At 53.7% G+C, this 922,746-nt stretch carries 812 protein-coding genes, 10 pseudogenes, 3 riboswitches and 1 other annotated feature (2 of these 826 cut by a window edge); of the genes and pseudogenes, 394 read left to right on the top strand and 428 right to left on the bottom strand.

The genetic code is table 11. The features are described 5' to 3' along the window. The 4 genes from KTH_RS08090 to KTH_RS08075 form a co-directional block, all read left to right on the top strand. Window positions 1-1,957, top strand: the 3' portion of a protein-coding gene (locus KTH_RS08090; protein WP_497617717.1) for a catalase. Its footprint begins 191 nt before the window's first position; 1,957 of the gene's 2,148 nt are visible here — the last part of the coding sequence; the start codon falls outside the window, past its left edge; it ends in the stop codon at window positions 1,955-1,957. A 541-nt stretch (window positions 1,958-2,498) separates the two neighbouring features. After that, window positions 2,499-4,571 (top strand): GxGYxYP domain-containing protein, encoded by a 2,073-nt coding sequence (locus KTH_RS08085; RefSeq protein WP_497617715.1) that lies wholly within the window; start codon window positions 2,499-2,501, stop codon window positions 4,569-4,571. A 414-nt stretch (window positions 4,572-4,985) separates the two neighbouring features. After that, the gene (locus KTH_RS08080; RefSeq protein WP_497617712.1) at window positions 4,986-7,040 is read left to right on the top strand and encodes a GxGYxYP domain-containing protein; all 2,055 of its coding nucleotides are present in this window, start codon (window positions 4,986-4,988) and stop codon (window positions 7,038-7,040) included. A 450-nt stretch (window positions 7,041-7,490) separates the two neighbouring features. After that, window positions 7,491-9,569: a GxGYxYP domain-containing protein gene (locus KTH_RS08075; RefSeq protein ID WP_111323820.1), complete on the top strand. Its 2,079-nt coding sequence runs from the start codon at window positions 7,491-7,493 to the stop codon at window positions 9,567-9,569. Window positions 9,570-9,624: 55 nt separating this feature from the next. Here the strand turns inward: KTH_RS08075 and KTH_RS08070 are convergent, their stop codons facing one another. The 3 genes from KTH_RS08070 to KTH_RS08060 are packed head-to-tail and all read right to left on the bottom strand — an operon-like array spanning window position 9,625 to window position 12,812. Further along, window positions 9,625-10,542 (bottom strand): carbohydrate ABC transporter permease, encoded by a 918-nt coding sequence (locus KTH_RS08070; RefSeq protein WP_170142682.1) that lies wholly within the window; start codon window positions 10,540-10,542, stop codon window positions 9,625-9,627. Between the two features lie 14 nt (window positions 10,543-10,556). Further along, window positions 10,557-11,486, bottom strand: a complete 930-nt coding sequence (locus KTH_RS08065; protein WP_111323698.1) for a carbohydrate ABC transporter permease — start codon at window positions 11,484-11,486, stop codon at window positions 10,557-10,559. 18 nt (window positions 11,487-11,504) lie between these two features. Next, on the bottom strand, window positions 11,505-12,812 hold the full coding sequence (locus KTH_RS08060; protein ID WP_111323697.1) for an ABC transporter substrate-binding protein: 1,308 nt from the start codon (window positions 12,810-12,812) through the stop codon (window positions 11,505-11,507). Window positions 12,813-13,376: 564 nt separating this feature from the next. Between KTH_RS08060 and KTH_RS08055 the strand changes: the two genes are divergently transcribed. After that, complete coding sequence (locus KTH_RS08055) at window positions 13,377-14,579, top strand: carbohydrate-binding protein (protein ID WP_111323696.1); 1,203 nt, start codon at window positions 13,377-13,379, stop codon at window positions 14,577-14,579. Between the two features lie 33 nt (window positions 14,580-14,612). Here KTH_RS08055 and KTH_RS08050 read toward each other — a convergent pair whose 3' ends face one another. From KTH_RS08050 to KTH_RS08030, 5 genes are all read right to left on the bottom strand, one after another. Then, the gene (locus KTH_RS08050; protein WP_497617706.1) at window positions 14,613-15,491 is read right to left on the bottom strand and encodes an ABC transporter permease; all 879 of its coding nucleotides are present in this window, start codon (window positions 15,489-15,491) and stop codon (window positions 14,613-14,615) included. Between the two features lie 132 nt (window positions 15,492-15,623). Then, the gene (locus tag KTH_RS08045) at window positions 15,624-16,778 is read right to left on the bottom strand and encodes a DUF3182 family protein (protein WP_111323694.1); all 1,155 of its coding nucleotides are present in this window, start codon (window positions 16,776-16,778) and stop codon (window positions 15,624-15,626) included. A gap of 213 nt (window positions 16,779-16,991) precedes the next feature. After that, the gene (locus KTH_RS08040) at window positions 16,992-17,270 is read right to left on the bottom strand and encodes an HAD-IA family hydrolase (protein ID WP_111323693.1); all 279 of its coding nucleotides are present in this window, start codon (window positions 17,268-17,270) and stop codon (window positions 16,992-16,994) included. 1 nt (window position 17,271) lies between these two features. Further along, window positions 17,272-17,520: a hypothetical protein gene (locus KTH_RS08035; RefSeq protein ID WP_137686419.1), complete on the bottom strand. Its 249-nt coding sequence runs from the start codon at window positions 17,518-17,520 to the stop codon at window positions 17,272-17,274. 84 nt (window positions 17,521-17,604) lie between these two features. Next, the gene (locus tag KTH_RS08030) at window positions 17,605-18,033 is read right to left on the bottom strand and encodes an ester cyclase (RefSeq protein WP_111323691.1); all 429 of its coding nucleotides are present in this window, start codon (window positions 18,031-18,033) and stop codon (window positions 17,605-17,607) included. A 393-nt stretch (window positions 18,034-18,426) separates the two neighbouring features. Here KTH_RS08030 and KTH_RS08025 point away from each other — a divergent pair, with 393 nt between their 5' ends. Continuing rightward, entirely contained in the window at window positions 18,427-19,137 is a 711-nt protein-coding gene (locus KTH_RS08025; protein WP_111323690.1) for an N-acyl homoserine lactonase family protein, read from the top strand. A gap of 132 nt (window positions 19,138-19,269) precedes the next feature. Next, the gene (locus tag KTH_RS08020) at window positions 19,270-19,467 is read left to right on the top strand and encodes a hypothetical protein (RefSeq protein WP_111323689.1); all 198 of its coding nucleotides are present in this window, start codon (window positions 19,270-19,272) and stop codon (window positions 19,465-19,467) included. Between the two features lie 73 nt (window positions 19,468-19,540). On the opposite strand, the gene KTH_RS08015 is transcribed toward KTH_RS08020, so the two are convergent. Next, complete coding sequence (locus tag KTH_RS08015) at window positions 19,541-19,807, bottom strand: hypothetical protein (protein ID WP_137686418.1); 267 nt, start codon at window positions 19,805-19,807, stop codon at window positions 19,541-19,543. A 201-nt stretch (window positions 19,808-20,008) separates the two neighbouring features. Here KTH_RS08015 and KTH_RS08010 point away from each other — a divergent pair, with 201 nt between their 5' ends. Next, on the top strand, window positions 20,009-20,233 hold the full coding sequence (locus tag KTH_RS08010) for a hypothetical protein (protein ID WP_111323688.1): 225 nt from the start codon (window positions 20,009-20,011) through the stop codon (window positions 20,231-20,233). 145 nt (window positions 20,234-20,378) lie between these two features. Here KTH_RS08010 and egtD read toward each other — a convergent pair whose 3' ends face one another. Together egtD and egtB are read right to left on the bottom strand one after the other, a co-directional pair. Then, a complete protein-coding gene (gene egtD / locus KTH_RS08005) occupies window positions 20,379-21,323 on the bottom strand; it encodes an L-histidine N(alpha)-methyltransferase (protein WP_170142676.1) in 945 nt (314 codons plus the stop codon). A 28-nt stretch (window positions 21,324-21,351) separates the two neighbouring features. Continuing rightward, a complete protein-coding gene (gene egtB, locus KTH_RS08000; RefSeq protein ID WP_111323686.1) occupies window positions 21,352-22,632 on the bottom strand; it encodes an ergothioneine biosynthesis protein EgtB in 1,281 nt (426 codons plus the stop codon). A gap of 540 nt (window positions 22,633-23,172) precedes the next feature. On the opposite strand from egtB, the gene KTH_RS07995 reads away from it, so the two are divergent. Next, window positions 23,173-24,750, top strand: coding sequence for a PEP/pyruvate-binding domain-containing protein (locus tag KTH_RS07995; RefSeq protein ID WP_211326209.1), 1,578 nt, complete (start codon window positions 23,173-23,175; stop codon window positions 24,748-24,750). Continuing rightward, window positions 24,698-25,834, top strand: a complete 1,137-nt coding sequence (locus KTH_RS07990; protein WP_211326208.1) for a PEP-utilizing enzyme — start codon at window positions 24,698-24,700, stop codon at window positions 25,832-25,834. Before KTH_RS07995 ends, KTH_RS07990 begins: the two co-directional genes overlap by 53 nt. Window positions 25,835-26,146: 312 nt before the next feature. Here the strand turns inward: KTH_RS07990 and KTH_RS07985 are convergent, their stop codons facing one another. Together KTH_RS07985 and KTH_RS07980 are read right to left on the bottom strand one after the other, a co-directional pair. Next, window positions 26,147-26,659, bottom strand: a complete 513-nt coding sequence (locus KTH_RS07985) for a hypothetical protein (protein WP_111323683.1) — start codon at window positions 26,657-26,659, stop codon at window positions 26,147-26,149. A gap of 15 nt (window positions 26,660-26,674) precedes the next feature. Beyond that, entirely contained in the window at window positions 26,675-26,845 is a 171-nt protein-coding gene (locus tag KTH_RS07980; RefSeq protein ID WP_170142681.1) for a hypothetical protein, read from the bottom strand. Between the two features lie 410 nt (window positions 26,846-27,255). Between KTH_RS07980 and KTH_RS07975 the strand changes: the two are divergent. Next, window positions 27,256-27,858: pseudogene (locus KTH_RS07975) on the top strand (GH25 family lysozyme); the annotation flags it as partial. Between the two features lie 150 nt (window positions 27,859-28,008). Here KTH_RS07975 and KTH_RS07970 read toward each other — a convergent pair. The 5 genes from KTH_RS07970 to KTH_RS07950 all read right to left on the bottom strand — a co-directional run bounded on the left by KTH_RS07970 (window position 28,009) and on the right by KTH_RS07950 (window position 32,317). Then, a complete protein-coding gene (locus KTH_RS07970) occupies window positions 28,009-28,545 on the bottom strand; it encodes an MOSC domain-containing protein (protein WP_111323680.1) in 537 nt (178 codons plus the stop codon). A gap of 168 nt (window positions 28,546-28,713) precedes the next feature. Then, window positions 28,714-29,565 carry an isocitrate lyase/PEP mutase family protein gene (locus KTH_RS07965; protein WP_170142680.1) on the bottom strand — a complete coding sequence of 284 codons (852 nt, stop codon included), beginning with the start codon at window positions 29,563-29,565 and terminating at the stop codon, window positions 28,714-28,716. 101 nt (window positions 29,566-29,666) lie between these two features. Then, a complete protein-coding gene (locus KTH_RS07960) occupies window positions 29,667-30,317 on the bottom strand; it encodes a response regulator (protein ID WP_111323678.1) in 651 nt (216 codons plus the stop codon). A gap of 5 nt (window positions 30,318-30,322) precedes the next feature. Then, entirely contained in the window at window positions 30,323-31,870 is a 1,548-nt protein-coding gene (locus tag KTH_RS07955) for a HAMP domain-containing sensor histidine kinase (protein WP_111323677.1), read from the bottom strand. Window positions 31,871-31,939: 69 nt separating this feature from the next. After that, complete coding sequence (locus KTH_RS07950; RefSeq protein WP_111323676.1) at window positions 31,940-32,317, bottom strand: hypothetical protein; 378 nt, start codon at window positions 32,315-32,317, stop codon at window positions 31,940-31,942. Between the two features lie 309 nt (window positions 32,318-32,626). Here KTH_RS07950 and KTH_RS07945 point away from each other — a divergent pair, with 309 nt between their 5' ends. Then, the gene (locus KTH_RS07945; protein ID WP_111323675.1) at window positions 32,627-32,881 is read left to right on the top strand and encodes an SHOCT domain-containing protein; all 255 of its coding nucleotides are present in this window, start codon (window positions 32,627-32,629) and stop codon (window positions 32,879-32,881) included. Between the two features lie 61 nt (window positions 32,882-32,942). Then, window positions 32,943-33,629 (top strand): DUF2306 domain-containing protein, encoded by a 687-nt coding sequence (locus tag KTH_RS07940; protein WP_170142679.1) that lies wholly within the window; start codon window positions 32,943-32,945, stop codon window positions 33,627-33,629. Between the two features lie 76 nt (window positions 33,630-33,705). On the opposite strand, the gene KTH_RS07935 is transcribed toward KTH_RS07940, so the two are convergent. Next, entirely contained in the window at window positions 33,706-35,040 is a 1,335-nt protein-coding gene (locus KTH_RS07935; protein ID WP_111323673.1) for an MFS transporter, read from the bottom strand. A gap of 436 nt (window positions 35,041-35,476) precedes the next feature. Between KTH_RS07935 and KTH_RS07930 the strand changes: the two genes are divergently transcribed. Continuing rightward, the gene (locus KTH_RS07930; RefSeq protein ID WP_111323672.1) at window positions 35,477-36,703 is read left to right on the top strand and encodes an acyltransferase family protein; all 1,227 of its coding nucleotides are present in this window, start codon (window positions 35,477-35,479) and stop codon (window positions 36,701-36,703) included. Between the two features lie 87 nt (window positions 36,704-36,790). Then, window positions 36,791-37,561, top strand: coding sequence for an acyl-[acyl-carrier-protein] thioesterase (locus KTH_RS07925; RefSeq protein ID WP_111323671.1), 771 nt, complete (start codon window positions 36,791-36,793; stop codon window positions 37,559-37,561). 87 nt (window positions 37,562-37,648) lie between these two features. Here the strand turns inward: KTH_RS07925 and KTH_RS07920 are convergent, their stop codons facing one another. Both KTH_RS07920 and KTH_RS07915 read right to left on the bottom strand, forming a co-directional pair. Continuing rightward, window positions 37,649-38,212 carry a PadR family transcriptional regulator gene (locus KTH_RS07920; protein ID WP_137686416.1) on the bottom strand — a complete coding sequence of 188 codons (564 nt, stop codon included), beginning with the start codon at window positions 38,210-38,212 and terminating at the stop codon, window positions 37,649-37,651. A gap of 207 nt (window positions 38,213-38,419) precedes the next feature. Then, window positions 38,420-40,177, bottom strand: a complete 1,758-nt coding sequence (locus tag KTH_RS07915; RefSeq protein ID WP_497617684.1) for a proline--tRNA ligase — start codon at window positions 40,175-40,177, stop codon at window positions 38,420-38,422. A gap of 52 nt (window positions 40,178-40,229) precedes the next feature. Next, window positions 40,230-40,463, bottom strand: a binding site (T-box leader). A 107-nt stretch (window positions 40,464-40,570) separates the two neighbouring features. Between KTH_RS07915 and KTH_RS07910 the strand changes: the two genes are divergently transcribed. Together KTH_RS07910 and KTH_RS07905 are read left to right on the top strand one after the other, a co-directional pair. Beyond that, window positions 40,571-41,026 carry a hypothetical protein gene (locus KTH_RS07910; RefSeq protein ID WP_497617682.1) on the top strand — a complete coding sequence of 152 codons (456 nt, stop codon included), beginning with the start codon at window positions 40,571-40,573 and terminating at the stop codon, window positions 41,024-41,026. A gap of 82 nt (window positions 41,027-41,108) precedes the next feature. Next, window positions 41,109-42,710: a Na+/H+ antiporter gene (locus KTH_RS07905; RefSeq protein ID WP_497617680.1), complete on the top strand. Its 1,602-nt coding sequence runs from the start codon at window positions 41,109-41,111 to the stop codon at window positions 42,708-42,710. A gap of 70 nt (window positions 42,711-42,780) precedes the next feature. On the opposite strand, the gene KTH_RS07900 is transcribed toward KTH_RS07905, so the two are convergent. The 3 genes from KTH_RS07900 to KTH_RS07890 all read right to left on the bottom strand — a co-directional run bounded on the left by KTH_RS07900 (window position 42,781) and on the right by KTH_RS07890 (window position 44,752). Next, complete coding sequence (locus KTH_RS07900) at window positions 42,781-43,635, bottom strand: alpha/beta fold hydrolase (protein WP_497617678.1); 855 nt, start codon at window positions 43,633-43,635, stop codon at window positions 42,781-42,783. Between the two features lie 140 nt (window positions 43,636-43,775). Beyond that, window positions 43,776-44,333 carry a peroxiredoxin gene (locus KTH_RS07895; protein WP_497617676.1) on the bottom strand — a complete coding sequence of 186 codons (558 nt, stop codon included), beginning with the start codon at window positions 44,331-44,333 and terminating at the stop codon, window positions 43,776-43,778. Between the two features lie 143 nt (window positions 44,334-44,476). Then, window positions 44,477-44,752, bottom strand: a complete 276-nt coding sequence (locus KTH_RS07890; RefSeq protein WP_497617675.1) for a hypothetical protein — start codon at window positions 44,750-44,752, stop codon at window positions 44,477-44,479. A 319-nt stretch (window positions 44,753-45,071) separates the two neighbouring features. Between KTH_RS07890 and KTH_RS07885 the strand changes: the two genes are divergently transcribed. Then, a complete protein-coding gene (locus KTH_RS07885; RefSeq protein WP_497617673.1) occupies window positions 45,072-46,388 on the top strand; it encodes a hypothetical protein in 1,317 nt (438 codons plus the stop codon). 214 nt (window positions 46,389-46,602) lie between these two features. Here the strand turns inward: KTH_RS07885 and KTH_RS07880 are convergent, their stop codons facing one another. From KTH_RS07880 to KTH_RS07870, 3 genes are all read right to left on the bottom strand, one after another. Further along, complete coding sequence (locus KTH_RS07880) at window positions 46,603-47,946, bottom strand: ABC transporter substrate-binding protein (RefSeq protein ID WP_497617671.1); 1,344 nt, start codon at window positions 47,944-47,946, stop codon at window positions 46,603-46,605. A 26-nt stretch (window positions 47,947-47,972) separates the two neighbouring features. Further along, window positions 47,973-48,875: a carbohydrate ABC transporter permease gene (locus KTH_RS07875; protein WP_497617669.1), complete on the bottom strand. Its 903-nt coding sequence runs from the start codon at window positions 48,873-48,875 to the stop codon at window positions 47,973-47,975. Window positions 48,876-48,942: 67 nt separating this feature from the next. Next, a complete protein-coding gene (locus KTH_RS07870; protein ID WP_497617667.1) occupies window positions 48,943-49,851 on the bottom strand; it encodes a carbohydrate ABC transporter permease in 909 nt (302 codons plus the stop codon). Window positions 49,852-50,843: 992 nt separating this feature from the next. Here KTH_RS07870 and KTH_RS07865 point away from each other — a divergent pair. Beyond that, complete coding sequence (locus KTH_RS07865; protein ID WP_497617665.1) at window positions 50,844-52,193, top strand: hypothetical protein; 1,350 nt, start codon at window positions 50,844-50,846, stop codon at window positions 52,191-52,193. 786 nt (window positions 52,194-52,979) lie between these two features. On the opposite strand, the gene KTH_RS07860 is transcribed toward KTH_RS07865, so the two are convergent. Next, a complete protein-coding gene (locus KTH_RS07860; protein WP_111323659.1) occupies window positions 52,980-53,381 on the bottom strand; it encodes a MerR family transcriptional regulator in 402 nt (133 codons plus the stop codon). Between the two features lie 103 nt (window positions 53,382-53,484). Here KTH_RS07860 and KTH_RS07855 point away from each other — a divergent pair, with 103 nt between their 5' ends. Next, complete coding sequence (locus tag KTH_RS07855; protein WP_497617663.1) at window positions 53,485-53,829, top strand: thioredoxin family protein; 345 nt, start codon at window positions 53,485-53,487, stop codon at window positions 53,827-53,829. A 41-nt stretch (window positions 53,830-53,870) separates the two neighbouring features. Here the strand turns inward: KTH_RS07855 and ybiA are convergent, their stop codons facing one another. Then, the gene (gene ybiA, locus KTH_RS07850) at window positions 53,871-54,323 is read right to left on the bottom strand and encodes a riboflavin biosynthesis intermediates N-glycosidase (RefSeq protein WP_497617661.1); all 453 of its coding nucleotides are present in this window, start codon (window positions 54,321-54,323) and stop codon (window positions 53,871-53,873) included. A gap of 114 nt (window positions 54,324-54,437) precedes the next feature. Beyond that, complete coding sequence (locus tag KTH_RS07845; RefSeq protein ID WP_497617660.1) at window positions 54,438-55,142, bottom strand: class I SAM-dependent methyltransferase; 705 nt, start codon at window positions 55,140-55,142, stop codon at window positions 54,438-54,440. 204 nt (window positions 55,143-55,346) lie between these two features. Here KTH_RS07845 and KTH_RS07840 point away from each other — a divergent pair, with 204 nt between their 5' ends. From KTH_RS07840 to def, 3 genes are all read left to right on the top strand, one after another. Continuing rightward, the gene (locus tag KTH_RS07840) at window positions 55,347-55,535 is read left to right on the top strand and encodes a hypothetical protein (RefSeq protein ID WP_497617659.1); all 189 of its coding nucleotides are present in this window, start codon (window positions 55,347-55,349) and stop codon (window positions 55,533-55,535) included. A gap of 130 nt (window positions 55,536-55,665) precedes the next feature. Beyond that, complete coding sequence (locus KTH_RS07835) at window positions 55,666-55,932, top strand: helix-turn-helix domain-containing protein (RefSeq protein WP_111323656.1); 267 nt, start codon at window positions 55,666-55,668, stop codon at window positions 55,930-55,932. 23 nt (window positions 55,933-55,955) lie between these two features. Further along, the gene (gene def / locus KTH_RS07830; protein ID WP_497617657.1) at window positions 55,956-56,486 is read left to right on the top strand and encodes a peptide deformylase; all 531 of its coding nucleotides are present in this window, start codon (window positions 55,956-55,958) and stop codon (window positions 56,484-56,486) included. Here the strand turns inward: def and KTH_RS07825 are convergent. The 5 genes from KTH_RS07825 to KTH_RS07805 form a co-directional block, all read right to left on the bottom strand. Beyond that, complete coding sequence (locus KTH_RS07825) at window positions 56,455-57,312, bottom strand: hypothetical protein (protein WP_497617655.1); 858 nt, start codon at window positions 57,310-57,312, stop codon at window positions 56,455-56,457. The genes def and KTH_RS07825 overlap by 32 nt on opposite strands. Next, window positions 57,309-57,674 (bottom strand): hypothetical protein, encoded by a 366-nt coding sequence (locus tag KTH_RS07820; RefSeq protein WP_497617653.1) that lies wholly within the window; start codon window positions 57,672-57,674, stop codon window positions 57,309-57,311. Before KTH_RS07820 ends, KTH_RS07825 begins: the two co-directional genes overlap by 4 nt. Window positions 57,675-57,773: 99 nt before the next feature. Next, the gene (locus tag KTH_RS07815) at window positions 57,774-58,037 is read right to left on the bottom strand and encodes a hypothetical protein (RefSeq protein ID WP_497617651.1); all 264 of its coding nucleotides are present in this window, start codon (window positions 58,035-58,037) and stop codon (window positions 57,774-57,776) included. Window positions 58,038-58,085: 48 nt separating this feature from the next. Then, window positions 58,086-58,931, bottom strand: coding sequence for a hypothetical protein (locus KTH_RS07810; protein ID WP_497617649.1), 846 nt, complete (start codon window positions 58,929-58,931; stop codon window positions 58,086-58,088). Further along, window positions 58,931-59,746: a hypothetical protein gene (locus tag KTH_RS07805; protein WP_497617648.1), complete on the bottom strand. Its 816-nt coding sequence runs from the start codon at window positions 59,744-59,746 to the stop codon at window positions 58,931-58,933. Before KTH_RS07805 ends, KTH_RS07810 begins: the two co-directional genes overlap by 1 nt. Window positions 59,747-60,100: 354 nt before the next feature. Here KTH_RS07805 and KTH_RS07800 point away from each other — a divergent pair, with 354 nt between their 5' ends. The 3 genes from KTH_RS07800 (at window position 60,101) to trhA (ending at window position 62,233) form a co-directional block, all read left to right on the top strand. Continuing rightward, window positions 60,101-60,814 (top strand): CHAP domain-containing protein, encoded by a 714-nt coding sequence (locus tag KTH_RS07800; protein WP_497617646.1) that lies wholly within the window; start codon window positions 60,101-60,103, stop codon window positions 60,812-60,814. 165 nt (window positions 60,815-60,979) lie between these two features. Next, window positions 60,980-61,468: a nucleoside deaminase gene (locus KTH_RS07795; protein ID WP_497623202.1), complete on the top strand. Its 489-nt coding sequence runs from the start codon at window positions 60,980-60,982 to the stop codon at window positions 61,466-61,468. A 99-nt stretch (window positions 61,469-61,567) separates the two neighbouring features. Beyond that, entirely contained in the window at window positions 61,568-62,233 is a 666-nt protein-coding gene (gene trhA, locus KTH_RS07790) for a PAQR family membrane homeostasis protein TrhA (RefSeq protein ID WP_497617645.1), read from the top strand. Window positions 62,234-62,298: 65 nt separating this feature from the next. Here trhA and KTH_RS07785 read toward each other — a convergent pair whose 3' ends face one another. Both KTH_RS07785 and KTH_RS07780 read right to left on the bottom strand, forming a co-directional pair. Continuing rightward, window positions 62,299-63,294 (bottom strand): hypothetical protein, encoded by a 996-nt coding sequence (locus tag KTH_RS07785; protein ID WP_497617643.1) that lies wholly within the window; start codon window positions 63,292-63,294, stop codon window positions 62,299-62,301. Window positions 63,295-63,591: 297 nt separating this feature from the next. After that, a complete protein-coding gene (locus KTH_RS07780) occupies window positions 63,592-64,455 on the bottom strand; it encodes a DUF3824 domain-containing protein (RefSeq protein WP_497617641.1) in 864 nt (287 codons plus the stop codon). Window positions 64,456-64,755: 300 nt separating this feature from the next. Here KTH_RS07780 and KTH_RS07775 point away from each other — a divergent pair, with 300 nt between their 5' ends. Next, the gene (locus KTH_RS07775) at window positions 64,756-64,878 is read left to right on the top strand and encodes a hypothetical protein (RefSeq protein ID WP_497617640.1); all 123 of its coding nucleotides are present in this window, start codon (window positions 64,756-64,758) and stop codon (window positions 64,876-64,878) included. Between the two features lie 242 nt (window positions 64,879-65,120). On the opposite strand, the gene KTH_RS07770 is transcribed toward KTH_RS07775, so the two are convergent. After that, window positions 65,121-65,492: a nuclear transport factor 2 family protein gene (locus KTH_RS07770; RefSeq protein WP_111325198.1), complete on the bottom strand. Its 372-nt coding sequence runs from the start codon at window positions 65,490-65,492 to the stop codon at window positions 65,121-65,123. 278 nt (window positions 65,493-65,770) lie between these two features. Between KTH_RS07770 and KTH_RS07765 the strand changes: the two genes are divergently transcribed. Both KTH_RS07765 and KTH_RS07760 read left to right on the top strand, forming a co-directional pair. After that, window positions 65,771-66,406, top strand: a complete 636-nt coding sequence (locus KTH_RS07765; RefSeq protein WP_497617637.1) for an NAD(P)-dependent oxidoreductase — start codon at window positions 65,771-65,773, stop codon at window positions 66,404-66,406. Between the two features lie 114 nt (window positions 66,407-66,520). Next, a complete protein-coding gene (locus tag KTH_RS07760) occupies window positions 66,521-67,027 on the top strand; it encodes a hypothetical protein (RefSeq protein ID WP_497617635.1) in 507 nt (168 codons plus the stop codon). 83 nt (window positions 67,028-67,110) lie between these two features. Here the strand turns inward: KTH_RS07760 and KTH_RS07755 are convergent, their stop codons facing one another. Next, complete coding sequence (locus KTH_RS07755) at window positions 67,111-68,064, bottom strand: aldo/keto reductase (protein WP_497617633.1); 954 nt, start codon at window positions 68,062-68,064, stop codon at window positions 67,111-67,113. A 386-nt stretch (window positions 68,065-68,450) separates the two neighbouring features. On the opposite strand from KTH_RS07755, the gene KTH_RS07750 reads away from it, so the two are divergent. The 5 genes from KTH_RS07750 to KTH_RS07730 all read left to right on the top strand — a co-directional run bounded on the left by KTH_RS07750 (window position 68,451) and on the right by KTH_RS07730 (window position 73,556). Then, window positions 68,451-68,990 (top strand): isochorismatase family protein, encoded by a 540-nt coding sequence (locus KTH_RS07750; protein ID WP_497617631.1) that lies wholly within the window; start codon window positions 68,451-68,453, stop codon window positions 68,988-68,990. 127 nt (window positions 68,991-69,117) lie between these two features. After that, window positions 69,118-69,291, top strand: coding sequence for a hypothetical protein (locus KTH_RS07745; RefSeq protein ID WP_497617629.1), 174 nt, complete (start codon window positions 69,118-69,120; stop codon window positions 69,289-69,291). Window positions 69,292-69,858: 567 nt separating this feature from the next. Beyond that, a complete protein-coding gene (locus tag KTH_RS07740; RefSeq protein WP_497617628.1) occupies window positions 69,859-71,958 on the top strand; it encodes a PAS domain-containing sensor histidine kinase in 2,100 nt (699 codons plus the stop codon). After that, window positions 71,945-72,433, top strand: a complete 489-nt coding sequence (locus KTH_RS07735; RefSeq protein ID WP_497617626.1) for a response regulator — start codon at window positions 71,945-71,947, stop codon at window positions 72,431-72,433. The genes KTH_RS07740 and KTH_RS07735 overlap by 14 nt, the downstream gene beginning before the upstream one ends. After that, window positions 72,399-73,556: a sensor histidine kinase gene (locus tag KTH_RS07730; protein WP_497617624.1), complete on the top strand. Its 1,158-nt coding sequence runs from the start codon at window positions 72,399-72,401 to the stop codon at window positions 73,554-73,556. The genes KTH_RS07735 and KTH_RS07730 overlap by 35 nt, the downstream gene beginning before the upstream one ends. Before the next feature lie 2 nt (window positions 73,557-73,558). Here KTH_RS07730 and KTH_RS07725 read toward each other — a convergent pair whose 3' ends face one another. Both KTH_RS07725 and KTH_RS07720 read right to left on the bottom strand, forming a co-directional pair. Next, on the bottom strand, window positions 73,559-73,939 hold the full coding sequence (locus KTH_RS07725; protein ID WP_497617622.1) for a hypothetical protein: 381 nt from the start codon (window positions 73,937-73,939) through the stop codon (window positions 73,559-73,561). Continuing rightward, a complete protein-coding gene (locus tag KTH_RS07720; RefSeq protein ID WP_497617620.1) occupies window positions 73,881-75,137 on the bottom strand; it encodes a hypothetical protein in 1,257 nt (418 codons plus the stop codon). The genes KTH_RS07725 and KTH_RS07720 overlap by 59 nt, the downstream gene beginning before the upstream one ends. A gap of 366 nt (window positions 75,138-75,503) precedes the next feature. Between KTH_RS07720 and KTH_RS07715 the strand changes: the two genes are divergently transcribed. Beyond that, entirely contained in the window at window positions 75,504-75,761 is a 258-nt protein-coding gene (locus tag KTH_RS07715; protein ID WP_497617619.1) for a hypothetical protein, read from the top strand. 117 nt (window positions 75,762-75,878) lie between these two features. Here the strand turns inward: KTH_RS07715 and KTH_RS07710 are convergent, their stop codons facing one another. Next, complete coding sequence (locus KTH_RS07710; protein WP_497617617.1) at window positions 75,879-76,508, bottom strand: TetR/AcrR family transcriptional regulator; 630 nt, start codon at window positions 76,506-76,508, stop codon at window positions 75,879-75,881. Between the two features lie 176 nt (window positions 76,509-76,684). Here KTH_RS07710 and KTH_RS07705 point away from each other — a divergent pair, with 176 nt between their 5' ends. Beyond that, a complete protein-coding gene (locus tag KTH_RS07705) occupies window positions 76,685-77,821 on the top strand; it encodes a zinc-binding alcohol dehydrogenase family protein (protein ID WP_497617615.1) in 1,137 nt (378 codons plus the stop codon). 189 nt (window positions 77,822-78,010) lie between these two features. On the opposite strand, the gene KTH_RS07700 is transcribed toward KTH_RS07705, so the two are convergent. From KTH_RS07700 to KTH_RS07680, 5 genes are all read right to left on the bottom strand, one after another. Continuing rightward, window positions 78,011-79,444 carry a phage terminase large subunit family protein gene (locus KTH_RS07700; protein WP_497617613.1) on the bottom strand — a complete coding sequence of 478 codons (1,434 nt, stop codon included), beginning with the start codon at window positions 79,442-79,444 and terminating at the stop codon, window positions 78,011-78,013. Window positions 79,445-79,455: 11 nt separating this feature from the next. After that, window positions 79,456-79,890: a hypothetical protein gene (locus KTH_RS07695; protein WP_111325209.1), complete on the bottom strand. Its 435-nt coding sequence runs from the start codon at window positions 79,888-79,890 to the stop codon at window positions 79,456-79,458. Window positions 79,891-79,899: 9 nt separating this feature from the next. Beyond that, a complete protein-coding gene (locus KTH_RS07690; RefSeq protein WP_111325210.1) occupies window positions 79,900-80,235 on the bottom strand; it encodes a hypothetical protein in 336 nt (111 codons plus the stop codon). Between the two features lie 15 nt (window positions 80,236-80,250). Then, the gene (locus KTH_RS07685; protein ID WP_497617611.1) at window positions 80,251-81,300 is read right to left on the bottom strand and encodes a hypothetical protein; all 1,050 of its coding nucleotides are present in this window, start codon (window positions 81,298-81,300) and stop codon (window positions 80,251-80,253) included. A gap of 77 nt (window positions 81,301-81,377) precedes the next feature. Further along, window positions 81,378-82,355: an N-acetylmuramoyl-L-alanine amidase gene (locus KTH_RS07680; protein WP_497617609.1), complete on the bottom strand. Its 978-nt coding sequence runs from the start codon at window positions 82,353-82,355 to the stop codon at window positions 81,378-81,380. 397 nt (window positions 82,356-82,752) lie between these two features. On the opposite strand from KTH_RS07680, the gene KTH_RS07675 reads away from it, so the two are divergent. Both KTH_RS07675 and KTH_RS07670 read left to right on the top strand, forming a co-directional pair. Then, a complete protein-coding gene (locus tag KTH_RS07675; protein WP_497617607.1) occupies window positions 82,753-83,247 on the top strand; it encodes a coiled-coil domain-containing protein in 495 nt (164 codons plus the stop codon). Window positions 83,248-83,441: 194 nt separating this feature from the next. Continuing rightward, window positions 83,442-83,729 carry a type II toxin-antitoxin system death-on-curing family toxin gene (locus KTH_RS07670; protein WP_497617605.1) on the top strand — a complete coding sequence of 96 codons (288 nt, stop codon included), beginning with the start codon at window positions 83,442-83,444 and terminating at the stop codon, window positions 83,727-83,729. Between the two features lie 89 nt (window positions 83,730-83,818). Here the strand turns inward: KTH_RS07670 and KTH_RS07665 are convergent, their stop codons facing one another. Further along, a complete protein-coding gene (locus KTH_RS07665) occupies window positions 83,819-85,045 on the bottom strand; it encodes a helix-turn-helix domain-containing protein (RefSeq protein WP_497617604.1) in 1,227 nt (408 codons plus the stop codon). Window positions 85,046-85,251: 206 nt separating this feature from the next. Here KTH_RS07665 and KTH_RS07660 point away from each other — a divergent pair, with 206 nt between their 5' ends. After that, a complete protein-coding gene (locus KTH_RS07660; RefSeq protein ID WP_497617602.1) occupies window positions 85,252-85,497 on the top strand; it encodes a hypothetical protein in 246 nt (81 codons plus the stop codon). 352 nt (window positions 85,498-85,849) lie between these two features. Here the strand turns inward: KTH_RS07660 and KTH_RS07655 are convergent, their stop codons facing one another. The 3 genes from KTH_RS07655 to thiO form a co-directional block, all read right to left on the bottom strand. Further along, window positions 85,850-86,407 (bottom strand): GNAT family N-acetyltransferase, encoded by a 558-nt coding sequence (locus tag KTH_RS07655; protein WP_497617601.1) that lies wholly within the window; start codon window positions 86,405-86,407, stop codon window positions 85,850-85,852. 612 nt (window positions 86,408-87,019) lie between these two features. Next, window positions 87,020-88,000: a hypothetical protein gene (locus KTH_RS07650; RefSeq protein ID WP_497617599.1), complete on the bottom strand. Its 981-nt coding sequence runs from the start codon at window positions 87,998-88,000 to the stop codon at window positions 87,020-87,022. Between the two features lie 215 nt (window positions 88,001-88,215). After that, complete coding sequence (thiO, locus tag KTH_RS07645) at window positions 88,216-89,331, bottom strand: glycine oxidase ThiO (RefSeq protein WP_497617597.1); 1,116 nt, start codon at window positions 89,329-89,331, stop codon at window positions 88,216-88,218. A 738-nt stretch (window positions 89,332-90,069) separates the two neighbouring features. On the opposite strand from thiO, the gene curA reads away from it, so the two are divergent. Beyond that, window positions 90,070-91,080, top strand: coding sequence for an NADPH-dependent curcumin/dihydrocurcumin reductase (curA, locus tag KTH_RS07640; protein ID WP_497617595.1), 1,011 nt, complete (start codon window positions 90,070-90,072; stop codon window positions 91,078-91,080). A gap of 101 nt (window positions 91,081-91,181) precedes the next feature. Here curA and KTH_RS07635 read toward each other — a convergent pair whose 3' ends face one another. Further along, window positions 91,182-92,186, bottom strand: coding sequence for an alpha/beta hydrolase family protein (locus tag KTH_RS07635; protein WP_497617593.1), 1,005 nt, complete (start codon window positions 92,184-92,186; stop codon window positions 91,182-91,184). Window positions 92,187-92,745: 559 nt separating this feature from the next. Between KTH_RS07635 and KTH_RS07630 the strand changes: the two genes are divergently transcribed. Next, window positions 92,746-93,261, top strand: a complete 516-nt coding sequence (locus tag KTH_RS07630; RefSeq protein ID WP_497617592.1) for a hypothetical protein — start codon at window positions 92,746-92,748, stop codon at window positions 93,259-93,261. Between the two features lie 120 nt (window positions 93,262-93,381). Here KTH_RS07630 and KTH_RS07625 read toward each other — a convergent pair whose 3' ends face one another. After that, a complete protein-coding gene (locus KTH_RS07625) occupies window positions 93,382-94,176 on the bottom strand; it encodes a hypothetical protein (RefSeq protein WP_497617590.1) in 795 nt (264 codons plus the stop codon). Between the two features lie 263 nt (window positions 94,177-94,439). Here KTH_RS07625 and KTH_RS07620 point away from each other — a divergent pair, with 263 nt between their 5' ends. Next, window positions 94,440-95,288, top strand: a complete 849-nt coding sequence (locus KTH_RS07620) for an alpha/beta fold hydrolase (RefSeq protein ID WP_497617588.1) — start codon at window positions 94,440-94,442, stop codon at window positions 95,286-95,288. Window positions 95,289-95,385: 97 nt separating this feature from the next. Here KTH_RS07620 and KTH_RS07615 read toward each other — a convergent pair whose 3' ends face one another. From KTH_RS07615 to KTH_RS07605, 3 genes are all read right to left on the bottom strand, one after another. Beyond that, window positions 95,386-96,588: an MFS transporter gene (locus KTH_RS07615; protein WP_497623200.1), complete on the bottom strand. Its 1,203-nt coding sequence runs from the start codon at window positions 96,586-96,588 to the stop codon at window positions 95,386-95,388. Between the two features lie 769 nt (window positions 96,589-97,357). Next, window positions 97,358-98,197 carry a hypothetical protein gene (locus tag KTH_RS07610; RefSeq protein WP_111325228.1) on the bottom strand — a complete coding sequence of 280 codons (840 nt, stop codon included), beginning with the start codon at window positions 98,195-98,197 and terminating at the stop codon, window positions 97,358-97,360. 36 nt (window positions 98,198-98,233) lie between these two features. Further along, window positions 98,234-101,692: a leucine-rich repeat domain-containing protein gene (locus KTH_RS07605; protein WP_497617587.1), complete on the bottom strand. Its 3,459-nt coding sequence runs from the start codon at window positions 101,690-101,692 to the stop codon at window positions 98,234-98,236. 515 nt (window positions 101,693-102,207) lie between these two features. Between KTH_RS07605 and KTH_RS07600 the strand changes: the two genes are divergently transcribed. Continuing rightward, window positions 102,208-102,798: a PadR family transcriptional regulator gene (locus tag KTH_RS07600; protein ID WP_111325230.1), complete on the top strand. Its 591-nt coding sequence runs from the start codon at window positions 102,208-102,210 to the stop codon at window positions 102,796-102,798. Between the two features lie 102 nt (window positions 102,799-102,900). On the opposite strand, the gene KTH_RS07595 is transcribed toward KTH_RS07600, so the two are convergent. From KTH_RS07595 to KTH_RS07585, 3 genes are all read right to left on the bottom strand, one after another. After that, window positions 102,901-103,116, bottom strand: a complete 216-nt coding sequence (locus KTH_RS07595; RefSeq protein ID WP_111325231.1) for a hypothetical protein — start codon at window positions 103,114-103,116, stop codon at window positions 102,901-102,903. 165 nt (window positions 103,117-103,281) lie between these two features. Beyond that, window positions 103,282-104,415 carry an AAA family ATPase gene (locus KTH_RS07590; RefSeq protein WP_111325232.1) on the bottom strand — a complete coding sequence of 378 codons (1,134 nt, stop codon included), beginning with the start codon at window positions 104,413-104,415 and terminating at the stop codon, window positions 103,282-103,284. Beyond that, window positions 104,408-105,208: an RNA ligase family protein gene (locus KTH_RS07585; protein ID WP_111325233.1), complete on the bottom strand. Its 801-nt coding sequence runs from the start codon at window positions 105,206-105,208 to the stop codon at window positions 104,408-104,410. The genes KTH_RS07590 and KTH_RS07585 overlap by 8 nt, the downstream gene beginning before the upstream one ends. 483 nt (window positions 105,209-105,691) lie before the next feature. Between KTH_RS07585 and KTH_RS07580 the strand changes: the two genes are divergently transcribed. The 6 genes from KTH_RS07580 to KTH_RS07555 all read left to right on the top strand — a co-directional run bounded on the left by KTH_RS07580 (window position 105,692) and on the right by KTH_RS07555 (window position 111,623). Then, window positions 105,692-107,650, top strand: coding sequence for a phage major capsid protein (locus KTH_RS07580; RefSeq protein WP_111325234.1), 1,959 nt, complete (start codon window positions 105,692-105,694; stop codon window positions 107,648-107,650). A gap of 61 nt (window positions 107,651-107,711) precedes the next feature. Further along, the gene (locus tag KTH_RS07575) at window positions 107,712-108,005 is read left to right on the top strand and encodes a hypothetical protein (protein WP_111325235.1); all 294 of its coding nucleotides are present in this window, start codon (window positions 107,712-107,714) and stop codon (window positions 108,003-108,005) included. A gap of 4 nt (window positions 108,006-108,009) precedes the next feature. Continuing rightward, complete coding sequence (locus KTH_RS07570) at window positions 108,010-108,609, top strand: hypothetical protein (protein ID WP_111325236.1); 600 nt, start codon at window positions 108,010-108,012, stop codon at window positions 108,607-108,609. A gap of 12 nt (window positions 108,610-108,621) precedes the next feature. Then, window positions 108,622-108,885 (top strand): hypothetical protein, encoded by a 264-nt coding sequence (locus KTH_RS07565; RefSeq protein WP_111325237.1) that lies wholly within the window; start codon window positions 108,622-108,624, stop codon window positions 108,883-108,885. A 307-nt stretch (window positions 108,886-109,192) separates the two neighbouring features. Beyond that, window positions 109,193-109,597 carry a hypothetical protein gene (locus KTH_RS07560; RefSeq protein ID WP_111325239.1) on the top strand — a complete coding sequence of 135 codons (405 nt, stop codon included), beginning with the start codon at window positions 109,193-109,195 and terminating at the stop codon, window positions 109,595-109,597. Further along, the gene (locus KTH_RS07555; RefSeq protein ID WP_111325240.1) at window positions 109,581-111,623 is read left to right on the top strand and encodes a hypothetical protein; all 2,043 of its coding nucleotides are present in this window, start codon (window positions 109,581-109,583) and stop codon (window positions 111,621-111,623) included. The genes KTH_RS07560 and KTH_RS07555 overlap by 17 nt, the downstream gene beginning before the upstream one ends. A gap of 98 nt (window positions 111,624-111,721) precedes the next feature. Here KTH_RS07555 and KTH_RS07550 read toward each other — a convergent pair whose 3' ends face one another. From KTH_RS07550 to KTH_RS07540, 3 genes are all read right to left on the bottom strand, one after another. Further along, complete coding sequence (locus tag KTH_RS07550; RefSeq protein ID WP_111325241.1) at window positions 111,722-112,102, bottom strand: hypothetical protein; 381 nt, start codon at window positions 112,100-112,102, stop codon at window positions 111,722-111,724. After that, window positions 112,083-112,211, bottom strand: a complete 129-nt coding sequence (locus KTH_RS07545) for a hypothetical protein (protein WP_497617581.1) — start codon at window positions 112,209-112,211, stop codon at window positions 112,083-112,085. Before KTH_RS07545 ends, KTH_RS07550 begins: the two co-directional genes overlap by 20 nt. Window positions 112,212-112,353: 142 nt before the next feature. Then, window positions 112,354-112,572 carry a hypothetical protein gene (locus KTH_RS07540; protein WP_111325242.1) on the bottom strand — a complete coding sequence of 73 codons (219 nt, stop codon included), beginning with the start codon at window positions 112,570-112,572 and terminating at the stop codon, window positions 112,354-112,356. A 376-nt stretch (window positions 112,573-112,948) separates the two neighbouring features. Between KTH_RS07540 and KTH_RS07535 the strand changes: the two genes are divergently transcribed. From KTH_RS07535 to KTH_RS07515, 5 genes are all read left to right on the top strand, one after another. Beyond that, a complete protein-coding gene (locus KTH_RS07535; protein ID WP_111325243.1) occupies window positions 112,949-113,458 on the top strand; it encodes a PH domain-containing protein in 510 nt (169 codons plus the stop codon). Window positions 113,459-113,642: 184 nt separating this feature from the next. Then, window positions 113,643-114,803 carry a VanZ family protein gene (locus tag KTH_RS07530; RefSeq protein WP_111325244.1) on the top strand — a complete coding sequence of 387 codons (1,161 nt, stop codon included), beginning with the start codon at window positions 113,643-113,645 and terminating at the stop codon, window positions 114,801-114,803. A gap of 209 nt (window positions 114,804-115,012) precedes the next feature. Further along, a complete protein-coding gene (locus tag KTH_RS07525; protein WP_111325245.1) occupies window positions 115,013-115,414 on the top strand; it encodes a hypothetical protein in 402 nt (133 codons plus the stop codon). A 215-nt stretch (window positions 115,415-115,629) separates the two neighbouring features. Then, window positions 115,630-116,403, top strand: a complete 774-nt coding sequence (locus tag KTH_RS07520) for a class I SAM-dependent methyltransferase (protein WP_111325246.1) — start codon at window positions 115,630-115,632, stop codon at window positions 116,401-116,403. A gap of 135 nt (window positions 116,404-116,538) precedes the next feature. Continuing rightward, entirely contained in the window at window positions 116,539-117,006 is a 468-nt protein-coding gene (locus KTH_RS07515; RefSeq protein ID WP_497617577.1) for a hypothetical protein, read from the top strand. A gap of 79 nt (window positions 117,007-117,085) precedes the next feature. Here KTH_RS07515 and KTH_RS07510 read toward each other — a convergent pair whose 3' ends face one another. From KTH_RS07510 to KTH_RS07500, 3 genes are all read right to left on the bottom strand, one after another. Further along, a complete protein-coding gene (locus KTH_RS07510) occupies window positions 117,086-119,311 on the bottom strand; it encodes a glycoside hydrolase family 3 C-terminal domain-containing protein (RefSeq protein ID WP_497617576.1) in 2,226 nt (741 codons plus the stop codon). A 23-nt stretch (window positions 119,312-119,334) separates the two neighbouring features. Next, entirely contained in the window at window positions 119,335-119,973 is a 639-nt protein-coding gene (locus KTH_RS07505) for a TetR/AcrR family transcriptional regulator (protein WP_497617574.1), read from the bottom strand. A gap of 699 nt (window positions 119,974-120,672) precedes the next feature. Then, on the bottom strand, window positions 120,673-120,933 hold the full coding sequence (locus KTH_RS07500; RefSeq protein WP_497617572.1) for a hypothetical protein: 261 nt from the start codon (window positions 120,931-120,933) through the stop codon (window positions 120,673-120,675). Between the two features lie 1,747 nt (window positions 120,934-122,680). On the opposite strand from KTH_RS07500, the gene KTH_RS07495 reads away from it, so the two are divergent. From KTH_RS07495 to KTH_RS07485, 3 genes are all read left to right on the top strand, one after another. Next, window positions 122,681-125,401, top strand: coding sequence for a hypothetical protein (locus KTH_RS07495; RefSeq protein ID WP_111325249.1), 2,721 nt, complete (start codon window positions 122,681-122,683; stop codon window positions 125,399-125,401). Window positions 125,402-125,491: 90 nt separating this feature from the next. Next, the gene (locus KTH_RS07490) at window positions 125,492-126,106 is read left to right on the top strand and encodes a hypothetical protein (RefSeq protein ID WP_497617569.1); all 615 of its coding nucleotides are present in this window, start codon (window positions 125,492-125,494) and stop codon (window positions 126,104-126,106) included. A 96-nt stretch (window positions 126,107-126,202) separates the two neighbouring features. Next, window positions 126,203-126,832, top strand: a complete 630-nt coding sequence (locus tag KTH_RS07485; protein WP_497617567.1) for a P-loop nucleotide/nucleoside kinase family protein — start codon at window positions 126,203-126,205, stop codon at window positions 126,830-126,832. Between the two features lie 66 nt (window positions 126,833-126,898). On the opposite strand, the gene KTH_RS07480 is transcribed toward KTH_RS07485, so the two are convergent. The 4 genes from KTH_RS07480 to KTH_RS07465 form a co-directional block, all read right to left on the bottom strand. Beyond that, window positions 126,899-127,522, bottom strand: a complete 624-nt coding sequence (locus KTH_RS07480; protein WP_111325252.1) for a superoxide dismutase — start codon at window positions 127,520-127,522, stop codon at window positions 126,899-126,901. Between the two features lie 141 nt (window positions 127,523-127,663). After that, a complete protein-coding gene (locus tag KTH_RS07475; protein WP_497617565.1) occupies window positions 127,664-128,416 on the bottom strand; it encodes a siderophore-interacting protein in 753 nt (250 codons plus the stop codon). Window positions 128,417-128,866: 450 nt separating this feature from the next. Next, window positions 128,867-129,202, bottom strand: coding sequence for a DMT family transporter (locus tag KTH_RS07470; protein ID WP_137686405.1), 336 nt, complete (start codon window positions 129,200-129,202; stop codon window positions 128,867-128,869). 18 nt (window positions 129,203-129,220) lie between these two features. Next, window positions 129,221-129,772: a TetR/AcrR family transcriptional regulator gene (locus tag KTH_RS07465; RefSeq protein WP_111325254.1), complete on the bottom strand. Its 552-nt coding sequence runs from the start codon at window positions 129,770-129,772 to the stop codon at window positions 129,221-129,223. Window positions 129,773-130,329: 557 nt separating this feature from the next. Here KTH_RS07465 and KTH_RS07460 point away from each other — a divergent pair. Continuing rightward, on the top strand, window positions 130,330-130,557 hold the full coding sequence (locus tag KTH_RS07460; RefSeq protein ID WP_111325255.1) for a hypothetical protein: 228 nt from the start codon (window positions 130,330-130,332) through the stop codon (window positions 130,555-130,557). A gap of 290 nt (window positions 130,558-130,847) precedes the next feature. Here the strand turns inward: KTH_RS07460 and KTH_RS07455 are convergent, their stop codons facing one another. The 4 genes from KTH_RS07455 to KTH_RS07440 all read right to left on the bottom strand — a co-directional run bounded on the left by KTH_RS07455 (window position 130,848) and on the right by KTH_RS07440 (window position 133,807). Further along, complete coding sequence (locus KTH_RS07455; RefSeq protein ID WP_497617563.1) at window positions 130,848-131,642, bottom strand: SDR family oxidoreductase; 795 nt, start codon at window positions 131,640-131,642, stop codon at window positions 130,848-130,850. A 19-nt stretch (window positions 131,643-131,661) separates the two neighbouring features. Beyond that, window positions 131,662-132,591: an LLM class F420-dependent oxidoreductase gene (locus tag KTH_RS07450; RefSeq protein ID WP_497617561.1), complete on the bottom strand. Its 930-nt coding sequence runs from the start codon at window positions 132,589-132,591 to the stop codon at window positions 131,662-131,664. Between the two features lie 150 nt (window positions 132,592-132,741). Further along, window positions 132,742-133,179 carry a hypothetical protein gene (locus tag KTH_RS07445; RefSeq protein WP_497617559.1) on the bottom strand — a complete coding sequence of 146 codons (438 nt, stop codon included), beginning with the start codon at window positions 133,177-133,179 and terminating at the stop codon, window positions 132,742-132,744. A 106-nt stretch (window positions 133,180-133,285) separates the two neighbouring features. Beyond that, entirely contained in the window at window positions 133,286-133,807 is a 522-nt protein-coding gene (locus KTH_RS07440; protein WP_170142882.1) for a ClbS/DfsB family four-helix bundle protein, read from the bottom strand. Between the two features lie 419 nt (window positions 133,808-134,226). Between KTH_RS07440 and KTH_RS07435 the strand changes: the two genes are divergently transcribed. Then, window positions 134,227-135,063, top strand: a complete 837-nt coding sequence (locus tag KTH_RS07435) for a manganese catalase (RefSeq protein WP_111325260.1) — start codon at window positions 134,227-134,229, stop codon at window positions 135,061-135,063. A 70-nt stretch (window positions 135,064-135,133) separates the two neighbouring features. On the opposite strand, the gene KTH_RS07430 is transcribed toward KTH_RS07435, so the two are convergent. Continuing rightward, the gene (locus KTH_RS07430; protein WP_211326334.1) at window positions 135,134-136,825 is read right to left on the bottom strand and encodes a phage antirepressor N-terminal domain-containing protein; all 1,692 of its coding nucleotides are present in this window, start codon (window positions 136,823-136,825) and stop codon (window positions 135,134-135,136) included. 250 nt (window positions 136,826-137,075) lie between these two features. On the opposite strand from KTH_RS07430, the gene KTH_RS07425 reads away from it, so the two are divergent. Together KTH_RS07425 and KTH_RS07420 are read left to right on the top strand one after the other, a co-directional pair. Continuing rightward, a complete protein-coding gene (locus KTH_RS07425; RefSeq protein ID WP_111325262.1) occupies window positions 137,076-137,492 on the top strand; it encodes a PPOX class F420-dependent oxidoreductase in 417 nt (138 codons plus the stop codon). A gap of 263 nt (window positions 137,493-137,755) precedes the next feature. Then, the gene (locus tag KTH_RS07420; RefSeq protein ID WP_497617555.1) at window positions 137,756-138,778 is read left to right on the top strand and encodes a cytochrome P450; all 1,023 of its coding nucleotides are present in this window, start codon (window positions 137,756-137,758) and stop codon (window positions 138,776-138,778) included. Here KTH_RS07420 and KTH_RS07415 read toward each other — a convergent pair. Next, entirely contained in the window at window positions 138,741-138,929 is a 189-nt protein-coding gene (locus KTH_RS07415) for a hypothetical protein (RefSeq protein ID WP_111325264.1), read from the bottom strand. The two genes, KTH_RS07420 and KTH_RS07415, sit on opposite strands and share 38 nt — an antisense overlap. Before the next feature lie 107 nt (window positions 138,930-139,036). Continuing rightward, window positions 139,037-140,008: a hypothetical protein gene (locus tag KTH_RS07410; RefSeq protein WP_137686403.1), complete on the bottom strand. Its 972-nt coding sequence runs from the start codon at window positions 140,006-140,008 to the stop codon at window positions 139,037-139,039. 258 nt (window positions 140,009-140,266) lie between these two features. Between KTH_RS07410 and KTH_RS07405 the strand changes: the two genes are divergently transcribed. Next, window positions 140,267-140,782, top strand: coding sequence for an AAA family ATPase (locus KTH_RS07405; protein WP_111325266.1), 516 nt, complete (start codon window positions 140,267-140,269; stop codon window positions 140,780-140,782). A gap of 68 nt (window positions 140,783-140,850) precedes the next feature. On the opposite strand, the gene KTH_RS07400 is transcribed toward KTH_RS07405, so the two are convergent. Then, window positions 140,851-142,113, bottom strand: coding sequence for a C39 family peptidase (locus tag KTH_RS07400; protein WP_246046539.1), 1,263 nt, complete (start codon window positions 142,111-142,113; stop codon window positions 140,851-140,853). A gap of 543 nt (window positions 142,114-142,656) precedes the next feature. Between KTH_RS07400 and KTH_RS07395 the strand changes: the two genes are divergently transcribed. From KTH_RS07395 to KTH_RS07380, 4 genes are all read left to right on the top strand, one after another. Continuing rightward, on the top strand, window positions 142,657-142,800 hold the full coding sequence (locus KTH_RS07395; RefSeq protein WP_170142884.1) for a hypothetical protein: 144 nt from the start codon (window positions 142,657-142,659) through the stop codon (window positions 142,798-142,800). Then, window positions 142,779-143,504 (top strand): hypothetical protein, encoded by a 726-nt coding sequence (locus tag KTH_RS07390; RefSeq protein WP_497617551.1) that lies wholly within the window; start codon window positions 142,779-142,781, stop codon window positions 143,502-143,504. The genes KTH_RS07395 and KTH_RS07390 overlap by 22 nt, the downstream gene beginning before the upstream one ends. Before the next feature lie 146 nt (window positions 143,505-143,650). Beyond that, on the top strand, window positions 143,651-144,337 hold the full coding sequence (locus tag KTH_RS07385; RefSeq protein WP_497617550.1) for a hypothetical protein: 687 nt from the start codon (window positions 143,651-143,653) through the stop codon (window positions 144,335-144,337). A gap of 253 nt (window positions 144,338-144,590) precedes the next feature. Next, window positions 144,591-145,130 (top strand): hypothetical protein, encoded by a 540-nt coding sequence (locus tag KTH_RS07380; RefSeq protein WP_497617548.1) that lies wholly within the window; start codon window positions 144,591-144,593, stop codon window positions 145,128-145,130. Window positions 145,131-145,228: 98 nt separating this feature from the next. Here the strand turns inward: KTH_RS07380 and KTH_RS07375 are convergent, their stop codons facing one another. The 4 genes from KTH_RS07375 to KTH_RS07360 all read right to left on the bottom strand — a co-directional run bounded on the left by KTH_RS07375 (window position 145,229) and on the right by KTH_RS07360 (window position 148,147). After that, window positions 145,229-145,687, bottom strand: coding sequence for a DoxX family protein (locus tag KTH_RS07375; RefSeq protein ID WP_497617546.1), 459 nt, complete (start codon window positions 145,685-145,687; stop codon window positions 145,229-145,231). Between the two features lie 323 nt (window positions 145,688-146,010). Then, window positions 146,011-146,469: an Rrf2 family transcriptional regulator gene (locus tag KTH_RS07370; protein WP_111325271.1), complete on the bottom strand. Its 459-nt coding sequence runs from the start codon at window positions 146,467-146,469 to the stop codon at window positions 146,011-146,013. A 231-nt stretch (window positions 146,470-146,700) separates the two neighbouring features. Then, on the bottom strand, window positions 146,701-147,507 hold the full coding sequence (gene murI / locus KTH_RS07365; RefSeq protein WP_497617544.1) for a glutamate racemase: 807 nt from the start codon (window positions 147,505-147,507) through the stop codon (window positions 146,701-146,703). Window positions 147,508-147,535: 28 nt separating this feature from the next. Beyond that, a complete protein-coding gene (locus KTH_RS07360; protein WP_497617542.1) occupies window positions 147,536-148,147 on the bottom strand; it encodes a TetR/AcrR family transcriptional regulator in 612 nt (203 codons plus the stop codon). 152 nt (window positions 148,148-148,299) lie between these two features. On the opposite strand from KTH_RS07360, the gene KTH_RS07355 reads away from it, so the two are divergent. Further along, on the top strand, window positions 148,300-149,523 hold the full coding sequence (locus KTH_RS07355) for a cytochrome P450 family protein (protein WP_497617540.1): 1,224 nt from the start codon (window positions 148,300-148,302) through the stop codon (window positions 149,521-149,523). Between the two features lie 232 nt (window positions 149,524-149,755). Next, the gene (locus tag KTH_RS07350) at window positions 149,756-150,421 is read left to right on the top strand and encodes an HAD family hydrolase (protein WP_497617538.1); all 666 of its coding nucleotides are present in this window, start codon (window positions 149,756-149,758) and stop codon (window positions 150,419-150,421) included. 48 nt (window positions 150,422-150,469) lie between these two features. On the opposite strand, the gene KTH_RS07345 is transcribed toward KTH_RS07350, so the two are convergent. The 4 genes from KTH_RS07345 to KTH_RS07330 form a co-directional block, all read right to left on the bottom strand. Next, on the bottom strand, window positions 150,470-151,249 hold the full coding sequence (locus tag KTH_RS07345) for a DUF1838 family protein (protein WP_211326336.1): 780 nt from the start codon (window positions 151,247-151,249) through the stop codon (window positions 150,470-150,472). A 75-nt stretch (window positions 151,250-151,324) separates the two neighbouring features. Beyond that, the gene (locus KTH_RS07340) at window positions 151,325-152,617 is read right to left on the bottom strand and encodes an MFS transporter (RefSeq protein WP_111325276.1); all 1,293 of its coding nucleotides are present in this window, start codon (window positions 152,615-152,617) and stop codon (window positions 151,325-151,327) included. Between the two features lie 194 nt (window positions 152,618-152,811). Beyond that, window positions 152,812-153,885, bottom strand: coding sequence for a methyl-accepting chemotaxis protein (locus KTH_RS07335; protein WP_111325277.1), 1,074 nt, complete (start codon window positions 153,883-153,885; stop codon window positions 152,812-152,814). A 302-nt stretch (window positions 153,886-154,187) separates the two neighbouring features. Then, window positions 154,188-154,763, bottom strand: coding sequence for a group-specific protein (locus KTH_RS07330; protein ID WP_111325278.1), 576 nt, complete (start codon window positions 154,761-154,763; stop codon window positions 154,188-154,190). Window positions 154,764-155,353: 590 nt separating this feature from the next. On the opposite strand from KTH_RS07330, the gene KTH_RS07325 reads away from it, so the two are divergent. After that, window positions 155,354-155,632: a hypothetical protein gene (locus KTH_RS07325; RefSeq protein WP_497617535.1), complete on the top strand. Its 279-nt coding sequence runs from the start codon at window positions 155,354-155,356 to the stop codon at window positions 155,630-155,632. Between the two features lie 710 nt (window positions 155,633-156,342). On the opposite strand, the gene KTH_RS07320 is transcribed toward KTH_RS07325, so the two are convergent. From KTH_RS07320 to KTH_RS07310, 3 genes are all read right to left on the bottom strand, one after another. Then, window positions 156,343-157,194, bottom strand: coding sequence for a cytochrome c oxidase assembly protein (locus tag KTH_RS07320; RefSeq protein WP_111321700.1), 852 nt, complete (start codon window positions 157,192-157,194; stop codon window positions 156,343-156,345). Window positions 157,195-157,363: 169 nt separating this feature from the next. Continuing rightward, window positions 157,364-158,050, bottom strand: coding sequence for a class I SAM-dependent methyltransferase (locus tag KTH_RS07315; protein WP_170142534.1), 687 nt, complete (start codon window positions 158,048-158,050; stop codon window positions 157,364-157,366). Between the two features lie 150 nt (window positions 158,051-158,200). After that, window positions 158,201-159,013 carry a leucine-rich repeat domain-containing protein gene (locus tag KTH_RS07310; protein WP_111321704.1) on the bottom strand — a complete coding sequence of 271 codons (813 nt, stop codon included), beginning with the start codon at window positions 159,011-159,013 and terminating at the stop codon, window positions 158,201-158,203. 515 nt (window positions 159,014-159,528) lie between these two features. On the opposite strand from KTH_RS07310, the gene KTH_RS07305 reads away from it, so the two are divergent. Further along, window positions 159,529-159,921 carry an HAD family hydrolase gene (locus tag KTH_RS07305; protein ID WP_111321708.1) on the top strand — a complete coding sequence of 131 codons (393 nt, stop codon included), beginning with the start codon at window positions 159,529-159,531 and terminating at the stop codon, window positions 159,919-159,921. An 81-nt stretch (window positions 159,922-160,002) separates the two neighbouring features. Continuing rightward, complete coding sequence (locus KTH_RS07300; protein ID WP_111321710.1) at window positions 160,003-160,200, top strand: hypothetical protein; 198 nt, start codon at window positions 160,003-160,005, stop codon at window positions 160,198-160,200. Between the two features lie 159 nt (window positions 160,201-160,359). Here KTH_RS07300 and KTH_RS07295 read toward each other — a convergent pair whose 3' ends face one another. From KTH_RS07295 to KTH_RS07285, 3 genes are all read right to left on the bottom strand, one after another. After that, window positions 160,360-161,208 (bottom strand): GNAT family N-acetyltransferase, encoded by an 849-nt coding sequence (locus tag KTH_RS07295; protein ID WP_111321712.1) that lies wholly within the window; start codon window positions 161,206-161,208, stop codon window positions 160,360-160,362. A 176-nt stretch (window positions 161,209-161,384) separates the two neighbouring features. Beyond that, window positions 161,385-162,410, bottom strand: a complete 1,026-nt coding sequence (locus KTH_RS07290; RefSeq protein ID WP_111321714.1) for a PP2C family protein-serine/threonine phosphatase — start codon at window positions 162,408-162,410, stop codon at window positions 161,385-161,387. A gap of 99 nt (window positions 162,411-162,509) precedes the next feature. Then, window positions 162,510-162,929 carry a PadR family transcriptional regulator gene (locus KTH_RS07285; protein ID WP_281279030.1) on the bottom strand — a complete coding sequence of 140 codons (420 nt, stop codon included), beginning with the start codon at window positions 162,927-162,929 and terminating at the stop codon, window positions 162,510-162,512. Between the two features lie 1,694 nt (window positions 162,930-164,623). Between KTH_RS07285 and KTH_RS07280 the strand changes: the two genes are divergently transcribed. From KTH_RS07280 to KTH_RS07270, 3 genes are all read left to right on the top strand, one after another. After that, complete coding sequence (locus KTH_RS07280) at window positions 164,624-165,583, top strand: zinc-binding dehydrogenase (protein WP_111321718.1); 960 nt, start codon at window positions 164,624-164,626, stop codon at window positions 165,581-165,583. 228 nt (window positions 165,584-165,811) lie between these two features. Continuing rightward, window positions 165,812-166,402 carry a GNAT family N-acetyltransferase gene (locus tag KTH_RS07275; protein WP_497617532.1) on the top strand — a complete coding sequence of 197 codons (591 nt, stop codon included), beginning with the start codon at window positions 165,812-165,814 and terminating at the stop codon, window positions 166,400-166,402. 146 nt (window positions 166,403-166,548) lie between these two features. Further along, on the top strand, window positions 166,549-166,944 hold the full coding sequence (locus KTH_RS07270; RefSeq protein ID WP_497617530.1) for a VOC family protein: 396 nt from the start codon (window positions 166,549-166,551) through the stop codon (window positions 166,942-166,944). 159 nt (window positions 166,945-167,103) lie between these two features. Here KTH_RS07270 and KTH_RS07265 read toward each other — a convergent pair whose 3' ends face one another. The 3 genes and pseudogenes from KTH_RS07265 to KTH_RS07255 form a co-directional block, all read right to left on the bottom strand. After that, entirely contained in the window at window positions 167,104-168,129 is a 1,026-nt protein-coding gene (locus KTH_RS07265; protein ID WP_497617529.1) for a ParB/RepB/Spo0J family partition protein, read from the bottom strand. Between the two features lie 3 nt (window positions 168,130-168,132). Continuing rightward, a complete protein-coding gene (locus tag KTH_RS07260) occupies window positions 168,133-169,074 on the bottom strand; it encodes a ParA family protein (RefSeq protein ID WP_497623198.1) in 942 nt (313 codons plus the stop codon). Window positions 169,075-169,170: 96 nt separating this feature from the next. After that, window positions 169,171-169,332 (bottom strand): annotated as a pseudogene (locus KTH_RS07255) (MerR family transcriptional regulator); the annotation flags it as partial. A gap of 465 nt (window positions 169,333-169,797) precedes the next feature. Between KTH_RS07255 and tnpA the strand changes: the two are divergent. Together tnpA and KTH_RS07245 are read left to right on the top strand one after the other, a co-directional pair. Further along, a pseudogene (gene tnpA / locus KTH_RS07250) lies at window positions 169,798-170,193 on the top strand (IS200/IS605 family transposase). After that, window positions 170,194-171,411 (top strand): annotated as a pseudogene (locus tag KTH_RS07245) (RNA-guided endonuclease InsQ/TnpB family protein). A 548-nt stretch (window positions 171,412-171,959) separates the two neighbouring features. Here KTH_RS07245 and KTH_RS07240 read toward each other — a convergent pair. Further along, the gene (locus tag KTH_RS07240; protein WP_497623196.1) at window positions 171,960-172,847 is read right to left on the bottom strand and encodes a Vgb family protein; all 888 of its coding nucleotides are present in this window, start codon (window positions 172,845-172,847) and stop codon (window positions 171,960-171,962) included. Between the two features lie 329 nt (window positions 172,848-173,176). On the opposite strand from KTH_RS07240, the gene KTH_RS07235 reads away from it, so the two are divergent. Then, window positions 173,177-173,938 (top strand): glucose 1-dehydrogenase, encoded by a 762-nt coding sequence (locus tag KTH_RS07235; RefSeq protein ID WP_111321730.1) that lies wholly within the window; start codon window positions 173,177-173,179, stop codon window positions 173,936-173,938. A gap of 53 nt (window positions 173,939-173,991) precedes the next feature. Here the strand turns inward: KTH_RS07235 and KTH_RS07230 are convergent, their stop codons facing one another. Beyond that, entirely contained in the window at window positions 173,992-174,711 is a 720-nt protein-coding gene (locus KTH_RS07230) for a CPCC family cysteine-rich protein (protein ID WP_111321732.1), read from the bottom strand. Window positions 174,712-174,890: 179 nt separating this feature from the next. Then, a complete protein-coding gene (locus KTH_RS07225; RefSeq protein WP_111321734.1) occupies window positions 174,891-175,784 on the bottom strand; it encodes a LysR family transcriptional regulator in 894 nt (297 codons plus the stop codon). A gap of 165 nt (window positions 175,785-175,949) precedes the next feature. Between KTH_RS07225 and KTH_RS07220 the strand changes: the two genes are divergently transcribed. Further along, window positions 175,950-177,188, top strand: coding sequence for an MFS transporter (locus KTH_RS07220; protein WP_111321736.1), 1,239 nt, complete (start codon window positions 175,950-175,952; stop codon window positions 177,186-177,188). A gap of 290 nt (window positions 177,189-177,478) precedes the next feature. Here the strand turns inward: KTH_RS07220 and KTH_RS07215 are convergent, their stop codons facing one another. The 4 genes from KTH_RS07215 to KTH_RS07200 form a co-directional block, all read right to left on the bottom strand. Then, window positions 177,479-178,330, bottom strand: a complete 852-nt coding sequence (locus KTH_RS07215; protein WP_137686400.1) for a hypothetical protein — start codon at window positions 178,328-178,330, stop codon at window positions 177,479-177,481. Between the two features lie 238 nt (window positions 178,331-178,568). Further along, entirely contained in the window at window positions 178,569-179,690 is a 1,122-nt protein-coding gene (locus tag KTH_RS07210; RefSeq protein ID WP_497617526.1) for a winged helix DNA-binding domain-containing protein, read from the bottom strand. A gap of 99 nt (window positions 179,691-179,789) precedes the next feature. Further along, a complete protein-coding gene (locus tag KTH_RS07205) occupies window positions 179,790-180,212 on the bottom strand; it encodes a hypothetical protein (RefSeq protein WP_497617524.1) in 423 nt (140 codons plus the stop codon). 184 nt (window positions 180,213-180,396) lie between these two features. Then, entirely contained in the window at window positions 180,397-180,846 is a 450-nt protein-coding gene (locus tag KTH_RS07200) for an HIT family protein (RefSeq protein WP_497617523.1), read from the bottom strand. 155 nt (window positions 180,847-181,001) lie between these two features. Between KTH_RS07200 and KTH_RS07195 the strand changes: the two genes are divergently transcribed. Both KTH_RS07195 and KTH_RS07190 read left to right on the top strand, forming a co-directional pair. Beyond that, window positions 181,002-181,721, top strand: a complete 720-nt coding sequence (locus KTH_RS07195) for a class I SAM-dependent methyltransferase (RefSeq protein ID WP_111321746.1) — start codon at window positions 181,002-181,004, stop codon at window positions 181,719-181,721. 604 nt (window positions 181,722-182,325) lie between these two features. Beyond that, window positions 182,326-182,844 (top strand): DinB family protein, encoded by a 519-nt coding sequence (locus KTH_RS07190; protein ID WP_497617521.1) that lies wholly within the window; start codon window positions 182,326-182,328, stop codon window positions 182,842-182,844. A 45-nt stretch (window positions 182,845-182,889) separates the two neighbouring features. Here KTH_RS07190 and KTH_RS07185 read toward each other — a convergent pair whose 3' ends face one another. The 6 genes from KTH_RS07185 to KTH_RS07160 form a co-directional block, all read right to left on the bottom strand. Further along, a complete protein-coding gene (locus KTH_RS07185) occupies window positions 182,890-184,221 on the bottom strand; it encodes a glutathionylspermidine synthase family protein (RefSeq protein ID WP_497617519.1) in 1,332 nt (443 codons plus the stop codon). Continuing rightward, window positions 184,203-184,679: a hypothetical protein gene (locus KTH_RS07180; RefSeq protein WP_497617517.1), complete on the bottom strand. Its 477-nt coding sequence runs from the start codon at window positions 184,677-184,679 to the stop codon at window positions 184,203-184,205. Before KTH_RS07180 ends, KTH_RS07185 begins: the two co-directional genes overlap by 19 nt. 452 nt (window positions 184,680-185,131) lie before the next feature. Beyond that, window positions 185,132-185,956, bottom strand: a complete 825-nt coding sequence (locus KTH_RS07175) for an ABC transporter permease (RefSeq protein WP_497617516.1) — start codon at window positions 185,954-185,956, stop codon at window positions 185,132-185,134. A 16-nt stretch (window positions 185,957-185,972) separates the two neighbouring features. Continuing rightward, window positions 185,973-186,968 (bottom strand): ABC transporter ATP-binding protein, encoded by a 996-nt coding sequence (locus KTH_RS07170; protein WP_497617514.1) that lies wholly within the window; start codon window positions 186,966-186,968, stop codon window positions 185,973-185,975. A gap of 135 nt (window positions 186,969-187,103) precedes the next feature. Further along, window positions 187,104-190,253 carry a winged helix-turn-helix domain-containing protein gene (locus tag KTH_RS07165; RefSeq protein WP_497617512.1) on the bottom strand — a complete coding sequence of 1,050 codons (3,150 nt, stop codon included), beginning with the start codon at window positions 190,251-190,253 and terminating at the stop codon, window positions 187,104-187,106. 177 nt (window positions 190,254-190,430) lie between these two features. Continuing rightward, window positions 190,431-191,294 (bottom strand): class I SAM-dependent methyltransferase, encoded by an 864-nt coding sequence (locus KTH_RS07160; RefSeq protein ID WP_497617510.1) that lies wholly within the window; start codon window positions 191,292-191,294, stop codon window positions 190,431-190,433. Window positions 191,295-191,754: 460 nt separating this feature from the next. On the opposite strand from KTH_RS07160, the gene KTH_RS07155 reads away from it, so the two are divergent. The 3 genes from KTH_RS07155 to KTH_RS07145 all read left to right on the top strand — a co-directional run bounded on the left by KTH_RS07155 (window position 191,755) and on the right by KTH_RS07145 (window position 193,081). Further along, complete coding sequence (locus KTH_RS07155) at window positions 191,755-192,276, top strand: helix-turn-helix domain-containing protein (RefSeq protein WP_111321758.1); 522 nt, start codon at window positions 191,755-191,757, stop codon at window positions 192,274-192,276. A gap of 13 nt (window positions 192,277-192,289) precedes the next feature. Beyond that, entirely contained in the window at window positions 192,290-192,706 is a 417-nt protein-coding gene (locus KTH_RS07150) for a VOC family protein (RefSeq protein ID WP_497617508.1), read from the top strand. A gap of 165 nt (window positions 192,707-192,871) precedes the next feature. Beyond that, window positions 192,872-193,081, top strand: a complete 210-nt coding sequence (locus KTH_RS07145; protein ID WP_497617506.1) for a hypothetical protein — start codon at window positions 192,872-192,874, stop codon at window positions 193,079-193,081. An 84-nt stretch (window positions 193,082-193,165) separates the two neighbouring features. Here the strand turns inward: KTH_RS07145 and KTH_RS07140 are convergent, their stop codons facing one another. Together KTH_RS07140 and KTH_RS07135 are read right to left on the bottom strand one after the other, a co-directional pair. Further along, the gene (locus KTH_RS07140; RefSeq protein ID WP_497617504.1) at window positions 193,166-194,920 is read right to left on the bottom strand and encodes an ABC transporter ATP-binding protein; all 1,755 of its coding nucleotides are present in this window, start codon (window positions 194,918-194,920) and stop codon (window positions 193,166-193,168) included. Then, on the bottom strand, window positions 194,917-196,644 hold the full coding sequence (locus KTH_RS07135) for an ABC transporter ATP-binding protein (protein WP_497617502.1): 1,728 nt from the start codon (window positions 196,642-196,644) through the stop codon (window positions 194,917-194,919). The genes KTH_RS07140 and KTH_RS07135 overlap by 4 nt, the downstream gene beginning before the upstream one ends. A 446-nt stretch (window positions 196,645-197,090) precedes the next feature. Here KTH_RS07135 and cofH point away from each other — a divergent pair, with 446 nt between their 5' ends. The 7 genes from cofH (at window position 197,091) to KTH_RS07100 (ending at window position 205,542) form a co-directional block, all read left to right on the top strand. Further along, window positions 197,091-199,550 carry a 5-amino-6-(D-ribitylamino)uracil--L-tyrosine 4-hydroxyphenyl transferase CofH gene (gene cofH, locus KTH_RS07130; RefSeq protein WP_497617500.1) on the top strand — a complete coding sequence of 820 codons (2,460 nt, stop codon included), beginning with the start codon at window positions 197,091-197,093 and terminating at the stop codon, window positions 199,548-199,550. Between the two features lie 58 nt (window positions 199,551-199,608). Beyond that, window positions 199,609-200,754, top strand: coding sequence for a bifunctional diaminohydroxyphosphoribosylaminopyrimidine deaminase/5-amino-6-(5-phosphoribosylamino)uracil reductase RibD (ribD, locus tag KTH_RS07125; protein ID WP_497617498.1), 1,146 nt, complete (start codon window positions 199,609-199,611; stop codon window positions 200,752-200,754). Beyond that, window positions 200,732-201,844, top strand: coding sequence for a GTP cyclohydrolase II (ribA, locus tag KTH_RS07120; RefSeq protein ID WP_497617496.1), 1,113 nt, complete (start codon window positions 200,732-200,734; stop codon window positions 201,842-201,844). Before ribD ends, ribA begins: the two co-directional genes overlap by 23 nt. A 632-nt stretch (window positions 201,845-202,476) precedes the next feature. Next, window positions 202,477-203,223 (top strand): metallophosphoesterase family protein, encoded by a 747-nt coding sequence (locus tag KTH_RS07115; RefSeq protein WP_497617495.1) that lies wholly within the window; start codon window positions 202,477-202,479, stop codon window positions 203,221-203,223. Window positions 203,224-203,321: 98 nt separating this feature from the next. Beyond that, a complete protein-coding gene (locus KTH_RS07110) occupies window positions 203,322-203,735 on the top strand; it encodes a nitroreductase family deazaflavin-dependent oxidoreductase (RefSeq protein ID WP_497617493.1) in 414 nt (137 codons plus the stop codon). 522 nt (window positions 203,736-204,257) lie between these two features. Continuing rightward, on the top strand, window positions 204,258-205,232 hold the full coding sequence (locus KTH_RS07105) for a universal stress protein (RefSeq protein WP_497617491.1): 975 nt from the start codon (window positions 204,258-204,260) through the stop codon (window positions 205,230-205,232). 142 nt (window positions 205,233-205,374) lie between these two features. Beyond that, entirely contained in the window at window positions 205,375-205,542 is a 168-nt protein-coding gene (locus tag KTH_RS07100; RefSeq protein WP_497617489.1) for a hypothetical protein, read from the top strand. Between the two features lie 32 nt (window positions 205,543-205,574). Here the strand turns inward: KTH_RS07100 and KTH_RS07095 are convergent, their stop codons facing one another. The 3 genes from KTH_RS07095 to KTH_RS07085 all read right to left on the bottom strand — a co-directional run bounded on the left by KTH_RS07095 (window position 205,575) and on the right by KTH_RS07085 (window position 211,831). Then, window positions 205,575-207,368, bottom strand: a complete 1,794-nt coding sequence (locus tag KTH_RS07095) for a protein kinase domain-containing protein (protein ID WP_497617487.1) — start codon at window positions 207,366-207,368, stop codon at window positions 205,575-205,577. 418 nt (window positions 207,369-207,786) lie between these two features. Beyond that, the gene (locus tag KTH_RS07090) at window positions 207,787-211,152 is read right to left on the bottom strand and encodes a glycosyltransferase (protein ID WP_497617485.1); all 3,366 of its coding nucleotides are present in this window, start codon (window positions 211,150-211,152) and stop codon (window positions 207,787-207,789) included. Window positions 211,153-211,348: 196 nt separating this feature from the next. Next, window positions 211,349-211,831 (bottom strand): aminoacyl-tRNA deacylase, encoded by a 483-nt coding sequence (locus KTH_RS07085; RefSeq protein WP_497617483.1) that lies wholly within the window; start codon window positions 211,829-211,831, stop codon window positions 211,349-211,351. A 297-nt stretch (window positions 211,832-212,128) separates the two neighbouring features. On the opposite strand from KTH_RS07085, the gene KTH_RS07080 reads away from it, so the two are divergent. From KTH_RS07080 to KTH_RS07060, 5 genes are all read left to right on the top strand, one after another. After that, window positions 212,129-212,524: a YHS domain-containing protein gene (locus tag KTH_RS07080; protein ID WP_497617481.1), complete on the top strand. Its 396-nt coding sequence runs from the start codon at window positions 212,129-212,131 to the stop codon at window positions 212,522-212,524. Between the two features lie 133 nt (window positions 212,525-212,657). Then, window positions 212,658-213,614, top strand: coding sequence for a GNAT family N-acetyltransferase (locus KTH_RS07075; RefSeq protein WP_497617479.1), 957 nt, complete (start codon window positions 212,658-212,660; stop codon window positions 213,612-213,614). Between the two features lie 195 nt (window positions 213,615-213,809). Beyond that, window positions 213,810-214,010, top strand: a complete 201-nt coding sequence (locus KTH_RS07070; RefSeq protein WP_497617477.1) for a YHS domain-containing protein — start codon at window positions 213,810-213,812, stop codon at window positions 214,008-214,010. Window positions 214,011-214,155: 145 nt separating this feature from the next. Continuing rightward, entirely contained in the window at window positions 214,156-215,247 is a 1,092-nt protein-coding gene (locus tag KTH_RS07065) for a hypothetical protein (protein WP_497617475.1), read from the top strand. 69 nt (window positions 215,248-215,316) lie between these two features. Then, window positions 215,317-215,640, top strand: coding sequence for an ArsR/SmtB family transcription factor (locus KTH_RS07060; RefSeq protein WP_497617473.1), 324 nt, complete (start codon window positions 215,317-215,319; stop codon window positions 215,638-215,640). A gap of 68 nt (window positions 215,641-215,708) precedes the next feature. On the opposite strand, the gene KTH_RS07055 is transcribed toward KTH_RS07060, so the two are convergent. Next, window positions 215,709-217,106, bottom strand: a complete 1,398-nt coding sequence (locus KTH_RS07055) for an MFS transporter (RefSeq protein WP_497617472.1) — start codon at window positions 217,104-217,106, stop codon at window positions 215,709-215,711. 153 nt (window positions 217,107-217,259) lie between these two features. Between KTH_RS07055 and KTH_RS07050 the strand changes: the two genes are divergently transcribed. Beyond that, window positions 217,260-218,213, top strand: a complete 954-nt coding sequence (locus KTH_RS07050; RefSeq protein ID WP_497617470.1) for a LysR family transcriptional regulator — start codon at window positions 217,260-217,262, stop codon at window positions 218,211-218,213. Here the strand turns inward: KTH_RS07050 and KTH_RS07045 are convergent. From KTH_RS07045 to KTH_RS07035, 3 genes are all read right to left on the bottom strand, one after another. Further along, window positions 218,179-218,754 (bottom strand): GNAT family N-acetyltransferase, encoded by a 576-nt coding sequence (locus KTH_RS07045; protein WP_497617468.1) that lies wholly within the window; start codon window positions 218,752-218,754, stop codon window positions 218,179-218,181. The genes KTH_RS07050 and KTH_RS07045 overlap by 35 nt on opposite strands. Window positions 218,755-218,776: 22 nt before the next feature. After that, complete coding sequence (locus KTH_RS07040) at window positions 218,777-219,538, bottom strand: RNA polymerase sigma factor (RefSeq protein ID WP_497623195.1); 762 nt, start codon at window positions 219,536-219,538, stop codon at window positions 218,777-218,779. Between the two features lie 299 nt (window positions 219,539-219,837). Further along, on the bottom strand, window positions 219,838-220,005 hold the full coding sequence (locus tag KTH_RS07035) for a hypothetical protein (RefSeq protein WP_497617466.1): 168 nt from the start codon (window positions 220,003-220,005) through the stop codon (window positions 219,838-219,840). A 394-nt stretch (window positions 220,006-220,399) separates the two neighbouring features. Here KTH_RS07035 and KTH_RS07030 point away from each other — a divergent pair, with 394 nt between their 5' ends. From KTH_RS07030 to sugE, 3 genes are all read left to right on the top strand, one after another. Then, entirely contained in the window at window positions 220,400-220,531 is a 132-nt protein-coding gene (locus KTH_RS07030; protein ID WP_497617464.1) for a hypothetical protein, read from the top strand. A 16-nt stretch (window positions 220,532-220,547) separates the two neighbouring features. Then, window positions 220,548-220,742: a hypothetical protein gene (locus KTH_RS07025; RefSeq protein ID WP_497617462.1), complete on the top strand. Its 195-nt coding sequence runs from the start codon at window positions 220,548-220,550 to the stop codon at window positions 220,740-220,742. A gap of 90 nt (window positions 220,743-220,832) precedes the next feature. Then, window positions 220,833-221,156 (top strand): quaternary ammonium compound efflux SMR transporter SugE, encoded by a 324-nt coding sequence (sugE, locus tag KTH_RS07020; protein WP_497617460.1) that lies wholly within the window; start codon window positions 220,833-220,835, stop codon window positions 221,154-221,156. A gap of 59 nt (window positions 221,157-221,215) precedes the next feature. On the opposite strand, the gene KTH_RS07015 is transcribed toward sugE, so the two are convergent. Further along, window positions 221,216-223,327, bottom strand: a complete 2,112-nt coding sequence (locus KTH_RS07015) for a hypothetical protein (protein WP_497617458.1) — start codon at window positions 223,325-223,327, stop codon at window positions 221,216-221,218. 149 nt (window positions 223,328-223,476) lie between these two features. Beyond that, on the bottom strand, window positions 223,477-224,451 hold the full coding sequence (locus KTH_RS07010) for a helix-turn-helix transcriptional regulator (RefSeq protein WP_497617456.1): 975 nt from the start codon (window positions 224,449-224,451) through the stop codon (window positions 223,477-223,479). A gap of 168 nt (window positions 224,452-224,619) precedes the next feature. On the opposite strand from KTH_RS07010, the gene KTH_RS07005 reads away from it, so the two are divergent. From KTH_RS07005 to KTH_RS06995, 3 genes are all read left to right on the top strand, one after another. Continuing rightward, window positions 224,620-225,036 (top strand): RidA family protein, encoded by a 417-nt coding sequence (locus tag KTH_RS07005; protein WP_497617453.1) that lies wholly within the window; start codon window positions 224,620-224,622, stop codon window positions 225,034-225,036. A gap of 29 nt (window positions 225,037-225,065) precedes the next feature. Beyond that, the gene (locus KTH_RS07000; RefSeq protein ID WP_497617451.1) at window positions 225,066-225,572 is read left to right on the top strand and encodes an SRPBCC family protein; all 507 of its coding nucleotides are present in this window, start codon (window positions 225,066-225,068) and stop codon (window positions 225,570-225,572) included. Window positions 225,573-225,844: 272 nt separating this feature from the next. Beyond that, window positions 225,845-226,000: a hypothetical protein gene (locus tag KTH_RS06995; RefSeq protein WP_497617449.1), complete on the top strand. Its 156-nt coding sequence runs from the start codon at window positions 225,845-225,847 to the stop codon at window positions 225,998-226,000. Between the two features lie 2 nt (window positions 226,001-226,002). Here the strand turns inward: KTH_RS06995 and KTH_RS06990 are convergent, their stop codons facing one another. Both KTH_RS06990 and KTH_RS06985 read right to left on the bottom strand, forming a co-directional pair. Then, window positions 226,003-227,229: a cytochrome P450 family protein gene (locus KTH_RS06990; RefSeq protein ID WP_497617447.1), complete on the bottom strand. Its 1,227-nt coding sequence runs from the start codon at window positions 227,227-227,229 to the stop codon at window positions 226,003-226,005. 284 nt (window positions 227,230-227,513) lie between these two features. Continuing rightward, window positions 227,514-228,254: a GNAT family N-acetyltransferase gene (locus KTH_RS06985; protein ID WP_497617445.1), complete on the bottom strand. Its 741-nt coding sequence runs from the start codon at window positions 228,252-228,254 to the stop codon at window positions 227,514-227,516. Between the two features lie 236 nt (window positions 228,255-228,490). On the opposite strand from KTH_RS06985, the gene KTH_RS06980 reads away from it, so the two are divergent. Beyond that, the gene (locus KTH_RS06980; protein WP_111321811.1) at window positions 228,491-228,727 is read left to right on the top strand and encodes a hypothetical protein; all 237 of its coding nucleotides are present in this window, start codon (window positions 228,491-228,493) and stop codon (window positions 228,725-228,727) included. Between the two features lie 99 nt (window positions 228,728-228,826). Here the strand turns inward: KTH_RS06980 and KTH_RS06975 are convergent, their stop codons facing one another. Further along, entirely contained in the window at window positions 228,827-229,714 is an 888-nt protein-coding gene (locus KTH_RS06975) for an LLM class flavin-dependent oxidoreductase (protein WP_497617443.1), read from the bottom strand. A 170-nt stretch (window positions 229,715-229,884) separates the two neighbouring features. Then, window positions 229,885-230,319, bottom strand: coding sequence for a hypothetical protein (locus KTH_RS06970; RefSeq protein WP_497617441.1), 435 nt, complete (start codon window positions 230,317-230,319; stop codon window positions 229,885-229,887). Window positions 230,320-230,555: 236 nt separating this feature from the next. On the opposite strand from KTH_RS06970, the gene KTH_RS06965 reads away from it, so the two are divergent. Both KTH_RS06965 and KTH_RS06960 read left to right on the top strand, forming a co-directional pair. Then, on the top strand, window positions 230,556-231,917 hold the full coding sequence (locus KTH_RS06965; protein WP_497617440.1) for a hypothetical protein: 1,362 nt from the start codon (window positions 230,556-230,558) through the stop codon (window positions 231,915-231,917). A 158-nt stretch (window positions 231,918-232,075) separates the two neighbouring features. Further along, on the top strand, window positions 232,076-233,185 hold the full coding sequence (locus KTH_RS06960; RefSeq protein WP_497617438.1) for an AI-2E family transporter: 1,110 nt from the start codon (window positions 232,076-232,078) through the stop codon (window positions 233,183-233,185). Between the two features lie 3 nt (window positions 233,186-233,188). Here the strand turns inward: KTH_RS06960 and KTH_RS06955 are convergent, their stop codons facing one another. The 3 genes from KTH_RS06955 to KTH_RS06945 form a co-directional block, all read right to left on the bottom strand. Next, complete coding sequence (locus KTH_RS06955) at window positions 233,189-234,127, bottom strand: ADP-ribosylglycohydrolase family protein (protein WP_497617436.1); 939 nt, start codon at window positions 234,125-234,127, stop codon at window positions 233,189-233,191. Between the two features lie 119 nt (window positions 234,128-234,246). Further along, window positions 234,247-234,951, bottom strand: coding sequence for a DsbA family oxidoreductase (locus KTH_RS06950; protein ID WP_497617434.1), 705 nt, complete (start codon window positions 234,949-234,951; stop codon window positions 234,247-234,249). Between the two features lie 238 nt (window positions 234,952-235,189). Then, entirely contained in the window at window positions 235,190-236,350 is a 1,161-nt protein-coding gene (locus KTH_RS06945) for a serine/threonine-protein kinase (RefSeq protein WP_497617432.1), read from the bottom strand. A 693-nt stretch (window positions 236,351-237,043) separates the two neighbouring features. Here KTH_RS06945 and KTH_RS06940 point away from each other — a divergent pair. The 3 genes from KTH_RS06940 (at window position 237,044) to KTH_RS06930 (ending at window position 241,051) form a co-directional block, all read left to right on the top strand. Beyond that, window positions 237,044-238,513, top strand: a complete 1,470-nt coding sequence (locus tag KTH_RS06940) for an APC family permease (protein ID WP_497617430.1) — start codon at window positions 237,044-237,046, stop codon at window positions 238,511-238,513. 148 nt (window positions 238,514-238,661) lie between these two features. Continuing rightward, entirely contained in the window at window positions 238,662-240,104 is a 1,443-nt protein-coding gene (locus KTH_RS06935; RefSeq protein ID WP_111321826.1) for an APC family permease, read from the top strand. 14 nt (window positions 240,105-240,118) lie between these two features. Further along, entirely contained in the window at window positions 240,119-241,051 is a 933-nt protein-coding gene (locus KTH_RS06930; protein WP_111321828.1) for an acetamidase/formamidase family protein, read from the top strand. Between the two features lie 52 nt (window positions 241,052-241,103). Here KTH_RS06930 and KTH_RS06925 read toward each other — a convergent pair whose 3' ends face one another. Further along, a complete protein-coding gene (locus tag KTH_RS06925) occupies window positions 241,104-241,940 on the bottom strand; it encodes an aminoglycoside 6-adenylyltransferase (RefSeq protein WP_111321830.1) in 837 nt (278 codons plus the stop codon). 273 nt (window positions 241,941-242,213) lie between these two features. Here KTH_RS06925 and KTH_RS06920 point away from each other — a divergent pair, with 273 nt between their 5' ends. Next, window positions 242,214-242,630, top strand: coding sequence for a hypothetical protein (locus tag KTH_RS06920; RefSeq protein WP_111321832.1), 417 nt, complete (start codon window positions 242,214-242,216; stop codon window positions 242,628-242,630). Window positions 242,631-242,956: 326 nt separating this feature from the next. Here the strand turns inward: KTH_RS06920 and KTH_RS06915 are convergent, their stop codons facing one another. After that, entirely contained in the window at window positions 242,957-244,288 is a 1,332-nt protein-coding gene (locus tag KTH_RS06915) for an alkaline phosphatase (RefSeq protein ID WP_111321834.1), read from the bottom strand. Between the two features lie 191 nt (window positions 244,289-244,479). Between KTH_RS06915 and KTH_RS06910 the strand changes: the two genes are divergently transcribed. Continuing rightward, the gene (locus tag KTH_RS06910; RefSeq protein WP_111321836.1) at window positions 244,480-244,935 is read left to right on the top strand and encodes a GNAT family N-acetyltransferase; all 456 of its coding nucleotides are present in this window, start codon (window positions 244,480-244,482) and stop codon (window positions 244,933-244,935) included. 53 nt (window positions 244,936-244,988) lie between these two features. On the opposite strand, the gene KTH_RS06905 is transcribed toward KTH_RS06910, so the two are convergent. Together KTH_RS06905 and KTH_RS06900 are read right to left on the bottom strand one after the other, a co-directional pair. Then, the gene (locus tag KTH_RS06905; RefSeq protein ID WP_137686397.1) at window positions 244,989-245,618 is read right to left on the bottom strand and encodes a hypothetical protein; all 630 of its coding nucleotides are present in this window, start codon (window positions 245,616-245,618) and stop codon (window positions 244,989-244,991) included. Further along, complete coding sequence (locus KTH_RS06900) at window positions 245,581-246,003, bottom strand: response regulator (protein WP_111321840.1); 423 nt, start codon at window positions 246,001-246,003, stop codon at window positions 245,581-245,583. Before KTH_RS06900 ends, KTH_RS06905 begins: the two co-directional genes overlap by 38 nt. 184 nt (window positions 246,004-246,187) lie before the next feature. Between KTH_RS06900 and KTH_RS06895 the strand changes: the two genes are divergently transcribed. From KTH_RS06895 to KTH_RS06880, 4 genes are all read left to right on the top strand, one after another. Further along, window positions 246,188-247,363, top strand: a complete 1,176-nt coding sequence (locus KTH_RS06895; RefSeq protein WP_111321842.1) for a helix-turn-helix domain-containing protein — start codon at window positions 246,188-246,190, stop codon at window positions 247,361-247,363. Between the two features lie 106 nt (window positions 247,364-247,469). Continuing rightward, a complete protein-coding gene (locus tag KTH_RS06890) occupies window positions 247,470-247,940 on the top strand; it encodes a GNAT family N-acetyltransferase (RefSeq protein ID WP_497617424.1) in 471 nt (156 codons plus the stop codon). A gap of 129 nt (window positions 247,941-248,069) precedes the next feature. Further along, window positions 248,070-248,600 carry a flavoprotein gene (locus KTH_RS06885; protein WP_111321848.1) on the top strand — a complete coding sequence of 177 codons (531 nt, stop codon included), beginning with the start codon at window positions 248,070-248,072 and terminating at the stop codon, window positions 248,598-248,600. Between the two features lie 114 nt (window positions 248,601-248,714). Further along, window positions 248,715-249,350 carry a histidine phosphatase family protein gene (locus KTH_RS06880; protein WP_497617421.1) on the top strand — a complete coding sequence of 212 codons (636 nt, stop codon included), beginning with the start codon at window positions 248,715-248,717 and terminating at the stop codon, window positions 249,348-249,350. Here the strand turns inward: KTH_RS06880 and KTH_RS06875 are convergent. Beyond that, complete coding sequence (locus tag KTH_RS06875) at window positions 249,292-250,059, bottom strand: type 1 glutamine amidotransferase (RefSeq protein ID WP_497617419.1); 768 nt, start codon at window positions 250,057-250,059, stop codon at window positions 249,292-249,294. The genes KTH_RS06880 and KTH_RS06875 overlap by 59 nt on opposite strands. Before the next feature lie 179 nt (window positions 250,060-250,238). On the opposite strand from KTH_RS06875, the gene KTH_RS06870 reads away from it, so the two are divergent. Continuing rightward, entirely contained in the window at window positions 250,239-251,024 is a 786-nt protein-coding gene (locus KTH_RS06870) for an SDR family oxidoreductase (protein WP_497617417.1), read from the top strand. Window positions 251,025-251,084: 60 nt separating this feature from the next. Then, entirely contained in the window at window positions 251,085-251,216 is a 132-nt protein-coding gene (locus tag KTH_RS06865; RefSeq protein ID WP_282957318.1) for a hypothetical protein, read from the top strand. On the opposite strand, the gene KTH_RS06860 is transcribed toward KTH_RS06865, so the two are convergent. The 3 genes from KTH_RS06860 to KTH_RS06850 all read right to left on the bottom strand — a co-directional run bounded on the left by KTH_RS06860 (window position 251,195) and on the right by KTH_RS06850 (window position 255,407). Continuing rightward, the gene (locus KTH_RS06860) at window positions 251,195-252,289 is read right to left on the bottom strand and encodes a threonine aldolase family protein (RefSeq protein WP_111321856.1); all 1,095 of its coding nucleotides are present in this window, start codon (window positions 252,287-252,289) and stop codon (window positions 251,195-251,197) included. The genes KTH_RS06865 and KTH_RS06860 overlap by 22 nt on opposite strands. A gap of 88 nt (window positions 252,290-252,377) precedes the next feature. Next, complete coding sequence (locus KTH_RS06855) at window positions 252,378-253,751, bottom strand: leucine-rich repeat domain-containing protein (protein ID WP_497617414.1); 1,374 nt, start codon at window positions 253,749-253,751, stop codon at window positions 252,378-252,380. A 522-nt stretch (window positions 253,752-254,273) separates the two neighbouring features. Beyond that, complete coding sequence (locus tag KTH_RS06850) at window positions 254,274-255,407, bottom strand: carboxylate-amine ligase (protein ID WP_497617412.1); 1,134 nt, start codon at window positions 255,405-255,407, stop codon at window positions 254,274-254,276. Window positions 255,408-255,946: 539 nt separating this feature from the next. Here KTH_RS06850 and KTH_RS06845 point away from each other — a divergent pair. The 5 genes from KTH_RS06845 to KTH_RS06825 all read left to right on the top strand — a co-directional run bounded on the left by KTH_RS06845 (window position 255,947) and on the right by KTH_RS06825 (window position 260,587). Then, window positions 255,947-256,501 (top strand): 3'-5' exonuclease, encoded by a 555-nt coding sequence (locus KTH_RS06845; protein WP_111321860.1) that lies wholly within the window; start codon window positions 255,947-255,949, stop codon window positions 256,499-256,501. A gap of 141 nt (window positions 256,502-256,642) precedes the next feature. Then, entirely contained in the window at window positions 256,643-257,503 is an 861-nt protein-coding gene (locus KTH_RS06840; protein ID WP_111321862.1) for a class I SAM-dependent methyltransferase, read from the top strand. A 62-nt stretch (window positions 257,504-257,565) separates the two neighbouring features. After that, window positions 257,566-258,510, top strand: coding sequence for an LLM class flavin-dependent oxidoreductase (locus KTH_RS06835; RefSeq protein ID WP_111322159.1), 945 nt, complete (start codon window positions 257,566-257,568; stop codon window positions 258,508-258,510). A gap of 335 nt (window positions 258,511-258,845) precedes the next feature. After that, window positions 258,846-259,601 carry a glucosamine-6-phosphate deaminase gene (gene nagB / locus KTH_RS06830; RefSeq protein ID WP_111321864.1) on the top strand — a complete coding sequence of 252 codons (756 nt, stop codon included), beginning with the start codon at window positions 258,846-258,848 and terminating at the stop codon, window positions 259,599-259,601. 314 nt (window positions 259,602-259,915) lie between these two features. Next, window positions 259,916-260,587 carry an O-methyltransferase gene (locus KTH_RS06825; RefSeq protein ID WP_111321867.1) on the top strand — a complete coding sequence of 224 codons (672 nt, stop codon included), beginning with the start codon at window positions 259,916-259,918 and terminating at the stop codon, window positions 260,585-260,587. Window positions 260,588-260,891: 304 nt separating this feature from the next. On the opposite strand, the gene KTH_RS06820 is transcribed toward KTH_RS06825, so the two are convergent. Together KTH_RS06820 and KTH_RS06815 are read right to left on the bottom strand one after the other, a co-directional pair. Beyond that, the gene (locus KTH_RS06820; protein ID WP_497617408.1) at window positions 260,892-262,421 is read right to left on the bottom strand and encodes a glycine hydroxymethyltransferase; all 1,530 of its coding nucleotides are present in this window, start codon (window positions 262,419-262,421) and stop codon (window positions 260,892-260,894) included. A 44-nt stretch (window positions 262,422-262,465) separates the two neighbouring features. Then, window positions 262,466-262,557, bottom strand: a riboswitch (ZMP/ZTP riboswitch). Window positions 262,558-262,675: 118 nt separating this feature from the next. After that, entirely contained in the window at window positions 262,676-263,893 is a 1,218-nt protein-coding gene (locus KTH_RS06815; protein WP_497617406.1) for an aminotransferase-like domain-containing protein, read from the bottom strand. A gap of 467 nt (window positions 263,894-264,360) precedes the next feature. Here KTH_RS06815 and KTH_RS06810 point away from each other — a divergent pair, with 467 nt between their 5' ends. Beyond that, window positions 264,361-266,655: a PAS domain-containing sensor histidine kinase gene (locus KTH_RS06810; protein WP_497617404.1), complete on the top strand. Its 2,295-nt coding sequence runs from the start codon at window positions 264,361-264,363 to the stop codon at window positions 266,653-266,655. 54 nt (window positions 266,656-266,709) lie between these two features. Here the strand turns inward: KTH_RS06810 and KTH_RS06805 are convergent, their stop codons facing one another. From KTH_RS06805 to KTH_RS06780, 6 genes are all read right to left on the bottom strand, one after another. Then, window positions 266,710-266,967, bottom strand: a complete 258-nt coding sequence (locus KTH_RS06805; protein ID WP_111321875.1) for a DUF6755 family protein — start codon at window positions 266,965-266,967, stop codon at window positions 266,710-266,712. Beyond that, the gene (locus KTH_RS06800) at window positions 266,964-267,497 is read right to left on the bottom strand and encodes a QcrA and Rieske domain-containing protein (protein ID WP_170142546.1); all 534 of its coding nucleotides are present in this window, start codon (window positions 267,495-267,497) and stop codon (window positions 266,964-266,966) included. The genes KTH_RS06805 and KTH_RS06800 overlap by 4 nt, the downstream gene beginning before the upstream one ends. Next, window positions 267,494-268,117, bottom strand: coding sequence for a 4Fe-4S dicluster domain-containing protein (locus tag KTH_RS06795; RefSeq protein ID WP_111321879.1), 624 nt, complete (start codon window positions 268,115-268,117; stop codon window positions 267,494-267,496). Before KTH_RS06795 ends, KTH_RS06800 begins: the two co-directional genes overlap by 4 nt. A gap of 17 nt (window positions 268,118-268,134) precedes the next feature. Continuing rightward, entirely contained in the window at window positions 268,135-270,429 is a 2,295-nt protein-coding gene (locus tag KTH_RS06790; RefSeq protein ID WP_497617401.1) for a molybdopterin oxidoreductase family protein, read from the bottom strand. Window positions 270,430-270,451: 22 nt separating this feature from the next. Continuing rightward, complete coding sequence (locus KTH_RS06785; protein ID WP_497617399.1) at window positions 270,452-271,549, bottom strand: MFS transporter; 1,098 nt, start codon at window positions 271,547-271,549, stop codon at window positions 270,452-270,454. Between the two features lie 322 nt (window positions 271,550-271,871). Then, window positions 271,872-273,167 carry an MFS transporter gene (locus tag KTH_RS06780; RefSeq protein ID WP_497617397.1) on the bottom strand — a complete coding sequence of 432 codons (1,296 nt, stop codon included), beginning with the start codon at window positions 273,165-273,167 and terminating at the stop codon, window positions 271,872-271,874. Between the two features lie 442 nt (window positions 273,168-273,609). Here KTH_RS06780 and KTH_RS06775 point away from each other — a divergent pair, with 442 nt between their 5' ends. From KTH_RS06775 to KTH_RS06765, 3 genes are all read left to right on the top strand, one after another. After that, entirely contained in the window at window positions 273,610-273,804 is a 195-nt protein-coding gene (locus KTH_RS06775) for a hypothetical protein (RefSeq protein ID WP_497617395.1), read from the top strand. Window positions 273,805-273,819: 15 nt separating this feature from the next. Continuing rightward, entirely contained in the window at window positions 273,820-274,356 is a 537-nt protein-coding gene (locus KTH_RS06770) for a hypothetical protein (protein ID WP_246046527.1), read from the top strand. A gap of 77 nt (window positions 274,357-274,433) precedes the next feature. Beyond that, window positions 274,434-274,877 carry a hypothetical protein gene (locus tag KTH_RS06765; protein ID WP_211326122.1) on the top strand — a complete coding sequence of 148 codons (444 nt, stop codon included), beginning with the start codon at window positions 274,434-274,436 and terminating at the stop codon, window positions 274,875-274,877. Between the two features lie 430 nt (window positions 274,878-275,307). On the opposite strand, the gene KTH_RS06760 is transcribed toward KTH_RS06765, so the two are convergent. From KTH_RS06760 to KTH_RS06750, 3 genes are all read right to left on the bottom strand, one after another. Then, complete coding sequence (locus KTH_RS06760) at window positions 275,308-275,481, bottom strand: hypothetical protein (protein ID WP_170142547.1); 174 nt, start codon at window positions 275,479-275,481, stop codon at window positions 275,308-275,310. A 280-nt stretch (window positions 275,482-275,761) separates the two neighbouring features. Continuing rightward, window positions 275,762-276,727 (bottom strand): quinone oxidoreductase family protein, encoded by a 966-nt coding sequence (locus tag KTH_RS06755; protein WP_497617392.1) that lies wholly within the window; start codon window positions 276,725-276,727, stop codon window positions 275,762-275,764. Window positions 276,728-276,936: 209 nt separating this feature from the next. Further along, window positions 276,937-279,894, bottom strand: a complete 2,958-nt coding sequence (locus tag KTH_RS06750; RefSeq protein WP_497617390.1) for a winged helix-turn-helix domain-containing protein — start codon at window positions 279,892-279,894, stop codon at window positions 276,937-276,939. 275 nt (window positions 279,895-280,169) lie between these two features. Between KTH_RS06750 and KTH_RS06745 the strand changes: the two genes are divergently transcribed. Continuing rightward, on the top strand, window positions 280,170-280,334 hold the full coding sequence (locus KTH_RS06745; protein ID WP_170142548.1) for a hypothetical protein: 165 nt from the start codon (window positions 280,170-280,172) through the stop codon (window positions 280,332-280,334). A 59-nt stretch (window positions 280,335-280,393) separates the two neighbouring features. Beyond that, complete coding sequence (locus KTH_RS06740; RefSeq protein WP_497617387.1) at window positions 280,394-281,437, top strand: Gfo/Idh/MocA family protein; 1,044 nt, start codon at window positions 280,394-280,396, stop codon at window positions 281,435-281,437. 552 nt (window positions 281,438-281,989) lie between these two features. On the opposite strand, the gene KTH_RS06735 is transcribed toward KTH_RS06740, so the two are convergent. Then, a complete protein-coding gene (locus KTH_RS06735) occupies window positions 281,990-283,216 on the bottom strand; it encodes a S41 family peptidase (RefSeq protein WP_497617385.1) in 1,227 nt (408 codons plus the stop codon). Between the two features lie 307 nt (window positions 283,217-283,523). Here KTH_RS06735 and KTH_RS06730 point away from each other — a divergent pair, with 307 nt between their 5' ends. The 6 genes from KTH_RS06730 to KTH_RS06705 all read left to right on the top strand — a co-directional run bounded on the left by KTH_RS06730 (window position 283,524) and on the right by KTH_RS06705 (window position 290,029). Further along, window positions 283,524-284,759 carry an agmatine deiminase family protein gene (locus tag KTH_RS06730; protein ID WP_497617383.1) on the top strand — a complete coding sequence of 412 codons (1,236 nt, stop codon included), beginning with the start codon at window positions 283,524-283,526 and terminating at the stop codon, window positions 284,757-284,759. 215 nt (window positions 284,760-284,974) lie between these two features. Further along, window positions 284,975-285,262 carry a hypothetical protein gene (locus KTH_RS06725; protein WP_497617382.1) on the top strand — a complete coding sequence of 96 codons (288 nt, stop codon included), beginning with the start codon at window positions 284,975-284,977 and terminating at the stop codon, window positions 285,260-285,262. Window positions 285,263-285,564: 302 nt separating this feature from the next. Continuing rightward, window positions 285,565-286,080, top strand: a complete 516-nt coding sequence (locus KTH_RS06720; RefSeq protein ID WP_111321906.1) for an RrF2 family transcriptional regulator — start codon at window positions 285,565-285,567, stop codon at window positions 286,078-286,080. Window positions 286,081-286,104: 24 nt separating this feature from the next. Further along, a complete protein-coding gene (locus KTH_RS06715) occupies window positions 286,105-287,664 on the top strand; it encodes a hypothetical protein (protein ID WP_497617379.1) in 1,560 nt (519 codons plus the stop codon). Window positions 287,665-287,817: 153 nt separating this feature from the next. Further along, window positions 287,818-289,605 carry a protelomerase family protein gene (locus KTH_RS06710; RefSeq protein WP_111321910.1) on the top strand — a complete coding sequence of 596 codons (1,788 nt, stop codon included), beginning with the start codon at window positions 287,818-287,820 and terminating at the stop codon, window positions 289,603-289,605. Between the two features lie 142 nt (window positions 289,606-289,747). Then, window positions 289,748-290,029, top strand: coding sequence for a hypothetical protein (locus tag KTH_RS06705; protein WP_174843965.1), 282 nt, complete (start codon window positions 289,748-289,750; stop codon window positions 290,027-290,029). Here the strand turns inward: KTH_RS06705 and KTH_RS06700 are convergent. Continuing rightward, window positions 290,020-291,267 carry a citrate/2-methylcitrate synthase gene (locus KTH_RS06700; RefSeq protein ID WP_497617376.1) on the bottom strand — a complete coding sequence of 416 codons (1,248 nt, stop codon included), beginning with the start codon at window positions 291,265-291,267 and terminating at the stop codon, window positions 290,020-290,022. The two genes, KTH_RS06705 and KTH_RS06700, sit on opposite strands and share 10 nt — an antisense overlap. 130 nt (window positions 291,268-291,397) lie before the next feature. On the opposite strand from KTH_RS06700, the gene KTH_RS06695 reads away from it, so the two are divergent. Both KTH_RS06695 and KTH_RS06690 read left to right on the top strand, forming a co-directional pair. Then, the gene (locus tag KTH_RS06695) at window positions 291,398-292,807 is read left to right on the top strand and encodes an MFS transporter (protein ID WP_497617374.1); all 1,410 of its coding nucleotides are present in this window, start codon (window positions 291,398-291,400) and stop codon (window positions 292,805-292,807) included. Then, window positions 292,788-293,306 (top strand): isochorismatase family protein, encoded by a 519-nt coding sequence (locus tag KTH_RS06690; protein ID WP_497617372.1) that lies wholly within the window; start codon window positions 292,788-292,790, stop codon window positions 293,304-293,306. Before KTH_RS06695 ends, KTH_RS06690 begins: the two co-directional genes overlap by 20 nt. Window positions 293,307-293,659: 353 nt before the next feature. Here the strand turns inward: KTH_RS06690 and KTH_RS06685 are convergent. Both KTH_RS06685 and KTH_RS06680 read right to left on the bottom strand, forming a co-directional pair. Then, window positions 293,660-294,091 (bottom strand): annotated as a pseudogene (locus KTH_RS06685) (carbon-nitrogen hydrolase family protein); the annotation flags it as partial. Between the two features lie 30 nt (window positions 294,092-294,121). After that, window positions 294,122-294,412 (bottom strand): hypothetical protein, encoded by a 291-nt coding sequence (locus tag KTH_RS06680; protein WP_497617370.1) that lies wholly within the window; start codon window positions 294,410-294,412, stop codon window positions 294,122-294,124. Window positions 294,413-294,678: 266 nt separating this feature from the next. Between KTH_RS06680 and KTH_RS06675 the strand changes: the two genes are divergently transcribed. Together KTH_RS06675 and KTH_RS06670 are read left to right on the top strand one after the other, a co-directional pair. Then, window positions 294,679-295,488 carry a uroporphyrinogen-III synthase gene (locus KTH_RS06675; protein ID WP_497617369.1) on the top strand — a complete coding sequence of 270 codons (810 nt, stop codon included), beginning with the start codon at window positions 294,679-294,681 and terminating at the stop codon, window positions 295,486-295,488. Window positions 295,489-295,664: 176 nt separating this feature from the next. Further along, the gene (locus KTH_RS06670; protein WP_497617367.1) at window positions 295,665-296,531 is read left to right on the top strand and encodes an effector binding domain-containing protein; all 867 of its coding nucleotides are present in this window, start codon (window positions 295,665-295,667) and stop codon (window positions 296,529-296,531) included. 48 nt (window positions 296,532-296,579) lie between these two features. Here KTH_RS06670 and KTH_RS06665 read toward each other — a convergent pair whose 3' ends face one another. Continuing rightward, a complete protein-coding gene (locus KTH_RS06665; RefSeq protein ID WP_111321926.1) occupies window positions 296,580-297,617 on the bottom strand; it encodes an FTR1 family iron permease in 1,038 nt (345 codons plus the stop codon). A 1,021-nt stretch (window positions 297,618-298,638) separates the two neighbouring features. On the opposite strand from KTH_RS06665, the gene KTH_RS06660 reads away from it, so the two are divergent. The 7 genes from KTH_RS06660 to KTH_RS06630 all read left to right on the top strand — a co-directional run bounded on the left by KTH_RS06660 (window position 298,639) and on the right by KTH_RS06630 (window position 308,245). Further along, a complete protein-coding gene (locus KTH_RS06660; RefSeq protein ID WP_111321928.1) occupies window positions 298,639-299,481 on the top strand; it encodes a PadR family transcriptional regulator in 843 nt (280 codons plus the stop codon). Window positions 299,482-299,542: 61 nt separating this feature from the next. Then, window positions 299,543-300,541, top strand: coding sequence for an LLM class flavin-dependent oxidoreductase (locus KTH_RS06655; protein WP_111321930.1), 999 nt, complete (start codon window positions 299,543-299,545; stop codon window positions 300,539-300,541). Window positions 300,542-300,698: 157 nt separating this feature from the next. Further along, a complete protein-coding gene (locus KTH_RS06650) occupies window positions 300,699-301,781 on the top strand; it encodes a hypothetical protein (protein WP_111321932.1) in 1,083 nt (360 codons plus the stop codon). A gap of 445 nt (window positions 301,782-302,226) precedes the next feature. Beyond that, complete coding sequence (abc-f, locus tag KTH_RS06645) at window positions 302,227-303,891, top strand: ribosomal protection-like ABC-F family protein (RefSeq protein ID WP_111321934.1); 1,665 nt, start codon at window positions 302,227-302,229, stop codon at window positions 303,889-303,891. A 193-nt stretch (window positions 303,892-304,084) separates the two neighbouring features. Further along, a complete protein-coding gene (locus KTH_RS06640) occupies window positions 304,085-304,540 on the top strand; it encodes a MarR family winged helix-turn-helix transcriptional regulator (protein ID WP_111321936.1) in 456 nt (151 codons plus the stop codon). Window positions 304,541-304,799: 259 nt separating this feature from the next. Continuing rightward, entirely contained in the window at window positions 304,800-306,632 is a 1,833-nt protein-coding gene (gene asnB, locus KTH_RS06635; RefSeq protein WP_497617366.1) for an asparagine synthase (glutamine-hydrolyzing), read from the top strand. Window positions 306,633-306,868: 236 nt separating this feature from the next. Next, the gene (locus KTH_RS06630) at window positions 306,869-308,245 is read left to right on the top strand and encodes a sugar porter family MFS transporter (RefSeq protein ID WP_497617365.1); all 1,377 of its coding nucleotides are present in this window, start codon (window positions 306,869-306,871) and stop codon (window positions 308,243-308,245) included. Window positions 308,246-308,278: 33 nt separating this feature from the next. Here the strand turns inward: KTH_RS06630 and KTH_RS06625 are convergent, their stop codons facing one another. The 3 genes from KTH_RS06625 to KTH_RS06615 form a co-directional block, all read right to left on the bottom strand. Further along, window positions 308,279-309,424 (bottom strand): site-2 protease family protein, encoded by a 1,146-nt coding sequence (locus KTH_RS06625; protein ID WP_497617363.1) that lies wholly within the window; start codon window positions 309,422-309,424, stop codon window positions 308,279-308,281. A 483-nt stretch (window positions 309,425-309,907) separates the two neighbouring features. Continuing rightward, window positions 309,908-311,239: a pentapeptide repeat-containing protein gene (locus tag KTH_RS06620; protein ID WP_497617361.1), complete on the bottom strand. Its 1,332-nt coding sequence runs from the start codon at window positions 311,237-311,239 to the stop codon at window positions 309,908-309,910. Window positions 311,240-311,365: 126 nt separating this feature from the next. Continuing rightward, complete coding sequence (locus KTH_RS06615) at window positions 311,366-312,361, bottom strand: hypothetical protein (protein WP_497617360.1); 996 nt, start codon at window positions 312,359-312,361, stop codon at window positions 311,366-311,368. A 208-nt stretch (window positions 312,362-312,569) separates the two neighbouring features. Here KTH_RS06615 and KTH_RS06610 point away from each other — a divergent pair, with 208 nt between their 5' ends. Further along, a complete protein-coding gene (locus tag KTH_RS06610) occupies window positions 312,570-313,664 on the top strand; it encodes a DmpA family aminopeptidase (RefSeq protein WP_497617358.1) in 1,095 nt (364 codons plus the stop codon). A 53-nt stretch (window positions 313,665-313,717) separates the two neighbouring features. Here the strand turns inward: KTH_RS06610 and argJ are convergent, their stop codons facing one another. Further along, complete coding sequence (gene argJ / locus KTH_RS06605) at window positions 313,718-314,881, bottom strand: bifunctional glutamate N-acetyltransferase/amino-acid acetyltransferase ArgJ (protein ID WP_497617356.1); 1,164 nt, start codon at window positions 314,879-314,881, stop codon at window positions 313,718-313,720. 227 nt (window positions 314,882-315,108) lie between these two features. Here argJ and KTH_RS06600 point away from each other — a divergent pair, with 227 nt between their 5' ends. After that, window positions 315,109-316,047, top strand: coding sequence for an ester cyclase (locus KTH_RS06600; protein ID WP_497617353.1), 939 nt, complete (start codon window positions 315,109-315,111; stop codon window positions 316,045-316,047). Window positions 316,048-316,050: 3 nt separating this feature from the next. On the opposite strand, the gene KTH_RS06595 is transcribed toward KTH_RS06600, so the two are convergent. The 3 genes from KTH_RS06595 to KTH_RS06585 form a co-directional block, all read right to left on the bottom strand. Beyond that, window positions 316,051-317,199: a glycosyltransferase family 4 protein gene (locus KTH_RS06595; RefSeq protein WP_497617352.1), complete on the bottom strand. Its 1,149-nt coding sequence runs from the start codon at window positions 317,197-317,199 to the stop codon at window positions 316,051-316,053. Window positions 317,200-317,212: 13 nt separating this feature from the next. Continuing rightward, window positions 317,213-318,133, bottom strand: a complete 921-nt coding sequence (locus KTH_RS06590) for a zinc dependent phospholipase C family protein (RefSeq protein WP_497617350.1) — start codon at window positions 318,131-318,133, stop codon at window positions 317,213-317,215. 189 nt (window positions 318,134-318,322) lie between these two features. Continuing rightward, window positions 318,323-319,216: a class I SAM-dependent methyltransferase gene (locus KTH_RS06585; RefSeq protein ID WP_497617348.1), complete on the bottom strand. Its 894-nt coding sequence runs from the start codon at window positions 319,214-319,216 to the stop codon at window positions 318,323-318,325. A gap of 394 nt (window positions 319,217-319,610) precedes the next feature. On the opposite strand from KTH_RS06585, the gene KTH_RS06580 reads away from it, so the two are divergent. Together KTH_RS06580 and KTH_RS06575 are read left to right on the top strand one after the other, a co-directional pair. Continuing rightward, window positions 319,611-320,114: a tetratricopeptide repeat protein gene (locus tag KTH_RS06580; protein ID WP_111321951.1), complete on the top strand. Its 504-nt coding sequence runs from the start codon at window positions 319,611-319,613 to the stop codon at window positions 320,112-320,114. A gap of 227 nt (window positions 320,115-320,341) precedes the next feature. Continuing rightward, window positions 320,342-320,719, top strand: a complete 378-nt coding sequence (locus tag KTH_RS06575) for a winged helix-turn-helix transcriptional regulator (RefSeq protein WP_111321950.1) — start codon at window positions 320,342-320,344, stop codon at window positions 320,717-320,719. Window positions 320,720-320,776: 57 nt separating this feature from the next. On the opposite strand, the gene KTH_RS06570 is transcribed toward KTH_RS06575, so the two are convergent. Both KTH_RS06570 and KTH_RS06565 read right to left on the bottom strand, forming a co-directional pair. Further along, window positions 320,777-321,793: an LLM class flavin-dependent oxidoreductase gene (locus KTH_RS06570; RefSeq protein ID WP_497617346.1), complete on the bottom strand. Its 1,017-nt coding sequence runs from the start codon at window positions 321,791-321,793 to the stop codon at window positions 320,777-320,779. Window positions 321,794-322,028: 235 nt separating this feature from the next. After that, the gene (locus KTH_RS06565; RefSeq protein ID WP_497617345.1) at window positions 322,029-322,517 is read right to left on the bottom strand and encodes a DinB family protein; all 489 of its coding nucleotides are present in this window, start codon (window positions 322,515-322,517) and stop codon (window positions 322,029-322,031) included. A 265-nt stretch (window positions 322,518-322,782) separates the two neighbouring features. Between KTH_RS06565 and KTH_RS06560 the strand changes: the two genes are divergently transcribed. Beyond that, window positions 322,783-323,004 (top strand): hypothetical protein, encoded by a 222-nt coding sequence (locus tag KTH_RS06560; RefSeq protein ID WP_111321958.1) that lies wholly within the window; start codon window positions 322,783-322,785, stop codon window positions 323,002-323,004. A 202-nt stretch (window positions 323,005-323,206) separates the two neighbouring features. After that, window positions 323,207-326,260, top strand: coding sequence for an FAD-binding and (Fe-S)-binding domain-containing protein (locus KTH_RS06555; RefSeq protein WP_497617343.1), 3,054 nt, complete (start codon window positions 323,207-323,209; stop codon window positions 326,258-326,260). 64 nt (window positions 326,261-326,324) lie between these two features. Here the strand turns inward: KTH_RS06555 and KTH_RS06550 are convergent, their stop codons facing one another. Both KTH_RS06550 and KTH_RS06545 read right to left on the bottom strand, forming a co-directional pair. After that, window positions 326,325-327,473 carry an NADH-quinone oxidoreductase subunit D gene (locus tag KTH_RS06550; protein ID WP_497617342.1) on the bottom strand — a complete coding sequence of 383 codons (1,149 nt, stop codon included), beginning with the start codon at window positions 327,471-327,473 and terminating at the stop codon, window positions 326,325-326,327. Beyond that, window positions 327,473-327,997: an NADH-quinone oxidoreductase subunit B gene (locus KTH_RS06545; RefSeq protein WP_497623193.1), complete on the bottom strand. Its 525-nt coding sequence runs from the start codon at window positions 327,995-327,997 to the stop codon at window positions 327,473-327,475. Before KTH_RS06545 ends, KTH_RS06550 begins: the two co-directional genes overlap by 1 nt. Before the next feature lie 289 nt (window positions 327,998-328,286). Between KTH_RS06545 and KTH_RS06540 the strand changes: the two genes are divergently transcribed. Then, window positions 328,287-328,652 carry a ChaB family protein gene (locus KTH_RS06540; RefSeq protein WP_497617340.1) on the top strand — a complete coding sequence of 122 codons (366 nt, stop codon included), beginning with the start codon at window positions 328,287-328,289 and terminating at the stop codon, window positions 328,650-328,652. A gap of 66 nt (window positions 328,653-328,718) precedes the next feature. Here the strand turns inward: KTH_RS06540 and KTH_RS06535 are convergent, their stop codons facing one another. From KTH_RS06535 to KTH_RS06510, 6 genes are all read right to left on the bottom strand, one after another. Next, window positions 328,719-330,023 carry an MFS transporter gene (locus KTH_RS06535; RefSeq protein ID WP_497617338.1) on the bottom strand — a complete coding sequence of 435 codons (1,305 nt, stop codon included), beginning with the start codon at window positions 330,021-330,023 and terminating at the stop codon, window positions 328,719-328,721. 246 nt (window positions 330,024-330,269) lie between these two features. After that, the gene (locus KTH_RS06530; protein ID WP_497617337.1) at window positions 330,270-331,649 is read right to left on the bottom strand and encodes a MurL-like N-terminal domain-containing; all 1,380 of its coding nucleotides are present in this window, start codon (window positions 331,647-331,649) and stop codon (window positions 330,270-330,272) included. A 61-nt stretch (window positions 331,650-331,710) separates the two neighbouring features. Beyond that, window positions 331,711-332,571: a hypothetical protein gene (locus KTH_RS06525; RefSeq protein WP_497617335.1), complete on the bottom strand. Its 861-nt coding sequence runs from the start codon at window positions 332,569-332,571 to the stop codon at window positions 331,711-331,713. Between the two features lie 165 nt (window positions 332,572-332,736). Continuing rightward, complete coding sequence (locus tag KTH_RS06520) at window positions 332,737-334,221, bottom strand: APC family permease (protein ID WP_497617334.1); 1,485 nt, start codon at window positions 334,219-334,221, stop codon at window positions 332,737-332,739. A 16-nt stretch (window positions 334,222-334,237) separates the two neighbouring features. Next, window positions 334,238-335,485, bottom strand: coding sequence for a hypothetical protein (locus KTH_RS06515; protein WP_497617332.1), 1,248 nt, complete (start codon window positions 335,483-335,485; stop codon window positions 334,238-334,240). 370 nt (window positions 335,486-335,855) lie between these two features. Beyond that, window positions 335,856-337,352 carry an APC family permease gene (locus KTH_RS06510; RefSeq protein ID WP_111321971.1) on the bottom strand — a complete coding sequence of 499 codons (1,497 nt, stop codon included), beginning with the start codon at window positions 337,350-337,352 and terminating at the stop codon, window positions 335,856-335,858. A gap of 873 nt (window positions 337,353-338,225) precedes the next feature. Here KTH_RS06510 and KTH_RS06505 point away from each other — a divergent pair. The 4 genes from KTH_RS06505 (at window position 338,226) to KTH_RS06490 (ending at window position 343,419) form a co-directional block, all read left to right on the top strand. After that, on the top strand, window positions 338,226-338,897 hold the full coding sequence (locus KTH_RS06505; protein ID WP_497617330.1) for a TetR/AcrR family transcriptional regulator: 672 nt from the start codon (window positions 338,226-338,228) through the stop codon (window positions 338,895-338,897). A gap of 19 nt (window positions 338,898-338,916) precedes the next feature. Continuing rightward, entirely contained in the window at window positions 338,917-341,544 is a 2,628-nt protein-coding gene (locus KTH_RS06500) for a PEP/pyruvate-binding domain-containing protein (protein ID WP_497617329.1), read from the top strand. Between the two features lie 128 nt (window positions 341,545-341,672). Next, complete coding sequence (locus KTH_RS06495; protein WP_497617327.1) at window positions 341,673-342,887, top strand: cytochrome P450; 1,215 nt, start codon at window positions 341,673-341,675, stop codon at window positions 342,885-342,887. Window positions 342,888-343,026: 139 nt separating this feature from the next. Next, on the top strand, window positions 343,027-343,419 hold the full coding sequence (locus KTH_RS06490; protein ID WP_497617325.1) for an ACT domain-containing protein: 393 nt from the start codon (window positions 343,027-343,029) through the stop codon (window positions 343,417-343,419). Window positions 343,420-343,478: 59 nt separating this feature from the next. Here KTH_RS06490 and KTH_RS06485 read toward each other — a convergent pair whose 3' ends face one another. From KTH_RS06485 to KTH_RS06465, 5 genes are all read right to left on the bottom strand, one after another. Further along, window positions 343,479-346,457, bottom strand: a complete 2,979-nt coding sequence (locus KTH_RS06485) for a hypothetical protein (protein ID WP_497617324.1) — start codon at window positions 346,455-346,457, stop codon at window positions 343,479-343,481. Continuing rightward, window positions 346,454-347,911: a hypothetical protein gene (locus tag KTH_RS06480; RefSeq protein ID WP_497617322.1), complete on the bottom strand. Its 1,458-nt coding sequence runs from the start codon at window positions 347,909-347,911 to the stop codon at window positions 346,454-346,456. The genes KTH_RS06485 and KTH_RS06480 overlap by 4 nt, the downstream gene beginning before the upstream one ends. Continuing rightward, on the bottom strand, window positions 347,889-348,284 hold the full coding sequence (locus KTH_RS06475) for a hypothetical protein (RefSeq protein ID WP_497617321.1): 396 nt from the start codon (window positions 348,282-348,284) through the stop codon (window positions 347,889-347,891). The genes KTH_RS06480 and KTH_RS06475 overlap by 23 nt, the downstream gene beginning before the upstream one ends. A 401-nt stretch (window positions 348,285-348,685) precedes the next feature. Next, entirely contained in the window at window positions 348,686-349,693 is a 1,008-nt protein-coding gene (locus KTH_RS06470; RefSeq protein ID WP_497617320.1) for a phosphotransferase enzyme family protein, read from the bottom strand. Further along, the gene (locus tag KTH_RS06465) at window positions 349,693-350,334 is read right to left on the bottom strand and encodes a class I SAM-dependent methyltransferase (RefSeq protein ID WP_497617318.1); all 642 of its coding nucleotides are present in this window, start codon (window positions 350,332-350,334) and stop codon (window positions 349,693-349,695) included. Before KTH_RS06465 ends, KTH_RS06470 begins: the two co-directional genes overlap by 1 nt. A 232-nt stretch (window positions 350,335-350,566) precedes the next feature. Between KTH_RS06465 and KTH_RS06460 the strand changes: the two genes are divergently transcribed. From KTH_RS06460 to KTH_RS06445, 4 genes and pseudogenes are all read left to right on the top strand, one after another. Next, window positions 350,567-350,950, top strand: coding sequence for a MerR family transcriptional regulator (locus tag KTH_RS06460; RefSeq protein ID WP_497617317.1), 384 nt, complete (start codon window positions 350,567-350,569; stop codon window positions 350,948-350,950). Between the two features lie 124 nt (window positions 350,951-351,074). Next, window positions 351,075-351,841 (top strand): annotated as a pseudogene (locus KTH_RS06455) (SDR family oxidoreductase). 48 nt (window positions 351,842-351,889) lie between these two features. Next, entirely contained in the window at window positions 351,890-352,711 is an 822-nt protein-coding gene (locus KTH_RS06450; protein WP_497617315.1) for an LLM class flavin-dependent oxidoreductase, read from the top strand. Between the two features lie 86 nt (window positions 352,712-352,797). Further along, complete coding sequence (locus tag KTH_RS06445; protein WP_497617313.1) at window positions 352,798-353,640, top strand: ADP-ribosylglycohydrolase family protein; 843 nt, start codon at window positions 352,798-352,800, stop codon at window positions 353,638-353,640. Between the two features lie 42 nt (window positions 353,641-353,682). On the opposite strand, the gene KTH_RS06440 is transcribed toward KTH_RS06445, so the two are convergent. Then, window positions 353,683-354,561 (bottom strand): TIGR03621 family F420-dependent LLM class oxidoreductase, encoded by an 879-nt coding sequence (locus KTH_RS06440; RefSeq protein ID WP_497617312.1) that lies wholly within the window; start codon window positions 354,559-354,561, stop codon window positions 353,683-353,685. A gap of 304 nt (window positions 354,562-354,865) precedes the next feature. On the opposite strand from KTH_RS06440, the gene KTH_RS06435 reads away from it, so the two are divergent. Then, entirely contained in the window at window positions 354,866-358,075 is a 3,210-nt protein-coding gene (locus KTH_RS06435; RefSeq protein WP_497617310.1) for a hypothetical protein, read from the top strand. Between the two features lie 308 nt (window positions 358,076-358,383). Here the strand turns inward: KTH_RS06435 and KTH_RS06430 are convergent, their stop codons facing one another. Further along, on the bottom strand, window positions 358,384-359,238 hold the full coding sequence (locus KTH_RS06430; protein ID WP_497617308.1) for a PHP domain-containing protein: 855 nt from the start codon (window positions 359,236-359,238) through the stop codon (window positions 358,384-358,386). A gap of 273 nt (window positions 359,239-359,511) precedes the next feature. Here KTH_RS06430 and KTH_RS06425 point away from each other — a divergent pair, with 273 nt between their 5' ends. Beyond that, window positions 359,512-360,696 carry a cytochrome P450 gene (locus KTH_RS06425; protein WP_497617306.1) on the top strand — a complete coding sequence of 395 codons (1,185 nt, stop codon included), beginning with the start codon at window positions 359,512-359,514 and terminating at the stop codon, window positions 360,694-360,696. A gap of 49 nt (window positions 360,697-360,745) precedes the next feature. On the opposite strand, the gene KTH_RS06420 is transcribed toward KTH_RS06425, so the two are convergent. Beyond that, window positions 360,746-361,039, bottom strand: coding sequence for a hypothetical protein (locus KTH_RS06420; RefSeq protein WP_137686393.1), 294 nt, complete (start codon window positions 361,037-361,039; stop codon window positions 360,746-360,748). 245 nt (window positions 361,040-361,284) lie between these two features. Here KTH_RS06420 and KTH_RS06415 point away from each other — a divergent pair, with 245 nt between their 5' ends. From KTH_RS06415 to KTH_RS06405, 3 genes are all read left to right on the top strand, one after another. Further along, window positions 361,285-361,665: an ester cyclase gene (locus tag KTH_RS06415; RefSeq protein WP_497617304.1), complete on the top strand. Its 381-nt coding sequence runs from the start codon at window positions 361,285-361,287 to the stop codon at window positions 361,663-361,665. A 67-nt stretch (window positions 361,666-361,732) separates the two neighbouring features. Continuing rightward, on the top strand, window positions 361,733-362,434 hold the full coding sequence (locus KTH_RS06410; protein ID WP_111322012.1) for an SDR family NAD(P)-dependent oxidoreductase: 702 nt from the start codon (window positions 361,733-361,735) through the stop codon (window positions 362,432-362,434). 11 nt (window positions 362,435-362,445) lie between these two features. Beyond that, window positions 362,446-363,519 carry an S-adenosylmethionine:tRNA ribosyltransferase-isomerase gene (locus tag KTH_RS06405; RefSeq protein ID WP_111322015.1) on the top strand — a complete coding sequence of 358 codons (1,074 nt, stop codon included), beginning with the start codon at window positions 362,446-362,448 and terminating at the stop codon, window positions 363,517-363,519. 51 nt (window positions 363,520-363,570) lie between these two features. Here KTH_RS06405 and KTH_RS06400 read toward each other — a convergent pair whose 3' ends face one another. The 3 genes from KTH_RS06400 to KTH_RS06390 all read right to left on the bottom strand — a co-directional run bounded on the left by KTH_RS06400 (window position 363,571) and on the right by KTH_RS06390 (window position 368,762). Then, a complete protein-coding gene (locus KTH_RS06400; RefSeq protein WP_111322017.1) occupies window positions 363,571-363,957 on the bottom strand; it encodes a nuclear transport factor 2 family protein in 387 nt (128 codons plus the stop codon). A 20-nt stretch (window positions 363,958-363,977) separates the two neighbouring features. After that, entirely contained in the window at window positions 363,978-365,516 is a 1,539-nt protein-coding gene (locus KTH_RS06395; protein ID WP_111322019.1) for an FAD-dependent oxidoreductase, read from the bottom strand. 141 nt (window positions 365,517-365,657) lie between these two features. Then, complete coding sequence (locus KTH_RS06390; protein ID WP_111322021.1) at window positions 365,658-368,762, bottom strand: winged helix-turn-helix domain-containing protein; 3,105 nt, start codon at window positions 368,760-368,762, stop codon at window positions 365,658-365,660. Window positions 368,763-369,312: 550 nt separating this feature from the next. On the opposite strand from KTH_RS06390, the gene KTH_RS06385 reads away from it, so the two are divergent. Beyond that, on the top strand, window positions 369,313-370,179 hold the full coding sequence (locus tag KTH_RS06385; RefSeq protein ID WP_111322023.1) for a hypothetical protein: 867 nt from the start codon (window positions 369,313-369,315) through the stop codon (window positions 370,177-370,179). A 45-nt stretch (window positions 370,180-370,224) separates the two neighbouring features. Here KTH_RS06385 and KTH_RS06380 read toward each other — a convergent pair whose 3' ends face one another. Then, window positions 370,225-370,965, bottom strand: a complete 741-nt coding sequence (locus KTH_RS06380; protein WP_497617300.1) for an alpha/beta fold hydrolase — start codon at window positions 370,963-370,965, stop codon at window positions 370,225-370,227. Window positions 370,966-371,182: 217 nt separating this feature from the next. Here KTH_RS06380 and KTH_RS06375 point away from each other — a divergent pair, with 217 nt between their 5' ends. Next, complete coding sequence (locus KTH_RS06375) at window positions 371,183-371,569, top strand: low affinity iron permease family protein (RefSeq protein WP_497617298.1); 387 nt, start codon at window positions 371,183-371,185, stop codon at window positions 371,567-371,569. Between the two features lie 415 nt (window positions 371,570-371,984). Here KTH_RS06375 and KTH_RS06370 read toward each other — a convergent pair whose 3' ends face one another. Beyond that, window positions 371,985-372,668, bottom strand: coding sequence for a magnetosome magnetite crystal formation protein family (locus KTH_RS06370; RefSeq protein WP_497617296.1), 684 nt, complete (start codon window positions 372,666-372,668; stop codon window positions 371,985-371,987). A 153-nt stretch (window positions 372,669-372,821) separates the two neighbouring features. On the opposite strand from KTH_RS06370, the gene KTH_RS06365 reads away from it, so the two are divergent. Together KTH_RS06365 and KTH_RS06360 are read left to right on the top strand one after the other, a co-directional pair. After that, window positions 372,822-373,694 carry an ATP-binding cassette domain-containing protein gene (locus KTH_RS06365; RefSeq protein ID WP_497617294.1) on the top strand — a complete coding sequence of 291 codons (873 nt, stop codon included), beginning with the start codon at window positions 372,822-372,824 and terminating at the stop codon, window positions 373,692-373,694. 3 nt (window positions 373,695-373,697) lie between these two features. After that, entirely contained in the window at window positions 373,698-375,278 is a 1,581-nt protein-coding gene (locus KTH_RS06360; protein ID WP_497617292.1) for an ABC transporter permease, read from the top strand. Here the strand turns inward: KTH_RS06360 and KTH_RS06355 are convergent. Continuing rightward, a complete protein-coding gene (locus tag KTH_RS06355; RefSeq protein ID WP_497617290.1) occupies window positions 375,273-376,151 on the bottom strand; it encodes a LysR substrate-binding domain-containing protein in 879 nt (292 codons plus the stop codon). The two genes, KTH_RS06360 and KTH_RS06355, sit on opposite strands and share 6 nt — an antisense overlap. Before the next feature lie 104 nt (window positions 376,152-376,255). Here KTH_RS06355 and KTH_RS06350 point away from each other — a divergent pair, with 104 nt between their 5' ends. After that, window positions 376,256-377,014: an SDR family NAD(P)-dependent oxidoreductase gene (locus tag KTH_RS06350; protein ID WP_497617288.1), complete on the top strand. Its 759-nt coding sequence runs from the start codon at window positions 376,256-376,258 to the stop codon at window positions 377,012-377,014. A 70-nt stretch (window positions 377,015-377,084) separates the two neighbouring features. Here KTH_RS06350 and KTH_RS06345 read toward each other — a convergent pair whose 3' ends face one another. Together KTH_RS06345 and KTH_RS06340 are read right to left on the bottom strand one after the other, a co-directional pair. Further along, complete coding sequence (locus KTH_RS06345) at window positions 377,085-377,465, bottom strand: VOC family protein (RefSeq protein WP_497617286.1); 381 nt, start codon at window positions 377,463-377,465, stop codon at window positions 377,085-377,087. Between the two features lie 64 nt (window positions 377,466-377,529). Beyond that, complete coding sequence (locus KTH_RS06340; RefSeq protein ID WP_497617284.1) at window positions 377,530-378,375, bottom strand: helix-turn-helix transcriptional regulator; 846 nt, start codon at window positions 378,373-378,375, stop codon at window positions 377,530-377,532. 127 nt (window positions 378,376-378,502) lie between these two features. On the opposite strand from KTH_RS06340, the gene KTH_RS06335 reads away from it, so the two are divergent. Together KTH_RS06335 and KTH_RS06330 are read left to right on the top strand one after the other, a co-directional pair. Further along, a complete protein-coding gene (locus KTH_RS06335; RefSeq protein WP_497617282.1) occupies window positions 378,503-379,057 on the top strand; it encodes a GNAT family N-acetyltransferase in 555 nt (184 codons plus the stop codon). A 604-nt stretch (window positions 379,058-379,661) separates the two neighbouring features. After that, window positions 379,662-381,164, top strand: coding sequence for an amidohydrolase family protein (locus KTH_RS06330; protein ID WP_497617280.1), 1,503 nt, complete (start codon window positions 379,662-379,664; stop codon window positions 381,162-381,164). A gap of 115 nt (window positions 381,165-381,279) precedes the next feature. Here the strand turns inward: KTH_RS06330 and KTH_RS06325 are convergent, their stop codons facing one another. The 3 genes from KTH_RS06325 to KTH_RS06315 are packed head-to-tail and all read right to left on the bottom strand — an operon-like array spanning window position 381,280 to window position 383,930. After that, window positions 381,280-382,320 carry an ABC transporter substrate-binding protein gene (locus tag KTH_RS06325; protein WP_497617278.1) on the bottom strand — a complete coding sequence of 347 codons (1,041 nt, stop codon included), beginning with the start codon at window positions 382,318-382,320 and terminating at the stop codon, window positions 381,280-381,282. A 33-nt stretch (window positions 382,321-382,353) separates the two neighbouring features. After that, complete coding sequence (locus tag KTH_RS06320; protein ID WP_111322043.1) at window positions 382,354-383,157, bottom strand: ABC transporter permease; 804 nt, start codon at window positions 383,155-383,157, stop codon at window positions 382,354-382,356. Continuing rightward, window positions 383,154-383,930, bottom strand: a complete 777-nt coding sequence (locus KTH_RS06315) for an ABC transporter ATP-binding protein (protein WP_497617275.1) — start codon at window positions 383,928-383,930, stop codon at window positions 383,154-383,156. The genes KTH_RS06320 and KTH_RS06315 overlap by 4 nt, the downstream gene beginning before the upstream one ends. A 167-nt stretch (window positions 383,931-384,097) precedes the next feature. Here KTH_RS06315 and KTH_RS06310 point away from each other — a divergent pair, with 167 nt between their 5' ends. From KTH_RS06310 to KTH_RS06300, 3 genes are all read left to right on the top strand, one after another. Next, window positions 384,098-385,924 carry a hypothetical protein gene (locus KTH_RS06310; RefSeq protein WP_497617273.1) on the top strand — a complete coding sequence of 609 codons (1,827 nt, stop codon included), beginning with the start codon at window positions 384,098-384,100 and terminating at the stop codon, window positions 385,922-385,924. Window positions 385,925-385,990: 66 nt separating this feature from the next. Beyond that, complete coding sequence (locus tag KTH_RS06305; protein WP_497617271.1) at window positions 385,991-387,274, top strand: tetratricopeptide repeat protein; 1,284 nt, start codon at window positions 385,991-385,993, stop codon at window positions 387,272-387,274. Window positions 387,275-387,442: 168 nt separating this feature from the next. Next, window positions 387,443-387,595, top strand: a complete 153-nt coding sequence (locus tag KTH_RS06300; RefSeq protein WP_497617270.1) for a hypothetical protein — start codon at window positions 387,443-387,445, stop codon at window positions 387,593-387,595. 156 nt (window positions 387,596-387,751) lie between these two features. On the opposite strand, the gene KTH_RS06295 is transcribed toward KTH_RS06300, so the two are convergent. Continuing rightward, window positions 387,752-389,128, bottom strand: a complete 1,377-nt coding sequence (locus KTH_RS06295) for an endonuclease/exonuclease/phosphatase family protein (RefSeq protein ID WP_497617268.1) — start codon at window positions 389,126-389,128, stop codon at window positions 387,752-387,754. Window positions 389,129-389,229: 101 nt separating this feature from the next. Continuing rightward, window positions 389,230-390,405, bottom strand: coding sequence for a nitrate/nitrite transporter (locus tag KTH_RS06290; protein ID WP_497617266.1), 1,176 nt, complete (start codon window positions 390,403-390,405; stop codon window positions 389,230-389,232). A gap of 313 nt (window positions 390,406-390,718) precedes the next feature. On the opposite strand from KTH_RS06290, the gene KTH_RS06285 reads away from it, so the two are divergent. The 5 genes from KTH_RS06285 to KTH_RS06265 are packed head-to-tail and all read left to right on the top strand — an operon-like array spanning window position 390,719 to window position 395,515. Next, the gene (locus tag KTH_RS06285) at window positions 390,719-391,798 is read left to right on the top strand and encodes an MFS transporter (RefSeq protein ID WP_497617264.1); all 1,080 of its coding nucleotides are present in this window, start codon (window positions 390,719-390,721) and stop codon (window positions 391,796-391,798) included. 19 nt (window positions 391,799-391,817) lie between these two features. Then, a complete protein-coding gene (fdhF, locus tag KTH_RS06280; RefSeq protein ID WP_497617262.1) occupies window positions 391,818-394,097 on the top strand; it encodes a formate dehydrogenase subunit alpha in 2,280 nt (759 codons plus the stop codon). 13 nt (window positions 394,098-394,110) lie between these two features. Next, window positions 394,111-394,725, top strand: coding sequence for a 4Fe-4S dicluster domain-containing protein (locus KTH_RS06275; RefSeq protein WP_111322057.1), 615 nt, complete (start codon window positions 394,111-394,113; stop codon window positions 394,723-394,725). Further along, the gene (locus KTH_RS06270) at window positions 394,713-395,243 is read left to right on the top strand and encodes a Rieske (2Fe-2S) protein (protein WP_111322059.1); all 531 of its coding nucleotides are present in this window, start codon (window positions 394,713-394,715) and stop codon (window positions 395,241-395,243) included. The genes KTH_RS06275 and KTH_RS06270 overlap by 13 nt, the downstream gene beginning before the upstream one ends. Beyond that, window positions 395,240-395,515: a hypothetical protein gene (locus KTH_RS06265; RefSeq protein WP_111322061.1), complete on the top strand. Its 276-nt coding sequence runs from the start codon at window positions 395,240-395,242 to the stop codon at window positions 395,513-395,515. The genes KTH_RS06270 and KTH_RS06265 overlap by 4 nt, the downstream gene beginning before the upstream one ends. 188 nt (window positions 395,516-395,703) lie before the next feature. Here the strand turns inward: KTH_RS06265 and KTH_RS06260 are convergent, their stop codons facing one another. From KTH_RS06260 to KTH_RS06250, 3 genes are all read right to left on the bottom strand, one after another. Then, window positions 395,704-396,432 (bottom strand): ClbS/DfsB family four-helix bundle protein, encoded by a 729-nt coding sequence (locus tag KTH_RS06260; protein ID WP_497617259.1) that lies wholly within the window; start codon window positions 396,430-396,432, stop codon window positions 395,704-395,706. A gap of 201 nt (window positions 396,433-396,633) precedes the next feature. Further along, entirely contained in the window at window positions 396,634-397,653 is a 1,020-nt protein-coding gene (locus KTH_RS06255; RefSeq protein WP_497617257.1) for an aminoglycoside phosphotransferase family protein, read from the bottom strand. Between the two features lie 47 nt (window positions 397,654-397,700). Next, complete coding sequence (locus tag KTH_RS06250) at window positions 397,701-398,576, bottom strand: PP2C family protein-serine/threonine phosphatase (protein WP_111322069.1); 876 nt, start codon at window positions 398,574-398,576, stop codon at window positions 397,701-397,703. A 481-nt stretch (window positions 398,577-399,057) separates the two neighbouring features. Between KTH_RS06250 and KTH_RS06245 the strand changes: the two genes are divergently transcribed. Next, window positions 399,058-402,780 (top strand): ATP-binding protein, encoded by a 3,723-nt coding sequence (locus KTH_RS06245; protein WP_497617255.1) that lies wholly within the window; start codon window positions 399,058-399,060, stop codon window positions 402,778-402,780. Next, window positions 402,780-403,139 (top strand): response regulator, encoded by a 360-nt coding sequence (locus KTH_RS06240; RefSeq protein WP_497617254.1) that lies wholly within the window; start codon window positions 402,780-402,782, stop codon window positions 403,137-403,139. The genes KTH_RS06245 and KTH_RS06240 overlap by 1 nt, the downstream gene beginning before the upstream one ends. A 10-nt stretch (window positions 403,140-403,149) precedes the next feature. Here the strand turns inward: KTH_RS06240 and KTH_RS06235 are convergent, their stop codons facing one another. Continuing rightward, complete coding sequence (locus tag KTH_RS06235) at window positions 403,150-403,356, bottom strand: hypothetical protein (RefSeq protein WP_497617252.1); 207 nt, start codon at window positions 403,354-403,356, stop codon at window positions 403,150-403,152. 301 nt (window positions 403,357-403,657) lie between these two features. Between KTH_RS06235 and KTH_RS06230 the strand changes: the two genes are divergently transcribed. The 3 genes from KTH_RS06230 (at window position 403,658) to KTH_RS06220 (ending at window position 406,596) form a co-directional block, all read left to right on the top strand. After that, a complete protein-coding gene (locus tag KTH_RS06230) occupies window positions 403,658-404,011 on the top strand; it encodes a DUF3159 domain-containing protein (RefSeq protein WP_497617251.1) in 354 nt (117 codons plus the stop codon). Window positions 404,012-404,297: 286 nt separating this feature from the next. Beyond that, on the top strand, window positions 404,298-405,473 hold the full coding sequence (locus KTH_RS06225) for a cytochrome P450 family protein (protein WP_497617248.1): 1,176 nt from the start codon (window positions 404,298-404,300) through the stop codon (window positions 405,471-405,473). Window positions 405,474-405,714: 241 nt separating this feature from the next. Next, the gene (locus KTH_RS06220) at window positions 405,715-406,596 is read left to right on the top strand and encodes an aminoglycoside phosphotransferase family protein (RefSeq protein ID WP_111322081.1); all 882 of its coding nucleotides are present in this window, start codon (window positions 405,715-405,717) and stop codon (window positions 406,594-406,596) included. A 145-nt stretch (window positions 406,597-406,741) separates the two neighbouring features. Here KTH_RS06220 and KTH_RS06215 read toward each other — a convergent pair whose 3' ends face one another. Next, window positions 406,742-407,944, bottom strand: a complete 1,203-nt coding sequence (locus tag KTH_RS06215) for an amidohydrolase (protein ID WP_497617245.1) — start codon at window positions 407,942-407,944, stop codon at window positions 406,742-406,744. 320 nt (window positions 407,945-408,264) lie between these two features. Here KTH_RS06215 and KTH_RS06210 point away from each other — a divergent pair, with 320 nt between their 5' ends. Then, window positions 408,265-409,629, top strand: a complete 1,365-nt coding sequence (locus KTH_RS06210; protein WP_497617242.1) for a LuxR C-terminal-related transcriptional regulator — start codon at window positions 408,265-408,267, stop codon at window positions 409,627-409,629. 354 nt (window positions 409,630-409,983) lie between these two features. Beyond that, window positions 409,984-411,918, top strand: a complete 1,935-nt coding sequence (locus KTH_RS06205; RefSeq protein ID WP_497617239.1) for a S9 family peptidase — start codon at window positions 409,984-409,986, stop codon at window positions 411,916-411,918. A gap of 125 nt (window positions 411,919-412,043) precedes the next feature. Here KTH_RS06205 and KTH_RS06200 read toward each other — a convergent pair whose 3' ends face one another. After that, window positions 412,044-414,950: a serine/threonine-protein kinase gene (locus KTH_RS06200; protein ID WP_111322089.1), complete on the bottom strand. Its 2,907-nt coding sequence runs from the start codon at window positions 414,948-414,950 to the stop codon at window positions 412,044-412,046. 627 nt (window positions 414,951-415,577) lie between these two features. On the opposite strand from KTH_RS06200, the gene KTH_RS06195 reads away from it, so the two are divergent. The 4 genes from KTH_RS06195 (at window position 415,578) to KTH_RS06180 (ending at window position 421,167) form a co-directional block, all read left to right on the top strand. Further along, window positions 415,578-416,096: a hypothetical protein gene (locus tag KTH_RS06195; protein WP_497617235.1), complete on the top strand. Its 519-nt coding sequence runs from the start codon at window positions 415,578-415,580 to the stop codon at window positions 416,094-416,096. Between the two features lie 89 nt (window positions 416,097-416,185). Continuing rightward, entirely contained in the window at window positions 416,186-417,892 is a 1,707-nt protein-coding gene (locus KTH_RS06190; RefSeq protein ID WP_497617233.1) for a sensor histidine kinase, read from the top strand. Window positions 417,893-417,918: 26 nt separating this feature from the next. Continuing rightward, window positions 417,919-418,578 carry a response regulator gene (locus tag KTH_RS06185; RefSeq protein ID WP_497617231.1) on the top strand — a complete coding sequence of 220 codons (660 nt, stop codon included), beginning with the start codon at window positions 417,919-417,921 and terminating at the stop codon, window positions 418,576-418,578. Between the two features lie 102 nt (window positions 418,579-418,680). Continuing rightward, window positions 418,681-421,167: a glycoside hydrolase family 95 protein gene (locus KTH_RS06180; RefSeq protein WP_497617229.1), complete on the top strand. Its 2,487-nt coding sequence runs from the start codon at window positions 418,681-418,683 to the stop codon at window positions 421,165-421,167. Between the two features lie 104 nt (window positions 421,168-421,271). Here KTH_RS06180 and KTH_RS06175 read toward each other — a convergent pair whose 3' ends face one another. Next, window positions 421,272-422,237: an LLM class flavin-dependent oxidoreductase gene (locus tag KTH_RS06175; RefSeq protein ID WP_497617228.1), complete on the bottom strand. Its 966-nt coding sequence runs from the start codon at window positions 422,235-422,237 to the stop codon at window positions 421,272-421,274. Between the two features lie 161 nt (window positions 422,238-422,398). Between KTH_RS06175 and KTH_RS06170 the strand changes: the two genes are divergently transcribed. From KTH_RS06170 to KTH_RS06140, 7 genes are all read left to right on the top strand, one after another. Beyond that, on the top strand, window positions 422,399-423,190 hold the full coding sequence (locus KTH_RS06170; protein ID WP_497617225.1) for a helix-turn-helix transcriptional regulator: 792 nt from the start codon (window positions 422,399-422,401) through the stop codon (window positions 423,188-423,190). A 278-nt stretch (window positions 423,191-423,468) separates the two neighbouring features. Continuing rightward, window positions 423,469-423,939, top strand: coding sequence for a GNAT family N-acetyltransferase (locus KTH_RS06165; RefSeq protein ID WP_497617222.1), 471 nt, complete (start codon window positions 423,469-423,471; stop codon window positions 423,937-423,939). A 689-nt stretch (window positions 423,940-424,628) separates the two neighbouring features. Continuing rightward, a complete protein-coding gene (locus KTH_RS06160) occupies window positions 424,629-425,072 on the top strand; it encodes a MarR family winged helix-turn-helix transcriptional regulator (protein ID WP_497617220.1) in 444 nt (147 codons plus the stop codon). A gap of 100 nt (window positions 425,073-425,172) precedes the next feature. Next, a complete protein-coding gene (locus KTH_RS06155; RefSeq protein ID WP_497617218.1) occupies window positions 425,173-425,934 on the top strand; it encodes an SDR family NAD(P)-dependent oxidoreductase in 762 nt (253 codons plus the stop codon). A 19-nt stretch (window positions 425,935-425,953) separates the two neighbouring features. After that, the gene (wrbA, locus tag KTH_RS06150) at window positions 425,954-426,571 is read left to right on the top strand and encodes an NAD(P)H:quinone oxidoreductase (protein WP_497617216.1); all 618 of its coding nucleotides are present in this window, start codon (window positions 425,954-425,956) and stop codon (window positions 426,569-426,571) included. Between the two features lie 411 nt (window positions 426,572-426,982). Then, a complete protein-coding gene (locus KTH_RS06145; protein ID WP_497617215.1) occupies window positions 426,983-427,630 on the top strand; it encodes a phosphatase PAP2 family protein in 648 nt (215 codons plus the stop codon). Between the two features lie 225 nt (window positions 427,631-427,855). Then, a complete protein-coding gene (locus KTH_RS06140; protein ID WP_497617213.1) occupies window positions 427,856-428,086 on the top strand; it encodes an MbtH family protein in 231 nt (76 codons plus the stop codon). Window positions 428,087-428,263: 177 nt separating this feature from the next. On the opposite strand, the gene KTH_RS06135 is transcribed toward KTH_RS06140, so the two are convergent. Continuing rightward, the gene (locus tag KTH_RS06135) at window positions 428,264-428,548 is read right to left on the bottom strand and encodes a hypothetical protein (protein WP_497617211.1); all 285 of its coding nucleotides are present in this window, start codon (window positions 428,546-428,548) and stop codon (window positions 428,264-428,266) included. 243 nt (window positions 428,549-428,791) lie between these two features. On the opposite strand from KTH_RS06135, the gene KTH_RS06130 reads away from it, so the two are divergent. The 4 genes from KTH_RS06130 to KTH_RS06115 all read left to right on the top strand — a co-directional run bounded on the left by KTH_RS06130 (window position 428,792) and on the right by KTH_RS06115 (window position 432,853). After that, window positions 428,792-429,892, top strand: a complete 1,101-nt coding sequence (locus tag KTH_RS06130; protein ID WP_497617209.1) for an aminopeptidase — start codon at window positions 428,792-428,794, stop codon at window positions 429,890-429,892. Between the two features lie 328 nt (window positions 429,893-430,220). Continuing rightward, a complete protein-coding gene (locus KTH_RS06125; RefSeq protein ID WP_497617208.1) occupies window positions 430,221-430,346 on the top strand; it encodes a hypothetical protein in 126 nt (41 codons plus the stop codon). A gap of 68 nt (window positions 430,347-430,414) precedes the next feature. After that, entirely contained in the window at window positions 430,415-431,572 is a 1,158-nt protein-coding gene (locus tag KTH_RS06120) for a GDSL-type esterase/lipase family protein (protein ID WP_497617206.1), read from the top strand. Window positions 431,573-431,890: 318 nt separating this feature from the next. Further along, entirely contained in the window at window positions 431,891-432,853 is a 963-nt protein-coding gene (locus KTH_RS06115) for an aldo/keto reductase family protein (RefSeq protein WP_111322099.1), read from the top strand. Between the two features lie 126 nt (window positions 432,854-432,979). Here KTH_RS06115 and KTH_RS06110 read toward each other — a convergent pair whose 3' ends face one another. From KTH_RS06110 to KTH_RS06085, 6 genes are all read right to left on the bottom strand, one after another. After that, a complete protein-coding gene (locus tag KTH_RS06110; protein ID WP_111322101.1) occupies window positions 432,980-433,516 on the bottom strand; it encodes a GNAT family N-acetyltransferase in 537 nt (178 codons plus the stop codon). A gap of 222 nt (window positions 433,517-433,738) precedes the next feature. Then, window positions 433,739-434,146: a hypothetical protein gene (locus KTH_RS06105; protein ID WP_497617203.1), complete on the bottom strand. Its 408-nt coding sequence runs from the start codon at window positions 434,144-434,146 to the stop codon at window positions 433,739-433,741. 18 nt (window positions 434,147-434,164) lie between these two features. Beyond that, a complete protein-coding gene (locus KTH_RS06100) occupies window positions 434,165-434,707 on the bottom strand; it encodes a PPOX class F420-dependent oxidoreductase (protein WP_497617201.1) in 543 nt (180 codons plus the stop codon). A 178-nt stretch (window positions 434,708-434,885) separates the two neighbouring features. Then, window positions 434,886-435,098 carry a DUF8691 family protein gene (locus KTH_RS06095; RefSeq protein ID WP_111322105.1) on the bottom strand — a complete coding sequence of 71 codons (213 nt, stop codon included), beginning with the start codon at window positions 435,096-435,098 and terminating at the stop codon, window positions 434,886-434,888. Window positions 435,099-435,180: 82 nt separating this feature from the next. Continuing rightward, entirely contained in the window at window positions 435,181-436,515 is a 1,335-nt protein-coding gene (locus KTH_RS06090) for a LuxR C-terminal-related transcriptional regulator (RefSeq protein WP_497617200.1), read from the bottom strand. A 282-nt stretch (window positions 436,516-436,797) separates the two neighbouring features. Then, window positions 436,798-438,522, bottom strand: a complete 1,725-nt coding sequence (locus KTH_RS06085) for a winged helix-turn-helix domain-containing protein (protein WP_497617198.1) — start codon at window positions 438,520-438,522, stop codon at window positions 436,798-436,800. Between the two features lie 199 nt (window positions 438,523-438,721). On the opposite strand from KTH_RS06085, the gene KTH_RS06080 reads away from it, so the two are divergent. Continuing rightward, window positions 438,722-439,432: a TetR/AcrR family transcriptional regulator gene (locus KTH_RS06080; RefSeq protein WP_497623191.1), complete on the top strand. Its 711-nt coding sequence runs from the start codon at window positions 438,722-438,724 to the stop codon at window positions 439,430-439,432. A gap of 204 nt (window positions 439,433-439,636) precedes the next feature. Here the strand turns inward: KTH_RS06080 and KTH_RS06075 are convergent, their stop codons facing one another. From KTH_RS06075 to KTH_RS06065, 3 genes are all read right to left on the bottom strand, one after another. Beyond that, window positions 439,637-440,065: a VOC family protein gene (locus KTH_RS06075; protein WP_497617196.1), complete on the bottom strand. Its 429-nt coding sequence runs from the start codon at window positions 440,063-440,065 to the stop codon at window positions 439,637-439,639. Window positions 440,066-440,448: 383 nt separating this feature from the next. Beyond that, window positions 440,449-440,622, bottom strand: a complete 174-nt coding sequence (locus tag KTH_RS06070) for an FDLD family class I lanthipeptide (RefSeq protein WP_170142558.1) — start codon at window positions 440,620-440,622, stop codon at window positions 440,449-440,451. Window positions 440,623-441,261: 639 nt separating this feature from the next. Next, window positions 441,262-441,717: a hypothetical protein gene (locus KTH_RS06065; RefSeq protein ID WP_497617194.1), complete on the bottom strand. Its 456-nt coding sequence runs from the start codon at window positions 441,715-441,717 to the stop codon at window positions 441,262-441,264. A gap of 550 nt (window positions 441,718-442,267) precedes the next feature. Between KTH_RS06065 and KTH_RS06060 the strand changes: the two genes are divergently transcribed. The 3 genes from KTH_RS06060 (at window position 442,268) to KTH_RS06050 (ending at window position 444,521) form a co-directional block, all read left to right on the top strand. Then, window positions 442,268-442,468 carry a hypothetical protein gene (locus tag KTH_RS06060; RefSeq protein ID WP_497617193.1) on the top strand — a complete coding sequence of 67 codons (201 nt, stop codon included), beginning with the start codon at window positions 442,268-442,270 and terminating at the stop codon, window positions 442,466-442,468. 154 nt (window positions 442,469-442,622) lie between these two features. Beyond that, entirely contained in the window at window positions 442,623-443,831 is a 1,209-nt protein-coding gene (locus tag KTH_RS06055; protein WP_497617191.1) for an FAD-dependent monooxygenase, read from the top strand. 240 nt (window positions 443,832-444,071) lie between these two features. Next, a complete protein-coding gene (locus KTH_RS06050; RefSeq protein WP_137686392.1) occupies window positions 444,072-444,521 on the top strand; it encodes a DUF5946 family protein in 450 nt (149 codons plus the stop codon). A gap of 492 nt (window positions 444,522-445,013) precedes the next feature. On the opposite strand, the gene KTH_RS06045 is transcribed toward KTH_RS06050, so the two are convergent. The 5 genes from KTH_RS06045 to KTH_RS06025 form a co-directional block, all read right to left on the bottom strand. Beyond that, window positions 445,014-445,781, bottom strand: a complete 768-nt coding sequence (locus KTH_RS06045) for a dienelactone hydrolase family protein (RefSeq protein ID WP_497617187.1) — start codon at window positions 445,779-445,781, stop codon at window positions 445,014-445,016. A gap of 26 nt (window positions 445,782-445,807) precedes the next feature. Continuing rightward, window positions 445,808-446,218: a MerR family transcriptional regulator gene (locus KTH_RS06040; protein ID WP_497617184.1), complete on the bottom strand. Its 411-nt coding sequence runs from the start codon at window positions 446,216-446,218 to the stop codon at window positions 445,808-445,810. A gap of 489 nt (window positions 446,219-446,707) precedes the next feature. Further along, window positions 446,708-447,154 (bottom strand): DUF6069 family protein, encoded by a 447-nt coding sequence (locus KTH_RS06035; RefSeq protein ID WP_497617182.1) that lies wholly within the window; start codon window positions 447,152-447,154, stop codon window positions 446,708-446,710. A 115-nt stretch (window positions 447,155-447,269) separates the two neighbouring features. Next, entirely contained in the window at window positions 447,270-450,275 is a 3,006-nt protein-coding gene (locus KTH_RS06030; protein WP_497617180.1) for a winged helix-turn-helix domain-containing protein, read from the bottom strand. An 887-nt stretch (window positions 450,276-451,162) separates the two neighbouring features. Next, window positions 451,163-452,551, bottom strand: a complete 1,389-nt coding sequence (locus KTH_RS06025; RefSeq protein WP_497617178.1) for an MFS transporter — start codon at window positions 452,549-452,551, stop codon at window positions 451,163-451,165. 988 nt (window positions 452,552-453,539) lie between these two features. Here KTH_RS06025 and KTH_RS06020 point away from each other — a divergent pair. Further along, on the top strand, window positions 453,540-454,538 hold the full coding sequence (locus KTH_RS06020) for a LacI family DNA-binding transcriptional regulator (protein WP_497617176.1): 999 nt from the start codon (window positions 453,540-453,542) through the stop codon (window positions 454,536-454,538). Window positions 454,539-455,272: 734 nt separating this feature from the next. On the opposite strand, the gene KTH_RS06015 is transcribed toward KTH_RS06020, so the two are convergent. After that, window positions 455,273-456,127, bottom strand: coding sequence for an SDR family NAD(P)-dependent oxidoreductase (locus KTH_RS06015; protein WP_497617174.1), 855 nt, complete (start codon window positions 456,125-456,127; stop codon window positions 455,273-455,275). 173 nt (window positions 456,128-456,300) lie between these two features. On the opposite strand from KTH_RS06015, the gene KTH_RS06010 reads away from it, so the two are divergent. Both KTH_RS06010 and KTH_RS06005 read left to right on the top strand, forming a co-directional pair. Beyond that, window positions 456,301-456,489 carry a hypothetical protein gene (locus tag KTH_RS06010; protein WP_497617173.1) on the top strand — a complete coding sequence of 63 codons (189 nt, stop codon included), beginning with the start codon at window positions 456,301-456,303 and terminating at the stop codon, window positions 456,487-456,489. A 1,481-nt stretch (window positions 456,490-457,970) separates the two neighbouring features. Next, a complete protein-coding gene (locus tag KTH_RS06005; RefSeq protein WP_497617172.1) occupies window positions 457,971-458,990 on the top strand; it encodes an alpha/beta hydrolase in 1,020 nt (339 codons plus the stop codon). Here the strand turns inward: KTH_RS06005 and KTH_RS06000 are convergent. Next, window positions 458,987-459,127, bottom strand: a complete 141-nt coding sequence (locus KTH_RS06000; RefSeq protein WP_497617170.1) for a hypothetical protein — start codon at window positions 459,125-459,127, stop codon at window positions 458,987-458,989. The two genes, KTH_RS06005 and KTH_RS06000, sit on opposite strands and share 4 nt — an antisense overlap. Before the next feature lie 1,042 nt (window positions 459,128-460,169). On the opposite strand from KTH_RS06000, the gene KTH_RS05995 reads away from it, so the two are divergent. After that, entirely contained in the window at window positions 460,170-460,313 is a 144-nt protein-coding gene (locus tag KTH_RS05995; RefSeq protein ID WP_497617169.1) for a hypothetical protein, read from the top strand. Window positions 460,314-460,528: 215 nt separating this feature from the next. Here the strand turns inward: KTH_RS05995 and KTH_RS05990 are convergent, their stop codons facing one another. Both KTH_RS05990 and KTH_RS05985 read right to left on the bottom strand, forming a co-directional pair. Further along, window positions 460,529-460,753, bottom strand: a complete 225-nt coding sequence (locus KTH_RS05990) for a hypothetical protein (RefSeq protein ID WP_497617168.1) — start codon at window positions 460,751-460,753, stop codon at window positions 460,529-460,531. 137 nt (window positions 460,754-460,890) lie between these two features. Continuing rightward, on the bottom strand, window positions 460,891-461,529 hold the full coding sequence (locus tag KTH_RS05985; protein WP_497617166.1) for a TetR/AcrR family transcriptional regulator: 639 nt from the start codon (window positions 461,527-461,529) through the stop codon (window positions 460,891-460,893). A gap of 163 nt (window positions 461,530-461,692) precedes the next feature. On the opposite strand from KTH_RS05985, the gene KTH_RS05980 reads away from it, so the two are divergent. From KTH_RS05980 to KTH_RS05920, 13 genes and pseudogenes are all read left to right on the top strand, one after another. After that, window positions 461,693-462,235: a hypothetical protein gene (locus KTH_RS05980; protein WP_497617164.1), complete on the top strand. Its 543-nt coding sequence runs from the start codon at window positions 461,693-461,695 to the stop codon at window positions 462,233-462,235. A gap of 60 nt (window positions 462,236-462,295) precedes the next feature. Then, window positions 462,296-463,493: pseudogene (locus tag KTH_RS05975) on the top strand (RNA-guided endonuclease InsQ/TnpB family protein). Further along, window positions 463,490-463,948: an alpha/beta hydrolase family protein gene (locus KTH_RS05970; protein WP_497617162.1), complete on the top strand. Its 459-nt coding sequence runs from the start codon at window positions 463,490-463,492 to the stop codon at window positions 463,946-463,948. Before KTH_RS05975 ends, KTH_RS05970 begins: the two are co-directional and overlap by 4 nt. Window positions 463,949-463,982: 34 nt before the next feature. Beyond that, window positions 463,983-464,294: a hypothetical protein gene (locus KTH_RS05965; RefSeq protein ID WP_497617160.1), complete on the top strand. Its 312-nt coding sequence runs from the start codon at window positions 463,983-463,985 to the stop codon at window positions 464,292-464,294. A 161-nt stretch (window positions 464,295-464,455) separates the two neighbouring features. Further along, window positions 464,456-464,938, top strand: a complete 483-nt coding sequence (locus KTH_RS05960; RefSeq protein WP_497617158.1) for a hypothetical protein — start codon at window positions 464,456-464,458, stop codon at window positions 464,936-464,938. A gap of 6 nt (window positions 464,939-464,944) precedes the next feature. Then, window positions 464,945-465,748, top strand: coding sequence for a hypothetical protein (locus KTH_RS05955; protein ID WP_497617155.1), 804 nt, complete (start codon window positions 464,945-464,947; stop codon window positions 465,746-465,748). Between the two features lie 392 nt (window positions 465,749-466,140). Further along, window positions 466,141-466,548, top strand: coding sequence for a hypothetical protein (locus KTH_RS05950; protein WP_497617152.1), 408 nt, complete (start codon window positions 466,141-466,143; stop codon window positions 466,546-466,548). 47 nt (window positions 466,549-466,595) lie between these two features. Beyond that, the gene (locus tag KTH_RS05945; RefSeq protein ID WP_497617150.1) at window positions 466,596-466,973 is read left to right on the top strand and encodes a hypothetical protein; all 378 of its coding nucleotides are present in this window, start codon (window positions 466,596-466,598) and stop codon (window positions 466,971-466,973) included. Between the two features lie 657 nt (window positions 466,974-467,630). Then, window positions 467,631-467,927: a hypothetical protein gene (locus KTH_RS05940; RefSeq protein WP_497617148.1), complete on the top strand. Its 297-nt coding sequence runs from the start codon at window positions 467,631-467,633 to the stop codon at window positions 467,925-467,927. 425 nt (window positions 467,928-468,352) lie between these two features. Further along, window positions 468,353-468,508, top strand: a complete 156-nt coding sequence (locus tag KTH_RS05935; RefSeq protein ID WP_497617146.1) for a hypothetical protein — start codon at window positions 468,353-468,355, stop codon at window positions 468,506-468,508. 99 nt (window positions 468,509-468,607) lie between these two features. Then, window positions 468,608-468,865, top strand: a complete 258-nt coding sequence (locus tag KTH_RS05930; protein ID WP_497617144.1) for a hypothetical protein — start codon at window positions 468,608-468,610, stop codon at window positions 468,863-468,865. Between the two features lie 651 nt (window positions 468,866-469,516). Next, window positions 469,517-469,795: a hypothetical protein gene (locus tag KTH_RS05925; protein WP_497617142.1), complete on the top strand. Its 279-nt coding sequence runs from the start codon at window positions 469,517-469,519 to the stop codon at window positions 469,793-469,795. Window positions 469,796-470,758: 963 nt separating this feature from the next. Then, the gene (locus KTH_RS05920) at window positions 470,759-471,685 is read left to right on the top strand and encodes an SDR family oxidoreductase (protein ID WP_497617140.1); all 927 of its coding nucleotides are present in this window, start codon (window positions 470,759-470,761) and stop codon (window positions 471,683-471,685) included. An 801-nt stretch (window positions 471,686-472,486) separates the two neighbouring features. Here KTH_RS05920 and KTH_RS05915 read toward each other — a convergent pair. The 5 genes from KTH_RS05915 to KTH_RS05895 all read right to left on the bottom strand — a co-directional run bounded on the left by KTH_RS05915 (window position 472,487) and on the right by KTH_RS05895 (window position 476,221). Beyond that, window positions 472,487-472,867: a HepT-like ribonuclease domain-containing protein gene (locus KTH_RS05915; protein WP_497617138.1), complete on the bottom strand. Its 381-nt coding sequence runs from the start codon at window positions 472,865-472,867 to the stop codon at window positions 472,487-472,489. A gap of 676 nt (window positions 472,868-473,543) precedes the next feature. Further along, window positions 473,544-473,975, bottom strand: a complete 432-nt coding sequence (locus KTH_RS05910) for a hypothetical protein (RefSeq protein ID WP_497617135.1) — start codon at window positions 473,973-473,975, stop codon at window positions 473,544-473,546. A gap of 185 nt (window positions 473,976-474,160) precedes the next feature. Next, window positions 474,161-474,616: a transposase gene (locus tag KTH_RS05905; protein WP_497617133.1), complete on the bottom strand. Its 456-nt coding sequence runs from the start codon at window positions 474,614-474,616 to the stop codon at window positions 474,161-474,163. Between the two features lie 321 nt (window positions 474,617-474,937). After that, the gene (locus KTH_RS05900) at window positions 474,938-475,522 is read right to left on the bottom strand and encodes a tetratricopeptide repeat protein (protein WP_497617132.1); all 585 of its coding nucleotides are present in this window, start codon (window positions 475,520-475,522) and stop codon (window positions 474,938-474,940) included. A 528-nt stretch (window positions 475,523-476,050) separates the two neighbouring features. Beyond that, window positions 476,051-476,221 (bottom strand): hypothetical protein, encoded by a 171-nt coding sequence (locus tag KTH_RS05895; protein WP_497617130.1) that lies wholly within the window; start codon window positions 476,219-476,221, stop codon window positions 476,051-476,053. A 183-nt stretch (window positions 476,222-476,404) separates the two neighbouring features. Between KTH_RS05895 and KTH_RS05890 the strand changes: the two genes are divergently transcribed. The 7 genes from KTH_RS05890 to KTH_RS05860 all read left to right on the top strand — a co-directional run bounded on the left by KTH_RS05890 (window position 476,405) and on the right by KTH_RS05860 (window position 483,968). Next, the gene (locus KTH_RS05890; protein WP_497617128.1) at window positions 476,405-476,827 is read left to right on the top strand and encodes a hypothetical protein; all 423 of its coding nucleotides are present in this window, start codon (window positions 476,405-476,407) and stop codon (window positions 476,825-476,827) included. Window positions 476,828-476,996: 169 nt separating this feature from the next. Beyond that, window positions 476,997-477,149: a hypothetical protein gene (locus KTH_RS05885; RefSeq protein ID WP_497617126.1), complete on the top strand. Its 153-nt coding sequence runs from the start codon at window positions 476,997-476,999 to the stop codon at window positions 477,147-477,149. A gap of 39 nt (window positions 477,150-477,188) precedes the next feature. Next, complete coding sequence (locus tag KTH_RS05880; protein ID WP_497617124.1) at window positions 477,189-477,377, top strand: hypothetical protein; 189 nt, start codon at window positions 477,189-477,191, stop codon at window positions 477,375-477,377. A 1,045-nt stretch (window positions 477,378-478,422) separates the two neighbouring features. Next, a complete protein-coding gene (locus KTH_RS05875) occupies window positions 478,423-478,566 on the top strand; it encodes a hypothetical protein (RefSeq protein ID WP_497617123.1) in 144 nt (47 codons plus the stop codon). A gap of 1,349 nt (window positions 478,567-479,915) precedes the next feature. Next, a complete protein-coding gene (locus KTH_RS05870; RefSeq protein WP_497617120.1) occupies window positions 479,916-480,914 on the top strand; it encodes an ATP-binding cassette domain-containing protein in 999 nt (332 codons plus the stop codon). After that, window positions 480,907-483,150: a hypothetical protein gene (locus tag KTH_RS05865; protein ID WP_497617118.1), complete on the top strand. Its 2,244-nt coding sequence runs from the start codon at window positions 480,907-480,909 to the stop codon at window positions 483,148-483,150. Before KTH_RS05870 ends, KTH_RS05865 begins: the two co-directional genes overlap by 8 nt. After that, complete coding sequence (locus KTH_RS05860; protein WP_497617116.1) at window positions 483,147-483,968, top strand: hypothetical protein; 822 nt, start codon at window positions 483,147-483,149, stop codon at window positions 483,966-483,968. Before KTH_RS05865 ends, KTH_RS05860 begins: the two co-directional genes overlap by 4 nt. Before the next feature lie 927 nt (window positions 483,969-484,895). Here the strand turns inward: KTH_RS05860 and KTH_RS05855 are convergent. Then, window positions 484,896-485,135, bottom strand: coding sequence for a hypothetical protein (locus KTH_RS05855; protein ID WP_497617113.1), 240 nt, complete (start codon window positions 485,133-485,135; stop codon window positions 484,896-484,898). Window positions 485,136-486,668: 1,533 nt separating this feature from the next. On the opposite strand from KTH_RS05855, the gene KTH_RS05850 reads away from it, so the two are divergent. Together KTH_RS05850 and KTH_RS05845 are read left to right on the top strand one after the other, a co-directional pair. After that, window positions 486,669-486,908 carry a hypothetical protein gene (locus KTH_RS05850; RefSeq protein ID WP_497617113.1) on the top strand — a complete coding sequence of 80 codons (240 nt, stop codon included), beginning with the start codon at window positions 486,669-486,671 and terminating at the stop codon, window positions 486,906-486,908. 1,062 nt (window positions 486,909-487,970) lie between these two features. After that, a complete protein-coding gene (locus KTH_RS05845; RefSeq protein ID WP_497617111.1) occupies window positions 487,971-488,099 on the top strand; it encodes a hypothetical protein in 129 nt (42 codons plus the stop codon). A gap of 12 nt (window positions 488,100-488,111) precedes the next feature. On the opposite strand, the gene KTH_RS05840 is transcribed toward KTH_RS05845, so the two are convergent. From KTH_RS05840 to KTH_RS05800, 9 genes are all read right to left on the bottom strand, one after another. Next, window positions 488,112-488,675, bottom strand: coding sequence for a hypothetical protein (locus KTH_RS05840; RefSeq protein ID WP_497617110.1), 564 nt, complete (start codon window positions 488,673-488,675; stop codon window positions 488,112-488,114). A gap of 428 nt (window positions 488,676-489,103) precedes the next feature. Next, the gene (locus tag KTH_RS05835) at window positions 489,104-490,402 is read right to left on the bottom strand and encodes a pentapeptide repeat-containing protein (protein ID WP_497617108.1); all 1,299 of its coding nucleotides are present in this window, start codon (window positions 490,400-490,402) and stop codon (window positions 489,104-489,106) included. Window positions 490,403-491,339: 937 nt separating this feature from the next. Beyond that, on the bottom strand, window positions 491,340-494,417 hold the full coding sequence (locus tag KTH_RS05830) for an NACHT domain-containing protein (protein ID WP_497617107.1): 3,078 nt from the start codon (window positions 494,415-494,417) through the stop codon (window positions 491,340-491,342). A 374-nt stretch (window positions 494,418-494,791) separates the two neighbouring features. Then, the gene (locus KTH_RS05825) at window positions 494,792-495,067 is read right to left on the bottom strand and encodes a hypothetical protein (protein WP_497617106.1); all 276 of its coding nucleotides are present in this window, start codon (window positions 495,065-495,067) and stop codon (window positions 494,792-494,794) included. A gap of 590 nt (window positions 495,068-495,657) precedes the next feature. After that, window positions 495,658-496,287 (bottom strand): DUF929 family protein, encoded by a 630-nt coding sequence (locus KTH_RS05820; protein ID WP_497617105.1) that lies wholly within the window; start codon window positions 496,285-496,287, stop codon window positions 495,658-495,660. 746 nt (window positions 496,288-497,033) lie between these two features. Then, window positions 497,034-497,345 carry an amidohydrolase family protein gene (locus KTH_RS05815; RefSeq protein WP_497617103.1) on the bottom strand — a complete coding sequence of 104 codons (312 nt, stop codon included), beginning with the start codon at window positions 497,343-497,345 and terminating at the stop codon, window positions 497,034-497,036. 20 nt (window positions 497,346-497,365) lie between these two features. Continuing rightward, window positions 497,366-497,704 carry a hypothetical protein gene (locus KTH_RS05810; protein WP_497617101.1) on the bottom strand — a complete coding sequence of 113 codons (339 nt, stop codon included), beginning with the start codon at window positions 497,702-497,704 and terminating at the stop codon, window positions 497,366-497,368. 101 nt (window positions 497,705-497,805) lie between these two features. Then, entirely contained in the window at window positions 497,806-498,075 is a 270-nt protein-coding gene (locus tag KTH_RS05805) for a GyrI-like domain-containing protein (protein ID WP_497617099.1), read from the bottom strand. Window positions 498,076-498,328: 253 nt separating this feature from the next. Then, window positions 498,329-498,727, bottom strand: a complete 399-nt coding sequence (locus KTH_RS05800) for a hypothetical protein (protein WP_497617097.1) — start codon at window positions 498,725-498,727, stop codon at window positions 498,329-498,331. A 165-nt stretch (window positions 498,728-498,892) separates the two neighbouring features. Between KTH_RS05800 and KTH_RS05795 the strand changes: the two genes are divergently transcribed. Then, window positions 498,893-499,258: a hypothetical protein gene (locus KTH_RS05795; protein ID WP_497617095.1), complete on the top strand. Its 366-nt coding sequence runs from the start codon at window positions 498,893-498,895 to the stop codon at window positions 499,256-499,258. Between the two features lie 147 nt (window positions 499,259-499,405). Here the strand turns inward: KTH_RS05795 and KTH_RS05790 are convergent, their stop codons facing one another. The 3 genes from KTH_RS05790 to KTH_RS05780 form a co-directional block, all read right to left on the bottom strand. Continuing rightward, a complete protein-coding gene (locus KTH_RS05790; RefSeq protein WP_497617094.1) occupies window positions 499,406-500,497 on the bottom strand; it encodes a hypothetical protein in 1,092 nt (363 codons plus the stop codon). Window positions 500,498-500,633: 136 nt separating this feature from the next. After that, the gene (locus tag KTH_RS05785) at window positions 500,634-500,762 is read right to left on the bottom strand and encodes a hypothetical protein (RefSeq protein WP_497617092.1); all 129 of its coding nucleotides are present in this window, start codon (window positions 500,760-500,762) and stop codon (window positions 500,634-500,636) included. An 814-nt stretch (window positions 500,763-501,576) separates the two neighbouring features. Then, window positions 501,577-501,930, bottom strand: a complete 354-nt coding sequence (locus KTH_RS05780; RefSeq protein ID WP_497617090.1) for a hypothetical protein — start codon at window positions 501,928-501,930, stop codon at window positions 501,577-501,579. A gap of 294 nt (window positions 501,931-502,224) precedes the next feature. Here KTH_RS05780 and KTH_RS05775 point away from each other — a divergent pair, with 294 nt between their 5' ends. Beyond that, on the top strand, window positions 502,225-502,506 hold the full coding sequence (locus tag KTH_RS05775) for a hypothetical protein (RefSeq protein WP_497617088.1): 282 nt from the start codon (window positions 502,225-502,227) through the stop codon (window positions 502,504-502,506). Between the two features lie 40 nt (window positions 502,507-502,546). Beyond that, the gene (locus KTH_RS05770) at window positions 502,547-503,293 is read left to right on the top strand and encodes a hypothetical protein (RefSeq protein ID WP_497617086.1); all 747 of its coding nucleotides are present in this window, start codon (window positions 502,547-502,549) and stop codon (window positions 503,291-503,293) included. Window positions 503,294-503,379: 86 nt separating this feature from the next. Here the strand turns inward: KTH_RS05770 and KTH_RS05765 are convergent, their stop codons facing one another. Together KTH_RS05765 and KTH_RS05760 are read right to left on the bottom strand one after the other, a co-directional pair. Next, window positions 503,380-504,090: a pyridoxal-phosphate dependent enzyme gene (locus KTH_RS05765; protein ID WP_497617085.1), complete on the bottom strand. Its 711-nt coding sequence runs from the start codon at window positions 504,088-504,090 to the stop codon at window positions 503,380-503,382. A gap of 51 nt (window positions 504,091-504,141) precedes the next feature. Continuing rightward, complete coding sequence (locus KTH_RS05760) at window positions 504,142-504,447, bottom strand: hypothetical protein (protein WP_497617084.1); 306 nt, start codon at window positions 504,445-504,447, stop codon at window positions 504,142-504,144. 111 nt (window positions 504,448-504,558) lie between these two features. Here KTH_RS05760 and KTH_RS05755 point away from each other — a divergent pair, with 111 nt between their 5' ends. From KTH_RS05755 to KTH_RS05715, 9 genes are all read left to right on the top strand, one after another. Then, complete coding sequence (locus KTH_RS05755; protein ID WP_497617082.1) at window positions 504,559-505,311, top strand: NB-ARC domain-containing protein; 753 nt, start codon at window positions 504,559-504,561, stop codon at window positions 505,309-505,311. 24 nt (window positions 505,312-505,335) lie between these two features. After that, complete coding sequence (locus tag KTH_RS05750) at window positions 505,336-507,003, top strand: tetratricopeptide repeat protein (protein ID WP_497623189.1); 1,668 nt, start codon at window positions 505,336-505,338, stop codon at window positions 507,001-507,003. Between the two features lie 324 nt (window positions 507,004-507,327). Beyond that, window positions 507,328-507,993 (top strand): TetR/AcrR family transcriptional regulator, encoded by a 666-nt coding sequence (locus KTH_RS05745; RefSeq protein WP_497617081.1) that lies wholly within the window; start codon window positions 507,328-507,330, stop codon window positions 507,991-507,993. Window positions 507,994-508,053: 60 nt separating this feature from the next. Further along, entirely contained in the window at window positions 508,054-510,246 is a 2,193-nt protein-coding gene (locus KTH_RS05740) for an MMPL family transporter (RefSeq protein ID WP_497617079.1), read from the top strand. A 691-nt stretch (window positions 510,247-510,937) separates the two neighbouring features. Further along, on the top strand, window positions 510,938-511,990 hold the full coding sequence (locus KTH_RS05735; RefSeq protein WP_497617077.1) for an RNA ligase family protein: 1,053 nt from the start codon (window positions 510,938-510,940) through the stop codon (window positions 511,988-511,990). A 367-nt stretch (window positions 511,991-512,357) separates the two neighbouring features. Then, complete coding sequence (locus KTH_RS05730) at window positions 512,358-513,422, top strand: DJ-1/PfpI family protein (RefSeq protein ID WP_497623187.1); 1,065 nt, start codon at window positions 512,358-512,360, stop codon at window positions 513,420-513,422. A 334-nt stretch (window positions 513,423-513,756) separates the two neighbouring features. Beyond that, window positions 513,757-514,731, top strand: coding sequence for an amidohydrolase family protein (locus KTH_RS05725; RefSeq protein WP_497617074.1), 975 nt, complete (start codon window positions 513,757-513,759; stop codon window positions 514,729-514,731). Window positions 514,732-514,749: 18 nt separating this feature from the next. Continuing rightward, window positions 514,750-516,096 (top strand): GNAT family N-acetyltransferase, encoded by a 1,347-nt coding sequence (locus KTH_RS05720; RefSeq protein WP_497617071.1) that lies wholly within the window; start codon window positions 514,750-514,752, stop codon window positions 516,094-516,096. Between the two features lie 37 nt (window positions 516,097-516,133). After that, window positions 516,134-517,282: a glycosyltransferase gene (locus tag KTH_RS05715; RefSeq protein ID WP_497617068.1), complete on the top strand. Its 1,149-nt coding sequence runs from the start codon at window positions 516,134-516,136 to the stop codon at window positions 517,280-517,282. Window positions 517,283-518,520: 1,238 nt separating this feature from the next. Here KTH_RS05715 and KTH_RS05710 read toward each other — a convergent pair. Further along, complete coding sequence (locus KTH_RS05710; RefSeq protein WP_497617067.1) at window positions 518,521-518,853, bottom strand: hypothetical protein; 333 nt, start codon at window positions 518,851-518,853, stop codon at window positions 518,521-518,523. Then, window positions 518,850-519,431, bottom strand: coding sequence for an alpha/beta hydrolase (locus tag KTH_RS05705; protein ID WP_497617066.1), 582 nt, complete (start codon window positions 519,429-519,431; stop codon window positions 518,850-518,852). Before KTH_RS05705 ends, KTH_RS05710 begins: the two co-directional genes overlap by 4 nt. Window positions 519,432-519,603: 172 nt before the next feature. Between KTH_RS05705 and KTH_RS05700 the strand changes: the two are divergent. After that, window positions 519,604-519,760, top strand: a pseudogene (locus KTH_RS05700) (recombinase family protein); the annotation flags it as partial. A gap of 1,072 nt (window positions 519,761-520,832) precedes the next feature. Here KTH_RS05700 and KTH_RS05695 read toward each other — a convergent pair. Beyond that, window positions 520,833-524,321 (bottom strand): WD40 domain-containing protein, encoded by a 3,489-nt coding sequence (locus KTH_RS05695; RefSeq protein WP_497617065.1) that lies wholly within the window; start codon window positions 524,319-524,321, stop codon window positions 520,833-520,835. Window positions 524,322-524,538: 217 nt separating this feature from the next. Here KTH_RS05695 and KTH_RS05690 point away from each other — a divergent pair, with 217 nt between their 5' ends. From KTH_RS05690 to KTH_RS05665, 6 genes are all read left to right on the top strand, one after another. Further along, the gene (locus KTH_RS05690; protein WP_497617063.1) at window positions 524,539-525,474 is read left to right on the top strand and encodes a 5'-methylthioadenosine/S-adenosylhomocysteine nucleosidase family protein; all 936 of its coding nucleotides are present in this window, start codon (window positions 524,539-524,541) and stop codon (window positions 525,472-525,474) included. A 29-nt stretch (window positions 525,475-525,503) separates the two neighbouring features. Continuing rightward, on the top strand, window positions 525,504-527,384 hold the full coding sequence (locus KTH_RS05685; RefSeq protein WP_497617062.1) for a hypothetical protein: 1,881 nt from the start codon (window positions 525,504-525,506) through the stop codon (window positions 527,382-527,384). Continuing rightward, window positions 527,371-528,336: a hypothetical protein gene (locus KTH_RS05680; protein ID WP_497617060.1), complete on the top strand. Its 966-nt coding sequence runs from the start codon at window positions 527,371-527,373 to the stop codon at window positions 528,334-528,336. The genes KTH_RS05685 and KTH_RS05680 overlap by 14 nt, the downstream gene beginning before the upstream one ends. Window positions 528,337-528,347: 11 nt before the next feature. Further along, complete coding sequence (locus KTH_RS05675; RefSeq protein ID WP_497617058.1) at window positions 528,348-530,783, top strand: phosphorylase family protein; 2,436 nt, start codon at window positions 528,348-528,350, stop codon at window positions 530,781-530,783. A 19-nt stretch (window positions 530,784-530,802) separates the two neighbouring features. Then, a complete protein-coding gene (locus KTH_RS05670; protein WP_497617055.1) occupies window positions 530,803-532,392 on the top strand; it encodes a vWA domain-containing protein in 1,590 nt (529 codons plus the stop codon). A 255-nt stretch (window positions 532,393-532,647) separates the two neighbouring features. Further along, complete coding sequence (locus tag KTH_RS05665) at window positions 532,648-533,064, top strand: hypothetical protein (protein WP_497617052.1); 417 nt, start codon at window positions 532,648-532,650, stop codon at window positions 533,062-533,064. 445 nt (window positions 533,065-533,509) lie between these two features. On the opposite strand, the gene KTH_RS05660 is transcribed toward KTH_RS05665, so the two are convergent. Then, window positions 533,510-536,404: a PAS domain S-box protein gene (locus tag KTH_RS05660; protein WP_497617049.1), complete on the bottom strand. Its 2,895-nt coding sequence runs from the start codon at window positions 536,402-536,404 to the stop codon at window positions 533,510-533,512. A 665-nt stretch (window positions 536,405-537,069) separates the two neighbouring features. On the opposite strand from KTH_RS05660, the gene KTH_RS05655 reads away from it, so the two are divergent. From KTH_RS05655 to KTH_RS05625, 7 genes are all read left to right on the top strand, one after another. After that, on the top strand, window positions 537,070-537,609 hold the full coding sequence (locus tag KTH_RS05655) for an RNA polymerase sigma factor (protein ID WP_170142663.1): 540 nt from the start codon (window positions 537,070-537,072) through the stop codon (window positions 537,607-537,609). Further along, the gene (locus KTH_RS05650) at window positions 537,609-539,105 is read left to right on the top strand and encodes an outer membrane protein assembly factor BamB family protein (protein ID WP_111323570.1); all 1,497 of its coding nucleotides are present in this window, start codon (window positions 537,609-537,611) and stop codon (window positions 539,103-539,105) included. Before KTH_RS05655 ends, KTH_RS05650 begins: the two co-directional genes overlap by 1 nt. 358 nt (window positions 539,106-539,463) lie before the next feature. Further along, window positions 539,464-540,555: an endonuclease/exonuclease/phosphatase family protein gene (locus KTH_RS05645; protein ID WP_170142664.1), complete on the top strand. Its 1,092-nt coding sequence runs from the start codon at window positions 539,464-539,466 to the stop codon at window positions 540,553-540,555. Window positions 540,556-541,131: 576 nt separating this feature from the next. After that, window positions 541,132-542,088, top strand: coding sequence for an AraC family transcriptional regulator (locus KTH_RS05640; protein WP_111323573.1), 957 nt, complete (start codon window positions 541,132-541,134; stop codon window positions 542,086-542,088). Between the two features lie 80 nt (window positions 542,089-542,168). Beyond that, window positions 542,169-542,573, top strand: a complete 405-nt coding sequence (locus KTH_RS05635; protein WP_497617046.1) for a hypothetical protein — start codon at window positions 542,169-542,171, stop codon at window positions 542,571-542,573. A 371-nt stretch (window positions 542,574-542,944) separates the two neighbouring features. Continuing rightward, a complete protein-coding gene (locus KTH_RS05630; RefSeq protein WP_170142665.1) occupies window positions 542,945-543,634 on the top strand; it encodes a helix-turn-helix domain-containing protein in 690 nt (229 codons plus the stop codon). Between the two features lie 201 nt (window positions 543,635-543,835). Beyond that, window positions 543,836-544,216 carry a VOC family protein gene (locus KTH_RS05625; RefSeq protein WP_111323576.1) on the top strand — a complete coding sequence of 127 codons (381 nt, stop codon included), beginning with the start codon at window positions 543,836-543,838 and terminating at the stop codon, window positions 544,214-544,216. Between the two features lie 191 nt (window positions 544,217-544,407). Here KTH_RS05625 and KTH_RS05620 read toward each other — a convergent pair whose 3' ends face one another. From KTH_RS05620 to KTH_RS05605, 4 genes are all read right to left on the bottom strand, one after another. After that, window positions 544,408-545,166 (bottom strand): protein-L-isoaspartate O-methyltransferase family protein, encoded by a 759-nt coding sequence (locus KTH_RS05620; RefSeq protein ID WP_170142666.1) that lies wholly within the window; start codon window positions 545,164-545,166, stop codon window positions 544,408-544,410. 66 nt (window positions 545,167-545,232) lie between these two features. Then, window positions 545,233-545,607 carry a hypothetical protein gene (locus KTH_RS05615; protein WP_137685996.1) on the bottom strand — a complete coding sequence of 125 codons (375 nt, stop codon included), beginning with the start codon at window positions 545,605-545,607 and terminating at the stop codon, window positions 545,233-545,235. A gap of 318 nt (window positions 545,608-545,925) precedes the next feature. Next, window positions 545,926-546,363, bottom strand: coding sequence for a hypothetical protein (locus tag KTH_RS05610; protein ID WP_111323578.1), 438 nt, complete (start codon window positions 546,361-546,363; stop codon window positions 545,926-545,928). Continuing rightward, a complete protein-coding gene (locus KTH_RS05605; protein WP_497617043.1) occupies window positions 546,360-546,584 on the bottom strand; it encodes a hypothetical protein in 225 nt (74 codons plus the stop codon). Before KTH_RS05605 ends, KTH_RS05610 begins: the two co-directional genes overlap by 4 nt. A gap of 172 nt (window positions 546,585-546,756) precedes the next feature. Between KTH_RS05605 and KTH_RS05600 the strand changes: the two genes are divergently transcribed. From KTH_RS05600 to KTH_RS05580, 5 genes are all read left to right on the top strand, one after another. Then, window positions 546,757-547,692, top strand: coding sequence for a hypothetical protein (locus KTH_RS05600; protein ID WP_497617042.1), 936 nt, complete (start codon window positions 546,757-546,759; stop codon window positions 547,690-547,692). A 38-nt stretch (window positions 547,693-547,730) separates the two neighbouring features. Further along, entirely contained in the window at window positions 547,731-548,927 is a 1,197-nt protein-coding gene (locus KTH_RS05595) for an RNA-guided endonuclease InsQ/TnpB family protein (RefSeq protein ID WP_497617040.1), read from the top strand. A 66-nt stretch (window positions 548,928-548,993) separates the two neighbouring features. Beyond that, entirely contained in the window at window positions 548,994-549,497 is a 504-nt protein-coding gene (locus tag KTH_RS05590) for a hypothetical protein (RefSeq protein ID WP_497617038.1), read from the top strand. Between the two features lie 499 nt (window positions 549,498-549,996). Continuing rightward, window positions 549,997-551,247, top strand: coding sequence for a hypothetical protein (locus KTH_RS05585; protein WP_497617036.1), 1,251 nt, complete (start codon window positions 549,997-549,999; stop codon window positions 551,245-551,247). 104 nt (window positions 551,248-551,351) lie between these two features. Continuing rightward, window positions 551,352-551,510, top strand: coding sequence for a hypothetical protein (locus tag KTH_RS05580; RefSeq protein WP_497617035.1), 159 nt, complete (start codon window positions 551,352-551,354; stop codon window positions 551,508-551,510). Window positions 551,511-551,637: 127 nt separating this feature from the next. Here the strand turns inward: KTH_RS05580 and KTH_RS05575 are convergent, their stop codons facing one another. Beyond that, complete coding sequence (locus KTH_RS05575; RefSeq protein ID WP_497617033.1) at window positions 551,638-552,399, bottom strand: NAD-dependent epimerase/dehydratase family protein; 762 nt, start codon at window positions 552,397-552,399, stop codon at window positions 551,638-551,640. A gap of 227 nt (window positions 552,400-552,626) precedes the next feature. Then, a complete protein-coding gene (locus KTH_RS05570) occupies window positions 552,627-553,574 on the bottom strand; it encodes an NADP-dependent oxidoreductase (protein WP_497617031.1) in 948 nt (315 codons plus the stop codon). Window positions 553,575-553,804: 230 nt separating this feature from the next. On the opposite strand from KTH_RS05570, the gene KTH_RS05565 reads away from it, so the two are divergent. From KTH_RS05565 to KTH_RS05555, 3 genes are all read left to right on the top strand, one after another. Further along, window positions 553,805-554,401 carry a TetR/AcrR family transcriptional regulator gene (locus KTH_RS05565; protein WP_497617028.1) on the top strand — a complete coding sequence of 199 codons (597 nt, stop codon included), beginning with the start codon at window positions 553,805-553,807 and terminating at the stop codon, window positions 554,399-554,401. A 224-nt stretch (window positions 554,402-554,625) separates the two neighbouring features. After that, complete coding sequence (locus tag KTH_RS05560; RefSeq protein WP_497617024.1) at window positions 554,626-555,447, top strand: alpha/beta fold hydrolase; 822 nt, start codon at window positions 554,626-554,628, stop codon at window positions 555,445-555,447. Window positions 555,448-555,917: 470 nt separating this feature from the next. Then, the gene (locus KTH_RS05555; protein ID WP_497617022.1) at window positions 555,918-556,457 is read left to right on the top strand and encodes an HD domain-containing protein; all 540 of its coding nucleotides are present in this window, start codon (window positions 555,918-555,920) and stop codon (window positions 556,455-556,457) included. 195 nt (window positions 556,458-556,652) lie between these two features. Here KTH_RS05555 and KTH_RS05550 read toward each other — a convergent pair whose 3' ends face one another. Both KTH_RS05550 and KTH_RS05545 read right to left on the bottom strand, forming a co-directional pair. After that, entirely contained in the window at window positions 556,653-557,228 is a 576-nt protein-coding gene (locus KTH_RS05550) for a hypothetical protein (protein WP_497617019.1), read from the bottom strand. 28 nt (window positions 557,229-557,256) lie between these two features. Continuing rightward, on the bottom strand, window positions 557,257-557,856 hold the full coding sequence (locus KTH_RS05545) for a TetR/AcrR family transcriptional regulator (protein WP_497617017.1): 600 nt from the start codon (window positions 557,854-557,856) through the stop codon (window positions 557,257-557,259). A 561-nt stretch (window positions 557,857-558,417) separates the two neighbouring features. Here KTH_RS05545 and KTH_RS05540 point away from each other — a divergent pair. Further along, window positions 558,418-560,538: a PAS domain-containing protein gene (locus KTH_RS05540; protein ID WP_497617016.1), complete on the top strand. Its 2,121-nt coding sequence runs from the start codon at window positions 558,418-558,420 to the stop codon at window positions 560,536-560,538. 54 nt (window positions 560,539-560,592) lie between these two features. Here KTH_RS05540 and KTH_RS05535 read toward each other — a convergent pair whose 3' ends face one another. Continuing rightward, on the bottom strand, window positions 560,593-561,513 hold the full coding sequence (locus KTH_RS05535; protein ID WP_111323590.1) for an alpha/beta hydrolase: 921 nt from the start codon (window positions 561,511-561,513) through the stop codon (window positions 560,593-560,595). Window positions 561,514-561,732: 219 nt separating this feature from the next. Further along, the gene (locus tag KTH_RS05530; protein ID WP_111323591.1) at window positions 561,733-562,140 is read right to left on the bottom strand and encodes an MSMEG_6728 family protein; all 408 of its coding nucleotides are present in this window, start codon (window positions 562,138-562,140) and stop codon (window positions 561,733-561,735) included. Between the two features lie 269 nt (window positions 562,141-562,409). Here KTH_RS05530 and KTH_RS05525 point away from each other — a divergent pair, with 269 nt between their 5' ends. Next, window positions 562,410-563,090 carry a PIG-L deacetylase family protein gene (locus KTH_RS05525; protein WP_111323592.1) on the top strand — a complete coding sequence of 227 codons (681 nt, stop codon included), beginning with the start codon at window positions 562,410-562,412 and terminating at the stop codon, window positions 563,088-563,090. Window positions 563,091-563,251: 161 nt separating this feature from the next. Here the strand turns inward: KTH_RS05525 and cutA (KTH_RS05520) are convergent, their stop codons facing one another. Together cutA (KTH_RS05520) and KTH_RS05515 are read right to left on the bottom strand one after the other, a co-directional pair. After that, on the bottom strand, window positions 563,252-563,587 hold the full coding sequence (gene cutA, locus KTH_RS05520; RefSeq protein WP_111323593.1) for a divalent-cation tolerance protein CutA: 336 nt from the start codon (window positions 563,585-563,587) through the stop codon (window positions 563,252-563,254). Further along, a complete protein-coding gene (locus KTH_RS05515; RefSeq protein WP_170142669.1) occupies window positions 563,584-564,681 on the bottom strand; it encodes a helix-turn-helix domain-containing protein in 1,098 nt (365 codons plus the stop codon). The genes cutA (KTH_RS05520) and KTH_RS05515 overlap by 4 nt, the downstream gene beginning before the upstream one ends. A 247-nt stretch (window positions 564,682-564,928) precedes the next feature. On the opposite strand from KTH_RS05515, the gene KTH_RS05510 reads away from it, so the two are divergent. From KTH_RS05510 to KTH_RS05490, 5 genes are all read left to right on the top strand, one after another. After that, window positions 564,929-565,192, top strand: a complete 264-nt coding sequence (locus tag KTH_RS05510; RefSeq protein WP_111323595.1) for a hypothetical protein — start codon at window positions 564,929-564,931, stop codon at window positions 565,190-565,192. Further along, entirely contained in the window at window positions 565,158-565,571 is a 414-nt protein-coding gene (locus tag KTH_RS05505) for a hypothetical protein (RefSeq protein WP_137685997.1), read from the top strand. The genes KTH_RS05510 and KTH_RS05505 overlap by 35 nt, the downstream gene beginning before the upstream one ends. Window positions 565,572-565,634: 63 nt before the next feature. Further along, window positions 565,635-565,970 (top strand): hypothetical protein, encoded by a 336-nt coding sequence (locus KTH_RS05500; RefSeq protein WP_111323597.1) that lies wholly within the window; start codon window positions 565,635-565,637, stop codon window positions 565,968-565,970. Window positions 565,971-566,408: 438 nt separating this feature from the next. Next, on the top strand, window positions 566,409-567,299 hold the full coding sequence (locus KTH_RS05495; protein WP_111323598.1) for a phosphate ABC transporter substrate-binding protein: 891 nt from the start codon (window positions 566,409-566,411) through the stop codon (window positions 567,297-567,299). Then, window positions 567,296-569,164, top strand: a complete 1,869-nt coding sequence (locus tag KTH_RS05490) for a HAMP domain-containing protein (RefSeq protein ID WP_111323599.1) — start codon at window positions 567,296-567,298, stop codon at window positions 569,162-569,164. Before KTH_RS05495 ends, KTH_RS05490 begins: the two co-directional genes overlap by 4 nt. A 396-nt stretch (window positions 569,165-569,560) precedes the next feature. On the opposite strand, the gene KTH_RS05485 is transcribed toward KTH_RS05490, so the two are convergent. After that, window positions 569,561-569,950: a VOC family protein gene (locus KTH_RS05485; protein WP_111323601.1), complete on the bottom strand. Its 390-nt coding sequence runs from the start codon at window positions 569,948-569,950 to the stop codon at window positions 569,561-569,563. A 429-nt stretch (window positions 569,951-570,379) separates the two neighbouring features. On the opposite strand from KTH_RS05485, the gene KTH_RS05480 reads away from it, so the two are divergent. The 4 genes from KTH_RS05480 to KTH_RS05465 all read left to right on the top strand — a co-directional run bounded on the left by KTH_RS05480 (window position 570,380) and on the right by KTH_RS05465 (window position 574,241). After that, a complete protein-coding gene (locus KTH_RS05480; RefSeq protein WP_111323602.1) occupies window positions 570,380-571,735 on the top strand; it encodes an ABC transporter permease in 1,356 nt (451 codons plus the stop codon). Between the two features lie 14 nt (window positions 571,736-571,749). Then, on the top strand, window positions 571,750-572,529 hold the full coding sequence (locus KTH_RS05475) for an ABC transporter ATP-binding protein (RefSeq protein ID WP_111323603.1): 780 nt from the start codon (window positions 571,750-571,752) through the stop codon (window positions 572,527-572,529). Between the two features lie 124 nt (window positions 572,530-572,653). Then, on the top strand, window positions 572,654-572,782 hold the full coding sequence (locus KTH_RS05470; protein ID WP_497617002.1) for a hypothetical protein: 129 nt from the start codon (window positions 572,654-572,656) through the stop codon (window positions 572,780-572,782). A gap of 454 nt (window positions 572,783-573,236) precedes the next feature. Then, entirely contained in the window at window positions 573,237-574,241 is a 1,005-nt protein-coding gene (locus KTH_RS05465) for a LacI family DNA-binding transcriptional regulator (RefSeq protein WP_497616999.1), read from the top strand. A gap of 152 nt (window positions 574,242-574,393) precedes the next feature. On the opposite strand, the gene KTH_RS05460 is transcribed toward KTH_RS05465, so the two are convergent. After that, window positions 574,394-574,606, bottom strand: coding sequence for a hypothetical protein (locus KTH_RS05460; protein ID WP_497616997.1), 213 nt, complete (start codon window positions 574,604-574,606; stop codon window positions 574,394-574,396). Between the two features lie 200 nt (window positions 574,607-574,806). Between KTH_RS05460 and KTH_RS05455 the strand changes: the two genes are divergently transcribed. The 4 genes from KTH_RS05455 to KTH_RS05440 all read left to right on the top strand — a co-directional run bounded on the left by KTH_RS05455 (window position 574,807) and on the right by KTH_RS05440 (window position 580,433). After that, window positions 574,807-576,138: an ABC transporter substrate-binding protein gene (locus KTH_RS05455; RefSeq protein ID WP_497616995.1), complete on the top strand. Its 1,332-nt coding sequence runs from the start codon at window positions 574,807-574,809 to the stop codon at window positions 576,136-576,138. A gap of 89 nt (window positions 576,139-576,227) precedes the next feature. Continuing rightward, window positions 576,228-577,142, top strand: coding sequence for a carbohydrate ABC transporter permease (locus KTH_RS05450; protein ID WP_111323606.1), 915 nt, complete (start codon window positions 576,228-576,230; stop codon window positions 577,140-577,142). 30 nt (window positions 577,143-577,172) lie between these two features. Then, complete coding sequence (locus tag KTH_RS05445) at window positions 577,173-578,054, top strand: carbohydrate ABC transporter permease (protein ID WP_111323607.1); 882 nt, start codon at window positions 577,173-577,175, stop codon at window positions 578,052-578,054. Window positions 578,055-578,081: 27 nt separating this feature from the next. Continuing rightward, complete coding sequence (locus KTH_RS05440; protein WP_111323608.1) at window positions 578,082-580,433, top strand: glycoside hydrolase family 3 N-terminal domain-containing protein; 2,352 nt, start codon at window positions 578,082-578,084, stop codon at window positions 580,431-580,433. Window positions 580,434-580,600: 167 nt separating this feature from the next. On the opposite strand, the gene KTH_RS05435 is transcribed toward KTH_RS05440, so the two are convergent. Then, window positions 580,601-580,996 carry a (R)-mandelonitrile lyase gene (locus tag KTH_RS05435; RefSeq protein ID WP_111323609.1) on the bottom strand — a complete coding sequence of 132 codons (396 nt, stop codon included), beginning with the start codon at window positions 580,994-580,996 and terminating at the stop codon, window positions 580,601-580,603. A 354-nt stretch (window positions 580,997-581,350) separates the two neighbouring features. On the opposite strand from KTH_RS05435, the gene fes reads away from it, so the two are divergent. Next, window positions 581,351-582,622, top strand: coding sequence for an enterochelin esterase (gene fes / locus KTH_RS05430; RefSeq protein WP_111323610.1), 1,272 nt, complete (start codon window positions 581,351-581,353; stop codon window positions 582,620-582,622). 71 nt (window positions 582,623-582,693) lie between these two features. Here the strand turns inward: fes and KTH_RS05425 are convergent, their stop codons facing one another. Next, the gene (locus KTH_RS05425) at window positions 582,694-584,094 is read right to left on the bottom strand and encodes an amino acid permease (protein ID WP_211326201.1); all 1,401 of its coding nucleotides are present in this window, start codon (window positions 584,092-584,094) and stop codon (window positions 582,694-582,696) included. Window positions 584,095-585,211: 1,117 nt separating this feature from the next. On the opposite strand from KTH_RS05425, the gene KTH_RS05420 reads away from it, so the two are divergent. Continuing rightward, window positions 585,212-586,063 carry a DUF1206 domain-containing protein gene (locus tag KTH_RS05420; RefSeq protein ID WP_111323611.1) on the top strand — a complete coding sequence of 284 codons (852 nt, stop codon included), beginning with the start codon at window positions 585,212-585,214 and terminating at the stop codon, window positions 586,061-586,063. Between the two features lie 295 nt (window positions 586,064-586,358). After that, window positions 586,359-587,108, top strand: coding sequence for an endonuclease/exonuclease/phosphatase family protein (locus KTH_RS05415; RefSeq protein WP_111323612.1), 750 nt, complete (start codon window positions 586,359-586,361; stop codon window positions 587,106-587,108). Between the two features lie 203 nt (window positions 587,109-587,311). Here KTH_RS05415 and KTH_RS05410 read toward each other — a convergent pair whose 3' ends face one another. After that, window positions 587,312-588,256 (bottom strand): LLM class flavin-dependent oxidoreductase, encoded by a 945-nt coding sequence (locus KTH_RS05410; protein WP_497616980.1) that lies wholly within the window; start codon window positions 588,254-588,256, stop codon window positions 587,312-587,314. 148 nt (window positions 588,257-588,404) lie between these two features. Between KTH_RS05410 and KTH_RS05405 the strand changes: the two genes are divergently transcribed. From KTH_RS05405 to KTH_RS05395, 3 genes are all read left to right on the top strand, one after another. Then, window positions 588,405-588,983, top strand: coding sequence for a TetR/AcrR family transcriptional regulator (locus KTH_RS05405; protein ID WP_111323614.1), 579 nt, complete (start codon window positions 588,405-588,407; stop codon window positions 588,981-588,983). Window positions 588,984-589,312: 329 nt separating this feature from the next. After that, window positions 589,313-590,101, top strand: a complete 789-nt coding sequence (locus KTH_RS05400) for an alpha/beta fold hydrolase (RefSeq protein ID WP_497616977.1) — start codon at window positions 589,313-589,315, stop codon at window positions 590,099-590,101. Between the two features lie 75 nt (window positions 590,102-590,176). After that, window positions 590,177-590,563, top strand: coding sequence for a winged helix-turn-helix transcriptional regulator (locus KTH_RS05395; protein WP_497616975.1), 387 nt, complete (start codon window positions 590,177-590,179; stop codon window positions 590,561-590,563). 48 nt (window positions 590,564-590,611) lie between these two features. Here KTH_RS05395 and KTH_RS05390 read toward each other — a convergent pair whose 3' ends face one another. Beyond that, complete coding sequence (locus KTH_RS05390; protein WP_497616973.1) at window positions 590,612-591,121, bottom strand: hypothetical protein; 510 nt, start codon at window positions 591,119-591,121, stop codon at window positions 590,612-590,614. Between the two features lie 37 nt (window positions 591,122-591,158). Next, on the bottom strand, window positions 591,159-591,779 hold the full coding sequence (locus KTH_RS05385) for a TetR/AcrR family transcriptional regulator (RefSeq protein WP_497616971.1): 621 nt from the start codon (window positions 591,777-591,779) through the stop codon (window positions 591,159-591,161). Window positions 591,780-592,100: 321 nt separating this feature from the next. On the opposite strand from KTH_RS05385, the gene KTH_RS05380 reads away from it, so the two are divergent. Together KTH_RS05380 and KTH_RS05375 are read left to right on the top strand one after the other, a co-directional pair. Beyond that, window positions 592,101-592,691, top strand: coding sequence for a Clp protease N-terminal domain-containing protein (locus KTH_RS05380; RefSeq protein ID WP_170142670.1), 591 nt, complete (start codon window positions 592,101-592,103; stop codon window positions 592,689-592,691). Window positions 592,692-592,712: 21 nt separating this feature from the next. Continuing rightward, complete coding sequence (locus tag KTH_RS05375) at window positions 592,713-593,513, top strand: class I SAM-dependent methyltransferase (RefSeq protein WP_497616968.1); 801 nt, start codon at window positions 592,713-592,715, stop codon at window positions 593,511-593,513. 87 nt (window positions 593,514-593,600) lie between these two features. On the opposite strand, the gene KTH_RS05370 is transcribed toward KTH_RS05375, so the two are convergent. Then, window positions 593,601-594,740, bottom strand: coding sequence for an FAD-dependent monooxygenase (locus KTH_RS05370; RefSeq protein ID WP_497616963.1), 1,140 nt, complete (start codon window positions 594,738-594,740; stop codon window positions 593,601-593,603). Further along, a complete protein-coding gene (locus KTH_RS05365) occupies window positions 594,737-595,360 on the bottom strand; it encodes a TetR/AcrR family transcriptional regulator (RefSeq protein ID WP_497616958.1) in 624 nt (207 codons plus the stop codon). Before KTH_RS05365 ends, KTH_RS05370 begins: the two co-directional genes overlap by 4 nt. Before the next feature lie 179 nt (window positions 595,361-595,539). On the opposite strand from KTH_RS05365, the gene KTH_RS05360 reads away from it, so the two are divergent. The 5 genes from KTH_RS05360 (at window position 595,540) to KTH_RS05340 (ending at window position 600,144) form a co-directional block, all read left to right on the top strand. Next, a complete protein-coding gene (locus KTH_RS05360) occupies window positions 595,540-597,294 on the top strand; it encodes a winged helix-turn-helix domain-containing protein (RefSeq protein ID WP_497616955.1) in 1,755 nt (584 codons plus the stop codon). 23 nt (window positions 597,295-597,317) lie between these two features. Next, window positions 597,318-598,514, top strand: coding sequence for an RNA-guided endonuclease InsQ/TnpB family protein (locus tag KTH_RS05355; RefSeq protein ID WP_497616953.1), 1,197 nt, complete (start codon window positions 597,318-597,320; stop codon window positions 598,512-598,514). 78 nt (window positions 598,515-598,592) lie between these two features. Then, entirely contained in the window at window positions 598,593-598,706 is a 114-nt protein-coding gene (locus tag KTH_RS05350) for a hypothetical protein (RefSeq protein ID WP_497616951.1), read from the top strand. A gap of 176 nt (window positions 598,707-598,882) precedes the next feature. Beyond that, a complete protein-coding gene (locus tag KTH_RS05345) occupies window positions 598,883-599,506 on the top strand; it encodes a TetR family transcriptional regulator (RefSeq protein ID WP_497616949.1) in 624 nt (207 codons plus the stop codon). Between the two features lie 26 nt (window positions 599,507-599,532). Next, a complete protein-coding gene (locus tag KTH_RS05340) occupies window positions 599,533-600,144 on the top strand; it encodes a hypothetical protein (RefSeq protein ID WP_497616947.1) in 612 nt (203 codons plus the stop codon). Window positions 600,145-600,196: 52 nt separating this feature from the next. Here the strand turns inward: KTH_RS05340 and KTH_RS05335 are convergent, their stop codons facing one another. From KTH_RS05335 to KTH_RS05295, 9 genes are all read right to left on the bottom strand, one after another. Continuing rightward, a complete protein-coding gene (locus KTH_RS05335) occupies window positions 600,197-601,081 on the bottom strand; it encodes a carbohydrate ABC transporter permease (RefSeq protein WP_497616945.1) in 885 nt (294 codons plus the stop codon). A gap of 16 nt (window positions 601,082-601,097) precedes the next feature. Further along, window positions 601,098-602,030: a carbohydrate ABC transporter permease gene (locus KTH_RS05330; protein ID WP_497616943.1), complete on the bottom strand. Its 933-nt coding sequence runs from the start codon at window positions 602,028-602,030 to the stop codon at window positions 601,098-601,100. 50 nt (window positions 602,031-602,080) lie between these two features. Further along, window positions 602,081-603,433 carry an ABC transporter substrate-binding protein gene (locus KTH_RS05325; RefSeq protein WP_497616941.1) on the bottom strand — a complete coding sequence of 451 codons (1,353 nt, stop codon included), beginning with the start codon at window positions 603,431-603,433 and terminating at the stop codon, window positions 602,081-602,083. Window positions 603,434-603,684: 251 nt separating this feature from the next. Further along, window positions 603,685-603,825, bottom strand: a complete 141-nt coding sequence (locus KTH_RS05320) for a hypothetical protein (protein ID WP_497616939.1) — start codon at window positions 603,823-603,825, stop codon at window positions 603,685-603,687. Window positions 603,826-604,171: 346 nt separating this feature from the next. After that, window positions 604,172-604,372 (bottom strand): hypothetical protein, encoded by a 201-nt coding sequence (locus tag KTH_RS05315; RefSeq protein ID WP_497616936.1) that lies wholly within the window; start codon window positions 604,370-604,372, stop codon window positions 604,172-604,174. After that, complete coding sequence (locus KTH_RS05310) at window positions 604,369-604,686, bottom strand: hypothetical protein (protein WP_497616933.1); 318 nt, start codon at window positions 604,684-604,686, stop codon at window positions 604,369-604,371. Before KTH_RS05310 ends, KTH_RS05315 begins: the two co-directional genes overlap by 4 nt. Then, window positions 604,687-604,887, bottom strand: coding sequence for a hypothetical protein (locus tag KTH_RS05305; RefSeq protein ID WP_497616930.1), 201 nt, complete (start codon window positions 604,885-604,887; stop codon window positions 604,687-604,689). Next, on the bottom strand, window positions 604,887-606,695 hold the full coding sequence (locus KTH_RS05300; protein ID WP_497616927.1) for an ABC transporter ATP-binding protein: 1,809 nt from the start codon (window positions 606,693-606,695) through the stop codon (window positions 604,887-604,889). Before KTH_RS05300 ends, KTH_RS05305 begins: the two co-directional genes overlap by 1 nt. Before the next feature lie 27 nt (window positions 606,696-606,722). Beyond that, window positions 606,723-608,537, bottom strand: a complete 1,815-nt coding sequence (locus tag KTH_RS05295) for an ABC transporter ATP-binding protein (RefSeq protein WP_497616925.1) — start codon at window positions 608,535-608,537, stop codon at window positions 606,723-606,725. Window positions 608,538-609,892: 1,355 nt separating this feature from the next. Here KTH_RS05295 and KTH_RS05290 point away from each other — a divergent pair. After that, the gene (locus KTH_RS05290; RefSeq protein ID WP_497616922.1) at window positions 609,893-611,134 is read left to right on the top strand and encodes an ROK family protein; all 1,242 of its coding nucleotides are present in this window, start codon (window positions 609,893-609,895) and stop codon (window positions 611,132-611,134) included. Window positions 611,135-611,167: 33 nt separating this feature from the next. Here KTH_RS05290 and KTH_RS05285 read toward each other — a convergent pair whose 3' ends face one another. The 4 genes from KTH_RS05285 to KTH_RS05270 form a co-directional block, all read right to left on the bottom strand. Continuing rightward, complete coding sequence (locus KTH_RS05285; RefSeq protein WP_497616921.1) at window positions 611,168-612,898, bottom strand: CocE/NonD family hydrolase; 1,731 nt, start codon at window positions 612,896-612,898, stop codon at window positions 611,168-611,170. Between the two features lie 60 nt (window positions 612,899-612,958). Beyond that, window positions 612,959-614,140, bottom strand: a complete 1,182-nt coding sequence (locus KTH_RS05280) for an MFS transporter (RefSeq protein ID WP_497616919.1) — start codon at window positions 614,138-614,140, stop codon at window positions 612,959-612,961. Continuing rightward, window positions 614,137-614,961 (bottom strand): MerR family transcriptional regulator, encoded by an 825-nt coding sequence (locus KTH_RS05275; RefSeq protein WP_111323629.1) that lies wholly within the window; start codon window positions 614,959-614,961, stop codon window positions 614,137-614,139. Before KTH_RS05275 ends, KTH_RS05280 begins: the two co-directional genes overlap by 4 nt. A gap of 132 nt (window positions 614,962-615,093) precedes the next feature. Beyond that, the gene (locus tag KTH_RS05270; RefSeq protein ID WP_111323630.1) at window positions 615,094-615,705 is read right to left on the bottom strand and encodes a P-loop NTPase family protein; all 612 of its coding nucleotides are present in this window, start codon (window positions 615,703-615,705) and stop codon (window positions 615,094-615,096) included. 380 nt (window positions 615,706-616,085) lie between these two features. Here KTH_RS05270 and KTH_RS05265 point away from each other — a divergent pair, with 380 nt between their 5' ends. Next, window positions 616,086-616,772 carry a methyltransferase family protein gene (locus KTH_RS05265; RefSeq protein WP_497616916.1) on the top strand — a complete coding sequence of 229 codons (687 nt, stop codon included), beginning with the start codon at window positions 616,086-616,088 and terminating at the stop codon, window positions 616,770-616,772. 49 nt (window positions 616,773-616,821) lie between these two features. Here the strand turns inward: KTH_RS05265 and KTH_RS05260 are convergent, their stop codons facing one another. The 7 genes from KTH_RS05260 to drmD form a co-directional block, all read right to left on the bottom strand. Continuing rightward, a complete protein-coding gene (locus tag KTH_RS05260) occupies window positions 616,822-619,077 on the bottom strand; it encodes a hypothetical protein (protein WP_497616914.1) in 2,256 nt (751 codons plus the stop codon). A 15-nt stretch (window positions 619,078-619,092) separates the two neighbouring features. Then, on the bottom strand, window positions 619,093-621,357 hold the full coding sequence (locus KTH_RS05255; RefSeq protein WP_497616913.1) for an AAA family ATPase: 2,265 nt from the start codon (window positions 621,355-621,357) through the stop codon (window positions 619,093-619,095). Window positions 621,358-621,387: 30 nt separating this feature from the next. Further along, on the bottom strand, window positions 621,388-623,253 hold the full coding sequence (gene drmB, locus KTH_RS05250) for a DrmB family protein (protein WP_497616911.1): 1,866 nt from the start codon (window positions 623,251-623,253) through the stop codon (window positions 621,388-621,390). Beyond that, on the bottom strand, window positions 623,250-627,050 hold the full coding sequence (drmA, locus tag KTH_RS05245) for a DISARM system helicase DrmA (RefSeq protein WP_497616909.1): 3,801 nt from the start codon (window positions 627,048-627,050) through the stop codon (window positions 623,250-623,252). Before drmA ends, drmB begins: the two co-directional genes overlap by 4 nt. A 21-nt stretch (window positions 627,051-627,071) precedes the next feature. Next, complete coding sequence (locus KTH_RS05240; protein ID WP_497616907.1) at window positions 627,072-629,201, bottom strand: UvrD-helicase domain-containing protein; 2,130 nt, start codon at window positions 629,199-629,201, stop codon at window positions 627,072-627,074. A gap of 37 nt (window positions 629,202-629,238) precedes the next feature. Then, the gene (locus tag KTH_RS05235; protein WP_497616906.1) at window positions 629,239-633,480 is read right to left on the bottom strand and encodes an Eco57I restriction-modification methylase domain-containing protein; all 4,242 of its coding nucleotides are present in this window, start codon (window positions 633,478-633,480) and stop codon (window positions 629,239-629,241) included. 84 nt (window positions 633,481-633,564) lie between these two features. Next, window positions 633,565-636,753: a DISARM system SNF2-like helicase DrmD gene (gene drmD, locus KTH_RS05230; protein ID WP_497616905.1), complete on the bottom strand. Its 3,189-nt coding sequence runs from the start codon at window positions 636,751-636,753 to the stop codon at window positions 633,565-633,567. 763 nt (window positions 636,754-637,516) lie between these two features. On the opposite strand from drmD, the gene KTH_RS05225 reads away from it, so the two are divergent. Next, entirely contained in the window at window positions 637,517-639,364 is a 1,848-nt protein-coding gene (locus KTH_RS05225; RefSeq protein ID WP_497616903.1) for a PAS domain-containing sensor histidine kinase, read from the top strand. 236 nt (window positions 639,365-639,600) lie between these two features. After that, window positions 639,601-640,032: a GNAT family N-acetyltransferase gene (locus KTH_RS05220; protein WP_497616900.1), complete on the top strand. Its 432-nt coding sequence runs from the start codon at window positions 639,601-639,603 to the stop codon at window positions 640,030-640,032. A gap of 714 nt (window positions 640,033-640,746) precedes the next feature. Here the strand turns inward: KTH_RS05220 and KTH_RS05215 are convergent. The 3 genes from KTH_RS05215 to KTH_RS05205 all read right to left on the bottom strand — a co-directional run bounded on the left by KTH_RS05215 (window position 640,747) and on the right by KTH_RS05205 (window position 642,231). After that, window positions 640,747-641,325: a hypothetical protein gene (locus tag KTH_RS05215; protein WP_497616898.1), complete on the bottom strand. Its 579-nt coding sequence runs from the start codon at window positions 641,323-641,325 to the stop codon at window positions 640,747-640,749. A 317-nt stretch (window positions 641,326-641,642) separates the two neighbouring features. Beyond that, window positions 641,643-641,945, bottom strand: coding sequence for a hypothetical protein (locus tag KTH_RS05210; protein WP_497616896.1), 303 nt, complete (start codon window positions 641,943-641,945; stop codon window positions 641,643-641,645). Between the two features lie 82 nt (window positions 641,946-642,027). Next, window positions 642,028-642,231, bottom strand: coding sequence for a hypothetical protein (locus KTH_RS05205; RefSeq protein WP_497616894.1), 204 nt, complete (start codon window positions 642,229-642,231; stop codon window positions 642,028-642,030). Window positions 642,232-642,418: 187 nt separating this feature from the next. Between KTH_RS05205 and KTH_RS05200 the strand changes: the two are divergent. The 3 genes and pseudogenes from KTH_RS05200 to cutA (KTH_RS05190) all read left to right on the top strand — a co-directional run. Further along, window positions 642,419-642,622, top strand: a pseudogene (locus KTH_RS05200) (helix-turn-helix domain-containing protein); the annotation flags it as partial. A 54-nt stretch (window positions 642,623-642,676) separates the two neighbouring features. After that, window positions 642,677-643,630, top strand: a complete 954-nt coding sequence (locus KTH_RS05195) for a hypothetical protein (protein WP_497623315.1) — start codon at window positions 642,677-642,679, stop codon at window positions 643,628-643,630. Window positions 643,631-643,706: 76 nt separating this feature from the next. Continuing rightward, the gene (gene cutA, locus KTH_RS05190) at window positions 643,707-644,021 is read left to right on the top strand and encodes a divalent-cation tolerance protein CutA (RefSeq protein WP_497616892.1); all 315 of its coding nucleotides are present in this window, start codon (window positions 643,707-643,709) and stop codon (window positions 644,019-644,021) included. Window positions 644,022-644,213: 192 nt separating this feature from the next. On the opposite strand, the gene KTH_RS05185 is transcribed toward cutA (KTH_RS05190), so the two are convergent. The 4 genes from KTH_RS05185 to KTH_RS05170 all read right to left on the bottom strand — a co-directional run bounded on the left by KTH_RS05185 (window position 644,214) and on the right by KTH_RS05170 (window position 649,559). Then, the gene (locus KTH_RS05185) at window positions 644,214-647,408 is read right to left on the bottom strand and encodes a lantibiotic dehydratase (protein ID WP_497616890.1); all 3,195 of its coding nucleotides are present in this window, start codon (window positions 647,406-647,408) and stop codon (window positions 644,214-644,216) included. 21 nt (window positions 647,409-647,429) lie between these two features. After that, on the bottom strand, window positions 647,430-648,806 hold the full coding sequence (locus KTH_RS05180; RefSeq protein ID WP_497616887.1) for a lanthionine synthetase C family protein: 1,377 nt from the start codon (window positions 648,804-648,806) through the stop codon (window positions 647,430-647,432). 241 nt (window positions 648,807-649,047) lie between these two features. Then, window positions 649,048-649,317 (bottom strand): Uma2 family endonuclease, encoded by a 270-nt coding sequence (locus KTH_RS05175; RefSeq protein ID WP_111323456.1) that lies wholly within the window; start codon window positions 649,315-649,317, stop codon window positions 649,048-649,050. Beyond that, on the bottom strand, window positions 649,221-649,559 hold the full coding sequence (locus tag KTH_RS05170) for a PDDEXK family nuclease (RefSeq protein WP_137686000.1): 339 nt from the start codon (window positions 649,557-649,559) through the stop codon (window positions 649,221-649,223). The genes KTH_RS05175 and KTH_RS05170 overlap by 97 nt, the downstream gene beginning before the upstream one ends. A gap of 295 nt (window positions 649,560-649,854) precedes the next feature. Here KTH_RS05170 and KTH_RS05165 point away from each other — a divergent pair, with 295 nt between their 5' ends. Both KTH_RS05165 and KTH_RS05160 read left to right on the top strand, forming a co-directional pair. Then, window positions 649,855-650,022, top strand: a complete 168-nt coding sequence (locus KTH_RS05165; RefSeq protein ID WP_170142646.1) for a hypothetical protein — start codon at window positions 649,855-649,857, stop codon at window positions 650,020-650,022. Between the two features lie 35 nt (window positions 650,023-650,057). Beyond that, window positions 650,058-650,231, top strand: a complete 174-nt coding sequence (locus KTH_RS05160; protein ID WP_170142645.1) for an FDLD family class I lanthipeptide — start codon at window positions 650,058-650,060, stop codon at window positions 650,229-650,231. Between the two features lie 546 nt (window positions 650,232-650,777). Here KTH_RS05160 and KTH_RS05155 read toward each other — a convergent pair. Then, complete coding sequence (locus tag KTH_RS05155; RefSeq protein WP_137686001.1) at window positions 650,778-651,518, bottom strand: hypothetical protein; 741 nt, start codon at window positions 651,516-651,518, stop codon at window positions 650,778-650,780. Here KTH_RS05155 and KTH_RS05150 point away from each other — a divergent pair. Then, on the top strand, window positions 651,498-651,791 hold the full coding sequence (locus KTH_RS05150; protein WP_137686002.1) for a hypothetical protein: 294 nt from the start codon (window positions 651,498-651,500) through the stop codon (window positions 651,789-651,791). The genes KTH_RS05155 and KTH_RS05150 overlap by 21 nt on opposite strands. Here the strand turns inward: KTH_RS05150 and KTH_RS05145 are convergent. Continuing rightward, window positions 651,757-651,981: a hypothetical protein gene (locus tag KTH_RS05145; protein WP_211326183.1), complete on the bottom strand. Its 225-nt coding sequence runs from the start codon at window positions 651,979-651,981 to the stop codon at window positions 651,757-651,759. The two genes, KTH_RS05150 and KTH_RS05145, sit on opposite strands and share 35 nt — an antisense overlap. Before the next feature lie 112 nt (window positions 651,982-652,093). On the opposite strand from KTH_RS05145, the gene KTH_RS05140 reads away from it, so the two are divergent. Both KTH_RS05140 and KTH_RS05135 read left to right on the top strand, forming a co-directional pair. Beyond that, a complete protein-coding gene (locus KTH_RS05140) occupies window positions 652,094-653,686 on the top strand; it encodes an alpha-amylase family glycosyl hydrolase (protein ID WP_497616882.1) in 1,593 nt (530 codons plus the stop codon). Window positions 653,687-653,788: 102 nt separating this feature from the next. Continuing rightward, a complete protein-coding gene (locus tag KTH_RS05135) occupies window positions 653,789-654,616 on the top strand; it encodes a GNAT family N-acetyltransferase (RefSeq protein WP_497616879.1) in 828 nt (275 codons plus the stop codon). Here the strand turns inward: KTH_RS05135 and KTH_RS05130 are convergent. The 4 genes from KTH_RS05130 to KTH_RS05115 all read right to left on the bottom strand — a co-directional run bounded on the left by KTH_RS05130 (window position 654,552) and on the right by KTH_RS05115 (window position 659,485). Next, window positions 654,552-655,043: a nitroreductase family deazaflavin-dependent oxidoreductase gene (locus KTH_RS05130; protein WP_170142644.1), complete on the bottom strand. Its 492-nt coding sequence runs from the start codon at window positions 655,041-655,043 to the stop codon at window positions 654,552-654,554. The genes KTH_RS05135 and KTH_RS05130 overlap by 65 nt on opposite strands. Window positions 655,044-655,201: 158 nt before the next feature. Then, a complete protein-coding gene (locus tag KTH_RS05125; RefSeq protein ID WP_111323451.1) occupies window positions 655,202-656,956 on the bottom strand; it encodes a peptide ABC transporter substrate-binding protein in 1,755 nt (584 codons plus the stop codon). 296 nt (window positions 656,957-657,252) lie between these two features. Continuing rightward, window positions 657,253-657,945, bottom strand: coding sequence for a basic secretory protein-like protein (locus KTH_RS05120; protein WP_111323450.1), 693 nt, complete (start codon window positions 657,943-657,945; stop codon window positions 657,253-657,255). Window positions 657,946-658,393: 448 nt separating this feature from the next. Next, the gene (locus KTH_RS05115) at window positions 658,394-659,485 is read right to left on the bottom strand and encodes a glycoside hydrolase family 172 protein (RefSeq protein ID WP_111323446.1); all 1,092 of its coding nucleotides are present in this window, start codon (window positions 659,483-659,485) and stop codon (window positions 658,394-658,396) included. A gap of 311 nt (window positions 659,486-659,796) precedes the next feature. On the opposite strand from KTH_RS05115, the gene KTH_RS05110 reads away from it, so the two are divergent. Then, window positions 659,797-660,795, top strand: a complete 999-nt coding sequence (locus KTH_RS05110) for a CapA family protein (protein WP_111323444.1) — start codon at window positions 659,797-659,799, stop codon at window positions 660,793-660,795. Between the two features lie 26 nt (window positions 660,796-660,821). Then, window positions 660,822-661,289, top strand: coding sequence for an SET domain-containing protein (locus KTH_RS05105; RefSeq protein WP_111323442.1), 468 nt, complete (start codon window positions 660,822-660,824; stop codon window positions 661,287-661,289). Window positions 661,290-661,297: 8 nt separating this feature from the next. On the opposite strand, the gene KTH_RS05100 is transcribed toward KTH_RS05105, so the two are convergent. The 8 genes from KTH_RS05100 to KTH_RS05065 form a co-directional block, all read right to left on the bottom strand. After that, window positions 661,298-664,498: a type 2 lanthipeptide synthetase LanM family protein gene (locus tag KTH_RS05100; RefSeq protein ID WP_497616869.1), complete on the bottom strand. Its 3,201-nt coding sequence runs from the start codon at window positions 664,496-664,498 to the stop codon at window positions 661,298-661,300. Between the two features lie 132 nt (window positions 664,499-664,630). Continuing rightward, window positions 664,631-664,801: a hypothetical protein gene (locus KTH_RS05095; RefSeq protein WP_497616867.1), complete on the bottom strand. Its 171-nt coding sequence runs from the start codon at window positions 664,799-664,801 to the stop codon at window positions 664,631-664,633. 235 nt (window positions 664,802-665,036) lie between these two features. After that, entirely contained in the window at window positions 665,037-665,285 is a 249-nt protein-coding gene (locus tag KTH_RS05090) for a mersacidin/lichenicidin family type 2 lantibiotic (RefSeq protein ID WP_497616865.1), read from the bottom strand. Window positions 665,286-665,355: 70 nt separating this feature from the next. Further along, window positions 665,356-665,634 (bottom strand): mersacidin/lichenicidin family type 2 lantibiotic, encoded by a 279-nt coding sequence (locus tag KTH_RS05085; protein ID WP_497616861.1) that lies wholly within the window; start codon window positions 665,632-665,634, stop codon window positions 665,356-665,358. 56 nt (window positions 665,635-665,690) lie between these two features. Beyond that, window positions 665,691-665,951, bottom strand: a complete 261-nt coding sequence (locus tag KTH_RS05080; protein WP_111323434.1) for a mersacidin/lichenicidin family type 2 lantibiotic — start codon at window positions 665,949-665,951, stop codon at window positions 665,691-665,693. 28 nt (window positions 665,952-665,979) lie between these two features. Then, window positions 665,980-666,222 (bottom strand): mersacidin/lichenicidin family type 2 lantibiotic, encoded by a 243-nt coding sequence (locus KTH_RS05075; protein WP_111323432.1) that lies wholly within the window; start codon window positions 666,220-666,222, stop codon window positions 665,980-665,982. A gap of 18 nt (window positions 666,223-666,240) precedes the next feature. Then, a complete protein-coding gene (locus tag KTH_RS05070; RefSeq protein WP_497623185.1) occupies window positions 666,241-668,454 on the bottom strand; it encodes a peptidase domain-containing ABC transporter in 2,214 nt (737 codons plus the stop codon). Window positions 668,455-668,457: 3 nt separating this feature from the next. Then, window positions 668,458-668,646 (bottom strand): hypothetical protein, encoded by a 189-nt coding sequence (locus KTH_RS05065; protein ID WP_497616855.1) that lies wholly within the window; start codon window positions 668,644-668,646, stop codon window positions 668,458-668,460. 700 nt (window positions 668,647-669,346) lie between these two features. On the opposite strand from KTH_RS05065, the gene KTH_RS05060 reads away from it, so the two are divergent. Both KTH_RS05060 and KTH_RS05055 read left to right on the top strand, forming a co-directional pair. Beyond that, window positions 669,347-670,378: a GAF domain-containing protein gene (locus KTH_RS05060; protein WP_497616852.1), complete on the top strand. Its 1,032-nt coding sequence runs from the start codon at window positions 669,347-669,349 to the stop codon at window positions 670,376-670,378. Window positions 670,379-670,476: 98 nt separating this feature from the next. Beyond that, a complete protein-coding gene (locus tag KTH_RS05055) occupies window positions 670,477-671,334 on the top strand; it encodes a class I SAM-dependent methyltransferase (protein WP_497616850.1) in 858 nt (285 codons plus the stop codon). Between the two features lie 49 nt (window positions 671,335-671,383). Here KTH_RS05055 and KTH_RS05050 read toward each other — a convergent pair whose 3' ends face one another. From KTH_RS05050 to uraD, 12 genes are all read right to left on the bottom strand, one after another. Next, on the bottom strand, window positions 671,384-671,866 hold the full coding sequence (locus tag KTH_RS05050) for an aminoacyl-tRNA deacylase (protein WP_497616845.1): 483 nt from the start codon (window positions 671,864-671,866) through the stop codon (window positions 671,384-671,386). Window positions 671,867-672,049: 183 nt separating this feature from the next. Then, on the bottom strand, window positions 672,050-672,493 hold the full coding sequence (locus KTH_RS05045) for an NUDIX domain-containing protein (RefSeq protein ID WP_497616841.1): 444 nt from the start codon (window positions 672,491-672,493) through the stop codon (window positions 672,050-672,052). Between the two features lie 89 nt (window positions 672,494-672,582). Beyond that, complete coding sequence (locus KTH_RS05040; protein ID WP_111323418.1) at window positions 672,583-673,395, bottom strand: hydroxypyruvate isomerase family protein; 813 nt, start codon at window positions 673,393-673,395, stop codon at window positions 672,583-672,585. 18 nt (window positions 673,396-673,413) lie between these two features. After that, window positions 673,414-674,892 (bottom strand): nucleobase:cation symporter-2 family protein, encoded by a 1,479-nt coding sequence (locus KTH_RS05035; protein WP_497616836.1) that lies wholly within the window; start codon window positions 674,890-674,892, stop codon window positions 673,414-673,416. Window positions 674,893-674,990: 98 nt separating this feature from the next. Beyond that, a complete protein-coding gene (locus tag KTH_RS05030; RefSeq protein ID WP_111323414.1) occupies window positions 674,991-675,404 on the bottom strand; it encodes a DUF3830 family protein in 414 nt (137 codons plus the stop codon). Between the two features lie 32 nt (window positions 675,405-675,436). Then, window positions 675,437-677,632 (bottom strand): xanthine dehydrogenase family protein molybdopterin-binding subunit, encoded by a 2,196-nt coding sequence (locus KTH_RS05025; RefSeq protein ID WP_497616829.1) that lies wholly within the window; start codon window positions 677,630-677,632, stop codon window positions 675,437-675,439. Beyond that, window positions 677,629-679,041, bottom strand: a complete 1,413-nt coding sequence (locus KTH_RS05020) for an FAD binding domain-containing protein (protein WP_497616825.1) — start codon at window positions 679,039-679,041, stop codon at window positions 677,629-677,631. The genes KTH_RS05025 and KTH_RS05020 overlap by 4 nt, the downstream gene beginning before the upstream one ends. Window positions 679,042-679,065: 24 nt before the next feature. Further along, window positions 679,066-680,418: an allantoinase gene (locus KTH_RS05015; protein ID WP_111323408.1), complete on the bottom strand. Its 1,353-nt coding sequence runs from the start codon at window positions 680,416-680,418 to the stop codon at window positions 679,066-679,068. Further along, window positions 680,415-681,644, bottom strand: coding sequence for an allantoate amidohydrolase (locus tag KTH_RS05010; protein ID WP_111323406.1), 1,230 nt, complete (start codon window positions 681,642-681,644; stop codon window positions 680,415-680,417). Before KTH_RS05010 ends, KTH_RS05015 begins: the two co-directional genes overlap by 4 nt. A gap of 3 nt (window positions 681,645-681,647) precedes the next feature. After that, entirely contained in the window at window positions 681,648-682,001 is a 354-nt protein-coding gene (gene uraH, locus KTH_RS05005) for a hydroxyisourate hydrolase (RefSeq protein ID WP_111323404.1), read from the bottom strand. A 14-nt stretch (window positions 682,002-682,015) separates the two neighbouring features. Further along, the gene (pucL, locus tag KTH_RS05000) at window positions 682,016-682,948 is read right to left on the bottom strand and encodes a factor-independent urate hydroxylase (protein WP_111323402.1); all 933 of its coding nucleotides are present in this window, start codon (window positions 682,946-682,948) and stop codon (window positions 682,016-682,018) included. A 93-nt stretch (window positions 682,949-683,041) separates the two neighbouring features. Continuing rightward, window positions 683,042-683,554: a 2-oxo-4-hydroxy-4-carboxy-5-ureidoimidazoline decarboxylase gene (gene uraD, locus KTH_RS04995; RefSeq protein WP_111323400.1), complete on the bottom strand. Its 513-nt coding sequence runs from the start codon at window positions 683,552-683,554 to the stop codon at window positions 683,042-683,044. A 398-nt stretch (window positions 683,555-683,952) separates the two neighbouring features. Here uraD and KTH_RS04990 point away from each other — a divergent pair, with 398 nt between their 5' ends. From KTH_RS04990 to KTH_RS04975, 4 genes are all read left to right on the top strand, one after another. Further along, entirely contained in the window at window positions 683,953-684,852 is a 900-nt protein-coding gene (locus KTH_RS04990; protein WP_111323398.1) for a 2-hydroxy-3-oxopropionate reductase, read from the top strand. 36 nt (window positions 684,853-684,888) lie between these two features. Further along, window positions 684,889-686,631 carry a glyoxylate carboligase gene (gcl, locus tag KTH_RS04985; protein ID WP_111323396.1) on the top strand — a complete coding sequence of 581 codons (1,743 nt, stop codon included), beginning with the start codon at window positions 684,889-684,891 and terminating at the stop codon, window positions 686,629-686,631. A gap of 77 nt (window positions 686,632-686,708) precedes the next feature. Beyond that, on the top strand, window positions 686,709-688,076 hold the full coding sequence (locus tag KTH_RS04980; protein WP_111323394.1) for an 8-oxoguanine deaminase: 1,368 nt from the start codon (window positions 686,709-686,711) through the stop codon (window positions 688,074-688,076). Window positions 688,077-688,226: 150 nt separating this feature from the next. After that, entirely contained in the window at window positions 688,227-689,003 is a 777-nt protein-coding gene (locus tag KTH_RS04975) for an IclR family transcriptional regulator (RefSeq protein ID WP_246046258.1), read from the top strand. A 71-nt stretch (window positions 689,004-689,074) separates the two neighbouring features. Here the strand turns inward: KTH_RS04975 and KTH_RS04970 are convergent, their stop codons facing one another. Beyond that, on the bottom strand, window positions 689,075-689,488 hold the full coding sequence (locus tag KTH_RS04970) for a MerR family transcriptional regulator (protein WP_211326180.1): 414 nt from the start codon (window positions 689,486-689,488) through the stop codon (window positions 689,075-689,077). A 295-nt stretch (window positions 689,489-689,783) separates the two neighbouring features. Between KTH_RS04970 and KTH_RS04965 the strand changes: the two genes are divergently transcribed. Further along, on the top strand, window positions 689,784-691,415 hold the full coding sequence (locus tag KTH_RS04965; RefSeq protein WP_497616810.1) for an L-lactate permease: 1,632 nt from the start codon (window positions 689,784-689,786) through the stop codon (window positions 691,413-691,415). Window positions 691,416-691,575: 160 nt separating this feature from the next. On the opposite strand, the gene KTH_RS04960 is transcribed toward KTH_RS04965, so the two are convergent. Beyond that, complete coding sequence (locus tag KTH_RS04960; protein WP_111323386.1) at window positions 691,576-692,415, bottom strand: phosphotransferase enzyme family protein; 840 nt, start codon at window positions 692,413-692,415, stop codon at window positions 691,576-691,578. A 476-nt stretch (window positions 692,416-692,891) separates the two neighbouring features. On the opposite strand from KTH_RS04960, the gene KTH_RS04955 reads away from it, so the two are divergent. Continuing rightward, complete coding sequence (locus tag KTH_RS04955; protein WP_497616807.1) at window positions 692,892-693,731, top strand: polysaccharide deacetylase family protein; 840 nt, start codon at window positions 692,892-692,894, stop codon at window positions 693,729-693,731. Between the two features lie 36 nt (window positions 693,732-693,767). Here KTH_RS04955 and KTH_RS04950 read toward each other — a convergent pair whose 3' ends face one another. The 3 genes from KTH_RS04950 to KTH_RS04940 form a co-directional block, all read right to left on the bottom strand. Further along, window positions 693,768-694,631, bottom strand: coding sequence for a DnaA ATPase domain-containing protein (locus KTH_RS04950; RefSeq protein ID WP_497616803.1), 864 nt, complete (start codon window positions 694,629-694,631; stop codon window positions 693,768-693,770). A 14-nt stretch (window positions 694,632-694,645) separates the two neighbouring features. After that, entirely contained in the window at window positions 694,646-695,842 is a 1,197-nt protein-coding gene (locus KTH_RS04945; RefSeq protein ID WP_497616800.1) for a hypothetical protein, read from the bottom strand. 151 nt (window positions 695,843-695,993) lie between these two features. Next, window positions 695,994-696,158: a hypothetical protein gene (locus tag KTH_RS04940; protein ID WP_170142641.1), complete on the bottom strand. Its 165-nt coding sequence runs from the start codon at window positions 696,156-696,158 to the stop codon at window positions 695,994-695,996. Between the two features lie 373 nt (window positions 696,159-696,531). On the opposite strand from KTH_RS04940, the gene KTH_RS04935 reads away from it, so the two are divergent. Continuing rightward, a complete protein-coding gene (locus KTH_RS04935) occupies window positions 696,532-696,729 on the top strand; it encodes a hypothetical protein (protein ID WP_497616796.1) in 198 nt (65 codons plus the stop codon). A gap of 45 nt (window positions 696,730-696,774) precedes the next feature. Here the strand turns inward: KTH_RS04935 and KTH_RS04930 are convergent, their stop codons facing one another. Next, entirely contained in the window at window positions 696,775-697,176 is a 402-nt protein-coding gene (locus KTH_RS04930; RefSeq protein ID WP_111323376.1) for an NUDIX hydrolase, read from the bottom strand. A 240-nt stretch (window positions 697,177-697,416) separates the two neighbouring features. Here KTH_RS04930 and KTH_RS04925 point away from each other — a divergent pair, with 240 nt between their 5' ends. The 4 genes from KTH_RS04925 to KTH_RS04910 all read left to right on the top strand — a co-directional run bounded on the left by KTH_RS04925 (window position 697,417) and on the right by KTH_RS04910 (window position 700,434). Continuing rightward, window positions 697,417-697,788 (top strand): VOC family protein, encoded by a 372-nt coding sequence (locus KTH_RS04925; RefSeq protein ID WP_170142640.1) that lies wholly within the window; start codon window positions 697,417-697,419, stop codon window positions 697,786-697,788. Between the two features lie 30 nt (window positions 697,789-697,818). Beyond that, window positions 697,819-697,941, top strand: coding sequence for a hypothetical protein (locus KTH_RS04920; RefSeq protein ID WP_282957323.1), 123 nt, complete (start codon window positions 697,819-697,821; stop codon window positions 697,939-697,941). A gap of 261 nt (window positions 697,942-698,202) precedes the next feature. Beyond that, window positions 698,203-699,912, top strand: coding sequence for a M3 family oligoendopeptidase (locus KTH_RS04915; RefSeq protein ID WP_111323372.1), 1,710 nt, complete (start codon window positions 698,203-698,205; stop codon window positions 699,910-699,912). A gap of 150 nt (window positions 699,913-700,062) precedes the next feature. Then, window positions 700,063-700,434, top strand: coding sequence for a hypothetical protein (locus KTH_RS04910; protein WP_111323370.1), 372 nt, complete (start codon window positions 700,063-700,065; stop codon window positions 700,432-700,434). Here the strand turns inward: KTH_RS04910 and KTH_RS04905 are convergent. Then, on the bottom strand, window positions 700,399-701,595 hold the full coding sequence (locus tag KTH_RS04905; RefSeq protein ID WP_111323368.1) for an MFS transporter: 1,197 nt from the start codon (window positions 701,593-701,595) through the stop codon (window positions 700,399-700,401). The genes KTH_RS04910 and KTH_RS04905 overlap by 36 nt on opposite strands. A 392-nt stretch (window positions 701,596-701,987) precedes the next feature. On the opposite strand from KTH_RS04905, the gene KTH_RS04900 reads away from it, so the two are divergent. Next, window positions 701,988-703,811 carry a glycoside hydrolase family 3 protein gene (locus KTH_RS04900; RefSeq protein ID WP_497616787.1) on the top strand — a complete coding sequence of 608 codons (1,824 nt, stop codon included), beginning with the start codon at window positions 701,988-701,990 and terminating at the stop codon, window positions 703,809-703,811. Between the two features lie 343 nt (window positions 703,812-704,154). Further along, a complete protein-coding gene (locus tag KTH_RS04895; protein WP_497616783.1) occupies window positions 704,155-705,660 on the top strand; it encodes a chitinase in 1,506 nt (501 codons plus the stop codon). 78 nt (window positions 705,661-705,738) lie between these two features. On the opposite strand, the gene KTH_RS04890 is transcribed toward KTH_RS04895, so the two are convergent. The 4 genes from KTH_RS04890 to KTH_RS04875 form a co-directional block, all read right to left on the bottom strand. Then, window positions 705,739-706,326, bottom strand: coding sequence for a GNAT family N-acetyltransferase (locus KTH_RS04890; protein ID WP_497616781.1), 588 nt, complete (start codon window positions 706,324-706,326; stop codon window positions 705,739-705,741). Between the two features lie 189 nt (window positions 706,327-706,515). Further along, window positions 706,516-707,133, bottom strand: coding sequence for a hypothetical protein (locus KTH_RS04885; protein WP_497616779.1), 618 nt, complete (start codon window positions 707,131-707,133; stop codon window positions 706,516-706,518). A 547-nt stretch (window positions 707,134-707,680) separates the two neighbouring features. Continuing rightward, a complete protein-coding gene (locus KTH_RS04880) occupies window positions 707,681-708,937 on the bottom strand; it encodes a Gfo/Idh/MocA family protein (protein ID WP_497616778.1) in 1,257 nt (418 codons plus the stop codon). A gap of 661 nt (window positions 708,938-709,598) precedes the next feature. After that, the gene (locus KTH_RS04875; protein ID WP_497616776.1) at window positions 709,599-710,186 is read right to left on the bottom strand and encodes a class IV adenylate cyclase; all 588 of its coding nucleotides are present in this window, start codon (window positions 710,184-710,186) and stop codon (window positions 709,599-709,601) included. A 390-nt stretch (window positions 710,187-710,576) separates the two neighbouring features. Between KTH_RS04875 and KTH_RS04870 the strand changes: the two genes are divergently transcribed. The 5 genes from KTH_RS04870 to KTH_RS04850 all read left to right on the top strand — a co-directional run bounded on the left by KTH_RS04870 (window position 710,577) and on the right by KTH_RS04850 (window position 716,811). After that, a complete protein-coding gene (locus KTH_RS04870; protein WP_497616773.1) occupies window positions 710,577-711,422 on the top strand; it encodes a CPBP family intramembrane glutamic endopeptidase in 846 nt (281 codons plus the stop codon). Window positions 711,423-711,593: 171 nt separating this feature from the next. Next, window positions 711,594-712,079, top strand: coding sequence for an aminoacyl-tRNA deacylase (locus tag KTH_RS04865; RefSeq protein WP_111323352.1), 486 nt, complete (start codon window positions 711,594-711,596; stop codon window positions 712,077-712,079). 398 nt (window positions 712,080-712,477) lie between these two features. Continuing rightward, on the top strand, window positions 712,478-715,564 hold the full coding sequence (gene lacZ / locus KTH_RS04860) for a beta-galactosidase, LacZ type (protein ID WP_111323348.1): 3,087 nt from the start codon (window positions 712,478-712,480) through the stop codon (window positions 715,562-715,564). A 144-nt stretch (window positions 715,565-715,708) separates the two neighbouring features. Beyond that, window positions 715,709-716,290, top strand: a complete 582-nt coding sequence (locus KTH_RS04855) for a lysophospholipid acyltransferase family protein (RefSeq protein ID WP_170142639.1) — start codon at window positions 715,709-715,711, stop codon at window positions 716,288-716,290. Window positions 716,291-716,367: 77 nt separating this feature from the next. Beyond that, complete coding sequence (locus KTH_RS04850; protein WP_111323344.1) at window positions 716,368-716,811, top strand: NUDIX hydrolase; 444 nt, start codon at window positions 716,368-716,370, stop codon at window positions 716,809-716,811. A gap of 1 nt (window position 716,812) precedes the next feature. On the opposite strand, the gene KTH_RS04845 is transcribed toward KTH_RS04850, so the two are convergent. After that, window positions 716,813-718,210 carry an MBL fold metallo-hydrolase gene (locus KTH_RS04845; RefSeq protein WP_497616769.1) on the bottom strand — a complete coding sequence of 466 codons (1,398 nt, stop codon included), beginning with the start codon at window positions 718,208-718,210 and terminating at the stop codon, window positions 716,813-716,815. A gap of 137 nt (window positions 718,211-718,347) precedes the next feature. On the opposite strand from KTH_RS04845, the gene KTH_RS04840 reads away from it, so the two are divergent. Together KTH_RS04840 and KTH_RS04835 are read left to right on the top strand one after the other, a co-directional pair. Next, window positions 718,348-719,265: a LysR family transcriptional regulator gene (locus KTH_RS04840; protein WP_497616767.1), complete on the top strand. Its 918-nt coding sequence runs from the start codon at window positions 718,348-718,350 to the stop codon at window positions 719,263-719,265. A gap of 13 nt (window positions 719,266-719,278) precedes the next feature. Then, window positions 719,279-720,007, top strand: a complete 729-nt coding sequence (locus KTH_RS04835; protein WP_497616765.1) for a CPBP family intramembrane glutamic endopeptidase — start codon at window positions 719,279-719,281, stop codon at window positions 720,005-720,007. Here KTH_RS04835 and KTH_RS04830 read toward each other — a convergent pair. From KTH_RS04830 to KTH_RS04745, 18 genes are all read right to left on the bottom strand, one after another. Then, window positions 720,004-720,333 (bottom strand): hypothetical protein, encoded by a 330-nt coding sequence (locus tag KTH_RS04830; RefSeq protein WP_497616763.1) that lies wholly within the window; start codon window positions 720,331-720,333, stop codon window positions 720,004-720,006. The genes KTH_RS04835 and KTH_RS04830 overlap by 4 nt on opposite strands. Window positions 720,334-720,520: 187 nt before the next feature. Then, window positions 720,521-721,540, bottom strand: a complete 1,020-nt coding sequence (iolG, locus tag KTH_RS04825; RefSeq protein ID WP_497616761.1) for an inositol 2-dehydrogenase — start codon at window positions 721,538-721,540, stop codon at window positions 720,521-720,523. 41 nt (window positions 721,541-721,581) lie between these two features. Next, window positions 721,582-722,514 (bottom strand): TIM barrel protein, encoded by a 933-nt coding sequence (locus tag KTH_RS04820; protein ID WP_497616758.1) that lies wholly within the window; start codon window positions 722,512-722,514, stop codon window positions 721,582-721,584. Between the two features lie 70 nt (window positions 722,515-722,584). Further along, the gene (locus KTH_RS04815; RefSeq protein ID WP_497616756.1) at window positions 722,585-724,063 is read right to left on the bottom strand and encodes a CoA-acylating methylmalonate-semialdehyde dehydrogenase; all 1,479 of its coding nucleotides are present in this window, start codon (window positions 724,061-724,063) and stop codon (window positions 722,585-722,587) included. 3 nt (window positions 724,064-724,066) lie between these two features. After that, complete coding sequence (locus tag KTH_RS04810) at window positions 724,067-724,936, bottom strand: ATP-binding cassette domain-containing protein (RefSeq protein ID WP_111323330.1); 870 nt, start codon at window positions 724,934-724,936, stop codon at window positions 724,067-724,069. Beyond that, window positions 724,933-726,000, bottom strand: a complete 1,068-nt coding sequence (locus KTH_RS04805; RefSeq protein WP_174843892.1) for an ABC transporter permease — start codon at window positions 725,998-726,000, stop codon at window positions 724,933-724,935. Before KTH_RS04805 ends, KTH_RS04810 begins: the two co-directional genes overlap by 4 nt. A 61-nt stretch (window positions 726,001-726,061) precedes the next feature. Continuing rightward, complete coding sequence (locus tag KTH_RS04800; RefSeq protein ID WP_111323328.1) at window positions 726,062-727,048, bottom strand: sugar ABC transporter substrate-binding protein; 987 nt, start codon at window positions 727,046-727,048, stop codon at window positions 726,062-726,064. Window positions 727,049-727,282: 234 nt separating this feature from the next. Continuing rightward, window positions 727,283-729,175: a 3D-(3,5/4)-trihydroxycyclohexane-1,2-dione acylhydrolase (decyclizing) gene (gene iolD / locus KTH_RS04795; RefSeq protein WP_497616750.1), complete on the bottom strand. Its 1,893-nt coding sequence runs from the start codon at window positions 729,173-729,175 to the stop codon at window positions 727,283-727,285. Window positions 729,176-729,194: 19 nt separating this feature from the next. Beyond that, window positions 729,195-730,217, bottom strand: coding sequence for a 5-dehydro-2-deoxygluconokinase (gene iolC / locus KTH_RS04790; protein ID WP_497616747.1), 1,023 nt, complete (start codon window positions 730,215-730,217; stop codon window positions 729,195-729,197). An 11-nt stretch (window positions 730,218-730,228) separates the two neighbouring features. Beyond that, complete coding sequence (gene iolB / locus KTH_RS04785) at window positions 730,229-731,137, bottom strand: 5-deoxy-glucuronate isomerase (RefSeq protein ID WP_497616744.1); 909 nt, start codon at window positions 731,135-731,137, stop codon at window positions 730,229-730,231. 25 nt (window positions 731,138-731,162) lie between these two features. Beyond that, window positions 731,163-732,215 carry an inositol 2-dehydrogenase gene (gene iolG, locus KTH_RS04780; protein WP_497616742.1) on the bottom strand — a complete coding sequence of 351 codons (1,053 nt, stop codon included), beginning with the start codon at window positions 732,213-732,215 and terminating at the stop codon, window positions 731,163-731,165. A gap of 61 nt (window positions 732,216-732,276) precedes the next feature. Next, entirely contained in the window at window positions 732,277-733,302 is a 1,026-nt protein-coding gene (locus tag KTH_RS04775) for a LacI family DNA-binding transcriptional regulator (RefSeq protein ID WP_497616739.1), read from the bottom strand. 252 nt (window positions 733,303-733,554) lie between these two features. Next, entirely contained in the window at window positions 733,555-734,337 is a 783-nt protein-coding gene (locus KTH_RS04770; RefSeq protein WP_497616736.1) for an HAD family hydrolase, read from the bottom strand. A gap of 230 nt (window positions 734,338-734,567) precedes the next feature. Continuing rightward, window positions 734,568-736,178, bottom strand: coding sequence for a GxGYxYP domain-containing protein (locus tag KTH_RS04765; RefSeq protein WP_170142638.1), 1,611 nt, complete (start codon window positions 736,176-736,178; stop codon window positions 734,568-734,570). A 111-nt stretch (window positions 736,179-736,289) separates the two neighbouring features. Then, complete coding sequence (locus tag KTH_RS04760; protein ID WP_111323314.1) at window positions 736,290-737,075, bottom strand: class I SAM-dependent methyltransferase; 786 nt, start codon at window positions 737,073-737,075, stop codon at window positions 736,290-736,292. Window positions 737,076-737,170: 95 nt separating this feature from the next. Continuing rightward, the gene (locus KTH_RS04755) at window positions 737,171-738,982 is read right to left on the bottom strand and encodes an ABC transporter ATP-binding protein (protein ID WP_111323312.1); all 1,812 of its coding nucleotides are present in this window, start codon (window positions 738,980-738,982) and stop codon (window positions 737,171-737,173) included. Between the two features lie 54 nt (window positions 738,983-739,036). After that, window positions 739,037-740,845, bottom strand: a complete 1,809-nt coding sequence (locus KTH_RS04750; RefSeq protein ID WP_170142637.1) for an ABC transporter ATP-binding protein — start codon at window positions 740,843-740,845, stop codon at window positions 739,037-739,039. Between the two features lie 68 nt (window positions 740,846-740,913). Beyond that, on the bottom strand, window positions 740,914-741,204 hold the full coding sequence (locus tag KTH_RS04745; protein WP_111323308.1) for a DUF1330 domain-containing protein: 291 nt from the start codon (window positions 741,202-741,204) through the stop codon (window positions 740,914-740,916). Between the two features lie 348 nt (window positions 741,205-741,552). Between KTH_RS04745 and KTH_RS04740 the strand changes: the two genes are divergently transcribed. Together KTH_RS04740 and KTH_RS04735 are read left to right on the top strand one after the other, a co-directional pair. After that, window positions 741,553-742,791 (top strand): alpha-L-fucosidase, encoded by a 1,239-nt coding sequence (locus KTH_RS04740; protein WP_111323306.1) that lies wholly within the window; start codon window positions 741,553-741,555, stop codon window positions 742,789-742,791. A gap of 495 nt (window positions 742,792-743,286) precedes the next feature. Further along, on the top strand, window positions 743,287-744,318 hold the full coding sequence (locus KTH_RS04735; protein ID WP_111323304.1) for a methyltransferase: 1,032 nt from the start codon (window positions 743,287-743,289) through the stop codon (window positions 744,316-744,318). A 74-nt stretch (window positions 744,319-744,392) separates the two neighbouring features. Here KTH_RS04735 and KTH_RS04730 read toward each other — a convergent pair whose 3' ends face one another. From KTH_RS04730 to KTH_RS04720, 3 genes are read right to left on the bottom strand one after another with little or no spacing between them, the layout of a single operon-like run. After that, a complete protein-coding gene (locus tag KTH_RS04730) occupies window positions 744,393-744,605 on the bottom strand; it encodes a hypothetical protein (RefSeq protein WP_137686005.1) in 213 nt (70 codons plus the stop codon). Beyond that, window positions 744,583-745,728 (bottom strand): S-methyl thiohydantoin desulfurase family protein, encoded by a 1,146-nt coding sequence (locus tag KTH_RS04725; protein ID WP_111323302.1) that lies wholly within the window; start codon window positions 745,726-745,728, stop codon window positions 744,583-744,585. Before KTH_RS04725 ends, KTH_RS04730 begins: the two co-directional genes overlap by 23 nt. Further along, entirely contained in the window at window positions 745,729-747,300 is a 1,572-nt protein-coding gene (locus KTH_RS04720; protein WP_111323300.1) for a hydantoinase/oxoprolinase N-terminal domain-containing protein, read from the bottom strand. Window positions 747,301-747,721: 421 nt separating this feature from the next. Between KTH_RS04720 and KTH_RS04715 the strand changes: the two genes are divergently transcribed. From KTH_RS04715 to KTH_RS04705, 3 genes are all read left to right on the top strand, one after another. Then, entirely contained in the window at window positions 747,722-749,899 is a 2,178-nt protein-coding gene (locus tag KTH_RS04715; RefSeq protein ID WP_174843893.1) for a heavy metal translocating P-type ATPase, read from the top strand. A gap of 118 nt (window positions 749,900-750,017) precedes the next feature. Next, the gene (locus KTH_RS04710) at window positions 750,018-750,302 is read left to right on the top strand and encodes a metal-sensitive transcriptional regulator (protein ID WP_111323298.1); all 285 of its coding nucleotides are present in this window, start codon (window positions 750,018-750,020) and stop codon (window positions 750,300-750,302) included. A 186-nt stretch (window positions 750,303-750,488) separates the two neighbouring features. After that, window positions 750,489-752,231: a cation:proton antiporter gene (locus tag KTH_RS04705; RefSeq protein ID WP_111323296.1), complete on the top strand. Its 1,743-nt coding sequence runs from the start codon at window positions 750,489-750,491 to the stop codon at window positions 752,229-752,231. A gap of 1 nt (window position 752,232) precedes the next feature. Here KTH_RS04705 and KTH_RS04700 read toward each other — a convergent pair whose 3' ends face one another. Further along, window positions 752,233-755,028 (bottom strand): PAS domain S-box protein, encoded by a 2,796-nt coding sequence (locus tag KTH_RS04700; protein WP_497616721.1) that lies wholly within the window; start codon window positions 755,026-755,028, stop codon window positions 752,233-752,235. 229 nt (window positions 755,029-755,257) lie between these two features. Then, complete coding sequence (locus KTH_RS04695) at window positions 755,258-758,287, bottom strand: winged helix-turn-helix domain-containing protein (protein ID WP_497616720.1); 3,030 nt, start codon at window positions 758,285-758,287, stop codon at window positions 755,258-755,260. A 184-nt stretch (window positions 758,288-758,471) separates the two neighbouring features. On the opposite strand from KTH_RS04695, the gene KTH_RS04690 reads away from it, so the two are divergent. Continuing rightward, window positions 758,472-759,173, top strand: a complete 702-nt coding sequence (locus KTH_RS04690; RefSeq protein WP_497616718.1) for a response regulator transcription factor — start codon at window positions 758,472-758,474, stop codon at window positions 759,171-759,173. Then, window positions 759,166-760,719, top strand: a complete 1,554-nt coding sequence (locus KTH_RS04685; RefSeq protein ID WP_497616717.1) for a sensor histidine kinase — start codon at window positions 759,166-759,168, stop codon at window positions 760,717-760,719. The genes KTH_RS04690 and KTH_RS04685 overlap by 8 nt, the downstream gene beginning before the upstream one ends. Before the next feature lie 50 nt (window positions 760,720-760,769). On the opposite strand, the gene KTH_RS04680 is transcribed toward KTH_RS04685, so the two are convergent. From KTH_RS04680 to KTH_RS04670, 3 genes are all read right to left on the bottom strand, one after another. After that, entirely contained in the window at window positions 760,770-761,588 is an 819-nt protein-coding gene (locus KTH_RS04680) for an AAC(3) family N-acetyltransferase (protein WP_497616716.1), read from the bottom strand. A 200-nt stretch (window positions 761,589-761,788) separates the two neighbouring features. Next, window positions 761,789-762,610, bottom strand: a complete 822-nt coding sequence (locus KTH_RS04675; protein WP_170142634.1) for an AfsR/SARP family transcriptional regulator — start codon at window positions 762,608-762,610, stop codon at window positions 761,789-761,791. A 303-nt stretch (window positions 762,611-762,913) separates the two neighbouring features. Further along, window positions 762,914-763,390 carry an SRPBCC family protein gene (locus tag KTH_RS04670; RefSeq protein ID WP_497616715.1) on the bottom strand — a complete coding sequence of 159 codons (477 nt, stop codon included), beginning with the start codon at window positions 763,388-763,390 and terminating at the stop codon, window positions 762,914-762,916. A gap of 365 nt (window positions 763,391-763,755) precedes the next feature. Between KTH_RS04670 and KTH_RS04665 the strand changes: the two genes are divergently transcribed. Together KTH_RS04665 and KTH_RS04660 are read left to right on the top strand one after the other, a co-directional pair. After that, window positions 763,756-764,910 carry an acyl-CoA dehydrogenase family protein gene (locus tag KTH_RS04665; protein WP_170142633.1) on the top strand — a complete coding sequence of 385 codons (1,155 nt, stop codon included), beginning with the start codon at window positions 763,756-763,758 and terminating at the stop codon, window positions 764,908-764,910. A 260-nt stretch (window positions 764,911-765,170) separates the two neighbouring features. Then, on the top strand, window positions 765,171-765,686 hold the full coding sequence (locus KTH_RS04660; RefSeq protein ID WP_111323278.1) for a hypothetical protein: 516 nt from the start codon (window positions 765,171-765,173) through the stop codon (window positions 765,684-765,686). Window positions 765,687-765,730: 44 nt separating this feature from the next. Here KTH_RS04660 and KTH_RS04655 read toward each other — a convergent pair whose 3' ends face one another. After that, complete coding sequence (locus KTH_RS04655) at window positions 765,731-766,936, bottom strand: MFS transporter (protein ID WP_497616712.1); 1,206 nt, start codon at window positions 766,934-766,936, stop codon at window positions 765,731-765,733. A 95-nt stretch (window positions 766,937-767,031) separates the two neighbouring features. Between KTH_RS04655 and KTH_RS04650 the strand changes: the two genes are divergently transcribed. The 3 genes from KTH_RS04650 (at window position 767,032) to cax (ending at window position 772,515) form a co-directional block, all read left to right on the top strand. After that, window positions 767,032-767,235, top strand: a complete 204-nt coding sequence (locus KTH_RS04650) for a hypothetical protein (RefSeq protein ID WP_497616710.1) — start codon at window positions 767,032-767,034, stop codon at window positions 767,233-767,235. Window positions 767,236-767,876: 641 nt separating this feature from the next. Then, window positions 767,877-771,023, top strand: a complete 3,147-nt coding sequence (locus tag KTH_RS04645; protein WP_497616708.1) for a transglycosylase domain-containing protein — start codon at window positions 767,877-767,879, stop codon at window positions 771,021-771,023. A gap of 340 nt (window positions 771,024-771,363) precedes the next feature. Beyond that, window positions 771,364-772,515, top strand: a complete 1,152-nt coding sequence (gene cax, locus KTH_RS04640) for a calcium/proton exchanger (RefSeq protein WP_497616706.1) — start codon at window positions 771,364-771,366, stop codon at window positions 772,513-772,515. Window positions 772,516-772,673: 158 nt separating this feature from the next. On the opposite strand, the gene KTH_RS04635 is transcribed toward cax, so the two are convergent. From KTH_RS04635 to KTH_RS04620, 4 genes are all read right to left on the bottom strand, one after another. After that, window positions 772,674-773,033, bottom strand: a complete 360-nt coding sequence (locus tag KTH_RS04635; protein ID WP_497616704.1) for a zinc-ribbon domain containing protein — start codon at window positions 773,031-773,033, stop codon at window positions 772,674-772,676. A 391-nt stretch (window positions 773,034-773,424) separates the two neighbouring features. Beyond that, entirely contained in the window at window positions 773,425-774,624 is a 1,200-nt protein-coding gene (gene rocD, locus KTH_RS04630) for an ornithine--oxo-acid transaminase (RefSeq protein WP_497616702.1), read from the bottom strand. A 57-nt stretch (window positions 774,625-774,681) separates the two neighbouring features. Further along, window positions 774,682-775,563 (bottom strand): pyrroline-5-carboxylate reductase, encoded by an 882-nt coding sequence (gene proC, locus KTH_RS04625; RefSeq protein WP_170142630.1) that lies wholly within the window; start codon window positions 775,561-775,563, stop codon window positions 774,682-774,684. Window positions 775,564-776,078: 515 nt separating this feature from the next. Then, a complete protein-coding gene (locus KTH_RS04620) occupies window positions 776,079-776,516 on the bottom strand; it encodes an Hsp20/alpha crystallin family protein (RefSeq protein ID WP_111323264.1) in 438 nt (145 codons plus the stop codon). Window positions 776,517-776,794: 278 nt separating this feature from the next. Between KTH_RS04620 and KTH_RS04615 the strand changes: the two genes are divergently transcribed. Next, on the top strand, window positions 776,795-777,094 hold the full coding sequence (locus KTH_RS04615; RefSeq protein ID WP_497616698.1) for a GlsB/YeaQ/YmgE family stress response membrane protein: 300 nt from the start codon (window positions 776,795-776,797) through the stop codon (window positions 777,092-777,094). Between the two features lie 63 nt (window positions 777,095-777,157). On the opposite strand, the gene KTH_RS04610 is transcribed toward KTH_RS04615, so the two are convergent. From KTH_RS04610 to KTH_RS04580, 7 genes are all read right to left on the bottom strand, one after another. After that, on the bottom strand, window positions 777,158-777,724 hold the full coding sequence (locus KTH_RS04610; protein WP_497616696.1) for a hypothetical protein: 567 nt from the start codon (window positions 777,722-777,724) through the stop codon (window positions 777,158-777,160). A 331-nt stretch (window positions 777,725-778,055) separates the two neighbouring features. After that, window positions 778,056-779,639, bottom strand: coding sequence for an aldehyde dehydrogenase (NADP(+)) (locus KTH_RS04605; RefSeq protein ID WP_497616694.1), 1,584 nt, complete (start codon window positions 779,637-779,639; stop codon window positions 778,056-778,058). 18 nt (window positions 779,640-779,657) lie between these two features. Next, on the bottom strand, window positions 779,658-780,578 hold the full coding sequence (locus KTH_RS04600; RefSeq protein ID WP_497616692.1) for a dihydrodipicolinate synthase family protein: 921 nt from the start codon (window positions 780,576-780,578) through the stop codon (window positions 779,658-779,660). Continuing rightward, window positions 780,575-781,855, bottom strand: coding sequence for an FAD-dependent oxidoreductase (locus KTH_RS04595; RefSeq protein ID WP_497616690.1), 1,281 nt, complete (start codon window positions 781,853-781,855; stop codon window positions 780,575-780,577). The genes KTH_RS04600 and KTH_RS04595 overlap by 4 nt, the downstream gene beginning before the upstream one ends. After that, a complete protein-coding gene (locus KTH_RS04590; RefSeq protein WP_111323462.1) occupies window positions 781,852-782,088 on the bottom strand; it encodes a (2Fe-2S)-binding protein in 237 nt (78 codons plus the stop codon). Before KTH_RS04590 ends, KTH_RS04595 begins: the two co-directional genes overlap by 4 nt. Then, the gene (locus KTH_RS04585; RefSeq protein ID WP_497616687.1) at window positions 782,045-783,205 is read right to left on the bottom strand and encodes an NAD(P)/FAD-dependent oxidoreductase; all 1,161 of its coding nucleotides are present in this window, start codon (window positions 783,203-783,205) and stop codon (window positions 782,045-782,047) included. The genes KTH_RS04590 and KTH_RS04585 overlap by 44 nt, the downstream gene beginning before the upstream one ends. After that, the gene (locus KTH_RS04580; RefSeq protein ID WP_497623183.1) at window positions 783,189-784,139 is read right to left on the bottom strand and encodes a proline racemase family protein; all 951 of its coding nucleotides are present in this window, start codon (window positions 784,137-784,139) and stop codon (window positions 783,189-783,191) included. Before KTH_RS04580 ends, KTH_RS04585 begins: the two co-directional genes overlap by 17 nt. A 299-nt stretch (window positions 784,140-784,438) precedes the next feature. Between KTH_RS04580 and KTH_RS04575 the strand changes: the two genes are divergently transcribed. Then, the gene (locus KTH_RS04575; RefSeq protein ID WP_497616685.1) at window positions 784,439-785,224 is read left to right on the top strand and encodes a PAS domain-containing protein; all 786 of its coding nucleotides are present in this window, start codon (window positions 784,439-784,441) and stop codon (window positions 785,222-785,224) included. Between the two features lie 101 nt (window positions 785,225-785,325). Here the strand turns inward: KTH_RS04575 and KTH_RS04570 are convergent, their stop codons facing one another. Continuing rightward, window positions 785,326-785,832 carry a GNAT family N-acetyltransferase gene (locus KTH_RS04570; protein ID WP_497616683.1) on the bottom strand — a complete coding sequence of 169 codons (507 nt, stop codon included), beginning with the start codon at window positions 785,830-785,832 and terminating at the stop codon, window positions 785,326-785,328. Between the two features lie 500 nt (window positions 785,833-786,332). After that, window positions 786,333-787,016: an SDR family NAD(P)-dependent oxidoreductase gene (locus KTH_RS04565; RefSeq protein ID WP_497616681.1), complete on the bottom strand. Its 684-nt coding sequence runs from the start codon at window positions 787,014-787,016 to the stop codon at window positions 786,333-786,335. Window positions 787,017-787,225: 209 nt separating this feature from the next. On the opposite strand from KTH_RS04565, the gene KTH_RS04560 reads away from it, so the two are divergent. Further along, window positions 787,226-788,167 (top strand): LLM class flavin-dependent oxidoreductase, encoded by a 942-nt coding sequence (locus KTH_RS04560; protein WP_497616679.1) that lies wholly within the window; start codon window positions 787,226-787,228, stop codon window positions 788,165-788,167. A gap of 115 nt (window positions 788,168-788,282) precedes the next feature. Here KTH_RS04560 and KTH_RS04555 read toward each other — a convergent pair whose 3' ends face one another. Beyond that, entirely contained in the window at window positions 788,283-789,242 is a 960-nt protein-coding gene (locus KTH_RS04555; protein ID WP_111323242.1) for a trypsin-like serine peptidase, read from the bottom strand. 861 nt (window positions 789,243-790,103) lie between these two features. On the opposite strand from KTH_RS04555, the gene KTH_RS04550 reads away from it, so the two are divergent. Further along, on the top strand, window positions 790,104-790,529 hold the full coding sequence (locus KTH_RS04550; protein WP_497616676.1) for a hypothetical protein: 426 nt from the start codon (window positions 790,104-790,106) through the stop codon (window positions 790,527-790,529). A 224-nt stretch (window positions 790,530-790,753) separates the two neighbouring features. Here KTH_RS04550 and KTH_RS04545 read toward each other — a convergent pair whose 3' ends face one another. The 8 genes from KTH_RS04545 to KTH_RS04510 form a co-directional block, all read right to left on the bottom strand. After that, complete coding sequence (locus tag KTH_RS04545) at window positions 790,754-791,851, bottom strand: Gfo/Idh/MocA family oxidoreductase (protein ID WP_497616674.1); 1,098 nt, start codon at window positions 791,849-791,851, stop codon at window positions 790,754-790,756. A 19-nt stretch (window positions 791,852-791,870) separates the two neighbouring features. Further along, a complete protein-coding gene (locus KTH_RS04540) occupies window positions 791,871-792,929 on the bottom strand; it encodes a glycoside hydrolase family 130 protein (protein ID WP_211326176.1) in 1,059 nt (352 codons plus the stop codon). 42 nt (window positions 792,930-792,971) lie between these two features. Then, complete coding sequence (locus KTH_RS04535; protein WP_111323236.1) at window positions 792,972-793,883, bottom strand: carbohydrate ABC transporter permease; 912 nt, start codon at window positions 793,881-793,883, stop codon at window positions 792,972-792,974. Window positions 793,884-793,894: 11 nt separating this feature from the next. Continuing rightward, window positions 793,895-794,656, bottom strand: coding sequence for a carbohydrate ABC transporter permease (locus KTH_RS04530; RefSeq protein ID WP_497623181.1), 762 nt, complete (start codon window positions 794,654-794,656; stop codon window positions 793,895-793,897). Between the two features lie 216 nt (window positions 794,657-794,872). Continuing rightward, window positions 794,873-796,177, bottom strand: a complete 1,305-nt coding sequence (locus KTH_RS04525) for an ABC transporter substrate-binding protein (protein WP_497616672.1) — start codon at window positions 796,175-796,177, stop codon at window positions 794,873-794,875. A gap of 110 nt (window positions 796,178-796,287) precedes the next feature. Next, entirely contained in the window at window positions 796,288-797,304 is a 1,017-nt protein-coding gene (locus KTH_RS04520) for a LacI family DNA-binding transcriptional regulator (RefSeq protein ID WP_497616670.1), read from the bottom strand. A gap of 336 nt (window positions 797,305-797,640) precedes the next feature. Next, complete coding sequence (locus KTH_RS04515) at window positions 797,641-798,156, bottom strand: hypothetical protein (protein ID WP_497616669.1); 516 nt, start codon at window positions 798,154-798,156, stop codon at window positions 797,641-797,643. Window positions 798,157-798,252: 96 nt separating this feature from the next. Further along, on the bottom strand, window positions 798,253-799,083 hold the full coding sequence (locus KTH_RS04510) for a GNAT family N-acetyltransferase (RefSeq protein ID WP_497616666.1): 831 nt from the start codon (window positions 799,081-799,083) through the stop codon (window positions 798,253-798,255). Window positions 799,084-799,555: 472 nt separating this feature from the next. Here KTH_RS04510 and KTH_RS04505 point away from each other — a divergent pair, with 472 nt between their 5' ends. Further along, a complete protein-coding gene (locus KTH_RS04505; RefSeq protein WP_497616664.1) occupies window positions 799,556-800,914 on the top strand; it encodes an erythromycin esterase family protein in 1,359 nt (452 codons plus the stop codon). A gap of 47 nt (window positions 800,915-800,961) precedes the next feature. Here the strand turns inward: KTH_RS04505 and uvrA are convergent, their stop codons facing one another. Beyond that, window positions 800,962-803,652: an excinuclease ABC subunit UvrA gene (gene uvrA, locus KTH_RS04500; protein WP_497623179.1), complete on the bottom strand. Its 2,691-nt coding sequence runs from the start codon at window positions 803,650-803,652 to the stop codon at window positions 800,962-800,964. A 463-nt stretch (window positions 803,653-804,115) separates the two neighbouring features. Here uvrA and KTH_RS04495 point away from each other — a divergent pair, with 463 nt between their 5' ends. Then, window positions 804,116-804,976 carry a phosphotransferase family protein gene (locus KTH_RS04495; protein ID WP_497616663.1) on the top strand — a complete coding sequence of 287 codons (861 nt, stop codon included), beginning with the start codon at window positions 804,116-804,118 and terminating at the stop codon, window positions 804,974-804,976. A 144-nt stretch (window positions 804,977-805,120) separates the two neighbouring features. On the opposite strand, the gene KTH_RS04490 is transcribed toward KTH_RS04495, so the two are convergent. The 3 genes from KTH_RS04490 to KTH_RS04480 all read right to left on the bottom strand — a co-directional run bounded on the left by KTH_RS04490 (window position 805,121) and on the right by KTH_RS04480 (window position 807,719). Then, a complete protein-coding gene (locus KTH_RS04490; protein WP_497616661.1) occupies window positions 805,121-806,011 on the bottom strand; it encodes a metallophosphoesterase family protein in 891 nt (296 codons plus the stop codon). Window positions 806,012-806,217: 206 nt separating this feature from the next. After that, on the bottom strand, window positions 806,218-807,126 hold the full coding sequence (locus KTH_RS04485; RefSeq protein ID WP_111323216.1) for a DUF362 domain-containing protein: 909 nt from the start codon (window positions 807,124-807,126) through the stop codon (window positions 806,218-806,220). A gap of 104 nt (window positions 807,127-807,230) precedes the next feature. After that, window positions 807,231-807,719: an Lrp/AsnC family transcriptional regulator gene (locus tag KTH_RS04480; protein ID WP_111323214.1), complete on the bottom strand. Its 489-nt coding sequence runs from the start codon at window positions 807,717-807,719 to the stop codon at window positions 807,231-807,233. Between the two features lie 151 nt (window positions 807,720-807,870). Here KTH_RS04480 and KTH_RS04475 point away from each other — a divergent pair, with 151 nt between their 5' ends. Continuing rightward, entirely contained in the window at window positions 807,871-808,704 is an 834-nt protein-coding gene (locus tag KTH_RS04475; RefSeq protein ID WP_111323212.1) for a tryptophan 2,3-dioxygenase, read from the top strand. Between the two features lie 16 nt (window positions 808,705-808,720). After that, window positions 808,721-809,995 (top strand): kynureninase, encoded by a 1,275-nt coding sequence (gene kynU / locus KTH_RS04470; protein ID WP_111323210.1) that lies wholly within the window; start codon window positions 808,721-808,723, stop codon window positions 809,993-809,995. Window positions 809,996-810,020: 25 nt separating this feature from the next. Here the strand turns inward: kynU and crcB (KTH_RS04465) are convergent, their stop codons facing one another. The 4 genes from crcB (KTH_RS04465) to KTH_RS04450 all read right to left on the bottom strand — a co-directional run bounded on the left by crcB (KTH_RS04465) (window position 810,021) and on the right by KTH_RS04450 (window position 815,322). After that, complete coding sequence (crcB, locus tag KTH_RS04465; RefSeq protein ID WP_111323208.1) at window positions 810,021-810,470, bottom strand: fluoride efflux transporter CrcB; 450 nt, start codon at window positions 810,468-810,470, stop codon at window positions 810,021-810,023. Beyond that, window positions 810,467-810,850 (bottom strand): fluoride efflux transporter CrcB, encoded by a 384-nt coding sequence (gene crcB / locus KTH_RS04460; RefSeq protein WP_111323206.1) that lies wholly within the window; start codon window positions 810,848-810,850, stop codon window positions 810,467-810,469. Before crcB (KTH_RS04460) ends, crcB (KTH_RS04465) begins: the two co-directional genes overlap by 4 nt. 71 nt (window positions 810,851-810,921) lie before the next feature. Next, window positions 810,922-811,031, bottom strand: a riboswitch (Fluoride riboswitch). A 44-nt stretch (window positions 811,032-811,075) separates the two neighbouring features. Beyond that, window positions 811,076-813,394, bottom strand: coding sequence for an ArnT family glycosyltransferase (locus KTH_RS04455; RefSeq protein WP_497616658.1), 2,319 nt, complete (start codon window positions 813,392-813,394; stop codon window positions 811,076-811,078). Between the two features lie 122 nt (window positions 813,395-813,516). Continuing rightward, window positions 813,517-815,322: a M3 family oligoendopeptidase gene (locus KTH_RS04450; protein WP_111323202.1), complete on the bottom strand. Its 1,806-nt coding sequence runs from the start codon at window positions 815,320-815,322 to the stop codon at window positions 813,517-813,519. A 140-nt stretch (window positions 815,323-815,462) separates the two neighbouring features. Between KTH_RS04450 and KTH_RS04445 the strand changes: the two genes are divergently transcribed. Then, complete coding sequence (locus KTH_RS04445; protein WP_111323200.1) at window positions 815,463-816,965, top strand: SagB family peptide dehydrogenase; 1,503 nt, start codon at window positions 815,463-815,465, stop codon at window positions 816,963-816,965. A 58-nt stretch (window positions 816,966-817,023) separates the two neighbouring features. Here the strand turns inward: KTH_RS04445 and KTH_RS04440 are convergent, their stop codons facing one another. The 4 genes from KTH_RS04440 to KTH_RS04425 form a co-directional block, all read right to left on the bottom strand. Next, window positions 817,024-818,829, bottom strand: a complete 1,806-nt coding sequence (locus KTH_RS04440) for a M3 family oligoendopeptidase (protein ID WP_111323198.1) — start codon at window positions 818,827-818,829, stop codon at window positions 817,024-817,026. Between the two features lie 284 nt (window positions 818,830-819,113). Continuing rightward, complete coding sequence (locus KTH_RS04435) at window positions 819,114-819,908, bottom strand: metallophosphoesterase family protein (RefSeq protein WP_111323196.1); 795 nt, start codon at window positions 819,906-819,908, stop codon at window positions 819,114-819,116. Window positions 819,909-820,004: 96 nt separating this feature from the next. Continuing rightward, on the bottom strand, window positions 820,005-820,526 hold the full coding sequence (locus KTH_RS04430) for a MaoC family dehydratase (protein WP_371859989.1): 522 nt from the start codon (window positions 820,524-820,526) through the stop codon (window positions 820,005-820,007). Then, on the bottom strand, window positions 820,523-821,284 hold the full coding sequence (locus tag KTH_RS04425; protein ID WP_497616655.1) for a hypothetical protein: 762 nt from the start codon (window positions 821,282-821,284) through the stop codon (window positions 820,523-820,525). The genes KTH_RS04430 and KTH_RS04425 overlap by 4 nt, the downstream gene beginning before the upstream one ends. A gap of 281 nt (window positions 821,285-821,565) precedes the next feature. Between KTH_RS04425 and KTH_RS04420 the strand changes: the two genes are divergently transcribed. Next, entirely contained in the window at window positions 821,566-821,733 is a 168-nt protein-coding gene (locus tag KTH_RS04420; protein WP_170142625.1) for a hypothetical protein, read from the top strand. A 66-nt stretch (window positions 821,734-821,799) separates the two neighbouring features. Here the strand turns inward: KTH_RS04420 and KTH_RS04415 are convergent, their stop codons facing one another. Continuing rightward, window positions 821,800-821,937 (bottom strand): hypothetical protein, encoded by a 138-nt coding sequence (locus tag KTH_RS04415; RefSeq protein WP_497616652.1) that lies wholly within the window; start codon window positions 821,935-821,937, stop codon window positions 821,800-821,802. A gap of 263 nt (window positions 821,938-822,200) precedes the next feature. Between KTH_RS04415 and KTH_RS04410 the strand changes: the two genes are divergently transcribed. Next, a complete protein-coding gene (locus KTH_RS04410; protein WP_497616651.1) occupies window positions 822,201-822,596 on the top strand; it encodes an HAD family hydrolase in 396 nt (131 codons plus the stop codon). Between the two features lie 4 nt (window positions 822,597-822,600). On the opposite strand, the gene KTH_RS04405 is transcribed toward KTH_RS04410, so the two are convergent. Together KTH_RS04405 and KTH_RS04400 are read right to left on the bottom strand one after the other, a co-directional pair. Continuing rightward, entirely contained in the window at window positions 822,601-823,842 is a 1,242-nt protein-coding gene (locus tag KTH_RS04405) for an RNA-guided endonuclease InsQ/TnpB family protein (protein WP_497616648.1), read from the bottom strand. Between the two features lie 4 nt (window positions 823,843-823,846). Continuing rightward, complete coding sequence (locus KTH_RS04400) at window positions 823,847-824,425, bottom strand: IS607 family transposase (protein ID WP_497616645.1); 579 nt, start codon at window positions 824,423-824,425, stop codon at window positions 823,847-823,849. Between the two features lie 28 nt (window positions 824,426-824,453). Here KTH_RS04400 and KTH_RS04395 point away from each other — a divergent pair, with 28 nt between their 5' ends. After that, a complete protein-coding gene (locus KTH_RS04395) occupies window positions 824,454-824,831 on the top strand; it encodes an HAD family hydrolase (protein ID WP_497616643.1) in 378 nt (125 codons plus the stop codon). Window positions 824,832-824,886: 55 nt separating this feature from the next. Here KTH_RS04395 and KTH_RS04390 read toward each other — a convergent pair whose 3' ends face one another. Then, window positions 824,887-826,644, bottom strand: coding sequence for a glycoside hydrolase family 35 protein (locus tag KTH_RS04390; protein ID WP_111323186.1), 1,758 nt, complete (start codon window positions 826,642-826,644; stop codon window positions 824,887-824,889). 568 nt (window positions 826,645-827,212) lie between these two features. Between KTH_RS04390 and KTH_RS04385 the strand changes: the two genes are divergently transcribed. Beyond that, complete coding sequence (locus KTH_RS04385) at window positions 827,213-827,743, top strand: hypothetical protein (RefSeq protein WP_111323184.1); 531 nt, start codon at window positions 827,213-827,215, stop codon at window positions 827,741-827,743. 17 nt (window positions 827,744-827,760) lie between these two features. Further along, window positions 827,761-828,894 carry an ABC transporter permease family protein gene (locus tag KTH_RS04380; protein ID WP_111323182.1) on the top strand — a complete coding sequence of 378 codons (1,134 nt, stop codon included), beginning with the start codon at window positions 827,761-827,763 and terminating at the stop codon, window positions 828,892-828,894. Between the two features lie 370 nt (window positions 828,895-829,264). Here KTH_RS04380 and KTH_RS04375 read toward each other — a convergent pair whose 3' ends face one another. Then, window positions 829,265-829,678, bottom strand: a complete 414-nt coding sequence (locus KTH_RS04375; RefSeq protein ID WP_170142623.1) for a VOC family protein — start codon at window positions 829,676-829,678, stop codon at window positions 829,265-829,267. Between the two features lie 169 nt (window positions 829,679-829,847). On the opposite strand from KTH_RS04375, the gene KTH_RS04370 reads away from it, so the two are divergent. The 4 genes from KTH_RS04370 to thiE all read left to right on the top strand — a co-directional run bounded on the left by KTH_RS04370 (window position 829,848) and on the right by thiE (window position 832,921). Next, window positions 829,848-830,312: a carboxymuconolactone decarboxylase family protein gene (locus KTH_RS04370; protein ID WP_111323178.1), complete on the top strand. Its 465-nt coding sequence runs from the start codon at window positions 829,848-829,850 to the stop codon at window positions 830,310-830,312. Window positions 830,313-830,412: 100 nt separating this feature from the next. Continuing rightward, window positions 830,413-830,528, top strand: a riboswitch (TPP riboswitch). A 75-nt stretch (window positions 830,529-830,603) separates the two neighbouring features. Further along, on the top strand, window positions 830,604-831,437 hold the full coding sequence (gene thiD, locus KTH_RS04365; RefSeq protein WP_497616640.1) for a bifunctional hydroxymethylpyrimidine kinase/phosphomethylpyrimidine kinase: 834 nt from the start codon (window positions 830,604-830,606) through the stop codon (window positions 831,435-831,437). 6 nt (window positions 831,438-831,443) lie between these two features. Further along, window positions 831,444-832,259, top strand: a complete 816-nt coding sequence (gene thiM, locus KTH_RS04360) for a hydroxyethylthiazole kinase (protein WP_497616639.1) — start codon at window positions 831,444-831,446, stop codon at window positions 832,257-832,259. After that, on the top strand, window positions 832,256-832,921 hold the full coding sequence (gene thiE, locus KTH_RS04355) for a thiamine phosphate synthase (RefSeq protein WP_497616637.1): 666 nt from the start codon (window positions 832,256-832,258) through the stop codon (window positions 832,919-832,921). Before thiM ends, thiE begins: the two co-directional genes overlap by 4 nt. 357 nt (window positions 832,922-833,278) lie before the next feature. Here the strand turns inward: thiE and KTH_RS04350 are convergent, their stop codons facing one another. Further along, window positions 833,279-834,877 (bottom strand): outer membrane protein assembly factor BamB family protein, encoded by a 1,599-nt coding sequence (locus KTH_RS04350; protein ID WP_170142622.1) that lies wholly within the window; start codon window positions 834,875-834,877, stop codon window positions 833,279-833,281. Between the two features lie 143 nt (window positions 834,878-835,020). Here KTH_RS04350 and KTH_RS04345 point away from each other — a divergent pair, with 143 nt between their 5' ends. The 3 genes from KTH_RS04345 to KTH_RS04335 all read left to right on the top strand — a co-directional run bounded on the left by KTH_RS04345 (window position 835,021) and on the right by KTH_RS04335 (window position 838,430). Then, window positions 835,021-835,503: a globin domain-containing protein gene (locus tag KTH_RS04345; RefSeq protein WP_170142621.1), complete on the top strand. Its 483-nt coding sequence runs from the start codon at window positions 835,021-835,023 to the stop codon at window positions 835,501-835,503. A 66-nt stretch (window positions 835,504-835,569) separates the two neighbouring features. Beyond that, complete coding sequence (locus KTH_RS04340) at window positions 835,570-837,141, top strand: beta-N-acetylhexosaminidase (RefSeq protein WP_111323166.1); 1,572 nt, start codon at window positions 835,570-835,572, stop codon at window positions 837,139-837,141. A gap of 455 nt (window positions 837,142-837,596) precedes the next feature. Continuing rightward, the gene (locus KTH_RS04335) at window positions 837,597-838,430 is read left to right on the top strand and encodes a hypothetical protein (protein WP_111323164.1); all 834 of its coding nucleotides are present in this window, start codon (window positions 837,597-837,599) and stop codon (window positions 838,428-838,430) included. Between the two features lie 38 nt (window positions 838,431-838,468). On the opposite strand, the gene KTH_RS04330 is transcribed toward KTH_RS04335, so the two are convergent. Next, on the bottom strand, window positions 838,469-838,882 hold the full coding sequence (locus tag KTH_RS04330; RefSeq protein WP_111323162.1) for a VOC family protein: 414 nt from the start codon (window positions 838,880-838,882) through the stop codon (window positions 838,469-838,471). Window positions 838,883-838,967: 85 nt separating this feature from the next. Then, window positions 838,968-839,960 (bottom strand): WD40/YVTN/BNR-like repeat-containing protein, encoded by a 993-nt coding sequence (locus tag KTH_RS04325; protein WP_111323160.1) that lies wholly within the window; start codon window positions 839,958-839,960, stop codon window positions 838,968-838,970. A 162-nt stretch (window positions 839,961-840,122) separates the two neighbouring features. On the opposite strand from KTH_RS04325, the gene KTH_RS04320 reads away from it, so the two are divergent. Then, the gene (locus KTH_RS04320; RefSeq protein WP_111323158.1) at window positions 840,123-840,536 is read left to right on the top strand and encodes a hypothetical protein; all 414 of its coding nucleotides are present in this window, start codon (window positions 840,123-840,125) and stop codon (window positions 840,534-840,536) included. A gap of 48 nt (window positions 840,537-840,584) precedes the next feature. Here KTH_RS04320 and KTH_RS04315 read toward each other — a convergent pair whose 3' ends face one another. The 4 genes from KTH_RS04315 to KTH_RS04300 all read right to left on the bottom strand — a co-directional run bounded on the left by KTH_RS04315 (window position 840,585) and on the right by KTH_RS04300 (window position 846,377). After that, window positions 840,585-842,189 (bottom strand): FAD-dependent monooxygenase, encoded by a 1,605-nt coding sequence (locus tag KTH_RS04315; RefSeq protein ID WP_111323156.1) that lies wholly within the window; start codon window positions 842,187-842,189, stop codon window positions 840,585-840,587. A gap of 110 nt (window positions 842,190-842,299) precedes the next feature. After that, the gene (gene fxsT, locus KTH_RS04310) at window positions 842,300-844,795 is read right to left on the bottom strand and encodes an FxSxx-COOH system tetratricopeptide repeat protein (RefSeq protein ID WP_497616632.1); all 2,496 of its coding nucleotides are present in this window, start codon (window positions 844,793-844,795) and stop codon (window positions 842,300-842,302) included. 260 nt (window positions 844,796-845,055) lie between these two features. Beyond that, the gene (locus tag KTH_RS04305; RefSeq protein WP_137686010.1) at window positions 845,056-845,271 is read right to left on the bottom strand and encodes a hypothetical protein; all 216 of its coding nucleotides are present in this window, start codon (window positions 845,269-845,271) and stop codon (window positions 845,056-845,058) included. A gap of 155 nt (window positions 845,272-845,426) precedes the next feature. Then, on the bottom strand, window positions 845,427-846,377 hold the full coding sequence (locus KTH_RS04300) for a metallophosphoesterase family protein (protein WP_111323150.1): 951 nt from the start codon (window positions 846,375-846,377) through the stop codon (window positions 845,427-845,429). Between the two features lie 326 nt (window positions 846,378-846,703). Between KTH_RS04300 and KTH_RS04295 the strand changes: the two genes are divergently transcribed. The 5 genes from KTH_RS04295 to KTH_RS04275 all read left to right on the top strand — a co-directional run bounded on the left by KTH_RS04295 (window position 846,704) and on the right by KTH_RS04275 (window position 854,508). Then, the gene (locus tag KTH_RS04295; protein ID WP_111323148.1) at window positions 846,704-847,390 is read left to right on the top strand and encodes a hypothetical protein; all 687 of its coding nucleotides are present in this window, start codon (window positions 846,704-846,706) and stop codon (window positions 847,388-847,390) included. A gap of 399 nt (window positions 847,391-847,789) precedes the next feature. Next, window positions 847,790-848,803, top strand: coding sequence for an ornithine carbamoyltransferase (gene argF, locus KTH_RS04290; RefSeq protein WP_246046259.1), 1,014 nt, complete (start codon window positions 847,790-847,792; stop codon window positions 848,801-848,803). A gap of 475 nt (window positions 848,804-849,278) precedes the next feature. Then, entirely contained in the window at window positions 849,279-853,463 is a 4,185-nt protein-coding gene (locus tag KTH_RS04285; RefSeq protein ID WP_497616629.1) for an MBL fold metallo-hydrolase, read from the top strand. A gap of 82 nt (window positions 853,464-853,545) precedes the next feature. Next, window positions 853,546-853,737 (top strand): hypothetical protein, encoded by a 192-nt coding sequence (locus KTH_RS04280; protein WP_111323144.1) that lies wholly within the window; start codon window positions 853,546-853,548, stop codon window positions 853,735-853,737. A gap of 240 nt (window positions 853,738-853,977) precedes the next feature. Continuing rightward, entirely contained in the window at window positions 853,978-854,508 is a 531-nt protein-coding gene (locus KTH_RS04275; RefSeq protein WP_497616628.1) for a hypothetical protein, read from the top strand. A 39-nt stretch (window positions 854,509-854,547) separates the two neighbouring features. Here KTH_RS04275 and KTH_RS04270 read toward each other — a convergent pair whose 3' ends face one another. Next, entirely contained in the window at window positions 854,548-854,778 is a 231-nt protein-coding gene (locus KTH_RS04270; RefSeq protein WP_497616626.1) for a heavy-metal-associated domain-containing protein, read from the bottom strand. Window positions 854,779-854,940: 162 nt separating this feature from the next. On the opposite strand from KTH_RS04270, the pseudogene KTH_RS04265 reads away from it, so the two are divergent. From KTH_RS04265 to KTH_RS04255, 3 genes and pseudogenes are all read left to right on the top strand, one after another. Continuing rightward, window positions 854,941-855,225 (top strand): annotated as a pseudogene (locus KTH_RS04265) (DUF427 domain-containing protein); the annotation flags it as partial. Between the two features lie 148 nt (window positions 855,226-855,373). Further along, the gene (locus tag KTH_RS04260; RefSeq protein WP_497616623.1) at window positions 855,374-857,575 is read left to right on the top strand and encodes an FUSC family protein; all 2,202 of its coding nucleotides are present in this window, start codon (window positions 855,374-855,376) and stop codon (window positions 857,573-857,575) included. Window positions 857,576-857,727: 152 nt separating this feature from the next. Beyond that, on the top strand, window positions 857,728-860,427 hold the full coding sequence (locus tag KTH_RS04255) for a winged helix-turn-helix domain-containing protein (protein ID WP_497616622.1): 2,700 nt from the start codon (window positions 857,728-857,730) through the stop codon (window positions 860,425-860,427). 361 nt (window positions 860,428-860,788) lie between these two features. Here KTH_RS04255 and KTH_RS04250 read toward each other — a convergent pair whose 3' ends face one another. Together KTH_RS04250 and KTH_RS04245 are read right to left on the bottom strand one after the other, a co-directional pair. Then, window positions 860,789-862,474 (bottom strand): sensor histidine kinase, encoded by a 1,686-nt coding sequence (locus KTH_RS04250; RefSeq protein ID WP_497616620.1) that lies wholly within the window; start codon window positions 862,472-862,474, stop codon window positions 860,789-860,791. A gap of 18 nt (window positions 862,475-862,492) precedes the next feature. Continuing rightward, window positions 862,493-863,209: a response regulator transcription factor gene (locus KTH_RS04245; protein ID WP_111323130.1), complete on the bottom strand. Its 717-nt coding sequence runs from the start codon at window positions 863,207-863,209 to the stop codon at window positions 862,493-862,495. A gap of 408 nt (window positions 863,210-863,617) precedes the next feature. Between KTH_RS04245 and KTH_RS04240 the strand changes: the two genes are divergently transcribed. From KTH_RS04240 to KTH_RS04220, 5 genes are all read left to right on the top strand, one after another. Continuing rightward, window positions 863,618-864,772 (top strand): alpha/beta hydrolase family protein, encoded by a 1,155-nt coding sequence (locus KTH_RS04240; RefSeq protein ID WP_497616617.1) that lies wholly within the window; start codon window positions 863,618-863,620, stop codon window positions 864,770-864,772. 1 nt (window position 864,773) lies between these two features. Continuing rightward, a complete protein-coding gene (locus KTH_RS04235) occupies window positions 864,774-865,028 on the top strand; it encodes a hypothetical protein (protein ID WP_111323124.1) in 255 nt (84 codons plus the stop codon). A gap of 481 nt (window positions 865,029-865,509) precedes the next feature. Beyond that, the gene (locus KTH_RS04230) at window positions 865,510-866,607 is read left to right on the top strand and encodes a hypothetical protein (RefSeq protein WP_111323122.1); all 1,098 of its coding nucleotides are present in this window, start codon (window positions 865,510-865,512) and stop codon (window positions 866,605-866,607) included. 240 nt (window positions 866,608-866,847) lie between these two features. Next, entirely contained in the window at window positions 866,848-867,774 is a 927-nt protein-coding gene (locus KTH_RS04225; protein ID WP_111323120.1) for a metal ABC transporter permease, read from the top strand. Window positions 867,775-867,783: 9 nt separating this feature from the next. Next, a complete protein-coding gene (locus tag KTH_RS04220; RefSeq protein ID WP_111323118.1) occupies window positions 867,784-868,662 on the top strand; it encodes a metal ABC transporter permease in 879 nt (292 codons plus the stop codon). A gap of 51 nt (window positions 868,663-868,713) precedes the next feature. On the opposite strand, the gene KTH_RS04215 is transcribed toward KTH_RS04220, so the two are convergent. The 5 genes from KTH_RS04215 to KTH_RS04195 form a co-directional block, all read right to left on the bottom strand. Continuing rightward, entirely contained in the window at window positions 868,714-869,187 is a 474-nt protein-coding gene (locus tag KTH_RS04215; protein ID WP_497616614.1) for a hypothetical protein, read from the bottom strand. A 111-nt stretch (window positions 869,188-869,298) separates the two neighbouring features. After that, window positions 869,299-870,483: a glycosyltransferase family 9 protein gene (locus KTH_RS04210; protein ID WP_497616612.1), complete on the bottom strand. Its 1,185-nt coding sequence runs from the start codon at window positions 870,481-870,483 to the stop codon at window positions 869,299-869,301. Between the two features lie 168 nt (window positions 870,484-870,651). Next, window positions 870,652-872,520, bottom strand: coding sequence for a chloride channel protein (locus KTH_RS04205; RefSeq protein WP_497616610.1), 1,869 nt, complete (start codon window positions 872,518-872,520; stop codon window positions 870,652-870,654). Window positions 872,521-872,583: 63 nt separating this feature from the next. Continuing rightward, the gene (locus KTH_RS04200; RefSeq protein WP_170142619.1) at window positions 872,584-873,192 is read right to left on the bottom strand and encodes a TetR/AcrR family transcriptional regulator; all 609 of its coding nucleotides are present in this window, start codon (window positions 873,190-873,192) and stop codon (window positions 872,584-872,586) included. 121 nt (window positions 873,193-873,313) lie between these two features. Beyond that, window positions 873,314-874,420 carry a glutamate-cysteine ligase family protein gene (locus KTH_RS04195; protein ID WP_111323108.1) on the bottom strand — a complete coding sequence of 369 codons (1,107 nt, stop codon included), beginning with the start codon at window positions 874,418-874,420 and terminating at the stop codon, window positions 873,314-873,316. A gap of 521 nt (window positions 874,421-874,941) precedes the next feature. Here KTH_RS04195 and KTH_RS04190 point away from each other — a divergent pair. Beyond that, entirely contained in the window at window positions 874,942-876,138 is a 1,197-nt protein-coding gene (locus tag KTH_RS04190) for an RNA-guided endonuclease InsQ/TnpB family protein (protein ID WP_137686012.1), read from the top strand. Between the two features lie 685 nt (window positions 876,139-876,823). Here the strand turns inward: KTH_RS04190 and speD are convergent. Beyond that, window positions 876,824-877,180 carry an adenosylmethionine decarboxylase gene (gene speD, locus KTH_RS04185; protein WP_111325703.1) on the bottom strand — a complete coding sequence of 119 codons (357 nt, stop codon included), beginning with the start codon at window positions 877,178-877,180 and terminating at the stop codon, window positions 876,824-876,826. Next, window positions 877,181-878,125: a polyamine aminopropyltransferase gene (speE, locus tag KTH_RS04180; protein ID WP_111325704.1), complete on the bottom strand. Its 945-nt coding sequence runs from the start codon at window positions 878,123-878,125 to the stop codon at window positions 877,181-877,183. A 1,614-nt stretch (window positions 878,126-879,739) separates the two neighbouring features. Here speE and KTH_RS04175 point away from each other — a divergent pair. Further along, window positions 879,740-879,934: a helix-turn-helix domain-containing protein gene (locus KTH_RS04175; RefSeq protein ID WP_111325705.1), complete on the top strand. Its 195-nt coding sequence runs from the start codon at window positions 879,740-879,742 to the stop codon at window positions 879,932-879,934. A 64-nt stretch (window positions 879,935-879,998) separates the two neighbouring features. Here the strand turns inward: KTH_RS04175 and KTH_RS04170 are convergent, their stop codons facing one another. From KTH_RS04170 to KTH_RS04160, 3 genes are all read right to left on the bottom strand, one after another. After that, window positions 879,999-880,784, bottom strand: a complete 786-nt coding sequence (locus KTH_RS04170; RefSeq protein WP_497616608.1) for a GNAT family N-acetyltransferase — start codon at window positions 880,782-880,784, stop codon at window positions 879,999-880,001. Window positions 880,785-880,909: 125 nt separating this feature from the next. Further along, window positions 880,910-881,266 carry a hypothetical protein gene (locus KTH_RS04165; protein ID WP_111325707.1) on the bottom strand — a complete coding sequence of 119 codons (357 nt, stop codon included), beginning with the start codon at window positions 881,264-881,266 and terminating at the stop codon, window positions 880,910-880,912. Window positions 881,267-881,386: 120 nt separating this feature from the next. Continuing rightward, window positions 881,387-881,908 carry a hypothetical protein gene (locus KTH_RS04160; protein ID WP_497616607.1) on the bottom strand — a complete coding sequence of 174 codons (522 nt, stop codon included), beginning with the start codon at window positions 881,906-881,908 and terminating at the stop codon, window positions 881,387-881,389. 382 nt (window positions 881,909-882,290) lie between these two features. Here KTH_RS04160 and KTH_RS04155 point away from each other — a divergent pair, with 382 nt between their 5' ends. Continuing rightward, the gene (locus KTH_RS04155) at window positions 882,291-882,848 is read left to right on the top strand and encodes a hypothetical protein (RefSeq protein WP_497616606.1); all 558 of its coding nucleotides are present in this window, start codon (window positions 882,291-882,293) and stop codon (window positions 882,846-882,848) included. Between the two features lie 32 nt (window positions 882,849-882,880). Here KTH_RS04155 and KTH_RS04150 read toward each other — a convergent pair whose 3' ends face one another. Together KTH_RS04150 and KTH_RS04145 are read right to left on the bottom strand one after the other, a co-directional pair. Next, window positions 882,881-885,703 (bottom strand): CHAT domain-containing protein, encoded by a 2,823-nt coding sequence (locus KTH_RS04150; RefSeq protein WP_497616604.1) that lies wholly within the window; start codon window positions 885,701-885,703, stop codon window positions 882,881-882,883. Between the two features lie 57 nt (window positions 885,704-885,760). Continuing rightward, on the bottom strand, window positions 885,761-886,546 hold the full coding sequence (locus tag KTH_RS04145) for a gasdermin (protein WP_497616602.1): 786 nt from the start codon (window positions 886,544-886,546) through the stop codon (window positions 885,761-885,763). Between the two features lie 424 nt (window positions 886,547-886,970). On the opposite strand from KTH_RS04145, the gene KTH_RS04140 reads away from it, so the two are divergent. After that, window positions 886,971-889,877, top strand: coding sequence for a tetratricopeptide repeat protein (locus KTH_RS04140; protein WP_497616601.1), 2,907 nt, complete (start codon window positions 886,971-886,973; stop codon window positions 889,875-889,877). 68 nt (window positions 889,878-889,945) lie between these two features. Here the strand turns inward: KTH_RS04140 and KTH_RS04135 are convergent, their stop codons facing one another. Next, window positions 889,946-890,728, bottom strand: a complete 783-nt coding sequence (locus KTH_RS04135; RefSeq protein WP_497616599.1) for an SDR family oxidoreductase — start codon at window positions 890,726-890,728, stop codon at window positions 889,946-889,948. Between the two features lie 172 nt (window positions 890,729-890,900). Here KTH_RS04135 and KTH_RS04130 point away from each other — a divergent pair, with 172 nt between their 5' ends. Further along, window positions 890,901-891,230 (top strand): YbjQ family protein, encoded by a 330-nt coding sequence (locus KTH_RS04130; protein ID WP_497616598.1) that lies wholly within the window; start codon window positions 890,901-890,903, stop codon window positions 891,228-891,230. A 56-nt stretch (window positions 891,231-891,286) separates the two neighbouring features. Here KTH_RS04130 and KTH_RS04125 read toward each other — a convergent pair whose 3' ends face one another. The 3 genes from KTH_RS04125 to KTH_RS04115 all read right to left on the bottom strand — a co-directional run bounded on the left by KTH_RS04125 (window position 891,287) and on the right by KTH_RS04115 (window position 893,760). Further along, the gene (locus KTH_RS04125) at window positions 891,287-892,252 is read right to left on the bottom strand and encodes an ornithine cyclodeaminase family protein (RefSeq protein WP_497616597.1); all 966 of its coding nucleotides are present in this window, start codon (window positions 892,250-892,252) and stop codon (window positions 891,287-891,289) included. A 90-nt stretch (window positions 892,253-892,342) separates the two neighbouring features. After that, window positions 892,343-893,062, bottom strand: coding sequence for a hypothetical protein (locus KTH_RS04120; protein ID WP_497616596.1), 720 nt, complete (start codon window positions 893,060-893,062; stop codon window positions 892,343-892,345). A 2-nt stretch (window positions 893,063-893,064) separates the two neighbouring features. After that, entirely contained in the window at window positions 893,065-893,760 is a 696-nt protein-coding gene (locus KTH_RS04115) for a GNAT family N-acetyltransferase (protein WP_497616595.1), read from the bottom strand. Window positions 893,761-894,093: 333 nt separating this feature from the next. On the opposite strand from KTH_RS04115, the gene KTH_RS04110 reads away from it, so the two are divergent. Further along, the gene (locus KTH_RS04110) at window positions 894,094-895,836 is read left to right on the top strand and encodes an ABC transporter ATP-binding protein (RefSeq protein WP_497616594.1); all 1,743 of its coding nucleotides are present in this window, start codon (window positions 894,094-894,096) and stop codon (window positions 895,834-895,836) included. Then, entirely contained in the window at window positions 895,833-897,611 is a 1,779-nt protein-coding gene (locus KTH_RS04105; RefSeq protein WP_497616592.1) for an ABC transporter ATP-binding protein, read from the top strand. The genes KTH_RS04110 and KTH_RS04105 overlap by 4 nt, the downstream gene beginning before the upstream one ends. Before the next feature lie 119 nt (window positions 897,612-897,730). Here KTH_RS04105 and KTH_RS04100 read toward each other — a convergent pair whose 3' ends face one another. Next, the gene (locus KTH_RS04100; RefSeq protein ID WP_497616591.1) at window positions 897,731-898,075 is read right to left on the bottom strand and encodes a four-helix bundle copper-binding protein; all 345 of its coding nucleotides are present in this window, start codon (window positions 898,073-898,075) and stop codon (window positions 897,731-897,733) included. A gap of 279 nt (window positions 898,076-898,354) precedes the next feature. Between KTH_RS04100 and KTH_RS04095 the strand changes: the two genes are divergently transcribed. From KTH_RS04095 to KTH_RS04085, 3 genes are all read left to right on the top strand, one after another. Continuing rightward, window positions 898,355-898,765 carry a response regulator gene (locus tag KTH_RS04095; protein ID WP_111325720.1) on the top strand — a complete coding sequence of 137 codons (411 nt, stop codon included), beginning with the start codon at window positions 898,355-898,357 and terminating at the stop codon, window positions 898,763-898,765. 135 nt (window positions 898,766-898,900) lie between these two features. Continuing rightward, entirely contained in the window at window positions 898,901-899,179 is a 279-nt protein-coding gene (locus KTH_RS04090; RefSeq protein WP_111325721.1) for a YkgJ family cysteine cluster protein, read from the top strand. A 70-nt stretch (window positions 899,180-899,249) separates the two neighbouring features. Then, window positions 899,250-900,263, top strand: coding sequence for a helix-turn-helix transcriptional regulator (locus KTH_RS04085; protein WP_497616589.1), 1,014 nt, complete (start codon window positions 899,250-899,252; stop codon window positions 900,261-900,263). On the opposite strand, the gene KTH_RS04080 is transcribed toward KTH_RS04085, so the two are convergent. After that, window positions 900,248-900,592: a VOC family protein gene (locus KTH_RS04080; protein ID WP_497616587.1), complete on the bottom strand. Its 345-nt coding sequence runs from the start codon at window positions 900,590-900,592 to the stop codon at window positions 900,248-900,250. The two genes, KTH_RS04085 and KTH_RS04080, sit on opposite strands and share 16 nt — an antisense overlap. 19 nt (window positions 900,593-900,611) lie before the next feature. Then, window positions 900,612-901,754, bottom strand: a complete 1,143-nt coding sequence (locus KTH_RS04075; RefSeq protein WP_497616585.1) for an ArsR/SmtB family transcription factor — start codon at window positions 901,752-901,754, stop codon at window positions 900,612-900,614. Between the two features lie 246 nt (window positions 901,755-902,000). Here KTH_RS04075 and KTH_RS04070 point away from each other — a divergent pair, with 246 nt between their 5' ends. The 3 genes from KTH_RS04070 (at window position 902,001) to KTH_RS04060 (ending at window position 905,601) form a co-directional block, all read left to right on the top strand. After that, the gene (locus KTH_RS04070) at window positions 902,001-903,134 is read left to right on the top strand and encodes an ArgE/DapE family deacylase (protein ID WP_497616583.1); all 1,134 of its coding nucleotides are present in this window, start codon (window positions 902,001-902,003) and stop codon (window positions 903,132-903,134) included. Window positions 903,135-903,492: 358 nt separating this feature from the next. Next, complete coding sequence (locus tag KTH_RS04065; protein ID WP_111325725.1) at window positions 903,493-904,422, top strand: DMT family transporter; 930 nt, start codon at window positions 903,493-903,495, stop codon at window positions 904,420-904,422. A gap of 30 nt (window positions 904,423-904,452) precedes the next feature. Then, window positions 904,453-905,601, top strand: coding sequence for a PQQ-dependent sugar dehydrogenase (locus KTH_RS04060; RefSeq protein WP_497616581.1), 1,149 nt, complete (start codon window positions 904,453-904,455; stop codon window positions 905,599-905,601). Between the two features lie 55 nt (window positions 905,602-905,656). Here the strand turns inward: KTH_RS04060 and KTH_RS04055 are convergent, their stop codons facing one another. The 3 genes from KTH_RS04055 to KTH_RS04045 form a co-directional block, all read right to left on the bottom strand. Continuing rightward, complete coding sequence (locus KTH_RS04055) at window positions 905,657-906,289, bottom strand: biliverdin-producing heme oxygenase (protein ID WP_111325726.1); 633 nt, start codon at window positions 906,287-906,289, stop codon at window positions 905,657-905,659. A gap of 375 nt (window positions 906,290-906,664) precedes the next feature. Then, window positions 906,665-906,895: a hypothetical protein gene (locus KTH_RS04050; RefSeq protein ID WP_211326365.1), complete on the bottom strand. Its 231-nt coding sequence runs from the start codon at window positions 906,893-906,895 to the stop codon at window positions 906,665-906,667. A gap of 268 nt (window positions 906,896-907,163) precedes the next feature. Then, on the bottom strand, window positions 907,164-907,805 hold the full coding sequence (locus KTH_RS04045; protein ID WP_111325728.1) for a DedA family protein: 642 nt from the start codon (window positions 907,803-907,805) through the stop codon (window positions 907,164-907,166). Window positions 907,806-908,266: 461 nt separating this feature from the next. Between KTH_RS04045 and rho the strand changes: the two genes are divergently transcribed. Beyond that, window positions 908,267-909,487 (top strand): transcription termination factor Rho, encoded by a 1,221-nt coding sequence (rho, locus tag KTH_RS04040; protein ID WP_371859942.1) that lies wholly within the window; start codon window positions 908,267-908,269, stop codon window positions 909,485-909,487. Between the two features lie 31 nt (window positions 909,488-909,518). On the opposite strand, the gene KTH_RS04035 is transcribed toward rho, so the two are convergent. The 6 genes from KTH_RS04035 to KTH_RS04010 all read right to left on the bottom strand — a co-directional run bounded on the left by KTH_RS04035 (window position 909,519) and on the right by KTH_RS04010 (window position 916,932). Continuing rightward, on the bottom strand, window positions 909,519-910,793 hold the full coding sequence (locus tag KTH_RS04035; protein ID WP_497616579.1) for a phenylacetate--CoA ligase family protein: 1,275 nt from the start codon (window positions 910,791-910,793) through the stop codon (window positions 909,519-909,521). A gap of 4 nt (window positions 910,794-910,797) precedes the next feature. Further along, window positions 910,798-911,784, bottom strand: coding sequence for an FAD binding domain-containing protein (locus KTH_RS04030; RefSeq protein WP_497616577.1), 987 nt, complete (start codon window positions 911,782-911,784; stop codon window positions 910,798-910,800). Further along, window positions 911,784-914,216, bottom strand: a complete 2,433-nt coding sequence (locus KTH_RS04025) for a xanthine dehydrogenase family protein molybdopterin-binding subunit (protein WP_497616576.1) — start codon at window positions 914,214-914,216, stop codon at window positions 911,784-911,786. Before KTH_RS04025 ends, KTH_RS04030 begins: the two co-directional genes overlap by 1 nt. Beyond that, window positions 914,206-914,715: a (2Fe-2S)-binding protein gene (locus KTH_RS04020; RefSeq protein WP_497616575.1), complete on the bottom strand. Its 510-nt coding sequence runs from the start codon at window positions 914,713-914,715 to the stop codon at window positions 914,206-914,208. Before KTH_RS04020 ends, KTH_RS04025 begins: the two co-directional genes overlap by 11 nt. Before the next feature lie 20 nt (window positions 914,716-914,735). After that, complete coding sequence (locus KTH_RS04015) at window positions 914,736-915,503, bottom strand: IclR family transcriptional regulator (RefSeq protein WP_497616573.1); 768 nt, start codon at window positions 915,501-915,503, stop codon at window positions 914,736-914,738. 355 nt (window positions 915,504-915,858) lie between these two features. Beyond that, window positions 915,859-916,932, bottom strand: a complete 1,074-nt coding sequence (locus KTH_RS04010) for a LacI family DNA-binding transcriptional regulator (protein WP_111325735.1) — start codon at window positions 916,930-916,932, stop codon at window positions 915,859-915,861. A 369-nt stretch (window positions 916,933-917,301) separates the two neighbouring features. Here KTH_RS04010 and KTH_RS04005 point away from each other — a divergent pair, with 369 nt between their 5' ends. From KTH_RS04005 to KTH_RS03995, 3 genes are read left to right on the top strand one after another with little or no spacing between them, the layout of a single operon-like run. After that, complete coding sequence (locus KTH_RS04005) at window positions 917,302-918,462, top strand: Gfo/Idh/MocA family protein (RefSeq protein WP_497616571.1); 1,161 nt, start codon at window positions 917,302-917,304, stop codon at window positions 918,460-918,462. 3 nt (window positions 918,463-918,465) lie between these two features. Next, entirely contained in the window at window positions 918,466-919,641 is a 1,176-nt protein-coding gene (locus tag KTH_RS04000) for a dihydrodipicolinate synthase family protein (protein WP_497616570.1), read from the top strand. Window positions 919,642-919,648: 7 nt separating this feature from the next. Continuing rightward, window positions 919,649-920,461: a sugar phosphate isomerase/epimerase family protein gene (locus tag KTH_RS03995; protein ID WP_497616568.1), complete on the top strand. Its 813-nt coding sequence runs from the start codon at window positions 919,649-919,651 to the stop codon at window positions 920,459-920,461. Between the two features lie 61 nt (window positions 920,462-920,522). On the opposite strand, the gene KTH_RS03990 is transcribed toward KTH_RS03995, so the two are convergent. Next, window positions 920,523-921,500 carry a threonine ammonia-lyase gene (locus KTH_RS03990; RefSeq protein ID WP_497616567.1) on the bottom strand — a complete coding sequence of 326 codons (978 nt, stop codon included), beginning with the start codon at window positions 921,498-921,500 and terminating at the stop codon, window positions 920,523-920,525. Between the two features lie 183 nt (window positions 921,501-921,683). Here KTH_RS03990 and KTH_RS03985 point away from each other — a divergent pair, with 183 nt between their 5' ends. After that, window positions 921,684-922,746, top strand: partial view of a G1 family glutamic endopeptidase gene (locus KTH_RS03985; RefSeq protein ID WP_170142940.1) — the 5' portion only. The gene runs 395 nt beyond the window's last position; only the first 1,063 of its 1,458 coding nucleotides appear in the window; the start codon lies at window positions 921,684-921,686; the stop codon falls past the right edge of the window.

The raw sequence follows: 922,746 nt of genomic DNA, 5'->3' as shown, positions 1-922,746 counted from the left end.
CTTCGATCATGAGCGCATTCCAGAGCGCGTAGTGCATGCTCGCGGTGCCGGCGCCTATGGCTACTTCCAGGTATATGAGCCAATGACCAAATACACGAAGGCCAGCTTCCTGCAAGATCCAGGCGAGCAAACACCGGTCTTCGTGCGCTTCTCAACCGTGGTCGGCTCGCGTGGTTCCGCCGATACTGTACGCGATGTGCGCGGCTTTGCCACCAAATTCTACACGAAGGACGGCGTGTTCGATCTCGTTGGAAATAACTTTCCGGTCTTCTTCATCCAGGACGCCATCAAATTTCCAGATATGGTACATGCGGTGAAGCCAGAACCGGATAGCGAGATGCCACAGGCCGCTACAGCCCATGCCACAGCCTGGGACTTCTTCTCGCTCATGCCCGAGGCCACTCACATGACCATGTGGCTGCTCTCAGATCGCGCCATCCCGCGCAGCTTCCGCATGATGGAGGGCTTCGGCGTTCACACGTTCCGCTTCGTCAACGAGCAAGGGAAAGCGCATTTCGTCAAATTCCATTGGAAACCAGTACTCGGCGCCCATTCGCTGGTCTGGGATGAAGCGCAAAAAATGGCCGGTCAGGACCCCGATTGGCTCCGTCGCGACCTCTGGGAAGCGATCGAGATGGGCGACTATCCCGAATATGAGCTCGGCGTGCAGATCTTTGAGGAAAGCGAAGAGTTTTCGTTCGCCTTCGATGTGCTGGACCCGACAAAGATTATCCCGGAAGAGGTCATTCCAGTGCAGCGCATCGGGAAAATGACGCTGAACCGCAACCCGGAAAACTTCTTTGCCGAAACAGAGCAGGTAGCGTTCCATCCCGGTCACGTCGTTCCGGGCATCGATTTCACCAATGACCCTCTGCTTCAGGGCCGGTTGTTCTCCTATCTCGATACCCAGTTGATCCGTCTGGGTGGGCCGAACTTTGCCGAGATCCCGGTTAATCGCCCACTGGCACCGGTTCATAATAACCAGCGCGATGGCTACATGCGCCAGACGATCAATACAGGCAAAACCAGCTACTTCCCGAACTCCCTGGGTGGCGGCTGTCCGATGCTGGCCCCAGAATCAACGCATGGCTATGTCCACTATGCCGAAAAAGTTGAGGGCCAGAAGATTCGGAGTCGCAGTGAGAGCTTCATGGACTACTTCAGTCAGGCTACCCTTTTCTGGAAGAGCCTCACGCCTCCTGAGCAGGAACATCTGGTAGAGGCCGCTCACTTTGAGCTGGGGAAGGTTCCTTCAAAAGAGGTTCGCGAACGCATGGTCGGGCTCTATGAGCACGTGGATCACGATCTCGCAGTCCGTATCGCAGAGGGTATCGGCGTGAACATCCCGACGAATAACCCGCGCCCCGGCGTTCAGCCTCCTTCCGGTAAGCGCACGGTAGAGCAGTCACCTGCCTTGAGCCTTGAAAATCAGAAGAATGATTCGATCAAAAGTAGACGCGTGGCCATCCTTGCCGCCGATGGGGTGAACGACTCCACAATTCAGCAGCTCAAAAAGACGCTGGAAAGCAAGGGAGCACATGTCTTTGTGATCGCTAACGCGCTTGGCACAATCAAAGGTTCATCAGGGCAGGAAATTCCGGTCGATGTCAATGCACCAACAACCAGTTCTATCATGTTCGATGCCGTCTTTGTGCCCGATGGCCGCGAGAATCTCTCACGACTACAAAAGCAGGGCAAGGCACGTCACTTCGTCGCCGAAGCATACAAGCATGGGAAGGCAATCGCCGCTATTGGAGATGGTATTGACCTCCTCAAACATGCCAACATTCCCAACCTGACGCTCAGCGATCCGACGTCAAACGGGGGGGTCGTTGATGCGGCTGGCGTTGTCACTGCTCAGAATGTGGCAGACCTGAATGTGCTGTCTGACCACTTCGCGCAGGCAATCGCCCAACATCGCCATTGGGACCGCCAGACCGAACTGGTTCCGGCATAGTCCTGAGAGACAGGGGTACCGACTTTTCGCGTACCCCTGTCCTTGCACGTCTTCTGATCTATTGTATCATCTATAACACCTTTTATTACCTCTTGATCCATTTTTCTCCTTCCTTTTTCTTACCAGCATTTCCCTCTGCTTCCGCACATCCATACAAATAAAAATATGATAAATATGCATAGCATTATGTTAAGAAAACTTCATGCAAAAAATCAATTTTTATGGTATTCTCTACGATAGAACTTACTCTTCATTTTAAGAATAGAAATTGTACTCTTGCAGCTTTCAGAAAAATGCGCCTGAGCAGGCGCCCGCACATTTCCAGCAACAACAGCGCGTTTCTCACTGCTTCAACGTCTGTCAGAAAGGGGGGCTGACATTGTTTCCACCATGAGGCGTATAGCCTCTTCGCCGTGAAATGGCACGTAAGCATTCATCAGAACGGGCACAGGCTGCCCACAAAGCCCAGATATCAAGTGGAGTGGTGGTTATGAAGGGTTATATCGGATATCTTGTAGCGCCGCGTGTAGGAGGGAACCATATGACACATGCTGTATGGAAACAGCGCAGGTTACGCCTCTTTATCGTCTCTCTATTCACCATTTGCCTATTGGCGGGATTTATGCAACCAGAGTCTACATTTGCAGCAACAACATCACAACATGCAAACACAAAAGGCATAAGCTGGCCCGAAAACCAGGAACTTCCCACATTTGCGCAACCAAACCATCTGGACGTTATCGACCTGGAACATGAGACAGGTGAGATGAGCATGCTCCTTGCCACGCTGCAAGGCATTGTCAATCGCGAACGACCCAGAATCTACCTGATTGAACATATGGTGGATGACGGAAAATATACCTGGCTTCAGGAAACTGGCGTCCCCTACAAGATGTATCAAGATCCCTGGCAACTCATCAACAAATACAAGAATGAACTCAAGGGGATCATTATTTACGATCCGAATGTTCCCGATACCATCAATGCCGCGACCACGCTCGCAGGGCTACGCACAGGCATCGTTGCTCATCCTGATCTGGTCGCCAAACTGACCACGCCTCCGCTGAAGCTCCCCATCCTCGAGGACCTGCGAGGCCGCTTCACAGGCAAGCTAGACGTGATCAACTGGCAGATGACAAACCTGTGGCCTCAAACCACACATCGCATGCTTATCGGGCTCGATCCAATGACCGGCATCATGGTCCCCGAGGACAACTGGAAGGACTTTCAGGTGATCGCCGAGGAAACCCGCGAGATTATGGACAGCTCGAACCGCAAAGTCTACGACCTCGACGTGTCCAAATTCCTGGGCAACGAGGCCGTTTATCTGCGCTTTGAGGACGCCTTCCAGATCGGCGGGTGGGGCGCTGCCGTCCATCAGGTGACGGTCAAGGCCGATGGCAAGGTGATCGCGCAATTCATCCCCTGCACCGACGCCGAAGAGCAGTATGTGTTTGATCATGGCCGCTCAGCCTGCAAATATGATCCGAAAAATCAGCATCGCTTCGCTGATGGGAAACGCTACTTTGTCTATCGCTTCGCGCCGCCTGCCGGAACCAAGCAACTGATCGTTTCGGTTGACATGTGGAATCAGTACAAAGTGTCGGCGTCCAGTGTACGGCCTCGCGTCACCTCTGATACCCGCGTGCCCTATGGCTACCTGCGCGACTATGCGGTTGCAAACAAGGCTATGGTCTTCTGGCTCTCGTCCAAGCTCAGCGATGAAGCACAACTGCTCGACGAAATTGCCTCCAAAGTCGAGCCTGAAACGCCGTATCTCGGTTGGTTCGATAGCGAGGCCGATGGCGTCCGCATTATGTCGAACCATAGCGTCTACGTGATTGCTGCCGACTGGTTCTCTAACCTCACCGTGCACTCAGGCATTCAGCGCCCCATTCAGGCTCCCAAAGTGCCTGCCGCTCCGCCGCTGGAAAACAAAATCTATGTCACCTTTGTAATGAGCGAGGGCGACAACTTCCAGTATAACGAGCACCACATGCGCATGCTCTGGAATGATCCCAATCGCGGCAAGGTGCCTATCACATGGTCCACATCGCCGCTTCTCATGGAGGGCTCGCCGCTCATCCTGAACTACTACCAGCGCACTGCCACACCAAACGACGTGCTGGTTACCGGGCCTTCAGGCATGGGCTACTTCTATCCCTCCCAATGGCCGCGCGAAGAGCTTGCGACCTACTTCGAGCACTCGAAGCAGTACCTGAAAAAGACTGGCCTTGATACGGTCTATACGCTGGATGTGCAGCAGGATATTTCGCCCTTTGTTGCGCAAACCTATAACCAGAGTATGGGCATTCAGGGACTCTTCTTTAATGCCTCCTCGCAGGGCAAGACAAGCGTCATCGAAGGGCTTCCAGTCTCGGTACAGATTCGCGATACAACCAGAGAAAAGATTCTGGAACGGATCAAGCAGAATGCGGCGAACTGGGATGGCAAATCGCCCCTGTTCCTCTCGGTCCAGCTTGTGGCCTGGGATAGCACCCCGTCCGACGTGGTCTATTTCACACAACAGCTCGGCTCGAATTTCGTGACGGTTCGCGGAGATCATTTCTTCCAGCTTTTCCGTCAAGCAAACGGCCTACCTCCGACCCGATAACACGGTAGAAGGCGTCTACAGGCTCTCTCCGGGAGTCTGCGGGCGCCTTTTTTCTTGCCTCCTGATCTGCATGTTCGTTCAATGTCCATATATGTATAGACAAAGAGCGGCCACATATGTCTAGCATTCACCTGTACAAAGTACCGAATTATATGGTAATATGTCACGGAGAGCATGTTCTTTCACGCCAAAAGAAATATGTGCTCTTACAACCTTTGCAGAAGTTCACACCCGATGGAAGCGCAATGGACGCGCTTTCAGCACATGGTTGTTCTGCAAAGCCTTTTGTCAGAAAAAGGGCTGACCCGCTCCGATAACAAGGTGCATGTTTCGCCTCTTTTTCCATGTTATGCTGGATCAGGACAGACGTTCTTATCCAGGCCTTTTGCAGTGACGCACATCAGGAGGGACCCAATGACACAAACCACCTGGAAGCGGCCCGGCGTAATAAGCCTTCTTATCGCCTCCCTGCTTACTCTCTGCACGCTCGTCAGCTTCCTGGAACCTCAATCCGCGTCCGCAGCGACAGCAAAGCCTCAAGGTATAAGCTGGCCCGAAGGACAGGCACTTCCTACGTTCGCTCAAGCAACCCACCTGGACGCGATTGACATGGGCAAGCAATCCTACGAAATGGATCTGACACTCTCCACGCTCGAAGGCAATGTCAACCGGACCAAACCCCGACTCTACCTGCTTGAGGACAATTCAGATGAGGGAAAATACACCTGGCTCAAGCACTCTGGTATCCCCTATACGCTGTACAATGACGCCTGGTATCTCATCAAAAAGTATAAGAGCGAGATCAAGGGCATCATTATTTATGATCCAACAGTTCCCGATACCATCAATGCTGCAACCACGCTGGCAGGTATCAAAACAGGGATCGTCGTTCACCCTGATATGGTCGCAAAACTAACCACCTCACCGTATACACTCCCTATTCTTGAGGATCTACGCGGGAAGTTTAAGACCAAATTGGATGTCATCAACTGGCAGATCGCGAACCTGTGGCCCCAGGCTTCACACCGCATGCTGGTTGGCCTCAGCCCCACACTCGGCGTTGGCGTTCCCGAAGACAACTGGAAAGACTTCCAGGTTGTCGCGCAAGAGACTCGCGAGATTATGGATAGCTCGAACCGCAAAGTCTACGACATCGATCTGTCCAACTTCCTGGGCAACGAGGCCGTCTACGTGCGCCTTCAGGACTCTTTCCCTCAGGGTGGATGGGGGCCCGCGGTCCATCAGGTGACAGTGAAGGCAGATGGCCAGGTGATCGCGCAATTCACGCCTTGTAGCGATGAGGAAGCACAATACGTCTTCGATCACGATAGCTCTTCATGCCTGTATGACCCGAATAACCAGCATCGCTTTGCTGATGCAACAAGCTATTTCGTCTATCGCTTTGCGCCGCCTGCTGGTACGAAACAGCTCGTTGTCTCATTCGACATGTGGAACGAGTTCAAGGTTTCGGCGACCGGCATCAAGCCACAGCAGACCTCTGACGTCGGGCGGCCTTATGGTGCTTTGCGCGATTATGCCGTCGCAAACCGCGCTATGGTCTTCTGGCTCTCGACCGTGAATCCCACCGAGTCGCGCCTGTTCGAGCAGCTTGCCTCGCAGGTTCAGCCCGAAACACCTTACCTCGGCTGGTTCGATATCGAGCCTGCCGGTGTGCATATGCTATCAAAACATGGCGTCTATGTGGTCGCAGCAGATGTGTTCACCAATCTCACCGTACATTCAGGCACGCGACGCTCGATGCAGCCTCCCGCCGTGCCAGCCACGCCGAAGCTGGAGAACAAGATCTATGTCTCGTATGTGATGAGCGACGGCGACAATCTCCAGTATAACGAGCGCTACATGTATAAGCTCTGGAACAACCCAGATCGAGGCAAGGTGCCCATTAGCTGGACGATCTCACCCCTGCTCCGTGACGCCTCGCCGCTCATTCTGGACTACTACCAGCGCACGGCCACCGCGAACGACGTCTTGATTTCCGGACCCTCGGGCATGGGCTATTTCTATCCAACCGAGTGGCCGCAGGACGAGCTTCCCACCTACTTTGAGCACACAAAGCAATACCTTCGGCAAACCGGCCTGACCACGATTGCGGTGCTCGATAGCGGCAATGTCAACACGCGCGTCGCCCAGGCGTATAAGAAGAATATGGGCGTGAACGGTGCCTTCTACATGTATGACACCAAAAGCACGACAAGCGTTGTCGAAGGGCTCCCCGTTTCGGTGCAGATCCACGATCTCACCCGAGATCGAATCCTGGCCGATATCCAGCAAGCAGCCGCGAACTGGGATGGCACGTCTCCACTGTTCATCTCGGTGCAGTTGATCGCCTGGGAAACGACCCCCTCTGATGTGGTCTACCTCACACAGCAGCTTGGCTCGAAATTCGTGCCGGTTCGCGGTGACCACTTCTTCCAGCTCGTGCGCCAGGCAAACGGCTTACCCAAATAGCCTGCTGAAATCGAAGTAGACTCGCTCGTGCACAGGCGTCTACCGGCTCTCGATTGAGGGCAGGTAGATGCCTCGCACACACGCTCAGCAAGCATGGACCAATGTCGGCTCAATATCTCTATATGTCTATACAATAATCCCCTTTCACAGTGAACATTCCATAAAACAACTGTACAAAACGTTCCTTTCTATGGTATTATTTCCCTTAGAGCTTGCCCTTTCATTCCTGTACTCTTGCACCTTCCAGGAGAGCTTATGCATGGTAAAATCCCTTTGCAGGGCCCATTCGACGGTATCTACTTTTCTCTATCATTTGATGAATACCTACCAGCAAGGAGGTCTTCAGCTATATCAACCATGCAGGCGCACGAGCTGCCTCTTTATGGCGGAGCGCAAGAACGCGCTATCGATCTGATCTCTTTTGCAGTGATGCACATCAGGAGGGACCCAATGGTACACACTGTCTGGAAGCGGCCAAAGGTAAGCCTCTGTATCGTCTCCCTGCTTACCCTCTGCACGCTGATGAGCATAATACATACACCAACTGCATTTGCTTCCCCTGCAGCACCAGATGCCAACCAGAAAGGAATCAGTTGGCCCGCTGGTCAACAACTCCCGACGTTCGCCCGGCCAGGGCACCTGGATGTGATCGATATGGGCGAGCAATCAGCCGAGATGCAATTGACACTTGCCACACTCGAAGGCAACATCAACCGGGAGCGACCGCGCATCTATCTGATCGAACACAACGCGCGTGAGGGAGCAACCACATGGCTGGAAAAGTCGAAACTCCCCCTTACTACGTACACCGATCCCTGGAAACTGATCAGCAAATATACGCATGAGATCAGAGGTATCATTATTTATGACCCCGATACTCCCGATACCATCAACGCCGCCACTACGCTCGCAGGTATCAAAACGGGTATTGTCGTTCACCCTGATATGGTCGCAAAATTGACCGCCGCACCGTACAAACTCCCCATCCTTGAGGATCTACGCGGGCGCTTCAAAACCCGGCTTGAGGTCGTCAACTGGGAGATCGCAAACCTCTGGCCACAAGCGAACCATCGCCTGCTCTTTGGTCTGGCCCCGACGGCAGCCAGCTCGATTCCAGAGGACAACTGGAAGCATTTCCAGGTCGTTGCCGAGGAAACCAACGAGATCACAAACGGCTCAAATCATAAGGTGTATGACATCGATCTGTCCAACTTCCTGGGCAACGAATCGATTTACGTTCGCCTGCAAGACTCCTTCCCACAGGGCGGTTGGGGCCCTTCGGTGCACGAAGTCACGGTCAAAGCAGATGGTCAGGTGATCGCCCATTTCATCCCCTGTAGCGACGACGAGGAACAGTACGTCTTCGATCACGATAGCTCCTCTTGCTCGTATGGCCCGACCGATCAGCATCGCTTCGCGGACGGGACAAGCTACTTCGTCTATCGCTTCACGCCGCCTGCCGATACCAGACAGCTTACCATCTCGCTTGACATGTGGAACGAGTATAAGATCTCGGCGACCGGCATCAAGCCCGAACACACCTCCGATATCGGGAAACCGTTTGGCAATCTACGCGATTATGTCGTCGCGAACCGTGCTATGGTCTTCTGGCTCTCAGCCAACCGGCCGAGCGAAGCCAGGCTTTTCGAGCAGATCGCCTCGCAGGTCCAGCCCGGAACGCCATATCTCGGTTGGTTCGATAGCGAGCCCGACGGCGTGCGCATGCTCTCGCGGCACGGCATCTACACCCTGGCAGCCGATTGGTTCACCAATCTCACCGTGCATTCTGGCATCCCTCGCGCGAACCAGCCACCCGCCACGCCTGCCACACCAAACCTGGAAAACAAGATCTACCTCACCTATGTTGCGAGCGATGGCGATAATCTCCAGTATAACGAGCATCACATGTACGAGCTCTGGAATGATCCCAATCGCGGTAAGGTGCCTCTCAACTGGACCATTTCGCCCCTGCTCCGTGACGCCTCGCCACTCATCCTGAACTACTACCAGACGACGGCAACCCCGAATGATCAGTTGATCGCTGGCCCGTCGGGCATGGGCTACTTTAACCCGTCCGAGTGGCCGAAGAGCAATCTTGCTGTCTATTTCGAGCACTCGCGGCGCTACCTGAAGGAACTGGGCATCACCACCGTTGATGTGCTGGACACGCAATATAGCCCCTCCGATGCGATCGCCCGGGCCTACAAAGACTACATGAACCCGCCTGGTGTCTTCTACAACTACGACAGTCACGGCAAAACCAGCACCGTCGCCGGCCTTCCTGTCTCCCTGCGCGTGCACGAGGTCAACGTAGATCGCACCATTGAAGCGATCAAGCAGGATTCGGCGAACTGGGACGGCACGTCGCCGCTATTCATCTCGGTGCAGCTCTCCGCCTGGGATACCATCCCCGCCAGAGACGCACTGAAAATTACGCAGGCACTTGGCGCAAACTATGTTGCGGTTCGTGGCGACCACTTCTTTCAGCTCTATCGACAGGCGAACGGCCTGCCGCAATACCACCCGTAACAGCATGCAAGGCGTCTACCGGCTCTCCATCGAGGGCCAGTAGATGCCTCCCTCATCAGCCTTTCAATCCCATTCCCTGTACACCTTCTTTAAAGTAGCGCTGCAAGAACAGGAACAACAGAACAATCGGAATCGTCGTCAGTGTCGCCAGGGTGAACGCCAGCGGATAGTTCAACATATGGCTATGCTCATCGGAAACCATCGTCATCGCGCGCTGCACGCCAACGGAGATGGTCCAGAGATCAGCGTTTCCGCCAACCGTCGCAAGCGGCCAGATATAGTCATTCCAGATATGCATACTCTGAAAAATGACCAGCACGGTCAACGCGGGCTTGAGCATTGGCAGATAAACATGCCAGAGCACTTGAAGCGTGTTCGCGCCATCGACCCGCGCTGCATCCTCATAGTCAGAGGGAATCGAATAGAACGTCTGACGCAACAGGAAGATATAGTAAGCGTTCACCAGATTGGGCAACAGCAACGCAGGCCAATCGTTAATAAAGCCATGCCCACCCTGCCCAACAATATCATTCCCGCCCGCCAGAGGCCAGCGCGCAAGCAACAGATACTGTGGCAACATATAAACGATCGAGGGAACGATCATCGAGGCCAGCAGTACCACAAACATCGCCTCGCGCCCCCGCCACTGAAGCCGCGAGAAGATATAGCCTCCCAGAACCGCCACAACACCTGGCACCAGAATATACCAGACGATTCGCACCAGCGTATTGAAAATCCAGACAAGCAGATTGCCCGTTTGCAGCGCCACAAACGCCTGCACATAATTTCCCAGGTAGAGCGAATCGGGAATCGGAAACCAACCGCTGTGCAAAAACGCCTGCTGTGTACAGAACGAGGCGACAAGCTGATAGACCAGTGGAAACGCCATAAAGATACTGCCTGCAATCAGCACAAGCTGAGCAAGCGTCTGGCCCCAGATTTTCCGCGGCGATAGCTGCTGAACAGCCTTCATCCTTTCCTCCTTCATTAGCCTCGCTGCAATAAGCGGATGTTCAGGATACTGAAGCCAAGCAGAATCAGCATGAGAATCGTTGCCCCCGCGCTCGCCATGCCGAAATTACCGTTCGCAAAGGCATCGTTGTAGATCTGCACCAGCATCACGTTCGTCTGATTGAGCGGGCCCCCCTTCGAGATGATATAGACCGCCTCAAAGATCTGAAAGCCACCAATCGTGCTGGTTACAAGCACAAAAGCGATCATGGGGCGCATCAAGGGAAGAGTGATATAGCGCAAAACGTTCCAGCCCGACGCGCCATCCACGCGAGCAGCCTCATAAAGCTCGACCGCGATCCCCTGCAAACCCGCCAGAAACAGGACGACCGGGTTGCCAAGCCCGCGCCAGATTGAAAAGACGATAATAAACACGCGCATAAAGGTCGCGTCCGTCGTCCAGACGAGCGGCGAGAGCCCGAGCGCTTTTGTCAGCTCAGTGAGCATTCCCCCGTATGGATCGATGAAGAGCGAGGCCACCTGCGACATGACCGCAGCCGAGGTGAGCGTGGGCACATACCAGAGCGAGCGATGCAGCCCCCGCGCCAGCACCTGCTGATTGAGCAACAGGGCCACCAGAAATGCAAGCGGCGTTTGAATTGCCAGAATCACCAGCGCAAACACGGCGGTATTCACCAGCATCAGCAGATAGGCAGGATCGGTAAAATATGCGATATAGTTCCGCAGGCCGACCCATTGTATCTCGCCAAACCCGCTCCACTCGGCAAAGCTGACAACCAGATTCAGAATGACCGGAATCACATTAAAGATGCAGTAGTAGACCAGCAGAGGGGTAAGGACAGCCCAGGCGAAGAGGCTCTGTCGGTGCCGCACGCGCCAGCTTGACCGGCGCGACGGCATCGTCGACGCATCCTCTTTCACCGAAGCCTTCGTTGGAACATCCATAAAACATCCTCCACAGCCCTATTGCACCGCCTGCTCCGCTGCTTTCTGCGCATCAGAGAGCAACTGAGGAACGGGGGCATCCGTTGTCAGCAGCTTCGTTAACATATCGTTGTAGGCGCTCCACACCTTCTGTGGATTCTTCGTCCATTGGGGCAGGGAATGCAGTTCACTGTTGAGCAGCGTATCAATAAATTGTTGCGTTGCGGGATCAACCTGCGAGCGCAATTTCTGGAGTGCCTTCTTGTTAGTCGGGAGCGTTTGTCGCTCTTCGTACGCCTTGAGCTGCGTATCATCCCGCGCGATAAAGCGCACAAACGCCTTTGCCAGATCCGGGTTTTTACTCTGTTTCAGAGCCGCATACTGCACATCAGCCACCAGCACGCTTGCATTCTTGCCTCCCTGAGGAATCGGTACCGGACTATAGCGACAATCGCCACAGCCGTTTGTTTTCGAGGCAGCAACATGCCAGCTCCCTCCGATCTGATAGGCGGTCTTGCCCTTATGAAGCTGCATGTAGAGCTGACCTTCATCGGAGTTAAAGGTCAGACCCGGCGGGGTTGTCTTGTTCAGTTTGCGAATGAACTCGTATACCGGAACCGCTTTCGGGTTGTCAAACCAGGGTTTGCTACAATCATCCTTGCATAGCGAGGCTCCAGCCTGTGCCAGATAGACTGAGAGGCGCAACACCGCCCCGATAGAGAAGCCAGCGGGCCCCTGTAACGTGTAGCCGTAATGGTTGGGCTGCTCTTTCTGCGTGATTGTTTGAGCCTGCTTCAGCAACTCATCCCACGTTTGAGGAGGCTTGTCACAATCGAAGCCAGCCTTTTTCACTACCTCACAGTTGCGTTCAAGTCCGAAAACGCCCGTATACGCCGAAAGCGTATAGATGTGCCCCTGATACATGCTTCCCTCATAGGTTGCAGGGACCACATCGTTCTTCAGGTCACCAAGCTCATTCTCAAGCGGAAGCAGCGCATTCAAGGCCGCAAACTGCCGAAAAAACGACTCACCAATCACCACATCAGGAGCAGTTCCACCGAGCAAGGCCGTGGTCAAATTCTGCCGAAGCTCTTCGTCCCATCCATGATCCTCCAGCTTTACCTTTACATTTGGATGCTCTTTCTGGAACTGGTCCACCAGATAGTGCGCATAGACTCCCTCCTGACCGGACTTGGCCAGCCGGTTCGCCTCAACCGTCCAGACAACCAGCGTGGTCGTACCATTTCCCGAAGACCCACAGGCGGCCAGTAAGGGAACAAGGACCAGAAAACAAATGAACAGCCCTGCAATTCTGAGATCGGGAGGAGCAAACGGCGCTTTCTTCATTGAAAAATCCTCCAGGAATGAAATAAGCCACAGGCTACAAATATCTATCTACAAAACGTTTCAGAGAAAAAGTCTGAACATTTGGGCCGTTCTTTTCTTCTATCAGTTCGCTTTTTTCCCCCAGAAAGTTGGATAAAATAAGTATATATGACATCTTAAAATAAAGTGAAAGCATATGTCAATTCGCAAATAACGAATCAAAAAATCAGCTCCCTGGATAGAAGAAGAGCTACTCTCAACTTATCCCCTCGAAAATCTATTCTACATCACTATTGTAACTCAAGTAGTCTGGAAGGAAAAGGCTTCTATACCATTCTTCCTATCATATATCACCAGAAAATAGATGTTTTGCTGCTTGCTTGGAAAATAGCTTCTCTCCTTCGCTTCCTCAGCTCAAACAGCAGGCTTCTTTAGAAGAGTGGTATAGATGTCTTGACAAATAGAGTTTTTCATTTTATAGTAACTTGTAATGAGCTCGTTTGCCCCTTTACCTCACTCATTCAACAGAAGCCAGTGTTGATTCTCGTTGCGCGAGGGATTGCGCAACAAAAGGAGCACAAGCAGATGAAACAACGGACGTTTCTTCTTCCAGGCATCTGCGCGGTCATGCTGATGATCGTGACTGTAAGCCTGGTTCTCTGGCAAAGCAAGGACGCGCATGCACAGGGCATTCCGGCCAGATACACGGCCCCCTATGCGGATGTCACGCTCTCGCCCCCGATTGCCGAAGCGATCCAGAATGGCGGCTCTCGCTTCTATACGCTTGCTTTCGTCATCGATGGAGGCAACTGTAAAGCCTCGTGGGCTGGCTTGCCACTCACCTACGAGCCGGTACAGTCGATTGTCTCTACGGTCCGAAATGCAGGAGGAGATGTTATCGCCTCTTTTGGAGGCGCAAGCGGCGTTGAACTGGCGCTCGTCTGTCCATCCGTGAGCGCGCTTCAGGCGCAGTATCAGGCCGTCATTGACCAGTATCACTTCACCCATCTCGACTTTGATATTGAGGGCGGCGCGCTCGGTTACGCTGATAAGAACGACCTGCGGAACAAAGCAATTGCCGCACTACAACGCGCCAATCCCGGCTTGAAGATCTCCTTCACCCTACCCGTCATGCCCTCCGGTCTGACGCAATACGGCCTTGATATGCTGAAGAATGCCGTGCAGAACGGTGTTGATATCAACATCGTAAACGTCATGGCGATGGACTACTACAACGGTACGACCGATATGGGGCAAGCTGCCATTGATGCCGCAAATAGCACCTATTCGCAGCTACAGAGCATTATTCCCGGGATGTCCTGGGCAAAAATTGGCGTCACTCCTATGATTGGCGTGAACGATGATCGCTCGGAGATTTTCACCACTCAGGACGCCCAGGAACTGGTCTCGTTCGCCCAACAGAAGCAGCTCGGCATGCTCTCCTTCTGGTCAATTGCCCGGGATCGAGCCTGCTCCAGCACGGGCCAGCTTTCGCCCACGTGTAGCGGCGTCCAGCAAAGCCCGTTCGCCTTCTCGCAGATCTTTGGAAGCTACGGCGGGGGCGGCGGCACACCGACCACACCCACACCGACCAAAACCACAACCCCAACACCCACCCAGACAGTGACGCCTACCAGCACGCCTCAAACAACCTGGCAGGCGGGAACCGCGTATAAAGTGGGTGATCGCGTCCTCTATAATGGCGTGACATACATCTGTCTTCAGGCTCACACCGCGTTGCCCGGTTGGGAGCCACCCAACGTCCCGGCGCTCTGGAAGCCCGCGTAAGCAAGCAGGAGAGTCAGGAATGTACTGGCTCTCCTATTCATGGACATCGCGTCTCGCCATCAGCACTGTCGCCACCACCAGGAAAACAACCGTGTAGACAGCGATAACGCCCAGCAAACCCGCAAACGGCAGATTCGCCTCCTGTGGACCAAAAGCAACCCGTATTTTGTCACCGATCAGCTTTTTGGGCAGAATATTGATTGCGGGCCCAAGAAGATATTGCTGCACATCCACAAAAAAGGCATTATGCGTGAAACTGGCCGCAAGCGAGAGAAACGAGGGGAGCATATTATCAACGGCAAACCAGCTAAAAGCAGCAGTCATGCCGAATGCCAGCGAACGACCAAGCACTGTCACCCCCATCGTCATGATAACCGTCACCACCTCGCTCATCACGAGCGTCAAAGCGTACAGACCCACATCGCTAAGAAGCCCGCTATCTACCGCCTTTAGTACATTTAGATTGCCCGTCACCAGCAGCGCCACCAGCAACGAACCAAGCGCGTGAGCCAGCAGGCCCCCTACCAGCACCACCAGCGCCACCAGCAGCAGCGCAATTCCCTTCGCATACAGTAGAGCAAGCTTGTTCACGCCCCGCCCGATCAGCACGCGAATCGTGCTGTGCTGGTACTCCATACCAATCAGGTAAGCAGTGGCGAACATCAGAAAGGCACCACCAAACATGCGCAACCCGATCAGAAAGCTCATTTGAAACTTCCAGAACAATGCTGCCTGATGTGCCGGATTTTCCGCTAGATCCGGAGAAGAGGAATAATTCATCAATGCAAGAAAGTTCATCCCGGCAATCGCAGCGAGCACGACAAGCGCCGCCACCCAGATCAGCGGTTGCTTATAGAGCTTCATCAGTTCCGCCTGCACCAGTCCCCAGAAACGTGGTGTCCTTCCTTCCATCGATACGTCTGCCTGCATATTGGACCTCCGACTTCGTTATCTTCTGGTCCAATATTACCCTCACGCTGTCGCATATCTATCGCGAAATGGTCGCAAAAGTATCGCAACAAGCAGCCGTATCGGGCTTTTCCACTAAAGAAGCAGGCGCTCAACCTTTGAATAAATCAACATATACTTCTCCGGGAGAAACGCTTCATCTTTGCCATGGAAATGGATGGTTGCTCCAGTGGGGATAACAGGCGGTTCCTCGTTCTCCTGGTAATAGGTATTATAGCCCGAAACCACAACTTTCCTCACATGTTGATGTTTTCTCAGCTCTGCAAGCGCCACCAGATCAGGCGCACCACCAGCTCTAAAAGATGGATCTGTCAGAATAGAGAACCACTGCCCGCTTTTCTCATCATACCCCTGCACGACATCAACGTTCATGCGTGAAACTACTATTTCTTCGTACAGGCTCAAGGCGCGATGAAACGCCGCGACCTGCTTGATGGCTTGCTGCAAGTACTCGTCAAAGGGCAGGAGTCGCGCCAGCTCCTCGTATTCACCACGAACCGCCACCAGATCGGTTCCACCATACTCGACTTCTTGTGTCTCTTTATCCTCTATCTGCCTCTGTTTCCCGTAATAACTAATTATATCACCATTTATACGACTCATTCCAACACACAACGTTCTGGCCTGCAACAAATTCCGCTCAAAAATGTAGCCATTACATGCCAGCTTCTCATCATCAAGCCGCGCAAGCAGCGCTTCCAGCTCAGCAAGTGAGCGTATCACTGTCTGTCCCCTGCCACTTGCACGCGTGGGATCTTTCGCTCGCACCGCGCCAGCCTCGGCCAGAAGCAACCGACCGGCCTCACGCGCATCTTCCTTACTGAAAGCCGCAAAACCTACCGGGACGGCCTCACGCCTGCTTTCAGCAAACTGATCAGACCAGCCCCGAGGCCGCTGTGCATGAGCAGAAACCAGCGGATGCATGATCACTTTTGTTGCAAGAAATGGCTCAGGAACCAGCCCACCATAAAAATCGTCGCTACTCCTGATACCCATGTCAGCAGCCGTCTTCAGCGACATCAGCAGGATATCATGCGGGAAAAAAAAGGGTGGTTCCGCTGCCGTGTGTTCCCCCTGATATTCACCCCCATACGTCCACTGATAGGCCTCTACCAGCCGCTGTATATAGCTCTCGTTCCTTTTAATCACATGATGATGAGACCGAGCACGCCGCGGTGTCGGCACGGTTACAGTATAGATACAGCGCGATCCATTTTTGCAAGAATTCATCCGGGCATCTCCACTCTTCTCTTGCTAAAGAACATGTTCTGCTTCTCTCTGCTGATTATAGTATACATGAAACGGCAATGTATTCTCTACTCTCCTTTTCCCCGGTTTTGCCCGGCTGGCTGCTAGCAACGCAGATCAGGACAAGGGCTTGAGGAAACGCTGTATTTCAGAAATACCTGAGCGGTTCTCGTCAAAATGAAGCACCAGAATTCCTCATCGTTGCGCGGCCAGTATGTTTTCAAGCCGATCATCAAGAAAAAGCGTCTCTTCAGGAGCCACTCCAAGCCGCGTTAAGGCCAGACGGTAGATGCGCTCATCCGGTTTGGCAAGCCCTTCCTCAGCAGAAAAGATCTGAAGATCAACAAAGCGATCCAGGTGGAACAGACGGTTGAAGTCGCTTCTCGCCTCCGACCAGGCATTGCTGAGCAAAGCCACTTTGTAGCGCGGACGCAGACTATGCAAAAACGTCGCCAGTTCGTGATGGAGGTGCAAATCATATCTCCTCTACAAATACTGTGAGATCAATCCCGACCCGGGCGCTCGCCTGCTGAACAAGCGCTTCCTGCGACACGCGACCAAAGATAGCCGCCTCATCCAGTTCTGTTGTGAAGAGCGCCCGCATGATCTCGCCCTCTTTCAGCCTGGCATGTTGCTCCCATTGGCGTCGCACGGCCTCCCACGCGGGTCGCTTGAGCAACAGGACCCCGGCAATATCACTGATGATCGTCGTGACAGGCATCACACTCACCTTCCTCTGCTTTGATACTACCTGAAAAACCTGCCGAAGTCCAGCGCTCTCGGGCCACAACAGGGCTTCCTACCGCAGCTAATCGACTTCAGGCCATTTCCAGCCCAGTTGGAAGAAGAGGCCGAGCCGATCACTTACCCCCCGTATTTCCGAGATTTTCCCATCCTTCAGCGTGAACAGCAACATGATTTCAACTGTAAAGCTGCGATATGTGGGCTCCGGCATGCGAGGATGAAACCCTGAATGTACCCCACGCTGGATAATCCGCGCAACTACCCGATCATTTTTCGCAATCAGCTCTTCCACGTCTATATGATAAGGATTGAAGGCGGCCAACTGCTGTCGTATCCCATCAAAGGCGGCTCCAGGCTCATCGGCTTCACCGAAAATGATCTTGTTATAGTCGATCACATCAGACGCAATATAATCTGTCAGACGATCAAGCTGACGATCATTGATAGCCTGAAACATGCCCATGACAACCTGTTCGTTTTGCCCGTAATTCATTATTCTACCCCTTTTTATTTTACGATGTAAGTTTATAAACAGAGTATAATCTTACGTTGTAAGTTTGTCAAGGGGTATATGAACGAATCGATGTACACAAAGCAGCAAACGACCTGGAGAAAATCTATCCGAACAATGAACTTACTATAGAATGAGGGGGCAGGCAACCTGACCCACTATCGACCATTCTTTATATCGGAGGCGCTAGAAATTTCTCTTATGAGAGAGGCTCATAGCAGGCGTACAGGCAGAACGCGCTTTCTTCTTTTTCTATACCCAACCATAGCAGAATTTCGTCTCGCTGTCTATAAAGCATCTCACAGCATTTCTGTCCTGCTTCAGGTATACTTTCTACAGTCTCACAGAGGAGAAAGATCAGAAAGGAAGACGAACATGAACACAACCGCAATTCAGCGTCTCTATCTCTTGCAGGTTGTCACCGGCTCCCACTTCTCGGGTATTGCAAACGCCGTCTGCTATCTGCTCGAAACCATAGATGGCAAGCGCATTCTGATTGACAGCGGGCTTCCTCCCGAGTATTTGCAACATATGCCGGTCGAGGAAGAGAGAAATGTACTGCTCCAATTAGCCGATTTAGGTATACAGCCCGAAGACATCGACATACTTATCTGTACGCATTTTGATGTAGATCATGCAGGCTACCATGATGCTTTTACCCGGGCAGAATGTATCGTCCAGCGCAAGCACTACGAGCAGGCGAAAAGCGGCCACGAGCGCTACGCCCCGGCCCGCGCGCACTGGGATCATCCAGCGCTGCGCTATCGGCTCATTGATGGCGATACAGAACTGCTCCCCGGTTTGACGCTGCTTGAAACCAGCGGACACGCCTACGGGCATCAATCAGTACTTGTACGTCTGCCACAAACGGGCCCCGTCCTGCTTACTATTGATGCCGTCTCATTACAGCGCCTGTTTGTTCCCGACCGGCCTAAGTGGCCTCTTGACGACAACGAAGACCAGTTGCGAGCCAGTACGCAAAAACTCCTTGATTTGGTGGAGCGTGAACAGGTACGACTGGTTATTTTTGGGCATGACGGGCAACAGTGGAAGTCTCTCAAGAAGGCACCGGACTCCTATAACTGAGAGCCTCCCTGAGACCCAGAAACGAGAAAGCAGAATCCCTATTTTCATGAGAAAAACGGTATTGCCCCCGTGACAAAAGGTACCTCATGCGCTACAATGGATATCATAAGGAACAGACTAGAGGAAACAATCATGAAGCAGAAAAGATATCCAAGTTGGATCGTGGAGCGTACTCGCTACTGGCAGCCGACCGGTAGGCAGCGGGTTCACGCGCTCCTGCGCAGCAATCCAAAACTGACCCTGGAGGACGTACGTACCCTTCTGGGGCCTCGCGCACGAGGTTCTGTCCGAACATGGTATCATACCTTCTTCGGCACGCCCGCACAATAAAGCGGGCAAAGCAGGGATGAGAAGCGGCATTTTGTCGTTCACAATCGGCATGTCGGGTATTTTTCCACCTCTTTCACGACAGGCCGCTTCTCTCGTGCGCTTCAACAGGAACAGGCGAACGCGCTATTCGCCTGAGCGGATCCGTATTGTTCTGATTCGGGCTTCTGTTGCATATGATTTCCAGCATCTCAAGCTGTGGATGTGCTGGTTGAGTCAGAACAGCCTGCGTTGCCCGTCCAGCAAGCACAGCGGCACCTGCTTGTTCCCGGATACTGCACTCGCTCTCGACCGGCCTGTATATTGCTCTAGCACCATCATCGGCGCTTCTTTCATTTTTCATTCCTCCTATGATTCAAATCCAATATCTACCACCACTATAGAGCGCTCCCCTGGATGCTTGTATCAGCCAATTAGCATTTTCTGGTCTTTTGGACAGGTGAAGGTATTCGCACCTCTCAAGCTTATGGTTTATACTATAAGGTGCAGAGAAAAAGGGAGAATCGGGAATTTCTATCAGCATTGTGGAGGATAGAGTAACGGAATGCGTCTGGTTTCAGAAGGGCAGCGAATCATTGCCCGCTTTACTGTGCCCTGGGAAATCGCCTTTCTGGCGGAACAGGGGAATGTCTGGATCGGGCTCCACAGGCCTGGTGAGAAGGATCCACTGGGAGCAATTCATGCGCAAACGCACGAAGTGCGCCTCTGGCAAAACACCATAGAGCGACAAGTTGTCGTGCTTGGTGCGCCGCTTTCCCTTCCTGACTGAAAAGGGGAGCAAGCGGCCAATCAGCATCATTGACCTCTTTCACTGCACACCCCCTGTTTCGGGTCGGGCGCATTTTACGAGGAATACACACGCCTTTCGCCCACCGAAAAGAAGCCGGGCAAGCAGAAGCTCCCCGGCCTGCTTGCTAGACGGCTTCAAGAAATTGAATACTGAACCACTCCTGCGGGTCTGTCCAGACCTGCCTGACCCTGAAACCCGCTGACTCGGCCAGCAGAGCGAACTCTTCAAGGGTATACTTGTATGAGTTCTCGGTCCAGATGCTTTCACCACGCTTGAACTCAATGTCCACATCGCCGATACGCACTATCTGATTTTGCAGGCTTACAAGGTGCATTTCGATTCGCCCTTCTCCAGGATTATAGAATGAATAATGGGCAAAACGATCAAGCTGGAAATTTGCATTCAATTCCCGATTCATACGCACCAGCAAATGGCGATTAAAACGCGCCGTGATCTGCTGTCGATCGTTATATGCGGCATGCAACAGGTTGAAATCCTTCTTTAGATCAACCCCGATCAGCAGGCCACCACCCCGGCAGGCCCGAGCGACGTGGCTCAGGAAGTGCCGCGCGGGCTCCGGGTCAAAGTTGCCGATGGTGGAACCGGGAAAATAGGCAACACGACGAGCAACCGGCTTTTGTGGTGTCGGGATCTCAAACTCGCTGGTATAATCGGCGCATACCGGCAGTACCTCCAATTGGGGGTAAGCCGCCACCAGAGCCATTCCAGCCCGCAACAGGAAGACACGCGAGATGTCAATCGGCACATAGCCTGCCGGATCGTGCAGTGCTTCAAGCAACATACGCGTCTTCATACTATTACCGCTTCCATATTCGATCAGCAGGGCTTGCGGACCGATAAGCTCAACCATCTCAGGAAGTTTTTCCTGCATAATCGACATCTCAGTACGTGTGAGGTAATATTCCTCCTGCTCGCAGATTTGCTCGAACAGGCGCGATCCCTCCTCGTCATACAGGTACTTGCTTGGTAGCTCTTTTGGTGACTTCTGAAGCCCCTGCAAGACCTCTTCACGAAAGGTCTGAAGGCGCGGCTCGAAGTCATAGAGCACCAATGAGCCTCTTCTATGTACAGAAATGTTACACCTCCCGTGCGAGTCGAATACCCATAAATTGCCATTGTGCGTTTGCCGGGAAGAAGTTGCGATAGGTCGGGCGGATATGTGAGAGCGAGGTTGCGCAAGAACCGCCGCGCAGCACATATTGATTGCACATAAACTTTCCGTTATACTCTCCGACCGCTCCTGCCGAGGGCCGATAGCCCGGATACGGCGAATAGGAGCTCTGGGTCCACTCCCATACATCCCCATACATCTGCGTCAGCGTGCCTGCTTGCGGTGCGCTCGCCAGCGGAGTCGGATGGAAATGCCCCTGCTCCACAAAATTGCCAGTAACAGGAACGGTACGCGCCGCGACTTCCCATTCAGCCTCGGTCGGGAGCCGTGCGCCCGCCCAACGAGCGTAGGCGTCGGCCTCGAAGTAACTCACATGGCACACGGGTTCAGCCGGATCAACCGCGCGCAGCCCCGAGAGCGTCAGCGCCCACCATTGGCCGTCGCGTTTCTCCCAGTAGAACGGAGCCTGCCATTCCTCTTGCTGCACGGTTGCCCACCCTTCAGAGAGCCAGAGGAGCGGGTTTTCATAGCCACCATCTTCCATAAAAGCCAGATACTCCCCGTTCGTTACCAGACGTGAGGCCAGTTGAAACGCCTGCACATACTGCTTGTGGCGTGGTCCCTCGTTGTCATACGCAAAGCCGTTGCCCTCGTGGCCAATCTCATACACCCCTTCCGGAAACGAGACCCATGCCAGCGATGGAACCTCTGTCACGCCTGGCCTCTTGTATTCGGTGTAGGCGGGGTACAGCGGATTCGAGGCAAACACATGCTTGATATCAGTGAGCATCAATTCCTGATGCTGCTGCTCATGGTTCAGGCCAAGCTGGATCAGCGGTGCAAGCTCGGCCATTTGTGCCTCATCAAGCTGCTGAAGATAAGCCAGCACATGTTCATCTACATAACGCCGATACTCGTAGGTCTCCTTGACCGTCGGGCGCGAGATCAGGCCTCGTTTTGGCCGACAATGGCGCTGCCCGAGCGAGTTGTAATAGGAGTTAAAAAGGTAGGCATATTGGGGATGAAGCGAGCGGTAATTCGCCTGTCGGCTTGCGAGCAAAAACGTTTCCCAGAACCAGGTGACATGAGCAAGATGCCACTTCGTCGGGCTCACATCTGGCATTGACTGAATCACATAATCTTCGGTCTCAAGCGGCTCACAAAGGGACTCAGTGAAGCGACGCACTCGCTGATACTGGTCGATCAGGCTGCGCGGCTCAATGAGCTCCTGCTTGAAAGAAGTCATGTTGTTCCTCCTGGCACGCTTTCTTGCTTGCGTGAAATCACATGAAAGCGATGCCTCTTCTACTGGATAGAAACTGATGCTACGACAAACGCTCAAAATGATGTCTTTATCTCTCCCATCCGCCCAGGAGCATTTCTGAGCACAAAGGCACCATGTTTCATTGCTCAATCACACACCTATCAACATTTATACCATAAAGAGGCGCGTTTTGTCTATTTCCACAGAATAAATGTTCTTTTTCATCTTTTTATCCATCATAACTATATAGCAGCCCCAGAAAAAAGAGGATAGCTCGCGCTGCCGCTCCCCTTCTTGCTCACCCAATGGAGCATTTACATGCTGATCGAGCGGCTCAAGCGGAAACAATAAAATACATTTCGCGATACATAGTAGATATAGAACATATTTTTCGAGCGTAGGGCATCATTGCACCTATCCGAAAGGGTAGACGTACAGCGCATTCTCGTTGTATACTATAATTATTAATTAATCAGTCAATTATATTAAGAGAGAAAAAACCGAACCTTCAAAGGAGCCACGATGACCAATTCGCTACTTCTTCCTTTTACAGCCAGTTCCTCTATTGAGCGTACTGGCGGGAAAGCCTATAATCTAAGCGAGCTCACGCGGGCGGGGTTTCCGGTTCCTCCCGGCTTCACCATCACAACCGATGCCTACCTGCTGATAACGCAACAGCTCGACCTTGCGCCGCTGCTGGACGAGCTTGAGCAGACAAAAGAGCCCGAGCGCCTGGCCGAACTTGCCGCTCGCATGCGGGCACGGATTCATGAGGCTCCGATCCCGAAAGAGCTGGAGCAGACCATCATACAGGCATATCGACAGCTTGGCCCCTCGCAGCCGGTGGCGGTGCGCTCCTCTGCAACCTCCGAAGACCTGCCGTTTGCCAGCTTTGCCGGTCAGCAGGATACCTACCTGAACATCGTCGGCGAAGCTGCTGTGCTGGATGCCGTACGGCGTTGTTGGGCTTCCCTCTGGACTGAGCGAGCGGTCAGCTACCGAGCAAAAAATGGCATTGATCCGCATACGGTGCGGCTTGCCGTCGTGGTGCAACGGTTAATTGATTCTCGGGTCGCAGGCGTGCTCTTCACCGCCAACCCGCTGACCGGGAAACGTCGACAGGCCGTCATTGACGCCAGCCCTGGCCTGGGCGAAGCTGTGGTATCAGGCGCGGTCAACCCCGATCATTTCGTCGTCGATACCCTTGCAGGGCGGATTCTTGAGCGCCATATTGGCGAGAAGCAGCTACAGATCCGCGCCACAGCAGGTGGCGGCACGGAACGCGTCGCGCTATCTTCAGCGAATGAGGCCTGCGTGAGCGATGAACAGATCAGAGAGCTGGCGCGGCTCGGGCAGCGCGTCGAACAGCATTACGGAGCACCGCAGGACATCGAATGGTCTATCGACGTGCAGGGAAAGCTCTGGCTGCTTCAGGCACGACCGATTACCACGCTCTATCCTCTGCCCGCCGATGCACCGGACAGCGACGACAAGCTACGCGTGTACTTTTCGCTCAACGTTGTACAGGGCGTATTTCGGCCCTTTACGCCCCTGGGAAGCTCGCTTCTGAAGCGGGTAGGCACAGCGATTGCGACCTTTCTCGGCATGCCGCCAGCCACACCCGAGCCCACGTTTCTCAAAGATGCTGGAATGCGCCTCTTTCTGGATATGACAACGCCGCTCAGGAACGTGGTTGCCCGTCAACTCCTGATCGCGTTGATGGGCAGCGCAGAAAGCCGAACGCAACCCATCTTCAAGCAGCTCGTGCAGGACAAGCGGCTCTCACTCACGCGCACCTCACGCGGCGCCTCGCTGCTCTTCACGCTTCGTATCCTGTTACGACTTCGTCTCCCGTCTCGCATCCTGCGGGGAATGTTGCGACCAGAGCAGGCCGTACAGATGCGTGCCACCCTGCTCGCAGAGCTTGAACGCACGCTTCAGGTACCCGCTTCATGCGACCGCAGCCCAACGGCTCGCCAGCATAGAGGCCTGCTTCGCCAGAACGCCCCAATACATCGAGCGCATCATTCCATTTCTCGGCGCGGGTATGCTCTCAATGCTGCTGACAAACAAACTGCTGAAAGGGCTTGCCACCGCTGACGAGCTGCAACAGGTCATGCGCAGCTTGCCTCTCAACGTCACGACCGAGATGGACCTGACCCTCTGGACGCTGGCACAGAAGTTCGCCCGGGACAATGAGATACGTCAACTGCTCCTGCATGAGAGCTCCGCCCGGCTGGCCCAACGCTATCATGAAGGGACACTTCCGCACCTCGTACAAAGCGAGCTTCAGACCTTCCTTCACCAGTACGGACAACGTGGCATCGCTGAGATCGATGCCGGCCTGCCGCGCTGGTCCGAAAAGCCTGAACCCATTTTTGATATTCTGGCAAACTTTCTCGGACACACACAACCGGAACAGGCCCCCGATATCCAGTTCAAGCGAGGCACCAGAGAAGCCGAAGAGAAGATCAGAACGCTGATCCGTCGCGCCCGCCATAAGAGCTGGCTGAGAGGAAAGGCCGTCGCTTTTGCCCTCCACCGCATGCGTCTGCTACTTGGCTTGCGCGAGTTGCCAAAATTCACTATCGTCTCGCTGCTGGCCTTTGCACGCGCTCAACTCTGGCCTATTGGTAGGGAGCTTGCAGCCATACATCACCTGGAAACCCCCGAAGACATCTTCTTCCTGACGCTTCCAGAGGTGCATGAGGCCCTTGCAGGAAAGGACTTTCGCGAGCAAGTCCGCGAACGGCGGGCAACCTATGCGTTCGAGCTGCGCCGGAAACATGTTCCACGCGTTCTACTCTCGGATGGCACCGAGCCAGAGGCACGATCCATCCCGCCTGATGCTCAAGGAACGATCACGCTTCACGGCATCGCGGCTTCGCCCGGCCACCTTACCGGCACAGCACGTGTGATCCTGGACCCGACCAACGCCCGCCTTGAGCAGGGTGAGATCCTTGTAGCTCCCTCAACCGATCCCGGCTGGACACCGCTGTTTCTCACGGCGGGTGCGCTGGTCATGGAAATGGGCGGTCCAATGTCACACGGAGCTGTCGTAGCCCGCGAGTACGGCATTCCGGCAGTTGTCGGCGTTCCCGGTGCAACCGAGACCATCGCCACCGGCCAGACGATCACCGTCGATGGCTTTACAGGCACTGTAAGCATCACCCCTGAAAGCTAGACGACAGGCGATCCCGATACATCCTATTCAGTTTTCGAGGTCTCCCGAGCGGCTGGTATGCAGGGTCAATCGGCCTGCATCCAGCGCTCGATAGATTTATAACAATGTAGCTATCTTTCTTCCCTTCCTATCTCAACTCCCTGTCAACTGTGTTCAAAAGCGTCGAAATCGCTTGTTCTGAGAGCGGCTGCCCCTGTTGATAATCCAGCAGAGAAATGGGCGTAATTCTCGCCGTACTGAAGATTATTTCATGCGTTTCATTAGGTTCGATAGAAATCGCATAAAAAGGTTTTGTATAAGTACCAAGAAATTTCATAGCCGTGCATAACTGTTTAATCCCATCCAGCTTTTACCATTTTTGTCTGATTTTGCCTCAATAATACCGAACTGATTCTGAAAGCAGATCGCAATATCAATATCAAGTTGCCCGTTCAATCCTTTGACTCCCAGCATGACTTCATACCCGTGAGCCCGCAGCGCTTCAGCAAGTACACCCTCAAAATGAGCGCCATCTTTCTTCGGGTCAGGACCACATTCCTCCCATTTGCCGGGACCCAGGTAGAGGTTAAACACATCCTCCAGATGAAGATAGCTTCCCTCCAGTGGCTGCTTGTGCGAGATCAGCCTGTGATCCTCCCACGTATGATAATAAAAGTTATATTGTTTCCCCTCGCTTTCAAGATAGACCATCGGCGATCGATACTTTTCCGCAAGCAGTGTCGCGGCCAGCGCCATAATCTTTGTACCACCAGTCGCGTTAAACAGAAATTCATGCTCATCAAATGGGCTCAATGCATGAGCGATATCTTGAATAATCGTTTCCACGTTATAAGCATCAGTCTACAAGCCAAGAACTTTTGTCTCCATTTCAAGTGTCGACTTCAGATTGTGATACTGCTTCTCTGTCCTATCCGAATAGACAAGGAGAAGCTGATCAGGGCGATATACCTTCACCGGAAAAAAGTTCGGGAGCGTCTGTCCACCAACCAGAGCAATCATCGTCACAGCCATAAGAGTGGGTCCATCCTTTCCAGGTACTTGAAGTCACAGCATCAGGAGACCAGCAAACAGGGTACACACGTTGGGATGATATTTTTATGCATGCCTATACATCGGCAAAGACAGTATAACATAGCTCAGTCTGAAAGAACATCAAATTTATAAAACAGGGAAAAAAGTTCTATTTGATGATATTGGCTAAGCTTGGCTTAACAATTGTGGAAATAGAAAGCAAGCAACAAGCCAGAAAAGCATCATTCCTCGATTGTTTGTTGAACATCATTCCCTCGATAGTCCTCTTTATGATATTGTTGAGTAATACAAAAGTTTCTTTTTATGAAAGAGGGTATATAGAAAGCGCATATTCAACGACATGGAAATAGCTTACAGCATATGGTGGAACCGAAAGAGAGGATCTATTTTTGAGCAAAAAATCAAGGCTTCAAAAGCTCGCGAAGAAGTGGAAACTGATTACACTTTTTCTCGTTCTGGCGCTACTGGCGGCGCTGCTCACTACCGTATTTACCGAAAAATTCTGGCCGAACACCCTGTTCGCTTCAGCATATCCGGTTCAGGGGCTCGACGTTTCAAGCTATCAAAAAGAGGTCGATTGGAAGACAGTCGCTCAAAGCAATGCCTACTCGTTTGTCTTTATTAAAGCCACCGAAGGAAAAAATTATAAGGATGCCTACTTCGCAACAAACTGGCGTGAAACGAAGGCTCACGGCCTGCTCCGAGGTGCGTATCACTTCTATCGGGAGAATCGAACCGCAGCCGAGCAAGCCGCAAACTTTATCAGTATGGTTCCTCGGGAAAAGGGGATGTTGCCCCCGGTCATCGACCTCGAAGTATCGGGGCAGGATCATGATGCGCCCCTGCTCGAGCTTCGACTATTACTGCATTTGCTAGAAGAGCACTACCAGATCAAGCCAATCATCTACACTGATGCCGAGCGGTACAGGGAGTATGTCAGGGGTAATTTTGATGAGTACACCATCTGGTATCGTGATATATTTCTACCTGTTCAGATTACGGGTGCTCGCTGGTCATTCTGGCAATATTGTAGCCGTTGTCATATCGCTGATATCGTGGGGTCGTGTCGATCTGAACACCTTTGCCGGAACAAAAGAGCAGCTTCACAGGTTGACCCTCTGAGCTGCTCCCAACTCCCTTACCTAGTTGTTTGCTGCTTCTTGAGCCGTCAGAACGCGCACCGCATCACCAGGACGAACCCACCCGCTTCGCAGAATGCGCGCCAGGACGCCTGCATTGAAGCGGGTGCGCCCCTCATCCTTCCGCACAACAGCCTGCAATAGACGCGGATCGATCCCATTCAACTGATGGCAGGGATTGCGCACTTCAGTAATCTCAATCAGCGCCTCACCGATCTCAAGCTGCGTTCCGACGGGGAGCTGCATCACGGCAATCTGATCTAGCGTGAGATTCTCACCCATCATGCCCGGCGCAAGCCGGATATCCTGGCTCGCAAGATCATCAAGAATCGAGGTATCGGTCAGCAAGACTTGACGTTGATTCGGCCGCGTGGGGAACTTTCGGGCAAGGAAGCGGTGACGCACAAAGCGACCGGCATGATAATCGCCCTCGACACCCCACCCTTCTAGCAGATGAATAGACTCTACAACTGGCTTCGGAAGCCCGGGCTGAGGATTACGGCAAACGGCAACAACAGTCCCACGGTTATTTGCAGGCATGGTAGTTCTTGTCCTTTCTGAGTATATGTCAAAAACACGTCATGCCTACTTCCTGGTAGACCCCCGTTGCCACACCTTTGGAGCTGGTTAGTATAGTGTAGCATATTCCGAGCATTCCATCAACACTGCTTACAGGCGCATTCAGCAATATCCAGCATTTTTGGCTTCTCATACATCTTTTGGATACGGGAGTTTCTTGAACTGTTCATTGGGCAACATATGCAGGCTCATTTGCTCGTATGTTCCCTGCTGAATCAATTCCTCGGATACCCGGGCAAGCGACCCAAGTGCAACCTTCATCAACTCACCACCAAAGCTCACCCGTGCGACTCCCATCGCTTCCAGAGCGGATAGCGAAGGCATTCCCGGGCTGGCAAGAATATTCACTGGAAATGGACAATCCTTCACAATATGGGCTATTTCGCCAGGATCCCTCATTAAAATGGGGTAGACGCTATCCGCACCGGCTTCATAATAGAGCCGCGCCCGCCGCACTGTCTCCTCAAAGCGCTCTTCACCTGTCATTGTGCCAGACACGTATGTATCAACTCGTGCGTTGATGACAAGATGTAGCCCGAGAGAACGACCAAGCTCACGAATCGCCCGAATACGCTCCTGCTGTACCTGCGGATCCACCAGCCCCACTGCTAAGCGCTTGCTGGAATCCTCAAAATTGATACCTACAGCGCCTGCCTGTACGATAGCCTGTACTGTTTGCAGGATCTCATCCAGAGAATCACCATACCCGGCTTCAATATCGACTGTCAGCGGACAGGAGAGCACTCGCGTTATGCGCTCAACCGTCTCGCAGAGCAGCTCGCGCGGTATATGCTCTCCATCCGCATAGCCGTAGGCCGCCGCTACCCCTGAACTGGTCGTCGCAACCGCTCGGAAGCCCTTCTGCTCAAACAGCCGGGCACTTGCCACATCCCAGGCATTCGGCAGGACCAGCAATGGCGGCTCCACATGCCACCGCCGAAACTGCTCTGCTCGTTCTTTCTGCTCATGAGAAACTAGCATATACATCTCCCCTTCTTCATAATGATGAGAAGAGCGTACCAGAAAAGAATGAGCGTTCACAAGAGCCAATAACACGTATTCCATAGAGGCCATTTCGCCTTTTATAGCTCCATCAAGCCCTGTCGCCATGCCAGAACCGCCGCCTGCGTACGATCTTCGATATGCAGCTTATTCAGAATATTGCTGACATGTCCTTTCACCGTTTTTTCGCTTATCACCAGTTTTTCCGCAATTGCTGTGTTAGAAAACCCCTCCGCGATCAGGCGTAACACATCAAGCTCACGCTCGGTCAGATCAACAAAGACAGGCGGCACGGCACGCCGAGCCTCGCGAACCTCTTGAATCACGCGGTTCGCCACCTGAGAATGCAGCACTGATTCCCCATGTGCAGCCTTGCGAATGATCTCCGCAAGCTCGGTCGAGCGAATATCTTTCAGCGTGTAGGATGTCGCACCGGCCCGCAATGCAGGAAAAATATCCTCATCATCGTGGTACGAGGTCAGGACAACGACGTTCGTACTGGGACTGATCCGCTTTATCTGCCTGGTTGCTTCAATGCCGTTCATCCCTGGCAGCATCAGATCCATCAGCACAACGTCCGGCACGATATCCTGAACCAGCCGGATAGCCTCTTCGCCGGTCGACGCCTCACCCACAATATGGAGATCCTTCTGTACCTCAAGAAAAGCCCGAACGCCCTGCCGCACAACGCTATGATCATCGACCAGCAGCACCGTAATACGATTCGTCATTATTTTTAACCATCCTTTCTCACACGCTCTCCGACCATACGCCGGGCCGTGATCGTCGTCCCCTGCTGCTCGGAGCTCTCAATTGTTAACATTCCGCCAAGCGCGTTCATTCGCTCACGCATCGAGGCCAGTCCAACGCCTTGAGAAGTGCGTTGAGCATCAAAACCTCGCCCGTTATCTGTCAACGTCAACGACCAGCCCTCGCTCTCACAGGCAAGCTGCATGCTGACCTCGGTCGCTTGACTGTGCCGCGCCACATTTGCCAGCGCCTCCTGTGCAATTCTGAACAGCGCCTCTTCCTCTTCTGGTGAAAAAGTACAATTCATCGGCAGTTGAATCTTTACAGGAATAGAATGTTGTCGACTCCATGAGGACACATATTGACGCAACGCCTCAAGAAATGGTCGATGTTGTAGTGCAGATGGGCGCATCGCTTTAATCAGGGCCGTGAGCTCCTGGCGCGCCTGATACGCCAGATTATCGGCTTCCAACAGGTAGCGACGCAGCGGGTTTTCGCTCTCTTCAAGCAGCGCCAGGCCTGCCCCCAGTTGCATCGAGACAGCGAAGAGATGCTGCTTGACGCTATCATGCAATTCACGCGCTATATGGGTCCGCTCCTCAAGACGGGCGTTTCGCTCTGTCAGACGGCGCTGAATTTCCAGGCTCTGCACCAACTGGTCAGCCATGTGGTTGAAACCGGCCTCCAGATCACCCAGTTCGTCGTGATGCTGCACCTGGAGCCGTTCCTGATAGTATCCCTGCGCGAAGCGCTCGGCTGCTTGAGCCAGTCGTTGAATGCGCCGAATCAGCCCGCGCGTTGATATCACACCAAACAGCAAGCCAAAAGGCGTAATAATCAGAAGCGTCACAGCCGCAAACTCAAACCAGCTAAAGAAGAGAAAATGCAGAAATGGCCCATGCACGGCAGGTAACGCGGAGATAAAAACAGCCCCGATCACCTTCCCGAGCCGCTTCACAGGCAGAGCAACCCGAGGTTCCCTGCCCTCTTCTGTCACCACAATTCGGCTGACCGTACGTCCTTGAAGTGCCTCGCGAATCATCGCTTCATAGGGATTTCCAGAAATAGTCTTTCCTTCTGTACACTGCTGCATATCAGAACAGGCCAAAATTTTCCCATTGGTGGATACAAGCGTCACAGCAATCTGGCCGCTCAGGCTGTAAGATGAGCGATGACGAGGCGTCTCCTCGTTCTCCTCTTTCAACATCTCCCAATCCGACTCATCTACAAATGCTGTAATATCCAGTGAGCCGGGCTGTCCTTGCTGGAATGTGCTCTGCTCAGAAAGGGTATCTCCATCGGCCTGAGAAGCCGCAACAAGGGCATAGAGGCGAGCCATTTTTTCCGTTCGCGAGAGGGCTTTAGAATCCAGCGCGCTGGTGTTATGGAGCACCTCAAAAATGATACCACCCACTATGGTGAGGAGCACCGACATAATCGAAACTGTCACTACTATATAGGAGAGCGCCATGCGCGCCCGTAAGCCCGAGAGGCGCAGGCAGCCGCGCCGTTTTTGTCTGGAAGTTCCTGTCATATATGTAACCCGCCCCTATTCCTCCACAAGAGGACTACGTGAAATTGAGTATCTAGTGTTTAGCTTGTACTACGAACAAGACGTACAATCTGTTTGAAGAAGGGCCATTTTTAGCATGTGTATTGAGTGTTCAAGCCATACTTGTTCTGCATTCAGCAATATTTGAATATGGTTCAGCAACAATTCCTGCACTATTTCAGGTGCTTCGGCATGTCTTGCCCGCCACTCCTCAAGCCACTCACCCAAACGAAGCATCAGCGCATGCCGCTCCTGTAGTACGCTCAGCGCCTCTCCTGGCTTGAGCGTCGTAAGAAAAGACAGCCCCGGGTCAACCATTGATGGATGCAAAGGATCTCCGCACTGCGCTCCAAACAGAGACAGGAAGCGCCTCCGCTCGTCAGGGAGCATTGCAGGCGGACAAAGACATATGACCTGCCAGAGATGCATACTGTACTCCTTTCCATCCTGAGTATAGCGCATTGAAGAGCGGAAGAAGACCGTCTACAGGTGGGATGTGCTCCTTCTTCAGTCGCATGTTCGATGAAAATGGAAGAATGCCGACTCGGGACGGGGGTATCCCCATCTGAAGACCGATCCGAATTCCTCTTTTTACGCATATACTATCCACATCAGCGGTGAAGTAGAAACAAGGTTCACCAAAATCATGCAGGCAATTACTTCACTGCTGAGCAATATATGGCTTATGAGTATACGTAAAAGTATGGGTCAATCTCCATAGAAGAGAGGAGCAATTGTATGCATTGCGGTTTTGGTCCCTGGGCATTTATGCCATTCATCTGGTTCCTTTTCCTGGCCGGACTTGTCGGGTTTCTGATCTTCCGCGCAGCCATCCGCAATCGAGCGGCATTCTTCAACATGCAACAGAACCATCCAGCACGCGTTTCAGCGCTGGAAATTCTCCGGCAACGCTATGCACGGGGCGAAATCGATGGTACTACCTTTGATATCATGCGTGAACGCCTTGAAGGATCAATTCACCCCAAAGAATAGAAGATTGGACGGAGAGGGCGCTTTGTCCTCTCCGTTTGATTCCAGACATCGAGAGGTATCTATGTCCGTAAAAAAAGCTGGAGCCTGGTGGTGGATTATTGCCATTTTTGCTTTTATTGCCGCTTCGTTCCTTGCAGAACCATACGCACTTTTCAATCCTGCGCTCAGTCGCCTGGAACTCAATCCAGCATTTCCGCTGCATTATCCCTTGCTTGTCGCTCATGTACTGCTCGCTGCAGTTGCACAAATAATCGGACCATTTCAGTTCCTTAACGGCCTGCGAGCTCGACGTCCGCAACTGCATCGCTTGCTCGGTCGCATATACCTGCTCTGCATCCTGCTTGGCAGCATTAGCGCTGTTGCTATCATCATCGTTTCTCTGTCCAGTTTTGAGCGTCGAGCAGGCTTTGCGGTTCTGGCAATTCTGTGGCTCCTCAGTGCTGGACAGGCTTATAGAGCCATCCGACAGCGTCGTATTCAGGATCACCGTACCTGGATGATTCGCAACTATGCGATTACGCTGGTTGCGGCAATGGCACGCGTGATGAGCGTGTTCAGCGTGTTGCTCCTGTTACCGCAACGTAACACGACCTTTGCGGGACATTTTGATCTTCTGCTTGCACAGGCAATGGAAACCGGCTTCTGGATTGCACTTGTACTCAATATTCTATTTGCCGAGTGGTTGATTCTCTCACGTCGCAAGCGGCTAGACAGGCAACAGGCCACAGAAGCCCGAGAGGTGGCATAAAAGAAAGCAGCCCTGAGTGTCAGGACTGCTTTCTTGCTTCCAGAGCGGAATCATGCTCGATAAAGAGAGCAGGCAATCAATCTCCCGGGGCAGTTTCGGGCGAGAGCTGTGTTCCATCTCGCTCCCCCGTTTCGATGAAATCTACGCCATGCGCCTCACGCCCGATTGCCGCCAGAATAATGACCGCCAGGAACGCGCCAAGCGAGAAGATAGACAGCGCCATCGTGAAGTTCGGATTCTTGGCCGTTCCGAAGTAATCGTAGGCCATCAACGTTTCAATGAAGACAATCCAGGACGCAAACAGGTTGCCTAGCTGATAGGCAAAACCCGGGAACGTGCCCCGCACATCGGTCGGCGAAAGCTCGTTCAAATGGACTGGAACCACTCCCCAGGCTCCTTGAACCATAAACTGCAAGAGGAATGCACCTATAGGCAACGAGATCAGCGGGTTGAGCCCGGGAATCATCAGCAGGCCGGACCAGAGCGGGATCATGATCACGCCAATGATACAGGAAACCAGAATCGCCCGCCGTCTTCCCCAGAATTGCGAGTAATGGCCGAAGAGCGTTCCACCAATAATCGCACCACAGTTCGCAATGGCTGTCAGAATAGTCGTTTGGGTCACGTTATACTTCCATTGCCCCTGCAAGAAAGTCGGGTACATGTCCTGCGTGCCATGCGACAAACAGTTGAAGGCAGTCATAAGAATAATCAGATACAGGAAGAGCCAGGGCCGGCGCGCGACAGCCGTGATCATGCCCTGCCAGACACTCACGCCGCGCTCGCGATGTACCATCTGTTGATGCTCCCAGACAGGCGACTCCTTCACGCCAAGCCGGATAAACACAACAACCAGCGCCGGAAGTGCCCCGATGGCAAACATGACGCGCCAGGTATTGAATGGAGCCGGGAAAACATTGTAGACCAACGCAAATACCAGCGCCCCAAGCAGATAGCCGACCGCGTATCCCTGTTGCAGAATACCCGAAAACAGGCCTCGCGCCTCTTTGGGCAGCGATTCCATTGCGAGCGAAGCCCCAATGCCCCATTCACCACCCATCGCAATCCCAAAGAGAATACGCAAAATGAAGAAGAATGTATAACTGGGTGAAAATGCGGTCAGCAATTCCAGGAAGGAATAGAACACAATGTCGATCATCAATGGGAGCCTGCGCCCGAACCGTTCGGCCAGCAGCCCGAAGATGAGCGCACCTACAGGACGCAACATCAATGTTAACGTCAGGGTGAACGAGATCGCTGGAGGCGAAACGCCCAGATCATGGGAGACCTGAATGACAACAAAGGTGAGCAAGAAGTAATCAAATGCATCAAGCGTCCAACCCAGGAAGCTCGCCAGAAAGGCGTTTCGCTGTGAGCGATTCAGCGAGGTAAAAATGCGCCATGCATTCATAGGTAACTCCTTTCAGCACCCGCTTCTCCCGCATCCCCACAGAAGCGGAAGAAGGGTCCTACCCATTACAGTGAGTTACAGAGGATACCTTTATCATACCACTTTATCGCTATTTATCGCATTGCTTTTTACTCCGAAAGAGATAGATCTACTCCATAAGCAGACAGATAGAAGAACGTTGTCTACTCCTTTTTCATACCACTATAGGATACAGGCAATAGAAATCATAGGATGCGCACTATACATGCACCACAATCCTGAGTATCTCACCTCCGCAGATATGGGAACGGACTTTGTTTCTATGTGCGACACATTGTGACAATTTGGACACATTTTCCCTGCTTTTTGGACGCACTTTCTCAGCATCTGCCTGATATCATTGCATCCATAGACAACAAAAAGAGCTATTAAAAACTACTTAATAAAGGGAATATAAATGAAAAACGGAAATGCAAAATCATCAGGGAGAATCTACTTTTTTGACTGGCTTCGTGCAATCGCTTTTCTCGCAGTTGTGTCCATTCATTGCATTCAAATGTTCGGCGACCTCTACAAGCCATTTGGCAGCACTCCACTGGGAAACGGCGTACGCTGGTTGAGCCTGAATGGCTTCACCTATTGGAGTATGGCGCTGTTCTTCCTGCTGGCCGGCGCAAGTAGCTGGTTCGCCCTCAAACGCAGAACAGCCGGAGCGTTCATCAAAGAACGGTTTCAGCGCCTGCTCGTTCCGTTTGGTATTGGCTTTGTCCTGCTCGTCCCGCTTCAGGCCTATTTCGACATGATCAGCAACCAGTTGTACAACGGTTCCCTGCTTGCCTTCTACCCGTATTTCCTGGGTGACATTCTGCGGGGAAATCTGGGCCTCATCACCGGCTACATTCATCATCTCTGGTTCATTGTTTATCTGTTTGGCTTCTCGCTGCTCACGCTTCCACTCTGCCTGTATCTGCGCGGCGCCGGACAACGCTGGCTAAACCGAATAAGTAACCTGAGCACTACGCCTGCTGGTTTGTTTGCTCTGGCTCTTCCGCTGCTCTTGATCGAATGTGGCCTGCGCACCGCCTTCCCGCAATATTGTAGCCTGACTGATGCTCTTTCGTGGACACTCTACTATATGTATGGATTTATCCTGTTCGCCAGCCCACGCCCCCGACAGATGATCCAGAAGACAGAATTGCTCACAACAGGCCTCACCGTAGCTGGCAGCATAGCGCTGATCTGTCTGTGGAAACTGGGTGGGGCCCAGGTACAGACCGCGTATACACCTGGCTATATGCTCTTCCGCAGCCTGTGCGGCCTGACGCTCTGGTGTAGCCTTCTGATGACCCTGGCACTCGGAGACCGCTTCCTTAACCGGTCGAACAGCTTTTTGCAGTATAGCTGTAAAGCCTCGTTCCCGTGGTATCTGGTTCACTTTCCGCTTGTTGTGATCCTGGCATATTGCTTGCTACCGCTTCACATGGGCTTTCTCGTCACCTTCGCGCTCCTTATCACTGGTTCATTGCTGCTCACCCTGCTCGTGTCTGACCTCCTGCTCCTTCAAGCAAGTGGCACCCGGGCCATTCTCGCGGCACAAGCGGCTGTTCGGCAGACACAGCTTGCCCGGCAGGCAACGATCAAGCTTCAGCCCCTTACACTGAGAACACAACCGCTCTCCTTGTAGTCACAGGCCGCCCGCAACCACGTGGGCGGCTTCCTCAAAAACTGCTACAATACAGATTGAGAGGAATGTTTGACACAAGGAGACGATATGAAACGGTATTTTACCCGTGCGCACACGGTTCGTTACGACGAATGCGATTGTAACACGCTCCTGACACCAACCGCATTCGTCCGGTATATGCAGGATATCGCATCACAAGACGTAGAAGATGCACAACTACCAGGTGAAGGCCACTGGCTCGTCAAGCGCACACTGATCGACTTCGCCGCACCCATCCCCATTCACACCCGGCTTGAACTCAAAACTTTCGGCATCTCATTCAAGCGCATCACCTCTCAACGCGGCTATGAAGCCCGCCTGGCAGACAGCCCCCACAGTGAGCCCCTGATCTCAGCGCGCACCCTCTGGGTCTACATCGATGCCCGGGGTAAACCGGCCCGCATCCCCGAGGAAATCGTGCGCGTCTGGCTTCCAGATGGGCCTGAAGCGCCCTTGTCTGATCCTCCTTTTCCCGCGCCACCCGAGCGAACACCCGAAACGTCAACCACCACCGTGCGCTTCTCGGATATCGATCTGATGCACCATATGAACAATGCTGCCGTGGTCGAGGCGCTGGACAATGCCGCCTGGGAAATGTATGCTCGACATGGCATCAGACCCGATACGACGCGCTTTGAGCCTCTGCATTACGATATCGAATATATGGAAAGTCCGGCCTTCGGCGATTCGCTCAACATCCAGAGCTGGCTTGAACCGGCAGACGAGCAGATAGTCACACTGCACCAGCAGATCGTGCGCGAGGGCAAGGTGATGGCTCGCGCCTGCTCGCAATGGAAGCGCTTCGACAAGAGATCCTAGTTTTCGCGAAACCAGAAAAGAAGAGGCAGCCCGCTCACTGCCTCTTCCGTCCATACAAGCAACGCAAACAACGAAAAACGAGAATATCTACTTTTCCTGCTGTTGCAGCTCTTGTTCAAATTGTTCGATCATCCAGCGACACCACGTCACATATTCGCGCTCATAGGCCACGCCGACACGCACCGTCGCATAGTCGCCGAAACGCGGGTCCGAGGGTTTCGGTATACCTTTCTCCTCGATTCTCTGTTGAATCCCCGCAAAGATAGCGAGCCGCTCACTGTGCCATCGCAACTGGCGGCGATAAAATGCAAGCGCCTGCTGCGGCTCTGTCAGCCAGATGGAATAGGTCTTTAAGAGCAGCTCGTTCCGCTCAGCAGCAGGCATCGGAGGCATGACAAGCCACGCTTTGAGTGCCTCCCGTCCTGCTTCAGTGATCGTGTAGAGCTTCTTGGCGGGACGCTGCTTCTGCTCTATCAGCCGGTGCGTCACATATCCTAGCTCCTCCAGATGAGCAAGCTCAGGATAGATTCGACTGTGCTGTGTTTTCCAGAAAAAATCGATAGCATTCTTCATCCATTGCGCAATATCGTAGCCCGAAAGAGATTCACGGGCCAGAAGGGCAAGAATGGCATACCCCGATGTTGACAACACAGAACGTTCCTCCCTTCTATGTCTCGTAGTACATACGTCAGGGAAGACATATTCTTCACAAGTGCCACACTCTCGAGCACGCCGATCACCCTTGATTGCACCCTCAATTTGAGTTATAGTACCGACAGAGATGGGCGTCACTTTTGAGGAGATCCTGAAGTCCTCACAGCCAACGCGCTCCACGGTTGTGTGGCCTATCTGTGACGCTCAACTCTCCGTCTCATGCAACCTCTTCTGCACGAGATCACGTATTGTTCTCGCCGCTTCATCTAACGCTATAATCTTTCCTTCCTTTTCATGCCGCCACTTGAGCTCAACGCCGCCATTTTTCAATGAGCGCTTGCTTACCACCACACGCAGAGGCACACCTATCAGGTCGGCGTCGTTCAGCTTCACGCCCGGGCTCTCAATGCGATCGTCGAAGAGCGTCTCCACTCCCTCCGCCTGCAAGTCTGCATACAGCCGCTCGGCTGCCGTCCGCGTCGTCTCTTTGTCCATATCAAAGCCGACCAGCGCCACATGATACGGTGCCACACGCAACGGCCATACAAGCCCTTTCTCATCACTCCTCTGCTCAACGAGCGCTGCCAGAATCCGGCTGACTCCGATGCCATAGCAGCCCATGAGCAGCGGCCTGGACGTGCCATCTGCCGCAAGAAAGGTCGCATGAAACACGTCGGAATAGCGCGTGCCAAGCTTGAAGATATGGCCTACCTCGCAGCCACGCACCATATGGAGCGAACCGCCGCAACGCGCACAGGAAGCGCCGTCATATGCTGAGGCAATGTCATCAAGGATCGCAACACGAAAATCACGAGGATAGTTTACATGTGTAATATGATAATCAACACGATTCGCGCCTGCGACGAAGTTCCGGCCCTGTGTGATCGAGTGGTCGGCCACAATCAGAATCGAGTCATCTTTGTCCAGAGGCGAGGTGAAGCCCGCCACAATGCCGCTTCGTGCCAGCTCTTCAGGCGTAGCAAGATGCAGATCAGAGACATCAAGCTTCGCGCGCGTCAACACATTGGTTAATTTGACCTCGTTCAGCTCCAGATCACCCCGCAGCACAGCTATCACGCTTCGGTCCCCGGCAGTGTAACAAACACATTTCAGCGTCCGCTCCTCCGGCACATGCAGGAACTCAGCCAGCTCGGCGATTGTCTTTACCCCGGGTGTATAGACCTCTTCAAGCGCTTCCAGAGCCTCATCAGTGCCTACCGGATCGCGCACAAACTCGGCCTTCTCTCGATTCGCCGCATACCCACACTGCTCGCAGATCAGCGCGTCATCCTCGCCTGCCTCAATTGGCACAAAGAATTCCTGCGAGTCCTTGCCACCAATGGCGCCGCTGTCGGCATCGACCAGGAGAAAGCGCAATCCGCATCGCTCTAAAGCCGCCTGACACGCCTCACGCACCACGCGATAGCTTTCGTCCATGCGCTCAGGATCAGCATCAAAGGTATAGAGATCGAGCATCACAAACTCACGGGTACGCAGCAGCCCCCCACGCGGCCTTAGTTGGTCACGAAAGCGAATGTGAACCTGAAACGGGCGTTGTGGTAGATCACGGTAACTGGTAATGAATTCGGACGCAAGCAGCGTAATCACCTCTTCGTGGGTCGCTCCGAGCACCAGATCACGGCCCTTGCGATCCTGCAAACTGAACAACTCCGCTCCATACGCCTCGGCACGCGAAAGACCACCATTCAGCGGCGGCTGCTCCCAGAGCTCGCGAGGCTGTAGTATCGGCAACATTACTTCCTGACCTCCGGCTCTTTCCAGCTCGGAGCGCAGCAGATCGGCGATCTTGCGCAACACGCGATTACCCAGAGGGAGAAAGCTATAAACGCCCGCTGCAAGCTGCCTGATAAAACCCGCTCGCACCAGCAGCTCATAATTGCGCCCTTCCGAGTCACGCGGCGCTTCTCGTAGCGTCCGGGTAAACAGATGAGATAGTCGCATGGTGTTCTCCTTCTTCTGAAGCGCGCCAAAATAAAAAAAGCCCCGTCCCTCCATGAAGGACGAGTTTTTCCCGTGGTACCACCTTCGTTCAGATTGTGCATTACAACACAATCCACTCATTACGGTCAATAGTATAACCGTTCCTCTGCGCTAACGGGGAGGCTCCGGTCAGCTCTTCGCTGACGCTCTCAGGTGGGTTCAACGTGATTTCGTCTACCGGCTTTCACTCTCTCCGGCTCGCTGACAGACCGTCCTCACGCCTACTATTCCTGATCGGCGCGTTTACACTGTATCGTTTCTTCTTCCCAGAATACATGATTTCTGTGCAGATTGTCAAGCCCCCATTTCTGGCGGTATGATAGATCCAGTAACAGCAAAAGGAGGTCAGTATCTATGTTTGGCTGGCGATTCTGGAGCCTTTCGGCGCTCTATGCCCTCGGGGCAGCGCTTCTCATCGGCATTCCCACGGTATTGATTCCGAACGCGTTTTTCGTGCGCATGACGCCGAGCGGGACGCTGGACTATAGTATCTGGCTGCTTTCCGCGCTGCTGATCGGGCCACTGCTGGCACTGGCAACACTCTACCCGACGCCGCCTCAGCAGCCCAAAGAGCGCACCGGCACCCTGCGGACACTATTCGGCTTTCTGCTTTCGTTCTTCTCGGTTGGTTGCCCGATATGTAATAAAATCGTCGTCCTGCTGCTTGGCATGAGCGGCGCCATGACCCTGTTCGATCCACTGCGCCCCTTGCTCGGGCTCGCGTCGCTGCTCCTGCTGGCAACAACGTTGTATCTCAGAATCCGCGTTCTACGTCTCGGTTGTCGCCTTCCTGCACCTCGAATCCAGTAGGTATACTGAATAGAGAACCCCCGGAAGCTCCTTCACACCAGGCGAGCAGTCAGCGCTTCGGGGAGACGAGAGGTGGCAGCTTTTGGTACATGAAACCGTCGTTCTGAGTTTTATTTTGCTGTCCGTGATTGTGGCGCTGGCGATTCTGGCGACGCGGCTGCGCATTCCATACCCGATCCTGCTGGTGATCGGGGGGATACTGCTCGGCTTTTTACCCAATTTGCCGGACATACATCTCGATCCGAATCTGATCTTTGTTGCCTTCCTCCCTCCTCTTATCTTTACTTCAGCCTGGTTTACGTCCTGGCGCGATTTTCGTGAATCGCTACGCCCGATTCTCTTGCAGGCGGTCGGGCTCGTTCTGCTGACCATGTTGCTTGTTGCCTGGGTGCTCCATACCATTCACCCGGATCTTCCCTGGTCGGTTGCTTTTATCCTCGGCGCGGTCGTCTCACCGACTGACACCGTCGCAGCAGGGACCGTCATAAAGAACTTCCGCCTGCCGCACCGCCTGACGACCGTGATTGAAGGCGAGAGTCTGGTCAACGACGCCACGGCGCTTGTTGCCTACCGCTTCGCCCTGGCAGCCGCTCTCAGTGGGACCTTCTCGCCTGGTGCGGCGGCACTCCAATTTGTCCTTGTCAGCGTGGGGGGCGTGCTGATCGGGCTGATTATCGCGTGGCCCGTCACCTGGCTCTACCAGCGCATCGACGACGCAACCAGTGAGATCGTTATTTCGCTGCTCACTCCCTATGCGGCTTACCTCTTCGCGGAAGCGCTCCAGCTCTCCGGCGTGCTCTCGTGCGTGGCTGCCGGGCTCTTCCTGGGACAGCGCTCCGCGACGCTGCTTTCGGCCAATACGCGCCTGCAAGCCGGGGCCTTCTGGAACGTGGCGGTGTTCCTGCTCAACGGCTTTATTTTCATGCTGATCGGGTTGCAGCTCCCCGATATCATTGCGGCACTCTCAGGGATGCCCTTCCTGACGCTGCTGGGGCATGCGGTGCTGATCTGTCTGGCTGTGATCGTGATTCGCCTGATCTGGTGCGTTGCCAGTACCGCCATTGCGAAAATGCTCAGCCGGTTGATCCCCTCATTTCAGCCTATCACGCGCTGGCGCTCGGCTCTGCTGATCGGTTGGTCGGGCATGAGAGGCGGCATCTCGCTCGCAACGGCGCTCTCGATCCCCCTGACGCTCCCCAATGGCGCCGCTTTTCCCGGGCGCGATGTCGTGATCTTCCTGACCTTCAGCGTGATTCTGGCAACACTCGAGCTACAGGCACTCACGCTTTCACCGCTGATACGCCTGTTACACCTCGGCGAAAAGCATACGTCCGGCAATGAATACCGGGTTGCCGTGCGCACGATTCTTGAGGCTGCTCTTCAACGCATTGAAGAGCTTCAGAACGAGGAATGGGTCCCGAAAGATGTTGCGATGGCGCTCCACAGGCGCTACGAGAAGCGCATACAGGATCTGCGTATGTTTCGCTATAAATGGAAAGGTTCTCAACCATCACTTGAACGGCCCAAAGCGATAGGCCGCTTCTATTATGAAATTCTGCATGCCAAGCGTCTCGCAGCAATCGATCTACGCGATAGTGGATCGATCAGCGATGAGATTTTTCATGCAATTGAACATGATATCGATCTGGAAGAAGCACAATTCCACCGGGGAAAGATGCCATAACAAGCGAGAATTCGAGAAAAGAGAGAAGAGCCTGTACGCGAAATATCCATACAGACTCTTTGCATCATTCCTACATCCCTACAAGTGGAGCCAGAAAACGCGCGGCAGCGGCATTAAAAGCAACCGGGTGCTCATGATGAACCCAGTGACCACATCCATCAATCACCAGAAGTTCCCCCTGTGGAGCCAGATGAGCGGCCTTTTCAGCGTATTCTCGTGGCACCAGCTTATCCTTTTCGCCATGAATAAACAGCGCCGGACACTGCAACTTCGGCAGATGAGGCATGTGATAGGTTTTCGGCCCTTTCCAGCGCGTTTCATCAATCACCCAATCAGGAAACAGCGTCTTTCGATTCTTGACTTCCTGATGCACCTCATCCACAATCGTGTCAAAATCGGGTACCTCCGACTCAAACAGGTAATGCCGCACAATGAAGCGAATCGTCTCCCGGCTGGCTACAGCAGTTCCCAGACGCGAGGCCAGCGGCGTGCGCAGCAGGAGCGAATTCAAATGCTCACGCTTCTCATGCTCCAGCAGCCCGACGCAGCTCCCGAGCACCAGCCGCGTGACTCGCTCAGGATGTTTCAGCGCGAAACCAAGCGCCACGCTACTCCCTATCGACATGCCCACGAGTGCCACCTGCTTCAATCCCCAGACATCAAGCAGGCGCTCAAGACAGTCTTCAAGCGCGGCCTGCGTTGCACGCCCACGATATGGAATGCTCTTTCCCTGTCCCGGCCAGTCAGGGGCCTGTTCCTGATAAGCGACCGCAAGCACGGGGAACAGCCGTTTCCAGCACAATAACGCGTTGTCCATACCCCCATGAAGCAATACAACAGGCGGGCCGTGCTGACTCGCTTCATAATAATGCACTGGCCCGTCGGACAGCTCTACAAGCCCTTCAACGAGGAGAGTCGTAGTCATCGTTGTGCTCCCTTCTCAGCACTATTCCACACGGCACAGGTTGTTCGCTCTACCATTTCTACAGGGAGTATTTTCACAATAACATATCATACGCTGAAAGGAAAGCTCGACTATTCCTCGTTTCCAGTAAAGCTGTCGTATTACCGTTGCGCCAACCAGGCAAGCACCTCATTGACATGCTTATCAGGCGGAAAGATCGGATAAAACACCTTGATAATCTTGCCGCTTTCCACGATCAACGTCAGGCGTTTGACCAGCGTCATGCCCTCAACGGTGAATGTGGGCAGGCGGAGCGCCTGTACGAATGTCAGATGCTCATCACTGAGCAGCGGAAATGGCAGGTGCAGACGCTCGACAAGCTCCTGCTGCTCCTCAGGCGTTTGCGTGCTGAAACCAAACACCCGGGCATCGAACTGCTGGAGTTCCTGAAAGTGGTCACGAAACGAGCAGGCTTGTGGCGTACAACCACGCGCTCCCGGGATCAGATCCCATCCCTCTGGATTGGGCACGCCGGGCCTCCCTGTGCGCGGAAAGCAGTATAGAACGGTTAATCCGGGCAATGAGGCAACATCGATCATCTCGCCTGTTGTGGCAAGCAACGGGACCGATGGCAGTTCAATTCCCGGCAGATGGCGACAGGCCCCGTCATCCTCGGGTACCGGTAAGTTATCAGGCAATACATACACATTTTCTACCATAGTGGGTACCTCCTTCTACCGCTTTAGTGTACAGGATACAGAACCAGCCCAAAAGAGCCAATGGCACTCACGAGAAGCAGGCCAAAGGGAAAAAAGGCGCGGGCTCATCCAGAGGTACCGCGCCTTCCATGAGGGGACGATTGTCATTCGTGTATTTCTGCAATTACAGAGGGGGTGAGCGAACGGACATTGACGTTCACCAACCCGAGTCGAATATAGATCTGAGCTAAGATGTCATCGGTTCGGTCGCGTCCAATGCATCGATCCAGTTGCAGCACACACTGCGCGATCCGCTGATTGCACCGTCTGATCGTGCGTGCATGCTCAGGGGTGACTCCATCTCGAATCAACTGTCGAATCCGCTTGCACTCTTTTCTTATCTGTCTGCGCAAATACTCATATCTTTCCTGTTCCTTCATTCTTTCACTCCTCTTCACACACCATTGTATGGCTTGCGCATCTACACAACCATGCTGCATCACTGCAACAGAGACGACGCCAGTGAAATGCAAGCGCCTCCGGGAACAACGCGATATCGATTTTTCAAGCAAGAAAGCAGGTTTAGTAAGCCTGCATCCTTTCTACACAAACAGCGTACCATTTCATTTCGTAGGAAAAAGACAGAAATTCAACAGTAGGATATACAAGTACCAATCGGGGATGAAACAGTAGACAGAGGAAAAATGCAAGCATATAATAAGTTATAGATAGTTCTCTAGTAGCTGGGAGAAGGAAGGTATGGGAAATGGCGTGAGAGTCTATTGGGGCATGCGTGGCGAGTACGGGCCCTACTCAAAACAGGAAGATGGGTGGCCGAATGCGGGCGAAGTCCTCCTCGATTATCACCGTCGCTCTGGCAAAAGCGCACAGGAAATTGCCAGGCTCTACAACGAACGAACAGGCTCTTCAATTAAACCGGATTGGATTTATAAAATGGAGTATCGGAACAAAGTACCCCTCGATATTCATCGACGACGTGCATTGGCGGAAATTGTAGGGATTCCTCTTGGATTGTTTGGTCTTGCGTCGCTTTCCAGCATTGCAGACACCAAAACCGCATATGCAGCTCCTGCTGTGTTGCAGTATGCACAAATCGATATTGACCGTTATCACAAGGATATTCAACTTTTCTGGAAACTGCATTATTCCAGCACAGCAGGCGACTCGCTGACTGATATCCTTGCGCAGCTCAAGCATCTTGAAGGCATAGAGAAGCAAGCGCGAGGTGACTTGCAGAAACACTCGCGTGAACTTCTCAACAGTTACTATCGACTTGCCGCGACGCTCTTTCGGGATCGTGGCGATTTCCTTCGGGCCTATACCTATGCGAATCATGGCGTTCGCGTTGCCCGGCAGCTTGGTGATGACCCGACCTCGCTCCAGCTCCTCGCCGCCTCGCAGTACACGCGTGGCTTCGTGCTGCTCGTCTGGGGCGCGATTGGTGACAGCGTGCAGCAGGGGCAGATCACATTGAAACGAGATAAAATCGCAACCGCCCTGACCGACTTTGAACGGGCATTGCCGAACGCTCGCCCGCAACTTAAAGGCATTATCTATTCAGAGATGGCGCGTGCCCGGGCGCTTCAGCGCTCATCTCCCATCGACGAAACGCTTGCGCTCACCCTGCTGAAAAAAGCGGAAGATCTGGTCGGACTGGAGAGCGACGTTGATGCCTACAACCAGATCCTGCTTGATGGGGATATGAAGGGGCTCGACGAGCGGCGTTGGCGCATCGGCAGAGCGAAAACAATGCTCGCGTTACGGCGCCCAACGGAGGCAATCGAGGAGCTGGACGAGCTCGAACTGCTGAGCGGCCAGACTCATACCCGCCGCCGCGCCTGGACCGACATTCTCTATGCGCAGAGCTCGCTTGCTATGCAAGATTGGTTTATGGCGACGCAGAAGGCTATCAGCGCCTGTAATGAGTGCAAGGAGGTGCAGTCGCTCGCGCATATCACCCGGGTTCGCGACATCTATAAGCAGTTGTTGCACAGTCCCTATAAACAGAATCGCGAGGTGAAACGGCTCGGCGAGCTGCTGAACGCGAAAAAATAGGAGGAAGGGGTTTCCCTTCCTCACCTGAACCATGTTTTCTCTCGTCCCACTCATAAGACAAAAGAGGGGAAGAACGTCTCCCACTATGTAGCATACCAGAGCCACCAAATGGAGGGAAATAAATGTAGGCCATTGACCAACTCATCTCAACTGAATAGCGCAAAAAAGAGCAGCCGACCGATCTGATCGACTGCTCACACAGACTGTTCTGCCTTTACGGGAGCTGGAAAGGACAGAACTGTTGAAGCTGCGGCTGTACGCGGTCATACACGTTTTGCAGCGCTTGCTGTGGCGTACTATCGCCAAGCAACACCGCTTGCTTCGCTGTATCCATCGCGTCCCAGATCTGGGCACCCACCGGCATCGGCGGGCGGCTCAGCGTAAAGGGCATCATCGAGGCAAAGAACTTCTGATTGCCAGCGGTAATCTCGGGATCGTCGATCAGCGATTTCAGCGTTGGCAGGTGTTGTGTCTGAAGAGAGTAGATACGCTGTCCCTCAGGGCCGGCGATATACTGCATCAGTTTCCAGGCACCATCCACGTTCTTCACGCCCTTCGGCATAACCAGCGCATAGCCGCCAGCCCAGGTAAACGGCTTGTCCCCTTTTTGCCCGACAGGCAGATAGGTAATGCCGTAGTCCAGCTTGGGAGCGTAGTCGCGAATGCTCGACAGCAACCAGTTTCCAGTGATTGACATTCCCAGATGGCCGGTGAAGAACGGGGTCTCGCTCGGAGGCGCATTGGGTGGCTGATAGGTTGCCATAAACGTGTCAACCTTGTGATAGTCCAGCTCCTTCGACCACTTCGCGTAGTTCTCGAACGCTTTCTTAAAGGCGGGCTCGAACGCGGTAAACTCACACGTGGTTGGGTCGTAGTATTTCGCGCCCATGCTCAGGCCCCAGGTTGCAGGCGACGCTTCGCCATCCCAGGGGATCAGACCGAGTTGTGTATAGTTCCCCTTGCTATCCTTCTTTACCAGCTTGCGCGAGATCTCCATAATCTCATCAATAGTTGGAGGACCATTTTTCGGATCAAGAATAGAAGGATCAATGCCGGCCTCGCGGAGCAGTTTCTTGTTATAATAGAGCCCACGAGCATCGCTATCAAACGGCAGGGCATACGATTCACCCTGGTACATGGTCTCTTTCCAGGCAAACGGGAAATATTGATCGCTGAAGGTCTTGCCACCTTCCTTCTCGATCAGCGGCTGAAGGCTGCTCAAAAGACCAATCGATGCATACTGACTGACAGTAAAGCGGTCAACTTCAAACACATCAGGCGGGGTTCCACCACGCACGGCAGTAATCAGAGCTGTCGCATCACCCTGGGAGGGTGATGGCTTGCCAACCAGTTTGACATGATAGCCAGGATTCGCCTTTTCAAATCCTGCAATGATCTTCTTCCATCCCCCCATATCCACCGTTCCGGTACGCGTCGTCCAGAACGTAATGGTATGAGGATCGCTTGGCCCCATAGAGCAAGCAGAGATCAGGACCGCCAGCATCAGGGAAACCATAAGCAGCGACCCTGCCTGCAACAACTTCCTCGTATGTATCATCTTACAGATTCCTCTCATCATCGTACTTATCTGAAGCTACCAACGGTAATACCCTTAATGAAGAATCGCTGGAAGGCGAAGAAGAGAACCATGATTGGCAGGATAATCAGGACAGAAGCCGCCATTAACAGGTTGAACTGGATATCATGCGTGGAGCGGAACATCTGCAAGCCAATCGAGAGCGTCTGCAACGATTCATCCTGTAGATAGATCAAGGGTCCCATAAAGTCGTTCCATGCACCGATAGCGGCGAAGATCGCGACCGTCGCCAGTGCCGGACGCGCCGTCGGTGCAACAATCGTCCAGAGAATACGCCACTCGCTTGCACCATCGACACGAGCAGCATCGAGCATATCCTGCGGAATCTGCAAAAGGAACTGCCGCAAGAGGAACGTAGAAAACGCGCTTGCCAGAAAATGAGGGACAATCAATGGCAGGTAGGTATTTACCCAACCAAGCCACGCAAACAGGTCAAATTGTGGAATAAGCGCGATAGGGAACGGGACGAACAGGGTTATCAGAACGAGATAGAACAACTGATCTCGCCCCTTCCACTGGATGCACGAGAAGCCATAGGCAACGATAAGGTTAGAAACGACGGTACCAATGACTGTTAAAGCGGTGATAAGCAGCGAATTCAAGAAGAACGTGCCGAAAGGAATAATCGTGACCGCCTTCACAAAGTTTTCCCAGAGCCAGCTTTGTGGAATAAATGTGGGCGGTGTCACTGACATCTCTTCGTTCGACTTTAACGCAGTGGCAACCATCCAGTAGAGCGGGATCAAGAAGAGCACGCTCATAACAACCAGGAAAATACGGGCAACAATGCTATCCCAGATCTTCTGCCAGATGCTGACTTTGTAGCCTTCGCGCTTGACAGGGGGAAGATCCTGCTGCTCAATTGGTTCCATACTAAGAGCCGACTTCATAATTGCTATATCCTCCTCTCGCACCATCACCAAAGATGGGCGGGTCTCGTATTGATCTGAAGATCCCTTACGCGCCAACCTCGTAGTTGACAAAGCGCTGTGCCACAGTATAGAGCACTACTGAGAGCACCATACCAACGAGGAACAGTGCTACTGCCAGGGCAGATGCATAGCCCAACTGAGCATAGCTGAAGGCGTTCCTGTAGAGGTAGAACATGTAGAACAGGGTGCCATTGTTGGGGCCACCATTTGTCATGATGTATGCAGGGGTGAAAACTTGCAGACCACCGCTGATCGCAGTAATGAGATTAAAGAGGATGGTGGGCGAAAGCAGTGGAAGCGTGATCCGAAAGAAGCACTGAAGCTTGCTCGCGCCATCAATGCGCGCTGCATCATACAGGGTCGTCGGGATGCCGTTCATACCCGCCAGGAAGATCAGGGCTGCATTCCCTGCGCCAAGCTGAGCCAACATGATAATGACCCACTTTGCGCTCGTCGGGTCACCGAGGTAGTTGGTTGCAGGCACACCGAAGAGGCCCAGGAACTGGCTCACAATACCAAACTGGGGGTTCACCAGCACGATAAAGATAAAGGCGATGGTGAATGCCGGTACCAATGAGGGCAAATACAGCAGTGTGCGGTAAAGGGGAGCCTCCCGAACCGGACGGTTCATCGCGATTGCCAGCAAGAGAGCAACAACCAGGCCGATAGGAACTGCAAGAATGGTGTAGAAGAACGTGTTAAACGTTGAGGTGCCAACCAGGGGATCAGTGAACATACGCTGATAATTCTGCAAACCAAGCCAGACGGGCGCTTGCATACCACTATAGCGGAACAGACTGATGACCAGGGAGTACACAAGCGGGAAAAGCACAAAGGCAATAAAGCCAATGGCCCAGGGACTGATAAATAACAGCCCTTTGACGATGTTCATCCGCTCACGTCGTGTGAGACCGGCTTTCTTGACAGCTTGCATTACTGCAATGCCTCCTTCAAAAACGTTTTCCGCGTGTTAACAGAACACGCAAAAGCCACATCAATGTATCGGAAACGCAAACGTCACAAAGACGTGCTCGTCGTTGAGCGCGTAGGATTTATGCAAGCTCACAGTGTCCTCGTTCAGCACAGAACTCGACACAGAACACAAGGTTCAATCTATCCATGATCGAACCAGATGTATTCGGCATATGAACCGATATACCCTTTACCACCACCACGCTTGCTACAGTATTTCCGCTTTCCGTCTTCTATAAATAAAAAGAGAAATGGACAACGTTTTTCTATTAAAAGTTCGAGATGCCCTTTTATGATGAGAGGCAAAGAAAGCACTTGCGTAATGCTGTCAGGAGTGATGTCACCGGTTCGGGTTGCCAGGCTGCTTCCTGGGTCAAGCGGTCATACCCCGGGAGAGCTCCCGGAAGGCTCAGTACAGCAGAGCTTTTGAACGAACCGCAAATAAGTTGTATACAGATAGTCTGAGCAAAGTCGTAAATGATTGAACTTGTACATCACACCTTTCATGGTCTAATCATACCATGCAAAAAACCCATTTACAAGTCTTGAAACAATGCCAGCTACAAATTCATCTTGTCTTACGAGGAAAGATCCACTTTCTCGACGATGAAAAGCCTCTTTACAGGCTGAGCTTATCCTGTGTTCTCCCCTTATTTGTATGAACAAATATCGTCCTTATTCCTCTCTTTTTGTCTATACAAATACCGGCCTGAGACAGGGTCTGTGCATGCAAAAGTGCAAAGCTGTCGAATCTGAAGAGGAACGGGCAGTCACACCGTATCCTCCTAACTGGCGCCTTTTTCCTGGATTTACTCTAAAAATGCGTATAGCACGGAAAGGGGAGGAACTGGATTCAACCATGAAGAACGCGTGAGAATACGTCCTCATGCAGCGTTTTCGCATCGCCATCGATAGAGAGATAGAAAGATCTCATGAGTAAGAGGATTTTGAACAATGAAGGACTTTTTCAAATCGATCAAAACGTATAAGCTTATCTATCTCGGTCTGATTATTCATATGCTGTATTATATTTCTGCATTTCATACGGGGTGGTTCAACGGACTCTTCACAGGAAGTGCAATTCATTATTGCTGCAAAGGACTCGATTTTTATCAGGTTCCCGACGGAGCATACGCTTACTGGCATAATGGAAAATTGACCGGGGAAGAGCTGCCAGATGGTACCCGTTTTTCACAGGATCATCCGGCGAACAAGAATGTCTACCATCCGCTGTTTACGTTAATAGTCGGCACAATACTGCTGCCCTTCTCACCAGAGCACGCCTTTACGGCATGGCTGATGCTCAAACTGGCGCTCACTATCGGTGTTGTATGCTACTTTATCTGGATATTTCAGAACAGTAAATATATATCGTTTGCAGTTTTTGTATTGCTGGCCTTTGCGACCAATTATCTCGAAATTGCAATTGCTCAGTTTCATAGCGTGCTGAACGCGTTTCTGCTGCTCTTTCTTATCGATCTGGTGAAAAGAAAGAGTGTTGTCAGCAGCTCCATTCTGTCTTGTCTCACGATGCTTGTCAAGCCGATTGTCTTCTTATGGACGCCGCTGCTCATCATCAAGAAGCGCTCCGGGATCGCACTCGGGGGCCTGCTGCTGTTTGCACTCTACACCGGGATTTTCACCCTTGATGGAGCGGCAAACTACTATATTGATAATTTACGCGGGCAGCTTCTAGCAGCTTCTGTCTTTGGACCGGATCAGATCATCACGCTCGGGGCGCTCATCCGCTTTGATACCAACCTTCCGGATGTGGTCTACCAGTTTATTCGTTATGGGACGCTGGCTGGAATTCTGGTGCTCAGCCTGCGCAAGCGCTTCCACATTGTCAAAGGCTGCTTCCTGCTCACAGTGTACTATCTCTTCTTCTACAGTCTGGTTTTCGAGTATCACTATACCAGTCTCGCACCTGTAATCGCTATCTGTCTGGTCTGCTGCCCGGAATTTCAAACGCTTCGTTCGCGTATATGTGTTTTGCTTACCTGTTTACCGAGTGCATTTGTATTTCTCAATATACTGAATATTGGAACCAAGCACGATTCTTTCTACGGCACAAGCGTCGACCTGCTCGGCTGGCGTATCATGGTCATCAGTAAGGTGCTTCCAGTCCTGTTTCTCTGCATCTTCGTGCTGTCCGATGATGTCATAGCACTCTGGAAGCGGATTCGCAAGTACATTCAGCAATGGAGACGGCACGTACAGCCTGTTCCCTCTCATGCCGATCCAGCGCCAGCATTCTCAACACATCAGGAGCACACTGGCATAGAAAGTCGTACAGCATTATAAGAGCGGCGCCGCTTTAGCTGAAAGCATACACGATTTGACGATTGCGGGAAGTTAAATTATGCTGAAGCAAAACAGGTAAAAGACGCGTGCAGGCGGCCCTCGCAAGCAGCATTCTATCGCCCTGGCGACCTTTTTCCTTCCACCACTTCTGTCATTTCCTCGTCTCTTCTAAGAGGACCAGCAGCAAGCTGTGCCCGGTTTCGTTGTGATGCAGATCTATTTGTAGGGCGCTCTTGTATCTATTTGTACACAACGTTGCATACAAGAACAGATGTGTCCCTGTGCTTGCAAGCGGACAGCGACGCATTCGGGTTTGCTCCCTTACCACCCTCAGCATGTTTCCATCTGGCTCGCTCTCTATATGCTCTGCCAGGCACTTCTACGCATTCCCAATTCCAACAGAGTTTCACACGAGCATTACATTTTGTTACAAATGTTTCGTATTTTCTCTCCATTCTCTTGCTTGTGCAACGTATTTCTTCAAACATGTGATATTACCATTGACATGACGCGATGAATATGTTACATTACCTGTGATGTTTGTGGAAGGACATTGAAATCACATTGTAGGTGGTTTTGATTGTCTGAAGGTAGCATAAAGCCCGGTGAGCATTCCATGCTCCCCCTGGTCACTGGTGTGGTGAGAACCGAATTTACTCTCCTATCATTTCTGTTCTCAGTCCACCTTTGCTCTTTTGCCTTTTTTCGTCCCTGAGCGGTCGATGAAAGGCGATACCGGATTTTGTGGCGGAGCCGGTCCCTGAACTGGCCCCGCCACTTTTTTGGCTACCCTTCCTGACAGTTGAGCAACAGGCAGTCAATGCAGCCTTCCAGATCCGAGCAGCGGCACTTCAGGCCCTGCTCAAGCAGCCGCTTCATCTTCATGGTGCGATCGAGCAGCGAGGAAATTTCTATCAGTTTACCTCGGGCCAGCGTTTGCCAGCGGTCAGAGACGGGCGACGCCTCGCGTTCATCGAGCAGCGTTTTAATTTCCGTAAGCGAGAAGCCAAGCTGCCGAGCGGTTTGAATAAACTCGATTCGCGTCACTGTCTCCTCATTGTACCGTCTGCGCATACTCACCCGACGCGGCTCAGGAAGCAGCTCAATGCTTTCATAGTAGCGAATAGCCGAAGGACGTAACCCCGTGCGCCGCGCCACCTCGGTAATCGTAAGATCGTCATTTTTCATGCATCTTTCCCTCTTGACTTCAAGTTAACTTGAAGAAGTACAGTGAATGGCGAGCCGCAGTTCTCTGGCTCGATCCAAAAGAAGACAGAAAGAAGGTCACATTATGGCTAGCAGTCAAACATCTCAGGTCTTTCATGTGGGAAGCGCTGATTTTTCAGATAAGGTGTTACAGGCAGACACTCCCGTTATTGTTGAATTCTGGGCGGAATGGTGTACCTATTGTCGGGCGCTGACACCCCATTTCGAGCGCCTGAGCAATGCGTATCAGGGGAGACTTCAGTTCGCCATGCTCAATGCCGACGATCACCACGAAATTCCGATCCAGTATGGCATTCAGGGCCTCCCCACGCTGCTGATTTTCCATAAAGGGAAAGAGGTTGCCCGGCTTATCGGGCCGCATCCCACGCGGCTTCAAAGCCAGATAGACAACGTTCTTGCCCGCATCTGAGACCAGATAAGCCGTGTGGTGAAGCACCGTTCACTGCACGGCTAGTGCACTTCTGACGTGCTACGCAGTTTTTCCCGCACTTCCATCAATATAATGCCGAGCATGTTTTTCCCGCTTCCATCGCGACCAATACCCCAGTAGTAGTCTCCCGGGGCATTCTCCACGATTTCTTCATCACCCGTCTCAAGCAGCAGCTTCTTGAGTTTCGGGTGCGTCTCGAACTTGCAGAGCACCGCGCGCCGCATCACGTCATCCTTGACCTCTTCCCAATCGGGGCGCAGCGGCACCTCCCGGGAACGGCCCAGTTCCGCTGCCTGTTTGGCCGAGGGAGCCTCGCGAATCCGGTCGGCATAGGGCGTGTTGACGAACTTCTGTGCCTGAAAGAAATGCTCCACGGTCGGCCACCACTTCCCGTCAAGCTGCACGCCATGACGCGAGAAGTTAGAGAAGCAACCATACGGATTTTCTCGTGTGCTATAAAAGTAGATTGTCATAGTATTATCCTCTCATTCCTGTTTTTCTCCTCTTTCCTGAAGAAAACAATCCCCCACCACTGAGACACCTTACCACTTACAACAATTCGCAGTCGGGATTTTATCCCCTCGCGCTCACAAAGATCGGGGACGACGGAGCACAGCAAGGCGTATCAAGCCCGATCCACCCCATTCTGCATCACTCCGAAACGCCTCAAGCTGCAAACATGCACAGGATAACTCATCGCGCAATTGATCTGCTGTGAACCAGTGCACAAAGCCCGCGCCATTACAAAACATGTCGCCTGGCTCCAACGAACGAAACTGCGAGGCTGCCTGTTGCTCATCGGTGTAGAGCGAAAAAGCGTTCGGGGGAACGACGTAATAGGGGAAGAGAAGCGGCGCGCTCGGCTTCAGAACTCGTGAGATCTCGGCAAGGTATGCAAGCCGCTGCTCGCGAGAAGGGATGTAGCCATAGAGCTTGAAGGCCACCGCCGCATCAAAGGAGGCATCAGGGAAGGGCAGGGTGAGCGCCTCAACACAGAGCAATTGAGGCTTCGGCTCAATATCAACCGTCAGTGAACACGCCTGCTCGATCAGGTTCGGGCTGACATCAACACCGACCGCTTGCAAGCCTCGCCGTGCCAGTACTCGCGTGATACGACCTGCTCCACAGCCCAGATCAAGCACGCGCCCCTGTTCGGGCAATATCTGAAGTAGCCATGCTTCGGCTTCTGCAGGCCCTTCACTCGCTTCCCGGTGATAATGCTGCACCTGCTCAGGAGCATCAAACCAGGCACGTACACGCTCGATCAGGATGTCACGCTCGTTTTCCAGCATTTTGTTCTCCTTTTTCTCGTTTTCACGTTCCTTATCCCTGCTTGCTACTATACCATACGACCGATAGAAAAGGGTCAATTTTTCTCGAATGCCAAAAACTCGTGAAAAATGATGTCCCCATTGGGAAGTTTCATCGTACATAATAATAGACACTGAAACGACAGTGCTCTGTATCAGCTTTGGAAACGTGAGGTTTTGTGCAGTATGGACGTGTGGCTTTCCTTCGTTGCCTGGTTCACGGTGCTTCTGGTGGTGCTCTGGTGCGGCTTCGACCTGTGTCGCGAAGGAGGCCATGCGGCTCATCTTGCCCTTCCTCTGCCACTTCAGCTCCTGAACCGTTCAAGACGCTCAACCATTCGCGCCGGGCCACTCGCAATCCCTCCACAGATATGAGAAGTCACAACGCTCTGCCCACCTATGCAATACAAGCAGGTGCGAAGTCAGTGCAATGTATTGACATTCCACAACAGTACTGGTATGCTTGTACTGGAAACATGCTGTATTTCAGAGGGAGGAACGTTCAATGCCAGTCTCCTGCCGTCTGCGCATTCTTCTTGCCAGACTCAACCTTGAGCTAGCCCAAAAAGGACAGGCACCAATTAGCCTGCGCCGGCTTGCGGACGAAAGCGGGGTCTCTCTCAGCGTGATTGTGGCGCTGCATCGAGGGCGCAGCCAGCGCGTTGATTTTGCAACGCTCGATAGGCTGCTGACGTTCTTCAATCACTTTTTTCCTGTGAGCATGAACGACTTGCTTGAATGGGAAGAAGATCCCATCGTTGCAGCCGTGTAGCGTGTCAAAAAGGAGCAGACAGAATGGCAATACGCAAGATCGTGCTCCTCGGAGACCCTATTCTCCGAGAGAAGGCAAAAAAGATTCGCACGTTTGATGCATCATTGAAAAAACTTGTTGATGATATGTTTGAGACCATGCATCAGGCACATGGCGCCGGGCTCGCTGCGCCGCAGATCGGACTCCCAATCCGCCTCTTTGTGGTCGAGCTGGATGATCCCGATACCGGCAAACATCATAAGGTTGCGATCGCCAATCCAGAGATCGTCAAAGCAGAGGGCGAACAGGTCGGCGTCGATGCCTGCCTGAGCATTCCCGGCTATTATGGGGTCAATGTGCGCCGCGCTGAACACGTGATCGTCAAAGGGCAGGATATCAAAGGGAAACCGCTTCGCGTGAAGGCAAATGGCTATTTCGCATGGGCACTTCAACACGAAACGGATCATCTGAATGGCATTCTCTTTCTGGATCGCCTCGACCGCCCCGAGGATCTACGCGAGGTGAAACCCGGCGAAGATATCATCATCGAGGATGAGGCGGGAAGTCAGGTGTAGTCTTCGCTGGCTCCCGCTTTTTGGGCAGTGGCTGCGTCAAGGATGCTGGCAACAACGGAATATCCAGATCAAGCAGCGGCAGGCCTGTGCGAGCCACAATAAGCTGATTCAGGCGTCGATACACGTCTTCTGGGGAGTCGCCTGCGCTGCTTTGCGTGGCAAGCAATATTCCACTGCTTGCGCGCCAGCGGATTACCTGCTGCTCGTTCGCCAGCTCGTAGAGCTGAACGCGCGTATACATAGTGAGCAGCCTGTAATAGGTGGCGAACAGGCGCATCTCGTCCCATCCCATCGTCTGGCCACGCAGGCTGATTCCCTGCTCGCTAACAATGAGTTTCTGCGGTCTCGTGCGCACTACATAATACAGAGCTATCAATACAAGCAACGCCACGGAGCAGGTAGGCAATACTGTCCACCATTGGGAATCGGAAGCAGCTAATCCGGCAAAGAGCATCAGCCCGACAACGGCGAACCCGATCAAGACCCACGCAAGCGGCGTCCAGCGCAGATGAATCGTGACTGGCAGAGGGAGCGCATCGGAGTCAGCAACTGGCTGCTCTTCCGCACGTTTGCCTGCTTCCTCGTTCGCCAGCGCCTCCGCCCGACGCTCAGCGATACGCTTCCAGATGTCGATTCGCCACAGGTAGCGCCAGAAAAACGCACTGGCAACCATAAGCAAGGACCAGATCCGGCCAAGCACGGCAAGAAATGAGGTCTCCGGGCGCAATGTATAGGCATACCCGATCAACACGCACGCGCAGAAACAGGCACGCCAGATCAGCACCCACAAGACCTCCTTCCAGAGCGGGTCAAATGGCTTTTTCATTTCACGCTCCTTTCATCCACTATGGTGTGTTCAAGCAGCAGACGCCCGGTATGCGCCAGCACAACCCTATTTACCTGTCGAAAGAGCTCAGCCTGAGACATCGCCACGGACGGCTTCGTCTCCTGTATCCCCTCTAGCGGAACCCTCCAGCGCACAACAGTCTGCTCGTTCACCAGCTCATAGTATTGGGTATCTATGCGATAGCAAGCAAACAATCGCACCTCATCCCAACAGATCGAGCGCTCCTGCCCCATGCAACGCGAAAAAAGTCCTTGCTCGTCCAGTATCAGCCTGTCAGGCTCTTTCTGACGCCGTGCCCGTAGCATGGAATTCAGCCAGAAAGAAAGCAGCCACAGGTACATACTCAGCAATAAGCACGCGAAAAAGCTCCTGCTATTCAGCAATTGCAGAAAAAGTATGAGATATAGTCCAACATATGCTATAAGGTTCAACCACCAGATTTATCGCATTTTCTGATATTTCACGCGGAGAGGCAATGAGAACGAGACGGCGTCGAGAGTCAGCATTTTTGCCGGGAACGCTATCTCGTTCGGCTTTTCAAGCGCTCGCGCACGATTCCGCTTGACGCGTTGATAGCGCCGCCACTGGAAGAAAGATCCCAGGCCGAACAGACAGAACAGCACCACGCTCACCGCAACAACCACGAGTAGTTGATATAATGGCAGCAACTGGCTCCCCAGGCCAAGTACAAGCACCTGGAGCACACAAGCAGCACAATACGCTCTGCTCGGTGCAGCCTCTCCAATGGATCCTCAAACGGCTGCATGCTTCCCTCCCCTCCTGGAGCGTGTCGGAGCCAGGTCGAGCAAGGACAGCCCTGTCTTCGCGACAACAACACTCGCGATCTTTCGCAGCAATTCATCGTTACTGCACTTTATCTCGGGCGTCGTGACCGTTTTTATGATTGACGGAATCGAGGCAGTCCAGCGCACCAGCGTCTCCTCGTTTGAGAGCTCATACCATATCGCAACAGTACCAGTCGAATAGCAAGCAAACACTTTCGCCTCATTCCAGCGCATGAAGGTCTCCTTGCCATTGTAGCGCGCCCTCACGCCCTCCTCGGTCAATTCCAGCCATTGCGGATAAGCCCGCCATTGTGTCCAGAAATTTATGATGCTGAGGAACAGCGCATACCCGAATCCAACAATTGAGAGCGGAGAAACACGGGATTGAGCACTTACAATAAGCAAAAACATCATAAAGATTAAGAAAGCCATCAACAGCCATAGCACACCGAAAAAGACGATGAAGATCCGATTCTGCTTTCTGAGCAGCCGGAAGGGCAACGGCAACGCCTCCATGTCACCAACTGGCTGGAAGCGAACAAGCGACGACTCGATATCCCCATCAAGCAGGCACTCCCGGCGGTTCGCAAGCTTGCGCTGTATCCACTCGCTATACAGTCCATACGCTCCCGCAAGCAGCGCGATGAGCAGCGAGAGACAAAACCCTCCCCATCTTTCGAGCAGGGTGATATTCCAGGATGGAAGCAAGCAGACAAACGATAGTAGCAGCAAAATGGGGGAAATGACCAGCAGGCATACACGAAGAGGCTGCCCCTCTTTGCGAAACGCAGCGTTAACGCTGTACTTCTCCATTATCGGCTCTCCTCTGTTTCGGGTAGTAAGCGTACAGGAGTATCAAAATTGAGTAGCGGCAGGCCCGTTCGGGCGGCGATCGTCTGCAACAGGCGCGAGTTAGCATCTTCGTTCAGCACCTGCCCGTTCGCCAGATAGCATTTCGTCTGTTGCAACACAAAGGTTTCAGGCGACCAGCGAACGATCGTATGACCATCGGACACCTCGTACAGCTTGCGGTCAAAGTATCCTTTCCAGAAACGTGGCCATGTGTAGCGCACGAAAGAGCGTATTTCATTCCAGTTCAGATGACGCTTTTCTCGCTTGTAATATGTCGTTATTCCCTCTTCTGTAATCTCAATACGTTGTGGCGTATAGAAAGTAAAAACACAGAGGGCAAAGAGTGTTGCAGGATAAACAAGCAAATTGAGCAGACCATGAAAATTTGAGCGCGATATCTCAAACAGGCTTGCACAGGTCAACAGAAACGCCATGCCAATCAGCGCGGCAAGCGTCACCACGCCCGCATTGTGCCAGTGGGTAATAATCGCGGTTGGCGTGGGCAGCGGCTCTACCTGCATCGCACTCCAGGCATCTATGTGGAGCTGTTGATCTCCTTCCACATGGACCGCCTTTTTCCGCTTCTCCCCGATTCTACGCCAGAAACTTCGATTGAACATGAAATGCCAGATCGCGAAAGCAAGCCAGAACGCGCTTGCAATAAGAGAAGCATATGCTGCAATATTCGCATAATCTTTTCTTACCAGTATAAGTATACTATAGAGTATCTTCCAGACAATATCTACATAGAGATATTTCCAGATCGGGTCTCGCATCGCCCTTCCTCCTGTCACAGGCTTCCTGCATTACACACCATAGCTTATATACGGATATGAGCAGCAAAGTTCATACAAAATGCCCTGTAAGCAGAAGATGACAATACAGAAATAGGGAAATGGATGGAGCAGGTTTTCCCTTTATACTGTCGTGGATATTCGCCTTTTTGAAGATTCATTCCTTTTATAAAGGAATATCTCGCTGCATGTGCATGCTTGTGGTTAAGGCGTGCTCTCCCGATTAGGCCCTTTCTCCTATGATTCACGCCATTTCATGAAAGATCAGCATATCTCACTATTATCACCATTGCAGACAAAAATATGTCTATGAAACCTGAAAAGGAGGCACATGTTATGAACTATGCCCTGCCGGGATTCTGGCAGCAGATCAGGGAGCATCGAACAATCAGCCTGGTGCTGGCGAATGCCGTGGTCCTGCTGGCGATGCTCCTGGGCGTGTTCGGGCTCTTTGGGGACCGAATTCTCGATACGTTTGCGGCAACACCATGCAGTTCGGGTGATCAGTCCTATATCGTGCGGGGTGGCGATACGTTGAGCGGCATCGCGGCACGCTACAAGACGACCTATCAGCGCCTCGCCGACTACAATAAACTGGCAAATCCAAATCTTATCTATGTGCAACAGCGCATCTGCATCCCCGGGGCGAAGCCACAAAGCAAGGCCCCGACGCCCTTTAGCTATACCCTGCCCAAAACAAGGGGCTCGGGGAACTGGTTCGCATTCCCTCAGTGCACATGGTGGGCGAATCAACGATACTACCAGTTGCACGGTGTTTATGTCCCCTGGACGACGAATTCGGATGCCTGGCAATGGGTCAATCGGGCGCGTGACTTCGGATGGCGTGTCTCGTACAGCCCTATCCCGGGCTCGATCATCGTGTTTCAGCCTAACGTGCAGGGGGCGTCCTGGCTCGGTCATGTGGGCATTGTCGAGCGAGTGAACAGCAATGGCTCGGTGACGGTCAGTAACACCAACTGGGGCGCGAATCCAACCAGCGTCACCTATACCACCGCGTGGCCTGGCAACGGAGTTGCCTTCGTCTACTAGTGTCTGCAAGAACGTGTGGCTGTGCGAACGGCTACACGTTTTCTTCACTTTTCATTCTATTCCAGAACGTGGTATTTGATAAAAAAAGAAAATCTGCGCTATTTGCTTATTTCAGTATACTTTCTATCAGGGAGATCAATGCTAGAAAAAGGAGACAGCGCAGTGATGAACGACCGTTTCTATCTGGAACTGGCAATGCAAGAAGCCGAGCGTGCAGCACTGGAAGGCACCTTCCCCGTCGGTGCGCTCATCGTTGGACCAGACGGACAAATTCTCAGCAAAGGGCGCAACCGCGTGTACACTGATGGCGATTATACCGCGCATGCTGAGGTGGTCGCGATTCGTGAGGCAGGCAGCCTGCTGATGCAGCCCGAGAACCGCCACCGCAGCACGCTGTATACCACAATGGAGCCCTGTCTGATGTGCACGGTTGCCTTCCTGTTCGCCTATATCACGCGCGTGGTGTGGGTGCTGAATGATGACCTGTGGGGCGGCCTGCGATACGAGCTGCATCACCCTCCCGGTATTACCACGCTCAAGCAAGTCGAACGCATGCAGGCCCCTGAACCCGACCTCTTACAACGCATGGAAGAGCTGATAGAGCTCTGGACGCAGAACGAGCCAAGCAGCCGGGCCCGCTGGAACGAATTGTAATCCCCCGCAATACGAAGCGAGCTGTTAGCCAGCAACGCACCATTCCGCGCCGCTTCATCGTATACTATGATATGATGGTGAAAAGGGGGATACACGTTCATGAATTACTCGATCAGCAAGCCAGTGAAGCCGCTTCTGCGTGGCTGGTCTCATGCGCTTGCGGCTGTCGCTTCACTGATTGTTACAATCATCCTCTGCTGGCTCAGTCGAGAGGATCTCGCCCGCATGATTTCAATGCTGGTTTTTGGTCTCAGTATGATCGAATTGTATACCATCAGTGCAATTTATCATATTGTGACCTGGACGCCTGAACGGCGGCGCTTCTGGCGTGCGCTTGATCACGCAAACATCTTTGTGCTGATCGCCGGAACCTACACGCCTCTTTGCTTCAATATCCTGTCGGGTTGGGTGCGGACCGCGCTGCTCATCAGCATCTGGGTGCTTGCAGCGCTCGGTGTCTGCCTGGCCGTCTTTACGCTGCATCTGCCGCGCTGGGTCACGGCTCTGCTCTATGTCTGCATGGGGTGGGAGGTCGTTTTTGCGCTTCCGGCGTTCCTGGCCGTGCTCCCCTGGGTGGCTGTTGGCATACTGCTTCTGGGTGGCGTGCTCTATACGCTTGGCGCGATCATTTATGCAATCAAGAAGCCCAATCCTTTTCCACGCGTCTGGGGCTACCATGAGATCTTTCACCTGTTTGTGATTGCCGGAAGCGTGGCCTTTACCGCCTGCGTCTGGATCTGGGCGCTTCCTTTCCCGCGCGTCTGAAGCACAATGGACATACAAAAATGCCACGTGCCCGAACATGACACGTGGCATTCTCTTTGTACAGATTAGAGATTCCAAAGTTTGGCGTTAATGAAGTCGGCAGTGGACGGAGAGGAGCCGCACAGGATCGAGGTTCCGATCTGTCCCTTTGAAGACTCGCGCGGAATCGAGGTCAGCTTTTTCCCTTCCACAAAAAAGGTCAGCTCGGAGTCGTCGGCCTTCACACCCAGTCTGACCGGGAAACTGATCTTTGTGGGCAGGTCGTTCTCTTTCAGGATCTTAAACTGATCGCCCTGCTTGGCGCCCTCATCATGCTTGTAGATGCCATAGCTGTTGCCATCTTTCGACACGACAAACATATATGCAGTTTTCTCAACATTATTTGAGTCAGCGAGGAGACCGGCCATTGTATTATTTGCACCGGTTATTGCCTTCACCGTTACCTCATACGTGTAATTGGTAAAGTTGGTGTCGCGGCTACACATCAGGTAGTAGTCCTTCTCTTTCTCGGACATCTCATAGGCACCGTTCTTAAAGCCGCATCCAGTGCCGGTGTACCATGTGCTTGTGTCAGAGGTTAGTGGCTCATCAAAGGCCTGATTGGTACTGAAGGGGTAGCCGTTGTCACCCGACGTTGTGGTTGTTTCCGTTGGTGCTGCCGTTGCAGTTGCCTCCACGGTTGGCGTCCCTTTCGTATCGGTCTTGCGGTTGTCGTCCGGCTGGTTAATCGCCCAGACGACCAACCCGATACCCGCGACCAGAACAATGACCAGAGCAACCACACAACCGATGATAAGTCCATTATTGTTGCGCTTCTGTGGAGGCGGGAACGGAGGCTGCATCCCTGGTGCGTAATTGGGCTGCTGGTACGGCTGCTGCTGCGGGTACGGCTGCCCCTGATATGGTGGTGGTGGCGGCGGCGAATATGAACCACTTCCCCCTTGAGGGGCGTACTGAGTTGGCTCCATAGGCGGGTACGGCTGCCCCGGAGGTGGGGGCGGATACTCTCCTCCCCCCTGATATGGTCCCTGTGGTGGCATGTTATCATATGGAGATGACATTGTTAGACCTCCCTGCTAACAAAATACGAAATGACAGATGGGCAGAAATAGCGCCCTCTCTTGATCAGAACGAAGTATCCAGATCTGTACAAAGAAATCGCATGTATCATACCACGCTTCAGGGGCAATGTGAACAACAGCGCGGATCCGCCAGCCAGGCCCTGTAACATGCGATCGCGATACATTTCCTTCTTCCATTACTACGCACGGCTTAAGAAAAGGGTTCAAATAGCTGAAAAGTACCAAAAGAAAAACCGCCTCACCGTACCCAGTGAGGCGGCTGACAAGAGAGCTGGTTTACTTGTCCAGCTTCCAGAGTTTCGCGTTCGTGAAGTCAATCGTCGTGGGCGAAGAGCCACACAGAATTGCGGTGCCGATCTGCCCGGAATGATCTTCTCGGCTGGTCTTATACACCTCTTTTTCGTTGACGTAGAATGTCAGATTGGAGTCATCTGCCTTGACAGCTAGCTTGACCGGGAAGCTGACCGTTTCGGGTAGATTGCCCTCTTTCAAGCTCTTAAACTGCTCACTCTCATCAACTGCAAGATCTTTGTGCTTGTATAGTCCGAAATGTTTGCCATCTTTGGTGATCAAGAACATAAGCGCGTCTTTGGTGATATGCTGCCAATCAACCAGAATACCGCCCATACTATCTGGCGCTCCCTGCATGTCCTTCATCGTGATTTCATAGGTATAGTTTGTGAATACTTTATCACGGCTGCACATCAGATAATAATCTTTTTCTGATTCTTTCATCTGATAGGAGCTATCCGCGAAGTTACAACCCTGGCCTGTATACCAGTTATCATCCGAAGAGTTCAGCGATTCATCAAAAGCAACATCTGCACTGAAAGGATAGTGACTTTTCGCCTGCTCTTTCTGGAACCCCTGAAACATGTTCCAGGCAAAGATGCCGCCAACAATCAAAACAACAACGACTGCACTGATAATACAACCGAGCGGATTTGTTTTGCGACGTGGAGGCTGCTGCATATATGGCGGCTGCATCCCGGGTCCATAGTTCGGTTGCCCTCCAGGTCCATAGTTCGGCTGCCCTTGCGGCGGTGGTGGATACGCTCCTCCGCCCTGCGGAGCATACTGCGTCGGCTCCAATGGCTGATATGGTCCCTGCGGCTGATTATTATCATACGGATTTGACATACTAGCCTCCCCAATGTATTAAAAATACAGAAAACTATTCCTGTAATGAGATCGCTTCTCTCTCATCTTTTCCAGAAGCGTCAGAGAAAAACGGAAGTGCGGCACCTTCTACCTCATACAGGCGCTCTTTTCCACGTGGCGCTGCAGCACTCTCGTCTACATCTGAAAACAGCATAACATGTACATAGATCAATGTCTGTGAACTATTCCGCAATCTCGATAGGCATTCCGAATTTAGCGCGAATGGAGTTACCGCAAGGAAGCCTCAGAAACCAAATAGCATTATTCACGAACATCGATATGAAGCCTCATCCACCTGCTACAACGGACAAGCTCGGGAAGAGTAACAGCACAACCGCTCATCAGCAACTGTATGACAGCTTGTGCCATCATCTACGCCTGCACGTTCGCCTCTCCTTCTGAAACGGTTCTTTTCTCTTTTCAGGTTCAGCGCGCCTGCCTCCTGCGAGTGTCACAACGCAATGTCCATTATACGCTATGCATCGGCGCACGTAAATCGGGAAACGGTTAGCAGCTCTTTTTCCCCGAAAGAATCCCCATTTTCGCGCATTCCTGCCAGTGCAGCGAAAAACAGGCACTGGCAGTGCCAACAGCAGATTTCAAGGAAAAGAGGATCCGGCCAGCCGACCGGATCGCCAGGCCGCTTAGCCGTCCCACTCATGCCGGGGGGCCACCGTTGCATACTCGCGCATGGAGATGATAGCGCCATCCCTGAACCTGGCCAGAGAGGCCCCTTCAAGAGCCGCTACCTTGCCTTCATGGGTACACTCGAAAATCCACTCAAAAAAGCAGGAATCATCGGCCTCATGCAGGTCCAGAATTTTCCAGCTATTGACTATATTTCCCTCGTGAAACCACGAATCAACCCAGCGTGCGACCATATCCTTTCCTCTAAAAGTAGAGCCATGTGCCTCTATAATGACACAGGCTGGATCAAGACAGGAAAGGATCTTTTCTCGATTCCCCTCCTGCCAGCCAGCTACATATGTTGAAATTGTCTGCTGCATATGTGACATACTCTTCTCCTTTCAAAATAGTTCATATCCAGCCGTTGTAGCATTCCTACTTCTATTGTACCGTATATTGAAAGTTTTGTCTGCATACAAGAGACTCACTTCAAAGGCCCGTTTTCTACCGCTTGACAGAGTCCGCCCTTTGGGGCTATAGTAAGAGGTGTATTCGTAACCACATTGGTTACAGATAAGGGTGCATTGCTACAATGAAAGAAAGCAGCGCCTTTCTTTTTCGGCCTATTTGTAACCAGAGCAGTTTCAATTTCGGAGGGAAAGACACGATGAAGATTGCATTGATTGGTGGAACCGGTCGCATCGGTCAGCGGATCGCCCTTGAAGCGCTCAAGCGGGGTCACGAGGTGACCTCGATTGAACGCAACCCGGAGCGCTCAACGATCAATGATCCGCATTTCAAAGCAGTGCAGGGAGATGCTCGCGACGCCGCTCAGATAGCGAACCTGATCGCGGGTAACGACCTGCTGATCAGCGCGTTCGGCACCGCAGGCAACCAGCCAGATAGCGTGTTATCAGATGTCGCCCGGGCGCTGATTCAGGCAGTCAAGCAGACAGGGGTCAAGCGCCTGATCGTCGTTGGTGGGGCCGGTAGCCTTGAGGTGGCTCCTGGCGTGCAACTGATGGACACGCCCGAGTTCCCCGAGGCCTGGAAATCCAATGCGCGCGGACAGGCCGAGGCACTGAAGGTCTATCGAGCCTCTGATGTCAACTGGACCTATGTCAGCCCCGCCGGGCTTATCGAGCCGGGTGAGCGCACCGGCACGTATCGTCTGGGAACCGACCAACTGGTGACCGATGAGAAGGGCGAGAGCCGCATTTCAATGGAAGATTTCGCGGTCGCCATCCTCGACGAGGTTGAGAAGCCACAATTCGAGCGCCGTCGCTTCACTGCTGCTTATTAAGCATGCAACGCAACTCAGGCCGCTCTGGCTTGAGTTGCCCCCCGCATGATGTTGCTTCTTCGCGGCTCAAGCGTTTCTGTAATGACGGGCCAATTTGCCAGAAAGGAGTTCACCATGCGGACACGAAAAACCGGAGGAACCCGGAAGGCACTTCTTCTCTATGGAAGCATTACAGGAACGCTACTGCTGTTACTTTATATTCTCCTGCGCATTTTCGCGCTATTCTTCAGCAACCAGTGTATTCTGATTCTCAGTCGTATTTTCTATTTCCCGCTCGATTATAGCTACTTTGTGATTGGATTGACTCTCAGTATCCTCAGTGCACTGCTCGCGGGCCTGCTCTATTACTTGATGGGCAGGAAAGCGACAGGGCGAACCTCCAGTATCAGTCGAAGCATGCGTACAGCGTTGTGGAGCATCTGCCTGTTTCTGGCACTCAGCCTGGGGATTGATTTCCTCTTCCTCTTCGGGGCACCACAGATGCAATTCGGAGGCGTGAGCGTGCTCGATATCATGCTACACGCGCTGATCCGGCTCCTGCTCTGCGTTGGCTTCGGGCTCCTGATGACCTATGTGGGAGGTCGACAAATCGAACGGACCTTGCGCCTGCCCACCCTCTAGCATGCGCTCAACGCTCTGGCGAAAGAGAGCTATAGATATAGAGAAACCCCGGGCAGATTCCCGGGGTTTGCGAATTGCACTTTTTAGGGATGTTCAGCAATGAACTGTTCAATCTGCTGGATCTCGCTCTCGCTCAGGCTAAAGTCGAGCGCGGGAGCCAGCTCTTCAATCTGGTAGGGCTGGCGAGCACCGGCAATCGCGGCGGTCACTGCCGGATTGTGCAGCGTCCAGGCAAGCGCCACCACACCAGCCGAAACCTGATGAGCCTTGCCGATCTCACCAAGCAGCGAGGCCAGTTGCAGATTACGCGACAGGCGCGGCTCCTGGAACTGTTCGGCATGCTTCCGCCAATCGTCTTCGGGCATCTGTGCGACACGTTCGGGCGTCATGCGGCCTGTCAGGAGACCGGAGGCCATCGGAGAATAGACAATCACCCCGATATCATGCTGCTGGCAGTACGGCAGGATCTCTTGCTCGATCGAGCGATTAATCAGCGAATAAGGCGGCTGAAGCGTCTCTACAGGCGCGATCTTCTCGGCGCGACGCAACTGCTCCACGTTAAAGTTCGAGACGCCGATATGGCGCACCTTGCCCTCTTTCTTCAGCTCGGCGAGTGTGCTCCATCCCTCCTCAATATCGGGATCGGGATTCGGCCAGTGGATCTGATAGAGGTCGATCACATCGATGTCGAGACGGCGCAAGCTCTCCTCAACCTCACGGCGGATCGAATCGGCCTTCAGGCTGTTGCCAATGTTTCGCTGCTCATCCCAGACAAGCGAGCATTTGGTGAAGATATAGGGGCGCTGGCGTCCCTTGATTGCCTGTCCGACCACGCGTTCGGAGCGACCAAGCCCGTAGACGGCTGCGGTATCGATCCAGTTGATTCCCAGATCGAGTGCACGCTGAATCGTCTCAATTGACGCCTTGTCATCCTGCGGTCCCCAACCAGAGGACCAGTTACCACCGCCGATCGCCCAGGCTCCCAGGCCGATTGGCGTAATCTGCATCTCTGTACGACCAAAACGACGAGTTTGCATATCACCTCCAACGACAATCATCACTGTGTGTAGCACACATACAGCCTATACTGTAACGCCGGCAAAAGCCGCATGTCAAGGCCATCTATAGCAAGCACCCAAGCTTTTATACGAGGAAGCAGATGAAAGCGATACCGCTCAACGAATTTTTGCGTCAACCCGAAAATTGGGCGTTTTGGATGTCCCCTTTTCGCCAGAGCATCGTATCTAATAACAAGAGAAAAGCGAATACATTGACGGCTGAGGCATGAGTATGGTATGCTCCGGGAAATCTCTGTCCCGCACAGATCGGGTAGAAAGGAGGTGCCCCATGCAAGCTCGTTTTTCCTCTCTGTTTGTTTTCTATGCACGTCAACTTGAAATCATGAAAGATAGGAGTACCTCCGTTGAGCGAAACCGCATTATTGATTCTCGATGTCCAGATTGGTGTGGTCGCCGATGTTGCCCAGACCGAGACGCTGTTTGCAACGATAAACCGCTTGCGTGAAAAGGCGCGGGCCCAGAACGCACCCGTCATCTATGTGCAGGATATCGATGTAGAGGGCCCTGATTTCGCCATTCATCCCGCTGTTGCTCCCACGGCAGACGATATCATCATTCGCAAAGCCGGCAATGACGCTTTCTTCGAGACACCCCTTCAGGAGACGATGGAACGGCTTGGAATCAAGCATCTTGTGATCACCGGCTGCAAAACTGATCGGTGTATTGATTCCACCTGCCGCATAATCGGCAATCTGGGGTATGATGCAACGCTGGTGAAAGAGGGCCATTCAACCTCTGATAACAACGTGCTGCGAGCTGATCAGATCATCGCTCATCACAACCATGTCCTGAACGGCTTTGGCGTACGCACGCATGGCACACTCGTCAGGAGCGTCGAAGAGATTGAGTTCCTCGATCCCTGGCCAGGGCATCCTCAGGGATAGCGAGCGCTCTGTAAGGGCGTTCGTCTCCTTTCCCGACATGCGAAGGAAGTCTCAGGAACGTTGACACTTCCTTCGCGGGTCGCATATAGTGGAGGCAATACTGCTACTATGTATGAGGAGAGAATCAATGCTTGTACATCTTATGCTGAAAGTGGTAGCCGCTGCTCTTCTTCTTCTTACAGCACTGCTTTTCTGCTTTTTCGGGATCTTCAAAGTCAAGGGAGGAGAACCACGCCTCTATTTGCTCTCGGCAGCAGCAGGCGAGGTCGCTATGGTCATTCTCTTTCTGATGACCAAATGACAGCCTTGCTCTTTGGGCTTTTCGCTCTGGCTCTCTTTACCATTCGCTCTGGACTCACCTGGATATTTTCGGAGTGCGCTCTACGCGCAATGGGTTGCACTCCAACCCCCCTGGCATGCCAAAAAAACCCTGCTGAAACTCTCTCATCCGTCGATACAGTACATACAGGGGGAACCTCACAGGCAAGCCGCTATTGTGCACCCGACATCGGAACAAACAAACTACGCTTGTATCAGCAAAGAACTATTCTACCTGCTGTTCCCTTAAAACATTTCGGTCGTTGCCAAAATTGGATTCACACGAACAACCAGACAATTCTGTTTACAGTACTTTTGTTTTATGATACCTGTTCCCTACTTAACAAAAGCCGTCCGCTGATTTATAATGGCAGAGGTCAAACGACGAATGAGGGAGGCAATGGGCACAACATCTATTGCTAGAATGTTCTATTTCTCTCTTCTTCTTTGCAGGAAGAAAAGCATTGTCCAAAGGGTGACAAAGATGTTATAGTATGGAGGGGAAGCCGTCCGCATTCCCTCCACTGAGAAAGATGCAAAGCGGTGTGTAATGGAGAAGTCACGACAAAGCTCAACCGAGAAGCAACTGGAGCAGTTCAAATACGAAAATGAGCGTATGGCCTTTGCGCAACAGGTTGGCAGCATTGGCACGTTTGAGTGGGATCTACAACGGGACATCAATATCTGGACACCAGAGCTCGAAGCGCTCTACGGGCTCCAACCCGGCGAGTTTGGCGGAAATCACGCCAGTTGGTTAACATGGGTTCACCCGGAAGATAAAGAGCAGGCAAACGCCAGTTTACAGGATGCCATTCACAACACCGGGGTCTTTGAGACCGAGTTTCGGATCATTCGCCCTGATAAGCAGGTTCGCCGGCTACAGGCTAAAGGGCATGTGCTGTATAACGAGCAGCAGCAACCCGAACGCATGGTCGGCGTTAATATTGATATCACCGAACGCAAAGAGGGTGAAATTCAGCTTGCGCGGCAGGCGGCGCTGTTGCAGGCCTCCTATGATGCGTTTATTGTCCATGACAGGCAAAATCGTGTTCTCTACTGGAATCACGGCGCTACGGCCATGTACGGATGGACAGAGGAAGAAATACTCGGCAAGACGCTCTATCAGGTCCTGAACACACAATTCCCGATTCCGCTGGGCGCGCTCTATGAGCTGCTTGAGACGGAACCCACCTGGGAAGGTGAGCTGATTCATACCAAACGTGATGGTTCACGTATCGTCGTGGCCAGCCGCTGGAGCCGGGTCGAAGATCCACATACAGGCGAGATCAGCTATCTGGAAGTGAACCGCGATATCACCGAACAGAAACGCACGCTGGAGCATATCCACTTTCTGGCAGAGGCAAGCAAGCAGCTTGTGACCGCCAAAACGTATCAGGACGCGCTGCACAGTACAGCACAAAGCGCCGTCCCGACTATTGCAGACTGGTGTCGCGTTGATCTCCTCGATCAGGGAAATTTGCTTGAGCGGTTGACAATCGTCTATCCCGATATCTCCGCAAGCGCGCCGCTTGATCCACCGCTGGCGCAGCTCGCCGAGAAAGCAATCCGTACGAGCAAGTCGATTCTGAACCCCCGCATTTCGGAACAGCACTTACGGGAACTCACCAGAAACGAGCAGGAGTATCAGTGGCTGCGCGAGCAGGGAGCCGTTTCTTCCATGATTGTGCCGTTTACCGTGCAAAATGAGGCTGCTGGCGCGATTACCTTTGTTTCGGCAAAGGCCAAACGCAGCTACAGTGAAGTTGATCTGGCCGTCGCCGAAGAGCTGGCAAGCCGCATCGCGCTGGCGCTGGAAAAAGTGCGCCTGCTGAAACAGACCCAGGAATTTAACGCTCGCCTGGAACAACTGGTGCTCGAGCGTACGGAAGAGCTGGCACGAAGTTATGAAAAGCTTCGGCAGGTCAATACCGAGTTGCAGCAAAGTAATCAAGAATTGCAGGAATTCGCCTATGTTGCTTCTCACGACCTTCAGGAGCCGTTGCGAAAAATTCAAGCATTTGGTAATCTGCTTGAAGAAGAGTATGGTTCTAAACTGGAAGATGGCAAAGCCTATCTCGATCGCATGCGGAACGCCGCAGGCCGTATGCAGCGCCTGATTAACGATCTGTTGACGTTCTCTCGGGTGACCACAAAGGCCCAACCATTCACTGAGGTTGACCTGAACGAGATTGCTCAAGACGCGCTGGACAATCTGGAAACACGACTTGAGGAAACCAGGGGAAAGGTAGAGATAGAGAAGCTCCCCACGATCACCGCCGATCCGTCGCAAATGCAACAGATATTGCAGAACCTGATTGGAAACGCTCTCAAATTTCATAAACGCGATGTCCCGCCACGAGTCAAAGTCTATGCAGAGGTAAGCGGAGATCCGCCAATCTGTAAACTTTACGTTGAAGATAACGGCATTGGCTTCGATGAGAAATATCTTGATCGCATCTTTACCGTTTTCCAGCGTCTGCATGGACGCTCAGAATACGAAGGGACCGGTATTGGTCTTGCTGTCGTGCGAAAAATCGTTGAGCGGCATGGCGGTATTATTACGGCAAAAAGCGCGCACGGAGAAGGCGCCACCTTTATTGTAATGCTTCCAGTACACCCGAAGGAGAATCCGTCAGATGGAGGAAACTAAGAAATCCATCGTCATTCTGATGGCTGATGACGACGAAGATGATGTTATGCTCACCGAGAAGGCCCTGCGCAAGGGAAAGCTCCTCAACACGCTCCAAAGCGTGCGCGATGGGGAAGAGCTGCTCGATTACCTGCTGCGGCGTGGCAAGTACAGCGATCCCGATTCATCGCCTCGTCCTGGCCTGATTCTGCTTGATCTGAACATGCCCCGCAAAGATGGACGAGAGGCACTTCGTGAGATCAAGTCACATGACGATTTGAAGAATATTCCAGTTGTTGTGTTTACAACGTCAAAGGCAGAGGAGGACATTTACCGATCGTATCGACTGGGAGTTAACTCCTTCATCACCAAACCGGTCACTTTCGAGAAACTTATTGATGTGATGCAGATGCTCGGGAAATACTGGTTTGAAGTTGTCACTTTGCCTCAAGAGGAGAAGTATGGAAAAACTACTGACAAGGCTGCTTCTAATTGAGGATGATGAGGAGGATTATCTGCTCCTCAAACGCCATCTCGCCAAGATTCCAAACACCCGCTACGAAATCGATTGGACAACCGATTACAACGCAGGCCTTGATCGTATGCTGAGTACCGAGCATGATATCTGCATGCTTGATTATCGGCTTGGCGCGCATAACGGCATTGAGCTGATTCGCAATGCTCGCAGTCAGCACTATGCGAAACCAATCATCCTGCTGACCGGCGCCAATGAGTACGAGATTGATATTCAGGCGCTTCAGGCTGGCGCAGACGATTATATCTCGAAAACGCAGCTTCAAAGCGAGCTCCTCTATCGCGTGATTCGCTATGCTATCGAGCGTAAGAAGGCCGAGCTAGAACGCGAGAAGCTGCTGCGCGAGCAAATCGAGAGCAAAGAGCTAGAGCAGCGGCGCAATGAGTTCATCAGCATTGTTACGCATGAGCTTAAGACACCGCTCACCAGCTTGAAAGCCTATGCACAACTGCTTCGCAGGCGCTTTGAGAAGCTCGGCGATGAGCAGCTTACGCGGCAGGCAATGCGCATGGATTCGCAGATTAACAAGCTTACCGGCCTGATCGATGATCTGCTTGATGTGACCAGAATCGAAGGGGGCAAACTCAAGTTTTACGAAGAGTTCTACGATTTTGACGCCCTCGTTAACGACATTATCGAAGAGATTCAACCCACTACCGATAAGGTGACGCTGATCCGTGAAGGCAGCGTTGATGCAGCCATCTGGGGCGACCGCGAACGAACCGGACAGGTGATTACAAACTTCCTGTCAAATGCGATCAAGTACGCTCCCGAAGGGGAACGCGTGATCATCAGAACGTGCGTGGATGACCAGAATGTGACTCTCTGCGTACAGGATTTCGGCCCCGGCATCCCGAAAGAGGAACAGGAGAACCTGTTCACTCCCTTCTATCGGATCGAGCAGCCCAGTCGAGGAGCGATTCCCGGTATGGGTCTGGGTCTCTATATCTCGGCTGAGATCATCCAGCGCCAGAACGGGCGCATCTGGGTGGAGAGCGAAGAGGGGCACGGCTCAACCTTCTGTTTCAGCCTTCCACTCCATCGCGCTCCTTCAATCCCTGAAGCCGCGATTACCGAAGCCTGACGCTAGAGAGAGCGGAGATAGACAATGTGCTGCTGCTCATCAAGCACACGCCTTTCCTGTTCAACGACCCTGTATTTCTGGGCTGCCTGGACGGCGTCCCTGGTCGCGTTCTCTGTATCGGCAATCAACACCACGCCAGCAAGCGATATCTCCGCTGGAAGCAGCAGCACGGCGTCCCCGGGCGCTCTGGCGCCCGAAAGCTGGCGAAAAACGACCGACCCCGCTCGATAGCTGATCGTCCCGTCCTGATCGTACACAAAGGTCATGGTGCGCCGCCAGGGACTCAGACTCTTCCAGAGCACTTCCCGCACATGTTGATACTTGCTATACAGAAGCTGACTCCTTTCGCAATCCACGCGAATGCGCAATACGAGCGATTTCATCGTAGACGTTCACCTCTTCACCCGCGAACTTGAAGAGCAGTCGCATGGCCGTCTCGTCGCTCACCCATCCCTGCATCTTCGCCTCGCCAAGCGCCAGCACCATTTGATGCATGGCCGTCGCCAGGCTCTGATTGTCATCAACGTCGATTTCGGGCATGGAGATTTCATAGCGCACATTGATGTGTCTGCTGAGCCGCCCGGCCTCCTGCGCCTCAAAGATCACCCGATCCAGAATACAGCTCAGAATGTGCCTGATAACCCGCTGACGGCGCTCAAATTTGAGCAGGGTGGGAAGGGTCATCTCGGAGGCCGTCGCCCGGTTCCCGTGGCTGGAATCGGCCAGATAGTGTTCTGGCAGGCCCGCCCCGGCCGCGATCATCAATTTAATCGCGCGCCCATCCTCGCGGGCATCGTTCGCGTTGATGTTCGGCTGTACGGCTTTCCACTCTTCCGCCTCATTGTGGATAATCACACTGCCCGGCTCCGGTGGATAGGCGTATTCCAGCCGCTTGCGGTCGAGCGTGCGCCGATCGGCTCCCCGAACCGTCACATCATAGAGAAAGGCGCTTTTATATTGATTGATACGCACGCGATCGGTGAGCCAGTCTTTGTAGCGTTGCAGCCAGGGGAGCAGCGTTATCAGGTCAGAAGAGCCACGTCGCTCGTTCGATACCTTGTTGATCGCGAAATGCAGCATCTCTTCACCGGCACGATACCAGGTCTCCTGCTGCTGCGAGAAGGCCCCGGTCGGGCGCTGCCGAAAACGGAGCGGCGTCTCGATATCCTGTGGATCAGTTTCAATCTCGTCGATCAACTGCGGATCGATCAGCCGAATGCGCACTGTGCCATCGTATTTATTGACAAAGAAGCGCACAAAGATCTCGCCATACAGCGCCAGCTCGGTACATATTTGATAGATACGCTCATCCATCAGATTGGCGGGATCATTCCAGAACGTCCGCAAGACGTCGCGTACACGCGGGTGTTCGGCGTCGATTGAGATGCCCTTTCCAAGCACGAAGGCGGTGGTCATCTCAATAATGGCGAAGGCGAGCGGGTTTGTGTGATAGGCCTCGTAGCAGCGGGCATAGATGTCCCGTGGCTCATGAGGGGTATAGACGGGACTCAACGCCCGCCAGGTTCCTTCTTCTTCGCGCTCCTGAACACGTCTGAAAGGTCGCTTGAGCCATTGCAACATAGTGTTTTCAACTCCTTTCCAGATGCACGCCCCCTGCTTCGATACGCAAAGGGTCGGGCGCATTTTTGTGCGGAAAAAAAAGGAGAGACGCCGCTTTCACCTCCCGGCCCCGCATCCCCGCGACGCCTCTCCGGTCAGTAAAGAAAGCCTTCTGCTCCTGTGATTGTGTACCGTGGCTCCGTTCTCTCCAGCTTTTTTTACTGTCCCTGCCCGATAGTATACTACAAAATGAAACATATGTACATACTTTGAAGCATTCTTCTGCAATATATCAATAAAATTCGATTCACCCACCATATAAGGAGAATACATCTGCTATCTGTTCTGTTGCTTGAATGATCGAATGAGGCTTGCTTTCAGGAGAGAATGGTCTATCGCTCTCTCGTTGCAGGGGTGTTTCATGGGGGGCCATCCTCTCTCTTACAAGCGGCCATCCAGGGAGCAAGGGCAGGCGATCAGGCTGCGCTTGGCAACGGGAAGCATCGATTTCAGCGCCCCGGCACAGAGGGCGACGCTCATCACTATGTCATCATGTCCTCCTGGCGGGTCAACAGAGAACAGGGGCTGCCCTTCCCCTGCCGAGGCACGTCAGGGTCAAGCACTCGTGTAGAGCGCGCTCCCTGAGCTTGAATGAATGAGTCCCTATTGAGAGACCATCACTTCGCACGAAACACAGATTGATACAATTTTCAGCGAGGAGAGAAAACGTCGTCGATCCTGCTGAAAGACGGCGTGGCGAGGTTATCTATCTTTCCCTGACAGAGGAACCTCATACCCGTGTGCAGAGAGATAGCCAGAAAACGCAAAGCGCCAAAACCAGGTGGCCACTTGCCCGGGTGTATAGTTCTTTTCGCTCTCCAACCACCAGATAACAGTGCCAATCAGAACGTGCGAAAGTTGCATGACCGGCAATTCAGGGGGCATGGTTGGATCAAGCAATTGACTTGATGCCGCCTGCTGTTTCCACTGTTCGCGCTCAAGGATCAGCCTGGTGATGTGTTCACGCATCCTGGCGGCAAACCACGGACTGCCGTTTTTTCCCAGCATCGCTCGATACAGCCGCGCATGTGCTCCGACATGTTCAAAGAACTGGTGCCAGATCTCGACTTTCTCATCAGGATCGCTGTCTTTACGAAGTGGCTTCATATCCTCCACCATGTGATTGACCGCTTCTTCAAAGATCCTGGCTACCAGATCGTATTTGTCCTGATAATGGCGGTAGAACGTGGTCCGGTTGATCATGGCTCGTTCGACAATATCACCCACCGTGATGGCCTCGAACCCTTTCTCCGTAATCAGTTCAATCATCGCTTCTTGCAAGAATTTATGCGTGCGCCGAATGCGCAGGTCTGTCTGCTGTGCGTGCGACATCTTTCCCTCTTTGTTGCATAAGTGACAAACGGCATGTATTGATGCTTGCCTGGAGCATTTCACCGGGCTACACTTTCCAGTGTAACAGATTGATGCTTTTGCAACAAGGTATCGCTCTACAAAACAGAAAAATTGTCACTTTCTGGAAATCCCGGTTGTCAAAGAAAGGACCAACCATGCCAACAAATACAGCCGCCTGGCTTCTAGCAGCACAAAAGCCTCTTGAAGTAAAATCTGCGCTATACCCCCAACCCCGTGAGGGAGAAATTGTCGTCAAAAACCACGCGGTAGCCATCAACCCTATCGATTGGGGGATGCAGCTATTTGGCACGCTGCTCTTCCCCTGGATCACGTATCCATTCATCCTCGGTGGAGATCTCGCGGGCGAAGTCGTCGAGGTTGGCGAAGGGGTCACGCGTTTCTCTGTGGGTGATCGCGTGCTTGCACTTGCCGCGGGAACAGATAAAACGCGCAATAGTTCAGCCGAGGGCGCCTTTCAGCAATACACCCTGGTTCTGGCCCATATGGCGGCCCCGATCCCTCCCACCATGTCCTACGAAAACGCCTGCGTGCTCCCTCTGACGTTATCCACCGCGGCCTGCGGCTTGTTTCATAAAGATCACCTTGCGCTCCACTATCCTTCGGCGACTCCTCAACCCACCGGGAAGACGCTTCTTATCTGGGGAGGCTCAACCAGCGTTGGCAGCAATGCCATTCAGCTTGCCGTTGCTGCTGGCTACGAGGTTATCACGACAACCTCCCCGCGAAATTTTCACTACGCCAGGAAACTCGGGGCCAGCCAGGTCTTCGACTACCGTCAGAAGGACGTTGTCAAAGACATCATAGAAGCGTTCAAAGGCAAGATCTGCGCCGGAGCGCTTGCAATCGGAGAAGGGTCAGCCACAGCCTGTGCTGATATCGTTCATGCCTGCAACGGCAACAAATGCATCTCCCTGGCCAGCCCGCCCGTCTCGCTTAATGCGCTTCCTTCAGATCTGCGTCCCGGCCTGGACTTACGACTCTTCCCGTTCCTCTTCCGATTTGTGGCCGCGAATACAACGCTGCAATTGAAGTTTCGGACGAAGGGTATTCGCGCAAAGAGCATTTCGGATAGTACCAGTCTGGCAGACACAGACTACAACAAGGTCTGCAAGCTTATCTATGAAGATTTCCTGCCGCAGGCTCTGGCTGCCGGTTCCTATATCGCAGCCCCAGAACCAGTCGTCGTCGGCCAGGGACTCGATCATATCCAGGCCGGTTTGGACGCTCAAAGGCAAGGCGTCTCTGCGCAAAAAGTCGTTGTTTCGCTCTAAATGCTCTTCCTTTCATCTGTACCTGAATCACTTTTGCTGACTGATAACTTCGCCTTTTTCCCGTGCGTCTAATATGCTTTCTGGCGATGTTATGAGCCACATGCCGCTTTTGCACAATCAACGGATAACCAAGTGTATAAAAAACACCGATGCCTTCGCTTGCCTGAGGTTCCCATCTTGTTTTAATGTTTAAAAGCGACCATCCAGGTAGCGAGGGCGAGGCCGGACGATCAGGCTACGCTCGGCGGCGGGAAGCATCGATTTCAGCGCCTCGGCACAGAGGGCGAGGCTCATCACCATGTCATCATGTCCCTCTGAAGGGTCGACTGAGAAGGAGAGCAGCCCTTCCCCTGCCGAGGCACAACGCGTCAGGGTCAGTTGCTTCCAGCACTCGGTGTAGAGCAGCGCGGGCGCTCCCTCGGGACGGTAGAGCGTACAGCGTCCGGCCTGAATCAGGCTGAGCAGGTGATAGGCAAGGCGGCTCTTGGACTGGCGCGTGAACTGAAATGGCTGGACACGCTCCTCACCAAAGCGCTCGCAGAGCAGAGAGGCCAGGCCCTCGCCAAGCCCCGTCCTATCAACCACCAGCCGCCGAATATTCCAGCGCTCGATCAGATGCGAGAGGGCAGCATATTGAGCAAGGTGCGTCATTCCGTTCCAGCAACAATGATGCACAATGTGCAGACAGGGAAGATCGAACTCATTCCAGCTCACGCGAGCAATCGTCAGCACAGTGCTATCATGCGACTCCGCTTCCCGGGCCTCGCCACCGATATCGAGCCCGGCAATGTACAGCGCCTGCTCGTCCGGTTCGGCCTGCCAGCAATGAGAGCCCTGAAGCTGCTGAAGCTGCACTTCACCCAGAAAGCGCCCATTGTTATCGAGAGGCTGAAGCAGGTATTGCGTGCGAATCGAGAGATGATCTGCTCCCAGGCGCGCTATCTCACCCTCAACAAAGGCCCGATAACGCGGGTTGATGGCGGCAAGCGTGGTCCAATCGTACTCGAAATGCCGCTTGATGCCGTCCTGCCGTTCAAGCTCAAGGTTGTGGGCCCGCATGCGCGCAAGCAAGGTATCATCCGTCCAGGCGGTGCCATAGAGGACCGTCGTGGCGTTGGTGGTGCTCGCCATCGGCTTCAGCTCGATATCGAACTTTTCGGGTGCGACATCCTGCGCCTCGTCGACTTCCAGGAGCAGCGAGGCCGTCGCGCCCACGATGTGGCTTTCGCGCCCGGCAGAGAAAAAGAGCACACGCGGACCGCTCTGTCCGGCTTCTGGAGCAGGCGCAAGACCCACGATGTAGCCGTAGGATTTCCAGAGCCGGGGTGCGGTCAGCGGCGATTCGAGGAGGGAAAGCAGGCGCTGCCGCGAGTTCACCACCTGGGGCTTATAGGTGGGGGCTGCCTTGACAATGCTGCCCTCATCCATGCAGAAGAGCAGATAGGCCTCAAGCACGGCGCTGAGCTGGTTCTTGCCCATCTGGCGGGCGAACATCACGGTGAAGGTGCGTCCGGCCCCGCTCAACACCGATTCGAGGATTGCGTCCCCGACCTCTTCCTGATACCAGTACAGCGGCCTGCCAAGCACCTCGCGGGCGAACCAGCCTATGCGCCGCTCCGTCATCCTCTCCCTCCCTATGCCTCAAGCAACGAGATCGTCACCTCATAGTTACACTCAATCGGCCTATCAAGCGCCGCCAGTTGCGTATGCAGATCAAGCACGCGTTCCTCATAGCTGTCGAAGTAGACGGGAAGCGCGTTGCCACCAAGCGGCTCGACAAAGGAGATCGTTCGCCCCACATTGTTGAGGTAGGAGGCGCGGAGCCAGTCACGATACTGCTGACCGCTCACGCCCGTTCTCTGGCCGTTGTAGCGCTTGAGCCCATCAACACACAGCAGGGTCATCGTCCAGACGCGCCGGGCCGGGCCGCCATCGACATAGGCAAGACCACCGTCGAGACGCGGCGTCGCATGGCTCAGGCGCGACTGCTTCATCACGTAGGTGCCGGGCTTCAGAAAGTAGCCGACGTTATCCAGAAGCAGTTCACAATCACGACCAATCTGCGCCATACCCCGTTTCTACTCCTTTATCTGCTGAATGCGCGTGGCGATACTGCCGCCCTGCACATCCTGAATCAGAACCAGTTCCCCCTGAATGTCGACGCTCATGCCGCGGTTCCGCATTGCTGCACAGATTGCCGCTATCACCGCTTCGAGACGGGTCTTCTCGCGGGCGATGGTGTCCAGGCGCGCCCGAAGCGTGTCGAGCTCGGTGTTGAGCGCATCGATGACCCGCTGCTGTACCTCGTTTGCGGTGCGGGTTGCGCCGGTGCGCCAGGCCAGAAAGCCGCCACAGACCGCGCAGAGCGTCATCAGAATACTGACCGTGCTGAGAGCTGTGTTTACTGTCTCCATGCTTGCTTTTCCTTTCTACACGCGTTCACCCCAACGCACCCAGGCAGTGGACGTAGACTCGATGCGAAGCTGCTCAAGCTGTTCGAGGAACTGACGCATCTTCTGAAGCGCCGCGATGCGCCAGGCGACAGGGACGCTCGTATCATCAAAGCGATCGCCGAGGGCCCCATCCTGAAACCGAAAATTGTCGTTCGTCGGCACCTGATAGGCCTCCATCGCATAGGCGCTTGCTCCCAGAATAATGAGCTCCTTGTGCTGCTCGGGGATCGTGCTGCCGTAGTCGTCGAGCTGGTGGCGAGTCGCATAGAGCACGCGAATGACCTCGCCTTCGGTGGTCGGCAGCTCCTCAGGCGGGATCAGCAACGTAATCAGGATGCCATTCTGTGTCACCTGCTCGGCGAATGGCTTCTCCTGCTGCGGCCAGAGCGGCACGCCCGAGGTGTTGACCGTTGGTGGGAGCGGTCGCTTGCTCAGTTCCTCATCGGGCATGGTATCGACATAGGTGGTCGTCGCGTTGTCGGGAAGCGTCGCCAGCAGGTGCAGCGACGTGTCACCCACCAGCGAGCGATAGATGTTACGAGCAATCACACGGTTCGGCGTGCCCGCGGTCCCCCTGACGAGCGGCGCGACCGGAATATCATTCAGCACGACATAGCGATAACCCGAGGCGGTTGTAATCGTCGCGATCGCGCCGGGCGTCGTTTCGCCATTCGCGGTGATATAAGAAACAGCATAACGATATGTCCCGATAGAAAGCCCATCACCTGCACTCAGTGCCGCATTCACCGCTTTTTCAGGCGGAGGAAAGGCCGAACCATAGATGTGAAACGGGTAGAGCACCCGATCCACCCGAAGCGGCGGCGCGACGGTTCCCGTCAACAGGTAAGAGCGCTGCGCGGGCTGCGTCGCAAGGTCAGCGGGGATAATATGGGGAGCAACCTCGCTATATCGCGTCACGGCTTTCTCGATCGCGCGGTCAATGTCGCGGTTGGTCCAGCGCGATCCTCCTGCATCAAAAAGGTCAAGGCGCACCAGATCTTCAATATCGGTGAGCGTAAACGTCATACCATCCTCCCATCAACTCCACATATGCGCTCACGGAAGGCCTGCCGTGCACCTGGAAGGCCTTCCGAATGTAGTTTCTATCTACACAGGTATTGCAGCACTGGCAAGGCGTTGCGCAGTGCGTTCTGCATCGGCTCAGTGAGCCCTACAGGCCGAGCGGCGAGCTTGGCCTTCAACTCGGCCACTTCCTTATTCAGCGCGGCGGTGCGAAGCTCATAGGCCTGTAATTCCTGCCCGGTCCAGGCCTCAAAAACGCCTCGTTTGGGTGTCCACTCAAGCGTGGTCCAGCGGAAGCGTTGGCGCGTGCCGCCTCCCAGGCTCGGATTACTGATCTCAACGGGCGTTGCCCCATGCTCGCTCTCAAGCGGCCAGTTATCGGCATGCCATGCGTGAGCAAGCACGTAGTCGCGAAAGCCCTGCACCACTTTGACCCCGTTCGGCGCTACAAGCGTCTTGCCATCATCTTTCCAACCGGAAGGAACCATTGCTGCACCACCTTTCACAAACTCCCACAACTCGGCCCACGGATACGGCCCCGGACAGCCTGAACGGTTGACAGGGTCTATCGAGAAATGGCCTGTAATGCCGCCCCGGGCATCAGCGAAGCGCGGCGGAATCCCCCACCGCCGGCAGATGTCCGCAATCAGACGAAATGAGGCGGATTTCTGCTCGGTTGTCAGCGAGTCGCTGTTATCCTGACTTGGCTTCACATGCTCAATGGCGATGGTGAGCAGGTTGGGATTGAGCCCCATCTGCGACCACCATGCGTCATGATGGACGCCATCACCGCCTGTACCCGGCTCTCCGGTAATTGCGCCATTCGCCCACGCTGCATTTGTCTCACGCACGCATTGAATCACCTCGCCATCACGCCCCACAATATAGTGTGCAGAGGCCTCTGTGGCGGGATCAGCGAAGTAGTCGGCGCACTGGCGGGCAGTGGTAAAACCCGCGGTTCCATGCAGAATAATCCATGCAGGCTGCTGACCCTCACGACCCTCCCAATGATGCGCGGCAGGCACGAAAAGCGCTCCGTGAAAATCGCTATTCCCCATTATCTTTAGCTCCATGAATAGAAGAGGTAGAAAAAGAGGAAAGGCACTGGCACCCTCTACAGTCAGTATACCGGTAAAAGCTACATAATGCAAGAATATGCAATAAATTCGATCCAGAGTGAGAAGCGGGTTCTCCTTTTTTAACGCGGCTTTTGGGGACGGAATATCGGCCTTCCCTCGGCCAGTTCAAGAGGAAATGCAGCGAGCGGCAATCGAGTTGCTGAGCGAGTATTGCTTGCTTTTTTCGAGTTTTTGCATTAGAATAGCACTTCATCTGAAGATTTGATGCAATGCATAGAAAAGGCAGAGGTTGAGTGATGAGCGCACAAAAAGTGAAATGTGAAGGATAAGATCGCACCGTAGACCCGTTTGTTTTCTAGCAATAGGAGAGATCGTTATGCAACGGGAACCTTCACACTCGATGAATCACGTGCACCTTATCCCCGAGCGAGAGACCGACGAGAGGCAAGAGGTCGAGCAGCTCCGGGCCGAGTTGACCGAGTATCAACAGCAAATAGAGCGGCTTCAGATGCAGTTGCGCGAGAGCTTTGCGAAAGCGCCACCCGAGCGCGGACGCCTCCTGACTGTCTGGCTGCTGCTGCTGAGCGCGTTCTACCTGGTGAACATCTGGCTGGTATTCATGGGACACGCCAGCACCTCTCAGCTTCTCATCGGGACGATGGGTCTTATCGGGATCGTCGGCACGTGGCAATTTAAGAAATGGGGCTATGGGCTTTTGCTGATTACCTACGCGCTTGGTTTGCTCCAGAGCTGTGCGCTGGCGACGGTTGCCCATAACACGCCTTTCGCCCTCATTTCCCTGATCGCAACCCTCATCGGCGCGGCGGTCATCTCGCTGCTGGTGTCCCTTCAGTGGGATGACTTCTCCTGAGAGAACCGGGCAAGGGTTTTCCCTCTTGCCCGTCTTCTCTGTTTTCCTGCATACTACCTCTATGTCCCAAAAACAGGAGAACGAAGAATATGCACACTCACTCTCTGGTGCTTGACGAACTGCTCTTTATCAGTCTGGAAGTGACCAGCCAGACAGGATCAGGCAGGCCTGGCGGCCTCAGCAGCTAGCCTGCTATGAACGCTCTCAGGCAGTCTCACCCCTTCGTTGATGGAAACAAGCGTACGGCTTTGATCGCCGGGCTGACCTTTCTCGCGCTGAATGGTCAGGAGCTTCACGACGCTCAAGGCGCTATTGGCCCGGAGATCGAGCGCCTGGTCATCACGCATGACGTGCCCTATCTGCTTGATTGGCTTACACCTCGTCTTCAAGCCAAACGAGAGCCGGCAACCGACCTGAGATCTACCGTCACACATCTCTGCACAACCTACGCCAACGATCTCCGCTATCTGGCCGAGCACTGAACTCTGCATGTGCCTCTCGCTCCTCTGAAGAAAAGCAGGAGGCACTATCCATAGAACCTTCTCTCGACAGCGAGAAAAGAGAACGAGTACTACTCGACTCGCAGCGTTTCTAGAATCGAGATCCGAAGCTCGGGCTGAAGCGTCTGCGCCGTCTCAAGTATTTCTTCATGCAGTTCTTTCACAGCCGTCACCGTTTGATAGCCTGCCTCTTCGAGTTCCTGTAGAAAAGCAACGGAACGGCTCACCACATGCGGCGATTGGAGCGTCAGGCCGCGCTTGAAGAAAGTCCGTGCCTCTGCAACGCTTGCCTCTATTTCCCCGATCGCCCGATAAGCCCGAGCATAATCGAGCGGAACCCAGGCGTGCAGCCAGCGGTTATTGTCCTCCTCAATCTGCCGCTCGATGTCGGGGCGCAGCGCAAGCGTCTTCAGCGGCTCTCCGATGTCCAGATAGCCATAGCTTGCCTCAGCCATCACGCCACTGAGAGAATGATAGAGAAAATCGGTACCGTCGCCATAGGCCGTCAGCTTGCTTGCAAGGTTTCGAGCAGCCTGTACAGCACGCTCAAAGCGCAGGGCATCATGACTGCTGGCATACACACGAGCAAGATAAGCATGTATAAACACGGCTATTTGCTTGCTTGTCTCAAATGAGCGATCACGAGCCAGCTCAAGCGCCTGAACCGCATCCTGCTTCTGGCCCAGGCGCTCAAGCTCGGTCCCCTGACACATCAGTGCAAGGACGATGGCAGGCGTATCCTCTATCTGCTCGGCAGCTCGTTGCATCTGCTCGTACGATTGCAGCGCCGCACGATACTGCTTCCGCTCAACCTGCACCACCCCAAGTAGCTGATAATATTGGGCAAGCAACATAATGTACGTGCGTTCTTGCTTGATGTTGCTCGGTAGCTCGGTTGCGCAATAGGTAAACAGGGCTCGAAGCCGCTGTACAACCTGCTCCGTGTGCGGAAGTGCCACCGTATAGCGCAAACGCCAGGCCTGATGGATCAGGCATTCAACCAGTTGCAGCGTCTCCTGGAACAGCGAATGCCCGTGTTGCCGCTGGAACTGGCCAGCAAACGGGTTGAACTCCGACAGGCCGAACTTCCAGAGCGGGACCGCCAGCACCTCGCTCAGGTGGCGAAGCTGCTGCTGATCGGTGATAAGCTTCTGCCCGGCTTCGACCGCCTTCACATAGCGCACACTGACACCACTTCCGTCCGCATACCACTGCGAGGCGAGCCATTCCTGCGTCTTCCCGAGCCGTTCGCGGTACTCTTTAATCACCAGTCCGTGGTGGTAGGAACTACATTCCACAAAGCCACTCCCTTTCAAGGGTACCAATTGGTACACCCTTCTCCACAGCTATCACTACAAGAGATGCACAAAAAGTGAACCAGGAAGTACATTGTGTTCGCACTATAAAATTCTCTATTACATAGGTAGGTACAAGAAATAGTATACCACATTTCAATATGCAGCGTCTTTGACACGAACAGAGGCGATTGAAGGGAAAGGTGGATATGATGAAACAGCAAGCATGCCAGGATACGCTTCTTGATTTCAAGGCGTCATACACGGAGCTTATCGCGGTCAATGCGGCAATCCAGCGCTACTATCACATGCTACAAATGCGCCGCGTTGCAGGACAGAAGGTTTCGGATGGAGAGGCACAAATGGAGCAAATTCTTGTCCATTTTCAGCAGAGACTGGTTCAACAAATACACCATTTTCAAGCGATACAGGTAAAAGGAGCAACACCGACTTGATCAAAGGGAGAAGGGAAAGGTGGAAGTTGTGAGGCAGAAAAAGAAGGTGGAATATGTGGTTAAAGGAGGGAAAAGGGTCCTTTATCGAGGGACAGATGTACATGCTGCATGCACCGTGTTCCTGGAAGCGGCCAAAGATCCCACATGGTTTAAAGCGCGAATCCAGCTTTTATTGAATGGTCAGGAGTTGGCCGTCTTTCTGAAACGGTATCATTCCTGATATAGTGAACCTTGCTCTATCTATTCCTTATAGAATAGAACCCTGTAGGAGAGAGCCCCCTGCGTCTGTACATACACATATGCTTTCCCCTCAGCTATCTGTATGTACAGACGTTTCTGTAAATAGAAGAAATCAGCGGACGAAGCGTGCCATACGAATCAGATCAACATAGAGCCCGGGTGCCAACTTGACTGCTTTACGAAAGCGCCCCTCCTCCACGAAACCGAGCCGCCGATAGAGCCGGATCGCGCCGCTATTGGTGGCGAATACGTCCAGATTGACCTTCTCAAGCGTCGGATGCGCCTTCACCCAATCGAGCAAGGACTGTAGCAGCAGCGTACCGATACCCATGCCGCGCCACTCCTTTTTGACGGCAATGCTAAAGCTGCCGGTGTGCTCGAAGCGCTTGAGGCGCTCACCTGTAAAAAGCAGGTAGCCAACGAGCGTATCGCCACACCAGGCAACCAGCGTTAACATGCAGGGATGTTCAACCCGCCGTATCAGCCATATAGATGCCTGGTTGCTTGATACCTGCATCTCTTCGGGTAACGTCACCATCGTATCGCCCTCGCTCAACACCTCCTGGTTCAGCAGCATAAGCGGCTCGACATCTTCTCGCTGTACGCTTCGTATCGTTAAAACGTTTCCTGGAGCAAACGTATAGCTATGCGGTTCATAGGTTCCCATCATTCCTCCTGCTCAGCCTCATCAGTATTACACTTCTTCTATTCTTCCAAAGAATGCCACATCGAAGCGAAAAAGGCAAATCATCGGGCCGCTTCTCAGGTGAGAAAAAACCCGGCTCGAACGTACTTCTTTCTGAACACGTTTTTCCGGTTGAAACGGAGACAGGTATTCCAGTATTTCAAGAATGAGTATCCCCGGCACCTGCTGAAAGAGGGGCTTCGTACCGCGAGCTGAACTCATTGTATGGGTCTGCTTCGCGAGGCTTGATGCTGTTCCCCTGACAACTACTCAGTTCTATCCACCTCCAGTGGCGGCATCAACCAACCTCCCAGGCTTCATCCCGAGCTGTGTGCTGGCGACAGAGTGGCATACCCTACGCCATATTCGCGCATATCGCGCTCTTGAAAGCGGGTTCGCCCTGCTTCTCAAGCTCTCTGTCACAGTTGTGGCGGTTTCTAGCAGCATGGTTATGCAGCCCGATTATTTCAGGCTCACGGCAGGCACCGTTATATACTCAACCTCTTTTTTATCTGCGCTGCACTCTGTATCGATCTTGTGGATCATCTTCTGACCACGCCACTTCTAGAAAAGAGCGAAAACAGCATACACAGAAAATCAAGAGCACAATTGCAGAAGTTGCTGTCTCTCTACCTGACATTGCATTTTCAGAACCAGGAACTTTTTGAGTTCGTGGCACTCCTGAAGCAGCGGCTCCTGTGGCCCGAGATGCGCCCGGATCAACTCAGGCAGCCCCGAGTGCCCGCAAAAGAGCGCCTGATACAGCTCCTGCGCGTTGTCGCGCCCTTCCGGCACGAACTTGAGTAGCGGTGAAAAAGCTGCTTCATGCAAGGCAAAATATTCGAGCAAGGAAAGCAACAATTTACAATAATGGATTTTCTGGCGCTGTTCCTGCTCATATTGCAGTCGTAGCTTGACTTGCTCGAAGAGATCGAGAAGGGAGATATCCAGGAGGCGACACCCGATGGCAGTGTAGGCAACCGTCGCTTGATCGCCTGCATTCCAGAAGCAATCCCAGAGCAGGTTTTCAAAAAATGGTCGTCCCTGCTCTCCATACAGTGCAATGCCGAGCACAAGGCCACTGTTGCAATCCGTCGAGGCTGTGGTTGAGCCAAGCACAAAGAGCTCCTTTGCCAACTGCGGTCGCCCGGTTTTGACAGCAAGGGCAGGCAGGAACTCGCTCTGCCACCAGCTTTTTCCGAAGCACTGACGTATCTCCGCCTCGATGTCTGCTCGTAGCCCGGCACAGGGCAGGTGCAGGAGCCCCAGGCAGGCTTCAGGAACACCCTGACGCGCATAATACCAGAGCGCCTGTTCAGCCGGTTGGAACTCCATGTAGCCCAGTGAAAGCAGAACCTCTTCTGGCATATCATCCCGCAAGATATCCTCCTGAATGCTCGCCATAAAGAGGCGCTGTGCCAGCTCCGGGCCACCCAGAACGCGAATGGGAAGCAGCAGCTCTTCCCGTCTCCCTGGATTCTGCAAAAAGAGCGAAAGGAGCGCTTCAGCATCCTGAGCGGAGCCATAGAGCGCGATTGTTGCACAATAGGTACGGGCAATAGCACTGTGTATCGACACACATTGGTAGAGATCTATCAATTTTCTTGTGGTTTGTAACACGCGATCAACCATCCCCTTTCTTCTAGAGGTGGAATAGAGGTAGAAATTCGATAGGGAAGAAAAAGCGCACTCTCTTCTACACGTATCGCATGATAAACCATTATTGGACAATATTCAAGTCTTTTTTCGGCTACAGCCCTCGATACCACCACGCTCTCTAGCGCAGCTCTCGCTTATTGTGCAAATCGTGCAGGAAGAAATGATTGCATCAGTTGAAGCTGCTCGCGATTGAGAATAAAGTCAGCTATAACTTTTCCTGTAATTGCGCTTAACATGACACCCACACTGTTGTGACCGGTCGCGACAAACACGTTCTCCCACCCGGGAAGCGGCCCAAGGAGAGGGCGTAGATCAGGCGTTCGAGGGCGTATGCCAGCCCATGCCCTCACCATTGGACTGTCTGCAAGGGAGGGAAGCAGCTTACAGGCCGACGCACGCAACCATGCAACCCCTTCCGCAGTCACCTGCGGCTGAAGCCCGGCCTGCTCTTTTGTTGCGCCCACAAAGACCGTCTCACCTTTAGGAATAATGTAAGCGCCCTCACCAAAAATGATCTGCTGTACCGGTTGCTCAGGTTGCTTGAGTGCGAGCATCTGGCCCTGCAACGGCTGAACCGCGAGCGGGGCATGCAGCCATTGTCCACATATAGTTGACCACGCACCCGCCGCGAGCACCAGATGTCGGCAGGAGACCTCAAGCCCCTGGGCTGTCTGGAGACCTGTCACGCGCTCCTGCTGGATAGAGATATGACAGACGTCCTGTTCGGTATAGAGGTGCGCGCCAAGCCGTTGCGCAGCTCGGGCGTATGCTTGTACAAGCGCGGGAGCTGAGATATGGCCCTCTTCGGGAGCGTAGACAGCGGCAAGCACATCGGGCGAGAGCATCGGAACCCGCTGTTGAGCCTCGTCGCCACTCAACCAGCGCGGAGAGAAGCCAAGCGTCTGCCATGCCTCGTAGCGCTTCCGGAGGTGTGCCACCCGCTTTGGATTTCGCACAACGCGCAGCGCTCCCGTTTGTTCATAGCGAACCTGCATCTGTGCCGTCTCTTCCAGCTCTGGAAGCAGCGTCAGCAGTATATCCAGGCCAGAAATGAGCAGCTCCGCCAGCGGGCCTGGTGCGCTAAGAGGGCCCAGTGGGGCGAGGAGCCCCGCCGCCGCGCCAGAGGCCTGTGAACCGATAGCCCCCCGTTCAAGCACCAGCGCGTCAATTGCATGTTTTCTCAAATAATAGGCGACGGCACAGCCAATAATTCCACCGCCAATAATGGCGACATCGGTTGTGTGCTTCATTCTGTTCTCGATTCATACTCAAACAGGTCTTCAAATACATCAGTATAGAGCATTTCCCTTCCCAGAAAAAGAGGAGAGATGTTCTAGCTGAAAGAGAGCGTTTCCAGCGCAACTTCTCCGCTATCTTCCCTTTACAACTCATTTAAAAATCGATATACTGAGAAGGAGAGTACTCAACCGGGAGAGCATCGATCCGACAACAAGCGAGTTATATGTGCGTTGAAGCCAAACAATACACAAAAAAGATGCTCGCGTGTTAACGGGCCACGCGAGCAACTCAACTCACTTCCTGTACAGAAAGCCAGCAAGTAAGCTGAAAGCAAAGTTGACACAATGTGTCAGAGCTTCAGAATGGAGGCAAAAAAAGATGCTCATTCTTTCTCTATTTTAAGGCATTATTCGATTAGATGTCAAGTGGATCTTTTTTTGCACCACCTTCATAGAAAGCGTGTTCAAAAAGCGGAAGAGCTTATTCAGGCACATATTTTCAATAGCATCGATTTTCCAGGCAGCTTCTTTACGTATCAGATGCACATCAGCCATATGAGCACCTGATGTTTCATCAAGTATCAATATGGCTGCACCTCGTCTCTTTTACGCGAGGTACAGCTTCTATCAGAAAGTAACAGAGGAACGAAGTACTACGTGATTGGCACAGTTACCTGATAGGGCGTTGCACCGTGTTCCAGAAGAGAGGATAAAGTAGCCTCAATTTTTTATGTACAGGAGACAATGCCTATGAGCAAGAAGAATCGACAAATTGTGCTGGCAAGTCGTCCGCAAGGATGGGTACAGGAGAGCAATTTTCGTCTTGTCGAGACCGATGTACCCGCACTCAAAGATGGTGAAGTATTAGTCAAAAATATCTATCTTTCACTCGATCCATATATGCGAGGTCGCATGAACGCGACGAAATCCTATGCCAGTAGCGTCGAAATTGGACAGGTCATGGTCGGGGGGACCGTTGGCAAGGTGGAGGCCTCCAAAAACCCGCAATTTCGGGAAGGAGACGCGGTACTTGGCTATTTTGGCTGGCAGGAGTACGGGATCTCCGATGGTAAGGGCCTGCAAAAGCTGCCTGAAAGCAAGGATATTCCGCTCTCGGCTTATCTGGGGGTGCTTGGCATGCCGGGACTGACCGCCTGGGTCGGCCTGATAGAGATCTGCCAGCCAAAACCGGGAGAAACAGTTGTCGTTTCTGCCGCCTCTGGCGCGGTGGGAAGCGTGGTCGGACAGCTTGCAAAAGCTCATGATTGCTGTGTAGTCGGTATCGCGGGCGGGCCTCAGAAGTGCAATTACATCGTCCAGGAGCTCGGGTTTGATAAGGCGGTCGATCATCGTGCCGGGAATTTACAGGAAGATCTGGAAAAAGCCACGCCGAACGGCATTGATATCGATTTCGAGAATGTTGGCGGCGAGGTGATGGATACAATACTCGGCCGTTTGAATACATTCGCCCGTATCGCGCTGTGCGGCATGGTCTCGCAATACAACGAGACACAGCCGGCTCAGTTCCGCAACTTCGGGGCGATGATCGCCAGTCGCGTCAAGATGCAGGGGTTCCTGGTCGGTGACTATCAGCATCTCTGGCCCCAGGCCCAGGAAGAACTTACTTCCTTGCTTCAGGCCGGGAAGCTCAAGTATCGCGAGAGTATTGCGCATGGCGTGGAGAACGCGCCAAAGGCGTTTATAGGCATGCTCAAAGGCGAGAATTTCGGCAAGCAACTGGTGAAACTCTCCGAAGAATAGCCACTCTTCAGCATCCAGCCGAGCAGTCAGAGCGTGTATTCCTTAAACTGCACTCTCTCCAGGCTGGATGCTCCTGCACTATTTTTCGCATATTGCCTTTTTCAGTGCGCCCCCTTTTCGTGTTGCAGTATAAAGCGCTGTTGCACCCACTGTGTAATCAGGTCGAGATAGCCGGACGCAAGGGACTGCTGTTCAGGGGGTAGCAGAAACGAACGATCCATCTCGCGAAAACCACCTGTCTGGCTCAAGAACAGGGCGTGATCGGCCTGAGGAATGGTCGTTACAGTAACATCAGGATTGTGCTTGAGGGCAGAAGTATAGAGGCGGGCGCACTCCTGTCCGTTGATAATTGTGTCACGTTCGCCAAAAACGGCCAGGAACGGGCAACGAACCTCTTTCAAGAGCGAGAGTATATCGCTGTGTGCCTCTCCATGCATATGCTGCTCATAGCGCTTCTGATCCCAGATCCCGGCATCTCTGAGCCAGGGTTCCTGCAACATCAACCGTTGCAAGCTTTCAACCAGGTTATAGGGGGCCTGGGCCCTTTGCAGAAATAAGCGAATTTTGCTGAAAGCCAGTGCTCGATCAACGTCGGTGAGCTCATATCCTTCTGTCAACAGGTGATTGGTCACACGAAACAGTTCCTGCTCATCGCCGATGTCAGGCGGAACCAAGGCAGCAATCATAAACGCAACGGCCTCTGAAGCCAGCGTATAGATCAGGGGAAGGATCTGCCCGGCCTGGCTAATCCCCCAGAGCCCGACCTTATCGGCAGCGATATCGGGCCGCCTCCGAAGCCAGTTCAGCGCTGCTACACCCTCTTCTGCTCGCTCCTGCTGACTTTGCGTTGTCCAGTCGCCTGATGAAGCGCCAATGCCGGGCTTATCCCATGAAAGCGTGGCGATGCCCCGTCGCGTGAAGGCCTCCCAATAGTGAGGAAACATCCCAAGCCCATCACGCGCCATCGAGCCAGCGCCCGGCAGAAGCAGCACGGCAGGAAAGGGGCCGGAACCCTCCGGCAAGCAAAGCGTTCCAGCAAGAACAGTGTCCCCGTTTTGAAAGGCGATCTCTTCCTGTCGATATGACAGCATGGAATGCTTTGACAAAGAAATCGTTTCACTCCTTTTGTAGAATCTGTTACTCGAAAGTATACCAGATATTCTTCTCAAAAGTATAGTCTCATGCGGACACGTGCGCATATACGTCACCGCTCTCCCTTTCAATAAACGGCCAGGCAGAGCAGTTTTCATCCCCCGTTCCCGGGACAAGCATAGAGGGCTCTCATTGAGAAATAATCATATAGTTGGCTTGATTATTCGGGAAATAGCAGGTGCTCATTCTCGCTTCAAAATACAGGAAAGCAGCCATTGCTCGGTGATATCTCTTTTCTATCAATAGTGCAGTACTCCATTTTCTTCCTTGCACACATGTACAAAATACCCTATACTCTTCAAAGAAGTTACCCTTTGGAATGGAATACAGAGCAGCCAAACATACAAGAGGAAAATGAGCGCGACAGCTTCAGCGACTCAGTGAACATCATTGACACAGGAGCAGTGTCAGAAGCCTTTCAGCCAGCCTGGAAGATTACACCAGGCAATGCAGGTAGAACAGCCAGAGAAGCGCGTTCAGCCTGACAACCACTAATCGGAGTATCGCTTTATCATGTCAAAACATACGCAGACGGAACCAGAAGCTCGCAAGCCAGCCACACCCCGTTATCGGCTCTGGCTCTGCATTGTGGGCCTGGTTGCTTTTTTGTTACCGCAATTACTTCTTCCCGGAGGCTTGCTACAGCGCCTCATCTTGAGCCCATTCAGCTCGGGGGGCTTCGGCTTTATCCCCGGCGTCATGCTCCCTGAAGCGCAATATCAAATTCCGCTCCTGCTGCTGGCGGCCCTGTGCATGATGGTTGTCTGGCAGCGTACGGTACACAGACCGGGACGCAAGCCAGGAGCCCGCCGAGGCGCAATCGCAGGCCTCTGGACCGGACTGCTTATCCCTCTGATCTTTACCATAGCCTCTCTCCTCTTCTACATCATAACCACGCCTCAAAATGCTAGTACTAACACTTCTATACAAATGCTGTTCTGGATCCTTCTGCTTGTTATACCTCCCAGTATGGTTGTATTTGCCCTCGCCGGTGCTGTGCTCGGTTTACTGGAACAGCGCTTTCACTGATTCTCTCATTTCACGAAAAATAAAAGAGCCTGTATCGACCATTTATCTATACAGGCTCTTCGTGGCATCCAGAGCGCTCGTCAAATAGTTCCTATCGCGCAGAGAGCAAGGGTGCTCTGCCTACTTTACCTGGAACGTTTTGACAGCAGCAAGCTTTTCATCACTGCACGAGGATGTGCTGCACCAGTAGAATTCAACGGCACCATATCCAGATTCGTAATATTCATGCGAATAGTAGCCACCGCCATACTCGCGGCCCATCTCAAGCGGCTCTCCCGTATCGGGTGGATCTCCGTTGAAGTACCATTTCGTGGTTACATAACCCACCGCACCCTCTTCAACATCGAAACTCGCGTATATAGTTTGTCCAGAGTTAAAAACATCATACGATGTAGTACCGTCTTTAGAGTCAGTAAGAATAGTCATTTTGAATTTTGCTTCAGCACTGGACGAAACAGTATTGCCGGAAGGCGGGTTGAGCTCGGTATAGGGCGTCGGCGAGAGCGCGTACGCGGCGGTTGCAGTGATTTCAGCCTCGCTGGTCGCCGTTTCCTCAGCCGTTTCAGTCGCACTATAGTTGCTGGTCTCGAATAGACCGAGACCAAAAGCCCCGCCAAGCGCAAAAATACCGGCGCAGACACAGGCACCAATTAACAAAAGCGCCCCTAGAATAGAAAGAGTGACAATAAGACCAGTATTGCGCTTTTGTGGCGGCATGCTGTATTGAACCGGCTGGCCGCAGCGGGGGCATGCAGGAGCGCCAGGCGGTAAGTCAAATCCACATGAAGGGCAACGCATACAAAACTCCTTCTCGAATTCATACAGATAGAGTTGTTCCGTGGTGGGAGGTTCAGCAGAAAGCGAGATGTCACTTTCTGCCACACCGAAATATTTCCATCTAAAGATCAGCAGCAATTATCATAACAGGAAAGATACACACTCGCCAGCTTCTTTAAAATGAAGCCCGTCACAATTTGGTTTCTTTTGAACGGATTTTTCTTTCCCAAAAAAGGGGCCAAGGATAACGGATGAGCTTTAAAAGAGAGGTGAGAACAAGCGAAGGGTGTTCTCTCATAGCCTTTTTCGTCTGCATGTGAAAAAATCGCATTGAAAGTAAAATCATATCGTTTTATACTGTTTTATAGGTAATTGGAGCCTGGAAGTAAAGTGAGGGAGAAATGCAAAAAAACACACATCGTTGTAGCGGCTTTGCGGAAGTGAATGGAACACGGCTCTATTTCGAGATGGCCGGGAAAGGACGGCCTCTGGTTTTGCTTCACGGGCACTTTTTAAATCATACTCTCTGGAATATGCATTTTGATGTGCTCGCACAGCATTACCGCGTTCTTCGCTTTGACCTGCGTGGTTTCGGTCAATCCGCTCCCTACCTGACGGAACCGCGTCCCTTTTTCTGGCATGAGGATCTGTGGCACCTCCTGCATTACTTCGAGTTGAAACCTGCCTCACTGATTGGCTTCTCGCTTGGTGGAAAAGTCGCGCTCGATTTCGCCCTATCACAACCGGATATGGTAGAATCTCTCGTCCTGGTCTCGACCGGCGTCAGCGGCTTTCACATCAAAGAGCGCACACGAGGAAAACCGCTTGAGGACGCTTTCCATTCGATCGAGCAGGCATTAGAACAAGAGGATCTTGAACGAGCAGCAGACCTCTGTCTGCGCACCTGGACGATTGGTCCACATCGCACGGAGGAGCAAGTCAGCGCCAGAGTTCGCAACTTTATCCGGCGCGGCACCCTGCACCAATGGATGAATCAATCCCACAAAGTGCTTCAGCCTCTGGAGCCAGCTCCACCCGCATTTGAGCGTCTTGAAGAAGTACAGGCTCCCACGCTCATTCTTGCTGGCACCCAGGACGTTCCGGCCAGCGTTGAACTGGCGGAAATCCTGCGCAAGCGCATCCGCAGGGCTCGCAGAGTGCTCATTCCCGACGCAGCACATCATCTGATCCTGGAACATCCTGAGCTGTTTAATCGTATCGTGCTCGATTTCCTGGCAACATACCGATAAACAGAAAAAGGAGATGTCCCACCTCCGAGACATCTCCTACGCACGTTCGACGAGGCGTGCCTTTTCCTTTCCTTCTTATCAGGGCTCTTCGACTCTTCTATATTTGCTGCCTTCGCTCAAGTTTGAGCGCAAGCATCGACATAACCAGCGCCATACAGACAATGAAGCAGAGCGCCAGGCGTAGCGAAGACGCCTCAGCCAGCCAGCCAACCACAACCGGGCCGCTTAATGACGAGACGTAGCCAACACCCGTGATTAGCGCTATTGCGGCTCCTCCATGCAAACGCCCGGCAGCTCCGATGACCGTCGGCGCGATGCCCGCAACACCAATGCCGAGCAGGGCAAAGCCCAGAAATGCGGTCGGCGTCGTGGGAACCAGCAGCGCAAGCCCTAGCCCTGACGCAGCCAGTAGAGCCGCCCCACAGACAAAACGACGCGGCCCAAGCAGAGCGACAACCCGATCAGTGCTGAATCGCCCGATGGACATCGTAAACGTGTAAACAGAGTAGGCCAGCGCGGCAATACCGGCGCCACTCTGCACCGTGTCACGCATATAGATTCCGCTCCAATCGCTCATTACGCCCTCGGAGAGGAAGGCACAAAAGGCGATGACTATCAGAATCAGTAACGCTCCTTTTGGGCGCAGCGAGGCCGTTTTGTCCCGCTTCTGATGCTGCTCTTCCGGTACAAAGTGCATGGTTGCCAGCAAGCCACCAATCAGCCAGACAATACTCATCAGGCCAAAATGGAGCCAGACCGGCATATTGATTGACGCGGCGCCCGCACCAATCAGCGAGCCAGCGACGCCCCCGAAGCTCCAAAAGGCGTGAAAGCTCCCCATCAACGGACGATTGTATCGCTGCTCCACTGCAACGCCTGCCACGTTGATCGCGATATTCGTCAGGCTGGACCCAAGCGCATAGACACCAAGCATACAGGCAAGCGCCCAGACGTTTGGCATCATCCCGAGCAAGGGAAATAAGAGACAATAAAAAAGAAATCCTATAAATGCGGTTGTACGAGATCTCAGGCGTACTACCAGCGTCCCGGAAATGGGCAAGCTGAGCAATGAGCCGCAATTGAGACCGAAAAGCGCGATCCCGAGCGTTCCCGGCGTCAGATGCAATTGCTCGCTGACGGCAGGAATACGCGCCGCCCAGGTGGCAAAAGTCATCCCGGTAATGAAAAAGGTCGTCGCGACCGCGATACGGGCACGGCGTGGGGTTTGCCTCCGGATGCTCCCAACGACGGCGGGCTGCTGCGCGAGAGATTGCGGTGTAGAGAGTACTATTTCTTCCATCACCACTTCGACGGTTTTCCTTTGACAAAAGTAACAACCGATCAGTATTCTCGGCAACGTAGCTCCGCCCGCCCGAGAAGAGCCCTCCTCTTTGCGCTCCTATGCAGCATTCGGCATATGTTCACCGGATATGGCTTTTCCCCTCTTCGCTTTTTTGTCCATCATTCCCCCTACAGCTCGTTTCCGCATGGAATATGAGCAGCGTAGAACGGCATCTGATCCGGGCTCACGGCATCGAGCAAGGTGTCCTGCATTTTGCCTCTTTTGTTGCAATATATCATATTAACATGGTAACTCTATACATTCAACGCTATCATCCTTTTTGCGAACTCTTTCGAGCAGCAAGACTTCATATGGCCTATCCAAACAATATCGGGTGACCTCCTCCCTGGCGCTGTTTTTTCGGCGCCAGGATGGAGAAGGCTACAAACACGTATTGCCATTTTTACAGGATGGTGCGGCATGTCGGGCTACTTCGCGCCTGGCATAGCATCGCAGTTGAACGGCGTACCTGGCAGGGGGATCGGTACCCGCTTCTACCTTCCCTGCGCCCCCTTCAGGCCGTGCACCGGCCAGGCTCGTGGTACAGCCTCATTGGAGCAGGGGACGCGATATGTACATTGAAACCGAAAAGAAGGTGAGACGGCTCCGCAAGCGCCGCATCGCCCACCAGTATCGCGTGTACCAGAAACGAAGCGGTCGGTTCTGAGAGCCGCTTTGTTGCATTTCCGGCGAGCAGGCTACATGAAAAACGTGGTTTGTCCGCCTGCTAGAACATCTGGGGATACGAGAGCCGCGCCCGTCGGACGAACCAATGCAGGATCTCAGGAAGCGCTTCCTCCCGCACAAGCTGCGCCACCGGGAAGCGATACAGGCGGCCATGACGCGCAAAGTAGATGCCAAACGAGTTGATTGCGTGCTGTTCGGGAGCGCCTGCAATCCCGCCCAGACGATACAACAGATAGTAGCCAAGCAACTGATCCACATATTCCCTCTTCACCCGCAAGTATTGCGTGGTCTTAATATCAATCATACAGTCATCGAGGATGAGGTCAACATCTGCACCCTGCACCAGAGCCGATGCACCAAAGCTCGGGTTCAGCAAGCAAACCGTCTGCGACGAGAGCTCGGAGCGCGGCACCAGCGCAAGCAATTGGCGTAGATCCTGAATATCGAGCTGCTGAACGATGCCAAAAGGCTGATGGAGCCTCCCCATGCGCACAAAGGGATCGATCTGCGCCAACAACAGCGCCGACCAGAGCAGCGCATCTGAAGGCTCGCCATCCTGCATATAGCGGGCAACGCGGTCCTTCGCCTCCGCGACGATCTGCACAGTCAGCGCGGCGATTGGAGTTCCGTAGGTCGCTTCAAGCTCGTCGTAGAGCAGCGTTGTTGCCAGCTCGGCAATCCAGGGCTGGGCGACGGCGTGCGTATAGGTTCGCTGCAAGGAGAAACGTAACAGGTAGTCAAACGCGGTTCCGACAAGGGCGTAATGGCGCGTGAGAGGAGGCGCGATCGGCTCTCCCTCCAACGGCGGCCCTGTGAACGGGAACGCCTTTCTCAGCGCGGCTTTCACATCCCTTTCGGCGATAAATTGGGTCAGGCTCATGCCCCACTCCTCTCACTCTTCACCCCTATTGGCAGTCTATTGTATCGCATCGAGCACCAGCAGTCGCGGTTCATACTGGCGTCGATGCTCCGGACAGAGCCAGAATATGTTTCCATCCGGCGTGATCGTCTTCGCAAGCCCACCCCACTCACAGGATGGGTCGGCCGCCTTTAAGAAGCTATGCAGCGCACGTAAGGCGGCCCCAACAGCCGGTTCAGCCCGCATAAAGTGCGGATCGGGCAATCCCCGTTCCAGCTCATCATATTGCGGCAATGTGGATGGAATCAGCGAGACAAGCTCTTCGAGCACGGCAAGCGGCTTCTCATAGGTTTCCTGCATCTGCTCGTTATAGAGCGCTCCCAATGCCTGCCCAAGCGGCACCCCATGCCGGAGGAATTGCACGACGTAGTGGAGCCACGGGTTCACCTTCTGCCACCACTCCTTCGCCTCGCGGACCGGGTAGCCCTCACCAATGGGATGCGGGCCCGATGGATGCTGACAGAGCAGGATCAGCCTGTATTCCCGGCTAACCCAATCTTTCGGGTTCCACCACCTCCGATCTCCACAGGTCAGGTAGAAGACGTTCGGGCACTCGGCCTCAAGCTGCTTCATCTTGAAATTCCACTGACGGGCGAAGTTGCGATTGAGCAGCTCCGCCATCTGCTTCAACTGCTCCCGAAGCTGCCTTGTCTCTTCCCGGCTAGCATGCACATCGCGAAGAAGCTGCTTCTGCCCTTTGAGCAGATCGTGCATAATGAACTCATCCGTACTCGGGTGAATGCCGTATAGCAGTTGCGATACCGAGACCTCCTCGAAGCTTTCGGGACATTCCACTGTCGCACGTTTCGCCTTCCATCGGCGCTCAAGATCCTCATAACGATGGTAGCGCGGGCACGGCTGCGCACCCGGCTGCTTCCAGTGGCAGATACAGGGAACCTCGCGCCGCATCTTGAGCCCTTTGAAGTCCGATAGAATCTGCTCGATGGTCGCTTTTAAGATGACGAAGAAGTTATGCGGCGCAATCCCCCAGACAAGCAAGCGGAGTTCACGCGCCATCGGGTTCAATTCGGCGCGAGCCTGATGGCCTTCGTGTTCGAGCAGGACGCCATCGCGCCAGTGCAAGCCGCGGGTATAGCGATGGGTACGCACGATAAAGCGGCTCATGACGCCGGGCGGCACCACTTCAAAGCGGTAGACCATCTCGACCTGCGAGAGTCCATCAGGCGGCGATGTGGGCCACGGATCAAGCTTGACCGGCGGCTCAAACGGGAGCAATTGCGGGATGAGGCTTTTTGTCGATACATTATCACGGCCCTCAGCCTCAAGCTGGTAACTCAGGTCGAAGCGCTCCATCAGCCGCAAGAAGATCGGATACAGGTGCGGCTCGTACTCGTTGCCCTCATCGTCTCGTGCCCAGATGCGAGGCAGATCTTCGTGCTTGAGAATACCGCTTGCCTGCCTGACGGCCTCATCGGTCAGCACGAAGCTGATTGCCTTTGTGATCCAGTTTGGCTTGAGCACGACCAGATTGCGCAGGATCATATCATCCCCGAAATACATCAGCTTGCCAAGCTCGTGCAGATAGGTTCCAAGCGTCCCCTGGGCAATTATCCGCTTGATGCCATGCGCTCTGGCGATATTGCAATATTTTTCAGCCGAGATATGGTGCGGCTTTGCTTTTTGGAGTGACTGTTCAAGCTGCGTCCAGCGCTGCGGCCAGAGCTGCCCAACGAGCGGCAATTTCTCAGCCTGCTCAAGAATTGCTGATTTCAATGCATCGATCCCAGTACCATCCCTGTTGCTGACCGGGAAGAGACCGACAAGCTGCTTGTAGGTCTGCTGATATTGCTGATAGTTCAGATCTGGAGCCCGCTCATCGGTATGCGTCGCGACCAGCAGAACCGGCGAGTCGGGCGCGTGAAGCTGGATCAGGTCAAGCCAGTAATCAAGCCGACTCTGTTCGACGCCTACACGCGCGTTCCAGACGAGCAGGTAGAGAGTGCGACGGCTCAAGAAGAACTGATGGGTTGCGTGATAGATATGCTGGCCGCCAAAATCCCAGGTATTGAGCATGAGCGGGCTTTCAGGGAATACCAGTTGCTCAACGCGAATGCCATGCGTGGTCGCCGACTGAGCCTCGAAAGCTTCAGCGCGTAGGGCCCGCAGGAGCGATGTTTTCCCGGTCCCGCCCTCACCGATCACCATCACCTTCGCCTCACGGCGCTCCTTGCCATCTGCTTGCAATTCCCGGAGAAAAGAGCGTATCGCCGAGGTTCCCTGCTCCACGATCTCCGGAGGCGGCATGAGCAGTTCATCTGTACCACGCAGCCCAATATCATCAAGCATCTCAAGGTTGCCCAGTTCTACCGGTAGGCGCCGAAGTTGTCGGTTGTCGCTTAGACTGAGCATCTTCAACTGTTGTAACTTCCCTATTTCCGCCGGCACCTCCCTTAGCTGGTTCCCTGGGAGAAACAGCGCCCATAACTGCTGCAACTCCCCTATCTCTGCCGGCACCTCTCTTAGCTGGTTCTCTGAGAGATTGAGCACCTCTAACCGCTGCAACTCCCCTATCTCTGCCGACACCTCCCTTAGCTGGTTCTCTGAGAGATCCAGCACCCCTAGCCGTTGTAACTTCCCTATCTCTTCCGGCACCTCCCTTAGCTGGTTCCTTGCGAGACTCAGCACCTCTAACCGCTGCAACTCCCCTATCTCCGCCGGCACCTCCCTTAGCTGGTTCCCTGAGAGATCCAGCTCCTTCAACTGTTGTAACTCCCCTATCTCTTCCGGCACCTCCCTTAGCTGGTTCCCTGAGAGATCCAGCTCCTTCAACTGTTGTAACTCCCCTATCTCTTCCGGCACCTCCCTTAGCTGGTTCCCTGAGAGATCCAGCTCCTTCAACTGTTGTAACGATCCAATCTCCTTCGGGTAAGTTGCAAGCAGGTTATCAGCAAGGGAGAGCTCTTGAAGCCCTCTCAAGTTCTGGATAGCAGCAGGTAATCGGGTAATAGCATTTCGGCGACTCTTATACGGCTCTTTCGCTTGTAGAGAAAAAGGCTTCTTGAAAGCTTCTTTTGTTCCATTAACGAATAGAGCCCCACCACTACCCAGACTCAGTGTCTTAAGCCTTTTTAGTTTGATAATCACTTCAGGGAACTCAGTCAACTGATTATTACCAATAGAAAGCACAGTTAGTTGCTGGAGATAGCGGAGTTCATCAGGAAGAGTGATTAAGAGATTATAATCCAGAATAAGGGATTCTAGAGCAGTCAGATGAGCAATCTCAGGAGGAAGTGAGGATATTTCATTGAAACTTACGTCAAGCACCCGCAGGTGTGTCAGCTCACAGAGCGAGGCGGGAAGCGTGGTCATCCCGGAACCAGAAAAGCACAATTCGGTCAGGTGGCCGTCTTCGTCGAACTTGGTGTCACACTGCTCAGGCAGGTATTCTTGCACGAGGCGCTCGACAATTTGCCGGTCGGTCAATGGGGTCGTCACAGCTAGCACATCCTCCACAAAAAGAGCGTAGAACAATATTTTCAGATGAGGCTATTATACACGCTCCTTCATCTCTTTACAAGTGGCATTACTTTTTTCCCCTTCAACTTTCACAGCGTCTTCTTCCTACGGCAATCGCTCTTTGCACCGGTAATGAGTATATCCATTCAGTACCACCAGCACAGTCTACGCTTCTGAAGCCCATATCTTCCGATTTTTCAGGGATCTGCTATAGAAGAAAAGAAGAGCTTGAGCGGAATCACATGGGAGCATTCATATGAGGCGAGGAGGTAAAGGCGCTTCGAAAGAGGTTGCGTTACTATAGAAGAATAGTTCCGCTGTCAGAATCATGCCATCGACTGAGCGTTTTCCGCTTCCTTGCTCCGTTGTTACACAATTTCAAGAACTTCTGTCGGAACTTTCGGCTATTTCTTCACTTCTTGCTTGACACCCCCCATTTTCACCGCTATACTACCGGCAGCCCGGAATTCAACCATAAATATAGACATCAGGATATGGAATTGATTACACGATTGCTTATTCTTGGATTACTCATGCAAAAGCCGCTGTCCGGATATGCGATCCAGATATATTTGCAGCGAGGGCAAACCGACCTGTGGGCCGGCATCCAGTCCGGTTCGGTGTATCATGCCTTGAAGAAGCTGACCAGGGAAGGGCTGATTGTCATACAGGCAACCGAGCAGACCGGCAATCGCACAAAGGTGATTTACGCGATCACCAACGAGGGGAAAAAGGTGTATCGCCAGCTCCTGCGCGAGAGCCTGGGCACGCCGTTCTTGCACTTTCCGACAGGAATTTATGCCGCGCTCAGCTTTCTGGACGACCTGCCAAGAGAAGAAGTCATACTGGCAATCGATCGACAAATAGAGCTTCTTGAACAGGCACTCACCCGCTGGAACGCGTGTGAAAAAGAGAACGAAGCCACTCTTCTGCGCTCTCTGGAACGGGTTCCGACCTACATTCATTTGCTCTTTGCGAACGCCCGTCAGCATATCGAGACCGACCTTCACAGCCTTCGCACCCTGCGCGAGCTTTTGCCAACCATCGAGCCGGTGCCGCTTCTCCCAGAAGATGAGGCATTTTAAGCGCTCGCACACTATTTTTCTCTTTCGTCCCTTCCTTTTTCTACTCAAAAATAGGGGTGCACCCTTGCAGGAGACTCACAGCCACCTGCCACGTCTCCCCGACTAGAGCCGATTCATCGGGGAGTCATATAGCGAGTTGGCAAGCAGCGTGAAGATGGTTTCCTCTTCTTGCATCAGCTCGTCGAGGCTGCGAGTCTTCTGCTTATCAATTGGCTCTAATTGTGGCTTGAAGAACTGCTGGATCTGCTGCTCGATTGTCTCCCGTGCAGGAAGAAGGGTCGCCATTTTGTTGGTGATCTGTGTTGCAAGTGTCATCATTTTTCAGTATCTCCTTTGTTGTTTTCTCTTGTTGGTAAGGAGTATACCGGGGATTTGTCGCAGGCATATCGCTGATTTGTCACAAATCTGTCGCGTTTGGGGGAGAGCATGGAAGCGACGAGAAGGGGAACGGATCCGCCCTCTCGCCTGCTGTATTTCTGCAATTCAGCTCGTCACCCACTCGACATGGTGCGCCTCAATCGGGTCTGGAACCTCTAGCTTGCTCAATAGCTTGAAGATGACCGACTCCGGCACGCCAGCCTGTCGCTCTCGATTGCGCTGAAGCAGCTTCTCAAGCGGCGTCTCAATATAGATAAGCCGCACACGCGCCCCATATGCGACAAACAGATCAATCAACTGAGCGCGAAGCATCCGGGTGACATTGGTCGCGTTCCAGACGAATGAGCGCTGTTCCCGCAGCAGCTCCCGGGCACGCTCCTTTGCTTGCTGCACCACGCGCCCCTGATCGTCCTCCGGAGAGACATGCAGCTCCTGACGCAGCGCATCAAGCGAGATGACAGGCCAATCCTGGTAGTGCTGCTGAAGGTAGGTGTCCTTCCCGGCACCAGGCAAACCAGCAAGCATCACTACCTCGCAGGTCGTCGCGTCGTAGGCGTCATAGGCCGGGTCGCGGCGCTCGCTATGAAAGTACTCGAAGCGGCTGAAGTCTGATGAGAAGCGGTACGGAGCCTCATAGCAACCAAGCTCAGAACAGAACTCACGAAACAGTGCCACGCGGTCCAGCAGTTCAGCCTGATCGTCACAAATGCGTCCGCGCACGTCTGCCTCGGCCAGCAAAGCCAGATGATCCAAACGCACACACTGACTCGCCGCCAGCAGCTCCTTCTCCTCGCGATCGAAAAAGTGCAGCGGCAGGCCATGATAGCGAACCAGGCGAACAATATACTCGCGCATGGTGAGGGGTAAGCATTCATCCAGGCCATCACCGCTCATCAGCAGCCGCCGCGCCAGGAGCCCCCCGCGACGTGCATGCCCCTTTGACGTGATGCGCCCGTTAGCTTCGATTTTCGTGCAAAGCGGCTTCGCGATATCGTGCAACAATGCGGCAGTCAGCAGGACGCCTCGTTCAGCTTCGGTACAGTGAAGCAGCTCAACAAGCTGCATCATCGCCTCAAAAACCATCCTGGTATGAATCAACACATCGCCCTCGGCATGAAAGCGAGCATCCTGAGGCACATCGTGCAGTGTCTGAAGCCAGGCGAAGCGGCTTCGTACGCCATCCCAACCGGTCAGCGGATAGCCGGGAAAGCTCCCGGTGAATAGCAAGCGATCATCCATTGTCATCACCTCCAAACAGCGATACATCCGCCCGCAGTTGGTTCGGCAGAATAGGCCGCTCCATCCAGTGACTACCCGAACTCAACAAAGATTGCAGAAAACCCGCCCGAACGTACTTGTAGCGCTCCTTCACAACCCCTTCCTCCTCCACCTTGATGTACAACCCCTCCATCAGGCCGCTGGTATCGGTTTCCTCCAGGACGCGCTCAAATTCCAAACCGCGCGATATACACAATTCCTGCAAGCGCCCAAGTGCACCAGCACCGATAAAGTGTGAGGGGCCGATCAGCGCAGGAAGCGGAGGCAGCTCCTCATAGATTCCTTCCGTCAGCACCTTGACCGAGACGATAAAAGGAAGCGAACGAAGCAGCTTCCGGCGCTGCTCCGTACTGAGAAAGACGGAGCGCGCGGTATCGTATATATCAAATTCCAGGAAGTAGTGAGGCAACTCAGTATAGAAAACGGTATGTTTCGCATACAGCCATTCTCCAAAAAGAATGTAGCGATCTTCAAGTACCTCATATAATTCCTGCATATACCGATACGACCATTGCTTGAAGAGATGAAACTGTCGCTCGCGAGGCCCACCCGTCAGAAAATGCCCACGACTTTGCAGGAATAGTTGACCATTCTCATCAAAGCGAAGCGCACAGTTTGCACCATCCATCTTTTCTTCAATCACAAGATAGCGTCCTTCCAGCTCACGCAGCGGAATCACATACATATCTTCATCGCCGCGCTGCACCCCCGAACCAACAAGATGAGGAGTTCGCGGATACTTAAAAAGGTCCATAACAGTTCCTTTCGTCTGACTACATCTGGCATCATCAACGAGGAAGCAGCATGGAAATCCATGGGAAAGGGCATGAGGAGCTGAATGAGGAAGAAATGAGCGCCTCAGAGGAAGTCATATTGCAGCTTCAGAACATTCGAGACACGCCATCGTACCGCTGAGGATTATGCATTTCCTCAACGGACAAGCCCTTCACAGGATGTTCCATGCCAGAGAGTGAAGGCATGGTTTCATGAGGTGTCTGTTAGTTCGTCTGCTCCATGTGCGCTCTACTCCGACGTTTTCGCGTCTTTTGTCAAGCATACCATAACATCGATCCAAAGACAAGCCTGATCCCATCCATACATTTTGACATGCAATGGTATAATATACACAGTACAACATTCTTTTCCTCTTTTGGGTGCCAGACAAGTAGATGGGGTCGCGGCGGTCAGGCTGCTTGCTTGCAGAAGCCTGTCGCGCCTCAGGAGGAAGGTTGGGAGGATGAAGGAGCACCACACGGAGCCGCATGACGGCCATTCCCACGCTCACATCATCATCGAGGATGCGCGCATTCTCGAACAGCGGCAGACCAGCCCGGGTCATGCCGTGCGAGTCACCGTCATCCAGGGCGGCATCTCGAAAAACGGCTATGCCTATGATGAAGCCGCGCTTCGTCGCATCATGGAGCTTCTAGAGGGCGCTCACGCCTATGCTGATCATGCCGGACCGGAAGCAAGCGGACGGAGCGTGCGCGACGTTGTCGGCTTCTATCACGATGTGCAGTTTGTACCCGGCAATCCGGCCCGGGTTGATGCAACACTGCACATCCTTGAAGCTGCCGACTGGCTCTGGACGCTGATTCGTGAGGCATGTGAACTCGGTCGCCCTGATCTCATCGGGCTCTCGGTCGATCTCTATGGTCACTGGCAGCATGATGATGATCTACAGGCGAAAAAGGTAACGGAGGTTCTTGCGCTCAACTCCTGTGACGTGGTCACTCGGCCGAGCGCAGGCGGAACGTTCCGACACATCATTTCGGACGACAGTATGTATCGACAGCAGGAGGAATGGGGAAATTCTATGGAACAGCAACCAATCGAAGAGCAGCGCCGTCAGCTTGAGGCGGCCCTTCAGGACGTCCAGCAGCAGCGTTGTGAGCTCGCACTTGAGCGCACGCTTCAGGAAAGCATCCTGCCCGCTGCGCTCAAGACACAGCTTCGCAGCCGCTTCTCAGGCCGCATCTTTGAACAGAGCGAGCTCGAACAAGAGGTCAGCAATGCGCTGCACCTGATGGCCGAACTCTCGCGTGACGGGCTGGTTCGTGGGAATGGCATCGAGAAAGCCGTGATCTCCGATGTGATCAGCGAGGCTGAGAAGGTACAGGCCGCCTTTGATCGCCTCTTTGATCTCGACATCGACACCGCACGCCTGGGCAACATCCGGCCCTTTGCCGGCATTCGCGAAGCCTATGCACGCGTCACCGGTGATAGCTCCGTCGCAAGTGGGCTCAGCAGCGCCTCAACGCTTGGTATGATTCGCGTCTCAGAGTCCGCTCCACTTGCTCGCCTGACTGAGGCGGATACCACCACCGCCAGCTTCGCCTATCTGCTTGGTTCATCGATGAATAAACGCCTGCTCAAGGACTATCAGGCCTGGCCCGCCGACTGGATGCAATTCGTTTCTATCGTGCCTATCAAGGATTTCAAGCAGCAAAGCCGCGTCCGCATGGGCCACTTCAATAGCCTGCCGATCGTGCCCGAGAATACGGCCTATAGCGCCGTCTCCCTCAGCGACAGCGCCGCCGTCTACGTGCCGCAGAAGCGCGGGAATCTGGTCTCGATCAGCCGCGAGACGATCCTGAACGACGATCTCCAGGCACTGCGCCAGATCCCCGCCAGGTTGGCAACCGCTGCCGCTTATACGCTTGCTGAATTTGTCTATAGCTTCCTCAGCAGCAACCCGACGATCTACGATGGAAGCCCGCTCTTCAATACCGGGAATCCGCATCACAACGCCAGCGACAAAGCATTGAGCGCAGAGGCGTTACAAAGTGGCGTTTCGGCCATGCGTGTGCAGACCAACACCGCTGGCAAGCGCATCGGCCTGCGTCCACGGTTCCTTGTTGTCCCGCCCGAACTGGAATGGCAGGCGATGATCCTGACACGCTCCGCCCAGTTGCCAGGCTCCGCCAACAACGATGTCAACCCGATGCAGGGCTACGTCACACCAATCATCAGCGCCCAGTTGAGCAATCCGGCACAATGGTTCCTCGTGGCAGATCCTCGCATGATTGATACGATTGAAATCGGCTTCATCGGCGGGCAGGTCAACCCGGCACTTTTCATTCAGGATCAGCCTACAAGCGGCCTGAACTTCACCCAGGACATGCTCACCTACAAGATTCGCCACGAGTATGGCGGCGCCGTCGTTGATTACCGTGGCCTCTATCGAGGCGCATAACAGGCGATTTCGTGCCTGCTCTCACCAACAGGGCAGGCACTCAGAAAGGAGATGAGAACACATGCTCAATCTGGCTGAACTCCTGTGGGGACGCTTCAATAGCGGCACGAGCGTACAGCCCGGCACCTACCTGACGCTGCGCACGCTCGCCTATGTGCAACTCACAGAAGCAAGCTCACTGCCAGCAGGTGGCACCTGGCACCGCATCTCAAGCGATACGACGCTGACTGCCGCTGACCTTGCGACAACGGTGAATAGTGTCCTGCATACGGCCTATACCGCGGCAAGCTTCCATGCCTATAATGCCGCCTCCGATGCTGTCCCGGAGCCAGGCCAGCAGGCCAACGACGCGTAAACCTATGGCTCAGATCATCAAGCGCGGCCTGCTTCTCGGCTTCAATGCAAGCAGCTATACGGCTATGGTCAGCATGCTGGATGGGAATGTCATTCGTGATATTCCCGTCGCCACCCACATGGACCCCTCATCGCTGCTCAGTGGCGCGGCCTGTGCCGTCCTCTTCTTCGATGAGAACAACCATACAGACGCGGTCGTGCTGGCTGTCTATCCACAAGGGAACTATGGCGTGCCGACACCGCTTCCCGGGCGCGTGACCATGCTCATTCCGCCCTACAGGCCGTATAATGGCACAACCTTTGAGGCCAACACCACGACGGTCGCTACCTTTACCGGCGGCTCAACAGGCATCCCGGTCGGCGTGCGGGCCATTCTTTGCTCACTACAATCCGCTCCGACCTCGGGCGCAGGCTACGTCGTGCTTAAACCAACCAACCTGACGCCAGACATCGGCATGGGGATTCAAACCTCGCAAGGCAGCGTCGCAGGCGTCTACGAAAAGGTCTTCGGCATCCTGCCGATGGCTCCTGATGGCAAGGTCAATGTACGCACCATTAACGCGAAATGTGCCGTTGTGCTCGAAATCACTGGCTATATACTCTAGAAAGGGGCTGATATGGAGATAGAACCGCTTCAGCAGCCGTCTCGCCTCGAGATCTGGGTCACGCGCCTCGAACAGACCGCGCTCCTGCTCCTGAGCTCGCTCGATCTTGAGGAGATGAGCACAAAAGAGCGCTTTGCAGCCGCTCTCAAGTGCATCGCGCTCCTGACACGCCTGCTACAGCGACTTGAGCGCACTGAGATGGATGCATCATTGCAGCGTGCAATGCGAGATTTACAGGTAAAACTGCGCACGGCAGGTCCTGTGACCTTGCCATAACACGCTCTGAGTCTGCTTTTATGACAGTTTGATGAAAAACATGGCATACTCAATGACAAACTTTTCATAGAAGCAGGCTCATCTTGAAACACAATGAAACAGAAAAACATACAGAGAAGCAGCAATCTGAACAGACGCTTCTTCCGGTCGCTCAGAAACAGCCCATCAACGAGCAGAAAGATGAAGAAACAGACATGTCACGATTCATACAGATAGATATAATAATCCCGGGTAAAGGGACAGAGCCAGGCAGGACAGGCTACCGCGCTCCGCGCATAGCAATTTTTGGACAGAAGGCAGGGACTCAATGACGAAGCATACACAACACACGCACATCGGCGTGGCCATCGCAAATACCGAACTGCGCCGGGCCATTATTCGCGCTCTGAAGGACGAAGGGGAAAAGGAGGTACACGAAATTACGCTGCTTTTGCTCGCGCAGGCCGAACATCCCGCCGTTCGCTGCCTGATCGCACAGCTTGACTTCCGTCAGAACCCGAGGGGGCTTGCTTGTATTCTGCGAGATCGCGGGATCGAGCCCATTTTTCTGACACCCTCTCTCGATCAGTACAAGCAGTGTCAGGAAAGTGGTATCGAGGCGCTTTCTATGCCTTTTCATCTCGTTGAATTGTTCGACGCCATCAGGCACACGCGCGCACGCCTGACACAACCAATCTTAACAAGGACGGTGATGCATGCGCGATCTCAGTGAGACCCTACAGGCCGCTATCCGCAGCACGCACCGCGTTCCCGCCCTCGCGCTCACCGTCGAGGATCGTGTGCAGCATTTCCCGTTGCTTCACGCCCTCGACAACACGGATGACGTGGTGCAAGATGCCTGCATCGCTGCCGACAAGAGCATCATTCGCGTTTGGGTCGATAACCCGCCCTCTGGCTCCATTCGCTGCACCTATCGCTACCAGCGCATCACCGATCCCACGCAGCTCAGCCAGTGGCAAAGCTCAACCATCTTCGGCAGCGGCACCGATCTCGATCGCGAGGGCGCATGTGCCGTCTCGCTCAATCCCGGCAACATCTTGCGTGCCTTCGGCTTCCGCACGCTCACGAACAATACATCTCAGTTGCTCGTCTGGACCTCAACGAACAACGGCCAGACCTGGAGCACCAGCCCCACCGTGATCGCCACCTTTAGCCCGAGCGCGAACATCAAGGGCATCTCCAGCGCGGGCAACAATGACGTCTTCTTCCTGCTTGAGACGACCGCCGGCATTGTGGTTGCCTTCTGCCTCTGGAATGGCTCCGCGTGGAGCGCGCCACAGCAGTGGAGCAACGTGCCTGCCCTCGCAACCTTCGCCAATGGCAGCGGGCTGGCCGTCGCCTGGCTTGGCGATCGCTACCATCTGGTGATCAGCACCAAAGTCAGCTTGCTCAACTACTCCTACTGGCCCGGCTCAGGACAGTGGTTCATTCACACCGAGATCCTCGATTCCAGCTATACCGGCACCATTCATCTCTTTCCGCGCATCATCTTCGATCCCGGTTCACAGCGCTACTTACTCGCACATATTCAGAACGATAACGGCGTGCGCTCTGGTCTGGTATCACAAACGGTGCGCGTGCGCAGCGCCACCGATCCACGCTACTGGAGCAACGGGGCCTCCTTCCGTGATGGGCTCCCCGGACGCGGCGTCTCGCTCGTCTCCCGGCCCGACGACGGCGTGTACCTCATCACGGCACGGCGCGTCTACCGCTCCCCCCACTTTCGCTATGAGGATGAGAATCAGTTCGCCGTGTTAACCAATGCCCTGCTGAGCTATGAGCGCGTCGAGCAGCTCAACCAGCCCGCACGCATCGAGATCACGCTTGATAACAGCAACGGGCAATGGAATGATCTCATTGGCTCTCAGACGCGCTACCGGCCCATCAACTTCAATGCCTCGCTCTGCCTCTACGAGGGCTATCGCACCAGCTCCGGCGACGAGATCGTACGTACCGGCACCTACCGCATCACGCAGATCGCTCTTGAACGCGCGCCCAACCGCCACCTGCTCAAGCTGGTCGCTCTCGATCTCTCTCGCCAGCTCGATCACGTCAATCTCCATCAAGATACTATTCCTGGCTTCGGCGCACGCTACATTATCACGCGCATCTGCTCACGCGCTGGCATCCCCGACCCTGATATTCCGCTCTCCGGTGGCGACCTTGATTCACCCATTCTCTCGTTTCTCTTGCCCACCGGCCAGCCCATGCGCGCCGCCCTCGATGAGATCTGCATGATCTACCAGCTCAGCTACTTCCTGGATCCCGACGAGCGCCTGCACTTTCGCTTCCTGCCCGCCGATGAGGCCCCCGTCTGGTCCTTTCAGCCCGAGCTCGAAACCGTCACCTTTACCAGCAACGCCGATCGCGCTAACCACGTGATCGTCTCAGGACGCGCCGCCTTCAGCAGCTCAGCTACCGTCAACGGCGAAGCCTACGACGAAGCCAACGTGCATCACACCGGCATCGAGCGCCTCGCCTATCGCGCCGATCCCAAGATCAACGGCTCGGACCGCTGCACTGCCGCTGCCCTTTCCCTGCTCAATGAGCAACGCACACTCGCGATGCAGCGCGTCCTCACCGTCCCCTATCACCCCGGACTCGAACCCGGCGACGTCATCAGCGTGAGCGACCCACGCAGCGCCTCCACTGGCAACGTGCGTATCGTCCGCCTCGATTCACGCTATGACCGCGCCTCCGCAACGTACGCTCATCGCCTGCACTGCTCCGGTACGTGAGGAAGGAGATCGCAATGTCATAACATTCAGCAGAAAACAAACAACTGAATACAAAGAAATATTGATACCAGCTCAATACAGACAGGAAGCCAGCTCATTCACCAACGCGTCGCACTCTCGCTTCTGTTTAAGGAGGAGATCACTTCGAGCGCATGTGTTTCCGTATCGAGCAGGGCCGGTGTCCCGGCTTCAAGGGCGCTCAATGGCTCAGGTCTGCGGAGTGTACGCGTCTTTCCAGGCATGGAGAGGCCCAGAAACATTGTTCTCCCTGCTGTCTGGCGCGGCCCGATTAGATGGTGCAGGTGCCCGGCCAGATAATAGCAGGATTGTAACCGCTCTACCAATGCGCTCACTTGAGTGGAACCCTGAGTCTGGCCGAAAAAGCCCTTGCTGATGCCATAGGGTGGTTCATGTGTGAGCAGGACGTCCAGCGAAGCAGGATCGGCGTGAAGCAGGCGCTCATAACGCACGGTTATCATGCTCGGTTCCTTGCTTCTCTGGTGCATCCGGCTGCTCAACACCTCCAAAAACCGCTAGCTTGATCCCATCGCATTCCAGCATCGCCTGGAGCATAGTGGAACAGGCCAAAGGGATCAACAGGAATCAGCTCCGTCTGGACACCACCCGAGAGCTTACGGAGCCATGCTATCTCATCACGATCGCCACGAAGAAAGATAAGTGGTAGAGATAGCCTCTGTTTTACGTCTCGAAGCCGCTGCGCTAGCTCCCGTTATGCTTTCATGACATGGAGAAAATCTAGCTCGGCGGGATCGTTGCCCGCGAATCGAAGGAATATGACAGGATAGCGGATCATGGTTTCCAGGCGTTTCACTCCAAAATCACCAGGCTGAACAATCATCCCTACTGGTAGGCGCCCCTGTAAAGCCAGGACAACAGCTAGCAGGTGATAGGCCCGGCCATGAATATCGTCGCAGAAAGCACCCTTCATAAGTTACTCCTTCTACTCTTTATTCAGTAACTTTCAGCACATTTTATCAGGATAAATGGAACAAGATCGACTGGCAAATGAGCCGATCTAAAGACATAAATTGACATATAGCAGGGATAAAATGAGCAAAAGTGTAATAAATAAGACAAAGCACACTATCAGGAGCGAAGTTAAAAATCGTAATGGCTGCACCACATCTGCACCAGAGCGACCAGCCTCATGAATCGCTTCTGTCTCCTCCTCCATCGCGCCTCTTGTGGAGAGGGAAGCAGTCTTCTACATCTTCTACATATTCCCTTCAAATAATGCAGACAAACACCTATGGTTGCGGTATAATACAGCGCAAGTAAGCGAGAAGGCACACCCGGAGGATACTATGCAAGACGAAACCGTCCTTTTTCAGAGTAAGTACAGCAAAGCTATTTTTTATCGGCCCTTGATCCTTTTTGGAATTTGTCTCATTGTTTTTCTTGTTGTTATAATTGTTCCACCCAATGCAGCATTAAGTAGCTTCTTCCTCCTCTCGTTCGTTGGCATGATATATACGCTGGTGAATTTCCTCATCCGAATATTGCGCTATATGCAAAACACGTTTGTCGTTACAGATCAGCGCGTTATCGTCACAACACGAGGGAAAGAGATGTATCTTCCTCTTAATCGCATCAAAGAGGTTGAACGGGATAGTAAGAATAAATTCCCTTTTCCGTTTCATATCCACACATTGCGTATTTATGGAGTCGGAGGGAGCAAGGCCGTATATCATGAGGTCGAAAACGACGAGGAAATGCGGCAGGTGATCGAGGGGCTTCTGAAAAAGGAACCTGAGGAAATGCGGCAGGTGATCGAGGGGCTTCTGAAAAAGGAACCTAAGGCAAACGCCGGCTAAACGCGCTTCTATGGCGCTCGCACACTCCCTTTACCAGGAGAAGGGCGATCTCTTCAATATACACAAACATCGATCTATACGGTATACTGCATCCGGGCTTGCAGCCTACCTCTTCTGGCTGCATCAACCATATAGATAGAAAAGCATTCCTGTGAAGATTGTTTGTGTATAGTAAAGGGAGTATATGTTTCGTCAATATTCACTGCCAATCATTGTTGCACTGTTACTCTTCCCGTTCCTTGCGTTTATAGTGCTGATCCCGTTTGCATTTCGTACATATAGACAATTTGGTCAGCTTCCCCGCTGGCGAACGTTCGTCTTCTATACCTTCATCTACTATAGCTTAACCATGTGCCTGTATATTATTCTCCCGCTACCACAAATTACACCAGATTTTTGTACAATCTATCAAAAATCTATGCAACTTCGGCCCTTCAACTTCATAAATGATATTGCCAGAGAGGTCCCAGCGTGGACAGCACGCAATGTCCTCACCAGCGGGGCATTTCTGCAAATCTTCTTCAATATATTGCTCTTTGTGCCATTTGGTATCTACATGCATTATTATTTCGAGCGCTCTTTTCTCTTTACGACGCTCCTCGGGTTCGGCATCTCGCTCGCCTTCGAGACCACGCAGCTCACCGGCATCTGGTACCTGTATCCCTGCCCCTATCGCCTGTTCGACGTCGATGACCTGATTGTCAACACCTTCGGCGCGATGCTCGGGTACGGCGTCGGGTACATGTTCCTCCTGTTGCCCTCGCCACGCGGAAAGAGAGCAACCAGCATGCTGCGAGTGCGGGTCTCCCGCCGCTTCCTTGCCTGGTTCTTCGACCTCTCTTTTATCTCTATTCTAAGCCTTATTGCATTCCTTGCTGTGATGATTATCTTCTACACGCTTACAGATATTCATCCCTCAGTTACTCCTTATGCACAGCTTATTCTGCAAGCTTTCACCTGGTTTTTCTCCTTCATCGACTTTTTGATCTTACCACTGCTATTACGCGGATCAACCATCGGTAAATATATTGTTGGTATCACCCTTGATGACAATCAATTCCGTAAGCCACGGTTCCATCACTTTTTTCTCTACTATGCATCGTATATGTTACCGCTTACAACGCTTGGAGTCGTTAATGAATATCTTGCTGTTTCCGGTAAGCAACACCTTTCAGATACATCAGTATTGCTACTTCACCTCGGGCTCTCTCTGCTGTACATCGCGCCGATGATCCTGCGCAAAGATATGCGACCCAGCCTGGGACATATTCTTTCACGCACACATGATGCAGTGATCGAGTCAGAGTGCTATACCGTGCCGCTGTCTTATTACCGAGAGGCGTAGTATCAGGGCGCACTCATTCTCCTTTTAGCTGAAAAGGGTCGGCATCTCTTCTGTCGGCCCTTTCCGAGTGTTTTCCCATTTCTACCGGCTCCACCTCACTCCACAAAACACCATCGATTTTTCTGCTCGTCTGGCTTCTTGCTTTTCGTTGCACCCTCGCACTATAATAAGTGCAGGACGTTCTTTCGTTTCGAGAAAGGAGGAACGCGATGAGAACGATTCAACGAATTGAAGCGGTAACTGGTCTCATTGCGGGCTTGCTCGGACTGGTGCTACTGGCTTATGTGCTTTTCGGCCCAAGCTACCAATTTTTAAGTAGTCCAGATGGAGGAAGTGGCAGGGCATCGCTCTTGCAAGCCGGCATTTCACCTCTCGCAATTGTGTCGCTCAGCCTGCTTGCTCTGGTGCTGCTCGGGATCGTGTTTGGTTCAATACAACATAGTCGGACAGCGGCTTCAGGCTGGCGCTGGCTGCTAGTCTGCTCGGTTCTGCTCCTTGTCATCCTGAACATCCTGTCACTGCCGAGTATTGGCCTGTGGCTCATCCCGGTTACACTGCTCGCGCTTCTCACGCTTGGCTTATCGCTCACGAGGGCCCAGCAGGCAGCCTGAACACGGTTTTTCGAGGGACGTTTGCGCGTCCCTCATGACCGAGGCAGGACAAAAGTCCTGCTTCAGCGCGATAATGTCTTGACGCGCTAGAGGCCCATCCTTCTCTTTCTCCGGAAAAGCTGTGCAGAAATTCGGCCCCATACGTTTAAATAAAGGTATGAAGGAACATCTCTCTTCTTCTATAACCTGAAGGAGATTCTAGAATTGGAGGAACTATGGGCCAACGCGAGACTGTAGCGGAGCACCAGCAGGTACGCGATCTCTATATAAATGGTGAATATCTGCGCAAGAATCCCGGCTGGCATACAGAGGCCGCACCCTGGAAGGCACGCGCAATTCTCCAGATGCTTCGGCGAAACCGGCTCGATGTACGCTCCGTTGGCGATATAGGCTGCGGGAGTGGCGAAATTCTGCGTCTTTTGCAGCGCTCTTTATCCCCGGAATGCACCTTTCATGGCTATGAGATCTCGCCTCAAGCATACGAGCTGGCAAAAGAACGCGAAAACGAGCGCCTTCATTTCCATCTGGCCGATTTTCGTTATGAGCAGGATGCCTCGTTCGACCTGCTCTTATTGATCGATGTCATTCAACATATTGAAGATTGCTACGGCTATCTTCGCGACATCCAGCCGCGCAGTACATATACACTCTTTCAATTCCCGATCGATATTACCGCGCAATCTGTGATCCGCAATCAGCTTATCACGTTTCATCGAAACTACGGACACATCCACTTTTTTGATAAATCGCTTGCACTCAAATTCGTGCGAGACTGCGGGTATGAGATCCTTGATGTTCGGTATACGCTTCCACCTTTAATGACACGACGTTTCCCCAGGAACCCGCTTCAGTGGCCACGTTATACCGCACAGTTTCTCTGGCGGGCGCTGCGCCGCCTCCCTGGATGGCTACTTTATCAATTCAATCCTGATCTCGCGGTCCGCCTTTTGAGCGGCTGGCGGCTGATGGTGCTCGCTCACAGGCCTTAACGCCTTCTGGGAAGAGAGCAGGCAAGATCTCTCTTCCCATCATTCCTGTTATACATCTCCCTATTTCTTACCCCCTACAATGTGCTATACTCAAGATATGATTCCTCATTTCTCTTCTACGCGAAAGGATGTAGTATGCGCAAGAAGATGCTCTTTCATAGTATTCTGCTTGGAGCGTTGTTGACTGCTTTCGCCATCTTCGGCAACCTGCCAGCCAGGAGCGCGACCATCAATACGGTCATCCAGCACGAAAACACCCCGGCTATCAAGCCGCAGCGAGACGCAGTTCCTGCCTTCACCCTTCGCCAGGTCACCGAGTACCTGAAAACGCAGCCTGAAGGACAGGACCCGCGCTACACGCTGAAGCGAACACTTTTTGTTTCTCCCGACCGTCTGAACGCCATATTCCATAATGCCTTCTTCGACAACAATACCCGTTCCACATCAAAACTCTATTGTTATATCGAATTTCAGACAGATAAACCGATCAATGCGCTTATCTCTGTATCACCTGATGTGAAGCAGGTGCCGCAACTCACCCGCACCTTCTTTGTCTTTGATGCAGAGACCGGTAACCTGATCGCCCGAGGCGGCTTCGCCTGATCTTCCTGATATTCGATATATAGAAGAATCAGTAAGCAAAAAGGCAGGTCGGGTAGCAATACCTGACCTGCCTGCTTGATTAGCGATTTGAGAGAACCGTGTTGATCCTCTCTAGAAGCCCCTCGACGGCTTCCCGAGGCATTCCGAAACCGATCAGCTTGAAGAACGGCATTTCACCGGCGAACGGAGAGTCGAGGAAGTCCGCAAAGAAGGTACCCTTGAGCGTCTCCTTCACTACAGCCAGCGCCTCTGGATATTTCGCGATCTGCTTGATATAACTCGTGATGGTAAGCGGGCGGAAGGGTTCATGTGCGTTCATCTGAATGGTCGTGCGCAGCACAATGTCAGCGCTCGATTTCCCAATCAGCAGCTCAAATTCACCCGACTCGATCACCCATTCATGATAGGTACTGTCATAGTACGCGAAGTCACGCGGTTGTAGCGTCAGGGTGACATCTTTTGCCTCGCCCGGCTCCAGCGCTACTTTCGCAAAGGCTTTTAGCTCTTTCTCAGGACGCACAAGCCGCGACTCCACATCACGGACATATAATTGCACTATCTCTTTACCGGCAACGTTTCCGGTATTGCGTATTGTGACTGTTACTTCAACCGTGTCTTTCTCGGTTGTCTCAGTACGGTTGACTCGCAGATTACTGTATTCAAATGTAGTGTAAGAAAGACCATAACCAAAGGGGAAGAGCGGCTTCATCTTCTTGCGGTCATAGTAACGATAGCCGACGAAAAGCCCTTCGGCATAGCGCACATGGCCTTCCTCGCCCGGATAGCTCAGATAGGATGGAGTATCCTCGATCCGCTGCGGGAAGGTCTCGGTGAGCTTGCCAGACGGGTTGACCTTGCCAGTAAGCACATCAGCAACCGCGCCACTGCCTGCCTGTCCGCCAAGACCAGCCTCAAGAACCGCTTTCACGTCAGCCAGCCACGGCATCCTGACAACCGAGCCGTTAAAGAGCACCACAACGGTGTTCGGCTGCACACGGCAGATATCAGCAATCAAGCGGTTATGAGATTCAGGAAGATCAATATGCGTGCGATCATATCCCTCAGACTCGTAGATATCGGGCAAGCCTGCGAAAATCACAGCGACTTCGGCCTTCTGAGCCAGCTCAAGCGCCTCCTGATGCAGCTTCTCATCGCCTACCCCCTCATCGAGATAGCCATCAGCATAGGAAAGCTCAGCCTTCCCGGCAAGCGCCTTTTGCAGCTCATCATAGGCGTTGTCGACACGCGTTGGATTCATCATTGAGCTGCCGCCGCCCTGGAAGCGCGGTTGACGGGCAAAGCGACCAATCACAGCAACCGACTGAGCAGCAAGCGGGAGGATCTTTTCCTCGTTCTTGAGCAGCACAATAGACTCTCCGGCGGCTTTCCGAGCCAGCGCATGATGAGCATCCTTATCGAAGGTGGTGCCCTCTTTGCGGTTTTCTTGTGCACGAAGAATCAGCTTTAACACGCGTTCAGCAGCCTTATCAACGGCCTTTTCTGAGAGCTCACCCTTGCGAACTTTCTCCGCGAGCGCCTGAATGTCGCGACCAACGCCCGGCGGCATTTCCAGATCAAGGCCCGCCTCGAGCGCCTTCGCCTTGTCATTCACCGCGCCCCAGTCGGACACCACGACCCCTTCAAAGCCCCATTCCTCCTTGAGGATATCGGTCAGCAGCTCCTTATGCTCGGTTGCAGCCGTGCCGTTAATGCTGTTGTAGGCCGCCATCACCGTCCAGGGCTGTGCATTCTTGACCACGCGCTCGAAGCCTGCCAGGTAGATTTCGCGCAAGGTGCGTGTATCGACATCCGCACTGATACTCATACGCTCGAATTCCTGGTTATTGCAGGCGTAGTGCTTCAGGGATGTGCCCACGCCCTGGCTCTGGACGCCACGCACGAAGGCCGTACCCAGTTCGCCAGCCAGCACAGGATCTTCGCTGTAATACTCAAAATTACGACCACCGAGGGGTGTGCGCTTGATATTAATGCCAGGGCCAAGCACAACCTGCGTGCCAAGCGCCTGCGCCTCTTCTCCAATTGCGCGCCCGACCTCCTCAACAAGCTCTGTGTTCCAGGACGTCGAAATAGCGGAGGCTGATGGGAAATTCGTGGCCGGAATGGGGCCTTCCAGCCCGATGTCTTCGGGGTTCTCCGGCTTGCGGAGCCCGTGCGGTCCATCATTGACCGTGATCGAAGGAATATTCAGGCGCTCGATTGCGTTGAGCTGCCAGAAGTTTCGTCCGACGGTAAGAGCAAGTTTCTCTTCTAGAGTCAACTTCTGTACCAGTTCGCGTGCTTCCATAGCATACGCTCCTTCTTTTGTTATTACCTTTTCTGTACATAAGAAACAAGTAGATCGATATGCAACAAGAGCATCTCCTGTGGATCTATGCCCTGTTCCTGATGGAGAATATGACCGCGGCTGATCATACGCTGCTGCATACTCAAAGACGTGTTTCCGATCAAAGCTGCAAGGGTGTTGGCAGGAATATCTGTGCGGATCGAGCCATCCCGCTGACCCTCCACAATCAGGGACTGAAAGACCTCGCTTGACCGCAGAAAGTCGCGGTAGCGCGCCTCCAGCTCGGGAGAGGGGTACGAATCACGATAGTAGTGATCGAACAGGCCGATAAACTGGATGTCTTCCGGGTGGCTACTCGCGAAGTGGCACATAGTCAATAGCAGGTCGTGCAGCCTCTCAAGCGCGTTCTGGCCATGAAGCTGCGCCTCCTCAGCAAAGCGATACATCTCCGAGAGAATCCTGATCTGAACCTCAAAGGCAAGCTCATCAATGGAGCGATAGTACTTGTAGAGCGTCACGCGGCTCACACCTGCACGCTCGCTAATATCCTTCATGGTGACGCCAGAAAGATCTTTCTCAAGAAAAAGTCCTCTGGCGGCTTGAATTAGCTCCTCACGCCGTCCGACGCGTTGCTGCTCTAATGTTTGCTGCCACTTCTGCATACAGCTTCCATCCTCAATGCTATACATTGTGTATACACTCTTTACAGTATGTAAACCCTTAGCAGTAGTGTATGCCAGCTCAACAAGAAAAGTCAAGAGGGAAACGACACGCCTGCTTCTCTGCTTTCACGACTGCTACCAGCAAGGGCGATCCCTCATTCAGGAGAGGAAGCAAACACACACCCCTTTATCAGGTCGGGCGCATTTTCTCGAAAGACAATATATGGCTTTATCCCGCTTGTGCGGCTGGATAAGCTCTATTCTTTGTCTGCAAATCTGATCGCCATTTTGATGCATACCTGCTGAAGGGGTCGGGTGCATTTCTCCCGAAGCAAAAAACGATCTCATTCCGCCTATAGTGCCAATTTATCCGTTTATATCAATGCGCCCGACCCTCTCTTCGGGTAAGTGCACATTCTCGGAGGTGAGTCCAAAGCGGGTCGGGTGAAATCGCATGCGAAGGGCAGCGCCCTCGATGGAACCAGCCTCGTCTTCTATACACACCCCCTTTACAGGTCGGGCGCATTTCTTCCCCCCAGAAAAAAGCTGATCAAATAGCCTCTAAAGCCATAGAAGCAGGGCTTCTCTATCACCTTCCTCGCGTGCCACCAGATCGTGACATTGTGAAACGTTATGAGCAGCACGGGCAGAGGGTCGGGTGCATTTTTCCAGGCGAGAGCACACCCTTCACACGCCACCTCACGGAAATGCGCCCGACCGCACGGACTCAGCTTCTGCGGGCCGCCTGATTACAGGCATCCTTACATATGAGCGTGTATAAAACCGTTTGAGCGCTCTACAGGCTTCAGGGTCGGGTGCATTCCAGGCTTCTGCTTGCTGATTTGCTACCGAGATGCCCATCAGTTCAAGGTGCGTGTATGGGTCGGGGGATTCTCGGGGCAACAGGGCGGCCTGTAGCGCGGCCTGCGATTGGCCGGAGTCTTTTTCTAATCTCACCACGGTCAGAGGTGCGCTTGTTCTTTGCTGCACACGCCCTTCCCGGGCTTCCAATGCCAAAAGAGCCCGTTTTTTCTCGGGTTATCGCATACACGTGCCTTTCCTTTTTGCACTCCCGAGAACCAGAGAGCAGCAACAGGATATACAGGCAGTTCAAGAGGTGTTAGAGGTGTTTCTATACACACCCCTTTCTGGGAGTCGGGTGCATTTTTTCCCTTTCAAATTTGTAGCTTGGTCGGCTCTACAGGCTTCTTTGTCTCGATTCTACTTCGTTACCACCAGGTCTATCGGTCGGGTGCATTGCCCCAACACCATTCCCTTTGCAGAGGCCACAACCCCGTTCACCGGTCGGGTGCATTTTTCGTCTTATTTTCATAGCTCGTTCGGCTCCAGAGGCAACGCGATCCCGATTTACTCTTACAACCACCACAACAGGTCGGGTGCATTTTCAGCAGGGTGCGGAATAACCACTCAATGGGCCTGCCATGCGGAAAGAAGCCGCATTGTGCTCTGCATCAAGCTCTTTCTATAACGGCCAGACGTTTAAAAGGGCATACGAGCGTCCTTACATACGGGCTTCTGTAGGACCGTTTGTATGCACTATCTCTGTCACAGGTCGGGTGCATTTTTTCTTCCCTTTTTTAGTGCTTCCTCTAGCTCTACAGGCCAGCGCAGCATCTATACTTCTTATGCCCACCCCCGCGATATCGGTCGGGCGCATTGTCCCACGCTCCCCCCCTTTCTCTTGCAGAAAACCCACTCTTCCCCGGGGTCGGGCGCATTTTCTTCAGGTGGAGCGACCCACATAAGAGCACAATGGAAGCGAGGTCAGCACGTTTTGCACCCGACTCAAGCAGGGGGGATGGTACCGGGAACCCGACCCGACATGTGGCGCGATTTTCAGGCATTTCATGCAAATACACGCCCCCAACCTCACAGACGGGTTCATCGAACTCCCTGGCTGTTTGGCAAACACACGGCCCCTGGTACTATTGGGTAGTCACTCGAATTTGCACGCCCCCGACCCCCATCGTACTACGGTCGGGCGCATTTTTGAGCACGAATTGACGAAAAACTCGTCTCTTTTTCACCCGACCACCCTCCTTCAAGCAGAAAAGAAAAATGCACACCCCCCACTACGGTCGGGTGAATTTTACTACGGTCGGGTGAATTTTCCCACTACAGTCGGGTGCATTTTTACGCTCAAATGCACGACAGGGGCTTGCATTTTTAGCACTAGGCAAGCCCATTTTTCCAGAGTAAGATATTTTCAGAGAGTTGCTGAGGTGCAATGCAAAACAGGAACTCGCTTCCAGGGCGGCGGAGTACCGCAACAGCAGTACCTTGATCACAGCATCACGATCTGCTGCACTTAGTACGAGACAACAGGTTGTCTACTACCGGGCAAGTGTCAGGGAGTACGCCGCAGACACGGGTGCATTTCCTAAAAAAGGGCTATATTGCGATGCATATACATAGATACGCCTATTTAGGTATGGAACCGGCGAGTGCTCTGCTTTATAATACGTGCAAAAATTTTAGCTCGAACAGAATTTATAGAAAACAGTACTTACAACGAAAAAATAATCTATTGGCAGGTAGTTCATTTAGAAAAATACTGGGAGGTAGGTGTGAAGGTGAAGCTTCCCGACAGTTCGGGGCAAAATAACATTTTCTGTCCCGGGTGGCGATCCGCTTCATACGCACCCGCAGGGCTAGATGAACATGTGGGAAAGGATGTATAGAAACCGTGAGTTCGGAAACTACCGTCTTTAGTGTGACGTTAACCTTTTCACAAGAGCATGTCGATTTTCTCGCAAATTCCCCCTCTTGTCGCCTGATTCGGGAAGAGTGCTTTCATGGGCGTATCTCTTTTGAGGAAGCTCTTTCATATGCCCGCATGATCTATAACCGAGAGCACCATACAAGCCAGCAGAGCGAGCATACGGGGGGAGATGCGCCCGACTCCACCCATTTCATTCACATTTCGCGCAAAACGCAGGATCTCCCACCAGTGTTTCAGGGATTACAGGGCTTTAGGAGAGCCTGTAATGCGCTTCAAAAAGTCCTGCCATTGTCCCTGTGGCGCGTCTGGCTTACCTGCGTGCTGTTCAGCGGACTCGATGAGGATCCCTACCTCGGCACAGCGGCGCTCTCGGACTACACGGGGCTTTCGCAGCGCGCCATCCAGCTCTATCTTCAGGTCATGCTTCGTCTCGACCTGCTCAGTTACTATGTCGGGCCCGAGACGAAACGGGAGGGCAAGCACGTCAAGTGCGTCAATGTGCGTCACGAGAATTTCAAAAAAGCTTACGCCCTGGCCTATCAATATCTTGAGTGGACAAAAGATCCGGAATACGTGCCCCCTTCGTGGGAGTACGTCGATTATATCAAGAGACATGAGCATATTCGCTCACGCGTCGAGCGATTCGAGAATTACCGGCGTATTCTAAATGGAAAGCGCCCCGGGCGTAAACCGAAAGAGCCGCAAAATATCACAATTGTGTGCAGAAATCCCCATTGCCGCGCCTGCTACGAGAGCGAGGAAGAGGCCGCGCAATACCTGCCGCCTGACACGTTGAAAAAGCCAGCTCCCAAACCTCAAGAGGTGGACGACCTGACTATACTGGCTCGCGAGATGGAGCAGATTGATCGCGAGTTGAAAAACAAAGAGCGTGGCAAAAAGGTTGCACGGTTGCCAGAGAATGTCCGCACGGTGAAGAAGGCTTTGCTTGAGCAGAAGGATGCAGCGGAAAATCAGGAAGCAGACATTGTTTTCACCGATAGCCGCGACATTATTGCCGCAACAATGCTAAACAAGCTCCAGGAGCCACAGGAGAAAGAAGATCCCGCAATAACGCAATTCTTTTTAAATATAATTGCGCCCTATCGAAATAGTAATCAAGAGTTTAATAGTTCGACTATACATTCGAATGTAGATGTCGAGGGTGAAGATTTGCTTGAAGACAATTCGGAGGCAACCGAGCAGCCCTCTTTCCAGCAAACAAACAATCACCCGGGCGAAGTAACCCAACAAACAACGTCACCCTCTACTCCCTCTCAGCCATCGCAAACCAAGCGAGTAGTCGGGGGTAAAGCGAAACGTAACAGTAAAGCAAAGCAAAAAGGTACCGTAGACTATAAGAAATTCGGTGAGCCTGAAAGCCTGGATAAATCAGCTCTAGAAGCAGTTTACCACGCTATTCGGCACAATGCAAAGGCGCAAGCGAGCAGTGTAAAACTACCAACCGCAATTTATCGGTTCGGCGAGGACATCTCTGCCCAGTTCCGCGATACTCAGCAACGCTCGACTGTTAGCTATTTCCGCAACCTGCTCAGTGGCGTTCTGGAGTGCGCTCGCTTCCTCAAAATCGACGTCGAGACCGTGTACACGTGGTACTACGACGCCATGCAACACATCCGCGAAAAGGCGCTCCGAGCCTCGATTTATGCGCAAGCAGATGGCAAGCCGCATCGCATGCCGTGGTTCAATCGCGTCTTCGCAAATCACATCTGGCTCTCGGTCAGACGGGCTCTGAAACTGGGTCATTTACCGCCCCATGAGGATGTGGACGCCGAGCCACATAATTCCCCTATGCCCGAGCCTGTAGAGCTACATGAGCCCGTTCCTGAGGATCGTGTGGTTGAATCGACCTTTGAGGCTGTAGAGCAGCCAGACGAGGAGTTTGACGATCAAGCAAACGAGCAGCAGGGAGACATCCCAAGCAAGCAGACAGAAGAGCAGCCTGCTGAGGGAGCGAATGAGCAAGCAGAGAGTGCTGCTGACGAGCAGGCAGACGATGTTGTTGACGAGCAGCCAGAGGATGTCGTGGAAGAGTTGTCTGACGAGCAGCCAGAGGATATCGCGGACGAGCAGGCAGACAATGTTGTTGACGAGCAGCTAGAGGATGTCGCGGACGAGCAGGCAGAGGATGCTGCTGACGAGCAGCCGTTTGAGGATGAGGCGGTGCGTGAAAGTACGCTGGTGGCGCTTCGTGGCTTGCGCGACACGGATGAGTTTGTGCTGCTTAGCCCGTTCTTCGAGACGGTGAACAGCTTGCAGTACGCGTGGACCTATGCGGTTGCTTCAGGTGAGATCGACATGCTCTATGAGCAGCCCGAGGCTGAAGCAGAGGACGTAGTATCCTACTACGACGCTTCAGAGACAGCCTGCGTGGTTCCCGAGTTTCCCCGGGTGCAGCGAATCGAGCCGAAAGAGCACTTCCGTAATCCGGTGCAATTCAGCAGATATCTCGCGCAAAATGGAGCATATAGCGCGATCCCGCTGAAGGAGCCCTGTCCCGATTGTGGCTGCCCCATCGGCTATGTTGCCGAGGGCCTGCGTCCCGTCTACATCTGCGGTCGCTGCTACCCGAACGTGATGTGGACCAACCGGGCGCGTGGCGAGCTTGAAGAGTACATGGCATACCTCGTCGAGCTTGAGCTGCGGTCCGAAGATCCCTATGCATAGGTCGGTCGGTTGCATTGTTGAAAAGGCGTGAAGGTCGATGCTATACTGTGCGAAAAATGCAATACGATTGCAGGAGGTTTCAAATTGCATATGCTGAATGAACATCGCAAAAGTAGCCGTGCGCAGAAGACGTTCGATAGGGGATACGCCACTGAACTGGCTTTGTTCCTGGGTTTATCTCGCTGGAAGTTCTCGCTTGCCGCACAGTGTCAGGCGTATACGCCCTCGGCTCCCACAGCAGCAGATCAGCTTCGGAGCGAGCACGCGGAGGTCGCGATTGCGCAGTTGCTCAGGCTCATTACCCTGCATGTGGAAGCGCTTGAGTACGCCTCGCAGCCGCATCACCCCTACATCATGGAACTTGGGCGCTCGCTTGGCTTTCCGATGGTTGAGACAGTTGGCTTTACGCTTGATGCGGGTGAAGCGTCCTGGTTCCGCTTCTTTGGCGCATGGACAGGTGATCCAATTCAGCACGGTCTGCTTGTCTCGCGAATTCATGCGCTGGCGATCGAGGCGATTACCGAGCAAATCGGGCTCCATCAGCGGGAACTCGCGGCGGAGATGGCGCAACTGGCCGCCTTTTCTAGCGATTATCGGCAGGCTTTTCGGCGAAAGGAAAGCGAGCTCCGGCGGCTGAAGAAGCGCGTTCATGAGCTTGAAGCGGAACGAAAAGCCCCTTCTTCTCCCCATGCTGCTGGTTCCTGACAAGCGGCCAGGCATATGTGTTACCGGATATGAAGAACCCGTCCAAAAAGCCCAAAATTGAGCCATTTGGAAGCGGGAATGTGTAAGGGGATATCCTTGAACCAGAAAACGCCAGAAAACGCCAATTTGACGGCATCCAGCAGGGAAAAACAGGACGCGATCGCGCTGCCAGTACTCATCATTGTCGCCGGGTTACCTGCAACCGGAAAAACAACCCTGGCACGACGCCTCGCTGAGCGCTTCTCGTTGCCACTTGTCACGAAGGATGCCATCAAGGAAACGCTCTGCGACGTGCTTGAATGCGCGTCGGTTGCGCAATCACGGCGGCTCGGGCAGGCAAGCATGCTATTGCTGTATCAGTTTGCGGAAACCCTGCTCGGAAGCGGGCTGAACTGCATTGTCGAGAGCCCATTCTACCCGGCATACGCGCACCCCGACTTTCAGCGTTTACAGCAGAGAAGCCCGTATTACCCGCTGCAAATCTATTGCCATGCGGATGTAGAAGTGATGCTTGAGCGAATGAAGCAGCGTATTGCCTCTGGTGCACGACATCCAGGCCATATGGATCAGGCGCGGATGCCCACGAGCACCGCTGAATTGCCGTCGCAATGGAGAATGGAGCCGCTTGAGATCGGAGGGGAGCTTATCATGCTTGATACAACTTGCTTTGACGCCATCGCCTATGAGGAGCTCTATCAGCGGGTGAAGCGCGTGCTTGATCGGTAAAGGCGGGAGACAACACAAAAAAGCCTCTCCCCGCACGGTCGCGGGAAGAGGAGAAATGCGGCTGGATTACCAGTTGCCGGTGCGGCCTTCTTCGTAGCGCCTGGCAACTTCGTCCCAGTTGACGACGTTCCACCAGGCATTGAGGTACTCCGGGCGGCGATTCTGGTACTTGAGGTAGTATGCGTGCTCCCACACGTCGTTACCCAGGACCGGATAAAGGCCGTCCATCAGCGGGCTGTCCTGATTCGGGGTCGAGATGACCGAGAGTTTGCCGCTGCGGTCGAGGGCCAGCCATGCCCAACCAGAGCCGAAGCGCTTGGCACCTGCGTCGTTGAATGCCTGCTTGAACGCATCGAACGAGCCAAAGGTCTCATTGATCGCGCTGGCAAGCTCGCCGGTAGGTGCGTTGCTGCCACCAGGCTTCATGATGTTCCAGAACATGGTGTGGTTCGCGTGGCCACCACCGTTGTTCCGCACGGCTGTGCGCACATTCTCGGGAACATCGGACAGGCGCTGAATCAGCTTCTCAACGGGCAGGGAAGCAAGCTCGGGGAGATCCTTGACGGCGGCGTTGAGGTTGGTAACGTAGGTTGCATGGTGCTTGTCATGGTGGAGCTGCATGGTCTGTGCATCGATATATGGTTCAAGAGCGTCATACGCATAAGGCAGGGGTGGTAGTTCGTAGCTCATACTTAAAAACCTCCATAGGCACGCCGTATGACGTGCGTCTCATTACAATGACATTGTGCTGTCTGGCTTAGAGTATACTCCTGCTAAGCGCGCAGTGCACCGTCCTTTCGGGCAAGTCACCCTACCAATTTGGGCTAGTGCTTATCGCTCCAGCAGCTCGCGTACCTCCGCCTTGCTCATCTTCCCTTGAATCCAGAATGGCTGGACGTGGACGTTCTCACGCGGCCACCCACGCTCATTGATCAAATAAGAACGGATCGCCAGACATTGCCCCGCTTCGCCTGCAAGGTAGGCTTTGCCCGGCTCCTCGGGGAGATCCAGCTTGCGGATCGCTTGAACCAGCGCACCCGTCTCGGAAATTGGTTCGCCGCGTCGATGGACCCAGGGAAGCGGTCTGACACCTGCCGGGGTCGGGATCTCGCCTTCTGGAAAATCGGACTCTAGAGCACCGAATATACGCATTTCTGAGGGGAGAAGGCCGATCTGCGCCTGCACCGCGACCGCTCCCGTTTCTTCGGCGGCGAAAAGATAGTAAGGCGCTTCAGGGTCGATCGTGTACGTACTTTTGGGACCACGATAGGTAATCTCGTCACCAACCTGTGCGGCTTGCGCCCAGGCCACACCGGGACCATCGCCATGATGCAGCAGGATCAGCAAATCGAACTCGCCTGCTTCGGGATCGATCTGCCAGAAGGTGTAATGGCGGTGGAGCTTGTCGTGCTCGATGGGAAAGACGCCGATGTGTGAGCCGGGTTGCCAGGCCTGCCCGCGACAGTCCTCCGAGCGTATGCGAAGAAGCAACATGTTCTGTGCGATCATCTCTCGCTTGAGAATGACGCCATGACGAAAGGCCATACGGTTCGGTTGTAGTTCGGACATATTCTGTGTCTCCATACTTCTCTGCTCTCTATTCTACTAAGAAGTTCTGTACAATGGCGCGTCAGAAGCAGTCTTCTTTTTTATTTAGGGTACCCTAATATCCGAGTTGTCAGGTAGGATATTAACATGCTCAGCGATTGCTTGTCAAGCAAAAAAAGGCGAAGTATCCAGGGGGATTTTGGCTACCTGTTATTTTTGGGAAGACATGTCAACAGGGGAGATTTTTGTCTGGTCTATTCTTTATATAGAGTACTGTGGAATGCGTGGTATTTGTTATCTTGTTTTCTGCTATCTCAGCGCGCGGCTGTGCTCCGTTGCTGAGGATAGATGAGTATCTGTCTGCTTGTCTGTGTATCCCGGCTCTGGACTGAAGCTGCCAGCGTTGGCTATCATGTGCCCGAGGTACAGGAGAGGAGGCGCACGTCTGGCTCCTTTGCCCTTCGCACGCGCCTGAGGCGGGTTGGGTCAGTGAACGTTTCCGAAGACATTGAGCACGACAACGCCCACGATAATCAACAGGACGCCGAGAACGGTTGCCCAGTTGAGCGCTTCACGGAAGAACACTATCCCGATGAGCGCAATGACCGCTGTGCCTGCTCCCGACCAGATTGCGTAGGCGATGCCAAGCGGCATATGTAGCTTGAGCGCCTGCGATAATAAATAGAATGCTGCTCCATATCCGATTACAACAATAATGCCAGGAAGCAAGCGGGTGAACCCCTCCGATGCCTTTAAAAAAGAGGTTGCAATGATTTCAGAGACAATCGCTCCTGCGAGAAAAAGAAGAGAAATCGGATTCATAGCTGTTCCTTTCATTGTTTATTGTTCCTTTGTGGTCAGCTCTTCTAAGAGAGCAAGCACGCGCTGGCGTAGCTCTCCTTCTGGCTTGCCAAGCCCGAGCAGATCAGCGAACCAGAGGCCATCAGCGGCGAGGCGCACCAATGTAGCAAGTGCAGGGTCAACGCCATCCTGTACAGCCCGTTCCTGCCAGGCTGCAAAGCGCTGCTGAAGCTCTTGCAACAGGTCAGGCTCCTTCAGCAGGCTGACCATCATTGCTGACGTCAGATCGAGTTGCTCAGGATCGGAGGCTGCCTTGACATAGGCCCGTAGCCAGCGGCCGGGTTTCTCTTTCTGCTCTTCCTGCATATACTGATGCAAAAGCCGGTCAAAATCATCGAAAGAGGACTGTTCCAGCGCCAGGAGAAGCGCCTGCTTGCTCGGAAAGTGGTAGAGCAGCCCGCCCTTGCTCAAGCCTGCCTCATGAGCGACCGCGTCGAGTGTCAGGGTGTTTGCTCCATCGCGCAACACCACACGTAGCGCCGCTTCCAGCAACGCCTGACGGGTGGCGGCAGATCCTTTTGTATCACTCATCGTCAACCTCATTGGTACAAACCGTCTGGACGGTCAGTTTTCATTGTTTTGATTGTACCGTCTGGACGGTTGGTTGTCAAGGGGTATCTTTCTTTGTCACGATGAAGGATGCAGCCAGAAATAGAGAGATGCACAAAGGCCACAGAGATACTGTTCCTCGCTTCCACGCATACATGAGATATATTGCATATATGATGCTATTTCCCATTTCAGGCAACTCTTATTGATAATAAAGACAGAGCCGGCGATAGCCAATATGTCCTACTTTTGAGAAGGCGGTCTACAAGGCCGTCTCTTCTGTTAAGACTGCCCGGGAAGCGCGGGAAACGCCATTTGTCGTGATCGGGATCGATGTACCCCTTGCTTTTCGACTGGCTGGTCACCTATACTTGAAATACTTTTGATACTTTTGTACAGGATCCTTTGAATGTTTGTCGGTAAGCCAGCGTGAGACGCGCTATCGATGCTCTTAGCGGCTTGCTTATGAGTGCATTAGAAAAATTGAACATTTCAATGCTGTTTTTGTGGAAAGTGTGCAGAAAGGATTGCGGCATTTTATGGAAAGTGAAGTAGCGAAGCTTCTCCAGCAGATCGAACTGGAATACTGCGCGGCGCAAAATGGGTTGACCGGTATCTCCTGTGGTTCCTCGCGACATCAGTTTATCACAGCACGTATGGAGGCAATGAGCACGCTTCATTCGCGCCTTCACACGATTGTCGGTGAAAACGCGATCGCGATGATTGCGGAAACGCTCGAAAATGTGCAGAAGCAACAGAAAAAGTAATCTACCAGACCTTTGTGAGAGGATCTATGCGGCTTTACATTCTGCTTACAATTATTTGATTTTTCTATCATAGATCTCTCACAATTGGCCTGTATAGTTATAGACAAGATAAGGACACGCCCTGACTGCCTCTCTTCCGTCTGGAGCAGGAGGTGTTCTCATTGTACCCTGCCGCTGCCCGGATTGCCCGTTCCGGGCAGCTATCCCCCCTTGAATTCTCGATATGGTAAAGAGGTGGTCCCGCTCAATGGAGCCAGAGAGTGGACCACCTCTTCTCGTCGCTTGCCCGTTTAGAGCAGCGAACGCACCAGCCCACCATCAACCGGAATCGTGGTCCCCGTAATGTAGCTTGCCTGTTCCGATGCCAGAAACGCAACCAGTGAGGCCAGCTCTTCGGGCTTTCCAAGCCGCTTCATCGGGATATCCTGCGCGAGATCACGGAGAGCTTCTTCCTCGCTTGCACCCGCAGCGGTCCGCGAGAGCACGCTTGAGCCGCTCCGAATGCGGTCTGTCAGGATGCGCCCCGGACAGACGTTGTTGATGGTGATATTGTCAGGGGCGAACTCGACCGAAAGGGACTTGGCGAGGCCAATAACGCCCGGTCGAATTGCGTTGGAGAGCAGGAGTCCGTCAATTGGTTGCTTGACCGATGTACTGGTGATGTTGATAATGCGTCCTCCACCGCTGCTACGCATATGGGGGTGAACTGCTCGAATCAGCCGCACGGTGCTGAGCAAGGTGAGCTCGAACGCGGCCTGCCACTGGGCGTCATCGAAGGACTCGAAATAGCCAAAAGGCGGCCCTCCGGCATTGTTTACCAGGATGTCAAGGCGCTGAAATTGTTGTACGGCTGCTTCCACTATAGCTTGAATATCTGCGGCTTTTGTCACATCGGTTGGGAGTGCAAGTACCGGCACGTTGTAGCGCTGTTGAAGCTCGTCTGCGGCCTGCTGGAGCGTCTCTTTGTTGCGTGCGCCCATAACGATAGTGGCTCCTTCGGCTGCCAGAGCCATCGCACACGCTTTTCCTATTCCCTTGCTGGCGGCCATGACCAGCGCCACTTTTCCCGTAAGACCCAGATCCATGCTGTTTCCTTTCCAGTATTTATGCTGCAAACGCTTCGGCAAGCAAGCGAAGCGGTTCCCGCTTGGTGACACTATGTAGCGAGACAATGACTTCGTCGACGCCCGCTTGCTCAAGCTCGTTCAGGCGCTGCCGCACCGTCATCGGGCTACCAAGCAGGCCACGCACGCGCATTTCTTCAGGCGAAAACTTGCCCGGTCCACCTGTGACGATTGCGTGTGCCTGCTCATCAGTTGCGGCGAGAACGCCATTCACAAATATTGTATGCCGAATTTCGCCAGGATCGCGCCCGTATTCCTCGCAATACTGTTCAAGTAATGAAAACTTGTGCTGTATTTCTTCAAGCGAAAGATGCGTAAAGTTACAGGCGTTGGCATAGCGAGCAACCAGACGCAGTGTGATCTGCTCACCTTTGCCGCCGATCAGCAGCGGGATATGGGGATGCTGCGCTCCCTTTGGCTGGTTGATTGCTCCCTGAACGCGATAATAGCGGCCCTCAAAGTGGACATGCTCCTGCGTCCACAGCGCCTTGAGGATGGTGACGGCCTCACGTAGCTGGCGCAGGCGCGTCGGCGTGTCGGGAAAAGGGAAGCCATACGCGTGGCATTCCTGCTCGTGCCAGCCCGCTCCAATGCCCACTTCAAGCCGCCCGTGGCTCAGCACATCGACGGTGCTTGCCATTTTCGCCAGCAGCGCAGGATTGCGGAAACCGTTGCAGGTGACGACCTGGCCGATGCGGACGCGCCGTGTATCGCGTGCCAGTGCCGCGACGCTCATCCAGCACTCGAATAGCAGCTTGTCGGGCTGATAGATCGAGTTCATATGGTCGAAGAGCCAGACCGAGGAGAAACCAAGCGCTTCAGCTTCCTGAGCCACTCGCGTCATTGTTTCATAGGCTTCAATCGCCTCGCGGGCATGCGATTCTTGCGGCAGAAAGAGACCGACCTTCATGTGTGCGTTCCTCTCTATTTGTCTACTATACCTCCATTGCTTCTTTTGTTAGTATGTCCCGATTTGACTATTTTGTCCAGCTCAGGCGAAAATAGAAAGGAAAGCAGCCGCATGTCGCGCCGGTGCCACCATCCCGCGATCAAAAAAACGCTACTCCTTTTTCTTCTTCTTCTTCTTCTTTCTCTCTTTGCTGTCGGCTTTAAAGCTGTTCATAGCGATGTCGTAGACGCCGACGATCAGCCCGCCAACGCACAGCAACGTGAGAAAGGCCAGGAAGCCGCCAATCATGCTGAAGCAGAGCCAGGCAAGCGGGAGGAAGGTGAGCAACGTGACAATGGTGATGGCGGTACGTTGGGCAACGTAGCGGGGCCGCTCGGCTTCGAGGTCTCCCGTCGATTCGGGATAGATCTTGTCGCGTGCGCCCTCGTGTAGACGCACCGCAAGCCGTTGAGCAAGCGCGTCGATAAAGGCGTCGTCATAGGGGAACTCAGTTTGTTCGGGGTGGACGCGTGGTTGCTCTTCGTACATGCCTTTGTAGCCCTCGTAAGGCTCGATTGGTTGGTAGTCGCCAGACTGTTCTTGCTGCATGGTTGCCAATCCTTTCGCAGTGATCCCTCCTTTTGATGAGATACGGAGGAGTCAACGGAAATGTTGTGCACGAAGCAGACAAAAACATCTGGCGCGTTTGATGTTATTATTGCGTGTTTTGCCGCCAGATATAGATCAAGTCGGCGGCCCAACGATAGTGATCGCAGGTGTTTTCGCGAATATAGTCGCCAAGCGTCCAGGGAGCAGCCCAGGCGTAGCGATCCTTCGCATGAATCTCCTCCTCGCTCATGCCCGCCACAGTGCGGTAAATTTGCTCATAGGAGCGATAAAATGCGCGGAGAATGGTGGAGGTCGGTTCATCGCGATGCGCCTCAAAGAGACGCGTATTCAGGGCGTGCAGATCCTCCCAGCTCCACGAGAAGCCAGGGGCGGGTGTTGCCGGGCGAGCACCGCGCAGGCCCGCTCGATACCAGTACAGAAAGAGTTGCTCCCACCCGGTCAGATGGGCCAGCAGATCCTTGACCGACCAGATGTCGGTGACACCCGGTCGCTGCATTTCGTCTTCGGTCATGGATGCGAATGAAGCAATAAGTGCGTCGTGCTCATGCTGCATCTGGTCAAGCATGTCGGCCTTGCGCAGGCGCTCAATGGCGGGATAACCAATCATGAAACACCTTGTCCTTTCCTCAACGACACTACTGCTGCCCATTGTACAGATGTTCCAGGGGAAAGTCAAGAAGAAATGTTCTACTCAAAAAGGATACCACAATCACGACAATCTTGCGACAATATCGTGATCGTTTTGTGACAGAGATGCGCGAGGCTATTTCGTGAGAAAGCGGACAGCCTTCTATGTCCCGGTAGACACTGTTTGCTTTCTCTCTCCCCTCGCTTCTGGAGCTGCTTCATATGGCTCGCCTTGTTTCCCCTGATAGAAAGAAAAAGGATGTTACCTTTCCATTGCTGAACTCATGCTGTAGACACTTGTTACAAAATCGAGCAAAAGTCGTGCACATTCGGCTGTAAATGGAGCAGAGATACTATCTGCGTGGAGTTGATTCTAGTGAGAAGAGAAAAGGAGCCATAATGTTTTTCAGCGATCCTCATCTTGCATATCCAGTACGTGTCGAGAAGCCGAATCCCGTCTTTGCAAAAATGCTGCAACAGGCGATCGGCGGCATTGAAGGTGAAATGCGTGTCTGTTTACAGTATCTGTTCCAGGCCTGGGGTTTCCGTGGGCCCGCCAAGTATCGAGATATGATCTATAACACGGGCACCGAAGAGATCGGGCATATAGAAATGCTCGCGACCGCGGTTGCACTCAATCTGGAAGGCGCACCGACGCATATGCAGGAAGAAGCCGAGGCGGCCAGCCCTGCGGTGGCAGCGGTCCTCGGCGGCATGAATCCGCGTCATTACCTCTCGGCGGGCCTGGCAGCGACCGCGGAAGACAGTCAGGGCAATCCCTTCAATGGCTCATGGGTTGTGGCCTCGGGTAATCTCGCGGCTGATATGTATGCGAATGTGATGGCTGAAAGTACCGGGCGCTTGCTCGCCACGCGGCTCTGGGAGATGACCGATGATCCCGGTATGAAAGATATGCTTGCTTTCCTGATCGCGCGAGACACGATGCATCAGAATCAATGGCTTGCAGTTTTAGAGGAGCTAGATCAGCCGTTGCCGGTGCCAGGCGACTTCCCACAGGGGAAGGAAAAACAGGAGTTCAGTTATCAATTCTTTGTGCAATCGAAGGTCGCTCCGCCGGCAGATTCGCGCTTTGCTCAGGGAACCTCGGTTGATGGGAAGGGCCAGTTCCAGATGGTCGAGGCGAAGCCGCTCGGCGACGTGCCGCAGCTTGCACCAGCGCCGAACGAGTCGCACACGACGGTGATGATGAAGAATCCTGCCCGTATCAAAAAATAATCAAGATATATTGATGGAGAACGGCCTATCCAGTGCGGATACGCCGTTCTTCTTTTTATGGAAATGCGTTCTAGTAGCTGGTGCGGCGGCGGCGCCCCTCTGGCAGCTCGCTCTGAATCGAATCCAGATAGCGGCTGATCAGGCTGGATGGCGGTAAGATGCGCCACTCCGAGGCCAGCCAATCGCGCCCCCAGTGCGCCTTCTGCTTGTCAATCGGTGTCAGCAAGCTGACCTCTCCCACGACGCCCTGTTCGAGCAGCTTCATCAAAGCGGCCTCGACACGCGGGACAAAGCGGTTTGTCAGGTGTCGTGTGTCAATGGGTATCATGCTGGCGGTCAGCAGATCGCGCATGACCATCGGGTGGGCGTACTGACCGGTTCGGGCATGCTGGCGCCAGTGCTCGGTGAGAAACAGCGCGATTCGCAGGGCAAGTTGATCGTTTTGCGGATTGAGCTGAAAGACGCGCCGATCGATCTCGGCAAAAAAGATGTTCCCGTGCTCCTCGTAGGTGTTGATCCATGCGCCGGGAGCGATGAAGTAGCCTACGATCTCTGACTGCTCGCCTGTCTTCACTTTTTCGACCGAGGTGACGCGCAGGTAGGGCCCATTGATGCGGAAGCGCTGGGCGCGGCCTCGCACGATCACGGTGTGATGTCCGCGCAGGTAGCAATGTTCGAGCAGCTTCACGTCGAGAAATACCTGTTGCTTGTGCTTCCACTGGAAGCCGTCTGAGAAGCGTTTTTCCGAGAGGGAATAGGTGCGGCTATGCTTCTGCACACCGCGCCATTCAAGGATCTCATCGACGCGAATGGCCGCACTGCCGTCTTTGGCGAGCTGACGTTCACAGCGCCGAATGTTCCAGAGACCAAGCAGAATACGGGCGGTCAGGATGGTGCTTTCGCCCAGGGAGCGGATTCGTTCGAGGGCTTCGTTGAGCTCTAATGGGTGATCCGGGTCTCCGAAATAGACATGAAGTTTATTTGAGGCAATATAACGCATGCGCTGAAATTCAGGTTCTTCCTCCCATTCTACTTTGCGGGCCAGGGTGGCTTCACGAATGGCGCGATCCTCCTGGTAACTGGTTGTAACCAGCGATTCAGACGTTGGGATGTATGGAAGCTGCGTCATGAGCGCGCGCAACTCCTGTTGATCGGGGGTGACGGTGGGCAGCGTTGTCAGGGTGGGATCGAGGGTCATCATGGTCTCGATGCTGCTTTCGATCACCGTTTCGGTTGCGGGAAAGGGGAGCGTTCCCTGTATTGGAAGCATTGGCAGCGCGGGCGACTCGGCAGCATAGAAGAGGCGCGTAATCTCTGTAACGCCCTGGTCTCTGTATTGCTTGATTTTGGCGCGTGAGGCTTGCTTGGTGCCGCGAAGATGCAGGCCAGAAAGCCAGGCTGGTAGCTTTTCCAGCCAGAGACAGTTCAGGCGCTGTGTTCCACCACGAGTCCGCGCAGGAAGCAGGCGCAGCCCTTCTACCAAACCTGGCGTGCGCTGGATGCGCTGAAGCTGTCCACGGGCGTTAAGGGTAAGTGCAGCGCAGAGATTCGGCAGACTGATGTACAGACGATCGCTTGCAGTAAGGAGAACAAGCAAGCTATCATCCAGAAATTGAACGGTTTGTTGCGAAATGACTTCTTCATCCGGTGCGAGCGCTCCCGGCTCTTCCTGAGGGTTGTGAGGCAGGTTGTTGCCTCCCTCAGTGGCGTGATCTTCCATCAAGGCTTTACGACCTCCAATGTAGAGAGGAACTGAGTGCACATCCCCTGTTTCAACGTCTGTTCTCTTTGCATTGTGCCTGCTCCTCTCCTGTTTGTCAAGGTTCTCCCCTTTTTCTAGCATACGAGCGGTAGCCAAATGGTCCGGTTTTTCGCTACCAAAATGGGTAGAATCAGGGAGAACATCATCTTGACGCCTGAGACAAGAGCCGGTATAGTGTTAAAACATATATCTCCTTGCGCCTTCTCTACACTTTTTCTATGCGTTTGTGGTGAGGAGAGAGAAGCAACATATGGCACTTCAAGCATTTACCGCCTGGGTTGAACTAAAAAGAGAAAACTATATCTGCATGATTACCTTTCGTCGCAACGGCGAAGGCGTCCCCACACCTGTGTGCTTCGCGGAACAGGATGGCGTGCTCTATGTTGGCACCGATATTCGTGCAGGCAAGCTGGCGCGGGTTCGCGAGACGCCGCGTGTCTCTGTCGCGGCCTGTCGAGCCGACGGAAGCGTGACCGGCAATTATATTGAAGCAACCGCCCGCGTACTGGAAACGCCCGAAGAGATCTATCAGGCAGAACGGGCAATCACTCTGAAATATCGCTTTAAGCGCATCTTGCTCTATCGCTTGCTGAAAGGGCGACGCTTCTGGCTCCAACAGCCGCCTGAGAAGCGAGCTTATATCGCCATCGAGCCATTGAGCTATTGATACGCATAGGGGCATCCGGTACGATACAAATAGGAGATTGAATTGAGCTCTCACGCCGCTTCAGAAGATGGTTGAAGCGGTGAAAGGAGGCTGTTTGCTCTCTCCTTTTTTCTGCTTGCCTGTCGATATTGGATTCTAGAATATCGGATCGGAGGAAGCTTGCCGGAGGATACAAGATGAATGTCGACTTCTCTGAGGCAATAACAGCATATCCTGTGCAGTGGTATCAAAAAATGCAACAGGAACACCCCGTTTTCTACGATATGGAGCGGAAAATGTGGCATATTTTTCGCTATAAGGACATCTACGAAGCGCTTTCTACTCCTGATACCTTTGCCTCCCGAATCGAGGGAAAAGAGAGCCAGACCGAGCTCTCGCGACGCTCCTATTTTCGCACGCTGCTGTCGCGGGTCTTCAGCCCCGATCTGGTGATGCTTGGCGAGAAACGGCTTGTCGAGCATGCGCATAGCCTGCTTGATCGGGTGCAGGCGCGTGGGCAGATGGACTTCGTCGCTGATTTTGCTTCCCCCTTCGCTTTTCGCGTTTTAGCTGAAATACTTGGTATCCCCTTTGAAGATGAGGAAAGCCTGCGCTATTGGTCTTATTTCTTTGTGCTCGATGAGCATGAAGAGGAGCGTCAGAAGTGTATGCAACAGATGGACGCTTATTTTTCCCGCCTGGTCCAGGTCTGCCGCCGTAGCACGAGCGATGGGCTGATCTGTGCGCTTGCTGAGGCTGTCGTTGATGGCCAGCGGCTTGCTATGGGAGAGCTTGTCGCCTTCTGTGAGCTGCTCTTTGCGGGAAGCCTTGAGCCATTGGCGCACCTGATCGGAAGTACGCTCCTTTGTCTGAGCGAGCAACCAGAGGCGTACAGCGCGGTCCAGGCTGATACAGCGCTTCTGCCCCGGGCGTTAGAAGAGGTGTTACGCTATCGTTCCCCGGTGAAGTGTGTGACGCGCAGAGTGCTTCAGAAGACGCAATTGGATGGGTATGCGCTGGCCGAGGGAGACATTGTAAACCTCTGGTTGGGTGCCGCAAATGTTGATCCCGCTGCTTTCCCCCACGCTCACCGCTTCGACATCTACCGCGCTTCAAACCCTCATCTTTCTTTCGGGCATGGAATGCATTACTGTCTTGGGAAACCGCTTGTGCTGATCGGGGTCGCGACGGCATGGAAGGTCGTCCTGCAACGCCTGCCCGGGCTCCATATCGAACCTGAAGCCCGATTGCAGGCCGTTCCAAGCAGCTTTATTCTGGGCGTTCAGCATCTGCCGGTGCGCTGGTGAGCGATTGGAGCCGTGCCACTTCAACCTTGCTTCGTTCGCGTTCGAGCAGAAAGCGCCCGATGGCGATTGCCCAGGCAACTGCGCTGACACAACAGCTCAGGGGAATGAGGAATGCAAGCAACTTGCCGACTGTGATACGTGATGATGACATACTTCTTTTTGATCCTTCCTGCTGTAAGATTGGCAAAACAATTGAGAGGGTTCTTCTCATTTCTGCCCTCTCAATCGTGCAACAAAATGTGTCAGATTGGCAAGCACCTACCGGTTCAGCTTATGTAGCAGGTTCCAGAACTCATCATCTGGCTGCACTTCGCTTCCCGGGCCGGGTAAGACCTGCTGACAGTGCTCCCCTTCATAGATTTCCACGCTCAGCAGTGGTAAGCCCCATTGCGTGAAGTGGAGGGATGTCGTGGTCAGCTTCTTCTGGCGTTTCTCCTCCTCGGTCGAGCAGCTAGCAGCTTTTTGGGGGAGCCTGGTTATTTTTGTGTAGAGCTGCTGCATAATCGGTGCATCCTCGCTTTGCGTATCGATAAACGAGCGCATTGAGATCTCTGGGCCGCTCACGGTGACGGTCAGGGCGTCGGGACGTCCCGGGGCATAGTGAGCGCTTTTACTGATGTCCTGCACCTGTTGCATGAAGGCGTCATTTACATAATAGGAGCCGCCGCGTGCCTGCTCGTTCCCTTCCAGGCGGGCGTATTGCTTGTCGATGGTGCCGGAAAGCGTGCCATGTGCTGTAAAAAACGTGATCTGGTAGGCTGATTGCTTCTCTGGCTGATGGGGATCGCCTTCAGGTACGGGTGGTAGCTTGATGAGCGCGTCATAGAGCGCCTGCGCCTGTTGTGCCGAGTCGATCAGCGCCGTCTGGCCGTTGTGCAGGAGGGCGAGCTTCTGTACAGTGGCCGGTGGAGCCGCCTCACGCAGCACCTGATCGAGCAGTTTCCAGAACTCGGGGTTCGTATCGCGCTGCTGTCTTTCGCCTTGAATTATGACGGGTCGACAGCCATAGCGTTGCGCCTCAGCCTCAATCAGCGTCTTTTCGTCTGCTTCAGTGAAGATGAGCGTGTAGCGTGGTCCCAGTTCCATTGTACAGGGGCGGTTCGGGTCGGTCACGACGGGTAATGCAGAAATAGTCGTATATAGCTTGTGTACGAGATCCTGTCGTTGCAGTGTAAGCTTTGTTGGTTGCTTGTTCGGTACCGATGCATTGATTTCGATCTGCACTTTCATCGCTTTCTCCTTTGTTGGCAGCGCCGGCGCTGCGGTTTGTCCGCACCCGGCCAGCAGAAACAGCAGGCTTGCCAAGAGCATTCTTTTCAAGAATAGTACCATAGGAAACCTCTATAGATGAATTGATGTGCGTGTATTCATAGCTATGACGTCTCAACTTGCAGTTTTGTTCCCGAGGGTGCCGATCAAGTTTCAGTGCAATGGGCATGCTGTGGGAACGCCTATGCTATACTTGAGGAAAAATGGGAGACTCATGAGATGATTATTATGATTAATGGCTCGTTCGCGGCTGGCAAGTCAACGGTTGCGAAACTGCTTGTAGAGCGGCTGCACCGAAGTATGCTGTATGATCCGGAGATGGTGGGTATCCTGCTCAGGGAAATCGTGCGCCCTTTTGAGGAATGTACTGACTTTCAAGATTTGACTCCCTGGCGACCGCTGGTTATCGAGACGGCGCGGCATCTCAAGCAGGTTTACGGGCGCACTCTAATTGTCCCTATGACGCTGTGGCATCGCCCCTATTTCGAGGAGATTCGCGACGGATTTCGTCAGCTTGATCCGCACCTGTACCATTTCTGCCTGACGGCGCATCGCGAGACGCTCTATCGGCGCCTCAGCCAGCGGGAGCATACTGAGCAGGCGCGGGGATGGATCAGCGAGCGGATCGAGCGCTGTGTACCCGCCTTCGCCTCTCCAGTATTTGCCGAACACATCCCTACAGATGAGCGAACGCCCGAAGAAATAGTTGAGATCATTCTTGCAAAGATCAATTGAGCTTCCGCTTGCTCTCCTGCTTCATGAGAAGAACCGGAGAGTGTCGTGCTTGCTCTCCGGTCGCTTCCTTACCAGTTTGTCAGACGTTTCTCGGTGGGGAGAGGGAACCCTTCAGGCGTGATGACATACACAATGCCATGTGAGTATTTCTGCCATACACGTTCAAAGGCGATCCGATTATAGATGATTCTGACTGCATCATTTGTCGGGCCTGCTGGATCATTTGTAATTACGTCTCCACTCTCGGTGAAACCACGAATCACCAGCAGATGCCCATCTGATGACTCAATCGGCGTCCCGGGAAGCTCGCCGTGCTTGTAGGCCACGCTGGCAACCAGCGGCACGCCTGCTTTGATCCACTGCTCGACCTGACTCAGCGAGTAGAGCCGTGTGACGAAGGCTCGCAGTCCATGTGCTCCGGCATACGCGGTATTGAACGGCCAGTTGCCTGTTCCATCATAGGTGAAATCGTAGCAGCCCTTCGCCGCTTCCGGGACCGACTGAACCAGTTCCGGGCGAGCGGTTTTGTCGGCCCAGTACGCCATCACCATGCTGGTTGAAGTTGGACTACACCAGACCTCGCCTCCGCCTCCGAAGCCGAGTCCTCGATATTCCGGGAGAACCTGAGAGCGCATCGGGACGTTCAGCTCTTTTCCCCAGACTGCTCGATCTGGCTCGATAGTGGGACTCTTTTCTGCATCGAACGAGGCGATAGCTGTGATTCTTCTTATAATCGGGCTGAGTGCAGGGTCAGTTGTAAAAAGGGTGACGCTGAGTTGGTATGCGCTTGCTGGTATGCTTCCAGTCAGAAACGTGTCGGTCGCAACCTTGCCGTTGCCGTCATCCTGCCCGTCGACGCTATGCCGCTTGACCGTTGAGAAATCCGCTGCCCACACCGGCAGATTGTACCAGCGTGTCCAGGAGTCCTGTTTGAGAGCGCGAATGTGGAGCTGAAGCCAGGTCCCGGGCCGAGTCTCCGCGTTCCATGAGGCGACAACGCTGGTAATCGGCTTTTGGGGCGTGATGACTGGCGAGGTCATAGTCCCGAAAAAGAAGGTGTTGCCGTTATAATAGTTCTCGTTGTTATACTTGCCTGCTTTGTATGGATCGCGTCCCTGGCACAGGCGGGCCGTTGTGTCATATTGCAGTGCGCCGCCGTCGATGTCCACCGCCGAGCAGGTCATCCCGGGCTGTGGGCAGAGGCGTGCGCTTGCCTGGGGTGAGATGTCAACCTGCACGCCATTTAGCGACCAGCCAGAAAAGTCGTCCTGCGTCCAGAACTCGTCATATTGCTCCGTTTGCACGCCTGCTGATCCCTCCGCTGTTTTCAAAGGTCTCTCCTTTACATTGCACTTTTCATCCAGCCTGCTGAAGTACCGATCGATTTTTTCGAGATGCACTTCCAGCAGATCACTTTCCGTCTGATAGTATAACATGAAATGCGATGGATCCTATGTGCATTTTTTGAGTACGATGATGCCTTGCTTCTTCAGAGCAAAAATTGCTACAATCCGGCATGATTCTGCAGCTCTGCCTGCCTTTCTGCTTGAAGAAGGCTGACAAGCCCTCGGGAACGGTTTGCCCTCCTCACAATAGGACGAGTACTCAAAGGGCGCTTGTAATGTCGTTCTTTTTATGCTATACTGATGACATAGTATAGTATGACAAGAAGGACGAGACGGGCAATGCATGCACCTGCTGCCCATCTCGTCTCCTTTTTTTGGCTCTTCGTCCATATGCGTATTTGATTTTTCCTCTGCCCCTGCGTCTTTTCCTGTAGAACACCCGATATTCCCTGCTCAAATTTTCGGGCGCTGATTCTACTACCAAAAAAGGGCTATGAGTGACGTTTACCCCGAAAAAAGAGGGAGACTATGCGGAAGAAACATCGACAGCTCTTTATCATGTTCACAGGCCTGCTGTTTGTCTGTTTGCTGCTATTGCTGACTGCCTCTCCGGCTATCGCCGCGATCGGCGTGATTGAGGCGAGGCGAAGGTGCTTGATCGGGCAAAAGTAACGGAGGCAGCGCAGCGCATCAACTATGCGGTGAATGTTCGCACAACGAACGCCTTCAATGGCACGAAGGAGCTTTTCGCTTCGCAGACGAAAGAGCAGGCGGACAGACTGCCGAGTACTATCATTATAAATATTGATACGAAAGCACGCCACCTGGCCATTTATGGGGGCTCAGAGGTCCCCCTGAAGAGCGAGCAGTATGAGGCAGCGATATCGGCCTTTCGCGACAATATTCACGGGTCAGACTATACCAGCGCGACGGTGGCGGCGCTCAACTCGCTGGCTCAGGCGTTGGAGAACGGGAAGTCATATTCTACGCCGAGTTCAAGCTACGATTCCGAAAGCAGCTACGGTAGCTATGATCCTGGATGGAGCCGGTCCGATTCTTCCGGCTGGCTTGCGAACATGCCGTTTGGCATGATTGCTTGCTGCGGGCTTTTATTCTTTTTTCTGGTGAGCTTTATCATCGGTCTCATCAGGCAGGATAAGGGCAGTTATCCTCGTAAGGTGTCCTCTGGTGGCTTCTATGGCGGGAGCAGCTACAGTGGCTACGATGTTGGCGGAAGCAGCTTCGATTCATCGTCGAGTTTGAGCTACGATTCCGGAAGCAGCTACAGTAGCTACGATGTTGGTGGAAGCAGCTTCGACTCATCATCGAGTTCGAGCTACGATTCCGGAAGCAGTGGTGCAAGCGGAGACTTCTAGCTCCGCTTGATCTGTGACCCCGCTGGAAGCTAACACCCGGGCTGTTGGCCTGGAATTACTGTTTGCCTGCTTATTCGTCTTTCTTTGAAGAACCCCCTGCAAAAAATACGAAATTCTTCTATCATCAAATATTGGAGGTGGAATGTATGCAAAAGAAGAAACATCGTCAGCCCTTGCTTCTCGTTGCGGGTGCGGTTCTTGTCTGCTTGCTCTTCCTGCTGTCTGTGCGCCCGGCTTTCGCCACTTTGGGAACCTTCGAGGATGAAGCGAAGGTGCTCGACCAGACGAAGGTGCGAGATGCCGCCCACCAAATTGAGTATACAGTAAGTGTCTACACAACGAAGACCTTCGATGGCAGTAAAGCAGCTTTCGATGCGGGGACAAAGAAGAAGGCGGACCGGCTTTCAACTGGCATCGTCATAAATATTGATACGAAAGCGCGCCACCTGGCCATTTATGGGGGCTCGAAGGTTCCTCTAAAGAAGGATCAGTATGACGCAGCTATTTCAGCCTTCCGGAACAACATGCATGGATCGGACTATACCAGCGCGACGGTGGCGGCGCTCAACTCGCTGGCTCAGGCACTGAAAGGCGATACATCATTTTTCAGCCAGCTCTGGGCCTCCGTGAAGGGCCTGGCCTCCTGCCTCGGAATCGGCTTTCTAATTCTCGTCGTTGTGGTCATTAACATCATCTGGCCGTCGCGCCGCCGGAGCTGGTACGGTCACCACCATCATTCCAGCAGCAGCTACGATGTTGGCGGGAGCAGCTTCGACTCATCATCGAGTTCGAGCAGCGATTCAGGAAGCAGTGGCTCAAGCGGAGACTTCTAACCTCATTCTAGCGATGATAGGAACAGAAGATGCCCCGGAAACTCTATCATCGCTAGATCTTGCTGAAGGGGCCGAGTTTCAGTATATATCTGCTTTTACATCTATTAATTGAGGGACTCTGTATACTGAGACTGAAAAGAAAGCAAAGAGGAATAAAAGTGGGAAGAGTGAAAAGGATAGCAGGATGTATGACTTCTATCTGAATGATCTGAGGTGTGGAATAGAGAAAGATACTGGAAAACGGGATTTTCGCATGCTTTTTCTCAAGTGCATCTTCCCTTTTCTGGTTGCTCTCTTGCTGGCATTTGCCCTTACGGAGCGGGTCGGGGCTGATTCCGGGGCTCCTGTTCGCTTCTGTGAGCTCTCGCTTGCGCCTGTCGAGCCGGGTCAGACCGAATCGGCCATTCAGCGTTTCTCGTGTGTGGATAGCCCGAGCGTTGCGGACGAACACCGGGTCTGGCTGCTGGACCTCTATCAGCACACGCACTATGGGGGAAAGGTCTTGCATGTGACGGGGACGGTCAACGCCTGTCAACAGCACGCGGCCTATGCACTGTCCTCGCTGCCTGTGGAGAGCAATGGTTTTCGTTGGGATAAGACTATTTCTTCATTCAAGCTTGCCCCACAGCACGACTGTCTCTATACTGCTCTCTACGAACAGAGCCAGTTGAGAGGGACCTGTTTCTACTATAAAGGGAATGTTCCTCTTGTGAGTAGTCGCTTGAATGATCGCATCGCGTCCTTGCAACTCAGCGCGGATACACCCGTTACCTGTTCTCCCGCGCCTCTCTAATCCCGGGGAGCGCTTTTCTTCTGTACCTCAATGTCCCCTTCCCTGAGGGAGCTACAACGGGAAGGGGACTTTTTTATGTACGGTTGTGTTCAGGAATATTACTTCTTTTTGCGGAGACCGGATACCAGCGCGTCAAGGGACCAGCCACCTGCACCCATAATCATCAATGCAAGCGAGATGCCGACGGTCAGCAGGAAGAACTCAATGCCTTCGCCTGCCTGCTTACCTGACCAGTTCATGAAGAAGCCGTTGTGTGCGTGTATGAAGAAGATCGCGCCGAGCTGTGCGCAGGCAATGCCAAACGCCGCGACACGCGTGAGCAGCCCCGTGAGGACACCGAGCGAGCCGAGGAACTCGCCGAGGATGACCAGAATGCCGAGAATGGCCGGGATGCCGAGCATGCCAAAGAACTGAAGCGTGCCACCGACCCCGCCTCCGCCGAACCAGCCAAGCATCTTTTGGGCTCCATGCGGGAATATGACGATTGCCAGGGCCAGGCGCAGAAGCAGCGTCGATACATTGAAGGTGGGGTTGCTATTTGTCTGGAAAATCTTCATAAGAAACGTCTCCTTATTTCTACGTATATCGATCAGCAAACATGATCTTCTCAGTTGCTTGATCGGCCTCCAGTTTTCTTTCTTTGGGTGTTCGCTTGCTGGATTGACAAGAGCTGTTGTATGGCAAGTGAGAAGAAGGAGCAGCCCCGCTATAGTTCTGCTCTGGCATGCGCACAGCCTGTTGTCGATCATCCGCTATAACTGGCGTCGCGCCCGTTGCGAGCCAGAGAAGGGAGGATGGCTTGCACAAACTCTCGTATCGCCCATGATGGACGGTAATTTGAAACCGCTGTGGTTACGAATAGCGATAAAAAAAAGGCGCGTTACAGCGGCTCCCCGGGCTGATTGACAAGTTCAGCCTGCTGGTGTGCCATCCGAAGGACCTGGGTAATTGTGCGTTGTGCAAGCTTTTGCTCAAATGCCTCTTCTGCTTCTCCGAAATACACCTGTAGTACTCGGGAGATGTTGCGCCCTATAGGGCATTTTGTATTTGGTTGGCTATGATGCATGGCCAGAAGGTGCCCTTCCGGTTCAATTGCATGATACACGTCCAGCAGCGTAATCGCATCAGGAGCACGCAAGAGTCGCCAGCCGCCCCCGACACCGGGGTGTGAAGCCACAAGACCGGCTTTGCTCAACCGGCCCAGAATCCGCCGAATGAACACGGGGTTGGTGTTCACGCTTCCGGCGATGTATTCGGATGTAATCGGCTCATCGCCCGTCACATCGGCGAGCAGGGTGAGCGTGTGTATGGCAACCGCGAACTGGCTGTTAACGGCCATGTCTGCCTCTTTTCTTCCGTCGAAATCTGTAACCAGTATAGTTCCGAATTGGGGAAACTGTCAAGGGGGGAAGGGCTTGAGATGGCTCTTCCCTTTGTAGCCATTTCTTATGAGATGAGCTTTTCACCGACAACAGGGCAGAAATGATAATTGCAATCTACCCATTTCTGATGGTGAGCCAGAAAGAAAGCCGGAATACAGAAGCGTATCCCGGCTCGACTCTGGATGATTTCAGTTGTAGGGTTCGGGCAGAGGCTCGACCTGAACAGGATGCTGCCAGAGCCGCGAGACGATTTCCTGTGCCTCGATAGGGTTGCCGCTTGTCCAGAAGCGTGCTGAGCCCTCACCTGTTTGCTGGCGAAGAAGCTGACGCTCTTCCAGCACATGCCGCAGGTGACGAGCAACAGCAGCTCCTGTGTCGATAAGCTGTATATCAGGACCGAGCATTTCTGACAGGAGCGGACGCAGGTGGGGAAAGTGGGTCGAGCCAAGCACCAGCGTGTCGGCTCCTGCGGCCAGGAGAGGCGCTGTATACTCTTCAGCCAGGCGGCGCGTTTCGGGGCCGGTCAGGTCGCCTGCTTCGACGCGCTCGACGAACCCGGGAGCGGGCTGTGTGACAACAGTGATGCCGCTGCCAAAGCGCTCTAGCAGCGCGGCGAAGCGTGTGCTGGACAGTGTCCCGGAGGTTGCGAGCACGCCAACGACCCCGCTTCGTGTCGCGGCTGCTGCCGGCTTGACCGCTGGCTCCATCCCGATGATTGGCACCTGAAAGCGAGAGCGTAATAGGGCTGCCGCCGCTGCTGTGGCGGTGTTACAGGCTATGACAATCGCTTTGACGTCATATTCAAGCAGAAAACGCGTGATTGCCAGCGAGCGCTGCTGCACATACTCTGGCGACTTTGGCCCATAGGGGACATGCCCGGAGTCCGCGACGAAGAGCAGGTCTTCATGCGGCAGTAATGCCCGAATTTCGCGCATAACTGAAAGGCCGCCCATTCCAGAATCAAAGAGACCGATTGCTTTTTGCTGATTTTCCATACAGAATAGAATCCCCCTTTCTCTCATTTTAAGAAGAGTGCATGGGCGCTGGCGTGTGGTGCTTGTGTTTATCCGATGCATCATGCATCATCTCTTCCATATAAAGTGCCATTTGCGTCAGTGTATAGGGGCAATCATTTTCCAGCCACCATGCAATAATAGATATCAGCGCGCCTGCATGGAATTGCGCAAAGAGTGGAAGCGGCACATTGTGTTCCCATTTCTTCGACTCTGTGTGTTTGGCTTCAATAAAATCTGCAAGATAACCACGCAGCAGCCGATGAAACTCACTTACACTATTTCCACAGAGCATCAGGCGGTAGAACCGCTCATGTTCCAGTACATGTGTAAGAAGCAATTCATAGCGGTGAAGTGATGTTTCCTCCGGGGTTGCCTGTATTTGTTGTCGCATCTCTTGCTGAAGGACCTCATGCATACTGCGCATGCCTCGCAACAGCAGGTCATACTTATCCGTATAGTGTTTATAGAATGTGGTGCGGTGAACCATTGCGCGATCACAGATATCTTTGACGGTGATCGCATCGAACGCCTTCTCCGCCATGAGCTCAGTTAGCGCTTCCCAGAGTAATTTCTGTGTGCGTCTGACCCTCAAGTCGGGCGGTTCAGGGAACGAGTTCATAGACATCATCTCCGCTTGTGTTGATTAATCGACATTTCTGACACATCTGTTTCTTGATCTTCTCCGCATTTCGGACTATAGTAAAAGCAGCGACACTTGTAAAGATAGTATACACCTGTCGAAATTCGTTTTCAAATCAGGAAAGGAATCGTATGACACAGCAGATAAACCTGATATCCCCCGCCTTTAAGGCGAATCCATTCCCAGTTTTTGCTATGTTGCGTGCTCAGGCTCCTGTAATGGAGTATGTCTGGCCTGACGGTCAGCGGCGTTCGTGGCTGATTACCGGCTTCAAGGAGGCGGAAGCCGCACTCAAGGACCCGCGGATTGTGAAGACGGTGCGCAGTGTGTACTCTCAAGAGGAGCTGGCAGAGAAGTTTCCCTGGGTGCTGAACCAGACGGAAGAGCAATTGATGCTGAACCGGCATATGCTTAACGCTGATCCTCCCGACCACACGCGCCTGCGCACCCTGGTGAATCTCTCTTTTACCCCTCGCCTGGTTGAGCAGTGGCGTTCGCGCATTCAGGAGATCGCCGACGAGCTGCTAGACGCCGTTCAAGAGCGAGGTGAGATGGATGTAATCGACGATCTGGCTTTCCCCCTGCCGATTCGCGTTATCTCCGAAATGCTCGGTGTGCCCGATGAGGATCGCACGAAATTCCGGTATTGGTCCAATATTATCGTTGAAGCAACCGGTGATCCACAGGCGTTTGAGCGGGCTGCTGATGATATTACTGCTTTCACGCGCTATGTGCATGATCTGGTGGAAAAGAAGCGCAATGATGAATCTGATGATCTACTCAGCAAATTGATCAGAGCTGAGTCGGAGGGACAGAAGCTCTCCAAGCACGAGCTTGTAGCGATGGTGTTCCTGCTTATTGTGGCAGGACACGAGACCACGGTGAATTTGGTCGGGAACGGCATCTATGCACTACTTCAGCATCCCGAACAATTAGAGCTACTGAAGCAGCATCCTGAGCATATTAAAACGGCAGTAGAGGAATTTCTGCGCTATTACAGCCCGGTAATGACGGCTACTCAGCGTTGGGCTCGTGAAGATATGGAATTAGGCGGACAGCAGATCAAGCGCGGTGACAACGTATTGATTGTGCTTGCGGCGGCAAATCATGATGAGCATGAGTTCGCGGAGCCGGACAAGCTCGATATCACCCGAAAAGAGAATCATCATCTGGCATTTGGTAAGGGAATTCACTATTGTCTGGGTGCTCCACTGGCGCGCCTTGAGGCCCAGATTGCTGTGAACACGCTGCTGAAACGCATGCCGAATGTGCGTCTGGCTGTTGATCCTCAGCAGGTGCAATGGCGTCCGGGTATCTTGCTGCTTGGTTTGAGCAAGTTGCCTGTCACTTTTTAGTATCGTCACTGTCAGATAAAAGTGGGTATATTCCCAGGCTGAAATGACACCACTACGTAAAAAAGGTGAATTGTTTCCCTGAAAAGAGGAGTGGTGAGCGGGCTGCATGTCGCTGGCATGCAGCTCACTTATTTTTGGCAGAGGGAGCACGGTTTAGATATGGTATGCTATAAAACAGGAGTATTGTTATGTGTCTGCTGTATCTGTATAGAAAAAGGAGTACACAATTTTTATGAAGCGCTTCTCTTGTAAAGCCTTTCTTTTCGATCTGGATGGTGTGCTTGTTGACTCGAACGCAGTTGTTGAACGGGCGTGGCGGCGGTGGGCTGATCGCCATCAGATGAATGCCGAGGAGCTTTTATTGACTATTCATGGACGGCGTGCTGTCGAAACGATCCGTGATGTTGCACCTGCGCTCGATGTGGAGGCTGAGGCACAATGGCTCTTGCAGACTGAAATTGAAGATATAGAGGGATTGAAGGCGCTCGACGGTGCGGCAGATTTGCTTGCTTCCCTGCCTCCTGAACGGTGGGCAGTTGTCACATCGGGCACGCTCGCGCTGGCAAAGGTCCGGTTGGAAACGTGTGGTCTGCCCTTGCCGCGAACGTTTGTCACAGCCGAGCAGGTGCGCAACGGGAAGCCCGATCCCGAGGGCTATTTGAAGGGGGCGGAGCTTCTGGGCGTTGATCCGACAGAGTGTATTGTATTTGAGGATGCTCCGGCGGGCATTGAGGCGGCTCGGAAAGCGGGTGCGAGGGTTATCGGAATCACGCATACCTACCCGGCTGCGCAGCTTCAGCGGGCACATGCCTGTATCTCGACGTTGCGGGCGCTTCAGGTGCGGGATGATGGTGAGCACTTTGAAGTACAGTGTGAAGATATCAGGCAGATTGCATAAATACAGCGAGCGAGGAGGCGGTCATGTTCTGGTTGACCGCCTGCTTTTTTACTGTTGGGCGAGGAGCTTTTTGAAGTAGGTCCATGACGTTTCGTTTGGACGGGTGAAGGTGCGCGGAGCCTCTTTATACTGTGGTTCATGCTGCTCCACATAAGCGCGCAGGTGTGATGGCAGGTCTGCATAGCCGTTCGCCAGCTTGTAGCCTCGGCACTGATAGACAAGGTTGCCCGGGCGGTCGGCCATCTCCATCCACGGGAGCCACGGACCAATGCGCGTCCATGAGAGATGGCAGGGAACCGAGGGCAAATCCTCATTTTCGAGGTCGCTTGTTTTCACGTAAAACTGGAATAATTCAGCACCCTGATAGAGATCATTCTGCGAATACTGCGGGTAATCCTTGCGCGAAAGTGGTGACGGGTACGTGAGGAAAATATCCAGATTCCAGCACTGTATATCATCGCCGACTGGCGTGACAGGAACCGTGAACGGGCCTCGCGGGCCGTTGAGCAGCATTTCCTGATTGACGGGATCATTCCAGACATGCACTACGCGCACCTCTTGCTCGGTGAATGGGTTCTGCCAGCGCTCCAGAATCTCACCGGTGCGTGGGTCTTCATAGACCGACACCTCACGTGAGAGATGCTGATAGCCGCCTTCAACCGGCACAAAACGACTGATATTGTAACCTTCAAAGCGGAACAGCGGCTTGTTTTGCACTCCCGGAATCATACCGTAAATTGAGCCGCTCCAGTAAAAGACGACATCTTCTTGCTTGAGTGAGCCGCGCAGTTTTACAAAGTGTGTGAGCATCTGTTCAGGATTATTCAAAGAATTGGACTCCTTTCATACTGCATAGAGCGGGTCGCTTGCTTCACCAGGAAAAGAGCAAGCGACCCGGGTGTGTTAGCGTACGGATTTGATTCGCCAGACCAGCACTGCGCTGAATAGTGCAAAGATCGCACCGACGACAAAGAGCGCGCTATAGCTTCTCTGCGTAAGAGCAAGCACGCCTGAACCGATCATTGGTGAGAAGATCTGCGGGAGCGCCAGGGCCAGGGCGATAATGCCGATGTCTTTACCGCGATCCTCTTTGTTCGGAAGCACCTGCGTTGCCAGGGCAGTATCAACGGCAAAGAAGGCACCATAGCCGATACCGAGCACCACGGCCCAGATTTGCACTGCGATCCAGCTTGTTGCGAAGGCCGGAATCAGGAAGGAGATCATGACCAGCAGCGCGGCGGCTGTGACAACCGGCTTGCGGCGCTGGAGCTTGTCCGAGATGATACCACCGACAAACGAGCTGAGCAGCATGGGAACCAGCAGTGTCGACTGGAACGCCAGAATCCCATCATTGACGGTTTTGCCCGGGAACAGTTTCTCATATTGCAGTACATCTTTCAAGTAATACTGTAAGAAGGTTGTGACCGCAAAGTACCCGAGGAAGAGAAGCAGGCGGGTGACAAAGGCCCAGGCAAAGTCTGGATGCTTGCGCGGTGAAACCCAGAATTTTTTCAGAAAGGCGCCCAGTTGGAAGGGAGGCACCTCATTTTTGCTGATTGGTTTCTCGCGGTATACCAGGGTAAACAGCAGGACCATCACAAGGACGATGCCCATCAAAACGTAGTACGCGCTGAGCTGGTTCTTCTTAAAAATAACAGCAACAATAATACTACCGAGTACGGCTGCCAATGGTGTCGCCAGCCCGACATAGCTGGAAAGCAGGCCGCGCTGTTTCCTGGGAATGCGGTCAGGGATAATGGCTTGCAGCAGCGTGGTGATTGAGTCAGCAAAAAACTGCACCAGGAACCAGCCGAGAGCAAGCATCCAGATAAGCTGTGAGTTCGCCATGAGGAGCAGGGACAACGCGACACAGACGGCGCTGATGAGCATCCAGAAACGGCGGCGGCCCAGGCGGGCAGTCGTTCTATCACTGATCGCGCCAATAATCGGGGCCGCGATGACCGAGGCGATACCGCCAACCGCTTCAACCCAACCAAGTGTGATCTCGGAGGTGTGGGGGTCAAGCATGCGGATTTGCAGCGGCAAAAGCATAATAACGGTCGGCAGGATCGTCAGATGTCCACTGATAGTGGAAAGAAAATAGAGGATCTGGAAGGGAAATGAGACCTTCCGCTGTTCGTCTGTTTCTTCTGGCGGCGTAGAAGAGTGTGACGTGGGTAGAACAGTTTCAGCCATAAAGGAAAAAGTCCTTTCCAGTAAAAAAGGATAAAATAAAAAATCGCGGTATCGGCTTTATAGATTTTCTCCGCTGGCTTCTCTAGATATAGCAGAAATACTGATCTGCCTGGATGCCTGCATACGGAGAGGAAAGAGCAAGCTATGTGAACCGTGATCAGGCGCTCTTTCCTCTCCACATATAGTGGCGTGTGTCAGTCACCCATTGTCGGGTTACTGCTCCTTGTTGGGCGAGAGCCAAATGCGAAGAGCAGGCGCTTCCCGAGCGGTGTCTGACATTGTGGAAGAGCGACTTGCTTTCCTCGGCGCATCGCTTCGATATAGATAGAGATCTGCTCGACCTCGTTGCGCGTCTGAGCAAGTTCTTCGCTATCGCGTGCCAGCCTCTCATAGCGGGCAAGCAGGTTGTTCAGCGAGCGGCCTATCTGCCAGATCACATCATTCGAGTGAACCGGAGCGCGTACGGCATAATTGCCCTGAGCAGCCTCTTTATGGACGTGAAGAATCTGAGCAATGCCAGCCTCAAGGCGCTCATGTTGCTCTGCCAGTTGCATCGATTGTTCGGCCATCACCTGCCTCGCTGCGATGAGCTCTTCTGCTCTATCTGCCCGCAACAGGGTTCGCTCCATTGTTGCCATACCGAGCCAGCTTACCAGTGCAACCGTGAACAACACGATTGACGGGCGTAAGATGATGATAAAGCGTCCGCTACTCTCGATTAACTGGTGCGTTTCGGGTGGGACGCTGCCGAAACAGACATGCCAGATAATAAAGACTATATCCAGTATGACGAACGGAAAGATCATCGAGCGTGGCAGAAAGAGACTTCCTATCAGGAGTGGATAGACGAAAAAGTCATAAGCGGCAAAAAGATCAGCACCGTTCCTTTTCGACATAACAAAGGTGATCACGCACATGACAACAATCATAATGCAGCTTATGAAGATCGTTCCCGCTATTTTTGTCCTGTTTGCTCGATTGAGCCAGCTTACGAGGGCAAGGATGGGCACAAACGAAAGAACCAGCGGAATGCTGGGCAGGGGGTTGCGAAACGCCAGGATCAGATCAAAGCAGAGGAAGCAGGCAATGACGAAAAGACAGTAGCCAAGAAGCTCCGATTTGCGTAGCTCTGCCCGTTTGAATGGACTTGACGTTGTCAGTTCGTCACGTGGCGGTGCCGTAAGATTCAGCCACCATCCCCAAAAGCCCTTACGTGGCTCTACTAGCGGCTGAACCCCCATCTGAAAATAGTCCGGTTTTTGATCCATACATTGTCCTCTTCAGTATCAGTGGAATCTCTATTGAAGAGCGCCTGACAAGAATGTTGCCGCTCTCCCCCGTTTTGAGCGGCAACAGATATCGCAGAACAGAAACTTCAACAGGAGTTGAACAGTGCCTCATGCACTTTTTTCGTTTTGCGATGGTGGTGTTACACAGGAATTATAAACAGATTGGGGAAAAGAAGTCAATGGAATAGGAATGGGTTACACAGGATTTTAACAAATTTTTAATATCATCTCTCGGGAAAGAGGTGAATAGCGCTTGCTTGTTTCCATATAATGAAGAGGCGCTACAGGTGATTGTGCTGCTCTATTGCTGTGGGATCGCTCCAGGAGATTACTTGAAGCCCTTGAATTGGTATCGCTCCTTTCACCAGAATATGAGGGATACCAGAAAAGAACCCTCTTTGAAGTTTTCGCTGCACTAGGAGATCATACCAATCAAGTGTTTGTTGTGGGACGGTGCTCAATTCTCTGTAGTTACTGTGATCGAGCCATTCTACCTTTTCTTCAAGAATTGTCTCCGGAGATGGGCCAATGCTATCATAGTAGATAGCTGTTGGTAGATCACGAATATATTCCAGTGGAATGCGAAGAAAGGCCTTGTCTGGAGATACAGGTATACTGCGATATTGTAGTTCATGGTAAATGTAATAGGGGTGCAATGGCAGGCAGAAAATCACATCATTCCAGAGGCAATTCAGGCGCGGTATCCGCAGTGACGGGAGTTTTTTTCGAGCAGGGGTGTCATTGTATTTCTGGATCTCGCGATCATAAAGAGCAGGGTACAGCTCTTTGAGCATATTCAGCGGATACAAAGTGTCGCCTTGCAGTGCAGGTGAACAACAATGATAGATTGCAGGCATAGGTGGTCTTCCTTTCCTTGCTTGTATTTTCGGGGGTGCAGTCGAATTATCCCTTTCAATATATGATACGCCTGGACATGAACAGCAATGGCCCTTTGACATTTCCATTGATGCCTGTTGTGCTTGCGAACATCGGCTCCTTATGATGGAAACGCCTGTAACGCGTCTTGGTCAGAATATTTTCCATCTCTTACAGGGACAAAAAATTGCATCATCCATCGCTGGCTGTCCTTCCAGGTCGCGATAATGCAGGATGCCATTTTCGCTGTGATTCTGTTCCTTGATCACAATGGTATTGTGCCTTATAGGGAACGCGCGGATGCTGATCCCTCTTCCTTCGCCTTTCCGATCGGATTCGAGATCCCGCTGCCTCTTCCTTCGCTTGCGCCAGCCCTTTCTGATCGAGTTCGAGATCCCGCTGCCTCTTCCTTCGCTTGCGCCAGCCCTTTCTGATCGAGTTCGAGATCCCGTTGCCTCTTCCTTCGCTTGCGCCAGCCCTTTCTGATCGAGTTCGAGATCCCGCTGCCTCTTCCTTCGCTTGCGCCAGCCCTTTCTGATCGAGTTCGAGATCCCGTTGCCTCTTCCTTCGCTTGCGCCAGCCCTTTCTGATCGAGTTCGAGATCCCGTTGCCTTTCCCTTCACCTTCGCCTGGCTTTTCTGATCGAGTTCGAGATCCCGCTGCTTATACTGCTCGTGGTGCTACTCAACAGCTTTCAGTCGATGCGCTCTACCTCAGGTTGGGAATGCCAGATAGCGTGATCTGGCTATTTCTGGTGCTCTTGCTCGCTTTTGTGCTCGATTGTGTACAGCTTTTCCCGTTCGTACGAGAATGGAGGCGGCTTCATAACGTCAGAATATCGAGAGTATAGATAGTCGAGATAGTGGAATGGTTTCGCGAAACCATATCGCTACGAGACCATATAGAACCAGAGTGTGTCAGAGTGTTAGCAATTTCCGATAGTCGGGAGCTTGAAAAAATTCGCTGGTAGGGTGAGGGTAGCTAGAGGAACAGCTTACTCGATAGTGGAGATTCTGTGATGTACCAGATACTGATGGATAGCCTGGTCAAGTAAGCAAGAAGCTTCGAGGCTTGCAAGGGAGATGTCCGAGTCGAGTAAGCGAGAAGTTTCGGAGAGCAGTTCCGGGTGAAACGGAGCGATATCCGAGCCAAGTGAGTGAGAAGTTTCAGAGAGCAGTTCCCGGTGAAAAAGGGGGATAGCCGGTCAAGTAAGCAAGAAGCTTCGAGGCTTGCAAGGGAGATGTCCGAGCCAAGTGAGTGAGAAGTTTCAGAGAGCTGTTCCCGGGCGAAACGGAGCGATTTCTGATAGTCTGGCGTCGACGTTGAACGAGTCGTATGGCTGAAGGATGCATGCGAAACGAACGGCAGGTGATGGTGATAAACGGTTTTCATCCTGGACAATCCACAATGCCAAAAATAAAGAAGCAGCCAGGGGAGGGACCGCCTGGACTGCTTCTCGACGTCAGCCTTCTGAGGCATGACAGTGAACGACAAAGAACCCTGTTCGTACCGAAAACAGGGACCTGCTCTATGAGAAACTATCTGTCTGCTAAGAGTTCCTCACGAGAGCTCAGTTGCCCGATAGAGTTCTGCCATACGTGCCGCTTCTGCTCGCTCTTTCTTTTCAAGATCGAGAATCCAGCGCAGAAAAATGATGCTGGCAATCACGATAAAAAGAATGCTACCTGGTATCCACATCAACGCCCCGCCCAGATGCTGATCTACAGCGGGATCAAGCAGCTTCGTAGGATTGTTGATATAGACTGAATACAGCGGCGGCATCAGTGTAAGTCCAGCGCTCAACAGGACCATTGGCATATCATTTGAAAAGATATAGAGCAGTTTTGCTGCAATATTGAGTGATGGCAAGGCTTTTGTTGCTGGCGTCAGGAGTGGCCACCAGAACAGAGCGCCTGTTATCAGGAACAGGAATTGCGCTAGAAGGTGCAAGTACGTGTTTTGCATCATCGCGTTAAGAATTGGCTGTGCGTGCCAGAGCCAGAGGTTCCCGTTGAACAGGAACGTAGTCACAAAGATATTCGTCAGCCCTTTCATGACAACGCGTATAGAACGGACTTCCAACGCAGCCTCAATCAGCCATGCAGGCAAACCAAGCACAAGCAGTGGAGCCGCGACAAGTGCCAGTAAAAGGTGTTGTGCCATATGCCCGGTAAAAAGCATATGCGAAAAGCTATTCAAGGGCGAAACAAGCGCAATAAAGATCACAAGCAGCCCGAGTAAAAAAGAAATGAAGCGCCCTTCTGGCATTCGAGCCGCGAGTTGTCGCCGCTGTCGCCACGGCCCTATCATGTAGAGATATGAGCCAAGCAAGAGCAACAACCCGAGGATAAGAAGCGGGTGCCAGTTCCATTGCAAAGCGAGTGTTCCGTGCTCATGGGTTGGCATTGACATTCTCACTTTCTATGTCGGAATAGGACATGCGATCGTGCAACGAAGAAATCATAGAAAGTTTTCACTTTTTTGTCTATTGGGATGAATACCTATTTTTTACCTGATCCCGATCCTGAACATTGGAGCGTGCCAGGAGTGGAGACGCACCAGAGAAAGTAAGCTGGCGTGCTTATTGGGCGGGCTTGATACCGGCAACAAAGGCACGATGCAGGTAAAGATGCAAACAACTTGTCTGGAAGCCTGCTTCCTGGAGGCCCTTGAGAAGCTGTTCGAGTGGCATCGGGTGATCTTCTTTTTGCCGAAGCTCTTCAAAAAAGGCATTTTCGGTATCCTGGGAAGCAGTCAGGTGATTCCACATTGAAAGATAGAGCGCTCCAAATGGCTCAGGCTTTATCTCAACGCGATCGATCAGCAGAAAGATACCACCAGGGGCGAGCGTTTGTGCAACAAAACGAAACACTGCTTGCTGTTCTTCGTATGTCAGATGATGCAGAGTTTGTACGCTGAATGCAAGCTGATAGGTCGCTGTCGGTAGCGTACATTCCTGAAGCGTAGCAAGATCATGTTGTATAAGCGTACATTGGGCTTTGTAAGATGTAAGGCGTTCTTGTGCGAGATCGAGCATTGCACGCGATGCATCGATCCCTACAACCACGCTCTCCGGACGGCGTGCGAAAAGTAGTTCCTCAATCTGGCCTGAGCCGATGCCCAGATCAAGGATATGTGTCCCTTTTTGGTACAGATCGGCGATAAGCGAAACCAGGATCTCAATTTGTTCTGCCCGTATCGGGTTTCGGATAAGCGCTGCCTGGTCCCAATAGCGCGCAAATTCGGGATTGTCCCACTGATCCTGCATCGTTAAAAATCCTTTCCTTGACTCTATTTCAATTCTGAGAAGTAGTATGGATGGTAAGAGGTGTGCAAAGCGTTTGCGCCCGACGTTTTGTCTGAGCGCAAACGGAACGACAGTATAGCAAAAAGTCATGCAAGCTGCAAAGAGCCTTTTTTATCGCTGACGTGGGCGCTTCCCGAAGCCGCGAATCTCTGTAAAGCGCAAGAGTATGCCTCGCTGACGAAACTGAGCGATTTCCGGTGCTGTCCGCAGATGAGGTGGTAATTCCAGATGCCGCAGGGATGGTAAATGCAGGAGCGGCGTTATTGTTGTCAGCTTCGGGCTGGCAAGGATTGCGAGACTCCTTAGTGCTGGAAGGGAGGCGAGCGGCTGAATGTCTGTTAGTTCTATCAAGCCAGTGAGCGTGAGAATGCTTAATTGTGAGAGGGTAGTTAGTGGTGCCAGATCAGTGATAAGTGGTGTACCCGTGAGGGAAAGCTGTGCCAGTCGAGTAAGCCCGGCAAGCGGTGTCAAATCTCTTATATGCTTGCTTAAAAGAGCAAGGCCAGTGAGTGCTGATAGATGTGTAAGGGGAGTGAGATCACGGAATGTGCCTTTCAGGACAAGCCGCTGTGGAAAATGCGGAATCAATTCCAGCACATGGATCTTTTTCAGCGAGCGAATCTGATGTACAAAGAGCGCAGGGCGTCCATCCCAGCTTATCATGCGGACACGGGGTTGCAGCGCGTTGAGCGCCTCTCGACTGTGCAGCCATGCATATTCCTGCTGTATTTCCGGTCGCTTGTCTGCTTGATACGCTTGCAAGGAGTGAGTATCATGCATCACAGCAAGCGCACGCATACAAGCAAGCGTCGTTTGCACATCTTGCGTAGGATTATAGAGCAGCAGAGCTTTCAAAGGTGCTCCGACTGCCGCAAACAGGTATGCTTCGTCGAGTGTTTCAGGCAGTATGACTCTCTCTTCCAAATGGTACTCTCCCTTTCAAAAATGTGTGGCTTTTGCCTTCCTGTTCTTCTGTCAGCGAGCCAAAACGGATAAAAGCGGTAAACCGCTCGCTTGCTTCTCTATGGGCAAACTTTCTTTGCTCTCTCATAGAGAGATATGCTAGCGAGACATGAGAGAGCTATACATGTGGGGTGCTGTATTTCCAGAAACCTCGATGCCTGGGAGAATAGAATGAACGCGCTTTGTATTCTGGTTTTCCGAAACCGGAGGATCTGGCTGAAGTTTGTCTTTTGCTGAGCTGAGACTATATAAGAAGTGTTCTATGTGTGAGAAATGGAGAAAATTCGTGATGAGAAGCCTGATACAGGCTATTGTGATAGATCTGGGTAGCGTATTGTTGCAGATTGTAGACTGGCGGAAATGGGAGTGTCTTTTACAGCTTCCTGGCGGTGAACTATCTCGCTTGCAAATCAGCTTGAAGAGGCACTTGGGCGCTCCCTTACTACTGTGTCTGTGCCGTTCAGAAGCAGTACGGGTTGAGTGGAGCGCAATGGGATGAATGGTTGCACGATATCGGCGATGATGAGCATTTGAACGAGGGACTAGCTCCTTATTTCCGTACACTGCGCTCTCGATATACGCTTGTTGTACTTTCAAATAGCGATTTGCATGCGATGGTTACGCGAAAGTTCGGCCTGCATACCCTGGTGCATCAGATATTCTTTTCGGTTGAAGAGGGACTTGAGAAGCTGGATGCGCGGCTGTATCAACGCATGCTTGATCGTTTGCCACTGGCTCCCGAGGCGACTGTTGTGCTGGATGATCAGAAAAGACACCTCGCAACAGCACGGAACCTCAGGATGCATACGCTTCTCTTTCGTGAGACAAAACAGGCAATTGCTGAACTGAAAAGTGCGCTCCAGGCGTGAACCACATTTTTCTGGAAAAGATGTCAAGTTTTGGGAGCAAGCTGCGATATACAGAGAGGAACAAAAAGGAGTCTGAAGTAGATGTTGAGCGAGGCTGTTGTCAGTTTGCCGCCGACGCGTCACTATACTCTGGATATGTTGTTAACGGGCGAGAGAGCCTGGTTTGTGTTCTGGCACGCAGGATCAGAGCGTGAGCATGAGGGACTGCCTGTATTGCTCAGCCGTTTCCAGAGTAAAACGAGTGCGGAAACACCTGATATTCTGTGCACTACGATGTGATTAAGGTGATTGTTGTTTATTAGAGTGGATAGCGCCTCAATGAGGCAGGGAATGAGTGGCCTGAAGTTGCTCTATTCCCTGCTCTGATGCGATCTGGTCATTGTGCAATTTGGAAGGGTATATATATGAATAGTTTCCCTATAGAGATCGAGAGTTGCTCTATGCCAGGACTGTGCGTTTGTAGTTCAGGTAGGAGTTGATTACCTGAAAGCCCGCTTTCTCAAAAAGCTGATGTGCATTCGTCTGGCTGTTGCTATCAACATTCAGACGCACAGTGGAGATACCGCGTTGATAGAATGCCGAAAGTGTATGTTGCAAAAGCTGCATTCCAATGCCTCGCCGACGCCAGGGACGCCGAACACCAAGATGCATGATTTCGCCAACATTATTCACGATTTCGCCCAGACAACAGCCTGCAATAGTAAGGTGTTCCCAGGCAACAAGCCACAGCGATGCATTAAAGTGAGGCTCATTCATATGGAAGCGCCGACACCACTGTTCGTATGTACGGGGTTCCTTACCCCGCTCATCTAAAAATGCCTCCTCATCAGCTTCGTAGACGGCCTGTTCATCCCAACCTACTACAAATGGGCGAATATCGATATCTGGTATAGGTTCAGCAAGCGTTGGCGGCCCGTTCAAGTCCAGTTCTCTAACCTGAAAAATGGAGCTAAGCTCATAGCCTGCCTTTTCCAGCATCCGTTGAGCTGCTTTTTCATGCTCCCAAACCTGGGCGAGAAGCGTCCCGGGGTGTATTTCCAGAGCACGTAGCAGTCGTGTGCCGATACCGCGTCCCTGCATATCCGGACGAACCCAGATTTTCGGGACAAATTGCTGTAGAACAGGAAAGCTTTGTAGTTCTGCGTACCCGATGGGCTGTCCATCGAAAGAAAGAGCAACCCACGCCTCTCCATTTGCTGGGATTGCCCATTGACGCACTAACTCTCGGTCTATCATGGTTGCAGGCCGAATAGTGAGTGCATCATATAAAGGCTCATCTGTTTGCATCGATTAATTTTACTCCTTTTGACTGCTGGCCGGCATTGGTTTCAATCTTACCTCTGTTTTGCAGAATATATGATGGAAAGCCTTTTGTCTACTAAGATGACCAAGAGGTAGGAATGGAGAGGTGAGAATATGGGAGAAGCTGCCTGTGGAGCGAACCGACAGGCAGCCTTTCTCTTTTAGTCGATTCGTACCACGATGGCTGTACTATTATCCGGGCCGCCATTCTCATTTGCACGCTCAATCAAGTATCGGCTGCTTTCCTGTGGAGGATATTGAGTTACGATAGTATATATTTCTTCTTCACTGACCTGTGTATGCACACCATCAGTACAGAGGATCAGTGTATCACCGCTTTGAAGATCAACCGTTGTTGCATACACATCGACATCGGCCTGAGTACCCAGGGCACGGATGATCATATTCCGATTTTTGGTACTCTTTTTGGCTTCCTCGGCTGTCATTCTGCCCTGACGAACCTGTTCTGCAAGCCAGCTATGATCTTCTGCTATTTGATGTACCTGCTGGTCTCGAATGAGGTAGGCAAGGCTATCTCCGACATTAGCTAATATGAGGGAATTATCCTTGATGACTGCTGCAACGCAGGTAGTCCCCATACTTTTGGGCAGTGTTCTGGTATCTTTCTGGCGTTCAACCTCATTGACCTGGAAGATTTTCTGATTTGCGAGCTTGATGGCGTGGACGAGCGAGTCTGCAATATTCTGATTGGTATTATAATAAACTTCTTTGATTGTTGTAACAGCTAAATCACTTGCTCTCGCTCCAGCATTATCATCACCCATACCATCAGCGACTACGACAAGGCTTCCTTTTTTCTCTCGCAGGTTACTTTCTTCCGGGATAACGGAGAGCATCTTATCTTCGTTCACCTGGCGTTTTAACCCGATATCTGTGTTCGATGCGATCTGGACCTGGAAGGGGCTATATGTCTGTTCCTTTGACCACAACTGTTTGAGTAATTGTGCATATTCAACCGTGATACTTTTGGCAAAATCATAGAAGACCAGGCACCAGAAACGGAAAAACGTACCAGATTCATCGCTTTGGAGCGCTTCCAGGCAACAATCACGAAACGTAAGCTGCATTTCGGCGCCATACTCCTGCCGAAATGAGCTTGGATAAGCGAAGAGCAGTAGCTGATAGAGTTTCTGAGACCAATTGAGCAATTGGAGAGATGTTTGCATGCTTTGAGGTTCCCTTCATGGTATGTGATACGCTGTTTTGCTCAACGATGTAGTTGTACAATTGAGAGCATTGGAGTGTTGATAAATGGCTGACTCTGCTCAACCGAGAACGTGTTTTAGCTGTGCAATGGAAACGAGTTGTGCGAGCCGCTCTGCTTCAGCATGAAGCACTCGTTGTCCAAAGCCTGTAAGCCGATAGTAGCGACGGCGTTCATTCCCGTGTTGAGGGTCTGCTTTCTCTCCTGTTTCCTCAATTAGCCCGCTCGATAGCATCCGTTTTAGTGATCCGTAGAGTGTTCCTGGACCCATATGAACTGTGCCCTTGGTTCTCTCTGCAATTTCTTGCATAATCCCGTACCCATGTCGTTCGCCATCGCTGAGAGCCAGAAGGATATGGAAGACAGCTGGCGTAAGAGGTAAAAGGCTTTCGGGATCTTTTTTTCGGCTATGAATAGTATGACCTCCTTTCGTTGTATCGGACTCCTCGCAGATAAGCGTATGTGCCAGAGTTTGTTGCACTTGCTATATTAAAGCTGTATATATCCGCAATGGATATATCTGTACTCGATAGTATAGCTTTGTATTTGATAGTTTGTCAAGTTCTCAATGAGAATGCTGTCCAGGACCAGAATATTTGTCCAATGTCACAAAGAGAACCCTGGTTTCGCGAAACCATTTTTATATCTATTATTTGTCTGTGACATAGAAGTATTTCGTTCTAGTCTGATTTTATCAGATAGTAATCCCATTCTATAAAGTCAGTAATATATACGTTATTCAAAATGGGTTAAGAGGCGCCAGTCGTTAGAGCAATCTTTTATAGTGACATATAGTGACATCTGATTTCGCGAAACCACCGCAACCACCTCGTTTCCGATAGTTACTCTTGATAGTTACGCTTACCAAAACGATGAAGCTTTGGTTTCGCGAAACCGGTAGCGGACAGGAGCATTTAAGCTTCTTTTCGTTTTCTATCTCTGGCAGTTCTTGACCCTGTTTTTGTATACTACAATAGTTTTTTTAACAGAAGAACATGTGGATCTGCTATGTCTATAAGTGAGGAAATATTCTATCTGTAAGAATTCATGTAAAGATTTATAGAAGAGAAGCTAGAGAACAGTGGTTTCGCGAAACCAACAATTGAAAGAGACAGCTGTAGAGTTGCTTCCCCATACCTACTTCAAATGCATCCGGCCAGGCAGGCGGTACGGATGAGCCAGTTGAGGTGCAGTGGTGTGATGTCGTTGGGCTGGTTGGACGCTGCTACTGTATAGTGAAGCGGAAACTGTCCCGTTTGGATTAGAAGTAGTACCACAGGCTCACAAGGACTAACGTGAACTCTTCCGCACGCAAAAGGTGTGATCTGTGCCTGAGCTTCACAGGCGTATCTGGCAAAGAGATGTGATAATGTTTATTAATTATCACAGGCTGTATTGTGATGAAGATATTTGCGTCGTATATTGCAAGTTCCTTTTGGTCATGTTCTTTCTTAGAACGCATTGAAGATGCTGAATGCCTTTTTACTTCCTCTGCCATTCACAACAAGCTTTTAAGATATTAGATGTATCCAGGCCACCCTGCAAATTCTAATAAGATTTAAGACGCGTAGTGGTTTCGCGAAACCAGAAACTGGAATTCTGGGGTTGGAGCGATTTAATATTATGTAGTGTTTATAGTCTGCTATCGATGGAGCCGAGATGGGACTGGCTTCTAACTTCATGGCACAATATTTGTTTCTTATCTTTTGTCCTACCGAGTAATGAAACAAGCTATAGTTTCGCGAAACCATAGCTGTAGGGTTCAGACTAACGTAATCTTGATCTAATTTGCAAAGATCTTGGTTTCGCGAAACCAGAAAGTCTCGGGTATATCTAGAAACGCAAATTAGCAGTATTCGCTATAGAGAATAGCGGTTTCGCGAAACCAGAGTTTAAACTTTTAAGAGGACTGGAAGCGGCGATAATCAAGCATTATGCCCATACTCACCCTTCTCCTTTGTCCTTTATATTCCTTAGTCTGAACCCCACAGCTATGGTTTCGCGAAATTATAGCTTGTTTCATTTCTGACGTACATCCATTTACTTTACTGCTGACTCTAGTTGGCTGAGTTCGATGTTGACCCATGCGTTGGTAATAAAGCACGAAATAACGAGTAGCTTCCAGATGTTATTACTTTAGTAATAACACTATCTTTTTGTAAGGAGATCTGAAAGATGAAGGCTGTAGTGTATGTGGGTTCTGGCCAGATAGATGGGCTCCATTTACAGGAGGTAGAAGAGCAGAAGCCACTCACCGGAGAAGTGCAGGTGCGCTTAAAAGTAGCGGGTATCAATCATCGGGATCTATTTCTCTTAGAATCGAAGAAAGAAGCTTTCTTTCCAGGGTCAGATGGTGCAGGTGTTGTTATAGCAGTTGGGGAAGGAGTGACAAATATACATGTGGGGGATGAAGTAGTGTTAAATCCCAGTTTGCGCTGGGAAAAAGCATCCGAGGTGCCAGCTGTACCTGAGATTCTGGATGGGACCTTTGCTGAAACAATCGTTGTTCCAGCAGAAAACGTTGAACTCAAACCGAAGCATCTTTCCTGGGAAGAGGCAGGTGTATTGCCACTCGCAACATTAACTGCATATAGAGCTCTGTTTACCCGTGCTCGCGTGAAACCAGGTGAGCATGTCTTAATTCCTGGCATTGGGAGTGGCGTGGCAACTATCACTCTGCTTCTTGCAAAGGCTGCTGGAGCATATGTAACCGTGACCTCGCGAAGTGCTGAAAAACGAGAGCAAGCTTTGAGGTTAGGGGCGGATTCTGCCTTTGATAGTAGCGGGAAATGGGACTTGAGTAGAAAAGTGGATGTCATTATTGAGAGTATTGGTTCCGCCATTTTTGAACGATACTTCTCTGTCTTACGTGAGGGGGGCCGCATTGTCTCGTTTGGGGCAACAACTGGTGATAGAGTAGAGATACCTTTGCGTACATTCTTCTTCCAACAGTGGAGTATGCTTTCTACTTCAATGGGAAGTCGGGAAGAGTTTCAGGATTTGCTTCGCTTCGTTACTCAGCATCGATTGCGTCCAATTGTTGATCGAGCTTATAAACTTGAGGAGGTCAGGCAGGCCTTTCAGCGAATGCAAGCAGGTGAACAATTTGGCAAAATCGCTTTTCTGATCGAATGAGATCTGCGTAGGAACTATTGTAGAAAGCCGCTTATCCTTCTATCTCTTTTCCTATAGATAAGATGAGCGGCTTTTCTTTGCATCTTGAAATTCGTTTGTTTCTCTTCTTCTGATTGGTCTGCATGCTTAAAAGGGAATTGGCTCTTTATAGAACAGTCTTGCGCTATTACAATGCTAAACACGTACTTTCGATGGAGCGTATGGCTTTTCGTGTTGACGAAGGAGAAAATGATGAATATTACCCCTATCACTTTATCTGGAACGTATGCTCGCTTGGAGCCCCTTCATCTGGATCACGTAGAGGCATTGTTTGACGCAGCTCAGGATGAAGCTATTTGGACTTTTTTACCTGAGAAGGCGGGTCAATCTCTTGAGAGTATGCAAGCATGGGTGAAACAAGCTCTACGAGAGCAGGAAGAAGGAACCAGTTTGCCCTTTGTTATTGTAAGCCTGCAACATGATTGTATAGTTGGTTCTACCAGATACTTGGATATTGATCGCGTGAATCGAGGGCTGGAAATTGGTTGGACCTGGCTGAATCCTCTCGCACAACGCACCTCTATTAATACAGAGTGCAAATATACCTTGCTTCGACATGCGTTTGAGACGCTTGGCTGCATCCGAGTACAGCTGAAGACAGATGTACGTAATCTTCAATCACAACGAGCCATTGAGCGTATCGGTGGGATAAAGGAGGGGATCCTGCGTCAGCATCGTATTCTCTCAGATGGCTATAGACGAGATAGTGTGTTGTATAGCATTCTCGATACAGAATGGCCCCATGTAAAGGTAAAACTTGAAGCAAAGTTGTCTAAATAATATTGCTCCAAGTTACCCGGCTTGTATGTATTTTTTTAACTTAATTTAGGGTCATTGCTCACCTATATAGCAGATACAATACAGGAAGACTTGATTGTATATTGTGGGAAAGACGAATAGATTTCCTATATCAGGAAGGATTGGGAATGCAGTTCATTAATATTCGCTTGCTGATCAACGATTATAAGGAGTCTGTTCAGTTCTGGAAATATGTACTGAAAGCTTCCCCTGACTACAAGCTTGAAGAGATGGGCTACGCATACTTTAAAACAGACAGCGCTGGAATTGAACTTTACAAGCGAGACAAATTTGCTGCAACTATGGGTGATCCTCTGCTTGCGCGACAAGCTCAGGAGCTTCAAACCGTTCTTGTTTTTCTTGTAGACAATGTTGATGCGACGTATGAGCAGTTCGTCCGAGAGGGATTGAACGTAGTGGCGAAACCTCAAGATAGGCCGGAGTGGAATGCTCGCTCTGCCCATGTCTATGATCCGAATGGCTATTTGATCGAGTTCTATAGCCCTTTGTCCTCTGAAATATAAAATGAGCGGAGAAACCTCCGCTACATGTTTGCCTGCTAAGGAATGAAGGGATCATGTGTAGTTGAGGGAACAATAGCTCAAATAAGGCCGAGGCGATCATTGTGTTCCGCACTGGCATCGCTTCGGCCTTTTGTACTCTCTGGCTGCGATACGATATGCTTACTCGGTTGAGGAATCCTCACCGAGAAGCTCTTGTATCGCTTGCGCCATGTTTTGCAGAAGGACCCGTTCTTCCTCTGTGAGGAGATGGTGTATCGCAATTTTTCGATAAGCATGGAAGCGCCTCTCGACCGAATGGAGCTTACCAATTCGTTCTGCTGCAAGCGAATGCTGTTCAGGTGAAGCTGGTACAGTTTTTTCAGTAAGCGGTTTTTCAGGTTCCTTTTTGCTTTCGACCTCAGCTTCTGGCGTCGGCTTCGTTTGGGGGCTATGAGTCGAGGCCTCTGCGACTGCGGTTATTTGCTGCTGTCTCGTAAGCACGACTTCAACGGCAGCCCGAACTCCATCCGTAGTCAGCTCGCCAGCGAGGAACTTTTGCATGATCGGAGCCCGATCTTCCTTGCTTTCTAGCCGACGGAAATACGTCATCGCGCGCAGGCTATCCGGCTTACGTCTCAACATCTCTTGAATATCCTCAGGTGAGCGGGCAGCCATCAGACACAATTTCACATGGTTGCGATCTTTATGGACCATCTGGGCTACCTGATCCTGAGTCATGTGAAATTCATCCATAATGTGTTGATAGAGATGACCCAGGTTGACCGGAGAGGTATTTACCCGCGCTCCATTTTCACGAGCAGCCCGAAAAGCCTGTTTGAGTCGGGAGGGTGGTGGATCTTCAACAAACACCGGTACTTTTGTTAGACCCGCCTCACGTGCTGCATCACGCCTCTGATGTCCGCCACCTGTCAGAAAGTAATGGCCTTCTTTTTCTGCTAATGGGCTGACATTTAATGCTCCCTGGAACCCATCTGCTTTAATTGAAGCAACAAGGCTTTGAAAGTCTGCCGGGTTTATTTCTTCTGCGTGCTGAAAAGGGTTATCGTGAATGCGATCAATCTCAATCCAGATAACACCAGGATCAGAGGGTGCGCGCACCTCTTCGTCATCATCAACATATCCGATGAAGCCCGATACCGCTATTTGCTGCAATGGGTCGAGAGCAGGTCGTCCCTTTTTTGGCATATGTTAAACCTCCACTACCTCTGCTTGCTGTGCAAGCTCGCGAGCATGTGCACAGTGTTTACAGTCATCGAAACCTACGATTTTGCCTTGATATCCAGCGATACGCAGTGCCAAAGCAAACAGTTCTTTTGCACCGCGGCTGGAGCGGTCTTCCTCAAAGCTTGTTTTTTGATACGCTTGTGCGTTTGGGATAGTCTTGTCCGTATGAACGCTGAATGTAGTCAGGGTGGGAAATGCGCGCCAGACGCTTGAGAGATAGTCAACCGTGAGAGCGCCTGTATGGTTGACTTTAAAAGGCACAATACCGGTGATCTTCAGTTTCTGTTGGCGGCGCCGGAATTTGCGCTGAATATCCTCAAACATCTGGGCCAGTCCCTGGTAAGCATACTCTTCTAGCTCAACAGGAATGAGCACTTCCTGACTGGCATAGAGCATTGCTGTTGTGAGCGCGTTAGGATTGGGGGGATTATCAAAAATGAGGAAGTCAAGATAATCCGGATGGGTATGAAACTCTTCTTGAGTTGTTGGCTCTATCTTGAAGTCGCGCGGTCGTACTTCTGGCTTGTTCCACCAGGGAAGCTCTTCACTGGCTGATTCTTCAAGATCAGCCTGTAGGTCATCAACGCGGTCACAGAGAACATCAAAATCCTGTTGCCCATGAATATACTCTACAGCACGGGTGAGATGCATATCAGCTGGAACGATCCATAAATTACGGCGCGCCTGATACATTGCGTCGAGCAGTGGCACATTCTCGCTGACTACATGAGTAAGAGTAGGACGTTGATATCGATGTGGAAGCGTGAGCATACTTGCGTTTGCCTGCTCGTCCCCATCGAGCAATGCAACCTTGAAACCAAGAGCAGCCAGATTCGCAGCCAGGTTAGTCGCGCAACTGGTTTTTCCTGTTCCCCCTTTTTTGTTGTAGATGGTGATAATTCTCATCTGTTTCCTCCTTTGAAATGCGTGATAGTGAGAGGATTGTGCTGTATATGCACTTTCCTCCAGGTGGGGATCTTCGCTGTGCGGGTATGCCTCGCGCTTTCCAAGAAAATCTAAATATTGCTGATGCGTATAGTATCGCCGATTTGTTGGGCTTCGTTTCGCCTTGAGTATTCCCAGGCGGTCCCAACGTTGCAGAGTGAAGACTGAATGTCCAATTAAGCGAGCGAATTCCCTGGGCTTGTAGATCTTCTCTTCCATGCTTACCATTGTACACTGTTTGATTATGTTTGACTACATTTTGTAGGGATTTTTTGGGATTTTTGCTCTACTTGAATTCGAGAATCCGCTTCTATAGCAGTTTTATACCTGACGAGCAAGGAAAAATTTACCAGTCCTATTTCAAGTGAAAAATGTCCTATAGTTTCTTTCCAGGGATATGAAGAATATGCATCTTTGCAGTTTTCTATGACAAATTGAAAGGTTAAGCGGATTGCCAATTATGATGGCTGTGCTCCTGGATTTTATATGCGGTAGCCTGTGATCTGATTGCTTTCCACTAACCTGGTGCTGTACTACTGGCTGTTTGTTGCTTGCTTCTAACGTTGCGAAACCGGTTTTATTTGTGCTGACTCGCAAGTGCTTACCGTGAGCGAGCCAGAAAGCCCCGTCCTTTGAAGGCGGGGATGAATGGCTCTTCCATGAAGTGTCAATGCATGGTATACTATTGACGTGGATTATCAATACGAACAACACACGGTCCACTTGATTGTGTACCACATCATCTAGTGCCCCAAGCGGCGTCGCAAAGTTCTTGGTGGTCCTGTGAAAGATCGCCTGGAACAGATCATGAAGGATGTCGTAGACGAGCAGGGATGGCACATCATTGAGCTTGCCATTCAACCAGACCATGTGCATTTGTTCATCCAATCCAATCCGTACACCTTGCCGACTGACATAGCCAGATTGATCAAAGGGCGTTCGTCCCATCTCTTGAGAGAAGAGTTTGAACATCTTAAGCGGATGCCTTCCATGTGGACACGATCTACTTTCTCTAGCACGGCGGGCAATGTCAGTAGTGAAGTGCTTCAAAAGTATATTGAAAGACAGAGTAAAAGCTGAATGTTGGTCTACGAGTACAAGTTGAGCGGGACCAGGCAGCAATACGCGGCGATTGATGAAGCCATCCGGATTGTCCAATTCATCCGTAATAAGTCGTTGCGCTTGTGGATGGAGCAGCGTGGCACCTCCAAAAACGACGTGCAGACCAACTGCGCCGTGCTTGCCAAAGCGTACCCTTTCGCCTCTCGACTCAACTCCCAGGCCCGTCAAGCCGGAGCTGATCGTGCATGGTTCGCGATCTCCCGCTTCTATGAGAATTGCAAGAACAACAAGCCTGGCAAGAAGGGCTATCCCAAGTTCCAACACAACAATCGAAGCGTCGAGTACAAAACCAGTGGGTGGAAGCTTGATTCTGATGGCCGACACATCATCTTCACCGATGGCTGTGGAATTGGACGTCTCAAATTGGTTGGGAACAAGAAGCAAAGCATCGAAACATTTCCCATCAAAGCGATCAAGCGTGTTCGTCTCGTCAGACGAGCAGATGGATACTAGACACAATTTTGCCTCAAGACTGAGCGAAAAGTCGAGCATGTTCCAACGGGTCGGAAGATGGGAATTGATGTCGGACTGAAAGCGTATCTGACCGACTCTGAGGGCAATACGATTGAGAACCCCCGCCACTACCGCAAAGCGGAAAAGAAGCTTGCGCGTCTGCAAAGACGCCTCTCTCGCAAACAGAAGAAGTCGGCTAACAGGAAGAAAGCCCGAAAAGCACTTGCCAAACAGCATCTGAAAGTCCAACGGCAGCGTGAGGATTTTGCCAGAAAGACGGCAAACGCGTATGTCTCGTCTTGCGACCTGATTGCCTATGAAGACCTTCAGATCAAGAATATGGTGAAGAACCGCAAACTCGCCAAATCGATCCATGACGCTGGTTGGGGAACCTTCATTCGTTGGTTGAACTACTACGGGGCTCTGCATGAGATCCCTGTGATTGCAGTTCCACCTCAATACACCAGCCAGAATTGTTCTGATTGTGGCATGAAAGTTCAGAAGTCTCTTTCTGTTCGTACACACATCTGTACTGGTTGTGGTATTGTTTTGGATCGTGATCATAATGCCGCGTTGAATATCCTGCGTGAAGCACTCCAATACTCTCTAAACGGTACCGTAGGGCATACGGGAACCAGCACAGCCGTGCGTGTGCAAAACGCTTCTGGACAGACCGCCTCTACTCGCCGCTCCACAAGGGCGACGGGCAAGCGAGCTGGATGAAAGAAGAACCCCCGTCTTTTTAAGGCGGGGAGTGTCAGCATTCCTCTATCTGGTTTCGCGAAACCATTCCCATCGCTGCCTTTTCTCGTGCTTTTGTACATCTCTGTCAAGCGACAATTGGCTGTCATTTTTCTACACGACGATAGATAGTAGAGGACGAGTTATGTAATGAAAAACTCAACAAGTGATAGGCGATTTTACTGATGAGAATAGAAGGGCTGTGTATAGTGCGGCAGAAATGCGCCCGACCGTTATCAAGGGGTGTGCAGAGATGCCGGACGCCGCCGGATTCTCTCGCTTATATGGCGTCTTTCGGGCCTGCTAAAGAGGTTCCGAGGAATACATGCTGACGCTGTGAATATGAAAAGCGATGTCAGCGAAGAAGCTTTCTCTTATGCCAAATTATTTCAGTTTAGAACCCTATCATAGAAATAAAATGGTGACATGGGAAGGGGAGATAGACGCAATCATAGGAAGCTTGTAGCGAGCTATCTGGGAAGGCGAACCTGTACACGTCATACGATAAAACATGTACAGGTTCATCGCTTTTATGAGAGAGCGAGTTTTCCGATAGCGTTCTTTTCTTCTGCGAACCACAGTGCTCCATCAGGTCCCGCTACAATGCCATGCGGTTCCGCATCGGGAGTCAACAGCGGGTAGCTGGTTATGTCACCATGTACAGTGATTTGTCCGATGCTGTTGTTCTTCCACTCAGTGAACCAGAGTGACTCATCAGGACCAGGTGTAATCGCGTGTGGGCGAGCTTCAGGAACAAGTAACGGGAACTCGGTAATGTCTCCATCAGGTGTAATTCGCCCGATGCGATTGCCAATAATTTCAACGAACCAGAGAGCCTTATCTGGGCCCACAGCTATGCCAACTGGTCCCGCATCAGGGGATGGAAGTGGGAATTCGGTGATATCTCCATTGACGGTGATGCGCCCGATTTTGTTTGCCTGATTCTCAGTAAACCAGAGGGCTCCATCTGGTCCTGTCACTATATAGGCCGGAAACGCTCCGGCTGATGGAATGGCGAACTCAGTGATATCTCCATTGAGGGTGATGCGCCCGATTTTATTTGCCTGATTCTCAGTAAACCAGAGAGCATTGTCGGGTCCAACTGTGATCCCATATGGTCCTGCGTTGGGTGTAGGTAGAGCAAATGCGCTGACCTCTCCACTCATTGTGAGGCGACCGATGCAGTTTGCCTGGATCGGGGTAAACCAGAGAGCATTGTCTGGCCCTGGAGTAAGCAGCAGGCTGCCTGAAGCGCTGGCAAGGCCTGCATATTCGGTGATGGTTCCATCCAGTGTGATTCTTCCGATGCTATTATGACGCGCTTTACTGAACCATATGGCCCGGTCCGGCCCTACTGTAACGCCATATGGCCCGGTATCGGGAGTGGGAACTATATATTCTGTAATATGTGCTTTCAATGACACGTTTTGCTCCATCTTTGTGTGTATATGACGGTTTGCTCAGGAGGGAAGTAAGCCCAACAACGTTTTCTGGCCCTTACGGATCAGACGGAAGGGACTTTTCTGAGAGAAGTTAAAGGAAGGGCTATTTCTACATAGAAAGGGTTTTCTCGCTTTCGTGTCAGGCTATTGCTATCCTAGCATACGCTGTCAAACATGCTCTATGAAGCATACAGGATGCACTGCAGACGGAATCTCTGCTTGACAGTCCAATTTAATTTGTATTATAATCAGGACAGAAAAAATTGGAATATTCCTTATCCTATGAGAGAAAGGCCAATAGAGAATTGCAAAGATTTGTTGATAAAATCGTACTTGTAACGGGCGGTGGTTCGGGAATCGGTCAGGTGGCAGCACGTGCTTTTGCCCGTGAGGGAGCCTCGGTCGTTGTCGCAGGACGAAGGGCAAGCGAAGGGGAAAAGACGGTTGCTCTGATTCAGGCAGATGGTGGAACGGCTTCCTATATCCCGGTTGATGTTAGGAACGAAGCTGATGTTGCGCGCTTGATTGAGGAAATTGTTGCTCGTTATGGCCGGCTGGATATCGCGTTAAACAACGCCGGGGTTTTCTCCTTGGGACCGCTCGCAGAGGCAACCGAGCAGACGTGGGATACAATAATAGATGTGAATCTGAAGGGCACATGGTTGAGTATGAAATATGAGATTCAGCAGATGTTAAAGCAGCCCGAAAGAGGAACTATTGTCAATATTGGATCGAATATCGGAGTGCCTGGAGTAAAGCCAGGAATCGCTATTTATGCTGCCTCAAAGGCTGGCGTACAGGTACTAACGAAAGCGGCTGCGCTGGAATATATCAAGCATGGGATTCGTATTAACTCGGTCAGCCCGGGGCCAACAAAAACCAATATGTCGAAGCGCCCATCTGAAACAGACGAAGAGCAGGCGCGTCGCATTGCAGAGAGTGTGCCCCTTGGACGTATCGGTTTACCGGAAGAGATTGCCAGTGCGATTCTCTGGCTGAGTTCGCCTGAAGCTTCTTTTGCTGTAGGCCATGATATCGTGCTGGATGGTGGGACTACTCTGCAATAAGAAAGTATCGCCATTGTTTGAAAAGAGCCGCCCGGTACGACGGCTCTTTTCCTTTATTTTGAGTGCGGTGGAGTATGTGCTTCCGGGTCGTCCGTGGGGGTTACGGAGGCTGGCAATCCTTGAGCAATAAAGGTCGGAGGGGTTTCTGAACGGTAACGGCGTACTACTTCTTGTAGAATCTCACGCAAGCGTGTCTCGCTAGAGTATTCTGTATGAAGGGCGATAAAGAGCGAGTCGAGAAGTTCCTGCGTTGTATATCTTGAGCAGTGCTGCTCAAACTCTGCATCTTCAAGTGGTCGAGTGAGCTGGCCGGGTTCGTATCGTGCATATCCATTGACATAGGTAGCGAGGAGACGAAATTCCATAGCGTGCGTTTTCTCGGTCTCGTTTTTCTCGTTCAACCAGGGTTCGGGAGTGTCAAGAAGCCAGAGCGCGAGAGAAAGGGGCCAGTAGTTTGTGCGTCGCTCTGGACCGTCAAGCTGGACGATATCTTTGGCTTGCTCAAGATTGATTTTCCAGACAGGGACTTCTTCAGGGCGAGGCGCACGGACATATCGTCGCCAGCCGGGCATTGCCACACCTGTCAGGATAAAGTTTCGTTGCGCTTCTCTCAGGCTGACCTGATTGGCGCCTCCCGGACGGTCAGGAGCAAGTGGGCCCGGTATACTATCTTCCCAGTAACAAACTGCACAAATATCGTAACCCCCCGGGGGCGGTTCTCTCAGAGTTAGAAAGCCACAACAAGGACAGGAGAATCTCCGTGTTTTGGTCATGCTGCTTCTCTTTTCTCTTATAATGAAAGTATTTTCGTTCTTCTCGAATTATACGATAAAAAGGAAGAAATTTCTATATCTATAGAACCAAAGTCGTAATAACGGTGGTATCAGTACTCCTCGGGCGTTCTTTCTATTGATGTGGATTTTGCTGCGTATTTCCTATATACACGTCCTTTTTAAGGACGAATGTGCTCAAAGTAGGAGATGACGAAATCGTGAAAGATACGCATTGCGGTTGTCTGATAGCGATCTTGCATCCAGGCCAGACCGATTGTGCGCTGACAGGGAATATCACTGATATGCAGCGGGATCATTGCTGGTTCTGGAATGCCGCGGAGTGCCAGGGCGGGAATCATTGCGATGCCCAATCCTGCTGCAACGAGACCGCGCACTATAGCAAGTTCATCTCCTTCAAAGGTGATGCGTGGTTGAAAGCCTGCTTGACGGCAAAACTGATCGGTCATCTCGCGCAACCCGTGACTTCGCTTCATGGCTATAAAATCCTCCCCTGAAACCTCGTGCAAGCCGACACTCTCTCGATTGGCAAGTCTGTGATCTGGCGGTACTATCAGCACTATTTCCTCCGTCATGAGTGGCGTCCAGGCAATGTCCGATCTCTCAGGACGCGGTGAGGTGATACACATATCGATTTCGCCCTGTTCAAGTTGACCGGCCATGATATGCGCGGCATTCTGGTAGAGCTGGAAACGCACTCCCGGGTGTTCTTTGCGAAAAGCGTGAAGGAGTTCGGGTAACAGTTGGGCTCCGACCGTGTAAAGTACTGCAACCCCGATCTGCCCTCGTTCGATCCCGGCCAGGTCGGCCACTTCTCGTTGTCCCTTTTCCAGTTCAGCGAAGGCCTTTTCTACATGTTGCAGGAACGTCTTTCCCAGAATGTTGAGTCGAATGTGTCGTCCCTGGCGATCGAAAAGGGGAGCACCTAATTCTTCTTCAAGTCGCGCTATTGCTCGGCTCAGGGATGGTTGTGCAACATAGAGCTCCTGTGCCGCTCGTGTCATGTGTTCCAGACGTGCAACGCTTTGAAAGTATTTGAGTTGCTGAAAATCCATAGCCGTTCTCCTGAATTGATAGCTGTGAGGTATAGAAATTATAGCAAAATATATATTGAACATCATAAATAGGAGGGGATACGATACATGATGTGAGTACCTGATATCGCGGCGTTCATGAGAGGGAACGCGTGGAACTTATTCTGTGTTGTGAAGGGAATGTGAATGGAGTACATTGAAAAAGGAACTTCGGCTTTTCGACGTGTGAATGTCTGCTTTTTCATTGGTGGACTGGTGACGTTTGCTGTATTGTATTGTACACAGCCGCTGTTACCGCGATATACCCAGGAGTTTGGAATTCCACCTGCGACAGCCAGTCTGGCAGTCTCGGTAACGACGGCGATGCTGGCAATTATGCTAACGTTTGCCGCAGCATTCTCGAATGCTCTTGGTCGAAAGCGAATCATGACTATTTCGCTCTTCGCGGCTGCTGTAGTGACCATTGCCTGTGCATTCAGTCCGAACTTTGCCTATCTGCTGTTCTTTCGAGCACTTGCGGGTATTGTGCTTGCTGGTTTGCCTGCGATCGCTATGGCATATCTGGGAGAAGAGATACACCCGCGGCACCTTGGTTCTGCAATGGGAATCTATATAGGAGGGAATGCGGTTGGAGGGATGTCGGGGCGCATTGTTGTCTCCCTGATTACGGATGTTTCTTCATGGCGTGTGGCGTTGTTCTGTGTGGGTGTACTGGGTTTGTTATGTGCATGGTGGTTTGTGAAACAACTACCGGAATCGCGGCATTTTGTCGCCAGGCCATTTATTGTGCGCGAGCATTTCCGCGGTCTAGCAAGCCAGTTGCGCAACCCGAGTGTTCTCTGCCTGTATGGTATTGCGTTCCTTTTGATGGGATGTTTCGTGACGCTGTATAGCTATCTGGGCTATCAGCTTGAAGAGGCCCCATATCATTTGAGTCAGGGCGCTATCGGCTGGCTGTTCAGCATTTATATCGTTGGTTCGTTCGGGTCGTCGTGGTTGGGCAGCCTGGCCGATCGCTGGTCAAAACTGGGCGTACTGGTGCTGAGTGTTGCGTTCGTCGGTATTGGAGCGCTTATTACGCTGGAAATGAACCTCTGGCTGAAACTGCTTGGTGTGGCGATACTGACGTTCGGCTTCTTCGGTGGTCATGCGATCGCAAGTAGTTGGGTGAGTGAACGCGCTGGAAGCGGCAAGGCATATGCTTCGGCCTTATACCTGTTCTTTTATTATGTTGGTTCCAGCGTTGGTAATACTGGTGGTGGTTTTTTCTGGAGCTCGTTCGGCTGGAATGGTGTGATCAGCGAGATAGGCCTGTTCGCGCTGGTCTGCCTGATACTGACACTGGTATTGCCCTTTGTGATGAGTGCCCGATCACTGGAACGGCATGCGGCTCCGGTTGGCCTGCCACGTCCGCGAAACCGATAGCAGAAAGCGTAATCGGGGAAGACGTAGAAGCGCCGTGTGAGGGGGGAATCTCGATCGAGGTTGCAGCGGAGAGACTCCCGAGGTAGAAAAAGAAGCGGTCATTCGTTTCTGCTGTTCCTGGCAAGAACGCGAGGGACCACTTCTTTTTTTCGCGTCGACTTTGCTTGCTTTTCAGCTCTTGTGTATTGATCTCACTTCTATCAGGTTGACATAGCGTGTCTTTTTATAAGCTCATAGCGGAAGGAGGATGATCTATTCCGGTTTCGCGAAACCATTCCAGTCTTTCGATGTTATTGTGTGGTTTTGACGGCAAAGTAGCTTCTCTGGGCGAGTTTTCCGTTCCAGTATACTTCGACCTGTCCGGATAGCGGTGTATCGAAGATGAGCGGGAGCACGATATTCTGTCGATCTCCGTCTTTTGTGGTTTTTGTCTGGCGAGTCTCTTCGTTAAAGATCTCTCCATCTGTGTACACTTTGATGGTGATGGTTGCAGGGTTTTTGTCCAGTTTAATTCCTGTAACGAAGTAGAACTTGGTTCCAGGGGCAAAGGTATCGCCGACAACGCCGGGGTTGCCGTTTTCGGTGGTTGTTGAGGCAAAGACGGCAAGGTCGACCATGTTCGCTGCTGGTCCTGGCTCACGCTTTTTAGGATCAGGAATATTTTTCTGTGCTGATGCTGGCTGAATTGGTGGAGGCGAAGAGATGCCAATGAAGCGCTGAATGTTATCCAGCATGCCGCTGACCTTTGCATAGTAGCCTGCACCACCACACAGAAGCAGCGTGACGATCAGCATGCTAAGGAACCCGCTGATAATGCGACGTCGGGGAATAACCGGGCGCGGCTTCGTATACATCTGAGGAATGTAGACAGATCCCTCTTCCTCTGGCAGCGCCGGTAATATCTCTTCGACGCGCTGTACCGGTACCATCGATACAGGACCACCATTCGCCACCGCGATTGGAAGTTGTGAAGGAGCCTGAGGTTGCTCCGGCTCAACACTCCAATAACTTTGTGCGTTTGGCGCTGGCTGTGCATTCCAGGAACCGGGTTGTGCAGTTGCTGCTGGCTGTTGCGAAAAAGCGAAATTGTTCGATGCATTGCCTGCGTTCCATTGGCTTGCCTGATTATTTCCATATGCCATTGAAGAGGCGCCACAGTGTGGGCAGATAACCTCATGTGTTTCTTTAGGGAAATTGCAGTTCGGACAGATCATCAACCTTTTACCTCATAAGCAGATAACATCTCTATTTGTTACAATCAACAGTATCACTGTAGAGAGGAAGTAGCAAATAGAGTGTCCTTCTTTAGACCATAATGGCTAGAACTTCCTTTCTATCCCCATAGAAACAGGTATACAAGCAATGTGCTTGCAAGAAGCATCAGGAATGAAAGGTGACCTCTACTGTTGTGCAATCCCGATAAGGAGCAAGCTGGCTGGCTTCGGCTTCAATCTCTGCCTGTGTCTCAAGGGAAAGCACCCAGAGCGGTTCGACGGTAACAAGCAGACGTTTTCCCTTCTTCTGACCGCGCCATGTCGCAACAATTTCGCCGTCGGCTAACACAACCCCGGGATTGCCAAGCGCTTTCCAGATTCGTTTCTGGTGAGCGAGCTCAGGAACTAATGTTGAGCGATCGGGCTGGTCAAGATAGATATCATAAGCAGGCAACAGGCGAACCCCTTCGGGTTGTGTCGGGTGCTCAAAAGCGGCTCTATCGTCAGCATGCAGCCAGGTGCGGCGCCCATCTAGAGAAACTTCAATAAGTTGCACTGCCAGACGTTGAAAAGATGCCTCCGCTTCAGCAACGGAGATACCAACCCAGCGGGCAAACTCGCTGCTTGTTGACGGACCAAAGGCACGCAGGTATCGACGAAGGAGTTCCTGGCGTGCAGCTACACGATCTCGCTCTGTGTCTGGTTCAAGGTGCTGAAAGGCCATGCTCCGACCTGCCCGGGGTGCGATAACATAAGCTCCATTGACGCCAGCCAGACGAAAGAGCGTTTCGTTCACATGAAAGGCGTTGCAGGGCCGACACCAGGGCGAAAGCGTTTCAGGAATGCGGCGCGTGATCGCCTGACTGAGCACTGCTTTTGAGAGAGTTTCCGTTCCAAGAGCCTCTATAGCTGCCTGAGTCGCCATTTCAAGTGCCGCTGTCGCCGGTATTCTGGCTTCCTGAAGCGCTGGTGCAAGGCTTACAAGCTGTGTGAGCAATGAAGCGTCGTCTGCCGGGAGCGCGCCCAGCGTAAAGATGAGCATATCTTGCGCTGGCACAATGAAGGGTGAGCTGCGCACGCTGTACACTTCAAGGAGCCCATGCTGAAGAGCATCTGGCGAAAACGCTTCAAGACGCGCATGGAAGGCTAAGAGCGCCGAGCCCGGTGGCGTGTTGCGAATGCCACACACTGCCGCGACATCGAGCAAGCTATCTACCGGTTTCCGTTGCAAGAGATTCTGGCTGCTCAAGCGAAATGCGAGTGCCTGTGTACGTGTTGCCTGGATCATCGTTTAACACCGTCTTTCCCTGTTATAGAAGCTATTTTCTACACAGAATACCACCCAATCCGGTCAAAAGTCGTCCTGATCCTGGCTCATTTGAAGGTGTCAATCCGCTACCATGCCTTCAATGGCTGTTTCCGTATCTCCGGTAAAGAGCAGGAAGTAATTGGTTTCATCGCGCACCGACGTTGCCAGCACATACCAGTGATCCTCTTCGGTTATATGGGTTGCGTCGGTACACTCATTGGTGCGCTTAAAACAGACCCGCACATGAAAAGGATGAGCAAATTTCGAGAGCTTGAGATTAATGTCTTTGCAATAGGGAGAGGTGTTTAGCCACTTTTCCGCGTTATCTGGATACGCAAAAACAATTGCCGCGTTATGGCTGAATGTCTCCGCTTGACCGTAGCAATCGGTGGCAGGCCGAGCTTCCCGCGCTGAGGTAGAAGAGACAGGCAAGAAGAGAAACATGCAACAGAGGAGTATGCTGATCAGGATACCACGAACCACACGTACATTGCACTGCATTGTCTATCCTCCACTCCTTTTCACGAATCACCTGAAGACCATTTTCAGTCTGCTGTATCTGCAATATTCATCATTATAATAGCATAAATATGCAACTGCATCACCAGGAATAGCCCGAAAGTTTCTCACCAGTTTTGAAACGATGCTCCTGTGCTGCCACTTTTCTATCAAAAGGCTGGTACGGTTACGCGAGCCCTTGCAGCCTGCGGGCGAAGATCTCACAGTACGCTTGCAGGGCCTTGATAGGAAGCGCCTCTGCTCTATCGACTTGCTGTTGCATAAACAGGTGTGGACCTCGGAGCTCTTCCGGGAGATCGCGCGGACGAGCGAGCATATGAAAGTGGACATGCGCGAATCCCTTTTTCTCACCAAAACATACGAGATACTCTTTTTGTATGGAACTATCCTGGCCCATAGCATGTGCAAGTGCATATTGGATGTCTGCCAACTCATGGAACTCTTCTCGGGTTAGCTCGTGAAGCGCTTCGACATGGCGAAAGGGCAGGATAACAAACCAGCCGAGGCTTGCACAGGGATAGCCATGCTCGACTTGCCAGCAGGTACCGCGATACACGGGAGGAACCGGCGTGATAGGCCGTTCGCCACTCAAATTCAGGCAGGTAAGACATTCCATACACTTTTCATCTTTCCTTGAAGCTTTTTTCTGAGTATACTATGCTGAACAGCAAAAAGGAAGGCTTGTCTTAAAGAGCGTACCTTTTGTACTACCATCTTTTCCGCGAAAAGTGAGTGAACAGGTAACAAATGCCAGTATAAGGAGAAAATGACATGGAGAATGCAGCATATAACGAAATCGTCACATGGTATGATCAATATATACAGGAAAATCCGTTCTATTCTGATATGCTTCTTCCATCATTGCTGGAATGTACCGGTGATGTGCAGGGACAGCATGTTTGTGATCTGGCTTGCGGGCAGGGCTGGTTTGCCCGAATGCTGGCAAACAGGGGCGCTCGGGTTACAGGGATCGATTATGCTGAGGGCCAGCTTGCTCGGGCACGAGAGTATAAAGAGCCTGAGGGCATTGTATATCTACACGATGACGCTCAGGAAGCTCGTTCACTGCCGGATCATACCTTTGATGGGTGCGTCTGCATTCTGGCTCTGATGGATATCCCTGACCATCGGGCAGTCTTTCACACGGCGCGGCGCGTGCTCAAAGCCGGTGGCTGGCTGGTTTTTGCGATTATGCATCCCTGTTTTGAGGCTCCTGAGGCGGGCTGGATAGCAAACGAGCAGGGAAAGCCAGCACGTGTGATCAGCCGCTATACCCGAGAAGGGTTCTGGAAATCGACTTCAGGCGGCGTGAGAAGCCGTGTGGGAGCCTACCACCGTACACTGAGCTCATATACGAACGCGTTAATTGATGCGCGGTTTGCGCTTACCCGAATGCTTGAACCGCGTGCCGGTGACAGGCGCCTGAAACAGGTACCCGGCAATCAGGAAATTCCCTCGCTGTTGATTGTACGTGCAGTCGCGATGGAATAATTGCTGAAATACTGAAGAATGGATTACCTCTTCATGAGTGAGGTATTCATCAGGCACTGATTAGGCTTCCTGGGCGGTGCGAGACTCTCCCTATATAGTGGCTATCCGGATATCGTGCCATGCTCGGAACAACATTTCGCGAAGCTCCCCTTCTTGATGGAAGCCCGGGCGCTTGGGGGGCTGGCTGACTTGCGTATTGAAAGGGAAAACGCCCGGAGAGACACGATGCAAGCCAGGCCTTTGCAACACATGGGCTAAGAGCGCCCGTTGCGCCTTACGAACGTATCCATTTCCTCAACAATCCTCTCTCAAAGAGAGAATAATGCACTCCGTTTTTCTATTCCACTAATCATAGAGACTAATGCTGACATGTCAATAAATTGACGAACTGCATTTCTACAGAGAAAAACATGTAGAAAAAGAAGAAGTCGCGATATCGGCTTTCTCTCTTTATCGAAATGAGTCAGAAGCGATGCAAAATCGGGAAATTGGCAGTAGCTGGCAGCGCTTTTGCTGGAAATGGCAGTGTGCCGGGCCGTATGATCAGAGCAACGCGGACCCTTTGAGGGGTCTTGCAACAGCCAAAAGCAAGAAAGGACTTCGAATGATGAAAGCAACAACACTTCTGCGCGAACAGGTACAACAGGCACATGATTTTCTTGAGGCAACAATGACTGATGTAACGAGTGAGCAGGCGCATTGGACACCTCCCGGAACCGCGAACCCGCTTGCCGCGACATATGTCCATGCGATCGTGAGCGAAGATGTGGCGATTCAGATGGCGCTGCGCGGTGAGGCCCCGCTATATGCCAGTGCGTGGGAAGGAAAAACGGGTATCAGCGAGATACAACCGCTTTCTACAGCAGAATGGGCGCGTCGAGTGAAGGTCGATCTTCCCGCTTTGAGGGCCTATGCACAGGCCGTTCATGCTGCGACTGATGCCTATCTGGCCTCATTGCTTGAGCCAGAATTGGAACGCGTGGTTGATCTTTCCAGCTTTGGTCTGGGTCAAATGACGGTGGTCTCTATTCTCAATCGACTGGTTCTCGGCCATATCGATAATATGTGTGGTGAAATTTCAGTCTTGAAGGGGCTGCAAGGTGGCCGTGGCTATCCTATGTAGGACAAAAAATGGGACTGCACGCTTGTCCGTCGCAGTCCCATACTTCTATTTCTGCACTGGCTGATCCGGATAGCAAACAGGCAGGAAATATGAGAAGTCGTCAAAGATCAGCTTACGCGCTGCCCGTACACCTACTGCCGAGGGCTCTCCGGCGACAACGAAGCAGTTATGCACAAGGTTGACTTCGGTGCGCCCGTCTTCTGTCTGGATTGTGGTTGTAGGCGGCTCCGCATACTGTTGATACACCATGACCTGATCACTGTAAAAATTCAGGTCACTCTGCTCAACCACTTCACCCCGATGACACACGGTGATCGAGATACCTTCACGCCCATATACAGGCTTGATGACGTGCCTTCCCTGAATGAATGGCTGTCCCTGGGCATCGTGTGGCGCGAGATATGTTGGAAGAAGATACTGCTCAATCCATTGGTGCTCTTCCTGCGTGAAGAGCTCGCTTTGCGCAAGATGCAGGGCCCAGAGGACCGCGACCAGCGCTTTGTTCTGTAGCACAAAAGCGGTCGGCGGATTGATAATGGCGAGCTGTCGCCTGCGAACCAGTTCCAACAATGCCAGCCCGATCGGGGTTCCGTCGGATGACTCATCCTCAATCAGGTATTCAGTTGGATAGAGCTTGTAGAGCACGTCAACGCGTTTTCCCTCGGCAGTGAGCAGGGCATCATCGGTCACACGAAGCGCCTCAAGGCTCTGATAGGCGGTTTGATAGGGCAGAGGCCCCCGGCTTTCAAGCAGGTGACGGTAAAACTCGGTTGTGCCGCGCTCTTCCTTGTCTGTTGACGAACTGAAAATGATCGTCGCCTGTTCCGGGCGCTGCTTAAGCCAGCGGAGAGCCCCTTCAATGCTGGACTGAATTGCCTGTGCCAGTTGCGCTTCACAATGTACATTGGGATCGCGTAGCCCAAAATCAGTACACACCTGACTGTTCATATGGAAGAGCTCAACCACAACCGTCGGTGTTTCGGCATTAAATTCAAGGAGTTTTGGTCCAGCAGCCGTCATTAAAAACTCGTAGCGTCCGCACATGACCGCTGGCATTTCTGGAATAACAATATGTGCGTAGGGAATAGCTGCCTCTGGAATACCGATATCTCGTAATGCCTGATCGTCGGCCTGTTGGAGGACCTGAGCAAGGCGCGTCATCAGGCGATAGAGCCGGCTTGCAGCCATGCGGAGCGCCTGAACATGTTCGGGCGGAAGAACAAGCGCTCCATATAACGCGTACTCTTCCACTTTCAGACCGGGGAGCGTACCCCAGAATTCGGGAAAGCGATTATAGTACGCACGTCGCCATTCTCGGTATTGACTGGTAAAATCTGCGGAGTGGCTGGTCACCACAATTACCCCCCATTGTAACAATCGGTACCGATACCTGCTGCTCCGCTGGTGCCGACGGTGAGCTTGCCGGGATTCGGGTGAATCCCGTCGTCACTGGGCACCCAACCGCCGAGCGCCGGTATCCAGAGGAAATAAGCTCCATTACTGGCCATATATTTGATCGGCGTGGTGCCGCTTACCTGTGGCTTTGCGGTGGCTTCAGGAGGGCAATCCTCGTTTGGACGACCGCATGAGCTCAACGGCATAAGCAGGGCTGCACCCAGACCAACCGCTGAAACGATCCGTGCCACACTGGAAGGAAGGTACCAGGCTTTGCGTTCCGCAGGTGGCTGAAACGGCTTATACTCGACGTTTGTAGCAACCGGAAAAAAGGTCGTTCCCTGTACGCTCGTTTGCTCTGCTTTGCTATTGTGCGTTCCTTGTGTCTCTACAACTGGTCCCTCGTTCGTCTGTAGATCCTTCTTTATTTCTTCTTGCATATATTGCTTCTTCCCTTGCTCCCTTCTTCTCTGGAGTTCTGGCACAGGATACCGCTTGCGAAAAGGGACTGATATAGAATGGATACGAGAAATGAGTACTCCAATCAAATCACGAGGGTATTTTTCCTGTCAAAGGGAGTGTAGCAGAAAAGTGAGGGCTGCGCTATGACGTACCTCTCTTTTTTGAGAAGGTCAGATCAGGCAGCAGCGACGTATGAGAGTACTGGTAACAGAGGGGGTTCTTGCGGAAAATGATGTGAAATGGCGTAATTTTTATATTTTTTTAACACGAACGGGTATTGTTTTTGCTATACTGGTTGCACGTTGAGTTGATGAGTCGTTATTAGTACGTCAACTACCCCTGAACTCACTGGAAGCCGCCCGATGAGATACGGGCGGTTTTTTTCTGCTCAAAAGAGGTGCCTTGCCCCGGGAGACAGGGCAAAGACACTTTAGCGATTCCGTTCATTACGCACAAACAGGTAGGTCCCGGCCACCATAAAAATGACGAAGAGCACGCCGATAATCAGCAGATTGAAGATCGGATTCATTAACACAATCTGGTTATAAGCTGGATCACCTATATAGATGATGCCGCGAAGTAGATCAACAACATAGCGGAGCGGCGTGAGTTTTGAAAGAATGTCCAGGTACCAGGGAAGCACACGTATGGGTGTGAATACACCTGATAGCAGAAATTGCGGCATAATAAGGAAAGGGATGAGCTGCGATGCGGCACGAGCGCTGCTGGAGAGCGACGCAAGCAATGTGCCGAATGCGCCTCCAAACAGACAGGTAGCCAGAGCCGCTGGGATGAGCAAGAGCGCGGCTGTGAGCGAAAGATGCAGGCCGAAGAGCAACAGTCCTGAAAGAATGATCTCAATGCATTGGACAAGCGCGACTGTTGTTTCGCCAAGAATCTTGCCGAAAATGATTGCGTAACGCGAGACCGGCGCAATAAAGAGCTCCTGAGAGAAATCGGTTTCTCTTTCCTCGATCAGAGAGGTAATGCCCATCATCGGCGTTTGAAACAGGTTCATTGCCAGCATACCAATAATGCTGAAGGTCGTCAGATCATAGTTGACTGCTCGCCCGAGATTGCTCTGAAGCGTCCCGGTAAGCCCACCAACAAGGATGAGTGGTAAGATTAATGAGAAGATCAGGCGCATGGGATCGCGCAGGAAGCGTAGAATATCGCGTCCTGCGATAGTCATCATTGCATTCCATGTCACAAAGCGCACCTGTTTTACTTCCGGGCGGATAATAGTCTGTATCATGTATAATTACTCCTTTTTAGTCCTCTTGCCGGATGATTTGGAGGTAAACGTCTTCTAAAGAAGGGGTGAAGGTTTTTACGGTGGTAAGTGGCGTCTCAATTGCCTTGAGCACCTTATGCATCTGCTGATTGGCCAGCGAAATCGAGAAAAGCTCTTCTTCCACAAAGGGCAAGCCAAGTGCCTGTAATTCTGCTCGCAGACTTTCGCGATCGTCGGCATGAAGAAGAAGTTTCGACTGCGTAAGCTCATCCTTGATCTGTTGCGGAGAGCCCTTAGCGACGATGTGTCCATGATTCAGAATGCAGAGCGCATCGGCTCCCTCGGCCTCTTCAAGGTAGTGTGTTGTGAGAAAAATGGTGATGCCTTTCTGTGCGCGAACCTCTCGCAGGTAATCCCAGAGTCGCCGCCGACTTTCAGGGTCAAGGCCCGCTGTTGGCTCGTCGAGGAAAAGCACGTCAGGATTATGAAGCAGGCTGCGGGCGATTTCAAGCTTGCGTTTCATGCCACCAGAAAAGGTTTTCACCGGCTTAAACAGGCTGTCCGCGATGCCGAGCATTTCCGCCAGTTCCTGAATCTGATCACGGTAAGCCTTTGGCATCATGCGGTATGTCATGCGATAGGGGTAAATGCCGTACAGGGTTGCATGTAAACGTACGTTCTCTTCGGCTGTCAGGTGAAGGTCCAGGGTTGGTTTCTGAAACACGATACCGATATGTTTTCGTACCTCGTTTGCCTGTGTTGCCAGATCATACCCGGCAATGCGCACAGTGCCACTGGTCGGAGCCAGGGTCGTGGTCAGAATGGAGATTGAGGTTGTCTTACCCGCTCCGTTGGGTCCGAGAAACGCGAAGAGCGAACCTGATGCGACCTCAAAGGAGATGTGATCGACCGCGTTCTTTGATGATTTCTTATACCGCTTGACCAGATCCTGTACAAACACGATTGCTTCAGAAGGAGTTTTTTGTTGTGAGCGTACACCATCGTATGTACTTAAAACAGATTGTCGTACCATTTTTCATAAGGCCTTTCTAGCTATATGTTTAAGAAGTACCGGGGTTCGCTCACAAGTATAGAAGGGGAAAGGATGAAAACACATCATCCTTCGTGACGAAGAGAGAGGATGATTTCGCGGGAGGTGCTGAATGGATTAGAGTAATCCCAGGCGCCGCGCTGTCTCGCTTGCTGCATGTCTGTTATGAACCTGAAGCTTGCGGTAAATGCTCTGTACCTGCGAACGTATTGTATTGATGGAAACAATATGTTCCCGGGCAATTTCAGCATTGGAGAGTCCGGAAGAAAGGAGGCGCAATACGCGTAATTCCTGCTGAGATAGCGAGTCCTGTAAAGGAGAGAGTTCAGTTACTACTGTTGCGGGACAGGGCATACTTTGTATCAGATCATGCGCGTATTTGCGGATCGTTGGGCTGGTGAAATAGGGCAACGAATCACGTAAAAGGGCTTGTAAGGCCGGTCCTTCATCAAGAAAGAGACGCTGGAAGCCCTCGGGGTATGCAGCCTCAAGCGTTTCTTGCAGGAGTGTTCTGGCCCTGATTGGTTGCTCCAATGCGGCGTAAGCCCGGGCTAGCAACAGCTTTATCTGAAGTGCACTGCGGATTCGTCCCGCTTCTATTGCGCTTGCAAGCATACTCGACAGAAGATGTAGCACCTTTTCAGACTCACCCTGAAACAGGAGAATGCGAGCATGCAACAGGGAAAGCTGCTCGTGTAAGGTGTCTGACAGAGCGCCATTGAATAGTGTTGTGCTGTGTTCCTGAATCGGGGCGGCCGCCGGTTGATCGGGAGCTGGAAGCGCTCGAATACCCTGCTTACTCATAAATGTTTCTAGCCAATATTGCGCAGTCGCTGTGTCACCGAGTAAAAGGGTGTACTGTACATAACTTACGAGTATATCGGAGTGGAACAGGTGTGAGAATGACGGTTGCATGTTACTCCAATATTTGAGTAGTTGGGACAGAATAGAGCATGCCTGTTCGGTTTTTCCCTCAAGGTGGAGCAAACGGGCTTCAGTAATTTTGATAGGTATGGTGAGAAACTCGTAGATGTTTGCCTCGGCCTGTTCAATCACGCCCAATAAATCCTGCATTTTTTGCTGCATCGCATGCTGGTCATTCCACTCATAGAGAATCTGCGTTTGTCCCAGAGAGGCAATAGCATAAGCCTGCATCCGCTCATTGATCGGCTCAGGGCCCTGACTCTGCTCGAACTCCTGATAGTATTTGATTGCCTGATGGAGCTTTCCCTGCTCAATACAGAGCATCGCCAGCAGAAACGACATTCCACGAGCCGCGTCAGCGCTGCCAACTGCACGCCACTGCTGCTGTGCTTGCTCAAGGTAGCCTCTGGCCTGATCCAGTTGTCCCTGTTGCAACGAAGAGACGCCCAGGACCATGAGACTGCTAGCGCGCCAACCTGTCGCGGTCTCTGCTAGCTTTTCAAGCGCTCTGGATGCATAGATGACTGCCAGTTCTTGCTGATTGAACCGAAAATCGAGCATGGCTCGAAAAGCGTCAATTTGTGCCTGAATTGCATCATTTTCCGTTTCCTGACAGAGAGCCTCGGCCCGGTTGAGGAGCTCGGTTGCTTGATGCTGAATATCACTACGAAGCTCTGCTTCTTCATCGTGCTTAAAGAACAATACCATCGCTTTTGTAAGGCAAAGTTCAGCAGAATTGTGTAGATAATGTGAAGGGAGTTGCTGTATCCATTGCGATATAGTGATATATTCGTGTATCGCTTGAAATTGGAGATATTTGCTGATATAGCGCTTAATAAAAGCGCAAGCACACTCATAGTCCTCTGCTTTTAGTGCGGCTTCAATTGCTTCTGCCTGAAAATCGTGTTCCATCAACCAGCGAGCAGCGATCGAGTACAGGCGGCGAATCTCGTCTTCTCCCAGTTGCCGTCGTGCCTCATGCTGCATCGCCTCGGCAAAAAGGGCATGGTAGCGATACCACTCATCATCAAGCGTCTCAAGAAAGCCGTTTGTACGCTCCATCGCCTCTAGAAGCGCCCCGCTCTCCTGGTTGCCGCTCACCTCCGCACAGAGGGAAGGGTGCAGGCGCGGGAGAATACTTGTACAGAGCAGGAAGGTTTGCAGCGGCTCAGGAAGCGCTTGCAGCACTTCGAGCACGAAATACTCTCGGACCTGTCGCTGTGTGCCGTTGAAATGGGATATTGTATGTTGTATCTGCTCTTGCGTCTGTTGTCGTTGGAGCGAAAGCGATAGCAGGCGGAGTCCGGTCGGCCAGCCTTCCACACGCTCATGAAGCTGCTCAAGCGTTTCTGATGGAAGAGAAAGCGAGGCTGTTTGCCATAAAAAGGCCTCCGTTTCTGACAAAGAGAAGCGCAGGTCGGTCGCTTGAAACTCGTTGAGCTCTCCGCGGGCACGCAGCCTCGCTAAGGGGAGAGGTGGTTCATGGCGAGAAAGAAGGATGACATGCATATTTTGGGGGAGATGTGTGATAAAAAAGTCGAGCAACTCGTGAATTCTGGTATTAGTGATAAAGTGGTAATCTTCGAGCACAAGCAGGTTTCCGCTGGTGTCGGATGCGAGTTTGTTGAGAAATGTCGCAATGATCTCTTCGAGAGAGAGTGGCTGAAATGCAAGCGGAGAGGCCGCGTGAAGCAGGGATGCCAGTCTATCATCTGTGGTCTGAAGCCAGCTCTGACAGGCATGCAGAATGGTATACCAGAAGCGGAGGGGATCATTGTCCCCACTGTCTAGCGCGACCCAGACTGCCCGTATGCTTGTTTGGCGCTCGCTCAGCCACTGGTTGAGAAGTGTTGACTTGCCGAAACCTGCCGGAGCCGAAAGTAAGGTAAGGCGATACGACTGCCAATCATCGAGGCGTTGAAAGAGCTCAGGGCGCGAGATAAGGCCCTTTGGGAGTCGGGGCGGATGCAACTTTACTTCAAGCAAAGGCGGAATGGACTCGTGCTCGGCTGCTTGTGATGCTTCTGTGTGCTGAAAGCGCTCGGTGACTTCTTCCAGCCGTGCAATGGTGACTTCGGAGGTGCGGCCAATATACTGCTTGCTTGTACGCCTCTGGATCGAGCGGTACGCATACCAGTAACTCCCGCTCTGCTTGATCGCTTCTTTACGCGCGGTACAATATGCGCCCGATTGGCTGTAAAAGGCAAAAGAGGTGATGCTTTCCAGCCAGGAAAACCAGGCGGGAGTATCTGGAATAAGGAGATCCCGGGTATCATTTTTGATGATTTCATAGCTGTGAGTTTGGGGTGACCAGCGTACAGCATGGGGCGTTCTTCGGGGCATGCTTCTCCTTTCCGCTTGCGATGCGGCACCTTCTCAATAACTCATGCAAAGTATATCACATAACCCGGCTTTAGGTAATACAGGAATGATTCCTCATTATTTCTGGTATTTCCTGCCGGTGTACGGGTGAAAAAAGGGCATGCACTCAATGGCATGCCCTCAACTACGCTCGTTATTTTAGCGTACAGCTTTTTGTGCCACTATCGAGTACATCAGCGGCAAATTCGGCTGTTCTGGCGGGAGTTGCCAGCGCTGGTCAGGCAATTCCTGCATATTCTGGAATGGCTTGAACCCGTTAGCGTATGGATACTCCTTGAAGTCAGTGAGTGTCAGGCCGCTTCCGAGCAGGGCGCCGAGGATCTCAGAGATGTTCCACGAATAGAGGTGGCTCCGATGCGGGTTCTTGAAATCCTTCACGCCTTCTTCGCCCGATGTGCCGAACAGCAGCCCTGTGTCTGAGAGCGCGACGTAATCGCCCACGCCGCTTTCTTCGGTGAACGCACGGCCCTCCGTAAAGTAGGGATAGCGGCGCTCCATGTCCCATTCATAGAGCATGCAGACCGGGTGAAAATCGATGACGATAAAGCGGCCTCCCGGCTTGAGAACGGCTGCGATGCCTTGCGCCCAGAGAGGCAGGTCAGAAAGCCAGCATAAAGCGCCATACGAGCAGAAGACGATGTCAAAGCGTTGTGAGTCGTGAGCCGCCTCTGCAAGCCAGTCGTAAACATCCATGCGGTGGAACGTGGCGGGAATGCCGCTCTCCTGCGAGAGGCTCCGGGCAAAATCAATCGCTGTGTCGCTGATATCGACTCCGGTGACAGATGCGCCCAGGCGGGCAATGCTCAGGCTATCCTGGCCAGAATTGCATTGCAGGTGAACGACAGAGAGACCATTCACGTCGCCCAGGAGCTCGCGTTCTTCCGGGAACAGGGTTGAGCCGCCCCGTCGAAAGAAGGCAGCTTGATCGCCTTTGTGGCTGTTGTGTGCAGCCGTTGCTGCATTCCAGGAAAGCCTATTCTCTTCGTGTGCTTTCTTATCCATATAGTGAATTTATTTCCTTTCTACTGCGCTAAAACATGCTATGCCGATCCCTCGTGGAGGTAAGAGAGCTCATTTGGGTGTTGAAGGTCAAAAAGTGTCTATGATGTGATGTAATGGCTGATGCGAGGCGTAGTGCGGGAAGGCAGAAGAAAGGAACGATCAGAGCAGGCGGAGAAAACCGTACTCCAAGCGTACGACATATCTGTTGCGTCTTTCCCGCTGCTTACCATCGACGCGAGGAACCGGTAAGCAGCGAATTATCCGTTTTTGCGTAAAACCGTTAAAAACCAGGCGCTTTGTGAATCGCGACCCATCTGTTTGCTTTCTCCTATGTAATCTAGCTACCAGTATACAGGAAAATGTTACCGAAATCAAGGACCAATATGTATAAAATGACGTTTTTTAACAATACTGCGTACGCACTTTATGGTATGCTGCGTAGGAAGAATGGAGGGCGAACATGTTTCATAGCACCTGTCTGCGGACCAGATTTGCTGAACCCGGAATCTGGGCGCACTTTGCTCGCACGCTTGAGACAACGGTTATGCGTAGTTGCTATGCTCGAACGGTGCATGAGGCGCTTGGAAACTTGCGGCAATGGTCTCGAGCTGATCGAGAGCTGATACAAAGAGCGCTGGAACGGCTCTATGAGACGCATGGTCATGTACGTATGGAAGAGTTGGCCGCTCATTGTGGCCTCTCGCTGCGTCAGTTTGAGCGGCGTTTCAAGCGACGAATGGGCCTCGCTCCGAAAGTCTTTGCTCGCCTGTTGCGCTTCGAGGCTGCACGTGATGCCCTGTTGCAAGGACAGGAGGCGGATGCTATTCGGTTCGGATATCAGGATCAGGCGCACCTGATTCGTGAATTCTCGTTTTGGTCGGGAATGACACCCGGAGCATTTGTAGAACGAGCGCGTCAGCGAGCAGCGCAAACCCAACGCCCTCAACGACAACATACGTTTATTGCTCTCTTTTTAGTATAAAGGAAAATACAAAATGAGTATGTGGAATGGAATTCATCATATTGCACTGGCAACCGCGAATCTGGATGCAACCATCCAGTTTTATCGCGATGTTCTACAGATGACTATAAGTGCTGTTGCTCCCTCAAAAGAGGGACGAGGACGACATTGCTTGATCCTGGTCAAGGAAAATGATGAGGACACGTGGGGCTTCCACTTTTTCGAGCGACCAACCGTCGGCAAGGGGGCTCAGACGCTTGCTGAGGTCGATCCGACGGCATTCCTGATGCATATTGCGGTTCGCCTGAGAGATGAAGCAGCCGCCAGAGCACTGCGCGAGCGCCTGGAGCGGGTTGGCACGCCCATTACAGATATCCCTGAGCTGGGAACGTTTGTCTTCCCTGATAACAACGGCATCATCTTAGAAGCAACCTGGCCGCGAACGGCTTAACCCTCAAAGTGTCGTGGTGTGTTCTTGCTTGCCTGCTATGAAGCGAGGCGAATGGTGCGATCTCCTCATGCACCATGTTTGCGACAACTTTGTGACAAATAGATGATATGCTTGCGACAACTTCCACCTATACTTCATAGCAACAACACAAAAGGAGAACACACCATGACCATTGCTCAACATATTACCAGTACCGTTTCAGCTATTCTGCATTCGCATCCAGCGATCGAGCAGCATGTGCGGGGGTGGCTTGAGCATGACGAGCTTCCGATTGAGGATCAGAAAACGCGCACACTCGAAGAACTTGAGCAGGAAGAGGATGCTATCTTTACCCTGCTGGCGAACTCGCTCTTTGACACTTCCAGCATAAACTAGAATGCGCTTGTCCTCTATTTATAGAGCCAGTTGATTCCCCGGCAGGGAGGGAAGACTGTCGGGGTAGCTGTGATTTGCTGAACTTCAACTTTCAATCGTTCCATTCCAGAGAGAACGCATTGCTTCGCTGGTCTCAAGCAATTGCTCAAGCGGTCCAGCGGCCACAAGACGTCCATCCTGTAGCACAAGGATCTGATCAGCCTGTTGCAGCGCGAAACGCCGATGTGATACAAGCAAGCAGGTATGTGCTCGATTGGTGAAAAGGCGTTCCCAGAGCTGTCGTTCAGTCTCTACGTCGAGAGCGCTGGAAAGATCATCAAAAACAAGTAGATCAGGCTCGCGTAAGAACATTCGAGCCGCCGCCGTTCGCTGAATCTGTCCTCCTGAAAGTTTGGTTCCCTTCGGCCCGACAACCGTTTCTAGCCCTTTCTCAAGCATCTGAATATCTCTCTCCATCACAGCGGCATGAATGGCAGCATGCAAGCGCTCTGGCTCGTCAGGAAGCCCCATCAGAATGTTCTGCCTGAGCGTCTCACTGCATAGACGGGGCACCTGTGGCGTGTAGGCGCTCTGTGGGGGGACGAAGAAGCTGGCCGGGTTCGTGATCTGTTGACCGTTCCAGTAGATCGCTCCACTTGCGGGAAGCAGCCCCAGGAGCGAGCGCAACAGCGTTGATTTCCCCGAACCAATCCGCCCTGTGACAACCGTGCAGGTGCCCCGAAGCAGCAGAAAGCTGATATCCTCGATCCCCTTTTTGCTTTGCGGGTGCAGGTACGTCAGGTTGCGCGCCTCCAGACGCGTAAGCGGTTCAGCCTGCCTCTGAGGCTGTGGCAAGGCGGGATATGTGCCACGAAGATGAAGTGGACTCTGATCTACAACGGCATTCTCAGGCACATCTGCGGGCAAGATTGCCTGTAATCGCTGTAAAGAAACTCCTGCCTGCTTCCTTTTTGCCAGCCCGATGCTGAACTGAGCAATGAACGCGGTGATCTGGTCCAGGTACAGGATAAAGAAGGCAAGTTCCCCAACAGTAAACGAACCCTGTTGCATTGCCTGAGCCGCCAGAAGCAGGATGATCCCGAACGCAATATTCGTAGTATTGCGAGAGACAGAAACAAGTACAACATTCGTAAAAAAGAGGCTTTTGAGTGTGGTCTGACGGCGCTTCTCATTCAAATGGCGTAGATGTGCGATCACATACTGCTGTGTCCCTGTAAGCTGAATCGCCTGCGTATTTTTCAGTACTTCTCCGAGAAAGGAGCTGACAGCTCCTGCTGCCTGTCTGCTCTCCCGATGGTAGGCGCGAATGCGAGTTGTCATGCGCTCCATCAGGATATTTGAACCTATCATCGGAATAAGTGCAACAATGGTGATAAGCGGATTAATTGATAACAGCGTAATGATGGCGATCAGTGCCTGTACACCTGCACCAAAGGCCATAAGGTTATAGACAATCGGCTCTGAAACCTGATGTGCATCCTCTCTGAAGCGGTTTAACATGTCTCCGGAAGAGGCTGGAAGCGTCCGGGCTCCTGTTTTCATGATGATCTGCTGGAAGACATTGCGCCGCAAAAGCGCCTTCCCTGTTTCAACGCACGTTGTGTCTGTGGCAACGCTGCTCAACATAGCAAGCACTCTGGCGATGCCAGCACCCACCAGAAGCGCCCCGAGCGTCCAGAGATTCCAGCCCGATTGGTGCCGATGACTGATTGAATCGAAAAACGCCGCGATGATCGGGCCAGGTAGAAGAAGAAAAATGCTGCGAAAGATCTGCAAAAGGGCATTCAGCAGATAGAGCTGTGGAGCGTACATAATGATTTTGAAGAGCCCGTTTTTCATGCGATAACCTCCGTCAGGCCGCTCTGGATGAGCTGTGAGAAGCGTGATGTGGGATCAGAAGCAAGCAGGTGACGCTCGCCATGTTCGCGGATGTGGCCATCCTCAAGGATCAGGATGTCATCGACGCGTTGAATGGTGTCCAGGTGGTGCGCGATGATGATCCCCGTTCGGCCCTGAAGCAAGCGCCCAATTGCCTGTTGAAGCAGTCTTTCTGTCGCTGGATCGAGTCGAGATGAGGCTTCATCGAGGATGACGATATCAGGATTGTGCAGAAACACGCGCGCAAAAGCCAGCAACTGAGCCTCTCCTGATGAGAGCATTCCGCCGCCTTCTGTCAGCACAGTATCCAGGCCATGCGGCTGCTCTGCAAGCCATTGCGTCAGGTGAAGCTCAGCGAGCGCGTGCATGATTTCTGTGTCTGAGATGTTCGGATTGAAGAGCGTCAGATTTTCTCGGATGCTTGCTTGAAAAAGCTGGACATCCTGCGTGACGACGCCAATGCGGGCACATAGTTCCGCACGGGTTGTCCTCCGTATATCCGTGTTGCCAAGCAGAATCGCCCCCTGCTGCACGTCATAGCCTCGATAGAGCAGACGCGTAAGGGTGGTTTTGCCACTTCCAGTTCTCCCGAGTATCCCGAGTGTACGGCCTGATCGTAGCTCAAATGAGATATCATGAAGTACCAGTTTTTCTGGAGCGTACCCAAAAGTGACATGCTCAAAACGAAGGGCAAGCGGTCCATCTGGTAAGAGGCCCCCTTCTCCATCGACGATAGCGCTTGTGGCGCTGTGGAGCTCCGTAACGCGTTGGATGCTTGCCAGCGCCTTCTGAAATCCATCAAGATGGAAGGTGATCTCGATCAGGCTATTCGTCAGCAAATTTGTGTAGAAAAAAGTGGCGTATATTGTGCCAAGGCTCATCTGTCCATGTCGCGACAGGTAGGCCCCGAGCGTAAGAATTGCAGCCATCAGCGCCTTTGCCCCGATTTCAAGCGCTCCCGAGAACAGACGGCCATAGACGCTACTCAAGCGGGCTGTGTGCAGAATGCGTCGGGAGAGCCTGTTCAGCCGTTCCATAACGTAGGGCTGTGCGCCGTTCCCACTGATATCCTCAAGGCTGGAAAGCCGTTCTTCAAAGAAACTGGCAAGCTCTGCATCGGCCTGTCGAGCTGCCTGAAACATTGGTACACCTCTTTTTTGAATCGGCTTGAAGAGCGAGAACAGGAAAATGGTGAATATGAGAAAAAGCAGCCCGGCACGCCAATCAGCCATAAACGCAATTACGATGATGCCAAGCAAGAGCAGAAAGCGACCAAGCATGACGAACACGAAGTTGGAAAAGAAGTCTGAGAGCGTGGCGATATCCCCGTCAACGCGCTCAAGAAGCTCGCCTGGCGTGTGCGCTTTATGGAAATGCATATCCAGATTGAGACAGTGGAGTGTCAGGTCAACGCGCAGCTCGTTCGTCGCTCGCCAGCCAACAGCCTCGCTCAGGTAGCTTGCAAAGGTAGTGCACAGTTGATTGAAAATGGTAAAGCAGAAGAAAAGGAGTACTGGAATAAAGAAAGAACTACTTGGATATTGAAGTGTATCTATAAAATTTTGCAGAAGAAGCGGGCTGAGCAGTTCAAGGCCGATGCCTCCCAGGAGTAAGAGAGCAAGTATGCAGACATTGAAGCGCTGCGAAAAAAGGTAGGTCCGCAACAGGATCAGGTAGCGTTTCATTCTGTCCCCTTTTTAGTGAGAGTAGTGGTATTGGAGTAGAACATTTTTAGTATCCATATTCGATGTATCGGTTATCGTTATATCCGCGATCGATATATCTGTGTTCGATATAGTAACCGCTGCATCGGGTGTCTGTCAAGCCCTGCTTGCTGCAAAGTGGTTGGTCTTCGGGCATCTGAGCAGATCAACTGAGAATCGGTATACTTTCTCTAGAAGAGTTTGTGGGAAAAGGTAAGAGGTAGAGAAAGAGAAGAATACTTGAAAAAGGGATAAAAAAGAATGTAGGATAGAGATGTATTATGCTGTGCTATCGTGCCGGGGGACACGGTCAGCACATCAAGGTCTCTTGCACATGGCGATAAAGCGTGAGGCTGCTTCCCGAGCTAATTGAATGGTATGTCCCTGCTCAGAGAGACAAACTGTTTTTCAGAAAGGAACACGTTTGCATGCATCAAGCCGTAGAGAACTTGCTTCAGAGTGTCTTACAAGGGTCTGAACTCTCCGCTACTGAAGCGCTGGAACTGGCAACTTTTGATGATATGCCTACGCTATTAGGTGTAGCATCACAATTGCGAGATCAAGGCCATCATCAGCGTATTTCCTATTCGCGTAAAGTGTTCATACCGCTTACACAGCTTTGTCGCGATGTTTGTCACTATTGCACGTTTACAAAGCCTCCGGTGCGGGGGAAGCGCTCCTATCTAACGCCAGATGAGGTGCTTGAGATCGCCAGAGCAGGTGTTCAGGCAGGTTGTAAAGAAGCGCTCTTCACGCTTGGCGACAAGCCGGAGCTGCGTTATAAGGTGGTCGTGCAGGAGCTGGCTGACCTGGGTCACGAAACGACGATCTCATATCTGGTCGAGATGGCCGGGCTGGTTCTGAAGGAGACCGGGCTGTTGCCCCATGCGAACCCGGGCGTGTTGAGTGCTGCTGAGCTGGCTGCTCTGCGCACGGTGACGGCTTCGCAGGGCATAATGCTTGAAAGTGCGTCCAGGCGGCTTTCTGAGCGCGGTGGGCCCCATTATGGCTCGCCGGACAAGGAGCCGTCGGTGCGTCTGGAAACGATTCGGCAAGCGGGCGAGCTGCGTATCCCCTTTACTACTGGCATACTGATCGGTATCGGTGAGACGCGCCTTGAGCGTATCGAGTCGCTTCTAGCGCTGCGTGAGCTGCATCGTCAGTATGGGCACATTCAAGAATTGATCATTCAAAACTTCCGTGCCAAACCGGGAACACGCATGGCGAAAGCGCCTGAACCCGCGTTGGAAGAGCTGTTATGGACCATTGCTGTTGCACGGCTGCTTTTTGGTCCTCGGATGAATATTGAAGCGCCTCCCAACCTTAGCCCTGGCGTCTATGAACGGCTGGTGGGCGCAGGGCTGAACGATTGGGGTGGTATCTCACCTGTGACGCCCGATCACGTGAATCCCGAGGCGCGATGGCCGCATCTCGACGAGCTGGCAGAGCGCACCAATAGTGTGGGTAAGGAGCTGGTTGAGCGCCTGACAATCTACCCGGAATATGCATTGAAGCCGCATGAGTGGCTCGATCCAAAGGTTGCACCGTTGGTCTTGCAGCAGCTCGACAGTGATGGTCTGGCTCGGGTTGATACGTGGTCACCGGGAACAAGCGTGCAACTTCCCCTTGAAAAGGATCTCGTGCTGCATCGGAGGCCACCTGAGCGCTCTACCGCAGTGGTGCGTGAGTTGATTGCACGGGCGACTGAGGGGGAGGATCTCAATGAGCACGAGATTGTGCGCCTTTTTGAGGCAAGGGGCGACGACTTTGCAGCAATCTGCCAGGCAGCGGACGAGCTTCGCAAGCGGGTGTGCGGCGACACGGTCACCTACGTGGTCAATCGCAATATCAACTATACCAACATTTGTTACTTCCGTTGTCAGTTTTGTGCCTTCTCGAAAGGGAAATTGAGCGAAAACCTGCGTGGAACGCCATATGATCTTGCTCTGGAAGAGGTGGTCCGGCGGGCAAAAGAGGCGTGGGAGCGTGGCGCAACCGAGGTCTGTATGCAAGGCGGCATTCACCCTGAGTACACGGGTCAGACGTACCTCAACATGTGTCGAGCAATCAAGGAAGCGGTGCCGGAGATCCATATTCACGCCTTCTCGCCGCTTGAGGTCTGGCAGGGAGCGCAAACGCTTGGGCTCAGCGTACGCGAGTTCTTGCGGCAATTGAAGGATGCCGGGCTCGGGACGCTTCCCGGGACTGCTGCCGAGATCCTGGACGACGAGATTCGAGCGCTGATCTGTCCCGACAAGCTCAACACGGAACAGTGGCTCTCGGTTATTGAGGAGGCGCATGGGATCGGCCTTCGCACGACCGCGACGATCATGTATGGTCATGTTGAGCGACCAGTCCATTGGGCGCGGCACCTGTTGCGGATTCGCAATCTCCAAAAGCGAACAGGCGGCTTTACGGAATTTGTCCCGCTCCCATTTGTGCATATGGAGGCTCCACTGTACTGGAAGGGGCGCGCGCGTAAGGGACCGACCTTCCGCGAGGCCGTATTGATGCACGCTGTGTCTCGTCTGGTGCTACACCCATATATTACAAGCATCCAGGTATCGTGGGTCAAGATGAGCCCCGAGGGCGTGCAGGTGTGTTTGCAAGCGGGTGCGAACGACATGGGTGGAACTTTGATGAATGAGAGTATTACACGAGCTGCTGGCGGAGAGCTCGGCCAGGAGCTTCCCCCGGCACGGATGGAGCAACTGATTAGTTTGATTAAACGAGTTCCACGGCAGCGTACGACGCTCTATGGCGATGTACCCGAGGAGCGCTATCGGGCTTCACTGGCCGCTCCAGAGCTGCAGCCAATTGTTTTGACTCCTATCAAACGCTACATGCGTAGCAAGCGCCCGACTTCAAATGCTCAAAATATAAACTAGTTTGGATGAGACCAGTTTGTGCAAACCAGTTTACGTAAAGGCGAGAGATTGGTGGTATATGATGGTTCCGGATGATGCGGCAGCGATGCGCCAGGCACTGGCCTGTGCACGAAGTGTCGAGGGGCGCACCAGCCCTCGGCCACCGGTAGGTGCTGTTGTGGTGCGTGATGGCGAGGTCATCGGGCAGGGGGCAACTGCTCCCCCCTATGGCCCGCATGCCGAAGTGTTCGCGTTACGTGAGGCCGGAGAACGGGCAAGAGGGGCGACGCTCTATGTCACGCTGGAGCCTTGTTGTATTACCCGGCACACACCTCCATGCACGGAAGCGGTGATTGCAGCGGGGATTCGCCGTGTTGTTGTGGCGATCTGTGATCCGAACCCCCACGTGTGTGAGCAAGGGATTGCGCAATTACGCGCTGCTGGAATTGAGGTGACAGTGGGTGTTGGTGAAGAGGAAGCTCGCGAAATAATTCAGCCGTTTCTCTCCTATATCTCGAAAGGCAGGCCCTATGTAACGGCAAAGTGGGCCATGACGCTTGATGGCAAGCTGGCGACACGCACAGGGGACTCGCGCTGGATCAGTGGCCCGCGGTCGCGTTTGCGGGTGCATCAGCTTCGTGACCGGGTTGATGCGATTCTGGTTGGCGCAGGGACGCTGCGCCAGGATGACCCACAATTAACGGTTCGCTTGCCTGAAAAGCTGCGTGGTAAGCCGCGTCAGGGGCCACTGCGCGTTGTGATATCCGCTTCGGGCGATGTACCGCAACAGAGTCGGCTCTTCTCGTCCGAGCTGGCTGAGGGAACCTGCCTGATCGTTGGCGAAGGAAGTGAGCGCCGTGAGCTCCTTCAGCGCCTGCGTGAGCGTGGTGTCTCTGTGCTTGCCGCACCGCTTGACGCGCGTAATCAGGTGGATCTGGATGCTGCATTGCGGTTGTTGGCTCAGGAAAAAGATTGTATGCACGTGTTGCTTGAAGGGGGAAGTCACCTGCTGGGGAGTGCCCTTGATTGTCGGCTGGTCGATCATGTGCAGGTCTTTATTGCACCAAAAGTGGTAGGCGGCTCCACTGCCAGTTCACCGGTCGCAGGCGTCGGTCTGGCCCTGATGTCCGATGCATTTCAGCTACAGCATATGTATACAGAGATAGTCGAGCATGATATGTTGATAGAGGGAGATATATACTATGGTCCGGGAAATGGGAACTGAGGCCAATCAGTTTTCGGTGCTGCATGCTGCTCGTATGTTGCAGGAAGGGCGCCCGGTGCTGTTGTATGCTGGCCTGCGCGATGATCCGCCGGTACTCTGTCAGGCCGGGCAATTTGTCACTGCTGAAACAGTTACTCGCTTGCTGTTGATTGCGGGTGGTGAACTGCGCGTCCTGTTGCGTCATGCCCGTCTGGATGCTTGCCGGCTGACGCCTCGCGCTCGGGCTGGTGAACCTGCCAGCCTGGTACAAGAGATCCGCAGGCTGGTTTTTCTATCTGCCTGTACTGACGATCAGGAACCGCTTCTCATGCGGGTTGATGCTGCTGGCTATGAGGAAGCGGCGCTTGATCTCCTGCGCATTGCTGGTCTGGAAGAGGTTGCGGTGCTCTACGAGGTGCGGAGTGCGGTCGATGATATCGCGTTGCTGGAACTGGTAATGCATCTGGATTGCGGTATTACTTCTATCGAGGCAATCAGGCAATACCGAAAGGCCCGCCGTGTCAGCCTGATTACAGAAATACAGCTACCGACTATCTATGCTCCATTCCGTTTGCAGCATTATCAGGAGCATGAGACGGGGCTCCCCTATCTTGTGCTCCTGCTCGGGGATCTAACAGGCGATCCTCCTCCGCTTGTGCGCCTGCATTCTGAATGTAAAACCGGCGACGTATTTGGCTCATTGCGTTGCGATTGTCGTGCGCAGCTTCAAGCAGCGCTCAAAGAGATTGCGCAGGAGGGACGCGGTATGATAATCTATTTACCGCAAGAGGGGCGGGGAATTGGCTTGAGCGGCAAATTACAGGCGTATCGTTTGCAGGAGCGCGGCCTTAACACGATTGAAGCAAACGTGCAACTGGGATATCCGGTCGATGCACGCGACTATACCAGCGCTATAGAGATTCTACGTCATCTGAAATTGCGCTCGCTTCGCCTGCTGACGAACAATCCGAAAAAGCTACAGGTAGTGCAGGAAAGCGGTTTTCAGGTTGAGCGAGTGCCGCTAGAGATCGTGCCTGACAGCGCGAATAGAGCCTATTTACAAACGAAGTATCAGCATATGGGCCATCTCTTGAGCCTGTTTGCGGAGTAGCAACTGATTGCAGGAGCATATGGGAAAGAGCAGCAGGAAGGGGGGATCTTCCCGCTGCTCCCGTGCTACCTCTTCTACACTCAATCTATTCTACCAAGAGATAGCTACGAGACACCTTAACAAAGTGAAAAGCCGTCTTCCCGCTTACGAAGCCGCTCTACTCGACTGATGTTGTTTCTTTTAAAGATGAAGGATATTGATCTTGATCCACTGCTGAAGCCGTCTCGTGTCTGAGAAGATGTATGACTCAGGGAGTATAAGTGGATACCAATTGTCTTTGTAGACAAGCCCATACACTGGTTGTTCATATCCCCTGACACATCCACATCCTTCTACACGACACTCAAGCCGGGCCCCGATTTTTCGGGCTTCCCGTTCAATTGCCGCTAACTTTGCCTGTGGACTGAGTTCCAAAATGTGTACCTCTCACAAAAACATCTACGAGCGAATAAGAGGTAGCACATATTTTATATACCATTACTTCTATCCAGGAGTAAAGATATATAAGAGAAATTATGTACTTTGTTGAAAGGAAAGGAGGCAGACGAAATAAGCAGGGATCAGAAGTATCACTTTTGCTATCTGCAACAAGAGCAAACAAGCAGAAAAAGAGAAGAAGGAAGGTGTAACATATGAAAATAGGGATTTTTTCAGATGTACACGGAAATTTTGTTGCGCTGCAAACTGTTCTGGCCGAACTGGAACAGGAACAGGTTGACCGCTTGCTATGCCTCGGCGATATATGTGCACTGGGGCCACAGCCTGCGGAAGTAATTGAGCGTCTCAGGCAGCTCCAGTGTCCGGTTATTTTAGGGAATACCGATGCATGGTTAGAAGACCCGTTACTCGCTCGTGAGAGTGAGGCCGAGCGGCATCGTATCTTCTATGAGCTGGCGTTATGGAGTGCCGAACAGCTTTCGGAGAGTGATCACGCCTTTATTCGGTCCCTCCCGTCGACGCTGCATGTGCCGCTTCCGCAGGAAAACTCGCTGCTCTGCTTTCATGGCTCTCCGCGCTCATTTGATGATGTCATTGCGGCGGTCACGCCTGACGATGAGGTTGCACGTATGCTGCAAGGGCAGACGGCGACGGTCATGGCGGGTGGTCACACACATATTCAGATGGTGCGGCGCTATCAGGACTCATGGATTCTCAATTGTGGTGCCGTTGGCCTGCCGGGTGTTAATGCAGGGAGCCCTGAACTGCCGCAGAACCAGAATGTTTGTTGGGCCGAGTACGCAATTCTGCGTGTTGAGCAGGGACGGATCTCGCTTGAGCTTCGTCGCACGCCGCTCGATGGCAGGCAGCTCGTTCAGGCGCTTGAGCGCTCTTCGATGCCCCATAAAGCATGGTGGTTGCAAAAGTGGCGTATCGATTGATGCTCGATGTGCGTACACAAAAATGCGTATAGAGGACGTGATACTTCCTGAACCGGTGCTATACTAAAGCAAGGTTCCGGAAAGGAAGGAGGATGTACATGAACGACTACAATCGCAAGGTTATTGAGGAGTTCCGGGCGAATCGGGGAAAAGTCGGCGGTCCATTCGCGAATACGCCGCTGCTGCTTCTGACCACAAAGGGAGCACGTAGCGGAAAGCCGCATACCACGCCGCTTGGCTACCTGCCTGAAGGCGAACGGATGCTGATATTTGCCTCGTATCTCGGAGCTCCGAAGCACCCGGCCTGGTATCATAACCTCGTTGCCCATCCTGAAGTGACGGTTGAGCGAGGTGACGAGACCTTTGAGGCGCGTGCAACCGTGCTCGAAGGTGAGGAGCGGGAACGCATGTGGCAGAAAGCCGTGACAGCCTTTCCCTTCCTGCTTGAGCATCAGGCGAAAACGTCGCGCCAGATCCCGCTTATTGTCCTGACGCCTCGGGAGCGCTTGTAGTGAGGAAGCACGCATCCGAGTGTTTGCCTGCCTCTCTGGTTCTCGTGAGGGAGCCGTCAGGCAGGCGTTTCTGTGTCCCTGAGAGATTCCAGTTGTATCTGGCTGATCGCTGCATCTATGTAGCTGCTGAGCCACGCGAAATCGCTCCAGGAGCAGGCGGCACAACAGAAGCACGCGTTCAACTAGCCAAAAAACAAATGCAGAACCAGCAGAATACATACTCACCCCTTCAGAACATACTTACTCTGCAAAAGAGTATCTCACATGGTGAAAGTAGTTGCAAGCAAAACAGCCAAAATGGCTAGCAGTTCTGCACTTTTCTCATAGAAAAGGTCTTCAGCTCCCTCCATAGCACTATTCAGGATATTTTATGCATTTTTGCTGCATATACAATTCCACCAATTCCACTTAAACTGTTCCCTCCTCTGAGAAATCTCCTTATTGTTCAGTGACTCCTCTTGTTTGTGGCATACGTATTCTAGAGTAGGGGAATGAAAAATAGGTAAGAAAGAGAGCAAAGGTATGTTCAAGCGTATCCTTGTGCCGCTGGATCGCTCAGAAGTTGCCGAGAAGGCGCTTCCTGTCGCGTTTCGCATTGCCCGAGCCACAGGAGCCTCAGTTCTTGTGTTGAATGTCCTTTCATCGGGCACTGATTATGCATGGACTATGTTACAGGCTCCAATGGTGATAGGGGAATATGTTGAGCAGGAGCAGCAAGATGCGCAGAAATACATGCAGAAAATAGAAGCGCTTGGCCAGAAAGAGCAAGTGTCACTGAGCTCGCTGCTGGCGCGTGGCAATGCCCCTGATACCATTATGGAAGTAGCGACCGAGCAGAAGTGCGACCTCATTGTACTGTGCAGTCATGGTGCAAGTGGCTTGCAGCGCTGGGTGATGGGAAGCGTTGCCGCTCAGGTGGCTCGTCATAGCACAGTGCCGACCCTGATTCTCCAGGAAAAGGCCGAACAGAGCATCGTGCAGCGCGTCCAGGCGGGGCAGCAGATCAGTGCTCTGGTGGCGCTTGACGGCGGTCCGGGAGCCGAAACGCTGCTAAAACCGGCGGTCTATCTTTCATCTCTCCTCTCCTCACCGAAGCCCGGCAAAGTACGATTGATCCACGTTGTATCGCAGAGTACCTTGAGGGGAAGAGATGAGAGCGGGAGACATGAGAAGCAGATGAAGGAATTCGCGAAACTGGGTGCGGAAAAGTATCTGAACGAAGTAAAGCAGCGAATAGAGAAAGAAGTAGGCGCGCAACTTTCCTGTCAGATCGAGACCGTAGTTTTGAGCGGGAGTGATGTCGCATCGGTCTTGCTCGATACCGCAAAGTCCTGTGAGCAAGCTGGCGAAGGGGCTATTCTGGCACTGGCAACGCATGGGCGCAGTGCCCTGTCTCGCTGGATTATTGGGAGCGCTGCTGATCGGGTGCTCTCGACCTCGCAACATCCACTGTTGATCTATCGCCCGGAAGAGGCACAAAAACAGCCTCAAGCATAGAAGAAAAGGGCTACGTCCATTGATGCGTAGCCCTTTTCTATGATTTTAAGACTCTGTTTTTCCGCTTTGTTCAACGACAGGGGTATCTCTCATAACAGGGGCGATCTTTTCGCCTTGAATACCTGTTTGGAGGAGAGCACTGTTGCTGGAAATACTGCTGCTGCTTGTGTGCTTTCTCCCGGCCTTCCCTGCAATCGGCTTGCCGAGCGCTTGTGTCTACCCGGGTGAGAGCCTGCTTCCAGCATTGCCCACCCTGAGACCTCAGATGGTGCGGGTATTGCCACGGGGCCGCTGCTTGCATCCGCCTTGATGGCCGTTTGAAAGCAGACAACCGAATACAGCTTACACCTTCCAGAAGCGGATAGTACCATCGGTGCCAGCAGATGCGATTCTGGTTCCATCAGGTGACCAGTCGAGCGCTGTAACCTCGCCTTCGTGTGCCTGATAGAGCGTCTCACGTTCACCTTTTGCGCTGTTCCAGATATGGACAGTGCGCGTGCCGGCAGAGGCGACTTTTTCCCCGTCAGGCGACCATGCAAGCGCGTTGATGCCCTCCTGATGGCCCTGATAGGTAGCAAGCGGAATACCGGTCGCGGGATTCCAGATCTCAATATTGCCGTCGGCGCTGCCATAAGCCAGAATGTTTTTCTTCGGCGACCAGCGAAGAGCCTTAATTGCGCTTTTCGTCACGCCTCGGTAGACCCGGCTATGCTCACGGAACGTGTGATTTTCGCCTTGCACCTCCATAAACCAGAGCTGGAAAGCGCCATCTGAACTGGCGGCAACGATATACATGCCATCAGCCGACCAGTCAAGTACTTGCACGTCTTGCAGCTTGATCGGATAGCTGACGAGCACTTTTCTGGCTTTGATATCCCAGATATTCACGTTCGTCCCGGCAACGCTGGCAATCAGCCTACCATCCGGAGACCAGGCAAAATATTGGATAGGCACCGTCTCCTGACAGATCTGGAGCAGCGTGCCAGATTTCGCGCTCCAGACCTGGATGATGCCATCGTTGCTTGCGGAGGCGATCATTGTCGACATGCCGTGTGGGCCCCAGGCCGCCTTTTTGACCCGCGTGCGGTGTCGTTGATAGACCTGGAGTACTTTCCGGTTGGCGACGTCCCAGACATAGATATGTTTCTCGTTGCTCCGCGCAAGCAACTGCTCGCTATCAAGCGACCAGCCAACCATAGTGACTGGCTCGTTCTGCCGCCAGAACAGCTCAGCCTGGGGAAGCTGCTGTTGCTGCTGGACAAAGAGCGGAGTGGGTGGTGTTAGTGAAAAGCTGGAAGGGCGTCGCAGGGCTCCTGTGGCGCTTGTAGATAGGGCGGCCTGTTCCAGTGCCATTGCAAACGTCTGGATATTACGAAAGCGCTCGTTCGGGTTCTTTGCCAGAGCGGTAGCCACAACCTGCTCGACGACCGGGGAAACTTCCTGCGCCCTGCTGCGAAGCGATGGCGGTGAAAATGCGAGGTGCTGGGCGATGACCTCCCTCGGGGTTCCTTGAAACGGCAGGTCGCCGCTGAGCCAGAGATAGACGGCGAGGGCCAGCGCATATTGGTCGCTTGCTGGTTGGGGCTTCCCTTGAATCTGTTCGGGAGCCAGAAAGGAGACAGTGCCTCGCGCAGCCTGCATATTGAGCGAAGAGCCTGAATTGGGAATCGCCGTAATGCCGAAATCACTCAGTAAAATCTCGCCCTGAGCATTCAGAAGCATATTTTCTGGCTTCAGATTACGGTGAAGCAATCCATGCTCGTGTGCGTATTGAAGGGCGCTTGCAATCTGTTTGACGTAGCGTACCACCTGCGCCAGCGGAAGCCGCGTTCCCTTTGGAATATGCTGCTGAAGCGATCCCCCTGATGCATATTCCTGCACCAGAAAGGGCTTGCCTGCCTGAATGCCAAAGTCAAGCAGACGAGCAATGTGGGGATGCCGAAGGCTTGCGATTGCCCTGACTTCCTGATTTGCTTCTCCTGCCTCCCTCTCCGTAAGTGTAGTCTGTAGAATTTTTATTGCTACTTTTATCTGCAATTGCTGGTGCTCTCCTAAATATACCTCAGCAAACCCGCCTTCTCCCAGAAAGCGAGTCAGCCTGTACTTACCCCAGCTTTGCCCGATTACCTGCTTCATGCGTTATATACCTCACCTGATGAGAAATAATAAGTCCCTTAATGCGTAAAACAACGTACCCTTTACTCTCTGAAACTCTACCGAGAAAAGATATCGTTTGTCAATGAATTCATAACAAATAAGCATACGACAAAAACAGTGAAATCTATCACGCGTGCTATTTGCTGACTATTTATGTCATACATGCTTCTGAGTAGTGTTACTGACAAATAAAGGGCGGAAATGGATGCCGCAAAGCGCTGCCCATAAGCACAAATGGGACGCAGAGAAATTGCCATACCTATTTCTAAGGAATCACTGTATGTCTCACCCATTGGTTTCACGCTGGTCAATAGAGGGGGAGTGTGCGGGCCGCCAAAGTGCACCCGACTGTAGTGGGGATGTGCATACATGCGATCTGTTCTATCGAAGTCGTATGTCACCTGCTCTTGTCATTGTACCATATTGGCGAAGAGGCTAATTGCAGGTTGATGGTGCAGCGCTTATAAGGTGCAAGCAGCATATCAACATCTCGTGGCGCCTGATGAAGCGCAATTGCATTATTATGATAGAGCTGAAGCCCGTTTTCGTCATGTAATAGTGTAAATTTTTTGAGGAATGCTGCATCTCTCCGAAAGCGCCTGGCAACGCGATCCTGTGGACGACGAGAAAGGAGCACCCAGGTAACCTGCTTCTCTGGCTTGAGGAGCGCTCTTTCCCAGTAATGTCTGTTTCCCTCTCCGACAAAGTTGCGGAGGGCTATAGACAAATCTGGGAGAAAGACTGCACCCTCATCCAGAAGAATACGTTCTCCCTGCTGGTAATAACGCAATAGCGTTCGTACGGCTGGCTGCGCGGCCTGACATGAATAGCCATATTGTCCATCATAGAGGGTGATCACACCCTGAGAAATGAGCAGGAGCGGCTGACTGAGCACGATAACGATGCACAGAGCGATTCTGAATATAGATACAGGAAAGTGAATGGCGCTGATGCGATCGATAAAGAGTGCAAGAGCAAGAGCGACAGGCACAACCATTGCTGCACCATAGCGTACATTATAGATCGTGGTTGGCCCTGTTCCAGGAATGTAGATGACCGCCTGGCCATTATAGAGAGCAAGAGTGTAAAACGGGAGCGGCGCAAAGAAGGGGAGAAGGGCCCAGATGGTGAGCTCCCGCCGATGTTGAATGCAGTAAAAGAGGATCGCTATTCCTGCAAGAAGCAGCGGAACGGGACCGATCGTTGCAATTATAGTAGAGAGATAGGTCTGTAGGGCGACAGACAGGTTGTGAAAGGTTGAGACAACGCCCTCCTGAATCAAGCCTGCATGTTGTGTTTGGGCTGAAAAAGCGCCATGCTGGAACTCAAGCGGATCGCCGAAGAGGGCAGCGTTCCAGAGAAACCAGAGGAGAATGCTGAAGCCGCCCGCGAACAGGAAGAGCGTCATGTGACCTATCAGTTTGCTGAGAGAATAGCGCTTCTTCCAGCATATGAGAGCGATAAGTGGTAGAAGGAGTATAAAGAGGAACCAACCATCATAGCGTGAAGCGGTGGCTGTATTGGTCGCAAGTGCGCAGAGGAGAAACGTGCGGGTGCGCCCGCTCTGAATCCAGGCAAGAAAGCAAGCACAGGCAATGGTTGACGTGCAGATACAGACCAGCTCTGATAGCGGAGTCGTCTGAAGATAGAGAATGTTCGGATTCAGCAGAAAGCAGAGCGTTCCGAGACAGCTAGCAGGTTGGTTTCCTGTCAGGCGGTGGGCGCTGTGATAGAGCGCGAGTGCCGTTGCCACATAGCAGCACATGGAAACAAGGCTTCCTGCTAGTCCGGTGTGCCAGAGTGTGTCATTCCAGATAAATGGAAACATCAATATATGATGAAATGGGAGCCAGACTGTACCAAGTTGTGCCAACCCCGGGGTGAGGCTATCAAAGACCTTTCGTGCTATCCGAAGATGGGAAAGGGCGTCGGCATACAGAAGTGTTTCCTGTCGAGCCAGAAAGAATAGCAATGCACCTGAACTGCAAATGATTGCACTTATGAGCGTAAGGCGGAGCCAGAGATGTGATTTGCTCTCTTGCTTTGAAAGTGCAATCTCAGGTAGGCGATGTAAGAAAGGGGGTGCGGGAACATAGGGCACAATATCCCCCTGCCTGATGTTCGGGCGTGATGTTTTGATTGCACTCCTCTGTTTTGAGGCGTGCCTGTGCCTTTGGTCTCCCTGTTTTTGTGAGGAAGAGACAAGGTGAAATCCATGTGCGGTCTTCTGCCAGTAATGTGGTTCCCGTAACAGCTCGTAGAGTGCGATGAAAGCTGCAAGCCAGGTGAGCGCCCAGTAACAGAGGATACCCAATGTCCAGGGAATAAGCTGGTAGTGTTCCTTGCGCATGCATCCATACATATAAAGAAGTACATAATAAAAGTTACCGAACACAAAGCAAAGAAAAGCCGGATAGAAAATCGGCGCGGGAAAGAGTTGCTGATAGAACCACTCGACCGATGGGCGTGCCAGAAAGTAGATGCAGGAAAGGATCCACATAAGTGGAGTAAAAAAGAGAAGTGTTACACTACTTCCAAGCAGAATATTGAGCACGAGTAGGTATCTCGGATTTGTTTCTCGTAAAAGGTTGCCTGGCTGTCGGATATGTACAAAATAGGTTTGCATATATCCCTTTATCCAGCGGGAACGTTGCCGTAGCCAGAAGAGCAGCTTCGAAGTTGCTTCTTCTTCTGTTGTCGAGTCGATCATAACTGTTCTGAGGCCACGACGCGCGAGCCGCAGGCCAACATCACAATCCTCAGTCACGTTATAGGCATCCCAACCACCAAGCGAGCGTAAATCAGCAGTGCGAAAGTGGTTGGAAGTGCCTCCGAGCGGAACGGGAAGTCCCAGGCGCTGCAAGCCTGGCAATATCAGATGAAACCACATGGCATATTCGGCGGCGTACCAGCGCGTAAGCAGGTTTTGTGAGGCGTTATAGCAACTGAGCTTCGCCTGCACACATGCGACTTCAGGTGGCTGCACAGCAAAGGTAAGAGCTGCCTTTTTTAACTGAAGTAGGTCAGGAATATCTTCAGCATCATAAATAACAATATAGTGACCTCTTGCCCACATTAACCCGTAGTTGCATGCCCGTGGCTTGGTGCGTGGGCGCCCGGCAGGAACCACAAGCACCTCGAAATGCTCAGGAAGGTGCATTCTTTTCAAGGCTTCACGTGTCTCTCGATCCTTTTTCTCAACAAGAAGGAGAATCTGGAGCTTATCAACCGGGTAATCCAGCTTTAGCAGTGCCTGAACTAACTGAGGCAAGACGGCTGATTCTCTGTATAATGGACATAAAATAGTATAGGAAGGCCACGGAGCACCCTGTAACCTCTGTAGTAATGCTTCATCGATCGAAAATGTATCGGATCGAAGCGCTGTTTGGAATGACAGGCTCAGGCTGAGCGCCAGGGTCAATATATAGAGGAGAGTAATAAGACCCATTACGAGCGTCAAGAAGCTCCACTGAAACATAAATACTGCAAGCAGACACGTACAGAGTAGAAAACCAAGTATCACGCGTTGTGCTCTGGTCAGGGTCTTGTGTGCTGAATGCTCGGGTCGACAAAGCGAAAATGATCCTGGAAGAGCGCTATACCGCTTGATATGCTTTCGATAACCAAAGCATTCTTTGTACTTATCTATCTGTAGTTCATGCTGTTCATGTTGTAAGAGCCAGGCTCTAAAGTGATGTTCCTGGGCCAGACGGCCTGATGTAGACGGGCGAAGGTGAGCCGGTGATTGTGTGCTCTGTTCCATATCATCACTCTCCTGCTCTCTTCTGTATACGCTTTCAAATCGATAGGTTTATTTTTAGCATAACCATATGGGGCAAGTCTTTATCAGGACAGGAAGATGAGCAGGGTGTAAAGGAAGAGGAGAATGAAAAGATCCCCGCTGCTTGAAAGCGGGGATGTCTGTTCTACTGATAAGCGAAAGTGACGTTGACTGATAATCATCTGACCCGCACCGGCACCTGGGCGAATGAACAGATGGTTGGTCGGACCAGGCGCTCAAAGTCCGCAAAGCGAAGCTTCATGGTCTCGGTATGTGTGCCAATCGGGAAAACAATATTCTCCTGACGCTTTAGGCTTGAATCTACAAAAACTGGAAGATGGTACAGATTCCCGAATGGTGGCATAGAGCCAACATCGCAATTAGGGAAAAGCGTTCGCAGGTCATCTTCTGCGGCAAGACGGACATCCGTTGCTTGTAGTTCGTGCCGCACTTTGTCAAAGTCGACGCGAGCAGAAGCGGGTAGGACAAGCATGCAGATTTTGTTGTCTGCGTACACAATGACGCTCTTCGCGACCATTTTGCCCGAAACGCGCTCATATTCGGCAAGCTGCTGAGCAGTATACGCGACGGGGTGATGCTGAATGGTGTAGTCTACTCGCTCGCTATCAAGATATTCTTCCAATACTTTCTGGCATTGCATGGTAAGCACCTCATACGTGACGACGAGGCATCCTGCCGAGTGCCGTATCTCCCAGTTATGATACGTCTGAGGGCTCCTCTACGTGTCAGTGTATAGCTTGCTGGTGCCTTTTCCGCGCCCGTTGCATGAATTGCAAAAACGATCGATCAAGGCGACTGGCCGCTTTGTACCCGTTTTGAGCATATTGCTGTCGAGCAAGCTGTGATATGCTGCTGTCTGTTCTTGTTTCACCAGGAAAAGGGTGATATACTAGAACTATACCCCTACCCGGGGGGTCTGCACTTGAGAGGAACTGCTATGAGTGATGAGAGACAGCAGGCAACCTGCTTGCCTGTTTCGATCAGTGAGAAGGCTGAGCAAGCAGAGAGGCGGAAGACCCCGCTTTTTGAGCGCCTCTCTTGCGCTATGCCCTCGACTGGCCGAATAGAAAATATAGGAGCAATCATCGGGGCACTGGCTCAGTTGCTTACCGCCTCTCGCCAGTTTGTGCAATCGCTGAGCTGGCTCGGAGACGCCATGCAAGCCCTGCCGACAAAGGTCGTTGTTGTGGAGCGTGTGCGTGATCCGGTATGCGGCAAGCGCGTTGATCCACATACCACCCGGCTGACAATCGAGCATCAGGGGCGAATCGAGTTTTTCTGTTCAGAACAGTGTCGCGATCTATTCACAGAAACGGCTCCACAGGCGGAATGATTGCGTGAGTCAGCTCGGTTCGCTGCATCTTTGCGACAGACTGAGGTGTGGCATACAGTATCTCTGATATGCTTTACTAAAAATAGATTCTCATCTGTTCTGTGAATCACTAGAAAGTGTATAGTGTTGTATCATGGAGAAGAAAAAGTATACAGTTCGTAAAGGAGAACCACACGATCTGGTAACGATTGAAGCGCTCTGGTCGGCTTCTCAGGACGCTGATACCGCTGCATTTCGGCCTTCATCCGGTTGGTGGTCGCTTGTGGCATGGGCCGATGAGATACGGCTGTTGCTGGCGGATCACGAGCCAATCGGCGTTGTTGCGGTCGTCTTTGATGAGAGAGGGTACGTCGAGGCACGTCTGGCCCTGGCTCCTGTTCATCGAGAGAAAGAGGCTGCTGATCTTCTGATTGAGCAAGTAACTGCATTAGCCGCAGAAGCGGGAAGAGCGCAGATTCGGCTCTCCATTCCCTCGCTTGCTCAATGGGCGTTGGAGGCTGCTCGCCGTCATGGGTATACGCCATTGCGAGCCATTCATATGATGCTTCGTCCCGCTCAGGAAGGCCGTTTGTCGGTAGCAACGCCGGAAGACGTGCAGATTCGGCGTATACGTCCAGATGAAGACTTAGCAGTTCTGGATGCATTGAACCGTGCCTGGTCGACAACCTGGAACTTCCGTCCGATCAAGCTGGAGTCGCTTGAGGCCGACTTGCGCGGTCAGCGAGATGGCTTCTTTGTCGCGACGCCGAAAACGGATGAGGCGCAGATTGTGGGCACGGTACATGCGCTCTTTGATCCGACTGCACAGAATCCTGATCAGCAGCCGTATGCCTGGATCTCGAACCTGACCGTTGATCAGTCGCAGCGGGGCAAGGGGCTCGGGCGTATTCTGCTGGCGACCGGTATCAACTACTTGAAAGAGAAAGGGGCCGGTTCGATTGCATTGGGTGTTGATGGTGGTTCAATTGCGCCTATGAAGCTCTATCGTTCGGTCCATTTTGAAGTGATCCGCACGGTCGATATTCTCCAATATGTGTTGACGTCGGATGAAATGGCGACCGATAGAAGGGGCACAACTGCGCTGGCGTAGGATGTTGTTCAGGGCAGAGCGCAATGAATCGAGGATAGATGCGCATGCCCTGAATAACATCCCTTGCTCTTCAGAAAAATGTATGGTATGATAAAAGTGTACCCCCTGGCAGGGGGTAAGGGTAAAATCCCTTTCTTTTTTGTACACCTGTAACCCCATCCCACCGGGTATGGGAGATCATAAAGGAGAAAAACAATGGCACAAGTTATTGATCCCGTTTGTGGAATGACTGTTGATCCAAATACCGCCCGCTTCTCAAGCGAGTATCAGGGCGAGACCTTTTACTTCTGCGCCCCCGGGTGCAAAAAGACGTTTGAGCAGAACCCTGCATCCTTCCTTCAGCAGGGTGAGACGAAGCAGAAAGGGCATACCTGTACCTGCGGCCACTGCTCGTAAAGCCTCTTCATAGGGAAATCGTGCTCTGGAAAAGATGCTTGCTTTTTCTAGAGCACGTTTCATTTTTCCTCTGTATTTGTTTGCCGGAAAACGCGCTGCCAGAAAGAAAAGAACTGAAAAACCGAACAGGGTGGAGGTCTTTTCGATGCAGCTTTCCCGATCTGTTGATCGTTTTATACAGCTTGCCTATTCTCCGTCTGCTCCCTTGCCTGGTGTTCTTCCTCCGGCTGCTCAGGCCATTATCCGCAATGCGCAGCTTGCGACTGCCGAGGAAGTGGATGCGGCGCTTCAACGTCTCCGAGAGCCTGTAGAGCGTGCTGAGCTGCTCCCGGCCGCCGTTGCATCGTTGGTATGTGGCACTCTGGTTGAGCAGGGCGCAACGCCCGAATGTGCGGGCGAAGCCATTCTTCGGCGTACACAGAAAACACTTGCACTTGCAACATCCTTTATTCAGGCATGTATGCGTGAGGCCGCTGGTGAGCTTCCAGCAGAGGTTTGTGTTACCCGCTATCGTGAGGCTGTAAGCAAGCAGCTCCCACAAGAAGCGCAGGCGTTTGCCCGTCAGGATATGTTCCTCTCCGCTGCTACAGCGATTCTATTGCGCAGTGGTGCTTTGCGTGCCCTTTTTCAGCGTGATGATGCATTTCTCGCTTTGCTCAAGCGCTATCCTCTTGACGAAAAACTCTACTATCTTGAGCGGCTGATGAGCATGCTTGATGGCGAAGAGATGCTTGTGATCCATCCAGAACTCAAGCGCGGATATCGCATTCGGATCGATGGCATCGCCGACAATTTTCAACTGCATACGCTGCTTGCCGATACACTGATCGGTGATCCCGATGAAGGTTGGCTGCCCGGTACGCGCCCTGATCCCCTGGCCGCAGAAGCCTGCCGAGATGGCTATTTTCCGCAAGAGGACGATCCTGAAGCGGCACACTTTCCTCTGGTCGAAGGGGCTTTCAACCTGTGGAACTGGACAGCATTGCGCCCGGATGGCACGCTTCCTGAGCGCCCTTTTGATGCATCTTCACACTGGATCTGGAATGAGGGGACGCCGGCTGATATTCAGTTGTTTGAGGGAATTCGGGTGATTCTGTTAGGGCCCCCTCCTTATCAGCGCACCTGGAATGCCGGTCGCTTCTTTCCCTTGATGAAGGGTGAGCTGACCGTTTGCGAGGTGCTCTCTTCCGCCCGGGTCGAGAACTGGCTGACTCGCATGGCCCGAGCCCCACGCTAGACTGTCAATCCAGTTTTTTTTGCATTGGCCGAACATGTATGCTATACTATTGGCATGGAACAGATACAGTTGGCAAAGATTGCAGCGGCATTCAGTGATCCAATCCGGGTACGCATCATGGATATTCTGATACAGGGTCGAGATGAAAATTGTGTCTCGGCGCCGCATCCTGAGCTGCCGCATGCTATATGTCCATATGTGGATGTGCTCCCGAAGCTCGGGAACATTGCTCGCTCAAAATTGTCATACCATCTGAAAGAGCTGCGCGATGCCGAACTTGTCGAAGAGCGCAGGATGGGCAAGCAGGTCTTTTACCTGGTCAATCAGCAAACAATCGGGCAATTTCTACACATGTTGGAACAGCGGTACCTGGGGCAGGGAAGGAAAGCGTAGGTCTGACAGAGAAGAGGCGCAGAACCGGTGTTATGGCGGTCTGCGTATCTTCCCTGTTGTTCCCTGTCTTAGAGTTCCACTGCCTTGATACGCCTCCTCTCTAATCCACTGGTTCTCATCGAGAGAAGGCAAAGGATGACTCCGAGCAGGCAGGCGCTCGCCATAATTATCACATCAATCTCGATACCGCTCTTGATTGTCTCCTTCCCGAGCTGTGATCCCAGAATGGCCACGCTCAGCAGGCCACCGATCTGACGTGCCGCGTTAAGCGCTGCCGATGCAACCCCCGAGAGCTCTTTTGGCACATTTTCCAGCACGACTGCTGTCATTGGCGACGCGACGAAACCCGCGAGCGCGCCGATCAGCAATTCACCAAGCAGAATCACAGGCAATGAGGTGTGTAATCCAAGCAGGACGACCAGCATTCCAGTCATACCCAGGAGAAGCCCGATTGCAAGCGCTTTCTCAGGCCGCAGCAGGCGCATGATGTGCTTGGTCATAAAGAGCAACAGAAACGAGCCGAACGCTGTTTGTGGCAGGAAGGCAAGTCCCGTCTCGAAGGCTCCGTAGCCATATGCATGCTGGAAGTAGATCGCGAAGGCAAAGAGCATGCCGAAGAAGCTAAATTGATAGGCAAGCGCGACAAAAAGCGTGGTTGAGACTTTGCGCGAACGGAACAAAGCCAGTGGAAGCATTGGCTGAGAGCTATGAGCCTCAATCCGGATGAAAAGCAGGGTACAGAGGATCGCGAGCGCCAGCATGCCGATTCTGAGAGCTGGCGGGAGATGTTGCCACTCGATCAGCCCATAGCTTAGAAATAGGCAGGCCAGGATTGCAAACACCTGCCCGGCCAGATCTAGCTTTTTGCCGGATTGGGCTGGTATTGGCTGGATCGTCAAGAGCATCAGGACAAGTGCCAGCAAACCAGCGGGAATGTTAATGAGAAAGATGGAAGGCCAGCCGAAGCTATCTACCAGGATTCCCCCCAGAAGCGGACCACTGGCAACTGCGAGCGAGCTGATGCCGCCCCAGGCCGCGACCGCTCGGTTACGCTCCTGTGGATCCTCGAAAAGGTGAGCGACCAGGGAAAGGGAGTTCGGTAGGAGTACTGCCGCCCCTGCTCCCTGAAGGGCGCGAGCGATAATCAGCCATTCTACCGAGCGCACCAGGCTACAGATGAGCGAGGAACCAATAAAGATGAGCAGGCCGAGGCCAAAGACGGTACGAACGCCGAAGCGATCACCCAGGGTGCCAGCCGTCAGCAGAAAACTGACGAATACCAGTATATAGCTATCAGCGATCCATTGGATGTTCTCCAGAGAAGCGTGCAAGCTGTGCTGAAGAGCCGGGAGCGCCACATTAAGAATGGTAGTATCAAGGAGCACAATGAAGGAACCCAGGCTCAGAGCGAGGATGGCTGCCGCCTGTTTCCAGTTTTTAGTTCGTTCGATATGTTGTCTACTCATAATTTCCTCAGAACGAAGTTAGCCGTATAGGGACTCAGTGCTATGTATGCGGACGGATAGGTGTTCCTTGTCACTATAAAGTCGCTGTGTTATATTTGTCAATATAGAGATAATGAAGTTTGTGTTCAGTTTTGATAATAAGGAAAGCCTGCAATGGAACTGCGTCATCTGATTACCTTTCAAACGATTATTCAGGAAGGAAGCTTTCTTCGTGCTGCGGAGAAGCTTCAGTATGCCCAATCCACCATTACCCTGCATATTCAGCAGCTTGAAGCCGACCTGGGGGCGAATTTGTTTGCCCGGCGAGGCAAGCGTGTGCAACTTACCGAGGCCGGTCGCGCTCTCCTTGAGCAGGCGGACGCGCTGATTCTCCGGGCGAAAGCCTTGCAGCAGACAATGAAAGATATCGTGCTTGGCAATGCCGGTCACATCCGTATAGGTGCTGTCACCTCTGGTGTCTGTTGTTGGCTCCCCTCGCTCCTTACCACCTTTTTAGAGGAGAGGCCGAATGTGCATGTGACCGTCGAAACTGGAACATCGCATCACCTCAACCAGCGGGTCGCCGCAGGCCTGCTAGACGTAGCCATCTGTTCATCACCAGAGGCTCACTTGAACCTCCTCTTTGAGCCCATGTTTACCGAATCGATGCTGCTGTTGTTGCCTGACCAGCACCCGCTTGCGGCAAAAGAAGCGATCTTGGTGCGAGATCTTGCGAATATGCGCCTTTTATTGAGCGGTCATGGGTGCTCGTATCGTCGTTTGATCGAGACAACGCTGATCCAGCGCGGGCTGAATCCTTTCGCGAAGATCGAGTTTGCAAGCTGGGAAATGCTCAAACAGGCTGTGTTGAGCGGGCTTGGGCTTGCGATTGTGCCAGCCAGTGCCATGAATTCCCTGCCTGCTGGACTCGTTCTACGCGAATTGGATAACGTCACGATGCAGCTTCCTATCGGGCTGGTCTACACGGCTGAGAAAAGCGAGCCGGTAGGGGCCCTACAGGCGTTCATGCACCTGCTACGCTCCTACCTGAAAAAGGATCAGGAAGCGCTTGAGGAGCTACGGTCGTCAACGCTCAAGCCTGATTCCGGGCAAGCCATTCCCGTTTAAGCAGGCCATAATAGGTCTCGTCCAGAAGCTCGCCTTCCTGGTCGTAGCGTTCACGCAAGGTACCCTCATAGGTAAAGCCAAGCTTTTCAAGCAGCGTTTTTGAGGCAATGTTCTCGATGTCAATGATGGCTTCTACGCGGTGCAAGTTGAGCTCGGTAAAGCCAAAACTCAGGATAGCGGTCATTGCCTCAAACATGATGCCCTTTCGCCAGTGAGCTTGTGCGAGTTCGTAGCCAGTTTCCGCGACGCGATGTTCAGCCCTGAAGTGGTGAAAGCCACATATACCAATCAGCGTATCGTCGTTTTTCAAAGTGATGGCCCATCCAATTGCCTCGCGTTGTGTGTAGCTTTGCCGTGCCTGCTCTAGCTGCTCTCTGGCCTCATCCAGAGAGCGAAGCGGCGGGTGGCCGGAGTATTTCATCACCTCCTCATCTGATCGAATCGCGAAAAACTCCTTCAGGTCCTCAGGGCGAACTGCTCGCAGGCGAAGCCGCTCTGTTGTCAAACTCGGGAACTGAGTAAAGGCCGTATCAATAGACATGAAACATCCTCCATTGTGCTTTTCAAGAAGGTCTGCGAGAGCTTAAAAGAAGTATACATTTCTGCTCAGGATAGCCCGTCTGCTTTGACGGTTGCGTACGGGCTCGCCTCTGCCGGGGAGCCGATTGCGACATCTCCTCGGGTGATGGGCGCTGCTGCAAGCGAACCGGGAGAGGTTGGCTATAGATGTGAAAGAGCGTCCCGGCGATAGGTGGCATTGCCAGTTCATCCATCTCATGACGCCTATCCTGCAAGATACAATACTGGCACTGCTGTTGTAGCCGGCTCAGGAGTCGACTGAGTTGTCGCTTGGTCGCGGCCTCACTTTTGCCGACAATCCGAGCAATTTCCGCGCTGGACAGCCGAGCGGCAAAACGAAGAATCAGCATCTCGCGATCGGTCGGGGCAAGAGACTCGATCATCGTACGAACCTGTTGAAAGGTCTCGCGATGGATCAAGGCCTCTTCTGGCGTTTGCTCGGGCGCAATATTGTCGCCAATCTGTTCCCAGGAAACCGCTGGATGAGTAGTACGATGGAAATCGATCAGACGATACTGAGCTATCCCGAAGAGCCAGGTTGCGGGCGTGCCTCGTTGCGCATTATATGTATGTCGCTGCTTCCATGCTTGCAAAAAGACCTGTTGTGTTAAATCGGCAGCATCGTCTTCATGCTTGAGGTGCGCAAAGAAATAGCGATAGATATGCGTCGAGTATTGCGCATAGAGTGTATCGAAAGAAGGGAGTCCCTTCTGAGTCTGTGGTGCTGGACTATCTGAGAGAACGATAGCTCTGATCCTCCTTTTTTGTCTTATCTTTATATACGAAGCTCTGGGGAAATGGGGACATCAAAAACGACCAATTTTGGAAAGAAGCAAAAAATTTGTTTGTGGGTGCTCGGCTTCGTGGACAGAAAAAAGCATCGGGAAGAAATCAGCTATAGAGGATGGCCGCCCTTTCCCTCTGTTTCTCATTCCCGAAGGATGCTTCGGGCGGCGGCAGTGAGAAACGTTTTCTCTACAGAGGCGCGGTAACAGCAGATAAAAGAACGTGGTTTTGTGAGCATGTAGAGAAAATAGGCTGATGGTTAATGTTGAGAACCGCGTTCTCTGTTTGGTTGTCTGGTAGAACCATTCCGAGAGGTGTTGTCTTCCTGGTTCTGTGCTTCGTTGGCTTGCATGCGCAATGCCGCTTCTCTATTGATGGGAATAACTTTCGATGTTTTCCCTCGACTCCCTGACAGGCGTTTCGCCATAGGAGACCTCCTTTCTCTATAGTAGATAGTGTGAGTCAACTATCTCTGCTTTTACGATACTCATCGTGCCAAATAGGCGGTTCTATTGGCTGTGCCTTTTTCCTTTATGGTGGAAAAGGGATGGATCCTTGTTCTCTCATGAGACGGAAAAACGCTCGCAGAGTTGTTAACGGTCATCAAAATGCAACATACTGATTTTCAGTGTAATAAAGAAGTAAGAGTTATTTTGTTGTATAGAAAGCAATACCGAGATCAAAGTATCATTCCTCTCCCATTCCTCTGGCCCATTGCCTGACTTCACCCTCACATCTGCCGCAATAGCTGTAGAAGAAGAATGAACCTCTATTCTTGTTGATTTGCGTGTACAAGAAGCTGATAGAGATGGAGCTGTTTCATGCCCGCTGATACAATCTCTTTTGAACTGGATATCGTTGTTGAGCCGTGCGCTGGCGACGCGGTGCGCCTGCATTTGCTTGAGAATGGACGCTCTGTGAGCTGGCTTCAGATCAACCCTCATATCATGTGAGTGGGCAAGTGCTCTGTTGCCAGTTGGCTACCTGACGGACGTAGAAACCAGGCAAGAGGAACGAGGCAAGGGCTACGGGCGCTGTGTCCGGGAAGCAGCCATACGCTGGATGCGTGCTCTTGCACTGCTTCACGGTATCACCGATTTTTACCCGAAATTTGGCTATATCGGAGTCGATAGTGCAGTGTTTTCGCCTGTATATCTGTTTTAGCTGAAGGGATTCGATCATTTTGTATGACTGGGACAATACTAGTAAAGATCATTGTGATTCGAGAGATAGTATGAAAGAGATACAATTGCTATGGCTTGGATTATCCTTATCATCGCAGGCCTGTTCGAGATTGTTTGGGCGGTTGCTTTGAAAGAGAGCGCGGGCTTCAGTAAGCTGGTTCCAAGCATTATCACCGTTATCGGTATGGCTATCAGTGTCTGGCTGCTCGCTCTGGCAATCCGATCACTTCCTGTAGGAACCGGATATGCTGTCTGGACGGGCATTGGAGCCCTGGGAACGGCCATTATTGGTATTCTCTTTTTGCATGAAAGTACCAGTATCCCGCGACTCATTTTCCTTGCTCTGCTGATTATCAGCTTGATCGGACTAAAACTCAGTACGCCCGAAGGCTGAAAGCGGAGCACATCCGCTATAGCGTAATTGTGCTTCTGCTATAGAAGCGCTCCCTCACATTAGAAGGGAAACGCTTCTTGCTTCTGTACGGGCTTGATGCCTCGCAGGAGAAGGGACGCGAAAATGTCGCTATAGTGGATTGTGACCGGGAAACGTGATCGCGTCTGAACATCAGCGTGCAACAGAGTAAAGGAAAGGACGGAATGAAGCGCTTGTTCTATGGAAAGAGGCGGCTCTGTTCGGATGTGAAGTGGCTCTACAGGCGCTTCCTGTGCGGATGGCTGAGCCGTCACAAGCAAGGCCTGTTGCTCATCAAGCTTCAACGCGCATCCTGCTGATGGGTGTATTGCTTGTGCTTGTCTGTCTGCTGATAGCTCGTCTGCGCTGAGCTCGACACCGTAGAGATGTGGTATCCCGGTTCTGAGAATCTCGACCGGCAGAAATTGGGCCTGAATATGGGCGCCCCAGGCCTGTAGCGCCTGTTTTTCATTTCCCCGGAATGGACCATCACGATGTATAACAACTCGCTTCCCCTGAAAGAGCGTTGCCGGGAAGAGTGCCTGTATTGCCTCAGATATATTTTTCTCTCCTTTGATGCTGCAAAGTTCATAACGGAGAAACTCACCGGTATTACGAAAGATGCGTGAAATTGCAGTCATTGGTATTTCATCGTCCGGTTGCTTGCTGGTTGGACAAGCGACATCAAAGCCAACGACCATATCGGCATAGGGAAGCGGCGTTCCAAGTGCGTGGGGCGTACCTCCAAGCTTGTTCAGGATCGAGAGTGCGATAGCGTTTTCTCCATGTGTAAGTGTCGCCTGGTGCACGATTTGCCCTGAAATGCCCAGAGCGATCGTTAACGCGGTAAAGAGATCTGCCAGACCCCATTGTTCCGCCTCCCGTCCTGGCTCATCGGGCAGAAGCGCCAGGATGAGATCAGCACCGCGCTCATGAAGATAGTGTAACGCTTCTTCCAGTGATTGGTGAGAGAAAGTCTGTAAAGAAGCAACTCCGTTATAGCGGGCAGGAACTCGATACAGGCGTAACGTTTGATGGAGCTTTTCGAGAAATTCCCGATAAGGACTATCTGGAAGCGCGTTCAGCACTCCAATTGCAACAGGCTTTTTGAGTGAAGCGTGCTTGTAAACACCGTATTGCTGGATATGCTCCTGTAGCGCACTGACTTCACAGGTATGATTCTGACCGACACGAACAGTGGGCGTAAAGTGAAGGTCCGCCGTATCCAGAAAGGACGCTGAGTGGCGCTGTGAGCTATATGCGGGGCCAAGCAAGCCGCGTTTGCGCCCGATCCTGACAACCTCTTCCAACATTGTCGAGCTGCCTGCTGGCGTAAGACGAAGAGCGGCTTCAGCCTGCTCTGGATCGATGCCGAGGCGCTCATAATCCGCTGGTCGAGCCAGGATGCGGAGCGCTCTGGCGACATAATCATAGGTTCGGCGATGGGCATAGATTCGGACGACTATTTCATCATCTGCTGCTTGCTCAATAAATCGTTTTGAGCGCTCTTTCGGCTTAAAAGCAAGCAGACGCTCGCGATGCTCTGCAACGGGACCGACAATATCCATAACGGTTCCCTGCATGGTAGAAGCCCGATCAGCGACCATAAAATGAAGGATTGCATCGACAGAGTCGACATTTTTGAGGTATGATTGAAGATCATAGATCGTTTGTAGTCGCGAACGAATCGAGATCGAAAGAGCCGGTTGTCCCCAGATGGTCCAGCCGCGAACCTCACACTCTCGCGTAACCAGCGTTCTGTTGAGATTATGCGCAAACCGGGCTAAAGCGGCGTCTACGTCATCTCTCAGCTCGGGCCAGAGCGCTCGTGCCGCGAAGTCGGCCTGAGCTTGCGGCGTTGGCTGCCAGTCGGGCACCGGTTGAAGGGCGAGCAGGCTTGCGAACGCCTCTGAAGGATCATTCCGAAGTGTTTCTACAAATGCTTGAATATCCTCTACGGGCGTATCCGTCACAATGTATGGCGTGGACCATGCCCATCGTCCTGAGAATGCTTTTTTCAAGCGATAGGGAAGTTTTCCGCCAATAGCAGCGAGCTCCTCGTCTGCTGTCTGCAATTCATACGCCAGCAGCTCCGGGATTGCCTGAGGCTGAACGGGAAAGAGTTCACTGATAACAACCGGCTTCATCTGCATGCTATACCTCTCCCACTTGTAAACAATGATGTGCATCCCCTGCGTGAGGAAGCGAAGGCTGATATATGCCTTCCTCTTCTCTATTCTGAAATGGCCGCCAGAAAGTGGAAATGTTTTTGCCTGTTGTCACTATAGAGGAATTTTTCTTCTCATTCTCGCTGTGGCTCGGGAGGGACGGTATCGGCGATCTGCAACAGGTTTTGTCCTAGCTTGCGTATAGCGTCACGTAGCTCCGCAGGCTGATGGACGACAAAAGGAAAACCTATAACAAGCAGGTAGCGAGCCAATTCATCCAGGCTAAAATACGTGGTTTCAAAGAGCGTTCCCGCTTTCGTCGGCGTTAAGGTACCATAGGACGAGGGGATTTTATGTCGCACCAGATGCAGTGCAGCCTGAAACTCAACCTGGACGTGCCAGCGAGCCGGGACAGCCAGAAAGTGCTTGTGAATAAACTCCTGATAATCGAAGCTCTCATCCTTCACGAACTTGTCTGCAAGGACCTCCATGCGCTGGATGCGGTCAAGGCGAAACTGTCGATAATCTTTTCGTAAGCGACAGTAGGCGACAAGGTGCCAGTGCCCGCGCCAACCAAGCAGGCCATAAGGCTCAACTTCTCGTTGAGTGACAACATTATAATGCGAACAATATTCCAGCGCGACGATATGTTGTTCGTGGATGGCTGTACTGAGTTTCACTAATAGTGAGGCATCAGGGCGTGTCTCGTTTTGATGAGGGGAAAGCATAATGTTTGATGAGATCGCCTGTAGACGCTCGCGACCATGAAACGGGAGGACACGATAGACCTTTGCAAGCGCTCCTTCAACTGCAACTGGAGAGATCTCAATCTCAAGCCAATGTGCGCCCAGGAGACCGAGAACTACTGCTGTGGCCTCTTCTTCTGTGAAAAGCAAGGGAGGAAGCTTAAAACCAGGACGTAAACGATAGCCGCCGCCCGGTCCACGAGCCCCTTCAATGGGCATACCCATATCTTGAAGCATCTGAATATAGCGGCGGATGGTGCGAGGTTCGACCTCAAGGCGCTGTGCCAGTTCCTCTCCACTCATAGAAGGGCGCGTTTGCAGTAATTCTAGAATTGTCAGCAAGCGAGTTGTCGGGCTATACATTATTTCTATCTCCATGCTCTAGATTGCGCAGGTATATGGCTCATCTCAAGTATGCCTGAATGGTCCCATTTCTGCAAGAGGAACGAGCAACCTCGTGCAATCAGGGCGGAATATGCCCTCTTTCTCCTGTATACTTACATACAGAAAACACTCAATAAGGAGACTATTATGATCGAACATTTGAACCCTGAGACACTCCATAGAAATATGGCTTTTACGCAGGCTGTAAGTGTGACTGGACCGGTGAAAATGGTGTATATTGGTGGGCAGAATGCAGTAGATCAACAAGGGAATATTGTTGGAAAGGGCGATGTGCGGGCTCAGACTCAACAGGTGCTGGAGAATATAGAGAAGGTGCTGACTGCGGCTGGAGCGCGGCCAGAGCATATTATTAAATGGACCGTCTTGCTGGTTCAGGGATGTCCGCTTCAGCCCGGTTTCGAGGCCTTTCAGCGCTTCTGGGGGAACCGTCCAAACCCGCCAATCATTTCGATGTGTTATGTCGCTGGTCTGGCGCATCCCGATTTCCTGCTAGAAATAGATGCTGTCGCTGCTGTTCCTCTATTGGACGAATCCACGAAGTAGGACTATTGCTGAAGGATTGTGAGGCTATAGTGAACACGCATAATGAACAGAAAGAAGTATATCTATACGAACCCTTACGCGAACAGCGTGTTGTTGGGCAGACAAAAAAAGCAGGCTTCCAGATAGGAGTACGGAGAACGATTGCAGTACCAGTTGAGGATGCGTGGGCAATGCTGACATCCGCTGAAGGGTTAGGGCTCTGGTTAGGAGCGCCCCTTCAACTGGAGCCAGGGGCTTCCTATCAGGCGTCAGATGGGGCTACAGGCACGGTAAGCGTCGTCAATCCAGAAGAGAACATCCGGCTGACATGGCTTCCCCGGCTTCATTGGCCGCGTGCGTCAATAGTTCAGGTGCGTGTTATTCCAAATGGGGCAAAAACGGTGATCAGTTTTCATCAGGAGCACTTGCCCGGTCCCTTCGAACGAGCTCGGATGCGCGAGCACTGGACGAAGGTGCTTGATGCTCTGCAAGCCTCTCTGGAGAAAACGGGGAAAGCACATAAGCTATATCAGCATACACTTATGCCTGAAAAGTAGTTCTTCTCCTTTCAAAATCGATAGTAAGGAAAAACTGGAAGAGATTTTTGAGAGGTATCATACCGATATACCCTCATTAGCTTGATAAGAGCTTTTATAGTGAGAAGAAGAGAGATAACAGGATAGCTCTTCCGAACAGGTAAAGTGGCTTCTGGAGCGGGTCACAACCGAATCGACTCGAAAAATAGAGACGTCCGATGCGAGGTTGCAAGCTGCACTTGTCATTACACTATCAACCTGGATTGTTCTCTTATGCCGATGATAGGTCTCCTGTGGCTAATGAAGATGTTGAAGATCTGTTGTCTATCTTGCAGGAGATACTGGAAGTGCTGCTTTTTGAGCAGGAAGCGATCGGCTTTTCTCCTCGCTACCTATTGAGAACAAGCAGGCAAGAAAACACGATGGACGAGCTTTCCTGCCTGCTTTAAAGCTAGAATTCGAGCGGGAGGCTGCGAAGCGCACGGAATTTTGACCCGCTCCATACGAGTTGTTCAGGAGGAACAGCCAGGCGCAAGTGAGGGAGACGCCGAATCAGCGTTCCAATCGCAATCTGACTTTCCTGGCGGGCTAAAGGCGCTCCCAGACAAACGTGAATGCCTTTGCCAAACGCGACATGTTTGTTTTCTTCCCGGGTAATATCCAGCTTTTCGGGATGCTCGAATACATCAGGATCAAGGTTAGCCGCTGTCAGCCCGACGAGCACGATATCACCCTTGCGAATCTGCTTGCCATAGAGCGTTATGTCTTCCGTTGCCCAATGGGATCCGGCTGCAAAGATTGGTCCAGTATAGCGTAATAATTCTTCTATAGTGGATGGAAGCAGCGACGGGTCTTGCTGAAGCAGTTGTAATTGATCCGGGTGCAGCAACAATTCGAGGACGCCGTTTGCAATCAGATTGACCGTCGTCTCATGCCCGGCAACGATAAGTAAGAAAATGCTTGAAATGAGTTCATTTTCGCTTAATTTATCTTCTTGTTCCCGGGCCTGAACCAGTAAACTGATGATGTCATCCTCCGGATTCTGGTGTTTTTCCTCGATCAAGCGCTGAATATAGCTAATAAAATCTTCTAAGGGAGCATTCAGAGCTGCGAATTCCTCGGGCTTTTGAGGTGGCACGATTAATAGTTGTGTCCAGTGGCGGAACTGCTGGCGGTCCCTGGCAGGAATGCCGAGCATCTCACAGATGACTGTAATTGGTAGTGGATAAGCGAACTCAGAGATCAGCTCGATTTTCCCTTTGTCCTCAACAGCATTGATCAATTCATCCACAATTTGTTGCATTCGTGGTCGCATCTGCTCGATCATGCGTGGAGTAAAGGCTTTCGCAACCAGCTTGCGCAGACGTGTATGATCGGGAGGATCGACCGCGAGCATATCGCGCCGTTGCAGTACATATTGCTCAAGCGCAGAATGGTACCTGGTTGTCTGTTCCTTTTCTTCTGGCGACAGTAGTTTCAACCTGTCCCTCGTGAAGGGATGAGGATCTTTAAGCAGAGCAATAGCGTCCTCATAGCGAGTGAGCAGCCAGAATTTGCCTATACTCGGGTACTCGCCGAGGTCGATAATTGGCCCCTGTTCGCGCAATTGCTTGTAAAACCTGATAGGATCTCTCTTTGCTTCTAGAGAAAACAGGTCGTTAACTGTTACGTTCCTCATTTTTTCCTTCTTCTGTCGGACCTTTTGCATCCGGCAAGCGTTCTCATCTGATCTTGTTGACTGAATGAGTTTATTCAGTCATACCGTTTTGATACTCGAAGTATAGTCCGAAAGAGGAAGGGCTGTCAAGAGAAAAGTGAGTACTATCCTCCTAATTTGGAGAAGCTCGTTTCCTTGCAGACTGTGCTTGCGAGGTAATGAAGATTTGGAGAAAGAGGGCAGGCTGAGCCCGAGAATATCCGGACTCAGCACCAGAAGAGGATGACTATGTATTGATTTATAGATCAGGAGATCTGATGCTGCATCCACACGTTTGGTTCAATATAGATGCCTTCGTTGCGCTCATGCGAGAGCTCAAGCGGGACGAGCGCCTCGGGGATAATATAAGCACCGCTTTGTGGAAGTTTCATCCCGCTCCAACGCTCCCAGTCTTGCACCGTGCCGGGAATAACCATCGAGCGCGGCGCAACTTTGAGTATACGCGCTCCCAGACGGGCATGAACCCGCATCCAGGGATCGAAGGGCAGGCCATCTTCTCGTGTCCACCTGACATAATCTTCCATCGGGATAAGCGGGTAGCGGCTTTTGAGTGAGGGCCGAACTGGCGCGATGAGAGAGGTATAGCCATGTTGTTGCGCCAGCGCTCGCATGCCCTGCACTATCTGTGTACTGAGCTTTTGTCCACGGAACGAAGGCCGAATCACAATCGCCAGTGCTGAGAGTGTGTTCGGTTTCCTGTTCTGATGCGGGGTTGTTCCTTGAATGAGCGCGTCTTCCCAGCTTTCTGGAAGCCCTTCAATGGTGCCATCCCAGTAGAGCGGGACTGTATAGCCTGCGGCGATTACCTGATTCTCCTTATTAGAGAGCGTGAGCTGATACTGAGGGAGCATCTCGCACAGGAAAGGCCAATGTTTGTCGGCGACCGGATCGTTGGTCATGAAGGGGGGCCAGCCCTCGTTGTCAAGCGGGCCGAGCTGTACACGAAGATGTGGGCTATCGCGTATGGTTGCTAGCGTATAGTTCATATTCTATCCTTTCTTGAATGGATTCTCCTGTTATTATGTGCGAAATCAGTGTGATAGTGCAAGAGAGCATTGCACTATTTTACATTTAGAGTGTCTTATGCATCTTTCTGGTGAATTGAGCGAGACAGGGAGCCTGCCATGCTTTATAATGAGGGTGTGAAGCCTCTTCAAATGTTGCGATACGGAATGGAAGGGGTTGTGCAAGCGGTACAAGAGTAAACGAGGAGAAGATATATATGAATCATGAAGAGATTCAGAGGTTCTTTGAACATCTGGTTGAAACAAAGGCAATCTGCCAGCTTACACCGGGCATTCGGATGCAGGTTGAGGAGGTCGATATGCATTACGACAAAGAGAAGAATCTTCATGTCGTGATTACAGTAGGAGACGAAGATTATAACGACTATTTTGAGATGATCTTTCCTGCGCAGGAGAAAAAGCAGGCCCCTTCCTCGAAGAAGCCTCGCCGTTAAATGATATTCTCTCTGTAAAAGAAGGAGCAGGCTCCTTCAGGAAAAGTCGTGTAAAAGGGATGGAGGAGACGCAAGATATACTTCGCCTTCTCCACTTTTTTATTGAAAGCGAGGTAATACCTCTTTTAGCAGTAATTCTGCTGTGGTCATATCGTCGAAAGAGTTGCACCCAAGCATAAATGTATCAATACCGAGATCGATGTACTGCTGAAGCTGTGCCGCGATCTGGTCGGGAGTGCCTGTTAAGCCACGATCATGTAGCGTGCAGGCCTCTTGTTCGGTGGCCACGCAGGTGCAGCGTCCGAACCAGCTCCGCTGCACGCTGGAAGGATCACGCCCGACTTTCTGGCATTCCTGTTCAAGTACCTTTGCTCGCGCGGCATAATCTTCGGGGGTGAGCCAGGGAGCATTCCAACCGTCTGCATAGCGAGCAACAAGGTGTAGCAAGCGCGTGCCCTTGCCTCCTATAATGATGGGTGGAATGGGGTCCGGCTTTGGCTCGCAGTACGCCGCCTGGACTGAGAAGTGTTTTCCCTGGAAGGTTGTTTGCTCATGGGTCCAGAGCGACTTGACGATCTGCAAAGTCTCTTCAAGCTGCTCAACGCGCACCCGTGGGGAAGGAAACGGATAGCCGTACGCACGATATTCTTCCTCATGCCAACCTGCGCCAATGCTGAGGAGAAAGCGCCCGTTACTCATATATTGCAGGGTTGTAGCCATTTTTGCCAGCAGTGCAGGATTGCGGAATGACTGGCAAAGGACCATATGGCCTACTTGAAATTGAGGATATTGGGCAGCAAGATAGGTCAGGGTTGTCCATCCTTCAAGAACCGCTGACGAGCCGAATTGCAGGTGATCGACAAACCAGAGCGAGTCAACGACGCCATCCGCAAGTTCGATTTGCTTCTGTATCATCTTATGGAATTGCTGCTGAGAGATACCCTCGGTTGGTCCAACAGAGAGAGCCCAGCCGAACTTAACTGTCATATTAACCTCCTCGTGATGACTGCCTTCCTGCTTGTTTCTTTTGTGACTCAGAAAGCAAGAAGGCAGACGGAATATGGAGTCTCAGTTCCCTTTATGGTGTATTCGGGCTGTTCGATTTTTATTATACTCTATGGACCTGGGCTGCTGCGAGAAGAAACGCGTCTCTTCTCTTAATGTGCTTGCTTGTAGCGTGCCACTTCCCGACGCTGCTGCAAGAGAGCGGAGAACTGGAGCAGTCCGAACGCCTCGACGATAAGGGCGATCAGGATGACAAAGCTCTTACCCCAGAGCGTGAGCGGTGGGAGTTGAACAAGCAGCAGAATGATACTCGCGAGTACCCAGGCATCATTGATGCAGACCGTTATCAGGCCGTTTCGCGGGTGTACTTCGGGCCCTCTGCTGATGAAGAGCAACCAGGCAACATAGAAGAACAGGCCAATTCCTACAATGATTGGGAAGATAGGATCTGTGAATCCCAGAATGGAAGCAAGCGGGCTGATGCCGACACCCAGAAACAGGAATGCGCCTAGAAGAGAAGTTGCGGCATCAAGTTGTATAAAGAGTTTCAGCCTGGAAGATGTGGAACGAATAGAGTGCTGTGCCATCTATCGAAGTCCTTTCCTGTTGTATACTTGCTCAGAAGCTTTCATTTCGCTTGGTCACGCTTCTGATCTACAATCAGCATAGTGGTAAAAGCACTGCCATTCCCAGTCAAAGCACTGCCATATACTGCCAATTTTTTAGGTAGTACCAGAAAAAAACTCATACTTGACAGATTTCGTACAGACTGCGATAATCGGAGAAACGTTTGTACTAAGTTTGTGATGTGGGAGCGTATGGTATGACGGGTTATTTTGCCGCAGGCGCAGGAGTGCTCGAAATCCTCTTTTTCGGTCTGTCGCTCTGGCTTGGAACTTACCTCTTCAGTCGAAATGTGAAGAGCACGCGTGTCGGGCTGGTTGGGGCAGCACTGATCTCTTATGCACTGGCCGCTGGCTGCATGTACCTCGAACCCATTGCTCCCTTTTCACATGCGATACTGGCTGTTCCCGCACAATTGTTGCTGTTGTTGCCTCCCTTACTCTGTGCTGCGATGCTGATCTGTACTCGCGTCGAGAATCTGTTTGGGGTTGCTCGTCAGGCTTTTTTCAGCGGGCTTGGTGTGCTTGGCTGGTTTGTGGCGTGCGGCGGTATATTCTTCTTTTTGCATCCATTGATAGCTCTGGGCGCTGCTTTGTTGCCTCTTGTGGCTGCGCTGGTGCTCTGCTGGCGGCACCTCCGGGACAAGCAGCCGCTTTTGTTCGTGCTGCTGGCTCTGATCTGTACCTCTGCTTTTCTTGCGGTATCGTGGCCCCTTGCTTGCTTGCCAATGGGGATCAATCTACTGATGCTTGGCTGGCTGGTTGCCGCGCAAGACGCTGTAGAGCAAGGGGAAGCATTCCTGCCCGATGTGTTTCGGTCGTTTGATTATTCATTGTTGCTGGCCCTGCTCTTTGGAGGACAGGTCGCGCTGCTCTTCTGGATAGGAGAGAAGGTAGAGTTCCCGCTTGCGCTGCTCCTGCTGAGTATCATTGCAACTTCTATTCTGGTACAGGTGTTTTCTCGTTCTGCTCGAAAAATAGCAGAGAGAATTGCTTTCAGTACATTCCCACAGGTGCGTGAGGCGCGGGCTGAACTGCATGATGCTGCCGATGCTCTCCCGCGAATCAATCAGCAAATAGACATATTGAACACTGACTCCGAAGAATTCGTGCGTTTGACGCGACGAGCGTTGAGCAACTTTGGTGATCTGCAACGGCTGGCAAGCAGCCCCCTGACGAGGCTTCCACAGGTGCAAGAGCGGCTCGCTGCCCGGGGGGCGAAAGATGATGTGCTGGAGCGAGCTACCGAGCTGAAGGCCCTGTTAAGTGAGAGCATCGAGCGGCTGAAACCGCGTGCGAAGGGCGACTTTGGCACCAGCGACGAATGGCGCTATTATAACGCGCTCTATTTCCCCTATGTAATGGGTATCAAGCCGTATAGTCGGCGTGGTTCCTCCGATCCGCCTGATCCCACGACTCGCGAGGCGCTTGAGTGGTTTCGGTTGCAGGTCCCCGAGCGCACGCTGTATAACTGGCAGAATAAAGCGGCCCGGCTCATTGCTGCTGATCTCCGAAATCAATGTAAGTTACTATTGCCTGAAGCAGCTCGGGAAGCCGGGTGAAGCCTCTCTAACCTCTTCTTTGAGAAAAGCGCTCCCGTTATTGTATTCCCTTGCTCGTACAATGGAAAAGAAAAGAGAAGCGCGACCGCTAGACAGAAAAAATCAAGTAGGTCTGCCGTACTCTCCTGGATGCGCGAAGAGAAAGAGGGGATAGAAAGGTGAATGCGTCACAGCAAGAAGAACCATACACTGATTCAACTGTGTTCTGGTACCATCGATTTGTAAAAGGGGCAGCTCTGCTGATCTGGATCGCAATAGCCGGAGTGGTGTTCTGGCTGGCCGGGCGTGTGGGGCAGGCGCTTCTGTTGCTCATTTTGGGTGCACTGATCGCCCATATTTTGGCGCCGCTGGTTCGCTTTTTTCAGCGTTGGTTACCGCGCTGGCTCTCGATTGTGCTGGTGTATGTCTTGATTCTCTCGTTTGTCTGTGTCCTGCTCTTCTTCATTATTAGTGCAGCCATTCGAGAACTATCGCTTTTCATTGGCTGGATGGAGGCGTACCTGTCTTCGGGGCGTGGCCTGATTCCTCAGCCAATACTCGATTATATGAATAAATTGGGCATCTCGCAGGAGCAACTCCAGCGCATGGGGGAGCAGTGGTTCTCACAGATCCAGAAGGTTATGAGCTCAATTTTCCCATTGTTGAGCAATACGTTTGCCCTTTTTATCAATACTGTACTGGTTATCATGCTCAGTATCTATTTCCTGTTAAGCGGCCCTGCTATCGCGCACTGGCTGACGAGCCGGACACCGAACCGCCATCAGCGCAATATCGCTTTTGTGCTGCAAACAACCGGGCGTATCATCGGTGGCTACATGCGTGGAAATCTCCTGCTTGGTGCTGCCATGAGTATTCTAACGGGAATCGGACTCTTTCTGCTCGGGGTTCCATACGCATTTTTGCTGACAGTGCTGGCTTTTGTCATGGAATTTGTACCGGTGATTGGTGTCTATATTCTGGGCGGAACGATTGTCCTGGTTGCCCTGACGAAGAGCCTGCAAACGGCGGTGATGGCGCTGGTGCTGGTGATTCTATTGCAGAATATTGAGAATAACATTCTGGCACCGCGTATTATCGGGCGCGTTGTGGGTCTGAATCCTATTTTGACGGTCTTTGCGATTGTGGCAGGGACCAATCTTTTTGGCATTGCGGGCGCTTTTCTGGCTGCTCCGGTAGCGGCAGTGCTTCAGGAGCTGCTGAAAGCGAGCTGGAGCCACTGGCGTGAAATGCATCCCGAACAATTTCAGAATGAGCAACCGGGCAACTGAGCGCTACTCAGCCTGTTCATGGAAGGGCCAATCAGGGAGCGGCTCGCGTACCTGTCTCCACGCCTCAGGAATGCCCTCAACGCCGGTTGCAAGCACGACGATGCCTCCGACAATCGCGCACGTGGTGTCAACATCGCCCCCGGCACTGGCTGTCAGCAGAATGGCTTGCTTATAGTCTCTGAGGTGCTCGCCGGCACACCAGAGCGTAAACGGGACAGTATCCTGTGCCGAAACCAGGCTGCCGTTACCAAGCATTGCAACCACTGCATCAAGCGCCGTTTTTTCCGAGATATCGCGGGCCAGCCGTAGTTTTCGGCGCAGTTCGCTGGTTGGCACAAAGGGAAGGACAAGGTCAATAAATTCGCTACGTGTTGGCAGTTGAGCCACACCACGGAGGCTCCATGCGTGTGCGGCGGCAACCGCGACGGCAATGGCTCCCGCGACACCTTCCGGGTGCGTGTGGGTGACTTCGGCAGAGCGTGCGGCCTGGATGACGACCTCCTCCATTGATCCGGCAAAATAGGCACCAACGGGCGCAACACGCATTGCTGCCCCATTTCCATATGATCCCTGACCTTCAAACTGGTTGCTTGCTCCATCTTTCCAGGGAAGCCCGCTCTGAAGCGCTCTGAGTAGCTGGTGCATGGCCGGACCATAGCCGCGCCGGGGATCATAACGTTGTGCAAAACTGCGGGCCAGTTGTTCCTGCTGGATATACCCGTATTGCCGGAGTATCGAGACGATTGAGAGTGCCATCAGCGTATCATCGGTGAATGGCTTGGGTGGCGTTTTGGCCTGGTAGGCTGCTTCCACATGTTCGAGGATATACGGATTGGAGAAGAGGCGTTCCCCAAAAGCATCCCCAACTGATAGCCCCTCAATTGCGCACAGGACGCGCTTCATTCGTTCATTATGGTTTGCTGGTAGTTGTACCTCGTGCATCTTTCACTCCTTCCTCTACCATCAACACTGTAAACCACCCATAAGGCGGCTGTCAAGCTTTTCCGATTTCTCAACAAAAGGAGGTTGCTTCAGCATCGTGAAGCAACCTCGGCTGTTTGTTAGAGTGGACAGCTTCCGCCTTCACAGGTTCCTTCTGCCTCAGAAGCGAGTTCAAGTCCGGTCGATGGGTGTGTTTCGGCCCATGCAGTCTCAAGTACTTTCAAGAATACTTCGGATGTTTGTGCTCCAGAGATGCCATACTTTTCATCAATGACGAAAAACGGAACGCCGGTAATACCAAGCAGCAGCGCCCGCTGCTTATCGGCATTTACCTCATCCATATAAGCGTCACTATCCAGCACAGCCTGCACCTCGTCGGGGTCAAGGCCTACCTCAACCGCGAGTTCAAGCAGCGTTGTAGGGTCGCTAATAGAGCGGTGTTCAGAGAGGAACGCCGTCCAGAGTCGATCCTGCATTGCTTCCTGTTTCTTCTGCCGGGATGCCAGATGGACAAGCCGATGAGCACTTCGAGAGTTGACCAGTCGCACCCCTTCAAGATGATAGTTCAGCCCTTCTTGTCGCGCGAGCTCTGTGACATAGGTGAGCATTGCTGAAACCTCTTGAGGACTTCTACCGGTACTGCGTGCTGTACGCTCTTCAATGGTTTCCTGCGAATCAGCGGGAAGACTCGGGTCAAGCTCGAAGCTGCTGAAACTGATCTCTACCTGATCCCGGTATGGAAAACGTGCAAGTGCCGAGCGGAGACGCTGTTTCCCGATGTAGCACCAGGGGCAGAGAATATCTGAAAAAATCTCGATTTTCATATTTTCTGCTTCTTTCTGTGACTGTGGTGGGTAGCAGTGAACCGGTTCTTGTTCTTAACTATACGGAGGTGAGGGGTCTTTTACAAGAAGGCACTTTTTAGTAGTATAGGCACCTGGAAGATACTATCTCTTTTGGTGGTGGAGAAAACAGGGAGAGAGCCCGGACAGCACCCTGTACCTGGCTCTCTTTTTACCGAAAAACGGCTATATCAGGCTGAAAATATATTCCTCTTTTTCGTTACAGGAAGAACACCATCACAAGGATGCTCAGGAACAGGCAGCCTCCCCAGAGGGCGGCGAAAAGATAGTGATTGCGGTTCGGTATTGGGGGCAGGCTTTCCGGTTCGGGAAGAATGCTCTTTTCGTCCTTCTCTTCTTTCTCCTCTAATGGTGCAATATTTTGTAAGTATTTCGCAAAAAGATCCTGGGTGGCGTCTCCTTGTGGTGTAACTGGCGGGACGCTGATCGGCGTCGGTATTGGGCCGGGGGCTATCGGTGGGATGGAAACGCTGCGCAGGGCGCGTGCACAAAGACGAAGCTGCTGTGCCAGATCGGCGGGTGTTGTGTAGCTTCGGGGGTCATGCAGTCCGCGCATAATGACAGCCTCCGTTTGCTCCGAAATGGCAGGATTGAGCTTGCGGATTGGTTGGAGTATATTTTTATCTGGCTGTTTGCCTGTCAGCGCGATATATGCAGTGACCAGTAACATGACAAGGTCGGTCTGGATGAAGCCGGGCTGAGGCTGCTGCTGAAGGAAGCTGAAGAGAAGCGGGGAGAAGCGAAGCAATTGCCAACCGCTCCCCTTTGCATCGGAGAACAAATTGATGGTGTTTGGCTTGATACGGCCGTGCGCCAGCGGTGGCTGCTGACGTGCAAGCAGCTCAAGCACATCGAGAATCGCGAGACAACCATCCAGCACCGTGAGCTCAGGGAGCACGCCACCTGTTGTCAGGCGCAAGGACTGGCTGAGCAGTGTGCCAGCCGGTTGCTCAAACACGAAATAGGTATGATTGTTCTCAAGAAACATGTCGTGCAGTGCAGGAATACGCGGGTGTGCTGAAAGCGCGACAATGCTTTTCATCGCTGCCTGCACATATGCTTGAGGGACATTGTTTCCTGCCGGAAATGAGGCTTCACAAATAGTGACATGCTTATTTGTCTGTAACGTATCTTGTGCAAGCAACCATACTTCCGTAGAGCCATTTGTCCACTGTTGTTTGTCTATCTGGTCGATGACTCGGTAACGACCAGAGCCAACCAGCCTGACATCAGGCTGCAACGGTGTCAGCGCCTTTTTTTGATGAGTGAGTGGCCGGGATCTGGGAGCCTGGGTGTATGTACAGCGCGGGCATGGCTCACCAACACGATACCCCTCATAGTGGCATTGTGGGCAACTCATACTTTCTCCTGAATAAAGAACTGTCGGGTGCCCGTTGCCTTTCTTCAGGAAGAATTCGCTTTTTACTCAATTGGTCATGGCTTGCACCGACAGGGAAGATGCAGTCATGATTGTAGAAAGGGATGCTTTTTCTATAGGGACTGGAAGACAGGGTATAGAGTGAGCGTACTCGATTGCTCTCTGCATGTCAAGGAGAGTAGGTAATGATTCCTGTACGCAGGGAATTGTTCCTCTGATATATAGGTACTTTATCCCTTCTTTATAATCCTATAACCTGGTATTTCTAGAGGTGTTGTCGTCATCTGAGAAAGAAACAGACAGCTTTTGTGCAAGAGAGATGTGACAGAGTGACCTTAAAAAAAGGTAGGTAATTCTTCCTAACATATATTTTCTTCTTAAAATTAACTGTTGTAGTTCTTTACAAAAAGGTACTAATATGTTTATATACAGGAGAAAGCATAGTAACAAGGGTGCCAGCAAAAAAACAGGTAGATTTTATCGTCTCTGGACTCTCCAGCTTAATATGAGTATGCTTGAAATAGCAGGCTGAGGGTCGGTCCCGTGTGCCAGTAGGGACGGCGATACAAATCAGCAATCGCTTTGGTGAAAGGGAAACGCAGGAGAATCAACGCGGGGAATGAGAAGGCAGGGAATATTATTGTTCTTTTTCCCATGCGAAGAGGCCTAGTGTATATGCGTGAACGAATTCCTATTTTAACATCAGAAAACTACGTTCGGCGTGTTCTGCCGCCCGTATTGACGAATTTTGACTTCACCATGTCCTTTATGATGGTGATGTTTTTCGTCTCGAACCCGGTCGGTACCATCGCTTCTGGGGCGGTCTCCCTCCTCTACTGGGGGATCGGAGCGCTGATCTTTTTCATTCCCTGTGTGTTGGTTGTCGCTCAATTGTGCGCCTGGTTTCCTGTTAATGGTTCATCCTATAACTGGACTCATAAGGCACTTGGCGGCTTCTGGAGCCTGTTTGCTGCTGTGACGTTCTGGATACCCGGTGTTGTGGCGATGGTCAGTGCAGCCAGTATCGGGATCACCATTGTGCAGAGTATCAATCCGCATTTATTAGTAGAGCCCTGGCAACAGGGACTCGCCGTGATCGCGATTCTGATTTTTGCCTGTATTATCTCTCTTCAACCATTGCGCACATTTCAGCACGTTGTGAACTTTGTGACGCCTCTAACCTATGCAGTGGTGCTACTGCTCGGTATTGCTGCGGTCGTCTGGCTGCTTGGTGGCCATTCCAGTGCTACCCCGTTGTTGAACCCGGCAACCTGGGCAATCACGCCAGATAACTTCAAGCTGTTCGGTATCGTCGTGCTGGCGTACCTGGGTGCAGACGTGCCTGTGATTGTGCTTGGCGAGGCGAAACAGCCAGAGAAGGGCTATCGTCATTTCCTCTGGGGCACGCTTGCTGTGCTAGGGGCTTATTTTATTCTGACAATGGCCTTGCTGGTTGTGATCGGTCCCGAGGCGGCAACGCTCAGTAACGCGTCGATTCTGATTGCTCTTGAGCGCCTGTTTGGCCCGGTGGTTGCACGTATTGCTGCTGCTTGTCTGCTTGTGTTCTTCCCATTATTTGTCGCACTGACCGGGAGCCTGTTTGCTCGTTTGCTGATGACGATTAGCGCAGATCGCCGTTTGCCGATCGGTCTGGTTCGCCTGAATAAGCATCGTGTGCCTGTCAATGCCATTCTTACACAAACTGCCATTGCTATCGGGTTTACGCTCTTGCTGTACTTCGTGCCTTATGTTTTTTCGATGGTTGAATCCGCAAATCTTGCGCTTGAAGTGCAGGTGATCACGCTTTCAGTGCTGGTGTTGATCTGGGCTGTTTCTTCCGCTTTTCTCTTCATCAGCTTGCTAGTGTTGATGAAACGCTATCCTGAGCTGTTGAAGAAAGGGCTGATTGTGCCGAAATGGTTGCTTCAGACCTGCTGCTATGTAGCGCTGATTGCCTGTGCGGTTGCAATAGTCAACACGCTTGCCTATAACCAGCTTGCTCCGTTGATTAATGACACGATGTGGCGTGTCTTTGTGGGCAGTCTGACGGTGGTGTGTCTGTTTGTGGCGTACTTTGGCTGTGTCTTTGCGACCACCGAGGCGGCCTGGCAGGACAAGATTCATGAGGTTGAATCTGGTTTTTAGCGAGAAAAGACTGACAATAGATAGTAAAAGCAATGGGGAACTCTCCATGCTCTCTGGCCGCACAGGGAGTATGGAGAGCTTACAACGTTATACCGGCAATATTGCCTGTATGATATATTATTTATCTTGAACTCGAAGGGAGTTTGCGATGTCTGCTGATTCTACGCTTGGAAAGGGTGAATCCGGGCAATTGCGCCGAAATACCATCGGCCTGCCGGGGGTCCTGTTCCAGTCGATCACCACGATGGCCCCTGCATCTGGCCTTGCTGCCAGCCTGACTCCGGCTGTCGCTCTGACTGGTCCGGCGCTCCCGCTGACAGCGTTTATCGCGTTGATTGTCTGTATTTTCCTGGCCCTGACCATCGGGTCAATGGCGAAGCACCTTCCCTCTGCGGGCGGCTTCTACACGTATATCAGTAATGCTCTCGGACAGAAGGTCGGTTGGTTGACCGGGTGGGCTTTCAACCTTGCCTACTTGCTGATTATTCCGTTCCAGTTGCTGGTGCTGGGGCCAACCGCGGATCAGCTTGTGAGCCAGTATTTCCATATCTCGCTTGGTTGGTTCACCTGGGTTATCATTTTCACCGTTATCCTCTTCCTGCTGTCGTATTTTGGTATCAAGGTTTCTGCTGACGCCGGTGTGATTCTGGGTGCTATCGAGATCGGCGTCTTTGTGCTGTTGAGTATCTGGCTGCTTGTTACCAACCCCGGTAACATCTCGCTGGATATTCTGAATCCTGCTCACAGTGGCGATCCTGCCTGGGGTGGCTGGAAAGGCATTCTGATGGGCATGACGTTTGTCCTGCTCGCCTTTGCTGGATTTGAGTCTTCTGTTCCTCTGGCAGAAGAGACTATTAATCCTCGCAGAACTGTACCTCGTGCTATCTTGCTCGCTGCTGTGTGTATCGGTCTGTTTTATGTCTTCTGCTCCTTTGCCGCAATGGTAGGCTGGGGCCCGGCAAATGCTGCCCTCTATGGTTCGCCCGATCATGCAGATCCGTGGGCTGAGATGGCTCAGCGAGCCTGGGGACCGGCAAGCGTGATTATTCTGCTGGCGATCCTCAATAGTGCTCTGGCGAACGCGAACGCCGGTGTGAATGCCGTGACGCGTGTGCTGTTTGCGATGGGTCGGGTTGGCACGCTGCCGAAGAGCTTCGCGCACCTGAACAAGTACGGCACGCCGGATGTCGCTTTCATTCTGGCGATGATCGTGGCGCTGGTCTGTTCACTGGTTCCGGGCTTTGTTTATGGTCCATCGCTTGCTTTCGGCTTCCTGGGAACGATCCTGATTCTCCCGATTATCTTGATTTACATGTTGACCTGTATCTCTGTGGTGGTGTTCTATCTGCGCAAACACAAGGATGAGTTCAACGTGTTCCGTCACGTAATCGTGCCGGTGATCCCGTTCCTGGTGCTCCTGGTTGTGTTATATAATCAGTTTAATCCGTTGCCTGCCGCTCCGCTGTTGTATGCTGGCCCGATTGTGCTTGCATGGCTGGTTATCGGCGTGATTATTCTGGCAATACTGAGCGTGAAAGCGCCTGAGACGCTGGCAAAAAGTGATGAAGTATTTGTTGAAGGAGAGGAGTAAATAGAAGAAGAGCTATGATTCCTGACGTGAAATATCATCTGCACCATACACATAACTGCTGGGACCAGAGCATTCCGCCTCTGGTTACAGTGCAATCTGGCGATGTTGTTGAGCTGGAAACGCGCGAGGCTTCAGCCGGTCAGTTGAACCCTGGCAGCACCAGCGATGCCCTGCGCTCGCTGGATTTTAGCGCGGTCAACCCCGTTACCGGGCCAATCGCGATTGATGGCGCGAAACCTGGTGACGTGGTTGAGGTTGAGATTCTTGATGTGCGCCCAAAAGATTGGGGCTGGACAGGCGTTATTCCCGGCTTTGGCTTGCTGGCCGACGAATATCCCGAGCCGTATTTGAAGATCTGGGAGCTGAACGGGGATCATGCGTATTTCAAGCCTGGAATTCGCATTCCGCTGGAGCCGTTCTGTGGCATGATCGGCGTCGCTCCGGCTGAGCCCGGTGCACTGGATATGGTCCCGCCTCGTGCCAATGGCGGCAACCTGGATACCAGACAACTGGTGAAGGGCTCAAAGGTCTATCTCCCGGTTCTCTATCCCGGGGCGCTGCTCTCGCTTGGCGATACGCATGCGGCGCAGGGTGATGGCGAGGTCTGTGGTTCCGCAATCGAGGGCCCGATGGTGGTTAAGATTCGTGTGAACCTGCTCAAGGACGCCGATCTCAGCTCTATCTCCTACTATACGCCAGGCAACCAGGCTCCGAAGCAGAACCAGAAGGGCTACTATGCGACAACTGCCTATGGTCCTGATCTGTTTGAGGCGGTGCGCCAGTCTATCCGGGGCATGATCAAGCATCTGACGAAGAACTATGATCTGACGCCGCACGAGGCCTACGCGCTTTGTAGCGTTGCGGTCGATGTGCGCATCGGCGAAGTGGTAAACGCGCCTAACTGGCTGGTTTCCGCCCAATTGCCGCTTGATATCTTCGAGGGCTAAAGCAGTTTCTTCTCATTATTGGGAGCGGGTCAAAACAACCTGCTCCCACTTTTTATGTACATCTATCTGAGGGGAGCCAGAAAAGGACGATAGCCTCAATGCGCTCCGCAAGCGCGTGGGGCCAGCGAAAGCCGTGAAGCGCGGCAATGGAGCGGCAGACCTCCGATCCCAATTCGATGCTCTTTCTCAGCGCTCTGGCGGTCCCTGCAAGTGTTGCCGCGGTGGGCAGACAGGCATTCAGCCTCGCCAGTCGTTCCGCAGGAAGGGCCGGTTCAATGCCACTATGGTGGTTGTACCATTGTGAGATAATTGTGGCTTCCAGCCTCAGGAGCCGGATCAGGGCAGGTAGAACACTGACATGAAAAAGCTGGCAAGCGTTCCATTGATCGCCACGCAACAGCTTGCAAAGGGTGTCGAGCAGATCATACCAGAAGGTGCTGGCAAGTTCTTCAAACGTTGCCTGCTGATCGGTCGGGAAAGCATCGGCTGCTTGATGAAGCGCCGTTGTAAGCTGTCCGGTTGCGTCATAGAGCACGTTGGCCTCAAGGGCCGGTCTATCCAGGGTGAGGTGCATGGAATTGGCGGGCAGGCAGATTGCTGTGAGGTGTACAGGAAGCGGCTGCGCATCATAGACAACGCGAATGGTGTTCTCTGCCTCTCGTAACAGCAGGAGGGGAGGTCCAAACCGGGTGAACCAGGCCTCAAGCTCCAGCACAAACGTGTCAAAGTAGGTATCTATGATAAAAAGCGTCAGGGCAAAGTCAGTTCGACTCTCCAGGATGCGTTCATCTTCTGCACTGTAATCGACCAGGCCAGCAATACGCTTGTCTTGCCGGCACATATCGAGTAGTTGCGCCTGTAGAGCCTGACGCGCTGTCGTTTTCCCCATATTCCTCCTCTTCTTTCCCCCATTTGTCACCCCTTATTCTAGCGCTTCCAGACCAAGATGGACAAGAGAAAAGAGAGAGGAGGGGGTAGTATTTATCATACCTTTTTAAAAATGGCGCTCTCTTTTTGGAAATAACTGGCGTAGTTCTATTGCCCGGTACAGTTGACAGGTACAACATATGAATAGCATACTGTAAAGGATATGGGAAGGAAGAAGCGATAACAAGAGAACAACACGCATCCGCTGAGGAGCGTTTTGCACTGATTCGTCCGTTTGTGGAAGAAGGGGTGCCGCCGCCTGAACGTCCCGGTATCGCTTCCCGAGAGCACGCTTACCCGGCTCTACGAGCAACTTGAGGGCTGGCCTGCTGGTCTGCGTCTCTGGGCGCGGCGCTGGCAATCTGGTGAGGTGCTCTCGCGTCCGCTGCTGGATTATGTGCGAACGGAAGTTGTACAGCGGCTCCCGGAGTCACTTCTGCGCTCTCTTGAGCAGATCTGCCTGTTGAGCCGGCTGAATGCGGCTTTTGTCTTCCTTGCGATGGTGCTTGCTTTGTTGTTTTTGTTGCCTGGCAGCGATACGAAAATCTTCCTTGCGCGCAATTCATTGATTCCGGGTGTATTCGGGCTCCTTTTACTGCTCTCGTTGGCGCTGCCTCGCTCGATTATATTTTATAGCGTTCTCAAATTGTGACGGGTGGCGTGAGGGAACGGGTTGCCCGATTTGAGGAGGAATGGAAAAAAGAGGCTTCGGTACGCTTCTGGATTGTCATACTCTCACTGATATGAGGCGTCGGGATGCTCGTTGACGCTGTAACGGGAACGGCGCTGGCGTTTTGGCTCAGGAACGAACACTTTTTGCTGGTATCACCTTTGGTACAGCTAGCACTTTATGGACTGCTACTACTGTTCTCTCTGGCACTGTGTCGGCGACGGGGATGAAAGAAGAGCATCTTCTATAAGAGAAGTGAGATCTCTATAGAAGATGCCCCTTTTCTTCAAAGAAGGAACATTTCCGCTTTAACGGATGGAGAGTGCCCGCTTGATGATCTGAAAGATGTCGGTCTGGTTGATCACACCCATGACTCGCGGCGCTTCAGGACCCATTGCAGCGATACGTACCTGTGTCCCTGTGTGCGACTGGGACTCCCCAGAAGGAGCCGTCGCATAGCTCACGTACATGGTAGAACCTTCCTTCGTGATCAGCTTGCTGAAGACTCCAGGCTGCTTGGCGCTGGTTGGCTCTTCGATAATCTGGGAAGTATGGCCGTGATCGGCTGTGACGATGACCAGCGTGTCCGGGTGCTGGCGGGCGTAATCCATGCCTACCTTGATTGCTTTATCGAACGCGATGGTCTCACCAATCTGAGCGCACGGATTGGCAGCATGGTCCTGCTTGTCGATGGATGCGCCTTCAACCTGTAAGAAGAAGCCTTTGCGGCTATTTCGCTGAAGGAGCTCGATCGCTTTGCTGGTCATGTCGGCCAGGGCGGGTTCATTGCTCGGTCGATTGTTCTCCTGGCAGGTCTGTGGCCCACTTCCAGGGAAGGGCTGCGCGGGAGTGCCAGTCCATTCGGTCGTCATATTACTCTGGTTGAAGAGACCCAGAACATGCTGACTGTTCACCTTCTTGAGCCCGTTGGCATCGGTCACGACGGTATATCCCTGGGCCTGAGCGGCTTCGAGGACCGTCTTACCGGTATATTTGCCAAAATCGATCTTTTGGTCAAAGCGCTGCTTCCCGCCTCCAAGCAGGACGTTGACCTGATGGTCAATCTGCTGTTCCGCGATCGAGCCGGGGCCGCCTGCCGACTTCTTGTCCTGCGGGCAGCTCTTCATGTCTGCGGGGCCCTGGCAAGAGCGGCTGCTGACATGCGAGGCCAGCACTGCCGGAGTCGCGTCGGTCAGTTCAGCGGTGGTGACGTCGCCAGTCACGTAGCCCGCTTTCTGAGCCAGTTCAAGGATGGTCGGAAGATCTTTGTCTGTCCCGGCTGTGGTCGAAATGCGCCCGTTGCTGGTTTTCGTGCCAGTCGCCCAACCAGTACCGCTGGCTGCCGAGTCGGTCACATAGTCCGGCTGCTTCGGGTTGTTTTCGAGCACCGAATAGGTCGTGCTTGCGCCGACATAAGGCAGCTTATCCATGTTGAGACGCCCGTTCGCACCAACGAAATAGTTGCGTGCGAGGGTGATTTCGGAGTCGCCCATACCGTCACCGAGGAAGAGGATGACGTTCCGATAGCGTCCGTGCGTCTCGGGGACCGAAGTTCGAGCGAAAGCTGCGGTAGGAATTAAGAGTAAGAGTAAAACAAGAACTGAAATACCAATAGAGAAATACTGCTTTTTACCTTGCATATCTGCCTCTCTTTCTTTCTAGCGGGGTTTGTCTCATTGTATGTTCAATGTTGTTAAAGGAGTTTTAAGCCCGGGTAAAGCTTTGTCAATTTTTCTTGTAAAGAGTGTTAACACGCGGTTAAGAAATACTTGTAGAGACAGATGTTCCTCTCGTAATATAGGGAGAAGAAGCAGACTTCGATGGAGGAGAAATGATGACTATACGGACAATTCGTCGGGCTCAGGAAGCGGAACGAGAGGCGATCGAGACCTGTGTGCGTCGGGCCTATGCTTGCTATCTTGCTCGTATGGAGCGTGAACCTGCTCCCTTGCATGCTGATTATCTCTCTCTGATAAAAGATGGTACTGTCTACGTCCTGCCAACGACAGAAGGCATTTGTGGGGTCCTGGTGATGATGCCAGAGCGTGACGCCATGTTTGTTGAAAATGTGGCGATCGATCCTCGTTTTCAAGGGCAGGGACTTGGGCGGCTGCTCTTCTCGTTTGTGGAGCAAGAGGCGCTCAAGGCAGGTTTAAAGGCGATTCGGCTCTACACGAACGCTGTAATGGTGGAAAATTTCCGCTTTTATCGACGTCTGGGATTTGAAGAAGTAGACAGAAGACTGCACGAGGGATATCAACGGGTTTTCTTTCAGAAATTGCTCTAGCTGCTCTGTGGGCCTGTGGAAAAGGCTGACTCTTCGACAGGCCCTGACCTGATCTATGCCTCGCTGCCCTGTTTCACTGTCGTATCGATGTGCCGAACAAACACATCTCGGTTGAGTGTGTGAGGTACAAGTGCTTCCAGAGCCAGTTCGTATGCTTCTGCTTTTGTAGATGCGATCACTTTGACGTGTGTTACGAGCGTGCAATCAAAGAAAAAGAACTGTTTCCCGGGAAAAGAATCGATTTCAAGCGCATCTTTGAGATTGCGTGCAGGCACCTCTGTCACTCCCTCCGCGTCACAATAGTAGATGTCACGCTGCATGGTAGCGACAACGTATGGGTTTTTGGAACTTTCGGGGCAATATTCCAGTATGTGAACGTAGAGGCCGCCGGCTGTCTGGTACCAGCAATCGAGCCGGAAGGGAGGATACGCCTTTTCAAGGAGCATATATTCGTCAATATCTCCATTATAGCGGAATTGTACCCCTTCTCGGTAGAGTTCTGTATAGGCATCTCGAAATGTCTCGTTTGCAGCATGTCGCTCGGGGGTTTCAGGTGGAAGCGAGCGAAAGCGGTGCCATGCTTCATTCAGCCTTTTGAGCTTGCGACGGCGTTCCTCTTTCGAGAGCTGGCAGGCTGACGGTTGGCTAGTGGACAATTGGTCCGGAGTTTGTCTGTTCGTCATTATGTATCTCCTGAAAAAGAGTTGAGACAGTAGCAGTGATACAGGTCGTTGTAAAAGGCTTGGTGAGAAATGAGTGTGCTCCAAGAAGCCGCGCCTTGAGCCGCTGGACGACACCGCAATGACGTGAGATGAAAAGAAGCGGAACTTCAGAGAGCACTGGCTTCTTCTTGAGGTAACGAGCGATCTCAAAACCGTTCATTTGAGGTAAGTCGATATCCAGGATGAAAAGCGAGGGTATCGGCTCTACAGGCTCATTGAGGAGCGTTTTGAGCGCGAGCACTCCATCCGGAAATGTGGTCACAGGATAGCCTGCGCGTCGCAAGGTAACCTCAAGGATCTTGCGGATAGTAGGCGAATCGTCAATGACGACGATCGGGCGCTGCATGGCATTTTCCTCCCTACAAACATGACGTCTACCATACTTAAAAAGGGAACTGAAGAATGAGTAGCGTAGGACTTTATGTAGATCCTATTGAAGTGTAGTACGCGTTAGTGGTATTATCAAGGAACGGGATGTTCCTGGAGAGGAACATATTGTTACGAAGCGAGCTGTGAAAAAGGGAGGTTTTATGTCGGAGAAGCGTCATCTGGAATTCAATAGCAACGAGTTTGGGAAACTGGTGCGGTCGTTTCGTTTACAACGAGGATGGTCGCAGGGGGATCTTGCTGAACGGTGGGGACACACCCGAGAATATGTATCTCTGATTGAAAGAGGCAAGCGAAAAGTCGACAAGCTGGAACAAATCAGCCGCCTGGCAGAAATTCTAGAAATACCGCAGGAACGCCTCGATGCGATAGGGAAGACAAGACCTCCGACAAAGCTCCTTGCCGATAAACCGTCTGAGGCCAATGATATTCTACTACAGACGCTCCTGGAGCCTTCTCTTGCAACTGCAAAGTTATCCTGGTTGCTTTGGCTTGCTGATGGGAAGAATCAACCTGTTGTAGAGAGTCTGGAAGGGATGATAGAGAATCTGGAGGGTGCTCTGACGAAATATCATGGTCAATTTATGAAACCCGCGCAAAAAGTACTGGCATATGCGCATGAGATGATGGGACGGATTGCATATGATCAACTTCGTTTTACGCAGGCATCAGGCCATTTTCAGGAAATGTTTGATTTAGGGGAAGAGTTGCATGATGTCGATATCATGTGCCTCGCGCAAATCCATCAGGCGGATGTGCAGAGAAAGCGGGGGCGATATGAAGCAGCGGTCAAAATTCTGCATAGAATGCAGCCGATCATAGATGTGGCAAGCACGCTTGTCCAGGGAGTACGCTGGCAGATTCTGGCGCGAGCGCACGCTGCTTATGGTTTCTCGGCTGAGTTTCTCGATGCAATTCAGCGAGCAGAAGAATGTGCACATCTTGTGAAAGATAATTTAGATACTCAGTATAATCAGTTTAACCGGATTGAGGTATTACAGGAGAAAGCGCAGGGGCATACGTTGTTATGGGAGCCTGAGAAGGCGCTTGAGATCTACGCCTATCTTGATAACTTGAAGCCATTCCGTCCTATGCGTGCGCTCGGCTCCTATACTATTATTAAAGCTCAAGCATATTCCTATAGTGGGGACATGGAAAAAGGAGTCAAGCTAGCGGTTCGGGGAATAGAACTTGCTCGACATTATGGTTCACAACGCCATATCAGCAGAGTTCAAGCGATGTATGATAGACTGAACATCACGAAATTACGGAATCATAAAGCGATGAAGGAATTACATGCAGTTTTAATGGGTGGGTAGCTGTGTCTGTTGCGGTGCGAGATATGGAGCGGCGTGACTCTGGTTTCTCAATCGAAAGACGGCGATTTTTAGCTGATCTCTTTAGATGCGATAAGGAGAAGAGAGAGTGGCTGAATATACAGTCCGCAAAGCAGGAATGCAGGATTGTGATGCTATCGTTCAACTGAGAATCCGTCTATTTAAAGAGGTCGATTTCCGGGAGGGTGGTGAGCCATCACAAGCCCTGTTCGAGCAGACAAAACAGTATATACAAGAAAATATAGCTTCTGGAAAATTTCATTCATGGATAGCGGAAGCAGCCACAGGAGAAATAGTGGCGATAAGTGGAATGGTCTTGCTGGAAAAACCGCCCTCGCGTTTCTGCCCATCTGGCTTAGAGGCATATATTATGAATATGTATACTCTTCCGGGATGGAGGGGAAAAGGGATAGCAACTGCACTTATGAACCGTATTATTGAATATGCGAAGCAAGTCCGTGCCTCTCGCGTTTTTCTCCATACAACCGATGCAGGACGCCATGTGTATGAGCGTTGTGGTTTCCGACCGACCCATGATGATCTGGAGTTACTGTTATAACCGGCTTTTCGCGAACACATCAAAAAGTGGCCGGAAAAATTTCCGCTTTTTCGATTGACCGGGGTATTAAATAACACAGATGGCATATTGCCTGAAAACTCTAGAAAGAAGAGGAGCGAATCAACCGAAATGAATTCGCAAACCATGAAAAGAGTGCTGTACCTTGTTATCTGTGCTGCCGGTGCAGCGCCGCAGGCCTATGAGCTGATCCCGCTTCTGATCGCTGCTGGTTGGAATGTCTGTGCGATTCTTACCCCGAGTGCGACGGCATTTGTCGAGCAAAAGCGGCTGCACTATCTGACGGGAAATCCGGTTCGCACCAATTACAAACAGCCCGGAACGCCGGACCTTCTGCCTCCTCCTGATGCATTGCTGGTGTTTCCCGCGACCTTTAACACGGTCAACAAGTGGGCGCTTGGTATCAGTGATAATCTGGCGCTCGGGCTTCTCTGCGAGCATACCGGCATTGGAACGCCGATTCTGGCCGTACCGGTAGTCCGGCGCGGAAAGCTGGCCGAGCATCCCGCATTTCCGCAAAGTCTCAAGCTGCTCACCGAATATGGCATTCATGTTCTCTACGAGCCCGAACAGTATCCACCGCGGAACGAGGTGCCCGGGGAGATCATCGTGCAGGAACTCTTGCGGATTACGTCCCTCTAAGACGTTTCTTATAGCTGGAAAGAAGCATGCTGATGCCGTGTGTGGGTGGTACTGTTCGGCCTTTTATTGTACAGTTATCTCTAGCGAGACAACTTATGGAAGAGGTTCTGAACAATGAAAACAACACTCTATATCACACGGCATGGAGAGACGCAATGGAACATTGAAAGGAGGCTGCAGGGCTGGCAGGATTCGCCGCTGACTGCCCTGGGGGTCTGTCAGGCGCAATGGCTCGGGGAAGCGTTGCGTGAGGTCGCGTTCACCGCTATTTATACCAGTCCGAGCCAGAGGACGCGCACAACAGCGGAGCTGATCGGCGCTCATCATTCCTGTGATATTATTCCACATGATGCATTGCGTGAATTATATATGGGTGATTGGGAAGGAAAGACGCGTGAGGAGCTTCAACAGCGCGAGCCGGAGATCTTCGCTGCTTTTTGGAGCCGTCCGCATCTCTATCGGCCCGTCAACGGGAGCGAATCCTTCTACGATCTGCGGGAACGCGTGCTCCCCTTTCTCCAAAGCGTGCTTGAGGAACAGAAAGGGGAAACGCTCCTTCTCGTCACGCATGCAGCGACGCTGAAGACCATAATGGCCTTCTTCGATGAGCGCCCAATGGAACGGCTCTGGGAGCCGCCGGCCGCGTATCCGACCGGATTATGCAAAGTCGTGATCGAGGAGCAGAAGCCGCTTATTGAGCTGTACGGCGATATCTCCCACTATCGTGAATGGGCGAACGTGCAGGGATAAGCTGACCAATACGAAACAGATTGTCAAGGAAGATCCGAGAATGTTCCTCGTAGGTGGGGTATACCGTTCTCCATGCTTCCTTGATATGCTGATACGTCTCTGGCTTGTGCTGGAAGGCGCGTCGCGTCGTTTTGTCTGAAAGTTGCTCCTCGAACATCCCGGGAGTGAGCTCAATATGATACTGAATGCCATAAGCGTTCGGCCCAAAGCGGAAGGCCTGATGCTCTCTGCCTTGCGAGGTGGCGAGGAGAACGCCGTCCTGAGGCAGATCGAACACATCATTGTGCCATTGAAAGGCGAGCTGATGGGCTGGCATGCCGGTATAGATCGGGTCGCGGCGGCCGGCATCGGTGATATGGACATTGAGCAGGCCAATTTGTGGAGCAGCCAGGCGTCTGATCCGTGCTCCCAGTGCTGAAGCAAGCAATTGACCGCCGAAACAGATTCCCAGAAAGGGGAGCCCGCGGGCAAGGGCTTTGCGGGTTAGCTCCTTTTCCTTCGTAATAAAGGGGTAGCGATTCTCGTCATACACGTGTTCCTGCCCCCCAAAAATGATGAGCATATCATAATCATAAAGAACGTCCGGGAGTGGTTCATGAGAGGAGGTGCAAATGTCGATCTGGATATGCTGCTTCCGGGCCATGTCAAGCACAAGACCGGGTGGGTCCTCAGGTGTATGCTGGAGGGCCAGAATGCGCTTCGTTCCCATAGTTTTCCTTCTGATAGACTAATGCAGCTTTGAGCGTATCGAATGTCTGAGTAGAACACGATGAGCGATGGAGGTTGGTGACGGTTGAGCTCTGTGATGGAACCAGGGTGATAGCTTTCACGTGAAAAAGGCGTTGCTCTATTATTCCAGTTGCAGTGTAGAAGGGGAGAGAAACCTATATGTCTACTATTCTTGTAACCGGGGGCACAGGCGGTGTGGGTCAGCTCGTCGTGCAGTTTCTGATCGACCATGATCATAATGTGCGTGTCTACACGCATCAGGAGAATCCGCCCGTGCCTGAAGAGATCGAGGTCTGTCGCGGTGATATTCGTACGGGGAGTGGGTTGAAGGAGGCAACAGCGGATATTGATGCAATTGTGCATTGTGCCAGTAACTATCAGGAAGAGGGCTTCACGACCGATATTCGTGGGACTCAACATTTGCTGCAAGCTGCCCTGCAACATGATCTGCCGCATATCGTCTATATCTCGATTGTTGGCATTGATAAGAGTCCATATCCGTACTATAAAGCGAAGCTGGAAGTTGAGCACATGATTGAGCATTCCGGCTTGCCCTGGACCATTTTGCGCGCGACCCAGTTTCACGATCTGGTCCTGAACCTGATCAAGCAGAGCGAGAAGCCGGAGGAGAAGAAAATTGTCATCCCGGCGGGAATGCGCTTTCAGTCGATTGATAAGCTGGAGGTGGCTCATCGGCTGGTTGATCTGGTAGAACGGGGGGCCTGTGGGCATGTGCCGGCGATGGGTGGGCCGCAGGTGCTGACCATTGAAGAGATGGCCGATATCTATATGCGCGTCTATCAGCGAGAATGTGTTATCCATCCGATGCCGCTCAAGAGCCCACTGTATGACGCTTTTCGGTCTGGTGTCAATATCGTGCTTGACCGTGCGGTTGGCCATATTACCTGGGAGACCTTTTTACGTAATCGCCTTCAAAATGGCTAGACCTTTTCCGCTTTGACAGCGAACCGGGGTATTCAAAAAGAGAAGAGAAAAAGCAGGGAGGTGTGTGATAGACGTTTTCTGGCGGAATGTATTATGCCTGCTGATGTGGTTCCCTGGCTGGCAGCAGTGGGCAGGCATCGAGTGGCCTGTCACTGCTGCTGTGTGGCAATCTATGCATCGCGGGCAAGCTGAAGGAGCTTTTGGAGCGCTTCCACTACCTCGGAAGTGGTCCATTGCTCGGTTGCCTCGCCGACCACCACTTCAACCATTGTCAGAGATGGGAATTGCGTTTCGTGGAGCGTGCCGAAAAGCCAGATATGTTCGGTTTCTGCCAGGTGCTCGATCCCCTTCTGAAGTGCCTTTGCTGGTGCTGGAAGGTAGAGCTGAAACGAGTTGATATGCGGCGGATCGGGAACAAGCTGTACTCCCTCGATCCGGGAGAGCGCAGCCGCTATTTCCCGGGCTCGTGCCACATAGGAAGCCATTTTAGGCAGGTGGTGTTGTAGTCCCTCATAGGCGGAAAGCACATAAGGGAAAACTGTGAAGATGTTGCCTCCAAGCCGTGTTTGCCATGCTTGTGTTTCCTCAATAAAGTCTTTTGGACCAGCCAGAACACAGCCTGCAAGCCCGCCGAGCCCTTTATAGAAGGAGACATAGACCGAGTCGGCAAGCGAGGCAATCTCTGCATAGGAGCGCCCATAATAGGGGCCGCACTCCCAGAGCCGGGCCCCATCGAAGTGGAGCGGTATGTGCTGCTCGCGGGCCCAGGTGGAAATAGCATACAGCTCGTCCCACGGCAAGAGCGTAAAGCCTGCATTGCGCAATGGAAGCTCAATCGTAATACTGCCGGGAGGCTCGTGAAGCGCCTTGAGCTCCTGGAGCGTAAACATGCTATGCTCCGAGCCGACACGCAAGCCAATCAGTGGGTGAAGGCGTTCATAGGCATTTCGCTCGTCAGCATCAATATGGCTTTTGGGATGAAGCGCGACAGTATAGCGGCGCGTTCGTTCTGCCCATGTGCGGAGCGCCATCTGTTGGGCAACCACCCCTTTATGCACAAAAACAGCGGCTTCCTTGCCTAATATCTCGGCGGTTTCCTGCTCTAGAAGCTGAATCGCAGGCCCTTGTCCATATCGATCAATGGGCATATCCAGAAGCGGTGATAGTGCCAGTTGCTTGAGCTGGTCGCGCTGCGTCAGAGGAGTATGTCCACAGAGGAAGCGATCACACGTGGTGCGAAGTCCTGTGTTCGCAAATAACATCATACGCTCATTTTCCTTGCTTGTGAGCTCATCTCGCGAATGAGAAAGACAGTTGTAGCTGGTTCAGTATATCTCGACTATTTCCAGACTGTCAAAGCGGTCGTTTGCCCGGGAGCGTCTGGCCGGGACTATCGAAGGAAGCGCCCGGAGAGGCCAGACCGTCCGTGTCTCCTGTGAAGGTCAGCGCAATGCCGCGCTTCCGAAGGGCAGTTGCCACGCTGCTTCCCTGCCACGACTCGTGAAGCGTCACCGTTTTGAGTTCGGGTAACGAAAGCAGAACAGAGATATCGGTCAAATGGTCGCACCACGAGAGGTTGATATGTTGCAGCCTGGTCAGCCGGGAAAGCGGTGTGATATCAGTCAGGTGGCCGCACCATGAAAGATCGAGCGCGGTGAGTTGCCCGAGCGCGGTAAGCGGTGTGATGTCCGTCAGGGACCAGCACCACGAAAGGTTCAGTGCTGAGAGCTGCGGCAGTGATGCCAGAATGGACAGGTCTGTAAGCTGAGAGCACCACGAGAGATTGAGCCGCTGAAGCCGCTTGAGCGCTGTGAGTGGAGTAAGGTCTGTGAGTTGTCCACAGGATGAGAAGCCGAACGCGGTCAGGTTTGCGAGTGGTGTGAGATCGGGCAAGCCTTGCAGCGTCTTGCAACTGGAAAGCATGAGGGTGGTGAAGTGCGGCAATGTCGCCAGTACTGAAAGATCAATCGCCTGAGAGCAGTTGGAAAGCGAGAGCGTGTGCAGGTGTGAGAGCTCTGCCAGCGGCACGAGATCAAGCAGGTTGACGCAATCATTGAGAGCAAGCATGCACAATTGAGAGAAGCGGGCAAGCGGTGTGATGTCGGTGAGCTCGTCACAGTGTGTCAGTGTGATGTCGACGAGCTCGGGAAGCTCAACGAGTGGCTTCAAGTGTGTCAGCTCTGAGCGTGCTGGCAGGGTCACGGTTGTCAGATGGGGAAGGTGGGCAAGAGGTGAGAAATCATGGAGTGCCCTGCAATCTGAGAAGGTGACCTTTCTTACCTCTGGTAGATCGGCAATCGCTGATATGTCGAGAAGATAATAACCATGGTTGAGTTTGACTGTCTGTATATGTGTAGGATTCACCTGGCTTGAAAGTACTAATACTGGATAATCCAGCGTTTCCAGCGTATAAAGATTACACTCTATGGTCTGTCGGTCGTCCTGAAATTGAAGAGATGGTACAAGCGAAGGGCGAAAAAGTGTTTTCGTCCCAAACTGATGCAGGCGCCGATATTCGCGTTGTATCGCGTCTCGTGGGTCTTGCTTGTATGTGTGAAGGAGGTTCCAGGCTTCATCGGTGCCGATGAGGGCCAGCGTACGCATGCTGGCAAGAGCTGACTTGCTTGTTCGCTCGGCATCATAGCGAAGAAGAGGAAAGGCAGCGGAGCCTGCTGTTGCCAGAAAGAAGGCTTCTGAAAGCGTTTGAGGTGGTTTGGCTGGAAACATGGTTCTCCTTTCACATGCCTGAATATGAAGTGCAAAAAGAAAGCAGTATAAGCTCTTCCACTATGATCGAGAGAAAGAGTATTGAGTAGCTTCCTGGCAGTGATATGCGGGGCGATCGGTACGGGAAGTTCTGTTTTCAAGGTACCATTTTTTGCGCCGGAAGAGCGCTGTCCTGAAGAACGGTTTCTTCCCTGTCCAAAGGGACAGGTAGAAACTGGCCGATTGCTACGAGATCTTCTTGTTCCGCTCTGATACAATGAAAACGCAACGAAGAAGAGGTATTGAACATTCCTGCCTATTGAAGAGACACTTCCATACAGTACTGCTTTAGCGTTGTTGCGGTTATTTTATTGCCTGTGGCGATAAGCGTTGAGGGGCGAGGAGCACCAGTGTGTGTTCTTCGCTCTCTTTTTTATTGAAGCAGCTTGCTCCTCTTCATCTTTGATCGATGATCTTCAAGAGAAGGTGAACAGGAAAGGCTCGCTGAACAGGGAAGAAGAAAGAGCCTTTCCTGACACATGTTTATTGGGAAGCTACGCCAGCACTAAATGAAAGAAGAGACTGTTTCAATAAAAACTGTATAACTTGTTGCACGTCGCCTGTGCGTTCGTAGATAGCAATCTGGCGGTCTGCTCCTGAGCCTGCCGGATCCTGTAGCAGGTGACGCAGAAAGTCAAATTCTGGCTGACAGCCCAGATCTTCTACAACATCTTGAACGAAATCGAGGAGTTCATGAAGCGCATCGCGCATAGTTAAGCGACGCCCTGTGAGAAAATCAACAATAGATGCATCAAGTCCGTAACGAACGGCTTTCCATTTATTTTCTTCGATGAAATGGCGTGGCAGAATCGGATAGGGGCGGTTATGGGTCTGCAACCAGGTCAGTTTCATGACCAGGGCCTGAAAGAGTGCTGCCAGCGCTAGCGTCTCCTCGGTAGTGGTGGGCATATCACAGACGCGCAGTTCCAGCGTTGGGAAGAAGGGATGTGGGCGGATGTCCCAGCACAGCTCTTTTCCATTTTCGATACAACCGAACTGTATAAGCTCATCGACTGTCTGTTGAAACTGCGTCCAGGATGAGAGCACGTCGGGGGTTCCGGTACGTGGAAGCATATTCCAGATGATGGAACGATAGGATTTCAGGCCGGTATAGCGTCCCTCCCAGAAAGGGGAGTTGCTGGAGAGAGCAAGGAAGTGTGGGAGCCAGGCCCGGAGCTGGTTCATCAGATCAACGGCAAGCTCGCGGCTTTCAATACCTGCATGAATGTGTAAACCAAAGATAACCAGCGCCCGATCAACATCTTGAAATTCTTCTTCAAGCCGCTGGTAGCGCTCACCCACTGTTGTTTTTTGTTGCTGCCAGAGGGCACCGGGATGGGTTCCAGCACGGATCAGGGAGAGCCCCTCACTGGCGATAAGATGGCTGAGCTTTGTTTGTAATGTCATGATCTCGTGACGAGCGTCTTCGATCGTGGGACAGACGCCGGTTGTGAGCTCAATACATGCCTGTTTCGCCTCCAGTTTGAGGTGTTCGCCTAATAGTTGTTGTCCTTTTGCGACAATAGCTTGATTGCATGAGCATAAATCGCCGGTTTGTTGATCTACCAGTTGAAATTCTTGCTCAATTCCAAGAGCACAGGGTGCTCTCAATGTCATAGTATTCTCCCTTTCTGAAAAAGAGCTTTGCAATTCCAGACATGTGCTGGCGGTGGCTCCTCTTTCAGCCTCTGGAAGCGGAAAACAGCAGCCGCTTCCGTAATGAATACGATGCCAGTGCAAGTAATAGGCAAAAAGCATTTCCCCCTTTAGATGGGGCTTCCTCGGGTAAACTGCTTCTTTGCCGCTTTATAGGTGTAAAGCGTCTTGCTTTTTGAGAGCTCACTTCTTTGTGAGTGGGAACTGTCTGCTGTCTCTCTTATAGTATACACAAGAAAACTCGGTAGAAAGAGGAGATTCAGTAACTATACTTAAAAACGATATAGAAATATTTTGCGAGACAAAGCTGTGGAGGCCATTAAAACCAGCGGCTACGATCGCTTTTCGATCATATCTTCTGTCGGAGATCTACCCTTTTCTCGTTTATCTTGAAATAGAATTCGATGCGATTACAGTAGCACTCTACTGCATGTATATGCCTTGCATGTAACCACCCATTCTGTTGTAGAATTGCGTAAGGACGCTATAAGGAGGGACAAATGCGCTTACTGGATCAAATACTTGTGATAGATGTTGAGGCGACGTGCTGGGATGGACCGACACCGGAGGGCCAGGAATCGGAGATTATCGAGATTGGACTGTGCCTGCTAGACGTGGCGACTCGTGAGCGACATGGGAAACGAAGGATTCTGGTGCGGCCCGAACGCTCGACTGTCAGTCCGTTTTGTTCCCGGCTAACCGGACTAACACAGAAATTAGTAGATACCGGTATTTCATTTGAAGAGGCATGTTCTTTGCTTCGGGATGAATATGCCTCTTCACAACGCGTGTGGGCCAGCTATGGTGACGCCGATCGGCTGCGTTTTGAGCGTCAGTGTCAACAGCGCCAGATTGCTTACCCGTTCAGCCCGAAACATATCAACGCGAAGATTCTGTTTGCAGTGCAGCATGGTCTGAAGAAAGAGGTCGGAATGGCACGGGCGCTCCAAATCCTGGAGGTGCCGCTTGAAGGGACGCATCATAGTGGTGCGGATGATGCGTGGAACATCGCGCTGATTCTGGCCTCGATTTTACAGGGAAGTTCGCTCAAGTAATAATGCAGAAGAGTTAGCGCATTGAAGAGATAGACTTTTCGAGTAAAATAAGAGTAGAGAAGTGATGAGCGTATTGTCATCGGGAAGAAATGACAGTATGATAAAAATAGAGTAAAGAGAACAAAACGAGGAGAGGGTGCAGTGCTGGATCAACCTGACAACGCCCATTCTTTCTACTTTATTGACGTCGAGAATGCCGCGGAGATTGCTCGATTGATGAAGCAAGCCCGGTTGCTCAGTACCGCGTTTGATACGCTTCCCGAGGCGCTTCAGGCGGTGGAGAACTGGCATATCCTCGATCTTGCATGTGGTCCGGGGGAGTGGGTTTGTCGTATAGCACAGGGGCATCCTTCCTGCCAGGTAACAGGGATTGATATCAGTCAATTGATGATCGACTACGCGACGCATATAGCGGAAACGATGCAACTGCACAATACTCATTTTCGAGTAATGGACGTGCGGCAGCAACTCGAATTTTGTGATTCTTCATTTGATGCTATCCATGCCAGCCTTCTTCTCAGTTTTCTGGTAACGAAGGACTGGCCCTGGTTATTAGGGGAGTGCATGCGTCTGCTACGACCAGGTGGTTACATGATAAATATAGAGCCCGAAAGTATGGGTTCAACAAATAGTGATTCTCTTGCCCGATACAGTTGTAGGCTGACCGAGGCAATGCGCAAAGCCGGATGCTGCTTTACGAGTTATGGCGAACACTATGGTATTTCTGCTGTGCTCCCGCGCCTGTTCCAGCAAGCGGGCTTTGAGCAGATCAGGCAAGAGGTCTTTGTGCTGAACTATTCCGCTGGCATGCCCGCTTACAAGCCTTTCTACGAAAACATGAAAACGTTCCTGAAACTACTGCAACCTTTTATTGTGCAAAATGTCCTCTGTTCCCGTGATGAAATTGAAACGCTCTATGCCCGTGCTATCGGTGACATGGAGGCGCCAGATTTCTGTGGTGCTGCCTACTTCCAGCGGCTCTGGGGGCAGAAGCCCACGTGATTTCTCGCTTTGTGAGCAAGATCTTCGAGCGATTATTTCAGAAGAAAGGAAACTATGCAGGGATGACTACATTTCCGATTGGTCTCGTCCTCTTTCCCCCGCCTGCACAACGTGTCCTGAGTACGATCAAGCTAGCCGAGCAAGCAGGTATTCCGATGGCCTGGGTGCCGTCCTGGCCGGTTGGTCCTGATGGACTTGCGATTGTGACAGCGGCGGCAGCGCAAACCAGCAGAATCGGCCTGGGAACCTCGATCACGATTACGTACCCGCGTCACCCGTTGACGCTCGCGAATGAGGCGCTGGTGCTGGCGGAGATTGCCCCGCAACGGATCCGCCTGGGACTGGGCGCGAGCCATCGTCCGGAAATCGAGGGGACGTACGGACTGGATTTCGCGAAACCACTTGGACACCTGCGCGAGTACATCACGGTGCTGCGCGGGCTGCTCTGGGAGGGCGCTATTGATTTTGAAGGAGACTATTACCGCGTACATGCTCGCTACCCGCAGGGAACGCCGCTCCCTCGTTTCCCGATCTGGCTGGCGGCGTTGCGCAAGAACATGCTGCGGCTGGCGGGCGAGCTCTCGGATGGGGCAATGTTAATCTGGTCGCCTCCTTCCTATATCCGGTCGGTGGCGTTGCCCATGCTGGAAGAAGGAGCCCGGCAAGCGGGACGAGCGCGTCCACCGCTCATGGTAAGCGCTCCCTTGCTGCTGACAAAAGATTTCGGTGTCGTGCGCAGGCTGGCTCAGGAGTCCTTCGCCGTCTATTCGCGCTTCCCGACCTATCGGAAGCTTTTTGAGGAGGCGGGTTATCCCCTCCCGTCTGATGGCAAGCTGCCCGAGGAGCTGATTGACTCGGTGTTTGTGTATGGTGATGAAGACGAGATCAGGCGGCGTATGTATGCAAAGCGCGAGGCCGGGGCTGACGAGATTATGGCAACCGTCAGGCCGATACACGATGCAGAAAAAGAAACACGGGCTCTGTTAGAAGTGCTCGCCAGCCTCTAGCGCGCACTCCGCTTATGAGAAAGCGTTCCCTGTCCGGTGGCTTCAAATCCGGCGGGAGCGCTTTTGTGTTCTGCGGAAAAGATGATACAATGTGTCTGAGGATAGGATACTCTTTTCTCCCGGAGCCTCTGGAGCCGCTTTTCCTCCTGTTTGTCTGGTCTGAAGTCGAACGGTTTCTTCGGCTTTTTGTGCAGCAAGCCCGTTACTGTCCGCTTCTGTGAAACGTTTCTGTATTGGACTAGATATACAGTGGTCTATACCAATAGGCCGGATCAGGAACCGGTGGCAAAGGTGAGAGCTCTCATCGACTGAAAATGGAGAGGATATACGTAATTATGACACATATACCTTTTGTTGTTGCAGAAAATGCTCAGGAGATTGCGCAGACAGTTGCGGCAGAAATTGCAGCCCTGATTCGCGAGCGGAACGCTGAGGGCCGTTCGACCGTGCTTGGATTGGCAACCGGGAATACGCCGATCCTGCTCTATCGCGAGCTGGTGCGCTTGCATCGAGAAGAGGGCCTTGATTTTTCACGTGTGATTACGTTCAATCTGGATGAATATTATCCGATGCAGCCTGATTCTTCGCAAAGTTATCACTATTTTATGCACCATCATCTTTTTGATCATGTCAACGTTCCTGCCTCTCAAATCCATATTCCCGATGGCTTTTTGTCGAGAGATGCAATTGCTGATTTTTGTGCTGCATACGAGCAGAAGATTCAGCAGGCGGGCGGTCTGGATTTCCAGCTCCTGGGTATCGGTGAGAACGGGCATATCGGTTTTAACGAGCCGGGATCTGCACGAGACAGCCGCACACGCCTGGTGAGGCTGGATGCCACTACGCGGCGCAACGCTGCGGGTGATTTTGGTGGTGAAGATTTAGTGCCCCGCGAGGCGATTTCGATGGGTGTTGCCACGATCCTTGAGGCCCGTCGAATTGTGTTGATCGCCACCGGGAGCAAGAAAGCGACGATTATGCAGAAGGTGTTGCATTCAGCGGCAAGCTCCGATATTCCCGCAACCTTTCTTCAACTGCATGAGAACGCGACTATCTATGTAGATACCGCGGCACATGCATCATTGGTATAATGGGTGTGCCGAAAAAGGGGCCGTTTCGCTCGACTCTGAATCGGGCACGGTCCCTTTTCTCTTGCTCTTTTTCAGATATACTCTGCCCCATCGATTGCTGAAAATCCCTGCTATGTTTGCTTCAGAGCGCAAAGGCATGGTATGCTCTAAAAAGAGAGGGCCTGATGATGAGGCGGACTCCATTTTGATGGTGAAACATGCTTCTTTCGGTGTTAGAGAGAATTACGTATGCTGTGGGACAGAAGAAGATATGTGTCCCTATTCTCAGGGAGGAGACTGTATAGTGCTCCATATTTTTGTGAAAGGAAGAAGCAATGTATCCATCTGAGTCTGAAGCGCGTGCTCGAATCAATCATGAACTGGCGATTCGCTTTGCCCCAGAAGATGAGGCGCTACGGGCGTCTGTTGCCAGCACGGAGGCGGCTGGACTGCCTGGAAATCAGGTTTCACCTCTTCAGGGAAAACTTTTGCATGTACTGGCGCTGACCTGTGGCGCTCGCAAGATCCTGGAAATTGGCTCGCTGGCGGGCTATTCAGGCGTCTGGCTGGCGCGTGCATTGCCGGAAGACGGCAAACTGATCACGCTGGAAGTCAATCCCGAGTATGCGGCGCTTGCCCGTAAGTCGTTCCACGCGGCGGGGCTTGATAAGCGAACTGAAGTGCGAGTTGGTCCCGCGCTCGACCTGCTCCCTGCGCTTACCGATGAGGCGCCTTTTGACCTTATTTTTATTGATGCCGATAAGGTAAATAATAGCCATTATCTGGAATGGGCACTTCGTCTGAGCCGCCCGGGCTCGCTGATTATTGCTGATAACATCGTGCGCAGCGGTCGACCGTTTCAGACTCCACCACCCGATGAGAGCGCTGCTGGAGCTGCTGCATACATTCACAAAATTCTTGAACATCCGCGCCTCGTCAGTGTAGCACTTCCCTGGGATGACGCAGTGAACGGCCTGGATGGTTTCTCGATCTCTGTAGTACGATAAAGTTTGAGGAGCATGACGTGAAACAGGATTGTTTGTTTGCTCGAACGGAATTTTTATGCAAAAGCAGACGTGCTGTTTTAATCCTCCCTACAAGCTGTTTTACGCTCTCTTCCGCTTACATGGTTTTTAGACTGTATAATGCGCTCTGAATGGAGAAAAGCCGTTCCTGCATGTTATGGGGCGGCTTTCCTTTTTTTGAAGGGATTGAGAGCATCTTTTCCTGCGAAATGCAGCAGCTACTCGTCATTGAGTGCTGCTGCTTGAAAACACCAGGAGGAACATTCGCGAGGGTCGAGTTTGTCTGCTACTCGCCCTTGTCCGGCTCGGGAAGCTCTACCAGATCGAGATTGATTTCTGGATAGAGAGGGAAGCGGGTCAGAAGCGCCTGTACGCGCTGGCGTGCCTGCTGCACAATGCGTGGATCAAGCGTATACTTCGCCCGGCTTGGCTTGCCACTGGCGGCGGTTGTTGGTGTGATATTTGAGAGCACCAGCTTGAAGATGCGGGCAATCTCCGTCATCTCGTTGGGGCCCATGCCAAGCGTCGTGACAGCAGGCGTGCCGACGCGCAGGCCGCTGGTATACCACGGACCATTAGGATCGAAGGGAAGCGAGTTGCGGTTAAGCGTGATGCCACATTCGCGTAATGCTGTTTCTGCCTGCCTGCCGGTCAGCCCGAAGGTTCGCGCTACATCAAGCAGGAGCAAATGGTTATCGGTGCCGCCTGTGAGCACGGTGCAGCCCTCAATGTGGAACGCTTCAGCAAGCGCCTGAGCATTGTCAACAATCTTCTGTGCATAGGTCTGGAATTCGGGCTGTGAAGCCTCGCGAAATGCGATCGCCTTTGCCGCCATGACATGTGGAAGCGGACCACCAAGCACAGAGGGACACCCCTTGTTGACCCACTCCGCGAACTCTTTGGTACAAAGCACCATACCCCCACGTGGCCCGCGAAGCGTCTTGTGCGTTGTTGTGGTTACGACATGGGCATGTGGAATCGGGTTATAGTCTCCTGTAAAGACTTTTCCGGCAACAAGGCCGGCAAAGTGTGCCATATCAACCATCAGAACTGCACCGACTTCATCAGCAAGTTCGCGCATCTTTGCAAAGTTGAGCTTGCGCGGGTAGGCGCTGTAGCCAGCGAGCAGAATCAACGGGCGAACAGCGTGCAGTTGCTTTCGCAGTTGATCCAGATCGATCAGCCCGGTCTCGCGATTGACACTATAGGTGTAGCTCTCGAAGAGGTGGCTGGAAATATTATGGCGATAGCCGTGGGTCAGGTGGCCGCCGGAATAGTAATCGAGTGAGAGCAAGCGCTGATTGTGAACTGCGTGCCGCACTTTTGCCCAATCCTCGGCTGAAAGCTTCGCGGGGTCTTCCTGTCCCAGTTCGCTGAGCAGCGGCTTCTGAATTTTCGCCGACAGGATCGCGAAGAAGGCGACCAGGTTCGCATCTGCACCGGAATGCGGCTGAACGTAGGCGTGTTCGGCCCCGAAGAGCTCGCAGGCGAGTCGAACAGCTTCACTCTCGATTGTGTCTACATTGTCGCACCCGCCATAGAAGCGGTGCTGCGTGAAGCCCTCGGCATACTTGTCGGTCAGGAGGTTGCCGGTGGCAAGTTGGGTTGCGAGCGAGCTGTAATTCTCGCTGGCAATGAGTTTCAGGTTGTTACGCTGGTCATGCAGCTCTTGCACGATAGCTCGGGCAATACCGGGAGAGACCGCGCTGATCTGATCCAGCGAAGCATAGAATGCGGCTGCACCGGGATGTGGAGTGGCTCCATTCAAGCTGTGCAGGTAGCGGAGCAGAGAAGATGAGGCCGTGGTGATAGTCATAACGCGTTCGCCCTTTCCTATCAGGTTTTCAAGCAAAAGTCGATGTGACCAGCCCAGGCGAACGACTGAGGATTGTATATATGCTGTGGGCTCCCTCGTGGTTTTTTCCACTGACTCGCCAGTCACCCGCAGCAGTTCAGCCCTTATTATACATGATATCTTGTCCGTTTACAATCCCAAAAAATGAGTACAGGGAAGGCGGTGTTAGCGGGGCTGATCGTTAACACCGCTTTTGAACCGAGAGAGATCAAGATTTAGAGCGTGTCTTTGAGCAGGCTCCCCAGGCGCTTGATGCCTTCATCGATCTGTTCCGGAGAAGAGCTTGAGAAGCTCAGGCGCATGGTATTCTGGCCGCCGCCACAGGGATGGAAAGCCGCACCCGGCACGAAGGCGATCTTGTATTCGAGTGCTCGACTCAGCAATTGAGCGGCGTCGATGTGCTCCGGCAGCGTGACCCACAGGAACATACCACCTTGTGGGCGTGTCCAGCGAACACCCTCAGGGAAGTAGCGCTCAAGCGCATCAAGCATGGCATTGCAGCGCTGTCTGTAGGTTTCACGAATCAGCGGAATGTGTGACTCAAGGAAGCCGTCGCGCATGAGTTCGTAGGCTACAAGCTGATTGAAGGTTGAGGTGTGCAGATCGGTTCCCTGCTTGGCAAGTACCAGCATGCGAATGACCTCGGCTGGCGCGACAACCCAGCCCAGACGCAGGCCCGGGGTCAGTATCTTGGAAAAGGTGTTGAACTGGATGACATTTCCGGCATACGGGCGCTCTGGAGGCTGCTGGACGCGCTGCTGTTCGAGCGCAAGCAGAGAAGGCAGATGTTCGCCCTCAAAACGCAGCTCGGAATAGGGGTCATCTTCGAGAATGGTGACATTGTAGCGGCCGGCAAGCTCAACAAGCTGCTGACGCCGTTCCAGTGTGTATGTCACACCACTCGGATTCTGGAAATTTGGTAGGGCGTAGAGACACTTCGGGCCTTGCTGTAGAGCCGCTTCAAGCTCTTCGGTAACGATGCCCTGATCATCGGAGCGAACGGCGATATAGCGCGGCTCGTAAGGATTGAAGGCCTGAAGCGCGCCCATGTAGGTTGGCTCTTCGACTAACAGGCTATCATTCGGATCAACAAGAATCTTGGCAATCAGATCAAGTCCCTGTTGCGATCCAGAGACGATTAAGATGTTATCAACAGTCGCATGAATGCCTTTTTGGCGCATTCGCTCTATAATCAGTTCACGTAACGGGGTGTAGCCTTCGGTGGTGCCGTATTGGAGCGCCTGGGCGGGATTGTTCTTCAGAATACGCTGCGTGGCCTCGGCAACCTGCTGGACGGGGAAGATATCAGAGGCGGGGAGTCCTCCAGCAAGCGAAATAGTTCCGGGGATTTCGGTCACTTTGAGTAGCTCGCGAATGGCAGAACCTTGCATGCGTTCTGTGCGTCGGGCGAAGCGCTGGTCCCTTGTATGCATATGGTTTGCAATCCTCCTGACTTAAACTCTTTCATGGTACTGTATCTGATGTATACAGATTTGTCGAGAGGCAATGGACTATTTTGTAAGAGCCAATTCGCTTTTCTTTGCAGGCAAACGGGCGTGCCATTCAAGCGATTTGATGATGAATCTACGGTTGAATTTCGTACACCGCTTAGAAAAAAAGATTGGAAAAGAACTTGCACTTGAATGGGGGTTCGGCCCGATATTCGATATTAGATGGAGAGAGCTGCATAATGGGGCGAGGTGCATCCCGAGGCTATCACATTTTGGTTCAAACCAGCGCTAAAGCATGAGGAGGAGTAACAAGCTTCAGTGCATGACTCATGTTTATCTGGCTTTAACTCTACTATAACACGATTTTCTGCCCTTGACGCATGTCTATAGTATATGAGAGAATCGACTAGCATTCCGTGATTTTTTTGAGTGTAGAAAGGGTATGCGCGGTGGAACAACACGAACTTTCCAGAAATGTTACTGGTTCCGATGTGCAAGATCATCCTTACTCTATAGATGAAGACACCGGTGTAGATGCAGTGCATACTGAAGCAGCGCTTCTCGATATTATTCAGGATGCTGTTTTGATGTATGATTCACAGTATCGTCTCTCTTTTTGGAGCAGGCAGGCAGAAAATCTCTATGGTTGGACCGCTCAGGAGGCTATCGGGCGCGATCTGCGGGAGCTTTTTCAGGAGCAGATTATTAAAGAGAACGCTCCAAGAGAAAGACGTATTTTTCAGGATGAGGGGGTATGGGAGGCAGAATTGATGCTTAAAGCGAAAGAAGGCAGAACGGTTATAGTGGAAAGCCATGCTCGCTTGCTTCGATCAAATAAGAGACACCTGGCGCTGGAAGCACATCATGATGTGACCATGCAGAAGCAGCGTGAGGAGCTTCGTGCGGAGTATTATCAGGGGGTACAGAAGGCCATCGATATCGGTGTCTGGCGCTGGGAGATCAGCCGGAATAAACAGGGTCAACTGTATGCCAGAGGGATTATTAATAGCCGCGTTGCCCATTATCTGAAACTACCCTCAAATACGTTATTAACAGAAGAACAGTTTTTTACGTTTGTCCACCCGGATGACCGACCTTCTGTGCGGAAGATATTTGAAAGGGTAATTGAGACAGGATGCGACTATAACGCAGTCTATCGGATGCTTGATCCTGAGCTTGGGACGCGTTGGGTCGCGTCGCGTGGCAGTGTCGTGACTGATCAGCAGGGGATGCCGCGGTATGCTATCGGCATAACGCTTGACATTACCGAACAAAAGCGAATAGAAGAGGCACTACAGATAGCAAACCATCGAATTACGTCCATACTGGAACAGGTCGCTGATGGCTGTATTCATATCGATAAAGAATGGCGATATAGCTACATCAGTCGAAGCACGGAAAAAATGGCCGGAATCAACCGTGAAAGCTTTCTGGGTCATTCTGTATGGGAGGTCAGGCCGCCGCTCTGTGGTGATGAAGGTGAGCGCTTTTTGCGGCTCGCCAGGGAGACACAGCAGCCCATTCAGTATGAGATGTTCTATGCGCCTGCCCGGCAGTGGTGGGAAGTACATGTCTACCCGTCCTCCGATCGGCTGGCCTTCTACTATCATAATATTACCGCGTTGAAGCAGATAGAGTCGCTCTACAGGGAGCAGGAAGAGACATTCCGCCGTCTGTATGATGCAAATCTGGTTGCGGTAGCATCCTGTAACGAGGCGAACGATATTCTTGATGCGAATGATGCTTTTCTTTCACTTATAGGTGCTACACGAGAGGAGCTGCAAGCCGGGCAATTAAACTTTCATACGCTGACACCTCAGGAGTATGCCGCGCTTGATAGAGAAAAACAGGTAGAAACAAAAGTTGTTGGTGTTTGCTCGCCATATGAAAAGGAATATTATCACAAGCAAGGGCATAGGGTACCTGTTCTGGCTGCTGTTGCCTACATGAAAAAGACAAAACATTATATATCGATTATCCTGGACCTTACTCGACAAAAAGAACTTGAGAAGCAAAGAGAAGTGTTTCTTGGTATTATCAGTCACGAGCTACGGACGCCGCTGACGGCTATTGGTGGGACGTTGCAACTGGCGCAGCGGCGGCTCAAGCGCTTTGGCGTGCAATCTGGTCTGACAGATCCAAAAGCAACCGAGCTGTTACAGAATACCGAGCACTTGCTTGAGCAGGCACTCAGGCAGACACGCGTCCAGAATCGCCTGATCGAAGATTTGCTGGATGCCTCGCGGATCGCGGTTGATAAGCTTGAGTTGCACATGACGGAAACAGATCTCCGCTCGCTTGTTCGGGAGACGGTTGATGATTTGCGGGCCACAGCTTTTGAACATAATATTGAGTTGATCCTGCCTGAGAAGCCAGTTCCAGTGTGCGTCGATAGTATGCGTATTGCTCAGGTTATCGGGAACTATATTACGAATGCGCTGAAATATTCGCCGCGGCAAATGCCCGTAACGGTTGAGCTGACTGCGGACGAGCATGAGGCGCGGGTGTGGGTGCATGATCGCGGGCCGGGACTGTCGGAAGAGGCAAAGCAGAAGATCTGGAGCCGTTTCCAGCGTGCAGCCGATGCCAGAGAGCATAGCCGCCTCGGGGCGAACCTGGGGCTGGGATTATATATCAGTCAGTCGCTCGTGCAGCGGCATCAGGGGCGGGTCGGCGTGGAGAGCGAGCAGGGGAAAGGCGCTTCTTTCTGGTTCTCGCTGCCGTTGCGCACTTCCTGCTCCTAGCCGGCAGAAAGCGCCCGTCCGCTTGCTCTGGGCAGGCGCTTTCACAATGAGAGCTTACGCTTTTTTGCCGAGTGCCCGGAAAATGAGCAGGCCGCCGAGAAAGATCAGGCCGGAGATGAGGACCACAATCCACAGGTGCACGTGCTGGCCCGCAAGGTACTGCTCAAGCGAGATGGTGAGCAGCCAGAGCTGAATTGCCATCAGCAACAAGCCAAGCACCAACGCGCTTGACGCAATCGCCATCTGCCCGGGAGGCAAGGTTCTTTTGATATTTGCCGTATTCTCGCTAAGAAGCATATGGTCTTGATTCATGCTGGATTCACCTCTACTGCATAGAGCATGGAACCGTCCTGCCGAATGCTGATGCGCGGAAGCGGGCGCTGTGGCGGACCGCCGATCGCTGCGCCAGATTGCGGATCAAAGTAGCCATCATGGCAGGGACAATGCAATACCTGCTCTTTCTCATCGTAGTAGACTGCACATGAAAGATGTGTGCATCTCCCACTAAAAGCGGTGAAACGACCATCAGGAAGGTGAAGAAGAATAGCCTGTTCATCGGCTGCCGGGTAGTTAAAGTAGTGCACGCCGCCTTTAGGGATATCTGAGGCGCGAATGATTGGCTGAAGCTTACTTTTTAATCCGCGCGGCTTCAGATATGAAAGACCTACTATCCCGGCTGTTGCGGCGAAAAGTGTTCCAGAAGCGATAACTGCAAGCCGAAGTACCTCACGGCGTGATACGTATTCGTCTGCATCCCAGTGATAGGGGAAAAGGGCCTGCCAGCGCGATAGGCGCCCGTTCCGCTGAAATTGATGATTTGACGCGTCCTTCCTGCCTATCATAGAACCCATGCCTCCTCTTCCTCTTTTGCCTCTGCTTGCATCTCAGAGCCATATTGATCTAAAAGTGCTGTAATATCCAGCTCTGGTGTCTCTGCTGGAAGCACCCATTGCACTCGCGTTCGTACTGCCTGCGTGCCAAAGTCTGTTACATTGACGACGTTGCCGACGCGCTGGTTTGCGAACTCCTCATAATCGCCGTACCAGAGCGCCTGTGTGGGGCAGACCTGAGCACACCACGGCTTGAGGCCCTGGCTGGTACGGTCGTAACAGAGATTACATTTTTTCATCAGGCGTTGCTTGATGTCGAACTTGGGCACACCAAAGGGGCAGGCATACACACAGTTGCGACAGCCAATACAGCGCGACGGCTCGGCCATTTGCACGACTCCATCATCGGTAATCAGGATTGCCATCACCGGGCAGACCTGCGCACAGGGGGCCAACGGGTCCTGACAGTGCATGCAGACGGTCGGTTGTGTGGCGACGCTAAAGCCACGATCGATAAAGTCGACCATGACCATACTTTCGCCCTTGTGCGAGTCGCACTCACGGCAGGCGGCCTCACAAGAGCGGCAGCCGATACAGCGCGATGGATCGACAAAGAGCGTTTTTACTGCCATTCTCTACCCTTCCCTTTCTAATAGGCTTTTGCGTGTTGATCTCCCTCGGGCTTGGTTTCACCCACCGTGTAGGGGAACATTTTCGGTGAGTCCTTCGCCGTATAGTTGACTTTGTAGCCGCCTTCAAGCGGCTTCTCGGGCGTGTCCAGCTTCTCAATCCGGGCGACGCACGCCTTAAATTCTGGAATTTTCACAGTTGGTTCAACTGCCTGCACTGTCAGTTGGTTGATTGCTTGCTCATGCCCATAGTGGTAGGGGACAAAGAGCGTATCGGGCCGGATGGAGGGCGCAAGCAGGGCCTTGAGCTGCATCGAGCCGCGTGGCGTACGCAGGCGAACCACTTCGTTGTGTGTGATGCCGAGCTTGCTTGCTGCCTGTGGATGAATCTCGACCCAGGGTTCGGGGGCCTGCGAGTTCAAGAAGCCAATGCGGCGCGTCTGGGTGCCGCTGAGGTAGTGATAGACCACGCGCCCGGTTGTCAGGCGGAACGGGAAGTTTTCACCGGGCTCTTCCACAGGCGGCTGAAATGGAATCGGGAACATTCTCGCCTTGCCGTCGGGGTGCCCGAAGCGCTCGGTATGCAGGCGCGGCGTGCCCGGGTGATCCTCCGTCGGACAGGGCCAGAAGACGCCTCCTTGCCTGTCGATCTTTTCCCAGGTAATACCTGAATAGTCAGCAATGCCTCCTTTTGTTGCCAAACGAAGCTCATTCCAGATGTCGAGTGGCGAAGCGTATGAAAAGATCTGCTCTTTCCCGAGACGCCTCGCAAGCTCTACCAGAATGACCCAGTCATGTTTTGCCTCTCCTGGAGGATCTGCCGCTTTATTCGTTTTGATGACCCGTCCCTCAAGGTTCGTGGTCGTGCCCTCATCCTCAACCCAGACCGAACAGGGAAGCACTACATCAGCCAGCTCAGCCGTCTCAGACAGAAAGAAATCCACGACGATCAGCAGTTCGAGATTATTGAGTGCCTGCTGCACAACTCGGTTGTCGGGCAGCGAGACCATCAGATTCGAGCAGGCAACCATGCAGCTTTTGATCTCGCCTTTCGCCATCAGGTGGATCATCTCGGGCGCTGCGGCCCCTTCCCAGGGCAGTTCATCGACCGGGATGCCCCAGACACTCGCAGTATACTGGCGATGCTCAGGGACATCGATATGTCGGTAGCCGGGCAACTGATTGGCCTTCTGCCCCATCTCGCGCCCGCCCTGGCCGTTCCCCTGTCCGGTAATCATGCCACTGCCTCCGCCCGGCTTGCCAAGCTGGCCGCGGGCCAATGCCAGATTGATACAGGCCAGGCAGGTATTGACGCCGTGGGTGCTATGCTCGATGCCACGGGCATGCAGGATCATCGAGGGGTCAGCTCGCCCGTAGAGTCGTGCCGCAGCCAGAATCCGCGAGGCCGGGACGCCAGAAAGTTCCTGTGCGCGTTCTGGCGTGTACTCTTCAACTAACGCTTTTACCTCTTCCCATCCATGTGTGCGATTGCGTACATATTCTTCATCGACAAGCCCATCATGAATGATTTGCCGCAAAATTGCATTCAGAACTGCGATATCTGTGCCGGGACGCACCGGGAGCCAGAGATCAGCCGTGCGAGCAAGTGGCGTTTCGCGAGGATCAAGCACGATCAGGGCCGCGCCGTTGTCGCGTGCCCGCCAAACCCATTGCATCATCACCGGAAAGCATTCGCCCATGTTGGAGCCAACGACAAGCAGGCATTTCGTTAAGGGGATGTCGGTCATGGGGAAGGGGCAGCGGTCGATGCCAAGCGCCTGAGCATAGGAGACGGCGGCAGAGGACATGCAGAGGCGGCCGTTATAGTCAACGTGACGTGTCCCGAGGACGGCCCGGGCAAATTTGCCCATTGCGTAACACTTTTCATTGGTCATCGAGGAGCCGCTATAGAGAGCGATCGAGTTGCGTCCATACCGGTCCTGTAGCTCCTGCCAGCGCTGGACGATATAGCTGAGCGCCTCATCCCAACTGACGCGCTGAAGCGGCTGCCCCTTGCCTTGTCGCATCATAGGATAGCGCAGGCGGTCGGGATGCTCGACCTGTTGATAGGCCACGACGCCTTTCGGGCAGAGTGAGCCGCGATTATGCGGAAAATCACGCGCCTCCACGCCGATCACACGCCCCTCCTGCACCTTAATATTCATACCACACTGCACGCCGCAAAAGCAGCAATGTGTGGGGACCAGTTGTTCAGGAATGCGGCTTGCGCTCTCCCATTCGACCGGCGGCCTCCCGACGCTCTGGAAGTCGTAATTGAAGTCCCGCTCCTGAAAGAAATCTTTATTTACTGACATTGCGTCTCTCCTTTTGCTCCTGTTACAGGAAACGCTTCTTCATGAGCGCATAATATGCCTGGCCTCGCAAGACGCGTTTGCAGGTGGGGCAATATTCCTGCAAGGTGCCGCGATCGTCACCGAGATTGTATTCCTGCCCCACATCGCGAAGAATTCCCTTCAAGTCTGAAACAAACTGGCCCGAGGGCAGTTTTTCATTACAGCGTCGACAGCTCGTCGGGGCAGCCTGTGGGTCGTGAGGCATATGCTCTCCGTAGTGCTCTACATCCTGGTTAACGGTTTGATAGAGCGTGACGCCGATACTGGCCGGACGCTCGATGATATGGAAGAATTTGCCGAATGGCAACACAAGCAACCAGGCAACTACAATCGCCTGATGTGTCAGCGAGATGAACCAGTAGTAGCGCCCGTTCCACCAGAGTTCAGAGGCAGTGAGCGCCAGACCGGTAATAGCGATGGCGAACAGTAATATCAGCGGCAACAGATCAAAGCCGAAGCGCTGAACGGCTCGCAGACCGGCATCGGTAATGCGGCGCCAGAAGGCGATAGCAAGGCCGATAATCAGCAACAGGGCCGTGAAATCCAGGGCGTGATAAATGGCGAACCCGGTTCCTGCCTCTATCGGGAACGTGAAAAAGGGAATGCCGAAGACCCATACTCGATAGTCGCGCGGCGGAACCAGTGTGAAGCGGAGCCAGCCAAAAGTAAGCGGCAACACAACCAGCAGCGAGAGAATCACACCCCAGAAGATCGCCATATGCATGATCCAGCGCAAGACGCCGCGTTGGAAGATGAACGTCTGGGCAAAAATGTCCGTCCACCACGCCTTTGGGATCAGGAAGGTGTAGCGCTGGAAGTTTCGCCAGGATAGAAAGTTAACCCATCCTCCCCGGAAGTAGCGCCAGGTCGGCGAGCGATGCAGCCAGAGCGTATAGCGGTAGATGAACGCACCAATGCAGAAGACCGTTCCCACTGCATAACCGATCAGCGCCGAATCAAAGTCGCGAAACTCGCGTGAGCCGATAAAAATGAGGATGAGCAGAATAAGGGTTATGATCGCAGTCGTGATGCCTGCGTGCCAGTACGCCCGGCTGCGCGACTGCTGTGTTGGATGCACCACTGTCTTGAACTCCTTACCTCTTGTTGCTTGATGGCGACAGAGAAATGAAATGGTATCTACTTTTCTTTGTACTCGGCGCTACAAAATATCTGGTGTTCGATTTGCAGAAATAGGCGCAAGAGGTACTCTTTTTCTTGTAGAAATTGCGACCTGCTCTGAGAAATGCTGAAAAAGGGTCCGGACAAAAGAGCGCAACTTGTTCTTCATATACGCGAAGTGGTGGGGTGAAAGGCTGAGTATTTCTACATATGGTCTCTTTTCAAGGGAGGCCAAAATGAGGAAAGAGCCCGCTTTCTGTTTGCGGGCTCCGATTTGAGGTTCCTTAGCGTACCGATTTAATGTTGCGTACCAGCAAGGCGCTCAGCAGCACCAGCACGGCGCTCGTCAGGAAGAGGAACGAATAGTTCTTTTGTGAGAGCCAGAGAACGGATGAGCCAATCATGGGCGAGAAGATCTGCGGCAGGGCCATTGCCATCGCGATAATGCCGATATCTTTTCCCCGGTCGCTCGCTTTCGGCAAGACCTGGGTTGCCAGGGCAGTATCAACGGCGAAGAAAGAGCCATAGCCCAGACCCAGGATTATCGCCCAGGCAAGTAGCGCGTTCCAGCTCGTGGAGAGGGCCGGGAACAGACAGGCAACCATGACGATAAGCGCAGAAATGGCGACGACCGGCTTACGGCGCTGGATTTTGTCGGAGACAATACCCCCCACGAACGAGCCGATCACCATTGTCACGGTCATGAGCGTTTCGACCGTAAGTATACCCTGATCGACCGTTTTCCCGGGGAAGAGCGCTTCATAGTGTAACGCGTTCTCCATATATAGTTTTAAAAATGCTGTTATAGCGAAATAGCCAAGCATAAAGAGGAGACGCGTCAGGAAGGTCCACGCGAAATCGGGATGTTTGCGCGGCGAGATCCAGAAATTCTTCAGGAAGTCGACCCACCTGAACGGCGGCACTTCCGCCCGGCTGATTGGTCGCTCTTTATAGACCAGGGAGAAAAACAGCGTCAGGAGCAGGATCGCACCCATGAAGACGTAGTAGGCAGTGAGCTTATTGTTCTTCAGAAAAACGGCAATGATGATGCTGCCAACCATCACGGCAAGCGGGATCGCAAGCCCGACATACACTGAGAGCAGGCCGCGCTGCTTTTGAGGGATGCGGTCGGGAATGACGGCCTGAAGCATGGCCGTGACGGTATCCGCAAAGAATTGCAGCAAGAACCAGCCCACGGAAAGCAGCCAGAGGGTCGATGAGCGCGACAGCAGGAATAACGAGAGTGCGGCACAGACGGCACTCAGCAGCATCCAGAAGCGGCGACGGCCCAGGCTGATCGTCGTGCGGTCGCTAATCGCGCCCATAATCGGGGCTGCAATGACCGAGGCGATGCCGCCTACGGCCTCTACCCATCCCAGGCTGAATTCAGCGTTATGGGGGTCCATCAACTTGATTTGCATGGGCAGGAGAAAGATAACGGTCGGGATGATGGTTAGATGCCCGCTAAGGTTGGCAAAGAAATAGAGGAGCTGAAAATACCAGGGTACTTTGCGCTCGGCGTCGCTTGTGTCCTGCGGCGAGGAGGGCACAGGCTGCGATGGAACAAGCATATCAGCCATAGTAATAAAAACATCCTTTCTGGTGGTGGGTCCAGAGTGTGAGCAAAAGATGAATCCAATTCACGCTTGATCGCTGCCCTCAACAGGCAGTACAGGCACGATGAGGAGTATCTATTGACCCCTTCGTGTATTGCTCTCTGTTTGGCTGGTCGGCGGATGCATTCATATCCGACCTTTTCAGTAAGATATTAGCCTATCCTAATATTGCTGTCAAGCAAGAAAGCACCCATTTCTTCCGCTTTTTCTGGGATGCAAGCTGAGCAGTGGAGTCGGGAGGCGCTGTCCCGCGCAAAGTTGAGCTTGTGCGGTGTGATTTTCGGGTGAAAAATGGGGAGTTTTGGGCGATTTGGCAAAATAGCTCGAAAATGATGTCCCCTTTTGCGAAAAGCATCGTATTATTGAGAGTAAGGCGAAATTGTGCGAAAGGAGCTATAGAAACAGCATGACGCTATTGCACCTTCTTCTGGTGTATGTTAGAGTGGTGATGCCTCCGCAGGTGAGCCTCGCCTTGCTGCTGGCCTTGCAGGCCGCTGACAGGCAAGCGAGTATATGGCCGTGGATGCCACGTTTGTCGCTTGCTCCCTGCTTTCAAACACAGAATGGTCTCTATCGTCTGTATCAACAACTGCGAAATTGAGTGGTGAACACGTCTATGATAACTCCTCAGGATATTGATATGTATCTGCAAGCCCTGGCTGAAGAACTGGGTTCGCGTCGAATTGGCAAGCCGGTTCAGTTACTTCTGGTTGGGGGTGCGTATATGCTGTACTTTGTGCGCAATCGTTCGGTGACGAAAGATGTCGATGTTGTGCCGGTGAGCTTTCCCGACACGATGAACGCGGATAAGGAGACGAAGGCTTTTCGTTCGGCTGCGAATGCGGTTGCACGCCGGTTTGGTCTGCGGCGGGATTGGGTGAATGATGTGGTTGCTGCGTTTGCACCGGAGCCCGGGCCTACGACGCTTTGGCGCGATTATGGGGCCTTGCAGATCTATGTTCCCGATGCTGCGTATATTCTGGCGTTGAAACTGCTTTCCGGGCGTGATCGTGATGCTGATGACATTGAGGCACTCTGCGAGATGCTGCATATCGAGACGCGTGAGCAGGCTCAAGAGCTGGTTGATCGTTATGCTGACAGTGCATGGCAGTACGAGTGTAATCTTCAAGCAACACTTGATGATCTTTTTTAGTACTGCCTGTGGCTACCCGTCTTCTCATGATATAATGAAAAAGAAGACAGGAGGTGAAAGCAATGCTGTGGCCTGAGATGGAAACTATCAATGATGCATTTCAACGTATAGTGTATGGGGAGCGTCTCTGGACGGCAATTGGTGATTTTCTGAATTACTGGCACGTCTATGCAGCGGATCGGCGGGAGCAGCTTGTACAGCAGCCGCTGGTGCTGCCTCGTGAGATGACACCTGAGGTGCGGCGCTGGGCGGCCTTTTGTGCAGCGACCGTTGAGTATCTCTGTGAGCGCTTTGAGGTGCCCTGTCCGGCGTGGGTACATCATCCTGTGTATACGCTTCCAGAGCCCTGGTATACGGGTCTCGGTGCGAACAAGGAACATGTGCAGGCGCGTCTGCGGCAGGAGGCTCCCGAACCATTCCGCAAACGGAACGTGTTCTGTCGGGAGCGCTCTTTCTCGACAAAGTACGAAATTGCAGCAAAAGTGCAAATCATGGCTGTACCGCAGCCCGAGCTTGTCTGACAGAAGGCGTAATCAGGAATCTGTCTGCTCGTTCATTATTGCACTTATACGCGAGCGAAGATTTCAGTGAGCCAATCATACACCAGTGCCGAGGTATAGGCAATGGTGTTCAGGCCACAGTGGCCGTCGGCCTCTGCCTTCTATCTGCACTATCAGGATATGTATGTCCTTGTGCGCAGCATCTTTCGAGAGGCTATTGATGCACTGGTGCTGCATCTGGAGCACCCGCAGGCAGGCCCGGGACGCGTTGACCCGGCGTTGCCCTCGGCGGTCCGGGCCCGGCTTTTCGAGCACTTTGTTGACCGTGCGCGGATGTATCGGGCTTTGTTCGGGAAAAAAGGAAGCACATGGTTTATTGTGGGAGATGCAGGAAAAATGGGAAGAATTGAAGGCAAGAGGCAACAACGTCCTCTCACCTTCGTGCATCTGGCTACTGCTTTTCCGGGTCAAGTGCTTCCTGCACTTCTGCCTCAATCTGACAGAGAAAGTCGATCAGCATTTCGACCTGCTGAGGATAGAGTTCATACTGGCCCTGTGGCGTGATAAGAAACAGCTTGCCGTCGCGCCAATCACAGGTCACTTCGCCGAAGTTGATAAGTGCCATGCTTTTTCCTCGCTTTCTTCTGGCTTGTTGTATGCTCTCTTAAGTACAAGAATGAGAGGGCAGAAAGGATACAGTTGAGGAAAAAGTGGCTAGCGGAGGAATCTTAATATGTTTTTAATACCATCCCGCTCACTTTCTGCTATACTATGACTGTCCAATTTTCATCCACACGAAACATTTTCTGATGTGGTCGCTCAACGCTCGAATTGGGCGACCTCTTTTTCTGTTGTGGGATGCAGTAAGGACGAGAAGAGGCAAAATCCCCTTCTCTGTGAGATGGCTATGGTTTGATAACCAGGCGAGCGTTATTGCTATTCTGGCGCATCCAGACCTCTTCAATGGCAGAAAGCGGTGCTTGCTCGGCCTCGATGTGGAGCTTGCCCGTCGTGGCATACTCAACAAAGTGAGGGATCTCGGCAAAAACTCTTTTCGGTGAGATCGTGCCCCCGCCGCTACCGGAGATTTCGAGCCCCGAACTGCGTAAGACGGCTGCGGGAAGCGAGATGGTCGGCCCGGCCATGCTACCAATTTCAATCAGGCGTACCCGGGGAGCAGCGTGTGTCAGCCCTTTGCGGGTAAGCGCCATGATGGTTTGCTCGGTTGGATGCCCGTACAGGTAGTCGAGGATCACGTGAATTCCTGTTTCACCGGCAGCTTGCATTAAGGCGTCGCGGTACTCCTCGTCGGAGTTCCCAAGCGCAATGATGGTATCTGCTCCAAGCGCAGGCAGCGTGTTCAGGATTTGCTGATTGCGGCCAACGGCGATGATTTTTCCGGCACCGAGGTGTTTCGCGATCTGGATAGCCAGCTTGCCTGATGAGCCGGTCGCGCCGAGGATCAGGATAGTTTCACCTGGCTGTATCTGCGCTCGCCATTTTAGCGCGAGCCAGCCAGAGAGGCCGGGATTGAAGAGGGCAGCAGCCGAGACATCATCAAGACTTGCGGGAAGTGGCAGACAGGCCTGACGGGGAACAACCGCACGTTCGGCCAGTGTTCCATAGGGCGGGCGTGTCATGCCGAAGTAGACGCGCGTTCCGTCTTCAAGCTGTCCGACGCCATCGACGCCGGGAATGAGTGGGAGAATATCTGTACTACCGTAGTGGGTGCCATTTGCCAGCGCTCGAACGATAGGATGAATACCGGCGGCACGTACATGTACCAGAACATCGCCTTCGGTCAAGGTGGGTTCAGGGAATTCTTCAAAGCGGGGTGTTTCGCCAAAAGCATGAATAACGGCAGCTTTCATAGCACATTCCTTTCTGAATACGCATTGGTATACAAGCGCATAAAGAGCGCAAATCTTAATACGATTTTTATTGATCTTTTTACCGGATCGCGATATGCTTGAAGAGCACTGACAAGCAGTATGTTCCTGCTGTGTCTCATGAGGGAAGTATAGAGGCGTGGGAAGGTTTTTGTCCCCCAACGGAGGTATGGTTTTTGAGGATGGGATTGCTACTCGTCAATCAGCTTGAGCTCGCGGGCTCGTGTTACGGCCTGCATACGTGTGCTGACGGCCAGCTTACGATAGATATTCATAATATGCCATTTGACTGTGCTGAGGGCCAGAAACAGCGCTCTGGCTATTGCATCGTTTGATTTGCCACTTGCCAGGAGCTGAAGAATTTCCAATTCTCGCTCTGTAAGCGCTTCGGGTAAGGGAGCTGGGGCTTCCCGGGAACTCAGCATGAGAAGCTTGCGGGCATAGCGTACCACTGTTGGGCTCGTGAGAAGGCGAGCCGTGAGGGAGTGTGAGAGGAGGTCTAGAAGCGGTTGTTCCTCGTCCAGAAAAAGACGTATAAAGCCTTCCGGGGCGGCCAGATCCAGTGCCTCTGTCAGCAGGTGTGCTGCCTGTTCTGGCTGGTTGTGTCGCTGCTTAAGCAGTGCAAGCAGAAGGTCCGCTTCGATAACAGTGCGCCAGCGCTTGAGCTCGCGGGCTGTTTGCAACATCGTATGCAACAGTGTGTGAGCGGCTGTATCGTTATTTTGGGCCATATAGATGCGTGCAAGTGTGAAGTGGCTGAACTCGATCAGTGGAAACGGAGGCTGTGCCTGCTTGAGAGATGCAACATAGGCTTCACTCCACTGTTTGGCTTCGGTATGCTGCCCACGCACCAGCAGTATACGGGCACGGCATGCCTGTACCTGCCAGGCGGTATGAGGGGCAAGCCGATCAAGCAACGACATTGCCGTCTCTATGGTTTCGTCGGCCCGCCGAGGCTCGTCAAGCTGCTCATAGACGCGAGCGAGCGCGATATAGCCATCAACAACGATTTCCGGGTACGTATAGGGGCGATCCAGTGTAAGCCCGGTCTCAAGCATCTTACGGGCACGTTCTGGCTGGTTCCACTCGCGATAGAGATCACCCAGATGCAGGTAGGCCCAGTGGGTAAATGAGATGAGATTTGGCGGGGTGATGCGTAGCGCTTCCTGACACGTTCGCTCAATTTGATGCAAGCGGCCCTGACCAAGCTCTTTCAAGGAGCGGTTTTCCAGCGCGAAGGAGGCTATCAGGTAGTTCCCATGACGCAGGCTGGAATGAGCCAATGCGGTGAGCTTCTGAAGTGCTTCATTGCTCCCTCGAAAGAGCAGGTCTATTGCTTCGTGAAGCAGTGTGGCGATATCACGCCAGATGGTCTGATGTGCTGGCAGGAATTGGAGCGCCATAGTGCTGTGCTCCATTGCCTGTTGAGGCGTGCCTTCTTGTATCAGGAGTATAAGGGCCTGGAGAGTTGCCAGCTTCCCTTGTTGAGCTTTTTCGGCTAGCTGTGCTTGCTCAAGACGTTGCAATGTGGCACTTGCCTGCTCGATTTCACCTGTGATGAATTGCGCCAGACCAGAGGCAAGGGCGAGGTTCGGGTGATCATCGAGCAAGATATGCGGGAGCTTATGAAGCCATGCAAGCAAGGTTGTTGTTTCGCCCCGTTGAAGCATCAGTTCTGCTTCTGCTTCAAGCAAAGCGGCAGCCAGTGGATAAGCCTGAGCAGCCAGAGCATGTCGAATCGCGTCCTGCGTCTCGCCTTGAGTTGCAAACCAGCGGGCAGCGCGTTCGTGGCTCCGCGCCAGAAGTGCTGAGTCTTGTTGTGCAAGCCGTTCCCGGAGCGTGTCGGCAAAAAGATGATGATATCGATACCACTGCTGGTCGAGCGCGACAATGAAGAGATTCGCGGCCTCAAGCTTTTCGAGGGTCCGCTGTCCATCACTACGGCCCGTAATCGCGTCACAGAGCGGTCCGCAAAGACGAGAAGCGACAGAAGTGAGAAGGAGAAATTCCTGTAACTCGGGTGGCTGCTCGTTCAGCACTTCATCTATGAGGTATGCTGCAATATAACGATTGTGGAGAGAGCGATTCTGCTCGTCAAATGTGTGCAGATAGGTGTCGATATCGGATTGATGCCGAAGCGAGAGGGCGGCAAGCTGCAAGCCAGCAACCCAACCCTCAGTTTGTGCTTCCAGTGTCGCAACTTGCGTTGGCGTCAGATGCAGTCTCATCGTTTGTTGAAGGAACTGCGCTGCCTCGTTTTTTGTGAAACGAAGATCTGTTTGCTCGATCTCTGCGAGCTGTCCACGGACATAGAGCCGTGTGAGCGGCCATGCAGGTTTGGTACGTGAGATGACAACCAGTCGCAGGCTATCAGGCATATGCTGAATAAGGAAGAGTAGCCCGGTGTCAATTTCGGGGGTCGTGGCCAGAAAGTAATCATCAAGCACAAGGAGCAGTGGTTGTTGTGGTTTGCTCAATGCGTTGATAAGGGGCATCAGTAGTTCGTCGACTGGCGGGAGAGGTAGCATTTGAAGCGCCTGGAGGGCTTCACGTGCGGTTCCCGGGACGATACGCTCGATTGCGTTGAGCAGATAGTACCAGAAGCGGGTGACATCCTGCTCGCTACTTTCCAGGGAAAGCCAGGCGAGCCGCCAGCCTTGCTTTTGAAGGCGCTCGCCTGCCTGGGTCATTAGCGTAGTCTTGCCCGAGCCTGCGGGGCCAGTGATGAGCGTGCAGGGACGTTCGAGAGCTCGCTGTAAGGACTCAAGCAGACGGGGGCGTGGCACATATTCTGATAGCAGGCGCGGGATAGCGAAGCGCGTTGTGATGAGAGGGACAGGTTGCGGTACTGGATGCTCGGGCTGCATATGCAGCAGTTGGGCTATTTTCTGCATATGGGCGGCGGTCAGGTCTTTGGTACGTCCGAGATAGCGCTTATAGAGCCTGCCCTGCATGCGCCTGTACGCGTACCAGTATTGGCCGCCAGGACGCTCCTCGCGGCGTGCGCTAAAACGAAATGGAGGTTCTTGATAGGTGAAAGCGGTGTGTTGTTCGACCCAGGTAAACCAGTCGGCCGTGTCCAGGGCAATCGGTTTCGCTTCTGAAGCTGGATAGAGTAATCCCTGTGTAATGTATGGGTAATGTGGCATAAGACCTCCTCATTGTGCGCTTTGAGGTATCGTACCAGATCTCTGGGTAACTTTCCAGAGTGACCCATCCTCGCTTGCAGTATTGCTCGCTGAAGATCCTGTGATAGAGGAAGAGGCCATGATTTTCCTCTTAACAAGCTTGATATCGTTATTGGCAGGTGGTAAGGTAGAAGAAGTCCACTGTGTTGTGACGGAATGAGGGCGATACGAAAATTTCGCCTGAAATCCCGTTGCTTTCTCAGGATGGTATACGTTTTCTACTGCAAGGGGAAATAATGCTTGATAGCTTTCTCGTTCAAGCAGAGAGCCCTCTTGAGCTACCGGGCTGTTCCTCGGGAAGTGATGCCTGTGGACAGGGTGGCGCTGACACGCTATGCGATGGTTTGAGCGCCCTGACGAAGCAGGAACTGACCCTGCCGGGTTGGAGAACGGCAGAGTAACGGAGTTGTGCTCTGTATATCGAGATGCAAGAATAAAATCATTGGAGAGAGGTTTTTTCATGGCCTTGCGTTTCATTCAAGCTGGATTGGGAGGTTGGGGGTATAGTTGGGCCCGCGATGTCCTGATGAAAAATGAGCAGGTAGAGCTGGTCGCTTGCGTTGATATCAGTGAAGAAATCCTGCAACGCGTGCGGACCGAACTTGGTATCCAGCAGACATTCACCTCATTGGAGGAGGCGCTTGATACCGTCGAAACAGATGCGGTGCTGATTACATCGCCGTTGCCCGCACATGCTCCTCTGGCTCTCACAGCCCTGCGAGCAGGAAAGCATGTTTTACTTGAAAAGCCATTTGCCGCGACGATAGAGGAAGCGCGCCATCTGGTAGAGGTCGCTGAGCAGCAGAACGTGATTCTCGCAATCAGCCAGAACTATCGTTTCTATCCGGCGGTGCAGGCCGTCAGGAAGCTGATTCAGAACAATACGCTCGGTCCCGTTGCATCGGTCAATCTGGATTTCCGCCGCTATGATAATACAGCTCCGGTTGAGACGTATCGTCACTATCATATCTGGCAGCCATTGCTCGTCGATATGTCGATTCACCATTTTGATCTGATGCGCTATGTACTTGGCCAGGAGCCGACACAGATCAGTTGTACTACCTGGTCGCCGTCCTGGAGCCGTTATAAAGAGGACCCGGCTGGCGCTGCGACTATTTCCTTCACGGGAGGCGCGGTCGTATCGTATCGCGGTAACTGGGTCAGCACCGGGCCTGAGACGCCGTGGGCCGGTGAATGGCACATGGAGTGCGAGCAGGGTGAAATCGTGTGGACCTCGCGTGGAGCCGGTCCAGAGGATGAGCGTGTGACTGTCCGCCCGCGTGGCAAGCGCCCGTATGGCCTGCGCCTGCCCGAAGTGCCAAAGCAGGACCGCCACGGCAGCCTGACGAGCTTTATTCAGGCCGTTCAGACAGGTGAGGAGCCGAGTATCTCCGGACGAAACAACCTGCCTACTCTGGCTTTGATGTTTGCCTCGGTTGAGGCAGCAACCTCCGGCAAGCCCGTGACGTTTGAGCAGCAATCAACAACCATATCTCAACAGTAAACGTTGAGCGGAGGAAAGCGTATAGATTGACAATTGCATCTATACGCTTTCTCTGCGTTACCCTCTTTCCACAAAAAGTATATCATGCACCTGACGATGGAGTGCCCGGACATCACGGCTCTGATTGGCAAGCATGGTGATGTTGTCATACAGGGACACCTGTGCTCATTCCCTCTTTGAACATACTCATGATCTTTTGCTCCTTATTTATGGGGAAGATATACGTCTTTTTGTCGTCATTCATTATCACTGCCTGAACGTGCGGGTGCATGATCTCAACGGTTTGAGCAGGTGCGAAAAGAGGTATACGGCGGGTGAAGCCTACAGGTGGAAATGAGTAGCTGATTTTGCTTAAACTGATTGGATAGTTGCCCTCGTCTTCGGTGGCTGCATAACCTTCGGTGACATTTTTATGTATCCTCTATCCGGGGCAAAATAAGTATGTTGCCTATCGTAGAGAGCAGCACCCGAGTGCGGGCTTCGGCGTGAAAGATGTTGCTCTCATAAGACTCGAACGGCGCTGCAAGCAGGGACAGCGCCGCTCTCGTTCCTTTATTGTTGTAGCCACCCCTGAGCGGCCTTGATGACGTTATCCTGTTCGGTATAGAGTTCGGCCCAGTTGATAGAGACCTCCTGATCGGGCGCGATGGGCTCTTCGTAGACCTGCCCGGTACGATCGGCGTCATTCGCGACGGTCAGGTAGAGCTGTGCGCCATCGCTCAGGATTTCAAGCGTGTTCGCTGTTGGCAGACCATAGGTGCTTTCACCAAAGAAGCGCGTTGATGGGCGTCCGTGGAAGGCGATTGCGACCGCTTCGCCAGAACTCGCCGTCAGGTTACTGGTCAGCACGGCGACGGGCGGTAGTGGCTGCTTGAGCCGGTAGGGCTGCTGGACCTGAGCAAGCATGTAATCGTCGCTCATAGCTTTGCCCTCCTGATACATCCAGGTGCCGACCTCCTTCCCGTGACTAACGAACGCGCCTAGCTTTCCTTCTCCCAGAATAGGCCCAATACCGGCGAGCATCGGCCAGCAGTTGCCGCCGGTATTATTGCGCAGATCGATAATCCATCCTTTAATGGTGTATTGCTGATCGAGTTTACGAATTTCGTCATGCACTATATCTGCATAGTGCTGTTCCATTGTACCGCCTATCACTGCTGGGAGTTCGATATAACCGATGTCGGGCTGAACAAGTTTTCCCCACGGGCGCTTGTTGCTCTCGTATGGCTTTAGCGCAAGCGTGACCGTGTAGGGCTGCTCATTGCGAGTCAGCGTAAGTGTGGCTGTCCCGGGGTGTTTCTTGAGGCTGTCGCGGATCGCATCGGAGTTGTCGCGATCGAATCCGTTAATCTGTGTCAGCACGTCGCCGCGCCTGATCTGCCCTGAGGCGTCGGCGGGGCTATCGGGTAGAATATCGGTGATAATGCCATCCCGCGTCATACGCAGGCCGAAGGGGTTGCCATGTCCATGCTGCTGTTTCCGGGCCGCCTGAGGGTCAAGGAAGAAGCTGTGATGGTCTCCGAGCTGCTCCAGAAGCCAGCGGATAGTGGGGTAGGTATCGGCAGTTGTCCGGGCGTTCTGAATGCGGCTCATGGCTTCCTGCCGGATTTGAGGCCAGTTCAGCTTGTCTGAGTTCACCGAGTTGGCCTGGATGTAATCAAGGACGAAATTGAGGTAGTCGGTTGCTTCCTTGCTTGCGGTAGCGCTCCGGGCGTGGACCGGGGTCAGCGTGCTGCAAGCAAGCAACAGGAGCAATGCAACGCCTGTGAGGTACTTCATAGGTACGTCCTTTCCATCTGAATACTACCACTACTTATATAGTGTACTCGCAATTTGTTGCATTTCTATAGCAAAAATGGCAGAAAGCAGTCTCTTTTTTCTAAACATATTGGATGCAGTGGGATCCAGGGGGGTGAGCTACTTCAACCTCTGGTTTGAGAAAAAGCATGCGGAAAAATCAATAATTCGAGTGATGTATTTCTGCTGTATTCGGACTAAACTCTTGATAGACGTTGCATAAAACATTTTGCTTCAGGATGAGTAATGCTAAGCTCATCCTTGTTTTGCTTGAAAGGGGTCATATCATATGGATTATTCTAGATTTCGTGTACCTGGAGAATTTGAGAAACAACGGGCTGTGATGATGATCTGGGCGCAACATGAGAACATAACCGGTATGTCGCATCAGCCGCTGCATATGGAAATGGTACGGGCAATCGGTGCGCACGTACCGCTGATTATTGTTCCCGGGCCCGGCTTGCATACTGCGCATGATATCCAGCTTTTGCTTGAGGAGTGTGATATACCTCTGAAGAATATCACCTTTCTTTCGATTGAGAGCGCGGCGGTATATCCCCGCGACTTTGGGATAGAAGTCATGATTGATGATAGAGGCAATGTGATACATGTAGATTGTGATTTCAGCATGTATGGTTATATGCCTGTATGGGACCGGCGCTGTCGCGTTACGGAGCGCTTCGACCGTCGTACCGCGGAGTATCTGGGAATCACTGAGAGCGTAATGACGCGTCTAATCAGCGAGGGAGGAGATCGCGAGTTTAACGGGAAAGGAGTGCTGATGACGATTGAAGAGACAGAGGTGCGCAAGCGTAATCCCGGGTGGACAAAGGAGGAGGTGGAGCAAGAGTTAAAGCGTATCTTCCAGTTAAAGAAGCTTATCTGGCTCCCGAAGGGTCTGCATGAGGATGAGAGTATGATGAGTGGACCTATCCCGGGACCGGACGGACAGCTTAATGCTTATCGTGCTGCTTCTGCAAATGCACATATAGATGAATTTTGTCGTTTCGTCGCCCCGGATACGATTCTCCTGGCAGAGGTGACGGAAGAAGAGGCGCGTCGAAGTCCGCTGCTGGCGCTCAATAAGCCGATACTCGACCAGGCTTTCGAGCTTTTGCAGCATGAGACCGACCAGGACGGGAAGCCGTTTCGCATTGTCAGGATGCCGGTTCCAGAGCCTGAATATTATATGGTCAAGGCGGGCGATGACATCTATGAAGGGTATCAGGAATTAAAACGTTTTTATAAGGTGATGCAGGACGGTTCCGAATTCCCCTCCGGTTCCTCTTTTCCGGTTGTGCCTGCCGCGAGCTATTGTAACTTTTTAATCACAAATGGCCTTGTTGTCGGTCAGCAGTACTGGGAGCCGGGGAAGAGTGAGCTGATCCGCGAAAAGGATAAACGGGCAAAGGAGGTACTACAGGCCCTCTTTCCTGAGCGAGAGGTGGTAACACTTCCAGTGACGGCGCTTAATCTTGGTGGTGGCGGCATCCATTGCAATACGCGACACATCCCGGCCTGGTAGCAAACAAGCAAATAGTGGGGCCTCCAATACAGGGGGCTCCTCTCCCGGACACAGGTGTCAGCAGCTCCGACGGATACTGTTTCTTCCACTATTCTGGAACATTGTTGAATATGCATTCGTGATATTAGAGAAGAGAGGATCTGCTATTTCAAGTGTTTCCGTAGCAAACCTCAACACTATCCCTCAAACCGAAATAGAGCGTGAAAGGAACAACAATGGAATTACGGGATACACTCCGAGTCTGTTTACAAGCGATCCTGAGCCGCTGCCCTCATTGTATGATAGAGGCCGACAAGGAGCTATTAGGGAGGGATGCGTTCGAGCCGCGTCTGCTTCCTGTAAAAGATGTTATCAGATGGTATGAGCAGGAAGATCCGAGCTTACTTGAAGAGATGGCCTGTTTGCGGGTCGATGCTCAGCGTTGCGAGATTGCACTGTGTGATCGCTGTCTGGAACCGGTTTTTCGGATCTATAAACGGGACAAGGCGGCGTGCCAATCGTAATGACAGGGGAGCTTCTGGTGTCTACGATCACTGGCATCAGCGAGCCTGTTTGTTCTAGATACGAACAAATGCGATAGCAATTCCTTGTCGTTAGCGGTACGTCATAAAATATATGTAGTAAAAAAGAGGAAGTCCTTTTTTCTCCTTTATGGTAGAGCCTCTTGTATCCAATTCCTCTCCTTTCCCCACTTTTGAGATATCATACAGGCCATCAAGGGAGACATTGCGTTTGCGATCCGGACAGGCTATACTGATCCTGGATACCTGTTGTCCTGAATAGATCTGACAGAGGAAGGAACGCAATGAGACTGAGTGAAGGGGTTGAATGGGGCATTCATTGTACTATATCGCTTGCTGGCTTGCCGGAAGGCGCCACCTTACCGACAAAGGCCCTTGCAGAGAACTATGGGCTTTCAGAGACGTACCTTGCCAAGCATCTACAGGCGTTAGCGAATGCAAAAATACTGGAATCGGTCCCCGGGCCGAAGGGTGGCTATCGGCTGGCACGCCCTGCTGAGCAAATCACGTTGCTGGATATTGTCGAGGCGATCGAGGGGCGCGAACGAGTGTTTCGCTGTACCGAGATTCGCCAGCGTGTGCCTGTGCAGTTGCCTGATTCGCTCTATCGGATGCCCTGTGAGGTGCATGTGGCAATGTTGCGAGCTGACAGGGCCTGGCGAGAAGCGCTGCGCTCTCAGACGGTTGCTGAAATAATTGCTAACTATAAACAGAGGGTTGCTGCACAGCTACGGCAACCAGGCGAGCAATGGATTGCTGAACGGATACGACATGCTCCTGAGAAAAAGGAGCGCTCATAGCCGCTTTCAAGAAAGGGCAGGGATGTGATTGTATCTTCAAATGGCTTTGCAAATGGATTTGAGGGTGATCGTGACTCCTCATTGGTAAGCCTGAAAAATGGGAAATTGCAGTATAGGATGTATGCCAATGAGGGTGAGAGCGAGGCTATCCATACTATTCCCGATTTTTCCTACTGCGGCTATAGAGGCGGCGGCATACGGCTTCCTCAGCTCCCGGTCCGGCAGGTGCTTACCCCGGTGCCTGGTGACAATCGAGCACGCATTCAGCAGGCTATTGATGCGGTTTCGAGCTTGCCTGCCGATGACGATGGCTTCCGCGGTGCTGTGCTCTTGAAAGCAGGAACGTATACTGTAGATGGGCCGCTTTTTTTGCGAACTGGCGGTGTAGTGCTGCGTGGCGAGGGGCAGGGGCCCACCGGTACAGTTTTAATCGATACGTTGAGGGAGCAGCATGACTTTATTCAGGTAGGCGTGCTGAAGAAGAAGAAACCCTGGAAGCCGCTTAAGGAGACGCGTCAGCCAATCACTTCGCCTGTGGTCCCGACTGGTGCTCGGCGCTTTGCGGTGGCCTCAACGGAAGGTCTGAAGCGGGGTGACAGGATTATTGTGCAGCGTACACCCGATGAGGCCTGGATTACCGCTCTTGATATGGCACAATATGGCTGGAAAGCGGACATCTATAAAGTCGGGTATGAACGCGTCATTACCGATATTGCAGAAAATACACTTTTGATCGATGCACCACTTGTGCAGGCTATCGTGCACAGGTATGGTGGCGGGATGATCTTCAAGTACACTGTGGAGCGTATCAGTGAGGTGGGAGTGGAACATCTACGCCTTGAATCGGTTTATGAGAGTGAGACTGATGAGGAACATGGCTGGCAGGCGATTTCGATGAATTGTGTAGAGAACGGATGGGTTTCGGGTGTCACGGCGCGTCACTTTGGCTTTGCGGCGGTCGGCCTGAATACGTCGGCGCAGCAGGTAACCGTGCAGGATTGCGCCTACCTTGAGGGAAAATCGAAGATTCGCGGCGGGCGGCGCTACTCTTTTTTCATCGATTCAACAAGTAGTCGTAATCTCTTTCAGCGTTGCTATGCATCCAGTGGGCGGCATGATTTTGTAACTGGCTCGAAAGTTCCCGGGCCCAATGCCTTCGTTGATTCTTTCGCGGAGCAAGCGCACAATGATACAGGGCCCCATCATCGCTATGCAACGGGGATTCTGTTTGATAACGTCAGCGCGCCTCTGATGCGCGTCTGGAACCGAAAAGCGATGGGGTCGGGGCATGGGTGGGCGGGCGCACAGGTGCTTTTCTGGAACTGTCATGCCGAGCAAGAGATGTGCGTTGATAGCCCACCGGGAGCGCGTAACTGGGCAATTGGCTGTACAGCAGGGAAAAGGAGTGGAGCGGGATATTGGGAACGTATGGGGCAGAAAGTGAGCCCGCGCAGTCTCTATTATCAGCAATTGCAGGAGCGACTGGGAGCGGCGGCACTGGATAATGTAATGCTTCCTCAACAGAAACGAGGCTCTATCTGGAATTTACTACAGGTCTGGGCCGGCAATGGCTTGCTCTCCTGAGTGGACGCAGCGGCTGCTATCTTATGCCTCTTCATCTGCGTCTCTCTTGACATAGGAGCGCTCTGGATACCCCAATATGTCTGTTCCCTTGACAGGAACACGGGAACATCTTTATACTGTTCCCAGATGCTATAAAGAGGAGGAGCGCGTGCTATGGCGAAGGTCTTAGGTTGGGTACTTCGGCGCTGGCAAGAGGAGCTTGAACCGGTGATCCGACCGGCTACAGTCGCTCAAGAGGCCGAATTGCAGGAACTCTGGGAGCGTGAACTGAACTGGTGGAAGCAAGGGCGCGGGTTGGAAGGCGATTCCTTGCGCAAACCGATCACACAGGTACGGAACCTGATTCGAGATTTACCGGTAACAGAAGAAAATAGTTGGTTTAACCCGCGTACGAAGGAGCGTGAGCATATCGCGCTGAAGGTGTTTAACCTGTCTGAGGGTGAATGGGTGCGCCTGAACGATCGCAGCCGTGGGGTAGCTGAAACGCGGTTGGAACATCAACAATTGCTGCAAGATCCCGATACGATCGTGCAGCGTGCGCTTGCATTATTGCTATCGGATGAATGGCCTGATCTGGTGGTCGGAATCGCGGTTTGCACAGGGAGGCGACTTGCGGAGATCATGAAGACGGGCCGTTTCGCCGTGAAGGAGCCATATACGGCCTGGTTTTCGGGGCAGGTCAAGGGGCGCACGCGCTTTGATGAGCGGTATGAGATCCCGACGCTGGCTCGCGCTTTTCTGGTCGTAGACGCGGTCGAGAAGCTTCGTTCTCTGGTTGATTGCTCTGAACTGGAAGTGGAGCAGGTCAGCCAGCGCTACGGGCGAGCAGTCAACGAGGCGGTCGATCAGCACTATGGCGATCTCATTCCGGTGCGCGTGACCCGGGAGAAATTGACCGTTCACGCCCTACGCGCTGTGTATGCGCAGATTGCTACCTTCTGGTATGCACCACCTACTGTTGCTTCTATTACGTATATGGCACAAATTCAGGGACACCGTTTTGTGCTGGAACCAGAGGCTGAGTTAGAGGGTGAGCCCGCTGGAGAGGTCGAGCAGGTGCGGCGCAATTATGCCAGCCATGCCCATTATGCCGATTATAAGATTGCGGACCGCAACGGGAATATTGATGGAAGGCAGGGCGTCAAGCTTGACCAGCCGGGCGTGACGGTGCTCGATGTCTTTCGCAAAGAGGCCGGAATTGAGGAGCCGCAGAAGCCGTCGCGGCGGAAGCGCAAGAAAGCGTCCGAGAACAAGACCGGCTATTCGTCGCTCAAGCCGCGCGTTGCTACACGTGATTGGGTCGACGAAATTCGTACAGAGCTTCAGAATCGCCTGGGACATGAGGTGAGCGATGATGAGGTGTTGCGTCATCTGCTGGTTGCCTATGTGCAGGGGCGTACTGCTGTGGAGACGGCTGCACCGCCGACCTCTATTGCGCTTGACACGCTTGACGTCCCGGCTCAGACGCGTGAGCTATTACGTGAGGGAATCGCGCTCTCGGGAGCTGCTGATGTGCTGTCGTTTCTGGTGGCGGCAGGCGAGCGAGAGGCGCGGCAGTTGAAAGGGCAGGCGCGGCGGCACGATCAGGAACGCTATGCGGCCATGCCAACCTCTCAGTTGATTGGTATGAAGGTCGTGGAGGCGGCGAATGAGCGCTTTCGCCGTGCCGTCTGGACGCTTATGCGCTGGAATGAGCAACACCGCCCGCTTGAGCGCTGGTATATCACCACGCTGTCCATACAGAAGCTGGTCGGTGGGCGTAAAGACGCGATTAAAACCTATCTCGACGCGCATCGGGAGGAGATTGAGGCACATCATCGCGAACTCGATATTCGGCCCTCTTACAATCGAAAACCTGAGGCGATTCAAGATATGATTCAGGTTCCGGAGGAAGCGGAGGCGTTCCCGTGGGGTCATGCACCTGCCGAGAGTGCTGATTAGGTTCTAGCGTACATGCGCAGATTTCATGTTCGACATGGAGAACAGATATGCGCCGCGAAGCGCTATAAACTGATGGGGCTGGATGGTCAAATCTCTGAAAGCTCGATGCCGGGCGGATATACAGATGAGAAGCTCGGTATCTATGGACGCCTGGATTGCCTGGCGCGTTGCGATACGTCACACGAGGACAGTATGTCGAGCACAGGGTCTTTTCGCCAGCGAAGAGGTTGCGATTGAGGCCGGCTTTCGACCCTGTGGCGTTTGTATGAAAGAGCGCTATCAGCTCTGGATGCAGGCGGTAAGCCGCACGAAGGACGGAAAGGAGCAATGCAAAATCTACCGCGAGCTGCTTGCACGCTACCTTGAAGCGATCCCGCGGGTTGCGCTCTGGTTTCGCGAAAACGAAGTGCTGTATCAGGGTTGAATTCCGATATAACGGGCACGTGGCCTGATTTCTTGCTTGCTCTGGTATTGCTCCAGCGCGTGCCCGATAATGCCCACACTTCGGGCCAGCGTGAACAGCCCTGAGATCTGCTCGTCTTCAAGCCCGAGCACCATGCCGAGCACTGCATAGGCAAGGTCCATGTGGGGATGCAGACCAAGCTGGCGCTCTACCTCCTCGATAAGTGTCCATGCAAGCTTGATGACGGGCTCAGCCGGATAGGCCTCTCGCAGCATCTGAAGCAGCTTGATCGGTCGTGTGTCGCCAACAGGGAAGAGGCGATGCTGAAAGCCCGGGAGCCGCTCGCCCTGTTTCAGATAGGCCTCAAGTACCGTGAGAGGGCCTCGGGCGCGTTGTGGTGCGCAGACCTCGCGTAAGAACTGAAGTGCCCGTAGATAGCGCCCACCCCCATTGATACCGTGAAACGCCGCCAGTGCAGCCTGCATAACCGCATACAGTGGTGCATTGGTTGAGCTGACACAGCGGGCCGTGAATGCCGGGACGGTCAGTTCGTTGTCGGCGTTGAGAATCAGTGCTGCATTGAACAAACGAGCAGCCTCTTGATGATCCGGTGCCCAGGCCTGTTGAAGTGTTTCGGCAATGCTTGCCTGTAAGCTGTTGATCCGGGAGAGACAGGCCGTGAACAACCAGAGAAAATGCGTCCCTGTCTCGATGATTGCTTCAGGCCGCATATTATATGCTGCGAGATCCCCGGCGGCCAGACGGGGCAGTGCAGCCTGAAATTGCTCAAGCAGGGGCAGATCGCAGAGGAACTCGCTGGTATAGAAGCGCCTGAGGAGCTGTAGCATCTCTTCCCCTGGTTTCTGCTTTTGAAAAAGATCTTGCGCTGTATACCCCTCTTGCTCTTGAAACCCCCAGAGAAGCGCTGCCACCTGTTCGATGGTATGAGTTTCGGCCAGCGAAATGGCGTCCTGCCCACGATAATACACATGATCATCTTTGATGAGCGTCAACGCCGAATCGAGGACGGGATCACCCCATTGTAATGCCTGGCTTGCTGCTTTTTCAGGGTTACGACGCAGCTCCTTGCGCTCTTTGAGCCGGTAAATATCTTCCGCAAGATAGGCCCGCGACTGTCGTGAGCCGCCTGCTGCCTCCGAGCGAATTTGCCCCCGACTCACATATGCATACAACGTCTTGAGATTGACCCCTAGCTCTGCTGCCGCTTCTCGTGCGCTCAGATATCGTTTGGTGCTCATGGTTCTCACTCCTTTCTTCGGTATCATACACTATGTTGATTGAAAAATCAACCAGTTGACTACCTGTTGATTGTGCCATATACTTTGAGGCAGGGAAGACGAGAGGCAGCTATGAAAGGAGTTATGGCCTATGTCTTTACGTCAAGTGGTGGTGATCGTCCTGGGGGTGCTGCTGAACGGCTTAAATTCGTCGATGATAGCAGTAGCCCTGGTACCGATCAGCGCCACCTATCATGTCAACTCACAGGCGACGGCCTGGCTGGTTTCCGGGCTTTATCTGGCGACCTCGGTAGCGCAACCGACAATGGGCCGCCTGGCGGATTTGCTCGGACCAAAACGCGTCTTCTGTTTCGGATTAGTGCTGACGGGTCTTGCAGGCCTGGGTGCCTGGTTTGCTCCTGACCTCGGTTGGTTGATTGCTGCGCGGGTCGTTCTGGGGATCGGCACCTCTGCCGCATATCCTTCTGGACTTGCCCTGGTGCGGCGTAACGAGAGGGATGGCGAGGGTATCAGAACATCTGTTGTTCTGGGCGCCATCACGATTTCAAGCCAGGTTTGCACGGCATTTGGGCCAAGCGTGGGCGGTTTCCTCATCACCTGGTTTGGCTGGCAGTCAATCTTTCTGGTAAACGTGCCGGTGACGCTGCTCGGGCTGCTCGGGGCGCTGTTCTGGCTTCCGGGCGATCAGCAGGCGATCAGGGGTAATCTCAGGAGCGTGCTGAGGAGTCTTGATAGTCTCGGCATAGCTCTTTTTTGTGCCATGATGATCGCGCTGCTGCTCTTTTTGATGCGTCTGAGTAGCGGCATTGCATGGGGGCCACTGGTGATTGCTTTGCTGACAGGAGGCCTGCTTTTCTGGCGTGAATGGCGCTGTACGACGCCCTTTATTGACATCCGGATGCTGGCGTCTCACGGAGGGCTTTTAATGACATACGGGCGCTATATTGCAACCTATCTGGTGTTCTACTCGGTGTTTTATGGGTATTCACAGTGGCTCGAGCAGGGGCGAGGGCTGGCACCGGATATGGCGGGACTGGTAATGCTGCCTGTCGCGGCTGTGGGAGCGCTGACCGCCGCCTTGATGACAAAGAAGCTCGTCATCTGGCGCGGGCTGCTTGGAGGTGCGTTGTTTATGCTGATCGGGACCGGACTGTTGCAGTTTGCCGGGAGCACGGCATCTCTCTGGCTGCTGGCTCTTATAGCTGCGGTTCTGGGTATCCCAAACGGGCTGAGCAACGTGAGCAATCAGAATGCGCTGTATCTGCAAGCGCCAGCCTCACAGATGGGGGCGGCGGCTGGCCTGCTCCGCACATCGCAATATGTAGGCGCGATTCTGGCATCGAGCCTGATCAGCATAAATTATCATCAACAGGCTACTGATGCTGGCTTACACCACCTGGGGCTCTACCTGACAGGAGTCAGTGTGCTGGTCTTGATCGTCGTTCTGATTGATCCGAAATTGCGGGCGCTGTCTGATCATCTCGTGAAGAAGGTATCTACGCAGAAAGGAGAAAAGGAATATGTCCGTTCAACTCGATAGAAAGACGGCTCTTGTTTTGATCGATTTACAGCAGGGCATTGTGCGTTTTCCGACTGTGCCGCATCCGGCTGATGGAGTGGTGGAGAACGGAAGACGGCTTGCGGAGGGCTTTCGTGCACGTAATCTTCCAGTTGTCCTTGTGCGTGTGATAACCGGGCCGATCGGCCCGGAGCAAGCGGAGCTGGTGCTTGAGAAGCACAAAGAGGATATTGTTGTGACAAAACATAGCTGGGGCGCATTCATCAATACGGAATTGGATGCGCAATTGCGGGAGCGCGGGGTAACGACGATTGTGCTTGGCGGCATCGCGACGGCTATTGGTGTGGAGTCGACGGCGCGGGAGGCGTACGACCTCGGCTATCAACTGATCTTCCCTGAGGATGCAATGACCGATAGAAGCGTTGAAACGCATGAGAACAGCGTACAGAAGATCTTTCCCCGTATGGGGCAGGTTGTGACGACAGATGCGGTGCTTGAAGCGTTAAAACAGCTTGATTAGCAAGCGGGGCTCCGTGGGGGCCCCTTTCTTTTTTTCTGGCACATCCAGGAATGCGGGCATCCGGGTCCCCATCTGGCAGGGATGACGCCAGATATTGTCAGAAAAGGAACGCCATTTTGCAAAAAGGATGACATACTCGATTATATGGCTACACTGCCTGAACTGTAATGCGGCCTGGGAAGCCAGATAGCGTACCATACCAGGGAGGTTCTTTGTCCGGTGGGTTGCTCTCCAGCTCTATTACTGAAATAGGGGGCAGGCTGAATAAAAAAAGGAGAGGTTTTCTCTATCAGAAGTATGCAGTATTTCAGGAGAGAAAGAGCTATGAATAGGCTCCTTCTCTCACAGAACGATTATTCCTGAACGTCGCGAGGGTAGGTTTTCTTTGCCTGTGCGCTTACTTCCAGATCGATTTCTGCTGTAACAAAGGGAGTTTGACGGGATGTCTCGGCCAGGATCTCACCATCTGGATCAATAATCAGGCCTCGGCCACCGAAGAGCTGATTGCCAGCATGATTCGACGAAATGACGAAGGCGCCCGAGGAGATAGCGGCCATGCGCGGTGCAACCTCCCAGCGTGCATGAGGAGGTGTGGCGCGTGGTACTGCCAGGATATTCACTCCCTGTCTGCCATAGTGGCGGGCCCATTCCGTGAACATGACCTCGGTGCAGATCATGAAGCCGATAACCATATCGCGAACGCGAACAGGCGTAAAGTCCTGCGGGTTGCGATCGAACCAGCGGCGCTCGTAGAACAGGTCTTCGTCAGGGAAATAGTATTTATCGTGAACGCCGGTGTAGCCGTCCTCTGGTGTTCAGACGAAGCCCCGGTTGAGATGTCGCCCTTCTTCGATCAGCAGGTGCGTGCTGAGGACAGTAGCAGGAGCCAGCTCCGGCAGGCGTTTCATCATGGCATCGTGCTCTTGCTGGACCCTCTGCCAGATGATCGCGTCAAAGTCGGGCGTGGTGGCAAACCAGGACGAGAACGGTAGCTCGGGTAAAAGAACCAGATCACTCTTTTGTTCTTTGACATAAGCTACCAACGCTTCCCAGGCGGCTTCAAAGGTACTACGCTCGTCCGGAAGTTCGCAAACGGTTACGCGCATGTCTCTTTACTCGCTTTCCTTGCTCTAAAGCATTATAATCTGAACCATATCATACAATATCTATGGATACGAAGGAAATAGGACGATTGGCTAGTTGCTTTCCGGAGAGAATAAAAAGCCTGATAGATGCAGAGGTACTGAAATGGGGAGGGGAGAGCATTCAAGTAATAGCGCATTTCCGGATGGCTGCTGTACGCGGTACGACAACAGAGGTTATACTGTGGATAAACAGAAGTAGTGTTGTAACCAGACAAGGAGGTTAGCACATGGTGGGTTTCCATGAGGCGACGGTTGCGCTCCTGGAATCGCGCATGTCAGACGAGATGGCGAATCTGATCCGTCGCTTTGGAGGAACGCCGTACAGTGTATCGTCTGTGCGTGAGCTCCCCGTGCAGGATGAGGGTCAGATTGAGGCTTTCATCCGCTTGCTGCTTGATAAAGAGGCAGATATTGTGATTTTTTCGACCGGAAAAAGCGCTTCGTTGCTATTGCAGGCGGCTGAGGAGCGCGGTCAGCTTCCAGCGCTGTTGGAGGCGTTGCGACAAATGCAGGTGTTCTGCCGTGGTCCCAAGCCGTATGCAGTGCTGAAAAAGCATGATGTCCCGGTCGCGTTGCAGGCTCCTGCTCCCCATACGACTGAGACATTGTTAGAGGCTATGAAGGGGCTTGAGATGCGGAGTAAGCGTGTGGCATTGCTCCATCATGGAGAGCGAAACGAGGCGCTGGTTCGGGCGTTGCGGGAACGCGAGGCAGCAGTGAACGAACTCTGTCTCTATGTCTGGCAGCTTCCTGAGGATACCGGGCCGCTTCGGAAGCTGGTTCACGAGCTGATAGCGGGTGATGTACATGCGATCGTGTTTACCAGTCAGGTGCAGGTGCGGCATTTGCTGCTGATCGCGCAAGAAGAGGCACGGGAGAATGAACTGATACAGGCGCTCAATGAGCGGGTCATTGTTGGCTCCGTGGGTCCTGTCTGTACCGCTATGCTGAATCAGTATGGTGTGAGACCGCATGTCGTCCCGGATCATCCCAAGATGGGGCATCTGGTGAAGGCGCTGGCTCAGTATATGGGGTAGCGATTATCACATACTGTAGAAAAAGCATCTGTTTATTCAAAGAGCAATAGGGCGTGGCATGCTTTCGCAAGAGGGAAGCATGCTGTATTTTTTTCTCTTCTTTCTTTCTAAAAAGAGCACGGATTATCAAGCGAAGCGCTGCGGTATCTGGGAAAATGGGCACAGGGAGGGCAACGATGGATTACTTTCGACGAATACAGAACGCGATTGATTTTATAGAGGAGAATTTGCAGGAAGAGTTGAAAATCACTGATATTGCCTCAGCCGCCTGCTTTTCAGCATTTCATTTTCAGCGACTTTTTCGGGCTATATCGGGATTTTCTGTCTATGCCTACATTCGTGAAAGGAGGTTGACGGAAGCAGCAAAAGCGTTGAGAGAAACAAAGAGAACGCTTTTGGATATAGCGATTACTTATCAATATGGATCGCAAGAGGCATTTACACGAGCATTTGAGCGTTATTTCTCGTGTTCTCCGTTGGCATATCGCAAGATGGATGTGCCTTTGAGGGGGAGGGAGCGAGCCCGCTTTCTGGATTATCGGCAGTATATGAGAAAAGAGGTTACGATGCAAAAGCCTGAAATACTTCTGTTGGATGACATACAGCTTGTTGGTCGCGAGTACAGAACGACGCTGGATAACGATCAGTATTTCCAGGACATTCCCCGATTCTACAATGACTTTGGCGCTAACGAACACTATTTACATATTCCGAACCGGGCAAAACCCGATCTGGCATATGGCGTGGCGTGTCATTTTGCGGATGACGAGTCCTTTTCTTTTCTGATCGGAGAAGAGGTATCAAGCGTTGATCCAGAGCCGGTTGAGGGCCTGGTTCCCTTTGTCGTTCCCGGGGGAAAATATGCAATGTTCAAGGTTGGTCCGCTGGATGAGGCGCAGGATGTACGACGCTATATCTATGGGACGTGGTTGCCTCATTCTCATTATGAGCGAAGAGAGGGGCCCGATTTTGAGGTAACAGACGTCTGTCACAATTACTTCTCGAGTGGAGTGCATGTGATTATCTATATACCGCTTCAATAAATAAAAAGAAGAGGATGAGCGAGCGCCCACCCTCTCCAAAGACTGTCTTTATGCACCGGTTGCGTTGGCTGTGTCTGCTGGCGCAACCTCGGCTGTACTCTGCTGACGAAGCGCTGCGAGCTTGCGCGGTCGCCAGATCTGAACATATTGCGAGACGAAGTAGGAGCCGATGACCAGAATTGCGGCAACCGCCTGAGCACAGAGCGATTCTACGTTTGGGAAGACGGCGAACCAGACGCCCATCCACTCGGGAATGGGAAGATTGACCGGCGTTGTGGTAATCCAGTGGGCTTGTTGCAGCTCCTGAGCGCTCTCGCCGACCATCACAATAAGCACCATACCAAGCAGGATACCAGTAAAGATCAGCATTTTCTTGTAGGGGAGCTTCTGATTTGCCAGGAAGGTGAGACAGCCGACGATGATCGTGAAGAACAGGCCGACAGCAACCCCTTCAAGGACGACCAGAGAGCCGACCTGAAGCCGCAGACTTTGCAGGAACAGCACCACTTCAAATCCTTCACGATAGACCGCCGAGAAACCGAGCAGAGCCAGACCAAGCATCGTGTTGGTCGGTTGCTTCTCTGCCTGCCCGACAAGCTCGCGGCGGCGCTTGTTATGCATGGAGATCCAGCCTGTCCAGTAAATCTTATGGAAGAACCAGTTCATGATGACGAGGAGAACAACAATGGCAAGCAGGCCCGTTGCCGCTTGAATATCGAGTGCAGGAGCATTGATAGAGCTGATAACAGCGATTGCAATAAACCATGTGGCAATTGAGGCGATGAACGCGATACCGGCGCCTGCTGCAATAGGGCGGCGGTACCCCTGTTTTTTGCCAACGAAACTCGCGGTAATGGCTGCCAGCACCAGAATTGCTTCAAGCCCTTCACGGAAGACAAGCAGGCCGGTGTTCAAGATGACTGCACCTTCACTCAGGTGTGCGGCTGTAGGATCAGGGACGCCACCGGCATTGATACCCTGCCAGACAAGCGCGCCGACAATGATAAGACCGGCAACAAGCAGAACAAGTTGAAATACGGCCTTCCAGGGCTTGTTTGTAAAATAGTTCTTCAAGAAAGCGCTCATTTTTTCGTTTCTTCCTCTTACCGTTTATGATCCTGTGCCAGAAGCTCCTTTGACTCCTGGCGAACATCCGACGATCGAATACGACAACCGTATGTGATGACGTAAATATGTGCGCTTCTGAATACTCCATAGACAGGATCGAAGCGCCTGTGTGTATAGCCTCAGCTTTTGAACCGGCTGAAAGCATCTAGGTGATGTCCGGACGTGCTTCAGGGAGTTTGAGGTTACTCTATACCTCTCTCTTTGGTCCGACTTTCTCTTCGGTTCACTGATATCATACCTGACAGGTCGGATATTAGCAAGACCTAAAGTGACCAATTTTTCCCATTTCTGAGAAGAAACTGAGAAATTACTGAACCCTATCTGTGGGCTAAACACGCTACAGAAGCGCGTTCAGCATTATTATAAATAGCAAGAAAAAGATGTACGCATTTTGGAGAATATGTCAAGCTCTTTGCTGGAAAAAGAGATACCTGCCTGTGGTATAGTGATTTGTGCTATAAATAGCAATATGTATGGAAGAAGTAGACTTTTACACGTACAAGTTCGGTTTCTGGCAGAGCTCCACGCTATGCACCGGCTGTCGGTGAGTATCGGAGCATCTGGGAGCAAGAAGGCGAGCATATAATTGCTCAAATGGAGGAGGCAAGCGGCCTGCTCATGTTAGAGCACGAGATTGAAGCAACCGTTTATGAGGGATAAGCTATTCGCATCCGTTGCATCTGAGTGACTATCCGTATGATGTGAAAAAAGGCGACACTCATTCATGAGCTCGGGCATTGCTTGCTTGTTTGGAATAGTGAACGCTTCCGCTCCGAATGGCGGTTTCGGAAGTCTTTAGGGCTGGAAGCGTCCGACGCGGGGCAACCTGCGTAGAAGCCCCGCTCTTCTAGGGCCGGAGTACTTCACAAGATAGGACCCTTGACAGCAGGGCCGCCGGTAGAGTAAAGTATGTGAAGTATCAACAAACTGGTTTGGGCAAACCAGTCAGAGCAAATCTGTACAGCAAAGGGAGGATGTTATGAGCTATCGTCTGGTAATCCTGGGTGTGCTGGCTGAACGGCCTCAATATGGCTACGAACTGAAGCAGAGCATCGCACGTCAGCACTTTGCGGATTATATCAGATTGAGCGGTGGCGGGCTGTACTATCATTTACGCAAACTGCGTGAAGAAGGGTATATAGAAGAAGAAACGGTAGAGCGGGAGGGAAATTATCCTGATCGGCACATCTATCGCATTACCGAGAGTGGGCGCTCATATCTGTTCGAGCTGCTTCGGAACGCGCTGGACGACGCCGAGGCTCGACGTACCTATGACCCGATTGATGCCGCGCTTGCCTTTGCGTTTCTGCTTCCACGTGAGGAAGTGCTTGCTCGCTTGCAGCATCAGCTAGATATGATGAATGCTGCGTTGATTGCAATGGAAGCCACGCAACGGTTTCATCGCCGTGTCGTCGAGCAGGCGCATAAAGAGGCTGATAGCGCTGCGAGAAGTGAGAGCCTCTACGCACAATTGATGATTGATCACAATGTTGTGCGGCTCCAGGCTGATATCTGGTGGCTGCGCGAAACGATTCGGCGTATTCAGGGTGACAGCCGCTATGAGTGGCGAGAAAAGCAGCACTCTACGGCCAGTGAAGCCTTGCGAGAGGCATATGACACGTTCAATGCGGATATTGCGAAGGTGGAGAAGGCTCATGCTGCCTACGTACGGCAGTTGGAGCATGCATGGGAGGAGTTCGAGCATTTGCTTGCGTCTGGTGTGGATGCGGAACAGGCTCGGGGCGGCTATCAAATGCGCGTTGATACTATCGAACGTGCCTATCAGGATGCTATTCACATGCTTGATCCCGATCTCTCCTGAATAATTTTTTTTACCGTACTAGTTTAATCAAACTACTTTGCACAAAGGAGTTCTATAGAGTATGACACAACGAAATGCACGCTTTGGCTTGCTTCTGACCAACCGAGGGGTAATGATTGGAGCCTCGAACGTCAATGAGATGCTGTCAATGGCACAGCAAGCTGACAGGGCCGAGGTGTGGGCTTCGGTCTGGGTAGGTGATTCGATTCTTGCCAAGCCGCGTGTTGATGCGCTGGTGCTGCTTGGAGCGCTGGCGGCGGTGACAAAGCGTGTTCGGATTGGCCCTGCCTGCTTTGCCAGTACGCCGCTGCGCCCCCCTTTGCTGCTTGCGTATCAATGGTGCAGTCTGGACGTACTTTCGGGCGGACGTACGATCTTCATTGCTTGTCAGGGGCGCAATGTGCATGGTGGTGGCAAGTTCAATGAGGAATATGAGGCTTTTCACATCGATCCAGCAACGCGTAGCAAGCGCATGGAAGAGGCTGTTGAGATCCTTCGGCTGCTCTCATCGCAGGAGCAGGTCAGCTATGAGGGCGTCTACACGCAGTTTCGGAACGTGACGGTACAGCCGCGCCCCATTCAACAACCTGTCCCGGTCTGGATCGTTTCGGATTTCAATCTCTCCAGACCAAAATTGATGGAGCGAGCCATGCGGCGGGTGGCGAAGTTTGCGGATGGCTGGATGACTGCTGTCGGGACACCTGAGACGATCGCTGCCGGGTTGCAATCCATTCGCCAGTATGCGGAAGAGGAGGGGCGCGTGCTGCCCACCGATTTTGAGGTAGGTTTGACCTATAATATCCATGTCAATGAGGATCGTGACGCGGCCTATGAAGAGAGCCGGGAGTTCTTGAAGCGCTATTATGGTGAAGATTATCCACGTGAATTCCTGGAAAACTACTGGCTGGCCTCTGGTTCGCCTGAACAGTGTGCCGAGCGGCTTCAGACGCTGCTTGATGCCGGGGTCACTCACCCCATTTTGCGGATTACTGGCTTTGAGCAGCAACGACAATTTGAGCGAATCACGTCTGAGGTGCTCCCACTGCTCCAGGCAAAGTGAGCGCTGAGAGCAACCAGCGAGCGATGCGCTCGGAATACAGCCCATCGCTCGCTGGTGCGTGTCTTCTGAAGACCGAAATGTGCTATACTTACGAATGGAAGAGGCTTCATTCCACATTTTTGACTATCCAATTTTGAAGTAGGTAGATGGTTGGTCTATGGTAAAACTACGGCCTTATGAGCCTGTACCCGCTGCCATTCAGCAAAAGCCGCGCTTTCCGTTTGTGACAAGAGTGCTGCTAGAGCTCTTTACTGCTGGAGAGCTCCCAAACGTGCGGGAGATTGATCTAGAGCCCGACTATGGCTATGTCGGACGCATTGTCTATCACTCGGGCGCTGTTGTGCTGTTTCGGGGGGCAAGGCTGCACCTGAACTCGCTTGGCGCAAGCGAAATCGCGCTCGATAAGGGGTATACCAAATATTTTCTCAGGCAACTGGGCTACCATACCCCGCAAGGCCGTGTTTTCCTGTTCCCCGATTATTTTCAACAGATCGAGAAGCAGGCGTTTCAGGGCGACTTTCAAACCTTTATTGATGAGGTAGGAGCAGCAATTGAGCAGGAAATAGGTTTTCCATGCTATCTCAAGCCAATCTCGAAAGGACAGGGAGAAGGCGTCAATCGATGTGCCAGGAGAGAAGATCTCGCTGAAATAGTAGGCGAATATCAGTCTGCTGACTATCAACTATTTCTGGTAGAGCAGGCGGTGAACTGGCCTGATTATCGGGTGGTCGTGTACAAAGATGAGGTTGTGGCCTGCTATCGCCGTGTCCCGCTTACCGTGCAAGGTGACGGCGTTTCTCCTATTCGGGCGCTGCTTCAGCGCAAACAGGCTGAATGGCTTCAGCTTGGACGAGCGCGGCGCTTTGATATCGAAGACAGTCGGATCATACGGCGCTTGCAGCGTGATCAGATGAGCCTGGAGACGATTTTACCTGTGGGTCAGCTCTATCAACTGCATGATGTCTCGAATCTCTGTGCAGGTGGTGAGGTCGAGGATTACACCGAGCGGCTGCATCCTTATTGGCGCGCATTTTGTGTGCGATTGGTGGCCGATATGGGACTGCGTTTCTGTGGGGTTGATCTTGCCTGTGCTGATGTGGAGCGGGCCGAGACCGATTACAGTATTCTAGAATTGAATGCTGTTCCCGGTTTGAGTAATTATGCGGCAAGCGGTGAAAGACAGGCGCGCATTGTACGCTCGCTCTATCAGCGGATCTTTAATGAGGGCGATCAGGGATAAATTTCTCGTATCTGGCGCTTGATTGGTTCCATCCCGTATGGGGCGAAGCCGCTTCTCATAGGTCATCAGCAGGGTATGCAGTGGTTTCACGAATTGCCTCTTGACAAAGATCAGCATTTTGCGTATACTGTATAGCGAAATAGAACTTCGGCGTATGTGTCGTTGTCGGCACTGCGCTTTTTATCCTCTCTAAAAGGAGCGTATCACTGTAAACATGGATTACACAGTCAGGTAAGATCTACGCAACTCCTCTCATTTGCACATATTGTCTCGTGCTATGCTGGTTGCTTGCGTTTGATACCTGGTTCTGTGCTCGTGTTTACGGAAAAAACGCGCCTGTCCACTCAATAACCATTTCTTTCCCCACAAGCAGCATGAGCACGGAACCTCAAGATATTCCTTTTTTCTCCTGATGAAGATGTACGAAAAGCTTGAGGTGCAATAGATGTTGTTAACTGTTCAGAATTTGAGCAAGTCGTATGGGGCAATCACGATCTTGCAGGATGTGTCATTTGTTGTCAATGCAGGTCAGCATATAGGGCTTGTTGGTCCGAATGGCGTGGGGAAATCGACGCTACTCCGTTTGCTCATGCGGCAAGAGGAGCCGGACGAGGGCTCTATCACTTATGGACCTTCTGTTGAGGTTGGCTACCTGCCTCAGACGACCCCCGATTTTTATGGCCAGAGCATCGATGATCTGATTTATGAGTCGCTTGGCAGCTTGCGTCGCCTGGAAGAGCGGATGCACGCGCTTGAGGCTGAGATGACGGTTGCGGACGAGCAAAGGCTTGCGGAGCTGCTGGAAGAATACAGCCAGGTGACGACGCGCTTTCAGGATCAGGGAGGCTATGAGCTCGATCATAAGATCTCCACTATTCTGGATGGGTTACGCCTTTCCTATCTGCCGCGTGATCGGGATGTAAGCACCCTTTCAGGCGGCGAACGCGCGCGGGTTGGGCTGGCGGCGTTGCTGCTTCGTGCTCCAGATATTGTGTTGTTCGACGAGCCGACAAACCATCTGGATGTCACGTCGTTGGAATGGCTTGAGAGCTACCTTGCGGCCTATCATGGAGCGGCATTGATCGTTTCACATGATCGCCAGTTTTTGAATCGAGCTGTGAATGCGATTTTTGAGCTTGATGAATATAAAAGAACCATCAAGACATATGTCGGTAATTATGACGCCTATGTCGAGCAAAAGGCGGCAGATAGGCAGAAGTGGCAGGAAGATTATGAGCAACAACAGGAAGAGATAAAGGAGCTGCGCAAGCGGATCAAGGAGAAGGGGAAGCATATCGGGCATAGCTATCGACCGAGGCGAGATAACGATAAGTTCGCGGTGCATTTCTTTTCACAGCGCGTCGATAAGGCGGTTTCTCGTGATATTCATGAGGCGGAGGAGCGCCTGAAGCGGATCGAGGAGAATCCTGTCCCCAAGCCGCCCGAACTGGTGCGCGTCACTTCATACTTTAAATCGAAGCCGATGGAGTCACAGGAGGTGATCCGGTTTGAGGGGGTTGGTAAGCAGTTCGATGGGCGTCTGTTGTTTCGCGATCTTACAGCAAGCATCGGGCCGCGGGCGCGCATTACGCTTGTTGGTCCAAATGGGATCGGTAAAACCACGCTCTTCAAGCTCATTCTGGGCCTTGAGCGGCCTGATATGGGCTCGATCAGTGTGGCTCCAGGAGCGCGTATCGGTTATCTTCCTCAGGAACCGGATTCGCTCGATCTGAAGAAGACGGTGCTTGAGAGCTATCGCGAGGGACAGGTAGGTTTTGAGGGTGAGCTGATTGGCAAGCTTATCGGGTATGGGCTGTTCAGGCTGGAAGATATGCAAAAACAGATAGGACAGCTCAGTATCGGCCAGCGGCGCAAACTGGAAATCGCTCGCTTGATGGCGACTGATCCTAATGTGTTGTTGCTGGATGAGCCCACCAACTTTATCAGCCTTGATGTGTTGGAGGCTTTTGAGGAAGCAATTGTCAGCTTTCCGGGCCCGGTGCTGGTGATCTCACATGATCGCTGGTTTTTACAGCGCTTTGGAGGTGAAACCTGGACGATTGCCGAGCAGCGGGTTTCGCGTCAGGAGGCCGTATCGGTGCTTGAGTAGAGGCAGGATTTCCTGCCCCTGCTCTTTTTTTACGGCTACTTTGTCGATTACTTATGCAGCTGGTATAAGCTCATCCTTTAGTTGAGGTGAAATAGTTTGGTTTCTTCTAACTACTTGACAGAAACTAATGAATAAGGTACGATTCTTTATACAGTATCGATGATCGTAGGCTCGGTTGCTTAAGGAGTCGTATATGAATCCCCGTTCTGTGGATGAGCTTATACACCTGTATCATGCTGTGCTACGTATGATGCAGCGTCCCACGCTTCAAGATTGGCTGGCGCTTGATATTACGCTGGCACAGATGAAGATGCTTTTGTTGCTCTTCCATGAACGTTCGCTCCCTGTCAGTGAGGCGGCTCAGGCCCTCGGGGTGAGCGCTCCGACAGCAAGCCAGCAGATCGATCGACTTGTACAGGCTGGACTGGTGCAGCGTATTGAATCTTCGCTCGATCGGCGCTATACGCTGGTTTCATTAACTTCGGCTGGTGAACAGCTTATCAGCAATCTGCGGCAAGGGCAGAAGGAGCATGTAGGGCAGTGGATAGAGTCGCTAGGGAGCGACGAGCGGCAGCAGCTCTGTATGGCGCTTGAGGTGCTGGTGCGCTTGCTGACGCCAGCGAACGACGAGACAAAGCAGGACCAGTAGAAAGATCGGCGAAGGAGCGGCGATCTGATACACTCAGGGAAGAGAAGGAATATTATGTTGACTGAAGCATTTTCTACTTCTTAGAAGTGTTTACTCTATTTCTCCCTTTCTATTCTTCTTCATATTTTTTTCTCTTCGCGATTGGCAGTCTGGATAGCGCGAACTATCCGTGTGGGAGGCTGTCGAACCTACATAAGCTCGTCAGGACGAGCGTTACGAAAAGAGAGCTTGTAGAGAGACTGTAAGAAAGGATGAGATTATGTGTGGAATTGCAGGCTGGATTGACTGGGAACGAGATCTCAGACAGCAGCATGAAATGCTTGAACGGATGGTCTGTACCCTGGAACCCCGAGGCCCGGACGCAGGCGGTACCTGGCTTTCCCAGCATGCCGCGCTGGCTCACCGCCGCTTGATCGTGATCGACCCTGCCGGTGGCAAGCAGCCGATGCACTACGCGGTTCACGGCCATGAGTACGTTATCACTTATAATGGAGAAATCTACAATTTTCGTGAACTCCGCAGTGAGCTGGAAACCCTCGGCCACACCTTTAAAACGCATTCCGACACTGAAGTTATACTGCATGCCTATGATGAGTGGGGTACCGATTTCCTTGATCGCCTGAATGGTATCTTCGCTATTGCTCTCTGGGATGAGCCGAAGCGCACTTTGTTGCTTGCGCGCGACCCGCTCGGGGTCAAGCCGCTCTTCTATGCACAGCGTGGGAGTGCGCTTCTCTTTGGTTCGGAACTCAAGGCACTGCTTGCAAACCCGCTTGTGAAGCCAGAAGTGGATAGCGAGGGGCTGAATGAGTTGTTCGGGCTGGTGAACACGCCAGGACAGACCGTCTTTCGCGATGTGAAGCAGCTTCGTGCGGGATATGCGATGCTGCATAGCCCCGAGCAGACGCGAATCTGGCAGTTCTGGAAGTTGCAGAGCGCTCCGCATACCGATGATGTGGATACGACAGTTGAACGCTTGCGTTCGCTGCTTCAGGATACCGTGAAGCGCCAGCTCATTGCTGATGTGCCGGTCGTCTCACTGTTGTCGGGCGGGCTCGATTCCAGTGGTATTACCGGACTGGCACAGCGTTTCTTCAAGCAGGAAGGAAAAACGCTGCATAGCTATTCGATTGATTTTGTAGAGAGTGCGCAGCATTTCCACGGAAGCTTGATTCGGCCAAGCCTTGATACGCCATTTATACAGCAGATGGTCGATTATCTAGGGACAGAGCACCACAATATCGTGGTTGATAATGAAGCATTACTGGAAAACGCACTCGTTCCTATGTATGCGCATGATCGGCCTGGCATGGGGCAGATGAGCACATCGCTCTACCTCTTGTTTAAGGCCATCAAGTCTCAGGCGACCGTTGCTCTCTCGGGCGAGTCTGCTGATGAGGTGTTTGGCGGCTATCCCTGGTTCCATCATGAAGAAGCTATAAAGGCAGATACGTTCCCGTGGATGGCGCTGCGAGGACGTCAGGCAAATCTGGGACAGATTTCGCTCTTCTCGCCTGCTCTCGAAGCGCGGCTGAAGCTGTCTGAGTATCGTAAGCAGCGGTATGAAGAGGCACTGGCAGAAGTGCCACGCCTGCCAGGTGAGGACGCGGAGAATGCTCGTATGCGCGAGATCTTCTACCTGAATCTGACGCATTTTCTGCCGTTGTTGCTTGATCGAAAGGACCGAATGAGCATGGCGGCGGGTGTCGAGGTGCGTGTCCCCTTCTGCGATAAGCGCATTGTCGAGTATGTCTGGAATATCCCCTGGAAGATGAAGACTATTGATGGACAGGAGAAGGGCATTCTGCGTCGTGCGCTGGCCGACGTATTGCCGGAAGAGGTGCGGAAACGCAAGAAGAGCGCCTATCCTTCCACCTTCCATCCCGGGTATGTGCAGGGAATTCAGCAGCGTTTGCGCCAGGTACTCGATAATCCTGAAGCGCCGCTGCTCTCGTTGGTGAATGTGCCGCTGGTTCGTCGTCTGGTTGAAATGCCTGCGGAGAACTTCCAGAGCGATATGGGCCCGGCATTCCTGGAATACCTGCTGCAAACGAATGCCTGGTTGGACTCCTACCATGTGACCATTGTCTGATTTTCGGAAGCGAAGGCCGGAAAGCTTCAATCCTTTTGAGGCTTCCGGTCTTTTTTTATTTCTGCTGTTTTTGTCGCGTAAGAAAGCGAGCTGGCAGGCGGTGTTGAGATGATAGCTATAGTGAAGATAGGAAACCATTTTTCCTGGAAGAATGCAAGTGGGCATGGCGGATGTTCAGAAGTGAGAGCGAGTGCGAGAATAGAAAATGGTTCATTCATAGTGGAGGCAAAAACAAAATGAGTAGAAATGTAACCCGGCCTGCTCGTACTGAACGACCCATATCTGCGACTTTTGTGGCGCTGGTGGCGGCGCTTGGTGGGCTGCTTTTCGGTTATGATACGGGAGTCGTTTCGGGGGCTTTGCTCTTTCTCAAAGACACGTTTCATTTATCGCCTGGACAGCAGGAGATTGCGGTCAGTTCTGTGCTTGTTGGTGCGATTATAGGTGCGCTTGGCGCAGGACAAATAAATAACATATTGGGACGACGCAAAACACTGTTACTACTGGGTGTAGTGTTTACTATTGGTGCAATATTGATTGCTGTCGCCCCGAACTTTCCCTTCTTCCTTGTCTGGCGTGTCATCATTGGGCTGGCTATTGGAGCGGCTGCAAGTGTGGTGCCGGTTTATATTTCGGAGATGTCGCCACCAAAGTCGCGCGGCGCTCTGGTTTCACTTAACCAGTTAGCGGTTACACTGGGTATCGCTATCTCATACTGGGCTGATCTGGGCTTTGCTCGCGCCAATCTGGGGTGGCGTCCGATGTTTGCAACATCCGCTATACCTGGCATCATTCTCTTCCTGGGTATGCTGATGAGCCCGGAAACACCGCGCTGGCTTGCCAGCAAAGGGCGCTGGACGGATGCCGAACGAGTGTTGAGGCGTATCAAAGGTATAGATCCTGAAAGAGGTATAGCAGAGATTCATCAATCCTTGCTTGAGGAGGAGCAGCGGGCTATAGGGGCTGGAGAGCTCTTCAAACCTGGCCTGAGGCGGGCGTTGCTGGTCGGGATGGGGATTGCAGCTATACAGCAGCTTGTTGGTATCAATACTGTGATTTATTATGCACCGACTATCTTTCAAGCGGCGGGAGCCCCTAGTGCAAGCAGTGCAATTCTGGCAACGAGTATTGTTGGAGTTGTCAATGTCCTGGCTACTATCGTTTCGCTCTTTCTCGTCGATCGCTTGGGAAGGCGCCCCCTGTTGCTCATCGGCACGGCGGCTCTTGCGATCGTCTTGTTCTTTATGGGACTCTTCTTTACACCGCAGTTTGCCTCCCATGTGCGCGTGCTGATTCTCGTCGCGCTGATCTGCTACATTATTGCCTTCGCGATCAGCCTGGGACCGGTTTTCTGGCTGATGAGTGCGGAAATCTTCCCGACGCGTGTGCGAGCCATTGGCGCGAGCCTTTGTTCATTTACGAACTGGTTGTTAAACTTTGTTGTGAGTATCAGCTTTCTTTCACTTGTGAATGCAATCGGCCAGACGTGGACTTTCTGGATTTACGCGATTCTCAGTGTGCTTGGTTTCATTTTTTGTTTAAAGCTCGTTCCCGAGACAAAGGGACGAACGCTGGAACAGATCGAGCATTACTGGATGCAAGGGCCTCGCTGAAACCTGTCTTCTTGCTATGGCGGTGGAATGTGATTATCCGCTTGCGTTTTCAGATCGTTCAAGGCCGAGCTGCTGACGGATTTCAAGCGAGCGTATTACTGCATCTCGGGTCAGCATGCCAACAAGCTGCCCATTCTCGAGTACAGGGAGCTGGTTGACGTCCTGACGAGACATGAGTGGAAGTGCATCTTTGATACCGTGTTGGGGGGTCACTGTGTGAAGTTGCTCTACAGGCTTCATGACAAGGCCCACGGGGATACGCTCCCAATCGTCACGCGGGACACGTTGAATGTCCTTGAGGGTAATAAGGCCGACAAAGCGATCAGCCTGCATTACGGGTGCGCTGCGTAACCCTTGTGGAAGAATATACTCGTCAATGAGTCTGCGAAGCGAGATATTTGCAGGAACGGTAATCGGATCCTTTTTCATGAATTCTCCTACTGTCGCTCCTTGTACCAGTGTGTCGAGCGTGGCCTGATTGCGTGAAGCATGCGCGGCTGTGAGCAGGAACCAGCCAATAAAGCCAAGCCAGATCCCGTTGAATGGGTCACGCGAAAAGAAGAAGATCCATATGCCGACGAGAATAAAGAGGTAGGCGATGAACGCACCCACGCGTGTTGCAATTTGTGTGGCCCTGTAGGCGCTTCCCGTCGCCTTCCAGACGATCGAACGGAGCACGCGCCCGCCGTCCAGCGGAAAGCCCGGGAGCAGATTGAAGACGCCTAGCAGTATGTTTGCTAATCCCAGATAGGCCAGCATCGGCACAAACGGCGAGTGTGCTCCACGAAACAGGTAGAAGAGCCCGTAACAGATCGCGCCGATAATCAGGCTGACGAGCGGGCCAACGACGGCCATCAGAAACTCTGTGCCGGGGGAATGGGGCTCCTCCTGGATGTTGCTGACGCCGCCGAAAATGAAGAGGACAATATTTCGGACGGGTAAGCCTCGCGAGCGAGCAACCAGGGAATGTGCCATCTCGTGGAGCACGACGGAGACAAAAAGCAGGAGTGAGGCGATTAGCCCCAAAAACAGATACGAGATGATCGACTGACCGGGATAAAGTGCGGGAAACCAGCCAAACGCCAGCGAAAATGTCAGCAGAAAAAGGATAATAAACCAGCTAAAGTGAATATAAAGGGTAAGCCCTGCGATAGTGCCAATGCGAAATGATCCGGGCATAGAAAAACTCCTTTGTTGAGCTTATGCACTTTTTCTCCTGTCGTCATTATACTCGTTGAGGTATGATGCATGGGATCATTCGAGAGCAGATCGATTCGCTCTGCCCTTCATTGCATAAGAAATCACAATGCCTGAGTGAAGAGGAGTCGTTTCACCAGCATAGACAATGCATCTATAGCGTAATCATAGGAGTGCGATGAACTACCATGCAGGGCAATTGCTTCTGATCCCCTGCTTTTGTGGCTGTGATACCAACTGCCTGCACTATTTTCAGCCCGTTGTCATCGCCGTCGATAGCAAGCAACCTTGAGGAGAAAGCTCGATACAGCCATAGCAAGCGCATAGATACGCGGGTCTGCTTTGATGATGCCCCCTGAAATGAGAAGAAGCATTGCATCAAAGCAAGGCGCAATCCTGAGCCACTCAGGCACATGGAGAATCGAGTTGAACAAGCAATATGACATACAAACGGGTTCCTGCGAATTATGGGAATACTGGACAGGTCGTCTGTTCAAGAGGTGGTTTATGAGTTGAATGTGGGTGCGTGAATCCACAAATGCTGTCTCGCAAGGTGTCGGTCTGGTTAAGCTGTTCGATACTCAGATCTGTGTGGAACAGATTCGCCTGTTGTATATTAGCGCCGGTCAGGTTTGCCTGCTGTAATGTTGCGCTGTCGAGGTTTGCCTTTCTGAGATCTGTATCCTTCAGGTTAGCTTTGGTGAGATCTGCGTAGGAGAGGTCAGCTCTGGTGAGGATCGCGCCCTCAAGGTCGACTCCCTGAAGCTTTGTACTCGTCAACACGCTTTGTGACAACAGGGCTCGCTGCACCATTGCACCCGTAAAGATGGTGGAGAAAAACTGAGCATTGCGAAGATCAGCATCAGTGAGTGTTGTGTGTGAGAAGTTACTGTAAGATGCACTTACGTCCGTGAGACGAGCATACTGCATGTTCGTACCTTCACATTTCGTATAGTTTAGATTTACATGTAAAAGCTCTGCATGGTTCAGGTTAGCTTTGGTGAGATTGGCCCCACTGAGATCAGCCGTGCTCAATAAGGCAGAGGTCAGATTCGCCTCGCTCAGATTCGCTCCTGAGAGGTCAGCTCGCTCTAGTTTTGCATTGGCGAGATCTGCCCGCGAAAGATCTGCTTCGCGGAGCGAAATAATAGGCGCTTCTTTATAGATAAGTTTCGATTCGTAGAGGAAAAGCACAACCTGCCCTTTGTATTCCTCGTGATGTGTCTTGTCCAGGAGTCTCAGCGTGAGTAACGTGATGTTAAGCGCGCTGTGACGTGCACGCTCGTTTGCTTGTAGCAGCCCCTCATGCAAGATCAGGTCGTTGATACTGTTCTTGAAGTCCTGCAATATTTCATTTTGTACCTGCTCTTCCTGTACTTTTACCTGGAACGCCTGTATCTCGTTCTGGGCAGTAGTAACGCTGATGGCGGCGACGGCCAGGATGATGGGGATCGAAAAATCCTTCAGTATATCCCAGAGTGTTTTGTTGTGAAAGCCAGTCCAAAGATGCCGCTTGCCAAGCCATTTGAGCACGAAAAATAGAATGATGATAAGGGATGGAATGAAGACGACAGATAAAGATTGATAGATACGCCAGAGAACAAAGCTGATGAGCCCTATGATGAGCAAGATGATAAGAAAAGTCAAGAGCTGCTTAGCTGTAACAATGCTGTTTAAGTAAAAGAAGTCCGTTTTCTTCTTTATCGCTTTCTTTGTTTGAATACTGAGAAGATATTCAGCAACGTCGTCAGGAGTCATTCTTTGAGCTTGTTTGTGAGAGGTCATGCGTTTTTGCATATATCACTCCTTAGACATCATGGAAGAGGGCAGAATGCTTTTACGCCTACCAGAGTAATAAACGTTTCCTTTTGCCCTTTCTCAAATGAGAATGAAAGGAGTTGAACAGGAGAGAAGGAAGAACCGTTAGTTGTGGAAGAAGGAAAGAAAATTGCGCTCGGCCAGCTCCTCATGTGAGAGCTCGCGTACGATCTCAATACGTGCTTGCAGCGCTTCATGCAACACTGGATACATGTTTGCCGGATCCCATTGAAAATGCATGCGTTTTGGTTCAATGATGAGAAATGGCATACCACCCAGCGTTGGAACCTCTTCAAAAGGAGCGGAGCCGGGGAAAAAGAGGCCGCCGGGGTAGGTGAAATTGAAGCGCTGATAGTCTGAAAGCTCCCCCGCTGCTTGATAATCAGCGGGTGTCAGATGATCGTTTTTCGCATAACGGACAGCCTGAGGATCAGTCGGGGCTGCATTGAGATAGCCCGGCCCGACATATTGCAGAATGGCATCTTGCAACAGGGCATAACAATGGTACATGACGTTCTGAACACCGATCAGACGAGTCAGGAAGGCGCGGCGGTTGGTAGGATCGAGGATCAGCAGCTCTTTATCATCCAGCAGCGTAAAGACGCGTTCCAGATAATATGGGATAAGACCGGCCTGCTCCAGTTCAGTGACAAGCTCGACAACATCCGTGCGCTGCTGCCACTGCTTGCGACGTTCTTTATCACGACATAGCATGGTCATTGCCGCTGGAATGGTTAGCGGAAGGGCTTTCTCTGCGCGTACCTCTTCTGCGTAGCGCCTGAACGTGTCTTCGGGGCTGAACGATTCATTGCGCTCTGCAAGTGCTTTAACCAGTCTCAACTGATGGACGAGCAGGTTCATTGTGTGCTCGAAGGGGATTGAGAGATCTCCCCCGCGTTCAACCGTGCTACCACACAGCAATGCAAGCATGCCAGCATGGAACGTGTCGATACGCGTGAGATAAGGCGCAAATTCAGCAAGAAACGCGTCGCAGTCACCTTTCGTGCGCAATGGTCGCGTAGAAAGGAAAGACTGTATGCTCTCATGCGCGAATGCGGACTGAGGATCTTGTATCTCGCTAAACGTGCTCGTTTGTTGCATAAAAGCAAGGAAACGCTCTTTGCCTTCGATCTCCCTCACCTCTTCCTGTGCTCACTTTTTCGCTTAACGCTTAACGACTTGCACAAGTCGCTATAACTGCATGTGGCTCATATTATAGCCGTTGGTATCGATTTTTGTCAAGAAGGAACCTTCACAACAGCCAATTTGTCGTATACTTGATGGAAGAAAAAACGAAAGGAATGGCTTTATGAGACGATTGAGAGCACGTGAAGCCGGTATTGCACTCGGGGGAATGCAACCGGGTGAACACAACGCGATCACTGATGTGAAGGGTGTGCGGGTAGGCCACGCGACTATCATCCGTGGTGAAGGGGCGCTGGTGCGAGGCGTCGGGCCGGTTCGTACCGGGGTCACAGCAGTTATTCCGCATCCCGGCAACCTCTTTGCAGAAAAAGTACCAGCAGCAGCAACCGTATTTAACGGGTTTGGAAAGACGATCGGGCTGGTGCAGATTGAAGAGCTTGGTCAACTGGAGACGCCTATTCTGCTGACCAATACACTTAATGTTGGGAAAGTCGCTGATGCTCTGGTTGAATATATGATCGAGCAGCACCCGGCGATCGGCGTGACGGCGGGCTCAGTGAACCCGGTCGTGTGCGAGTGCTATGACGGTTATTTGAATGATATTGGCGGTCGGCATGTGGGACGTGATGAGGTGCGGAAGGCGCTTCAAATGGCCTCGGAAGCTGTCCCGGAGGAGGGGAACGTTGGCGCGGGAACCGGGATGATGGCGTATGGCTTTGCCGGAGGGATTGGTACAGCCTCGCGGCGGCTTGAAGAGCGGTATGGAGGCTATACGCTTGGTGCGCTGGTGCTGGCAAATTTTGGACGTCGAGCTGATCTGTTGATTGGTGGGGTTCCAGTCGGGCGCGAACTGGGACGAGCTCCCGGACAGACGCGGGAACAGGGCTCAGTGATCGTGCTGCTGGCGACTGATGCGCCGCTTGATGCACGGCAACTGGCTCGCCTGACGCGCCGCGTGCCGCTTGGGTTGGCTCGCACAGGGACGCATGGTGGACATGGAAGCGGTGATCTTGCGATCGCCTTTTCGACTGCTGATCGCGTTCCATGTGAACCAGAACCGCCTGTGCGCCTGGTACATGTGTTAAACGAGCAAAGTCCGATTCTGGACCAGCTTTTTGCGGCTGTGGTGGAAACAACCGAGGAAGCAGTGATAAACGCGCTGTATGGAGCAAGGTCGATCACAGGACGCGATGGACATGTAGCGGAGGCGCTCCCGCTGGAATTGGTGGGCGAGATCTTGCAGCGCTACGGAGTGTAGTAATATAAAAGCAATGCTGATACCTCTCCCCGAGCCCGGGGAGAGGCTTCGCTCTACGTCGTATACTCTCCGTTAATGCGCACATATTCATACGATAGGTCGCAACCCCAGACGGTAGCCTCACTTTCACCCAGTCCAAGTGAAATCCGAATCGCAACCTCGGAGCGCTGCAAATAGGCCTTGAGCTCCGGCAAACGGTCCTGTGGCAACGGTTGCCCCTGATAAACCACCAGATCACCAAAGGCGATTGTGACCTTTTCGGGCATGATGTCTTCCTGCTCGCTGCACTTGCCGATCGCCATCGCGACACGCCCCCAGTTGGGATCAGCGCCAAACACCGCTGTTTTCACCAGTGGCGAGTTCACAACTGACTTGGCTACACGCTTTGCCTGCTCATAGGAAGCCGCTTCACGTACCGTCACCTCCAGCAGCTTGGTCGCCCCTTCACCATCGCTTGCCAGATCCTTCGTGAGCTCAATCGCCATCTCACGCAGAGCACGGCGGAATTCCCCTAAAGGTACATCGCCAGCCAGTCCGTTCGCCATAATCGCCACGGTATCGCTGGTGCTGGTGTCGGTATCGACGCTCAGACAGTTGAAGGAGACCGCTACCGCCTCATGCAGGCACTCCTTGAGCGTCTTCGGATCGATCCGTGCATCAGTTACAAAATAACTGAGCATGGTTGCCATATTGGGTTCAATCATGCCGACACCCTTCGCCATGCCGACGAGAGTTGCATTACCAATCTTGCACGCGCGAATCTTCGGGCGCGTGTCCGTCGTCATAATCGCCTGCGCGCTTATATGAAGCTCACCCTCGCGCAGTTCCTTCGCGATTCCCCGAATCCCCTGACGTATCTTATGCATCGGAAGCTGCCAACCAATCACGCCCGTCGACGATGGCAGCACATCGGTCGGATCAATCCCCAGTTCCTCAGCGACCAGCCGCACAACCTCACGCGCGTTCGCCAGTCCCTCTTCTCCGGTGGCCACGTTCGCATTCTTGCTATTAATGACAAATGCCTGAAGCTGCCCATTGGCGACATGTTCCCTGCCCACAATGATCGGAGCGCCACAGAAGCGGCTTTGCGTGAACATAGCAGCGGCGGAAGCAGGCACATCCGAGACAATCACGGTAAAATCAAGGGTCTCATCCCGGATCCCGACATTTTTCGCAACTGAGCGAAACCCGCGCGGTGAGAACGGTAACGCTTGCATCCACTTCCCTCCCTGACGAAGTATTTATCCCCAATTATACAATGTCCATATGCCATTTGTAGAGCCCGATAGTTCTTTTTTCTCTTTTCTCCCGCCCTTGACATTCCAGGAAAAACTGCAATATAGTATCACCATAATCCAGTTTTTTCTGGATTCCCTGTTACTCATACTCAGGCGATTGGTATTACAGCCGTCGCTTTCAGTATAACTGGAAAGAAGTGTTATCTATGTCGACCGAAGAGACAAAGAAGACTGTACTTCGTTTCTTTGATGAGATTGTCAATCAACAGAATTTTTCAGGCATACGTGAGATATTCGCGCCCGATGTTGTCGAGCATGAGTTCAAACCTGGCCTCTTTCCGCCACCTGCAAAGCAGCAACGCATTGGTGATATCGTCTCGAATGTCATCGATCAAATCGAAGCATTTACACTAGCAGGTGAATATTCAGCAGTACGGGTAATTGGAACAGGAAAGCCCTATGCGGAGTTCTTCGGCAGACCCGCCCCGGAAAAACCACTTGCCTGGACGGCTACTATGATCTGGCGTGTAGAGCAGGGCAAAATCAAAGAGCGCTGGATGGCCTTTGACTATCTGTCCTATATGCTTCACTATGGGGTCATTCCGCCGCTCAAGCAGATTGAGTCTCAGCAGCCATACACGCCGCATTACACACTCGATGCCCGACCCGCGCTCGATCAGGCTAAGCAGCTCGAACCGCTTCACAGGCTCATTGAAGCTCATCGAAGTGGCGATATCTCCCTGCTTGATGGTGTCGTTGCTCCGATCTATAAAGATCATGGAGGATGGATCGATGGGCTTCCAGACGGCCCCGAGGGCTTAAAAGAAGAGGTCCGCATCTTGCGCAGCGCCTTCCCCGATCTGGAGCTTGAGGTCACACACCTCTTTGCAAGCGAGAAGCACGTCACGCTCAGGATGATTGGCACGGGCACCCACAAAGGCGAGATCTTCGGCGTCCCCGCAACAAACAAGCAGGTATCGTGGATGACCATCGGCATCTATGCCGTCGAGAATGGCAGGATCACCGAGCGCTGGATTGATGGTTCGCGTATGGAGCTGCTCCGCCAGCTTGACGCCGTACCTGCGGTTCCATTCGCGCCCATCACCAGCGTTGGCCCGGACCTGCTCACCCTGGGTGATCGGTAAACGCTATGACGCATACAGCAGCGTTCTGTTTGCCGGGATAACCTCGCGATAGCCATCTAGAAGCCGTTCCATTGCTTCAGACCAGCTCTGCCGTTGTGCCTCGATCACGGCTGCCGCCCCGAAGCACTCACGCTCTTGCTGGCGCTCTACCAATCGAGTAAGCAGCGAACGATAGGCGGCTATCCGCTCATTCTGCCGCCTATCCAGCAAAAGCCCCGTCTGCTCATGCGTTACGAGATCACAGACACCCTCGGCCCTCACACCGACAACCGGCAGACCCGATGCCATTGCTTCAAGCACAACTTGCCCGAACGTCTCTGTCTCCGAGGGGAACGCGAAGACATCCGCCGAGGCGTACGCCCGTGCCAATGCCTCGCCGCTCAGATAGCCGGTAAAGGTGGCAGGCACGCCAGACAAAGCCGCTCGCACCTCTTCCGAAGCCGGGCCATCTCCTACGATCACCAGGTGACACCGTCCGTGATCCATGTCACGATATGCCTCAATAAGCAGACGCAGATTCTTCTCATATGAGACGCGCCCTACATACAACAGTACGACCTTCTGTCCGCCTCCAACCCAGTGAGCACGCAGGCTTTCATCACGCTTTCCAGGCCGAAACAGCGTCGTATCCACCCCGCGCGGCCAGATACGCAGGTTAGAGAAACCCTGTTCTCGCAAGCGTGCAGCCGTCGATGGCGACGGACAAAATGTCAGGGCGCACTGATTATGTAAAAAGCGCATGTAAGACCAAGCCGGTTCAACAAGTGGTGCAAAACCAAAGTGTTTACAGTATTTAGCCAGATTCGTATGATACGACGAGACAAAGGGCACATGCATCAGATGTGCCACCGCAAGCCCGGTCGCCCCCAGAAACACCGGATCTACCAGATGAATCACATCCGGGCGAAAATCATGCAAACGCTGCAAAAAGAGCGGCCTGAACATGTTCATCTTCAACTCAGGATAGAATGGCAGCGGCAAACCAAGCGTGCCCACAATCTCGGCCCCGGCATAGCGTGTCATGCCGCTCTCCGGGCCAAGCACCAGCACCTGATGACCTTGCTGCTGCAAATGTTCGAGCAAACGGGCCAGCGTTCGGGTAACACCATCCAGTTTTGGCAGAAAATTTTCAGTAATAATCGCAACACGCATATATACACCCCTTTTAATAGTTCATTGCAAAAGCAGCTTTTTCATCATAAGCAAGTCTAATAAGATGTTTCATCCATAAAAGCATATAACCGGCAGTCAGTTGAATAGCATCAGAGAAGAGAGCTGGCAGACAGGATCCAACACGCTCGTCCCATAATTGCGTAGTCATAAGGTCACGTTTATAGGTATGCGTCCATTCCGGGCGGCACACCTGCGCATAGTAGCCATCTTTGATATATCGGGCCACCGCCGCGATATAGCTCCGAACATCAGCCCCCGTAATGAGCGGGTGATATCCCGTCGGCGGAGCGATCGATAGCCGCGCCTCACGGGCGTATACTTCAAAATCAGTATGATAGCCAAAATCGCGGGAGCTCAGCCAGGTGAAGTTGGCAGCGTGCATCGGTTGCGTCACGTCGGTCATATAGTGCAGCGACAACCCGAAGTAGTAGCCAGCTCGCTCCACATCTCCGTTCAGCCAGGTTGCATGTGCAAGATGATAATACAATTCGCCATTAGTAACAGCCGTCGGAGCGGTCTCACCAAGCCAGTTTGTCCCCGTATCAGGATCATAAAAGTGGCTCTTCCAGGTTGGCATGAGCCCACCGGGCAGCAGAGGATCATTGAACGGCGCTTTCTTGTCAGCATCCAGCAGCCCAAGACAGAGCGCATCGTGAAAAGCGGCTCCACACCTGCCCTGATGCGGTTTCACCAGAGCATAGAGGCGGCGGCCCGCTTCTCCTTCATCCCGCACCAGATCGGCGGCACATGAAACCATCCACCAGTGTGTACTTTCGCGCTCACTAAAAGGGTTGAGTTGTTCTTCCTGTTCCTGCTTCAAAATGGGGAGGACTGTTGTGTCAAGAAGATGGTAGGCGCTCTTTGTCGCCTTCATTAACAGCTCGGTTGAGTGCATCGTTCCGCTAAAATGCATTGTCTGTACCTCCTTGTGAAGAAATCCTACAAGAGCAAGTATACGGGGGAAGCGGGTGAAGAGACATCACACTGCCGGGTGATTCTCAAAAATGAGGTGGACAGAAAACGGGGGATAAAAAAGGGGAAGAGTGGTGTAACCCTTCCCTCACTTTTCACTTTTCTAGAGAGTGGATACGCATAGTTGTCATTATGGCTTCTGCCCGTATACAAGGAAGAAGATCGAGCTCGTGTGCAGCTCTTCCCATTCCTGGGGTAGCGCTTTCCAGGTAGCGTCGTACTCCTTTTCGGGGACCACGCCCAGGCGGTCACAGGCAATACGCAAATTGTTGAACACAAGATGGATGTCTCGCCCCATCATCTCACCCACACGGCCACCCCACTTACCAAGCGGCACCGGGACCGCAGTAAACGTGACATTGGTCAACCCGGCGCTCTCAAAAAGCTGATCCAGCTCCTGAATGGGCGGCGAGCCAAACCCCGAACGTCGCCCGGCCTCGCGCCACCACTCCATCAAACGAGCGGTGTTCGGCCCCTCATTCTCAAACACATCAAGCGTCTCCAGCAGCTCGACGTAGCCACCTGGACGCGTCACCCGTGCCAGTTCTGCCACAACAGCCGGCCAGGCCGAACCGGGAATCGCCGCCACAAGCAAGCGCTGATGCACAAAATCAAACGCCCCATCCTGAAATGGCAACCCTTTCAGGACGTTGCCCTCAACAAACTGGCTGTTCCTCGGCGCCCCCATCCGCGCGGTTGCCGGGATCTCAATATCCATGCCCACAACCTTCGCCTCAGGGAACTCTTTCGCCATCTCACGCACCCAGATGCCGGTACCGGTTCCTACATCCAGAATATCCCTTATCATTTCGGGTAATGGTGCTACATAATTCCCCTTCAACAAAAAGCGGAGGGCATAGTGCTGAAAGTTCAAACGGTCCTGTTCTGAGAGGTCTTTGGGAAAGAAATACGGGACATCAGAACGAAAACGCCGCTGCTGAATCACGGAGTCCAGCGGCTTCAGGCGCTCTGCAAGACGAGATGAAATACCATCCGCTTGCTTCTTACGAAAAAAAGAAAACATGTTCTCACTCCTCTCAACGAGCAGCAAATACTCTGAGCTGCCGCTTCTCAAGCCACCCGAGACGGCAGGTTTTTCGCGCTAATCTTTCGGCAAAGAGCTTCTCGTATAGCTCTCTCCCCATTACAACGGGCCTACGCCTGGTACTAATCTGGAACGAAAGCCTCATACTTAATAGAAAATAGTATACTACCTCTACGCAGGCTTGTGTTCGTTCTTCACTATTTCAAAGTACACCAACAGATTCTATGCAATACCTTATCTACTCATTTTTTCGCACAAAAACAGGGGAAATCTTAATACTTTTTTAATACGCATGCGGCCTACACAGAAACATCGACAGCATCTGCGTGGCATGGTACAATAAGCAAACTATACCAGGAAAGGGGTACACCCAATGCGAGAACGCCTCGCTGAAGCTATTCAGCTCCGCGAAACAGGCCGTGCAAAGCAAGATCAGGCCATTCTGGAACAGGCCAAAACGTTGCTTCTAGAGCTTGCTGAAGCGTATCCCGATGATGCAGAAATCATCTTTCAAACAGCCGTGGTTCATGACAATCTGGGGCTGGAACGCGAATCCATTCCCTACTATCTCAAAGCCCTTGATCTCGGGCTCGCTGGCCCAGACCTTGAACGAGCGTTACTCGGCCTGGGAAGCACCTACAGAGGATTGGGAGAATATCAAAAAGCGGTAGAGACGCTTCGCCGGGGCGTCCGCGAATTCCCCGAAAACCGGGCGCTTCAGACGTTCCTGGCAATGGCGCTGTATAACACAGGAGCCTATCGCGAGGCGATGGAGATTGTGTTAACGAACCTGCTGGAAACCACAACTGATGAGAAGCTTCAGTACTTCAAGCGTGGACTCCTGTACTACGCTCAGCATCTCGATGAAACATGGTAAAAAAAAGGGGGAGGCTTCCCGGTAAAAAAGGGAGCTCTCCCCTTTTTTGTCACGGTTTCTCAGGTTAGATGAGCAACAACAGGTGCAAAAGGCTCCAGCACATGGGCATCTACATAGACAAAAAAAATAGGAGAGACATACTTATTTCTCCCCTACCTTTTTTTTGACCCAATAAAATTACCACTATCTATTTGCAGAATGGTTTTGTGAAGTGCTATAGATATCGTATGGAAACCAGAGACCTTTTTTCGCTCAATTTCTCAAGTCAGGACTGCCCATCTCGTCGAGCGCTGGATCTGATTACAGATAAGTGGACGCCGCTTGTCATCTCGATTCTTGCGACTGGTCCTTGTCGCTACATGAATATCAAGCGGCAAATTGGTGGCATCACCCAGAAAATGCTGACCCAGACATTACGCAAAATGGAGGATGAAGGGCTCGCCACACGCACTGTCTACCCGACATCACCGCCAACGGTCGAATATGCGCTTACGCCACTCGGCAAAACGCTTGTTGAGCCAATCCAGAGCTTGCTTGATTGGGCACGTACCTACGGTCTACAAATGAACTCCATCCGTCCCCTTGTAGAAGAGTACCCACAATAATGAGAAACCGCCTCTCTCGGTGAAGGGAGAAGCGGCTTCTCATTCGTGACACGAGCATTATGAGGGGGTTTCAACTTCGCGCATAGGCAGTTTTAAGAATGGTATGACCTTCTCTGCAAGTACCTGTAACGTTTCATAATCGTTCAGGTACAACATCACAATAAAATACTGGATGCCACAATCGACCAGTGCCTGAAAAGAGGGAATAATCTCCTCCGGCGTTCCGGCCATTGTCGCTGAGCGCATGAAGTCCCGATAACCGAGCGGGTCGGCTTCTCGTTTGGCCTTAACCCGTTCAGGCGATTCCGCCAGTAGCAGCAGGCTGATATAACTCCGCAGAATCGCACGATAATCGCGCCCGACGCTCTCGCAATGCTTCCGAAGCGCCTTCAGCTTTCGTTTCACATCTTCAAGTGTGAATGCCTTGCCAACAAGGGCATGTGCCATAAAGTTCGACATATCGGCATAGTATGCAACTTGACGAAGGGTTGTCCGCTCGCCACCACCACCAATCAAGAGCGGGATAGAAGGGCGTTGTATAGGCCCTGGTTGGATGATTGCATTCTCCAGATGGCCGGTCTTTCCCTGAAACGTCACCGGCTCACCCGTCCAGAGACGCCGCACAAGATAGACTGTCTCTTCAAGCCACTCCTGTCGCTCACGCACCCCTGGCAAAGGAAGACCGAAATTCCTGATTTCTTCCTCCATGTCACCAATGCCGACGCCCAGAATCAGGCGACCATTGCTCAAGCGATCGATATCAGCACTCAGCCGAGCCAGCATCCAGGGCGGGCGGAACAGCACGCAACTGACAGCGACACCCAGGCGAATCGTTTTCGTCGCCTGCGAGAGCGCGCCAAGCGTCGTCCTGCAATCCATAAAACCCAGGCCAGGATGATCGCTCAACCAGAACGCGTCATACCCAAGCGCCTCAACGGCCTGCGCAAAGTCCCGATACTGGCTCCAATCGGCCCCGGGATCGTTGAGCAGGACTCCAAACCGGGGATGCTCAGATATTTGTGCTACCCAGGGATGAGGCACATTCTGAGCCCGTACACTAGAAAAAAGCCTCATTACTTACTCCCCCTACAAGTATCTGTAACACATACACATTTAGAAGTATAACAGATAAATAGAAAAGAGTGAATAGATATGCAGATGTAAGAGGAAGTAACCATATAAAAAGAAAAACAGCACAATGATTTGAGGGAAGTGAACATGCAAACAGGAGTAGAATATATTCTACAAAAAAACAACAGGATAGCGAAACCAAAAGGGCAGCGGAGGCGCTCCTGCTGCCCTTCCCCGATTACTGATGTCCTTCGGGCCAGGTTCCCATCACCTGCCGTAAGATGGCGAACTCGCCGATATGGTACGCGTTGTGATCGGCCACAGTCAGGATTTCTTGCAGGATGTTCTGACCATCGCCATGCGGAATAGGCGCATACAGGTCGGTTTTGGGATCATCGATAATGGCGACCAGTGCTCGCTGATCGGCATGAAAAGACGCGATCGTGGCTTCCCAACCCTCCCGGTCGGTCAGGGCATCGGGGGCAGGCCAGTAGCCCGAGGGCCATGCAGGCGCAATATAGTTCGGATTGCGAATGAAATCCAGAATATCCCATTGAGCAATGCGAATATGCTCAAGGAGATGCCACGGCGTATAGGAGACATTGGGCGGCCTTTGATTCATCTGTTCTGCTGGAAATGCGGCGACCGCATCATCAAAGGTCATATGTGCATTGCCTTTGAGCAAGAGTGTGCGAAGTTGCTGGCGGAGGACCTCATCACTTGACATACGTTCTCCCTTTCTTTCTTTCTCAGAGCCATAGTATGTGGGCAAAAAGGCGGGTGTGTCGGCTCTATTGCTGACCTTGGCCCTTTCCCCTCTTCTTCTTATCATACAACACCCTGAAGGCATACGGCTGCTTCTTCTCTCGCGATAAAAGGAGTAGTATAAATTAGGATAGGAGTTACAGGTTCATTGCTTGCAAAAATTCAGAGAGTACAGTATACTCTGACATAGAGAAAAGTGGTGCGATGAATACATTTTGGGGGTGTATATGGATATTCTCTTAGAAGCAGCGTGGGTGGCCGCCAGGGCAGAGGACCAATGGCGTGAATATCAGGTAAATCGCTGTATTGCTGCTTTTGTAATGGGAAACCCAAGGGTGCTTGAGGAGGTCAAGAAGCTGGCCCAGAACGACAACAGGCTTGCTGCGCTGGCTCAGGTGAAGCTAGAGCAGTATTTTCCTGATGTGTGGGGGCAAGGGGAGGAGGAATAAAGTTGTAATCTTTCCGGGAGGCTGTGGCGGTGAGGCTCATTCTCCTGAAGACGCAGGTTGATACAGGCGTTCGCAAAAGCAAGAAAGAATGCTACAGGCATTTCCCCACTGAACGCGACACATGCGTCACTGAGCAAGCAGGTAACGTTTCAGCGCTGGATCACGTGATACCCTTTGAACTTTGAATGCTCCGATGCCGGAGATGGCTGTTCTGCTTGTGTTTTTGGAGGACGCTGTGAAACGTGTTGCTGTTCTCAATCGGAAGGCGGCGCTCGGGCCGCAGGTGACGGATGGAGCCGCGCTAGAACGTGATTTGCGGGCGCGGGTGCGTGGCGAAGTGCGCTTTGACAGAGGGAGCCGGGCGCTTTATACAACCGATGCGTCCAATTATCGACAGGTGCCCATCGGGGTTGTGCTTCCTCGCGACGCTGATGACGTGGTGGCAACGGTCGAGCTTTGTCGACGCTATGGCGCTCCAGTGCTTGCACGCGGTGGTGGTACGAGTCTGGCGGGGCAGTGCTGTAATGCTGCCGTCATTATTGATATGTCAAAGTACATGAATAACCTGCTCGAACTTGATGTAGAGCGACGTCGAGCGCGGGTGCAGCCCGGACTGATTCTGGATGATTTGCGAAGTGCGGCGGAGCGCTATCATCTGACGTTCGGTCCCGATCCTGCTACCCATAATCATTGTACGCTTGGCGGCATGATCGGGAATAACTCATGCGGGGTGCATGCGTTGATGGCGGGAAAAACCGCTGATAACGTGGAAGAGCTTGAGATCCTGACCTATGATGGTATTCGCATGCGGGTCGGGAAAACCGAGGATGACGAGCTTGAGCGTCTGATACAGACGACCGATAGGCGAGGGGAGATCTATGCACGGCTCAAGCAACTGCGTGATACCTATGGTGGCTTGATTCGCGGGCGCTTTCCAGATATTCCGCGGCGCGTTTCCGGCTATAATCTGGATCAGCTTTTGCCGGAGCATGGCTTTCATGTCGCGCGGGCACTGGTGGGAAGCGAATCGACCTGTGCGCTTGTGCTGGAAGCAACCGTGCGTCTTGTCAGCAGCCCGCCTGCTCGTACGCTGCTGGTGCTCGGTTACCCGGACATCTATACAGGGTGCGACCAGATACCGGGGATGCTGACCTTCCAGCCGATCGGGCTTGAGGGCTTTGATGAGCTGCTGATCCATGATCTGGAGAAGAAGGGGCTGCATGCGGAGGAGGTCGCGCAGTTCCCGCGAGGGCGTGGCTGGTTGCTCGTCGAATTTGGCGGGGAGGACCAGCGGGAAGCAGATGGCCGGGCACAGCGGCTCATCGAGTGGCTGCAAGGTCGGAGCGTGACACCAGATATCAGATACTTTCATGATCCCGCACAGCAGAAGCTGGCCTGGTCCGTGCGTGAATCGGCTCTGGGTGCGACCTCGTTTGTTCCAGGGGAAGCGCCGACATGGCCCGGTTGGGAGGATTCGGCTGTCCCTCCCGAACGGCTTGGTGCGTATCTGCGTGAGTTGCGGCACTTGCTCGATTCCTTTCACTACAGAGGGAGTTTTTACGGGCACTTCGGGCAGGGCTGTTTGCACTCGCGTATCAACTTTGATCTTGAGACAAAGCGAGGGATAGAGACGTTTCATGCTTTCCTTGAGCGTGCAACCGATCTGGTGCTGAAATATGGCGGCTCGCTGTCGGGTGAGCATGGTGACGGGCAGGCGCGGGCCGAGTTTCTGCCGAAGATGTTCGGGAATGAGCTTGTAGAGGCTTTTCGTGAGTTCAAGGCGATCTGGGACCCGGATTGGAAGCTGAACCCGGGCAAGCTGGTTGATCCGTACAGGGCTGATGAGAACCTGCGGCTTGGCACTGCCTATAATCCAATGCCCGTCGAGACGCATTTTCAGTTTCCCGATGATGAGGGGAGCTTTGCACGTGCGACTTTGCGCTGTGTGGGCGTGGGCAAGTGCCGCCGCCTGGAAAGCGGGACGATGTGCCCGAGCTTCATGGTAACGCGTGAAGAGGAGCACACGACTCGCGGACGGGCGCGGTTGCTGTTTGAGATGATGCAGGGTGATCCGCTGTCGCAGGGCTGGCGGAGCGAGAAGGTACGCGAGGCACTTGACCTCTGCCTGGCATGCAAGGGCTGTAAGGGCGATTGTCCCGTCAATGTGGATATGGCGACCTACAAGGCAGAGTTTCTCTCGCACTATTATCAGGGGCGGCTTCGACCCCGGACGGCGTATTCGATGGGGCTGATTTACTGGTGGGCGCGGCTTGCCTCGCACATGCCCCGAATCGTGAATTTTGTGACGCAAGCGCCCGGGCTGAGTTCGCTTGTGAAGCTGGTCGGTGGTTTTGCTCAGGAACGGCAAGTGCCTCTGTTTGCCGCGCAGACGTTCAAGCGCTGGTTCCAGCATCGGGGCACGCGCAGGACCGAGGGCACGCGTGTGGTGCTGTGGCCGGATACCTTTCACAATTATCTGAAGCCGGAAGCTGCTCGGGCCGCTGTAGAGGTGCTCGAAGCTGCTGGTTGTCAGGTTGTGGTACCGCGTCAGTCGCTGTGTTGTGGGCGTCCGCTCTATGATTATGGGTTTCTCGATCAGGCGAAGCGGTTGGTGCGTCAGATTCTCGATACGCTTGCGCCCGAGATTGAGGCCGGGGTACCTGTGGTCGTGCTGGAGCCGAGTTGTGCGGCTGTCTTTCGCGACGAATTGCGAAATCTCTTTCCGCATGATGAAAATGCGAAACGGTTAAGTCAACAGACGATGCTTTTAAGCGAGTTTTTAGAGCAACAGGGATACAACGTGCCGAAGCTCCAACGGAAGGCGCTTGTTCATGGGCATTGTCATCATAAGGCGATTATGAAGTTGCGCGATGAAGAGGCCATTTTGCGGAAGCTCGGGCTTGATTTTCAGGTGCTTGATTCAGGCTGCTGCGGCATGGCGGGCGCATTCGGCTTTGAAAAGGATCACTATGCGATCTCGATGAAGGTCGGTGAGCGGGTACTGTTGCCTGCGGTGCGTCAGGCCGAGGATGAGACGCTGATAATTGCTGATGGTTTTAGCTGTCGAGAGCAGATAGAGCAAACGACTGAACGTCGCGCCTTGCATCTGGCCCAGGTAATCCAGATGGCGTTGCATGGTGGGCAGGAAGTGCATGAACCTGCTCCTGAACGCTCGCGAGTGCTTCCGCTGGCGTTGTTGAGTGGGGCACTGGCTCTGGGTGGCCTGCTGGTATGGAGACAATGGCGTAAGCGGTAAGAGGTGTTCTCTGGCTCCTGGAGCGGGGCCAGAGAACGTGTGATGGATGAATCAACGTACCAGTCTACCGATCGACACAGCCTAGCACTACGTCGGTACTGCCGATAATGGCGATTGCATCGCTGATCTTGTGCCCGCGGAGCATCTCCGACAGGATTTGCAGGTTCACAAATGATGGGGCGCGCATTTTCATTCGCCACGGATATTCACTGCCGTCGCTGATGAAGTAAAAACCATACTCGCCACGACTGTTTTCGATGGCAAAGTAGGTCTCGCCGCGTTGTGGGCGCAGGGCGACGGGGACACGAGCGGAGATCGGCCCCGGTGGCAATCGATCAATTGCGATCCGGCATAGGCGGATGCTTTCGCGCATCTCCATCATCCGTACCATATTACGAGCAAAGCAGTCACCTTCCTGCCGAATCTGCACATTGACCGGTATCTCGCGATAGGCCATGTAGGGCCGGTGGACGCGCAGATCCCAGTTAATGCCGCTTGCGCGGGCCATCGGGCCGGTCAGACCGTAAGCAATGGCGCGATTGGCATCAATGAAGCCGATACCCTGCGTGCGAGCAAGAAAGATCTCGTTGCCGTTCAGTAGCGTATCTAGCTCGTCGATGTTCTTTTCCAGACGCTCCAAAAAGGCTTCACATTCCTGAAGCCAGCCTTTTGGAATGTCATGCAACACGCCGCCGACACGATTGTAGTTCACGGTGAAACGGCTGCCTGCTAGCGCTTCAAACAGGCCCAGGATACCCTCGCGATCGCGGAACGTCCAGAGGATCGGTGTGAATGCGCCAAGATCCATCCCGTAGGTACCAATTGCGATCAGGTGGCTGGCAATGCGTTGAAGCTCTCCCACGATCAGACGAATATACTGCGCTCGACGGGGGATCTCAAGCCCCATTGCCTGCTCGACGGTACCTACATAGGCAATTTCGCAGAGCATGGGCGAAAGATAATCCGAATTATCGGTATAGCGAATGCCCTGCATATAGGTACGATTCTCGAAGATTTTTTCCATGCCGCGATGCAGGTATCCGATGATAGGTGTGCATCCGACGATCGTTTCTCCCTCAAGCTTCACAATCAGGCGTAACACCCCGTGCGTGCTGGGATGCTGCGGGCCCATATTCAGCAGCATCTCTTCTGAAGGAGCCTCGGTGATAACGCCCGAAGGAACCTGACCGTATGTTACTTTTTCTTCTCGCATTAACGCTCTCCCGCAGTATGGATAGCGAGTCCCTGTTTCAGGATCTTCTCGCGCAACTTGAGGATACCTTCAATTAATTGTTCGGGCCTGGGCGGACAGCCGGGCACATAGACATCAACGGGCACAATAGTATCTACGCCTTGAACCGTGTAATAGCTGTCATAAAACTCTCCTGCCGAGTTGGCGCATTGTCCCATACTGAGCACCCATTTCGGTTCAGGCATCTGCTCCCAGAGCAGGCGCAAACGAGGCCCCATCTTGATTGAGACGGTTCCGGCAACGATCATCAGATCTGCCTGACGCGGGCTCGAACGGAACACCTCGGAGCCGAAGCGCGAGAGATCATAGTGGGACTGTGCCGCTGCCATCATCTCGATTGCGCAACAGGCCAGGCCGTAGCTCAGAGGCCAGACGGAGCGCGAGCGCGGCCAGTTCTGTGCCCATAAGAGCATGTCGGCCATGCTGGTTAACTGGACATTTGGTTCCTGGTCGCCTGGTCGGTATTCATAGGGACCGCGGGCCATGCGTAAAGGGACAGGCTTTCGTTGCCCCGGATAGGTCACCGGATCCTGATCGGGATGGTGCTGGGTCATTGAATAAGCTCCTCCTTACAAGAAAAGGGGAAAGATGAGATAAAAGGCACAAGATTACTCCTCACACGCAAGGGAAGGGTAAAATGTAACACCCTGATGGCAGGGAAGGGGAGACACTCGGTTGAACCTGCCATGCTCTGCCAACGTGTGAAAGAGTGTGGGGTCATCTCCTGTTGAAAGGGAAAATGAGCGAAAGTGAAGTATTCAGGAGGTACGTTCTATGCCTGTTCCGAGGACAATCCAGAACTCAGAAGAACATGCACAGCGAATATGGGAAGAAGCCCATAAGAATGCTGTGAAGACATATGGAGAGGGAGGACGTGCATATCATGTGGCCTATGCGGCGCTGAAACACGAGTATGAGAAGCAAGGCGATCGTTGGGTACGAAAGGCGGAAAAGGGGCCTTCTGATCCTCAAGCTGCGCGTGGGCCGACGACCGAGCATACATCCTATGGTGAGCCGCCTGCCCCGACGGCACGAGGCAAGGTTGTGGAGCCGAAAGAGACGCCAAAGGCTAAGAAGGAAGCGAAGGCAAAAGCAAGAGAGGCGCAGAAAGAGGCTGCCGAAGCCAGAAAGCACCGTTGAGAACGGAACGCAGGGCGCTGAGCTCTCTCAACGCCCTGCTGTTTGCCTGGTTTCGCGAAAACACGCTTATTTTTCGGGCTTATGGCTGGCTGATGGCAGGGTTCTGTGCAGCGTGCCATAGGATTGTGAGCTTATGGCCGCACCCGGCGCAGACTGCGTTTCCAGCACTTGCCGCTGCATACGGCGTACGGTCGGCGAAAGCAGGCCCCCGATGCCAAAAAGGACGCATCCCAGGCCAGAAATGGTAAGCAGCCAGGATGATGAGAGCGGACCGAGTAAGAAACTACTGGCGACCGCTCCAAGCGGCTTGGCTGCTGCTGCGAGTGCCCAATAGGTGCCGAAGACCTGCCCTTGAAGCTCTGCCGGGATCAGGCGCTGTAGAAAAGCTGTCTGCACCGGCTTAAAGGGCGCCCAGCCCGCGCCAGCCAGAATCAGCAGAGCGATAGCAATTGGTTGCGAGATCATCGGTAGCAGCAGAGCAGTAAATGCGCCCCAACTGATCGCGACAAGCATCTGAATGGTTCCAGGTTTCATACGCGTAAGCAGGTAGTCCGTAAAGGGGAGAGCAAAGAGTGTGCCAATGCCCATACTTATCAATAAAAAGGCGTATCCAGTGGCCCCGGTGTGTAGCTCTTTATCACAGTAGAATGGTAGGGCCAGCTCGAAGGGGCCAAAAAGGAAGTAGAGACCCAGGGTAAAGAAAGTGAGCCAGCGGGCCTCTTTGAGGCGCATGAGCGGCCCAAAACCAAGCCAGTACTTGTAGAGAATCTGCTTTAGTGGCACTGGCTGGCGCTTCAGCGAGGGGAGCAGCCAGCTTAGCAGGGCCATCATCAAGAAGCTGAGTATGCCCGGGATCAGAACCCAGGAACTCCTCGGACCCGCCAGCGCGCCGACCCCCAGAAGCGGCCCGACCAGCGCGGCCAGCGGCACGTTCATCTGAAGCCAGGAATAAGCGTTTTCAAGCTCGGCTTCCGCCACCAGGTGCGGTAACAGAATGCGCATGCCGGTCTCGGTGGCAGGTGTCAGCGCGCCGAAAAGAAATGCGATCAGATAGATGTACCAGAGATGCAGGCAGCCGAGAGCCGCCAGAAGTGGGATTGAACCCATACATAGAGCCAGCATCAGATTATCCAGCATGATAATGACACGCGGCTGAAAACGATCAAGGAGTAAACCAAGCAGCGGGCCTGTGACAATGCCCGGAAGTAAAAGACAGAGGAAGATAAAACCGGTAGAAACGCCAGAACTAGTAAACTGCAACACGTACCAGGGCAGTGCAACATGCATGATCTTGAATCCCAGATGAAACATGCCAAGCCCCAGCCATAAGCGCCTGAATGGTCGATGACGCAGCGGCTCCATTTTTAACATCCACAACACCACAACCCCTCACTTTCCACCACACCTCGTCCCCATTGGAACACCGCTTATGTACGATATGGCTTTGAGGAATTCACATAAAACGATTGCGTACACTTCACTTTTTATTGATCAGGTGACACCTCTGGAGCCTATGTGAAAGCTAGCTTCCAGGCTCTTCTCTCTATTATAAAATCAACTGCAAATACTGTATCTTTATCTATTGATTGAGTAATGATTGATTACAACTGCTCGGGCTCACCGCTTCAGGAATTCCTGCTCATTCACACGGACAGCGGCAAATTGTAATAAAACCGGTTCAGCAAGTCGAGGCGGTATTGCATGCTTTTCAGAGAACACTGTGTTATATCTGGAAAGAAGCGCCCCTATATCGATGTAGGGCAGGATCTCCTGCCGGAAGATATCAAGGATCTTGCCCTGATATCCCTGTTGGAGACACGCATAAAGCGCCAGCCGCGTTTCATCTACTTCTCCCACGCATTCAAAAGGGCGGTGCCCGGATTTCCCCATAAGCTGAAAAAAGGTGTCCTGCACCTCTTGCTGATCGAACAGGTTCTCGTTAAAGAGGTTGACGCGCAAATAAGCGAGCGTGCTTAACCAGACATAGATGCACTTCGGGCACCGTTTACACCAGGGCTTGGTGATATTGCAGGAGTGGGTGGTGCGAATGTGCTGCTGCTCATCGCGGAGCAGTTGGAAGATCAGAAAATCGTAGATCGGCTTCAGGATGCTGAAGACGTGCAGGTTGCTCAGAAGGTGGCGCTGAATGTAGCGATTCAGGACGTGCTCGGCTTCCAGGCTCTTGCCCCATTGATGGTTGACGAAGCGCTGCTCTTCCTCCCAGAAAAAGTTCTCGCTGTCGGCTCCCTGTTCATGACCCAGACAGAGGAAGGTATAGCCATAGTTGAGCAATATAGGAAGCGTTGCAAAAATACTGCAAGGAGTTTCAGGGGCGCAAAACGTGGTAACAGGGCCCGGAAACTGTTCCAAAACGTGCGGCTGATGCAGAAAGGTATCATGCAGTGAGAAGCGGTGCTGACGGGCCACGGAACAGCAACGAACCATCTCGTCAATCAGCGCGTGCTGAGGCTGCGTGGGCCCATAGCAGGAATGGGCGTACTGGGTCACAGCATAGGGTTCGCCGATGCGCTCCAGCAGCTTCATGACTGCAAGACTGTCTTTGCCACCGCCACAGCTCACAAGAAGCGATGGTTCGTGTGTCTCGATGGGATGCGGCATGCGTGCTGAGGGCGCGGGGTCGGGCACAATGGTCGGCCCGGGATAGTGAGCAAGCCCGTTCTCCCAACGGTGCTGTGCGAAAATCTCCTGATAGAGCAGTTTGAACAGCGCAATCGTCTCTTCGGTGCATGTCCAGGGCGTAATATCATAGATGTGAGGGGCCAGGGAACAGTATTTCATCCCCTCAAAAAAGGCGATATGAAAGGCTATTGCATCGATCAGCCGTGCGCCGTACCTCTTTTTAAGAGTATCCAGTTGTACATCATGATAGTGAATGGTCGTTTTAAAGGGGCGAGCATCAAGGCTGTGGCGAATGATGATCTGATCTGACGTCAGTTGAATAGCTTCCAGCCGGAGCAGCGGCATCCGATACCTCATTTCTCTGTAGGAAAGAAAGAGCCCCCCTTTTTTGCTTATACAGGAAAGGGGACAACAATAACTATCGTTTCAATTGAAAATTCTGAAACGTTCGCGGCTTTTGTTCGGGCAGAAATGGGCTATAGGGATCCGATTCTTCGGATACGATGCGAAGAGAAAGTTCACAAAGAGGAATATCAGGCATTCGGAACAGGGAAATGATGCCGCGCCAGTGTGTGCCGTTGGTATGCTGGAACCGCCAGAGGCTGCTTGCGCTGTATGTCCGGCTTTCAGCAGCGAGCAGGTGCCAGCCGTTCTGCTTGAACTGCTCGTTAAAATGCTCAAGCAGCGAAGGCGTGTCGTACGTTGGGGCTTCCGGAAGTTGCAACGTCATCGAAGAATGGGCTTCATAATCTGACCAGCCCGAGCCGTTCTGCTGAATCTGACTGCCAGGAGGCGCCAGCAGCACGGGAAGCGGTGAGGCATGGTCTGTATGGTGAGGTTGATATGGGCGCATGTGTAAATCGAGGAGGAGACGGACAGGCGTTGGCGGCCCTTGCCTTATGATGTGAAGCGTGAGTGAGGGGCCTTGTGGCCCTTGAAGATATTGAAGGTTCAGGGCAGGAGAGTCACCTGCAAAGCCGCCTATGGGGAAGTGTGATGGGGCCTCCTGCCAGCCCGCTGCTTGCATCTGCTCTCGATAAAAGGTGAGCGTGGCATCCGGGGAAAGCGGTGAATCGAACAGAATGGTAGCTGTCTGCTCGTCTGCCTGCACTGAACCGAACACCCGGCTCTCGTCCGGTAGGGGAAGCTTTCCCTGTAAAGCGGGTATTACCGTGCCGACATACAATTGAGAAGCTGTTCCTCCGAAACTATAGAAGCTGCTTGCCAACCGCTGAGCCAGCTCCAGCAGCAGCGTTTCGCGCTCATTATTCTCCATCATAGCCTCTCTTTTGGTTGCTATAGTGATAGGTTTAATTGCGTTTCTTTCTATGTATTATATCATAATGGTGAGGTTAGATCCTTCTCCTGATTTTTGCAAGTGAGGCTTCACGCAAACAGAAGGATAGGGCAGAGAGTACCTCTGCTCTATCCTCCTTTTTATGGATCACACCTCTTTTTCAAGTACCTGCCATGATGCCTCACTGGTCGCGAACAGGCTGCCAATTGTCGCGATCGCCAGACAAAAGACCGTCATTCCGCCTACCAGCAGCCACCAGTGCGCATTGCTGATGAGCGGAATCCAGGAGAAGAACAGGCTATCGATAATAGCGACGAGGCAGGCCAGCGGGCCTACAATACTCGATAGGACAAGTACCCACATTGGAAAGATGCGTTTTTTGTGAAATGCGGCTTTATCACGGAAATAAAGTAACATCAGGTTAATGAAGAAGAAGGCCGTCGAAATAGCCCAGATCAGCGTGACACTGGCCTGCGAAATATTGTAAATCTCAAGGGCCAGGCTCTCGGGACTACTCAGGCTAAAGATGTAGGGTATGACCATAAACGCAATAAGCGTAAAAATGATGGATGCAGCCGTCTGCAAGACAATCGCTCGAGCCGGGACGCGATGCCGATTCAGGAAGCTAATTTTTGGCGGGAGCCGCAGGTCAACGCCGCCCACGAAGAGCAGGCGCGAAAAGCTATGGTTGTAGGCGACGACGATCACGATGAAGTAAACCATGATGCAGAGGGCAACGATTGTGCCTGCCCAGGATCCCAGGACGGTTTGCACCGTGCTAATCAGCGAGAAGCCGCCAACTGCACCCGCTTCGGCTCCCTGAACGATCAGCAGGGAGGCGGTGGCGATCAGATAGAAGACGATCACAAGCAGCGTGCCCCAGAAGAGATGACGGGTAATCGCCTTCTGCTCGCGCACCTCGCCAGCCATGTTGAGCGGAACCTCGGTTCCCAGGTAGGCCAGCGTGACGAGTCCGAACAGGTTGATATTGCCGTGCGCGGGATCCCAGTTGATGGCCCATTGACTCGGGTCGGCAAAATTGGTCGCCGAAGCGTGGCCAGTAAGTAGCCAGATTGGACCGGAAATACCTACCAGAAAGACGGCCACAAAAATGAGGAGAACCGCGCCATTAATCAAATACTGTACCATTTTCAGGCGTTGCATCGCCAGAAAGGCACTCAGGAGCAAGATGCAGATCAGGATAAGGCCCTGCTGCCAGGGCTCGGTAAGCCAGTCGCTATGCAGTCCTTGCAGTAACGTAATGACAGTATCGGAGGCCGACACCATCACCAGCGAGGCAGGCATCCAGGAGCAGAACCCTACAAAGAAGCTCCAGTAGCCGCCTAGCGTGTGGTGCGTCCAGTTATACAATGAGCCCTCATGCGGAAACATGTGTGCAAGCTGAGCCGTTGCGATCGCACAGGGAATGAAAAATGTGATCGCTCCAAGCAGCAAATAGGTAAACGCTGAAGCACCACCAGAGGCCGCGATAGCAGCGTTGACGATGAAGAAGATAATCACAAGATAGGTAGCCGTCATTCCGAACGTGGTGAGCACGGGCGGCATGACCTTACGTGTATACTCTTCTGAGTAGAGCGGTTGTGCTCTTTCAGGGGTATGAATTTGGGCCATAGCTCCTCCTTTTGGGCTACTTCCAGAGGGTAAGCAGCGTCAGACAGGCTGTGATCCCGGCCAGCCAGCAGGATGCAAGCAGCAAATCGTTCCCGCTCGAAATTGGAGGGAGGTCTTCTGGGCGAGGAATCAGCTTCACTCGACTTTCGTACTCATCCTCTTCTGCGAACGCGGCGAACATCTGAGCCATCGGGTCAATGGCGGGCTCATCCTCATGATTGAGCAGGTAGTTGAGATCGCGCACAAGCGCTGTCGCGCTCTGATATCGACGGTTAATATCGGGATGAAGGCCCTGCATCAGGAGATCGTTCAACGGAACTGAAATCGTTTGATTGAGCTTCCGAGGCGAGATGAGATGTCCTCTTTCGGGTGCAAGTCCTGTCAGGGCATGATAGGCCGTTGCCAGGAGCGCATAGAGGTCGGCACGGGGATCGAGCGGCGTTCCCTCGGGCATTGCGTAGGGTGGGAGCTGTTCTGGCGGCATCGGTGAAAGGTAGCGGTGCGCTCTGCCGGCAAGAAAGGCAGAAAAGTGTAACAGATGCCATTGTTTGCTTTGTTGTTCCACAATGATGGCATGTGGCGAAATGCGCCCGTGTATCAGGGAATGGGATTCCAGTTTTTGAAGTTGTTCTGCTACCTGTAGACAGCCCTCAAGCACTTCCTGCTCGCTCAGGTGCCGCTTGCGCTGAATCTGAGAAGCAAGCGTCTCACCAGAGGGCACATGAAAGACGAAGAAGGTGCGCCCATATTCGCTAAAGGCATCGATCAGCCTGGCAGCGCCTGTGAGCGTCCCTGCCAGTGAGAGCATGCGGGCCATCAGCCGTGTGAGGCTTTGCAGGGTATCGCGGTTGTTCTCTGGAAGCATGACCTCGGTGATGAAGACATGCGTATTGATGCCCTGCGCCAGCCAGTTTGTTTCGTAGCTGTTGTAGAGCCATATCTGAGTGCTGAGAGATGAGAGCAGGCGATAGCGACTATTGTGAAGATATGTTCCCGGTTGTAGCTTCGCTTCAGCCTGAGAGCAGGTGAACATGCCAGAGCCAGGCAACAAGCCGCTTGGAGAGGCTTGCCAGATGGCTTTGGAGTCACCAGGTACCATTTGCATCAAAGAATCAGGTTGTGTGCTTGTCCTCTGGACCTTCTGTGGTGGCGCTTCAAGAGCAGTCAATTTAGGACGGGCCGGAAAGCGAGTTGCCAGGCCACAATGAGGGCACGCGCTTCGTTTGTCTGGCAGCTCACGTCCGCAGCGTGGACACATCGTCATGGTTCTTCCCCTTTTCTCCTGGCTAGAATAGTGCGTAGTAGTAAGAAAATTGAATGAGAAAACCAGGAACAGACCCCGAGGCTGCAATCACATTTTTTACTGGTAATAAATGTGTAATGCAACGGTGATAGCGAATTCTCTGTTTCTTTAAATAAATATATGCATAGGGTGTAAGCCCTGTCAATGGATGCTACCACTTTTTGCTACTAAAGAAGTAGAGAAAATTATGTAGATAGCTTGTATGTTTGAAATGTGAAAAAGAGTGCACATTTGTTGCTCAAATGTAATACATATGGAAGGAAGGAACCCACAACCAGAAGAGTTGCTTCTTCCGGTTGTGAGCATAATACATCCTGTTCGAGATGCGCGTTTAGCTGGTAATTTGCTGAAGGAGTTCTTTGTCAGAGATGTCGGACTTGATGGTCTTCTGACCAATGAAGAAGATCACGACCCCGACCAGCATCGAGAGGATTGCAATCGCTGCAATCAGTATTTGCCATTGAGTGAGCTCAATATTGCTGGCCCACGGGGAGATAAAAATGACGACCATACCGACAGCACTGGCAATGGTGCCAAGAACCGAACAGAGGTAGAACACCCAGTCGGGAGCCAGCTTCACCCGCTTGAACTCTTCGTGATACATACGGCGAATAATGATGACATCAATAAAGAGGATCATCATTGAAATGCACCATATAACAGTGACTGCTGCCTGAAGAATCCAGTAAATGGATGATGAGAGGTCAGCCGGTGACGCGGTTTGAATAGCATAAGGAATGATCAGGAAGACCAGTGCAGCGATAACGGCGGCAATGATGCTCTGAACCAGCACTGCTACCCAGGGAACTTTGTTTGCGTTCACCTTACTGATGACTGCTGGCAGGCGGCGATCAAGGCCAGAGACAAACAGCAGGCGACCAAACGAGTAGTTGTAGACGGCGGTGTTAAAGAGAAAGAAGCCAATAAAGATGATATTGACTATAGTGCTCACGATCTGACCGGCTGGTCCGAATCCGTTGCGAACCGCCTCGACCATTGCTGCCGGGCTGTTCTGGTGCTCGACGGGCACGGCAACCATAACGCCGAATGTGCCGATGAGGTAGCCAATCATGACTACGGCGGAGCCCCAGAGCAGATAGCGCGTGATGGAGCGAGTATTCTGGACCTCGACCCCCATGTTCAGTGGCACCTCAACTCCGAGCAAGCCCAGAATGACTGTGCCATAGAAGGTGAAGGTGTGCACCTGTGGGAACCAGTTTGAGGGCGAGTAATCAACGTGAGCCGGTGTGCCACCCAACAGCGTCAATATGCCTGCAATGCCGATAAGCAGGATTGCGCCACCATAAGCGACAAAAATGATGTTGACTACGTTCTGCGTGGCACGGAAGCGCAAAATAGAGAGCAGAAACGAGAAGGCAATAACGGCAATAATGACAACGCCCTGTTGCCACGGCTCGGTCAGGAAGGCCGGGTTCATTTGCTGAATCAGAGTGACGACTGCATCACTTGTGGCGATCATAACCAGCATAGCAGGCCACCAGGCACAGAAGCCTGCCAGGAAGCCCATAAAGGGACCAAAGGCTTTATGAGTCCAGACGTAGATAGAACCCTCGCCCGGGAACATCAGGCCAAGCTGTCCGGTGACGATAGCGCCGGGAATAAGGAAGGTCAGAAATCCCAGAATCCAGTAAAAATATGCTGCTGGTCCTGCCCCAGAAGCGAGACCGGCTGAGTTACTGATAAAGAGGACTATGGCAACAAAAATAGCGATCATATCGAAGGAGTTCAGCACTTTCGGCAAGATTCCTCCTGCGATACGCTCTGAGCGCAGCTCGTTCTCGGCTGCACTGCTCACAGGTGTTTCCATACATGTTACCTCTCTCACTATATTCTGTCCGCTTGCTCCAATCCTTCAGGTGAGATGAAGTGATAGTGATACAAGCGGGTATGGCGTTCTCTCACGAGAAGAGTCAGAATCTCCTTTAGTTACATGCTTCCACTGAAATGAGCGACTTTTTCTTATCTACAGCCCTGACATAACTACTCGTCCCTTCCCAGAGAAATCGCCAATAGACAGAAATATCATAAATGGATATTCCTATCATGTCAAGTGCTTCTCTCAAAGAAGAGAGTACATTGTATAGAAGTACCCTCTTTCCTATTCCTTCTTATTGTAATGAAACTTATGCCTATTATACATACCTTGTTGTGTACATATGTGAAAATCTGTGATGACAATGTTTCTGCATTGTTGCTTCTGCTGGCTGATCGCTTTTTGCAAAGGCATGAAAGGGTAAACAAGCTTCTTTTACCGAAGCAGATGTAGAGAGAAGAAATGGGGAGATATATTCTTGATATTGAGGAAAGCCAGGCTTCCTGGGTCTTAGAAGAAGCTGCATCCGGGAATTGCCGAACGAAGAACAGCGTTTTGTTGCCTTCAATATACGCTTGAGCGTGAATAGCCTGCATTGCGCTGGATATTTTGGTCAGGCCTGTGGGCCCCTTTTTTGCGCATGTGAAGCAAGAAGAAAGCAGCAGAAATGACTCTCACTTCCTCTTTTTTTAGCAGGGAAAATACGTTGTTTTTCCCCTTGACTTTTGGCATCGGTTCACTGTATATTTCTGAGAGGATAGATAAATGACTGTTTACAATCAAATGGTCATATAGTTAAAGGAGGATAGACGGTTGACTCCGCAGGGGGGAAATGGGCGCGAACGTTCAAAGAGACAAGAGAGGGCTTTGCGCATCCTGGATGCAGCAGCAGCACTGATAGAGCGTTGGGGCTACCAGAAAACCACACTCGATGATATCTCGAAGCAATCCGGCGTGCCGAGAGCGACAATGTATCTGCACTGGAGAACTCGCGAAGACCTTTTGCGGGCGCTGATACAGCGTGAGCATATTGCTATGGGCGAGGAGCTGAGAGAGCGGATTCTAGCTGATCCCGAGGGCGCGACAATTTCAGGTGGACTGAAACATACGGCGTTGCTGATCATGCAGCGTCCCTTGCTTCGGGCGCTCATCATGCGTGATATTGAGATGCTGGACAAGATGGCACACGAAGAGGTAAACGGAGAGTCGCGGGTGAAGCGTATGGCTGGCTTTCAATTTTATCTGGAATTTCTGCGAGATCATGGCCTGGTGCGCAGCGATATGGATGTGAAGGCTCAGGTATACGCCTATAGTGCAATCTGTTTGGGATTTTTCCTGGCACAGTCATTTCTTCCTGAAGGCTACCAGTTACCAGATGAAGAAATAGCTGAATTGTTGGCGCTATCGGTTGAACGTGTGCTTGGCTCTATGGATCCCGTTGCCCCTGAGGAACTCGAAGCCGCTACAACAACCTTTATACACTATCTCGATAGTTCGCTTGCAGAAGCAAAAGAACGATTTCAACAAGAACTAGAATGAGCATACTGGAGAAACGACAATGAACGGTGAAGTACATCTTCCCCTGGTTTTAGCCCTTGATGATCCGGCGGCCACGCTTGAGCGGGTTGGCGGAAAAGGGGCTTCACTGGCTCGTCTGGCCGCGGCAGGGCTACCTGTGCCCGCTGGTTTTCATGTGACCACGACGGCCTATCAGCGCTTTGTGCAGGAGCAAGGTTTGCAGGGGGAGATTCTGGCGGCAGTTTCTTCGATCTCAATCGATCAGCCGGCGACGCTTGAAGCCGCTTCTCAGCGCATTTCGTTGCTGTTTGCGCAGCATTCCATTCCGGCTGATATTGCTGCGGCCATTCGTCAGGCCTATGCCGAACTTGGTGGGGGAGCGGTTGCAGTGCGTTCGTCAGCAACCGCTGAGGATCTGCCTGAGATGTCGTTTGCCGGTCAGCAGGAGACATACCTGAACATGCAGGGTGAGGATATGGTGCTTGAAGCCGTGAAGAGCTGTTGGGCCTCGCTCTGGACTGCTCGGGCGATTGGTTATCGGGCCCGGCACAATATCGCACCTGAAGATGTGAGCCTGGCTGTGGTGGTACAGAGGCTGGTTCCAGCCGATGCTGCAGGCATTCTTTTTACGGTAAACCCGTTGACCGCAGCTCATGAACAGGTAATGATAAATGCTGCCTGGGGACTGGGTGAGGCAATTGTTGGCGGGCAGGTGACGCCCGATACCCTGGTTGTCGATAAGGAGAGCGGGGAAGTTGTAGAGCGGCAAATTAGTTCAAAAGATGTGATGACGGTGCGAACTGCTGAGGGCACCCATGAAGAGCCTGTTCCGCTTGAGAAGCGCACTCAGCCGGTGCTCAGCGCGAAACAGGTAGCAGAATTGGTCCGCCTGGGCATGCAAGTTGAGCAACTGTACAAGCAGCCAATGGATATTGAATGGGCGCTGCATGAGGAGCATTTCTTCCTTGTGCAGGCTCGACCGATTACTGCTCTACCGGAGCCTGCCGCGCCCCGTGAGTGGAAGCTTCCCAAAGCAAACGGGCGTTATATGCGCAGTAGTGTGATTGAACTGATGCCGGACCCGCTTTCGCCGCTCTTTACCACGCTTGGCCTGCCTGCCTGGAATCGGGTGTACAAGCAACTGGGTGAGGAACTGGGCCTGAGTTTTCTCTACAATGATTCGTTTCTCACGACTGTGAATGGATACGCGTACTATGATCTTTCCGCTTTAAATGTCCGTTTTAAAGATGGCGTGCGGATCATAACTCTCTCGCTGAAGGAGCTTTTTAAGCTGCTCAAGACCGCTCAAAAACGCCTGGAGGAAGACGCGCGACCCAGGTATGCAGCGTTGAGCCAGCAATGGGAGGCGGTTGACCTCCAGCAGGAGTCGGCTGCACGTTTGCTGGAAGGAGTGACGGAGCTGGTGAAGGTAGCATCCGAGTATTACCTGACGATCCAGAGCGGTGTGCTCCCATCAGCATATATGAGTGAGGCTGCCTTTACAGCTTTCTATGAGCGGCTGATCCGACGGCGAAATGATCCGCCCGCTTTGACCTTTCTGTTAGGCTTTACAAGCGAGCCGATACGGGCCGAGCAAGCGTTGTATGATCTGGCGCGTTGGGCCAGTACGCAGCCTCGCCTTGCTGATGTGTTGTTACAATTATCAAGCGAGCAGTTTCGTGAAGTCTACCAGGCGGATGCGCTGGCGGGCGTCGATACCGACATCTGGCAGTCATTCCGTGAGCGCTTCATTGCGCATCTGAAGCGCTTCGGGCACGCGATCTATGATCTTGATTTCGCGAAACCAGTTCCGGCAGATGATCCCGCGACGCTGTTTGAGACGCTGAAGTTTTTCTTGAGTGGTGAGGCGCCGAACCCGTATGATCGACAGAACGAGGCGCAGATGCGGCGTGAACGGGCAACACTGATTGTGCTGACACGCTTGAAGCGCGGTCCGCGTCTGGCGGCGTTCAAGAAGTTGCTGAAGTGGGCGCAAACGCTTGCTCCGTTGCGTGAAGATGGGTTGGCTGATGTCGGGCTTGGCTGGCCGGTTGTACGAAAGATGTTACGGGAGATCGGGCGGCGTCTGGTGCGGTCTCGCGCGCTGGCTACCGAGGATGACGTGTTCTGGTTGACCCTGTCTGAACTTCAGCAGGCCGTCAGCTTGCTTGATCACGGCCAGACACCAGAAAGCTATCAGGACATCGTGAGCAAGCGACGAGCGACATGGAAGAGTCAGAGTACAATGAATCCGCCTGTGGCGCTTCCTCAGAAGGGAGGCACGCGTGTTCTGGGTATGGATTTTGCTCGCTTCATGCCTGCTCGAACTGAACAGGAAAGTCATGATGTATTAAAAGGTGTGGGAGCAAGCCCGGGGCGGGTCACCGGCACTGCACGCGTGATTCATGGTCCGGATGAGTTCCAGCAGATGCAACAGGGGGATATTCTGGTTGCTCGTATCACAACTCCGGCCTGGACTCCACTGTTTGCGCTGGCAAGCGGGGTGATTACGGATGTCGGCGGCCCGCTCAGCCATAGCTCGATTGTGGCGCGCGAATATCATATCCCTGCTGTGCTTGGTACGGGCATGGCTACCGAGCGGCTACGCAGCGGGCAACGTGTGACCGTGAATGGTGATGTCGGTACAGTGACGATTCATGAGAAGTAGCGCTCTATTCTGGCTAAAAACGAGGGGACCTTTTCTGAAAGAGGCCCTTAAAAGTGCGTAAAATGGTCCTGATTGAAGGGGAGCTGCTACCCCATTTTTGTGATGCTCAGTTTGGAAAGGTCAGTTTCATGTTAGACAAACTTTCGACTATACAGGATGTTGAGCATTCGTACAAATATTACCAGATCATGCGTGATACTCAGCCGGTCTGGTATGACGAGCAAACTCGTTCATGGAATGTCTTTCGCTATCAGGATGTGTATACTGTCGTCACTGATTATCAGCGTTTCTCTTCGCAGATGAAGGCATCGCGCTCGCTCGATCGGGTGCTTGAGAACGAGAGCAGAATAAAATTGGGCAAGGCGCTTACCCGGTTGGACCCGCCGATGCATCGTCGGTATCGCAATCTTGTTTCTCCTGCGTTTACACCTCGGGCGCTCTCCCGGCTCTCCGGGCGAATCGAGGCTATCAGTCAGGAATTGCTGGATCAAGTGCGGGCGGCGGGGAAGATGGAATTTGTCGCCGATTTTGCGTATCCGCTGCCGACAATTGTGATTGCTGAGATGATCGGCGTCCCGACTTCTGATCGTCCGCTGTTCCGACGTTGGGCCGATGAACTGCTGAACAGCCAGATCCAGAGAGCGGAGGAGCCTCATGACGGGGACTCAAACGTGCGGCGCATGGTAGATGTGTTTGCGGAGATGAGCGAGTACTTTGATCACATGCTGGAAGAGAGGCGGCGTCATCCTCGCAACGATATGATGAGCGAGCTCCTGGCGGTCGAACTTGATGGCGAGCGGCTGAGTACCGAGGACACCATCAGCTTTTGTATCACGCTGTTGTTAGCGGGCCATGTTACAACGCTGAACTTGCTCAGTCTGGCGATCTATTGTTTCCACACACATCCAGATGCGATGGAGCGGCTTCGCAAGCAGCCCGAGTTGATGCCTGGTGCTATTGAAGAAGTCCTGCGCTATATGTCGCCGGTGCGGGCGCTCAGGCGAGTCACAGCGGCTGATGTGACGCTTGGTGATGTGACGATTCCGAAAAATGCCCAGGTGTTTGCCTGGTTGGCTTCGGCCAATTACGATGAGCGCCAATTTGCTGAGCCAGAACGTTTTGATATTACGCGTGAGCCGAATAAACATCTGAGTTTCGGGCATGGTGTGCATTTCTGCATCGGTGCTCCGCTTGCACGAATGGAAGCAGGAATTGCTCTGCCGATGATCCTACAGCAATTGCCTGAACTCCGCATTGAGACAGATCAGCCGCTAGAGCTGCTGGAAGGCTCGGGGATTCTTGGTTTTAAGCGCTTGCCTGTTACCTTTACCGCTTCGGCGTAGCCCGGAAAGCGCAACGAGTCTGCGGGAGGGGGAAGGGATCCCTTCTCCCGCTTTTTTGTTGCCTCTTGTGAAGATAAGGCAAATTAGTGTACACTACAAGAAGATCGTTTGTCGTATGAATAAAAAGAAAGAGACGATTATGACTGTTGCATTGACCCTCTCGCTCCTTCCCGAAACATTTGCGATTTGCCGTCTGGAGCCGGGAACGCCTCTGCACGATTTGCAGAAGGGTGGCTCGTTTTTCTCTATCACCAGCACTATGGATGAGCTTTCGGTGGTCTGCCCGGTTGATTCGATTCCTTCGACGGAGATCAAGGCAGACCGTGATTGGAGCTGCTTCAAGCTGCATGGCCCGTTCCCGTTTGATCTGGTTGGGATTCTCAATTCGGTGACCGCGCCACTGGCTGAAGCAAAAGTTGGCATCTTCGCGATCTCAACCTATGACACTGATTATGTACTGGTCAAGCAAGAGCTGCTGGAAAGCGCTATTGCCGCTCTGAGAAAGGCCGGACATACGGTGTACACCGATTGATCGGTAGGTTTATATAAGGCAGCCTGCTTATACGCTATCTGTAATAGATCTTCCTCCTCTTAGACTTGTTGTGCGAGATATTCCAGCAATGAGGCGTCAGAGAGCCCGAGTCCTGCATCCAACCACGAGGATGGTATGTTTGGATGCGCTGCTGTATCGATGCGCCAATGAAAGCCCGTTGCCTGTTTGGTCTGGTTGCTCAAGAGGTAAGAAGCGATAAGGGTGCAGTAGCGCGTCTTGACGCTATATACAGGAATATCAAGTATAAAGGTGTGCTTTTTGAGTGAGCAGGAAATATACTGATAGTAGTGCGATCTGTCGTGCTCATCAAGCAGGCTGAGTTCTACCCCTGTTCGTGGTGGACCTTCCAGTGTCAATGTGAGCTTGTTTGCTTGCAGATGGCTCTCAAGGATGCGCGGTGGTCTATGGACCTCAAACGAGAGCGCTTTTTGTCCGCTTGTGAGTGTGAAGGTGGTGTACTCAGACAGGCAACAAGGTGCAAGTATTTGAAGGTCATTGAGAAGCACATTCCCTGCACTATTTGTGTGATATGTGCCGAGCAATTGTTTCCCGGCGTATAGCCGAATCTCACTTTCGGGAACTGAAAAGACATATAGAAGGGAATGAGCAATGTAATAATACTGTAATCTCTCGATGCGTTGCCATGTTGTGCCCGAACTCCGCTGATAGAACCGTATGCCGAAAAGAGGTGGGGAGAAACAAAGATCGATTGTTTGTGCAAGGGTTGGAAAGGACAGCGGCACCGTGAGCCGGGGCGCAGTGAGCTCTTGCACGCCTTCAGGAAAGTGTTGTTGTGTATCGATAGGCGAGGCTGGCGTGACTGCTTCGGCTGTTACCTGAATGCTTGTTTGTCTGGTGGGCCGCTCGGGAGGCCCGAAGAGCGGGTGTGAGGCACTGATTTCGAGCGTTGTCGGCTGGCCCTCGATAAGCGGATAGGATGATGCACTGATTTCGACCGATGGGATGAGGGAAAATGTGCATTGCTCTATAACTTCATCTTCCTGAAGAAAGTGAAGCTGCCATTTGCCATAGCGTGCGCGGGTGAAGGTGTGTAAACTTCGCAGCGTCCTCTGATCGAGCCTGTAGCACTGTTCTGCGATCTCGGTCAGGGTGATGGGAAGCGTGACTTGTTCATCCCGGTAAGCAAGCTGACAGCGTAGTCCCTCTAGAGAACGATTTGTGTTGATCTGAAGCTGATTGAAGGCATAAAACTGACCGTGTTTCAGGTGCACGGAAGAGCCATTTTCCGGCTGAATACTGATCGAGAACTTGCCTGGTTGCTTGAAGGTCCAGCGACATAGGCCCGCAGAGAGCTGAAACGGTTTCTCGGTCTCTTTCCAGATGACGCGATAGACTCTATAAGAAGTAGAGTAGGATTCTACATTTTCGAGTGCAATATGCGGTGCGTGCCAGATGCTGCATCCTTGCTTCACGAAGAGATAATAAAGCGTATCTCCCCATTTTCCCCTTGTGCCGGCAGGAACATTCTGACGGGTACTGGAGGCGAAGAGAAGCGCTTCATCCAGCGTTTTATGCATATATTTAGATGGAAGTGTCTCGAAACTATATTCGATAGAAAGGTCGCAATCAATGCGCTTGAGCAGCAGGCCGGGCATGTGGGACGCGCTCTGGACCCCGCCTTTGTCGGTAGGATATAGCGGCCACTGTTGGGTATCACCTTGCGAGGTGCGGACGGTGAGAGTGCGTATAGCCTGATTCCAGAACCCAACTCTGACCCAGGGAAAGGTAAGCAGAATAGCCGGGCGCTGTTCCTCGAATGTCAGCTCCAGCGCTATTTTAACGGAGAGCCCCTGGGAGGCTTGCACTTTTTGTGTATCTATGAGCAACAATTCCCCGGGCGTTATCTCATCGACATAGAGGTAGAAGCTATTTCCCTGCTCATCATAACACCGTCGGGTGACATGAATGCGCTGCTCTCCTTTCTGGACCTCGAACGGCTGTGCCTTTTTATAGGCGATGTAGTGATTCTGCCGAAGCGGGATCAGTCGGTTGACGGGCCATTGCTGGATTGCTTCCAGCCAGAGCCAATCAAACGGCACTACCTGATAGCGGGTCTTTCCTATCTGATAATATCCATAGTGTAACATGTTCGACTGATAATGTACCCGGGATATATTTACGACGCGGTGTGCAGGTGTACTGATCTGCGTGTCGGACGGCAAGCTGAGCAGAAGTTCCAGAAAGCGTTCAGGCCTGAGGGCGTTGCGAAAGCGCTGGTAGACGCTCAGGATAATGTCTTTCTGGCGGCGGAAAAAGGATGGCGTTTCATTTTGTTCGAGCAAGGCTTTCAGGCTCTCCTGATCGGGGTATGTTCCTTCTGCGATCCGCTCTATAAGCTCTGCGAGCTTGAAAAGATCTTCCCGGAAACGTGGGTATGCTTTGTGATGGATTGGCAGGCTGTCTCCCGTTTGCCGTTGATATCCCTGAAGTATCGATTGCACTTCGAGCGAATACGGATTCTGCTGCGACACAAAACGGTATTGATAAAACCAGCAAAAGAAGTCAATAAACTGCTTGCGTTCAAGGCTGGCAACACCGGGAAGAGCGTCTGTCAGCGACTTGATAATCAGGCGGCGAGTTTGATCTGTGTGCTGCTCGTAGCGCTGTTGCCCGCGCCGGGGAATATGAGCCTGTGCATACGTGAGCCAGAGAAGCTCGGCGAGCGGGTAGGAGTACGTTATGCCGGACGCGCCAAGCTCTGGTAAAAAATCTTCCCAGAATTTGTACTCTTTGAGATAAAGCGTGTGCCGGATGTATTCGCAGGCATAGGCAAGTAGGATGTAGCCTTCCTTGAGGTAAGCCTGAAGGAGATTTGGGCGTCTGGCTTCGAGGTCATCGAGGGCTGCCAGTTGCTTGAAAATGGAGCGAGCCAGCTCTTGCAGCACTGCGTATTCCTGCTCGTCGAACTCAACCTGAGCAAGGGAGCCGCCGGCACGATATTGGCGCAAGACGAGTTCGCGATACACTCCCAATCGGTTCTGCTGTTGAAATGTCATGCCATATGCTCCCCTTCAATTTCTATCGGATCGAATACAGCCTGCTCCCTGAGCCATTCGAGGAGATACCAGCGTATCATCAACAATTGTTGCGCTTTGTTGATAGTGGTGATATGTGGGGATGGTGGCGTGTCGATGGAGGCAAGGAGCGGCTCAACGAGCGTGGATTCCAGGCGGAGCCAGCGGTTCCAATCCTCCCATTTGCTACCGGTGTGTGTGGTAGTGTGAGGATGGATGTTCAATTGTTGTGTCAATTGAGCTAAAGCCTGTCGCCAGGCGGGGTCAAGCGTTGAAGGCTGCTCCTGCTCGCCGTCGAGAGTGAAGAATATCTTGTCGAGTAGCTTTTTGGCCTGGTTGAGCCTGTATTGTCGGAAGATCGATTTTCTGCGGTCAGCCAGCGGAAGAAGTGCTCGCATCTCTGTCAGATGGCCACGTAACAGTGCATCGCGCTCGGCTGTTTGGCGCTTCAGGGCTTCATATTGTTGCCTCGCCCGGTGAAGGATCTCGCTGTTGTTCTGGCTCATAAGTTGAAGCGTGGTCTTTACTTCCTGTAATTCCTTTTCTGACTCCTCAAAATTTTCCAGCGTTATTGTATAGCAATCGTTAGCCTCAGAAAGCTCCTGCCGGAGAAGCTCCTGTTCTTCTTGGTGGCGCGTTTGTAGCTCGATGAGCTTTTGTTGCAAGTCATGAGATTGCTTCTGTAGCTGCTCGATCTTTTGTTGCTGCTGCTGAACACACATAGTGAGTTCGTGAAGCCGCTGTTTTTGATTGTTAAAGGTAGATTGATCAATATGCAGGGAAGCGATTTTTTGTTGAAGCGTAAGCGCATTTTCGCGCTCGGTTGTGAGCTCCTGTTCCAGTTGCAAGATGCGCTGCTGTCGCTCCTCAAGTGTGGTCTCGAAGCTCTGATGCTGCTCCTCAAGCGCCGTGTTTCGCGCTTCAAGCTCCTCTATTTTATGCTGGAGGCGATGAATCGCCACTTTTTGCTTGAGCTTGCTGTCAGCTTGCAGAAGCTCCTGCAATAGTTCAGGAGTGCAGGCAGCGCGCAATTCTTTATGCATTAATAGTGCGAAATAGAGCGCGATGCTGATTCTTTCATCGTCCTTTTGATGAGCAAGTAAACGAACAACATCATCTTCCAGATGTTCGGTTGAAGTCCGCTCCCAGGCCTGAATAACGAGGTGCCCATACCTATTGAGCCAGTGACTGTATAGCAGGAATTGCGCATGTTTACAGCCGGTGCAATGGGTAATAAGCTCCTGTATTTTGCTCTCCGGGACATTGCGACCGCGCTCAAAGCCTTTTTTCCAATAGCGATCCTGCGGCTTGCGGTGATCATCCTTCTGAATTACCTCTTGAACGGCCTCCTTGCCGAGGAAGTGGACAAACGTGTCCCAATCGTCCCGGGTAAGCAGTTCGAGGGCGAGGTGGTCATGCTTCTGCTTTTTGATCATGAGAGATCCCTTCTATATTCTGTTGAATAAAGAGGCTTGCTGCCTGCCATACATCATCGAAAGAGGGACGCGAAGGGCTGGAGAAGCGAAGATCTTCGATCAATTGCCCGGTTCCGATGATGACGTGTTTCTGACATGCTCGATGAATCCGAATGGACTGCTGTTCGAGCGTCCAGAAGGGAGAGGGGTTGTGCTGAAGCCAGACGCAGAGCTGAGGCCAGGCACCAGGGGAGAGGCCCAAAGCGGTGCCATCGTAGAGGCCTGGAGGACGATTGAACAGGGCGCTGATGGTTGCAAGCAATTGCAGGCGTTCCTGCGTGGTCGTTGCCAATGTGGCATAGTGAAGAAAAAGTAGCTCTTCAGGCTGATTCATGTGCTTTCTTTGCCTTCTCTCTATTGTGCTGTCTGAAATGCAAAAGAAGTACATCTACCACAACATACACGACACATATAGCAAAAACTGTGGAGACGAGGGCATCCTACACACTCCGCACCTGTACGCCTCCCAAAACCCTTAAGTAGAAAAGCGATGTACGAGATAGCTGCTTTTTTGAAGAGTTGGTGCGTCCGAAACGCGGTAAGCAGATCTTACGAAGAGATTATACAATACTTGATCATTTTATGGAAAGGGGATAGTACCGACGGTTTCCCCATTTTATGGGATATCTCTACTTACGGCCATATCTGTAATAGGAGAGGTAGCAATTGAAGGAGCTTTCAAGCCTTAAAGAAGCAAGAAGTGAAACATGATCGTTTGCTGGATAACCGTTTGCTTTATTGCTGCAATAGTTGAGGACAGGTCAGGAGCCATTCGCTCAAATGAAGAAAAGGGAGGCGGCCCTGAAGCTGCCTGGCAGGATTATAACTGAAGCCATCAAGTGCGGCTGCGTAGAGCGGTATTGCTGCCGTGTACGGTGTCAGCGCTTTTCGTTCTTGCTCCGATAGGCGCGTGTGGGCGGTTGTCTCGTATGCGTTGAGCAGCAAGGGAATGCGGTGCCATGCGAAGTCTTGCGGCTTCTGGTGCCCGTTGAGAGCAAGCAGCATAAAAGCCAATGCGTAGGCGAGGTCGTGGATGCGTGGGCGATACGCAAGAAAGCCAAAATCCAGATAGATCGCTTGCTTGTCTGGTGTCTGGCAGACGTTGCTCAGGTGGATGTCGCCGTGAATGAGCTGTTGTGGCAGATGTGAGGCGGGATGCCACTGCCGACGGAGCTCCCGAACGAGCTTTCCCAGATAATGAGCGATCTCAAATGCCTGTGGATGATCGTGAACCGCCTGTTGTGTCACCGTTAGCCAGCGTCTCAAGCTGCTCGGAGGCGCATATGTTGCGACCAACGGACGGGGGACCTTGTTGTCACAGGTCGAAAGCGCATGATGCAACCTGCCGAGTGCCTGAAAGAGCCAGCAATACGCCTCAAAGGTATGAGGTAGCCGTTGATGCGGCCTATACACTTCGATTTCTGCCCACCGTTTCCCACAGCGAAGCACGGGCGCGTTCGGCTCGGGAAGCGGAACCTGAAGCCCCTGTGCTGTAAGCGCTTGTCGAACACGCTGAATGGCAAGCAGGCGCTCACGTGATACGAATGGTTGATGTACACGTAAAACGATATTTTCCGGTACTACGTGTATATTCAGGCTCATGGTGCCGCCGAGATCGATCGCCGATGAGGTAGGATAACGTGACATGAGAAGCCGCTTCACATCTGGATTATTCAGGGTAGGGCGATCCGGATCGGCTGGATTGTCCTGCCACCATGAACGTAGACGGCTATGCTGTCCCATTATTTCTGATATTCCGCGAGGAATGTGCGCGTGCCAGAAGAAAGAGGCCGATCTTGAAACTGTACTTCGTGTAAACCACACTGTTGTATATGGTCAAGCTCGAAGCGGGCAAGCGGCCAGGGCGGACCGTCAAACTCCTCTTCCGGCTCACGTCCATGACAGATAATGAGCAACGTGCCACCCGGTGCGACACAGTGTGCAATGGCTTCTATGGCCTTTGTATGCAGATGGGGCGGAAGTGATTGAATGGTGAGCGCGTCAAAGACAAGATCGAAAGCCTGCTGATATTCCTCGGGAAGCGTGAAGAGATCCGCGACCTCATAGTTGACAGGAGAGCCCGGGAAGCGCTCGCGACACCAGGCAACGGCGTTCGGCGACACATCGAAGGCAGTGACGGTAAAGTGCTGATGAGCAAGTGCCTCTGCATCGTCTCCAAGCCCACAGCCAACGACAAGCGCTCGCTGTTTGTCTCCCTGGCGCTGTTGTAACCAATCGTGCAGGAATGGATGAGCGCTCTGACGGGCCCAGGGAACCATTGAGGGGTTATGTTTAGCATGAGTGTAAACGGCGTCAAACCATGCTGAAGGATCAGTGTAGGGCTGCCTCAGCGCACGGTTTTGGGTAGGGCCTTGCTGTTCCATACTTTTCCTCTATTTCTCATCAATGTATGTAATCTACACTGACTGTACACGATGCTACACGAAAGTGCAAGGGGACCCTTTCTTTTTGTCAGGTAAGTGGGAAGAAATATGGTATTCTGATGAGTATGCTGGTGTAGAACGAATACACAAAATAAAGGACGAAATTTGCTTGACCCTGACACGGTGTCATACTTTACAATATCAGTGAAGATCAAACAGGAGGCTTAAACATATGAACATTGGCGAATTGTCGCGACGCACTGGTGTCAGCATTCGATCATTACGCTATTATGAAACAAAGCATTTGCTGTCGCCGCAGCGGAGCGAGAATGGCTATCGCTTTTATGAGGAATCGGCGGTTGAACGAGTGAAAGCTATTCAATTTTACCTGAAACTTGGTTTGACTACTACTGAAATAGCAGCCGCTCTAGGGGATTGTGATCTTGATATGTCATCATTTTCCCCTGAGTCGAACTATCTTTATGAGTGTCCTGAGGAACTGGCGCTGTATCGGAAGCGACTTGCAGAAGTGGAAGAGCAGATTGAAGCTCTCGAACGAGTCAGAATGTACCTCAAACGTAGTCTCTCAAAGGCTCAGGAAACGGTGTCCGTCTAACCAGTGACGGACACTACAATCGAAATAGTAGAAATAATCGTCCCTCATTATGTGAGCACTGATTGATCTTTGCCTGAAATACAATAGATTGCCTCTTATATAAGAGTAGAGGGATAGAAATATAATGGAGGAGAAGTATACAGGGAAGAAAGCTGTCATTATCGGTGGAACAATTGGTATGGGGCTGGAAACAGCCCGCTTGCTCGTTGCAGGAAGTGCTGAAGTCCTGTTGACTGGTCGAAACGAGGTAAATCTAGAAGCAGCGCGACAAGAATTCGGCTCGAAAAGCACATGTAGTGCGTTCTGATGCCACTATCATGGCAGATATCGATGCACTGAAGCCGATCGTTGAGGAGAAGCCTGGTAAGGTAGATCTGCTCTTTATTAATGTCGGGACCGCGCTGTTTGAGCCATTCGAGCAGGTAACGGAAGAATCGTAAGATCGACAGTTTCAAGTCAATACAAAGGGGGGCATTTTTCACGGTGCAACGCTTGCTTCCTGCATTGCGGGATGGAAGTGCAATCGTCTTGACGTCATCGGTGGCTGTAGGTGGGGGAAGCCCGGGTATGAGTGCCTAAGTGGGTACGAAAGCTGTGCTTGCCGCATTTACAAAACTAATCGACGAGGAGTTGCTGCTGCGAGATATTCGGGTAAATGTGGTCAGATCCGGTTTTATCGACACACCGACAATGGGTGTGGTTGGGTTGACTGAAGTTGTCAAAGAGATACTCAAGCAGCGAGGCGATATGGTGACCCCGATGAGACGTCATGGTTCGGCAAAAGAAGTGGCGCGGGCGGTGCTGTTTCTCGCGTTCGAGGCCACGTTTACAACTGGCAGCACGCTTGCTGTTGATGGCGGGTTGGGAGAGCGGCTTTCTCGACCCCAATAGAGCTTGAGAAATGTTGTATTCTATAGATAGAGGTAGGAAACGTTAAAAATGCATTATGGTATAACACTTCCGAACGTATATAACTTCGCTGAGCCACATCTGCTGGCTGATCTGGCTCATACCGCAGAAGAGGCCGGTTGGGATGGTGTTTTCCTCTGGGACACGCTGCACTATCTGGCTGATGGGCAGCCGGTAGCCGAGGCCTGGATTTCCCTTACGGCAATGGCAATGCGGACCAAGCGCGTGAAGCTTGGCACGATGGTGACTGCGCCAACACGGCGGCGTCCTCAGAAGCTGGCTCGGGAGGCGGTAACGCTGGATCATGTCTCGAATGGCCGCTTTATTCTGGGTGTAGGAATTGGGGATATTGAGGATAAGGGCTTTACCCATTTTGGGGAGGTACTGGATGCAAAGCAGCGAGCAGGCATGTTAGATGAAAGCCTGGAAATCATCCAGGGGTTATGGAGTGGTGAGCCATTCAGTTATAGTGGAAAATATTACCAGGTCGATGAGATTCAATTCTTGCCAACACCACTTCAGAAGCCCAGAATTCCGATCTGGGTGGCCGGGACATGGCCAAATAAGGGGCCTATGAAGCGGGCTGCTCGTTGGGACGGTGTGCATGTCTTCTCTTCACCGGATGGCATTGCGCCAGTGAAGCGCTTTATGGATGAGCATCACACCGCCGGGGCGCCGTTTGATATCGTGGTGTCCGTGCCGCTGTTTGAGGCTGCGAGAAATGCTCAGGCCCGGGCAGCGCTTCGTGAGGCTGAACAGGGGGGTGCAACCTGGCTGCTTGAATTTGTAATGCCGAATCAAGATGTTGACGCCGTTTATGCTGCGCTGCGTCAGGGGCCGCCATCCTTGTAGGAGACGAAGGCATAGTCACTTTATGCTTGCCCGCTTCGCTCGTTGTATGAAATAACAGCAATTTTTTAGCAAACGAGGAGGCGGGCATGCTTATTGAACTTGCAGTTGGTGACGCCTACGGTGCCGGCTTTGAGTATGCGGAGCGTGCATGGGTCGAGCAACACAACACGCTGGATCGATATGTATTGCATCCCAGACACAATATCGCTCCGGGTTCGTATACCGATGATACACAAATGACGCTTGCCATTGCAGAAATAATGGTATCTGGCGTTCCCTGGACAAAAGAGACACTGGCCGAAAAGTTCGTCGAGGTGTTCAAGCGTGACCCTCGCGAGGGATATGCGGGCAGCTTCTATCGCTTTCTCAGCAGGGTGCGCGATGGTACACAGTTCTTACGCGAGATCCGTCCTGATAGCGACAAGAGTGGTGCGGCGATGCGTGCTGCTCCTATCGGGCTGTATACGACTATTGATGAAGTGATCGAGAAGGCGACGTTGCAGGCAGAGCTGACGCACAACACTTTTGATGGCGTGAACGCAGCTGTTGCGGCGGCGTTGATGGCCCATTATTTCATCTATCGTCTGGGGCCGAAGCAGCAACTGGGGCGCTTTCTTGAGCAGCATGTGCCCGGACGCTGGGCTGAGCGCTGGCGGGGACCGGTGAAAGCAAAGGGCTGGATGAGCGTTCGTGCTGCTATTACTGCACTCCTCGATCATTCGCGGATGAGTGATATCCTGCAAGCGTGTATTGCATTTACTGGTGATGTTGATACTGTGGCTACAATCGCGTTGGCCGCTGGCTCCTGGAGTGTGGAAATAAAGCAGGATTTGCCTGGACAACTTGTGCAAAACCTTGAGCAAGGGCCGTATGGAAGAGAGTATCTTTTACAGCTCGATGCTCAATTGACTGCGCTCAAGCGAGCATAGACGCCGGGTCTGGTGCGCAGGGGCCAGACCCAGGATGTTGCCTTATCTCCCGTGGAGCCGTGCGACGATGGGAGCGAAATTTTCAATCTGTCCCTCATGCACTTTCAGGTACGAGAAGCCATACTGCTCCCTGAGCGCTAGCAGGTGCTCGATTGCCTGCTGTGTGCTCATCTCCTGGACTGGAACCTGCGGCCCGCCAGGTGCGGCGGTTGCTTTTTGCTTACTATCAGTAATGTGTAGATAATAGACTGTTTTGCTGAGCTCTCGTGCTGGAAAGCGCTCCTGTGCCCCCTCTTTAACCCATTTCAGTTTTTGCTCAATTGAGGTATTTGACTCCTGGAACATTATCGCAACCTCAACTATATCTGCCTCACGTCCCGCCAGTTTCAGTATTCGTTCTCCCGCACCTGCAAGCAGAATAGGTGGGTGAGGCTGCTGTACAGGCGCAGGCGTGCCAGATACATCTTTAATCGTATAATATTTTCCAGTATAGGTCACGCGCTCTTTTGTAGAAATCTGCTTGATAATATCAATTGTTTCCTGAAGATGCTGGACACGCTCACCACCACTTGCGAAGGGTAACCCCATTTTTTGGGATTCCTGAGGCCCATATCCTACGCCCAGACCAAGTTCAAGCCGTCCATTGGAAAACACATCCAGTGTTGCGGCTTCACGAGCAAGAAGAAGTGGGTGGCGTAACTCATTGTTGAAGACAAAGCTGCCAATACGAAGCGTGGTTGTGACCGCTGCTGCCATTGTGAGCGCGGAAAAAGGTGCGAGCCCACCAACCGAGGGAACATCGGGCATCAATAGGGATGAGTACCCCAGATCCTCACAGCGGCGTGCCTGGTCGAGCCACGAACTGCGCGTATGTGGAGGTGTGCCCATCGAGACAACGCCAAAACGAAACGGATGAGACATCTTTTTCTCCTGAAATTTGGGTATATCATATGATCAATCATTTTAGATAGACATACTATACAATAAAAAAGAAGAGCGTGTCAAGTCAACTTCTTCGCGTGCAAGCAATCGTGCAGGCGCTTTTTCTTCTACTATACCTGATTCTGTTGCACAAGCTGGAGAAATATGCCAATTTTCTTTCTCATTTAAAAACACCAATGGTCCTGTTTTTAGATAAGTAGCTTGAAATATTTGTATGGCTGTAGTATCATCTGCGTATATGTGCGTTTTGGTTAGAAGTGTAGCCTGTGAACAGGGACTGGGTATGATGAATAAGGTTGAGCGTAGCGATCTTCCCCTTGCAAAATGTGATTATATGCATGTACTGGAAGTGATAGAGGAGTTGCTGAAGGCTGATTTCAGGCAGATCGAGACCGGCGACAGGAGCGCGTATTTCTCTGTGGCACTTCTGAAGGCTGCTCAGGAGCATGGACACGCGCCTCTGTTGTCCCCAACGTTTGATGTGGATGCGCTGGCGTCTCAGATAGGAGCGCGGTTCACTGAAAGTCATGCCTCGCCTTTTGAACATCAGGCAGAAACGGCGGATGCTGCTATCTCTATACCCGAGTTTGAGAAGCGAAAAGAGTTCTATAGAACGATTCAGACTATCCTGCACTTGATGCGCAAGTGTCTGCATGCTGAGTTGCAGCGGTCTACTCCTGATGGGCAGCCCATGTCATTGCATGCCCTGATGCGCAATCTGGTCATTAGACCGGGGAAGATCGTCCCTGAGCATGGTGAAGAAAAAGAAGCTCATCTGCGTCGCTTACTGTATGAAAAGCTTGAAGAGACCGTTGAATTACAAAAAAAGAGCGTTGTCATCGGAACAAAAGAGGCGCGAGATCCCTGGCTAACGGGACACAGGCTCACGCTGGCTGTGAAGGGGGTTCAAAACTTCTTCCGGCAATTGGTAGGGGGCATCCAGACACATCTTGAGCGGCTCCGAGCGAAGCATGCTCACGTTACAGAAGCCGATATGCAGCGGGCTCGTGATGCTTTACATGCGATGCAGTTACAGGAGCATTCAGAACTGCAAATCCTGAAGGAAGCTGTTCTCGGACAGAGTATTGCTCGCATTTTTCGGGAGTGTCAGCTACTCTATTTGGACTATCTGCTCAAGCGTATCTGTACCTGTGAGAAGATTGACACGCGCAATGCGAGGCTGCTGGAACATCTGATCGTGCGGTTGCGGGCGCTCGACAGCTTTAGTCATAAACATGACGATGCTTTCTATCAGGTGACACTGAAGCGTGAAGTGTATGACACGAAGCGGCTTCTCACGCTTGCCAGCGCGTTTGATCCTCTGCCGGTGCTCCCCGAAATAGGTGGAATGTTGAGTGAGGCATCTCTGGAAGGGGAAAAGACGTTTGCGGTAGGGGTGAAACTGAAGCTTAATAGTGCGGTCTATACACACGGTGGCAGTGGCGAATCAGTCTATGTCTATAACATGGCGTTGCTTGATGCTGAAGCCGGGCTATACAAGCGGCGCAAAGAGAGCATCACCTATGAGAAGCACTTCTATGAGGAAGTCTTGCGGATCGCGCTGCTCTACCCGGTGCTGTACAGGCTCGATGATGCCTCTTTTGATGTTGTTGCATATCTGGAAGAGAAGGTGTTCCCGGTCTTGACGACAGGAACGGAGGAGGAGAAAACCGCTCTTTTCAAGCAGATCAAGGAGGACATTGACAGGAGCGGCGCTATGAGGAATGTGCAGGCGCTTCGTGAGCTTTTAAAGGAGTTTATGGAACAAGCGCCTGTTGAGCCTGACATGTGCCCGCAAACGCTGGTACTCAGTCTGAAAGAGACCGTGCTGAATCACGATCTGGATACTATTTGTACTGAGCAGCGCTTCTTTCGAGATGTGAATCTTGCGGACCAGCCTGAAACCATCCTCAAGCATATCGCGGTCGAGCAAGAGGGAACATGCCGCAATGCGCTCTGTACGCTGCCGCTTCAGGTGCGGTTTGAGCCGCTACATTATTATCCAGCAGATGACGAGGTGAAAGAGTATAGTGTGAAATATGCCTGGGAACGCCTGGGGATGCTTCCCGTTCTGCTGATCCCGCCTGACAAGGAGAATGAGGCCCTTCAGCTTGCTTTGGGGGACCTGAATCGAGTGACGCTTTATTATCGCAAACATGGTCGGCGTTTTGGCTCTGAAGGAGCGTTTGCGTATCGCTTTGCGTATCTCACGCTTGCCTATACCTTTGCCAAAATGCTAGCGACCTACACGAAAGTGGCAGATGCACGGAGGCTCTTTATCCCGGTAATCTGTATATGTGACCGGAAAGGGGGAGGGCACGAATATAAGGAGAATGATGCAAAGAAAAGTATAAAAGAAGCAGGAATGTATAGATTGTCTGAAGAGGAGTTTGTGTATTCGGTTGCGAGGTTGCTGGAATTTATGCTGAGTCAGGACCACCTGAGCGGCTCGCAGAGCTTCCAGCGTGTTCCGATTCATGGAGTGGACAAAGGGCCATGTATGTCAGGGGATGAGCACCTCTCGCTCTCCTCAATGCTCCCATGCGTATTCAGCAGGAAGGAGCCTGAGCAGCGGAGTCATCAATTGAAGAAGCTTGCTGTGGTGCAGGTCACCAGTTGTGCCTGTAATCGAACAAAAGCTGGCCGTGATGATCATTCCGTCTCGACGCTCTACGGGCAGGTTATCGGGATCGAGCGCCGAAGTGATGGCTGTCTCCATCTGGGCCCATTGACGACATTCTCAACAAATATGCGGCATGATGAGATGTTCAAGCGGCCTCATGCACTTTTTCGGCAGATCGAACACTGTATCGCGCGAGGCTATCATCACTTCCTCTATATAGCGGATGCTCCTTATAGCCGTTCGCTGCATATCTCTGATGTGGGAAGTGGGCCATGCTTTATGAGCGAGGGTATGATCCGAGCGCTTCGGGAGCTCCTCTATGAGGAGAATGGCAAGATAGCGCGGATCTGGGTATATCCGATTTTTGGCGATACGTCTTATGTGGTCAATCGAAGAGGGCCGCAGAACCCACAAAATGGCTATTCACTTTATGTCGACGAGGGTGGTGAGCTTGTCCATAGAATGGGGGGTGGGAAGGTAGCTACTTTTTTACATCTGTGTCTGGATAAAAATGAGAGCAAGCCTTTTTCCTATAGAAATGTCACGGCCTATTCAACGCCGCTGCATCTCTATAAGGACGATGCGATCTACGAGCGGTATATCAGGGATGACCTGCTCCACTGCGGGGAACAGTCTCCGTTGCGGAGTGAGCTGCTTGAGATGCTGGCTATGCTGCATTTCTGGCGCTTTGAGCTGAATGGTTGGTACAGGCTTTATCCTGATCAGAAAGCAATCGAGATAGATTCGATTGGCATGCAGGCGACCTATCCGGGCATGCGAAGCGGGATCAATTTTAATGGGCTGGCCTATCTAACAGAGGTTCGTGCGGCGTTGCGTATGGCTGAGGTGCGCAAGAAAGAGGCGGTGTGACGAGAAGAGGTGTACAGAGAGGGAAGTCCGGGCGGCGTTTTGAGCCAGACTTTCGGACTCGCTTGTTGATAAAGGATTATTCCGGCGCTGTAAGGCAGTATGGAGCCAGATCAGGGTGAGAAGTCATTCCGCGCGGTATTGCGGGAAGCGCTCCTGTGTTCCAGATAGCGTGCTGCTGCTTCATCATGGGTGTGATGCGTTTCCTTTTTTGATATTTTGGAGCACGAGTAGCGCTCAAGATCAATTTCGAGAAACACCCGGCACGAAATGACCGCTCTCAATAGGTGCTGATGATAAGCGGAAGGGGCTTATTGGACCTCGATGCCAACACGCTCAAACAGGTGGCGGCAGAGCTCTGCGCGGTATTTGATGGGCATGCGTCCCGGAGGGCCGTGTGAATCTGAGCCCGCACTGACGACAAGGTCATGCTTTTGCGCGTATGCCAGATAGGTGGCGACAAGCTCGGGCGAATGGGTCGGGTAGTAGACCTCGATGCCATCTAACGGGACTTCGGCGCGAACCTGATCGAGCAGTTCCGGGGTGTAGAAGGTGAAGCCCTCTTCCTGTTGACCACGTCCAGGGTGAGCGATCAGGGCGATACCGCCACTTTGATGAGCTGCCTCAACGGTCTCTGCAATATCGGCCAGAATCTCGCGGTAGCCTGCCTCTGTGATCAGTTCCAGCGCTTTGGGCCAGTCATTGATATAGCCGTGTTCAAGAAGCAGCAAGGCGCAGTCTCCAGCAACGCGCAATTCGCCGTTGCTTGTCTTGAGAATCTCCGCCTGTCGAGGGAAACGATAACCCCGCTGAAGCAGCCCGTTATAGACCTCTTCGGCGTTAGCCTGCTGGCCCTGGCGAACTCGCTGTGTGAGAGTAGCCAGAGGCTCGGATGTGGGATCGATGCCGAAGCAGAGCACATCCGCCATCTGACCACGCCATTGTGCGCTGACCTCAACGGCGGGCAGGACATGAATCTGTTTTTGCTGACCAAGCCGCTGCACGCTGGCGATGGTGTCAACCCGGTCGTGATCGGTGACGGCAACCAGCCCGAAACCCTCCTGTGCGAGATAGTCGAAGAGCTGCTCCGCAGTCCAGCGGCCATCACTGTACGTCGTATGCATTTGTAGATCAATCGGCGTATCAGATTGAATTGTCAGATGCATTTTGCTAGCCTTTCTCAATATATTTGATACTATGATTTATTATACCCTGTAGAACGGGATACAGGAAGAAGCTGCGATTCTGCTCTTTTCCCGTTCGTTCAACATCCTGGCTTTGCAGGGTTTGCCCTTTTGTTGAGCTGCCGCGATGGTGGTATGCTTAAAGTAGCGTTTCTCGCTTTATTGTATCCGCTTACGCTTTCGCATGGAAGCAATGGAACGAGAGATGCCTGTTTTCGGTGGGGAAAATGAAGCCTATAGTGAGAGGTAGCTTGTATGGAGAATGCATACAACATCAAGAAGGATGCGGTTCAGGTTGAGGCCGTATCTGAACTCGGATTGAACCCGTTCCCCTGGTATGAGGAGATGCGCAAAAATGACCCGATTCATTTTAACGAGAAACTGAATGCCTGGGAGCTTTTCCGCTATAACGATATTCTGGAAGTGGTGAAACATCCAGAGATCTATTCTTCGCGTCGAAGCCGTTCCGGTGACCCGGCAATGGCGATTCAGAGTGGTGGCAATCTGCTTATGACCGACCCTCCGCGCCACCGACAGTTGCGCTCATTAGTCACGCAGGCATTTACTCCTCGCACGATTGCACAGATGAGCGGGCGAATTATCGAAATAGTTGATTCGTTGCTGCAAAAAGGGCGTGAGACGGGGCATATGGACCTGATTGCTGATCTTGCCTACCCTCTCCCGGTGATCGTGATTTCTGAAATGCTCGGGATACCGCCTGAGGAGCGCGATTCGTTTAAGGCGTGGTCCGATCTCATTGTGAGTCCCTCATATGCCGATCTTGAACGCGGCAGGAAGGAATTGAGGGCCTATTTTCAAAACGTGCTTCAGCAGCGCAAGCAGCATTTGCAAGATGATCTGGTCAGTGGGCTGCTTCAGGCGAACGTCGATGGGGAGCCGCTGCAAGAGACAGAGATCCTCGATTTCTGTGAATTACTGCTGGTTGCCGGGAACGAGACAACAACAAATCTGATCGGGAACGCAGGGCTCTGCTTTGATGAGTATCCCGAGGCAGCTCGCGAGATTCGTGAGGATATGTCATTGCTCCCGAGCGCGATCGAGGAAGTGTTACGCTTCCGTTCGCCTGTACAGCGGTTTGGGCGTACCGTCGTCGTTGATACGGAACTCGATGGCCGACAGCTCAAAGTGGGACAGCGTGTGTTCTGCTGGATTGGTGCGGCCAATCGCGACCCGGCTCAATTTCCTGATCCCGGTTCTTTCAACATTCGTCGTACACCGAATCGGCATCTGGCGTTCGGGCAGGGGATTCATTTCTGTCTCGGTGCACCGCTTGCTCGATTGGAAACAAAGCTCGCGTTTGAGCGGCTCTTCCATACATTTAAGGATATTCAATTTCAGCGGGATGTGCCGTTAGAGCCTATCAGCAGCTTTTTCGGCTATGGTGTGGAACATCTTCTTGTACAGGTGCAGAACGCGTAGCTCATTTGGGCCCGACAGGTAGCAGATCTGTCAGGCCCGCTCTCGACCCTCATATCATTAAAAATGGGTAGTACCCCGATGGCGTTACCTGTCCGGGAGATGGTTCGGGGAGCCATTTCAGATCATCCTCATGAATATGAAGGAGCAGGCAGGCCTCGTGAAGCGATGGGAGAAAGCGGCGGACTTGCCAGCTCCCACGGGCGTCATGTAACAGGGAGCATTGCACCCACCAGCCTCTTGAGCCAAACCAGCCCCAACGCCTGCCTGGCCACAACTCCGCCCTGACAAGCCTGAACTGAAGCGCTGCCGCCCGTGGCACCTTCACTGATCGCCTTGTGAACATTATCCCTTTCCTTTCTTTGTCGCATTGCTTCTACCTACTATTACGTATCGTGACTCCTGATGTGACGAGCAAAAGGGACAGACGAAAAACGAGAGAGAACTGCTGTGCCGAGGATGAGTCTATATTGAACTGTACTACAAGCGCCTCTTCACTGAACGAATGGACAGGAGACAATCTGTCTTGAAGGACAATTTGTGGTGCGATGGAAGATGTTATGCTTTCTGAAAAGGAGATGGTGAGCCGAGATGAAGAAAAGCGAGCTTGTGCGGCTGCTCTACGAAGAGGTGCTGAATAAGGGCCGTCTGGAACTGCTTGATGAGCTGTTCGCGGCGCAGTTCGTGGATCACTCGACACCTGAACAACCCTGTGGGCCTGCGGGCGTGCGTCAGTACATCGAAGAGCTGAGAAGAGGATTTCCTGATCTACGGGTAGTAGTTGAAGATGTAATCACAGAAGGGGAAAAGCTGGTTGTGCGAACGACCTGGCAGGGAACGCATCTCGGGCTCTATGAGGGCCATGAGCCAGATGGCAGGCAGGCGCTACGCAGTATGATTCAAATATTTGTCGTGCGGGATGGCAGGCTGAGCGAGGAATGGAATGAGGGTGAAGGCCTGCTCGATTCGTAGAGGTTCAGGAGTCTAAAACCGGAGTTGCTCCTTTTTCTCTTAGCGCTTTATGAAAGGAACGAGATCTATGGTAGACAATGCGACATCCGTAAAAACCGCTGTGATTACAGGAGCCTCACGAGGCCTGGGGCGCGCTCTTGCTCGACAACTTGCCCGGCAGGGCTGGACGTTGATCATTGATGCACGCGGTGCACAGGCGCTTGAGGCGGTTAGAGCCGAATTGGCACAACAGACCGAGGTCGTCGCCATTCCCGGGGATGTGGCTGATTCCGCTCACCGAGAGGCTTTAGCGCAAGCAGTCCAGCGTTTTGGCTCGCTGGATGTACTGATCAATAATGCCAGCGTGCTTGGTCCAAGTCCGCAACCGGCGCTGCTTGAATACCCGCTGGATGTGCTGGAGCAAGTCTATCGGGTGAATACCCTGGCTCCGCTGGCTCTCATTCAACAGCTTCAGCCGTTTTTGCAAGCAGGTGCTCGTATCCTTAATATCACGAGCGATGCAGCGGTTGAAGGCTATGAGGGATGGGGTGGCTATGGTTCGAGTAAAGCGGCTCTAGAACAGCTCTCGCACATTCTGTCGGTCGAGAAAAGCGATTGGCGCGTGTACTGGGTCGATCCAGGCGATATGAATACCGAGATGCATCAGGCGGCTTTCCCGGGTGAGGATATCTCAGATAGACCGCTTCCGGAAACAAGCGTGCCGGGGCTAATGCGGCTGATAGAGGGCGATTATCCCAGTGGACGCTATGCCGCCCGCACTCTGGCGTGAGGAGAAATGGTATGCTTACTTCGCATGTGAGGCCTCTCGATTTCCTCTTGCCAGAGGAATTGGAGGCGGGCGAGCCCCCTGAGGCACGCGGGCTGGCACGAGATGAGGTTCGATTGCTCGTCTCATCGTATACAGATAATCGCATTGAGCATGCTCAGTTTCGGCAGATCCCGCAATTCCTGGCTCCGGGTGATGTGGTGGTGATCAACACGAGCGGCACCATGAATGCCGCTCTGGAGGCCATTGGAGCCGATGGAACGCGCTATGAGCTGCATCTTTCGACCCATCTCCCGGCTGATCTCTGGGTTGTGGAGGTGCGCATTCCCGATGAGCACGGGACGAAACCATACTACGGCATGCGTGAAGGCGAGGTCTTGCGGCTTGCCGAGAATGGGACGGCTGCGCTGCTTCTGCCTTATCTACCTGAACAGCGTGTCCAGGACAGAAGTCAGAAGCGGCTCTGGATTGCTACCCTTCACCTCCCGATGTCTTGGCAGGAGTACTTGAAGTCATATGGTTTCCCGATTCGCTACCGGTATGTACGTAATGCCTGGCCGATAGAATACTATCAGACGGTTTATGCAACGGAAGTAGGTAGCGCGGAGATGCCGTCGGCAGGACGTGCCTTTACACCTGAGCTGATTACTCGGTTGGTCGCTCTCGGGGTACAGGTATTACCGCTGCTGTTGCATACCGGGGTGGCAAGCCTGGAAGCGCATGAGCCGCCATATGAAGAGTATTATCGTGTGCCGGAAGAGACTGCTCAGGGGGTTAATGCCGCGCGGCAGGCCGGCCGAAGAGTAATCGCTGTCGGAACAACGGTTGTGCGTGCGCTCGAAACAGTGACAACGCCAGACGGCGTGACGCATCCCGGAGAAGGCTGGACACAGACCATTATTACACCAGAACGCGGTGTCCGCGCTGTACATGGCCTGTTGACTGGCTTGCATGAACCGCAGGCATCGCACCTGTTGATGCTGGAAGCTTTTGCGCCGAGAGAGCACCTGAAGCTGGTGTATGCGGAGGCGCTCCAAAAGAAGTATCTCTGGCATGAGTTTGGGGATCTGCATTTGTTGCTTCCATAAAAGGCGGCATCAGGACGGGAAGAGTTCCCATCCTGATTGTGGCCTGAAGGTTCAGGCAACGAGCCCTGCAAAATTTTCTGGATCGAGAAAAAATCGAATGCTTTGAATTTTGCCCTCTTCGTTCAGCTCAAACACATCGATACCATCTGAAGTGATGCTCTGGCCGCTCTGCGTCGTCATCTGTGCGGTGTAGAACATAGCTGCTCCGTTCGCGACGAAAAACAGTCGGTTGATTGTTACATGCATCTCCCGAAATGGAATGATTGATTGTTCTGCGATCTGACGGGTAGCGGCCTCGCCGATGATAGGTGATGTTTCAGCGACGTAGTAGAAGGCGGCATCCTTTGCGAACAGGTTCACAAAGCCTTCTGTGTCGAGTGTATTATTTACGTGAATATAGCTCTCGATGATGGCACGAATTTGTTCCGGTGAAAGCATAGTTTGAACTCCTTTTCTTCTTATAAGAGAGTTGTTGTTTTCTCCTGCTGCATTGTTTCTGGATTCTCGCCCTCGGCTGCCGATCCGAAATCGAAGGCAAAGGGTGGAACAGCTTCATCCAAAAGCGTTTCAAGGTCCTGGTTATAGCCCTCGCGCAGATCGGCGAGAATGGCTTCCTTTTCGGCTGGCGACACATGTTGCAGGTACATCTCAAGCATGCGCGGATTGACGACATCACGCGGTGAGATGAAAAGCCAGTTCATCAGGAAGTAGCTCATATATTGCGGCTCGAATTTGCCCTCCTGTGCCAGGCTGTTGAGTTGCTGTGTTGAGATGCGAAGGCAGAGGTCAAAGTATTTGTGCAGCAATGTGACGCCCTTCAGTGGCTCGGGGCCGATATGGGTTACGCCGGGCCAGCGAAGATCCTCGATGGTGCTGCGCCACCATGCCGGAGCGATGGCATCTTGCATCCGTTGCAGCACATAGTGCTCGAAGTTCGGCTGCCCTTTGTGCTCCTGCAAGCAGGTGGCAAGCGTCTCCACTTCAATCGCTGCAAGAGTCATACCCTGCCCGTAGATTGGGTCAAAGAAGCAGAGCGCGTCCCCCAGAACAAGCAGGCCGGCGGGCCAGCGCTTCATCTGCTCGTAATGGTGGCGTAAGCAGACAGGGAGACGGAAGCCACGCGGCTCGGTGAGCGGTTCGGCATCGTGGAGAATCTCAGCCAGAATCGGGTTGTAGAGCCGGGCGAGCCCTTCTTCAAAGCCTCGGGCATCGGTTGGAGGATACTGATCACCTGCGCTGTTCAAGCAGACTGCCCAGGTGTCGTCTTCAATCGCCTTGAGTACGCCGCCTGACAGGTGGCCGCTTGAGGCATGCGGATCGATGACAACAAGGGCTATATTGCGTTTCTCGGGTGGAATGCGATAATTGCGGGTGCTGTAGCCAATTCCGGTAGTCACATACTCGTCTTCGGCAAGCGTATAGCCGAGGTCGCTTAGCCAGCGTGGCGTTCTAGAAGAGCGTCCGGACGTATCGATCACCAGATCAGCCTGAACCTCTATACGCTGTTCGACCTGTCCACGTGGCCGGATGTATGCACCGATCACCCTGGTTCTATCGGGCGTTGCCATCAGCTCAATGACCTCGTGCTGATAGAGAATGCGTACGTTAGGGAGCGCCTGAACCCGCTGACGGATTGCCCATTCAAGCAACCCTCTACTATAAGTGAAACCTTCTCCGTTCCCTAAGGGCAATGCACCAAATGGGTTGAACATCTGGATCGTTGCTTGCTGAAGCTCAAAGGCTCCGAGCTCCTTGATATCGTTGACGAAGTCCGGAAACAGGCGCTGCACGATGGCTTCTCCCCGAGGGATGAACTGATGCAGATGAAAGGATTGCGGCACACCAGCACGCGGTGCGGGCTGCTGAGGCTGCGTATCGCGCTCGATGATACAGATCTCTTCGTATTGTTCAGAAAGGACGCGGGCTGTCAGCAAGCCTGCAATACCACTACCGATAATCAATACTCTTTTACTATTATTTGATTCATTTATGTTCATTCTAATGCTCTTTCCTTCTCTCTATACTGGTGTTTATTCAAGTGCACTTTTTCTTTTGCGACTGTTGAAAGTATAGCCGAGGCAGAGCAGAAAAACACTACCCACATGGATAGTGAAACGGGTAGTCGGGGTGGGTAGGGGTTAGAGGCCGAGCCGGTGCGCTACCTCGCCCGCCTGAGTGCGATTGCTGACGCCGAGTTTTTGATACAGACGCTTAATGTGGTATTTCACGGTATTGACTGATATAATCATTTCGTCAGCAATATCCTGATTGTTCCATCCTGCTGCAAGTAAGCGCAGAACTCGTTCTTCCTGTAGTGAAAGCGGCTCGAGAAGCTGGCTGTCTGTTCGTTTCTCTCCAGAATGTGCTGCTTCTAAGATGCGCTGAATGTATGGGCGAAGGATTGCGTCATGTTGTACAGAAGGTAAGATGACGCGTAATAGATGAAGCAAGGGTGCACCTTCATTCAGATAGAGGCGAATACAGCCCTCATGAGCGGTCTGCAATAGTGTTTGCCGCAACCGTTCAAGGGCTTGCTGTTCCTGCTTACAGGCATTATAGGCCAGAGCGAGCAAAAGCCGAAGCTCGGCGACTCGATAGAGTTGCAGGTGCTTGCAAGCCTCGGGAAGAAGTGTAGTAAACTGCCTGATTGCCTCCTGATATCTTCCCTGAGCCAGCCAGAGACGCCCGAGGAGAATGCCATCTCGCAGATAAAGAGCAAAAGAGGGAGAAGTCTTATCTGGTTCGGGAAGCGCGTGAAGTTTGCCGCTCGCGAGCCGCAGGCGTTGCACCCACTCGTGAACCAGCAGGGGGAGCTGGAAATGATTGGGACTCTCGTCTTGCTGTGGAACGGCTTGCAGCGCTTCCAGATGGGCCAGCGCTGCCTGCATTTCTCCCCGAGCGTACTGAACAAGTGCAAGCGCGAGTTTCGCTCTATCGATGAAAGCCTGTATTGGATTTGTCTGTGCCATTTGTAATGCTTCTGAGGCAAGACGCTCTGTAGCGTCAAGTTCATTACGTTCAAACGCAATACTGGCAAGGTTGAGCAGGATATCAATATGCATCTCAGCATCGCTTATATCCTCACTTACTGAGAGCAGATCGTGAAATAGGTTATGCGCTTCATGCAGTTTCCCTTGCAACAGCGCACATCTTCCCTGCATCAACTGAATATCAGTGGCAAGAAATCGGTTCTCGGGCGGAACGAGATCTTTTTGAGCCAGAGTAAGCAGGCGTTGAGCTTCATCGATAGCGCCGAGGCGAATCTGTTCAATACTGTAAAAATGCTGTACTGATGCACGATACATGAAAAGGCGCGGATCAGTCGTTTCAAATCCCTGGAAGTAGTGAAGTGCTTGCTTCGCATGCTGTATAACAAGTGAGAACGGCTCGTTAAGCGTCAACGCATGGAGGGCCCGGTGCGCGTAAATCGCGCCGATCCAGGGAAATTGTCCCATGTCGCGCCATATTTTCTCAGCCCGCTGAAGAAGTGCTTCGCTACGAGCGCGATCTTGCTCCGTGGCTTGCAGCAGCTCGTCCCTTGAAACGGCTTTTTGAGCGAGACGAAGCTGTATAGGGAAACAAAGCTCGGTTGCCAGAAGCAGACAAAGGAGGGGATGCGCCTGCAAAAGGTTCTCCGGGAAGTGGTGAAGCCAGCGTTGAATAGTGTGTGGCTCGTTATAATTCCGCCTGTTTGCCTGCTCGATCAGCGTCGCGACACGCTCAAGGTCGGATGCCAGCCATGCCGCGTCGATGGCTTCGGTCAGATAGGCCTCGCGTTCGTACCACTCGCTTGCCCGCAACAGAAGAGCCTGTAAGGCGGTTTCACCCAGACGGCGAGCAGCCTCGCGGCGCATTGCCTCGGCGAAGAGCGCATGATAGCGATACCAGCGCCCCGGCCCTTCCAGCTCATCAAGAAACAACCCTGCCCGGTCGATTGTCTCAAGAAGATCGGCTCCCTGTTCGCTTTCGGTTACGGCGTTACAAAGCGGCGCACAGAGCCGATCGAGAATACTTGTTTGTAGCAGAAAGAGCTGTATGGGCTCGGGCTGTGTTGCCAGAATCTCGCTGGCGAAGTAGTCAAGCAGGGAGTGGTGCAGGGTGTCGGCCTCTCCTGCGAGCATGCCCGGTGCGCGTGTGGATGAGGCATAGACTGCTTGCTCGATTGCCTCAGCGGTGCGCCAGCGTGCAAGGGTCAACGAGAGAAGTCGCAGTCCGGCAGCCCACCCCTCAATTGTGCTCTCAAGCCGCTTTAAGAGATCATCTGAGAGCGAGAATGGCAGGATCTTCCGCAGAAAATCACTCATTTCTGCCCGCGAGAAGCGAAGGTCCGCTCCACGCAGCTCGCTGAGTTCCCCTCTGGCGCGCCAGAGGAGAAGCGGTAATTCAGGCTCGGTACGTGAAAGAAGTAGAATATGTGTCGATTCGGGCAGATAGTCGACGAAGAAAGCAAGCGTTTCGTGAACAAGTGGCTCGTTGATTACATGGTAATCGTCCAGCACAAGCAAGCCGCCGGAGGACGGAGCTGCCAGCGCGTTGAGAAGCGGAGTCAGCACAGTATCAAGCGTCGGTAGATCAGCGGGAGAGCGCTGAAGCTGTGCCTGGACTGCCTGTCCGATTGGCTGCTGTTCAGGGCTGAGAAGTTGCTGACAGGCTGCGATGATATAGCGCCAGAAGCGGAGCAGGTCGTTATCTCGTTCGTCAAGCGAGACCCAGGCGCGCGAGATGGGGCGCGTCGCGAGCCATTGGTTGACAAGCGTTGTTTTGCCGAAACCTGCCGGGGCTTGAAGCAAGACAAGCTTGTGTGTCAGGCAGGTGTCAAGCTGCGCGTGCAGGTGCGTGCGCTCAATTAATGAGGCGGGAAGCAGCGGCGGATGGAGCTTGGTTTCGAGGAGCAAACTGGCCTCAGGAGCGGGATGGCCTGGCCTTGTTGTGGGCGAGAAGAGAGCACTGACCGTCTCTAACTGATCACGAGATAGCATGCTCGTCTGGCTCAGGGAGCGCTTCTGTGTGCGACCGTGCAGAGTACGGTACGCATACCAGCGCGTGTCACCATGTTGAAAGTGCTCCTTGCGGATAGTATACTGAGCACCATTTCGATCCTCAAAGAGAAAAGAGGAAAGTGAAGAAGATATATTATTCCACTCTATTGAAGACGTAATAACCTGTAGCTCATGATTTTGTACGAGTTCATATTCATTGGTGTGAGATGAGAAGCGTAGTAGAGGAAGATTTGCGCGAGACATTGTGCTCCCCTCGATTTTTTTGCCGGACGTACACGGAAAGTATAACACATCAGTCGGAATCAGGTAAATGTCTGTCTCATTGCAATGCGAATACAACAGCCTGGCACTTATTGTTGTGTTTTCTACTCTGAGTGAAGTCTGTTGAAAGAAGAAGTGAAAGAAAGAGTAAAATGAGTAAGAGGGAGATGTGTTGCCTCTTTTTTTGCGAACGTTCCTGCTGTGGTTCTGGTATTATTTTGCCTGAGTATTGCGTTTTTCCTCTGGAATCTGGTATTCTTCATACCAAGTATCTGTACTCCTGAGTGCTAGCGCTACCAGGGGAGCGTTAGCAGGACTGTGACAGGGAGCTGAAAGCATGCACTCTCAAACTCATTTTATCTGCTCTGGTATCACCATTTGAGTATACTGAAAGAAGAAATGCCATAAACAGAACCTTTCCGTTCATGGAGAAGAGTTTCTCTTATTTTCATTTTTTTCTCAATAGCCAGATATGGCCTCTATTTTTGCTTTTAATTTAGATGCAGTATGTTAAGAAGGAGAGAAGAAATCTGTGGTAAAGACATATTCTTCAACAAGTGGTGATCGAGTTCGTCTACAAGAATGGTCCCCTGGTACCTGGGAACCACACTTTTACTTTCAAGGAAAACAGCTTTTCTATAATCGGATTCCCTTTAATAATCGAGCGGAACGGGCAATTGAGATCCCGATAGCGCTGGAGTTCTTGCAGCGCCAAAGCGGTTCTCTGCTGGAAGTGGGTAATGTGTTGCAGTATTATGAGACTGGCACCCTGCCGCCTCGACGGATTGTCGATAAGTTCGAGCAGGGAGATGGGATCGACAATTGCGATATTATGGATATGCAGCCGGCTGAGGAACGGTTTCAATCCATTATTTCTATATCAACAGTTGAGCATGTAGGCCAGGGAAGCGATCCCACCGGGGGCTTCGGTGAAACGAGTGTCAGAAGCGACCTGGAAGCCCCCTTGAAGGCGATTGTGCGGCTCTATGAGCTGCTGGAAATGGGTGGGAAAGCGTTGATCACGGTACCGTTTGGCAAACTGCTGGATGGCGGCTGGTATATCCAGTTCAGTAGCGAGTATCTGGAACGGCTTTTCCTGCGGTATGGCATGCCACGCGAGGCCGTAACGGTCGGGTACATGAAATGGGTTGCACGGGAAAAGAAGTGGCGCAACCCGCGTCAGTGCTGGGTCGAAGCAACGGCTGAAGAGATGAAAGAGGTACGCTACGATCATTTATTCAGTGGAGCTCGTGGGATCGCTGTACTTGAACTTACAAAAATAGTGGAAACCTGTGCTGTAATGGAGCATGAGGCGCTGGACCCGCTGGTGTATGAACGCATGTTGCCGTTTCATCGCGTTCTGGCGCCGCTCGGACGCCTGAAAAAGCTTCTCTCATAGGGTTGCAAGGTGGGCCAGGGGTCCTGTGCCCACCTCTCGGCCTGTCTAGCTCGCAGAGCGCATGATAAGGCGGCGCAGGAGCCGTTCATACTCTGAAGGAACCTCAACCATCGGAGTGTGACCTGAATCAAGAAGAAAGAGCTCAGCAGTGGGGAGCCGCTGAGAGAGAAGCTGCGCGTGCGCTATTGGCCGCGCCTGGTCATGGCGACCATGCATCACGATGACCGGGAGCATAAGCCGCGAGAGGTCGTTAGAAAGATCCAGTGCCGCCTGACTTCGGAGCGCCTGTAATGCGGCTTCGGAGGGTACATTTTCTGCATACTCCAGCAGACGCTGTAGCAGGGCGGGCTCAGGTTGATGGAGAAAGCTTCGTTTCATCAGTTGTTGAAAGAACGCCGATCCGGTGGCTCCTTGCTCGATTATTTTGAGAATGCTGGATACGTCCCCATGCCCGTGCATATTCGCTCCGGTATCAGAGAGCAGCAAACCGCGAAATGACGCGGGATTGGACAGAGCGGCGGCCAGGGCGATTGCACCTCCAGTTGAATGCCCGACAAGCAGGCAGGGACCAAGCTCCTCGGCAAGCTGCTGCACACGCTGTCCGAGGGTTGGGATATCCCAGGGACCGGGCGATGTCATCCAGGAGATGGGAAGCACCTGGATCTCTGGAAATAGGCGCTCGTCAATGAGCTCGAAGACCTCGGGACTGCAATACGTGCCCGGGATGCAGAGAAGTGGAGTACGTCCTGCAACGGGTTGCCGTGTCAGATGAAGTGATGACTGCATAAGCACCTCCTTATTAGAAAGAGCTATTCTGCTCATTTCTCATTATACGTGCTGTAACTTCGATTTGTCTTCAGTAGTTAGAAATGTCTATAGATTTGCAGTTCAAAATCCTCTTCCATTGAACCTGTATTGGCTTCTAGACCGTATCTATGGTAGGAGTGTGTGTGCAATGACGCTGTTTCCAGCACATTCCTTGAAGTAGGAAGGATGATTTGCCATGTTGCACTTTTCACGTTTTGCAAAGCTGATGTCAAGGATGCTCGGTCATCCACTTGCATTTTGTCTTGCGCTGCTGGCGGTGGTGATCTGGGGCATCACCGGGCCGATCTTCCACTTTTCTGATACGTGGCAACTCGTTATCAACACCGGTACCACCATTATCACCTTTATGATGGTATTTCTCATCCAGAATACGCAGAATCGTGATAGTGAGGCTATGCAGGTAAAGCTTGATGAGATCATTCGAGCATTGAAAAGCGCGGATAATAGCATGCTGAACATCGAGGATATGACTGAAAAAGAGCTGGAGAAGTTACAGAAGCACTATGAGCATATGGCAAAACAGGCGCAGCATCATCTTCAAAAGAGGAAGGGTACATCCTGAACAAGGAGCTTGTGGGGCTGAAGCAGGCAATCGTACAGCAGGAAGATCGCTCTTCAGCCCGACAGGCCCCTGTTCAAAGGTCGAGACTCCCTCTCCTGTGACGCGCTGCGAGAACACTGCCTCTCAGAACCCGGTGCAACGCTCATCAGACCGAAAGAAAGCCTTTCAGAAACGGGCCCCGGAGGTGCGGCCCATTCCCCTGATAGAGATCGCATGAGAAGCGCTGACATCTGGGTCCTCATTATTTCTTCCTGTCTATCTGCTTCAGTGCAGGTCCCTTTTGATATAGCAGTAAAAGAGTACGCGTACATAGCAAATAGCTATGCGTAGCACTATTGGATGGCGTGCTTTCGGGTGCATATTCCGGGTAAAAAATAGTATCTTTTTTATCTGGAGAAGAGTATGCAAACAAGTTTTACTTGCTTCTCTGTGCAAGGGCGAGTGACCGACCAACCAGGCGCTCACTCAAGCTCCCAACGAAAGGGAAGGGGTAGTACTTCCCGCGCCACGCCTGGATGATCCCGACGACCCAGACGATGAATGTGAACAGGTTGAGAAGGAAGAGAAGCAGTGCCAGTGATCCATTTATCAGCGTTTGTGTTGGATTCGCGTACATCTTTTCTACTACTGACATCATCCATAAAATGAGGCATGACAGAATATTAGATGCTCCGAAAAAGAAAAGCGCTTGCAGGCTGTGAAATCTCACAAAGCGGTCCCGATTCAGGAGAAAGAGGAAGAGCCCGCTCAGCCAGCCAAATATATGGCTGACACCTGCCCACCAGCGGGATGCGTTCCCTGGAAGGTCAATTTTAGCATGGGAAACCGGAAGCGGCTGTACCAGAATAACTTCCTCTGCGGTGGCCTGGGAAGCCGATTCGCTGTTCTTCTCTTCGTTTTCCAGAAAGCCGAGTTCGCGCGCATCTTTGCCGAAAAGCAGACAGAGTTTTTCGCGAAAATAGGGTGATGGCGTTGCGTAGCCACGTTCCCACCGGCTAACATTGACTGCTTCGGTTCCGATCTGCTCTGCGACTCGTGCCTGCGACCAGCCCCGTTTCTCCCGTTCCCGCCGTAACAGTTCATTTCGTGCTTTGTCCATGCCTTCTTTTCCCCTCCTTTGGCTGAAATGTTCAATATTTGTACAGTATCAGGCTAGAAATCGTTCTCGTTTTTAGGGCACTTCCCTGTCATACTTTTTGCTACGTTCTCAGAAGCATGCTTCTCAAAAATGAATACGAAAGGCGATATATTGATGAGACTCATTATAGAGAATGTAGGAAAAAGATACAAAGGGGATTTCTGGGGATTGCGTCAATTCCATCTGGATCTAGGACCGGGTATTCTGGGTCTGCTCGGTCCCAATGGAGCCGGGAAGTCAACGCTGATGCGGATTCTGGCAACTATTACCCGGGCGAGCGAGGGGCGGGTGCTCTGGGATAGTATCGACATTGCTCGGCGGCCTCATGTGCTGCGTTCGGTGCTTGGCTACCTGCCGCAGGATTTTGGGATCTACCCGCATTTGAGTGCACAGGAATTTCTCGAATATATGGCCGCGATCAAGGGGCTGGATGGTCGGGCAGCGCGGCGGCGGATTCAGGAGTTGCTTGAGAATCTCAATCTGACAGAGGCGCGAAAACGTCCGCTTGGTAGCTATTCGAGGGGTATGCGGCAACGGGTCGGCATTGCACAGGCGTTGCTGAACGATCCGCGGCTGTTGATCGTGGATGAGCCAACCGTGGGTCTGGACCCTGAGGAGCGCGTACGCTTTCGCAACCTCCTGACCGACCTTTCAGGCGAGCGAATCGTGATTCTGTCGACGCACATCGTGTCGGATGTTGAGGCGACGGCGAGCACGATCGCGATTGTGAATAATGGTCGGCTGCTTGCTCATGCCACACCAGAGCAGTTGATAGCACGAGTTGAAGGGCGCGTCTGGGAGCTTGTTACCACCGACGTTCTGGACGTGCGTGAGCGGTTCGCGGTTAGCGGTATGTGGAGACGAAGTGATGGCATTCATGTGCGCGTGCTGTCGGAGTTGCCGCCTATGCGCGATGCGAGGCCGCTTGCTCCGTCGTTGGAAGATGCCTATCTCTACGCTGTCCGTTTTTCCCGGTTTGGAGGATGAGATATGGTTTTGCGTGCGCTTTTTCACCTGATTCTGGCCGATTTTCGCGAGCGAATGAGGCGCTATAGCTTTTTTGTGATGCTGGTGTTGAGCATGCTTGCTGCCTATTTCTACCTGCCGCCACAGAGCAGCCCGTATCAAACTCTGAACCTGGGTATGTTTCGGGGAATGTATAACTCGGCGTGGGTCGGCATGCAGATTGCGCTGGTGGCCTCGCTCTGGTTGCCGATTGTGGGCTTCTATCTGGTCAAAAATGGGATAGAGCGTGATCAACAGACGCGTGTGGGACAGATTATCGCGTCGACCCCACTACATACATTTGTGTATATCCTGGGTAAAATGCTCAGTAATGTGGCGGTTCTGGCGTCGATGGTTGGTGCAACAGCTATTGTGGCGGGCGGAACCCAGTTTTTACGGGCCGAAGACATGCGGCTTGATCTCTGGGCGCTGTTGAGTCCATTTCTGTTTCTGACGCTCCCCGCAATTTTCATACCTGCGGCACTGGCGGTATTCTTTGAAATGGTGTCCTGGTTACGGGGGAGTCTCGGCAATGTAGTCTACTTCTTTATAAGTATTGTACTTGCGTTTCTCGGGCAGCGATCGACGGGGGCGCGAGTTGAAATGCTTGATCCGTTCGGGATATCGGTACCGCTCAAGCAGGTCCATGCATTTCTACTGCGATCATTCCCGCATTTTACGGGTGAAACATCGCTCGGGCTGACATTTAATGATCCCGGACGACTGCAGGTGTTCATGTGGCAGGGCATTGAGTGGACCGGTGACATTCTGCTTCAGCGTCTCCTCTGGATCGGCATTGCATGCGCCCTCGCGCTGATAGCATCGCTCTTTTTCTCGCGCTTTGATCCGGCAAGAGCGAGCAATAAGCGTCATATCATGGAGAAGTTGCCAGAACATGGAAGCAATCAGATACGTATACCGGTTTCTGTGCCTTTAACGCCGCTGCTACACGGGACAACGCGGGGGCGCTGGCTCAAAGTGCTTCAGGGAGAGCTGGTGTTGTTGTTGAAAGGGCGCTCAATGTGGTGGTATGGGGCGCTTGTGTTGTTGAATGTCATCATGCTGGCCGTGCCATCCGGGCTCTCTCAGTATATGCTGTACCCGCTGGCGACCATCTGGCCGCTGTTTCTCTGGTCGAGCCTGGGAAGCCTGGAGACGCGTTGTGGAACACAGCAAACAGTCTTTGCTGTACCGCATCCGCTGCTCCGTCACTTGCCGATGCAATGGCTTGCCGGGGTGCTCTGCACGCTGCTTATGCTTGCTGGTCTGGTAATACGCCTGGGGATAGAGGGCAGCACTGGAAAACTGATGGCGATATGTCTGGTCGTGCTGTTTATCCCTTCGCTGGCGATGGCATTTGGCATCTGGGTTGGCAACGGGCGGCTGTTTGAGGTGCTCTATCTGGCCTGGTGGTATATCGGACCCGTCAACCATCTCCCGGGGCTGGATTATCTGGCACCGCTATCGATGGGGATGCAGCTACAACTAGCCAGTATCCTGCTCGGCGGGCTGCTCCTGCTGCTGATACTGATCTTCATCGGGCGAAAGAGACAGTTACTGCTATGAGAAGCAGGACCTGGCAAGGCGGAGAAAAGCATGCAGCGCCGGAGCTGCTTCATCACGCCGCCACGCGAAGGCAAGCGCAATTGTGGGCGAGGGCTCCTGAAGCTCCTTGTAGAGCACGCCGTCCTGCTGGAGTTGTTGCAGTGAGGCTGGAACCAGACTGACGCCAAAACCTGCCGCGACGAGCCCGACATGCGTTTCCATCCGAATTGCTTCCTGTGCGACACGTGGATGAAAGCCTGCTTGCTGACAGAGGTTGATGATCGTGTCGTACAGGCCCGGGCCCTGCTGACGTGGAAACAGAACGAATGGCTCGTCTGCCAGCTCGGATAGCGCTAATGCCGTGCGTGACGCCAGACGATGGCCCTCGGGAAACGCGACAATCAGGGCTTCCCGGTGAAAGATCTCAACCTGAAGCGTGGGCTCCTGGACCGGGGGCCGAAGCACGCCGAGGTGAAGCTGTTGCTCACAGAGTGCCTGTACCTGCTGGCTGGTTGTAAGCTCACGTAACGTCAGGACGACATCGGGGTATTGCTCCCGAAAGCGCTTGAAGAGCCGAGGGAGCGTGTAACTTGCGGTCCCGACAAAGCCAATGTTCAATTGTCCGACCTCACCGCGGGCCGTGCGTCGCGCAACTTCGGCGGCGTGCTCAACCTGTGCAAGCGCTTTCAAAGCCTCTTCACGAAACGCAGCGCCGGCCTCTGTGAGCATCACACGGCGTTTGGTACGGGTAAAAAGCGATACCCCGAGTTCTTCTTCGAGCTGACGAATCTGCTGGCTTAGCGGCGGTTGTGCGATATGAAGCCGTTCGGCTGCTCGTCCGAAGTGCAGTTCTTCCGCGACGGTGACAAAATAGCGGAGATGGCGTAGCTCCATTTCTGTGATATCTCCTGCATATTAATTGGTCATCATTTATATATTGGACACTCGGCTTTCTTGCTATTATACTTATTTCTGCCATCAATTGAAAGGAGCACGAAGTGAACACGTTAGAGCAACAGACAGTTATTGTGACAGGTGGAAACAGAGGTATAGGACAGGCAATCGCACGGGCGTTCGTGCAGCAAGGGGCCGATGTGCTGATTGTTGGGAGGAATGAGGAGACGCTGCGTGAAGCCGCCAGGGCACTTGGTGAAAAAGCGTCATGGTATCGTGCAGATGTCAGTGAGAGCGTACAGGTTCGCGAGGCTGTCGCGCAGATGATGGGGACCCGGCAGAAGGTTGATGTGCTGGTGAACGCGGCTGGCTGCATGGGCTCTGTGAGCGCAGATACCCCTTTCGAGCAGGCAGAGCGGACATGGGATGCAGTACTGAACGCGAACCTGAAGGGAAGTTTTCTGATGGCATTGGCTATCACACCCTACTTGACGCGTCCGGGAGGCCGCATTATCAATATCAGCTCGATTGGTGCCTACACTGGTGGCAGCAGCGCAGGCGGCCAGGCGTATGCTGCTGCGAAGGCGGGTGTGCACGGGTTGACCTTTGCACTGGCTCGTGAACTGAGTCCGCAGGGGATTACTGTGAACGCGATCGCTCCTGGCTTCATCCCGGGGACGCGCTTCTTTGGCGGTGCGGTGCCTGAGGAGCGGATTCAGAAGACAGTGCGTGAAACGCCGGTCGGACGCGTGGGGCGACCCGAAGATATCGCGGCGGCGGCTCTCTATCTGGCTTCACCGGAAGCTTCATTTGTGACAGGAGAGGTGCTGAACGTGAATGGCGGCTGGCTCTTCGGGCGATAATAGATATGCGCTGTACCGTTTGTCAGGATGAAATGAGAGGGACACGAGGCCTGTCCCTCTCGCACTCGCTCTATTGCGCTTGCAGCGAGCTGTAGAGCTGGATCAGATAACCTTCAGGGTCACAGACATATGCCTGACGTGCATGCAATGCCGGAAAATCCTGCGGCGGGAGAAGTTCCTTTGCGCCGCGGCGGATCAGATCAGCGAAGGTTGTATCGAGGTTCTCCACCTGAAATGAGAGGTAGGTATGACACGATTCAGGGATCTCCATATTGAGCATACGGGAGAACGCTGCCTGCCTAAAAATGGCCAGGGTCGTGCCTCCAGTATCAACCGAAGCATAGCCTATCGACTCATCATAATAGGTGATAGGACGTTGCATCACTTCACGCCAGAAATGGACCGTTTGAGGTACGTCTTTAACCAGCCGACAGATGAAGTTGAGTTTCATGTGCTTGTCCTTTCTCGCTTTCTTGAGAGTATAGAACGAGAAAAGGAAAGAAACGGTCCTGCATTTAGCTGAGGTGTGACGCGTTGACCAGTTCCTCCAGTTTCTGGCAGGTGTTGCCCACAGGAAGCGGCGTATAGGCAGAAATAGTCAGGCCGGGATCTTCGGCTACCTGGAGCATCAGGGCCTGAAACGTCAATAGTCCAGCGGTTGGGTGACAGAGCTCTTTTCGTTTAAGGTGTTCTTCTCCGACATCGTGCCGGGGCCACCAGGCGCGGAACTCTTCGCTCGCCTCTATCAGCTTCTCGCGCCGCTCGATGAACCATCCCTCTCCCGCATGGAGTCCTCCGGCAGCTCGGAAGAGGCCCAGGGCACGTTGTGCCACAAGCTCCCAGTGCACATAGAGCCGCCGCATTGCTTCGTTGGTGAAAAGCAGCCAGACGAAGTGACGCTCCCAGGTGGATAACGCTGCAAAGTCGATGAAGACGCGCGTGGCTGCATGATTCCAGCCGACAATGTCCAGGCGGTCGTTCATGACAAATGCCGGGCTCGGGTGCAGGTCGTCGAGGAAGGTCTGTACTTTGTCGCTGAGCTCGGGGTGCGAGGTGTGTAGCGGCATCGGTGGGTGTGCTCGTGCCAGGAGAAAGAGATAGGTGCGCTCGTCGGGCGTCAAGTGCAGGGTGCGTGCCAGGCTTTCGAGGACCTGCGCCGATACCTGAATGTCCTGTCCCTGCTCAAGCTTGACATACCATGTCAGGCCGACACCTGCGAGCATAGCCAATTCCTCACGGCGCAATCCGGGAGTACGTCGTCTTTTTCCTCCCTTGGGTAGCTGAAATTGTTCAGGAGAGAGTCGTTCTCGTCGTGTACGCAAAAAATGGGAGAGTTCTGCCCTGCGTTGCGCCTCATTCATTATACATCGCCTCTTTTTGGGTAGTAGATTTTATACTAGCTTAAATCGGGGAGTTGTTCAAGCCCTGTCAGTAGGGCATACTGGGTAGCGAGGTTGAGCGAAAATACATATTTATCGGGAGGACTTCATGTTTACCTGGAATCTGGATGGTGATATGACGTTGCAGGTGCTTGAATTGCGACATGCGCCCGAATTCCTGGCATTTGTTCAAGAAAACCGTGCCTACCTTGCGGAGTGGCTTGGTTGGGCGGATGAGATACGCACCATAGGGGCGGCACGGGCTTTTATTCAGCATGGCCTGACAAGCTTATCCGAGGGCGGTTTACCCAGGGTTGGTATCTGGCTGGACGGTCGGCTTGTCGGGGGCATCCTCTTTTTTCCAGTTGATCCACTCACCCGCGCGACCGAGGTTGGCTACTGGCTTGGTCGCGCGGCCACCGGGCGCGGGGTTATGACGCGCGCTCTAAAAGCGATGCTGCATTATGCCTTTGATCTGGTTGGTGTGAATCGAGTGGGGCTTCAGGCCGATGTGAGAAATAGTCGTTCGCGTGCTGTAGCCGAGCGGCTCGATTTCACCTTTGAGGGAGTGCGGCGGCAAAGCTGGCAGGTGCGCGGTGAGTTGTGCGATATGGCAACCTATTCACTGCTTGCTGCTGAGTGGCGCGAACGCTCCCAATCCTGAGCGAAGAGAGGACTGAGGTCGTCATTCTGGTGACTTCAGTCCTCTCTTTTATGTATCTCGGTCCAGTGTGGTGGTGCTGAGATCGAGTCCGGCACGAAGCCCTTTCTCGTATGCATGATAGGGCGGGTGTGTGCCTGCGCCCTCATAGAGCCGAAATGTCTGCGCGTATCGACATGCAAAGGTCTCCGCTGTGTCTCTGAGATGTTCCTGTTATGTAAACTTCTGCTGTATATGAAGGTGTTACTTCTGCGGGGTATGTCTTCTCGCGGGAAATACAGAAATACTGGAGACAAGTAAAAGGAGAATATGGCTATCACTGCTCCATCTGATATGGAGTGTTGTCACTGGCTGCATGACGCTTGCTTGCATTAGTATTACTACAGGCGAGCAGCTACGGTTCTGCTTGCAGAAGTGGGGAGCTTCTGGTGTTTTTAAAAAGGGGAAAGCCTTTTTTGCTCCTTGCGCCTTGTCGGTAGGTGTCAAATCTGCGGGCGACCAATAGGTGTATTGTCCCTAAATACTTGCTTCTCAGTTCTGTTTGTTACACAATAGATGTACGTATTTCCATTCCTATTTCTACTACCATACGTATGGAGCTTTACATATGTTTTCTCTTTCACCTGACGAGCAGCCGACCCTGTTGTTACAGAACTGCACTCTTCTGCCGGATGCAGGGGGGCAGGGGCTGCGTACGTCGCTTGATATTTCGATTGTTGGACAGACGATTCAGCAGATCGGACCCGCGGGTAGCATACCAGTTTCGGGCCATACCCGTGTAATCGATGCGAGTGGCATGCTGGTTGTGCCCGGGCTGCTGAACGGACACACGCATTCGCCCGAGAACCTCTTGAAAGCTACTATTCCGCCGCTGCCGCTTGAGCTGTGGGGGCTGACACTCTTCAGTTCCTTTGTGGAGTGGACCCCGCGTCTGACCTACCTGAGCACGCTGCTTGGTGCGATTGAGATGCTCAAGGGGGGTACGACGGCGACTCTTGACCACCTCTGGACTGCTGACGGCATCGCCGGGGAGCACCTTTCGGCTGCCATGCAGGCGTATCGAGATGCCGGTATTCGTGCTTCTGTTGCACCTATGATTGAGGATCGAGATCTGTTGATCGAGTTCGGGCAGGAGCACGGTATTGAATTCCCGTCGCACCCGTTCTCGGACCGCTTCGAGCTCTGGTCGTCGATGGATGAGCAGCTCGCGACTCTTGAGGCATTCATGGATCAGTGGCATTTGCAGGGCGATGGTCGGCTGCGCTGTCTGCTTGGGCCGAACGGCGTGCAGTGGTGCAGTTCTTCGCTGCTGGAATCCTGCCTCAAGCTGGCTGATCGCTACGAGACGGGACTTCATCTGCATGCGCTTGAAACGCAGCTTCAGACGCGCATTATCAAGCGGATGCTAGGTACAGGTGGTATTCGCTACCTCCATGATATGGGAGTCCTGCGTCCCGGTACCTCGCTGGCCCATTGTATCTGGGTGGAGCCGGGCGATCTCGAAATCATCGCGGAGAGCGGTGCGACGGTCATTCATAACCCGGTCAGCAATATGCGGCTTGGAAGCGGCATCTTCCCGCTTGAAGAGGCGCGGCGTGCGGGTGTACGCGTGGCACTTGGAAGCGATGGGTCCGCAAGTAATGATACCCAGAATGTGTATGGGGCGTTAAAACTGGCGGGTCTTCTCCATAATAATGCGTATGTCGATTATGCACAGTGGCCGAAGGCAGAACATCTCTGGTCAGTCGCGACAATCGGCGGTCGTGAGGCGCTCGGGTATCACCGGGGAGAGATCGGTGAACTGGCTCCGGGACGGCTTGCAGACCTTGTGCTGCTTGATCTGAATGCAATGCCGTTTTTCCCGCTGCGCGATCCGTATCTGCATCTGGTCTACTGTGAGCCGGCCCAGGCCGTACACACCGTGATTGTGAATGGTCAGGTGGTGGTTGAGCAGCAGCGCATGGTGACCGTGGACGAGGAAGAGGTTAAGAAGGAGATCAGGGAGCGCTGTGCGAACATCTGGCCCGGTTTTGAGGCGAATCTTGAGAGCGTGCCCAATACGCGCGAACTGATGCAGGCTTTTGACCGGTTGCGTGCGCTGGATATCTAAGCGATACCTCTTACGAAGAAAAGGTCCCTGTCCTACGTAAGAACAGGGACCCAATTTCAGGGAATTGGGAGGCAAAAAAATGGGTATCAGCCATTCTTGCTTGTTGATAATCCCGTTATTTCACAAATTCGTTGGTAAAGAGCTTTGTTGAGTCAAGTGCTTTGACTGGCTTTTCCTTATCGTCGGTGACGGAATTCGTCTTCAAAATGAAATCAACGTACGCTTTCCAGATTTTTGCGTCCTGCACACCCCACTTCATTCCCTCATCCTCATAGTGAGAGCTGGCGAAGCGCTGCCCCTGCTCAAGCTGCTTCTCATCGCTGAAGGTGCCCTGTGGAGCGCCCGCGATCAGCAGCTTGGTGGCCTCTTCGGGGTTCTTGCTGGCGTAGTCATAGCCGCGCTGCGTGATTTCCATGAAGGTTTGCAGCAGATCATGCTTCTCTTTGATGGTCTTCTCGCTGCTGACAAGGTTTGGTGCGTAGTAATCGGGTACGCCATACTCTGTGACTGAGAAGGTCTTGAGCTTGGCACCCTGAGCCCGCGCCTGTTCGACATCGAGGCCAAACACCCAGGCGAAGTCAACCTGCTTGGTGATGACAGCCTGAATCGCGTCGGTTCCAAGAATAATGTTCTTGAAGTTGCCTTTGCCGCCGTCATGCTTGATGGCCGTGCTGACTATGGGCACCTCATAAGGAGCGCCGTAACTACCGAACTTCTTGCCATCCAGATCTTTTGGACGCTTGATAGAGCCATCATCGCGCGTGACCAGCACCGAGGTGTTGTGCGAGAGAATAGCGGCAAGCGAAACGATAGGCTGATTTTTCGCTGCGTCGAGCACAATGGTTTCGGTCGAGCTAAACGCGACGTCTGCCTGACCCTGTGTCACGAGGGTGTCAGGGAACGAGTTTTGCGAGAAGGGCAGAATATGCAGGTCAATTCCAGCCTCTCGGTACCAGCCCTTCTGCTGCGCGACGTAGACGCCGGTATGGTTTGGATTCGGCGTAAAGTCGAGTGCCAGAGTCAGCTTGTTAAGCGGCTTCGGTGTCGCTGTCGCCTGAGGCGCTTCTGCTGCAGTGTTGAGTCTATTCTGTTGCCAGAAGAAGAGCGACACCACGAGCAGGATAAGCACCAGCGGCAGCACGAAGACTAATATCATTCGTGAGCGGTTACGCATAGATCATCCTTTCATCTATTTCGATTTACGCGAGACGTTGTCTCCATCCCTGTTGCTGGCGGTCGTTGAGTGGTACCAGGGCAGTGCCAGGCGTTCGAGCAGAATAACGAAGCCAAAAAGGAACAGGCTGAGCAGAGAAAGGATGACGATTGAAGCAAATACTTGAGCAGTAGCACGTGCATTCAATGAAAATTGCATAAAAATACCCAGTCCCTTTTCTGCTCCAACGATCTCACCAAAAATAGCCGCAATTGGCGCATAGGTAGCAGCAATTCGGAGTCCTGAAAAGAATGAGGGTAGCGCTCCCGGCAGGCGCACAAACCAGAGTTGTTGCCAGCGCGATGCTTTCATACTTCTCAATAATTTGATGAGATCACCTGGAGTACCTTCAAGACCGTCGATACAGGCAACTGTGATCGGGAAGAAGCAGAACAGGATCACGACCAGAATTTTGGGGCCCATATCGAAGCCAAACCAGATGCGCAGCAATGGAGCCAGCGCCACGATAGGGATTGTCTGCGAGAGGATCAGCAGGGGATAGAGTGCGCGGCGCACCACTCCCACCAGATCCATGATCAAGGCCAGCACCAGGGCACAGATAGTCGCCAGGGCAAGGCCGAGCACGGTTTCCATCAGCGTGTACACCGTGTGGTCGAACAGCGTGTCCCACGATTTCCCAAGTGTGGTGATGATCTCAGTCGGCGCCGGAAGAACCAACGGGTTCACGTTGCCAATCCTGGTGTACATCTGCCAGCCAAGCAGGAGGACAAGGGCCAGAATCATCGCCGGTCCATAGAGCGATATCCATGAGCGCTTCATACCTTTTCCTCCTCCATTAATTGTGCAAAGATTTTTTGCTCCAGTTGAATTACATGTTCCTGTGAAAGATCTTCAATTTTGCGAGGTCGAGGTAAATCGACATCATATCGTTGAAGTATGCGTGCTGGCCGGTGACTCATTACATAAATAGTGTCAGATAAAAAGATTGCTTCTCGAATATCGTGCGTCACCAGGAGCACGCTGGCCGAAATCGACTCCCAGAGATCCTGTAGCCAGAGATGCATGGTCTGGCGTGTCAGAGCGTCGAGGGCGCCGAATGGCTCATCGAGCAGGAGCAGCTCGTTCTGAAACAGAACAGTACGAAGTAAGGCGACACGCTGCTTCATGCCTCCCGAGAGGGTCGCGGGGTAGTTTTCCGCGAAGTCAGCAAGGCCAAATCGTTTCAGCAGGTCGCGTGCCTTTTCCAGCGCCTCTTTACGCGGCGTCTTGCGCACGTCGAGGCCAAGAATCACATTCTCTTCAACAGTCCTCCAGGGGAGGAGCAAGGGCTGTTGTAGCATGTAGCCACACTTGCCCGCGCGCGAACTCTTGCTATCGCCATGAAGGATGATCTCGCCCTCGTCTGGCTCATCGAGTCCGGCGATGAGATGAAGCAGGGAGCTTTTACCGCAACCGCTGGGTCCCACAAGAGAAACGAATGATGCTTGAGGAACAGTCAAATCAATCTCTTGTAGTACTGGAACCTCACGGCCCTGATGTAAATAGCGTTTGCTTACTTTTTTTATAGAGACCGCAATGCTTCTTTGTTCCATAGATATATCTATCCATTCAGTGGCTTGATTTGTACCATTATAGCATTTACCTTGTATTGCATCAATAACATTGCTATAATTATATGAGCCGCATTGATAGAAAGAAGAAAGAGCCACAGAAATATCTATTTTCTTTGTAACTACCTTTTTATTATAGGAGAAATTTAATGTTACAGAATGAAGCTATTAGAGATACTCCTTCTCCGGGAACTCTAATAGATGAGACGTATGCGAGAAGCAGGCCACTTGAACGCGTCGGTCTCTGGATTGTGATCGGCTTTAGCGTCGTTTTTGCCCTGCTGCTGATCGTGCTAACGCTGTCCGGACAGAAACCGGGCGAAAGTACCGCTCTCAAGTCGGTCTCAGATATTTTTCAGACCGGTGGGCAGTGGATCGGCTGCGCGTTCAGTGTGGTCATCGCGGTGCGCCTGACGCGGGTTGCACAGATGATCCGCCGCCAGGCAATGCAGGTCTCATCGAAGCAAGAGCAGCGACAGATGATTCTGAATTATAAGCGGGAAATGCGTACTGCGGTTGCGTGGTGGTTGTTGGCGGCTGGTATCGCATGTTACGGGTTGGGCGGTATTATCTGGACTTCTTTTGATCTCAGAATGCCTACGTCTGAGGTGCCGTATCCCGGTCCGTACAATATCTGTTATGTGCTGGCGTATCCTTTCTTTATTGCAGGAACCGCGCTTTTTGCTCGCAAGAACTCGGGCAATGTCGAGCGAATGCGCCTGCTGCTGGATGCGGGTGTGATTATTGGTACGGCTTTTGCGCTGTCGTGGCCGCTGTTGCTGGCTCCGACGCTTGGCAGCCTGCCCGGAATCACCGATCCCCTCGCTGCATTCCTGGCTGTCTATTTTCCTGTTGGCGATATTCTGCTGCTGGCTGTCGGTGTGTTGCTCTATTTCAGCCCGTTCTCTACGAAGCAGCAGGAACCTGTGCTCTTGCGCCTGATGCTCGGTCTGGGCTGTTTGGGCTTCGCTGATAGCTTGCTCGGGTATTACAACCTGCTTGGCGGTTTTAAGACCGGCACCGTGCTTGATCTGTTGTGGCCATTGAGTATGCTGCTGGTCGGTCTTGCCGCAATCGAGCAGCCAAAGCGTGCAGGCCAGGAAAAGGAGCGCGCGGGAAGTAAAAGCCTGTCGCAAACCAGCACGATCTTTCAGGCAATGTTCCCGTTTGTGCTGGCAACTGCCGCCAGTGCCGCGCTGCTGCTAATAGTCGCGCCGCGTGGGCAGGGTGATCTGCTCTTCTCAGCCGTGAGCGTAATTATTATCACGGTTCTGGTCGTTATCAGGCAGACGCTGATCCTGCTGGAGAACCAGAAGTTGACAAGCCAGATTCGTGGTGAGCTGGTGGTGACGCGCCGCGCCGCGAAGGCCGCCGAGATGGAGGCTGATGAGGCATCACAGATTCTCAGCTCGATGCAGCAGCTTGAACAGGGTATTCAGGTACTTCAGGATGTGCATGCAAATGTCGCACGAGGAAACTTCTCGACGCGGGCTCCGGCAATGGAAGGTCCGCTGCTGCCGCTGGTTGCCAGCTTGAACCTGATGCTTGACCGCTTGCAGAAATACTCGCAGCGTGCCGAGGCATACGATCAGGTGCAGCGTGAGGTGCATCAGCTCTCGCAGGCAATCATGTTGTTAGGAAACGAGCAGGGGACGGCGCAGCTTCAGTCGCTCCCGGTGCGTGACTTGCAGCAGCTCAAACAGGCTATTCTGGCGAAACAGCGTACTCTGCTTCAGCAGAAACAGCTTCTGGACGCTCAGCAGCAGCGGATTCAGGCGACACTTCAGCGTGTGCAGGATCAACTGCTCATTCTGAAGGGGACGGTTCCGCCTCAGTCTGGTGCAGCCGATGCGTTGGATACCGTGCTGCGTACATTGCAGTCGCTCGCTTCGCTCTGGAAGCCAGCGCGTGCTAATCAGCAGCAGCACTCAACGCAACAGCCGTCACCTGGAGGGAGCCCGCGAACGCTTGCCTAGCTATTCGTTGTTCTAAGGAGGAAAGGAGGTCGCGCCTCCCAATTTTTGAGGGGAGGCGCTCTATTTATGCAAGCGACATGTCTTGGTAATCCACCTCACCCGATGGACCCAACCGAGGTGTTATGTAGACAGTGTGGCGCTTTACGAGCGGGGTTTGCACTCGGAATCTATCAGGTGCAATCCCTGCTTGGTATGAGGCCTGGCTGTCAGGCGTATGCCGCAAAGGACCAGACCGGACGTACGGTGGTACTCAAACTGTTCTCGTCTCATCGGGTGCCGCTTCATAGCTGGTCTGTGGCGGAAAATATCGCCTGGCAGATCAGGAAGTGGCAGCATCCCGCCATTCACCCGATTCTCAACAGTACTCAGTGGACCCCTGATCGTTCGGCCTCAATCTTCTATTATGTGTCGATTCATGATTATGTTCCGGGAAACCTGCTTCATCTGCTCGCCTTTTATGCCCGCCAGCAGAAACAACAATTTGTTAATCAACAAATGTTGGTATCAATGCTGTTCCCATTGCTCCACCAAATAGGGCAGGCACTCAGTTTTGCCCATGAGCAGGGGGTATGGCATGGCGCACCGATGCCGACGAATATTCTGACCGATGGCAAGGGACAGGGCAAACTGGCTGATTTCGGCTTTGCGCGCCTGATCCCGCCGACTTCCCCCTATCTTCCACCGGAATGGGGACAGGGCGGCCCGCGCTCCGCAGAGGAAGCGATTCTCAGTGATCAATACATCTTTGCGTTGTTGTGCGCTCAGGTGCTTGTTGATTTCTGTAAGCTTCATGATCCAATGCTGCGCATGATGCTGCAAAAGGGCTTTCATCGGCAACCGGAGCAGCGCTACCCGACCATGCAGCATTTTCTTCAAGAGCTTGATGGGCAGCTTCGTCGCGGCACACCGTCACAATCAGGAGTTTCGTTCTCGCAGATGTCACCGTCGATGTCGCAGATCTGGCAGTGGTCTCCGTCGCGCTCGCTCTCGCTCGATACGCCGTCAATGGAACGGAAGGCTCCGCAGGCGGCTTCACCCACTCATCGTGAACTGATGATTGAGGGCAACAAGCTGTATCGTCAGGGACGTTTTGAGGAAGCGATCAAGCGCTATCAGCAGGCGCTCAAGCTGGATCCGCGAAACGCGACCCTCTGGACTTCAATCGGTGATGCCTCCTTCGCGCTCGAACTCTACGCTGAGGCGATTCATGCATACGATCAGGCGTTGATGTATGCGCCGCGAGATCGAGATATCTGGATGAATAAAGGGGCGGCTCTGGAAGCGATGGGACGAAAATCTGACGCCAACAAGTGCTATCAGCAGGCACAGCTTTTAGAGGAAAATGAATAAATGGTCCGATCCTCCGCTATTCCCCCGGGCGGTGGATGGATTTCTCTTTCTGCTTTATCTGGATTGGAGTATACGCAGTCATAGCCCTCTATGATAGTAGATAACGTACATATTTTTGTATACTTTCTTCAAGTGAATCATGCTTATTTTATATGAAAGAAGCGCATCATGAAATGGGCACTCGATATACCGACAACTGGTGTGTATGCAGATGCCGCCCGCAGGTTCGGTTGGCTCAGGAAGCGGAAGCAGCAGGCTGGCATGGCTCCTTTCTCCGGGATGTGTTGCCAGGAGGTGGGGCTTGATCCCTGGATCGCATGAACAACAATCGCACTTCAGATCTCCTCGATCACGTTCGGGATGCTGGTTCATCGAGGAGTTTCATGAGCGGATTCGCAGTAGATCATTCGCCATCCAGTACAGGAGAGACGCCCGCAAGCGCCTCTCCTTTTTTCTACCCGGTGTACTCTAAAAGAGCTATGCGTCCCCATCAATTATACGGAAGGTGGTCAGTACGGCCCCGTGATCGGAGGGATATCGTTCCGGATGGCTCTCGATGACGCGCGAGGCAAGCGGTTGCAGGGTTGCGCCGCGTTGAGTTGTATTGCGATAGTAGATATAGTCGATGCGGTCATGCGGGTCGGCGGGCGCAATGGGTGACCAGGTGTATCCTGGCTCTGCAAGCGGGTCGGGATGGATTTCACGATAGGAATCGCGGAACCCGGCTTGTTCCATTGCCTTGCTGACTGGCCAGGGCAGGACGTGGCCTCCATGTTGGGGCGCGGTTGTGTCAATCCAATCCAGATGTGAGCCGCTGTTAAAATCGCCGCTGATCAGGATAGGCTCGGGTAGCCCGTGAGCGGTGCGGAGTATCTGGGTGATCTCTGGAAAGCGGTGCTGATTTTCTCCGGCCAGAAATTGTTGTACGGTAAACGAGCGCCCGGCCTTGATATCGCCAAGATAGTCGGGGAGGTAATGCAACCAGATATTCAGGCAGTGCAATGAGAGGTCGGGCCGCAGCGCGATTCGAGCACATCCACTGAAAAAGGGGTCAAAGACCGGTACCGTACTCAAAATAGGGTAGCGACTCATGATAGAGAGGTTACGACTCCGCAAATAGAAGTAGTAGCCAAGCGCCTCCGCGATGCGGGGACCGGAGCCATAGGTCTCCTGTATGGTGATAATGTCGGCGTTCGCTTGCTGAATCAGCTCGATAGTGCGAGCAACTCCCTGTTCCTCCCCGGTTTCGCGGCCGCCGTTCCAGATGTTAAAGGTCATGACATGGAGCGTGTCACCACAGATCGGCGGCTGATGGCGGGGCGCTGCAAGCTCTTCTGCGCCGAGCATCCGGGCGTAAAATGAAAGCTCATATTCAAGCGCCTGATGCTCGTCTCCGATCAGCAGATATTCGGCGCTCGTCAGGTTGGGAAGCGCGTTCAGATGATAGATCGCCACATTCAGGCCGTCGTAATAGAGCCAGATTTCAGCGCGACGAGCGGAAAAACAGCAGGCGAGCTGATGCCATTCCTCATCAAGGATGGGCTGGCGTGCAGGCGTGGGATGATAGCTATAGGCGCTCTCACCCTGTCTGGCCTCCCAGAACCATGAACCGTTCTCCTGTATGCCAAGCTGCCAGCGGATCTGTTCGTCAATGAGGGTGGCAAGAAGCGGGTGTTGGCGGGCCTGTGGTGTGCCTCGAAGCCGAAAGAGAAGGGAAAAGTCCTGACAACCGTTGAGGGGGTTGACGATTTTTAAGGGAAGTGATGAGCGGGTTGTGAGATGTCCATAGGGGACGTGAATCTGTCCGGTACGATCAATTTGAAGCTGGAGTACGGGCCCGGGTTGCTGTTCCATCGTTGTTCTCTTTCTTCCTTGTCTGGATGGGTTGCTATGCAGGCAGTATATCATACTTTCTGAGGAAAGGGAGGAGCTCCTTTCCTCCCTTTTTTTGCGTATTATGAGGCACTCGCGGCGCGCATCAGGTTGTTCGTGCCGCGCAGGCTGAAGAACAAACAGAGCGCTGCTAGAAGCGCCAGCGGAATGTAACCGAGCGTGTACGCTCCGGTCATCGTTTTGATCATGCCCATCACAATTGGTGGGAAGAAGCCTCCCAGGCCGCCCGCAGCACCGACCAGCCCGGTAACGGTGCCCGCCTCTTTGGGGAACTGTTGTGGAACAAGCTTGAACACCGCGCCATTCCCGATACCGAGCAGCAGCGCGATCAGCAGGAAGCAGATGGTCAGAATGGGCATGGTTGGCTGAAAAGCAAGGATCAGCGCCAGCACGGGCAGGCCAGTGAAGACGATTCGTACAAGCAGCCGGGCGCTGACTTTGTCGGAGAGCCAGCCGCCAAGCGGGCGCGTAAAGGTCGCGGCCATGACGAAGATCGCAGTGCGGTTGCCTGCGTCGATTTTATCCAGGCCGAAATTGTCGATTAGCAGCTTGGGCAGGTACAGGCCAAAGGCAACCAGGCCGCCGAACGTCACGAAGTAGAACAGGCTGAGCAGCCATACCTCTTTGCGCTTGAGCAGCGTTAACTGTTGCCTGGCTGACTGCTTTTTTGCTCCGGTCTGGGGGGCGTCGGAGACCAGCAGGTAGAAAGCAAGCGCCATCACCAGAATAATGATTGCGCCGGCCCAGAAGTTCGGGCGCCAGTTTCCGGCCAGCCTGCTGATCTGGGGCGCAAGCGAGGCGCTGATAGCACTGCCTACATTGCCAATACCAAAGATGCCGATGACGAGCCCCTGACGCTCGGGCGGGAACCAGGAGTTCACCAGCGGCACGCCAACAGCGAAACTACTGCCCGCCACGCCGAGGAGGAAGCCCCAGAGCAAGAAGCCCCACAGGCCAGTGCTGGTCGTCATGCCAAGTAGGGGAACGGTGGTGAAAAGGAGCAGGAATGTCATCACGCGGCGGCCTCCGAAGCGGTCGGTGAGCAATCCCATCGGGATACGAGCCAGAGACCCCAGGATGACCGGAACTGCGAGCATAATGCTTACTTCCATTTCTGATAAATGAAATTCCTGCTGAATTTGGGTGGCCAGAGGTGACAACAAAGACCACACAGCGAACGTGATAGTAAACGAGAGCGTCGCCATGAGTAAGGCTATCCAGGCTTTATATTTTGGCAAGATGATAATCTCCTTTTTATGTACATTTTTTAAGTAAACGGCGGGTCGTGCTGGTTCAGAGTATAAAAAATGGTGATTACAAGAGCGTCACAGGAACACCGCCTTTTCTCTCAAAATGCTCACATGTATGGAAATCTCGCTGATACGGGTCTGTGATCTGGTTGTGATAATGGTGTGAAAGGCTGTGACCAGGGCGTGATCTCTTTCGATTATTGTTATGGGTATCTTGTCTGGCTTTCCCGGCACAACTGATTGAAAGTTGAAATTGAAGTATATGCATCTCTTTCTGAAGAATAAAGGAGATTAGAGAAGGATGGAGCCAGAACATATTGCTCCCCCTCCACGACCGCGGATGCATAAGGGCGCGTTTGTGGTTGCGACCCTTGTGACTGGCCTCGTGGTAGCTTTGATTATCGTGGGCTCAAGAGGTCTGCGTGATTTTGACTCAGCTCTGATCGGATATGCAGTGGCGTCGTTATTCGCGATTGCAGTGCTGCTGTACCGGTATGTCCTCTGGATCCTGCGTCCTCCGACAGGGCGGTACTTTCGTGCCGGTTGGTCTTCCTTTTTTTCGTGGCAGAACTTCCGGCGCTTTACGACGCTCGTGCCTCGGGCGTTATGGACCGATATCTTCGCACAAACGTTTATTCTCAAGCGTAGCCTGTATCGCTGGGTTATGCACATGTCGCTCTTCTGGGGCGTGCTATTGTCGCTGTTCGTGACGATTCCGCTGACGTTTGGTTGGCTGCATTTCACGCTTGAGGATGTAGATACCTATCGCATCTGGTTTTTCGGTCTGCCGTTGTTCACCTTCCCGGTTGAGGCGGGTATTGGTTTCGCCTTTTTCCATGCGCTGGATATCACCGCTTTTCTGTTGATGGTAGGAGTGGTGATGGCGCTCTGGCGGCGGCTTCGTGACTCCGGTCTGCTTGCAACACAGCGCTTTGGCTTTGATATGGTGCCGCTGGTGTTGCTGGCGGCGATCGCGATCACTGGACTGGCTCTAACGGCGTCCTCGATGTGGTGGGGCGGTCGTTTCTACTGGTTCATTTCGTTGACCCATCAGGTAACAGTGGTTGCCTGGTTCCTGACGCTCCCGTTCGGGAAGTTCTTTCATATCATCCAGCGTCCCGCGAGTATTGGCGTCACCCTCTATCAGAAGGTAAACCAGAACAGGGAGCACAGCGAGCAGCAGACGGTGGGCGTGTGTAAGCGCTGTGGTGAGGAACTGCCCTCGCAACAGTTTATTCGGGATCTCAGGGCAGTGTTGCAAGATTTAGACCAGAACTATGATCTGGGAGCTCATGACAACCTGCATGAGTACTGTCCTCACTGCAAGCGGGTGTTGCGCGGTCAGGCCTATTATGCAATGATGAAAAAGCGCTTTGTGTGATGGAAGGAGAAGCGGGAGCATGTCTGTTAATAAAGATGTTTTTCAACAACGGAATACAAATACTGACTTTCAGTCTCATGGGCTGAAAGACTGGGATGCTCACTCGCGCACGCCTGAGACCTTGATCCCCACTCATTGCAGCTTTTGCGGTGTGCAGTGCGGTATGTATCTGAAGGTGCGTCAGGGGCAGGTGATTGGCGTCGAGCCGCGCAACTACGCGCACAATCGTGGCTCACTCTGTCCGAAGGGCGTGGTAGCCTACCAGCAGGCAAATCACCCGGACCGTCTGCGCTACCCGCTGATACGGCGTGGCGGCAAGGGGTCGCCGCTGGAACGGGCGACCTGGGATGAGGCGCTCGATTATATCGTGAGCAGATGGCAGGATCTCCAGGGGCAATATGGAAAAGATGCTATCGCGATCTACAGCGGCTCATCGATGACAAACGAGAAATGTTATGCAATGGGGAAGTTTGCGCGTGCGGTGCTTGGAACGCGGCACGTCGATTATAATGGACGTCTGTGCATGTCTTCGGCTGCTGTGGCATATGCGAAGGCGTTCGGTATCGATCGCTCTCCCATACCGATGACCGATATTCCTAATGCGGATTGTCTGGTTGCGGTCGGCGTGAACATGTCAGAGTGTTTTCCGGTGATGATGCAGTGGGTCTGGCGGGCGCGGGATCGTGGCGCATCGTTGATTGTGCTTGATCCTCGGGAAACGCCACTTGCTCGTACGGCTGATCTCTGGCTCCCGGTGCGCTCGGGCACTGATATGGTTGTGCTGAACACGATGCTGAATCTGCTCATTCAGGACGGCATGATTGACGAGGAGTACATCCGCGAGCGCACTGTTGGATGGGAGCAGGTACGCGAGACGGTCGCGAAGTACACGCCAGAGGAGGCGCAGCGTATTTCGGGCGTCCCGGCTGAGCGCATTATTACGGCAGCCCGCATGTATGGCCGGGCGGCGACCTCGCTGATTATGCATGCACGCGGCATTGAGCATAGCTCGCATGGGGTCAATACCTGCCTTGCCTGTACCAATCTGGCGCTTGCTCGCGGGCAGGTTGGCAAGTTGGGCGGCGGCACAATGATGGTGACAGGCCAGGGCAACGGGCAGGGCGGTCGCGAGATGGGACAGAAGGCCAACCAGCTTCCGGGCTATCGTCATATCGATGTTGATGAGGATCGTCGCTTTATTGCTCAGGTGTGGGGCATTCCGGTTGAGGAGATGCCGTGGGAAGGTGCGGCAGCCACCGAGATGATTCATCTGATGGCGAAGGGCGACATTAAAAGCTGCATGATCGCCTGCTCGAATCTGATGGTCTCGCTTCCCGATAACCAGACAGTCAGGCGCGCTTTGCAACAACTGGATCCATTGATTGTGGTCGATTTCTTCATGTCTGAAACGGCTGAACTGGCTGATGTAGTGCTGCCGGCGGCGGTCTGGTGCGAGGATGAGGGCACGACGACCAATCTGGAAGGCCGCGTTGTGAAGATCAACAAGGCGGTTGAGCCTCTGGGCGAGTCAAAGGCTGACTGGGAGATTCTGGTTGAGCTTGCAAAGCGCATGGGGAAAGAGCGCATCTTTTCCTATCGTTCTGCACGCGACATCTGGAACGATCTGCGAAAGGCGACGAAAGGTGGTGCTGCCGACTATTCAGGTATGAGTTGGGAGAAGATAGATGAGGAGCAAGGAATGTTCTGGCCCTGCCCCGATGAAGGGCACCCGGGCACGCCGCGCCTCTTTACCGAGCGCTTCGGCCACCCGGACGGCAAAGCGCGGTTCATCGCGGTAGAGTATCAGCCGCCCGCAGAGGAGCCCGGCGAAGACTTCCCCTTCCGCCTGACAACCGGGCGCGTGGTCTATCACTACCTGTCGGGCAACCAGACACGCAGACTTGGCTTCTTGAATGCGCAGGCTCCGGAACCGTGGGTTGAGATTCACCCGCAGGCCGCCGCGAAACTCGGGATTCAGAATCATGATCGGGTGCGCATCACCTCGCCCCGCGGATCGATGGAGTTGCAGGCGCTGGTCGTGCCGACGATCCGCCCCGATACGCTGTTTGTACCCTACCACTACGGGCATGCGGAAGCAATCAATCAGCTTACCAACCCTGCCGTTGATCCGACGGTTAAGATCCCTGAATATAAGGCCTGCGCGGCTCGCATTGAGCGCATCGACGCGCCTGAGAAGGAGGGCGGTACAGGGTATACGGTGAACTATAACCCGGAAAATATGCCTGCGATGTTCCCTTATGCCGTTGGCGAGACTGGTAACAAGAAGATCAAGGAATGAGAAGAGGTACAAAATGGCGATAAAGACCATGTTTGTCGATCCCTCACGTTGCATCGGATGCCGTTCTTGTGAGGCCGCCTGCCGGGAATGCGAATCGCATAAGGGCGAAAGTATGGTCATGGTCGACTTTATTGACCGAGAACTCAGCGTGGCGACACAGCCCACGATCTGTATGCATTGTGAAGATCCGCTAGCCCCGTGCGCACAGGTTTGCCCGGCGCTGGCGATCCTGGTGACTGATGAGGGTGTGGTGCAGATGGCAGAGCCGTCGCGCTGCATTGGCTGCCAGAACTGCGTGTATGCCTGTCCGTTTGGTGTGCCGAAATTCGATGCGAAGGCGCGACTGATGAAGAAGTGCAACCTGTGCTATGATCGCACCTCACAGGATCTCACCCCGTGGTGCGCGCAGGTCTGCCCGACTCAGGCGCTCTGGTACGGGACATATGAGGAGTTTATGCATCAGCGACAGGGCAAGCCGGTAAACATCACCAATTTTGGCCCGCAAGAGGTCAAGACGCGCGTGTACTGGGTGCTGCCCGACGAGAGCGAGCCGCTCAATATTGCTGATCTGCTGGATCAGGTGACAAGTAAGGAGAAACAGACAGGAGAGGAACCGTGGGTTTTATAGAGGACAAGGAAGCTGAGAAGCGCCCTCGGCGGAAGATTACCCGCTGGCAGGCATTGTTCCCCTTTCACTGGGATGCCGATGCGTTTGTGATGCGCCGTGACCTGTTGAGATTGGCTGTGCAGGCATCTGGAGCCTTTTTTGCTGTCACTGCCGGGCTTGCCGGACTGGGAACCCTCTGGCCACGGAAGGCCCGGGGAGCGCGACGCCCTATTATTGAGGCTGCGAAGCTGAAGCCGGGAGATGTCCATTACTTCTCCTATCCGACGGAAGAGGATCCGGCGATGCTGCTCCGTCTCAAGGATGGAAAATTCGTCGCCTATAGCGGACGTTGCACACATCTCTCCTGCGCTGTCTACTATTCGCCGAAAAAGGAACAGTTGATCTGTCCTTGCCATGATGGCTGCTTTGAGGCGCGGAGCGGGGTACCGCTTGCCGGACCTCCTCAGCGACCGCTGCCACGTGTGGTGGTGCAGGAAGATGGTGGCATGATCTACGCTATAGAGGAGCAACCACGATGAAGAAATCTGTGCTGCCTTTAAGTGAAACAATCGGGGGCAGTTCGGCCAGACCTCCGCACGGAATGGGGGCGATCCTGCTGGCTGCTCTGCTGCTCGGGATTCTGCTGATGGGCCTGCAACTCTGGCTGCTGACGATCGCGCTGGATCTCTACCTCTCGGGTCAGACCGCAGGCATCTGGGAACTGGCGGCGTTGTCCGGGGTCATTTTTCTGGGCGGCGTGCTGTTACAGATGGCGCTTCGGAAGACCATTACAGGCCCCTGGAATCGGTGAAATGCACAGGTGTGCTGCTGTGACATGCAGCGGCGCACCTGCTTTTTGTATTCTCATCAGCGTCGTATTTTGCAAGTAGGCGTATAGCAAGAAACAGGTACGCGTCAGTGCTCTGGTGCAGGCTGTTCCTGGTAGGGCTCGCTCTTTAGCTATCGCTCATTTCGGCTGTTCGGTTGTCGGCTCGCCGCTCATAGCGCTTGCAGGGCCGAATCAGTGCGGAATGGCTCAAAGGTGTGATTCTGCTGCACCCAGGTGGCGACCTCGGGTTGAAGGCGACGCGCTTCATGCAAGAGGGTGACGGCTTCTCGATCTGCGCCTGCTTTCATGGCGATCTCGGCCTGCTGGTAGATTGCACGCCCAAGCTCGTTGGCGGGCAGGTCGCGGCGGCGCATAATGCCAATCATACGATCGTAGAGGTGGAGGGCGTCGTCACATTTGCCCTGCTGAAGCAAAAATGCAGCTATGTGCCTGTATGAATGTTTGACGCCGGTCGACAGGATCTGCGGCCAGAGGGGTTCGCCCTGTAACGAGGGAAAGTGCACAGGATCGCTGAGCTGCTCTTCAGGCAGATATTCAACCAGCATCAGCAGCTCGCGGAAGGCATTTTCTGCCTGCATTGCAACCGTCTCCCAGGTGCGCCGTTGAGCTGCGGCAAAGATGCGAGCATTCAGCGCGTCTGTCTGCTCTGTTGAGTTGAGGGAAGTGGGAGGGTCTCCGTGCTCGGCTTGCTGGATGTGCTCGCTTGTACGCTCTTTCCAGGCCGAAATGTGGGCCAGTACTTCCTTCGCGGACCAGCGTTCCACCGTTCCGAGGGCCTCCTTTTCGGGATCGCTCAATGTGCTGATCCAGCTTAATTCCTCTTCGCGAGCCAGATGCAGGAGGGTAAGAAGGGTGGCTTTCGGGAAAAACGGTGGCATTATTTGGAATGTCCTTTCTGCTGTCCTGTTGCTGTGTTTATTGTATTTTGGAGGTACAAGCAGTATATCATAGAGAAGCAAGAGAATGCGAATTACTTCATTGTGTATCAGTATATCTCACGCGGGTTCGAGAGGCGTAATGGGCGCTTTCAGGCTGGATAAAAGCCTGTTCTGAGCAGAGATGTCGGTAGCCATTCCGGGCTACTGCTGTGCGATGAGCGCGCGAGCCGTCTGTTCGACGCTCTCCAGGCGGTCAAAACAATGATTCTCGATCATATCCAGATTGTTCAGACGCTGGACCTCGTTGAGTGGCTCATGAAGCAGGCTGTGAAGCCACGCCGCCAGATTGCGCAACTGGAGGCGATACGTATAGTAGGCGAGCAGGGCCATATTCCACTGAAAAGGTGCCTCATAGGCTGCCGCGAACGCGCTGAAGTCGGGCTTGATGAAACCGCTGTAGAGGTATGCGTCCCGCTCTGGTGGCGCGATAATGGCTGCTTCCCAATCCAGAAAGGTGAGTCGCTGCGAGGACGTACGAATAATATTGCCGCCCCAGGGATCACCATGACAGAGCACTCTGTGTGTGGGCTTCTGGCGCGCCTTCTCGGCATACGCGTCGCTCTGTTCGAGGAAGGCGTCTATCTGTGTGCGGCGTGGCTCGACCAGTGCTCGGAGCTGTTGCAGAAAGGGCGGGCTCGCTGTCGTGATGGCGTCCAGCGCGGCCAGGTTTTCGCGTAGCTCCTGATCGAATGGGGCTGTGAGGTCGTCGGGCGGGACATGGAGCCCCTCGGGAGGCCTGACGGTATGGAGTTGTGCGAGGGCGCGCCCGATCTGCCCGACCAGTTCGCGCGACATGGGATAAGCATTCGCGAGCGTTTCGCCCGGGATGAAGGTGTAGAGCGCGAAGAGCAGCGGCCCTGTATCTGCCTGGAGGGTGCCGCTTGTGGTTGGCAGAGGAAGCGGCGCGTCAAGCGCTTCGAGGTGCATACTGGCGATGGTGCGCTGCAACGGAAGCGAGAACTGCATCCGCTCGGCGGTTCGACGTCCGGTTGCGGTGCGCCGATCAACGATTTTCAGATAGGTTGTGGAGTCCGCTTCTACCCGATATGAATAAGCAGAATCACCTATCGGGATGAAATGCAGGTCGATTGGCTCAAGTTGCCAGTACTCCCGCAAGATGGAGCGAATCAGCTCATTACCTTCAGGCAGCGGTTGTTTCACCGGGGGCCTCTTTCAAACGAGCCATGCGTGATGACTCAGGGACGTCTTCAGGCGTGATAATCGATGACGATCGCAGTCATGTCGTCGGGCTTGGCGCGGAGGATGACACGATTCTCCGCGCGTGAGCGCTGAATAGCGGCGTCCACGAGTGCCTGCGCTGCCTGCGCGATCTCGGTATCTCGCAAAATACGCTCTATTTCCTGATTGGTCAGGTTGTCGTGAATGCCATCAGTGCAGAGCAGGAGGCGCATGCCCGGCGTGAGTTCGCGGGTTCCAGTGTGCACACCCAGGTGCTGCGCGTCGCCTAAGGCCTGTGTGATGCCGTTGCGGCGCTGAAAATAGAGATATTCGGCGTCGGAGAGCTGATCACGGCTTGTGGCCTGTTCAATGCGCTCGGCATCTTCTGCGGTGACGTAGCCCTTCTGAAGCAGGAGGGTCAGATAGCTGTCATCCTGAGTCAGGCAGGTGAGTGGCTGATCCGGCGAAAGGAGATAGAGCCTGCTATCACCGACTGAGGCATAGGCCAACGTATAGCCATCAGCATGAGGGCATAGAGCTGCAATCGTGGCTGTAGTCGCCTGACTCTCAAGGCGTTGAACACCGGCACGTTGCAGACCATCCTGACGGATTTGTTCGTGCGCCTGTTCAAGGAGCTCGCGGAGCCGGGTGGTGACATCGTCCGGTGCTGGCGAGGTGGCGTCTGTTTGCCAGTGCGTAAAAAGGCGTTCCCAACCCTCCTGGATGACGCGAGCGGCGATCTGTGACGCGATCTCTCCGCCCATGCTTCCACCGACGCCATCAAAGACGGCGGCAAAACCCCGCTGCTGATCGGCGATCAGTTGATCTTCGTTGCGTTCCCGGTGCGTATCGCTTGCGACGCTGTGTGCTGTAAATAGAAAAGTCGCTTGCTCAGGTTGGTTCATGCCCCTCTGCCTTTCTGTTCCCTTTATACTTGTTCTCTTGAGAAAGAGCCAGCCTTCTCTGTCTTTCCGGGGTTGATTGCGGCGTGCGATAACAGGGCTACTGTTCGTACTGTTCAGACGTGAGTAGCATGTTCTATTCTCTTTATGAATGTGTTCCCATTTTAAAGCGAGCTACAAGAAATGTCAATCGTTTTCTGGTTGTGCCTTGAAAAGCAAGCTGGCAGGCGGGAATCTTCGTTGATTCCTGTCGCGGCGATCTGCTTTCTTGCTTTCGAGTAATACTGAAGCCGAAACGAGGGAATTCCAGGCTTCCCTGAAGCGAGATGTAGAACTCATCCGTATTCCTAACAAGACCAGGGATGCATACTCTGCCATACCAGTATATAATGAAAAGACTTTTATGGAGAATGCGTATTTTTCCTGCCGGTGAAAAGGAATAATAAAGAAGCATCATGGTCTAAAAGGAGGCGGTATTGATCGTATGATGCGCAATGAACACCCTGCATCCTCTCTTGATTTTCTGGCAGGTGGGGGCGAAATGGGAGAGCGTATTCGCTCGTTTGATTGGGCCTCGACGCCGCTTGGGCCTGCCGAGCAATGGCCACAGAGTTTAAAAACGATTGTCCGGATTATGCTTACGTCGAGTCAACCGATCTGGATTGGGTGGGGACCTGATCTGATCAAGCTCTATAACGATCCTTATAAGGCGATTGTTGGCGGCAAGCATCCTGAGGCTCTTGGTCAGCCCGTTCGCGTGGTGTGGCGCGAGATCTGGCCTGATATTGCCCCTAAACTGCGCACCGCAATGGAAGATAATGTCGGAACCTATGATGAGGCGGCACTGCTCATCATGGAGCGCTATGGCTATCAGGAAGAGACCTACTATACCTTCTCGTATAGCCCGGTTCCAGGTGATAATGGGGGCGTGGGTGGCATTATTTGTGCAAATACCGACGATACTGCCCGGATTATTGGAGAGCGGCAGGTGAAGCTGTTGCAGACACTTGCCGCCGAAACATCGGACGCACGTACGATTGGGGAGGCCTGCCGCTTGAGCGCCGAACTGTTGACCCGAAATCCGCAGGATATTCCGTTCGCGCTGCTCTATTTGCTCGATCAGGATGGGAAGCAGATGACGCTTGCGGGGACCAGCGGCATTGAGCGTCAGCATCCTGCGGTGTTTGAGCAGGTGGCGCTCGATCAGGATGCTCCCTGGCCGTTTGCTGAGGTGATGCGAACGCAGAAGCCCTGTCTGATTGACGATATCCAGCAGCGCTTTGGGGCCCTGCCTACCGGGGCATGGAAGAAAATGCCGCATCAGGCCGCTATTCTGGCGGTTGCTCCCTCGGGCCAGACTGGCCAGGCGGGCGCGTTGATCGTGGGCCTTAATCCCTATCGGCTCTTTGATGAGAGCTATCAGGGCTTCCTGAAGCTGGTATGCAGCCAGATCTCAAACAGTATTGCAAACGCGCAGGCATATGAAGAGGAGCGGAAGCGTGCTGAGGCGCTTGAAGAGATCGACCGGGCCAAGACGCTCTTCTTCAGCAACGTGAGTCACGAGTTCCGCACGCCGCTGACCCTGATGCTTGGACCAATCGAGGAGATACGAGACGATCCGAACACGGCGCCCGCCAATCGCGAACGAATTGAGGTCGCGCATCGGAACGCGCTGCGGCTGTTGAAGCTGGTCAACACACTGCTCGACTTCTCGCGGCTGGAGGCGGGTCGCATTCAGGCCAGCTATGAGGCGACTGATCTGGGCATCTATACCGCCGAACTTGCCAGCAATTTTCGTTCCGCGATTGAGAAGGCCGGAATGAAGCTAACGCTGGATCTCCCCGCGCTCTCGGAGCCGATTTATGTGGATCGCGACATGTGGGAGAAGATTATCTTGAATCTGCTCTCCAATGCATTTAAGTTTACCTTTGAAGGCGAGATCGCTGTGCGGCTTGAGGAGCGGCGCGACCATGTGGTGTTGCAGGTGCAGGATACTGGTGTTGGCATTGCGCCCGATCAGTTGCCGCTCATTTTCGAACGCTTCCGGCGCGTTGAGGGCGTACGGTCGCGCTCTTATGAAGGATCGGGAATCGGGCTTTCACTGGTGCAGGAGCTTGTCAAGCTGCATAAGGGTGAGGTCGAGGTGACAAGCACCCCGGGCAAAGGGACCACGTTCACCATCACGCTGCGGAAAGGGACGGCGCATCTGCCTGCGGACCGCATCGGAGCGACACGTACCCTGCAATCGACCGCCCTGAGCGCTGCCATCTATGTTGAGGAGATGAGCCAGTGGCTGCCTCCTGAGGAAGAGGAGCCGGCAGGCTTTCCGGCTGAAATTCCTGCCGGGGATCGCCCGCGTATTGTGCTGGCCGACGACAATGCGGATATGCGTGACTATATCTGCCGCCTGTTGAGCGATCGTTTTACGATTGAGGCCGTCGCGAATGGTAAGCAGGCGCTGGAGGCGATTCGGCGCGCTCGCCCCGAACTGGTGCTGACAGATGTGATGATGCCCGAGATGGATGGGTTCCAGCTTTTGCAGGCAATAAAGGCACATCCCGATACTGCTCGTATTCCCGTGATTATGCTCTCGGCTCGCGCTGGCGAGGAAGCAACGATTGAAGGGGTGCGTGCGGGTGCTGATGATTATCTGGTGAAGCCTTTCTCGGCGCGTGAGTTGCGGGCCCGCGTGATCACGCATATCAAGCTCGCCCGAAGCCGCTACGAGTCCGAGCGCAAGCTATTTGACCTGTTTATGCAGGCTCCGGCGGCCATCGTCATCTTGCGTGGACCGACATATGTGGTGGAACTGGCGAACCCGACAACGCTCGCGATCTGGGGCCGAAGCAGTGAGGATGTGCTGCATAAGCCGCTCTTCGAGGGACTGCCGGAGGTTCGCGGACAGGGCCTCGAACCGCTGCTAGAGGCCGTCTACACGACGGGGGTTCCCTACGTTGGCAATGAACTGAAGGTGGCGCTTGATCGAACCGGGAGCGGACAACTTGAGGATGTGTACTTTACATTTGTCTACACTCCTATGCGCGACGCTGTAGGGACGATCGAGGGGGTGATGGTTTTCGCGTTTGATGTCACCGAGCAGGTGCTTGCGCGACAGCGAGCCGAAGAGAGCGAGCTGCGTTTTCGGACGCTGGCCGATAATATCCCTAATCTCGCCTGGATGGCAGATCGAGGCGGTCGGATCTACTGGTACAACTCGCGCTGGTATGAGTATACCGGGACCACGCCCGAGCAGGTGAAGGATCAGGGTTGGGAGCAGGTTGTTGACCCGCAGGACCTCCCGGCTGTTCGGCGGCGCTTTCACCGGGCTCTCTATGAGCACGAGCCCTTCGAGATGGTGTACTCCCTCAGGGGCGCTGATGGCACCTATCGCCCGTTCCTCACACGTATGGTGCCGATTCGCGATGCAGAAGGTACTATTGTCCAGTGGTTTGGTACCAATACCGATATTACCGAGCAGAAGAGACTGGAGCGGCAGAAGGATGAGTTTCTCGGCATTGCCAGTCACGAACTGAAGACGCCTGTGACCAGTATCAAAGCGTATACGCAATTACTGGAACGTCGTTTCCGCAAAGCAGGGGATGAACGCGCCTCTGAACTCCTCAAAAAGATGGATATGCAACTGAATAAACTCACCTCGCTGATCGCCGACCTGCTGGATGTGACCAGGATTGAGAGCGGCAAGCTGCTATTCCATCCCGCTCCGTTCGACTATAACTCGTTGATTCAGGAGGTGGTAGAAGAGGCACAGCGCACGACCACCCGCCATACTATTCTGCAAGAGCTCGGGCCCTCTGTCACCCTGACCGGAGACCGCGAGCGCATCGGGCAGGTGTTAACCAACTTGCTGACCAACGCGATTAAATATTCGCCAAAGGCTGACACTATTTATGTGAAAACCGAGCTGAAGGACAATATGGTGATTACATCGGTGCTCGACTTCGGAATCGGTATTCCTGCCGAAAAGCAGCAACATCTCTTCCAACGTTTCTATCGTGTAGAAGGTGAAACACAGATGACGTATCCAGGGTTGGGGCTGGGCCTGTATATCTCGGCGGAGTTCGTCAAACGCCATCACGGAACGATCTGGGTTCAGAGCGAAGAAGGGAAGGGGACGACCTTTTCGTTCTCGCTGCCGCTCTCGCTCGCGCCTGAGGAACACCTACTTGAGGGAGAACAGAGTGCATAATGTCACAGAAGAAGCGTATTCTGATTGCTGATGATGATCCTGCTATTCTTGATTCGCTTGAACTTATTCTTGAAGATGCAGGCTATGAGGTGATTACAACCGGCGATGGGGCAACTATTCAGGATCTGGTGCAGATGAAGCCTGATCTCTTGTTGCTTGACATCTGGCTTTCAGGCTGGAATGGAAAGGATATTTGCGCCACATTGAAACACAATGAACAAACGAAACATCTCCCGGTTATCCTCTTTTCGGCGAGCCGGGAGACGGAAGCGATTGCCCGAGACGCGGGCGCAGATGCGTTTATTACCAAGCCGTTTGAGCTGGATGATCTGCTCGATACCCTGGAGCAGTATCTGTAGCGGGGAGATCTCAACGGTCTCCCCATTGATCGCGATAGTCAAGCGAGATGCGGCTATCCTGAGCTTGCTGCCGATCGGAGTCGCGGTAGGAGAAATAGGTATCGGCGTCGAGTAGCAAGAAAGAGGTAGTAGGGTGTGTATGATCCACGGAAATCTGACAGAGAATCCCCTGTAGCGCTGCAAGCGCATGTCCATCGCATTGTTGATGTTTCTGCATAACGTGGCCCCTTTCTTCTGGTTGCATGCTTTTCTCTGAGTCTACCATGAAGCGGATCGGGCGGAATGGGTCATGTGTCCCATTTTGTCCTCAAGCGCAGGGTTGAGGCCAAAATCAGCCAGAGGACAACCCGTGAGTTGATGTATCGCGCTGACATTCCGGGTACACTGGTTCTCATGAAAGAGTACGTGTGAGGAGTGTTATGAGCGAATCGAAGAAAAAGCGTCACAGAACACAGTTGCTGCCAGGCGTGTTCCTGAATGGTGTGTTGCCAGTAATCGTCTGAAATGTGGGGATATACGTGATCGGGCTTGAGGAGCTGCCTGCATTGCTGTTGACGGCGCTGCCTTCTTTTGTGCATACGCTGGTCAGCGTGAGCCTGCAAAGGCGTGTCGATCTGCTGGCGGGGCTGACGCTCTGCATCACGGCGCTGAGCGGGAATGAGCGGCTGTTTCTGTTGCGTGATCCGCTGCTGACGGGCGGGCTTGCCTGCCTGGTATCGCTGGCGTTTTTCCGGCTGCTTCTATACTTTGTTCTCAACTACCTGACAGGTATAGAAAGGAGGGCCTGGACACCGGAGCTACGGAGGACCGTTGTTGTATATTCGTTGTTATGGGGCGGCGGGCTGACGTTGGAGGCTCTTGGCCGCTGCTGACCCAATCGATCGAGGTCTTTCTGATCGCCTCCCCCTGCATCAGCTATAGCGTCTATGTGGTCCTGCTGATTGCCACGTTCGTCCTACGCAGGCGACGGCATACCCAACAGATCGTTAGGTAGCAAAGGCAATGCCGCCGCTTCGGAGCTTGACGCACGCCGGGATTACCGGAATGCGCCACTCATGCAAATAGCTCGTCGGAATGCCTCCTGAGAGGTATGCGGGCGCTTCTGAAGCGGTGTACGCTATGGGTGAAGATGAAATAGAAAAGAAGGAGATCAGAAACATGGTCCATTTGCATGAGTTGAACTCGCAGGAGACAAAGCGTCACCCACAGGTGTTTTTCGGTCAGTTGCGCGAGGGGCGCGGCCCGTACTTTGTTGAGGGGCTGAACGCCTGGGTAACGACGAGCTATGAGGATGCGCTGTTCGTGTTGCGCGATCCCCGGCTGACGAAGGATCGGCGCAAGCTAGAGGCCGCACGTGACAAAGTATTAGCGGAACAGGCGCTCGAATACCCGCATCTGTTGCTGGTCGATCCGCCCGATCACTCGCGCTTGCGGCGGCTGGTATCCAAAGCCTTTACGCCAAAGATGATCGAGCAGCTTCGCCCGCGCATTCAAAAGATCACAGAGGGCCTGCTTGATGCCGTAGAGGGGCGCGGCCATATGGATCTTATTGCTGAGTTTGCCTATCCGTTGCCGATCACGGTCATTTCGGAGCTACTGGGCATTCCCGAGGAAGATCGGTCGCAGTTTCGTCACTGGACGCAGATCTTCATCAATATTGAGGAGGAGCCCGAGCGACAACAGAAAGTAATAGGTGAATTTTTCGCATATATCAGACATCTGTGTGAGGAGAAGCGTGTGCATCCCGGGCAGGATCTGATGTCGGAACTGGTGCATGTCGAGGAAAACGGGGATCAGTTAAGCGAGAATGAGCTGATCGGGATGATCTTCCTGTTAATCGTGGCGGGCCATGAGACGACGGTGAATCTCATCGGTAATGGGACGCTGGCGCTTCTGGAGCACCCCGATCAGCTACAACTGTTGCGGAACGATCCGTTGCTGTTACCGGGAGCTGTCGAGGAGTTGCTTCGTTATACCTCGCCGGTCAGCCTATCGGATGAACGGTTTGCGCTTGAGGATATCGAGCTGCATGGGAAGACCATCCACCGGGGTGATCAGGTGCTTGCGGCGCTGATCTCGGCGAACTCCGACCCGCGCCAGTTTGAAGATGCGTTGCGACTGGACATCACGCGTAAGGAGAATGCACATCTGGCTTTTGGCAAGGGCATGCATTTCTGTCTGGGGGCTCCACTTGCCCGCCTGGAAGGACAGACCGCGTTCGGGGCGCTGTTGCGGCGGCTTCCCGGGCTGCGTCTGGCGGTTGACCCGGAAGCGCTGCGCTGGAATAATAACCCGATGCTGCGAGGGCTGGCGGAGCTGCCGGTGCGCTTTTAAGGGATCTGGCACCTGAGGAGCGACCTCCGAGATGCAGCATCAGGAAAAGCTGCCTGTTGTGCCGCGTACGCTGCGAAAGCGCGTTGCTATTGGATAGTTGGTCCCCTCCTCTCTCGCAGTGAAACGGTGAAAAAGGGGAAATGCTGAGTGTAGTACTTCTGCATTGTTGCTATACAGAAAGCGAATCTGCTATGCTTATGGGATCTGGTTCGTTTTGTCAATGAGAGAGAGGAAGGATATAGTGAATCTCCAGGCACTTTTTTCCGCACCCATTCTTGAACAAACGTATCTTGATCCCGGCTACTCGGGCCATGCAAGCGATGTCTGGCGTGTGCGGACAGCAGAGGAAGTGGTAGTTGTACGAATGCTGCGTCAGGGGCTCCCTGAGGTGCCATTCTGGTATGGGTGTCATGTATTGTTTGGTCTCGATCAACGGGCAATCTTTCAGCTTGAGCCGCTCAATCGTCTGCTTGCTCGTTTCTGTTCGCTGCCTGTTCCGCAGGTGTTGCGCAAGGGCACGCTGGAGGATCGACCGTATGTCATTGTCGACGCGATGCCCGGCGTTTCCTTTGAAACTTTCTCGGAACTGCCTGAAGAGGCACTGGAAGCTATGGGAGAGGAGTTCGCACGCTTGCATTGTGGTCGCTTCGACTGGTTTGGGACGCCCACTGGCAGTACGCGGTATGACCTCGCGGACTTTCAGACGCGATTGCAGGAAACACTGCGCCTGCTGGTTGAGCGATTTTATCAGCAGGATGAAGCGATCAAGAAGATGCTCCCCGCCGCCTGTGAGGCTGTGACACAGCTTCCGCCTCTTCACTATACCGTGCCCGTTCTGATGGATATGGATGCATCCCAGTTTCTGACCGATGGGAAGCGTATCACTGCCTTTGTTGATACAGAAGGGTATGCGATGGGACCGCGTGAGCTTGACTTTATCGGGCTGGAATATGTCTTTCAGCAGCGTGAGGCGCGGGCCTTTGCCCGGGGCTATGAGCGCGTTCTGAGCCTGCCCGAGATCGCGCCTGTACGCTTCGTCTATCGCTACCTGTATTGTTTGATGGAGGTGCAGGGCTCGGTCGCATTAGATCCCTGGATGCGCTATCCCGCTCTTTTTGCGTAATTGGTGGTATAAAAGAGTACTCCTGAAAAGAAGTGGTAGGCAATGGAATACATATAAATTATATAGAAATTATCAGGTATTCCTGAAATACGCAGAAGAGAGGTATGTTGATACTTCCCCCGCTTCAATGCGGGGGATTCTTCTTTCAGCCGGCAACCGTCTTGCCGCGATGCAGAACGGCTCGACGAGGTGCACGACGGGCCACGGCTTCCGCCGAGCAACTTGCCTCAACCAGTACCAGATCAGCCGGTTGACCGAGGCGCGGCCATTGTTGCTCACCCTGCGCGTTGACGGGCGTGAGGCCTCCAGTGATGAACGCAAGGGCTTCCGCAAGGTCTTCTTCCTGAACCATGCCCTGGGTCTCAGCGAGTCGGTTTGCTCGCTCAAAGATATCGCCGGTGCCGAATGGAGACCAGCTATCATAGACGTTATCACAACCAAGCGCGACATGGACCCCCGCTTTATGCAGCGTGTAGAGCGGCATCGGGATGCTCAAGGGGACACTTGAATTGATGCTGATGCCAAGCTCGACGAAGCGTTCGGCCAGGGACGCCAGCTCGCGGGTGTCGGCATCGGCGAGCGCGAAGGCATGGCTGATTGCTACTTTTCCCTGAAGCCCTGCCTGCTCGATCATATCGGCGAGCGTGCGAATCGTGTAGAGGCCCAGTTGTCCACGATCGTGCAGGTGCAGGTCGATGCCCGCGCCAAACTCAACGGCTATAGAGACCATTTCTTCTAGTGAGCGCTCAAGCTTGAGATCAACGGTGCCGGGGTCAACGCCACCGACCAGCGTCGCCCCGAGCTTCATCGCCTCGCGGGTAAGCTCCTGAGAGGAGGAGCGGAGCAGGCCGTGCTGAGGGAAGGCGACTATTTCATACGTCAGGTTGTTCTCGTTCTCTGTCAGCACTCGCTTGACTGCTTCCAGATGGCGTAGCCCGTACGCCGGGGCAATGTCGACATGTGTTCTGACGTGAGTGGAACCGGCGCGCTGGATCATGCCCAGGAACTGCCGGGCGCGCTCCTCGATGGGAACCGGGTGATTGTTCAGGATCTCAGCCTCGATCGCGACACGTTCAAGGATGCTGCGAGCCGGTCGCGTAGGCATCCAGGGGCCGCCTAACAGCGTCTTATCGAGATGAATGTGCCGCTCAATGAAGGCCGGGAGCGCGAGGGCCCCCTGTGCGCTGACGCGCGGGTGCTGATCGTGTACGGTATCATTGGGCTCGATAGCGGCGACGTGCCCATCTCGCAGTAGAAGCTGGAACAGATCAGTTTTTGTGCGCATGCGATTTTCTTCTTGGACGCGGCCTGTTTCCAGTAAAACATCTGTAAGCCAATAGGCTGTCATAACAAACCTCCAATCAGAAATAGGGATGTGGTGGGCACATGGTATCACCCGATGAAGTTCCTCCTTAGTTGCCTGGAGGGGCCTGAGAAGCGCTTTCAAGCGAGCAACCACCGGCAAGCACTATGAGGAAGCGGAGGCGCTTGCCCTGTTCTTACTTTATCATACTCACTGAGAAAAAGCGAGCAGGCTCTATTTTGGATGTGACGTATAGGGGACAAGTGTTGTTCTGTTCCTTTGAGATAGAGTATAATGGCCTTGCCTGATGTGCTCCCTGATTCGAGGGAGTGGTCAGAAGAGCCTGTGCGTAAAGGGGGAATGCTGTGCCGAGACAGACTGCCTTCAAGCTGCTCTGGGAGCCTGCGCGTGAGCGTTACGTTGTTGATATAGCTGTTGATATTGCTATCAATATTGCTGGTGATATGACTGTACCATGTCAGCAGATAGAGGTAGAGAGTCAGGATTGGTTTCAGTGGTTAGAATATGTTCCCTCGTTCTCGTTTCAGGATCGACGCGGCTACACGTGTACTCTGCGGAAAGAGCGTGTCCAGCGCGGTGGAGCCTACTGGTATGCCTATCGTCGTCAGCAGCGAAAGATGGTCAAGCGCTATCTGGGCCATAGCAAGAACCTCACCGTGGCGCGTCTGGAGCAGGTCGCCGAGCAACTCAATATCCCGACAGAGACTCCCGAACTGACAGCAGAGCATGTGCAGGAGCTGCTGCGGCAGGGGCGGCTGCACCAGGCGGCTGCGCTGTTGCGTCGGCTGCTGGAGGGCGCTGAGGCCGAGAAGAGCCGTCTCTTGCTGGCACAGAGCGAGATCGCATATGAATGGAATGATCTGTCTGCCGCCCGGCGTGCGCTGGAAGAGGGAATAGCCTGCGGTCGGCCAGAGGAGCAGCTTGACGGCTATGTTCTGCTGGCGCGGCTGGCTCTGGCTGAGGGGCAGATGCAGGAAGCCGAGCAGGCGCTACAGCAGGCGGAAGCACTTGCACAGCAGCTTCATGCGGCGTCGCTGGCACGGGTTGCCGGCATGCGGGCGCTGCTGGCATTGAAGCAGGAGCAAAGAGAGCAGATGCTGCTCTGGGCGCAGGAGCGGCAAGCTGACGAGAACACCTCGCTCTTTGAGTCTCTGGTGCTGGCTCGCGTGTTGCTGGCGCAGGGGCGCATTGCTGATGCCACTTCCCTGCTCAAGCAGTTGGCCGTGCATCAGGAGGCGCGTAACGGCTCCCTGGTCGAGATTCGGATGCTGCAAGCGCTTGTGGCCCATGCACAGACGCGGAACGAGGAAGCGGTATCGTTGCTGATGCAGGCGCTCTCACAGGCTGCTTCCGAGGGCTATATGCGGCTTTTTGTCGATGAGGGGCGAGTTATGCAGGAGCTCTTGCTGCGGGTGCGCGAGCAGCATGGACGCAAGCCCGCCAGCTTGCTACACTATCTTGATCGTCTGCTTGCTGCCTTTCCTCCCGCACCTCACCAAGCGAGCACACACGAGTCATTGAGCAAGCGAGAGCTGGAAGTGCTTGCCTTGCTGGCTCAGGGCTGTTCCAATCAGGAGATTGCCGGCAGGCTGGTCGTTGCTGTCAGCACGGTGAAGTCACATATCAAGCATCTCTTTGCCAAACTGGGCGTGCAGCGCCGCTCGCAGGCTGTCAAGAAGGCGAAAGCGGCGGGGCTCCTCGATGCGTGATCCGTAACGCAGAAAAGGGGAGGCGTCCGTTCCTTGTTGCGTTGCTTGAACAAGCATCCAGCGAAGCAAGGTTTGAACGGCGTCTCCTCCCATTCTCAAGCTGGCTCGACAAGAGCACTTCAGTGTCTCTACACCTGTTTTCCTACTTCTTCCTGTTCTTCTACTCTTGAGCCGCTCAGGCTGTGCTCCCTGTCACGAACCTCCAGATAAGGAGTATGTTTGCTCGCTTCTGAAGCAGGGAGAGCGTATTTCCCTTGCTGTAAGAGATCGCTTGACACCTCTTTGAAGAACGCCTATAGTAGGTGCAAAGCGCTCTATGCGTATTTCGTGCTCTTGGTTTTGGAAGGAGGTAGTATGAACGAAGCATGGATGCCGGTATCAGCGCCGCTGCTGAACCACAGTGATGACCCTCATACGCGTCGCGCCGCACTTGCTGATCTCCTCATGCAGGAACGATCCCCCTCTGCTGTCGCGCTCGCACCCGATGGGAAGCGGGTTGCGTTTGTTGTCACTGAGCCTGTCCCCGGGGCTCAGACGTTCAGCCGTCGTATCTGGCTTACCGATCTGGAAGGCAATGCTCGCCCGCTGACCACAGGCAAGCAGAACGAGCGAGAGCCGTGTTGGTCTCCTGATGGGCGGTGGCTGGCCTTTGTCGCGACGCCCGAAGGGCAGCAGAAGCCGCAACTATATCGAATCAATCCTGATGGTGGTGATCCCGAGCAGCTTTGCTCGATGCCGAACGGCGTCATGAATCTCGCCTGGGCGCCGGATGGAAGCCGTATTTCCTTTCTATCGCTTGAGGGAGAAGAGCCGAAGAGCGATCCGAAGGTTCTGGGCCCCGAGCGCTATTGCCGACTCTGGGCAGTGCGTCCCGGACATACAGTTCCGGAGCCAATCACGCCGCCCAACGTGACCGTTTTTGAATATGTCTGGTCGCCTGATAGCAAACAGGTCGCGCTGTATTACTCGCATGGTTCCGATTACACCGACTGGTATAACAGCGAGATCGGGGTGGTTCCCGCGAATGGCGGTTCTGTGCGGCAATTGACGCTGCTTCAGTGGCAGGCGCGGGCACTTGCCTGGTCGCCTGACAGTACCAGAATTGCCTATCTCTCAGGTCGATGGAGCGACCCCGGGCGTGGCTGCGGCGATATCTTCACGGTATCGGTTGCGGATGGGCAAACACGCAACCTGACGCCGGGGATTGATTGCAGCCCGGCCTGGTGTCGCTGGCTGCCTGATGGGCGCTCGCTGCTTTTCACTGCGGTCAAGCATGTGACGCATCAGATATGCCTGCTTGATAGCCAGAGTGGCAGGGTGACTGTTCTTGACGATGATTTTGTGATGTACTGGGATCAGCCGAGCCTCTCAACGACGCCGGATGGCCGGATGATGGCAACCACCCACTCGACGCCACAGAAGCCCGCTGATGTGTGGTACGGCACGCTGACCGAGCAGGGCATCAAGTGGCGACAGCTTTCGCGGCTCAATCCGCTGCTGGAGGCGCTAGGCGAGCCAGTGAAGACGGAGCGCATTCGCTATAAAAGCGTGGATGGTCGGATGATTGATGGCATCTTTATGCATCCGCTGAAGCCGCCCGCTGATGGCATGTTGCCGCCGCTCTTTGTGCAGGTGCATGGTGGACCTTCCGGGGCCGAGTGCGATTCCTGGAAGGGAGGCTTTTCCTTTATGGCCGCTACGGAGGGCTTCGCGGTCTTCCGGCCCAATTATCGAGGTAGTTGGGGACAGGGTGCGGCCTTTGCTGATGAGGTGCTGGGCGATATGGGCGGCAAAGACTTTCAGGATATTATGAGCGGTGTCGAGTACCTGGTGCAGCAAGGGGAAGTTGATGGCGAACGGGTGTGTATTGGCGGGTGGAGCAATGGCGGCTTTCTGTCTGCCTGGGCAATCACGCAGACCGACCGTTTTAAGGCGGCAATGGTGGGAGCGGGCATTATCGATTTCCACAATATGCATGGGCAGTCTAATATTGCGGATGCCGATGAGCTCCTGCTGAATGCCAACCCGCTCGATCAGCCTGAGGTGTACCGCGCATGTTCTCCGCTGACCTTTGCCGGGCGTGTAAAGACGCCCACGCTGATCCTGCATGGCGAAGCTGATGAAGCGGTTCCGGTAGCACAGGCATATATGTTCTATCGGGCGTTGCGCGAACGAAAGGTGCCCGTCGAGTGTGTTATCTATCCGCGTGAGGGGCATGGTTTCCACGAGTTTGATCATATGCGTGACTCGGTGTTGCGTGTAGTCGAGTGGTTCCTGCGCTACGTGTAGCCGGGAAGCGCGGGCTCACTGCTGCCCTGTCTCAGCCGGGAAGGAAAGCGAGCGCGCGCTAGCAGAAGAAGAGCCGATCTGATCCGGTCGGCTCTCCTGTTCAGCAAGGGTGATAGGCGCTGTGTTTAGCCTTGCAGTTCGTTGAGGATGCGACGCGCTCTACTGTGGTTCGGCTGAAGCTGTAAGGCATGCTCAAGAGCTCTCCGGGCCTCGCTGATCCTGCCCAGATCGCGAAGCAGCTCCCCTTTGTTGCTCCATGCCGAAACATAGTTCGGGTCGATCCGGATTGCCTCCTCATACAGCGGGAGCGCCTCGCTATGGCGTCCAAGCTCGGAGAGGGCCAGGGCCTTGTTATTCAGGGCCAGGGTATAGCGCGGGTTATACCGAAGCGCTTCGTCATAAGCAACGATCGCTTCCATGTAGCGTCCGAGCGCATAGAGTGCGCGCCCTTTATTGTTCCACCCGTAGACATAGGTGGAATCGAGCTCAAGCGCCTTTTCGCAGGCGTGTAGCGATTCGAGATAGCGTCCGAGCTCATAGAGGGTCAACCCTTTGTTGTTCCATGCATAGAGGTAGCGCGGGTTGAGCCGGTTTGCCTCCTCATACATCGGAAGAGCTTCTTCATAGCGCCCCAGATAATAGAGCGCCAGACCTTTATTGTTCCACGCATGGACGTAGCGCGGGTCGAGGCGCATCGCTTCCTCATACATCGGAAGAGCCTCTTCATACCGTTTGAGCGCCTGTAGCGCCAGACCTTTATTGTTCCACGCTGAAACATAGCGTGGGTCGATGCGAAGCGCTTCGTCACAGGCTTTCAGTGACTCTTCGTAGCGCCCGAGATCATAGAGGAGCGTGGCTTTATTGTTCCAGGCCGTGGAATAGCGTGGGTTGAGCCGCAGCGACTCGTTGTAGAAAGAGAGCGCCTGTTCGTACTGCTTCAAATTATGGAGAATACTCCCCTTATTGTTCCATGCGTAAAAATATGTAGGATCCTGGCGCATCGCTTCCTCGTACGCACTGAGGGCTTCATCATAGCGTCCGAGGGCCTGTAGTGCTCGACCTTTGTTGTTCCACGCGTAGACGTAGTTCGGATCGAGATAGAGCGCCTCATTGCATGCTTGCAGCGACTCGTTATAGCGCCCGAGATCGTAGAGTGCCAGCCCTTTGTTATTCCAGGCGGCGACATAGCGCGGATCAAGACTGAGAGCCTTTTCATACATGGGAAGCGCAGCGGCAGCTTGTCCCGAGTCGTAGAGAGCCAGCCCCTTATTGTTCCACGCATAGACGTAGTTCGGGTTGATGCGGATAACCTCATCATAGGCTGTGATCGCCTGCTCGTACTTCCCGAGATTGTAGAAAGAGCGTCCTTTATTGTTCCATGCCGAAACATGAGTCGGATCAACGCGTAGCGTTGCTTCACACGCCTGGATGGTCTCTTCATAGCGCTTCAGATCGTAGAGAGCCAGCGCCTTATTGTTCAAGGCGTAGACGTAGCGCGGATTGAGGCGTATGGCCTCTTCGTAGGCTTCCAGCGCTTCGTTGATGCGACCCATATCGTGCAGGGCCAATCCTTTATTATTCCAGGCAGCGACATAGCGCGGACTGAGGCGTATGGCTTCTTCGTAGGCTTCCAGCGCTTCTTCATAGCGACGTGAATCCGCGAGAGCCAGCCCCTTGTTATTCCAGGCATGCACATAGTTGGGGTCGAGGCGGAGCACCTTTTCATACATGGCCAGCGCCTCATCATACTGTTTGCGGTCGTAGAGGATATTGCCTTTGCCGTTCCAGGCATGCACGTAGTTGGGGTCGAGGCGTAACGCTTCATCGAAGGCAGCCACGGCCTCTTCATAGCGCTTCAGATCACGCAGGGCATTGCCTTTGCCATTCCAGGCATGGACATAGGTTGGATCGAGGCGTATGGCTTCTTCGTAGGCTTCCAGCGCTTCCTGGCTGCCTCCCAGATCACGCAGGGCATTGCCTTTATTGTTCCACGCGTAGACGTAGTGTGGATCACGACGCAGGGCCTCGTCGTAGGCGCGTATGGCCTCTTCACTGTGACCGGCATCGTAGAGGGAGAGCCCTTTGCGGTTCCATGCAGCGGCATCGTAGAGCTGCTCGCCGGGCCGGAGCGATGGTTCTTCTCTTGGTTGTGAGGTTTCGCGAGGCGGCGACTGCATGGTTTCCTGCTCTGGCGGCGCGGGTGGCGGCTGAATGCGCACGGCCTCCGGTTTGAGCGCAGCCAGAAATGCAGGGATATCCTCAAAACGGTTGTGACGCTCTTTTGAGAGAGCCTTTAAGATCGCTTGCTCAAGATGTGACGGAATAGATGGGTTCAGTATGCGTGGAGAGCGGGGCGGCTCGTAAATATGCTTGTAGCCGACCGAGAAGGGATCGGGAGCCTCAAAGACTTTGTTCCCGGTCAACAGTTCAAAAAGCATGCAGGCCAGCGCATATTGATCGCTCTGGGCGCTGACTTTGCCCTGAAACTGCTCGGGAGCCATATAGGTGGGCGTTCCCGCGACCGTCGTTGATACCATGCTCTGGGTTGTGAGCAGTGAGGCAATACCAAAGTCGGTGAGCAGCGCCGTTTCTTCGTCGGCAAGGAGAATGTTTTCTGGTTTCAGGTCGCGATGGACGACTTGCTTTTGATGCGCATAGTGCAGCGCTTCCCCGATCTGAAAGACGTACTTGAGTGCCTGTTCTGTTGGTAGTGGCCGTCTCAGGCGCTCCCGGAGCGAGCCGCCCGCGATCAGAGGCATAATCAGGTAGGGTATGCCTTGCAGCAGCCCGGTGTCGAGCAGAGGGACAATATGCGGGTGTTTCAATTGTTCCAGTAGCTCGGCCTCGCGCAGAAAGCGGACTTGCTCGCTTTGATCCACGGCATGCCGCATGATCTTGATGGCAGCGATTCGCGACGGCAAATACATATGCTGTCCTCGGTAAACCATCCCGAATCCGCCCTGAGCAATCCGTGCGACAATACGATAGTTGCCGATTTGTTGTTGCAGGAAATAATCGTCGCGTGGTTCCATGCGTCTTTGTTTCCGTTGATTTCTTGGTTTTTTGCTTTCATCCCTCAGCCGCTCGTGAGAGGTGCTGTCGTACCCGCACAGATGATTTTGTGCAGCAGTAGCGCGGGTATCTCCAAGTATAACAGATTTCGCCTTATGATACTACCCCTTTTTGTGCGCATTTCATGGTGGCAATGGGATGCTCCAAATGATAGAGTAGAAGCAACCAGGCGCTCTATGTGCGTGCTCACTGCTGAAGATTGGCGTTCATCAGGCTGAGTAAGGGGGAGCTGTCCTGTGATCTCCCCCTTTTCTGAGGATAGGATAAAGGGCTATGCCCCCTCTTTTTGTGAAGTCAGCTCGTAGCTGCGTACAGAACGCGCAACGAACAGAATGACAATACCAGGCTGTATCCCTACCGTGCCGATCAGCAGCGTCGGCCAGAGCCCGATAACCTCACCCGGAAAGCCAGCAATCAGCGCCCGGGTGGAAGGGAGTATGCTATTTCTGTGGTCCAGGGTTCGTCATTGTGATAGCTCTCCCTCTTTTGGGGGAGGCAAAAATCACGATGTGCAGCGATGGCAAGCTGTGCTTTCTCCTGTACACTGTTCCTCAAAACGAGAAGGAAACAGGTAAGGAGAAAAAAGCATGTCACCATTATTGATACTTGTGGTTGCACTTCTGGTTATTGTCCTGGTTACCGTGCGGCAGTGTCAGGAGCGACCGGCTAAAGGGATATCGTGGCTCATCTTGATAGTGGTTGTCGGGGGCCTTTCGATTGAACGAGCGTGGGGTGTGTTTGCGAACCCACCCGTTTCATCTATGTGGCTGGCTCTGGCTGCGGTTGCAGGACTGCTCGCAGGGACGCTTATCGGCTTCGCGCGCGGGAAGATGGCATTTCTGCGCATCGACCCGAGAACCGGAATTGCCTATTCAAGAGCAAACGTTCTTAGTATTATAATCTGGTTACTGCTGCTGGTGCTTCGGGTGGCGGTACTGGCGGTACCTCCGTCGTTACAGTACACGTCGGCACTGTTCGCGCTTGCGGCTATGGCAATGAATACGCTCTTTTTGAGTAATCTGGCAAGCGAGCGAGCTACAGTCTTCTGGCGAGCAAGTACTGTGCCATCGAAAGAGGAGCAGCTTCCACAAAGTCAGTTGTATTAACCTTGCTATAGAAATGCGTTGGGAAGAAACGGAGCATGCTTATGGGGCAAGAGATGCGTGGAACGTACAGATCAGAGGAGACAAGCCGGGTGGGAGTGGCTACATACCTGGTGGTGAGTCATCTGGTGGCGGCTGGCGCGGCCCTGAGTATGGTTGCTCTGTTGCTTCATTTTGGTGTATCGATTGTGCTCACGTTGTTGCTTGCCTGCGTGGCGGGGATGCTGGTTGGCTGGCTGCTGACATTGCCCTTACAATCGCACCTTTCCATGCTGGAACTGGCCCTTGCTCGTCTGGCGCATGGCTTCGCGGTAGAACCTTTACGAACAGCCATGCGCTGGCCTGTGGGGCCTTTTTACGCGATTGCCAATGCTGTGAGCCAGCGGATCGGCAGGTATGAGCAGCAGGCCTATCTGACAGCCGAGTTGCGAGATCAGGCACTCCGGCAGGCGGCGGAAGTCGCGGCGCAAGAGGAGCGGAATCGGATCGCGCGCGATCTGCATGACTCGGTGAAGCAGCAACTATTCAGCATCAACATGAGTGCAGCGGCTGCCCGAGCGCACGGAGGCGGCGACAACGCAGAGGTGCAAGCCGCAATTGTGGATATCCAGCGAAGCGTGAAAGAAGCGCAGGTCGAGATGCAGGCGCTCTTGCAACAGTTGCATTCCTCCCCGCTTGAACAGACAGGTCTGGCGGAGGCGCTGCGGATGCAGGCTCAGGCGCTTGGCTATCGCACGGGGGCGCAGGTTCACACCGAGATAGAGCCGCTTCCTGCTGGCACGGTTCTGAGTACCGCGGAACAGATCTTCCGACTGGTGCAGGAGGCATTCGCGAATATTGCCCGTCATGCTCGGGCTGGCGAAGTCTGGCTCCAACTCACAACGCGTGGGGAGTGGCTGCATATTGAGGTGCGCGATAACGGGCAGGGCTTTGATCCCGCAACGGTGAAGCAAGGTATGGGGCTCTCGAACGTTCGGGAGCGCGTGGAGTTGCTCGGCGGGCAGTTGGAGATTCAGAGCAGCCCGGGACAGGGAACAACGCTTCGGGCGCGGATCCCGCTGCTGGACACGCGGGCGCTGGAACATGAGCAAGAACAGATGCAGCGCGAAACCGGGAAGGCGACCGAGCAGGCAAAGAGCGGGCTTCAACTGGGGGCGAGCGCTGTGCAGGCCACCTTTCTCTTTATGCTTCTGGCTACATTGTTCGGGCGTTCCGGCATACTTGCGATTGTTTGCTTGCTTATCGGGCTGCTGGTTGTGCTCTCCGCGTGCATCTGGGGACAAGTCGCGAGTTTCCGCGTGCTCATCAATAATGGCGGACAGAGTCGGGATTCGCTGTCCCTGTTGCGGCGCGTGCATGCGCTCTGGCTGAAGCTGCTGCGTTTATGTATAATGGGCAGTTGGTTCAGCTTTATTATGGTTGAGGGGTGGCGGTATCCAGTTGCCTGGTGGATCACCTTTACACTTACGATTATCTCCTGCATTTTACTGGTGGTGGAGCATAAGCGGTATTATGGGATTATTAATCGCTATTTCGAGAAGCTGCTTGAGAGCGGCCTGCGCTGGCAAATAGCGCAGGAGTGGGGAAAATTGATGCAGAAGATGCGAGGCTTTCTGCTTTGGCCGTTGTTTGTCGTTGCCCTGCTGCTGCTCGGTATGATTACTGTCTCCTTTCCGCCGAGCACTGCCAGAGATTGGGCGGGATATGCCTTGATCGCGCTTGTGCTTTTCCGGAGCGTGACGCTCTTCATTGATTATGTACAATTGAAGAGATGGAAGCAATATACTGAAGAAGAGTAGATATTTCATGGAAAAGAGGTGCTGCTATGCCCGAGAAGACGAAGGTGATGCTGGTAGATGACCACCGAATCGTGCGCCGCGGCCTGTATAGCTTCTTGAAAGCCTTCGATGATATGGAGGTGGTGGGGGAGGTGTCAAGCGGGGAAGAGGCGCTGAAGCAGCTTGATCGCTGGATGCCGGATGTCGTGGTGATGGATCTGCTGATGCCCGGCGGCATGGATGGCATTGAGGCAATCAAGCAGATACACGAACAGGCTCCCAATATCCGTATTGTCGCGTTGACTAGCTCAACTGAAGAAACACGGGTGATGGCTGCACTACGTGCGGGCGCCATTGGCTATGTGCGCAAAGATGCCGATCCCGAGATGTTGCTTGCATCGATTCGGGCGGCTGCTCGCGGGCAATCGTTGCTTGATCCCTCGGTAGCGGGGGCGGTGATGCAGGAGTTGATGCGGACCGTCAAGCAGCCGAGCAAGCTGACCGAGCGTGAGCTACAGGTCTTGCAGCAGCTTGCGATGGGGCGTACGAATGTGGAAATTGCTGCGGCGCTTGGCGTGAGCGAGGAGACAATCAAGACGCATGTCGGGAACATTCTGACCAAATTGCAGCTTGCACACCGCACACAGGCCGTCATCTATGCGCTGAAAAGAGGGCTGCTCTCGCTTGATGACATCGAACTCCCCTGAGCGCTGCCTGCGGACGAGAGGGCAATTTTGCCCTGTGATGAAAACGTTTTCTGTCCATCCCTTGAATTTCATCACGTGCTTTCAGTATACTCAAAGGAAACGATGAAACTCGATGCGCAGGCCTCCGAGGCGGCGCGTTTGGGTTTGCACTGCAAGACGGTGAAAGGGACTTCTGTATCTATGAAACTCTGGTATCGCAAACCTGCTTCCGTCTGGATGGAGGCGCTTCCAGTGGGAAACGGACACCTGGGAGCAATGGTGCATGGAGGGATCGAGGAAGAGCTGCTTCAATTGAATGAAGACACGCTTTGGTCCGGTGAGCCGCGTGATCCGAAGTATGATGAGGCGGCTTCACACCTTACCGAACTCAGGCGGCTGGTAATGGAAGAGCATGACTATGTCGCCGCGGATGCACTCGTACAGCGGATTCAGGGCCCTTATACTCAGGCGTATCTGCCGCTCGGGAACCTGCGCCTGACCTTTCAACATGCTGGCCAGGTGACGGACTATCGGCGCGAGCTGGACCTGCAAACGGCTCTCAGCAGCGTGCGCTATCGCGTCGGGGAGCAGACTTACAGGAGGGAGGTCTTCGCTTCCGCCGTGGATGATGTGCTTGTGGTGCGTCTGGCCTGCGATGAGGGCGGCACAATCTCGTTTACGATCTCGCTTGACAGCCCGCTTCAAGCGCAGGTTGTCGCTGTCGGGCCCGATGGCTTGCATCTGAGTGGTCGCTGTCCGGTGCACGCCGATCCAGTTTACCATCAGAGTGAGCATCCTATTATTTATGAGGAAAACAAGGGTATCCGTTTTGATACGCAGATGCAGGTGGTGCTCGATGGCGGGCGCGTCTTTGCGGCAGAGGATAGTACGCTGACCGTTGAGAATGCTCGTTCTGCAACCTTGCTGCTTGCCACTGTAACGAGCTTTCGTGGCTTTGATCGCGATCCCGCGGACCACGATGAGGATATTACGGCGCTCTGTACTGCGAAACTGGTTGCCGCCGCGCAGAAGGACTACGCCGCTCTGTTCGAGGCTCATGTGCGCGATCATCAGCGGCTCTTTCAGCGCGTCACGTTCTACCTGGACGAGAACGACTTTGCCGAGATTCCGACGGATGAACGGCTGAAGGCGCTGCGCAAGGGAGAGCAGGACCTTCAGTTGCTTGCTTTGTATTTTCACTATGGTCGCTATCTGCTAATAACGGGCTCGCGTCCCGGAACGCAACCGGCAACTCTGCAAGGTATCTGGAACGATCAGCTTCAGCCGCCGTGGAGCTCGAATTATACCATTAATATCAACACTGAGATGAATTACTGGCTGGCGGAGACCTGTAACCTGCCGGAGTGTCATGAGCCGCTCTTTGCTCTGATCGAGGGCTTGAGCGTGACCGGTGCGAAAACAGCTCGAGCTTACTATCAGTGTGAGGGGTGGGTAGCGCACCACAATACTGATCTGTGGCGTCATTCCGAGCCCGTGGGCGCAGGAAGTGGCGGGCCCCAATGGGCGAACTGGCCACTAGGTGGGGCGTGGCTCTGTCAGCATTTATGGGAACACTACGCCTTTTCTGGTAATCGCGAGTTCCTCGCGCAGCGGGCCTATCCGTTGATGAAGGGAGCTGCCCGTTTTTTCCTCGACTTCCTGATTGAAGATGAACATGGCAACCTGCTGACCTGTCCCTCCACATCGCCCGAAAACACCTTTATTACCCCTGATGGCAAGCGTGCCACGGTCAGCGCGGGCACGACGATGGATATGACGATCATTCGGGAACTCTTCACGAATTGTATCAAGGCCAGCCACATTCTGGGGTGTGATGCCGAGTTCGCGGCGCAGCTCGAACAGGCCAGAGCCCGGCTGCTTCCCCCAAAGATCGGACAGAACGGGCAATTGCAGGAGTGGAAGGAGGACTTTGCCGAGGCTGAGCCGGGTCATCGCCATCTCTCTCATTTGTACGGATTGTATCCGGGTGAGGAGATCACGCTTGAGAAGACGCCGGAACTGGCTCGGGCGGCAAAGCGATCGCTTGAGTTGCGGCTAGAGCACAAGGGCGGTCATACGGGCTGGTCGCGTGCCTGGGTGATCGCGCTCTGGGCACGGCTTCGTGAGGGCAACGAGGCCTATACGCATCTGCTACAACTGCTTGCCCGGTTGACGGCAACGAACCTGTTCGATATGCACCCGACGCACCTCCCAACCGGCGCTGATAACGAGGATGACGAGATGCGTTCGGCACTCTTCCAGATCGATGGAAATTTCGGTGCTCCGGCGGCGATCGCGGAAATGCTCTTGCAGAGCCATGCGGGTGAGATCGCGTTGCTGCCTGCCCTGCCCGATGCCTGGAAACGGGGCGAGATCACGGGGTTGCGAGCGCGTGGGGGCGTCGAGGTTGATATCCGCTGGCTGCCCGACAGTACCACGGTTGTCTTGCGCGCACAGAACGGCGGGACCTATCGGCTTCGTGCGCCTCGTGATCAACAGCTTGCTCAGGTGAGCGATCAGGCGGGGCAAAACATCTCATGGAGCGTGGAGAATGGGCGTATCCTGCTGCCGCTTGAAGCGGGTGCGACGTATGAACTCGCTTTTCGCTGATCCGGAGCAGGAGTGACAATGAAGCAGCCGGACCGCTTGCATGGTGGGCTGCTTCGTTTTGTCTGGATCTTTTTGTCTCCTTTATTCTACCTACGTTGTTTTAACTATAGAGAGCCGATCAGACGATAGAGGTGCTGCTGCTCTTTGGCGGGGTCTGCGAGGGCAATATTTATGAGTTGTAACCCACCGATGCCGCTCTGCAAGAGCTTCTGAATACGATCCCGTATCGCTTCTTCTGTGCCATAGATCGCAAGCTCAAGGGCCAGTGCATCCAGCGCCTTCGTATCCCCCTGTATGGCTGCTCCCCACCCTGCCAGCGTAAACATATGTGCATAGGTGCTGGTCTGGCTTATCTGCTGGACAAAGACCCGTACTGCCCCCTGTACCGTTCGCTCATCCGTGCTGAACACGACTGGCAAGCCCGCAATGATGGGAGGGGCCGGGCGCTTGCTTTTCTCCGCACCGGCCTGAATGGCTGGGCGGGCCTGCTCAAGCAGGTAAGGAACCGGGCAGAAGGCTGCGAGCGCGCCATCAGCAATCTCGCCCGCCAGCTCGAACGCCTTCAGGCCAAGCGCCGGGATAAGCAGCGGGATCGGTGCTGTGCGAGGCTGGACCGCTGAGACCTGGAAGAAGGTGCCACGATACTCAACCTGGCCTTCATAGAGGACGCTACGAAGCACCTGAAGGTACTCGCGGAGGTGCTTGAGGGGTGTTGCCTGCGGCAGGCCATAGCCGTGCTCAAACAGGGCGCGATCTCCGGAGCCGACGCCGAGCAGCAAGCGCCCGGGAGCGATGTCGTGGATCGCAAGTGCCTGCTGCGCCATGACCAGCGGATGCCGCGCGGGAACTGGCACGATTGCGGTTCCCAGTTTGATGCGCTCTGTCTGGATGGCTGCTGCACTCAGCATGGTCAGGACGTCGGCGAGGCCTGCGCTTCCTGTTGAAAACCAGGCCTGTTGCACGCCTGCTGCTTCAGCCTCGCGAATGCTGCGGACGGCCTCTACTGTGTCACTTGATTGAAAGATGGCGACGCCTACACGTTCGCGCAATGAAAGGGATGATTGTGACATGTTCTACCTCTCCTTTTTGAGTATGATTGCTCTGGAAAAACTGGTAATGGTAGTATAGAGTAGAGCTCCTGAAGGAACCAGGAGTGTGTTCTATCATATGTCCGGGTAGTCATAGTTTGAGAGCGAGGATGATGAGAGAAAGAGTCAAGCGCAAGGCGGGGTTGGCAGAATTTTTACAGAGTCGGCGGGCCCGCCTGCATCCAGAACAGTTTCACCTTCCGACCTACCAGCGCAGGCGGGCGCGTGGGCTGCGGCGCGAAGAGGTCGCCCAGCTTGTGGGTGTCGGGGTCTCCTGGTACACCTGGCTTGAACAAGGGCGTGATATTCAGGTGTCGACACAGGTGCTCGAACGCCTGGCATCGATCCTGCAATTGGACGATGAGGAGCGTCGTCACTTATTTTCGCTGGCGCAGGACTCGATGCCACCGATGGGTGAGGTGGTGTCCCCTGATGAGACCACGCAGCGAATTCTGGATGGTTTTCGCTATCCTGCCCGGTTGTTTGATCGGCGCGGCAATGTTGTGGGCTGGAATGAGTGTACCCGGCGCGTCTTCGGTGATTATCCGAGCTTCTCCGAGCGAGAACGTAATGCGCTATGGTACCATTTTGTGCATCCGGCTGCTCGAACGCTGTCAGCAGACTGGGAGCGCGAGGCCCGGAGCTGTCTGGCTGCCTTCCATGTGTATTATGATCGCTACCCTGACGACCCCTGGTACAACGAGCTGATCGAGGAGTTGCGAGAGAAAAGCCCCGAGTTTCGCGCCTGGTGGCCTGAGCATGAGATTGCGTTGGCGTGTGGGAAGTTCTGTGCGCTCAATCATCCCGAGGTGGGGTATCTGGTCCTGTGCCCGACCACTTTCCCTGTGCCCAACCTGCCCGGGATACAGATGGTCGTCTATACGCCTCTGGACGACGCCGAGACGAAATTGCAGCAGCTTATGATAGGAAGGTGATTGTGCAGGGTCGCTCTGGCCTTGCCTCTCCCTCCTGGAGGACGCCTGTTTGCGGATCGTTGCCCTTCTGGAGCTGGCTGGAGGGTGTTTTGTTTGTCTGACGGGACAAGAAATACCCTTTTTCGTGATTCTCGCTATCTTATACAGCACTGTTTGCTTTCATCTGGTGTAGATACTTGAAAAAGAGATGTGGTGGGATCCGAAGTTTGAGGGATAGGGAAGGGCTCTCTGCTTCTGCTACAATGCTGCCCGTACTATTGAAAGTGAGTAGCATAATAATGAGTGAATTGACTATCAGTGAGGTCACCCGCGACAACTGGCGAGATACGCTTTTATTAGGAGTATATCCCGAGCAGCAACGGTTTATCTCTGATGTGGTGCCGATTGCCGCGATCGCACTGGCGAAAGCGTATATACGTCCGGGTGGGCTCCTCTGGCGGCCTTATGCGTTCTATGACGATAGAACGATGATCGGCTTTATGATGCTGGCCTATGAGCCGGATAACACTGCGGATTGCTGGATGTTCCACTTTTTTATTGATGTGGCTCATCAGGGGAAAGGCTATGGCAAGCAAGCGCTGCTTCGGTTACTTGATTTTCTCAAACAGGAATGCCCCGCCTGCTGCGCTCTTCTGCTAACTGTGCACCCGGAGAATATGCGTGCACAACGCCTGTATCGCGGGATTGGCTTTCAACCGACTGGTGAAGAGAGAGAAGGGGAGCCGATTTACCGTCTTTTGTTGCGCTGAGATGGTGACCTCTTGACTGCTCTGCGTTTTGCCCTGGATTGTGGTAAAAATGGTGATAGGCTGTATTAAAGAAAGAGGACTATGAGCAAATCGATTCTTTATGCGAGAATACATTCTCGCAACGAGCTTATAGTGCTGATTCGGATGCTGATCAACAATTCGTAAGGGGCCGACGAGGCGTGGATCTGTGTTAGCAGGGAACTGTTCTGTGACCCTTGAGCGCTATGTGAGAGGGCGTATATGGAGGATATGCGCTCTATCGAGAACGGGATAGAGAAACGACTTCATGCGGAGCCTTTCGTGACCTCGTGGGAGAAGGAGCGTGTGGCCTGTTCTCGCTTCTTTCTTTTAAGGACGATGGCCGTCCTTCTTTTTGTGGAATGAGCACCAGGAGATATGATTTTATCAGTATGTCATCGGTGAGTTCCTGGATCCTTCGGAAATACATGGATATATTGGCTGCTTTGGGTTTACCTGGAAAGAGATTAAGCATCTCAATCCTGATGAATGTGGGTATGAGGATAGACCTTTCTACGGAGCAACATGATAGTATTTGTATTTGGAATGGAAGCAAGTCCACTCAATTTGATGGATACGAGGAGCTGATGGGATGGAGTATCTCTTGACAAAGAGGATGTAATGCGGATATACTGACAAATAGCTAACCGGTTAGGGAGATAGTGCAGCGTATGAGTGATTTCATTGCCTTTTTTGCTCGCGTTTCAGGTGAAACGAAGGAAGCCTGTCAGCAGAGGCTGCAACGATACGGAGTGTATGCCGGACAGAATTTCCTTCTTGAACTCCTCTGGAACGCTTCGGAGGATCTGACAATTAGCGAGATTGCAGAGCGGCTTCATGCCTCGGGGCCGGCTATTACACGCACTGTGCGGAGGATGGTCAATCAGGGGTTGGTCGAGAAGTACCCGCACCCAACGGATGCGCGACAGGTGCTTGTCAGGTTAACACCGAAGGGCAGGGAGCTACAGGCGGTCATTCCGAAGGAAATGGCAGAAGTCGAAAAAGTACTTCTGACCAATATCTCGGATGTCGAGTATGCGCTTTTTGTGCGAGTGCTTGAACAGATGCTGCGCAATCTTGAGCAACACACGAGGCAAGAATCTCAGGAACTTTGAAAGCGGGCTACAGGTAGGCTCATCTTTTTGTGAAGATTGTTAACCGGTTAGCTTTTTTATAAGCATTTTACTAACCGGTTAGGGAAAGGAATCTATTCGTATGGATCTGGGATTACAGCAAAAGGTCGTCATGGTGACAGGAAGCTCCTCGGGAATCGGGAGGGCAACTGCTCTCGCCTTTGGGAGAGAAGGGGCACGAGTCGTTGTGACCTATCGCTCTCAGCACGCGCAGGCTGAGGAAACGGCCAGCCGGGTACTTGAGGTCGGTGGTGAGGCGCTGGTAGTGCCATATGACCTGGCTAGTGAAGAAACAATCACCCAGGCGGTAGACACAGTTGTACAGCGGTGGGGAAGTATTGATGTGCTTGTGAATAACGCTGTTCAGTGGGGATCGCTTGAGGACATGGGCAAGCGCTTTGAGGATGTGCCTGCACAGAACTGGAAGCCGACTCTTGAACTCTCTCTGATGGGCGTATATTCTACATTGCAGCGCGTGGTTCCGCTGATGCGAACGCGTGGCTGGGGACGTATCGTGAACGTGTCCTCGAATGTCGCGGAGGATGGTATCCCAGGCGCGGGGGCGTATGCGGCTGCTAAAGCGGGCTTGCATGGGTTGACGCGGGTGCTGGCGCGTGAGCTTGGCTCTGCGGGTATTCTGGCTAATGTTGTCATGCCGGGTTTCACGCTGACCGAGCGGAACCGGGATCAGTTTCCTGCGCAGATGCAGGCGGCTGTCGCTCAACAGAACCCCACCGGGCGTCTAACCACACCCGAAGATGTCGCCGCTCTGATCGTGTTTCTCTGTTCGGCTGCAAATGGCCACGTGAACGGGGAAGCGATTCGCTGTACCGGTGGTGCGTAATTATATGGAGGAGTAGAGAATGCATATTCTTGTTTTGGTTCATTCCCAGGGCGGTAACTGTCTGACGTTGGCTGAGCTAGCGGTAAAGGGCGTGGAGAGTATACCAGGGATCCGCGCCGAATTGAAACGTGTTCCCGATCTGGAAACGGAGGAGGCTTTGCGAGCTCATCCGTGGACGGGGCGTGTCTATGCTGAACGTATCCACCCGTTGCCGGTAGCGCGTATTGATGATCTGGCGCGGGCCGATGGGTTGATTATCGGCTCGGGGACGCGTTATGGTGGGATGTCAGCCGCGATGAAGTACTTTCTGGAGCAAGCAAGTCCGCTCTGGCGAACGAATGCGCTGCTTGGTCGTCCTGCCGGGGTGATGTCCGTAGCTTCTACTCCGCATGGAGGCGTGGAACAGGCAACCTTAGGAATGATGGTACAATTGATGCATCTGGGTATGTTGCTGGTTCCATGCGGCTATGCAACGCCTTTATTGCAGAGGGCCGGTTCGCCCTACGGGGCAATGGCAATTGCCGGGGGAGCCGCCGGCCGCACGCTTTCAGAGGATGAGCTGGCTGTGGCTCATTATCTGGGACAGCGGGTCGCTGAGGTGGCCCTGAGGCTTGGTCCAAAGCAATTGCAGGCATAGCAAAGCAGCAGGTAGCCAGAGAGAGGGAGTATATCTCTGTCTGGCTGCTTTGTAATAGAGCAACATCGCTATGCTATCGTTTCCTGAATGAGTGAAGCTGTGCTACAGTTTCACCATTCTATAAAAGGGTAAGGCGTGGAAGTGGTGATATGTGAGAGAGAAGCAGAAGAATGGGTAGAAATTTGTGCCTATCTATGTGGAAAGAAGCTGGTTGTCTGAAATGTTGGAGTAGCTCTTTATAGGGTGAAGGTGGTGAATAGCTTCGGGCGCCTGCTGAGATAGAATCGGGTAAGGGTGAAAACAGTCCTGAAACATTGAGTTTTTGCGCGTTTCGTTCTATTCTGAAGGGATAGGTGGAGAGGGAAGACACATCCTCTTCACCTGATTCTTGAGAGGATAGAGGAGAAATGGATGCTGTTAACGCTTAATGCAACGCTGTTTCACCTGGTCAATCAGTTGGCCGGCCGCTTCCCCTGGCTTGACGATGTGATGATATTCTGTGCAGAGTGGTTGATTTTCTGCTGGCCGGTGTTGCTGCTGGTGCTCTGGGGGCTGCCGCGGCGGTCCATGCAGTCGGCGGATGAGCAGCAGGCCGCGTTTGAGCGTCGGTCATTGGTGCTCTGGGTTGCTGTCGCCTGCGCGCTTGCCTATGGGTTCAATATTGTGATCGGTCACCTTGCGTTTGAGGAGCGACCTTTTGTCGCCATGCGTGCGCTGGTGCTGGTTCATCATGCAGCAGATGCCTCATTCCCGAGTGATCATACTGCCTGGTCGTTTGCGGTCGTGGGGATGTTGCTGTTTGCTCTGCCACGGCTGTTCCGGCTCACGCTCCCTCCAAAGAGATTGGTCTTTCTGATTCTATTGACAGGGGCGTTCCTGGTAGTAGGGGCATTGGTGGGCTTTTCGCGTATCTTTGTTGGCGTGCACTATCCAGGTGATATTCTGGGTGGAATATGTACAGGGCTGGGTTCTGCGAGAATCGTGACATGGCTGCGGCACCGTCTGGAAAGGCCGACGCGGGCTATAATCGCGTTTGCCCATCGCTGTTATCTTGCCTAGCAGGGGCAAAGTCAGTACGACGGTGACACGATGTATCAGTTAAGTGAAGTCTGGTAGAGCTGTTACCGTCGTCCCGATTTTTGGCGGGTTGTGAGAACAGGTGTGTCCGATAGGCGCTTGCTTGCTGCCGATGTTCAAGTAGTATATCATTTGAAATGACTTTATGGAAACATATGTATAATAGAAATAGATAAATGTTGTTTCGCAAAGAAAAGAGGTTCTGTTATGAGTTGGAATGACAACGAGGATAAAACACAGTACAAAGTAGTTGTGAACCACGAGGAACAGTACTCTATTTGGCCCGCGGACAGGGATAATCCGCTTGGCTGGCATGATGCTGGCAAGACTGGAACAAAGGCTGAGTGTCTGGAATATATCCAGGAGGTCTGGACGGACATGCGGCCACTGAGCCTCCGCAAGAAGATGGAAGAGGCTGCGGAGCGGAATCGGGAATAGGCCTGGCAGCCCTTGTCATGAGTGCCTTCTTCCAGCTAGAGGGCACTCGATTGACTTTGTGAACGGGCGGATTGTCCGTTTTTGTGTCCTTGTACGGACGCATTGGGCTCCTCTGCTCTTTCGCGCGAAGGCTGTGTATCCCGTACCGGAACAGGCTCAATCCTCTCTCAGGAGATGTCAGCAGCGCTCTGCATCCCGTCGCGCATCGTTCCCGGTGACACGTATAAGGACTCCATCTGCTTTGCTCTTCCCATTTTTGAGAAGATTGTGTGTTCGCCCTTTATCCTTTTGCTGATAACAAGGTGCTTGCTTCAGGCGCCATTGCAGGCCAATATTACCCAATTGTTGAAGATCGGGTGTGGCGTAATGTGGGTAATAGTTCAGCGAAGGGAGATGCGATGCAAGTGGCTTGAAGGGTGGGTAGAGAGAAACATATTCATTTTTTTGCTTCCCTGTCATCATCACTTCTGATGAGAGAGTTTCCCCTTTTCTGCTCCAGGATAGTGTGGCTGCCTTCTCTGTTTTATGTATGTCGTGATGTCAATGAAGCGTTGCAAGTGCTCAGAAATGAAGAATTGTTGCTACTCTTTTCCTGTTTTTGCTGTTATACTCTATTACAGGGTAAGTAGAGAAAAAGAAGTAGTTTATTTCCTTATAGAGCCGTTTCTGTTTTTTTCTGATTCAGAAAGAAAGGGTGTCATTCACATGGCAGATGTCTATCTTCAGAAGCTTGCTCGGGTGCTTGTTCACTATTCGTTCAAGCTGAAAGCTGGCGAGCGGTTTGTGATCCGGGCTCCTGAGGTTGCCGCTCCGCTCGTTCGTGCTGTGTATCGTGAGGCGCTCCGGGCGGGCGCTCATGTGTATCCCATCATTCATCTGGATGGCATGCGCGAGATTTTCTTTCAGGAGGCAAATGACGAGCAACTCAGCTACACTGCCCCGGTTGAGCAGTTCGTGACAGAACACTTTGATGCTGGCCTGACCATCTGGGCCGAGCAAAATACCCGCGCTCTTACCCGCATCGATCCTGCCCGGCTGGCGCTCTATAAGCGGGCGCATGCCGCACAGATAAACCGCCAGATGCAGCGCGAGGCGGAGGGAGCTTTCCGCTGGTGTGGAACGCTGTTCCCGACGCATGCTCACGCGCAGGATGCGGGTATGTCGCTTGCGGATTTCGAGGCGTTTGTCTATCGGGCGGAGCTACTTGACGAAGATGATCCGCTGGCAGCCTGGCAGAAAGTGCACGATGAGCAACAAAAGCTCGTCGATTTCCTGATGCAACATGACGAGATTCATGTGGTGACCCCTGACACTGATGTGACGTACCGCACGGGCGGGCGCAAGTGGATTAATTGCGATGGTCGATACAGCATGCCAGATGGAGAGGTGTTCAGCTCGCCTATCGAGAACTCGGTCAACGGAACGGTTCGTTTTCGCTATCCGGCAAACCGTGACGGCAATCTCGTTGAGGACATTCGGCTGACGTTCCGTGATGGCAAGGTCATTGAGAGCTATGCAAGCCGTGGGTTGGAGTATCTGAATATGATGCTGGATCGGGATGCGGGCGCTCGCTATCTGGGTGAAGTCGCTTTTGGCACGAATTATAACATTCAGGAAGCGACCGGGCACACGCTCTTCGATGAAAAGATTGGTGGGACGATGCATATGGCGCTTGGGGCCTCGATCCGCTTGACGGGTGGCGTGAATGAGTCTGCCGATCACTGGGATCTGGTTTGTGATCTGCATGAGGGCAAGGTGTACGCAGATGGGAAGCTCTGCTACGAGAACGGGCGCTTTTTGATCTAGCCTCTCGCTTGAACGCTCCGGTATGGCGCGCTTGCGGGGTGCCGGAGCGTTCGCCTGGGAGAATGTGGCGCGTTGTCCGGAGAATAGAGCAGAGCAGGATGAAACAGCAGGAAAAACGGGTGAAAAGGCTTGTATGGGGAAGAAGAAAAGTGTATACTGTGGGCAAGAATAGCGCGCAGGATGCGTTTCCGGTACTGGCTGATCTGGATGTTGTAAGGGAAATCGCTGATACCCCATGACGCACGACGCGAGAATCTCCTGCGACCGAGGAGCTGTATAGAAATATTTACCCCGCCTCATCCATCTGTCGAAGAGGAATGTAGTCAGAATGAGTATCTGCATTGTGGAGGCCGAAAGTCTATTGCGAAGTTTTATTTTCAGCTATTTTAAGTATTTTGCAGAAATTCAGGACTTCCGCGACTCGATCTATCAGCAGGCGCTAGAAGCCATGTGAGTGCCTCGCCCCCAAAAAAGGGAAAGAGCCCGAAACGGGGATTGAAGAACAAGGGAAGGATTGAAAGAATGGATTTGTCAAACTGGGTCGGGGCGTGGTATACAGCACCTTCACGGGTCCTTTCGGCTAATATGCAGGGACGCACGTTGCGTCAGATCGTGCATCTGCATGTGGGTGGCGAACAGCTTCGGGTGCGCCTGTCGAATCGATATGGGGATGAGTCGGTCACGCTCGCTTCGGTGTGTGTGGGTGACGTCGCCGGGGCGCCGATTCTCAGTACGAAAACGCGACCGGTCACTTTTGGGGGCAGGCCAATGCTGACTTTGGAGCCAGGGCAGGAGGCGGTCAGCGATCCGGTGGCGTTTCCTGTTCAGGCGTTGAGCGATCTGGCAATCTCCTTTTTCGTGGAGCGGGGTGAATGCGTGACGGGCCATTTCAGCGCCCAACAAACCTCGTATGTTTCGAGGTTAGGAGATGTGACCGCTCTGGAAGTGGATGCGGCTTTTCTGGCCTATCCGCTGCTTACCACGTCGTGGTGGCTGCTGACTGGTATCGATGTTTTGCCCTCGACTCCGCTCAATGCTGTTGTCGCATTTGGCTCCTCGACAACAGATGGGTTTGGCTCAACCACGAACGCAAACAAGCGTTGGCCCGATTATCTGGCGCGTCGCTTGCAGGAGGCGGGCGGACAGCGCGTGATGTCGGTTCTGAACGCGGGGCTTTCGGGCAATCAACTGACCGGCGAATTCCCTCCGTCCTATGAAGGGGAGCCGTCCCATCTGTTCGGAGAGCCGGGCATACAGCGGATGGCCTGGGATGTGCTGGCACAGCCGGGAGCAACCGACCTGATTGTGCATATTGGATCGAATGATCTGCGGGCTGATGTGCCGGCTGCGACGGTCATCGAGGCGCTACACCGGGTGGCGAAGCAAGCAAGACAAACGTATCGGCGCGTGTTCGGTACGACAATTCTGCCCGGCGGCTATACTCCCGAGCAACAAGAGCAACGTCTGCTTGTCAATGCGTGGCTGCTCGAACAGGGCTCGCAGTGCTTTGACGCTGTCTTCGATTTCGCGACGCCGCTCTGTTCTCCTGATGATGCTGCGAGGCTCCATCCGGCCTATGATTCCGGCGACGGCGTTCATCCCAATGATGACGGCTATCGGCGCATGGCTGAAGCTGTAAACATCGCGCTCCTGACCGGAAGCCCGGAACGCACGGCGTAGGATGCTGTGTCTCCTCTGGCGGTACCAGGGCTTTCCGGGGAAAGCAGGGTGAGAGACGGCGGTTGTTTCCCTCTTCGGCTGAAGAACCCGCTTGATTCCCTGCCTCAGCAGGATAAACAATATAGACAGGGATCTTCTGTGCCTGTATACTGTATGAACAAGCAAGGGAGCGGTCAGAGTGAAGATGTTGCGCGAACGCGGTTATTGAGCCTTGTGAAGGCAGTATGCTCTTTTCTATAGTCCTGACTGCATCTCGCTTGGATCTTTTGAACAGTAGATCTGGATGCGCTGAAGCGTCGAATGAAAGGATGTGTTGTAATGGAGTATCGTCGCCTCGGACGAGCTGGCGTCAAGGTCAGTTCTATCGCGCTTGGAAGCTGGCTGACCTACAGTCAATCTGTGGGTGAAGATGTCACGACGCGTTGTGTTCACAAGGCCTATGAGCTTGGCGTGAACTTCTTTGATACAGCGAACGTCTACAATAGTGGAGAAGCGGAAAAGGTGGTCGGGCAGGCTTTGAAAGCTTTTCCCCGAGACTCCTATGTGCTGGCTACAAAGGTCTTCTTCCCGATGGGTGATGGCCCCAACGATAAAGGGTTATCACGCAAGCATATCATGGAGCAGTGCCACGCGAGTTTGAAGCGTCTGGGCACAGATTATATCGACCTGTATCAGTGCCATCGCTATGACCCCGAAACCCCGATTGATGAGGTGGTGCGGGCTCTTGATGATCTGGTCACACAGGGCAAAGTGCTCTATGTCGGCGTGTCGGAGTGGTCAGCCGCGCAGATCTCGGATGCAGTGCATACGGCGAGAGCGCTGAATGCAGATCCGATCGTCTCCAACCAGCCGCAGTATAACATGCTCAATCGTCGCATCGAGAACGAGATCATTCCGCTGTGTGAGCGCGAGGGCATCGGTCAGGTGGTCTTCTCTCCGCTGGCGCAGGGCGTGCTGACCGGCAAGTATCGACCGAACGAGCAACCGCCCGCAGGAACGCGAGCTGCGAACAACGAGATCAACTATTTCATCAATCAGTTGATGCAAGATCGCATTCTGGAAGCGGTGCAGCGCTTGAAGGATCTGGCGGCTGAAGGGGGCTACACGCTGGCACAACTGGCCCTGGCCTGGACCTTGCGTCAGAAGAACGTCAGCTCAGCGATCATTGGAGCCTCGCGCCCTGAGCAGATCGAAGAGAACGTCAAAGCCAGCGATGTCCATCTGAGCAGCGATGTGCTGGAGCGGATTGATGCCATTCTGGAGGGGCTCATTAGCTACTAGAAGCCCGGCCTGTGAACCGGCACGAAGCTGCATGCCAGGGTGTGCAGCCACAACAGAGGCGGCTGTCTGATTGGTCGCCTCGTTGCTGTGCTGCCCATCGCGGTACAGTCTCTTATTCAGTTGCGGCTAGTCGCTTGCAAGGAGATCGAGACGCCAATCATTGCACCGCATAAAGCTACCTTTCGGGTATTCGAAATCGCATTCCTCGATCAATGTGAAGCCAGCTTTGCGACAGAGCGCATTGGAGGCGTGGTTCTCAACCGAGGGGAAGGCGTGCAGATAGCGATGCTTGCCTGCTTTCCTTGCGTGTGCTATTGCCAGAGCAACCGCCGCGCTTGCAATGCCCCGGCCCTGAAACCCGGGCAGGACCAACCACCCTGTTTCATAGATCGCTTCCCCATTGTGGACGCTCTCCCAGTATCCGACCGAGCCGACCGCCTCTCCCGTGTCCTCAAGGACAATTTTATACATGCGGCCCTCTTCTGGCTTCGACATCTGCTCATAGGTGGCCTGGCGCTTGATCAGCTTCTCCTCGCTTTCAGGGCCGCCAAGATAGTGCATCATCGCTGGATCACCTAGTAGTTGTTTGAGCAGGGGAAGGTCGCCTTTCCCCCACGGCTCAAGACGTACAGCGTTTCGGTTGGTGTTGCTCTCTGTTGACATCGTCTGTTTTTCTCCCTCTCGCTATTTCAGCGTAGCCAGAAAGCAAAGAGCAGTCGAATGTATACGGAGTTTTAAGTATACCACCTTATGCGCTCTCGTATGTTGTCCGGGCAGCTTGCCCACTGCCTGTAATGGCGGTATTTGCCCATCTCAATGCGACCAGCACAGACGCGGAAGTGCTCTCCCAACACAACTCGCATACCTTTTATAGATAGATGGGTATTAGCCGACGACCCGGGGGGTAGACAGTTGAGGTGTCTCCTTTCCCTCAGCCCGCTTGTGATAGTACCCACTCATGATACCCACAAACGCCATCGCTCCGGCGCCGACCAGCAAATGTGCTCCCTGCACAAGCCAATGCCACTCGCCAATGAGAAGCTGAAACTGATTCATCCCAAAGAGAGGGATGATAATTGCGTATATAATGCCTGACGCACCTGCGACCCTCAAGCCTCTGGTCAGGAGCAAGATGACACTCAAGGCAAGCAGAGCCAACGTGACAGTCAGACCGAACCACATATGCACGGAAAGGAAGCTGATATGCGCGAACCAGTGCAAAAGTCCTAACACCAGTGCTCCCGCGCCCGCAATATTGCTGATCCAATGAATGACACGAACTGCTGTTATCATATAATCCCTCGCTTGTTTCTATTGCCAGATGATTTTTCTGGTAACAAATTGCCCATCTTGAAAGGCCGGTGCGTCGACCCCCCAGCTCCATGAGACTTCTGGCGTTATGACAATGTAGGTCCCGGGACCCCGATAGCCTTGCTCAAGGGTGACAATCTCAGCCTTTCCATGAATCTTGATGGCGCGTGGCATCAGTGGTTCAAGTGAGACCAGATCATCGATGATGAGCGAGATCTGCTTATGTCCGGCAGCGATATTTTTATACTTGCGTGTACGCTCCAGGGCATAGCCGCTGATATAGAAGCGCTCCCCATCAAAGCCAATGCCGACCGCATCAACATCGGGCTGACCATTGACTGCTACAGTTGCAAACCGAGCCAGAGTCTGGCTGTCAAGAAATGCACGTTCACGCTCTGAAAACATATGCTCCTCTTTCTCTTTGATAGATCTACTGGTTGCGTATCCGGCCTGCACGGCCATCAGCGCTCCTCTCTCCAGGAGCGAGCCGTAGGCCAGCTCGACGCTCTCGGCCCCTCGAATGGACCGCAGCGAAGGCGCCATGCCCCACTGAGAGTATCTGAGCAGGATAAAGGCTTATCCTGGCACAACAGATGTACTAAGGACCACAGACAGGCATGCACAAAGTGTTCGCGCACATGACTTTCGGCGGCCTGCAATGCCTTCTCGGTACGGTCACTGTTAAGGGATACCGAGGTAAGGTAGGGCACCTGACCGGTCTTCAGGTGCTTTCCTTCTCGTCCTCGATTTCAAGAAACAGCAGGGTCAGGCCGAGACGACGAATAGTCAGAAGCACCCCGTAGAGTGCGGCCTGATCTGCAAGCTGACCTGAGAGAAGCGACGTGCCATCTGGCTGATGAGTGATATGTAAGTCCTCAATTTCGGGTTGCCAGATCGCGCCGAGATGCCCTCTGATACGGATCTGCACATGCATTGTGCTTTCTCCTTCTCTACAGGTTGTCTGAGGGAAAGTATAGAGGAGATCGGGGTGAGAAACATCACCCTTGTGCGTGATTTCAAGGGGTGATATTCTCCTGGAGCAGAGAGAGCTGCTGTGCCAGCGTGAGCGCCTCAACGCGCCGACTGACGCCGAGCTTGCGATAGATACTGCTGACCTGCGTTTTAATCGTGTTACGAGAGACAACAAGCCGCTCCGCGATCTCGGCGTAGGTCTGTCCGGCTGCCAGCAGGCGTAAGACGCGCTGTTCCTGAGCGGTCAGCGGGTTGGAAGAAGCGGGCGCTGAAGCGTTTCTTGACGCTTTGTTGGCGGATGTGCCTCCCTCGCGCCCTTGTTCCTGCCGGGCGAATGCGGCAAGGACAGATGAGGCAAAGGAGCGTAGAGTTGCGTCCTCGTCACTATTCAGGAAGCGGGTGAGGATGTGCCGCATCGGTTGGCCCATGTTCAGGAGAACCCGAAGACGCTTTTCTGGCTCGCAGAGCGCCAGGAGACGCAGCAGGGTGGTATGCACCTGTTCTCGTTTTCCGGTCTGGTGCAGTGCGACAACAAGGAGCGCCAGAAACTCGGCCTTATTCTCGGTATTCTCCATTTGCTCAAAATACTGCTCTCGGAAGCGCTCCAGCAGCTCAAGAGCGGCGGGGTAGCGCTGAAGCGCGAGAAAGATGCGAGCTACCAGCAGCACTGTCGCTGTGTCATTGTCCTTCCAGGTTTCGGGCGTGTATGAGGTAGATTCGGCCCATTGAGCTGCTTGAGCGAGATCACCAGTTGCCAGCCAGTATTCAACACAGACCGAGATGATTCGTTCAGCATGCAGAGAAAAGCCCTGGCTCTGGACCAGCGCTTGCACCTGTTGTAGCATGTCATGGGCACGAGCATGCTCACCTGCTGCCAGCTCCACTTTGATTTGATATATCCGGGCTGAGATCTGAAGATCAACTTGCTGGAAGATCTGGGCATCATGAAGCATGGATTGCAAGAGAGGGCGAGCCTCTTCTACCTGATTTCGGTGATACAGTACATTGACGAGGCAGAAGAGAAAATAGCCCTTGAGGAGCGCATACCCGTCGAACTGCTCAATCAGGGCGAGGGCCTCAATGCTCTGCTGATACGCCAGGCTCAACTGACCCACGCCCAAATACAGGAGGGCCAACCATTGGGAGATCTTGAGCAGGGCAAAAGGGTTTCCGGACTGCCTTGCGCGCTGCCTGGCTTCCTGGTACTGAGGAATCAGAAAGCCACTCTTTTGCAAGAGCGACCAGTGGAGAATGAAGGTGACGGAAAGTGGGATTGTGTGCCACACGATCTCATCATCCAGGTGAAGCGCCTGCATTTGCTGCTGAACCTGTGTGAGGCGCCTGATGAGCGTCTCGATATCATCGCTCGTGCTTGCCATTATTTCTATATGCTCTATCCCAAAATGGAGCAGGGAAAGTCGCTGCTGCAAACGCCGTAGGTTCTCTGGTTCCGGGAGATCAGGCCGCCTGAGGTTAGCTTCAACACGTGTGAGGAACGTTCCTAAGAATTAACGTCATATATTGACTAATAGCACCATTTATGCTACAATCTCTGTATGAAGTTAAGTCAGTATGCTAAACAACAAGGCATTAGCTACCGAAAAGCAATCCCTAACTCCTTCGGGCAGGGGATAGAGGGCGTGGCAGTCCGTCCAGTGGGTTTACCCACATACTGAGCAATATTTGTCATTGCTTAGGTGAACTGTTATCATCTGTTTGACCCGGTCGAGTGTGCTCTGATGTTGTGGGTGGCTGACTGAAGCGGCAGTATTGAGCAGATAGAGGGTAGCGGTCAGGACGAAATCCGCATGTGCGCGAATGTACGTTTCGGGTAGCGCCATAATCCAGTGATAGAGGTTCTGGGCCTCACCGCGAAGCCAGGCGACTTCTACGCGCTGCTGCATCAGGGCAATGGCATAGTCATAGTCGGCCCCGTCCAGCGCGTGGGCAATCGCTTCCTGCCTTGCTCCTTGCTCCTCATACCAGCGTGCCGCTCGCTGATGGAGAAGCGGCACCAGTTCCGGTTGTGTGGCCTTCAGGCGCCTCTGAAGTGCCTCGCGAAAGAGATCATGGATCCGATACCAGCGCCGTTCTCTGTCCAGAGGAACAACGAAGAGGTTCGCTCGCTCGATTGCCTCAAGCAATTCCTGGCTTCTCGTCTCGTGCGTGACGGCCTGACAAAGAGGGGCGGTTATGCTTTTCAGCAGGGAGGTTTGAAGCAGAAAGTCATGCAGCGCCGGAGGCAGGCCGGTCAGAATCTCTTCTTGCACATAGTCCAGCAGGGAGCGATGCCCGCCGGTAAAGGCACGGATGAACTCCGAGCGATCCTCATAGTGCTGTATGGAGAACGCGGCCAGTTGTAGACCCGCAACCCATCCCGCTGTGCGGCGAACAAGCAGGTGTACGTCGTTGGCTTCCAGTGTGAGCCCCATCGTTTGTGAGAGGAAAGAAGCGGCCTCATCTTCATGAAACCGGACGTCAGCGTCTCGAAGCTCCAGGAGTTGGCCGTGAAGCCTGAGACGGGAGAGCGCAAATGGTGGATCAATGCGACTGACAAGAATCAGGTGCAGATGAGGGGGCAGATGTTCCAGCAGGAAGAGCATCGTATCATGGATGCTCTGCTCGGTGATATGGTGGTAGTCGTCCAGCAGGAGAAAGAGCGGCTCTGCAAGCGTTTCCAGATCGTGCAGGAGCGTCATTATGATGGTAGTGAGAGCCGGAGGTTGTTGTGCGTTGAGCATCATCTGTGTGTGCTTCCCGATAGCGGGCAGGCGGGTTCGGAGCGCCGCGAGCACCGAGAGCCAGAAGCGTACGGGGTCATTGTCCAGCTCGTCCAGCGACAGCCAGGCGACGCGTTCAGGGGCCTGCGCAGCCCATGCCGAGAGCAGCGTTGTTTTCCCCCAGCCGGCGGATGCGCTGACCAGCGTGAGCCGATGGGATTCGGCGGCATCCAGGCGTGTGTGCAGGCGCTCTCGCCTGATCGCCATTACCGGCAGGTGTGGCGGGGAGAGTTTGGTGCGCAGAATGACAGGCTGCTCGACGGGTTGTGGTGGGCTGGTGGTTTCTGGCGAGCTGCTGTTGAGCGCTCGGGCGGCCTCTTCTAGCCGCTCGAAGGTAAGGTTGGCCGTTTGCCCGAGATAGCGTTTTCGAGTGCGTTTTGAGGCGGGGGCATACGCGTACCAGTATGTTCCTCCTCGTGCCCGAGCCTCTTTATAGACGTTGAGACGGCCCGATGCTCCTTGAAAGGAGAACGACGTTGCGGTTTCGAGCCATAGGAACCATTGATGTTCCGTGTGAAAGTGCTGTTCGAGATGGTGCTGCGTCACGAGTTCATACTGATGGCGCTCTGAGGACCAGCGAAGGATGTGAAGGGGTGATCTGGGCATAGGACCTTTCTCTTGTGTGTTCTTCCCAACGATGTTCTTTCTTCCCAACAGTTAGAGTATAGCAAGAAAAGGGGAACAGGTAAACCTGTTTGCCCGATCAATAAAAAGAGCTACCTATTTTAGCGGGCTTGGCCGTTCTCCTTGACAAGCCATCAGTTCACGCCGTATACTGAAAAAGTAAACGCGTTTACTTCTGGTGATGGAGGAAGAGATGAGTGAAGCGGCAGAGAGCAAACGGACGCTGAAGGGCGAACAGGCGCGTCAACGTATCCTGGAAAGTGCCCTGACGCTCTTCGCCTCGAAAGGCTATGAAGAGACCACCATGCGTGAAATCGCGGCGCAGGCTGGCTATTCGCCGGGCCTGACCTATCGCTACTTTGCGAGCAAGGAAGAGCTGGTCTTGCAGTTGTATCGCGATCTGTGCGCGGAACAGGATCAGTTCACGCATGATCTGACCGTCAGTTCGCTGCCAGAGCGCTTTCAGGTCTTGATTACAAAACAACTGGAATTGATGGCTCCCCATCGGGAGGCGCTGAGCGCGCTGTTTGGCACGGCGCTGAATGCTCGGTCGAATGTGGGCGTGTTTGGCAAGCAGACGGCTGAAATTCGACGGCGGGCCCGCCTGAACTATCGCGAGGTGATTGCAGGGGCGAAGGATGCGCCAAAAGCGGCACAACACGACGATCTGGCGACGGTGCTCTATGCGATGCATATGGGAATGATCCTGTTCTGGCTGATTGATGAGAGCCGCGATACAAGCAGAACATGGCGGCTCATCGCGTTTTTGCGCGATATGCTGAAGCTTTTGCTGCCGATACTCTGGCTTCCGCCGGTGGCTCATGCCCTTGTCCGGCTGGCTGCTATTCTGGGTCCGATGTTTGGAAAGGATGAGTCTCCTGACGAAACATAAAGGCTCATTTCTCTTTTGGCGGGTTGAAGAGGCTGAAGATGTATATTTGATGATGAAATTTTTCAAGCGAGAGAAGTAGCATGATATGTTCTCATCTCAGAAGGTGGCGCCTCCAGCAGAGAGACGTAAAGCTGGCAAGCTGCAGACAGGCGATACGTGCTGCATGAAAACACGTACAGCACGTATCCATATTTTTACCCGGTATCATGCCGTCTCTTCGGGCAAGAGCTGGGGATTCCAGAGGATTTCCCATATATGCTCATCGGGGTCTTGAAAGTAGCCCGCATAGCCGCCCCAGAAGGTTTCTTGGGCCGGTTTGAGAATCCTGGCGCCTGCCTTTCTTGCCTGTTCCATCACGATGTCAACTTCGGCTTTGCTGCTTACATTGTGACCGAGCGTGAATTCAGTCGGACCGGGTGCTGTTTTTGCGAGGGCAGTGTCATGGGCAAGGTCATCCCGATTCCAGATGGCGAGCTTCACGCCAGCTTGCAGATCAAAAAAGGCGACAGCACCATGCTCAAACTCTGTCCCGACAATGCCTTGTGTTGGAAGGCCAAGCCCATCACGATAGAAGGCAAGCGACCGTTCCAGATCATCGACGCCCAGTGTGATAACGGTAATTCGTGGCTTCATAGCAATCGTTGCCCTGCTTTCTTTCCAGATTTGTTTCTCCGGGATTGAGCTGCCCTGAGAGAAACAGTACAAGTGGGAGCGCTTCTAAAGCGGTGCCATGCTCTCCCTCTGAGCATAGGTTACTGCCGAATGTGGTTAGAATCGGTCCTCATTAAAAGTGTGAGTAGTAGAAAGGGGAAAGGAGCTCAGAACCATACGGGGAAATGGCAGGGTATAGCTTATAGGGAGCGTGTGAGCTATACCGTGGTCAGGAATGTCTTTGAAGCAGGTACAACCCGCTCTCGTGTGAGAAGAAAAAGAAATGATGGTGAGTTGTGCAGCCATACATCACGACTGCACAACCGGCTCTTCCATGATCGGAGGAGAAGATAGCAGTTCGGGTACTATTCCTGCTCGTCGAGGCAGAAGCAAGTAATTGCGCAGCTCTCGTAGCAAGTATTGATAGTTGCCAGCGCACTCGGCTGAGCATTGCTGGACGGAGTACTGACCCGAATGTCAAGCTCGAACTCGTCCTCAAAAGTGGCGTCATGGCGCAGTTCGATAAGGGCTTGTTCCATAGCGTTTCTCCTTTCTCCTTTAAGAGAACATCTATTTTGAGTAAGTATACACTGTTTTTATGATTTTTTCCAGACTCAAATATATCTGGATTGAAATTAAAGAGATACAGGAGCAAAATGCCTTTGAAAACCAGGCCGTTTGTTGCAGAAATAAAGCTGGCTAACGCTATAAGAGTGCGATCGGCCTGTGCAGAAATGAGCATTTCTACGAATTGTAAGTGCACACAACGCTCTGACGAGAGCACAAGAGAGCCCGTGATGCGGGGTGAAGGGTAGCGCGTCTCCTGTGATATTGTGTGAAGAGGACAAGCTGCGCTATACTGATGCTCATTCAACATCATTTCGATGCTGGAAGGCAAGGGGCTGAACATCTTGTTCGATACGGAGCGCTATCGGTATAAGTATGTACGCCTTCTGGACTTCAAGTCGCTTGGTGAGGGCGTCGTTCAAGTACACTACGCCCTCGATTAGAGAAGCAGGAGAGCATGCGGCGTGAGCTTGCAACCGAAACGCTACTTGCTCTCTTTGCAGAAAGGCCATGAAGAGGCATAGCGCTTGCTCCGATCCCTGGTAAGTGCCCTCGAGCAGAGGCGGTGTTGAGCCGCCTCCGCTGATCTGTTATCCAGAGGAACGGTTGCCCTATTCGAGATACCTCCAGCGTGAAATGATGAGCCCGATCAAGATAGCGGGAAGAATGAGCCCGAGAATGGTTGCTCCAACCGCTGCGGAGGCCACTTCCGGGGTTGCAGCTCTCACAATGTCGAGGACTGATAGTACTCCACCTATTGCATACGCCACGAAGACAAGGTATGCTCCCCATTTCCGAAGCTTAAGGACCCCGATGCAGCCAGCGACGGCCATAAGCCGCACAGCAGGCGCAATGATCGGGTAAGGGATATCATTGGGAAAGGCCACCGGATTCAAGATATCCACAAGAGAGATCAGGATATGGCCGATCATCAGGAAGACGAGCAGAGCGATGAGACAGCCCCCCAGGTCGCGTGTACTGTTTATGTGCGCGGTTGGTGATGGTGCAGAGGTTGCCTGCGGTGATGTCGTGGATGACGGGCGTGAGTTGGGGTGATTGGTTGACATAGATATTCCTCTCGATACTCTACAAATGATGTAACGGGTTTCTGATGTGCAGGTTGCGAAAAAGGGAAGAGAATGCTATATCTCACAACAGTAAGTATACAGAAATATGTAGGCATATACAATAGGAAACTGTGAATGAGTGATAGGAGCGTAAAAATATGAGAAGAGTATAATTTGTTTGTTGGGGATCATGTGGGGATCATCGCGAAAGGGGAGCGCGTGCTATCCGCAGGAGTCGGCTGCTTGTGGCGAGTAGTAAGCGGTGCTTCATTATGGGCCTGACATACGCTGACAACTTGTTTTGGATGGCAATAATAGTAGGTAGCGGGCCTGTTCTCTCGCTCGCCTTGCTTACGCACATCTAGCCGTCATGCTTACCTGAAAATGAGGGGTATGCGTACGTGCTATCCCTCCATCTACTTCCCTCATTTCAGTGCCCGGTAGGAGCTTTTTCCTTTTGTTTGCTCCACTTAATCACCTGCTTGATCACCCATCAGAAGGATGAGTTATTTCTGCAATATCGCCTATACTACATGCAACCAGAGCCTGAATGCGATTCGCCTTCAAGAGGGATGCGTGGACCACTATCAGGGTGCTCTTCCGTCTGGCACGAGGAGCGCACCTGACCGGACAGAGGCCCGATACCCGGGGAGAAGAAGCACTTCTCCTCGGTGTCGGGCACATTTTCACTGCCTCTGGACGCGTTAAGAAAGAGCAGTCAGCCCATAATCCTATGCAATCCAATGGATGACGCCCTGTTTGATACCCAATGCGATAGTCAGTATGACGCCGCCTCACAGAAGAGAAGCAAGATCAACACTTCATGTGAAAGAGAGAAAACATCTTCTAGTGGGAGAATCAGTGGAAGCTAGCTTTAATGACTAAGATATTGTAAGGGGAAAGAAATGAGGAGACAAAGAAGAAAAGCGCTCATTATCGGAGGCGGCATTGCAGGGCCCGCCGTCGCCTTGTTGCTCCAACGTGCCGGTATCGAGGCAGAGATCTACGAAGCACGTACTGCACCCAACGATAACGCAGGCAGTTTCTTGAACACGGCATGCAATGGCCTTGAGGTGCTCAAGACGCTCGGACTTGCCGAGCCTGTTTCCAGAGAAGGATCACCCATTCCCCGCATGATTATGTGGAGCGGGAAAGGGAAACAGCTTGGGGAGGTGCTCAACGGAGCCAGGGCTGAAGTGGGAGCCCCGAGTGTGGCGATCAAACGGGGCGTGCTCAACCGGATTCTTCGTGAGGGAGCCACCCGTCAGGGGGTTGCTATCTCCTTTGGGAAAGTCCTGCGGGATATAAAGGTGACGGATCAGCAGGAGGTGGTCGCGACGTTTACAGATGGTAGCAGTGCTCAGGGCGATCTGCTCATTGGCTGTGACGGGATTCACTCACGCACGCGGCGGCTTATCGTGCCCGACGCGCCTGCTCCCCAGTATACCGGGTTAATCAGTACCAGCGGCTTTGTCCATCGCTCTTCCTTTGCGCCAACACCCAACACACAGCACTTCATCTTCGGGAAGCGAGCCTTTTTCGGCTACCACATCCGTTCATCCGGTGAGGTGTACTGGTTTGTTAATTTTCCGCAGGCGCAGGAACCAGAGCGGTCCGTGCTCAATCAGATTGAGAGCGACGAATGGCAAGCGCATATGCTCTCGCTGTTCCGTGACGACATGCCGATGATTCAGGAGATGATCCAGGCAACGGATAGCCAGATTCTAGGCTATCCCATCTACGATATCGCCACACAGCCGGTCTGGCATCGGGGGCCGGTTGTGCTTGTCGGCGACGCACTGCACGCGGTCTCTCCCAGCGCCGGGCAGGGCGCATCTCTGGCGCTTGAAGATGCGCTGGTGCTGGCGAAGTGCCTGCGCGATATCCCTGATCTGGAACAGGCTTTTGTGCAGTATGAGCGCCTGCGTCGCGACCGGGTTGAGCGAATGGTGCAGTACGCCCGTAGCCTGGGCCAGGGGAAGGTGATGACTAATCCCGTTCAGGTCTGGTTCCGTGATCTGATGATGCCCTTTTTCCTCAAGCAAAATGCAAACACGAGTGCTCTCGATTGGGTGTATTCCTACAATGTCGAATGGGACACGTCGGTAATATAGTTGTGGAACGCCGATAGTGCGCCTGAGCTGGCCTGACCTCCTGGTTCCGGTTTTTCCAGGAGGTCTTTTTTGTCGACGCGCTCAGAGGATGCCTGCTTTCCGGGCGATGTAAAAGGGAGCGGATGCCCTGGCTGTTATTGTGGCTGACCGGGCGTGGCACAACAACAGTGAATACCTTGAAGTGTTGCGTGGAATGGGGTATCATTGAACGGAGGTCTCACGATGGAGGAAGGTAATCAGATGCCAGAACGGTGTACAGAATGTGGAGCTCTTCAGCTAGAGGGAAAGACGTGTCAGGAGCTCTTCGACGAGTTCACGACCCTGAAATATCTCAACGAAGACTATCTTCGTGTCCACTTCTTTCTTGTCTCCTGTTTTATGATCCAGCATAGACGCTACAGTCAGGAAGCGCTTGCTCAGGTAGAGTCGGTGTTGCGTGCCGCTCTAGAAAAACCGATGACCCTGCAACAGCTTCGTCAGATGGCGGCTCCGGGTATGAACAGCCATACTCGTTCCTGGCGTATGGAGCATGCTGAAGATGTGCCGCCTTTCCCTGAGGTTGCCTGGCGCATGACGATTATTGATGTCGCCAGGAACTCTCAGGCGGGGCAGGACGTCGAGCAGTATTGTGCGCTTATCAAACAATGGGCACAGAGCACCCTGGAGCAACTGTCTGCTTTGCGTCGCTAGAGGACGGGCTTCTCTGCAATCCCCTTTTTGCTGCGGGTGCGTTGTGGTAAGAGTGGCGGGTTCAAACGCTTTCCTGGTCGGCTGCGGGCCGACAGGGCTTACGATGGCCAGACCATCCGCTCCTTATGGAAGAGAAGGAAGCTCTTGTCAGCCCGCAAAGCCTACCCGGTTGCTATAGGCTCCCCGTTGCGAAGCGAGTTTATTGTCTTCTTCGTCGAGGACAACACGAACATAGTAGTGTTTGCTTGATCAGACATAACATTCTGTGGTGCTCTTCTCCTGCCAGCGATCTCTGCTGAACGATCGAGTTATACACCTGTACTCAAAGCGTATGCCTCTAAAATAATCAAATATTTCAGGAGCATCAGAAGGAGAGGAGTGTATGTCGAGCTCTGACTTCATGCGCTGCTTGCTTCCCCTGTGTTGAGCGTTTGTGGGGGCCGACGCTCATTCACACCAGGCGTTTCAATGAGATAGCCTCGCCCCCCCATGCTAAGCGAGTTCAGTGGCAAGCACCTCACGAACACGGCGCCAGGCATCGCCCGCTACCTCCTGGTAAAAACTCTCACCTGCTTCGTAGAAGAAACGGTGAGAAGTATCGGGGTAGACGACCAGCTCATGTCTGACACCGGATTCCCGCAGTTCTCGGGCAATCAGATCACGCTGCTCAGCCGGGATAAGGGGATCTTGCTCCCCAACAAGCAATAAGAGATATCCATTGCGTTCAGCTATTCCAGGAGTCAACGCGAGAGTCGGGGTGGGCCTGCTGAGAGGAATATCCTGAGTGGGAAGCCAGCCCGGATAAAAGGCTACAGTCGCTTGAAGGTCCAATTGGGTAGCGGCAAGGTAGGCAATATGTCCGCCGACGCTCAAGCCCATTATACCAACCCTGGTGCACTTCTTCTTTGTACGTAAGTACGTAATTGCAGCCTGTACGTCATGGAGTGCCTGCTGCCGGGTCAACTGATGCAGCAATTCAAAACCACGGGCCCGCCCCTCGGCTGTTGCTTCCAGCTCCACGCCGGGCGAAGAGCGGTGGTAAAAATCAGGGGCCAGTGCTACATAACCAAGCTGAGCAAGACGATCTACAAGAGCGCGAACATATGCGGTCAGACCAAAAAGCTCAAAGCCGACAATCACGCCCGGAGCATTTTCCAGGTCCTGAGGATATGCCAGATATGCACCCATAGCCGAGGCGCCAGACTCCTCCTCTACCGGAATATGAATATGCTCTGTTGTGATCTGATGTGTTTCAGTCATGTATGACATTATTCTCTTACTTTTCTCTATAGGTGCCCAATAAAATTATCTTCGTCCTGCTGCTCATCTGACAGCGCGAGGAAGGCCTTTTTATGCTCTATCTTACTTTGCAGTGCTGACATATGTTGTTCTAACTTCTGCATTTGTTGCAGGAGTGCTTGTTGATGCTGTTCAAGGATATGCAGGCGCTCTGATGCCGTGGCCTTTCCCTGACGGCGAAGCATAGCAAAGTGGCGAATCTGCGCGAGGGGCATTCCCGTTTCGCGTAGATCGATCACCAGGCCAATCCAGTCAATATCCTTTTGCCTGTAGCGTCTGTGACCGCTTGTTGTCCGACTTACCGGCTCAAGCAGCCCGATGCGTTCATAGTAACGCAGGGTATCGATAGAGAGCCCTGTCTTTTCTGCAACTTGCTGTATCGAGAAATCTGTTTCCATGCAGGAACTATACAACCTGGAGTCCACTCCAGGTCAAGAGAGAAGCAAGGTCTTTTTCCTGCCCTGCGAAAGAAGCCAGTCACCTGCGCTCCACGCTCCCTGGTCAACCGCTCCACTGATATTACAGGGAATACCACGAGGTTTTTATCACTTGCTCCATAGAGTTTCGCCAGGACCGAGGGGGAAAACCTGTGTTTTCATCTTCTCTTTCGTTGTTTCATGCAACACCAGGGGGAAAGTGTCGAGTGAGTTGGAGACTAGTGATCGCAAAGCGATAGAGAAACAGTGGCTCAAAAAGAGCCACCGCGTGTTAACGAAAAGATTTTTCAAAGAAGCAGAACAGGTTATGAAGCATCATCGTGAGGATAACAGCTAGAAGGACTCCGATAACGAAGCCGCTCCAATGGTTCAGGGTTTGCCAGAGCAAGTAGGGAAAAGCCCAGAATACCACACGAATGCAATAGAAGGTGCTGTTGAAATGAGATCGCATTAGTTTGTCCTTTGCTTTGAGGAACCATGCGTTAGCGTTGTCAGCAGGCTGACGGTGATGGCCGCAGAAACAACGTGCATTGCAATCATTACCCAGAAGATGCGCATGCTCATACCAGGAATGGGCATCAGTCCACTCAGTGCCAGAACAGGGGTGAGCAACGAAATCAGTAAGGCAATGAGTGCAAGGATACGATAGAAATGAAAGGGTCTTCGGGCGAAACGACAGACCAGGACAAAGGCGAGCAACGCCAGCAGCAGGTAGGTGATAGTACTGCCGATGATCGTTGTGCCCTGAAAGTACTGGAATGTTTCCGGGACCCCCAGAAAGGCAGTTGCAATGGTTCGGATGATCAGGTTTGCGATTATCGCGCAGACAATAACCAGTGGGCCTACCCACAAGAGCTTGCGCAAAGCAACGACGTCGCGAGAGCGGACTGAATCCATGTGATGAGGTCTCCTTTGGGTGTTGAACATATGATGCTCTTTCTCTTCATGGAGTTACTATAGCAGGTGGGGAAGGAAAGAGCCTCCTCCCCGGGGGTAGTGTATGGGTAGTCGTTCAGATGAGCTTGAGATGCTGGGCTACCTTGCTGGCCTGGAGCCGATTGTTGACGCCGAGTTTGCGATAGAGATGCCTGGTATGGTACTTCACCGTGTTGACCGATATGACCATTGCCTGCGCGATCTCCTGATTACTGCGCCCGGTTGCCAGTAGTCGGAGGATACTCAATTCCTGTGGGGTGAGTGGCTCGATCAGTTGATCTGCTGCTGAGCTTGTCTCTTTGTTGGCAGCTTGCGCAAAGGCACGAAGCAGTATTTTTGCATATGACCGTGTGGGCTCCTGAAGGGTTGGGAGCAGGTGACGTAGCAGTCGAATAAGCGGTTCTCCTTCTGCAAGAAAGGGACGCACAATGCCTGCATTCCGAGCCAGTTCAAGTGCTTGCTGAAGTTGTTGCCGTGCTGCTTGCTCTTCCTGAAGGGTAGCGTGAACCAGCGCGTACAGTATATGGATCTCAAGGGCGAAGGGCCATTCCTGGGCGAGCGAAACCAGAGATCTGAGCTGCTGTAGAGCCTCGTGAACGCGCTGCTGAGCCAGTAGAAGGCGTGCGCGAAGTAATCCGAACAGCAGCGCTTCGTCCTGGTCGTGGGGCTCATTCTCAAGCAGCAGGCGGTTTACTGTTTCCTGATCATCAATTTGCAGTGAAAGCTGAGCTGCATATATCTGTACATGGCGGCGCTTTTGAGCGGCCTGCACAGTTGTCTGTAGCTGAAGGCGGGCGAGTACGACCGAAACCTGTTGCTGTGCTGAGGTCAGGTGCCCACATGCATGCGCTATTTGCGCAAGCTGAAGAGTTGCCTCATCGCGAATATCCGGGTGCTCATTGCCAACAAGGGCCAGAGCCTCGTTTGTCTGCTGTTCTGCGAGCGAGAGGTTGTTCCACATGAAGGTAATGCCGGCCATTCCAAGCAATGAGCGGGCTGCTATCTCGTTGTTCTGCTGGTCCCTGGCTCCGTGAAGGGCCTGCTGATAATACTCGTATGCCTGGTACAAATCCCCGAGTGTATAGCTACAGAACCCGATCAGGAGAAGCAAGCCATCGGTGAAATGCCTGTGGTTGGTTGCCAGTCCATATGTGTACGCCTCCAGGAGAGCAGTTCGCGCTTCTGTGAAGGCCTTGTTATACAGATGCCCGATACTGATGATAAACAAGCACATGCCGCGCCACACCTGAAGGGAAGATGGCTGCTCGACAGGTGGGAGCAGTGGAAGCGCTTGCTGTGCATAGTGCAGGGCCTCAGAGAAATGGTCGCCTCGCCAGGCGATCAGGGCGCGAAGAGCGGTGATATGCCCGGCGGGCATGTTTGCCTGTTCTGCCCGTTGGAGCAGCGCTTCAGTACGCTCCTGGATCGGAGCAGAGGGCGCTGTCTTGTTCTCAGGCACTTGAAGTGTCAATGCCGCAAGCCAGCAGAGTTCAGGGTGTGCGTGAAGCAGCGGTTCAGGGAGGCATTCAAGCCAGCGGCGGACGGTATAAAGCTCGTTGAGCAGGCCTTCCTGGTTGATCTGTTCGATCAAAAAGGCGGCGCGTTCAAAATCATGGCCCGCAAGAGCTGTCTCGATTGCTTCCATCGGTAGCGCATTGTGTTCATACCAGTGGCTTGCTTGTAGCGATAAACGGCGTAGTGCCTCTTCACCAAGTTGTATAGTGGCTTCTCGGCGCATAGCCTCTGCAAAAAGGGCATGAAAACAGTACCATGTTTCGTCCAGCGCTTCGAGAAAGAGCCCGGCCTGTGCGATTGCTTTCAATTGAGCTGCTCCGTTCTCGATCCCGGTCACCGCCTCACAGAGTGGCCCGTTCAGGCGCGAGAGAACGCTTGTTTGGAGAAGAAAATGTTGCGTTGGCTCTGGTAGTGCTTTGAGAATCTCGGTCACAAAGTAATCCTGTAGTGGGCGATCCAGCGAGGCCAGCGCTTGTTCAATGCTCTTCTCGGTTGCTTGAGAGGATGCGGGAAATGAGAGCATCAGTAAGCGCAGACCGGCTATCCATCCCTGTAAGGTCTCGTGAAGCCGGCGAAGCGCTTCTTCAGAAAGGGAGGTGGAAAGCGCCTGACGCAGAAAATGTGCTGTTTCTTCCTGCGAAAAAAACAGGTCTGTGTGATGTAATTCGGAGATATCTCCTCTGGCTCGCCAGCGTAGCAGCGGTAATTGAAGCGGCTCTGTTCGGGATAGAAGAAACACGCTGAAATGGGGTGGTATATGCTCAAGGAAGAACGCCAGCATTTCGTGAATACGTGGCTCCTCGATAGTATGGTAATCATCAAGCACAAGGAGTCCGGGGCGACTGAACTGTGCGAGGTCATTGATGAAGTGGGACAGGGCTGTTTCCAGTGGTGGAGCGATGAACGGTGGCTGTAAAGAGCGCGAGAGATCTTCGAGGCTCGCCCGACCCAGGCCCGGCTGAAGTGTCTGGCTGGCGGTAATCACTGCTTTCCAGAAGCGAAACACATCATTATCGCCTCTGTCAAGTGAGACCCAGGCAACCGCGTGATCACGGGTCTGTAGCCACTGGTTTACAAGGGTTGTTTTGCCAGAGCCGGCAGGAGCGACAAGCAGAGTGAGTTTCTGCCTCGATGCGCTGTCAAGCCGTTGGAGCAAGTGCGGGCGGTCGAGAAGAGATGCGGAGAGGCGTGGAGGTCGTAACCTGGTCAGGAGGAGAGGGGGCGTGTTCCTCTCCTCAGATTGTACCTGATACAGTTCGCGGGCTATCTTCTCAAGACGCGCAATGGTTACTCCAGAGGTGCTACCGAGATATCGTTTGGTGGTGCGGCGGCCCACTGTGCGGTACGCATACCAGTATCCTGCGCCCCTCGGGCGCGTCTCTTTGATGATCGATAGGCGTCCTGCTCTTCCCTGAAATGCAAAGGAGGTCTGGCTTTCCAGAAACTGAAACCACTCCGGCGGCTCGCTTCCCTGCACGAAACAGCATTCGACATGTCCATTTCTTAAGAGCTGGTAGGTTTGCTGCTCCTCTAACCAGAGGATCTGGCAGACGGGCTGTTTCGGCATTGCTTCTCCTTTACGGGCACGTTTTCACACCCAACACACCCAACATCTCCCCCGACTATAGCAGAGAAGCGAATGGAATGCAAGATCAGGTATGACGCCGGGTTCCTTTTCGTGGCCGAAGGAAGGCACGGCTCAAAGCGAGTTATACAAACAAGGGCGCTTGAAATTCAGCCCTCTGTGGGAGAGCCGTATTTCCAGGGAAAAGAACAGAAAGGCGAACAGGGCACGCTCCCCTTAAAGAGGATGGGACTGCCCGCGTACCTTTTGTTAAAGAGGTCAGGCATGAGCCGTGCTGGGCGATGAACGACGCTCTACTGTCAATTTCCCTGGATGCGCAAAGCCATCGCGACGAGTGCAGGAATAAGCACACTATACACGAAGATCTGAATAAACGCTTCCCTTTTCTATAGATGAACCGTTGCTACTTCTGCCTGTAAAAGTTCGATGAACTGGTTGACGTCAATAGCACCAAGGTCTTGACTGAGACGAGTACGCACAGAGAGAGTACCAGATCATCGAAGTTGGTCACAAAGCCCGTCTCCTGGCCATCTATCGGAGCAAGAAAGGAGAGTTCAGGCGGGATCATCGGCGTTCAGCGGCCCCATTGTTCCTCGCTCCATCCCGGGAAGCCCGGAACAGATTGAAGAAGGGAGAGGGTAAGCGCTTGCCCTGAGCTCCAACACTGCTGCCATACAACACGAGATGCGTAGGATGTAAGTGGAGCCTCGCAAATAGCTAATACTCTCTCCGGGATCTCTTTTATGAGCAACGGGTCAATAACCAATTTCCTGCTGCTTTCAGTCCCGTCTCAATGCGAGACGTATAGGGCAGGCCTGATTGCTTGTTCTGGAAGGGCAGGCGATCAAGCAATTGACCGCCTGCTTTGCTTATGATGACCTCTCAGGGGAGGAGACACCGAACAACGAGAGCATACACCCGAGCAGCAGGGCGACTCCGGCGGCACCAAGTGCCACATTGATGCCTGCCTGTCCATTTATGCTATTGAAGAGTGCACCAAGAATTGCCACACCGAACGTTCCTCCTGCCTGACGACTTGCATTGAGTACGCCTGATGCAGTTCCTGTATATCGGGGGGCTACAGTGCCCAGAAGTGCGGATGTCAACGGTGGGACTACCAGTGCAGCCCCGAAGCCAATTGCCAGGAAGGAGGCAAGGTTCAGCAGTGCATGTGTTCCCCAGAAGAGAAAGGCAAAGATACCCGCGGCACTCAGTGCCATGCCGATCGTCATGGGCAAGCGCGGCCCTGTACGTGCTGTCATCTGGCCCGAAATGGGCGTTGCAAACAGGTTGATGATTGATAAGGGCAGCAGGTGAAGCCCGGTATCCCAGGCGGAAAGCCCCTGGAGCTGCTGATAGAAGAGACTCAGCAGGAAAAGCAAGCCATAGTAGCTGAAGTTGAGCAGGAAACCGACCAGCGTTGTACTGGAGAAGGTCGCGGAACGGAATAGAGTCAGTGGAAGCATCGGGCTTGTGCTGCGTTGTTCCACGATCAGGAAGGTGATAAGAGCAGCTCCGAAGACGACGCAGGCGCCAATGACCGGCAACGCATTCCAGCCAAGTGGTTCAGCCTCGATCAGAGCAAACGTCAGCGAGAGGATTGTAAGAATACCCGTAATCTGGCCGGGAATATCAAAAGCACGCTGTGCATTCGTTCTTATCGATTTAATAAAGCACATGGAAAGCAGCAGCCCGACAAGCCCCACTGGAATATTCATAAGGAAGATCATATGCCAGCCTGTACGCTCGACTAATAGTCCTCCAAGCACTGGCCCGGCTGCCGCTGCGGTTGCTGCAATAGTAGACCAGATACCGAGTGCGATAGCTCGGGGGCGGGTATCGGTATAGGTTTGTGTGATGATAGAAAGTGACGCGGGAACGAGAAGTGCCGCGCCTATCCCTTGAAGAAGCCGGGCAAGTAACAGGACTGCAAGCGACTGTGCAATTCCACAGAGCGCTGAACTGAGTGTAAAGATGAGCAGTCCAAGCATGAATATTCGTTTGCTTCCAAAGCGGTCACTCAGGAAGCCTGTCAGAAGGAGCAGGCTTGCAAAGACAAGCGTATAGCCTGCCGTGATCCATTGCAGCCCGGTAATTCCTGCCTCTATTGTGTGTTGAATGGAGGGAAGCGCGACATTTACGATGGTAGTATCCAGTGTTACCATGAAGAAGCCGAGCGCGGAAGCGACCAGGGCAAGCCACTGTAAGAGCTCTTGTCGTGTATCTTGCTGCTTTATTTGCCTGCGCGATAGATGCATGCTACGTTCACTTTCTCTTGTTTAATGATGGAAGGACATAATCACGTCTTGCTGACATGTTCAACGTTCTGAGCCGAGATCTGTACGCCTGTTTTTCGGGAGCGCTACATATATTTCCTGGCATGCATGCAAGTATAGCAGTTTGAGCGTACTCTAAGTCAAGAGGACTGTTAACATGGTGGAAACACACGTAAGAGCGCCTGTCTTGCGGCTTCACGACTGTATAAAGAAGAAAAAGAGAATAGAAGTTATGCTTTGAAAGAAAGAAATCTCTCTCATTCTTAAGCGGGGACAGAAAAAGAGGTGAGAGAGGAAAGCAGGCGGCTCAGTGCCACGAGAGTGCAGGGGAGAGATGCAAAAGGAGGTGTCGCCAAAGAGCATGGCCCGGTGACGCGTGTATGATGGAGCGAAAGGCAGGAGGAAGAAGTCATCAGCAAGCAGGCAGAACGGTATCTGGCTCGTGGCGTGTGCCAGTCCTTATAAAACCCGTCTCGGCTTGAGTATGATCAATAAACCTGTCACCCTCTCCTCCATTGAGTATGAATAGCATTGGGCTCATAAGAAAAGGTTCCCTTTGGCTGATTTCATTGTTGTTCTTGAGAGATGAAGGCGATTTCCAAACCAACCATCTGGACGAGCAGGAGTTAGCTGCACTCTCACTCCATCTCCTCCAACTATGCCTTTTTGTATTGATAAGCTCCTTTTGCAACAAATTTTAGCGAAACCCGAGTAAGTCCAGATGATGCGGGTGGCTGATTGGCGTGAGTGAACGCCGTTATTTTAACAACACATCAATCCCTATGGCACCTTTCGTCTTGACACGGATGACTATTGAGGAAGAGCATCTTGCCTGAGAACCTGGATCAGGAGCGGCTTGATGGACCGACTGATACGATTTTCCAGGTCGAAGTGCTTCGACAAAAAGCCTTGACAGACCATGAACACATGTGTAGGATAGATCTGTCTGCTACGAGAGGAGGAGTGTGACGTGTCCAAACCGAAAACCATCTATGATGTTGCCAACCTGGCCGGGGTCAGCATTTCTACTGTATCGCTTGCACTGAACGCTCCAGGGCGTGTCAGCGCGGAGACGAGACGTAAGGTATTGGAGGCTGTCGATGCACTCGGCTTTGTCCCCAAGCCAGAGGCGGTTGCTAAGGCACGCCGAGGCGTGGGACGCGTCGGCGTCGTTGCACCATATACCTCCTACCCATCCGTGACCCGGCGCCTCAACGGGATTCTCCACATGGTGAGTCAGCGCCCGCTGGAAATCGTCTTGTTCGACCAGGAGTCAGCGGCACAGAGTTCCTCCCCGTTGCTCTCCAGCTTACCTATCACCGGTCGGCTGGATGGACTCATCATCATAAGCCTGCCGTTGGACGAGGCGATAGCCAAACGCCTCATCGACCTGAGGCTTCCCACTGTGCTGATCGATGTCCAACACCCCGGATTCGACTCCGTCTTTACGTCAGACTTCACTGGTGGTCAGCTCGCAGCTTCGCATCTTGTAGCTCGCGGACATCGCCACTTTGGCTTTCTTGGTGAGGAGCAACAATCTCACCTGTATGTCTCACCTGTACAACGGCGGCTCTCGGGCTTCCGTGCAGCGCTGACAGAGGCTGGCTATCCCCTCACAGAGAACAATGTACGCTTCACTGCATATGGAGTTGGGGCGGCTTTTGAGGCGGCAAAGGACCTCTTGTCGATGGAACATCGTCCAACCGCTGTTTTCGCGAGCTCCGATACGCTGGCAGCGGGGGTGCTGAGAGCTGCACATCACCTGGGACTCGCTGTTCCAGACGACGTGGCTATTGTTGGTTTCGATGACGGAGAACTGGCTGAAGCTTTGGGTCTCACGACCGTACACCAGCCTCTGGAAGAAACTGGTCGGGTTGCCGTGGAACTTCTCCTCCAACGACTTGACAGGTCTGGTACAGCTCGCGAGGTGGTCCTGGGTGTGGAATTGGTCGTCCGTGGGACGAGCTAACAACATACCAGCCTCGTTGGTGTTGGTCCACTCGCCCAAATCACGCAGAGAAGAACAGCTATATGATTGCTTGCTACCCTTTGCATTGCAACCAGATAGCCGTATCAGAGGAATCATCTGACCATGAGTTGTCCACGTGCAAGGTGAAGCTTGTTGTAGGCAGGGAGAGGAACCGAGGCAGTGGTAAAGTTGACCATCCTCTCCACGCTTGGAGGCCAGCACATGTGAAGGTGCCTCCGCCCAGCGCTACAACGGGGCTTCGATGCTCCTCGATAGAGCAAGAACATCGAGCCAGGATTGTGCGTCTGAGACGTCACGCAGAGGTTGGCCCACTGCGGGAGAGTGGCAGCCAGGGCTTCCCTGTGCTGAGTACTCCAGGCGATTCTCTCCCTTCATCGAGATAGTACTGGTAAGAGCAAGAGCGGAGCTGCGTGCCCAATATGTATCAATGAGTGCCTGCGACATTTGATGCTCCCCATCCCTATCGACCAGAGACGACTGTGGGGCTGTCGATAACACAAGCATGGGCATCGGCCATGACAACAGCCACAGCTTCGCTCCGAGCAAGATGCATGGTGACCCCAACATCGCGCAAGGCCACCACGACCAGGGGTCACCCCCGGTTATCAGAAAAACGTGTTCGATCTCATTGTCTTTGAGTGCCTGAGCAACTGCATATGCTGCGCGAGCGTGATCTGATCCTGGTGATGTGGAAGCACGTTCTCTGTGTTCTGTTATGGAGTCCTCTCCTGGCGCTGCGCACTGCTGAACGCCTGGGATGACTCTGGATCGAGTGCGAGCACCGATCTCCCACCGTCGACAGGCAGCGTCGCGCCGTTGATAAAACTTGCATCATCTGAGAGCAAATATACGATAGCGGCTGCGATCTCCTGAGAGTGTGCAACCCGGCCAAGCGGATGCAACAGGCGCATTTGCTGTTCGATGCGTGCGGCGCCCTCAGGCTTCTTCCGACGAAGCAACTCCTCGTAGCGCTCGGTCTCCACTGAGCCTGGTGCGACGGCGTTGACACGAATGCCATATGGACCGTACTCGACAGCAAGCGCACGCGTCAGTCCTTCAATAGCGGACTTGGCTGTCACATAGGGGGTGCAGCCGGGAACGGCTTGCCGCGCCTGGTACGAGGAGAGGTTCACAATGGCTCCGTGTGTTCCCGAGGCACAGAAGCGACGGATCGCAGTCCGGCACCCGACAATGACAGGGAAGAGATTCATCGAGATCAGGTCCAGGATCGTGTGCGTGGAGGCGGAGTGGAGCGAGGCGTCCCGGAAGATTGCGGCATTATTGACCCAACCCGCAAAGAAGCCCGCGGTCTGTGCGAGATCCGCAGCACGCTCCGCCACGTTCTCGTCAGAGGCATCACCAACCACAGCGATCACTCGCGGACCAGCGGGATGTGTGTCCACCCAGGTCAGTGCGTCAGGATCACGTTCAATCGCAACCACGATGTTCGCTTCGCTGAGGAGCCGTTCAACAACCGCCCTGCCGATGCCACGGCCTCCGCCCGTTACCACATAGGAGCGGCTCATGCCTGTCCCTGATTGATTTATGCTCGTTTGTTGATTCTCCATATGTTGCCCTTTCTGCTGAAGAGGAATAATTGATGAATTACCCCAAGAATCACAAAGGTGAAGAAGACCACGCACAGCGGGCACGTTGCGCCAGCCTTTCTTTTCTGAAAGCATACACAAACGTTCACTGAATGTCAAGTGCTTTTGTAGAAGCACTTCGATCTTATTCCCTTTTGCAAGGTTCTTTAGGTGCGGGGCATGTTGCTGAAAGGATAATTGCAGCCTGTTGGGAACGTGATGAGCAGACGCAACGTGCGGCGGTTGATCGAGTGGATGCACTGTTTGGACTGGCGGCACTTGGCGGGTCTTTGTTGCGCAACACCTGTCGGTGGGTGTGCGAAGCAGGGAAGAGCGACAGGTAGCAGGGCGTCTTTCCAAACGATATCGTATCAACGCTTCAATGGTTTGCTTTTCATGCGCCCGCGTTTCGAGAAGCGCGAGTGCTATGGCGAAGAAGGTGACTCTCTGTGAAAATGGACATGAGAGACATCTTCCCGAAACGTTTATCCTGTTGAGCCAGTATCTTCCTTCTGATCGAATACCATAGAGCGTTACTGACAAGCAGGGTCTCGAGTGCTGATGGACGATGGTACCGTTCTTTATGTGTTCTGGTCAATCAACGATTGATATCGGAGGTGCTCCATCCTTCGTGTCTTTTTCCATCTGTGCCTATTACAATGCTATAGGTGCATGAGGTAGAGGGACCAAAATGCTCAAAAAGTTTATATTGGGTTTTTTCTATGGAACTGATCTTCGCTGTAGCCGTAATATGCGTTCCGGGCTTACCACAGTGCTTGCAGATAGTAATTTCACCATGTCTTGTAATTGTGCCAGTAGGTAACGTAGTATAATCGATGATCTTTCGAGTGAACATTGTTTCTCCTTGTGAGGGGGTAAATTCTATAGAACTACTATTTTAGTAGTATATCATATTTGAGGTAACTGTTTCTAAGTACAGTGGAAGTATCTAATATCAGGTGTAGTTTCAGCTTTTGAGTCATAGAATTCCAGGTATCTGAATCCCTCAGGTCGACCAGATAACCTCTATATAACCGCAAGTCACTGACTGAGGTGATTATGTCCCCCGATGAACCAGAACGAAAGACTTTCGTCTCAGGCTTGCTTGTCGGAATCAAGGGGTCTGTTCCTGAGATTTCACCCGACTTCTTGAACTCCTTCATTCCCTTTCGGGTGTTTTTCAGGCAAGCTTTCGGTCCGGACATGAACCCGGTTCATCCCAACGCTCATGCCCAGGAATTCTTGCAAACTTCTATGCCCTGGCGATCCTTTTCAATATATCTGAACATTGTCTTCTCTTCATCATCTTCTTAGCAGAGATGCGACGATTTTCTGCAAAGTCTTCCGTTTGTCTGTCTCTGTTATGTATTTGGTGCCCTGCTGAGAGTGAACATCGCTGGTTTGTCGGTGGGGGCAGAAGAGCATGTGAAGTAGCTCTTGTTCTGAATATCCTGTTCTAGGAAGACTTGTAGAAGAGGCAGCATCTTTTGTATAATTTAGAATAAGGAAAGTATTCTCTGTTACTCCCGGATTTTTTCGAGCAGGGGAGATGATACGAGATATATCGCTCCAGTACAAATACTTTGCATTGTTGGGGGAGGTCTATCGTGAGGCAAAAGGAGTAGTAAGGACGAAAGTGCTCTGAAATCAGGTCGTTTCCCTCGTGGGAAACAAAATCAGGCGGATAAATCTATACTGAACGATCCCTTTCGTTTATACCTCTTGCTTGCATTGCCCTGAATAGAACATAAACTTCACTGCCACTCTTCCACCTGTTTATTGATCCGCTTCTTTTATGTTCCCTATTGAGAGGAGAAATGTGCCTATGTATCCCTGGTCTCTTGAATTCAAAGGACGATTAGAAACGCATACTTTTGAAAGCCATATTCTTCGGGAGAATGTCTTACGTGACCCATATCAACGCCCACTATGGGTTTACCTGCCTCCTGGCTACGATGAGGAACCCGAACGGCGTTATCCTACCATTTATATGCTTTTGGGTCTGACCGGCCAGCTTGATATGTGGCGCAATCGCTCCCCATTTCGGAAACACCCCGTTGAACTGGCAGATGAGCTGTTTGCCAATCCAGACATTCCGCCTTGCATTCTTGTCTGGGTTGATTGCTGGACCTCTTATGGAGGTAGTCAGTATCTCGATTCTCCGGCAGTTGGCCGCTACCACACGTACCTTTGTGATGAGATTGTCCCGTGGATAGATGAGCATTATCGAACTTTATCAGCGCGTGAGCATCGAGGAATCTCTGGGAAATCAAGTGGTGGCTATGGGGCTTTCATCTCTTCCGTCTTGCGCCCTGATCTCTGGGGTGCCTTCGCGACGCACTCGGGTGATGCCCTTTTTGAGTATTATCAGCTTCTGTTTCCTCAAGTTGTGCGCGCTCTTCGCGATCACTATGAGGGTTCTTATGAACTGTTCTGGCACGATTTCCGTAGTCGTGTTGCCTTCACAAAGGAGAGTGATGCCGCCCTCCTAGAAGTCTGGTGTATGGCTGCTTGCTACTCAGCCGATGAAGATGGTACAATCCACCTTCCCTTTCACCCTGCCACAGGGGAACTCCGACCTGAAATCTGGGAGCGCTGGCTCGCTTATGATCCAGTTCGTCTGGTAGCCAAACACGCACACACCTTTAGAACGATGCAAGCTATCTATATTGATGCGGGCAGAGCGGACCAGTATTATCTGGATCTTGGTGCTGAGGCTCTCCGTCGGGAGTTACAGGGCATTGGCGTGACTGATATCTTTTTTGAACTCTTTGACGGCACTCACATCGGAATTGAATACCGTTATCCCTTCTCCTGGGAATATCTGGCCAAACGTCTCGCCTAGCCAATGCTCATTCTATGAGGGATGAACAGTTCAGGCAGCCCACGCCCGGTCAGCGGCAGCTTGCCGGGCCTGCGCGTTGAGGGAGAGCGCAAAAGGGAACTGTCTGGCCCGCACTGCACACGAGCGCTGCTGGTCATTCAGCAATAAAAAAATCAGGCACTTTCTCTCTTCCTGTCTCTGTTTCTTTTGTCACTCTGTAAAGACAGAGATCTTGTAAGGAAATGAAAAAGGAGAGCAAAGAGCAAGGAGCAACCGAATGCTATCCCTATCCAGAGCCACAAAGTCATTGGGGATGTGAAAAGAGGCCAAAGAGTTGGATACACTCCTGTTGCGTTCAGAAAAGAGATTTGATACCAGATGGCTCCTGCTCCCAGCCATATTGCGGCATGAATGCTCCAGTAAGCTCTTCGAGTAGGCAGCATACTTATTCCAAAAAGCAGAAGAGCAAGGGCACCATACAACAAAAAGCGAAGTAAGAAAGCAAAGAGGATTAAAGAAGGAAAAGGAAGATAGGAAACCCTTGTAAAAGCGTAATAGCCGTTTAGTCCAAACACCTCTACAGTCTGGGAAGATAGAACCATCCACATTTGGTAGGCTCCCCAGCAGAGAAGGAGGAGACTCATCACCCACAAACTAGAGATAACAATTTTTCGTTTCTCTCGCATATAACCGCTCCCTCGCTTCATGCTTTCAAATTCCAAAGTTAATCCTATTATAATGCGCAGAATAAAGGAAATACAAGAACAAAAAGAGCAAAGCAATCAAAAAATTCCTGCTATTAAAAAAGAGCCAGCAGCTCTCTCAAGCAGGTTGAAAGGTATCTATTCTCCTCTATCCTCTCAGGCGTAGAGACCTTGCTCCTCGCAGTCAAGCCGGAGAAAAAGGCTTCGTAGGATGCAAGGGGGCACTGGGCTGCTGGAACCCTTCCCATGCACTGCCCCCCTTGCTTTATGAAAGGATACTGTTTTGCAGAGCTGTAAAGAAGAAATTATTGTTATGACATTAAGTGTTTAAGAGCCTTACTTCTTTCCAATCTTGTTTGCACCTCTTTATTTTCACGGTTGGTGTGAATGAACATGGGGCGAGACAAGCAATGCAGCAAATGCCAACAGGGACGACGAAGCAGCTATTGAGCCAGGGAGAGGCGTTGTGCTGTGCGATTCTAGCCGCCAGCAAGACATGCAAGCCCAGAGAGGGTATGCGGTCGCACCTGCTGGAGGCAAAAGAAGACGACATGCGACCTGGGAAAGACCGTCTCGACCTATTGCCGTCGGGCTTGCAAAGATGTGCTGCTCGGCCACTCTTCAGGGACGAGGACTGTAACATAGCTTAGGAGGTGTCACCACAACCAACCCAAAACGTGCATAAAGCCGCTGCTGCATTTCTTTTGTGCCTTTGCAAAGGTACAAGCGCATCATGAAGGAGGGGAAGAGATTGCTAGAGGCTGTTCAGGACTCAAGCTCACGTGCATGAATTGAGAAAGCAGCAGGCAAGCGAAGACCACAAACTGCAAGCCTGTGACTGTTTGTGGAAGCCGTTCATCGTCGTGGACGCGCGCTGGAAGCGACTGACCCAGGCTCGCGGAGCGCTCCACGACGAGAGAGACGGGGCGAGAGCACGAAGCCTCTCTTGGCTTGTGGCTGCTTGATCACAACTAGCTCAATGCCCGCTTGTGCTGCCGCTTCCCGTGAGGCCTCGCCTGTGTCGATCAGAGCGACACAGGCGATCTGGACACTTTGGTCCTCAGGCTCTGTACCTCCCACGGGTTGCGCAACGAGACAGTATAGCTGAGCAGTAAACGGGGAATCAAAGAAATATGGAAGAAATGAATCTACATCGTGCTACGGATGTTATTGCAGCAAAAAGGATCGAGTGACCATCACGTTTTACTGCTCAGCGATCATTGTTTGTTCGTTTTGCGTCCCTCAGGTGAGAGAAATGCATCGAAGCCTAGTGCATGATAGTATCCATAGAGGGCAAAACTGAGAAACCATGTTGCCATCTGTTTGGGGGTATGTTGCTGTTCTCCTTCGAGCCACCGGGTGACCATTCCAATAAACACATTCGATATTGCAGCAATGGCGACCTCGGAAGGCATTCTATATCGGTTGGATGGTTGCCGCGATGCCTCAAGACGTTTTTGTGCCAGGTCTGCTACATACTCACACACCTGTGCCACAAACCAGGGGCTCCCACGTTGACTGAGCAGAGCTCGATACATCCTGGCATGAAGAGCGAAGTGCTCAAACAACTTGACCCACATTTGTGGGGGATGTTCTGGATCGACACGACCTGGTCCCTCTAGCGGTGTCCCGAGACTTTTGGAGAGTTCATCAACTGCTTCCCTGAAAATACTGGTGACCAGGTCATACTTATCTTGATAATGCAGATAGAACGTGGTGCGATTGACCATCGCTCGCTCGGCAAGGTCACCCACAGTGACCGCATCAAAGCCGCGTTCTTCGATTAACGCAATAAGTGCTTCGCGCAACACCATTTGTGTTCGCCTGACCCGCAGATCAGCCTTCTTTCTCGTCAAAATGTCCTCCTTGTCGAATATCCGACAGTTCTTCAGATCTGAGTATTGAAGTGAAAGACTTCCAGCGCTACACTGTCTCTCACAACAGTATGCCATATATTCGACAGGCTGTTGTGAGATGAGGACCGTTTGAGTATTGAGAGAAGCAAAAGGAGAAGACAGCATGTCATCAAGTCCACTTCAACTGAAAACCAGTTACTCTCGTCTGAATCTGGTTGACAGTGAGTTGTTAGATTTCCAGTATCTTCGGACCCTTTCTTATGAGCTGTATGGTGCTGCATCGGTTGGTGAGGTGTTGAGAGTCGCCCACGACATCGCACGTAAGGGAAGCACGAGAGACGCCTCCATCGAAACCTGGGTTCAACAAGGACGACACAACGCCAGAAGAGCGCAAGAGGCGTTGGCGCTGGGGCAGCGTCAGACGGCCCGGATCAACTTTCTGCGAGCGTACAACTACTTGCGCACTGCTGAGTTCTTCTTTGACCGACATGACCAGGCCAACTTCGATGCCATCTACTTTGAAAGTGTGGCCGCCTTCGATCAAGCCATCGCCCTGTTTGAGACACCGGTCGAGAAAATCGACATTCCCTTCGAGGATGGAGTCAGCATACCCGGTTACCAGAAAGCGGCAGAAGGCCCCTGGCTTCAGCCAAGGGGATGGATGGCGCAGGAAGCCAGCAGCAGCAGGACGTCCCCCTTCGCTTGACAGAAGACAATCGTTGTGTTAGGATATGCGAAGACAGTGAGGACGAACAAGGAGCAAGGGATGCTGATCTACGAATACAAGCTCGAGGGGTCGAAAGCGCAATTTGCCGCCATCGAGGAAGCCATCCGCACCACCCAATTCATTCGCAACAAGTGCCTGCACCTCTGGATGGATGCACGTGGCATCTCCAGGAATGATCTGCAGCGGTATTGTGCTGTGCTGGCCAGACAGTTCCCTTTTGCGCTCTCCCTCAACTCACAGGCCCGGCAAGCTGCCGCTGATCGGGCGTGGGCTGCCATCTCCCGTTTCTACGAGAACTGTCGCCTCAAGACACCCGGCAAGAAGGGCTCTCCTCAGTTCCAGCGCGATTGTCGCAGTGTCGAATACAAGCAGACGGGCTGGAAGCTGGAGGCCGATGGCATTCATATTCGCTTCACAGATGGCTGTGGCATTGGCCGGCTGCGCCTCATCGGCTCTCGTGATATCATGACCTTTCCCCTCTCACAGATCAAGCGGGTACGGCTGCTCCGGCGGGCTGATGGGTATTATTGTCAGTTTGCGGTGGCGGCCACGCGACGCGTTGAGCATCAGCCCTCGGGCAAGCAGGTGGGCATTGATCTAGGGCTGCGTGCCTTCTTCACCGACTCCGAAGGCAACACCGTGGCTCCTCCTCAGGATCTCCGCAAGGCGGAACGGCGGCTCAAGCGGCTGCATCGTCGGCTCTCGAAGACGCAGAAGCGCTCCGCCAAGCGCAAGAAAGCCCGTCAAGCCCTTAGCAAAGCGTATCTCAAGGTACAGCGGCAGCGCGAGGACTTCGCCAGAAAGCAGGCGAACGCGCTCATCTCGTCTCACGATCCTCTTTGCCTACGAAGCCTTGCAGATCCGTCACCTGGTCAAGAACCGCCATCTGGCCAAGAGTATCGCTGATGCGGCGTGGGGTCGCTTCCTCTCCTGGGTCAGGTATTATGGCACGCTGCATCGTGTTCCGGTGATCGGGGTGGAACCGGCCTTTACGACTCAGAACTGTTCTCGTTGTGGACAACGGGTGAAAAAGAGCTTGAGTATGCGTACACATCTGTGTCCCGGCTGTGGTTTGCTCCTCGATCGCGATCACAACGCCGCCTTGAATATCTTGCAGAAGGCTCTACAGGGTACCGTCGGGCAGACGGGAACCGACGAGGAGGTCTCGTCGAACGCTTCTGGACAGCCTGCCGCTACGCGTCGTCGCACTGCGGCGCCGCGCAAGCAGGCTGGATGAAGGAAGAATCCCCGGCCTTCAGGTCTGGGGAGTGTCAATTCTTCAAAGCAGGAAAGGACGACCAGCCTCGCGCGACGGTGATCGTGAGCGGAGGAGGCGATGGGCATGGAGAGGAGGTTTACTTTCTTGGCGGCGTTCCTGAAGCCCTCACACGCGGCTTGAATGTCCTCCTGTTTCATGGCCCTGGTCAGCGAGGTCTCTTACATCGGCACCCCGAACAGATCATGCGCGCTGACGCTGAGGTGCCCTTTGGGGCGGTCATTGAGTATGCCCTCTCACGTTCCGATGTTGATCACAAGCGTCTGGCCATCTATGGGATGAGCTTTGGAGGCTATCTCACCCCCAGGGCCGCCGCACATGACTCCCGGATCAAAGCCTTGATCGCCAACGCTCCTATTCGCAATTTCTACGATCTGTTGAGCAAGAAATCGGCAGGAGGCGGAAGCTACCAGTGAGAAGGCGCCTATCTCAGATTGGGCCTGGGATGCCATGATTGACAACTACATGCTCTGGAATAATGGAGCTCGTTCGTTCTCAGACTTTGTCTCGAAGACCAAGTCCTACACCCTGGAAGGGCTAGAACAGAAGATCACCTGCCCCACCCTGGTCCTATCAGCAGAAGGGGAGGGGGAAGAGGCCAGAGCACAAGCACAGCAATTTTATGAGGCACTGCACTGCCCAAAACACTTTTACTCTCTTTCCATCACTGATGGGGCCGATAGCCACTGTGGACTGAGCAACATCGCCTTGACCTCGGCCCTGGTCTATGACTGGATCACTGAGGTCTTTGCTCGCTCATGATCACAGCACTGGACGCAAGAACTGACATCATGGATGAGGAAGAAGAGGGTGTATGTATCAAGCCGCCACACGGCGTTGTCAGGCCATCTACCGGATGGCCTGGCAGTTGTCGGGTATGAACTACGTCAAATGCTCTTGAGAGAAGGAGACAGACGCACGCCATGACACAAACGGCGGTAACGATCCAGATTATGCCGCAATCGGCTCCCTCACTCCCTTCGTGGAGGGGAGAAGCGGCAGCCTTTGCTCAGGTCCTCACTCATACAGGGAATCCTCAATGCGATCCAGAGACAGGCGCGTTTCGCCCGCGCCCGCTTCGGCACCTACGACCTGATCGATTTCGTTGCGGTGCTGATCGGCTATGCTGTATCCGACGAAGCAACCTTGAAAGCGTTTTACGAACGGCTCGTTCCCTGGCCTCGCCATTCATGGCGCTCTTTGGACGAAACCGGTTGCCCCATCGCTCAACCCTGTCTCGTTTTCTTGCCGCCCTCGCCCCACTTACAGTGGAGGCCCTGCGCACGCTCTTTCAAGAGGATCTGCTGGCCCGCAAGCTGTTTTCCTCCTCTGGTAGCCTGGTTGATCGAACTGGCGAGCAATGGCTCGTGGTCGATGTGGACGGAACGAGACAAGCTGCCCGCTAACGAGCGTTGCCACAAACAAAAGCACTGCCCGCTCCCTTCCGCCGTTTTGATCGGGTGTGCGCACCAGGGTATCAGGGACGCAAACGAGGAGAAATCGTCCGCACCGTCATCCTCCAGGCGCATACCCACCAGTTTCTGGGCACGTTTGGCGGATCTGGCAATGGGGATTATCGCGGTGAACTGTGTCGGTCCGTCCAGGTGATGACTAGCAATGCCTCCCAGTTTGCGCTTCCTCTCGCCTCGGTGGCACTGCGGCTGGATGGTTTGTATGGTGATGCTGCTCCGCTCCTCGACGTTGTGGCTACGGGACTTGGGGGAAGCGCCAGAAGCTGTGCCTATCACTTGTTGGAAGTGGAGGCAGTCAAGCAGATGCTTACTCATGCCCCCAATCATGTGAGTACACACTCAGAAAGCGGCATGACACGAGCAGGACCAGACGTGCGTTTAGTGGTTGCAACGCATGGTGCCCCCTCCTCTCCTCCCGCCGTCGGCGTCGAGCGGGATGGCACGGTCTATGAATTATTTGTCAGTACCCTTCTCTCCCTGCAGGTGTTAGCGAGAGGACAGCATATGCATCGATCCTCACTGTTGCGATATGACATCGTGGTGGTGGATCGGCCCCCCCTTTCTTGTGAGCGGGTTCACGTCGGGCTGGGAAGTCGCACGCTTTGTCTGATGCTCTCTGCCTCAGATCGCACGGGCCTGCAACGAGTTCGCAGGCCATTGCACCAGTCTTGTGAGGAGCCCGCCCGAGAGCGTCCTCAGCTTGAGCAGGTCCTCCCTGGTTGCCAACGCCCGTCTGCTTTCTGACAGGGCTGGAGGAAGGTGTTCCTCATCGGATGAGGGTTCAAGATCTGTGTTCTCTCATGGGAATGCTCGTGTGCTGGTGGTCTGAGAGACGGGCTCTTCTCGGCGGGAGGTGGCTGACGGGGTAACAGTATCCGCGTTGGCTCGCGCAGGGAGCCGCGTGAAAAGGGTCTTGTGTGGCCTCTGCTGGGGTGGTTGAGGTGGAACCACGCTGGCTCGGGTCAGTGGAGCAGGGACGCGAAGAGGATCTGTGGCGACCGAGCAGCAGATGCTCTGAAAGGCGGTGTGTGTGCCGTTGTGGTAGGGAGCGGAAGGGGGGAGAAGAGCCCTCAAGAGCAAGAGGAGGAAAGGCGGTGCCGCTGTGTCCTGGCTCATCGAAACAGGGGGATGTTCCCGTGAGGCTGGAACAAGCTGAACAGGAGATGTGCGTCCTGCCAGGCAGTATGAGCGGCGGTCAGGAAAAGGCGCATTGGCATGGGAGTGAAGGGGAAGAGGGCATTGTCATGCCTGGAAGAGAGCGGGATGGAGGAGTCATGCGTTCACTCCTTCCAGGGGCATGTTTCGATGCGCAAACCCGATCGAAAAAAGAGAAGCTGCGCTGGTGGCTCGATGCGTCTGGCAAGACGATTGATGTGTTTCGCGTTCGTGCAGCGCTTTTGGGAAAAGCAGGGGGAAAAAGGCTGGATGTGGTGATAAAAAAGAGCTTTTTTTGGCTGCTTCTCAGTAGGATGCAACGGAGGGACCTCGCGGGAACAGCACCTCTGTTCCTGGATGGGGCTTCATCGTTTCGACCTGACACGTGAGGGGATCGTGTGACGAGTGTTCTCAGTGTATTAGGAAGGGGGAACATGTGGATCGTATCCCGTTCCTGCTGGATCTGGAAAGCGACGGGGTGCGCCCGGACGGCTCCCCAGCGTTGGGCGATGAGCAGGAAGTGCTGCCGACTGAACACGTCAATTGTCACGAAAGACAGCGTGTAAAAAAACAAAAAAAGGGACAGAAGACGGTCTGTCCCTTTCCCTTTGCAAGGGGCTGGCAGCTCAGAGCGAAGGGGGCCAGCGCGGCTCTGAGCAAAGAAGCAGGCTGCTCACCAGAAGCAGCAGCCTTCGCTGTGAGAGGCATGAGCGATGGCAGCATTCACCTTCTCTTTCCCAAGATCATGAACCAGGGAATGGGAGAAACAGACCAGCCTGCCAGGAGGCAATGGCTCGTGCGAGAAAACGAATGAGCAGCTCCCTGCTGAAGTGAATGGCACGGCAAAAATCGTGCGACTCTCAAAACGATCTCTGACCCTGTGCACGAAGATTGTTGAGGATGTCTTCGATACTTCTTTGCATCTTGGCCATTCCAAAGAAGCCCCACAGACATGGTATCTCCAGCGAAGCTCAAGAGTGAGAGCTGCTGGCCATTTCTCGCTAGCAGCGTGTAATCCTCACTCTTCAGCAATTCCGCGAGGAGCAGCGCGGTATAGATCAGGTGCTTGACTCGAAGAGCTGCGGTCAACCGGCCTGGAGCGCTTCTCCGTAAGGCTCACATCACCCACCTGGGAGGGAGGAACCAGTTCAGAGATGCAGCGACGCAGGCGTGTTGTGGGGTGAGTGGTTGCAGTGGTGGAACGAGAACGCTGTGAGTGCTTTTTGTGTGCTTTTTGTGTGCTTTTGTGTCGGTCTTCATGCAGGTGATGGGGAGATGACAGACACAAAAAGGACACAAAACGGTCCTGATGCGTCCTTGAAAGGAGACAGCGCCTGTCGAGGCTGGTGTGAGGTGCCTGAGCAAGCACAGGAGCATGAAGGCGAAGCGTGTGTGGAGCAGGAGAAGAGTGCGGCCAGGAAGAGAGGAAGGTTTGCGCAGGGGAGAGGGGGAGTCCTCGTGGAGGAAAAGGATGCAGTTCTGCAAGCGAGGTGGGAAGAATGGCACATCGGAAGGAGGGTTGCGGTTTCGCAAAAGCGGGAAGCGAGAGGGATGGCAGGAGACAAGAGAGGGAAAGCGGGAAAAGGGAGGGAATGAGCCGGGAAAGAGGAGGGAGAGGGAGCGGCCCAAGCAGGCACGCCGTTGTTTCTGTGCTGTTGGGGAGGGTATCCGTCGCGGTTCTGTCTGGGAGGTGGAGCCGGTGGAGGATGAGGGGTGTGGTGGTTTGGAGCGTGTCATTCCCCACCACTCGTCTTTGCGGCGTCGTTGAGTTCGCGAGCGCATTGGTGTTGTGGTGCTGGGCTCCATGCTCAGACACGGCTTCCCTCCAGCAGGTTCCTCCGAAGCGGAAAGCGGGGTCCGTCTGCCCGGCCTGTTGAGGATGCCAAAAATCGGAACAAAGCCGGAGCAGGTACCTGTCCCGGGAATGGAGCAGCAGGTCCGGGTTTGGTGGAAAGAGGGGGGGTGTTGCATCTTGTGGGGGAGCGTGCGATAGGGCATATGTTTCCGTTGCGAGAGAGGGATCAGGATGCTGTGGAAGCATATCTTTCATCCTCTGGGGAGCAGGTTGGTGCCAACGCAGATGACGAGGAGGAGACGTCATCGCAGGTTGCTGTCGTGCGTGACGGGGGGCTCTCTTCATCCGCTTGCGCGGAAAGTTTGCTTCCGCTTAGCATGAGATGAGAGGGTGCTGGCATGCGCTTTCAAGAGGAGGTGATGGACAAAAAGCGCTTTCAGAAGCTGGTGGCTGGAAGCGGGATCATCGGAGGAGGGTGGGACGGAACCGGGAGAGAGGGGGGAGGGTTGCGGTTTCGCAAAAGCGGAACGTGGGTGAGATTGTTGGTGCAGTAAAAGCAGAGGAGGAAAAGGCGGGAGCGAGCCAGCAGAGGGAGGAGAGAGGGAGTGACCCAAGCTGGCACTCATAGGTGTGGATGGCTGTGAGCAGCGCTGTTGCGGGTGGTCTCCGTCGGGGTTGTGGCTGTGTCCAGCAGTGATGAGGTTGATGGGAGGCAGGATGGCATCCTGAGAGGAGGAAGCTGGATCGCGGAGAACGTGGGCAGGGAGCAGCAAGGTGATGCTCTGGTGGAGGCTCCACACGCTCAGCGTGAGCCAGGGGAAACGGCCCTGTTTCCCGTCAAACGAAGCGACCGTCGAGGGCATGTCAGGTTCATCTTTCTGGAATGCCCCACCGTGGACGAGCCATTCTGACGAAACGACGCTTCCCTTCTGCGACTGTTCTTGCTCCTATTCGTCGAGAATGCCAAGTGCCGGAGTGTCGCTCATGCTGCTCCCAGCAGGTGCTCCTGGTCGTCTTGTGCATCCCTTTCCTTCCTGCTCGATGGATCTCAGCATTGTTGCAAGCGCTCTGTCTGTTTGCCGATGTCCGATCCGTTCAAGGAACGCTCCAAGAAGCTGGCCGTTTTTCAGGAGCTGGATTCTCCATGCGAAAAAGGGGGGAACTTTTTGCCGCTTCGCGGGAGATGCGAGGTGCTTCTGGGCGTCGGGGCCGCGATACAGAAGCTGTCTCTCTGCTTTGACGCTGAAGCCTGTCTTTGGCCGCTGTCGATGTGCTTCCTTGTTGAGAAGCTGCTTGATCGCTCAGCGCATGAGCAAGGAATGAAGGAGCATTTTGCCTCTCTTGTAAACTTTGTAACGATATGTTACGCTTAAGGGGAGAAGGAGCGAGGAACCCTGGATGCCATTCCTCAACCAAATGGTTCATCCTACCAGGCAAGATATGCTCAATCAGGTGCTGCCCTCTCTTGCGAGTATACTCACCAAACACATCATTTCTGGGGAAAATTCGTGAAAGAAGTGACAAGAAAAGATGAAAAAAGGGATAAGGAGGTGAAGAGGGGCATGCAGAAGAAATTCTATCTGACCAGAAGAAGAGAACTGATCAAGCTGGCAGGTCTCACCTTTCAGGAAGTGCATCGAGAAACCGATATCCCTGAGAGCACATTCCGTTGGTATGCCGGGGTGATTCCCCTGCGAGATGGTGTTCTGCTCCTTCATGATCACAACAACGTTTGCACCTTCAGGAGAGAAGGAAGAGAGGGGGGAGAGGTCAAGAGGCTCTCGTTGTATGAGAGCGAGCCATGTGGGAAGAAAATGGACGAGAGAGGAGATCTCCCTTGACCTCAAGCCAGAAGAAACTGAGGATTGGGAGAACGCTTCTCCTCGGGATCATATGTGCGTTTGTTCTCGGCGTCTTGCTCTATGGTGGGAATGCCTTTCTCCCGATGATCAACATGACCCGTCTGTCTGAACCAGGAATTCTCATTGCATCGTTCGTGATGGGTGGGCTCTTTGCTTTGGTGCTGCGGCTGCTGCAGAGGAGCAGCCGACAGTGAAAGAAGCTTCTTGTGTTTGTACAGGGGCGGGACCGTCTCTACGCCTCATCTCCTTGCTTTCCTCTGGCAGGGAAGGCGGTTCTGAATACCTTTCGCTTCACTGTTCCTTTCTTTCTGCGCATGTGTCGGGTTCGTAGAAGGGGAGACTGAGGAGTGCCAAAGCAGAATCGGCACGCCCCTGCCGACGAGGACCTGTCTTGTTTTGAAGCCTGTGTGCAGTGCTGGCTGCGACGAGGGAGTGGTGCGACAGGAGAGGTGGGAACAGGAGGGAAGCAGAAGGCAGTGGACCTTCGTGGAGCGGGCCCTTTTCTCGGGTTGTGTTCCTTTTCCTCGCGGCATGCCCACGTCTTCAGGAGCCAACCGAGCCCTCCTGGTGCGCAGAAAATCACCCAGTTCTTGCAAGCGCTGGGTCTCTTGCTCTCGTCCCATCATTCCTCTCTCTCTTGTATCCGCCTTCTTGCGGAACCATAGGAGTCTCACTCCTAGGATCAACACTCATCTTGCTCTGGGATCACTCGTCGTATACACTTCCGATGTGTCGAAAACAACGTTTCCTGCAAGGATGTTGTATCGAGGCGTATTGGCGCAAGGAACGCGTGCCGTCGGGATAGGTCCTGGCTTCATTGCTGCTCGTCCCGGCGCATGCACTGTTTGACCACACGACCAGTCATAGAGTATCGCTTGACGTGATGCGTGTGGCCACACAACCCAAGCCGTACCCCTACATTTCTTGATGGAGGAATTTCCTATGAGAGTTTTCGTTACTGGCGCCACTGGTTATATCGGCTTGGCCGTCGTCCGTGAGCTTTTAGCTGCCGGGCACCAGGTCCTCGGTCTCGCTCGCTCAGACGCACGTGCTGCGTCGCTTGCCGCTATCGGTGCAGATGTGCACCGAGGGGCGCTTGATGATCTGGACAGTCTACGAAGCGGAGCGGCGGTATCCGACGGCGTCATCCACCTCGCATATATGCACGACTTCTCGGACTCCGTGGCTGCCGGGCAAATAGATCTGCGGGCAGTCGAGACCATCGGAGCTGCACTGGAGGGCTCTGACAAGCCGTTCGTGATCACCTCGGGAACATTGATGCTCACCTTCTTTCTCCCGCAGGGGCATCTCGGGACGGAGAAGGACGTGGCCGACGCCGGGTCAACCGCACCCCGTATCGCATCGGAGAACGCGGCAATCGCGTTGGCCAAGCGCGGCGTGCGCACGTCAATCGTGCGACTTGCACCGACGGTCCATGGCGAGGGCGACCACGGGTTTGTCCCGACCCTCATCAGCCTTGCTCGTACCAAAGGCATATCGGCGTACCCAGGCGACGGCTCGAATCGTTGGCCCGCTGTGCACCGGCTTGATGCCGCACATCTGTTCCGATTAGCGCTAGAGAAGGCCCCAGCGGGATCAGTGCTGCACGCAGTTGCCGACGAAGGGATACCAGTACGCGCCATTGCCAGCGTCATTGGTCGCCGCCTCAATGTTCCGGTCGTCTCCCTGCCTCTCGAGGAGGCCAGCGCACACTTCGGCTTCCTCGGGCACTTCTTTTCACAAGACAACCCAGCCTCGAGCACACTGACCCAACAATGGGTGGGGTGGCATCCTGTACAACCTGGTCTCCTGGCGGATCTCGACGGCGATTACTACTTCACGAACGAGGCATGGTCAACATTGCGTTGACCGTTTCACACCAGGAATTGCTCGAGAAACGCATTGTTCTTTTTCATGTCCGTGCTGCCGGGCCACGTAAAACCCCGGCTTCCTCTTTCCGCTTCTCACCTTCCCCTCTGCTCCAGGCACATTTTTCTCGCAATGGATCCTTTCCATATGGGTCAACCTGCATATCGGTCGGTGTGGGGGCATCGGTTAAGGCAAGGTACAAGGAACCACCCGGAGGAAGGGGATCTGATGTGGAATATACTGGAACGATCGAAAGGAAAGATTTTATCTGATGAAAAAGAGTTTTTGTAGAAAATAATAGGAGGATATATCCATATAAAGAGGATATAAAAAGAAAGTAGAAATATATGATGCTGTAAGTTTATATGTATAAGATATTTTTGAGTAGAAAATGATATGTATGTATAGCTCGCACAAATAGATGGTTCCCTCACAGCGATCAGTTCCTCCCAGTTCCGGAAGCAGCGCCGGTTCCAGGAGGTCCGGCGGTTGATGCTGGAGGAAGAGCGTGACACAGCGTATGCGGTCTCTCGCGTGGGCTATGGGATGTCTCCCACTTCAATCGGGAAGACAAAGGTCTCTTTGACATTCCCCCTATACGCGACGTGCAACGGCTGCGGGAAGGATTACTATCTCATGTGTCCCGAGGAGGGAGATGGCTCTGTCCATCGTGCTTCCGCAACAGGCATAAGCGCTCAAAGAGGCACTGACCGGAGAGGATCAGACAGGAAAGAGAAGCCTTTGCATGTGATGCCTGTCTTGCTCAAGAACATCGAGTGGGTTGACCATTGAGCGCATGTATCAGGGGGCTGTTTCCGAAAGCGCTTGGTGGCTGGCTTCCACCACCTCCGGCTTCTTTAGCGGTTCGATAGCAAAGGTCAGATTCAACCGGGGGAGATCGTGCTCGACAACGTTCCACACCAGGTCAGTGTCAATGCCGAAATACATGTGGATCAGGATATTGCGCATGCCACTGATCTGTTTCCAGGGAATATGAGGATGGGAGGCACGCTCATTTTGGGGAATGGCGCGTGCGGCTTCCCCAATGATTTCCAGGTGATGAATGATCCGGGTTTGGATGAGCTCATTTTGTTCAAAGGCCGTGCGCCCTTGCTGGGCGTATTTCTCACTTCGGAGGATGGCCTCATACATGTCCTGAAAGCGTTCTCGGGTGTCTCTCATAGCGGGATCGCCTCTGCAAGCACGCGGGCACTCTCATAAAGAGGAAAGGACCAGGTGAGCGATACACGTTGTCGCTTGTGGCCCGTTGATCGGGGCACGCTTCTCCAGTGACGAGAGCCCTCCCTCTTCCCATCTGTGATGGGCTTGGTTCCATCGTTGCTCGTAGCCGAACTCGGACTTGCTTCTCTGGGAGAGGGCTTAGGTGCATTGATAGGAGACGCCATGTCCTCCGTTAGTGATTGGTGTGGTTAGGAGGAGGAGGAGCCCAGTAACATCTTTATCTGTACTTCTTCATAAGAGAGAGAAGTACACAGATCGCATGCATAAGGAGGTCCCGATGCCCGGAAAACAGTTTGCCTGGTTTTAGCTATTTTGAGTGTGGTAACCTATTTTTTGTAAAGCATGAAGTTGGCCTCATTATAGCGATTCTCAACTTTATATAGATAATGTTTGGCAGAGGAACAAAGAAGTTTTAGGGCGTAGATAGGACCCTGCACCTCTAAAATCGGCAGGGAGGCAGGGTTGTTGTCGGCCTTGGAACAGAGTGCATAAGGAGAAAAAAAGGTAAAACCAAGCTAATAGCCTTCTGGGTAACAGCAAGGAAAGAGCGCGCGCTTTTCCAGCGGCAACGGCACGCATTCCTCCCTCTGTGATGGGTTAGGCTCCATCGTCGGCGTCACCGACAAAGCTGGTGCATTGGAAAATACCTACCCTGGAGATAGGCGAGAGTCAGCTGCTGGATTGTCGCCACGCGTTCAGGGTTCTCATCAGTCGTCTCAGCCGCATCATATCCCGTTATGTCGCTGAGTATGTGCTTTCCACCAAAGAGCGCCAGCAAGTTCTTTGGTCCTGGGCTTAAAAAATAGGGATCGGCGAAATAGTCGGCTTCCCGAGAAGTGAGTTGTAGTTTGTGGTCTTTGTTGCTCATCACAACAAGCGTTGGTGTAGCCATCTGAGCGAAACAAGCGGTGCGAAGGCAGGCATATTGAGTGGCAGTCGCACTGAGATGATCGCTGCCAGCACCAATGGAGGCGAACAACACACCCGCTTTGATCCGGGCATCGGGAAGATACACAACCCTTCCATCCTCATCGGTTGTCCCCAGCAATATGCTTGCTGTGTGCTGCCAAATGAATGTCTAACGACGGCCACGCGACTGTGATCAAGCCGTCCCTTGATTTCGGTACAGCCTCTTCAAGGACATCAAGGTGATCGAGAATGTGGCTCATATCTTCAATGCGAGATCGCCAGAATAAAGGTACCCCGGGAGTTGTCGGATCAAAGCCTAGACTTTTAGAAGTGAGATGCGTGGGTTGGATGACGGCAAAGCCGTGCGCAGCCCAAAAATCGGCAAGAGGGCTGTAGCCATAGAGCGAAGAGAGGTTGTTCGACGTTCTTCCACCGTAAGCAGGATGAGAGGAAGGGCGCGGCAGGAACTGGAATGTTCGCGATGGCGTCCAGCTTGGATGCTGTTGCGCTTGCACGAGGGTAAGCCGGTTCCCAGATCCCTCTCTGTGTCCGGATATGGAAGGAATGGGGCGCTGTCTTGCCATCAGGCAAAGCATGGGGCATCTGCCTCCAAGAACTGCCTGTTCGCTGCACGTATAAGATCGCGTTGGCGGTCTCGCGTCGTAGATGCTTGACTCTTGTCGCGGTAGGGCAGATCTTTGGAATGAATGGTTCGATCTGCTCCCATTGCGCATTGGTCAGATCGGAGGGATACCGCTTTCGTGCTCTTCGCTCTTGCATCTGTTTGGTTTCTTTCAACTTGGCTTTCCGGGGCGGTCTCCTTTCTTTTCCCTATCGTCCCCCTTTCGGAGTCACTAAGGGATCAGCTGTTGTGATGGGCTTTTTTGCAACCTCGTTGGCATGATCTGCATTATGTAGGAGCGGCAATGCTGCTCTCTTGTATGAACAGATGCCGCTCTGGTTCCATTCAATCTATGGAACGGTCTTATTTCGACGTTTGCATCGTCTCATGAGATTTCTCGTCTGCCCACTCAGTTTCTTGTTCCAAAAGGTGCGCATCACGTTGAACTCCGGGGGGAGTCAAAACGATTCTGCTTTCGTTCATTGGCTTGATCTTGCTTCGTTCTGCGTTGGAGGCGTGTTCCCAGAAGAAAGCCGAGCGAGTGCAGCTTGCGCCTGGCTGTAGCGAGCTTCCTCCTCCTTTCCAAGAGAAGCGGGGAGTTGGGCCTTTGCATCCCAAGTGGGGGCGAGAGAAGGGAGCAAGGCAAGAGCGCGGTCAAAAGCCAGGAGAGCCTCTTCATAGCGCTGGAGCTTGCAGAGGACATTGGCCTTATTATGCCATACAAGGGCAAGATCAAAAGGCAAGGCGTGAGAAGGAAAAAGAAGAAGGGCATGTTCGTATGCATCAAGGGCCTCTTCATTGCATCCCAATTCCGAGAGTGTAGAGGCTTTCTGCTCCCACAGATATGCTTGATCGGGGGAGAGGTGGATCATGGTATCATAGAGAGACAAAGCTTCCGGGTGCTTTCCAAGAAGCGAAAGAATATGTGCTTTGTTGTTCCAGATATCTGGATCATGTGGATAGAGAAGGAGTGCCTGATCATAACAGTCAAGCGCTTCCTGATAGTGTCTTTGATTGCAAAGGTGTGTTCCTTTTTCCAAGAGAGCTCTTTTCGCGGGTTCCATAAGATTCCCCTTTCTTTTTGAGAAATCTACGTGAGGTGAATGACCAGCATTGCCTCGAGTGCATTGTTTTTCTGAAACGAATCAACATCTCTCTTTTCTATATACACAAAATTCTCACGCTCTCTTAGTAATGCATATTTTCTGATCTTATGCAATATGGAAAAGGTGATTTTTAGGCAATACATCAATTTTTGAGTCTTGAAAGCGAACCTATAGACTTACAATTTTACTTCCTCTGACATCAGGTGCTGTGTGGATCAATAACCATCATCGTGGCTCTCCCCAGCTTTTGGTGAAACATTCTCACGTTCTGTCCGAGATATGGTCTGCTTGTGCCATGAGACACGAACGAGAGACACTTCCAGAGCAGAGAGAAGAACAGCTGAACGAGCCGCTGTTTTCTCCCGAAACTGGTGTTATTGTTGAGCAGCTTCAATTCTCCTCCACACAGATCATGCACTGTCTCACGAGCATTCAAAAAGATGCTGCCTGTCCGCTCTGTGGCAGACGCAGTTCCCGCATGCACAGTCAGTATGCCTTGACCTTCCGTGGGTCAGCATCCCGTCTGAGCGAAGGTGCGTGTTCGTCGCCTGTCTGCGATACTCCGTCCAGTGCGCGGCGCATCTTTTGTGAACGGCTTGCCTTCCTTACCGCGGCGTGCTCGTCGCACTCATCGCGTTCATGGCGATTGCTCACCATTGCTCTAGCACTTGAGGGAGAAAGTGGGGCTCGCCTGTGCCGGCGCCTGTGCTTGCCCATGGGGCCTCCACCTTGATGACCCTGCTACGACGCTGTGCCCAGCCGGTTCCACTGCCCACGCCTCGTGTGCTTAGCAATCAATGACAGGAGTGTCTGTACTCTAGGCAGGGAGCGACCATTCTGGTGGATCTGGTACACCGCCGCCCCATGGGGCTCCTTGAACGGTGCGAGGAGCAGGCAATCAGAGCCTGGTTGCAGGCTCATTCTGGCATTGCCCTCGTGAGCCGTGATCGGGGCAAGATGGATACAAAAGCCATTCGTCTTAGTGCACGGCATGTTCAAGAGGTGCTCGATCGTTGGCATCTGCTGCGCAATCTTGGCGAGATGTTCCAAAAAGGGCTAGCCAAAGTGCTTCCCCTCCTGCCTACGAGGCGGCAGCATCAGTCCCTCGTTCTGCTTCTGTTCCACTGGAAGACGTGCGCAACATGCCACGATCCCGTCTCCGACACTCAGTGCTCAGCGGGCCTTGTATGCTTCATCACCATCGTGAATGGAGAGGATCGAGCAAATCGTGAACGTTCATCCCCAGAGAAGAACGGTGCGTAAGAGAGCGTGCTAGATCCCAAAGCGTCACACGCTTCAATGAGAGCAGGAGTGAGGAGGAGGCAAGAAAGATCAAGGGATTTCTGGACAAAGACAAAAAAGCCCGTCTCTCCCTCGTGTGCTTGGCATGACGGCTTTCCAACAAGGGGCAACTACGAGGAAAGCAAGCGTCATGCGAGGGCGTGCTGCCTGGCTTTGCGCTCTTGGTCCACCGCCTGGGGTGCGCATCAAGGCCACAAAAGCCACCAAGCCCTTGATCGGTACCGTTCTGTTCTGGGCCATTCGTGGCGGCGGGGGGAATTTTCGGAGCCGTCACTTCCTTTAACTTCTACGCCTAACCTGCAAAGCCATTATTGGTGGTTCGGTGAACTATGGTGGGGCCGAAGCGGAGAGTGTGCTGACGGCCTGGGCCAGTACCATGCGTGAAGCGCCGGAGGAACTCAATTCGACCATTGTGCTCTTCTCTGGCATCAGACTCCAGGTGCCTCCTCGCGTTTCGGTGCTGCTCTGTTATCCAGGCGATGACCGGGCCGAAGCTGACCCAGCGATCTAGTCCTTGCCCCACTTGAGCACCATGCAAGCACAGGATATTCAAAAGAAGCTCTGTCCTACTATGCAATGTTGGAGGACGCCGTCCTACGCCTCAGGACTCAAGCTGATGGGACATAATGGATTTCTCAAATCTCTGAGCAAGGAGGTGATTACAGTGCTATGGCCAGCCTGGCAAGCCCTTTGCCCAAATCCGCTGCCTTGGGGGCAATGGCACGCATTAACCCACTGGCCACGGCATTTGCCCGTCGTGAGAGCGAAGACCTTGTGATCGTCCCTGTTATTTTGCCCAGCCAATGCGACAGAAGAGCAGGCGTAGCAGGTCAGCCAGGCGGCCTGGGATTCGCTGGCATCCTTGAGTAGTGGTGCATACGTCAATTTCTTGGGTGGATGCTAGCCAGGCAAGCGTTGCCGCGCCTATCCGGACGAGATGTATGCTCGCCTGGGACGCATCAAGGCTATGACCCGGATAACGTCTTCAACCAGAACCAGAATATCACGTTAGTTGCAACGACGCAGGTTTGAACGGCAAATTCACAAGAGCCGTTGAGATGTAGGAGATACAGAAGGCGCCTGCTATACGTCTCCGGACATCAAAGATATCGCATCTCTTTCGCCTGAAGAATGCAGCGCTGTTGATGGGCGATTTATCAGTACTTTTGTTCACGTGCAGGTCAAAATAGGAATATATAAAAGGAGTAATACATGCTTTTTGCGATCCATGAAACAGGAAAGTTCTGTTTCATGGATCTTCTTTTTGGGCTCAAAGAGGCCTTTGGAAGCTATCCTACCCACCTTCTGTTTCATCTGGTGAGGCTTGCCTGCGGATGAAATCTACTTTGCGGCTGTGGTGGCGCAACCTTAACTTTCTCTCCCCAAAAAGGGGAGAAATCGGCGGGAGTGGCACGGTAGGACAGCGGAACTGCTGGCAGATGAGAATGTTTCTGCTCTCTGCCGGGCAACCGAGAAGTAGCGTTTTGAGATCGTGCACTTTCTGGACGGGAGCTGTTCCCCAACTGGAGAAGCAAGACAAAACCGCATGGTTGCTCATGTGGGATAATGTCTCCTGGCATGGAAGCAAGTTGGTGCGCACCTGGATTCGGGAGCAGAACCAGCAGGTGGAGCTGACGGGCAAAGAGTGTGTCTGCTCTCGCTGTTTCTGCCCGAGCAAAGCTCTTGACTCAACCCGATAGAGGCCAAAAGGACTCCCCGCTCTGGATATGGCTGATCACACAGATCTGTCTGGAACTTCTGTAATAGCAACGCTTATACAGCGACGCAGGGAGCGACTAATAATGTGCTCATGGAGCTCTGTGTTGGGGACCTGAATGTCAACCCAACCAGGCACAAGTTCCTAATGAAATTTGGGGACATATGGATTGCATTGATCTTGAGGTACAACGAATGAGTTCCTTTACGGAAGTCTATCTTGGAAAAACATATACTCCTAGAATTCTCGTGTATAGTCCTCAACTCTATGCTCCTGGGGTTGTCGCAGCCGATTGCAGACAAAAAAGCTTGGCCTTTTGCCTTCCTGGCGTTGCTCTATAAGCGTAGAGGCAAGCACAGTTTTTACTGATTGGTCCTCTTTCTGGAAAAAGGATATTCTGGGAGTTTTGTTCAGGAATACTCCTATTTTGTTTGTCACATATATCTATGGCCTATGTATTTCAATTCAATTGCATTGAAAGTTTCTAGCAGAGTAGAATAAACAATGAAGAAATGCCTTCTCCCACCTTTTATTCTTTGTCAAAATGTATCAACTTGTTTTTGTGTGTTTATTTATATTTTGTCTTATCAGTTTATTAATCATCATAATAGCTTATATATAGGTAATATTACTTTTACTTTTAAGTATTGACATAAATGTATTTCTCAAAATATAATAACAAAGCTCATGCATATATGTGCCATAGTGCATGTATGAGATGAACTGTTCTTTGCATGGGAAAAAAATATTTTAAATTGGAGGGAGCCTTGAAAGCGAGAAGACATTTATCTTTTGTTCTACCAGCCTTTGCGATGTGGTAGCTCTTTGTCTGATGTTTGGGTTGTCTGATGTGGTTTTTGCCGCAACGCAGCGCGCATTAGGGACCTGTTCTGGGTATGGTTGTGATCACACAGATCCGTCTCAAACCTTCTGTAATAGCAATGCTTATACAGCGACGCAAGGTGTGACTGATAATGTGCTCATGGAGCTACGTTGGGGGCCGAATGTCAAACCAACTGGGCGCGAGCCACAAATTATGGAGGCTGGAATGACTTTGATTGTATTGATCTTGAGGTACAACGGATGAGTCCCTTTGCGGAAGCGAATTATGGAGAAATCTGTAATACTTATGCTACTCAGCTGTATAGTCCTCAACTCTATTCTCCTGGGGTTGCCGCAGCCTGTTTTAGAAAAAAATTCTTGGTATTTGGCCTGGGTGGAGTTGCCCGGCAAAAGTATAGGTAAGTCAGTTTTTCACTGATTAATCTTTTGTGAGGTGTATATTCTGAATCTTTCCGAATATACACCTTATTTAAACTGAAAGGATGAGAGATGGTAGCGTCTATCCCTTCGCGGAATTCTGGTGGTACTACGATTACCATCAAAGATCTATCAAAATGTTACAAACAAGGGGCACGTGAAAAATGGGCATTAAAAAATGTTAATTTGCAAATACAGCCGGGGGTTTTCGGTTTGTTGGGCCGCAATGGTGCAGGGAAGACCACCCTCCTACAGATTCTTGCAACTTTACTTCCCCAGACATCAGGTGAGGTGTGGATCAATAACCATCATCTCAAGAAAGAGAAATGGGCCATTCGTTCTCAGATCGGGATTGGCTTCTTGCCGCAGGAACAGGGCTACTATCCGAAGTTGACAGTTCAGGAGACCCTGTTTTACTTTGCCTCCCTCCAGAATGTTCGGCATAAGAGAGAGCAAATCGATGAACTGCTTGAGGTGGTGAACCTGACAGAGAAAAAGCATGCTCGGGCAAGTACACTCAGTGGTGGAATGCGCAGGCGCCTGGGACTGGCTCAGGCACTTCTGGGGAATCCTCGAGTATTGATTATAGACGAGCCGACGGCGGGGCTGGACCCGGTTGAACAACAGCGTTTTCGCATGTTACTGGGGACGCTTGGAGCGCGAAGAGAACAGACGATTCTCCTTTCCACACATATTGTTGCCGATGTTGCAACGATTGCAGGTTCTGTTGCTGTCCTAGAACAAGGGAGTTTGCGCTTTCAAGGAAGTGTGCAGCAACTGACGCAGCATGCATCGGGAGCGTGTTGGCAGTGGCGTACGACGTTAGAAACAATTGAGCAGATGCGTCAGCGGAGAGCAGCTATTATTGCCTCGCTTTCTCCTGTACCGGGTGGAGTGGCGGCTCCAAACGAAGTGATTGCGCGTGTCGTTGGTCCGTGTCCTGCTCCTGAGGCTGTTCCCTGTCAGCCGACATTGGAAGATGGGTACTTTCTCCTGATCGGAACGGCTGATTTACAGATGCCACCTTCATTCTCGGCAGCTGCCTTACAAGGAGGGAGCAGCTATGTTTAGAATGGTACAGCGGGTAGGTGTCGTGGCCCTGTTTGAGAGTCTTCTCCAATGGCGCGCGCTCTCGTTTTGGTTGCTTACCATTCTGGCCAGCGCAGTTTCGGTGATTCCTGTCCTTGTCCTTGGAACAGGTATCTCCTTGCCTGTCCTCGAAGTGAACGTCTATACCACAACGGCCTATGTTGTCCTCCTCCTGTTACCCTTTGTGTTTACTTCTGTGTTTCAACGTGATGTTCGATATAAAATGCACCCTTTACTGCAGGTCAGGCCATTGCTTTCGTTTGAATACATGCTTGGCAAAAGTTTGGCGGCGTTGGTCCTAGGCCTGTTGGCAGTGCTATTGACATTATGTGGGAGCTGGATTGTCCTAAGTGTTATACGATTGGAGCTTGTATCACCGTTCGCTGCGTTACCCTTTTTGCTAGTCAATGGGGCGATGTGCCTCTGTTTCACACTGCTCTTTGTGGCTGTGATCGCGCTGATTGATGTTCCATTTCTTGGGGCGATTTTCTGTAGTGGTGCGATGATAGTGCTCAATCTCAGCAGTCCAGCAACTCCATTGCATATGCTTAATCTGCACAAGAACACGCTCTTTTATTCGAGTAGTATTGGCTTTGGGCCTGATCTTTCCTTGGTACTGAATCAAGGAGGCTTCTTTCTCGCTATCGCGTTGGGGCTGTTTGGCGTGGTGTTACTTCTCTCACAAATGAAGACGCGATATGGGATGCGGCGTTGGTATCACCTTGGTGTTGCCCTTCTGCTTTGTGTGCTTGGGGGAGGGCTTATGCTGCCTATTACCAGCGCATTCGGGCAGACGACCAAACAGTATCTGGATCTGGGGGTTCCACCTGCGCAGCCGATGAACGCGATCGTTTCGCACTATCAGCTTGACGTAACAGCGTATATCCACAGCGGACAACTGGAAGGGAAGGCCACATTTCAACTGCAATCCGGCTCTGAAAAGGAACTGTTGCTCGCGCTCAATCCCGGATTACAGATTCAGCGCGTGACGGCAGGACAGCAGCCTATCTCTTTCCGCACGCAACAGGGCTGGACTCGGTTGACGCTTCCCTCTGGCAAGGCTCTGACTTTAACTCTTGTCTATGCGGGAAAGCTAACGCTTGGTCGTGAGAACTATGTGGGAACTGCTGGTGGTATGATAGATGTCCTCGGGCGACCGAATGCTGTCTATCGCTTTCTCGGTCAGGGAATTGGAGTTCTGGACGGCAACGGCGCGGGAGGATGGTATCCGCTGCCGTATGTGCAATCGCTAGTAGAGGCCTATGGCTCCCGACTCCCCTTCGATAGAGTGAGTGTGCGGCTGCCGGAGGCTGAGCATGTCTGGCAAGCGGCAGGCATATTCAAGCAAGAGACCCGGCAGATAGAGGTGACGAAGCCGGGGTATCTGCCCTCTGTTTTTGTGGTGGCGTTTGATACACAGCAACAAATGAGGCTGGATCAGACACCGTTGGTTTATCATGGTATTCAGCCGGATCAAAAGGCGCTATCTACCTATCGACTGATGAGCAGGCTGTTCAACGAATTACGGAACTGGCTTGAGCCGCAAAACAAGCAGCCATCAACTGCGATTGTCCTTCCGTTTTTGCGTGAGCCTGTGATAAGTACTCATCTTTTGTTGTTGCCAGAACACTCGTTGTACAGTTCCTTTCCCATTGATCTGGAAGATGAAACCGTGACCTCTAGCTTTGTTGGAGAGAAGGTCGCGGCGGCGTGGTGGTCAGATGCCTTGCTTCAGGAGATGGTGCTGGCGAAGCGGAATGCGACAACGGGGCAGCCGCACGGTTTTTCCTTTTTTCTGGAATGGCCGACGAATCTCAAAGGGATGCTCTCTGCATATAGCGCTATCAACATGACAGGTCGAATACTTGGCACTACCTATAAGGGGCGTGTTTATCAGCTCTGTCTTGAGCGTGGCGAGTATGGAGATAAGGCGAAAATGAAGCCGGAGGATATGGCGAAGCTGTCGGTAGTGAGTGAAAAAATCCAGAAGCTTGGTTTGTCTGATTGTCCGTTACCAACAGTGGGATTGATGAAGCTGGAAAAGAAAGAGGGGGAGGCGAAGATTACGCAGGTGCTTCAGCGGTTCCTCACTGCCCACCAACAGGATATGCGTCCGCCGACGATCCAGCAATTTATCAAGGAAGCGGGCGTTACACTCGGACGAGATGTATCTGCCGACTTCAAGCCCTATGTACCTGAGGAGATGCCAAAACCATGAATGAGCGTTCATATCTCGCCAGCCAGAGGGGTAGGTGGTTTCACTTCCCATTTGATCTGAAGCAGATGGTATCCTGGACCTGGGTGTTGCCGCTTTGCCTGATCATCGTCTCTTTAGTACATACACAGATCTCCTATAGACCTCCCATGCCACTAGAGCCGCCTCAGCTCTCCTCATCGGAGATTACGGAAAAGCCGAAGGAGCCGGAACGGACGGCGAAAACACCTGATTATGCAACTGAGTTACGTACTGCTCTGGAACGCTTTTTTCCGCTGGTTGCGGGCTGCGTGGCGTTGCCGGTCTTTTCGGAGGAGTGGAGGTATGGTATGCTGGCACAGGTGACGTTGCGGCGCTCGTTGCGGCGTGTGCTCAGTGAACGGCTGCTCTACGTACTATGTTATCTGCTGCTCGTTGTCGGGCTGGCTGGCTGGATTTCCTATGCTGTGACCGAGCAACCACCTGCAAAAGATCTGGTCTGGCCGTGGCCCTTTGAGGTACTCTGGACCGTCTTTCCAACCGCTTTTTTGCTTGTTTCACTTGGCCTCTTGGTGACGCTGCTCTCATGTAATTTAGTGGCGGGGTATCTGCTTGTTGGGGGTTATTGGGTTTGTAATGAGATTATTACGCAGAGCTTAAAGGGAAAGAATGCTCTGTTGGCCTATACTCTTCTCGGTTGGCAGAAGCGAGCGTCTTCACCCGACCCTGTGGCTTGGTTTCAGGGGAAAGGGGTCTTGCTGCTCATTGCCTGTCTGTTGTTTGCCTGTATCCTCTGGATGCTTGGCAACGAATCCCGGTTTATTCGCTATATCGAGGAATAAACATACTACTGTCTTGCAACGAAACCGAGTCCTCTGTTCCTTTCACTGGATCCGCTTCATGGGACGGAGGGCTTGGTGCCGTTTGATGGTCCGTGTTCAGAGGGAGCGAGGTGCTGTTCTTCTGCGTGGAGAGAGAAGCGTCCTGGTGTTTGCTTTGTCCTCAGGGGAGAACGGAGGATAGGTGCTTGCATTGCGTTGGGTACAGGGGGATGCTGTGTCCCCGGCATGGCGGTGAGGAGAGACCGGGGGACAAGACAAGCAGAAGAAGGGAGAGCGTCAGGTTCCTCCCGGTTTTCTCGTTATCAAGGACAGTCATCCTGATGACGAGAATGAAGCTCTCCGAAGGAACATCGTCGTACGATCGTGGAGGAAAAGGACCTTTGGCTGCTCGCTAGTTTGTCATGTTGCGACCATCTCCACTCATGTTGCCAAGGAAGCTGACGAAGTGACTTCTCTTGGAGGAGGAGGAGGAGGGAAGGATGATGGGTGATGGGCCGTCGCGTCTTCCAGGATCTTCTTGTGATGGCGTTTTTGTCGGGTATGACGTGGGTTTTGGGTATTCATGTGGGCTCCCTTTGCTTCTTGTTGTCTGTTTTGCCTTGCTCTCGAGGAACAGCGAGGACTGTCACTCCTCCTCCAATCTGCTGACACGGATGCTGGTGTCGTGTCTGCTTGCGCAGGGGTGGCATGAAGCGGGACCTGTGGTTGCCCCTGTGGGTGTGGCTGCGGTGGAAGCGACCTGGCTCTTGGGCGAACGAGGAGCAGGCGCTCTGCCAGGTGGTTTTCCGGGTGTGGGTCTCTCTCATTGCGGCAGAGGAGGGAGAGGTCAGGAAGAGGAAGGGGGAAGCGGACGCAGCAGAGAAGAGGGGTGTATGTGCTGGAGAGGATGAGCGTGACGAGAGGGAGGTGGTGCCGGTGCGTTGCGGATCACAGGAACAGGGGAATGTTCCCATGAGGTCGAAACCAGCAGACAGGAAGTGTGCGTGCGGCCAGGCGGATATGAGTGATGGTCAGGAAGAGCGGTGGGGTGTGTGCCTGTGCGGGTGTTGGGAGCTGCATGGGGAGTGAGAGGCGCTGTGCTGACGGGGCGCAGCGAAGGAGTGCCGTTGCCTGCTCAGCGCAGATTGAGCTGGAGAGGGGGAGCAATCCGCGCTGGGGGCGCTGCACTGGCCCTCCGCTGTCTGAGGACCCTGCATGCAGGAACAGAGGGCAGCGGAGGGCTGTCTGCCCCCCGTTGCTCGGGCGGTGATGTGCGTGAGTCGCGCGAGACTTCCTCGGTTGAGCGCCCCCTTTTCTGTCGTGCGAACGTGTTCTGCGTGTGAAGGAGACGCTGTGGAAGAAGAGAGCCTCTCTTTCCTCGTTGAGAGGTGTGAGCAAGGGTCGTTTGCGACCGGAAGGCGCTGTGTAGGGTGCTTTTGCCTTCTGATCTGCGGAGCGGTTCCCAAGAGAGCGATCCGAGAGAGGAGCGAGCGAGGCTGAGCTGTTGAAGGGGAAGGTTGTTCCTGGTGTTGCGGTGTCGGAGTGCGCTTGAGTGTTGCTGTCTATCGAAGGCGATCATCCTGATATCCGGAATAGAGATGTCTAAAAGGAACATTGCCCTACTCTCTTGTAGTAAAAGGAACTTTGGCTTCTTGTCATTTTGACTTGTAGTAATCGGTACTTTGCTGTTACTGCGTAACAAGCATGTGTTCCCTGGATGGTAGTAAAGCGAAAGAAGCAAGAGCTGCCGGGGTGGGTTGTTGAATTGCTCCGGGTATTGGGTGGTACGGTGCGCTGTGCAGGGGGCTTGAGCGGGTCTGGAGCGTTCTTCGTGCACTCTGTTCAAGGCACCGTGTCTTTGTCTCTCCTTCTGGCGGGCTGTTACTCCTACTACAATATGATGGCACGGGTCGGTTGTTCCCGCGGTGCCCCCTATGTTACAAGAATTACTTTCAGAAAGTAATTCTTGTAACATAGGGGGCACCGCGGGAACAACCGACCCGTGCCATCATATTGTAGTAGGAGTAACAGCCCGCCAGAAGGAGAGACAAAGACACGGTGCCTTGAACAGAGTGCACGAAGAACGCTCCAGACCCGCTCAAGCCCCCTGCACAGCGCACCGTACCACCCAATACCCGGAGCAATTCAACAACCCACCCCGGCAGCTCTTGCTTCTTTCGCTTTACTACCATCCAGGGAACACATGCTTGTTACGCAGTAACAGCAAAGTACCGATTACTACAAGTCAAAATGACAAGAAGCCAAAGTTCCTTTTACTACAAGAGAGTAGGGCAATGTTCCTTTTAGACATCTCTATTCCGGATATCAGGATGATCGCCTTCGATAGACAGCAACACTCAAGCGCACTCCGACACCGCAACACCAGGAACAACCTTCCCCTTCAACAGCTCAGCCTCGCTCGCTCCTCTCTCGGATCGCTCTCTTGGGAACCGCTCCGCAGATCAGAAGGCAAAAGCACCCTACACAGCGCCTTCCGGTCGCAAACGACCCTTGCTCACACCTCTCAACGAGGAAAGAGAGGCTCTCTTCTTCCACAGCGTCTCCTTCACACGCAGAACACGTTCGCACGACAGAAAAGGGGGCGCTCAACCGAGGAAGTCTCGCGCGACTCACGCACATCACCGCCCGAGCAACGGGGGGCAGACAGCCCTCCGCTGCCCTCTGTTCCTGCATGCAGGGTCCTCAGACAGCGGAGGGCCAGTGCAGCGCCCCCAGCGCGGATTGCTCCCCCTCTCCAGCTCAATCTGCGCTGAGCAGGCAACGGCACTCCTTCGCTGCGCCCCGTCAGCACAGCGCCTCTCACTCCCCATGCAGCTCCCAACACCCGCACAGGCACACACCCCACCGCTCTTCCTGACCATCACTCATATCCGCCTGGCCGCACGCACACTTCCTGTCTGCTGGTTTCGACCTCATGGGAACATTCCCCTGTTCCTGTGATCCGCAACGCACCGGCACCACCTCCCTCTCGTCACGCTCATCCTCTCCAGCACATACACCCCTCTTCTCTGCTGCGTCCGCTTCCCCCTTCCTCTTCCTGACCTCTCCCTCCTCTGCCGCAATGAGAGAGACCCACACCCGGAAAACCACCTGGCAGAGCGCCTGCTCCTCGTTCGCCCAAGAGCCAGGTCGCTTCCACCGCAGCCACACCCACAGGGGCAACCACAGGTCCCGCTTCATGCCACCCCTGCGCAAGCAGACACGACACCAGCATCCGTGTCAGCAGATTGGAGGAGGAGTGACAGTCCTCGCTGTTCCTCGAGAGCAAGGCAAAACAGACAACAAGAAGCAAAGGGAGCCCACATGAATACCCAAAACCCACGTCATACCCGACAAAAACGCCATCACAAGAAGATCCTGGAAGACGCGACGGCCCATCACCCATCATCCTTCCCTCCTCCTCCTCCTCCAAGAGAAGTCACTTCGTCAGCTTCCTTGGCAACATGAGTGGAGATGGTCGCAACATGACAAACTAGCGAGCAGCCAAAGGTCCTTTTCCTCCACGATCGTACGACGATGTTCCTTCGGAGAGCTTCATTCTCGTCATCAGGATGACTGTCCTTGATAACGAGAAAACCGGGAGGAACCTGACGCTCTCCCTTCTTCTGCTTGTCTTGTCCCCCGGTCTCTCCTCACCGCCGTGCCGGGGACACAGCATCCCTCTATTCCCAACGCAATGCAAGCACCTATCCTCCGTTCTCCCCTGAGGACAAAGCAAACACCAGAATGCTTCTCTCTCCACGCAGAAGAACAGCACCTCGCTCCCTCTGAACACGGACCATCAAACGACACCAAGCCCTCCGTCCCATGAAGCGGATCCAGTGAAAGAAACCGAGGCTCGGTTTCGGCGCAAAGTGGTGATGAGGGGGGCGGCTGGCTCCTCAGACATCGGAAGCAGCAACCATGCTGAAGAAGGACTTGTAGTGAATACCCCGGGGGCGGCATCCTCAGGCCGATGCCGCCCCCTCTTGGCTCGATACTCCCAGAAGAGACTGGGCGCCGATGTCCTTGCACTTCTTCCAGCAGCGCCGCGATGATCACCTGATGAAGAGAGCAGTGCTCTCAGAGCTGATTCTGCTGCGTGGTGACCGCTACGCCCGTCAGCCGTCCATTTCTCCTCATCGCTCCTGATCAATGTCTCACCTACCCTTGCTTTTTACCTCTTTCATTCCCCTGCTCTACTTCTGTCCCATCCTGCAAACGGTAATAGCGTGTTTCATTCGAATAAAAAACCTTGATCACATCTCCCTCAAGCTCATAGCTCCAGGGAGGCTCCACAAATGTTTCCCAAAGCCGCTCGCCCTCCTTATTCCATATCGATAACTCTATTTCGGCAGACAGAAGAACAAAAGGCTCGACGTAGTGCCAACCCCAAAATCCTCCCATGATTCTCTCTTCCCAAATCTTTTGTTCTCTCTCCAGATGATAGATCAGCAGAATCTCTCCTGCTCCTATGAATAAGGTCTGCGTTTCAGGAAGAAGAAACACTCCCGGGTTAAAACCGCTCTCTTCCCCTACAGAAACATGAAGGATCAGGATGAGGAAAGGCCATGCATTTCCTTTCGCAACGAGGATCACAAACGTGTTCTCTGCTGTTACATCACCAATATGTTCAACGATGCGGGCCTTTTTATGATACTCCCAAAAAAGGGATGGAAATGTATTGGAAACAGAAACCCTATATTCTCCGACAGTAAAACAAAACATATTCCCCTCTCTTGGACGAAGACAGAGAAATGAGGAGCATTTTCGCCCACCCACTCCCCAAGATTCTCTACTTACGAAACTTCAGGATAGGTGAAACGAAACGAAGACCATCTTCCGTTACATGCCAGACAGCTTCGAGGAGACGAAACTTCCCGGAGGGTCCTGCTAACAAAAACTCCTTCTTGATAAAAGTTCCCCATTTCCCAACTCGTGTTTCCACAACATTGTTAGGGTTCATTGCTGCCTCCTTTAAGTGATTTGTAAGATAGAACTTTCCATTCTCATGAGTAATAACACTGGGTTTCTCGTCCGAAGCCGTCAGGATAGCGTTCTTCGAACTCGGCCTATCTTCCCTCACAACAAGGCTGCTGAGAGATTGGACCAGAAGCATTGAAGCGACTAGATACTCCCCCCATCGTCTCTCCTCTTCATTTACCAGGAAGATGTTCCTTTCTCTCTTCCTGACGATTTCCATTCAGCAATAGGAGCAGGTCCTGCAAGATGGTTTGATAGACTGCTTCATCCTGGTATCCTGAGCAATCAAGAACCTCCGTCTCATCCAGCACATGCATCTCTAAGCCTGTTCTTTTGAACAGAAGCGTCCAATCAGGGGCATCACGCAGCCGTGACTGATCGAGCGATACGGTCACAATCAACGGCTCCTTCGATTGTGCTTCCTTTCGCTGGAGAAACGCCTGGATAGCAGCGCTTCCAATACCTCCAAATACTCGAAATGAGGCCCGGGAGACGACAAGCAGTCGGGCATCCTGCGGCTGCATCGACCACTCCTCTGGCGGCTCTCGATACCCAAACCAGAGTTCAAACTGTTCACAGGCAGGATACAACCAGCAACAGACCCCGTTCCGAGAGAGATCTTGCCAGAGCCTGCTTGCAAAGGCATACTCAGCAGGGGCATACACGAGAAAACAGGAAGGACGCTGTTTCCACTCCTCAAGCGAGAGCGTCTCGTTTGTACTCAGGGTTTCTGGCAGGCCACAGCCGCGAAGAAAGCGGGGAGGCAGGCTTCCCTCTGCTCGCGCGATCGTCTGCAGGTCCGGGAATGAGCGCCCGACATGATACGCCTGATCCAACCCTCTTGCCCGATGCAGGGGACAATTGAGAATCCCCGTTTCCCAGAAGACGGCCTTCTCAAAGCTGGTCCCTGTCAGATCTGTCTCATGCAGCACCGTTCCACGCAAATACGTCCATGAACAGTTTGCCTCTCGCAAGGAGGATCGTTCAAAACGCGTCAACCAGAACTTGGCGCCCTCCAGATCAGCCCCATCAAAGCACACCTGCCGCACAATCATCTCATCCATGCAGGCATGTCTCAGATTCGCCCGGGAAAAGGTACCATGACAAAAGAACGCCTGCGTCCAATTCGTATACCGAAGCATCGCCTCTTCAAAAATAGTTCCCACATCCGACGTCACCTCTACAAGACTAGCAAATTCGAGATGGCATCTTCGGAAGCAAGTCCGGCTGATTTCTGCGCCCACGAGATTCGCACTCTCCAGGTCCGCATCAGTGAAATCTGTCATATACAGTTCTGTATCACGCAAATTCACCTTCCGCATCCGTGCCCCCGTGAAATTCGCCTGAAAGAAATGTCTCCCTGAAAGATCGGCTCCCTCTAAGTCGGGGACGATCTCGGGATGCTCCGTACGCCATTGATTCCATCGCTTCACGCCCTGTTCCAGCATCGCCAGATGGTCCGGATTGGCCATTGCAAGTATCTCCTTTCTCATTGTTCTTCTACTTCTCTACATGGTATTCAAGGACATGACGCTCGCATCCTATAGCTTTTTCTGCTCTCTCAGTCTTTGCCCTTTTCATACAGAGAATCAGACAGACCGGAGAATGTTCTTCTCCAAGAACATCCACAGAAAACAGAGCAATTATTACTCACAATCTTGTGTTTGTCTAGAGCCTCCTATGACTCAATTTCACATGTGAATGAAGAAAGCGTAAGACACACGCAAACAAAGAAATGCAGTCCAGTCATCGTGTGCAGGTGTCGTTCATCCTCCCGCATACCACATCGAAAGTGACTCACCCAAATACCGGAGGCGTCCCTACCCCATCGGTGAAGCACAAGTCCCACTTGGCCGGTATTGGCATGCCACTCTTGCTGGGGAAATCTCTTTTTAAGAAACTCAGCTACACCCACAGGGGCAACTCCAGGCATCACTTCACGCCGCTCCCTGCGCGCGCTGACGCGACACCAGCATCCCTGTCAGCTCCTCCTGTCGTTTGAAAGAAGGCGCAACTCCCGTGAATACCACTTCTTTGCGAAACGCCACGTCGGCTTGTTGGACGCATCAGCAGACGCTTTCCCTGGCTCACCTGTCGTCCAGGGACGAAACGGTCCCTGCTTGTGCTGCCCATTCCCTGAAATCCTCTGCCTCTCGGGTCAGGCCCTTCCACCCAATCAAGAAGAGCTCCAAAGTCTCTTCCTTGCGTCAGGTTTCGCTCCTCAACGGCCTCACTGAGCCGTTTCTTGCAAAAAGTGCGCAGACACGTGCGTAGCGATGATCCTTCTCATCGCTATACTGCTCAACGAGGATCATTTGCAAACCAAGCTGACAGATGATGCAGAAACAGATTAGCTTCCTCCATTCACAATGCCCCTTACTCATTTGTCTCCCAGCACCATTAAGCCATCTATACGTATAAACTCACCTCATTTCGCAGCAATGCTCCACCAAGTGCAATAACACCAAAATTCGCATCACTCCTCATTGTATAACTGTCTTGACCATCACTCCTCCACCAGGCACGGATTGTTTCTAAAGCCGCCTCTTCTACTCCAAAAAAACCAGCAATAAGATAAGGAATTCCAATGCGTTGATCACTGGCAGCCTCAAGAAATCCTTTCCTCCAGAAGAGATCACCAACCTCCCCATAGCACCTCTGCAACATCAGGGACAGGATATGCCAACGCGTTGCACTATCAAAAGAGGCAATCGCCCCAATACTAATCTCGTCAAGGACCCTCCCAACCGCATACTCAACAATATGCTCTTTCACATCGCTTTCTCGCATCCTCAAATACTGCATATTCTGCATAATCATTGTTCTCAAACTTTCATGTACAGCCGCATCCCGATACCGCACACATGCCCGCTCTACCCTACCTTGCGTCTCTTCATCCTCCATATGACAGAGCAAGAACCCTATACGCTCGATACAGGTTGTATCCTGTATCTCACTCAAGATATATGCCGCTTCAGCCTGGACTCGTTCATCTCTATCCCAAAGGAACGGATACAATACCTCTCCTGGTTGAGGCTTTTTTCTGTGGAGCACATGCAGCGCTGTTTTACGAAGTTCCCCATCATCCGTCGGATCAGAGGCAACGTGCAACAAGGGCAACCAACTCTGCTCGTCGCCATAAGACCAGAGCCATCTTAATGCTTGCTCTCGTGTCCAAAGCTCTTCATCTCGTGCCACGATCAAAGGAATCACTTTTTCTGGCTGGTTCAGCAAAATATGTCCTTCTTCCTCCCCTATCTCTCCTCTTACCCGTAATACTTGAGCAAAAGAAGCTGCCTCCTCTTGTTCATCTTCTGCAATCTCAATACGCCGTTGCTCATCCTTTTGTTTCTCCTCCAGCCATCGTGTCACCCATTGGAGTATCTCTCCATCTTGACACTCTTCCTGTAATAGAGGAAAAAGTCTCTCCTTATGCGGATTATGACTGTCTGCCATCCTCTTCACAAACGCTCGGCTTTTTTCCTGGTCTGCTGATGTCATTCGTAACCACTTCCGAAGAATACGTCGAGCAATTGGTTCTTCCCACCCCAGTTCTTCCAGCATGATTGGCAGCATGGAGGGATGCTGAGCCACCAGCCTCCATACCTCCTCTGGATATGGCAGGGAGTGCTTCCAGAGTCGTACAACCGCCCAGATGAGAACCTCATCAAACAAGAGCCACTCCTGCTCTTTGTCGCTATTGACCTCACCGCGCCGTTGAAGCAACGCCACAATCTCCTCTCGCATGTCGCTGGCTCGCTTCTCAACACTTGTCCAGAGCGCCACCCCACACACAAGGAGAGATGCCTCTTTCCGTCGAAAGATACTATGGCAGAGCTTCTCAGCCCGCTCCTCATCCACCTGCCAGCACACGAGCAATGCGACCCCGCGTAATTCCGGAACGTGTCCATCGTCCAACACGATCTGTTCTAATACTTCGCTATCCATATTCGTTCCCACCACACCCAAAGCCAGCACCGCCGCACACCGCCGAGCAAGCGAAGCCCCATCCATCTGGAGCCGGGCGAGCATGCGCGCTCTCACATCTGCTCCAAAGAGTTGCTTCATCAACGCATAGGCCTGTCTGCGTTCCTTCCGTGAGCCAAGCTCAAGCTGCAACAGCCCATCTGCAATCCAACCCACAAGGGCAGGTGAAAGCGCCTCTCCCGCCCTTCGTAGCTCGCGACCCACTCGAGCAAGGAGCAGGATACTTGCTGTATCTCGCTGGAGAGAGAAGCGCTGCTCCTCTACCCATCGCAGCACGGCTGGCGCATTCGCCCCGGCCAACAGGTGCACAACCTGTTGCCAGAAGGGCGAGCAGCGCTTCTCTAACAGCAAGAGGTCCGACCACATCCACTGCTGTTGAGTGAGCATGCGCGCCACCAGTACACAGGGAAAGACAGGAGATCCCCAGGAATAATGCACCCGCTGCTGGTTCCAGGGAGCACCCCGGTGCCCAACAGACCGACAGAGCACGCCACTCTGTTCTAACAGAGCCAGATATGCTTCTGCCCGGGCTCCTGCTCCTGCTTGCCTGAGCACCATCAAGATCTCTGCACGCGATAACATCCCTTGCCAGCCACCATGAACAGCAGTTGCCCATGTCCACGCCAGCCGCTCTAAAGCAGGACACACTATCTCTCTCAGCAATGAAAGATCAGCGGACTGCATCGCTCTCTGCAAGAGGTGCTGCAACACCCACATATATCCCTCAAAGCAGGTTGCCGGTAATCGTTGCTGTTCAGCATAGAACGCACTCCACCACGCAAGCACCAACGGGACCCGAGCTTCCCCATATTCAGGCGCTTGCAGTTGCTCCCAACAGGCAGCCGCCATCATAGGATCAGCAGCAAAACGCTGCAGAAGATAGCGCTTACACTGTGTATCCGTCCAATCCAACAATTCAACAAAGAAAGCTGATGACAGATCGAGAGCAGCCGCTGCTTCAGGCCGCACAGCACACACCAATCGAGCATGCGGCAATGTCTCAACCCAGGAAAGAAATGTTCCGACCAACGCCCGCTGCTCAGGATCCAGTAAGTCATAGTCATCAAGCAAAAAGAGCGTCGGGTGAGCCCTCAGCCACTCCTCGAGCAATGCATCATGCCCTCGCTCATCCCCCAGCGTTTCTCTCAGTATCTGCTGCAAGGCCACAACGACATTCCCGCGATAGGCGGAGAGCACCCGGACGCATTCTGGGCCACTCAGCCATATCGGTAGCACCATCTCCTGCTCATCCTGCTCATCCTGCAAGCAGCGCTGCACCTGTGAACAGACAGCAAGACACTCCTGCCGTAAAAGCCAGCTTTTTCCACTTCCGTGACGCCCTACAATTACGAGACGAGGCTGCTGTATTCGTATGTCTTGCCAGAACAATCGAGCCGTGCACTGCTGGTCATAGCGACTTTTTGCCTGCCAATACGTATAATTCAGTTCATACTGCCAGGCAGGGAGACAAAACATATCGTAAGGCTGAAACGGGCTCATTTCCACTCCATCAGGAAACGGTGAAAACAAACACTCCAGTTCTCGGCGCTCTCGCCTCTGCTCATTCGGTCGAGAGGCAGCACACCACTCTACAGGAATTCCATTTTCTGTACCCGCCAATAGCGCTACAGCAGAAAAATCTTTCTCTCGGCACCAAGCAATAAGACGCTCAAGATAGCCTTGTAGCGCCCGACGCTGCCTTCTCGTAAGCGTTAGTCTCATACAAATCCCCCCTCTTCAGCGGTCTATGCTCTTTTCCCTTCATAAGCACGCGGGATGAGAGAAGGGATCTTCTTCCATCTCGCTTGTGCTTATCTCTTCTTCGAGAACGAACCGTGTTCGTCAGACGATTCTATCAGTATTTTGGTGATTCCCTATTGATCCCCGGGGCTCTTTCTTCCAAATATATCCTTCAAGATTTTCCCAAGCTCAATTACCCCAGTGTCTGGATTTCTCCTATAAATCCAGACATCAATCGGCGCCTTCCTTCCAACCTGCTTCAGCCTCCTTCCTCGTTCTTGGAGCGCTTTCCAACATGTTTGACAGGGGTACTTCCCTTTTTCGCTTACCACCCGGACGATGATACCGGCATCCCCTTCGTTGAGCCCGTCTATTATTTTTCCCCACTTCTTAAGGTTAATTTTAGACAAGCACTCTTGTTCAGCACATTTTAGCCCAAAGGGCCCCTCATCGTCCTGCTCATGAATCGGGCTGGGACGCCAACAGACAAATCCTTCTGCCGATTGGCACTACTTGTAAACTGGCGGTGGCTGAACACTCTTGCTATCACAGCCTGGGAGCCTTTCTCCGTGCGGCTGAAGCCTGGACGAATTTTTACAATCACCAGCGCCCTCATGAACGTTTCGGGAATCTTTCTCCTCAGCAATTCGCTGAACAATCGGCTTTGGAGAAGATCCCTTCGATTCCCTTCATGTCGTGTCTATAGAAACAGATACTTTACAGGTCACCTGCCTGATTCCGCTAGTGAGAAAAGCAAACAGAACAGTCGCAAGCAAAGCCTAGAGAAGCCCTTTGTGAGACGCCGAAAAGCGCCAAGACCAGACAAAGAGAGCAAGCAACTTCCAAATACAATCATGCCAGGCAGGAGCACAATGCAGAGATGCATCTCAGGGCACTGCTGGAGGTCGTCAAAGAGGCTATCAGGCAAGGCCCCAAATCTTCCCCCTCTCAAAGCTTTCCCTTCTTCGAACAGCGATGGAAGGAGGGAATGCTGAGACAGTCAGTGCTGAAGAAGGAATGCTCTGAGAAGAGAATGCCAATTTCTTCTGGATTCCTTGAAGCGAGGGACTGTTACAGACATTCTCTGGTTGGTTGTCGTAACAACACAAATTGCTGCCGTCAGGTAATTCGCTGCTCCAATAACCCCTTGTGCTAAAGGATCAGATGCAGTTTGGAGTTTGTCTCCAATTTCCTGATATGAGACGTTGTAGAACAAATCAATAGGGAAATAAGCTCCAGAAGAGATATAGCGATTGGCAATATCGATAAACGGAATACCCGAGCGAGAGAGATACTTCTCTGTATTATAGGTATCCACGATGTGTTGTTGCTCTTCTGTTAAAGTGTCGAGCTGCTTCGTTGCAGGAGGAGGGGTGTTATCTCCTGTTTCTTTCCCTTGAAAGTCAATGTAGTGACTTGTATAGCTTCCCTGATAGAAGGAATAGCTAGGGATATTTCCCTCCCCGGAAAGAAATCCATGCAACTCGCCAAAGGAACCAAAACGGCTGAGGGCAATAATCATTGCCCATCTCTGTCCTGCACAGAAAGGACAATATTCTGCTCCCACATAAAGCACCACAGGTTTTCCATCCTTCCCCTTGAGGATGGGGGTATTCTTGATAGTAGTCATAGGATTGGAGGCAAGCGACCCTGTTCCTACCTGTTCAAGCAACTCAGGCTTCAGAGATGGAATCGCTTTCAAGGCCGTATCTTGTCCTGGTTGAAGCTGATCTGAAGATCGAGAGGAGGCTTGATAGAGAAAGAGTGCAATGATGAGTGTAATTCCACCGATAATACTTCCTAAAAGAATCCATGTTGTCGATGTTGATGGCTTTTGTTGGTTTTTCTTGCCCTGTCGCTGTGACCTCAGGCGTTGGCGTCGCTCATTTTTTGTCTGTTCTCTCCGTCGAGTCGCTGAGCTATGTTTTGGCATTCTCTCTCCTTTTTTCTTTCTATCATTGTTTTTTTATCTCATTCTATCATTCTTCCTATGGAGATTACCATATACCTCTACTGCAAGAGAAGGAAACCAAGAAAAAAATCCAGAGAGCGTCTGGAATAGACAAACGTACTCAATAAGTGCTGTACTAGTAATAGTGGGTTTGTTGCAATGGAGACGCATACTCATGCTTCTTAGGGACGGTTGAGCAAGATTGAGAGCATTCATCAGAAAGTGTGAGGCTCACATTGTTGTGTTTCTATTCAGATGACTTCCTCTTTATGAGCAAGATATCCGCGGTGAGTACACCAGCCATGGGCATCCTGAGCAGTGACTGTCTCCAGAGCCTTTGGCAATCGCCTGCGGAAGTGCCTTTCGTGTCCGACATCGATCCATTAGGGTAATCGACCGAGAATAGGACGCAGTCGATGCCGACCTCAAGCAACAGATTGAGAAACATGGGAACCCAGGTGAAGCCACTGAGCGTGTAGTGGAGATTTTCGCGGAGATAGGCACCGAGTGGACGTTCCAACTTCGTGACATCTGTGGGCAGATAGGAGTCGGGGGAGCATGAAGGACAGACCTTCGCCCATATGGCCGATAATGACCTGCAAGTGTGGATAGCGGTCAAAGGCCCCGCCGAGGATGAGGCGCAGAACATGGGTTGCGGTCTCAATGTGCCAGCCCCAGGCGAAGGGCGAAAGCCTGGCTGTGACCTCTGGCGCGAAGCCTGCGTAGTAGGTCTCCACTATCGGCTGTGGAGGCGGTGTCAGATGGCGGCCACCCCGGCGATACGACCAGGATGGCGTCGTATCGCCTCCGCAAGGTAATTGTTCGTCTCGCGTGCAAGCGTCACGGCGTCAGGCGCATCAAGTTGCTCCACACCGGGAGATCCCAGTGAGAGAACCTGCATGTCGATATCCGCTGCATCCATATCCGCGATCCTGCGGTCATCGAGATCGCAGAGGAGTTCGAGAAACGTGAAAGAGCCGGAACGCTCAGCTTGTTCCTTGAGGTTGCGTCCCGAACCTTGCAGGAAAGTCGGACTGACATAGTGCTCTTCAAGCGCAATGGTGTACATTGTCTTGCGATTTTCAAGATGAAACATAGAAAAGTATCTCCAATAGCTTGTAGGTATGACAACGTGACGGAGGCCGCAGAGAAAAAAGGAAAGGGAGATTGGCCTGTTTCCTCTTCCTCCATTGTCGGTTATGACACCATCTCAACCGGAAACTGGATCTCAGTGAGGTAGTCATCCAACTCGCCACTCCAGCGCAAGCTGACCTTGCGATTGGGGCCTGTGATCGTGTAGCCATTCGCCTCAATCCAGCTCCCAAGCGCTTGATATCCCTCAACGATGGCATGGGGACTTCCATGACAGATGAGACTTGCCATTCTGGATACCCCAGGCAACTCACACAGCGCAACGCGCTCGCCCCAGTCTGCGCGTACGGTGCTGTCGCTGAGAAATATCGCCAAGCTGTTTTCAGCTCAGACAAGTATAAGTCTTTTGAAGAACAAGTACTTCAGAGGTATAGAGGACAAGCCACTATACAGAAAGAAAAAGCGACTACTTTTAAAGTTGATACCAACGCTATTGTCGTTCGTATTCCAATCGCCAGCAAGGTAGAAGGGGTTTACTCAGCTATCTTCAAAGGAGAAAGCACTACGATTGAATCCACAATTACGGGACTATTTCTCCCTGCCCCTGATAAAAGCGTTCATATGATCATTACCAGGAATGAAAGAACAGTGGTAGATCATATAGCGTCCCCTCAAACAAGCACATTACCGCCTGGCATTGTTTTGCCCGCTGGGTTTGTTGGGGCTGTTTTAATAAATGCTTAAGCAATGCAGGCATCGGCTGGTCAATCGTGCAAGCTATAGCGGCAGCTTGCTCAACTGTGTCTTCCAGGTCATCGATCGGCATTGTTTCGTTCGCCCGAAAGACGGTTTGGCGCGCAGCTTGCGCCCAGGTGACAGTGGAATCGGAGCGAATGGCAAAGCGGGTCTGCTCGCCATCTTGCCCATGCTGCTCCGACCAGGGCAACAGATTGCCAAAGTGTTTCTCCAGCTCCTTGAAATACTTCCGGTTGAGTATTTTAAAACAATGATCTACCTTGATCGGCACAATGGCCCTAATCCGTAGAGCATGATCGGCATCACGCAGGACAGATTGTAAAAGGAAAGCTCTCTGATCTGGAGCTTGCGTATGTATGATACATTGCAGATAGAGATTTTCTTTCTATTACAGGAGAAGAGCGGAATATATAGAGATGGAAGTGAGCGAGAGTCGATGCCTTTTATACCAGGCACATTTCAGTATAAGAGGCTTAGTGAGGATGTTGAGGAGAAGTACCGGGTTCCGCCGCTGGCTGATCCGGCGGTTGAGGCAACACTTTCGATGGAACAGGAACCAGAGATTGCGGTTGTTCCCGTGTCTGAGGAAGTTTTGGGGGTAATCGCAGTGGCAAAGCGTGAAGCTCATGAGCGTGGGATTGATGTCATCTGCCAGGGATATCAATGGGTTGGGTGTGGGCCATTATTCCCGGGACTCTTGCGCGAGGGTGGTAACACTCCATATAGGAAGGTGCTTGCGCAATATGGCCTTACCTACGAGCGCATTCGTACCACCCTTCCGCCACCGGCTTTTCTTATGTAACCTGGCTAAATAAAGGTATAGGTTTGGGAATCATAGCTTCCCGTAGCTTCGAAGCCGGGTGCATCACCGTAGGCGTTGGCGTAGCCTGCTATGGTGTAGGCTACTGGAAGGGATGGAGGATCTGATCTATAGCAGATTGCCGACCAATCAGATGTGTTGCCCCGGCCTGCACTCGTGTTTCATGAGCCAACGGTGAAGACAGCATTTGGCCCTAACAATTGGTTGCCGTTGCACTTGCCTCCTCCCACGCGATGCGTAACGAGATGACGAGAGCGGAGAAGAGAGCCTGTCATGCGCTTTGAAGCCGCTTTGCTCTCGTTGACCAGCAATGGTCAGGTAAGGCTCACGAAGTCGCAGAGAAGCCTGATCGGAGTCAGGAGGAGATCTGGCAATCAAAGAGGGTACGGTCTCTGGATGAGTCGTTTGCTGGTCTGCGGGCTGGGCAAGACGAGTCTGCACCTCTGGCAGATTGAGGAGATCATAGTCCTTGCCTCGCATGATATAGGCAAGCCCGGACAGGTCTGCGACGACGGCACCGTTGCCATATTGACCATCCAGTCGCACCGCAGCCCGACTCAGGGGAACTGATTGGGCTTGTAGACACGCCCTGATCGCCTTCACCGCCTGGCGCAGTTCTCCACGATAGTCGCCATTGCCCGCCCCAGATGTCCCGGAGAAGGTACCTATCCATTGGTGCGTGTGCGCTTGGAGAAGAGTTGTGCGCGTCCGAACCACTTCTCCCCGTTTGCGCCCCGTATAGCCCGAAGCACAGACCTCATCCAACCGGCGCCCTGCAGGTGGGAGATCAGGAGTGCATGGCAAGGCCCGTTGACGGGCAGCTTGTCGCGTGCCATCACTATCGAATACCAACCAGTGGGTTTCTTGCCGGTCCCACAATCCGCCCGTTTGTTCCTCTTGCTCCAGAGGCCGGGCCAGCAGGTCTTCGAGAAACACCGTGCGCAACGCCTCGACAGGCGCTTGCGGAAGTGCCGCAAGAAATCGGCTGAGCGTCGAGCGAGCAAGCAAGCGATCTCGCCCGAACAGCGCCATGAACGTATCGGCAAAGGGTAGCAAGCGCTCATAGTATTCCTCCAGCGTGCGTTCTCCATTGACCGCATAACCCAGGAGCACAACCGTGAAGTCAGTGAGGTCATGATGTCTGAACCGACGCCGAGCGAAGCGCACGCGTTCCGTAAAGCCCGCATGATACAAGCAAACAACAACCTCATGGAGCCTCACCTCCTCTCTCTTTCCTCCAGATCTCGGCCAACTGCTTCCTGTGCGCACGAGCACCTATTTCCGGTTCTCTTCCGCATGCCACCACCGGAGCATCACCTTGCCGATCCCTGCCCACGTTCTCCGCGATCCAGCTTCCTCATATCAGGATGCCATCCTGCATGCTATTAGCCCCATCACCGCTGGACACAGCCAGAACCTCGACGGACATCACCCGCAACAGCGCAGCAAACAGCCATCCACACCTATGAGTGCCAGCTTGGGTCACTCCCCCTCTCCTCCCTCTGCTGGCTCGCTCCCGCCTTTTCCTCCTCTGCTTTTACTGCACCAACAATCTCACCCACGTTCCGCTTTTGCGAAACCGCAACCCTCCCCCTCTCTCCCGGTTCCGTCCCACCCTCTTCCGATGATCCCGCTTCCAGGCGCCAGCATCTGAAAGCGAAAGCCAGCACCCTCTCATCTCATGCCACGCGGAAGCAAACTTTCCGCGCAAGCGGATGAAGAGAGCCCCCCGTCACGCACGACAGCAACCTGCGATGACGTCTCCTCCTCGTCATCTGCGTTGGCACCAACCTGCTCCCCAGAGGATGAAAGATATGCTTCCACAGCATCCTGATCCCTCTCTCGCAACGGAAACATATGCCCTATCGCACGCTCCCCCACAAGATGCAACACCCCCCCTCTTTCCACCAAACCCGGACCTGCTGCTCCATTCCCGGGACAGGTACCTGCTCCGGCTTTGTTCCGATTTTTGGCATCCTCAACAGGCCGGGCAGACGGACCCCGCTTTCCGCTTCGGAGGAACCTGCGGGAGGGAAGCCGTGTTTGAGCATGGAGCCCAGCACCACAACACCAATGCGCTCGCGAACTCAACGACGCCGCAAAGACGAGTGGTGGGGGACACGCTCCAAACCACCACACCCCTCATCCTCCACCGGCTCCACCTCCCAGACAGAACCGCGACGGATACCCCCCCCAACAGCACAGAAACAACGGCGTGCCTGCTTGGGCCGCTCCCTCTCTCCTCCCTCTGCTGGCTCGCTCCCGCCTTTTCCTTCTCTGCTTTTACTGCACCAACAATCTCACCCACGTTCCGCTTTTGCGAAACCGCAACCCTCCCCCCTCTTTCCCGGCTCGTTCCCTCCCTTTTCCCGCTTTCCCTCTCTTGTCTCCTGCCATCCCTCCCACTTCCCGCTTTTGTGAAACCGCAACCCTCCCTCCTCTTTCCCGTTCCCCTTCCCCCCCTCGATGATCTTCCCGCTCCCTCTGCCTCCTCTCAAGACGCTCCACACGTCCTGCTGCTGAAGAAACGTCCACTGCTTCCACTTTGTGCCCTCATCCTTGCCATCCTCCCCGGGCCAACGCGCCTGGCTGCTGATCTGGGAGAGTGCTCCTGAGATTCCAGTAAGCTCGTGCGCACCTGGATTCGCCAACACAACCGGCAGGTCAAACCCTCAGGCACTCCTGTGCGCATTCTGCCGTTGTTTCTGCCCATCCAAAGTCCCTGCCTCAATCCCATTGCACCCAGGTGGAGCCATGGCAAGCGGGCCGTGATAGGACTCAACGACATACGCTCGGTCAGGCAACTGGAGAAGCAGTTCTACTCCTCCTATTACTGTCGGCTAACGCTCATTTCTCTCTCCCGGAAAAGGTCCCTTAAGAAGGCAAGCACTCATCCCTCTTTCCCGTTCCCGTCCCATCCCCCTCGATGTTCCCGCTCCCAAATGGACATGGCACCTCCCAACACCCCTCACAAGAAGCTGCTGCTGAAACGCTTGCTGCTTCCACCTGCTGCTGTCGCCCTTGCCATCAACACACTCGCCACGCTCCCCGGCTCAATGACGCTTGCTGCTTCCGCTCCCACCGATACCCGTACCACCAATGACAAGATCATTCGCCTGCGCTCCTCAGTGCAGGGCCTGCTCCCACCCATCACGGTCCGGGTTCCCACCTTCAACACAACGCAGAAACTGGTACACTTGCATAACATGCTTATACTCATGCCAATATGAGGAATAGCTTGTATTCAACACTTTCAGACGTGAAGAAACAATGGTGTCTTCGTGTCTGAATCTGCATGGCGGTATACGACGAAAGCTCGCTGGCTTCAGCAACGCGCCATCTGCTCCGCCTGCATCCCAACTGGTCGCTGCTGCGGTCGGCTGCTTCCCCAGCATGGTCTCAACGTGGCGCAATCGCTTCGCTCACCCTCCCCCCGATGTCCAGGCATGGCTTACCCACCTGCGCTATGAGTTCTCAGCATCGACTCTTTCACTGCAAGCACTGCAATACAACGATATTGTGCTCTGGCTACAACATCTCCATCATGACCCTGTAGAGGAAGCGGAAATAGAGCCTCTTGCGCAATGGCTCTTCAAAAAGACGCAGGGCCAACCCCTCTACATCTCTGAAATGCTCAAGCTCCTGTTTCATCGCCAGCTTCTAAGAGCGTATCCCGCAACCGATGGGACATGGAGTATAGATTCCACTCTCTCGGAATCCAAAATTGCGCAATGGAGCCGCATGATCCCCGCAAAAATAGAAGACACGATCCGCATGCGCCTTGCAACGGGTACCTGGCCCCCATACCTTGCTCTTCGCGCCAAGCACCGTGACCCTGAACTGGCGGGCATGCCGGTCCTTGTTCCAGCCACATTGATCTCTCGCATCTTGCGCGAAGAGGAGGTGTTCATCGCACCTGAGCAGCCTCAGAGGCTGCCCAGGCCCCACCACACAGGTCGCCCCATCTTCAATGGTATCCTGCATCTGGTCAAGAGCAGCAAGAACAGCTCCCGATGACCCGCCTGCAAGAATAGCCTCTCTTTTCAGAAGACGTCGACACCCGACTACGGTTTCGAGATCAGAAACATGCACCTGATAATCCGCTAATCCCGGCTAATAGAGTTCAGGAACACGACCCGCTCCATGACCGGGAAGTAAACGCTTCTCTGCCTTTCTCCAAAAATAACGCTTCCAACAGCATCAACTGCAACGATCTTTGTTACCAGCTTCTGCCCACGAATATATTCAGAGCAGCCGCGCAACGTTCCACAGGTGCTCACGGCACAAAAAAGATAGTCAACCTCTCCATCGAGCGCTCGATTGATCTCATCCATTGTTTGCTGATGCGCACGTGCATTGTATTCGTTGGCATATTGATTGGCCCACCAGCTTCCCGGAATTGTCTGTAGCAAATGGTGTACATACTGAAGTCGTGCCTGCAACAGGTCGCCAGTAACAGGGTCGGGCTCCGTTACCACCTTTACCTGTGCGCCATATGCTTTTAGAATAGCAATATTCTGGGCTGTCGTCCTCGCATCTACCACGCAGATAAATGGGAGGCGCAGGTACATGCACGCCTGGGCCAGACCAATTCCCATATTGCCCGAACTGGATTCAATGATCGTCGTTCCTTCTCGAATCACGCCTGTATTCAGTGCATGGTGTAACATCGAATAGGCGGCCCGATCTTTAATACTCCCTCCTGGATTGAAACCCTCCATTTTCGCAAACAGGCGAAAGCGCTTCCGAGCCAAAAAACGGTTCAGCTCTACAAGAGGAGTATTCCCTATTGTCAATAATATTCCTTTATACATCGAACATCCTTTCTTCCTCTAGAGAAGGGTGATCTATACCTCGACTCTTTTCTAGATGGCGAAGAGAGGATGCCGCAGCCCCCACACCGTTAGCCCTAACAACAGACAACCCGCCAGAAAAAACATTAGCGCCATTCCTCGTCCTCGCCCCGTCCCCAACACCAGACCTACAGTAGATGCAAGCCCTCCATTGTTCAACAGAAGAGGCTCGAAAACCAGATCCGCCAATGGACCCACCAAAAGGTAAGCAAAAGGCACAATTGCGCCGGTCAACATATCCAGTACCGAAAAGAGCCGACCATGAACACTTGTGACAGTCCGACTTTGCAAGAGCGCATTAACCGAACCATTCACCATAGGTAGCGCAAGGAAGAGGAGGAAGCACGCTATCACAATCAGCAAGAACGTTCTGCTCAAACCTACCAGTATCAGACAGAAGCTACAGAGCGCCAGCCCCAACAGAATCGTATGAATGCGGCGCCTCAACCCACCCCATACATCCCCTATCACCGGAATCCCTATTTTACTGGCCGCGAGGATATATTACACTATCTCTATACCCATCTCCATATCACCGATAACACAAAGGAAGTCTCTTCATACGCCCTCTCGGGTCTGGGTGGCATCGGCAAAACGCAGACCATTATAGAATACGCCTACCGATATGCGCAGGAATACTCGGCTGTCTTCTGGATCGGGGCGGAATCACACGAAAGTCGCATCGCCAGCCTGCAACGTATCGCAGAGTGTTTACGTCTCCCTGAAGAGCAGGAATGCCACAAAATGATTGCAGCCGTCATCAACTGGCTTAATAGCCATCGAAATTGGCTTCTGCTTGTGGACAACATCGAAGATATAGACATGGTTAAGGCGTTTCTTCCCAGCATGCGACAGGGGTCATTGCTTCTCACAACGCGCCTTCAAACGATGGGGGGCCTGGCCCATATGATAGAATTGGGACGCCTGAGCCTTGATGAAGGCGTTCAACTCTTACAACGCTATTCCCGACATCTGCTGCCCTCCCTCGATGCTGAACAGATACCATCAGCCGAACTCCAGGCGGCACAAATGCTGGTTGAACAGATGGAAGGGCTTCCACTTGCCATTGAGCACGCCGGGGCCTACATAGAGGAAACACATTGTAGCATCTCCGATTTTCTCCATCTCTTTCATGAATATCCACTTGAATTACTAAAGAATCTGCCTCCCGATAACGGGTAGTCGTCCTCGGTCACCCGTACGTTTATCCTTTGCTTTGAGAAACTTCAGCAGGTCAATGCTACCGCGGCAAAGATTCTGATCTTTTGCAGCTTTCTCGCGCCCCAGGAGATCCCTGAATCGCTTCTGGCCTACGCAATTCAGACCATCGATCCCTGCTCTTTTGTTGCTCTTCCATTGCGGCTTAACCACTATCTCAAAGAACTTTTGCGCTTTTCGCTCATTCGGCGAGATGCAGAGCGCAAAACGATCTTTATCCACCGCCTGGCACAGATTGTATTACGTGAGAGCCTCCCTCAAGGGCAGCAGGCACAATGGATAGCTGATACTATCCATATTCTCAATGAGGCCTTCTCGGTCAGCTCTCAGGAAAAGGAGCAATGGCAGAATTGTGAACATATTCTTCCTCACGCGCTCTACATTGCCAACTACCAACAAGAGAATTTCTCTCCTGAACTTGGCTCGCTGCTACTCAAAATAGCGGCTTGCCTTTTCTACCGCGCTCGTTACTCCGAAGCTGAACAACTGTACCGACGGGTTCGCATTATCAGACAAAAGACCGTAGGCGAAATGCATCTGGATTTTGCCCTCGCGACTCATCACCTTGCAGAAGCGCTTTGGAAACAAAGCCAATTCCAGGAAGCAGAGAAGCTCTTTTTGCAAGCGCTGCATATTCTGGAAAATACCTGTGCATCAGAGCAGCATATTATAACAGTCCTCAATAGCCTGGCCTCTTTACTTGAGGATGTAGGACGCTATAAGGAGGCCGAACTGCTTCTACTGCGTGCACTCTCACTCCAAGAGAATACGCTGAGCTTTGAAAACTCGGGAAACACCCATCCACTGAATAATCTGGCCATTCTCTATGCTCTCATGGGAAGATACGAAAAAGCTGAAGAACTCTTTCAACGTATGCTTCAACTCCGAGAAAAGGAACTCGGCTCCCACCATACTGAGACTGGCACTGCATTGAACAATCTTGCCTTGCTTCATCATAAAAGGGGACACCTTCATCAGGCTGAACCGCTTTATCGACGCGCTTTACAGATCTGGGAGGAAATGCTTGGGCCAGATCACACGAATGTAGCAGCAGTTCTGGGAAACCTGGCAAATCTATATATCGATCAGCAGCGTTTCAAAGAGGCCGAAACGCTTTGCCTTAGAGCGCTTCAGATACGTGAACAGAACCTGGGTAGCAAACATCTAAGCACAACTTATCCCCGCATCTACCTTGCAGACATCTATAGTCACTGGCAGCGCTATCAAGAAGCCGAAACTCTCTATCTTCAAGCCCTTGAACTCCGTGAACAGGTTCTCGGTCCTTCCCATCCGGAAACGGCAGTAGTCCTGAATAATCTGGCAAAGCTCTATTATAACCTCTCTCGATACGAAGAGGCCCATAATGCCTTTTCACGCTCACTTTCGATCTGGGAAGAAACGGTAGGGCCAGTGCATGAGTATGTGACACATGCGCTGCTTGGACTCGCCCAGGTTGCTCACAAGCGAAAACAGCACCAGGAAGCAGAGTCTTGCTATAGACGTGCATACGACATTGTGAAGAAGCTGTTCCATGACAAACATCCTCAGTTTCTTGCTGTGCAATCCAGCTTCCAGGAGTTCTATAAGGAACAGGGACATCCTGACAAAGCGAAAGCACTTGCTTCGGAGGAATATTCTCATGCAGTAGTCTCTTAAACACGAACAGAACCATTCTGCAACAGCAGGGAACTGGTTGAGCGCCCTCATTGCTTGTTCCAATACAATGCGCTCACCTTTGTCTTCAACACAGCAGCGATCCCTGCGTATCCCCCAAGATCAAGGAGGACCGGGACAGAATATGATCTACTCTCATCTCCTGGTCCTTCTTCTCCTTATCGTCCATCGGGTAGATCGGGGTCTTTGCCGACCTTGCGCATTATACCCATCAGCAGGCATTGCATCCCCCTTGACAGCATCCTTTTTTTCGTATACACTAAATATATCCGAACGGTCGTACACAGAAGAAGAGAGGAAGCAACAATGCCGAACGAACAGATGCGTACAGCTAGTGACACGCTCATTCTGCATGTTGCCCTCGCGCTTTTCGCCAGAGGCTATGATAGCACCTCGATAGACGACATTCGTCAAGCTACTGGCCTCACATCGAAAGCCACCCCGTACATCCAGAACAAAGAAGAGGTTGTTATACCCTTGCTTCAGCAGACGATGAGGATGCAGAATCAAAAAATGATAGAAGCAGAGCAGGCAGTAAAGGCAGAGCCACTACACCAGCTCACCGCCAGCGGGCATGCTTTTATCTCCCGGGGACTACTCCATCCACAGGGATATGCTTTCTGCTTCCTGCGTGTTCAGCAGGATATATTCCTTCAGGGAAGGTCAACACTGGACAGCAAAGAGCTACACACACCGGGACACCTCCTCACAGGAGGGCTTCTACCATTACGACAAACATATCCGGTTCGTGCTATTGCCAATGCCGCGTTCATCAGCTTGCTCGTTGACACGCTGTCATCGCACAAGCAGCTTTTGCATGAGCAGAAAGTCTGGCAACTACGCGACGTATGCTTCGGCCAGCTCTTTTCTGAACCTATCACCATCCTTGCTTCACTTTTTTTGTCTCGTAAAATGTCCGAACGTTCGGATAAAATCAGAAAGACAGTCAGCAGACATATCTCAGCACATTGAGAAGGCTTGGCTCGTCATATATTCGTCCTGATGTATATTCGTCAATAAGAAAGGTTTACTATGAATCATACAAAAGAACACGTTCCGCTCCTTCGACATCTGGGGCGGGGCATCATGCGCTTTCGCTGGTGGATCATTGGACTAAGCGTTCTCTTTCTCATAGGAACTGGCGCCTTCGGCGCAGGGGTCACCCGAATGTTGCTTTTAGCGAGGTTTGAGGTCGAAGGCTCTGAGTCGAGCCGTACCGGACAGCTTCTAGAGCAACATTTCAAGGCAGGCGACCCCAATCTGCTGCTGCTTGTCACAGCAAAAAATGGTACTGTCAACGATCCAGCGATAGTGAATGTGGGCAAAGAGCTTCAAAAAGAACTGGAAACACAACCACATGTCACTGTCCTTTCGTCCTACTGGGATCGAGCATTTGCCCCCGCTCTTCGTAGTAAAGACGCAAAACAGGCCATCATCATCGCACATATCAGTGGAACGGCAACAGAGGCACGCGAGCTTCTGCGCACCCTCTCCCCAAAATTCACCCGGGACCTGCCTGGCGCTACGGTTCGGGTCGGTGGGCAGGATGAGATCTTCCGTCAGGTCGGAGCCCAGAGCGAACAGGATTTTATCAGATCAGATATGATTGCGATTCCGTTGGTGTTGCTGATACTGGTTCTCCTCCTTCGTAACCTGTGGGCCGGTCTCCTCACCCTCGGGATCAGCCTCTTTGCCATCCTGGGAACAATGAGTGTGCTCCGTATCTTGATTCAGTTCACTGAAGTCTCCACCTTTGCACTGAACCTGACAATGGTTCTGGGCCTGGGCATCGGCGTTGACTACTGCCTGTTCATTATTGCGCGCTATCGCGAAGAGCTGGAAAAAGGACAGGATGTGCAGGGGGCCATTATTCGCACAATTGAGACAGCAGGGCGTACCGTCATTTTCAGCGCATTAACGGTAGCAATCTCGCTTGCCGGGCTGATTCTCTTCCCATTCTACTTCCTGCGCTCTTTTGCTTATGCAGGGATTGCAGTCATCGCCATTGGAGTCTGTGGAGCACTGTTTCCTCTCCCTGCAATGCTCGCCATCATGGGTCACCGCATCCGGCCCTGGTCTCGTCGGCAGCAGAGCACTTCAGTGGAACAAGGGCTCTGGTATCGCATCTCACACATGGTCATGAAGCGACCGGTCAGCGTCAGCGTTCCCTTGCTGGCACTGCTCCTTTTCCTCGGCTCACCATTTCTGCGGATCAATTTTGGGACTCCGGATCAACGAGTTCTGCCCCCAGGAGTCAGCAGCCGCGAAGTTCATGAAGAGATTCGCCTGAATTTTCCAGCCGAAGAAAACGACGCTATTCACATTATTGCTCTCAATATAACAGACCCTCAGCGACAGGCAATCGAGCAATATGCACGTGCGCTTTCACGCGTTCCAGGCGTCTTTCAGGTCGATACCATTACAGGTGCATATGCGAATGGTGAGCAGGTCGCCAGAGCGGATGAATGGTCGGATCGCTTTGTGTCAGAAAAGGGAACCTGGCTCTCCGTTGTGCCGAGCGAAGAACGTCTCAATAGCGATCCCTTTGGATTGGTTGATGCGATACGAGCAGTTCAGGCTCCATATCCAGTCCAGATAGGTGGGGCACCTGCGATTATTCAAGACTTTCGCAATACACTGCTCGCTTCACTCCCACCGGTTATGGTCTTTATTGGAATAGTCACTTTTATTCTGCTCTTCTTTATGACAGGAAGCCTGCTCCTCCCCTTGAAAGCGATCCTGTTGAACATTCTCAGCCTTTCTGCAACCTTTGGGGCTCTGGTCTGGATCTTTCAAGAGGGAAACCTTTCATCACTGCTCGGTTTCACCCCAACAGGCTCAATGGAGGTCAGCATTCCTATTCTGATGTTCTGCCTGGCATTCGGTCTCTCGATGGATTACGAGGTATTTATTATGTCACGTATCAAGGAGGAATATGACCGGACAGGAAAAAATGTGCACGCTGTTGCGCTCGGACTCGAACGAAGTGGCCCGCTGGTCACGGCTGCTGCCGCACTGATGGCCCTTGCCTTCGCTTCTTTTTCCGTCTCCGGCATCTCACTTCTGAAAATGCTCGGCGTGGGTATGACGCTGGCAGTCCTGATGGATGCAACAGTGATCCGGGGTCTGCTTGTTCCTGCCTTTATGCGCCTGATGGGTCAGGCAAACTGGTGGGCACCGCAACCCCTGCAACGGCTACAGCGGCGCATCGGCTTCAGCGAATAAAGCAAAGATTCCTTCTACCATATCAAGGAGTTGTTTTTCTCCTCCAGTTGCACGATGAGGTGAGGTCTGGATTACTCTTTCCGGACCTCACTCCACCGTCCTCGGGAAAAGCATCAGCGCGCAATGCAGAGTATGTTGACACCACCTGGCTTCACCCGACAACCGTGATCGCGTATACTGCGCACTCATCATTCCTGTCCTGTACAAGATGAGCTCTTGCCAAACAAACGACTGAGCAAGCATGTACTTCTGATTCCTGAGGCCATTCATAAAGAATGGTACCCGATTATCAAACAGTGCTTATGAGAGAGGCGTTTCCCCTCCTCCGGGCTATTTCTAGTTTCCTGCTTCCCCCTTTCTTGCACTTGCTCAACCAGAAAGGGTAATCGTATCATTTTCATCTTCTTTACCAGACGGGAAAAGAAGGATCACATCACCTCCATCGCATGCTGATGGGCCATCAGTAGCGTCGCATTTTCTGTCCAGCGTTGGGATACAACAGCGTCCAGAGTTGCACACGCGTAGGAAGCGCCCAACGATTGTACGAAAGGAGTGCTTGCAGGTGTCAGCCTCAGGAGCTTGCTACTGTGGGTCTCTGGCTCCACTGTCAAAAAGCCCGTGCGGCAGGCTTGAACAGATATCTACCAATAAGTTATTATAGATCTAACAAACGACCAGGGGAATGTTATATATGTATTGGACTACGTATGAGAAAATTGCCGAATCACCCGAACAGTGGCATCTGGACGAGGGGCACTATCGCACGTTGAAAAAGGCCCGCTGGGTGGTAACAGAAAAGATACATGGCGCCCATTTCTGCATTGTGACCGATGGCCTCAACATCGTTGGCGCCAGTCGCAAACATCTCCTGGCCCCTGATGAGCATTTCTTTGACTATCAACGGATCCTTCAACGGCTGGAATCTCAAGTAGTCCACCTCGTTTACCTGATACGTCAATCCTATCCTCAACTCACCTCTCTCTCCATCTATGGGGAGCTGTTCGGAGGATCATATCCTCACCCTGATGTTCCTCCTATACCCGGAGTTCAGCCTGTTCAAACTGGTATCTATTATACCCCTGATATCGAATTTTGTGCTTTTGACCTTGCTCTCACTATTTCACAGCAAACTGCTTATCTTGATTATGATCGGGCGCACCAGTTCCTTCAGAGCGCGGGTATTCCTTCCCTTCCTCCTCTCTTCATCGGAAGCTATCAGGAAGCGCTCCTCTATCCTGTTGAATTCTCTTCCACGATACCCGCCCTCTTTGGTTTGCCTCCGCTCTCACAAGAGAACAACGCTGAAGGAGTCGTAATCAAACCTCTCAAAACAGCGGTTTTTTCCACCGTTAGAGGACCCATCCGCCCCATTCTTAAAAGAAAGATTGCCGCGTTTGCGGAAGATAGGCGCTTTCATCAGGCTCAAAAGTGGTCCTCGCTCCCATCAATCGCAGATCCAACCGCCCTGGATCTTCTCAAATGGGAGGCTTCTTGTCAGATAACCGAGAATCGCCTTCTTAGCGCGATCTCGAAAACGGGCTATCGCGGTCCTCGCCAACAGAGCCGAAGCCAGCACCTCTTTCATCTCTTTATCACAGATGTTCTGGAACAGCTTTCTCTTCATCAGTCCGATCTGCTTGGTAGCCTCACTCCATTAGAGCATCAAGAGCTTCTCGCGTTTCTCCAGACAGAAGCCAGAACCCTTTTCAAACAATTTTTCCAGACAGAAAAGCGACGTGTCTGAACAGGAACCCCATTCGTAAGCCTTCGAGGGGATCGTCCAGAGAGAGAATAAGACGCACAGGAAAGGGATCTCGTTCACGCCTCTGAACGGCGATAGGGACAATTTTCCTCTCAAAGAGCGAGCCATTGACTGGCTTCCTACTGCCATCGTAATCGTTATATTTCACAGTGATGACCGCATGGCTGCTCTCACGTGTACTGAAAAGTCACCTCTTCTGGTTTTGGAATGTTCCGTATACTGAAAAGAGGGGTCGCCTCTTTATGTGTTTTCTCCACTTTGCTGCCAGTGGGCTGCTTCCTTGAAAGGCACGCCAAAACGTGTGTGATGACCACCATATTATAGAAATTATAGAACATTTGCCTGCGTGATGATGGAAAGGAACGTCAAAAGATCAATGCGACATGAAGGCTCACATACAACTGTTGCTTTCTTGATTGAAAAAGGATTTGAGGACATCAGTTTTCTGCTTCCCTTTACAGCGCTTCGGCAGGCGGGGGTATCTCCTCTCATTCTCTCACCTCGCAGACGCATTCTGTACCAGGGGAAACGTGGCCGCACCTCCTTTATGTCTGATGCAGCTCCGATTGAAATGTCTCCTGAACAATTTGATGCACTTATTCTCCCTGGCGGCGATGCCCCAACCTATTTACGTCGCAACAGACAGATCATACGCTTTCTGCAACGAGCAATGGGAGCTGGAACATTGATTGCAGCAGCTCTGGAAGGGCCTCAAGTTCTGATTGAGAGCGAGTTCCTCCAGGGGAGACAGATGACCTGTGAATCTTCTCTCCGAACGGACCTTCGGAATGCAGGCGCCATTTATACTCATCTCCCGGTCGTTTTTGAGCAAAATATCCTCACAGCTCGGTCTACCACGGACCTTCCGCTCTTCACTGCAACACTTCTTCAAGCGCTTCAACTGACGATCCCCGGCTTTCAGCTTCCCAATCCGCAGGAACACAATGCGCCCTGGTGGGATATTGCCGCAGCGTGGGGAGGAACAAGCCGTCAGGAACTCCTCCAAACGTTACAGGACTTTTATCTGCAAGAGCGTGCCCTGCTTGCCTTCTGTCAATTCCACCGACAACACGCCGACGCCGATGTTCGTTCCTTCCTCTCTTTTGTGGAGTTGAGTACAGAACATCACTGCCACTTACTTTTGACGCATATGCAGGAAGTGGAAAGATCGTATGTTCCCCCCACACAGGAGCAGCACCCTGAGGCACTACGTCCGTTCGACCGCGAAACGCTTCTCCTTACCCTCTTCGATCTCCTTCAAGCACGGAAAGAGACTCTTGAGCGTATGCATCTGACCCTGACTGATCCCGCAAGCGGAACCATCTGTGACCATATCGAGATCAATACTTCCCGGTGTGAAGATGATCTTGCACAGCTTCTTCACTCGCTTCCTGAAAATCAGTTTTCATCGTAGTCCTGAAACCAGGCATTCAAACGGAGGAAGTGGCCGTTCTCTCTCGCCTTCCATTCAAGACCGATACAGCCAGAGAGATGGTGCCCACCCTCTCAATCGAGATTTATCGATCTGCAAGCGAGGTATGATGCAAGTAAAGTCGATGTCTTTCAAACTCAAGCAATCAGAGCACATCCATATATGTCACTACAAAGAGGTGCCAACAGCAAGAGCGCGCGTTTTCTAAAGAGCAAGAGATGAGCCGCTCTGGCTTGTTCCCTCAAGAACAGGGGTCCTCAGGTCCGGCAAGACAACATCAGCAGTGCTCTTATAAACGTGCAGAGGAGCTGAAGGAATGATGATTGTTGATGCACATACCCATTTATCCGGCTCAGAAACAGGAGAGAATGCCAGAGAGATTATACAAACTCTGGATGCCTGTCACGTTGATGTCGCATTTGTTTTTGCGCCTCTACTGAACGTGCATACCTGGGAACTTTCTGATAAGCATCTCGATGATATTCGCCAGCATAATGACTACTGTGCCAATCTCTGTAGCGAGGCTCCAGAGCGTCTGTATGGCTTCTGCGTGCTCAATCCTACACCCGAGCTGGCCAATAACTCGCTCGAACAAGCCGTCGCATTAATGGTTGAGGAGGTACGACGCTGCTATCATGAACTGGGCTTGCGCGGTGTCAAAATGATTCCAACACACTGGTATCCCAATGATACTCACCTGCTTCCCCTGTATCAGGAGATTGCACATCTGGGTATGTATGTAGTGTTTCATGTCGGAATCTTTATGGATGCCCAGCAGGGAAGCTACTGTCGTCCAACCTATTATGAAGGGATTCGTCGCGTCCCTGAACTCAAGGTTCAACTCGCTCATCTGGGGTGGCCCTGGGTCGATGAATGTATTGCAGTGTTAAACATGGAAACCAATATTCACGGTACTCAAGCGCAGCATTGGCAGATGAAAGCCGACCTTTCCTTTGGTCCTCCCGATGATTGGCAGCTCAGTAGCTGGCAACGCGCTATCGATAGCCTCTCACCAAAAATGCTCTGTTATGGTTCTGATCTCTTCTGGCCCTGCTCTGCTGAAGAGTATCTGGAAAAATACCTCTATCCTCAAAGAGGACTCTTTGAGGTTGCCATGACCAATGGCCATATCGCTCAGGAGGGGAGTAGCAGTCGCAAGCAGGTGCGAGAGCAGATCTTCGCTGAGAATGTCCTTGAACACTGGAACGCAGCGGTCTCTGCGCCTCAACAGCCTCAACGTGCAAAGAAGAGTATCCGCACACCCCGCGCCCGAAAAGGGCACCTATTCTAAGAAGCGAGTATGAACATCATGCAAAAGGCGCCGTTTGTTGTTCCATGCCGGCTTCTCTTTGTGATCGCTTCCTTGCACACCGGAGAAGCAGAGCAGCGTATGCTCTATCCTGTTGCGGCACTCACAATGGTGATGCTTCAGACCAGCGCTCTCGTTTCTGCATCCAGAGCAGGCAGCACGAGGCCCACGAAGAAAGGAAAAGAGCCGTCTATGAGCAAACCCAACCTGCATATCCGCCAGGGGAGACAGGAAGATATTGAGCCGATTTTAGATCTGCTGACCGAGTATGAGCTTCCGCGACAGTACTTTGAACCTTTTTATCTCAATGATAGTAGCTATCGGCCCGAACAATCATGGGTCGTCGAGCAGCATGGCCGTTTGCTCTCACATCTGCGTATTTTTGACCGCTGGCTTCGTCTCGGACAGGCTCATCTCCACGTTGCAGGAATTGGCAATGTTATTACAGCCCGCGAAGCACGAGGACAAGGCTATTTTGGCGCCATCATGCGTGCTATGCTTCCCTCACTCAATGCGCAGGGCTATCTGTATTCGCTCTTATGGACGCCTCAGCCCACGCTCTATAACCGCTATGGATGGGTCTCTCTCCCTCAGGAACGTACTGAAGCTCGTATGCCATCCCATCTCTCGACGACCACCATGACCCCGTTTCGAGAGCGCGATTTACCCATCATTATGCAGATCTATGAGACAAACAATGCCGAGCGCACCGGTCCCTTTCTCCGTTCTGCCCGGTACTGGCAGCAACAGCGGGCCTGGTTACACGAAAAACCGGCTCAGTTTCTGGTCGCCCATGATACAGCCATGCCGCTCGGCTATATTCGTTCTCGTAAGAAAGCAGGGTATGTTGAAGTGCTGGAAATAGGAATGACGAGAGCAGAAAAGGAGCTTGGACGTGCTCTCCTGAGTGCAGTGACAGAAGGGGGGAAACAGAGCCTGCGCGGCCATTTCCCTCCAAGCATACAGATGCTCTTTCAGCCAGAAGAATACCGTCTGATTCCCGAAGAGAGTCTGATGGGCAGGGTGATTGACCTTTCTGCACTGCTTCGCCTGGTTCAACCGCTCTGGCAGACACGCCTTCAGGCACATCCAGAGATAGAATGCACCTTCTCCCTCTCTACAAGCGCGGGTCAGGCAACCGTACGGGTAAGCAGGGGTTCAATCCAATGGGCAGAAGGGCTCTCGCACAAGGTTCCCCTCCTTCAAGAACATGAGCTGGCCCATTTGCTCTTTCGAGGAGTTGACAGGCTGGCAGAACAAACCATCGATCAACTTCACACCATTGCTTGCTTACCGGTACTCTTTCCCGCACAGGACTTTGTCATCTGGCCAAGCGATGCTTTTTAAGAAGCTGGATATTGGAAGCATATGAAAGGAGAGCCACATGAGACTCTCGGTGATTCACGTTGTGGGCAATTCGGCAATTGGTGGAGGAGAACGTCATGTTCTGAATCTGGTGCAGGGGCAGCGCCTGCAAGGCGTACAGGTCGAAGTGGTTTGTCCGCGCCCAGGGCCCCTGACTCAGTGGCTCACGGCCTGCGATATCCCGGTTACGTGCATCGAGATGGTTCGCCCCTGGCCCTATGACGAGTATATCCTTGACCGAGAAGCCGTCCAGGCATTGCACACCCTGTTTGTACACAAAAAACCAGAGATCGTGCATAGCCATCTCTATCCAGCATCTCTCCATGCGAGCCTGGCCGCACAACAGGCGGATGTTCCTGCGATCATCGCCACCAAACACACCCTTATCCTGCACGCGGGCGATGCCCTCGTAAGCTATATTACCCCAACTCATACCATCGCAGTCTCACAGGCCGCTGGCTCCCTGCTCGAAAAAGCCGGTATTCCCGCCTACCAGATCAATATCATTTATAATGGTATACATGCCGAAGCATATACCTGCCCCCCGGCTCTCCTTCAACGAGTACGGGATACCCTTCCATGCAACCACGGTCCGATTCTGGGAACTATCGCCCGACTTTCACCTGAGAAGGGGATAGATACGCTTCTGAAGGCCCTCCCTTCAGTAATCCAGACACATCCCACACTCTCTCTTCTGCTTGTTGGGGATGGACCAGAGGCAAGGGCCCTTCGTCGACTGACGGATTTGAGCGGTCTGAACAACCATGTCCACTTTTTAGGTTTTCGTCAGGATATTTCCGCGCTCAATCAGATTTTTGACCTGTTTGTGCTCCCATCACGGGAGGAGTCCTGTTCACTCGCACTTCTGGAGGCAATGGCAGCGGGAAAAGCTGTCGTCGCAACAGATGTTGGAGGCAATGCAGAAGTGCTACGACATGGCATCGATGGCTTGCTGATTACGCCAGATGATCCCCAGGCCCTTTCCAGAGCACTGCTCACGCTACTTGGGAACCCGGCACAACGAGAGACAATGGGAATAGCTGCCCGGCAGAGGGTCCTTGCACACTTTACCTGTGAGAGAATGGTAGCTGAAACTCTCGCCCTCTATCAACGACTGCTTACTCAGCCACGGCGGGCGATGCCAAGCGTTCCTCTCTTTTCTTCATGACATCGGCCCGGGATGTCCCCTCAGAGAGGAATGGGCCTGCTTCAATGGAGGATAACAGATCGCTTCTCCTCTCAGAATCTATCAACTTTTTTTGCTTGCTATACCTTTTCATCCTATTATTCTCATTTCTCATCAGAAATTCTCGAAGAACAAGCAAGAGACACCAGCCCTTTCGGCTCAAGAGGCACCAGTAAGCGACTGACAGCGAATGAACCTTGTGCCTCTTTGTCGTGACACTCTCCCGCTTGCCTGAGACTATCAACCGTTACAGGCAACGGGAGAGCGTCAACTTCCCGGCACTCTTAAAAGGTCGCAGGTCTAACAATACCATATTTCAGCTTCCTAAGCAGGTCTCTGGTCGGAGTGCAAGCAGGTACATCTGTAGATATGCTGAGCACCTGATGTATCAGGCTTCTCTTTCTCCTTTTGAGCGCTTCACTAAACTCAGGCCTAAAACAACGCAAAGAACAAAAAGTAACCCCTGTCTCAGCCAATCCATAGACAGCCAAAACCAGCCTCCAGAGACAAGGACAGGGGATGAGCCATGTTCATCAGCATACACACCCATATTCCAAAAGAGTTTTAAAGAAATAACGAAGATAAGAAGGCTCAAAACAAAAAAGCTATGTTCAGCCCTCTTTTCTCAAGTTTGACTGTTTGTCCTGTCTTTTTCACATAAAATACAACAAGCCCAAGACACAAAACAATGAATAGAAAGCCAATAAGAAGTAGAGGCATATGTTTTCCTCCCCATGAAGATAGGGCTTCAATACAAAATAAAGCAGCGTACGATTTGTCTGAAAAAGCAAGATTCATAGAACGTACTTATTGGACAGCAAAAACCAACCGACCAAAGAAACTACAGATGCAGATGAATATATTATAACACATGTTTTTTTGCAAGAAAACAAATATGTCAATTATGTCGGGACCAGATTCATCGTGCAGTAATGCCCATCCTCCTCAGGTTGACACGCTCAGAAATAAAAAAGGACAAGTATCGTTGTGACAGAGAAGCATTTCCAGCATAATTAGAATATTTACATGCTTCCCGCTCATGAGAACATGAGAAGCTGAAATACGATGGCTACCACCTCTGTCAATGAAGCCATCCCTGATCCGCCTGGATGATAAGCGCACGATCCTTCTCCACACAATGCTCATCCAGGCGGATAATACTCAGGCGAATCATCTGTGTTCACACAGCCACGGCCTCAGTATCGAACGCACAAGCAAGGTTATGGCAAGGGTTCAGAGGTGATCATGCTGTTGTAAACCCGGCACTCCTCGACAAAAGCGAGTTCACGCAGGTAGAACACACGCGCCGCTAAGTGGGCACTGGGTTGATGAGGAATGAAGCGTTGACAACGCACATCCACAAATGGAGCGTGTGGGAAGAGCTGGCTCAGTTCAGAGAGCGCGGATGCAGAGGACTCCCACAGGGTTTCATACTCTCCCAGGGTCATCTGGACGGGAACGCGCACCTCAGCACTGATCTGGCGCAGATGCTCGGGAATGCGAAGCACCTCACGCAACTCCGCCATCGGCAAAGGAGTTCGACTCTGCTTCAAGCTCTCTCGGGCCTCATGAACCCAACTGTTGGCAGGCCCAAGAGACCTGGGGCATTCTCATCGAAAGGAAGCCGGGCAAATGGGGCATCGGAAAGCAAGCTTTGAAAGCGTTGGAGGCCATCTGGCAACCAGCGTAATCCCGTCCCATGAGTGCTCACGCCAAGTAAAGGGACATCAGGGCGGCTGGCTGCCAGCCCGAGGACGATAAGTCCCCCGAAGGATTGGCCAAGCAGAACGATTCCGGCCGAATCGGCTCCATACCGCTCCCAGGCCTCGGCCAGAGCGAGCCGCAAAAGGGAGATCTGGCCGTCAAAGGTGCTCAGCTCTTCAGCGATCTGTTGGCTGGCTCCATAGCCCGGTCTATCCAGCGCCAGAACCGCGTATCCAAGAGAGGCAGCCGTATTGAGGAAGCCAGCTTCGCCAGGGATGGTGTCATCAAAGATAGCAGCCGAGTTGCCGGCGCCATGCAAGGCCACAATCAGAGCGCGAGAAGCACTGGAAGGTTTCGCATAGACTCCCGAGAGGTCACTATGACCCGCGCGAATCAGAATGGGTTTCTTGGTTATTGAAATGTTCATTTCTTCAATCTCTTTCTTTCATTTTTCCCCGAGGACATCGCTTACCAGTGCTGATACAGGGCTCGAAAAGAGGATAGAGCGAAAGAAGAGAACGCTTCTCTCAAGTCTTTACACTCCCAAAGCCACTCTCAGGGCCAGAATCGGTTTTTCTCAAGACGTAGCTTCTGGCCAATTCAGATCAGCAACAGAGAACATTGACACCACAACACCCGGTGGCAAAACTGATTTTCTACCTGATGGGAGCGTTGGCCGAATTTGCGCGCGATCTCATTCGAGAGAGAACCAGAGCGGTCCTAAGGCCAGAGGGCGTGTCGGCCGCTGGTCGAGAAAAACCGCTGAGGGGTTGCCCTGGCCCGACATCTCTATACGGTGGGAATATCGATATGAGCGATGGTCTGATGTATTCTGTTCAGTTTTCCTTTCAGGTCTTCGTTTAAAACAAAACATCCGTTTTATTCGATTATTTTAAACATCTGTTTAAATTATACGTATGAATATTCTCGTTGTCAAGGGGAAAAATCCCCTCTTTGTAGGGAAGGCGAAAGACCACACCATACAAGTATATACACTCCCATGCCCGCGGCTCTCCCCATCTTTGCCCGCTTTCCAGAATCTGTTAGGACTCAAGCTCAAGTGGATAGAACTGATAAAGTATGAGGCAGGTGAACACGACATGATACAGATCAGCAACTGCTTGTGGAAACCACTCATCATCTCGGACAAAACCCCAAACACGACCCCCAGGGTCGCGTAGCGCTCAGTGAACAGCGGCGCGGCAAGAGCACGAACCTACCTGACCTGAGGAAGCAGACCGAAACCAACTCAATGCCACCGTGTCCACCGTTTCTCGTGGCACATCACCCATATGTCCCTGGTCAACAAAAACTACACGCTCTCAACCGTCAGCAACATTCCCAGCTCTATTAGAGTAACGAACCTTTTCACGATCCTGTGCACCGCCTCGGTCAAAGGTATCCGAGCAGACCGACAGCATATGCACCTTACTCCCTTTGGCGCTATCGTACCTGCTCGGCTTCCGTTCTCCAGAATCAATTGCAGCGTGCAACTGCCGGATAAGCGCGCGCCTGTAATTCATCCTTGTTCCTTTAAACTCCACACAAGAGCCGCGCAGATCCATGCACCGTTACATCAAAACAAGCAGCCACTGCTGTGTCTATCGAGAACCAGGGCGGCAGATCGTAGAAGCCGCTCCTGTACGCGACGAGATTGTAGCTTCAAGCAAAGAAAGAAGGGTCAGGACACATAGAGCATATAACCTGTGATCTCTGAGTGTGCATTTTGCTCATGGACAACCCTCCTTTCCTATTCACATAAGAAGAGAACGCCATAACGAAGCTATCCAAGCGTTTCACAGGCCCAACTTACTCCAGACCTCAATGTTTATATCTCAACAGCTCCCAACTTGAATAACGCCGATCGTTGGGCATCGGTCAACCCTGATGCATGCCTGATATTCATACCCTCATATGGCTTTTCACCATGTAGAACCGCAATGCAACACTTTTTCTCCATATCCCACAGCCTGATAGTGCCATCATCACTCCCACTCACAAGCACCATCCCGAGAAAACCCAATGAACGAATACGAGCTTTATGACCTTCTCCTACCCAAATACGTTGCCCTGTAACAACATCCCATACAGAAACAGTAAGGTCATCCCCTCCACTTGCCAGCAGATGCTGAGATGGACTCAATGCCACCGCATGCACTCGACGCGTATGACCAGAAAAGATCATCCTGCATTGCCTCGTCTGCACATCCCATACACGAACCGTTCCATCTTCGCTGGCGCTGGCGATTAAGCGACCATCATCACTCCAGGCGACAGAACGCACTCGTCCAGTATGCCCCTGTAATAGCCCTTCACACTGCCCGGTCTCTCCATTCCAGAGCCGAATAGTTGCGTCATCGCTTCCACTCGCCAGAAACGTTCCCGCCGGATGGAAACAGAGCGACCTGACCCAACTGCTATGGCCACACAAGAGTACTGAACTTGTGCACTTTCTGCGATCGGCTTCGCTAGCGAATTCCCATATCCGAATGGTTGTATCTTCGCCGCCACTTGCTATTCGTCGTCCATCTGCGCTCCATGCGAGCGCACGAATCCAGGTGGTATGTCCCCGCAACACCTGAGAGCACTGGCCGGTCTGTAGATCCCATATGCGTACCGTTTGATCTTCGCCACAACTGGCAAGCCAGCGCCGATCCGGACTCAATGCAACATCTCTTGCCCCATGCTCAGGCACACATATACTCCATATGCAGGCCCCGTCCTCTCTCCTCCAGAGGCGAATACTTTTATCCTCACTACAACTCACAATGGCACTTCCATCATCAGAACAGGCAAGAGACCAGACACGGTCTGTATACCCCTGAATCGTTCTCAGACAATCACCAGTCACACCATCCCAGACGCGTAGCGTTTGATCCTCCCCGCCACTCACTAACAAAGAGCCATCCATATTAAATGCAAGAGCGCGAACACCCTGCGTATGTTCATGCAGCACTCTCAAACAGTCACCGGTCGTTCCACGCCAGATACGAATCACGCCATCTTCTCCACCACTTGCCAGAAGATTCCCCTCAGCACTATACGTCAGATACCAGATGCGCATCTTATGTCCCTCAAGTACTTTCAGGCACGCACCTGTTTCCTTGCTCCAGATACGGATACTCTTATCATCACTTCCACTCGCCAGAGAGGAGCCATCCGGGCTAAATGCAACTGACCGTACCCAATCAGTGTGCCCCTGTAGAAGAGCGATACAACGCCGCTGTTGAATATCCCATAAGCGGATAGTCTTATCCGTGCTCCCACTCGCTACAATGCCTCCATCGGGATGAAAGGCGACTGACCAGATACGATCTGTATGGCCCGAGAACGTCATCAAGCATTGAGCACTCTCCACATGCCAGATACGCAGCACCTGATCTTCGCCCCCACTCACCAGCAGCTCACCATCAGGACTGAACGCAATCGAGCGCACACGGTTCTTATGCCCAAGCAACCTTTGTATACAGGCTCCTGTGTCCATATCCCACAGACAAATAGTTTGATCATCGCTGCAACTGGCTAAAATATTGCCATCAGGGTGAAATGCCAGGGACCAAACCGCATCGGTATGACCCCGACAAATCAGGAGCGGAGTGGCACTGCGAATCTGGTAGATCCAGATATCTCCATCAGCCATCCCCGCTGCAAGAATATCATGAGCAGGATGAAAGGTCACAGCGAGCACATTGCCAAAGGCATTCTGAAAGACCGAATTGACAAAGTGAGCACCGGTACAGTTCACATGCTTGAGCACGGTTGATTGTAGATACGCCTGCCTGACCTCCAGTTGAGAGACATCAAGACCATGCAAGTCACCACGCAAATAGATCAGCGCATGCAAAACATTTCCGGCAAGATAACTTCGTTGCACACCGTACACGTCGCGGTATTCTCTAAGCATATGATGCAGTGCTTGTATCACCGCTTGCTTTCCCCTCATTGCACACAGGCGCTCAAGTATAGGGACCAAGATCATACGCTGCTGAAGCACACGAATATAATCTTTGCTCTGTGCTTTCACAAATGCGTACGATTTCCAGATGGTGCTTTCTCCGCTTCCAAACTCAAGGCAGGCCGATTTCACCAATGCCTGCATGATGTATTCCATGATTACCGGTTGCAATGTCAATCGATCGGCCCCCCGCGACTCCAACAAAAAACGCTGTTTCAATGATTCGAGAGCAGCAAGTACTTCACCTCTCGAAAAGGTGCGGACAAGATTTTCATAGATATGTTCTAAGGCAATAGGCTCACGTTCTATTGCTAACCAGTACAGAATTTCCAGTTCTATTGAAGAGAGACGTTGCAGTTGCTGCTCAATCAGTTCTCCCACTCCACCAAAAACAATCTCTCCTTCCTTGAGAAAGGCACCAAGATTTCCCCCGAAAATCTCTCGTACGGTCTCAGAAATCAGTTTTAAGGCAAGGGGGTTTCCCGAATAGAGAGCAACTAACCGAGACCATTGCACTTCGGTTCCTGTCAGCGCTTTCTCCTGTAAAAGTGCCTGCCCGGTTGTTACCCCGATCCCTTCTAAAAAGAACGAGCGGACAGGGAAGGCAACACCCTCTAACAAAGCCAGCACGCGCGGCTTTTCTCGGCTGGTCAGGAGCAAGCAACTTTGATGCTGAGATTCACCCAATAAGCGCAATAATCGTTCATAGCCCAGATACTCCTGGTGAAAAAAGCCAGCATATTTCCCTTCCTGTAATACCGCTTCCAGGTTATCCAACACGATCAAACAGCGCTTCGCACGCATAAATTTCAGGAGCAACAATGCCAGTTCATCCTGATTGTCAGGAACCTGTACATTATTCTGTCCGGAAAGACATTCAATCGCTGCCTTTATGATCTGGTAAACAGGAGGCATATTTTGAAGAGAGCGCCAAAACACACACTGAAACTGCTCTTTCACCGAAAGCGCTACCCGGGTTGCCAGCGTCGTTTTTCCGATCCCACCAATCCCGAGTAAAGCCACGACACGACACCGACACTCTCCTATCCAGTAGGATATCTGATTTAGCTCCTCCTGGCGCCCGTAAAAGTTCCCCTCAAGCGGAGCCTCTCCCCAATCCACCCCGGCCATTCCAACACTCCCTCTTCCATCATCGGGCAATAACCCTAATTCTTCCAGGCTCTTATTAAAGAGCTTCACGAATCGCTGACGATAATACGAACGTGGCAGACTCTTGCCACTTTCCCAACGATACACGGTCTTGAAGTCAGTCCCGACTTTCTCTGCCAGCTCTCCTTGTGTCCAGCCACGCTTCTCACGCTCATTGCGCAGTTGCAGATGAAATGGGAGTCTCTGTTCCATGCGAAATCCTTCCCCCTTTTCTCACAAATGCCCGGGTATGCCTAGAAATGTCCAACAATGCCAGGCAAATGCCATATCAATGCGGTTTCCCTGGCGCTTCTTTTCCGGTATCTTTTCTTTGTAGATTAGAAGAAGAAGCCACAAAGGCAATACAAGGAACTACTGTTTTACATAGTACAGTGTATCAGCAAACAGGGAAGAACAGCAAGGATATAGTATGAACATCAGCTCACAACATCCGCTTTGCGCAGTCATGCTTACGGCGCTCCCGGTCGAATACCAGGCGGTACGCCGCCATCTCTGGCAACCACAGGAAGAAGTCCACCCGGCTGGTACCCAATATGAGCGGGGCCTTTTTCGTTCTCCGCATCAGCTCTGGGAGGTAGGAATTGTCGAAACACGGATGGGGACCGCGAATGCCGCATTTGAAACAGGAAGAGCCATTGACTATTTCAAGCCTCATATTGTGTTCTTTGTCGGCGTCGCAGGTGGCATCAAAGATGTTGCTATTGGAGATGTTGTAGCAGCCACCAAAATATACGCCTACGAGTCAGGAAAAGAAGGGACTTCTTTTCAGCCACGCCCGGAAATCGGGCAGTCGACCTATCGACTCGTCCAGCGTGCACAAGCCGAACAGAAAAAGGCGGACTGGCTTCATCGACTCCCCACCGTACCTCCAAAGCCTCCACGCGTCTTTGTCGGCGCCATCGCAGCAGGGGAAAAAGTCATTGCATCCACCCGTTCAGCGACCTGGAAGTTCTTAAAAGCCCAGTATGGTGATGCGCTTGCGGTAGAGATGGAGGGCTATGGTTTTCTCCAGGCAGTTCACGCCAATCACCATGTTGAAGCGCTCGTCATCCGGGGTATCTCTGATCTCATTAATGGGAAAAGTGCAGCCGACGCCTCCGGTTCACAAGAACTGGCGGCATTACATGCCAGTGCTTTCGCCTTTGAAGTGCTCTCAAAACTGAAGGGCCCTGAACTACGGCAGGTTGGCAGCGAACCAGAACTGTCAGATAACAAGCCATCATCCAAATATCATAACCAGTTTTTTGGCTCCGTTCAGGGGCTCACGATCGGCGATAATTCACACATTACTATCCATAACCCTTTCAAGAAGAAAGATGATCCATCCAATGAGGAAGGAAGCTAAGCCGACTCGCACGATAAGGGGATCGCTCAATGAATACATACGAACAAGAAACACAGCTCACAGAAGAGGCTGCTGCCTCACAGACAGCAAACGATACACCATCCGGCGCAGAAAATAACCCACAAACCACGGCTCCAGACTCAGAAAAACAGAAATACCGAACCGAGATCGAGAGCCAGGAAGGCCATATCTTTACGACGGTTGGAGATAACCATCATGTCACCATTAATAATTATTACCAGATTATTCGGCAAGTGGAACGCGCCATCAATGAGCCGACTGAGATAAGGAACGATTCGACAGATGACTTCTTCGTCGAGAACCTCGCTGATGCCCGACAGAACGCCCCTCTGTTCGATACTCCTGTCATGGCAGGCTCCCCAGAGCTTCCCGAAAACGAGCAGAAAATCTCTCAGTGGTATTATTCCCTCAGCGAGTACGAGCGGTGCTATGTTCAAGTCACTGCGTTCCTGCATGGCGCAACAACCCATGAGATTACGAAGCGTACAGATCAGTTCTATACCGCGCTCTCTGTCTCCATCGAGGAACAGGATACGGCAGAGCAGAAACAGGCGCTACCGTTTCGCTCCCCTGCCCACAATATCCCTGCTAGCGAGCTCCGGCAGCGTACACATACTATTACCCGACGAATCAAGGGCAGTGAATGCCTTTTCTGGCAAGATGTTGACGCCTATGGGATGTCGCTTTTCAGGCTCCGCACCTTGAAGTTCCTTGCCAATGAGCTTATTAGCAAAGGCTCACTCGGAGAATACGTTCTTCGCCTGCTCCAACAGCTCGCTGAAGAAAATACCCCCAATGATTGGCGAGCCGCGCAAACGCTTGGTGTCCTCTTCTGGTTGCAGGATATTTCCCGACTCCAAACGCTCGCCCAGACCTGGGGCAAACAGAAAACACTGAGAAGCCGAAAACGGGCTGCCTCCCTGCTCTATGGAGCCTTCATCATGGAGCAGGCCTATCCTATCATCACGCCCACAGCCGAGAAAACGGAGCCAGATGTCTTCCCCGTTATCAATGCCTGGGTCAAACAGATACACAACAACACACTTTCGCAGGTAAATACCAACCTGGGGTGTGCGCTTATTCAAACCTATGGGCTGATCGGCAGAGAAGATCCACACCTCGCCCTAAAACACCTGAACGACCTCCTTCAGTTTCCTCTCTGTGAGGACACCAAAGAGATACGAACCATCTTTCGCATGGGAACCACAACCTATGTCAGCCTCACCTGGTCCCGGCATCTGCGTGCAGTGCTTGCGTCCCTTGCCACATGGGCAGAGAAACTTGTACATCACCATGCCGTCCCTCAAGCAATACAGAAACGGCGTCTCTACCGTCAACAGCGTCAGCTTCAGCTCAGAATGATCTTTGAAGCTTTCTTTCTCATCGTACAGGCCGTGCAGCCCGAAAATCAAATACCTATTCCAGATGCTTATCTCCAGCCCTTGCCACGTCTGACCATTACGGTACCTGATCCCGCACAACGCGACGTCCTTCTGACCGCAATCATGACAGATGACCCACTCCGGGCTCATCTGCTAACACTTTTGAGCGCGGCCATCCTTGTATTCAACCGGAAACCAGTATTTGAAATCATCGATTCATGGCTTCAGGCCGTGGCCTTGCTTCAGCGAGAAGATGAGACAGTTCCGTTTTATCAGGCATTTCATCGCTTTCTTGTTGATCTCTACCAGCAAGTAGCTCTCTGGTCTCAGGACCTTCTCAAGCAGGGCTATCGCCCCCTACCCATCGATGAGATATTCACTCAGCGCTTACAGCAACTTGCCAATAAGCGCAAAGATCAAGCGTTCGATACCTTCATTCAGAATGTGCTGCATTCGTTCCATAGATCTCAACTTCATTCGGGAGGAAGCACCAATGACCGGCAATAGCATCACCGATCAACTGGGTTTTGTGACAAAAGAAGAGGTAACAGGACTGCCATTCATTGAACGACCCCTTTCCCCGATGGCAGACTATCACCAGGTCATTTACAAGGATGATGTATGCCTCGGACTGCTTGAAGCAAACGAGATCCATCACCGCCAGATCAACGTAAAACGAGGCGATACGATCTTCTTTCTCTATGCACATCCGCAGCAGTATACTCTCACAAGCACCTTCAGAACCCGAGAGAAGTATCGATACTCGTATGAGCTATTCCTGAACATTCAGATTACCAATCCGTTGCGCTTAATTGACCTCTACATCAAAAAGTGTGATCCTGTCAGGTTGGCAATCGATATGTTCAAAGGAAAACTGTCTCAGTTCACCTCACGCCTCTCTCAGGAGGAATTGCCCACGCTTCAACAGGCACTTCCCTTCCAGGAATGGAATGACACCATTCTCCAGGCGACCGGCTCCATATGCTCTCCGGTAAGCCCGATACATGTTCAAGCAGATCGGGACTATGCCGAACTGGCAGTGTTTGAACGCAACAAACGCATTCAGCTCCAGGAGCTAGAGGTAAGATACGAGCTTGAAGCACGTGAAAAAGCCTTACAGCTTCAGCAGGAAGCGATGCAGAGAGAGCATCAAAGGCAGGAAGAAGCAAGAAAAAACGAATTCCAGCGGCAGGAAAGGACCAAAGAGCATATCAACGAGATATGCCGCGACCTTCGGAATACAGCCGTGCAAATCCTCAAAGAGATTCTTCAAGAACGACTACGAGAAAGCTTTGATCGAGGTCGATCAATCAGCGAGATCGGCAACGAGTATCTCAGCCTCTTTGAGATGTTTGATAGCAGCTTTCACATCGAGCTTGAGCAAGGCATGTACGAAGGTCACATTGAGGATACTCACACCCTCAACTCCCATCTCCATTCTCAACCATCAACCAATTAAGGAGGAAAGAAATGCTCACATACAACCACTGTGCAGTTCTTCTCACAACCAATCCAATAGAGCACGAAGCACTTCGCTCCTTTCTCGGAGAGACACAGGAGGAGACCTACAAAGGCACCATTTATGAATATGGCTTTTTCCGCACTTCCAGCCAGATCTGGAAAGTCGGCCTTGCCCAGATCGGCAAAGGGAATACCAGTGCAGCGATGGAGGCGGAACGCGCTATTACCTGTTTTCAGCCATCTGTTGTGATGCTTGTCAGCTTCGCACAAGGCTTTCAGGATGTGAAGATAGGCGATGTCGTAGTTGCCAGCAAGATCTATGGCTATGAGTTTGGTCAGGCAGGCCTGACGTTTGCACCACGGCCAGAACTGAACAGACCCTCTCACCCTTTGCTCCAAAGAGCTATGGCGGTCGCCCGAAAACCTGAATGGCGTCATCGGATACAGGTGGATTCCGAGGAGGGCACCCCACAAGCACACATTGGGCCATTGGCCGCTGGAGAAAAGACTATCACTTCCCTCAAATCAGAGGCTGCTCAGCGTTTAAAAGCACACTATGGGGACGCGCTCGCCGTCGAGATGGAGGGCTATGGCTTCCTGCACACCCTGTATGCAAATGTGGAGGTAGACGCGCTCGTTATTTGCGGTATTATGGATCTCATCCACCGACAAAGCAAGATGCAGCGTTCAGAAGCTTTGGTACGGGCTGCTCATTATGCAAGTGCCTTTGCGTTTGAAGTTCTGGCAACCTTTCAACCGTTACAGCCTCTGAAGCGTAAGACGGGGTCGCCTCATACAACGAACGTGCTCGCCGTCTTCGCCAACCCGCCCGGTACCGATCGGCTTCGGCTTGACCGAGAGGAACGAGCAATCCGTGCTGCAATAGAGCGAAGCAAGTTCCGAGACCATATTCATCTTGAGACTCGCGCCGCCGCAACCCTTGAAGATCTCAGTCGAGCATTACTCGATGAAACCTATCAAATTATTCACATCGCGGGACATGGAAACGGGAGAGGGCTCGTGCTTGCAGATGAGGACGGAGGCATGCGTCTTATCAACCAGGCAGTACTTGCCGACCTGTTACAGGAATATCGTTCCACCATTCAATGCGTCCTCTTGAATTCGTGCTACTCTTTCAAACAGGGCTCTCTGCTCTCCCAATATATCCCCTATACAATTGCAACAGATGCAACGCTTCATGATAATGCAGCGATCAAATTTGCGGAGGGGTTTTATGATGCCATCTCCGCCGGCCAGGACATCGCGTTCGCGTATCGGGAGGGAAGAAGGCGTCTTCTTGCGATTGCCCCGAACACCCGGATTCTGCCACAACTTATCCCTCTGGGCGAAACTTTTCCAGAAAACTCACAGGAGCAAAGGCCGACCGAGACACACGAGCCAGTCCGCTACACACACGCCAATGTGCTTGTTGGCTTTGCGCTCGATGTCTCCTCATCAATGCAGCACAGTTTCCTGAATCAAACAGCGGAAGCACCGTCACGCCTCAACGATATCCGTCGGGCCTTGAGCGGATTTGTCCGCAACGCCCGCAAGACCCTCCAGGAAGTGCCAGTTGATGAGCAAGCAACTATCGATATGTTCATCTACGGTTTTGGTTTGAAAACACTTAATCCCTGTGACCTCCTCTCACTCTGGAAAGCCAGCAAGCAGGTACTGACGGATGAGGTGGTTCAGGATCTAGTCAGCAAATACAAAAAGGAGCAGGAACAAAAGTACAAGGGCTATCGCCAGATAGGCGCTCTGCTTCAAGATCTTGCGCCGGGCTCCCTCTCTGAAAAAGTCAGGGCAGTCGGTCGAAGTATGCTTGAGTTACAGATCCGCAAGCGCATCTGGCGCGAAAAACGAGAGGCTATCGAACAGCAGGTACATATACTGGGCGATACCACTCTCTCGCTGGATGAGCTGGCGACGTGGTGGAATGAAAGTGGCGATCTGCTCAGTAATGCAGAAAGTCTGCTCTTTGGCCGAACAAGTCCCCTTGCTGAAACATTGACATGCATCGCTGAACGATTTGAGCGAGAGCTACGCAACCGCCCCAAAGACACACAGGCAATTCTCTTTATCATCTCTGATGGGAAAACGCAGAGCGACCCCTTGCCACTTGCCAGGAAGCTGCGCGAGATGGGTGTCCTCGTCTGTTCATGCTTCTTAACAGACCAGGATGTCCAGAACCCACGTCAATTGCTTCACGAGGCCCCCGCTGAATGGAGCAAGGAAGCTCAGCTGATGTTTCATCTTGCCTCCCCATTACCAGAGAATACCCGTTTAGAAGACTTGCTGATCCATCATAATTGGACCATTCATCCGCAGCCTCAGCTCTTCGTCCAGATCAATCATTCAGAGGTATTGAGGGAATTTCATCGTATCATTCTCGATCAATTTCTTGATAACACTGAGATCTCCTTACCTGATGGTATAGCATAACGAAAGGAGAAACCCGAGCATGACAGCCGCATCACAAACTCTGGTTGGTATTATCCTTGACGTTTCTAGCTCAATGCACCGAAATTGGCAAAATGAAGATGGAGACAAAATGCCACGCGTTGATGTCCTGCTCCAAATACTCGAAAAGCGAATACGTGCGCTACAGCAACGACATACGCAGGATGAAGCTGAGCAATCTGAACAAATAGAGGTGTTTTGCCTGGGGATGGGCTTCAAAACAATTATGCATACCAATGAGCATGATGTGAGCTTTCAGAGAGAACACGGTATGGGTCCAAATGCGGAAACGAAAGAGGTTCATCATCTTGTCTGCGATCTTCTGGCACTTGCCGAGATTGTTCCTCAGAAAGAAACCCTTGAAGAGCTACTTGCTCAACTCAACCAAAAATGGCAGTCGCTTGCAAAGCATATACTCGATCGTTCAGTTATCGCTGACGATGTTCGTGGTCACCTGACGCATTACCTGCAACATGATCTCTATCGAACGGCAAAAGCGAGACTTCAAAAACGTCTCCGCTATCGACTGGCTCGCTCTCAATCAGCAAGACTACCAAATATGCTCGCAAAATACCTCCAGCGCTATGTGAAGGATCAGGAACAAAAGATCACCGATACCTCTTTCAAAGCAGCCGAAAAGTTTGTCGAGGACATTATCAAAAGCACCCAGAAAACTTTTCAAGACAAAAGAGCAGAGTATATTGAGCTTATTCACAGCAAGCTGGAAGGCTTCGTTCACACGTTTACGTCATCCATCCTGCAAAAGCTCTCGCTTGGTTTTAGCATTTCTGAACTGGTAGATACACTCGATGAGGAAACTGCACTCTTGCTGGCCTCACAAATACAGGCCGAGTTAGAAATAGAGGTGAGAAAGAACATCGCCCTCATCATCCAAATGCACGAGTTGCAACTTCGCCTTGCCAAACAAACCATCGGTGCTCGATTAGATAGCCGCCAGATAAGAATGGAAACCGAACGCTGCATCAAAAAGTATGGATGGGATATCATCCGCCCTTTGATCGAACACGTTATCTTTACTCTTTTCGTCGATCAATTCACGGCTCAAATTCAACAAAATCTTCCCTACTGGATACAGCTTGCATCTATGCGTGAAGTCATCCGCCCTATCGAACAAATACCGCACCTTATTCCTCACATCCAGGCTGAAAACACAACGGCAGACAAGATAATGGCTGGTGGCACGCCGTTCACGCTTGCACTGGACAAAGCAGCCCTTCGCTTTGTTGATAAAGTTCATCAGCACAAGAAGAAAATCCTTATCATCATCTCTGACGGAGAGTTCCCACATTTCGAGGCAGCAGATCATACAGCGCGGCTCTTAAAAAACCGAGGGATCACCATTATCTCTTGTCTTGTCGCAAAGAACAACGTGCTTGATCTATCATTCAAGCAATCACCAAACAACTGGCCCGTCGGAGCACAACAGATGCTTCATATCTCCTCTTTCCTCACATCAGAAGAGGCCGCGCTACACTGGCAAAAAAGCCGTGCGCAGCTCACGGATGAGAGGCTCTGTGTTCAGATCAATCACTCTGACATCATCGAAGACGTGCTTGACACCGTCTTCTAAAGAGATACAAACCTCAGTTCCACCCAATAAGTACACACAGCCCACCGAAGAATGAGCTGTGTGTACCACCGCATTGTCAATCTCTGCTGTACCAGATTGTGACCGCTCACATCACAGTTTGCCTCTACGGTTCTCCCTGTTCGCAGCCAGCTTCATCGTGCCTTCCTTCTCTCTTGACAAAATATATTAGGGCAGGCTAATATCTTAGTAAATGAGTCGGATTTAGCGAATCTCACCTTGAAGAAAGAGGAGAATATGTATTCTTTCAATGAAGAACAGTGGCCTATTGTGTCTATACATAATGATGGAGAGACAACCTTAGCTGATATGGAAAAGCATATTGCTTTCTGGGAGCGCTGTCTTGCACGTCAGGAACCTTTTGGGGTTCTTTTAACCCAGAACGGTGAGGCTCAACAGAGTTCAAAAGAGGTCAGAGCATTGAGTAACCAGTGGCGTCTGGCAAATAAGCCGCGCATCGCTCAGTATTGTGCAGGCATGGCAATGGTCACCACCTCATCAAAAATGCTGGCGCTCTACAAACCCATTGCAGCTATGATTGCCAGAAAGTCGATGGGGTGTCCGGGGCAGATCTTTACCAGCAAAGAGCAGGCAAGATCCTGGCTTATGCAGCACATAGAACAGCTTACATTTCTCTATACAACCAGAGACTGAACACACAGGGAGCATTCATTTTCCATTCTGTGGTCAGCATATTTTCTTCCAGGAGCTCTCGGATCTGCGTCAACACCACACTTCCTCCATCGAGACGATATGCTATCGGTAGCCTGGAGGGGGCACTGCACAGGTAAGCCTGCTTCCTGTTGCGTTCGCCTTGCGGCATTCTGTACATGCATTTCTATTGCCCTTGGATGCAACTGATTATAGGGACAAAACGACTCACATTGCTGATCAGCCGGGAGCACAGAAAGCCTGTAGAGTCTTGTTGAGCCTGAGAGGAAGCGGGCTCTTGCTGCTTGCAAGGGAGAGGCTCCAGATAGTAGAGCACCAGCAGGAAAGCCTCTTCCTGAAGTCTGGATCCGACGATGCAGGAATCAGTATCGGAGATCACCAGGGCCCGTAGTCAGTTTCAGGGTATGGACATAGCATTCTGCCTTCATCAGGCGTCAGCCGTGGACCTATCCGGTGCCTCTTCCGCCAGCGGCAGGCTAAAATAGAAGGTGCTTCCCTTCCCCACCTGGCTCTCAAGCCATATTTGCCCGTTATGCTGCTCTAAAATCGCACGCACGATATAGAGGCCAATACCGAGACCCGGGTACGTACTCTCCTTCGGCCCCGTGACCTGATAGAAGCGCTCAAAAATACGCTCATGATACTTCTCTTCAATACCCGGCCCGAAATCCTGCACAGCGACTTCAACCCGCTCTTCATGCCTGCGAATACGCACCTGTACTATATCAGCATCAGGAGAATACTTGATCGCATTGTTCAGCAAGTTGATAAGCACTTGCCCCAGACGGTCCCGATCTCCGTACACCTGAACAGGAGTTTCTACTTCCTCATAGACACAAAGACGATGGCTCGGGGTAGCCGCCTGGACGTTCTCTACCGTCTCATAGACCAGCTCTTTCAGATTGAGTATGGCTTTACGAAAGCTCAACGTCCCTTGCTGCATTTTCGAGACATCAAGCAAATCATTAATCAGTGCTGTGAGCTTCTTGACCTGTACATCCATTCTGTTTAGAAAAAGTAGCGTTCTGGGATCCTCCTGCTGCCGCATCTGTCTTTGCAAGATCTGGATAAAGCCTTTCAAGCTGGTCACCGGGGTCTTGAGCTCATGACTTGCCATAGAGATAAAGTTATCTTTGCGCTGTTCAAGCTCTCTTCGCTCCGAGACATCACGCGCAATCTTCGCTGCTCCGATAATATTTCCCTGCCTATCCTTGACAGGGGAAATACTTAACGAGACGTAGATACGACTTCCATCTTTTCTTTGACGGACCGTTTCATAATGCTGTATTCGCTTTCCCTGCTTTATATTATTGATAATTTCTATCTCTTCTCGGAGCAGCTCATCAGGAATAATGAGCGTGATATGCTTTCCAATAGCCTCCTCCGCTGAATACCCGAACAGGCGCTCCGCGGCGTTATTCCAACTCGTAATTGTGCCATCAAGCCTTTTGCTGATAATCGCATCATCCGACGATACCACAATTGCAGCAAGCCTGAAGCGCTCCTCTATGCGCTTCGTCTCAGAGATGTCACGGGCAATACAGGCGAAATTCTGCATAACTCCTGATTCTTTATCTTTCAGGAAAAAGACGTTCCACAAAACAGGAATAGGAACACCGGTCCGAAAGTGGCGGAAGGTTACTTCACCGCTCCATGAGCCGTCCTTATACAGGGCGGGGAAGATGTCCTTCATCACGCGCCTCTGTTCGTGCGGCGGGAAATAATCAAGCATGCTGGTTCTGCTGGCCTCCTCCTCGCTGCAAAGGCCGACAAGATCCCGACCAGCCTGATTGACAAAGAAGACCTGCTGATTCGCATCCGCAACCCCGATAAAGTCTGTACACTTCTCAAGGAGAGCAAAGATCCGCTCGCGATCCTCTTCGGCCTGTTTGCGGGCGGTAATATCTTTGATCTGCGCGACAAGATAAAGCGGTTTATCCTGCTTATCTCGCACCAGCACAACGCTCACCTCAACCCAGACGAGACCTCGATCCTTTGTCAGGTAACGCTGCTCAAGGATGAAGTTCGAGCAGCGGTCAGCACAGAGGTCCTGTATCTGTCGCTCATAGCGAGGCCGATCAGCTTCATAGACAAGCGCGGCAGCTTGCATGTGAGAGATCTCTTGCGCTGTATAGCCAGTAATAGAGCAATAGGCAGGATTTACCTGTAAAATGTGGCCCGTAAGGTCTACAAACGCTATTCCCATCTGGGCCAGCGTAAACGCCATACGGAAATATCCTTCATTCTCGTCGAACGCTTCCTGTACCTCGCCCCTGGCAGCTTCAACGAGCCGGGCAAACAGCTCTTCAGAGGCTGGCAGCGGGCGTCCGCTCTCCTGCTGTGCGCTTCTGGCTCCGAGGAGAGACGCTCTCGCATCAGAGACCCTCTCTGAAGGCTGCACACGTGAGCCAGTATCATGCAAAACTCGTGCTTGCGGCTGGCCTGTTTTCATAAACAGCCCGCTCTCATCTCCCTGAGCCTGCCCTTGCAGTGTACAGGAACCCACCAGCAAAAAGGGAGGCGTGACATGATGCAGATCCTTCCAGATCTCTTCAACGTGCGTGGCGGCTGCTCGCTTCCCTTCTATGCGCAACAGATCAGCAGTTTCATCAAAGATACGAACAGAGTACTGATCGTCTGCGGCTTGCCAGATCAGACCCGCAACCTCTTCTCGAAAGCGCTGTGAATCCAGCGAGCCATCAACCATGCATTTCGCCAGGATGTCGATAGCATCACGCGCAATATAGCGGTCCTGCAAATCAGGGGCGGTTACATCCAGCCCCATTGACCGTAATCGTGCTTCCAGACCCTCCCTATGCGGCTTTGTTGCCAGAACAATACAGGAATCGCCCTTATGAAGACCAGCTCCCAGAAAGCCACTTACCGAGTCCTGCAAAACAGTATCCATTTCACAGAGAGATACAGGGAGTTCAGGAACAAGTGCCTTATGCCAGACCGGGTCCTGAGCCTGGCCGCTACTCACTCGCAATACCACCACAAAAGCCTCTGAACCGGTGGGAAGCAGCAAACTGGTGATGTTTCCCTCGAACTGATGTGGAACTCTATGCCGATCCAGGAGGCGACAGGCAAGGTTCAGGCGTTTTCCCTGAGCCTGCTGGATGGATATCAACACACGCTGCAAAATAGCACGGTCATCAGGATGAATGAGAGCTAACAGAGAACTACCTGCTATTTCGGCGGGGGACTTGCCCAGAAGTGGAATAGTAGAAAGACTGATAGAGGTTATTACTCCTTCTTTATCGAGTAATGCAGTGATCTCCCTTTCACCCTCACCATAAGCCGGAAAGCGTTGATTGTGCAATGGGGAAACTCCTTCCTGGTAATTATTTGGAGTGGAGGGCATATGTTTTGTTCCTGGCCTTCCTATTGAACCTTTCTTCTATTATATCATCCACGTATTTTGACAGACAAACAAAACCTCACACACCATAATGATATTGGTTCTATTGCTCATACGTGTGTACTGCAAACTTCAGATACACGTTCCTTTCAATATTCCGGGCTTCCTGATATGGCCTGGATGAAGCCGCGTTTCTCCATTTCCCTTACGAGGAACAACAGACCCGAACGTGATCGGAGGAGAAACGACAGGCAGAGATTCAGCCGTTCTCGTCCTCCTCTATCACATGCTATGAAACTTTTTTACCATCCTACGAAATTTTGGTCCCCGAAAATAACTGCCAGTTCCCTTTATGCCTCTCTCCGCACCAGGCTCTGCGGCAGCGTGGCGAATGAGAGAACCGAACAAAGCATACCACCATCGACACAGATCATCGCACCCCCCATAATCAGCGAGCAAGCTCGCCAGACTGGTACCGAACTGACAGCGGCGAGACAGGTGATATGGTGAGCCCAGGTACCGGCAGACCATTTTGCAACACACAGGAGAGAGAATGTAACACTTTCCAGACCCGATTGTTATACTACATGAGGTCGCCGAGACCATATATTCAGAATGAGGCCAATATGCAGGATACATTAGACAAAACCGAGGGGTCTCTTATCTCTGCCAGCTACCAGAAACATGCTACACGGTTGCTTGCCTACCTGAAACGTCATACGTCTTCCCAGGAGGATGCTGAAGACCTCCTCTATGACGTGTTTTATATGGCCATCAAACACGAGCAACAGTTCGCAGCGATGGACGAGGAGAAGCGCCGTTCCTGGCTCTGGACAGTCGCACACAATAAACTCATCAATTATTATCGACGTACCCAAAACCGGGATTTTGTCCCTTTAGATGATCTTGAGAGCATACGCGACAGCGAGCGGTATGAGCCCGAATACTCGTTCCTTCAGAATGAGGAGGAAGCAATCTTGCAGGAGTACCTGAAACAGCTACCAAAGGCGCAGCAGGAAGTACTCTATCTGCGCTTTACCAGTGGCTTGCGCTGCACCGAGATTGCCCGCATCCTGAAAAAACGCGAGGGAGCCATACGCGCAATGCTTTCCCGATCGCTTCGCGCTCTGCGAAGCATGTTTGAATCCCGGAAAGGAGATATATAATGGCAGAGAAGCAAGAGAAAGATTTTCGAGAGCAATATATAGATGAGGATATAGAGGCGCTGCTTGCTTCCTCAGATGATGCTTTTCTGCCCGATGCTTCACAGCAAGCCGCCCGACGTGCCGTTCAGGCCCTTGAGCGTCACTATACTCCTCAGCCTGACTATGCAGCACTTCAGCGTGTCTGGAAGCGGTTAGAACCACATACACACACCGCGACACAGGCCAAAACAGAAAAGGCTGCTTCAAAGCTTGTCATGTTCAAGCAGAAAAAGCATCAGAAACGTCCTGTTCTTCGTAGCGTCGCGTTACTCGCAGCCGTCCTCTGCATTACCGTGCTGGCCGGAAGTGGTATCATCCTCTTGCAGGCGCTCGCGCAGAAGAACACAACAACAACGACTACAACGCTCTCGACCCAATTCGCCTATACAAAAGGCAAGCTCTATGCGCTCGATGCGAAAACGCATAAGCCGCTCTGGAGCTTTGGAGGTTCCAACGCGGTTCTTTCGCTTGGTACACTCCACGGGGATACATATTATACCTACGCGACAGAGGATCAACAGTTGAGGTTGTTTGCTCTCGACGCAAAAAGCGGCTCTGTTCGCTGGAAAGCGCCTATCGATGATAAAGCAATCTCATACCTGACACAAAATTCAAAGCCTGTTATTACAGATAACGCTGTTTATGTTTCTTTCTCTCTTGGCACCACATTGTATATCAAAGCATATCAGGCACAGAATGGTGACAGTCTCTGGACGCATGCAGAGCCCTTGCCGCAATCAAAGACCATCGAAAATCAGAGTAGTTCTTACCTGGCAGCAGCTACCGCGAACCAGATCTATCTTATTCTGACAACAAGCGATAAATCGGTTATCGTTACCCTGAACGAGAAGGGGAAGGAAGTCGGACAAGCTACATACTCTGCGGCTTTCCATGAAGGAGCCATCTTCGCGCAGAATAAGCTGTATATGATAGGCACCGCGCCTGAGAATACGGATCAGCTTTTCAGCTATGATCTGGCTACCAGGAAAATGACTGTATACCAGTTGGCGGGTGTGACAAATGAAAGCGCTTTGCAGTATCAGGATGGAGTGCTCTACTTCAGCGCTTCGGCCCGGAACACCAGTGCGCTGTATGCCTACTCGGTGCAGGATGGGCGAAAACTCTGGGAGCAGCCATTGTCGAGCCCGGCGCCATACCTGTATGTAGCAGGCAAGCACCTGTATACCCTTAACTACCATACCAGAGAGGGATACAGTGTCACTGCGTACAACACCCAGAACGGCGCTTATGAGTGGAAATCATCCTTCTACGAACAGGACAGCCTACCTCCACAGCCGGTTGCTGATGAAAATGTCGTCTACATCGGGCTTTCTCAGAATCGAGTGCTGATGTTACAGGTGAAAGATGGTAAAACGCTTGGCACCTTTACCATTCCCTCATCTGAACAAGTAAAGGATCCGAACGACCAGGTCTTAATGCAGCTCTATAGCAAATAATCGGGCCATTAGACTCCGGTTGCAGAGAGGTACTGCCTCTCTGCGCCGGGCTCCAGCCCGGGTCATTCTTCGTTCTGTGCAGGAAATCAAAACGTATGGAAAGGCGTTTCTTCGTGGCTTCACTCTTTCTCTTATGCCTTGTGCTGGTGCTGGTGACGGCGTGGCAATTCGCCCTGTACGCCTCTCTTCTAAATGCTGGCCCGATGCATATACAACCCAAAAATCATGCTATACCTGAAAGTATTCGTTCTGTTTCTATGAAAAATCCAATGTATACATCCTGTCGAGTCCTCGTACAGTCGAACGTATGTATATATGTATAGCGTTCTTCAAAGCAGGAAGGAACTGGCTCACGTCAATGCACTATACACAAAATCCTTCAAACATCCATACACAACCACTCATTCAGCCTTATCAAGGAGGGCATCATTCCATTCTCCAGATCTTTCTGAATAAGCAGAAGAGCCTCTTGCTTGTGACCATTGCGTCACTCTATGTGGTTTTTCTCATCATTCATTCACTGCAAAGGCTCCTTCTTCCGCAACGTGATGGCATTCTTGCTCTGGGTGCAATCTTCTCTCCTTACCTGTTTGTCCCGTTATTGATTTTCCTCCCTTTCTGTTTTCTGCGCTATCGCGGCTTACTACGCATCGTACTGGTCATAGGGGCGCTCCTCTTCGGCCTCAACTTTCCGCCAGCCATCGCGTTCCCTCAGAGTGCGCCAGCCGACGCCTCTCACTTCACTGCGATGACCTGGAATGCCTATATGGATAATGACGACTCTCAAGCGCTCTATCGTGCCCTCAAGGAGAAGCATCCAGACATCGTCACCCTGCAAGAGGTCAACAACGAGGAGATTTTCAACGCAGAGGACCTGATAAAGAGCTACCCTTATCACTTCTATCATGAGGGTCCCGATTTCCCGACCGCGGAAGTCTTCCTTAGCAAATACCCGGTCCTTCAAACCGGCGTGCTCGAAGACGAAGACGGGCACACCTGGGACATTCCGCGCGTCTTCTGGGCAAAGCTCGACCTCGGGCACGACAAAACCTTGCTTGTCATCAATGCGCACACCCTCTCGGCTGTCAATACAACGTACAATTGCCTTTTTTGTCCTGAGCTGCGTGACAAGCAGATCCACGCAATCAGCCAGTTCGTCACGTCCGTACTCCAAAAAGGCGAAAACGTGCTTCTTATGGGAGATCTGAACGTTACTGACCGTGAAGTCGCGTATAAAGAGCTTTCACAGCAGCTTCGCGACACGCACCTGCTGGCCGGAAATGGGCCCGGGCACACCTGGGGGCGTATCGAGCTCAACCCGCTCTGGGCAATCATCCGTATTGACTATATGTTTATCAGCACATCCATCACGCCGCTCTCGCAGACAACGGATTGCAGTAAGCATGGCAGTGATCACTGTATCGTCACAGGAGAATTTTCCCTCTCTTAACGCCACCTCCCCCCTGCTGAGAGGCCTGTCCTGCCCCTGGGACAGGCCTCACCCCTCAGAAGCATCCCTCAAGAGCAAGATCTGCGCGCCTCCATCCCTTTAGAAAGAAAGCGCTCCGCTCACGGCTCTCTGTATCGCCCCTGAACCGAGGAGCACGAGGAAAGCACCAGGCGCTAGCTCCGCTTCTGACAGACATAGATCATATAGGGAGACGTAGCGGTCAAAGGCTCTTTCTGCCAGTTCCCATAACAGGACGAACTTGTGTCGCGTCCTCAAAAGTTGTATTTTCTCCAGAGCTGGCAAAAAACCATATTTTCCCTCTATGGCGGACAGAGTCGCGCGGGTGGGGAGCAACTCTTTCCCCTGTGCTCTCCCTCACCTCACGCAGCGAGTTGCTCCCACTTTTTTTCAAGTCATAGATCCTCCTTCAGCTTCAAGTCCCAGAAACCGCCCCGTACCATTTCCGCCATCCCATTGACTTCCATATAGCCGGGAAGAGCAGCTATAATAGGGAGGGAAGCAAAGCATTTCACCCTTCCCTCGGCCATCTTTTCAGCAGAAAGCGAGTTGTTCTCAATGACAAATTTTTCTTCGCAGCAGGCTTCAAAAGAAAAACTCGTCGCTCCGCGCCTTCTTCGTTCCAGTCAGGACCTCGGATGGGAAGGTCTGGCCGCGTATGCGTACGACGAGCCAGAGGAGTTTGAGAACCAGTCCTTATTTAAACTCTCACTTGAGCCGTATATCCCGCTGGTCATGCTTGTAGGCGGCGCCATGTATATAGAACAACATCTCGCCAATGGTTCGTGGATCGGCAATCGCTTGCACTCAGAAGAGTGTATCTTGATGACGAACGAGGAAACCTTCAATGCTACTCGCTGGAAAGCGCTTTCCCCCGAACCCATGCAAACCTTACATCTTCATCTCAGCAAAGCGCTTCTGACACAGATTATTGCCGAGGAGATGGAAGCCGATCCCGCTCACATCCAACTTGTAGGAGGTATTGGCATACAGGACCCACTTCTCGCCCAAATCGGTCTGACTTTGTGGCGTGAGCTTGAACAGCAGTCACCCTCTGGGAAGCTCTATGCACAGGCAGCCGCGCAGTTGCTTGCTGTGCACCTCCTACGGCATTACGCCAGCACCTCCATCAAAATCAAAGACACTTCGACACACAAGCTCACTGCTCAGCAATTAAGGCGTGTTACAAACCTCATCAACGAATGCCTTCATCAGGATCTTTCCCTCGAAGCTCTGGCAGAACAGACAGGTTTCAGCCCTTCCCATTTTTCCCGCCTCTTCCGCCAGACAACCGGGAAGACTCCACACCAATTTGTGCTGGATCAACGCGTCAAAAAAGCGCAACAGTTGCTTCAAAGGACTGATCTTCCTCTTGCTCATATAGCGCTAGAGAGTGGCTTTGCAAATCAGAGCCATCTCACCCGGGTGTTTCAGCGCTATCTTGGCCTGACACCGCGAACCTACCGCTTGAATACAAGGAACAGAGCATGTTTTTATTATAATTCGCAAAATTAGACAAGATTGCTTGCTCATCTGCGCTGTACCATATCCCCATAGATATTGGCTAGCATCTCATTTTCCAGAAAGGAACATCTATGGGTAACGATACACCTGCTATTCGCCGAACTTTCCGTATCTGCATTGACGTTGAGGCAGACATCCAGGCAGAACCTGAAAAAGTGCCGGGCGATTATCAGGAGCAGGTGCGCTTCCATCAGGCGTTAATCCAGCGGCTGCTTGAGCACCCGGCGCAACTGGAACGTTTGCTCTCCATCTACACCATACATTCGCTTAAGAACGCCGGACAGATACTGCGCGAGAAGTACGTGCAGCCCTATTCTGAACAACAGTTGCTTCAATCGATCATCGGGACACTTGAGCCCGCTGCCCGGCAGCACTTTACGGAAGAGTTTGAGGATAATGTCTCTGTCTATCTCTTCAATGGTTGTCAGGCAAACATCAAGCAAGTCAACATGACAACGATTGAGCAGGAAGCCTGACCCTTGGATCAGGCTACACTGGTTCCGATTCTTCTTAACATCCCGCTCGGGAAATGCACACCCTTCAACAGGACGGTGTTACTCGGGCTCACCCGCGTAGCACCGCCTTCCTCAAAACGCCTCCGTTGTACCCTGTTTAACGGATCCGGTGAGCGCCCATTGAACGAAAAGGAGACAGCCGTTCATCTTCTCCGGAATGACTGCTTGCAGGTGGAGAAAAGCAAAATAGGAGAAGCCTTTTCCCATTGTTCATGCTATGCTGAGACAACAGTCACGCATGAATGCTTTCAGACTGAAGACAGTTGAACCCTGCTGAGAAGACAACCGCCGGGGGTTCGCGTATGAATTTCAGGTATAGAAGGAGCGGCAGCATGAGTATTATCACCGAGGCAAGAGCGTCGGACTCACCTTATGTAGAAACGATTATACGCGGTCGAACGGCGAGCGCCGGTTCTCCTCTCCGTCCAGCCGAATTCTGTTGGCATATGGTCTTACGGAGACTGAATAACAAGACCGATCTCTTGCTTGTCGGCCCCTGGACGAGTGCTGGCATGATCTCTTACACCGAAGGCGTAGAACTTCTCTGGATCAAGTTCAAGCCCGGTACCTTTCTGCCTCACCTGCCTACCAGACACTTGCTGGATCGAGAGACGATCCTACCCGGCGCGGCAAAGCAGTCCTTCTGGCTCAGCGGTTCCGCGTGGCAATTCCCCGATTATGAAAATGCAGACACGTTTGTAGACAGGCTTGCGCGTGCCGGTATCCTGACAAGTGATCCTGTTGTGGAGGCGGCGCTGCAAGGTCACCTCAAAGACGTGCCATCTCGCACGGTACGCCATCGCTTCAAGCACGCGACAGGCTTGACGCAGAGCTCTATTCTGCAAATGCAACGCGCCCAATATGCACAAGCCCTTTTACAGCGAGGAGTTTCGATCCTCGACACTGTTGATGAGGCTGGCTATTTCGATCAGCCGCACCTGACCAGATCGCTGAAGCATTTTACCGGCTATACGCCCGCTCAAATCATCCACATGAGTCGGCCTGAAACCCTTGCCATTTGATACAAGACGACTCCCCTGTGCTTGCAGTAGTATAGAGGTGCTCTCACAAAACCCGAGCGGTCAAAGGCGCATTCCGCTAAAAAAGAGCATCTCAATGCTGCGGAACGGTTTTGTTATAGAGCCAGGAATTGACATATTCAGACTGTGTGGTTCACCTTTCTAGTATGTTCCATGAAATAGCACAAAGGAGCCAGAAGACCGATGGATATGAAACTTGAACTGGTGCCGGTTCCCGTCTCTGATGTTGACCGTGCCAAACGCTTTTATGTTGAACAGGTTGGATTTCATGCGGACCATGATGTCCAGCCCGGAAACGGAATGAGAGTGGTTCAACTTACGCCACCCGGATCGGCCTGTTCAATCGTCATTGGGACCGGGATGGGCGAGATCTCTGAAATGCAACCAGGAACGGTCAAGGGGCTACATCTGGTTGTAGCAGATATCCATGAGGCCCGGGAAACGCTTGTGAGCAGGGGTGTTACAGTGAGTGAGATTGACGATCTGGGAGGCATAAAGTACGCCTACTTCAGTGATCCTGATGGCAACAGTTGGGCATTGCAGGAACTGCCAGATCATCGATGATTGCGATTTTCAGCCGGTTGCCTTTCGCAACGCTTGCAGGTTTTCAGGCGTTCGGCTTTGTCCGGAAGAGTACAAGAGCCGTACTACTGAATACCGCAACAGCATGGGAGATGTACGACAGGACAAACATCTTCTAACAGACATCACCAAGCCGGTAGCGCTGAGCGGCTACCGGTCGATTTTTTGTTGCTCTACGACACGCGCCAGAACTGCCACCATTTGCGCACCTGGCTGGAGGGCACATAGCGATCCTTCTGCCAGGTCCAGCCGACAGGGCGCGGCGAAACCAGTGGCACAAAGTGAAGCGTCCCCTTAAAAACATCTTCAATTTCCTGCTTGGTTCTTCCCTGCTGCTTTGTAACCATGAGGAGATCACCCCAAACACTTGCATCTCGATAGGTGCCAGTAGGAGCGATGAGACGGGCCTTCTCCCCCATCTGATCGAGAAGATCTTGCTCAATATGATCCTGGGAAAAAGCACAACCAAAGATCATTCTATCAAAGGGGGCATACTGTGGCAGGCCTTCAGCGGCATCGCCCTGCATAATGGTCACATTCTCAATGCCGAGTTTCGCCAAACGATCCTTCGCAAACTCGACGCGTTTGGGATCACGCTCTACTGAGTAAACGTGCTTGCATAAGCGGGCCATGATGGCGGTTTGATACCCTGTCCCGGTGCCACCCTCAAAGACGGTTACATGCTCATTGAGAAAGAGTAAAGCAACCATCATGAAAATCACACCCGGCTGGCTCAGCAGGCCAGCACACCCTTCATTGGTATGGACACGATCCAGAAACTGCTCATGAAGATATTCCGGGACAAAAAATGCTCTGTCCAATTGTTCAAACTGCTCAACAAGCTTCTGTGGATAAGGATGAAATCGCTGAGCACGCTCTTTTACAATGTCCACAAACGGCCTTGAGTGATTGGTAGGTTGGAAATCCGTCATGCGGTTGCCTCCTTCAGCCATAACGAGAGAGAAGAATGCTCGCTTCTCCTCTCTCTAGTATACCCGTTAATAATTTTCATAAGGGTCAAAAGTATCATAGTCTCGGTCACCTGCACCTACTTCACCATCATCCCGGCCAGGACTCCTATAGGGCCGGTATTCTATTCCATCGTACATCGATGATATGGGGTCATCGTCACTGCTACCGCCACCTCCGCCACCGCCACCAGAGATCTCCTCGCCATTCTGCGCCACCAACAAGCCCGCACCGTCGCATAGAGCAGCATAGCCCCTGCTGGCACCTGAGGCGAAAACCGGCGACGACCAGCCGCCGTCACTTCTGGCCTTCGCTCTTTCGTGAAGGTATGCAGAAACGCGTTCACGCACACGACCAGGCCGATACCAACGATAAGCGCGACGAATTTGCGAGCTGGTGACCAATCAGGACGGCCAACCTCACGAAGCCGCCCGAAGAGATACCGACCAGCCGCGAAAAAGCCCTGTTCACGGAGCTACTCAAACGTCTCATGCGAAACGGACGGGCTGCCCCACGTCTCAGGAACCCGGTTTGCCTCATACAATGCCTGCAACCAGTCAGCGACTTTCATTCTCATCCTTTGAAGCATGCTCTGGACCCTCCCTGTCCTGTATGGGTGTCTCTTGAGAACACTTGACGATCACATGATCGTGCCCGGATCGAGGAAACAGCCTTTCCGCGTATGCTACACTATGGACCAGCAATCCCGGCGAAACAGCGCTTCACTCAGGTGATTGTTCTTGCTCCTGCTCGTCGAGAACGCCAAGCGCCCAGAGTATCGCGATGGCAACCTGACGAGCACTCAGTGTGACAAGCAGATGGGCAAGCACCGCTGTGAGAGACCAGTCAGCCGACGAGACATCGGCAAGGAGCCCGACGACAACCCGTTTCTGTTGCTCTGGCTTCAGTTGCTTGACCGCTTGGAGAAGCTGATCCAGACGATATTCTGGAATGCGCCGAGGATGCTGATCCGGGATTCTCCGAAAATCGTCGCTCACGACCTCCGCACCACACTTCTGGCACTTGTAGATGTCCAGATGCCCCCGTAAGAACCAGTACTGGCACGGCCCGTGACACGTCGGCTCAAAGCCAAAGCCGTGCTGATCCACCAGCGCAAAAATCGCGTCGTTGCTCAAAGCGCTTCTGCTCGTCTTCTTCATCTCTCTCCCCCCTTCTCGATGGATCTCAGCATCTCTTTATCTTGTTGCCGATATCCGATCCGTTCGAGGAACTCCCCGAGAAGCTGGTCGCCTTTCAGGAGCTGGATTCTGCACTCAAAATAGGCAGGATCATTTGCCGCCTCCAAAAACACGCAACGCGCTTCCTGAGGATCAGATCCACTGTACAGCGTCCGGTTTCCTGCTTTGATTGTGTAATCCATTTTTCTGGCCTCCAATGTAGCGTACTTCAGAGTATAAGATTATGACGATAGGCTATATGGTCCTCAGCAGCAGTTTTCTTTGTTTGAAAAGCTATTAAAAGAATATAATAGAGTAGAAAAATGTAAATGGTAAAATATCATTATTCAAGTCAGGACTTGAGCGGAGAAGGATATGAATAGTTTGTATTGGGGCGAAGGAGGCCGGTTCGGACCATTTGATGAACAAGAGGATGGTTGGCCCAATGCTGGACAGGTGATGCGGTATAGAGAAAAGAGTAATTTGAGCGCGGAAACATTTGCACTACTCTATAGTAAGGAATTGGAGAAAGCTGGAAAGCAGAATAAGCGAGGCCAGGTTACAGCTACCTGGATTCTCAATATGGAGAAACAGAATCTTATTCCTTTAGATATGGAGCGAAGGCGTATTATTGCCCGTTTATTACATATCCCTCCTGTTCTATTAGGGCTTGCCACACTCGAAGCCGTAACGATCCAATCGAGAAAGAAGAAACCAATGGGAACCTTACAAAAAGTCACAATCGATCTCGCCAAACATCAAAAAAGTATTCGAGATGCACTACATATTCACCGAACGAGTAGTGCAAAGAATCTGATGCAGGATGTTGAGCGGGATATTTGGACGCTCAAAGACATCGAAGCTCAGGTGAGGGGTGACCTGCTCTACCAGATCCAGGAGCTTCTATTGAGCAACTTCTTGCTGGCAACCAGAATTATGAAGGATCAGCGCAATTACCCGGCTGCATATCGCTCTGCAAATGAAGCGGTGCGTGTCGCGAGACAGATGCAAGATAACGACTTGATCGCGACAGCGCTCTACACAAGGGGCTGCATCAAGGCAGAATGGGCCCGCCGAGTAACGGTCTTCAATGGAATGTTTCAACTGGATACCGGTAAGATGAAAAGCGCCGCGAAGGATTTTCAAGGTGTGCTTCAACTCGAACAAGAAACATCTATCCATCCTCAACTTGCAGGATTTACCAAAAAGCGGCAGAAGGCCCCTGGCTTCAGCCAAGGGGATGGATGGCGCAGGAAGCCATCAGAGGCAGGACGTCCCCCTTCGCTTGACAGAAGACAATCGTTGTGCTAGGATATACGAAGACAGTGAGGGCGAACAAGGAGCAAGGGATGCTGATCTACGAATACAAGCTCGATGGGTCGAAAGCGCAATTCGCCGCCATCGAGGAAGCCATCCGCACCACCCAGTTCATTCGCAACAAGTGCCTGCGCCTCTGGATGGATGCACGCGGCGTCTCCAGGAATGATCTGCAGCGGTATTGCGCTGTGCTGGCCAGACAGTTCCCTTTTGCGCTCTCCCTCAACTCGCAGGCCCGGCAAGCTGCCGCTGATCGGGCGTGGGCTGCCATCGCCCGTTTCTACGAGAACTGTCGCCTCAAGACACCCGGCAAGAAGGGCTATCCTCAGTTCCAGCGCGATTGTCGCAGTGTCGAATACAAGCAGACGGGCTGGAAGCTGGAGGCCGATGGCATTCATATTCGCTTCACAGATGGCTGTGGCATTGGCCGGCTGCGCCTCATCGGCTCGCGCGATATCATGACCTTTCCCCTCTCACAGATCAAGCGGGTACGGCTGCTCCGGCGGGCTGATGGGTATTATTGTCAGTTTGCGGTGGCGGCCACGCGACGCGTTGAGCATCAGCCCTCGGGCAAGCAGGTGGGCATTGATCTAGGGCTGCGTGCCTTCTTCACCGACTCCGAAGGCAACACCGTGGCTCCTCCTCAGTATCTCCGCAAGGCGGAACGGCGGCTCAAGCGGCTGCATCGTCGGCTCTCCAGGACCCAGAAACGCAGTCGCAATCGGCGCAAAGCCCGTCAAGCTCTCAGCAAAGCGTATCTCAAGGTACAGCGGCAGCGCGAGGACTTCGCCAGAAAGCAGGCGAACGCGCTCATCTCGTCTCACGACCTGATTGCCTACGAAGCCTTGCAGATCCGTCACCTGGTCAAGAACCGCCATCTGGCCAAGAGTATCGCTGATGCGGCGTGGGGGCGCTTCCTCTCCTGGGTCAGGTATTATGGCACGCTGCATCGTGTTCCGGTGATCGGGGTGGAACCCGCCTTTACGACTCAGAACTGTTCTCGTTGTGGACAACGGGTGAAAAAGAGCTTGAGTATGCGTACCCATCTGTGTCCCGGCTGTGGTTTGCTCCTCGATCGCGATCACAACGCCGCCTTGAATATCTTGCACAAAGCGCTACAGGGTACCGTCGGGCAGACGGGAACCGACGAGGGTGTCTCGTCGAACGCTTCTGGACAGCCTGCCGCTACGCGTCGTCGCACTGCGGCGCCGCGCAAGCAGGCTGGATGAAGGAAGAATCCCCGGCCTTCAGGTCTGGGGAGTGTCAACAGACTCCAATTGAGCCGTGCGCTGGCAATGCTAAAATTGGGGCCGCGTGATGCCAAAGTTGCTCAGGCGCTAACAATGGTAGATGATGCGGCTGATGCTATTGACGCTGATCCCATAGAAGACTTCTACATCAGGGCTTTAATTACTGGCACATTAACGGGTTTACATGCCGGTGGTTATCATCTGGGAAGGTCCGAAACACTCAACGCAGCAGGTCTTCCCGGGCAGGCACTGGCAGAACTCAATCAGGTACGGCAGCTACGACAAGGAAAGACCTATTCAGGAGACGAGACACGCTATCAGGCCTGGTTTGACCTCTTAATGTCCGAGACATATATGAATCTTGGAGACTATCCAGAGGCTACCGCGAGAGCGAAGAACGCATTGGTAACTTTCCACCTGATTCATTCACCCCGCAATATGGCATCTATCAAGGATATTCAGAGTAGACTGGCATTGAGCTCATATGGCAAGTCTATCGATGTAAAGGAGCTTAATGACATGCTCCAGGAATGGTATAAGCCAGAATAAAGCAAAGATCTGTAGCGTATCTGGGATGTGGGTCGCATAAAGCTGGCACTGTTACTTAGTTTCCTTTAGAAGACTGCTGACCAGCATCAGCGACCCGCTTCCTTTGCTCACAACAGCCTGACTCCGCACACCAGACCTTGCACTGCTTGTGAGCTTCTTGCCAAGACGGGCCAGAAGATCCCTGTCTTCAGACAAGAGGATGAATGACGCAGGAGTTTATGGGCATCAGATCCACTGTACAGCGTCTGGTTTCCTGCTTTGATTGTGTAATCCGTCATATCAGCTTTTCCTCTTGACAAAGTAGGGATTGTAATTGTTTGCTACAAACAGGCGAGCTTGAATATTTTCTGCTCAACAGAAGAATACATACGGAGATAGCATAGTATCCAAAAAAGGAATTCTTACCCCATACTATATTTTTTGGATTTACATTTGTATCCTGCACTACTAAAATAGCTTTAGAAGATAGAAAGAATATTTCTAAGGAGAAACCTCGGTAGTGCAAACAAATTACAAAATCTCCGAAAAAGAACTTGGAAGAGTAATCAGAAATAAAAGAATTGAAAAGGGATGGAGTGCAGAAAAACTTGGTTCCCTTTATGGGAATGCTGTTCGAGGATATCCTGTCCAGCAAGATGCTATTTATATGATTGAGGAGGGTCACTTGCCTAAGAATATAAAGAGAAGACTGGTATTAGCAGGATTATTAGGGATTCCCCCTCTGCTTTTATGTCCTGACCTCCAAGCAGAAGCCGATGTTTCAATTCCTGAACATCCCCTTGATAGAACGGAGTACACTACTGCTCTCAATGCCTACTGGCAAAAAGGCTATAAAGGATCGCCAGAGCACGCTTTGAATGACTTACATGAGCGGCTTCAAACACTTCACAATTCTGTACTCTATGCTTCAGCGCCCCAAAAGGAACAAATAAAAAGGCTACTTTGTTCCTATCATGTGAGACGAGCTTATATTGCAAATGAGCTTGGTCGGGCATCGCTTGCTCTTTCCCATTTCCATAAGGCAATCACTCTAGCAACTGAGGAAGAATTTACAGACCTGCACGCAATGGCACTTTATCGTAGAGGAGAGTTCTTCTTTGATCGAGCTGAATTAAAGCATGCAGAACAAGATCTACAAGCAGTATTACAATTGACTCGTTCTACATCAAGTTCATCAAATAAAACGAGAAAATACGCCCCTCCCGAGAGAATAAAAGGAAGAGCGTTGAACATTTTAGGTTTAACTCAAGTATGGAAGGCCCGTAACGAGGCAGCATTCGGACAAGCGCTCAAGCTCATTGATGAGTCCGAAAAGTATATTGAACTTGACCCTGGTGGTGATATCTACACCATAGAACTTACACCTCAATTTTACCTGATAAACCGTGCTAGAGCCCTTGTAGAAGTCAACAATGTAAAATTACAACGATCAACTCAAGCGCAGGACATTCTGGACGAGCTGGAACAACATCAGGCACGTAAGGGAAAGAGGATTCACAACTACGAGCGGTTGAACAACATCTTTATCCTCGCTAGAAGCCACTTTGGGAAGGGATATTACCCTATTGCTACAACTCTCGCTCAGGAAGCGCTCTCCCTGATGGAAGAAATGCAGTCCTATATCCATCTTCCTGTCATAAAAAGGCTTTATGAAGATCTCTCAAGCACCTCCTACGGGAAAAGTGATGATGTTGCAGCATTAGGATTACAGATCCTTTTTCTTGAATATGCAGGAATGTTCCAAAAATAAAAGGAGGCGGCTGACATCTATCAGGATCTGACAGCAATGGCCACATGAGATGCAGGTTAAAAGACTCGGGCAACTGTTTCATCAAACAGTTTAGGAGCGGAGACATGATTTTTTCGCAGTCGACACCGGAAGAACTCGCAGCGGAGATGAACATAGGGCAGCGCTCCTTTGGAGGCGAGTACATCACTCCCTTACAGGAACGTATTGCCTTCCAGCGCCAGAATCCCTATACGTCCTGGTCCCTCAAAGCGCAGGCAAAGTAGTAAGCTACATCGCACCACCAGATCTTGTGCAGCTCGTGAATTGCACCCGCAAGGAGACGCAAAGAAACGAGATTCGTCGGGAACCGGTTTCCCGCGTCTTCCTCTGCTTCACTCATTCCTGTTCGTATTATTCTAACCTGCCGCGCTCCCGTAAACGCTCTATCGCATTGTCCCGGGGATGATACCCGAGCACCTGGCGTGCATGCTCAAGATCAAAGAGCCGATGCGGATTATCCGAAACACCATAGAAGATATCAAAGCGAATCGTCTCCGCCTCAAGACACCGCTCAACCATATGCACAAAATCGCGCATACTTTGCCACATAGTCGTATCGGCGGCAAACGGCTTTCCTTCCGGAGCATCCTGAGCATTGATCCAGCCAATACGTAAGCAAATCACCCGCAGCCCATGATGATCAGCATAATAGCGCCCCAATGCCTCACCGAACACCTTGCTGACACCATAGAGGCTATCCGGCGCAACAGGCACCAGATGATCTATTGTCCGGGACGTGGGTTGATCGGGGTCGGATTGATAGAGCATCTCATAGGTGCCAACTGCATGATTGGAACTGGCGAAAATGACCTGCTTTACACCCGCCTGCCGAGCTGCTTCAAACACATTATACGTGCCGATGATGTTATTATGAAGCACAGCATCCCAGGGGCTCTGGACAGCCGCGCTCGCCGCAAGATGGATCACCGAATCAACGCCCTCAAAAGCGGGACGAATCGCCTCAAATTGTGCGATATCCGCTACCGTCGCCTCAACGCCCTCGATTGGCCTCCTCGCGAGCAAACGTAACTCGTAGCGGTGGGCCAGCGCCTTGCGCACCTGAGAACCAATCAATCCATTCGCCCCGGTGATCAACACAGTCCTCGTCATCATACACTCCTTTTTCTTTTCTACACGAACGCTTCGGGAGGGAAGAGACATGAGGAGAAGATCAGCCAGGGCGAAGCTGAACCCTCCTCACAAAAGTCCGGGCAAAAGCGCACCAGGGAACGCAAGATAAATCAATGGTCATCGTGCCCGTCAACGCGCCCTGAAGCGCCTGTCATGAAATCTGACAGGCACACTGAGCAAGAACCATCGAAGGAAACTCCTACTTGCGCTCAATCAAGTTGGAGTACAATCCTGCCGCGTCCGTGACCGGTTTGCGAGAGCATGTGAGCCTCTCGTACCTCGCGAAAAGGAAAGATGCGCCCCGTTGTTACGCGAAGCTGCCCCTCGTCGACTAACCGCGCGATCGTCTTCAAACAGTCCTCGGGGGGAGGGGATTGCACCATCATCGTTTCTACACCATACCTCTGCGCCAGTTCCGGTGCTGGTGGTTCAACAAGTGAAATCAGCTTCCCTCCCCGTCGAACGACAGCCAAAGCGCTGCGCCCCACTTCTCCACCAACCCCATCTATGACCAGATCAACCGCTTGAACAGCCCGCTCTACCAGCGCAGTTGAAGTAATTGGGGTAGTTGTATAGTCAATTACTTGCTCAGCACCAAGCGAGCGTACAAACGCAAGATTCGCCGTCGAAGCAGTGCCAATGACCTGCGCTCCTCCCCATTTTGCCAGTTGAACGGCAAAGGCACCGACACCACCAGCAGCACCAAGCACCAATACTCGCTGACCTGCTTGAAGCCCTCCATCCTGAAACAGGGCTTTCCAGGCGGTCATAGCTCCAACTGGAATAGCGGCAGCCTCAGCAAAGCTGATAGCTGTGGGCTTGGGCGCAAGCGCTGAGGCAGCAGTGACAATGTATTCAGCATAAGTACCTTTCGTTCCCTGCCCAAAGACCTCCTGCCCAACACTCCATGTTGTCACTCCGGGACCCACGCCCTCAACAATGCCAGCGACATCGTAGCCCGGGATATAAGGAAACTGTTTCGGAAAGAAATCCTGAAGAAGACCGGCACGTATCTTCCAATCAATCGGGTTGACTCCAATCGCGTACACTCGCAGCAGCACCTCACCTTCCTGTGGCTCTGGACAGGGCACGCTTTCCAGCCTGAGCTGCTCAGGTCCACCGTAGCCATGAACGCGGATCGCCTGTATCGTTGACATCTTGTTCTCTCCTTCTCTCTCGGAAGCTCTTGACACACGAGATCTCAAGCCTCCAATCGACACAACAGTGTTGTATAATCAACAGCGTGGTATAATACTCCACTTCGTTTAGTGTAAGGGATGCCAGTATCCGGGACAACCTGCAAAGTGGCCTCACTGTTGGGTAAACAACAGTGAATGCAAAGTGTCGGTTTCTGGAAGAGCAAGCATCTACATTCGTAAGGAGCAAAATGTCCAGAATAGTCAATGGAAACGACCCACGGGTGCAACGGACTCGTCAACTCCTGCTTCAGGCCTTTATGGATCTGGTACGCGAAAAGCAGAATCTACACGGAATTTCTGTACAGGACATCACCGAGCGAGCACATGTAAATCGATCTACATTCTATGCGCATTTCGAGGATAAATATGCTCTTGTAGAAGACTGGTTACGAGGAAAGTTTCAACGAATCCTGGCACAGAATCTCCCTGCATCCTCTTCCCTGCACGCAGGCGCCCTCGCGACCCTTCTGCTCTCGGTGTTTGAATTCCTTGCCCTTATACGACAGCATATCAGGCGGTCTGACCAACAATTCGAGCCACTTTTCGAGCAGGGGATACAACAGGAAATCTACGAACTGCTTCTGCGATGGCTTACTGCTTCAGCGCCAGGCGCACAAAAGGAGAAAAGAGAGACAACGGCACAGGTTATCAGTTGGGCGATCTTGGGCACTGCAGCCCAATGGAGCCGTGGTGAGCAGACGATCTCGGCACAAGAGATGGTTCGTCAGGTCTTGCCAAGCGTGATAGCAGGCCTCTCCCCGCTCGTCACCGTTCCATCCCGATAAGCACCAGGACGTGACAAGCCTGGTTGCTCCTGACAGGAACGCTTCTGGTCCCCATCAACCATAAGAAGCGGGAAAAAGCAAGATTCGAGAAGCCCGAGCACTCTTTCTCTGCTATACTGATCCTACGCTAATAAGCGCCTACAATAATAACTTTTCTACTGCATAGACCAATATAGGGACCAACTCAAACTCAATAGAAACGTCGAGAAGAGAGGAGAATAATAATGAGCAAGGTCATATCAAAAGATGGAACACCTATTGTCTTTGATCGGGAGGGTCAGGGGCCCGCTCTTATCATGGTATCTGGAGCAACCGCCTCACGGGAGTACGGGAAGGGGTCAGCTTCGGAGCTTGCACAACATTTCACCGTTTTCAACTATGACCGGCGGGGACGAGGCGAAAGCGGCGATGCAGATACCTATGCAGTCGAGCGCGAAATAGAAGATATTGACGTCCTTATTACCGAGGCGGGAGGATCGGCCTTCCTCTTCGGACACTCTTCCGGCGCTGTCCTCGCCCTGGAAGCCGCACGCTTGCTTCCCGGCAGGGTCACAAAACTGGCCCTCTATGAGCCGCCCTTTATCATTGATGATAGCCGCCCGCCCTTGCCAGGCGATTATCAGGAAACGCTCAATACGCTTATTGCAGCAGGACGTCGCGGTGATGCCCTCGAATACTTCATGACCCGAGCAGTAGGAATGCCTGCCGAGCATGTGACAGCCATGCGCAATGCTCCAATGTGGGAAACATTTGAGAAGGTCGCGCCCACGCTTCGCTACGACGCCGCCATTATGGGCGATACCATGCGGGGCAATCCAGAGTCAATTAAAAAGTGGGCCTCGGTTTCCGTCCCAACGCTCGTAATGGATGGAGGCGCAAGCCCCTGGTATATGCAGCATTCGGCAGAAGAGCTTGCAAACCTCCTCCCCCAGGGGCAGCATCGCCGCCTCCCCGGTCAGGACCACGGGCCATCCGATGAGCTGCTTATACCGGCACTCGTGCAATTCCTCAAAAACGTGGATCATATTCAAGCGGGAACTCGATAACCCCAACAGATGAGCGTGAAGGCACTCTGAATGATGGTGCCTTCACCATATGCCCGATAGGCAGGAACTGCCAGAGGTAGTGCCACCTCTTCACGGGAGCAGCCCAGGAAGCTCCCGTCTTCAGGCGGGAGAGGAATGGGTCTGCTGCAAAGGCTGCTTAAGCGTGCTAAAGCGAGAACTGCGGCACCTCCCTCTCAAACCTGCCTGCTCCTCTCCTACCGGCTCCATCGCTTACCCGTTTCCCTCGGAAACCATTGTGCTTGCCTGACACAAGGGATAACGAGGAACACAAGCTCTGCAAGGCGCTTCTCTCGGCTGCCACCACCTTCTGAGATGCTCGATGATATGCTATCATACATGTAGCTGAATACGACAACGCGTTCTCGTCCCCAAATTGCTGCTTGCCCGCAGCTTCGACGCAGTTTCTACAAAGAGAGGCACTTTCTCTCAGCAACCACAGGAGAACCAGCTTGCAGATACAGAATTTGCCAGAATCGATTCAAGCCATCCTCGCGAAACACGCAGCCCCACCACGTTTGGTTGCTCATCTGACGATCGTCCACGATGTGGCGGTCAGGCTCACAGCGCGGCTTCAGCATCACTGGCCCCTCCTCACCTACGACAGGCAAGCAGTTTTGATCGGGGCCGCGACCCACGATATAGGCAAAGCCATTGTTCGCGAAGAACTGACCGGCCCCGGCTCCCGACATGAGGAGATCGGGCCGCAACTGCTTCGCGAAAGCGGTCTGCCAGAGTCCTATGCTCGCTTTGCCCGCACCCATAACCAATGGTCTCAGGAATCCCCGCTCGAGGACCTTCTGGTTGCCTTCGCCGATACGATATGGAAAGGCAAACGCAATACAGAGCTGGAAGAGGCGCTTGTCAAGCGGATTGCAAGTCAGTGTCAGCAAGAGGTCTGGTCGGTTTATATGCAGTTCGACGAGATCGCTGAGGAGCTGGCGAAAGATGCGCACCATCACCTTCTCTGGCAGGGAACGTACGCGCCTTGATTATTCAGGGAGGCAAGAAAGCTATAGAGCATCATTCAGAGCACTTGATGCACACAGCTCTCTTCCCTAATTGAACAGCATCCCGGACGCAACCAGAAAAGCAAGATGATCCATTCGTTACCTCTATTGCGCCTATTTCCCGAATGAAGCGCCCGGTGCACCATCTGGACCATCGAAAGACAGTGGCCTCTCCGCTCACCTCGCCTCTTCGGCCCGATCGGCTATAGGTCTCTCCGGGACCAGATGAGCAACCAGAAGCTTCAGCGCAAAGCACGGAATAAACCAGGCCAATGCAAGAGGCACATTGGCATACGCCAGTGTCGCAAGCAAACAAACTGTATAGAGCACAAAGGCGACCGGACGCTGCAAGTACGCCCGGGTTTTGAGGAGCACGATAGAAGCCAAAAGCACATATCCATAGGTCAAGCCAGCCAGCACCCAGGAAAAGCCCGGCAGGAACAAGGCAAGCAAGAACGGATGAATATGCAAGGCAAGAAAGGTAAGATGCTGACGAAAGCCCTGTCCAGGCCGATGCCACCAACGTTTAGCAGCATTCGTACTCGTAGCACAAATTCCCCCGCCAATATCAAAGGCAACGAGAGCCACAAAGAGGTATTGAAACAGATTCCAGGGAGCATGGGACAGCAACGCAATACTGAGTATGATTACCGAAAAGAGGGCGCTCCAGAGCAATGTAAGCCAGGTTTCTTCGGGGCGCGCATCCGGACCTATGATATGCTTCCACCACACTTTTATATTGAGAAATGTCATTCTCTTCTTCCTTTCTTGATATGGTGCCTCAGGATGGCTTTTTAAGACTCTCTAGCAGGAAACGGCAAGCCGGAAGTGCATGCTTTTCAAGCTGAATATGCTCCGGTTCGATAATCCCGAGGAGCGTCGTTCCTTCGAGGAGCGCAATCAGTGCAATGGAGATCTCGTCAGGATCGAAAGGCAAAAACTCCTCACGCACAAGCCCCTGTTGCAGGATCTCTTTCACCAGCAACCGAAAACGCTGATAGTATGACTGGAAAAAGTGACGGATCTTCTCCTGTCGCGTCGCCATTGCATAGAAATCAAGCGTCACTGGAAGCAGATGCGCGGCCTGAGCCAACTGCTGAATATAGCGCTCTAGCATGGAATACAGGCGCTCAGATGCCGGACCCTCCTGCTCCTGCACACTTTGCAGAAGTTGGAGCTCCTGATCCAGGAAAAGTTGAAGCAATGTGAGTAAAAGATCTTCTCGATTGTGGAAGTACCAGTAGAGTGATCCTTTGCTCAGTCCGGTAGCCTGAACAATATCATCCATGCTGGTTTCATGAATGCCTTTCTGTGCAAAGAGCGTTGCTGCCGTTTGCAATATATGCTGTCTGCGCTCTTCGGGTGTCGTGGATCGTGGCACAGCCATTTCCTCCTTTTTAACTGACTGATCAGTCTAGACTGAGTAGTCGATTCATTATAATCAGCAGAACGGAGAAATGTCAAGCAATATCGTATTCGTGAAGCCAAGCCCGAAGAATGAGCCAGAGGGCGCAAGCCTGAGACCCTTGGCCCAACGCGTGTCATCTTGCACCAGCGGGGCCGCATGCAAACGGTCCTCGCTCCCCCTGTTCTGCGGAAGCGAAATATCCACACAGAGAGCGATGCACAGAACAAAGAAAAAGAGACAGCAGGCTTTTCTACCCGCTGCCTCTCTTGTCTCAGTTTTGTGCACGATCGCCTTCAGGATAGGAGATCTCCAACTGGAGAAGCGAGAATGATATTTATCCACCATACCTTTTTCTTGGAGCAAGAGTGTATCATATTTCGTCGGATCAAATAGCGTTTTTTCAGCTATTCAGCAAAACAGACGATATTTATGACAATAAGAGAGCAGAATGATCTTGTCCCATCGCGTTAAAGCTGCTATAGTGAAGAGCAATATGAGCATTCTCTTCTCGCTCCCTGTACAGGGGGAGGTTGTATGGACAATTCACAACACATAGAGCAACAAATAGCGCACTTCAAACAGGCACTGGAACGGCTGACCTTGAGCCACTCGATTGGTCGCATTGGTACATTTGAACGCTCGCTTCAGGACAATAGCAGTCTCTGGACTCCCGAACTCGAAGCCATCTATGGACTCAACCCCGGCGAATTTGAGGGGCGACATGAGAGCTGGCTTCAGTACATTCACCCTGCTGATCGGGAGCGTGCAGCCCATGCCCTGGAGCAGGCCATTGAGACTACCGGCTCCTTTGAAACCGAATTCCGGATTATTCGCACTGACCAGCAGATACGCTGGATACAGGCGAAAGGTCGCGTGCTCTATGATGAGGCACAACAACCGCAACGCATGATCGGTGTGCAGATCGATATCACCGAGCGCAAGCAGACGGCCCTGCAATTAGAGTTCCAGGCAGCTTTACTGCAAGCCTCCTACGATGCTTTGATTGTACAGGATGCCCAGAATCGAGTTCTCTTCTGGAACCGGGGTGCGACCGTGCTCTATGGGTGGAGTGAGGAAGAAGTACTCGGCCAATCTCTTGCCCAACTCTTACAAACTCAGTTTCCCCTCCCTCTCCAGCAGATTCACACCCTGCTCTCTCATCAGCCATTCTGGGAAGGGGAGCTCATTCAAACCCGACGCGATGGCACACAACTTACCATTGCCAGCCGTTGGAGCCAGCTACACGAGCTCAAAACCGGAGAAGTCACCTATCTGATCATCAACCGGGACATCAGCGAGTTCAAACGCACACAAACCCATATTCACTTTCTGGCTGAAGCCAGCAAGCAACTGGTGACCGCTCAGACCTACCAGGAAGCCCTGAGAAACACCGTACACAGTGCTGTCCCCAGTATCGCCGACTGGTGTCGGATCGACCTGCTTGACAGTCATTCCCTCTTCGAGCGTCTCACTGTTGCGTTTCCTGAGCTCCCCGAGGAGACATCGTCTCAGCTCCCCCCCTTGCTTGAGACGGTCATCACAACCGGTGCTTCTCGCCTGTTTCCGCACCTCTCCGCGCCTCAGGTGCAGGAACTTACACGCACTCCGGAAGAGGCAAACAGACTGCGCACACAGGGAGCTGTTTCGGCCATGATAGTTCCCTTCCACCTTCAGAATGTGCCTATCGGCATACTTACCTTTATGATTACAACCGCCAAACGCACCTATACGCAGACAGATCTCACGATGGCAGAAGAGCTTGCCAGTCGCATCGCTCTGACGCTGGAAAAAGTGCGCATGATCCAGCATGCCCGGGCCTTGAATGCCTCTCTGGAAGCACAGGTCCAGCACCGAACCGAGGCCCTGCAACGCAGCTACGAACAACTGCGACAGGTCAATATCGACCTTCAACAGAGCAATCAGGAACTGCAAGAATTTGCACATGTCGCCTCTCACGATCTGCAAGAGCCTCTGCGCAAGATCCTCGCCTTTGGCGACCTGCTGGAAGAAGAGTGCGGCGCCAAACTGGACGACGGGAAAATCTATCTTGATCGCATGCGAAGCGCCGCCAGTCGTATGCAGCGGCTTATCAATGACTTGCTCGCCTTCACGGGCATCGCCACCAAAGTCCAGCCTTTCACGCCCGTTGACCTCAATGAGACGGCTCAGACCGTTCTGGATCTGCTGGAAACCCGCCTTCAGGAGACAGGAGGACAGGTGCAGCTTTCGCCGCTGCCCACTATTGAGGCCGATCCGATCCATATGCAACAACTGCTGCAAAATCTCATCAGCAACGCGCTCAAATTCCATAAGCCCTCGATCCCGCCCCTCGTGACAGTTTCTGCCACTATCAGCGGAGATCCTCCTATCTGCACGCTCTCTGTCAGCGATAACGGCATTGGCTTCGATGAAAAATATCTGGACCGCATCTTTACGGTGTTTCAGCGCCTGCATGGTCGCACTGAATACGAAGGGACCGGAATCGGGCTGGCTGTCGTCCGCAAGATCGTCGAGCGGCATGGCGGTACCATCACAGCGAGAAGCACACCCGGTGAAGGTACCACCTTTCTCGTACAACTTCCCGTTCGTCAGCCATCAACCGCGAACGAAACAGAGCTTGAGCCCGATCTAACCACAGGACACCTTCAACTCTGAAGGGATGTTCTCTCCATGAGACCAACGCTTGCCGCTGTCCATCCATAGGACTGGCTATACGTACCGGGAAAGCGGCGCAAAGCAAGAGCAAAGAAGAGCACACAGCCCACCAGAAGCGCTCTCTACTCCCAGGTCCTGAACCTGGTTGCTGCTTTGCGCTCTCCCCGCGGCAAGGTCAGCACACATCAAGCCCGGGTAAGCCATGCCAGACAACCAGGCGTCTGGCTTCATAAAGTCCAGATGCCCGAGCCCGGGAAGAAGCGTCACCTGCACCCGTTCTCCCGCCGATGGATAGGTTTCTCGCAGCGCCTTCTGAAAGCGCAGCGCCCCATCCGATGGCACATGCGTATCTTGCTCCCCACAAAGAAAATGAATCTCGGGCCCATGAGCAAAGCGCTCCAGATGCGTCAATGGGTTGAGATGGTCATAGAAAAAGCGCGCATAGGCGTCTGGCTCGCCTGGCGGCAACAGCGTACCCGGATGAGTCAGATCTTGCATCCCGGGCCGGAGCCAATCGGGCGTTGCGATCACCGCCGCAACTCGCTCAATCCGCTGATCGAGCCCGGGAGCAGCAACAGCAATATCCCCACCCATCGACAGGCCCCCGATGACAATCTGAGGTTCAACGTGCAGTGTCGCTATAGCCCAATCAATCACACGCAGCACATCCAGGGTTGTTTGTCCCGGTAGAGGCCACATATATCGCCGAAAGTTGCCGAAAACCCGCTGCTGTATCTCTGGCCGCGACTCCGTGCCCCGTTCCCCATGTTGCCAGGGGTCCAGGCTCAGCGCGACATACCCGGCTCCCGCGAGATCCTGGAGGTAGGGAACCATCAATTCCTTTGTTGCGCTAAAAGGCGGCAGAAAGAGAATCAATTGCTGCCTCTCGCGGCGTTCCTGAGGCTCAAACCAGGTGACGGGGATATGATCGACCCATGCAGATGAACCACTCAATGCTTGAGAATCGTTACCCATCCTGTCCTGCGCTTTGTATTGTGAAACTCAATGCCATTCTAGCAGCAGAGCATGGAAACAACAAGGCTGCTTGTCTGCTCCTGACCGGGGAGCAGCCGTTCGAAGGGCAATAGAGGATGACTTGAAGGCTTGCTACTGCCTCGCCCTTCCGCTTGCACTCTATGAGGCTGGATGCCGCGTCAAGATCTGCACGTCTGCTTTAAACAGGCTGAAAGGGAGTCAGACAGGCCAGTAATATGGCAGATCAGGCGGCACGTCCCACCCGAACTGACTATAATAGGAGAAATCTTTGCGCAGGAGGTTCGATTTGTGCGAGTCATGCAAACGCGGATCACCAAGCCAGAAAGGAAACACAATAGGTCGGCCTGTTAGATCGTATGTTGCCAGCGAGTTGCGATACCCCCGCCCGATCCACTCGGTCACTACTGCGTTAATATAGAGCCGTAATGCTTCTTCATAGCCTCGCCACATCCGCACTGCCGGGTGATTACGCCAGGCCCCGCGATAATTCGGGGTCAGGAGAATGGTCAGGATCTGGGTTCCCTCCACACGCTGCTTGCCAAGCCGCCGATTATCAAGCACTGCTGCGGAATCTTCAAAGGATGCATAGGGCAAAAATGTTTGCAAAAGCAGACCACCTCACTCTTTATACCAACACTCACCTCTTATTCTATTATAGCATGAAAGAGATGAGAGCGCTTTCACAAAGCCACAACAGCCACCATCCACTTCAAAAATCATCATAGACCCTGCTTTTCCTCTCGAAATAAACCTGCTGACGAATTGTTGATTCTACAGAAAGACCCTGTTCAAGAGGAACGAGCCCTTTCTTCAAGCGAGAGGCCTCAAGACGCAATTGTGATAAAATAGGCTATAAACTAAAAGGAGGATTCTTCATGGTACTGGAAGCCAGTCAAACCATAGTAAGCATTCTGGCACATCCTGATGATGGCGAGTCATTTACAGGTGGGACAGTTGCACAGCTCGCAAGCAAAGGGAAAGCGATCTACTATCTGGTGATCACGCGAGGCGATAAGGGGAGCAACAGAGAAGATCTCCCGCCAGAAAAGTTAGTGACGCTCCGGGAACAGGAACAAAGGGACGCCGCTCGCATCCTGGGAGTGAAAGAGGTTTTCTTTCTCAGTGGCTATTCAGACGGTGAACTTGAGCCCACCTTGCGCCTTCGCCGCGAGATCGTCAACTACCTTCGACAACTCAAACCCGATACGGTCTTCTGCTTTGACCCCTGGAAACGCTACGAACTCCATCCGGACCATCGAGCGGCAGGCATCGTAGCGGTAGATGCTGTAGCTTCCGCAAGGGACCGCTATTTTACCGGAATCACCATACAGGAACCGCATAATGTGCAAAGAATTCTCTACTTCAACACCGACATGCCCAATTTTTATGTCGACATATCCGCACACCTTGAGACAAAGATACAGGCCCGCTGCGCTCATGTCAGCCAGATCAATCCCAACAAACACCCGAGCACATACTTAACCGCATGGGCCGAGGAAGCGGGCAAGGCTGGCGGCTATCCCTACGCAGAGGCGTTTCATTTGCAGCAACTCTAGCGAGAGAACATGCAAGCTTCTCAAAAGGTGCACTGAAGCCATCCACATGCAGGACAACCCAACCGTTTTCAATCGCTCAACGCCCTTTCTTTCCCGCCAGTGGAGAGGCCATTGCTGTCAGAGCGGAGCGACATAATGGCCTCTCTTCTCTCTCCACACACCTATTGTCTGGTTTCCTCTTCCACCCAGGCCTTATACCTGGGATGGATCCTTTCCACTGGATAAGCCAGAATCTCCGGTGTGTCATAATGATGCAATTCCTTGATTCTCTTTTCTACCTCCTGATACAGTTCCACACGCGTCTTGGCCTCAACCTTCCACTCTTGTGCGCTAACAAGTTCTCCCTTCCACCAATACCGAGATCGGAAGGAGTACACATGAACCGCTGAAATAAGGCGTTTATTCAGCAGTTCGTCAGATATCAGCCATGCTTCTTGCTCATCATCAGTCGTAAAGACCACATTGATGACACTTTTACCTGTAGTTTCTTCAGTCATAACAACTCCTTTACCTCTTGTACCTGCTTCTCACTTAACCAGCGATCAGGTGCGGAAGCAACAACATCTTTCGCCAACTGCTTTCTATGTTCGCTCTTTAGCTCCTGTGCTAACCGTACTCCAATTTTCATATTGTACACAAATGTATCGAGATCATTCGTTCCCGCGGCACAAGCAGCACGAAGGATTGCATTCTCGCACTCTCCGCGGCGGGTTGGGGCACTCTGCTCGCTCTTCCGTAGCGCCTCCTCCGCCTGCCTGAAATTCCCCAGATGCATGTGCACTTTTGCATACCATTGCCAGAGCAGGCTAGGCGGATAGTCTCCATAGGTGTAGGCGGGATCTAGCTCGGGGCGCTTTGGATAGGTTTGGGCAGAACGCTCTATACATCGCATGGCATTCTCTTCATCTTGAAGCATGGCATATGCTTCTGCCATTTCCCCCAGGATATCGCTGTACATCAGGGATGGGCTTTCGCCGACGAAGTGTAAGGCATTCTTATATATATTGATAGCCTCCTGCGGACGTCGTATATTCCCCTGTACAAGCCAACAGGCTTTGTAAGCAAGAGCAGCGGCCCGTAACATCGAGTCCGAAGTGAACTGGCTAAGAGTAACTGCTTCGCCCCGATAATACACAGACGCCCTGTAATCCAGGGCATGTTTCGCTATCGTTGCCCGAAGCAAGCAAGCCTCAACGGCCAACGCCGCTGCTTCATCGCTCCCTGAAAGTGCCTCTCCGGTCAACTTTGGTAGGAGGGACGAGATGGCGTTCTCGACTGTTTTCATGTCACGGTCGAGCTCAGTCCACCCACCCTTGAGTGCTAGCCTTCCTATCGCATACAGGTCACTACCCCCCAACGTCATAACAGCGCCTCCAACCGCTGTCGCACCGATCATCTTTAATGCAGCTCTTCGCTTCATATCTTCCTCAAAAAACTCCTCTAGCTTCTGACGATAGTAGGGGCTTATTTTCCTTCTCCCGGTTTCCCACTTCCAGACCGTTTGACGATCAGCCCCGATCGCTCTACCAACTGCTTCAAGGGACAATCCCCGCTCTTCACGCAGGCTTTTCAACAACATACCATCCATCATGCTATTCACCTCTATCATAACCCAAACAAGCAAGCATATCAATATACTATACGTATATTTTAACCTACCATGTGCCAGTGACTACAAAAGAGACTACAAAAAGGCTACGAAAAAATAAAAGTTTTCATGTATGCTTCTCATAGAAGCGCAACAGCCGTAGAGGCATCATCAGAAAGCACGGTACCTATGACAACGGAGGACGGCTGTTGTCGCTTCCACCTTGTGGTAGAAGGAAAAGAGGTATAATATGTTGAGAAAAGCCGGTTTGGTCAGGGATCGACGAGGGATCGTGACCGAGTGTACCTTTACCATCACGCTTCCGGGAACCATTCTTTCCGCGCTGCTGCACGTTTCGCACATGGAAATCGGGAGGCTCAAGGGGCTCAAGCAGCGGGCAGAATACCAGGAAGCCCTTTTGCAGGATCTGGAAGCGTTCACGTATGCCACCGGTCAGCATCTCTATGGGAGGCCGGGAGATGGAGGACGCCCGATCACGTCTCAACCTTCTTGAGGAGCTGGACAGAGCGGGATTGACTCCGCAACAAGTAGCCTGCGGGATGAGCTGGACCTTCATCAAGATGGTTCTGGGCTTTCCCGTCAGGCGAGGCGAGGCCGAACGGATTGTTGCGAACCTCTCGCTCTATGCGGGGCGAGCGTATACCGCCGAACAGTTCTGCTCACGCTTCCTGACCGATCTGCCCAAACCGGTGCTCGATCAGAAGATAGAGGAGCTTAACGCCCTGCATCGACGCTGGCAACAGGCCAAAGGCACGACGGAGGGAACAGAGCTGGCGCACCAGATCCACGAGCTCAAGCGCTGGCTCAAAGCGCACGATGTCTTCTTGCACTTTCATGACACACTCGATCGTTATTTCGTAGATGAGTGGTGACCCACGCTTGACGGGGTCACCAGAGAAAGGGAAGCACGCATACCACGTTCAGGAGGAACAACAATGCAAGCGCTAGTATACCTGCTTAATCATGCCGACCTCTCGGAACCCCTTCAGCAGTGGATCGAACAGGCACTCGAGGGAGAAGCCCTTCATCCGCTGGAAGCCAAACAGATCGTGCTTGCCTGGCAACAGGTATCGGGTGAGTACAAAGAGCCGGAGGAACTGGGAATCAAGCTTGCTCCCATCCCGACAGAGCATCTGGTTTCGCTCAGATCACAGGAGGCCCAGGCCAGGGCCGCCCTGGCAGCGAACCCCGACAACGAGATCGCCCGCAGCATTCTTCGCCTGATTGAACGTATTTATACGAGCTATGGGCTTCCCCGCGCCCAACCATAACGAAACAATCCCTTCTTCGCTCACAATGCCGAGCACCGTAGAACCCCGGAAGGGCCTGCTCTCAGGGCCCTTCTTTTGTGCTAGCGTGCTCTCTGTCTGCAAGGGCTGGAAATCCCCTCGCTGCCCCTGAAAGTGATCGTCCGCGCCTCGGCATAGACAGGCAGCGAGCCCCCTGAACAAGATGCCATGATCAACGTTCGGACGCTCCGCCATAGACAGACCTTCTCTCGCGCAAAAGCCCCATTTCTTTCTATACCGAAAAATCATTACATCTGCTTAACACTACCTTAAACCTCAACACCCATAATGGATCAGGAGACATCTTTTTTCAGGATATCTCACCATCGAAACAGAACTTGATCGCTCTCCCGCTTCACCTACACCGCCCTATGTTCGGTGAAGCGGTAAAGATGACTTTTTCGGAGAGGAGGTGATTCTATGCAGCTCATGACAGCACGCAAAAAGCCAGGTAAGAACCGCGCTTCTCTTCTCCTCCTGCTTTTTCTTTTCTTGCTGGCAGGTTGCTCACCAACCGGGAACACAACCGAGCTGCAAGGGCATATTGTCGCAGCGGGTTCTACCGCCTTGCGCCCCCTGGTTGAGCTTGCCGCCAAAGAGTTTCAGCACAAATATCCTGGAGTCGTCATCGATGTGCAGGGTGGTGGGAGTATCCAGGGGCTCAAGCTGGTCACAACGAAACAAGTGCATATCGGAAATTCCGACATTTACGCTGATCCCGCGCTCTACCCTGATCCACAACTCACCGATCACATTGTCTGCGCCATACCTTTCGTGATGATTGTGCATCCAGACATAAAGCTCGACTCCCTGAGCCAGCAAAACATTATCGATATTTTTTCGACAGGCAAGCTCAACAACTGGGCTCAGCTTGGCGGGCCAGATCAGCAGATTGTCCCGATCGTTCGTCCGGCCAGTTCCGGCACGCGTGCAACATTTCGGAAATACATTCTCGAAGGTCGAGACGAGAACGGCACCTTGCTGAAAACCGACTCATCAGATGAGGTACGCGATATTGTCGCCCGCACGCCCGGCGCTATTGGCTATGTCGCAGTCTCTTATCTCTCAAAAGCGGTTCACGCCATCTCGATAGATGGGCAAAAGCCGACTATCGAGACCATTCAAGCCGGAAAGTATCGCTTCTGGGGCTATGAACACATGTATACTCTGGGCGATGAAAACGCGCCTGTCCGGGCATTTCTCGATTTCATGCTGACACCAGAGATACAGCAGCAGGCCCAGAAACTCGGCTATATTTCCGTCAGTGCGCTCAACCGGGTACAGGTATACCCGAAAGAGAGGCCCCTATGACCCGAAAAACAGCAGAAGATCTCTCATTCTCCGGTATCTCGGATACCGCCATACCGTTCCAACCGGAACACAGTCTCTCTTCGCTGAGCACCCGCTGGAAACGGACGGGCAACCTTCTCCTGAACCTTTCTATCGGGAAGCGGCTCTCGCTGGGTTTTCTTCTGGCGGCGCTCATTGCCGCGCTGGTTGCGGGTATCGTTGGAGCGCAACGCGCCTCATTCTTCAGCCAGCAGTCTGAATTCTATCAGCATCTTTTGCGCACGAACACGGCCCTCTCCACCGGCACGAACTTCCTGCAATTGATGGATACCGAGGTTGACCGCTTGCTCAGTACTGCCGCCGCAGAAAACCCCTCGAAAGAAACCCTTGAGGAGAGTCAGAAAGCCCTCTCAGGACTCATCGACCGCTATGACCAGACACTGAAAGACTATACCCAGAATGACCTGCTCAAAAAGCATCCGCCCTACAGCGAGCTTCTGGCAAAAGCCGGACGGCAACAGCAGGTAGAGCAACAGGCAACGCTGGCAGGCAGTGCGCTCCGTACCTGGCAGGTCTACCGCGCTTCCCTGCAACAGATTCAACAACAGGTCGCCGCAGGTAATATCGCGGAAGCCCAGACGATCGCTCATGTGCAGGCAGGGCTTACCCGCACCGATGCCCTCAGCGCGTTACGAGCGCTTATCAGTCTGGATCAACGCCTCGCCTCGGCTGTCAAGGAGGCGGCAGAAGGAGAGGAACGCACCCAACTGATGATTACTATTATCGCTTCGCTTCTGGCCTTTCTCGCCATTGGTCTGGTTGGCTGGTTCATCTCCGGGACACTCGTGCGCCGCCTTCGTCTCCTGCGCCAGGTGACACAGGCAATCGAGCAAGGCCACTTCACGGCACGCGTCCCGGTCGTCGGCCATGATGAGATCTCAGACGTGAGCGCCTCCTTCAACGGCATGCTTGAAGTGATCGTCGGGCTGCTGGAAGAGACCAAGCAGCAACGCGACGCACTCACCAACGCGGCAGAGCACCTTTTCTCTGAGATGCGGATTGTGAGTTCAGGCGACCTCCGGGTAAATGCCCCGGTCAGCAGCGACCCGATTGGCATGCTTGCCAACGCCTTTAACTTTACAGTCAGCCGCTTCCGCCGCTTCATCGCCCGCACCCAGGGGGCGATGGAACAGGTAGAAACGATCGCACGTCGTGAGCATGAGCGCGCCGATGCTTTTGCTCATATGCTTGCGCTTCAAAATAGCAAACAGCTCCGTAGCGGTCAGTGGAGCAAATACACCGACGATTCGGCGGAGCGAAATGTGATGGAGCTTCAGAAACAACTGAAGCAGATTCAGGGGTACCTCCACAGTATCTCTTTCGAGGGGCTGCACCAGCGAGCACGAAACCTGCAAGCGCTCACAGAACAGATCTCCCTGTACGTCAAACGCCTGGGAAAAACAACAGGCGAGATCTCAACCTCACGCCCGGTCGCTTTTCAGGAGCTGCACATTCTGGATTCACTGCTTCAGCGCATGAACGGTGAACTCCAAAAAGAGCAGAAGAGTATGCTTCACCATCTGGACACGCTTCAAACCGAGCTAAGCCGTCTGGACAGTAGCCTTCAGACCTTGAAACTCGGTTCAGGGAACGAAGCTCTGCCCCGAAATGCCCGAGAGCTTCCGGCGGAGGTACTCAAGCAGGGAACCAGCTTCACGGCTGAGATCCAGGCACTCGCGCAGCAGCTCAACTCGCTATCCCAGGACATGCGAACGGCTATTACCTCATTCCAGCTCGACGGTGTAGAAGCAGTGCGAACGGCCCAGAACATCCCGGGCCTCGAGCAAGCATTACCTTCTCATCATTATTCGATGCTCCAATCATAAGGCACGGCATGCGAGAAAGAGGATGACAGAGAAGTTCCTGTGAGGAGAGACCCTGAACGTCTCTTCTCAACAGGAGTTCTCTTTTGGAGCAGGAGCACAGAACCGGCTTCTGCTTGCGACCAGAACCCGAACGCATACTTTTCTTCGTCCCCATCCAGAGAAGCAGGGGGGCCGCGGAGCTGCCCTCGGTCGTCCATAGACGGCCAGGATATGCCACAAATACTTGATACGCTGAAGCGCCTCTTGAGATGAGCCCCGGGCTTGCCACTGCTCAGGACTGGGTACCACCGCGACAATAGCCCCTTTCAGATGCATGATTTTGCAGCACACGCCGCGCAAAAGCAGGCAGCTCTGATCCTCGGAAGGCATGCGGCACAGCCTCTAAGGGAGCTCACTCTACTGCTGTGTCTGATACTCTGCTACCAGCGTGGTCAGCTCGATGAGATTCCCGAATGGATCGTGACAAAAGAAGCGCGGACGCCCGGGAATAGGCTCTGCCTCTAAAATGGCAATGCCTGCATTCTGCAAGCGCTGGCGATACTCGTCGAGCACGTCAACTTCCAGGCAAAAATGCTGCCCATTTTCGTTGGGAGGCTCATCCGAAGGCATGAAATGCAGCTCCATTTCGCCTTCACCTGCCGCGAACCAGACCAGTTGTCTGTGTGCGAGCGATTGCGGAGGCTGCTTTTCCTCCAGGCCAAGCACCCCACCATAGAATGCACGAACCGCTTCCTGACTCCCACGGGGAACGACGAAGGAGACGTGCTGCAAACGAGGCCGTATCATGTTTTTCACTCCTTTGCTATCAAGGCGCGTAGTAGCAAATGCAGCTTGCGCTTCTATCAAGAGTATGCTGTATTATACTACCAATATTCTCCTATGCTCCATTGCACCACTACCGAATTGCAGCCAGGAGAAAAATGTTCACCCGCCCATCCAACGTGAGCAGCATATAGAAAACACATACACTGAGAATTCAGCAATACATGATCCTCAATTCAATCAGAGATAGAACCCAACAGGGGTATTCTGTCTCCCTGGCCATACCGCTAAAAGCTCTTCAATGTTACTTTACAATTTTCTTACGTATTTTCAATAACCCTTGAAGAATTTCTCATAGATATCTGGTATGCTCATAATCAGCGTACCTCGATTATCCCGCCGAGGGAAGCGAACACCCTGTTTATCACCGCTTTGAAGGAGTTACAGAATCATATGGGAGTCATTACGACCGGTTTACGGAACGTTATCCGTAGCCCTTTTCGACAGAGCCTCATTATTTTGCTTCTGGGCGCAAGCCTGATGTTTGTCGCAGCAATGGTCAGCCTCAATCAGAGCGCACAGGAGCAACTGCAAAAAGTGCGCTCCGAGGTCGGTACAGGCATCACGATCACCTACGCAACCGAAAATGAGACCCAGGACAACGAGAGGCCCGGTAACCCCAATCGCGGAGAAAATGGAACCTTCAACCAGTTCGGTCAGCAGAACGAACGCACGCCAATTCCTCAGGATACGATCGACAAAGTCAAAAAAGTGGCAGGCGTCACCGGGGTTGAAGAGACGCTCATGCGCTTCGATACCGATAAGGTTTTTGCCACCCGTGAGATACAGACTCCGAATGGATCAACACGCACAATTCCAGCCTCCATTTATGGCATTTCCAGCGGCTCAACCCATTTCACTATTCAGGGAAACACCCCCACGATTACCGCCGGACGCGGTTTCCAGACCAGCGACGATACTGCCAGCGTCGCCCTGATGAGTCAAACGCTGGCCGACGCCAACAAGCTCAAACCTGGCTCAACGGTGACTCTCAAGGGGAGCAAAATCACGATCATTGGCCTCTATACCTCGGACAATCCCCGCACCGATAACTCCTTGACGCTGCCACTCAAAACAATGCAAAAACTCTACAATATCAACGGCGTCGATAGCATCACCGCCTATGCCTCAACCTACGATCAGGTAGATTCAGTCGCAACCAACCTGCGGAACGCATTGGGCAGCAAGTACAACGTGGTCACCGAGAATCGCCTGTTTTCCGCGGCGATCAACTCCTTGAGCAGCGCGCAGAACACGATCAGACTGGCACTCATGATTGCGATCGCGGTTTCAGCAGCCATTATCATCTTCACCGTCTTCATTATCGTGCGTGAGCGCACCATTGAGATTGGGACCCTGAAAGCGCTGGGAGCCTCACACTGGCAGGTCATCGCCCAATTCTGGGTTGAAGTGTTCGCCCTCAGCATTCTGGCCTCGATTGTGGCAACTCTACTTCTTGTGCTGCTTGGGCCAATCATTTCGCAACAGTTCGATGTCTCCACAGCGATGACAGGCCAACCGCCCTTCATGAATGGCGCAATGACGGCATCCCGGCAGGGTAGGCCTGCTATGGGCGGCTTCCTGCAACAGTTCGGGAATATTCACCTTGCCTCCGCAACCCTGAATACGCAGACCCTTCTTATCATCGTGGGTCTGGGCATCGGGCTCGCCATCCTGACAAGTATCATTCCCGCCCTCGCTGTCGCGCGTATTCGTCCCGCGGTCGTGCTCCGCAAAGGCAATAACTAGAGAAGGAAAGAAAGATGTCAGAAACGATCAATCTGGAAACACCCACTCAAACAACAGAGCCCGCCGTGACCGTGGTTGCCAGAAATCTCTGCAAATACTTTAAAATGCATGGCGAAGTCATTCACGCGGTTGATAATGCAAGCTTTGTCTTCAAAGCAGGCCAGTTCGTGACGATCATGGGGCCTAGCGGCAGCGGCAAATCTACCCTGCTCTATCTGCTTGGTGGCCTCGACCAGCCGACAAGCGGTGAACTCACTATCGATGGCATCGACATGACCCGGCTCAGCGGCTCAAAAGAGCATCACTTCAGGCGGCAGAAGATCGGCTTTGTCTTCCAATCCTTCCACCTGATCCCGAATCTCACAGCGCTGGAAAACGTCATGCTGCCAATGGAGCTTGCTGGCACGCGCTCTCGTAGCGAGATGCGCGAACGAGCACGCACCCTGCTGCTTCAGGTCGGTATCAACGAAGATCGCCACCGACATCGACCCGGGAAACTCTCTGGCGGACAAAAACAGCGTATCGCGATAGCTCGGGCGCTTGCCAACGATCCCCGCGTGATTCTGGCTGACGAGCCGACCGGCAACCTCGACACTCACAACGGCAAGCGCATCATTGATCTGCTCAGGCAGCTCGCGCATCAGGGGCGCACCGTTATCGTGGTGACACACGATCAGCGCATTGCAAAACAGGCAGATGTCTGCATCGAGATTGAGGATGGCAAAATCACCACGCAGAATCTTGAGGTTCCCGCCACTCCCGAACCGCCACAGAAAAAGAAGCGCCGTAGATAACTTCGTTCCCACATCCTCCCGGTACAGGAGCGCCTTCATCCCTTCCTCAATCGAAGGTGCTCCTGTCTCTCAGGACGGCCACTCATCATCCTACCGCTCTGAACCCTCCACAGGAGAAGCTGGAGTGGCTTTGTCTATCCCTTCTTCGGGCTCTCCTGAGCAAGCACATGAGCAGCCCGGTGACACGCATCTCGACAGGTTGTCTGTCTATCCCTTCTTCGGGCTTTTGAACGGAATATATGCGATTCTGTGAGCATAGAACCTGACACCTTTTTTCCTGTCTTTCCTTCGAGAGTCATCTGCTCTACAACAAGCATACACCAAAAACCAGAAAAGAGGCAAGTGTTCTATAAATATCTATTATGCCTCCCTGATCCCAATTACCACAAAATATGTGGTTTATAGCTGAGTTTTTGTGCCACTCTCTACAAGCGCGCCTCTCTCTCGTCCTATCGGAGAAGATCGTTTCTGTCTCTTCCCCCTATAAACCCCGAGGATGAACGGCATAGCGCCCCACCAGAACAATGATTGCAACCGAGAGAAGACCATGTGCTACGCGCTTACTCGCTCCCTACTCCCCCCGGTATCTTCTCCGTCTCTATCGAAATGGAAACGTTTCCTCATTTTCCCTTGACACCCGCCTTTTTTATCAGTATACTCCCTTTTAGATGGAAACGTTTCCATCTTTCAATAGAATAGGGTAAGGCATGGCAACGATTAAAGACATCGCACGAACAGCCGGTGTAGGCATTGGAACCGTATCACGCGTTCTCAATGAGACGGGATATGTGAGCGAAGAGACGCGCCAGAAAGTATGGAATGCGGTAAAGCGCCTTCAATACGTCCCTAATGGTATAGCCCGTGCGCTGGTCACGAAACGTACTATGGCTCTGGGCGTTGTCCTGCATGACTTGATGAATCCATATGTCCCCACGATCGCACGCGGGATTGAGGATGAAGCCCGCCGTCATGGCTATACCATGATGGTGCTGGATACCGATTGGCAGCTTGAACATGAGCTACGGGCCATCACGATTCTACGTCAGCAAGCGGTTGATGGAATCATTCTGGTTTCGCCTGCCAACACAGAAGAGATGGTCAGCAAATGCCAGGACGAAAACATCCCGGTTATCGTGGTCGATAGCGGAGATGCATCGGCGATATCGCATATCACTGCCGATCACTACAAAGGGGCCAGAGATGCGGTCGCCTGGGCCAAAAAGCAGGGACATACGCACATCGGGTTTCTGGCGGGGCCGGCCGGATTGCGTTTTGCGGATTTGCGCCTGCGCGGCTACCTGGACAGCATGGGGCTGACAGATCTCTCGCTGGAAGAGGTCGACCAACGAAAGGAACTACCCATTGTCCGTGCAGAGTTTCTCTTTGAGGGGGGTCGCGCCGCTACCGAAGCGCTCTTACACGCCCATCCCGAGATCACCTGTATTTTCGCGGGAAATGACATGTCTGCGCTTGGAGCCTTGCAATATCTTGAGCAGCAGGGCATTGCAGTCCCGGAGCAAATCGCTATTATTGGCTTCGATGATATCTTTATCGCTTCCCTTGTGCATCCAAGACTTACCACTATTCGTCAGCCCATGTATGAGATCGGCGTAGCAGCAGCCGAACTGCTGATGCAGCATCTGAGCGCACCGGAGTGCCCGATACCACAACGCGTCTTTGATCTCACGCTGGTCATTCGCGAGTCTTGTTGAGCATGTCTGTTGCCAGCGGTCGTGAAAGAAAGGATTGCTTATGAGAGAAGGGAGAGCTGTTCATCTGCCCGACAAGAGCAGTGCTCATCAGTATGGCATGCTGGCCTGAGCAGGGCGCGATAGCCCTTTCGCCTCAACAGGGAAGCGCATTATCAAGCCCTGGTCATCATTGAGGAGCAACAGCCTTTGCCGTGAGCCGGGACCGCACGTTCAAACGGTGAACGGTCTACCTGTATTCTCTTGCCTGTCGTTTCACTGAGGCGCATTACCGGCCCTGAGAGCCGCGCGAAACGACACCGTTCCTTCTCCTCACGCAGCTTGATCACATACAGGGCAGGCAAACATTTCGAGCATGACCCATGCATGTCATTATCTCCTGACGGGTTCTCGCTCTTATTCAGAAAGGAGGAAACTCACAGCCAGAAAACACTGAAGAAACTCTATTGATGGTAGCTTGCCTGACATCTGTCAACGCGTTCTTCCCTTTATAAGCTGTATTTGTATGTAGTTCTATAGACCAGACTTCAGGAAGTCTATAAGGCACTGATGCCTGAGAGGTTGAACAATGCAAGCCAAAATCACTCGACGCACATTTTTTGGGGTTACCGGTGCCGCTGCCCTCTCGACAACGCTCAGCGCTTGTTTTGGCGTCGGCAACAATCAGCCATCAACCGGGGGAAATAACAGTACCACTATTTCTATCTGGGATATTCGCACAGGGAGCGATCAAGAGGCGATCAGGAAGCTGACGAATAGCTTCAACTCTTCCCATTCTGATGTACGTGCGAACATCGAATTTTTCCAGAATGACCCGTACAAGCAAAAGCTTCAGATCGCGATGGGTGCCCATAATCCCCCTGACATCTTCATTGGTTGGGGCGGCGGCATCCTCAAGAATTATGTTGATGCCGACAATGTGTACGATCTGACCTCCGACCTGAACGCGGACTCCAACTGGAAAAACCGCTTCATCCCCTCTATTCTGGAAAGCGCCACCTTCGATGGAAAGATCTACGGCGTTCCGTGCAGTGGCATGCAACCGCTGTTCTTCTTCTACAATAAGGAGCTCTTCAAGAAGCATAACCTGAAGCCGCCTCAGACGTGGGATGAGCTGCTCAAGATCGTCGATACGCTCAACAAGCAGAGCATTATTCCGATCGCGCTCGCCGGTGCCAGCAAGTGGCCGTACCTGATGTACCTGGAATACCTTGCCGATAGAATCGGTGGGCCCGACGCGTTTAAAGCGATCCTCAACAATCAGGCAAACTCGTGGTCTCAGGATGCGGTCATCAAGGCCGCGACGCTCATCCAGCAACTCATCAACAGCAACGCGTTCGGTTCCAATTTCGCCTCTGTCGTCGCAGATACGAACCAGGATGCCGCCCTGATCTACACCGGGAAAGCCGCGATGATGCTGCAAGGAAGCTGGAACTTCCCGACCTTCCAGACAAACAGCCCCGACTTCGTGAAAAATGATAAGCTCGGCTGGTTCCCCTTCCCCGCTGTCGAAGGTGGCAAGGGAGACGCCAGCAATATTTGCGGCAATCCATCGAATTTCTATTCGATCTCGAAGGCCTCCAAAGCCCCTCAGAAATGCATCACGTATCTCAAAGATGCGGTGCTCGCTCCCGAAGGAGTCAAGCAGTTTATTGCGCTGGGCAACGTTCCCCCCGTCCAGGGAATCGAATCACAACTGGCAAGCAGCGAGAATGGCGAGTGGTTGCAGTTCAATTATCAGCTCGTGCAGAAAGCCTCTCACTTCCAGCTTTCCTGGGATCAGGCGCTGCAACCGCAACCCGCGCAGGAGCTGCTCACCAACCTGGATCGGTTGTTCTTGAAACAGATCACTCCTCAGCAGTTTGCCGACAACATGAACAAGACCCTGAAAGCGTCTTAGACTGGCAACTTCGCTTCTTCGGAAACATGCCCCGGCTCTCTGTCCGCCCGATACAAGGGGGACAGAGAGCACTCTAGAAAGGTGCACGTATGAGCGCGTCAACAAGAACAGCAGTATCCCGACGAGACGGATGGATAGCTGTCCTCTGGTCGCTGCCAGCCCTGGCATTCTATCTTCTCTTCGCGATCATCCCGCTCTTTATCGCGGTATACCTGAGCTTTACCAACTGGAATGGGCTCTCACAGCCAACATGGGTGGGGCTTCAAAACTGGATTGCGCTGCTCTCGGACAGCGTGACCGGCAACTCGCTCATCCTGACGATTGAAGTCATGCTTATAAGCTGGATCGTCCAGACGCCGATCAGCCTGTTACTCGGCGTTTTCATGGCCGGCACGCAGCGGTATCGAGCAGTGCTCAGCGTCTTCTACTTTCTTCCCCTGCTCTTCTCAGCGGTCGCCATCGGCCTCACCTGGGTCGCGCTGCTCGACCCAAACTTCGGGCTGGTGAATACGCTGCTCAAGACCATTGGCTTATCAGCACTGGCAAAAGGCTGGCTAGGAGATCCCGGGCTGGCATTTTTCGTCGTGATGGTGATTATTTGCTGGCAATTTATCCCGTTTCACTCCCTGCTCTACCTGGGTGGCGCGAGACAGATCCCGCGAGAACTCTATGAAGCATCCACCATAGACGGTGCCGGGCGGCTTCAGCAATTCTTCTTCATCACGTTACCTCAACTCAAGTACACGGTGATTACCTCCACCACCCTGATTTGCACCGGTTCTCTCACCTACTTTGATCTTTTTTGGGTCACTACCGGAGGCGGGCCCGGCTACGCGACTCGCGTGCTTCCACTCCATATGTACATCACGGCTTTCCCGAACCAGGCGGTAGGCTATGGTAGCGTGCTGGCGGTCGTCCTGGCCCTTTTCGGTGTCGTCCTTTCGTTTGTGTTTCTCCGGTTCACTGGCTTTACCAGGATGTCAAGCCAGCTCGAAGGCCTGTAGTATCAGCAGAGCTAGAAAAGAAGGTGTTTTATGAGTGCAGACATAGTTTCTCAGCAGATCGCTGATACCCAACACCAGAACCAACGAGCACCGCGGCGCGGGTGGTGGGAGATCCTCCCATTCACGTTCGGGATTATCTGGTTTCTCATCGCTTTCTTTCCCGTACTGTACATGTTTGGAACCAGCCTGCGCCCGCTCTCCGACTACTTTACAGACATTCCCTGGTTGCCTCCATCGCATCCCACGCTGGAAAATTATAGCTCGGTGCTCGCCAGCGACTTCGGACTGTATTTCATGAACACGGTTTTTGTCACGGTGTTCAGTGTCCTGCTGATCGTTATCGTGTCGCTGTTGAGCGCCTACGCGATCTCAAGGATACGCAATCGGGTGACGCAATTCATCTTCAACCTCTTCCTTGTCGGGTTAGCCATTCCCCTTCAGGCAACGATTATTCCGATCTATGCGATCACTATCAACCTGCACCTCTACGACTCGCTGTATGCGCTCATCCTGCCCAGTGTCGCCTTCGGTATTCCGCTCTCTGTGCTGGTGCTTGTGACCTACATCAGAGATATTCCCCGAGAGCTCTTTGAAGCGATGCTCATTGATGGCGCGGGCCATTTCCGCATCTTGCGCGCCCTGGTGCTTCCATTATCGCGCCCGGCGCTGACCACCGTCATCATCTATGAGACTATCCAGGTCTGGAATGGCTTCCTGTTCCCGCTGGTTCTGACGCAGAGCACCAATGTTCGTGTGCTCCCGCTCGCTCTCTGGAACTTCCAGGGCCAGTATACAACCAATGTCCCGGCGATTATGGCAGCGGTCTTTCTGTCGGCGACCCCGATTATCCTGCTCTACATTTTTGGCAGGCGACAACTGCTCAGCGGCCTGGTCGCAGGCTTCAGCAAATAGTGTTGAATAGAAGGGATACAAACGAGTATGTCTGCAACGTATCGTGATCCACATGCCCCGCTTGAAGAGCGTGTTGAAAACCTGCTCTCCCTGATGACTCTGGATGAAAAGCTTGCTCAGCTCGGCAGCTATTGGAGCACCGCCTTCATCAGCACGGGCACCTTTGATCCTGACCTGGTGCGTCAGAAGATCCCGCATGGGATCGGCCAAGTGACGCGTATCGGCGCTGCTACCGGGTTACGCCCACGCGAGAGCGCACGGCTGATGAACGCGCTGCAAAAAAGCGTCATCGAGCAAACGCGGCTCGGTATCCCGATCATTGTACATGAAGAGGCCGCCGGAGGCTTCTGCCATCGCGATGCCACCGTCTTTCCCCAGGCCATTGCGCTGGCCGCCACCTGGAATCCAGAACGAGTCAAGCAGGTTGCGGAGGCCATTCGGACGCAAATGATGGCCGTCGGAGCGCGACACGCCCTTGCTCCAGTGCTCGATGTCGCACGCGATCCACGATGGGGACGCGTCGAGGAGACCTATGGCGAAGACCCTGTCCTGATCGGCGCCATCGGAACCGCCTATGTGCAGGGCTTGCAGGGCGACGATCTCGCGCATGGCGTCGCAGCGACCGGCAAGCACTTTCTTGGCTATGCACTTTCCGAGGGTGGACGCAACTGGGCCCCGGTACACCTCGGCCCGCGAGAGCTCCGCGAAGTCTACGCGGACCCCTTTGCGACCGTCATCAGAAATACGGGAATCGCAACTATCATGAACTCGTATGCCTCGGTTGATGGTCTTCCATGCGCGGGCAGTCCCGCTATCCTGAACGACCTGCTCCGTGACGAGCTTGGCTTTACCGGGGCCGCCGTCGCTGATTATTCCTCTATCGAGATGCTTCTTTATCATCACCGGGTCGCGGCCACACTGGGAGAGGCCGCACGACTGGCCTTGCAGGCAGGACTTGATATGGAACTGCCGCTCATCAATTGCTATGGGGAGCCGCTCAAAGCCGAGATTGAGGCGGGACGGCTGTCATTGGACGTCATCGACACAGCCGTGCGGCGCGTCCTGCGACTCAAGTTCCAGTTGGGACTCTTCGAGCAGCCCTATGTCGATGAGGAAGCCGCAAGCAGCGCGTTCCAGACTCCAGAGCAGCGCGATCTCGCTCGCAAAGTCGTCGCGGAATCCACGATTCTCCTGCAAAATGATGGAGTGCTTCCGCTCTCGCCAACCCTGAAGCGCCTCGCGATTATCGGGCCGGGTGCAGATGATGCACGGCTCCTGCAAGGCGATTATCATTACCCGACTCATCTGGAGCTGATCTATGCCTCTGACAAGGAGCCCGATGCTGTGGGCCTGACGACGCCAAAGGCGACCGGAGAGTACGCGCCCGGCCCCTACTATACCCCTCACGTCACTCCACTGGCGGGCTTACAGGCTGCCCTGGGCGACCGGGTAGAGATCCGCTATGCAAAGGGGTGCGAGGTGCTTGGCGAGGATCGCTCCGGTTTCGCGGATGCGGTCCAGATCGCTCGTGATGCAGATGTCGCGGTGGTCGTGGTCGCGGGCAAGAGCGGCCTGCAACGACCGGTCACAGTGGGCGAGGCCAACGACGCCACCAATCTTGATCTTACCGGAGTTCAGCCCGAGTTGATCGAGGCCCTCGCTGCTACCGGCACGCCGCTGGTCGTCGTTGTGCTCAGCGGGCGCATTCACACGCTGAGCGAGGTCGCGAAACGGGCCAACGCGCTGCTTCAACTCTTCCCGGCAGGCGAAGAAGGCGGCAACGGGCTTGCAGACATCTTAACCGGGCGCGTCAACCCGAGCGGGCGCCTCCCTGTCAGTATGCCACGCGTGGTCGGTCAGGTCCCCATCTACGCGGGAACCCGGGCGGGCGGTGATCGTGCTATGTTCTTCGACGACTATGTTGATGCTCCGACCACGCCTCTCTTCGCCTTCGGCCACGGCCTGAGCTACACGACATTTACCTACAGCAACCTGAACATCCAGGCTGGCAAGACCACCGATCCGATACAGGTTTCGCTGGAAGTACGCAATACCGGAGAGCGTGCAGGCGACGAGGTCGTTCAACTGTATGGGTGCGATCTGGTTGCGTCTGTCGCCCGTCCCAATCGCATCCTGCTCGGGTTCGCCCGGATCTCACTTGCCCCAAATGAGGCACGCACCATCACCTTCACGGTCCATCCGTCGCGACTCGCCTTCTATGATCCCGCCATGCGCTTTGTGACCGAGCCGGGAGCTTTCCGTTTCAGCGTCGGCGCTTCCTCAGCCGACATCCGCCTTGAACAGACCATAACGCTGGAGGGCGAGACGGTCACGTTCAAACAGCGAGAGATCGTTGATACCACAGTCGCGATTGACTGAGTGAGAGGGCCCATCTCAGATGGGCTCTCATCTGTCAGGCCGCTCACTCAGCATCCAGACCTGGGGGTCACCCCACGTCCTCCATTGATCGCAAAGGCAACAACGCATGAAGCGGCTGGAATTGAGCCTTCATAGACCTTCCGCATAGGCTCTATGTCTGGCAGTGCTCACCCCTGATACTGCTCGTCGCTCACCTTTTCCAGCCAGTCGACGGTTTTGCCATCAAGGCGCTCCTGAAGGGCGATGTGAGTCATGGCTGTTGTTGGAGCGGCTCCATGCCAGTGTTTTTCACCTGGCGGGAACCAGATCACGTCTCCCGGTCGGATCTCCTCTATCGGACCGCCCCACCGCTGCGCCCGGCCACAGCCAGCCGTTACAATCAGTGTCTGGCCGAGCGGGTGTGTATGCCATGCCGTTCGAGCACCCGGCTCAAAGGTCACGCTGGCGCCATTTATGCGGGCCGGATCGGGGGCCTCGAAGAGAGGGTCAATACGCACTGTGCCGGTAAAGTACTCGGTCGGCCCTTTCCCGGATGGTTGCGAGCCACATCTTTTGATATCCATTCTTCTTACTCCAGCTTTTGCATTCTTCTATCACGTAGGGGGAGAGAACAATGCTGTCGTTTTTTCAGGACAGCGACAGAGCAGAGAAGCCTGCGCTGCCTGCTACCAGTATAGACAGTCTGGAGAACAGAGCAATGGTCCGCGACGGCAGAATGTTCAAAGAGGCAGGGCTTCAGGACAGCTCAGACCAGCCATTTTCTTGACCCGAAAGATCAGGGTATGCTAATATCTTACCTGACAGGTCGGATTTAGACGGAGAGAAAAGATCGATCCCCTTTTTCCGCCGGATGAAAGCGGCTCGCAGCTATGACTCCACGCGAGCTTTTTTCTAGAATCGAAAGGCATCTGAACAGTATGACAAAAGGAGCTATTGTTAGTCCCCGGCTCGCGGCATTGGAACGGGAGCTCGTTGCGGGCAGGAGCGAGGCGCTTGGGCTCTTCTGGCAGGAGATCACCGAACGCGGAGCGCCGCTGATTGAGCCTGTTGAGGGTGATAAAAAGCATTATTATGTCACCTTTCTCTGGCGTGATACCGGCGCACAGGGACCGCTTCATAACGTGGTGGTTTTCGCACGCCTGGCCGCCTGGAAGGACCCACAAAAGAACCAGATGACGCGCCTGCTTGACACCGATCTCTGGTACCGAACCTATCGCATACAGGCCGATTTGCGCTGTACCTATTTGCTCTCACCGAATGATCCGCTGACGCCGCCTATGAATAACTGGGTCAATTTTATTTCGCGGATGACGGTCGACCCGCTGAATCCCCATGTCTTTGTGCAGCGTCGTGACCCTGATATCCCGGACGAGCGAGAATTGCAGTTCTCCATTCTTGAGCTTCCTGAAGCTCCACCACAGCCCTGGAACGAGCCTCGCGAAGGGGTTGCCCGGGGACACATCACGCACCATCGGCTCCGTAGCGAGATTCTTGGTAACGAGCGGAGTATCTGGGTCTATACCCCACCTGGCTATACTCCCGAGGCCGAACCCTATGGCCTGCTCCTTTTATTCGATGGATGGGCCTATCTTGAGACGGTTCCTACTCCCACTATCATCGAGAATATGCTGAGTGAGGGAAAGATCCCGCCACTCGTTGCAGTGTTTGTCGATAGCCTGAAACTCCCGATACGCAACCGTGAGCTTCCCTGCTATCCGCCCTTCGTGGATTTTCTCACACAGGAGCTGTTCCCCTGGCTTCGTCAGCGCTATCGTGTGACAGAAGATCCCACCCGGGTGATTGTGGGTGGTTCCAGCTATGGCGGGTTAGCAGCAGCCTTCGTGAGCTTGCGAGCTCCCGAGGTGTTCGGCAACGTGCTCTCGATGTCCGGTTCGTTCTGGTGGGACAAAGATCCCGAGGACGGGATTCCTCAGGAGTGGCTCACCCAGCAGTTTCTTGCACATCCACGTCTGCCCCTCCGCTTCTATTTTGAGGTTGGCACAAAGGAACGAAGCGGCTTCGTCGATATGATCCCCTGTACCCGACACCTGCGAGACATCCTGCACTTGAAGGGATACGAGGTCTATTACCATGAGTTCAATGGCGGTCATGAATATATTGTTCGTCGTGGCTCCCTGGCAAATGGCCTGCTGACACTTGCCGGGCCCTGGCTGTCTGACGCTTCCTGACGACCTTTTCAGAGGAAAAAGGGAGCGCCATCATCGCAGACGCTCCCTCCCGGTTGCTTCAACGCTTTCGCTTACGCCGCCTCTTCGTCAGTACCTCCCTCTACCTTCTCGCCCTGTTGCTTGCGTATCCACGCATATACCGGCAGGCCAAGCAACAACAGCACAAAGCCATAGAGCACTGTGGTCGCACCAGCTCCGATAATCGCCCAGACGGAATAGACAAACGCAAGAATCGAAAACATGCTCGATCCGAACAGACGCCTTCCATTAAAGAGGTCACGTCGCGTGAAGAACAGAATCAGTTCAGCAATGGCACAGAAGGCATACGGAATCTGGCTGGTGAGCGTCCCGAGCAGAATAATAAAGCTGAACATCTCTACCAGATTGCCGGGGCCCATATAGTTCAACAGTAACAGCAGCGAAGCCAGCGTACTCGAAAGCACCAGCGCGAAGACCGGCACTCCCTGACGAGACACTCGCCCGAAGATGCGCGGAAAAAGCCCATCCTGTGCCACGGCCATCGGCACCTGACCGGCCATCATCATTAAGCCATTCAAGGCACCCAGACAGGAGATGACGGCCCCAATCGCCAGCGCGTACGAGGCCCACGATCCCCAGAGCAGACCCGCCGCTTCGGCATAGGGCGCCGATGAATGGCCCAGGCGCGACAGCGGCATGATCCCCATGATGACTGTTGTACTCAGGATGTATACCAGTGAGGTAATCAGTATGCCCAGAAGAGTCGCGCGAGGAATTGTCTTCGCTGGATCTTTGACATACCCCGCGGGAACGGTCGCCGATTCAATCCCCAGAAATGACCAGAACGTCAGGGCCGCGACTGCTGTAATCGCGTCAATGGGCGGCTTACCACTGGGGTTGAGCGGCACAAAATGCTGCCAATCGACCCGGAAAAATCCGAAAACCAGCAGCGCCAGCAACGGGACCAGCTTACAGATGGTGGTAATCACCTGCATAATGCCCGCGTCTTTGACCCCGAGCGTGTTAACGCCAGTAATCAGCCAGAGCAGCGCCAGCGCCACAACCCCGGAGAGCCAGCGCTGTTCACTCAAGATGGGGAACATCCCCTGAAGGTAGCTCACCAGCGCAACGCTGATAGCCGCGTTCCCGATCCATAACGACATCCAGTGACCCCAACCGATCCAGAACCCGGCAAAGTCGCCAAATGCCATCCGTGTATACGCATAGGGACCTCCCTCACGAGGAACCATCGATGCCAGACGCGCAAACAGCAACGCCAGGCAGGTCGCTCCGGCAGCGGTCAAACCCCAACCCACAAGCGAGATGCCTCCATATGAAGCCAGCGAAGCAGGGAGAAGGAAGATTCCTGAACCAATCATATTCCCCACAACCAGCGACGTACACATCCAGAAGCCCAGAGAGCGCTTTGAGCGGGTTGACGATGTGGCATCCTGTACCTCTAGTTGTCCTACAGCCTTTGTTTTCGATACCACCTTGACCAACACCTCCCTTTCCACATATCCGATGTTCACTTCTCCCCTGCCCCGGCAGTTGCAGAGACAAGGCAGCGGAGGATTCACATCCTCACGAAAATCTTATCATATGCTGCGGTGTCGAAGTCAACTGTTTTACATCTCCAACGAAAAAGACCATTACAGCTCAATCTGTATAGAAATACAGTTATCTTCTCCGCAACGATTCATCCCGCCTCGTGCATGAAATACGAGGATACAAAAAAGAAGCGGCGCCGCTCATCACTCTGCCTGCCGCCCCGCTTCAATTCGACCACGATACCAGGCAAACAGGCCCGGCAGTTCACCTTGCCAGGCCCTGTACCCCTATCTCTCTTACAGTGGAAGTCTATATGTACCTGAAAGCTGATTGTACTCTTCCTTCCTCAATCACACGTAATATCAAGGGAAGAGAACCGAGACGACGCGTTTTCCAGAAGCCCACAAGGAGCAGCATTAGCAGCATCGGCAGATCGAGATACAGGACTATCAGCATACCATCTACCAGACCCGGACAGTTTAAAATGATCGGATATCCCATAAAAGAAAACAGGCGCCTGGATCAACAGGGTTGCACTCAGGCCCAAACCGAGCAGAAACCTGGTATCGCGTATCATGCATATTCCTTCTTTACCTCTCACCTTAGAAGGGATATTGCTCTACCTTTCAGGTGTAGATGTACACATGAAACATGAAGAGGGGCAAATGACCCATTTCTGTTTCATTGCGAGGAAGAGACCGAGACATAACGCATCTCCGCAGCGTGCTCTTGTTTCGCTCTCCCACATTGAAGGCACTGCGCACTCCCCCCCCTCTGTTCATTGATGTTTTTTGCTCCGCCTACCCGATTCCCCCTTTTCTATGCATCTATCCGCATCGTTCTCATCGTATAGATAGAGAGGAATAGAAGCAGAGCAGAAAAGAGACATCTGCTCAAGGCCATCAGACACATCGCCGCTCGTGGCCTGATGGGACAAAATGAAGTTCTGGAAAAGATACCCCACCAACGACGGGGCGTATTATCAACGGTTCACTGCTTCGCAGACAAACCTGCGGCAAGGAAGCGCATGCGTCAGGTGGGATCAGAGGAGAGGTATAGATGAATTCAGCAAACACCCCCGAGAAGGTACAGGCAAAGGCCAACCAGGTCGCAAAAAACCGCTGGGTTGCCTACCTGGCCCGCTTCGGCTATATCACAAAAGGGATCGTCTATCTGCTCGTTGGTATTCTGGCCGTACAGCTTGCCTTCGGCCTCGGCGGAAGAACCACTGACCAGCGGGGCGCACTTCAGACCATAGCCAATCAACCTTTCGGACAGGCCTTGATGTGTATTGTCGCTATCGGCCTGTTCGGCTACGCGCTTTGGAGCGAGATGCAGGCTATACTGGACGTTGATAGAAAAGGCAAAGACGCCAAAGGCATTCTCTCCCGGCTTGGCTATGCAGGAATCGGCATCTCCTATATCGCGCTCGGTATTGGCGCGTTCCATCTGGCCACCAGCACAGGAAGCGCGGGCAAGAACTCCACTGACTCCGCTCAGGACTGGACGGCCCGCCTGCTTCAAATGCCGTTCGGCGTCGTCCTCGTGGTCATTGTCGGCCTGATCGTGCTTGGTATTGCCATTGCTCTGTTTGTCAAAGTCTACAAGGCCTCATTTCAGCAGGCTCTCGATCTCAGTTCCCTCTCTCCCGGGATGCGCGAAGGCGTTATGCTGCTGGGAAGAATCGGGCATGCCGCCTTAGGAGTCGTCTTCGTCATTATTGGTATCTTCCTGATTCTCGCAGCGCTTCAACATAACCCCAATGAAGCGAAAGGGCTGGATTCGGCCCTGCTGGAACTGACGCATCAACCATTCGGGGCGGTCCTGCTCGCCATCATCGCGCTTGGGTTCGTCGCCTATGGGCTATACTGCTTTATTGAGGCACGCTACCATAACATCCAGCATTACTAACGATCGCACTTTATGCCTGTCATCTCTACACGCCACAGACCACAAGCGAGGAGTGTATTGCACTTCTCGCCTTTTCTATGAGCCATCATCGTCGGCCTGATCGAAGATAGAAGCATCAGGGGGCGTGAGTGACGTTGTCATGCTGGTGCTCTTGATCACGCAAGAGGGTCTTCGCGCGCTTGCTTGCTTTCCGGCGGCAGAAATGCGAATATGGAGAGATACCGCTTCCTCAGCCTGTCATCAGCCTCTTTTTGAGAGCAGGAGGCGCCCGATGTTTCTTTCTCAGGAGTGAACAGTGAGAGTTATCACCTATAACATCCTCGATGGAGGAGAGGACAGAATCCCGGTCATCACCCAGATCTTGCACAACCAGCACCCCGATATGATCGCCCTTCAAGAGGCCAATGACCGCAGCAATGCCGAGCAATTAGCCCGCGCCCTGAAGATGCACCTGGTCTTCGGCGAGGCCAACAGTGACTATCATGTGGCCTGGCTGAGCAGCCTGCCTGTTCTCCAGGTTCGCAATTATCGACTTCCCGTCCTGCATAAAACCCTGCTGGCCATCGATGTTGCATGGAAGGGCACGACGCTCCACCTGTGCACAACACACCTGCGGGCAGGATATGAAGATGTGTATGAAGAGGGTCGCGAGGACGAAATCAAGGCCATTCTGGAAACCATAGAACCAATGCTGAAAGAGCCGCTCCTGCTGGTCGGAGATCTGAATGCGATTGCCCCGGGTGATCCGGTTGCGCTTGTGCCCGAAGGCCACCGAGAACACGATGAGCGGCTACTTATCAAGCAGGCGAAGCGTCTGGTCATAGCGCGCATCCGGGAGGCCGGCCTTGTCGACTGCTACCGCGCACTGCATCCCACCGAAGAGGGCTACACCTGTGACGCGCGCCGGGACGCCCCCTGCATGCGCATCGACTACTGTTTCGCCTCACCGAGCCTTGCTCAGGACGTGCGAACTTGCAACGTGCTCTCAAACGAGCTGACATCACGGGCCAGCGATCACCTGCCTGTACAGGTCGATTTCGCGTAACAGCAAAGGGGACTCCCAACAAGCCAGCTCTGTACGTCGATCTCCTATGAGACGAAAGGAGTTCAGCGGGTCTACGGCGGCATGCTCGCCAGCATCGGCGTCCGGGCAGAGCTCAGGTCGGGTAAAGCACATGTCTCCCCGACCTGATTTCACCGCTTGCCAGTTGCTCGCGAATCACACCCGGCTCACCGCTTACACACGCTTCACCACTCGCCAATCAGCCGCGCCAGCCGCAGCGCCTCTTGAGCCGCATCAGCGACCGGGATCAGCCCGACCGTCAGTTCGTCGATCTCGGTGTGAAGCAGCTCTAACAGCCGTTCCCGGATCCTGCGTTCATCGCCATAGACCAGCAGGCTCTCAACCAGTCGTTCCGAAACCGCTTCGATCTCCGCCAGCGAGAAGCCCGCCGCCACAAACATAGTACGATAGTTCGGACGCGTGGTATAGATCCGCATGGCTTGCCGCCCGATCTGCAAAGCCGTCTCGCGATCCTCCGTAAAGACGACCGGCACATGTGCCACCAGCCGAGGACATTTCCGCCCCGCACGAGTAGCCCCCTCTTGCAGGGCCGGGAGAGCCGTATGAAGCAGATACGGAACCGGACACATTGCCGAGATCGCTCCATCCGCGATCTCACCCGCAAGCCGGAAAGCCTTCGGCCCGAGCGCCGCCATCAGTAATGGAATCGGGGCCGTCGTGGGCAACTCAATATCCGTTGTCAGGAAGCGCCCCTGATGCCGGACTGCGCCCTCGTGCAACAGAGGACGCAACACCTGCATATACTCGCGCAGGTACGCAAGCGGCGCATCCATCTCGATCCCATAGGCACGCTTCGCATACAGAGGCGAACTCGCGCCGATCCCCAGTTGCAGCCTTCCGGGAGCCAGCGCGTGAAAACTGGACGCCTGAAGCGCCAGAAAGACCGGATGGCGTGCAAACGCCTGGATAATAGCCGTTCCCATTTTGAGCCGGGTAGTCCGCATCGCTGCCGCGGTCAGCACCGTCAGAATGTCGGGCTCCCAGGGCGCTCCACCGATCCAGATATGCGATACTCCCACCTTCTCTATTTCAACCAGCGTCTCCACCAGCTTCGCAGGCTCTTGCGGCTGAACCGAGAGTCCAATGCGCTCACGGACAGATTGATTCATCGATCTTCTCCTTTATCTCTGAAAAACGGCATCGTGGTGATGCATACACGACGCTCTGTTGCAAAACCAGCCTAGCAGGAGATAGAATAGAGCGTCAACCAGCAAAGAAAAGGAAACTGTTGCATACGCAACGGCAAAGGAAAAACTGATGCAGAAGTCAGAGGCACACAAGGATCTTCGCGTTCTCCGTACCCGGAAACTGATTCAGCAGGCCTTCATTGACCTGACTGTCGAAAAGGGTTTCGCCGCATTGACCATCCAGGACATCACCGAGCGTGCAATGATTAACCGCTCTACCTTCTACCGTCACTATCTGGACAAATATGACCTGCTTGATCAACTGCTCAACGAACTTGATGCCCTGCTTGATAACCGCAATACTCCGGACGAGCCCGGCCCCCTGCGCCTGCTTCAGCACATCGAGCAATTCGCCGACTTCTATCGCGTCATGCTCGGTCCACAGGGCGACCCCTCGTTCGTTGAGCGCTTCCGTCAGAACACAGAGCGCCACTTCCGCGCTTTGTTCGCTCAGGCCAGGGCCGCAAGCAACGAGCCACCCCTTGACTTGAAGATCGCCAGCATCGCCTATGCGGGTGTTGGGGCTACTATCTGGTGGCTGGAACAGCAGCAACCCTGCTCTCCCGAGCAACTCGCCACCTGGATGAGTCAGATCAGCAGCGCGATTGCAGGCCCCGAACTCAAGCCGCGCAGCAGCAAAGAGCGCTGATTGACACAACTCAGTCGCAAGCCGGGGGATTCCTCTGGCTTAGAGTCGGCCACACGCTTGAGCCAACCACGCCGCTGCACTCCATTGAAGAATCTCTGGATGTTGCATGGCGCCAGACGGCGGCTATATCCTCAGTACTGTCATCTGAAAATGATCTCTCACTGCGGGCGGGAAAAAGCGCAAGATCGAAGAAGCAAGTCTTCGGGTTTTCTGCCACACTTGGGCAAGTGAGATCGCTCACGACCCTTTCCAGACAGGAAGCAGTGCACTCGTTCAGCAGTGCTTCCCGCTCTCGGTCACTCCATCAATGACAGACAGGAGAAAGAGACATGACAGAAAAGACAGGGGAACAGAACAACGACACACAGAATGGCAGCAGAGGAAGCTATGCTTCTGTGAATGGCCTTTCAATGTACTATGAAATCCACGGCAGCGGCTTCCCGCTTGTCCTGCTTCATGGCGCGTTCACAACCATCGAGATGTTTGCAGCACTGCTTCCAGAGCTCTCCTCAAACCGGCAAATCATCGCGGTCGAACTGCAAGGACATGGACGGACTGCTGACATCGAGCGAGAGATACGTCTTGAATATCTGGCGGATGATGTCGCCGCTCTTCTGGCACATCTGGGAATCGCGCAAACGGATGTCTTCGGCTATAGCATGGGGGGAAGCGTTGCCTTGTATCTGGCACGTCGGCATCCCGGCCTTGTGCGCAAACTCGCGCTCGCCTCTACCGCCTACAACCTCGATGCCTATTATCCGGAGATGCGAGAGGGCCTTATACATGCCACACCGGAGGGCTTTCCTCCTGTGATGCGCGAGGCATATGAGCGAGTTGCCCCCAATCCGGCAGGTTGGCCAGTACTGGTTGCTAAAATGAGCAGGCAGGCGGCTTCGGCGGGAGGTTTGCAGCCGGAGGAGGTGCAATCTATCAACGTTCCGACATTGGTTATCGCTGCCGATGGTGATATCATTCGCCCCGAGTGTACACAAGAGCTCGCCCGGCTGCTTCATGCCGAACTGGTAGTGCTCCCTGACAGCGACCACGCTTCATATATAGTAGCCCCTCCAGAACTCTTGCTGGCACGCTTAAGCGCTTTTTTTGACGCGCCACTATAAGCCTGTAGCCCCATTTGGCGCAAATGGCAGAGAGGACGCGATAGCGTTCCAAATAGATCGAACAACGTCGAAGATGTGCACACAGTCCCGGATTGCCCCTCTCACAGGGTATCAGGTGGCCATCTTCGACGTTATTGCATCACTGGCGAGATAACAGCTTTCGCCATCTCAATAAGGAACAAAACGCTTTCACGAGTTGCGGCGTCTGCTCCCTCACGCAAGCGACGCCTCCTGACTCATCAATTACGCGAACTCGAGCATATTCTACTGATTGTATCTGAGAAGCCCTTGAAAGTGGCATATGCGCTTTCTGGTTCAGGACAGAAAATAGCTCCGCTGTTGCTGCAATCCTGCCTCTATGGCCGGTGGTATTGCGAACAGACCGGCATCGCCTTTGATTGGCCGCTCATCGATGAAGAGGCCCAGGGGCAAATAGGATCACCAAAAAGATCTGCACGATAAAGACTCTCTAGAAGCCCTTCATCGTGCAGAAGTGGCTCACGCACGCCTTCAGTGCTGCACGGCATGCGTGGCGTGGCGGCGCTTCATCCACCAGAGGATCATCAGACCGATACCGTTGACCAGCACCAGCCCGAAGATCGTGTTCCCGAGCGGGGCCCATCCGTTCTCACCCGTGAGGAGCAGCGTGAGCACTACTTTTCCGATCAAGGTCACATTCAAGGCAATCAGGCCAAGCTTGAGCGAATGCTTCCAGAACGCAACTCCCACAAACCCGACAAAGAGCGCCGCCACCCCAAGCGTTGCCAGTGCCGTCAATGGGCTGCTCAAGAGCTGTTTTTCCAGTTCCAGAACCACCTGCATCTGTGGGTCGATCTGCTCGGGAGCCGGGAACCAGACCATGCTTGAGGTCATGACGAGAAAGGTGATAACCAACCCTTTCCAGCTTCGCCTGTAGGCAAAGTAGGCCAGCAAGATCAAAAAGATCGGACGAATATACCAGCTCAACGGATTCAGGTGACGCTCAAAAGCCCAGTTCAGGAAATCATAAAATGTATTCATGCTCGTTTCTCTTTTCTTTCTTACCTGTCTTTTCAGGCTACTGGTGGTCACTCTCGGATGTGGACCGGGTCAGAGCACTGGCAACCGCATCAAAGAGGAGATCGGCCACCTCAGGATAGATGGTTGCGCCGATATCGTTCTTATGGACCGCGATCAGCATGGCGGCCCGCATGACACCGACAATCACAGCCGGGTCTTTCTCGATCAGGTGCCCGGCCTGCTGCTCCTGCGCGACAAAGGTTAGTAGCGGTTCGACATTGCGCTTGAGCTTCGAGGCCATAAACTCCGGGGTCACTTTGCGGGCGACCATCTGAAGCTCATCGGGGTGCGTCGAGAGCCGCTGCATCAATGGATTGGAGCCAATGATCTCCGTCATCTCTTGCAGATAATTCTTTACAGCCTCACGACTGTTTCTCGCTCTCGCAACAGCGCCCCAAACACGCTCTTCCAGCTCTTTGCCATCCTGCTCCAACAATTCAAGGTAGAGCTGCTCTTTCGAGTCGAAGAAGAGGTAAAAGGTGCTCTTCGCAACCCCGATCGCTCGCGTCAGATCCTCAAGTGAAGTCTTCTTCAACCCATGAATCACAAAGTGCTGGCGAGCCGCTACAAGCAGTTGCTCACGCAGGCGCTCTTTTTCTTCAGGCCGAAACGAGGGCATTCCGTGTTCCTTTCTTTTTGAATCTATAAAAACAATTTCTCTTTTTTGTTTTCCTGGTATGAATATACCACGCTTCCACCCCGCTGCCAAGCATTTTTCAAACCAGAAAAACAATTTCTTCCTTTTGTTTTTATTCAGAGAAGGCAGGCGTATACCAGCGCATGCGGACACGAGCCTCCCGTGAGCAGGCCCGGGCTGCTGCAAGCATCCATATGTCGAAATGGAGCGCAAAATATGAGCTTGACACCAGGGTATATACAGTGGTATGCTGAGAACAGAAAATACCACCGTATATACCACACTCACAGAGAAAGGGGCTGTATGCCATCAAGTAAGGATCGCCAGCGTGTCGAAATCCCGGTCTACCTCTATGAGCAACTGGCGCGAATCGCCGAGACGGAGGATCGCACGATTACCAGTGTTCTCAACCAGCTCCTGTTTCAGGCATTACAGAGCTATCAACCGACCTGGATTCCCGGTAAACACCTCAGTCGCTTCAATGAGCACGCCCGGCATGTGCTCTCACTCGCTCGTGAGGAGGCCCTGACTTTCAATCACGACTTTATCGGGACCGAACACCTCTTACTGGGCGTCTTACGCGAACAAAAGGGGATTGCTGCTCTGGCACTGGAAAAACTGGGCGTTACCCCTGACGCCGTCCGGGCCGCGGTCGAAGCGAAGATCGGGCGGGGAGACGAGCCGGTCCAGGAGGACATTGACTATGTGCCCCGCGCCCGCAAGGTTCTCTCCCTCGCAATGGACGAAGCAGAGCGACAGGGAAGCGCCTATGTGCGCACAGAACACATCTTGCTCGGCATCGTGCGTGAGGGAGGCGGCGTCGCTGCCGATATTCTCGATACGTTCGGCGTTCTGGGGAAAGTTCGCGAACAGATTTCCAGGCTCCTCGGGTAGCAACAACAAGGAGGAAAACGCATGAGTCCATCTAGCAACATCTGGACAGGAAAGGCCAACAGTTATGATCGGGCACGCCCGACACCACCGCCAGCACTGCTTGATCTCCTAACGCAGCTCATCGCGACCCCACAGCCCGCCCTGGTGGTAGATCTGGGAAGCGGAACCGGGCTGTCAAGCGCTGTCTGGGCTGATCGAGCACAACGCGTGATCGGGATTGAGCCCAATGCCGACATGCGCAAAGTAGCAATGCACAAGCTCAAGCTCCAAAATATTCCCGCTACGGCTCATATCGAGTATCGCGAGGGTGTGGCCCATCAGACTGGCCTACCTGACGCATGTGCGAATATCGTCACCGCCGCTCAGGCGTTCCACTGGATGGAACCAACGTCAACGCTGGCCGAGGTCGCCCGGATTCTGCGCCCTGGAGGACTCTTCGCGGTATATGACTATGATTGGCCACCCCTCATCCACTGGGAGCTTGATCGGCTCGGGCAGGAGATGGGCGAACATATGGTGAAACTCGTCCAGCAGCGCGGGCTCGTTCAGGACCTGTCTATCTGGCCGAAGAGCAAACACCTCGACAACATGCGCGAGTGCGGCCATTTTCGCTTCACCCGTGAAACCTGGCTGCACCACACCGAGCAAGGAGACGCAACCCGCTTTCTGGAGATGATGCAAACCAGTGCATTTAGCGGCCTCTCCAACTTCAGCGAACAGGAGATCGGAATTGATCGGCTCAGACAGGCCGCACAACAATACATCGGGCCCGAACCGATCCCCTGGTATATGAGCTACCACGTCCTGCTCGCCGTCAAATAGAGGCAGTGGTCTATTGACGAGAGGAAGAGGGCCCATCATGCGCCATCTGCAAGGTGGGCTTTCATTCCAGATCGTGGCACACTGAGATCATGCATGGCCACCGGCGATTGGCTGGAGCTGTTTGAGGAAGAGGCGACCGGGCGTCAGCGCAAGCACCCGTTCTCGAAGCAGGCAGGCAACAGGGTGTTCCCATTGCGCCACCGTTCCGATCATATGCGATCGAGCAAGCACCCCGTTGGCATGCTTCAGCCGCTGCTGCTGATAGAGCCGCAATGCCTCGGGAAGAGCATGAGCCGCACGGAGCGCAGCCGCCAGCGCACAGGCATCTTCAATCGCCTGACAGGCCCCCTGCCCCATGTTCGGCGTCATCGCGTGGGCAGCATCTCCTAGCAGCGTCACCCGCCCCTGGCTCCAGGAAGCCAGTGGAGCAAGATCATAGATGTCATTGCGTAAGATTGACGCGGCCTCGGTCGCCTTCAGCAGCTCGCTCACCAGCGGGTGCCATCCCCTGAACAGGGTCAGGAGATACGAACGGCTCTCCACGCTTTCAGCCTCATGCTCCGCCATGTTGCACGAGACAAACCAGTACACCCGATCTCTCGTCAGCGGCGCGATCCCAAAGCGCAGCCCGCGTCCCCACAGTTCCCCCATCAGTTCGGGCTTCACGCCTGTTGCCACGCCACGCCAGGCCGTGTACCCCGCATAGCGCGGCTGACTTCCGGGAAACAACTGCTGCCGCACCTGCGAATGAATGCCATCAGCCCCGATCAAGAGACACCCACGCACGCGTTGCCCGTTCGCGAAGATGCCAGTCACCCCATCCTCATCCTGCTCGAAGGCGATCAATCTGGCACCGCATTCAATGGAGTCCCTGCCAACAGCGTCGCGAAGCGCGGCCAGAAACTCCGCCCGATGGACCGCCACAGGTGGCGCTCCCAGGTGCCGCGTCATCTCATCCGGCGAAAGCTGCATCAGTTGCTTGCCACGAGCGGTATAGAAGCCGATTGGCAGCGCGTCGGGCCTTCCGAGATCCCGCACGATATACTCAAGGCCAAGCTCCCGCAACGCTCCAAGCGCGTTCGCCCAGAGCGTCAACCCGGCTCCGACCTCCTTCACCTCCTGAGCCCGCTCAAAGACCCGTACGGAATAGCCCGCCTGCCGCAACGCGAGCGCCGTCGTGAGGCCGCCGATACCAGCACCAATAATCAAAACGGGAAGATCGCTCATCTTTTTTCTCCTTGTGGTTCCATCCCACGTAGTTGCAAGGCAAACGCCTGCCGCAACGCCGCTCCCTGCGCCTCCTCAAAGGAAAGCTGACCGCTGAGCCACTGGCACAGGATCGCAAAATAGAGCGCGAAAAAGTTCTTGCTTGCCTGCTCCACAGAGACATCTGGCGCAAGCGCTCCTTTATGCTGAAACTGCGTCAGAAGCTCGGCGAGCTGCTGCCCGAAGCGCTCAATCTGCTGTAATGCCTGTTCTCTATATCGCTGTGCCTGGGCCTGTAACGCGACCACCTGAACATAGACACGCGCGTTCTCCGGGTGCTGCTGATAGAGGCGGAAGAATGATTGAAACAGGCAGACAAGCGTATCGAGCACGTTCCCCTCCGGTGGCAACAAACGAAATGCCTGTTCAATTGTCTCCTCAAGCATCTCATTATAGGCCAGCAGCAATAAATCCTGCTTGTCCTTCGCATAGAGAAACAGGGTGCCGCTCCCCACCTGTGCCAGTGCTGCCACCTGTCGGGTTGTGGTCGCCTCAAAGCCCTGCTGCATAAACAGGTGCCAGGCGGCCTGCTGAATACGTCTCAGCTTCTCCTGCTTGTTTCGTTCACGTAGGCCAGACATGTGGCCCTCCTCTCAGAAAAATGAACCTGGTCAAAATTGAGCACGTTCATATTATATTCGGGACAAGCGATGCCTGTCAAGCGGAAAAAACAGGACTGCTTGTCTCTCACCCACCTTTCTGCTATACTCAGGCCATGTTGGGATGTTGGGAATAACCGACCATATAAAAAAGGAAACGCATGCCAAAGCCACCGACTCACGTGCTACTCTGGAAGAATCAGAGCTACGTCTTGCAAACCCCGAATCAGGCGCCACTGGTCATCCAGCCAGAAGACGAGACCATATGGCAGAACTGGCTTGAAACCCATACATCTTTCTCCTTTCAAGGTCAATACGGAAATCTGAACGTGTATAAGGAAACACGCTCGCGTGGCTCTGGCTACTGGTATGCATATCGCGGGTACGCCGGTCGCATTCGGAAACGCTATCTCGGACGGAGCGCGGCGTTGACATTTGCCCTTCTGGAAGAGGTTGCCCGTGTGCTGCAAGAGCCTCCGCAGACAAGCGCTTCTTCCACTCCAGCACACCACCCCCCCGCAAGTGATACCCGCCTGTCGACGGTCGTCACCAGACTATCACCGCCACGGCTTCCCTCCACGCTGGTGAAACGGAACCGGCTACTTCTGGCCCTGGATAGCGCCCTCACTCGGCCCCTCACCCTGCTTTCTGCTTCCGCCGGTTGGGGAAAAACCACCCTGCTGACGGCCTGGATTCATCACTCCCGCAGCCGATACGCCTGGGTTTCACTTGAGGAACTGGATAACGACCCTATCCGGTTCTGGATCACGATTATTTCCGCCCTCCGAACCTGCCTGCCAGGTGTAGGTGCGCGTGCGCTTACCCTGCTGCAAACCACCACTCCCCTGACAACCTGTATCACGGCTCTTCTCAACGAGCTGGCTGAAAGCACCGGTGAACCGGTGGTCCTCATTCTGGATGACTACCATGTGATCGAGGAGCCGGCAATTCATACATCGCTGCTTTTCTGGCTGGAACATCTGCCTCCCACGCTCCATCTGATCCTTGCCAGCCGCATTGATCCAGAATTTCCGCTCTCCCGGCTTCGCGTGCGCGGCCATCTGGACGAGCTCCGTGATAGCGACCTGCGCTTTACCCGCGAGGAGACCCATCACTTCCTCACGCAGTGTATGGGCCTGATGCTCTCGGAGGATGAGAGCGCCGTGCTGGCAACGCGTACCGAGGGCTGGATTGCCAGCCTGCAACTGGCCGCCCTCATTCTTCAGAAGCAAGTCAACCCGGCCGCCAGCCTGCACACGCTCAACGGGAGCCATCGCTTTCTGCTGAACTACATTCGTGAAGAGATCCTGGCGAACCTGCCCCAACAGCTTCAGCTCTTCCTGCTGCAAACAAGCGGATTGAGCCGTTTAAATACGTCGCTCTGCAATGCCGTTACCGGGCGCAATGACAGTGATCTCCTGCTGGAACAGGTGCTCGGCGCCAATCTCTTCCTGCAAGCACTCGACGGGGAGCAACAATGGTATCGCTATCACTCGCTCTGGGCGCTCTCGCTGCAACACGAAGCCCGTCACCGCCTGGGAGAGCACGCCCTGCGCGAGCTTGCCAGCCGAGAAAGCCGCTGGTACGAGGCGCAAGGTCTGCTCCCTGAGGCTATCGAGGCGGCCATCACTGCCAGAGATTACGCGTTTGCCGCCGAACTCATCGAGCGCCTTGTGACCGTTCAGAGCTTTCGCAATCCCTATTCGCTGTTGCGGCGCTGGTTGGAACAGATCCCTGATGAGGTGTTCACCCCATCGCTCCATTTCCTGCATGCGGAGACGCTGCTTTTTACCAAAAAGCGGCAGAAGGCCGCTGGCTTCAGACAAGGGGATGGATGGCGCAGGAAGCAAGCAGCGGCAGGACGTTCCCCTTCGCTTGACAGAAGACAATCGTTGTGTGAGGATACGCGAAGATAGTGAGGACGAACAAGGAGCAAGGGATGCTGATCTCCGAATACAAGCTCGATGGGTCGAAGGCGCAATTCGCCGCCATCGAGGAAGCCATCCGCACCACCCAGTTCATTCGCAATAAGTGCCTGCGCCTCTGGATGGATGCACGTGGCGTCTCCAGGAATGATCTGCAGCGGTATTGTGCTGTGCTCGCCAGACAGTTCCCTTTTGCGCTCTCCCTCAACTCTCAGGCCCGGCAAGCTGCCGCTGATCGGGCGTGGGCTGCCATCTCCCGTTTCTATGAGAATTGCAAGAAGAAGAAACCAGGAAAGAAGGGCTCTCCTCAGTTCCAGCACGATTGTCGCAGTGTCGAGTACAAGCAGACGGGCTGGAAGCTGGATCCTGATGGGGTACACATTCGCTTCACAGATGGCTGCGGCATTGGCCGGCTGCGCCTCATCGGCTCTCGTGATATCATGGCCTTTCCCCTCTCACAGATCAAGCGGGTACGACTGCTCCGGCGGGCCGATGGGTATTATTGCCAATGTGCGGTGGCGGCCACGCGACTCGTTGAGCATCAGCCCTCTGGCAAGCAGGTGGGCATTGATCTGGGGCTGCGTGCCTTCTTCACTGACTCCGAAGGCAACACCGTGGCTCCTCCTCAGTATCTCCGCAAGGCGGAACGGCGGCTCAAGCGGCTGCATCGTCGGCTCTCGAAGACGCAGAAGCGCAGCCGCAATCGGCGCAAAGCCCGTCAAGCCCTCAGCAAAGCGTCTCTCAAGGTGCAACGGCAGCGCGAGGATGTCGCCAGAAAGCAGGCGAACGCGCTTGTCTCGTCTCACGACGTGATTGCCTACGAAGCCTTGCAGATCCGTCATCTCGTCAAGAACCGTCATCTGGCCAAGAGCATCGCTGACGCGGCGTGGGGTCGCTTCCTCTGGTGGGTGAATTACTATGGCACGCTGCATCGTGTTCCGGTGATCGGGGTGGAACCGGCCTATACCAGTCAGGACTGTTCTCGTTGTGGACAACGAGTGAAGAAGAGCTTGAGTGTGCGTACCCATCTGTGTCCTGGCTGTGGGCTGCTCCTCGACCGCGATCACAATGCCGCCTTGAATATCTTGCACAAAGCGCTACAGGGTACCGTCGGGCAGACGGGAACCGACGAGGGTGTCTCGTCGAACGCTTCTGGACAGCCTGCCGCTACGCGTCGTCGCACTGCGGCGCCGCGCAAGCAGGCTGGATGAAGGAAGAATCCCCGGCCTTCAGGCCTGGGGAGTGTCAATATCGGGGACGAGGCACTCATCATTCATGCAGGCAACGTCGTGATTGTCCCTGCCAACACGCCACACCAGTTCAAGAACTCAGGAGAAGAGCCACTTCAGATGCTCAGCATGCATCCGAGTGAGGCCGTTGTTCAGGAATTCCTCGACCGTTAACCACACACAGACAGGAAGTGCCAGCGCTGACACTTCCTGTTTTTTTGGCCTCCACATATTTTTCACCTTGACCAGAGAGCACCCTGCATGGTACAATCTGAATGTGATTTTGATTAGTTGATCAAAAATTTGAACGGTCAATCAAAAGAAAAGAGGACATCGAGAGAGTTCATACAATGGATGAGAAAAAGCGAGACGACAAACCATCATTTATCACGGAGGCTCGAAGGGCACAGATTATTGATGCCGCCATCACCACGCTGGATGAGATCGGCTTTGCGAACGCCAGTCTGGCCCAGATCGCCAGAAGATCAGGGATCAGCACTGCGCTCATTTCCTACCACTTCCATGACAAGCAGGATCTGATGATTCAGACGCTGCAAGCGCTCCTTATCGCAAGTACTACCTATGTACAGGAACGCGTGCGCGCGCAGAAGACACCTCGTGAGAAGCTTGAAGCCTTTATCACCGCCAGTCTGGCCTATCAGGGAACGCACCCCAGGCATAACGCGGCGCTCGTGGAAATCCTTTTCAATGCACGCACACCGGACGGCATCCCCTTCTATAAGCTGGATGATGATGAGGCGGACCCGCTGAACCACGAACTTCAACAGATCTTGCAAGAGGGACAGCAGACAGGAGAGTTTCGCGCTTTTCATGTCGTCGTTATGGCAAGCGCCATTCGTGGAGCCATCAGCGAATATATGCTCACGCCGAACCTCCTGCGCGCTGTTGACCTGGAAACCTATACAACCGAATTAGTCACCATCTTCAATCACATGATTCTTTCGGCACCCTGAGAACCACCAATGCGAAAGGGATACCTATGCATCCATTCACCGACACGCTTGAACAGAATCAGCTTCCGTCCGAGGAGCGCATTCATTACGCAAAGAAGGTTTTTTTTGAAGAGCAGACGGTTCTCTACGCACTTTTGCTTGTAGGGTTGATAGCTCTTCTCGTCTGGCATACGCTGAATCCGCAACTCACATTCGTCAACTCTCTGCTCCTCCATCTCTTGCCGAGCATGGTCAGCGATATGCTCAGACAGCATCTGTCAGGGCCGCTGCAATTGAACAATCTCGGCCTCTGGCGCATCATTGATTACCTTGTCGCGGCAGTGCTTGGAGTCCTCTTCCTGCTAGCCTGCCTGGAGAGCATCCACAACTCTCTTAACCCACACGCTCAGTTTCTCATCTTACGCCCGGATGGCTTCACGCTCAAGACAGACGAGAAAAAGCCAAAGGTTATCGAGTACCAGGCCCTGTCTGATCTCTTCGTCGATACCAGCAAAAAGGATGAGCTGAAGGTAGTTGTGGTCCACAAAAAGACGAATGAGGAGCAAGAAATCACACTGGATGGGCGCTTTGGAAAACCCCAGCGGTTGTCTCGCGCTATCCTGAACGACTTTCAAGTCTATCAACAAACGCAGAAATAACAGAAAGGGACCACTCGCCATTGGTGGTCCCTTTTCTCCGTTATGATTACTGCTACGCCTTGAGTCCCGTCATCGCGATACCCTGAATCACGTAGCGCTGTGCCAGCAGGTAAACGATCAGCACAGGCACGATTGCGATCACCGAGCCCGCCATAACCAGCGTCCACTCGGTCGCATACTGGCCGCGAAACTGGTTCAACAGCAGCGGCACCGTGAAGTTCTCGGAGCTATTGAGCATAATCAAGGGCCTGAAGAAGTCGTTCCACTGACTCAGGAACGCGAAGATTCCGAGCGCGGACAGCGGAGCCTTCAGCAACGGGAAGATCACCCGCCAGAAAATAGCCCAGCGACTCGCTCCATCGATGATCGCGGCCTCTTCCAGCTCGGTCGGCAGTCCCATGATAAACTGACGCATCAGGAAGACGCCAAACGCGCTGAAGAGCGACGGCGGCAGAATCAGCGAGAGCAGATTGTCCAGCAGATTCAGCTCTTTCATTGTGAGAAAGATCGGGATGATCGTCAACTGGAACGGGATCATCAGCGTCGCCAGAAACAGGAAAAAGATGATATCCCGCCCCGGGAAGCGCAGCCGGGCGAAGGCATAGCCCGCCAGCGAACACGTGATAAGCTGACAGAGCGTGACCGTCACCGCGACAAGCGTGCTATTCCAGTACGCGAGATGGAAGGGAAGCGCCTGCAACGATTGCGGATAGTTCTCCCACATAATCGGGTCGGGAATCCATGTCGGCGGGATACTGAATGCCTGCTCGGTCGACTCAAACGACGAGACCAGCATCCACAGGAACGGCGCGACCATAACGACCGAAAAGACGATCAGTACAACATGCAGCAGAATGGTCAGCAATAGCCCGGAGCGCCGTTGTTTTGGTCTGGTCCGCACGCTCGCAGCGCCCTCATGGTGTAGTGCCTTTTGCATCTCCCTTTTCTCCTCCTTACATTTCGTAATGCACCCAGCGGCGCTGAAGCCGGAACTGGATCAGGGTCAGAACCATCAGAATCAGAAACAGAATCACAGCAACCGCGCTTGCGCTCCCATACTGGGAGGACTTAAAGCCCAGGTTATAGATGTGATAGACCATCGTGTAGCTATCTTTTCCGGGGCCGCCATCGGTGAGAATAAAGGTAAGATCAAAGACCTGAAACGAGTTGATGACAGAGATGACCGTTGTAAAGAAGATCGTCGGCGTCAGCAGGGGCAGCGTCACCCGCCAGAAGGTTTGAAAGCGGTTCGCGCCATCGATACGCGCCGCCTCAAAGTAGGTCTGCGGAATGCCTTGCAAGCCCGCCAGGAACAGCACAATGTTGAAGCCCAATCCCTGCCAGATACCCACCATCGCAAGTGAGGGAATGACATATCTGGAATCGGTCAGCCAGCCAATCCCATCAATATGAAACCAGCCCTTCAACAGGTTGTTAATCAGGCCAAGATCGCTGTTGAGCAGCCATGACCAGATCACACCCACCGCGACCGAGCCCGTAACATAGGGCATAAAGTAGAGCAGACGATAAAACGACTTGCCCCGCACATTGTTCAGCGCCAGCGAGAGCATCAGCGCAATAAACAGGCCAATAGGCACCGTCAGAACTGTATAGTAGACCGTGCGCGCCAGCGCAATCCGTAGATCATCGCCGGTAAATTGATCGATGAAATTCTGAAAGCCAACGAAGTGAATGTCTCCGAGCCCGTCCCATTGGGTCAGGCTCAGAACAAACACCGAGATCAACGGAAAGATCGAGAAAACCAGCATGCCGATCAACTGTGGCAGGATAAAGGTATAGCCCCAGAAGACTTCTTTCTTCTCCTTCTGACTCCATCCACGCCGCTGCTTTTCTGCAACCGCCTTTCCATGCAATTGTACATCCATCCGGGTAGCACCTTTCCTCTTCAAAAACGTGCATCCTCTTCAGAAACACGCTATTTGATTTTTTCCATCGCCTGCTTGATGCGTGGGTTTGCTTTGGAGGCGAAATCGGCCAATGTGGTCTTGATATCCTTACCCTGAAGCCAGACAGGATCAAGGGCGGTCTTAATATCGTCTGTGAGTCCGGGGGTATTGGCCTCAGCCGGGAAGAGTGCATAGCCTGCGGCGCGGGCGTCGAGGAGGTAGTGCGCATGCTCGGGGTCGTTGCCTTCGGTCACCAGCGGATCCAGCTCTTTTGAGCTAAGCGAGGGGACGGCATTTCCATTACCCTGCAAGCGGAAGTGCTGTCCATCTTTTGAAACAAAATTGGTCAGGAAGTCGAACGCCTTATCAAGCAGCTTCGTCTTCTTATTGATGACCATGTATGCCAGCGCGACCGGTGCAGGTGCGATCTTGCCAGTCGGCGACGGATACGGCACGCAGTCATAGCGCAGGCCCTTCGAGAGCTTAAAGGTTGGCAGATTCCAGCGTCCTACCGCGATAAAGCCGGTCTGACCACTGATGAATGCAAGATCGGAGCCCTGCCCTTTCGGAAGACTGCCCGCATAGACAACCACCTTCTCGCGGACCCGCTGCGTCAGCCAGTTCAGCGCATCCATTGCTTTCAGATCATCCTGGACGATGAGATCACCATAGCCATCTTTATCGTAGACTTTGCCGCCGTTGACCGTACACCAGGCCCAGTAGGCCGTGGATGACGATTCCATCACATAGCCGTACTTCTTCTTCGCCTTGATCCGCTGTATCATGTCATCAAAGGCCTCACGCGTCCATTTCCCTTGCTCGAACAGGTCAGCGGGCATCGTGGTGATTCCGGCATCTTCCAGCACCTTCTTGTTATACCAGAGCACCAGCGGGTTACAGTCAACGGGCACGCCGTAGATCTTGCCGCTTAGTGTCTTTGCCGCGCCCCACAGGCCTGCCTGGAAGTCAGCTTCCTTCGACTTACTCTTGTCGCTGTTGAGCAGGTCGGTCAGCTCAACAATGGACTGGTTGGCCACCAGCTTTCCGATGTCTCCATCACCGACATAAAAGACATCCGGTCCCGCGTTCCCGTTCAGTTCGGTTTGAATCTTGGTGAAATAGTTGTTGTTCGCAGAGGGGATAAAGTTGTAGCTCACATTCGCATTGTGGGTCTTGTTGTAGTTCGCGGTGAAATCTTTGAAACGCTGGATCTCGCCTGTATTAGCCCAGTTTGTCCAGCGAATATCTCCGCCCCCGTTTCCGCCGCCGCCGCCGCAGGCTGCCAGCAAGGTTTCAAGGCCTGCAACGGAGATACCGAGCGCCGCTGCTCGCTGCATAAAGGCCCGACGATTCACTGCGTTCAGTGGTGTGCGTTGAGACATATTCATGATTTCTCCTCCCTGTTCCATAGGGTCTTTCAAATACTCAGATCATCCTCGTTCTGAGGAAACGCATGTCTGCTCTCATCCAGATCCTTCCCTGTGAGCCAGAAGACATGCTGTCAAGCTTATGTGACGTTGAGGAAATGAATGAAACGCTTGTATCAAGCGGTAAACGATTACCGCTTTCTCTGAACAACGACGATAGGACCGGAGATCCTTCTTCTTCTCCTTTCGCTGTGAGCAAGCATGAGCTAGTCGGGAAATGATGAAGGAATGGGGAAAAGCGATGGCGGGTCATCCAGCGCATAGAGCGGGTTCATATGAAGCAAAGTCCGATGTTGTTGAGTGATCCACTGTGACAGAGTGAACGCAGGAAAGAGCCGACGCTGCATATTCAACCTCCATTGGTTCAGAGCGACTTATTTCACTCACTCAAATATGTTATTGACAACTGTACCTGAAAATTTGCTCCATGTCAATATATTTTCTCCCGGGGGAAAATGCCGTCCGGTTTGCTCACACTCCTGCATAGAACCGTTCTTGCTTTTGCCCATCTCTCAGACCCACTCTTGACAAACTGGACGGACAACAAAGTATACTTATTTCTGTGAAATAATAAAGTTTCGCACAGAATCAAGCCCTCTCATCCCACACCTGTGGATACACGTTCTTCAAGTTTCTGCCAGAAGAGAGAAAAGAATCAGCGAGGGCTTCTTTTCTGCTGCATGACTGGCCATCCTATAGGGCCTCAGCCGTCTTCTCGAGCTTCTGGAAGCAGCCGAGGAACATTGCCGGAGTACGAACCTCGATCATTCCCACCTCACCGAACTCCAGCGAGCTGCACTCTTCATCAACAATTCGTAGCTCGACGCCATGTACGGGATGTCCCACCCTTCCCTGAGTATGCAGCGGATCAGCCGGAATCTGGGCTGCAATCATTCCCCGCTTTGCTGCACCCGTACACCTGCCTGATCTCTTGGCCGAACACCTCCGGAGGGATATTGAAAGGCAAACACCTCGCCGGACCTGCGTTCAATCGGCTCAATGGTAGCCTCTGCCTCAGTCTGATCGCCAGCAATCTCATCTACGCTCAGAAAACGCAAGTGAGGAAGCTCGGCCCGTAAGATCTGGACAGTACGGGCCGGGCCAACAATGCAGGGAGCCTCCGGCTCAGCCTGAAGCTCTGCCAGTCTCCAGCCTCCGATTATCCGGTTCCCCTGGGGCCACCCGCAGCCAGAAATATCTGCACACACTCAATCGTATTCACCAACAGGAGCACCAGCGTCTCGCGGGGCTGTAATCCCCTGTCTTCGCAGAACAGTGGCCGCGTGGCGAACTCGCTCCAGCAACTGCTGGTAGCTCAACACGTTTTCGTCCAACGCAAGCGCGGGCGACGCGAAATGTTCACTGGCCTGACGAAGCAAGAAGTTGCGCCAGAGAATCAGGCGTTGCATCAACCATGTACATCGCTCACCTCAAATTCTGGCAACTGGTGTTGAAAGTAGAGACGATAGAGCTCCTTGTAGTGCTTTCCGCTTTGAAGCAGGGTCTCGTGCGTCCCCTGCTCAAGAATCTGACCCTTTTCCAGTACAATAATCCGATCCGCTTTGTACACGGTCGGGAGACGGTGAGCAATCACAATCGCGGTTCGCCCTACCAGGATCGTATCAAGCCCTTGCTGAATCTGGGCCTCTGTCAGAGGATCGATGCTGGCTGTCGCCTCATCCAGGATCACAATCGAGGGATTCTGAAGCATCACCCGGGCTAGTACAACCAACTGGCGCTGTCCAGCAGACAGATTTTTCCCTCGCTCTCCCACAGGCGTATTCAGGCCCTGAGACAGTTGCCTCAGCCAATCTCCGCCCGCGATACTCCTGGCGGCAGCCAGAACCTCCTCATATCTTGCATCTGGCCTGGCATAATGAATGTTCTCTCCGACCGTACCTGAGAACAGGAATGGCATCTGAGGTACAATCCCGACATGCCTGCGGTACGCCTCCAGGTCAAAACTTCGAATATCCCTCCCATCAATCAAAATCTGCCCGCCCTGGAACTCGTAGAGACGCGCGATCAGCCGTGTGATGCTCGACTTGCCAGCCCCTGTATGCCCGACCAGGGCCGCCGTTTCACCGGCATTGATCGTCAGGGAAAGCTTTTTGAGAACCGTCTCGCGTTCATTGTATTGAAAAATCACGTCCTTAAATTCAATCTGCCCTCGCAGTGCCATGAGCGGCTGACACTCCGTCTGATGGAGATGCGAGCGCGTATCGATTAATGAGAAGACCCGTTCCCCGGCCGCCAGGCCCTGCTGGAACTGGCTCCAGAAAGAGGCGATGCTGGTAAGAGGGTTCCAGAAAAGCTGTACCCCCTCCAGAAACAGGAACCATTGCCCGGCAGAGAGGCTCCCCAAATACAGGGCGTGTCCACCAAAAAAGACGATGGCAACGGTCCCCAGCCCGGTACAGGTCATCAGGAAGGGAAAGATTCCTGTGTAGATGGCGTTCATCCGCAGGGTCACGATGAACCACTGCTGATTGGAGCACAGCATATCCTCATAGATATTCTTCTCCTGCCGAAAGTTCTTGGCGACTGCAATTCCGCTGATCGTCTCCTCAATGACTGCGTTTAGATGGGCAAGTGAGCGTTGCTGTGTCCGCGCCAGTTGACGAGCAAACCTGCGAAAAGCGAGCGTGATCCCTACGATGAGCAGGGCCAACACCAGGGTAATCAGCGTCAGGCCGACATTCATGCAGAGCAACACGATAAGCAAAATCAGGAGCAGCAGGAACTGGCTGAGCACGTTCAACACCATCGTCATATTCGACCCGAAGGCCGTTGTATCCGAGGTGATCCGACTGACAACCGCCCCGGTCGAGCGTTCATCAAAGAAGGACATATCCAGGGACATCACTGCTTGAAAGGCTTCCAGGCGGATCTCTTGCACAATATCCCCTACCAGTTTTGCCCCCAGCCGCTTCTGTATATACCCGCAGACCCAGAGACCGAGGCCCGCCGCGAGAATCGCGCCAATCAGCAGACCTTCCTCCGCGGCTGAGTGGCTTTTCACCACTCTGTCGATTCCATTCGCAATGAGCAAAGGCGAGAGCACGCCCAGGCTCGCGTTCACAATAATGATTGCGACCACAGCCGCCATCGAGAGAAGATGCGGCCTGAAGCACTTGCCGATTCGCTGTAAGAGCTGCCGATCCGTGTAGATACGATCATAGGCCTCGGGATTCAGCCCCGCCAGTATATGTGCCATAACAATCTCTTTCCTTTATGGGACTACCTATTGAACGTCTGGCGCTGGTGTGGTAAGCACCTGCTCTCCCGCCTGAGCGCGATGCAGCCGATAGTAGGGAGCAAAAATATGCTGATAGAGTGGGCAACGCATCAGTAGCTCTTCGTGAGTTCCCTGATCCACCACCTGCCCCTGGTCAAGCAGCAAGATGCTGTCGGCTCGGCGAATCTGAGAGAGGCGATGGGTGATGAGAATCGTTGTGCGCTGAGATAGCACGCGGCGGATCGCCCGCTGTATCTCCTCTTCGGTAACGCTATCCACTGCACTAGTCGAGTCATCCAGGATCAAGATGCGAGGATCAGTCAGCAAAGCCCGGGCAATGGCCAGGCGCTGGCGCTGACCACCAGACAGGGTGACTCCACGTTCTCCCACCAGCGTCTGGTAGCCATCCTTAAATGCAGAGATAAAGCCATGAGCCTGAGCCGCCTGCGCTGCCTCCTCGATCTGCTGTTGACTGACCGTTCCACCTGTACCAAAGGCGATGTTATCGGCTATTGAGCGCGAAAAGAGCAACACGTCCTGTTCAATAATTCCGATCTGCGAGCGGAGCGTATCCAAATTCCAATTCTGCACATCCACCCCATCGAGCAGGATGCGCCCGCTGCTCACATCATAGATTCGATTGATCAGCCGGGTTATCGTGGTTTTGCCAGACCCGGTAGGCCCCACTAGTGCCAAAGTCTGCCCCGGCTTCACCGTGAAAGAGATATCCTTTACAATTGGCGTCCCTTCGTACTCAAAAGAGACATGCTCGAAGACTAGCTCACCTTGAAGCCGCTCTTTATGGCCTTGCAGGTTTTCATCCAGCCCGGTCTGATCCCGCAGCACATCCAGAATTCGCCGTCCGCTTGCCAGCCCCCCCTGGAGCAACAGAAGGCTAAAACCTATATCTGCCGTCGGCGCACGCAGCAGGCCAACCAACCCAAGATAGGCAATCAGATCACCGACCGCCAGCGCGCCATGCGTCACCAGGTAGAGGCCATGAATAAAGGCTCCAGCAATTGCGAAGGAGAGCAGCAGGGGTGGCAGGTAAGCAGCCTGAACACGTCCCTGACGCACAAACAGGTCTCGAAAACTCCTGACCAGTTCAGCAAAGCGACGCGAGGCCTGGTCCTTCTGGCCCGTGATCTCGATAATCTCAAAGCCTGCGACCGCCTCCGTCGCCTCAGCAGTAAGCAACCCATTCTGTGTCCGCATCTGGCTTGAGACCGGAGCCAATTGCTGATTATAGTAGACAATTGCCAGAATAAACAGGATCATGAAGACGATTGGAGTCAGAAGCAGAACTGGATTGATAAAGGCGATAAAGATCATTGGCCACACAAAATTGAGGAGCGTGTTCAGCAGGATATCCAGTCCTGGAGCAAACATCTCGTTGATCTGCGTCGTATCATCGGTGGCACGCGCCATCAGGTCTCCTACCTGGTGACGATTAAAGAACGCCTGACCCTTCCCCAGCAAGGAGAGATAGAGTTCATCACGCACTTCACGCTCAATCGAGTTTGAGAACCGCTCCAGTGAGTAGTTAGAGCCGATACTGATCCCTCCCCGCAAAAGAACTATTACCAGCAGAGCAAGTACAAGCCAGGTAAACGTACTCAACGAGGGTGTACGTTGCAGGATGCTATCAATCGCCAGGCCAGAGACCCTCGGAATGGCCGAGGCCAGCGCTTGCCAGAGCAAGCTTCCGGTTAGATAAAGCAGAAAGAATAGCTTAAAACGAGCAATATGTGATAAAAGCCAGCGCCAGACATTAGTTTGATTGAAGACATGCTTTCGGGCAGTTGAAAACTCCAGGGCCATTATCTGTACCTCATTTCCAGGAAATATCGTCCACCCCACCAGGCTCTATCCCTCGACAGATCAATGCAGGAACCGTTGTTCGTACTGGTTCTCGTTTGATAGCAGGTAGAAATATATCAACTAATCCTTTAGCTCCCTCTGGAGCTCCCGCATTCTCAAATGACGTTCCACCGCTTGTGAGTATTTTAACTTCCTTGCAAAGCTTTCACACAGACTTATTGATATCTTTAGATTATATCAATAATAATTCCTTGTTATGCTCCATTCACATGGAATGGCTTTTCGCACTGGACGAAGCCACATCACGACAAAACTAGTTATAATCGTTTCCCGCCTGACTTCAGAAGAATTTCTCCTGAACAAGGAAAATGATATAAAGCAGATAAGATAGGCTCTGCATAAAAAGCGCACTATGAATCCATTACTACTCTCGATAAAAAAATATCGTAACACAACCTTAACTACTTTACAAGCCCTTAGTAATGTTAAAATGATGGACAGGGAATTAGAACTTGTAATAATTTAGCGGCGCTTTTTTGCCACAATTGCAGATATTTTACATCATGATCACCTGTTGTCCCAGGTGCGGTGTGAGTACAATTTGCAAGAGGAAGTAGGGCAGAGTCACGCATGTTGTCAACTCCATGATTGCCTGGATTGGCACTTGTAGATGCAAGTGCGCTCTATTGAAGAAAAGCCAATGGATGCTGCTTCCAGACTAGCCGGGTCGCTTTCAGCAGTAACTCATAGCCCTTAAAAGCGAAGGGAACTTCCTGCCTCTGAGAGCCTCCTGCACCATCCATCCCCTTGTCTGAAGACAGGGGCCTTCTGCCGCTTTCTGATAAAGCTGGTTTTGCCGATATTTTGATGAAGTTGAGTGCTTCACTGTGACAGAGTGAACGCAGGAAAGAGCCGACGCTGCATATTCAACCTCCATTGGTCCAGAGCGACTTATTTCACTCACTCAAATATGTTATTGACAACTGTACCTGAAAATTTGCTCCATATTAATATATTTTCTCCCGGGGGAAAATGCCGTCCGGTTTGCTCGCACTCCTGCATAGAACCGTTCTTGCTTTTGCCCATCCCTCAGACACACTCTTGACAAACTGGACGGACAACAAAGTATACTTATTTCTGTGAAATAATAAAGTTTCGCACAGAATCAAGCCCTCTCATCCCACACCTGTGGATACACGTTCTTCAAGTTTCTGCCAGAAGAGAGAAAAGAATCAGCGAGGGCTTCTTTTCTGCTACATGTTTGCAAGTTGAGCTATTCTTTCGCAAGTTGAGGCAGCCCCATACACCAATCAATGGAGATGATTTGAGCACTATGGGAGAGGAAAAAGGTAGCAATGACAGTACCACGCACTGGAAGCAAGCGCCTGTTACGCGATCTCAATCAGAGCATTCTCTTCAATCTGATTGCAGAGGAACAGGCTATTTCACGCACACGGCTGGCCGAGAAAAGCGGGCTCCCGGCAGCCACCGTCACCCGAATTATCAGGGAGTTCATCAGCGCGGGTCTGGTCATCGAAGTGAAAATCGAGGCCTCGAGTGGAGGACGACGGCCTGTCCTCCTCAGTATCAACCCTGCCGCTGGCTACACGGTCGGCGTCAAGCTGCGCGAGAACGGGATGACGATGACCATCTGCGATCTACGCGGCTCGATCATTCGGGATTGTGAGCAAACATTTCCCGGCGGCACGTCCCCGCAACAGATCATCGAGCGCATCTCAATGACCATGAAACAGCTTGTAAGAAAGGCGGGGCTCTCACTCAGACAGATTCTTGGCCTCGGGGTCGGGCTCGGCGGCCTGATCGACTCTGAACACGGGATTTGTCGCTATTCTCCGCTTTTAGGCTGGCACAACGTTGAGCTTGCTCCAGCGCTGCAATTCCGGCTGCACGTTCCGGTCTGCCTTGACAACGATGTCAACACGTTGGCGATCGGGGAACGTCTCTTCGGGCAGGGACGCGGGACACAGAACTTCTTGCTTATCACCATCGGGCGCGGCATCGGCATGGGCATTATTATTGATGGCAAGATCTATCGTGGAGAATACGGAGGCGCGGGCGAGTTCGGACATATGACCATTGATCTCAGTCCTGATGCCCCGCGCTGCATCTGCGGAAAGCGTGGCTGCCTGGATGCCGTCGCCTCATACTATGGCATCCTGCAAGCGGCAACGCACCGCGATCCAGGCTACCGGGTTCGCGAGGAGATCACCACCCTCATCGAGCAGGCCCGGGCAGGCGACACGGCGCTTCAAGCGATCTTTCACCGAGCAGGTGAGGCTCTGGGAATCGCCATCGCGAACGTGATTACCCTGTTTGATCCTGAGCGCATCGTCATCAGCGGAGAAGGCATTCTTGCCGGGGATTTATTGCTCAAGCCGCTGCAAGAGGCTATTCCGCCGCATATCTTCGGTCCGCCGCGCGAGCGCGCTCTGATCTTCACGCCAATCAAGGAGACCGATTGGGCGCGGGGAGCCGCCTGCCTGATTTTGCAGCGTGTCTTTCAGCCGCCCATCTACGAAGATGACGAGTATATTCACCCGTTTGATAGCCTGCTCACACAGCGAACCAGCAGGTAGGGGAACGGAGTGTTCCCGAGCACGAACCTACGCCTATGGAATGATTGGCAACACGACAAACGAAGGATGCTCACGGTCGTGCAGGATCATCTGGTGCGCGGTGAGCAGCTCCGCATCAGCGCCGAACTCGTGGCCCGTATTGGGGTTGCGATCCCAGCGCGGGAAGCTGCTGCTCGTGATATCCAGGCGAATACGGTGTCCCCGCTTGAAGAGGTTGCTTGTCGCCCAGAGGTCAATTTCGTACTGATAGGGCTTTCCGGGCTCGATCAGTGAGGGCTCCTGCCCTGGATGCCGATAGCGTGCGCGAATGATGCCATCCGTCAACGGATACGCGGTTCCGTCGGGGAAGACATCGACCAGACGCGCCACAAAATCGGTATCCCGGGCGCTTGAAGCTGCCCACAGCGTCACCTTGATCGGGCCTGTCACTTCTACATCTTCTTCAAGCGGCGCCGTCGAGTAGACCAGCACGTCATCTCGCCGTTCAAGCGGGCGCTGGTCGATCGGCCCACAGCGCCAATCTGGCCCCATGAGAAGTGGCCCGCCACATGTCGGCACCGGATCGCGAGGATCGTAGCTATAGGAATCGGGCTCCTCATCCTCGGGCAACGCGGTATTCAGCGTGCCATCACCGTGCAGCGTGTTGGCATGCCCGTTGCTATGCAGGTAGAAACGCGTCTCGATCGCGCGCGCAAGCGGCCATTCCTGCTCGTCACGCCAGACATTCGCGCCCATCACAAAGAGCTTCACCGGAGCCTCGTTCGGCATCTCCGCTCCCTTCAGTAAGCGATCAAACCAGCGTAGCTGCTGTCCCATCAGATCGGCATTCGCGGCAAGCCCGAAATTGCGATCCCCCTGCACGCTCGACGAATCAAGGTGCGTCCAGGGGCCAACGGTCAACCGCGCCTGCCGGGCCTCTTCAGTGCTCCCATGCTTCCGCAGGAAGGTGAAGTTGTCAAGCGTGCCCTGCAAAAAGATATCGTACCAGCCCGCGATATGCAGCGTTGGCACCGTCACTTCTTGCAGGCGATGGCGCGGGGAAAGCTGCTGGAGCGCCTCCCAACGGGGACCATGCCGCAGCACGTCCAGCAAGAAACCGCCCCGTTCCTCGGGTGCAAAAGGCGCATAGTCCTTGAGTGGAAGCGAGGTCACACCATCGGACAAGCGGTCAATATCGGTACTGAGCCGCTGCACCTGGGCGGCGAACCGCTGTGCATCTCCATGCTTGCGGTAGTTGCGCTCAAACGTATCGAACCAGAGCGGCAAGCGCCAGTAGCTCAATAAACCCAGTTCCAGCGCTCCCCCACGAAACAGGAAGCCATCGGTGATCTCGAACCAGGTCTTCGAGGGAGCAGCCGCTTTCAATCCCGAGGGCCGCTGAAACAGCGCCGCAAGCTGCGTAAAGCCGAAGTACGAAATCCCATACATGCCCACCTGCCCGTTACTGAAGGGAAGCGAGGCCGCCCACTTCACCGTATCCTCGCTATCAAGATGCTCATGGGCGAGGTTATTTATATCCCACTCGCCTTCCGAGGCAAAGCGCCCGCGTACATCTTGCAAGATCACCACATAGCCCTGTTGAGCCGTGCGCACCGGGTCCAGATCAATCAGGACATCCGCCCGGGGGATATCTTTGCCATAGGGACTCCGCATCAGCAGAACCGGCCAGCGGCCTTCTGCCGGACGGTAGATCGTTGCGCGCAGCGTAGTGCCATCGCGCATCACCGCAGGAACATCAACCTCAACATGAATATTCCTTTCCATACTCCTTTTTCTCTCTTTCTGTATCGAATGAAGGACGTCAGTTTGTCCTTATGAAATGCTCTATTCAGATCGAACCAGACGCGTACACCAGAGGGTCAGGGCCAGTCCAAGCACCACAAAGATCAGTGAAACCAGCGGGACCGCCTGCACTCCTCGCGTCAGGGCCAGCCCTCCCAGAAAGGCAGCCGCCGCATTTCCCAGATTCGAGGCGGCAACATTGAACGCTGAAGCCAGACTGGAAGCCTCTCCGGCCTGCTTGATCACGATACTCTGGATCGGAGCAATCGTCGCGAAGCCCGCACACTGCCAGACAAATAACGCTCCCACCGCAATCACCTGACTGCTGCCCAGGAACAGGAAGAGCGTCAACAAGAGCAACTGAAGCATCTGCCAACCAAGCAGAGAAGGATACAACCACCGGTCGGCCAGACGACCACCGAGCAGGTTTCCACAAAATGAGCCCACGCCGAAGATGAGCAGCAGCACGCTGACTATTGCGGGCGCAAACCCCGAAACCTGCTCCAGCAGCGGGACGACATAGGTCAGCAGCGCGAAGATACCACCACAACTGGTCACAGTCATCGCCAGCGGAAGCAAGACACGCCCACGGAAGAGCTGCCCGAGCGGCACGCGTTGCGGCTGCAGCTTCGTTGCCGGGAGCAAAAGCGCGATAGCCAGCACCGAGAGGATTCCCAGTCCCGTCACGACCAGAAACGGCATCCGCCAGCCGAACTGCTGCCCGAGCCATGTTCCAAGCGGCACACCGCCCACCGTCGCCACCACAAACCCGCCAAACACCAGCGCGATTGCCTGCGCCTGCCGCTGGGGAGCCAGTTGAGCCGCGAACACGTAGCTTTCGCCGAAAATGATCCCATGTACCAGCGCCGTCAGAAAACGCACCAGCAGCAGCACGGGATAGTCAGGCATAACCAGATGCAGCGCGTTCCCGATGACGTAGAGCAGGAGCGCCCCCAGCAGGAGCGGCTTCCGGGGCAGGCGGCGCGTTCCGAGTGCCAGTAGCGGCGCACCGATCACAACCCCGAGCGCGTAACCAGACACAAGCATCCCTGCCCCTGAGAGCGGCACGTTCAGATCATGCGCGATATCCGGCAAGAGCCCGATAGGCAGTTCTTCTGTCATGCCGATAGCCGCCGGGGCAAGGGCCAGCGAGAGCAGCGCCAGGCGGTTCATCAGTGGAGAGACAGGGTTGACAACCTGCTCGGCTGCCTCTTCCTGCTTCATCGCCCCACCTCCTTCACCACCGGAATCTGCACTTCCGCGATGCTCGGTGCTCCCTCCTCATGGGTCAGGAAGATCTCGCGACGCGGCCAGCCCTCGACCATCTGATAGGGATGCGCCTCGATCCAATTCGCCAGATCGGCGCTGGCAGAACAGGTGCTATGCAGGTGGCATTCATGCATGAGCGTAGCAACCTCGGGCAGTGCCGGGAGCCGATGCACCGTGATTCGCTCGGTTTCGCGTACCTTTCGTGGGATCGGACAGGCCACCTCAAGATCAGTGGCATCCTCACACTCCTCACACCCATGCCAGAGCACCAGATGCGGGAGATTCGCTACTGAAGCGACGCCATGATGCACGAGATAGGCGTCAAGCTCCTCAATCAACAGCGGGATCGAGGACGCAGCCGTACGTACCCGGATAGATGCTACCAGTTGTTCATCAACTGATTTCAGCACGACCTCTTGCTGTGCGACGGCGCTGCCCTCACGCTCAATCTGACGCAGCCGCCCCTCGATCCGGGCAAGCCGGGCCTGCTCTTCCGCGATCAACTCTTGAAGCTGCGCCTGCTTGAGCCGGAACATACCCCGAATCTGCTCCGCTGGAACCTGTTCATCCAGCAGGCGCACTATCTGTTGCAGGGTAAAGCCCAGATCCTTAAAGGCCATGATCCGATTCAGTCGCAACAGTTGATCAGCCGTGTAGTAGCGATACCCGGTCCAGGGGTCGATATGGGCAGGCTTGAGCAAGCCAAGCTGGTCGTAGTAGCGCAGGGTCTTGACCGACACCTGACTGAGCTGTGAAAACTCGCTGATTTTAAACATTTCAGAGCGCCTTTCTAGCGGTTTCAGATCACAGCCATACTATAACCTTCCAGTCCAGAGGAGAGTCAAGAGGTCTTTTTGAGCAGTGGAAAGGTGAGCACCAGCAAGCTTCAGCAGCGCTCACCTCCACTCTTATTTCTTCAGGCGCTCAAACAACAGCGCTCGCTCGGCGTTATTTCTGACCACAACCACCTTGTCCCGGTAAGGCGCAAGGTAGCGGCGGGCAAACTCTGCGGTCAGCGGGATCTTGAACGTGTACCGCTGAAACCGCTGGAACACGCCCATCACGTCAAGTGGCTCCACGTGATTGCTCTGTTCTTGAAGGCACTGCTCCATCAAAGTGCGTTCGGCAGGGCTCATGCTGCTGCGATAATAGATCCATGTCCCCTTGAATAGCGGCCAGAGCTGCTTGAGGGTATAACGATTGGTTCCATGCAGACTCTTATAGAAGTGACGATAGACAATACGCCATGCCGCCACCTGCCAGGGAACTTCAAGCACAACAAGCAGATCAGCCGCGTCTAGCAGCGGATCGTTCCCGATAAGACCGATATTTTCGGTAATCCAGTCGGATCGCTGTGCCAGCTCAAAAAGATACCTGGTGTTTGCAAGCGTCTGCTCATCGGTTCCCCACCCGGCTGGCAGGATATCGAGATCATAGCAGGGGATATGAAACCGCTTGGAGAGCTGTTCCGCAAGGGTCGTTTTGCCGCTGCCCGGGCCTCCAAGAATATGGATTTTCATTGTACATTGCTCTTTCTGGAGAGAAAACAGAGAACGAGAAAAAAAGGGGGAGAATGTACCAGCACTGTGCAGGAGAAACACCGCGCCCGACAGGGAGCAACTTCTTGCGTTCGTGTTCAAGGAGAAAGCCAGGGGAAGCTGCTAACAGAGCACCGCCGCGCTGAACAGCAGAGAATATCCGTCACCCCGGGGCGACGGCATCGCTCTTCAGTCACATTTGCTGGCACTTGTTAGCGCTGGTCAGGCATAGATACTCCTCTTCAAGAAAATACATGTTTTGTCGAGTATAGCAGAAGCACGCGTGAGCCGTCAAGCAACTGGAAAAGAGGCCCGCTTATGAGGCACAATACAAGGAAAGCAGACACCCAGGAGGAGTTGTTATGAAGGTCAAACTTCCGCTACTTACGCTCGAGATCGGCGGGCTGTTCGTCATTCTCGGGCTGGTCCTCTTTCTTGCGGCGGGCTCGCTTCTCTGGCCTTCGGGCTGGATCTTTCTGTTGCTCTTCTTCGGCTTCACGCTTGCCCTGAGCCTCTGGCTGCTCAAGAGCAATCCCGACCTGCTCACCGAACGGATGACGGGTATCGGCAAAGCCGACCAGAAGACCTGGGACAAGATCTTTTATGTGCTTGCGAACCTGCTTTTTCTCGCCTGGCTCGCTGTAGCGCCGCTGGACGCCGTCCGCTTCCATTGGTCGCAGATGCCGCTCGTGATCCAGATCATCGGCGGACTGATGCTGTTGTGCTCATTCTATCTCTTCTATCTGGTGTTCCGCGAAAACAGCTATCTCTCGCCTGCCGTCCGTGTCCAGGCCGATCGCGGGCAGACCGTCATCTCGACAGGCCCCTACAGCTACGTGCGTCACCCGATGTACGCGACAGCGCTGCTCTTTCTCGTCGGGGCCACTCTGCTCCTCGGCTCATGGTATGGGCTGCTGCCGGTACTGGTGCTCTTTCTCGGGATCGCGGTTCGGGCCGTGCAGGAAGAACGCACGCTGCAAGCAGAGCTTCCGGGCTATACAGACTATATGCAACGCGTTCGCTATCGCTTCATCCCCTTGCTCTGGTAGCGCTGATCTCTGGCCGGACGCCCGCTTCAGGACACCCGGCCAGCACGCCTTAGCTCCCGACGTTGACATTCTGAACGAACCAGAGCAAGAGCCCGGGATGCGCTCGACTTCCAATGATGCTGTCGCGCAGGCTCTCCGCAACATGCCTTTCAACCGTGCCTTCATGTGCCAGCTTGTTCCGGTTCTCGCTGACCCTCTCCTGTATCATACGCTGAACCACGGCTTCAAAGGCAGCAAGATCTCCTCCAGAGGCTCGCACGCGCCTGCAACACGTCTCCCAGTTCTTCCCTGCTTTTTGACGATTCCTGTAGAAAAAGCCGAGCGTCCCGAGCGTGAACCCGGAGCGACCAAGCGTATAGTCATTCTCACATGGATAATAGAACCGCCGCTTCAGCTCCATTTCCAGACAGCGACAGAACTGGATCGCGGGCGCAGTCCAGTCGGGGAGCGTGACCCCTTGTAGCATCCTCCAGACATATTCACCACTGACCAGAGACTTGCGGCTCTCCTCCGAGAGACAATTGCGGTTCGTCTTCCAGTATTCGCCAAAGATCCAGCGCTTGAAATTCTCATCTATGTCCGAAGTATCGCCAAAAATCCCAACGTATTGCTCGACCGCTTGCCCGACCACGCCAAGAATGTGGTCCCTGATCCGTTCCGCTTTCTCCTCATCTCCCTGTAAGAGGGCCTCCTTCAGCCGCGCCGCGTTCGACTGCCGAAAATCGCGGATCTTCTCCATCAGTTGCTCATCGGTGAGCGAGCGCATCACGACCGGCGGCACGATTGCCTGCCCGATCACATGGCATACCCGTGGATTTCGCAAGCAATCAACCTCGGCATCGACCAGATCAAACACCTCGTCACCGATATGCGCCTTGCGACACAGGATCAGCCGGCCTGGCGTCCGATACGCGCTCGCATTCACCGTATCAGGATCGAGCCTGACCCCCTGGCAACACGGCGCGGGGCGCTCTGGAAGCTGCGCCGTTGCCATATCGAGGACCGCACGAAGCCGCTCTTTCAGTTGCGCTACTGGCATCGTCGGGACCAGACGATAGAGATGAACGCATTGCTCCCGATCCGCGACGTAGCGCGACTCACCAGGGCGGAGCGTGCGTGTGACCTGTTGTGGCTCCTCGGGCTCCGCAAGCATCGGGAAGAAGAGCGCCCCGACCTTCGCACCAAGCAGCGTCATATCACCAAGCAGCTTCTTGATCGGCAAATGGGTATCCGCCGCCTGATCGCCCGAATAATATTTCGCATCGAGCAGCACAGGGGGCTCACGCCAGATCAGCCGCCCCTGATGACGCACCTCCAGCGGCTCGGCACGCTCAATCACATAATCTGGTCGGGTGGGCGGAGCATGATCCCAGATCGCTTCATAGGAGGTCACGGTGTCCAGTTGCCGATTGTACCAGAGCCGAAACTGACGCCCGTTCCAGCAAAACAGACACTGCATCTGCTCGTCGCTCAGGCGCACGCTCGGCGTCAGCAGCGCCCCCTCCTCATGCAGCAGATTGAGCAACTCAAGCACAATCCAGAGCTCATAGAGCCAGGCGTCAACCTTCTCATCCTGCCGCTCACTGGTAAGCGCGAGGGCCTTCTCCGGCTGCGCCATACGCCCAAAGCGAAACCGGGTGAAGCGCTCCCACCAGGCGAGCAGGTCCCGATAGGGATTCGGCCCGGGCCGCAGATGCGCCTGTACGTCCGAGATCAGCAGCGGCAGAGAAACGCCAGCCGCTTCCGCCCGCAACCCGAGAGAAAAGGGGGCGCTCAACTCCTTCGCAAGCACTTCCTCCGATTGCGCCAGAAATTGCCGCTCGGTACGCGTCAGCGCCTCATCGCCCTGCAACTCCTGGCGGACGCGCTGCAATTCGGCCTGCACTCGTTGCAGTATCGCCACCATCAGCAGGTTTTCGGGGGTCCGATAGCTCCGGTTGCGCAGGCGCGTGACAAAGGTCACCGGCGGCTGACCGGGAAACGTTGCCAGCGTCTCTTCGATCGTGCGCGGCCAATCGATCTCGCCCCGCGTCGGCGCATCCTCTTGCAGCATCGTCTGCGTCGTCTTCAGCGTGAGTTGCCGGGTAATGCGCGGGAGAATGTCATCCAGCAGCTCGCCGCACATCGTCCGCAGCTTGATGTAGAGATCATACTGTTGCAGGAGCGGCACCTGAGCGATCGCGGTTTCGGTCAGAAAGGTGCGAAACTTGCGATAGAACAGCGGCCCATCGTGCAGCAACAGCAGCCGCACAACCCGACGCTGAAGGTACTGCGACCATTGGTGCATCTCGGGTATCTCTGGCATGCAAGCCCCCCTTTTCTAGAGTCCGCGTTCCGCTTTAAAGGTCCGCAAGCGGCGAGCAAACTGAGGCAGAGGCAGCACCGCTTCACCCAGATGGAAGCAGCGCGCAAGCTTCTCCGACGGCACAACAGGCGGTATCTGCGCGGCAATCTGATCAATCTCGCCCTCGGAGAGCAGGGGTTCACCGTTCTCCTGCTCAACACTGCCAAGCGCCAGCAGATGCTTCATCAACCGGCCCGGAGAGATCCCGGCCAGCTCCTCAAGATGACGCTGAAAAGCAGGGGCGAACGAGCCGGACACCTGATTGAGATAGAGTAGAAAGACGGTGATCTCGTCGGGCAGCAGGACCTGTAGCTGATCGGCGATGGTGTCGCACAGAGCGGCGTCAAGCGCCTCCTGCCACTGTTCCACAGTCGAGTATTGCTGCAAGAGGCCCGGAATCAAGGTATGCTGAAACAGCGCGATCGCTTGCGCCGTGCCAAGTTGCCGATACACGCGAATAACCTCAAAGAGCCGCCATGCCGCCTCAAAGACCTGCTTGAACGCCTGCTGCACCTCGTCCCATTGAAGCTGATAGTGCCCGTCCTCATCAAGCTCGATGGTGACATGATCCAGCCAGTAGAGGGAACCATCCTCGTTCAGTTCGATCACGTCGGGGTTGAGATGCTGAATCCGTTGCAGCGCCTTATAGAGCGCGATCGCTTGTTCAGCAGCACGCATCGAGCGCGGTGGCGGCAGGATCTCGATAAAGGAGAAGCGACGTTTCAGCGCCTCGCTCATCTGGTTCAGGTAGTTGCGATCGAAGCTGTTCAACGTGCCGATGATACGAAAATCCTTCGGAACTGGCAGCTCGTCACTTCCAGCCTTCGTGGGCACTCGCAGCGAGCTCACGCCGCCAAGCGTTGTCAGAGCATCACCAAGCGCCTGATCGATAGGAGCGCGGTTAAATTCATCGATGACCAACCAGAGCCCGCGATAGAGCTGCTGCTTCTCGCCCGCGCTGCTGACTACCGAGACCAGCCGACGCTGCATGACATTGGCCCGCGTGATCAGATCCTCTTCTTGCACCGACCAGTTATGCCGGATCGTCGAGACAAGATGGCCATAGCGAAGCTCATATCTGATCCCGCTTTCCGTGCTGACCGGCACCAGGTTCCCCATCAGCGTCCGTGAGCTCCAATCGTCGGTAGCCGTGACCAGCCGCGTGGCATAGGCGGTTGTCGTTGGCTCATCCCCCTCGCTCCGCCAGAGGATTTCCGGCACCCAACGGGCCAGCTCTGTTTTGCCGGTTCCCGGAGGCCCGGTCAGGATCACGTGTCCGGCCAGCAGCGCATGATAGAAGCGCCGCAGCAGCTTTTCATCAACCAGCACATGCCGCTGCACCTCGCGAAGCAAACGAGCAAGCGCTTCTTCTGGCACCGGACGCAGCGCCTCATCCTGAATGGTGGGGATGACCGGCTGTGGCGTCTCCCCTGCTGTGTTGTCCTGTGGCTCTTTGGGCGGCTCCGGCTCCTCGTCGAGATCGCGTGCATCTGGCTGCTTGACAAGCCGGGGCTTCTGAGATTGCTCTACCAGCCATTGTAGAAAATCCTCAACCGCATACGGCTTGTCCAGCTCAGGAGCCACGTTAACAAGATACTCGAAGACCGCTCTACAGTGTTGATGATCGTCAGCCTCATGCACCACAATTGCTTTTCCAGCTACCTTGAACCCCTTCTGCAACCCCTCAGGCAACAGGCCTGCCTGCAAGAGCATGTAGATGCTGTAGCGCACCGAGGGATAATAGAGAATAAGCTTTCTCTCAGGATAGAGCCAATGGCCGAGCAAGGAAATAATGGGCGCACTTTTTTCCGGGGCGACAATCGTATTACCCGGCTTCCCTTCTCTTCGCAAGCGCTCGCGATCTTGCACTAAAAAGTGATAGAAACGCTCTATTCGCTCTCCCTCATTTTCTATATCTATATGCGCTATATAATCTCTTAGATTTGCTTCAGGTAGAGGAGTTTCAATGCTATTATGATGCTTATTCAGCTTATTCAGCTCCATCATAAAGCCTGTGCCCGCAGCTCCCCAGTGTCTTTGTTCCCGGGTCGTCTTATCTAGAAGCGGAACAAAAGTAGACAGATTGAGCTCTCCATTCACAAACTGGCTCACCAGACGGTGCAGTTTGGGTAAGCTCTCTTGCCGCTGCTCAAGCTTCTCCTGATACTTCTGTTGCGCGCTGGCATCTTGCAGATATTTCTCAATGAGTTCGCGTAATTTCGCTTCACGATCTTCTTCCATGAAACGACACTCTATCTCTTTCTATCGCTATTACTGCGAACGCTGCTTGAAAAAGGCCAGATCATCACGTGTGATGGTGGGAACCAGTACCGAGCGATCCAGATAGCGATTACCACGCTCACACGAGGTCTCAGGTGCAAACAGGCAGGCGTGACAGGCCGCTCCATGCACGGTACGCTCATCGGCTCGCGAACGATCGATCTGCTCCGCACAGAGCGGGTCAGAGGCGCAATAGCCCATCTCTTCTAGCGCGCTGTAAAGGTAATACTCAAGGTTCTCTCCCAGGCTTACCAGGCCGCCAAGCGTTCCCTCACTGTCAGAAGCTGCGGTGTACAGCAGAATGCCAGCCATCGACGTACCATCGGGAGCGCCTGCATAGATCCGCTCGCGAATGCTGGCCGCCGCATAGCCACATTCCAGCGTTAACTGACGCATCAACGCGTGCGAGAGCGTGTGCAGCAAGACATAGCTCAAGCCGGGAAAGTTCTCTTCCGGCTCCGGGAGGCCGCGACGCTTCCGCCATTGCGTGTGCAGCCCGAAGAAGTGCGCTTCGTGCTTGCGAACAGCATCCCGTTCCAGCCAGCGCTGAATAGCCTCCTCATTGAACTGAATAAAGATTCCCTCGCCTCGCACCTCGCTGGCCGGAACCCAGGTTGTCGGCTTCCGCGAAATCGGCGCGATATGGTCCCGGGGGATTTTCTCATCTTCGGCGTAGTCGCTCAGCGATTCCAGCCGCGTAAAGCCAGTGAGCGCACGTACTTCCTTCAAGCGCTCGATCAGCACCACCTTCTCGATCTGCTCTCTATACTCCTCCGGGAACTCCGAGGCCTGCCTGATCTTGAAATCCGGTCCCTCCGGGGCGCTCTCGGGATGTGAAAGCACCTCCCACTCGGGCACCTTCAAATCAGCTATCGTGATCTCTCGCTCCTCAACAGTATCACCGCGCCGCTTCTGAATCGCCTGCCAGATCTCTTCATCGCTATAGTCAGCGTAATAGAACGCGTACCCTCTTCTGCGAAACACTTGAACGGAGCCCTGTTCAGTCACAAGTTGCCAATCTTCCCAATGTTGTTCAATCAGCTCGTCAAGGCCGAGGACGGGCTTTGGCAGCGAGAGCGCGGAGAGCACCAGCGGGAACCACGAGTTCGAGGCCGAAAGCAGGATCGGTTTCGCCTCAAGCCGACACCCCTTCTTCTCGTAATCCCACAGATGGGGGCGACGACCACGGCACACCGGCGTATAGGCACGCTTTTTCTCATCTTCCTTCGAGGTAAATGCCTCTAAAAGCTGACGGTTGGCCTGACAGGTCATACATTTTACCCAGATGTCAGTTGTTTCACCGGTCGCGCCCCGCTCCTCCAGGTACAGTTCAGCATTGCAGGCACGCTCACCATGCAGAAAGTCATACCACGGGAAATCGTCCAGATGCCCCGCCTCACAGGCAATCATAAAGCGGGCCGGGATCACCATCGGGCCGGGGCCTTCCCTCTTTTTGCTACAATTCTTATGGACATAGCGGCTGCGCTCGGGACGCCTGCGATCTGGCTCCCAGTCGAACTGCTCGACCGGGGCCAGCCTGTTACAGAGCGTACAACGCATATAACGCGGGAACGGCACTACAGGCACACCGTGCTGAATATCCCCGCGTGGGCGAGAGGTGTCACCGGACAGCGGTGGCGTCAGGAGCTGCTTGACCTGTCTCCCGAGCACCTTCTGCACCGAGGCAAGCAGTCGCTCCTCCCGCAATTCCTGCACATCATGCGTATCCCAGTGATCGAGTCCCAGGATCATCGTTGAGATATGCGGTAAATCGATGATAGAGCCAACCCCATAGGTATAGATCAACTGGCTCGGGCGCACATCCCCGACATAGTATCCTTTTCGATTATCCTTCATTCGGCGCTCTCCCCCTCCTGACCGGTAAGGGTCATATCTTCTGTCAGATCCAACATCTTCAGGTGCACGTTTGGCTCCACCGAGCGCAGCGACGTCGGACACACAAACAGCGGGTCCGTTTCGCCCGGCTTCGGCATCTTGATAAGCGCCTGCTTGCCATCCCGTTTCAGGCTATAGTCCAGGACCGAATGATGAGCAAGCTTGCGCCAGTATCGTTGCAACACGTCCAGATCGTGGCGGATCCGCTCCTCTACGCTGCTGTTCTCGACCGCATTGGCGCGTCGCACAATCGTCTCGATTGCCCGCTGAAACAGGGCGTCACCCGCCTCGATCACGGTTGCCGCCTTGCCGTTCTCGCTGTACTCCGTGCCGCTCAGCCGCACCAGACTGATTAAGAGAGCCGCCAGCCCGCGATCTAAGGCCCGGGGCGCAAACGGCGTCACCGAGGTCGCCTCGACCTGCTGATAGAAGGTTGCATGGTAATGCTCGAACTGCTCGAAGTGCGAGAGATCACGCGGGCGCGTCCAGTTATACACCACACAGACCAGTCCGGGCGTGCTGCGGCCCACGCGGCTCGTCGCCTGAATATATTCCGACGTCGTTTTCGGCTGGCCGCCAACCACCATCAGGCCCAGGCGCTTCACATCCACGCCGACCGAAATCATATTCGTCGCCAGCAGCACATCAACGCGCCCCTTCCCATCGAGCGGGTACGGTTTCTCGATCTTAGCCAGCAGCTTCGGGATATCGCTGGAATGCCTGCGCGAGGTCATTTCTTCCACGACTGGCCGCCCCATTTCCAATTCTTTTGAGTAGGAGCGCAACCGGGTGCTCACGTCATCGTCGATCAGGCGGCGCATGCCTCCGAGCTCACGCATGGAGTTGAAATAGCCCACAAGCGTCAGCCAGGGATCAGCCGCCTCACCATATTTGAGGAAGAGCCGATGCGCCGCGATCAGGAAGGCCAGATAGACGCGAATCAGCGCCGCCTTCATGCGCCGGCCATTGGCGCAGACTCCCATATAGAGCCTGCCATACTTCTCTTCAAGCGGGCGCTGGCGAGCAAAGAAGTTGTCCTTGCTATCGATGCCCTGAGGCGGGAAAACCTGCACCTTGCGCATGAATAGCGACTGCACCTGATAATCGGCCCGACGAATCGTCGCGGTGGCGGCCACCACCTTCGGGCGCACCTTTTTCCCGTTCACCTCCCAGGTACTCAACGCGTCAACCGCCGTCTCGTAGAGGCCAACCAGCGTCCCCAGCGGCCCTGAGATCAGATGGAGCTCGTCCTGAATGATCAGGTCAGGCGGACGCAGCGGCGCGTGCCATTCCGATTCAACGGCGGGATAGTCTTTCGCCTTGCGATGCTTATCGTCATCCTTCAGGTCGGGCGAGCGGAAGCCGTGCCGCGGACAGCGCTTGTCAACCTGTCCGAAGAGCATCTGTGTCGCGCCATTGTGCGGCAGCATCGCGAATTTGTCGACTGTGGCGATCAGCAGCGCGGGCAGCAGACGATAGATCTCTTCATCGACCAGCAGCACCGGGAGCCCTTCTTGCGGGGCCTGTCGCTTCGAGAAGATGCACCTGCCGGTCTCATCGCCGCAATAGATCAGGGTGCGCCCGCGTCCCTTCGCGAACGTCTCCACCTCGATATTGACACGCGGCTGAATCTGGCAACCACACCAGGGGCAATGGGTGAGCTGCTCCAGGCTCCCGCTGCCTGATGGGTAGCTCCCGCTCTTTTCATCGGTACAGATTCGTGCGCTCTCCTCGGTTGTGTTCGGGGTTGAATGGTTGCCCACCCAGAGCCCCAGGCGGAACGGCGTCTCGCCCCAGGTCTCCGGCTCGGTGCGCCGAATCACCTCACAGGCACAGATCAGGCCCGCCGCGCGCTGGAACTGTTGCAGCGTCAGCAAGCGCAGAGTATAGCGCATGATGACCGCCACGCCATCAAGCCCGGAGCGCCCGGCCACCTCGCCCTGAAGCCGCCGAATCGCCAGCGTGTACGCGGTCAGGCCCAGATAGGCTTCAGTCTTACCGCCACCGGTCGGGAACCAGAGCAGGTCCGCGATCGCCTCGGGGGACTCGCTTCTGTCCGGGTGCTCAGGATTGCTGAGCGCGGGCAGGTTCAGCAGGATAAAGGCAAGCTGGAAGATACGCCACGAGCGATTCTGTTCAATATTAAAATCGATCAACTGACACTCTTTCCCCTGCCGGCGCGCCTCGGAGTAGAGCGTATGGATGCGCTGCAACCACATCGCCTTATTCATGAACGCGAAGGCTTTCGCCGCGTCGGCATCGGTCCCCAGCAGCGCCACGCCCTCCCGAATGCGCTCAAGCGTCATGCGGCATTGCTTCAACGCGTTGGACGCCACATCCTCAAACCCGCTCAGGCGATGCAAGCCGGGATTGGCAACACGGTCTTCCTGCTCCCTGATCCAGCGCTCATAGGCCCGGCAGAGCGGCTCAAGCATCTGCGGAAGCTCTTCCGGCTGCGCTTCAGCAAGCTTCTGCATATCCAGGACCAGCCCTTGCAGCGCGGGCAGCTCGTCCACGCCGGGAGCCTCGGTCTGAGCCACCTCGTAGCGCGGAATAAAGGTCGTCGAAAGCTTGATCGCACAGGTCGGGTCCAGCTTATCGGTCTCAGCATGCACACTGACGCCGTGGCCAATCGCGAAGCTGACCTTATCGCGATAGAGCATGGACATCGCTTTCATATCGTCCGTCTCGCGCGTGTTGGGCTGCTTGCGCTGCTGGAAGAACGGGCGATGTTCCGGCTCCTCGACGATCAGTTCAGGCTGGAAGATCCAGGCCCGGTCACGCAGCTTTTTCGGCTCCTCCTGCCCGTTGACCAGATAGAGCGTCACGGTCCAGTTGTATTCACCTCGCCGAACCAGACCCTTGACGTAGACGTTTGGCTGTTCCGGATCGGGGACCCAGGGATCAATCTGCCCCTCGCGCAAGGGAAGCAGCTTCGACGTGCCGCCGCGCGGCTGGCGCTTCCAGACCATTGCGGGGCTCCCATCTTTCTGCGTATAGGTTTCGCTCTGGATCCGCGTATACTGGGCCCATCGCGCGGTGATCAGCAGCGAGCGAGCCGCGAAATCAACACAGAAGCTCATCCCGATCGACGAGGGCATCAGGGTCGGCGTTTGCGAGGCATCTTTCTCCTCGGCCCCCTCGTCAGCGCCCTCTTCAGCCGAGTCGAGCTCATCGATCTCCTCAGGCAGGCTCTGCACGTTATCCGGAGCCAGTACGCCAACCAGATAGTATTCACGCACACGCGTTTCGGAGGGGGGAATCTCCTCTTCCGGCCCCCCACGCGGCCCGAGCAGATCTCGCATAACATGTTCAATCAGATCATCCCGTATCTGCTTCTGTGACACGGGCTCGAGCACCTCGGGCGGCCTCTGAGGCAACACTATCCCATCCTCTTCCTGAAAATCGAACTCCTCTTCGGGTTCCGGCGCCGGCTGCCAGACTTCCGGGGTGTCGTAGGTCGCCTGCAGCATCGGCTTGCGCACCGTCGGTTCGGCGTCTTCGTCCTCATCTTCCAGCTCCTCCAGCCGATCCAGGGCGCTTGCAAGAGCCTGCTGAACGGCGGGAGACATGCTCTCTTCGCCGATCAGCTCCGAAACCTCATCGAGATGGACCCCACGCAAGAGGGTCAGTAATTGGGGTTGCGTGACCTCCGTGACGGCTTTCCAGTTCAAGGTGATCTCGCCTCGACGAAGGCCAGCGTTGAGCGCAACAAGGTCAACCGCGTCCAGTTGCGGTGGGAGTTGAACTATCTGCACCGTTGCATCCTTCCTTGCTCGTTACTGCTTACTGCTCAAATTCCAGTAGGTGGAATCGAAGCCGGTTAAAAGCTCGTTCTCGTGCTGTGCGGGCACGACAACCAGCAGGGCACGCATTGCACGGGTCATCGCCACATACATCGTGCGCCGCTCCCGCGCCAGCATCTCGGCTTGCTCATCCTCAGGAGCCTGCTCGTCTATCACCGGATAGCGCCCGCTGAGAAAGCCCGCGATGGCAACAACGGGGAACTCAAGTCCTTTTGCGGATTTGAGGGTCAGCACTTTGATACCCGGGCGCTTGAGGTTGAGATCTGAGCCGCTCATAAAGGTGGCCTCTAACCCCTCAACGCGGAGATCGTCCGCAATCTGCCGTCCCTCTCCCTCGCTCGGACAGAGCACCGCGCATGAGCTGTGTGTCAGGCGGAGCGCGTTGCAGGCCCGGGTGAAGAAATCCTTCAACAGTTGAATCTCGTGATTGGCGGTCAACACGGCACGCACATCAGGCATGGGCCCGGAGTTGACATAGTGCGTGGTGTACTCGATGGGCTCCAGCGCGCCATAGGTCAGATAGGAGTGCGCCGCCTCGTCGATCTCCTGTGTGGAGCGATAGTTTGCCTTGAGGATGTTGGTGTGCCCCTGGAAATTGAGATCCTGATGCACTTCCTTCCACGAGAAGCTGCTTCCATATATTGATTGATTGGCATCCGCTGTAATAAAGAGGCGATTTGGGGCCTTGCAGAGCTTCACAAGCAGCCGCAGCGCTGCCGGCTCAAGATCCTGCGCCTCGTCAATCACGACGGCATCATAGCGCCTGTAGGACGGCAGGCTGTCAATCAGGCGAGCGGCCCGCACCCGGCGCTGTTGCCACGTCTCCTGACCGGTGGCCTCTACCAGCTCTTTCCAGCGCTCATAGACGCGCCAGACCGCTTCACGCTGCAAGCCGTTCAGGCGATACTTACGCCCGGTTCGCGCCATGCACTGGTACTCCAGCAGGCTCTCGACCTCGCGCGCCACAAGAAACGTGTCGATCTCCTGCCGCAGGTAGTCGTTCCCCATGCGGATGAGGGCCTGCCGTTGCGCCCGCTGCTGAAGCGGACTCCCCTCAAAACGCACCTCGGCGACCGCTTTGTGCAGAATCTCCTGCAAGGTCTTCTCATCGAGGATATCTTTATAGGCGTGCGCTTTGTGCAGCACATCGGTCGCGATAGTGTCGGCGGTCTGCACGCGGACATAGCGCATCGAGTCACCCAGAAGCTGCTGTAGAAGCTGCATTGACGACTTCACAAGCGCGTTCGTATAGGTGGTGAAGAGGATACGCGGCGCGGCGGTGGACTTCTCCTGCAAGAGCTGCTGCAACAGGGAGCGAATCCGGTAGAGGGCAACGGTGCTCTTGCCGGTGCCGGGACCACCCTTGACCATCGTGGGCCCGCTTGCGTGGAGCGGCCAGCGCGTGTACTGCTCCTGTTCGGGCGAGAGCTTCAGCAGGAAGTCGAGCAGCTCGCCTTCTTTGTAGCGCAGCAGGTCATCAACGCCGCCAAGCGCCTGAAGGGTGGGTTCCTGCTGAATGAGCTCTATTGGCTTCTCGAACATGTACTCGTCGAGGCGCAGGATCGTCTCATCATCAAGGCCATGACAGTCGTACAATGCCTCTCGCGTCTTGAGCGGTAGCAGGCGGGCATGGTAGATCTTCGGGATACGCAGCCGCGTCAGCAGTTCCTCGGTGATCGGCTCGGGGAAGGGCGTCGTTTCCTCTTTTGGCTGCATCTTCGCAATGATCGCATCCCAGTCGGGGCGCTGTCTGGCGTTGGCCGCGGCCTGCTCCAGCCCCGCCAGTTCTTCGGGTGTCAGCTCGTCGTCTTCGAGGTCGACTTCGTCTTCGTAGGTGCTCTCGTCGCGCCGCCGCAGCGTCCAGATCGCGACATACTGCTTGTCGAAGGTGTAGAACACGCGATAGTGCCCGGCGCGGAGCCGATAGAGCCTGATGCCCTGCTGCCAGTAGCGCTGGAAGGGCACTTTCACTTTGCCGGCTGGCTCGGGATCGCCGGTGAGCATATTGACCTTCTCCATGATCTGATGCAGCTCTTTGCCCGGCAGCGCGAGCATGTTTTGCAGAAATGTTGGTTTGATCAAAAGCTGGCGTTGTGCCGTCATAGCGTGTGATATCCTCTCTGGTTGCTCGATCTGTGTGCTAGAAGAGGGTTGGCTGCTCGTATTCGGAGCCGAAGAGGTCCTGCTGTCGATAGCCGTTTTGTCTATCGCCCTCCTTGTCGTCATCGGCCTCGTTGCCGCTCCTGGAGGGGTGCGCGGCGGGATGGTGACCATTGTGCCCGTTCGCGGCCTGCTTCTTACGCTGTTCGAGCCATGCTTTTCCTTTCTTCGTGGGCTTACCGGTCTTATCGACGAGCCCGGCGGCTTGCTCCTCGCGGTGACGCTGATGGTTCAATTCGAGCAGGCGATCCAGCACCTCCAGGCGCGCCCGCTCCGAGATCGTGAAGCGGAGCCCTTGCGCGGTCTCGTGGAAGCCATGTTCAAGCTGAAGGTCGGTCCAGCCATAGGCGCGCGCAACGGCCTCATCCATCTCCCGATGCAGCTCACGCAGCGCGACGATATCGGGGGCCTTCTCCTTCGGGTTGTGGAGCCGGTTGTAGACAGTGGTCAGCCCTTCCTGCCGCCTCAAACAGATCGCCTGCCGATGCTCATGGTAGCGCTTCCCGATATCGTCAAGCCCGTCAAGCGAACGAGGGAAGGGGAAGGTTTCGAAGCAATCCGAAGGGGTATACTGCATATCGGCTTTCAAGGTAGAACTGTATTTTCTTGCCCAAGCCTCATGAATGCTGGATTGTAAAACAGTGAAAGAACAATGAGCAAAAACAACTGTCTTTTCATTATAAACCCAACCATTAGGTACATAAGCCGGTGCATGCATATTAGCTATTCTTGCCCGCACTATCACCCGCTGCATATGAGCGATGGTGGAGTAAAGATCTATGGTAGGACGCTTAAATTGCCACCATTTCCCTCTCACTTTCCGATCATTATTCACATCCCGTTCTGGCTTTGCTCGTTCAATAACAATATCCAAACAATCAGGATATAATTGTGCCTTCTCAAGAGGCCAATCGTGGAAGTTAATGACCCACCGGCCTGGTGACTGATCCGGCTGAGAATTCAAATCCTTCCCATTTAAATACGGGAACAGCACATCCTTATTCCGCGCATCCCTTGCAATCAGTGCCTGTGCCTCTTCTGGCTCAAGCACAAAACCCATACCCAGCACCAAAGAGCCAATAAAGGACTTCTGTGCATTTGCCAGCAACGGAAGCGGCTTCCCCTGCGCCTTGCCGGGAGCAGTCAGATAAGGAGTGATACTGATCACTTCCCTGTCATCGAGGACACAGAGCCCATTCCAGTCCCCTTTGTACAACCATGCATACGCAACTTCCAAAGCGGCGTCACCGGGCCAGCGACGACTAGGAACCGCACGAGGAATCGTGATACCCTCCTCAACAAGCTGGTCCAGACCGACTTTACGGGTGGCGCCCTGCGCAATCGTGTTCGTCGCAACAAGTGCAGCCATTCCCCTCTGTTGTAGCAAGCCCGTTGCCCGCAGGTAGAAGTAGGCGCACAGATCAGCACTTCCATGCTTCCCCTTCGCCAGATATTTCACCAGATAATCGCGATAATCGGTGCCCAGAGCGCCAGTGATCTTCTGCCCTCCCTGGAACGGCGGGTTGCTTACGATGGCACTGAAACCGGCATCACCGTTCCTGTACAGGAAGACCTCGGGGAACTCAAGGTGCCAGTGGAACGGCTTACGCCCCTTCAGCCGCTTGTCTGCCTCCGCCCGGAGCTCTTTATATGCTTCACGGTTCGACCGCTTGCCTTCCTCTGTCAGACGATTCTTGATCCCCTCAATGTACCCTTCCGCAACCGGGATGAAGGACATGCTCAGGTCGTCTGCCTTGACCGCGCGCTTCTTCTTGCTATCCATGTTGTGCGCGACCAGAATATCAGCACCCAGACGCGCAATCTCTAGCGCCTGATCCGCTTCACGCAGCAAACGTTCCTTCTTCTCAACATCTTTGATCGTGTTAGAGCTAAGGGCACGAACCTGCTTGCGGAGCTCCAACACAAGCTGCAACAGCCGTTGAATGCTCTTATGCACAAATGGCCTCATTGGCTCGCCCTTCTCGTTCACCAGCGACCAGTTCTCTAGCTGCTGATCGGAGGCGCCAAGCAGCGAGTCGCCGTGACGCAGGGCGTGATCGAGGAAGGTAAAGGGCTTCTCCCGCGCCAGCGTGACCAGCCAGAGCGAGAGCTTCGCCATCTCGGCGGCCATCGGGTTCTTGTCCACGCCATACAGACAGCGCTCGGCCACCATACGCCGGGCCAGCGCTAACCGCTCCTCGATGTCGTTCGGAAGCAGCAGCTCGCTGTACTCCCCCTGCGAGATCGTCAGCGCGCCGGAATCGGTGATGACCAGCACCTTCCGCCCATCCTGACGCAAACGCTGCTCCTCGCGCTCCCAGGCCTCTACCAGCTTCTCGGCCAGATAGCGGCAGGACTGCACCAGAAACGCACCCGAGCCCATCGCCATGTCACAGATCGTCAGTTCCAGCAACTCGGGAGCCGACTTGAGCTGCCATGCTTCCTCGGGCTTGCCCTCCGCCGGGCCAACATAGACCAGCGGATCAAGCGCGTGCTTCACGATCGGCTCGGTCAGGCTGCGCGGCGTGTAGTGCGTCCCGGTCTGGCGGCGTTCGGCGCCTTTGGTCACATAGATCGAGCCGGGCGTGACAATCGCATAGTTGCCCAGGCTATCCTTGCGCAACAGCGCGGCATAGGGCAGCACCCGGGAGAAAATATCCTGCTTGTTGTCGCAGGCCTCCATCAAGCGGCTCCGCGCCTGAGGATCGTCGAGCGTCTGGTGCAGCGCCTTCCGCAACGGAGACACGCCACGCTTCGTCAGCTCAGCCAGATAGGCAAGCAGCGCCTCCTCGCCCTTCGCGGCATGGGCCTCCAGCTCCTCAAGCGTCGTCTCGGCCTCGGCATCTTTCGTACCCTGCAAGCCCAGAATCGTCGTCGTGGAGCGCTTCGCCGTATGGTCAAGCAGGCCCTCATACACGTGGCCAATCTGCTCGACGTCGAGACCCCGGAACGAGAGGCGGCGTCGCTCGGTGCCGCCCGCCTCGCGCACCCGCAGGTATTGCAGCGAGTCCAGCAGGTAGAGCACGGTGCGGTTATCGATCGCGAGCGGATGCGCCGGAGTGGTGCGCCAGCTTGTCTTCTGCGGGCGCCCCTCAAGGAAGGGGAAGCGATCCGGGTCGAAGAGATGACCGCCATAGGCAGGCAGGCGCAAATCCGGGTGGTCAACGCCACCATAAACCATACGGAAGAGCGCCAGCAAGCGGCTCCACGCATCGTAGCGCAGACCAAGCACCTCTTCAGTCTGCTGGTCGGCCTGTTCGCGAAGCTGTTTGCCCATCGTCGAGATCGCGTAGTTCTGGTCGTAGAGCGCCTCGCCCAGACAGAGCAGGCCGCGCTCCTCCGCCGAGAGCAGGAAGACCAACCGCATCATGACCGTCAGCGCCGCCTCGTACAGTGTCTTCTCGTCCACATCTTGCAACAGGGTGCGCTGTCTGTCCTTGTCGAGCCGATCCAGCGTCTTGATCAGCAGCTCGACCGCCCGCAGCACCTGATCGCCAAGCTGATTAGTCACCTCCTGCTGCGACTCCGCGCTTTTGCTCAGCAGCGCCTCGAGCGTCTCCTCGTCCGGCACGCCATAGAAGCGATACATGCCAAGCACGTTGTAGAAGGCGCGGAGCGTGATCGGCTCCTCGGTCCAGATCGTGGCATCCCAGGTATAGTAGCCGGTCGTTTCCTGCGGGGGCGCGTCAACCAGCATCCAGGAGCGCCCGTTCGTCACCAGGCCGAGCCGCATGCCGGTCCCGCGCAACAGCTCCATCATCTTCGTCGCCGGCGACACCTTCCAGACCGAGTCCGTGACCGCCTTTTCGAGATTCTGCCGCATCGGGTAGAGCTGCACCAGCAGGCGCGGCTGCGCTTCATCGGGAGCCTGAATCACCAGATCCGGGAACAGCGTTTCGCCATGCTCTTTCACCGTATAGCGAAGGTTCTCCGTGATCTGCTGACCTTCACGCAGATACTCGGGGCGGAAATTCAACACATCGGTCAGCACGAAGCGCAACCATTGATAATGAATCCCGCGATCAGGGTGAAGCCCTTCCTGGTTGTCGGCCCACTCATCGTACGCGGTCCGCAGGCGGCGGCGCACCTCCACCTCATCAGAGCGCGTGTCAAGGCCATGCTTGAACACCTCAAGCAGAACGGCCGTGCTGAGAAATGGGCCGGAAATATCGATCAATGAAAGCCAGGTGGCATGTTGCCGTGCTGGAGTCTCAGTAGCCATAGATACGCCACAGCATCCTTTCCACAGGAATAATGAAATAGAACCGGGGCGCACTCCCCCACCAGCGGAGAATGCGCCAGCCTCCTAGTATGCCAGATGAGGCGGGAAGAGATAGGTGACAGCGACCGGGAACAGGCGCGGCTGAGGATTGGCAAACCGCTGCTGAATGCGCTTCACCTCTTCCTCAATCTCGCCATCGATCGCGTCGGCACGCTCCTGAAGCGCCTGCACATCGCGTTTATATTGCTCGCGCTCAGCGTCAGAGAAGCCTTCCAGCATGAGCTGAGCCGGCCCGGTGCGTGGCTCGATCTCTTTCCGAATGTTGGTTTGCAGCTCGCGCAGGACCGTCGTAATATCGCGCTTCTCTTGCTCCTCGCGCTTCCTCAGGGTGTCCTTTAAACTGCGCATTCGCTTGTTCATGTGTCGCCCTAACGCCTCTGCCAGCGCGTCCCGATGGCTATCCCAGAGCCCGCGAATGCTCGCCTGCACGCGCGCGGAGACCGGATTATCTCCGGCAGCATCCAGCACATCCTGAAGCTGATCGGCATCCATTGACTTAAAGCCGTCGCCGGTCAGAGCGCCGCCCGCAACAATCAGCTCCTCGTGCAGCCGCTGGTTATCGCCTCCCAGAATCAGCAGGCGCGCATGGGCCACTACCACCGGAGTGCGCAGCGCATGATGCCGGACTATTCGCGCTGTGACGCGATAGAGCGAGCGCTGATCGCCCTGTGACCAGACCTCGGCCCGCAACAGGCGCAGCGACATCGTCACCAGGCGATGGTTCAGGTGAGCCAGCACCACATCATCACGCCCGCGAGCCAGAGCATGATCAAACACGATCGGTCGCCGCTGGTCCCGCATCAACGGGTGTTCCAGCCCCTCGGTGCACCGCGCCCAACTGCCACTGAGTTCGGGCACATCAAAGACCTCAATTGGCGGATAGACCCCGTGCGGATCTTCCAGGATGCGCTTGCGTAAGGGCGGCTGCTTCGCCAGCTCCAGCGCGGTTTCAACTACGGCCTGAATGTTTTCCGGATACAGCTTCAGCTTATCCCGCTCTTTCCCAAGCTGCTCCTCCAGTTGCTTGATACGCTTGTTGAGCTCGTCGCGCTGCTTCTTCTCGAACGCCTTCACCCGCTTCGAGGGAAGATTCTGCTCCGCCTTCGTGGTATCCAGCGTGCGCCGATAGCCGAGCATCTTTTCCTCGACCTGCGTGGCGATGACGGGGGCGAGGCTGCCCAGATCCTCCCGAATCTGCTTGAGCTTTTCAACCACCGTTCCCAGAAACTCCAGATCATCATCAAGCTGATCCCTGCGGGTGGCGCTACTGGCCTGCTTATAGGTACTCGACACAAAATGGTGAATGAGCACCTCCGGAGCCCGCTGCCCGTGCCGGTCGATACGCCCGTTGCGCTGTTCCAGGCGATTCGGATTCCAGGGGATTTCATAGTGTATCAGGCGCGAACAGTAGTTTTGCAGGTTGATACCCTCGGAAGCGGTATCGGTCGCGAGGAGGATACGCACCGAGGCATCGTCCGGGTTTGCCTGGAAGGCCGCTTTGATCTGCTCGCGCTCCTCGGTCTCCATGCCGCCATACAGGCGCAGCACGCGCCGCTGACCGTCGGGACCACGCTCAGTGAAGCCCTCCCGTTCCAGCAGGTTATAGAGCCAGAGCTGCGTATCCAGAAACTCCGTAAAAATAATGACGCGCTCCCTTGACCAGCTATCACCGGGCTTGATCGTGGCATGCAGCCAGCGGATCAGCTCCTGTGCCTTGCTATCGGGTCTGGTCGCGGCCTGCTCGGCCCAGCGGTGCATGACGTCGAGCAATTCGCGCTCGCGCTGGCTGATATCGGTCAGCATCGAGGCCGCGATCTCCAGCGCTTCCGCGGTTGTATCGCTGAGCGTCTCGTCATCAAGGTCCTCTTCCTCGATCTCTTCCAGCCGTTTCCGCAAAATGCCCATCTGTGGCCGACGCGAGACGGTCTCTTTGCGGTCGGGGTGTGCCAGCGTGTCCATATGCTTTTGCAGCGTCAACAGGAAGGCCTTCGGGGAGGAGAACAGGCGCTTCTTGAGCAGCTTGGTGACAAACTCCATCGCGTAGTGTGCCTGCTGATCGCCATTCGTTCGCAGCCGCTTGAGCCGCTCCTGCGTGTATTCATGCAGGGCGCGATGGATCTCCCGCTCTTCGTCGGTATACTGCACCTCGATCGGCTCCACCTTTCTGCGAGAGAAGCGCGGCGAGCCGTCCCACCGCTTTTCCAGCTCGGACTTGAGACGACGTACCATCACAGTGCGCAACTGCCTGTCATCGGCCTCGACGCCCCGAGCGAAGCGCTGGTTGTCCAGCAGCTCAAGCAGGGCGGTAAAGCTCTCCCGATAACCGTTGTGCGGGGTGGCCGAGAGGAACAGCTTATGCTCAAAGTGAGGCGCAATCCGGCGCAGCGCCCGCGTGCGAATCGAATCGGTCGCATATTTGCCGCGCCCGGACGGAGCCATATTGTGGGCCTCATCAACGATCAGCAGGTCATAGCTGCGGGGATAGACCGACTCTCCTTCACGCGGAAGGGTTTCGGTAAAGAGGCGGAACGGGCGCTCGCGCTTGAAATATTCGGTTGAGGCGATCAGGCGCGGGAAGTGACTCCACGGGTTGACGTAGGGACCACGCTCTCGCCGCAGCTCACTGACCGTCTTGCTATCGATAATGCGGAATTCGAGGCCGAATTTGTCGCGCATCTGCTCGCGCCACTGCACCTGAAGCGGTGCGGGGCAGAGAATCAGGATCTTGCGGGCGCGATGGCGGATAATCAGCTCTTGAATGACCAGACCGGCTTCAATCGTTTTGCCGAGACCAACATCATCGGCGATCAGCAGGTTAACGCGGGGCATCCGAATCGCCCGCGCGACCGGGTCAAGCTGGTAATCTTCCAGATCAATGCCGCTGCGAAATGGCGCCTGAATGGCCTCTATATCGGCGCTGGAAGCGGCTCCCCAGCGCACCGCATTCAGGAACGTATCCAGGCGCTGCGGAGTATCAAACCCTGCGGTGGGTGCAGGGAGCGGCGTCTTTTCGATGGCCGTGGCTCCGGGCTCAACTTCCCAGATCACCTGAAGCTCTTCGCCAAGCGCATCATCTTCGACCGAAGAGAGCGTGACCAGATGCTGCTTTCCCGAAGAAGGAAGCGTGCTCTGTACAATGTCTACGACGACATAGCGACGACGGCGCACTTCTACAAGCTGGCCCGGTTCAGGAATAGCACTCGTGTAGCCCAATGAGGCGTCTCCTTCACTCTATAGATAGTAGGAACAGTCTCTTGTCTATCTTCTGTTGTTTTGTTTACTCTAGAAATACAGGAAATGCTGGCGCTCTCATGGCTCAGAAGCGAGCAGGCTCATGAGACGCTGAAAGAGAAAACAGGCATCTCAAGCGAGGCACCAGACAAAGGGAATGGAAGGTTCCCGGTGGCAGCAGAACAGGAATAGGACGACAATACTGGTCCGTTGATGAACCATATCTTTCACAGTTGTTGCAGAGAATAGTATACCTCTTTTCCAGAGAGAAAACCAGAAAAAGAACAGGAAATCTCATACTTGCGCGCCTGGACCGTTGTGGTCGTTGCCAGCGGCTTCGTTCCTGATGCCAGACGCTTTCTGAATCGGGGATAAGACAAAGATACCATTTCTTTGCATCTTTCGCAATATAGTGATGAGCTCAATACACAAGCATACCACACAAGAGCGGCTTCAGGAGCCCCATCAGCACAAAGAGGATGGACTTTACAGCGCCTTCACCCCCTCTTCCTCTAGCATGTAGAACGTTCTCCGCGCCTGAAGATCCAATCGCAAGCGGCAGGACTCCCTTGCGGATCGGAGCCCCGGTTCACGCTCCCGTTTGGATCGCACCTGACAGGCTGCTCCATAGATCCCGCAGCTTCATGGGAGGCGGTTCCCCTATACTTGACGTTGATCCCTCATCTATAATGAAAAGACAGAGATATTCAAGCGACCAGCTTTTTGCCTTGCCGGAGTTGACATTGTGGCGCAACACCAGGAAGAAAACAAATGGGCAATCACCCTGCTGGAGAGCATTACCGATGGCCTGGTTCATATCGATTCGCAGTGGCGCATTACCTATGTCAATGCATGGATAGAAACAGCCCTCGGTAAACCTCGCGCGGCCATACTGGGACGGCGCCTCTGGGAGGCAGCTCCCGAGCTGCTTGGCACGCCCTTTGAACACGGCTATCGCACGGCTTTACGCACGCAACAACTGGTCACCTTTGAGGCGTTTCACCCGCTCTTGCATAAATGGGTGGAGGTCCGTGTGTATCCTTCGCGCGGGGGCATCGCCATCTATATTCACGATATCACCGAACGCAAACAAGCAGAAACGGCGCTGTACAAGAGCCACGAAGCGCTTCGGATCATCACGGAGACGATTCCCCATCTGGTCTGGACCGCCCGGCCTGATGGCTGGCTCGACTATTTCAACCAGCGCTGTTTTACGTATCTGCAAGCAAGCTACGATCAGTTGAAAGGAGATGGCTGGCTCCAGCTCGTCCATCCCGATGACCAGGTCAGGGCGCTGGCAGCCTGGCATAACGCCATCCAGACAGGGCAGGCCTACGAGATTGAATATCGCGTTCGGGAGGGAAAGACCGGCCTCTATCACTGGTTTCTGGTACGCGCTCTGCCTCTTACTGATGCGCAGGGACATATTATAAAATGGTTTGGCACAGCAACCGATATCGACGAAAACAAACGTATCCAGCAGGCCCTACAGGAGAGTGAGGCCCGCCTGCGTGGCCTGGTCGACTCCAATATTCTCGGGATTCTCGTCATCGACGCCCGGGGCCGGATCTATGAGGCGAACGACGCGTTTCTTTCCCTTGTCGGGTATAGTCGAGCGGACCTTGAAGCGGGCTCCCTTCAGTGGACAGAACTGATACCCTCCTACAATCAGGATAGAGTGATGCAGCTACGGGAGGAACTGGCGCGGACGGACCGTTTCCCTCCTTATGAAATAGAGCTTGTGAGCAAAGAGGGCAGACGCGTCCCGGTACTGATGGGCGGGACAACCTTTCGGCGGGAAGGGCCTGTACCGCTTGCGCTCTTATTCGTGCTGGATATGACCGCACACAAAGCTATGGAGCGACAAAAAGATCTCCTCCTCGGGATCACTGGCCATGAGCTGAAAACGCCGCTCACGGTTCTTCGCACCATTCTTCAATTGCTTCAGCGACGCCTGAAGCGCCTGAGCAGCACCGTGGACAACCTCCCTCAGGAATGGCAAACCTTTGTGACCGAGCTGCCAAAGCTGCTGGATGATGCCCTCCGCCAGATTGACGGGCAAACACGCCTGATTAATGATTTACGGGATGTCTCACGCATCACGTCACACACCCTGTCGCTTTCCTTGCAGCCCTGCGACATCGTGGCGCTGCTCCGTCAATGCATCGCGGATCTCTGTGTCCTGGTTCCAGAACGCACCCTTCAACTGACGCTGCCCGAGCAGGAGAACATCACGGTGCAGGCCGATCCCGACCGCATTCGCCAGGTCATCACCAACTACGTCAACAATGCCCTGCGCTATTCTCCCCCCGAGAAGCCGGTCCACATCGGGCTTACCCTTCAGAACGAGATGGTCCGGATCTGGGTACGCGATCAGGGGCCCGGCCTCTCTCTCGAAGCTCAAAAGGCGCTCTGGCGGCCCTTTTCTCAAGGGGAGAAAGGCATCTCTTCTCAGAGGGGGTCAAGCAAGGGACTGGGACTCGGCCTCTTCATCTGCCAGGCGATCATCACCGAACACCGAGGAGAAATAGGCGTTGAGAGCACCCCCGGAGAGGGCTCGACCTTCTGGTTTACCCTCCCCATCACGTCGTGATGCCACGCGCGCTTGAGGGCCTTCGTTCTGGCCACTGAGCATACAAGTCCACTCCTGCTTTCATCCTGCCTGCACACCTGCTCTTTGACCATCACAAGCAAACTTGATATACTCCGAGAGCTTCCTTGCATTTGGACAAGGACCAGTCCATCTTGAAGGACATGCAAGCACTTCAAGAGACAACACGTTCTGATCACATCCTTGAGAGCCGATCAGAAAGATCAGGAGCCAGACCAATGACAGCTATCACGATCGCATTCCATCACGAGCGCCCCATTGATCCCCGAGCGGTCCGCGAACTGTACACACATGTCGGCTGGTGGCCACAGCGCACCCCCGAGAAGATTGCGCAGGTGCTTCAGGACGCGCTGGCAGTCGGAGCCTGGGACGGGGATCAACTGGTAGGCTTTGCCCGGGCGGTGTCAGATGGACACTTCCACGCCTACATTGATGATGTGGCAGTGCGGCCAGATCACCAGCGCAAAGGCCTGGGAAGCCTCCTTCTGACAAAACTGCTCGACGGACTTCAGGAGGTCGAAACCGTGACATTGTTCTGTCAGCAATCCCTCGTCCCCTTCTATGAGGCGCACGGCTTTCAAGCCTTTCCATCTCAGATGGTACTGCATCGAGCTCAACCTGCTCCGCGCGCCTCAGCGAGTGACAGCTAACGCGCTTTCCCTGCCTCACGCCCTCCTGGTCGCAGGACCCTGGCTAGCTCGCTTCCGGGAGGCTCTCGACGAGGCATGCGGGGTCTGTTGGCAGGCCAGCGCGGAACAAGCAGCCGGAACTGCCTTCACGCACGCCTCTTGCCGCCTCCAGACATCACGCTTTCACCTGCCCCTGCTATTTCCTCCTTTCACAGCCTGCCCTATTGCTCTTTGGGAGTACAGACCATCCCCTCAGGACAGCCAGGCGGTTGAGGAGGTTGCGTCGGCAGAGGAGTACAGATGTATTCCTCAGGGCACCTCCAACCGGGCATGGAGAGGAGAAAATAACCCGGTATCCCCCCAAAAAGGCAGAGGAGCAAGGCATATACATACATCATTTTTCGTATACTACGGCGGGTCTCCTGGGCCACGCTCTTCTGATGCCAGAATTGATAGAGCACAATAATGCGAGCAATTCCCGCCAAAACGCTTCCCATCAGAGATAATCAGAAAAGGAGCGATCCAAACATAAACGCCTCTCCAGTTTGTTAGCTGAAAGAAAAATGATCTTTTTTCTCCTTCAGCTATTTTTCTTCTTCTCCTTACCTCTACTACCTTCTTCCACTATTTTCCCTGGATACACAGAATCTTGAAATTTCTTGTTTTGTCACCTCCGTAAAATGAGGATCGAGAGAAAACACTTCCATATTTTACACTTTAACTTATCCCTACACGCTAGAGGCTTGAAAGTTCTTCAGCCTTCTGCTCTTGCTCCTTTTGCGTTTGCCGCGCCTCGATAACAAAGATCATATAGGTGACGCTGTCCCATGCGTTATGCACCCCGATAAAGAGAAAGAGCACCGCTGCCGCTCCAACAATGAAGAGCGCCAGCACCGCATTCGCAGGTATCACCAGGGACGCACCAAAAAGAGCCATATAAGAAAGAAACGGCAGGATGATATGCCAGATCCAATCTTCCAGTTCTGGCTGATACTTGGACTGACGAAGCGCCCGCCAGAAAATGACGAGGCCGTAGAGCACCCCCGCCAGCCCACAGATACCCAGAGCAAGATCAACATACCAGAGTTCAGGCCAGGGCGCATTGAAAATCGCGGCGATGAGAAAAGCGGCACAGAGATGCACCACCGTCGGGGTGGCAAAGACCCCGGTCACCTCACTCGATTTGCGCTTGTTCCTCGATGCAATCAGAGACAAAACGACAAACATCAGGCTGATCAGTCCTACAGAGGCAGAACCGACAATGACATAGAAATTTTGCCAGGAGCTCAGGAGCGGTATCGCTGCCTTTTGCACGTGCAGATCTCCCTTCATTAGACAGCAAACAGTAGATTGAGATGTACCATTACATGAGACGAGACAGCCAGCCAGAAATAACCATTTTCTTCGTTACCTCGCTCACAAAGGAGCGACCAGGGCCCACTGATCGGCTGATTATAGAGAAGATCGGGCAAAACAAAGGAGTGTATCAGCTTATGTGTATAATATGTATTCACAGATTTTCCGGTGAGTTGTGCATACCCCAAAAGAAAAGAAGGGCCCGACGTGTCAGGCCCTTCCGGTAACATACAGGATGTGAGCGACGTAGAGGGATTCGCTCGGCGTTGGTGGACTTACGAGTATATCTGGCGTATCGTCTCCAGCATCTCCCTTGCTACCCTGTTCCCCGGGTTTCTCTCAAGCTCTCGTTCCATCCTGGCGAGCTGTTCCTTTATTTGGGGAGGCATTGGTGCTACCTGTAATCCCAGATCCTCCGGTGTCATTGTCTTCCCTTCCAACCGCGAACACATAACTGCGATCTGTTTCGCCTCGAACGGATGGAGCTCTTCACCTTCGAGCGCCATTTGTACAAGCTTGTTGTAGGGGTCGTCGGGTCTCATGCCGTCAAGCAACTTTTGCAGTACCTCGTTTTTCATCCTCTGCCTCTTTTCAGGGATTTCTGGGGTAGCGTCAGATCTGGCTGGCTACCCCATAAAGGCCTACAGCCCGTGACGCGTCTCAGGAGAGCGGCTGACCAGGCATCTCCTGTGTATCCGTCGCGCTTTCAACCGTGTCCCAGACCAGTTCTAAAAAACGGTCTATGAGCTGTTCCCGGCGCTCCTGTTCCCACGTCTTCACGGGAGATTTTAGCTTGGCTAGATTGTGCTCGCAGCTATACACGATGGCTGCAAGCTGAAATAGAGTGAGTCTGATACTCAACATACGATCACCTCTTTTCCTTCTTCCACTAGCAGGATGCGACAACAACCGGCTCATCGTTCGGGTACCGGTGCGTTAAAGGACTCCGGTTGTCACGCATCTATACAAAGCATACATGAAAAATAAGGCGTTTCTAGTTGGCTTTGGATTGTCATTCAGGTTGTCATTTCGTGCAAATTTAATGTAAACTATGAATCATATATTACTGGGCTTTGGTTGCTTGTTACATAATAATAGGGGGTTCAATGTGGATGGCGCTATGTTGAGAGCACTCCGCGAAGAGCGGGGGTTATCTCAAAAGGCTGTAGCTGATGCTCTGGGAGTAGATAAACCCACAATATCAAAGTGGGAGTGCGGGAAGAGAGGCATATCCCCCCACCACAGCAAACAAATACAGGAGTTTTTTGCAAAAGAGGACGATATGAACAGGCGGAGCGCTTTAAGGCTCATGGGGATTGTAGGACTGAATGCAGTTTCTGATGCCTGGTCCAATGATTTGCTTTCGATGTATGAAAGGGGAGTTTTAGCCTGTTTAGACCTATACTATAGCGGGCATACCAGACAGGTAGAAGCGATACTGCCGCTCTACCTTCAACAATGTGCAGCACTGGCACAACAACCGGGACCACTTCAGATACCAGCAGCGCGGCTCGCAGCAATAGCCTACATCATCTCATGCGAATTGGCAACTGATCGGGAAGACTATAGCGCGGCAGCGATGGCGGGCCGTCGAGCTATCCTGTATGCGCAAGCGGCAGGAAACCATGAACTACAAATAGCTGCTCTACTCCGCCTTATTGATTATCATTTTCATCTCTGCTCATCTCAGCCGCTCCTTATTGACGTACACAGCAAGAATGCAATACAGTGTTTTGAACAGGCAGAATCGCTCTTTACGGCTACAATGTCACCACTTCTGAAGGGCCGCGTTTATGCAGGGGCGGCTGAGCTATACGCGATGCGTGGGCAACTTCAGGAATCTATGCGATTTATGGGGCTCGCATACGAATCGTATCCCCGGATCCCGGAGGAAGATCCGTTTTACCCGTATATACGCGCAAGCCGTTATTCCCTGTATGTCTTTGGTGACGCTCAATCACGTCTCTTTCTTCATCAACCCGATGAGGCAGCGAGAGCACTTGAGGCGATGGAAAAGGAGTCAAATGATCCGGAGAGGGAACCCATTACAAAGGTCGATCTTTTATACTATCAGACAGAGATTCAGTGTCAGCGCGAAGAGCGTGAAGCCTATGTCACTGCACTCGTAGAAGCAGCCGAGCTGGCCAGGAAGATCAATTCTCGCTTGTATTTTAACAAGCTTGCGGCTAGCTACTACAGGGCAAAACAGAGGTGGGGAAAAGATCCGTCTCTTTCGGCAGTAGAAGAAGTCTTCCGACTCTAGATGCTTATGGCTGCAACGTTGCAAGGGCTCTATGAAGCCGTTGAGGAGTGAAAGAAAGAAATAGGAGGAATAATACATGTCAGAATATATCGTGGTTGTCACAACTGTTGATTCAGAGGATGTCGCGAAAGCGATCGCGCGAAAGCTGGTAGAACAGCATCTGGCCGCATGCGTCCATCTCTTCCCTATCCAATCGGTGTATCGGTGGGAAGGCAAGCAGGAAGAGGACAACGAGTGGCGACTTGAGGCCAAGACGCGCCGGGAGCTGTACCCCCGGGTTGAGAAGGCTATTGTGGAAAGCCACCCCTATTCCTGCGCTCAAGTGACGGTCCTCCCGATTGTTGCGGGTAAGAAGGAATACCTTGACTGGATAGAAGCAGAGACGCGATAAGCACCCCGCTCAGGCTCATGGCTCGGACGCTTCAGCGAGAATCTCCCCTTTGCGTTGTTGAAGAGGAGATTCCTCGCTGCTGAGGCATGCTGCACCATTGCGAACGCCTGGTCGCTCTCCTTCCAGCTATCGAAGTGAGCGCCCAGGATCCGGATCCGTTGCACGTTCAGCCTTTCTGCCACAAGGCCGCTGCTACCGCTTCGTGGGCCGTCGCTTGATGCTTTCAAGGGTGTGGCGCCAGAAAGCATACAGGCGGCGCTCGCGCTCTCGATCCAGATCCAGCAAACGAATCTTATGCATATGTGCCAGGCTTTCGAGCAGCGTTTCCTCGGACACCCAGAGCCCCCCTCTGCTTGCCAGCTCCCGCACCTGATCGCCAAGCTTCCTGAGCTCCTGCGCGATTGATCCCCTATCCGCACCCTCGGCGCTTGGCCCATGCGTCAGCGTAAGCAGGAGCGCGCGCTGTTCCACAACATTCGCGGGCGGCCTGGGTTCCCAGGGGGCCAGCAGCTCGCAACACTGACGGCGATGCGGGCGATATTCAGCGCTAAACGCATACGTCTGCGTGCGCTTGCGAAGCCATTGCAGGCACTGATCGATATCATAGCCCCAGTTGGTGAAGAACTGGTGCAGCGAAAAGACAGCGATCTCCAGCGGATCAAGCGTGAGACGTTGCGCTTGCTGAGCCGCAATCAGGTTGCTGACAACCGCGCTATCAAGACAGAATACCTGCTCCAACAGCTCGATTGCTTCGGGCCCGCCGTAGCGCTCCACCTCCCGCTCATATGGATCGAGCGCATACGACTGGATCACACCAGCGTCTACCAGATGGCGACTGTGACGAAGCATCGCCAGCAGCAATGGCTCAATTGCTTGCTCGTCGCGAGCCCGACAGCGGACCCGAAGATGTGGCAGAGGATCGATATAGCGAATAAAGAACCAGCAATCGAGCAGGCGCTGCTCCTGCAACATCCGAATCAGGGCGCGGAGCGGGCCAGCAATCAGCTCGTCGTGCTGCCCGGGAGCGGCATAGAGCTTGATATAGGTCCAGCGATCCCCGGGGAAAAAGCTGCGCTCGACCCGCGAGATCGCCCGGCAAGGTGTCAGAGGAGCAGCCTGTGCGGCAGGTTGAGCAGCACGGAGCAGCGGGACCACGAGTTCCGAAAAGTAGGAAGCACTCTGCTCATCGCGCAACCAGAGATGTTCAAAGTCGGGAAGCAGCTCCTGAAGCGTCAGCGTGCGATCCTGTTGCAGCTTGCCAAGCTCATCCCGCAACTCAGTGACCATGACCGGGTGCTCCAGATCGAGCAGCAGGCGATTATCGAACTCAGCCAGATAGACATAGCGCGGCACCCGCCACCGCTCGCGCCAGTGCTGCAAGCCCGCAAACCAGCGCTCTTCCTCGCTGCCCGTCCCCTCCGGTTGCACCGTGTCGGCCCGAAGCTGCCACTGCGCGGGACTGAGCACCAGCCTCGCATGCGGGCCCATCCGATACGTCACGCGTGGCAGGAAGGGCGATCCGCTCAGCCTGCCCCAATCGAAGGCGCTCAGGCAGGGAACTCCATCCATGCTCAGCTCGCTCAGGAAGCGGCACACGTTGGGTGCCAGACGAGGATTCAACATGTGATATTGAGAGACAATCACCTGCTTGCCAAGCCGCTGCGAGCGAAGATAGAAGCGCCCGTTGCGCACCCCCACGACCAAATCATTGAGCGAGATCACCCGCTCGGGAGGCACAGAGGGCGTCGTCCCGACCACAATTTCATAGCGCCGCAGTGGAGGCCGAAGCGCCACATTCGCCATTCGGGCCTCGCGTGGCTGATAGCTCAACTCAGCAAAGATAGTCTCGGGTAGAAGCGCCTCTTCACGCTCGGTCAACTGCTGTAGATGCCGCATCCCCTCCTCATCCAGCAGATCAAAGAAGCGTCCAAACGTGCGCCCGGCGTTGGGAGAGCCCCAATTCGGCCCGAGCACCGCGCACCACTCGCCGTTGTCCAGCGCCTCACGCGACGCCGCATGCACCTGTAGATAGATTTCCAGCGAGAGCGGAGCCTGTTCCGCGACCGGAGACCAGCGCTCAAGCCGCTTCAGCAGCGCTTCGGTCAGCTCCAGCTCCACACTCTGACGGTTGATCGTTTCCGCAACCAGCGCCTGAAGCTGCTCATCCCATTTTCGGGTGTCGGGGGCGTTCGGGCCGGGTGGGAGCGGATAGGAGCGCCGAGGCTGATCGTAGCCGGGAGGCGCGTCGAGGCCCTGTTCCGGGTGCAAGAGGTCAAGCAGCGGCACCTCAACCCCCTCCCCATAGGTTTCAAGAAAGAACAGACGATACTCTTTGAGATGAGGCAAACCTTCAGGGAAAGGCGTCAGGCGCAGCAGGAGTTCAGCGGCTTGTGCGGCGGCCACCCCGATCTGTTGATGAAGCGTCGTCTCGTGCAGGCGAAGAGCCGCGTCAAGCTGAACCCGGGCCTTCTCCTGCGCCTCGGGAACAAGGCTCGCCTGTCGTGCCTCAACCTGCCGAAGCTGCTCGATGCTGGCTGCATTTCCGGCTGCATCGAACTCGCTTGTCTGTTGTAAAACAGCCTGCAAACCGTCGTGAAGCGTTTCAACCCCCTTGAGCGCGGCGAGCTGACGAGCAAGATAGGCAGCGGGGCGAGCATCAGTCAGGGGAGGATGCAGGTCGCTGATTAAAAAGTGGTGCTCCCAGAGCTGCCACAACAAGCGCTCAACCTGCGATGGCTTCGCCTGAGGAAAGGCCCGAAGCAGCGCCGCCTGCAATTCTGTATAAGGAATGGGCTGTGCCGCCAGTTCCAGCGCCTTGAGCACAACGGAAGTAGCTCGTAGCGAGATCGAGCGGTTATCTCGCTGCCCATACGTATCGGCGTAGGGCAGGCGCAGGCGTCCCCCCGCAAGATAAGCCGTCTGATTCGCTCTCACCTTGAGCTGTGTCACGACCTCCTTCGCCCCCTCCGCCTGCTGTAGAAGGGCAAGCAGCCAGTCCATATCGGGTCGAGTGCGAAAGCGCTGCACCGGAGGAGAGGCCAGGGTCAGCCGGGTCTCATCGGCAAATGTGCCCGTTGTGACGCCTGAGAACAGGCCAAAGGGCGTCGGGCGCGTGCTCATCCGAATCAGGTAGCGCAGCAGCCCGGCATAAGCGCGTTTCACCGCCGCAGGCTTCGCCTGAGGAAGCCGCTGGATCGTCTGCCAGAGCGAGGGGCTTGCTACCGCCAGAGCAAGCGCACAGTGAGGCTGCTCGGCAAGCTCGCGCAACAGACGATAGCAGGCCTCTCTGTCTTCAGCCGTCTCAGAAAGCCGAAGGAACACCTCAGCAGGCAGGGCAGGCGCTCGCAGCATGAAAAAGTCAGCGGGTGCATACAGTCCTTCCGTCATGTACCCTTTTCTCTCCTTTTCTCAGGAAATAAGCAAAATGCGATCCCAGGTCGGGGGAATCTCGGTTGCAGCCGCCAGCAGAGCCATCGCCACGCCCGGAGCGCCTTCCAGCCATGAAGGCTGATCGACCGCGACACCCGGCCTCTCCACATCGCGAAAGCCGAGGGGGAAATCCGGATTGAAGGTGTCAAGAATCTGCCGTACAAGCGCCGGGATCTGCTCGCGAACAAGGATGCTCTCGCTCTCATGGGCAAAGCGCAGGCAGATCTGAAGCAGCCCGGCAACGCCATGACAGAGCGTCGGAGAGAGAAGCATGCGCTGCTCAGGAGGACGCTGCATCACGGCCTCGATTCCCATGATTGCCAGCCGCTGGATTGCCCTTTCTTCCAGGACATGCCCGGCAAGCCAGAGGCTTCGAGCCACTCCCGGAGCGCCATAACACCAGCCAGCCCGAGCCACCGGCAAGTGCGCCCAGGCTCCGTGAGGTGTCGCCACCTCGATAGGTACCACCGCGGGCCAGTTCACCCCCCACTCATCGTCCAGGCGATGCACGGCCAGCCAGTCGGCGGCGCTAGCGATGGCATCATAGATCCGGGGATAGCGATAACCAGCCAGGTAGGCCAGCGACAGGGCAGCAAGCGGCCCGGGAAGTCCGTGTGCCAGCCCACAATTGAAATAGCCTTGCGGATGCTGCGCGCGCAAGCTCGGCGAGATGATCGCCTCAGGCTTGATACACCAGCGCTCCTCTCCATATCTCTGGTGCGGCTCCAACAGCCAGATCAGGTAGTCAATCAGGCGCGCGATCATCTGTTGTGTCAGTTCGTCGGCGGGCGGGCCCATAACCAGACAGACCAGCACACCCGATGCACCGGAAATGACATCATAATCATATTCAGCGACACGCTCCAGCCCATACCTCCAGTACCTTTGCTGCTCTATCTGTTCAAAGAGCGCCTTGCGCAAGCCTGCCAGCGTCTTCTGATAGCGCTTGCCCCCATTACTGAGCAGGTTCAGGGTAATCAGCAGAGAGGTAGTCCCCGCGAAAAGGCCCGGAGACTGGATCGGCTGCTCACGGGTACTCATTGCGGCATGGTGAAGCAGGCGCTGGACATACTGCTCATGTTCAGGGGAGTGATGAGCCAGAAAGCCGTGCAGCAGCGCAACCCCACACACGCCCGACGACAGCGCAGACGGCAGCCAGGGAGCGGGTTCACTCATCTGCTTGCTTGCCTGTGCGGCCTGTTGCTGAATAACCTCCGGGTCGACCATGCGCAGCGCAACATATCGAGCAGCTTCCAGTGCCCGCTGACGAAGCGGCTCCTCAAGCAAGGGCTGCCAGACACGCTGCTGTATGGTTGTGGGAGACGTATAGGTCAAGGTGGATTCTGCTGATGACATAAGCTGCATCCTGTTCCAGAGAAGGGCTGAGGATAGGGTAGCACAAACACTCAGCCATACAATAACAAAACGCGACCGCTCATAGCGCATCCGGCGCGGGCTCAGGCACCTCCCGACGAGAAGGTCACATATTCATAGATTGCATCCGGCGCAAACGTCCCCTTCACACAGGCACAGATTACCGCATCTTCACCTGTACAACGCCGATAACTCCACATCTCGCCCCGACGCCGAAATCTCTCTACTTACGCGTTCTGTCGCACTTAACAATAGATACACTTCGATGGAAGGGCACGCCCGACTTCTTGCCGCGATCATAGGCCTCTGTGCTCGGTGAAAGCACCTCAATCACCAGACGAGGAGCCTGAATTGTGTCTTCCTGCTCTTGCCAGTCCCTTTCCGCACAACTCACCGTCACATCGGGATACACATACCGGGACGCAGCCAGTTGCACCCGCACATCTGAGGTATAGAACCGACAGGGGCTCCCTTGTAGATGCGTATCCAGCAATTTCGTAAAATTGAGGCAATACGAGCATGGGCAATAGTCCCGCCCGTCAGCGCGTACACCCGACCGTCCAGATACTCATAGCGCACGCCCTCACTAGCTCGATCAAGCCGCAAATAGTCGGCGACGCTCATCGATGTTTCTCCCCGGGTTCCCATCATCCGCGCTCCCTCCCTTGCCTCTTCTGCACCTCTCTCGCCACTCGCATTCAGTACCAGCATACCCGAAGCAAGCAGAAAAAACAAGTGGCACCTGGCTCTTCTGCTTCATTGACAAGCCGCATCACCGGCGCATTTCGGCAGCACCGTGCTATTGTCTCCTGTTTCGCTTGCATGGAAGCATTCATTATGCAAAACAGAATGGCACCTATATAGCGCCAGCCAGCTTTATTTCTACAAAATAAGGTTCAGCTTACACAAGCGCTTTACTCCTGTATCTCTCTAATTTCAATCCAGATATGTTTGAGTCTGGAAAAAATCATAAAAACAGTGTATACTTACTTAAAATGAATATTCTCTTAAAGGAGAGGGGAGAAACGCTATGGAACAAGCCCTGATCGAACTGACACAGGAAGCTGCCTTCGAGGACGAATTCGAGCTCGATATTCGGGTCAGCGCCCCGGCCAGCGATGCGCAACCAACCGCACTGGCAACGTTTAACTCCTGCAATCCCGGTTGCGAAACGCTCTACCACTGCCCGCAACACTAACGAGCGATGTCTTTTACAAGGAAAGGAGAAACGCTATGGAACAAGCCCTGATCGAACTGGAACATGACACTCCTGTTGAAGATGACTTTGAGCTCGATATTCGGGTCAGCGCTCCATCCAGCGACATACAGCCGGTCGCGCTGGCAACGGCGAACACCTGCTATAAGAGTTGTGGAACAACCTGCCTCAGTGTAAACGAGGAAGGGTAAAGGACGCACGCCCGGATTCCAGACTTCCCTATCTTCTCCTCAGACAGAAAAAAGCAGGCTGCGTGGTCTCATGACTGCGCAACCTGTTCTCCATTCTACCGTCTCTTCCCCTTTCGTGTGTGCTCCTTGCAGGCTGCAATCCAGAGGAACCCATACCTATAAAGGGGTACACATATAAGTATTTTCTCCTATATTCCATTCCGCATGGAATAGTTCTCCTGGTAATTTGCAATTATGCTTGATACAATACAAGCGTCAATGGAATCGTCGCTATGCACCATCGAACGCGCTGTCACTCGGGCGAACGAGAGCGAAACGCTCCTGAGGGATCGCTGTATCACTTTCTACACGACCTGACGACAGCTCGCCTGTTCAGATGCATCGCGCATACTATCACCAACGCAAAGGAGTCAACCTACGACAAACTGACCGGACGAACAGCACAGACGAACAGCATAAAAGTACGTACCTCCTATTCAGCAGGAACGTACAACCCGAACCGCCAACTTCAACGGAAGGATCCCAATGATTGCGCGGTTGGATCGCTCACGAGGAGCATCCGCACACTGGTTCGTACAGGCCGTTGTCGGCCTCTGTCTGCTGCTCACCGCCACGGGGATCGGTGTCTTTCTCATTCCCCTTCTGAAAGGGGTGGGAGCCAACGGAGACAAAACGAGCTTCGGAGCATTCGTCCAGGGATACTTCTTCCTGGCTCCGCCGCTCATCGAGGCCTCGGGCGTGCTCTTCAACGGCTGGCTGTCGTTCACGCGACGGGAGAACCGTTCCCCGCTGCACGACGTCAAGTGGGGATGGGGGCTGCTGACCGCCCTGGGCATCGGATCGCTCAGCCCGGTCGTCAGCAACTTCATCGGCATCAAGAGCGGAGAGTGGTACGGGGGCTTCTTCGCAGCCTCGGCCCCCGCGATCCTGGTCATCAGCAACGGGGTGCAGTCGCTGAGCAAATGGGCATTCCGTCCGCTGCTGATCGTCGCACAGAACATACAGGTGTGGCGGGACTACCTCACAGCGTTTCGCTCGCTGTGGCGCAAAGAGCGGTGGCGACTTCGGGGGATGCACCCCGTCGTCGGGCTGCTCCTGCTCGTGGGGCTGCTGCCCGGCCTGACCGGTCTGCTGCTTTTCTTCCTGCCGCTTCTGTTCGGCGTGGGGGCGCAAGACAGGCCGACAGGTCTCGCAGCCGTCGTGCTGTACGGGGGATCGCTTCTCCCGTCTCTGCTCAGCTGCGGACGGACCCTCACAGACGGCTGGATGGACTTCATCAGCGTCCACAGGTACCCGCCGTCTCGCAGGGAACACCGTTGGGCTCGCAGGATCCTGGCAACGATCGGGATCACGCTCCTGGGGAGCTTCTGTAGCTACAACGGAGCGATGGTCTACGCGCTGTGGTATCGGCATCACTACGACGCCTCCACCACGGCCACGCTGAACGCCAGCATCGCGGTGCAGACGATCATTTCGCTGATCTTCATGGTCATCCAGAAAATGATCTCTCTGCGCAAATCGCCGGTCAAGCCCGATTCGGGAGACTCATCGAAGGGGTGAGGAAAAACAGCACTCGCACCTGAGCCTGAACGCTCGCATATCGCCGCTGCTCGCCTGATACAGCCGCAGAACAGTGGCGATATCGATCGCTGTTCTCGCTCAGCAAGGCAGGGAAGGGAGTCACATCGGCTCCCTTCTCTGTTTGCTTCTTCGCGCCCCCCGCTCCTGTAGAAGCGCTTCCCTCTCGCATTGAAGCGGAGACACACAGTATTGCTGCAATCTCGTTGCTTTTTTCCATTGCAGTGGTTATAGTATAAGAATATATCAATGCGATAGCAAGACAGAAAGGAAGCCCGTAACGAATGTCACAGTCCTGGTGGCAAACAAGCGTGATCTATCAGATCTACCCGCGCAGCTTCGCCGATGGCAACGGGGACGGCGTGGGGGATCTTCCCGGCATTACACAAAAACTGGATTATCTCCGCTGGCTCGGTGTTGACGCTATCTGGCTCTCACCAATGTACCCATCCCCTATGGCTGATTTTGGCTACGACATCAGCAATTATACGGATGTTCACCCGCTCTTTGGCACTCTGGCAGATATGGATACGCTGATTGAGCAGGCACACAAGCGAAACCTCAAGGTCCTGCTGGATTTCGTGCCAAACCACACCTCCGACGAACACCCCTGGTTTCAGGAATCGCGCTCCAGCCGCGACAACCCAAAACGCGACTGGTATATCTGGCGTGATCCCGCTCCTGATGGCGGTCCACCCAACAACTGGACCAGTCACTTTGGCGGCTCGGCCTGGCAGTTCGACGAACAGACCGGGCAATACTATCTGCACCTGTTCGATGTCAAGCAGCCGGACCTGAACTGGCGCAATCCAGCGGTACAGGAAGCAATGTATGATGTATTGCGCTTTTGGCTCAAACGCGGCATTGACGGCTTCCGCGTGGACGTGCTCTGGCTGCTGCTCAAAGATGAACAGTTCCGCGACAATCCTGTCAACCCCGACTGGAAGCCAGGCGATCCCTCCTTTACTCGCCTGATTCCTCGTTACACCGAAGATCAGCCGGGCATTCACGCGCTGGTGCAGAAGATGCGTTCCGTGCTGGACGAGTTCGGGGATCGGGTGATGATCGGCGAAATCTACCTGCCCGTGCCGCGCCTGATGTCCTATTATGGCGAGCAGCTAGACGAAGCACATCTTCCCTTCAACTTCCAGCTTGTCACGCTCCCCACCTGGGAAGCAAGCATTATTCGCAAGACCATCGATGACTACGAAGCTGCTCTACCAGCGGGCGCATGGCCAAACTGGGTGCTCGGTAACCACGATAAACCACGCATCGCGGCCCGGGTAGGACGCGAGCAGGCACGCATCGCTCAGATGTTGCTCCTGACCCTGCGCGGCACACCAACCTGCTACTACGGTGACGAGCTCGGCATGCAGCATGTTCCCATTCCGCCGGAGCTGATGCATGACCCACAGGGCAAGGAAAACCCGCTCTACAGCCGCGATCCTGAGCGCACCCCGATGCAATGGGATGCCAGCTATGCAGCAGGTTTCTGCCCCGAAGGCGTCATGCCCTGGCTGCCCGTATCCAGCGATGCCGACACCTGTAATGTGGCAGTCGAACAGAAAGATCCGCACTCCATGCTCACACTTGTGAAGCGGCTGCTCGAAGTGCGGCGCTCGTCAGAGGCGCTCCGTATCGGCACGCAGCAAACGATCGATCAGGAGAACGCGTCTTGCATCGTCTACCTGCGCCAGTATGGCGCGCAAACCTGCTTGATTGCGCTCAACTTCTCGAATGAAGAGCAGCTCGTCACGCTTCCCGGGCAGCAGCAGGGCGTCATTCGCCTCTCGACGCACCTGGATCGGGAAGGAGACATCTCGCTCACCGAGATTCACTTACGCCCGAATGAAGGTGTCCTTATCGAAATGAAGTAGAACCTTTGCTTCCTCTGTACGCATTTTTACCCGGTGCAGGGGAAGCATTGGAACCACAGGCATACAATACAAGAGAGAGACAGCCAGCTACCGGAGGGAGCTATGCAGAACGCACTTGTGCACGCGATCGAGGCCAACCTGCTAGACGCATACGAACGACTGGGACGCGCTTTAGAGGCCGATTTTCATCGGGACGCGCGCTATACCGCCTTCTTTTCAGCAAGCAAGCTGGCGCTCTGTAATGGCGTCTCTCGCTTCCACTGCGCACCCGAAGAGGCCGACACTATTCTAGCAATAATCGAGCGCGAGGCCCGTGCCCGTCAGGCTGCCGTTACCTGCCTGGTCGGTCCCACCACGCGCCCCAACGATCTGGAACAGCGCCTGACTCAGCGTGGCTGGTCGCTTGATGAAGAGGTACCCGGCATGGCAATCGACCTGGCCCGATGGCGCGCGCCCGCCTCCACCGTGAGCGTGCGCGAGGTGACAGAAAACAGCATGCTCGCTTCCTGGCTCTCTGTGCTCTGCACCGGTTTTGGCTTCCCCGAAGCACTGCAACAGGTCTTCAATGGGCTCTACAGGCGGTACGGTTTCTCTCCTGATCGTTCGCTCCGTTTCTTCCTCGGGTTCAAAAACAACGAGCCAGTCGCCACCGCCCTGCTGGTCGAAGGCGGCGGAACGGTCGGGCTCTATGGAATCGCCACGGTTCCGCATGCCAGGCGGCTCGGCATCGGGACAGCGATCACAATAGCAGCCATGCAGGAAGCGCGTCAGGCCGGGCACCGCTATGCCACGCTTCAGGCCACACCGATGGGGTTTCCGCTCTATCGTCGCCTGGGTTGGCACACCTGTACCCACTTCAAAACCTTCATTTATCGTCCTGCCTCGACAGATACGCGGGCCAGAAACGCACGCCCCGAAACAAACGAGTAACCTGCGCTTCGGCATCAGGAGCGGTAAAATCGATACCCAGAACCGCCCCGAGCGCCTTTGCCTCGCGGGGTCGGCGCCGCAGCACCTCGCGCACAACGGCGTACGTCTCTTCAGGAGACAACAGTTCCTGAGCAGGCCTATAGGAGATCCGCCCGATCGTAACCCATAACGCGGGCTCGCGCTGAATATTGCGATACCAGTCGGTCCGTCCCTGCCAGCCCGAGACCACCACCACCTCATGCGTCCGGCGGTCGTATCGCAGCACTTCCAGCACCGTCTGGCGGATTCGACCACTCTTCCGCCCTCGATGAGTTATCTGCACAAAGAGCTTCCCGAGCAGCCACCCAAGCCCTACCCGATACAATAACAGCGGAAGCTTTGCCAGAAGCCGCGTCAGCCCTCGAGGCCGCTGTTTAGCCAGCGTCATGCCCTTGACTCCTTTCTTCTCCATGTCCTCTTTTTAATAACTGACCGGTCAGTCATTATCATAGACGAAAAAGGCAGCTCCTGTCAAACAGGGCCCGGGGAAACAAAAAAGGGAGAACAGACTATTCCATTCTCCCTCGGGACGCTTCCAGAGAGGCGTTAGCGGTATTTCTCGGTACGAGCACAGGGTGTCTCATTCGAGATGTAGACATGCGCCCAGTCGTTTGGTGGCACAATTCCCTGTGCATTATCGGTCAGGCCCACCACGCACGGCTTGCGCACCGTGTAGCCGAGCTTCTGATAAATGGGGATCAGTGCTACATCATTGATAAGCTGCTGCTCTGCCTGATTGTAGAGCTTCATACGCTCATCGGTATTCATCGTCTCGTCTGCTTTCTTGATGAGCGCCTGAATATCCTGTTGCTGCTTCAGCGTATCAGAATTGTTATGTGCGAAATTGGTGCTGTTTCCGCCATCGGGATCATCAAGGAAGAGGTCGAGCCAGTCCTGCGGATCGGGATAGTCGGCGGCCCACCCGGTTGACCAGAGCATCGGGCCTTTCGCATTGTTTTTCCCGGTCTTCACATAGGAATTGCGCTGGTTAAAGTCCATATCATTAATAGTGACCTCGATTCCGAGCGCACTTTTCCACATAGATTGCACGACTTCCAGTTCATTTTTCACGTCGATTGACCCATTCGTCGCGACCGTGAAGGTGATCTTCGGCAGAGAATCGCGGGTCAGATGGAGCTCCTTCAGCCCCTCCTCAAAGAGCTGTTTCGCCTTCTGCGGATTCCCCTTCACGCTCTTCTCACCATCTGGAGCAGTGATATTCTCGTTATACCCCGGCTGCCCCTTCGGCACAAAGTTGTTCGTCCCCTTGACGCGGTCATGATAGACATTGTGCGCGATCTTCTCCTTATCGATTGCCAGTGCAAACGCCTGTCGAACTTTGAGGTTATTGAAGGGAACAGTCAGGTAGTTCATCACATAGTAGAAGGTGTTCAACTGCAACACGCTCTTGAGCTGATTTTTCGGCAACTGGCGCGCCTGCTCCATATTGGCCGTCTGAACAGGAGCCTCATGCACCTGGCCGGTCTCATACGACTTGTAGACGGTCTTCGTGTCGCGATAGAAGGGCATGACCACCTTCTTGATTTGCGGCTTGTCACCATAGTAGTTCGGGTTGGGGACAAACACAATCTCATTGCCGGGCTGATATTTCTGCACAATGAAGGGACCGGCGCCCACCGCCTCGGTCATATGGTCGGTCCACTTGTCAATACCGTACTTCTGCACCAGCTTCTCATTGACAACCCACGAGCAGGGATAGGTCAGCGCTTGCAGGAAATAGGGTGCTTTGACACTTGTCACGATTTTCACGGTTTGAGGATCAGGAGCGAAAAGACTATGATTAATCAGGCTTTTCAGGCTTCCATCAATCCGCTTCTCGGAGTCTTTAATCTTTCCCAGATAGAACGCAGCTCCGGCATTCTTCAGAGCAGGATCAAACGCTCTATCAATACTGTAGACAACGTCCTTCGAGGTGAGCGGCGAGCCATCGCTGAACTTCGTGTCCGGCTTCAGCGTGAAAGTCCAGGTCAGGCCGTCCTCCGACTGCTGCCAGTCCTTCGCAAGCTGCGGATAGACCTCAAGGTTATTGTTGAGTTGAACCAGGCCTGTGTACACCATATTGACGGCTTTCGAAGAAGGTGTATCGCCAACGCGCGCGGGATCAAACGTGGCAATATTGGAAACACCGGTGATCGGGGTCACAAATATCTGCTGATCGTCCGGTGCTTTGCCCGTATTATTGCCCGTCTGGTTCGTGCTCCCGCCGCAAGCCACGACCAGGAGTGAGAGGAACAGAAGCGCAAGCACGGGCAGGCGCCTCTTTTGAGCCAGATGTGACATATGCGTCCTCCTTGACTGCCACAGCGGACAGTCACTTCAACTACCATGCCAGAAAAATAAAAGAATGCGTTGCAGCTATAAACGAGAGTAAAATGGCTTTTCTCGTCAATGCTATTTGCAGTATGACTATACCTCCATCTCCCTCTATTTCCCTGCACTCAAGCAATACCTGAAAGGGAGAAAACGGTATTCCTTGAATCGGATATATCAAGAATCGCTGCCGTTCCCGATACCCGGGAGCGACAGCGATCAAGTAGCACAGGGGCTTGATTCCAGTGGTATCTTTACCAGGTCGGTTAGATCTCGGGATGCTGTACGTAGTAGGACCACCAGTAATCAAGCGTTTGACCGGTCCAGGTCACAAAATCATCATCGCTATAGGTTCCTGCATGCAACACCCGATTTGCATCATCCACAATGGTCGAGCGCACATGCTTCTCCATCCAGAGCAGGAAGCGGGCCGTGATGCCGTAGCCCTGCTTGTAAGACTGCTCGGGCGTCACCGTAGCTGGCAGGGACCAGGGATCGTCTTTCGGGCCATAGACAGAGCGCACATAGTCAGCAATACCTTCGGTCAGCCAGACGACATATTCCGGGTACGCCTGAACAGTGTGCATAAACTCATGGGTGTAAACGCCTGCCAGGTCGTTATGACTGTGCATGTAGCTTGAGCTGATCGTTGTTACCGCGCCATCAGTTGAGGCCACGCCATCCACATACTTGATCTGAAGCGTCACCGTACGCGGCGCGTCGGGGTTGAACCGCTTGACCAGCTTCGGGTAGACCTCTTCAAACTGCTCCCGAAACATGGATTCTGTATATGCCAGCGAGGGGTCATCAGTCGTAAAGTTCATCTGAAATTTTGGCTTTGCCGCGGCTGCTTGTGCGGTCGGCGCTCCAATACCAACCGTCAGAGACAGGCAAAGCAAGAGGAAAGCAGCAAAGAGCACGCCGCGCCGCGCACGACCAGGGCGAGCAATAGTCATCATCGAAAAAGCCTCCTTGCTTGAAGCGAGAGCGCCCTGTCACAGAGGTGATCGGGCTTCTCATCGTTTCTCGATAACTACAACACAACAAGAATGCAGCTTGCGCATCACAGAGGGAACCGGACCTTCCCACCAGAACACCCGAGATGATCATCTCTCCTCATACCGACAACAGGAGGGGCATGCGAAAAGATCTGGATGTTTGTGCCAGACAAGCATTTTTCCTCTATAAACTGAGGATACATTACTATGATTCCAAAAGCAATAGTTTAGAGATGGTTTTCCAGACCTTCATCTATAGCTGTCGTGATCTCGCATACATTGTCGCATTTTTAGAGAACAGGAAATCAGGAACGTATTCAACACCATTACAGAAAAGGACCGTAACTCTCCCTCATGAGGAGAACCGTGGCGACAGGAATAGAGAGATCCAGCCGCCACAGAAGCGCCTTTAGATCACTTCCAGCACATCGAGTTCAGGGAAAGCAGGGAAGGGAGCATGTGGCTCGTTCTGATACCAGAAGGCAGTAGAAGCGATATCATCCTGCAAAGGCAGATAACGGCCCTCGCTTCGCCACCCGAGCGCCTGAATGGTCACTCGAAGATCCTCAGCGAAGCGGATCGGATCCATGATATGCCAGCGATACAGGCCGAAGCGCTGCTGACTGCGATAGAGCCCATCGGGACGAATCACTTGCGGCAGGCCCAGGAACGGCGTGGAATAGCTGCCATACTCACCCTGGGGGTGCTCAAAATTCCAGGCCCCGCCAAAATAATCCTCGGTCCCCGTGCTACAAATCGTCGGATAGTCTTTGTCGCCATCGAGATAGAACTTGATTTCACCCTCGCCCCACCAGCCGCACGAGTTGGACTGCCAGGCCAGATACGTGCCGACATAGTGCCCCATGCCGCGCACACCATCGAGCAGCGTGTGAACCTCCTTGTAGGGGAGCGGGTTGCTACGCCGCCATTGCGCGTGAAAATAGGCCAGATCATCCGGCACCTCGGTCAGTGTGTACGTGATCTGATAGTACAGAATCGCGGCCTGCTCGCCTGTTTGTTCCAGCGTCAGACGGGCCCGCTGCCGAAAGGGCATCTCCCAATAGGAGTTCATGCCACCAGCCGGGTTCACCGCGATAGGAAGCGAGCTGACATTACAGCGCTCGCACCAACCATTCGCGAAAAAGTCACCAAGCGGGCACTCGATAGACGGGCTCTCCTCGTCATCCCAGTAGGCACGCAGGATCAGCGAGCGCCAATGCTGTGGATGCGTCGTCAGCCAGATGTGCTGAATAGCGCCACTGTCCTGAATATCCGCGAGCGTTACCACCGTATGCGGCGCAATCTCGATCGAAGGGGAAACCTTCCAGCCAGGCCCGAGATCGCGTGCAGCGCGGGCTCCCGTTCCTTCTGTCGCCATCGCGGCCTTGCCCTTTTCGCCAGTACGGTTCTCGGGACTGATCGAGCGGGTTCGCGCCGACGACAGCCGCGACAAGGTGCCCAGACCCATGCCCAGGCCAGTAAAACTGGAATGAGGTTGCATAGCTTCTTCTCTTCCTCTCTCCTATTGTACCTATCAGCAAAGCAGAAGCGCGTGCTTCATCGCTTCCACCAACCAGCATGAATAGTGTCTCTCCCATTACATATATCACATTTCGCTCGGTTTCTATAATAGAAATAAATACAGAAATGCTTCTCTCTTCACAGGTGCATTCCATTCTCAGAAAAAGCGAGACCAGAAAGCAAGGTGACACCATAGTGCATCCCGAATGCGTGTTTAGCGTAGCGAAAGCATTTTTCGATCGCTCTTCTACTGCATAAGAAGTACATGGAGAGAGAGGAGCATGAGCTGCAATGCAACAGGAGTCATTTCAGCTACTTTTTGTCGGTGACGTTATGCTCGGGCGCCTGGTAAACGATATGCTCCGCGCACACCCCCCAGAATATCCGTGGGGTGACACGCTGCCGCTGTTCCACGCCGCTGATGTCCGCCTCTGCAACCTCGAATGTGCGCTCACCTCGCATGAGACGCCGTGGAACGAGACACCCAAAGTATTTCACTTCCGCTCTGATCCCCGAAACGTACGCGTCCTGCGGGCAGCCGGGATCAATGCCGTTTCCCTCGCCAATAACCACAGCCTGGATTTCACCGTTGAGGGCCTCTATGACACGCTGAGGCTCCTGCGTGAAGCCGGTATTTATGCGGCCGGAGCCGGATATGACACTCAGGATGCGGCGGCCCCGGTCAGGTGGCAGGCCGGCTCTACCACCATTGGCTTGCTTGCCTGCACAGATAATGAACCCGCCTGGGCCGCTACCTCGACCAGAGCAGGCACCTGTTACGTTCCCATTGATAGCGACTCAGAGCAGGCGCAGCGGCTTCTCCAGAGCATTGAGCGCGTCAAGCCCACTGTTGATGTGCTGATCATCTCGCTGCATTGGGGTCCAAACTGGGGCTACGAGCCGCCTGAAACGCATCCGCCCTTCGCACATGCCCTGATTGATGCGGGCGCTGATATCATTTTCGGTCATTCCGGGCATGTCGTTCGCGGTATCGAGATCTATCGGCAGAAACCTATACTCTACTGTACCGGTGACTTTATCGATGATTACGCGATAGATCCGGTAGAGCGAAACGACTATAGTGGGATTTTTGTTGTCTCACTCGAACAGAAGGTCATCCGCCAGGTTGCTTTCTATCCTACCGTAATTGAAGATTTTCGTGCACTGCGAGCACAAGGAGCTGAGCGCACCTGTATTGCACAGAATATGCAACGGCTCTGCACCCTGCTTCACACGGATACCCATTGGAACGAGCAAGCAGGAAGGGTTGAAATTCGCATCCCAGAATAGTACAAAAAGAGGGGGGATTACGTCGTATGCTTCTGGTAGAAACACGTTTACAAATCAGTCCCGTGCATGGTCTTGGGCTCTTCGCTGCACAATTCCTCTACAGGGATAGCCTGATCTGGCGCTTTCAGCAGGGCTTCGATCTCGCTCTGACGCTGGAAGAGATCGCCTCGCTCTCGGAAGAAGCACAGCGTCAGCTTTTCCACTATAGCTATTTTGAACCAAATCGCGACGTTTTCATTCTTTGTAGCGATGACGCTCGCTTTATGAATCACGCCGACACCCCAAATTGTCTCGACTATATCTCAAGTGATGGACAGCTTGCGATGAAGGCTCTACGCGATATTCGCCCTGGCGAAGAATTGACCTGTGACTACCGCATCTTCGGTGAAGATCTCGACTTTCAGGCGCAACCCGGAAGCTGGATCGAAGGACTCTACGCCATGCGCCAGGCCGCGCTGAAAGCCTCTTTGTTGGATGAACAGCATCTGAAATGACACCTCACTCACAGTGAGCGCGACGGCGGTTCAAGCGTCAGCACCGAGGGAACCGCCTCCGGATACACCAACCTGAGCAGTTCATAGCCCATACCCGCAAGGCCGGTCATAAGGCCAACCGTCTCGATGCCACGCGGCGCCCCCGAAATGAAGCCGAACTGCTCAATACTGCGCAGTATACTGGTTTGGGCAAACTGGTTTGCCTTGTAACATTTCTCCTCTCCGAGTCGCTTTGAGGCGAACAGCAGCGTCTCCATATTGCCAAGCGCCCCATGACAGAGCGAGTGATTGAAGTGAAAGCCCATCGCCAGCGTCGTCTGTACAGCCGTTTCAATCTCAGCTCGCACCTGCGCATCATCCAGCACAGGAAGCGCCGCCAGACGGGCAAGGCCAATACCCGCCGCCCCATGACACCAGGCAACCATAGTGGGTGGGATCCCATCATCATCCCGCATCCCGGGCGGGATCTCACGTAAATCACGCCAGTTCCCCAGTTCAGGTAGAAACAGGCTTCGCTCATAGGCCAGCGCCTCTTGAACAGCGGAGAAAAAGCGCGGATCATAGTTTTGTTCAACTAGTTTGAGCAAACTATAGACAATGCCCGCATTCCCATGTGAGAACCCGGTCAGTGGCGGCTCCTCAGGTCTCAGGCTCCACCCGATCCCCCGCGCTTGAGGACGGGCCAGAGCAAGCAGACGCTCGCCACAACGTCGCGCTGTCTGCACTGCGAAAGGTGACGGATGAACTGCATCCAGAGCCAGGAGCGCCAGAATAGCGCCTGCAAGCCCGCTGATAACGTCATACTGGTGCTCGTTCTCGACCTGGCTGGCAATCAGCGTGACCAGTTCGTCTGCTTCTTCAAAGAAGGCCGGGTCATCCCAGAGAACACCCAGATGGGTAAAGAGGTAGAGTGGCCCACCAAGCCCCGTAAACGCTCCGATGCCCGCTCCCGCTGGAAAGCGCCGCGCCTGAGCAAGCAAGGCTCGCAGCGTCTTCACCGTCGCCCGAGCCAGGTTGGTTGCTTCGGTCTGCCCGGTCAACGCCCCCTGATAGGCCAGAAACAGCGCTATCCCGCTCAGGCCATCATACAGATCGATATCTGCCGGGGCCAGCTCCCAGACTTCTTCCTGCTGTAAGCTGATGCTCAACCAGCTCGCCATTGTATCCTGCGAAAATGCCAGCTCGGCCAAACGCCCGGTCAGCGCACTGGCAGCCTCACCACACCGCCGCTGCGGGTCAGGTAGAGGAGCAAGCGGCTGAGGGAAAAGCTGCTCTCTATCCGGCTCATGACCGAGCAGCGTCGTCGCCAGCGCCGCCCGAATAGTCCAGAGATGCCGGGCCAGCTCTTGCTCGTTCAGGTGTAAAATGCGATCTCGGGCCGCGTCCAGCGCCGAACCGCCAAAGAAGTCAGGAATGGTTGCAACATCGTCTGCTTGCAAGGCGCGCCCATCAACTGCCGTGCTGAATATAGGGATATCGCCACGCAACACACTTGCATACTCGATCGGCACGATATCACGCAACGCCGGAGCGTACTCCACTTCTACCCATAGTTGAGCAAGAAAGCGCTCACGATCCAATGCGTCCCGCAACAGATCCGGGTGAAAGCTCTCATCACGCAGCTTGCCATAGGTGCTCGTATCACGCAACAGCGCCCGCACTCGATCATGAGCGAAACGTAGCAATTGCTCTTGCAGCATTTCTTCACGATGGTTCATCAGGAATCGATACATCCGCGCAAAGCCACGTGTCAACGGCTCAACATAGTCCAGCACATCGACCGGCTGTCCATCCAGCAGCGAAGGGCGATTCTTGCTCACCTCAACCTCGATATAGGTTCGCTTCAAGTGCATCTGATCGGTTCCCGGCGCCTCCCAGGTCGCTACCGGTTGTGGAGTCTTCTGCCCCTTCTGTCCGCCAAGCCCGCTGATATCCAGACCTATCGAATGCTCATTCGCACCGATACGATGCGGAAGCAGTCCAACATGCAGAATCGAGAGATCGGGGAAAAGCGGCTCATCCTCCGCCGTCTCTTCCTGCAACCGGGGATAAAGCAGCGCTTCCAGATCAACGGGCACAGGATGTTCTCCCGCGGCAATAGTATTCTCAGAATGCAAATCGGTCGCACCCAGCACGGTGAGCAGTGCCAGATAGCTCCCCTGACGCTCATAGAAGCGGTTCAACTCATCTGCGGAGGCACAGGGAGCGGTTTCAACGTACTCAATCCAGCCATAGTCTCCACGATCAAGCACCTGCAACGTGCGCAACGGTAAGGTCGCGCCCCGCTCGTTGAGCCAGCTCACCAGCTCTTGAAAATGCTGATCGATCGCCATCGAACGCGGCTTGTAGACAAGCTGAAAGCCAGTGTCAAACAGGAGGATAACGACACTTCTGCCGTGGTGATGCACGTCACCAGCCAGCGCGTGCAGCTCCACAAGCCGACCAGTCGCATGAAAGCGTTCTCGAAGCACCTGAATGTCCGCTGCAAAGCGCGTGAACAACTCAACAGCCACTGTCACCCATTGCTGCACCTTAAGCACAAGCTGTCGAGCAAGTACCGGATACTCGGCCAACAGCGCTGTTGAGCGCTCCTTCTGGCTGATCTGCCGGATAAAGTCGTGAAAGCGCTCCTCAGGCGTCTCGCCTCGCAACTCGCCCTGTAAGCGCATCACGTTCATCTCCAGCACATATACTCTTTCAACCTGCAAAAGGAGTTCATCGGCCAGGGAGGCAAAGAGGGAGAAAATACACAAATCCTGAATACAGTCATGTGCGCTCAGTCTACCCTGCAATGCAGTCTCCAGCTCGCGCGTTGCCCGAACAAGTAGCGGCTCGATTCCCTTCAAAAAGATCGCGGGGGGGAACAAAGCAAGAAGCTGTTCCAGATAGAGTGAAGGCCCTTCCTCAGCCTCAAACGCCTCCCTCAGATAGCGCAGCCATTCGGGTTGCTCTGCATATCGAGCCTGAAGCGCCTCCACAGGCTCGCTTAACAGGTGAGCAAGCATTGCTTCAGTAAGCTGATGCTGCTCTAACCAGTTCCGATAACAGACGTCGCGCCTGAGCGGGGTTCCACTTCTCCACTCCCGAAGCAACTGTCCAGCCTCAACTTGCGGAAAAGAAGTGAACTCAGAATCGAATCGCTCGTGAGGCAGTAAGGCGCGATACCAGACCGGCTGTTCCCAGATCGAGCGCGGTACCGTGTGCAGCATGTGAGTTATCCTCCTGAGTATGACATCAGCATACGAATAAATAGGTAGGTAGTATCTATGAGGAGCAGGGAAGAGTGGAGGATCCAGACGATCCCCCCACCCTCCTGGAGGACTAAAAGTCAAAGCTGCGCATTAATGGCCCTTCTTCTTATGCCTGGGGGGCTTCTTGTGCTTCGGCTTCACCTCTTCACTTCCACCTGAAATGACGAGCAACTCTTCATCTGAAAGCTCGACAATCTTTTTCTCTTCCAATGAGTCGCTCTGCCTCTTCTCTTTCCAGTGGCTCATTACATCTGATTTCATCTTCTCTTCCTTTCTCAGCTCTATTCGGCTGAAACACTCTTCCTCATACCTCTCATGCGATCGAATCGCGATAGACGGTCCGATTAGAGCCTGCGACCAATGCAGGCGAAATGAAAGCGTATGAAGAACGACAACAAAAACACGCTTCGGGAAGGGCAGGGGAGGCGCTTATCCTGGAAGCGCCTGCCTCCTCCCTCCCTGCTACATTCTCAATGTGTCCACAATACGTTCAGGTTTACCAGCAGCCATGTCTGGCATAGCCGTAGTAGCGGGAATAGCAGCCATAACGTGAGTGACGACGATGGCACCACCAGTAAGAGCGATACCTGCGACCACTGGACCAATACCCGCCAGCAATCCCGCCTAGCTCCTCATCCGATAGTTCGGAGATCTCACCTACCGGGCTCTCGGGGAGCTGCTCTTCGGCTGCCAGCTGCTTGCGATATTCAGCGTCTTTCCACGCACGAACGATCTTCGAGTTCATTGCTTCTTCCCCTTTGCAGGAAGCAAAATCCTGCGTTTTGGCCTACGCGTTTTCTGGGAGGGATTTTCTACTACCAGCAAATTCGGATAGGTCCTACAACCACATTTGAGTAATAGCAGCCTCCGTAGGAACGACACCCACCATAATAGGAACGGCGCCGCCGACATCTCCACCAATCGTAGGACCAGTAGTGGCTACTCCCATATCCACCAGCAACCTCGCCTAGCTCCTCATCGGACAGCTCGGTGACGCTCCCAACAGGACTTTCGGGGAGACGTGCTTTCTCCTCTTCGGAAAGCTGCTTGCGAAACTGCGCATCTTTCCACGCTCGAATAATAGTTGAGTGCATCTGCTCTCTCCCTTGTGTGTCTCAAAGTACCCTCTCAAATCCTGCACAATGCAGTTCTACAAGCAGCGACGGCCATATGGGTCATAGCGCTTCGAGTAGCAGCCGCCATAATAGGAGCGGCGCGGGCGGCATTTCCGCCACCAGTCCGACCAGACGAAGCCATAGCCTCCATGCCCACCCGTCGCTTCGTCCAGTTCCACATCTTGCAACTCGCTCACCTCGCCTACCGGGCTCTCGGGGAGCCGTTCGCGCTCCTCTGCCGTCAGTTGCTTGCGATAGATCGCATCTTTCCATGCCCGTGCGATCCAGTTGTTCATGCATCCCTCCTTTCCTGTATATGTGTTTTCACCAGCACTGACCGTTATAGAACCGCTGCGAGAAACAGAGATATTTCGACGAAAAGTCGCGACACTCTCGAAGGAATTGGGTGTTTTCCATGCCGCGCCCGCCAGCAATCCCGCTCAGTTCCTCGTCTCGCAGCTCGCACACTTCTCCCACCGGGCTTGCAGGCAGCCGTGCTCTCTCTTCCTCAGAAAGCTGCTTGCGAAACCGCGCATCTTTCCACGCTCGAATAATAGTTGAGTTCATGCCTCTCTTCCTGCTGCATTAATACAGCGAGTCGTCGTCCTGCTCATGCGCAAGCTGATGGCGAATAAGCCGGGCATAGGTGCCATCTCGCTGTAAGAGCTCCTGATGCGTCCCACGCTCGATAATCTTCCCCTGCTCAAGCACGACGATCAAATCAGCGCGGCGAATCGTGCTCAACCGGTGCGCGATGATAATTCGGGTACAGCGCAAGGCCCGAATATTGCGCTCAATCGCCCGTTCCGTCTCGACATCAAGAGAACTGGTCGCCTCGTCCAACAGCAGCACGACGGGCTTATGAGCCAGAGCCCGCGCGATTGCCAGCCGTTGCCGCTGGCCACCGGAGAGGGCGCTTCCCCCTTCAGCGACCAGGGTTTCATATCCCATCGGCATCTGCTCAATATCTTCGCGTAACAGCGCCTGTTGAGCCGCTTCGAGCACCCGTCCCATATCGATAGAGGGATCATGAAAGGTGATATTCTCTCGAATGGTCCCGCTAAAGATCGTCGCGTTCTGCATCACCGCCCCGAATTGCGCCCGCACAGCCCGATAATTGAGCGTACGCAACGGAAGATAATCGTAATAGATTTCCCCCTCGGTCGGCTGGTGAAGCCCAAGCAACAGTTTCCCGAGCGTACTCTTCCCTGAACCGGTCTTCCCGACAATCGCCACACTCTGCCCTGGCTCGATGTCCAGGTCAATTGCCTGAAGCACATCGGGCGAAGTAGGATCATAGCGGAAGCTCACCCCCTTCAGCGCAATACGCCCGGACAGCTCGGGAGGCCGATCGGTGATCTCGCCTTCCTGCTCCGATTTCTCTTTCAGCACATCGGAGATACGTTCAAGATGCGAACGTGTTGTCCAGAGGCTTTGCCCGGTTTCTACAAGCGAGCCTAGCGGCATAAGAAAGGCGATCGCAAGCGCGTTCAACGCCAACATGACGCCGATGCTGAGCGTCCCGTTCAGTACCAGAATGGTACCCGCCCAGAGCAAGAGCAGTGGAGCAAGCGTCGATGTTAAAGTACGAAATGTATCGATAAACGACGAGAACAGATTTTTTCGGACGGAAAGGTTCAATTCCTGATAGAAAAAGTTCGACCAATGATGCATAGCACGCGGTTCAGCGCCCGCAGCCTTTAGCGCCTCGATGCCGGTCAAGACCTCCGTTGCATAGCCATAGGAGCGCCCCTGTGCGTTTAGCTCGCTTACCGTCAGATACTGCAAACGCTCCCGCGTCAGAAAGAAAAGTGTCATCTGCAAAGCGCCGATTCCCAGTGCAATCAAGCCAAACAGACTCGACTGCCAGAAGAGCAAGACCAGATAAAAAGTCGCTAAACCACCATCGAGTAACGAGCTTAACAGTTCCTTACTGATCAGATCCTGAATAACCGTGTTACTGTTTAAACGTGCAATAATATCGCCACTTGAGCGAAGCTGGAAGAAACGCAATGGAAGCGAAAGCAGATGCTCAAAGAAGTAGACCATAATATGTTTATCTACTCGCGCCTGCAAATAGACCAGCAGCAACGACCGTAACAGCGTCACTACAACCTCCATTGCAAACAAGACGACAATTCCAAGCCCCAATGTCATGATGACAGTGTTCAGTTTTTCTGGCAAAATGACATCCACAATCAGGCCGGTCAGCAGTGGGATGCTCAACGGCAAAAGCTGCAAGACCAACGATGCAAGCAATACCTGGAGCAACAGGCCAGGAGTCTGCCGTACAAACGTCTTGATGTAGGAGCGAAGCCCAAAGAAGGGTGATGAGCGCCGCCGCTCGAATCCTGGCCCTGGCTCCAGCAGGATCATGATCCCGGTAAAGCCCCGATCAAACTCCTCCAATGTCAAGCGTCGCCGCCCGTTTGCAGGATCAACGACCTGCACCGTGTCCTTCGTGCAACGCTCAAGAATCAAGAAATGGTGGAACTCCCAGTGAATGATAGCTGGAAGGCGCAGTGAGCGAAATGCATCGGCTTGAACCGAGACTGCCCGCGTCTTCAGTCCATAGCCTCGTGCTGCCCGTACCAGGTTATACGCTGAAAAGCCGCCTCGCCCTATGCCACACGTCTCACGTATTTCAGTGATAGTGATAGCATGGCCATAATAGCTTAAAATCATAGCCAGACAGGCCGCGCCACATTCCAGCTCACTCATCTGAAGTATTTCTGGAACCCTGCGCTTATGGGCTCCGAGCCTGTATGGCCTCCTCTTTTCCCGTCTGGATGTCTGCATCATCTAGCCTCCAATCTGCCCGGATAGAAGCTGCATGAGACAGAGCAGACCCACAAACAACAGAACGAGAACTATCCAGAGCAATTGCACACGGAGTGGAACACCCAGTTGAGGCGTCACCTCTTGCTCCTGCCTTCTCATATACTGTTCTACTGCCTGGTGACGAAAAATGCGGCGTTCAAAAGGTTCCATAGAGCACGCCTTACTGTTCTCTTCTAAAACTGCATTGGCGACAGAAGTTATAGGAGAAACATCTTATCAGGAGGGAAAACAAAGCAAGTATATCCCTTCGTCGGCCTTCCAGAGCACTCCCAACCCGTTTCACCCTGCCAGCTCTATCGTGGGAATGCTCCACTATTTCTGTCGTCATCCTGAAAATGAGCCGTGCTACAAAAACAGTGTCTACAAAGACGAAGGTTCAGCTTTTGAGGAAAACGTGCTAACACATGTCTTGATCAGTTGCCTGACAAAGTTTTGTTACATTGGCAAAAGTATATCCTCCCCATATAGCATATGTCAAGCTCTTTCCCCTATGAATTCAGCTCAATACTACTTTTTCTTAACTTTTCATTCTTCACAGTTCTCTATTATAAGAAGATGTTGCAGAATTCCTTTTTTCCAGGAGGGATAGAGCGAACCCTTCTACCGGAAAAACCGCTCTCTAGCGCCCCTCGAAACCCGACAGAGAAAAAGCCCTCGCCTGGCCCGGGAAGCCCTTGCAACGTTCTCGAGCTGCGTATAACAACAAAGTTAACGACAAAGTTATTTTGTTGTTATACATTTCCCTCTGAGGGCCAGGAAGGTGTATACTGAATAGAGAGAAATGTACTCTCACGTATCGATAGAGCTCCACCATATATCAACCCTCTGTATAGAAAGGGCTATAGTATCAATGAACAGGGAGGCATTTTCCTGGCGCTCCTTCCTGGCAGAGATCATCAGCGATCCTCAGGAAAAGCAACGACTGGCGAACGCAATGGGCATCAATCCAGTGACGCTTACTCGGTGGGTAAGTAGTCCCTCGCGTGCGTCCGGGAAAGAGAAATACCCGAGACCACAAATTCACTCACTTCAACAGCTTGTGGCTTCTCTGCCCGAATATCGCGAAAAGCTCATCCCTTCGCTGCTTCAGGAGTTCCCGGAATTATCGCGGGAAGATTTTCAGCTTCCCGAGACACCTCCACGATTTATAGAACCGCTCTCGATTCCCGTTATTTGTTATGAAACAGTCTTACAGGCAATCTCCTTGCTGGCAGGAGAGCTACGCTTTATCACTGTTTTTGATCATATCTTCAATTATGCGATTCAACAGCTCGACCCGGAACGCCTGGGGCTGGTCGGTAGCTTAATCGTATGTACGGCTCCCAGGCCTGGCCAGAAGGTCCACAGCCTGCGCGAGCTCTTTCGCATCGGAACGCGCCCCTGGAACACCGAACGCGAGGAGCGCAATATCTACTGTGGAGCCGAGTCGCTGGCCGGGCAAGCCATTTCAACCAGCCATCACTACGTCATTGAAGACGCGCATACCTACACAGGCTGGCTTCCCCTGCGACCGCTTGACCACGGCAGCAGTATCGCTGTCTGTCCGATTCAGCGTACCGGGAAAGTGGCCGCCTGCCTCTCGTTCATCAGCACCCAGAAACGCTTTTTCACCCGTGACCGCGTCCAGCTTATCCAGAAATACTGTCATCTTGCGGTAGGCGCATTCGATGAAAATCAATATTTTCCGCTCGATCAAATTGAACTCAGACTATTGCCACCTCCAGAAAAACAGGAACCATATCTCCGTCTTTTTAACAAGCGTGTACAGGAGCTCCTCTTGCAGGGAAAAGCGATGACTCGCATGGAAGCTTCAGTCATAGTGATGAGGCAATTAGAGGAAGAACTTATTCAAAGTGCAGCTTTAGATGAGGCCGTATACTAAAATGATATACTGATTTATCGTCTGTCCTTATGCAAAATGCGCCAGAGAGCCCCGGGCTTGAGCCGGGGAAGTGTCAAGAAAGAAGAAAGGGCTTCGGTATGAGGCGCTCAAAGCAGAGCAGAACGTATCTTATCGACCCCGAGAGCAGCGCAGAAAAGGCACGTCTCTTGCAACAGGGCCGCCTCCTGACCAACAAAATGGGAGGATATTTACCCGAACAGACCGATCTCACGCGCTTCCATCGCTTGCTTGATGTCGGGTGTGGACCGGGAGAATGGGTACTCGATCTGGCTTTCGAGCATCCCGAATTCGAGGTTGTCGGCATCGATGTCAGTGAACAAATGATTGAATACGCGCACACGCAGGCCCGTATGCAAGGGCTCGAAAACACGTCGTTCCACGTGATGGACGCCACACAGCCCCTTCGCTTCCCTTCTCGCAGCTTCGATCTGGTGAATGCACGCACGATAGCAGGATTTATGCCCCGCGCTTGCTGGCCCTTCTTCATCAATGAGTGTGTGCGGATCCTGCGCCCGGGCGGCATCATTCGCCTGACAGAGTGCGATCAATGGGGTATCACGAATAGTCGGGCCTTCGAGCGCTTCCATCAACTCTATATGAAAGCCGGGCATAATCGTGGCCTCGGCTTCTCCGAAGGCGCTGTCACGCTGGCGATTACACCAATGCTGAAGCGCTTTCTACAAAATATACACTGTCGTTCTATTCAAGAGCGACCCTTTGTGTGGAATTTTTCCGCAGGAGAAGAGGGACATCAGGGTATGTATCTCGATTGCGTGGCCTTCTTCCAGCTCGTACAACCAGCCCTGCTTGAGCAAGGACTTATCAGCGATAAAGCGCTTGCGAAGCTATACGAACAGGTTCTCATAGAGATGCAGGCAGAGACGTTTTGCGGCATCACGTTCTTTCTGACTGTCTGGGGCGAGATCGATATATAAGAGAAGGCACAGGTAGTTTTTCGTTTCTTGCTTCCATGCCGAGCACATCCTATCTGGTATAAATGGCAGAACGCGCACAATCCAACTTAATCGGATGAGCCAGACGCTCAAAATCCTCGTACTTTATCTGGATCGCCTCGTGATGTGACCCAGCGGGAAAGATAATCTCTTCTTCCTCCTGGAGACGCGTATCAACATATACTGGAATGTTGTAGAGGTTCCCGAGAGGCGGCATCGCTCCGAGCTCACAGTCCGGGAACAGCTCTGCAAACTCATGCTCACGAGCAAGCTGCACCAGCGATGCATGGAACGCCTCCCGAAGCCGCTCCAGATCCACTTTCTGCGACCCCGGAAGTACCAGCATCACCAGCTTTTCATCAACATAGGCAAGTACCACTTTCGCAACCCGCTGTTCAGGCAGTTGCTTACACTGCGCAAGTGCATGGGCACTGTACGCACATGGATGCTCCACGATTTTATATGGAATCTTGCGCTCCTCTATATGCGCAATTATTCGCTCCTTGCACGACATCGCTCCACTTCCTCTCTGCAAGCGGCATCGAAGCAAAGAAACGAGCCACTACCACGGGCCATTCATTGAAGAGCATATCCGTTTTCAGCAAGCCCTCCATCTCTCTTTATTTTACTGGTAGAGCACAAGATCTCTCCTCCATCTCATGTATAAGAAGAAAGCTCAGTGGGCTGCACTCCATTATTACTCGATGCGCTGGAAGTAGACGGTTCTCCCTTTTCCCGCGAGCCAATCAGCTAACGGCCTGCAATCATACCATGAGTGCACCTCGAGCAGGCGTACAACCTCACTCTCGGTGACCCACTCAGCCCCGATCACCAGCCCATCCGGGTCCCGTGGCTGGATCTGTCCGCAGAGCGCACAGGCGAAGTGGAAGGCAAAACCGGCATGAACTGGCCCCTGCTCAGTTTCACGCACAAGCTGCACCACAAAAGCCAGCTCAGGTGTTCCCACCAATTGCAGCCCCGTCTCTTCCAGCAACTCGCGCCGTAGCGCCTCCTGCAAAGGCTCCCCGGGCTCAACGACGCCACCCGGCAACCACCAGGAAAGCCGCTCGTCCCCTCGATGTCGCACCAGGAGAAAGGAACCATCCCTCCGCGCTAACCCAAATACAGTATGCTGCTCCATTTTCCGATATCTCTCCTTTTTCTTGTATTATAGAGTAGCAGGGCAAGACAAAGAAATGGGGCTCCCCAGGCCCGGGAAGCCCCTTGACGCTACAACAGACGGAGGCGAGAGACGGAATTTGAGCCTTTCTTTTCAGCAGGCAGCCAGGCAAAGCTTTCTTCCGATGTGGTTCGTGGGTTGTATTCCAGGCCGACAAACAGACGGTAATCAAGCCTCTCAAGCTCTTCCAGGATGTGTCGATAATGCAGCTCACCGGTTCCGGGTTCGTGACGGCCAGGCGAATCCGCCACCTGAATATGACCGATCCGCGCCAGATGCTTGCGCAGGGTGGCAAGAATGTTCCCCTCCATACGCTGCATATGGTAGATATCATACTGATACCGCACGTTGGGCCGATTTACCCTATCGAGCAGGTCAAGCACATCAGCCGTGGTTGTCAGCGGGTAGCGCGGGTTCTCGAAGCTGTTCAGCGACTCCACCACGATCTCTACGCCCGCCCGGGCTGCCCGATCAGCCGCCCAGACCAGATTCTCATAGACCAGGGTTCGCTGCTCTTCCTCACCTACGCCTGCAAGCCTGTTTCCGACCAGCGCGTTCAGCCGCGGACAACCAAGCGCTCGCGCCAGGTCCAGAGCGCGCGGCACGTGCTCTCGAAAGCGCTCCTGTTGCGCCGGATCGTTGAGAAAGCCGCGCTCGCCCGCCGCCATATCGCCCGCATCAAAGTTCATCAGGGCAACCTGCAAGCCGTGCTCACGCACCTGCCTCACAACCGCGTCAGCCTGCTCGTCACCTGGCCACCAGAGTTCAACCGCGCCAAATCCAAGCTCAGCCGCACGCCGAAAGCGCTCAAGGAATGGAACCTCTTTCAACAGGATCGAGATGTTCACGTCGAACTGTACCATAAAGCTATTGAATCCCTTCTAGTCCTCTTTATCCGGTATACCCTTTTCTTCCCGCTTCGGCGCAGGTGCCTCGGATGCAAACTCATCCAGTCGGGGCCCCTCGGTCGCCAGGACAGGTTGCAGTTCGTGCTCCTCATGCTCCATGATTTCATCTTTGTGGCCGCCACCCTTGAACCCGTGAAAGTAAATGTTGAGCACGATAGCAGCCACACAGCCGGCAGTGATTCCACTATTTGTGATGATCTGCAACCAATCAGGCAACTGGTGATAGAAGGTCGGCGCTCCCACAGGGATCATCCCGACACCCAGGCTCACAGCAACAATCATCACGTTCGCATGGTTGCTAAAATCGACCTTCGCAAGCGACTTGATACCGACTGCCGCCACCGTGCCGAACAGCACAATCCCGGCTCCGCCAAGTACTGGCGCCGGAATCGCTGCGACAACCGCGCCAAGCTTGGGAAACAGCCCCAGAACAAGCAGCATCACACCGGTCGTCGCCACCACGAAGCGGCTCTTGACGTTGGTCAGGCTCACCAGGCCCACATTTTCAGCGAACGCGGTATATGGGAACGAGTTCAGCACACCGCCAATCATCGTCGAGAGGCCGTCCGCACGCAGGCCGCTTGCCAGCACACGGCGTGACACGCGCTTCCCGACGATATCACCAACCGCGATCATGTCGCCCGTCGTCTCAGCCATCGTGACCAGCATCACCAGCGTCATCGCCGCAATCGAAGCCAGGTCAAACGTCGGCAAACCATAGCGGAATGGCGTCGTAATGCCGAACCAGTCGGCCCTTGTCACCTCGGCAAAGTTGGTCAGGCCAAGCGGAATAGCAACCAGGGTGCCAATGACGATCCCGAGCAGCACGGCGATATTACTGATGAAACCACGGAAAAAGCGGTAAATCAGCAGAATAAACACCAGGACGGCGAACGAGAACAGGACAATCCCGATATTGCCAAATGCCGGGTCCGAGAGCGCCTGCCCTCCACCGGCCCAACCAATCGCCGCAGGAAGCAGCGTCAGACCGATCGTGGTAATGATCGTCCCCGTCACCACGGGCGGGAAAAAACGCGTAATTCGACTGAAATACGGGCTTATCAGGAAGACAATCAGGCCCGAGACAATCACTGAACCATAGATCGTCGTCAAGTCGTGCGTATTACCAATCAAAATCATGGGCGTGACGGCGGTAAAGGTACACCCCTGGATGATTGGCATTTTTGAGCCGATGGGCAGCTTGCCCAGACCAAGAACCTGAATGAGAGTCGCAATACCGGATGTGAAGAGATCAGCATTAATCAGGTAGACGATCTGCTCCTGACTCAGCCTGAGAGCAGCCCCGACCAGCAGCGGAACCGCAACAGCACCGGCATACATGACCAGAACGTGTTGAAAACCATAGACCAGGAGTTGTCCCAGTGGTAACACTTCATCAACAGGGTGAACGGCCTTTGTCTGTTTCTGCGCGTCAACGGTGACATTTGCCATAAAAAACCCTCCAGATTTCAATTGCTAACGGTGCGTTGCGGTGGCTTCGGGAGCCAGATCGCACAGGGAATCAGGCGGCATCCCGAAGCGCTCGCATCCTAGCCTCTCTCGAATACGATGTCCTGGGCTCCTTCCCAGAGTACCAGACGACCAACCTCTTTTATGTTCTCCATACCCTCAACAATAGTCAGAAAGTGATTTCCCGCCAGTTGACCGACTTTACTGGCAAAACAGGTATTCCCGTACGGAAATAGCAGCTCGGTCTCGCTGAACCCCCCGGGATAGAGTAAGAGCTGTCCAGGAGCCGGATGACTTGTATGGTTCTCAAAGCTCAGCCCCGTATCGAGCTCACCAAGCGGGATCCATGCCGCCTCCCCACTCCAACGAGCCTGTACCAGCCTGTTACGGAACGGGAGCCAGCGCTTGAACGCCTCGCAGGTTCGGGGTGCGTCCTCCTCCTCCATCCGGGCCAGAAACGAGAGCGAACCAACCGTGATACGTAATAACTGCATTCATACCTCCTGTATGCTTTTTTCCTTTTGCTTTATTGGGCGGCTATCGTCGCTTGCTGTTGTTCTAACTCGGACCGCTTCCGAAGCGCCGCAAGCACACGCTCCGGGACCATCGGCAGTTGCTTCAGCCAGACCCCTACCGCATCATGAATCGCAATCGCCACCGCAGGCGCAAACGGCACAAGCGGCATTTCGGCGACACCACGCGCACCATACGGGCCGTTGGGATCGGCAAGTTCCAGCACGACCGGTCGAATATCATGCGGCATATCAAGGGCCGTGGGGAGCAGATAGGTGCTCAGGTAAGGGGTCAGGACATGGCCCTCACGCACCTGGAAATGCTCCAGCAGCGCATAGCCGACTGCTTGCGCAAGACACCCCTCAATCTGTCCCGTCACCTGCTGCATATTGATCGCTTTTCCTACATCATGCACGCTAATCACCCGCATCACCCGCACCTGACCGGTCAGCGTGTTCACCTCCACCTCGACCGCCTGCGCCGCGTAGCCATAGCAATAGTTCGGGGTAGCGCGACCGCTTCCCGCCTCCATTGCCGTCGTCGCGGGCGGCCGAAACTGGAACGTGGCCTCGGCCCTCTCGTCATCGGTATAACTCCACTTCTCACGCGCCGCCAGAGCCGCATCACGCACCGCACGCCCACCCATCAGCGTCATACGTGAGGCCGAGGTACTGCCCGCGTTCGGCGTTATGCTGCTGTCCTCACAGATCAGCGATATCTTCTCAAGCGGCAAGCCAAGCGCCTCCGCCGCAATCTGACGGAGTGCCAGATGCGCCCCCTGCCCGACATCGGTCGCACCGATCCGCACTTCGGCCCGCTCTAGCTCGGCCTCGCCAAACACCGTCACGGTCGCGGTTGCCTGCTCTGGATACCCGAACGAGTAGCCCAAATTCTTAATCCCGCTGGCGATCCCGCGTCCCCGGCGCAAGTACGGCTCGGACGGCTGCTGAAGCTCACCCCATGTACGCATCTCCTCAAGGCAGCGCTCAAGCACGGGAAGCGCACTGACGCCAGGTGGCAACTGGTTCTGTGTCGGCTCAATGCTGCCCTCACGGTAGATGTTCTGACGGCGCAGCTCAACCGGATCCATACCAAGCTTGTGAGCAAGACGCGTTACCATGATCTCGGTCGCAAAGTGAGCCTGCGGTGCCCCAAAGCCGCGAAATGCACCACTCGGTACATTATTTGTATAGAGCGCGTAGGCGTCGACCTTGATATGTGGAACCTCATAGCAGCCGCTTGCGAAGAGCGCCGCGACCTTCAGCACCTCCTCGCTGGTGGAGGCATAGGCCCCGCCGTCAGCCAGCACTTCGGCTTCCACCGCCACAATCCGCCCACCCTTCGTCACACCCCAACGACAGTGAATGGTCATCGGATGCCGCTTGTGGTGCGCAATGATCGACTCTTCTCGGCTCCACTGCATCGCGACCGGACGCCGCAATTTCCAGGCAGCCAGAGCAAGCAAGTGCTGAAGGGAGAGGTCTTCACGGCCACCAAACGCGCCACCGACCGCAGCATAGCGAATGATGACCTGTTCCTCAGGGAGTTTGAGTATTTTTGCAATCTGCCGGCGATCCTCGTGCAGCCACTGGCCCGCCGTTTCGATAATAACGCGATTCTGCTCATCGATATATGCTATACCGGCCTCGGGCTGCAAGTAGGCGTGCTCCTGCCAGCCTGTTTCAAAGGTATCTTCAAGCGTCAGATCGGCCTGCGCAAACCCGGCGCGGATATCGCCCTTGCGAATAGGCACATGCTTCAGAATGTTCGTGCCTGGTTTTTCATGCACAAGCGGCGCATCGGGAGCCAGCGCGGCCCGGGCATCACAGACCGCTGGTAGATCCTCGTACCGCACTACAACCTGCTTCGCGCCCGCTATCGCCGCCTCTTTGCTTTCAGCGACAACCAGCGCCACCTTATCGCCCTCAAAGCGCACCACGTCCTCGCACAGCACTGGCTGATCGTCCACCCCCAGACCAAAGGCGTTATAAGGAACGTCGGCAGCGGTCAGCACAGCCACCACTCCGGGAGCCTGTAGAGCCGCTTCGGTCTCAAGCGCAAGGATACGCGCATGTGGACGATGAGCATACACCACATGCATATGCAGCATGCCGGGCTTGATGAGATCTGCCGGATACCGCGTTGCACCCGTGACTTTGCCGATCGCGTCGGGTCGCTTCAGAGGCTCACCGATAATACTTCTTCTCATGATTTCCCTGCCTTCCCGGCTGTCAGATCGCTCTGCGCAGCAGCCTGTACTGCATCAAGAATCTTACTATATCCTGTACAGCGGCAAATGTTGCCACTCAGCGCCACACGCACCTGGTCGAGATCGGGGTGCGGACACTCGTCAAGCAGCTTGGCACCGGCCATCAGCATACCCGGGATACAGAAGCCGCACTGGACCGCCGCACAATCGACGAACGCTTGCTGCAAGGGGTGCAGGGTGTCGCCGTCGGCCAGTCCCTCGATCGTGGTTACTTCGGCACCGTGAGCCTGTGCAGCAGGCACCAGGCACGACATCACCGCCTGCCCGTTCAGCCAGACCGTACAGGCCCCACACTCACCCTCAGCGCAGCCCTCCTTCGTGCCGGTCAGCCCCGCATCCTCACGCAGCGCGTTGAGCAGCGTCTTGCGCTCCGCACCAACCAGGCGGCAAGGCTTCCCGTTCACCGTCGTCTCGATGGTTCCCGTGAATGGTTTGGCCTCTGCTTGCTTGCCGGTATCCAGCGCTACAGGCGCATCCATCCGCTGATCTCGCACATCGTTCGCGGCAATGCGACGCAGGCCCTGCTCAATATAGTGCTGCAATGTCTCATAGCGATACTCCGCCGAGGCTCGCACATCGCCGATCGGCGTTACATCCTGCCTGGCGATTCGGCCCGCCTCCTGACAGGTTTCCGCGTCTAGCTCCTTGCCCTGAAGATAGGTCTCAACCGAGCGAGCATGCACCACCGTCGGAGCCAGGCAGCCAAGCGTGATCCGCGCCTGACTGACACGCGGACCGTCAAACGTCAGGACGAACGCGACATCGATCACCGAGATCGCCTGCGCGCCCCGCAGGCCAAGCTTGAGGAAGAGGCCCCGCTGCTGCTCGCGCAACGCAGGAACCCGAATCTCACGAAGCAGCTCCCCGGGCCGCAGCACGGTACGCCTGAAGCCGGCATAGAAGTCATCAAGCGCGACGACACGTTCACCCTCCTTGCTACACAGCACAACCTCGGCCCCAAGCGCCATCAGGGGGGCAATGCTATCGTTCGCAGGCGACGCGGTAATCAGGTTGCCCGCCAGCGTTGCCCGATTGCGAATCTGCGGTGCGCCGACCTCCCAACATGCCTGAGCCAGCGGCAGCAGCCGTTCGCGGCAAGCAGCCGACATCACGATATCGTTATGCGTCGTCAGGGCACCAAAGGCAAACACGCCCTGCTCCTCACGCAGATAACGCAGCTCCGCAAGCCCCGTAATATCAATCAAGGTCCGCGTCGGCTTGACCCCGCGCTGAAGCTCAACCAGCACATCGGTCCCACCCGCAACCACCCGGGCCGTATCCCCATATCGCGCCAGTTGCTCCAGCGCCTCCGCAAGCGTTGTCGGGCGAACAATCGTTTCCCAGAACATAATGAAGTCTCCTCTCAAGCGCTCTTACACCTTCGCTCCCGGACGCAGCAACCGTCCATACGGCCTTTCAGCATGCCAACCTTCCAGGTAGACGGTCTGCCCGCGCACAACGGTTCGTTCTATCACTCCCTGCATCTCCCGCCCGATATAGGGGCTATGCTGATGCCGGTAAAAGAGACCATCCTGTTGCAGCGTATAGCGCTTTTCCAGCCTGACAAGCACGAAATCCGCGTCGCTCCCCACCGTAAGGCTTCCCTTCTGTGGCCAGAGGCGAAAACGTCGGGCCACGCGTGCCGAGATCAGCTCAACAAGCAGCGGCAAGGGAAGCCGACGCGCCGCGTAGCCCTCGGTCAACAAGAGCGGAAGCGTCGACTGTGCGCCCGAAATGCCGCCCCAGGCCGCGAAAAAGTCCTCGTGCTCCTTGAGTTCCCGAGGTGCAGGCGAGTGATCCGAAGCCACAAACGCGATCTCACCCCGGCGCACATAGTCCCAGAGCGCTTCCTGCTCCTCAAGCGGCCTCAGCGGCGGCGCGCACTTCGCAACCGCCCCGAGCTGCTCAACATCCTCTTCTGTAAGCACCAGATAGTGCGGGCAGGTCTCACAGCTTACATCGACCCCACGTGCCCGTGCTTCGATTACCAGTCGAACACCAGCCCCACAACTGACATGCACGATATGGAGAGGACAGCCGGTTTCATCTGCAAACAGGATTGCCCGTTGAATGGCTTCAACTTCCGCTATGATCGGACGCGATTCTAAATATGCTCGAATATCGGTCTTTCCCTGCGCCCGAGCCCGCTGTGCAAGCGCCCGCGTCAGAGTGAGGTTCTCGGCATGAACCGCAAGCAAGCTTCCAAGCTTCGCGATGCGCTGCATCCCCTCGTACAGCGTCAGATCATCAACTGACTGAAAATCGTCAGTGCCGCTCTCGCTCATAAACGCCTTGAAACCGATCACACCACACTCAACCAGCTCGTCAAGCTGTTCCAGGTTATCCGGTTGCAGCGCTCCCCAGAAGGCAAAATCCAGCAAAGACGCCTGCTGAGCGGCCTCAAGCTTTTGTCGAAAGGCAGCAGCGTCACGCGTCGGCGGGGTGGAGTTCAACGGCATATCGAAAAAGGCCGTCATGCCGCCCGCAGCCAGGGCTCGCGATCCGGTGGCGAAGCCCTCCCAGTGCGTGCGCCCGGGCTCGTTGATATGCACATGCGCATCGATGCCGCCAGGAAAGAGATAGAGCCCGCTCGCGTCGATCTCCTCCTGTGCTGAGCCCGTCAGCTCTCGACCAAGCGCAACGATGGTTCCGGCAGACACTGCCAGGTCGATTGTTTCACCGCTTGCCAGGGTACCATTGCGCACAAGCAGATCATAGGTACTCATACAGCCGCCTCCTGAGCCAGTAGAAGGACAAAGCGCTCCAGTGTATCGAGCGCGATCGCTACATCTTCTACCGCTACTGCCTCATCGGGATGATGACTGATCCCGCCGCGACAGCGCACAAAGAGCATCGCAATATCGGTCAATTCTGCCATGACAACGGCATCATGGCCGGCCCCGCTCGGGAGCGTCATGAGCGGGTAGCCGCTAGCTTCTACCGCCCGTTCCAGTAGACGGCGCAGACGCGGCTGACAGTGGACTGCCTTGCTCTCTTGCAGCACCTCCCATTGCACCGTGATGCCGCGTCGCTGGCAGCTTGCCCGTATCTGTTCCAGCACGCGGGAGAGCGCCCGCGCACGGGTAGTATCATCCTGATGACGTATATCGATACTGAAGCGCACTTCTCCGGGAATAACGTTACTTGCGCCCGGCAGGACGCTTGCCTGACCAACCGTGGCGACCAATCCCGGGTACTCGCACGCTTCCTTCTCTATCAGTAGCAGGCACTCCGCCGCCGCACAGAGCGCATCCCGCCGGAGCGACATCGGCACCGTGCCAGCATGCCCGGCAAGCCCGATGCAGCGAACATTCAGGCGGCTCTGTCCGGCAATGGCCGTCACGACGCCGATAGGCACCTGCTGCGCCTCCAGAACCGGTCCCTGCTCAATATGCACCTCGCAGTAGCCAAGCAGGTCTTCGCGACGCCAGCGAGGCTGCTTAAGCGCCTCAGGAATGCCGCCATACCCGCGAATCGCCTCGGCGAGCGTTGTGCCAGTTGCATCGGTCAGCAGCAGCGCATCGGGAGCCAGCATACCGGTTGCACTCTTGCTTCCAAGATACGCATGCTGAAAACGCAGGCCCTCCTCATCAGTAAACCCGACCACTTCAAGCGCGAAGGGAAGCCGCTCGCCCCGCCTGTAGAGACGCTCCACACAGGAGAGCGCCACCAGCACCCCGAGCGGACCATCATAGCGCCCGGCATTGCGCACCGAATCGAGGTGCGAGCCGAGCACCAGCGTTTGCATGCCCGCTTGCTGTCCCTCATAACGCCCGAAAATATTTCCTATTGCATCCTGCTGTACGCTCATGCCTGCCTCACGCATCCAGCCCGCAACCAGGCTATTGACCTGCTGCATTGACGGGCTGAGGCTTGGCCGCGTGAGCATCCCGGGCTCTTCGCTCAAGCGGCCCAGGATGTCGCAGCGTTCCATCACTGTCGTTGCGGACATAGTTTAACTCCCGCGATAGGTGGAATAGGCCCACGGTGACACTAACAATGGAATATGGTAGTGAGCCGTTGCATCGGCAATCCCAAAGCGAATGGGCACAATATCCAGAAATGGTGGATCGGGCAATTCAACCTGCAGTGCAGCGAAATAGGCCCACACGGCGAACGTCAGCTCATAGCGGCCCTGGCGAAACTCCTCACCCTGAAGCAACGGCTGCACGGTTCGGCCATCAGCGCCGGTGTAGACCGTTTTCAGCAGGTGCCGTGTCTCACCAAGCCGCCAGAGCTCGATCTGCATATTTTCCGCCGGGATGCCATGCATGGTATCCAGCACATGCGTGGTCAGGAAACCGGTCATCTGCACCTCCCTTGTCAGCGGCTCAACGTCAGCTTAATCAGGCCATAGGCCGGGAACGGGTCGCTGTAGACCTTCACCCTCTCGTCCACGCTTGACACGGCCATCGGATCGCGGGTGCGGTTCTGCGCCTCAAAAGAGACCTCGGCGAGCTGCGGGAAGCGATCCAGCAAGCGCTTGCCCATCTCGTATACAAGATGTTGAATCGACTCGCTGACAAACTCATGGAACACGGTTTGTAGCAGATCGCGCACCTGCTCGGCTGGCACATAGCGCTGATGGTCGGCTGCCAGCATATCAGCGACCTCGCCATACTTCCAGAATACGTCAAGGTAGATGAACAGGGGCCGATCCTCGCGCTCGGGCAGAGTCGTATACTCATCGCGATAAAAGCGGGTAAACGAGCTTCCTGTTACCTTGAACAGCTCTAGCCCGACCTGCCCACAGCGATGATTCGAGAGCGTCGGATGTTGCTGCTCATCCCGTGCGAGATCGAGCGAGGCAACCGCGTAGTCCCCATGAGCACGGCTGAACAGCACTTCGCTTTGCTCAAAGCGCTCCTGATGCGGCACAGGGACATAATGAAAGGGAAGTTCACGCCCGCTCACTCGAAGCGCCTCCATATGACTATAGGCAGCCAGCAGGTTGCGCCCCAGATATTCAAGGAAGCCTTCAAGCGTCGCGCCCTCATAGGACAACGCCTGCCGCAGAACGAAATTCTTCATGCTGTCGGTCGCCACCACATTCGAGTTATCCCCTTTTTCGTATGCCGGAAAAAAGTTCCGCCCGAACACCTCAACGTCTACTTCCAGTGCAAAGAGCGTGTTTGGCCTGCCAGTAAAGGCAGATTCAGGAATAGCAGAAATACCTTCAAGTGGAGTTGCATAGACACGATAAACAGGGACGCGCATCTTGCCATAACTGATGTCAAAAGAATAGCCACCGCTCATAATGAGGCTCCTTTCGCGATTCATTCGCTGTATCGGGTTCACTGAACACAGAAGAAAGAGTACATCGGACGGCTCTATATGCTTCGGGAAGGACTACTGTAACAAATCCTGAAGCCGGTAGTGGCAGATCTTCTCAATCTCGCCAAGCGCAATCTTCATTTCCTGCTCGGCTGTATGCTGCAACCGCTCAGGATAGCTGGCAAGAATGCTCTCTTTGGTATTCTCGCGCGTACAGATCAGAAAAGGGAAGCCAAAGCGCTCACGATACGCCTGATTCAAGCGTGTAAAGGTTGCCAGTTCTTCAGGAGACAGGCGGTTCAACCGGGCAGAGGCCTGCTCATCGGTCGATGCGGGGGAAAGGGTGCCAAGCTGCGCGGCCCGCCCGGCAAGGTCGGGATGCGCCCGGATCAAATCAAGCTGACGCTCGCGGGGTGCCTGTTCCAGAATCGTGCAGAGCGCCTGATGCAGCTCTTGCTTGCTCTGGAACGGTCGCGCCTTCCATGCCTCACGCACGATCCAGGGGGACCCCTCAAAGAGCGATGAAAGCGTTGCAGTAAAGCGTTCCTGGTCAAGAGCATTTATTTCCTGCAATGTCATCTTTGTCATAGCAGTGCCTCTTCTTCACAAAAATACACTCAACGAACGAAGGGAAAGTCTGACAGCGACTTCCAGGGTTTCACTATGTTCTACTTTCTACATGACGGAAAACGCTTTTCAAATGCAGAAACTATGGAGAGTATAAACTGTCCTTTTCCTTTTTGTCAAGGGTAAAGTGAAGAAATTCAAGCGGCGAGAAAATTTCAATCACAAACGAACAGAAGTGCATTTGTGCCCGAGAAGTGTTGACAAAGCGAAAAGTTGCAGGGTATATTTCGTAATAAGAAAATTACTTTTTCTTATCGCGGAAAAGCATGCGGGTAGATGAACCCTCCGCAGAGAAACATGTTTGAGCAACGGAAACTCCATTTCCCGCTCTAGCAGATGTGCAAAAGGAGATTTTTCGTATGGTGGAAAAGATCGGCTTTATCGGTCTGGGCATTATGGGCAAGCCAATGGCGCTCAACCTGCTGAAGGCGGGCTATCCCGTGCTGGTGCAGAACCACCGGCAGGCCGTGACCGATGAGATGAGCGCGCACGGCGCACAGGCAGCGCCCTCACCCGCCGAAGTCGCGGCGCAAAGCGATATCGTCATCACCATGCTTCCCGATTCGCCCCAGGTTCGGGACGTTATGCTCGGAGAACAGGGCGTCATTATGGGCGCACATACAGGGCTGATTGCGATCGATATGAGCACCATTTCACCCATTGTGACCCGGGAGATCGCGCAACGCCTGAGCGAACAGGGGGTTGAGATGCTGGATGCGCCTGTCAGCGGCGGCGACAGGGGCGCGATAGAAGGAACCCTCTCGATCATGGTTGGCGGCTCGGAAGCGACCTTTTCCCGCTGTCGGCCCATTTTTGAGGCGCTTGGCAAAACAATCGTCCATGTCGGCGAGATCGGCGCGGGGCAGATCGTCAAGGCCTGCAATCAGATTGTCGTCGCCCTGACCATCGAAGCAGTCGGTGAGGCGTTAGTGCTCGGCTCCAGGGCAGGCGTCCGACCGGAGAAGATTCTACAGGTGCTCGGTGGCGGGCTGGCCGCGAACCGCGTGATGGAGCTGCGCGGGCCCAACATGCTCGCTCACAACTTCACGCCCGGCTTCCGCATCCGGCTGCATCACAAGGATCTCGGCATTGCGCTCAGTACCGCTCGGGCGTTTGGCACCTCACTGCCAGTGACGGCGCTGATCGATCAGATGCTTGCAGCGCTTGAAGCAAACGGGCGCGGCGAGCTGGATCATTCGGCCCTGCTGACCTATCTGGAAGATCTGGCACAACATCGCATCGGAGAGAATGAAGAGTAGGAGTCGTTCTACCAGCAAGAAAGGATTCAGAGTTCTATGACTCGTATGTCTGCAACTGACGCGGCTGTACAGGTAATGCTCGATGAAGGTGTTGAAATCGTCTTTGGCATTCCCGGTGCGGCTATTCTTCCGCTCTACCAGTCAATCATGAAAAGCGGCAAGATCCGCAATTACATCGTGCGCCACGAGGAAGGAGGCACCCACGCGGCTGACGGCTACGCCAGAGCAACCGGCAAAGTCGGCGTGATGATCGGCACCTCGGGTCCGGCAGGCACAAATATGATTACCGGGCTGTATACAGCAACAGCGGACTCTATCCCCATGATCTGCATTACCGGTCAGGCACAGTCGCATCTGCTGCATAAAGAGGCATTTCAGGCAGTGGATATCGTTGGCTGCGCCACACCTGTCACCAAATGGAGCGTGCTCGTCAAGGAGCCTGCACAGGTGCCCTGGGTCTTTCGCGAGGCGTTTCGGATCGCGCAGGATGGCCGCCCGGGCGCGGTCCTGATCGACCTGCCGCTTGATGTTCAGCGCGGTGAGCTCGACTTTGACCCTACCCTCTCCTCGCGGCTGCCGCTCACCAGACCTGCCCCCTCTGCCGCCGCAATCGAGCGAGCGCTTGAGATGCTGCTAGAGGCCGAGCGCCCGCTATTGATGCTGGGTGGCGGCGTCATCAGCGCAAACGCAACCGAGGAATTCCGCCAGCTTGCTGAACACCTCAATATCCCCGTCACGGTCACGCTGATGGGCAAGGGCGGCTTCCCCGAGGATCACCCGCTGTTCGCCGGAATGGCAGGCATCCAGACGCAGACGCGCTATGGCAATCAACTCTTTCTTGAATCAGATGTCGTGCTGGCGATAGGAGCCCGTTTCGCCGACCGCCACACAGGCGACCTCACGATCTATCGGGGCCAGCGACGCTTTATTCATATCGACATCGAGCCCACGCAGATTGGCAGGGTCTTCGCCCCCGATCTGGGAATTGTCTCTGACGCAAAATTGGCACTGAAGGCGCTTCTTGAGCTTGCTCACACGATCCCGGCCCGCCAGGAATCGCCCTGGACGCAGCGCGTCGCTCACCTGCGCACAACGCTGACGCGGCGCATGGACTTCGATGAAACGCCGATCAAGCCCCCGCGCGTATTTAAAGAGATCAACGAATTCTTTGACCGGGATACGATTTTTGTCACGGCGATCGGGCTCTATCAGATCTGGTCGGGACAGTTCCAGCACGTCTACAAGCCGCGTCACTATATGGTCTGTGGTCAGGCAGGCCCGCTCGGGTGGGAGATCCCGGCGTGTATCGGCGTCAAGCTGGCACATCCTGATACACTGGTTGTAGGCATTGTCGGCGACTACTCGTTTCAATTCTTGATGGAAGAAGTCGCAGTAGCAGTGCAATATCGGATTCCATTTATCCTGGTCATGATCAACAATGCCTATATGGGCCTGATCCGCCAATCGGAGATAGCATATACTATGAATTACTGTGTCGATCTAGCGTACAGCGCACCCAACACCGATGGCAACACGCCTGGCATCGATCACGTGAAGGTGATGGAGGCAATGGGAGCGCTCGGGCGGCGTGTAGAGGCTCCGCAGGACATTCGGCCCGCACTTGAATGGGCGGTTCGCGAGGCCGAGGCGCAGCGCGTTCCCGTGCTGGTTGAGGTCATCGTTGAGCGTGAGGCGAACGCTGCGATGGGCGCGGCGCTCAATGCAATCACTGAATTCGAGCCGCTACCCGCGCTCGACACAGCAACGGTTCCTTCCTGAGTGTATGGAGCCAGGTAGAGGGGCGACGCACTCTCTACCTGCTCGCTTCAATACAAGAATAGCTACAGAAAGAGTGCATCATGAAAACATTGCTTCTGAAACATGCAACGCTGCTTGTGTCAATGGACGACAACGGAACCACCTGGAACGATGGCGGGATCTATGTAGAAGACAATGTTATTCGCCAGATCGGGCCAACGCCAGAGCTGCCGCAGGAGGCCGACACCATCATTGACGCCAGCGACATGATTGTTCTCCCCGGGCTTGTCAACACGCATCACCACTTCTATCAGACGCTCACCCGCTGCATTCCCGAGGCCCAGAACGCCACCCTGTTCCACTGGCTCCGCACGCTCTACCCGATCTGGGCGCGACTGACCCCGCAGGCAATCGCCGTGAGCACCCGCACCGCAATCGCAGAACTCATGCTCTCAGGCTGCACCACAACAAGCGATCATACGTATATCTGGCCCAATGGCTCCCGGATCGACGACCAAATTGAGGCCGCGCAAACCATGCGCATTCGCTTCCACGCCACTCGCGGCTCGATGTCGGTTGGTGAGAGCAAGGGCGGGCTGCCCCCCGATAGCGTCGTTGAGGATGAAGAGACTATCCTGCGCGACTCACGTCGAGTCATAGAGGAATATCATGACTCATCGCGCTACTCGATGCTGCGTATCGCGCTTGCCCCCTGTTCTCCCTTCTCCGTCTCGCCCGATCTGATGCGCGAAAGTATCGCGTTAGCCCGCTCCTACGGCGTCCAGGCGCATACGCACCTTGCCGAAACGCTCGACGAGGCCGAATACTGCAAACAGCACTTCGGACGCTCGCCGGTCGAGCTGATGGAGGATCTGGGCTGGCTTGGCGGCGATGTCTGGCACGCCCACACCGTTCACCTGAGCAGTACGGAGATCGAGCAGCTCGGCAAGACGCGCACGGGAGCCGCCCATTGCCCGAGCTCAAATATGCGGCTGGCTTCGGGTATCGCGCCCGTCATGCAGCTTCAGCAAGCTGGTGCCCGTGTTGGGCTCGGCGTTGATGGCTCGGCCTCGAACGATAGCTCACACCTGCTGGCCGAGGCACGACAGGCCATGCTTCTGCAACGCGTGATGGGAAATCCCGGAGCTATGACCGCTTCTCAGGCGCTCTGGATGGCAACCAGAGGCGGCGCGAGCGTCCTGGGGCGCGACGATATTGGCTATCTTGCGCCCGATATGGCCGCCGATTTTATTGGCTTTCGTCTCAATACGCTTGAACTTTCCGGTGGGGCAGTCCATGATGCTCCTGCCTCTCTCATCTTCTGTCACCCACCTCATGTCGATCTGAGCGTGATCAACGGAATGGTCTGTGTGCTGAATAAAGAGCTCATTCACGCCGACCTCACCGAACTCGTTCAGGAGCAGAACCGGGTCGCCTGGGCCCTTGTGCGCGATGAGCTGCGCTAACCGACAGGCGTAATACTGCCTCCTTGCCGCTCATGCGTGAGGAGGAGTCGAGAAGCGGCGCGTGTTATGATATAATACAGTAATCTTTTCGCTATGTGGAAAAGAAAATAGAAAATGCGGGCCCTTCTCTGGCTCGAAAAAGGACAAGCCATGAGCGGAGTACAATCAATCGAAAGAGCGCTAGATCTGCTTGAATACCTGGCCCAGTCTGGTGGCTGGGTCGGGGTCAGCGAGCTCAGCAATGCAACCGGGCAGCCAGTAGCGACAGTACATCGGCTTTTATCAACTCTAGTGGCACGCAGGTATGTCATCCGCGATAATCAGGCACGGCGCTATGCGCTTGGCCCGGCCTTTCGCCGGCTGGCAGGCGTCGAACTTCCCGCACTTGACTGGTCAACCCTCGCAACTCCATATCTACGGCAGCTTGTCGAGATCAGCGGCGAAACGGCCAATCTGGCAATTATGGCGCGCTATCGTGCCGTGTATGTGGCCCAGGCACAGCCTCCGACCCGGCTTGTGCGCATGTTTACCGAGCTCGGGAACAAGGTGCCGCTGCATGCGACTGGATGCGGCAAAGTCCTGCTTGCGTACCAGCCGGATAGCGTGGTCACGTCCATCATTGCGCAGGCGGGACTGCCAGCCTTTACAGACAAGACCATCACCGACCCCGATCACCTCCGCCAGGAACTGGAGCTGATTCGGCAGCGGGGCTATGCGATGGACAATGGCGAGCAAGAAGACGGCGTCCGGTGCCTTGCGGTGCCGGTCTATGGCCCTGATGAAACGGTGCTGGCAGCAATGAGCATCTCAGGCCCATCGAGCCGCCTGAGCAACATGCAGACGCCGATTATGATTCCCCACCTGAAGCGGATCAGCGCCGCTCTAACCGCAGCTCTGGAGGAAAAACACCTGCTCCCGCTGGGATAAAGCGTTGAAGCGCAGCAGGTCGAAACAAGATTCTGCTGCGTCTTCTCCCTGATTATTCTCTATCTGTACAGCTACGCCCGTGATATTTCCTGCATTGGCTGTTCAGTGAGCTCTACCTGCGATTCGATGGCAGATCCACCCCCATCGGTGGTCAGCGTCGTATAGAGCCTGATCTTCTTCTCGATCTTATGAAGGTTATTCTCCAGCTCATGCATATGATCCAGCACATGCTTACGATGTAGCAATAGCAGATCCAGGCGCTCCTGTTCGGTCCCCGCACCTTTTTTCTTCAGATCCATATATTGCTTCATCTGCCTGATGGGCATACCAGTAGAACGCAGGCACATCAGGAACGTCAGCCATTCCAGATCTCTTTCAGTGTAGCGGCGATGACCATTCGAGGCGCGCTCAACGGAGTCAAGCAGCCCGATACGCTCATAATAGCGCAGGGTATGCGCGCTGATGCCAGTTCTTTCTGCTACCATTTGAATCGTGAGTTCTTCTTCCATGATGGTAGTATAACGCTTCGAGTATACCTTACGTCAAGGGCTTTCCCTCCTGAAAATGGGCCTGTATACGGACATCAAAACCGGTACAGGGTATGGTATACTTTTTCTATTCAGCATCCTCATAGAAAGGGGTAGAAATCAACAGACCCATCACGCACTAACAGACCTCTCAACAGTTGCAAGGTTGCAACGCGCTCACCCTATGAAGGTGGGAGCCAGAAAGCTTTGTTGTATCGCTTGACAGGCGGCTCCAAACAAGGAGGTTTATTTCATGCACTGGACTCAGTTATACACCCCTGTTCTTGACAATCTCCTGCTTTCGGCCATTGTGGCCGCGCTTCCCGTCGTCGTTTTGCTCGGCCTGCTGGCTTTATTTCACATTCGCGCCCATTGGGCTGCACTCGCCGGGCTGGCCGCAGCAATCCTCATCGCGCTACTGGTTTATCGCATGCCCGCCTCGGCGCTCTTCGCCTCAACGCTCTATGGCGCGGCCTATGGCCTGTTCCCGATAGGCTGGATCATCATCGGCGCCATCTTTGTCTACGATATCACGGTGCACACGGGCATGTTCGAGGTCATCAAGCAGACCGTTGCGAACCTCTCGCGCGACCGGAGGCTGCAACTGCTCTTGATCGCCTTCAGTTTTGGCGCGTTCGTCGAGGGCGCGGCAGGCTTTGGTACACCGGTTGCTGTTTCGGCGGCCATGTTGATCGGGCTTGGTTTTCGCCCGCTCCCTGCCGCGGGGCTGGCACTGATCGGAAACACGGCTCCGGTCGCATTTGGAGCGCTCGGAAGCCCTATCCTGGCACTGGCCTCGGTCACGAACATTCCCACTGATACACTCAGCGCTATGATCGGGCGTCAGCTTCCCTTTTTCTCGGTCCTCGTTCCTTTCTGGCTGATCTGGGCAATGGCGGGATGGCGCGGGATGCTGGAAGTCTGGCCTGCCTGCCTGGTTGCGGGCCTGAGCTTCGCCATCACACAATTTGCCGTCAGCAACTTCTTCGGGCCGACGCTGGTTGACATTGCCGGAGCGCTGATCTCCATTCTCTGCCTGGTTGGTTTTATGAAGATCTGGCATCCACGCACAACCTGGCAATTCCCGGAAGAAGCCGCCCGAGAAGCCGAGCCAGAGACCAGCATTCCCTTCTCGCTTGCCTTTCGTGCCTGGTCGCCCTGGCTGCTCCTGGCAATTATCCTCTTTTTATGGGGCTTCCCGCCGGTCAAGAACCTGCTGAACAGCATCTCGAATCCGCAGATTGTCGTACCTTTTCTGCACAACCTGATCTTTCGTGCACCTCCTGTCGTCCCAAAGCCGACGCCTGAAACAGCAGTGTTCAGCTTAAACTGGCTCTCGGCAACGGGAACCGGCCTCTTGCTTACCGGGATACTCGCGGGCCTGCTGCTACGGCTCAGCCCGCTAACGTTGCTCAAGCTTTTCGGCGGCACGCTGTGGCGGCTCCGCTTCTCGCTGCTGACCATCGCGGCCATGCTGGCGCTTGGCTACACCACGCGATACGCAGGTCTAGATGCTACGATGGGTCTTGCGTTCGCCAGTACAGGCGTCCTCTTCCCCTTCTTCTCGCCGCTTCTGGGCTGGCTTGGAGTTGCCCTGACGGGTAGCGATACCTCGTCCAACGTGCTCTTTGGCAGCTTGCAGCGCATCACTGCCGAGAAACTGGGCTTCTCACCGGTACTTGCGGCGGCAGCGAACAGCAGCGGCGGCGTCATGGGCAAGATGATTGACGCACAGAGCATCGTTGTCGCGGGTGTTGCAACCGGCCAGAAAGGCGAAGAAGGCTCGATCCTGCGCTATGTCTTCTTCCATAGCCTTGCGCTGGCGGCGCTCGTCGGCTTGCTTGTGCTGTTACAGGCCTATGTCTTCCCTGGCATGATTCCATAAACGCGCCTGTGGAGCCCGGTAAGATGCTGCCGGGCTCTCGGCTCTCCTCTCCTTATCTACTCTAAAGCATTGTGCATTTCCCACTCGCGCAACAGCCTGAGCGTTCGTTGCACAATTGCGTCGAAACCCTGCAGACTGGACGCAGAGTGCAACGCGGCGATCAGCGCCAGATCTCGCGAATCGCCACCAAAGCGGGAATACGTTTCTGATCCGCCTCGATTGGTCGCAGTTCGGTATAGCCCTTCAAGAATGCCCGCCACAGCCTGTCATCGGGGTCCATATGATAGAAGCCCTCGCACCAACGCACGGTAGCCAGATCATAGGCACGCCAGCCGGGACCGCAGCAGTCAAAATCGAACAATGTGACCATACGAGCGCCGTCAAGATGCTCATTCAGAATGTGGCTATCTCCGTGACACGCTCCATAATCAAGCCCCTGCTCAGCAAACTGCTCCAGGGAGGCCCAATCGGCAACGACCCAGGAATGCAGCGGTTCCAATGTCTGCAACGAAGCATCGAGCAGCACAGACAAATCAAGCGCCTCTCGCTGCACTGATGGCGAGAAGCTATCAGCGGCGTTATGCATCGCGGCCAGCGCTCGCCCATGTATATAGCTGTCTTCAACGCTATGCCTGTCGGGCGGCTCCCCGGGCGCATAGCTGAAGAGAACCGCGAAACGGGGCCCTTCCGGCGCGAGCAGCTCCGTGAGATACTCGCCATCCTCCCGGCTGATCGGCGTCGAAACTGCAATGCCCCGCTGATCGAGATGGTGCAGCAGCTCAAGCTCATAACGGATCGCGTCTCGAGAACGCCAGCCCGCCCGATAGATGCGCAGGGTAAACCGCTCCTCAGGCCCCCTGACCAGATAGGAATCATTCACCCCCCGAGAGAGCAGGATGCAATCAGGCAGGCTCTGAAAGCCATAGTGAGTCAGCACCTCACGCCGGAGCGCGGCAGCCGAGAGCATCGAATGCGCGACAGGGAAAAAAGGGTATAGCATGTGACAACTGTTCCAAACAGCAATACTCCTTTTCTTCGCTCCTCGATGGGAAGGAGCATACAGGCAGCCCAAGTTATACCTGCATGGGATCGATCAACAGATTTTGCCTGTTATACCTTATATCCTTCTCTCACGCCCCTCCCTCGCATCTTCTTCAAAGGCGTCACCTCTCTTTCAGCGCGGTTCGAGCCTGCATTTCTATCCCTTTCAGCCTGAGAGATGCTGCAATGTCGTTCTGAAAAACGATTTCTCGCGATTTTAAGCGCAACAAATCAATCAATCCACGCATTTCTTTCTATAGATCCACATGGATCCTGGTCCTCAAGCAGCGGACCCTACCAGCGAACGTATGGACTGTGACGTCAGCTTCATCTCTGGCACATCCGGCCAGCAGGAAAGCGGATGAAGCGCACTATTTAAAACATCTTTCTATAAAAAACCTGTATTGTTTCTCTATACTAGAAAGGCATCTCTCAATGTCAAACCAGGGACGGAATCCCAGACCATCACTTTTCCTCCGAATTGTCCTGCCTCTGATGGTACTCTGTCTTCTAGGTGCAGGCGTCTGGCTTCTCATCGCCTATCAGGAACAGGCCACAGCACACCAGCGAGCGACAGCCACACCAACCGTTGCCGTCACGCCAACGCCTTCACCGACGCCATCGCCAACGCCTTCACCCACTCCGACAATCGAGCCCATTACTGTGACCCAGGCCATCACGAATGGCAATCGGCAGCTCAAGGAAGTAGCGCTGACCTTCGATGATGGCCCGCATCCCGCAAACACCGAGCAGGTGCTTGCTATACTCCAGCAGTATCATGTCAAAGCGACCTTCTTCGCGCTGGGCGAGAACATCCAGGCGAACCCCGATCTGATCAAAAAAGAATATCAAGCCGGCCACGTGGTTGCGAGCCATACATGGTCACATCCAGATTTACAGACCCTTTCTCAAAAGCAGATCCACGATGAGATGAGAAACACTGCCGAACTCATCTACAAGACGATCGGGGTCTATCCGCCACTGATGCGCCCGCCCTATGGTAACTACAACAAGCAGGTACTCAAGGAAGCAGGCAAGCTCGGTGAGCAGGTGATCCTCTGGGATGTGGACACCGAAGACTGGAAACTCCCCGGCCCCAACTCCATCTACGATACAGCCATGCGCGAAGTGGGCAATGGCTCTATCATCCTGATGCACGATGGCGGCGGCAATCGCTCCCAGACGATCGCGGCGCTTCCCCGGCTCATTGAGACGCTTCAGAAGCAGGGATACAAGCTGGTCACGGTCCCACAACTGCTGAAGGATTCGGAATAGACACGCAGGGGCACATCCTCAGTGGAGGTTTGCCCCTCACACCTCCTCCAGCAAGCGATAATCGTCCGAGCGCATCTGAACCGAGACAAGCCCGCGTGAGAAGCGAGATAAGGCGGCACTCCCGATATAGTGGACCAACTCATCCCGTTCATTTACGCTGATCACCGTTGGTCGGCTGGCCTTCGAGCGTTCATCCATAATCATCCAGTAGATTTCCTGGCGTTCAGCGGTGCGCTCGCCCTTGTCCACATCATCGAGCACCAAGACCGCCGTATGGATCGCCTGCTGCATCAAGCGAATGTGTTGGGTCTGATCAAGCATCCGGCGGGTGTCGCGATAGGTTCTCAGAAAGCTCACTGCAGACGCAAACAGGCTAGCGATGGGCTCGCGCTGCCCTTCCTGCTCTCGCAGCTTATTGCAAATGGCCGCCGCCAGATGAGTCTTGCCGGTGCCACTGGGACCATACAGCAGCAAATTCCCTTTGGGATCATTGGCGAAGGCAAGCGCCTTGCCATAGGCCTCCAATTCTCGAGTCATGTCAAAATTGGCAAACGTGCGCGAAGAGAGAAACTCGATGGCTTTCGCGTCGTCCCACTGCCTGCCAAGCCAGCCCGCGAACGTTCGCTTGCGCATCTCTTCGCACTTCTTTTGCCGTTTCTCCGCTTCCTGCCTTGCCCGATTGGCACGCTTCTCACACTCACATGTCGTCCGAATCCAGTAATGTTGTCCGGGAACGCACTTAGGCGGCATCGGTCCACAAACGGAGCAGGTCCAAAACAGCTCTTCAGGCGGCTCGATGCTTCTCCGTCCGCTCGGGATGATCGCCTCCACGTCGCTCGCCTGAAACAGAGGGCGAAATTCGGACTGTTGCCTCCACAAATAGGAATTGTCTCCGTGCATCCCATTTCCTCCTGTCACGATAGAAAGCCTTTCTCTCGCAAGAATGCCAGTTGTTCCTGAAGAGGCAGCTTTGCAAATGCCTCTCGATCGATTTTCAACGCTTCTCTACGCTGCTGATCCTGTAACTTCTTCTGCAACTTATGTTCCTCCCTTTCAGCATCGCTGAGTGTGATATAGTGTACGGCTTCCGGCCTGGCCTGGACGGGCTGCTGAAGCGGGCCGAGAGCTGCAAGGTCATAGTGATGCAACACATCCTTCAACCTTACCCCACGTGCACGCCACCAGCCATCCTGCTGAGCAAGCAAGCGATCACGAATAGCACGCACATCCTCCGCACTGGCCTCAATGCGTGCCAGTTCGGTAGCAGCCTGGATGTTTTCGGGCACACGCGGCATACGCTTGGCATGAATCTGATCCCAGGCGCCTAGAATAGCCTCTACAGCCGGTGCAAGCTTGCGCTCTTGCTTTGCCGGGAGAGATTGGGCAGCTTCTCGCTTCAAGCTCGCCTGTGATGCCGACAGCCTGCTTGCAACCAATACCTCCTCTTGCTTACAGCTTGTTTGCGCGCTCACAGCGATTGGTGCCGTTCGCGTCACCTCTTCTGATCGCTCAAACACAGCAGCGCGAGCGCGCATGGCAGCGGAGACCGGAGGCACAGCCTGTTTTTGACAGGGAACCTCTCTCTCGCATTTTGTGGAATATGAATTCTGTGTTACGGATTCTATGTTGAGTCCAATTTTAAACGGGTCACCCGTCTGATTTTGAACGTCATCAGAGCCGAAGGCGTTTATTTTTAGACGGGTTTGTTTTGGGACGCATCCATTTTCCAACGGGGGAACAGGCACGGGTTCCCGAGCGGGGAGTTCCTGCAAGCGGGCGTTTATCAGTTCCACGTGCAGCCAGTACTGATAGGTATCTTTCCCATACAGGCGATAGGGGCGTTTCCGAATCAGGCCACGCGCTTCCAGCCGCCGCAACGCCTGCATGATGGTCGAGCGCCCATAGAGGAAGTAAAGCGAGGCCTGCCACTGCGGATATGACATGTAGATATACGGAACATTACCGCTGTCAAGCTTGGAGTTCGTCCATTCTTCCAGCACCCCGAGGATCAGCGCCTCGCAGTGATCGCCCTCGCAGAGCTCCAGGAGATCGGAGTGCAGCTTGATAAAAAAGCGGTCAGGTCGATGTACCAATACGCTAGTTCTTCCCATGTACCTCATCCCCCATATTGACGCATGTATACATTTTTCTTGAGTTGGAGTACGTCCCGTGCTATGATAAAGCGAACGTTCCAGATGCTTCGACGTCGCGCAGGGAAACGCCCTGCACGACGAAGAACAATTTTGTTTGCTACGTCCCCGTTCAAGAGGTCAGCCAGACAGCGGCGGCCTCTTTCTTTTTGACAGCTAGAGAGAGCATCCAGGCTGGCTTTTGTGGGAGAATATGTCTGAAGGATATCAACAGCCCTATCCACCCGACAGAGACCCAACAGAGCAGCGCTTTGCTGATCGGTACCTGTTCTTCCATCTGTCGACCCTGCTACCAGCTTATCAACATTCCGAGTACGCTGCACTTACTTCGATAGCTATTTTCGCATACTGATTCATGTTCTGTCAATACCCTATTTGCTGTTACGCAAAATTCTGCGTCAAAAATCGGCGCAAAACAGAACTGCTGATAAAAGAGCACATACAAGCAGTGTCGAAAAACTACCTGTATCTCTCACTTATCCTCTTTCTGAGAGTATAAAGAAAAAAGGTACAAATGTACAAATATTTCGCCCTGAACTCCCCTTTTTTCCTACTTCGCCAGCCACACCGCTTTTTCGACACAACGCTTGCCGCTTGCTTGCGAACATGCTACAGTAAAAGAAGCAAACAACTGAGAGGGGTGATAGAGTATGGAGAACGAAACCGGAACGCCGCCCCAGGGCAACGCTCCATATGGGCCACCCGAGCGCCCCTGTTTTATCTGCGGACAACAGGCCTGGCACTGGAACGGTGAAGGCTATGTCTGTGCTTCCGGAGATGCCAAACATCAAGAACGCGAGCAGTGGTCATGGGTCCATGTGCCCGAAAAACCAGCCGATGAGGCATGACCATGCGGAGGCGGGCCGTCAGATACGGCGGCCCGTCGAGCCCACTCAGGCAAGCAGCCCCTGCTCTTTGAGATGCTCAAAGATCTGCTGCGTCACCTGCGAGACCTTCGTTTTATCCTTATACTGCAACCAGGCAACCTCTTCAACCTCGGCCAATGCCTGAATCTCTCCCCGGAATTGCCCGGTATAGCACGTCATCTGCACCACTGTTCCCTCTGCCTTCCCGTGAGCCTGAGCCGAAAATTGCCCGAAATAGGTAATGGTTTCCGGTATCAGCTCAATACCTAGCTCTTCCCGAACCTCACGTGACAGCGCTTCCTGATCCGTCTCAGCGCCCTCACGCTTGCCTCCAGGAAGATAATAGGTATCCTTACCCCGCGAACGAGCACAAAGCACCTGCCGATCGACCAGATAGACCCACGCCAGCTTATCAATAAAAGATGTCATTCTACATTCTCCGTTTCTAGAAAAGATCTCATCCTATTATACTACTGAGAGACTTCTGCTTCAGCCCTCATAAAGAACATCCATGCGCAAAACGGCACACACCTGTCCCGAAGTTCAGGAAGCTCCTGCCTGAAAGGGCATACTATTTCTCTCATCCATATGCTATCCTGTAACGTGAAGAAAACAGATCTTCCAGAAATACAGCAGGTAACGGATAACCGAACAGGAAACGGTGAAGCAATGTTTCAAATCGAAGCTCTTGACCATATCGGCCTTATTGTACAGAACGTACAGTATTCAGTAGAATGGTACTCCTCTGTACTTGGCATGCATCCATGTCAGGCATGCTCGTTGAGCGGAGAAAAGCAACAATCGATCAGGGTGACCTCTGGCAGCGCCTCTATTGTGCTTTTTCCGCCTTCGGCCCGCAACAAGGTTATGCCATTTTACGGCCACATTGCTATGCGCCTCTTGCGAACCGACTTCGAGCGGGCAAAGGAGCACCTGCAAAGCAAGCGTGTTCCGTTCAATATCGTCTCATATCCCTCTTACGACTCTATCTATCTCAAAGATCCGGACGGGTACCAGATTGAATTGAGTACCGCGAAATAACAGGTACGCAAGAATAGCTACGCAGAAACAATGACAAATGACCGCACCGGAACGATGCAGAACGGCCTCGGTGGGCTTCCCCACCAGGGTCGGGAGCATTTCCACGAAACGGCAAGAAAGATGCTTGCTCACCCCGCAAAGCCCTGGCGCTAAAACCTCTTCACGCTCTTCAACCCGACTCACACTCTCTGCATGTTCTATCCTATATTCACTCTATAGCATTTTCTTACTTGACAAAACCATCGAAGTCTGAGAAGATGAGGGCGAATAAAGCGTACAACAAGGGGTTCTTCTACTGCATATAGAAGCGCATCGGATTCGGACACCTGTGAGGATTCTCGATTATTCCTGTGCTGACACCTGAACATATGATCGCTAGAAACTCCCCGATAGTTTTGCAGAAAGGGCATTTGTATGTATAGCACGCTTCCCGCCACAAGTGAGGAGTTTGAAAAGCTGCACTGGGCAGATATAGAGCCCTGGTACCGCGAATTACTGGATGCTCCCCTCTCACAAGAGACCGTTGAACCCTGGCTGCGACAGTGGTCACACCTCGGCGAACTGACCAACGAAACATTGACGCGCCACGAAATCGACTGCACACGCAATACCGAAGATACATCACTTTTTGAACGTAAGCAGCGCTTCGAGCAAGATGTGTATACACATATCCAGGCGGTTGAGCAACAGATCAATCAAAAGCTGCTCGATAGCGGGCTTGAGCCAGAGGGCTTTGAGCTGCCTCTGCGCAAACTTCGCACCGAGACCGAGCTGTATCGCGAGGAAAACCAGCCACTCCTGAATGAGGAGCGCGAGCTGTCTATTGCGTACCAGCGCATCGGTGGCGCACGACTCGTCGAATGGGAAGGGAAGCAGGTCACGCCCGATTCCCTCGCCATTGTGCTTCAGGGCAAAGATCGCGAACGGCGTGAACAGGCCTGGCGCCTGATCGCAGAGCGCGTGATGGAGGACCGCGAGCAACTGGACGCTCTCTGGTCAAAGATCTTTCGTGTTCGTCAGCAGATCGCGCAAAATGCCGGTTTTAGCAATTATCGCGAATATCGCTGGCAACAGTTGTTCCGCTTTGACTATACACCAGAGGATAGCAAAGCCTTTCATGAATCAGTTGCACAAATCATCGTACCAGCAGCGAGCCGCATCTGGGAGAAACGCCGCCAGCTTCTCGGCATAGAGACGCTGCGTCCCTGGGATACAGACGTTCAGCCGCAGAGCAAGGGCGAGACGCCCTACGAGGATGTGTACGCGATCCTGCCACAATGTGCCGCCGCTTTTGGGAAGGTCGACCCGCAGCTTCAGCACTATTTCAATATTATGATTGACGAGCATCTTTTTGATATTGATGATCGACCGGCAAAAGCAGGAGGCGGTTACAATCTCCCACTTGAAGTGAAAAAACGTCCTTTCATCTTCGGACGCGCTTTCTCGTTGCATGACGTAGGAAACCTCATCTGCCATGAAGCCGGTCACGCATTCCATACCTTTGAAATGGCGCATCTTCCCTATGTGCATCAGCGCAAAGAAGACTTCCTGCCGATGGAGTTCGCTGAAGTCGCCTCAACCAGCATGGAGATCATCGGACCGATGCACCTTGCAGAAGCCGGGCTCTGCACGCCGCAAGAGGGCGCACGCCTGCAAATCAAAACCCTCGAATCCATGCTCATTAACCTGATCCCGATGGTTGTACGCGGCGACGCCTTCCAGCACTGGCTGTATGAGAATCCCGAGCTGGCAACCGACCCGGAGGCATGCGGGCAGAAATGGGCCGAGCTGACACAGCGCTATCTCCCCGACATCGATTGGAGCGACCTGGAAGCAGCCCTGAAGATGAACTGGCAGCGTGTTCTCCACTTCTACTGCGTGCCATTCTACTATATCGAGTATGCCTTTGCGGCCATTGGCGCAATCCAGATCTGGCAGAACTACCGCAAGGACCCGCAAAGCGCAATTCAACGCTATCGCTCGGCCCTGGCGCTCGGCTCCACGAAGCCGCTGCCGGAGCTGTATGAGGCGGCAGGCGCTCAATTCCGCTTTGACGCCGAAATGCTTCAGTCAATCGTGACTTCTCTCCTTGAAGCAATCGAGGAGCTGGAAAAGCAGGCGTAGTCGCAATGCACTTTTTCTAGAAACGCAACGGGCAACAGCTCAACAATACCATTCTCGTTTTTGTTGAGTGTTGCCCACCTTGCATCTGCTCGCTTCTTTGTTACAATACAGAAAGAGTGCAGAACACACCAGGGAGAAAGCAAAACCAGCATGAAACGACTCGAAGAGCGCCTGCCCCGACGATCCCGGTGGATCAAGGCCGCCATCGCCTTCTACACCATCGGCTTTATCTGCGCCGCCACGCTGATCGGCGTCATTATCGCCCCGCTTTTTATCCTGATCGGCGGCATTCTCCACCTGCTACAATTTCGCTATCCCGTCGAGCGGGTGCAGTGTCTCAATTGTCAGCGTACAATGAAGGTAGAGCCAGAAGTACAGGAATTTCGTTGCCCATACTGCTTCCTCACCCTCACACGTGTGGACAGCACCTGGAAAGCCCTCTATGTACCTGAGGGCGCATTGGAAGCCGCACGGGCTGGCCAGCCTTTACCGTCTGACCAGCAGCGGGATCATCAGGCCTAGTACAATCAGACTCAGGCCGAGCGCCAGCCCCGTGATCTCCATGCCAAGATCACCGAGCCGCCCGATACCGGCATTCAGCGCCATTCCTGCTACCGAAGCAATCAGGGAAACAGTCGAAAGCGCGGTTGCTCTCCCGGTATCTTCCAGGCGCCGGTTCAGCTCGTTCTCTATCACTGGCTGCTGCCATGCCGAAAATGCCACTACTCCCGCTATCGCCAATATCGTTGCAGGAGCCGCTGTTACCAGTGCAAGCACCAGATAACAGCATCCCGAAACGACCCCGGAAAACAGCAAAAGAAGGGGCGTCCCGAGCCGCTTTTGTAGCGTCGCCGTATGCGAAATGAAGAACGTTTGTAGGCCCACCGCCGCCGCCATGATTGGCCCAAACAGGAACACTGGCACATGCACCCTCAACAGGTAAGGCTGATCATACCAGAAGATCGCGTTGATCAATCCAAAGGCCAGCGCCTGCCAGATCCCAAGCGCCACCAGCCCAGGCTGTGAGCGGATAAGTAGCCATGTGTCGCGCACAATCCTCCAGGCAGGCAGACTTGTTTCTCTCGGGACTCGTGATCGGGAACCAAGCAGGCCCAGAGAGGCCACGAAAGCCAGCGCAGAGGGAATAATGCTTACAGCAACAGCGAGCGTTGGGCTGTACGCACCGAAAAAACTTCCGCCGAATAAGCCCAGAAAAAAACCGGCACTGCCTGCGCCACGTAAGAGCGCAAAAGCAGTATTCCCATCTTTTTCTCGTGTCTCTGGCGGAAGCTCATTATACAGTAATGCGCTATCACAACCCGAAATGCAGGCCAGCGACAACCCGCTGATAGCATCAGCCAGCACAAACATCCAGAAATGATGTGCAAAGAGAAAAAGCGGCATATCGATCAGGGCAAGCGCATAGCCCAGGATAATCATAAAACGATGGCCGAAACGATCGGCAAGAATACTCGACGGCAATTCCGCCAGCAGAATGGCACCGGAGAGCACTGTTTCCAGCAAGAAAATCTCGGTATAGTTGAGGCCCCGCTGCTGCTGAAACAGCACGATAGTCGTGGAATAGAAAAAGAGATTCGCGAAAAAGTGCGAAACAACCAGCCAGCGAATCACTGGCACACGCATAAATGCGCGAAAAGACGTCAGGCGACGCGAAAAAAACACAGTTTCCTCCTCCTGATACTCGTACACAACGCTTCAATGCTTGCTACAAGAGCATCAGGGAGGAGAGCGCGTTCCTTTGGTGCGCCACCAGAATCATATAGGGTGTGGCTGATAGCGAATTCGGTCAAGAAGCATATTTTTGAGTATACCAGAAAAGGGCCATGAGATGAAAGATCTCTCACGCCGCATCAACAAAAATCCCCCCTTGACACATTACCTCATCCGGCCTTATAGTTATCTATGTTACACGTGTAACTTCCAGTAGAAGAGTGGAGTAGCACGTGTAACGCCTGGTAGAAGAGTGACTTGCTCCACAGACCGTATACCCCTCCTCTCGTTTCACAGTCGAGCGAAAAGAGCTACGGTCAGGCGCAATACAAGGAGAAACGACTATGACCGTCAAAACGTTGAAAACCGACGATGGTTTTGAATTTCGCGATCTGAACAAAAATGGTCGCCTGGACCCCTACGAAGACCCCCGCCGCCCAATTGAGGAGCGCGTTGAAGACCTGCTCTCTCAGATGACGCTCGAAGAGAAAGCAGGCATGCTCTTTCAAACGATGATCGGCATGAACCCCGATGGGACGCTGAAGGAAGCGGTCGAAGATATGAACCCGGTTCCGACCAGCGAAATGGTCAAGGGGCGCCTGATGAACCACTTCAACGTGCTCGCGATCACTGACCCCAAAAGCACCGCCGAGTGGCACAACCGCCTTCAGGCACTCGCGGAGGAAACCCGCCTCGGCATCCCGGTGACTATTTCATCCGATCCGCGCCACGCCTTCAGCAACAACCCGCTTGCCAGCTTAATGACGCAATCCTTCTCGCAGTGGCCCGAACCAATCGGCCTGGCGGCTCTCGACAATCCCGAGCTTGTTCAGCGCTTCGCAGACATCGCGCGACAGGAATACCTCGCGGTCGGCATTCGCGTCGCGCTGCACCCGCAGATCGACCTGGCGACCGAGCCCCGTTGGAGCCGCATCAGTGGCACCTTCGGCGAGGATGCGGAGCTGACATCGCGCATGGTTGCCGCCTATATTCGCGGCTTCCAGGGTGAAGAGGTTGGCCCGGAAAGCGTTGCCTGTATGACCAAGCACTTCCCCGGTGGTGGTCCGCAGAAAGATGGAGAAGACCCACACTTCTCATATGGTAAAGATCAGGTATACCCGGGCAACAATTTTGAGTATCATCTGAAACCCTTCGAGGCTGCATTCAAGGCCGGTACCTCGCAGATCATGCCCTACTATGGCCGCCCGCTTGGTCTCGACAACATCGAAGAAGTTGGCTTTGGCTTCAACAAGGACGTCATCACTGGCCTTTTACGCGAAAGATATGGTTTTGACGGCATTGTCTGTACTGACTGGGGTCTGCTGACAGATGCACAGATGGATGGTTTTGTCTTTGAGGCACGCGCCTGGGGAGTCGAGCATCTGAGCACCGAGGAACGTGCTAAGAAGGCGCTGGATGCCGGTGTAGACCAATTCGGCGGCGAGGCATGCCCCGAGGTTATCGTGAAACTCGTTCGCAGCGGCCAGATCCCGGAGAGCCGCCTTGATGTTTCGGTTCGTCGCCTGCTTCGCGAGAAGTTCCGTCTGGGGCTGTTCGACAACCCCTATGTCGATGCAGAAGCGGCACCTTCTATCGTCGGCAAGCCCGAGTTCCGCGCGGCTGGCGAGCAGGCACAGCGTAAAGCATTCGTCCTGCTGAAGAACAGCGAACATATCCTGCCGCTTCAGAACCGGCCCGGGCTCAAGATCTATATTGAGAACATCGCCCCGGAGGCCGCACGCGAGTATGGGGACGTGGTTTCCTCGCCTGCCGAAGCGGATATCGCTATTCTGCGCCTGCAAGCTCCCTACGAGCAGCGCGATGGCATGTTCCTTGAGCGTCTCTTCCACACCGGTGACCTGAGCTTCCCGGAGGCAGAGAAACAGCGCATCCTGTCCGTGCTGAAGCAGGTTCCGACCGTGGTTGATATCTTCCTGGATCGCCCGGCTGTCATTCCTGAAATCGCGGAACACAGCGCCGCCCTGCTTGCGAACTTTGGCGCAAACGACCGGGCGCTGCTCGACGTTATCTTCGGCCATGCCGCTCCTGAAGGGAAGCTGCCCTTCGAGCTCCCCTCATCAATGGAGGCAGTGCTGAAGCAGAAGCCAGACGTGCCATACGATTCGGAAGCGCCGCTCTTCCCCTTCGGCTTTGGCCTTTCCTACTAATACTCGCAAGCGAGCAGGTGCAGCTCGGCTTTTTGGGCTGCACCTTTTTCGCGACATGGCTCAAGTCATAAACGAGTCTTCTCCTGGATCTTTTCATAAATAGAGGAAAAACCAGCCTCATGGTAGCGGGCAACTCGCACCAGCGGAATTTCTCAGGCCCGTTTCATCCATTTTTCCCTCTATTGGTATAGACATCTTGACAATAAGACCTGAATAGACTATGCTTTTTACAGAACCTGAAGTGCAACCGTACAGGGAAGTGCATCTTTCGTATATTGTTCAATGAAGCATGGATCAACCTGCCCTGCTAGCAGGTTGAGCACATGGCTGCAAGGAGAGCTCCATGTTGCGTTCATCTCGTCCTGTTCTATTGACTTCAGTCGTGCTCCTGCTGCTCGTTGGCAGCGTTGTCAGCATGATCTTCTCACACATCAGCGTCACGGCTCAGGCTGCCGCCGCGAACCTCGTAAACAATCCCGGCTTTGAAACGGGGAATCTCAATGGCTGGTCCTGCGAGGCGGGAAGCGGCATCGTGAACAGCCCGGTTCATAGCGGCTCGTACGCGCTTCAGCTCCAGCCCGGCAGTTCAAACACCGGGCAATGCACTCAGACCATCAGTGTGCAACCCAACCAATCCTACACCCTCAGCGCCTATGTCAACGGAGCTTACGCATTCCTGGGCGCAAACGGCTACAGCAGCGCCTGGACAAGCAGCACCAGTTATACTCTCCTCACCTATACCTTTACGTCAACCTCCTCGACCGTCACGATCTACATTCACGGCTGGTATGGTCAGGGCAGCGTCTACGTCGATGATGTCTCGTTAAGCGGCCCGGCAGGCCCTGCGACACCGACCCAACAACCGACCAACACGCCGACCAGTACACCAACCCAGCAACCAACCAACACGCCAACCCCTTCACCCACGCCCTGTCAGAACTGCAACAGCGACCTTCCCAAACATATCTTAACGGGCTACTGGCAGGATTTCGTGAACGGCGCAAAGGCCATGCGTCTGAGCGATGTGAACCCGAACTATGACCTGATCGCTGTCGCCTTCGCGGATGCCGATCCATCCAAACCTGGTGGCGTTCTCTTCAGAATCGACTCGGGACTTTCATCCGCACTCGGCGGTTACACTGAGGATCAATTCCGTAGTGATATCGCTGCTCTGCACGCAAAGGGCAAAAAGGTCATCATCTCGGTCGGCGGCCAGAATGGCACGGTCAGCGTGGCCGATGCAACCAGCGCCACCAACTTCGCAAATAGCGTCTATGGCCTGATGACCTCCTACGGCTTCGACGGCGTTGACATCGACCTTGAGAACGGCATCAATCCCACCTATATGACCAGCGCACTCCGCCAGCTATCAGCAAAAGCGGGTTCCAAACTGATTATCACAATGGCTCCACAAACGCTTGATATGCAGTCAACTGGCAGTGGATATTTCCAGGTTGCGCTGAACATCAAGGATATCCTGACCGTTGTCAATACCCAGTACTACAATTCTGGTAGCATGCTCGGTTGCGATGGAAAAGTCTACAGTCAGGGTACTATCGATTTCATCACCGCGCTGGCCTGCATCCAGCTCCAGGGCGGCTTGAGACCGGATCAGGTCGGCATCGGCTTCCCGGCAACCTCACAGGCAGCGGGCGGCGGCTACGTCTCGCCCTCAGTTGTGAATGCCGCGCTTGATTGCCTGGCCAAAGGGACGAACTGTGGCTCCTTCAAACCATCAACAACCTATCCGGGCATCCGCGGCGCGATGGACTGGTCCATCAACTGGGATGCAACCGGCGGCTACAACTTCGCAAACACCGTCAAACCGCACCTGAACACTTTACCGTAGCCGTACTTCTTGCTACTCCCGACCTGGAAGGGTGGTCCGGCACAGGGGACCACCCTTTTATCATGGCATGATAGCGCTTTACGTCAGCTTTCGTGTCCATTTGAGATAGCGCTGATCCTGTATCTGCACCTCACCATCAGGCTGAAAACCGGCCCGTCGCACAACCCCGAGCGACGGCCCGTTATCCGGCGCAATATGAGCATACAGACAAGCGTACCCCGCATCTTGAGCCACCTGACAGAGCGCCACAACAGCGTTGGTCATCACGCCCCGGCTTGTAACGCTGGCCCAGTAGCCTATCTCTGCCGCATCTGGATCAGCCGATTTAATATCGAGCGCAGCAACAATCTGCCCCTGCGGATCTCGCACCACAAAAACAAACCATTCCCACTTTGCCCAGCCCTCACGCGCCCAGAGCAGAAAAGCCTCCGCATGCGCACGGGTGTACGGTTGCCCATGCAATCTGTTCCGAAAGAGGCGCTCATAGATCAACTCCTCATTACAGATCGCCTCAAGCCGCTCTGCATCGCTTTCGGAGCATCCATCTTCAAACGACTGAAGCATATAATGAGACTCTACCAACTCGCTATTCGGCACCCCATATCGCGTGAAGGCCCGGCGAACCGGCAGCTCAAATCGGGGGAACCGTTTCTTTTCTTCCTGCATATTTTCCTTTCTCTCGAAGCCACATCGAACGCAACTCCATAGAATCAGCCTGCCACCCCGGCATGAACGCGCCACAGGAGCGCTCTCTGTTGAATGGCCGCGCAGGCAGGCCCCTCCATCACCACTCACGCACAGAGGGAGAGGAAGCGACGCCACGCGCCTGTAGCGCCGCTTCACAGCATCATCTTCTTATGCCTGCACGCCTCCCGGATACAGTGGCTGATTCCCAGGAACCTGATTCGCTTGATGGAACATCTGGTGCCTCTGCAAGATCTGCTCAAAGAGAGGACCGGGCTTACCAAACCGCTGATCGAGCTCATACTGACGCTCTTGCCCGCTATATGCATCTATCACCCTCAGATTCGCATTTGCGTTCTGATCCTGTATCACCTGCAACCCCTGTGGAGGAATCGCGGCGAAATCGAGCACAATAGGCTCCTTCTCTGCCAGATCGATCACTACGCCCTCAGGCATTATCACAACACAGTGCCGTTCAAGCGCTGCTAGATTCCGAATCGCTCTATACAGAGCATAGATTATACAACAGGCAATAAAGATCAATACAACATTATCAATTATTTTCCATGTTTGATCAGAAATAGCTTCCAGGAATGCCAGAATGCGAAGCACAACAACGAACTCATCTTGCAGGTTGAACCAGACAAGAAAGCCAAGAACGAGCAACAGGAAAAAACCGCTTCCGATCGCTTCTCGAATAAAATGCCCCTTGTCGGCACGCACTACATGCCAGGTGGGAGGATGCTGTCCCGACTTCGCGGCTGCCAGGACATGTGGAGCAGAAATCATACCAATGCCCTCCGAAAAAATGATTATAACATCAGGGAGAGAACTTCATGTTTCCGGGAAGTGGCCTCCTTGCATGGGTCAGCATCGCTTTGACGCTGCCCTCCCGTCCCTGCGAACACTCACTTATTCGTATCTGCCAGCTTGTTTGTGGTAAAAAAGATGATGTATATTGATACAGGATTTCCCTTTTCCACCCATCTTCTCTTCAGGAAGGAAATGGCCAAATTTTCCGCTGGATTCTTCTTTCTATGCCCATATCTCCCATTTCCCTACGGATCACAGGCGCTACCCCTCCTCATACCGTCCATCTCTCGGAGTAGAAAGATCTGCATATTCGATATCGCCTATTATACGGCATTCTTTCTCGCTTCACAATACTTCTGTCGAACAATAGTACTTTTTCTTGAACTTCTTTTCTCATCACCGGCTCACTGCCAGGTACTCGTTAAGCCTCCAGTACCTGTAAAAACGCGAAAGCAGGGAATGTCGACAACATCCCCTGCCCCTGAACGAGAAAACAATGATAGCTTGCTAACAAGGACTTTGATCACCCTATCCTGACAACCTGATTCGTCAGGCGTGCCTGCTCGGCTGCAAACACGGTCAAATGGGTCTCAAGGGTCTCCTCCGGCCCCGAGAGCACCTTACCGGGATCATTACTGGCGACAGCAGCGACAAAGTGCTGCATCAGCCCATAGTCGCCACCACCGTGGCCGCTCAAAGCCGTCTCAGGCCGCTGGATCGGGATCTCGCGCGTTGTTTGAGTCAGGAAATCGTAGTGCACAATGCGCTCACCGTTGCCGCGCAGCTCGCCGCGCGTGCCAAATAGAATAGTCTCGCGGTCGCGCTGCTCGCTGGTCGAGATCATCGTAAAAGAGGCTGTCACCCCGTTCTCGTACGCCAGATTGACGACCTGATGGTCAACCACGTCGTTATCACACTCGTAGACACAACGCCCATACGGTCCCTCTGCAAGCGCTTTGAGCACCCCTTCCTCGGTAAAATCGGTAGTAATAACATCAATCGGCCAGCCAGTATTCTGCTTCCGTATTTGATCCAGATAAAAGCGCTTTGCGGAATACGGGCATTTCACCTCAAAAGCGCAGTCAAGGCAGCGGAGTGCAGTACCCGCCTCCACAGGCTTCTGTTCTTTCCGGAAATGAAGCAAGGAGCCAAACGACGACACCTGTACACAACGCGCACCAATCATGTAGCGCAGCCAATCGATATCATGGCAGGACTTGGCAAGCAGCATGAACGACGATTCCGCCGTGTTGCGCCAGTTACCCCGCACATACGAATGCGCATAGTGCCAGAAGCCAACCGGCTCCAGATGCTGGATGCTGACCAGATCACCGATCACACCCGCATCCAGCACCGCCTTGAGCTGCTGCGTGTAGGCTGTATAGCGCAACACATGTCCAACAGCAAAAAGCACCTTATGCTTCTGTATCGCCTCGACAATGCGTCGACAGCTCTCGGCATCAGGAGCCATCGGCTTCTCAAGCAGGATCGCATAGCCCTTCGCAGCGAACGCCAGCGCGGGTTCAAGGTGGTCGGCGTCCTGAGTCGCGATCACAACTGCATCGGCACATTTCGGTCTCTCAATCAACTCGCGCCAATCGGTATATACATTCTCGGGCGCGATCGCATGCTGCTCAACCAGGCGAGTACGATAGGCCTCACGCGGCTCTGCAACGGCCACGACACGAGCCAGATCAGGGTGTTCCAGCGCGTAGGCAGCATAGCGCGTTCCTCTACTTCCTGCACCGACAATGAGAATTTCTACTGGTTTTCCCTCCATAGACTCTTTTTCCTCTCTAGCTGCTTCTCTTCGTAAAAAGACATTGCTTCAATCAGGTGCGCATTCTCTGGATAGACAACGTTTACTACCCACCGGGCAAAAACGGTGCACAACAGGTTCAAGGCCGCCTGACCGGCTTCTACTGGCAAGTATGAAATAAATTCGACTGGCCGTCAATAGCAGAACAAGCAAATGAACAAATGAATAGATACACCGGCGCTGGTACAGTGTCCAACCAATGCAGAAATAGAGGAATGCCTTCAAGAAAGAGATACAGAGTCGCTCCCGGCAAAAAAGAAGCCAGGCACATTGACCCGGCTTCCATGAGCCTGGAAGGCGCCTTTATTGCTTTTCTCATAGGTGCAGCAGCTCTTTTCGGATCTGCTTACCGCCGTTCTTGCGCCAATCTTCCGCGCTCCGATCCACTGCAAGGCTGCTTCCCTCGAATCAGAGGATAGAAGGTATCATCGAAGATCTGATCAAGCTTCGGGCCTTGCTTCGCCCCGGTTGTTGGCGCTTCAGCAAAAGCAAACAGAGAAGAACGAAGAGCGTATAGCATGTTCCTGGTCGACCTCATAGCAGAAAGAAGCTCCACCTCAATCTGAGAAGAGATATCGAGCGCTTGCTATACGCATACACAGAATGTGAAAGAGAAGTTCCATTATTTGATGAAACGCAAAATAGGATTCTCACAGGTAAACATCAACAATGGAATCTCGCGCTGAATAACCTCAGGAGAAATACCGTATTGTCTGGCGTATAATCTATCTATAGAGCAGAAAAGAGCATTCTCATAAGGCAAGGCAAGCTTTTCTGCCGCCGCTTGCACCGATCGCTCACACCGCCCCTCAATCTCAACAAAAGGCTCAAGAAACGGCCAGGTATCAAGCGTCACAGTCACCTCATCCAGCGTCCAGATCTCGCGCAGATTCTCCTGATAGGCCCGCTTACGGCAACCGAGCATCCCGAGCATGGTTTCAGCTAACTGAAAATTATCAACCTGTAGCTCAAGCTCCTGCTGACCCTCAATCGTTTGTTGCTTCACCACCTTCAGTGTCAGCGTGACACGATCCCCCTCATCGCGCAAACGGAGCCAGCCGCCGGGAATTTCGCGCCCCCGGGGCAGATCAAAGACACAGCGAGATTGCCGAAATTCAGGCTTCACTAACTGCGCCTGGCACCCCTGCAAGCGCTGCCTCATCTGGTCCTTATCGATGTTCGGAAACGTCGCTTCATATTCTGTACGCATTGTTTCTTCCTCTACACAATTAAAGGGATAATTTCAACTGAATAACAGTATATACCAAAACAGCCCGCATGAAACCCGCTCTCCTCTGAAGGTACCGGCCAGGCACAGCAAAAAAACCAGAGATGCAGGAATAGTGCAGCCCAAACTCCAGAAAAGGACGAACGCCTTGCTGGAAAAATCGAGCGTGCGGATTCGTTTTATCTGGAAGGTTGCTGCATTCACCCCTTTATTTGCTCCATACAGCCCTCTTTGCCGTCCTTTCAAGGCCATTTTTGCGCCTGTTATCTGCGCCTGTGCTCCATTCAGCCGAATTTTATCGCGTAGTGCATCTCATGATGGTACACTTGCTTCAAAGCGATACAGTGATATGCTTATAAAAGGAGATGAGACATGAAAACTGATGTACTACCGCGTAGAAGCGAAGAATTCCAGGAGAAGCCAAATAGTATCGAAGCATTGAAGCAAAAAGTGCGTGATGGACGCATTCGCCCGCTCTGGCCGCTGCTGATGAACTTTATTCGCCTTCCGCTGGTACTCATCGGCATTCTGCTTGCGTACCTGATCTTTTCAGCGCTGCACAGCAAGCAAGCGTTCTCTATGGCGATGCTATCCAGCAACGTGACCATCACCTTCACCGCCGACCTCGTCTGCGTGCTGCTGCTGCGCTGGCTGACGCACCGAGAGGGGCTGCGGCTACGCGACCTGTTCGGCATTGAGCGAAACAAGCTCCTGCGTGATATCCTGCTTGGACTCTTGCTTTTCGTGCTCCTCTTCGTCTGTCTGTATATTGCGAACACCATCGCGGCCCTGCTGGTCTATGGGCCAACCGCCTTCAGCACGCCCCAGAGCGCGACGAGCGGCTACGATGCCAGCACGCTCCCCATCGTCACGGGCATCTTTCTATTCAGCACGTTCATTTCGCCGCTGACCATTGGCATCGCCGAAGAGCTTACCTACCGCGCATATGCTTTTCCGCGCCTGATCGCGCTCACCGGGCGCCTCTGGCCCGCGCTGCTGCTCAGTGCGCTTGGCTTCGGCGTCCAGCACATCGCCTTTGCCCTGACCGGCTGGCAGGATGCGCTTGCTCGTTTCCTGGGCATGTTCCTGATGGCTCCCGTCTTCTGCCTGCTCTACCTCAAAATGAAGCGGCTGCTTCCTCTGGTGATAGGACACTGGCTGGTTGACGCGGTTGGCCTGGGGCTCTTCCCGCTTCTCTTTCTGCTCACGCAACAGTAGCCACAACGCTCGGAAGGATCGAATGCTCGGTCCTTCCTCTCCCCAAAAAGAGCCATTTACAGCATTTCTCGACGAGGGTATAAAAAAGGAGAGAGCGTACCGCTTTTTCAGATTCCTTTTTTCTTGTATTTCTGTGAGCGGTCAATAGAAATAGAGGAGGAGCAAACGCTGATGGCAAAAGCGACCCGCACTATGGCTATGCGTCTACTCGATAGTCGAAAGATTCCATATACACCCTATTACTTTCCCGATACGATTCATAATGCAGAAGAGGTCGCCGCGACAATCGGTGTCAATCCGTCGCAGGTCTTCAAGACGCTCGTAGCGCTGCGCGAGAGGGAAGGAGGTCATCCACTGCTGGTCATTATTCCGGGTAACCTTCAGCTTGATCTCCGTCTGCTTGCTCACGAGCTCGGCACAAAAAGCATTCGCATGGCAACACACGCCGAAGCAGAAAAGCTCACCGGGCTCAAAGTCGGCGGCATCTCGGCGCTGGCCCTGATCAATCGCCCCTTTGATGTCCTGCTTGACGAGCATGCGCGCAATTTCGAACATATCGTGATCAGTGCTGGACAGCGCGGCATCAACCTGCAACTTGCCGTGAGCGAGCTGGTACAATTGACCAACGCCCGGTTTGTCAAAACAACAGAGAAATAGCGATCTTTCCTCTATTTCCGCATAGCACCAGTATCAGACAAACAGAGTGCATCCGGAAAGCAGGCAGCGAACACGGCAGAATATCCACTCAGCGCCATTCAGGTATACGCGAATACAAGGCCTATTGGCTATCGAGAATGAACAGCACTGCCCGCAAGATTCAGTGTGAGTATTGTTGCAAGCAAGCAGTAAAAGATTATATAATGAAGGAGGCAATGGCGCACCATCTGAAGGAAAAGAGCAAAGAAGCGTGAACAGCTCCAAACGGCAACGGCACATTGTACACCAATGCACAGCATATCCTGTTCACAACGTGTGTCATTGTGGTTCAGCGTTATCACCTGGTGCTCATCGAGCGAACGCCAGGACCTTAGCATATCAGGAGTAGAAAATTCTTTATGCAGTATTGGAATACGGATACACCCAGGGACTGGGAAAATCTAGAAATACTCCAACGCAACCGCTTGCCCGATCGAGCATATTTCATTCCGTATCAGGATGAACGCACCGCACTGACATATGATCGCGGCGCCTCCTCCTCCATCCGTCTGCTGAATGGCATGTGGAAATTCCACTATGCAGACGCTCCAGAACACGCGCCAGCAGGCTTTTTCGCGGCAAATTTCGATGTTGCCGCCTGGGACGAAATCGCGGTCCCAGGTTGCTGGCAGCTCCAGGGCTACGGGCGGCCGCACTACACCAACGTTGTGTATCCCTTCCCGGTAGATCCGCCTCATGTGCCAACCGAGAACCCCACTGGCTCATATCGCCGCACCTTCACGATACCCGCAAGCTGGCAGGGACAGCAGATCCGCCTGCGCTTCGAGGGCGTTGATAGTGCATTCCACGTCTGGGTGAATGGGAAAGAGGTCGGCTATAGCCAGGGAAGCCGCCTCCCATCGGAGTTCGACATCACCAACCTGGTCGCTCCAGGCGAGAACAGCGTCTCCGTGCGGGTCTATCAATGGTCCGACGGCTCCTATATCGAAGATCAGGACATGTGGTGGCTCAGCGGCATTTTCCGTGACGTCTATTTGATTGCTATGCCGCCGCTCCACATCGAAGATTATACCGTGCGTACCGAGCTGGACGAGCGCTATCAGGATGCCACTCTACGCGTTCAGGCAAAGCTGGCAGCCGGGCAGGCAGGAAAGCTTGAGGCTCGCTTGCTGGATGCACAGAAGCAACCGGTTGCCTCTACTTCTGCTGCAATTACTGATGAAGTATATCTAGAAATGCCAATCCAGAACCCGCAGAAGTGGACCGCTGAAACACCGTATATATATCATCTTCTCCTGACACTCTATGACGAATGTGGTGCCGTCTCGCAGGTGATCGCACAACGCGTCGGCTTCCGGGCAATAGAGCTGAAAAACGGCAATCTGCTGGTCAACGGCGTGCCGATCATCTTCAAGGGCGTGAACCGCCACGAACATCACCCCGACCTGGGCCGAGCGGTCCCCCTGAGCTGGATGATCGAGGATATTCTGCTGATGAAGCGGCACAATATCAACGCGGTGCGTACCTCACATTACCCCGATGATCCGCGCTTCTACGACCTGTGCGACGAGTACGGCCTGTATATGATCGACGAAACGGACCTCGAATGTCACGGATTCTTCACGACCGGCGATGGCTCCAATCCTGCCGGCTGGACTTCCGATAACCCGGCCTGGGAAGCGGCTTATCTCGATCGCATGCGGCGTATGGTCTACCGCGACAAGAATCATCCAAGCATCATTCTCTGGTCGCTTGGTAACGAGTCGGCCTATGGGCGCAACCACGACGCTATGTACCGCTGGACCAAAGCATATGACCCGACGCGCCTCGTGCACTATGAAAATGATTACGAAGCTCAATCCGCTGATGTCATCGGCTCCATGTATACCCCGATCGATAAGATGATTGAGCTTGGCAAGCGCGACGACCTTGAGAAGCCGCACATCATGACCGAATACGCGCATGCAATGGGCAACGGCCCCGGCGGATTCAAGGAATACTGGGACGCATTTTACACTTATAAGCGTTTGCAGGGCGGCTTTGTCTGGGAATGGCTCGATCATGGCATCAGGCAAACGACGCCCGACGGGAAAACCTACTTTGCCTACGGTGGCGACTTCGGCGAGTATCCACACGACGGTAACTTCGTGATGGACGGGCTTGTCATGGCCGATCGCACCCCTTCGCCCGGTCTGACCGAATACAAGAAAGTCATCGAGCCAGTGCAGGTTGAGGCCGTCGATTTGAAGGCCGGAACCGTGCGCCTGACCAACCGCTACGATTTCGCAAGCCTGGAGCATCTGCGCCTCGATTGGAGCATTGAAGCAGACGGCCAGATACTGCAAGCAGGCACACTGCCACTTCCCGCCATCGCGGCCCGGCAAAGCGAGACCATCACTATTCCGTACGAGTTGCCGAACAATCCGATAAGCGATTACTGGCTGAATCTCAGCTTCCGGCTTGCTACGGCAACGCTCTGGGCGCAGGCTGGGCATGAAGTCGCATGGGAACAGTTCTTAGTGGCTCCTGCCCGGGAACCAGTCAGCGCGCTTTCCTATCGCGACATGGATGAGGTAACCTGTGAAGAGGTCGGCGGCCTGCTCACGATCAGTGGCACCGATTTCAGCATCAGCTTCGACCGCCTCTATGGCGTCATCACTGACTGGACGTTCGCAGGGAAGCGGCTGCTTACCAGAGGCCCGCGTCTGGATGTCTGGCGCGCGCCAACCGATAACGACGTGCATATTGTCCGCAAATGGCGCGAGGCTGGCCTGCACGCACTGACCCATCGTGTCGATGCGCTCTCCTGGCAGCGCGACGCAAGCGGCAAAGCAGTGACCGTGCAGGTGAAGGCTCGGGTTGCGCCGCCCATCTATTCATGGGGGCTGAATTGCACTTACACCTACACCATTTATGGAAGCGGAGATGTCACTGTTGAGCTTCAGGGAGCGCCACAGGGGAAAGCTCCGGAGTCACTGCCCCGGCTTGGTCTCTCGCTCGGGCTCGTCAAGGAGCTGAACGACGTGACATGGTACGGACGCGGCCCCGGCGAATCCTACATTGATACGAAGCTGGCAAACCGCGTCGGCGTGTATCGCAAGAGCGTTGATGAGCTCTTCACGCACTACGAGCGCCCTCAGGAGAACGGCAACCGAACTGACGTCCGCTGGCTCGCTCTGACCGATACGCGCGGTGTTGGCCTGTTCGCCAGTGGCACCCCGCAACTTGATTTCAGCGCCCACTACTATACCGCGCAGGATCTGGAGCGGGTTCCACACGATTGCTACCTTGAGAAGCGCGACGAAGTGATTCTACACCTCGATTATGCGCAGCACGGCATCGGAAGCGCCAGTTGTGGTCCCGAAGCGTGGCCGCAATATCGGCTTCACCTGAAAGACTTCGCGTTCCAGATTCATCTGAAGCCATTCAGCCGGGATCTCACTTCACCTGTTGTCCTGGGCAAACAGCAGATTATTGCTGAATAAAACAGGGATTCGCGGGCAGGGGAATACTCCCTTGCTCGCTTTTTTTATCGAGGTCATCAGTACACAAAAAAAAGATTGCGCTCCTCCCTGCTTCCCTGTATGATACATGCAAACAGCTCAACAAAGGAGAGAAAAGAAACCCACATGTATCGTTTCGTCGCCCTTATTGCCCGTCTTCTCCTTCCACTTTTCTTTCGCATCTCTTTTTCTGGAAGAGAACACGTCCCTTCACAGGGTGGGGCTGTCCTGGCCTGCAATCACGTCTCCTGGCTGGATGTCATCTTTCTGGCCTATGCCGTCCAGCCCCGCCCTGTTCACTATATGGCGAAGAGGGAACTCTTTCAGCATAAGCTCATTGCCCGGTTCCTTCGCTCAATCCATGCTTTCCCGGTAAATCGTGAAAACCCGGGACCAAGCGCCCTCAAGACACCACTCCAGCTCTTGCGTGAGGGCAAGGTAGTCGGCATTTTTCCGGGTGGCACACGTAAAAGCGAGGATATCGCGCTCAAGCAAGGCGCCGTAACGATTGCCCTGCGAGCCGACGTCCCGCTGATCCCTGCACGCTATCGCGGTCCGCTCCGGCTGCGCATCTCATACCTGTTTCGGCGCCCAGAGGTCTCTATCCAATTCATGCCAGCTCTGGAAATGCCGCAGGAGGCTGATCGAAAGCAGACGCAACTGCTTGCAACCCAACGCCTGAGCGAGCTGCTTGGCGGGATAGTATAAAAGTACAGAATAAATCTACATCTGCCAAAACAGTCAGTCTATTTCAATCTAGAAACCGTTGAGAGAAAGCACACATCATGAAGGCGAAGAAACAGACCCGTTTTTCCTTTATTGCTGCCGTTCATCTTTTCCTCATCCAGAATGATCAGGTACTCTTACTCCAGCGCGCCAACACCGGATATGAAGACGGCAATTGGAGCGTGATCGCGGGGCATCTCGATGGAAATGAGGAGGTCAGGGCAGCAATGCAGCGCGAGGCACGCGAGGAAGCAGGCATAGATATCGCGCTACCCGATTTGCAGGTTGTTGGTGTTATGCATCGCAAAGCAGAAGAGGAGCGTATTGACTTCTTCCTCACCGCCCACACCTGGCGGGGGAGCATCACGAACTGTGAGCCGGAAAAATGCTCGGCGCTGCAATGGTATCCCCTCGCGGCACTCCCCTCAAACACCATTCCCTATGTACGCAAGGCGCTTGAGAACTACCGCGAGGGGCGTTGGTTCGATAGCTTTGGCTGGTAGGCTATGCCAGCGGAACCGCTCGCGCCCAGGCGTCAAAGCTCTCCTGCGAGGCCATGACATTCGTCAGACCATGCGCCCGAAGCAGGCTAGCAGCAATATGCGCCCGGTAGCCACTGGCACACTGCGTCACGATCGGTTGCGTACGCGGTAATGCCTCAAGATGCTCCAGGAGCCGTCCCAGAGGGATATGATAGGCATCAAGCAGATGCTGTTGCTGAAACTCGCCGTTATTGCGCACATCCAGGAGCAGCAGCGGCTCCTGCGCGCGTCGTCTAGCGAAGGCCTCAGCGCTAAGAACCGGGAACGGCTCTACAAGCGGCTGGATTGCCTGCTCGTCCCAGTAGCCAGCAATGGCATCTACCCCGATCGAGCGCAGCGCCGGAAGCAAACGCCCAAGCTCTGTGGAATCTGAAACAATCAAGTAGGTTGGTTGATCATAGCGAACCAGCCAGCCAACAAAGGTCACAAAGCTCGCACGATCAGCCGGGATACTGACCGTTCCCGAAACAGCCGCCTGAGTGTAGGCAGGAAGCGAACGCAGGTCAATAATCTGAGCCTGTTCAGCAAGCAGCGCCTCCAACCGATGTGTATCAAGCTGCTGCGGCTCCGCAAGCTCCTGCAACAGGGCTGGCCCCTGCTTATTGACCAGTTTCATGCGGGAGAAGTAATGTGGTGGTTCAGGTTGTCCTGCAAGCAGCCAGCGCACGAACTCCTCTTCCTGCTCGATTTGAAATGCTGGATTGAAGCGCTTCTCGTATCCCAGTGTTGTTGATGGAAGGGCTCCCAGTGCCTTACCGCAGGCACTTCCCGCACCGTGTCCCGGCCAGATTTGCAGATAATCCGGCAGGCTCTTCAGCTTCTGCACATTGGCGAACTGCTGCCGTGCGCCCGCTTCTTTGGTTCCTTGCTGTCCAGCAGCCACTTCAAGCAGATCGGGACGCCCCACATCACCGACAAAGAGGAAGTCACCGGTGAAGATGCCCAGTGGCTCATCAGCGCCCGCCGTATCGGTCAGCACAAAAGAGATGTGCTCGGGTGTATGACCGGGCGTGTGCATCACCTGGAAGCGCACATTTCCGACCATAAATGTATCATTATCGTGAAGAAGTGCTACATTTGCTTCATGTGCATAGGCATATTTCCAATCAGCACCGCCCATGTCGCTCAGATAGATGGTTGCGCCACTCTGCGCAGCCAGGTCACGGCTCCCGCTCACAAAATCGGCGTGGATATGCGTTTCGGTCACATGCGTGATACGTAGGCCGGCCTGACGAGCCGCCTCAAGGTAGGGGCGCACATCTCGTGCAGGGTCGATCACGATCGCCTCGCCTGTTTGCTGACAGCCCACAAGGTAGGATGCCTGGGCCAGCCGCTCATCATAGAAATACTTGAGAAGCATTGGTTTTCTCCATTCTCACGCTGCGCGTTTCTTCTTGTAGGCTCATTGTAGACCAAAAAGAGGGCAAAAGCTCTCCCAAAAGGGTTATAATAGATATAAGGATTTACTTATGTCATTCGCATTATGGTGGAAGTTCTATGGATCTCTACAAACTGGAAATCTTTGTGCTGGTCGCTCAGGAAGGGAGCCTGAGCAAAGCGGCCACACGTATGTATATGTCGCAGCCAGCAATCAGCCAGCATATACATGAGCTTGAGATGAGCCTGGGCACGCAGCTCTTTCGACGTGGTCCCCGGGGTGTCGAGCTGACCGCTGCCGGGAAAACGCTGCATACATACGCGCAGGACATTTTGAAGCTGGTCGCCGAGGCAAAGGCCGCGGTAACCGAGGTTGAGCGGCTCTCGCAGGGACGCCTGCTGATCGGCGCGACGCCCGGTATAGGTGAATACTTTTTGCCGGAGTGGATGCAATCATTCAAGCAGCGCTTCCCACAGGTCACGATCGCGCTTCAGACCGAAGTTACCTCACAACTGCTCATCAGCCTGCTGACCAACCAAATCCATATAGGGTTCATCGAGGGCGAAATTGAGCCGGAAGAAATGGAAACGCTGGCCCTCTGCCCGCTTCACGAGATCACGCACCGGGTCATCGTCGGCCCCAGACATCCCTGGTGGAACCGCACCAGCATCTCATTTCGTGAGCTCAACGGGCAGGCCTTTGTGATGCGTCATCCTGAGTGTCAGGCCCGGACATGGCTTGAGGAGCACTTTCGCGCCTTCGGCATCCGCCCCCATATCGACGCCGAATTCGACAACCTGGAATCAATCAAGCAGGTCGTCAAGAGCGGCACCAGCCTGACCATCCTGCCCGATTACGTCGTTGAGCAGGAACGAATGCTTGAGCAGCTTCACGAGATTACCGTGCAGGAGCGACCAATGCGGCGCATGCTTCAACTCGTCTGGAACAAACGAGATCCGTTGCCGCCCATCGCCCAACAGTTCCTTCTCCACATGCAGAGCTACTTTCCTCGCCTGGCCGACCTGATGGCCGCGTAAGGATTTACAAGGCATGGATGAGCCACAAAAGCAGATACCAAGCAAGCAGCAACCCTGGCGTTGGAAAGATGTCGGATTTATCTTTCTTGCCGCTTTTGTCCTGATCCTTGTGCTTGAAGGAACGCTCTGGGAACTCCTCCCTCCTGACACGCCGCTGCATGCGGTGCGCGTGTATGTGCGCCTGCTTATCACTGGCTGTTCTCTGATCGGCGCCGTCTGTCTGGTAGATCATGTTCGCACACAAATCGTATGGGGACGAGGCGTGTCGTGGCGCGGCTTGGGGCTGGCTCTCGGGCTCGCGCTGGCATTGCGTTTGCTCTCGGTGCTTTTTGTACTGCTTATTCATCTGCTGGAAATACAGCTTCATCTGCCGCTACAAACCAGGCATCTTCAACCCTATCTGCTTTCCTGGCATGGTATGATTGCCCTTGCTTTTCTTGTCGGTATCTTGACTCCATTTGCGGAAGAGCTGCTATTTCGTGGTGTGCTCTACACGTTTTTGCGACAACGCTGGAAGCTTGCTCTCAGTACAGGCGTTAATAGCGCGATTTATGCAGTATTACATACTGATCCCTCAGTTATCCCTTTGATTTTCCTGCTAGGCGTTTGCTGTTCCCTCCTCTATGAGTATAGTCGGCGCCTCTGGCTTCCGATTCTGTTACACTCTTTCTATAATCTCAGCGGGCTGCTGATCCTCTTCTCTACAACTATTGAGCGAGAGCAGTTTCCGGCACTCCCCTAGCCCTCTACCTGCTTGCTCACCTCACGAATATAGTGCCGCTGGGCATCCTTTTGATAGGGCTGGACGACAAACGCGCAATGCCGACAGACAGCGCATAGGTCGTCATCCCGCAACTCGCGCTCTTTCAGCCGCTTCAGGAATTGGCTGTCAAGTCCACACAATGTCTGTGCTCCCCAGTCCAGCGTCACATTTTCGCCCATTCGCGTCACCTTTTCCTGGACAATATGCGCTTTCCCCTTTCCCCGATAGAAATGGTAATCTTCATGCAGAAGCTGTATAAAAAGATCTTCTCGGGCTGGCTGCTCATGTTCGTGGCCGTGCTCCATAATAGCGCTCTCTCTCTGCCGGTGCTGGCACGTCATTCTGCCTGCTCGCTTGTATGAAACTCAAGAATATCCTGCATCTATCATAACATCTGTTTACAGTATATTCAATGTTTCAAAAGCAAAGACGAGCTTTAGAGCACCCCCTCGAACCGCCATGAGCGCCGATTCAGCCCGAGAAGAGGATACGCTAAGGGATCTCGTCCAGGCGAACAGGCCGCCGCTCCTGGAGAGAACGCTGTGCGGCCAGGGCAAGCGCGACCGGAGCACGACCATCCTCCCCGTTCACCGGCACCGACCGCTGCTGTAACAGCGCCTCTACAAATGCTGCCATCTCTGCATAAAAGCTCTCAGCATAGCGCTCAAGGAAAAAATGCAAAGGCAGATCGCGTCGCACCCCGTGCGCATCCATCAGCGTTGCTGCATTCGGATAGCGGTTATCGGTGTGAATCGCGCCAGCGCTGCCAAGCACCTCTACGCGCTGATCATATCCATAAGCAGTGGAACGACTATTATCAATAGTCGCAACCGCACCATTTGTGCACCGTAGTACCGTAATCGCGGCATCGATATCGCCTATAGCTGCAATATGCGAGTCAAGCACCCGCGCCGCCTGCACATATACTTCTTCGACTTCAGCTCCCATGAGGTAGCGAACCATATCAAAATCATGGATTGCCATATCAAGAAAGAGCCCGCCTGAGGTGCGCAGGTACTCCAGAGGCGGCGGCGCAGGGTCACGACTGATAATATGCAACAGACGCGGCTCGCCGATTTCGCCCTGCACTATGGCCCGACGCACCCGCGCATAATTGGCATCGAAGCGGCGATTAAAGCCGACCTGAAGCTGCACCCCCGCCTGCTTGACAGTCTGCACGATTTGATCGATGGTCTCAAGATCCAGCGCGAGCGGCTTTTCACAAAAGATATGCTTTCCCGCCTTTGCTGCTTCCTGGATAAGCTGTGCATGCGTATGGGTCGATGAGCAGATGACCACTGCCTGGATCTCGGGATGCTGGATCACGTCCTGATAGTTGGCGCTGTATGCCGGGATACCAAACCGTTCTGCACACTGTTGTGCTCTCTCGCCCGAAATATCGGCAACCATCAACAGGCGTGCAGAAGGAATACGAGTTGTAAGATGTTCCACGTGTAGGCACCCAATTCGCCCGGCTCCGATCACCCCCACCTGAAGACACCGGGTTGTCATAGCCGTCGCTCCTTTTCTACTTGTTCTTCATGCTCTCCATGCTAGAGGCCGAGCGTACGAAGGTAGTCGCGATTCCGACGAGCGCTCTCGCGTGGCTCCTCCGTGGCACCGGGGAGAATGTCCTGTTCAACGACAATCCAGCCAGCATATGCACTCTCTCGCATCTGTTGCACGATATCTGCAAATGGGACCGCTCCCTGTCCGAGCTTGCAAAACACCCCTTGAGCAAGGGCAGTAAAGTAATCCCAACCCGCTGTGCGAGCCTGTGCAGCTACTCCCGGATGACAATCTTTCAGGTGGACGTGGCGAATGCGCGGAAGCAGGCGAGCAAACCCATGGCTAACAACCTGCCCGTTATTGGTCCCACTGCCATACAGGTAATGTCCGGTGTCAAAGACAAGCCCGACCAGCTCAGGCGCGGTCAGCTCAAGCAGCCGCTCGATCTCCGCAGGCGTCTCCACAAACCCGGCGCAATGATGATGAAAAGCCGCTTCCAGCCCGGTTTCATCTCGTATCAGACGCGCAAGCTGCTCCACATTGCGCGCAAAGTGTTTCCACTCGTCAGCCGTCAGCCCCATCTCGGGCGTTACCCGCCCCGCATTACCTGTACGCCTGCTATCGGTGCCGTTCTCATCGGCCAGGATCAGCAAAGGCGTATGCTCCTCGGTCGCCACAGCCGCAAGCAAACGAGCAAGCCTGAGCACCTCCTGTTCAGCAGAGGCCAGCCGCTCGGCAAAGCGAAACGCGACCGGCACAAACGCGCCCACCATCGTAAGCTGATGCTGCTCCAGAAGCTCGCCGAGCTGTTCGGGTTCTGTAGGGAGATGGCCCCAATCGCCGAACTCTGTTCCCTCATAACCGGTAGCACGCATCTCATCAAGCATCTGTGAAGACGAGATACGATCTCGCTCCAAACCACTGAACTCAAGGATCCCCCACGAACAGGGTGCATTCGCAACACGAATTCGTGTCATAGTGTACCATCCTTGCTTGTGCCGCTCCTCCGGCGGCATCATCCACCGGAGCAAGCGGCTATACACTCCTTTAGAACGTGCGTGACCATTCCTTCGGCCAGCGCTCAACCACAACCTTCTTCTCGGTATAAAACTCAATTGCATCGCGTCCCTGCGCGTGCATATCTCCGAAAAAGCTGTCCTTCCAGCCCGAGAAGGGGAAGAACGCCATTGGAGCCGCAACACCAATATTAATCCCGATATTCCCGGCCTGCGCCTCATAGCGGAACTTCCGTGCCGCCGCGCCGCTGCTGGTAAAGAGACAGGCCATATTCCCGTATGACGACTCGTTCACAAGCCGAATTGCCTCATCAACGGTTTTCACATGCATCAGGCTCAAGACCGGTCCAAAGATCTCTGTACGAGCAAGGTTTCCCTCGGGGTTCACCTCATCCAGAATCGTCGGGCGCACAAAGTAGCCATTCTCGTAGCCTGGAATAGCCGCGTTCCGCCCGTCTACAAGCGGCTTCGCGCCCTCCTGCACGCCACTTTGAATCAGACTCTCGATTCTCTGCTTGCTTTCCGACGTAATAACCGGCCCCATCTCGACCGCCGGATCAAGCCCATAGCCGACCTTGCGCGTGTGCGCCGCCTCCGCGATCCGCTCGGTAAACGGCTTGCGAGCATCGCCAACCGTAATCGCTACCGAGGTCGCCAGACAGCGCTGACCCGAGCAGCCAAACGAGGAATCGGCCACAATGCGCGTGGTCATCTCCATATCGGCGTCAGGAAGAACCACCACAGTATTCTTTGCGCCACCCTGACACTGGGCCCGCTTTCCGTTCGCCGCCGCCCGGCTATAGACGTAGCGAGCAACCGGCGATGAGCCAACAAAGGAGATCGCCCGAATCACGGGATGGTCGAGAATGGCGTCAACGGTCTCCTTTGCCCCGTTCACCAGGTTGACGACGCCCGCCGGCAAGCCGAGTTGCTCGATCAGGTCGAAGACGCGATTCATGGTCAGTGGCACCTTTTCGGACGGCTTGAGCACAAAGCAGTTACCACAAGCAAGCGCGTAAGGCAAGAACCAGAGCGGGATCATACCAGGGAAGTTAAATGGCGTGATCGCTGCCACAACGCCGACCGGTTGCCGGAACAGATGCTCGTCGATCCCCCGCGCAATGTCCTCAACGTTGTAGCCCATCATCAGCGACGGGATGCCGGTCGCGACCTCAATGTTCTCAATGCCGCGCTGCAACTCCCCCTTCGCCTCGGCCAGCGTTTTGCCGCATTCCTGGGTGATGAGTTGCGCGATCTCGTCAAGGTGCTGCTCAAGCAGGCTCTTCAGTTTGAAAAGATACTGGACCCGGTCGGTTGGCGGCGTGCGTCTCCATGCGGGCCAGGCCAAGCGAGCCGCCTGTGCAGCCGCATCAACATCTTGTGCCGACGAAAGGGGAACCTCAGCCAGCGCCTCGGCGGTTGCCGGATCGTACACCTTCAGATATGTGCTCGTCTGTGCCTCTTTCCACATCCCACCGATGAAATTCAACAATTTTCCGTCTTTCAGCATATATTACTCCTTTTTCTCTTGTTTCTGTGTTGTATGAAGCTCCTGCACTTCCGCCTGAAACGCCTCTGCTGCCTGCGCGAGGCGAGCATCAGAACGGGCAAACTCGGCCAGCTCAAAACTGAGCTCCTCCAGCTCCTCACCGCCCGCCATCATCTCTACCAGCTCTTCGCGGCTGATCTCCGCTTTCGTGAAGGTGCCATAGCCGCGCCCACGATTCAGCAGCGTAAAACGATCACCAATCGGATAGGCATGATGCGGATTATGCGTGATAAAGATCACGGCGACGCCTCTGGCGCGGGCCTGGGCGATATAGCGCAACACAATTCCCGCCTCTTTCACACCCAGGGCGGCGGTCGGCTCATCGAGAATCAGCACACGAGCCCCGAAGTAAACCGCCCGGGCGATTGCCACCGACTGGCGCTCACCACCCGAAAGCGTGCCAACCGGCTGAGCAGTATCGCGCACGTAAATTCCCATTTTCGCCAGCTCTTCCCCTGTCACCCGATGTGCACGCTGTACATCAAAGCGCTGAAACGGTCCCCATCCCCGCGTAGGTTCTGCACCAAGAAAGAAATTTCGCGCGATGCTCATCAGCGGTATCATAGAAAGATCTTGATAAACCGTCGCAATTCCGGCTTTGAGCGCATCACGCGGCGAACGGAAGTGCACTTCTTTCCCTTCAACAAGGTAGCGCCCCTCGTCCTGCTGGTGCACGCCGGAGAGAATCTTGATCAAGGTGGACTTGCCCGCGCCATTGTCACCAAGCAGGCACATGACCTCGCCTGACTGCACCGTCATCGAAATATCATTGAGCGCCACCACGCTTCCAAAGCGCTTTGAGATATGCTGTATTTCCAGAAGTGGCGTGTTCATCGGCGAGCCTCCATAGCATACGTGCGAACAAAGCGATTGAGGATCACAGCAAGCAGCAGCATAACCCCGAGAAACACCTGATACCAATCCGCATCGACTCCCGCAAAGACGATCCCCTGACGCACCATGCCGAAGATCAGCGCCCCGAACACCGAACCAATCGCCGAGCCGTAGCCCCCGGTCAGCAGCGTGCCGCCAACCACTACCGCGATAATGGTCAGGAACTCGTTGTTTGAGCCGCGCAGCACGTCGGCCCCCGTAAATGTGACGGTCTGGATAATGCCCACAAGGCAGGCTGCAAGCGCCGTCAGCATAAACAGGATGATTTTGACCCGGGCAACCGGCACACCCATATTGCGCGAGGCCTGGGCATCACCGCCAACGCCATAAATCCAGTTGCCAAACCGCGTCCCAAGAAGCAGCCAGGTAGCAAGCGCCGCCAGGACCAACCACCAGACAATAGAGATCGGGAAACTGGCCCCACCAAGCATGATCCCGCTGGCAAAGATGCTATGCGCAAGGTCATATCCGGGCACCGCTTCCAGGCCACCAAGCTGCGTACGCCCCGTGAGCAGGCGTGTGAAGCCGATTGTCGCCCCCCGAACCACGAAGAGCGAGGCCAGCGTGACAATAAACGAGGAAAGGCCTGTACGCAGAACGAGTATTCCGTTCAAGAAGCCGATCAGCAGCGAAACAAGCAACGCGATCGCGATAGAAGACCAGATATCCAGGCCAAATTCAACCGAGCAGATTGTCACGATCATGCTACACGCGCCGCTTACAGAGCCAATCGATAGGTCAAATTCGCCTCCGATCATCAGCAGCGCCGCGGCGACCGCCAGAATGCCCAGTTCTGCCGCGACTGCCAGGTAGGTTGCTGTGCCGCTCAGGCTTAAGAAGCCGCGATCACCTGCTACAACCGCGAAGAAGACCCACACTGCAATAGCCCCGACAATCGCTCCCATCTCGGGACGGATCAATATACGGCGAATATACTGCATTATCGTGATTCGCTCTGGTTGCTTCTCAAGCAGCGGATGCACTGTTCGTCGAGTTGTCGCCATCAGAAAACCTCCTGCAGCCCGATTGAATGAAAACTCACCCAATCGGGCTCTACAACTGGCGTTAGCGCGTTCCCTTCTTTGCCAGATCCGTCACCTTGTCAACATTCTCTTTGGTCACAAAGCCGGGTCCGGTCATAACAACGTCGTTCGCCACAGTGTTGAGATTCTCGCGATAGAGCGTCAGCAGCACAACGGGCAGATAGCCCTGAAGGTACTGCTGCTGGTCGATCGCAAAATCAAGCTCACCGTTCTTGATCGCCGTCAACACCTTGTCTGAGAGGTCAAAGGTCGCGATCTTCACCTTACCAAGCAGGTTCTTGCTGCGAAGCGCATTTAAAGCGGGATCAGCCCCCGTCGGACCAAGCGTCATAATACCGTCAATGTTGGGCTTTGCCGCTAGCGCCGCCTCGATCCGCTGCTGCGACTCAGTCGGGTTCGCCAGTTCGACCGCCAGCAGATCGACCTTCGCTCCAGCCTTCTTCAATGCATCGGAAAAGCCCTGACAGCGAGCATCCAGGCCTGCGTTTCCTACCTCATGATTGATACAGAGCGCATATTTTACGCCTTCCGAAGCCATTCGCTCGCCACCCTTATAGCCCGCCTCATACTCCGTCTGCCCGACATGAACCAGAACCCCGAGACGCTTTCCCGCATCGTTTCCCGAATTCATCGAAATAACCGGAATACCTGCATCAATCGCTTTCTTAATCGAGGGACTCAACGCGTCGGCGTCGGGAATCGAGACAACCAGTCCATCGGGCCTGGAAGCGACAGCAGCATCAATCAGGTGCGCCATCGCCGCCATATCAAACCGGTCGGGCGATTGGTACTCAACTTTCACCCCCATATCCTTCGCAGCCTGGTCGACACCCTTTTTCACGACTGACCAGAACGGGTCGGCGGGCTGCCCATGCGTGACGACAACGAAGCGCACATTCGAGCGATCGGTATTGGGCTTCGTCGTCTGGTTGCTGTTCTGATTCGCACAGGAAGCCAGAATGCAGAGGAGAAAGACAGAGACAAGGACACGCGATACTTTCTGTAGCATGTTGTGCTTCTCCTTTTACGCCACCTGTTACTATTGTACTCCTTACACTTTTTCTTCAGACGGCGTGTAGAAACGATACATCCGTTTACCTTTTTTGAGAAACCACAAAGTCGATAATAAAGAGAATGACGCGCGATATGGATTCCTGTTTTGCTGTCCCGCCAGTTCCGAGCCCGTGCAGGAATACTGCACCCGACACACTGGCTTCCTGTTTTGCCTCCTTTCCGCAAGCCGCTAGGGCGCATTGAAAAAGTAACGCTCTCGCGCTCGTTGTTCCGCCCAGTCAGCATACGCCTGTTGTACCGTAGACATGTCGCTCACCTCGGCAACCGGCACATCCCACCAGCTCTCATAGCCCGGCACGGCCTGATAGCGGTCGCTCTGGACATAGATTACCGTCGTTTGCTCGCTTGCCTGAGCCTGCTTGAGAGCAGCAGTCACGTCATCGTAGGTTTTGCACTCGATCACATGAGCACCCAGACTTCGCGCGTTTGCGGCCAGGTCGACCGGAAGCGTCTGCACGCCTTCTGTGCTGTCTCCGGGCAAGACCCCATCGCGAGGATAGACGTAGCGCGTGCCGAAGCCATCCTGACCAAGCGAGCGACTGAGGGACCCGATGCTCTTAAACCCCTGATTGTCGATCAGCACAATGATGAGCTTATAGCCCTCCTGCACCGAAGTGACGATCTCGCTATTCATCATCAAATAGGAGCCGTCGCCCACCAGCACATAGACCTCGCGCTCAGGAGCAGCCATCTTCGCTCCCAGGCCGCCCGCGATCTCATAGCCCATGCAGCTATAGCCATATTCGAGATGATAATTTTTCGGATGCCGCGCCCGCCAGAGCTTGTGAAGGTCGCCCGGCAGGCTCCCGGCGGCGCAGACCATGATCGCCTCAGACGAGCTCAGTTCGTTGACCGCGCCAATCAGCTCGCCCTGGCTCGGCAGCGGCGTGTGCCGAATAGCGTAGATGCGCTCAACCTCCGCCTCCCACTCCTGATGGAGCTGCTCCACCTGCGCCCGGTACCCTTCATCCACATGATACCCGTCCAGCAGCGGCAGGAGCTCTTCCAGGGTCACCCGGGCATCACCTACCAGCGCAAGGCCTGCATGCTTGCCAGCGTCAAACGCCGTCACATTGATATTGACGAAACGCACCTCGGGATACTGAAAAGCCGTCTTCGAGGACGTGGTGAAGTCGCTGTAACGCGTGCCAATCCCGATAATCAGATCTGCCTGCCGTGCTACCCGATTCGCAGCAAAGGTCCCTGTTGCTCCAATAGCCCCGAGCATCAAGGGATGATTGAACGGCACGCTCCCCTTGCCGGCCATCGTCTCGCCAAGCGGGATCCCGGTCTGTTCTAGCAGGCGTTGAAGCAGCTCACATGCCTCGGAGTAGATCACGCCACCACCTGCGATAATCAACGGGCGCTGGCTCTGGCGGATCAACGCGGCTGCTTGCTCCAGTCTGGCTTTATCAGGTCGGTTACGCGGGATATGCCAGACCCGCCGCTGAAAGAACGCCCGTGGATAGTCGTATGCTTCGGCCTGCACATCCTGCGGCAGGGCCAGCGTCACGGCACCAGTCTCCGCTGGATCGGTCAGCACACGCAGCGCTTCAGGCAGAGCGGTTAAAAGCTGCTCAGGGCGAACAATGCGATCCCAGTAGCGGCTGACTGGCTTAAAGCAATCATTCACGGAGATATCCTGAGTCTGGGAGGATTCCAGTTGTTGTAGAACCGGTGCCACATTGCGCCGCGCAAAAATATCTCCGGGAAGCAAGAGGACAGGCACACGATTAATCGTAGCCGTTGCAGCGCCAGTCAACATATTCGTCGCACCGGGACCAATAGAAGACGTGCAGGCGAAGGTTTGCAGCCGGTTCTTCGTCCGTGCGAAGGCCGTCGCCGTGTGGACCATCGCCTGCTCGTTACGAGCCAGATAATAACGAAAGTCTGGCATCTGCTGCAACGCCTGCCCAATCCCTCCTACATTGCCGTGCCCGAATATCCCGAAGCAGCCTGCGAAGAAAGGCTGTATGTTGCCATCGCGCTCCACATGCTGGTTCTTGAGAAAGGCTATCAGAGCCTGAGCCATTGTCAGTCGTTGTGTGTCACCTGATGTCATATCACTCCTCCTCGCTTCATCATAAGCCGCCATGTTGCGCAACAAACTGCATTACTTCGTCATACGTTGGCATAAAGTTCGCGCAGCCGTGACGTGTCACCACGATCGCGCCGCATGCATTGCCCAGTCGCGCCGCCTTATACCAGTCCCACTGCTGCGCCAGACCGTAGAGAAAGCCCGCGGCGAAGGCATCGCCCGCCCCCAGGATGTTGTACACCTCGACCGGAAAGCCAGGTGCCTCAATCCGGGTTGAAGTCCCTTCTGAAGCGGCACAATGCACCGTCGAACCGGCAGCACCCCGCTTCTGCACAACCAGCCTCGGCCCCGCCTGAAGCACCCGCTGGATGGCGCTCGCGCTATCACCGCTGACCCGCGCGTCCGAAACCTGAGAATGAGTGAGTTGCACCTGCTCTGTATCAGTCAGCATCAACGCATTTATTTCATCATCGGTGCCAATCACGATATCAACCATATGGAGAATCGAGCGGAGCACGACCCCATATGCCCGCGGATCAAACCACTGATCGGGACGAAAATCAAGATCTATGACAACCGTTGCGCCAGCCCGACGAGCCAGTTCAGCCGCAAAAAGGGTTGCACTGCGTCCCGGCTCCTGCGCCAGTCCGGTTCCAGTGATAAGCACCACCCGGCTCCGCTCAACAGGCGCGTTCAGCACATCATCGATGGTTAAAGCAGCATCGGCGCAATTGTCCCGATAATAGGTCAGCGGGAAGCGCTCGGGCGGCTCTATGCCGAGCACCACTGCGCTTGACCGTCTGCCTGCCTTGCGTGGGATATAGCGCGTCTCGACCTCTTCCTTTTGCAGAAAATGCAGGATAAAATCACCTACTGGATCATTCCCGACCGCGGTAAGAAGCGCCGTCGAGAGGCCCAGACGCCGCGTGCCCACACTGATATTTGTCGGGCAGCCACCGACATAAGCCGCAAAACTCTGGATATCGACAAATGCTGCTCCCACATCGTTCGAGTAGAGATCGATCGAAGAGCGCCCGATAGTCAAGATATCATATACTGCCTGCATGCTCTTCTCCTCTACTTTTGCTCAATCGGATAGAGAGGAACCCGTGCATCCTGCGTCTGATAGGTTTCCTTCACCCAGGCATACGCGGGGTCTTCGCTGTTTGCCAGAGACTGGGCGCTCCCGGCCAGCACATTGAGATAGTAGGTGGTGTAACCCGGCGGGCTGGCAACCGGATGATAGCCCTCGGGAACCAGGACCACATCATTGTGGCGCGGCAGCAGAGCGGCATCGATGGGATAGCCAGCGCGATGTAGCGGCGATTCGGCATCAGTGTAAATCCGTTGGAACGCGAAGCCCTCAGGCCGATCGAACTGATAGTAGTAGATCTCCTCAAGATCAGCCTCGATCACCCGGCCCTGCGCGTCCGTGCGATGGATATCATGCTTGTGCGGCGGATAGCTGGACCAGTTCCCGCCCGGCGTGTAGACCTCGACGACGACCAGGCGCTGACAGGGAAAGCCCGGCGGGATAATGTTATTGATATGGCGCGTCGCGTGATCCCCACCCCGAATCTCGACCACGACGTCATGCGGTGTGACAAGCCGTGGCTCGTGATCCTGCTCGGTTGGAGCCGACGCAATCGCAAGCTCGCATTCAGTCACACCCTGAACGGTATAAGCGGTATGACGCGGGAGATAGAGCGCGTAGGGCAAACCCTCAAAAACATGCTTTCGTTTACCGATATCCCGCCAGGTCCCTCTGCTCGTCTCAATTGTGGCTGTTCCACCAAGCAAGACAAGCGCTACTTCACTCTCGCCTGTTTGCTCCGAGAACGCTTCCTGAGCCGCGACACGCCGCACTTGAAACGAGACATAGCGCCATCCGGCCAGCTCTGGCGTTACCTCAACAAGCGCTTCTGCTCCACTATTTGTCCGCTGGACAGGATGGATTATCAACTGAGAAGCATCATATTGTCGCATCAAATACACATTCCTTTCACTTTAACTACACTATTTCACTTTTGTTTCTCTGGTGGGCCTGCCGAAACGCCTCTATTGACAGTGGATGTCCGATTCTACATGCCTCCGTTGCGGCTAGCGCAATTTCACAGGCAGCCAGCGCGTCAGCTCCACCAACTGCAGGCGGCTGATCGTGGCGCAGGCAATCCACAAAATGCTGTAATTGCTTGAGATAGGCATTGCCAAAACGCTCGCTCAGGTACGGCTGTACATCATGTTGAGCTCCCGTACGATCCAGGAACAGCAGCGGCGTATGCTGATGAGCGCCGATCAACACGGCTCCCTCGGAGCCAAGCACCTCCGTCCGAATATCATAGCCATAGAAGGCGTTGCGGCTGACCTCGACGTTGCCGAGCGCTCCACTGGCGAAGCGAAGCGTCACCAACGCATTATCAATATCGCCGACAGCAGCCAGATTCTGGCAAACAAGCAGGCTTCCCTCCGCCGAAACGCGCTCAACCTCGCTCCCCACGAGCCAGCGCGCCAGATCGAAATCATGAATCCCCATATCCACAATCAGGCCGCCGCTCTTCGTCGGATCGGCAAACTCGGGACGTGGGCAGAAGGGATCACGGCTGATTGCTTTAAAAGTCGTTGGGCGGCCAATTCGGCCCTCCTCAATCAGTGCCTTTGCTTGTTGATAGGCCGCGTCGAAACGACGCATAAAACCAACCTGAAGCGGCACGCGAGCTTGTTCCACTGCTTGAAGCAAGCGTCTATGTTCTTCGTATGTCAGGGCAAGCGGCTTTTCACAAAAAATCGCTTTACCCGCCTGAGCAGCAGCTAGAATCAACTCAGCGTGCGTGCTGGTAGGGGTTGCGATCAGCACGGCATCGAGGCCAGGAGTGCGCAACAGTTCCGTGGGGTCCGTAAAGTCCGAGCGCACTGAGAACGCCTGCACGGCTTGCTCGCATACCTGCCTGTTTGTATCGGCAACGGCGATAAGACGCGCTCCCTCGACCTGCGTGGCAAGCAAGCGAGCGTAGAGCATACCCATGCGCCCCAAACCAATGACGCCGATGTGGATCGGTGCAGCCATTCACGGTTCTCCTTCTTACACAGCAATTGCACTATTACAAGAATGCGCTTGCCGAGACAATCTACAGAGATGCTGTACTGGAACGAACAATCAAAGAAGGAAATAAGAGATGATTTTCGACAGGGCGGTTCTGGAGTATATCAAGCATTGTTTGTGCAGCGAGCTGCCCAAGCTGCAACTTTGGCTGATGCACGGTAGTAAGTGCAGGAGAGACATAGCTGGCAGTGATCACATCATCAAAACCAACCAGGCTGAGCTGTTGTGGCACAGCGATCCCGAGGTCACGACAGGCCAGCAGCACGCCGATAGCCACCATATCGTTATAGCAAAACAATGCAGTAATATCGGAATCCAGAAGCTCAGGCAACGCCTGCCGCCCGAGACCGGCATCATCGGGTTCACTTTCCTGATCATGCGCCACAACCCGAATCCATTCGGGCCGAGGGGTGATGCCAGCCTGCGCCAATGCCTGCCTGTATCCTTCCAGGCGCAGCCGATTGGAACGCGGGCGATTCCCCAGGCCAAGATAACCTATCGAGCGGTGCCCAAGCTGTACCAGGTGTTCAACAGCCAGCATCGCCCCACGCTTGTCGTCGATAGCAACCCAGTGCAACGGCGCTTCCTGTGCTTCCGTCTGGTTATTAACAAGCACCGTTGGAATATGGAGGCGATCAGAGCGTGAATGAAAACTACCGGTAATACGGGATGAGGCGATAATAAGGCCATCAACGCGCCGCTGATGGAACGATTCGATGACCTGCATTTCCTGAAAGGGGTCATTATGGGAGACACCAAGAAAGACACTGAAGCCAGCCGCTCTTGTCACGGCTTCTACGCCTTTTACAATATCACCGTAGAACGGATCGGCAATAGAGGTAACAACGACACCAATTGTCTTTGTGCGTTGTGTTTGCAGACTTCGGGCAATAGCGTTCGGGGTATAGCCCATCTCACGCGCAAGCTGTTGAATCTGGGCACGCACCTGAGGGCTGATCAGGGAGCTGTCGCGCAGAGCCCGCGAAACGGTAGAATGCGAAACTCCAGCAGCGCGAGCGATATCCGAAATAGAAACCTCTTGCCGGGGCATGGACCTCACCGTCCTTACTGTGATGACAGGAACGCCGTCTTCTTGCTTATGCACACGTGTGCATACATCCAGTATACAGAAAGGAGTGCTCTTCTGTCAAGGTCAGCTTCTGCGTTTTCTGCAAAATGCAGCAAGAGTTGAGTGCTTTTCTTCTATAGGTGAAGGAAGCTCTCTGTGTTCTATTTCACATGGATTACATCAATGCTGAAAAGCCAGTCAGAGAGCAGCGAGCCACTCTCTGACCTGTGGCAATCAGTTTGCGAGAACGCTCGGAAGCTCGGTTACGCGCTGAAGCTCCGCAAAGATCCGCACATTGTCCTTCTGGCGATGCAGCGAATTAATCCAGACGCCACGGATGCCGGATCGTTCCGCACCCACCATATCGCGCTTGAGGCTGTCACCCACCATCATCGCCTGCTCGGGGCTCACTGCAAGCTGCTTGAGCACATGCGAGAAGATCTCTGGATCCGGCTTCCCGATGCCGAGGTCGCCAGAAACCACAATCACGTCAAAATAATGCTCCAGATCTCGCGCCCGAATCTTGCCCCATTGCAGCACCGGAGCGCCGTTCGTAAGCAACGCCAGACGATAGGATTGACGCAAGCGCTCAAGCATTGACTCAGCGCCAGCATAGATGTGATAATCGGTGCTGCGCGTCTCACAAAACAGCGCTGCAAGCCGCTCGGCCAGTTGCACATCATCTTTGTTCTGCTCCGCAAGCGCCCGTCGCCAGATCTCACACCGATACGTTGGCACCCACTGATGTAGTGTTTGCAAATCAGGATCATCACCGCTGAAGTCGCCCCACATGCCTTCTGCAGCACTGATGCCTATTGCCTCGCTGTATGCGGCAGCCGGGCCAGTATCCCAGAGTTCACGAGCCGTTGCAGCAGCCGTTTCCTGTAGCTTTTGTGGATCGAGATCTCTATACTGTGTACAGGCATATGCAACAACTTTCGTCATTGCACGCTGAGTCGCCTCGTGGTCCTCGATTAATGTTGCATCAAGATCAAAAATAATTGCGGTTGTCGTCATGCAGCAGGTCTTTTGCCGTCCTTCCGTTTTTCTAGTGACGCTTCTGGAGAAGCACCCACTGCCATTATGACACGGAAAGACGCCGCTTGTACCAGCCGGGACGATCTATAGTAGAGAAGTCTTATTGCCTCCCTTTCGCTCAATAGTGCAGAAACGGCTTGCTTTCTGAAACGAGTGTTTCCTGAGATAGGAGTAACGACCATCCTGGCAGACAATGCTATCATACTGTCCTATGAAGCGAGAGTAGACGAAAATTTATCTGTTTCATACATAAGAAGTGTTTCGAGATAATCTCTCGGCGTGAGGAAGACATATTTCCCCGGGAAAGCCGTATGCAGCTCGTCCACAAGCTGCTTGAGGATGGTCGGCGTGATACTATCAGCTCGCGTTTGATAGCCAACAAAGGTCGGCGCGTCGGGCTTTGCCTGCACCTTTGAAAGCCGATCCTTCAGATCATTGGGGTAGGCCGCAATCAATGAGGAGTTTTGCGCGATTTGTTTCTTATACAGCTTGTAGGTATTGGTGCCGTCATGGTGATCAAGGAACACGCCCTTGATATCGGGCTGGCTCAGCAAATACTGGCGCACCCGAGCCGACGTGCAATCGCCCATATTCCACATCTGAGCCGTCGTCAGGCCCGCCTGCGCCATATAGAACGCGTTATCTTGCAGCCAGCGATCATACTGTTCATCGGAGATGCCTCCGTCTGGATAACCGAGCCCCGAAGGACCACCGGTCAGCTCGATTGCCGAATGCAAATGCTGGTACGCCCATTCAATCAGAGGTGGAGCCAGCTCGACTAAAATTGGATCAATACTATACCCCTGCGGCATATAGCGGGCAGCGGGATCTTTCAGCCACTTCGGCAGGTCGCGATGATTGAAGCTGAGATTATCGCCATCACTGGTGTAGAGCGCCACGTACACCTTGCCGCCTGTTACCTGAAGCGCCCTTCCTCGCTCCTGGCGCAAGCCGTAGCGTGTGGGGAAGCTTGACCAGAAAGAGGCGTTGGGGAAATAGTCGGCAGCGAAGCCGTAGAGCCCGTTCAAGGAAGCGATCGGCGAAAAACAGTCACCGCAATCTCCGCTATAGCCCATCAAAGGCGTACGAGGAGCATATTGTGCTAAAATGCGCTGAATCAGGGTGCGCTCGTCTGGCTTCATCCAGTCAAGGTGAAAGAGAAAGGCTCTACAGGCCGTTGCATAGTCATAGAGCATCCAGGGCGCATAGTGCCAATCCGAGGAGCGCAGACCGAGCAGAAACACAATCTCTTTCTGCGTTTCGGGTAGAAGATGCTCGATTGCCCAGGTATAGCCTGAAATGCGATCGCTCCCGATCCCGCTATAATCGACAATGGGCTTTTCAGCAAAAGTAGAAAGGAGATCGTCACGCAATGCAGCATCCACTGGCAGTCCGTCCGCAAGGCCCGCCTTTATCATGGCAAGGTTAAAGGTCCACTCCTTCGCCGTATCGTACAACTCATATTCCTTGACTACCTGCTGATACTGCCTGAGAAGCGTCTTCAGGCCTGGATTCTTCTCATCGCGCAACGGGAGATGGGTGACAGTGCGACCGCCGAAATGAGCCGTGTCGGTAATCCAATCTTTCTCGGACTGAACCGCATGAACATAGATCTTTGCACCTGAACGGTTGATATGACCCTGCAAGGCACGGGCAGCCATCATTGCCTGAGCGCTATCCTGGGAGATGTCAACAACTTCTACAATGTCTCCGCCGGGCGGCATTTTGGGGACAAGCGGCCTGTAAGGGGCAGCCAGCGCTGTTTTCGGAAGCAAGAACCGCTTGATAGTATTTCTGCATTGCTGAAGAAGCATTCTCATTGCACCCACTCCTTTCAACTTCACCCTTCTTTCTATTATAAAAGAACGGTAAAACGACATATATCACTTGAGAAACTTCCAGAAAAGGTGCAATGAGAATATCAAGTGTAGTTAGCAGGTTCCAGGAATTCCCCACTGTATTACTCCACTCACCTGAAACGAGACCATTCCATCGGGAGAGCGCTGTTGCAGATATGCTCCCGCTTCTCGGGTGAAGGCTTCAGCGCGGGTTGGCCCCAGGCGCTCACGAGAGAACCCACTGCGTGAGTGATAGGATTCAATACACTCATCGATTGTCTGTGTAAAGGGTATGGGCGCTGTTTTTCGCTCACCGACCAGCCGGAGGAGGCAATGTTGCTCCCTTGCTTTTACCATATCAAAGGGCTGATAGCCACCATCGGCACGGTAACGCGAGACGATCTCGCCAAGCAGCTCCCAGGGACTTGGCGAGATGTTCTGCTCGATTATTGCCAGAAAGCTTCCAGGTCGTAACAACGCTCGAAAACGAGGCAGAACAATCTGCCAGTCCATCCAGTGGATGCTTTCTCCTGCCGTTATCAGCGCATAGGGCGGCTTGAGCACGACATCTTCCACCCGACCATGCAGCCAGCATAAACGCGGATGATCGCCCTCAGGAAGCTGCTTCCCCTCCTCGATCATGCTCAAAGAGAGAGCAACGGCGTCAACGCGCTCTGCATGCCCGACCAGCCGCCGAGCGATATTGCCGGTGCCACATCCTGCATCCAGGATCGTCCGCGGCTCACCCCGCACCAGATCAGCCAGGATGGCAAACGTTTCCGCTGGATAGGGCGGGCGATAGCGGTACGCAGCAACAACGCTTCTTTCCTGAAAAGCGCAGGCGTTCGCCGAAGCGAGATGTTCGGGCTTTTTGACCATAGCATGGAGCTCCCTTCCTGTATAAATCGAGGCTATTTTTAGCGCTCATTTGTAGTATAGTATAAGGCTAATACGCTTATATCTGCAAATCATCCCTACTGGTTTTCCGGCTGCGCTTCCAGAATCTGCATCTTGAGTCGGTAGAGTTCAGCATAGGTTTTATTCGCATCAAGTAATTGTTGATGCGTGCCCACCTCCACAACCTGCCCGTTTGCCAGCACAATGACAACATCTGCGAGGCGGGTGGTTTCCAGGCGGTGCGAGACAAGAAAGAGAATACCTCCACGCCGCCTGTTCGCTTCCATCAATTGTTGAAAGCGTGAATAGACCTCATATTCAGCCTTCGGGTCAAGACTGGCTGAAGGCTCATCAAGTATCGTGATCAGCGGCTGACGACGCATGTGAGCCCGCGCGATAGCCAGCTTCTGCCACTGTCCCCCCGAGAGATCTCTTCCTTTCTCGAATTCCGCCCCCAGTTGGGTATCAAGGCCAGCAGGCAAGCGCTGCACGAAAGCGTCGGCGCCGGCCCCCTGCACTGCCTGTAGAAGGCGCGCATCACGCGAGATACTCGTGATATCACCAACTCCAACCGTTTCACGCACCAGAAAGTGATAACGCCCGAAATGCTGTTGAACCAACGTCAGTTGCGCTCTCCACGCCTCTAGAGCCAGCTCGCGCAGATCAATGCCATCGACAGTGATGCGTCCCTCGTCGGGATCATAGAAGCGACAAAGCAGCTTGAGAAGCGTCGTTTTCCCTGAGCCGTTTTCGCCGACCAACGCGATGGTTGCCCCTGCCGGCAGCGTCAGCGAGACGTCCTGTAATGCTGGTTGCTCGGTTCCGGGATAGGTAAAGCTCACATGCTCCACACACAAGCCACGTTCCAGCTTTTCGGGACATGGAAGCGGCTTCACAGGCTGCTTTAGTGGTGATCGATACGAGAGCAACGCAAGCAAGCTCTCGGCCATCCATCCCTGCTCAATCAAAAATGACGCCTTCATCAGCAGAGAGATGGAGCCGCTCAGGGTGCCGTTTAACAGGGTGACGCCAAGTGCAATCTGCGCCGCTGTGGCCTGATGCGTCCCAAGCAGATAGACCAGGAAAAGCAGGCCGCCACCCAGGCAAAGCCCCTTTGCCAGCCCACCAAACACCGCCGGACGCACATGCTGCAAACGGCCAAGCGCTCGAGCCCTGGTGACACGTGCCCTCAACTCGCGATATCTGCCCACGATCAGCTCACTTAAACCAAGCATCCGCAACTCTTTCGCCCCCTCTTCGCCAAGTGCCAGATCACGAAAGCGCTCGGAAAGGCGCTCGTCTGCTATGCTCTGGCCTGCATAGTGAATCTCTCGGGTCATCGCAGCGCCCTGGAAGAGCGCCGCCGGGCAAGCAAGCAGGATAAAGAGCAACAGCAGCGGGTGGATCTGCCACAACAGGACAAATGAAAGTACAATGGTGAACAATGTACTGATCCAGACAGAAAGGTTCAGGAAAATGTCCGCCGGTACATCCACTCGATCACGCACGATTCGCAATCGATCCGCATACTCCGGTGAGTCGAGGTGTTCGATTCCAGATGCAGTCACCAGCACCTTCATCAGACGCTGCGTTATCTCCTGAGCGCACTTCAGATACATCACATCCTGAATCTTGTTTACAAGAAGAGTACAGGAACCATTGATAACAGCGACGATTCCCAGAACCCCGGTCCAGAGCGCAGCCTGCATGCTATGACCATGATACAGGCCATCAATGATAGCGGCAGCAGCAAATGCGACTGCCACTCGTTCCAGTATAGTTTGAAAGAGAAAGAGTGCCGGAGTGGCCAGTGCACCGAATAGCCAGGCCTGGCAGGCGATCTGAGCCACAGAGCTCCATGCTTTCAGCAAGCTGATGATTCGCTTCATATGTCATTCCAGTTGTCTACAAAAACAGCAAGCTCTCTCAAGAAATGGAGGATCTTATTCTGTATCCTGTACGCGTTGCGTTTGGAGTTGATACCACTCGGCGTAGAGACCATCACGCATAAGCAGCTCCTCATGCGTCCCCTGCTCCACAATATGCCCATCAGCTAAAACGGCTATCTGAGCGGCGTTACGCACTGTCGTCAACCGATGTGAAACCAGAATCGTCGTTGCACCTCGGGTCAGAGTCAACCAGCGGCGGTTGAGTTCCGCTTCCATCCGAATATCAAGCGCGGCTGTAGGCTCATCAACCAGCACCAGAGGCGCGTTACGCCCCAACCGACCAGCCAGCCCGCGCGCCAGCGCCAGCCGCTGCCACTGACCGCCAGAAAGAGCAACGCCACCAATATCGGGGACAAGGAGCGTCTGCCAGCCTTGAGGGTATTTCTCGATCAAGGATGTTACTCCGGCCAGTTCTGCGGCTTCTTCAATGGCCGTGTGCTTGCTACTTCCAATCGCGATATTATCAGCAAGCGTGCCAGGGTAGCGCAAGAAATCCTGGAAAACGGCGGCAATCCGCTCCCGCCACAGCACAAGCTCAAATAGTCGGATGTCCTGCCCATCCCAGAGAATGCGCCCCTCATCTGGATCATAAAAGCGGCAGAGCAGTTTTATAATAGTCGATTTACCTGCCCCGTTTTCGCCAACCAGCGCCAGCGATTGCCCGGCAGGAATCGTCAGATTGAGGTCACGCAAGGTGGGCGTCGTACCGCCCGGATACGTAAACGTCACATGCTCAAACGTTATGGCCGAACGAAGCTCTATAGGCGGCTCCAGAGTACCCTGTATCTCAAGGCGTGGCTCTAGCTTGCTCAAGTGATGGAATGCCGTGAAAAAGCCGCTTGCTTTACGAATCGAGCCTGGTAGCTGCTGAAGCACAAGCAGGCTCTCAAAAAGCGTGGTCAGACCCAGGACGCCCGACAGAAAGCGCTCTGGTGCTATCTGGCCGCTTGAGACCAGATGAAAGGCCCAGATCAGCACGCTGGCCCCGATGGAGAGCTGCAAGACAAGACCCAATGTGCCACGTACCAGCTCCCGACGCTCTCCGAGCAGCACGCGGCGCATGCCACGAGTCCAGTAGTCACGCTGACGCCCAAGCAGCCAGGAACCAAACCCGTAGATACGCTGCTCCATCGCAACCTCACGATCATACGCAAGCGAGGCGCTATAGTCAGCATGGCGCAATTCAGGCGAATCTTCCAGCTTTACTTGATTTTGCACACCAGCATGCCGCCAGCTATACACCATAGCCGGAATACCTGTCACGATTATAAGCAGAGGCACCCACCACCCGAACGGCAACACAATCACCATTGAACTCAAGACCATTGCACCCCAGATCGTCAGCATACTGGCCACCCGAACAAACTGCGCAGGGTCCTGTGCTCCCTCTTGAGCCCGATGCACCAGATCGCGTTCTCGTGCATCCTGCCAGTGAGCCAGGCCAGGAAGCCGCGCCAGATCTCGCATCAGACGTATATTGAGTTCGGTAGAAAAACGCATGATCGTTTGCTGCTCAAAATAGCTGACACAGGCATCAGCAGCCATGCTGGCAAGGACCACACCACAAAGCAACGCCGTTTCCCCAATAGTTCGCCATAAGGCAGCCTGCGAAGCCAGAACAGCGGGTGCATCAGCGATAATCCAACCAAGAGCAACGAAGGTGACAGCAGGAGTAATACCACGTAGAACAAGCAGAAGCGCGTAGCCACCAAGATGCCAGCCACCAGCACGAAACAACAGGCGCAAAGCAGAGAAGAAGGCTACGGATTCGTCAGAACGGGTGGAGAAAACACGCAGTTCCACAAAAAATGCAGACTCTCTTTCTAGCATATTTCATCCTGGAAGAGCTTCTGCCCCTCCAGGAAATGCATTCATTCTATTCCCTGTACCAGAATTCCTCTGCTGGTCGAGGCACTGAAACGAATGGCTCTCACTTTACTGTATTCCGGGGAATCATACCATGCACGAAAGTGCTGTTCGTCCTGAAACTCGGCAATCACAATACGCTCGGGATCCCAATCGCCTTCAATCGTCCAGGTCTTCCCGCCGCGTACCAGGAACTTTCCGCCATACAGATCCAGTGTCGGCTGAACCTGCTTTCGGTACTCTTCATAAGCCTTCGGGTCTGTAATTTTGACATCAACAATAAAATACACCGACATCTTTTCATCCTTTCTGCAAAAACAATGTACTTTATTCCTTTATTGTATACCATTATCTCTTTTTTTGCCAGAAGTGTCTGTCTCAAAGACGCTCTCCAGATCGCGCATGGCTCTAAAGAGATCGAAGGTTGCTTGCTATTTACCGCTAAACACAGTATACTTGCTTCAAATATCTATTTCACATTTGCATATTTACACACCTGCAAATTCACCTACCGAATGCACTATACTGCGCATTATTCAGCGCAAGCAGAGGAGACATCAGCCTCTACAAATCCATTTTGCCTGAAGGCATACACGATTTTTTGTAGAGTGCTCCCCTGGATCCTCAAAAACAGAGGGAGACAAATGCAATCACCTCATACACCAACAAAAGAACAGCTCGCCTGGCAGGATTGGGAGCTTGGCATGTTCTTCCATTTCGGCATCAATACCTTTACCGGGCGCGAATGGGGCGACGGCAGCGAGGACCCGGCCCTCTTCAACCCGACAGAGCTTGACTGCCGCCAATGGGCCCGAGTCGCCCGAGAAGCAGGCGTACGCTATGCCCTCCTGACAGCCAAGCATCATGATGGCTTCTGCCTCTGGCCGACCCGAGTTACTGAGCATTGTGTGCGTAACTCACCCTGGAAAAACGGTCAGGGAGATGTCGCGCGCGAGTTCGTCGATGCCTGCCGAGCGGAGGGTATCGAGCCCGGTTTTTACTGCTCTCCCTGGGATCGTAACGCGGCCTGTTATCCCGATCCAGCCGCATATAGCGACTTCTATGCCAAACAGCTAGAGGAACTTTGTAGCAACTATGGCCCGCTCTCGGTGCTCTGGTTCGATGGGGCAGGTTCAGACGGCTACACCTATGACTGGCCACGCATCATGGAGGTCATCCACCGGCTTCAGCCGCAGGCGCAGATCTTCGGCATGGGAGATCGAACGGTACGGTGGGGCGGCAATGAGGAAGGCTTTGGTCCTCCTGATCTCTGGCTTACCATCGATGAGAAAAATCAGCGAGCGCTTCCTGAAGATAGTCAGCAGGCGCTTCCAGAGACGGCGCGCTATATTCCGGCTGAAATGGACACTGTGATCAACCGCAGCGGCTGGTTCTGGCATCCCAACTCGCAAGAACAGCTCCGCAGCCTTGATGAGCTGGTTGGCGTCTATTATCGCTCGGTTGGTCATGGTGCGAACCTGTTGTTGAACCTTGCGCCCAACCGACAGGGATTGCTTGATGAACACGATGTGCAGCGGCTTATGGAGCTCCGTCACGAGATTGACCGCCGCTTTGCACATCCCGTGGGCAGCGCCGAAAACGGAACGGATATGCTGGAAATTACACTCGATAAGCCCGCATTAGTCACGCGCTTTGCCGCAATGGAAGATCTGCAACAGGGCGAGCATGTACTTGAATGGCGTCTGGAAGCCGAAGTAGAGACATATCATACGAGTCCCTGGCACCTTCTGGCAAGCGGGAACGCGCTTGGTCATAAGCGCCTGGGTGATTTCGCGCCCATTACATCGCGTCATTTCCGTCTGCGCGTTCTGCGGGCCTATGGACAGCCACGCCTGCGCAGCCTGACACTTTACGCACCGTAAAGGAAGAGGGGGAGGCATGCGCAAAACATGTCTCCCTCCTTTTCCCTAGAATGCATCATCCCCAGATCCCTCTTTTTAACCAGACAAGTCGCTTATTGTCTCCTCCGTTTCTGCTATATCTCGAAGTACGTATTCTTTGTTACACAGGAAAATATTCTCAAAATTTACACTTTTCTCCTTGTTAGCACACCCTTCAGTACTATCTCGCTTTTTCTTCTTGACAGCGAAGAATCTCTATGTTAGACTCTCCCCAAAGAACACTTGTTTTATGCTGAACTGGATGGTAAGGAGGCGAATGTGAGCAAAATCTACTGTTTTTTCTTCTCGTTTTGCATACTTTCCGCTTTCCTTACCCTTCGCTCAGTTTGCTATACGCGAAAAAACCGCTTCGTCCATCACAATAACAGCATATCAGGATTTCCCCATTCACGAACGCTGCATGCTGTTTTTGTCTTCTCTCAATCATTGTTCCACGTTAGAAAGGCTCCATTCTCTATGCATGAAAGGCAACAGAGCAACCCGCTGACAGCTCCTTCCATCTCGCTGCTAACGCTCAATTTTGGCATCGTGGTTTCGGCCTGCCTGCACACAGCTGTCAAACTGAAACTCGCCGAACATTTGCACCAGGATGCTCGCACCCTTGACGAACTTGCACAGCTCAGTGGGACACGACCGGAGCGGCTTGTGCGCATCCTGCGCGTGCTCACCGCTTATGGCATCTTTCAGGAAACGAAACCCGGAGTATTTTGCCAGACACCCATGTCCTGTTATCTGTTGCCCGATTATCCCGGCTCTGTTCACACCATGATCTTGATGCGCGATCAGCTCTATTGGTGGCGAATCTGGGAATTGACGCACGAATGGGTACAAAGCGAAACGCCGCTCTTTGAACTGACCTGGGGTGAAAACTTCTGGGAATTACAGCGAGAAAAGCCAGAGATCGCTTCTCTCTTCAATCAGGCTATGCTTAGCCTTTCACGTGTAGTTGATACCGCGCTGGTGGACGCCTACGACTTCTCGCAGACAGGCACAGTCGTCGATATAGGGGGCGGCTATGGAAGCCTGCTTGCCTGTATCCTTCAGCGCCATCCTCACCTTAAAGGAGTGCTGTTTGAGCAGCCTCACGTACTCGACGAGGCAAAAAAACGGTATGAGGAGGCAGGTCTGAGCCAGCGTTGTACCTTCGTTACCGGCAATTTTCTAGAAACCATCGCGACCACAGGCGACTGCTACATTCTCAAAACAATCCTGCATGACTGGGACGATCAACACTGCATCACTATTCTGCGTAACTGCCGCGCCGCGATGCAGGCCGGTGGACGCATCCTTGTCATCGAGCTCCTGAATGAGTATTCCAACCCGTCACCGTATCCAGCTCTGATGAATCTTTATATGGGCGCGCTTTTTAACGGGAAGGAACGTTCAGCAGAGGAGTTTGCGGCGCTCTATCGTGAGGCGGGTTTTCGCTTTTCACGCGCGATCCCGACCAACAGCATTTTCTCGCTGATCGAAGGGATTGCTGTCTAAAAGCCAATTGAGCCTTACCAGAAATAGATCAGGAAAGTTTCAGGCGTGGACCAGGAGGTGAAACATACCGAAGATCACTTATCAAGCAAACGTGCATATAGCTTTTCAGCGAAGCTCATCTGCATGCTATGCTCATTTTCATGAGCCGGAACCACCGAGGGAAACTCGTCAAGCGCTTCCGAACGGCACGCCGCTACATGCCGTCGCGTCACGATGATGCGCAAACATGCAGGGTGAAAGAAGAAGCCACGGACAAAAGGAGTGTCAAAGATAGCGCTCCTTCCCACGAGGGACACCATGCTCGCGATAATATGCTGCAAAGCGCCGCTCAAGCGGCACGAAGGGGATATCGTATCCGAAGGCACGCGGCTCCCAGACACGCAATGCCTCAGAGGTGCGCAGGATCTCGGGCGAAGGAATTGCAATCACTGTGACGCGCTGCCCATAATGCAGCCGTTCGGTCGTGATCGCCGTTGCAACCTCGCTATCCAGAACCGTGATGAGGTCAGGGACACAGGCCACAACCTCCCCATCACGTCGGGCAACAAGGTTCTCGTTCTGGAATTCAATGAGGAGCTCGCTATCCTGAAACGCCTGCAAGCCACGCAGCACGGCACGACCACGAGCAAACCCGCCCTCGGTGCGGCGCACAACATCAACAATTTTGCCCTGAAAGAGGACGATGCCGCGACCATACCACGTGTTTTGAGTCGCAGCACACAACACCTCTATCGGATGTTGCCGCTTCTCAGGCGCATGCAGTACGGCACGCCCGATATCAATACAGGTGGAAACGGTATGGTGCACGGCCATCTGGCGATATTGCTTACCCGTCACTACATAATCAACAAGATGGGCCAGGCCTCCCATGCGCATCGTAACGCCTCGGGCCAGCCATTCCAGTTGCATATTATCGGAGGTTTGAAGCATAACGATCGAGCCACGCTCATCAGCCAGCCAGGCCGGCGAGCCGGAGGCTCCATAGACATGGAATGTCACCATCTGCAACTCAGGAAACGCGCGCCCCATCCCGTCGCCATCGAGCACCGGAAGATGGGCATGTGCTGCCAGAAGAAAGGGAATCTGTGAATTGATACCGCCGCACTCCGTTGGTGTTGTCGCGCTCACACGCCGGCCTAATGCTTGCTCAACAGCACGTAACAGGCGCAGTGTCTCCCGCCCCTCGGGAACCTTCTCGAACAGGACGGTAGGCGCTCCCATAATGCCAACCGGCATCACCAGCGCATCATCAGCGAGTTCCGAAGGATCAAGCAACGAGATCGGGCCGTTTTCCTCGATTGCCTGCCGGGCCATCAGCTTCCCGATCAGAGGATCACCGCCGCCTCCGGTTCCCAGGATCGCTGCACCAATAGCCAGGTACTCAAGGTCTTGTGCTGTGATTTCGCGCATCTATTGCCTCGTTTCCTTGCTGCTCAGGTTGCCTGCAACTTTTACCTTGATCCGAACGGCATTGCCTGGCAGATAAGCAAGCGGAATCTCATCGACATCGATCACAGAAAGCATAGTGGGATCTGCGCCCGCCTTGAGAGCCTCAACAATGGCTGCCTGTCGTGCCTGTTGAAACGCCTCTTCACGCGATTGTCGTTCCAGCGAGAAGATGTGATCGATTGTGCCCGACACCTGCGCAATGGCCGCTCCAATCGCGTTGGCGACTTCAAAGTATTTGGGACGGTAGACCTGCGAGATGCCTATCATCCGCCCGGGCAACAGGATGCTTCCGCCGCCAACCGCGACAACCGGCACATCCTGTGCGCTGAGCTTGATCCGGTCAATGGCCTGCTCAAGCATGGTGATGCCCTGCCGAAAGGCGCGCTCAATCACTTCGGGGACAATCGTCACGCGATTCCGTTTCCCTAAGACAGCCATGCCTCGCGCAACCGCGACATCAGTCATGGTAAAGGTCTTGCCGCCGAAACAGAGCGCCTCTTGCATCAGCCGATAGCCGACGCTCTCCGGCCCGATACGAATCGTGGAGGTATCCCTTGCAACATGCACGACAGACCCGCCACCCAGGCCGATCGAGATAAGGTCAGGCATACGAAAATTGGTGCGCACGCCGCCAATTTCAACCGCTAGAGCCGACTCACGAGGGAAGCCGGAAAGCAGCACGCCAACATCCGTTGACGTCCCACCGACATCGATCACGATGGCATCTCGCAGCCCGGAGAGGAACGCCGCACCGCGCATACTGTTCGTCGGGCCACAGGCAATGGTCAGAATCGGGTAGTGCAGCGCCGTCTCAAGCTCCATCAGCGTTCCGTCGTTCTGTGAGAGAAAGAGCCGAGCTTTGATGCCAAGCTGTTTGAGTGCCTCCTGAAATGCCACAGCGATGTGACGGGCGACCGGGGCCACAGCAGCGTTCAGGATGGTGGCGTTCTCGCGTTCCAGCAAACCGAGGCTCCCGATGTGGTGAGAGAGCGAGACAGGCGTTCCCGGGCCTACCTCCTCGGCGATGATCTCGGCAGTCGCCAGCTCGTCTTCATCGCGCACAGCGGCAAAAACGGAAATAACGGCGAAGGCCTGCACTCGCCCTCGAAAGGATCTGACCGTCTCGCGTACAGCGACAGGGTCAAACGGGGAGATGACACGGCCATCGTATTCGACGCCGCCAGGCAGCACTGCATACGGCCCCTCAACCTTCTCGCGCAGGTCGGCAGGCCAATCAACCAGCGGAGGGATTGCCCGCGTTGCAGGCGCTCCGAGCCGGATAATACCCACACGCGTTAATCCCTTGCGCTCGATAATTGCGTTGGTAATCTGAGTTGTGCCAAGCATCGCGTACGTGATGTTCTGGGGGGGTATTCTGGTTCGGTCAAGCAGCCGCTGCACTGCGTGGCTGATACCCCCAATCACATCGGGCGTGACGGGCGTTTTTATCATGGAGACAATGCGGCCCTGCTCATTGAGCAGCACCGCATCTGTATTGGTTCCGCCTACATCTATTCCCAGTCGATAGCGCATGGCTGCTCTCCTCTCTCGCGCCTGGTAAAATGATCTCCCTCCCCTTTCTAATCAGTGTACACAACAAACCGCAATCCGCTCCACTGAGATTCGGGCAATAGGAGCAAAAAGAACAAACATGGGAGGGCTTTTTCTCTTCCTGATCCATGCCTTTCTTAATAATGTATACCCCCTATAGCTATATATCATACAGAGAACCCTATACGTTCTCCGATATCTCACTACAGGCGCAAAGCACTACAACCGCTTGTTATCGGCGCTTCTTCCTGCATGGGTGATGCCTTTTTCAGCCAATTTTCAAAATTCATCACACATACCCCTTGACATACCCAGTCAGGGTATATATACTATACATACCCGCCGGGGGTATAGATCATAAAGAAATTATTCCAGATCTTTTCAGGAAAAGGATTTGCATCATATGCAGCATAATCATTCAAAACACGCAGAGACAGCAACGCGTAATGTCCACCACGGCTCAAGGGCAGCGCATGAACAGCACTCCCATGAGCAACACGCAGAGCATCATCATATGCATCATGAACAGCACATTACGCAAAGTGGTAATCAGCATGCGCCTATGCAACATGGGGGCCATACAGGACATGCAGGCCATTCGGAGCACGCCGGGCATAGTGAAGCGATGTTCAAGCGCCCCTTCTGGATCTCGCTTGTCCTGTCGATCCCGGTCGTTGCCCTGGCGGAGATGGTTCAGCACATGCTTGGTTATCATCTCCCGACCTTTCCCGGCTCGGCCTGGATTGAACCCATCCTCGCCAGCGTCATCTTCTGGTATGGTGGTTGGGTCTTCTTGCGAGGCGCGTTTGATGAGTTGCGTGTCTTCAAACCCGGCATGATGACGCTGGTTGCGCTGGCGATCTCGACCGCCTACATCTATAGCCTGGCTGTTAGCTTCGGACTCGTCAGCGGAATGCCCTTCTACTGGGAGATGGCAACCCTGGTCACCATCATGTTGCTTGGTCACTGGATGGAGATGAGGGCCATCGGTAGCGCCCAGAGCGCCCTGAAAGAGCTGGCAAAGCTCCTTCCAGACGTTGCTGAACGCATCACGCCATCGGGCACCGAGAAGGTACCGGTCAGCGCCCTTCAAATGGATGATGTGCTGCTGGTACGCCCGGGAAGCCAGATTCCAGCCGATTCCGTGGTTCTTGAAGGCGAAAGCCAGGTCAATGAGAGCATGATTACCGGTGAGTCGCGCCCGCAACACAAGCAGCCGGGCGAAGAGGTCATCGCCGGAACGGTCAACGGAAGTGGTTCATTGCGCGTGCGCGTCGTGCGTACAGGTGAGAAAACGATGCTCGCCGGCATCATGCGCCTGGTCGAAGAGGCACAGCAAAGCCGCAGTCAGGCTCAGGCGCTGGCTGATCGAGCCGCCTACTGGCTCACCTTCGTCGCCGCCGGGGTCGCACTCATCACGCTGATCGCCTGGACCATTGCTCAGGGCTTCAATGATGTAACGCTGGAACGCGTCGTCACAACACTGGTTGTCGCCTGCCCTCACGCGCTTGGCCTGGCCATTCCGCTGGTCATCGCGATCTCTACAGCGCTCTCAGCCAGAAACGGGATTCTGGTTCGCGACCGCCTGGCTCTGGAGCAGGCTCGCAAGTTGAACGCCGTCATCTTTGATAAGACCGGCACCTTGACAAAAGGAGAACAGGGGCTGGTTCGCATGCTGACACAGCCAACAGTGCGCGAAGACGAGGCGCTGGCCCGCGCCGCCGCCATTGAAGGCGATAGCGAACACATTATCGCCCGCGCCCTGATGAGCGCCGCCCGGGAGCGTCATCTGTCGCTGCCACAGGTCAGCCAGTTCCAGGCCCTGCCCGGCCGAGGCGTGCAAGCGCAAATCGAGGGACGCACGTTCCAGGTTGGCGGACCACGCTTGCTGGCACAGGCAGGCGTACAACTACCGACGGCATTCGTAGACACGGTGCGCGCGTGGGGGCACAGCGGTCAGACCGTTGTGTACTTGCTCGAAGAGCGTACCGTACAGGCAGCATTCGCGCTGGCCGACGTGATCCGCCCGGAGAGCCGGGAAGCCGTGGCAGCGCTGAAAAAGCAGGGTATCCGGGTTGCAATGCTCACCGGAGACTCGCAGGAGGTGGCTGAGTGGGTGGCAAAAGAGCTTGATATAGATGAAGTATTCGCTCAGGTCTTGCCGGAACATAAAAGCGAGAAGGTCAGGGAATTGCAGCGCTCCGGGGCGAAGGTGGCAATGGTGGGTGATGGTGTCAACGACGCTCCTGCGCTGGCTCAGGCAGATGTCGGGATCGCAATCGGTGCGGGCACAGATGTCGCTCGGGCCTCTGCCGGAATCGTGCTGGTGAAAAATGATCCACGCGATATCCTGCGCATCATCACCCTGAGTAAGGCCAGTTACCGAAAAATGCTGCAAAATCTGGCCTGGGCAGCCGGTTACAACGTGATCGCGCTTCCGCTGGCCGCAGGAGTCCTTGCACCGCTTGGCTTTGTGCTTCCGCCAGCATTTGGCGCAGTGCTGATGTCGCTCTCGACCATCATTGTTGCACTGAATGCTCAGTTGCTTCGGGGCCTGCGTCTGAACGATCAGAGCGCCTGACAAGCGCTTACAAAGGGAACTCGGGAATACCCGGGTTCCTTTCCACTTCGGCTTGACAACCTCCCCGCATTCTCTTATGATAGGGTGCGGGGGTATCGAGAACATACGAAGGAGTATCATGGCATCACATCACACCACAGACGAAAAACAAAAATTGCTGACACGCCTGCGCCGCATCGAAGGGCAGGTGCGCGGCATTCAACGTATGGTAGACGAAGATCAATATTGCATCGATATTCTCACCCAGATTGCCGGCGCACAATCAGCCCTGAATCAGGTTGCGCTGAAGCTCATTGAGAGGCACATGAATCATTGTGTGACAGAGGCAATTCAAGAAGGAAAGGGAGAAGAGAAGATCAAGGAGATTATACAGATTCTTCAGCGCTATACTCGCATGTCCTGACAGAAGCACCCTCCATACAATATCACACCCCAAACGCCGGAAACACCTGCTCCGGGATCCGGCGCTTTTTTATGCAGCCCCAAAGCGCTTCTCAATCGACCAGGTACAATAAAGAGAGACCCATTCTTCTTTTACTATACATGTTTGTAGCAGTGCGCCCACCCATAACGTCAGATAGAGAGCGGCATGCACGGTTTTCCAATACTCATTAATATGACGCTGGCTCTGGCGGCGGCCTTTATTGGCGGTTTTCTGGCCCATAAGCTCCGTTTTCCCCCGATGGCTGGTTACCTGCTGGCAGGCGTCGTCATTGGCCCGCTTACGCCGGGGCCATCGGGTGATCTGAACACCATTCAGCAGCTCGCCGAGCTCGGGGTAATCTTTCTGCTCTTCGATGTCGGCCTGCACTTCTCGATTCGAGATCTATGGGCGGTGCGAGCAATTGCGTTTCCCGGGGCATTACTCCAAACCGGAGTCATCACGCTGCTGGTCCTATGGCTCTCACGCTTGTGGGGCTGGTCGCTGACCTCAGGCGTATTGCTCGGGATCGCGATCTCGATTGCCAGCACGGTTGTTATGCTCCGTAACTTTATGGATCGCGGGATCCTCAACAGCCTCGCGGGCCGTATCGCACTTGGCTGGCTGGTCTTTGAAGATATTCTGGCGGTGCTGATCCTGGTCCTGCTGCCCACCTTCTCCGCCGCGGCTTCCAGCACCTGGTGGCAGATTACGGGGCTAGCGCTGCTGAAGGCACTCGCGTTTATTGTGCTGATGCTGGTTGTTGGTGCGCGCCTGATTCCCTGGCTCCTCGCGCATCTGGCGCACGTTCGTTCACATGAGCTCTTTACCGTTGCGATCATTGTGATTACGCTCGGGACGGCGGTTGGCGCATCGCTCCTTTTCGGGGTTTCGCTGGCTCTGGGCGCGTTCCTGGCAGGGGTCGTCATCAATGAATCGCGGCTCTCACAGCAGGCAAGCGCCGAGATACTGCCCTTTCGCGAGATGTTCACTGCCCTCTTTTTTGTCTCCGTGGGGATGCTGGTCAATGTCTCCTCGTTCTGGACAGCAAGCAGCATGGTGCTCATCATTACCGCGCTGATTATCGGCGGGAAATGGCTTCTGACGCTGCTTCAGGGTGCCTTTTTCATTCGCTCAGCAACGACAACCCTGGAGCTGGCAGCCGGGCGCAGCCAGATCGGTGAGTTCTCGTTTATCCTCGGCGAAACCAGCATCGCCCTGGGCTTGATGGCAAAGGAGCAGTATTCATTGCTACTGGCCGGGGCACTCCTCTCGATCCTCCTGAACCCGCTGCTCTTCTGGCTGATTCGGCCATTGAGAGCAGGGATACAGCACGTTCCTCCGCTCTGGCGGCTCTTTGAACGTCAGATCCCCAAGACGCTAGAAGACCGCAGCATGTATCAGCACGTCATCGTTATCGGCTATGGCAGGGTCGGCGAGCATATGGTCAGCGTGCTGACACAACTGCATATTCCACATCTGGTCGTAGATCTCGATGTAGAGCGCGTTGAGCAGCTAGAGCGTCATCACATCCCCGTTCTCTATGGAGACGCCGCAAACTCCGAAATTCTTCGCTATGCCCATGTTGAAGATGCGCGTGCAGTTGTCATCACTCTGCCTGATGAAACCAGCGCTCAAATCGTGGTCGCGAATGTTCATGAGATGGCTCCCGGTGTGCCGATCATCGTTCGGGCCGCCACCAGAGCGGGTATACAGCAGCTCTTCGCGCTCGGTGCGACCGATGTCATTCACCCTGAACTGGAAGGGGGGCTTGAGATCGTGCGCCAGACGCTCACCTATCTTGGATATCCTGAAGAAGATGTGACGGCATACATAGATGCAATACGTGCAGATCGGTACCATTTCCCGACAGAAGAAAAAGGCTCCGAAGGTGCTTCCGGAGCCCGCTGACCTACTCAGACAATGGCAGGGTGAACCAGAAAGTCGAACCCTCACCCTCTTTACTATCAACACCGACTTCTCCCTGATGATCTCTGATGAGCTTCTGGCAGATGTAGAGGCCCAGGCCCAGACCCACACCGATCTTACTACTTGCCTGTATGGTTGGCTCCTGGTAGAACTGTTCCCAGACCTGTCGCTGCGCCTTCGGCGAGAGTCCCGGCCCCTGATCACGAACCCAGACCCGCACCTGTCGCGGCTCCACATCCAGTCCAACTGTCACAGGCTTATCAACAGGCGAATACTTCAGCGCGTTCGTCAGATAGTTCAGCAACACCTGACCGATTCGATCGCGATCGGCCTTCACCTGAATCCGCTCCTTTGGCGGCAGCTCAAGCCGAATCTCGCGTTGCGGCTGAGCACTCTGCTGATCAAGCACCGTTTCAGTGACAAGCTCGTAGAGGTCACAGAGGCTCGGGTGTATCTCCAACCTGTCGCTTTGCGCCCGCGAGATATCAAGCAGATCGTTAATCAGCCGATTCTGCACCCGAAGCTGCTGCTGACAGCGATCAAGGAAGCCCTGTATGTCATCAAACGATTGCGCCAGGTGTTCGGGCAGCTCCTCTCGTTGCTCTATCCGCTTGATACGCCGCATCGCGAGCTGGACATTCCCCTGAATGGCGGTCAGAGGCGTCTTGAGCTCATGTGAGATGATGCTGAAGAAAGCTTCCTGTTTACGCTCTAACATCTTCTGTTCGGTAATATCATTTATAACCACAACACCAGCAACAGTATTATTATGCTCATCTTTAATAGGAGCACCGCTCATGGTAATAAAGCCGATAGTGCCATCACCACGCAGGTACTTCACAGTCTCTGTCGCATATTCCCCATGTACAGCGCGAGCAAGCGGCCATTCATGCGGTTGCATTGGCGTTCCATCCAGATGCCAGCCAGTCCACTCATTGTACTGTTCTACGTTTTCTGCATAAAATAGCTTTCCACGAAAAATTCGTTCAACCTGCTCGTTTCCCATCATGATACGCCCCGAAGGCGCTTCAGCAATCAGCACGCCAGAAGGCAGGTTCCGCAGCACCTCTTCAAAACGCGACCGCTCCACAGCCAGCGAGTGCAGCAAGCGAGTACGCTCTTCCTCTGCCCGCTGACGCTCCGTGATATCCATGTTCACGCCGATAAAGCCGGAAAACGTGCCCCGGGCATCATAACAGGGAGAACCGGTAACAACCAGGGTACGATACTCTCCATCCGCACGACGCATACGCGCCTGATCCTGATACGTTCGACGAGCTTTATGTGCAGCCGTACGCGCTTCTATAATCCTTGACCGATCTTCAGGGTGAAGTAGTGAAAGCCAGCTCATGCTATCCTCTCCCTCTTTCACCTCCAAACCCGTGAAACGCTTCCATAGCTCATTTGCATAGATGACATTGCCATGCTCATCTGAGCGCCAGATAATCATAGGAGCCTGATTTGCCAGCGTCCGAAACATCTCCTCGCTCTTCTTGAGGGTGCTTTCCACATGCTTTTGAGCTGTGATATCATGAGCCGCCAGAGCCAACCAGCCAGACCGCCGGCTCTGAGGATCGGCAACTAAAATGATGCTGAGCGCAATCACTATCTCTTTGCCGCTACTCGCATTCCGCAGCTCAAGCTCGCCCTCCCATTGCCCTGTCTCGTGTACCTGCCTCAGCGCCTCCTGCAAACGCTGACGCACCTTCTGCGGAAAACAATCCAGCAGCCGGAGCGAACGGGGTGCAGACTGAGCCGGAAGACCAAGCATCCTGCTACAGGCAGGATTATATTGCAGCAAATAGCCATCCAGAGAGACGGCACAGATCGCATTCGTTGATTGCTCAATAAGCAATCCCATCCGCTTCTGTCCCTCCTCCACGTTCTTCCGCTCAATACCGAGTGCGATGCCAAGCGACACTGACTCCATTGCATGGAACGTTGCCCCGGTCAGCGGATTGCGTGTGAACACAACCATTACCCCGACGGCCCGCTGCTCAATCATCAAGGGGAAGCCAGCAAAAGCCACCATCCCCGCTTTCTGGATTGCTTCCCGGCCCTCGGGAGCGATATCGTCAAGCAGGGAGTTGGTCAGGATGGGCCGCTTCGTTTGCACGATCTCCCCTATAAGCTTCGATTGAAGCGGAATGCGCATATGCTCAACCCGGTTCTCTATGGGCACCCCGGCATCCGCCTGAAGCTCCAGCACCTTTTCTTGCTCATCAAGCGTCCAGATACAGGCCCGCTCTGCTCCAAGGTTCTTGACAAGCGCTGCGGCACAGTGTTTCAACATCTCCTGCAAGGACAACTCGCGGGTAAGCGCTATGCTAACATCCATGTTCAACTGAGCCAAGCGCAATTGTTCTTCCAATGCAGCTTGTATCTGATGATATGCTGTTACCTCACTGGTAAGAACAAGAAAATGATTCAATGCGCCCTGGGCGTCAAAAACAGGCAGAATCGTCACATCCCACCAATGCCTCTCACCCTTTTCGTCACGCATATCGCAGGAGACTGTTTTGATCTTTCCTGATCGTGCATCCTTCAGCATAGCCTCTTTCTGTAATGGCGCGTATTGTTGCCAGAAGTAGAGCCATTCCTGCTCTTCTGCGGTCACAGTTGAAGCGCTTTCTGCCGAGGAAAGAAGTGGCTTCCCTTCAAGGTCAAGACGATGCATGGAGGTAGGGCGAGAAAGGTACAGCGGTGACTCCCCCACCTGCTGAACTGTATCTAGCGAAACGGAGGGGGGATTCTTCTTTTTATTGAAAGACTTGGTCATCAGGGTCGCTCCTTTTAGAGAAGGCCTCTCCTTCTACTCGATAGTCATTCATCCATTCTCAAATAGAAAGGAAAACAGGAAAAGCACTTTCTGCGGTCCGTAAACTCAACTATAGCATGCACTCTTACGCTTCGCTTTTTGCTATCGACGTGTTGTTTTCCCTCTATAGAGTAGATCACGTTTGTGACTGCTCTGTGAGTTCACCACAAACACAACAAGAGCTTTCTCACTACTTCTGCTGAGGCAAGAGCTGGAGCGCTCTGGCAACTGAGCATGCCTGCTGCCGCGTATTGACGCCAAGCTTCCGATATATACTGCTCACCTGCGTCTTGATCGTGTTGACCGAAACAAACAGCGCACGCGCGATGTCGCGGTAGGAGAGTCCTGAGGCAAGCAGGCGCAGAACATGGAGCTCCCGGGCACTCAGCGGCTCAACTGGCTCCGCAGGCTGTGCTGAGCCCGCAGCCCTGACAATCTTCTGTATGACGAGCTGGAGCGGTCTTTCATGGAAATGCGGCGCATGCTGCTGCAAGAGGGACAACAGCGCAGGTCCCTCATCCAGAAAGCGACGCAAGAACTGGACACCGCCTTCAGCGCGGGCCTGGTGCAATGCTGCATGCAGCAGGCTTCTGGACGTTTGCTGTTTTGTTGCCTGAGCAAGCAGCAGACGTATTTCCAGCACATCACCCTGGCGATCGTCCTGTAAGGCTGCATCAAGCAAGGGGGCAAGTATAGCGTGAGCATCCGCACAACGACCTTCCGCCAGCGCCAGACGAGCAACCATACACTCCTCGCGCTCGTGTAGCAGACGCCTATGAGCATGCCTGTCTCGTTGACGCTCATTAGCCCACTGACGCACCGCTTCAAGGTTGCCATTCAGCCAGTAGAGCCGCACCAGCGCCAGGCGAACTTCACTCAGAAGAGAAAGGCGCAGTGGCAAATCCAGCGCTTGCAGCCGTTCCAGGAGCGCCTGTAGCCGCTGGATGGCATGCTCGCTCTGGTTGCCTGCCTGTTCGAGACGAGCAAGCAAGAGTTCAGCATGCATAAAAAGCTCCTCGTCACCGATCCGCCCGGCATAGGTCTGTATCTCCTGGACGGCCTCTCTGGCATTCTCCACTTCATTCCACTCATAATGGATCGCCGCAAGATTCAACCGCAAACGCATCACATCGTCCTGATCTCCCTGCTTGCTTGCTTCTAGCAGAGCGCGCTGATAATGAGCCGCGGCCTGGCGCAACCTGCCTCTAGCCGCCAGCACAGCACCCTGCAACGCAAACTGCGCGCGCGCTAATCCCTTATTCCCGCTCTTCTCAGCGTTTGCCAGTGCCTCCGCGAAATAACGTGATGCATCCAGCAGATGACCCTCGTAGAGCGCCCCGATACCGATAATGCCCAGACAACTACTTCGCCAACCCTGCTCTTCTGGCAGCAACCAGATAAGAGCCTGATGAGCCCAGGTAACAGCTTCCCGCATCTCGCCTCGCTGCCGAGCAAGCGTCGCCCGAAAGGCGAACACTTCTCCCAGACGAGATAGATTCCCCTCGCTCCTGAACCCCTGCTCGGCTCTTTGCAACGGCTCTTCAAGCTCTTTCATCTCTTGAGGAGGGCGGTTATTCAAAAGTGCCGCAAACAGTTGCGCCTCCGCATAACGCAAGCAGAGCAACGGATAACGCCAGAGCAACGGCTTCGGGAGCTGCTTGAGCCAGCGCAACAGCGTATAGTGCTCGTTGACCAGATGAAAATAGCGCAGTCCAACCCGAAACTGCGATTCGCTGACCATGCGCAGAATAAGCGCCGCGGCCCGCTCCATATCCCGCACCTGAAGCGAGCATTCAACCGCATCGACAAGCAGCCCTTCCCGTTCAAACCAGAAGCTCGCTTGTTCCAATGTCGCCTGTACCGCCTCATCACCCAGACGACGCCGCGCTTCAGCCTGCATAGCCTCAGCAAACAGCGGGTGATAGCGATACCAACGCCCTTCGCTATCGAGCGGTTCCAGAAACAGGCCGCTCTGATACAGCCGTTCCAGTAGATATGTCCCTTCGTCAGCCAGCCCGAGCACTGCATCACAGAGCGAACCCGCAACTCGTGGCAAGCCGCCAGTCAGCAGTAAGAAACGCTGCAGGGGCTCGGGTTGCGCATTGAGAGCCTCTGTCACAAAATACTCGCGAAGCGGACGTGTGCTCCCCGCAAACCGATCGAGCTCCCGCAACGATTGCCGACCCTGAAGCGCCAGTGCAAGGAGTCGCAACCCGGCAGCCCATCCTTCAAGCCGCGCGTCAAGCCGATGTAGCGTTTTCTCGTCTGGCAGGCGCTCAAGAAACTGGCGCAGAAAAAGCCGCTCCTCCTCAAGCGAGAAACGTAGATCGCTTGCCTGAACTTCCCCCAGTTCGCCCCGAGCACGAAAGCGCGCAAGCGGCAAAGGGGGTTCCGAGCGACTGGTAAGCAGAACATGCAAAGAGGGCGGAAGGTGTTCAAGAAAGAAGGCAAGCGTCTCATGAATACGGGGCATCGTGATGAGATGGTAATCTTCGAGCACCAGAATCCCAGGCTGATCGCTCTCAGCAAGCGCGTTCAGCAGAAGGGTCAGCGCGTTTTCAGGCTGTTGTAGCAGGGAGGCGAGTAGTTCCCGAGCCGTACAGGTAGCATCGCGATGCAGTGTCTGGCAGGCTGTTATCACATAGCGCCAGAAGCGTGACAGATCGTTATCAGCCTCATCAAGCGCAACCCACGCAACGGGCAACGCCTGGCGCTGTAACCACTGACAGACAACAGTTGTCTTGCCCGAACCAGCCGGAGCAGTGACCAGCAGCATCTGACGCTCACCAAGCGTGTCAAAGAGCTCAAGCAGCCGCTCCCGTCGAATCAACGAGGCAGCCAGGCGCGGCATTCGCAATTTGACCGCAAGCAGCGGCGGATCCGCTGGCTCGGCTTCAGCCTCTTCTGCAAGCTTTTGCGCGATATGCTCAAGATACTCTAACGTTAGCAAAGCATCGCGCCCGATATACTGCTTATGCGTGCGTCCGTTGCGCCGGCGATATCCATACCAGTAGCCCGAACCACGCTTGCGCGACTCCTTCCGCACGGTCATATGCCCATGCCTGCCCACAAAGCGAAACCCCGAGCAAGCGGCCAGATTGGAAAACCAGTCTGCGTCCTCGGTCTCGCTCCGATACAGGCGCGTCTTCCCCGCTGTTTGCAGCTCATAGGCCTGCTCTTCCTCGCACCAGACAATGGCCGTCAATCCGCGTTGCGCCATCGCATCCCTCCTTTGATTACCCAACACCAGAAGCATTACTATAGCAGAATGAGCGCCTCCTGACAATCCATCGGCGTTGGGTAATGTTCAGGGTGATTTTAGCTCAACAGAGCTTGCTGTCAGAACTCTGTCAGAATAATACGGGATACTATGGTATGGTGATTCTGGCAAAAGGAGAGAACGCATGCGCATTCTGCTGGTCGAAGATAATTACCAGCTTCATCAGCTCTTAAAGAAGAGCTTACAAAACGAGGGTTACGCTGTAGATGACGCGTTCGACGGGCTTGCGGGACTGGAATATGCGGAAATCGGGCCATATGACGCTATCATCCTGGACATTCTGCTCCCCAACAAAGATGGTCTGAGCATCTGCCGCACGCTTCGCAGTCAGGGAAAACGAACGCCGATTCTGATGCTTACTGCCCGTGATGCCGTCTCTGATCGCGTGAAGGGACTGGATAGCGGGGCTGATGACTATCTGGTGAAACCGTTCGACATGAGCGAGCTTCTAGCGCGGCTTCGGGCGCTCTTGCGTCGCGATGCTCCTGATAAAAGCGGCGTGCTGCGTGTGGGTGACCTGATCGCTGACCCCGCCACGCACTATGTTGAGCGCGCAGGCTGCCCCATCGTCCTCTCAACGCGTGGCTTTTCGCTGCTCGAATACTTCATGCGACACCCAAATCAAGTGCTAACGCGTGAAATGGTCTCTGAGCACCTTTGGAGCTACGATGTGATTGGAACGCTCAATGCCGTTGATGTTGCAGTCCGCCGCTTACGCCGTCAGATCGATGAGCCTTTCACTTTCAAAATGCTGGAAACCGTTCGCGGCGCGGGTTATCGCTTACGCGCCCCCGACTTTGGAAAGGAATCAACAAGGCATGGATGATGAAAAAATTTACGAGCCAGCAAGCAACCGACCCCTTACACGGCTATTCAGCTTCCTCACAAGCATTCGCTTTCGGCTGGTGCTCTGGTATGTTGGCATAACCGCTATCCTGCTCGTCATCTCGGGCGGGCTACTGTACTATACCCTTGCGCAGACGCTCTACCAGCGGGACGAGGCCCAATTTTCCAGTCAGGTTATGCAGCTCGGGAATACAGTACAGAACTGGTACCAGGTCACGGTTCAAGAGGGGAAAAATGCGAATAGGGAAACAGAAGTACAATTGACCAGAATACAACGGGATCAGATCTTCGAGATAGCACAAAAAGATCTTCCTGAGGGCGCAGGAGCTGCTATTTACGATCAAAACGGGAACCTCGTCACCTCATATGGGGCGGTCATAGGCATATCACTGGAGCCACTGAATAACATGGTCAGTAGCTATAGCTGTCAAACCGAACCTAAACAGCCTGAGATACAGGTCTGCAAGATGCAGCTTCTCACGGCTCAGGGGCTGCCTGCCGGGTCTCTCGTAGTGGGACGTCAGATTGACTCACAGGTCATTCTTCAGCGCGTCCTGCTAAACCTTTCGCTTGTTATTCCCTTTATTCTCATTATTCTCGCCATTGGTGGCTATTGGATCGCGAGTCGGGCAATGCGGCCTGTTCATATAATTACCAGCACTGCCCGCCAGATCGGAAAAACAGATCTCAGCCGCCGCCTCAACCTGAAGAAGCGCGACGAACTGGGTGAACTGGCAGCGACCTTTGACAGCATGCTCAATCGGTTGGAGAAGCTCTTCGAGCATCAGAGGCGCTTTACTGCCGATGCCAGTCACGAGCTCCGTACCCCTTTAACGATCATGAATGTAGCAGTCAATCAGGCACTCACGGGGCAGCGCAAGCCCGATACCTATGAGGAAGCTCTTTCACAAATCGAGCGTTATGAAAGCGCATTACAAACGGTACGCGCCGAGAACGAGCATATCAGCCGCCTCGTCAATGATCTGCTGCTGCTGGCACGCGCTGAAACAGGACAGGCACTGCTTGAAAAGACGCGGGTCGATCTCAGTGAAGTCGTGCTTGATGTGGTCGAGCGTCTTGCTCCTCTTGCCCAGGCAAAGGGCTTACACCTCTCGCTTGGAGAATTGCCCGAAGTACCAGTGACCGGTGATCGCACGTACCTTGTCTCGATGCTGCAAAATCTGGTCGAGAACGCGATCAAGTACAGCACCGGGAAAGGGTCAGAAGTGCACATTGAATGTGGAACAGGCAAGAAAGACGGCTGGTGCTGGCTCCGCGTTGAGGATGATGGGCCCGGAATCGCTTCAGAACACCTCTCGCACCTGTTTGAACGCTTCTATCGCATCACGGTGAAGCGAGCAGACACCGAGCAACCGGAGGAGGCACCACGTGGTAGCGGTCTGGGTCTGGCTATCGTGCAATGGGTTGTGAAAGCGCATGGGGGGCGCATTCTGTTGGACAGCGTTGAGGGTGAAGGCTCACGCTTCGAGATCTGGCTACCCCTGCGCCGCAGCGATCAAGACTAGCTATCACCTTTTCTGCTGGAAGAGAGGGAAGTTGTTTCCCCTCTTCCTTTTTAGCTATCATGCCTTCTACGCTCTGTAAACCATTCTACCGTGAAATCGACCAGAGGGCGCATCGGTATCAGTTTCGTTTCTGCAAGGCCAATATGCCCGATAATGACCAGATTCGTATGCTGTTCAAAGTCAGCACCGATTTGTGGAAAAATATCCGAATCAACCTCAATATCCTGATACACCTTCCAGACGCGTTCACCATTCTCATAGAGCGCCGCACCCTGCTGAACAGGTACCTGTCCGGGCGCTCGATGCTCCGCCAGATGCATCGACGTATTGCTATCATACCCGACACCTAGCAGCAAAATCCAGCCATCCAGCTCGTAGAGCCGAGCCAGCGGAGACCCTTCGCCAAATGGGTAATCGAGCGAGTGAGAACCGACCAGCGCTTGCGCGTGCTTGCCCCAGGCGGCAAAAGAGACGGCAGGGTGTGAGCTACGCATGACGCCAGGAAAAGTCCGAAAAGCCTCAACAATAGCCCCCATCGAACGCGTTGGTGTGATACGAGGATCATATGCAGGCATTGTATCACGAATAATTTGCCACCATTCGCGTGGAACAGGTGGATTGCTCCAGTTCGACGGCTCACTATTTCCTGCACTCTGGGTCGGCATCATCAGGGTACCATCGGGGGTAAGAGCGTCCATGAGTGCCTGCACGACAGTGATAGGACCACCACACACCCAACCAAGCGAGCTCAGCGAGGAATGGGTAATGATCGTCATGCCCGGCTTCACACCGAGCGCGCGAAATTCCCGGGTAAGGCGTGCCCGTGTCAGGGGGGAGGGGGTTCGCTCAACCAGATCTTTTTCTGACATACACTCTTCTATCCTTTATAGCTCTGCATATATGTATCATTTCTTCGCTTTTTCAAGGAAAGGCAAACACAGAAGATTTCCCTATTATATCCATTCTTGCATGTTTTCGCAATGAAGGACTTCCAAAAATGATAAAACCAGGCGCTATTCATACGTGAAAAGCGCGCTCGTCTCGCACTCACAATGAAAAGTGAGTATAGCTAGAGCTCTTCATTTTGCAGGGAACAGGGCTCAACTCCCAGTTCAGCTTTAAAAAAGTGACGGAAGCCGTGCAGCGTCCGAGAGGCGGCGGAATAATTCCCCTGAAGTCGATAAATACTGAGCAGCTTTTTGATTGCAGGTTCATGCAAGGGGTCAATCGCGAGGATCTGATAGGCATACTCGGCGGCATCATCCAGCTCGCGCTTCTCCATTGAGATGTCAATAAGGCGTGTGAGCATCTGAAGGTGTAGCCGCTCGTACTGGCTTCGGAAGGGGATCAGGTGCTCTTCATAAATATCTTCGGGCAAGAAGCCACGTTCAAAATAACTGACCAGCTTTCGATAGAGGAAAGCTGCCCGGTTGCTATTGCCATCGCGTTCCTGCTCTTTCGCCTCATCGAGCAGGCGCTGCACTTCCCAGACATCGCACCACCAGGAGGCGTCACGGCGAAAGAGATAGAAATTATTCGCCAGCCGACAGATATACTGTGACTCCTGACCGCGATCAATACAGGGTTCAAGCAGATAACGCAAATAGTGGATATTCACCCTGAGATTTCGATGTGCAGCCTCGGCAGGGGTATCGGGCCAGAACAGTTCAACCAGATAATCGGAGGAAAAAGGCCGATCGGGATGCAGTAGAAACCACTTTAAGAGCGAACGAATCTTGTTGCGCCGCCAGATAGGGCCTTCCACAACCCTGTTCTGTTGAATCAGTCGAAAAGGACCGAAGAAATACGCCCGAAACGCCGCCTGCTGTTCCTGTCTTTGTGCTAATAGAACCGCCAGTAAAGCCGGTTCAGTGGTTGCCTCCTCAAACATGCTCATCCTATCCTTTCTTCCACGTTTCTCCAGAGGCCAGCCAGTATCCGGCATGGGTTTGCCTCAAGCAAGCCAACAAAGACATTATACACTTCACAGGATAAAGCGACAAATAGGGACATGTGCCTCTATCTTTATAGTGGAATTTGCGGCCCGCTCATCGAGATTTATTCTAGAAAAAGAAGAGAAGGCCGGAGCTCACCCGGCCTTCCCCCGCGCTACATTACATCCATGCTCAAAACAAGGTCATTCGCACAAGTTCATCATATCGCGCAGCGTACAGGACTGAAATACAGCAGGTTTTTAAAACAGCCGCTCCTGAACAGCAGAAGTCCACAGCCGCTCCACTCTTTCTTTCATCACAGCCTGTTGCTGTTTGGCTTGCTCGCTAAAATAATTGACTGCCTTTTCATCGGATATGGGCGCACACTCCTGTAACGAGAACTCCTGCTCCCAGGTCATCACAGTGCTGTGCTCCTCAATGGGGTCATACCACCAGCGTACGACCAGACGTGCAAGCGGCTCATCAGAAGAGAGCAGTTCCGCAACGGTCAGACGGCGTTCCTGGCTGATATGGCGCACCATCTCCCGGCTACACTGCTTTCCCTGCTCATCAGGATGAGTTGTCAGGCGAAACGTGACCGTATCAGGCCCCTCATCGAGCACCGTACAGCTCTCATACTCACAAAAGAGGGTCGGCCAGGTGCGCACATTGCTGGTCAGACGAAAGACATCATCAAGAGGCGCGGCGATTACAATAGCGTTCCGAATATATCCCATAACTGCATTCTCCTCTGGATCGTGATAGTATTTCTCGGCCAGGATTGCTTGATCATACGAATAATTCTCTGTCCTTCACTTACAATGGAAATGATACGCCGTTATAGTTCCTTCAGAGTTCTCAACTTGAAACTCTCAGGAAACTTTCCCTCTGGATACTGGAACGGAAAAGGCTTCACAGGCCCTTACACGATCCTGTACACTGATTCTTACAGAGATGTGTACACAGTCCGGTACACTGCTTCTTACAGTGAGGCTGACACGAGCGATTACACACTATCCGGCGTGTCAGCATGAATGGCGATCCGGGAGCTTTGCAAGCCAGCAGAGAGGCACAACCTGACACAGGTGATACAGCAAAAGATATGACAGAGGCAATAGATCAAGAAATAACCGATATAGTGAAGGGCGTTCAAGCGCTGCTTCCCATAATACAGGCGCATCGAGAGCAATCAGAGCAACAACGGAAACTGGCGCAAGAAATCGTGCAGGCTTTTCTTGAAAGCAGGCTGGTGCGGCTGCTCATGCCCGCTCAGTGGGGTGGACACGAGCTCTCGTTAGACGCGCTTGCCGCGACCATGACCGAGCTTGCGCGTGCAGACGCCTCAGCCGGATGGTGCTGTTCGCTCTACTGCATCCATAGTTGCTTGCTTGCTCTATTTCCGCAACAGGCGCAGCGCGATGTATGGGAAGCGCAACCCGATACCCTGCTTGCGGCCTCATTCGCCCCTCATGGCACGGCACGTCAGGTGAAAGGAGGCTACCAGATCAGTGGCGCGTGGCCGTGGGCAAGCGGCGTCGACTATTGCTCATGGGCGATACTCAACGCGGCTCTCGGGCAGGATCACCCCCAGGGTAGCGCGTTTTTTCTGGTTCCCCGCCACGATTTTCTGATAGAAGATACCTGGCATGTCTGCGGCTTAAGCGGCTCGGGAAGCAAAACAATCGTTCTACATGAGGCTTTTGTCCCCGAATACCGCCAGCTTCCATACACCGATTTCCTGAGCACTCACACGCCTGGTTCACAACTCTACACTGCTCCACTCTATCACCTGCCGCACTCGATCGCCTTTCCCATCGCACTGATCGCGCCAATTCTGGGAGCAACTACGGGAGCCTATGAGCAGTGGCGTGAGGCGCTTGAAGAAGGTCAGACGCTGTTCACACGACAACGCGTCGCCAACCTGACCCATGTTCAGATTCGCGTGGCGGAGATCAGCGTGCAGCTCGATAGCGCCCGGCTCCTGCTACAGCGTGGCCTCGACACCATTCGCACAGGCGGCCCATTCTCCTCGCACCAGATTGCCCGTCAGCAACGGGACTACGCCTGGATTGCACATCTCTGTCGACAGACAGTGGAACAGATGTACATCACCAGTGGAGGCAGCGCGATTTTTACCAGCAATCCATTACAGAGATACTGGCGCGATGTCCACGCGATGACGGCTCACGCTGTGCTGAACTTCGAGACCGCAGGAACCCGCTTCGGTCATCTGGAGCTGGACCCCATGCTGCATTAATCCTCACATATCACCCCGCAAGGATCCCCCGTCACAAAAGCATGGGGCTCCCGAGTTTTCTCAGATGGAGAAAACTCACAGCACCCTATATTTTTGCGCAATTCTATGGTATACTCCCAACAATCCAGAACAAGGCAGAGAGGTATAGAGAAGAAGCGCAATTCCCAAGAGAATGAACAAATACAAACGACAGTGCCACGCGTATAGATAGAGATATTCCAGTATTACCGCAATGGTAAGTGGAAAGGAGCAGAGAGCGCATGTCGCGAGAACTTTCTTCACCTCCCCGGATGGTTACCAGACCTCTCACCAGAACCCTGCTGACAGGCGGGATTGACGCGCTTTTCGTCCTCTTTCTTGCCTTTACTCCGCCCGCGCTGGCAGCGCCTTCATCGGCTGGACCCGGCACACCCTTCCTTCAACTTGTGCTGTTACTTATCGCGATCCTGGCAGCCGGCCTCAGTGCACTCTTCTGGCGGCTCCTGGTCGTGCGACGTGAGCACTACACGCTGAAACACTTTCTCATCGCCAGCCTGCTGACCGTCGTCCTGTTCTTTCCGCTTGCCTGGGCAATCCGCCTCTACGGTGAATTCCTGTTCCACGGCTCGGTGACAGGCATAGGCGTGCTACAACCTACCAAGCTTGCAGGCATCACGGGAGAACTGCTGACGCTCACCTTACTCTCCTATTGCACTTCGGGCCTCTTTATGCTGATGTTCAGTACAGCGGCGAAGATGGTACTGACGAAGCTGCTCCCTGATGAACGCTATTCCTGAAATGGACGGCAGAAAGGAAGCTTCCCTTCTGCCATCCAGAACGCCTACAAGCGAGCGCGGCGCATATGCGGACTCAGGGTAAACAGACTTGCGACCAGAATCAATATCAGCCAACCAAGCAGCACTGTCGACGTCGCACCCAGACGCTCCAGCAACAGACCCGTCAGCAATTGACCAAGCGGATTCGTCAGGCTGGTAAAAATTCGGCAGGCGCTGATGACGCGGCCCCGCAATTCATCGGGAATGACACGCATGCGATAGCTAAAGTAGGGCACATCTTCCAGCGGATCAACCAGCCCGATCAGCCCATTCACCAGCCCAAGCATCCAGCCACTCCCGCCAAGCAGACTAAGAGGCCAGAACAGCACAAAGCACCAGCGCACCAGAATCACCGACCAGCCAACCGGAAGCCGCAATAATGGCGCGATCAATGCGCCGGCAATCGCGCCCAATCCATCAGCCGCGAAAATCAGCCCGACCCAGACATCAGGAACGTGATAGCTCTTCGCAAGCACCATCAGGATCAACACCTCTCCGGGCAAGACCAACGCAGCCAGCACACTGCACAGGTTCATCGTCCGCAGCACCGGCTCCTTCCACATCCATACCATGCCCTCCATAATCTCAAGAAGAAGATGCTGCCGCTTCTGGGGCGCTCTGGCAGGTAATTTCACCTGAAAAAGGGTAAACAGCGATACCAGATAGGATATGGCATCAAACAGGAACGGCAACAGGTGTGAGGCCGCATAGAGCACTCCGGCAAGCGAGGGACCGACCAGCCCGGTGATGCTCTCTGTGACCTCTTCCTGCGCCTGTGCGGCTCCAAGCTGTGTTTTCTGTACAAGAGCGGGCAAGCTGGATACATGCGCAATACTGAAGAAAACAAGCAGTATGCCCTCCAGCAACGCACTCAACGCAAGCAGCCAGATCGATATCAGGCCAGAGAAGAGCATACCCAGGAGCATAAGCAGGTTCAACAAGCGCCCAAGATCACACCAGATCATCACGGCTTTGCGATTCCAGCGGTCAACCAGCGCCCCGGCTATCAGGTACAACAGATTTGGCAGTGTACGCATCATTCCAACGATGCCCGCCGCCGCCGGAGAGTGGGTCAGCGAGAGGACCAGCCAGGGAAAGGCGATCTGCGAGATGTTCCCACCAATACTTGAGACAGCCTGCCCAAACCAGAACACCACATAGGTGCGATTTCGCCAGAGGGCAGGGATAGATTGTCCTTCTTTCTCTTCCACGGGAAAGAGTCCTTTCATTCAAAAAGGCGCGGGAGAGAACAGGCAACACCACAGCACGCAAAACAGCAGAAAAAGAGCGCAGAGCGCACGGGTAAGTGGTGGAGTTCTCACCCGGCGCGGATCGAAAAGAGGAGCAGGATGCAACGTCCCGAAGCAATGCTGCTCGGGCTTTCAAACAGGATGCACCCTGTCAGGCCGACGTAAACCCTGGTGCCGGGCTTACGCGGCGGAGGTGTTTGTCCCGCGATTGCGGTTCCGGTGAATCAGCCAATCGGGCCGAAGTAGAATGGAGTTCATAAGCATGAGTATACGCAAAAACGAGAGCGCCGTCAACTGATGCTACATCTTTTTTATAGAACCAGCTTGACGAATGTAAGCACTCAATTTTACCTACCCAAAAGGCACAGAACACGCCATATTGTACCACTGCTTCGTTTTATTTAATGGATGCGTTCAAGTCAGAGATCCCTGAGAGCGATACAGGAACCGATACTCTTGTGTTCTGCAAGTACCAGATACGCTGGTATCAAAAGCAACATATTGTATACTCATAGCATACAGACCTGCACCTTGAGAAACATTCGCAGGAACCCCTACGGAAAGGCTTGCATCATGCTCAACAATTCTATACGATTGGTATGTCCCCGGGCGCAGCACCACATCGGACATATAATCGGCAAAACAGCTTTGTGGGCTTCTTCGGGCAAGAAGTCACAGGCTAAATTGGTGACTCCGGTTAACTTTATTGCTCTATTCCGTCTGATGATGTGAGGGTACATTGGTCGTCTGCCTGTGTTGAGGCAGAGCAGGCAAGTCGGGGCTCCTTCAATGAGAAAAAATCATAAAAGCAGGATATACAGCTAAAAAATGGAAAATCTGATTGTACATACATGTTTCAGCACGCAAAAAACCACTCATTGCAAAAGAATGAGGGGACATTATGAGCAATAATTGGAGCCAACCAGGATTCTCAAATAACGACCAGCAGGGGCCACAGAACAAGCCTCGAACTGGTCTTCTCAGTAGTTACCGTCAGCAGCAAAGTGGCGCGGGCCAACCACCTTCAGCACCCGGCATTGGGCCTAATCCGCCGTCGCCAGTGCCACCGGGCTCAAGCTGGCCAGGGCAGCCGGGCGGGCCTATGCCACCCAAAACGCCAACAAAATCGCTGTTAAGTGGTGCCTGGAACCAGCCACAGCCGGGGTTCGCGCCCCCTTCTCAGCAGCCGACACAGCAGCCGGGGTTCGCGCCCCCTTCTCAGCAGCCGACACAGCAGCCGGGGTTCGCGCCCCCTTCTCAGCAGCCGGGGTTCTCCCAACCAGCACAACAGCAGTACGGCTGGATGGCAAACGCCCAGCAAACACCCACAAGCCCGCCTCCGGTGCAGCCCGGGCCCGACATCAACAAGCGGAAGCCTGGCAACAAAGGGAGCAAGAAAACCAAAAAGCGTGGCTGGATCGGGAAACGCTGGGATAGCTGGAGTCAGAAACACCCGAAAGGCGCAAAAGCGGCCCGCTGGACCTCGCTTGCGCTCTTAATCGCAATACTGATATCAACAATAACCGGTGGCGTACTTGGTTTTCAGTATTTTCAGCAGCAGTCAGACCGTCTTGATAGTCTGGCAAATAAGAATATCCAGCAAAATACGCGTATCTATGACCGATATGGAAATCTGGTCGCTGAGGTCTACGACTCTCAATCCGAGGGCGCGGGACGGCGCATTCCCGTCTCTTATCAGGACATACCGCGTGTGCTGGTCGATGCACAGACAGCCGTCGAGGATGCTTCGTTCTGGGACAATGCAGGCTTCGATCCGATCGGCATTGTACGCGCCGCGATTACCCGTACGGGCGGCGGCAGTACGCTGACCCAGCAGGTGATCAAGAACCTGAGCGGCGACGATAGCCCTACGCTGACCCGTAAAGCGACCGAGGCTATTCTTGCTTACAGCCTGACACAGAAATATCCCAAGTGGAAGATTCTTGAAATGTACTTCAATGTCGCAGGCTATGGAGCGCAAAACCTCGGAGTCGAATCGGCCGTCGAGAATTACTTTCATCTCAAGCAAGAATGCGACAAAAACTTTAAGTGTAAGCCTGGCATCTCCAAGCTTGAATATAACGACAAAGGCCAGAAGGACCCGCTTCTCGGGCTGGCTCGTGCCTCGCTGCTTGCCGGTCTTCCTCAGAACCCGGTCATCTTAGATCCGACCCGCGGTGAGAAGAGCAAGGCCGCAGCGCTGGAGCGCCAGAAAATCGTGCTTCAGCGAATGATCGATACAAAGGTCAACGTTGAGGGCCTGGGAGTGGTGACACCTGAGCTCGCAAAGAAAGCCAGTGATCTCACGGCCAAAATGGACTTCACGCCCTATCGGACGATTAAAAAAGCGCCCCACTTTGTCGACTGGATTCAGACCCAGATGGAACAGATTCTCGGCAATGGAGACATCCAGCTCGGGCACCGCCTCTTCCTGACAGGCGGCTTCAACATCCATACGACAATTGATATGTCGCTCCAGGAGTTCGTTGAAAACGCCGTTGAGCGCCATCTGTACAAAGCGGAGATACAGCCCTTCAGTAACGGTCTGTTTGCCGTAGCAAAGGACCAATATAACCTGAACTCGTCGGCTGTGGTGGTACTGAACGCCAAAACGGGCGAGGTGCTCGCAATGAACGGGAGCCCCGACTATTACAGCACTGATGCTAAAGTAGGCGGTCAGTATAACATCGCGGCTGCTGGAAGCGGGCGACAGGTCGGTTCAACGATCAAACCGCTGATCTATGCCACCGCCTTTACGATGGGCCTGTCTCCGGCGACGGTCCTGCCCGACTATCAAACGTTCTTCCCGAACGGCTTGCCCGCAGGAACGCCCGCGCCGACCAGTCCCGAGGATCAGTCAGGTATGTACCACCCGACCGACTACGGTGCAAAATACAATGACCAGCAGTCGTCCATTCGTCTCGCAACGGCAAACTCGTTCAATGTCCCTGCCGTGAAAGCGCTGGCCTATGTGGGCGTGGACAACTTTATCAACATCTCGAAGAAGCTCGGCCTGACCACGCTCAACAAAGACGCCAAGCTGACGCAGGCACTTGGTACCACCAACGGAACGCCGCTCCAGATGGCAAGCGCCTATCAGACCTTTGCCAATGAAGGCGTGCGCATTCCGCCCACCGGTGTCCTGGACGTCTGGGACAACTACGGTCATCAGCTCTATCATTATGATGTCGCGAAAGCCAAGCATATTCGCGTCTTCTCACCTGAGATCTCATACCTGATGACCTCGGTCCTTACCGATCAGAAAGCTCGTCACTTCGAGTTTGGAGATGAAACGACGCTCTCGTTCTGGGACTGGGACGGTGAGTGTTCCAATCTGGAATGGGAATGGAGCAACGGCGTGCTACCGCGCTGTCAGCATGAGGTTGCGGCCAAAACCGGTACAACCGACGACTTTAAAGATAACTGGACGGTCGGTTACACGCCGAACGCCGTGGTGAGTGTCTGGTCCGGTAACGCAAACGGCGAACCGATGAGCGGTGGTGAAAACGGTGGACCAACCGGTATCACCGGTGCAGGCCCGATCTGGAACAGCGTCATGGAATATGTTTCCGGTCGCTCCTGCGATGATATTAATCAGAAGTTCACCGGGGACAAGATCAAGTGTCCCACCAAGCCGTTCGATCCGAAAGCAGCCGGGCTCTCGCAGCAGACCCACTTCAATAAACCGGCAAAAGTGGTGCAGACCTGCACCTATTCACCGGTTGATGGCCTGCTTGCCAAAAACGGCGAACAGAGCGTCTGTGACTATTCTATCCAGGGTCTGGAACCACAGACAACCGGCGTCGTTCCGCCGAAAATCACGGTTACCGACGATAACAACAAAGGTGACAAGGGCGACGATGACGATGACAAGGATAAAGGCGGCGACAAGGGCGATCCAACCCCGACACCGTCTGTCACAGCAACAGCGGAGCCTTCACCAACGGCAACGGAGACGACCACACCGGATCCAAGCCCGACAGTAACAATCCCTCCATCGCCGACGGTAACCTTGCCACCTTCGCTTGATGGAAACAAACAACACTGACAGCACTGAGGGAGCAGGTTTCTTGCCTGCTCCTCTCTTTTCCCTCTCACAAAGCCCTCTTGCTTCTCTCCTCATATACCGTTATACTGCACCATATATCAGGTTTTCTTCGGGAGCGCAAAAAGCCATTTGATGATGATACGCCCTTTGCGTTCTGTAAGAGGGAACAATCTATCAGGTGAAAGGGGAAACGTGGACACAGCCGCAACCTTCGCGCATACAATGCTCCCTTCCTTCCACGGGGAGCATCATTGTATCTTCCTCTTTTCGCCTCTCTCTGCCATTCAGGTAGAGCTGTTTCCATTTTTCGATATTCTTTGTTGGAATGTTAGGAGACGATATGCAGCGTTGGCTTTATCTGCTCATTCTTGCCGCACCGGCAGCCGTTATCGCCGAATTCCTCCACGCATCGCCTCTTGTTGTCTTTCTGCTGGCCGCTCTGGGCTTGATCCCGCTGGCTGGCTTGATTGGCTTATGCACGGAAGCCCTGGCCGAGCGCCTGGGACAGAGCATCGGAGGCTTACTGAATGCCACTTTTGGTAACGCCGCTGAAATCATCATAGGACTGGTCGCACTCACCGCCGGACTCCCTGAAGTGGTGCGTGCCTCTATTGCCGGTTCCATTATCGGAAACGCGCTCCTTGTGCAGGGGCTTTCCATGTTCTATGGGGGGTGGAAATATCGCAAACAGCGCTTTAACTCGCGCGTCGCCGGTCAGTACGCCTCGATGCTTGCTCTGGCCGTCATCGGTATGGCGATCCCCTCACTGCTTGCTGTTGTCGGCGAAGGCATGCGCCCCGGAGATGTCATCGTCCGGGGGAACCAGCTTCATCAAATCAGCATCGGGGTTGCAATCATTCTGCTCCTCTGTTACGTCGCCTACATCGCCTACTCGGTCTTCGGCCTTCGCGCGCATCCTCGCGACGTGCAGCCGGTTACCGCTCACGAGGCCGAGGCAGAACCAGAGCAGCACACAGAGGCCAGCAAACCCGCTACAGGCGTGTTCGCGAAATTTGGCACGTTATGGAAGGGCACGCTCTGGCTTCCCATCCTTGTGCTTGCGCTGGCAACCGCCGTCACTGCATGGATGAGTGAAGTGCTGGTTGGCACGATTGAGCCGCTGACCCATCAGATCGGGCTGAATCCGTTCTTTGTCGGTCTGATCATCATCCCGCTGGTCGGCAACGCCGCGGAGCACTTCACCGCTGTGACCTCCGCCGGACGTAACCATATGGAGATCTCGCTTGCTATTACCGCTGGTTCGTCCATTCAGATCGCGCTGCTGGCCGCGCCAATTCTGGTGCTGGTTGGTGCGATCATCGGCGTTCCTCTGGATCTCAACTTCACCCTGTTGGAAGTCGCGCTGTTCGGGCTGGTGGCCGGATTGCACGCGATTATCAGTCTTGACGGTGAATCGACGTGGCTTGAAGGATTGCTGCTCTTTGCCTTCTATCTGATACTGGCTGTCAGCACCTTCTTCACTCCGGTCTAAGGCCCTCGCACGCTTCTCCGGCCTGAGATCTGCGGAACAGGCAGGTCTCAGGCCGACTGACAAAGCGGACGCCTGTTGGCCCATAAAAAAAAGCCAGGAGCCGAAAAGCCCCTGACCTTTTGTGATGTTCTTCTTTTTACTTGCAGAGCAGTGCGTTTTTACCAGCGAGAACGGCGGTTTCCACCACGGCTACCACCCCGATCCGAAGGGCGCTGTGACTGGAAACAGTCGCTACAGTAGACCGGACGATCGGCACGAGGCTCGAAAGGAACCCGTGCTGTATTCCCGCAGCTTGCGCAGGTCGTGGTATACATCGGGCGCTCCTCACGATAGGAATCGCGCTGATAACCACCACCACGGCTACCACCCATGCGACCCTTGCGGGCTGCACGACACTCGGGGCAGCGAGAAGGGGGATTCAGCAGTCCACGGCTTGCGTAAAACTCCTGCTCTCCGGCGGTGAAAATGAATTCCTGATTGCAGTCGCGGCAATACAGTTTCTGATCGGTCGTTTGCATGTTCTTGATTGCTTCTTTCTTTACTTGCTTGCGGGGGCAATCCCCCAGACAAATGCTACTTGTGTATTGCGCACGGCTTGCAATAGGTTTGTTTCTCTACTTCTCGCACGGAGCACTCTACACTCTCTATCAATGATAACACAAACCTGGCAAGCTTTATTCCATTTGCGAAGTCTGCTTCACATCATCGATAATCTTTTTCAGTATATCCCATACTGTCAAGGGGCAACAAAAAAGGGGTCATCCAGCGCTACAGGCTCCCTGAGCTGGTCCTTTTGTCAAAAACGCCCCCGGATCTTTTTTCAAAGTGCGCCATATATCCAAAAATTCAAATATAGTTGCCCTGAAAAAGAAGCAGAGCAGTCTGCGCGACTCCCCTGCTTCCATATGCCTAGACCTCTAACACGCTGATGATCTGATCCAGCGCCCAATCAAGCGTCTCGCGCTCGATCACAAGCGGCGGAGCGAAGCGGATCACGTTCTCGTGCGTCTCCTTACAGAGCAGGCCACGCTCCTTCAGCAGCTCGCAGTAGTGGCGTGCACCACCCGCCTGCGGCATCAGCTCAATGCCGATCAGCAGCCCTTTCCCGCGAACCTCCTTCACCAACGGGCTGGAAAGCCGTCTCAGCTTCCCAAGCGCGTACTCGCCCAGTTCTGCCGAGCGTTCAATCAAGCCCTCGTCGACCAGTACATTGAGTGCCTCGATCGCGACCGCCGCCGCAAGCGGGTTTCCGCCGAACGTCGAGCCATGCTCACCCGGCACAAAAAGATCCATCAACGCACGATCCGCCAGAATCGCGCTGATCGGATACATGCCGCCACCGAGCGCCTTTCCGATCGTCACGATATCGGGGCGGATGCTCTCGTGCTGGAACGCGAAGAGTTTCCCGGTTCGACCAAGCCCGGTCTGAATCTCGTCGGTAATCAGCAGGACGTTGTGGCGCTCACAAAGCGTCCGCACCGTTTGCAGGTATCCGGCGGGCGGCACATTGACCCCCGCCTCGCCCTGAATCGGCTCAAGCAGAACAGCCGCGGTGTTTGGCGTGATGGCCGCCTCAAGCGCGTTTGCATCGCCATAGGGCACCGTCACAAAGCCAGGCGTAAACGGGCCGAAGTACTTGCGATAGTGCTCCTCGGTCGAGGCCGAAATGGCCGTGATGGTGCGACCGTGGAAATTGTTTTCCGCAACAATCACCTCGGCCTGATCCAGTGGCACCTGCTTGACGACATAGGCCCATTTCCGCGCAAGCTTGAGCGCCGTTTCGACTGCCTCAACACCGCTATTCATCGGCAGCGCGGCATCAAAGCCAGTCAGCCGCGTGAGCCGGTAGAGGAATAACGGGTACTGGTCATTCTGAAAGGCACGCGAGGTCAGAGCGAGCTTTTTCGCCTGCTCGATCATCGCGTTCACCAGGCGAGGATGACAGTGACCCTGATTCAGGGCAGAGTAGGCGCTGAGCGCATCGAGATACTTACGGCCCTCGGTGTCATAGACCCAGACGCCTTCACCCCGCGTCAGAATGATGTCCAGAGGCTCATAGGTGTGAGCGCCATGAGCACGTTCAAACTCCCATAATTCACGTACATCCATACTTCATTGTTCTCCTTGTTGATGCCATATCGATTATATATCGAGAAAAAGGGTTCTCTAATGCCGTTTTGATGCAGGTAACGAGGAGGAAGAGATGTTACCTGTCGATGAGGGGATATGTATTTCCTGACCCATTTCAAGCGCTCGTTGGGTCGCTCGCTGCACAGCTCTCACGAACAGAGGCTTCAAGCCGCCCTGCTCCAGAACTGCGATTCCCGCCATAGTGGTTCCGTTCGGGGACGTCACCTGGCGGCGTAAGGTGGCCGGGTCCTCGCCGGTCTCCTGCAACATCTTTGCCGATCCAGCAAGCGTCTGGAGCAGCAACGAGCGGCAGATATCCGGAGCAAGGCCACAGGCTTCGCCCGCTTCCATCAGGGCCTCAACAACATAGTAGAAGTAAGCCGGGCCGGTTCCCGAAAGACCGGTGACAGCGTCCATCAGCGCCTCATCCACAACAACCGAGCTCCCGATTGCTGAGAACAAACGCTGTGCGATTTCCACATGCTCGGCAGTCGCCTGACGCCCCCGACAGAGCGCGGTCGCCGACTCACGGACAAAGCTAGACGTATTGGGCATTGCGCGTATGATCGGCACAGGTTTTCGGACAAGCTGCTCGATTGCCTCCGTACTCACGCCCGCAGCGACCGAGATCAGCAATTGAGCAGGCGTAAGGAAGGACGCAATTTCCTGTAAAGCGGCGACCACATCAAACGGTTTCACCGTCAGCACCACAAGAGTGGCCTCCCGAATGCTTGCCTCCTTCTCCCGACAAATGGTAACTCCATACCGCTCCTGAAGAGCCGCTAACCGTTCAGGGTGTGACCGATTGCTAATCGTGATCTGCTCAGGCGCAAGCAAACGTGCGTCGAGCAGCCCCTTGATGAGAGCTTCAGCCATAGAGCCAGCTCCGAGAAGCATCAAACGCTCTCGTGTACTCATCAGAATCCCAATCCTTTCTTGCACACCGAGGTCGGCGGACCAGAGCAAGCCCGGGAAAGATGCATGCATGCCAGGCTCCAGCGCCGCGTTCTCCTCTCAAACCACAAACCCGTCAAACAGGTATAAAAAAACGCCCTCCCGTCCTGAAGGACGAAAGAACGCGCTTCCGTGGTACCACCTTCGTTAGCAACAGAATGAGGCACACAGCATGAGGCTCATTGTACCGTTGCTATCTCATGGCCCCGCTAACGGAGGGCAAACCCGGCTGATTCCTCATCAGCAGCTCAGGGGTGGGTTCCATCTGCTTTGCGGCGGTATCTCTCAGCTGCTAGATATCCGCTCTCTGTGCGCCCAGACAAATGTACTGGTCCCCATCACAGCAATTTCTTATCTTCTTACATGTGTACCATAGATTATCCCCTGTCGTCAAGTACCCCCACCAATTTGACCGATACAGAGAAACGCGTCCAGCCCGATGGCATGCGCTCTTTCCCTGTATCCGGTCACAGAAAAAACTAGTGAACCTGCTTTGAAGCGGCTTCAGGGCGCACACAGACAGGAGGACGTCCGGCATTTCCGCGATGCTGTCCATGTGTCGCCGACATGCGCTCAAGAGTCAGACGAGCCGGACGCGTTTTCGAGCCTACCGGCAGCGTCACCGTCACTACTCCATTCCCATAAGTCACGTTGGCGCACTGTGCATCAACAGGCACGATGAGCTCAAGATCCCGGTAATATCTGCCAACACTCCATTCATCAATCAATAGCTCTTTCTCATTGTTATCTTTCAAAGCCCCGCGGAGCTTCCCCTGCAAAATCAGGTGGTTCTGGCTCGTGACTTCGATAGAGATATCATCCGGCTCCAGCCCTGGCATCGGCGCAACAATCATCACGCGCTCAGCCGTGCGATAGACTTTGACCGGTATCTGCTGTTGTCCAGCTTGCTCTTTCATAATCGCTTTCCCTTTCCTTCGTGACAGCACCAATCAGCGGAGGCTGGCACATCACGCCTCTCTAGAAAGCATTATACCCTCTACACTCTACATGCAAACGACACACGCCGCGCTCAAGCATAGCTGGAAAATGGCTGCTGAGAAAGAAGATGAGAATTGGCTTAGAGTATAGCCAGATTCGTTAAAAGATGAAACGATATACAGGGGAATCCCCGTGTCTATCAGTACAGTTTCACGTTTTCAGCGAAGCAGCAAGAAGAAGGAGGGAAAAACTGTACATGGCTCTTGCAGCGTTCCTTTTCGGGGCCATCCTCGATCCCGGTGGTGTCATCGCCTGGCTGCTCATCGGGCTGATCGCGGGCGCAATCTCAGGAACAGTGATGCGTGGTAGCGGGTTTGGATTGCTCAGCGACATTATTGTCGGGCTTATTGGTGCGCTTCTTGGTGGCTTGCTCATGAATCTCCTTGCGCCGAACGCGATCTTCGGGTTCTGGGGAAGCCTGATCGTTGCCATTATCGGAGCCTGTATCCTGCTCGCGTTGCTCCGTGCCTTCAAAGACTCCCGCCGCGCTTTATAAGCGCCCACGCGAGCGAGAAATAGATGCTGGCCCGCTTACCCTGTGCGGGCCACGCCCCCGATTTCACCCCATCCTGAATTTGCCAACACGCCCAAAACGAGGGAAAATAACTTTAAACTGTTTCTTCTCTAAAAGACTCTGGCTCTCCTCCTGCCACTGTTCCATCAAGAGCGCAGATGCTACCGCTTTGATACTGCGCACAATGGCGACAAAGGCATGATCGCGATCCGGCCAATCAATCACAGGTTGTTTGTTCTCGGGAAGCAGTGCATAGCCATTCGCGACCTCTTCCCAGACAATCGGACGCAGCAGGATAGGGATCACACACGCTTTAGTCACATGACGTGTATCCTGCTTTCCAAGTACTTCCGGCAGCCGACCATATTGCAGGTAATCCATTGCCAGAAAATCAGCGCTGAGTAGCAACAAGATGATACACGGTGATTCATAACATTGATAAATTGCTTGTCTCCAACATGCCCCTGTGTCTATTCGGTATTCATTCCATGAGTCTATCACCCCCAACAACTGTAATGCACTCATATGTTTCTTCAGCTCATCATGCAGCGGTTGATCAACAGAGGCAAAATAGCATGAAATGGGGATACCCTTCGTGGTCGTTTTCGTCATCTCGATGTTCCTTCCTCCCTCCGAACCTCACACCATACTCGTATATGGAGAATAGTATATAGTTTTTTGATTCTTTTCTCAATAGGCTGGAAAAGTATCCTATATTTAGTTTATGAATCTCTATTTTCAAATCGACTGTCTTGATGAAAAATATTTTCAACCATAGATATAGATATATCTGCTATACGGCAGGCAGGGAGGTCATGAAGAAAGCGAGTCAGGGTTCAATGAGAGGTTCAAGCATATATCGCGTGGAGCCAGAACGGAGACTCGATCATTTTTGGAGAAGGAGCGCCCCGAAGAGCGCTCCGAGAAGCGGGATAAGGAAGCGCTAGTCGATATCCTGCTGTGTCCACTCGCCATCAATGAGCCGCCAGAGCCGCCCGTTCGGATTCTTGTTTTGCAGCTCAGGGGGCAAACGATGCGGACGCACGGCATCGTAGGAATGCAGCGCCGTGAAGCGACGCACCGCCGCGGGCAGTCCCACCGAGGTAAAGCCAGGATGGCCGGTCGAGGGATATGGCCCGCCATGATTCATCGCCGAACTGACCGCAACGCCCGTCGGCATCTTATCATTCAGCAAACGACCAACCTTTGTCCGCAAGACTGGCTCCAACTGCTGGTAGAGCGCCTCATCACGATCGCCGGTATGGCTATAGATCGTCCCGGTCAGGTCGCCCGAAAGCACCCGGGCAATCGCCAGCATCTGCTGCTCGTCCTCGGCGACGACAAAAAGGCTCACCGGGCCAAACGCCTCCTTTTCCAGGGCCTCCACATCACGCAAGAAGTGCTCACCCGACACCCGTAGCAGCGTGTTCGCATAGCGATAGCCCTCATCATCAAGCGGCTGGCCCCCGGTGACTACCTGCGCGCCATGCTCCACAAGCGCCTTGACGGTTGCATCAAGTCCGGTCAGGCCGCGCTCGCTGAACAGGAAGCCCGGTCGCATGCTGGCAAAGCGCTCGCTGACCGCATTGATAAAGCGCTCGGTTGTCTCACCGGCACGCAGAATAACCAGCCCGGGATTGGTGCAGAACTGGCCCGCTGCCATCGTGCAGGACTCGGTGAACTCACCAACAATCTGCTCAAGGCGCTCCTCAAGCGCTCCCGGAAGCATAAAGACAGGGTTCACTCCCGACATTTCCAGATAGATCGGAATGCCTGCTCGATCGGCTGCGGCTTTGAGCGCCAGGCCCGCCGCCTGCGAGCCAGTAAAACCAACCGCGCCCACCAGCGGATGCGAGACCAGTTCCAGGCCAACTTCATTCGAGAAATGATAGAGCAATTGCACCGACGCCTCGGGCATCCCGGTATCTTGCACGGCCTGAAAAGCCAGTTTCGCCAGCTCGTATGTAGTGCCGGGATGACCGGGATTGGCTTTCGCGATCACCGGGTTATGGGCAATCAGCGCGGCCACGAAATCACCGCCCGAGATTCCGTTAAAGGCATAGGGGAAGTTGTTCGGACCGAAGATCACAACCGGCTTACCAAGCGGGGCGAAGAGCGCCCGAATGTTCAGCTTTGTATCGATCACCGGTTGCTTCCAGGAACCTTCACGGGCCACCTGTGCCGCCTGCCGAAGCTGATTCGTGGTGCGAGGCAATTCCACCTTACGAAGACGCGGTTCGACTGGCAATCCAGTTTCCGCATGGGCCAGCGCCACCAGCGTCTCTTGATGCTCCTCAAGTAAAGCTGCATAGCGTTCAAAAAATGCTGCAATCGTTTCTGGCGCAGTCTGGCGAAGCTGTTGCGCCGCCTCGGTTGCCGCATTCAAGGCCGCAAGCACGTCTTCGCGATCCGAAACAGGATAGCATTCAGGCAAGGGCTGACGCGTCGATGGATTGGTTGCCTGTATGGTTCCTGTCTCATGGAGAGCAGGCCGCCATTTTCCTGCGATAAGAACGGGTTGACTCATAATCCTCCTTGCTCCTCTCTAGAGGGGAAGCTGAGCGCGTTGTTCAAGGGCATGAGAAATAATGCGCCGCGCTGTTTCAAGCTCGTCCCCGACGACTTCGAGACGTGGCGGACGCACCCGAGCACTTCCCATGCCAACCATCTCTTGTGTCAGTTTAATCAATTGAACGAACTTTGTCACGGTATCCAGGCGCAATAGCGGCAGGAACCAGGCATAGAGTGCATCGAGTCTGGCACGATCCCCACGCCCCTCGCGCACCTCCTGAGCCATGCGGAACAGCGCGACCGATTCAACAGGGAACGCGTTCACCAGACCTGCGATCCAGCCTACGGCACCCGCCTGGATGCCCTCTACAATGCAGTCATCAACGCCCACCAGGATATTCAAGCGATCGCCAAGCAGCGCCCGAAGAGCGGTCACACGCCGCACATCTGAGCTCGATTCCTTGACGGCTTCCAGATTGGCGTGCTCGCTCGCCAGTTCGGCAATCTGCTCCGGTAGAAAATCGGTTTTATAGGCAGGAGGATTATTATAGAGCATGACGGGAAGTTTCGTCGCCCGAATCACGGCATCCACATGGGCCTTCATCTCGCGCCAATCAGTCGAGTAGACATAGGGAGGCAGCACCATCAGCCCACTACAGCCGACCTCTTCGGCAGCCTGAGCAAGTCGCACCGCTTCAGCAGTCGAGAGCGCCGCGATTCCCGGAATGACGGGTACGCGCTCGCCAACCGCCTGCACCGCTACCTTGAGCAGTTCTCTTTTTTCTTCAAAACTCAACGTTGCGCTCTCACCAAGTGAACCGATGGGCACCAGCCCGACACATCCCGCTTCGATCATCCATTGACAATGCTGTGCAAAGAACGTGTAATCAATACTGCCATCTTCCATAAATGGTGTTGTAATGGCAGGCAGCACGCCTCTCCAATTAACCTTCATTGTGTTCTTCTCCTCATGATTGTTTCCGGTGTCAGGGCCAGTGTTTCCACCCGTGCAACCGAGACGGGAGGCCGCACCGAATCAGGCGTCCAACCAAATAGAAACGAGGCCGCCGCCCCACAGACGCGCCCCTGGCATGGCCCCATCCCACAACGCGTCTGTAAGCGAGCGCTCCGCCAACTTGCCTGCTGTTTCGCCTCACCATAGGGCACATCTTCACAGCGACAGAGCAGCGTTTCATCGGTGGCAAGATGTCTCAACTCATCGCGCAAGGCAAAATTCCGCGCCAGAAGCGCCGCGAAACGGGCCGCCTTCTCACGAGCAGGAAAATACGTCCGCGCCCGCTCTAGCTGACCGATGGCCGCATAGCCCGCAATCTGGCCTTCCGCCAGCGAGACATCAACACCACCAATGCCCGTCGCCTCTCCAACGCAGTAGATTCCTTCAACACTCGTGCGCTGCCAGGCATCCACGCGCACAGAGCCCTCGAAGAGCTCACAGCCAAAAGCCGCTGCGAGCTCGCTGTTGGGCACCAGACCGAAACCACAGGCCAGATAATCACAGTCCAGCGTCTTCACCCGGCCTCCCATGCGCACCGAGACCGCCATGAGCCGCTTATCCCCATGTGCCTGCGTCACCCAGGAATCCGCGTGAAATGGCACGTTGTACAGGTGTAGACCGAGCTGTCCTGCCTGCCGAAACTGCCGCCCATACCGGGGAAGCTGCAAGGCAAAAGCGCCCAAGCGGTGCCAGGGCGTTTGCTCGGCCACCAGCAGCACATGCGCACCCTTCGACTTCAGAAAGGCGGCCACCGCAAGCAGCAAAGGGCCGCTTCCCGCGACCACAATGCGCTTGCCCTCGACCGGTAAACCGCCCTTGACCAGCGCTTGCAGGCCTCCTGCACCCATCACCCCCGGCAAAGTCCAGCCAGGGAAGGGCAGAAAGCGTTCACGCGCCCCCGTGGCCAGAATCAGCCGCTCAAACTCGATGAGCACAGGGCCGTCGGGCCGCTCAGCAAGCAGCGCCCGCGTCCCGAGAGGGGCAACCACCTTTGTACGATACAGCGGCGTGATCTCTGGCAGCTCAGCAAGCGAGAGCCAGACACGCGCCTGCTTACCGGGTGCATGCGTCCTGCCTCCGCGCCAGATCTGCCCTCCTGGCGCGGGGTTCTCATCAAGCAAACCAACCGAGAAATTGCCTCGGGCCGCACTGGTCGCCGCCGCAAGTCCCGCGGGTCCGGCACCTACCACAAGAACCGCAAAAGAGAGCTTCTTCATGTCGTGACCACTTCCATTCCGTCCTCACAGACCGTCTGGCAGCTCAGGCAATGCGCCTGACCATTGATCGTGACACGACACTCAAAACAGATCCCCATGCCACAGAGCGGCGCTCTGACGTCTCCCTGCACCGAATGTCGAAACGCGCCGACTTCGGCAACCATCAGCGCAGCCGCTACCATGCTTCCTTCAGGCACGCTCACTACGCGCCCGTTCACGGTTAGATGTACCATGCCCTCTCTCCTGCAAGAAACGCGACGGTAAATATGGTTCTACTGGTATTTCCGGTTCTCGCTGTAGAAGCTGTGCCGCCAGCAGGCGGGCCGTTGCCTGCGAGGTCGTGACTCCCAGACCCTCGTGACCGGTCGCCAGCCAGACCCCGGGCCGCGAGGGATGCGGGCCGATCAACGGCAACCCGTCCGGGCTGGCAGCACGAAACCCGACCCAGGTACGCACACAATGCAGCTCCCCGAGCCCCGGCAGATAGCGCAATGCCTGCTCAAGCATCCTGCCCACCATTGCATGCTCAACCTCGCGAGTTGCCACGCCCGGCTGACGCGAGGAGCCTATCAACAGTTGCCCGGTCGGTCTTGGCTGCACATTAAAGGAAACAGAGTCCCCATGTGTTGCATGGGCATTTTTGATATACCCAAGCTCAACAAGCTGATGACGCACATATCCGGGATAACGATCAGTAATCACGAGATGCCCTTTTTTCGGCTCAACCGGCACCTCGGGAAGCAGCTCAATAACCCGCGCTCCATTCGCGATCACCAATCGTTCCGCAAAGACAGAAATACTCGTATTCAGATAGACTCCCTGTGGCAACAGCTTCAGGACACGTGCATGAATCAGCTCTGCACCCAGATCCAGCGCCCGTTGAAGCAGCAGTGCCGCGCTTCGAGGTGGATAGACGGCGCTATCTTCCGGTACCAGCAAGCCGCCAGCCAGACCAGGACGCACATTCGGCTCCAGCTCAGCAAGCTGCCGCTCATCCAACACCTCACACGGAATCCCATGCGTCCGGTACAGCTCATACTTCGTATGCACCGCCTGCATCTCCGAGGCATCCTCCGCGACCCAGATCGTCCCACATCGAGTGTACTCGTGCGGCCTCGGATCAGGCCGGACCAGTTCTTCCCAGAGCGTTTGAGAATAGCGCGTGAGCTGTAACTGCGCCTCACTGTCATCCATCACGACAAGGTGCCCCATGCCCGCAGCGGTCGCGCCGCTTCCCACCGTGTCGCACTCGATCACTCCGACCGAAAGCCCGGCAGAGGCCAGTTCCAGCGCACAGGCCGCGCCAACAATCCCGGCACCGACGATCAACACATCAAAGGTTCTGCGCATGTCCGATTCCCCAACGGAAGGGATCGCGCTCCTCGAAGATCAGCTTCCCTTCCAGCATAATAGAGGCAGAACCAGTAATACAGGGAAGAATCTGACCATCCGCAGCAGGCGTATAGGTCGCCTCAAAACGGCTGCCTATGATGCTCTCCTGTACCCAGACCTCGCCCGGTTGAAGTCTGCCCGCAGCCGCCAGGCAGGCCAGTTTCGCGCTTGTTCCGGTCCCGCATGGCGAGCGATCATACTCCTTGCCCGGACAGAGCACAAAGTTCTTGCTGTGCGCCCCATGCGTGCCCGGCGCATAGAGAATAATATGGTCGATCTCCGCACCGTTCGCCCCGGTCAGGCCCTCGCGCACCAGCGCCTCACGAATACGCCAGCAACAGTCAGTCAGCACCTCAAGCCGCTCGAAGCGCAAGTCCTGCCCGTGATCCTCACACAGAAAGAACCAGTTTCCGCCCCAGGCAATCTCACCGCTGACCTGTCCGTAGCCCTCGACGACAAGCCGCACGTTTTCGGCATGCCGATATGCGGGAACATTGTATACGGACACCCGCCCGTCGGCGTGCAACTCGGCGGTGACGATCCCCACCGGCGTCTCAATTCGATGCCTGCCCGGCCCGATACGGCCAAGATAGGCCAGTGTCGCGACAAGGCCAATCGTGCCATGCCCGCACATGCCCAGGTAGGTCGCATTATCAAAATAGATAACCCCGGTCACACAATCCGGGTCCGTAGGCTCGCAGAGCAGCGCCCCAACCATTGCTTCAGAGGCGTGTGGTTCCGAAACAATCGCCGTCCGAAACCAGTCATAGCGCTCACGCAAGAGGTGCAGCCGCTCGGCAAGGCTTCCCGAACCGAGATCAGGAGCGCCCTCAAGGACAACACGCGTCGGCTCGCCTCCTGTGTGCGAATCAACAATCACAATGTTTCGCACGGTACCCTCTTTTCCCCGAAAATCGAGCAGAATGTTCTTTGCTCTATCATACTTCCTGAAATAGCGGCTGTCTTGTGGAATTGCCACAGAATTCATGACGATTTCTGCACAACTTTCCGACAACCCTGTACCTCTTATTGACCCCGGAAATGCCGCACTCCTGCCATTTTCCTGCATGGCTCCACTGGCCTCTGTGTGTCTTCCAGCTCCCAACCGCGCTCTTGCTTTTATGCATTCTTTTGCGTAATATGGAAGAAAGATCGTCTGATCCGCTGTGTGATCCTGCAAAAGGAGGAGCGATGCACCAGCTTTCAACACCTCTTCCTCCCATCCGTTCGGAGATTGAGCTTCAGCAGCTTGCCCAGGCATTGGCAACACCGTTTTTTGCCGAAGCTCTTTTCGATCAGCTCGATGATGTTGTCTTCTTTGTGAAAGATGCCGGAGGACGTTATAGAGTAGTCAATGAGACGCTGATGCGGCGCTGTGGCTGCCGCCAGAAAAGCGAGATTGTGGGGCGCACGCCACTTGAGGTCTTCCCGCCAGAGTTAGGCGCTTGCTACGTCGCGCAGGATCAACACGTCATCAGAAGCGGGCAGGTCATCCAGAATCAGCTTGAGTTGCATCTTTACCTCAGTCGTGCGCCGGGTTGGTGTCTGACCTATAAAATACCGCTTTTCGACCATCAGGGGCATATTGTCGGCCTCACAGGCATCTCCCGGGATCTGCGCATGCCAGACAAAGGACACCCCGTCTATCAACGCGTCGCCGACGTTGTGACCTACATTCAGAATCACTATCAGCAACCGCTCAAGATCGAACAGCTTGCACAGATAGCACACCTCTCCGTCGCTCAGTTTGAGCGCTATATGCAGCGCATCTTCGATCTGACCCCCAAGCAGCTTATTATCAAGACCCGGCTACAAGCCGCGACACAGCTTCTCAAGAGCAACATGAGCATCGTGGAAATCGCGTATTCCTGTGGCTACACCGACCATAGTGCTTTCTCACGCCAATTCAAGATGACGGTCGGCATCTCCCCGAGTCAGTATCGCTCTCTGCTGCGACAGACGCGCTGGCACACATAGACACATCCGCACCTATCACTGTGTCGTACGCTTTTGGAAAAGAGGAATCTTTCTTCGATAGAGGAGAAGCGGCGTGGTTGCTTGCGCCGCTTCAGTGTTCATTATTGTAGCTCTTTGATCATTTCAGCGGAAATAAAAGGCGCAACCGAACCCCAATCCCCGGCGGCACGCTGCTTTTCAGCGATCACGCGAAAGCCACGCCGCTCGTAAAACGTTACATTCCCGATCTCCCGAACCGCATGCAGGCGAAGCCGCGACAGGCCTTGCTTACGCGCTACCTGCTCAACCATTCGTAGAACGGTACTGCCAAGCCCCTGCCCCTGCCGTGACAGCGCAACGGCAAACAGCCCGATATACAATGCCTCCGCTTCCGGGCGTACCATTACCGTTGCAATCAGCTCATCCCCCTCGTAGAGCAGCAGGACACGGTTCTCAGGATGCTCAGAGAGCTCTTCATACAGGTGCGACACATCATCAAGGCGATCCTCGCGGAAAATATCACGGTGCAGGCCATACGCGGCATTAATCAAGTTCACAAGCTGGACGGCCTCTTGCTCGTTTATTTCAGCAGTCGAGGCAAGCCGAGCCCGAATCGTTGGATCTGTCATAGAGTTCAACCATCAGAAAGCAACTAACAGAACGAAAGGTCTACAAGCAGTATTGTTGACGAATATGCCTTCTCTGTCAAGGAATACGGGGTCAAATCTCATCCATCCGCTAACATTTGTATCACAATACAGCAGACAAGCAAGAAACCGGGGGCAAAATGCATTCCATACAAGTGCAAAAACATGTTATACTTGATAGAGAACAGAAACGGAAGATGTCGTTCCGAGCGTCGGAGTTCGCGTAGCAATTGGCGCCCCCGCTTCCCATGCGCTTCAACAGCGAGACGCCATAAAAAGCTCAGGTATATGCACGAAACGACAGTATTTCCCGGTTTTTGACAGTTTGTTTACAAATACCAGACACTTTTTCGATGGAATGTACACATTTCTTGTGTAGACTAAAGGAAAACCTACTTCACTGGCGCTCAACTAGCTTACGTGACAGGAGGTGCTCCCATGTAACGGATTCGCTGCCTGGGAGAAGTTCCAGGCAGCACCCCCTACACAAGTCCGTACTCTTGCACAATCCGCTCTGCAACCGCATCTGGCGCGGGTAGCTGCCCTTCCTCCTTCAGTCGCACATAGCGCTCCTTCTCGGGGAAATCAACCCCGCTGCGAATGACCCGCTGCATGTTCGTATCCATCACGCCCGGGTTCACGCTGGCAATCAGATAGCGCTCATCCTGCTTATATTGCGCAGCCAGCACATCGAAAAACTGCTCGCCGCCCGCTTTCGTGGCACAATAGACCGACCAGCCCTCAATCACCCGCTTTGCCGCACCAGACGAGATAAAGAGCAGCTTCACGCGCACGTCCAACCCACTCACAGCCGCGAGAAACTCGTTCGTCAGCAGCATGGGCGCAAGCAGGTTCAGGTGCACCGCCGAAACCATCTGAGCGCTGTCCAGTTGCCCGATGGGACCAAGCGGCTCGACCATGCCAGCATTATGCAGAAATACGACCTCATCGCAGGGATGCTCGCGCAAGAAACAAGCAAACGCCTCCCGCTTCGGCACATCCTCGACCCGGCTCAGATCGTGCTGCCAGAGCGTTGCCCGTTGAACCTGATCGGGCAGGAAATGCCGCCCGATCCCCAGAAGACGCACATCCTGCTCCTGTGCCAGGCGATCAAACAGCGCTTTCCCCAGACCGCCAGAGATTCCAGTAATAATCACGGTTCTCATATCTACCTCCATAGCAAGTATCCAGGAGATGGCTTCTCACTCCCCTGCTAGATCAATTGTAGAACATAGCAACACGTTCTCGCTCATCCCTGTAGCGCTCGCACGCGGGTGAAACGGTCACCCGCTCCTTCATACGTGTACTCTATATCCATACTCTATACTGAAGAAAGAGCATTTTCTGCGATGGTTTCTAGAAGGGAGTACACCATATGTACCGTACTGCCACACTTCCTCTGCAATTCGGCATCAATGTTGATCCAGCCTTCAAGGCGCTTGATCTGGCGTTTGATCTGGCACAGCTTGCGGACGAACGTCGGCTTGATTTTATCGGCATCCAGGATCATCCCTATAACGGGCAGTTTCTCGATACCTGGACGCTCGTCAGCTATCTGGCAGCCCGAACCCGCCATGTACGCTTTATTACCAATGTCGCGAATCTGCCCCTGCGTCCTCCAGCAATCCTGGCAAAATCATTTACCACACTGGATCACCTGACTGAAGGACGGTTTGAACCGGGCATCGGAGCCGGAGCTTTCCAGGAAGGCATCACATCCTATGGAGGACCAAAGCGCACGCCTGGTGAGGCTGTGGAGGCGCTGGAAGAGGCAATTCATATTTTCCAGCTCCTCTGGTACAGCGAGCCACAGAAACGAGTTTCTTTTGAGGGTCGCTTCTACTCGCTCCGTGACGCCGAGCCGGGGCCATTCCCGACGCGCCCGCTTCCCATCTGGGTTGGCGGCATCAAACCGCGCATGCTCAGGCTGATCGGGCGCCTGGCCGATGGGCTCATGATCTCACATAACTGGGTCGAGCCAAAAAGCGTACCACAGATACAGGAAACGCTGGACGAAAGCGCACAGCAAGCCGGACGAGACATCAATAGCATTCGGCGGCTCTATAACCTGCTCGGGGTCATCGTAGGGCCGAAAGAGCGCATTCACGCCAAACAGCCGGGCTTTATCGTCGGCACCGAACAGGAATGGGCAGAATGGATCACCCATTTTTACACCGAGCTTGCCCTTGACTCCTTCATCTTCTGGCCGATCGCGGGCAACTATCGCGAACAATGCCGCTGCTTTATCAACGAGGTTATTCCCCGCGTCAAAGAATACATCTGTGTTGTGCCTCAAGAGGCTCTGCAACGGGATTAACAACGAGAAGACGGCCAAACCTCCTTGTCTGGCCGTCTCCACATATTGCCCTGCTCGGCAGGTATGTATTGTAACTGAGACAGTCCCTTGTCTCAGAGGGCGCACGCGCTGCTTGTTATGCGGCCTGAGCTGTATTGAACAGGCTCTGGGCTGCCGACCCATAGTATGGCGAGAACAGGACACCCGGACGGTTGGAGTAACCATAGTCGTTATGCCCGTTCACATACCATGTGCCATTCACTTGAATTAACCAGCCGCCGCCGCTACACCCACCGGTCATATTGCACGAGATGCCGATAGGCTGCGGGCTGCCGCTATCGTCTGCCACCTTCGTCGACACGCACTCATACATGCGGTTGCCGTTAAAAGGTGCAGCAGCAGGATAACCGAGGGCATGCCATGTCTGGGAGCGGGACAGGTTCGCGCCATACTGCACGCCACCCACCGTGGCGACCAGCGTCCTGCCGTTCAGTGTGTTCATCACGGCCTCACCCAGATCATAAGCGAAGTCAGCATTGTTCAGCCAGCGGCTATGCGCGAAGAGCCGACGGGCCGTCCATTTTCCTTTCGGACAGGAGCCGTCAAGATACTGCGGGCAGAAAATCCAGTTGGTGTAGTAATTATTGCCCGAGCCCTCTTCAGCAACACAGTGACCGGCGGTATCAACGACGCTTCCATTGCTGCTCTGAACCGCCGTGCCAGAACAGACATAGTTGGTGTTGGTGCGACTATCAGTAAAGAAGACTTTACCTATTGTCGCATAGGGGAAGGTCGAATAGGAAGAGGTCGGGACCGGCGTTGCAGCCAGCGGCTGAGGCTTGGGCTTCTTCTGGGCTTGCGGCTGGGTTAACGAGTCGCGCACCACCACCTGCTTGGGCTGGGCTGTCCGCATCCGTTCAGCAGTCCAGTAGTTCGCGGCAGACTCCGAGGACTGCGTGACCGTTTTGCTGGAAACATCGCTGCCAGACGCCTGAGCTGAGCTTGTCACAGTTGAAGCAAGCAACAACAGGAGCAGCGCCATCAGCGAGGGGATGAGAGCCAGACGCCATACTCGGGGGAATGGTTTTCCTGACATATGGGAGAATCCTTTCTCTCATGACTATGCTTCGATACAACACGATTATCTATGGATCACCTGCACCCGGTATAGAAGCCAGACAAGCGCGTACCAACATACCTCTAAGCAGGGCTACTTCTTTTCAGGATGCAGGATACCACGCAGCATCTACAGCTTTACTGCAATGGACGCGTCGAGAAAGTCATTACCCTTTCTGCTGTTTGCCAGATCTCTTTTCTTATTTTGCTTGAATATTTCGATTGACATAGAGAGTATACCATGTACTTTTTCTCTTTTCAATAGTCACTCTCATGTACTACATGCCAGGTTGCTATTACTTCAGTATAACTTCAATACGCTCTACTCTGGTAGCGCAACTTCTACTTCTCCGGGCATTGCAGCTTTTTCGAGAAAAGCCCGATCTTCCGTCAGATGCAGAGCTTTCTGCCGCTATCAAATACAAACGGTAGAAATCTGCTCATTCGCGGATTCCTGACGTCAATAGACAAAAACAGGTTTAGAGAAGGCGATTCGCCATGCTCAAGAGAGCGCCCCGGTACTCTCGAGTGCCTTGCTGAATGCATCGGCCTGCTCTAACATCTCGCATTCAAAAAGCAGCAGCAGAAGAGATCAAATGGATATTTGCGGAGAAAGGGAATGGGCGGTCACAATACGCTCTCATTTCTGAATGCGGCGCGTAATATACGCCCTTTTCACAGGAACAGGCTTGACAAATAGAGCGAACCGACATAATATCCTAGTAGCGAGATCGGAAATAACTCTTCCGTATGAATTCAGGCGGGACGCGGCTCTACAGGCCGTGCTACCCGAACAGATAGATAGAAGATCCACAGTATAGCAAAAAAGGAGTACAGCACCATGTTTCGTCTCGATGAACGTTCCTGGCCGCTGGTGATGATGGAGAGTGAAGGCGTTGTAACGTTGAAAGATGTGCAGCTTTCTATGGCAGCCTGGGAGCGCTGGCTTGCTCGTAAGGAACCGTTTGGCCTTTTCATCCGACATCATGGAAGCAATCAGCAGATCGAGCCGGAAGCCGCCCGACTCGGAAGCCAATGGCAGCAAAACCGAAGGGATGCAATCGAGCGCTATTGTGTTGGGGTCGCACTGCATGCACCCTCAGTCGAAGCAACCGCTTTATCTCACTATGTAAAGCGCTCACAGACTCTGATGGGTTGTCCCGCACAGGCATGTCAGACAGAAGACGAGGCGAAAATCTGGTTGACCAAACAGTTATTACAGCGTTCAGCACAGCAGTCAAGCACGCTGGTTGAAAGCCACTCCTAGCATATTTCCCCTGTTGGATTTTGCTAGAATATAGTCGAAAAAAGACGGAAAAAAATCACCTTCTGGTCGTTTACTTAGATAGAGTGTTGGTGGTTTGCTCTCGCATACCACTCTCACTACGAACCGGGAAGGTTTGAGGGATATGAGAGTGCAGCACGTTCTGCACTCGGCAGAAAGCCTCCGCTGAGTTGGTTCAGGGGAGGCTTTCCTGCGCCTGGAGCTTGCTAGAAAGAGAGGCTCTGCCCCGTCTCAAGCGAGCGCTGAGAAAGATAGGCCAGGCGAAAGCTGTCGTAGGCGTCTTCTAGCGTCACTTCAGGCGTATAATGTGGATCGAGAATCGAGCGCACCAGATCCGCCATACCGAGACGAATGGCCTCCTGATAATCGGCTGTCCGCTGCGTGCTGGTCAATGTTGCTTCCACCACCTGCCCCGCCGTCGCGCCTGTAATCCCTTCCGGGGCCGGCAGATTCAGCACGTTGAGATCAGTGCCAAGCAAAGTGGCAAGCGCGCCGCGTTGCTCCTCGGGCAACAATCCCCGCACATCCATCTGCTCCGGGATCCAGCCATAGACCGTCACGTTGCCCTGATCCAGCCCCACACGCAGCACGGTCTGTTCCAGAATCGCGGGCCGGTCAAAGGCGTGGTAGAAGCTTGCCAGCACGCCATTCTCGTACGAAACCGCGGACAACACGCGATCCTGCCGCCCGTCAACGGCATTCCGCGCATAGGCAGTCACTGTCTCGGGCCGCACGCCACACAGTTGATTGCCCAGATCAAAGAAATGCACGCCATGCTCGATAAAAATACCGCCACTGCGCGAGCGATCCCAGAACCAGTGATCCGCGTGCAGCGCCTCATTAGAAGCGACGTTCTCCAGTCGCAGAAAGGCGATGTCGCCAAGCAAGCGGCTCTTGATCAGCTTTTGCAGCGTCCGGTAGATCGGGATACGGCGCAGCACATAATCAACGCTCAGACGCACCCCCTGCTCCCGAACCCGCTTCAGCAGCCGGTCGGCATCCTCAAGCGTCGTGGCAAGCGGCTTTTCCAGGAACACATGCTTTCCGGCCTCCACAGCGGCGAGCGCCTGCGGCACATGCAACCAGGGAGGCGTAGAGATCGCCACAAGCTCGACCTCCGGATCTTGCAACAGGTGTTCCAGATCGGGGTAAGCGCGCGCCTGATAGCGCTGTGCCCCCTCCGCGAGCCGGTTGGCATCGGTATCGGTCAGCGCGACAATCCGCACCTCATCCATACGGGCATAGACATCCGCGGTAAAAGCGCCAAAACCGCCATATCCAACAATTCCAAGCCCTATCGGCATGATCTCATCCTTTCCGCCGCTAGCGCAGCGAGTTCAGAATCTCGCGGATGGAGAACGTCGCCCCGCATACCACCTCGTCCGAGGCCCCATAGTACACAGTGAGCGTATCGCCATGCTCAATGACGCCATTCGCAAACACCACATTCCCGAAGAAACCGGTCCGCTCGTACGGCGCAATAGGCTCCATGAGTGGCTTCGTCGAGCGAGCAAGCACTTTTGTCGGATCGTTCAGGTCGAACAGGACCGCGCCGAGGCAATAGCGATTCTGCTCGTCCGCTCCATGATAGATCTCAAGCCAGCCCTCGTCCGTTCGGGTCGGAGCCGCACCCGCGCCCACACGCACCGAATCCCACATCCCCGGACGCGACTTGAGCACGCACGTATGCTCACCCCAGTGCACCAGATCGGGAGATTTGCTGATCCAGATATAGTTTCCGCCCAGGCCCTCATTGCCAAGCGTCGGGCGATGCATCGCATAGTAATAGCCGTTGATCTTTTCAGGGAAGAGCGCACAATCCTTATTGGGTGGCGGCAAAATCATCCCGTGGCGCTTGAACGTCTGCCAGTCCTCGGTACTGATCATGCCGACCCCATAGCCATTCTCGGAGACAGCAGTATAGGTCAGGTAGTAGCGCCCCTCAAGCTGAAGCACGCGGCAATCCTCGATACCAAACGTCTCCAGCTCGCCATCACCAAGCAGCGTCGGCTTCTCATCTACCGTGAAATGCACGCCGTCCTCGCTCCATGCCAGCCGCAGATGCGAGAGCGTCGTCAGATACCACTTTCCCTTGTAGCCAAAACCACGCGGATCGCTGCCATAATCCAGCTCAGGATCATCCTTTTTGCACTTGAGAATCTGTAACCCGCTCTCCGTCGTCGGATCAATCGTCAGGGCGCTGACCTCATCCTCACTCTGCTCAGGCCGCTCGGCGACGCGCAGCAACAGCCCGGTCTTTCCCTGAAACTGAAATGCGCCGGGATTTAACAGGCACTCGACAACCAGCCCTTCCATGCTTGGTTTGACATCCCGGGGGCGCAAAAGCGGATTTGTTTCAAAACGCTGTGCAAAATCTGACACGATACACACTCCTACAACACTATTTCATTAGCTCTCGAGGCGCTACCAGCCATAGCGGCGGCCCCACGCCTCAACAATTCGACGAATAATGACAATGGAAACCAGCGTTACGACCGCATTAATCAAGGCCACGGTTGCACCATAGCCGGAACGGAACTGGTTGAACGCCTGATAGTAGATCTCTAGCTGCCAGGTCTGGGTAGCCATATTCGGCCCACCTTTTGTCAGCAAGAAGGGCTCGGTGAAGATCGAGAACATCAACCCTACAGCCAGAATCAACACGGTATAGAAGGCCGGGTAGAGCATCGGCAGAGTGATCCGCCAGAAGCGCACCCAGGCATTGGCACCATCGATTGACGCCGCTTCATAGATCTCATCGGGAATGCCCTGCAACCCGGACAGAAAGATCAGCGCATAATAGCCCGAGAACTTCCAGACCATCAACAGGACAATCACCAGGGTCGCCGTCCAGCCGTTGTTCAGCCAGTCGATCGAGACGCCAAAAAGCGAACGCAGCGTCGCATTAAACGGGCCATCATACGAAAGAATGCCCTGCACCACCAGCGTTGACACCACACCAGAGGCCAGATATGGCAGGAAAAAGCCGACCGCAAAGAGCGACTTGAAACGCGGGATGCTATGCACGATCAGGGCCAGCCCAATCGAGGCCGCCATCACCAGCGGAATAAACAGGATCAGGAACTTATACGAAACAAAGAACGCCTGCCAGACTCGCGGGCTTGCCAGCGCCTCCTGGAAGTTCTTCAGCCCGATAAAAGTAGGGTGCGGCGAGATCAAATTCCAGTTCTGGAAGACCAGAAAGATACTCCAAACGAGGGGTATCAAAAAGAAGATGATCGTAAAAATCAGGTATGGGCTGGTAAAGAGCCACCCCTGAATCTCTTTCGCCCATGACCGGCGCTTCTTCCACTGTTCCGCAGCTTGTACACTCATTCTTCACCTCTCTAACGCAACACGAGCTGGACGCCCTTGACAAAGTTGCGGCTGAACGCGATAAACAGCAGCAGAACCGGCAGGGTCAAAATCACACCAGCGGCATACAATGGGCCCTGATAGGTGCCATACGGACCAAACATGGTTGAGAGCAAGACGTTCAACGTCTGCCGGGAAGCATCCTTCACAACAATCAAGTCCCACATTAAATCCGTCCAGCGCTCCATACTCACAAACAGGAAGATAATGGTTGTGATAGAACGCGCCATCGGCATCATAATGCGGAAGACAATCTGTAGCTCGCTTGCCCCGTCCAGACGAGCGGCCTCGATCACCTCGGGCGAGACCGAGCGGAAGAAGCCGGTATACATAAAGACCGCCCAGAGACTCATCATTTTTGGGATAATCATTGCCCAGTATGTGTTATAGAAGCCGCTATAGCGAATAATCAAAAAGGTGGGCACCAGCAGAATGATGCCAGGATAAAACATCTGGAAGAGAATAAAGTTATTGATGAGCTTTTTCCCCCGGAACTCCATGACCGAAAGCGCATAGCCGACGATCGCACCCAGAGCGACCATGCAGATACTATCAACGGCAGTGACCAGAATACTGTTCAAAAGGGCCTGGAGCCAGGGCTGAGCCAGATAGCCACCACCATTAAAGATCCACTGATAGGAACGCAGCGTAAAAGATGTCGGGAGAAAGGTTCGATTCACCTGATCCCACGATGCAAACGATTGCAGGATCAAAAAGAGATACGGGAAGGCCATCACCACAAGGAGCGGCACCGCCAGCACATAGAGCCATAACCCTTTGACCCGGCGTCCTGAGCGTTGTCGCGTCTTCTGCCCTTGCAGCACAGCCGCCTGCTGACTTTGCGTTTGAGCCATAGAACACATTCCTTCGGTACAAGCATTTCAAACAACGATGAGCAGATACAGCAAAGCAGGGGGCTCCCCTCCGAACGAGCGGAGGGGAAAGCGCTTCTACGGAATCATCGGTTGCACAGCCTTCTTCCAGCTCTCCCAACCCTGTTCGGGCTGCTTTTCATGCTTCAGCACCGGAATAATGGCCTGTGTGCCGAGCGAAAGCTGAATATCGGTGTACTTCGATGCAGTCAAAGGCGGAACCGCGTTCGGAATGTTCTCCGCGAAAGGCTGCAACTCAGGCTGCTTCGCAAAGTAGGCTTTAAACTCCGCGTTGCTGTTCAGATCATCGCGGGCAGGGGGCAGGCTGGTCTTTTGCATCCACTTCATGTCATGGGCGGGATCAGAAAGCACCCACTTCAGGAAGTCCCACATCTTCTGTTGCTGCTCTTCGGAAGCCTGCTTGTACATCACAATGCCCTTCGCATCAGCAAACGTCTTGACCGGCTGATTGGCAGGGACGTTATCGGGCACCGGAGGCGGAGCCAGCACAAAGGTCTTGCCATACTTCAGATCGGGGTACTTCTCCTGCCAGCCAGCGAACGACCAGGGGCCGATCAGGTTCGCAACCGAGAGCCCGTTTTCAAAGGGATCGTTTGCGCTCTGCGTCAACAGCAGCTTCTTATCGTTTAACTCTTTGAAGAAATTGAGCGTCCCGACAGCAGCCTGATCATCAGCGGTGATCTTGTCGCCGGTAATCAGAGGTTTCCCGTTGCTGGCCGCATCATAGAAAGTGAAAAAGTCGAACCAGCGCTCATACCAGGTATCCTGCATCAGTGGCTGACGCGCCCAGACAAACTTATCAGGATACTTCTGCTTCAGCTTCTCGCCAAGCTTGAGCACCTCGCTATAGGTGCGGGGAGGCTGCGAGTAGCCCAGCTCTTTCAGAATATCGCTCCGCCAGGCGAACAGCATGGGATTTGTATACATAGGCAGGATGTACGTATGACCATCGCTCCACTTCCAGCCAGCAATAGAGCTTTCCATGTGACGGGCCTTGATCAAGTCGTTCCATCCCGGCATCTGGTCAAGAGGAACGATTGCATCCGAGTCCTTGAGCTGGCCACCAAAGCCAGTGAAAATATTCTCGGAGGCGGTCGGTGCAGTGCCACCGGCAAGGGCAGACTGAATACCGGCCTCGGAGGTCGGCGATTCCGGGATTGCTTTTACTGTGATCTTGATGTCGGGATGTTGAGCCATATATTCCTTCGCCATCTCATCCCAGAAAGCCTGTTGAGGGGGATTCGGCGCGGCCCAGAATGTCAGCTCATTGGCTGATCCAGTGCTCGCCTCGCCACAGGCAGCCAGCACGCTCCCGCCGAGCAGGAACAGGGCCATAATCAGGAAAATACCTCTCAGCTTCATTGCTGCACTCCTCCTACATTGTGTTCCAGAAGCAAGTCATTCGTTGCTTCGGCGTGCCTATCTACTCTCAACAACTGAAAGCAGATAGGCACGTATCGATATACTGCGCGTCACTCTTCCTGTGAGACACAGCCACAGGAGTAACGCGGAATCAGGGTAGTCGAGACCAACGTGCGGATCGCTGGCATCTCACGCCCTGTCAGCGCATCGAGCAGACGTAACGCCGCCAGTCGCCCGAGTTCTGCCGTATAGATCTTCACGGTGCTCAGAGACGGGGTACTCATCGCGCCGAGGTTGGTATCATCGAAACCGATAACCGCCACATTCTCGGGAACCCGCTTCTGTTGCTGCATCAGCGTGCGAATCGCGCCCAGAGCCATCGCATCATTCGCCGCAAAAACCGCCGTCAGATCGGGAACAGCCTGTAGCGCCTCACGCATCAATTGTTTTCCGGTCTCAAAAGTCGTGTCTTCTGCATGAAATAGGTGTGTGGGAAGGCCATCTGCCTCCATGACAGCGCGATATCCATCCCCGCGAAGAGCCGAACTATGCCAGACAGCCGGGCCAAGCAGCGCCACAATCGAGCGGTGCCCGTGTGAACGGAGATGCTCGGTTGCCAGACGTCCTCCCTGCACATCATCGCTGTTGATTGTATCGACCACTACCGTCGAGGGAAAATTGTCGACCAGCACAACCGGAATATCCATCTCCTTGAGTTCGGCAATAAACTCCGCCCGAATATCCGGCCCAGCTAGAATAACACCATCTACCCGATTTTCCGCTACTGGCTTGAACTGTGCAGCCGATTTCATCTGCTCATCGCTGATCGTTGTCAGCAGCAGATGGTATCCATGCTTGCTTAACTCGGCCTCCACACCGTGCATGATGACCGGGTAAAACGGGTCAACCTCAAGCGGGGCGTGGCGCTGATGCACAACATAACAGATCGTCTCTGTGCGAGGCATCGTGTGCGCGTTTTGCAAAGCCGCAAGCTGCAACTCCTGCGCAATAGCAAGAATACGATCACGCGTCGCGGGCCGCACACCTTCTTTCCCGTTGAGTGCCCGGGATACCGTGGCAGGTGAGACGCCCGCGCGTTGCGCAATATCGGATAAGTTTATTGACATCTGCAACCTCATGCAAAAAACGAAAGCGTTTGCAAAATTATACGCTGACTTTTTGCAAATTGTCAAGCTTTTTGCAAATCACATCCGTCTCTCTTTTTCATTTCTGGAACGACTGAGAGAGCTCTTTCTTTCTGTATTAAAGGAATAATTCCATTTTTCAGGCAAGAAGAGTGGTTTTCCTCCTTGCAACAGTTGCAAGAAACGCAACAAACTGCAAATCTTCCTTGCAATATGGAAGCTGATTCCATCAATTGGCCTGAAAGCGCGTTGCACTGTTTCCCTTTCTTGCATGCTGGAATGGAATTTCGTGCAAGCGTCCAAACGTGTTCTCCGAGATTACAGGCCCTCGGAGGTCACAGGGGGTTGAGACACGGGCTGCCCGCAATTGCTGCAAAAGGCATCCGAGGAGGTCATAGCGTGGCCGCACGCAAGACAGAAGCGCCTCTCTGGCGGCTGGAAACTCTGCGCGATGGTCGGGAGATCCGCAGGTGAAAAGCCGGGCGGTGGCGGTGGAACAGGCGTCACGGGCTCCGGCGACACATACTCAGGTGGCGGTGGCGGTGGAAGCGGGGTCGTCGCGCCCTGTTGCAAGAGCTTCAATTCAAGTTGTGCCTGTTCAAGTTGCTGTAACAGCGCATGAAACTCCTGGCAGACAGGCAAAAGCTCGCTTTGCACGAGGCGACCAGAGAGAAAAAGGTCCATTGTGGTCTGTGTCAGCACCTCCTGCTGGCGCTCCAATTGCCGTGTCACCTTATCGATTGTGGAACGCAACCGCTGCGTTTTCGCGATACGTCCCGCTTCCTGCGAGGCCTTTTCAAATCCCCGCTGTACCGACTCCCAGATATTGCCCATAGGCCGTTATGCTCCTGTTTTTTGCTCGTTCTCTTTCCGATAGTATAACAAAGCATATCGGGAAAAGTCGATAGGGAGGGACTGGCCTCGCACCAGCTAGAGTGTCAGGAACATCTCATATTGCCCGAAAACATCGGAAAAGCCAAAATCGCGACAGCGCCGCAACAATGCGCTCTCTTCTGGCTCATTGATAAGCTGGATGCCCACTGCATCGCCCGCCGCATGCCGAAGCAGGGCCAGCAACTCGTCATCAGTCAGCGCGGTGTGGTTGATTGCCGCAAGGATACGCAGATGCGCCTTTCGCCGCTCGGTAATCAGCCCGGTAGGCCTGTCAAAGCGCTTGCCAGCGAGCGTATAGGCGCGGCTTTTCAGCGTGGCGATACTGGCAAGCTCACGCTGCCAGCTTGGTCGCACATCAAACGCCACCCAGGGAAACAGGCGCTCCGGGTCAAGCTCCTCCACTTCGAGCGCGGGCGACTCTGGAAGCGCTTTTGTCGCGATCTCGACGCTCAAGAGCTGCCGCTGCGTCTCAAAGCCGACGCGCTTGTAGAGCTTCTGCGCGGGTATATTCTGATGCAGCACTTCAAGCTGAATCGTCTTGAGCCCGGCTTCACGCGCCTTATATATCATACGCTCGGCCAGATGGGTACTGGCCCCGGTACCGCGATATCTGGGAACGATGCCAAAGCCGCCACACCAGCCACGCCAGCCACGCAGAGCCAGGCGGGCAAGGCCCACAAACGCCAGATCCAGGCTGTGCATGACGACAGTGTGAACCATGTCGACATCATAACAACGCCAGACTTCGGCTGCCATTTCAGGTGTCATCGTCTGCGGAAAGAAATAGCCGCTAAAAGTCACATTTTGCATTTCTGTAATTTCAGCAGGCGTATAATGCAGGGTACTGCTGAAACGATACTGACTCACGTTTTTTTACCTCGTTTCTTCCTGAAAACAGACCAGCATCTCCCTCTTAACGTCCCTGTACCACCTCTCTCTAGCCAAAAAAGAGAGAGGAAATGCTTTTCCTCTTCGTGCAGAATCATCAGTTCACCTGGATGAATCAAGAGTCATTATAACATAGATAAACTATACATGTTCACCTTCATGCATGTATATACGCTCAAACATAAAGGAAGGTCGTCTGTTTGTTCTGCAATCAGCGCGAAAGGATGGGGTATTCTGCTGGTGCAGCAGAACAGGCGCAAGCACAAAAATAATAGAACGAACGCTTTACGCATCTCGCCTCAAGGCCCGTTATTCCATACGACATTTCTGCGACAGGACTCTTACCACTTTGTGACAGGCATACCGATTTTTTGCGACAAAATGCAGTTATACTCTGCGCAGAAAGGAGAACTATACTGTATTTCTCCACTATTTCGTTCAGGAGGAAAGTATGTCCGTACCACGCATTCCCAGGAAAAGCCTGTTCCTCGGACTCCTGGGTGCTCTCCTGCTTCTGGCCGGTAGCCTGACACAGCCCGTCAGTGCGGTAGGGAACCCGGTCGAGCACTGGCTGAGCACCCATGCCAGGCCACTGCACACCACCAATCCTGAGGGATCGCTTGACGATTTGAATGCCCTGCGCGGCATGGTGGCGAACGCCTCGATTGTGGGCCTGGGAGAAGCAACACATGGCTCCCATGAGTTCTTCACGCTGAAACATCGGCTGGTTCGTTTCCTGGTAGAAAAAATGGGGTTCACCACGTTTGCAATGGAAGAAAACTGGAACAATGCCCTGAACATAAATGAGTATGTTCTGTATGGGAAAGGAGACCCCGAGGCGCTTGTCCGCTCACTGGAACGGCCCTGGCGCTCCCAGGAAGTGCTGGAGCTTGTCACGTGGCTTCGAGCATACAACGCCGATCCACGCCACACGCAGAAGGTGCGCTTCGCGGGCGTCGATGTGCAAGGTCTGGACACCCATGTATTTGACCTTGTCATCGAGTACGTTGCGGCGAAGATGCCCGCTCAGCTTCACACGGTCGTGTCGCTCTACAACGGGTTTTGGACGTGCTTGAGTGAGGTACAGAACAGACCAGACTGTCTGTCTGATCCGGAAGCCCTGCAAACCTATCGCGATCATGCACGCACTGTAGAGAATCTGCTTCAGCAGCAGCCTGAACAGGATAGTGCAGCCAGTTGGGCCCTGCAAAACGCCCATGTCATCTCGCAGGTCGGCAAGCTGGCCTACATGATGCGCGTTGATCCGAACGCGGGCAGCAACTATCGAGATCTGGCGATGGCCGAAAATGCTTCCTGGTTGCAGCACCATCAGGGGAAGGTCGCGCTCTGGGCGCATAACTGGCATATCTCGATTGAGCATGATACAACGGGCACAACGATGGGAGCACATCTTCGCGAGCTCTACCAGACAGGCTATCGACCACTCGGCTTCAGCTTCTATCAGGGTAGTTTCAACTCGATATACTATGGCGCGGACCGCGACCCGAAGGATCATACCATTCGCACCTTTACCGTTGGCGCTCCCGTGAAAGAGAGCTATAACAGTACGCTTGGATCGATCGGCCTTCCGCTCTATCTGCTCGATCTGCGCAAGGCTCAGGGAGCGGTTCGACAATGGATGAACGGGCCCGCCCCTTTTCGCCTGAATGGCATGGGATATGATCCCGCTCAATTCGATGCCGCGTATACCCGGGGCTCGCTTGCTCAATGGTTTGATCTGCTTATCCACGTGCAGAACTCGACACCCTCGACGTACCTGGGGAACTGCGCAGCCACAACACAATGTTAAACAATGCAGGGGAGTTCCCGCTTTGGGTTCTCCCCTGCCTGCGTGCGCTATATGCGAAGGAAGCGCCCGGTGACGCTCTCCGCGCAGCGTGCCACCGCTTCAGGCGTCCCCTCAGCGATGATGTGCCCACCACTGGCACCGCCTTCCGGTCCCATATCGAGCACCCAATCAGCCGTTTTTACCACATCCATATTATGCTCAATCACGATCACCGTATTGCCCGCATCAACCAGCCGATGAAGCACATCGAGCAAGCGCTGAACATCAGCAAAATGCAGCCCGGTTGTTGGCTCGTCGAGGATATAGAGCGTGTTTCCGGTCTCAGGGCTGCTCAGTTCCCGCGCCAGCTTGATACGCTGCGCCTCGCCGCCGCTAAAAGTCATAGCGCTCTGCCCGAGGCCAATATAGCCAAGTCCGACATCCTGCAAGGTTCGCAACACACGGGTGATCTTCGGTGAGTCGCTGAAGAAACGCAGCGCCTCCTCAACGTCCATTGCCAGCACCTCCGCGATGTTCTTGCCCCGATAGCGAATCTCCAGCGTCTCGCTTTTGAAGCGGCTTCCCTCGCAATCTTTACAGGGAATCCAGACATCCGCCAGAAAATGCATATCGATCGCGATCTGTCCCTGTCCTTTGCAGGTCTCACACCGACCACCCTCTACATTAAAACTGAAACGATCGGCCTTATAGTGTCGCTGGCGAGCAAGTTCCGTGCCGGCAAAGAGGGCGCGAATCTCGTCAAAGATCCCCGTATAGGTTGCCGGATTGGAGCGCGGCGTGCGTCCAATCGGCTCTTGCGTGATCGTGATCACCTTCTTGAGCTGCTCGGCCCCTTTCAGCCGCTCGTAGGGCCCCGCGACCTCACTACTTTGATGCAGGTGATGAGCCAGCGCCGGATAGAGCGTCCCATTAATCAGGCTGCTCTTGCCGCCCCCGCTGACACCCGTGACGCAGGTGAAGAGGCCAAGCGGAAACCGCGCCGTCTCCCCTTTGAGATTGTGCAGGCGAGCACCCTCCAGCGAGAGCCATCCATGCACCGGATGCCGTCGCTCCTGACGCGGCGACACAATGCGTACATCTCCCCGCAGATAGCGCCCGGTCAACGAGTTCGGGTGATGCGCGACCTGCTCCGGCGTTCCAGCAGCGATAATCTGTCCTCCCTGGATGCCTGCTCCTGGCCCCACATCGATCAACCAATCAGCCTGACGCATCGTCTCCTCATCGTGCTCAACCACTAACACCGTATTCCCCAGATCGCGCAAACGCTTCAACATATGAAGCAGGGTCTGCTGATCGCGCTGATGCAGCCCGATTGAGGGTTCATCGAGCACATAGAGCACACCTGTCAGGCGGCTCCCGAGCTGGCTGGCAAGGCGCAAACGTTGTCCTTCGCCACCCGAAAGCGTCGGAGCCGGGCGGCTGAGCGTCAGGTAATGCAGCCCCACATCGAGCAGAAACCGCAGCCGCTGCCGGCACTCCTGAATGATCTCATCCGCGATCAGCAGCGCCTCGGGATCAAGCTGTGCACTCAGGTGATCGAGCCAGGCCAGTACCTCATCAATCGCCAGCGCGCTCACCTCGATGATGTTGCGCCCCGCCAGCGTGACAGCTCGCGCCTCGGCCATCAGCCCCGTTCCCTGGCAGGCAACACAGGTGCGCTGGCTCATGAAGCTACTGCACCACTTGCGCGTCTTCTCCGAGGTTGTCTGACGGTACAGACGCATAATCTCGGAAACCAGGCCAGGAAGACTGCCATGTTTCTCGTATGCCCGTTGTGAGCTCTGAAGCACGGAACGAATATGCAGCTTCTCTTCACCCGAACCGAACAGTATTGCCTCACGCATCCGTTCCGGGAGCTCCTGCCAGGGCAATTCCAGACTGGTCTGATAATGCTGCGCGATTGATTCCAGCTCGCCACGCGCAAACGACATCTTCTTGCGGAGATCGCCATACCAGCGCAACGCTCCGTCCAGCACCGAGCGCGTCGGGTCCTCGACAATCAAGGCAGGGTCGACTTCAAGACGCACACCAAGCCCGTTGCACTCCACGCACATACCCGCTGGTGCAGTCGGGCTAAAGTGTTGCGAACTCAGGAAGGGAATGCGAAAGCCGCATAGCGGGCAAATCGCCTGTTCACCGAGAAAGATGCGCTCGCCCGCAGGCAGATCGATGCGCACCGCTCCCTTACCCAGTTTCAGGGCGGCGCGCACCCGCTTCAACAGCTTCTCACGCCATTGAGGAAGCTCTGTTGCAGGCACCATCTCATGTGTCACCAGTTGCTCGGGATACGCGTACAGGCTGAACGCGGTCCCTGCTGGTAGCTCGCTTAACCGTCTGGTCATCTCCGTCGCGCTCCAGCGGCTGATCTCGCTTCCGCAGCGCGTGCAGTGCATCAGCCCGACGCGTGAATAGAGCAAGCGAATATAGTTTATAATCTCGGTAATGGTCCCAACCGTCGAGCGTGGATTGCGGCTGACCGTCTTTTGTTCTATCGCAATGGCAGGGCTCAGGCCGTAGATCCAGTCAACCTGGGGCCGCTCTACTTTCTCCATATAATGGCGTATAAATGGAGAAAGGCTTTCCACATAGCGACGCTGCCCTTCAGCATAAATCGTGTCAAAGGCAAGCGATGATTTTCCGCTCCCACTGACCCCTGTTAACACCACAAACTTATTGCGAGGAATATCAATATGCACATTGCGGAGATTATGCTGTCTGGCACCCCGCACACGAATCATATCCAATGAAAGTGAAGTCGCATCCGAAGCAGCCTCAGCACGATGTACCGGGGACTGTCCGGTTTTCACGGCAGGCTTTCGGAGGATGCGCGCCACCAGTGGCGATACTGCACGTTTTTGTAGAGGTTGTTCCATTCTTTCATCAAGTATATGCATACATCCCTTTCTCCAATACCTGTAAAATCAGAAGCGGGTAAAGCATACCTGATTGCACACCTCCCACTATAGCTGCATAATATGACAACCTCTGTCGTCAAAAATGTGGCCCACAAAATGAAGACCTTTTCGCTGGCTCGACAGACGCTACCAGTCCCCCCTTTCAAGGAAAACCCTCTTTTTCTGGTGTCCTCTCCTTTTGTTCACAATCATACGTATTCATTCTCCCCATATTTGAGGGTGCCTGAAACCAGATCAGTTCCATCGCGAGAAGAAAGGGGGTATAATTGAGGGGAAAGGATGGTATATGGAACGGTATATTGAGGCAATCAAGCAGGCATATCCGCAACTCAACATTCAAACATGCCGCCTGAATCAAAATGGCCAGTTTAACACCGTGCTTCAAGTCAACGAGGCACTGATTTTTCGCTTCCCGAAAACCAGGCGCGAGCTTGACACACAGCAACGCGAGGTCGCACTATTACGCGATCTACAGGGCAAACTCCCGCTTCCCGTGCCCGACCCGGTGTATCTGAGTCGCGACAATGCACCGGTTGGTGAATGGTTTATGGGCTATGCGATGCTGCCCGGAGAGCCACTATACCCCGCTCTCCTGCATTCGCTGGATGAGCAGACACAGCAGCATCTCGCCGAACAGCTTGCCCGCTTTTTGCGCCAATTACATGCCTATGTGCCGAAAGAGCCAGCGCCCGAACAGCAGCAGTTTGAACAATGGCACGCGCTCTACAAGCGGTTTCAGACGAAGCTATATCCTTTTATGCGTCCGGATGCACGTGAGCAGGTAAGCAAGCACTTCGACGCCTTCCTTAGCAAAGCACATCTCTACAGCTACCAACCTGCATTTATTCATGGGGATTTCGGCCCCGGCAATATCCTGTACAATCCTGAGACTCGCTCTATCAGCGGCATTATCGATTTTAGCTCGGCCGACCGGGGTGATCCCGCCTCTGATTTCGCCGCTCTCCTCTGCTCGGTCTCGTATGGTGAAGCGTTCCTTGCCCGTTTTACTTCTATTTATCCGGAGATCGAAACAATGCTGATTCGCGCGCGCTTCTATGCGGGCACGTTTGCGCTTCAGGAGGCACTGTACGGACTGGAAGACGGAGACGAGCAAGCATTCAAGAATGGCATTGCTGCCTACCGATAAAAAAGATGAATGGTGCCCTGTAGGGAGCATCTGCGCGCCAGAATCAGCGGGAGCAGCCACCACATGCTTAGGTCGCATGCAGCACTGCTCACCCCCGTTTTCGTACACGTATACGTAAACGGCTACGTACACGTGTACGTTCTCTTATATCTGCTCTATGGTGAGAGAGCCACTCTCAAGATCAATGACGTAGTGTGAAAGCCACTGTTTGCGCAGAAACTCACGGGCACGAATGATGACCGAGGAGCCCGAGACCTCGACCACAAGCCCCTGACTATCATCCGTCTCAAGCGGGACCTCGCCCTCTACCTCGTCATCACCCCACAACTGATAGACGGTCGCAGAATTCACCATTGTCCAGCGCTGCTGCACTACCATTGTAGGTGATTGCAGACTATAATGGGTATGGCCCGAAAAGAGGATCACCTGCGGATATGGTGCCAGCAACGCCCGCAATTCCTTGTCCTGCCGCACAGGGTGCCAGAGGGGGGAGCCCGAAACCGTGTTCGGGAGCGGCTGATGCAGGAAGAGAAAAATAGGGCCCGTATGATCTGTATCAGGCGAAACACTCCGCTGCAACTCCTGCTTGAGCCAATCAAGCTGCTTCTCGGTCAGCACCGCCGAGTCTTTGTATGGGGAACCAACCGGCCCCCAGCTCTCAGAGCCAAGAAAGAGAAACGGATACCCGCCTATCTTCCGGGAATAGTACACAGCACGCTCGCCAGTGACAGCAAGGAAGCGCTGTATTGCAACCTCGTTGCCCTCGCCATGAAAGAACTCATGATTGCCAATGGTCAAATAGGTGGCATCGGGGTGAGGACAACTGTTCAGCACCTCCTGAAAGGCGGCGTAACTCTGTGGCCTGCCAGTGCTGGTCATATCGCCATTGATAACCAGCGCACCCGCCTGGGGAGCGATTTCGTGAAGATCCTGCAATGCCGTCTGAAAGTGAGAAATAGCCCGGGTGTTCCCCGGTTCGATATGGACGTCACTGATCACAAAAAACGTAAAACTGTCTGCTGCCTGTCCTTGCATAAGAGTCCATCCTGTCCACTATTCTTTCTGCTGCTGTCTCGGTGCAGAGATTATTCCCGGTATTATATCATGTGCAGCAGCGTAAGAGAAAGAATACAGGCGAGCGGCGTAAAAAGCGAGGGATAGATTTTATTCTGTAGAACAAATGGTCACATACATAGTAGAGAAAAAGGAGGCGTCAACGTACCGCTCACGCCTCCTCGATTTCAGGGATGCTGGAAGGTCATTTCCTTCCCATACACCTTCCTGGTATAGATCTTAATCGCGTCCTGAAGCGACATCGCGGGAAACTGCATCTTCTCAATATCCGCTTCACCCGGCCCCAGGCGGCTCGCCTCCCACAAATGACGTACACCCTGCACATGAAAGCCCAGAAGCCGCGCCCCGACCACATCGGCAGCCAGCGTATCATCACTGACAATCACAATCCCTGTTTCCGCCGTGTAGCCACCAACAGGACCACTTGCGACCATTGCTGGATGTCCCACTGTAATCGCCAGTTGAGCAGGAAAGCGGTGATGCATTGCAGCAATAAAAGAATGGAGATCCTCAAAAAAATGATGCTTGTTCGCCTGTGAAGCGCGTGGATGCCCGTAATAATCGGCAGCAGGGAATGACATTGCAATGTTTTTCAATGCCAGGGTCACAGTGGCCGACTCATGCACTTTGAGCTGGCTCAGCACAATCAGCGTCTCATAGCTCAAAATACGCGGATTTACCATAATACTCTTCTGCGGCCCAGCAACATCTATCTCTGGCGCGTAAAAGAGCTCGATTTCCTGAAATGGCCCGCGATTGTGGTCAACAAACGTCGCACCTTCTTCCCTGACCACAGCCATCAGGTCAGCGGTCTCAAACACCTGATCCGTTTCGGCTGCTCCGGCCCCACCCGTCACGATCAGCTCACTCGGCTCGTAGAGCTTGATATGGCGCAGTACCGACCGCAAGGTATCCGGCTGTGTCACCGCGGTCTTATCCTGATCTGAGGCCCACGTATCGTTTGGTTTTACGGCTACCCGCTTGTTCCGAATCAGCGGCTCAAGCCGAAAATACTGCAACGCCTCGGTGATTGCTTGCCCGATCTGCTCGCTTTGCGTAAGCGCAACGGTCGCCATAAGCCACCCTTTCCTGTACTTCGTGCAAGAAGCGTAAAGAATTCAGGAATACTCGTTTCTCTGACAGAGCACGAATGCGGCCCGGAAAAGGTTTCTCGCTGTGGCTAACGCTCGTCCTCAGGCGGCTGCAACGTCTGGCGTGTGATTGTGCGATGCGTCACGGGGGCCGAGAGCACAATAGAGGTCGTCACCTGCCCGTAGACCGAAAGGCGATCAATCAGCGACTCAAGATGCTTGACCGAAGAGACAGCAACCTTCATCACCAGGGCATCATTGCCAGTCACATGATAGCATTCCAGCACTTCCGCGATCTCGGGTGCCGTGGTCGCGAACTGCGAATAGCGCTCCCCCATTGGAGTACTGATGCGCACAATAGCCGTAATTGGGAGCCCGATAAGCGCGGTATCTATTTCCGCACGATAGCCTTTTATAATACCAGCATCCTCCATTCTACGTATGCGCTCGGCGACGGCTGGCGCCGAGAGGCCCACCCGTTGACCCAATGCCTGAAAGGAGAGCCGCGCGTTCTCCTGAAGCGCCTGCAAGAGCTGCCACCCTGTCTCATCAAGCAATCTTTCGATATCAGCAGTCATTCTTTTCTTTTCCTTGAACTCTAAAGCATTTTGCTGAAAACACCTTTGTTTTCCCATTTATTGTATCAAAATTTAGGGGTATCATAGTCTTTATAGAATACCTGAAAATGAGACAGCAGGCCCACAGGCACGAGAGAAGGATCATTGTGTCATGAAAACGATTGATTCACAGCAGACAACGCACGGCACAGAAGAGCAGTCATCTCAGGCATTGACCTATGTCAGCTATTTGCGCCTGGAAGACCTCTTGCGCCTGCAAGTCCCCAAAAGCCCGGGACCGGAGCATGATGAGCTCCTCTTTATCGTCATCCATCAGGTCTATGAGCTCTGGTTTAAGGTACTGCTCCACGAGTTCGACTATTTAAAGACCCATTTCCAGAATAAAGATAACCCACATATTGAGCATACCGCGAACCGCATTCTCAAAATCCTCAAGACCGTCGTCGCGCAAATCGATGTTCTGGAAACCATGACGCCGCTTGAGTTCAACGCCTTCCGGGGCTTGCTCGGCTCGTCCAGTGGCTTCCAGTCGATTCAGTTTCGCGAGATCGAATTCCTGCTCGGGCACAAGCGCAGCGCCATTCTACGTCACTATCCGGCAGACTTTCCGGGCCGCGATCGGCTTGAGCAGCGGTTCTATGCGCCAGGCCTCTGGGATGCCTTCCTGCACTACCTGCATCAGAACGGCTATCCCGTCCCGGAGTCACTGCTGAATCGCGATGTCACACAGCCTCTGGAGCCATCTGAAGAGCTACAACGCATCCTGATCGACGTCTATCGCCAGAATCCGTCGGTCCAGAATGTCTGTGAACTCCTGCTCGATATCGACGAGGGATTACAGGAATGGCGCTACCGTCATGTCAAAATGGTCGAACGCACCATTGGCAGCAAGCCGGGGACAGGTGGCTCTACCGGAGCCCGCTATCTGGCAACAACGCTCAAGCCCGTCTTTCCCGATCTCTGGGCCATTCGCTCATCACTATAAGAGGGGAGGTTTTGGAGTGACGCCTTTTCGACTCGATGAACATTATGCGGACGAGCTGGACCGTCAGGACCCGCTCGCATCGTTCCGGGAGCGCTTTCATATCAGCGATCCTGACCTGATCTATCTGGACGGGAACTCGCTTGGTCGCCTGCCAAAACTGGCCATTGAGCGAGCAAACAGGCTGGTTCAGCAGGAATGGGGCGAGAGCCTGATTCGCGGCTGGAATGAGGAGGGATGGTATACCGCGCCCGAACGCGTGGGGGCGAAAATTGCCCGGCTGATCGGCGCACAGCCCGATGAGGTCATTGTTGCAGACTCGACCTCGGTCAATCTTTTCAAGCTGGTCGTTGCCGCGTTGCGCCTCCAGCAGGGTAGAACCCACATCCTGACTGATAACCTGAATTTCCCGTCAGATCTCTATATCCTGCAAGGAGCTATCGAGCTGCTCGGGCATCAGCATCACCTGGACGTGCTCGCCTCGCCAGACGGCATTCATGGCCCTGTAACGCGCCTGTATGATAGCCTGAACGAGCAGACGGCGCTGGTCTCGCTCTCACATACCGCGTTTATCAGCAGCTTTACCTATGACATGGCCGAAGTGACGCAGGCCGCTCACAAAGCCGGGAGCCTGGTCTTATGGGATCTCTGTCACTCGGTTGGAGCCGTGCCCATCAAGCTGAATGAGGCCAACGTTGACCTTGCTGTCGGCTGTACGTACAAGTACGTGAATGGCGGTCCTGGCGCGCCCGCATTCCTCTACATTCGGCGCGACCTGCAAGACCGGCTGCGGAACCCGTTAAGCGGCTGGTGGGGCCAGAATCACCCGTTTGAGCTGGGCCTGAACTACGAGCCCGCCAGCGGCCTGAGACGCTTCCTGACCGGCACGCCGCCGATTCTCTCCCTCTCCCTCATTGAGCCCGGGGTTGATCTGCTGCTCGAATGCGGCATCGACGCCCTGCGTGCCAGGTCGATTCGACAAAGCGAGTACCTCATCCTGCTCTGGGAGGAGCTGCTGAAGCCACTTGGCTTTACGCTGAACTCGCCACGAGATGCGGGGCTGCGCGGCTCACACGTCTCACTCGGGCATCCCGAGGGTCTGCGCATCGATCAGGCCTTGATTCACGAAATGAAGGTACTACCCGATTTCCGCGCACCCGATACCATTCGCCTCGGCATCGCTCCGCTGTATACTTCCTATCGCGACATTCATACCGCTATCATGCGTCTCCGCCAGATCGTGACCGAACGGATATACGAGCGCTACTCAACAGAGCCGCCCTCTGTCACCTGATACACGCAGCAAGGGGAGCAAGCCGCTAGAGCTTCTCCCCCACCTGTTCTACTTCTTCCTGGATGATTGGTCCGGACACTATCGCCTTTCGTTTGATGCGGCGGCCCAGGAAGCTTCCACACACGCTCCCCAGATAGACCGCCAGCAGACCACCTATCACGCTGACCACAAGGTACAGCAGCCCGGGAAGCCATTGCCCACGCTCGAAGAGCTGCACATCTCCCAGGGCAAGGCTGCTAAAGGTCGTGTATGCACCACAGAAGCCAGTCATCAACACCAGCCGGCGCGTCGGGCCAATCAGGTCGGTTGTGTCAGCAAGCAGCGTCAAACAGGCAAACAGCAAGGCCCCCGTCAGGTTCGCGAACAGAATGTCATACGGCCAGCCATGCGCCTGAAGCACCGTTACCACCAGATAGCGGGCCAGCGTGCCACAGAAGCCGCCACAAAAGACCGCCAGCAACGCACGTGTTCTCATAGCGCCCTCCCCACCAGCAGGCCCAGGATCTCCGCGCCAAGCCCGAGCACGTATGTCAGGCCAAGATAGAGCAGGCCACGAGGCAGCGCCCCTCTCATCAATTGGAACGCCTCCCAACTCATGGTGCTGAACGTCGTGTAGCCGCCCAGGAAGCCAGTTGCAAGCACGGTTTGTGTCGCCGCGCTGAGAAATCCACGCGAAGTAAAAGCAAAGATCAGACCGATCACAAACGCGCCACTGACATTGATGATCAGTGTGCCAGAAGGAAAAGCGGAAGAAGTATGCTCCGAGATGAAACTACCAAGCAGATAACGCGCCACGGCTCCCAGAGCGCCAGCAAGCCCGACGCCGCCTGTCAGCAAGAGTGATGCAAACGTCATACAAATCAAACAACTCCCTTGTTTTGATGATACAACATGGCGGAGGGAAGCAAAAAAAGCCCCTGCTTCCCCGTTTTGCAGGAGCTATCAGCGCAATGCGCGGTTTCGTCTTATCCTTCTTTTCTAATGAGTTCCCTGTTACAACTCAGGAGACGTGGCAAGCCCCATTACCATTCATTGTTCTCTACTATATCATAGTCGGCAAACAGACGACAAGCATACAGATCAGTCCCGAAGCTCCATTTTCGGTCGGCTGCTATCCAGCCTGCTATAATAAACACGCCCATCAGTGCCGACCGTCACCATATACAGATCTCGTTGAGGAAAGGCCTTGCGCAGGCTCTCTACCTTACTCGAATCAGACGCACAGGCGTAGATCACATCGCCCTGTAACCCGGGATCATTGAGCGGAAACAGCACATTTTGATAGAGTAATACATCATTTATAATAATGAGCGCGTTATGTATGTTGGGATGATAGAGTGTATCGAGATCCAGTCTTTGCCCGACCGGAAAGCCGTTGTAATTGGTGTAGCGCTCGATCTGGCGCGGCAGGTAATAGCCCAGATTGCAGGCCAGCAGGAGCAGAACCAGCACCACCGTAACGGCACCGCTTCCCCACTGAGCCAGCTTCAGACGCACCCGCAGCTCCTTCGCCAGCTCGATCAATACAACGATCCCGCGAGCTGTCAACACCAGCAAGAACGGCAACGACTCGTAGAGATAGCGCGGACCAAGATAGATACCATGATAGAAATAGCCGACATACGCCCCGATCAAGACGGCTCCACAGGCCAGACAATACCAGTCGAGCAGCTTCGCACGCCTCGCCAGAAACGGCACCAGCAACAGCGCAAAGGTGCAGTAAAACGGCCAGCCATAGAGATCAAGCGCGAGGCTCGTGAGCAACTCGTCCAGGTTGACCAGCCCCGCCGCCAGCGTGTGCTTGCCATAAAATCCGATCCCCTCGCCAAAACCAAAACGATCACCGGCAAAGAAAAGTTGCCTCGGCGGCAACAGCATATTCCCGGTAAGAATTATATTGATGACAAGCGAAATCGTCAGGAAGAGGATCACCACGCTTCCCATCCAGACCAGCGGCAATGACCATGCATACCAATCGCGCCCGAGTCGATTCCAGAGCAGCCAGACAAGCCCGGGAACGACCAGCCCGATGCAGAGCAAGCCCACCAGATCACGCGTCAAAGCCAGCATGCCGAACGAGAACAGCCCGAGCACCAGGCTCCACATTCTGCCGCCCTGCGCATAACGCACCACACCCCAGATCCCCCACACTAGATAAAAGAGCGCGATGGTATGGCTCATGTAGCTTGCAGCCAGATAGCTATAAAAGGGCGAGAGCGCCCCGAGCAACACCGCCAGCGAAGCTACCCGCCGATTGAAGAGCCGCGCCGCAATCAATCCAATACCGAGCAAGGCCAGTGTCCCTAAAAGCGGCTCAACAAGCCACGGCACACCAAGCCAGAAGCCCGGCGTCAGAGTCAGCGCTGTTCCCGGCGGATACTGAGCGAACCACTTTCCCGCAAGCTGCACCATAAATGGGCCCGGGAAGCTCTCGGGAACCGGCGGCTCAGGCGCGAAAAGCCGTCCCTGGGCGTAGGTTTTGGCGGCGAAATAATAGGCGCTGGCATCAAAAATATGCGGCATCGCGTGATACTGCACAAGCGCGATCCAGGAGACAAACAGAAATGACCCGAGCAGAAGCAATAAAACGAGCGGGTGCAGCGCCTTCGTGAGAGCAGACGACCAGGAGAACAGCCGCCATGCCTTCCGCTCTCGCTGTGGGAACCAGCGCAGCAACCAGCCAAGACCAAGCTCAAGCAAGAGCACCCCGCCAAGCAGGATCACCGCCCACAACAGCGAGCGAACGACCGTGCTCAGGTTCATGGCCACAAACGGCCCGGGATCCTCGGGAAAAAAGACGCGAGCAAGCTCCTGATCCGGTCCGCTCGTCGGTGAATCCTCCGTGACAGCAAGGAAGCGATCATTACGATTCAGGATGATATGCAACACCGAGCCGTCATCAAGCCACAGATTCAACTGGCGCGGCGTCTCTGGAAGCTGCCACTGCAAGCGCACGCTATACGAGCCGTTCTGAGGCAGGGTGATCCGCTCTCCGTTGCCGGGCCAGGACTTCGAGACAAGCGTTCGCTCGCCAGCTCGCACCTCAAGATCACGCCACCGACTCAGATCATCGAGGCCGCGCATCCAGGCATAGAAGCGATAATACGGGGAAGAAGAGATGTGGCGCAGATAGTTGACATCAAGCGAGAAGTTATTCGTGCTATCACTGCCATCAAGCTGATATTCGTGCACCAGCGGATCATAGCGCACCAATTCCAGCTCTCGCGGCTTGCCGGGCACCCCCAGATTGAGTGTTGTACTGCCGGCATGCAACGTCTTCGTCTGTCCCTGCACCGTCAGCTCTATGGGGAGCGCCTGCTGCGCACAGAGCCAGTTCAAAGCAAGCAGGACAAGCACAGCCAGCGGCCAGAGCAGCAGCCTGAGCCGTTTCAAGATCATATCGAGAGCTCTCCATGCGTCATTTTTCCCCTGTTATGACATACCAAAGCGAAGAAGTCAAGTAGGCCGGGGAAGCGCTCTCCCGGCCCTTTTGATTGACATCAGGTTATGATAGATACGCTCTACGCCTCACGCGCCAGACGCTCGAACTCGTCAATATCCTGGCGGATGATATCAAGGCTTGAGCGCCAGAACGCTTCACTCCGAATGTCGATCCCGAAGCGCTGCGCCAGTTCCGCCGCATCAGCCATGCCGGTTGACGAGAGTAGCTCATCATAGCCCGCCTTGAAGGTCTCCGGGTCACGCTGATAGTAGGCATAGAGCCCGAGCCCGAAGAGCAGACCGAACATATACGGGTAATTGTAGAAGGAGAGGCCAGTGCTGTAATAGTGCCCCTTCACAGCCCACATGTACGGATGCAGCAGCGACTCGTCGAGGCCATCGCCATAGGTCTGACGCTGCGACTCAAGCATCAGCTCATTGAGCTCACCCACAGACAACTCGCGCTGAAGCCGCTTCTCGAAGACGCCCTGCTCAAAAAGGAAGCGGCTGGTGATATCGACCACCACCTGACATGAGTCCTGAAGCGAGGCTTCCAGGATTGCCAGCTTCTCCTGCTTATCTGCTTCGGCAAGCGTCGCCTGCTTGATAATCGTTTCGCAGAAGATACTGGCCGTCTCGGCAAGCGTCATCGGGTGCCCGCGCTGCAATGGCGTGCGATGCACCATGTTGAAGTTATGATAGGCATGTCCGAGCTCGTGCGCCAGCGTGCTCATGCCACCATAGGCCGGTTTAAAGTTGGCAAGAATGCGCGATTCATCAGCACGCAGCGAGGTACAGTAGGCGCCGTCACGCTTGCCCGGGCGCGGCTCGGCATCAATCCAGCCCTCTCGAAAAGCGCGTTCAGCCAGACCGGCAAGCCGTGGCGAGTAGGTGCCAAACTGCTTGACAATAAAGGCCGCCGCTTCCTCGAAATGCCAGGTGCGGCTTTCTCGTGCCACCGGCGCAAACAGGTCATACCAGGCCAGCTTCTCAAGCCCGAGCAGCCGTGCCTTTGCCCGCAGATAGCGCCGAAAATCGGGGAATGAGGCACGAGCCGCGGACATCATCGCGTCAAGTGTCTGGCGATCAATGCTGTTGGCGAACAGAGACGCGTCGAGTGGCGTCTCCCAGTTGCGCTTCTGTGAGAGCACATTGACCTCATGCTTGATGCTGTTCATGGCAGCAGCCAGCGGCAAGGCTACGCGCTCCCAGGCGGCTAGCTCGGCCTCGTAGGCCTTACGACGCACCTCACGATCCGCCTCAAAGGCGAAGTTGCGAATGGCGCTCATAGGGTACTCTTTCGACTCGCCGGCCAGCTCCAGCGACACCCGCATCTGTGAAGCGATATTGCCATGCAGGCGGCTCCACGCGGCCCCACCGCTCAGATTCAGTTCGGAAGCCAGCACCTCTTCAGCGGGCGACATCAAGTGCTTTGCTTCCTTGCTCGCTGTTCTCAGCGCATAGGCATGGTCAGCGGCCACCTGAGAGCGCTTGATAAGCTCCTCAACCTCCAGTGAACCGATCCAGGCAGTCAGGCGCGTTGAGAGCTGATAGAGCTTCGTGCCGGTTCGGCTATACTCACTGTAGCGAGCCTGCGCGGTTGTATCACGCGAGTTCGTGTTCACATGGCTGGTAATATAGACCACCAGGGTACGCGCTGCATCACGAATCGCGTTATAGCGCTTAATAATCTCTTCAAAGTGCTGCACCAGCGTCTCATCAACCGGCGCTGTCACCCCCCCATTCACACCGTACGTGTCAAAGAGGGCAGCCAGTTCGTCAACAGAACGAGCAAGCTGCTGGAAGTCAGCGGTAAACTCGGGGGAGTCAAGGCCAGGATAAATGGTTGTCAGGTCCCAACGCGGCAACGTGTGCGCTGTCGTCATACAATATGCACTCCTTACATGCGGGATTCTTTCCCGAGAACTCGGGCGTACACCTTGTATTGTAACACGCTGACCGGAAAGCAGTATATAATGAAGATGTCCGAAACAGTACCTATCTCACAGAAAAGGATCATCTCACTATGAGTGAATATAACTATCGGGCCGCGCTCGCCTATCATGCGGTCTCAAGCTATTTTCCAGGCGACCAGCTCGCCGTTTCCGAATACAACCCGAAGCAACAGCCCTTGCTCTACAAAAAGTATACCTCGCTTGAACCGATCGCGTTGCCCAAACAGCTTGCATCTGGCTCAATATCGGCACTTCAGGCGGTCGCCGCTTCGGAACAGGCGGCAAACCGCGTTCCCGATCTTCAGACGCTTGCCCGCCTCTGTTACTATACCAGCGGGCTGACCAGGCCAGACGAAGAGAAGCGAGCAGCCGCCTGTACCGGAGGGCTCTATCACTTTGAGCTTTACCTTGTCTGTGGCGATCTGGCGGACCTGCCAGCCGGAGTCTATCACTATGGCGCACACGATCACAGCTTGCGCCGCCTGAGAAGCGGAGATTTTCGGCGTGTCCTGCTCGAAGCAACCGGCAACGAGACGGCGGTTGCGCATGCTCCCGTGCTTGCCATCTTCACTGACACCTTCTGGCGCAACTCCTGCAAGTTCGGACCGCGTACCTATCGCCATACGTTCTGGGATAACGGCACGCTCCTCGCGAATCTTCACGCCGTCGCGACCTCTGCCGAGCTGCCATTCAAGCTCATTGAAAGCTTTGCCGACGATATCGTGAACAGCTTGCTTGCTATCGATGGCTATCGCGAGGCAGCGATCAGTCTGGCGGCGCTTGGAGCCACCGCAGAGGAACCAGGAAACGCGCCCGTCATCGAGGAGCTTGAGCTACCGACCGAGCCACTTTCCCCGAAGGAAGAGGAATACCCGCTGATCGAGGATATACATGAGGCCACACTGTTCTCAACAGGCGAGGAAAGCGCGACATGGCGCGACGCGGAGGCTCCATTCCCGCCACATGCCGCCCCTGAGGGTACCTTGATCCCGCTGCGCCCGATGCCGCTCGATGATTGGCCAACCGCACCGATCGAGCAGGTCATTCAGCAGCGCAGTTCGGCGCATCGCTTCGCACAGCAACCGCTCAGCTTCGAGAAGCTCTCAACAATCCTGCTGAATGCGCTTCATCTGCCCAACGCTGACTGCTTCGACCCCGCAGGCCGCCCACTGAACGACATCTACCTGCTGGTCAACAACGTGAGCGACCTGAAGCCCGGAGCGTATATCCTGCATCCCGAGCAGAAAGCGCTCGAGCTGCTCAAAGAGGGCGATTTCCGGAAGGACGCTACGCACCTTGCGTTCGATCAGAAGTCCGGCGGTGAGGCAGCAGTCTCAGTCTACAGCCTGATAGCGCTGGAAGAGCTGCTGATCCGTGACGGCAACCGGGGCTATCGCGTCGCCCAGCTTGAGAGCGGCATCTTCAGCGGCAATGCACAGCTTGCGGCGGCGGCGCTTGGCCTTGGCGCGACCGGACTGGAATACTACGATAATGAAGTTATTACCTTTTTCTCCCCCTCTGCAAAGGAGAAACAGGTGATGTCGCTCTTCGCGCTTGGCGAGAGGGCCGAGTAATCAAGCAGGCCGGGAAGTGCTCTCCCGGCCCTATAACATCAGATTATGATGGATATCATCACGCCTCACGCGCCAGACGCTCGAACTCGTCAATATCCTGGCGAACCATATCGAGGCTTGAGCGCCAGAACGCTTCACTCCGAATGTCGATCCCGAAGCGCTGCGCCAGTTCCGCCGCATCAGCCATGCCGGTCGACGAGAGTAGCTCATCATAGCCCCGCTTGAAGGTCTCCGGGTCACGCTGATACTGCGCGTAGAGCCCGAGCCCGAAGAGCAGCCCGAACATATACGGGTAATTGTAGAACGGCAAGCCAGTGCTGTAATAGTGCCCCTTCACGGCCCACATGTATGGATGCAGCAGCGACTCGTCGAGGCCATCGCCATAGGTCTGACGCTGCGACTCAAGCATCAGCTCGTTCAACTCCTCAATCGAGAGCTCGCGCTGAAGCCGCTTCTCGAAGACGCCCTGCTCAAAAAGGAAGCGGCTGGTGATATCGACCACCACCTGACACGAGTTCTGGAGCGAGGCTTCCAGAATCATCAATTGCTCTTGCTTGCCTGCATTGCGCAGGGCCGCATTGCGCACGATGGTCTCGCAAAAGATACTGGCCGTCTCAGCAAGCGTCATCGGAGTCATCGCCTGAAGCGCGGTTCGATGTTCCAGATTCAGATTGTGATAGCCGTGGCCGAGCTCGTGCGCCAGCGTCGACATGCCATCATAGGACGGTGTATAGTTCGCCAGAATGCGCGACTCACCCTTCCGAATCTCGGCACAATACGCACCGCCAACCTTGCCCGGGCGCGGCTCGGCATCGATCCAGTGTTCGCGGAAGGCGCGAGCGGCAAAGTCGGAGAGCTTCGCGGAGAACGCACCAAACTGCTCAACGATAAAGGAGGCCGCATCATCATATGACCAGACGCGTTCACTTTTGCCAACCGGTGCAGAAATATCGTACCAGGCCAGCTTCTCAAGCCCGAGCAGCCGTGCCTTCGCCTGAAGATAGCGCCGAAAATCGGGGAACGAATCGCGAGCAGCGGTCATCATCGCGTCAAGCGTCTGACGATCGATGCTGTTCATGAACAGGGTCGAGTCAAGCGGGGATTCCCAGTGGCGCTTCTGCGACAGGACATTCGTCTCATGCTTGATGCTGTTCATGGCAGCGGCCAGCGGCAAGGCCGAACGCTCCCAGGCGGCTAGCTCGGCTTCATAGGCCCTGCGGCGCACCTCGCGCTCTGGATGATAGGCGAAGTTGCGAATCTCGCTCATGGGATATTCTTTGGTCTCGCCGTTCAGTGTCAGCGGCACCATAATCTGTGAGGTCAGATTGCTGTGAAGCTGTCCCCAGGCCGTGCCACCGCTAACGTTCAGCTCAGAGGCCAGGATCTCTTCGGCCGATGACATCAGATGCTGTGACTGCACCTTTGCTTGCCGCAGCAAGAAAGCATGCTGGCGCGCAACCTCCGAGCGCTGCATCAACTGATCGATATCCAGCGCCCCGAGCCAGGCAGTCAGGCGAGTGCCAAGCTGCGCCAGATAGACTGTCGCTTGATGCATTTCGCTGAGCTTTGCCTGTGCAAGCGTATTTTGTGAGTTTGTGTCAACAAAGCAGGCAATATAGGTTCCAAGCGTCTCTATCTGCTCAAGAACGGCATTATAGCGTTCTATGATCGCTTCAAAGCTCTGAACAACTGTATCGTTAATTTCGGCACTGACCGGCTGTTCAGTCACCTGATGCTGATCAAAGAGGCGCACGAGATCAAGAATCGCATCCCGGCCCTCCTGAAAGCCGCGCTCAAACTCAGGAGAATCGAGAGACGGGAAAATGGGGGTCATGTCCCAATGGGGCAATACATGTGTTGTCATTGCGCTCCTCGTGAAATACTAGATTGAGATCAATCGTGTTATCTTCACCATTGTAGCATGCGCCACATAAAAGAGAACTATCAAAAAAAGAAAGCCAATAACCGCTGGTTACTGGCTTCAAGGTAGCGACAATGAGCAGCAAAACCGTATCTCACATCGTGTCTTATACCCCTGCTCGGCAGCCTGGCGAGCTCCCGATTTAATTCCTACCTTTCTACTCAGATATTAGCATGCCCTAATCTCTTCTGTCAAGGGGCGGACAGCAGCGCCACTCCGCCGCATGCCTACAGGGGAATCTCAAAGAGTCGGGTTGTCAAAAAACCATCCTGTACCGTCACCAGGCGATACTGGAGCGGCTGCGCACAGGGCACTGGTGGATCAGTAAGGGTAAACTGCATCGCCGTGGAACGCAGCCCATAGACAGGAATATTCGCTACCAGCTTTTCTGAAGTCACATGCGTGTGGCCGTAGAAGATCCCGAGAATCTGGTGTCCGTCGAGCAGCTTCCAGAAGGCGCGGAAATCGTCGGGCAGATACGAATCTATCCAGCGACTCCCAACAGGGAGAATATGGTGATGCATCAGCAGTATGGTCGGCATAGAATGCTGTAACGATTGTGCGAGAAACTCCAGTGTATCCTGATGGGGCACCGCTTTTCCCCTCGGCCCCCAATCCAGGCAGAGGAACTGCACCCCTTTATGCTCAAAGCGTGCGTTCATATGCGGCACAGGCGGTGTTCCGGGGAAAAGATGACGGAAGAAATTTTCCCGATCGTCGTGGTTTCCGGGCAAGAAATACATGGGGAAGCGCTGCAAACCCTCTATCGAGACCAGAGCCGGTCCCGGCGCTTGCTGTGCTGGCTGAAGCTCAAGCATCTGGCACAGGTTGCGGTAGGAGACCTCGGAAGGATCATCCACCAGATCACCGGTCGAGACAAGGAAATCAACATGTACAGCGGTATGCTCAGCAATATGCCGCATCACCTTGCGAAACGCATGGGCAGTTGCGTAGCCGTCAAGCAAAGAGGCTTCGGTTTCGCCTAGATGATGGTCGGTGATCTGGATGAACGAGAAAGACATGGGGAACTCCTTTCCTTTTTCAGCGGACGCCTTCGGCACAAAGTTTCATACTTCAATTCTAAAATGAAACTTTATTTCTGTCAAGCATCCCTGCTCTTAGCCATCCTGACGCGGCTCACGCGGCTTCGGTGTGGGTAGCTCGGGCAGATAAGCCCGCTTGTAGACCATAATCGTTCGCTGAAACTCGATTACCACCACCCCGTTTTGATTGAAACCCACCGTCTTAACCTGCACAATGCCCCGCTCGGGATAGGACCGTGACTCGCGCTTCGAGAGAATCTCACTTCGTGCATAGAGTGTATCGCCCTCATATACAGGCGCGGGAAGCCGCACCGCATCCCATCCCAGATTGATCGCGTTTTGCGAGATATCGGCAACCGACAGCCCCGTCACCAGCGCAAGCGTAAACGTCGAATCCACCAGGGGCCGCTTGAACTCGGTCTGGGCCGCATAGTGGCGGTCAAAGTGCAGCGAGTTGGAGTTCATGGTCAACAGCGTAAACCATGTGTTGTCGGTGCTATTGATCGTCCGCCCGAGCGCGTGCTGATAGACATCGCCAACCGTAAAATCCTCGTAACAACGACCTCGCCAGCCAGAATTCATACGCTCACCTCTCAGGTTTCAGACGCACAGAGCAGGATGCGCCGCTTGCCAATACTGAACTGTTCCAGGCGCCGAAACTGCTCATGTACTACTTTGTGTTGCTTCGTCGTAATCAGAGCGACAACCGCAGCGGGCGAGAGTATGGAGCGCAGGGAGTCCAGCAGCGCGGTCGCAGGGTCCTGTGCGGCGGAAGCATGCAACCAACCAGTATGCTGACCATAGGGCAGATCGACCATCACCAGATCAACCGACTTTGGAAAGCGTGTCGGGTCGAGCGGTCGCATGACATCAGCTTGAAACAGTCCAATGGTCAACGGCGTCAACTGGCGCTGCAAGCGGTATGCGCTCTCCAATGCCTCAGCATGCGAGGGTTTGCCATACTCCTGATAAAGCGTCTGAAGCTGCGCAATCCGCTGTTCCAGGCCCTGAGGGGTTAACAGCGCAAGGTTCTTCTCCGCAAGCGGCAACACATCAGGGTCCGCGTCCGAACCGATCACGGCTGAAAGTTTGCTTCCATGTAAAAAGCCCACGCTGACCAGCAGCGAAGCCCCGCCACAGCAGGGATCATACAACACACAGGGTGTTGTGCCTCCGCGCTGTTGATAGAGGCTCAGGCAACGTTGAAACAGCTCGCTTGCCAGGCGTACCGGAAACGCCACCCTGCCGGGCACGCTGTACAGCACACGTCCGGTTGCAAGGTCCGAGTAATCCTGCTTTTCCTGCGTAAAACGATATGTCATCGAGATCTCCCCGTTTTTCTTTGCCTGAGCCATTCTAACAGGCTCCATTTTTTCCCGCAAGCAAGACGCTCTATCCTCATTGTAGTCTACTTCAAATAGCGTAGTGATACAGTACTTCCCGCCTACTTTGGTACCAGATATTGAAGAACCCAAAAAGACAATATAGAGTCATTGATAGAAGTGAGGAGATACGAAACGATAGGGCCCGAATCGCGCTTCCCTCCTCTTTTATCAAACATCAAAGCCACTCATAGACAAGAAGGACAAAAGAAACTCCGGTCAGCATGACTACCGGAGCGAAAGAGGAGTATAACATGAACGTTGAGCAAATTAAATACCAGACTTGCCCTTACGATCAGGAAGAAGCTATTTTACTGGTAGATCCCGAAACAGAGAGCATGCCCGATACCGACGAAGATGGGGACCTGCAATACTATTGCCCGGCAGGACATCATACCTTCTCCCTCGATGAAGATAATTAGCGCCCAAACAGAAGAGCCGCGTCACGCTCCCTCTCTCGAAGGAACGGCGCGGCTCCACTCGCGCGATCAGTGCTGCGCCAGGCTCCATGCATAGCGGCGCTCCCACTCGGGACTATTCAACCCATCCCTGCTATCAACCCCGAAATGATAAGCGATCAGACCAAACAGCGCGAAGACGGCGAATGTCATAAGAAAAGTCAACATCTCTTTCTTTACCCCCTCCCGGATAAAAGTGTCAAAACGACAATTACTCAATCTACTTATAAGAACAGCGAGAAGAGGAGATCTATTCCCGCTTCGTTATTTGGTTCCATAGCAAGCATACATTGAACCAGGTGGTATGACAGGACGGTACTACAAGAAAACACAGCCCCCTTGCCTGCTTCCCAAAGTGATTGTATGATAACAGCAGATCCCCACTTTTTTATGCACTTACTTTCATTTTTTTCATCATTGCAAAGGAGAATATGAGTATTTCTACAGAAAAGCAGGCACATATCACACTACCAACCGGCATGAAAGGCATTCTCTTTGACTTTGACGACACCATGTATGCATGGGAAGAGGTGATCCGTCACTGGGCCACCGCCTTCACCCGCAAGCACAACATCAGCGACGATCCCGCCATTGTGGACCATATCGTTGATCTTCTGGTCACGGTTGACTACCACGGCAGCACTCCCAGAATCGAACTCTTTCGCTTCTTGCAGCAGGAATATCCAGCATTTGATACGGCTCTTGAAGACCTTCAGCAGCACTATCAGGAGGAGCTTTTAAGCAGCATGATCGCTCGGCCTGACGCCGGAGCTTACCCGTTGCTCCACGCCCTGCACGCGAATCACATTCCGTTCTCCAATACTTAGACATTTAGGACATGCCTAAATGCGGGTTGGTTCCTGCTTCAACGTGGAGAGTTTCACTCTTCCCATCGGAAGAGCCAGAGCTTCCCACTCCACAGGCGTAACTTCCCGACGAACTGCCGGTAGTTCTCATTGCTTCATGCAGCAGGTTGAGTGCTGCGTTCTGGTCACGATCAAGCACCATCCCACACGCTTTACAGACAAACGTTCGCTCTTGCAAGTCCAGCACTGGTTTGACAGAGCCGCAAGAGGAACAGGTTTTCGATGAGGGATAAAAGCGGTCTATGACCACAAGGCATGTTCCGTAGAGGTCTGCCTTGTAGGTGAGTTGTCGTCTGATCTCTCCAAAGTTGCTATCAGCAATGGCCTGAGCGAGCTTGTGGTTTTTCAGCATCCCAGACACATGCAAGTCCTCGATAGCAACAAGGGCATGGTGCTTGGTGAGATATGTTGTGAGTTTATGGGTAGCGTCGCGGCGAATATGGGCAACACGTGCATGTTGTTTTGCCAGCTTGCGGCATGTCTTCTTGCGATTCTGGCTGGCTTTCTTGCGCCGTGACTTTTGCCTCTCTAAACGTCGGAGGCGCTTCTGTGCCTGTTTCAAGGCACGTGGGTTCTCAAACGTAGTTCCATCTGAGAGCGTAGCAAGCGTCTTAATGCCAAGATCAACCCCGAGAGCAGTAGTAGCCGTGCGTTCGGGTGCGTTCTGTTCCTCTTCCACTTGCACACTGACAAACCAGCGTCCTGCCTCTTCGGAGACGGTAGCAGAAAGTACCTTTGCATTGGTGGGAAGATAGCCATGCTCATGCAGGCGCAAGCGGCCTAAGCGTGGCAATTGCACGGCATCTCTCAAGACTTTGATGGAGCCAGTCAAGCGGAATGAGCCGATGCCTTTGCTTTTCTTCTTGAAGGTGGGAAAGCCGAGCTTGCCTTTCCACTTGCCTTGTTTCTTCAGTTCGACTCTGCGGAAGAAGTTTTTATATGCTTTCTCCAGGTCTCTCAGTGCCTCTTGCATGGCGCACTTGGACACCTCATACATCCAGGGATAGTCCGTCTTTTTCAGGGCATTGAGTTCTTTGTGCAAGTCAATAGCAGTCGGACGTTTGCCGGTGGCACGGTAGGCTTCTTGAGAACGAGCCAGGCCCCAATTGTAGGCGAAGCGGGCGCAACCGGCATGTTTGAGGCAAGCGGTACGCTGTTCGTTGTTGAGGTCTAATTCGGTTTTGTAGCCACGTACTCTGGTTGCCATCGTACTACTCTTCTTCCTTCATCGCCTGCTCAACACACTGCTTGATTTTCTCTGCGCGTCTCTTTGAAGTCCTACGGCCATAAATGCGGCTTGCCATTGAAGTGATAATGGCTATGAAATCATCCACGAGATCAGTGTCTGTATCAGATGGAAAGATCACCTCTATGCGGCGTCCCTGTGTCTGCATCAGTTGCTCGATGTAGGTGAAGCCGAAGCGGGTAAGCCGGTCACGATGTTCTACTACAACCACCGTGATGCTTAAATCGGTGAGCAGCTTCAACAACTTTGGGCGGTTCTCATTGAGTCCTGAAGCCAGATCACTCACAGTTCTCTTGACCTGATAGCCACGTGATGCTGCATAGTCTTTCAGACGTTGCATTTGCCGCTCTAAATCCTCTTTTTGATCTGCTGAAGAAACACGGGCATACAAAGCAACGGATGGAACCTCTTGCCTCTGTTCTGGCTCACGAACAATGATGGTTCCGGTATCCAGTTGATAAGCGTCCAACTTACCAGCCTTCCACCATCGGTATGCAGTTTTGTAGTTGACGCCCATCTTGCGGGCGTAGGCACTTAATCTCATAGGGAGAGAATACCATAAACGCCCATAGATGTCAACACTTTGTTTAGCTATTTATCATCCCTTCGGTATCATCACCAATGGAGACGCGAGCTGGCAGCGGCGCAAAGTGGAGGCATACGGCATTCATAAGCTGACGCCCCATATCTTTGTCTCGGGCGCATTCGGCGCTCACAAGCCCGCTCCATCGATCTTTCAGGCAGCCGCGAAAGCGCTCGAATTGCCCCCGGAAGAGATCCTGTTCGTAGGAGACCATCCAATCTATGACATCTGGGGAGCACATCGCGTCGGCATGCATACCGCCTGGATTGATCGCTTCTACCCCTGGCCGCGTCACCTGCCACGCTCTATCGCCGAGATCACTGTGCACTCGCTGGCCGAGCTCTGCAAGCTTTTCGAGGTTGAATAAAGCAACGAAAAAAGACCGCCTGCCAGTCTGCGGGAGGCGATCTTTTTTCTGGCAATTATTCCCCTAAGTCGGCCTGGGCCCGGAACTCAACCTCTGGCTGTTTGGTTCCATGCAGCTCAAAGACAATCAGCTCGTTCAGGCCAGGCTTGAGGAATGGACCCGGCACATAGAGCGTCTTCTGTGGGCCACGCTCCCAATAGCGTCCGAGATTGCGGCCATTCAGCCAGCAAACGCCTTTCGTCCAGCCAGGAAGCGCGAGGAAGGTGTCTTTCTGTTCCTGCACCTCAAACGTTGCCCGATAAAAAGTCGGTTCGTTCTGTCCCTCGGATGCCGCCGGAGTGAAATCCAGCCCGTCAAGCTTCTCAAGCGGAAGCGGATAGATCGTCCAGTCATAGAGGAACTGCTGACCGAGCATCACATGTCCTGTAATGCCCTTGCGATCCAGCAAATCGGGCCCATAGTTGACACGGCCCATATTCTCAACCAGAATATCCAGCGTGACCCCTTCCGGGCCGACCGCAAGCGGCAGCGTCTGGGTTTCAGGAGAGCGCTCAAGCACGCCCAGAGAGGTCCCATTCACAAAGACCAGCGCCCGATCATGCAGGCCACGGATCGATAGCACATTCTCGACCAGCGGCCCTGCAAGCTGCGTCCGGTATAGAATAAAGCCATGCTGTTGATCGAAATACTCCATTGGTTCGGGTGTGGCGCTCCATACTGGCCGACTCAAGCGATCAAGCGATGAGAACAGAGACGCTCTCTCGGTCAGCTCGACCGTGCCGAGTGCCTGCTTCGGTGAGGGCTCAATGTCGATGTCTGGCAGCTCGGTATATTTGCCGAGCACCTCACGGAACGCATAATATTTCGGGGTTGGATCGCCAGCCTCATCAAGCGGCGAATCATAGTCATAGCTGGTCACGGTAGGCTGATACTGACCGCTCCAGATGTCCAGATTGGCCCCGCTCATGAAGCCGAAATTCGTGCCACCGTGGAACATATAAATATTGACCGACGCACCCTGCTGAAGGATTTCGTCCAGCGACGCGGCAGCATCCTGCGGTTCGCGCGTGTGATGCGGCTCCCCCCAGTGATCGAACCAGCCATTCCAGTACTCCATACACATCAGTGGCCCCTCGGGCTGATACTGGCGCAGGACCCTGAACGCTTCCTCAGCCCGAGAACCGAAATTGGCCGTTTTGAAGACATCGGGCAGCGTGCCCCCCTGCATCATCCAATCCGAGGGACCGTCCGAGGTAAAGAGCAGCACGTCAACGCCGCGCCTGCGCAGACCCTCCGCCAGATAGGTCAGGTAGCGCTTGTCATTGCCATAGCTTCCGTACTCATTCTCAACCTGCATTGCCAGAATCGGCCCGCCATGCGTGATCTGGAGCGGCGTCACCTGTGGTAACAGCGCATCAAAGAAACGATCTACAGCCTCAAGATAGGGCCGATAATAGCAGCGAAGCCGCATCCCAGGATCTTTAAGCAACCATGCAGGCAGGCCACCAAACTCCCACTCAGCGCAGATATACGGGCCGGGCCGCAACAGCACATACAGCCCTTGCTCGGCAGCTTTTTGAATGAAGCGGGCCAGATCCAACCCCCCGGAGAAATCGAATTCGCCCGGGCGCGGCTCGTGCAGGTTCCAGGCCACATAGGTCTCGACCGTATTTAAGCCCATTGCGCGCAATTTGTGCAGGCGGTCATCCCAGTATTCAGGCGGGACCCGGAAATAATGCAGCGCACCCGAGAGCACCCGAAACGGCTTGCCATCGAGTACAAAGTGTTCTTTGTCTGGCGTAAAAGTTCCCATGCTTTCCTTGACTCCCCATCGTAGTGAACAGAATAAAACCACTCGTAAGGCAGGTCAGCGAGCCACGGCGCACATATCATTGTGCCTCATTTGCGATGCTCGCTCATCTTCGCAGTGAGCAGCCAGCCAGAGCGGGAAACCCCGGCGTTGTTTCCATTATAATCTAAAAGAAGGGGGAAAAGACAGGTTCAGCATGCAGAAAAAAGCGAACTGACGCCCCGGGCAGAGCCGCACACGTTGCCTTACTCCCTCTTTTTTCATATGACTCTTCTTTTACATTTCAGCATTCGTTACACCATAAAGAGTATTTTGAGTTATGCCGAAAGCGTGTATATCATTAAAAATTGTTCATGTTCAAATAGAGCGTAATTTTAATAAGAAATTAATAGCTTCGTATATCGAAATATGATATCCTTCATACGGACAAAAGATCTATCTCGACCTTTTCGTGTCGGGTAATAAAACAAAAAGAAAGATGGCCGAGCAATCGGCAAGTAGGCTGGTTGTAGCAAGGGGGCCGCAAAAAGCCCTCTTGCGTTTAAGTGTAAAAGTGAGTTAAAGGTGCAAAGTGGGTCAAGATAGTATCGATGCAAGCTTAGGGCTTGAGTTCAGTCTGGCACTGTTCGAGCATTACCGCATGAGCGGTTTGCTCAAATCCGAATTGCATCATATACCTGGAGTTCGTGGGCGTTGTATGGGATATCTGCACCTGGTGGATGGGAAGGTGACATCTTGCCATGTAGAAGACCAGCAAGGACAGCGTTTACCCATACCTCTTTCAATTCTCATGAGCGTGGAAAAAAAGCGCGGACCGTTTCCCTGGGTTCTGTATCCGCTCTCGACGCCACGCCTGGGGACACCTCCTCGCCCCGTACAGGACACATCCCCGATTCCGCAGCGTGTAGGACAGCTTGATGTTGATAGGTTGGAGGGATGGACCACCAGGCAAAAAATGATGTTGTCCATCGTCTTTGAGCTCGTTGACGGGCAACGCTCCGTGATGCAGATCAAAGAGGATGCGCCGCTCTCTCCTGATATCGTCGATGACGCGCTTACGATTCTCGTGAATATGCGAGTCATAACTGTTCCTTCTCCATAGTACAGGAGGTTCCTTGAATGAACAAGAATCAGATTCCCCAGGATGCCCCGGGAGTAGACCTGACAAAAGCGCTGCGTGAGATGGTCGCGCAGAGAGAAGATGACACACCCCCTCTTTTCCGTAAGTGGTATAAACTCACGGCCATTCCCGAAGCGCCGCGTAATGCAAGCCTGACGCAGCGCGAGGAATCACGTCAGTCGCGCCTGATAAGCACAGTGTTCCTCTTCCTGATCATTGTGCTGATCTGCTTTATTCCTGCAACCTTTTTGATGCCCAACCATTTTATCCCGATCCTGGCGTTTTCTCTGCTTGGCGTCGCCATCATTTCGCTGATTGTCAACCGACGGGGGAAAGTTCTACTTGCCGGCATTATAGGCACATTTGGATATGAGGCGGTTGTTGCTGGAGTCATTTTCACATCCACGCCGCTGGATACGTCGGGCATCATGTTCTATCTTTATGGCACGCTGGCGGTACTGCTTGCGGCCTCGTTCCTGCCAGCAAAAAATGCTTTCCTTATTGCCTTCATCAATGCTGTGATGATCGCGATCAGCATGGTTTATCAGCCTCATACTGCGGACTTAAATCAGGCGATGCACTCCCAATTCATTCCAATGCTCATTCAGCCGATCGGCACACAATTCATTGTCGCCGGTGTGGCCTATGTCTGGTCGCATAACGTGACACGTGCTCTGGCCCGTGCTGACCGCACCGAAATGATCACCTCCCTGCAACGAACCATCGCCGAGAAGGCTGTTGAGCTGGAGCAGGGCGTGCAATTAATCTTGAAAACGCATATCGAGATCGCGAACGGCAACCTGAACGCCCGTGCTCCACTGAGTCAGGGCCACGAGCTCTGGCAGGTTGCACGCGCCTTGAACACGCTGCTGGTTCGCTATCAGCGTGCCGCTCTGGCAGAAAAAGAGTTCCATCGCGTTGAACAGGCCATTCAAGCCTTGTTACATTTTCTGCAAGATTCGAACAATAGACAGCAAAAGCAAATTCTGCTACCAATGACGCAAACACTGCTCGATAACCTTTTAATTGCATTACAGGGGAAAACTCTGGCTTATTCGCCGCAGCCCTACCCGCATCAGCGACCAACCATCACAGTCAATGCTGAGCCCAATTCACAAAATTCACAGATGTGAGCAGAGCAACAAAGACTACTATCCTTTATTGCATTTCTGTCTCCCTTTTCAGGAGGGTGAGGGGAGTCTGGCCCCTCGCTCTCCTCTCTGGCGCTTCATGCCTGCATAAACGATCAGAAAAGCAGATCGGGCCGGTCTTCAGCGCCCGCTTCTTCCACGCGAGCTGTTGATTGCTTCGTGATCTGAAAGAGAGGGGGCGAGCTTCACCCGCTCCAGCCCATATTGCTCTGAGCAGCCAGAGCGGGCCGACAGCTTTGCATCGTAACATGCGCTCTGCTGTCCAGCAGATACAATATGAGGCTTGAAAGACAAAGGAGACGATAGAGGGAAGGGCTTCAGCCCGCCACCCCGGTACGCTGAAGCAGAGAGGCTAGATCAATTGAGCAGCTTCCTGCATTTTCCGAACCTCGGGATAGAGATCGTAGATGTTCAGGTAGTTCCCATCGGGGTCGCGTACAACAAACGAGCGGCCCGCACCAACATCGGTAATACCGCTCACAAACTCAACGCCCTTTGTCTGCCATTCCTGATAGACAGCGGCTGCATCCTCCACCATAAAGCCGATCAGCACACCTCCACGTTCTGTAGAGGCACCATAGGTTCCCACTTTGATATCTTGCAACATGAGATTGAAGCGGCTGGCCTTTGAATGCAGAAAGACAAATTCCCCGGTTGGCGAAGAGAATTCAGGCACCACCACGAGGCCCAGCAACTCAGTATAAAATGCCCGGACACGCGGCATATCCTGCACCAGCAGCATAACAGATGTAAGACCTGGTTCCATACTGACTCCTCCTTTTCTTTCCCCCATGCTAGCACACTATCGTGCCCGGGACTTCTCGAATCTTGCGCTTTTTCATCATATCCCGGACAAAATATATCCTTGACACATTTTGTCCGAGAATGGTATGATCATACTATCCAGAAAGAACAAAAAGAAAAAGGAGATATCCATGAACGCACGTATTCAAATCACGAAAGTCGCTCCCGCAGCATACCGCGCTGTTTTCCAGTTAGAGAAATATGTCAGAGAGAGTGGCCTTGAGCGCTCGCTGCTTGAACTGGTCAGGTTGCGTGCCTCACAGATCAATGGTTGCGCCTATTGTGTTGATATGCACACCAAAGATGCCCGCGCCGCCGGCGAAACCGAGCAGCGGCTGTACCTGGTCTCCGCCTGGCACGAGGCCACCTGCTTCACCGATCGAGAGCGCGCCGCCCTTGAGTGGACCGAAGCCGTCACGCTGGTCTCCGAAACTCATGTCCCCGACGACGTCTATGAGCGTGTGAAGCAGCATTTTACGGATGAGGAGCTTGTCAACCTCACTGTAGCGATCTCAGCCATCAACGTCTGGAATCGCCTCAATGTCAGTTTTCGCACTCCTGCCGGAGACTATCAGCCCGCACAATCTTCTCATTAGCGGGCTTCACGCGCGGCGTGATATGGCTCGGCTTACCCGAGTGACTTGACGCCGCTATTTCCCTATGTTATAAACAACTGAAGATAGATCGTTCTTTTGCAAAAGAGATTGCGGGAGCTTGGGAAAGCCAGGCTGAGAGGGTGGCCCATTCTCGCCACCGACCGATATAACCTGCTCTGGATAATGCCAGCGAAGGGATTCTTTCGTACAGAACAACAGCAAGACGCTGGCCCTTTGCCAGTGTCTTTTTTTGTTCCCATAGCAGCCCGCACACCGAGAGGAACAAAAACCATGAAACAACCTCGCGCCATGACAATCGCCGGTTCCGACTCAGGAGCCGGGGCAGGCATTCAGGCAGATCTGAAAACATTTGCCGCGCTTGATGTCTATGGGACCTCCGCCATTACAGCCATCACCGTTCAGAACACGCTCGGGGTTCGCGATGTGCTGGAAATGCCCACGACGTTGGTGACAGAACAAATAGACGCTATCATGGAGGATATCGGAACCGACAGCGCCAAAACGGGCATGCTTGCCAGCTCCCCGCTGATCGAGGCCGTTGCAGCCAGCGTGCGCAAGTGGAACCTGCGTCTTGTGATCGATCCGGTAATGCGCGCAAAAGGAGGGGATCCGCTGTTGCAGGATGAAGCGGTATCGACGTTGCGTTCGGTCCTGCTGCCGCTGGCAGAAGTCGTCACCCCCAACCTGCCTGAGGCCGAAACGCTGATCGGCAAGCGCATCACCTCGCTGGAAGAGATGCGTGAAGCAGCGCGCATCATCCACGATCAGGGGCCGCGCCATGTGGTCGTCAAAGGGGGACACGCGCTCGGCGATCCGATTGATATCTACTTTGATGGAAGCCACTTCTCCGAGTTTCGCGCCGAACGCATCGACACGCCACACACTCACGGAACGGGCTGCACTTTCTCGGCAGCAATTGCGGCCTTCCTTGCTCGCGGTTCTTCGGTGTACGACGCCGTCTATGCAGCCAAGCAGTATATCACCGAAGCGTTGCGTCATGCGCCGGGAATCGGTCACGGGCATGGACCGGTCAATCATTTCTGGCTTCACGCCCCGGCCCTTCCCGCCGTACTCTCAACCGCCGTCAGCCGAATCGGGGAATAACAACGTATGCACAAAGATACATCCATTCAACAACTTGTACACCTGCTCCCGCGAATCCGCGCGCAGAAGCCGCTGCTGCACCATATCACCAATCAGGTGGTGATGAACGATACAGCGAACATGACTCTCGCTCTGGGGGCGCTACCAGTCATGGCCCATGCGATTGAAGAAGTTGAAGAAATGGTCTCGCAGGCCGGGGCGCTGGTCCTGAACATTGGAACGCTCGTTCCCGCCCAGATCGAAGCGATGCTCCGTGCCGGGAAACGCGCCAACGCGCTTGATATCCCCATCATTCTGGATCCTGTGGGAGCCGGGGCGACGCGCCTGCGAACGGAAAGCGCTCTCCGGCTGCTCTCGGAGCTCAAAATTACCGTTCTCCGTGGCAACGCGGCGGAGATCGGCACGCTCATCGGTGTGGAGAGCGAGACCCGGGGCGTTGAATCGATTTCGGTGGCCGTCGAGCGTTCCGTGCTGGTCCAGCAGGCAGCGCGCATGTTTGGCTGTACCGTCGCGATCACAGGCGCGCAGGATGTCATCAGCAATGGCGAACGGCTCGCCACCGTCGGGAACGGCCACCCGCTGCTTGCCTCGATTACGGGAAGCGGCTGCATGGCAACCACCGTGATCGGCGCATTCCTGGCCGTGGAACGAGACGCCTGGCAGGCAGCAATAGCGGGGCTGCTCGTGATGGGGGTCGCAGGCGAGCAGGCTGCAAGCACCGCCGCTGGCCCGGGAACATTCCGCGCTCATCTCTTTGATGCGGTCGCTGCGCTGGAACCAGAGGCACTCTTACAGGCCCAGAAAGTGAGCTTTGCATCATGAATAGAGCAGCACTTGCACATCGGTTGACGCTGCATGTGCTCACCGATCGCGAATGGTCACGAGGACGCGACACGGTGTCGGTCGCTCGGGCGGCTCTGGAAGGCGGCGCGACCGTGATACAGTTACGTGACAAACTCGCTTCAACCCGCGAGCTGATCGAACAGGGGCAGGCCTTACGCGAGTTGACCCGCGCCTATAATGCTTTGCTGATTGTCAATGATCGCGTTGATGTCGCTGTCGCCGTCGATGCTGATGGGGCGCATGTCGGGCAGGACGATATGCCCGCGCCGCTCGCCAGGCAGATTCTGGGCCCTCAGCGCATTCTGGGAGTATCGGCCGGCACTCTGGATGAGGCGCTTGGCGCGATCAAAGATGGGGCCGATTACCTGGGAGTGGGGCCGATCTTTGCGACACGCGGTAAGCTGGATGCCGGTCCAGCGATCGGTGCGAAGCTGATTTCGACGCTCGCGGCCCGCTTCCCGACACCACTTGTCGCCATCGGCGGATTGACCGCAACCAATGCGCCCGAGATCATCCGTGCCGGGGCCGCTGGAATCGCCGTTATCACTGCTGTAGTCGCCGCCGATGATATTACCGCGGCCACCAGAGAGCTGCTGACCACGATCCAGGCAGCAAAGCAGTCGCCGCAGGCTCACCCATGAGCTTGCGACGACCCGAAACGCGTCAGATGAGGAGGCAAAAGATCAAATCATCAAAGTGCTTTGTCCATAACGTGGCTCCATTCTCGGGCTTCAGGGCTCCTGGCGTTCTCGGGCCCACTTTCCAGCGGCCTCAATCCCTGTCAACTATCGTGTACAATCAGATACTTGAAAATCGGGAGAGGTCATCAGAAGAGAGCATGATACAGAGAATTTGGATATAGAACGTTTTACTGAGAGACAAGCTCTTTTTCCCGGGCCTGCCTCATAAAATGGAGAAGCTATAGGGGAAGAAAAAAGAGCCGCCGCAGGCTCACATATGAGCTTACGACGGCAATTATACCGATAATACATAAAAACTTATCCGATGGCCCAGGTATACAGACTCTTCTCAAGCGTGATCTTCCACTGCGCGGCCCCAGTTTCAGTGTTCAGACGACCAAGCGTCACACCGGTTTTTCCAGCAGGCGCCAGGTTGCCCTGGGCGTCCGCTTCGCCGAAGAGCAGAACGCCTTCCTGCTCACCCAGACCTGTATATTTCCGGTTGTTTGTCCCGGTAATTGCCAGCGAGGGCACCGTCCACTTCTTCTGGCCATCAGCCGCTTGAAAGCCAATCACCGAATCTCCATCCGAGTACACAATGACCGAGCCATCTGTATACCCTGACTCGTTCACTTCGTCTTTTTTATAGATGCCCGAAGCAACCTTCCAGAGCTGGTGTCCGTCTTCCAGGCTCCACGCATACAGCGTTCCTTCTGCAAACTGATACAGGGCGTCAGCATCCTGAGAGCGCAAGACAAACCGCCTGGCAGAATCTTGCAATGGAAAACTCCATTGAAGCTGGCCCTCACGATTGTGGCTATGCACCTCATATTTCCGGTCGATCTCGCTTATCACATAGAAGCGATCTTTCGAGACCGTCAGGAGATCGGTTGATCCCTTGCTCGGTAGCTTCCACGCTATCTTTGCTGCCTCCACATCAAACCCGAGAAGTTCTTCATCTTTTTCAGTATAGGTACTCTTTTTGAGAATAAGTGTATGACCAAGCGCTCCTTCAATACTCCACTCGCCAGCCTCCCCCAGCGCATAGCTTTTCATTGCACCATCCTTCGTCCCAACAACCACCAATTTGTTCTCAAAGACCACACAGAGAAATTCCCCGAGAGGCTTCATACGTCCGACCTCGCCCGGAAGCTCCTTTTTCCAGAGCAACACCCCACTATCAGCAGCGTAGGCCGCCAGCGTCTGGCCCTGCCGTACGAAGACAGCCCCATCCGTAACCGCCAGATCATGGCTCTCACTCTGTGCCAGCTTCAGGCTCCATTTTGGCTGTCCAGAACGCAGGTCATAGGTGCTAAGCTGACTTCCAAGCAGGTATACGGTTCCATCCTGGACCAGCAGCCGGGTAGACTCGTTCAGCCCGGGAAGCGCCTGCTTCCATTTCAACTCTCCGCTGTCGGAATCCAGATTATAGAGGCCATCGCCGGCCAGCAGCACAATCCGTTTCGCACCAAACAAGCGGTCGGTGAGTTCCACCAGACTAAGAGGATTCCCCGGCAAAAATTGCGTGATAATCCCGAAAAGTAGTAAAAAGATCAGCACCACCAACAGGAAGCGCATCCACGGCCTCAGCAGCAGCGACTGCACCGAAGGGAGAGGCTGCCTGCTCGGCTGGAAGCTCGGCGGCAGAGGGCCATAGGTACCGCTGCGAGCCACCGGAGGCGGCAGCGTGGTTGACTTCACGTGTTGCACTGCTGTCGGTGAAGGCAACTGGCTGCTCTGTGGGTGCACAGCCGTCATCTTCTCGGTTGCCTCGGCCTGCTCCTCCATCTCCGCACGCGTCACGATCAGCGTTACCATTTCCTGTTCAGGTTCATGAAGCAGCCGACCGCAATTCATACAGAACTGCGCATCTGGAGGCTGAGGAGTCTGGCAATGCCTGCATATGTACGATGACATACTACTCCTTTCGTATATGGAGAATATGCCCCCTGTGCAAGGAAACGCAAGCGAATAGGAAGAAATACTACCCTCGACAAACACCAGAAAAAGAGTAGAATAGAGGAGAATTGAAAGAAATGCCAGGAAGAAAGAGGAGCTCCATGCCATCACTACAGAAAAGTTTTCTACGTATCAGCCGTCAGCAAAACGAGTTTGCCGACACTTTCTCCCGCGATTTACTGTCGCAGTATCCGCAACTCACCCCCTTCTTTACCGGCGTCGATATGGAGAAGCACAAAAGAGACCTCATCGCCTTTCTGGGTGAGCTGGCAAGCAGCTTTGATCAGGGCGTCCAACCCGAAAAGCGCTTTCACGACCTCGGCCTTCTGCATGCAGAGCTCCAGATTCCACCTCGCGATTACCCTGCTTTCGGCTCAACCCTGCTGGCAACGCTTGCTCAATTTGATCCGCAATGGTCCGAAGAACTGAAAGAGGCCTGGGCAAGCGCTATACAGGAGTGCGTTCGCCTCATGATCTCCCGCTATCCCTCGGGCTCTCTTCCGCAGGCAGGGCGCGTTTTCATTGGACAGGGAATGCTTGCCCGGAAAAAGGTTGGCAGGAATCCCGGGACTTCAGACTTCTAAAACCTCAAGAAATAAGCTATAATAGCATTTCGAGAAAAGGTTTACTTACAAGGAGTCATTTCTTAAATGAGCATTCTAGACGAGAGCCTCAGTCAGAACAAGGCGCTTTTCGCTGACGAAGCTCCTTCCCGTCCGTTCACGATTCCTGCGTTAAAAGCATGGAACAGCCGACCGGAAGCAACCTACACCTTTAGCGCACAGACCCGCATTATCTCCATCCCGGAACTCAGCCAGGTTGCAGGTGTCCTGGCGCAGGATCTGGAGCGCTTGAGCGGCTATACCCTGGCTATCGTTGAAGCAGCGCCACAAAACGGGGACATCGTGCTTGCCCTGCAAGATATTGACGCCAGCCTCGGTGAAGAGGGCTACCTGTTGAACGTTGCCGAGGTTGTGACGATCAACGCCCGCACAGAGAGCGGCGTTTTCTACGGCACACGGACACTGCTTCAGCTTCTCACGCAGGATTATACGATTCGTGGCGGTGAGGCTCGCGACTGGCCCGATTATCCGCAGCGCGCTTTGATGGTTGATGTCGGGCGCAAGTTCTTCTCGATCGAATGGCTTGAGAACCACATCCGCGAACTGGCGTATTTTAAATATAACGTCTTCCAGTTGCATCTGACTGATACCCACGGCTTCCGCCTGGAAAGCGAGACGCACCCGGAAATTACCTCCCCCGAGCACTACACCAAAGCCCAGATCCGAGAGCTGGTGAAGCTGGCACAGGATTATTATATTACGATTATTCCTGAAATCGATATGCCTGCCCATATGCAGCCCATCCTTGCCAAACACCCCGAGCTTCAGCTTACCGGCCCGCTAGAGAACCGCATTCCCGGCGAGCAAGGGCCAGATGAATTGATCCTGGAACGCCGCCCGGATTACCTCGCCAAAGACCCCGATAAGATGCGCCGTGTTGGTGACATCGACCTGAGCAACCCGGCAGCCTATGAGCTGGCTAAAGAGATCATTGAAGAATATCTCGATCTCTTCCCGGGACCGTACTGGCATGTGGGCGCCGATGAGTATTTATTGTTCGATAATTATGAGAATTATCCTAAATTGCTCGAATATGCCCGCAAAACCTACGGGCCCACTGCCAATGGACGCGACGCCTATCTTGGCTTTGTGAACTGGGCAAACAAGCTCATCAAGTCTCATGGCAAGATCACTCGCGCCTGGAGTGATGGCCTGCATGGCGGTTCCGCAGTTACGATTGACTCCGATATCATCTTTGATCACTGGCGTACGTTTGGCCTGCTGCCTGAAGCAATCGTGGCAGGCGGCTCACAAATCGTCAACAGCAGCTACGATGACCTGTACTATATCCTGACCGAGAACGGTGTGCATCACGCTGACCCTGTGAAGCTCTATGAGCGCTTTGAGCCTCATATGTTCCAGGAAAATCATGTCATCGAGCCGAATCATCACCTTAATCTCGGCGCAAAGCTGCATATCTGGTGTGATGTTCCCGAACTGGTTCCAGAGCAACAAATCACAAAAGATATTCAGGGATCATTACGGGCGCTGGCTCAGAAAAACTGGGGATCTCCCAGGCTGGTCGAGAGCTACGAGGCCTTCCAGCCGATCATGGCACAGGTAGGACACGCTCCCGGCTACACGCTTGACAAAGCATAAGCTCGAAGGAGGGACCGGGAAACCGGCCCTTCTTTTTCCTTTTCTACGCTCCCTCCACTCCAGGTCGCTCCTGTAAAAGAATAACTCCATCATAAGCATGATACCTGTAATATACTCCCCCACCTCAATTCCTCTCCTCCTTTCTTTCGACCGCTTACCCGAACCGCATAGATTCGGAAGTGGGAGAAAAGGTTTACTACTCCTTTCCGGTAAAGCAAGCAGTTCACGGGTTCCATTGCATGTAGCAGATGACTCGATGTCGCTATAATCGAACAGTCCTGACACTGCACTATAGTCCAAAAAGGATGTGTAATTGCGCTTTGCAGGTAGAATCATTTATACTGAAAGCAGTACAGCTCTTCGGTAGCGAAGATCCCGGAAACGATAATCGGAAGAAAATACACAGACGCTACAGAAAAAGCATACCATCTGACTTTTGAGGAAAGGAATCAGCAATGCAAGAGCAGGAGATGCAGTATTTCGAGGAAAATGGCAGAGAAAAACAGCATGAAGAGCGTGAACCGATGCCTCAAGCCTCCTCTCCCAGTGAAAAGATTGACGAACAGCGCTCCACATCATCGGTCTGGCGTATCATCATAGGCGCAGGTTCGGTAATCTCATGGCTGATCTTTCTTGTCACCTGGGAGCTTTATCAGTACGTCGCGCCGATCTCGCCAAGCCCGGGTACAGGAACAAGCCTGTTCTGTACTTCGATTATGCTCGGTCTCTTCAGCCTGTTTGTAGGGCTGGCCAACGCGCCATTCTATCCCGAACTATGCAGCAAATATCTGCGCTTGAGGAATAGTTTCAACACCCGGATGAGCATCCTGTTTCTCTCGGTTGCTTCGTGGGTCTTTTTCGCCTTCAACGTCATAGTAATGTATGGCATCATCAATGTTATTCCTTACGAGGCGGGACAGCCCAAATCCCTGCTTAAAGGCCTGATTATTCTGTCGCTGCTGCTTTTCTCCGGCCTCGTCCTGCTGAGCAACTTTCTTGCCCATCTTACCGCCCCCACAGAACAGCGATCGATCAAGCGACACACTTTGATCTTTTTCTCATGTATTACATGGAGTACCTTCCTCTTCTTTTTGTTCGTGTTATGGTTCTTCAGCGGCCTTGATGCACTGATTCTGGGAATGCTGGCTATACTATTCCTGTCCATTATCGCCTTTCTGATCTCAGGGAACACCTTCTACAGTCGTGCCGAAAAGGCGCACAGAAAGTATCCCATTCAGCACGATGCTGGTGGTTACGCGAAAGCCCATATTTCAGGCAAACTGCCATAAAAAAGAGAGCCCGCCAGAGCGGCGGGTTCTCAGCTTGCTCACCAGCGGGCGTTAGCCGCTGCATGAGGAGATGATGGATCAATCTGCATCAACTCAATCGGATTGCCATCGGGATCCTTAAGCCAGTATTGCCAGTTGTTGTCCAGCCCGCGCTGTGGCTCACCGGCAATGGGTACACCCCGCTTCTCAAGCTCTTTGAGCGTTGCCTGCATATCATCAACGACAAGGCACAGATGCTGAAAGCTTCCTTCTGGTAGATGTTGTGCCTCTTCTCCCGGGAAAAGCTCCAGGAACTGGTTATGCGCGACCTGTAAATAGACAATCCAGGGCGAAGGCTGTCCCTCGCGATCGAGCCGGAAGACCTCTTTCAGACCCAATTTAGCACAATAAAAGTCCAGGGAACGCTCAAGGTTGGTAATGCGTAATGCCAGATGGCCGATTCCACGAATCATAGAGTTCTCCTCTCGTCCTCAGAGATGGGCCGCTGTGGCCCTCTCCTCTATGATAAAACGCATCACCGCCCTCTTACCAGTCCGATTATGGAGCAAGCACCAGCGCATTGGGCCGCTTGAGTTCCAGCCCCGCTGGCCACTGGACCGGAACCTGTGCCCACGTCTGCCCGCTATCTTCGGAGCGGAACAACCCTCGATTGCTGATTGTATAAAACACGCTCGGCTCAAGGGCCGCCACAGGCGAGATCAGCGTTCCCTTTGGTTGTGGCAAGCCTTCTGCCTGCTGCCAGACCCCATCACCCACTCGACGGAATAACGTCGCTTCAGCAGCCGCCTCGGTGTGGGCATGCATCGGGGATGGAGCTGCCGAAACGACCAGAATCGACGGGTCTCCGGGGTCAACAGCCGCCCCCCAGAGGTAGTGATAGGGGATGCCCTGCGTCGAAGCAGTCCAGCGGTCGCCGCCATCCTCACTCAAAAAGAAGCCATCGCCCGCCGCTGAATAGAGCGTCAACGGGGCCTGTGGATGCATCACCAGCGTGTGCGTGTCATAGGGTCCACCCGGCTTCCGATCTTCCCAGGTCAGGCCGCCGTCCAGGCTACGCACCAGCGCCCCCGCCTCAATCGCGACATAGACACGCTCGGGTGCCTGCGGATCAAAGGTGATCCAGCGCACATGATTTGTCTCAGGGCGCGGCGGAAAGCTCCACGTCGGAGCCGAGGGAAGCGCCCGCAATGCCGCGAGATCCTGCCACGTCCGCCCACCATCTTCGGAGCGATACAGCGAACCGGGCTCCGTTCCGGCATAGACAACGCCTCGTTCGTTAACAGCGACCGCCGTCACCGCCAGATGTGGGATTCCCGCGCCAACAGGCTCCCAGGATCGCCCTGCATCGGCGCTATACCAGAGTCCCTGATCAAAGGTACCACAATAGACGCGCTCGGGCCTGCTCGGATCGATCGCGACACAGACCGGCCGAGTTCCAACCAGTTGCAACTCGACAGATCGCCCCTCACGAAGAACAGCAAGTGCGTTAGAAGCAGCAATATATGCATTACTGAAATTTTGCTTTGACATCACGCTTTTCCTTTACTGACTCAGAAGATACAGCGGCGACAAAGAGAAGTCAGCAGCCTGACCCCATTCTTATCAACGAAATGACCCGTCAAAACGTGTCAATACTGCAACGTGTCTCTATGACGAACGTCTTCAAACAAACAGAAGAGAAGGGATCACCGTATGACAGAAGGAATCCTGTGTGCCGGGTCCAACCCGGGAAGCTTTGCGATCAGTGGGGCAAAAAACCAGGAGCTCGAACGAGGACAACAGATTGAAATCTATCTGGGAGGGCGCTGGATCGCTGGAACCGTCGCCTACAGCAGCGGGCTCACAGATCCAGAACTGCCCGATACCGGTCATCCCATCACGCGCAATATCGGCACGTACCCCATCAGCCTCGATCTGACAGATGACGTGGTGACGGAGGCTTCGGAAGAGTCCTTCCCGGCAAGCGATGCCCCGGGCTGGAGCGGCTCTAATGTCGCGACATCTGCCAAAAAGCAGACGGCAAGCGTGGTAAACGGCTATTACTTCGTCGCCGAGGATCACAGCGTGTGCGGGCTCTGTATCGGTATGAAGGTCCGCATCAGCTAGCCAGAAAGGCGGGCAGGCGCTGCATGTGCATAGCGCCTGCCTTTGCCTTTAGCGAGCAAGGATCCTGGTCACGATCTGTGCCAGCGTGTTTTCTGGCTCCTCTCCTGCTGTGGCTGAGCGCCAGGCAATAAAGCCGTCTGGACGCACCAGGACCGCCCCATCAGGCGTGATACCATAGGTCTTAAAGAAGTCTCCCGTAAGATCATGAAGATCCGCACCGAGCAGGTAGCAATCAAGATCGAGCTCAAAGCGCCGGGCCGCCGTGCCAGCCGCTTCACACCAGGTCCGCGAGCCAGTCAACAGAACGAAGTCCCCGCCGAAAAGATCAAGCGTTGAAATGCGCTGTCCATCCCGTTCCAGAGCCACATGAGGCGCACGTGTGCCGGGGACCGATGACGGCTGACGCAGATTCGCCTCATAGCGCAGTCCCTCGCTGCCGGGCTCCTCGATGATCGCCGCCGAATGATATTGATAGCCCAGCATCAGGGTGTAGAAATCAATCGGCTGGATATGTCTGGCCTGCTCGGCAACATGCGGTGACATACGGACAGCATAGCCCGCAAACGCCTGCTCGCCAACCAGCTCAGCAACGGGTCGGCGCTCTGCCTCATAGGTCGTGAGCAGTGCCGGCGAAGCCACCCCCTTCAACACAAGCGCCAGCTTCCAGGCCAGGTTATGTGCATCCTGAATACCCGTGTTCGCGCCAAAGCCCCCCACAGGCGGCACGACATGGGCTGCATCGCCTGCCAGGAAAATGCGCCCCTGCTGATAGCGCTCTGCGAGATTGGAGGCAAGCACCCAGTGTAACACGGCTTTCAGATGGACATCCAGATCAGGAATGCCGATTGCAGCACGAAGCGCCTCAATGCAGCGCTGTTGATCGTAGCTCTCCACTGTCTCGCCCGGAGGGACCGTGATAGCGAAAAGCGCTTCCCGGGCCGTCTCATCCATGATGCCAAGCACGCCCTGCACCCGGGGATTATCGACATAGCACACCGCAAAGTGACGCCCACGCAGTGCCTCTTTCAGATCTGCCTCAAAGAAGATCGACACATGGTCTGAGAGCTTGCCATACCCGTCAAAGGGGATACCAAGAGCGTTCCTCATTGGGCTTTTATAGCCATCTGCCGCGATCAAGTAGGAAGTACGGACAGTGTGTATCGCGCCCGTTTCACGGTTCTTAAGCGTTACCGTCACACCCGCAGCGTCCTGCTCAAATGCGACCAGCTCCGTGCGGAAACGGACCTCAGCCCCAAGCTCGCGAGCCCGCTCCAACAGCAGTGGCTCAAGCAGCGCCTGCGAGATGAAGCTGCCACGAACCGGCGTGATCTCGTCATCTATCTCATTGATGTTATGCGTGTACCAGTTGATTTCCTTGCCTGCCAGCGTCTCGACACGCAGTGTACCGCTGGCCTGCATCTGCCGGGGCTCGTTCGCACGAATTGTCGCCTCCATACCAACAGAGCGATAGATCTCCATCGTACGCGCGTTGAACCCGCCGGCACGCGGATGAATAGAGGTTCCCGGGTGCTTCTCAACAACCAGCGACGGGATGCCGCGCCATGCCAAAAACAGCGCTGTTGATAAACCGACCAGGCTTCCCCCGACGACAACCACCGGATATTGCTTTTCTTCCTGCAAATGAGCTTCCATTTCATTAACACCTTTCAACTCTGGTAGAACGATTTCACTACCGAAAGCTTAATAGGCAAAAGGGTGAAACAACATCACCCGGTGCAGGTGAAAACGGAGGGTGATCTTCCTCACTCCTGTAGAAAGAGCTCGCCGGGCTCCTGCAACTGATAGATATCGACCGATGTAAGCTCAAGCCGGGATGCTATCCGCTGCGCCCGTTCGTAGAGCGCCGTCGCCTCCTGCTGCCTTCCCTGTAGGCGATAGAGATAGGCAAAACAGACAGACAGGCGCATCACGTCGGGGTGCTCCGGGCGCAGAGCGTGCTGCTGAATGGCCTGGGCCCGCTCATACAGCGTTTCCGCTTCGCTGTATCTCCCCTGTTGCACCAGGGCCTGCCCCTGCTGAATCAGCAACTCAGCAAGTGCGGGATCTTGCGAACCCAGAGCGCGTTGACGTACTACCTGCGCCCGCTCGTAGAACGCCTCTGCCTCGCTATACCTCTCCTGTTGCACATACAACTGCGCCAGGCCACTGAGCGGACGTGAGAGCTCGGGATGCTCGGGACCATAGTGGCGCTCGTAGACCCGCAGGGCCCGTAACAGCGCTTCTTCGGCCTCCGTATAGCGCCCCTGCCCCTGGTAGCAGCGAGCCAGATTTTTTAACACCCTGCTGATCGCTGGATGGTCAGGGCCAAAAAGTCGTTCACGAAGATGTAATGCATGCTTTAAGAGCATTTCAGCTTTTGAGTATGCTTTCTGCTGAATGCGCACAAGCGCCAGATTGTTGAGCGGCGCCACAAGATCGGTCTCCTGCCGGGCCCGCCCATAAAGCCGAATAGCGCGCCTGTAGAGCCGTTCCGCATCATCATAGCGCCCACGCCGATAATAGTGTAGCGCGAAATTGTTCAGCAGAGCAGGCGACTCAGCCGGGGATGCAGCAAGCGCCCGCCGATAGAACGCCTCCGCCTCGCGCATATGTCCGAGCCCATCAAGCAGAGCAGCAAACACTCCAAGCTCTTCAGCGGGAACAGTATTCTCTTCCTGGAAGGCCGCCAATCCCTGCTGTACCATTTGTGCGGCCTCCGTATAGCGCCCGCGCTGCCAGCGAAGCACCGCCAGAGCCGTATAGGAGATCGCGGTCACCCCGCCTTGTTGAATTTGCAGTGCTCGCTGGACCAGAGCCTCCGCCTGCTCGAAACGCACGCGCCGGGCCAGATAATGAGCGCATTTGAGCAGCAGTGATGCAAATACTGTTTTCTCTGGTAGGTTGGGCTGAGCAGTTAATTGAAAGACATGCGGCACCAGTGTATCACACCAGGACCAGCTTGCTTGTTTTGAGAGTGCCCGTGGAAAGAGCTCCTCAAGCAGCCTCACCGCACAGGCCAGCCACTCAGCCGAGGAACGTGTGCGCACAATTGCCTGGACCAATCGATGTATGCTGAACGTCGACCCGTTGCGCCGAATCAGTGAATAGGCCTCCAGCGTCTCAAGCACGCTCTCGATGCGGCTTGCATCGTCCACAAAGCGACGCAAAGAGGTGCGACCATAGGCCGTCCCTTCGCGAAACAGGCGCACAGGAATGGTATCGGGAACCAGCCAGCAACAGCACAGCAAAAAGTCAGCCGCCAGCGGATCACGCTGTTGTAGCTTCTCAAAGGCCAGCTCAAATGTGCTGACAAGCGAGTATGGGTAGCTACTTCCCTCAGATCGATCCTGTAAAAGGGGAATCAGGCGCGTGCGCAGCAAATAGAGATAGGAGCGTAACGAGCAATGGGCCTCGCTGATATAGCCCGCCGCCTGATCGAGCGCCAACGGAAGCCCATCCATCAGCCGGACCAGCGCCTGAATGTCCGCATGAAGCGAGACAGGCAGCGGTTCCTTCAGCCCGAGACGCTGCCGCAGGAAATCAAAGCTCTCCTCTGCCGTCAGCTCTTCAACCTGAACACGCGTTGCGGGAAGCGCAAGCTGCTGATAGCGCGTCGTCAACAGGAGCGTTCCATGATAGTCGGGAGAGAAAAAGCGCTCAACCGTTGTCCTGTCCTCCACATTATCGAGAATCAACAGCCAGCCCGGATGCACCTGCAACCAGTTGAACACTGCATCCAGAATCGCTTCTTGCGCCTGATTTTCCCCCACGTCCAGGAGCTCGGCAACGCTCAACAGGCTTGCCCGCAGGCTCTCCTCCGACTCGGCCTGAAGCCAGAAAAGAGCGGTATATTCGGAAAAAAAGCGATAGGCATACTCAAGCGCGAGCTGTGTCTTGCCAATACCGCCCATGCCACAGAGCAAACAGGCATGCGTGCGCAGGTTCTCGTGAAGCTGCTGCAACAGGGAATCGCGCCCCGTAAAAAAGACATTCCGCTGATAGGGAACAAACCAGTAAGGAGAGAGCGCCGTGAGCCCGGCCTGCAACAGGGAACGAGCCTCCTGCTCGTTTAAATGAAGATGTCGAGCCAGCTCAAGGACCATCCCCTTTGTTTCAGGAAGATACTCACCACGCTCCCAGGCCCCGATGGTATTCCGATGTACACCAAGCTCAGCCGCGAGCTGGCGCTGCGTCAGGCCGCTCCGTTGTCGATACGCTTTCAAACGATTGCCAAAAAAGTCAAACAGGCTGGCGTTCATACCGCTTCTTTCTCTTCAGATCTGATTTAATATGATTTTCCCTCTCTACACCAGAATAACAAAATGAGCCGCTTTTACATTGCAAAAAGCATAACAGAAGCACTGGTAAATAACAATAGAACACAGGAATAAGCAAAGCTCTCACTCTAAAAGTGAATAGAGGAAAGAAAAGGGTAGGAAAAAGGCTTCATGCATAGATGCATATGCATGAAGAAAAGAGAGAGAATGGTTGTCAGATTGTCGAGCAAAAAGGGGAGCGCTTACCCTTCCCCTTGCGAATCAGCCTCGATAACAGGTTGCGCCCAGTTCGGCAGCTCGACTTCCGGTAGAAACTGATCTTGAAACTCGGACAGAAAACCAACCAGCTCGTTGGCCTCCTCACCCGAGAGCTTGTACGTACATTTTTCAGGAGTCGTGATCGTCAATTCGCCATTCTGAACACTATATACAAACCCGGCAATACGAATGCTTTTCATCGTTTCCTCCCCAGGGGTTAGCACAGCTACGCTTCGCCTCCAACATTTCCTTTATTATACCCGATTTATTCGACAGGTCTAGATATATTACGAGCATAATAACCGATTTTGCCATTTTCCCTCTCTTTTTTGGTAGACGCCTTCGCTCACCCCCCTCAGCGACAAAGGGGAATCTCCCACTGTCCGAGCCGGCACTTTGTGTTATGGCTTCGCGCGCGCACGATTGCTCTGGTCTCGTAGAGATAGAAACCAAAAGTGACCAGCAGGTCAGGCGTATCCGCGACATAGATCAGATGGTCCCAGTCCGGATTTGGGGTCGGTCCAGTCATCCCGGTATACCAGGGCGACATCAAATTGAGGTGGGTGACCGGATGCTCACCCAGTTGCTCGGTACAGACCAGTTGTGGCGAACCCCAACCCGAATGTGTGTGACCGCTGATATAGAGCGCCGCATTCTGATGCCGGGCCAGCACCGCCCGCACCTCATCAGAATTGCTGACAAAGAAATAGGGATCAAGCGAGTCGTCATCAAGGTTCTTTTCGGGGTCGCGATCCAGCACCGTATTGTGCAGCGGGCAATGAGCAAAGATGATCGCCTTGCGCTCGGCATGCTCGCTCAGGGTGGTATCGAGGAAGTCAAGCGCCTCCTGTGAAAAGATTACATCCGTGCTCTCCGTGACCGGCTGATCCAGCATAAGAAAGGCAAAGTCACCAGCCGTCCAGGCATAGCGAATCGGGAAGCCCCACGCCTCGGTGAATGCCTCGGGCTTGCGCGGCTCTGACTCCCAGGTTTCAAGGAAATATTCGTGATTGCCCAGGCCAGGATAGAAGGGAATATGTTTCAAATGCGCGGCAATATCGCGCTTCGCCAGCTCAAAATTGATCGGTGCCCCCCGATCCGCGATATCACCCGGCGAGACACAGAACGCAGGTTCGCCTTCCGCCTGCCAGATCTCGTGAAGGTCCTCATACATCTGCTGCATGCGTGGCCGATGCAACGGCTGCCAGCTATCGGTAGCGCGATAATGGAGATCTCCCAGGCCCCAGAAATGAAGTAGCGGCTTCTCTGGCTTCCCCTGATCTGCTTCAAGGTGCAGCTCTTTCATAGAACGTTGCTCTTCCTTCCCTCACTTTTTCTCGATAGTAAACGATTACTAAATTATACTTATTGTAGCATAGATACGTATAAATAGGAAGCTATCACCAGGCAATGCCGCCTTTTCCAGCTCTGCTGAGCTACAATTATAGTGCAGCTCAGCAAAAAGATTCGACAAAAAGCTGAATCCTATTCTTTCGCTTTGTACACAAGAAATCAGCCAGTGCTTCTGGTATTTTCTTCTCAGTCTCTACCACAACAAAATGCGATTATGCTACACTACATAGCAGCGTATCAATTCGTCACTCAGTTTTGAGAAGAAGAGGTTGGAAGAGCATGCTGCATAGCCAGAAAAACAAGAAACCGCCGATCAGCAAACGGACCGTGATCTATCCCGGCTGGTCATTTGAGCCAGATACATTCCCGGCGCGGACGCAGTATGAGCAGGCGCGGTCAGAAAACACCTATGTCTTTGTGCTGGCCGAATATCTCGATTTCCCGGCGATCAACCTCCCTCAATATCGGCTGGAAAGCACACGCGAGGCCTATCATAGCTTCTTCAGCCAGTTCACACCAGCCGAGCAGGCCGAAGAATTTCTGATGGTGCGCAAGTTTTTCCTGCTGGCACTGCATAATCTTGCGCTGAACTACTCGTTCTCGCAGGATCAAACCTACCTGATGGAGCTAGGCGCACACCTTGCGTTTCCCGGGATCAACAACCCGCTCTTCCATCTCAAGCCAGAGGAGCAGGCATGGCGGGCCTTTTTTATCGAGCGTTCGGGCAGTGCATCGCCGCTGTATCCGGCTCTGCGCGCCATGTTTATCACCCATATACATACGCTGGCAATGCTCCAGTTGACCGAGGACATCGCCATTCAGTTTCAGGAATACAGCGCGACCCTGCAACAGACCGCGCTGACCTATAGCGAAACCATCGAACGCCTTGAGCTGCGCACACAGGAGCTTGAAATTGCGCTCGCCACCCTGCAACCAGATCATCCGTTGTTGCCGCCCGAAGAATAAGGCGTAAGAGAAACAAGAAGACGCGTGGCTTTTTTTGCCAGTATTTCGCACTCCTGAGAAAATATGACCTGTATATGGTTGATTTTATTCGCCATTCATGGTACAAACTAGGCAACAATGATGTGACACCGAGTCATTATTCCTGAGTACTTCACTGTGGCTGCCACATCTTTCACCATGCTATCAACCCGTTCGCCTCTCTTCATAAGGGGAAAGCCGGTTGATAGTTTCGCATTTTCAGAAACAGGCTTCAGGAACCGACTCAGCACAAAGCGAATAACCTCTCCGAAACAACGATGTATCGGGTGGCCGCTTCACGCTCTTCAGAGATGCAGCCACAGCCAGCCAGAACGGCTGAATAAGCGCCTACATTGTTTTAAGGAAGGAAGGGTAGAAAGCATGCTGACGACAGGCATGAACCTGCATGGCAGACATCTGCTGAAACTCGATGATTACGCACCCCGAGAAATTGCCTATCTGCTCCAACTGGCAAGCGAGCTGAAAGCGGCAAAATATGCCCGTAATGAAGTACAGTACCTCAAGGGCAAGAATATCGCTCTTATTTTTGAAAAAGACTCTACCCGTACTCGTGTCGCATTTGAAGTTGCTGCCGCCGACCAGGGAGCGCATGTCACCTACCTGGGACCAAACGGAAGCCACATCGGCACAAAAGAAAGCATGAAAGATACAGCCCGTGTGCTCGGTCGCATGTTTGATGCCATCGAATATCGTGGCCACTCACAGAAAAGCGTCGAGGAACTGGCCCAATATGCTGGCGTGCCCGTCTGGAACGGCCTGACTAACGAATCCCACCCCACCCAGATCCTCGCCGACCTGCTCACCATGCAGGAACATTCATCGAAGCCGCTGAACGAGATCGCCTTTAGCTTCCTGGGATGTGTCGGCTTTAACATGGGTTGCTCGCTCTTAATCGGAGGCGCAAAGATGGGAATGGATATCCGTCTTGCAGGTCCCCGTGCGACCTGGCCCGAGGAAAGCATGCTCGCTCGTGCGCAGGCAATCGCCCGCGAGACCGGGGCGCGAATCCTGCTGACCGAAGATCCCGCCGAGGCTGTTGAGGGCTGCGATTATATCCACACCGATGTCTGGGTATCGATGGGTGAGGCTCCCGAGCTGTGGGCCGAGCGCGTCAAGCAGATGCTCCCCTATCAGGTGAATAGCCAGATGATGGCCCTTGCCAAAAATCCCAATGTGAAGTTCATGCATTGTCTACCTGCCCTGCACAACACCGAAACCAAGCTCGGGCAGGAGGTGTACGCACAATATGGCATCGAGGCAATGGAGGTCACGGACGAGGTCTTCGAGTCCGAGGCGTCGATTGTCTTTGATCAGGCAGAAAACCGCCTGCATACCATTAAAGCGGTCATGGTAGCAACCCTGGGAGAACTCTAACTCATTTTCAGCATTGTGTGTCTCTCAATTTTAACCGATTGAAAAACTGCTTCAAGCAAAGAGGGAAGGGCGACCAGCGTTTGCTTGCTCCCTCTTTGCCGCTTTTTCGCCCTCATATTTCTCCGTACTTCATGGTATACTCATTATTGTCACTCCTTCTCAGGAAGCCGTTGAAGAATTTTGTCTGGCAGTGAACCCGAGAAAAGAAGCACTGCACGAAGAAAGTGTGTCAGAAAGGAGAAAAATCTGCACCCTGCTTTCCAGAACAACCTGAGCGCACACATACTCCTTTCTCTCACCTCAAAAAGAGGGAGAGAAGCAGCAGGTGCGCCCTAAGAGAAATGAGCCTCTCGCAATGGAGCGAGATGTATGCCTTTCTCTCCTCCTTTTCAAGGCAGTCACAGCCCCGTGAAACGTTCCAGATAGATCGCTATCCATGAGCACTGAAGCCCGGATGGCGTACAAGGAGGTGCCTATGAATATACTCTTTATAGGCGGAGCAAGCGAAGTAGGAGCCAGTTGTCTTGCACTCCAGCTCGCAGGCCGCTGGATCATCGTCGATGCAGGTGTACAGTTCGATCGACAGGCCGACGCTCTCCCGGACCTTGCCTTGCTTCAGGACAAACCTGTGCAGGCCATTTTTGTCACGCACGCACACACCGATCATATCGGAGCCCTTCCCCTCGTACATCAAGCCTTCCCGGATGCCCCCATTTACGCCTCACGAGCGACCGGACTCCTCATCGAGGTCATGCTTGCCGATTCGCTGAAAATCATGGAGCGCAGAGCCGCCGAAGAAATGGAACTGCCCCTTTACTCCGCCGAGCTGGTTGGCAATATGCTGAACCAGATTCGTCCACTGCCCGTCGGAGAGTTCGTCACCGTGCCAGAATTGCCGGATGTATCAATTTTTGCCAGCCCTGCCGGACATATCGCGGGCGCGGTCAGCTTTGGCTTTGCGGCTCCCGATGGCTCCCTGATTGTGTCCGGCGATATTAGCGTCACGGATCAGCAAACGGTTCCCGGAGCGGTCCCGCCGCCACTGCCCTCGCCTGATCTGCTGATTCTCGAATCGACCTATGGAGCCCGCTTACATGCCAACCGTCAGGCTGAAGAGCAGCGCTTTCTTCAGGCGGTCGCTGATGGCATCGCACGTGGTGGTCATGTACTGATTCCCTGCTTCGGCCTGGGACGCGGACAGGAAGCGCTACTTCTGCTTGTCGAGGCACAGCGACAGGGGCATATTCCTGAATTTCCGCTCTATGTGGATGGCATGGTACGCCGCATCTGCTCCACTTATCATCTGCTTCCCGAAGCCCTCACGCCACGGCTTCAGCGCCAGATGCGCCAGGGCTACTATCCCTTTGCCGGTAAGTTGATTACTTTTGTACGCGATGATCCCGAACGCGAACGCATCCTCTCGGGCCCGCCCGCCTGTATCATTTCCAGCTCGGGCAGGCTCACAGGCGGTCCTAGCATGTGGTACGCCTCCCGGCTGATCAGCAATCCGACCTCGTCCATCCTGCTCACCGGCTATCAGGACGAGGAATCGCCGGGCAAGCGGCTGCTGGACATCGCCGACTGCCAGAACGATACGCTTGAACTCAACGGGCAACAGCTCCAGGTGCGCTGTCAGGTGTCTCGCTATTACCTCTCGGCCCATGCGGACAGCGGCGAACTGGCCGCATATGCCTCTTCATTGCAGGCTCGCCGGATCGCCCTTGTGCATGGCAGCAATGAGGCCAGAACCGCGCTAAAGGCTCGCCTGAGCGAAGCTGATGTGATCCTGCCAGCTAACGGACAGATGCTGACGGTTACCCATAACACGCAACCGCTGCAACCAGCGGAAGCGCACCCGATTGATATGGCTCCGCAGGGCATCGGACGCGGTACACCCTTTGAAGCGGCGCATCTGGAACAGCTCTGGCGCGTCGTCTCGCAAACACCTGGCCTGCGCATCGTCACCGTGCGCGAGCTTGCCCGCATCTGGGACGGTGAAGCAACCGAGGAGACAACAAGCCGTATCCTCCACGTGCTCTCTCAGGATAGCCATCACCGCTACTTCGCGCCGCTCTACATCCTGGAAGAAGCGTTCTGGGTCCGTGGGACCGGCAACGATCCCTTCTCGGAATCAATACGCGAACAGGTCATCGGGCAGATCTTGCTGATTCAGGTCGCGCCAGGGCAGGCGCAGCCCGGGCTCTGTCATGGCCTGGTACCGAGCGCCTCGGTCCGCGTCGAGTTCGCGCCCGGAATCTCGCGCCGCCGACGCTACGCCTATTCCGCTATTCTCGATGTGCTCGGACCGCTTCCTGAGCATATCCAGGGGGATCAGGTGCCCTCATATCTGGCCCATCTCTCCCATCAGGCACGCGCCATTCGCCAGGGACTTTCGGCCAAAGAGCTCGCCTTCCAATGTCAGGACAGTCGCACCTATCATCTGGGCAAGCTGTGTGAGCTCGTGGGACTCTCACCCACCGATCCCGCCGCCCGTCTGGCCGTGGCAGGGCTTGTACGCCAGAATCCGCACATCTTCTATGCCCATCAATCGTTTCTGAAGGGAGAGGGACCAACACACTACACCATCGCGCCCAACTGGCGACAGGCCACCGAACGGCGTGAGATCCCGACACGCGATATTGTCTTTCAGATTATCGAAAGTCATATCGGGCATCCAAGCGACCTTTACCGCAAGAGCTTTAACCCGACAACCGGCAAGGTAACGCTGAGCTTCCACTTCCCTGAAATCGCACGGAAGCAGTATCAGCAAGTCCTGCAAATCGCGCAACAAGAAGCAGGCGTGCCTATCGCGATCTCGCCACAGCCGCATCAGCAGGCAATGGAGCAGGCGGCACAACAGGTGCTTCCCGCCGGGCTGACGCTGATTGGCAACCCGTCCATTTACTACAATCAGCAGCGAGTCCACCTCAATACAAGCGGGCAGACGACCAGAATCGCGCTGGCTGAGGCCTGCGCTCGCTTCCAGGAAATGACCGGCTGGAAACTGAGCATTGCCGGCGCCTCGCTTACCTCTGACCGTACGTCGGCCCCTGGAGCCATTGCACCGCCTCCTGACTGTAAAGTGCTGCCACCAGAAGAGGCCCGCTACTGTGCAGAACAGACTTTTATGCAACTCCCCGACTTCAAGAAAGTGGTGGTGGACAAGACAACTCGCACCCTGACCCTGCATTTCCAGTTCCCCGATATCGCCGGGGCACAGCAAAAACATCGCCTTCAGGCCCTCACCGAGCAAACAGGCTGGTACGTTGCGATCAGTCCCGAGACACTCAACGAGGATCTCCTTGAGCAGGCACGGGACCTGTTGCCCGAAGAGCTGCAAATCTCCGGCTCGCTCGAAATCATCGCCCCGCGGAAGCTCGTTCGGCTCTTCTATCGCGGCCAGAGCACCCATCAGCGGTTACGCGAAACGATGCATGCATTTCGAGCACAAACGGGATGGAGCCTCTCCCTGATCCACATTCCCGACTCGACACGCCCGAAAGAGAAAGCAGCACCCCCCATGCCGGTAGAGCCGGGGATTATGGAAATGACGGCAGCCCTGCAATACGCACAGCAGAAGCTTGGCGACCTTCAGGGCTATGTGCGCGTAGGCGTCGAAAACGAGACCTGTACGCTTGTTCCACGTTTCTGCTTCCCGGATACTGCCGAGCAACGATATAGCGCTGAGTTCGCTTCTGTGGCGGCTGCGACCGGCTGGCATGTGCGTCTGCATCCGTTCCCGCATGTTCCCGCAATCAAAGATCTGGTCGGACGGCTGCTGCCTCGCGGGTTGATCTGCACCTCGCTCCTCTCGATTCTTCAGGACAAGCAGGAAGTACGGGTTGTATGCGCGGGAGAGGCAGCACGGGAAGAGATCGAGCAGGTACAACAGCAATTCCAGGAAGCCACGGGCTGGACGCTTGTCTTGCAGCCTTCATTGCTGGCCGAGAATGAGCACGAGGACACGCCTCACACCTCACGCATTCAGGCGATGGGGCACGTCTTCACCGTCCTTACCGATGCTCCCGACCTCTATCAGATCAGTGCGGACGAGCGCTCACACACCATCTGGCTGGCTTTCTACTTTCCGGAACGCGCCCGAGAGCGCTATAAGGCCCAGCTCCAGCAACTCGCCCGGGAAACAGGCTGGCAGGTGAAGATAGACGAGGACGTACAGCCAAGAGCGCTTCTAGAGACGGCGCAGCGCCTGCTTCCTGATGGCATCTTCATTGTTAGCAAGGCGATTCAACGCGATCAACAACTGTTGCGCGTCAGTTGCACCGGGACGATGAAGCATGAAGAGCTCCAGAAGATTCAGAAGGAATTTCTGGCCCAGACCGGATGGGAGCTGCATATCACCTGTACCGGCAAGCCCGCCCTGCATATTACGGCTCAGGGCCAGATGAGCGAGGTGGAAGCGCAGGGCTTCCTGCTCGACGAGCTCGGGAAGCGGGGTATTCCTGTTCAGCAGATCAGCATAGATGCCACACAACGTTCGCTTCGTATTCACCTCCGGCACGCCCGCAAGCTGCTCGATGCGGCTCTGCTTGCGGAGCTGGAAAAGCATACAGGCTGGCATGTGCATGTAGCTGAAATAACATCGACATACTCAGATACATTGTCACAGAACTCCCTGTCGTCTCAGGCACCGGGATATTGAAACGCCTCTTGCTAGCTGCTTCGTGACAGCTACAGAGGAATGCGCAAAAAGACGACATTTCTGGCGCGAAAGGAGTTCTACAATGCAAGAAAGAGAGAAACAGAAAATCGACCAGGAGAAAAAACACGCCAATGAAAAGGAGCGGCGTGCCCATCCGCAGGAAGATGTCAAGAAGCAGGTCAAGCAGCCCCATGCTGGTATGGCAACCGATCCTGAGACCATGAAGGACCCGGGATATGCCAAAAGGATCGAGGAAAAAACGAAAAAACATTAGCTGCTTTTTTCACAGGGTCGGTACTCGTAATGAGCGCCGACCGCTTTTTTATCCCTTTCATATTGTATCTATTTATGTTACCATGTTCATAGAAACCTGAATATTGATCTGTGTAGCTCCCAGTCCCACGTATTCTGTTGCCATTCCGGGAAGAAAGGCGCTTTTACCTTTTCCGTGGAATACTGTTTGTATTTCCACCATGTACCGGTTATCCGCTCTCAGGAAAGGAGAAACGACTGCATGAAGTCAGGCGTCAGCATCCACTATCGGCTGAAGGGTGATATATTCGGAGCGCGCCGCTGTGCTTGCCCCTGCAATCCCTGCGACTGTGATCCGTGCACCTGCGGAGATGAAGTGCATATGCCAGCATGGCGTATCAGCGGGTACTATATCGAAAATGGCACCATCGATACAGAGACCATGACAAACAAAATCATACTCTGCCTGGCGATTCCAGACGAAAACAAAGAGTGGCAGGAAGTCCTTCTCGTTGATAACACACTTTCCACAAAGCAGGTGCTTCTGCTGTTAGAGGCGCTTGAGGCCGACCTGCATAGCATGCCCGCCGAGATCAAGAAACCGATTACCTGGCAACGCGAAGTGTACGCGGTCCCAATGGAATATGTACGGGGAGACAATGGCCCGATGCTCTGTGTCACCTGCTCGCCTGCTCAGGTGCGGCTGCTTCGCCAGGGGCTCAACCACTACGTCCCCGAGTGGATGTACAGCGGCCCGATGGCGCTACGCTCCAGGCTCGACAAGCAACAATAGAGAAAAAGAGCGGTGCCGCTTGTGAGGCGGCATCGTTCTTTACTGGATACCTGCCGCCTCCCCGGCGATAGTATGACCTATCTGCCCGAGTACATCGGCAATCTTCGGCAGAGTTATTTCTTGCTCGTCAAATTGAATCGTGACGGCTTTATTTGAGACATCCGTCTGTACGACCGCGAGACCGGGTAACGTTTCTAGCGCACGAACTACCTTCTTCATGCACCCCTGACACCCGATCTTCGGCAGCGTCAATACTTTTGTCTGCATCATTTCTTGAAATCCTCCATTACCGCTTTTCTCTCAGTATAGAGCAGCCGCAAACAGAACGCTATCAGGATCAGTCTGTATTTTCGCGGCCCTTTCTTCTTCCCATTTTGGCCCATGAGCCATACGCAAAAATGATATACTGAAGGCAGGAAACGAAAGGAGAAACAGATGAAAGCATACTGGAATGGCGCCTTGCTGGCAGAAAGCGATCAGTGCGAAGTGGTAGAAGGAAATTACTACTTTCCGCCAGATACCGTCAATTTTGCCTATCTCAAACCAAGCGATACACATACACATTGTCCCTGGAAAGGGGAGGCCAGCTATTACACCGTCGAGGTAGCCGGGAAACAGAACCCCGATGCCGCGTGGTATTACCCTTCCCCGAAACCCGCTGCAAGCCAGATCGCGGGCTATATCGCATTCTGGCATGGCGTCACCGTTGAGCCGTAGCAGCTTCTCGCTGTGCTCATTTTCCCCTCATGCCCTCCACAGGGATTGCACAAAAAATCGAAGCAAGCTGTCACCGATGAATAGGGCTGCATCGTATGCTAAGAAGAGAGGCCGCAAGCAGTTCTAACTGAGGGCAATAGAGGGGAAAATGCAACGGATAACAAAACGGGACAAAAACGAGTATAAGCCATTTATTTATCAGACTCGAACCGGTCAAAGCGCCTGGGCCCCTGCGATGAAAGAGGCTGGAAAGCGGATACTGTCGTTTAACCGTTCGCAGATCATGGCGCTTCCGGCCATACGCAGCGTCTTTGGCTTCGCGGTCCCTCTGGTGCTCGGGTTCGTAACCCATCAAATTCCGATAGGTGTGGCGATCGCTGCCGGCGCCTCACTGCTTGGTACAATTGGCATGACCTCCGCCTCACGAGTGCGAAAGCGCATTCTGATCTATGCCTGTATCGGATTTTCCTTTTCCGCTTTTGTTGGAAGCTTTATCGGCAATTCTCCCATTCTCTGCGTTCTTGCCGCTGGCATCTGGGGCATAGGCGGCGGCTTGATGGTTGCGCTCGGACAGGTAGCGCAACTCGTCGGTCTTGAATGCACACTCTCGATGTTGCTCTTCACACGCTTCGCCACCGACCCGCTTCACGCCTTTCTGCAAGCGCTCCTGACGCTGATCGGCGCGTTCTGGCAAACCTTGCTTGCGCTCATTCCGCTGCCGCTACCGGGTACACAAACCGAGCGCTCAAGTATGGCGGCACTCTATCGCGATCTGGCTGATTACGCCGCCAAACCCGCTGACGAGGTGCTCGGGCGCAACGTGCGCGAAAGCCTGCTGAAAGTTCAGAATGTTCTGGCAGAAAGCAAGCTCAAGAGCCGCAAAGAAAAGCTGAGCGCGGCCTTGCTGGAAGCGGGCGAGAGAATCCGGCTTTGTCTGCTCCAGCTTGACCAGATTCAACAGTTGTACCGCGAACGAAACGAGACCCGCAAACAGGCCGACGCAATCAAGCAGGTATTTCAGGCAAGCTCAATCATGCTCGGTCAGATTGCCCATATTCTGGAACCACAATCTCCCTGGTTGCGTCTGGTCCCGCAACATTACATTATCAAGCAAGCGCTGACAAGGCTCCGCAAGCAACCCTCCCAGATAGAGACAGTGGTTGATGTTCAGCAACCCCTGAACCTGGCAGAGAGCATTCGGGATCAGCTTCACTACGCTCGGAAGCTCGCTCGGGCATGGCGCTCCGGGCAAACGGCATCGATCAAACTGATAACGCCAGAACAGCCTTACCTGCGTCTGCGCGACCCGCTCAGTACATTAAAAGCCAACCTATCCTTTCGCTCAACGGCGTTCCGTCACGCAATCCGGCTCGGGGTCACTCTGGCGCTTGCCACCGCCCTGTATCGGCTGATCCCCCTGCCTTTGCAGCGCGGTTACTGGATCCCGCTGACCACGCTTCTTGTACTGAAACCGGATTGGAGCACAACCCTCTCACGCGGCTTTGCACGAGCCCTCGGGACCATACTTGGCGCGGTCATCACCACATTCGTGATCGCGGTAACCGATCCACACCCGATTCTCCACGTGATTTTTCTTATTCTCTTCGCATATGTTGCCTATGCACTCCTTTATGCCAACTATAGCAGCTTTTCTTTGATGGTAACTGTCATGACTGTGCTCATGCTGGCCTTTGTCACGCCCCAACCGCTCGATCTGGCTCTTTTCCGGGCGCTTGATACAGCAATTGGCGGCACACTTGCCATGCTGGCCTATTTCATCTGGCCGACCTGGGAATATCGGCAGATTCCAGACAACATAGCCGATCGCCTGAGCTGCCTGAATGCCTATCTAATAGCGGTATTAAAAGCGATTGAGAATCCAGATGCCTATAATGAAGTGAATCTGCAAAAGGCGCAAACAGAAACACGGCTCTCTCGTTCCAATGCGGAAACATCGGTTCAGCGGGCCAGGAATGAACCATTCCCTCATACACTGAATTCAGCCGCAATCGATGGCACATTACAGGCCGCTGACAATATCGCCGGGAGCGCCCTTATTCTCGAAGGTGCGCTCTTAAACAAGCGTTTTGTGCAGGTCTGTGAGGAGCTTGAGCCCTTCAGACAGCGCGTCGATACGGCGCTACAGGAGTTTGTGCACGCGATCAAGGAGCAGCGTTCTCCTGCGCCGCTTCCTTCCTTCAAGGAGGAGCTTGACACCCTGGAACGATGGCGCAAAGTCAGGCATCTCACCGAAGAAGAACGAGCAGCCAGATACCTGCTGGTAACCGAGATCAAGCATATTATTGATAATATCTCCATTATTCACAACCTTCTGAGCAAGCGGTCATAACCGATGAAAAAGAAATAGTTATACAGTGGCAATTTCCTGCATCTTGTTGACATTCTTCTGCAATACAGGTATACTTTCTACAAAACAGAGAAAAAATTTACCATTTTTCTGAAAAATTTTATGCGCATGCTGTTGAACTAAGATAGGGGCATATGAATACAAGCACATCAAGCGATCTATTGAGCACCAAGCTGACCGCTCCCTATGCCCGGGCCGCTCATATTCAGCGTCCACGTCTCTTTAAGCTGCTGAATGCCGGGCTTGAGGGCAAGTTAACGCTGGTTTCGGCTCCGGCGGGCTTCGGCAAGACTACGCTGGTTGGAGAGTGGGCAGCACAACACGCACCGCTGCCTGTGGCCTGGGTCTCACTCGATAGCGGCGATAACGACCCGTATCGCTTCTGGCGCTATGTGCTGGCAGCCTGCCAGATGCTGTATCCGATGGACACAGCAGCATTGGATCTTCTCAATGCAGCGCGACCTCCCTCATTTGAAAGCATGCTGACGACGTTTATCAATGAGCTGGCGCGGCTCCCCGAGCGTGGTATCATGATCCTTGAGGACTACCATGTGATCCACCTGCCCGTTATCCATGAGGCCATGACGTTTCTGTTGGAGCACCTTCCGCCTTCTCTCCACCTTGTGCTGATTACGCGCGCGGAGCCACCTTTACCGCTGGCACGCCTTCGAGCCCACGGCGAGATGCACGAAATCCATGCAGAACAACTCTATTTCACTCTGGAAGAGACAGAGACATTTCTACAGAAAACGCTGGCTTCTCCGCTCACACCCGAAACGCTGGCACGCATTCACGCTCGTATTGAGGGCTGGCCAACCGGGCTCCGCCTGCTCGCACTGGCGCTACAAGGCCACACCGAGCAGCGGGAAATCGAGCGCATCTACACGACGTTCTCCGGGACCCATCGGCACATCTTTGATTACTTTGAAGAAGATGTACTGGCAACCCAGCCCGAAGCGCTTCAGACCTTCTTTCTTCAGACCAGCATCCTGACTCGTCTGCATGCTTCGCTCTGTGATGCCGTCACGGACAGAGCCGACAGTGCGCAGTTGCTTGAAAAACTCGAACAGAGTAATCTATTCCTTTTGCCGCTTGATGACAAACGCCAGTGGTATCGTTATTATGCCCTCTTTGCCGAAGCAATGCAGCATATTGCACAGCGCCGCCTCGGCACGGCTGAACTCTGTAAGCTCTATACGCGTGCAAGTCACTGGTATGAGGAGCAGAAACTGTATCCAGAGGCTATTGAAGCAGCGCTGGCCGCGGGCAATGTCAAGCACGCCGCCGTCATGATCGAGCGGCATTTCTCGCTGCAACAGAATATGATCGAGCTCCATACGCGCTACCGCTGGCTACGCCAGATACCCGCTGAAACGCTACAGGAGCATCCGAACCTCTGCCTGCTCTTCGCCCTCGCCATGCTCTACACACTCGATCGTAGCTCACCAGCCATCCTTGAGCCTGTGGAGCAGGTGCTGTCACTGGCCGAACCCCCCGGCGAACCAAATGAGTTTACAGGAGCAATTGAGTCGGTACGGGCACAGATCGCCCTCTGGCAGGGCAACGAAGGTCAGGCGATCGCTTATGCCCATCGTGCGCTTGCTCACCTGCCTGAAGATGCCCATGAGTTCCGCTGCGCTTGCCTGATTATTATCGGCACCGAGCAGCAGCTTCAAAATCGCTATGAAGAGGCCAGAGCATACTTTCTCCAGGCGCGTGAGGCCAGTATTCGGGCAAACAACCCCTATAGCGAGCGCGCGACCATTTCGCTGCTTGCCAGTTCCTACCAGCAAGAGGGAAAATTACATACAGCGGACCAGTTGTACCACCAGGTAATAGAGGCCGCACAGGACGACGTCAGCGACCAGGCGCAGGCTTTCATCGGGCTCGCAAGCATCTTCTATGAGTGGAACGAGCTGGAAGCAGCAGAACAGTATATCTCTCAGGCTCTTGATCTCGGTAGAGAGTACGGCCCGATGCTTGGAGAGCGTATGGTTGAGGAGTATATCATTCAGCCTGCCACGCTGCTCCAGGCACAAATTCTCTATGCTCGGGGAGAGCACGAGGCCGCCCGTGAACTCCTGACGGCGCTTCATCCCCATTCAGTACATATGAAGCCGCACTTGCTTCTCACGAATATCGACGCCATTCACGCGCAGATCGCCTTTGTTCAGGGTGACACTGAAGCTATCAGGCGGATCAGCGCAACACGCAAGCTCTTCAACGAACGAAGACCGTTCCTGCAACAGGAAGAGATCGACTTTCTCATCATGGCACGCCTGCTTCTTATGCAGCAACGAGCTCAGGAAGTCCTCGCCCTGATCGAGGCTCGCCCACAGGCACAAGCGCTTGAGAGCCAGCTCCGACTGCTGCTGCTCAAGACGCTGGCATATGTTCAGATGCGAGAGCAGACACAGGCCAGACAAACGCTTCTGCATGCGCTTGAACTGGCCCGGGAAGAGGGTTTCCAGCGCATCTTTTTGAATGAAGGCGAGGCACTCAAACTGCTGCTCTCGGCCCTCAGTGCAGAGCTTCGCGACAAACCGCTTGCAACCTATGTGCGCACACTTCAGCAAGGCTTTACCAGGCTCCAGCCCACAGAGCAGCGCCACCGCACCAATCGGTTTGTGCTGATAGAGCCGCTGAGTGCACAGGAAAAGCGTGTGCTTCACCTTCTTGCCGCAAATCTCTCGAATCCCGAGATCGCCCGAGAACTGGTCGTTTCTATCAATACCATCAAGACCCAGGTGAAAAGTATCTTCCGCAAGCTCAACGTTAATAGTCGGAAGGAGGCTATTGAGGTAGCGCGACAAACTGGCCTGCTCAGCCTGTAAAGCGAGGCGAGCAGGCAATCTCTGCCGTTAGCTCGTCACGCCCGTATAGTGGCATACTGTAGAAACAGCGAGGCAATGGCAGCTACGTCAAAGCTCCTTCTTCTCGCACTGAGAACGTCCTGCTTCTACTAGCAATTTTCTATGCAAGGGAGTTTTTCCTGTATTGCGGGAAAAACGCTGGAACAGATGCAGCCATCACTCGTTCAGAGGCACACAGAGCAAACGCTCCAACGATACAGGAACCCTCTGGATGAATGGTTGCTGGAAGGAGCCAGGTAGGTGTGAACCAGCAAGAGACATGTTTGAGCCTCAAAATGGCGCATAGAAGGCCTGGTACCCCTTGCTGTAGTCCCTACGCCCCTTATTGGCCGCGTGAGGACGTAGGAATCGATATGAGAGGCGCGGTATCCAGAATGCTGGTATTTCTGCCTGCCTTCGGCAACAGGATCGTGAAACAGGTTCCTTCGCCCAGCCTGCTTTCAACTGATACCGTGCCGCCCATTGCCTCAGTCAAATCCTTCACAATAGCCAGCCCGAGACCAGTACCAGAAGCGGGCTTCTGACGCGATTTCTCCGTACGATAGAAGCGATCCCAGATGTGCTTCAGTTCACGAGGATCGATCCCCTCGCCCGTATCCTTCACCTGAATCATGATCTGATCACGATGCGGCTCGGCGGTCACCGCAATAATACCACCCGGAGAGGTATGGCGCATGGCATTATTAAGCAAGTTCTGGATAATCTGCTCAACCCGGCTCTCATCGACCAGCGCATAGGGAAGATGCGGCCTGACCTCGCCAATCAGCTCAATACGCCGTCCCCGCCACGCAATCGGTTTGACTGTATCCACCACACGCTGCACCAACAGTTCAATATTGATTGGCTCACAGCGCAGCGCCAGCTTGCCAACCTCCATACGTGAGAGGGTGAAGAGATCATCGATCAGCGTTTGCAGACGAATAGTCTGCATCTCAATCGTTTCGAGATCCTGCTTGAGCGTTGCAGGCGGCTCCTGTTGCCACGCATTCAGCGACGATTCCAGATAGCCACGAATCGTCGCAACAGGCGTACGAAGCTCATGCGATACATTGGCAATCAGCTCGCGGCGCTCGTTAAGCAAACGGGCCACATTATCGCGCTCGTTCTGAAGCTCATGCATGGTCTGATCGAGCGCGGCAGCCATCGCGTTAAAGTCAGCTTGCAAACGCGCCACCTCATCTTCACCCTGCACAGGCACCCGGATGCGATAATCGCCAGAACGGAGAATGCCAGCCGCCGCAACCAGCAGCTCAAGGCGCTCCGTCGTCTTCGAGACAAAGAAGTGCGAAAAGATCGCCGCCACCGGCAACAGGAACACGATCACCATCATCGAGAGAAAGAAGAACATAAGCAGTATCAGCACAATGGCAAGTGGAGCCTGTGCTGATGGTAGCTGCGTCTCCGCGCTTGACCAGATGGATACGAAGCCAACGAGCAGAAAGACAAAGAAGAGGCAGGACAACGGCACCATCAAAATGGCATGGGTCAACGACCAGCTCAAATGCTGACGGCGCAAACGGTTCCAGTAGATCAGCGCCCGCGAGGCCACACGCAGAAACAGGAAGAAGGCTGCGCAACAGATGGCATTGGCAATACCCAGAAAGAGCATGACGCTGCGTGCTTCGCTTTGATAGCTCTCCGCCGATTGGGAAAGCGGCAACAGGGTCTGTTCGACAATTGGCACGTAAAAGAGCAAAGCAACTACCCCACAGAAGAAAAAGAATAACAGGCATGCGATTCCACATTCATAGAGCAGGCGCTTCAAAAGCCTCATGTTCCCGTATTGAAGCCTCCAGCGAAGCGAAAAAACCAGTATACTGCTCGGGCTAAAGAAGATGAAAAATGAGATAGAGGCCTCATCCATGTTTACCTTACTACTATCATGGAAAAGGAACGTCCAACATACAACAAACAACACCTGAAAAATGATCATTTCCAGCGCTGCACGCAGCAGCCCCACATGAAAGAGCTGGCCTGCTATCTTTTTCCTCACGTTCTGTGCCCTCATGCGTTTTCAGTACCCTTCTTATTCGCTACGTAATCGATAGCCAATGCCCCAGACCGTTTCGATAACGCTGCCTACAGCGCCAAGCTTTTTCCGCAGGCGCAACACGACGTTATCAACCGAGCGATCGCCGCCGACGTATGTCCCGCTCCAGAGCGTCTCTATCAGGTATGAGCGGCTGAATGCCCGGCCCGGACTGCGCATTAATAGTTGCAATAATTCAAATTCAGTCGGGCTCAAATCGAGCAACACCCCATCCAGCGTGACCTGATGCGTTTGTGGATCAAGTTCAAGCGTCTTGATACGCAGCTTCTCGCTGACCTGCTGCCGGTCGGCCTTCAACGTTTTCCGAATCAACTCGGAACGGCGAAGAAGCGCCCTGACACGAGCGACCAGTTCACGCAAGCTAAACGGCTTGGTCAAATAGTCGTCAGCGCCCAGTTCAAGCCCGAGCACGCGATCAGTCTCCTCCCCTCGCGCCGTCAACATCAAAACAGGGGTCGCGGATTTCTGGCGCAAACGGCGCAGCACCTCAAGTCCGTTCAGGCGCGGCAACATCCAATCCAGCACCACCACATCGGGTTGATAGCGCTCATGCATCTCCAATGCTTTTATTCCATCTATTGCATGATAGGTCCGATAGCCTGCTGCCGCCAGTTCCCGCAAGACGACTTGCGCCAGATCCGCTTCATCTTCAACAAGAAGTACAGTTTCTATATCTTCCACTGCATTCGACATATGTTACTCTCCACCTCTCAATAGTATCGCAAAATAGAGCTTTAAGGAACCGCCTATACCTCGAATGTACACGTTGAGACAAACTTGCGACAAATTTTTGACAATCTACCCGGCTTTTCATGACAATTTGACCATTTGTCATCAATCCCTTTTGCCACTCAACACATCCCACTACGCTTGTCACTACACATATACGAACGATTCCGGGAAAGGGGACAAAAAGAAAGAAGAGATAGGGCAAATGACCCAGACCTCGGATAGGGCTTTCCTGATATACTTTTTTCTATTCAGTGCAAGAAGAAATCGAATGAGACACCAGAGAAATATTGGAAGTATTGGAAGTATTGGAAGTATTGTATAATGGACACAAAAAACAGGGATACAGGAACGGGCACAAAGGCGCGCTACATGCGGCGTCGCATTCTGGCTCGGACGCTTGCTCTCGCGCTTTTCCTCCTCGGTTTGAGTTGCTCCCTCATCCCCTGGGGGCGGGCTGCACTCCGCACCACCTTTCTCATTCCAGCATTTATTATGTCATCCCAACCTGCCCCATTACAAATAGCAGGTGAACCGATCACCCATATTACACAAACAATCAATTCCCGAAGCGGTCCGGCCTATCTGGATCTCTTTGTGCCAACCACTCAACCGCTTGACGCTGGCACACGGCAGGGCGTGCTGCTGATTCCCGGCGCGGGCGATCATCGCAAGCTACCCGAGCTGCTCAATTTCGCGGAAGCGATCGCCAGAACGGGCGTCGTGGTAATGGCGATGACCACACCGACACTCATTCAGTCCTCGATCTCTGTCGATGATACCGACGCTGTGGTGCAGGCATTTCAGACGCTCTCTCGCCGACCCGAACTGCGCGGCCAGAGAAGCGGTATTATCGCCTTTAGTGCGGGCGTTCCGCTTGCCTGCTTTGGCGCGGCAGACGCGCGTATCCGGGATCAGGTGGCCTTTGTGGTCAACTTTGGTGGCTACTTCAACACCTGGACCACCCTGCGGGCTTTTGGTTATCGCTCGCTTGCCTTTGATGGCCTCAAGGAGCCCTGGGAGCCGATACCGTTCGCGGTTCAGGTGCTTGGCAATATGCTGATCCCCACCCTCGCTTCTTTCGAGGAGCGTGAGACGCTTCGCGAGGCTCTGCTAGACGGTGCCACACCGCTCAGCGAGCAAGAGCTACAGCGACTCTCTCCTGAGGCCCGCGCGATCTACAGGCTGCTGACAGGCCGTTCCCCGCACACGGTGGAAGCCGATATTGCAATCCTGCCACCCGAGACGCGCCAGCAGATAGATGCCCTCTCGCCTCAACGGGTGCTACCGGAGCTCAAGGCGCCCGTCTATCTGGTACACGATCGCCATGATACCGCCCTGCCCTTTACTGAGTCGCGCGACTTTGCAAAGGCGCTTGACAAGCTGCATCATCCCTATGATTACCTGGAAGTACAGATCTTCAATCATGTCGAAGTGCGCCCGGACTTCAGCACATTGCAACTGCTTTCAGATGGCAGTACGCTTGCTTTTCTGCTCACAAAAATACTGCATTCAGGAGGACTCTAGCATGCTATCACACTTCCTCGTTCTTTCCGGTCTCTGGGTTGCGATGGGCGCAGTGCTCGGACTGCTGATAGCCGCCGCAACTGGACGCAAGTCTGCGCGGTTATTACTGGCTGGAAGTGGTCTTGCGCTGTCAGCGGGCTGGCTCGGCGTCTGGCTGCTGGGCACACCCTTCGCCACACCGTGGAGTCTCTGGGTGACGCTCCTGGGCCTGTTTCTCCTCGCTCGCTTTGTGCCTGCCTTCCGACTCAACCGCTGAAAGCGCACCCTTTCCACAGACAAAAGGAACAAGTTCGCCCTCTCCCATAGGCGTGCGATCCCCTTCAGTGGAGGTCTCATTGCTTGTCCCTCTGGTATAGTGATATGAGAGAAGATGAATAGCGTCTCTCAGGTGTTTGCTGTAACCGCGCTTCAAGCGCAAGATCCGCGCTATTCCATGTGACTAAAGTACCAATGCGCAACAAAAAGCCGTCCATTCGCATTATTCTGAAGAGAGGAGGGTGAGAGGGAGCCTTTCCGATCATATAGATGCATACGTACTCTCACATGTATGGATACGGCGTCTCTATGAGGGTTTTATATAGTATATAATGAAGAGGCAGTATAGATGCTGTATGCAGCCTGAAGCAGGGCTACAAGCACGTATATCTCTCCTGTGACTCTCTACATAGAGCGCCTTCCCATTATAGAGAAAAGCAGTATCATAATTTGTTGCATTCGGTTTTAGAAGGAGTTTGTGAGTGTATCAACCCAACCCACCGCAGATGCCACAGTATCCACAGCAGCCGCCTAAAAAGCCGCGCAAGAAGGCCGGTCTTATCGCACTAATTCTACTTCTCGTCGTGTGCGTGCTGGTTCTGGTCGGTATCTCTGTGGTCGTTCCAACATTTATGGCCGACGCGCTGTCGCTGGCACCAACACCGACACCATCACCAACCAAGCCGCCAACGCCGACGCCATCGCCAACCCCCGCCTTTAATCCAGATGTAGGAGCCATTCTACCCAAAAATCGCGTCGTGGCCTTCTACGCCATTCCCGGGGCACCGGCAACCGGGCCTGCCTACCAGCTCACTGATACCATGCTTGAGCAACTGAAACAGCAGGGAGCAGCCTATGAGCAGATCGACCCGGAGCATCCGGTCAAGCTCGGCATTGACCTTGTTGTTAGCGTTCCTGACGGCTCTCCCGGGCCACAACATACATACAGCCACCATGTCGATGAAGCGACCATTCAACAATATATTGATTTCTGTCAGGAGCATGACCTTTTGCTGTTCCTGGATCTGAATTTCGGTCAGTCAGCGATTATGCCAGAAGTTAATTTCTTCCTGCCCTATTTGCAGAAATACTCGTTTGTGCATATGGCCGTTGATCCAGAATGGATGTTCCCGCGTCATGATGGCGTTCCAGGCACCAACCTGAGCAACGTTCGCGCTTCGGATCTGAACCCCATCATTGAGGCAGTGGCAGAGATCCCGATGAAATACCATGTGCCGCGCAAGATGCTGATTATTCACCAGTATCGACCGAGCGGCGACGATCTGAAGAATCCCTACGATGCCTCAAAGGCGGAGATAGCCGATAAGCGCAACCTGCGTTTCGATCCCCGAGTAGACGTTGTGCTGCATGTCGATAGCGTCGGGGGCTACCCCGGAGACCATGAGGATAAAGTGGAGCAATACACACAGTGGGTGCAAGGAGACATGCAGAAATACAATAATTTCAAGTATGGCGGCTTCAAGATATTCTATAAGATCGAGTCGAAAACCGGCATTATGACGCCCGACGAGGTAATGAAACTCGATCCCGCACCATTAGTCATCACCTATGGCAACTAAGCCCAATCGCGACATGAGAGAGGAGAGCGTGAGCCTTCTTTACCGCTTACGCTCTCTTCTTTTGTGCTCATATATGAGCAGCCTCCCTCATCAGATTGACATTTCTTTATACCGTATGCTATTCTATCTAACGAGACTTCGTATCATTTTATAGACAGTGAGCGTTCATCATCTCTCCTGTGCTACATATTCCTTCCGGCTGTTGTGGTAGGGACAGAGATAAACAGGAACAAAACGAGCATGTTTGACATATTCGCCTATTCTTTTATCCGAAACGCGTTCATCGCTGGCACCTGTGTCGCGATTGTGGCCGCTGTTGTTGGCTACTTTCTTATTGTACGCGGCCTGACCTTTGCCGGGCACTCGCTGGCACACATTGGCTTTGCGGGGGCCGCGGGAGCCGTCTTTCTGGGAATACATCCGGTCATCGGGCTGCTGATCTTTACGATCGGGTCCGGCGTTGGCATCGGCTTTCTTGCCAGAACGCTACGTGAACGGGATATCGCCATAGGGGTGGTTACTACCTTCACTCTGGCTCTGGGCTTCCTTTTCCTCTCGCTCTATCGTGGCTACGCCGAAAAGGCGTACAGCATCCTTTTTGGCACCATTGTCGGCATCAGCAGCCTTGATAGCACAGTCACATTGATCTTTAGCATTCTCGCGCTTGCAGTCCTTTGTTTCCTTTTTCGCCCGTTGCTCTTCAGCTCAGTTGATCCCGAAGTAGCGCAGGCACGAGGAATGCCAGTGCGCCTGTTAAGCGTTCTGTTTCTGGTGATCGTCGCAATTACCATTTCTATCTCGGTCCAGATTGTGGGCGTGTTGCTGATCTTCACCTTGCTGGTTGGCCCGGCAGCGACCGCCATTCGGATCGCACGTACTCCGCTGGGCGCAATTGCCCTTTCGATTGTGCTAGGTATCATCTACATCTGGGTTGGCATCTATCTGGCAGCGATCACACCGCTGAACTTCTACCCGCTGAACACGGTCTCATTGCCGATCAGTTTTTGTGTCGCCACCATTTCATTTGGCGTCTATCTGCCCGTGCGCCTGCTTTCGCCGCTCTGGTTGAACCGCCGTCGTCGAGAGCTTACAGCACAGCCACAACCGCTCGCCATGCAACCTGAGCAGGCAAAAATGGAGCCTGAGGTTTTGCGATCATCACGGTAGGGATATACTATGTTTGAACTGTTTCACCTGTATCAAGATCAGGATTTCGTCTTCTGGGCTTTTGCCGCAGGAACCGTTGTGGCCATTGTCTCGGCTATTGTCGGCTATTTTGCCGTCCTGCGCTCACAGACATTTGCGGCTCACGCGCTGTCACACATCGGCTTCGCGGGCTCGACCGGAGCCGCGCTGTTCGGGATCAGCTCATTCGCGGGCATGTTCCTCTTTACTATTCTGGCGGCGCTTGGTATGGGGGCACTTGGCAACCGGCTTCGCGGGCGCGACATTGAGATTGGCATGTTTCTTTCCTTTGTGCTTGGCCTGGGGGTACTCTTCCTGAACCTCTACACACAGCAAGCGACCTCTACAGTTAATCTGCTCTTCGGCTCGCTTTGGACGGTCCGGGCTGCTGATGTGCGGGTTATGCTCCTGTGCGGACTTGGCGTGCTGGTTATTCTGGCCTGTATCTTTCGTCCGCTGCTCTTTGCCTCGATCGATCCACAGGTTGCACGCGTGCGTGGGGTGCCTGTTCGTCTGCTCTCGTTACTCTTTATGGTACTTCTGGCAATCACCATCGCGGAGGCCGTACAGGTTATCGGGGTGCTCCTCTCATTTGCCTTGCTGGTTGTTCCTGCCGCCAGCGCCGAGCATCTGGTTCATCGGCCACTTGCCGCGATTGGCCTTGCAATTCTGCTCGGGCTTGGCTTTACATGGGGTGGCATCCTCCTTGCTCTGGTCGGACATTGGCCCGTCAGCTTCTACATCTGTGCGCTGGCAACCGGCGCCTTCTTCCTGACCTACTACCTGCAAACACGCCGCATCCCGCGCCGCTACAAGCCGCTGCCGCACCCGTCATGCGAGTGCTATGATCCGGCTGAAAGTCAGGTCTAACGCAAAGAACTCTTTCTCCGATTGCGAGAAAGAGTTCCTGTATCAGGTCGATCAGACAGCCCGACTGAAAAGCGAGCACCCTCTAAAGTAGTAGAAGGTCAGCCCCAGATAGAGCAGGGAAGCAAGCGAGAAACCAACCGTCCCGAAAAAGCTCAGGGCTAGCGGCCCACACTCATCCGGCAACGAGTACATGTCGAGCCAGGCAAACAGCCCGAGCGCCGCCGGTACCATAAACGGCAACCCACCAAGTAGCGCAATCCGTTTCTGTCGCGGCGCGTCACCCGGGAAAAGCGCTGGAATCACCTTGCACAGGTAGTAGCTGAAGAAAAGCAGCCCCGCCAGGAAATAGACTCCTGCCAGGATGCTCCATCCTCCCAGGCTGAACGGCACGCTTATCCCAAGCAGATGCACCACAACTGCCATGCTTATCACGAATACCACAAAAAAGGCTATACACGCAATGATAAACAGCACATGCGGCAGATAGAGCGCGAGTAACAACCTGACCCCGTTTTTTCTATGCAATTCATTTCCTCCTTTTTGAAAGGAAGTATACAGGACAGACAGCCAGAGAGGCCAGGTCGCAGAACCAGATAAGCAAACACCCGAAACCAATCAAACTGGTCGCAGAAGCAATCACTTCGCAAGAAGCGCTGCTGTAATCGCTGCCGGCTCGATATGATCAAAGAAATCTCGCTCACGCCGGTCGTAGAGCTCTTTCGCGATACCCGGAACCAGCATCCGCTGCTCCTTACGATTACGTCCAAGAATCACAGAGCGAGTGCTGTAGCCAAAAAAGCAGGGGTTCGTGCCACCAAAAAGCACAATGACGCGTGTTTGATTCCGCGGCTGCTCCTCGGCGGGCTCTGAAAGCAGCTTCAACGCAATAGCAAGGTGCATCAGCCCCGTATCGCCACAGAGAAAGAGGTCCGCCTGATCGATAAGTGCTGTGGTGGTCAGCAGGTCGGGTAGCTGATCCTCCATTATACGAAACACCCGGCCAGCAGCGTCACGCTTGAGCCCCTTATAGAGCTGGTCAGCCGCCTCTGGAAGCGTGTAGGCGGGCAGAATCACTACCCGTAATCGCTCATCACGTGCCAGCGCCTCCCCGATACCTGCAAGCAGAAGCGGCGTTGGCGGCCGAGTGATAATAGAAGATGTATCAGGAGCGACCAGCAGAACGCGATCATCCGATCTCCCACGATAGACATCCATCAATAGACGTGCCGCCCGCACATGCTTTGCCGTCAGATAGAGCGGAATCGCTTCTTCCAGCTCGGGAGGAGGCAGTGCATCCTTAAAAAAGGCGTTCACCACCTTCCGTGTCAGGTAGCTAATATGGCGATCCCGGGCCTCATGCAATGCCAGAATATCCTTTCCCAGATCGGGAAGCGAGGCAAACATGACCGGCAAACCAAGCAGATAAAAGAACGTCGGCGCAGGCATCCCGGGCACAACCGCTTCATAACGTTGTGAACGCAAAAAGCGCACCAGCGGCTGTACCTGCTGACCGGGGAAAATACCGCGCAGAAACGTTCCCTCACCAGAAGGGAACAGCGTGCTCCTGACGATAATCAGCCGATGAATGCGAGGATCACAGGCAAATACTTCAGCCTGCTTCCGGTTGCAGAGGACGTCTATTTTGCCCGCTGCATCGCGATCATTTCGGATAATCTGATCAATCGCGCTCAGCCCAACAGCGACCGTGTCACCAATACCGGGCGGCATCGTGACGAGATAACGCGAGTCGCCTCCCTCAGAGAGCTCGATTGGCATCACATAAAACACATCTTCTTGAAGTGAAAGTCCTTCTCCCTGCATACGCCTCTTCGTTTACTTCTGAATGCTGATTTCAGCAGCCCGGAGATCACTAGAATGTCACTTCTCTTACAAATTATCCCCTTAAAGAACACGTCTCTAGAAGAGAAAACGTTCCAGCTTCATATTCGGTCAGTTTTCTCTTTTTTTGCACGATGCCGCTTTTCTCGTTTATGATATCTCGCTGGTATGCATTGTGCTTGACAGGCTGAGCGAGCGCGTGTTCTCTGACGCAACTTTTCGGTAGAGGCGCGTGATATGAGCCACCGAGAGAACGCCGATCACTTGCTGCTCGGTTGGTAATGCACCAGCAACGACCGGGGCCCAACTCACCCCTTTCTCCGTCAGCTCGGTTAAGACCTCATCAAGCGCCTCGTCCTCCCGCACCGTCAACACACTGCTATTCATGGCCTCCGCAACACGCCGCTCCTCGCGCTCGCTTACCGGAACACGAAGCACATCCAGACGCGTCAGAACACCAAGCAAACGACGATGCTCGTTCAGCACAGGAGCACCTCGCCGTCCCTGCGAGCGCAACTGCAGTTCAGCCTCGGCAACGGTCTGGGTGGGTTGAAACGTGAGCGTAAGCGGCTCCATCGCTTGCTGCACGGTCAGCATCGAGAGCAGCGGATAGGTCAACTGCAAACGATGGGCAGGGGAATCAATCCGCGTCTTAAGCTGGCTCTGATAGATTGTGTTATCGCCAACAATCAGGTAGGCGAGACTGACAGCGATCATGGCAGGAGCCAGCAACGAAAGATTACCCGTCATTTCGGCCACCATCAGCATTACAGCCAGCGGAGCGTGCGCGATTCCGCCGAACATCGCCATCATACCCACAATCACAAACGGTCCGGGCGAGGCAGGCAGACCAGGAAGCAGATGATAGCCGAGCCGCCAGAGCATCGCGCCGACCATGCCACCAATCACCATCCCGGGCCCAAAAATACCGCCAGAGCCGCCCGAACCAACCGACAGGCCAGTAGTCAGAATCTTGACGAATGGCAGGAGCACAACAACCCAAAGCGGCAATTGCAGCAGTGCCTGACTCATGCTCAACTGCACCCAGCCATAGCCCATCCCGATCGCCTGTGGAAGCACCAGACCGATCAAACCGACAAGCAGTCCTCCAATACCCGGCTTGACCCAGCGAGGCAAACGGAGACGCTGAAACAGCTCGGTGATTCCATAGAATCCACGCGCATAAAGGATCCCGATCCCGCCACAGAGCAACCCGAGCACCACATAGTACACAAGCTGAACAGGCTGCGTGAAGTCATAGTGTTCCGGCGTCGCGAAGATCGAATTCCAGCCGGACCAGCTCCCGAAGATACTGAAGCCCACAATCGAAGCAATAAGCGCCGGGATGATTGCTTCGGTCTCCATGTCTTTCAGATAGAGAATTTCTGCCGCAAGGAGCGCACCCCCCAGTGGCGCGCGGAAGATTGCCCCGATACCCGCGCCCATGCCGGTTGCCAGGGCAATTCTACGCTCGCGAGCATCCAACCGTAAAAGCGTCGCCAGAAGCGAGCCAAACCCCGCGCTAATCTGTGCCGCCGGCCCCTCACGCCCTGCTGATCCTCCACTGCCGATAGTAATCGCCGAGGCAACCAGCTTGATCAGCGGAATCCGAGCGCGGATCGGCTTGCCCTGATGAAAAGCAGCGATCGCGGCATCAGTGCCATGTCCCTCCGCCTCAGGAGCCAGTGTAAAGACAATAGCGCCCGCCAGCAGTCCACCAAGTGTTGTCACCACAGGCAACAACCAGGGGTGCGCTGCCTGCCAGAACGACATCACACTTGTGCTCCCTTCCCCGGCTGGTTCAGGGGGACGATAGCCAACAAGGCCGCCAAGAAAAAGTGTTGAGGCCAGATGAATAGCCGCATAAAAGAGAATTGCCCCCACTCCCGCCACCACGCCGATCAATGTACTGATGATAATCCATTTGAGCAGAGAACGCGGGTTCTCAAGGCCCGGAAACCGGTGAGCGAAGCGCCGAAACGGAAGCCCGCGCCTCCCCATACGAAACATAAGTGTCATACCTCCTTCTTTTTTGGGTGGGTGGTCAACCAAACAAAGGCAAAAAAAGAGAGATACATGCGCTTATCCGGCATGTACCCCGATTCCATGCAGCACCTGATGCGCAATCACAGAAGCCTGCCGGGTAATTTCCTGCTCCGTGTATCCAAGCACACGAGCAGAAAGGACAAACGATTCGGTTGCCGAAAAGATGCGTAACGCCGTCATCTCAACATCCTCAATCTGGATCTCGCCCGCCTGCTGGCTCTCCTCAAGAATATGTGCGATCACCGCCAGATACTCGTGTAACTGCTTTGTCGCTTCAGCCTGAAACGCACGATTCACACCATAGAGCGAGCTCATGTAGACATGAAAGCTATCGCTGTCCTCCTCGGCCATACGAGCAAAAGCCAGCACAAGCCGCTCCAGGCGCTGCTGAAGCGTGCCTTTTTCCGCAAGTGCTGCACGCAAAGAAGCAAGCTGTGATTGAGCGATAGAGCGCAGCATCTCAATAAACAGCGCTCGCTTGTTCTCAAAGTACAGGTAGATCGTACCTTTTCCAATGCCTGCCTGCTCGGCGATCAGGTTGATATTTGCCTGATCGAAACCCAGGCGAGCGAACTCACGCGCGGCCTCGCGTAGAATGCGCTGGCGCGTGGCCTCGCGTATCTGTGCATCGACAATTTTCGGCATACGTGCTCCTCTGGCGGTACTCAATGTGTCTGCTTCGCTTCCTATCGTAGCACATTCTGGGCAGCCGGTCAATAAAAAGTGCCGGAAGAGCATCTGCTTCCTTCTCCGGCATCTATTGTCCTCAGGAAGCTTGAGCATACGAGGCGCGTAACGCGGCCTCGATCGAACCGGTCTCCATATAGGCACGAATCAGCAGATCAGCGGGCGACGTTCGAGAACGCACAAGCTGCCAGAGCGGCTCAAGCCACATGCGATCCTCATCAGCAGCAAGCGCTCGCTCCGCAGCCCCAAGCACCAGCTCCGTTCCCTCCACAATCTCGGTAAGTGCAAAGCCCTTTTGCGCCGCCCGCTGGTGCAGCTCCCTATCGGGCACCAGTGCCCGTCCGGGCAAAGTGGTATCCAGCACCAGTCCTTTCAACAACGCCAGGAAGCCAGCGTACAGGCGCAGATCAGCACAGCTATCGCAGGCCTTAAACTCGATTCGTCCAACCTCCGCAGGCAAGCGGGCGAGTCGGGTTAGCGAGGGATCACACGCTATGAGATCAGCAGGGTTTTCCAGATACACCAGTACCGCAGGCCGTGGCCCCGTTCGCTGATAGGTCCGAATCGACAGGCCACCCCAGAGCTTGCCGTCATAGAAAGGAGAACTGAAGCTCAACGGCACAATAAACGGGCTATAGTAGGTCAGCTTCTGCCCCAGATCGACACATTCTGCCGCCGAGAGTCCCGCGAGCGAGATATTAAAATCGGGCCCATAGGTCAGCACCGAGAGCAGAGCCGTGCGTCTCTCGGGTATGCTCTGTCGGAACTGCCGCTCAAACGCGTTCAGCGGCGGGTCCGGCACAAACTCTTTTTTATAGGGATGAAAGCCAATCAGCACCGGTTCCAGGCCATAGCGAGTCGCCACTGCCGAGAGCAACAGACAGCTCTCACGCAGTTCTCGCATCACATCCTGAATCGTATGATGCGGCGTGGTGCGCACCTCGATGCCCTTCAGCGGGCAGCCGATCACCTCACCGGCCTCGTTATAACGCTCAAATCCCTCAATGTACCAGCGTTTCCGCTTGATACCGGCCTCGCCGATTCTGAGCTGTGGATAATCTTGCTCATAGAGCGGCAATTCCCGTATCAGTGTATGTAAAACCTCAAAGGGTGTGTTTTCATAATCAACAAATTCGCCATCGCGGCTGAGAAAAGCAATTTCATGCTCAATGCCAAAGCGAAACATGCATCCTCCTGAAGGCAACCTTCCATCTGCCACGTACCATCCTTATGCGAAGAATCATTTCCCGGTAGACCTCCGGGAAACAGAGACAGCACAATCCGGTCACCAATCTATTACTATACAACATCTTCCCCCTTTTCTCCATCATTTTCCTTTATCCCTTGCTTGCTTCATCGAAGCAGGGCATTTTTGCCAGCTAGCCCGCTCAACTCAGGGAAGGAGAACACGCCAATGCCGCACAACCAGAGCGGCCAACAGAGCCGCCTGATAAGCTGTTGAAGAACCAGTAGAAAGCTGGAATCCAGCGATTATCACGAGAACCTCTGTAAATGCTTCAGAGCGGAGAAAAAGCCAGAGCGCAATGACAGCAGTTTTACCAAAAAGCGGCAGAAGGCCCCTGGCTTCAGCCAGGGGGATGGATGGCGCAGGAAGCCATCAGAGGCAGAACGTTCCCCTTCGCTTGACAGAAGGCAATCGTTGTGCGAGAATACACGAAGACAGTGAGGACGAACAAGGAGCAAGGGATGCTGATCTACGAATACAAGCTGGATGGGTCGAAAGCACAATTCGCCGCCATCGAGGAAGCTATCCGCACCACCCAGTTCATTCGCAACACGTGCCTGCGCCTCTGGATGGATGCACGCGGCGTCTCCAGGAATGACCTGCAGCGGTATTGCGCTGTGCTGGCCAGACAGTTCCCTTTTGCGCTCTCCCTCAACTCTCAGGCCCGGCAAGCTGCCGCTGACCGAGCGTGGGCTGCCATCTCCCGTTTCTACGAGCACTGTCGCCTCAAGATACCCGGCAAGAAGGGCTATCCTCAGTTCCAGCGTGATTGTCGCAGTGTCGAGTACAAGACCACGGGCTGGAAGCTGGAGGCCGATGGCATTCATATTCGCTTCACAGATGGCTGCGGCATTGGCCGGCTGCGCCTCATCGGCTCGCGTGATATCATGACCTTTCCCCTCTCACAGATCAAGCGGGTACGACTGCTCCGGCGGGCTGATGGGTATTCTTGCCAATTTGCGGTGGCGGCCACTCGACGCGTTGAGCATCAGCCCTCTGGCAAGCAGGTAGGCATTGATCTGGGGCTGCGTGCCTTCTTCACTGACTCCGAAGGCAACACCGTGGCTCCTCCTCAGTATCTCCGCAAAGCGGAACGGCGGCTCAAGCAGCTGCATCGTCGGCTCTCGAAGACGCAGAAGCGCTCCGCCAATCGCAAGAAAGCCCGTCAAGCCCTTAGCAAAGCGTATCTCAAGGTGCAACGGCAGCGCGAGGATGTCGCCAGAAAGCAGGCGAACGCGCTTGTCTCGTCTCACGACCTGATTGCCTACGAAGCCTTGCAGATCCGCCATCTCGTCAAGAACCGTCATCTGGCCAAGAGCATTTCTGATGCGGCGTGGGGGCGCTTCCTCTGGTGGGTGAGATACTATGGCACGCTGCATCAGGTTCCGGTGATCGGGGTGGAACCGGCCTACACCAGTCAGAACTGTTCTCGTTGTGGACAACGGGTGAAAAAGAGCTTGAGTATGCGTACGCATCTGTGTCCTGGCTGTGGGCTGCTCCTCGATCGCGATCACAACGCCGCCTTGAATATCTTGCACAAAGCGCTACAGGGTACCGTCGGGCAGACGGGAACCGACGAGGGTGTCTCGTCGAACGCTTCTGGACAGCCTGCCGCTACGCGTCGTCGCACTGCGGCGCCGCGCAAGCAGGCTGGATGAAGGAAGAATCCCCGCCCTTCTGGCCTGGGGAGTGTCAATGAAAAGTGCAACCGAGAAGAAGTGTATTCCGTTACCATATTTCAAGAAAATACTTTATTGTTCACCTTGACACTCTCTGTATCATTCCTTATAATTACAGTGTGATCTCCGAAAAGGAGACATCACCAGGAAAAGAGAAGTGCCTGGTGAAAGAAGCGAAACAGAACAGTTAGGAAAGCCAAAGAAAGGAGGCGCCCTATCAAAGTTCCTGTTCGCTTATTAGGGATGGTGTTTCAAGTGAGCAAGGAGTGCCCGTAGAGGCGGGCTTTCCAGGCTTACCAAAGCACTTAGACAACAGCTCTTCTGGACAACGGAAGGAGGGTTGCCTATGAAAGTTCCCATCCATGTCTTAGGAGTGGTGTTTCAAGTCACTCAGGAGTGCCCGTAGAGGCGGGCTTCCAGAAGACATGAGAAAGGATAGAACGACAGCACCTCTCATCTAAGAAGGAGGGTTGCCTGTGAAAGTTCCCATCCATGTGTTAGGGGTGGTGTTTCAGGTCACTCAGGAGTGCCCGTAGAGGCGGGCTCCTGGCATGAATTGTGAAAAGACGATAAAAAAAACAACATGTCAGATAAAAAAAGGGACCGGTTAGCAAGCAGCTAGCCGGTCCTTTCTCTTTTCAGGCTGTCAACAGAGATAACGGAATTAGCGCGTCAGTTCATGTGTCTGCATTCGTCCCGGAGCGAAAAGTTCAGCAATCGCCTGATGGACATTGCGGGCAGCGTTAGAATTGTCGCGAGTATAATTACAAACGTACACTTCGAGAGTGACATAAGCCAGTTCAGGCCAGGTATGAAGCGCGATATGGGATTCTGCCAGGGGAATAACGGCGGTAATACCACCACCCTCGAACTCATGGTAAAGCGCTCCGATCTGAGTTAACTGGTTCTCTCTCACTAATTGAGCCACTTTCTCACTGAGAGTCTGCTTATCGATCTTTCCTACCCTCTCACAATCGTACAATTCCGAGAGGATATGTAGCCCAACCGGAGGTGTTGTCATCTACGAATTTCCTTTCTCCCCTTCAGCTAGTGGTTCGACAATTAACGGTTGCTCATCGCTAACGATCTTACCGACATTTGGATCAGCAATTGCGTCTCGCAGATATTTAGGCAGAGAAAACATGTGCTGGTGCGATTCGCTATCATAGAACTTGAGGTCGTTACAATCGCGTTCTTTGAGCGTTTGTGTTAGAGTTTCCGCGTCAAAGCGCGGGCGAATGTCATGGTCGCTTGCAACAACGAAGCCCCATGCAAGGCCATAATAAGGAATATACGTCTGATACGGGAGCACGTTCTTAAAGCACTGTTGCAGCGTTTTCACGATCGAGACATGCGGTGCGATATCAGTAATATCAACGGTCTCGGCCTGCATACAGAGCACGCCACCCTCGGCCAGACGTGATTTTGCCAGCGAGAAGAACTCGGTGGTGAAGAGCGAGGTAGAGACCCCATCTTCCAGAGGGTCGGTCAGGTCCATGATGATCACGTCGAACCGCTCTTCTGTTTCCTCCAGATAGGTTCTTGCATCTCCATGTACCAACTCTACCTTCTCATGATCGTAGGTTCCCTGGTGCCAGTCGTACAGATATTCTCTCGACAGGTTGATGAACTCTTCGTCAATGTCAACCATGACCACTTTTTCAATGGTATTGTGCTTGAGAATCTCACGCAGGACAGCACCTTCGCCACCGCCAGCAATATAGACTTTTTTCGGGCTTTTGTTTGCGACAAGTGCAGGATGGATCAACGCCTCATGATAGATAAATTCATCTTTTGCAGACGATTGTGGTAAACCATCCAAAAATACAGCCCTACCGAAACCCTGGACATCGGCAATCACGATCTCCTGGTATTTCGACTTTGTTGAGACCTCTGTCTTCAGCAGCCTGAACATATTCGCGCGACTGACCGCACGAAATTCAATCATCCAATTCTGTGCACGCATGACGCACCACTCTCCTTCTCAACAGAAATTTTGATCCCCTTCTCCACCCCCCGACCTACTAAAGAAAGATAATGGTATATCCTGTCGCTCGCTTGTTAAGATGTATCTGGGAGAATGTGTTCCTGGAACCGGGCTATTCCACTTCCGCCGCTTCGCTTTAGCAGGTGAGACCTCTTTAACAGGCGACGTCATGCCCTTCTCTCTCTGTATCTCTCCCCCCTCCGTTCCGACCTCCTCTACTTCTGCTTCCATCTCACACATGAGCAAGCTCTGTAAAGGTTGATGCTTACAACCAGTTACAGAGCCATTTTACGGTATCACACAGTGTGTGATAATGTTTCTTTCTTCGTTTGCTTGTTTTCCGTATTTGATTGTATAACTCACGCCTCAACGTGATGCTACGCGCATCCTGCCAGGGCGTATGAGAAAAGCGTGCTGCTTTCCTCCGTTCTCTGTGTGAAGGACACACTTCTAATAAGAACGTAAGGGTGCCCTCAACAGTAACATGTTCTGACTGTTGTCAGTAAACTTCATCAGCAGCGCAACAAGCAACGCTGATGAGAAGACGCAGTCTCGTCTGACGAGTGCCAGCCTCGCAAACAACTGCTTACAAGCCATATTTTATATCTTATTTCCCGGGGAAATGTCAATGCCTTTGGGACCTTTTTCAACAAAGCAAAAGCGCTCACCCCCCCTGACAGGGCGTTCGAGTCTTTTTTTGCTTGCGGAAAATTCGTCCAATGTTGATGAGTCTGAGAAGCTCTCTCTTCGCCCGTCCTATTATCTCATCTTCACTGTGGTAATGCAAGCGATACCCGCTCAAGTTCTTTTTTTCTTCTCTCTACCCTTCAGTGCAACCTTACACCAGCCGATACCGTAGAAAGAGGTGACTGAAAGTCATACTTTTTCAGTAAGTCATTCAGGGCAGAGCATACTCAATTCTTGCTCCTGAACGCCAGGTACAAACTCTATTCATTATTCAATAAAATCAACTGGTAGCGTGATGATCGCTGCTAACGTTCACGATCATCGATCGTTTGGATAGGGAATTACAGGAGAAAAATCGCCATTTCTATCGATAAACGATACGATTTTCAGGTATGGAGTACGTACCCGGGCACTCATACGGAGGTAATTCAGCATATATGGAACAGCCACTCTCTTGTCTATTCTGAATTTTCCGTATATACTATAATAAATGGGAATAACACGTTTTCGCAGGCCTGTATTGACGGGGCCTCTGCTCAGGCACTTCCCGTCATAACCTCAATGCAGCCCTCTCTCCGTAGAGGATAAAAAGGCATTACACGCTACATTACCCGAAGAGCAAGCTCACTCCGCATGAGCATGCCCTTTTGCTTTGTCTGGTTTTCTGGCCTGGCAAACAATAGATAGACGAAAAGGAGTACTAAAGTACCCCTTCCCGGAGATGCCGTTGCAATTCCTATGAGCGTGTTATATAATAAAAACGCACAGTGCCAAACTTTACTGTAATCTCTTATATAGAATCAGAGATTTTCTGTTATTCCCTGCAAGCGGTGTAGCACTTGATACACTGCTTCATTTTATGGACTGAGCATTCAAGCAACAATAAGTAAGGAGGAATTTTTTCCGATGAATGATCTGCTGACCGTCTCTGAAGTTGCCGAAATTCTGCGCGTTGATGATACCACTGTTCGCCGCTGGGTGAAGCAGGGCGCTCTGGAAGCTGTTGTACTTCCTCATGTCAGCAGCCGCCAGGCTTACCGCATTAAGCGCGAGACGCTTGAAAAAGTCCTCGGCACAACCACCGACTTCAAGGCTTCTTAAGCCATTTTGCAGAAAAAGAGGCTCGCATGGCGATAAAATCATGCGAGCCCTTCTTTTTGTCTCTTTATCGGGGTGGCTGATATTCGCGGTAGATCCCCAGGGCATGAAAGCCCAGTCGTTGATATATATGCAAGCCATCTTCTGCCGCCTGCAACACGCCGAAACGATGCCCCGATGCGCGTCCTTCCAACAACGGATAGAGCGTTAACGCGCTTGCGAAGCCGCGGCCTCGATATGCTTCCAGCGTCGCCACATTGTACAGCCCAACCCCCTCGCCGGCAAGACAGAGCTCCGCCGTTGACACAGGCTCCCTCTGCCAGTAGCCAACATACAGCCGCAGCGGACAATCATCCTTGAGCAGCTCATGTGCCGTCAGCCGATAGAAGGCAATCAATTGTTCATCGGGCGGCATCCAGAGGCTCGCCAGCACCCGAGCAAAGTCCTCAAGCTGGCTCATGCTGCGCACGCGCTCGATCTTCAGTCCCTCCGGAAGCTGCAACGCCGGAAGCACACGCAGATCAACCGCCATCGCTGTTTCTGTCTCGGTGTTCGTCAGGCCAGCCGCCTCAAGCAGCTCAGGAAGCTCAGCGGGCCTATCCTGTGGACCGAGCCACCAGGAAAAACGCCGCCCGACGTGCCGAAAGTGCTCGATCGCGTTTTCAATACGCAGTGGTGCCTCCTCGGCGTCCAACCGCGCCAGAGAGACATAGTTCAGGGTATCACAGTCCAGACCACAATCAACCAGCAATAGTTCTGGATCGCGACGGACAAGCATAGCGGGATGCAGCGCTTGCAGGTAACTTTGATGGACCGCGAGATTCTCGTCCATCAACGACAGAAGATTCATCATTCCTCCCAAGCTTCCCTGTTTTTGAGTAAAAGAATGCTGACGAAATTTCGCCAGCCTCAAACATCAAAAACAGTATACAGAGCGCACAAATGGGGATCAACGTACCGAAGGAGGGAAAAGCAGGATCACAGAGAAGACTGCCGTTTGACATAGCGCTGCATCACTTCCCAATGCCTGAACGCCAGGCGTGCAAAGCGGATACAGCGATCCGAGATTTCTGCCACCGAACTTCTGGCGTTAAAGATGACAGCCCAACCACCCTCATCATCTTCAATCTGCGGAACCAGCCAGTAGAGGTCCTCGCTTGGTATGGGCCAGGCTCCACCAAACGTCAGATCATTGCGTACAACAGCAATAACGGTCTCCTCATCGCTCGCATTGGCCGTCACCTGACCAATAGCGCGAGCATGTTTACAGAATACTTCGGCTGCCAGCCACGTTCTATGGGGACGTTCAATTGCTTCCTGGGAAAAGACACGCATGAGGAGCTCCTTCAACTAGCACAAAACAACCGGTTGCTACTCCCTTATTGTATCACAATTTCCTCTCAAAAAAGAGAAGAGGGCCCTTCTTCCAGTGGCCACTGCTTTCCAGCGCCAGCCTTAGAGTTCTGGCAGGCCGAGCGCCTCCCTGACTGCGTGAAGGGCCTCCTCCTCTTTGACACTGACTCGTCTTGTGATGGTACGTCTCCCCAGGCTCCTGAAATCGCGAAAACGCAACCCTTCCCCCGAAGCATTCGCGATCTCCTCGCCGATCGCCACCACCCAACGCTTGAACTCGGTTGCCTCCGCTGGATAACTCTTCTGTTCCAGGATCTCGGCCACCTTACGGCACGCGTGCAGACAGAGATCGCGCACGTTTTTCGCGTCGGCCTCTTCCGAGAAGCGCTTCTCAGCCTTCCCTTTGCCGCCACCGTGGGCCTGTTGACCCTGTACAACGGCCTGAATCAGTTGATTGCGCGGAAAGCGTTTTGCCGTTTTAAAGACCGTAGGAACAAGAGAAAAGGCTTCCACAAGGCGCCCCAGGAAACCGCTATCAACCGCGCTCACAAAGCCACCAACCAGGAATGGCAGGCTCTCAAGATAGTTCCATTCCTCACGCGTATAGTTTCTTCTCGTGGTCATTACTGTTGGCTCCTTCCCAAACCACAACAGACAGTAAAGAACCGGTCCAGAGGCAGACCGGCAGCATCATCAAAAAGGAGGTTGTTCACTCTTTCCACATAGTATCATCTCTCTTCATTATACGTCTCTAGATTCGGAGTGGTCAATTCGGGGCAAAGAGAAAGTACAGGCCATGCGGCCAATAGGTACCATATATGCCTATTCGGTACTGGCACGTTTCCTTATTTTCAGGTATACTTTGCATTGCAATTGTAGTCGCGCACATTTTCATTTAAATATGCAGCTTTCTCTCCCTCTGAGGGTGCAACCGTGCGGTTCCGCAGTGGTTGGTATTTCTTCTTTTTCTTTTCTGCATTTATTCTTTTTCTTCAGAGGAGGAAGTATGTCTTCTACAATTGCTCCAAAGAGCGTTGTACGCTATCGTCCTTATCGTTCATCTACTGTTGTAACAGAGGAACTCTACGATGCGGGCAACCGATCCCGCCGCCCGGTAACGGCGGCACACCCGAAGAAGCGTTCTGGCCATTATCTGTTCTTTATGGTACTGGGAATGGCAGGAATGCTTCTCTGTGTCTGGCTCGGGCAAAGTCTATTTGCCTGGATATCCGTTGGACTGGATGACTTCCACTATGGTCGTCCTCGCACCTTCCACATCGATGCGACCGTAGGGCATGAAGCCGGAACAACACCCAGTCATTTTATCGCAATGAATCTGCAAGGACGCATTCATATCGTTGAGCTACCTGGAGGCGATGCTTCCAAGCCTCATGTGTATGTGGGCCCTCAACTGCTAGGACCCGATGCCGCCCTTGTTCCGATTACTTTGCGTTTTAATGATACAAACAATGACGGTCAACCAGATATGATTGTGCAGTTTCGTAACTCACAACTTATTTATTTGAACGTCAAAGGAACCTTTCAACCGCCAGATAACCACTGAACCCGCGAGGGGGGTACCTGTTTTCCCCCCTCTTATGGGTTCCGACACACATTCGGGAAGAAGCAGCCATACACCTCCTCTGTCTTGATTTGCTTCTTTTTCACATCCACTGTCGCGATTGCAACTGCCTTGTTCACAGGATTGTTCCCGCTTGCCTGAAACGAGATTTGCCCGCTCACTCCCTGCCAGATACGGTCACCCTGAAGCTTCACAAGCGCGTCGGACATCAGGCAGCGTCCACAGGTGCCGTTGCCCTCAGCCACCATCAGCCGATACGTCTCAAGCAGCACATTCAGCGCATCATAGCCAAGCATCACATCACAATCAATACCGTAAAAGCCGTTTGCAAGCTGAAGCTGGTCGTTCTGAAAGTAGCGCTTATAGGTCTCACGAAACTGCAACACCGCCCGCTCATTCGCCTGCTGAAAGCCTCTGCTTGCCAGCCACTCCCATTCATCCGAGGTCGCGAACGAGGTGACAAGCAGATGATCCAGGCCACGCTGATTGGCGGGATAATTCGCCAGAATCGAGATAGCATCACCACCCACAATCAGAATATCCCGATAACGCTGGTCGTTTGCGTCAATGTGCTTTTGTAGCGCATTGAGCAGCAGACTTGCCTCACCAACATAGCCAGCAAAACAGATCACCTTGACCCCTTCCCCTTCTACTGCCTGCCTGAGCGCCTGTTCAATTGATTGTGCATCTCCCTGGAAGTATTGTCCATTATATATCTTTACCTCCGGGAAAACGTCTTCCAGGTTCTCGCGAAACACATTCCCCAGGCTACTACTATAGTTGTCTCGCAGTTGACGAAAGATAGCCACTCTCTTCATCGAGTTGCTATGCCGCTTCGCGAGATACTGAACCATCAGGTGAGCCTGGCTATCATCTTCGGGCACAATACGATAGAACCGGGGCGTATTCGTCAATCCCTTGCTGGAAGCAGTCGGAGAAAGCATAAGCAGATTGGAGTCGGCGAGATAGGACCGCGCATTAATGGCATGAGCGCTCAAGGTCCAGCCAAGCACCCCGACCACCGACTGATGGAGCCGGGCAAGCGTCTTGATCTGGTCCGCGACAAGCTGTGTGTTGTTCTCGTCACCCCCTGAGTTCGCGATCAGGACGACCACCGAAGGGCACCCTTGAAAGTGGTTATTCGGCAGCCTGGACGGCAGCGCGTTCAGAGCGCCCTCAAGCAGGGCATTATGATTCTTCTGTGCCGTGACAACACCCTGAAGCACATCACGTGTTCCACCCATGTTACTTTTTGTAAAGGAGGTGCCCAGGACAACCGTAATATACGGTTTACCTGATTTGAGAATGCGGTAGTTCTCATAATAGATCTGGGCCTCGGCGTTGGTCGGGTCAACGCTATCAATGATATCGCGTAGATACGCATCATAGGCGGCATCATTCCCTTTCTGATACTCACTTGCCGCCCGGCTCAACAGCTCGTTCGCCTCATTGCCTCGCTGCATGTCAAAAAAGGTGCCGCCGTTGCTGATCCCGATCACGCTGTTCTTCACAGTGCGGGTATAGACGCCAGAGTCAGGGGTAAAGGTGCCAAGCGACGGGGTCTGCTGCTCGGTCGTCTGCGTATAGAGCGACGAGTCCACATTGCAGCCCGTGACAACAGGAGGCGCTGTCGGGCCAGCTTGCATATCTATCAAATAATACCGCGCAAAGATGAAGCTTATGGAAAGAAGCACCAGCACAACGAGCAACACCATCAGCCAGAGGGGTGGGGGTGGGGGCTTCTTGCGCCCTATCTTCACAGCCAGGCCCTGACTCATATACAGTACAGGCGTGGCCCAGTGAACTGATTCATTCGCTTTCCCATGCAGCTCGTTGCGAGCCTGCACCACTGCACTCTCAAGCGAGCGTACCTCTTCATTCTGCCCGATAAGCGCCGTGTAGAAGGCCCGGGCAAACACAATGGCGCTCTCGTTGGGAATACGGTGCAGCATCGCCAGTACGGCGGGCACGCCGCCGTAAAGCATCAGCCGATTCGCGGTACTGGTAAACGCAAACACCTGATGCTGTTTCCCGCCATCGCAGGAGTTCAGGATAACCAGGCGCACTCCTGGCGGCAATTCTGAAGCGAACGTTGCGGCCTTCACCCAGCGCGCATACCCATTCTCATCCAGCATGATAAGCTCGCCACGCTCTCCATGCCCGATAAAATGCAGCACATGCCAGGTTCCATTTCTGACGCGATCCAGCTCGCTTGGTTTCGCCTCAATGACACGCATCTCAATGCGCCCATCCTTTACCAGCGGCGACAGCACCAAACGGATGTTCTCCAGCTCGCGTTCGACGGCCACATCTGACATTTTCCGAGGCTGAGAGGTCACGATCAGAATGCGCAACTTCAGAACACTCAGCTCGAAATCCGGCTGCTTTCTGCCGTTCCAGCGCACAATAGAGAACTTCGGTGAGAGGCACAACGCCAGATAGGCGTTATGCCTGGGATCGAAAAGCATTTCCCAGGGCAGATTGAGTAATCTGCTATCTTCGATATGAAGCCGCAGCCGCACCTCCTCTTCCTGATTCCAAATGCTCTCATAGAGGCGTGCGACCGCGCGATTACTATCAAACAGCGCCTGAAACAGCACGCGACCAAAGCGCCTGACAACATTGCTATCATTTATCACAGGACCACGCATATCAGAGATCAACCGCAGCCCCTGCTCCCGGAAATCGGTTTCAAGCGCCCTCCATTCCTCAGCAGGAAACGAAAACTGCGTTCGCTCCCTTTGTCGGCCATATACTATCGTAGCGATGTATCTGTCCTGTCTCCCTATAAAGCCACGTGCAGCAGTGATGCGTATATCAACATTTGTATACGCCATACAGACCTCATTATGTTCTTTTCATTCTTTTTAGCCGTCATATCCAGAGGCCTGCATTTACTCAAGCACGCAGGCCTGCTCAACGTTGAGCATTCTATAGCCGGAAGCAGAAGTGCCGCGCATTGCCTCAGATTTGAGCAATTTGAGCGAGTTATAGGAAGAGCTGGAATAGACAGCCTGCACGGCCTGAAAGCCAAAAACAAGGGGTCTGGGGCCATTGTAGGTCATCCGAGCCGTAGAGGTATTGGCCAGTTCACTCAGGGTAAGGGTTCCCTCGCCTACATTCCAGGGAGTTTTGGCACCCAGTTCCAGGCCGATTGCCCGCGCTTTCTCAAACGTCACGCTAAATTTGGCACTTCTGAGCGTCGAGGTAACGATATAGAGTTTGCCACGTTGTAAATCGCGTGCGAAGCCGACCTGCATGAGGCGCACGGGCACCCGCTTCAGGTAGTTCTCGATCTGAAGCAGCTCGACGCGATCTTGTAGCACCTCTTCAAAAGAGAAATGCAGCGAGCTCCCCTTTTTCACCTGAAGCTCCAATTTCACATCAGCACCCTGAATGACGGTCAGCATATTGCCCAGAAAATCCATGCCGATAGCGGCTCCGAGCGAGAACGAGATGCTGCCAGAAAGCGGGACGAACGGCTCTCCTGCCTGAATGGTAAAGGGGATCGGGGTGCCAGACCCAACAATAGATGTCAATAAGCCGATGTTGCCAAAAAGGCTACCGTCCTCCTGCCGAGCCAGAACAGCCAGCGGTTGGAGTTCAAGGCGGGGTACATATATGCCACAGTAGCCATAGGGTTGCAGGTAATTGATAAGCGATCCGCGCCGTTTAAACATAGGCTTTTTCCCTCCTATTATAAGGACGTATTTGACGCTGCCAAATAAAGTGTTTTCTCGCTTCACAAGGAAAAATAAAACGCCGCGGTAGAATCAACGAGTTCCTTCCTGTACGGTATAAGTGAAGAGGTGTTTAACTATAAAGCCACTCGTGAAGCTCCTTTGATTCCAGTTGCAATAAAGTTTGTGTTATTGTAACATACAGCTAACCCTATTACAATTAAATCGTTCACAAAAAGATTTTGAGTTTTCCCCCTGTGCGATCAGCAAAGCAAATGGCGCGGGAAAGCGTGCCAACCTATGCTTACAGCATACTTCTGCCCTATTGCATTGATTCAAGCGTATGCGCCCATATATAATGATAATGCTCCGACAGCTTCCATATGCAAAAAAGCTATACGAAAAATATTCTGGGGTTCTCCACATGATGAATGACAATCATAAGATACAGGGTTGTAGCAACGAGCAGCAAAGCCACGCGCTCGGAGACTACGAAGCAACTATTCGACTCTCCAATGAGGCGCTCCGTGAGCATCCGCAGGATGTGACGGCCCTCTACCGCAAGGGTCTGGCTCTCGCTGCACTGAAGCGCCATACCGAAGCCCTGTCAAGCTTTGAACAGGCTCTGGAGATCGACCCAAATAACGCAGATATCTCCTATCATCAGGGACTGGCCCTGTTTGAACTGGGCCGCTATGAAGAGGCCATCCAGGCTTTTCAGGCGACACTGCGCCTCGACTCCAGCTATGCAGCAGCCTATAACACACAAGGCCTGGTATACCAGGATCTCGAACAATATGAGGAGGCCCTGAACGCTTTTGATCAGGCGCTTAAGAGCAATCCTGAGCACGTCAGCGCCGCCTATAACAAAGGGCTCGTTCTGCTCAAGCTAGACCGCCCGGGAGACGCTATCGCCGCCTTTGATCAGGCTCTACAGCTCAATCCAGCACTCAGCGCGGCCTCTTATCAGAAAGGACTGACCTACTTTCACCTGAAGGATTACCCGGAGGCGCTTGCCGCCTTTGATCAGGTAATCACAAAGACGCCAGATTTTCTTGAAGCATACCTGTACAAAGGGATCACCCTTCATCTACAGAAGCGCTATGAAGACGCACTTCATGCCTTTGATAGCGCTCTCCAGCTTGAGCCCGAATGTGCACCAGTACTCGCCAACAAAGGGGAGACGCTGCTTGAACTGAAGCGCTATCAGGAAGCTCTCGACGCATTTGATACGGCTCTGGCTCATCAGGAAGATGCCACACTCCTGTACAAAAGGGGCAAGGCGCTCGCGGAACTGAATCGTTTTCATGAGGCTTTAGAGGCATATGATGCCGCTCTGGAAGCGAACCCAGACCTCACAGAAGTGTATGCCAACAAGTGCACCGCCCTGGTCGCACTGGGCCGATACGAGGAAGCGCTGAGCCTCTATGATAGCGTGTTGCGCCTGAATCCCGCATTGGCACCGACCATTTACAACACAAAGGCGCTGGTTCTTCAGGCTCTTGGACGCCATGAGGAGGCCCTGTCTTCGCAGAAAATGGCCCAGACACTGAATGGCAACCTGGACGATGATCTCGACTTCGAGTATGAGCTTGAAGACGATGAAGACGAGGAGGAGGAGGACGAGGAACCGTATCATTTTACCTCGGCTCAGGAGGCCTTCCGACAAAGCGAAATCCTGATCGAGCATTTTCGCTATGAGGACGCGCTTGACGTGCTCGAACAGGCGCAGCAACTGGATGCCAGCGACGCCCTGATCTATTGTCGCAAAGCGATGATCTATTACACGCTTGGCGACAACGAAGAAGCGCTACAGGCCTGCGAAACAGCCATTCGCCTTGATAACACGCTGGCGGTAGCCTATCGCTATCAGGGTCTGGTCTACAAAGAGCTACAACGCTTTGATGAGGCTCTTGAAGCCTTTGAGAAGGCGATTGAACGCGACCCGAACGAGGAGATTGCATGGCAGGAAAAAGGCTTCATCCTGCGCAAGCTCAAGCGCGATAAAGAGGCGTTGGAAGCGCTGAAAGAGGCTCTCCGCCTGAATCCTGACGACCCGTGGGCCCTGCGTGAACATGGGTGGGTGCTCAACAATCTGCTCCGGTATGAGGAGGCCCTTGTCAGTCTGGATAAAGCGGTCGAGCTGAACATGCATGACAAGTACATCTATCAACAGCGCGGCTTTGCTCTCAAAAAGCTCAAACGCTATGAAGAGGCGCTTGATTGCTACGAGGAAGCGCTGCTGATCGATCCGGTCAACCTCTGGACGCTTCAGGAGCGAGCGGTTGTGCTGCGGCTTCTCGGTCGCTTTGGGGATGCTCTGGCCGCCTGTAACCACATCTTACAGCTTGAACCCAATGACGCCTGGACGTTCCAGGAAAAGGGCTTTGTCCTGCGCAAGATGAAGCGATTTGATGAGGCGTTAGACGCGCTGAATACGTCGCTGCTGCTCAATCCACACGATGTCTGGACCCTGCGAGAGAAGGGCTTTGTGTTGCGGCAGATGAAACGCAACCACGAGGCACTCGATACCTATAACGCCGCGTTGGAGATCGAGCCCAATGACGCGTGGACGCTGCGCGAAAAAGGATGGGTGCTCAACAATCTGGAACGCTACACCGACGCCCTGCGTACCCTTGAACGGGCGCTGCTCCAGGATCCGAACGACGAATACGCCTATCAGCAGAAGGGCTTCGCGCTCCGCAAGATGAAGCGGTATGACGAAGCACTTCGCGCACTGAATACGGCCCTGACGCTCAATGCAACCGACATCTGGACCTTGCAGGAAAAAGGGTGGGTCTTGCGGCAATTGAAGCGCTATGACGAGTCGCTCGATACCTATGACCTCATTCTCAAGCTTGATCCTACAGATGCATGGACATTGCGTGAAAAGGGCTGGATTTTCAATATCCTCGGTCACTATGAGGAGGCCCTGATCTGGCTGAACAAGGCGCTTCGCTTCTCGTCGGACGATAAATATGCCTATCAGCAGAAAGGGCACGCGCTCCGCAAGCTCAAGCGCAAACAAGAGGCGCTGGAAGCCTATGACGAGGTGTTACGGCTTGATTCCAAGTATGCAGACGCCTACTTCTTCAAAGGCCTGATCCTGAAGGAGTTACGCGAGTACGATGATGCACTTGATGCCTTTGATGAGGCTATTGAGCTAAACCCGAATGATGAAGAGGCACTCTATCATAAGGGATTAATTCATCGGGCTCTGGGTCACGATTCTATGGCGGAGGATGCTTTCGCGCAGGTGTTGCGCCTGAATCCAAACCACAAGGTTCTGCGCATGTATCCCAAAGATCCACCCAAGATCGACTTTTTCTAGCTGGATGATTGAGCATACCAAAAAAAGAGGAGCGACCGGCTTATCGGGCGCTTTCTCTGGTATGCTTGCTAGCCCCGTACCAGCGAGGCTGCACCATCAATCCAGACCTCTGAGCCGGTAATATAGTTTCCCGCATCCGAGACCAGAAAACGGACCAGTTCTGCGACCTGTGCGGCGCTTGCGGGCTTGCCATTGCCCAGAGGAATCGAGCCCTGTGGATACTCGACCGGGAATTTGACCTTGTCTACATCGCGTTGCTGCGTGTTGTCCCCTATCTCCGTTTCGGTCGCTCCCGGACAAATCACGTTTACCCGAATGTTGCTTGGCGCAAGCTCAACTGCCAGCATTTTCGCCAGTGCGACTTCGCCCGCCTTCGTGACCGAATATGCCGTTGCTCCGGTATTACTGAAAATGCGCGTTCCATTCACCGACGACGTAATCACCACACTACCGCCGTTTTCCCTCAGAAAAGGAACTGCGTACTTGATCGTCAAGAAGGTTCCGGTCAGGTTCGTGGTAATCGTTCGCGTCCACTCGGAGAGCGTCAGTTCCTCGATCGGCGCCCAGACACCATTAATACCTGCATTTGCGAACACGATATCAAGGCGGCCCCATCGATCCGCTATCTGGTGATATGCCTGCTGCACCTCTTGCTCACTCGTTGTATCGGCAACCAGCGGGAGCGCCTCACCTCCTTTTGCCTGGATTTCCTTCGCCGTCGCTTCTATCTCCTCAGCGGTGTGACTCAACGGGGCCACTTTCACCCCCTGTTGTGCCAGCAGAACCGCCGTTGCCTTCCCGATACCGGAGCCAGCTCCCGTAATAAGTGCCACTTTTCCAGCTAATCCCATACCTTGCCATCCTTTCATTTTGTTTTCTCATCCCGAACACGTCCACAAGCGAGAAAGCGTTTCACATCCGCTTCCAGTGCAACTTCTCGTACCGTGGCTCGTAATAAAAAGCAATGAGAACACAATTTTCCCTGGAAGCATATGCCAATACAGGGCGCAAAAGGAGAGAAGCATGCTATTAACAACAACATCCACCGTGGAAGGAATGCACGTGCATCAATACCTCGGCCTGGTTGAAGGCGAGGCGATCTTAGGCGCGAACGTCTTCAAGGATTTCTTTGCCAGCATCACCGATATCGTGGGCGGACGCTCTGCTGCTTATGAGGAAGAGCTGCGCAAAGCAAAACAGATCGCGATGCAGGAGATGGTTGCAGAGGCTCAGCGACGTGGAGCAAACGCCATTATCGGCATCGATATTGACTATGAGTCCATTTCTGGCGGCGGCAGTGGCAATATGCTGATGGTTTCAGTCAGCGGCACCGCTGTTGTGGTTGGTCAGTAGCAGCAGCCAGAGGACGCAATGGTATCGATGCGCATTGCGTCCTTTCCCGCGCTTGCTCAGCCCAGAAAATCGATCGTCTGGCCCTGGCCTGCCCGCAGCGCCTCCTGATAGACGTGCCAGCAAGCAACAAGATCCTGAAAGGCCAACCCGACACCGCCATAGACCGTGAGCTGTTCAGCGAAGCTTCTTCCCGCTTTCACCCCTGCCAGCACCTCACCCAGTTCCGCATCAATGGCCTGCTCATCCAGTCCCGCACCACCGATAGCACCCATCGATACCGCCAGAGCTCGATCATCGCAGACAAACAGGCTGTGTTGCAGCAGGTCAGCTCCTACCTCGCATTTTCCCGGCTCATCAGGCCCGAGGGTTGAAATATGTGTGCCTGGCTGCACCATCGATGCAAAGAGAAACGGTTCCCGTGCCCACGTAACCGTCACAATGATCTCCGCATCCCGGACTGCCGCCTCGACCGAAGTTTCGGCCAGAACCGGGAAATGCAGCTCCTCCTGCATTTCCTGCGCGAAACGATACGCCTCCTGCGGCTCAACATCAAAAACACGCACCTGCGAGAGCGAGCGCACAAGCCGCAGACAGCGCAACTGAAGCCGTCCCTGCACGCCTGCCCCAATGATCGCCACCCGGGAAGCATCGGACCGAGCAAGCACGTCAGCAGCCAGTGCGCCACAAAGCCCCGTACGTAACGCTGTAATCGCCGTGGAATCCATCACCGCAAGCAGGCGACCGGTGTGCAGATCATGCAGCAGTAACACCCCTTGAATGGCCGGTTGCATGCCAGGAACCTTTGCATGTACCTTCACAGTATAGGCCGGGATGTCTTCCAGCACACCCGGCAACAGCACGATGGCCCGTGCTCCCGTCTTTCCCGGCACCTCCGCACGAACGCGCAAGGCAGCAGCGCTCCGTTTCAGCGAATAGGCAGGGAAGGCGCATCGCAACGCCTCTAAGATCGGTCCAGGCTGCAAAAAGGGCTCAACTTCGGATCGTGAAAGCAACAGTGTCATATAGAGCATCCCCTGTCTTTTTACGAACGAGCATGCCACCTTTCCAGCGAGCAAGCAAGAGCCAATGGGGCCTTCTGCTAACAGCCATGCTTAGAGCCGTTCAAGCGCCTCCCGCGCGACAAGAAGAGGAGCCCCTGTCCGTTCACGATAGTAGCGCAGTGCAAGCAGCCGATAGCCAGACCGAACGAGGAAGCGTAGCGCAAAGGGATCAGGGGGCTGCCGCGACTCCTCATCCAGCGAGAGCAGCCCGGCGCTCATCAGCTCCTGAAGATAGTTGACGGCGCTTTCCGCCTCCTCTGGCGTCGCACCGGAACTCAGCCGATAATAGAGCAAGGCATCATCGCGACATCCCGCCCGCAAGAGCATGGTCGTCACCGCAGGATCAGCGCCCTGGCTCGGTGTCTCCGAGGGCATGCCGATGCCATATGCCCGTTCAAGCTCCATAAATGCCCGGGCTACTTCCTGCACCGAGATGCCCATTTCTTCGGCATAGAGCGTCATCGCACGATGAGATAACGCCTGTTGCAACAGAAAAGCCGGACCAATCAATGTCCGCGTGACAGTGCGCTGGGCCTGTACCTTCTGCAACCGCTCCTGAAGCTTATGCTCAAGCGGAGTCACGGGCTGGGTCGGCTTCGGGCGCGGCGCTGGAGCAGAACGGGCAACCGGATGCTGGCTGGTATGCGGTGGACGGCTCACTCTTTTCGCAGCTCGCGACTTTGGCACTACAAACAGGAGAATCAGCACAATCAACAACACAAGCTGCCAGTTGAAATGATCTGAAGCGAGCAGCAAAAAGCCGTTTATCATCCTTAACGTCCTTTTTGGATCAATACAGCATGCATGAACTCCCGGAAGCCCGCCGCTGCGGCAAGCCGTCGTGAAGGGAGATTCTCAAGCATAGCACTATACAGCGGAAGCAGCCCTTCCTGAGCCACCAGCGCACTCCACAGGACCGTTGCAGCAAGCGCATAGCCCTTACGACGCGCAAGGGGCAATGTCTCTATGCCCAGTTCGCAGGCCGTCTCAGTTCGTCGGGAACTATGAGCAACACTCAGCAATCGTCCATCCACGATAACACCGATCAGAGGCTGACGGTGCGCCTCCAGATAGTATTCGACAGAGCCGGGCTCGAAGGCATGCAGTAAGGCCCGATCTTCCTCGTCAAGCACACGAGCAAGCGAACGCGCTGTCGCAAGGTCAAGCTGTGGAGCAGCCTGCTGTGTACAGGCAACCTCACGCGTCAGGACGGCTGGCATAGGATGCGAAGTTGCCAGGGCCTCGTGCGCCTGCTCCCGAAGCTGTTCACGCGCCTCCTCAGCAATGCCGGGAGGCCAGACCTCAATAACAGTAGCGGTATCGAGCAGTTGTGCATAAAAGAGCTGCCAGGGCGGCAGCCGCTTCGCGTAGAGGATCTCCACTTGATCCCGCTCCAACGGCGGAATCCGAAGGGACCAGACCGCCTCAATATGGCTGCGTAACCATTCACGTTCTTGTGAGAGCTTCATAGGTTTTCCTTCTTGCTTTTCATTCAATACGCCTTTGTAATATATCGCAACGAGATACAATTAAGCTCATCAAAAACCTCTACTCTCTTCAAAAAGACGTGAATCAGATGCCTCTTATCGTACTGTATTTCTGAAACGGTGGCAAGCATGCCAGCCTCCCGGCTTTCCACCAACCCCATTTCTACCAGCTATGAAAAATCACCCTCCCTTTTCACCCGCTCTTTTATTGATTTTTCTCCATAATTCAGGGTACTATTGAAAAAGTTTCCTCCTGTTCAGTTATCAGGTGAGTAGGGAAGTTTTTCTCCTGCACCACAAAAAGGATGTTTTTCCATGCAAACCGGATTCAGTACCTCTGGACTACTCATGGCCTATTTGCGGCCTCAGATCCGACAAGTGCTGCTTCTCCTTCTCCTCCTCCTGGGAGGAATCGGGTTCGAGCTCTTTAACCCACAGCTCTTAGGGCAGTTCATTCAAGCCCTTGAGAATCGCGATCAATCACCATTCCTCTACAGGACGGCACTGCTTTTTATCGGGCTGGCAATCCTGCAACAGGTCATCACAGTGCTTGCGACCTACCTCAGCGAGCGGATCGGCTGGAACGCGACCAACGCGATGCGTGCCGACCTGACCAATCACTTGCTACGGTTGGACCTTTCCTTTCACAAAGATCACACGCCGGGCGAGCTTATAGAGCGCGTAGACGGAGACATCACGACGCTGGCGGATTTCTTTTCGCAATTTGTCGTACACATTTTTGCGAACGTGCTGCTCCTGATCGGCATCCTGATCGTTTTCTGGTGGATCAACTGGTACATTGGAATCAGCCTGACGGGGTTTGCCCTGCTTTTCCTGTTCTGCATGTACTCGATGCGACACATAACCATAAAACCCTGGAAAGTGTTTCGTCAGGTCAGTGCCGAACTCTACGGCTTTCTGGAAGAGCGCTTCAACGGGACAGAAGACATTCGCTCAAGTGGAGCACACGCCTACACATTGAGACAGCTCTATGTCCACACTCGAAAACGTCTGCAAGCCGCGCGTAAAGCACGCATTATCTCCGCCATTCCCTGGAGCTTTCCACTGCTTGCCGGGGCCTGTGGGCAGCTTATTGCCATCTTGCTCTCTGCATGGCTTTATAGTCGGGGGGATATGAGCCTTGCCACCGCCTTTCTCATCTTCTTCTACCTGGAACTACTACTCAAGCCAATTCAGGCCATTATCAATCAGCTTGACACCTTTCAACGAGCCAGCGCCGGAATTGCCCGTGTCAGGGAGCTCTTCCAGCAGCGCAGCGTTCTTGAGGACGGGCCGGGTTATGCCTTCCCCGCCGGAGCGCTTCCAGTCGCCTTCGAGGATGTCTCTTTCGGGTACAACGAAGATGAGAAGGTTCTGCAACACATCTCCTTCCACCTGCAACCGGGCGAGATCCTGGGCCTACTCGGACGCACAGGAAGCGGCAAAACAACCATAGCGCGCTTGCTGTTGCGCCTCTACGACCCCACAACGGGAAACATCCGACTGGCTGAACACGATCTGCGAGAAGCTCGCATCGCCGACCTGCGCAAGCATATTGGCATAGTCACACAGGATGTGCAGCTTTTCAACGCGAGCGTTCGCGACAACCTTACCTTCTTCGATCACACCATTGATGATGAGCGAATCAAAGAGGCAATCTACGAGCTTGGTCTGCGTCACTGGTTTGAGGCACTCCCCGAGGGACTGGATACAGTGCTGCCCCCAAACGGTGGCGGCCTGTCGGCGGGAGAAGCACAGTTGCTTGCGTTCGCCCGCATCTTCCTGCGAGATCCCGGTCTGGTTATCCTCGATGAAGCCTCATCACGCCTTGATCCAGTTACAGAACATCTGCTGGAACAGGCCATCGAGAGGCTTTTGCGTGGACGCACAGCCATTATTATCGCGCATCGCCTGCGCACGATTCAGCGGGCCGACTCCATCCTGATTCTGGAGCACGGCCAGATCCGTGAATATGGCAGTCGTGCACTGCTGACCGCCGATCCATCCTCGCACTTCACGGCACTCTTGCAGACAGCACACGAAGAGGTTCTTGCATGAAACCATTACAGACATGGCACTTTTTCTGGAGCTTGATTCGCTTCCGTCCCTGGCACTTCAGCCTCAACTCGCTGTTCATCACCCTGCTTTTTATCCTGGAAATCATTCCGGGGCTGATTATCCGTGAATTCTTCCAGAGGCTCTCAGCAGAGCAGCTCAGCAGTTCTACCCTCTGGTGGATTGCCACGCTTCTGATTGTCCCGGCGCTCGGGCGTATTACATTTCTCTTTGGTTGTCAGCTTACAAACGCTCCATTTATCTATACAAATGCAGCACTCCTGCAAAAGAACATCCTGTCTCGAATCCTGCAAATGCCTGGTGCGCAGGCGTTACCCGACTCGGCCGGCGAGACGATCAGCCGCTTACGCGACGATGTTGATGAAAACTCCGTCTTCCTGATGGCTCTTAACGACCTGATCGGACTGAGTGTTTTTGCGATCATTGCGCTGGTCATTATGCTCAGAATCAATGCCCTGGTAACGGCGACCGTCTTCCTGCCTTTGCTGATCATCACCGGCCTGGTTAACTACGCAGGAGAGCGAATCAAGCAACGACGCACAGAAAGCCGCATCGCCACCAGCAAGGTAACAGGCTTCCTGGGCGAAATCTTCGGCTCTGTACAGGCAGTTCAGATTGCCGGAGCCGAGGCCACAGCCGTAGAGCACCTGCGTACGCTGAACAAGAAGCGGTTACAGGCCTCAATCCGTGATCGTCTGATCGAACAGATTATGAAATCCCTCTTTACCAATACCGTCAGTATCGGTACCGGGCTTATTCTGTTTGTAGCTGCTCAGGCCATGCAAAGCGGCTCCTTTACGGTTGCTGACTTTTCCCTGTTCATCTACTTTTTGGGCTGGATTACCGAATCCATCACACATTTTGGCACCGTGCTGACCGCATACAAGCAGGCAGGCATCTCAATAGAGCGTATGGTCTCGCTGCTTCAAGGAGCACCACCGCGCTCGCTGGTACAGCATGGGCCGGTCTACACACGGGGTCCATTGCCCGAAATTCCCGATATTACAGTGCAGGAGCCTCTTCAGGAACTGACCGTGCAAGGACTTACCTATCTATATCCATCGACCGATAAAGGGATTGAAGACATTCACCTGACCATCAAGCCCGGCACGCTCACTGTGGTAACGGGGCGTATCGGTTCAGGCAAAACAACACTGCTGCAAGCGCTGATCGGGCTGCTTCCAGCCACGCACGGCGACATCTACTGGAACGGCGAGAAAATCGCCGATCCGGCCTCGTTTTTCGTACCTCCACATTGCGCCTACACTGCACAGGTGCCGCGCCTGTTCAGTGATACGTTGCGCGACAATATCCTGCTCGGACTGCCTGAGAAGCAAGAACGCATGCAAGAGGCATTACAACTGGCCGTTCTTGAGTCTGATCTTGCCGCAATGAAACAGGGCCTTGATACCGTTGTTGGTCCGAAAGGAGTGCGCCTTTCCGGTGGACAACTACAGCGTTCCGCAGCCGCTCGCATGTTTGTGCGACCTGCCGCGCTCTACGTCATCGACGATCTTTCCAGCGCGCTTGATGTCGAAACAGAAACGCAACTCTGGCAGCGACTCTTTGCACGCAAGGAAACAACTGTTCTGGCCGTTTCGCATCGGCGGGCCGCGCTCCGACGAGCCAACCACATCCTTGTGCTGAAAGACGGTCGCATTGAAAGCGAGGGCAAGCTAGACGAGCTCCTACAGCGAAGCCCCGAGATGCAGCATCTCTGGCATGGATATACTGCCGAGCAGTCCATCACAGAATAGCATAGCAGGAGAAAAGCGTCAAATATGGTACACAAGAAGTAGTACTTTGGGGCATTGAACATAAAAAGAGGGTACCGCCTGAAGGTACCCTCTCGCGCACGAACGACTTTACCACGAGTTCACGCGACGTATGAGCCAGCCTGTTGACATACCGATGCACAATCACGGCAGGCTCTCGCGCACTCCTGTAACAGTGAATCTGTACCTAGCTGCTCACAAGATGCAGCACAGCGTGTACATGCTTCTGTGCAGAGATCACATGCACGCATATGAAGAGGTGATTGGCGTGACATCAAATTGAGGCAATAGGAACAGGTATCGATACAATCCAGTAGCGCCTGAATACGCGCCTCCTGGAGATAATCTCCACCTTTCTGTAAACTATGCTTGAGCACGCGCCCACAAATAGTATGGCAACGGCGACAGAGCTCAATACTTCTTGCCAGTAAATCGATATCTTGCATGACTTCTTCCACCTCTCTACTCAGGAAAAAGATATGTGTGTACATAGTTGACAGGGATTACACGTTACCCATATCTTTTTGGTAACAGAAAGTGATATTATAAAAAGGAAGGATGGTTCACCTGGCTCTAACCCCCTTCCCTTTCAGCAGTTTCTTGTATCAGCGATCGCATTATTCTATTCGTACCTTTCCAATACTCCTGGGCGAAGTCACACCAGCTCATTTGACTTCGTTCCCTGGCGCTACCAGAATCGATCCATTCCAAAAAGGGGAACAGGTATGACCAGCATCAGACAGAACGAGGAGGGAAACCCGAAGCAGAAAACGGTCCTGGTAATCGAAGATGACACCTGTAATGCTGAGATGCTGACTCTTATGCTTCAGCAGGAAACCCCGTACAGCGTTATTTCACTGACTGAAGATCTGGAGCCAACTTACCTTATCAGGCGTGTCAGGGAAATTGATCCGGCACTCCTGCTCCTGGATTATCGTCTGCCACGTACGACCGGCCTGGAACTATATGACAGACTACAGGCAATACAGGAATTGCAGCATATTCCAACAATTGTTATCACGGCTGGTATCGAGCGAGATCAGCAAGAAGAGTTGGAAAAGCGTAAAATTCCTCTTATTTACAAACCCTTTGAAATGGATGATTTCCTCCGCTCAATTGAAGAGATAATCGAGTGAAATCATCTCTCTGTACGATTGCTCTGTACAGATATCCAGTCATAACATGACATGCAGGGCCTCTGCTCTGCATGTCATTTCTTGCCCTATTGATACCTGTCTGACTTCCTCGAATTGCAACTTCAGGAGAGCAACATGAAATGTCGTGCTGGCTGTGGAGCCTGTTGCATAGCTCCTTCTATCTCATCCCCGATACCGGGAATGCCCGACGGCAAACCAGCAGGCGTTCGCTGTATCCATCTGACGCCAGAGAACCGCTGCGCCCTCTTCGGGAAACCCGAGCGCCCGGAGGTCTGCCGGATGCTACAACCGTCCGAGGAAATGTGCGGCCATTCGGCTCAGGAAGCGCTGATCTGGCTCACACAGCTCGAACGCGCCACTACACCTGACAGGAAGAAACCGGATTCGAAATAAGACAATACATGTCATATTCGTGTGATACACTGCACTTGTTGCCGTTGTTCAGAGAGAAGGAGAATACGAGATGCGTGCAGACCGGCTTCTGTCTATTTTGCTGCTCCTACAGGTCCACCAACGGATTACAGCAAAAGAGCTTGCCAGCCGCCTTGAGGTTTCCGAGCGTACCATCCATCGTGATATGGAAGCGCTCAGTTCATCTGGTATCCCGGTTGTCGCGGATCGCGGTACAGGCGGAGGCTGGCGGCTGCTCGAAGAGTATCGCACCAGATTGAACGGGCTCAATGAAAACGAGGTCGAGGTTCTCTTTATGGGGCTTCCCGAGCGGGTGCTTCGTGATCTGGGCCTGCAAAAAGCCTCCGAGGGCGCACAGCTCAAGTTATTCACGGCCCTACCCACGATGTACAAGCAACGGGCCGAATACGCGCGACAGCGGCTCTATATCGACTCAGCCAGTTGGCGCAACACAGAAGAGGCCACACCGGCTCTGGCACGGATTCAGGAGGCGGTGTGGCAGGATCGAAAGCTCAGTTTTAGCTATCGCCGCGCCGATGGAACCTATGTCGAGCGCGTCGCTGATCCGCTTGGGCTGGTCGTCAAGGGGAGCGTCTGGTATCTGGTCGTTGCGATTGATGACTCAGTGCGCACCTATCGCATCTCACGCATCAAAGAAGCGCAGGTATTGGATGAAGCCAGCCAGCGTCCCCCTGATTTTGACCTTGCCAGCTACTGGAAGCAGTCGCTTGTCGACTTTAAAGCCGCGCTTCCCCGCTATTATGTGACCGTCTACGCCGATGAATACGCGCTTGCACGGCTCAACCAGTCACCATACGTCCATAGAATAGAGCAGATGGAGCGTCTCGACGGCGAGGGTCGGGTCAAGCTGGTGATTCGCTTTGATGTTGAAATGGAAGCCCATGACTTCCTCATCAGCTTTGGCTCGCATATAGAGATCATCGAGCCTGACACCCTGCGCGAGCACATATTGCAAACAGCCCGAAACCTGCTTAGCTTTTATGAGCGCAAGACCTCCGTCAGCGTCCCGCTCGATGATGAGCAGGTCGATCAGGGCCAGCGATAGAACTCGACAATCAGACCATCGGGTCCGGCAACATATGCCGACTCGGTGCCCCAGGGCATCAGCTCAGGATCGCGCAGCACCCATCCGCCGCGAGCGCGAACCTGCTCCAGCGTCGCAACTACATTATCGACCTCAAACTGTAACACCACACCCTGTGGCCGCTCGGTCGGAACGGCAGCCGAAGGTGACAGGCTGATAATTATATCTCCCGTGTTCACTTCTGCATAGCTGGCATCGCCTTTGACCGGCAGATTCAATTCTTTCTGAAAGAACGAAATGGTTCGCTCCATGTCGGTTGGAATAATACTGAGATGATTTAGCTTCATCATGGTGCACTCCCTTCCAGAATTACGCAAACATCGTTAGCAAGCTATGGCAGAACCGCTGTATGCGCTGCCGATCAACGCTATAGAACTTCATGCCCCGTTGCCGCCGCACCAGAACAAGCTGTGCCTGTTCAAGCTGTGCCAGTTGCCGCGAAGCCGTACTTTGATGCAGACTCAGCCTTTCAGCGATCTGAAGCGCAAACAGTTCCCCCTCCTCAGCAAGCAAACGTAAGATAGCCAGTCGCGTCGTGTCGCCAAGCGCTTCAACCACAGGACGCAGATTTTCCAGCTCGATCACCTGCAACGACGGAGCAGGCCTGACACGGCCTTCCGACGGCTCGTACAGCACATAGTAGACGTCATCAACCGGAATCAGCGAAAAGTACCTGCCAAGCAAGAAGCAGGGCACAAACACCACGCGCTGTGCCTGCCGGAGCGCTGTTTCCCACTCTGCCCCCAACTGCAAGCCCGTCACCCGCACCACCATTTCAGCAGGGGACAGGCGCTGCCCCTCCTGTTGAAAATGAGCGAGATTTACAGCCGATACCTCTTCTATCACCTGTCTCCGCTGTTGCCATTTTTGCTGTTCCCCCAGATCCCAGACCTCAGTAAAGAAACGCAAAAGCGCCTCTCTCAGTTTCTCTGGCTGCTCTATCAACTCAAGCGTATCCTCTTCTGCTTGCCAGCTTGCCAGAACAGCGCGGTATGCAGCAACGCGGACCGTTGGATCAGCCAGAGAAGCCGCCGTTACCGGCCCACATGCACGCAGCCAGCGCTCCACCTCGGCAAGAGGCGACATGGAACGGCGATAGAATTCCAGGTTTTCCAGGATGCCATGTACGATCAGATCTCCCATCGGGAACTGTTGCAGCCACGCCTTCCAGGCCTGCCAATCGCGCTGTGCGGGATCATCAGCGGGGAGCCACTGCAACAGAAAGCTCCGCAGAGCGGCACCATGAGCCAACAAGACCCGCATAGCCTCAAGATCATGTCGGGCCTGCGGCGAGAGGCGCGGCACCATGCTTTCAGGCCAGGACGTTGGCGTTGGCTTGCCCGAAGCAGCATAATCAAGCAGCAGCATAGCCGTGCTGAGATGAACCGGCAGAGAAAGCAGCGTGTCCCATTTCCAGGGTACATGAGCCGGAACGAGATCACCTCGCAGCATTCTTTCCCCCTGTATAGCCATATACAAAATTTGCATATGCGATATTTGCAACTTGCATACAGTATACAGCAAGCAACTGCTCCCGGTCAAGAGCAGGCATCAGTGACTCTCAGAAACAGGGGAAACATGATAAAGTGGGTTTGCGCATCCTTGACAGCAATCTGCATCATTCTCTACACTAAAAGACGGGATAGGGTGTTTTTGCCTGTCCTGTCCTCCTCAGCAGTTAGAAGGAAACTCGGTTCGATGAACGACACCACATCTCTGCTTCAGCAACTCGTTGCGATCGATTCAGTGAACCCCGATCTTGTCCCGAACGGTGCAGGCGAAAAGGAGATTGCAATCTTCATCTCAAACTGGCTTGAACAGGCCGGATTGACCGTCGAGTGGGACGAACCACAGCCCGGACGACCAAGCGTGGTTGGCATCGCGCACGGTACAGGAGGCGGGCGCTCGCTGATGCTTAACGCGCATATGGATACCGTCGGCGTGAGCGGCATGGAGCGGCCACACCAGCCATTCATTGAAGGCAACCGACTCTACGGGCGGGGCGCGTTCGACATGAAAGGCGGGCTGGCAGCGGCAATGATCGCGACCGCTCGGGCCCGACAGGCTGGACTTCGGGGAGATGTCATTCTCACCGCGGTTGCCGACGAGGAATATGCAAGCCTCGGCACGCAATCAGTGCTCAAGCGCTGGACAGCCGACGCCGCCATTGTGACCGAACCAACGGACCTGCAACTTTGCCTTGCCCATAAAGGATTTATCTGGCAGGAAGTCATAACGCAGGGCAGAGCTGCTCATGGTTCACGGGCAGATCTTGGTCTGGACGCCATCGCCAAAATGGGACATGTCCTTGTCGGCCTTGAACGCCTGCACAATGAGCTTCAGCGCAGGCCGGCTCATCCGCTACTCGGGCATGGATCCCTGCATGCCTCAATCATTCGCGGCGGGCAAGAATGGTCAAGCTATCCCGAACAATGCGTGTTGCAGTTAGAGAGGCGCACGATCCCGGGCGAAACAATCAACGATGTCGAGACACAGCTTCAGACGCTGCTCAATAGCCTTCGACAGGCAGACCCTGCCTTTCAGGCAACTGCGCGTACAATACTGGTACGCGATGCCTTTGAGGTCGCTGAAGATGCCCCCATTGTTCAGGTTCTCCGCCATCATGCCGGCCTGCTTCTGGAAAACGAGCCCCCGCTTATCGGCGCGACTCCCTGGATGGATTCCGCTCTTCTGGCAGCAGCAGGCATTTCAACAGTCGTGTTTGGTCCCGGAGGAGCAGGCGCACACGCGGTTGTTGAATGGGCAGACCTTCAACAGGTCGAGCAATGTGCCGATATTCTCTTCGCCACTATTCAGGAATTTTGCCGGTAACGATTCTGTTTTTGGAGAAGGGCTGCCAGGCGGCTCTTCTCACCTCCACACTATTACCCCATAAGAAGCCTTTCACTCAGAAATTACGTGCTCTTCCACATCCATTCCCTCTTTTTCTAAAGAAGCAGGTTTCCTCTTTCTATCTCTCTTCTCTTCACCCTGATACAAGAATACCCCTTCCCACGGAAAAGAACAAGAGCTCTAAACTTTCTTCCTATGTTCCCTGTTTCTTCGTTTTCGCGCTTCTTGAAAGCGACTGCAGATCGTATTGATCCCTTGCTCAGAACGGAAAAACAGGGTAAGCTTACACAAAGGAGGTACACAGCAAGGCTACACATTTCTGGGAGGCATCTTTTTTATGCAGGAACAACCGCACAGCATTCGAGGTCTGGCACTCGCGAATGTCGCCGTGATGCTTTTTGGCCTGGCCGGTGTTCTGGGCAAAATCAGCGCATTGCCATCACCATTGATCGTCCTCGGGCGTGTTCTGTTCGCCAGCATTACATTGACCATTATCGCTCTTTCGCAACGGATCCCGGTGCGGCCTCGTAGCGGACGTGACGGCCTGTTGCTCATCGGTCAGGGGCTGCTTCTGGCGCTGCACTGGACAGCCTTCTTCCAATCAATCAACGTCTCAAATGTAGCAATAGGTCTGCTTTCCTTTTCCAGCTTTCCGCTCTTTACCGCCCTGCTTGAACCGCTTCTCTTGCGGCAGCGTCCCAGCTTGCTTCAGATTATTGCGGCGCTTCTGATTCTGCCCGGGATCTACTTGCTGGTTCCATCCTTCTCACTTGAGAATCAAATCACGCTCGGGATCGCCTGGGGCCTGCTGGCAGGCGCAACCTTCGCGCTGCTGTCGGTCGGCAATCGAGGACTGGGGCGGCACTATTCCAGCGTCACCCTCAGCCTGTATCAAACCGGAGTTGCCACGATTGCCACGCTTCCCATGCTCTTTTTCTTCCCGACGCCACTCCTCGGGCAACCGAAAACTCTGCTTGTACTGCTTCTACTCGGCATCTTTTGTACAGCGCTGGCACACACCCTCTTCATTTCCAGCATGCGTCATATCACAGCCCAGCTTGCAAGCCTGCTTGCCAGTCTTGAGCCGGTATGGGGAATTCTGTTCGGTGCATTGCTCTTGCATGAGATCCCGAGCGGCACCACGCTGATCGGCGGCCTGATTATTCTCTGCGCTACCTGTCTGCCCGCGCTTGCAACCTTTCCGCATTCCAGAACGAAACCCGATCTTCTCCGAAGCACTCCCGAAAAAAGGACTACACAAAAATAGGTACTTGCTCTGTAGATAGAGGAGGAATATATGCGCAAGCCAATCGCCTCACCCGGAAGTATGGTACTCCTTCTGAGTACCCTGCTCATCACCGTCCTTGTTTCAGCCTGTAGCAGCGGCAGTGAAAGCGCCACGACAAACCCAACACAACCCCCTCAGCTAACAGCAACAAGCGCGCCAACGCAGACGCCGGACAGAAAGGAAGTCAAAGCCACAGTGCTCGTGAAGGGACTCAACATCCCCTGGGGACTGGTTTTTCTCCCTGATGGGAAAGCGCTGCTGACCGAGCGTGAAGGCCGCATTCTCAAGGTTGACGCCTCCGGCAAAGTCGAAGAAGTGCAGCGCATCGCACAGGAAGGAGCAGGAGAAGGGGGTCTACTTGGTATCACTATCTCACCGGATTATCAGAAAGACCACCTTATTTATGTCTACTATTCCACAGCCGAGGACAATCGTGTCGTCCGTTTTCAGGAGGGCAAAACCCCGCAGGTGATCTTCAAAGGGATACCAGTGGGTGCTATCCATAATGGCGGGCGAATCGCATTCGGCCCGGATGGCATGCTCTATATTGGCACCGGCGACGCAGGCGATCGCTCAAATGCGCAGAATAAGGAGTCGCTCGGTGGTAAGATCCTCCGCATCAAGCCGGACGGAAGCATCCCATCTGATAACCCCTTCCCGTCAAGTCCTGTCTATTCTTACGGGCATCGTAACGTGCAAGGGCTGGCCTGGGATGAGAAGGGACAGCTCTATGCTACGGAGTTCGGACAGGATACGTACGACGAGATCAATAAGATTGAACCGGGGAAAAATTATGGCTGGCCCGAGGTTGAGGGCAAGGGCAATGATAGCCGCTTCGTCAATCCGCTGGTGACATTCTCGACCGCGGAAGCCTCGCCAAGCGGTGCGACCTTCCTGAAGCATGGCGCAATCCCCCAATGGGAGGGCAGTTTCTTCATGGCCTCGTTGCGCGGTGAACGGCTCTGGCGCATTCAATTCGGACCAGATGGCAACACAGTTGTTCAGAAAGAGGCACTGCTACAGGGTCAGTACGGACGCTTGCGCCTCGTCACGCAGGCTCCTGATGGCTCTCTCTGGATCCTGACCAGTAATCAGGACGGTCGCGGCAATCCTACCAGCGATGACGATCGCATTATTCGGCTTGGTCCGGCGGCCTGAAAAAGAAACCCGCTCTGTCATGCACAGAGCGGGTGTTCTCAGCTCCATTTCCCTATCAGGCAAGGATCCAGTGTTCAAACTCGCGAAACATAGCGTTTGCCGTATCCAGTATCTCGCCCCTGGCCTCAGGATGGTGCTCTGCATAGCTGTTGACGCGCTCGCAGAAGAGCCTCCACATTGATTTCACCGCATGAGGTCCATAGCTTCTGAAGAAAGCGCTACCGTTCTGGCTATTAATGCCGAGTGTCTTTTCCAGTCGATGGGCAATAAACTGGCCACCCAGGGTCGAACCTTCGGCAACATACAGCGCCCCAAGCATCTGCGGGACGGTGGACAGAATGCGCTCAAAGCCCTGATAGAGCGGAAGCCGCTTGATCTCTTCCTCGGTTGCTCCCAGGCTCAACAGGTCTGCTTCCAGTTGTGCGGTTCGTTTGCGCTCGCTCATATCTAGCCCAACTTCATTCCACGCTTCATTACGAGCTACAGCATCGAATTGCTGTTCCAGCGGCTGATAGAACCCGTAAAACTTTTCCAGAAGGCGCCTGTATTCCTCACATCCAAACGAATCAACGAAAATATGACTGCTCATCCTTCCGTCCAGTTGCTCATGCAAGGCGTGGGTAGCTGAGCGTAACTGTTCCATCATATTCAGTGAACGAACTTCTTCACCCTGAGCAGACATAACCATAGCGCACTCTCTCCTTCTTTTTGCGTACCGGAAAACAGCTATTTTCCCGGTGTCTTCAGGTCAATTATCGTGAGAAAAGATGCTCTCTTCTCCACCGAAACCCATTGAGTCAAACTTGACCTGAAGCGCAAATTTTTTTTGAGCGAACCCCCTCGCTCTTTTCTTCAGACTATCAAGTCAACTCTGACATAATTATACACAGGCGAAAAGTTGACTGTCAAGGGAGGGATTACCAGAACAGAGACCGATAACGACTTGCTCACACAGGCGCTTTCAGCAGAGGGTAGACAATTCCCCATGAACCATTTTGAGGATAGGATACACAAAAAAGTCGCTGGTGCCACTTGCTCCAGCGACCTGAGATGGATAATACGCTCACGATTTGTAGTAGAAATACTCGTAGGAGATCACCGTGATTGTACCAGAACCATGCGTCCGATAGAAGCGGAAGTAGTAGTCATCAACCTGCTTGATTGGAAGCCAAACGCTCCCCCGATATCGGGCCCCAGGAGAACAAGAAATCTCTTTTGTGCCGATAATTCTCTTCTCGCCGATATTATAGAGATCTACTTTGAAACCCATATTGCGGGAACATTCAAACTCCATCGAAAGCCGGTTCATGCCCTCGCTTTCGGAGCGTCCATCAACGAAAGAGACACGGAAATCCTCTGTTTCCGCAGATTGTGAGAATGAAACAAAACTTCCTTTCTTCCACGTAATATACGCAGAAGCGGATACTGAGGTTGTAGTGAGAAAAAGTGCTGCCAGAGACAGCACCAATCCCAGGAGAACTCTTTTCATTTCACCACCCTTACCACTTGGAATTGAAACTCCTTTTCTATTGTTTATTATACTATGCGTGTGAAATAGAAATCTATTGAAGTGGACCTGGAAAAACACGTTCGGCTTCCTCTTCCAACCGCTTCTCATGGGTGCGCAAAAACAGCACAACCGCGACACAAACAACAAGCGCCACTACGATGGCAACGATTCCGAGCGGCCCCGTAAGCAGATGCACATTATTCCCAAGTAGATAGCCTGCAAGTCCGTAGATCGTTGCCCAGAGGATCGCGCCAGTCGCGTTATAAAGCAAGAATGGAAGCCAGTGCATGCGGTTCGTTCCTGCCAGAAAGGCCGCCCAGGCGCGCAGAAAGGCCACAAAGCGCCCAAAGAAGACGACCATGCCTCCATGCTTGAGAAAAAGGTACTGACCCACTTTTATTTTGCGCTCATCCAGCCGAACATATTTACCATAACGGCGTAACAGGCGATATCCACCCTCACGCCCAATCCAGAAGCCGATATTATCGCCGATAATGGCCCCGGCTATCGCCGCCAGAATCACAATATGAATCGCGAGTTTCTGGGTAGAGCCAGCGGTCACGGCAGCGGCCAGCAGGATGGTTTCTCCCGGAAACGGGATCCCGGTACTCTCGATCATCACACCAAAGAGCACGGCCCAATATCCATAAGTGGCGAGCCAGGAAAGAATCATTATCGTTGTAATATGCCACATATGCGTACTCCACACGCTTTATGTCAATTTATAGCACAATAGAAAACAAAGCCGGGGGTATCCTCCCGCGAGCAAGCAGGCAACCTCCCTATAAGAAGAACTGTAGCATATCCCTTAGCATTTTGCATAAGCGCCAGAACAAAACTCTGTCGCTTGACATCTTTTGATACATCTGCTATAGTGCATATGGCCTCAGAAGTGCTCGTTTTCACCCGATAGTTCCCCTAGCAGGTTGATCTATATCCTAAAGTCAGAGGAAAGAGCCTCCAACTAGACGCCACAGAAAAGGAAACAGGATTTTCTTTGAAGCTGATATGCCAGGTTTGTAATATACACCACTATTCTATTTCAAACGCAACTCCAGCAGAAAGGGGGAATGGGCGTTTTTCAAGCATTGAGTACGCCCGTGCATCGTGAACATTGTTGAATTAGAAAATAGAACTTTACCAGAACTACGCCTTATGGCGAATGATCTGGATCTTTCCGGCTACAATACCCTGAGGAAACAGGAACTTGTCTTCCGCCTGCTCCAATCTGGCAGCAATCAGCAAGGGAACATTATGGCCTCTGGCGTCCTGGAGATTGTCGAAGAGGGCTTCGGTTTTCTGCGGCAGGAACGCTTTCTCCCCGGAAGTATGGATGTCTACGTTTCGCAATCACAGATTCGCCGTTTCGGTATGCGCAACGGAGACATGATTACCGGGCAGGTCCGACCGCCGAAGGACAACGAGAAGTTCTACAGCCTGTTGCGGGTCGAAGCAATCAACGGCCTGAACCCCGAAACAGCCAAGCATCGGCCGCACTTCGAGAACCTCACTCCTATCTCTCCCCGAGAGATGTTTGACCTGGAAACCGACTCATCCAGCCTCTCAGGCCGCATCATCAATCTGGTAGCTCCCATCGGACGTGGCCAGCGTGGTCTGATCGTCTCCCCTCCAAAAGCCGGAAAAACCATGCTCCTCAAGGCAATTGCCAACGCAATCACCACCAAGTACGACGACGTTCATCTGATCATCGCATTGATTGGCGAGCGACCAGAGGAAGTCACCGACATGAAACGCTCGGTCAAGGCCGAAGTAATCAGCTCAACCTTTGATGAGCCAACCGAAGCACACACCCGTGTTGCTGAAATGGTACTGGAACGCGCCAAGCGTCTGGTTGAATGCGGCAAGGATGTTGTCATCTTGCTGGACAGCATCACGCGCCTGAGCCGCGCATATAACCTCGCGGTTCCACCTAGCGGGCGCACCCTTTCCGGTGGTCTCGATCCAAGTGCTCTCTTCCCACCGAAACGCTTCTTCGGTGCCGCGCGTAAGATCGAAGAAGGTGGCAGTCTGACCATTATCGCGACCTGTCTGGTCGATACCGGGAGCCGCATGGATGACGTGATCTACGAGGAGTTCAAAGGAACCGGTAACATGGAACTGGTTCTGAACCGTAGACTCGCAGAACGCCGCGTCTTCCCCGCCATTGACATTGCCCTCTCCAGTACTCGCCGTGAAGAACTTCTCCTTGATCCCAAGACGTTACGTGCCGTTGTGCTGATGCGTCGTATGTTCTCGACGCTTGCCGATCAGCCTGGCAATAACGGTCTGGAAGCAATGGAAGCGCTCTTGCAGAGCCTGTCCAGATCGAACAGCAACCTTGAATTTCTGGCATCACTCAAAGATGGCCTTTCATAGTTGAAACGGGGTGCCGGAAGCAACCCGGCACCTACACTCTCGGTCGTCTGTCCACAACCCGCCGCGCCTTGAGCTCAAAGCGTGGCAAGGAGCCAGACGAGACGACCTCTACCGGGAAGCGCAAGCCGAACACAGCGTGCAGCTCCTGCTGAACCGCCTTTTGCAGCGCCTCCGGCCTCGGCGTCGCACTTTCAATTTGCAGGGCGATCTCATCCATCGTGCCCACCCGTGTGACAATGATCCGATACTCGGCAACCTCGGGAAACCGGTGTAGCACGTCGGCCAGCGCAGATGGATACACATTCGTGCCGCGCACGATCAGCATATCATCGATGCGGCCAAGCACGCCGCCCGGCAAAAAGAGAAAGCTCCGCCCGCAAGGGCAACGGTAGCCGCCATGTCGCACAAGGTCGCCCGTGCGATAGCGAAGCGCGGGCATGCCCCAACGACCGAGATTGGTTAATATCAGCTCGCCTGTTTCGCCCTCGCGTACCGCCTTGCCCGTTACGGGATCAAGAATCTCGGCGATAAACTCGCTTTCATTCACATGCATACCGCCGCGTTCCGAGCAGGAAAAACCGTAGGCCCCCATTTCGGTCATCCCGGCATGATCGTAGGTCTGCGCCTGCCAGGCCTGTTCAATTCGCTCCCGGGTAGCGGGAATAGAGGCTCCCGGCTCTCCGGCATGAATCGTCACCCGGATCGAAAAATCCGCCGGCTTCATCCCATTCTCGCGTGCAACCTCAGCCAGACGCAGGGCATAACTCGGCGTACAAACCAGCACTGTAGCGCCCGTCTCGCGCAACAGCCGCAGCCGCTGCAATGAATCCATACTCCCCCCTGGCACGGTCAACGCTCCAAGCAGATGCGCCCCTTCATGTGCGGCCCAGAAGCCAATAAACGGCCCGAAGCCAAACGCCAGAAAGAGCACGTCATCCCGCGTCACACCTGCCCCACGATAGACAAAGCCCCAGCAACGCGCCCACCATGACCAGCTTTCCGCGGTATCCAGCATTCTCAATGGCCGTCCAGTCGTACCAGAGGTATGATGCAGACGCACATACTCGGCCAGCGGGAAGGTCAGATTTGAACCATAGGCAGGGTATCGCTCTTGATCCGCGATCAGCTCTCGCTTCGCAGTAAAAGGCAAACACGCCATATCTGTGAGCCTCTGAAGCGGCGACATGTCTGCATACTTTCGTTGATAGAACCGGTTACTGCGCAAGATCTGCTTCAATCCTTCTTGCAAACGCGCCAGTTGATGGGCCTCTATTTCAGCACGAGAGGCCGTTTCCAGAGCAATCATTGCTTCACTCCCGGGCTAATTGCAACAACGCACGACGAATATAAACCGGAGCAACCTGCTTCCGATATGCAATGGTCAGATCAGCGTTATCAAGTGGTCGGGCTCGCTTTGCCGCCGCAAGCGCCACCGCCTCGATCACCTCAGGAGTCAGCGCATTCCCGCGCAACAACGCTTCCGATTCTCGTGCCTCCACCGGATGCGAGGCCACTGCACCCAGAACAATACGCACGTCGTCCACAATGCCATCAGCCCGTTTCTTGAGTGCGATTGCCACACCAAGCAGCGGGAAATCAAACGAGCCACGCCGCCGCAGCTTCAGGTAGATACTCTGCCAGCCATCAGTTGGAGGAAGTAGAATATCACTCACCAGCTCATCATGGGTCTTCGTGTAGGGATGCATCCCGTCATCCCGAAACAGCTCACGAACCGGGATCACACGTTCGCCCTGCGCGCCCTGCAAACGCACCCGGGCATCCAGCGCCACCAGCACCGGCGCGGTATCAGCGGAGGAAATCGCCCAACAGCGCGGACTTCCCGGAGCCACAAGGCAGATCTCTCCGTCCTTCTTCATACAATAGCCGATCGAGTGTCGCCAGAACTCTGTCTGGTTGTAGTAGTTACAGCGCGTGTCCAGAAGCAGGTTACCGCCAAGCGTACCGACATTGCGCAACTGTGGCGTCGAGACCGAAGCCGCTGCCAGCGCCAACGCACGATAGCCCGTCATTACCTGGGGCAGCATCGAGAGCTCGGTGAGCGTGATTCCCGCGCCAAGCCGCATACCCGTTGCTGGCGAGCCCTCTAACCGTCGAAGGTCCGCGATTCCCTGCAACGCGATCAGCGCCGAGGGGGTGAACTGGCGACGCTTCATATTGGGCAGAAGATCGGTCCCTCCGGCAAGCGGCATTGCCTGCTCGCCCTCCTGAACCAGCATCTCGACGGCTTCGGTAAGCGTGCGAGGAGCCAGATAGCGAAATGGTGGAAGTCGCAACATTATTGCTTCCCTCCCTTCACACTGTCAGGTGCCCAACGGACCAGGCGCGTCGGCCAGGGATCAGGCACGGCAACCGGCGCGACGGTCGGTGGGATTACCCGAGCACCCGCAGCCGCTTTCAAAGCGCGTAACAGCTTGTCGGCAGTCATCGGCGTCTCATCAAGGCGCACACCCACCGCGTTATAAATGGCGTTCGCGATCGCGGGAATGACCGGGTTCAGGGGCCCCTGCCCCGCCTCCTTGCCACCAAACGGACCCTCCGCATCGGGATGTTCAATCAGAATCGTCTCAATCTCGGGCGTATCCAGCGTGGTCGCAAGCTTATAGTCGAGTAGCGAAGGGATCTTATGCCGTCCCTTGCGAAACACCTGTTGCTCCATCACTGCCTCGCCATAGCCCATATATGCGCCCCCCTCGACCTGGCCGGCAACCAGCACCGGATTGAGCGCTTTTCCCACATCGTGAGCCAACCAGAGCTTCTCTACGGTCAGTTCACCGGTCTCAACATCGACCGCCACCTGAGCCACACAGGCCGAATAGGAATACGCTGGAGAGGGTCCAACTCCTGCCCCTTTATAGTCGCCGTGAATATCCTCGGGCGGCGTGTAGGAGCCCGCCGCGACCAGCGCCCCGAAACGCGCCTCGGCCATCTGAATCGCCTTGAGAAACGACATGGCTCGCCCGGGGTCATGCTCATCGTAGATCATCTCGCCCGCCGCAACCAGTCGCTCCATCGGGACACCAAGTCGCTCAGCAACGACGGTCATCAGTTGCTCTTTCAGGGCACGAGCAGCAACAATAGCAGCATTCCCGGCCATAAAGGTGACACGGCTTGAATAGGAGCCAAGATCAACCGGCGTCAGCGTGGTATCAGCGGTCTCCATATGGATGCGACCCGGCTCGATACCCAATTCTTCGGCAACGATCAGCGCCAGCACTGATGTAGACCCCTGCCCGATATCGGTAGCGCCACAGTAGACGGTCACGCCTCCACCGCGATCAAGGCGAATTTGCACGGCGGAATGCGGCATATCGTTCCAGTAAATCGGCTTGCCCGCTCCACAGATGTACGCGGATGCCGCCACCCCCTGCCCCCGCCTGAGCGTGGTGCTTGTCTCCTGTGCTTGCTTGCTCTGTTGAAATGCGTGCCAGTTCGAGCGCTCTACCACCCGATCGAGGCACACATCCAGCGCGCAACTGGTCACGCGCAGACCATTCACCGTACGAGTATAGGGAGCAATCAGGTTGCGCTTCCGCAGGGTGATGGGGTCGATACCAAGCGCATACGCTACCTTATCAAGGTGCACCTCAACCGCGAACCGGGGCTGTGTGGTGCCATGACCGCGCTTGGGGCCACAGGGCGGCTTATTGGTAAACAGACGCATTCCCTCAAACTTATAGCAGGGAAGCGCATATGTCACCGTTTGAAGAGCGCCCGTATAGTAGGTCGTCGCAATGCCATAGGAGCCATACGCGCCCCCATCCAGGAATGAACGAAAATGCATTGCCGTTAGCATGCCATCGCGCTTCACACCCGTCTTAATCCACATCTTGACAGGATGCCGTCCGCGATGGATCAGGAAGACCTCCTCACGAGTGCAGGTCAGTTTTACCGGGCGTCCAGTCCGTCGAGCCAGCTCAGCCGTGCATATCTCATGTGAAAATGGATCCGACTTGCCACCGAAGCCGCCACCCACATGCGGCGCAATCACGCGAATGTGCGATTGTGGCAGATCGAGTACTTTGCTTACCTCTCGATGAACATAATGAGGCGTCTGCGTTGATGACCAGAGCGTGAGCTTCCCCCCGATCGGGTCATGCGGGATCGGTTCCCAGTTCGCCACACAGGCGTGTTCCTCAATCGGAGCATGATTGTTGCCCTCATAAAAGAACCAATCCTCAAAAACCTCGTCAGCGGCGGCAAAACCGGCCTCAAGATCCCCAAACTCATAGGAAACTGCCTTGTGAATATTCCCGACCCGCGTTTCTTCGTGGATCTTGATCTCGGGATAAGCCAGCGCTTCATCAATGCTCATAAGTGCCGGGAGAATCTCATAATCGACTTGAATCCGCTTGAGCGCCTCGTCCAGCGTCTCTTCGTCGAGCGCCGCCACCGCCGCTACGGGATCACCAACATAGCGCACCTTCTCGACTGCCAATGCATACTCATCCTGACTGGAAGGCAGGATACCATACTTGCGCGGAAGATCCTCACCTGTCAGGACCGCAACCACTCCCGGCAGTTCCAGCGCACGCCGAACATCCACCGAGCGAATGCGTGCATGTGGATGTGGCGAACGAAGCAGCCGAGCATAGAGCATACGCGGCAGTGAAATATCATCGGCATACAGTGCACGTCCGGTGACTTTCGCGTATGCATCGACTTTCGGAAATGGTCGTCCGATCACAGTATAAGCGGAGTCATGCGTCATTGTCCGACCCCTTTCCTGATGGAATGGGCGCAGTCATTCGGCGCGCCGCCTCTTCCACCGCGGCATAAATCGCCGTATAGCCAGTGCAGCGGCAGAGATTGCCCGAAAGCGCCTCCTTTATCTGCCCTAATGAGGGATGAGGGATCTCCTCAAGCAGCGCCACACCTGCAAGAATGATCCCGGACGTGCAATAGCCACACTGAGCCGCCCCCAGTTCCGCAAAGGTTTCCTGTAGAGGGTGCAGCTTGCCATTGCGTTCCAGCCCCTCGATAGTCGTAATCTCGCAGTCCTGAACCGCCAGAGGCAGCGTCAGGCAGGACAGGGCAGGCCGTCCATCGAGCAAAACGGTACAGGCCCCGCATTCTCCCAGTTCACACCCGTGCTTGGTTCCGGTCAAGCCCAGATCTTCCCGCAGCACCTCCAGGAGCGTATGATGAGGCAGAACCGCAACCTCGCGGCGCTCCCCATTGACAGTGAGCGTAATCAATTGCCGCTGCATACCAGTCTCTCCTTTGATGACTATGCGCCTCCCAATGCCCGCGAAATCGCCTGAACTTCAGCAGAGAGCAATCTGCTTGCTTCAATGACTCTCACACGATCAAAGCGCGAGGCAAACCCTACGATCCAGAGCAAAGCCACAAGGTTTCTGCCGGGGCCCATAATCGGAGCCGCAACCGCGTTCACCCCCGTCAGATATTCCTCGTAATCGATGCCAACACCCGTTCGTTCCGTCTCGGCCACCTCACGTAACCAGCGCTCCGGGTCAGAGATCGAGCGTCTGGTAAACGTTGGCAGGGGCTGTGACCGCAAAAAGGACTCCCGCCGCTCGGGGGACCAGCTTGCCAGCACGACGCGCCCGGTCGCTCCGGCCAGAAAATGCACGATGGTTCCGGGCCGCGCTGAGATATGCAGGTGCTCGTTTTCGGCGCGCACACATTCGTTTATTCGCACACCAATCGTTTCCTCACGCCCGAGAATAACCGTTTCGCCGGTTGCTTCGGCCAGCCGCTGCATTGCAGGCAACACCAGCCGTCGCAAGCCCGCCCCTCGCGCAAACCGTTGTGCCAGGTCAAACAGGTAAGGACCAGCGACATACAGCTTCTCGTCTGTCTGTTCCACAATGCCGCATGCTTCCAGCGTCTTGAGCAGCCCGTGCATGCTTCCCTTGCTCATCGAGAGCTGGCGCGAAAGCTCAGAAAGCGTCATCCCTTCTTCCGCAAGGCTGAGCAGGTCAAGGAGCCGAAAAGCCCGCTCCACCATTGGCGCCGGCAGATGTAATCGCGACATATGTGCATCCTCATCCCTCCGCTGTTCACTCTGGCGAACAAATCGTTTGCTCATATGAACAAGTATATACTCCTGAAGAAAACGCGTCAATCCAATTTTGTCCTGTTTCCCTATTTTTCCTGTATCGTTCACTATATCCATCATGTACCACCATTAATGGGTGCTAATAGAGACCATAACAGAAGAGAATGCCCTGAGAGAGCAGAGCAACAAAAAATCTTCTATTCTATAATGCGAAGGAGTTCGGAAAAGGGGACATGTTTTTGTACCAATTTTGAGAGAAAAGAAAAAAGTCGCTATTCTGGCTTTCACCAGAAGCGACCGTGCAGAGATAAAATACAGAGATAAAGGACATTTAAGGTGTGTCAACCATCTTAAGAGCAGATGATGCAACTGAAGGAGATGTAGTGGTATCACGAGGAACAACATGCGTGGGCATCACTTCAAGTGGAGGGACCTCTTCACGATGCAGCATCGCCAACAACTTACGCGCACCCGCACGACCAAGCTCACGCAGGCCAATATGCACGGTCGTTAACGCGGGAACCACCATCTGCGCCATCGGCAGATCACCAAAACCACAGACAGAAATCTCCTGCGGCACACGGATCTTCAATCGTCCCAGACCGCTTAACAGGCCAAAGGCGGTCTCATCATTTGCCGCGAACACAGCCGTAGGTCGCTGCTCTGGTGGAATCTGTAAAATGGCCTGTGCGGCCATCTCGCCGCTTGCCTGATCGAAATTACCACTGAGAATGAGTCCCGGGTCAATCTGCAAACCAGCCTCAACCATCGCCGCCATATACCCCTGCAAGCGCACATTGGCAACCGTCACATTGGTCGGACCCGATACAAAGCCAATGCGGCGGTGCCCGAGCTGCTGCAAGTACTGTGTCATGGCGCGGGCCCCGGCAAAGTTGTCAGCCTGAATTGAGGGCACCTGCAAGGTATGCTGAGCCAGCGTGACCACTGCCGCACCCCGATCCAGCATCGACTTGATCGCCTTCTCAAGCTGCGCCGGGTAGCCGGGTTCATTCAAAGCACCACCAGCAAAAATAACTCCATCCGCACGATAATCCTGCAAAATGCGTAAATAATTGAGCTCTTTTTCTTTTTTCCGATCAGAGTTACAGACAATCGTCAGGTAGCCGCAGTCGTTCGCAACATCTTCGACACCGCGCACGATCTCGGCAAAGTAAGGATCAGCATTATCGCCTACCAGAACGGCTATCAGGTTGCTTCGTTGCGCCCTCAGGCTGCGCGCAAGCGAGTTCGGCACATAGTTCAGTTCCTGCGCCGCCTTCAGCACTTTTTGTCGCGTCTCCTCGCTGACAGGATAGGAGGAACCGCTTAATACGCGGCTGGCGCTGGCAATTGATACCCCGGCCAGTTTCGCGACATCAACAATAGAGGCTACCTGTTTGACCATCACCGTTTATTCCTTCCTTAGCAGGCAGTAATGCATTTCTACCAAAGTATCTGTGATTTTCTACTTTCTGTCAAGTAGGCTCTCTATGGAACATGACCGTTCTTCATTCTAACACCGCCTGCTTGCTCTTATTGAGCTTGACCTTCGCCCGACTTCCATTGACAAAAACGGAGTCGCACGGTATAGTTTACAATAGAAAACCTTTTCTGAAAAAGGTGGGGCAAAATACTCTTTCATGATAGCACAAAACCAGGGAAGCAAGCGTGAATGATTTCCGCTTGCTTCTGCTGCCTCAACAATAGAAATAGATAACGTTTTCTCTTCAAGAGAAAGCGGAAAGGGTTATTGCTTTATGGAAAGGAGCAATACATGATACAGCGTAGGATCGGAATAATTATGAATGGGGTCACGGGGCGTATGGGCACAAACCAGCATCTCATTCGTTCAATTATGGCGATTCGACAACAGGGCGGTGTAGCCCTTCCAAATGGCGAGGCTCTGATACCAGACCCTATTCTGGTTGGACGCAATGAGCACAAGCTGCGAGCGCTGGCCGAAGCCCATAAGATCGAGCGATGGAGTACCGACCTTGCTGCATGCCTGGCTAACCCCGACGATAGCATCTATTTTGACGCTCAATCAACTACACTTCGAGCTGAGAATGTGAAAGCAGCCATAGAGGCTGGAAAACATATTTATTGCGAGAAACCAATTGCCACCAATACCAGCACAGCGCTGGAACTGGCGCGTCTCGCACAGCAAGCAGGCGTCAAGCACGGTGTTGTACAGGACAAACTCTTCCTCCCGGGGCTTCAGAAGCTCAAGCGTGTAATCGATAGCGGCTTCTTTGGTCGTATCCTCTCCGTGCGCGGCGAGTTTGGCTACTGGGTTTTCGAGGGAGATTGGCAGGAAGCACAGCGGCCATCGTGGAATTACCGGAAAGAAGAGGGCGGCGGCATTATCGTTGACATGCTCTGCCATTGGGAATACGTGCTGCATAACCTGTTCGGACCTGTTAAAGCGGTCTCCTGCCTGGGCGCGACGCACATTCCAGAGCGCATTGACGAGCAGGGTAACCCCTATGCCTGTACCGCCGACGACGCAGCCTACTCCACGTTTGAGCTTGAGGGCGGCATCATCGCCCATTTTAACTCATCGTGGTGTGTACGTGTCTATCGCGACGAACTGCTGACCATTCAGGTAGACGGAACACATGGCAGCGCGCTTGCCGGGCTGCGGGAATGCAAGGTGCAGAGCCGCGTGAACACACCAAAGGCTATCTGGAATCCCGATATTCCCAATCCGATCGACTTCTATGCTTCGTGGATGGATGTGCCCGACAATACCACGTTTGAAAACGGCTTCAAGGCACAATGGGAGCTCTTCCTGAAGCACGTCGCCTGTGACACTCCCTTCCCCTGGACACTTGTTGCGGGAGCACGTGGCGTGCAGCTTGCAGAGCTTGGATTGCGGTCCTGGCAAGAACGCCGCTGGCTGGATGTCCCGGCCATCCCGACAGAACTGGAGTAGCGTATGTCGCAACAGATTCGCTTACCGCGGGCGGACGGAACCCTCGAACCCTATACACTGAAAGGGCCGTTCACACCTCCTGTTGAATTTCTTCCACCGAAGAGCCGTAAAGCTTTTGCAGCCGCACATGTTGTCTGTGATCCGTTGGCAGATAATGGTCCGGCACAGCCTGCCACACTCGATTGGGATGCAACCATGTCCTATCGGCGCTATCTCTGGTCGCTTGGTTTCTCCGTGGCCGAAGCAATGGACACAGCACAGCGCGGTATGGGGCTTGATTGGCACGCCACTAAAGAGCTGATTCGCCGCTCCCTTACTGAGGCGCGAACCTATAACGGTGGGATCGCCTGTGGCGCAGGAACCGATCAGCTTACCCCCTCACCCTCCGTCACGCTTGATGACGTAATCGCAGCCTACGAGGAGCAGTGCGAGTTCATCGAGGGAGAGGGCGGACGTATTATCCTGATGGCGAGCCGCGCTCTGGCAGCCTGTGCACGCACGCCTGACGAGTACCTCCACGTCTATGAGCGCATTCTGTCGCAGGTCCGGCAACCAGTCATTCTGCACTGGCTCGGAGATATGTTCGATCCGGCTCTACACGGCTACTGGGGCTATACCGACCTGAATGCCGCTATGGATGTCTGCCTCGATGTTATCAGGCGGCATACCTCTAAAATTGATGGGATCAAAATCTCGCTGCTGGACGCCGAACGCGAGATCACGATGCGCCGCCTGCTGCCCGAGGGTGTCCATATGTACACCGGCGACGATTTCAACTACCCACGCCTGATACTGGGAGACGAGCAGGGGTACAGTGACGCGCTGCTCGGCATCTTTGATGCGATCGCTCCGGTGGCTTCCGCCGCGCTTCAGGCGCTCGATCAGGGTGATATCGCACACTATCAGGCATTACTGGAACCGACCGTGCCCCTTTCACGCCATATCTTCCAGGCTCCCACCTACTACTACAAGACGGGAGTTGTCTTTATGGCCTACCTCAATGGACACCAGAAGCACTTTCGTATGGTTGGCGGTCTGGAAAATGCGCGGTCTATTCTGCACCTTGTCGAACTCTTCAAACTGGCAGATACAGCCGGTCTGTTGCTTCAGCCTGAACTGGCTCTAACACGGATGCGCACCGTTCTAGCCCTCGCCGGAATCGAGGAGACAGGAGCATAACAAACCAATGCATGATCTCTCACGGCTCAGCTTAAATCAAAAGACAACAGATCCCTGGAATCTGCGCGAGGCGGTAGAGGGTTGTGTCAGGGCAGGAATTCCCTTTATCGGCCTCTGGCGCGAAAAAGTCGCCGAACTGGGATTGCAGGAAAGCGCGCGGATTGTGCACGATTCCGGTCTGCGCGTGTCCAGCCTGTGCCGCGGCGGCTGGTTCGCGGGAAGCAGCGCCCGCGAGCGTCAGGAGCGGCTTGACGACAATCGTCGCGCCATTGAAGAGGCGGCAACGCTCGGCACAGATGTCCTGGTGCTGGTCTGTGGCCCCGCCGCTGATGGTGATCTTGTCGCCGCTCGCGCTTACGTGGAGGAGTGCATAGAAAAGCTGATCCCCGACGCCGAGCAACATGGCATCAGGCTCGGTATAGAGCCGCTTCACCCGATGTATGCAGGTGATCGCTCAGTGATCGTCTCTCTTCAGCAGGCAAACCAGATCGCAAGCCGCCTCAATCATAAACAGGTAGGGGTTGTGATCGATGCCTATCATATCTGGTGGGAGCCTGATATTTATGCACAGATCGCAGCAGCCAGCGGGCGGATTCTCGGCTTTCATGTGTGCGACTGGCTGGTCCCGACGCCTGATATGCTGAACGGGCGAGGCATGATGGGAGACGGTGTGATCGAGCTCCGGCGCCTGCGCACCACTGTGGAACAGGCTGGCTACACGGGCCCGATTGAGGTCGAGATCTTCAACCAGCAGCTCTGGAGCATGCCTGGAGACGAGATATTACAGCTTATGTGCAAGCGCTACCTTGAACATGTCTAGAACTCACACACGCTCTGAAACCGGGAAGAGGGAACGCGTTTCCCTCTTCTTTTCGTTACGATTATTCCCCGATACCGTCTGTCCCCTGACCACAGACCAGCACGCACACTTTCTCGCCCGGCTCAATCAAGACCTTGCCGCTTAATACAGCGGCTGTAGCGGCAGCTCCGCTCAATTCCGCAGCGATGCCCTGTTCTTCCCAGAGCCAGCGGGCAGCCGTGCGCATCTCTTCATCGTCGACCAGCACAATTTCTTCAACGTGCCGTTGAATAATCTCAAAGTCAAGCTGATCGCTTTTCCGAGGCGCCAGTGTCCCCGCCGCAGTCATGACCTCTTCCAGCTCCACCAGATGGTTTGCTTTGAGGCTCTCATAGAGCGTCGGCGCGCCAACCGGCTCCACTCCAGTAATCTTCACATCAGGCTTGAGCCCATGCGTTGCAATGCTAATCCCGCTAATCAGGCCGCCGCCGCCGATTGCCACAATCAAATGATCGATATCGGGCATCTCATCAAACAGCTCAAGCGCAATCGTCCCCTGCCCGGCAATCACCCGCGGGTCCGCGAAGGGGTGAATATAGGTAGCACCTGAGCGGTTCGTATGCGCCAGAGCTGCGGTATGTGCGTCATCCCAGACTCGACCCACAACCACGACCTCGGCTCCCCACCGCTTGAGCTTCGCAACCTTAGTAGCGGGCGTCGAATGCGGAAGATAAATAGTCGCAGGCACTCCGGTCAGCCAACCTGCATAGGTCACGCCCATACCATGATTGCCACCAGAAGCAGTCACCAGGCCGCGCTGACGCTCCTCTTCCGTCAGCCCGAGCGCCGTATTCAGTGCCCCGCGCGCCTTAAACGAGCCCGACACCTGCATATTTTCCAGTTTCAGATAGATGTCTCCCTCGTCGCTGAGAGTCTGCCTGACCGCTTTCATCTGAACGAGCGGAGTTTTGCGCACATACGGGCGGATTCTCTCATATGCTGCATGTACATCCTGTAACGTCACCATATCAGTCGTATCATCCTCTCTTCGGTGATTCATTCAACATCATTGTAGCTCTATTGCAACCATGCATCTACAGCCAATAAGGCCGTGGCTGGTAGGCCACATCCCGCGCTACTCTCACGATGGAACACGTATCGACACTGCTCAATATGTCTCCTTGTATACAGATATCGTACAATAAATGTACAGGGTTGTGTCTTGCAGCAGGGAGAAAAAGCAATGACGATCAAGCAGACAAGAGAGATCCTGCTACACTGCTTGTTGCTATGTATTCTGCTTCTCGCGGCGGCATGCGATTCCACACCGCCTTCTGCATCACCAGCGGAAGCGGCGAGAGTGCATAAGGTCCATCTCGACGCCAGAAGCGGGCTTCAGCCGGTCAAGATCACCAACGAGCAGAAAACCGAACCACTCACCATCGTACCGGGCGAGCAGGTGAAAATCCTCGCAGAAGGAACCATTCACCCGACTCCCGAGAGCCAGGCTGTCGGGCCGGAAGGGAAGAACAACTGCCAGACCCAGACCCTCCCTGTGCCCTCACTGCCCTGTTATGCGCTGATCTATCGCCTCAACGGCTCACAAACCGAGCTTGCAGGCAAGCAGGCAAACATCACAACCAGAAAAGAAAGCACGCTCTCACTGGGCATCAATCATCCCAACGCGCAACCGAGCCAGGGCGGCTATGATGTCACCATCGTCACCCTCCCGCGAAACAGCTTCACCGGCCTCTGGGAGGCGCCAACACAGCACTTTCTGACACAGGGAACCTCGCTCTCACTCTCGGTCCGCGCCTTCGCCCGCGATCTCGATATCAGCAGCGTGCGTTTTACGGCAGAGCTTCCCAATCAACAGAAACAAACACTCTGTGAGGCAACCACCGCATCCAATGAGCTCTACACCTGCGTCTGGAACTTCGGGGGCCAATCGCTGCAAAGTGGTCCCGTCACGCTCTCCTATACCATCCAGGCCGATAATGGTAACTCTCTTTCAAACCCGGACGGCACCCGAAGCGGCACCGTGCGCTATGCCGAAACCCAGACGACTGCCAACTACGCGGGCTATGCCGGAACAAACCTGGATCAATCTATCCAGCACGAGAGCGTCCGGGCCGAGTGGAAAGTACCTGCCGCGTACTGCATGCCAACCGAGACATCGTATACTGGCATCTGGGCAGGCATGACCGCGAATCCAATGGACAGCGACCAGCAGAGCCAGCTTGCACAGATTATCACCGAGACCGATTGCCTGAACGGGAAGCCATCATACTTCGCAACCTGGCAAA

It is taken from the genome of Thermosporothrix sp. COM3 (assembly GCF_059696735.1).
This window is presented reverse-complemented; position numbering and strand designations above follow the sequence as displayed.

What these genes read in the sequence shown, in the direction of transcription:
- KTH_RS06560 (WP_111321958.1), top strand. Translation starts at nt 322,783, where the DNA reads ATGGATATTCTCTTAGAAGCAGCGTGGGTGGCCGCCAGGGCAGAGGAC.
- KTH_RS06050 (WP_137686392.1), top strand. Translation starts at nt 444,072, where the DNA reads ATGCCAGAACGGTGTACAGAATGTGGAGCTCTTCAGCTAGAGGGAAAG.
- KTH_RS04900 (WP_497616787.1), top strand. Translation starts at nt 701,988, where the DNA reads ATGACCGTCAAAACGTTGAAAACCGACGATGGTTTTGAATTTCGCGAT.
- KTH_RS06065 (WP_497617194.1), bottom strand. Translation starts at nt 441,717, where the DNA reads ATGTCAACCAATCACCCCAACTCACGCCCGTCATCCACGACATCACCG.
- KTH_RS07265 (WP_497617529.1), bottom strand. Translation starts at nt 168,129, where the DNA reads ATGCCAAAAAAGGGACGACCTGCTCTCGACCCATTGCAGCAAATAGCG.
- KTH_RS06480 (WP_497617322.1), bottom strand. Translation starts at nt 347,911, where the DNA reads ATGATCAAAAAGCAGAAGCATGACCACCTCGCCCTCGAACTGCTTACC.
- KTH_RS07450 (WP_497617561.1), bottom strand. Translation starts at nt 132,591, where the DNA reads ATGAAGGTCGGTCTCTTTCTGCCGCAAGAATCGCATGCCCGCGAGGCG.
- KTH_RS04450 (WP_111323202.1), bottom strand. Translation starts at nt 815,322, where the DNA reads ATGACGACAGCGCACACGTTGCCGCGTTGGGACCTGACAACCATTTAT.
- KTH_RS04960 (WP_111323386.1), bottom strand. Translation starts at nt 692,415, where the DNA reads ATGCTATACCCTTTTTTCCCTGTCGCGCATTCGATGCTCTCGGCTGCC.
- KTH_RS07475 (WP_497617565.1), bottom strand. Translation starts at nt 128,416, where the DNA reads ATGGAGACACAGAATATGTCCGAACTACAACCGAACCGTATGGCCTTT.
- KTH_RS04840 (WP_497616767.1), top strand. Translation starts at nt 718,348, where the DNA reads ATGGATCTCTACAAACTGGAAATCTTTGTGCTGGTCGCTCAGGAAGGG.
- KTH_RS06075 (WP_497617196.1), bottom strand. Translation starts at nt 440,065, where the DNA reads ATGAAGCCACGAATTACCGTTATCACACTGGGCGTCGATGATCTGGAA.
- KTH_RS04270 (WP_497616626.1), bottom strand. Translation starts at nt 854,778, where the DNA reads ATGATGCAGACAAAAGTATTGACGCTGCCGAAGATCGGGTGTCAGGGG.
- KTH_RS04600 (WP_497616692.1), bottom strand. Translation starts at nt 780,578, where the DNA reads ATGAAGGTTAATTGGAGAGGCGTGCTGCCTGCCATTACAACACCATTT.
- KTH_RS07015 (WP_497617458.1), bottom strand. Translation starts at nt 223,327, where the DNA reads ATGCAGATGAAGCCGGTTGTTATCAGTGAACTCTTTCCCGTTCAGCCT.
- KTH_RS04095 (WP_111325720.1), top strand. Translation starts at nt 898,355, where the DNA reads ATGACCAGCATCAGACAGAACGAGGAGGGAAACCCGAAGCAGAAAACG.
- KTH_RS05630 (WP_170142665.1), top strand. Translation starts at nt 542,945, where the DNA reads ATGAGTATTATCACCGAGGCAAGAGCGTCGGACTCACCTTATGTAGAA.
- KTH_RS06450 (WP_497617315.1), top strand. Translation starts at nt 351,890, where the DNA reads ATGCATTATGGTATAACACTTCCGAACGTATATAACTTCGCTGAGCCA.
- KTH_RS07415 (WP_111325264.1), bottom strand. Translation starts at nt 138,929, where the DNA reads ATGTCATCATCACGTATCACAGTCGGCAAGTTGCTTGCATTCCTCATT.
- KTH_RS07050 (WP_497617470.1), top strand. Translation starts at nt 217,260, where the DNA reads ATGGAACTGCGTCATCTGATTACCTTTCAAACGATTATTCAGGAAGGA.
- KTH_RS06390 (WP_111322021.1), bottom strand. Translation starts at nt 368,762, where the DNA reads ATGTCTCGCGCAAATCTTCCTCTACTACGCTTCTCATCTCACACCAAT.
- ribD (WP_497617498.1), top strand. Translation starts at nt 199,609, where the DNA reads ATGATGGTTCCGGATGATGCGGCAGCGATGCGCCAGGCACTGGCCTGT.
- KTH_RS07575 (WP_111325235.1), top strand. Translation starts at nt 107,712, where the DNA reads ATGCTCAATCTGGCTGAACTCCTGTGGGGACGCTTCAATAGCGGCACG.
- proC (WP_170142630.1), bottom strand. Translation starts at nt 775,563, where the DNA reads ATGAGTACACGAGAGCGTTTGATGCTTCTCGGAGCTGGCTCTATGGCT.
- KTH_RS04220 (WP_111323118.1), top strand. Translation starts at nt 867,784, where the DNA reads ATGTTTGAACTGTTTCACCTGTATCAAGATCAGGATTTCGTCTTCTGG.
- KTH_RS05965 (WP_497617160.1), top strand. Translation starts at nt 463,983, where the DNA reads ATGATTGACAACTACATGCTCTGGAATAATGGAGCTCGTTCGTTCTCA.
- KTH_RS07315 (WP_170142534.1), bottom strand. Translation starts at nt 158,050, where the DNA reads ATGCAGGATCAGTGGGACAATCCCGAATTTGCGCGCTATTGGGACCAG.
- KTH_RS07585 (WP_111325233.1), bottom strand. Translation starts at nt 105,208, where the DNA reads ATGGACCTTTTTAAGTATCCGCGAACTCCTCATCTTGTTGGTTCGGGG.
- KTH_RS07715 (WP_497617619.1), top strand. Translation starts at nt 75,504, where the DNA reads ATGGTCTATCGCTCTCTCGTTGCAGGGGTGTTTCATGGGGGGCCATCC.
- KTH_RS04720 (WP_111323300.1), bottom strand. Translation starts at nt 747,300, where the DNA reads ATGCGCTATCGACTGGGAATAGATGTAGGCGGAACCAATACAGATGCG.
- KTH_RS06140 (WP_497617213.1), top strand. Translation starts at nt 427,856, where the DNA reads ATGAGTTGGAATGACAACGAGGATAAAACACAGTACAAAGTAGTTGTG.
- KTH_RS04760 (WP_111323314.1), bottom strand. Translation starts at nt 737,075, where the DNA reads ATGGTCAAAAAGCCCGAACATCTCGCTTCGGCGAACGCCTGCGCTTTT.
- KTH_RS07710 (WP_497617617.1), bottom strand. Translation starts at nt 76,508, where the DNA reads ATGTCGCACGCACAGCAGACAGACCTGCGCATTCGGCGCACGCATAAA.
- KTH_RS05635 (WP_497617046.1), top strand. Translation starts at nt 542,169, where the DNA reads ATGGGTAACGATACACCTGCTATTCGCCGAACTTTCCGTATCTGCATT.
- KTH_RS07260 (WP_497623198.1), bottom strand. Translation starts at nt 169,074, where the DNA reads ATGAGAATTATCACCATCTACAACAAAAAAGGGGGAACAGGAAAAACC.
- egtB (WP_111323686.1), bottom strand. Translation starts at nt 22,632, where the DNA reads ATGACTTCTTTCAAGCAGGAGCTCATTGAGCCGCGCAGCCTGATCGAC.
- KTH_RS06700 (WP_497617376.1), bottom strand. Translation starts at nt 291,267, where the DNA reads ATGAGCACCAAACGATATCTGAGCGCACGAGAAGCGGCAGCAGAGCTA.
- KTH_RS05260 (WP_497616914.1), bottom strand. Translation starts at nt 619,077, where the DNA reads ATGCCAGAGATACCCGAGATGCACCAATGGTCGCAGTACCTTCAGCGT.
- KTH_RS06540 (WP_497617340.1), top strand. Translation starts at nt 328,287, where the DNA reads ATGCCTGTTCCGAGGACAATCCAGAACTCAGAAGAACATGCACAGCGA.
- KTH_RS04895 (WP_497616783.1), top strand. Translation starts at nt 704,155, where the DNA reads ATGTTGCGTTCATCTCGTCCTGTTCTATTGACTTCAGTCGTGCTCCTG.
- KTH_RS05140 (WP_497616882.1), top strand. Translation starts at nt 652,094, where the DNA reads ATGTCACAGTCCTGGTGGCAAACAAGCGTGATCTATCAGATCTACCCG.
- KTH_RS06420 (WP_137686393.1), bottom strand. Translation starts at nt 361,039, where the DNA reads ATGTTCACAAGGCGATCAGTGAAGGTGCCACGGGCGGCAGCGCTTCAG.
- KTH_RS04195 (WP_111323108.1), bottom strand. Translation starts at nt 874,420, where the DNA reads ATGTTTCGCTTTGGCATTGAGCATGAAATTGCTTTTCTCAGCCGCGAT.
- KTH_RS04405 (WP_497616648.1), bottom strand. Translation starts at nt 823,842, where the DNA reads ATGGCAACCAGAGTACGTGGCTACAAAACCGAATTAGACCTCAACAAC.
- KTH_RS04280 (WP_111323144.1), top strand. Translation starts at nt 853,546, where the DNA reads ATGCAAGAAAGAGAGAAACAGAAAATCGACCAGGAGAAAAAACACGCC.
- KTH_RS06320 (WP_111322043.1), bottom strand. Translation starts at nt 383,157, where the DNA reads ATGAAGCGCTCATGGATATCGCTCTATGGACCGGCGATGATTCTGGCC.
- KTH_RS05650 (WP_111323570.1), top strand. Translation starts at nt 537,609, where the DNA reads ATGGCAGAGAAGCAAGAGAAAGATTTTCGAGAGCAATATATAGATGAG.
- KTH_RS06040 (WP_497617184.1), bottom strand. Translation starts at nt 446,218, where the DNA reads ATGGAAACAGATTTCTCGATACAGCAAGTTGCAGAAAAGACAGGGCTC.
- KTH_RS04535 (WP_111323236.1), bottom strand. Translation starts at nt 793,883, where the DNA reads ATGAGTGTACAAGCTGCGGAACAGTGGAAGAAGCGCCGGTCATGGGCG.
- KTH_RS05925 (WP_497617142.1), top strand. Translation starts at nt 469,517, where the DNA reads ATGCAGAAGAAATTCTATCTGACCAGAAGAAGAGAACTGATCAAGCTG.
- KTH_RS07515 (WP_497617577.1), top strand. Translation starts at nt 116,539, where the DNA reads ATGCGCAAGAAGATGCTCTTTCATAGTATTCTGCTTGGAGCGTTGTTG.
- KTH_RS06820 (WP_497617408.1), bottom strand. Translation starts at nt 262,421, where the DNA reads ATGACTATCACCACGGCCTCATCTTCTCTGCTCCGCTACCTGCACAGC.
- KTH_RS07335 (WP_111325277.1), bottom strand. Translation starts at nt 153,885, where the DNA reads ATGGATCAAAAACCGGACTATTTTCAGATGGGGGTTCAGCCGCTAGTA.
- KTH_RS07175 (WP_497617516.1), bottom strand. Translation starts at nt 185,956, where the DNA reads ATGATACAGACTATTATCCGCCCGGAAGTAAAACAGGTGCGCTTTGTG.
- KTH_RS07580 (WP_111325234.1), top strand. Translation starts at nt 105,692, where the DNA reads ATGAAGGAGCACCACACGGAGCCGCATGACGGCCATTCCCACGCTCAC.
- KTH_RS04315 (WP_111323156.1), bottom strand. Translation starts at nt 842,189, where the DNA reads ATGGAAGCTCATTTGCAGGAAGAAAAGCAATATCCGGTGGTTGTCGTC.
- KTH_RS06425 (WP_497617306.1), top strand. Translation starts at nt 359,512, where the DNA reads ATGGAGAATGCATACAACATCAAGAAGGATGCGGTTCAGGTTGAGGCC.
- KTH_RS06800 (WP_170142546.1), bottom strand. Translation starts at nt 267,497, where the DNA reads ATGATAGGCAGGAAGGACGCGTCAAATCATCAATTTCAGCGGAACGGG.
- KTH_RS05370 (WP_497616963.1), bottom strand. Translation starts at nt 594,740, where the DNA reads ATGAGCGATCTTCCCGTTTTGATTATTGGTGCTGGTATCGGCGGCCTC.
- KTH_RS06945 (WP_497617432.1), bottom strand. Translation starts at nt 236,350, where the DNA reads ATGAGTTGCCCACAATGCCACTATGAGGGGTATCGTGTTGGTGAGCCA.
- KTH_RS07230 (WP_111321732.1), bottom strand. Translation starts at nt 174,711, where the DNA reads ATGACCAAAACACGGAGATTCTCCTGTCCTTGTTGTGGCTTTCTAACT.
- KTH_RS05270 (WP_111323630.1), bottom strand. Translation starts at nt 615,705, where the DNA reads ATGAAAATCCATATTCTTGGAGGCCCGGGCAGCGGCAAAACGACCCTT.
- KTH_RS07155 (WP_111321758.1), top strand. Translation starts at nt 191,755, where the DNA reads ATGTTTCATAGCACCTGTCTGCGGACCAGATTTGCTGAACCCGGAATC.
- KTH_RS04595 (WP_497616690.1), bottom strand. Translation starts at nt 781,855, where the DNA reads ATGAAGAAGCTCTCTTTTGCGGTTCTTGTGGTAGGTGCCGGACCCGCG.
- KTH_RS06835 (WP_111322159.1), top strand. Translation starts at nt 257,566, where the DNA reads ATGACTACATTTCCGATTGGTCTCGTCCTCTTTCCCCCGCCTGCACAA.
- KTH_RS04965 (WP_497616810.1), top strand. Translation starts at nt 689,784, where the DNA reads ATGCACTGGACTCAGTTATACACCCCTGTTCTTGACAATCTCCTGCTT.
- KTH_RS04115 (WP_497616595.1), bottom strand. Translation starts at nt 893,760, where the DNA reads ATGAAGCTCTCACAAGAACGTGAATGGTTACGCAGCCATATTGAGGCG.
- KTH_RS07895 (WP_497617676.1), bottom strand. Translation starts at nt 44,333, where the DNA reads ATGGTAGAAAATGTGTATGTATTGCCTGATAACTTACCGGTACCCGAG.
- KTH_RS05400 (WP_497616977.1), top strand. Translation starts at nt 589,313, where the DNA reads ATGACAGAAAAGACAGGGGAACAGAACAACGACACACAGAATGGCAGC.
- KTH_RS07055 (WP_497617472.1), bottom strand. Translation starts at nt 217,106, where the DNA reads ATGAGTAGACAACATATCGAACGAACTAAAAACTGGAAACAGGCGGCA.
- KTH_RS05025 (WP_497616829.1), bottom strand. Translation starts at nt 677,632, where the DNA reads ATGAGAAGAAGTATTATCGGTGAGCCTCTGAAGCGACCCGACGCGATC.
- KTH_RS07565 (WP_111325237.1), top strand. Translation starts at nt 108,622, where the DNA reads ATGGAGATAGAACCGCTTCAGCAGCCGTCTCGCCTCGAGATCTGGGTC.
- KTH_RS07320 (WP_111321700.1), bottom strand. Translation starts at nt 157,194, where the DNA reads ATGTCAATGCCAACCCATGAGCACGGAACACTCGCTTTGCAATGGAAC.
- KTH_RS07690 (WP_111325210.1), bottom strand. Translation starts at nt 80,235, where the DNA reads ATGGAGACAGTAAACACAGCTCTCAGCACGGTCAGTATTCTGATGACG.
- KTH_RS07855 (WP_497617663.1), top strand. Translation starts at nt 53,485, where the DNA reads ATGGCTAGCAGTCAAACATCTCAGGTCTTTCATGTGGGAAGCGCTGAT.
- KTH_RS07860 (WP_111323659.1), bottom strand. Translation starts at nt 53,381, where the DNA reads ATGAAAAATGACGATCTTACGATTACCGAGGTGGCGCGGCGCACGGGG.
- iolG (WP_497616742.1), bottom strand. Translation starts at nt 732,215, where the DNA reads ATGGCTGCACCGATCCACATCGGCGTCATTGGTTTGGGGCGCATGGGT.
- KTH_RS04340 (WP_111323166.1), top strand. Translation starts at nt 835,570, where the DNA reads ATGAGCATTCTAGACGAGAGCCTCAGTCAGAACAAGGCGCTTTTCGCT.
- KTH_RS07900 (WP_497617678.1), bottom strand. Translation starts at nt 43,635, where the DNA reads ATGACTACGACTCTCCTCGTTGAAGGGCTTGTAGAGCTGTCCGACGGG.
- KTH_RS08075 (WP_111323820.1), top strand. Translation starts at nt 7,491, where the DNA reads ATGGTACACACTGTCTGGAAGCGGCCAAAGGTAAGCCTCTGTATCGTC.
- KTH_RS04950 (WP_497616803.1), bottom strand. Translation starts at nt 694,631, where the DNA reads ATGCACGGAGACAATTCCTATTTGTGGAGGCAACAGTCCGAATTTCGC.
- KTH_RS07550 (WP_111325241.1), bottom strand. Translation starts at nt 112,102, where the DNA reads ATGATAACCGTGCGTTATGAGCGCCTGCTTCACGCCGATCCTGCTTCG.
- KTH_RS05235 (WP_497616906.1), bottom strand. Translation starts at nt 633,480, where the DNA reads ATGGCTACTGAGACTCCAGCACGGCAACATGCCACCTGGCTTTCATTG.
- KTH_RS07825 (WP_497617655.1), bottom strand. Translation starts at nt 57,312, where the DNA reads ATGAAAAAGCCATTTGACCCGCTCTGGAAGGAGGTCTTGTGGGTGCTG.
- KTH_RS07215 (WP_137686400.1), bottom strand. Translation starts at nt 178,330, where the DNA reads ATGGCATATGGAAATAATCAGGCAAGCCAATGGAACGCAGGCAATGCA.
- KTH_RS04400 (WP_497616645.1), bottom strand. Translation starts at nt 824,425, where the DNA reads ATGAGATTAAGTGCCTACGCCCGCAAGATGGGCGTCAACTACAAAACT.
- KTH_RS04560 (WP_497616679.1), top strand. Translation starts at nt 787,226, where the DNA reads ATGTACCGTACTGCCACACTTCCTCTGCAATTCGGCATCAATGTTGAT.
- KTH_RS04770 (WP_497616736.1), bottom strand. Translation starts at nt 734,337, where the DNA reads ATGACGACAACCGCAATTATTTTTGATCTTGATGCAACATTAATCGAG.
- KTH_RS05565 (WP_497617028.1), top strand. Translation starts at nt 553,805, where the DNA reads ATGTCCAGAATAGTCAATGGAAACGACCCACGGGTGCAACGGACTCGT.
- KTH_RS05420 (WP_111323611.1), top strand. Translation starts at nt 585,212, where the DNA reads ATGAATTCAGCAAACACCCCCGAGAAGGTACAGGCAAAGGCCAACCAG.
- KTH_RS07735 (WP_497617626.1), top strand. Translation starts at nt 71,945, where the DNA reads ATGGAGGAAACTAAGAAATCCATCGTCATTCTGATGGCTGATGACGAC.
- KTH_RS05980 (WP_497617164.1), top strand. Translation starts at nt 461,693, where the DNA reads ATGTCATCAAGTCCACTTCAACTGAAAACCAGTTACTCTCGTCTGAAT.
- KTH_RS07350 (WP_497617538.1), top strand. Translation starts at nt 149,756, where the DNA reads ATGAAGCGCTTCTCTTGTAAAGCCTTTCTTTTCGATCTGGATGGTGTG.
- KTH_RS05765 (WP_497617085.1), bottom strand. Translation starts at nt 504,090, where the DNA reads ATGTATAAAGGAATATTATTGACAATAGGGAATACTCCTCTTGTAGAG.
- KTH_RS06325 (WP_497617278.1), bottom strand. Translation starts at nt 382,320, where the DNA reads ATGATATTAGTCTTCGTGCTGCCGCTGGTGCTTATCCTGCTCGTGGTG.
- KTH_RS04660 (WP_111323278.1), top strand. Translation starts at nt 765,171, where the DNA reads ATGTCGCGAGAACTTTCTTCACCTCCCCGGATGGTTACCAGACCTCTC.
- KTH_RS07930 (WP_111323672.1), top strand. Translation starts at nt 35,477, where the DNA reads ATGAAAAACGGAAATGCAAAATCATCAGGGAGAATCTACTTTTTTGAC.
- KTH_RS07410 (WP_137686403.1), bottom strand. Translation starts at nt 140,008, where the DNA reads ATGAAAGTGCAGATCGAAATCAATGCATCGGTACCGAACAAGCAACCA.
- KTH_RS06310 (WP_497617273.1), top strand. Translation starts at nt 384,098, where the DNA reads ATGTTACAGAATGAAGCTATTAGAGATACTCCTTCTCCGGGAACTCTA.
- KTH_RS07595 (WP_111325231.1), bottom strand. Translation starts at nt 103,116, where the DNA reads ATGATGACACTTGCAACACAGATCACCAACAAAATGGCGACCCTTCTT.
- KTH_RS04910 (WP_111323370.1), top strand. Translation starts at nt 700,063, where the DNA reads ATGAAACGACTCGAAGAGCGCCTGCCCCGACGATCCCGGTGGATCAAG.
- KTH_RS06885 (WP_111321848.1), top strand. Translation starts at nt 248,070, where the DNA reads ATGAATTCGCAAACCATGAAAAGAGTGCTGTACCTTGTTATCTGTGCT.
- KTH_RS04100 (WP_497616591.1), bottom strand. Translation starts at nt 898,075, where the DNA reads ATGCAAGATATCGATTTACTGGCAAGAAGTATTGAGCTCTGTCGCCGT.
- KTH_RS04555 (WP_111323242.1), bottom strand. Translation starts at nt 789,242, where the DNA reads ATGTCAGGAAAACCATTCCCCCGAGTATGGCGTCTGGCTCTCATCCCC.
- KTH_RS04370 (WP_111323178.1), top strand. Translation starts at nt 829,848, where the DNA reads ATGAACGCACGTATTCAAATCACGAAAGTCGCTCCCGCAGCATACCGC.
- KTH_RS07360 (WP_497617542.1), bottom strand. Translation starts at nt 148,147, where the DNA reads ATGAACTCGTTCCCTGAACCGCCCGACTTGAGGGTCAGACGCACACAG.
- KTH_RS05845 (WP_497617111.1), top strand. Translation starts at nt 487,971, where the DNA reads ATGTCCTTGCACTTCTTCCAGCAGCGCCGCGATGATCACCTGATGAAG.
- KTH_RS06180 (WP_497617229.1), top strand. Translation starts at nt 418,681, where the DNA reads ATGAAACTCGATGCGCAGGCCTCCGAGGCGGCGCGTTTGGGTTTGCAC.
- KTH_RS04495 (WP_497616663.1), top strand. Translation starts at nt 804,116, where the DNA reads ATGGAACGGTATATTGAGGCAATCAAGCAGGCATATCCGCAACTCAAC.
- thiM (WP_497616639.1), top strand. Translation starts at nt 831,444, where the DNA reads ATGCACAAAGATACATCCATTCAACAACTTGTACACCTGCTCCCGCGA.
- argF (WP_246046259.1), top strand. Translation starts at nt 847,790, where the DNA reads ATGCTGACGACAGGCATGAACCTGCATGGCAGACATCTGCTGAAACTC.
- KTH_RS05865 (WP_497617118.1), top strand. Translation starts at nt 480,907, where the DNA reads ATGTTTAGAATGGTACAGCGGGTAGGTGTCGTGGCCCTGTTTGAGAGT.
- KTH_RS06745 (WP_170142548.1), top strand. Translation starts at nt 280,170, where the DNA reads ATGCTTGATAGCTTTCTCGTTCAAGCAGAGAGCCCTCTTGAGCTACCG.
- KTH_RS04350 (WP_170142622.1), bottom strand. Translation starts at nt 834,877, where the DNA reads ATGTCATCGTACATATGCAGGCATTGCCAGACTCCTCAGCCTCCAGAT.
- crcB (WP_111323208.1), bottom strand. Translation starts at nt 810,470, where the DNA reads ATGAGAACACGTGCGTTGCTGGCGGTCTTTTGTGGCGGCTTCTGTGGC.
- KTH_RS07375 (WP_497617546.1), bottom strand. Translation starts at nt 145,687, where the DNA reads ATGAAGATTTTCCAGACAAATAGCAACCCCACCTTCAATGTATCGACG.
- KTH_RS06335 (WP_497617282.1), top strand. Translation starts at nt 378,503, where the DNA reads ATGTTTACCTGGAATCTGGATGGTGATATGACGTTGCAGGTGCTTGAA.
- KTH_RS07440 (WP_170142882.1), bottom strand. Translation starts at nt 133,807, where the DNA reads ATGATTGGTTATCCCGCCATTGAGCGCCTGCGCAAGGCCGACATGCTT.
- KTH_RS07135 (WP_497617502.1), bottom strand. Translation starts at nt 196,644, where the DNA reads ATGAAACGCTACCTGATCCTGTTGCGGACCTACCTTTTTTCGCAGCGC.
- KTH_RS04065 (WP_111325725.1), top strand. Translation starts at nt 903,493, where the DNA reads ATGCAGGAACAACCGCACAGCATTCGAGGTCTGGCACTCGCGAATGTC.
- def (WP_497617657.1), top strand. Translation starts at nt 55,956, where the DNA reads ATGGCAATACGCAAGATCGTGCTCCTCGGAGACCCTATTCTCCGAGAG.
- KTH_RS06940 (WP_497617430.1), top strand. Translation starts at nt 237,044, where the DNA reads ATGCGTGAACGAATTCCTATTTTAACATCAGAAAACTACGTTCGGCGT.
- KTH_RS05570 (WP_497617031.1), bottom strand. Translation starts at nt 553,574, where the DNA reads ATGTCAACGATACAGGCGATCCGCGTTCATGGCTACGGTGGACCTGAG.
- fdhF (WP_497617262.1), top strand. Translation starts at nt 391,818, where the DNA reads ATGTCTGTTAATAAAGATGTTTTTCAACAACGGAATACAAATACTGAC.
- KTH_RS06750 (WP_497617390.1), bottom strand. Translation starts at nt 279,894, where the DNA reads ATGCCACATTACCCATACATTACACAGGGATTACTCTATCCAGCTTCA.
- KTH_RS04440 (WP_111323198.1), bottom strand. Translation starts at nt 818,829, where the DNA reads ATGACAACACATGTATTGCCCCATTGGGACATGACCCCCATTTTCCCG.
- KTH_RS06195 (WP_497617235.1), top strand. Translation starts at nt 415,578, where the DNA reads ATGTCACCATTATTGATACTTGTGGTTGCACTTCTGGTTATTGTCCTG.
- KTH_RS06580 (WP_111321951.1), top strand. Translation starts at nt 319,611, where the DNA reads ATGCGAGAACGCCTCGCTGAAGCTATTCAGCTCCGCGAAACAGGCCGT.
- KTH_RS07755 (WP_497617633.1), bottom strand. Translation starts at nt 68,064, where the DNA reads ATGCAAACTCGTCGTTTTGGTCGTACAGAGATGCAGATTACGCCAATC.
- KTH_RS07675 (WP_497617607.1), top strand. Translation starts at nt 82,753, where the DNA reads ATGCAACGGGAACCTTCACACTCGATGAATCACGTGCACCTTATCCCC.
- KTH_RS04210 (WP_497616612.1), bottom strand. Translation starts at nt 870,483, where the DNA reads ATGCAGGGAGAAGGACTTTCACTTCAAGAAGATGTGTTTTATGTGATG.
- KTH_RS07280 (WP_111321718.1), top strand. Translation starts at nt 164,624, where the DNA reads ATGAAGGCTGTAGTGTATGTGGGTTCTGGCCAGATAGATGGGCTCCAT.
- KTH_RS08025 (WP_111323690.1), top strand. Translation starts at nt 18,427, where the DNA reads ATGAACACAACCGCAATTCAGCGTCTCTATCTCTTGCAGGTTGTCACC.
- KTH_RS06060 (WP_497617193.1), top strand. Translation starts at nt 442,268, where the DNA reads ATGCGATTCGCCTTCAAGAGGGATGCGTGGACCACTATCAGGGTGCTC.
- KTH_RS06895 (WP_111321842.1), top strand. Translation starts at nt 246,188, where the DNA reads ATGTCGGAGAAGCGTCATCTGGAATTCAATAGCAACGAGTTTGGGAAA.
- KTH_RS04415 (WP_497616652.1), bottom strand. Translation starts at nt 821,937, where the DNA reads ATGTTGACTTTTCTTATGACATTCGCCGTCTTCGCGCTGTTTGGTCTG.
- KTH_RS04835 (WP_497616765.1), top strand. Translation starts at nt 719,279, where the DNA reads ATGGATGAGCCACAAAAGCAGATACCAAGCAAGCAGCAACCCTGGCGT.
- KTH_RS07460 (WP_111325255.1), top strand. Translation starts at nt 130,330, where the DNA reads ATGGAAAGTGAAGTAGCGAAGCTTCTCCAGCAGATCGAACTGGAATAC.
- KTH_RS06675 (WP_497617369.1), top strand. Translation starts at nt 294,679, where the DNA reads ATGGTGGGTTTCCATGAGGCGACGGTTGCGCTCCTGGAATCGCGCATG.
- KTH_RS05480 (WP_111323602.1), top strand. Translation starts at nt 570,380, where the DNA reads ATGGGAGTCATTACGACCGGTTTACGGAACGTTATCCGTAGCCCTTTT.
- KTH_RS03995 (WP_497616568.1), top strand. Translation starts at nt 919,649, where the DNA reads ATGCATGATCTCTCACGGCTCAGCTTAAATCAAAAGACAACAGATCCC.
- KTH_RS06535 (WP_497617338.1), bottom strand. Translation starts at nt 330,023, where the DNA reads ATGTTAAAAATGGAGCCGCTGCGTCATCGACCATTCAGGCGCTTATGG.
- KTH_RS06120 (WP_497617206.1), top strand. Translation starts at nt 430,415, where the DNA reads ATGGATTTGTCAAACTGGGTCGGGGCGTGGTATACAGCACCTTCACGG.
- KTH_RS04125 (WP_497616597.1), bottom strand. Translation starts at nt 892,252, where the DNA reads ATGACACTGTTGCTTTCACGATCCGAAGTTGAGCCCTTTTTGCAGCCT.
- thiD (WP_497616640.1), top strand. Translation starts at nt 830,604, where the DNA reads ATGAAACAACCTCGCGCCATGACAATCGCCGGTTCCGACTCAGGAGCC.
- KTH_RS07380 (WP_497617548.1), top strand. Translation starts at nt 144,591, where the DNA reads ATGCTTTTTCTCAAGTGCATCTTCCCTTTTCTGGTTGCTCTCTTGCTG.
- KTH_RS06135 (WP_497617211.1), bottom strand. Translation starts at nt 428,548, where the DNA reads ATGATGACAGGGAAGCAAAAAAATGAATATGTTTCTCTCTACCCACCC.
- KTH_RS06665 (WP_111321926.1), bottom strand. Translation starts at nt 297,617, where the DNA reads ATGAGCGCTTTCTTGAAGAACTATTTTACAAACAAGCCCTGGAAGGCC.
- asnB (WP_497617366.1), top strand. Translation starts at nt 304,800, where the DNA reads ATGTGTGGAATTGCAGGCTGGATTGACTGGGAACGAGATCTCAGACAG.
- KTH_RS06980 (WP_111321811.1), top strand. Translation starts at nt 228,491, where the DNA reads ATGAATCATGAAGAGATTCAGAGGTTCTTTGAACATCTGGTTGAAACA.
- KTH_RS07420 (WP_497617555.1), top strand. Translation starts at nt 137,756, where the DNA reads ATGGAGCGGAAAATGTGGCATATTTTTCGCTATAAGGACATCTACGAA.
- KTH_RS06315 (WP_497617275.1), bottom strand. Translation starts at nt 383,930, where the DNA reads ATGGAACAAAGAAGCATTGCGGTCTCTATAAAAAAAGTAAGCAAACGC.
- KTH_RS06470 (WP_497617320.1), bottom strand. Translation starts at nt 349,693, where the DNA reads ATGGGACAGCATAGCCGTCTACGTTCATGGTGGCAGGACAATCCAGCC.
- KTH_RS06600 (WP_497617353.1), top strand. Translation starts at nt 315,109, where the DNA reads ATGTCGACCGAAGAGACAAAGAAGACTGTACTTCGTTTCTTTGATGAG.
- KTH_RS06815 (WP_497617406.1), bottom strand. Translation starts at nt 263,893, where the DNA reads ATGCATACAAGGGACCAGCGCTTCGCCCGACGCACAGAACGCATGCAA.
- KTH_RS06520 (WP_497617334.1), bottom strand. Translation starts at nt 334,221, where the DNA reads ATGGCCCAAATTCATACCCCTGAAAGAGCACAACCGCTCTACTCAGAA.
- KTH_RS07980 (WP_170142681.1), bottom strand. Translation starts at nt 26,845, where the DNA reads ATGGCTGTGACGATGATTGCTCTGGTTGGTGGACAGACGCTCCCGAAC.
- KTH_RS06740 (WP_497617387.1), top strand. Translation starts at nt 280,394, where the DNA reads ATGGCCTTGCGTTTCATTCAAGCTGGATTGGGAGGTTGGGGGTATAGT.
- KTH_RS05150 (WP_137686002.1), top strand. Translation starts at nt 651,498, where the DNA reads ATGGACTTCATCAGCGTCCACAGGTACCCGCCGTCTCGCAGGGAACAC.
- KTH_RS07355 (WP_497617540.1), top strand. Translation starts at nt 148,300, where the DNA reads ATGACACAGCAGATAAACCTGATATCCCCCGCCTTTAAGGCGAATCCA.
- KTH_RS05380 (WP_170142670.1), top strand. Translation starts at nt 592,101, where the DNA reads ATGCCATCAAGTAAGGATCGCCAGCGTGTCGAAATCCCGGTCTACCTC.
- KTH_RS08020 (WP_111323689.1), top strand. Translation starts at nt 19,270, where the DNA reads ATGAAGCAGAAAAGATATCCAAGTTGGATCGTGGAGCGTACTCGCTAC.
- iolC (WP_497616747.1), bottom strand. Translation starts at nt 730,217, where the DNA reads ATGCAGGCAGTATATGATATCTTGACTATCGGGCGCTCTTCGATCGAT.
- KTH_RS05300 (WP_497616927.1), bottom strand. Translation starts at nt 606,695, where the DNA reads ATGGCACATATACTGGCGGGGCTGAATCCCGAGGCCTATGATCGTATC.
- KTH_RS06340 (WP_497617284.1), bottom strand. Translation starts at nt 378,375, where the DNA reads ATGAATGAGGCGCAACGCAGGGCAGAACTCTCCCATTTTTTGCGTACA.
- KTH_RS06610 (WP_497617358.1), top strand. Translation starts at nt 312,570, where the DNA reads ATGAGACGATTGAGAGCACGTGAAGCCGGTATTGCACTCGGGGGAATG.
- KTH_RS08010 (WP_111323688.1), top strand. Translation starts at nt 20,009, where the DNA reads ATGCGTCTGGTTTCAGAAGGGCAGCGAATCATTGCCCGCTTTACTGTG.
- KTH_RS04445 (WP_111323200.1), top strand. Translation starts at nt 815,463, where the DNA reads ATGAGTGAATATAACTATCGGGCCGCGCTCGCCTATCATGCGGTCTCA.
- KTH_RS04165 (WP_111325707.1), bottom strand. Translation starts at nt 881,266, where the DNA reads ATGCGTGTCTTTTCCCAGGAAGCAATTGAACGTCCCCATAGAACGTGG.
- KTH_RS05020 (WP_497616825.1), bottom strand. Translation starts at nt 679,041, where the DNA reads ATGTTCTGGGAAACGATTGTTCGCCCGACAACGCTTGCGGAGGCGCTG.
- KTH_RS04075 (WP_497616585.1), bottom strand. Translation starts at nt 901,754, where the DNA reads ATGCTGCGAGGTGATCTCGTTCCGGCTCATGTACCCTGGAAATGGGAC.
- KTH_RS05060 (WP_497616852.1), top strand. Translation starts at nt 669,347, where the DNA reads ATGAACAGGGAGGCATTTTCCTGGCGCTCCTTCCTGGCAGAGATCATC.
- KTH_RS06275 (WP_111322057.1), top strand. Translation starts at nt 394,111, where the DNA reads ATGGCGATAAAGACCATGTTTGTCGATCCCTCACGTTGCATCGGATGC.
- KTH_RS05495 (WP_111323598.1), top strand. Translation starts at nt 566,409, where the DNA reads ATGCAGCTCATGACAGCACGCAAAAAGCCAGGTAAGAACCGCGCTTCT.
- KTH_RS05355 (WP_497616953.1), top strand. Translation starts at nt 597,318, where the DNA reads ATGCTGATCTCCGAATACAAGCTCGATGGGTCGAAGGCGCAATTCGCC.
- KTH_RS06595 (WP_497617352.1), bottom strand. Translation starts at nt 317,199, where the DNA reads ATGCGTGTTGCGATTATTACTGAAAATTTTCTGCCAAAACTGGATGGT.
- KTH_RS06935 (WP_111321826.1), top strand. Translation starts at nt 238,662, where the DNA reads ATGTCTGCTGATTCTACGCTTGGAAAGGGTGAATCCGGGCAATTGCGC.
- KTH_RS05625 (WP_111323576.1), top strand. Translation starts at nt 543,836, where the DNA reads ATGGATATGAAACTTGAACTGGTGCCGGTTCCCGTCTCTGATGTTGAC.
- KTH_RS06265 (WP_111322061.1), top strand. Translation starts at nt 395,240, where the DNA reads ATGAAGAAATCTGTGCTGCCTTTAAGTGAAACAATCGGGGGCAGTTCG.
- KTH_RS06475 (WP_497617321.1), bottom strand. Translation starts at nt 348,284, where the DNA reads ATGAATCAGCCTGAAGAGCTACTTTTTCTTCACTATGCCACATTGGCA.
- KTH_RS06770 (WP_246046527.1), top strand. Translation starts at nt 273,820, where the DNA reads ATGATAACTCCTCAGGATATTGATATGTATCTGCAAGCCCTGGCTGAA.
- KTH_RS05405 (WP_111323614.1), top strand. Translation starts at nt 588,405, where the DNA reads ATGCAGAAGTCAGAGGCACACAAGGATCTTCGCGTTCTCCGTACCCGG.
- KTH_RS07940 (WP_170142679.1), top strand. Translation starts at nt 32,943, where the DNA reads ATGTCCGTAAAAAAAGCTGGAGCCTGGTGGTGGATTATTGCCATTTTT.
- KTH_RS04675 (WP_170142634.1), bottom strand. Translation starts at nt 762,610, where the DNA reads ATGTTTGAGGAGGCAACCACTGAACCGGCTTTACTGGCGGTTCTATTA.
- KTH_RS06735 (WP_497617385.1), bottom strand. Translation starts at nt 283,216, where the DNA reads ATGAAGTACCTCACAGGCGTTGCATTGCTCCTGTTGCTTGCTTGCAGC.
- KTH_RS04375 (WP_170142623.1), bottom strand. Translation starts at nt 829,678, where the DNA reads ATGGAACCAGGTCTTACATCTGTTATGCTGCTGGTGCAGGATATGCCG.
- KTH_RS05735 (WP_497617077.1), top strand. Translation starts at nt 510,938, where the DNA reads ATGTATTGGACTACGTATGAGAAAATTGCCGAATCACCCGAACAGTGG.
- KTH_RS06880 (WP_497617421.1), top strand. Translation starts at nt 248,715, where the DNA reads ATGAAAACAACACTCTATATCACACGGCATGGAGAGACGCAATGGAAC.
- KTH_RS04030 (WP_497616577.1), bottom strand. Translation starts at nt 911,784, where the DNA reads ATGTTGCGACTTCCACCATTTCGCTATCTGGCTCCTCGCACGCTTACC.
- KTH_RS07760 (WP_497617635.1), top strand. Translation starts at nt 66,521, where the DNA reads ATGCGGACACGAAAAACCGGAGGAACCCGGAAGGCACTTCTTCTCTAT.
- KTH_RS07775 (WP_497617640.1), top strand. Translation starts at nt 64,756, where the DNA reads ATGAAGCCTCATCCACCTGCTACAACGGACAAGCTCGGGAAGAGTAAC.
- KTH_RS07840 (WP_497617659.1), top strand. Translation starts at nt 55,347, where the DNA reads ATGGACGTGTGGCTTTCCTTCGTTGCCTGGTTCACGGTGCTTCTGGTG.
- KTH_RS05340 (WP_497616947.1), top strand. Translation starts at nt 599,533, where the DNA reads ATGCATCCATTCACCGACACGCTTGAACAGAATCAGCTTCCGTCCGAG.
- KTH_RS06465 (WP_497617318.1), bottom strand. Translation starts at nt 350,334, where the DNA reads ATGGAACAGCAAGGCCCTACCCAAAACCGTGCGCTGAGGCAGCCCTAC.
- KTH_RS05640 (WP_111323573.1), top strand. Translation starts at nt 541,132, where the DNA reads ATGACAAATTTTTCTTCGCAGCAGGCTTCAAAAGAAAAACTCGTCGCT.
- KTH_RS04015 (WP_497616573.1), bottom strand. Translation starts at nt 915,503, where the DNA reads ATGTCGCGATTACATCTGCCGGCGCCAATGGTGGAGCGGGCTTTTCGG.
- KTH_RS04850 (WP_111323344.1), top strand. Translation starts at nt 716,368, where the DNA reads ATGAAGGCGAAGAAACAGACCCGTTTTTCCTTTATTGCTGCCGTTCAT.
- KTH_RS07670 (WP_497617605.1), top strand. Translation starts at nt 83,442, where the DNA reads ATGAACGCTCTCAGGCAGTCTCACCCCTTCGTTGATGGAAACAAGCGT.
- KTH_RS05410 (WP_497616980.1), bottom strand. Translation starts at nt 588,256, where the DNA reads ATGAATCAATCTGTCCGTGAGCGCATTGGACTCTCGGTTCAGCCGCAA.
- KTH_RS05095 (WP_497616867.1), bottom strand. Translation starts at nt 664,801, where the DNA reads ATGAAATCAGATGTAATGAGCCACTGGAAAGAGAAGAGGCAGAGCGAC.
- KTH_RS06445 (WP_497617313.1), top strand. Translation starts at nt 352,798, where the DNA reads ATGCTTATTGAACTTGCAGTTGGTGACGCCTACGGTGCCGGCTTTGAG.
- KTH_RS05320 (WP_497616939.1), bottom strand. Translation starts at nt 603,825, where the DNA reads ATGCAGCGTCGGCTCTTTCCTGCGTTCACTCTGTCACAGTGGATCACT.
- KTH_RS04080 (WP_497616587.1), bottom strand. Translation starts at nt 900,592, where the DNA reads ATGATGAAGCTAAATCATCTCAGTATTATTCCAACCGACATGGAGCGA.
- KTH_RS06165 (WP_497617222.1), top strand. Translation starts at nt 423,469, where the DNA reads ATGAGTGAATTGACTATCAGTGAGGTCACCCGCGACAACTGGCGAGAT.
- KTH_RS07445 (WP_497617559.1), bottom strand. Translation starts at nt 133,179, where the DNA reads ATGCAGCAAGAACAGTCTGGCGACTACCAACCAATCGAGCCTTACGAG.
- KTH_RS04520 (WP_497616670.1), bottom strand. Translation starts at nt 797,304, where the DNA reads ATGTCAATAAACTTATCCGATATTGCGCAACGCGCGGGCGTCTCACCT.
- KTH_RS07660 (WP_497617602.1), top strand. Translation starts at nt 85,252, where the DNA reads ATGATGAAACAGCAAGCATGCCAGGATACGCTTCTTGATTTCAAGGCG.
- KTH_RS05690 (WP_497617063.1), top strand. Translation starts at nt 524,539, where the DNA reads ATGAACATCAGCTCACAACATCCGCTTTGCGCAGTCATGCTTACGGCG.
- abc-f (WP_111321934.1), top strand. Translation starts at nt 302,227, where the DNA reads ATGTTGTTAACTGTTCAGAATTTGAGCAAGTCGTATGGGGCAATCACG.
- KTH_RS04150 (WP_497616604.1), bottom strand. Translation starts at nt 885,703, where the DNA reads ATGGCGTATACAAATGTTGATATACGCATCACTGCTGCACGTGGCTTT.
- speD (WP_111325703.1), bottom strand. Translation starts at nt 877,180, where the DNA reads ATGACAACACCTCCGGTTGGGCTACATATCCTCTCGGAATTGTACGAT.
- KTH_RS06910 (WP_111321836.1), top strand. Translation starts at nt 244,480, where the DNA reads ATGATGACTATACGGACAATTCGTCGGGCTCAGGAAGCGGAACGAGAG.
- KTH_RS07210 (WP_497617526.1), bottom strand. Translation starts at nt 179,690, where the DNA reads ATGATCCAGGCAACACGTACACAGGCACTCGCATTTCGCTTGAGCAGC.
- KTH_RS04710 (WP_111323298.1), top strand. Translation starts at nt 750,018, where the DNA reads ATGGCATCACATCACACCACAGACGAAAAACAAAAATTGCTGACACGC.
- KTH_RS06860 (WP_111321856.1), bottom strand. Translation starts at nt 252,289, where the DNA reads ATGATGTTATTTGCGAACACAGGACTTCGCACCACGTGTGATCGCTTC.
- KTH_RS07170 (WP_497617514.1), bottom strand. Translation starts at nt 186,968, where the DNA reads ATGGTACGACAATCTGTTTTAAGTACATACGATGGTGTACGCTCACAA.
- KTH_RS06965 (WP_497617440.1), top strand. Translation starts at nt 230,556, where the DNA reads ATGACGGGTTATTTTGCCGCAGGCGCAGGAGTGCTCGAAATCCTCTTT.
- KTH_RS06405 (WP_111322015.1), top strand. Translation starts at nt 362,446, where the DNA reads ATGCTTACTTCGCATGTGAGGCCTCTCGATTTCCTCTTGCCAGAGGAA.
- KTH_RS06765 (WP_211326122.1), top strand. Translation starts at nt 274,434, where the DNA reads ATGGAAACTATCAATGATGCATTTCAACGTATAGTGTATGGGGAGCGT.
- KTH_RS07965 (WP_170142680.1), bottom strand. Translation starts at nt 29,565, where the DNA reads ATGCTAGTTTCTCATGAGCAGAAAGAACGAGCAGAGCAGTTTCGGCGG.
- KTH_RS04240 (WP_497616617.1), top strand. Translation starts at nt 863,618, where the DNA reads ATGCGGCGTCGCATTCTGGCTCGGACGCTTGCTCTCGCGCTTTTCCTC.
- KTH_RS04670 (WP_497616715.1), bottom strand. Translation starts at nt 763,390, where the DNA reads ATGGGATATATTCGGAACGCTATTGTAATCGCCGCGCCTCTTGATGAT.
- KTH_RS05510 (WP_111323595.1), top strand. Translation starts at nt 564,929, where the DNA reads ATGTTGAGAAAAGCCGGTTTGGTCAGGGATCGACGAGGGATCGTGACC.
- KTH_RS04925 (WP_170142640.1), top strand. Translation starts at nt 697,417, where the DNA reads ATGTTTCAAATCGAAGCTCTTGACCATATCGGCCTTATTGTACAGAAC.
- KTH_RS06640 (WP_111321936.1), top strand. Translation starts at nt 304,085, where the DNA reads ATGAATCCCCGTTCTGTGGATGAGCTTATACACCTGTATCATGCTGTG.
- KTH_RS05055 (WP_497616850.1), top strand. Translation starts at nt 670,477, where the DNA reads ATGAGGCGCTCAAAGCAGAGCAGAACGTATCTTATCGACCCCGAGAGC.
- KTH_RS07465 (WP_111325254.1), bottom strand. Translation starts at nt 129,772, where the DNA reads ATGAGTGATACAAAAGGATCTGCCGCCACCCGTCAGGCGTTGCTGGAA.
- KTH_RS06970 (WP_497617441.1), bottom strand. Translation starts at nt 230,319, where the DNA reads ATGGCACAGCACTCTATTCGTTCCACATCTTCCAGGCTGAAACTCTTT.
- KTH_RS04610 (WP_497616696.1), bottom strand. Translation starts at nt 777,724, where the DNA reads ATGACGAAAACGACCACGAAGGGTATCCCCATTTCATGCTATTTTGCC.
- KTH_RS08045 (WP_111323694.1), bottom strand. Translation starts at nt 16,778, where the DNA reads ATGAATTCTTGCAAAAATGGATCGCGCTGTATCTATACTGTAACCGTG.
- KTH_RS05905 (WP_497617133.1), bottom strand. Translation starts at nt 474,616, where the DNA reads ATGCAAGAGCGAAGAGCACGAAAGCGGTATCCCTCCGATCTGACCAAT.
- KTH_RS07935 (WP_111323673.1), bottom strand. Translation starts at nt 35,040, where the DNA reads ATGAATGCATGGCGCATTTTTACCTCGCTGAATCGCTCACAGCGAAAC.
- KTH_RS06245 (WP_497617255.1), top strand. Translation starts at nt 399,058, where the DNA reads ATGATGCGCAATGAACACCCTGCATCCTCTCTTGATTTTCTGGCAGGT.
- KTH_RS07785 (WP_497617643.1), bottom strand. Translation starts at nt 63,294, where the DNA reads ATGTCATCTCCATATGATAACATGCCACCACAGGGACCATATCAGGGG.
- KTH_RS04505 (WP_497616664.1), top strand. Translation starts at nt 799,556, where the DNA reads ATGTCCGTACCACGCATTCCCAGGAAAAGCCTGTTCCTCGGACTCCTG.
- KTH_RS04330 (WP_111323162.1), bottom strand. Translation starts at nt 838,882, where the DNA reads ATGATTCGTGGAATCGGCCATCTGGCATTACGCATTACCAACCTTGAG.
- KTH_RS05685 (WP_497617062.1), top strand. Translation starts at nt 525,504, where the DNA reads ATGAATACATACGAACAAGAAACACAGCTCACAGAAGAGGCTGCTGCC.
- KTH_RS05525 (WP_111323592.1), top strand. Translation starts at nt 562,410, where the DNA reads ATGGTACTGGAAGCCAGTCAAACCATAGTAAGCATTCTGGCACATCCT.
- uvrA (WP_497623179.1), bottom strand. Translation starts at nt 803,652, where the DNA reads ATGATTCGTGTGCGGGGTGCCAGACAGCATAATCTCCGCAATGTGCAT.
- KTH_RS07720 (WP_497617620.1), bottom strand. Translation starts at nt 75,137, where the DNA reads ATGTTGCAATGGCTCAAGCGACCTTTCAGACGTGTTCAGGAGCGCGAA.
- KTH_RS05110 (WP_111323444.1), top strand. Translation starts at nt 659,797, where the DNA reads ATGCAACAGGAGTCATTTCAGCTACTTTTTGTCGGTGACGTTATGCTC.
- KTH_RS08055 (WP_111323696.1), top strand. Translation starts at nt 13,377, where the DNA reads ATGAAACAACGGACGTTTCTTCTTCCAGGCATCTGCGCGGTCATGCTG.
- KTH_RS05645 (WP_170142664.1), top strand. Translation starts at nt 539,464, where the DNA reads ATGCACTATACACAAAATCCTTCAAACATCCATACACAACCACTCATT.
- KTH_RS05505 (WP_137685997.1), top strand. Translation starts at nt 565,158, where the DNA reads ATGGAGGACGCCCGATCACGTCTCAACCTTCTTGAGGAGCTGGACAGA.
- KTH_RS06100 (WP_497617201.1), bottom strand. Translation starts at nt 434,707, where the DNA reads ATGGCGCCTTCGCTGCGGTCCATTCGAGGGGCCGAGAGCGTCGAGCTG.
- KTH_RS05835 (WP_497617108.1), bottom strand. Translation starts at nt 490,402, where the DNA reads ATGGCCAATCCGGACCATCTGGCGATGCTGGAACAGGGCGTGAAGCGA.
- KTH_RS04575 (WP_497616685.1), top strand. Translation starts at nt 784,439, where the DNA reads ATGCACCAGCTTTCAACACCTCTTCCTCCCATCCGTTCGGAGATTGAG.
- KTH_RS05745 (WP_497617081.1), top strand. Translation starts at nt 507,328, where the DNA reads ATGCCGAACGAACAGATGCGTACAGCTAGTGACACGCTCATTCTGCAT.
- KTH_RS06625 (WP_497617363.1), bottom strand. Translation starts at nt 309,424, where the DNA reads ATGCCCGGATCATTTCGCATTGGCACTATCGCAGGGCTTACCCTTTAT.
- iolB (WP_497616744.1), bottom strand. Translation starts at nt 731,137, where the DNA reads ATGCGACAATATGATGCTTCTCAGTTGATAATCCATCCTGTCCAGCGG.
- KTH_RS04570 (WP_497616683.1), bottom strand. Translation starts at nt 785,832, where the DNA reads ATGACAGATCCAACGATTCGGGCTCGGCTTGCCTCGACTGCTGAAATA.
- KTH_RS07330 (WP_111325278.1), bottom strand. Translation starts at nt 154,763, where the DNA reads ATGCCTGCAATCTATCATTGTTGTTCACCTGCACTGCAAGGCGACACT.
- KTH_RS06730 (WP_497617383.1), top strand. Translation starts at nt 283,524, where the DNA reads ATGGATTATTCTAGATTTCGTGTACCTGGAGAATTTGAGAAACAACGG.
- KTH_RS06025 (WP_497617178.1), bottom strand. Translation starts at nt 452,551, where the DNA reads ATGCATCTATCGCGCAGGCAAATAAAGCAGCAAGATACACGACAAGAG.
- KTH_RS05840 (WP_497617110.1), bottom strand. Translation starts at nt 488,675, where the DNA reads ATGTTTTGTTTTACTGTCGGAGAATATAGGGTTTCTGTTTCCAATACA.
- KTH_RS07200 (WP_497617523.1), bottom strand. Translation starts at nt 180,846, where the DNA reads ATGGAATGTCTTACCTGCCTGAATTTGAGTGGCGAACGGCCTATCACG.
- KTH_RS04250 (WP_497616620.1), bottom strand. Translation starts at nt 862,474, where the DNA reads ATGAGGGCACAGAACGTGAGGAAAAAGATAGCAGGCCAGCTCTTTCAT.
- iolD (WP_497616750.1), bottom strand. Translation starts at nt 729,175, where the DNA reads ATGACATCAGGTGACACACAACGACTGACAATGGCTCAGGCTCTGATA.
- KTH_RS07600 (WP_111325230.1), top strand. Translation starts at nt 102,208, where the DNA reads ATGGAATTGATTACACGATTGCTTATTCTTGGATTACTCATGCAAAAG.
- KTH_RS05080 (WP_111323434.1), bottom strand. Translation starts at nt 665,951, where the DNA reads ATGAACAACTGGATCGCACGGGCATGGAAAGATGCGATCTATCGCAAG.
- KTH_RS06775 (WP_497617395.1), top strand. Translation starts at nt 273,610, where the DNA reads ATGACGCTATTGCACCTTCTTCTGGTGTATGTTAGAGTGGTGATGCCT.
- KTH_RS05265 (WP_497616916.1), top strand. Translation starts at nt 616,086, where the DNA reads ATGAAGGTCAAACTTCCGCTACTTACGCTCGAGATCGGCGGGCTGTTC.
- KTH_RS04035 (WP_497616579.1), bottom strand. Translation starts at nt 910,793, where the DNA reads ATGATTGCTCTGGAAACGGCCTCTCGTGCTGAAATAGAGGCCCATCAA.
- KTH_RS07725 (WP_497617622.1), bottom strand. Translation starts at nt 73,939, where the DNA reads ATGAAATCGCTCGTATTGCGCATTCGCGTGGATTGCGAAAGGAGTCAG.
- KTH_RS06555 (WP_497617343.1), top strand. Translation starts at nt 323,207, where the DNA reads ATGGCTGTTCTGCTTGTGTTTTTGGAGGACGCTGTGAAACGTGTTGCT.
- KTH_RS07385 (WP_497617550.1), top strand. Translation starts at nt 143,651, where the DNA reads ATGCAAAAGAAGAAACATCGTCAGCCCTTGCTTCTCGTTGCGGGTGCG.
- KTH_RS06410 (WP_111322012.1), top strand. Translation starts at nt 361,733, where the DNA reads ATGGTAGACAATGCGACATCCGTAAAAACCGCTGTGATTACAGGAGCC.
- KTH_RS06205 (WP_497617239.1), top strand. Translation starts at nt 409,984, where the DNA reads ATGAACGAAGCATGGATGCCGGTATCAGCGCCGCTGCTGAACCACAGT.
- KTH_RS05335 (WP_497616945.1), bottom strand. Translation starts at nt 601,081, where the DNA reads ATGCAAAAGGCACTACACCATGAGGGCGCTGCGAGCGTGCGGACCAGA.
- KTH_RS05885 (WP_497617126.1), top strand. Translation starts at nt 476,997, where the DNA reads ATGCGAGGGCGTGCTGCCTGGCTTTGCGCTCTTGGTCCACCGCCTGGG.
- KTH_RS07540 (WP_111325242.1), bottom strand. Translation starts at nt 112,572, where the DNA reads ATGAAGGGTGCTTTCTGCGACGATATTCATGGCCGGGCCTATCACCTG.
- KTH_RS04645 (WP_497616708.1), top strand. Translation starts at nt 767,877, where the DNA reads ATGAGCAATAATTGGAGCCAACCAGGATTCTCAAATAACGACCAGCAG.
- nagB (WP_111321864.1), top strand. Translation starts at nt 258,846, where the DNA reads ATGACACATATACCTTTTGTTGTTGCAGAAAATGCTCAGGAGATTGCG.
- KTH_RS04740 (WP_111323306.1), top strand. Translation starts at nt 741,553, where the DNA reads ATGCAATCACCTCATACACCAACAAAAGAACAGCTCGCCTGGCAGGAT.
- KTH_RS05075 (WP_111323432.1), bottom strand. Translation starts at nt 666,222, where the DNA reads ATGAACTCAACTATTATTCGAGCGTGGAAAGATGCGCGGTTTCGCAAG.
- KTH_RS05125 (WP_111323451.1), bottom strand. Translation starts at nt 656,956, where the DNA reads ATGTCACATCTGGCTCAAAAGAGGCGCCTGCCCGTGCTTGCGCTTCTG.
- KTH_RS07160 (WP_497617510.1), bottom strand. Translation starts at nt 191,294, where the DNA reads ATGGATAAGAAAGCACACGAAGAGAATAGGCTTTCCTGGAATGCAGCA.
- KTH_RS07205 (WP_497617524.1), bottom strand. Translation starts at nt 180,212, where the DNA reads ATGCAGTGCAATGTACGTGTGGTTCGTGGTATCCTGATCAGCATACTC.
- drmB (WP_497616911.1), bottom strand. Translation starts at nt 623,253, where the DNA reads ATGAAGGATAATCGAAAAGGATACTATGTCGGGGATGTGCGCCCGAGC.
- KTH_RS04335 (WP_111323164.1), top strand. Translation starts at nt 837,597, where the DNA reads ATGCAAGAGCAGGAGATGCAGTATTTCGAGGAAAATGGCAGAGAAAAA.
- KTH_RS05970 (WP_497617162.1), top strand. Translation starts at nt 463,490, where the DNA reads ATGAAGGAAGAATCCCCGGCCTTCAGGTCTGGGGAGTGTCAATTCTTC.
- KTH_RS06950 (WP_497617434.1), bottom strand. Translation starts at nt 234,951, where the DNA reads ATGAAAATCGAGATTTTTTCAGATATTCTCTGCCCCTGGTGCTACATC.
- KTH_RS08030 (WP_111323691.1), bottom strand. Translation starts at nt 18,033, where the DNA reads ATGAATTACGGGCAAAACGAACAGGTTGTCATGGGCATGTTTCAGGCT.
- KTH_RS06870 (WP_497617417.1), top strand. Translation starts at nt 250,239, where the DNA reads ATGTCTACTATTCTTGTAACCGGGGGCACAGGCGGTGTGGGTCAGCTC.
- KTH_RS06720 (WP_111321906.1), top strand. Translation starts at nt 285,565, where the DNA reads ATGAGACTGAGTGAAGGGGTTGAATGGGGCATTCATTGTACTATATCG.
- KTH_RS07480 (WP_111325252.1), bottom strand. Translation starts at nt 127,522, where the DNA reads ATGAGCTACGAACTACCACCCCTGCCTTATGCGTATGACGCTCTTGAA.
- KTH_RS06085 (WP_497617198.1), bottom strand. Translation starts at nt 438,522, where the DNA reads ATGCCCAGATCACCCCTTCACATCCTTCGCTGGTCCTCAGAGCGCCAT.
- KTH_RS06550 (WP_497617342.1), bottom strand. Translation starts at nt 327,473, where the DNA reads ATGCGAGAAGAAAAAGTAACATACGGTCAGGTTCCTTCGGGCGTTATC.
- KTH_RS05580 (WP_497617035.1), top strand. Translation starts at nt 551,352, where the DNA reads ATGATTTTTTCGCAGTCGACACCGGAAGAACTCGCAGCGGAGATGAAC.
- KTH_RS05475 (WP_111323603.1), top strand. Translation starts at nt 571,750, where the DNA reads ATGTCAGAAACGATCAATCTGGAAACACCCACTCAAACAACAGAGCCC.
- KTH_RS07910 (WP_497617682.1), top strand. Translation starts at nt 40,571, where the DNA reads ATGTTTGGCTGGCGATTCTGGAGCCTTTCGGCGCTCTATGCCCTCGGG.
- KTH_RS05135 (WP_497616879.1), top strand. Translation starts at nt 653,789, where the DNA reads ATGCAGAACGCACTTGTGCACGCGATCGAGGCCAACCTGCTAGACGCA.
- KTH_RS04010 (WP_111325735.1), bottom strand. Translation starts at nt 916,932, where the DNA reads ATGGTCAAACAGGTAGCCTCTATTGTTGATGTCGCGAAACTGGCCGGG.
- KTH_RS05610 (WP_111323578.1), bottom strand. Translation starts at nt 546,363, where the DNA reads ATGAAGAAGACGAGCAGAAGCGCTTTGAGCAACGACGCGATTTTTGCG.
- KTH_RS04325 (WP_111323160.1), bottom strand. Translation starts at nt 839,960, where the DNA reads ATGTCAAAGCAAAATTTCAGTAATGCATATATTGCTGCTTCTAACGCA.
- KTH_RS07340 (WP_111325276.1), bottom strand. Translation starts at nt 152,617, where the DNA reads ATGGCTGAAACTGTTCTACCCACGTCACACTCTTCTACGCCGCCAGAA.
- KTH_RS05715 (WP_497617068.1), top strand. Translation starts at nt 516,134, where the DNA reads ATGAGACTCTCGGTGATTCACGTTGTGGGCAATTCGGCAATTGGTGGA.
- KTH_RS04715 (WP_174843893.1), top strand. Translation starts at nt 747,722, where the DNA reads ATGCAGCATAATCATTCAAAACACGCAGAGACAGCAACGCGTAATGTC.
- KTH_RS04305 (WP_137686010.1), bottom strand. Translation starts at nt 845,271, where the DNA reads ATGAAAAGCATTCGTATTGCCGGGTTTGTATATAGTGTTCAGAATGGC.
- KTH_RS04755 (WP_111323312.1), bottom strand. Translation starts at nt 738,982, where the DNA reads ATGAAGCGAATCATCAGCTTGCTGAAAGCATGGAGCTCTGTGGCTCAG.
- KTH_RS07745 (WP_497617629.1), top strand. Translation starts at nt 69,118, where the DNA reads ATGCTTGTACATCTTATGCTGAAAGTGGTAGCCGCTGCTCTTCTTCTT.
- KTH_RS05195 (WP_497623315.1), top strand. Translation starts at nt 642,677, where the DNA reads ATGGGGATTGTAGGACTGAATGCAGTTTCTGATGCCTGGTCCAATGAT.
- KTH_RS05895 (WP_497617130.1), bottom strand. Translation starts at nt 476,221, where the DNA reads ATGGTGAGCAATCGCCATGAACGCGATGAGTGCGACGAGCACGCCGCG.
- KTH_RS04435 (WP_111323196.1), bottom strand. Translation starts at nt 819,908, where the DNA reads ATGTCTTTCTCGTTCATCCAGATCACCGACCATCATCTAGGCGAAACC.
- KTH_RS06030 (WP_497617180.1), bottom strand. Translation starts at nt 450,275, where the DNA reads ATGCCGAAACAGCCCGTCTGCCAGATCCTCTGGTTAGAGGAGCAGCAA.
- KTH_RS07890 (WP_497617675.1), bottom strand. Translation starts at nt 44,752, where the DNA reads ATGAAGGAACAGGAAAGATATGAGTATTTGCGCAGACAGATAAGAAAA.
- KTH_RS07780 (WP_497617641.1), bottom strand. Translation starts at nt 64,455, where the DNA reads ATGTCAAATCCGTATGATAATAATCAGCCGCAGGGACCATATCAGCCA.
- KTH_RS04810 (WP_111323330.1), bottom strand. Translation starts at nt 724,936, where the DNA reads ATGAACACGCCACTTCTGGAAATACAGCATATCTCAAAGCGCTTTGGA.
- KTH_RS06200 (WP_111322089.1), bottom strand. Translation starts at nt 414,950, where the DNA reads ATGGAACCACGCGACGATTATTTCCTGCAACAACAAATCGGCAACTAT.
- KTH_RS07955 (WP_111323677.1), bottom strand. Translation starts at nt 31,870, where the DNA reads ATGACAGGAACTTCCAGACAAAAACGGCGCGGCTGCCTGCGCCTCTCG.
- KTH_RS05330 (WP_497616943.1), bottom strand. Translation starts at nt 602,030, where the DNA reads ATGGATGTACAATTGCATGGAAAGGCGGTTGCAGAAAAGCAGCGGCGT.
- KTH_RS07300 (WP_111321710.1), top strand. Translation starts at nt 160,003, where the DNA reads ATGTTGAGCGAGGCTGTTGTCAGTTTGCCGCCGACGCGTCACTATACT.
- KTH_RS04885 (WP_497616779.1), bottom strand. Translation starts at nt 707,133, where the DNA reads ATGATTTCTGCTCCACATGTCCTGGCAGCCGCGAAGTCGGGACAGCAT.
- KTH_RS07700 (WP_497617613.1), bottom strand. Translation starts at nt 79,444, where the DNA reads ATGACGGAGCGGCGCATAGGCTGGTTCGCCCGCGAGGTGCTTGGCAGG.
- KTH_RS05795 (WP_497617095.1), top strand. Translation starts at nt 498,893, where the DNA reads ATGCCTTTTATACCAGGCACATTTCAGTATAAGAGGCTTAGTGAGGAT.
- KTH_RS05605 (WP_497617043.1), bottom strand. Translation starts at nt 546,584, where the DNA reads ATGGATTACACAATCAAAGCAGGAAACCGGACGCTGTACAGTGGATCT.
- KTH_RS06905 (WP_137686397.1), bottom strand. Translation starts at nt 245,618, where the DNA reads ATGACGAACAGACAAACTCCGGACCAATTGTCCACTAGCCAACCGTCA.
- KTH_RS08060 (WP_111323697.1), bottom strand. Translation starts at nt 12,812, where the DNA reads ATGAAGAAAGCGCCGTTTGCTCCTCCCGATCTCAGAATTGCAGGGCTG.
- KTH_RS05820 (WP_497617105.1), bottom strand. Translation starts at nt 496,287, where the DNA reads ATGACTACTATCAAGAATACCCCCATCCTCAAGGGGAAGGATGGAAAA.
- KTH_RS05085 (WP_497616861.1), bottom strand. Translation starts at nt 665,634, where the DNA reads ATGCACTCAACTATTATTCGAGCGTGGAAAGATGCGCAGTTTCGCAAG.
- KTH_RS04515 (WP_497616669.1), bottom strand. Translation starts at nt 798,156, where the DNA reads ATGGGCAATATCTGGGAGTCGGTACAGCGGGGATTTGAAAAGGCCTCG.
- KTH_RS06530 (WP_497617337.1), bottom strand. Translation starts at nt 331,649, where the DNA reads ATGAGGTATCGGATGCCGCTGCTCCGGCTGGAAGCTATTCAACTGACG.
- KTH_RS04345 (WP_170142621.1), top strand. Translation starts at nt 835,021, where the DNA reads ATGCCATCACTACAGAAAAGTTTTCTACGTATCAGCCGTCAGCAAAAC.
- KTH_RS04085 (WP_497616589.1), top strand. Translation starts at nt 899,250, where the DNA reads ATGCGTGCAGACCGGCTTCTGTCTATTTTGCTGCTCCTACAGGTCCAC.
- KTH_RS04120 (WP_497616596.1), bottom strand. Translation starts at nt 893,062, where the DNA reads ATGATAAACGGCTTTTTGCTGCTCGCTTCAGATCATTTCAACTGGCAG.
- lacZ (WP_111323348.1), top strand. Translation starts at nt 712,478, where the DNA reads ATGCAGTATTGGAATACGGATACACCCAGGGACTGGGAAAATCTAGAA.
- KTH_RS04890 (WP_497616781.1), bottom strand. Translation starts at nt 706,326, where the DNA reads ATGCAGGAAGAAAAGAAACGGTTCCCCCGATTTGAGCTGCCGGTTCGC.
- KTH_RS05295 (WP_497616925.1), bottom strand. Translation starts at nt 608,537, where the DNA reads ATGGCCCTGGAGTTTTCAACTGCCCGAAAGCATGTCTTCAATCAAACT.
- KTH_RS05810 (WP_497617101.1), bottom strand. Translation starts at nt 497,704, where the DNA reads ATGTTTCATCTTGAAAATCGCAAGACAATGTACACCATTGCGCTTGAA.
- KTH_RS04855 (WP_170142639.1), top strand. Translation starts at nt 715,709, where the DNA reads ATGTATCGTTTCGTCGCCCTTATTGCCCGTCTTCTCCTTCCACTTTTC.
- fes (WP_111323610.1), top strand. Translation starts at nt 581,351, where the DNA reads ATGACAAAAGGAGCTATTGTTAGTCCCCGGCTCGCGGCATTGGAACGG.
- KTH_RS07730 (WP_497617624.1), top strand. Translation starts at nt 72,399, where the DNA reads ATGGAAAAACTACTGACAAGGCTGCTTCTAATTGAGGATGATGAGGAG.
- KTH_RS05255 (WP_497616913.1), bottom strand. Translation starts at nt 621,357, where the DNA reads ATGGAAGAAGATCGTGAAGCGAAATTACGCGAACTCATTGAGAAATAT.
- KTH_RS07145 (WP_497617506.1), top strand. Translation starts at nt 192,872, where the DNA reads ATGACCATTGCTCAACATATTACCAGTACCGTTTCAGCTATTCTGCAT.
- KTH_RS05115 (WP_111323446.1), bottom strand. Translation starts at nt 659,485, where the DNA reads ATGCAACCTCATTCCAGTTTTACTGGCCTGGGCATGGGTCTGGGCACC.
- KTH_RS04055 (WP_111325726.1), bottom strand. Translation starts at nt 906,289, where the DNA reads ATGGTTATGTCTGCTCAGGGTGAAGAAGTTCGTTCACTGAATATGATG.
- KTH_RS06795 (WP_111321879.1), bottom strand. Translation starts at nt 268,117, where the DNA reads ATGGCAGTAAAAACGCTCTTTGTCGATCCATCGCGCTGTATCGGCTGC.
- KTH_RS07435 (WP_111325260.1), top strand. Translation starts at nt 134,227, where the DNA reads ATGTTTTTCAGCGATCCTCATCTTGCATATCCAGTACGTGTCGAGAAG.
- KTH_RS04060 (WP_497616581.1), top strand. Translation starts at nt 904,453, where the DNA reads ATGCGCAAGCCAATCGCCTCACCCGGAAGTATGGTACTCCTTCTGAGT.
- KTH_RS06285 (WP_497617264.1), top strand. Translation starts at nt 390,719, where the DNA reads ATGGAGCCAGAACATATTGCTCCCCCTCCACGACCGCGGATGCATAAG.
- KTH_RS07505 (WP_497617574.1), bottom strand. Translation starts at nt 119,973, where the DNA reads ATGCAGAAGTGGCAGCAAACATTAGAGCAGCAACGCGTCGGACGGCGT.
- KTH_RS04105 (WP_497616592.1), top strand. Translation starts at nt 895,833, where the DNA reads ATGAAACCATTACAGACATGGCACTTTTTCTGGAGCTTGATTCGCTTC.
- KTH_RS04380 (WP_111323182.1), top strand. Translation starts at nt 827,761, where the DNA reads ATGAACAAGAATCAGATTCCCCAGGATGCCCCGGGAGTAGACCTGACA.
- KTH_RS07150 (WP_497617508.1), top strand. Translation starts at nt 192,290, where the DNA reads ATGAGTATGTGGAATGGAATTCATCATATTGCACTGGCAACCGCGAAT.
- KTH_RS06705 (WP_174843965.1), top strand. Translation starts at nt 289,748, where the DNA reads ATGGACGCCTGGATTGCCTGGCGCGTTGCGATACGTCACACGAGGACA.
- KTH_RS05305 (WP_497616930.1), bottom strand. Translation starts at nt 604,887, where the DNA reads ATGCAACGCCTGATTCTCTGGCGCAACTTCTTGCTTCGTCAGGCCAGT.
- KTH_RS06305 (WP_497617271.1), top strand. Translation starts at nt 385,991, where the DNA reads ATGCAAGCGACATGTCTTGGTAATCCACCTCACCCGATGGACCCAACC.
- KTH_RS04045 (WP_111325728.1), bottom strand. Translation starts at nt 907,805, where the DNA reads ATGTGGCATATTACAACGATAATGATTCTTTCCTGGCTCGCCACTTAT.
- KTH_RS04235 (WP_111323124.1), top strand. Translation starts at nt 864,774, where the DNA reads ATGCTATCACACTTCCTCGTTCTTTCCGGTCTCTGGGTTGCGATGGGC.
- KTH_RS06330 (WP_497617280.1), top strand. Translation starts at nt 379,662, where the DNA reads ATGTTTTCTCTTTCACCTGACGAGCAGCCGACCCTGTTGTTACAGAAC.
- KTH_RS06345 (WP_497617286.1), bottom strand. Translation starts at nt 377,465, where the DNA reads ATGAAACTCAACTTCATCTGTCGGCTGGTTAAAGACGTACCTCAAACG.
- KTH_RS06070 (WP_170142558.1), bottom strand. Translation starts at nt 440,622, where the DNA reads ATGGAACAAGCCCTTATCGAACTGCGCCATGACGCCACTTTTGAGGAC.
- KTH_RS04620 (WP_111323264.1), bottom strand. Translation starts at nt 776,516, where the DNA reads ATGAAAGAGCAAGCTGGACAACAGCAGATACCGGTCAAAGTCTATCGC.
- KTH_RS07970 (WP_111323680.1), bottom strand. Translation starts at nt 28,545, where the DNA reads ATGCCTGCAAATAACCGTGGGACTGTTGTTGCCGTTTGCCGTAATCCT.
- KTH_RS05670 (WP_497617055.1), top strand. Translation starts at nt 530,803, where the DNA reads ATGACAGCCGCATCACAAACTCTGGTTGGTATTATCCTTGACGTTTCT.
- trhA (WP_497617645.1), top strand. Translation starts at nt 61,568, where the DNA reads ATGAATTACTCGATCAGCAAGCCAGTGAAGCCGCTTCTGCGTGGCTGG.
- KTH_RS05205 (WP_497616894.1), bottom strand. Translation starts at nt 642,231, where the DNA reads ATGTTGAGTATCAGACTCACTCTATTTCAGCTTGCAGCCATCGTGTAT.
- thiE (WP_497616637.1), top strand. Translation starts at nt 832,256, where the DNA reads ATGAATAGAGCAGCACTTGCACATCGGTTGACGCTGCATGTGCTCACC.
- KTH_RS05595 (WP_497617040.1), top strand. Translation starts at nt 547,731, where the DNA reads ATGCTGATCTACGAATACAAGCTCGATGGGTCGAAAGCGCAATTCGCC.
- KTH_RS06565 (WP_497617345.1), bottom strand. Translation starts at nt 322,517, where the DNA reads ATGTCAAGTGATGAGGTCCTCCGCCAGCAACTTCGCACACTCTTGCTC.
- thiO (WP_497617597.1), bottom strand. Translation starts at nt 89,331, where the DNA reads ATGAAGCACACAACCGATGTCGCCATTATTGGCGGTGGAATTATTGGC.
- KTH_RS04725 (WP_111323302.1), bottom strand. Translation starts at nt 745,728, where the DNA reads ATGCGCGAAATCACAGCACAAGACCTTGAGTACCTGGCTATTGGTGCA.
- KTH_RS07705 (WP_497617615.1), top strand. Translation starts at nt 76,685, where the DNA reads ATGCCAACAAATACAGCCGCCTGGCTTCTAGCAGCACAAAAGCCTCTT.
- KTH_RS06295 (WP_497617268.1), bottom strand. Translation starts at nt 389,128, where the DNA reads ATGGAACAGCAACCCGGGCCCGTACTCCAGCTTCAAATTGATCGTACC.
- rocD (WP_497616702.1), bottom strand. Translation starts at nt 774,624, where the DNA reads ATGGATGTACGTGAATTATGGGAGTTTGAACGTGCTCATGGCGCTCAC.
- KTH_RS06225 (WP_497617248.1), top strand. Translation starts at nt 404,298, where the DNA reads ATGGTCCATTTGCATGAGTTGAACTCGCAGGAGACAAAGCGTCACCCA.
- KTH_RS05365 (WP_497616958.1), bottom strand. Translation starts at nt 595,360, where the DNA reads ATGTCTGGCCTACGTGAACGAAACAAGCAGGAGAAGCTGAGACGTATT.
- KTH_RS06460 (WP_497617317.1), top strand. Translation starts at nt 350,567, where the DNA reads ATGAACATTGGCGAATTGTCGCGACGCACTGGTGTCAGCATTCGATCA.
- KTH_RS07535 (WP_111325243.1), top strand. Translation starts at nt 112,949, where the DNA reads ATGCAAGACGAAACCGTCCTTTTTCAGAGTAAGTACAGCAAAGCTATT.
- KTH_RS04875 (WP_497616776.1), bottom strand. Translation starts at nt 710,186, where the DNA reads ATGCGTACAGAATATGAAGCGACGTTTCCGAACATCGATAAGGACCAG.
- KTH_RS04525 (WP_497616672.1), bottom strand. Translation starts at nt 796,177, where the DNA reads ATGAAGCTGAGAGGTATTTTCCTGATTATGGCCCTGTTCCTGCTCGGC.
- KTH_RS05450 (WP_111323606.1), top strand. Translation starts at nt 576,228, where the DNA reads ATGAGCGCGTCAACAAGAACAGCAGTATCCCGACGAGACGGATGGATA.
- KTH_RS07005 (WP_497617453.1), top strand. Translation starts at nt 224,620, where the DNA reads ATGATCGAACATTTGAACCCTGAGACACTCCATAGAAATATGGCTTTT.
- KTH_RS07030 (WP_497617464.1), top strand. Translation starts at nt 220,400, where the DNA reads ATGCCCGCTGATACAATCTCTTTTGAACTGGATATCGTTGTTGAGCCG.
- cofH (WP_497617500.1), top strand. Translation starts at nt 197,091, where the DNA reads ATGCATCAAGCCGTAGAGAACTTGCTTCAGAGTGTCTTACAAGGGTCT.
- KTH_RS04420 (WP_170142625.1), top strand. Translation starts at nt 821,566, where the DNA reads ATGAACGTTGAGCAAATTAAATACCAGACTTGCCCTTACGATCAGGAA.
- KTH_RS06240 (WP_497617254.1), top strand. Translation starts at nt 402,780, where the DNA reads ATGTCACAGAAGAAGCGTATTCTGATTGCTGATGATGATCCTGCTATT.
- KTH_RS06125 (WP_497617208.1), top strand. Translation starts at nt 430,221, where the DNA reads ATGAGTATCTGCATTGTGGAGGCCGAAAGTCTATTGCGAAGTTTTATT.
- KTH_RS05720 (WP_497617071.1), top strand. Translation starts at nt 514,750, where the DNA reads ATGCAAAAGGCGCCGTTTGTTGTTCCATGCCGGCTTCTCTTTGTGATC.
- KTH_RS05445 (WP_111323607.1), top strand. Translation starts at nt 577,173, where the DNA reads ATGAGTGCAGACATAGTTTCTCAGCAGATCGCTGATACCCAACACCAG.
- KTH_RS07810 (WP_497617649.1), bottom strand. Translation starts at nt 58,931, where the DNA reads ATGGAGAAGTACAGCGTTAACGCTGCGTTTCGCAAAGAGGGGCAGCCT.
- KTH_RS04920 (WP_282957323.1), top strand. Translation starts at nt 697,819, where the DNA reads ATGACAAATGACCGCACCGGAACGATGCAGAACGGCCTCGGTGGGCTT.
- KTH_RS05045 (WP_497616841.1), bottom strand. Translation starts at nt 672,493, where the DNA reads ATGGAGCAGCATACTGTATTTGGGTTAGCGCGGAGGGATGGTTCCTTT.
- KTH_RS06005 (WP_497617172.1), top strand. Translation starts at nt 457,971, where the DNA reads ATGTATCCCTGGTCTCTTGAATTCAAAGGACGATTAGAAACGCATACT.
- KTH_RS06055 (WP_497617191.1), top strand. Translation starts at nt 442,623, where the DNA reads ATGAGGAGACAAAGAAGAAAAGCGCTCATTATCGGAGGCGGCATTGCA.
- KTH_RS04530 (WP_497623181.1), bottom strand. Translation starts at nt 794,656, where the DNA reads ATGGCCTTCCCGTATCTCTTTTTGATCCTGCAATCGTTTGCATCGTGG.
- KTH_RS04275 (WP_497616628.1), top strand. Translation starts at nt 853,978, where the DNA reads ATGAAGTCAGGCGTCAGCATCCACTATCGGCTGAAGGGTGATATATTC.
- KTH_RS07140 (WP_497617504.1), bottom strand. Translation starts at nt 194,920, where the DNA reads ATGAAAAACGGGCTCTTCAAAATCATTATGTACGCTCCACAGCTCTAT.
- KTH_RS06650 (WP_111321932.1), top strand. Translation starts at nt 300,699, where the DNA reads ATGGTAAAACTACGGCCTTATGAGCCTGTACCCGCTGCCATTCAGCAA.
- KTH_RS05285 (WP_497616921.1), bottom strand. Translation starts at nt 612,898, where the DNA reads ATGGAAAGGAATATTCATGTTGAGGTTGATGTTCCTGCGGTGATGCGC.
- KTH_RS07835 (WP_111323656.1), top strand. Translation starts at nt 55,666, where the DNA reads ATGCCAGTCTCCTGCCGTCTGCGCATTCTTCTTGCCAGACTCAACCTT.
- KTH_RS04690 (WP_497616718.1), top strand. Translation starts at nt 758,472, where the DNA reads ATGCGCATTCTGCTGGTCGAAGATAATTACCAGCTTCATCAGCTCTTA.
- KTH_RS05065 (WP_497616855.1), bottom strand. Translation starts at nt 668,646, where the DNA reads ATGGAACCTTTTGAACGCCGCATTTTTCGTCACCAGGCAGTAGAACAG.
- KTH_RS04590 (WP_111323462.1), bottom strand. Translation starts at nt 782,088, where the DNA reads ATGGTACATCTAACCGTGAACGGGCGCGTAGTGAGCGTGCCTGAAGGA.
- curA (WP_497617595.1), top strand. Translation starts at nt 90,070, where the DNA reads ATGAGCAAGAAGAATCGACAAATTGTGCTGGCAAGTCGTCCGCAAGGA.
- KTH_RS06490 (WP_497617325.1), top strand. Translation starts at nt 343,027, where the DNA reads ATGACTGTTGCATTGACCCTCTCGCTCCTTCCCGAAACATTTGCGATT.
- KTH_RS05165 (WP_170142646.1), top strand. Translation starts at nt 649,855, where the DNA reads ATGGAACAAGCCCTGATCGAACTGACACAGGAAGCTGCCTTCGAGGAC.
- KTH_RS06725 (WP_497617382.1), top strand. Translation starts at nt 284,975, where the DNA reads ATGGAATTACGGGATACACTCCGAGTCTGTTTACAAGCGATCCTGAGC.
- KTH_RS07070 (WP_497617477.1), top strand. Translation starts at nt 213,810, where the DNA reads ATGGCACAAGTTATTGATCCCGTTTGTGGAATGACTGTTGATCCAAAT.
- KTH_RS07530 (WP_111325244.1), top strand. Translation starts at nt 113,643, where the DNA reads ATGTTTCGTCAATATTCACTGCCAATCATTGTTGCACTGTTACTCTTC.
- KTH_RS07560 (WP_111325239.1), top strand. Translation starts at nt 109,193, where the DNA reads ATGACGAAGCATACACAACACACGCACATCGGCGTGGCCATCGCAAAT.
- KTH_RS07010 (WP_497617456.1), bottom strand. Translation starts at nt 224,451, where the DNA reads ATGTATAGCCCGACAACTCGCTTGCTGACAATTCTAGAATTACTGCAA.
- KTH_RS05015 (WP_111323408.1), bottom strand. Translation starts at nt 680,418, where the DNA reads ATGAGTACCTATGATCTGCTTGTGCGCAATGGTACCCTGGCAAGCGGT.
- murI (WP_497617544.1), bottom strand. Translation starts at nt 147,507, where the DNA reads ATGGAAAATCAGCAAAAAGCAATCGGTCTCTTTGATTCTGGAATGGGC.
- KTH_RS04935 (WP_497616796.1), top strand. Translation starts at nt 696,532, where the DNA reads ATGGAGAACGAAACCGGAACGCCGCCCCAGGGCAACGCTCCATATGGG.
- KTH_RS07685 (WP_497617611.1), bottom strand. Translation starts at nt 81,300, where the DNA reads ATGACGTTTACGCTCACCGATATTGAAGATCTGGTGCGCCTTGACCTT.
- KTH_RS08065 (WP_111323698.1), bottom strand. Translation starts at nt 11,486, where the DNA reads ATGGATGTTCCAACGAAGGCTTCGGTGAAAGAGGATGCGTCGACGATG.
- KTH_RS04225 (WP_111323120.1), top strand. Translation starts at nt 866,848, where the DNA reads ATGTTTGACATATTCGCCTATTCTTTTATCCGAAACGCGTTCATCGCT.
- KTH_RS06090 (WP_497617200.1), bottom strand. Translation starts at nt 436,515, where the DNA reads ATGGCAAGCACGAGCGATGATATCGAGACGCTCATCAGGCGCCTCACA.
- KTH_RS05920 (WP_497617140.1), top strand. Translation starts at nt 470,759, where the DNA reads ATGAGAGTTTTCGTTACTGGCGCCACTGGTTATATCGGCTTGGCCGTC.
- KTH_RS07995 (WP_211326209.1), top strand. Translation starts at nt 23,173, where the DNA reads ATGACCAATTCGCTACTTCTTCCTTTTACAGCCAGTTCCTCTATTGAG.
- KTH_RS05535 (WP_111323590.1), bottom strand. Translation starts at nt 561,513, where the DNA reads ATGGGTAACGATTCTCAAGCATTGAGTGGTTCATCTGCATGGGTCGAT.
- ybiA (WP_497617661.1), bottom strand. Translation starts at nt 54,323, where the DNA reads ATGACAATCTACTTTTATAGCACACGAGAAAATCCGTATGGTTGCTTC.
- KTH_RS06660 (WP_111321928.1), top strand. Translation starts at nt 298,639, where the DNA reads ATGAGCTATCGTCTGGTAATCCTGGGTGTGCTGGCTGAACGGCCTCAA.
- KTH_RS06430 (WP_497617308.1), bottom strand. Translation starts at nt 359,238, where the DNA reads ATGCATCTGACAATTCAATCTGATACGCCGATTGATCTACAAATGCAT.
- KTH_RS06415 (WP_497617304.1), top strand. Translation starts at nt 361,285, where the DNA reads ATGAAGAAAAGCGAGCTTGTGCGGCTGCTCTACGAAGAGGTGCTGAAT.
- speE (WP_111325704.1), bottom strand. Translation starts at nt 878,125, where the DNA reads ATGCGTGCACAGAATTGGATGATTGAATTTCGTGCGGTCAGTCGCGCG.
- KTH_RS06360 (WP_497617292.1), top strand. Translation starts at nt 373,698, where the DNA reads ATGGTTTTGCGTGCGCTTTTTCACCTGATTCTGGCCGATTTTCGCGAG.
- KTH_RS07290 (WP_111321714.1), bottom strand. Translation starts at nt 162,410, where the DNA reads ATGCAAACATCTCTCCAATTGCTCAATTGGTCTCAGAAACTCTATCAG.
- KTH_RS04170 (WP_497616608.1), bottom strand. Translation starts at nt 880,784, where the DNA reads ATGATGAATCTTCTGTCGTTGATGGACGAGAATCTCGCGGTCCATCAA.
- KTH_RS04155 (WP_497616606.1), top strand. Translation starts at nt 882,291, where the DNA reads ATGTCTTCTACAATTGCTCCAAAGAGCGTTGTACGCTATCGTCCTTAT.
- KTH_RS05465 (WP_497616999.1), top strand. Translation starts at nt 573,237, where the DNA reads ATGGCAACGATTAAAGACATCGCACGAACAGCCGGTGTAGGCATTGGA.
- KTH_RS08070 (WP_170142682.1), bottom strand. Translation starts at nt 10,542, where the DNA reads ATGAAGGCTGTTCAGCAGCTATCGCCGCGGAAAATCTGGGGCCAGACG.
- KTH_RS04990 (WP_111323398.1), top strand. Translation starts at nt 683,953, where the DNA reads ATGGTGGAAAAGATCGGCTTTATCGGTCTGGGCATTATGGGCAAGCCA.
- KTH_RS05120 (WP_111323450.1), bottom strand. Translation starts at nt 657,945, where the DNA reads ATGATGACTATTGCTCGCCCTGGTCGTGCGCGGCGCGGCGTGCTCTTT.
- KTH_RS07630 (WP_497617592.1), top strand. Translation starts at nt 92,746, where the DNA reads ATGTCAAAACATACGCAGACGGAACCAGAAGCTCGCAAGCCAGCCACA.
- KTH_RS05500 (WP_111323597.1), top strand. Translation starts at nt 565,635, where the DNA reads ATGCAAGCGCTAGTATACCTGCTTAATCATGCCGACCTCTCGGAACCC.
- KTH_RS06585 (WP_497617348.1), bottom strand. Translation starts at nt 319,216, where the DNA reads ATGTTTTCTTTTTTTCGTAAGAAGCAAGCGGATGGTATTTCATCTCGT.
- KTH_RS04320 (WP_111323158.1), top strand. Translation starts at nt 840,123, where the DNA reads ATGACAGAAGGAATCCTGTGTGCCGGGTCCAACCCGGGAAGCTTTGCG.
- KTH_RS04805 (WP_174843892.1), bottom strand. Translation starts at nt 726,000, where the DNA reads ATGGCGACAACTCGACGAACAGTGCATCCGCTGCTTGAGAAGCAACCA.
- KTH_RS05560 (WP_497617024.1), top strand. Translation starts at nt 554,626, where the DNA reads ATGAGCAAGGTCATATCAAAAGATGGAACACCTATTGTCTTTGATCGG.
- KTH_RS05995 (WP_497617169.1), top strand. Translation starts at nt 460,170, where the DNA reads ATGCAAGCCCAGAGAGGGTATGCGGTCGCACCTGCTGGAGGCAAAAGA.
- KTH_RS06185 (WP_497617231.1), top strand. Translation starts at nt 417,919, where the DNA reads ATGCCCGAGAAGACGAAGGTGATGCTGGTAGATGACCACCGAATCGTG.
- KTH_RS05280 (WP_497616919.1), bottom strand. Translation starts at nt 614,140, where the DNA reads ATGAAGCAGGAAGAGGCAGCCGAGCAGGTTGTCAACCCTGTCTCTCCA.
- KTH_RS04830 (WP_497616763.1), bottom strand. Translation starts at nt 720,333, where the DNA reads ATGGAGCACGGCCACGAACATGAGCAGCCAGCCCGAGAAGATCTTTTT.
- KTH_RS07035 (WP_497617466.1), bottom strand. Translation starts at nt 220,005, where the DNA reads ATGGCGAAACGCCTGTCAGGGAGTCGAGGGAAAACATCGAAAGTTATT.
- fxsT (WP_497616632.1), bottom strand. Translation starts at nt 844,795, where the DNA reads ATGAACGCCAGCCTGTTTGACTTTTTTGGCAATCGTTTGAAAGCGTAT.
- KTH_RS05550 (WP_497617019.1), bottom strand. Translation starts at nt 557,228, where the DNA reads ATGACATTTCTCAATATAAAAGTGTGGTGGAAGCATATCATAGGTCCG.
- KTH_RS07270 (WP_497617530.1), top strand. Translation starts at nt 166,549, where the DNA reads ATGCAGTTCATTAATATTCGCTTGCTGATCAACGATTATAAGGAGTCT.
- KTH_RS04635 (WP_497616704.1), bottom strand. Translation starts at nt 773,033, where the DNA reads ATGCAAACGACCGATCAGAAACTGTATTGCCGCGACTGCAATCAGGAA.
- KTH_RS07820 (WP_497617653.1), bottom strand. Translation starts at nt 57,674, where the DNA reads ATGTACCTGTGGCTGCTTTCTTTCTGGCTGAATTCCATGCTACGGGCA.
- KTH_RS05935 (WP_497617146.1), top strand. Translation starts at nt 468,353, where the DNA reads ATGCGCTTTCAAGAGGAGGTGATGGACAAAAAGCGCTTTCAGAAGCTG.
- KTH_RS05220 (WP_497616900.1), top strand. Translation starts at nt 639,601, where the DNA reads ATGACAGCTATCACGATCGCATTCCATCACGAGCGCCCCATTGATCCC.
- KTH_RS06045 (WP_497617187.1), bottom strand. Translation starts at nt 445,781, where the DNA reads ATGACTGAAACACATCAGATCACAACAGAGCATATTCATATTCCGGTA.
- KTH_RS06985 (WP_497617445.1), bottom strand. Translation starts at nt 228,254, where the DNA reads ATGAACTATACGCTAGCAACCATACGCGATAGCCCACATCTTCGTGTA.
- KTH_RS04485 (WP_111323216.1), bottom strand. Translation starts at nt 807,126, where the DNA reads ATGGCGACCGTTGCGCTTACGCAAAGCGAGCAGATCGGGCAAGCAATC.
- pucL (WP_111323402.1), bottom strand. Translation starts at nt 682,948, where the DNA reads ATGAGCGGTGGCTATTCTTTTGACATCAGTTATGGCAAGATGCGCGTC.
- KTH_RS05860 (WP_497617116.1), top strand. Translation starts at nt 483,147, where the DNA reads ATGAATGAGCGTTCATATCTCGCCAGCCAGAGGGGTAGGTGGTTTCAC.
- KTH_RS04190 (WP_137686012.1), top strand. Translation starts at nt 874,942, where the DNA reads ATGCTGATCTACGAATACAAGCTGGATGGGTCGAAAGCACAATTCGCC.
- KTH_RS05385 (WP_497616971.1), bottom strand. Translation starts at nt 591,779, where the DNA reads ATGCCCTCGTTTCGGCCTGAAGAAAAAGAGCGCCTGCGTGAGCAACTG.
- KTH_RS04880 (WP_497616778.1), bottom strand. Translation starts at nt 708,937, where the DNA reads ATGGAGGGAAAACCAGTAGAAATTCTCATTGTCGGTGCAGGAAGTAGA.
- KTH_RS04070 (WP_497616583.1), top strand. Translation starts at nt 902,001, where the DNA reads ATGAACGACACCACATCTCTGCTTCAGCAACTCGTTGCGATCGATTCA.
- KTH_RS08015 (WP_137686418.1), bottom strand. Translation starts at nt 19,807, where the DNA reads ATGAAAAATGAAAGAAGCGCCGATGATGGTGCTAGAGCAATATACAGG.
- KTH_RS07090 (WP_497617485.1), bottom strand. Translation starts at nt 211,152, where the DNA reads ATGGAACAGAGCACACAATCACCGGCTCACCTTCGCCCGTCTACATCA.
- KTH_RS06400 (WP_111322017.1), bottom strand. Translation starts at nt 363,957, where the DNA reads ATGCTTTCACCGGAACAAATTCGTGCCATCATCGAGAGCTATATTCAC.
- KTH_RS07770 (WP_111325198.1), bottom strand. Translation starts at nt 65,492, where the DNA reads ATGTCACATATGCAGCAGACAATTTCAACATATGTAGCTGGCTGGCAG.
- KTH_RS07455 (WP_497617563.1), bottom strand. Translation starts at nt 131,642, where the DNA reads ATGGATCTGGGTCTTACGGGAAAAGTGGCGCTGGTCATGGCCGCCAGC.
- KTH_RS04425 (WP_497616655.1), bottom strand. Translation starts at nt 821,284, where the DNA reads ATGGCTCAGGCAAAGAAAAACGGGGAGATCTCGATGACATATCGTTTT.
- KTH_RS04705 (WP_111323296.1), top strand. Translation starts at nt 750,489, where the DNA reads ATGCACGGTTTTCCAATACTCATTAATATGACGCTGGCTCTGGCGGCG.
- KTH_RS08050 (WP_497617706.1), bottom strand. Translation starts at nt 15,491, where the DNA reads ATGGAAGGAAGGACACCACGTTTCTGGGGACTGGTGCAGGCGGAACTG.
- KTH_RS07795 (WP_497623202.1), top strand. Translation starts at nt 60,980, where the DNA reads ATGAACGACCGTTTCTATCTGGAACTGGCAATGCAAGAAGCCGAGCGT.
- sugE (WP_497617460.1), top strand. Translation starts at nt 220,833, where the DNA reads ATGGCTTGGATTATCCTTATCATCGCAGGCCTGTTCGAGATTGTTTGG.
- KTH_RS06990 (WP_497617447.1), bottom strand. Translation starts at nt 227,229, where the DNA reads ATGAGGAACGTAACAGTTAACGACCTGTTTTCTCTAGAAGCAAAGAGA.
- KTH_RS07080 (WP_497617481.1), top strand. Translation starts at nt 212,129, where the DNA reads ATGAGTGATGAGAGACAGCAGGCAACCTGCTTGCCTGTTTCGATCAGT.
- KTH_RS06175 (WP_497617228.1), bottom strand. Translation starts at nt 422,237, where the DNA reads ATGTCACAATCATCCCTTTCATTGCGCGAACGTGTAGGCGTCGCCATC.
- KTH_RS05695 (WP_497617065.1), bottom strand. Translation starts at nt 524,321, where the DNA reads ATGGAACAGAGACTCCCATTTCATCTGCAACTGCGCAATGAGCGTGAG.
- KTH_RS06525 (WP_497617335.1), bottom strand. Translation starts at nt 332,571, where the DNA reads ATGATGGAGAATAATGAGCGCGAAACGCTGCTGCTGGAGCTGGCTCAG.
- KTH_RS06095 (WP_111322105.1), bottom strand. Translation starts at nt 435,098, where the DNA reads ATGCATGTGCAGATCCGTATCAGAGGGCATCTCGGCGCGATCTGGCAA.
- KTH_RS04695 (WP_497616720.1), bottom strand. Translation starts at nt 758,287, where the DNA reads ATGGCGCAACGCGGATTGACGGCCATTGTCTGGTGCGAGGAAGAGCAG.
- KTH_RS05050 (WP_497616845.1), bottom strand. Translation starts at nt 671,866, where the DNA reads ATGTCGTGCAAGGAGCGAATAATTGCGCATATAGAGGAGCGCAAGATT.
- KTH_RS06845 (WP_111321860.1), top strand. Translation starts at nt 255,947, where the DNA reads ATGCGCTTACTGGATCAAATACTTGTGATAGATGTTGAGGCGACGTGC.
- KTH_RS07065 (WP_497617475.1), top strand. Translation starts at nt 214,156, where the DNA reads ATGCAGCTTTCCCGATCTGTTGATCGTTTTATACAGCTTGCCTATTCT.
- KTH_RS06250 (WP_111322069.1), bottom strand. Translation starts at nt 398,576, where the DNA reads ATGAACCAACCTGAGCAAGCGACTTTTCTATTTACAGCACACAGCGTC.
- KTH_RS07880 (WP_497617671.1), bottom strand. Translation starts at nt 47,946, where the DNA reads ATGATACATACGAGGAAGTTGTTGCAGGCAGGGTCGCTGCTTATGGTT.
- gcl (WP_111323396.1), top strand. Translation starts at nt 684,889, where the DNA reads ATGACTCGTATGTCTGCAACTGACGCGGCTGTACAGGTAATGCTCGAT.
- KTH_RS04145 (WP_497616602.1), bottom strand. Translation starts at nt 886,546, where the DNA reads ATGTTTAAACGGCGCGGATCGCTTATCAATTACCTGCAACCCTATGGC.
- KTH_RS06620 (WP_497617361.1), bottom strand. Translation starts at nt 311,239, where the DNA reads ATGCAAAAACGCATGACCTCTCACAAACAAGCTCAAAGAATGACTCCT.
- KTH_RS04390 (WP_111323186.1), bottom strand. Translation starts at nt 826,644, where the DNA reads ATGGGAACTTTTACGCCAGACAAAGAACACTTTGTACTCGATGGCAAG.
- KTH_RS06130 (WP_497617209.1), top strand. Translation starts at nt 428,792, where the DNA reads ATGGCAGATGTCTATCTTCAGAAGCTTGCTCGGGTGCTTGTTCACTAT.
- KTH_RS04175 (WP_111325705.1), top strand. Translation starts at nt 879,740, where the DNA reads ATGAATGATCTGCTGACCGTCTCTGAAGTTGCCGAAATTCTGCGCGTT.
- KTH_RS07875 (WP_497617669.1), bottom strand. Translation starts at nt 48,875, where the DNA reads ATGAAGTCGGCTCTTAGTATGGAACCAATTGAGCAGCAGGATCTTCCC.
- KTH_RS05010 (WP_111323406.1), bottom strand. Translation starts at nt 681,644, where the DNA reads ATGTCCGCAACGACAGTGATGGAACGCTGCGACATCCTGGGCCGCTTG.
- KTH_RS07945 (WP_111323675.1), top strand. Translation starts at nt 32,627, where the DNA reads ATGCATTGCGGTTTTGGTCCCTGGGCATTTATGCCATTCATCTGGTTC.
- KTH_RS07045 (WP_497617468.1), bottom strand. Translation starts at nt 218,754, where the DNA reads ATGTCTATTGATACGGCCTTTACTCAGTTCCCGAGTTTGACAACAGAG.
- crcB (WP_111323206.1), bottom strand. Translation starts at nt 810,850, where the DNA reads ATGACGTTTGCATCACTCTTGCTGACAGGCGGCGTCGGGCTTGCTGGC.
- KTH_RS03990 (WP_497616567.1), bottom strand. Translation starts at nt 921,500, where the DNA reads ATGAATCACCGAAGAGAGGATGATACGACTGATATGGTGACGTTACAG.
- KTH_RS06080 (WP_497623191.1), top strand. Translation starts at nt 438,722, where the DNA reads ATGGAGGAAGAGATGAGTGAAGCGGCAGAGAGCAAACGGACGCTGAAG.
- KTH_RS05160 (WP_170142645.1), top strand. Translation starts at nt 650,058, where the DNA reads ATGGAACAAGCCCTGATCGAACTGGAACATGACACTCCTGTTGAAGAT.
- KTH_RS04820 (WP_497616758.1), bottom strand. Translation starts at nt 722,514, where the DNA reads ATGACACGAATTCGTGTTGCGAATGCACCCTGTTCGTGGGGGATCCTT.
- KTH_RS07110 (WP_497617493.1), top strand. Translation starts at nt 203,322, where the DNA reads ATGAACGACTACAATCGCAAGGTTATTGAGGAGTTCCGGGCGAATCGG.
- KTH_RS07800 (WP_497617646.1), top strand. Translation starts at nt 60,101, where the DNA reads ATGAACTATGCCCTGCCGGGATTCTGGCAGCAGATCAGGGAGCATCGA.
- KTH_RS05725 (WP_497617074.1), top strand. Translation starts at nt 513,757, where the DNA reads ATGATGATTGTTGATGCACATACCCATTTATCCGGCTCAGAAACAGGA.
- KTH_RS04205 (WP_497616610.1), bottom strand. Translation starts at nt 872,520, where the DNA reads ATGACACTTATGTTTCGTATGGGGAGGCGCGGGCTTCCGTTTCGGCGC.
- KTH_RS05940 (WP_497617148.1), top strand. Translation starts at nt 467,631, where the DNA reads ATGCAGTTCTGCAAGCGAGGTGGGAAGAATGGCACATCGGAAGGAGGG.
- KTH_RS06575 (WP_111321950.1), top strand. Translation starts at nt 320,342, where the DNA reads ATGGAAACCAGAGACCTTTTTTCGCTCAATTTCTCAAGTCAGGACTGC.
- KTH_RS06370 (WP_497617296.1), bottom strand. Translation starts at nt 372,668, where the DNA reads ATGGACAAAGCACGAAATGAACTGTTACGGCGGGAACGGGAGAAACGG.
- KTH_RS08080 (WP_497617712.1), top strand. Translation starts at nt 4,986, where the DNA reads ATGACACAAACCACCTGGAAGCGGCCCGGCGTAATAAGCCTTCTTATC.
- KTH_RS07695 (WP_111325209.1), bottom strand. Translation starts at nt 79,890, where the DNA reads ATGGCGCAGATTGGTCGTGATTGTGAACTGCTTCTGGATAACGTCGGC.
- KTH_RS07925 (WP_111323671.1), top strand. Translation starts at nt 36,791, where the DNA reads ATGAAACGGTATTTTACCCGTGCGCACACGGTTCGTTACGACGAATGC.
- KTH_RS08085 (WP_497617715.1), top strand. Translation starts at nt 2,499, where the DNA reads ATGACACATGCTGTATGGAAACAGCGCAGGTTACGCCTCTTTATCGTC.
- KTH_RS06215 (WP_497617245.1), bottom strand. Translation starts at nt 407,944, where the DNA reads ATGACAGCCTATTGGCTTACAGATGTTTTACTGGAAACAGGCCGCGTC.
- wrbA (WP_497617216.1), top strand. Translation starts at nt 425,954, where the DNA reads ATGCATATTCTTGTTTTGGTTCATTCCCAGGGCGGTAACTGTCTGACG.
- KTH_RS04930 (WP_111323376.1), bottom strand. Translation starts at nt 697,176, where the DNA reads ATGACATCTTTTATTGATAAGCTGGCGTGGGTCTATCTGGTCGATCGG.
- ribA (WP_497617496.1), top strand. Translation starts at nt 200,732, where the DNA reads ATGGTCCGGGAAATGGGAACTGAGGCCAATCAGTTTTCGGTGCTGCAT.
- KTH_RS04800 (WP_111323328.1), bottom strand. Translation starts at nt 727,048, where the DNA reads ATGCTACAGAAAGTATCGCGTGTCCTTGTCTCTGTCTTTCTCCTCTGC.
- KTH_RS06615 (WP_497617360.1), bottom strand. Translation starts at nt 312,361, where the DNA reads ATGCAACAAACGAGCACGTTTAGCGAGATACAAGATCCTCAGTCCGCA.
- KTH_RS04845 (WP_497616769.1), bottom strand. Translation starts at nt 718,210, where the DNA reads ATGCTTCTCAAGTATTTCTATGATGAGCGGCTGGCCCAGGCATCCTAC.
- argJ (WP_497617356.1), bottom strand. Translation starts at nt 314,881, where the DNA reads ATGCAAGCGTTACCGTTCTCACCGCGCGGGTTTCGCTCAGTTGCGAAA.
- KTH_RS06380 (WP_497617300.1), bottom strand. Translation starts at nt 370,965, where the DNA reads ATGCAGTCATCACTTCATCTGACACGGCAACCCGTTGCAGGACGTACT.
- KTH_RS04735 (WP_111323304.1), top strand. Translation starts at nt 743,287, where the DNA reads ATGCATGAAAGGCAACAGAGCAACCCGCTGACAGCTCCTTCCATCTCG.
- KTH_RS04585 (WP_497616687.1), bottom strand. Translation starts at nt 783,205, where the DNA reads ATGCGCAGAACCTTTGATGTGTTGATCGTCGGTGCCGGGATTGTTGGC.
- uraH (WP_111323404.1), bottom strand. Translation starts at nt 682,001, where the DNA reads ATGACCGGTTTCCTGACCACGCATGTGCTGGATACCATGCATGGCATC.
- KTH_RS06435 (WP_497617310.1), top strand. Translation starts at nt 354,866, where the DNA reads ATGATGAATAAGGTTGAGCGTAGCGATCTTCCCCTTGCAAAATGTGAT.
- cutA (WP_111323593.1), bottom strand. Translation starts at nt 563,587, where the DNA reads ATGACTGAAGAAACTACAGGTAAAAGTGTCATCAATGTGGTCTTTACG.
- KTH_RS06710 (WP_111321910.1), top strand. Translation starts at nt 287,818, where the DNA reads ATGGCGAAGGTCTTAGGTTGGGTACTTCGGCGCTGGCAAGAGGAGCTT.
- KTH_RS04480 (WP_111323214.1), bottom strand. Translation starts at nt 807,719, where the DNA reads ATGACTGCTGATATCGAAAGATTGCTTGATGAGACAGGGTGGCAGCTC.
- KTH_RS05375 (WP_497616968.1), top strand. Translation starts at nt 592,713, where the DNA reads ATGAGTCCATCTAGCAACATCTGGACAGGAAAGGCCAACAGTTATGAT.
- KTH_RS04000 (WP_497616570.1), top strand. Translation starts at nt 918,466, where the DNA reads ATGTCGCAACAGATTCGCTTACCGCGGGCGGACGGAACCCTCGAACCC.
- KTH_RS05435 (WP_111323609.1), bottom strand. Translation starts at nt 580,996, where the DNA reads ATGGATATCAAAAGATGTGGCTCGCAACCATCCGGGAAAGGGCCGACC.
- KTH_RS04475 (WP_111323212.1), top strand. Translation starts at nt 807,871, where the DNA reads ATGAAAACGATTGATTCACAGCAGACAACGCACGGCACAGAAGAGCAG.
- KTH_RS05740 (WP_497617079.1), top strand. Translation starts at nt 508,054, where the DNA reads ATGAATCATACAAAAGAACACGTTCCGCTCCTTCGACATCTGGGGCGG.
- KTH_RS04260 (WP_497616623.1), top strand. Translation starts at nt 855,374, where the DNA reads ATGCAACGGATAACAAAACGGGACAAAAACGAGTATAAGCCATTTATT.
- KTH_RS07470 (WP_137686405.1), bottom strand. Translation starts at nt 129,202, where the DNA reads ATGAATCCGATTTCTCTTCTTTTTCTCGCAGGAGCGATTGTCTCTGAA.
- KTH_RS04245 (WP_111323130.1), bottom strand. Translation starts at nt 863,209, where the DNA reads ATGTCGAATGCAGTGGAAGATATAGAAACTGTACTTCTTGTTGAAGAT.
- KTH_RS04955 (WP_497616807.1), top strand. Translation starts at nt 692,892, where the DNA reads ATGTCAAACCAGGGACGGAATCCCAGACCATCACTTTTCCTCCGAATT.
- KTH_RS04745 (WP_111323308.1), bottom strand. Translation starts at nt 741,204, where the DNA reads ATGTCGGTGTATTTTATTGTTGATGTCAAAATTACAGACCCGAAGGCT.
- KTH_RS04285 (WP_497616629.1), top strand. Translation starts at nt 849,279, where the DNA reads ATGAATATACTCTTTATAGGCGGAGCAAGCGAAGTAGGAGCCAGTTGT.
- KTH_RS04130 (WP_497616598.1), top strand. Translation starts at nt 890,901, where the DNA reads ATGCTATTAACAACAACATCCACCGTGGAAGGAATGCACGTGCATCAA.
- KTH_RS06780 (WP_497617397.1), bottom strand. Translation starts at nt 273,167, where the DNA reads ATGGCTGATATGCTTGTTCCATCGCAGCCTGTGCCCTCCTCGCCGCAG.
- KTH_RS07425 (WP_111325262.1), top strand. Translation starts at nt 137,076, where the DNA reads ATGGCACTTCAAGCATTTACCGCCTGGGTTGAACTAAAAAGAGAAAAC.
- KTH_RS04545 (WP_497616674.1), bottom strand. Translation starts at nt 791,851, where the DNA reads ATGCCGATAGGGCTTGGAATTGTTGGATATGGCGGTTTTGGCGCTTTT.
- KTH_RS04685 (WP_497616717.1), top strand. Translation starts at nt 759,166, where the DNA reads ATGGATGATGAAAAAATTTACGAGCCAGCAAGCAACCGACCCCTTACA.
- KTH_RS07960 (WP_111323678.1), bottom strand. Translation starts at nt 30,317, where the DNA reads ATGACGAATCGTATTACGGTGCTGCTGGTCGATGATCATAGCGTTGTG.
- KTH_RS07395 (WP_170142884.1), top strand. Translation starts at nt 142,657, where the DNA reads ATGCGGAAGAAACATCGACAGCTCTTTATCATGTTCACAGGCCTGCTG.
- KTH_RS07295 (WP_111321712.1), bottom strand. Translation starts at nt 161,208, where the DNA reads ATGCAAACAGATGAGCCTTTATATGATGCACTCACTATTCGGCCTGCA.
- KTH_RS04135 (WP_497616599.1), bottom strand. Translation starts at nt 890,728, where the DNA reads ATGGGATTAGCTGGAAAAGTGGCACTTATTACGGGAGCTGGCTCCGGT.
- KTH_RS07105 (WP_497617491.1), top strand. Translation starts at nt 204,258, where the DNA reads ATGTTCAAGCGTATCCTTGTGCCGCTGGATCGCTCAGAAGTTGCCGAG.
- KTH_RS07490 (WP_497617569.1), top strand. Translation starts at nt 125,492, where the DNA reads ATGCTGAATGAACATCGCAAAAGTAGCCGTGCGCAGAAGACGTTCGAT.
- KTH_RS06850 (WP_497617412.1), bottom strand. Translation starts at nt 255,407, where the DNA reads ATGACATTGAGAGCACCCTGTGCTCTTGGAATTGAGCAAGAATTTCAA.
- KTH_RS07085 (WP_497617483.1), bottom strand. Translation starts at nt 211,831, where the DNA reads ATGCAATGCCAGAAAGTATTGGAAGAATATCTTGATAGCGAGCGAGTA.
- KTH_RS07845 (WP_497617660.1), bottom strand. Translation starts at nt 55,142, where the DNA reads ATGCTGGAAAACGAGCGTGACATCCTGATCGAGCGTGTACGTGCCTGG.
- KTH_RS04455 (WP_497616658.1), bottom strand. Translation starts at nt 813,394, where the DNA reads ATGATCTTGAAACGGCTCAGGCTGCTGCTCTGGCCGCTGGCTGTGCTT.
- KTH_RS05770 (WP_497617086.1), top strand. Translation starts at nt 502,547, where the DNA reads ATGGTGTCTTCGTGTCTGAATCTGCATGGCGGTATACGACGAAAGCTC.
- KTH_RS05210 (WP_497616896.1), bottom strand. Translation starts at nt 641,945, where the DNA reads ATGAAAAACGAGGTACTGCAAAAGTTGCTTGACGGCATGAGACCCGAC.
- KTH_RS04140 (WP_497616601.1), top strand. Translation starts at nt 886,971, where the DNA reads ATGATGAATGACAATCATAAGATACAGGGTTGTAGCAACGAGCAGCAA.
- KTH_RS07195 (WP_111321746.1), top strand. Translation starts at nt 181,002, where the DNA reads ATGGAGAATGCAGCATATAACGAAATCGTCACATGGTATGATCAATAT.
- KTH_RS05620 (WP_170142666.1), bottom strand. Translation starts at nt 545,166, where the DNA reads ATGACGGATTTCCAACCTACCAATCACTCAAGGCCGTTTGTGGACATT.
- KTH_RS04945 (WP_497616800.1), bottom strand. Translation starts at nt 695,842, where the DNA reads ATGGGAAGAACTAGCGTATTGGTACATCGACCTGACCGCTTTTTTATC.
- KTH_RS05390 (WP_497616973.1), bottom strand. Translation starts at nt 591,121, where the DNA reads ATGAATACATTTTATGATTTCCTGAACTGGGCTTTTGAGCGTCACCTG.
- KTH_RS04765 (WP_170142638.1), bottom strand. Translation starts at nt 736,178, where the DNA reads ATGAGAATGCTTCTTCAGCAATGCAGAAATACTATCAAGCGGTTCTTG.
- KTH_RS06975 (WP_497617443.1), bottom strand. Translation starts at nt 229,714, where the DNA reads ATGACAGTTAAGTTCGGCTGGGCTCTCTCTGTTGGACCAACCGAGGGT.
- KTH_RS05900 (WP_497617132.1), bottom strand. Translation starts at nt 475,522, where the DNA reads ATGGAACCCGCGAAAAGAGCTCTCTTGGAAAAAGGAACACACCTTTGC.
- KTH_RS04050 (WP_211326365.1), bottom strand. Translation starts at nt 906,895, where the DNA reads ATGGAGTTTGAATGTTCCCGCAATATGGGTTTCAAAGTAGATCTCTAT.
- KTH_RS06900 (WP_111321840.1), bottom strand. Translation starts at nt 246,003, where the DNA reads ATGCAGCGCCCGATCGTCGTCATTGACGATTCGCCTACTATCCGCAAG.
- KTH_RS06805 (WP_111321875.1), bottom strand. Translation starts at nt 266,967, where the DNA reads ATGAATCAAGACCATATGCTTCTTAGCGAGAATACGGCAAATATCAAA.
- KTH_RS07655 (WP_497617601.1), bottom strand. Translation starts at nt 86,407, where the DNA reads ATGATGGGAACCTATGAACCGCATAGCTATACGTTTGCTCCAGGAAAC.
- KTH_RS07680 (WP_497617609.1), bottom strand. Translation starts at nt 82,355, where the DNA reads ATGGGGAATAGCGATTTTCACGGAGCGCTTTTCGTGCCTGCCGCGCAT.
- KTH_RS06690 (WP_497617372.1), top strand. Translation starts at nt 292,788, where the DNA reads ATGTCCGTTCAACTCGATAGAAAGACGGCTCTTGTTTTGATCGATTTA.
- KTH_RS06115 (WP_111322099.1), top strand. Translation starts at nt 431,891, where the DNA reads ATGGAGTATCGTCGCCTCGGACGAGCTGGCGTCAAGGTCAGTTCTATC.
- iolG (WP_497616761.1), bottom strand. Translation starts at nt 721,540, where the DNA reads ATGACAACCCGGTGTCTTCAGGTGGGGGTGATCGGAGCCGGGCGAATT.
- KTH_RS04605 (WP_497616694.1), bottom strand. Translation starts at nt 779,639, where the DNA reads ATGAGTCAACCCGTTCTTATCGCAGGAAAATGGCGGCCTGCTCTCCAT.
- KTH_RS05360 (WP_497616955.1), top strand. Translation starts at nt 595,540, where the DNA reads ATGCCAAAGCCACCGACTCACGTGCTACTCTGGAAGAATCAGAGCTAC.
- KTH_RS04410 (WP_497616651.1), top strand. Translation starts at nt 822,201, where the DNA reads ATGAGTATTTCTACAGAAAAGCAGGCACATATCACACTACCAACCGGC.
- KTH_RS04970 (WP_211326180.1), bottom strand. Translation starts at nt 689,488, where the DNA reads ATGGTAGCAGAAAGAACTGGCATCAGCGCGCATACCCTGCGCTATTAT.
- KTH_RS07870 (WP_497617667.1), bottom strand. Translation starts at nt 49,851, where the DNA reads ATGCAAGCTGTCAAGAAAGCCGGTCTCACACGACGTGAGCGGATGAAC.
- KTH_RS04025 (WP_497616576.1), bottom strand. Translation starts at nt 914,216, where the DNA reads ATGACGCATGACTCCGCTTATACTGTGATCGGACGACCATTTCCGAAA.
- KTH_RS04300 (WP_111323150.1), bottom strand. Translation starts at nt 846,377, where the DNA reads ATGAAAGAGCTGCACCTTGAAGCAGATCAGGGGAAGCCAGAGAAGCCG.
- KTH_RS07370 (WP_111325271.1), bottom strand. Translation starts at nt 146,469, where the DNA reads ATGGCCGTTAACAGCCAGTTCGCGGTTGCCATACACACGCTCACCCTG.
- KTH_RS06680 (WP_497617370.1), bottom strand. Translation starts at nt 294,412, where the DNA reads ATGCGCGTAACCGTTTGCGAACTTCCGGACGAGCGTAGTACCTTTGAA.
- KTH_RS04395 (WP_497616643.1), top strand. Translation starts at nt 824,454, where the DNA reads ATGTCAACACTTTGTTTAGCTATTTATCATCCCTTCGGTATCATCACC.
- KTH_RS06035 (WP_497617182.1), bottom strand. Translation starts at nt 447,154, where the DNA reads ATGGATTCAGTCCGCTCTCGCGACGTCGTTGCTTTGCGCAAGCTCTTG.
- KTH_RS07405 (WP_111325266.1), top strand. Translation starts at nt 140,267, where the DNA reads ATGATTATTATGATTAATGGCTCGTTCGCGGCTGGCAAGTCAACGGTT.
- KTH_RS07950 (WP_111323676.1), bottom strand. Translation starts at nt 32,317, where the DNA reads ATGCATCTCTGGCAGGTCATATGTCTTTGTCCGCCTGCAATGCTCCCT.
- KTH_RS05575 (WP_497617033.1), bottom strand. Translation starts at nt 552,399, where the DNA reads ATGATGACGAGGACTGTGTTGATCACCGGGGCGAATGGATTGATTGGT.
- KTH_RS04915 (WP_111323372.1), top strand. Translation starts at nt 698,203, where the DNA reads ATGTATAGCACGCTTCCCGCCACAAGTGAGGAGTTTGAAAAGCTGCAC.
- KTH_RS06110 (WP_111322101.1), bottom strand. Translation starts at nt 433,516, where the DNA reads ATGTCAACAGAGAGCAACACCAACCGAAACGCTGTACGTCTTGAGCCG.
- KTH_RS06155 (WP_497617218.1), top strand. Translation starts at nt 425,173, where the DNA reads ATGGATCTGGGATTACAGCAAAAGGTCGTCATGGTGACAGGAAGCTCC.
- KTH_RS04090 (WP_111325721.1), top strand. Translation starts at nt 898,901, where the DNA reads ATGAAATGTCGTGCTGGCTGTGGAGCCTGTTGCATAGCTCCTTCTATC.
- KTH_RS05590 (WP_497617038.1), top strand. Translation starts at nt 548,994, where the DNA reads ATGCTAAAATTGGGGCCGCGTGATGCCAAAGTTGCTCAGGCGCTAACA.
- KTH_RS04295 (WP_111323148.1), top strand. Translation starts at nt 846,704, where the DNA reads ATGCTGCATAGCCAGAAAAACAAGAAACCGCCGATCAGCAAACGGACC.
- KTH_RS06875 (WP_497617419.1), bottom strand. Translation starts at nt 250,059, where the DNA reads ATGGGAACGAAGCGCATTCTGGCCCTCCAGCATACACCTGAGGACCCA.
- KTH_RS06485 (WP_497617324.1), bottom strand. Translation starts at nt 346,457, where the DNA reads ATGACATTTCAACAGCAGAACCGATTGGGAGTGTATCGCGAACTCGTC.
- KTH_RS07915 (WP_497617684.1), bottom strand. Translation starts at nt 40,177, where the DNA reads ATGCGACTATCTCATCTGTTTACCCGGACGCTACGAGAAGCGCCGCGT.
- rho (WP_371859942.1), top strand. Translation starts at nt 908,267, where the DNA reads ATGGCGAATGATCTGGATCTTTCCGGCTACAATACCCTGAGGAAACAG.
- KTH_RS06000 (WP_497617170.1), bottom strand. Translation starts at nt 459,127, where the DNA reads ATGACCAGCAGCGCTCGTGTGCAGTGCGGGCCAGACAGTTCCCTTTTG.
- KTH_RS05145 (WP_211326183.1), bottom strand. Translation starts at nt 651,981, where the DNA reads ATGCGAGAGGGAAGCGCTTCTACAGGAGCGGGGGGCGCGAAGAAGCAA.
- KTH_RS07220 (WP_111321736.1), top strand. Translation starts at nt 175,950, where the DNA reads ATGGAGTACATTGAAAAAGGAACTTCGGCTTTTCGACGTGTGAATGTC.
- KTH_RS07740 (WP_497617628.1), top strand. Translation starts at nt 69,859, where the DNA reads ATGGAGAAGTCACGACAAAGCTCAACCGAGAAGCAACTGGAGCAGTTC.
- KTH_RS05775 (WP_497617088.1), top strand. Translation starts at nt 502,225, where the DNA reads ATGGCACCTCCCAACACCCCTCACAAGAAGCTGCTGCTGAAACGCTTG.
- KTH_RS06500 (WP_497617329.1), top strand. Translation starts at nt 338,917, where the DNA reads ATGAACGGTGAAGTACATCTTCCCCTGGTTTTAGCCCTTGATGATCCG.
- KTH_RS05705 (WP_497617066.1), bottom strand. Translation starts at nt 519,431, where the DNA reads ATGAACATTTCAATAACCAAGAAACCCATTCTGATTCGCGCGGGTCAT.
- KTH_RS06355 (WP_497617290.1), bottom strand. Translation starts at nt 376,151, where the DNA reads ATGGAGCTACGCCATCTCCGCTATTTTGTCACCGTCGCGGAAGAACTG.
- KTH_RS06300 (WP_497617270.1), top strand. Translation starts at nt 387,443, where the DNA reads ATGAAATGGGCACTCGATATACCGACAACTGGTGTGTATGCAGATGCC.
- KTH_RS04005 (WP_497616571.1), top strand. Translation starts at nt 917,302, where the DNA reads ATGATACAGCGTAGGATCGGAATAATTATGAATGGGGTCACGGGGCGT.
- KTH_RS06545 (WP_497623193.1), bottom strand. Translation starts at nt 327,997, where the DNA reads ATGGCCCGCGGTCCCTATGAATACCGACCAGGCGACCAGGAACCAAAT.
- KTH_RS05760 (WP_497617084.1), bottom strand. Translation starts at nt 504,447, where the DNA reads ATGGTGAATGGTTCGGTTAATGCGCTCTTGCAAAGTCGGACTGTCACA.
- KTH_RS05675 (WP_497617058.1), top strand. Translation starts at nt 528,348, where the DNA reads ATGCTCACATACAACCACTGTGCAGTTCTTCTCACAACCAATCCAATA.
- KTH_RS05070 (WP_497623185.1), bottom strand. Translation starts at nt 668,454, where the DNA reads ATGCAGACATCCAGACGGGAAAAGAGGAGGCCATACAGGCTCGGAGCC.
- KTH_RS06670 (WP_497617367.1), top strand. Translation starts at nt 295,665, where the DNA reads ATGGATTACTTTCGACGAATACAGAACGCGATTGATTTTATAGAGGAG.
- KTH_RS06515 (WP_497617332.1), bottom strand. Translation starts at nt 335,485, where the DNA reads ATGACGATGTGTCCACGCTGCGGACGTGAGCTGCCAGACAAACGAAGC.
- KTH_RS06790 (WP_497617401.1), bottom strand. Translation starts at nt 270,429, where the DNA reads ATGTCAGTAAATAAAGATTTCTTTCAGGAGCGGGACTTCAATTACGAC.
- KTH_RS05960 (WP_497617158.1), top strand. Translation starts at nt 464,456, where the DNA reads ATGACACAAACGGCGGTAACGATCCAGATTATGCCGCAATCGGCTCCC.
- KTH_RS05180 (WP_497616887.1), bottom strand. Translation starts at nt 648,806, where the DNA reads ATGTCATCAGCAGAATCCACCTTGACCTATACGTCTCCCACAACCATA.
- KTH_RS07075 (WP_497617479.1), top strand. Translation starts at nt 212,658, where the DNA reads ATGGAGAAGAAAAAGTATACAGTTCGTAAAGGAGAACCACACGATCTG.
- KTH_RS05345 (WP_497616949.1), top strand. Translation starts at nt 598,883, where the DNA reads ATGGATGAGAAAAAGCGAGACGACAAACCATCATTTATCACGGAGGCT.
- KTH_RS07590 (WP_111325232.1), bottom strand. Translation starts at nt 104,415, where the DNA reads ATGGATGATCGCTTGCTATTCACCGGGAGCTTTCCCGGCTATCCGCTG.
- KTH_RS05090 (WP_497616865.1), bottom strand. Translation starts at nt 665,285, where the DNA reads ATGAACTCGAAGATCGTTCGTGCGTGGAAAGACGCTGAATATCGCAAG.
- KTH_RS05460 (WP_497616997.1), bottom strand. Translation starts at nt 574,606, where the DNA reads ATGCATGGGTCATGCTCGAAATGTTTGCCTGCCCTGTATGTGATCAAG.
- KTH_RS05600 (WP_497617042.1), top strand. Translation starts at nt 546,757, where the DNA reads ATGAATAGTTTGTATTGGGGCGAAGGAGGCCGGTTCGGACCATTTGAT.
- KTH_RS06930 (WP_111321828.1), top strand. Translation starts at nt 240,119, where the DNA reads ATGATTCCTGACGTGAAATATCATCTGCACCATACACATAACTGCTGG.
- KTH_RS07990 (WP_211326208.1), top strand. Translation starts at nt 24,698, where the DNA reads ATGCTCTCAATGCTGCTGACAAACAAACTGCTGAAAGGGCTTGCCACC.
- KTH_RS07165 (WP_497617512.1), bottom strand. Translation starts at nt 190,253, where the DNA reads ATGCCCCGAAGAACGCCCCATGCTGTACGCTGGTCACCCCAAACTCAC.
- KTH_RS05455 (WP_497616995.1), top strand. Translation starts at nt 574,807, where the DNA reads ATGCAAGCCAAAATCACTCGACGCACATTTTTTGGGGTTACCGGTGCC.
- KTH_RS05240 (WP_497616907.1), bottom strand. Translation starts at nt 629,201, where the DNA reads ATGACGGCACAACGCCAGCTTTTGATCAAACCAACATTTCTGCAAAAC.
- KTH_RS05830 (WP_497617107.1), bottom strand. Translation starts at nt 494,417, where the DNA reads ATGAGCCCGTTTCAGCCTTACGATATGTTTTGTCTCCCTGCCTGGCAG.
- KTH_RS05130 (WP_170142644.1), bottom strand. Translation starts at nt 655,043, where the DNA reads ATGACGCTGGCTAAACAGCGGCCTCGAGGGCTGACGCGGCTTCTGGCA.
- KTH_RS07865 (WP_497617665.1), top strand. Translation starts at nt 50,844, where the DNA reads ATGAAGGACTTTTTCAAATCGATCAAAACGTATAAGCTTATCTATCTC.
- KTH_RS06510 (WP_111321971.1), bottom strand. Translation starts at nt 337,352, where the DNA reads ATGGAAACACCTGTGAGCAGTGCAGCCGAGAACGAGCTGCGCTCAGAG.
- KTH_RS07510 (WP_497617576.1), bottom strand. Translation starts at nt 119,311, where the DNA reads ATGGAAGCACGCGAACTGGTACAGAAGTTGACTCTAGAAGAGAAACTT.
- KTH_RS04110 (WP_497616594.1), top strand. Translation starts at nt 894,094, where the DNA reads ATGCAAACCGGATTCAGTACCTCTGGACTACTCATGGCCTATTTGCGG.
- KTH_RS06915 (WP_111321834.1), bottom strand. Translation starts at nt 244,288, where the DNA reads ATGCAAGGTAAAAAGCAGTATTTCTCTATTGGTATTTCAGTTCTTGTT.
- KTH_RS07225 (WP_111321734.1), bottom strand. Translation starts at nt 175,784, where the DNA reads ATGGATTTTCAGCAACTCAAATACTTTCAAAGCGTTGCACGTCTGGAA.
- KTH_RS06495 (WP_497617327.1), top strand. Translation starts at nt 341,673, where the DNA reads ATGTTAGACAAACTTTCGACTATACAGGATGTTGAGCATTCGTACAAA.
- KTH_RS04020 (WP_497616575.1), bottom strand. Translation starts at nt 914,715, where the DNA reads ATGCAGCGGCAATTGATTACGCTCACTGTCAATGGGGAGCGCCGCGAG.
- KTH_RS06925 (WP_111321830.1), bottom strand. Translation starts at nt 241,940, where the DNA reads ATGGGGAAAACGACAGCGCGTCAGGCTCTACAGGCGCAACTACTCGAT.
- KTH_RS07520 (WP_111325246.1), top strand. Translation starts at nt 115,630, where the DNA reads ATGGGCCAACGCGAGACTGTAGCGGAGCACCAGCAGGTACGCGATCTC.
- KTH_RS07570 (WP_111325236.1), top strand. Translation starts at nt 108,010, where the DNA reads ATGGCTCAGATCATCAAGCGCGGCCTGCTTCTCGGCTTCAATGCAAGC.
- KTH_RS06365 (WP_497617294.1), top strand. Translation starts at nt 372,822, where the DNA reads ATGAGACTCATTATAGAGAATGTAGGAAAAAGATACAAAGGGGATTTC.
- KTH_RS06695 (WP_497617374.1), top strand. Translation starts at nt 291,398, where the DNA reads ATGTCTTTACGTCAAGTGGTGGTGATCGTCCTGGGGGTGCTGCTGAAC.
- KTH_RS05680 (WP_497617060.1), top strand. Translation starts at nt 527,371, where the DNA reads ATGACCGGCAATAGCATCACCGATCAACTGGGTTTTGTGACAAAAGAA.
- KTH_RS07275 (WP_497617532.1), top strand. Translation starts at nt 165,812, where the DNA reads ATGATGAATATTACCCCTATCACTTTATCTGGAACGTATGCTCGCTTG.
- KTH_RS07805 (WP_497617648.1), bottom strand. Translation starts at nt 59,746, where the DNA reads ATGCGAGACCCGATCTGGAAATATCTCTATGTAGATATTGTCTGGAAG.
- KTH_RS04160 (WP_497616607.1), bottom strand. Translation starts at nt 881,908, where the DNA reads ATGACCACGAGAAGAAACTATACGCGTGAGGAATGGAACTATCTTGAG.
- KTH_RS05325 (WP_497616941.1), bottom strand. Translation starts at nt 603,433, where the DNA reads ATGTCTCAACGCACACCACTGAACGCAGTGAATCGTCGGGCCTTTATG.
- KTH_RS05105 (WP_111323442.1), top strand. Translation starts at nt 660,822, where the DNA reads ATGCTTCTGGTAGAAACACGTTTACAAATCAGTCCCGTGCATGGTCTT.
- KTH_RS07610 (WP_111325228.1), bottom strand. Translation starts at nt 98,197, where the DNA reads ATGAGCCTGACCCAATTTATCGCCGAAAGGGATGTGAAAGCCGCGCTG.
- KTH_RS04865 (WP_111323352.1), top strand. Translation starts at nt 711,594, where the DNA reads ATGGCAAAAGCGACCCGCACTATGGCTATGCGTCTACTCGATAGTCGA.
- KTH_RS06590 (WP_497617350.1), bottom strand. Translation starts at nt 318,133, where the DNA reads ATGCATTTTAGCGGAACGATGCACTCAACCGAGCTGTTAATGAAGGCG.
- KTH_RS07115 (WP_497617495.1), top strand. Translation starts at nt 202,477, where the DNA reads ATGAAAATAGGGATTTTTTCAGATGTACACGGAAATTTTGTTGCGCTG.
- KTH_RS07615 (WP_497623200.1), bottom strand. Translation starts at nt 96,588, where the DNA reads ATGGAAGAAATAGTACTCTCTACACCGCAATCTCTCGCGCAGCAGCCC.
- KTH_RS05290 (WP_497616922.1), top strand. Translation starts at nt 609,893, where the DNA reads ATGACAGTACCACGCACTGGAAGCAAGCGCCTGTTACGCGATCTCAAT.
- KTH_RS07765 (WP_497617637.1), top strand. Translation starts at nt 65,771, where the DNA reads ATGAAGATTGCATTGATTGGTGGAACCGGTCGCATCGGTCAGCGGATC.
- KTH_RS04255 (WP_497616622.1), top strand. Translation starts at nt 857,728, where the DNA reads ATGAATACAAGCACATCAAGCGATCTATTGAGCACCAAGCTGACCGCT.
- KTH_RS04200 (WP_170142619.1), bottom strand. Translation starts at nt 873,192, where the DNA reads ATGCCGAAAATTGTCGATGCACAGATACGCGAGGCCACGCGCCAGCGC.
- KTH_RS06855 (WP_497617414.1), bottom strand. Translation starts at nt 253,751, where the DNA reads ATGTTTCCAGCCAAACCACCTCAAACGCTTTCAGAAGCCTTCTTTCTG.
- KTH_RS06440 (WP_497617312.1), bottom strand. Translation starts at nt 354,561, where the DNA reads ATGTCTCATCCGTTTCGTTTTGGCGTTGTCTCGATGGGCACACCTCCA.
- KTH_RS07885 (WP_497617673.1), top strand. Translation starts at nt 45,072, where the DNA reads ATGGGAAATGGCGTGAGAGTCTATTGGGGCATGCGTGGCGAGTACGGG.
- KTH_RS07095 (WP_497617487.1), bottom strand. Translation starts at nt 207,368, where the DNA reads ATGAAGCAGGTAATCGGGCAAAGCTGGGGTAAGTACAGGCTGACTCGC.
- KTH_RS05755 (WP_497617082.1), top strand. Translation starts at nt 504,559, where the DNA reads ATGAATGCGGCGCCTCAACCCACCCCATACATCCCCTATCACCGGAAT.
- KTH_RS06630 (WP_497617365.1), top strand. Translation starts at nt 306,869, where the DNA reads ATGAGTAGAAATGTAACCCGGCCTGCTCGTACTGAACGACCCATATCT.
- KTH_RS05730 (WP_497623187.1), top strand. Translation starts at nt 512,358, where the DNA reads ATGATGGAAAGGAACGTCAAAAGATCAATGCGACATGAAGGCTCACAT.
- KTH_RS06825 (WP_111321867.1), top strand. Translation starts at nt 259,916, where the DNA reads ATGTATCCATCTGAGTCTGAAGCGCGTGCTCGAATCAATCATGAACTG.
- KTH_RS06105 (WP_497617203.1), bottom strand. Translation starts at nt 434,146, where the DNA reads ATGATAACAGCAGTTCGTGTCATTCATTGGATCAGCAATATTGCGGGC.
- KTH_RS06260 (WP_497617259.1), bottom strand. Translation starts at nt 396,432, where the DNA reads ATGCCACCGTTTTTCCCGAAAGCCACCCTTCTTACCCTCCTGCATCTG.
- KTH_RS04940 (WP_170142641.1), bottom strand. Translation starts at nt 696,158, where the DNA reads ATGGAAGAACAGGTACCGATCAGCAAAGCGCTGCTCTGTTGGGTCTCT.
- cutA (WP_497616892.1), top strand. Translation starts at nt 643,707, where the DNA reads ATGTCAGAATATATCGTGGTTGTCACAACTGTTGATTCAGAGGATGTC.
- KTH_RS04975 (WP_246046258.1), top strand. Translation starts at nt 688,227, where the DNA reads ATGAGCGGAGTACAATCAATCGAAAGAGCGCTAGATCTGCTTGAATAC.
- KTH_RS06145 (WP_497617215.1), top strand. Translation starts at nt 426,983, where the DNA reads ATGCTGTTAACGCTTAATGCAACGCTGTTTCACCTGGTCAATCAGTTG.
- KTH_RS04565 (WP_497616681.1), bottom strand. Translation starts at nt 787,016, where the DNA reads ATGAGAACCGTGATTATTACTGGAATCTCTGGCGGTCTGGGGAAAGCG.
- KTH_RS05665 (WP_497617052.1), top strand. Translation starts at nt 532,648, where the DNA reads ATGTATTCTTTCAATGAAGAACAGTGGCCTATTGTGTCTATACATAAT.
- KTH_RS07190 (WP_497617521.1), top strand. Translation starts at nt 182,326, where the DNA reads ATGATGAAAGCAACAACACTTCTGCGCGAACAGGTACAACAGGCACAT.
- KTH_RS05440 (WP_111323608.1), top strand. Translation starts at nt 578,082, where the DNA reads ATGTCTGCAACGTATCGTGATCCACATGCCCCGCTTGAAGAGCGTGTT.
- KTH_RS06015 (WP_497617174.1), bottom strand. Translation starts at nt 456,127, where the DNA reads ATGGAGAATCAACAAACGAGCATAAATCAATCAGGGACAGGCATGAGC.
- KTH_RS06755 (WP_497617392.1), bottom strand. Translation starts at nt 276,727, where the DNA reads ATGAAAGCTGCCGTTATTCATGCTTTTGGCGAAACACCCCGCTTTGAA.
- KTH_RS07180 (WP_497617517.1), bottom strand. Translation starts at nt 184,679, where the DNA reads ATGCAAGAAGAAATAAAGAAGGATCTACAGACGAACGAGGGACCAGTT.
- KTH_RS04870 (WP_497616773.1), top strand. Translation starts at nt 710,577, where the DNA reads ATGAAAACTGATGTACTACCGCGTAGAAGCGAAGAATTCCAGGAGAAG.
- cax (WP_497616706.1), top strand. Translation starts at nt 771,364, where the DNA reads ATGCAGCGTTGGCTTTATCTGCTCATTCTTGCCGCACCGGCAGCCGTT.
- KTH_RS06375 (WP_497617298.1), top strand. Translation starts at nt 371,183, where the DNA reads ATGTTGCACTTTTCACGTTTTGCAAAGCTGATGTCAAGGATGCTCGGT.
- KTH_RS05655 (WP_170142663.1), top strand. Translation starts at nt 537,070, where the DNA reads ATGCAGGATACATTAGACAAAACCGAGGGGTCTCTTATCTCTGCCAGC.
- KTH_RS04680 (WP_497616716.1), bottom strand. Translation starts at nt 761,588, where the DNA reads ATGTCAGAAAAAGATCTGGTTGAGCGAACCCCCTCCCCCCTGACACGG.
- KTH_RS05870 (WP_497617120.1), top strand. Translation starts at nt 479,916, where the DNA reads ATGGTAGCGTCTATCCCTTCGCGGAATTCTGGTGGTACTACGATTACC.
- KTH_RS06395 (WP_111322019.1), bottom strand. Translation starts at nt 365,516, where the DNA reads ATGAACATAAATGAATCAAATAATAGTAAAAGAGTATTGATTATCGGT.
- KTH_RS05030 (WP_111323414.1), bottom strand. Translation starts at nt 675,404, where the DNA reads ATGCAGTTATTACGTATCACGGTTGGTTCGCTCTCGTTTCTGGCCCGG.
- KTH_RS05915 (WP_497617138.1), bottom strand. Translation starts at nt 472,867, where the DNA reads ATGAGAGACACCCGAGAACGCTTTCAGGACATGTATGAGGCCATCCTC.
- KTH_RS04615 (WP_497616698.1), top strand. Translation starts at nt 776,795, where the DNA reads ATGGCTCTTGCAGCGTTCCTTTTCGGGGCCATCCTCGATCCCGGTGGT.
- KTH_RS05875 (WP_497617123.1), top strand. Translation starts at nt 478,423, where the DNA reads ATGTGGGATAATGTCTCCTGGCATGGAAGCAAGTTGGTGCGCACCTGG.
- KTH_RS06655 (WP_111321930.1), top strand. Translation starts at nt 299,543, where the DNA reads ATGACACAACGAAATGCACGCTTTGGCTTGCTTCTGACCAACCGAGGG.
- KTH_RS06160 (WP_497617220.1), top strand. Translation starts at nt 424,629, where the DNA reads ATGAGTGATTTCATTGCCTTTTTTGCTCGCGTTTCAGGTGAAACGAAG.
- KTH_RS07620 (WP_497617588.1), top strand. Translation starts at nt 94,440, where the DNA reads ATGCAAAAAAACACACATCGTTGTAGCGGCTTTGCGGAAGTGAATGGA.
- KTH_RS04665 (WP_170142633.1), top strand. Translation starts at nt 763,756, where the DNA reads ATGACAGAGGCAATAGATCAAGAAATAACCGATATAGTGAAGGGCGTT.
- KTH_RS07555 (WP_111325240.1), top strand. Translation starts at nt 109,581, where the DNA reads ATGCGCGATCTCAGTGAGACCCTACAGGCCGCTATCCGCAGCACGCAC.
- KTH_RS05315 (WP_497616936.1), bottom strand. Translation starts at nt 604,372, where the DNA reads ATGATTGCAGCCCAGATTCCGGCTGATCCGCTGCATACTCAGGGAAGG.
- KTH_RS04490 (WP_497616661.1), bottom strand. Translation starts at nt 806,011, where the DNA reads ATGCAAGGACAGGCAGCAGACAGTTTTACGTTTTTTGTGATCAGTGAC.
- KTH_RS06235 (WP_497617252.1), bottom strand. Translation starts at nt 403,356, where the DNA reads ATGCAGAAACATCAACAATGCGATGGACATGCGCTTGCAGCGCTACAG.
- KTH_RS05485 (WP_111323601.1), bottom strand. Translation starts at nt 569,950, where the DNA reads ATGATACGGCCTCGTTTGCAGCACGTCTCCTTCGTCGTTCCCCGTGGG.
- KTH_RS05040 (WP_111323418.1), bottom strand. Translation starts at nt 673,395, where the DNA reads ATGGTACAGTTCGACGTGAACATCTCGATCCTGTTGAAAGAGGTTCCA.
- KTH_RS06955 (WP_497617436.1), bottom strand. Translation starts at nt 234,127, where the DNA reads ATGCACGAGGTACAACTACCAGCAAACCATAATGAACGAATGAAGCGC.
- KTH_RS04815 (WP_497616756.1), bottom strand. Translation starts at nt 724,063, where the DNA reads ATGCTGAAAGACGGAAAATTGTTGAATTTCATCGGTGGGATGTGGAAA.
- KTH_RS05035 (WP_497616836.1), bottom strand. Translation starts at nt 674,892, where the DNA reads ATGGCAAATGTCACCGTTGACGCGCAGAAACAGACAAAGGCCGTTCAC.
- KTH_RS06570 (WP_497617346.1), bottom strand. Translation starts at nt 321,793, where the DNA reads ATGAGGCTTTTTTCTAGTGTACGGGCTCAGAATGTGCCTCATCCCTGG.
- KTH_RS05540 (WP_497617016.1), top strand. Translation starts at nt 558,418, where the DNA reads ATGGACAATTCACAACACATAGAGCAACAAATAGCGCACTTCAAACAG.
- KTH_RS05100 (WP_497616869.1), bottom strand. Translation starts at nt 664,498, where the DNA reads ATGCTGCACACGGTACCGCGCTCGATCTGGGAACAGCCGGTCTGGTAT.
- KTH_RS05275 (WP_111323629.1), bottom strand. Translation starts at nt 614,961, where the DNA reads ATGTTTAAAATCAGCGAGTTTTCACAGCTCAGTCAGGTGTCGGTCAAG.
- uraD (WP_111323400.1), bottom strand. Translation starts at nt 683,554, where the DNA reads ATGACAAAGATGACATTGCAGGAAATAAATGCTCTTGACCAGGAACGC.
- KTH_RS04550 (WP_497616676.1), top strand. Translation starts at nt 790,104, where the DNA reads ATGTTTCGTCTCGATGAACGTTCCTGGCCGCTGGTGATGATGGAGAGT.
- KTH_RS07525 (WP_111325245.1), top strand. Translation starts at nt 115,013, where the DNA reads ATGAGAACGATTCAACGAATTGAAGCGGTAACTGGTCTCATTGCGGGC.
- KTH_RS05185 (WP_497616890.1), bottom strand. Translation starts at nt 647,408, where the DNA reads ATGACGGAAGGACTGTATGCACCCGCTGACTTTTTCATGCTGCGAGCG.
- KTH_RS04775 (WP_497616739.1), bottom strand. Translation starts at nt 733,302, where the DNA reads ATGCCCCGGCAAGAGGTTTCTATTTCGGATATCGCTCGCGCTGCTGGA.
- KTH_RS04700 (WP_497616721.1), bottom strand. Translation starts at nt 755,028, where the DNA reads ATGACCAAGTCTTTCAATAAAAAGAAGAATCCCCCCTCCGTTTCGCTA.
- KTH_RS06760 (WP_170142547.1), bottom strand. Translation starts at nt 275,481, where the DNA reads ATGGCACTTATCAACTTCGGCGAAGTGACCTGTGATTGGCGCGACGGC.
- KTH_RS05490 (WP_111323599.1), top strand. Translation starts at nt 567,296, where the DNA reads ATGACCCGAAAAACAGCAGAAGATCTCTCATTCTCCGGTATCTCGGAT.
- KTH_RS05515 (WP_170142669.1), bottom strand. Translation starts at nt 564,681, where the DNA reads ATGATGGATGGTATGTTGTTGAAAAGCCTGCGTGAAGAGCGGGGATTG.